The organism is Actinacidiphila glaucinigra (assembly GCF_035918135.1).
GTDB lineage: Bacteria > Actinomycetota > Actinomycetes > Streptomycetales > Streptomycetaceae > Actinacidiphila > Actinacidiphila glaucinigra.
In genome coordinates this window covers 6,062,826-6,735,000 of record NZ_CP109144.1, presented here as the reverse complement: position 1 = coordinate 6,735,000, position 672,175 = coordinate 6,062,826, and the positions used below count along the sequence as shown (strand labels likewise).

The window sequence follows — 672,175 nt, the reverse complement described above, 5'->3', positions numbered from 1 at the left end:
GCGGCGGAGTCAAGCTCCGCCGCCGCTCAAACGTGGATAACCAGCCGACGTCAGCCGCCGGCGACCTCGACGGCCGCCAGGCTCTTCTTGCCGCGCCGCAGCACGAGCCAGCGGCCGTGCAGCAGGTCGGAGGCCTCGGGGGCCGCGTCCTCGTCACCGATCTTGACGTTGTTCACGTACGCGCCGCCCTCCTTGATGGTGCGGCGGGCCGCGGACTTGCTGGCCACGAGCCCCACTTCGGCGAAGAGGTCCGCGACGGTGGCCAGCTCGGCCACCTTGGCGTGCGGCAGTTCACCGAGGGCCGCCGCGAGGGTCCGCTCGTCGAGCTCGGTGAGTTCGCCCTGGCCGAAAAGTGCCTTGGACGCGGCGATGACCGCGGCGCACTGATCGGCGCCGTGGACGAGGGTGGTGAGCTCCTCCGCGAGGGCGCGCTGGGCCGCGCGGGCCTGCGGACGCTCCTCGGTGAGCCGCTCCAGTTCCTCGATCTCGGTCTGCGACGCGAAGCTGAAGATGCGCAGGAACTTGGACACGTCACGGTCGTCGGCGTTCAGCCAGAACTGGTAGAAGGCGTACGGCGTGGTCATCTCTGGATCGAGCCAGACCGTGCCGGACTCCGTCTTGCCGAACTTCGTCCCGTCGGCCTTGGTGATGAGCGGGGTGGCGAGGGCATGCACGGAGGTGCCCTCGACGCGTCCGATCAGGTCGATGCCGGCGGTCAGGTTGCCCCACTGGTCACTGCCGCCGGTCTGCATGGTGCAGCCGTAGCGGCGGTTGAGCTCCAGGAAGTCCATGCCCTGGAGGATCTGGTAGCTGAACTCGGTGTAGCTGATGCCGGCCTCGGAGTTGAGCCGCCGGGCGACGGCCTCCTTGGCGATCATCTTGTTGACCCGGAAGTACTTGCCCACGTCGCGCAGGAACTCGATGGCCGACAGGCCCGAGGTCCAGTCGAGGTTGTTGACCATCACCGCGGCGTTCGGGCCCTCGAAGGAGAGGAAGGGCTCGATCTGGGCGCGGATCCGCTCCACCCAGCCGGCGACGACGTCGGCGTCGTTCAGCGTCCGCTCGGCGGTCGGCTTGGGGTCGCCGATCAGACCGGTGGCGCCGCCGACGAGGGCGAGCGGCCGGTTGCCGGCCAGCTGGAGCCGGCGGATGGTGAGGATCTGCACCAGGTTGCCGAGGTGGAGGCTGGGCGCGGTGGGGTCGAAGCCGCAATAGACCGTGACCGGGCCGTCCGCGAACGCCTTGCGCAGTGCGTCCTCGTCGGTGGAAACGGCGATCAGCCCTCGCCACCGCAGCTCGTCGACGATGTCCGTCACGGTTCTCGTGCCTCCTGGTGTCGTTCGATGCCTCGTACCCGTTCGTACGGAGTCTTTCCGAGACTACGCGTTCCGCTCGAGTCCTTTTGCGCGCCCCGGGGCGCGGCGGCGCGGTGCGTGTGCGCGGTAGGGGCCGACGGTGGGGGCCCGGCTCCACGCCGGCGAGCCGCGGGCGAGGCGTACGGCGGCTCAGGTTCCGGCGGACGGCTTGGCTCGCGGGCTCAGTCGGTACGCCGAGACCGTCGGATCACCGGCGAGGTAGAAGCGGTGCTGCCAGTCGTGGGCTTTGCTCACACCTACCCGAGGACCGACCCGGATGAGCGCGGCGGGTGCCGGCTCGCCCTCCGACAGCGCGACCGAGGCTCCTGACAGCAGGTCCGTGCCGTTGTGCTCTGCCGTGATGCCGAGCGCCTGGCAGAAATTCCCCGGACCTCGCGCGAGACGCGGGCTCTCGACGTTGGCCCCTCGCCGCTCGCGGGCCAGGTCTTCACCTTCGATGACCCTGCCTGCCCGGATGAGGACAGCCGTAGCGATGCCGTCCGCCCCGGTGACGATGTTGGCGCACCAGTGGAGACCGTGAGACCGGTAGACGTACAGGTGCCCCGCGGGTCCGAACATGACGGCGTTTCGGGGTGTCCTGCCCCGGTAGGCGTGGGAGGCGGGGTCGGCCGAACCGGAGTACGCCTCGGTCTCCGTGACGGCGATGCTCACGGTTCCCTCGGGGGTCTCGTGGGTGAGGACGGCACCGAGCAGCTTGGGGGCGACTTCTTCAGCGGGGTGAGCAAGATCCACCACGTTCATGCCGACCGCCTTGACATGCCGTGGGTGAAGTAGCCGTACGCGTGGCCGGGCGGGCCGAACATGACCGTGTTGCGGTCGGTGCGTCCGCGGTGGGCGTGCGAGCGGGGGTCCAGGGGGTCGGCGTAGGCCTCGACCTCGGTCAGCCTGAGCGCCACGGGGCCGTCGTCCGTCCTGCGTACGAGGGTTCGCTCCAGGAGGTCGGGGGCCGCCTCCAGCACCGGCCGGTCGAAGAAGGACCTGGGGAGCGGGGTGCTTCCGGGAGGGGGGATCATGCGGTACGAGAGTAATGGAACCGTTCGGGGTGGGGCCGCGTTCGTAATGACCGAGGCAACCGCCAGTAAAGGGAGAGGGACATCGTGGGCTTCAAGAAGCTGCTTGCGAGCTTGGGCGCCGGTGGCGCGTCGGTCGAGACGGTGCTCAACGAGCCGAACGTCGTCCCGGGCGGGGTCGTCCAGGGCGAGGTGCGGATCCAGGGCGGCTCGGTGCCGCAGCAGATCGAGGGGCTGTCGGTGGGCCTGCAGGCCCGCGTCGAGGTCGAGGGCCAGGACACGGAGTACAAGCAGGACATCGAGTTCCACCGGCAGAAGTTGGGCGGGGCGTTCGAGGTGCAGCCGGGTGCGGTGCACGTGGTGCCGTTCGGGCTGGAGATCCCGTGGGAGACCCCGATCACAACGTTCCTGGGGCGTCACCTGACCGGGATGAACGTCGGCGTCACCACGGAGCTGGCCATCGCCCGTGCGGTGGACTCCGGTGACCTCGACCCGATCAACGTGCACCCCGTGCCGGCGCAGCAGGCGATCCTCGACGCGTTCGGCCAGCTGGGCTTCGGCTTCAAGAACGCGGACCTGGAGCGCGGCCACATCCGCAACACGCGGCAGCGGCTGCCGTTCTACCAGGAGATCGAGTTCTTCGCCCCGCAGCAGTACCGCGGGCTGAACCAGGTGGAGCTGAGCTTCGTCTCCGACGGCCACGAGATGGACGTCATCCTGGAGATGGACAAGAAGCCGGGGCTGTTCAGCGAGGGCAGCGACGCCTTCCGCTCGTTCACCGTGGACCTGAACAACTTCCACACGACCGACTGGGCGGGGTACCTCAACCAGTGGCTGGCCGAGGTCGGCGGCAAGCGCAACTGGTTCTAGGATCGGCGGGCGGAAGCGCGTTTCGCGATCAGCAGGAGGTACCGAGGTGACCGAGCAGAAGCGGCGGCCGCTCCCCCACGATTTCCACCCGCCGGTGGCGTCGTTCACGGTGGTGAGCGACGACTTCGAGCCGGGTGGCACGCTGAAGGACTCCCAGGTGTACGCCGAGGGGAATGTCTCTCCGCACCTGCGGTGGGAGGGCTTCCCCGAGGGGACCAGGAGCTTCGCCGTCACGTGTTACGACCCCGACGCGCCCACCGGCAGCGGTTTCTGGCACTGGGTGCTCTTCGACATCCCGGTGTCGGTGACGGAGCTGCCCGCGGGGGCCGGCAGTGACGGCTTCAAGGGGCTGCCCGAGGGTGCGGTGCACGTGCGCAACGACTACGGCAGCAAGGACTTCGGCGGTGCCGCGCCGCCGCCCGGGGACGGGCCGCACCGGTACGTGTTCACCGTGTACGCGGTGGACCAGGAGAAGCTGGGGCCGGACGGGGACGTGTCGCCCGCCGTCGTCGGCTTCAACCTGCGGTTCCACGCGATCGCACGGGCCAACCTGATCGGCGAGTACGAGAACCCGCAGTAGCCGTGGCGCTCCCGGCCGCGGCCGGGGGTCCCGAAATCCCGTTGCGCCCCGGCGCTCCCGCATCGCACTGTGGTGTCTGCCTGGTGACCTGACCGTCACCGGGGGTCGGCACCGCAGTGGCGGGGGCGGCGGGGCGTTGCGCTGTGCGGCTCTCGCCGCGCGACCTGCCTGCCGTCCGCCGGAGCCCGGTCATGCGCCCGGGCGTCCACGCCGATCGCCGCGCTCCGGGCGCCCCGGACCCCTACGGGGGAGGGCGCCCGGGGTGGCCGGCGGCCAGGGGTCGCCGTTTCTTTCCCTGTTTCCTCCTGTTCGCTTTCACGTGCGGAAATTGCGTTGTCCGCATGGGTATCGCCCGGTCACAGTGGAGCCACCTCGCCACGGGGCGGGGATGGACCCGAGGGGTGGGCGACGTGCGTGAGACGCTGGTGCTGAACGCGACCTTCGAGCCGCTGTCGACTGTGTCGCTGCGGCGTGCGGTGGTGCTGGTCATGCAGGACAAGGCCGTGGTCGAGCAGGCTCATCCCGGGCTGCGGATCCGTGCGGCGGCGGTGGAGGTGCCGGTGCCGCAGATAATCAGGCTCTGCCGGTACGTGAGAGTGCCCTTCCGACAACGGGCGGCGTGGTCGCGGCGGGGTGTGCTGGTCAGGGACCGCCACCGCTGCGCGTACTGCGGCCGGAGGGCGACCACCGTGGACCACGTGATGCCGCGTTCGCGCGGTGGTGGCGACACGTGGCTGAACACGGTGGCGTCGTGCGCGGAGGACAACCACCGCAAGGCGGACCGTACGCCGGAGCAGGCGGGGATGCGGCTGCTGACCCAGCCGTTCGAGCCGACGCCGGCCGACGCGCTGCTGCTGGCGCTGGGGCTGAAGGACCGTGAGGGCGTTCCCGGCCGGCTCGCGTTGCCGGCCTGAGTCCTGAAGTCCCGGGGCGGTCGCCCGCCTACTTGAGCAGTAGCTGGGTGATCGCCACGAGGCCCACGACGACGATGACGCCGCGCAGGGCGACAGGCGGCATGCGGCGTCCGATGCGGGCGCCGAGCACGCCGCCTAGGGCCGCCCCGACGGCGATGAGCGCGACAGCGGTCCAGTCGAAGTCGGCGACGAAGAGGAAGAAGACCGCGGCGACACCGTTGACGATCAGTGCGAGGACGTTCTTCGCCGCGTTGATCCGTTGCCAGGACTCCTCGAGGAGGACGCCCATCAGGGAGAGGTAGATGACTCCCTGGGCGGCGCCGAAGTAGCCGCCGTACATGCTGGCGAGGAGGAGTCCGCCCAGCAGGACCGGGCCGCCGTGCTCGGGGACGTGGGTGCCGTTGCCGGAGCGGCGGGCCTGGAGGGCGCGGGAGAGCCGGGGCTGGACGACGACGAGGACGAGGGCGATGGCGATGAGGACCGGCACGATCGTGTCGAAGGCCCGCGAGGGCAGCGTCAGCAGCAGCACTGCCCCGGTGAGTCCGCCGACGAGGGCGGCGGCGCCCAGCCGCAGCAGGCGGGGGCCCTGTCCGGCGAGTTCGCGCCGGTAGCCGATGGCGCCGCTGATGGAGCCGGGGACGAGCCCGAGGGTGTTGGACACGTTGGCGGTGACGGGTGGCAGCCCCACGGCGAGCAGGACGGGGAAGGTGATGAGCGTGCCGGAGCCGACGACGGTGTTGATGGTGCCGGCCCCGATTCCGGCCGCGAACACGGCCAGGGCTTCCCAGTAGGTCATAGGCGTCTCCATGGTCGGTGCGGCTCCTCTCCCCCGACGGGACCGGGGGGAGAGGAGCGCACGGATCATGTCATACGCGTTCGCGGCGGCAGCCGCGCTGCTCAGTCCTTGTCGAGCCGGGGGGTCTCGCGTCGGGTGCCGCCGTCGCCGGCGCCGCCGCCGGGGGCGCCGGGGAGGTTGACGATGCCGCCGAGGCCCTTGAGGGCGTCGTTGAGTTCGCTGGGGATGATCCAGAGCTTGTTGGAGTCGCCCTCGGCGATCTTGGGGAGCATCTGCAGGTACTGGTAGGCGAGCAGCTTCTGGTCGGGGTCGCCCTCGTGGATGGACTCGAAGACGGTGCGGATGGCCTGGGCCTCGCCCTCGGCCTTGAGGGCGGCGGCCTTGGCCTCGCCCTCGGCGCGCAGGATCGCGGACTGCTTCTCGCCCTCGGCGGTGAGGATCTGGGACTGCCGGATGCCCTCGGCGGTGAGGATGGCGGCACGCTTGTCGCGGTCGGCGCGCATCTGCTTCTCCATCGAGTCCTGGATGGAGGTGGGCGGCTCGATGGCCTTGAGTTCGACGCGGTTGACGCGGATGCCCCACTTGCCGGTGGCCTCGTCGAGGACGCCGCGCAGGGCCGCGTTGATCTCCTCGCGGGAGGTCAGGGTCCGCTCCAGGTCCATGCCGCCGATGATGTTGCGGAGGGTGGTGACGGTGAGCTGCTCGATCGCCTGGATGTAGCTGGCGACCTCGTAGGTGGCGGCCCGGGCGTCGGTGACCTGGTAATAGATCACCGTGTCGATGTTGACGACCAGGTTGTCCTGGGTGATCACCGGCTGCGGCGGGAACGGCACGACCTGCTCGCGCAGGTCGATGCGGTTGCGGATGGTGTCGATGAAGGGCACCACGATGTTGAGGCCCGCGCTGAGGGTCCTGGTGTAGCGGCCGAAGCGCTCGACGATCGCCGCGCTGGCCTGCGGGATGACCTGGACCGTCTTGATGAGTGCGATGAAGACGAGCACCACCAGGATGATCAGGACGATGATGATCGGCTGCACGTCCACTCCCACGCCGATTGCCTGTGGCTACCTGTACGAAGACATGATCAAGTCTGGCAGACCCCGCGGGGAGGCGGGCCGGGTTCGGCGAATTCCCGTGCCGTCTCCGGGTGCGGGGGCGCGCCGGATCACATCACGACCGCCGTCGCACCCTCGATCTCGACGACGTCCACGCTCTCGCCGGGTTCGAAGGCCCGTCCGGTGTCGAGGGCGCGGGCCGACCAGACCTCGCCGTTGAGCTTGATGCGGCCGCCGTGCCCGTCGACCCGTTCGAGGACGACGGCCTGACGGCCCTTCAGCGCGTCGATGCCGCTGCGCAGCTCCGGGCGCTGCGCGCGGCTCCGGTTGGCCAGCGGGCGTACGACGGCGATGCCCGCGATCGAGACGATGACGAAGATCAGCACCTGCGCAGTGATGCCGAGGCCGAGGCCGGCCGCGATCGCGGCGGCGACGGCTCCGACCGCGAACATCCCGAACTCGGGCATCGCGGTCACCACAAGCGGAATACCCAGCCCTACGGCGGCGATCAGCCACCACAACCAGTCGTCCACAGGCCCATGGTAGGGGTCCGCAGTGGATCTGTGACAGGGTGCGACGGCTCTGCCCGACGCTTTCGGCGCGGGACCGTGTGCGCGGGTGGCGTCAGCGGGTCACTTCAGGGGCAGCCCGTTGGCGGTCCAGCGGTCGCCGCGGCGCTCGACGACGAGGGGGAGGCCGAAGCACAGGGAGAGGTTGCGGGAGCTGAGTTCGGTCTCCATGGGGCCGGCGGCGACGACCTTGCCCTGGCGGATCATCAGGACGTGGGTGAAGCCGGGGGCGATCTCCTCGACGTGGTGGGTGACCATCACCATGGAGGGGGCGATCGGGTCGCGGGCGAGCCGGCCGAGGCGGCGGACGAGGTCCTCGCGGCCGCCCAGGTCGAGGCCGGCGGCGGGCTCGTCGAGCAGGAGCAGTTCGGGGTCGGTCATCATGGCGCGCGCGATGAGGGTGCGCTTGCGCTCGCCCTCGGAGAGGGTGCCGAACTTGCGGTCGAGGTAGTCGCTCATGCCGAGGCGGTCGAGGAAGGCGCGGGCGCGGTCCTCGTCGACCTGCTCGTAGCTCTCCTGCCAGTGCGCGGTCATGCCGTACGCGGCGGTGAGCACGGTCTCCAGGACGGTCTGGCTGCGCGGCAGCTTCTCGGCCAGGGCGACGCCCGCGATGCCGATGCGGGGGCGCAGTTCGAAGACGTCGACGCCGCCCATCTTCTCGCCGAGGATCTGGACGGTGCCGGAGGTCGGGAAGAGGTAGCTGGAGGCGATGTTCAGCAAGGTCGTCTTGCCGGCGCCGTTGGGACCGAGGATGACCCAGCGCTCGCCCTCGGCGACCGACCAGGAGACCTGGTCCACCAGAGCCCGGCCGTCTCGGACCACGGATACGTCCACCAGCTCCAGAACATCGCTCATGAGCGTGTTGTCTCCCACTTCCCGATCGCACGTCTGCCGTCGCGAGCACCTGTAGGCGCTGCCCCCAGGAAATCTACGCCACGCCCGGGCCGCCCCAGTCCTTAGGCTGGGGGGATGCTCGACGAACCTCGCTCAGGACGGTTGGCGGCCTGGGGAAATGCCCTGATTGCCGGACTTGCCGCGCCGGATGACGCCGCTCAGGAAGTGCTTGCCGACGATTCGGTCCACCGGATCTCCGGACTCCCCGGGGAGGACGGCCCGGTGGGCCTGACGCTGGGGCTGGGGCGGTTGCGCGCGCTCGGCGTCCGCGGCCTGCGGATCGCGCTCCCGGTGCCCGGGCACCCGCTCGGGCTCAGCGGGCCGCCGGAGTTCAACGCGCGGGCGCTGGCGGCGGGCGAGGCGGTCATCGCGGTGGGCGGACCGGCCGTCGGCCTGGTGCCGGAGGTCGCGGAGGCCGGGCCGCAGGGGGATGTGCACGTGTCGGTGGAGTGGCAGTGCCTGGAGGTGCGGGACGCTCCGCCGGCGGACGTGCCCTCGCTGGGCGAGGCGGAGCGGGAGCTCGCGGAGGCACTGCGGGACGCCACGGAGGCGCTGGCGCGGCTGGACGTGGCCGGCGCGGGCCCGGCGGCCCAGGCGGCTCTGGAGGCGTACCGGGCGCGGGCGGCGCGCGGGCGCGAGGTGCTGGCGCCGGGGTATCCGCCGCGGGCGGTGCGGGTGCTGGAACTGGCCCAGCGGGTGGGCGCGCTGGTCGGGATCGCGACCGGTGCCCAGGCCGGGCACGGGGCGGCGGTCAGCGCCTCGGAGATCGCCGCCCGGGCCGAGCTGCTGCGGCCGGTGGAGCGCACGGCGCGGCGGGCGCAGGTGGCGGCGTACAACGCGTACGTCGAGGAGGCCGAGCGGCGCCGGGGCTGAGCCGGCCGGGAACGGGGGGAGGGCCCCGCGGACGACGCTGTCCGCGGGGCCCTCCGCGCACGTCAGTGGTTGAAGCAGACGTTGCCGATGGCCGGGTTCAGGATGCCGACCGCGTCGATGGTGTTGCCGCAGAGGTTGATCGGGATGTTCACCGGAACCTGGATCACGTTGCCGGAGAGCACACCGGGCGAGCCGGCGGCCACGGCACCCGCGTGGGAGTCGGCGAGCGCGGTACCGGCCGAACCGGCGGCGGCCGCACCGGCGGCGGCGATGATCAGGGCGGCCTTCTTGGCGCTGTTCATGAAACTGTTCCTCCTGTGATGGCACGGCCCGTTTCGAGGAGCCGCACTGTGAGGAACGCGGAGCCCGGGGCGTTGACACGGGGAGGACGCCGGAAACCTCCGTACGGCGGAATCCGCGTGGGGCACCGGAGCGTGCCGCGTGCCGTGCGGAAGGACGCCGTGGTCAGCACGAACGGACCGGCCCCGGGGCGGCGAAGCGCTCCGGGGCCGGTGGTCACGGCCATGCCGTGGGGGGTGACGTTCTGGGTCAGCGGTTGACGCAGACGTTCCCGATCGCCGGGTTCAGCAGGCCGATGACGCTGATGGTGTTGCCGCAGACGTTCACCGGGACGTGCACCGGCACCTGGATCACGTTGCCCGAGACCACGCCGGGGCTGTTCTTCGCGCCACCGTGGGCCTGCGCGCCACCGCTGTGGGCGGAGGCGGCACCCGCGCCGACCATGGCGAGGCTCCCGGCGACCATGGCGACGGCTGCGGCCTTGTGCAGGTTCTTCACGTTCTTGACCCTCCTTGCATGGGTGCCGCGGCAGTCGCCGCAGCACGCCATGGAAAACGGCCCACGCCCGCCCAGGTTGCGCCATCCGGGCGACATACACCCGACGGTATGAATCTCACTCCGGACCGAGACGATCCGCTTGTCCTACCGCTAAGTGCCCCGGCTTCAGCGCCGTCGGATACCGCTCACCTGCGTCGCAGGATCAGCCGCCGATGCCGTGCCGCACCGCCCACAGGGCCGCCTGGGTGCGGTCGGAGAGGTCCAGCTTCATCAGGATGTTCGACACGTGGGTCTTCACGGTCTTCTCCGAGAGCACCAGGGCGCGGGCGATCTCCCGGTTGGAACGGCCCTCGGCGATCAGCGACAGCACCTCGCGCTCCCGGTCGGTGAGGGTGCCCCCGCGGCCCTGGCCGGGGGTGCTCTCCTCCTGGGAGAGCAGGGCGTCGGCGACCTCCGGCTGCAGCAGCACGTGTCCGGCGTGGACCGAGCGGATCGCGCCGGCCAGCGCGTCCGGGTCCACGTCCTTGTAGACGTAGCCGGCCGCGCCCGCGCGCAGCGCCGGGACGACCGTGCGCTGCTCGGTGAAGCTGGTGACGACCAGCACGCGGGCCTTGCTGCCGTTGTCGCGCAGCCGTCGCAGGGCCTCGATCCCGTCGACGCCGGGCATGCGGACGTCCATCAGGATCACGTCGGGTGCGAGTTCCCCGGCGCGGTCCACGCCCTCCTCGCCGTCCCCGGCCTCGCCCACCACCTCGATGTCCGGCTGCACCTCCAGAAAGGTCCGCAGACCCCGGCGGACGACTTGGTGGTCGTCGACCAGCAGGACGCGAATGGGGCCGTCAGCCACCGGGCACCTCCATCTCGATCACGGTGCCCCTGCCGGGCGCCGAGTCCACCGTCAGCCCGCCGCCCACCCCGTCGGCCCGGTCCCGCATCGAGACCAGTCCCAGGTGGCGGCCGGCACGACGCACCGCGGACGGGTCGAAGCCCCGTCCGTCGTCCCGCACCGTGAGTACCGCTCCCCTGCCCCGGCCCTCCAGGGACACCGTCACCCTGCCGGCGTCCGCGTGGCGCAGCGCGTTGTGCAGGGCTTCCTGGGCGACCCGCAGCAGCGCCTCCTCCTGGGCGGCGGGCAGGGCCCGCACGTGACGGTGGCCGAAGGAGATGCGCGCCGAGTGCGCCCGGTCCAGGACGTCGACCTGGGTGCGCAGGGTGGCCAGCAGGCCGTCCTCGTCCAGCGCGGCGGGCCGCAGCTCGACCACGACCGCGCGCAGTTCGTCGGCGGCCTCGGCGGCGAGCGTGGAGACCTGCCGCAGCTCTTCGCGGGCGCGTTCCGGATCGCGGGCCACCAGGGCGGAGGCCGCCTGGGCGGTCAGCCGCAGCGAGAACAGCTTCTGCGAGACGGCGTCGTGCAGTTCGTGGGCGATCCGCGCCCGTTCCCCGGCGAGAGTCAGTTCGCGGCTGCGCTCGTACAGGCGGGCGTTGGTGAGGGCGATGGCGGCGTGCGCGGCCAGGGTGCGCAGCAGTTCCTCGTCCTCCTCGGTGAAGCCGCCGTGGTCCTCCCGGGGACTGGTGGCGCAGCACTTGTTGGCGAGGAAGAGGGCACCGAGGATCTCGTCGCCGTCGACCACCGGCATGCCGAGGAAGTCGGCCATGTCGGGGTGGGCGGACGGCCAGCCGCCGAAGCGCGGGTCGCCCTTGACGTCGCGCAGGCGCTGCGGGGTGGCCTCGTGGAGCATCGCGGCGAGGATGCCGTGCTGCCGGGGGAGCGGGCCGATGGCCTTCCACTGCTCGTCGCTGACTCCGTCGACGACGAACTGGGCGAAGCCGCCGTGGTCGTCCGGCACGCCCAGAGCCGCGTACTGGGCCTCGAGCAGTTCGCGGGCGGACGAGACGATCGTCTGCAGGACCTCGCGTACTTCCAGGTGGCGGCTCATCGCGAGGACGGCCGCACTCACCGCCTCGATGCCGCGTCGGGACGATCGGCTGGACATGATCTCACCGTACCGGCGGGGTGGGTCCTGCGGGATCGGCCTCGTGACCGACCTCCCCCGGTCCGTGGACCTAGGGCGAAGTTCCTTCCGCCCGTGCTGCGGGCGGCCGAGGTGTCCGGGGCGGGGCCGTTCCTACGGTGGGGGCAGCCGCCGGGCGACGGGCCGGGCGGCCGGCGGGAGGACACGTCATGCCGGTGGCAATCATCACGGGAGCGTCGCGGGGACTGGGCCGGGCCCTCGCCGGGGCGCTCGCGGAGCGGGGCTGGGACCTGGTGATCGACGCGCGGTCGGCCGGGGCGCTGAAGCAGGCGGAGGGGGAGCTGGCGGGACGCACCCGGGTGGCCGCGCTGCCGGGTGACGTCACCGATCCGCGGCACCGGGTGGACCTGGTCGCGGCGGCCTGGGAGTTCGGCGGGCTGGACCTGCTGGTGAACAACGCGAGCGCGCTGGGCGCCGAGCCGCTGCGGCCGCTGTCCGGGCATCCGCTGGAGGGGCTGCGGGCGGCGCTGGAGACCAATGTGGTGGCCGCGCTGGGCCTGGTCCAGGAGGCTCTGCCGCTGCTGCGCCGGCGGCGGGGCGCCGTCCTCAACATCAGCTCGGACGCCGCCGTGGAGGCGTACCCCACGTGGGGAGGGTACGGCGCGAGCAAGGCGGCGCTCGAACAGCTGTCGGCGGTACTGACGGTGGAGGAGCCGGATCTGCGGGTGTGGTGGCTGGACCCGGGCGACATGGGGACCGAGCTGTACACGGCGGCGGTGCCCGACGATCCGGACGCGGACGGGCGTCCGGCTCCCGGATCCGTGGTGCCGGCCGTGCTGGGGCTGCTCGACGGCGGCGCGGCCAGTGGCCGCTACGTGGCCCCGGCACTGCTGGAGGCCGGGCGGTGACCGCGCTGGGCGCGATGAGGGTGCCGGAGGAACTGGCGGCGCGGGTGCCGGTGGAGCAGCGAGCCGGCGGGGCGTCGGGCCGTGACGGGGTGCGGTTGCTGGTGGGCCGGCGGGCCCGGGGCGAGGTGGCGCACCACGGCTTCGGTGACCTGCCGGAGCTGCTGCGGGCCGGGGACGTGCTCGTGGTGAACACCTCGCAAACCCTGCCGGCGGCGGTGGACGCCACGCTCGGGGAGTCGCCGGTGGTGGTGCACTTCTCGGGGCTGCTGGACGACGGGCGCTGGGTGGTGGAGCTGCGGACGCCCGACGGGCGGGGCACGACCCGGCCGCGCACGGGAGGCCCGGCGGGGGTGGCGGTGGCGCTGCCCGGCGGTGAGCGGCTGGTGCCGCAGGAGCCGCTGAGCCCCTGCGGGGAGAGGCTGTGGGTGGCGTGGGCGTCGGTGGCGGACGCGATGGCGTTCCTGCACCGGCACGGGCGGCCGATCCGGTACGCGTACACCGAGCGGGACCAGCCGGTGGCGGCGTACCGGACGGTGTTCTCGTTGCCGTCGGCCGACGGCCTCGGCTCGGCCGAGATGCCGAGCGCGGGCCGCCCCTTCACGACCGGGCTGGTCACGGCGCTGGTGAGCCGGGGGGTGCAGATGGCTCCGGTGGTGCTGCACACCGGGGTGTCCTCGGGCGAGGCGCACGAGCCGCCGTATCCGGAGCGGTTCTCGGTGCCGGAGAGCACCGCGTGGCTGGTGAACGCCGCCCGGGCGGGCGGCGGGCGGGTGGTGGCGGTGGGCACCACCGCGGTGCGAGCCCTGGAGACGGCGGCCGACGCGCGGGGGCGGGTCGCGGCGGCGGGCGGCTGGACGGACCTGGTGGTCACCCCGGAGCGGGGCGTGCGGGCGGTGGACGGCCTCCTCACCGGGCTGCACGACCCGGCGGCGTCGCATGTGCTGATGCTGGAGGCGGTGGCCGGGCGGGAGCTGCTGGAACAGGTCTACGGCGCAGCGGTGGGGGCGGGATACCTCTGGCACGAGTTCGGGGACGTGAACCTGCTGCTGCCCTGACCGCCCCGCCCGGGGCACGTGGCGTCGCGACGCGGTCGCGGTGCGCGACGCGCCTGTGAGGCGGCGCACAGGACGTACATCACGTACGAAGAAGCGTAGTAGTGGGCGGGGCGGCCGGATCGGCAGGAGGTACGGCGTGTGCCGTACCCGGCCGGTCCGGCCGCTACGACTTCGGGTAGTAATGGATGGGTTTGGCTGGGGAATTTCCCGGGGCTAAGAATGCTCGGGTCGCTCCGCGCCGTGTTCGACATGCGGCGCTTCTCCTTGCCCGAGGGCGGAGTGGAGCGCAGCCGAATGGAAGAGGTCACTCCCCCATGCAGCTCCCGACGATCCCGAAGTTCGGCCGTCTGACCAAGGCCCACAAGTACTCCGCCGCCGGCATCGCCGCGGCCGGTGTGGGCGTCCTGGCCATCACCGGTGTGACCGGGACCAGCGGGACGGCGCAGGCCTCCGGCAAGGCGGCGGAGTCGGTCGCAGAGCGGGCGCGCGCCGCCGCGGCCGAGCAGCACGCCGCGCACGCCGCCCACGTCGCGCACCGCAAGGTGCTCGCGAAGCAGCACGCAGACCACGTCGCCCACCAGGCCGTGGTGCGCAAGCGCCAGGCGCAGGAGCGGGCGCGCAGGGCCGCGGACGAGGCGCGCCGGCAGGAGCGGCAGGCCGCGAACCGCAGCCATGAGCGCAAGGCCCTCGTCCCGCAGCAGCGGCAGGAGAGCTCGCGTACGGCACCGCGCGCGGCCGCCCCGCAGCCGCCTGCCGCGCCGTCCGGCACCCCGCAGCAGATGGCGCAGCAGATCATCGGTGACGCGGCCCAGTTCCAGTGCTTCTCCAACATCGTGATGCACGAGAGCACCTGGAACCCCTACGCGGTCAACCCCTCCTCCGGCGCGTACGGCCTGGTCCAGGCGCTGCCGGGCGCCAAGATGGCCTCCGCGGGCGCCGACTGGCGCACCAACCCGGCCACGCAGATCAGGTGGGGTCTGGACTACATGAACGAGCGCTACGGCAGCCCCTGCGGAGCCTGGTCGTTCTGGCAGGCCAACCACTGGTACTGAGCCGGCGCACGCAGGGCGCGCGGACATACGGAAGGCGGCGGCTCCCCGGGCTGGGGAGCCGCCGCCTTCCGTCGTCGTACGCGGGGCCGCTACTTGCGCATGACCTCCGGCTCGTGGCGGCGCAGCAGCCTCAGCACGAGGATGCCGCAGACGAGGGCGATGCCGAGCAGGATCGCCATGTCGAAGCCCCACTGGCTCGCCGAGTGCTCCCACAGCGGGTCGAGGTTGCCGGGCTTGGCCGGGTCCCAGGGCGGCATGAGGTGTCCGAGGTCGAGTGTGGCGCCGGCGGCGCCGACGGCCCAGCGGGAGGGCATCAGCCAGGCCACCTGCTCCAGGCCGACGGTGCCGAAGATCTGGAACAGGACACCGGTGAAGACGACCTGGACGATCGCGAACATCACCAGCAGGGGCATGGTCATCTCGGCGGTCCTCACCAGCGAGGAGATGACCAGGCCGAACATCATCGAGGTGAAGCCCAGCGCGATGACCACCAGGGTGATCTCCGCGGCCGGGAAGCCCTTGACGATCAGGCCCTCCTCGGGGAGCTTGCGCGCCGACAGGCCGATGGCGCAGATGATGACGCCCTGCAGGGCGCTGATCAGGCCCAGCACGAAGACCTTGGAGAACAGGTACGCGGAGCGGGACAGGCCGGTGGCGCGTTCCCGTTCGTAGATCACCCGTTCCTTGATCAGCTCGCGGACCGAGTTGGCGGCGCCCGAGAAGCAGGCGCCGACCGCGATGATCAGCATGATGGTGCCGGCGTCGGTGTTGAACTTGTCCGCCTGGCCGGTCGGCGCCAGACCGAACTTCGCAGGGATGACCGCGCTCACCAGGCCGAGGACGGCCGGGAGGATCACCATCAGCGCCATGAAGCCCCGGTCGGAGACGATCACCGACAGATAGCGGCGGACGAGGGTGACGAACTGCGCCGGCCACCTCTGCGGTTTGGGCGGCTTGGCCCGCTGCGGGGCCGCGCCTACGGACTGCGGGGCGACCGCGTCCAGGTCCGCGGCGTAGATCTGGTAGTGCTGGGAGCCGTGCCAGCGGCCGGACCAGTCGTAGTCGCGGTAGCTCTCGAAGGCGGAGAAGACGTCGGCCCAGGTTTCGTAGCCGAAGAAGTTCAGCGCCTCCTCGGGCGGGCCGAAGTAGGCCACGGCACCGCCGGGCGCCATCACCAGCAGCTTGTCGCACAGGGCGAGTTCGGCCACCGAGTGGGTCACGACGAGCACGGTGCGGCCGTCGTCGGCGAGGCCGCGCAGCAGCTTCATGACGTCGCGGTCCATGCCCGGGTCGAGGCCGGAGGTGGGCTCGTCCAGGAAGATCAGCGAGGGCTTGGTGAGCAGCTCCAGGGCGACGGAGACCCGCTTGCGCTGGCCGCCGGAGAGCGAGGTGACGCGCTTGTCGGCGTGGACGTCCAGCTTGAGTTCGCGCAGCACCTCGTCGATGCGGGCCTCGCGCTCGGCGGCCTTGGTGTCGCCGGGGAAGCGGAGCTTGGCCGCGTAGCGCAGGGCTCTGCGGATCGTCAGCTCCTTGTGCAGGATGTCGTCCTGCGGGACGAGGCCGATGCGCTGGCGCAGCTCGGCGAACTGCTTGTAGAGGTTGCGGCTGTCGTACAGCACCTCGCCCTCTTCGGCGGGGCGGTATCCGGTCAGGGCGCGCAGCAGCGTCGACTTGCCGGAGCCGGACGGCCCGATGACGGCGACCAGAGACTTCTCGGGGACGCCGAAGGAGACGTCGTTGAGGATGGTCTTGGTGGTGTTGCCCTGCGGCACGCGGACGGTCAGCCGGCGGGCGGAGAAGGAGATCTCGCCGGTGTCGACGAACTCCTCGAGCTGGTCGCCGACGAGCCGGAAGGTGGAGTGGCCGACGCCCACGATGTCGTTGGGGCCCAGCAGATGACGCTGTATCGGCTGGCCGTTGACGTATGTGCCGTTGTGGCTGCCGAGGTCGACGATCTCGTAGCGGCCGTCGGGGTGCGCCCTGAACTCCGCGTGGAAGCGGGAGACCTGCAGGTCGGAGACGACCAGCTCGTTCTCCAGGGCACGGCCGATCTTCATGACGCGGCCGAGCACCAGGTGGTGGAAGGTGGTCGGGCTGCGGTCGCCGTAGACGGGCGGCGCGCCGGCGGCGCCCGACGGCCCGTGGGGCGACGGGATGCGGCCCTGGGGCTTCCGCTGGTCCGGACGCGGGGCCGGCGAGGGTTGCGGCACGTGGGCGGCGGGCGAGCCATTCCCCCAGCCGCCCTGCCGCGGCGGGGTGCCGGAGTTCGGTGTCGCCGGTGCGGTGGGCCCGGACCGGCGGCCCTGGTGCGGGTTCGCCAGCGCGGTCTCGGCGCTGTAGAGGTCACCGCCGGCCGCGGCGCCGCCGCTGAAGCTCAGGCGCGGGCCGTCGGTGGCGTTGCCGAGGTTGACGGTGGCCCCCGCGGCGACGTCATAGGCGTGGACGCGCTGGCCCTGAACGTAGGTCCCGTTGGTGCTGCCGAGATCCTCGACGACCCAACCGCGTTCGCCGCGGCGGATGGTGGCGTGCCGCCAGGAGACCCGCGCGTCGTCGAGGACGACGTCCGACTGCGGATCGCGGCCGAGGCTGTACGACCTGGCCGGATCGAGCGCCCAGGTCCGTCCGTTCAGTTCGAGTACGAGTTCAGGCACCCCAAGCCCCACAAAGTTGTCCCCCGAGTTCCCCATGAGGGGAGTCTAGGGATTGCGAACATCGGGCGGAACTATTCCAGGCACGCGCACCCGCTAGGAAGCCATGCCGCGGCGATGATGTGAACCCTCTTCCGAGAAGCCGTTGACGGCGCCGAAACACCACCGGAGAGTGGTAACCGCCCATGAACCGTGCGGATCATGACGGATCGGGGCACCATGCAGCGCAGGCGGTTCGGACGCGAGACCTCGGGGGCGGGCATGACCGCGTACACCTCCACACCTTCGAACGCGCCCGCGCGCCCGGGGCGACCGGTCCCGTGGGGCGGCGTGCTGCTCTCGGCGGTCGCCGCGGTGAGCTGGGCGTACCTGGGGATGGTGGGGGCCGCGGCGCTGGGGCTGCACCTGTTGGGCGCCGACACCGCGGGCTCGCTGGGGCCGATGACGGCGGCCGTGGTCGCCATGGCGGTGGGCGGCAAGGTCGTCCCCTCCGGTGACGTCGCGGTGTTCGGTCTGGGCGGCGCCGGCGGCGAGGGCCGGCTGGAGCTCATGCCGCTGGGCGTCGGCCTGATCGGTGCCCTGCTGCTGGCCTGGGTGTTCCTGCGGTCGCTGCGCGGGGCGGGGCTGACCGTCCCCGGGGGCGAACTGGCCGCGCGGGCAGGGGCGGTGGTGGTGCTGTTCGTGACCCTGCTGGGCGCGCTGGCGTGGGCCGGGGAGGACACCATCGCCCTCGACGGGGCCTCGCTGGGCGGGGACAAGGGCGGCGGCCTGACGGACGGGTTGCCGGGCATCGGTGACATCGGCGGCGGGCTCGGGGACGGGCTGCAGGACCTGATCGACGCCAAGGCCTCGGTGAGCTTCCACGTCGCGACCGGCCGCACCCTGCTGGGCGGTCTGCTGTGGGTGCTGGTCGTCCTCCTGCTGGCACTGCTCAGCTCGCGCCGTGCGCCGCTGCCGCCCGCCCTGGAGGGGCTGCACCGGGTCGTCCGGCCCGCGGCATCGGCGCTGCGCCGGGTGCTGCTGCTGGCCGTCGTCGCGGGCTGCGCCGCCGCGGGGTACGGGGCGGTGACGGGTGACGAGCCGGGCCGGATCGCCGGGGCCGCCCTGCTGGGGGCGCCCAACGGGGTGTGGCTGGCGGTGCCGCTCGGGCTGTTCGTGTCCTGGCGGGGCACGGCCACCGGGGAGTTGGCGAAGGTGCTGCCGGATCCGCTGGACCGGCTGCTGTCGACCAGCGTCGAGGAGCCGGTGACGCCCGCCCGGCTGGCCGAGTACGACCAGCGGGTGTGGCTGCTGACCGTCGCCGCGGCGCTGATGATGCTGGCCGCGGGGGCGCTGGCGGCGGCCCGCACCCCGCGGTGGGGGTCGACGCGGGCCGGGTACGCGGGGCGCTGCGCTCTACGGCTCGGACTGGTCACGGCGGTCGCCTTCCCGCTGCTGGTGTGGGTGACCGGCGTCTCGGTGGACGCGGGCGTCTCCGTCTTCGGCTTCGACGCGGTGGGCGCCGGCATCGACCTGCACGGCAGCCTTCCCCTGGCGCTCCTGCTGGGCGCCGCGTGGGGGGCGGCGGCGGGCGGCGCGGGGGCGGTACTGGCGCTGGTGACGGGCACCGCCGGGCGCCGGGTGTCGCCGTACGCGCTGCGCCGTGCGGCCGGGGAGAGCAACTCGCGCACGTATCCGGGCATCGCCTACCAGCCCGGCCCGTACGTCCCCAGCCCCGGCTACGGCCCGCCGGACACCCGGCCCAATCCCTACCGGCAGCCCCCGCAGGGCCCGGCGCCGCAGGGTCAGGCGCCACACGGCCCGCCACCACAGGGTCAGGCGCCGCATTCCGCGCGGACCGTCACCGGGGCGCCGCTGCCCCCGCCGCCCGGTCCTCCCCCGGGGCCGCCCGGCCCGCCGCGCGAGGGACCCCCGCCGCCCGGCGCGCCCGGGGGCCGCCGCTGACCACGGACGGTGTCCGCCAGGCGGAACACATGTCCGTCCCGGGCACGGTGCCCGATACGGTGGAGACACCATGAACGACGCATCGCAGGCGACCGCTGCCACCGCCGCCAATGTGCCGACGCTGCTGGTCAAGATCTTCGGCAAGGACCGGCCGGGAATCACCGCCGGGCTCTTCGAGACGCTGGCCCGCTTCCAGGTGAACGTCATCGACATCGAGCAGGTCGTCACCCGGGGGCGCATCGTGCTCTGCGCGTTGGTGCCGGCCCCCGCGGGCCGTTCGGTGGAGGGCGAGCTGCGCGCGACGGTGCACGCGTGGGCGGAGTCGATGCGCCTGCAGGCCGAGATCATCTCCGGTATCGGCGACAACCGGCCGCGTGGCGAGGGCCGCTCCCATGTGACGGTGCTGGGGCACCCGCTGACGGCGGAGTCCACCGCCGCCATAGCGGCCAGGATCACCGGCGCGGGCGGCAACATCGACCGCATCTTCCGGCTCGCGAAGTACCCGGTGACGGCGGTGGAGTTCGCCGTCTCCGGCGTCGCCACCGACCTGCTGCGCCCGGCGCTGGCCCTCGAGGCCCACGAGCGCGGGGTCGACGTGGCCGTGGTGTCGGCGGGCCTGCACCGCAGGGCGCAGCGCCTGGTGGTCATGGACGTGGACTCCACCGTCATCCAGGACGAGGTGATCGAGCTCTTCGCGGCGCACGCGGGCTGCGAGGACAAGGTCGCCGAGGTGACGGCCGCGGCGATGCGCGGCGAGCTGGACTTCGAGCAGTCCCTGCACGCGCGGGTCGCCCTGCTCGAGGGGCTGGACGAGTCCGTGATCGACAAGGTCCGCCAGGAGGTGCGGCTGACGGCCGGGGCGCGCACGCTGATCCGCACGCTCAAGCGGATGGGCTACCAGGTGGGCGTGGTCTCCGGGGGCTTCACGCAGGTCACCGACGACCTCAAGGAGCGGCTGGGGCTGGACTTCGCGGCCGCCAACACCCTGGAGATCGTGGACGGCAAGCTCACCGGCCGGGTGACCGGCGAGATCGTGGACCGGGCGGGCAAGGCCCGGCTGCTGCGGCGCTTCGCGGCGGAGGCCGGGGTACCGCTCAGCCAGACCGTCGCCATCGGCGACGGCGCCAACGACCTGGACATGCTCAACGCGGCGGGCCTAGGGGTCGCCTTCAACGCCAAGCCGGTGGTGCGGCGGGCCGCGGACGCCGCGGTCAACGTGCCGTTCCTGGACACCGTGCTCTACCTGCTGGGGATCACCCGCGAGGAGGTCGAGGCGGCCGACGCCGGGGACGGCGGCACCGCCCGGGCCTGACCGGCGCGGACCAACGGGCACGGCGAGGACCCCGGCAGCGGGCGCTCCGGGGCCCTCGCCGTACCGTCCCTGCGGCTCACCGGGCCGCGGCCGGGCGCGGCTCAGTCGTGCGGCGACCAGAAGTCGACGAGGCGGCCGACGCCGTGCTCGACCGTCTTCCACGGACCGGAGAAGGTGATCACCGCGATGGCCGCTGTCGGGAAGCCGGTGCGGTTCATCCGCGCGCGGGCGTCCCCGTCGCTCTCCCCCGCGAGGGCGTCCGCGAGCGCGTGGATGGCCGGGTTGTGACCCACCAGCAGCACGTCGTCGACGTCCTCGGGGGTCTCGTTGAGCAGAGCGATCAGATCACCGAGGGTGGCGTCGTAGAGACGCTCCTCGTAGACGGTGCGGGGGCGGTGCGGGAGTTCGTGGGCGGCCAGCTTCCACGTCTCGCGGGTGCGCGTGGCCGAGGAGCAGAGGGTGAGTTCGAACGGGATCCCCAGTTCGGCGAGCCTGCGGCCGGCGACGGGGGCCTCCTTGCGTCCCCGTTCCGCCAGCGGTCGCTCGTGGTCGGGGACGTCGGGCCAGTCGGCTTTGGCGTGCCGGAGCAGGACGATCCGGCGGGGCGATGCAGCTGCGCTCATGACCCTCAGCTTTCCAGAAATCCGGCCGCCAGGCGCGGGCTGCGGGACGGATCACGGTTCGCCGCGGGAGGGTCACAGCAGGTGCTGCAGGAGCCCCGGGAGCCCTTCGCCGACCGCGTGCAGGAGCTGTCCGACGGGCTCCGCGGCCGAGGCCTCCGCGGCCCCCGGGCCCACGACCAGGGCGAGCAGCGCCGCGAAGGCGAGGGCGGGCAGGGCGAGCGCCCACCACGGCAGGCGCGTCTGCGTGCCGCCCCCGACCGCCGGGCGGGCGGCGCGGGTTCGCGGGGTACGCGAGGGAACAGCCTGCGTGGACACGGGGCGCCTCCGTGGGTCGGCCGGGGTGCCGGAACGTCGTCCGACCTTGCACCACGACGCTACGGAAACGCGGCCGCCGGTCCCATCGGGTGGCCCACCCACTTGACCCTGACCCTGGCCCCCTAGGGGAGGTGGGGTTGTCCCTACCCCGGGTCTCGGGGTGGCGGGTCAGCCGAACTTGGCGCCGATGACGGCGATCACCGCGACGAAGGCGGGCACGGCCATCATCAGGCCGAAGATGATCAGGAGCTTCTTCTGCGGCTGCGGGGGATCGGGCTCGAGCACGGGCATGCCGCCCAGTCTCGCACCCGCCGGCGGCACCCGCGCACGCGGGTGGTCAGAGCTCGTCCTCCACGGCGCGGTCGCGGCCGGCGACCACACCCGCGGCGATCTGCGGCACCAGCAGGGCCAGCATGAAGGCCACCGGCAGGTCCCAGCCGCCGGTGTGCTGGTAGAGGGTACCGACGAGGATCGGACCGGGGATGGAGAGCAGGTACCCGGTGCACTGCGCGAAGGCGGACAGCCGCACGACCCCACCACCGGTGCGCGAACGCATCCCGATCATGGTGAGCGCGAGCGGGAACGAGCAGTTGGAGATGCCCAGCAGCAGGGCCCACACCCAGGGCGCGGCGGCCGGGGCCGCCCACAGGCCGCCGTAGCCGGCGATCCCGAACAGGCCGAGGCCGACGGCGAGTGCGCCCTGGTGCCGCATCCGGCCGGCGAGCGCGGGCAGCACGAAGGAGAGCGGTACGCCCATCACCATGGTGACGGCGAGCAGCACGCCCGCGGTGGAGGCGGAGACCCCGGCGTCGCGGAAGATCTGCGGGAGCCACCCCATGGTGATGTACGCGCCCGTGGCCTGGAGCCCGAAGTAGACGGCGAGCGCCCAGGCGGTGCGGCTGCGGGCGATGCTGCCGGTCTGTGTCCGCTCCGGGGCGAGGGCCTGCGGGGAGGCCGTGGGGGCCGCGGGGGCGGGGCCCCGGTCGCGGACGAGGGCGAGCCAGGGCAGTACGGCGACGGCGGCGATCACGCCCCACGCCGCGAGGCCGAGCCGCCAGTCGCCGCCGAAGGCGCGGGTCGCCGGGACGGTCGCCGCGGCGGCGAGGGCCGTGCCCAGGGACAGGGCCATCGAGTAGAGCCCGGTCATGGTGCCCACGCGGTCCGGGAACCAGCGCTTGACGACGACGGGCATCAGGACGTTGCCGACGGCTATGCCGGCCAGCGTGAGGGCGCTGGCGGCGAGGAAGAGCGCAGTGCCGCCGGCGAACGGACGAAGGAAGAGCCCGAGGGTGATCGCGACCAGGCCCGCGCAGACCACGGCACCGGGACCGCGGCGGCGGGCCAGCCGGGGCGCGGTCACCCCGAACACGGCGAAGCACAGCGCGGGAACGGAGGTGAGCAGGCCCGCGACGGTGCCGCTCATGCCGAGGCCGTCGCGGACCTCCTCCAGGAGTGCGCCGAGGCTGGTGATCGCGGGCCGCAGATTGAGTGCGGCGAGCACCAATGCGACGGCCACCAGGATCCGGGTGCGCCGTACGCCTTGCGCGGCGGTGGGGAGGTGTGCGGGCATGGTGGCCCGTTCCGTGGCAGGGTCGAGCGTCGCTTCGTCGTCACGCATGCCGACCATCATAGAATGATGGGATGAATGTTGAGGAGAGTCCATGCCCCTGACCTCGCCCCGGCGCTCCGCCCTGGCCGACCAGGTGATCGCGCAGCTGCGCGCCCAGATCACCTCCGGTGAGTGGCCGGTGGGGTCGCGGATCCCCACCGAGACACAGTTGGTCGAGCAGCTCGGGGTGGCCCGCAACACCGTCCGCGAGGCGGTCCGGGCGCTCGCGCACAACGGACTGCTCGACATCCGGCAGGGCTCCGGCACCTATGTGCTGGCCACCAGCGAGCTGGCCGGGGTCATGCACCGCCGCTTCGCCGACTCCGATCCGCAGCACGTGGCCGAGCTGCGCAGCGCCCTGGAGGCGTCCGCCGCCGCGCTCGCCGCGCGGCGCCGCACGGATCGCGACCTGAGGCAGCTGGACGCGGCCCTGGCACGGCGGGAACGCGCCTGGGAGTCGGGCCAGGCCGAGGCCTTCGTCGACGCCGACGCGGCACTGCACCTTTCCGTCGTGGCGGCCTCGCACAACGAGGTCGTCGTCGAGCTCTACGCCGACCTCGGCGAGGTACTGCGCGCGTTCCTGCGCGCGGACGTCGGCGAGGAGCTGCGCCCCGAGCAGTACGTGGACCACGCCCGGCTGGTCGAGGCGATCCGGGCCGGCGATCCGGAGGCGGCCTCCGCCGAAGCGTCGGCGCACGCCTTCAGCTGCCGCTTCAGCCCAGCATCCCGCTGACCCAGATCTCCTGGATCTCCTTCCAGCAGCGGTCGCTGAGGGTGACGGTCTCGGCGGGCCCGACCGGGACGGAGGCCCCGTCGACGTCCGGGTCCCACCACTGGCGGCACTCGATGTGCAGCCGCACACGGTCCAGGTCGGGGTCGGGGTTGAAGCACACGGCGACGCCCTCGCTGCCCTGCACCGAGGTCCGGCACTGCGCGACGTCCGGCAGCCGTGCCGCGGCCCCCGCCGCGGCCGCCGGGCCCAGGCCCGCGGCGAACGCCGCGAGCGCCGCCGCGGCGCACACGTAGGCACGCACGATGCACGCCCTCCCTCCGCTCACCCCCGGCTCTCCCCCCGCACAGCCATCCTCCCGGCCCACGGGGCCCGGCCACCCGGTCTGCTGGGCCGAACGGGGGACAAGGCCCCGAACGCGCGTACGGCCCCGGCGCCGCCCGAAGGCGGCACCGGGGCCGTACGCGAAGAGGCCGTGACGGCCGTGCGATCAGCTCCCACCGCGTGGGACCGCCGTCGACGTGGACAATCCCGCCCGTCGTCCCGTCCTTCCCGCCGCCCTCGCACGACTCGGCCCCGAAGGGCCTCCCCGGCTTCGGGACGGCTGCGCCGGACTCCGCCCGGCTGCGCACCGCCGTCAGCGGCGCCGCGTCCAGTGGTCCGAGCGGCGCGAGCCGCTACGCTCCCACCGCGTGCAGACCGCCGTCGACGTGGATGATCTCGCCCGTCGTCTTCGGGAACCAGTCGCTCAGCAGCGCGACGACACCGCGGCCGGCCGGCTCGGGGTCGGCGAGGTCCCACTCGAGCGGGGAGCGGTGGTTCCAGACGTCGGCCAGGTCGCTGAAGCCCGGGATGGACTTGGCGGCCATGGAGCCGATCGGGCCGGCCGAGATCAGGTTGCAGCGGATGTTCTGCTTGCCGAGGTCCCGGGCCATGTAGCGGGACGTGGCCTCCAGCGCCGCCTTGGCCGGGCCCATCCAGTCGTACTGGGGCCAGGCGAACTGCGCGTCGAAGGTGAGGCCGACGACCGAGCCGCCCTCCTGCATCAGCGGCAGGCAGGCCATGGTGAGCGACTTCAGCGAGTACGCGGAGACGTGCATCGCGGTGGCGACCGACTCGAACGGCGTGTTCAGGAAGTTGCCGCCGAGCGCGTCCTGCGGCGCGAAGCCGATGGAGTGCACGACGCCGTCGAGGCCGCCCAGCTCCTCGCCGACGACGTCGGCGAGCGAGGCCAGATGCTCGTCGTTGGTGACGTCGAGCTCGATGACCTTGACCGGCTTGGGCAGCTTCCTGGCGATGCGCTCGGTCAGCGTGGGACGCGGGAACGCCGTGAGGATGATCTCGGCGCCCTGCTCCTGGGCGAGCTTCGCGGTGTGGAAGGCGATGGAGGACTCCATCAGCACGCCGGTGATGAGGACGCGCTTTCCAGCGAGAATTCCACTCATGATGCTCAGTGACCCATACCCAATCCGCCGTCGACGGGAATGACGGCTCCGGTGATGTATGCGGCTTCCTCGGAGGCGAGGAAGCGGACCGAGGCGGCGATCTCCTCGGGCTGCGCGTAACGGGCCAGCGGAACCTGGCCGACGATGTTCTTGCGCTGCTCGTCGGTGAGCACCCGGGTCATGTCGGTGTCGACGAACCCGGGGGCGACCACGTTGACGGTGATGTTGCGGGAGCCGAGCTCACGGGCGAGGGAGCGCGCGAAGCCGACGAGGCCGGCCTTGGAGGCGGCGTAGTTGGCCTGGCCCGCCGAGCCGAGCAGCCCCACGACGGAGGAGATCAGCACGATGCGGCCCTTGCGGGCCCGCAGCATCTTCCGCGACGCGGCCTTGACCACGCGGAAGGTGCCGGTGAGGTTGGTGTCCAGGACGGTCGTGAAGTCGTCGTCGGACATGCGCAGCAGCAGCTGGTCGCGGGTGACGCCGGCGTTGGCCACCAGCACCTCGACCGCGCCCTGCTGGGCCTCGATCTCCTTGAACGCCTGCTCGACCTGCTCACCGTCGGTGATGTCGCACTTGACGGCGAAGAACCCCTCGGGTGGCTCGCCCGAGCGGTAGGTGACGGCGACCTTGTCGCCCGCGTCGGCGAACGCTCGGGCGATGGCGAGGCCGATGCCCCGGTTTCCTCCGGTGACGAGAACCGAGCGGCTCAACGGATCACCCTTTCCCTAGAGGTCTGGTACTCCAGAAAACTATCTGCCTACCTCGCGGTACGTGGAATCGACCCCCGACAGGGGCATGTGCGAGTCGCTGTCGAGTCCCTACAGAAAACCGCAGGCGGGCGGATTGTCGGAGCGGCATGATTCACTGCGGAGACGTCGACGACTGGACAGAAGGGGAGGCCGACGTGCCCCACGAGGTCGATCAGTCATTCCTGGCGCTGCCGCTCAGGGCGCTCGCCGACGCGGCGCTGGCACGCGCCCGCGCGCTGGGCGCCGAGCACGCCGACTTCCGCTTCGAGCGGGTGCGCAGCGCCTCGTGGCGACTGCGGGACGGGAGGGCATCCGGCTCGTCCGACACCACGGACGTCGGCTACGCGGTGCGCGTGGTGCACGGCGGGGCGTGGGGCTTCGCCTCCGGGGTCGACCTGACCATGGACGCCGCGGCGCGCGTGGCCGGGCAGGCGGTGGCGATGGCGAAGCTGTCGGCCAAGGTGATCGCGGCGGCGGGCTCCGACGAGCGGGTGGAGCTGGCGGCCGAGCCGGTCCACTCCGACCGGGTGTGGGTCTCCTCGTACGAGGTCGACCCCTTCGAGGTGCCCGATGCCGACAAGACGGGTCTGCTGTCCGAGTGGAGCGGGCGGCTGCTGGCCGCCGACGGCGTGTCGCACGTCGACGCCTCCCTGATGACCGTCCACGAGAACAAGTTCTACGCGGACACCGCGGGGACGACCACGACCCAGCAGCGGGTGCGGGTCCACCCCGAGCTGACCGCCGTCGCCGTGGACCCGGAGTCCGGCGGCTTCGATTCGATGCGGACCCTCGCGCCGCCGGCCGGACGCGGCTGGGAGTACCTGACCGGCACCGGCTGGGACTGGGACGCGGAGCTCGCGGAGATCCCCGGGCTGCTCGCCGAGAAGATGGCGGCGCCGTCGGTGGAGGCGGGCTCGTACGACCTCGTGGTCGACCCGTCGAACCTGTGGCTGACCATCCACGAGTCGATCGGCCACGCCACCGAGCTGGACCGCGCGCTGGGTTACGAGGCCGCCTACGCGGGCACCTCGTTCGCCACCTTCGACCAGCTGGGCAAGCTGCAGTACGGCTCCGCGCACATGAACGTCACCGGTGACCGCACCGCCGAGCACGGCCTGGCGACCGTCGGCTACGACGACGAGGGCGTCGCCGGGCAGTCCTGGGACCTGGTCAAGGACGGCGTCCTGGTCGGCTACCAGCTCGACCGCAGGATCGCCCGGCTCACCGGCTTCGAGCGCTCCAACGGCTGTGCGTACGCGGACTCCCCCGGCCATGTGCCGGTGCAGCGGATGGCGAACGTGTCGCTGCGGCCCGCGCCGGACGGGCCGTCGACGCAGGAGCTGATCGGCGGCGTCGAGCGCGGCATCTACGTCGTGGGCGACCGGTCGTGGTCGATCGACATGCAGCGCTACAACTTCCAGTTCACGGGCCAGCGATTCTTCAGGATCGAGAACGGCCGGCTGGCCGGACAGCTGCGCGACGTCGCCTACCAGGCCACCACCACCGACTTCTGGGGCTCCATGGAGGCCGTCGGCGGACCGCAGACCTATGTCCTGGGCGGTGCCTTCAACTGCGGCAAGGCCCAGCCGGGACAGGTCGCCGCCGTCTCGCACGGCTGCCCCTCCGCGCTCTTCCGAGGCGTCAACATCCTCAACACCACGCAGGAGGCCGGTCGATGAGCTCCGTTTCGAAGCCCCACGAGATCGTCGAGCGCGCCCTGGAGCTGTCCCGGGCGGACGGCTGCGTCGTCATCGCCGACGAGGACTCCTCGGCCAACCTGCGCTGGGCGGGCAACGCCCTGACCACCAACGGTGTGACGCGGGGCCGCACCCTGACCGTGGTCGCCACGGTGGACGGCGCCCAGGGCACCGCCTCGGGCGTGGTGTCCCGCGCCGCGGTCACCGCGTACGAACTGGAGCCGCTGGTACGCGCCGCCGAGGCGGCCGCGCGCGCCGCCGGTCCCGCCGAGGACGCCCAGCCGCTGGTCGAGGGGGTGCCGGCGAGCCCCTCCTTCACCGAGCCGCCGGCCGAGACCTCCTCCGAGGTGTTCGCCGCCTTCGCGCCCGCCCTGGGCGAGTCCTTCGCCGCGGCACGGGCCGGCGGCCGGAGGCTGTACGGCTTCGCGTACCACTCCGTCACCTCCACCTACCTGGGCACGTCCTCGGGGCTGCGGCTCCGTCACGACCAGCCCAGCGGCACCCTGGAGCTCAACGCCAAGTCCGAGGACATGTCCCGCTCGGCGTGGGCCGGTGCCGCCACCCGCGACTTCACCGACGTCGACCCGGCGGCCCTCGACGCCGACCTGGCGCAGCGCCTGGCCTGGGCCGAGCGCCGGATCGACCTGCCCGCCGGGCGGTACGAGACGCTGCTGCCGCCGTCCGCCGTGGCGGACCTGGTGATCTACCAGCAGTGGAGCGCCGCGGCCCGGGACGCGGCGGAGGGCCGTACGGTCTTCAGCCGGCCGGGCGGGGGCACCCGGGTCGGCGAGCAGCTCTCGGAACTGCCGCTGACGCTGCGCAGCGACCCGAACGAACCGGGGCTGGAGTCGGCGCCGTTCGTGATCGCCCACGCCTCGGGCGACGCCGCGTCGGTCTTCGACAACGGGCTGCCCGTCGAGGCGACCGAGTGGGTGCGCGAGGGCGTGCTCAACCGGCTGTCCACCACCCGGCACAGCGCCGGTCTGACCGGGCTGCCCTTCGCTCCGTCCGGGGGCAACCTGATCCTGGACGGCGGCGGCAAGCGGTCGCTGGAGGAGATGGTGGCGGACACCGAGCGCGGCCTGCTGCTGACCTGCCTGTGGTACATCCGCGAGGTGGATCCGGCCACCCTGCTGCTGACCGGGCTGACCCGGGACGGGGTCTACCTGGTGGAGGGCGGCGAGGTGACCGGCGTGGCGAACAACTTCCGGTTCAACGAGTCGCCGGTGGACCTGCTGGGCCGGGCCACCGAGGTGGGCCGCACCGAGCGGACGCTGCCGCGCGAGTGGAGCGACTGGTTCACCCGGGCCGCGTTCCCGGCGATGCGGGTCCCGGACTTCAACATGAGCTCGGTCAGCCAGGGGGTCTGACCAGGACGATGGGTGGGGCGATGGACGAGAAGCAGACGGTCAAGGTCTCGAAGTTCCTGGCCCGGGTGCTGCGGCACGACCCGGCCTCGATCGGGATCACCCTCGACGAGGCCGGCTGGGTGGACGTCGACGAGCTGATCGCCGCGTCCCGCCGGGCCGGCCGGCGTTTCTCGCGCGCCGACCTCGACCACGTCGTGGCCTGCAACAACAAGAAGCGGTACGCCTTTTCGGAGGACGGGCGGCGGATCAGGGCCAGCCAGGGGCACTCGGTCGACGTCGACCTCGGGCTGTCCCCGGCGGATCCGCCGGCCGTCCTCTTCCACGGCACGGCGAGCACCACCCTGCCCATCGTGCTGCGCGAGGGGCTCAAGCCGATGTCCCGGCAGGACGTCCACCTGTCCGCGGACGTGGAGACGGCCGTGCGCGTCGGTGCGCGGCACGGCCGTCCGGTGGTGCTGGCGGTGGACGCGGCGGGGCTGGCTGCCACTGGCCACGTGTTCCGGGTGAGCGCCAACGGAGTGTGGCTCACCGACCTGGTGCCGCCGACGCATCTGCGGCAGCACGCCCACTGAGCGGAGAGCCCTGCCGGGCGGCCGGCACGTCCCGTCAGGCGGCCGTCCGGCGCCGCCTGCCGCGGACCGAGGCCCACAGCGGGGTGATCACGGCGACCACGAGGATCGCGCCCAGGATCTGCAGCACGTGGCGGATCCAGTCGACGCCGTTGGTGTGCCGTACGCCGACCCATCCGGCGACCGCGTTGCCCAGGAAGGCGCCGAGGATGCCGCAGATGATGGTGAGCCACCAGGGGATGTCCTGCCTCCCTGGCAGGAGCAGCTTCGCCAGGAAGCCGAGCACGATGCCGACGATGATCGCCCAGAACCAGTTCATGCGGCCAGTTTCGGCGTGGCCCGGGTACGCCGCATGCGGAAGGCGGCCATACGCCGTAAGGCGGGTGCTGTCACACGCCGACCGCCTCCCCGGTCTCCACTGCGACGGACCCACGGCGTAACGTGGGCCGTGCCGGAACCGGGTGGCTTCCGGCGTTTCGAGCAGGTGGTGGAACGTGATGCGGAAGCGGAGCGGTACCGAGGTCTTCCGGATCACCGGGACCGCGGCGGGGCTCACCGATGACGTCCGCGGAAGGCAGCGGCGCTACATCATCTCGATGTCGGTCCGCACCCTGTCGTTCATCCTGGCGGTCGTCCTGTGGAACGTCTCGACGCCCCTGGCCTGGATCGCGCTGGTGCTCGGTCTGGTGCTGCCGTACATCGCGGTCGTCATCGCCAACGCGGGCCGGGAGAACGCCCCCGGGCTGCCCTCGGCCCGGATCGCGCCGCCGGTCCCGCCGGCGCTCGGCCCCGGTGAACCACTGCTGCCGGCGGAGCGGACCACGGAAGAGGACGGACGGCCTCGCTCCGGTCAGGCCTGAACCTTTTCCCCGTTCCCGCCCCGCTTCGAAGCTCAAGAAAACCTCAGATCAATCATGAGGATCCACTGCACTGCGGGCCGTGCCGCGTGACATACTGCGTACGCGCTCCGCATCCCCCGTCGGAGCGACGGACCGACGCCGGGCGGCTCCCCCCGTGGCTGCCCGGCGTCGCCATGTTTGGATGGGGTTCGTGACCGACGAATCTCCGATCTGCTCCGCCAAGGGTTGCCGCGCCCCCGCCGTCTGGGTGCTCGCCTGGAACAACCCGAAGATCCACACGCCCGAGCGCCGCAAGACCTGGCTGGCGTGCGAGGAACACCGCGAGCACCTGTCGTCGTTCCTGGGCGTCCGCGGCTTCCTGAAGGACGTCGTGCCCTTCGAGGAGTGGGAGACGAGCTCAGCCGCCGATGGCTGACATGGGCCGCTCGGGCTGCAGGAACGTGGGGTCGTCCAGGCCGGAGCCGGCCTTCTTGCCCCACATCGCGGTGCGCCAGAGTTCGGCGATCTCCTCGTCGGAGCCGCCGGAGCGCAGCGCGGCGCGCAGATCGCTCTCCTCACGCGCGAACAGGCAGTTGCGCACCTGACCGTCCGCGGTGAGCCGGGTGCGGTCGCAGGCCCGGCAGAAGGGCCGCGTGACGGAGGCGATCACACCGACCCGGGCGGGGCCGCCGTCCACCAGCCAGCGTTCGGCTGGGGCGTGACCGCGGGCCTCGTCGGTCTCGGGGGTCAGGGTGAAGCGGGTCCGCAGGCTCTCCAGGATCTCCTGGGCGGTGACCATGTCGCTGCGCTGCCAGCCGTGCTGGGCGTCGAGCGGCATCTGCTCGATGAAGCGCAGCTCGTAGTCGTGCTCCAGGGCCCAGGCCAGCAGCTCGGGGGCCTCGTCGTCGTTGATGCCGCGCATCAGCACGGTGTTGACCTTGACCGGGGTCAGTCCCGCGGCGTGGGCGGCCTCCAGGCCGCGGACGACGTCCTCGTGCCGCTTGCGGCGGGTGAGGGTCTGGAACACGTCGGGCCGCAGGGTGTCCAGGGAGACGTTCACCCGGTCCAGCCCGGCCCCGCGCAGCGCGGCCGCGGTGCGGGCGAGGCCTATGCCGTTGGTGGTGAGGGAGAGCTTGGGACGGGGCTCCAGCTCCGCGCAGCGCTCGACGATGCCGACGAGGCCGGGGCGGAGCAGGGGCTCGCCGCCGGTGAAGCGGACGTCCTTGACGCCGAGCGTGGTGACGGCGATCCGCACCAGCCGGACGATCTCGTCGTCGGTGAGCAGTTCGGGCTTGCCGAGCCACTGCAGGCCCTCCTCGGGCATGCAGTAGGTGCACCGCAGATTGCACCGGTCGGTCAGCGAGACCCTGAGGTCGGTCGCGATCCGGCCGTAGGTGTCGATCAGCACGGCGCGCCTCCCTTTGAGGGTCCGGTCGGTGGGACGGCAGTGCCGTCCCGCTACTTCGCAGCCTACGGGACGGCACTGACGTTCAACAGTCTGTTTAATGCGCTCCGGCTCCGGTGAGTGACCGGACCTCCAGCTCCGCGTACTTTCGGTCGGCGTCCTCTTCCGGCTTGGACAGGAGCGTGCCCACCACACCGAGCAGGAAACCGACGGGGATGGAGATGATCCCGGGGTTCTCCAGCGGGAACCAGTGGAAGTCCACACCGGGGAACATCGCGGTCGCCTTGCCCGAGACCACGGGCGAGAAGACCACCAGGAGCACGGAGGTGATCAGACCGCCGTAGATGCTCCACAGCGCCCCGGTGGTGTTGAAGCGCTTCCAGAACAGGCTGTACAGGAGCGTCGGCAGGTTGGCGGAGGCCGCGACGGCGAAGGCCAGGGCGACCAGGAAGGCGATGTTGAGCTTGCCCGCGAAGATGCCGAGCAGGATCGCCACGGCCCCGATGGCCACCGCGGCGATCTTCGCCGCCGCCACCTCCTCCTTCTCGCTCGCCGTGCCCTTGCGGATGACGTTGGCGTACAGGTCGTGCGCGAAGGACGACGAGGAGGCGAGGGTGAGGCCCGCGACCACGGCCAGGATGGTGGCGAAGGCGACCGCGGAGATCACCGCCAGCAGGATCGCGCCGCCGGTGGAGTCCGCGCCGCCGCCGATCTCCTGGGCGAGCAGCGGGGCCGCGGTGTTGCCGGCCGCGTTGGACGTGGTGATCGTCTCCGGGGTGAGCAGCGCGGCGGCCCCGAAGCCCAGCGCGATCGTCATCAGGTAGAAGCAGCCGATGATGCCGATCGCCCAGTTCACCGAGGTGCGGGCGGCCCGGGCGGTGGGCACGGTGTAGAAGCGGATCAGGATGTGCGGCAGACCGGCCGTGCCGAGGACGAGGGCCAGGCCCAGCGAGATGAAGTCGATCTTCGAGGTCGCGGTGACGCCGTACTTCAGGCCCGGTTCCAGGAACGCCGCTCCCTTGCCGCTCTTCTCCGCGGCCGCGCCGAGCAGCGAGGACAGGTTCCAGTTGAACTTGGCGAAGACCAGGAACGTGATCAGCAGGGTCCCGCCGATCAGCAGCACCGCCTTGACCATCTGCACCCAGGTGGTGCCCTTCATGCCGCCGATGGTCACGTACAGCACCATGACGACGCCGACGAGGATGACGATCAGACGGCGCGGCCCCTCACCGGTGATGCCGAGCAGCAGCGCCACCAGGGCGCCCGCGCCGACCATCTGGGCCAGCAGGTAGAAGATGCTGACAACGATGGTCGAGATGCCCGCGGCCGTGCGCACCGGGCGCTGCCGCAGTCGGAAGGCGAGGGCGTCGGCCATGGTGAACCGGCCGGAGTTGCGCAGCGGTTCGGCGACCAGCAGCAGCGCCACCAGCCAGGCGACGAGGAAGCCGATCGAGTAGAGGAATCCGTCGTAGCCGACGAGGGCGATGGAGCCGGCGATGCCCAGGAAGGACGCGGCCGACATGTAGTCGCCGGAGATCGCCAGGCCGTTCTGGAAGCCACTGAAGGAGCGGCCGCCGGCGTAGAAGTCGGTTGCGTCCTTGGTCTGGCGGCCCGCCCAGACGGTGATGCCGAGCGTCGCGACGACGAAGACCGAGAACAGGGTGATGATCAGCGGCCGGTGTTCGCTCGCGCCGACCGCGACCACCTGGACTCCCGTGGTGTGCAGCGCGGTCATGCGGTGGCCTCCGTGCTCTCGGTGTCGTCGGTGTCGTCGGCGCCCCGGACGCCGGGGCCTTCCAGGCGCGCCTTGATGGCGTCCGCGCGGGAGTCGAGCTTGGCGTTCGCGTGCCGGGAGTACCAGACGGCGATGCCGAAGGTGGTGGCGAACTGCGCGAGCCCGAAGACGAGGGCGACGTTGATGTGGCCCACGACCTTGGTGTCCATGAAGCCGCCGGCGTAGTTCGACAGCAGGACGTACAGCAGGTACCAGGTGATGAACGCGACCGTGAGCGGGAACGCGAACGAGCGGTATGAGCGGCGCAGTTGGGCGAACTCCGCGCTCGCCTGCACCTCGGCGTACGAGTCGGCAGACGGCGGACCGGAGCTTGCCGAAGGTCGTGCGGGGTCCACGATGCCTCCTGTGGGGGCGGAGCTTGAGAGGGCACGAGCAGGCGACGCGACCCGCGCGGGCGCACGGGGCGCCGACGTGAGCTACGTCACGTAAAGATCGGACCCGCGCATGGTAGAGGCGCAACCACGGCCTTCGACAGGGGGCGGTAGTTGAAAACTGGTTCTTCTTCGGCAACCGGAACTTGAGCTTTCTTTACCAATCCATTGATCGCGCGCCGACGGCGGCGATAGCTTCCAACGTCATGTACCCGTCCAAGGGCAACACGGCCGCCAGGACGGGCGTTTGGACGATTGGAGATCCCATGGCTCCACTGCCAAGACGGCGCCGCGCCTTCGCGATACCCATCGGATTCGCGGTGGCGAGTGCTCTCGCCTTCCTGCCGAACGCCGCCTCGGCCGCCACCGCCGGATCCGCCTCGAACGGCGGCGGTGCCGTGTACGACGGCCCGACGCTGTCGTACGTGGTCAACACCAAGACCGACCGGGGAACCATCAAGTCCGTCGAGCGGGCCGTGTCCCGCAGCGGTGGTGACGTCGTCACCACCTACGACCGGATCGGCGTGATCGTCGTCCACTCCGCGAACCCCACGTTCGCCTCCGAGATGCGCAAGGTGCGCGGTGTGCAGACGGCCGGGGCGACCCGTACGGCCGCGCTGTCCACGGCGTCGACGACGGATCTGGGCGCGGTGCAGGAGATCACCGCCGCCGGCGCGGCCCGGGCGAAGGCCGCGGCCACCGCCGGGCAGGAGCCGATGGAGCCGGACCAGTGGGACCTGCCGGCCATCCGGGCCGACAAGGCCGCCCGGATCAACCCGGGCAGCCGCAAGGTCACGGTCGCCGTCATCGACACCGGCGTCGACGACACGCACCCGGACCTCACCGCCAACTTCTCGGCCTCGCAGTCCGCCAACTGCGTGGGCGGCAAGGCCGACACGAGCCCGGGCGCCTGGCGTCCCTACGTTCCGGAGGCCTACCACGGCACGCACGTCGCCGGTGAGATCGCCGCGGCGCGCAACGGGATCGGCGTGGCGGGTGTCGCCCCGGGCGTGAAGGTCGCCTCCATCAAGGTGGCCGACCCCGTCACCCAGCTGTTCTTCCCGGAGAGCGTGGTCTGCGCCTTCGTCTTCGCCGCCGACCACGGCGTCGAGATCACCAACAACAGCTACTACATCGACCCTTGGCTCTACAACTGCTTCGGCGACCCCGACCAGCGGGCCATCGTCGACGCCGTCAACCGGGCCGCGCAGTACTCCCACAAGAAGGGTGTGCTGAACGTCGCCTCGGCGGGCAACTCCAACCACGACCTCGACTCGGACGCGATCGAGGACGCGACGAGCCCCGACGACACCACCCCGGTCACCCGGACGATCGACCCGCACGTCTGCTGGGACCTCCCGACCCAGCTGCCGGGCGTCGTCACCGTCTCCGCGACCGGTGTGCAGAAGCTGAAGTCGTACTACTCCAGCTACGGTCTGGGCGTCGTCGACGTCGCGGGCCCGGGCGGCGACCGCTACCAGATCCCCGCCACCCCCTCGGCCAACGGGCGCATCCTGTCCACGCTGCCCGGCAACACCTACGGCTACCTGCAGGGCACGTCGATGGCCAGCCCGCACGTGGCCGGCGTCGCCGCGCTCATCAAGAGCCGCCACCCGCACGCCTCCCCGGAGCAGCTGCAGTGGATGCTCAAGGCCCAGGCCGACGACCCGCGTTGCCCGACGGGTCTGTACGACCCGGACGGCAACGGTGTGCAGGACGCCACCTGCACCGCGGGACGGCACGTGACCAGCTTCTACGGCCACGGCATCGTCGACGCCCTGGACGCCGTCACCAAGTGACGCGCCCCGCGTGACAGCGGGAACGCCCGGCGGGATCCCCGCCGGGCGTTCCCGCTGTCCGGACCGCTGTCCGGGGCGGCGTCAGGCCTTGACGAGGACCTTCAGCGCGATGCGCTCGTCCATCGCCTGGTAGCCGCCCGGGACGCCGTCCAGGCCGACGGTGAGGTCGAAGACCGGGGACGGGTCGATCGTCCCGTCGAGGATGTCCGGGAGCAGTTCGGGGATGTAGGTGCGGACCGGGGCGACGCCGCCGCGCAGGGAGACGTTGCGGTCGAACATGTCGCTCAGGTCGAGGCCGGTGCCGCTGCCGTGCGGGACTCCGACGTAGCCGACGGTACCGCCGTCGCGGGTGACGGCGACCGCGGTGCGCATCGACTGCTCGGTGCCGACGGCCTCGATGACCGCGTGGGCGCCGTGGCCGCCGGTCAGTCGGCGGACCGCCTCGACGGCCGCCTCGCCGCGCTCGGCGACGACGTCGGTGGCGCCGAAGGTACGGGCGATGGCGGTGCGGGCCTCGTGCCGGCCGAGCGCGATGATCCGCTCCGCGCCGAGCCGCCGGGCGGCGAGCACCCCGCACAGGCCGACCGCGCCGTCCCCCACGACCGCGACGGTGGCCCCGGGCCGCACACCGGCGCCGACGGCGGCGTGGTGACCGGTGCCCAGCACGTCGGAGAGGGTGAGCAGACCCGCCAGCAGGCGGTCGTCGGACAGGGCCTCGGCGGGCAGCCGCACCAGGGTGGCGTCCGCGAACGGCACGCGTACGGCCTCGCCCTGGCCGCCGTCGGAGCCGACCTGGCCCCAGAAGCCGCCGGCCGGGCAGGAGGTCGTCAGGCCCTCCGCGCAGTAGTCGCACGTGCCGTCGGACCACACGAAGGGGGAGACGACCAGGTCGCCGGGCCTGAGCCCGGACACCGCGGAGCCGGTCTCCTCGACGACGCCGAGGAACTCGTGCCCGATGCGCTGTCCCGGCTTACGGGCCGACTCGCCGCGGTACGCCCACAGGTCGCTGCCGCAGATGCAGGCCAGCACCACACGCACCACCGCGTCGGTGGGCTGCCGGACCGCCGGGTCCGGCACCTCCTCCACCCGGATGTCGTGGGGGGCGTGGATCACGGTGGCGCGCATACGGAAGTCGTCCTCGATGGTTGTTCGAACGGGGTCGTACCACCGTACCGGCCGGTGGAGAGCAGGAACTGCGCGGCGAGGTAGCCGAGCATGATCCAGAAGTCGGCCGCCGGGAGCTGCGGGAGGTCGGCGAGCCGGGTCGCGAGCAGGGTGTCGGAGAGCAGGAAGAGCGCCCCGCCCACCGCCGTCGCCCGCGGGCCGAGCGCGGCCGCGCCGGCCGCCATCGCCGTCAGCAGCAGGCTGTACGCGGCGACCGGGAGCCGCAGCCCGGAGGGCAGGCCCGGCCACACCACGACGAGCGCGGCGAGCCACACGACCGCGTAGCCGGCCGCCGTCACGGCCGCGCGCCGCCGGTCGGCGAAGGCCCCGCGGGCGGTGAAGAGTGTGAGGTAACAGACGTGCCCTGCCGCGAACGCGCCCATCCCGAGGAGGAAGGACGTGTCCCCGTCGAGCTGCAGCAGCACGTCCCCCGCCCAGCCGCACAGCAGCGCGGCCACCAGAAGCCGGGGGCCACCGCGCAGCACCGCGCAGACCGCGAGCAGCGGCACCAGGACGGGCTTGGTGAGGTGGTCGGCCGTCACGGACCCCGCGAGCTGCGCCGCCAGGTGGACCGCGGCCACCACCGCGAAGGCCGCCGTCGCCGCGCGGGCGGCGCGCTCGCGCGTCACGCCGCCGGCTCCTCGCCCCTCGGCCGCCAGCCGGGACCGCGCAGGACGTGGCCCGCGCGGTCGCGCCAGGTGCGGGCCGCGGCGACGTCACGGGCGATGGCGGCGTACTCGTGGGTGGCCACCCGCAGCGGGTTGAACGTGGTGATGTTCTTGGTGAGCCCGAACACCGGACGCTCGCCCTCCGCCGCGAAGGAACCGAACAGCCGGTCCCAGACGATCAGGATGCCGCCGAAGTTGCGGTCCAGGTAGCCGCCCTGCGAGGCGTGGTGCACGCGGTGGTGCGAGGGCGTGTTGAGGACGAACTCGACCGGGCGGGGCAGCTTGTCGACGCGCTCGGTGTGGATCCAGAACTGGTAGACCAGGCTGAGCGAGGAGCAGAACGCCAGTGCCGCCGGGTGCACCCCGCAGGCGACCACCGGCAGGTAGAACACCCATGACGTCATGCCGGTCCAGGGCTGGCGCAATGCGGTGGAGAGGTTGAACTTCCGGCTGGAGTGGTGCACCACGTGGCTCGCCCACAGGATGCGGATCACATGGTGACCGCGGTGCTGCCAGTAGTAGAAGAAGTCCTGCGCGAGCAGCATCAGCGGGAGCGTCCACCAGTCCACGGGCACCCGGAGCGGGGTGAACTCGTACACAGCGGTGTAGACCACGACGATCGGGATCTTCCAGAGGAAGTCGAAGAACAGGCTGCCGAGTCCCATCGACAGGCTCGTCGCGGTGTCCTTGGCTGCGTACCCGGCGGCGTCCTCGTCCGGATGGATCCGGTAGCTGATCAGCTCCACGACGGTGAGCAGCACGAACGCGGGTATGGACCACATCACGGCATCGGGCAGTTGCGGCATGCGCGCACCTTAAGGGCGCGTGGCGGCCCCGGCTAGAGGTCGTTACCGATCGGTTCTACCCGGCGGTATCGGAGGGAGTCGGCCGGGCCGGCCGCCGCGGCGGGGTGTGAGCCCAACCGGAGTCACAGGGCGGGCGGTTGACCGGCCGGACCGAAGCGTCACACGCCCGGCGCGCCGCCCCCGGACGGACCGCCCACGGGGGCATCCGACGGTGCGCCAGGGGCGGGTGGCGGCGGGCGCTGTCGGTGGCCGCCCGTATTGTGTTCCTCCATGCACGCGCCCCAGCTTCCGCAACCGTCGTGGCCAGAGGCCTACCCCGACGGATACGCCGTCGTGGACGTCGAGACCACCGGCCTCGGCCGCGACGACCGGATAGTGTCCGCGGCCGTCTACCGGCTGGACGCGCACGGCGAGGTGCAGGACCACTGGTACACCCCCGTCAACCCGCAGCGGGACCCGGGCCCGGTGTGGATCCACGGCCTCACCTCGGACATGCTGGCCGACGCCCCGCTCTTCGGCGAGGTCGCCGCCGAGCTGGCGGATCGGCTGTCGGGCCGGGTGTTCGTCGCCCACAACGCGGTCTTCGACTGGTCCATGCTGGCCCGGGAGTTCGCGCGGGCGGGCACCGTGGCGCCCGTGGAGCACCGACTGTGCACCATCGTGCTCTCCAAGGCGCTGGCGCTGCCGCTGGCCAACCACAAGCTGGAGTCCCTGGCCGCGCACTTCGGCGTGGTCCAGCAACGCGCCCACCACGCCCTGGACGACGCCCGCGTGCTGGCGGAGGTGTTCCGCCCCAGCCTGCGGCAGGCCGCGGCGGGCGGACTCCGGCTGCCGCTGCACGCCTGCCGTCCGCTGACGGAGTGGATCGACACGGCCGTCCCCGCGCAGTCGGCCTCCGCGGGATACCGCAGCACCTACCGGCCGATGAGCTGGCGGCCCGCGCGGAGGCGGCCGGCCTGCCCCTACCCCAACCCGGGGCGGCTGGAGTCCGGGGGACCACTGGTCCAGGGAATGCGGGTCGCCTTTTCGGGCGACACGAGCATCGACCGCGAACTGCTGGAGGACCGCGCCACCGAGGCGGGTCTGCACGTGTCGTCCTCGGTGAGCCGGCTGACCAGCCTGCTGGTGACCAACGACCCGGGCTCGCTCACCACGAAGACCGTACGGGCCCGGCAGCTCGGCACCCCGGTGGTCGGCGAGCGCCGCTTCGCCGATCTGCTGGGCGACGTCGCCCCCGCGCCGGACGTGCACGGCTGACACCGCCGTTCGAGTGGTGCGCCCGCGACGCACCCGGTCACCGATTGCCGCGCCGGGGCCCGGCCCGCACCCTGGGCCTCATGGCCCGATGCGAAGTATGCGGAAACGACTATGTGATGAGCTTCGAAGTGCACGCCCAGGGGGCCGTGCACGTCTTCGACAGCTTCGAGTGCGCCATCCACCGGATGGCGCCCATCTGCGAGCACTGCCGGGTACGGATCGTCGGCCACGGGGTCGAGGTCGACGGCCACTGGTACTGCGGCGGCCACTGCTCGAAGGCCGAGGGCCGCAGCGGCATCATCGACCGGGTCGGCTCGCTGCCCGGCGGCGGCTGATCCCGGTGGGCGCTGATCCCGGCGGCGGCTGATCCCGGCGGACTCGCCGCGGCGCCGTCCGACCCCTCCGCAGAGCGCCCCGCGACCGAGTTGTACGGTCATGGGGTGTACCGCTTCCTGTTGTCCCGGCAGTGGGTGATCCTCACCCTCATCGCACTGCTCCTGATGCCCGCCATGGTCGAGCTGGGCTTCTGGCAGATGCACCGGCACGAGCGCCGGGTGGCCAGCAACCACCTGATCGCGGACAACCTCAGGGCGAAGCCCGCCCCGGTGGAGTCGCTGACCGCCCCCGGCGCGGCCGTACCGAAGCGGGAGGTCTACCGCACGGTCACCGCGACCGGGCGCTACGACACCGCCGGCGAGGTCGTCGCCCGTCAGCGCACCGCCGCCGACGGGGACAGCATCGGCTACCACGTGATCACCCCGCTGGTCCTGGCCGACGGCCGGTCGGTGCTGGTCAACCGGGGCTGGATCCCGGCCGGTACCGACCTGACGAAGGTCCCGAAGGTCCCCGCGGCCCCGTCCGGCGAGGTCACCGTCACCGGCCGGCTGCGCCCGGACGAGACCACGGCGGCGACCGGCATCCGGAACAAGGGCGGACTGCCCGACCGCATGATCATGCTGATCAACAGCGCCCTGGTGGCCGAGGACCTGCCCGCGGCGGAGCGGCCGGTCGGCGGTTACATCGAGCTGGAGACGACCTCCCCCAAGCCCTCCGGGCGGCAGCCCGAGCTGATCCCGGACCCCGACCACAGCAGCATCGGCATGCATATGGGGTACGCGATCCAGTGGTGGCTGTTCACCGCCATGGTGCCGGTCGGCTGGGTCATCCTCGTCCGCCGGGAGCGGCGGGAGCGGCTCGCCGCCCGCGAGGCGGCGGCGCAGGAGGCGGACGGTACGGCCGAACCGGTCGCCGCTGCGGTCGCGTCGCCCTAGCGCCGGGGGCACCCTCGTAGAGCGGGGACCCTCGTAAGAGGAGAGACGGAGGCCGACCGTGGCGGCACTGATCGAGGACTACGCGATCATCGGCGACCTGCAGACCGTCGCGCTGGTCTCCAAAAGCGGTTCCATCGACTGGCTCTGCCTGCCGCGCTTCGACTCCTCCGCCTGCTTCGCCGCGCTGCTGGGCGACGAGGACAACGGCAACTGGCGGATCGCCCCGGCCTCGGCCTGGCGCGAGGAGCCCTGCACGCACCGCTCGTACCGCGACGGCACCCTGGTGCTGGAGAGCGTGTGGGAGACCCGCGACGGCACCGCCAAGGTGATCGACTTCATGCCGCAGCGCGATCGCGCGCCGGACGTCATGCGTATCGTCGAGGGCGTACGCGGGCGTGTGGCGATGGCCAGCGAACTGCGGCTGCGCTTCGACTACGGGCGGGTCGTCCCCTGGATGCGCCGCACCGACGGCCACCGCGTCGCGATCGCCGGGCCGGACTCGGTGTGGCTGCGCTCCGTACCCCAGGTGCCCATGTACGGCAAGGGTTTCGCGACCCACGCGGACTTCACCGTCGCCGAGGGCGAGCGGACCGCCTTGGCCCTGACCTGGCACCCCTCCCACGAGAGCCGGCCTCGCCTGATCGACCCCTTCCGGGCGCTGGAGCAGAGCTGCGCGGACTGGGAGTCCTGGTCGGCCAAGTGCCGCTACGACGGTCCCTGGCGGGACGCGGTGCTGCGCTCGCTGATCACCCTCAAGGCGCTCACGTACGCGCCCAGCGGCGGCATCGTCGCGGCGGCCACCTCCTCGCTGCCGGAGGAGATCCGCGGGGTGCGGAACTGGGACTACCGCTTCTGCTGGCTGCGCGACGCGACGCTCACCCTGAACGTGCTGGTCGAGACCGGCTACCTCAAGGAGGCCTACCACTGGCGCGACTGGCTGCTGCGCGCCGTCGCCGGCGACCCGGCCGACCTCCAGATCATGTACGGGCTGGCGGGCGAGCGCCGGCTGCCCGAGGAGGAGCTGGACTGGCTGGCCGGCTACGAGGCGTCCCTGCCGGTGCGGACCGGCAACGCCGCCGCCAAGCAACTTCAGCTCGACGTCTACGGCGAGGTCCTCGACTCGCTGTTCCTGGCCCGCAGCTTCGGGCTGCGCGACGAACCGCACGCCTGGGCGGTGCAGCGCACGCTGATGGACTTCCTGGAGACCAAGTGGCACGAGCCCGACGAGGGCCTGTGGGAGGTGCGCGGCGACCGGCAGCACTTCGTGCACTCCAAGGTGATGGCCTGGGCGGCCGCCGACCGGGCGGTGCGCACCCTGGAGGGCCTGCCGCACCTGTCCGGCGACGCGGACTCCTGGCGGGCGATGCGCGGCGAGGTGCACCGCGAGGTGTGCCGCAAGGGCTTCGACCGGGAGCGCAACACCTTCACGCAGTACTACGGCTCCAAGGAACTGGACGCGGCGACCCTTCTCATCCCGCAGGTGGGCTTCCTGCCCGTCACCGACAGCCGGGTGGTCGGCACGGTGGAGGCGGTGCGCCGCGATCTGGACCACGGCGGCTTCGTCCGCCGCTACACCCTGGAGGACAGCAGCGTGGACGGGCTGCCCGGCAGTGAAGGCGCCTTCCTGGCCTGCTCGTTCTGGCTCGCCGACGCGCTGCACCGCATCGGCCGCACCGACGAGGCACGCAGCCTGTTCGAACGGCTGCTGGGCCTGCGCAACGACGTCGGTCTGCTGGCCGAGGAGTGGGACCCGGTGGAGCGGCGCCAACTGGGCAACTTCCCGCAGGCGTTCAGCCACATCGGACTGGTCAACACCGCGCTCACGCTATCCGGCCGCGACGGGGCACGATGACGCCATGGATCTCGGGCTGAGGGACAGGGTGTACGTCGTCACGGGCGCGACCCGCGGGCTGGGCTTCGCCGCCGCGCGGGAACTGGTGGCCGACGGCGCGCGGGTGGTCGTCGGCGGCCGCCGCAAGGAGTCGGTCGCCGCCGCCGTCGCGGCGCTGGGCGGCGCCGAGCGGGCGACCGGCGTTGTCGCGGACAACGCCGAACCGCAGGCGCCGGAGCGGCTGATCGCCGCCGCACGCCGGGCGTTCGGCAGGCTCGACGGCCTCCTCGTCAGCGTGGGCGGCCCGCCGGCGGGCGGCACCGACGTCATCGGCGACGACCAGTGGCGGGACGCGTTCGAGTCCGTCTTCCTCGGGGCTGTGCGACTGTCCCGGGCGGCCGCCGACGAACTCGGCGAGGGCGGCGTCATCGGCTTCGTGCTCTCCGGCTCGGTGCACGAACCGATCCCGGGACTCGTGGTCTCCAACGGCCTGCGACCGGGCCTGGCGGGCTACGCCAAGAGCCTGGCCAACGAGCTGGGGCCGCGCGGCATCCGCGTGGTGGGGCTGCTGCCCTCCCGGATCGACACCGACCGCGTCCGTGAGCTCGACGCCCTCACCGGCGACGCGGAGGCCGCACGCGCCCGCCTCAGCGAGCGCATCCCGCTGCGCCGCTACGGCACCCCGGAGGAGTTCGGCCGTGCCGCCGCCTTCCTGATGTCACCTGCGGCCTCCTATCTGACGGGAATCATGCTCCCGGTGGACGGCGGGGCGCGCGGCGGCTTCTAGGCCCTCCCCCCTTCGAGGCCTCCCCCCTTCCGGGCCCGGTCGCCGAAGTCCGGCCCCGGCGCGGTCAGCTGACGCGGGCCGCGCGGTGGCTGACGGCGCGCAGCCGGGCCTCGGCGGGGAGCAGGGGGAGGCCGGCGCTGACGCGGGCGCGGTCCAGGACCGCGGAGTCGAGTTCGGCGAGGACGTCACCGGGGACGGCGTTCGGCGACAGGGCGAGCTGCAGCCGGGCACGGGGCGCGGTGGGCGTGCCCATGAGCGCGGTGGTGGCGTGGTCGACGCCGTGCAGCTGCTCGGCGTCGGCGGCGATGATCTCCTCCAGGGCGCGGCCGCGCAGCAGCGCCGTGCCGTCGTCATCGGCGTCCACCGCCAGCCGGCGCAGCCTGCGGTCGCGCACCTGGGCGAGCAGCCACCACAGGGCGCACAGCACGATCAGGGCCAGCACGCCGATCACGACGGGCCACCACCAGGAGGTGTCCTCGTAACGGGTCCGGTCGCCCTCGCTGAGCAGCACGTCGTCCCGGCCGGTGTACGGACGGTGCAGCAGACCCGTCGCGGAGCACAGCACGACGGCGCCGGCCAGCACCAGGACCAGCCCGGTGAGCACGAGGACGACACGATTGACGGTGGCGCGCACCGCGCCTCACCCCTCTCCCATACGGCGGACGTGCAGCGCGAGGCCCAGCGGCCGGGCCAGGGCCAGCTGTTCCACGGCCTCGGCCAGGGCGGCGGCCAGGTCGGCGCGGACCGCCTCCGTCTCCCGGAAGGCGACCACGGCGCGCACCGTGGCGGTGCGCCGCGTGACCGTGACGCGTGCCGATCGCACCCCGGCGACCTCCACCGCGCGGTCGCGCAGGGTGAGTTCGGCGGCGTGGCGGTCGAGTCCGGCCCGTACGGGCGCCGTTCCCGCGCGCATGGCGAGCACGTCGCGGAGCCCGGGGGTGACGGCGAGGACGAGCAGCCACAGCCCGAGCACGACCGCCACGCAGGCCACGGCGAGGATCCACGGGTCGTCCAGCGGGCGGGTGGCCAGTTCGTCCGCGAGGTCGCGGCGCCAGGCCATCCCGGGCCGTCCGGCGCGTACCGCGGCGACGTCGTAGAGCAGCAGCCCGGCCACGGCGGCCAGCAGGGCCGCGGTGATCGCGGCGGGGAGGCGGCGCGGGGACCAGAAGCGCCGCGGGCGGGAACGGGGCCGCGGCGGGAGGGGTGACGGGCCGAGTCCGCTCACCGGACCCTCGCCTCCTCCACGATGTGGCTGGCCCGCGAGTGCAGGCGTTCGACCTCCACGGTCACCCCGAGGACCGCGAAACCGGTCGACTCCTCGACGCGGGAGGCGACATGGCGGCGCACCGACCGGCACACCTCGGCGATGTCCACCGGGTAGCCGAGTTCTACGGAGAGCCTTACGTACACCTGCTCGCGGAGGACGGAGACGCTCGCCTGGGGACGCGCGCCGCGCGGCACGTACTCTCTGCCGGGGGCGTCGGCGAGGGCCTCGCGGGCCGCCTGGGAGGCGATCTTCGCCAGCACGCGGTCGGCGAGGCGGAGCGAGCCGCGCTCTCCGGGGACGAGGGGCTGGGCGGGGGAGTTCGGCGCCGCGGCCGTCATCTGCGTGGCTCACCGCCTCCGGTCACGACTGCGGAAGAACTCCCCGGGCTCCAGGTCGCCGTCGAGGAACCGGCCGACCACGAACCCTACGGCGCCGAGCGCCGCCACCAGCAGAAAGGCCGCGAACCCGCCGAAGTACCCGGCGAATCCGAGCGCCATCCCGACGATCAAGCCGAGCACGGCCATGCTCATCGTCCGCTCCCTGTTTCCCTCCCGGGGCCCGTCACTGGACCCGCTGCTCCTGGTCGTCGTCGTCCGTGTCGTCGGGGAGCTTGACGTCGCCCACCGCGATGTTGACCTCGATGACCTCGAGCCCGGTCATCCGCTCCACGGCCGCGATGACGTTCTCGCGCACCCCGTGCGCGACCGCCACGATCGAGACCCCGTAGTCCACCACGATGTCCAGGTCGAGGGCGGCCTGCACCTCGCCCACCTCGGCTCGCACCCCCCGGGTCACGGACCTGCCGCCGGGCACCCGGTCGCGGACCGCGCCGAAGCCGCGCGAGACACCGGAGCCGAGGGCGTGCACCCCCTCCACGTCGCGGGCCGCGAGCCCGGCGATCTTCTCGACCACGCCGTCCGCGATGGTGGTCCGCCCGCGCGTCGCGGGATCGCCCAGGGGCGCCCGTCGCCCTGACGTGCCGTTGCCGGCCGGGCTGGTCCCCTTCTCCAGGGTCCGGCCCCGCTCCTCCGGCTGCTGAGCGGTCTCGGTCATCGCACCTCGTCCCTTCGGGTTTCCGACGGCGGGAGCGGTACGGGCTGCTCCGTGCACCACACTATGTGGGCATGCCCCGTCGCGCCGTGAGGATGCAGCGATCAGGGACAGGATGGCGGCGCGCGCGGACGCGCGCGCCGGAGGGAGGCGACGGCCGATGACCGCGGACCGGCTGACTCGAGCGGTGCGCCGGCAACTCGGGCTGGGCCGTGTGCTCCCCCTCGGCGGGCGCGGGGACACGGTGTGGGTCACCGAGCGGGCGGCGGCCGGGGTACTGCGCGCGGCAGCCGGCGCGGTGCCCGGGGTCCGCGTGGGCACGCTGCGCATCGGCACGGCGAACGGGCCCTGCGGACCGGACGGTCAGGGCGGCTCGGGCGGGGAACCGGGTGACGCGGCCGGGGCGCTGCCGGAGTCGGCGCCCTCCGGGGCGCTGCCGAGGCGGCCGCTGCGCGTGGAGGCGGGCTTCGAGGCCACCCCTGAACGCCCGTTGCCCGAGTCGGCCGCGCGGCTGAGGGACGCGCTGTGGCGGGCGGCCGCCGAGGGCGTCGGCCTGGAGACGGAGGCGGTCGACCTGATCGTCACCGGACTGCTGGAGGAGGGCGGCCCACGGGTGGCGCTCCCCTCGGAGCCCGTCGACCCGCCGGAGGGCGGGCGGACCGCCACCACCGCGGACCGCGCTGCGGCGTCGGTGCCCGGGGTCGCCGGGCTGACCTCGCGGCTCGGCGGACAGCGCCATCCGTCGCAGGTGCAGATCGCCGTGGACGCGGGGCACCGCGCCCTGGACGTCGGACGGGCCGTGGCCATGGCGGTGACGGCCGTGACGCAGGACGTCACGACCGTCGTGGTCACCGACATCGCCGGGGACTGAGGACACGGACCACGGGCCCGGCGCTGCCGCTACTCCCCCGCGCCCGCCAGGTCCCGCAGCCGGCGGCCCTGCGCGGCACGCTCGGCCACGCGCTGCTCCTCGTACGTACGGCCCGAGGCCGCGCGCAGCAGGGCCTTGGTCTCGATCACCGCGTCGCGCGGCGCGGCCAGCAGGGCGCCCGCCAGGTCCTTGACGGTGGCGTCCAGTTCGGCCGCGGGGACGGCGACGTTGGCCAGGCCGACGGCGCAGGCCTCCTCGGCATCGACGTAGCGGCCCGTGGCGCAGATCTCCAGCGCCCGGGCGTAGCCGACCAGTTCGGTCAGCGGCTTGGTGCCGGCGAGGTCGGGGACCAGGCCCAGACTGGTCTCGCGCATGGCGAACTGCACGTCGTCGGCGACGACGCGCAGGTCGCAGGCGAGGGCCAGCTGGAAGCCCGCCCCGATGGCGTGCCCCTGCACGGCGGCGATGGTGACGACGTCGTTCCGCCGCCACCAGGTGAACGCCGCCTGGTACTCGGCGATCGTCGCGTCGAGCTCGCCCTCGGGAGCGCGCGCGAGGTCGTCGAACGACGGCTCGCCGTCGAATCCCTCGGGCGTCAAGGCCTGCCGGTCCAGCCCGGCGGAGAAGGACACGCCCTCCGCGCGCAGCACGACGACCCGTACGCTGCCCGGGAGCAGCCGGCCGGCCTCGACCAGCGCCCGCCACAAGGCGGGCGACTGGGCGTTGCGCTTGGCCGCGTTGCACAGCGTGACGGTGGCGACGGAATCCTCCGTCACGAGTCGTACGCCGTCGCGTTCCAGCAGCACAGTGGGGTCGGACATCGGGCACCTCCTGGCGATCCGCAGTTGGATTACCGAAGAGTAACCACCCGGTCGGCCGTTCCCGCGACCGGGTGGTCCCGCCACGACTCCGAGCCGCTGCGCAAGGCGCCCGGCCGTGTGTCAGGCCGTGGAAACCTTCTTGCCCCGTGTCGCTCCGCCGCGACCGCGCAGGGTCACGCCGGACTCACTGAGCATCCGGTGGACGAAGCCGTACGAGCGGCCGGTCTCCTCGGCCAGCGCCCGGATGCTTGCTCCACCGTCGTACTTCTTCTTGAGGTCTGCCGCGAGCTTCTCGCGCGCGGCGCCGGTCACCCGGCTGCCCTTCTTCAGAGTCTCGGCCACCCGTGCCTCCTCTAGGGAAGTGCGCTCTGTGACTCTCATGATCACCCCTAGGAGACTTCCTGGCCACCCATTCGGCAAGGTCCGTGCGACAACATTTGGCGCCCTGTTGACGCGGACACCCGGCGCCGGACGGGTGGAATCCGGCATTCCGTACAGCCTTCCCCGGCTCCCCCCGAAGCGCGGCGGAGAAAGGGCAGGTCACCCGGGCCGGTAAGGAGTTTCCCCATGTGACGCGGCTGATCCATCCGTACGTCCGGTATTTCGCACGTTCCCGCGCCGGAGTACGAGCCGGTCTCACGCAGATGAAGGATCACCCGTCGGCCGAATGATCCAGTGGAGTGATCCACACGGATGATCGGCCGCGGGCCCCGGAAGGATCAGGCGAGCGCGACGAGGTCGGCGTAGTCCTGGCCCCACAGGTCCTCGACGCCGTCGGGCAGCAGGATGATCCGCTCGGGCTGCAGCGCCTCCACCGCGCCCTCGTCGTGGGTGACGAGGACGACCGCGCCCGAGAAGGTGCGCAGCGCGCCGAGGATCTCCTCGCGGCTGGCCGGGTCGAGGTTGTTGGTGGGCTCGTCGAGCAGCAGCACATTGGCGCTGGAGACGACCAGCGTGGCCAGCGCGAGCCGGGTCTTCTCACCGCCGGACAGCACGCCGGCGGGCTTGTCGACGTCGTCGCCGGAGAAGAGGAACGAGCCGAGGATCTTGCGGATGGCGACCAGGTCCATGTCCGGCGCCGCGGAGCGCATGTTCTCCAGGACCGTCCGGTCGGCGTCGAGGGTCTCGTGCTCCTGGGCGTAGTAGCCGAGCTTGAGGCCGTGGCCGGGGACGACCTCGCCGGTGTCGGGCTGCTCCACGCCCGCCAGCAACCGCAGCAGGGTGGTCTTGCCGGCGCCGTTGAGGCCCAGGATGACGACCCTGGAGCCCCTGTCGATGGCCAGGTCGACGTCGGTGAAGATCTCCAGCGAGCCGTACGACTTGGACAGCCCCTCGGCCGTCAGCGGGGTCTTGCCGCAGGGCGCGGGGTCCGGGAAGCGCAGCTTGGCGACCTTGTCGGACTGCCGCACCGCCTCCAGTCCGGACAGCAGCTTGTCGGCGCGGCGCGCCATGTTCTGGGCGGCGACGGTCTTGGTGGCCTTGGCGCGCATCTTGTCGGCCTGGGCGTTGAGGGTCGCGGCCTTCTTCTCGGCGTTGGCGCGCTCGCGCTTGCGGCGCTTCTCGTCGGCCTCGCGCTGGGTGAGGTACTGCTTCCAGCCCATGTTGTAGACGTCGATCTGGGAGCGGTTGGCGTCCAGGTAGAAGACCTTGTTGACGACCGTCTCGACCAGGTTGATGTCGTGGGAGATGACGATGAAGCCGCCGCGGTAGGTCCTGAGGAAGTCCCGCAGCCACAGGACGGAGTCGGCGTCGAGGTGGTTGGTCGGCTCGTCGAGCAGCAGGGTGTCGGCGTCCGAGAAGAGGATGCGGGCCAGCTCGACGCGGCGGCGCTGACCGCCGGAGAGGGTGTGCAGCGGCTGGGCGAGGACCCGGTCGGGCAGACCCAGGGCGGCGGCGATGGTGGCGGCCTCGGCCTCGGCGGCGTATCCGCCCTTGGTGAGGAACTCGGTCTCCAGGCGGGCGTACTTCTTCATCGCGTTGTCGCGGGTGGCGCCCTTGCCGTTGGCCATCCGGTCCTCGTTCTCGCGCATCTTGCGCAGGACGGTGTCCAGGCCGCGGGCGGACAGGATGCGGTCGCGGGCCAGGACGTCGAGGTCGCCGGTACGCGGGTCCTGGGGCAGATAACCGACCTCGCCGGAGCGCGTCACGGTGCCGGCGGCGGGCAGGCCCTCGCCCGCGAGCACCTTGGTGAGCGTGGTCTTGCCGGCGCCGTTGCGGCCGACCAGGCCGACGCGGTCGCCGCGGGCGATGCGGAAGGAGGCGGACTCGATGAGGACGCGGGCTCCGGCGCGCAGCTCGATGCCGGTGGCAGTAATCACGGGAAGAAGCTCCTGGGCGTGTCGGACGGCAGTCGGACGTGGATCCGCGGTGGTCGCGGTCGGACGCCGTCTAATGCGTGAGGATCACTGCCATGTCTCCAGTCTACCGGGGGCGGCACGGGTGCCCGGCAAGCGGTTTTCGGGCGGGAGCCGGCGGGCGCCGCCCGGCTGGTCACGACGGCGGTCGCGACGGGCCGGGAGGGACGGAACAGCCGATAATCGGAGGTATGCAGTTCGACGACGACGCATCGCTCGACACATCCCAGGTGGAGGACCGGCGAAGCGGCGGACGGTTCGGCGGCAGGCCGCGGGGCAAGATGGTGGGCGGTGGTCTCGCCGGGCTGATCGTCCTGGTGATCGGGCTGATCTTCGGCATCAGCCCCGACCAGCTGGGGCTCTCCTCCGATCCGCCGGGCCAGGCGCCGGGCACCACCTCGGGTTCGGACCTCGCCGCCGGCTGCCGCACCGGAGCGGACGCCAACGCCCGCCAGGAGTGCCGCATGGTCGCGGTGATCAACAACGTGCAGGCGTACTGGGCGTCGGAGTTCCGCAAGCGCGGCATGACCTACGAGCCCGCTCCGACCGTCTTCTTCGACCAGCCCATCCGCACCGGGTGCGGGGTCGCGGACCCCGCGTCGGGGCCCTTCTACTGCCCCGTGGACCGCAAGGTCTATCTGGACCTGGACTTCTTCTCGACCCTGAGCAGCAGTTTCGGCGCGCAGGGCGGCCCGTTCGCCGAGAGCTACGTCGTCGCCCACGAGTACGGGCACCACGTGCAGGACCTGGTGGGGACCCTGGGCAAGGCGCAGGACCGGCTCACCGGCCCGAGCAGCAACTCGGTGCGCGTGGAACTGCAGGCCGACTGCTACGCGGGCGTGTGGGCGCACAACGCCACACGGACCCTGGACGAGGACACGGGCAGCCCGATGATCAGCGCGCTCGACGAGGAGGACATCCGCCGGGGGCTGGACGCGGCCGCCGCGGTCGGCGACGACGCGATCCAGTCCCGGGTGCAGGGCAGGGTGACCCCGGAATCCTGGACGCACGGCTCGTCCGCGCAGCGCCAGCAGTGGTTCACCACCGGGCTGGACACCGGTGACCCCGGCGACTGCGACACCTTCCAGCGCTGACCGGCCGGAATGTCCGGGCGCGGGGCCATTGTCGGACCCCCCTGCCAGACTGGGATCCACGTCACACAGGACGTCAGGTCCCGGAAGGGGAGAGTGATCGTCATGGCCGCCGAGGCAACCGCGCCCACCGTCTGTCCGACGCTGCGCTACAAGGACGCGAAGGCCGCCGTCGCCTTCCTGAAGGAGGCCTTCGGCTTCACCGAGGTCGCGGTGTACGAGGGCGGGGACGGCACGGTGGAGCACGCGGAACTGGCGTACGGCAACGGCGTGGTGATGCTCGGCAGCGAGCGGTCGGGCACCGCGTTCAGCCGGATCGCCTCGGACCTGGGTGCCGCGTCGGTGTACGTGGCCGTGGAGGACACCGACGCGCACCACGAGCGCGCCGTCGCCGCCGGGGCCGAGGTCGTGCTGCCGCTCACCGACCAGGACTACGGGTCGCGGGACTACACGGCCCGGGACCCGGAGGGCAACCTCTGGTCCTTCGGCACCTATGTGCCGCGGATACCGGACTGACCCTGGAGCGGCTCCCCCGTCACTCTCCCCCGGTGTGCACCTGGAAGGCGGCCCGGCGGATCATCTTGGACAGGGCGGGGTCGGGGTGCGCGGCGGCGAGGGCGACCAGCACCTGGACGGTGCGGGGGTGGCCCGCGTGGCGCAGCTCCTCCAGCAGGCGGGTGACCGAGCCCTGGACGGCCGTCTCGAGGTGGCTCACCAGCAGGTGGCTCTCGCCGTGGTCGGCCACGGCCGCGGCGGTGTCCACCCACAGCCAGGTGGACTCCTCGCGGGTGAGCAGCGCGGCGACGTCCTCCGGGTCCGCACCCTCGTGCTCGGCGAGCCAGAGCAGCGCGTAGGGCCGCAGACCTGCCTCGTCGACCGCGTGGCGGACGGACGGCTCCGCGGGGCCGCCGACGACGCGCAGCGCCTCGAAGGCCAGGGCGCGCAGCAGGGCGTCGTCGCCGCGCGCCACGTCCAGGAACTCGCCCACCGCCTGGGCCACCGGGCGGGCCGCCAGCCAGGCCTTGTACTCGTCGCGGGCGGCGCCGGGCGCCATCCCGATGCATGCCTTGAGCATCTCCTCGGCGGAGTGCTCGAAGTGGCCGGCGGGGCCCTGCGCGGCGACACAGATCTGCTCCAGCTTCACCCACACCGCCCAGCTGCCGAGCGCGGTGATGGTGACCTCGCCGGGGCGGGCCGGGTCGCGGGGCTTGAGGGCGCCGACACGGGCGAGCGCGTCCAGCGTCCAGTCCAGCAGCGCGGGCAGTTCGTCGCGGCCGCCGCCCGCCGGGGGCTCGTGGCGCTCCGCGCGTAGCTCGGCCACACGCTGCCGCAACAGGTCCAGCAGCACGGCCACGGCGACCGGACCGGAGGAGAGGTGGAGCAGGGAGAGCAGTTGCGGTGCGGCCTCGACGGCCTCCGCGACGAGCGACGGGTCGGCGTCGGCGCACTCCGGCTCGAGCGCCGCGGGGTGCGCCAGCGACCACGCGTCGAAGAGCGCGACCCAGCCGCGCAGCACGGCGGTGTCGTCGCGGTCCCAGGCGCGCAGTCGCCAGCCGGGCCGGGCGGCACCTCCTTTGTGCAGCTCGATCAGGCCGGTCAGTCGGGCCCGGTCCCAGGCGGTGCGCACCTGCCGCTCCGTCAGGCCCAGGGCGGCGACGGCCCGCAGCACGTCGGGGTCCCGCAGTATCCCGGCGGTCCCGGGGGCGGCGGCGCCGGTCTCCGCGTCGGCCCAGCGGGCCAGCCGTACGGCGTCCGAGAGTTCGGTGCGCGCCCTGCGGGCGAGCTCGGGCAGCGCCGGGATTCCCTCCGGCGGCCGCGGCGGGCGGCTTCGCCGCGTGGTGGCGGCACGGCGCGCGGTGGCGAGTGGCCTGCGCGGGACAAGCCGCAGCGGAGTGTCTCGCGGGATACGGGACGTCACGGGAGCAGTCTTGCGGGTGAGCACCCGGAAACCCAAACGAGCGTCCCCGTACCGTGATTGACGCCGCCCGAATTAAAGGGAGAGATGCGCTTTTGTTCGGACATAAAGACCACGTAGGGAGGGGCTCAGAGGAGGGGGGTGAGGAAGCGTCGGAGGGCCTCCTCGTAGGTTGAGGGGTTGGCGTTCCACATGGCCGCGTGCGACGCGCCGCTGACGGCGTGCAGCGTGACCAGGTCCGGACGCTGCCGGGCGAGTTGGCGGGACGGCCCCCACGGGGCGAGTGCGTCGTCGGGCCCGTGGAAGACGAGCGCCGGGACGTCCAGCCGCTCCGGGTGGGCGGCCTCGGCGATCCGCTCCGCGTGCAGGCCGGTGCGGCCCTCGGTGGCGCGCACGCCCAGCGGCAGCAGCGCCCGCGGCGCGCCCCGGGCGGCGGCCGCGGAGCGGACCGTGTCCTGCCAGTCGAGCACCGGGGAGTCCAGGACCATCCCGGACACCAGGGCGCGCAGCGGGGAGTGGCTGGTCGCCCGGAGCGCCATCGTCGCGCCGGTGGACCAGCCGTGCAGCACCAGCCGGCGCGCGCCGTGCCGGACCGCGTAGCGCATGGCCGCGTCGAGGTCGCGCCATTCCGAGTCGCCGAGGTGGCCGATGCCGTCCCACGAGGGGGGCGCGCCGGCGTCGTTGCGGTAGGAGAACGCCAGGACGGGCAGCCGCAGGTTGGCCAGGAACGCCATGAGGTTCATGCCGAGCTCGCGGGAGGTGCCGAGGCCGTGTGCGAGCACGACCCAGGTGTCACGGGCGCCGGGCACGAACCAGGCGGGCAGCAGGCCGAGTTCGGCGGGGATCTCGGCGTCCCGGTACTCCAGGCCGAGGGCCGACCCCGGGGTGCCTATGTGCACCTGCGGGGTGAGCCGCAAGGTGTCGCCCGGCGCGACGGCGCCGCGGTTGATCCGCACCAGGCGACGGGTCACCGAGTCCGGGGCCGTCGAGAGCACCTCGCCGACCGTGACGTGCACCCCGGCGGCGATCAGGCCGTGCACTCCCCGCCGTGCGGTGCCCAGGGTCCGGGTGAGGGTGATGTCCTGCCCGGTCACGGCGTGGACGGTGAGCGGGTCCGGGTCGACGCCGCTCGCGCTCGGCCTCAGGGCAAGCTCGGAGACGTGCCGCCCGGCCGCCACCGCGGCCGCACCGGCACCGAACGCTGTCGTGGCGGCGAGGGCCGCCGCCGTGGTGAGGCGCATCGCTTCCAGTCTCCGCGCGCTCACCCGGGGCGGCCAGTGGGCGGAGCCGTCCGGGCTCAGCCGCGCTCGTCCTCGTGGGCCTCGCGGGGCCGGGGGACGTCGGCGCGGGCGGGCCCGTGGAGCTCGGGGCCGTCGTGGACCTCGTGCCCCTCGTGCCCCTCGTGCTCACCCTCCGCCTCGTCCCCGGGCTGGCCGTACTGGCGCAGTCGTTCGGCGACGCGGGCGAGTTCACGCTTGGAGAGCAGCGAGGGCGAGAACCCGGCCACCGAGCGGGCGGCGAGCCAGACCTGGCACATCCACTCCAGCTGGGCGGTGCGGTCGTATGCCTGCTCCAGGTCGTCGCCGTAGACGATGGTGCCGTGGTTGCGCAGCAGGCAGCCCGTGCGGTCGCGGAGCGCGCGCAGGACGTTGGCGGCCAGTTCCTCGCTGCCGTAGATCGCGTAGTCGGCGACGCGTATCCGGCCGCCCAGGGCCGCGGCCATGTAGTGGATGGCGGGCAGTTCGTAGAGGAGCGTGGACACGGCGGTGGCGTGCACGGCGTGGGTGTGCACGACGGCGCCCGCGTCGGTGTGCCGGTAGATCGCCAGGTGCATCGCCAGCTCGCTCGTCGGGCGCAGCGCGCCGAGCACCTGCTTGCCGTCCAGGCCGACCCCGACCGTGTCCTCCGGGGCGAGGCGGTGGTAGGGCACCCCGCTGGGCGTGACGAGCACCAGGTCGTCGCCCACCCGCACCGACACGTTGCCGGACGTACCGACCACGAGACCGTCGTCGACGGAGCGGCGGGCCGTGTCCACCAGCTCCGTCCAGGCCCGCGCCACCGCGTTCCGCACCGACATCCGTGCCACCTCCGAGCGCTGATCCTGACAGGTTGGCCGTTGCCGCCCGCTCTCGGGGCACAGTAACGTCCCGGCACACCTTCCGGACCGAGCACGCATACGAATTGCAGGGGCACCATGACCACCGTCAACGGCGGCATCTCCTTCTGGTACGCGAAGTCAGGCCTCCCGGTACCGCGTGAGCCGCTGCCCGGGGACACCACAGCGGACGTGTGCATCGTCGGGGGCGGCTACACCGGACTGTGGACCGCCTACTACCTGAAGAAGGCCGTGCCCTTCCTGCGGATCGTCGTCCTGGAGCAGCGCTTCTGCGGCTACGGCGCCTCCGGCCGCAACGGCGGCTGGCTGTACAACGGCATCGCCGGCCGCGACCGCTACGCCGCGCTGCACGGCCGGGAGGCCGCGGTCGCGCTGCAGCGCGCGATGAACGGGACCGTGGACGAGGTGATCCGCGTCGCCGCCGAGGAGGGCATCGACGCGGACGTCCACAAGGGCGGGGTGCTGGAGGTCGCCCACTCCCCCGCGCAACTGGCCCGGCTCAGGGCGTTCCACGAGACAGAGGTCGCCTTCGGCGAGAAGGACCGCCTGCTGCTGGGCGCGGCCGAGTCCGCCGCGCGGATCCGGGTCGCCGGGACGGCCGGCGGCACCTGGACGCCGCACGGGGCGCGTGTCCACCCGGTGAAGCTGGTGCAGGGGCTGGCCCGCACGGTGGAGGCGCTCGGCGTCGTCGTCCACGAGTCGACCCCGGTGACGGAGATCCGGCCGAAGCACGCGGTCACACCGTTCGGGAGCGTGCGCGCCCCCTACGTCCTGCGCTGCACGGAGGGCTTCACCGCCTCGCTCAAGGGCCAGAAGCGGTCGTGGCTGCCGATGAACTCCTCGATGGTCGTGACGGAGCCGCTGCCGCGGGAGGTCTGGGACACCATCGGCTGGGAGGGCCGGGAGGCGCTCGGCGACATGGCGCACGCGTACATGTACGCGCAGCGCACCGCCGACGACCGGATCGCCATCGGCGGCCGCGGGGTGCCCTACCGCTTCGGCTCGCGTACGGACAACGACGGCCGCACGCAGGCGGCGACGGTCGAGGCGCTCCGCGAGATCCTGGTGCGCTTCTTCCCGGCGACGGGGCGGGTGGCGATCGACCACGCCTGGTCCGGGGTGCTCGGCGTGCCGCGCGACTGGTGCGCGACCGTCGAGCTGGACCGCTCCACCGGCCTCGGCTGGGCGGGCGGCTACGTCGGCAGCGGTGTCGCCACGGCGAACCTCGCGGCGCGGACGCTGCGGGACCTCGTACAGATGGACTCCGGCCAGGCGCACGGCACGGAGCTGACGGCCCTGCCGTGGGTGCACCACCGCGTGCGCCGCTGGGAGCCCGAGCCCTTCCGGTGGATCGGGGTGCACGGGCTGTACGCGGCCTACCGCGGCGCCGACCGGCGCGAGCAGGCCGGACGCAGCGTGGAGACCGACCGGTTGGCCCGCATCGCGGACCGCATCTCGGGCCGCCACTAGGGGCATTCGACCGGTACGTGCGGCGCCGGTGGGTGGGTACCGCCCCGGTGGTTCGGCTGTCCCGCCGCCTCGCGCCCTGCGGGCGCGAAGCGGCCGGCTGCGGACGGGGAGGGTAGGGGCCCGGGCCGGTCGGCGGTGTGCGGGACGCTGGGTGGCCGGGTTCAGGCTCCGGAGCGGGGCCGGCAGTTCGCACGGCTCCGGTCTCGTTGCCGTCGGGTGCCGATGGCCGGTGACCACGCCCACCGTCCGTGGGTGGCGCGCCCGCCGTAACCGGCGTCCGCGGGTGCTTCCCCGACATCGGGCCCGCTTCCGCCGTCGATACCGCTGAAAGCCCTCCCTGAGCCCCCCATGGCGGCACCCCGAATCACCCGCAGTCGCGGGTCACGGCGGGCGCGCCCACCACCAGTGGGCGTGGAGGGGGCCATCTGTACCCGCGGACGGCAACGAGACCCGAGGCCAACGGAAAGGTGACCCGCTCCGGCGCCCGAACCCCGGCAACGCACCCACGCGCGCACCGCAGACAAGCCCGGCCGCCCACCTCTCCGTCCGCAGCCCGCGTCTTTCCGCCCGAAGGGCGCGAGACGAACCCGCGCGGGCCCACCGCGTCCGACCCCTCGTGACCAGGATCTCTTCCGGACCTCCGGAAAGGGGGGCCCGAAGCGCGCGAATGGCCGGATTCCGGGCCGGGGCCGGGGCCGGACCACACCCCCCGCACGCACCGGCACCGCCGCGCCTCTCCTCGTTCACCTTCCGTTCATCCAGACTCCGTACGGTCGCCACCGCCACTGTCCGATCGAACGAATGCCTGGGTCAATGGAACACATCACGCTCCTGATCGGAATCGTGATCATTACCGCACTCGTGTTCGACTTCACGAACGGTTTCCACGACACCGCCAATGCGATGGCGACCACCATCTCCACTGGCGCGCTCAAGCCCAAGACGGCGGTGGCCATGTCCGCCGTGCTCAACCTCGTCGGCGCCTTCCTCTCCGTCGAGGTGGCGAAGACGATCTCCGGCGGCATCCTCGACGAGAGCGCGGGCATCAAGCCCGAGGTGATCTTCGCGGGACTCGTCGGCGCGATCGTCTGGAACCTGCTGACCTGGCTGGCGGGCCTCCCCTCCAGCTCCTCCCACGCCCTCTTCGGCGGCCTCATCGGCGCCTCCGTCGCCTCGGCCGGATTCGGCTCGATCAACGGTGACGCGGTCGTCATGAAGGTCCTGATCCCGGCCGTCTGCGCCCCGCTGGTCGCCGGGGTCGGCGCGATGCTGGCGACCCGGCTGACCTACCGCATCGGCCGCAACGCCGATCCGGCCGCCACCGCCAAGGGATACCGGGCCGGGCAGATCGCCTCGGCCGGCCTCGTCTCCCTCGCCCACGGCACCAACGACGCGCAGAAGACCATGGGTGTCATCACCCTCGCCCTGATCGCCGGCAACGTCGTCGCACCCGACTCCGACCCGCCGCTGTGGGTCATCGTCTCGGCGGGCATGGCGATCGCGCTCGGCACCTTCATCGGTGGCTGGCGGATCATCCGCACCATGGGCAAGGGCATCACCGACATCCAGCCGCCGCAGGGCTTCGCCGCCCAGACCGGCGCCGCGACCGTCATCCTGGCCTCCTCGCACCTCGGCTTCTCGCTCTCCACCACGCAGGTCTGCTCCGGCTCCGTCATGGGCGCCGGCGTCGGCCGCAAGGGCGGCGTCGTCCGCTGGAGCACCGCGGGCCGGATGTTCGCCGCGTGGGGGCTCACCCTCCCGTCCGCGGGCCTGGTCGCCGCGGGCGCCGCGCTCCTGGCCGACCAGGGCGACTGGGGTGTCACGACGGTCGCCGTCCTGGCGCTCGCCGCGTGCACCGCGATCTGGATCGCCTCCCGCCGCAAGCCCGTCGACCACACCAACGTCAACGAGGCCCACGACGCCGAGGAGCCGGGCGTCATCACCACGGCCATCGCCGCCGTGATCCCGCCGCCCGCGGGCCTGACCACGACCGCCGCCGACACCGACCCCGCCAAGGCCTCCGCCTGACGGCGGCAGCCGCACCGGCCCCGGAAGGAACCAGCACCATGCACATCGACTGGGCTGCCCTCGGCTCCGTCTTCGGCGTCAGCCTCGCCGTGACCGTCGGACTCGTCGGCCTGTTCACCCTCGGCATCGTCGGCCTGTCCAGGCAGGGCACCGCCGGCGGCGGCGAGGCGGGCACCTCCGCCCCGGGTGGCACCACCGCCCTGGCCCGCACCGGCGCGTACCTGTGCTTCGCGCTGTGCGCGGCGGCGGTGGCGTACGGGATCTATCTGATCGTCGCCTGACCCGCACGTCCCCGCGCACCGCGGTGTGAAGTTGACCTCAGCTCCCGGCCTTCCGGCCGTGAGCTGGGGTTTCTTCTTTTCCACAGGCTGTCGCGATGAGTTGACGGGCCGGAGCGGGGCGTGGTGGTATCGGAACCGCCAAACGGCGGCAGGAGAGGAAGTCCGGTGCGAATCCGGCGCGGTCCCGCCACTGTCACCGGGGAGCGGACCCCCGCCCATGGCCACGGCCCCGACTCGGGGCTGGAAGGCCGGGGGTGCCGCCGATCCGGGAGCCAGGAGACTCTCGTCGCCGGTCACGTCGAACCAGGGCGCGGACCCTGAGTGAGGACTCCTGTGATGCGCGGCTCCGGCCGTTCACCCGACACCGGCGCCGCGGCGCCGTGCGCGTTCGCCACCGGTGCCACCCTCGGCTGGCTCGCCGACCTCGCCCTCGCCGACCCGCGCCGCGGTCACCCCGTGGCGGTGTTCGGGAACGCCGCCGCCGGCCTGGAGCGGGCGCTGTGGCGCGACCACCGCGGCCTCGGCGCCCTCCACACGGCCCTGTGCGCGGGCGGCGCGGTGGCGGCCGCGGCCGGGCTCCAGCGTGCCGTGCGCCGTTCCGGCGCGGCGTCCGTCGCCCTGACGGCGGCGGCGACCTGGGCCGTGCTCGGCGGAACCTCCCTGGTACGCGAGGCACGGGCCGTCGGCGCCGCGCTGTCCGCCGGTGACATGGAGGCGGCGCGCGAGCGGCTGCCCCATCTGTGCGGCCGCGACCCGCAGGCGCTGGACGAGGCTCAACTGGCGCGGGCGGTCGTGGAGTCCGTCGCGGAGAACACCTCGGACGCCGTCGTGGGCGCCCTGGTGTGGGGTGCGCTGGGCGGCGTGCCGGGGCTGGTGGGCTTCCGGGCGGTCAACACCCTCGACGCGATGGTGGGTCACAAGTCGCCGCGGCACCGGCGGTTCGGCTGGGCCGCGGCCCGGCTGGACGACGTGGCCGGCTACCCCGGTGCCCGGCTGACCGCCGCGCTCGCGGTGCTGGCCGGCCCCGACCCCCGGCGGGCGTGGCGGGCCTGGCGCAGGGACGGCTCCCGGCATCCCAGCCCGAACGCGGGGCCGGTGGAGGCCTCGTTCGCGGGGGCGTTGGGCGTACGCCTCGGGGGGACGCTTGCCTATGGCGGGCGGGTGGAGCACCGGCCCGTGCTGGGGGCGGGGAACCGGCCGGTGGAGGTACGGGACATCGAACGGGCGGCGCGGTTGTCGCGGCGGGTCGGCGCGCTGGCGCTGGCGGTCGCGGTGGGCGGGCGCCTGGCGTGGGGCGCGGTCGCCCGGAGGAGGGACTCATGAGGGGCGGGGGCCTGCTGGTCGCGGGGACCACGTCGGACGCCGGCAAGAGCGTCGTCACGGCGGGGATCTGCCGGTGGCTGACGCGGCAGGGCGTTTCCGTGGCGCCGTTCAAGGCACAGAACATGTCGCTGAACTCGTACGTGACCCGCGAGGGCGCCGAGATCGGCCGCGCGCAGGCGATGCAGGCCCAGGCGGCGCGCGTGGAGCCCTCGGCCCTGATGAACCCGGTGCTGCTCAAGCCCGGCGGGGACCGGACGAGCCAGGTCGTCCTGATGGGGCGCCCGGTGGGCGAGATGAGCGCGCGCGGCTACCACAACGGGAGCCGCGCGCAGCTGCTGGAGACCGTCACCGGCTGCCTGGAGGAGCTGCGCGGGCGGTACGACGCGGTGATCTGCGAGGGCGCCGGCAGCCCGGCCGAGATCAACCTGCGGCGGGGCGACATCGTCAACATGGGCCTGGCGCGGGCCGCCCGGCTCCCGGTGGTCGTGGTCGGCGACATCGACCGGGGCGGGGTCTTCGCCTCGTTCTTCGGGACGACGGCGCTGCTCGCCCCCGAGGACCAGGAACTGGTCTGCGGCTACCTGGTCAACAAGTTCCGCGGCGACGTGTCCCTGCTGGAGCCGGGGCTGGAGATGCTGCGCGGGCTGACCGGACGCCGCTTCTACGGGGTGCTGCCGTTCCGGCACGGCCTCGGCATCGACGAGGAGGACGGGCTGCGGATGTCGCTGCGCGGCAGCGTCCGGGAGTCGGACACGGTGCCGCCGCACGGCGAGGACGTCCTGCGGGTCGCCGTCGCGGCGGTCCCGCTGATGTCGAACTTCACCGACGTGGACGCGCTCGCCGCCGAGCCCGGTGTCCTCGTCCGCTTCGTGGACCGGCCGGAGGAACTCGCCGACGCCGACCTCGTGGTGCTGCCCGGCACCCGCGGCACGGTCAAGGCCCTGGAGTGGCTGCGGCAGCGGGGGCTGGCCGACGCGGTCGTCCGCCGGGCCGCCGAGGGGCGCCCGGTGCTGGGGATCTGCGGCGGCTTCCAGATGCTCGCCGAGACGATCGAGGACGACGTCGAGTCGCGGGCCGGTACGGTCCCCGGCCTCGGGCTGCTGCCGGCGCGGATCCGCTTCGCCACGGAGAAGACCCTGGCCCGGCCCTCCGGAAAGGCGTACGGCGAACCGGTCGAGGGGTACGAGATCCACCACGGCGTCGCCGACGTCCGCGGCGGCGACGAGTCCTTCCTGGACGGCTGCCGCAGCGGCGCGGTCTGGGGCACCCACTGGCACGGCTCCCTGGAGAGCGACGGCTTCCGCCGCGCCTTCCTGCGCCGCGTCGCGCAGGCCGCGGGGCGGCGCTTCGTCCCCGCCCCCGGCACCGCCTTCGGCGCGCTCCGCGAGGAGCAGCTGGACCGGCTGGGCGATCTGATCGAGGAGCACGCCGACACCGGCGCCCTGCTCCGCCTGATCGAGCAGGGCCCCCCTGCGGGGCTGCCCTTCGTCCCGCCGGGGGCGCCGTGAGCACCCCGTCGCGGCCCCGGAGCCGGGCCGTCCGTGAGCACCGCCGCAACGACCGTTCGACCCAGGAGGCCGCGTGAGCACCCCATACCCCTTCACCGCGATCGTCGGGATGGCGGACCTGCGGCTGGCGCTGCTGCTGAACGCGGTCAGCCCCGCGGTGGGCGGTGTGCTGGTACGGGGCGAGAAGGGCACCGCCAAGTCCACCGCCGTACGGGCGCTGTCGGCGCTGCTGCCGCCCGTGGAGGTCGTGCCCGGCTGCCGCTTCGGCTGCGACCCTGCAGAGCCGGACCCCGCGTGCCCGGACGGGCCTCACAGCCCGGACGCCGGCGCGGAGAGCCGGCCGGCGCGCATGGTGGAGCTGCCGGTCGGCGCGTCCGAGGACCGCCTCGTCGGCGCCCTGGACATCGAACGGGCCCTGGCGGAGGGCGTGAAGGCCTTCGAGCCGGGGCTGCTGGCCGACGCGCACCGCGGCGTGCTCTACGTGGACGAGGTCAACCTGCTCCACGACCACCTGGTGGACCTGCTGCTGGACGCGGCCGCCATGGGCGCCTCCTACGTCGAACGGGAGGGCGTCTCGGTGCGCCACGCCGCGCGCTTCCTGCTCGTCGGCACGATGAACCCCGAAGAGGGCGAGCTGCGGCCGCAGTTGCTGGACCGCTTCGGCCTCACGGTGGAGGTCGCGGCGTCGCGGGAGACCGAGGAGCGGGTGCAGGTCGTCCGGCGGCGCCTCGCCTACGACGCGGACCCGGCGGGCTTCGCCGCCGCCTGGCAGGCGGAGGAGCGGGAGCTGCGCGAGCGGATCGCGGCGGCACGGGCGCTGCTGCCGTCGGTCTCGCTCGGCGACGGCGCGCTCCGCCAGATCGCCGCGACCTGCGCGGCCTTCGAGGTGGACGGGATGCGCGCGGACATCGTCATGGCGCGCACGGCGACCGCGCTCGCGGCCTGGGCCGGGCGCACCGACGTGACCGACGCCGACGTGCGCCGGGCCGCGCTGCTCGCGCTGCCGCACCGGCGCCGCCGCAACCCCTTCGACGCGCCGGGCCTCGACGAGGACAAGCTCGACGAGACCCTGGAACGCAACCGCGGCGAGGACGACGACCCGGACCCCGGCCCGGACGGCGGCGGCGGCCCCGACGGCGGCGGCAGCCCGCCCCGGGGCGACGACGGCACCCCGGACACCGCGCCCGACATCGCCCCGCCCAGGGAGCCGGCGGACTCCGCTCCGCAGCCCGAGCCCGCGCAGGCACCACAGGGCGGCGTGGGCGAACGGGCCGCGGTGCCCGCCGCGGAGCCGTTCAAGGCCCGCGCACTGACCGTTCCCGGCCTCGGCGAGGGCGCCATGGGCCGCCGTTCCCGCGCCCGGACCGCACACGGCAGGACGACCGGCGCCCGGCGGCCCCAGGGCGCCCTGACCAAACTGCACCTGGCCGCCACCGTGCACGCCGCGGCTCCGCACCAGCGGGCGCGCGGGCGCGGCGGCCCCGGCCTGGTGATCCGCCGGGACGACCTGCGCGAGGCGGTCCGCGAGGGCCGCGAGGGCAACCTGGTGCTCTTCGTCGTCGACGCCTCGGGTTCGATGGCCGCCCGGCAGCGCATGAGCGCGGTCAAGGGCGCGGTGCTGTCGCTGCTGCTCGACGCCTACCAGCGGCGCGACAAGGTCGGACTGATCACCTTCCGCGGCGCGACGGCGGAGCTGGCGCTGCCGCCGACCTCGTCGGTCGAGGCGGGCGCGGCACGCCTGGACAAGCTGCCCACCGGCGGCCGCACCCCGCTGGCCGCCGGGCTGATGAAGGCCCACGACGTGCTGCGCGTGGAGCGGCTGCGTGACGCCTCCCGCCGCCCGCTGCTGGTCGTGGTCACCGACGGCCGGGCGACCGGCGGCCCCGAGCCGGTGCGCACGGCCGGGCGCGCGGCGCGGCTGCTGGCGGCCGAGGGCACCGCCTCGGTGGTCGTCGACTGCGAGTCCGGGCCGGTGCGGCTGGGCCTCGCGGGCGAGCTGGCACGCGAACTGCACGGCACCGCCGTGACGTTGGACGAGCTGCGCGCGGACAGCGTCGCGGCACTGGTACGGGATGTACGGAGGGCCGCGTAATGCCACAGGGACAGCCGAGCGTTGTGCCGCAGGACGGGCTGACGACCCGTCAGCGACGCAACCGGCCGCTGGTGATGGTGCACACCGGCACCGGCAAGGGAAAGTCCACCGCCGCCTTCGGGCTGGCGCTGCGGGCGTGGAACCAGGGCTGGCCGGTCGGGGTGTTCCAGTTCGTCAAGTCCGCCAAGTGGAAGGTCGGGGAGGAACGGGCGCTGCGCGTGCTCGGCGCCTCCGGCGAGGGCGGCAGTGTCGCCTGGCACAAGATGGGCGAGGGCTGGTCCTGGGTGCAGCGGGACATCGCCGAGAGCGAGGACGCCGCCCGCGAGGGCTGGGAGCAGGTCAAGCGCGACCTGGCCGCCGAGACCTACCGGCTGTACGTGCTGGACGAGTTCGCCTACCCGCTGCACTGGGGCTGGATCGACACCGACGAGGTGGTCTCGGTCCTGCGCGAACGGCCCGGCACGCAGCACGTCGTCATCACCGGGCGCAACGCCCCGCAGCCGCTGCTGGACTTCGCGGACCTGGTCACCGAGATGGGCAAGGTCAAGCATCCGATGGACGCCGGTCAGAAGGGCCAGAAGGGCATCGAGTGGTAGCCAGGCTCGTCGTCGCGGCCCCCGCCTCGGGGAGCGGCAAGACCACCGTCGCCACGGGGCTCATGGCAGCCTTCGCGGAGGCCGGGCTCGCGGTCTCCCCGCACAAGGTGGGCCCCGACTACATCGACCCCGGCTACCACGCCCTGGCCACCGGCCGCCCGGGCCGCAACCTGGACGCCTACATGTGCGGCCCGGACCGGATCGCGCCGCTGTTCCTGCACGGCGCGCGGGGGGCCGACCTGGCGGTCGTGGAGGGCGTGATGGGGCTCTTCGACGGCGCCTCCGGGATGGGCGAGCTGGCCTCCACCGCGCATGTGGCGAAGCTGCTGCGGGCGCCGGTGGTGCTGGTGGTGGACGCCTCGTCGCAGTCCCGTTCGGTGGCGGCGCTGGTGCACGGCTTCGCCTCGTGGGACCCGGAGGTGCGGGTCGCCGGCGTCATCCTCAACAAGGTCGGCTCCGACCGGCACGAGGAACTGCTGCGCGACGCCCTCGACGGCGCGGGCGTGCCCGTCCTGGGCGCGCTGCGGCGCGACACCGCGGTCGGCACGCCCTCCCGGCACCTGGGGCTGGTCCCGGTCGCGGAGCGCCGTGCGGACGCCGTCGACGCCGTCCGGGCGCTGGCCGCCCGGCTGCGGGCGGGCTGCGACATGGAGGCGCTGCTGGCCCTGGCACGCAGCGCTCCCCCACTCGCGGACGAGCCCTGGGACCCGTGGGAGGCGGCCGCCGGCCCGGCGGCGCCGGGCGCCCGGCCGGTGGTCGCGGTGGCGGGCGGAGCTGCGTTCACCTTCTCGTACGCCGAGCACCTCGAACTGCTCGCCGCGGCGGGGGCGGAGGTCGTCACCTTCGACCCGCTGCGGGACGAGCGGCTGCCGCCCGGTGCCGCGGGGCTGGTCATCGGCGGCGGCTTCCCCGAGATGTACGCCCCCGAGCTGTCCGCCAACGAGCCGCTGCGCGAGGCCGTCGCCGCCTTCGCCGGGCCCGTGACCGCGGAGTGCGCGGGCCTGCTCTACCTCGCGCGGGAGCTGGACGGACGTCCCATGTGCGGGGTGCTGGACACCACGGCCCGCATGTCGGACCGGCTCACGCTGGGCTACCGCGAGGCGGTCGCGATCTCCGACAACGCGCTGGCGGCCGCCGGGACCCGGGTGCGCGGCCACGAGTTCCACCGCACCGTCGTGGAACCCGCCGCCGGTGCCACCCCCGCCTGGGGCCTGATCCGGCCGGAGCGGCGCGTGGAGGGCTTCGTGCGGGGCGGCGTCCACGCGTCGTACCTGCACGTCCACTGGGCGGCGGAGCCGTCCCTGGCACGGCGGTTCGTCGCCTCCTGCGCGGGCGGGGCCGGCGCGCCCTCGTGAGCGTCGTCGTCGGTGTGGGCGCGGCCCGCGGTGTGGCGGCGGCCGAAGTGCTCACGCTCGTACGGTCCGTGCTCGCCGAGGCCGGTGTGCCGGAGGCGTCCGTCACGGCGCTGGCGACCGTCGACGGCAAGGCCGGGGAGCCGGGCCTCGTCACGGCGGCCGAGCGGCTGGGCGTTCCCCTGGTGACGTACGACGCGCGTACGCTGGCCGCGGTCGACGTGCCGAGCCCCTCGGACGCGGCGCTGGCCGCGGTCGGCACGCCCTCCGTGGCGGAGGCGGCGGCGCTGGCCGCCGCGCCCGGCGGCGAACTGCTGGTACCGAAGAGGAAGTCCGCCCCCGGGGGCGGTGCGGCGAGGGCGACCGCGGCGGTGGCCCGGCACCGTACACCCGAGCACGGCACGCACGGCACGCACAGCACGACGGAGGAGACGGCACCGTGATCAACCGGCCCGAGGACGTGCTGGAGCGGCGCGTCGACGCCGCGCTCGGCGGCGGCCGCCGTACGCCCCTGGACCGGGCGGCGACCATGGTGCTGCTGGTCGGCGCCGGCTCCCCCCAGGCCGCGGACAACGCCGAAGTGGCCCGCACCGCACGGCTGCTGTGGGAGGGCCGGGGCTATGCGGGCGTGGAGACCGCCTTCCTGACGACCGCGGCGCCGGACGTCCCCGCGGGCCTGGAACGCTGCGCGCGGCTCGGTGCCCGGCGGATCGTCGTGCTGACCGGCTTCCCGGCGGACGCGGCCCTGGAGGAGCGGGTCTCGCAGCAGGCGGAGGGCTGGGCCGAGGCACGCCCCGAGGTCGAGGTGCGGCACGCGCCGGCGCGCGACGGCGGCGGGCGGCCGGAGCCCGGCGACGGCGACGGCGAGCACGATCTGCGGCACCACGGCGACGCCGAGGTCCGCGACGGCGGCGGGGACCTCACCGACCTGGCCGTCAACGTGCGCGCCGGCACACCCCCGCCGTGGCTCAGGGAACGCCTCGCGGCCACCCTCGACGGGCTGGCCGGCTACCCGGACGACCGCGCCGCGCACCGGGCGGTCGCCGCACGCCACGGCCGCCCCGCCGAGGAGGTGCTGCTCACGGCGGGTGCCGCGGAGGCGTTCGTCCTGCTGGCCCGCACCACCCGGGCCCGCCACGCGGTCGTCGTCCACCCGCAGTTCACGGAGCCGGAGGCAGCCCTGCGCGACGCCGGGCATCCTGTGCACCGCGTCGTGCTGCGGGCGGCGGACGGCTTCCGCCTCGACCCGTGGGCGGTACCCGAAGCCGCCGACCTGGTGGTCGTCGGCAACCCGACCAACCCGACCTCCGTTCTGCACCCCGCGGCGGACCTCGCCCGCCTGGCCCGGCCGGGCCGCACGCTCGTCGTCGACGAGGCGTTCATGGACGCGGTGCCCGGCGAGCCCGAGAGCCTCGCCGCCCGCCGCGACCTGCCCGGCCTGGTGGTGCTGCGCAGCCTCACCAAGACCTGGGGCCTGGCGGGCCTGCGGGTCGGCTACGTCCTCGGCGACCCCGAGCGCGTGGCGGCGCTGCGCCGCGCCCAGCCCCTGTGGGCGGTCTCGGCGCCCGGCCTCACCGCCGCCGAGGCCTGCTGCGCCCCCGCGGCCCTGGCGGAGGCGGAGGAGGCGGCCCGCCGGACGTCCGCCGACCGCGAGCACCTGCTGCGCCGGCTCGCCGAGTTCGACGACGTCGAGGTCGCCGGCCCGGCCCACGGCCCCTTCGTCCTGCTGCGCCTGCCCGACGCTGCTTCCGTCCGCGCCCGCCTGCGCGACCTCGGCTTCGCCGTTCGCCGCGCCGACACCTTCCCCGGTCTCTCCCCCGACTGGCTCCGTCTCGCCGTCCGCGACCCCGCCACGACCGACCGCTTCGCGGCCGCCCTGTCGAAGGCGCTCGACGGCTGACGCGGAGCAGCCGCCGCGCGGGCCATGTGCCGACCCTGCGGGCTCGCAGCGACGCCGCGGCTGTACCCCCCGTCGCCGGGTACGAACCGCCCACGCCGCCCGCCCGCGGGGGCGCGCCCTGGCGCGGCGGGCTCATCGCGACGCCGCGCCAAGTGCCCCACAGCCGAACCGTAGGTCGCCCCGCCGGTGCGGGCGCGGGCGCCCGGCATCCGGAACCGGTCCCACCGGCTAACCCTTGACCCCCAGGGCCTGGATGTCGAGGCCGCCCAGGGCCGGGTGGACGTAGGCGTTGGTCAGGCGGTCGGAGCGGTAGTTGAGACGGCGGTCGTAGAGGAAGGGCAGCAGCGTGCCGCGGTCCTGGGCGGTGGAGTCGACGGTGCGCCAGAGGTTGTCGGCGGCGTTGCGGTTGGTCTCGGAGTCGGCCTCGTTCATCAGGGAGTTGATCTCCCGGTCGTCCAGGCCCGCGTAGTTGCTGGGGCTGTCCGGCAGCAGCAGCGGGCGCAGGAATCCGGCCGGGGAGGGCCAGTCGGACTGCCAGGTGGTCATGACGATGCCCCAGCCCTTGTCCTTGATCTGCTGCTGGTCGGTGAGGGCGGCGTAGAAGTCGGCGGCGTCGGGGGTCTGCACGGTCGCCTTGATGCCCACCTCGGCGAGCTGGTCGGCCAGGGACTGCGCGGCCTTGCGGGCGGCCGGGTCGCTGCCGGAGACGGCGACGACCGTGCCGAACCCCTTGGCGTGGCCGCATTCGCCGAGGAAGCGCCGGGCCTGTTCGGGGTAGGAGCCGCCGCTCACGGTGCCGTAGGTGTCGAGGTGCCGGTCGTGGCCGCCGATGGTCGGCGGGAGCATGCCGCCGGCGACATCGCCCGCGTCCTGGCCGCCCAGGGCGTTGCGCAGCAGGCTGCGGTCGGTGGCGTACTGGACGGCCCAGCGGCAGCGGTAGTCGTCGAGGGGTGCGACGGCGGTCTGCAGGGAGAAGTAGCGGACGGCGCCGGTCTGCACGAGGTCCACGCGGGACTTGAGCGATTCATCGGCGAGGACCCGGGTCCGGGTGGCCTCCTGGAGACCGGTCTGGGCGAGGTCGAGGTCGGCGGTGCCGTTCGTCAGGGCGGTGTCCACGGCGGCGGTGTCCGCGGCGATGGTGAGCTCCACCTCGTCGGGCAGGGCGGTGCGTATCGCGTCGGTCGCCGGGTCCCACTTGTCGTTGCGCACCAGGCGCAGCCCGGCGGCGGCGTCGTAGGAGGCGATGCGGTAGGGGCCGCTGGCGACCGGCTGGTCCTGGTAGCGCTCCTTGGTGTCCTTCGCCTTCGGGACGGGCGAGGACATGGGCAGCGCCAGGACGTGGGGGAAGTCCGCGAAGGGTGCGTCGAGGTGGAAGACGATCGTGCGGGCGTCGGGGGTCTCGACGCTCTTCAGGCCGAGCCCGTCGGGGTCGGTGTCCTTGTAGGGGCCGGGGTAGTCCTGCCCCTGGTCGAGCAGGTCGCGCAGGTGGGTGGGGCCGCCGGGGTAGAGGTCCCTGGCGAAGGTGCGCTCGATGCCGTACTTGACGTCCCGGGAGGTGATCGGCGTGCCGTCCTCGAAGGTGACGCCCTCCTTGAGGGTGTACGTGTAGGTGCGGCCGCCGTCGGAGATGCTGCCGGTGCTGGTGGCGAGGTCGGGGGCGAGGCGGGTGCCCGCGGCGCCGGGCTGCGGGGCGAAGTCGACGAGTTTGCGCAGGTAGAGGCGGCCGAGGTTCCACACGATCGGGGAGTAGGTGCGGGCCGGGTCGAGGGAGTCGGGGGCGTAGGCGGAGATGAGCCTGAGGGTGCCGCCCCTGGCGGTCGACGGGTTGACGGCGCCGGTGAGGGCGCCGTTGTAGCCGCCGGTGGGCCTGCGGGCGGCGATCAGGTCCTGGGCGGTGCGGGTGACGGGCTTCTTCGGATCGTCGCCGAAGGGGTCCACGAGGACCGTCACGGTGACCAGGAGGGCCACGACGGCCGCGGTCACCGCGGCCACCACGCCCCGGCGGCGGCGCGGGGGCCCCGGGACGGGGGTGTCCCAGGCGGGCCGCGTGGGGTAGGACGGCGGGCCGAACGAGGGCGGGTTGTACGCGGGATGGGGCACGGCGGGGGGTCGCGCGGGCGGCGGGGGCAGGGCGGGCGGGCCCGTGGGAGGGGTCCGCGAGGCCAGCCAGCCGCTGAGGGCGTTCCGCATCTCCGCGGCGCTGCGCGGACGCAGCGCCGGGTTCTTCGACAGCGCGCCGATCACGATCGCGTCGAGTTCGGGCGGCACCAGCGGATTGCGCGCGGAGGGCGGCACCGGTGTCTGGTGGACGTGGGCGTACATCACCGACAGCGGGGTTGCCCCTGCGAAGGGGACGGTGCCGGTGAGGAGTTCGGTGAGCATGCAGGCGACCGCGTACACGTCGCTGCGGGCGTCGACGGAGTCACCGGCGCACTGCTCGGGGGCCATGTAGCCGGGGGTGCCGATGGCGGAGCCGGTGCCGGTGATGCGGGACAGCGAGTGGACGACCCGGGCGATGCCGAAGTCGGCGACCTTGACCGCGCCGCCGGTGGTGATCAGGACGTTGGAGGGCTTCACGTCGCGGTGGACGAGGCCGCGTGCGTGGGCGTGGGCGAGTGCGTCCAGGATCTCGCAGGTGGTGCGGACGGCCCGCTCGATCTCCATCGGGGCCTGTTCGCGGGCGAGTTCGGCCAGGGTGCGGCCCTCGATGTGCTCCATCACCAGGTACGGCACGACCGCGTCGTCCGTGGTCACCTCGTCCTGGTCGTGGACGGTGACGATGCCGGGGTGGTTGAGCGCGGCCGCGGCCCGGGCCTCGCGGGCGAAGCGGCGCCGCGCCTCGGGGTCGCGGGCCAGCTCGGGCAGAAGCGTCTTGACGGCCACGGTCCGGCCGAGCCGGGTGTCGTACGCGAGGTGGACCCGCGCCATGCCGCCGGAGCCGAGCAGCGCCCGCAATTCGTACCGTCCCCCGAACATGCGACCCCCCGGCCCCGTCCGCGACGGGCGCGCGAACACTCCCCAACAGGGTAGTGGAAAGTACCCTTTTCAGACGCCCGCAGACAGGCGCGAGGGGCGCGGAGAGCGGCAGCGGAGAACACGTGGAGGGCGGCTCCGGACACTCAGCCGCCCTCCACATCCCCCCTCACCCCTGGTCCGCCCCCCGGGGTCGACCCGGGGTCGTCAGTCCCGGGCGCTCTCGGCCGCCGGCTTGCGGCGGGTCTTGCGGATGACGAGGAATCCGGCGGCGAACAGCAGCACCGAACCACCCGCGAGGTACGGGGTCATGGAGCTGCTGCCGGTCTCGGCGAGGTCGCCGGTCGCCGCGGGCGCGGCCTGCGGGGACTGGTCGGCGCGCGCGGACTCCGAGGGCTCGGCCGACGGCGTGGGCTCCGCGGACTGCGAGGGCTGCTCGGACTCGCCCCCGGTCTGCGGCTCCTCGCCGCCGCCGGAGCCCTCGCCGCCGTTGCCACCGCCACCGTGGTGTCCACCACCGCCGCCGTGCCCGCCGCGGCGGGGCGTCTCGCAGGTGGCCCCGGCGAGGGTGACGGTGCCGCTCACCTCGGCGACGCCGAGCTTGAGCGGGTTCACCTCCACCGACAGTTCCAGTGCGGTGGCGGCGGCGCTGCGCGAGGTGACGGTCTTCTTGGCGAGGTCGAGGCGGACCTCGCCCACGCCGGGCACCTTCACCAGGGTCGTGCCGCCGGCCGAGACGGCGACGCGCTTGCCGAGGACGACGACGTGGCCGGGCATCTCGACGTCGGCGACCGGCTTGCGGCCGGCCACGCACGTGGCGCGCGCGGAGATCACGTCGGCCTTGACGAGCCCGAGGAGCGGCAGTCCGGGCAGGTTGACGCGCGCCTTGACGAGCTTGGCGTAGCCCTCCGCCTTGTGGCGGTCGGCGGTGGCCCGGGCGGTGGCGACGTCGGCGCGCAGAACGCTGAACGGCCTGCCGCGGTCGACCCCGTCGAGGGTGGCGGTCAGCGCGGTCTCGTCGGCGCTCGCCGGTGCGTGGACCTCGTTGAGCGTCAGGTTCAGCGGCACGTCGACGGACTTGCGGAGCAGCGAGACGTCCAGGCCGGTCCGCAGGACGACCGCGCCGGCCTTGCCGGACGAGCCGTGGGTCCCCCTGGACGCGGCGGCCGGGGTCGCGGGCCCCAGCGCGAGGGCGCCCGCCGCCAGCGCGACGGCGGCCCCCAGCGCGGCGGCGGGACGGCGCGCGGGCATGCTGAAGGGAGAGCTGGACACAGTGGAAAACCCCCAAATGGTCATGGAGTCGCCGCAGCGCCGCTGAAGGGGACAGCGCGCTCGCCGGGCGACCTCGACCCCGTAATGATTTACGTACGGAGAGTGAACCGGCACCCACCTGGGCGCGGTTCACTCCAAAGGGTGGTTTTCGTCCCCGTATTCGAAACCTGCGGCACACGCGTTCCCGTGCGTCACACCTGCGATCGTGCGTATTCGAGCATCTTGGCGAAGTCGAGCGCGCCGGGGTCCCCGTGGGAGTTGTGGCACAGCAGCCCGCGCGCCACGTAGGTACGGGTCGAGGTCGACAGCGAGGCGATCGGCTGCTCACCCAGGGGCTCGACCGCGAGCACCTCCGCATCACCGGTGACCTCGGCGACGACGGCGCCCTCCCAGGCGCCCACGGGGGCGCCCTGCCGGTCGGCGAGGGCGACGATCCGGTGCTTGAACGGGGTCAGTTCGCGGCTGGCCACCCACGCGTCGCCGTGCGGCAGCCGCACCAGCCACGGATGGTCGGCCGTCGCGACGACCTCACCCCGGGCCGTGGTCACCCGGTACGCGTCCTTGCGCGCCGGGTCGTTGCGGGTGACCACCCCGCGGCGGAGCCGGCGTCGCCCCTGCCCGCCCCCGGCGGCCTCGGTGTCCTCCTCGTCGAAGCAGGCGATCTCGTCCCCGACGGCCAGTTCGGCCGCCCGCACCCAGGTCAGGTCGGCGCGGAGCACCGGGGTGTCGGGGTGCACGCAGTTCTCCGGCACGTGCTGATGGCCGCAGACCCCGCGGAAGGCGTTCCACTCCCGTCCGGTCATCCGCTGGCCGCCCGCGTTCCCGTACGAGCGGGGGTAGGGCAGCCAGAGTTTCGGCCCCTTCAGGGGCACGCCGTGATGTGTGTGCATCCAGGCGAGGAACTCGGCGAGTTCGCGCAGCGCCCACTGCGGGGCCTTGGGCCAGTAGATGTGCCGGTTGGCGGCGCCCCAGTCCTCGTGCCGCTCGGGGTCGCAGGTGCCCACCAGCTCCACCTGGCACACGTTGAGGGTGTTGGTCTCCACCCCGCCGGGCCGGTTGACCAGGGCGCGCGAGGAGATGTCGATGTCGAAGTGCTGGTACCAGACCAGCTTCTCGTCCTCGAAGTCCGGTTTCGCCGTCAGGTTGGGCGCGCTGCCGCCGCCCCCGTACGTCGGCACGCTGCGGCCCTCGGTGGTGTGCAGCACGAGGGCGTTGACCTCCATCGCGTCGCCGCCGTAGTCGTCCTGGTACCAGTACCTTCGCGAGGCGCCCGGGTACTTCTGCGGTCCCTGCCTGGTCATGGTCGTTCCCCGTCCCGTTGCGAATTCCGGTAGGACCGATGGCAGCACGCGAAGCGGGGACGGACGGGGCGACCCAGCCCAGGATCACCCGAATTGGGGCGATGGGATCATTCGGGGCTCAGAACCAGAACACTTCACTACTCTGTGCCCCTGGGCGGCAGCGCGGGCGTAGAAGGTCCGCAGCCCCTCGTGCCGGGGCCGGACGACCTCGTCACGGACCCGCGCTTCGTCCCATCCCCGGAAGCCGGCCATGACCGGCTTCCCGCCCGACGCCCACAGCGCGTCGAAGGGCACCTCGTCGAGGAACCTCGCGGCCTCCCGGACCTCTCCGGGATCGAGCACGAGGATCGGGGGGTCGACGTCCCGCGGGTCCTCGATCACGATGCCGCCCGCGACGGGAAGGGCGCCGGGGCCGTCGGCGCCGCCCGGCGCCGCGGGCTCGCTCGTGCAGAGCCGGTCGAGGAGTTCGAAGTCCTTCTCGATGCTCCAGGCGATCCCCGCCCCGGCCTCCTCCTCGTAATGGTCCCAGGCCTCGTCGAGGAACCCCGCCAGGGGCCCGTAGCCCCGCGGCAGTTGGGACTCGGGGAGGGCGCGCAGATGCATGCGGTAGGTCATGCCTCACCCCACCACGCGGCCGCGCAGCACGATGCGCCGGGGCGCGGTCAGGACGCGGACGTCGGCCCGGGGGTCCTCCGGGTAGACGACCAGGTCGGCGGAGGCCCCTTCGGTGAGGCCGTCGCGGCCGAGCCACTCGCGCGCCGACCAGGTGGCGGCGGAGAGCGCGTCGAGGGCGGGCAGGCCGGCGGTGACCAGTTCGGCGACCTCCGCGGCGACGAGCCCGTGGGCGAGGGAGCCGCCGGCGTCGGTGCCGGTGAAGATCCGGATGCCGGCGTCGTGGGCCGCGCGGACGGTGTCGTAGCGGCGGGCGTGGAGCCGGCGCATGTGGTCCGCCCAGCGCGGGAACCTGGCCTGGCCGCCGTCCGCGAGGTCCGGGAAGGTCGCGATGTTGACCAGGGTGGGGACGATGGCCACCCCGTGCTCGGCGAAGAGCGGGATGGTGTCCTCGGTGAGCCCGGTGGCGTGCTCGACGCAGTCGATGCCCGCCTCGACGAGGTCCCGCAGGGCGTCCTCGGCGAAGCAGTGCGCGGTGACGCGGGCGCCCTCCTCGTGGGCGGCGGCGATGGCGGCCTCGACGGCGCCGCGCGGCCAGCAGGCGGTGAGGTCGCCGGCGTCGCGGTCGATCCAGTCGCCGACCAGCTTGACCCAGCCGTCCCCGCGCCGGGCCTCCCGGCGGACGTGGGCGACCAGGTCCTCGGGCTCGACCTCCCAGGCGTAGTTGCGGATGTAGCGGCGGGTACGGGCGATGTGCCGGCCGGCCCGGATGATCCGCGGCAGGTCCTCGCGGTCGTCGATCCAGCGTGTGTCGGAGGGCGAACCCGCGTCGCGGAGCAGCAGGGTGCCCGTGTCCCGGTCGGTGAGCGCCTGTTTCTCGGAGGTGCCCGGGTCGACGGGGCCGTGCTGGTCGAGGCCGACGTGGCAGTGGGCGTCGACCAGCCCGGGCAGGACCCAGCCCTCGACGGTGGTGAGGTCGCGGAGGCCGGCGGGGCGCTCGTAGGTGACGCGCCCGCCGACCACCCAGAGCTCGTCCCGGACGTCCTGCGGCCCGGCCAGGATGCGGCCCTTGATGTGGAGCGCCTGCGACGCCTCGCGAACAGCCATGTCAGCACTCTACGAGCCGCCGGATACCCTCGGGCCGTACACCCCCTCGACGAAGGAAGCGGCGCCACCGTGTCCCACCCCCTGCTCGACCTGCCCCCGCTGACCGCCGAGCGCTTCGCCGCGATCGAGCGGAGAGTCGCCGCGCTGCTGCACACGGAGCAGGACGTCGTGATCACGCAGGGCGAGGCCCTGCTGCCACTGGAGGGCTGCATCCGCGGCGGGGCGCGACCGGGTTCGACGGCGCTGAACGTGGTGACCGGGCCGTACGGCCAGACCTTCGGCAACTGGCTGCGGGACGCGGGCGCCACCGTGGTCGACCTGGAGGTGCCCTTCCACGCCGCCGTGAACGCGCAGGATGTCGAGCGGGCGCTGTCCGGCCACCCGGAGATCGACTTCGTGTCGCTGGTGCACGCGGAGGCCGCCACCGGCAACACCAACCCGGTGGCGGAGATCGGCGAGGTGGTCCGGGCGCACGGCGCGCTGTTCATGGTCGACGCGGTCGCCTCGGTGGCGGCCGAGCCGCTGCTGGTGGACGCGTGGGGCGTGGACCTGTGCGTGATCGGCGCCCAGAAGGCGATGGGCGGGCCCGCCGGGGTGTCGGCGGTGTCGGTGAGCGAGCGCGCGTGGCGGCGTCTGGCGGACAACCCGGCGGCTCCGCGCCGTTCGTACCTGTCGTTGCTGGACTGGAAGGAGCGCTGGCTCGACGCCGGGCGCAGGGCACTGCCGCACGCTCCCGCGCAGTTGGAGATGCTGGCGCTGGAGGCCTGCCTGGAGCGGATCGAGGAGGCCGGGCTCGGCACGGTGATCGCCCGGCACCGCGCCGCCGCGGCGGCGACCCGGGCCGGTGCGGCGGCGCTGGCCGCCGTCGAGCCGTACGTGTACCGGGACGAGGACGCCGCGCCGGTCGCGACGACGCTGCGCACCCTGGACGGCGTCGCCGCCGACGGGCTGGTCGCCCGCGCCCTGGCCCTGGAGCCGGGACTCCCGCTGGTCGCCGGCGGCGGGGCACTGGCCAAGGAGATGATCCGCGTCAACCACTACGGCGGGGACGCCGACCCTGCCGTGGTCGTCCGTACGCTGCGCACGCTGGCCGGCGCCCTGGAGGCGGACCCCGAGCCGGCCGTGGCGGCGGCCGAGGCCGCCTGGCAGGTCTGACCGTCCCGCAGTCCCCAGGGCCGTCCCAGCCGTCGCGAACGGCTGGGACGGCCCTTGCGCTTTCGGCATGCCGAATTCCACACCGGATTGACGGCAGGGAAATTCAGAGTAATTATCCGGGGTATCGGGGAAGGCATTCCGCATTCCACTCCTGCCCCGGGATCACGGCTTCAAACGCCAAGATTTCATCGACACCCCGTGATGATTTCGAGGATGTGACCGAGCCCACAACACCACCCATCTGCCCCGAAATATACAGGTAAACGATCCCATCCTGGCGGCCTCCGCGCGCCTGATATCAGCGGCATCCACCCGCGACAAGAGCCGCGCGGCATGCAATTCGGAATTCCGCCCGCTACGTTGTCTCCGCATGACCGTCGCTAGGGAATTGCTGCTCGACACCCCGGGAATCGAGGACGGCGCCGCACTGTGGCGCATTGCCCGTGATTCACGGACCCTGGACCTGAACTCCCCGTACAGCTATCTCCTGTGGTGCCGGGACTTCGCCGGCACCTCCGTGGTGGCGCGTACGGCGCACGGCGAACCGATCGGCTTCGTGACCGGCTACGTCCGCCCCGAGCGCCCCCGCACCCTCGTCGTCTGGCAGGTCGCCGTGGACGAGGCGCACCGCGGCCGGGGGCTCGCGGCCACGATGCTCGACGACCTCGCACAACGGGCCGCCGCGTCCGGCGTCCGCGAGGTCGAGACCACGATCACCCCGGACAACGAGGCCTCGCACCGCCTGTTCACGTCCTTCGCCGCCCGCCACGGAGCGCGGACCGAGCGCGGGGTGCTCTTCGACACGGCGCTGTTCCCCGACGACCACCGACCCGAAGTCCTGTACCGCATCGGGCCCCTCGTCTGACCCGGCCGTCCCCGCCCGACTCCTCCTCCCCCACAGAAGGAATGCACGGTGACCATCACCCCGCCCGCCATGTCCGTCTTCGAGACCCTCGAGTCCGAGGTCCGCAGCTACTGCCGCGGCTGGCCCGCCCTCTTCGACCGCGCGCAGGGCAGCCGCATCTTCGACGAGGACGGCCACGATTACCTCGACTTCTTCTCCGGCGCCGGCGCCCTCAACTACGGGCACAACAACCCCGTGCTCAAACGCGCCCTGCTCGACTACCTGGAGCGCGACGGCATCACGCACAGCCTGGACATGAGCACCACCGCCAAGCGCGCCTTCCTGGAACGCTTCCAGGACGTCGTCCTGCGCCCGCGCGGCATGGACCACAAGGTGATGTTCCCGGGACCGACCGGCACCAACGCCGTCGAGGCGGCGCTGAAGCTGGCCCGCAAGGTCAAGGGCCGCGAGTCCGTGGTGTCCTTCACCAACGCCTTCCACGGCATGTCGCTGGGCGCGCTCGCCGTCACCGGCAACTCGATGAAGCGGGCCGGCGCCGGCGTCCCCCTGGTGCACGGCACCCCGATGCCCTTCGACAACTACCTCGACGGCCGTGTCCCGGACTTCCTGTGGTTCGAGCGGCTGCTGGAGGACCAGGGCTCCGGCCTCAACCAGCCCGCCGCCGTGATCGTCGAGACGGTCCAGGGCGAGGGCGGCATCAACGTCGCCCGCCCCGAGTGGCTGCGCGGCCTGGCCGACCTGTGCCGGCGCCGCGACATGCTGCTGATCGTCGACGACATCCAGATGGGCTGCGGCCGCACCGGCCCGTTCTTCTCCTTCGAGGAGGCGGGCATCGTGCCGGACATCGTGACCCTCTCCAAGTCGATCGGCGGCTACGGCATGCCGATGTCGCTGACCCTCTTCCGCCCCGAACTGGACATCTGGGAGCCGGGCGAGCACAACGGCACCTTCCGCGGCCACAACCCCGCCTTCGTCACCGCCACCGCCGCCCTCGACACCTACTGGGCGGACGGCGGGAGCATGGAGAAGCAGACCCTCAAGCGCGGCGAACAGGCCGAGGCCGTCCTGCGCGAGATCTGCGCCGAGCATCCGCGCTCCGGCGCCCAATACCGGGGCCGCGGCCTGGTGTGGGGCCTGGAGTTCACCGACCCCGGCCGGGCCTCCCGGGTCTGCGCCCGCGCCTTCGAACTGGGCCTGCTGCTGGAGACCTCCGGCCCCCGCGGCGAGGTCGTCAAACTGCTGCCCGCCCTGACCATCACCCCCGAAGAGCTCGACGAGGGGCTGCGCACCCTCGCCCGCTCCGTCCGCGAGACCGCCTGACGAAAGGAACCGTCCCACCGTGATCGTGCGATCCCTGAAGGACATCGAGGGCACCGACCGCGATGTCACCGCCGAGACCGGCACCTGGCGCAGCAAGCGCATCATCCTCGCCGACGACCGCGTGGGCTTCTCACTGCACGAGACCGTGATGTACGCGGGGACCGAGACCTCCATGTGGTACGCCAACCACGTCGAGGCGGTGCTGTGCGTCGAGGGCGAGGGCGAGCTGACCGACGACGAGACCGGCGAGAGGCACCGGATCTCCCCCGGCACGCTCTACCTGCTCGACGGCCACGAACGGCACACCATGCGCCCCGAGACCGACCTGCGCTTCGTCTGCGTCTTCAACCCGCCCGTCACCGGGCGCGAGGTGCACGACGAGAACGGCGTCTACCCCCTGCTCACCGAGGGAGCGTGACCAGCGATGACCACCGCGACGACGACCGACCTCTACCCCACCCGAGGCACCGCCGAGGTGCTGACCCCGCGCCAGGACCCGGTCGTCTGGGGCGGACCCGGCACGACCGGCCCGCTCCGGCCGTCCGAACTCGGCGACTTCGACCGCGACGGGTTCCTGCCCGTCGACGCGCTCATCGGTCCCGAGGACGTGGCCCGCTACCACGCCGAGCTGGAGCGGCTGTGCGCCGACCCGGCCGTGCGCGCGGACGAGCGGTCCATCGTGGAGGCGAAGTCCCAGGACATCCGCTCGGTCTTCGAGGTCCACAAGATCAGCCCGGTCTTCGCCGAACTGGTCCGCGACCCCCGCGTCGTCGGCCGCGCCCGGCAGATCCTCGGCTCCGACGTCTACGTCCACCAGAGCCGGATCAACGTCAAGCCGGGCTTCGGCGCCTCCGGCTTCTACTGGCACTCCGACTTCGAGACCTGGCACGCCGAGGACGGGCTGCCCCGCATGCGCGCGGTCTCGGTCTCCATCGCGCTGACCGAGAACCACGACACCAACGGCGGCCTGATGATCATGCCGGGCTCGCACCGGACGTTCCTGGGCTGCGCGGGCGCGACGCCGGAGGACAACTACAAGAAGTCCCTCCAGATGCAGGACGCGGGCACGCCTTCCCACACGGCCCTCACGGAACTGGCGGGCCGGCACGGGATCCGGCTCTTCACCGGGCAGCCCGGGTCCGCGGTCTGGTTCGACTGCAACTGCATGCACGGCTCGGGGGACAACATCACGCCGTACCCGCGCAGCAACGTCTTCATCGTCTTCAACAGCGTGGAGAACGCGGCCCTCGAGCCGTTCGCGGCGCCCGTGCGGCGGCCCGAGTTCATCGGGGCGCGCGACTTCTCCGCAGTGCGGTAACCCTCCCGGGGGGGGCCGTTCCGTGTGCGGTGCCCCTCGCGGCGCGTTGTCGTGTGCGGGTGCGTTGTGGTTGCGGTTGGGGGTTTCCCCGCCCTCCCGCCCGATTGCCCGGCGCGGTTGGTGCGGGCCTGCGCGCGTGCGTGGTGGGCCGGGGGCGGGGCCTCCGGGGCTGGGCATTCTGTACCGCATATTTATGTGCATGGCGGGCGGTACTTGTCGTGGCCGTCTGTGCCGCACAACAAATACACGTCAGCGTCCAGAACGCCCACCCCTCCGACCCCACCCCCTCCGTATCGCTGGGCGCCCAACGGCCGGAGGGGGGTGATGGGGGCCGCCCCTACCCGCACGGTTGGGAGCTGCCCCCAGCAGGGGTCCTCTGGCCGCGGGCCGAGCAGGGGTGCACGCACCCGTGGCCGGGGCACCTCCCACGGGACGGCTTACGCACCTCACCCACCGGCGCTCCAGGGCTTTGCCTATGTCACGGCGACGCCGAAGGCCGCCAGGCGGCAGATCACGTCGAGCGCCGATGTGGGGGACGACCCTGACCTCCGGCGGGCGGCCGACCCGCAACCAGGTTCAGCCCCTGGCCGAAGGCCGAAAAGGGCGGGAACACGCACACGGCAACGGGCCGCTCAGCAGGGCGCGCCCTACCGCCGGCATCGGCCCGAGCACCCCGAAAGACCTTCCGGCCAGATCCACCCCATGATCATCACGCGAAGCCGACGCGGCCCTCAGCCACCGCCCCCAGCTACCGCTGGAAAATGCCCCCCCCATGGAGGGTCAGACGGCCGTGGGCGTTCGGTAAACGCGTGCGGCAACCCCGGACCGCCTCACCCCCCTCCGGCCGTCAGTCGCCCCGTCATACGGAGGGGGTGGGGTCGTAGGGGTGGATGTTCTGGACGCTGCGGGATATTTGTGTGCGGCATCCGGGGCTCGGGCTTGGACCGCCCGCCATGCACGTAAATAACCCAGTCCAGGACGTGCAGCCCCGGAGGCCCCGCCCCCGGCCCACCACGCACGCGCGAGGCGGTCACTGACCGCGCCGGGCAATCGGGGGGGGCGGGCGGGAGAACCGCCCGCCGCAGGCGCAACCAACCCGCACACGACAACCAGGCAGCGCGGGGCACCCGGCCCGCAGGCGCAAACAACCCGCACACAACAACCAGGCAGCCCGGGGCACCCGGCCCGCAGGCGCAACACACCCGCACACGACAACCGGCCGCACACAACACCCCACCCGGCGCAGGAGGCCCAAGCCTCAGGCTTCGCGCCGCCCGTCGTACCGCCGCGGCAACCCCAACGGGTTGCCATCGCGCAGCTCCGCCGGCAGCAACCCCTCCGGCGCGTCCTGGTAGACGACGGGCCGCAGCCACCGCTCGATCGCCGTACCGCCGACCGACGTGGACGTCGAGGTCGTGGCCGGGTACGGCCCCCCGTGGTGCATGGCCGGGGCCACCGCGACGCCCGTGGGCCAGCCGTTCACCACGACGCGCCCCGCCAGCGGGGTGAGCCGGCGCAGCAGTTCCGCGCCGGAGCCGTCGCCGCCGGACGCCTCGGCCTCGCTCAGGTGCGCCGTCGCCGTGAGGTTCCCGGGGAGCCGTCCGAGCACCCCCTCGACCTCCTCCGCGGTGCCGTACCGCGCGACGACCGTGACGGGCCCGAAGTGCTCCTCCAGCAGCGCGTCGTGCTCGCCGTCCTCCGCGAGCCGGGCGGCCGGGACGGAGACGAAGCCGGCGCGCACCAGGTGCTCGCCGCCGTCGCCGGGCTCGACCGGCGCCTCCACCTCGGGCAGCGTGGTCAGTTCGCGCACGCCCGCGATGAAGTTGTCCCGCATGCGGGCGTCGAGCAGGGTGCCGGGGGCGACGTCGCCCACCGCGGCCGCCAGGGACTTGAGGAGGCGGTCGCCCGCCTCCCCCGCAGGGGCCAGTACGAGGCCGGGCTTGACGCAGAACTGGCCGACGCCGAGCGTCACGGACCCGGCGAGCCCCGCGCCGATCTGCTCGGCGCGCTCCTCGGCCGCGGCCTCCGTGATGACGACCGGGTTGAGGCTGCCGAGTTCGCCGTGGAACGGGATCGGCACGGGTCGTGCCGCCGCCGCGTCGAAGAGGGCGCGCCCGCCCCGTACGGAGCCGGTGAACCCGGCGGCGGAGACCAGCGGGTGCTTGATGAGGTCGATGCCGGCCTGGAAGCCGTGGACCACCGAGACGACGTCGGCGGGCAACCCGACCTCCACGGCGGCCCGGCGCAGCGCGTCCGCGCACAGCTCGCTCGTCGCCGGGTGGTCGGGGTGGGCCTTGACCACGACGGGGCAGCCCGCCGCGAGCGCGCTGGCGGTGTCGCCGCCCGGCACGGAGAACGCGAGCGGGAAGTTGCTGGCGGAGTACACGGCCACGACGCCGAGCGGGATCTTGTAGCGCCTCAGGTCGGGCCGGGGCGGGGCGAGCGTCGCGTCGGCGTGGTCGATGATGACGTCGAGGAAGGCGCCCTCCTCGACGATCTCGGCGAAGGCCCTCAGCTGGTAGGTGGTGCGCCCGAGTTCGCCGGTGAGGCGGGCGGGGCCGAGGGCGGTCTCCGCGTCGGCGGCCTCCAGGATGCGGGGGCCGGCCCCCTCGAGGAAGTCCGCCGCGGTGCGCAGCAGCCGGGCCCGCACCTCGCGGTCGGCGAGCGCCGGGAAGGCCGCGGCGGCGGCGCGTACCGCGGCGTCGACCTCCTCGGCGGTGGCTTCGACGGCGACCTGCTCCCGCTGCTTCCCGGTTCGGGGATCGACGCTCCACACTGGTACGGCCACCGCGGGTACCTCCAGGCCTTTCGTTCGATATGCTGAACAGCATCCGCAACTGTGAATCTGTTCGGGAGCCTACTTGCGCGGGTCCCGGCCGAACAAGAGGGGTCCTCCGAGATGGCTGCAGGTGAGGGCGGGGCGCAGGTCAAATCCGCGGTGCGGACGGTGGAGCTGCTGGAGTTCTTCGCCGGGCAGCCCGGCATGCACAGCCTGGCCGCCGTGCAGGAGGCCGTCGGCTACCCCAAGTCCAGCCTGTACATGCTGCTGCGCACGCTCGTGGAACTGGGCTGGATCGAGACCGACGCCACCGGCACCCGCTACGGCATCGGCGTGCGCGCCCTGCTGGTCGGCACCTCGTACATCGACGGTGACGAGGTCGTGGCCGCGGCCCGCCCGACCCTGGACCGGCTCTCGGACGACACCAGCGAGACCATCCACCTCGCCCGCCTCGACGGCACCAGCGTCGTCTACCTGGCGACCCGTCAGTCCTCGCACTACCTGCGGCCGTTCACCCGCGTCGGCCGCCGGCTGCCGGCCCACTCCACCTCGCTCGGCAAGGCGCTGCTCGCCACGTACACCGACGAGCAGGTCCGCAAGCTGCTGCCGGAGACGCTGGAGCCGCTCACCGAGCACACCCACACCGACCGCGAGAAGCTGATCGCCGAGCTGCACCAGATCCGCGAGCAGGGCTACGCCGTGGACCGCGAGGAGAACACGCTCGGCCTGCGCTGCTTCGGCGTGGCCGTCCCCTACCGCACGCCCGCCCGTGACGCGATCAGCTGCTCGGTGCCGGTGGCCCGGCTGACCCCGGCCCACGAGCAGCTGATCAAGGACGCCCTCTTCGACGCGCGCGACCGCCTCACGCTGGCGACCCGCCGCCTCTGATCCGCCCGCTCAGGACTCCTCCCGGAGCACCCGGACCGCGCCCGGCGGCACGCTGAGCCGGCCGATGGCCCGCTCCCCGGTGAGCAGTTCCGTGCCCGGCACGTCGAGCGGCACCTTCACCTCGGCCCCGCTGTGGTTGATCACGAAGAGGTATGTGCCCTGCTCCCCGGCTCGGCGGACGACCTCGACGTCATGCGGCAGTTCGGCCCGGTCCGGCAGGCCCGCGTCCTCCGCGGCGGCGGCCAGGACCGCGCCGAGTTCCGCGGGGCCGAGCCGGGTGGAGACGTACCAGGCCGTGCCGGCCCCCAGGGCGTGCCGGGTGACGGCGGGGCGGCCTGCGGCGGGGCCGTCGGCGTAGGTCCACACCGGTTCGGCGCCGCGCGGCACGACGACCTCCGTCCACAGGTCGCCGGTGAGCGCGGGGGCCTCGGGGCCGTCGAGCCGGACCCGTTCGCCGTCGAGCAGGGGCGCGAACTCCTCGACCGTCAGCCCGAGCACGTCCCGCAGCGCGCCGGGCACGGGGCCCGGGTGGACGGTGTCGTGCTCGTCGACGACGCCCGAGAAGTAGGAGACCAGCAGCGTGCCGCCGCCCTCGACGTAGGCCCGCAGGTTCCGTCCGGCGGCCTCGGTGGTGAGGTAGAGGGCGGGGACGACGACAAGGGGATAGGCCGACAGGTCGGCTTCCGGGCGGGCGAAGTCGACGGTCAGATGGCGGTCGAACAGGGCCTCGTACCAGCTGTCCGCGCGTTCGCGCGCGTCATGGTCCTGGCTGGGCCGCCACTCGAGCTTCTGCGCCCACCAGGACTGCCAGTCCCACAGCACGGCGGCGTCCGCGACGGTCCGGGTGCCGGCGACCTCGGCGAGGGCGGCGATGTCGGCGCCCAGCCCGACGACCTCGCGCCAGACGCGGCTGTCGGTGCCGGCGTGCGGCAGCATCGCCGAGTGGAACTTCTCGGCGCCGTAGCGGGACTGCCGCCACTGGAAGAACAGGGCGCCCTCCGAGCCGCGGGCCACGTGCGCGAGGCTGTTGCGGGCCATCTGGCCGGGGGCCTTGGCGGGGTTGCGGCGCTGCCAGTTGACGCCGCTGGTGGAGTGCTCCAGCAGCAGCCAGGGGGCGCCGCCGGCGACGGAGCGGGTCAGGTCGGCGGCCATGGCCAGGTTGACGTGGGTGCGGCGGCCGTCGGTGATCAGGTAGTGGTCGTTGGTGACGAGGTCGACCTCGCGGCCCCAGGCCCAGTAGTCCATGGAGTCGCACTGGCTGAGCGCGGTCATGAAGTTGGTGGTGACCGGAACACCGGGTGACAGCCGGTGCAGGATGTCGCGTTCGGCGGTGAAGTTGCCGCGGACGGTCTCGTCCGTGAAGCGGGCGTAGTCGAGCTGCTGGGCCGGGTTGGCGACGGTGGGGGTCAGCCGCGGGGCGTCGACGTGCGCCCAGTCGCCGTACGCCTGGCCCCAGAAGGCCGTGCCCCAGGCCGCGTTGAGGGCGTCAAGGGTGCCGTGGCGGGCCCGCAGCCACTGCCGGAACTCCTCCGCGGACGCCTCGCAGTAGCAGGCGCCGACCGGTACGCCGTACTCGTTGTGGACGTGCCACAGGGCGAGGGCGGGGTGGCGGCCGTAGCGCTCGGCCAGCCGCTCGGTGATCCGGGCGGCGGCCGCGCGGTAGGCGGCGGAGCTGTGGCAGATGGCGCCGCGCGAGCCGAATCCGTAGCGGACGCCCTCGCGGCTGACCGGGAGCGCCTCGGGGTGGGCGGCGTAGAACCAGGCGGGCGGTACGACGGTGGGGGTGCCGAGGTCGGCGCGGATGCCGTGCTCGTGCAGCAGGTCCAGCAGCCGGTCGAGCCAGCCGAAGTCGTAGCGGCCGGGCTCGGGCTCCAGCTTCGACCAGGCGAAGATGCCGACGCTGACCATGGTCACACCGGCCTCGCGCATCAGCCGGACGTCCTCCTGCCAGACCTCCTCGGGCCACTGCTCGGGGTTGTAGTCGCCGCCGTAGGCAAGGCGCGCCATGGGATCTCCTGGGTCAACTCTGGGAACGTGCACAGCCTCCTGAGAGGCGGCTCGGCCAAGGTAACCGCAGGGCCACAGGCATTGACAAGTGTCGGAGATGTTTCTCTACTGTGAACGCTCACAGCGCCCCCGCGCACCCTCGTCAGGGGAGGAACCCATGAACAAGCGCCTCGTCGCCGCATTCGCCGCGGCCGCGCTCTCCACCACGCTGCTGGCCGGCTGCGGTTCGCCGGACGACGGCGGAGCGGGTGGAGACAGCGAGGACAGGGCCGGGTCGGGCCCTGTCGGCCTCACGTACTGGGCCTGGGCCCCCGGCCTGGACAAGGTCGCGGCGATCTGGAACGCCGGCCCCGGCAAGGAGGCCGGCATCACGGTCACGGTGAAGAAGCAGGCGTCCGGCGACGACCTCGTCACCAAGATCATCACGGCCTCGAAGGCGCACAAGGCGCCCGACCTGGTGCAGGCCGAGTTCCAGGCACTCCCCACTCTGGTGAGCAACGACGTCCTGGCCGACATATCCGGGCAGGCGGGCGACACGAAGAAGGACTTCGCCGAGGGCGTGTGGCAGCAGGTGACCCTCGGCTCCGACGCGGTGTACGCGATCCCGCAGGACACCGGGCCGCTGATGTTCTACTACCGCCAGGACCTGTTCACGAAGTACGGCCTGAGCGTGCCCACGACGTGGGACGAGTTCGCCGCCACCGCCCGCGCCCTGAAGAAGAAGGACCCGAAGAAGGCGCTGACCACCTTCTCCGCCACCGACCCCGGCCTGTTCGCGGGCCTGTCCCAGCAGGCGGGCGCGAAGTGGTGGACGACCGGCGGGGACAAGTGGAACGTCGCCATCGACGACGCCGCCTCCACCAAGGTCGCCGACTTCTGGGGCGGCCTGGTCGAGGAGGGCGCCATCGACAACCAGCCGATGTACACCCCCGCGTGGAACAAGGCGCTCAACACCGGCACCCAGATCGCCTGGGTGAGCGCCGTGTGGGCGCCGGGCGTGCTGACGACCGCGGCCCCCGACACCAAGGGCAAGTGGGCCATGGCGCCGCTGCCGCAGTGGACCGCGGGTGACCACGTCACGGGCAGCTGGGGCGGTTCCACGACCGGCGTCTCCAACGACTCGAAGCACAAGGACGCGGCGGTGAAGTTCGCGACCTGGCTCAACACCGACCCGGAGGCCGTGGCGGCCATGGTGAAGAACGGCGGCATCTACCCGGCGGCGACGGCCGCCCAGACCGGGGACGCGCTCGCCCAGGCGCCGGAGTTCTTCGCCAACCAGCCGGACTTCTACACCAAGGCCGCCGAGATCGCGAAGACCACCGCCCCGGGCGCGTGGGGCCCGAACGTGAACGTCGCCTACAGCGCGTTCAAGGACGCCTTCGGCAAGGCGGCGCAGGACAAGGCGGGCTTCGGCCCGGCGCTGGGCACGGTGCAGTCGACAACGGTCGCCGACATGAAGAAGCAGGGCTTCCCCGTCGCGGAGTAGCGCGGCACCCCCCAGGTCGACCGGGGGCACCACGCGCCCCCGGTCCCCGCCCGTCCGTCCCCCGTCCGAAACGAGCCGCCCATGCCGCCCTCGCCGACCGCCGCCCGGCGCACCCGACGCCTCGCCCCCTACGGATTCCTCGTCCCCGCCGTCGTCCTGTTCGCCGCGACCTTCGCACTCCCCATCGGCTACGCCCTCTACCTGAGCTTCCGCAAGATCGAGGTCAAGGGACTGGGCCTGGGCCGGGGCGCCCGCGGCGAGACCTGGGCGGGGCTGTCCAACTACGCCTCCGTCCTGTCCGACACCGAGCTCCTGCACGGCGCCGCCCGCATCCTCGGCTACGGCGCGATCGTGGTGCCGGTGATGCTGGGCCTCGCCCTGCTGTTCGCCCTGATGCTGGACGCCCAGCGGACCCGCCTGCGCGGCTTCTCGCGCCTGGCGATCTTCCTGCCGTACGCCGTGCCCGGGGTGGTCGCGGCGCTGCTGTGGGGCTTCCTCTACCTGCCCTCGCTCAGCCCGGTCCACTACGCGCTGGGCGCGCTGGGCCTGCCGGAGCCGGACCTGCTGAACGGCGGCGCGCTGTTCGGCGCGCTGGCGAACGTCGCCGTATGGGGCGGCACCGGCTTCAACATGATCGTGATCTACACCTCGCTGCGGGCGGTGCCCGCCGAGATCTACGAGGCCGCGCGGATCGACGGCTGCTCGGAGCTGCAGATCGCGCTGCGGGTCAAGATCCCCACGGTGGCGCCGGCGCTCGTGCTGACCTTCTTCTTCTCGATGATCGCGACCTTCCAGGTCTTCGGTGAGCCGATGACCCTCAAGGGGATGACCAACTCGATCTCCACGACCTGGAGTCCGCTGATGAAGGTCTACCAGGACGCCTTCGTCCGCGGCGACCTCCACTCGGCGGCGGCGACGTCCGTGGTCATCGCCGTCGTCACCCTCGTGCTGTCCTTCGGCTTCCTGCGGGCGGCCAACTCCCGTACCCGGCAGGAAGCCTCCTGATGAGCGTCACCGCAACCCCCCTCGACCGGCGGTCCGGCGCCACCGCGGAGGCGCGCGCCTCCGCGCCGCGGCGCCGCCGCCGTGCCGGCCTGGTCCCGACCGTCGTCCTGCTGCTCGGCGCCGCCTACTGCCTGCTCCCGGTGGCGTGGGTGCTGGTGGCGTCGACGAAGAGCAGCCGCGAGCTCTTCTCGACGTTCACCTTCCTGCCCGGCACGGGTCTGGCGGACAACCTCTCGGCGCTGTCCGCGTACCGCGACGGCGTCTACTGGCGGTGGATGCTCAACTCCCTGTTCTACGCGGGCTTCGGGGCGCTGCTGTCGACGGCGGTGTCCGCGATCAGCGGCTACGCGCTGGCTAAGTACCGCTTCCGCGGCCGTGAGGCGATCTTCAACGTCCTGCTGACGGGGGTGCTGATGCCGCCGGTCATCCTGGCGATCCCGCAGTACCTGCTGATGGCGAAGGCGGGTCTGGCCGACAGCTACCTGTCGGTGCTGCTGCCGAGCGTGCTGGCGCCGTACGGGATCTATCTGGCGCGGATCTACGCCTCCGCCGCCGTGCCGGACGAGGTGGTGGAGGCGGCCCGGGTGGACGGGGCGCGGGAGTGGCGGATCTTCCGCACGATCGCGCTGCCGGTGATGCTGCCGGGGCTGGTGACGGTCTTCCTCTTCCAGTTCGTGGCGATCTGGAACAACTTCCTGCTGCCGTTCATCATGCTCGGCGACGACGAGAAGTTCCCGGTGACGCTCGGCCTGTTCACCCTGCTCCAGCAGGGCGCCTCGGCGCCCGCCCTCTACACGCTGGTGATCACCGGCGCGATGCTGGCGATAATGCCGCTGATCGCGCTGTTCCTGGTCATCCAGAGGTTCTGGAGCCTGGACCTGCTCTCCGGGGCCGTAAAGTCCTGAGGAGCCCCCGAAGGAAGAACGGTATGAGCCGCACAGAACGACGCCGTCCCCCGACGATCCACGACGTGGCCCGCGAGGCGGGCGTGTCACGGGGCACGGTGTCGCGCGTCCTCAACGGCGGGCACAACGTGAGCCCGGCCGCGCTGGAAGCGGTCAACGCCGCCATCCGCCGCACCGGCTACGTGGTGAACCGGCACGCCCGCAGCCTGATCACCGGCCGGTCGGACTCGGTGGGCTTCCTGCTCACCGAGCCGCAGGAGCGCTTCTTCGAGGACCCGAACTTCAACGTGCTGCTCAGCGGCTGCACCCAGGCGCTGGCCGCGCACGACATACCGCTGCTGCTGATGATCGCCGGAGACGAGTCCGAGCGGCGGCGGATAACCCGCTACATCACCGCCGGGCACGTCGACGGCGTGCTGCTGGTGTCCAGCCACTCGGGGAATCCGGTCGCCGAGCGGCTGGAGGAGGCCGGGGTCCCGGTCGTCGCGTGCGGGGAGCCGCTGGGGCAGGGCGGCCGGGTCGCGTACGTGGCGGCCGACGAGCGGGGCGGCGCGCACCGGATGGTGCGGCACCTCGTGGCCACCGGGCGGCGCAGGGTCGCCATGATCACCGGGCCGCTGGACACCCCCGGCGGTGTCCAGCGGCTGGCGGGCTACCGGGAGGAGCTGGCGGCCTCGGGGCTGCCCGCGGACGAGTCGCTGGTCGCCGAGGGTGACTACAGCCGGTCCAGCGGCGAGGCCGCGATGACCGCGCTGCTGGACCGCGCCCCGGGCCTGGACGCGGTCTTCGTCGCCTCCGACCTGATGGCGCAGGGCGCGCTGGCGGCTCTGGAACGGGCCGGGCGGCGAGTGCCGGAGGACGTCGCGGTCGGCGGCTTCGACGACTCCCCCGCGGCACTGGCCACGCTGCCGCCGCTGACCACGATCCGCCAGCCGTGGGACCGGATCAGCGCCGAGATGGTGCGGCTGCTGCTCGCCCGCATCGCCGGTGACGAGCCCGCCGGGGTGATCCTCCCGACGGAGCTGGTGCGGCGGGAGTCGGCCTGAACATCCCCTAGGATCAAGGGAGTCGGGGCGCCGAAGCCGCCGCCCCCGGACTTGGAGGACCGGTGCGTCTCCCCCGCTCCCTTTCCGGCTGGACCATGGCCGTCTTCGGTCTGCTCGCCGCCGCGCTCGGCATCGTGGGGATCGTCTCGCCCGCTGTTCAGCTGTCCCTGCTCGGCTTCCACCAGCCGGACCACCGCGCGGCCGGCGACCACACCCTGGTCTTCCTCACGGCCTCCTCCATGGCGGCGCTCAACATGGGCGTGTACTACGTCCTGGCGGCCCTCGCCGACTGGCGCGCCTTCTTCCGCTGGACGGTCCCGTTCCGGGTGCTGACCTTCGTCGTCTTCACCACCGCCGTGGTGGCCGGCCGGGCGCCCTCCGGCTTCCTCGGGGTCGGCGTGTGGGAGGGCGTGGGCGCGCTGGTGACGGGCGCGGCCCTCTGGTACGAGGGCCGCAAGGCCCGGACCGCGGCCCCCGAGGGCGCAGCGGCGGTGTGACGTCCGCCGGCCGGGGACGGTCGGCCGACGGGGTGGTGCGGTTGGCGGGGCGGCGGTCGGTCAGAGCCTTCCGCTGCCCGCCCGGCAGTCCTTGCGAGGGGGTCGGGAGGGAAGGGGGAACGGGGGACGGCCGGCGGCGCACCGCACGGCGTGGGCGCCGCCGGCCGTCCCCTTCCCGGACGCGTGGATCAGGAGTTGTGCTTCTTCCAGTCCGCCTGCGCGGCGTTGAGCTTCCCGGCGAAGGCGTCCAGGAAGTCCTTGGCGCTCAGCCGGCCGAGGACGACCTTCTGGAACTCCGGTTCGCTGTCGGCCTTGCTGAGGGTGTTCCAGTCCGGCAGGTAGTAGGGCAGTTGGACGATCCTGGTCTTGGGGTCGGTGAGCGCGTCGATGGCGATCTTGGTGGCTCCCGCCGAGGCGATCCAGTCGTCGTCCTGCGCCTGGGTGTTGGACGGTATGGCCCCGGCCGACTCGTTCCACAGGCTGTTGGCCTCCGCGGAGGCGGCGAACTCGATGAACTTCCAGGCCGCCTGCTTGTTGCCGGAGCTCTTGAACAGGCCGATCCCGTCCACCGGATTGGAGACCGTCGTGCGCACCCCCGCCGCGTCGACCGGCATGGCCACGCCCGCGAACTTGTCCTTGCCGAGGGCGTCCAGGTGGTTCTGGAAGGAGCCCAGGTTGTGCTGGAGGATGCCGATCCTGCCGTTGTCGAACTCGGCGACCATCTTGGTGAAGTCGTTGTTGAGGTCGGCTTCCGGCGTGGTCTTCTTGTACAGCGCGACGTACTTCTCCAGCGCCGCCACGTTCTTCGGGTCGTTGACGGTGGTCGAGTCGCCGTTCCAGAAGCTGTCGATGCCGGACTGCCCGTACATCATGTCCAGGGCCTGGGCGATCGAGCCGGCGCCACCGCGGAAGGTGAAGCCGAACTCGTTGTTCTTCCGGTCGGTCAGCTTCTCCGTCGCCGTGAAGAAGGCGTCCCAGGTGGTGGGCGCGGGCACCCCCGCGGCCTCGAAGAGGTCGGTGCGGTACCACAGGACGCCCATGTTGGCGGAGGTCGGCACCGAGAACAGCTCGTCGCCGCCGCCCGCCACCTGCACGCTCTTGACCAGGTTGGGGTCGAACCCGCCCTTCAGCGAGCTGTCCTCGATGCGGTCGGTCACCGGGTCCAGGGCGTCCTGCGCCACCAGGCTCGCGAGCATCGCGGTGCCCACGCCGCCCACGTCGGGCAGGCCCTTGCCGCCCGCGATGGCGGTGTCGTACTTGGACTGCACGTCGGCGGCGGCGACCCCGACGTACTTCACCTTGATGTCCGGGTTCTTCTTCTCGAAGCGGGAGATGATCTCCTTCCACACCTCGGTGCGGACACCGCCGTTGTTGTCCCAGAAGGTGACGGTGCCCTTGCCGCTGCCCTCGCCGCCCTCGCTTCCCTTGCCGTCCGTGCCGCAGGCGGACGCGGTCAGCGCCAGTGCGGAGACGGCCGCGACGGCGGCGGCGAGGCGTGCTCCGCGACCCTTCGGTGCTCTCATGGTGACTCTCCTGTCGGGGTGTGTGCGGGTGGTGGGGACGTACGGGGCGGCCGGGGGTCCGGCGCGGGTTCCGGGGCGGGCGGGCCGGCCGTGCCCCCCGTGATCCGGAAGTGCGTGAAGTGCGCGGTCCCGGCGGGACCGCCGGGGCCGGTCGGCGCGGTCGGCGCGGCGGGCGCGGTGGCGAAGAGCCCGAGCAGGGCGCCGACCCACCGCCACGGCGTGGCGGCGAACACCGGGCCCGAGGGGCGCGGTCCGTCCCCGGTGTCCGCGGCGAAGCGGCAGCGGGCGCCCGGGGTCACCTCGACGCGCAGCGAGGCGCGCCCGTCCGGCGCCGGGCGGTCCCGAGCCGCGTCGCGTTCGGCCGCGGCGTCGGACTCGGCGAAGCGGTGCACCAGGTGGACGCCGTCCGCGGAACGCTCCAGGCCGATCCAGCCGTAGGCGTCGCCGACCACGGCCAGCCCGGCCCTGGCGCCGTCGGCCGCGGCGTCCAGCGCGATGTCGACGGTGACGGTGAAGGACTCGGCGGGCAGCCTCTGCGCAAGGACGTTGGGCAGCCGCCGCAGGTCATCGGCGTCGGCGGTGCGCACGCAGGTCAGACGGAGCGCGTCGCCGCCGTGCGCGGTGGTCCAGCCGGGCCGCGGGGCGGCGGCCCAGGACCACTGCCGGCCGAACCGTCCGCCCGGGAAGTCGTCGTCGGTGGCCGGGGCCTCGGGCGGCTGCGGCTCGGCGGTCGCCGGCTTGGCGTGCCGGGCGACGGGTTCGCCCGCGTCGCCCGCCAGGGGCCAGCCGTCCGCCGTCCAGCGCAGCGGCTGCAGGTGCACCACACGCCCGTACGCGCCGCGCTGCTGGAAGTGCAGGAACCAGTCCTCGCCCCGCGCGGTGCGCACCCAGGCGCCCTGGTGCGGCCCGTTGACCGCGGTGCGCCCCTGTTCGAGCACCACGGCCTCCTCGTAGGGGCCGAAGAAGTCGCGTGCGCGGAACGCACCCTGCCAGCCGGTCTCCACCCCGCCCGCCGGCGCGAGGATCCAGTACCAGCCGTCGTGCCGGTGGAGCTTGGGGCCCTCCAGGGTGAACCAGCCCGGGATCGTGTCGCCGTCCACGACCACCCGGCCCTCGTCCAGCAGTTCCCGGCCGTCCGGGCTCATCCGGTGCCCGGTGAGCCGGTTCTTCACCCCGGAGCGGGACCTGGCCCAGGCATGCGCCAGGTAGGCGGTGCCGTCCTCGTCCCACAGCGGGCAGGGGTCGATCAGGCCCTTGCCGGCCTTCAGCAGGTGCGGACGGGTCCACGGGCCACGCGGATCGGGCGCGTTGACCTGGAACAGCCCGGTGTCGGGGTCGCCCCAGAAGATCCAGAAGCGGCCGTCGTGGTGCCGCAGCGACGGCGCCCACACCCCGCAGTCGTGCCGGGGCACGGCGGACCCCCGTACGGGACGGTCCAGCGCGTGCCCGATGATCCGCCAGTTGACGAGGTCGCGGGAGTGCAGGACCGGCAGGCCGGGGACGCGGCCGAAGCTGGAGGCGGTCAGGTAGTGGTCGTCGCCGACGCGGATGACGTCGGGGTCGGACCAGTCGGCGTGGAGCACCGGGTTGCGGTAGGTGCCGTCGCCGAGGTCGGCCGTCCAGGGGCGCATCGTCAGCCGCTCCCCTCGACGAGTCGGCGGGCCAGCGCGCCGGCCTCGTCGGAGCGGAGCCGCCCGTCGGCGACGGCGGTGGCGATCCGCCGGGTGACGGTGCCGCCCGCCGGGACGGGCAGCCGCCGCGCCCAGGCGAGGGAGGAGCCGACGCCCGGGTACTCGGCGGTGCGCACGAACCACGGGTCGCGGCGGGTCGCGCCGGTCGCCCCGGCGAAGACCAGCGTCCAGCCCTCGCCGGACAGGGCCAGCCATTCGGCCGCCCGGCCGTGCACCGCCTCCTCGCCCTCCGCGTCGGCCGTGAACACCCCTGCCCGCTCCGGCTCGGCGGGAGCCCGCCAGAAGAAGCCGCCGTAACCGGCGCCGGGGCGGCCGTTGGTGGCGGGGCTGCCGATGGTCAGTTCCCGGTCGCCGGGGTTGGCCAGCGCAAAGGTGACGTCGAGCGCCCAGCAGTCCGTGCCGAGCGCGCGGGCCGCGACCGTCCTGCGCTCGCGGAGCAGTTCGCGGTCCCCGAAGCGCCAGGACAGCTCCTCGGTGAAGCCCTCCGGGCCGTTGCGGAACAGGCCCAGATGCTCCTGGACGCCGTGGTCGTCCAGCTCGGTGGGGCCGCGGCCGCGTACGTAGGTGCGGCCGCCCCAGAAGTTGCGCCCGTCGACGTCCGGAACCGCGACGCTCACCCCGAGGTGGTGGAGGTGGTCGCCGGGCATGAACTCGGTGACGGGCACCCCGGCCAGGGTCGTCAGCGGGTGCAGGTACGGGCGCGGGGAGAGCCGTCCGGGCAGCTCGGCGCGGTGGACGTACCGCCCCACAGCGCGTCCGGCGACGCGCAGGGTCGTGGCCGTCATCGCGGGACCACCCCGCCGGCGGCGGCCCAGGGGGCGCCCAGTTCGGAGAAGAGGGCCAGGCGCTCGGCGCCCGCGGAGACCATGGCGTCGACCCCGGTGACGACGCGCCTGGCGGAGCGTTCGCCGGGTTCGGTGCGCCAGGCGTCCGGGAGGAGCGGCACCGGGTCCGGCGCGGTGCGCACGGCCTCGACGACCTTCATGAAGGCGCCGGTCGCGTGGGGCGGCACGAGCAGGTCCTCGCCGTGCCGGACGTGCGCGACCAGGTTCTCCAGCAGGTCGGTGCGCCCGTACCGCCGCTCCTGCGGCCCGTGCCCGGCGCGTTGCAGCAGGACGCGGTCGTGCTTGTACCAGAAGGTCACCCGGCCGCGGTCGCCGTGGACGACCACGTACGGTTCGGTGTTCCGCTCGGCGCACAGGGTGGCGGTGACCGTGACGACCGTGCCCCGTGCGGTGCGCAGCCGCAGCGCGGAGGTGTCGTCGGCCTCGATGGCGTTGGCCCGGAAGAGCTCCAGCTCGATCGCCCCGACGTCCTCGGCGCGTTCGGTTCCGTCCAGGGCGAGCGCGGTGGCGACGGCGTGGGCGAGCGGGTTGGTGAGCACCCCGTCGACGACGTCCGTCGCGCCGATCCTGCGCCGCCCCGACCAGGCGGCCCGGCGGAAGTAGTGCTCCTCGCGCACCCAGTTGCCGGCCGCGCCGATACCGCGCACGGCGCCGATCGCGCCGTCGGCGACGAGCCTCCGCACGGCGGCCAGGGCGTGCGAGCCGAGCGACTGGAAGCCGATCTGGCAGGCCCGCCCGCTCGCCTCGACCCCGGCGACCAGCCGCTCGTACGCGGCGTAGGAGGGCGCGGGCGGCTTCTCCAGCAGCACGTGGGCGCCCTGCGCGGCCGCGGCCAGCGCCAGGTCGGTGTGCGTGTGGATGGGGGTGCAGACGATGACGATCCCGGCGCCGGTCCGCGCGGTCAGCTCGCCCAGGTCGGTGCCCCGGGCGGGTTCGGGGAACCCGGCCGGCTCCCCCGGCGCGAGCGCGGCGGTGTCGCAGATCCCGGCGAGGCGCACCAGCCCGGTGGCCGAGAGCCTGCGCAGGTTCTCCAGGTGCCAGGCGCCGTGACCGCGGGCCCCGGCCAGGACGACGGGCACGGGCGCGGCGCCGGACGGCGTCACGGGCGGGCCGCCGCCGGCGGGCCGTGGGGATGCTTCACGCACGGTTCGGACCTCCTCGTCCGTGGGGGATCTGCGGTGCAGGGACGGGCGTCAGCCCTTCACCGCGCCCGCACTGAAGCCGGTGACCAGCCACTTCTGGATGAAGGCGAAGACGATGACGACGGGCACGGCGGCCACGACGCCGCCCGCGGCGAGCGTCCCGAGCTCGACGCTCTCGCCGGAGCCGATGGTGTAGCTGAGGCCGACGGGGATCGTGTACTTCTCCTGCGTGCTGAGGAACATCAGTGAGAACAGGAAGTGGTTCCAGCTGTGCACGAAGGCGAAGGAGCCCACCGCGATCAGTCCCGGGCGCAGCAGCGGCAGCACGACCGCGCAGAAGGCGCGGATCCGGCCGCAGCCGTCGACCCAGGCGGCCTCCTCGAGCGACACCGGCACGTTCCTGATGAAGCCGCTGATGAGGATGATCGACAGGGGCAGCTGGAAGACCGTCTCTGCGACGATGACGCTCCACAGGGAGTCGATCATGCGCAGTTCGCTGAAGATCTGGAAGAGCGGCACCAGCATCAGCGCGCCCGGGATGAACTGCGAGCACAGCAGGGCCAGCAGGAAGGCCCGCTTGGCGCGGAAGTCGAAGCGGGCCAGCGCGTAGCCGCCGAGCAGCGCGACCACGGTGGTCATCACGAGCGTGGCCACGCCGATGAGCAGGCTGTTCCTGAAGAACACCGCGAAGCCGAGGTCGTTCCACACCTTCGAGAAGTGCGCGGTGGTGGCCGGCCACGGCACCAGCGAGGTGGACCCCGAGGGACGCAGCGCGAACAGCAGCATCCAGTAGAAGGGGACGAGCGTGAACAGCAGGTACAGGCCGAGCGGCAGGTAGATCTGCCAGCGGGGCGCACCCGCGGTGAGCGCCCGTCGCCCGCGGCGCGGCCCGGTGCCGCCGCTGTCGGGGCGCGTCGCGGGCGCCGTGTGCGGCAGGGGGACGCCGTTCGTCTCCGGCACGGTGGTGGTCATGTGCGGTCGCTCCCGAACTTGCTGAGACGCAGGTAGACGATGGAGCAGAACAGGAGGATCACGAAGGCGACGGTGGTGAGCGCGGACGCGTAGCCGAAGTCGTGGCCGTCGATGCCGGTGTTGGCGACGTACAGCGGCAGCGTCGTCGTCGACCCGGCGGGACCGCCGCCGGTGAGCGTGTAGAGCAGGTCGACGTTGTTGAACTCCCACACCGCGCGCAGCAGCGTGGACAGCACGATGGCGTCCCGCAGGTGGGGCAGCGTGATGTGGAAGAACCGCCGGAAGCGGCCCGCGCCGTCGACCGAGGCGGCCTCGTACAGCTCGTTCGGGATGGACTGCAGGTCGGCGAGGATGAGGATGGCGAAGAACGGCACCCCGCGCCACAGTTCGGCCAGGACGGCGGCGGGGAAGACGGTGCTGGGGTCGGACAGCACCGAGGTGCCGTACTCGCCGATGCCGGCGTCCGCGAGGTAGCGGCTGATGCCGGTGGCGGGGTTGTACAGCAGCATCCAGATCGTGGTGGTCAGCACGCCGGAGACGGCCCACGGCGAGAAGACCAGGGCGCGCGACAGGCCGCGGCCGACGAAGGTCTGGTTGACGATCAGGGCCAGCGCCAGCCCGAGCGCGAGCTGCAGTCCCACCTCCGCGACGACCCACTTGAGGCTGAAGAGCAGGCTCTGCCAGAACAGCGGGTCGTCGAAGAGGATCCGCCGGAAGTTGCCGAGGCCGGCGAAGCCGTTCCGCCAGGGCTTGGTGACGTTGTAGTCCTGCAGGCTGTAGTAGAGGACGCTGAGCATCGGGTAGGCGATGAAGCCCAGCATCAGCAGGACGGCCGGGGCGATCAGGAGGTACGGGGTGCGCCGGGCCGCGCCGGACGGCCGGCGCCGCGGGGGCCGGGGTGGTTTCGCCACGGCTGTGGCCATGACCGGTACTCCTTCGTACGGGTACGGGGAAAGCGCTTGCTGAGTGGTGCGGGGCCGCCACGGGCGCGGTGGCGGTACGGGCGGTGCGGGGTGGTGCGCGGCGGGCGTCAGCCCGCGTAGGGCTCCGGCACTTCTCCGGGCCGGGCCAGGAAGCGGAAGTCGCAGCCGGTGTCGGCCTGGGTGATCTGGTCCTGGTACAGCGCGCCGTAGCCGCGTCCGTAGCGGGGCGGCGGTGCCTGCCACTGCGCGCGCCGGCGTTCCAGTTCCGCGTCGTCGACCTCCAGGCGCAGGGTGCGCGCCCGGACGTCCAGGGTGATCAGGTCCCCGGTGCGGACGAGGGCGAGTGGTCCGCCCACGTGCGACTCGGGCGCCACGTGCAGCACGCACGCGCCGTAACTCGTGCCGCTCATGCGGGCGTCGGAGATGCGCACCATGTCCCGCACCCCCTTCTTCAGGAGGTGGCCGGGCAGCGGCAGCATCCCGTACTCGGGCATGCCCGGGCCGCCGAGCGGGCCGGAGCCGCGCAGCACGAGCACGCTGTCCTCGGTGATGCCGAGCGCCGGGTCGTCGATGGTGCGCTGCAGGGTCCGGTAGTCGTCGAACACCACGGCCGGGCCGGTGTGCTTGAGCAGGTGCGGCTCGGCGGCGATGTGCTTGATGACCGCGCCGTCCGGGCACAGGTTGCCGCGCAGGACGGCGACGCCGCCCTCCGCCGCCAGCGGCGCGTCCAGCGGGCGGATCACGTCGTCGTCGTGGACGAGCGCCCCGGCCAGCTGCTCGCGCAGGGTCCTGTACGCGACGGTGGGCCGGTCGAGGTGCAGGACGCCGGCGTCCCGCAGCCGGGTCAGGAACCCGGGGAGGCCGCCCGCGAAGTGGAAGTCCTCCATCAGGTGGCGGCCGCCCGGCCGGAGGTTCGCCAGGACCGGCACCGTGCGGGCGATGCGGTCGAAGTCGTCCAGCGTCAGCGGGACACCGCTGCGCCCGGCCATCGCGATCAGGTGGATCACGGCGTTGGTCGAACCGCCGAGGGCGAGCACCGTGGCCACCGCGTCCTCGTACGCCTCGCGGGTGAGGATCGCCGACGGCCGCAGGTCCTCCCGCACGAGATCGACGATCCGCATCCCGGAGGCCGCCGCCATGCGGTCGTGCCCGGAGTCGACGGCCGGGATCGACGACGCGCCCGGCACCGTCATCCCCAGCGCCTCCGCCGCCGCGGTCAGCGTGGAGGCGGTGCCCATGGTCATGCAGTGACCGGGCGAACGGGCCAGCCCGCTCTCCAGCTCGGCCATCTCGCAGTCGCCGATGAGCCCGGCCCGCTTGTCGTCCCAGTACTTCCACATGTCGGTGCCGGAGCCCAGCACCTCGGTGCGCCAGTGCCCGGGCAGCATGGGCCCGGCCGGCACGAACACCGCCGGCAGGTCGGCGCTCGCGGCCCCCATGAGCAGCGCCGGCGTGGACTTGTCGCAACCGCCCATCAGGACCGCCCCGTCCACCGGGTAGGAGCGCAGCAGCTCCTCGGTCTCCATCGCGAGCAGGTTGCGGTAGAGCATCGGCGTCGGCTTCTGGTACGTCTCCGAGAGCGTCGCGACGGGGAACTCCAGGGGGAAGCCGCCCGCCTGCCACACCCCGCGCTTGACCGCCTGGGCCCGTTCGCGCAGGTGGACGTGGCAGGGGTTGATGTCGCTCCAGGTGTTGAGGACCGCGATCACCGGCTTGCCCAGGTGCTCCTCGGGCAGGTAGCCCAGCTGCCGGGTGCGGGCCCGGTGGCTGAACGAGCGCAGGCCGTCGGTCCCGTACCACTGGTGGCTGCGGAGCTCTTCCGGCTTCTTCATGGCGGCCCTCCGTCCCCTCCCGGCTCACAGGTCCCAGCCGGCGAGCAGGGCGGCAACCCGCTCGCGCCGGTCCCCGGTCAGCAGGCGGCTGGGCGGGCGCACCTCGCGGCGGCACAGTCCCAGCACCGCCAGCGCCTCCTTCACCACCGACACGTTGTTGGCGGAACTCTGCTCGGCCCGCAGGTCCTCGAACTCCCTGATCTGCTCCCACACCTTCATCGCCGCCGCGTAGTCGCCGTCGCGCAGCGCGCGCAGCATCTCCAGTGACACCCGGGGCGCGACGTTGACCAGGCCCGAGGTGAAGCCGGTCGCGCCCATCGCCCAGTACGCGGGGGCGTACAGCTCGGCGAGGCCCGCGACCCAGGTGAAGCGCTCCAGCCCCGCGTCCCGCGCCACCGCCGCGAAGCGGGCGGCGTCGGGCACCGCGTACTTCACCCCGACGACGTTCGGGCACAACGCGCCGAGGCGCGCGATCAGTCCGCCGTCCAGCAACGGGTTGCGGACGTACGGGACGACCGCGGTCTCCGGGACGGCCTCCGCGATGGCGCGGTGGTAGTCCACCCAGCCCTCCGGCGACACGTACGGGTGGATCGGCTGGTGCACCATCACCGTCTGTGCCCCGGCGTCCCGCGCGTGCCGCGCGGCGGCCACCGCGGTCGGCACGTCGTGGCCGACGCCCACCACGACCTGGGTGCCCGGGTCCGCCTCCGCCATCGTCAGCTCGACGACCAGCCGCCGCTCGGCCGGGTCGAGGGCGTAGAACTCCCCGGTGTTGCCGTTCGGCGTGACCGTCCGCACCCCGCTGTCGAGCAGTCTGCGCAGCAGCGCCCGGTACGCGGCGCGCTCCACGCCCCCGTCCGCGTCGAACGGGGTCACCGGGATCGCCACGACATCGGCGAGCGCTGACGACTGCTCTGCGAATGACATTCGATAGCCCTTCAACTCGGGTGGCTGCGGGGTGCGGTGGGGGCGGCGGACGGGGGGAGCGGGCGCGCGGGGGGCCGTCCCCTCACCCCCGCGCGCCCGCGGCTCAGCGGGCCGGCCCGCCGCCGCCGTCCGGGCCCTCGGGGAACGCCCGGGCCACGAAGCTCGCGATGTGGTCGTGGAGCAGCCGCGCCGCGCCGTCCGCGTCACCGTCCAGCGCACGCGCCAGGATCTCCCGGTGCTCGCGGGCCTCCTGCTCCCACGACGGCGTCTCCTGCCAGACCACGGCCGAGACCAGGGCCGCCTGGTCCCGCACGTCGTCGAGCATCCGGCCCAGCAGGGGGTTGCCGCACGGCGTGTACAGCGCCCGGTGGAACTCCCGGTTGGCGAGCGACCGGTCGGCCCGGTCCCCCGCCTCGTCGGCCCGCGACAGCGCCTCCCGCGCGGCGTCCAGCGGGGCGCGGTGCGTGACGGTACGGCGCAGGGCCTCCGGCTCCAGCAGCAGACGCACGTCGTACACCTGACGCGCCATCTCCGCGTCCACCGTCCGCACGGTCACGCCCTTGTACTGGCTCATCACGACCAGCCCGGTGCCGGCGAGCGTCTTGAGCGCCTCCCGCACGGGCGTCTTCGACACCCCGAACTGCGCGGCCAGCTCGGCCTCCACGAGTGCCTGACCGGGCTTCAGCTGCCCGGTCAGTATCCCGTGCTTGATCGTTTCCAGCACGACCTGGGTACGGGACGGAATCGGCGTCGGCGCGGTGCCGGCGAGCAGGTCCATGGGGGCTCTTTCGGATCTCGCGTATGGCGTCTCATATATGACGTACGAAGTACGACGCGACGAAGGTAGGGCGGGGGGCGGGGTACGTCAATGGGTTGCGCCCGGTTGTCGTGTGCGGGTTGGTTGCGCCTGCGGGCCGGGTGCGCCGGTCTGCCCGGTTGTCGTGTGCGGGTCGTTTGCGCCTGCGGCGGGCTGTCCCCCGCCCTCCCGCCCGATTGCCCGGCGCGGTTGGTGCGGGCCTGCGCGCGTGCGTGGTGGGCCGGGGGCGGGGCCTCCGGGGCTGGGCATTCTGTACCGCATATTTATGTGCATGGCGGGCACCTGCGCTCGGTGCCCCGGATGCCGCACACAAATATCCCGCAGCGTCCAGAACATCCACCCCTACGACCCCACCCCCTCCGTATCGCGGGCGACCAACGGCCGGTGGGGGGTGATGGGGGGGCGCCCCTACCCACACCGCGAGGAACGGCCCCCAGCAGGGGGACCCCCGGCCGCAGGCCGAGCAAGGGTGCACGCACCCGTGGCCGGGGCGGTACCTCCCACAGGACGACTGGCGCACCTCACCCACCGGCGCTCCAGGGCTTTGCCGTCACGGCGACGCCGAAGGCCGCCAGGCGGCAGATCACGACGATTGCCGATCGGCCCTGGCGTCCGGCGGGCGTCCGACTCGCAACCAGGTTCAGTCTTGGGACCACACCGAGTGAGGCCGCCCCTGAGCGAAGGCCGAAACAGGGCAACACGCACACGGCAACGGGCCGCTCAGCAGAGCGATCAGCGCCCGCGCGCCCTATCGCCGGCATCGGCCCGAGCACCCCGAAAGACCTTCAGGTCCGATCGCGGCGGAGCCGGCGCGGGCCTCAGCCACCACCCCCATGACCGTGGGCGTTCAGTCCCGGACCGCCCTCAACCACCCACCGGCCGTCAGTCGCCCACGGATACGGAGGGGGCGGGGTCGTAGGGGTGGATGTTCTGGACGCTGCGGGATATTTGTGTGCGGCATCCGGGGCTCGGACATGGACCGCCCGCCATGCACGTAAATAACCCAGTCCAGGACGTGCAGCCCCGGAGGCCCCGCACCCGGCCCACCACGCACCCTGCGAGGCGGTCACTGACCGCGCCGGGCAATCGGGGGGGTGGGCGGGAGAACCGCCCGCCGCAGGCGCAAACAACCCGCACACAACAACCAACCGGCCCACGAGGCGCAAGCCTCACCCCACCTCCGCCAAGAACGCCCGCACCTCCGCCAGATCCCCCTCCGACGCGAGCCCCGCGTGGTAAAGCCGCAACTCCGTCGCCCCGGCAGCCGCCGCCCGGGCCGCGTCCGCGGCCAGCGTGCCGGGGCTGCCGCCCATCCCGGCGACCACGGGGAAGTTGGCGGCCAGCACGGTCCCCGGCCGCGCGTGCGGCACGCAGGCCGCGATCAGGTCCGCCCCGGGCAGCACGAGCCCGTCCGCGTGGCCCAGGACCCACTCCGGGTCGACGCCGGCGTTGGCCCCGCAGCGGTGCGCGTGCGGGTCCGCGTGGAGCAGCACCTGGAACCCCGGTGCCGCGGCGACCCGTACCGCCTCCACCGCGGCCCGCTGCAGGTCCCGCGCGACGGAGCCCCGCCACGCCATGGTCAGCCCCGCGAGGTCCGCCCCGAGCAGTTTCTCGACGTCGGCCCACTCGTCGGGCCCGGGGGCCCACTCCCCCGCCCATACCGGCGCGAGGGCGCCCCGTACGGCCGCCCGCAGTTCCTCCGGGTCCGCGCCCAGCCCGGCGTACCCCGCCTCGCACGCGGGGCAGAAGCACAGGGACATCAGGTACTGCGCGGCCCCGGGCAGCGGCACGCCGCCCGTCTTGTCGTGGGCGTGCAGGTGGGCGAGGCCGTACCAGCCGCAGGACTCCAGTTCCGTGCCGCCGGTACCCGTCCCCGGCCGCACCGCGGCCTCCGCCGCCAGCGTGACCAGGTACGCGCGCACCTCCGGCTGGGCGATGCACGGCGCCCAGGGGTAGCGGTCGCCGTAGGCGTTGCGCACGTTCACCCGGGGGTGTTCGTCCCCGAGGCGGGAGTTGTGGGCGAGCACGACCCAGGAGTGCACGGCCAGTCCGGCCGCCCGCAGGGCCCGCGCGGCCTCGCCGTAGGCGTCCTCGGCGCCCGCCCAGTCCTGGGTGTACGGCCGCAGGGCGCGCCCCGCCCAGCGGCGTTCGTCGGGCGGGTAGAGCACGGCGGCGTGGCGGGCGGTGACGACGCGGTGCCCGGGGTGGCGGGGGGTCAGCGCCCGGGTGGAGTGGTAGGCGGAGGCGAGGGTGACCTGCTGGACGCCGAGGCCGGCCATGCGGTCCGCCGCCTCCGGGTCGCCGATGACGTCCCACGGGTAGACGAAGGTGGAGGCTCTCAACACGGCTCCTGGTGATCGGGGTTGACGCGGGCCACCGTACGTCAGTCCTCGCCGAGCAGGGCGAGTCCGCGGTCGATGAGTTCGGCGAGTTCCTTGACGTGCGCGGGCGCGGGCTCGGACAGCGGCGGGCGTACCTCGCCGACGTCGAGCCCGCTCAGCCGGACCCCGGCCTTGACGAGGGAGACGGCGTAGCCGCGGCCCTGGTGGCGCAGTTCCACCAGCGGCCGGTAGAAGCCGTCGAGCAGGGCGTTGACGGTGGCGTCGTCGCCACCGGTCAGGGCGCGGTGGAAGGCGAGGGCGATCTCGGGCGCGAAGCAGAAGACGGCGGAGGAGTAGAGGGTGACGCCGATGCCGCGGTAGGCGAGGCCGGTGAGTTCGGCGGTGGGGAGGCCGTTGAAGTAGCGGAAGTCGCGGTCGGGGACGGTGCTGCGGACGGCGCTGATGATGCGCTGCATCAGGTCGAGGTCGCCGACGCCGTCCTTGAGGCCGATGATGCGCGGGATGCGGGCGAGTTCGGCGACGGTCGCGGGGGTGAGGACGGCGTTGTCGCGCTGGTAGACGATGACGTCGAGCGAGGTGCCCTCGGCGAGCGCCGCGTAGTGGCGCAGCAGTCCGGCCTGGTCGGCGACGACGAGGTAGGGGGGCATGGCGAGCAGTCCGTCGGCGCCCGCCTCCTCGGCGAGCCGCGCGAACTGCAGGGCCAGGGCGGTGCCGTAGCCGGCGCCGGCGACGACCGGGACCCGGCCCGCGGACTCCTCGACGGCCGCCGCGACGCAGGCGCGGTACTCCTCGGGCGTCAGCGCGTGGAACTCGCCGGTGCCGCAGCACGCGAACACCGCCCCGGCCCCGGCCTCGATCCCGCGGCGCACGTGCGCGCGGAAGACCTCGAGGTCGACGGCGCCGTCCGGGCCGAAGGGCGTCACGGGGAAGAACAGCAGGCCGTCGAGGCGCGCGGTGAGTGAGGCGGCATCGGTCATCGGCTTCTCCCTGAAGACTGGCGTCTGTGCGCTCATCTGATCGATGTCTATATTCATGAACGCGTTCACGCTAAGGCAGCACAGGGGAAGGGTCAAGGAAGACAGCCGCAGGTGGGGGAGTCTTGACGCTTCGACAAGCGCTCTTTAGCGTGTCCATGAATATGAATGACGTCCATGAGCATGGACGTCCGATCGAGGAGACCCGCGCATGCCCGCTCCCCGCACCGTCCTGCTCACCGGCGCCGCAGGCGGTCTGGGCACCCTGATGCGCGAGCTGCTGCCGGCGCACGGCTACCAGTTGCGCCTTCTCGACATGCTGCCCGTCGAGGGCGCGCCCGACGCGATCATCGCCGACCTGGCGGACCGCGCCGCCCTGCGCGAGGCCGTGCGCGGGGTCGACGCGATCATCCACCTCGCGGGCATCTCCCTGGAAGCCCCCTTCGAGAAGATCCTGCGCGCCAACATCGAGGGCACGTACAACCTCTACGAGGCCGCCCGGGAGGAGGGCGTTCCGCGGATCGTCTTCGCCTCCAGCAACCACGCGGTGGGCTTCACGCCGCGCCCGGTCGGGGACGACCCGCTCATCCCGGTCGACACCCCGCGCCGCCCCGACACCTTCTACGGCCTGTCCAAGTGCTTCGGCGAGGACCTGGCCCAGCTCTACTGGGACCTGCACGGCCTGGAGACCGTCTCGATCCGCATCGGCTCCTGCTTCCGCGAGCCGACGTCGGTGCGCATGCTGTCGGTCTGGATGAGCCCGGAGGACTGCGCGCGGCTGCTGCACGCAGCCCTCACCGCCGAGGGCGTCGGGCACACCGTGGTCTACGGCAGCTCCGCCAACACCCGGCTGTGGTGGGACCTGTCCTCCGCTCGGGCGCTCGGCTACGAACCGCAGGACGACTCCGAGCCCTTCGCGGCCGGGCTCGTGGCCGCGCAGGGGGAACTCGACCCGGCGAACCCGGACCACGCACACCTCGGCGGCCACTTCACCACGCACCCGCCCATCTGGCCCCACTGACCCGGGGGCGGCCCTCGGCGGCCGCGCTCCGCACATCCGTTCACCTGGTGGATCCGCGCGGTGCGCGGCGCCCGGGGAGGCGGGCCAGTGCGCGAGCGAGGCGGCGTCCCCGGGGACGCCGACCCGGCCGGTGAGGGTCTGGCCGACGAGGAACGCGCGCCGCTACCGCGTCGTGCGCCCGCCGAAGAATCCGGTGTCGTCGACGAAGCCGGGCGCGATGACGTCGACGGTGATCCCGCGCGCGCCCAGGTCCGCCGCCAGGTCGCAGGCGTAAGGGTGCAGGGCGGCCTCGGCGGCGCCGTACGAGCCGGAGCCGCCGCCGCGCACGGCGGTCAGCACGGCGGACCGGAAGTCGCCCGTCCACAGCTCGGTGAGCGACGGTTCGCCGGCGCCGGGGGCGACGTTCCCGCCCGCGTTGTCGACCGGGACGTCCACCCGGCCGAAGCGCCCGGCCACGAGGTCACGGACCCCGGCCGCCTCCGTCTCGTCGGTCAGGTCCGCCGGGACCGCCAGGGCGCATCCGGAACCCAGCCGGGCGACCGCCTCGTCCAGGACGTCCGCCCGCCGTCCGACCGGCACGACCTGGTCCCCGTCACGGACGAAGGCCTCCGCGACGGCCAGGCCGATCCCCTTACCGCCACCGCTGACGACCACGATGCGTGACACGTGAAAACTCTGTTCGGTAATGGAACCGTAAACCCGGAACGATCGTTAAGCGGAACATGACCGCAATGACACCCGGCTCGAACATCCCGCTCTCCGCGGCGCGCGTGGCAGTGGAGGTATCCGCGCCCGTGCGGCTGGATGTTTCAGGCCTCCTGATCGCCGGCGACGGCAAGGTGCGCTCCGACGACGACTTCGTCTTCTACAACCAGCCCGCGGGGCCGGGCGTCACCTACCGGTCCGGTGGCGGCACCTCCCCCGACGCGATCACGGTCGACACCGCGGCCGTGCCCGCCGGCATCGAGAAGATCGTCGTGACGGCGAGTCCCGACGCGCCCGGGGCCACCTTCGCCGGCACCGAGCCGACGGCCACCGTGCGGGACGCCGACAGCGGCGCCGTCCTCGCGACCTTCACCCCCTCCGGGCTGAGCACCGAGACCGCGCTCGTGGTGGTCGAGGTCTACCGCCGCGCCGGCGCCTGGAAGGCCCGCGCGGTCGGCCAGGGGTACGCGAACGGGCTGGCGGGCATCGCCACCGACTTCGGCGTCTCCGTGGAAGAGCCCGCGGCCGCCGCGCCGCAGGCTCCGCCCCAGGCACCGCCGACGGCTCCCCCGCCGCCCGCTCCGCCGGCCGCGGCCACGACCCCTCCCCCCGCACCCCCGGCCGCACCGCCGGCCCCTCCCGCCCCGCCGGTCGGCACGGGCAAGATCAACCTGGACAAGGGGCGGGTCAACCTCCAGAAGCACCAGACGGTCTCCCTGGTCAAGGGCGGCAAGCCGCTGATGACCTCGGTCCGCATGGGCCTCGGCTGGGAGCCCGCGTACCGCGGCAAGGACATCGACCTGGACGCCTCGGTCATCGCGTACGGACCGCAGCGCAACCACATCGAGTCCTGCTACTTCGGCCGGCTCACCATCCTGAACGGCGCGGTCCAGCACTCCGGCGACAACCTCACGGGCGAGGGCGCGGGCGACGACGAGGTCATCACCGTCCACCTCGGCGGGCTGCCGCCCGAGGTCACCGGGCTGGTCTTCACGGTGAACTCCTTCTCGGGCCAGAAGTTCAACCAGGTGGCCAAGGCCTACTGCCGCCTGATGGACGGCGCGACGGGCGAGGAGCTGGTGCGCTTCGACCTCACCGGCGCCGAGCCCCGCACGGGCGTGATGATGGCCAAGTTCATCCGCCAGTTCTCCGGTGAGTGGGAGATGACGGCGATGGGCGACTTCGTCGACTCCCGCACGGTGAAGGGCATGGTCAAGCCCGCCGCGCAGGCGCTCTGAGCGACGCGCGTGCGCCCGGTGGCCCATGCGGGGCACGGACCACCGGGCGCGGGTGACGCGGTCGGGGCTCAGCAGGCGCCGCCATGGCCCTGGCGGCGCCAGGGGCCGGTGACGGCCAGCATGATGCCCGGGTCCTGGATGTTGGCGAACAGCGTCTTGCCGTCGGGCGAGAAGGTCACACCGGTGAACTCGCTGTACTCCGGCTCCTCCGCGGTGCCGATGTTCAGCTCGTTGCGGGCGATCGGGTAGGTACGGCCGTCGCCGAGCGCGCCGAACAGGTGCTGCACGCCCTCGCCGTCCTCGGCGATGACCAGGCCGCCGTAGGGCGAGACGGTGATGTTGTCCGGACCGTCGAAGGCTCCGTCGGCCGACGGGTCGGGGTTGACGCCGAGGAGGACCTTGAGGGTCAGGGTGCGGCGCTTGGGGTCGTAGAACCACACGGCACCGTCGTGGGACGCGCCCGGGCTCTCCTCGCGGGCGTAGGAGGAGACGACGTACACGCCGCCGTCGCCCCACCACATGCCCTCCAGCTTGCGGGCGCGGGTGACCTCGCCGGCCGCGAACTGCTTGCGGACGGAGGTCGCCTTCGCGTCGCGGTCCGGGACGTCCACCCAGTCCACGCCGTAGACCGTGCCGATCTTCGTGGCGCGGGACAGGTCGTCGACGAACTTGCCGCCGGAGTCGAAGCACTTGAAGGCCTGCAGCACACCCGCGCTGTCGGGCAGGGCGCGCAGCTTGCCGCGGCCGTGGTGGAAGCCGGCCGGCGGGGTCCAGCGGAAGAACAGGCCATTGGGGTTGGAGGCGTCCTCGGTGAGGAAGAGGTGGCCGCGCTTGGGGTCGACGACGACCGCCTCGTGCGCGTAGCGGCCCAGTGCCTTGATCGGCTTGGGGTCGCGGTTGGCCCTGCGGTCGTACGGGTCGACCTCGAAGACGTAGCCGTGGTCCTTCAGGAAGCCGTTCTTGCCGGCCTTGTCCTCGGTCTCCTCGCAGGTCAGCCAGGTGCCCCAAGGGGTTCGGCCGCCGGCGCAGTTGGTGGCCGTGCCGGCCACGCCGACCCACTCCACGACGTGGCCGCCGTGCTTGGCGACCTCGACGATGGTCACGCCGCCGGCGGCGCCGGAGTCGTAGACCAGGCCCTCGGTCAGCGGGACCGGGTGCGGCCAGTCGGCGCGGGCACCGGCCAGCTCGTGGTTGGTGGCGAGCAGCGTGGCGCCGCGCAGGCCCTCGAAGGTGGCGGTGCCGTCGTGGTTGGAGGGGGTCGACTCGCCGGACTCCAGCTTGGTGACGCCGGTCCGGGTGATGACGCGGTACGAGAAGCCCTTGGGCAGCGCCAGGATGCCCTTGGGGTCGGGGACCAGCTCGCCGTAGCCGAGGCCGCCGTGGTGCCGGGACGCGCCGGCCGCCGCGGCGGTCGCCGGGGCGTCGGCGGCGAGGGCGCCGGGTGCGGTCGCGAGGACGTCGACGGTTCCGGCCAGCGCGACTCCGGCGCCGGTGATCGCCGTGCGCTTGGCGAAGTCTCTGCGGGTGAGAGGCATCGTTTTCTCCTGGGGCCACGTGGTCACTGCTCTGCCGCAGCCACGCTCCCGTCCCACGGCGAACGGGAGTTGAACTGAGCAGGACATTCCGACGCCCATTCCCCGAGACGTTCGGGCCTCCTCCACGCCCTCCCCGCGGGGCCCGCGGGCGGATCAGGGCGCCGCGGTTCCCGCCGAACGGGCCTTGAACGCGGCCTTGCGCGCCTCCTTGGCCAGTCGCTTGTCGGGGTGGATGCGGCCCATGGCCTCCAGGACGTCGGCGGTCGCCGGGTGGTCCACCCGCCAGGCGGCGGTGAAGAACCCGTCGTGCCGGGCGACGAGGTCGGTGACCAGCTCGCGCAGCAACTCGGGGTCGTCGTCGGCGTCGAGCTGGGCGGCGATGGTGTCGACGGTGAGCCAGAAGATCATGTCCTCGTCGGGGGCGGGGACGTCCGCCGCCTCGCGTTCCGTGAGCCAGACCCGGGCCAGTCCGCCGAGCTGGCGGTCCGCCAGGACCTCGCGCAGGGCCGGCTCGGCCTCGTCGCCGAGCAGGCTCAGGGTCTGCTGGGCGACCAGGCGGCGGCCGGGCGCGTTGCGGTCCTCCCCGCGCGCCGCCTCCAGCAGTTCGCGGGCCGCGTCGTAGGGCTTGCGGTTGCCGAGCCACGCGTCGGCCTCGCGGCGGGCGATCTGGTCGGGGTACTGGAACAACGCCTCCAGGAGGACGGCGGCGGGCTCACCCGCCAGGTCGCCGGCGACCGGGGCGTGCATGCCGGCGTCGGCCATCCGGGACCGCACGCCGTACACGCCGAGCGGGGTCAGCCGCACCAGGCCGTAGCGGGAGACCTCCTCGGGCCCGATCTCCTCCGGGAAGGCCGCCGCCCCCTCGGCGGGCCCGTCGTCCTCGGACTCGGCCTCCTCGATCAGGGCCTCGTCCAGCGGCTGGTACTCCAGCAGCCCGATGGTCGTGAGCAGCCGGAAGTGCTCGTCGAGGCGCATCATCACCTCGGTGACGTCCTCCAGCAGGGCGTCGCTCGGCTCCTCCACGTCCTCGGGGACGACGAGGGAGGCGGCCAGGACCGGCAGCGGCACGGCGTCCTGGGCGTCGCCGCCGGAGTCCTCCATGGCGGTGAAGAGGTAGAGGTTGGCGAGCGCGCCGTCGAGGAACTCGGCCTCCTCCTCCGGGTCCCAGTCCAGGGTGCCCAGGTCGACCTCGCCGTCCGGGCCCAGCTCCTCCAACAGGCCGTCGAGGTCGGGGGTCGCGGCCTCGGCCAGCGCCGTGTCGAGTGCGGCCAGCCACACCTCCAGCACCTCGCGCGGCCCGCCCGCGTCCAGCCGTCCCAGCGCCTCGCCGGGCACGGCGCGCCCCGCGGGCTCGTCCAGGGCCACGCTCCCGGCGCCGGCCTCCTCGTCGGCCTCGTCCTCGTCCGTGTCCTCGATGTCGAGGTCGACGAGCCCGGCGTCGACGGCCACGCCCCAGGCCTGCGCCGCGTCCGCCGGGCCGTCCGGCTGCTCCTCCAGGCCCAGCTCACGGACGGCGCGCGGGACGTCCTGCGCGGTCAGCTCCCCCATGGCGTCCACGGTCACGTGCGGCGCGCACCAGCGCGCCAGTCGTACCGCGCGGTCGAGGAGCGGCACGGCGAGTGCGAGCCGCGCCAGCTCCTCCTCGGGCAGCAGCCTCACCGGCGGCAATTCGAGGCGGTCAGCGGCCATGGCGGGGTCTCCAATGCAGCGGTGTCCGGGGGGCGCCTGAACGCGCAGCACCAGCCTAGACGTGTGGGCGCCCGGCGGGCGCGCTTCGGCTTTCCGTCACCCGCCATTACCGCGACGGACGCACGAGTTGCCGGCGTTGCCGGGCGAGGGCGGGCCCGAAGAACGCGCACTGCGGTTCCATCCGTCAGCGGTGTCACTTCCGCCCCACCGCCGGAGCCGGGCGCCGGTGCGCACGCCCCGGCGGCCCGCGCCCCGCGGATGCACCGGTGCGCGACAGGGCGTACGGCGTCCCCCTCGCGCCGCCCCGCGGGGCGCCTGTCATGATCCCCGCCATGACGACAAGCGAGGCGCACCGGGCGCTCGACCGGCACGTGCGGGAGTTCTTCGCGGGACACCCGGTGGGCACGGCCGCCCACGACCTGGGCGACGGACGCCGCGGCACGGTACCGGGCCTGCGTGTCATCGAGGTGGGCCCGGGTCCCCGCGGCGGCCACTGGACCTATGTGACGGCCGGCTGCTGGTCCCGGGCCAACCGCGACGGCCACGGCGTGGAGTTCGTCCTGACCGCCCCGGTCCCCGACCCCCGTTTCGCGGACCTGATCGCCATGACCGCCCACTACCACTGCGGTCCCCGGCCGCACCCGCTCGACGTGGGCCACAGCCTCCCGGTCGGCGAACCCTGGGTCCCCGGTTCGGCCTGCGACCACATCCTGGTCAGCCTCCCGTACCTCCACGGCCCCGACCTGGAGGTCTGCCACCTGCCGGGCGGCCACGCCCGTCTGCTGTGGCTGCTGCCGGTGACCTCGTCCGAGATCGCCTTCCGCCGTGAGCACGGCACCGAGGCGCTGGAGCGGCGCTTCGACGAGGCGGGGATCCTTCCGCTGGACCTGCACCGGGCGCCGGTCGTCTGAGCACGGCCGGCGCGACGACCGCCGCGTATCGGCCCGCCGGGAGGACGACCTCCGGGGCCTCCAGCCGGGCGTCGGGCCGGCAGCGCGGGGAGCCCGACCAGCGCGCGACGCTCCTCGAACACGGGTGCCGGTATGACCATCCGACAACGTCCCTAGGATGTGCGGGTGACGACGGACACCGCTACGCCGGACCGCACCGACGACGACGCCGGCGACCCCCGGGCGGCGACCGCCGCCGACTGGCCGCTGCGACTGCGCCGGTTCGGCCACAGCCCACGCCCCCGGACCGACACCCGCGAGCGACTGGTCCCGCCCTTCCCCGAGCCCGGCACCCGCACGTGGCAGGCCCTGGGCCTCGGCCCGGCGCGGGCGTACCGTGCCGCACGGGCCATGGGCTGGCTCGGCCCCGTCCTGGTCGCCGTCTTCGCCGGCGTACTGCGCTTCGTGAGCCTCGGCAGCCCGCGCGCGATCGTCTTCGACGAGACGTTCTACGCCAAGGACGCCTGGTCCCTGCTCCGGCTCGGCTACGAGGGCGGCTGGCCCGACCGCAAGGTCTCGGACCCGCAGATCCTGGGAGACCCCCAGGTCATCCCGCTCTCCGAGACCGGCCACTTCATGGCGCACCCGCCGATGGGCAAGTGGGTGATCGCGCTCGGCGAGTGGGTGTTCGGCCTGAACCCGCTCGGCTGGCGCTTCATGGCGGCGGTGCTCGGCACCCTGTCGGTGCTGATGCTGTGCCGCATCGGCCGCCGCCTGTTCCGCTCCACGGCGCTGGGCTGCCTGGCCGGTGGGCTGATGGCGGTCGACGGCCTGCACTTCGTGATGAGCCGTGTCGCCCTGCTCGACGTGGTCGTCATGTTCTTCGTGCTGGCCGCCTTCGGCTGCCTGCTGATCGACCGCGACCGCGCGCGGGCCCGGCTCGCAGCGGCCCTCCCCGTGGGCCTCGACGGCTTCGCCGGTCCCGACCAGGACACCGGCGCCCGCGCGGGAACCGGCCTCCGGCCCTGGCGGCTCGCGGCCGGCGCGCTCCTCGGCCTCGCCTCCGCCGTCAAGTGGAACGGCCTGTACTACCTGGCGTTCTTCGTGCTGCTGACCGTGCTCTGGGACGTCGGCGCCCGGCGTCTGGCCGGCGCCCGCCGCCCCTACCGCGCGGTGCTCCGCCGCGACCTCGGCTGGTCCTTGCTGTCCCTCGTCCCGGTCGCCGTGGTGGCGTACCTGGTGACCTGGACCGGCTGGTTCCTCAGCGACGACGGCTACGGCCGGCACTGGGCCGACGGGCGCGGCGGCACGTGGTCGTGGATCCCGGCACCGCTGCGCAGCCTGTGGCACTACGAGTACGGGGTCTACCAGTTCAACGTCGGCCTGTCGGACCCGCACCCCTACCAGTCCAACCCGTGGAGCTGGCTGGTCCTCGGCCGTCCCGTGTCCTTCTTCTACGAGTCCCCCAAGCTGGGGCAGGACGGCTGCGGCGTCGCCAACTGCTCCCGGGAGATCCTCGCCCTCGGCACGCCCCTGCTGTGGTGGGCCGCCTGCTTCGCCCTCGTCTACCTGCTGTACCGCTGGGCGCTGCGCCGCGACTGGCGCGCCGGGGCCGTCCTGTGCGCGGTCGCCGCGGGCTACCTGCCGTGGTTCCACTACCAGAACCGCACCATCTTCTCCTTCTACGCCGTCGTCTTCCTCCCCTACCTCTGCCTCGCCCTCGCCATGGCGCTCGGCGCGCTCATCGGCCGGCCCGGCGCGACCGAACGCCGCCGCACCTACGGGGTGGTGGCCGCGGGCGTGCTCGTCCTGCTGATCGTCTGGAACTTCATCTACTTCTTCCCGATCTACACCGGCCGGACGATCCCCTACGACGACTGGCACGCCCGGATGTGGCTGAGCACCTGGATCTGAGCCGCCCGCCGGCACGTACGGGCCGGCGGGGGGCCTACAGCAGCCCCAGGTCGCCCAGTTCCTTGTGCAGAGCGGCCCGCGGGTTGTCGGCGGGGAGCGGGAGGCCGCCGCGCGTCACGGCGGCCGGCCCGCTGCCGCCCCGGCGGGACGGGTCGCCGCCGCGAACGCGCCGGTCACGGAAGAGCCACGCCCCCACCAGGCCGCCGACGAGTCCCCCGAGGTGACCCAGCCAGCTCACGCCCGGCGTCCCCGGCACGGCCACCGTGAGCATGTAGGCGAAGGACGCCGCCATCACGATGCCGATGAGGGTGTCGATCAGGTGCCGGTCGAAGAGCCCGCGCACCACGACGTAGCCGAAGTAGCCGAAGATCAGGCCGCTGGCGCCGACCGTGTCGGCGTTGCCCTGCTCGAAGAACCACACCGCCAGGCCGCTGGTCACGGCGACGAGCAGGCTCAGCGCGAGGAAGCGGCCCACCCCGCGGTACGCGGCGAGGAAGGCGAAGACGAACAGCGGGCCGGAGTTGCTCTCGATGTGCGCCCAGCTCCAGTGCAGGAAAGGCGCTGTCAGGACGTTCGGCAGCGTGCCGACGTCGCTGGAGACCACCCCGTAGTCCCGCGAGAGCGCGTAGTGGCCCGCGTAGTTGGCCACCTGCAGCAGCCAGACGACCGCCAGGAAGCCGAACACCACGAAGAACGCCTTCCGCGCCTCCGCGATCATCTCCTCCGGACGCACGGCCCCCGCGCCGGAACCGTCCCGCTCCGCCCCACCCATGACGCGCTCCCTCCCCGGCGGCCCCTCGGCCGCCCACACCACGCACCCCGCGGGTCACATGCTGCCCCAGGCAGCCAGTTCCGCCCAAGCCTCCCGTGGGACGTCATCCCACGAAGCTGCCGCCCCGGCGCCCCCGCCCCCCATCCGCTCGTCCCCGACCTCCAGCAGTACGTCGGAGATCGTGAAGTGCTCTTCGAGGGCGCTCCGCAGCGCCGCCGACGCGGCCCGGATCTCGGCCAGCTGCTCGCGCGGCCTGCGCTCCCGCAGGTACCGGACGACGCATTCGTACGTCGTCGGTCCCCATTCGGACGACGTGGGCAGCGCGGTGTCGTGCCACCGGGGCGAGAACTCCCGCAGATTGGCCATCATCCGGTCTTGACCATCCCTGCTGCGGGGATGACCGACGTCCATGGCCCTCGTGAGGTCCTCCTGCGTCGGCGCGAGCGGCAGCGCGCCGGAGCGCATGATGGCGAGGAGCAGTTGGAGGGCGTTGCACTTCCCGCTGAGCAGCGGCTGAAGCCGGTTGTAGGCATCGGGATCGATGATCTGCAGCGCCACGCCGTGGTCGCTCATCAGACCGGAGATCCGGGTGAGGTTCACGATCTGCCGCTGCACGCCCCGGGCGACCCAGCCTCCGGCGGTCAGCGCGTACGCGTCGTCGCCGTGCTCGAGGTGGCGGCCCATCCTCTCCCGGTAGACCTCCAGGCTCCTGACGATCCCTTCGGCCTCCGGCATCGCCTCGTTGAGCCGCACGTGGAGGATGAACAGCTCGGCACGGAGTTTGCGGCGCCGGTTCTCCTCACGCATCGCCCTGAGTCCCGGCAGCCCTTGCGCGAGTGCCTCGACCAGGGTTCGTACCCATTCGACCATGGCTGTCCTTCGCGGTCCGATCGGACGGTGGCGGGAACCGGCAGGGCCGGACTCCAACAGCCGGCGAACGGGCCCACGCCCGGCGTGCCAGTGCCACCCCGACCCGCCCGGGCCGCTTACGCTGCGGAGACGTCCGACCTGGCGTCCTCGGCGAGGCGTACGCACAGGGAAATCGCCGGATGCGGAAAGGGTGTGGCATGACGTCCCCAGGCGTGCACCTCCGGGAGATCACCGACGACAACCGGGAGGCCGTCCGCGCCCTGCGCGTCCGGCACAAGCAGAAGCAGTTCGTCGCGTCCGTGTCCCTGTCGCTGAAGCAGGCGGCGAAGATGCCGGACGCCAGTCCCTGGTACCGCGCCGTGTACCGCGGCGACGAACCGGTCGGCTTCGTGATGCTGTCGTGGAAGCCGCCGTCCGGCCCCTACCGGGGGCGGCACTTCATCTGGCGCCTCCTGATCGACAAGCGGTACCAGGGGCACGGCATCGGCCGTGAGGTGCTCACGCAGATCGTCGACCTGGTCCGCGCGGACGGCGCCACGGAGCTGCTGACCAGCTACGAGCCCGGCGACGGCGAGCCGTGGCCCTTCTACCGGAAGTTCGGCTTCGAGCCCACCGGTGACATCGACGACGGCGAGATCGTCCTGCGGCTCACCCTCCCTCCCGGCCCCTCCGCGACGTGACCGACACCGGGTGCGGCAGACCGCCTTCGGCGGCTTAGGGTCCGCTGCGCGCCGGGTCCCCGACCTCGATGCCCGCCCGAGCCCCGGGACGACGCTGGTGTCCTGATCGCTGCGTCTTCTCGGGGAGCGGGTCGCGGCCGAGCTCCGCTCGGCCTGAGACGCCGTGCCGACCATCCCGGCAACGTGCGACAGCCCCGCGCTACTCGGCCAGGTAGGCAAGACCGGCCTCAGTCGGCCGGGTCGTCACCGATCCGCCCCGCACCTGCCACTCGACCTGCCCAGCCACCTCGCTGCTGGCCACGAAGAGCCCACGGACCCGCTCCCCGTCCTCGTCGGACGCGCGGATCGCGGCCATCGCCCGCAGTTGGTCCATGAACCAGTCCACGGCGGACGCACGGACATCGCCGCCGTAGAAGACGTACGAGGTCCAATTGAGGTGTCGGGCCGGAAAGCCCCAGCCGTCGCTGTAGTGCCCGTCGGAATGGTCCGCGATCACTTGGCGGACGGCGGCGAGCTGCTGCTCGTCGCACTCCAGCCACCCCCTGATGGAGACGTGCACGCCCACCTCGCCCTCCCCTTGGACCGGCATCATCCGAGCTCGCGAACAGCGTCGCGCGGATGCCTGTCCGGGGCGGTCGCCTGCGCGGACCCGGAGTTGCGCGTGGACGACCAGCCCGCCCGCGTTCCCGACAGGCCGCGGCCGCAGAGTACGACACGGCCGCAGGCTCACGGCCGCGTGCCGCACGCTGTCAGCTGTGGCTGTTCTGAGCAGGGAGCATGTCCGGTCGCGCCCTGGCCGGATCGCCCCCTTGTGCGCCCTTCGTCTACGTGGCACACAGTTCAGAGGCGAGGCCTGGGGGAGGGGAGCACTGCATGTCGGTGTTGGGTGGCTATCCGGAAGGACCGTCGGCCTGGGCCGTCGAGCGGTTTGGGCGGCATGCCGGCGCACTTGCCGCTGCGGTCCCGATTCAACTGGCCGAGGCGCACGGAAAGGCTCATGCCGCACACCTCGCTGCGGGGCTGAAGAAGCGGAGTCCGTACGGTGTCGCCCTTGCGGGCGTCGTACGCGAGAACCTTGCGGAGACGGCGCGTGAGCTAGGGGAAGCCGTGCGAGACGTGCGCGGATACGAGTACGCCGTGATCAACGATCACGCACTCTTCCCATTCCGGTACGCGGACAGGCCGAGACCCCCGGACCGAGCCCGGCTGCCGGCCAATGCGTCACCCACTCGACACCGGCTGTTCCGAGCTCACGGGCCGCAGCCTCCTGAAGGCCTGTTCGACGTCGATGAGGACTTGGCGACCGAGGAGTACCTAGGGCTGCACGAAGTGTTCGAGGAACTGGGCGCTTCCACCAGGCTGGTCTGTGTGTTCTTCACGGCTGACGCCGAAAACGGAATCCATGCCATCCACTGGGGAGACGCCCGTCTAGAACCCGACCGCACCTTCACATGGCCCCACAGGGAACAGCTCCCGATCGCTCCCATGCATCTCGGTGACGGACGGTAGAGTCGTGGCCCTGGACTCACGTGCCGCAGTCGTGCCATATCGTGCGGTCCGCCACGGTCAGCGACGGCTCATCGCAGCTGTGATGCGCGTTCACGTGGGTTGCGGTTACGGCTGCAGCGACCTGGACCTTCGCCGCCGACCATATCCGCCCTTACAAGGCGGATGTCGGCGGTTCGAACCACCCGCGGTCACGCACACGAAGCGGCTCTCGCAGGTCAGCGGCGAGTCGGGCGCAACGGGCTCCGCGCACCCCTCGCCCCGCTCTGGCGAGGGGCGGCAGCGTACTTGCACACGTCAGATCACGCTCACGGAGTCCGGTCGGGGGAAGGGCAGCATGTCCCAGCCATCTGGCCACCCGTTCCGATACAGCTCCCCGCTCTCGGGCTCCAGGAGCCGTGGGATGCGCCGAGTCCCCCACTCGCCCTCATGCGCGCCATGGATGTCGGGCCAGGGAACGGTCGCAGCGCGGAACCTCACGTCCAGACCGTCGAGGACCGGCTGCAGGCTCCGCTCCACCGCCTCGGGCAGGTTCGGCCACAGGCGTGCCAGGGAGCGTCGGCACCAGGCGTCATGGTCCAGTTCGGGCGCACTCCACCCATATCCCTCTTCGACCGCTGCTACGAGGTTCTTCCAGTCCCGGAGCAGCAGAGCAACCTCTGTCGCCAGCGCGCCCTCCGTGCCCCCGCACTCGCCCACTTCATCTCGCACGACGTGCCCCCTCCCTGACGAATCCGCCGTCGGGCTCCAGGCCCGGCCACGGTCGGTCGTCGTAGTGCCGGTGGACCAGCGCAACCACAACTTCGGCCCGCCCCCAATACATTGAGTCACCGGCCCCTGGGTGGGGCCGCAGGCATGCGCCGCGGGCCGCGTCGGTCAGGGAGCCCACTGTCTGAGAGCAGCAGGGTGGTGGCCGGCGCCGGGCACGCGGCGTGGATCCAAGAAGCACATCACGAAATTGTCGTCCCCGGTGAACAGCACGCCTTGCCCAGCGCTCAAGCCCGGGCTCTGACTGCAGCGCGCAGGTGTGAGTCAACGGGCTTCTGTCTGCGCGCAGTTCGCGGCGACGGCCTTCGACGACACAGCGCTCGACGGCAGCAGATGACGGCACGGAGCCGTACGCACGTAGACCTTGACGGTTGCCGAGGGCCCGCCTTGGGTTTCTGCCGTAGCAACATGGCAGCGCGCCTGCGGCTGTGAATGAACTCCTGAAGCAGTGATGCCAGAACCCGGCCGCGACCGCTATTCCTGAACTAGTGGGTACGCTGTCGGCGCTCACTGAACCTGACGGTTCACAGCACGCCGTCATACGGTTCGGTAACGACAAAGATCACGTACGCGACCGCAGCTCCGCTTCCTATGAGGGAAAGCACGGTCCCAGCTACAGCCCGAGACTTACTCGCCTGTGTACGTGCTGCCGCCCGATACTCCGTGATACCTCGCACCAGGCCGGCTATCCCCATCGGGAGGGCGAAAACCCAGACCAGCAACCAGAACGGACAGCAGCACCAACACGCCACGGACATTCCGCCGAACCAGACCGCAAGATCCATCTTGCCGCCCGCGTGCCCCGTAGTGCTGCCAGAAGTCATGCGTTGATCCAAGCAGGCCAGTCATCCGAGGCCGACACCCCCCGTGGAGCCTGCTCGCCCGCACGTTGAGCGCAGCCGTCGTGTACGAGTGAAGCCAGCCAGGTCTGAGAGCCCGGCCGCCTCTGGGCCGCCCGAGGGCGCACGACGACGATCAGCGCCGACAACCCTTGACCACTCGATCGCAGGTCACAGCGTTGATCGTCACGGCGCGCCCAGGTCAGCGGGGCCCCGGATCACTTCTTCGCGGATGATCTACATCCTGATCCCGTCCGCGGCCGCATCTCCTCACCGCAGCGGCGCTCGGCTCCCGAAGCTCCTCCGCCGCGATCCACCCGTCGATCTGCGCAGCGGGGCCGTCGCCTGCTGCACGATCACCCGGCGCGCGAACTGCGGCAGCTCGGGACAGGAAGGCTCGGCTCCGCCACATGTTCCAGTCCAGTCGTGTGGCCTGCGGTGATCGCGTCGGATCATCCGCCACTCGTCCCACCGGTACCAGCCGTGCGGCGCTACATGTCGCGGGCGGTAGCCCGGGCCCAGGCCGCCACGTCGCAGGCAGCCCGGACTCCTCCCCGTGAGTCCCCAACTGAACTTGTTCAGTTCATCCTTTCACGGCCCATGGACCGGCGATCTCCTGGAACGGGACCGCGAGGTGGCCACGCGCGGCACCGCCCACCAGGGCCCGCCTGACGGGTCGCGTCACCGACGCCGCACCCGACAGCGCCGTCACCCGGATGGCGCAACATGACGTGCCGCCCACATGGGTGAAGATCAAGGTGAATAGTGCCCCGACCGAGGCAATCCGTGAAAGGGGAACCACATGCGCATTCGACGAATCCTCACCGCCGTCATCGCCACGGCGGCCCTCGCCGGACTCGGCCTCACAGGCGCCGCCACCGCCACCGCCACCACCGCCACCGCCACCGCCACCACCGCCACCACCGCCCCCACCGACGCCGCCCCAACCGTGGGTGAGTGCGAGGACGGCGGCGGAACAGTCGATTGGGCGACCAACACCTGCAAGGGCGGCAAGTACGACGGACAGAAGATCGACTAGGCGGCACAAAGCGCCCCGCAGCCACGCGCCGCGGGGCGCTCCCGCGCGAGCAGCACCGGATGCGGGCGGCCAGGTACAGCCCCCCACGCTCGTCCAGACCACACGGTGGTGCCGCCAGGCTGCGGCTCCCGGATCGAACTCCTGAAGCGGGGCTCATGCACGAGCGCCCTCCCGGGACGTCCTCGGGCCGTGGTAGGGCGCTCAGCGATGACAGACGTCGACAACTGCCGACGGCCCGGCGGCAGATCAGGACGTTGATCGACAAGACGGCCGCAGGTCACGGCCGCCGTCGGTCAGTTGTGGCTGTGCAGGATCTCGTTCAGCCCGCCCCACGAGCCCGTGCGCTGGAGGACCTCGACCGCGCCGGTGATGGAGTTGCGGCGGAAGAGGAGGTTGTCGGCGCCGGAGAGCTCCTTGGCCTTGACGATGGTCTCGTCGGGCAGGCAGACCCGGGTGCCCGCCGTGACGTAGAGGCCGGCCTCGACGACGCAGTCGTCGCCCAGGGGGATGCCGATGCCGGCCTCGGCGCCGAGGAGGCAGCGCTCGCCGATGGAGATGACGGACTTTCCGCCGCCGGAGAGGGTGCCCATGATCGAGGCGCCGCCGCCGATGTCGGAGCCGTCGCCGACGATGACGCCCTGGCTGATGCGGCCCTCGACCATGGAGGTGCCCAGCGTGCCGGCGTTGAAGTTGCAGAAACCCTCGTGCATCACGGTCGTGCCGGACGCGAGGTGGGCGCCGAGGCGCACGCGGTCGGCGTCGGCGATGCGGACGCCGGCGGGGACGACGTAGTCCGTCATGCGCGGGAACTTGTCGACGCCGTAGACCGACAGGTGCAGGCCCTCGGCGCGGGCGGCGAGGCGGGCGCGCTCGATGTTCCCGGCGGGGACGGGGCCGATGGAGGTCCACGCGACGTTGGCCAGGAGGCCGAAGATGCCGTCCAGGTTCTGGCCGTTGGGCTTGACCAGGCGGTGGCTCAGCAGGTGCAGGCGCAGGTAGGCGTCGTGGGCGTCGAGCGGCTTGTCGTCGGTCGAGGCGATGACGGTGCGTACGGCGACGACCTCGACGCCGCGGCGCGGGTCCGGTCCCAGCGCCTTGGGGGCGGCGTCGCCCAGCAGTTCGGCGGCCTGGTCCGCGGTGAGCCGTTCGGTCCCGGCGGGGCCGGGGGCCGCCACGAGCTCGGGCGCGGGAAACCAGGTGTCGAGGACGGTGCCGTCGTCGGCGATCGTGGCGAGGCCTGCGGCAACGGCACCGGTGGCGCGAGAGGTGGCGGTCGTGTCAGTCATGTGTCGAACGCTAGTCGCTGCGTCCCGCGCTTGCCCAACCGGCCCGCCATCCGGAACGCCACCGCGTCACACCCGCCCCACCCGGCACGCCTCCGGCGGACACCGCCTCCCCGTCCCCGTCCCCCGCACCGCGCCGCCATCGCGCGGCGGCCGTCAGCAGCACCGCCCCGCTGAGCGCGGCCAGCACCGCGCAGACCGGCCACAGCGCGCCGGGGGCGGCCTCGTACAGGGCGCCGCCGAGGGGAGGGGCGAGGACGGTGCCGCTGACGGAGGCGCCCGCGTACAGGGACTGGAAGCGGCCCTGCAGGTGGTCCGGGGCGCTGTCGGCGACGTAGGCGGTGGCGGTGGTCTTGTAGAGGATCTCCCCCGCCGTGAGGAGCACCATCATGGTCACCGCCGTGGCGATGTACGGCCCGCCGGCCAGGGCGGCGTAGCCCGCGCCGACGAGGACGAGCCCGGTGCCGATGATCGGCAGCGGCGGCCGGCGGCGCAGTGCGACGGTGGCCGGGATCTCCAGGCAGAGGATGACGCCGCCGTTGACGGCGATCAGCCAGCCGTACGCGCCGGTGCCGATGCCGTGGTCGGCGAGCCAGACGGGCAGGGTGGAGTACTGCTGCCGGTAGACGGTGTCGGTGACGAGGATCGTCGCCAGCAGCATCATCACGGCGGGCCGCGCGCGCAGTGCCGTCCACAATCCGGTGGCGTCCGCGGGACGCGGGGCGCGGGCCCGGCGGGCGCCCTGGGCGGGCAGCGCGCGGGCGGCGTAGCCCGCGAAGAGCAGTGTGCCGACGCCGTCGGCGACGAAGAGCCAGGTGTACGAGGTGTGGGCGGCCAGCAGCGCGCCGAGCGGCGGCCCCACGGTGAAGCCCGCGTTGGAGGCGAAGCGCAGCACGGCGAAGCCCTGGCGGCGGGCGCCCTCGGGCACGGAGACGGCGACGAGCGCGGAGTTGGCGGCGCGCGCGGTGCCGGCCGCGTACTGCGCGAGCAGCAGGACGGGCAGCAGCACGGCGGTGGGCAGCGCGGGGAGCAGGACGAGTCCGGCGCCGGAGACGGCGGATCCGGTGAGCAGGACGCGGCGGTGGCCGATGTGGTCGCCGAACCAGCCGCCGGTGAAGTTGCCGGCGACCAGGCCCACCCCGCCCGTGCCGGCGATCAGCCCGGCCTGCGCGACGGGCAGGTCCCGTACCGCGGTCAGCCAGACGAAGAGGTAGACGAAGGTGAAGCTCACGACCGCGTTCGTGAAGACCCCCGCGGCCAGCGACCAGACGACCCTGGGCACCTCGCGCATACCCCAACCCCCTCCTCCGGCCAGTGGGTTCCTTTTGGGAACTCACTCTCGGCTGGCAGGATAGCGGCATGGCCCGCCGCACACACCTCGGTGACGCGAACTGCTCCATCGCCCAGGCCCTCGACGTGGTCGGCGACTGGTGGACGCTGCTGATCGTGCGGGACGCCGCCCGCGGCGTCGACCGCTTCGACGACCTGCAGCGCGAACTCGGCGTCTCCCGCAAGGTGCTGGCCGAACGGCTGCGCCTGCTGGTCGACGCGGACGTGCTGGCCCGCGAGCCCTACCAGGAGCGCCCGGTGCGGTACGCGTACCAACTCACCCCGCGCGGCCGGGCGCTGCTGCCGGTGCTGATCGCCCTCCAGGACTGGGGCGACCAGTGGGTGCTGGGCGACGGCACGACCACCGGCACCGCGGCGGACGGCTCACTGGAGGCCGAGCGCGTGCACGCGCTGACGGGGACCCGGGTGCCCGCGCTGCTGCTGCCCGCGGGCCCGGACGGCGAACTGCTCGACCCGGTGGCCGTGGACCGCCCGTTCACGGTCCTCTACTGTTTCCCCGGCGCCTTCGCGCGGCCGGCGTCCTACCCCCCGGGCTGGGGCGACATCCCGGGGGCGGCGGGCTGCACGCTGGAGTCCTGCACCTACCGCGACCGGTCGGCGGAGTTCTCCGCGGCGGGCGCGGCCGTGCACGGGGTGAGCGCCCAGCGCCCGGACGAGCAGGCCGAGTTCGCCGAGCGGGAGCGGCTGCCCTTCCCGCTGCTGTCGGACGCGGAGCTGACCCTGTCCGCGGCGCTGCGGCTGCCGACCTTCCGCGCGGGCGGCGCGGTGCGGCTGAAGCGGCTGACGCTGGTGGTCGGCGCGGACCGGGTGGTCCGGCGGGTGTTCTACCCGGTCACGGACGTCACGGCGAGCGTGGCGGAGGCGCTCGAAGCGGTCAGGACTGCGTCGCGGCCTTGACCGCGTCCGGCTCGACGGCCGCTACCCGTACGCCCGGCAGCCGCTGGGCGCCGAGCACGGCCGCCCCGGCGACGACGCCGAGGACGGCGCACAGCGGCCACAGCGCGCCCGGCGCGGTCTGGTAGAGCACGCCGCCGAGCGGGGCGGCCAGCACCACGCCGCTGATGGAGGCGCCGGCGTACAGGCTCTGGAAGCGGCCCTGCAGGTGGTCGGGGGCGTTGTCGGCGACGTAGGCAGTGGACGGCGACTTGTAGAGGATGTCGCCCACGGTCAGCAGGATCATCATCACGACGGCGGCCGCGATGTACCAGTGGCCGGTGGCCGGCGCGGCGAAGCCGAGCCCGACCAGCATCACGCCGAGGCCGATGATCGGCAGCGGGGCGCGCCGGCGCAGGGCGACGGTGACCGGGAGCTCGAGGAGGATGACCAGGGCGCCGCTCACGGCGATCAGGGCGCCGTAGACGCCGGTGCCGATGCCGTGGTCCTTCAGGTACACGGGCAGGGTGGAGTACTGCTGGCGGTAGATCGTGTCGGCGACCAGGATCGCGGCGAGCAGCACCAGCACGGCGGGCCGGGCGCGCAGCGCTGTCCACAGGCCGGGTGCGTCCGGCGAGGCGTCGCCCTTGGGGCGGTGGTTGCCGTTCGCCGGCAGGATGAAATGCGCGTAGACGCCGAAGAAGAGCATGCCGAGGCCGTCGGCGACGAACAGCCAGTCGTACGAGACCGTGGTGGCGATCAGCGCGCCGAGCGGCGGGCCCACGGTGACGCCGAGGTTCGCCATGAAGCGCAGCAGGGCGAAGCCCTGGCGGCGGGAGCCCTCGGGCACGGAGAAGGCGATGAGCGCCGAGTTGGAGGCCCGGGTGACGCCGGTGGCGTACTGGGCGACCGGGAAGACCACCGCGAGGGCGGCGGTCGGCGTCAGCGGCAGGGCCGCCAGGCCGAGACCGGACACGACCATGCCGGTGATGAGGGTGCGGCGGTGCCCGAAGCGGTCGCCGAACCACCCGCCGGTGAAGTTGCCGGCGACCATGCCCACGCCGCCCACGCCGGCGATGAGTCCTGCCTGGGAGGTGCTGAGCCCACGGGGTCCGGTCAGGTAGACGAAGAGGTAGACGAAGGTGAAGCTCACCGCCGCCACGAAGAACATGCCGGTGGCAAGGAGCCACACCACCTTCGGTATGTCCTTCATCGCCTGTTTCATTTACTGGCCTCCGATCGACGCTCTACAAGAATCGATCACGTGAAGGCGTGAATGCGGCGCGTGAGGATGCCGGATCAGGTCGCGGCCGGTATAGGTCAGCAGTCTCGCCCGGGTTTGCCGATGATCCGCGCGAAGACCTCGCGGGCCTCCTCCCGGTCGATCTCGCGGCCGGTCAGCAGCGCCTGCAGGCACATCCCGTCGGTGAGCGCGGCCAACGCGCGGGCCGTGACCGGATCGGTCCACCGGGTGAGGAGGGCGGCCATGTTGTCCACCCACTCCGCGGCGACCGGCCGTACGGCCTCGTGTCGGAGGGCGGCCAGGTAGAGCTCGTACTCCAGCTGCGCCCGGGGGCGGTCCCGGGAGACCGTCTCCTCGACGAACCGGGCCAGTTCGGCGGCGAGGTCGGCGCCGGGCGCGCCGAGCAGGGCGCGTTCCCCGACCTCCCGGAAGAAGGCCTCGTTGCACTGCCGCAGGGCGGCCACGAGCAGGTCGTCGAGGGTGGCGAAGTGGTACGTGGTCGAGCCCAGCGGGACGTCGGCCGCCGCGGCCACCGCCCGGTGGCTGAGCCCGGCGATGCCGCGCTCGCCGACCACGCGGATCGCGGCGTCGATGAGGCGCTGCCGCCGCTCGGGGTCGTAGCGGCGGGCCATCAGTGGGAGCCGCCCAGGTTGAGGACGACCACCCCGGCGATGACCAGGAGTATCCCCGTCAGCTTGGCCGCGGTGGCCGCCTCGCCGAGGAAGACCATGCCGATGGCGGCGATCGCGGCGGTGCCGACCCCGGCCCAGATCGCGTAGGCGGTGCCCACTGACATCGTCTTGAGCGTCTGCGCGAGCAGCGCGAAGGCGATCAGATAGCCGGCGGCGGTGCCGAGGGAGGGCCACAGCCTGGTGAAGCCGTCGCTGAACTTCATGGACGTCGTACCGAGCACTTCGGCGAGTATCGCCCCGCCCAGCAATGCGTATGCCATGCGTACAAGCGTACACATCGATGTGTACACCCGTACACATGGCGGCTCCCTCACGACCGGCGCGACCACCACCGCTTCCGGGCGGCGTCCGGCGCCGCCGCCAGGCCCAGCGAACCCGTCAGGAAGAACTCTCCGTCCACCCAGTGCCCCGGGGCCGGGGTGTCCGTCAACTCCTCGCCGGCCACGGCGACATCGACCTCGTGTCCGCCGATGGTCCGCATCCGCAGCCGGTGGACGCGGCCGCCCCCGGCCTCGCCTTCGTGGACCTCTGCCAGCAGGACCTCCCCGGCGAACACTGCGTGCGCAGAGGGCACCCGGCCCTCGCCCGCCCCCTCCGGCGCGACCCGGGGGAACGCGCGCAAACGAGAATACGACCGCGGGACGCGGCTCCCGATCGGAGCGGCGTCCCGCGGTCGTGGTCCCTCCAGGGCCCCCGGGGCCCCGCGAGGTCAGACGTTGAAGCCGAGTGCGCGCAGCTGATCGCGGCCCTCGTCGGTGATCTTGTCCGGGCCCCACGGCGGCATCCAGACCCAGTTGATCTTCAGGTCGTTGACGATGCCGTCGGTGGCCGACTTCGCCTGGTCCTCGATGACGTCGGTCAGCGGACAGGCCGCCGACGTGAGGGTCATGTCGAGGGTCGCGACGTTGCTGTCGTCGATGTGGATGCCGTAGATCAGGCCGAGGTTGACGACGTCGATGCCCAGTTCGGGGTCGACGACGTCGTAGAGGGCCTCACGGATCTCCTCCTCGCTCGCCGGCTTCGTCGTCGTCACTTCTGCGTTCTCGCTCATGCGGACTCCCTGACCGCGCCATCGCCCAGAGCCTGGGCGGTGGCGTCCTTCCACGCCATCCAGCTCAGCAGCGCGCACTTGACGCGCGCCGGGTACTTGGAGACGCCGGCGAACGCGACCGCGTCCTCCAGCACGTCCTCCATCGCGTCGTCGGGCTCCAGCTTGCCCTTGGACTGCATCAGCTCCAGGAAGACCTCCTGGACCTTCACGGCCTCGTCGACCTGGCGGCCGACGAGCAGTTCGTTGAGCACGGAGGCACTGGCCTGGCTGATGGAACAGCCCTGACCCTCGTAGCTGATGTCCCGGATGGACGTGCCGTCGAGCTTGACGCGCAGGGTGATCTCGTCGCCGCACGTCGGGTTGACGTGGTGCACCTCGACATCACCGTCGCGCAGGCCCCGGCCGTGCGGGTTCTTGTAGTGGTCCAGGATGACTTCCTGGTACATCGAATCCAGCTTCACAGGCTTCGCCGTCCGTCCCTCAGCCGAAGAAGTTCCGTACGTGCTCCAGGCCCTCGACCAAGGCGTCGACCTCGGCCGGAGTGGAGTACAGATAGAACGACGCTCGCGTGGTCGCGGGAATTCCGTACCGCAGGCACACCGGCCGCGCGCAGTGGTGCCCGACCCGCACGGCGATGCCCTGCTCGTCGAGGACCTGGCCCACGTCGTGCGGGTGGATGTCGCCGAGGGTGAAGGAGATCGCGGAGCCGCGGCCCTCGGGGGTGTCCGGTCCGATGATCTTCAGCCCGGGCACCTCCTTCAGCCGGCGCAGCGCGTACTCGGTGATCGCGTGCTCGTGCGCGGCGATCCGGTCCATGCCGATGGCGCTCAGGTAGTCCACGGCCGCGCCGAGGCCGACGGCCTGGGCGATCGGGGGCGTACCCGCCTCGAACTTGTGCGGCGCCGGCGCGTAGGTCGACTCGTGCATCGAGACGGTCTCGATCATCTCTCCGCCGCCCAGGAACGGCGGGAGGTCCTCCAGCAGCTCCTGGCGGCCCCACAGCACGCCGATGCCGGTCGGGCCGAGCATCTTGTGGCCGGTGAAGGCCACGAAGTCGGCCTGCAGCGCCTGCACGTCCAGCACCATGTGCGGCGCGGCCTGCGAGGCGTCGATCAGCACCAGTGCGCCGACCTCCTGGGCGCGGCGCACGAGCGCCTCGACCGGGTTGATCGTGCCCAGGATGTTGGAGACGAGCGTGAAGGAGACGATCTTCGTCTTCTCGGTGATGACCTGCTGGATGTCGCTCAGGTCGAGCCGGCCGTCGTCGGTCAGGCCGAACCACTTCAGCTTCGCGCCGGTGCGCTGCGAGAGCAGCTGCCACGGGACGATGTTGGAGTGGTGCTCCATCTCCGTGATGACGATCTCGGTGTCGCTGTCCACGCGGTAGGGCTCGTCGGCCCAGCCCAGCATGTTGGCGACCAGGTTCAGCGACTCCGAGGCGTTCTTGGTGAATATCACCTCGTCACGGCTCGGCGCGTTGATGAAGGCCGCGATCTTGTCACGGGCGCCCTCGTACAGCGCCGTGGCCTCCTCGGCGAGCGTGTGCACACCGCGGTGGACGTTGGCGTTGTAGCGCTCGTAGTACTCGCTGAGCGCGTCGAGGACCTGGCGCGGCTTCTGCGAGGTCGCGGCGTTGTCCAGGTAGACGAGCTTCTTGCCGTCGTGGACCAGGCGGTCCAGCACCGGGAAGTCCTTGCGGATCGCCTCGGCGTCCAGCAGGCCCGGCAGCTGCGGTGTCACGCGGACGCGCCTCCCTTCACATAGGCCTCGTAGCCCTCGGCCTCCAGCTTGTCAGCGAGCTCCGGACCGCCGGACTCGGCGATCCGGCCCGCGGCGAAGACGTGGACGTGGTCGGGCTTGATGTAGCGCAGGATCCGGGTGTAGTGGGTGATCAGCAGCGTGCCGACCTCACCGCTCTCGCGCACCCGGTTGACGCCCTCGGAGACGATGCGCAGCGCGTCGACGTCCAGGCCGGAGTCGGTCTCGTCGAGGATCGCGATCTTGGGCTTGAGCAGTTCGAGCTGGAGGATCTCGTGGCGCTTCTTCTCACCGCCGGAGAAGCCCTCGTTGACGTTGCGCTCGGCGAAGGAGGGGTCCATGTGCAGGCGCTCCATGGCCTCCTTGACCTCCTTCACCCAGGTGCGCAGCTTCGGGGCCTCGCCGCGGATGGCGGTGGCCGAGGTCCGCAGGAAGTTGGAGACCGAGACGCCGGGGACCTCGACGGGGTACTGCATGGCCAGGAAGACGCCCGCCCGGGCCCGCTCGTCGACGGACATGGCCAGCACGTCCTCGCCGTCCAGGGTCACGGTGCCACCGGTGATGGTGTACTTCGGGTGCCCGGCCAGCGAGTAGGCCAGGGTCGACTTGCCGGAGCCGTTCGGACCCATGATGGCGTGGGTCTCGCCCTGCTTCACGGTCAGGTCGACGCCGCGGAGGATCTCGCGCGGACCGCCCTCGGCGTCGACGGAGACGTGCAGGTCGTGGATCTCAAGCGTTGCCATGGGTGTCTCAGGACTCCTGGGTGACGGAGACGAGCACATCGTCCCCTTGGATCTGAACGGGGTACACGGGGACGGGCCGCGTCGCGGGCAGCCCGGACGGCTTGCCGGTCCTCAGGTCGAACGAGGAGCCGTGCAGCCAGCACTCGATCTGGCAGTCCTCCACCTCGCCCTCGGACAGTGAGACGTTCGCGTGCGAGCAGATGTCGTTGATCGCGAACACCTCGCCCTCGGTGAGCACGACCGACACCGGCACGCCGCCGAGCTCGACACGCTTGGGCGTGTCCTCCTCGAGCTCGCTCAGCGCGCAGGCGCGGAGGAAGCCTTCAGCAGTGGTCATACGACGGACGCCTCCAGCTCCGCGTCGATCTTCTCCAGCAGGCGCTCCTGCAGGTCGGCGACACCGATCTGCTGGATCAGCTCCGCGAAGAAGCCGCGGACGACCAGCCGGCGGGCATCGTCGGCCGGGATGCCGCGGGCCATCAGGTAGAACAGCTGCTCGTCCTCGAAACGGCCGGTCGCCGAGGCGTGGCCGGCGCCGACGATCTCACCGGTCTCGATCTCCAGGTTCGGCACCGAGTCGACGCGGGCGCCGTCGGTGAGCACCAGGTTCCGGTTGAGCTCGTATGTGTCGGTACCCTCGGCCTCGGCACGGATCAGCACGTCGCCGATCCACACCGCGTGCGCGTCCCGGCCCTGCAGCGCGCCCTTGTACGCCACGTTCGACCGGCAGTGCGGGGTGTCGTGGTCGATGAAGAGGCGGTGCTCCTGGTGCTGGCCCTCGTCGGTGAAGTACAGGCCGTACAGCTCGGCCTCGCCGCCCGGGGCGCCGTAGACGACCCTCGGGTGCAGCCGCACCACGTCGCCGCCGAAGGTGACCACGACGGACTTGAAGGTCGCGTCGCGGCCGACCAGGGCCGTGTGCTGGGCCGCGTGGACCGCGGTGTCGTCCCAGTCCTGGATCGACACGACGGTCAGCTTGGCTCCGTCGCCGATCAGGTACTCGACGTTGGCCGCGACGACGGCGTCACCGGTGTGGTCGATGACCACGACCGCCTCGGCGAAGGCGCCGACCTCGACGACCTGGTGGCCGAAGGCCACGCCGCCCTCGCCGTGCACCGAGATCCGCACCGGCTCGGAGAGCACCGCGTCCTTGGGGATGGAGACGACGCCTGCCTTCTCGAAGGAGCTGTACGCCTGGGCCGCGACCCGGTCGACCGGCTTGCCGGCCTTGCCGACCCGGGCGTCGTCCCGGCCGACGGTCTCGACGGTGACACCCGCGGGGGCGCTCACCTCGACCCTGACGCCGCCACCGGTCGCGACGGCGGTGCCGTCGTGCAGGCCGCGCAGCCGCTCCAGCGGGGTGAAGCGCCACTCCTCCTCGCGGCCGTTCGGCACGGGGAAGTCGGCCACGTCGTAGGACGCGGGCGCGCTGACCCGGGCGTCCCGGGGCTGGCCGACCTGGATGGCGCCTTCGGTGGTGGCACCGGCGGCCGGGATGGTTTCAGCCATGGCTGTCTTACTGCCTCTTTCTGCCTTTTTGTGCTCGCTCGCCTCCGGGCGCTCGTACCCGCTTCCGACGTTCCTCGACACTGCGCTCGTTCCTCGCTTGGTCTCGTCGCTTTCGGAAGCGGCGCGCCCTTCGGCTCGCTCACGGCCCTACAGGGGCATCGGGTGGTGGACGGAGCGGCCGGGCGTCAGCCGACGGACCCCTCCATCTGCAGCTCGATCAGCCGGTTGAGTTCCAGCGCGTACTCCATGGGCAGCTCGCGCGCGATCGGCTCGACGAAGCCCCGGACGATGGTGGCCATCGCCTCGGTCTCCTCCAGGCCGCGGCTCATCAGGTAGAAGAGCTGGTCCTCGCTGACCTTGGAGACGGTCGCCTCGTGGCCCATCGACACGTCGTCCTCACGGACGTCCACGTACGGGTAGGTGTCCGAGCGGGAGATCGTGTCCACCAGCAGCGCGTCGCACAGCACGTTCGACTTGGAGCCGGCGGCGCCCTCGCCGATCTCGATCAGACCGCGGTAGGAGGTGCGGCCACCGCCGCGGGCGACCGACTTGGAGACGATCGAGGAGGAGGTGTTCGGCGCCATGTGCACCATCTTGGCGCCGGCGTCCTGGTGCTGGCCCTCGCCCGCGAAGGCGATCGACAGGGTCTCGCCCTTGGCGTGCTCGCCCATCAGGTAGACGGCCGGGTACTTCATGGTCACCTTGGAGCCGATGTTGCCGTCGACCCACTCCATCGTCGCGCCCTCGTACGCCACGGCGCGCTTGGTGACCAGGTTGTACACGTTGTTCGACCAGTTCTGGATCGTCGTGTAGCGGCAGCGGCCGCCCTTCTTCACGATGATCTCGACCACGGCGCTGTGCAGCGAGTCCGACTTGTAGATCGGCGCGGTGCAGCCCTCGACGTAGTGGACGTAGGCGTCCTCGTCGACGATGATCAGCGTCCGCTCGAACTGGCCCATGTTCTCCGTGTTGATCCGGAAGTAGGCCTGCAGCGGGATCTCGACGTGCACGCCCTTCGGCACGTAGATGAAGGAGCCGCCGGACCACACAGCGGTGTTCAGCGAGGCGAACTTGTTGTCACCCGCCGGGATGACGGTGCCGAAGTACTCCTGGAACAGCTCCGGGTGCTCCTTCAGCGCCGTGTCGGTGTCCAGGAAGATGACGCCCTGCTCCTCCAGGTCCTCGCGGATCTGGTGGTAGACGACCTCCGACTCGTACTGGGCGGCCACGCCCGCGACCAGTCGCTGCTTCTCCGCCTCGGGGATGCCCAGCCGGTCGTAGGTGTTCTTGATGTCCTCGGGCAGGTCCTCCCAGGACTCCGCCTGCTTCTCCGTGGACCGCACGAAGTACTTGATGTTGTCGAAGTCGATGCCGGACAGGTCCGAGCCCCAGGTGGGCATGGGCTTCTTCCCGAAGAGCTTGAGGCCCTTGAGACGCAGCTTGAGCATCCACTCGGGCTCGTTCTTCTTCGTGGAGATGTCGCGGACGACGTCCTCGCTCAGGCCACGACGGGCGGCGGCACCGGCCACGTCCGAGTCGGCCCAGCCGTACTCGTAGTTGCCCAGACCCTCGAGTTCAGGGTGAGCCGTCTCCAGGGGGGCAGTCATGCGGGGTTCCTCCCGGCGTTGCGTGCGTTGTTGTTCGGTGCGGTGGTTCCGGACGGCGACGCGGCCTTCGGCACGAAGGTGGTGCAGACACCGTCTCCGTGGGCGATGGTCGCCAGCCGTTGTACATGGGTGCCGAGCAGGCGGGAGAAGACCTCGGCCTCCGCCTCGCACAGCTGCGGGAACTGCTCGGCGATGTGTGCCACCGGGCAGTGGTGCTGGCAGAGCTGCTCCCCGGCGGAGGCGGGCGCGTTGCGCGTCGTGGCAGCGTACCCGTCCTGGCTGAGCGCCTCGGCCAGCGCCTGCGTGCGCTCCTCGGGGCCGGCCGCCTCGACGACCGCCCGGTAGCGCTCGGCCTGCCCGGCGACCCGAGCGCGGGCGAAGGCCGACACTGCGGCGTCTCCCTGCTCCCCGCCGCCGGCGGACTCGGCGATCCAGCGCAGGGCGTCGGCGGCGAGCTGGTCGTAGGCCTGGTCGAAGGCGTCGCGGCCGCAGTCGGTCAGCGCGAACACCTTGGCGGGGCGGCCGCGGCCGCGGTTCCCGTAGACCCGCTTCTCGCGCGGCTCGACGATGTCCTCGGCGACGAGCGCGTCCAGGTGGCGGCGCACGGCCGCCTGCGTCAGCCCGAGCCGTTCCGCCAGGTCGGCGGCGGTCGACGGCCCATGGACCAGGACGGACCTGGCGACCCGGTCGCGGGTGCTCCGCTCCCCGGTCGTCTGCTCCTCCTGAGCCTCGGACGCGTTTTTCACAAGCCCAGTGTTGCGTAATTCATCTCGCATAGGCAAGCGGCGGCCCTCGGGGTGGATGTCTGCTGCGTCACTTAGGGATACCTAACCTGACCTGCGGAAACGATCTTCCCCGCTGCCGGGATCCGGCCGCCGCACACCCCTCGTGACCGGCGGTGACGGCGCGCGGCACCGCCCTCCCGGCGGAGCACCCCTCGCGGGTTCGTAGACTTCCGCTCATGCGAATGGACCCCGCGGTCGAGATGACGGGACTGGTCAAGCGATACGGCGCCAAGACCGCGGTGGACGGGCTCGACCTGAGCGTCGCCCGGGGCACCGTGACCGCCGTGCTCGGACCCAACGGAGCCGGAAAGACCACCACCGTCGAAACCTGCGAGGGCTACCGCCGTCCGGACGGCGGCCGGGTACGGGTGCTGGGGCTCGACCCCGTACGCGAGGCCGCCGCGCTGCGGCCCCGGATCGGCGTGATGCTGCAGTCCGGCGGCGTGTACGCCGGTGCCCGCGCCGAGGAGATGCTGCGGCACACCGCGAAGCTGCACGCCGACCCCGTCGACCCCGCGCTGCTGATCGAACGGCTCGGCCTGGAGTCCTGCGGCCGCACCCCGTACCGCCGGCTCTCCGGCGGCCAGCAGCAGCGTCTGGCGCTCGCGATGGCCGTCGTGGGCCGCCCGGAGCTGGTCTTCCTGGACGAGCCGACGGCCGGACTGGACCCGCAGGCCCGCCGCAGCACCTGGGAGCTGATCCGCGAGCTGCGCGCCGACGGCGTCACCGTCGTCCTCACCACGCACTTCATGGACGAGGCCGAGCAGCTCGCGGACGACGTCGCGATCATCGACAAGGGCCGCGTGATAGCGAGCGGCACCCCCGAGGAGCTGTGCCGCGGCGGCGCCGAGAACACCCTGCGCTTCTCCGGCCGCCCGGGCCTGGACCTGGCCTCCCTGCTCAAGGCGCTGCCCGCCGACTCCGCGGCCGTGGAGCTCACCCCGGGCAGCTACCGCATCGAGGGCAAGGTCGATCCGCAGATGCTGGCCACCGTCACCTCCTGGTGCGCCCAGCACGGCGTGATGCCCGATCGCCTCGCGGTCGAGCGGCGCACCCTGGAGGACGTCTTTCTGGAGCTCACCGGCAAGGAGCTGCGTTCGTGACCGCCACCGGCACCTTCACCCCGGCCCCCGGAGCGGCCTCGCTGCCCCGGATGATCGGCGCGCAGACCGCGCTGGAGACCCGGATGCTGCTGCGCAACGGTGAGCAGCTGCTGCTGACCGTCGTCATCCCCACGCTGCTGCTGGTCCTGTTCAGCGCCGTCGACATCGTCGACACCGGCGCCGGCAAGGCCGTCGACTTCCTCACCCCCGGCGTCCTCGCGCTGGCCGTGATGTCGACCGCCTTCACCGGCCAGGCCATCGCCACCGGCTTCGAGCGGCGCTACGGCGTGCTGAAGCGGCTCGGCGCGTCCCCGCTGCCGCGCTGGGCGCTGATGACCGCCAAGACCGGCTCCGTGCTGGTCACCGAGGTCCTGCAGATCGCCCTGCTCACCGTGATCGCGTTCGCCCTGGGCTGGTCTCCGAGCGGCAATCCGCTGGCGGTGCTCCTGCTGCTCGCCCTGGGCACGGCGGCCTTCTCCGGCCTCGGTCTGCTGATGGCCGGCACGCTGCGCGCCGAGGCCACGCTCGCCGCCGCGAACCTGGTCTTCCTGCTGCTGCTCGTCGGCGGCGGGGTGATCGTGCCGCTGGACAGGTTCCCCGACACGGCCCGCTCCGTCCTGGAACTGCTGCCGATCTCGGCCCTGTCGGACGGTCTGCGGGACGTCCTCCAGCACGGCGCGGGCATGCCGTGGGGCGACCTCGGGATCCTCGCCGTCTGGGCCGTGCTGGGCCTCGGCGCCGCGGCGCGCTGGTTCAGGTGGGAGTGACGCAGTCCACGAAGCGGGCGAAGCCGGTGCCCTGGCCCTCGTCGAGGGCGAGGAAGCCGCTCTCCGGGGCGTGGCTGGCCAGCAGGCACATGTCGTAGCGCACCGTCGTGGGCAGCTCCGCGGAGCCGTCGGTGCGGTACCGGTGGGCGCCGGTGAGCTGGCAGGAGTCGTAGCGCACCAGCGGACCGCGCGGGCCCAGTGTGTAGCGGTGGGCCCGCAGTTGCGGGGCGAAGGACTTGAAGGCGTTGGCGGTGTCGTCGCAGTCGTTGAAGTGGACGGTGCCGCCGCCCCACTCGCAGTCGATCACGACCGTGTCGGCGTTGCGCAGCTCGAAGCGGATGTCCTCGGCGTGGAAGCGCTGCACCGAGCTGAAGTGCTGCTTGCGGGGGAAGCGGAAGAAGGCGCTCTCGTAGCCGTAGTCGGGGTGGGGCGCGGGGCGCCGCCCGGTGACGATGTAGCTCCCGGCGCGGCAGGTGACCGAGCCGCCGTAGGGGAACTCCAGGAAGTTGCCCCACTCGTAGGTGACGTTCATGTCGGTGAACCAGTAGTTGAGGAACTGGTCCTGCTGCTCCGGGTTCTCCGACCGCTTGGACAGGCCCGAGTAGAGGAACGCCCTGCGGTAGGCGCCGCCCACCCGGCAGGCCTCCCAGCGCATCTCGGAGTTGGTGTTGGTGCCGTCGAGGGCGATGCCGTACTCCCACTCCCCCATCCACTCGCAGTCGGTGAAGCGGTAGTTCGCGGCGCCGCCGGTGGAGTAGGAGGAGAAGAAGGAGGCGCCCGGGGTGCCGGAGGTGAAGCGCAGGCCCTCGAAGGCGATGTTCTGCCACATGTCGTCGTTGCGGCAGAGGAAGGCGCCGGCGGGCTCCCGCGGCGCGAAGACGATCTCGCTGATGCGCAGGCCCGCGCCCCGGAAGCGCAGGCCGTTGGCGGCGTTGGACGGGTCGTCGCCGTCCAGCAGCGCGCCGGGCTCGGTGATCAGGTACTTGCCGGGCGGGACGTCGATCACGGTGCGGCCGGTGTGGTCGTCCAGGCGCGACTCGGCGTAGCGGTAGGCGTCCGCGAAGGCCTTGCTGTCGTCGGTGGTGCCGTCGCCCTTGGCCCCGAAGTCGGCGACGACGTCGACCACGCCGGGGTGCGTGGTGCTCCTGGGCTGCCGCACGGCCTCGGCGGCGGGGGTGTCCGCGGCGGTGTACGCGGCCGCGCCGATCCCCGTGAGCGCCGCGGCGGCGCCTCCGTAGAGCAGTTTCCGCCGGCCGACGTCGCTCATGTCCCCCAACCCCTCCCCTGGGCGTCCCCCTCGTGAAGGATTGCACAAGGAGGCGCCTACGATGGTGGCCGTGCCCAATCTCAGCCAAGCAGGCCAAGCCGCGCGAAACCCCCTGGCCTTCATCGCCCAGCGCTGGACCCCGTCCCCCGAGACGGTCCGGCGGGCCGCGCTGGCCGCGCTCGTCATGAGCGTCGTCATCGTGGTGACCGGCGGCGCCGTCCGGCTGACCGGCTCGGGCCTCGGCTGCCCGACCTGGCCCAAGTGCACCGACGACAGCCTCACCGCGACCCGGGCGATGGGCGTGCACGGGGTGATCGAGTTCGGCAACCGCATGCTGACGTACGTGCTGTGCGCCGCCGTGGGCTGGGCGATCATCGCCGCGCGAGCCGCGGCGCCGTGGCGGCGCGGGCTGACCCGGCTCGGCTGGGCCCAGTTCTGGGTCGTCATGGGCAACGCCGTGCTCGGCGGCTTCACCGTGCTGACCGGTCTCAACCCGTACACGGTCGCCGCGCACTTCCTGCTCTCCAGCGCGCTGATCGCCGTCGCGCTGGTGATGTGGCAACGGGCCGGAGAGGGCGACGCCGGAGCGCGTCCCCTGGTCGGCAAGCCGGTCAGGCAGCTCACGTGGGTGCTGATCGCCGCCTCCGGGGCGCTGATCGCGGTCGGCACGCTCGTGACGGGGGCCGGACCTCACGCGGGCGACAGCAGCGACGTTCCGCGCGTCCCGGTGAAGTGGGAGACCATCTCGCAACTCCACGCCGACCTGGCGTGGGTGGTGTGCGGACTGACGATCGCGCTGTGGTTCGTGCTGCGTGCCGTCGACGCCCCCGCGGGGCCGCGGGCCCGGGTGCGGGACCTGCTGGTCGTACTGCTCGCGCAGGGCGTCATCGGCTACGTCCAGTACTTCACGAAGCTGCCCGAGGTCCTGGTGGCCCTCCACATGCTCGGCTCGACGCTGGTGTGGATCGCGGTGCTGCGGGTGCTGCTGTCGATGCGCGAGCGTCCGGAGAGCGAGCGCGGCGAGGAGCCGGTGCCCGCGGCCGTCGCGTCGGCCCCGGAGCCCGCGCCGGCCGCCTAGGCACCCACCCGCGCAGCACCTGGGCCGGGGCGCGCCCTTCGGGCGCAAAGACGCGGGCCGCGGACGGGAGGGTGGCGGTCTGGGGCTGATCGCCGCACTGCGGGCTGGTGGGTGGCCGGGGTTCAGGCTCCGAAGCGGGGCCGGTTGTTCATCGGGTTCCGGTCTCGTCGCCGTCCGCGGGTGGCGCGCCCGCCGCAACCGGCGGGTGCTCCCCGGACATCGGGCCCTTTCCGCCGTGAATGTCGGCGGAAAGCGAGCCCGATCTCCGCCGTACCCCCCGACAACACCCCGAATCACCGCTTGACGCCGGTTACGGCGGGCGCGCCCATCACCGGGAGTGGGCGTGGAAGCGGCCATCTGCACCCGCGGGCGGCAACGAGCCCCCGCCGCCGGCAAAGGCAACCCGCTCCGGAGCCTGGACCCCCGCCACGCACCCACCCGCGCACCGCCGACCAGCCCCGCGCGGCACCCTCCCGTCCTCAGCCCGCGACTGTGTGCCTGAAGGGCGCGAGACGAACCCGCACCCGCCCACCGGACGCGGCACGGACACGCCGCCCACGCCCCCGCCGAGGGGGGCCGCTCACGGGAGCCGGTACAGCCGCCGCGCGTTGTCCGCGGCCACCATGGCCGCGACGCGCCGGGCGTCGGCCGCCGACCACGCGCCGTCGGCGACCCAGCCGCCCAGCACCTCGCGCACCGCGCCGCGGAAGGTCTCGGCGCCCGTCACGTGCAACTCGGGCAGCCCGTAGGCGTCCGTCGAGAACAGCAGCTTCCCGAACGGCGCCAGCTCCAGGAACTCCGCGAGGACCGCGCTCGCCCGCGCCCCCACATGGCCGAGGGCGAGGCCGACGTCCGCGTACACGTGCGGGTAGACGTTCGCCAGGTAGGCCGCCTGCCGGTGGTACGGGTAGCAGTGCAGCAGCACCAGGTCGGTCCCGGTCCCCGCGGTCGCCCGGACGAAGTCCGTCAGCAGCGCCGGGTCCGCGTGGTCGAGCCGCAGGTCCGGGTCGCCGAAGCCGGTGTGCAGCTGCAACGGGAGCCCGGTCGCGACGGCCGTCCACAGCAGGTGCCGCAGCAGTACGGGGTCGCCGAGCCGGGGACGTCCGGCGCCGCGCGCCTCCAGCCACGCCCCGGCGGCGTGCCGGACCTCGCCGGGCGCGGGCGGCTCAGGGGCGAGGCTCAGGCCATGGCGGTAGGCGGCGATCGACTTGAAGCCGGCGGCGGTGCGCGCGGCGGCGTGGACGGCCTCGGCGATGCCCTCGACCAGAGCCCCGGCCGAGCCACAGGCCCCGGCGACGCCCTCGGCGAGCCGCTCCAGCCGGACGATCTCCCGCTCCGCTCCCCCGCCGGCCGCGGCCAGCTCCGCGGGCGTCGTCAGGTCCCCGGGCAGCCCGGTGTCGACGAGGTACGTGCCGATGCCGCTGCCCCGCAGCAGCCGGCGCGTGGTCTCGTACACCCCGAGTTCGCGGCGCCGCGCGAGGTAGCCCGCCGGCGGACAGTGCGGCTCCAGTCCGAGCAGCGGCGGGCACCAGCGGCGGACGGCGAAGCCGGTCTGGGTGTCGAAGAAGGTGGTGCCGGGAGCCGCGGGCGCGTCGGACTCGGTGAGATACGTCTCGAAGGCCGCGATGCCGAGCTCGCCGCGGACCACGCCGTGGCAGTGGTGGTCGACCAGCGGCGGCAGCTCGATCACCACCGCCACCGGGTGGCCTCCGCGAGCTCGTCGGGACCGTACTCGGCCAGCGCCTCGGACTCGGCGCGCCGCACCGCGACCACCGCGCCGAACAGCGCCTCGCCCAGGGCCTCCTTCAGCGTCCCGCTGCGCACCAGGTGCGAGACGGCCTCGCTGAGCGAGGTGGGCAGCCGCTTCTGGTCGCCGTGCCCGACCGGGTCCCCGCTGACCGGCGGCGGCAGCGTCCCCCCGCCGTCGCGCAGACCGGCCAGGCCCGCCGCGATGACGGAGCCGACCAGCAGATAGGGGTTGGCGGCGGCGTCGAAGGGCTTGAGCTCGGCGTGCCCGCCGTCGGGGTCGTCGGCCTCGCCCGGCACCAGGCGCAGCGCCGCCTCGCGGTTCTCCACGCCCCAGCAGCGGTACACGCCGGCCCAGCGGGAGGGGACGAGGCGCAGGTAGCTGGCCGGGGACGGGGCGCCGATGGCGCACAGGGCGGGCAGGGCGTCGAGCACGCCCGCCAGGAAGGTGTTCGCGGCGGGTGCCAGGCCGTACGGGGCGGTGGGGTCGCGGTGCAGGTTGTGCCCGTGCTCGCGCAGGCTCAGGTGCAGGTGGCAGCCGTTGCCGACCTGCCCGGCGACGACGGCCGGGGCGAAGGAGGCGCGCAGTCCGTGGGCGGCGCTGACCGCCCGCACGGTCTCGCGGACGAGGACGACCTCGTCGGCGGCGCGGACCGGGTCGGCGGGCGCGGTGGACACCTCGAACTGGCCGGGCGCGTACTCGGGGTGCACCTGCAGGACCTCGATGCGCTGGGCGGCGAGGGCGTCGTGGAGGTCGAGCAGGTAGTCCGAGAGTTCGGTCACCCGCGTCAGGCCGTAGGCCGGGCCGCGGGAGGCCCAGTCGCCGCTGCCGTCGTCCTTGGCCACGACCCATTCGGTCTCGAAGCCCATCCGCAGTTCCAGGCCGCGCTCGGCGGCGCGCTCCGTCATACGCCGGGCGAACAGCCGCTGGCAGGCGGGGTGCGGGCGGCCGTTCTGGTCGTAGCGGTCGGTCGGGGCCCAGGCCCAGCCGGGCCGGGCGGCCAGCACGGTGAGCCGGTCCAGGTCGGGGAAGAGCCGCAGGTCGCCGTCGGGGCCGGCGATCAGCGGGGAGGAGGTGACGGCGTCGTCGGAGGTGAAGACGTCGAAGACCGGCGACATGCCCACCCCGCGGTGCGCGGCGTGCGACAGCCGGGCGGTGGGCACGGTCTTGGCCCTGCTGATGCCCGCGTTGTCCACCCAGCTGACGGCGACGGCGCGCACGCCCTCCGCGGACAGCCGCGCCGCTTCCCGGCGGGCCGTCAGCCGCCTCTCGTCGCGTTCCTCGGTATCCACCGGCGCCTCCTCGTTGCCACCCGTCGACCGGACCACTCCCATGGTCCTAACGGGCGGGCCCGGCGTCAGGTGTTGGCGGGTCCGCCGATCTGGATCCCGGCCATCCGCGACCACTCGTAGCGGCCGGTGCGCACCTTGGCCGCGAGCTCTCCGTCGAAGGACTCGTGCACGGTGATCCCGGAGCGCTCCACGGCGCTGCGGGCGATGTCGTACGTGGGGGCCACCAGGTCGCCCCACTCACCGTTCTCACCGACGAGCACGATGCGGGTGCCGACCTCGCCGATGTACGCGATCTGGCCCTCGGCGCCGCCGCCGTGGCTCCTGGCGAACGCGGTGATCTGCTTCGCCAGGCGGGCGGCGCGGCGCTCGGCACGGGCCGCGGCCCGGCGGTCCGCGGCCTGGGTGACTGCTTCCTCGTTCTCTGCCATGACAGGAATGCTACCCGCCGGTAATCAGCGCAGGAAGGGGTCCACGGCGACGGCGACGAACAGCAGTGTCGCGTAGGTGATGGACCAGTGGAACAGCCGCATCTCCTTGAGCTTGGCGCCGACCACACCGGCCTTCGCCCGCCCGTACAGGGCGTGCGCCTCGACCAGCCAGAAGGCGCCCAGCACCACGGCTACGGCCGCGTAGAACCAGCTCGCCGCACCGAGCGGCCACCACAGCGTGAGCGATACCAGCACCATCACCCAGCTGTAGATGACGATCTGCCGCCCCACCACGACGTTGCCCGCCACGACCGGCAGCATGGGCACGCCCACGCGCTCGTAGTCGTCCTTCACCTTCATCGACAGCGGCCAGTAGTGCGGCGGCGTCCAGAAGAAGAGGACGAGGAAGAGGACGAACGGCGCCCAGGCCAGCTCGTTCCGCACCGCAGACCACCCGATGAGCACCTGCATGCAGCCGGCGATGCCGCCCCAGACGATGTTCTGGGCCGTGCGGCGCTTGAGGCCGAGGGTGTAGACGAAGACGTAGTACAGGATCGCCGCCAGGGACAGCGCCGCCGACAGGGGGTTGACGAGCACCCAGAACCAGACGGTGGAAACCACCGAAAGCGTGATGCCGAAGACCAGGCACTCCCACGGCGCGACCATGCCGGTGACCAGCGGGCGCTGCTCCGTGCGGTGCATGAGCGCGTCGATGTCGCGGTCGATGTACATGTTGAGGGCGTTCGCGCCGCCCGCCGACATGTAGCCGCCGATCATGGTCGCCGCGACCAGCCACAGGTCGGGGACGCCGCCCGCCGCGAGGAACATCACCGGTACCGTCGTAATGAGCAGCAACTCGATGATGCGCGGCTTGGTCAGCGCCACGAACGCCATCACACGGGCACCGAACGGCCGGTGGCGGTGGCTCGACCCGATGGCTCCGGCGGGCCGGGATTCGACGGCCGTCACGAACACCCCTGAGGAAAAGTCCAGCAAGCGGCTCCGCTTGCGCGTACCACGCCACTTTAGACGTAGCGGATACTCCGCCCGCGCTCGGGGGTGCCACGTGTTGGCCTCCATAGCGCAAGAGAAGTGCAACCTGAAGGTGTTCTGCGTTCAACAGGCGAAGAAACGCTGACCGGGGCACGCTGGTGACACCACCGGTGCCGGGGAGGGAATGCCGCTGCCCGGGGATCGGTTGCCGCAGCCGTCGAGCCCACACTCGAAAAGGTGCACGCACGTGCAGGGGTAGGCTCGGCAACGCCCGGTGTGCACATCGTCACCGGCGTAATACATGTGGAGAGGAGCCCTCTCAGGTGAGCACCGAGCCGACCACCTCCGAGCTGGAGTGGAGCGAGCTGGACAGGCGTGCGGTTGACACCGCCCGGGTTCTGGCGATGGACGCCGTACAGAAGGTCGGCAACGGCCATCCGGGTACGGCGATGAGCCTCGCCCCCGCGGCCTACCTGCTGTTCCAGAAGCTGATGCGGCACGACCCCTCGGACGCCGCGTGGACCGGTCGCGACCGCTTCGTCCTGTCGCCGGGACACACGTCGCTGACGCTGTACACGCAGCTCTTCCTTTCGGGTTACGGGCTGGAGCTGGAGGACCTCAAGGCCTTCCGCACCTGGGGCTCGCGTACCCCCGGCCACCCGGAGCACGGTCACACGACGGGTGTGGAGACCACCACCGGCCCGCTGGGCCAGGGCATCGCCAACGCGGTGGGCATGGCGATGGCCGCCCGCTACGAGCGCGGCCTGTTCGACCCGGACGCGGCTCCGGGCGAGTCGGTCTTCGACCACACCATCTGGGCGATCGTCTCCGACGGCGACCTGGAGGAGGGCATCTCCGCCGAGGCGTCCTCGCTGGCCGGGCACCAGAAGCTGGGCAATCTGATCGCCCTGTACGACGACAACCACATCTCGATCGAGGGCGACACCGCGACCGCCTTCTCCGAGGACGTGCTGAAGCGCTACGAGGCCTACGGCTGGCACGTGCAGCGCATCGAGCAGGACCCCTCGGGCGACTTCGACGTCCGGGCCCTGTACGCCGCCTTCGACAAGGCCCGGGCGGTCACCGACCGCCCCTCGATCATCGCGGCCCGCACGATCATCGCCTGGCCCGCCCCGAACGCCCAGAACACCGAGGCCGCCCACGGCTCGGCGCTGGGCGACACGGAGGTCGCGGCCACCAAGAAGGTGCTGGGCTTCGACCCCGAGCAGAGCTTCGAGGTCGCCTCCGAGGTGCTGGCGCACGCGCGCAAGGTCGCCGACCGCGGCCGCGAGGCCCACGCGGAGTGGACCAAGCGGTTCGAGGAGTGGCGCTCCGCCAACCCGGAGCGGGCCCGCACCTTCGACCGCATCCACGCCGGCGAGCTCCCGGCCGGCTGGGAGGACGTCGTCCCGGAGTTCCCCGCGGGCAAGGCCGTCGCCACCCGCAAGGCCTCCGGTGAGGTGCTGAAGGCGCTGGGCGGCGTGATCCCCGAGCTGTGGGGCGGCTCCGCCGACCTGGCGGGCTCGAACCTCACCACCATCGACGCCTCGTCGTCCTTCCTCCCCACCGACAACCCGCTGCCGGAGGCGAGCCCGTACGGCCGCACCGTGCACTTCGGCATCCGCGAGCACGCCATGGGCTCGACCATGAACGGCATCGCGCTGCACGGCAACACCCGTGTCTACGGTGGCACCTTCCTGGTGTTCTCGGACTACATGCGCCCGGCGGTCCGCCTGGCGGCGCTGATGAAGCTGCCGGCCACCTACGTGTGGACGCACGACTCCATCGGCCTGGGCGAGGACGGCCCGACCCACCAGCCGATCGAGCACCTGGCAGCGCTGCGCGCCATCCCCGGCCTCAACGTCGTCCGTCCGGCCGACGCCAACGAGACGGCGATCGCCTGGGCTGAGATCATGCGCCGCCACACCGCCCACCCCGCCCCGCACGGCCTGGCCCTCACCCGGCAGAACGTGCCGACCTACCCGGCCAACGAGGACACCGTCAAGGGCGGCTACGTGCTGTTCGACGCCGAGGGCGGCCAGCCGCAGGTCGTCCTGATCGCGACCGGCTCCGAGGTGCAGCTGGCCGTCGAAGCCCGCGAGCAGCTGCAGGCCGACGGCATCCCGGCGCGCGTGGTCTCCATGCCGTCCGTGGAGTGGTTCGAGGAGCAGGACCAGGCGTACCGCGACAGCGTCATCCCGCCGAACGTCCGGGCGAGGGTCGCCGTCGAGGCCGGTATCGGGCTGACCTGGCACCGCTTCGTCGGCGACGCGGGCCGGATTGTGTCCCTGGAGCACTTCGGGGCAAGCGCCGACTACAAGGTCCTCTACCGCGAGTTCGGTCTGACCGCAGAGGCCGTGGCCGCCGCCGCACGCGATTCCATCGCCGCCGCCGCACGCTGACGCACAGACGCATACGACGTACCGAGGAGATGCAGAACCCATGACAGACGCACTCAAGCGCCTCTCCGACGAGGGCGTGGCGATCTGGCTCGACGACCTGTCCCGTAAGCGGATCACCTCCGGCAACCTGGCCGAGCTCATGGACCAGAGCCACGTGGTCGGCGTCACCACCAACCCGTCGATCTTCCAGAAGGCGATCGCCGGCGGTGACGGCTACGAGCAGCAGCTCACCGACCTCGCCGCGCGCAAGGTGACGGTGGACGAGGCACTGCGGATGATCACGACCGCGGACGTACGCGACGCCGCCGACGTGCTGCGCCCGCTGTACGACGCCAGCGGCGGCCAGGACGGCCGGGTGTCGATCGAGGTCGACCCGCGTCTGGCCCACGACACCGCCGCCACCGTCGCCGAGGCCAAGCAGCTGGCCTGGCTGGTGGACCGGCCCAACACCCTGATCAAGATCCCGGCGACCAAGGCGGGCCTGCCGGCCATCACCGAGGTGATCGGCCGGGGGATCAGCGTCAACGTCACGTTGATCTTCTCGCTGGAGCGCTACCGCGAGGTCATGGACGCCTACCTGGCGGGCCTGGAGAAGGCCCGGGCCGCGGGCCTGGACCTCTCCCTGATCCGCTCGGTGGCCTCCTTCTTCGTGTCGCGCGTGGACAGCGAGATCGACAAGCGCCTGGAGAAGCTGGGCAGCGACGAGGCCAAGGCCCTCAAGGGCAAGGCCGCCGTCGCCAACGCCCGGCTGGCCTACCAGGCGTACGAGGAGGTCTTCTCCTCCGACCGCTGGCAGGCGCTGGAGCGTGAGGGCGCGCACAAGCAGCGTCCGCTGTGGGCCTCCACCGGCGTGAAGGACCCTGCCTACCCGGACACCCTGTACGTGACCGAGCTGGTCGCCCCGGGCATCGTCAACACCATGCCCGAGGCCACGCTGGACGCGGTCGCCGACCACGGTGAGGTCACCGGGGACACCATCCGCGGCACGTACGAGCAGTCCCAGGGCGAGCTGGACGCGATCGGCGCGCTCGGCGTCTCGTACGACGACGTCGTCCAGCTGCTGGAGGACGAGGGCGTCGAGAAGTTCGCGGTGTCCTGGAACGAACTGCTGGGCTCGACCGAGGCCGAGCTCAAGCGCCTGGCGCCGAAGGAGGCGTAAGCACGTTGAGCAGCGCCAACCCGCTGCGTGACGCATCGGACCGACGGCTCCCGCGCATCGCGGGGCCGTCGGGCCTGGTGATCTTCGGCGTCACGGGCGATTTGTCACGTAAAAAGCTGATGCCCGCCGTGTACGACCTCGCCAACCGCGGGCTGCTGCCGCCGGGCTTCTCCCTCGTCGGCTTCGCCCGCCGCGACTGGGCGGACGAGGACTTCGCGCAGGTCGTCCACGACTCCGTCAAGGAGCACGCGCGCACCCCCTTCCGCGAGGAGGTCTGGCAGCAGCTCTCCGAGGGGATGCGGTTCGTCCCCGGCGACTTCGGTGACGACCAGGCCTTCGAGAAGCTGCGCGCCACGGTCGACGAACTGGACAAGGCCCGCGGTACGGGAGGCAACTTCGCCTTCTACCTCTCGGTGCCGCCCAAGTTCTTCCCGAGCGTGGTCCAGCAGCTGAAGAAGCACGGGCTGTCCGACCCTGCCGAGGGCTCCTGGCGACGGGCCGTGATCGAGAAGCCCTTCGGCCACGACCTGGCCAGCGCACAAGAGCTCAACCAGGTCGTCCACCAGGTCTTCCGCTCCCAGGACGTCTTCCGGATCGACCACTACCTGGGCAAGGAGACGGTCCAGAACATCCTGGCGCTGCGCTTCGCCAACACGATGTTCGAGCCGCTGTGGAACCGCTCCTACGTCGACCACGTGCAGATCACGATGGCCGAGGACATCGGCATCGGCGGCCGCGCCGGCTACTACGACGGCATCGGCGCCGCACGCGACGTCATCCAGAACCACCTGCTGCAGCTGCTCGCGCTGACCGCGATGGAGGAGCCCGCCTCCTTCGACGCCAAGTCGCTGGTGCAGGAGAAGCTGAAGGTGCTGCAGGCGGTCAAGCTGCCGGCGGACCTCGGCAGGCACACCGTGCGCGGCCAGTACGCGCACGGCTGGCAGGGCGGGGAGGAGGTGCTCGGCTACCTGGAGGAGGAGGGCATCGACGCCAAGTCCAAGACCGACACCTACGCCGCGATCAAACTGGCGATCGACAACCGCCGCTGGGCGGGGGTCCCCTTCTACCTGCGCACCGGCAAGCGCCTGGGCCGCCGCGTCACCGAGATCGCGGTCGTCTTCCAGCGCGCCCCGCACTCCCCGTTCGACAACACCTCGACCGAGGAGCTGGGGCAGAACGCCCTGGTGATCCGCGTCCAGCCGGACGAGGGCGTGACGATCAGGTTCGGTTCCAAGGTGCCGGGCACCTCGATGGAGATCCGGGACGTGACGATGGACTTCGCCTACGGCGAGTCCTTCACCGAGTCCAGCCCGGAGGCCTACGAGCGGCTGATCCTGGACGTCCTGCTCGGCGACGCCAACCTCTTCCCCCGGCACCAGGAGGTCGAGGAGTCCTGGCGGATCCTCGATCCGATCGAGGAGTACTGGGACCGCCACGGCAAACCCGAGCAGTACACCGCGGGCACCTGGGGTCCGAAGGCGGCGGACGAGATGCTCGCACGAGACGGCAGGAGCTGGCGCCGGCCATGAACATCGATCTGACCGAGACCACCTCAAGCAAGATCAACTCGGCGCTGATCAAGGCCCGCAGGGCCATCGGCAGCCCGGCGGTCGGCATGGTGCTCACCCTCGTCATCGTCACCGACGAGGGCAACCACTACGACGCCCTCAAGGCCGCCTCCGACGCCTCGCGCGAGCACCCCTCGCGCATCCTGGTCGTCATCAAGCGGCCCGGCCGCTCCCCCCGCGACCGGCGCAACGCCCGCCTCGACGCCGAAGTGCGCGTCGGCGGCGAGTCCGGCACCGGCGAGATCGTCCTGCTCCGCCTGCACGGCGAACTCGCCGACCACGCCGAGAGTGTCGTGCTGCCGCTGCTGCTGCCCGACGCCCCCGTGGTGGTCTGGTGGCCCGAGGACGCCCCGGCGAACCCCGCCGAGGACCTGCTGGGCCAGCTCGCGGCGCGCCGGATCACCGACGCGGCGGCCACCGAGGACCCGGTCGCCGCACTGGGGCTGCGTGCCGCGACGTACGCCCCCGGCGACACCGACCTCGCCTGGACCCGGATCACCCCGTGGCGCAGCGTGCTGGCCGCGGCCCTGGACCAGAAGCAGGCCGCGGTCAAGGGCGCCGTCGTCGAGGGCGAGGCGTACAACCCGAGCACCGAGCTGCTCGGGCTGTGGCTCGCCCGGCGACTCGGCGTGCCCGTCAGGCGGAAGGTCTCCGACGGCCCCGGCATCACCGCCGTACGGCTGGCGACCGCGGACGGCGAGATCTGCCTGGACCGGCCGACCGGCGCGCTGGCCGAACTCGCCATCCCGGGCCAGCCGGACCGGCACGTGGCGCTGCAGCGGCGGGCGACCTCGGACCTGATCGCGGAGGAGCTGCGCCGGCTCGACCCCGACGAGGCGTACGCGGCCGCGGTCAAGTTCGGCGTGGACCGGCTCGCGCACGCCGAGGAGACGGCCGAGCCGGCCGCCGCGGCGGCGGGGACCGGCCAGAACGGCGGCTCCGGCAAGAAGGCGGCCGCCCAGTGACCGCACCCCAGGTGGTGGTCCACCGCGACAAGGAGCTGATGGCGCAGGCCGCGGCGGCCCGGTTGATCACGAAGATCGTGGACGCCCAGGCCGCCCGCGGCTCCGCCTCGGTGGTGCTGACCGGCGGACGCAACGGCAACGCCCTGCTCGCCGCCCTGGCCGCCTCGCCGGCCCGGGACGCGGTGGACTGGGCGCGGCTGGATCTGTGGTGGGGCGACGAGCGGTTCCTGCCCTCGGGCGACCCGGAGCGCAATGAGACCCAGGCCCGCGAGGCGCTGCTCGACGCGGTTCCGGTCGACCCGGCGCGGGTGCACGCGATGCCGCCCTCGGACGGGCCGCTCGGCAACGACGCGGACGCCGCCGCCGAGGCCTACGCGCAGGAACTGGCGGAGGCGGCCGGTCCCGAGGACCACGGGCCGGTGCCCTCCTTCGACGTCCTGATGCTCGGTGTGGGTCCTGACACGCACGTGGCCTCGCTGTTCCCCGGGCACCCGGGGGTCCGCGAGACCGAGCGCACCGTCGTGGGCGTGCACGGCTCCCCCAAGCCGCCGCCGACCCGGATCTCGCTCACCCTGCCCGCCATCCGTGCCGCCCGCGAGGTCTGGCTGCTGGCGGCGGGCGAGGACAAGGCGGGTGCCGTGGCCATCGCCCTGTCCGGGCCCGGTGAGATCCAGGCCCCGGCGGCGGGTGCCCACGGGCGGGCCCGCACACTGTGGCTGCTGGACCGTACGGCCGCAGCGAAGCTGCCCCCGCAGCTCTACCCGCCGTCCTCCCCGTGAGGCGGTGACCGGCGCGGGACGCCTCACGAAGAGAAAGACGCCGGGCGGGCTCCGAGGAGCCCGCCCGGCGTCTTCTGCGTGTGCGTCGTCCGCCTCAGCGGCCGCGCAGCGACCGGTAGGTGGCCACGAGGGCCTTCGAGGAAGCGTCCAGGCCCGCCACCTCGGCGCCCTCGGTCAGCGCGGGCTCCAGGCGCTTGGCGAGGACCTTGCCCAGCTCGACACCCCACTGGTCGAAGGAGTCGATGTTCCAGACCGCGCCCTGGACGAAGACCTTCTGCTCGTACAGCGCCACCAGCTGGCCCAGCACGGACGGGGTCAGCTCCTTCGCGAGGATGGTCGTCGTCGGATGGTTGCCGCGGAAGGTGCGGTGCGGGACCTGCTCCTCCGGGACGCCCTCCGCACGGACCTCCTCGCCGGTCTTGCCGAAGGCCAGCGCCTGCGTCTGGGCGAAGAAGTTGGCCATCAGCAGGTCGTGCTGGGCGGCGAAGGCCGCCTCGAGCTCGCCGACCGGGTTGGCGAAGCCGATGAAGTCCGCGGGGATGAACTTCGTGCCCTGGTGCAGCAGCTGGTAGTAGGCGTGCTGCCCGTTGGTGCCGGGTGTGCCCCACACGACCGGGCCGGTCTGCCAGTCGACGGGCCGTCCCTCGCGGTCCACGTACTTGCCGTTGGACTCCATGTCGAGCTGCTGCAGGTAGGCCGTGAACCTCGACAGGTAGTGGCTGTACGGCAGGACCGCGTGGGCCTGGGCGTCGAAGAACTGGCCGTACCAGACGCCCAGCAGGCCCATCAGCAGCGGCGCGTTGGCCTCGGGCGGGGCGGTGCGGAAGTGCTCGTCGACCAGGTGGAAACCGGCCAGCATCTCCCGGAACTGCTCCTCGCCGAGGGCGATCATCAGCGAGAGCCCGATCGCGGACGGGTACGAGTAGCGGCCGCCTACCCAGTCCCAGAACTCGAACATGTTGTCGGTGTCGATGCCGAACTTGGAGACCTCCGCCGCGTTCGTCGACACCGCCACGAAGTGGAAGCGCACCGCGTTCTCGTCGCCGCCGAGCCCGTCGAGCAGCCATTCGCGCGCCGAGGTGGCGTTGGTGATGGTCTCGATGGTGGTGAACGTCTTGGACGCGACGATGAACAGCGTCTCGGCGGGGTCCAGGCCGTGCAGCGCCTCGTGGAGGTCGGAGCCGTCCACGTTGGAGACGAAGCGGAAGGTGAGCTCCCGGTCGGTGTACGGCCGCAGCACCTCGTAGGCCATCGCCGGTCCCAGGTCGGAACCCCCGATGCCGATGTTCACCACGTTCTTGATGCGGCGTCCGGTCGAGCCGACCCACTTGCCCGTGCGGACGGAGTGGGCGAAGCTCCCCATCCTGGTGAGCACATGGTGGACCCCGGGCACCACGTTGACGCCGTCGACCGTGATCTCGGCCGACAACGGGGCGCGCAGCGCCGTGTGCAGCACGGCGCGGTCCTCGGTGACGTTGATCTTCTCGCCGCGGAACATGGCGTCCCGCAGCTCGGCGACACCGGTGGCCGCCGCGAGGTCGCGCAGCAGACGCAGCGTCTCGTCGGTCACCAGGTGCTTGGAGTAGTCCAGATGGAGATCGCCGACCTGCACGGTGTAGCGCCGGGCGCGGTCCGGGTCGGTGTCGAACAGCTCCCGCAGGTGGGTCGCGCCCAGCTCCTCGCGGTGCTCGGCGAGCGCGTGCCACTCGGGCCGCTGGTCGAGACGGGTTCGGCCCTGCGTGTTGGTATCGGACATCAGTCCACTTCTCCTCGTCCTCCTGCTGCAGGTCCAAACTAGTTGATTACTTGCACGTCGTTCTTTCACGTCCGCCGTCGGGCGTGGTGACGATCGGACGAAGAGCCGGCAACGCGCAGCCCACCAGACCGGCCGCGAGCAGCAGCGGGGTGTTCGGACCGAGGATCTGCGCCGTGGCGCCGCCCAGCAGGGCTCCCAGCGGCGCCCCCGCGACTCCCAGGGTGCGCATGGCCGCGCTCACCCGGCCCAGCAACTTCTCGGGCGTGCGCTGCTGCATCAGGGTGGTCTCGTTGACGTTCCACACCATGCCGAGGGCGCCGAAGACGGCCAGGGCGGCCGCGGTCACCGCCAGGGAGCGCACGGTGCCGGCCAGGACCAGGCAGCCGGCCTGGAGGGCCAGGCCCGGCGCGAGGCTTCTGACACGGCCGCCCAGCAGCGCCGAGAGCCGCCCGGCGGCCGCTCCCCCGGCCACGCTGCCCGCTCCGTACGCGATCAGGACGACGGCGTATCCCGTGTGCCCGGCGTGGAGCCAGCCGGTGACCTGGAGGACGAGGGTCGCCACCAGGGCGCCGATGCCCACGTTGACCACGGTGTTGGCCGTGCACAGCGCCCGCAGCACGCGGTCCCGCCACAGCACGCGTATCCCCTCGGCGATGTCCTGCCGCAGCGTGTGGCCGGCCGCCCGTACGGCCCGCTCGGGCGCGGGCAGCCGCAGCGAGGCCACCAGCAGGGCCGCGACCGCGTAGCTGAGGGCGTCCACCCCGAACGGCAGCGCGGCGGTGAGACCGAACAGCACCGGCACCAGGGGCGCGGCGAGGAAGGTCGCGGCCGTGGTCTGAGCCGTCATCAACCGGGCGTTGGCACGGCCCAGGGCACGGGACGGCACGACAGCCGGCAGCAGGGAGGTCGCGGCGTTGTCGAAGAGGGTCTGCAGCGTGGTGAGGGCGAACGCCAGCACGAGCAGCAGCGCGATGCCCGCCCGGTCCAGCCACACCGCGAGCGCGAAGGCGGCCGTGAGCGCGCCCCGTACGGCGTCCACGGCCCACATGGCGCGCCGCTGGTCCACCCGGTCGGCCACCGCGCCGCCGAGCAGCCCGAAGAGGAGCCAGGGCACGTAGCCCGCGGCGGTGACGAGCGAGACGAGCAGCGGGGAGTCGGTCAACCCCACGGCGAGCAGCGGCAGCGCCGCCGCCCGCAGCCCGTCACCGAACCGCGAGACCGCGGCGGCCGTCCACAGCCGCCCGAACCCGCCCCGCCACGCGGGCGCGTGCTCGGTGCCGTACGCGATGCCGACGCTCATGGAAACCCCCGCTCACCGGTCCTCGACCTTCGTCACAGACCGTAGCGGGGGCCACTGACAACGCCGCGTACGCCCAGGTCAGAACCCTCCGCGGTGCAGCCGCTCCCCGTAGTGGCGCTCCAGGACGAGGTTGCGCTCGAAGCCGCCTGGGACGTTGGCCGAGACGTACACCGGTGCCTGGTGGCCCTCGGCGGTCATCAGGCCGACGGCCTCGGCGACGGTCATCTGGACGAGCATGGCCGAGGTGATCGTGGAGATCCCGCACAGCGACCCGCCGTCGGGCAGCGGGAGCAGCGCGTCACCCATCGGCGCCCCGTTGTCCAGCACGACGTCGGCTACGTCGGCCAGGTGCTTGCCGCTGGCGTGCAGCGCCGGGACGGAACGGGTGTGCTGCAGCGAGGTGAGGGCGATCAGCGGGTGGCCCGCCTCCTTCACGTGCAGGGCGAAGTCGACGATCGAGTTGTTGACGCCGGAGTTGGAGATCACGACGAAGACGTCCCGCGGATGCGGGGCGGCCAGCTCGTACAGCCGCTTGCCGAGCCCCGGCGACCGCTCCAGCAGCGGGTCCGAGAGCACCGCGAGGTCTTCGCCGCCGCGGGCCACCAGGTCCGACAGTCCGATGCGGTTGGTGGGGATCAGCCCGCCGGCACGTCCGGCGATCTCCAGCGCCGTGGCCTGCGAGTGGCCGGTCCCGAAGGCCTGGACGATGCCGTCCGCGGCGACGCAGTCGGCCAGCAGCCGGGCGGCGGCGGCCACGGAGTCCTTGTTGGCGGCGACCACACGGTCGATGACCGTCCTCGCCTCGTCGGCGAACCGTGCAGCGGTGGTCGTCACGTCGTCGGCCATGGCCGATTCCCCCTGAGTCCAGTGATCCGGTGGGTACTCCTCCGAAACGATGGACGAGAGGTCTAGTCCACGTCAATCCCCAGACGGGGGTGTCCTGTCGGGACCGTCCGAACCGTCCGAACCGTCCGGTTCGCTCCCGCTCAGTCCCCGTTCACCCGCAGCCGGGCCAGCGCCAGCGCACCCGCGCCGCCGTCGCGCACCGGCAGCACGTCCAGGTCCATCTCCTCGGCACGGGCCACGATCCGGCCGAGCAGCGGTCCCGTCGGCCCCAGCAGCCCGCCCGTGACGACCAGGGGTTCGCCCGGCCGCGGGTCCAGCGCGGCGACGGTGGCGGCCAGTTCGTCGGCGGCGTCGTCCAGCAGGGCTCCGGCGACCTCGTCGCCGTCCCGGTCGGCGGCGACGGCGAGCGGACTCAACCTGGCCAGCCTGACCGGGGGTTCGGCGTACACCAGCGGCACCAGACGGTTGCGCAGCACGTGGCACTCGTGGCCGCCGGGGCGTTCCTGCGCGAGGTACGGACCCCCGGGGGAGCCCATGTAGTGGGAGAGCACGGCCTCGACCAGGATCGTCCACGGCCCGCGCCCGTCCAGCGCGCGCAGAGCGGCCCGCATGACCTCGCGGCCCAGCCAGAAGCCGCTGCCCTCGTCACCGACCAGCCAGCCGTTGCCGTCCGCGACGAGGGTCTGGTTGCGCTTCTCGATCCGCGCGGCCACGGCTCCGGTCCCGGCGACCAGCGCCAGTCCGTCCGCGGGCGTGCCCGGCGCGGAGGCGAAGGCGACCTCGATGTCACCGCAGACCGTCACCTCGGGCGCGCCGACGCCGTGGCTGTCGAGCGCCGCCCGCAGACAGGAGATGGCCAGTTCGTGCCCCGTCTCGGGGCCGGTGCCGAGCGCCGCGCCGGCGAAGCCGCCCACGACGGTCGTGACCTCGCCCCTGCGGTCCTCCGGGACCGCGCCGCGGATGGCGTCCGCGAGGTGCTGCGTCAGCGCCACGCGTTCTACGGTCATCGCGTTGCCGGGCCCGCCCTCACCCTCGCCGAGCACCACGCCGTCGGGCGCTGCCTCGGCCAGGTAGGCGCGCGTCCGGGTTCCGCCCGCATCGATGCCGATCACCAGAGACACGACACGGAGTATACGTTCCGGTTACGCACTGAAGGGACGCGACGGGCCCGGTCCGCGAAAGAAGGGTCTTCCTTGCGGGTCGGGCCCGTGGAGCATCAGCCGGTACGGCTCAGATCTCGCCGCGCAGCTTGGCCAGCGCCTCGGCGAGGATCGCCTCGCCGTCGGCCGCGCTGCGCCGCTCCCGCACGTACGCCAGGTGCGTCTTGTACGGCTCGGTGCGCGGCGGCGCAGGTGGGTTCTCCTCGTCCTGGCCCGCCGGGAAGCCGCAGCGCGGGCAGTCCCAGTGTTCGGGAATCTGCGCGTCGCTCGCGAAACTCGGCCGGGTCTCGTGCCCGTTGGAGCACCAGAAGGAGATGCGGAGGCGCGGCGCGGACTCGCCCCGCTCGGCCTCTCCCATCGGCCCCGCCCCGACCCGACTACCACGGATCGCGTTGCCACTTGCCACGGTCGTAACTCCCTGCGTGATGGTGCTGCGAGGTCGCCCAGTTTACGGAGACCGGTTCACCCCGCGCCTGCGGGGAAAGGGCACCGTATCCCATGGCGCCCTCCCATGATAAGTCGCGCCAACGACGAGGCGTCAGTTCTCCCCGGAAGCCGGGGACTCGGTCACTTCTGGAACTTCAGCAGAAGCCCGAGAGTGACAATGCAGGCAAACCACAACAGACCGATGACAACCGTGATCCGGTCGAGGTTGCGCTCGGCCACCGAGGAACCTCCGACGGACGACTGCATGCCGCCACCGAACATGTCGGACAGACCGCCGCCCTTGCCCTTGTGCATCAGCACGAGCAGCAACAGCAGCAGGCTGAAGATGATGAGGGCGATGGAGAACCCGATGACCACAGCTGGACCAACTCTCTCGGTGACCTAGGACGACGCGGGGGCCGGGCCGCTGCCGCGCAGCGCTCCGACCCCCGACAGAGTACTTCGGGCAGGGCCCGACAGCCTACTGCCGCAGAACTTACTGGTCGCGGAAGCGGATGATCTTGACGAACTCCTCCGAGTCCAACGCGGCACCGCCGACCAGGGCGCCGTCCACGTCCGGCTGCGCCATGATCGCCGCGATGTTGCCGGCCTTGACCGAGCCGCCGTACTGGATGCGGATCGCGTCGGCCACCTCCTGGCCGTACAGCTCGGCCAGCCGGCCGCGGATCGCTCCGCAGACCTCCTGGGCGTCCTCGGGGGTGGCGACCTCGCCGGTGCCGATGGCCCACACCGGCTCGTAGGCGACGACCAAGGTCGTGGCCTGCTCGGCCGGGATGTCCTTGAGGGCGCCGTCGACCTGGGCGAGGGTGTACGCCACCTGCTCGCCGGCCTTGCGGACGTCCAGACCCTCGCCGACGCAGACGATCGGCGTCAGCTCGTGCCGGAACGCCGCCTTGACCTTGGCGTTCACCTGCTCGTCGGTCTCGTGGTGGTACTGCCTGCGCTCCGAGTGGCCGATGACCACGTACGAGCACTTCAGCTTGGCCAGCATCGGGCCGGAGATCTCACCGGTGTAGGCGCCGGAGTCGTGCGCCGACAGGTCCTGGGCACCGTACTTGATCTTCAGCTTGTCGGCCTCGATCAGGGTCTGCACACCCCGGAGGTCGGTGAAGGGCGGCAGCACGACGGCCTCGACGGCGTCGAAGTCCTTGTCGTTGAGCGCGAAGGCGAGCTTCTGGACGTGGGCGATGGCCTCGAGGTGGTTGAGGTTCATCTTCCAGTTGCCCGCCATGATCGGCGTGCGCGAGGTCATCGGGTCAGTCCTCCAGTGCGGCGAGGCCGGGGAGCGTCTTGCCCTCGAGGTATTCGAGGCTCGCGCCACCACCGGTCGAGATGTGGCCGAAAGCGTTCTCGTCGAAGCCCAGGATGCGGACGGCCGCGGCCGAGTCGCCGCCTCCGACCACGGTGAACGCCGGGCTGTCGATCAGCGCCTGGGCGATGGCGCGGGTGCCCTCGGCGTAGTCGGGGTGCTCGAAGACGCCCATCGGGCCGTTCCAGAAGACGGTGGCCGCGTCGGCGAGCTTCGAGGCGAAGAGCTTGCGGGACTCCGGACCGATGTCCAGGCCCTGCACGTCGGCGGGGATGGCATCGACTCCGACGACCAGCGGGTTGGTGTCGACCGGGTTCTTCAGGTCCGGGAAGGACGGGGCGGCGGCGACGTCCACGGGCAGCACGAACTCCACGCCCTTGGCCTTCGCGCGCTCCAGGTACTCGGTGACCGCGGGGACCTGGTCCTCCTGCAGCAGGCTGTTGCCCACCTCGTGGCCCTGGGCCTTGAGGAAGGTGTAGACCATGCCGCCGCCGATCAGGATCCGGTCGGCGCGCTCCAGCAGGTGGTCGATGACCCCCAGCTTGTCGGAGACCTTCGCGCCGCCCAGCACCACCGCGTACGGACGGGACACCTCGTCGGTGAGCTTCCTCAGCACCGCGACCTCGGTGGCGATCAGCAGGCCCGCGGCGTGCGGCAGCCGGGCCGGGAGGTCGTAGACGGAGGCGTGCTTGCGGTGCACCGCGCCGAAGCCGTCGCCGACGTACAGCTCGGCCAGCGCGGCCAGCTGCTCCGCGAAGGCACCGCGCTCGGCGTCGTCCTTGCTGGTCTCGCCCGGGTTGAAGCGCAGGTTCTCCAGCAACGCCACCGAGCCGTCGGTGAGGGAGTCCACCGTCGCGCGGGCGCTCTCGCCGACCGTGTCGGTCGCGAAGGCCACCTGCGTGCCGAGGAGTTCACCCAGGCGCGCCGCGACGGGGGCGAGCGAGAACTGCGGGTCGGGCGCGCCCTTGGGACGGCCCAGGTGGGAGGCGACGATCACCTTGGCGCCGGCCTCGGCCAGCTTGGCGATGGTCGGCACGACGGCGCGGATGCGGCCGTCGTCGGTGATGGTGGTGCCGGACAGCGGCACGTTGAGGTCGGCGCGCACGAACACGCGCTTGCCGCCGACCCCCTCGTCGACGAGTTCGTCGATCGTCTTCATGGTGAAGGCTCCCCTGCCTTGGTCCTGACTGGGTCGAATCGCTCGGACCGCCACCTCATGGGACAGGGTCCGGACGACGGCACGTCGTTCGGACCCTGTCCTCATCGCATGACGGGAGGTCGAGCGGGTGTCAGAGCTGGTCGCCGACGAACACGGTCAGGTCGACGAGACGGTTGGAGTAGCCCCACTCGTTGTCGTACCAGCCGATGACCTTGACCTGCTTGCCCTGCGCCATGGTCAGCGAGGAGTCAAAGGTGCAGGAGGCCGGCCAGTTGACGATGTCCGAGGAGACGATCGGGTCCTCGGTGTACTCCAGGATGCCCTTGAGCTGGCCCTCGGCGGCCTTCTGGAAGGCGGCGTTGACCTCGTCCTTGGTGACCTCGCGCTCCAGCTCGATGACCAGGTCGGTCACGGAGCCGGTCGGGACCGGGACGCGCATCGCGATGCCGTCGAGCTTGCCCTTGAGCTGCGGCAGGACCAGCGCGGTGGCCTTCGCGGCACCCGTCGAGGTCGGGATGATGTTCTCGGCGGCGGCGCGGGCGCGACGCAGGTCCTTGTGCGGGAAGTCAAGGATGCGCTGGTCGTTGGTGTACGCGTGCACGGTCGTCATCAGACCCTTGACGATGCCGAAGTTCTCGTCGAGGACCTTCGCCATCGGCGCCACACAGTTGGTCGTGCAGGACGCGTTGGAGATGATGTTGTGCTTCGCCGGGTCGTACTTCTCGTTGTTGACGCCCATCACGATGGTGATGTCCTCGTCGGAGGCCGGCGCCGAGATGATGACCTTCTTGGCGCCGCCGTCGAGGTGCTTCTTGGCGTCGGCGGCCTTGGTGAAGATGCCGGTCGACTCGATCACGATGTCGACGCCGAGCTCGCCCCACGGGATGTCGGCGGGGTTGCGCTCGGACAGCACCTTGATGGTGTGGCCGTCGACGGTGATGGAGTCCGCCGTGTGGGACACCTCGGCCTTGAGGCGGCCGAGGATCGTGTCGTACTTGAGCAGGTGCGCGGTGGTGGCCGTGTCACCCAGGTCGTTGACAGCCACGATCTCGATGTCCGCACCCTGCTCCAGGGCGGCACGGAAGAAGTTTCGACCGATGCGACCAAAGCCGTTGATGCCTACGCGGATCGTCACGAACCGATCTCCTCGCTGGTGTGCCGGAGGCCATTTCGCTCCGGCTGCGACGTATTGGGATGTCCCCGACCAAGGACGACCCTACCTCCCCGGGCACCTGGCGGTGACATCGGCGCCACGGGTGCCCGCCGTACGGACCGGTAACCGGACGGGGCGGGCGGGCCGCGCCGGGCTCAGCCCACCATCTCCTCGGTCAGGTTGGACTCGGTGCCCGGGACGCCGAGGTCCGAGGCGCGCTTGTCGGCCATCGCCAGCAGACGGCGGATCCGGCCCGCCACCGCGTCCTTGGTGAGCGGCGGTTCGGCGAGCGAGCCCAGCTCCTCCAGCGAGGCCTGCTTGTGGTCCATGCGCAGCCGGCCGGCGGCCGCGAGGTGCTCGGGCACGTCGTCGCCGAGGATCTCCAGCGCCCGCTGCACGCGCGCGCCCGCCGCGACCGCGGCACGGGCCGAGCGCCGCAGGTTGGCGTCGTCGAAGTTGGCGAGCCGGTTGGCGGTGGCGCGCACCTCGCGCCGCATCCGCCGCTCCTCCCACGCCAGCACCGACTCGTGCGCGCCGAGCCGCGTCAACAGCGCGCCGATGGCATCACCGTCACGGACGACCACGCGGTCGACGTTCCGCACCTCGCGCGCCTTCGCCGCGATCTGCAGCCGGCGGGCGGCACCGACCAGGGCGAGCGCCGCCTCGGGACCGGGGCAGGTGACCTCCAGCGACGAGGAACGGCCCGGCTCGGTCAGCGAGCCGTGGGCCAGGAACGCACCGCGCCAGGCGGCCTCGGCGTCGCAGGTGGCCCCGGACACGACCTGCGGGGGCAGACCGCGGATGGGACGGCCGCGGCCGTCCACCAGACCCGTCTGGCGGGCCAGCTGGTCACCGCCGGCGACCACCCGTACGACGTACCGGCTGCCGCGGCGCAGCCCGCCGGGCGCCATGACCACCAGGTCGGAGGAGTGCCCGAAGATCTCCAGGATGTCCTTGCGCAGCCTGCGCGCGGCGATTCCGGTGTCCAGCTCCGCCTCGATCACGATGCGTCCGCTGACCAGGTGCAGTCCGCCCGCGAACCTCAGGATCGCCGAGACCTCCGCCTTGCGGCAGCAGGTCCGGGTGACGGGGAGCCGGGAGATCTCGTCCTTCACCGCTGCCGTCATCGCCATGGGCCGATCCTTCCATGCATACGAAAAATCCGGTCGAACGCGGCGGCCAGCAGTTCCGGATCGTGCCGCGGCCCGTCGGGGGCGGCGACCCGGGCCAGTTCCACCGTGCCCGACAAACGCTCGGCTGCCTGTATGAGGCTGTCGCGGTCGAGTACGGCGGCCTCGTCGGCCAGCACCACGTCGATGGTGAGTTTAGGGGCGTGTCGGGCCAAAACCTCCAAGTGACGCTGCGGAGAAAAGCCCTCGGTCTCACCCGGTTGCGGCGCGAGGTTGAGCGCGAGCACCTTGCGGGCCCTCGTCTCCATGAGCGCGGACACCAGATCGGGCACCAGCAGGTGGGGCATCACGGAGGAGAACCAGGAACCGGGCCCGAGCACCACCCAGTCCGCGTCGAGCACGGACTGCACCGCCTCGGGGACGGCCGGCGGGTCGTGCGGCACCAGTTGAACCTCCTGCACCTCACCGGGGGTGAGGGCGACGGTGGCCTGGCCGTGCACGGTCGTGACCTCGTCCGGCTCCTCCGGGTCGTGGCCGCGGACCGTGGCGGTGAGCTCCAGCGGCACCGCCGACATGGGCAGCACCCTGCCGTGCGCACCGAGCAGCCGGCCCACCCACTCCAGTGCCGCCACGGGGTCGCCGAGCTGCTCCCAGAGCGCGACGATCAGCAGGTTCCCCACGGCGTGGCCGTGCAGTTCCCCCTCGCTGACGAAGCGGTGCTGGACGACCTGGGACCAGGTCCGGCCCCACTCGTCGTCGCCGCACAGCGCGGCCAGCGCCTTGCGCAGGTCGCCGGGCGGCAGCACCCCCATCTCCTGGCGCAGACGGCCGCTGGAGCCGCCGTCGTCGGCGACCGTGACCACGGCCGTCAGATCCTGGGTGATGCGGCGCAGGGCGGAGAGGGAGGCGGACAGTCCGTGCCCGCCTCCCAGTGCCACGACTTTGGGGGTGACCCCACTGCGCCCTGCCGACCGGCGCAAGCGCCGAGTCGTCCTGATCACTCGCGCCCCATGTCCCGGTGGACGACCACCGTCTCCACTCCGTCGGCGGACAGCCGCGCGGCGAGCCGCTCGGACATGGCGACGCTGCGGTGCTTGCCACCGGTGCAGCCGACCGCGATGGTCACGTAGCGCTTGCCCTCGCGGCGGTAGCCGGCGTTGACGATGTGCAGCAACTCGGCGTAGCGGTCGAGGAACTCCTTGGCGCCAGGCTGGTTGAACACATAGGTGGCGACCTCGTCGTTCAGACCCGTGTACGGCCGCAGCTCCGGCACCCAGTGCGGGTTGGGCAGGAAGCGGCAGTCCGCGACCAGGTCGGCGTCGACGGGGAGGCCGTACTTGAAGCCGAAGGACATGACGGTGGCCCGCAGCTCCGGCTCCTCCTCGCCGGCGAACTGGGCGTCCATCTTGGCCCGCAGCTCGTGGACGTTGAGGCTGGAGGTGTCGATCACCAGGTCGGCGTCGCCGCGCAGCTCGCTCAGCAGCTCCCGTTCCTTGGCGATGCCGTCGACGATCCGGCCGTCGCCCTGCAGCGGGTGCGGGCGGCGCACCGACTCGAAGCGGCGCACCAGCGTCTCGTCGGATGCCTCGAGGAAGAGCACCCGGCGCTTGACTCCCTTGGAGTCCAGGTCCGCCAGGGACTCGCGGAGGTTGTCGAAGAAGCGCCGGCCGCGGACGTCCACGACCACCGCGATCCGTGCCACGTTGCCCTGGGAGCGGGCGCCGAGGTCGACCATGGTGGGGATGAGGGCCGGCGGCAGGTTGTCCACCACGAACCAGCCGAGGTCCTCCAGGCATTTGGCCGCATGGCTGCGCCCGGCACCCGACATGCCCGAGATGATCACGAGTTCGGGGATGGCCTCGGCAGCCTCGCCCGCTCCTCCGGTCGTCACCTGTGCTCCGCCTCCGTCGTTCGCGTTCATGAGCTGTTTCCCCGTTCCGTGGGGACGGTCACCGGACCGGCCGTCCCCTCTTCCTCAATGATCTCTCCTGTGGCGGTGTTCACCGCCGGTCCGGCGGGGGCGGCCCCGGCCAGCGCGGCGAGCACGGCCTCGGCGGTGCGCCGGCCGACGCCGGGGACCTCGCAGATCTGCTCGACCGTCGCCGCCCGCAGCCGCTTGAGCGAGCCGAAGTGCTTCAGCAGCGCCTGACGGCGGCTCTCGCCGAGGCCCGGCACCGAGTCCAGGGCGCCGGCCCTCATCGACTTGGAGCGCTTGTTGCGCTGGTAGGCGATGGCGAAGCGGTGGGCCTCGTCACGGACCCGCTGCAGCAGGTACAGGCCCTCGCTGGTGCGCGGCAGGATGACCGGGTCGTCCTCGCCGGGCAGCCAGACCTCCTCCAGGCGCTTGGCCAGGCCGCACACGGCCACGTCCTCGACGCCGAGCTCCTGCAGCGCCCGCTGGGCGGCGGCGACCTGCGGCTGCCCGCCGTCGACGACGACCAGCTGCGGCGGGTAGGCGAACCTGCGCGGCCTGCCCGTGTCCGGGTCGATGGGTCCGCCGGCGACCTCGCCGCCGCTCCCCGGGCCGACGCCCTCGCCGTCGCCGTCGACCCACTCGCCGGTCTTCTGCTTCTCCAGCAGGTAGCGGCGGAAGCGCCGGGAGACCACCTCGTGCATCGACCGGACGTCGTCCTGGCCGGCGAAGCTCTTGATCTGGAAGCGGCGGTACTCGCTCTTGCGGGCCAGCCCGTCCTCGAAGACCACCATCGAGGCGACGACGTCGTCACCCTGGAGGTGGGAGATGTCGAAGCACTCGATGCGCAGCGGTGCCGAGTCCAGGTCCAGCGCCTCGGCGATCTCCTCCAGCGCGCGGGAGCGCGTGGTGAGGTCGGAGGCGCGCCGGGTCTTGTGCAGCACCAGCGCCTGCTGGGCGTTGCGCTGCACGGTGGCCATGAGGTCCTTCTTGTCGCCTCGCTGCGGTATCCGCAGGCTCACCTGCGAGCCGCGGCGCTCGGTGAGCCACTGCTGCACCGGCTCGCACGGGTCGGGCAGCGCGGGCACCAGCACCTCCTTGGGCACCCCTTCGCCGCGCTCCTCGCCGTAGAGCTGCTGCAGGGCGTGCTCGACCAGCTCGGCGGTGCCGACCTCCTCGACCCGGTCGGTGACCCAGCCGCGCTGACCGCGCACCCGGCCGTCGCGGACGTGGAAGATCTGGACGGCGGCCTCCAACTCGTCCTCGGCGACGGCGATCAGATCGGCATCGGTGGCGTCGGCGAGGACGACCGCGTTCTTCTCCATGGCGCGCTTGAGCGCCTCGATGTCGTCGCGCAGCCGGGCCGCCTTCTCGTACTCCATCGCCGCGGCCGCGTCCCTCATCTGCTGCTCCAGGCGGCGCAGGTAGGTGCCGGTGCGGCCGGCCATGAAGTCGCAGAACTCCTCGGCCAGTTCGCGGTGCTCCTCGGCGCTGACCCGGCCGACGCAGGGTGCCGAGCACTTGCCGATGTAGCCCAGCAGGCAGGGCCGGCCGATCTGCGCGGAGCGCTTGAACACCCCGGCGGAACAGGTGCGCACGGGGAAGACCCGCAGCAGCAGGTCCACGGTCTCGCGGATCGCCCAGGCGTGCGCGTAGGGGCCGAAGTAGCGCACGCCCTTGCGCTTGGGGCCGCGCATCACCTGGACGCGGGGGAACTCCTCGTTCATGGTGACGGCGAGCGAGGGGTAGCTCTTGTCGTCCCGGTACTTCACGTTGAAGCGCGGGTCGAACTCCTTGATCCAGGAGTACTCCAGCTGCAGCGCCTCGACCTCGGTGGTCACCACCGTCCATTCCACGGAGGCGGCGGTGGTGACCATCGTGCGGGTGCGCTGGTGCAGGTTTGCGAGGTCCTGGAAGTACGAGGAGAGCCGCTGGCGCAGGCTCTTCGCCTTCCCGACGTAGATCACCCGGCCGTGCTGGTCCCGGAACTTGTACACCCCGGGAGAGTCCGGAATCTGTCCCGGCTTGGGGCGGTAGCTGGAGGGATCGGCCATGCCCCCACCCTACTGATTGACGGTGACATTCCCGCCGTCTCAGGCCCCGGTCACGGCGACGAGCTTGCCGTCCTCGACCTGGACGTCGACCTTGGTCAGCGGCTTGGTCGCGGGTCCGGTGCGGACGGCGCCGGTGGCGGCGTCGAAGACGCTTCCGTGGCAGGGGCAGGACAGTGCGGTGCCCTCCACCTTGTCGCAGGTGCAGCCCTGGTGGGTGCACACGGCGCTGAAGGCCTGGTAGGTGCCCTGAGTGGGCTGCGCGACGACGATCCTGGCCTCGCGGTAGAGCTTGGCGCCGCCGACCGGGACCTCGGTGGCCGCGCCCAGCTCGATCGGGCCGTCGGAGACCGTCGTGCCGGAACCACCGCAGGCGGTGAGGCCGACCCCGGCGACTCCGGCGAGGGCCGCACCCTTCAGGACGGTACGGCGGCAGGGGGGCAGGGCGGTGGTGTCGGCCATGAGGGACTCCGCTTCGGCACGTAAGGAAAAGAGCTTGAAAGCTGCACCTTACGTGCCGAAACTCTGAGCCTGCCGTCAGGCCTTCGTCGCGGCCCGCTTCCGCGGGGCGGCCCGCTTCTTTGCCGGGGCGGGCGGGGCGTCGGAGATCCGCTCGGCGCCCAGGATGTCCCTGAGGAACTTGCCGGTGTGGCTGGCGCCCACCCCCGCGACCTGCTCGGGGGTGCCCTCGGCGATCACCAGACCGCCGCCGCTGCCGCCCTCGGGACCCATGTCGATGACCCAGTCGGCCGTCTTGATCACATCGAGGTTGTGCTCGATGACGATCACGGTGTTGCCCTTCTCGACCAGCCCGGAGAGCACCTTGATCAGCTTGCTGATGTCCTCGAAGTGCAGACCCGTGGTGGGCTCGTCCAGCACGTAGACCGTGCGGCCGGTGGAGCGCTTCTGCAGCTCGGAGGCGAGCTTCACACGCTGCGCCTCACCACCGGACAGGGTCGTGGCGGACTGGCCCAGCCGGACGTACCCCAGCCCGACCTCGGTGAGGGTGCGCAGGTGCCGGGCGATCGTCGGGACGGCCTCGAAGAAGTCCAGCGCCTCGGAGATCGGCATGTCCAGGACCTCGGCGATGGACTTGCCCTTGTAGTGGACCTCCAGGGTCTCCCGGTTGTACCGGGCACCGTGGCAGACCTCGCACGGCACATAGACGTCCGGGAGGAAGTTCATCTCGATCTTGATGGTGCCGTCGCCGGAGCAGTTCTCGCAGCGGCCGCCCTTGACGTTGAAGGAGAAGCGGCCCGGCAGATAGCCGCGCACCTTCGCCTCCATGGTCTCCGCGAAGAGCCTGCGGACGTGGTCGAAGACACCCGTGTACGTGGCCGGGTTGGACCGCGGGGTGCGGCCGATCGGCGACTGGTCGACGTGGACCACCTTGTCGACCAGATCGTCCCCGTCGACCCGGGTGTGCCGGCCCGGGACGCCCCGGGCGCCGTTCAGCTCACGGGCCAGGTGTGTGTAGAGGATGTCGTTGACCAGGGTGGACTTCCCGGAGCCGGAGACCCCGGTGACCGCCGAGAAGACACCCAGCGGGAAGGACACGTCGATGTCCCGCAGGTTGTTCTCCCGGGCGCCGTGCACGGTCAGCCGGCGCTCCCCGTCGACCGGGCGGCGCGTCTCCGGGATCGGGATCTGCCGCTTGCCCGCCAGATACTGGCCGGTCAGCGACTCCTTGTTGCGCAGCAGCTCCTTGAGCGAACCGCTGTGCACCACATTGCCGCCGTGCTCGCCCGCGCCCGGCCCGATGTCCACGACCCAGTCGGAGGTCTTGATGGTGTCCTCGTCGTGCTCCACCACGATCAGGGTGTTGCCGAGGTCGCGCAGCCGCACCAGGGTCTCGATGAGCCGGTGGTTGTCCCGCTGGTGGAGGCCGATCGACGGCTCGTCCAGCACATAGAGCACGCCCACCAGGCCCGAGCCGATCTGCGTCGCCAGCCGGATGCGCTGGGCCTCGCCGCCGGAGAGCGTGCCGGCCGCGCGGTTGAGCGACAGATAGTCCAGACCGACGTCGACCAGGAAGCGCAGCCGCTCGTTGACCTCCTTGAGCACCCGCTCGGCAATGGTCTTCTCGCGTGCGCTCAGCTTCATGCCGCGCAGGAACTCCGCGCAGTCGCTGATGGACATCGCGGCGACCTCGGCGATGGACTTCCCCTGGACGGTGACCGCCAGCACGATCGGCTTGAGGCGGGTGCCCTCACAGGTGGGGCAGGGCACCTCGCGCATGTACCCCTCGAAGCGCTCACGGCTGGAGTCGCTCTCGGACTCCGCGTGCCGGCGCCGGACGAAGGGGATCGCACCCTCGAAGGAGGTGGTGTACGAGCGCTCGCGCCCGTAGCGGTTCCGGTAGCGCACCGCGATCTGCGTCTTGTGGCCGTTGAGCAGGGCCTTCTTCGCGCGCTGCGGCAGCCCCGCCCAGGGGATGTCGGTGCGGAAGCCCAGTTCGTCGGCGAGCGCGCCGATCAGGCGCTGGAAGTAGTCCCGGGTGTGGCCGAGCGACCAGGGGGCGATGGCGCCCTCGTCGAGGGACTTGTCCTCGTCGGGGATGATCAGCTCCGGGTCGACCTCCATGCGGGTGCCGATGCCGGTGCACTCCGGGCAGGCGCCGAAGGGCGAGTTGAAGGAGAAGGAGCGGGGCTCCAGCTCCTCGAACGACAGGTCGTCGTACGGGCAGTAGAGGTGCTCGGAGAACATCCGCTCGCGCTGCGGGTCGTCCTCGGGGAGGTCGACGAAGTCCAGGATCACCATGCCGCCGGAGAGGCCCAGGGCGGTCTCGATCGAGTCCGTCAGCCGGCGCTTGGCGCTCTCCTTGACGGTGAGGCGGTCGACGACCACCTCGATGGTGTGCTTCTCCTGCTTCTTCAGCTTCGGCGGCTCGGTCAGCTGGACGGTCGCGCCGTCCACCCGGGCCCGGCTGTAGCCCTTGGTCTGCAGGTCGGAGAAGAGGTCGACGAACTCGCCCTTGCGCTCGCGCACCAGCGGCGAGAGCACCTGGAAGCGGGAACCCTCCTCCAGCTCGAGCACCCGGTCCACGATCGCCTGGGGCGACTGCCGGGAGATGGGCCGGCCGCACTCGGGGCAGTGCGGCTTGCCGATGCGGGCGAAGAGCAGGCGGAGGTAGTCGTAGACCTCGGTGATCGTGCCGACCGTCGAGCGCGGGTTGCGCGAGGTGGACTTCTGGTCGATCGAGACCGCGGGCGACAGGCCCTCGATGAAGTCGACGTCCGGCTTGTCCATCTGGCCCAGGAACTGCCGTGCGTACGAGGAGAGGGACTCCACGTAGCGTCGCTGGCCCTCGGCGAAGATCGTGTCGAACGCCAGGGAGGACTTGCCCGACCCCGAGAGGCCGGTGAACACGATGAGCGAGTCCCGTGGCAGGTCGAGCGAGACGTTCTTCAGATTGTGCTCGCGAGCGCCACGGACGGTGAGACGATCGGCCACGCCAGTGCGCACCTTTCAAAAGACAGACAAAGGGACAGCACCCCCAGACAGCCTAAACGGGGCGCCGACGAGTTTTCTTCCGGTTACGACGAGAGCGAGCCTATAGCACGCACATTCGATTTCCGGCATCGGTGCGGCAGCTTCACCCGAACGAGTGTCCCGCGCTAGCGTCTCCGCTGGAGACGTCGATCAGGTCCGACCAGGAGGCCCCGTGTCTGTCCAACGACCCGACCCCGACCACGATGCGGCCGAACTCCGCGAGGCCACCGAACGACTGATCGAGACCGTCGCCGCCATGCCCCCCGCGTCCGTCGCCGAGCCGTCACGGCTGCCGGGCTGGACCCGCGGCCACGTGCTGGCCCACCTGGCGCGCAACGCCGACTCCCTGGTCAACCTGATGATCTGGGCCCGCACCGGCGAGGAGACCCCGCAGTACGAGAGCGGCGACCGCCGGGACAAGGACATCGAGGAGGGCGCGGGCCGCGCTCTCGCCGAGCACCTCGACGACCTGCGCATCTCCGCGGACCGGCTGGCCCTGGCCCTCGAGGAGCTCCCGCCGCGGAACTGGGCCGCACAGGTCGTCATGCGCTCCGGCCGCGTGATCGCGGCGGCGGAGATCCCGTACGTCCGGCTCATGGAGATCTACTTCCACCACGTCGACCTCGGCCTGGAGTACACCTGCGCGCACCTCCCCGAGGACTTCGCGACCCGGGAGCTCGGCGCCATCATCGACGACCTGTCGGGCCACGAGGGCGTCGCCGCCGTCCGCATCCACGACACCGGCAGCGGCGAGAAGTGGGTGATCGGCGCCGCCAACGAGCCCGAACTCACCGTCGGCGGGCCCCGGCACGCGCTGCTCGCCTGGGTCAGCGGCCGCTCCGGCGGCGAGGACCTGACCGCCCATCCGGACGTGCCGCTGCCCGTGCTGCCGCCACTAGGCTGACGTCATGACGTACAGCGGCGAGGTCACGGTCGGGGGCGCGCCCGACGTGCACGAACTCAAGGACCTCATCATCACCAAGGTCGCGGTCGGCCCCATGAACAACAACGCGTATGTGCTGCGCTGCCGCGCCACCGACGAGCAGTTGCTCGTCGACGCGGCCAACGACGCGCACACGCTCCTGGAGGTCGCCGGCAACGACGGTCTCGCGTCCGTCGTCACCACGCACCGGCACGCCGACCACTGGCAGGCGCTGCAGGCCGTGGTCGACGGGACCGGCGCCCGCACCTACGCGGGCCGCCACGACGCCGAGGGGATCCCCGTCCCCACCGACGTGCCCGTCGAGGACGGCGACCGGATCCAGGTCGGCCGGGTCGAGCTCACCGCTCGGCACCTGGTCGGTCACACACCCGGCAGCATCGTCCTGATCTACGACGACCCCCACGGGCACCCGCACATCTTCACCGGGGACTGCCTCTTCCCGGGCGGCGTGGGCAACACGCACAGCAACCCGGACCACTTCACGAGCCTCTTCGAGGGGGTCAAGGCCAAGCTCTTCGACCGCCTCCCGGACGAGACCTGGGTCTACCCCGGCCACGGCAAGGACACCACGCTCGGCGACGAGCGCCCGCACCTCGACGAATGGCGCGAACGGGGCTGGTAGCGGCCCCACGGCGGCGCCCACCGCGGCGCCGCCACCCCCGCGCACGTGGGTCGTTGGACCCACGTGCGCACCTCCCCCTCCATGGCCCGGATCGCCGCCGCGTCGGCGGCCGGGACCGCGATCGAGTTCTACGACTTCTTCGCCTACGGCACCGCGGCCGCCCTCGTCCTCGGACCGCTGTTCTTCCCCGACGCCTCGGCGCTCGCCGGCACCCTGGCCGCGTTCGGCACCTTCGCGGTGGGCTTCGTCGCCCGCCCGCTCGGCTCGGTCCTCTTCGGCCACATCGGCGACCGCGTCGGACGCCGGCCCGTACTGGTCGGCTCCCTGCTGCTGACCGGGCTGGCGACCACCGCCGTCGGCTGCGTCCCCGGATACGCCGCGATCGGCCCGGCCGCGCCCGTTCTGCTGGTGGCCCTGCGCTTCCTGCAGGGGCTGGGGCTGGGCGGCGAGTGGGGCGGCGCCGTGCTGCTCGTCGCGGAGCACGCGCCGGGGCGGCGGCGCGGGCTGTGGACGAGCCTGCCGCAGACCGGTCCCGCGGTGGGCTTCCTGCTGGCGAACGGGATCGTGCTCGCCCTGTCCGCGGGGCTGAGCGACGCCGCCTTCCGCTCCTGGGGCTGGCGGGTGCCGTTCTGGGTGGCGGGCGCGCTCGCGCTGGCCGGCCTGGCGCTGCGGGCCACCCTGCCGGAGACCCCCGCGTTCGCGGCGGCCGCGGGGCGCGGGGACCTGGCCCGGGTGCCCGTCTCGGAGCTGCTGCGCGAGCACGGGCGCCTGGTGCTGCTCACGGCGGGCGCCATGGCGTGCGGCTACGCCGTCTTCTACACGGTGACCACCTGGTCGCTGGCGTACACCACCGAGCACCTCGGCATGGACCGCACGGTCGTGCTGGGTTGCGTCCTGGTGGCCGTCCTGCTCAAGGGGGCGCTCACGCCGCCGGCGGGGCTGCTGGGCGACCGCTTCGGGCGGCGGCGGATGGCGCTGGTGGGTACCGCCGCGATGGGCGTGGTGGTCTTCCCGTACGCCGGACTGCTCGCGAGCGGCGAGCCGGTGGCGATCGCCGTGGGGTCCGCCGCGGAGCTGATCGCCTTCATCACGGTCTTCGCCGTGGTGGGCGCGTACCTCCCGGAGCTGTACGCGCCCCGGGTGCGCTGCACCGGAGCCGCACTGGGCTACAACCTCGGCGGTGTCCTGGGCGGCGCCCTGACCCCGCTCGTGGCGACCCGGCTGGTGGCGGGCACCGGCAGCCCGTGGCCGGTGGCGGTCTACGTCGCGGCCGTGGCGCTGATCAGCCTCGGGTGCTTCGCGGCGCTGCCGGAGACGCGGGGTGCGGCCGCGGCGGACACGACGGCGGGGTGCGCGGCGGACCGCCGCGCACCCCGCCCGGGCTGAGGAGCCGGGGTCAGGCGTCGATGTGCTCCTCGTCGCGCTTCTCCGCGGCCGCCTGCTTCCTCGACGCCATGAGGCTGGTCACCGTGGTGACGGCGAGGACCACGACGATGAAGCCCAGGGAGAACGGGATGCTGATCTCCGGGACGTGGACCCCCAACTCGTGCAGGGCGTGGAGCACGAGCTTCACGCCGATGAAGCCGAGGATGATCGACAGCCCGTAGGAGAGGTGGACCAGCTTCTTCAGCAGACCGCCGATGAGGAAGTACAGCTGCCGCAGGCCCATCAGGGCGAAGGCGTTGGCGGTGAAGACGATGTACGGGTCCTGGGTCAGGCCGAAGATCGCCGGGATGGAGTCCAGCGCGAACAGGACGTCGGTGGTGCCGATCGCCAGCATGACCACGAGCATCGGGGTCATGATCCGCTTGCCGTTCTGCTGGATGAACAGCTTGGTGCCGTGGTAGCGGTCGGCGACGCCGAAGCGGCGTTCGGCGGCCTTCAGCAGCCTGTTCTCCTCGAACTCCTCGTCGTGCTCCTCGGCCCGGGCCTCCTGGACCAGCTTCCACGCGGTCCAGATGAGGAAGGCGCCGAAGATGAAGAAGACCCAGGAGAAGCTGGCGATGATGGCGGCGCCCGCGGCGATGAAGGCCGCTCGCAGGACCAGTGCGATGAGCACGCCGAAGAGCAGGACGCGCTGCTGGTACTGGGTCGGCACCGCGAACTTCGCCATGATCAGCACGAAGACGAAGAGGTTGTCGACGCTGAGCGACTTCTCGGTGATGTAGCCCGCGAAGAACTCGCCCGCGGGCTGCCCGCCGGCGAACAACAGCAGGCCGAGCCCGAAGAGGGCGGCCAGGACGATCCAGACGACCGTCCAGGCACCGGCTTCCTTGACCGACACGTCATGGGGTTTTCGCCCGATGAAGAAGTCGGCGGCGATCAGGGCGCACAGACCGGCGATGGTCAGCACCCAGAGGGTCAGGGATACATCCACGCGATGCCTCCGGCAGATGGGCTGGCAATTGTCAGCGTTGTCGCTGCCGGAGGTCTCTTCCACCCGGGCCCATGGGCCGGGGCCGGTGTCCCGGGGCCGTCAGGCCCGTGATGACGGGATGCACCGCAAGCAGGGAGTACTCCCCTCCGCGTAAAGAAGAGTACATGAAATCCCAAGGAAAGGTAAAGAGAGTAAAGTGATGGTCAATCAGGACGGCGGGCCGGAGCCCCACCGGACCGGCCGGACAGGTCAGTAACGGCCCGGGTCGTAGGTGCGGCGGGCGGCGGCCACCTGGCGCAGCACCTGGGACAGGACCGCGCTGCCGGGCGGGGCGAGCAGCGGTTCGTACGTCCAGGCGTGGCCGACCCAGGGGTCGGCGAGGTGATCGTCGGGCTGCGGGGTCAGACGCATCATCGAGCGCCACAGCGGGTCGAGGAGCGGACCGTACTCGCGGGCGTCCTCACGGGCGGCGACCAGGACCAGGTGGACACCGACCTGCGGTCCCTCGTCGGCGAGGTAGCGCAGCTGGTTGATCGTCCGGTCGTCGAAGCCGTACGGGAAGTCGTTGACGACCAGCACCTGGCGGGCCGGGTCGACGCCCGGGGGCACTTCGAAGGGCACGTCTGCTCGCAGCGCCATCTGCACCAGGTCGACCCGCTCGGTGAGCCGGGCGAGCAGCGCCGCCACACCGGCCGCGCCCGTGGCGGGCGGCTCACGCAGCGCGCCGGAGTCCGTGAACGGGGCCAGCGCCGTCGCGGCGGAGCCCGCGGGGTCGATGACGTGGACGGCGCACTCCCCCGCCGGGTGGGAGGCGAGCAGACGGGCGGCGAGCGCCACGGCCACGTCCACGGCGCGGCGGCGGTCCTGGGCGCTGTCCACCCACAGCCCGCGCTCCAGCGGCAGCCGTACCAGCAGGGGGATGCGCAGCTCCGGACGTTCGGGCAGGTGGAGGTCGCCGAGCCGGACCGCCATCGGCGGCTCGGCGGGGACGCGGTAGCCGTGCCAGACCGGGCTCTCCCAGCCCGCGTAGGGCGGCGGCAGGGCGGGCTCGACCACCTCGGCCTCGGCGGTCAGCTGGGCCAGGTCGCGGTCGAGCACGGCACGGGCCCGGTCCACCAGCTCCTCCTGGCGCGCCCGGGCCTGGTCGCGGGCGGCCTCGGCGGCGGGGCCGACGCGGGCGCGCGGGTCGGCGAGGAGCGTGTCCAGCTCCTGGCCGAGCCGTGACTCCGCGAAGTCGACGGCGCTGCGGTACGCCGCGATGGTGCGGGCCAGGTCCTCGAACATGCCCCAGACCTGGTTGTGGAGCCGTTCCTCCATGCTCCAGCCGGAGGCGTCGCCCGCGACGGGCGCCGGGTTCGGGCGCACCGTGCCGGCAGGGGAGCCGGTGGGAGGGACGGGGGGCGGTGGCGGCGTGGCGACCGGGGGCGGTGCGGTGGACGGCACGGCGGGTGCCGGGCGCACCGCGTCCGCCACGCGGGCGGCCACGGCGTCCGCCTCGGGGCGGCCCAGCCCCTGGTCGCGCAGCAGCTCGGCCAGCCCGCCCGCGTAGCCCTGGCCGAGCGCGCGTACCTTCCAGGCGCCCTGGCGGCGGTACAGCTCCAGGGCGACGATCGCCGCCTCGCTGCTCAGCCCGGTCACGGTGAAGCTCGCGACCGGCGCCCCGTCGGATCCGTGGACGGTCAGGTGGGGCGCGGGGCAGGCCCCGAAGCGGGTCGGCGCCCCCGCGACCGGCGGCAGCGCCAGCAGGACGTGGACGCGGTCCACCTCCGCCGGGACGGCCGCCAGGTCGGCGATGACGCGCTGTTCGGCGGCGAGACGCGCGGGCACCTCGATGCCGGGCAGCCGCGGCGCCCCCGGGTGGGCGACGGACCCGGGGCCGCTCACGCGCCCCTGCCCGTCGCCCAGAGAGACGCCGGCCACCACCGGCGTGCCGGCCGACACCCGGACCTCCAGCGTGGTGCCGGGTAGCGGATGGTTCTGCCCGTGGACCAGCTCGGTGGTCATGCCCGCGGCCCCCCTGTGCCCGATCAGAGCGCCGGCAGGATCGCCGGCATGAGGTCCTGGAAGGTGCGGCCGTTGGCCGGGGTGCCGATCGCGGTCATCGACCAGCCGGCATCACCACCGCGCTGCACCTTCGCCATGATCTGCGCGGTGTAGGCGCCACCGCCGGTCAGGGTGTAACGGGCCAGCTCCTGGCCGTTGCTCTCGTCGACCAGGCGGCAGAAGGCGTTCTGCACCTCCTGGAAGGACTGCCCGGTGAAGGAGTTGACCGTGAAGACGATCTGGTCGATGTGCACCGGCACGCGCTGCAGGTCGACCAGGATCGCCTCGTCGTCCCCGCCCTGCCCGGCGCCGCCGACCAGGTTGTCGCCGGTGTGCCGCACCGAGCCGTCGTCGCTGACGAGGTGCCGGAAGAACACCACGTCCACGGGCTGCTTGTCGGCGAAGAGGACCGCGGAGGCGTCGAGGTCGATCTCCCGGGTGCGGCTGCCGAAGAGCCCACGGCGCGGGGCGGCCTGCCAGCCGAGCCCCATGCGGACCGACGAAAGCGTCCCCCCGTCCGACTTCTGCAGGCTGATCTTCTGACCCTTGGTCATGTTGACCGTCACGCGCTGTCCCCTCTCAACCGTTTTGCCGACGTGCGGTTGCTCCGCACCCTATGGGTAGACGCCCGGGTAGGGCACCGTGGTTCGGCAAGAGATTCGACAGCGGCAACGGTCAGGCCACGCCCGCCTCCCTCATCTGCCGCAGCTCCTTCTTCAACTCGCCCACCTCGTCGCGCAGCCGGGCGGCGACCTCGAACTGCAGATCCGCGGCGGCGGTGTGCATCTGGTCGGTCAGTTCGCCGATGAGCTCGGCCAGTTCGGCGGCGGGCAGGCTCTTGGCGGCCCGCTTCTCCCCCGCCTTCGCCGACAGGCCCGGCACCGGTGCCTTGCCGCGCGAGCGCTGGCGGCCCGAGCCCAGCAGCTCCTCGGTGTCGGCGTCCTCGCGGGCGAAGGAGTCAAGGATGCCGGCGATCTTCTTCCGCAGCGGCTGCGGGTCGATGCCCCGCTCCTCGTTGTAGGCGATCTGCTTGGCCCGGCGCCGGTTGGTCTCCTCGATGGCCTTCTCCATCGCCGGGGTGATCTTGTCGGCGTACATGTGGACCTGGCCGGAGACGTTGCGCGCCGCGCGGCCGATGGTCTGGATCAGGGAGGTGCCGGAGCGCAGGAAGCCCTCCTTGTCGGCGTCGAGGATGGCCACCAGCGACACCTCGGGCAGGTCCAGGCCCTCGCGGAGCAGGTTGATGCCGACCAGCACGTCGAACTCGCCGGCCCGCAGTTCGCGCAGCAGCTCCACGCGGCGCAGGGTGTCGATGTCGCTGTGCAGGTACCGCACCTGGATGCCGAGTTCCAGCATGTAGTCGGTGAGGTCCTCGGACATCTTCTTGGTGAGCGTGGTGACCAGGACGCGCTCGTCGCGCTCGGCGCGCAGCCGGATCTCGTGGACGAGGTCGTCGATCTGCCCCTTGGTGGGCTTGACGATCACCTCGGGGTCGACCAGGCCGGTCGGGCGGATGATCTGCTCGACGACACCGTCGCCCCGGGAGAGCTCGTACTTGCCGGGGGTGGCCGACAGGTAGACCGTCTGACCGACCCGCTCCAGGAACTCCTCCCACTTGAGCGGGCGGTTGTCGAGGGCGGAGGGCAGCCGGAAGCCGTGGTCGACCAGGGTGCGCTTGCGGGAGGCGTCGCCCTCGTACATGGCGCCGATCTGGGGCACGGTGACGTGCGACTCGTCGATGACGAGGACGAAGTCCTCGGGGAAGTAGTCGATGAGGGTGGACGGGGCGGAGCCCGCCTCGCGGCCGTCGATGTGCCGCGAGTAGTTCTCGATGCCGGAGCAGGTGCCGATCTGCCGCATCATCTCGATGTCGTAGGTGGTGCGCATCCGCAGCCGCTGGGCCTCCAGCAGCTTGCCCTGCTTCTCCATGACCGCGAGCTGCTCGCCGACCTCCTTCTCGATGCCGGCGATGGCGCGCTCCATGCGCTCCGGTCCGGCCACGTAGTGGGTGGCGGGGAAGACGTAGAGCTGCTGGTCGTCGGTGATGATCTCGCCGGTGAGCGGGTGCAGCGTGTAGAGCGCCTCGATCTCGTCGCCGAACATCTCGATGCGGACGGCGAGCTCCTCGTAGACCGGGAAGATCTCGATGGTGTCGCCGCGCACCCGGAAGGTGCCCCGGGTGAACGCCACGTCGTTGCGCGCGTACTGGATGTCGACGAACTTGCGCAGCAGGGCGTCCCGGTCGATCTCCTCGCCGACCTTGAGCCGGACCATGCGGTCGACGTACTCCTGGGGCGTGCCGAGGCCGTAGATGCAGGACACCGAGGCGACCACGATCACGTCGCGGCGGGTCAGCAGCGAGTTGGTGGTGGAGTGGCGCAGCCGCTCGACCTCCTCGTTGATCGAGGAGTCCTTCTCGATGTAGGTGTCCGTCTGCGGGACGTACGCCTCGGGCTGGTAGTAGTCGTAGTACGAGACGAAGTACTCGACCGCGTTGTTGGGCAGCAGCTCGCGGAACTCGTTCGCCAGCTGGGCGGCCAGGGTCTTGTTGGGCGCCATGACCAGGGTCGGGCGCTGCAGCCGTTCGATCATCCAGGCGGTGGTCGCCGACTTTCCGGTACCCGTCGCGCCGAGCAGGACGACATCGTTCTCGCCCGCGCGGATGCGCCGCTCGAGGTCGTCGATGGCGGCCGGCTGGTCGCCGCTGGGCTGGTAGGGGCTGACGACCTCGAAGGGCGCCACACTGCGTTCGATGTCTGATACGGGCCGCATGGGTCAACGGTACGACCCCCCACCGACAACCGGCTCCGACCTGCCCGGATCAGGGCAGGAGGCGGGGCCGGCGCCCCGCTGCGAGGTTCTCCACCCTCGAAGGCCCTGACCCGCCGCATCAGGTCGATCAGGGGGACGCTGAGCACGAGCGCGACCCCGTGTCACGGCCCGCGCGCTGACGATCCGCACCAGCCGGGCCGGCGGCGGGATCCGCCCTGCCGGCCCGGCGCACGGCCGGAAGCGCAGCAGGAGCAGGACGAAGCCGGCCGACCACAGCGCCTGGGCGAGGGGGAGCCCGTTGAGGTCGTACGAGCCGGCCACGCGGTGGGACGAGGTCCAGGACCGGCACCAGGCCGGCCGGGGCGCGGTCGAGCAGCCCGTCGCGGTGGGCGAAGCCGAGCAGCCGGCAGGTCAGGAAACTGCTGCGCCGGCTCGGCTTCACCGCCGTGGAGCGCGGGCCCGGCGGCGAGAGGGCCATCGCCGCGCCGAGGGAGGGGAATGCCAGGCTCAGCCAGGCCCAGCCGAACGTGTGAAATGTCACGACGCGGACGAGCGCCGGGGCGCGCGCAGGAGGTCCAGGCAGCGGTCGCGGCCGCCGCACGGGCGGCGGGGGCGCCCGGCGCGGCGGGCGGAGGTCCCGGGCCGCGGCAGCGGCAGGGAGGAGGTGTCGGACGCGGTCATCGGGCGGCTTCCGCGGACGCCTGCGGGGAGCCGACCTCGCCGGTGCGCTCGAGCTTCTGCCAGCGCAGCCGGCCTCCGGTCATGGCCGTGACGCAGGAGTGGATCAGGACGAGGTACATCAACTGCCGGTAGACGATCTGCTGCAGCGGCAGCATCAGCAGATGGCGGTACCGCTCGCGGTCCAGGCGGAAGGCGTACGCCGCGCAGAGGAGCTGGACGGACATCAGCGCGGCCCAGGCGAGGAGCGACTTGGCGGGGTCGACGAAGACGGCGCCGTAGACGGTCAGGAGGTCGATCAACGGCGCGAAGAGGGGCGTGACGATCTGGAAGAGCACGACCAGCGGCATGCCGACGCGGCCGAAGCGTCCCGAGGGCCCGCGGTCCACCAGGGAGCGCCGGTGCTTCCACAGCGCCTGCATGGTGCCGTAGCTCCAGCGGTAGCGCTGCCGCCACAGCTGGCCGATGGTGCCCGGTGCCTCGGTCCAGGCGCGGGCGTGCTCGGCGTACACCACACGCCAGCCCGCGCGGTGCAGCGCGATGGTGACGTCGGTGTCCTCGGCGAGGGTGTCGCCGCTCATACCCCCGGCCTCGAGGAGCGCGGCGCGGCGGAAGCCGCCGACGGCACCCGGCACGGTGGGCATGCAGCCGAGCAGGTCGTACATGCGGCGGTCGAGGTTGAAGCCCATCACGTACTCGATGTGCTGCCAGGCGCCGATCACCGTGGCCCGGTTGCCGACCTTGGCGTTGCCCGCGACGGCACCGACCCTTGGGTCGGCGAAGGGCTGGACGAGCCGGTGCACGGTGCCGGGCTCGAAGACCGTGTCGCCGTCCATCATCACGACGAGTGCGTGACGGGCGTGCTCCAGGCCGCGGTTGAGCGCGGCGGGCTTGCCCGCGTTCTCCTGGCGCACGACGCGCACCCGCGGCAGGCGCATCGCCTCGACGATGCCCGCGGTGCCGTCGGTCGAGCCGTCGTCCACGACGATGATCTCCACCGGGTGGGTGCTCGCCGCGAGTGAACCGACCGTGTTGGCGATGCACTCCTTCTCGTTGTAGGCGGGCACGATGACGCTGACCGGTTCGGTGACCGCCGGCCCCCAGCTGAAGCGGCGGCGGCCGCGGATCCTGGCGTGCCGGCGGGCGAGGACGAGCATCAGGGCGAAGCGGGCCAGGACGGCGACGCCGACCACGACGAGCAGCCAGAACAGGACGGGCATGGTGAACTCGGCCAGGGCCACGACGCCGATGAGGGCGCGTCCCTGCCACAACTCGGCTCCGCTCGCCCGGTGGTTGGCGGTCGTGGCGCCCAGGCTCGCGGTCAGCGTGGTGAAGGTGTAGCCCTTCGCCTTCATGGCGTCGATGTACGTGCCGAGCGCCTCCACGGTCTGGGAGCGGTCGCCCCCGGCGTCGTGGAAGAGCACGGAGGCGCCCTTCCCGTTCCCCGGGGTGGCGCCGCGGACGATGTGTGCGACGCCGGGGCGCCGCCAGTCCTCGCTGTCGGTGTCGACGAAGGCGCTGATGTAGCCCTTGGTGCCGAGGTAGCGGTAGACGGGCCACATGGTGTCGTCGACGGCGTCGGGCTCGGAGGAGTACGGCGCACGGAAGAGCGAGGTCGTGATGCCCGCGGCACCGGCGAGCGCCAGTTGGGTCTGGGCGAGTTCGCGGTCGATCCTGGCCCTGTCCTGGTACGCCAGGTCGACGTGGGAGAAGGTGTGGACGCCGATCTCGCCGCCGGAGTCGACCATGTCGCGGATGAGCGCGGGGTACCGGGCGGCCATCTGGCCCACGACGAAGAAGGTGCCCGGCACGTCGTGTTCGCGCAGTACGGCGAGCACCTTCGCGGTCCACCGGGGATCGGGGCCGTCGTCGAAGGTGAGCGCGATCGTCCGGGGCGGCAGGGTGTGGCTGACGGGCTCGCCGTCGGCGCCGAAGGTCAGCACGGGGCCGCCCTCGAGGACGGAGGCGGGCACCCGGTCCGAACTCCCGGACTCGTGGACGCGGCTGTCGCTGCCGATCTCCGAGTGCAGGTAGCCGTCCAGCAGCATCACGCACACCAGCGCGAACAGTCCCAGCACGGCCATGACGACGCGAGGTCTGGGCACGGCCTGCCGGCCGGCCGACGCCACCTTGGTGATCGCACCGGGTGCCGCGTGCCGGGCCGTCCGCGCCATGGCCGCTCAGTCGTCCCAGCCGTCACCGGACACGGGATCGCCGCCGGCGTCGCCCGGAGGGAACGCGGGGGTGTCCGGCCCGGGTGTCGCGGGGACGGAGGCGGACGGCGAGGCGGAGGCCGCCGGGGTGCGCGGGGGCGTGGGCCTCGGGGAGGCGCTCGCCGTCGGGGTGGCACCGGTCCTGCCGGGAGCGGTGGTGGCGGTCGCGGAGGCCGTCGCGCGGCCCCCGGTTGCGGAGGGGGTCACCTCGGCGGCCGCGACGACGGTGGGTGCGGCGGCTGGGCGGGCCGCCGGCGCGGGGGCGTGAGCGGCGCCCGGGGCGCCCGCGGCGTGTTTGTGGGCACCCCCGGTCCGTCCACGCGCCCCGGCCTGCGCCGAAGCGCCCCCGGGGACGTCGGCACCCGGAATAAGGGTCTGGGGCGCGAAAGGGGTGCCTCCCGCCAAAGCCACGCCCAGCAGCACGGCATATCCCGCGCAGGCGACGCCGACGACCAGTCCGACGCGCCGGATAATGCGCGCCCGGCGGCCCGACGCGTCGACGAACACGGGCCCTTCCTCCGTGGACCGCCCACGGGGACACGCCCGCCGGGAGAGGGAATGCATGGGCGGAATGCTAGCAGTAATTCCCCTCACCGAATTCCCTGGATTCACTCCGGAATTAATCCCACGAATGAACCGCGACCACCTTTCGATAATTCCCGGAAAACGGGATCCGCAATTCCCGGGGCAGATAGTCTCTCCGTCATGAAGAGCCGCACGGCACAGCTGATCACCGGGCTCGTGGCGGTCGCCGTCGCCGCCACGACCGCCTCCCTCCTCACCGGCCGGGAGCCCGCCGGCCCCCCGGCGACCCGCGCGCCCCAGGGGAGGGAACCGGTGGCCGAGGTGGCCTTCACCCCGTACGTGGACGCCTCGCGCTCCACCGCCTACGACATGGCGGACGCGGCCCGCACCACCGGGGCCGACGGCTTCACCCTCGGGTTCGTCACCGCGCGCGGTGGCTGCGCCCCGACCTGGGACGGGCGCGAGGGCATCGCCCACGGCGACCTGGCGGACCGGATCGCCGCGTTGCGCGCCACCGGCCGCGACGTGCGGGTCTCGTTCGGCGGCGCCGACGGCACGGAGCTGGCGGGAGCCTGCGGCGACGTGGACGGACTCGGCTCCGCCTACGCCGATGTGATCGGCCGTTACCGGCTGACCGGGCTCGACTTCGACGTCGAGGGCGACGACCTGGCGGACTCGGCCGCCAACACCCGCCGGGCGCGTGCCGTCGCCCGCCTCCAGAGGGAGGCGGAGCGCGAGGGCCGGACGCTGTCGGTCTCCTTCACGCTGCCGGCGATGCCGTCGGGGCTGACCTCCGAGGCCTCGGCGCTGCTCGCGGACGCCCGGCGCCAAGGGGTGCGCGTCGACGGCGTCAACATCATGGCGATGGACTACGGGGAGTCGTACACCGGCGACATGGGCCGGTACGCGATCCAGGCGGCCACCTCGGCGCACCGGCAGCTCAAGGCGCTGCTGGGCCTGCCGGACGCGGCGGCCTGGCGGACCCTCACGGTGACGCCGATGATCGGGGTGAACGACATCGAGGGCGAGGTCTTCACCCTGGGGGACGCGGCGCAACTGGCCGCCTTCGCCCGCGACAAGGGGCTGGGCGGCCTGTCGATGTGGTCGGCCGACCGGGACAGGGCCTGCGAGGACGCCCCCGGGAGGACGGCCCCGACCCGGTGCAGCGGGGTCGGCCAGCCGTCACTGGCGTTCGCGCGGGCCCTCGCGGAAGCGTGAGGCGCGGGCGGCCTGCGAGGCGCGGTCCGCCCGCCAGGAGCGCCGGCCGCGGGCGGGCGCGGGCTCCGGTACGAAGTCGCCGACGGGCGGGGCAGCGCCACGACGACACCGGAGAGGCAGAGGAAGACGGCCGGGCCGATCAGCACGGGGGCCAGGGACGCGACCGGTCCCGCCCCGGCCGACCCCTCGCGGGCGGCGCTGTGCAGGTGGACCGTCAGCGCGGACATGCGCGGGCCCGCCCGGAGCGGCATCCTCACGACGGCCTCATCGCGCGGACACCCGTACGTCATCTCGTTCCGGGCAGTGCCGTGATCCGCTCCAGCGGCCCGTACGGACCCTCGGCCAGGGCGCTGCGCAGGGCGGCGACGACCTCGGCGGGGCTGCGGGTGAGCGCGGCGGGCGCGACCCGCAGCACACGCAGTCCCAGCGACTCCAGCCGGCCGCGCCCCGTGCCCGGGCCGAGGTCCAGGACGAGGCCGTCGCGCACCCAGTAGGCGTCGGGCGAGCCCAGGAAGGCGCCGTCGAACTCGAGCGTGGGACGCCACAGCGGTTGCCGCAGCCCCGACCGGGCCACCAGGGCGCGGGCCATCGGCTCGGCGGAGATCGCGCGCTGGCCGGAGTCCATGGCGTCCAGCAGGGCCGCCACGGCGGGGCGCCGGGCGAGCACCGCGCCACCCAGTTCGGCGGCGAGCGCGGCGGCGGGCACGCCGAGCGCTGTGACCAGCTCGCGGACCACCTCCAGGGCCCACTCGGGGTCGATGGACTCCCGTACGCCGTCGGCCGCCGCCCGGACGGCCGGCGCCACGGGCACTCCGTCCACGGTGTCGGGCACGGGGAGCCCGCGGCCGTGGTGGACCCGCACCCAGGTGTGGGTGCGGATGCGCCGCTCGCTCGGGACGAGCACGTCCACCACCGGGAGCCCGCACGGCGGCGCGGCGACGGCGACGCCGTGCAGGGCGAGCCCCGCCACACCGGTGATCATGGCCGGGACCTGCGGATACCCGGCGAAGGCCAGCGCCGCCCTGGACCGCTGTGCGGCGGTGAGCGGACCGGGCTGGAGAACGACCACCCTGGGCAGCGGCCGCTGCCACCGGCCGCCGGGGCGGCACCATTCGCGCAGCCTGCTCTGCGGTACGCCCACCGCGGCGAGCTGGGCGACGGTGGCGACCCGGTCCTGTTCGCGGGCGAGCCGGCGGACGGCGTGGGTGAATTCGTTTCGCGTCATGCGCGCCCCATCCCCTCTCGTAACCGATCAACTACCGCTTGTGACACACCTGTCGAGAACGGCCACCCTCCCGGGTGGCGGGGCGTGCGGCCGGTTGCCGTCACCGTCCGGGGAGGTCACAGGACCCGGGCCGGCACCGGCTGTCGGTGCCCCGTCCTAGGGTGGGAACCGTGACGCAACCCCAGACCCCTGCCACCGAGGTCGCCTGGACGGTGCTGGAGGCACCGATCGGGCCGCTGCTGCTCGCCGCGACCGGGCAGGGCCTTGTCCACGTGGCCTTCCGGACCGGGGCGGAGGAGGCCCCCGCCGTGCTGGAGCGGATCTGCTCCCGCCTGGGCGCCGTAGCCGCGCACCGGCCCGGGCCCGCGAGCGCCGCGGGGGCCCGGCTGGACGAGGCGATACCGCAGGTGGAGGCGTACTTCGCCGGGACGCGGCACACCTTCGACCTCGACTTCGACTGGTCGCTGACGACCGGCTTCAACCGCCGTGTGCTGCGCGAACTGGCGACCGGTGTCCCGTTCGGCAGCGTGGTCGGCTACCAGGATCTGGCGAACCGGGTCGGCGAGCCGGGCGCGGCCCGGGCCGTGGGGACGGCCATGGGCTCCAACCCGCTGCCCGTCGTCGTCCCGTGCCACCGGGTCCTGGAGAGCGACGGCGGCATCGGCGGCTTCGGTGGAGGTCTGCGCATGCTCGACATCAAGCGCTCGCTGCTGGCCTTGGAGGGCGTCCTTCCGGAGCCGCTGTTCTGACGTGCCGCCGACATCGCCGTGTGCGGCACCCGTCACGACGGCGGGTGTCTCCGGCGGTGCCGGTGAGGGGTGGAGAGTGGGGCGGAGAGAGGGGCGGAGAAATGGACGAATCGGCTTTCGGCATCACCGAGGGCGCACCGGACTCACCGGTGCTCCTCCATGTGCCGCACAGTGCCCGCGCCCTGCCCGGGCACGTCCGCGAGCTCATCCTCCTGGACGACGACGCGCTGACGGCCGAACTCGACCACATGACGGACGCGTACACCGACCTGATCGCCGTACGCGCCGCCGCGCGGACCGGGGCCTGGCAGTTCACCAACCTCCTGTCGCGGCTGGTGGTCGACCCCGAGCGGTTCCCGGACGAGCGGGAGGAGATGCGCGCCGTCGGCATGGGCGCCGTCTACACCCGTACCTCGCACGGGGCCCCGCTGCGCGAGGACGACCCCCGCCACGAACGGGATCTGCTGGACGCGTACTTCGAGCCGTATGCGGCCGCCATGACGGCTGCCGTCCAGGACCGGCTGGCGGCCACCGGGCGGGCGGTCGTCATCGACGTGCACTCCTACCCCGGTGCGCCGCTGCCCTACGAGCTGCACGGCGGCGGCCCCCGCCCCGCGGTCTGCCTGGGCACCGACGCCTTCCACACCCCGGCCTGGCTGCTGGACGCGGCCCGCGAGGCCTTCGCGCCGTGCGGCGAGGTCGGTCTCGACTCGCCGTTCGCCGGCACCTATGTGCCGTTGAAGCACTACGGCGAGGTCCGCGAGGTGTCGGCGCTGATGGTCGAGATCCGCCGGGACGGATACATGACGGAGCCCGGTGGTGCCCCCGGCGAGGGAGTGGACCGGCTCGGTGACGCCCTGGCCGCCCTCGTCGCCGCCGTCGGCGCGGGTGACGGCACCGACTGAGGGCGAGGGAGCCTCCGGGCTCAGCCGATGCGGAAGCCGGTGAACTCCACCAGGCCGCGGTCGCCCGTGCCGCCGTTGCCCGCGGTCATGAAGAGCCCCACGTCCTGCGTCCGGGCCGCGGCCGGGACGGTCACGGTCGCGACCTTCCGCCATGTCGTCCCGTCGTCGGTGCTGCACTCCCCCGTGTACGCGCGGCCCCGGCGGTGCAGCCTCAGCAGCACCGGGGCCCGCACTCCGGCGAGCCGCCGGTAGCGGTTGAGCAGGCCGCCGCCGTCGGAGTCGTACGACAGCGTCACCCCGTGCCCGGGGCTCACCGCCAGGTTCAGGAAGCCCGGGGCGGCCGGATCGTCGAGGTCGTCACGGACGACGATGCCCGCCCGCGCCCATGCGGCGGTCTTCGCCTGGCTGTCGACCCGGGTGGTGACCGTCCCGCCGTCCCGCAGCGCGCCGCGCCGCAGCAGCGCCGCGAACTCGGCGGTGCCCTTCCACAGGTCGCGCCCGGCGCCGTCGATGGCGAAGCGGTCGCCGAGCTGCCCGAAGACGGCGCCGATGCCGTTGACGGTGCGGTACTCGCGGTCCGGCGGGCTCGCGACGTACAGGTCCCCCGCGGCGACCGCGGGCACCCGCGCGCCGCCCGGCACCGGCTCGTACGCGGCCCGCGCCTCGTATCGCAGCGGCGACAGCGGCCGCTCGGGACGAGCCTCGGGCGCGGTGACGTGCCAGGTGGCACGGCCGGTGCCGCCGGCCGCCACGCGCGGCAGCGACAGCGCCCCGCGAGGTGCGGCCCGCACCCCGTCCGCGGTAAGGGAGAAGCCGACCGTGCCCGTGGGGGCGAGCCCGTTGGTGTTGGTGAACTCGGCCGTCACCAGGGCCCGGCCGCCCGGTGCCAGCGTCGCCGGCTGCGCGGTCACGGCCAGCGTGCCCTGGTAGGGGGCCGCGGCGAGGGCCTCGTAGGCCCGCCGGGCGAGCGTGTGCGCGTCGCCGGTGGGCCGGGTGGGGTAGCTCCCGGCGCGCTTCGTCCAGGGCTCCTCGGCGCGGTACCAGTCGGCCTCCCGCGGTGTGCGGCGGGTTCCGAGGGCCGCCGCGCAGTCGTCCAGGAAGGTCCGCCAGCGCGGCAGGTAGAAGTCCGCGACCAGGCCGTTCCAGTCCCGGTTGGCGTACTCGTGCAGTGACACCGAGGTCGCGCGCCCGCCCCAGGTGGTGGCCAGCACCCGGGCGGTGCGCTCGAGTTCGGCGCGCTGCACGGCCGCCCCGCCCCAGGCCCGGGCCTCCGCGAGCCAGGGGCCGAGCAGGAACGCCCGGTGACCGCCCGCGACCTCGTCGGCCAGCCGCATCAGCCGCAGCCACAACTCGGACAGCTGGCGGAAGACCGCCGCGTCGCCACGCTCGAACGCGGCGCGCAGTTGCGGCAGGAGCTGCCGGCTGCGGTTGGCGACGGCCTGCCGGGCGACATCGATCAGGTCGTAGCGATAGGCGTCGTGTCGGCGTGCCCCGGCGGACACGGCCAGCAGTGCGGCGAACGCCGTGTCGAAGGCGGCGGGATCGTAGGTGAGGGCGTTCGGCGCGTACACGCTGGCGGAGTCGGCGGTGAGCGAGGGGCGGGCGGTGAACAGGCTGTCGTGGGCGTCGGCGCGCTCCAGCGCGTCGTGCCGGTACGCGGTGCGGCGCAGCGCCTGCCAGGCGACGCGGGCCTGGCCGTCCGCGGTGCCGTAGCGGGTCCGCGCGTAGGTGTCGAACCAGGTCGGCAGGTCCACCCGCCGCTCGTGCCAGGGCAGTTCGCAGAACAGCTCGAAGGCGGCCGGGTCGCGTTCGGCGGCCTCCGGCAGGTAGCAGGTGCCGGACAGGGCGCTGCCGGGCTTGTCCCGCCAGCTGAAGAAGCGGTCCGCCCACACATGGGTCTTGGCGCCGATCGTCGTCCGGCCGCCGAAGTTGGGGATGGAGCCGAAGGCGTACGGGGTGCCCGCCCAGTCCCGCTCGCGGTCGGTGACCGAGGCGTAGCGGTCGGAGACGCCGTCCACGACGAGCATCCGCTCCTTGTCGACGGCTCCCAGCAGATCGGCCCGCGGGTTCTTCTCCCAGCCGAGGATCACCCAGGTCGCACGGGGGTGCGCCGCGCTCAGCGCCGCCTGGACGCCCCGGGCGGCCGCGGGCACGGGCACGTCGCCCGCGGTGCCGCCCTCGTGGAGCAGGTCCATCTTGAAGTACCCGGCCTCGCCGAACAGCTTCTTCTGGTGGCGGTAGAAGGATGCGGCCACGGCGGCGAAGGCGCCGCTGCGCGGGTCGAGCCAGCCCGGGCGGGCGAAACCGTGCCAGGTGCCCTGCGGGACGACGCGCGCCCCCGCGTTGCGCCCGGCGAAGCCGTCCGGGACGGTGCCGAAGTAGCCCGGCAGCACAGGGGCCATGCCCAGTTCCCTCAGCCGCGCGGTGATCCTGCGGCCCAGCGCGGCGCGGGCGTCGACGATGCCCGGGGTCAGCGGGCCGCCGTACCCGGACAGGTTCTGCAGCAGCCACCACGGCTGGTGGGACGGGGCCGGCAACCAGGCCAGGGCCTCCCGGTCGGAGTAGCCGAACTCGCGCAGCACACGCCGGTACACGGCCTCGGCGCCGGCCACCACCAGCACCTCGTTGCAGCCGTGCAGTGCCAGGACGTCGATGAAGCGCTCCCAGCGCGACCAGTCGGCGTAGGGGGCGGTGTAGCCGTCGTTGGTGTCGTTGAGGACGAAGCGGTGCGGCACGGTGGCACGCCGGGCGATGCCGTCCGGGGGCGGGGCGGGAAGCGTCGCGGGCAGGGCGTCCAGGCTGTCACCCACCCAGGAGACGCCCACGCCGCACACGTGCTTGAGGTACCAGCGCACGCCGCACAGCAGTGTGGCCGGCGACGTCCCGGCCACCTCGACGCGGCCCCGCGCGCCCGTGATCCGGAAGCGGTCGGACCGTTCGCCGTCCTTGCCTCCGTTCCCCCGGCCCAGCGCCACCAGCCGGAACTTCCCCGCGTGCCGCGGCAGCAGCCGGCCCAGCGCGGCCTGCGCGGGAGCCGTGTCAAAGGAGGCGGCCATGGTCGCGCCCGCCGCCCCCGTGGGGAACACCGCGCCCGCCGCGGTCGCGGCGGCGGAACCCAGCAGCATCCGCCTGGTCACTCGAGTCACGGCCGGCTCCCGACAGTTGAGGCTGCGTCAGAACGCGTGCCCCGGAACCGTAACGGGAGTGACGATGCGGATCAATGTGACGCGAGGGGTGTTCGCCGTAAAACCGGGCGAACTCCCCGGCCTGGCTCACGCCGGGCCGGGGAAGCGGGCCGCCTGCAGGTAGTCGGGCTTGGGGTCGAGCGCCGCCGCCAGCCGGAAGTGCCGCAGCGCCTCGGCGGACCGGCCGGAACGCTCCAGGGTGCGGCCGAGGGCGAAGTGCGCGTACGCGTTGTCCGGCTCGCGCTCCAGGACGACCTGGAACTCCAGCTCGGCGGGCCGCAGCTGCGCCGACAGGAAGAAGGCCCGTGCGCGCAGCAGCCGCGCGGCCGTGTTCTCCGGGTGGGCGGCGATGACCGAGTCCAGCAGCTTTACCGCCCCGCGGGCGTCGCGGGCCGCCAGCAGATGCTCCGCCGCACGGAAGTCGATGACGTGGTTCTCGGGGCTCTGCTCGGGCACAGCCGCCTCCTTCCCCGGGCACTCAACAGCTCACAACTACCCAACATCAGCATCCGCATATGCATTCCCCTGGGGAACAGCGGGACTCAGGCCTCCTCGTCCACCGGGCGCCGTTCCGCCGGCACCGCGGGCCCCGGCCGGTCCTTCGGTGCCTCCAGGGCCGCCGGCGCCGCGCCGTCGACTTCGGCGACGGGCCGCGCGGGCCCCGCGACCGCAGCCGGGCCGGGGGCCGGGCCGGGGGCGGGGGCGGGGGCGGGGGCGGGGGCGGGGGCGGGGGCGGGGGCGGGGGCCGGTTCGGCGGCCGGGCGTTCGCTCCCGGCCGCGCGCTCGAAGAAGCGCAGCATCTCCACCGGGAACGGCATGACCAGCGTCGAGTTCTTCTCCGCGGCCACCTCCACGACCGTCTGCAGCAGGCGAAGCTGCATCGCGGCCGGGGTGGCGTCCATCGCGGACGCCGCCTGCGCGAGCTTCTCCGAGGCCTGCAGCTCGCCGTCCGCGGTGATGATGCGCGCCCGGCGCTCACGGTCGGCCTCGGCCTGCCGCGCCATCGACCGCTTCATCGACTCCGGCAGGGCCACGTCCTTGATCTCCACTCGGTCGATGTGGATGCCCCACTCGACGGCCGGCGTGGCCAGCATCAGCTCCAGGCCCTCGTTCATGGCCTCGCGCCCCGACAGCAAATCGTCCAGCTCGCTCTTGCCGATCACCGAGCGCAGCGAGGTCTGGGCCACCTGCACCATCGCGAACTGGTAGTTCTGCACGTCCACCGTGGCCTTGATCGGGTCGATGACCCGGAAGTACAGCACGGCGTCCACCCGCACCGAGACGTTGTCCCGGGTGATGCCCTCCTGCGAGGGCACCGGCATGGTCACCACCTGCATGTTGACCTTGGTCATCCGGTCCACCAAGGGCACCAGCAGACGCGGCCCGGGCTGCTTGGCCTGCGACCGCACCCGTCCGAGGCGGTAGACCACACCCCGCTCGTACTGCCTGATCACCCGGAGACTGCTCTTGAGACCCAGCCCCAGCACCACGACGGCGATCCCGATCGCGGCCGACACGGCTTCCATCCCCATCCCCCTCCTGTCCACGGCACAGTGACGCCACTGCCCCCATGGACGTCCGCCGAGAGGGTTCCGGATCAGCTCTTGACGATCTTTTGACGCAACTGCTCCCACACCTGCCGGACCTGGGGCTCCAGCGCCTCCAGCGGCCCGTCGTTGTCGATCACGACGTCGGCGACCGCCAGCCGCTGCTCCCGGGTGGCCTGCACCGCCATCCGGGCCCGGGCGTCCTCCTCGGCCATCCCGCGCAGCCGCACCAGCCGGTCCAACTGGGTCGCCGGGGCGGCGTCCACCACCACGACCACGTCGTACAGCGGCGCCAGACCGTTCTCCGCCAGCAGCGGCACGTCGTGCACGACGACGGCGTCCGGGCCCGCGGCCCGCTCCAGCTCGGCCGAACGGTCCCGGACCAGGGGGTGGACGATCGCGTTCAGCGCGCGCAGCCGCTCGGGGTCGGAGAAGACGATCGCGCCCAGCTTCGGCCGGTCCAGGGATCCGTCGGCGGCCAGCACCCCCGCGCCGAACTCCGCGGCCACCGACGCCAGCCCGGGTGTGCCGGGCTCCACCACTTCGCGCGCGATCCGGTCGGCGTCGACCAGCACCGCCCCGTACGAGGCCAGCAGCCGCGACACCGCGCTCTTGCCCGCCCCGATCCCGCCCGTCAGCCCCACTTTGACCATGGCGCGAGACTACCGGTGCCCCCGCACACCCACGAGCCCGGTCAGGCGCCGTCGTCCTCGCGGTCGGCCAGGAAACGCTCGAACTCAGCCGCCAGGTCGTCCGCCGACGGCAGTTCGACCGGCTCGGCGATCAGGTTCTGCCGGCTGCTGCCCCCCGCCATCGCGTCGTACTGGTTCTCCAGGCCCTGCACCACCGCGACCAGCTCCACGTCACCGTCGGCGACCTGCCGGTCGATCTCGGCGCGCACCGTGTGCGCCTCCATCCGCAGCGCGTGCGCCACCTGCGGCAGCACCAGCCCGGTGGCGGCCGTCAGCGCCTCCACCACGGCCAGCGCCGAATCCGGGTAGCCCGAACGCGCCAGGTAATGCGGTACATGCGCGGCCACGCCCAGTACGTCACGGCCCGCCTCGGCCAGCCGGTACTCGATCAGCGACTCGGCGCTGCCGGGCACCTGCGCCTCGTCGAACCAGGTGCGATGGCCCGGCACCAGGTCCAGCCGGTTGCCGTGCGGCGTCAGCCCCACCGGCCGGGTGTGCGGCACGCCCATGGGGATGCCGTGGAAGTTCAACGCCAGCCGAACGCCCAGGCGCTCCACGATCTGCACCACCGCCGCGGCGAACCGCTCCCACTCGATGTCCGGCTCGTGACCCGACAGCAGCAGGAACGGCGAGCCCGTGCTGTCACGGACCAGCCGCAGCGCGATCTCCGGCGCCTCGTACCCCGTCCAGCGGTCCCGCTTGAAGGTCATCAGCGGACGGCGCGCCCGGTAGTCCACCAGGCGGTCCGCGTCGAAACGCGCCACCAGCCGGTGCTCCTGCCGTTCCAGCAGTTCCTCGACGACCTGCGCCCCGGTCTCACCGGCGTCGATGTACCCCTCGAAGTGGTACAGCAGCACGGGCCCGGTCTCACCGAACGCCTCGTCGACCGCCTCTGCCCCGCCCGGCTCGTATGTGTACAGCCCCTGCGGATCCAGCACTGCGCACCCTTCCCTCGGTCTACGTCAACTCACGGTGCAACGGACCGTACAGCCCGCGCATTCCCACCCGGACCCGGCGAACGCGGAAGGACCCGCCCTCCAGGGGAGAGCGGGTCCTTCCGTGATGCGTGGGCGTGTGCCCTGCGATCAGCTCTGGCCGCCGGCCAGCTTCTCGCGGAGCGCCGCCAGCGCCTCGTCCGAGGCGAGAGCGCCGGACTGGTCACCGGACTCCGAGGAGTACGAGCCACCGGTCGGGCCGGCCGGAGCCGCCTCGCCGGCCTGGGCCGCGGCCTCGGCGTCCGCCTCGCGGGACTTGATGACCTGGGCCTGGTGCTGCTCAAAGCGCGTCTGCGCCTCGGCGTACTGGTGCTCCCAAGCCTCGCGCTGGGTCTCGTAGCCCTCGAGCCAGTCGTTGGCCTCGGGGTCGAAGCCCTCGGGGTAGATGTAGTTGCCCTGGTCGTCGTACGACGCGGCCATGCCGTACAGGGTCGGGTCGAACTCGACCGAGGCCGGGTCAGCACCGAAGGACTCGTTGGCCTGCTTCAGCGAGAGGCTGATGCGACGACGCTCGAGGTCGATGTCGATGACCTTGACGAAGATCTCGTCGTTGACCTGGACGACCTGCTCCGGGATCTCCACGTGGCGCTCGGCCAGCTCGGAGATGTGGACCAGACCCTCGATGCCCTCGTCCACACGGACGAACGCACCGAACGGCACCAGCTTGGTGACCTTGCCGGGGACGACCTGGCCGATCTGGTGCGTACGGGCGAACTGCTGCCACGGGTCTTCCTGGGTCGCCTTCAGCGACAGGGAGACACGCTCGCGGTCCATGTCGACGTCCAGGACCTCGACCGTGACCTCCTGGCCGACCTCGACGACCTCGGAGGGGTGGTCGATGTGCTTCCAGGACAGCTCGGACACGTGCACCAGGCCGTCCACGCCACCCAGGTCCACGAAGGCACCGAAGTTGACGATGGAGGAGACGACGCCGGAGCGCACCTGACCCTTCTGGAGGGTGGTGAGGAAGGTCTGACGGACCTCGCTCTGGGTCTGCTCCAGCCAGGCGCGACGGGACAGGACCACGTTGTTGCGGTTCTTGTCCAGCTCGATGATCTTGGCCTCGAGCTCCTTGCCGACGTACGGCTGGAGGTCGCGGACACGGCGCATCTCGACCAGGGAGGCGGGGAGGAAGCCGCGAAGGCCGATGTCGAGGATGAGACCACCCTTGACGACCTCGATGACGGTACCGGTGACGATCCCGTCCTCTTCCTTGATCTTCTCGATCGTGCCCCAGGCGCGCTCGTACTGGGCGCGCTTCTTGGACAGGATCAGACGACCCTCCTTGTCCTCCTTCTGGAGAACCAGGGCCTCGATCTCGTCACCCACGGCGACGACATCGTTGGGGTCGACGTCGTGCTTGATCGAAAGCTCGCGCGAGGGGATGACACCCTCGGTCTTGTAACCGATGTCGAGCAGGACCTCGTCCCGGTCGACCTTCACGATGACGCCGTCGACGATGTCGCCGTCGTTGAAGTACTTGATCGTCTCGTCGATCGCGGCGAGGAAGGCTTCCTCGGAACCGATGTCGTTGACCGCCACCTGCGGGGTGGTACGAGGGGCCTGGGCCTCGGTGCTGCTCGTCATTAGGAAAAGGGCTCCGGTACGGACATGAAGTCGTAGGTACTGCTACGCCGTAAGCCCGTTTCGCTCCTGCCGATTCCGGACAGCCCACAAGGCCGAGAGGTACAACAGATGTGAGCGCAGCCTGCTCCGTCCGAGGCGCGCAGGCTCGCAGCGCAACTTGTAGCATACGGGGGCAGCCGGGCACGGTCAATGCACGAAGAGCACACCACGGGCGTAACACCCCGTACCGGGCACTGGCACATAGACGTGCTGCGGTGACACCGCAGCCACAGGTCACCACAGAGGGTACGACGACCAGCGCGATGATCCAAGCACCGGCCCCCCGGCCAGCCCCCGAAGAACCCGAGGCCACGCGCCGTGTCGCCGACGACACGGAGAGCAGCCGAGCCAACCGCGGATGGTGGGACCGCAACGCGGACGAGTACCAGAGCGACCACGGGGAGTTCCTCGGCGACTCCGATTTCGTATGGGGCCCGGAAGGAGCAACCGAGGACGAACTCCACCTCCTCGGACCCACCGCCGGCCTCGACGGCGCCCGCATCCTGGAGATCGGCGCCGGCGCGGCCCAGTGCTCCCGCTGGCTCGCCGCGCACGGCGCCCGGCCTGTCGCCCTCGACCTCTCCCACCGCCAGCTCCAGCACGCCCGCCGCATCGACGACGGCCACAGCCCCTTCCCTCTCGTACAGGCCGACGCCGGCGTCCTCCCCTTCGCCGACGCCTCCTTCGACCACGCCTGCTCCGCCTACGGCGCCCTCCCCTTCATCGCCGACACCGCCCACGTCATGCGCGAGGTCCGGCGCGTCCTGCGCCCCGGCGGCCGCTGGGTCTTCTCCGTCACCCACCCCGTCCGCTGGGCCTTCCCCGACGAACCCGGCCCCGAGGGACTCACCGCCTCCGCCTCCTACTTCGACCGCACCCCCTACGTCGAACAGGACGAGAACGGGCACGCCGTCTACGTCGAACACCACCGCACCCTCGGCGACCGCGTCCGCGAACTCAGCGCCGCCGGCTTCCGTCTCGTCGACCTCGTCGAACCCGAATGGCCCGCCTGGAACACCGCGGAGTGGGGCGGCTGGTCCCCGCAGCGCGGCCGCGTCATCCCCGGCACCGCGATCTTCGTCTGCGTCGCCCCGTGACTCCCCGCCCCGCGCGACCGCGGGAGGACGCCCTCGCCGCCCTCCCGGTGCGCACCGCCCTGCCCGCCCTCCACGGCGCGCTCGACGGCCACGGGTGCGCCGTCCTCGCCGCCCCGCCCGGCACCGGCAAGACCACTCTCGTCCCGCTCGCCCTCGCCGGGCTGCTCGACGACCGGCCCACCCGGACCGTCGTGGTCGCGGAACCGCGCCGCATGGCCGCCAAGGCCGCCGCCCGCCGCATGGCCTGGCTGCTCGGCGAGGAACCGGGCGGCCTCGTCGGCCACACCGTCCGCGGTGACCGCAAGGTCTCTCCCCGCACCGTCGTCGAGGTCGTCACCACCGGTGTCCTCCTCCAGCGGCTCCAGCGCGACCAGGAACTCCCCGGCACCACCACCGTCCTCCTCGACGAGTGCCACGAACGCCACCTCGACGCCGACACCGCCATGGCCTTCCTGCTCGACGTACGCGCCGCCCTCCGCCCCGACCTGCGCATCGTCGCCGCCTCCGCCACCACCGACGCCGACGCCTGGTCACGGCTGCTCGGCGACGCGCCCGTCGTCCACGCCCGGGGACACATGCACCCCGTGGCCGTCACCCACGCACCCCCACCGCACGGCACCCGCCCCCCGCACGGCATGCGCGTCGACCCCGCGTTCCTCGACCATGTCGCCGCCACCGTCCGCACCGCGCTGCGCACCGGCGACGGCGATGTCCTGTGCTTCCTCCCCGGCACCGGCGAGATCGCCCGCGTCGCGGGCCTGCTCGGCGACATCGGCGCCGAGGTCCTCCAACTCCACGGCCAGGCACCCGCCTCCGTCCAGGACGCCGTGCTCCGCGGCGGCGACGGCGCCCGGCGCCGCGTCGTCCTCGCCACCTCCGTCGCCGAGTCCAGCCTCACCGTCCCCGGCGTCCGCGTCGTCGTGGACTCCGGGCTCGCCCGCGAACCCCGCACCGACCACGCCCGCGGACTCGGCTCCCTCACCACCGTCCGGGCCTCCCTCGCCACCGCCACCCAGCGCGCCGGACGCGCCGGACGGGAAGCCCCCGGCACCGCCTACCGCTGCTGGAACGAGGCCGAGGACACCGGCCGGCCCCGCTTCCCCTCCCCCGAGATCACCGTCGCCGACCTCACCCCCTTCGCCCTCCAGGCCGCCGCATGGGGCGACCCCGACGCCTCCGGGCTCGCCCTCCTCGACCCGCCCCCGCCCGGCGCCCTCGCCGCCGCCCACGACGTCCTCACCGCCATCGGCGCCCTCCGCCCCGACGGCCGCACCACCGACCGCGGCGACCGCATGGCCCGCATCGGGCTCCACCCCCGCCTCGCCCGCGCGCTCCTCGACGGCGCCCCCCGCACCGGCACCCGCCGCGCCGCCGACATCGTCGCCCTCCTCTCCGAGCAGCCCCCGCGCGACCACGGCGACGACCTCGCCGCGGCCTGGCGCACCGCCCGCCGCGCCCACGACGCCCACGCCGACCGCTGGCGCCGCGAAGCCCGCCGCCTCGCCGCCGCGGCCCCCGACCACCCCGCCACCGCGCTCACCGACGACACCGCCGCCGGCCTCGTCACCGCACTCGCCTTCCCCGAACGCGTCGCCCGCCGCCGCGGCACCGGTAGTGGCACCGGCTACCTGATGGCCTCCGGCACCGCCGCCGAACTCGCCGACGGCACACGCCTCGGCACCCCCCAGTGGCTCGCCGTCGCCGTCGCCGACCGCCCCGCAGGCTCCCCCTCCGCCCGCGTACGCCTGGCCGCCGTCATCGACGAGGACACCGCCCGCACCGCCGCCGCACCCCTGCTCACCGAGACCGACGAGGTCACCTGGACCGACGGCGACGTCACCGCCCACCACGCCGCCAGGCTCGGCGCGATCACCCTCACCACGCGCCCCCTCGCCCACCCCGACCCCGCACAACTGCGCACCGCCCTCCTCGACGGCCTCCGCCGCGAAGGACCCCGCCTGCTGAGGTGGACCCGCGACGCCGACACCCTGCGCCTGCGTCTCGCCTTCCTCCACCGCGAGATCGGCACCCCCTGGCCCGACGTCTCCGACGAGGCCCTGCTCTCCCGCGCGGACGAGTGGCTCGCCCCCGAACTCGCCACCGCCCGCCGCCGAGCCGACCTCGCCCGCGCCGACGCCGCCACCGCCCTGGGCCGCCTCCTGCCCTGGGCCACCGGCGAAGCCGCCCGCCTCGACGAACTCGCCCCGGAACGCCTGGAGATCCCCTCCGGCTCCAAGATCCGCGTCTCCTACGACGACGACCGCCCCGTCCTCGCCGCCAAGCTCCAGGAACTCTTCGGCTGGACCGCCACCCCCCGCATCGCCGGCGGCCGCGTCCCCCTCCTCGTCCACCTGCTCTCCCCCGCCGGCCGTCCCGCCGCCGTCACCGCCGACCTCGCCTCGTTCTGGCGCGACGGCTACCGCGCGGTGCGCGCGGAACTCCGCGGCCGCTACCCCAGGCACCCCTGGCCCGAGGACCCCACGACGGCGGTCGCCACCCGGCACACCAGCGCCCGGCTCAATGCTTCGGACCGACGTAGCGGTCCATGAGCGCGACCGCCTCCCGGCGTGCGACGGAGATGTTGCAGGCGTTGGCCTGCCTCCAGGCGACGCCGAGGGCGTCGAGCGTGTCGGTGCACAGGCGCCGGATGTCGTCGGACCTGTTGGTGAAGAAGTAGCGCGGGTACTCGTACCGCCTCGTCTCGCCCGTCACGGTCCGGGTGACCCGGTTCACGACCCGGCTTCCGTCGGAACGGACGAGCCCGCGCAGGAAGTCCCAGGGGTGCTCGTCGACGACATCCTGTTGCCAGGGCTCCAGGACGATGCGGCGCTCGTGCTTCCTGCCGGGTCCGTGCTGGGGGAACAGGCAGGGCCAGTGGTCGCTGTACGACGTGACCATGGTGCAGCCCTGGGTGTGGGCGCGGCACACGGAGTTCCCGGGCCGTGCGGCCCTCATGGCCTCCTCGCACGCGTCGATCAGCCCGGGCCAGGCGTCCGCGCAGGCGATGCGCAGGGCGTGGCCGCCGCGCGGCTGGGGGCTGATGCAGCCGTCGCCGAGGTAGCGGCCGAGCAGATAGGCGTAGGCGGGGCCCGAGGCACGGCCGGTGCAGTCGGTGCCGCTCCGTGCGGGTTCGATGCGGGTGCGCCAGCCGCGCATGACGGAACGGGATATACCGGTCATCCGGCTCACGGACTTGAGGCTTCGGCCCTCGGCGAGAAGTGCGAGAGTCCGGCGGCGCGTTTCCAGGTCGTACACATGGTCGACCTTGGCGTGATTCCTGCCACGCGCGACCGGGAATCCACTGTCGCTCACTCGACTCAGTGAAGATCGCTCCGAGTGATAAACGCCTTGAATTTGAAGGCGGAGTACCCCGGGTGGGATTCGAACCCACGCTATATGGTGTTTGAGACCATTGCCTCTACCGCTGGGCTACCGGGGCTTCCTTTGAAGCGAAGGCTAGCGTATACCCTCCGTGTCCTAAACATACCGGAGATAGGTAGGCTCTTGGGGCAGCACCTGCCCTGGAACGAGGAGTCCCGTGAGCGCCGCCGAGCCCGTTGACGAGCAGTCGCACGTACCGCCGCAGACCACCCGCGTGGTGATCGCCGAGGACGAGGCTCTGATCAGGCTCGACCTGAAAGAGATGCTCGAGGAGGAGGGCTACTCCGTCGTCGGTGAGGCGGGGGACGGCGAGACCGCCGTGAAGCTCGCCGAGGAGTTGCGGCCGGACCTGGTGATCCTGGACGTGAAGATGCCCGTGCTGGACGGGATCTCGGCCGCGGAGCGGATCGCCAAGGAGAAGATCGCGCCGGTGCTGATGCTGACCGCCTTCTCGCAGCGCGAGCTGGTGGAGCGGGCCCGGGACGCGGGCGCCATGGCCTACCTGGTGAAGCCCTTCAGCAAGAGCGACGTCGTGCCCGCGATCGAGATGGCGGTGTCGCGCTTCACGGAGCTGCGGGCCCTGGAGGAGGAGATCGCGGACCTGAGTCTGCGGCTGGAGACCCGGAAGCTGGTGGACCGGGCCAAGAGCGTCCTGCAGACGAAGTACGGGCTGACGGAGCCGGCCGCGTTCCGGTGGATCCAGAAGACGTCGATGGACCGCCGCATGACGATGCAGGCGGTGGCGCAGGCCGTGCTGGACGAGGTGGACGGCGGCGCCAAGTAGCGTCGGCCGGGGAGCGGTTCAGGCCGAGCGGTCGGGCCAGTCACGCGATGGCAGAGGGATGTCCGATGCGGGCATCCCTTTGTCGTTGGTGACGGCGAGGTGGTCGACGGCGGCGTCGCGGGGGATGTCGAACCACAGGTCGTACTCGGCGCTGTCGTGGGCGCCGATGTCGATGATGAGGGGCTGGCGCTTGATCTGCATGGCCTCCCAGTCCATGGAGTGCCTGCTGCCGTCGGCGAGGACGAGCCGGTGGAGGTCGTTGTCGAGGCGTGCGCTGACGGAGTCGTCGACGGTGACGGCGAGGCGGACGCGACAGAGACGGCCCTTGGCGGGGTGTTCGGCGTGGGTGCCGACGATGACGGCGATACCGCAGCGCAGGGCGAGGGCGCGGAATTCGAGGTTCCCCGCCTTGACGGCGGGTGCGTCGAGGGGGATTTCGAGCTGACGGAGGGGTTGGCCGGTCGCGGGCGGGGAAGGGTGTGGCCATATCGCCGCGGCGACGAGGGCCGCTACCGTGGCCCCGGCGAGCGCTCCGGCCAGCACGGTCGCGAGGGGCCGGGAGGCCACCCGTCGCACAAGGCCGCCAAATCGGACCTTTGACTGCATCTCTCCCCCAGGGGTCGTCCGGTTACCGGTAAGGACCGTTCTGTTTCCGGCACATGACCCAGGTCACCGTCCGATCACATATCTTCCTACGACCTATCTGTGTGCCTGATCAGCGGATTACATTCCCGCCAACCCGCGTGATGTTCACGCGGTCGCAATCCGGAGGGCCTACGGCCCGCCGACAGGTTCATTGGGCGGCTCAGGGGGTCGTAGTGCTCAACAAGAAGCTCGTCAAGTTTGCTATTCCGATGGCAGTTGGCGCTCTCGCGCTCACCGCATGCGGTGGCGGCAAGGACGACAACAGCAGTGGCGGTGGCAAGCCGACCTTCTCCATCGGCTTCCAGGGCCCGCTGTCCGGCGACAACAGCGCGCTGGGCATCAACGAGAACAACGGTCTGAAGCTGGCCGTGGACGAGGCCAACAAGAAGGGCGACCTGCCCTTCACGCTGAAGGTCGTGGACGGCGACGACCAGGGTCTGCCGGACCAGGCGCCCGCGGCGGCCCAGAAGCTCATCGGCGACAAGTCCGTCGTCGCGGTCGTCGGCCCGGCCTTCTCGGGTCCGACCAAGGCCTCGGGTCAGCTGTACGCGCAGGCGCAGCTCGCCGCGGTGTCGCCGTCGGCGACCAACCCGGGTCTGACGTCGCTCGGTTTCACCTCGTTCCTGCGCGGCGCGCCGAACGACAACGAGCAGGGCGCCGGCATGGCCGAGTACCTGTCGAAGAAGGAGAAGGCCAAGAAGGTCTTCGTCATCGACGACAAGAGCGAGTACGGCGTCGGCCTGGCCGAGGTCGCGGTCAAGAGCCTCAAGGACGCGGGCGTCACCGTGGTGACGGACAGCGTTCCGGCGAAGACCCCGGACTACACGGCCGCGGCGACCAAGGTCGTCAACGCCAAGCCCGACGCGCTGATCTACGCGGGTTACTACGCCGACCTGGCGCCGTTCGCGAAGAAGCTGGCCGACGGCGGCTACAAGGGCATCGGCATCTCGGGTGACGGCTCCAACGACGCGAAGTTCGTCGAGCTGGCCGGCAACGCGGCGAACAACTGGCTGCTGACCTGCCCGTGCACCGACGCGACGGCGAACGAGAGCACCAAGGCGTTCACCGAGGCGTACACCGCGAAGTTCAACACTCCTCCGGGCACCTACTCGGCCGAGTCGTACGACATCGGCAACCTCGTCATCTCCGAGATGAAGAAGCTCGGCAAGGACGTCACGCGCGACAAGCTGCTGGCGGCGCTGAAGGCCGTCAACTACAAGGGCCTGACGAAGGAGTTCGCCTTCGACGACAAGGGCGAGCTGAAGATCAAGAACGTGTACCTGTACAAGGTCACGGACGGCAAGATCGGTTACCTGGGTGACGTGGCCACCCTCAGCAACGGCTGATCCGGCAACCGGCATCTGAGGTGGGGGGTGTGGGGCGCGGCATCGGTTCGGGCCGCCGCCCCGCGCTCCCCACCGCTGTGTCGGACGCGATTTCGCCGCCCTTCACCGGCTTCAGCAAGGATTCCCACGCACGATGAATCTCTTCCACAACTTCTGGGATTACTTCATCCCAGGTCTGACGACGGGGTCCATGTACGCCGTCATCGCGATCGGGTACACCCTCGTCTACGGCGTGCTCCAGCTCATCAACTTCGCGCACAGCGAGGTCTTCATGATGGGCGGCTTCGGCTCGCTCGTCGTTCTGTCGGAGCTCGCCCCCGAGAGTCCTCACGGATTCACCTCCGTGGTCTGGGTGATCGTCGGCATGATCGCCGGCGCTCTGGTCGGAGCGCTGACGGCGTTCGGTCTGGAGAAGGCGGCGTACAAGCCGCTGCGCAAGCGCAACGCCCCGAAGCTGGTCTTCCTGATCAGCGCCATCGGCGCGTCGTTCTTCCTGTACAACCTGGCGGGCAAGCTGTGGGGCCGCAACCCCGTGCCGATGCCGGAGCTGTACACCAACGGTGAGGTCTTCAGCGTCTTCGGCACCCCGGTGAAGATCACTCAGTTGATCATCATCGGTTCCGCGGTCGCGATGATGATCGGCCTGGACATGGTGGTGAACCGCACGAAGATGGGTGCGGGCATCCGGGCCGTCGCGCAGGACGCGGAGACGGCCGGCCTGATGGGTGTGGACATCGACAAGATCATCTCCCGTACGTTCATTATCGGCGGCCTGCTCGGTGGCGCGGCCGGCTTCCTGTACGGCTTCGGCATCTCGGGCCAGGTCTGGTTCACGGTGGGCTTCCTGCCGGGCATCAAGGCCTTCGCGGCGGCGGTGCTGGGCGGTATCGGCAACATCCGGGGCGCGATGGTCGGCGGTCTGCTGCTGGGCATCGTCGAGAACCTGAGCTCCCCCGTCTTCGGCACCGAGTGGATCGACGTGACGGCGTTCGTGGTCCTGATCCTGGTGCTGATGTTCCGTCCGACGGGCATCATGGGCGAGCGTCTGGGGAGGTCGGCATGAGTGACATGAGCGCTTCCAAGCCCTTCTCGGTCGACGTGGCCAAGCTGCGCCGGCGCTCCTGGTACCAGGAGCCCCGCTGGGTCCGGCTGTTCGGCATGCTGATGCTGGGCTACGGGCTGGCCCTGATGACGGGTGCCGACGGCAATCCTGCGGAGAAGCTGTCAGCCTTCACGGGTGCGTTCGAGTCGGCGCGGCTGTGGATCTGTCTGGCGATCATGGTGGCCGTGTGGGCGCTGGCCGAGTTCGGTGCTCCCGCGCGTGCCGTGGTCCGCAAGGCGACGTCGGGCATCTCGCAGGCGACCGCCCCGGCGAAGCAGGCGTATGCCTCCAATCGCTGGCTGAAGCTGGCCTCGCTGGCCGTTCTGCTGGTCCTGGCCATCGTGGTCCCCGCCAACTCCTCGGTGGAGTGGCAGGAGATCCTGGTCAGCCAGATGGGCATCTACATGATCATCGCGGTCGGCCTGAACGTGGTGGTCGGCTGGGCCGGTCTGCTGGACCTGGGTTTCATCGCCTTCTACGCGATCGGCGCGTACTCCTGCGCGTACTGGACCGGGCACATGCCGGTGAAGCCGCCGTTCACGGTGGGCGCGCTGGAGTCGATCCCGTTCGCGATCGCGACCTGTCTGATCGCGGGTGTGCTGCTGGGCGGCCCGACGCTGCGGCTGCGCGGCGACTACCTGGCGATCGTGACCCTGGGCTTCCACGAGATCGTGTACCTGGTCGCGAAGAACTCGGACGGTTTCACCGGCGGCACCCGCGGTGCCTTCGGCATCCCGAGCCCCGAGATCCACATCGGCCCGATCAACTATGTGTGGCACACGTTCGACCCGCTGCCGTACTGGTATCTGCTGCTGTTCTTCCTGGCGTTGCTGATCTTCCTGTACAGCCGCCTGGAGCACTCGCGCATCGGCCGCACCTGGACGGCGATCCGCGAGGACGAGGTGGCGGCCGCCGCGACCGGCATCAACACGGTGCGGTACAAGCTGCTGGCGTTCGCCATCGGTGCGTCGACCTCGGGTCTGGCGGGCGTGGTGTACGCGAGCAAGGTCGGCTTCATCAACCCGGAGAACTTCACCATCGTGTGGTCGGTTCTCGCGCTGGCCTACGTGGTCTTCGGCGGCATGGGCTCGCTTCCGGGCGTGCTGTTCGGTGCGGCGCTGCTCGTGTGGCTGCCGAACGCGCTCAAGGACTACGTGCCGCCGGCGGATCGCTTCATCTACCTGGGTGCGCTGCTCGTCATCATGATGATCTTCCGTCCGCAGGGTGTGATCCCCTCCCGCCGCAGGCAGCGCGAGCTGCACATGGCGGAGGCGGGCATCGGTGATGCCGATGCGATGACCGAGCCGACGGGAGGCGTGAAGTCGTGAACGCGGTGAAGGATGCGGGCGTGCAGCCCGCGCAGACCGCCGGGACGGTGCTGCAGGCCCGCGGTGTGACGCTGCGGTTCGGTGGTCTCACCAGCCTGTCGGACGTCAACCTGACGATGCAGCGGGGCGAGATCCTCGCGGTGATCGGCCCGAACGGCGCCGGCAAGACCTCGCTGTTCAACTCCCTGACGGGCGTGTACGTCCCGCAGGAGGGCGCGATCACCTTCCACGAGGAGGGTGGTGCGGAGCGCAAGCTGCTGGGCACCAAGCCGTACCTGGTGAACCGGTACGGCGTGGCCCGTACATACCAGAACATCCGCCTGTTCGCGGCGCTGACGGCGCTGGAGAACGTCAAGATCGCGGCGGAGTCGCGGCAGAAGTCGGGAGCGATCTCGATCATGCTGGGCATGCCGTGGGCGCGCCGGGACGAGAAGGCCAGCGACAAGCGGGCGCAGGACCTGCTGTCGTACGTGGGTCTGTCGGGCAAGCACAATGAGCTGGCCGCCAGTCTTTCCTACGGTGACCAGCGGCGCCTGGAGATCGCACGGGCGCTGGCGACCGACCCGAAGGTGCTGTTGCTGGACGAGCCCGCGGCCGGTACGAACCCGACGGAGAAGCTGGAGCTGGAGCAGCTGATCCGCCGGATCAACCAGGACCTGGGCGTCAGCGTGCTGCTGATCGAGCACGACATGAAGCTCGTGATGTCGGTGGCGGACCGGGTCATGGTGCTGAACTTCGGCAAGGTGATCGCCGAGGGGCTGCCCGAGGACGTGCAGCGCGATCCCGCGGTGATCGAGGCGTACCTGGGTTCGGCCGACGAGGAGGCCGTGGAGGCCGTCGCGGAGATGGTGGAGATCGTGGAGTCGCATCACTCGGCCGAGGCGCCGGAGGCTCCCGAGGTCCCCGCGCCGCGCGAGTCCGAGGAGGAGGGCCGATGACCGAGGCCGCCAACGTCGACAAGGCGCCGGATTCCGGCGTCGCTGTGGCTCCGGCGATGCTGGAGCTGGTCGACCTGCAGGTGTTCTACGGCGCCATCCAGGCGCTCAGGGGCATCAATGTGACCGTCCGGCAGGGTGAGGTCGTGGCGCTGCTCGGCGCGAACGGCGCCGGCAAGACCACCACCCTGCGCACGATCTCCGGTCTGCTGCACCCCCGCCACGGCGAGGTGCGCCTCGGCGGGGAGCGCATCGACGGCGTTCCCTCGCACAAGGTCGTGGAGCTCGGCATCGGCCAGTCCCCGGAGGGCCGTCGGGTCTTCCCGGTGATGACCGTGCTGGAGAACCTGGAGATGGGTGCGTACCGCTTCAAGGGCGTCCCCAAGGACGACCTGGAGCGGGTGCTCGATCTCTTCCCGCGTCTGGCGGAGCGGCGTACGCAGCTGGCGGGCACCCTGTCCGGCGGTGAGCAGCAGATGCTGGCCATCGGCCGGGCGCTGATGGGCCGGCCGAACCTGCTGCTGCTCGACGAGCCGTCGATGGGTCTGGCGCCGCTGATCGTCCAGCAGATCTTCGAGATCATCAAGGAGATCAACGACCAGGGCACCACGGTGCTGCTGGTGGAGCAGAACGCCTCCCAGGCGCTGCAGCTGGCGGACCGCGGTTACGTCATGGAGACGGGCTCGATCGTCATGGAGGACGAGGCGTCGCGTCTGCTGTCCGATCCGCGGGTGCGTGCGGCGTACCTGGGTGAGGGCGCCGCGTAGCGGCCGGTGAGTCCGTACGAAGAACCGTCCCCGGAGACTTCCGGGGACGGTTCTTCGTGTGTGCCGGGGTGGGGGTCAGCCCGCGGCACCGGGGGCGGCCGGGGTGGCCGGGCGCAGCATGCAGGTGAGGCGGGCGGAGCAGACCCGGCGGTCCTGCTCGTCGCTGATGACGATCTCGTAGGTCGCGGACGAGCGGCCGCGGTGGACGGGGGTGGCGACCCCGGTCACCTTGCCGGAGCGCAGGCCCCGATGGTGGGTGCAGTTGAGGTCGACCCCGACGGCGATCTTGCCGGGGCCGCCGTGCAGCATGGCGCCGATGGACCCGATGGTCTCCGCCAGAACGGCGGAGGCGCCGCCGTGGAGCAGCCCGTAGGGCTGGGTGTTCCCCTCGACGGGCATGGTGCCCACGACGCGCTCCGCGGTCGCCTCGACGATCTCGACGCCCATGCGGGAGCCGAGGTCGCCGGCGGAGAAGAGCGCCACCAGGTCGACGCCGAGACCGGCGTACTGCTCGATGACCTCCGGGGAGAAAAGGCTGGTGGTGGTCTGCTCGCCCATGGACGGTGGCTCCGATCGTCGTCGTTCGGTGTACTGGCCCGTTTTCTACCGGACGGTCAGTGGGGACCGCCGACCGGGGTGGTCCGTTCCAGCCGGACGACGACGGACTTGGAGGCCGGGGTGTTGCTGGTGTCGGCGGTGTGGTCGAGCGGGACCAGCACGTTGGTCTCCGGGTAGTAGGCGGCGGCGCAGCCGCGGGCCGTCGGGTAGTGGACCACCCGGAAGCCCTCGGCGCGGCGTTCGGTGCCGTCCGTCCACTCGCTGACGAGGTCGGTGTAGGCGCCGTCGGCGAAGCCGAGGGCGGCGGCGTCGTCGGGGTGGACCAGGACGACGCGGCGGCCGCCCTTGATGCCGCGGTAGCGGTCGTCGAGGCCGTAGATGGTGGTGTTGTACTGGTCGTGCGAGCGCAGCGTCTGCAGCAGCAGCCGGCCCTCGGGCACGCGCGGGTACTCCAGGGGGGCGGCGGTGAAGTTGGCCAGCCCGGTGGCGGTGGGGAAGCTGCGGGAGTCGCGCGGGGCGTGCGGGAGGGTGAAGCCGCCGGGGCGGCGCACCTTGACGTTGAAGTCGTCGAATCCGGGGACCACCCGGGAGATGCGGTCGCGGATCCGGTCGTAGTCGACCTCGAGCTCCTCCCAGGGCACCCGGCTGTCCGGGCCGAGGACGGCACGGGCGAGGCGGCAGATTATGGCCGGCTCCGACATCAGCAGGGGGCCCGCGGGCTCCAGGCCGCCGCGTGAGGCGTGCACCATGCCCATGGAGTCCTCGACGGTGACGAACTGCTCGCCGGTCGCCTGGACGTCCCTTTCGGTGCGGCCGAGCGTGGGCAGGATCAGGGCACGGGCGCCGGTGACCACGTGGGAGCGGTTGAGCTTGGTGGACACGTGAACGGTGAGGCCGGCGCGGCGCATGGCCGCCTCCGTGACGTCCGTGTCGGGTGAGGCGGCGACGAAGTTGCCGCCCATGGCGAAGAAGACCTTGGCGCCGCCGTCGCGCAGGGCGCGGATGGCGGCGACGGTGTCCAGGCCGTGCTCACGGGGCGGGGCGAAGCCGAACTCCTTCTCCAGGGCGTCGAGGAAGGCGGGTGCGGGCTTCTCGTAGATGCCCATGGTGCGGTCGCCCTGGACGTTGCTGTGGCCGCGCACGGGGCACACGCCGGCGCCGGGACGGCCGATGTTGCCGCGCAGGAGGAGGAAGTTGACGACCTCCTTGATGGTGGGCACGGAGTGCTTGTGCTGGGTGAGGCCCATCGCCCAGCAGACGATGACGCTCTTGGCGCCGAGCACCATGGCGAGGAGCTCGTCGATCTCGGACTGCGGCAGCCCGGTGGCGCGCAGCACCTCTTCGGCGCCGGTGGCGCGGGCGGCGGCGGCGCACTCCTCGAAGCCGTGGGTGTGGCCGGCGATGAAGGCCTGGTCGAGCACGGTGCCGGGCGCCTGGTCCTCGGCCTCCAGGAGCGCCTTGTTGAGTGCGCGGAAGAGGGCCTGGTCGCCGCCGAGCCGGATCTGCAGGAAGAGGTCGGCGAGCGGGGTGCCGCCGCCGGCCAGGCCCTTGGGGGTCTGCGGGTTCTTGAAGCGCTGCAGGCCGGCCTCGGGCAGCGGGTTGACCGTGACGATCTTGGCGCCGCTCGCCTTGGCCTTCTCCAGGGCGGAGAGCATGCGGGGGTGGTTGGTGCCGGGGTTCTGCCCGGCGACGATGATCAGGTCGGCGCGGTAGAGGTCCTCCAGCAGGACGCTGCCCTTGCCGACGCCGATGGTCTCGGCGAGCGCGGAGCCGGACGACTCGTGGCACATGTTGGAGCAGTCGGGCAGGTTGTTGGTGCCGAACTCGCGGGCGAAGAGCTGGTAGAGGAACGCGGCCTCGTTGCTGGTGCGGCCGGAGGTGTAGAACACGGCCTCGTCGGGGCCCGCCAGGCGGTTCAGCTCGTCCGCGACGATCTCGAAGGCGCGCTCCCAGGGGACGGGCTCGTAGTGGTCGGCGCCGTCGGGCAGGTACATGGGCTGGGTGAGGCGGCCCTGCTGGCCCAGCCAGTAGCCGCTGCGCCGGGCGAGGTCGGCGACGGGGTGCGCGGCGAAGAAGTCCGGGGTGACCCGGCGCAGGGTCGCCTCCTCGGCGACGGCCTTGGCGCCGTTCTCGCAGAACTCGGCGGTGTGCCGGTGCTCCGGCTCGGGCCAGGCGCAGCCGGGACAGTCGAACCCGTCCTTCTGGTTGACCTTGAGGAGGGTGAGCGCGGTGCGGCGCACTCCCATCTGCTGCTGCGCGATGCGGAGGGTGTGCCCGATGGCCGGGAGCCCGGCAGCGGTGTGCTGCGGGGCGCTGACCTCGGGTGCGTCCTGGACGGGGTCGCCTGCGGGTGCTTTGCCTGCCATGACTTCGATCCTGCCACGACGAGGCTGCGGACCGGCAGTGTCAGTCGGGCGTGGGAGGATCGGGGACGTGGCAGCAAAGGCAGAGAAGACGAGCGCAGCGACCGGCACCGCACCCCAGGGGGGTGAGCGGCCCCGGTTGCTCCTGCTGGACGGGCATTCGCTGGCGTACCGGGCCTTCTACGCGCTGCCCGTGGAGAACTTCAACACCACCACCGGCCAGCCCACGAACGCGGTGTACGGCTTCGCTTCGATGCTGGCGAACACGTTGCGTGACGAGCAGCCGACGCATCTCGCGGTCGCGTTCGACGTCTCGCGGCGCACGTGGCGCCTGGAGGAGTTCCCCGAGTACAAGGCGACCCGGTCCGCGACGCCGGACGAGTTCCGCAGCCAGGTGGCGCTGATCGGTGAGCTGCTGGACACGATGCACGTGCAGCGCTTCGCCACGGAGGGCTACGAGGCGGACGACGTGATCGCCACGCTGGCCACGCAGGCGGAGGCGCTGGGGTACGAGGTGCTGATCGTCACCGGGGACCGCGACTCCTTCCAGCTCGTCTCGGACCACGTCACGGTGCTGTACCCGACCAAGGGCGTCTCCGAGCTGACCCGGTTCACGCCGGGCAAGGTCGAGGAGAAGTACGGGCTGACCCCCGCGCAGTACCCGGACTTCGCGGCGCTGCGCGGCGACCCGTCGGACAATCTGCCCGGCATCCCGGGCGTCGGCGAGAAGACCGCCGCCAAGTGGATCAACCAGTTCGGGTCGTTCGCGGAGCTCGCGGAGCGCGCGGACGAGGTGAAGGGCAAGGCGGGCGACAACCTGCGCGCTCACCTGGAGTCGGTGAAGCTCAACCGCCGGCTGACGGAACTCGTGCGGGACGTGGAGTTGCCGTGCGGGCCGGAGCAGCTGGCACGGCAGCCGTACGACCGGGACGCGCTCGACGACGTGCTGGACACCCTGGAGTTCCGTCACCCCAACTTCCGGGAGCGGCTGTACGCGGCCGACCCGGGCGCCGAGGAGCAGGGCACGCAGGAGGTCGCCGGCGGCGTCGCCGTCGAGGGCCGGGTGCTGGCCGCGGGCGAGCTGGCCGACTGGCTGGCGGAGCACGCCGGCGGGCCGCTGGGCGTGGCGACGGTCGACGCGTGGGCGCTGGGCGCGGGCAGCGTGTCCGAGGTGGCTTTGGCGACGGCGCAGGGCCCGGCGGCGTGGTTCGACCCGGCGGCGCTGGACGAGAAGGACGAGCGGGCCTTCGCGGCCTGGCTGGCGGACGGCGCGCGGCCGAAGGTGCTGCACAACGCCAAGAACGTGACGCGGGTCCTCGCCGAGCACGGCTGGAGCGTGGACGGGGTCTCGATGTGCACGGCGCTGGCCGCGTATCTGGTGAAGCCCGGCCGCCGCTCGTTCGCGCTGGACGACCTGTCGGTGGAGTACCTGGGGCGGGAGCTGGCCCCCGCGGGCGGCGAGGACGGGCAGTTGGCCTTCGGCGCCGACGACGAGGCCGAGTCCGAGGCGCTGATGGTCCAGGCGCGCACCGTGCTGGACCTGGGTGACGCGTTCGCCGCGCGGCTGGAGCAGGACGGCGCGCTGCGGCTGCTGCGCGAGGTGGAGCTGCCGACCTCGGCGCTGCTGGCGCGGATGGAGCGGGCGGGCATCGCCGCGGACCGCGAGCATCTGGAGCGTCTGGAGCAGCGGTTCGCGGGCGAGGTGCAGCTCGCCGTGAAGGAGGCGCACGCCGCGGTCGGGCACGAGTTCAACCTGGGCTCGCCCAAGCAGCTCCAGGAGGTGCTCTTCGGCGAGCTGGGGCTGCCCAAGACGAAGAAGACCAAGACGGGTTACACCACCGACGCGGACGCGCTGGCGTGGCTGGCGGCGCAGACCGAGCACGAGCTGCCGGTGATCATGCTGCGTCACCGGGAGCAGGCGAAGCTGCGGGTGACGGTCGAGGGGCTGGTCAAGACGATCGCTCCCGACGGGCGGATCCACACCACGTTCAGCCAGATCGTGGCCGCCACGGGCCGCCTGTCGTCGACCGACCCCAACTTGCAGAACGTGCCGGTGCGCACCGACGAGGGCCGGGCGATCCGCCGCGGCTTCGTGGTCGGCGAGGGCTACGAGTCGCTGCTGACCGCCGACTACAGCCAGATCGAACTGCGGGTGATGGCCCACCTCTCGGAGGACGAGGGGCTGATCGCGGCCTTCGACTCCGGCGAGGATCTGCACACCACCGTCGGCAGCTATGTCTTCTCGGTGCTGCCGGAGCAGGTGGACGCCGAGATGCGCCGCAAGATCAAGGCGATGTCGTACGGCCTGGCGTACGGGCTGTCGGCCTTCGGCCTGTCGCAGCAGCTGGGCATCGAGGCGGCTGAGGCGCGCGGCCTGATGGAGACGTACTTCCAGCGGTTCGGCGGCGTGCGGGACTATCTGCAGCGGGTGGTGGAGGAGGCCCGGGTCACGGGCTACACCGAGACGCTGATGGGCCGCCGCCGTTACCTCCCGGACCTCACCAGCGACAACCGGCAGCGCCGCGAGATGGCCGAGCGGATGGCGCTCAACGCGCCGATCCAGGGCTCGGCCGCCGACATCGTCAAGGTCGCGATGCTGAAGGTGGACGCGGCACTCGCGCAGGAGGGGCTGCGGTCGCGGCTGCTGCTCCAGGTGCACGACGAAATCGTGGTGGAGGTCGCGCCCGGAGAGCGGGCCGCGGTGGAGGAGCTGGTCCGCCGCGAGATGGCGGCCGCCTACCCGTTGCGGGCGCCGCTGGACGTCTCCGTGGGCGTCGGTCCGGACTGGGAGTCGGCGGCCCACTGACCGGGCGTCCCCCTGCCGTCGCGGCGGGCGGCGCGGTGCGTGAGGTGCACCGCGCCGGCGCAGGTCGCGGCGGCCAGGGCGAGTCCCGCTCCGGCGCCGAACAGTCCGGCCGGGATCATCCCGGCGGCGTCGCCGGTCGCCCCGTACCACTGCTCCGCCCGTACGGCGGCCCCGGCGGCCGTGGTGGCGCCGAGGACGGCCAGGGCGAGCCGCCGGGCCCGGCGTGAGAGCCGGGGCACGAGGGAGGGGCGTTTTTCGGCCGCATCGGGCGCGGCCCTCAGGGCGCGCAGCCCGTACCAGCCCAGCACGGCCAGCGCCACGGCCGAGCTCCCGTACTGGACGTACTTGTGCAGGGCCGTGCCGTGCACCTCGTGGTCGAGCACGGGCAGCAGGCGCACGCCCCACCGCCCGGGGTGGGTGAAGGCGTCCCAGACCACGTGGGTGGTCGCCCCGGCCACGGCCGACAGCCAGAAGGCCGCGACCGAGCGCGCCGAGGGCCGCACCGGGTCGCCGACACCCACCAGGGCGGCGATCCCCGCCTGCCGGTGCTCGGGCAGCAGGGCCACCAGCGGGCCGCGCAGCACCACCCAGCCGCCCACCAGCCCGGCGGCGATGACCGGGTCCACGAGGGCGACGCCGAGCGGGGCGTGGGTGAACTGCCCGTAGCCGAACAGGCCCCGCACCAGCGAATCGGCGAAGAAGGGCACGTCGGGGGCGAAGGAGCCGGCGACGAGGGCCGCCGCGACGAGCGGGCCGCGTCCTCGTACGGTGCCGGCGCGGTCCTGCCGCAGACCCGGCAGCACTGCCAACGCATGACTCATCGTGAACGGCATGCAACCTCTTCCGGAACACATCTGTCCGATCAGTATGCGACGTCCGGGACGGTGGCTCCGTTCAGGAAGTTGCCGTAGGGTCACCAGGGTTGCCACGCAGGGAGACGGGCAATACGGCTTTCGGGAGGGGCACCGGGTATGCGAGCGCGGTACGGACGGCGGATCCGCAGGGGAGTCGCGGGCACCGCGGTGGCCGCCGCGGCCATGGCGGCGCTGACGGGTTCCCAGGCTCCCGGGCTGCTGCAGGGCGTCCTCAACACCAGCGTCGGCGCCCCGATCGTGCCCCCGCCGGGCGACCCCATCGACGGCAACTCGTCGGAGTACTTCACCGAGCTCCCGCCGCTCAACACCCCCGCTCCGGGCAGCTCCACCACCCCGGACGCCGGCACCGGCACCGTGACCACCGACGGCACGGGCCTGCCCGCGACCGTCCTGGAGGCCTACCGCAGGGCCGAGACGGCGCTCGCCGCCAGCGACCCGGGCTGCAACATGCGCTGGGAACTGCTGGCCGCGATCGGCCAGGTGGAGTCCAATCAGGCGCGCGGCGGCAACGTGGACTCCGAGGGGACCACGATCTCAGCGATCATCGGCCCGACCCTGGACGGCAACGGCTTCGCGAAGATCACGGACACCGACGACGGCGCCTGGGACGGGGACAGGGTCCACGACCACGCGGTCGGCCCGATGCAGTTCATCCCGTCGACCTGGCAGACCTGGGGCTCCGACGGCAACGACGACGGCGTCAGCGACCCGAACAACATATTCGACGCGGCGCTCGCCGCCGGCCGCTACCTCTGCGCGGGCAACCGCGACCTGTCGGTCGAGAGCAACCTGCACCAGGCGATCCTGGGCTACAACAACTCGACCGCGTACCTGAACACCGTCCTGTCCTGGTACGAGCACTTCCGCGAGGGCGACGTCGTCTCCGTCCCCGACATCGGCGGCGCGGGCAGTGACACCCCCGGCAACCCGCCGTTCTCCGGGTCCCCCTCCACCACGCCCTCGCCGTCCAAGTCCCCGAGCGCGAGCTCCTCGCCCCGGCCGACGAAGAAGCCGACCCCGACCGCGTCCTCCAGCGGCACGATCGGCACCCCGCCGGGCAGCCCCTCGCCGACGACGACGCCCCCCACGACCTCCCCGACGTCGGACCCCACCACGGACCCGACGGATCCCACGGACCCGACGGATCCGCCGACCTGTCGGACGGACTCCGGCACGCCCACGGCGACCCCCACCGACACGGCCTCCCCGTCGCCGACCGGTACGCCCGACCCGTGCGCGACGGCCTCCCCCAGCGACAGCCCGTCGCCGACGGAGACCGAGGGCGGCACCGCCTCCGGCCCGGTCAACTGACGCCGTAGAACCTGTTCTCATTTCACCTCCCGGTTGCTACGGTGCACCGGCCCAGCCGACGTAGCCGTACGACCGGGAGGTACGGCCATGCGCGCAGTCATCGCCGCGGCCATCGGACTCGTCGCCGCGTTCGCGATCGTCCTCCTCGTGACCGCGGTCGGTCCGCCGGACGGCAGCACCTCCCCCGAGCCGCTGCTCACCACCGTCCCCGCGCACCCGTAGGAGGGCGGTCCCATGCGCCGCAGGTCGAGCCTGGTCCTCCTGTCCCTCGCGGTGTTCTTCACCGCGCTGTCACCGCTGGTGCGCTGGTACGCGTTCCCCCGGCTGGCGAAGATCCCCGCGGGCCAGTACCAGGCGGTCGTCCTGGAGGCGCGGGACGCCACGCTGCTCGACTACGGCACGATGCGGCCGAAGAAGGTCTCCAGGGTCAGCATCGTGCAGACCCTGAAGGGCAACGTGGAGGAGGCCCGCAGGATCGACCGGGCCACCGGCCGCGACGTCGTCGTGTGGGACGGGCTCGCCTACGTGGTCGGCCCGGACGGCGCGATGGTCTCCCAGGTCCCGGAGCGGTACGTCTTCGACGCGCACACGCAGGAGCCCGTGCACGCGGGAGGCGAGAGCGTCGACGGCGACCCCGTCGAACGCCGGGGCGTCGAGTTCAAGTTCCCGTTCCTCACGCAGAAGCGGGACTACTACTACTTCGACGCGCAGGCACGGAGCTCCGCGCCCATCCACTACCGGGGCACGCAGGAGTTCCGCGGCCTGGAGGTCTACTACTTCGAGCAGACCGTCCCCTGGACCAAGGTGCCGCTGCCGAAGAGGATGCCCGTCGAGGGCGTCACCCCGCAGACCGTCGCGGCGATGGGCATGGAGCGCTGGTACACCACCAAGCGCATGTTCTGGGTGGACCCGGTCACCGGGGCCCCGGTCAACGGGGAGGAGGTCCACCGCGAGGAGATGCGCTTCACCGACGGGAAGCAGCAGCCGATCACCGCGTTCGCCGGGCACGTGAGGATGCGCGAGGACTACGTCCGGCACACTGTCGGCCTGGTGAGCTCCCAGCGGCAGGCGGTGCTGCTGCTGACCTCCTACCTGCCGTGGGGCTCCCTCCTGCTCGGCGTCGCGCTGCTGTCGCTCGCGCTCCTGCTGGAGGCGCGCGGCCGCCGCCCGGCCGCGGGCGGCGGCGCCGGCGTCAGCGGTGCGAAGGGGAGTCGTCCTCCCCGATGTGGTGCACGCGTACGAGGTTGGTGGTCCCCGGGACACCGGGCGGCGAGCCCGCCGTGATGACGACGATGTCGCCCTCCTGGCAGCGGCCGATGCGCAGCAGCTGCTCGTCGACCTGGTCGACCATCTCGTCGGTCGTCTGCACCATCGGACCGAGGAAGGTCTCCACGCCCCAGGTGAGGCTGAGCTGCGAGCGGGTGGCCGGCTCGGGGCTGAAGGCGAGCACGGGGATCGGCGAGCGGTAGCGGGAGAGCCGCCGGGCGGTGTCGCCGGACTGGGTGAAGGCCACCAGGTACTTGGCGTCGAGGAAGTCGCCCATCTCCGCGGCCGCGCGCGCGACGGCGCCGCCCTGGGTGCGGGGCTTGTTCTGCTCGGTCAGCGGCGGCAGGCCGGCCGCGAGCATGTCCTCCTCGGCGGCGGCGACGATCCGCCCCATGGTCCTGACGGTCTCGACGGGGTGCTTGCCGACGCTGGTCTCGCCGGAGAGCATGACCGCGTCGGCACCGTCCATGACGGCGTTGGCGACGTCGGAGGCCTCGGCCCGGGTGGGGCGCGAGGAGTCGATCATCGACTCCAGCATCTGCGTCGCGACGATCACCGGCTTGGCGTTGCGCCGGGCGAGGGAGACGGCGCGCTTCTGCACCATGGGCACGGCCTCCAGCGGCATCTCGACGCCGAGGTCGCCGCGGGCCACCATGATCCCGTCGAACGCGGCGACGATCTCCTCGAGGTTCTCGACCGCCTGCGGCTTCTCGATCTTGGCGATGACGGGGACCCTGCGGTCCTCCTCGCGCATGATGCGCAGCACGTCCTCGACGTCCCGGCCGCTGCGGACGAAGGACAGCGCGACGATGTCGGCACCGGTGCGCAGCGCCCAGCGCAGGTCCTCGACGTCCTTCTGGGACAGGGCGGGCACGGAGACCGCGACACCGGGGAGGTTGAGCCCCTTGTTGTCGGAGATCAGACCGCCCTCGATGCACAGGGTGCGGACCCGGGGGCCGTCGACGCCGGTGACCTCCAGGGTGACGCGGCCGTCGTCGACGAGGATCCGCTCACCGCGCGTGACGTCGGCGGCGAGACCCTTGTAGGTGGTGCCGCAGACCAGGCGGTCGCCCTCGATCTCCTCGGTGGTGATCGTGAACTCGTCACCGCGTTCAAGGAGTACGGGGCCCTCCGCGAAGCGTCCCAGCCGGATCTTCGGGCCTTGAAGGTCCGCGAGGATCCCGACACTCCGGCCGCTCTCGTCGGCGGCCTTGCGCACGCGCCGGTAACGCTCCTCGTGATCGGCGTGGCAACCATGGCTCATGTTCAGGCGGGCGACGTCCATACCGGCCTCGACCAGGCCCTTGATCTGGTCGTAGGAGTCGGTGGCGGGCCCGAGGGTGCAGACGATTTTTGCTCGGCGCATGGAGCGAGCCTATGACCTACTTCACAGTAGGGGCCTCGTGGAATGCGACTGACCAACGTCAGCCTGATTAACGGTTGTTGACAAGCGGTGAAGTGAGCCGTGGTCCGCTCTGATGAGCACACCGCAGGTACGGCGGGCCTCAGGCAGACAGGTCGGGGGCCGTCATCGTGAAGTGCGCGGTGACCTGCGCGTACACGCTCTGTCGCTCCGGCTCCATGTCAAGGGCGTGTGCGGACTCCGCGGCGCCGCCGGGCGCCGCGAAGGCGGCGGTCCGCATCGCCGGTCGGGCGCGGAAGGGTGCCGACTGCTGCACCCCCTCGTCGGCCAGCTCGACCAGGGCGACCAGGCGGGCGCCGAGTGCCTCCGCGTACTCGCGGGCGCGCTGCACCGCGTCGCGCACGGCCTGCCGGCGGGCCTCGCCGTAGGCCGGGGAGTCGGGGCGCAGCGACCACCAGGGGCCGTCGACACGGGTGAGCTCCAGATCGGCCAGCCGGGTGATGAGCTCCCCCAGAACGGTGAAGTCGGTGAGGGCGGCGCTCACGCGCACGCTGCCGTGGTACGCCCGTACGCGTTCGCCGCGGCCCCGCTCCCGCAGCTCGGGGGTGATCACGAAGGCGCCGGTCTCCAGCTTCTCGACGGCGTCGGCACAGCCCTTGACGAGGTCGAGCACCTGCGCGTTGCGCCGGGTGAGGTCGTCCAGCGTGGCGCGGCGGTCGGTGCCCCGGGCGCTGACGGTGACGGCGATCCGGGCGAGCTCGGGCTCGACCTCGAGGGTCGCCTCGCCCCGTACCCCCACGTGCGGGGTCTCGGGCGTCGGGTACGTCCTGGCCGGTTCTGTGGTCATGCGTCCCACCCTGCCAGGCCGCCGCGGCCGTGACGAGTCATCTGTTCGCAACCTGGCGGGGGTGTTGCCGGGAGCACCCTTGCGCCAGAATCTACGCGCGTTAACACCACAAAAAGACGATCATCCCGCCCCTGACGACCACCCGGGGCGCCACCGGACAGCAGGAGCCGACGTATGCCGCTGAACCGCAGGGACTTCCTCAACCGCTCCGCCGCCACCGGCGCGGGACTCGCGCTCGCCGGCACGGCGGGCGCCGTGGCCGGTGCGGCCCCGGCCCAGGCCACGGGCCGCCACGGGCACGGACACGGACAGGCGCCGAAGAAGTACTCCTTCAGCGTCCTCGGCACCACCGACCTGCACGGCAACGTCTTCAACTGGGACTACTTCACCGACGCCGAGTACGACGACAAGGCGCACAACGACGTCGGCCTCGCCAAGATCTCCACCCTGGTCACGCAGCAGCGCGCGGCCAAGGGCCGCGGCAACACCCTGCTGATCGACGCGGGCGACACCATCCAGGGCACCCAGCTGTCCTACTACTACGCCAAGATCGACCCGATCACCGCCAAGCACGGTCCGGTGCACCCGATGGCGCAGGCCATGAACGCCATCGGCTACGACGCGGCGGCGCTGGGCAACCACGAGTTCAACTACGGCATCCCGGTGCTGCGCAAGTTCGAGGAGCAGTGCGACTTCCCGCTGCTCGGCGCCAACGCGCTCGACGCGCGCACGGGCCGGCCGGCCTTCCCGCCGTACTCTTTCCACCGGCTGCGCGTGAAGGGCGCGCCCGACGTGAAGGTGGCGGTCCTGGGCCTGACCAACCCCGGCATCGCGATCTGGGACAAGGCCAACGTGCAGGGCAAGATGACCTTCCCGGGCCTGGAGGAGCAGGCCGCGAAGTACGTGCCGCGGCTGCGCGCGATGGGCGCCGACGTGGTCGTCGTCTCGGCCCACAGCGGCTCCTCCGGCACCTCCTCCTACGGTGACCAGCTGCCGTACGTCGAGAACGCGGCGGCGCTCGTGGCCGAACAGGTGCCGGGCATCGACGCGATCCTGGTCGGCCACGCCCACTCCGAGATCCCCGAGTACGTGGTGGCCAACAAGCAGACCGGCCAGGGCGTGGTGCTCTCCGAGCCGCTGAAGTGGGGCCAGCGGCTGACCGTCTTCGACTTCGGCCTGGAGCTGGTCCGGGGCAAGTGGGAGGTCGTCACCGTGGGCGCGTCCGTCCTCAACTCCAACACGGTCGAGGAGGACCCGCGGATCGTCCGGCTGCTGGCGGACGAGCACAAGGAGGTCGTGGGTTACGTCAACCAGGTGATCGGCACCTCGGCCGCCGCGATGACGGCGGAGGAGTCGCCCTACAAGGACACGCCGATCATCGACTTCATCAACTTCGTCCAGGCCGAGACGGTCAAGGCGGCGCTCGCCGGGACGGAGTACGCCTCCCTGCCCGTGCTGTCGCAGGCAGCCTGCTTCTCGCGCACCGCGGCCATCCCGGCGGGCCAGGTCACCATCCGCGACGTCGCGGGGCTGTACGTCTTCGAGAACACCCTGGAGGCCCGGGTCCTGACCGGTGCCCAGATCAAGGCGTACATCGAGTTCTCCGCGAACTACTTCGCGCAGACGGCGCCCGACGCGCCCGTCGACGTCGCGAAGCTGACGAACGCGAACGGCACGCCCGACTACAACTACGACGTGGTCAGCGGCGTCACCTACGACATCGACATCTCCCGCCCCGCCGGTTCGCGGGTGTCGAACGTGCTCTTCCAGGGTGCGCCGATCGACGAGTCGGCCCGCTTCGTGCTGGCCGTCAACAACTACCGGGCCAACGGCGGCGGCAACTTCCCCGGCGTCGCCACGGCGCAGCAGGTGTGGGCGAACTCCGAGGAGATCCGCAACACCATCATCACCTGGGTGCAGGCCAACGGCGCCATCGACCCGGCACGGTTCGGCTCGCAGGACTGGAAGCTGACCCGCGGCGGCGTGCCGGTCTTCTAGGCCCGGGCAGCCGGTTGGCAAGGGTGGACCGGAGGGCATGTGCGCGCCGCGCACATGCCCTCCGGGCGTTTGACGCCGGCCGTCGCGCCGGCGCCGCGGGGCCTCAGGCCGGTACGTGTTCCAGGAGCACACGGCGCAGTTCCCGGGCGGCGCGCGGGGGCTCGGCGTCCTTGCGGTGCGCCAGGGCGACGGTGCGCTGCAGCCCGGGGGCCTCGAAGGGCGTCGTACGCAGCCTGGGACGGCGCCCGGCGACCATGCTGGGCACGACCGCGGGCCCGAGTCCCGCCTCCACGAAGCCCAGCACGGCGTCCATCTCGCCGCCCTCGATCGCGAAGCGCGGCTCGAAACCCGCCGCCCGGCACGCGGTGACGGTGAGCTCCCGCAGGTCGTAGCCGTTGCGGAACATGACCAGCGGCTGGTCCCTGAGGTCGCCGACGCTGATGGTGGGGCCCGCGGAGGGCGGCGGAGCGTCGGCGGCGGTGACCACCACCAGGTCCTCGTGGAGCAGCGGCGTGGCGTCCAGGGCGGGGTCGTGGCTCTGCAGCGGCAGCACGATCAGGGCGAGGTCGAGGCTGCCGGAGGCCAGCTCGCGCACCAGGTCGCGTGAGCCGCCCTCCTCGACGACCAGCCGGATGCCCGGGTAGCGGTCGTGGAAGTCGCGCAGCACGTCCGGCAGCAGGCCGGTGGCGAGGCTGGGGGTCGCGCCGAGGCGCACCCGGCCGCGGCGCAGCTGCACCAGTTCCTGGACCTCCTGGGTGGCGGTCTCGGTGTCGGCGATGATGCGGCGGGCCAGTGGCAGCAGGGCCTCCCCGGCGTCGGTCAGCGCGATGTTGCCGCGGGCCCGGCTGAACAGGTTCGCGCCCAGCTCCCGCTCCAGGGCCTTGATCTGCTGCGACAGCGAGGGCTGCGCGACGTGGACGCGCTCGGCGGCGCGGGTGAAGTGCAGGGTGTCGGAGACCGCCAGGAAGTACACGAGCTGCTGCAACTGCATGACCGCACGATAACCCACGATAGGCGTGACCTATCGAAACGAGCCGGAACATGTCTTGGACCTGTCGTAGCAGGCAGACCTAGCGTCGGGCCCATGGCTTTGGCGACGACGAGGACGAGGGCGACGACCGGCACGGGTCGCCGCCCGTCGCTCCTACGGGCACTGTGGGGCTCGACCGTGGGCAAGAAGACGGTCATGGCCGGGACCGGCGTGATCATGCTGCTGTTCCTGGTCGCGCACATGCTGGGCAATCTGAAGATCTTCTTCGGCGCGGAGGAGTTCAACGGGTACGCGGCGTGGCTGCGCACCATCGGTGAGCCCGCCCTGCACAACAGCTGGTACCTGTACATCCAGCGCACCGGCCTGGTCGTCGCGGTGGTGCTGCACGGCGTCGCCGCCTACCAGCTCAGCAAGCGCGACATCAAGGCGCGCCCGGCGAAGTACGAGCACAAGCGGCAGCGGGCCAGCTACGCGACCCGGACGATGCGCTGGGGCGGGGTGATCCTCGGCCTCTACATCGTCTGGCACATCCTCGACCTGACGACGCTCACCGTGAATCCGCTGGGCAAGGAGCACCACCCCTACGAGAACATCGTGGCCGACTTCCGGATCTGGTGGGTGAACGTCGTCTACATCGTCGCGATGCTCGCCCTCGGCCTGCACATCAGGCACGGCTTCTGGAGCGCCGCGCAGACCCTGGGAGCGGTGAACAAGCGCCGCGACCGCGCGCTGAAGATCACGGCGAACGTGCTGGCGGCGTCGCTGACCGCCGGCTTCCTCGTCGTACCCGTCGCCGTGATGACCGGATTGGTGGACTGACCATGGATTACCGACTGGGCGAACCGATCGCCGACACCAAGGCGCCGGACGTACCGATCGCCGAGCGCTGGGACCGCCGCAGGTTCGAGGCGAAACTGGTCAACCCTGCCAACCGCCGCAAGCACACGGTGATCGTGGTCGGCACGGGCCTGGCCGGCGGCGCCGCGGGCGCCACCCTGGCCGAGCAGGGCTACCACGTCGTGCAGTTCTGCTACCAGGACTCCCCGCGCCGGGCGCACTCCATCGCCGCCCAGGGCGGCATCAACGCCGCGAAGAACTACCGCAACGACGGCGACAGCGTGCACCGCCTGTTCTACGACACCGTCAAGGGCGGCGACTTCCGCGCCCGCGAGTCCAACGTGCACCGCCTCGCCGAGGTCTCGGTGCAGATCATCGACCAGTGCGTGGCGCAGGGCGTGCCCTTCGCCCGCGAGTACGGCGGCCTGCTGGACACCCGCTCCTTCGGCGGCGTCCAGGTCTCCCGCACCTTCTACGCCCGCGGCCAGACCGGCCAGCAGCTGCTGCTCGGCGCCTACCAGGCGCTGTCCCGGCAGATCGACGCGGGCAACGTGGAACTGCACGCGCGCACCGAGATGCTCGACCTGATCGTGGTGGACGGCAAAGCCCGCGGCATCGTCGCCCGCGACCTGGTGACGGGCGAGGTGTCGGTGCACATGGGCGACGCCGTGGTGCTGGCCAGCGGCGGCTACGGGAACGTCTTCTATCTGTCGACCAACGCCAAGGGCTCCAACGCCACCGCCATCTGGCGGGCCCACCGGCGCGGCGCGTACTTCGCCAACCCCTGCTTCACGCAGATCCACCCGACCTGCATCCCGCGTTCCGGCGACCACCAGTCCAAGCTCACGCTGATGAGCGAGTCGCTGCGCAACGACGGCCGCATCTGGGTGCCGAAGGCCAAGGGCGACACGCGTCCGCCGAACGAGATCCCCGAGGACGAGCGCGACTACTACCTGGAGCGGATCTACCCCTCCTTCGGCAACCTGGTGCCCCGGGACATCGCCTCCCGCGCCGCCAAGAACGTCTGCGACGAGGGCCGCGGCGTCGGACCGGGCGGCCAGGGCGTCTACCTGGACTTCGCCGACGCGATCGCCCGCATGGGCCGCGCCAAGGTGGAGGAGAAGTACGGCAACCTCTTCGAGATGTACGAGCGGATCACCGCGGAGGACCCGTACAGCCGCCCCATGCGGATCTACCCCGCCGTGCACTACACGATGGGCGGCCTGTGGGTCGACTACGACCTGCAGACCACCGTCCCGGGCCTGTTCGCCATCGGCGAGGCCAACTTCTCCGACCACGGCGCGAACCGGCTCGGCGCCAGCGCCCTGATGCAGGGCCTGGGCGACGGCTACTTCGTCCTCCCCGCCACCATCAACGACTACCTGGCGCGCGGCCCCCACGACACCGTGGCCCCCGACCACCCGGCGGTCGCCGAGGCCGTCGCCGAGGTCGAGGACCGGCTGAACCTGCTGCTCGCCGTGGACGGCGACCGCACCCCGGACTCCTTCCACCGCGAGCTCGGCGAGCTGCTGTGGGACGAGTGCGGCATGGCCCGCACCGAGTCCGGGCTGCGCAAGGCGCTGGAGCGGATCCCGGCGCTGCGCGAGGAGTTCTGGCGCCGGGTGAAGGTGCCCGGCAGCGGCGTGGAGCTCAACCAGTCCCTGGAGAAGGCCAACCGCGTCGCCGACTTCCTGGAGCTGGCCGAGCTGATGTGCCTGGACGCCCTGCACCGCGCCGAGTCCTGCGGCGGCCACTTCCGCGAGGAGAGCCAGACCCCGGACGGCGAGGCCCTGCGCGACGACGAGAACTTCTCGTACGCCGCGGCCTGGGAGTTCACCGGCTCCGGCGAGGACCCGGTACTCCACAAGGAGGCCCTCGACTTCGAGTACGTACACCCCACCCAGCGGAGCTACGCGTGAACCTCACCCTGCGCATCTGGCGCCAGCAGTCCTCCGAGGAGGAGGGCGCCATGGTCACCTACCGCGTCGAGGACATCAGCCCCGACATGTCCTTCCTGGAGATGCTCGACGTCCTCAACGAGGAGCTGATCCTCGCGGGCGACGAGCCCGTGGCCTTCGACCACGACTGCCGGGAGGGCATCTGCGGCGCCTGCGGCATGGTCATCAACGGCCAGGCACACGGCCCGGAGCGGACCACCACCTGCCAGCTGCACATGCGGCACTTCAAGGACGGCGACACCGTCGACGTCGAGCCGTGGCGGGCCGCCGCCTTCCCGGTCGTCAAGGACCTGGTGGTGGACCGCTCGGCCTTCGACCGGGTGATCCAGGCGGGCGGCTACATCAGCGTGCCGACCGGCAGCGCGCCCGAGGCGCACGCGACGGCCGTGCCGAAGGAGGCCGCCGACTTCGCCTTCGAGCACGCGGAGTGCATCGGCTGCGGCGCGTGCGTGGCGGCCTGCCCCAACGGCTCGGCGATGCTGTTCACCTCGGCCAAGGTCAACCACCTCAACGTGCTGCCCCAGGGGCAGCCCGAGCGCGAGACCCGGGTGCTGGACATGGTCGCGGCCATGGACGACCAGGGCTTCGGCGGCTGCACCAACACCGGGGAGTGCGCGACGGCCTGCCCCAAGGGCATCCCGCTGCCGTCGATCGCCGCTATGAACCGCGAGTACCTGCGGGCCTTGCGCAAGGAGAAGTCGCGGTCCAAGGGCTGACCGGCTCGGTGGCCGCGCCGAGCCCGAAGGTCGTGAAGGCCGTCCGGGAGGGCAGCGGGTAGGGCTCCTTGCCGGTCACCGCGTTGAGGACGACCGCCGAGCGCCACGCGGCGAGCCCGAGGTCGGGGGCCCCGACACCGTGGGTGTGGCGCTCGGCGTTCTGCACGTGGACGGCCGCGCCGGTGCCCGCGACGACCGGGTCCAGCTCCAGCCGGTGGCACTCGTCGATCCGGGGCCGGCCGGACGCGTCACGGCGGATGTACGGGTCGATCGGGGCGAGCAGCGCGTCCAGGGAGCGCTCCCGGTAGCCGGTGGCGAGGACGACCGCGTTGGTGACCAGCCGGCTGCGGGTGCCCTGCTGCTCGTGCTCCAGGTGGAGTTCGACGGCTCCGATGCCCATCCGGCCGGCCGTACGGACCGTCACGCCGGGGGTGAGGACGGCGTCCGGCCAGCCGCCGCCCAGGGTGCGGCGGTACAGCTCGTCGTGGACGGCGCCGATCGTCCCGTGGTCGATGGCCCGGTGCAGCTGCCACTGGCGGGGCAGGAGGTTGTCGCGGACCGGCTCGGCCAGCCCGTGGAAGAAGCGCGTGTAGTCGGGGGTGAACTGCTCCAGGCCGAGCTTGCTGTACTCCATCGGGGCGAACGAGGGGCTGCGGGCGATCCACGTCAGCCGTTCGCGCCCGGCGGGCCGGGCCCGCAGCAGGTCCAGGAAGACCTCGGCGCCCGACTGCCCGGAGCCGACGACGGTGACGTGCTCGGCGGCCAGCAGCCGGTCCCGGTGCTCCAGGTAGTGCGCCGAGTGCACGACGGGGACGGCGGGCGACTCGGCCAGCGGCCGCAGCGGTTCCGGCACGTACGGCGCGCTGCCGACGCCGAGCACCAGGTTGCGGGCGTACGTACGGCCGAGGGCCTCGGCCTGGCCGTCGGCGTCCAGCCGGGTGTGGTCCACCTCGAACACGGCGCGCCCGGGGTTCCAGCGGACGGTGTCGACCTGGTGGCCGAAGCAGGTGCTGGGCAGCGACTCGGCGACCCACCGGCAGTAGGCGTCGTACTCGGCGCGGTGCGTGTGGAAGCGCTCGGCGAAGTAGAACGGGAAGAGCCGCTCTCGGGTCCTGAGGTAGTTCAGGTAGCTCCACCGGCTCGTCGGGTCGACCAGGCTCACCAGGTCGGCGAGGAACGGCACCTGGAGGGTGGCGTCGTCGAGCAGCAGCCCCGGGTGCCAGCGGAAGGAGCGCTCCTGCTCGTAGAAGGCCGCGCTGAGGTACGGGACGCCGTCGGCGAGCGCCGCCAGGGACAGGTTGCACGGGCCGATCCCGATGCCGAGCAGGTCGAAGGGCTGGTCCCGGTGGGGGTCGTGGTCGTCGGTCGCGGTCATCGGGGGGTGCTGCCTTCCTGGTGGGTCGCGCATACGAGCGTGAGCAGTGCCTCGAGGTCGGTGGGTGCGGTGGCCGGGTTGAGCAGGGTGGCCTTGAGCCAGAGCCGTCCGTCGGCGCGGGCTCGGCCGAGGACGGCGCGGCCGTCGAGCATGAGCCGGCGGCGGATCGCGGCGACCTCCTCGTCGCCGGCGCCGGTGGGGCGGAAGAGGACGGTGCTGACCGCCGGACGGGCGCGCAGGGTCAGTGCGGGGTGCCGGTCCACCAGGTCCGCGAGGTGGCGGGCCCGTTCGCAGACGGCCTCGACAAGCTCGCCCAGGCCGCGGCGGCCCAGGGCGCGCAGCGTGACGGCGATCTTCAGCACGTCGGGGCGGCGGGAGGTGCGCAGGGAGCGGCCGAGCAGGTCGGGGAAGCCGGCCTCGGTGTCGTCGGCGGCGTTCAAGTAGTCGGCGCGGTGGTCGAGCGGGCGCAGCAGCCCGGCCTCCCGCACCGCGAGCACCCCGGCCGCCACGGGCTGCCAGCCCAGCTTGTGCAGGTCGAGGGTGACGGTGTCGGCCTCCCGCAGCCCGGTGAGCCTCGCCGCCTCCCGGTCGCTGAACAGCAGCGACCCGCCGTACGCGGCGTCGACGTGCAGGCGGGCGCCGTACTCCCGGGCGGCGCGGGCGAGTTCGGGGATCGGGTCGATGTCGCCCGAGTCCGTGGTGCCCGCGGTGGCGACCAGCAGGGCCGGGCCCCCGTCCGCGGCGAGCGCGTCCCGCACCCGCTCCGGGTCGAGCACCCCGCCGGGGGTGTCCACGACGACGGGGGCGGGCATCCCGAGCAGCCAGGCGGAACGCGGCACGCTGTGGTGCCCGTTGGCCCCGGCGACGACCCGTACGCCGGGGGCGGTCTCCCGGGCCAGCAGCAGGGCGATCTGGTTGGACTCCGTGCCGCCGGTCGTGATCAGCGCGTCCGGCGCGGCCGCGTCCGGGTGGACGAGGCGGGCCAGCGCCCGGGTGACCTCCGCCTCCAGCGCGGTGGCGGCCGGTGCCTGGTCCCAGGAGTCCATCGAGGGGTTGAGCGCGCTCGCGGCAAGGTCGGCCGCCACGGCCGCGGCCAGCGGCGGGCAGTGCAGGTGGGCGGCGCACAACGGGTCCGCCGGATCGGCCGCGCCCTCGGCGACGACCCCGACCAGCGCGCGCAGCGCCTCCGCGGCCCCGGTGCCGTCCTCCGGCAGGGCCTCCCCCAGCACCTCCCGTACCCGCCGCGCCACCGCCCCCGGGCCACCCGCGGGAAGCGGCCCCTTCCGGGCGGCCGCCCCCGCCGCGAGCGCGCCGAGCGCGTCCTCGACCAACGGGCGCAACCGGTCCGGCCCTTCACTTCCGCCGGCGAGATGGGGTGGCATGGAGTCGGCGCCCTCTCCGTTGTCGCGGGTCACCGGCGCGTGCGCGCTGGGCGACCTGCGTAACGACGCTCCCCCGCCCCGGGTGTTGCCTCCGCACCCCGAACGGTCGCCGCCCCGGCGCACCCGCGGGGCGTCCACAAGCCGCGGCGCCGCCCCGGGCCCCGTGGGCGAGCCCCGCCGCGGGGCCTCGGTGCGTCAGTCCGCGTGCGGAGCGGTCAGTGCTGCCGTTCCTGCCAGGCCGCCGCGTCGGGCCGGGGCTGCCGCTTGCGCACAACGGCGAGCACGATGCCGAGGACGACAACGGCCGGTACGACGAGGATCAGGAGCAACTCGGGTGCCCCGATTCTGCCGAACATGCGTACCTCCAGGTTGGTTCCTGCTCGAGCGCCGCTCACTGTGCGGCGGAATCCCTCCATCGGCTGCCGGGCGGCGCACACCGGTCACCGCGACCGTCTGCGCCGCCCGGCCCCGCGCGGACGCCCTCAGGCGGACCGGACGTGCAGGGCGCGGCGCAGGTCGTCGAGCTGGTCGGCGAGTCGGCGGCGCAGCGCGGGGGTGGGGGCGGGGTCGCCGGTGCGGAGGCACTCCTCGCCGAGGTCGAGCACGGCGCCCTCGACGACTGCCACGGGGAAGGCCCAGCGGCCCGCGGCCTCGGCGAGTGCGGGGCCCCGGCGGGCGGCGACCGCCACCGCGGCGGGGAAGAACCGGGGCACGTACTCCCGGACGAGGTCGAGCTGTTCGGGCTGCCAGAAGCCCTGGGCGGTGGCGGTGAAGAGGTAGTTGGACAGGGTGTCGCCGTCGAACATCCGCGCCCAGGCGTCCCGCTTGGCCTCCGGGTCGGGCAGCGCCGCCCGGCAGCGGGCGGCGCCCTCCTGGCCGGTGGCGCTCGGGTCGGAGGCCAGTTCGGCCGCGATGTCCTCGGCCGACGCCGCGCCCAGGACGCTGAGCCGGGTGAGGATCTGCCAGCGCAGTTCGGGGTCGAGCGCGGGCCCGCCGGGCAGGGCGCCCTCGGTGAGCCAGCCGCGCAGGGCACCGGGGTCGGCGGTGGCGGCGATGAGCTCGCGGGCCGCGGCCAGCCGCAGCCCGGGGTCCTCGCGGGTGAGCAGGTCGCGGGCGAGCGCCTCCAGCGTGGCGAGTGCGCCGGGGCGTTCGGCGGCGGGCAGGTAGCGGTCGGCGATCTGCCCGCGGGCGAACCCGAGCACGCCCTGCACGACGGCGATGTCGGTCTCGTACGGCAGGTGGGCACGGGCGACGTCGAGGTAGGCGGCGGGACGGAGTTCGCCGTCCCGGACGAGGTCGCGGGCGGCGTTCCAGACCAGGGCCCGGCTGAGCGGGTCGGGCAGGCCGCGCAGCGCGGCGACCAGGGTGTCCCAGGACCGGGCGTCGAAGCGGATCTTGGCGTACGTCAGGTCCTGGTCGTTGAGGAGCACCAGGTCGGGGCGGGTTCCCGGACGTGCGCCGGGCGTCTCGCCGTTCGCGGGTACGTCGGTCTCGAAGCGCTCGCGCAGCACCAGTTGCGCCGGGTCTGCGCCGGCCCGGTCGTACGCGGCGACGGCGATGCGGTGCGGGCGGCTGCCCTGCTGCGTGACGTCGAGCCGCCAGCCGCCGTCGGCGTCCACGGGGACGGGGACGGGGACGGGGACGGGGGTGAGCGTGTCGACGCCGGTCGTGCGCAGCCAGCGGTCGGCCCAGGCGTGCACGTCGCGGTCGGTGGCGCCGGCGAGGGAGTCGATGAAGTCGGCGAGGGCGGCGTTGCCGAAGCGGTGCCGCGCGAAGTGCTCGTTGATGCCGGCGAGGAAGTCCTTGCGGCCGAGCCAGGTGACGAGCTGACGCAGCGCGGAGGCGCCCTTGGCGTAGGAGATGCCGTCGAAGTTGAGCAGCGCCGAGGCGGTGTCGGGAACGGCCTCCGGGGCGGGGGCGACGGGGTGGGTGGAGGGGCGCTGGTCGGCGTCGTAGCCCCAGCCCTTGCGGGCGACGGCGAAGTCGGTCCACGTACCGGTGAACCGGGTGGCCTCGGAGAGCACCTGGTAGCCCATGTACTCGGCGAAGGACTCGTTGAGCCAGATGTCGTCCCACCAGCGCAGGGTGACGAGGTCGCCGAACCACATGTGGGCCATCTCGTGGGCGACGACCATGCCGCGGGTCTGCCGCTCGGTGTCGGTGACGGCGGAACGGAAGACCATCTCGTCGCGGAAGGTGACCAGGCCGGGGTTCTCCATCGCGCCCGCGTTGAACTCGGGGACGAAGGCCTGGTCGTAGGAGTCGAAGGGGTACGGCTCCTCGAACAGCTCGTGGTAGCGGTCGAAGCAGCGCCGGGTGATGTCGAAGAGCTCCTCGACGTCGGCGTCCAGGTACGGGGCGAGCGAACGGCGGCAGTGCAGCCCGAAGGGCAGGCCCGCGTGCTCGGTGCGCACCGAGTGCCAGGGTCCGGCCGCGACGGCGAGCAGGTAGGTGCTGATCGGCGGGGTCGCCGCGACACGCCAGCGGCCCTCGGCCTCCCCGGTGCGCTCGGCGACGCCGTTGCCGAGGACGGTCCACGCGCGGGGCGCGGTCACGGCGACCTCGAAGACGGCCTTGAGGTCGGGCTGGTCGAAGGCGGCGACGACGCGTTGCACGTCGTCCAGGAAGAGCTGGGTGTACAGGTACGTCTCGCCGTCGGACGGGTCCGTGAAGCGGTGCATGCCCTCACCGGTGCGGGAGTACCGCATGTCCGCCTCGACCCGCAGCTCGTGGGGTCCGGCGGCGAGGCCGGTGAGCGGCAGCCGGTTGTCGTCCAGGGTCGCGGGGTCCAGCGGCCGCCCGTCCAGGACGGCGCCGTGCAGCACGGCCGGCTTCAGCTCGACGAAGGTGTCGCCGTCGGCGAGGGCGGTGAAGCGGATGACGGTGGTCGATCCGAACACCTCGTCGCCGCGGGTGAGGTCCAGGTCGACGGTGTAGTGCTGGACGGCGATCAGCCGGGCGCGGGTCTCGGCCTCGGCACGTGTGAGAGCAGGCATGCGGCCATGCTGCCCCATGCCCGGCCCGCGGCGCACGAGGGTTCCCCGCGGCCCGCCGTCGCACGGCCGTACGTCGGGACTCCGGGGCGTCCGCGCGTCGGGGCATCCAGGCGCCCGCCCGTCCGTACGTCCGGCCCCGGCCCGCCGTCAGGTGAAGATGCCGCGCGGAAGGGTCATCGACACGAGCCAGGACGGCAGGTCCACCGTCTCGTTGATCTTCAGGTCGCCCGCCACGCTGCAGAGCGTGTAGGCCTCGTGCAGGCTCAGCCCCTGGTCGCCGGCGAGCCAGTCGATCATGTCCCGGACCGCGTTCTTGGCGTTCTCCATCAGATCCGGTCCGGTGCCGGTCGTCTGGTAGTAGCCCTGGGCGAGCATCTCCTCGGGCATGGCCAGCTGGGTCGGGTCCGCGGCGGGCACGACGGCCCGGGGACCGGCGATCACCGTGTCCGGGACGATGCCGAAGCGCAGGGTGACCGCCATGAGCGTCTCGATGGCCGTCCCGGTCACCTCTCCGTCGCCTTGCGCCATGTGCCCGTCCCCGGCGGAGAACAGCGCGCCCTCGGCGTAGACCGGGATCTGTATCCGTGTTCCCCTGACGAGCTGCCGGATGTCGGTGTTGCCGCCCATTCCGCCGCTGACATCGGGCGGGAAGGTGCGGTACATGCCCTTGCGCAGGGGCGCGACGCCCATGATCCCCATGAAGGGCGCGACGGGGATGCGGGCCTGCCGGCCGGTGTCGGCGCCGGTGAACGTGGCGAAGCCGGTGTTCTGGCCGCGCTCGAAGCCGAACAACTGGATGAACGGCGCGCCGCTGTTGTGGGGTTGGTCCTCCGGCAGGGCACCGGCGGCAGGTCCGGGAGTGGGGTCGCTCAGCTGGGAGGCCTCGCTCCAGGGGGCGAGCGGGGCCAGCAGTTCGGGGCGCAGGGATCCGAACAGGCCCAGGGCGGGGCTGACGACGACGTAGCCGAAGTCCACGAGGGGGGCGACGTCCAGGACCTCGACCTCGAGGATGTCGCCCGGCTGCGCGCCCTCCACCTCGATGGCGCCGGTCAGCGGATGGACCTTCCCCAGGTCGATGGTCAGGGTCGCCTCGGGGGTCATCGTCCGGGCCGCGGCGCCGATGTCCAGGGCGTCACGGCACAGCAGTTGGACGACCTCGCCCGGCCGCACCGTGGTGACCGGACGCAGGTCCCGGTTCCACCGGTTGTGCAGCACGTGGCCGAACCCGTCCACGACCTTGTCCCCGTCCGGTCCCGTCGTCACGTCCGGGCTGCCGGCGCCGGCGACGTCCATGCCGCCGACCGTCCCGCCACCCGCGGCCAGTGCCGACAGCGCGGCCGCGGCCGGTCCCGCGGAGGCCTGCTGGACCAGGCTGCGGGCGCCTGCGGTACCAGAATGCACGAAACACATCGCGGCCTCCCGTGGCCCTGCGTCCCGGGTGCCCGAGGCGACCCGGCCGACGGGGCACGACCCGGTGTCCGTCGGGCGACGCCCGAGGCGGCGGGGAACCGTGTGGGGCGCCGCGGCGGGGGCGCTCGACTCCGTCATCCGTTGCGGGAGGGGCCCCGCTCCTCACGATCCTCCGCCGAAAATGCCGCGGCAACCGGGGCGGAGGAAGGCGCCCGCCTCCGTCCGCACCGGCGCGGGCTCACCCGGGGAACACGGCCTCGCCGGGCGGCGGCGCGACTCGGGAGGCGCGGACGGCGGTCGCCCGCACGACCAGCATCCCGGCGGGCCGTCCGCCGCCGTGCCGGTCTCCCGCGCAGGTGACGAGCCGAAGGGTGGATGTGTCGCCGTCGGCACGCCGGACCTCGGTGACGAGGGCGTGCCGGGGCAGGTGCTCGACCTGTGTGACGGTGAAGCGGACGCGGCTGCCGTCACGCCGGGTGACGGCGATGGTGTCGGCGAGGCGCACGTCGTGGAGGTCGTGGAAGACCGCGCGTCCGCGCCTGCCGTCGTCGCGGCCGACGATCACGGAGGTGCCGGTGTCGCCGGGGGCGGCGCTGCGGTCGTACCAGCCGGCGTAGCGGCCCTGCTCGGTGGCGGGGGTCTGCAGGGTGCCGTCGTCGGTGACCCCGAGGTCGACGACCCGGGCGTGCACGCCCGCACTGGGGATGTCGATGCGTACGGGGGTGTGCCCGTCGGGGTCGGAGGCGCGGGCGGGCGTGCTGCCGTGGACGACGGCGGCCGCCCGGCCCTGCCCCGCGTGGGTGACCGCCCAGCCGGTCGCGGCGGCGGCGACGGCGAGGAGGACGAGGGCGAGGACGTTGATGCGACGGTGCGTCATCCGCATCGCGCGCTCACCTCGGGCGGACGGCGTAGAGGACGCCGCAGACGCCCGTTGCCAGCAGCAGCGCGCCGGTCAGCGCCGGTCCGGGAACGCCCAGGGCGCCGGGGATCCCGGCCACGCACACCGCGAGGACCGCGAGCACGGCGAGCGCCGCGCCCCGGGCGACGGCGGTCCGGACGGTTGCGGCGGAGGTGGCGCAGACGGCGGACATGGGTCGGGGTCCTTCGGGCGGCGACGGCACAGTGTCGTGGCCGGCCGCCGGGCGACGGGCGGCCGGCCACGGGTCCCACCGTACTGAGCCCGGGGGTGCCGGGGCCTCCACCGCCGGACCGGTTCCGTATCAGCCGAAAGTATGGTCCCGGGGGCGGGCCTTGCGTCCGGAGGAGGACGCCGGGCAGGCTCGGCGGATGATCGCCACCTTGCAGTGCACCGTGATCGACTGCCCGGACCCGACCGCGCTGGGCACCTTCTACCAGGGCGTCCTGGGCTGGGCGCTGGACACCGCGGACCCCTCGTGGGCGACCCTGACGGCACCGCACGGTGCCCGGATCGCCTTCCAGGAAGTGCCCTTCCACCGGCCGCCGCGCTGGCCCGACCCGGAGCACCCCCAGCAGTTCCACCTGGACTTCGACGTCCCGACCCGCGCCGACGTGGAGCGGGCCCACGAGGAGGTCGTGGCGCTGGGCGCCGTCTTCCTGCACGACAGCGGCGGCGAGCGCAGCGGCTTCCGGGTCTTCGCCGACCCGGCCGGGCACCCGTTCTGCCTCTGCTACGGGCAGGCTCCGGGGCCGGTCGTCACGGGATGAGCGACGGCCGGACCGGTGCCGGTACCGGTGCCGGTGTCGGTGCCCCCTTGTACGGTGTCCACATGCCGCCGCCGGGTGCGCGCGGCATCGCGGCCCGTGCGAGCGGGCCGGGGTGGACGCATACGGCCGAGGGGGACGGCATGGACGCGGGACGGACGGCGTACGAGCCGGTCGGGCAGGACCCGGACCCCGCGTCGGTGCGCCGGGTCACCTTCGTGCCGTTCCTGCCGGGCGGCCTGGCGGGCGCGGTACGCCGCGGCGACGGGGTGGTGCGGCTGCCGTCCGGTGTGGTGCTGCCCGGAGAGGACTGGATCCTCGACACCGCCGCCCGGGTGCCGCTGGAGACCGCCGGCTACTACCGGCAGCGTGTGCACCCCTTCGCCTGGGACGCCGGGCAACAGCGGCTCTACGCCTGGCTGGACGGCGACCGCTACCGGGGCCGGCGGCCGCACGCCGCCGACGCGGACCTGGTCGTGGCCGACGCCGGCACGATCGCGGGCATGCTCCCCCAGGGCCCCGAGCGGCGTGCCGTGCTGGACGCGGCGCGTTCCTTCCGGGAACAGGACGACGCCTCGTACTTCGCCGACAACCTGCGCCTGCTGGAGCCCGCCTATCTGCGGGCGACCACGCCCGAGGGCGGTTCGGGCTTCGGCCGGGAGCCGGAGCAGTGGCGGGCGCGGCGCTCGATGGTGGTCGAGGCGCTGCACAAGGACGGCACGTTCCTGGACGTCGGCTGCGCCAACGGGCTGCTGATGGATTCGGTGCGGCGGTGGGCGGCGGAGCGGGGCCGGGTGATCGAGCCCCACGGCGTGGACTTCGCCCCGCGCCTGGTGGAGCTGGCCCGGCGCCGGCTGCCGCGGTGGGCCGGGCGGATAGCCCTGGGCAACGCGCTGGACTGGGGGCCGGCGGACGGCGGACGGTTCACGTTCGTGCACACCCTCGCCGACTGCGTGCCCGAGCGCCGGCTGGGCGACCTGGTGCGCAGACTGCTGGTGGAGCTGGTGGAGCCCGGCGGCCGGCTGCTGGTCAGCGTGTATCAGGCGGAGGGCGGCACCGCGCCGACCGCCGCCGAGCGGCTGGCCGCGCTGGGCGTGCCGGTGGGTGGTTGGGCGAGCGGCACGGGGCCGGAACGCACGGCGACAACGGCCTGGGTCGACGCGTAGGCTCGAAGCGTCGTACCCGCTTGGGGAGGCGCCGTGACCGAGCCGTCGTCCAGCCCGATCGTGCACGGATTCCCGCACCTCGAGCAGGTGCGGACCGCCCTGACCGCGCTCTACCGGCGGCTGTCGTACGACACGGTGAGCCGCTTCCCGGCGAGCGTGCGCCCTGAGGCGGTGGCCTTCCCCGCGGACGAGGACCTCCATCTGGGCGCCCAGCGGGTGGCCCGGGCCATCGTGCAGCACTTCCGGCTGCCGGAGGCCCGCATGGTGGTCAGTTTCCGGGACATGGTGCACGCGGGCAACGTGGAACTGGCCGCCGGGCCCGAGTACTTCGTGGAGCTGCACGGCCGCTTCCGGGACGACCGGCGCGACGTCGGCGCGGTGCTGGCGCACGAGGTCATGCACGTCTATCTGCACCGGCTGGGCCTGGAGTTCCCCGGGGTGCGGGAGAACGAGATCCTGACCGACACCGCCACGACCTATCTGGGCGCGGGATGGCTGCTGCTGGACTCCTACCGCGAGGAGCCGGCGCTGCTCGGGGAGCGGCTGACGACGGCCGCGTCCAAGCTGGGCTACCTCACCCCGGAGGAGTTCGGCTATGTCCTGGCCAAGCGGGCGCAGGCCTTCGGCGACGACATCGAGCCGTGGCTCACCAGCCCGAGGGCCCAGGAGGCCTACCGGGCCGGACTGCGGGTCGCCGAGGACGATCTGCGGCATCCGCCGATGGTCGGCTGCGGCTGGGCGGGGCGCCGCCGGTACGCCCACGACCGGCGGCGCGGTCTCGCGTACCCGGCCGCCGGCTATGCCTTCGAGGGCGGCGACCCCCAGCGGGTCTCCTTCCCCTGCCCCACGTGCCACCAGCGGATCCGGGTACCCGTGCGGGGCCGGGTGAAGGCACGGTGCGGGCTGTGCCGGACCGTGCTGGAGTGCGACACCTGACCGCGCGCGTGCTCAGCCGGTGGGCGGGGCGGCCTCCCGCAGGAAGTCCAGCAGCACGGCGTTGACCTCCGCCGGGCGCTCCTGCTGGGTCCAGTGGCCGCACCCGGGCAGCACCACCGGTTCGCGCAGCGTGGGGTGGAGCTGCCGCAGCACGGGGATCAGCTCCGACATCCCCGGGAAGCCGTGGACGAGGTCGCGGTCGCCGGTGACGTAGAGGGCGGGCACCTGGAGGGCGGCGCCGGTCCAGGGCGCGGTCAGCCGCCAGTTGCGGTCGAGGTTGCGGTACCAGTTGAGCCCGCCGGTGAAGCCCGACTCGGCGTACTCGGCGGTGAAGGCGTCGAGGTCCTCGTCGGTGAACCAGTCCGGCAGTTCCCCGGGCTCCTCGACGATGTCGAGGAAGCCGCCGCCGGGAGGTACGAGGGGCTGCGCCGGAGCCGGGTCGTTGGCGGGGTTGTCGCCGCAGGCGCCGTACAGGAAGCGCCGGAAGGTGGCCCGCGGGTCGGCGGCGAACTCGGCGTCGGCGACACCGGGCCGCTCGAAGTAGTTCCAGTAGAAGTGCCCCCCGTACAGCTCCCGCATGGACCGCAACGGCGGTGTGTCGTCGCTGCGCGGGGTCGGCGGGACGCTGAGGCCGGCGACGGCGCGGACGACGTCGGGCCGCATCAGCGCGGTGTGCCAGGCGACGGGGGCGCCCCAGTCGTGGCCGACCACGACGGCGCGGCTCTCGCCGAGGGCGTGCACGAGGCCGACGACGTCGCCGACGAGGTCGAGGACGGTGTACTCCTCGACGGCGCCGGGCCGTTCGCTGCGGCCGTAGCCTCGCTGGTCGGGGGCGACCACCCGGTAGCCGGCGGCGGCGAACGGCCCGAACTGGTGGCGCCAGGAGTACCAGCACTCGGGGAATCCGTGCAGCAGCAGGACGAGCGGGCCCTCGCCCTCCTCCGCGATGTGCAGCCGGATCCCGTTCGCTTCGACGGTGCGGTGCCGGACCGTGGTGCGCGGCGCGCTCCGGGGGACCTTCACGGTGTGACGATCGGGAAGTCCTGGTCGGCGGCATCCAGCAGCCCGACGAGGGTCGCGACCACCTTCAGGTCCCCCTCGTGCTCCACGCCCTCGAAGCGGCCGCCCGCGAGGAGCCGGTGCAGCTCGGGCCGGGTGAGGGTGAGGGTGAGGTCGGCGTGCCGTACGGCGGGGCGCCCGTCCTGGGTGGAGAAGTAGGTGAGGGCGCCGTTGGAGAGGGTCAGGTGCCAGCTGCGGTGCTCGTCGGTCAGGCGCCAGTCGATGGTCAGGTGGACGTCCCACGCCTTGGGGCCGTTGACGCGGATGGCGAGGGAGTCGATGAGCTGGTCGACGGTGAGGGCGGCCATCACGTCCGGGTTGGCGATGACGACCGGGGTCCGGGTGACGCCCTGCCGCAGTTCCTGGGCGCCCATCAGGTAGAAGTTGCGCCAGGGCCCGTTCTCGCAGCCGTGCCCCAGGCGCTCGTAGAGCAGGGCCAGTTCCTCCGCCGCGCAGGCGTGCCCGGGGTCGGCGAAGACGGCGTGGCCCAGCAGGGTGACGGCGAAGCGCAGGTCGCCTGCCTCGGCGTACTCCCTGGCCTTGGCGACGGTGGCGTCGGTGCCGCCGAGGCAGTCCACGTAGCGGCGCGCCTCCGCCACCGGGGGGTGCTGCCACAGGTGGGCCGGATTGCCGTCGAACCAGCCCATGTAGCGCTGGTAGACGGCCTTCACGTTATGGCTGAGGGAGCCGTAGTAGCCGCGGTTGGAGTCGAGCCGTTCCAGGGCGGGGGGCAGGGTCAGCTCCTCGGCGATCTCGCTGCCGGTGAGGCCCCGGTTGATCAGCCGCAGGGTCTGGTCGTGGAGGTAGGCGTACAGGTCGCGCTGGTGGGACAGCAGCCGGTGGATGCCCTCGCGGCTCCAGGTCGGCCAGTGGTGGGAGGCGATGACGACGTCGGAGGCGTTGCCGAAAAGGACGAGGGACTCGTTGAGGTAGTGCGCCCACAGCCGGGCGTCGCGGACCTGCGCGCCGCGCAGGGTGAGGACGTTGTGCATGGTGTGGGTGGCGTTCTCCGCCATGCACAGCACCCGCTTGGCGGGGAAGTGGAAGTTCATCTCGGCGGGCGCCTCGGCCCCCGGGGTCAGCTGGAAGATCATCCGGACCCCGTCGATCGTCTCGTCCTGGCCGGTGCGGGTGACGTGCACGGTGGGCGGGATCAGGGTGACGGTGCCGGTGGAGGCGGTCTGGCCGAGGCCGCAGCCGATCTGCCCGGCCGGGCCCTTGGGCAGTTCGGAGCCGTACATGTAGACGGCGCGGCGGGTCATCGCGACCCCGGCGTCGACGCTCTCGCCGGCGGCGTGCTCCAGGAAGCCGGACGGGGCGAGGACGGGCACCGGGTCGTGACCGAGCGGAAGGACGCCGCGGGCCCCGCCGAAGTGGTCGACGTGCGAGTGGCTGTAGATGAGCGCGGTGACGGGCCGGTCCCCCCGGTGCTCGCGGTAGAGGGCGAGGGCGGCGGCGGCGCACTCGGCGGAGCGGAGGGGATCGATGACGACGACCCCGCGGTCCCCCTCGACGAGGGTCATGTTCGACAGGTCGAGGCCGCGTACCTGGTAGATGCCTTCGACGACCTCGAACAGGCCCTGCCGGGAGGCGAGCCGGCTCTGCCGCCACAGGCCGGGGTGCGCGGTGTCGGGGCACGGGCCCTGCAGGAAGGAGTACGCGTCACCGTCCCAGACCACCCGGCCGCCGCCGTCGGTGACGCGGCCAGGGGTCAGGGCACCGAGGAATCCCCGGTCGGCGTCGGCGAAGTCCGTCGTGTCCTCGGTTGCGCCGGGTGCGAGAGCCGTCATGACGACACAATGTCAGCGTTTAGTCTGAATTGTCACGCTCATCTGCGCCACCAGCGGCGCAGTACCTCCTCCGCGGGTTTGCCGTGCGGGCTGTACGCGAGCCGGGCCGGGGTCTCCCCGCTGTCCGGCCAGTCGTCCCACATCCACCAGCACACCCCAGCCCACCAGCGCTCCCCGTCCAGGGCGGCGAGCAGCGTCTCGTAGGCGGCCGCCTGTTCGGCCTCCCCCGGCTGCCGGCTGACGGTCCAGGAGTACGGCGCCGTGGTCGCCCCGCGCTGGCTGACGTACCCGGCCTCGGTGAACAGCACGCGGCGGTGGTGCCGGGCGGAGTAGCCGGCCAGTTCCCGGATGACGGGCCGCCAGGCGTCGCGCAGCCGGCGGGCGTCGGTGGTGGGGCGGTCGGCCAGCGGCCAGTAGGCGTCGACGCCGATCAGGTCGAGGGCGCCCCAGAAGGGGACGTGCTCGTACTCGTCGTAGTTGGCGGCGTAGACCAGCGGACCGTCGTAGGCCTCCCGGACGGCGCGGATCACCGCCGCCCAGCACCCCCCGTCCCGCGAGGTGCCGGCCAGTTCGGTGCCGACGGAGAACCGCTCGACGCCGAGCGAGCTCGCCAGTTCCGCGTAGTGGGTGATGAAGCGGGTGTACGAGGCGAACCACGCGTCGGGGTCGGCGGGCGTGATGCCGGCCCGGTCACCGCCGCCGGTGAGATCGACATGCGGCTTGAGCAGCACCTTCAGGCCGGCGGCGTGCGCTTCGCGGACGATCCGCCGCAGGCTGTCGTCGCTCGCGGTCTCCCCGGTGGTTCGCATCGAGTTGTCGTGGACCCCGGACTGGTACCAGGTGGGGGTGAAGGACACCCACCGCGCGCCGGTGGCGGCGATGCCGCGCAGATAGCGCCCGGCCGCGGGGCTGTCGTAGTCGTCCGCGGCCCAGGAGGGCAGCGCGATGCCGTGGACGCGGTCGTCCGCGGCGTCCCCGGGGCGCTGGTGCGGCCGGTCGTCGGAACGGTCCGCGGGCCGGGCGGCGCCGACGGTGGTGCAGCCGGCGGTGAGGGCGAGGACCGCCGCCGCGACGGTCGCGGCGGCGGTCCTCCTGAACAGGGTCATCCGGCGGTCGCGGGGCTGACGAAGGTGTAGCCCAGGGCGCGGATGCCCTCGACCGTCTCCTTGAGCGGCTGGACCGGGTAGTAGGGGTGGTAGAAGAAGCTGGCGTAGCCGTCGCGGACGGCGAGGTTCGCCTAGGCCGAGGCGATCAGGTCGGCCGGCAGGCGCGCCGGGTGGTTGTTGTAGGCCTCGGGCTCGTAGTTGCCGATGTTCTCGGGCAGCACCTTGGTGCCGTACACGTCCTTGACGACGTACGGGAAGAACTGCCCGATGAAGCGGTTGGGGTCGGCCGTGCTGCCGCCGAGGGTGCCGGAGAAGTACAGCGAACGCTCCAGGCGCGCGGTGTAGTTCTGGGCGAAGACCTTGTAGTCGGTGGCGGAGGCCGCGTAGTGCGGGGTGGTCCACAGCCTGGGCACCGGCAGGCCCGCCAGGGCGAACTGGGCCAGGCCCAGGGTGACCCGGGTCTGCGCCCACAGGGCGGAGTCCCCGGTGACCGGGCCGTCGTAGACCACGTTGTCGGAGGCGTCGACGTGGGCCCGGTAGAACTCGAAGTCGTCGCCGGTGACGCCGTTGTAGGGGTTGGCGGTGTTCCCGTACTGGTGGGTGTAGCCGTGGTTCATCAGCACGGCGCCGTGCTGGAGCATGTACTTCAGGGTGGCGACCAGTTGCGGACGCTGCACCAGGGTGACCGTCTGCGGCCGGCCGTTGTTGTGCGTGCCCTTGGGGTCGGTGTAGACGGGGATGACGTTGATGCCGTAGGGGATCTGCTCCGCGGCGAGGTAGTCGGCGATGGCCCGCAGCTGTGCGGGGTCGGAGTTGGGGCTGATGTCCTCCAGCCGCATCATGGCCCGGTGCCGTTCGGCGGTGGCGGGGGCGAGGGAGTCGAAGAGCAGGTCCTGGAAGGCGATGATCCGGTCGCTCTCGGAGACGTAGGCGAAGGGGATCTCACCGACGTAGGTGAGGTTGCCCGAGCGCACCGCCCACGGGAAGTCGGTGCCCGTGCTGGTGTCGCGGGCGGTGGCCAGTTGAGTCACCGCCGGGTAGCCAGGCCCCGACATGACGGCGGGCCGCAGCACGCCGCCGTCCTGGCCGGCCGGGACCTTCCGGGTGAGGGCCTGGTCCCTGTACGTCACCTGCGTGACGGTGCCGACGCTGCCGTTCGCCTCGAAGTACGACGCGGTGGGGTCCCAGCCGTACTTGTTCTGGAACTGGGCGACTCCCGTCGCGTTCGCCAGCGACCAGATGTTGTCGGCGAGCCAGGTCACCGGGCGCGTGGTGGCGACCACGTCCTGGTAGAAGGCGGCGGGGACGGCGTCCGGGATACTCCCGCCGTAGTAGGTGGAGCCGATGTAGTAGGTGGCCGTGTACTGGTCGACCATGCCCGCGGTGTACTGCGAGACGGGCTTGGCGGTCACGGTCCCGAAGTGGCCGGCGAGGTTGGCGGTGGCCATGGCGTACAGCTCGCCGAGGTGCCCGTAGGGGCCGGCGGTGTCGTACAGGACGAGCGCGGTGGTGCCGGCGTCGGCGGCCGCCGCGGCCCGCGCGGAGCCGGCTGCCAGCGGGGCGCGCGCGCCGGCCAGGTCGCGGCCGGCCCGTGGAGGAGTACGGGGACATGGCGTACGCGGCGCGGACCCGGACGCTCCGTCAACTGCGCACCCCGCGACCGAACCCCTGGGAAGTGCCGTGGCTGGTCTGGGCGTACCGCGACCCGGAGCACTTCTACTACCTCGCCCTCAAGCCCAACGGCTGGGAGCTGGGCAAGCGCGATCCGGCCTACCCGGGCGGCCAGCGCTTCCTGGCCACCGGTCCGGCGCCGTTCCCCACCGGGCACCGGTACCGGATCGAGGTGGAGCAGCGCGGCGGCACGCTCACGATCACGGTCGACGGGCGCTTCCTGACCGCGTACACGGACGCCGAACGCCCCTACACACGGGGCGCCGTGGGCGCCTACACCGAGGACGCCCGGGTGGAGTTCGACGACATCGCAGTGCGGCGCCTGCCCCCGGTCGGGTGAGGGCAGGCGCCGCGTTCCGTTCCGTACGCCCTTGTACGGGACGTCTCAGGTGTGACGGGTGGTCAGACCGTCAGCGGGCGATCCGTCGGGCGGATCGGGGCCGGCAGGATGCTCGCGCCGGTGAGGTAGTGGTCCACCGCGCGGGCCGCGGAACGGCCCTCGGCGATGGCCCACACGATCAACGACTGGCCGCGGCCCGCGTCACCCGCGACGAAGACCCCGTCCACATTGGTGGTGAAGTCCTTGTCGCGGCCGATGTTGCCGCGGGCGTCGAGATCCAGGCCGAGCTGCTCGACCAGGCCGTTGCGCTGGTCGGTGCCGGTGAAGCCCATGGCGAGGGTGACCAGTTCGGCCGGGATGACCTTCTCGGTGCCGGGCTGCGGGACGAACTTCCCGTCCTGGAACTCGACCTCGACCAGGTGCAGCGCCTTGACGTTCCCGTCCTCGTCGCCCTCGAACCGCATGGTGTTGACGGCGTAGACCCGCTCGCCGCCCTCCTCGTGCGCGGAGGTGACCTTGTACGTCATCGGCATGGTCGGCCAGGGCTGGTGCGACGGGCGGTCGTCCGACGGCCGCGGCATGATCTCCAGCTGGGTGACCGAACGGGCGCCCTGGCGGTGCGCGGTGCCGACGCAGTCGGCGCCGGTGTCGCCACCGCCGATGACGACCACGTGCTTGCCCTCGGCGGAGACCGGCGCGGTGACGAAGTCGCCCTCCTGCACCTTGTTGGCCAGCGGCAGGTACTCCATCGCCTGGTACACGCCGCCCAGTTCGCGTCCCTCGACGGGCAGGTCACGCGCCGCGGTGGCACCCGCGGCGATGACCACGGCGTCGTAGCGCTTGCGCAGCTTGGCGCCGTCCATGTCGCGGCCGATCTCGACACCGGTACGGAACTTGGTGCCCTCCGCGCGCATCTGCTCGATGCGGCGGTTGATGTGCCGCTTCTCCATCTTGAACTCGGGGATGCCGTAGCGCAGCAGACCGCCGATGCGGTCGGCCCGCTCGTACACCGCGACCGTGTGGCCCGCCCGGGTCAGCTGCTGGGCGGCGGCCAGGCCCGCCGGGCCGGAGCCGATGACGGCGACGGTCTTGCCGGAGAGCCGGTCCGGGGGCTGCGGGGTGACGTCCCCGCTGTCCCAGGCCCTGTCGATGATGGTGACCTCGACGTTCTTGATGGTCACCGCCGGCTGGTTGATGCCGAGCACACAGGCGGACTCGCAGGGGGCCGGGCAGAGGCGACCGGTGAACTCCGGGAAGTTGTTGGTCGCGTGCAGGCGCTCGCTGGCGGCCTTCCAGTCCTCGCGGTAGGCGTAGTCGTTCCACTCGGGGATCAGGTTCCCCAGCGGACAGCCGCTGTGGCAGAAGGGGATGCCGCAGTCCATGCAGCGTCCGGCCTGCTTGGTGATGATCGGCAGCAGGCCGCCGGGAACGTAGACCTCGTTCCAGTCCTGCTTGCGCTCCTCGACCGGGCGGGTCGGAGCGGTCTCGCGGGGCGTGGTGAGGAAGCCCTTCGGGTCAGCCATTTGCCGCCTCCATCATCTTCGCGACGGTCTCGGACTCGGAGAGCCCGGCTTGCTCGGCGGCGTTCTTGGCGGCGAGCACTGCCTTGTAGTCCCTCGGCATGACCTTGCCGAAGCGGGTGAGGGTGTGGCCCCAGTCGGCGAGGAGCTTCCCGGCGACGGTGGAGCCCGTCTCCTCCTGGTGGCGGCGCACCACGTCGTGCAGCCACTTGATGTCGTCGGCGTCCAGGTCCTCGACGTTCACCATGCCGGTGTTGACGTTGTCCGGGTCGAGGTCGAGGACGTACGCGATGCCGCCGGACATGCCCGCCGCGAAGTTGCGGCCGGTCGGGCCGAGGACGAGCGCGCGGCCGCCGGTCATGTACTCGCAGCCGTGGTCGCCCACGCCCTCGGACACGACGGTGGCACCGGAGTTGCGGACGCAGAAGCGCTCGCCGGTGGTGCCGCGCAGGAAGAGCTCACCGCCGGTGGCGCCGTACGCGATGGTGTTGCCGGCGATGGTCGAGTACTCGGCCAGGTGGTCGGCGCCGCGGTCGGGACGGACGATCACCCGGCCGCCGGACAGGCCCTTGCCGACGTAGTCGTTGGCGTCGCCCTCCAGGCGGAGCGTGATGCCCTTGGGGAGGAAGGCGCCGAAGGACTGGCCCGCGGAGCCGGTCAGGGTGATGTCGACGGTGTCGTCGGGGAGGCCTGCGCCGCCGTACTTCTTGGTCACCTCGTGGCCGAGCATGGTGCCGACCGTGCGGTTGACGTTGCGGATCGCGACCTGGGCGCGGACCGGGTCGCCGTTGTCGAGGGCGTCCTTGGCGAGCGCGATGAGCTCGTTGTCGAGCGCCTTGCCCAGGCCGTGGTCCTGGTCGGTGGTGCGGTGCAGGGCCGCGCCCTCGGGCAGCTCGGGCACGTGGAAGAGCGGGGCCAGGTCCATGCCCTGCGCCTTCCAGTGGGTGACGGCCGCGGTGGTGTCGATCAGCTCGGCGTGGCCGACGGCCTCCTCGATCGAGCGGAAGCCCAGCTCGGCCAGGAGCTCGCGGACCTCCTGCGCGATGAACTCGAAGAAGTTCACCACGTACTCGGCCTTGCCGGAGAAGCGGTCGCGCAGCACCGGGTTCTGAGTGGCGATGCCGACCGGACAGGTGTCCAGGTGGCACACCCGCATCATCACGCAGCCGGACACCACCAGCGGGGCGGTCGCGAAGCCGAACTCCTCGGCGCCCAGCAGGGCGGCGATCACGACGTCGCGACCGGTCTTCAGCTGGCCGTCGGTCTGCACCACGATGCGGTCGCGCAGGCCGTTGAGCAGCAGCGTCTGCTGGGTCTCGGCCAGCCCCAGCTCCCAGGGGCCACCCGCGTGCTTCAGCGAGGTCAGCGGGGAGGCGCCGGTGCCGCCGTCGTGTCCGGAGATCAGCACGACGTCCGCGTGGGCCTTGGAGACGCCCGCCGCGACCGTGCCGACGCCGACCTCGGAGACCAGCTTCACGTGGATGCGGGCCTGCGGGTTGGCGTTCTTCAGGTCGTGGATCAGCTGCGCCAGGTCCTCGATGGAGTAGATGTCGTGGTGCGGCGGCGGCGAGATCAGGCCGACACCGGGGGTGCTGTGCCGGGTCCTGCCGATCCACGGGTAGACCTTGTGGCCGGGCAGCTGGCCGCCCTCGCCGGGCTTGGCGCCCTGGGCCATCTTGATCTGGATGTCGTCCGCGTTGACCAGGTACTCCGAGGTGACGCCGAAGCGGCCGGAGGCGACCTGCTTGATCGCGGAGCGGCGCGCCGGGTCGTACAGGCGGTCCGGGTCCTCGCCGCCCTCTCCGGTGTTGGACTTGCCGCCCAGCTGGTTCATGGCGATGGCCAGCGTCTCGTGCGCCTCGCGCGAGATGGAGCCGTACGACATGGCGCCGGTGGAGAAGCGCTTGACGATCTCGGAGACCGGCTCGACCTCGTCGACCGGGATCGGGGCGCGCTCGCCGTCCTTGAACGCGAACAGCCCGCGCAGCGTCATCAAGCGCTCGGACTGCTCGTTCACCCGCTCCGTGTACTGCTTGAAGATGTCGTAGCGGCGCGAGCGGGTGGCGTGCTGCAGCCGGAAGACCGTCTCGGGGTCGAACAGGTGCGGCTCGCCCTCGCGGCGCCACTGGTACTCGCCGCCGATCTCCAGCCGGCGGTGCGCCGGGGCGATGCCGGAGGCGGGGTAGGCCTTGGCGTGCCGGGCGGCGACCTCCTTGGCGACCACGTCGATGCCGGCGCCGCCGAGCTTGGTCGTGGTGCCGTGGAAGTAGGTGTCGACGAAGTCGGTGTCCAGGCCGATGGCCTCGAAGACCTGCGCGCCGCGGTAGGAGGCGACGGTGGAGATGCCCATCTTGGACATCACCTTCAGCACGCCCTTGCCCAGCGCCTTGATCAGGTTCCTGATGGCCGCCTCGGGCTCCAGACCCTGGAGGAAGGTGCCCGCGCGCAGCAGGTCCTCGACCGACTCCATCGCCAGGTACGGGTTGACCGCCGCGGCGCCGTAGCCGATGAGCAGCGCGACGTGGTGCACCTCGCGGACGTCGCCCGCCTCGACCAGCAGGCCCACCTGGGTGCGCTGCTTGGTGCGGATGAGGTGGTGGTGGACGGCCGAGGTGAGCAGCAGCGACGGGATCGGCGCGTGCTCGGCGTCGGAGTGCCGGTCGGAGAGCACGATCAGCCGGGCGCCGTCCTCTATGGCGTCGTCGGCCTCGGCGCAGATCTGGGTGAGCCGCGCGGCCAGGGCCTCACCGCCGCCGGAGACCCGGTACAGGCCAGACAGGGTCGCGGCCTTCAGGCCCGGCAGGTCGCCGTCGGCGTTGATGTGGATGAGCTTGGCCAGCTCGTCGTTGTCGATCACCGGGAACGGCAGGGTGATGTTGCGACAGGAGGCCGGGGAGGGCTCCAGCAGGTTGCCGGACGGTCCGACGGCGCTGATCAGCGAGGTGACCAGCTCCTCGCGGATGGCGTCCAGCGGCGGGTTGGTGACCTGCGCGAACAGCTGGGTGAAGTAGTCGAAGAGCAGCCGGGGCCGCTCGGACAGCGCCGCGATCGGCGAGTCGGTGCCCATGGAGCCCAGCGGCTCGCCGCCGGTCTTGGCCATCGGCGCCAAGAGGATCCGCAGCTCCTCCTCGGTGTACCCGAAGGTCTGCTGGCGGCGGGTGACCGAGGCGTGGGTGTGCACGATGTGCTCGCGCTCGGGCAGGTCGTCGAGGTGGATCAGGCCGGCGTCCAGCCACTCCCCGTAGGGGTGCTCGGCGGCGAGCTGGGCCTTGACCTCGTCGTCCTCGATGATCCGGTGCCCGACCGTGTCGACCAGGAACATCTTGCCGGGCTGCAGGCGGCCCTTGCGGACCACCTTGTCCGCGGCGATGTCGTCGAGCACGCCGGACTCGGAGGCGAGCACGACCAGGCCGTCGTCGGTGACCCAGTAGCGGCCGGGGCGCAGGCCGTTGCGGTCCAGGACGGCGCCGACGACGGAACCGTCGGTGAAGGTGACGCAGGCCGGGCCGTCCCAGGGCTCGATCAGGGTGGAGTGGTACCGGTAGAAGGCACGCCGGGCCGGGTCCATGGAGTCGTGGTTCTCCCACGCCTCGGGGATCATCATCAGCACGCTGTGCGGCAGCGAGCGGCCGCCGAGGTGGAGCAGTTCCAGCACCTCGTCGAAGGTCGCCGTGTCGGAGGCGTCCGGGGTGCAGACCGGGAAGATCCGCTCCAGGTCCCCGTCGAAGAGGTCCGAGGCGAGCTGCGACTCGCGGGCGCGCATCCAGTTGCGGTTGCCCTTGACGGTGTTGATCTCACCGTTGTGGGCGACGAAGCGGTACGGGTGCGCCAGCGGCCAGCTGGGGAAGGTGTTGGTGGAGAAACGGGAGTGCACCAGGGCGATCGCGGTGGCGATCCGCTCGTCGGACAGGTCCGGGAAGAAGGGCTCCAGCTGGCCGGTGGTCAGCATGCCCTTGTAGACGAGCGTGCGCGCCGACAGCGACGGGAAGTAGACGTCCGCCTCGCGCTCGGCGCGCTTGCGCAGCACGAAGGCCGGGCGGTCGAGGTCGATCCCGGTCCGGGCGCCCCCGGCGTCCGCGACGAAGAGCTGGGAGAAGTACGGCATCGTCGAGCGCGCCGTGGCACCGAGGGTGTCGGGGCCGATCGGCACCTCACGCCAGCCGAGGACGGCGAGGCCCTCCTCGGCGGCCAGCCGCTCGATGGACTCGACGGCCTTGCGGCGGTCCTCGTCCTCGACGGGCAGGAAGGCCGTGCCGACCGCGTACCGGCCGGCGGCGGGCAGCTCGAAGCCGGCGACCGCCCTCAGGAACGCGTCCGGGACCTGCATCAGGATGCCCGCGCCGTCGCCGGAGTCCGGCTCGGAGCCGGTGGCCCCGCGGTGCTCCAGGTTGCGCAGCACGGTCAGTGCCTGCTGCACGAGCGCGTGGTCCGCCTCACCGGTGAGGGTGGCCACGAAACCGACGCCGCAGGCGTCGTGCTCGTTGCGGGGGTCGTACATCCCCTGGGGGGCGGGACGCCCGTCCATGTGGGCCCGGCCGGAACCGGCGCCGGCGGCCTGGGGGTGCGTGGACGCGGAACGCATCGGCTCTCCCGTCGTCGTCATCTGGCATATGACATGCGCACTAGGGACGACGTTGGCCCTCTGCGATTTCGTGCAGGTTACATGATGGCCGGATGGCCGAAAAGTGGATAGCCAGTTCCATCATGTGGACTGAGCAGCGCTACGAGCAGGCAGTTTTGGGCCAGCATCGTTCACGTGAGACGCAGGCGACACTGCCCACGGCGCCACAGACTGATGCCCTCTGTCGGTCGCGCTGAAACGAGCGGGTAACAAGTGGCTTGTGGCCGTCACCCGGCTCAACCGACGGCGGTTCCGAACAGCGCGCCCAGAACGAAGGTAACCCCGGCGGCGGCTCCGCCCAAGACGAGCTGCCGAAGTCCGCTGAACCACCAGCTGCGCGCCGTCACACGCGCCACAGCCGCCCCGCAGAGGAAGAGACCGATCAGCGCCACGATCACCGCGGGCCAGACCACCGTTGCGCCGATCAGGTACGGGAGCACCGGCAGCAGGGCGCCGACGCCGAAGGACAGGAACGAGGAACCGGCCGCGACCAGGGGCGAGGGCAGGTCGGTCGGGTCGACGCCCAGCTCCTCGCGGGCGTGTATCTCCAGGGCCATCTCCGGGTCCCTGGACATCTGCCGGGCGACCTCTTCGGCCAGCTCCGGCTCGACGCCCCGTGCGACGTACAGCGCGGCCAGTTCGCGCATCTCGTCCTTGGGATTGCGGCGCAGTTCCAGCCGCTCGACGTCCAGCTCCGCCTGGACCAGCTCCCGCTGGGAGGCGACCGAGGTGTACTCGCCCGCGGCCATCGAGAAAGCGCCTGCCGCGAGTCCCGCCAATCCGGTGATCACGATGGTCGAGGGGGCCACATTGCCGCCGGCGACGCCGGTCATGAGCGCCAGGTTCGACACCAGGCCGTCCATCGCCCCGAACACGGCCGGACGCAGCCAGCCGCCGCTCACGTCCCGGTGGGTGTGGTGCGCCACGTGGTACGGCGCCGCCTGCCCGTCCTCCCCCGGCGTCCGCTCGGGGGCCGTGTCCAGTGCGCTGCGCTCCACGGCTGACGACATGGTCAAAGTGCTCCTTCCCCCGGGGCGGCGATCCCCGCGTCCCTCCCTCGAACGCCTCGACCGTACGCTCGAATTCCCTGCGTTTCCAGCAAGGAAAGCCTGCCTTACCTGCGAAAACTCGCCGGAGGGGAAAACGCCGCGGCCGCCGTCACCGGGTGGTGAACGGCGGCCGCGGGCTGCGCGACGTGCGCGTCAGAGGTTCTTGGCGGGCTTGGCCTCGGCCTCGACGGGGACGGCGGCGCCGTCCTCCTCGTCCGTGTCCGGCTCCGCCTCACCGGCTCCGGTCTTCTCGCCGTCCCCGTCCGCCGCCTTCTCGTCGGCGTCCTCGGCGTCCGCGCCCTTCGCGTCCGCGTCCTTCGCGTCGGGGTCCGTGTCCTTCGCGGAGGCCCCGGCCGGGGCGAGGGCCGCCGGCTCGACGACCTCCTCACGACCGGGCCGCAGCTTCGCCGAGACCACCATGTAGACCACCGCGGCGGCGAAGACCAGGATCGAGGTCCAGTCGTTGAGCCGCAGGCCCAGGACGTGGTGGGCGTCGTCGACGCGCAGGTACTCGATCCAGAAGCGCCCGACGGTGTACGCCGCGACGTAGAGCGCGAAGGCGCGGCCGTGGCCGAGCTTGAAGCGCCGGTCGGCCCAGATGACCAGCAGGGCCACACCGACGCACCACAGCGACTCGTACAGGAAGGTCGGGTGGTACGTCGCGGCGTCCAGGCTGTCCGCGGGCCGGTGGGCGCTGTCGATCTTCAGCGCCCAGGGCAGATCGGTGGCGCGCCCGTAGAGCTCCTGGTTGAACCAGTTGCCCCAGCGGCCGATGGCCTGGGCGAAGGCGATGCCGGGCGCCACGGCGTCGGCGTACGCGGGCAGCGGGATGCCGCGGCGCCGGCAGGCGATCCAGGCACCGAGGGCGCCCAGGGCGATGGCGCCCCAGATGCCGAGGCCGCCCTCCCAGATCTTGAACGCGTTGACCCAGTCCTTGCCCTCACCGAAGTAGAGCTCGTAACTGGTGATCACGTGGTAGAGGCGACCGCCGACCAGGCCGAACGGCACCGCCCAGACGGCGATGTCCGCGACCGTGGTCTTCTGTCCGCCGCGGGCGACCCATCGCCTGCTGCCGAGCCACACGGCCACGAAGACACCGATGATGATGCAGAAGGCATAGCCGCGCAGAGGGATGGGGCCGAGGTGGATGACCCCGCGCGACGGACTGGGAATGAATGCGAGTTCGAGTTCCATGGCACTCCCGACGCTACCGTGCCGGGCGGCTGCGACGGGCACCCGCCCGGCAACGGCTGGATAACGGGCGGGGGGCTCAGCCGCTCTGCGAGGCCGCGGGAGAGCCCCCCGCGGGTGCCGAGCCGCTCGCCGATCCCGGTGCGCCCGGCGACCCGGACGCGCTCGGCGGGGTGGCCCCCTGCGTCGCGGTACCGGGCTTCTTGCCCTTGTTGGCCTCGGTGACCAGCTGCTTCAGCCGGTCCGCGGTCAGGTTGGGCTGCCCCTTCGCCAGCAGGTTCTCGCCGCCGTTGAGCAGGATGGTGGGCGTGGAGTTGAAGCCGGCGGTGCCGAAGGCCTTGTTGTTGGCATTCACCCAGTCGTCGTACGTGCCGTCCTTCACGCAGCTGGTGAAGGCGGGGGTCTTCAGCCCCGGAACCTTGCCCGCCAGCTCCAGCAGGTAATTCTTGTCGGCGAAGCGGTCGTCGTTCTCCTGCGGCTGGTTCCGGTACAGCACGTCGTGGTACGCGCGGAACTTGCCCTCGTCCTGCGCGCAGGCCGCGGCGTTGGCGGCGTCGAGCGAGCCGGTGCCGCCCAGGTTCCCGTCGATCAGCCGGACGAGGTGGTACTCGACCTTGAGCCCGCCCTGGTCCTGGAGGCTGTGGATGGTGTCGCGGAGCTCGTTCTCGTAGGCCGCGCAGGCCGGGCACCGGAAGTCCTCGTACACGGTCAGCGTGGACGGGGCGTCGCTCGCGCCGTTGGGGAGGGCCAGCTTGTCCTTGCCCGTCGCGCCCACCGGGGCGACGGCCGGGGCGCCGGAACCGCCACCGCTGTTGGACACCACGACCCCGATGACCGCGCCGACGACCAGGACCCCCACCACGGAGCCCGCGACGATCGCCGTCCTCTTGCGCTTCTGCCGGCGCTGGTCGTCCGCCCGCTGCTCCTGCAGCCGGTCCCGGGCATTGCGCTTTCCTTCACGGTTCTTCTCGCTCACACCCAGGCACAACGAACCGGGGGCACGCTCGCGCGTGCCCCCGGCCGATGTTTCGCCCGGAAGAGTGAGGCGCCGCTACCGGCGGACGCCCCGGGCCAGGTCCGCGGCGAGCTCGCGCACGCCGGCGAGGCCCTGCTCCAGGTCCGGCGCGTCGAGCAGCCGCTTGACGAACGCGGAGCCGACGATCACCCCGTCCGCGAAGCCCGCCACCTCGGCCGCCTGGGCGGCGTCGGAGACGCCCAGCCCGACGCAGACCGGCAGTTCGGTCTGGGCGCGGGTGCGCCGCACCAGGTCGGCCGCCTCGGCGCCGACGCTCTCACGGGTGCCGGTGACGCCCATCAGCGAGGCCGCGTAGACGAAGCCGGAGCCCGCCGCCGTGATCTTCGCCAGCCGCTCGTCCCGGCTGCTCGGGGCGACCACGAACACCGTGGCCAGTCCGTGCTGCTCGGCGGCCTTCCGCCACACCTCGGACTCCTCCACCGGCAGGTCCGGCAGGATGCAGCCGGCGCCGCCGGCCTCCGCCAGTTCGACGGCGAATCGCTCGGCGCCGTAGCGGTCGACCGGATTCCAGTACGTCATGACCAGGATCGGCTTCCCGGTCGCGGCATGTGCCTCGCGCACCGTGCGCAGCACGTCCTTGATCCGCACGCCGCCGCGGAGCGCGATGTCGTCCGCGGTCTGGATGACCGGGCCGTCCAGCACGGGGTCGCTGTGCGGGAGGCCGATCTCGACGACGTCGGCGCCGCCCTCCAGGGCCGCCTTCGCCGCCTCGATGCCGCCCTCGACGGTCGGGAAGCCCGCCGGGAGGTAGGCCACCAGGGCCGCGCGGCCCTCGGCCCTGGCGCCGACCAGGGTCCGGTCCAGCAGCTCGATCTGCCCGCTCACCGCTGTGCTCCTTCAGCCTCGTCGTACAGCCCGAAGTAGCGGGCGGCCGTGTCCATGTCCTTGTCGCCGCGCCCGGAGAGGTTGACCAGAACCAGGCCCTCCTCGCCGAGCTCCCGGCCGATCTGCAGCGCGCCCGCGAGGGCGTGGGCGCTCTCGATGGCCGGGATGATGCCCTCGGTGCGGGACAGCAGGCGCAGCGACTGCATCGCCTCGTCGTCGGTGACCGGGCGGTACTCGGCGCGGCCGGTCTCCTTGAGGTAGGCGTGCTCGGGGCCGATGCCGGGGTAGTCCAGGCCTGCCGAGATCGAGTACGGCTCGGTGATCTGGCCCTCGTCGTCCTGGAGGACGTAACTGCGGGAGCCGTGCAGGATGCCGGGCTCGCCGACGGTCAGCGTCGCCGCGTGCTCGCCGGAGTCCACGCCGTGGCCGGCCGCCTCCAGGCCCAGCAGGCGCACGCCCTCGTCCGGGATGAAGGCGTGGAACAGGCCGATCGCGTTGGACCCGCCGCCCACACAGGCGGCGACCACGTCCGGCAGCCGGCCCGCGCGCTCCAGGATCTGGCGGCGCGCCTCGACGCCGATGACGCGGTGGAAGTCGCGCACCATCGCCGGGAACGGGTGCGGGCCGGCGACCGTGCCGAACAGGTAGTGGGTGCGGTCCACATTGGCGACCCAGTCGCGGAACGCCTCGTTGATCGCGTCCTTCAGGGTCCGGCTGCCCGACTTCACGGGGATGACCTCGGCGCCGAGGATGCGCATGCGGGCCACGTTGAGCGCCTGGCGCTCGGTGTCGACCTCGCCCATGTAGATGGTGCACTCCAGGCCGAACAAGGCGCAGGCGGTGGCCGTGGCCACGCCGTGCTGCCCGGCGCCGGTCTCGGCGATGACCCGGGTCTTGCCCATGCGCTTGGTGAGCAGCGCCTGGCCCAGCACATTGTTGATCTTGTGCGAGCCGGTGTGGTTGAGGTCCTCCCGCTTGAGGAAGACCCGTGCCCCGCCGGCGTGCCGCGCGAACCGCGGCACCTCGGTGAGCGGGCTGGGGCGGCCGGTGTAGTGCACCAGCAGCTCGTTCAGCTCCGCGGCGAAGGCGGGGTCGGACTTCGCCTTGTCGTACTCGACGGCGACCTCGTCCACGGCGGCGACCAGCGCCTCCGGGATGAACTTGCCGCCGAACCGGCCGAAATAGCCCTCGGCGCTGGGGACCCGGCCCTCGGGGTCGGGGATGAAGAAGTCTTCGGACATGACGTTCTCGGCTCCTTCGGGGGCGCACGTCGGCGGCCCCCAGGGTTTCGCGTACCAATGGTCACGTTACGGCGCCGGCGGCGCATGGGGCGCCGCCCGCAGCATGGGCGCGCGCCCGCGACCGGCAAGCACGAAGGGGCGGTCGCCGGCGGGACGCCGGTGGGCACGCCCGTGCCCCGGTCATCAGGCGGACGGCGCCGCCGTCAGCGCCATCGGCGCCCGTTGATCTGACCCGGCTCGCAGCCGATGTGGTAGCGCACGCGGCGACCGAGGACGCGCCGCGCGGGCGCGCGGCAGCCACGGGGACGGCAGCCCCGGGCCAGTCGCGCGTAGCTCGTCATGGTGCCGGTCAGCCCCGCCCGTGGCGCAGCGCGGGGTGCGCGCCGGCGGCGACGAGGTCGGCCACGGCGGCCTTGGGGTCGCGGCCGGTCACCAGGGACTCGCCGACGAGGACGGCGTCGGCGCCGTCGTTGGCGTAGGCGATGAGGTCGTGCGGGCCGCGGACGCCGGACTCGGCCACCTTGACGATGTGGTCCGGGATCTCCGGGGCGACCCGGGCGAAGGTGCCGCGGTCGACCTCGAGGGTCTTGAGGTTGCGCGCGTTGACGCCGATGATGCGGGCGCCCGCGTCGACCGCCCGCTCGACCTCCTCCTCGTCGTGCACCTCGACCAGCGGGGTGAGCCCGATGGACTCGGCCCGTTCGATCAGGGAGACCAGCGCGTCCTGCTCCAGCGCCGCGACGATCAGCAGCGCCAGGTCCGCACCGTAGGCGCGGGCCTCCCAGAGCTGGTAGGCGGTGACGATGAAGTCCTTGCGGAGAACGGGGATGTCGACCTTGCCGCGGACGGCCTCGAGGTCGGCCAGCGAACCGCCGAACCGGCGCTGCTCGGTGAGGACGGAGATGACGGCGGCGCCGCCCGCCTCGTAGTCCGCGGCGAGGCCCGCGGGGTCGGCGATGGCGGCGAGGGCCCCCTTGGAGGGGCTGGACCGCTTGACCTCGCAGATGACCTTGACGCTGTCCCCCCGCAGGGCCGCCACGCCGTCCTTGGCGTCGCGCGCCTTCGCCGCCCGATCCTTGAGCTCGTCGAGGGAGACCCGGGCCTGCCTCTCGGCGAGGTCCTCGCGGACGCCTTCGATGATCTCGTCGAGCACACTCACGCGAGAGGACCCCTTCCGAAAGCGAAACGATCAAGCCAGTGAGATGTTCCACCGGCACTGCGATGGTAACCGCCGGGCGGCGGAGGACCCGCATCCGGCGGAGCGAAGGCCCACCGGCCGGACGGTCCGGGCACCGCTCCGACGCAGGTCAGGGCGCCAGTGCGGCCCCGAATGGAAGGTTCCGGACGACGGTGAAGAGCAGCACGACGCCCGCGATCGTCCACCAGTGCACGGCCCGCAGCGGGAGCGAGAAGGACCTGCCGCGCAGCGTCCGGGTGAGCCAGACCGTCCACAGCACGGCGAAGAGCACATAGCCCGCCACAGCCAGTGCGTTGAGGCCGAGCGCCGTGCCGAAGTCGCCGTGCACGACCGCGTACGCGCTGCGCAGCCCGCCACAGCCCGGGCAGTACACGCCCCCGTACCGCAGCAGGGGGCAGACCGGGTAGTGCCCGGCCTCGTTCGGGTCGAAGGTGCCGACGTACGCGAAGGCGGCGGCGACACCGCCGAGGACGCCCAGCGGGGCGGCGAGGTCACTCGGCTTCGGCCTGGCGGCAGTCTCGGTCACCCGGCGATTGTCCCGCGTCGTGCCCGCCCGGAACAGCCGGGGTGGCCGGAAAGCGCGGAGCCGCCGCCGGCGGTGTGCCGGCGGCGGCTCCGGAGCCCGATGCCCGGGTCAGCCGCGCTGCCGCTCCGGCATCGGCTTGCCGAGGCCCGCGGCGCGCATGCCGAGACCGACGACACCGCCCAGGGCGGCGACCGCCAGGCCGGCGAACATCCCGATCGGCTCCGCCAGGACGACGAAGGCAGCCGCGACGCAGAAGCCGATGAAGGCGATGGTCACGCCGGTCCAGGCGGCAGGGGTGTGTCCGTGGCTGTTGCCCGCCATGAGTGCTCCCAAGTCGTTCTTCGAGAAAGGGTCGTCAGTTCGTCCGCCCGCGCGATGGCGCGCGTCACGGGATATTGTCCCCCGTTCCGCTCACGCTCCGCGCGCGGGGGGTGGCCCGGCGCGTCAGGGCGACTCGGTGGGGTCCTCGCCGCGGTCCAGCGCCTTCCACAGGTCCTCGGGGCGCTCCTCCGCGCCCGGGGCCGCGGCGGTACGGGCGGGGGGCGGCGCCGCCTTGGGGGTGTCACGGTCGTACCGGTTCGACATGCCGGGCCAGGTCCGCGCGCGGAGCAGGGCCACGATGCCCGCCAGCAGCAGGAGCACGCCGCCGGCCGCCGAGACGCCCGGCCAGGCGCTGGTGGAGGACCCGGTGACGGTCGTACGGGACAGGCCGCTGGCGGTCGCCGCGGCCGCGTCCAGGGCCGCGGTGTCGCCGAACGCGAGCAGCGCCGCCGCGAGGGCCCCGGCCCCGCACAGCGCGAGCAGCCCGCCCACGAGCAGCCGGGCCGCTCCCCGTACGGCGAAGACCGCCACGAGGGCGGCGAGGCCCACCAGCGCGAGCGCTCCCGGCACCCCGGTCACCTGGTGGCCGGAGACCCTGACCGGCATCCCGCCGTCGGCGAACGGCGCGCTGCCCTCCTGCCAGGTCTTGCTCGAGGCCAGGAGTACGACCGCGGCACCGAGCACGCCGCTCGCCAGTGCGAGGACGAGGCTGCCGCGACCGCCCGTCCGGCGGGCTGCGGGATCGGCGGCCGGTTCTGCGACGGTGCTGGGCTGGGGTGCGGAGCTGCTCACCCGACCACTATCCCCCGTCGCCGCGCCGCCCCGGCACGCGGGGCCCGGCCCGCGCCGGTCACGCCCCGGCGCGCATCCGGCCGGCCGTGGCGACGGCGCGGAGCACCGCGGCGGCCTTGTTCCGGCACTCGGTGTCCTCGCTGACCGGGTCGGAGTCGGCGACGATGCCGGCGCCGGCCTGCACGTACGCGGTCCCGTCGCGCAGCACCGCGGTGCGGATGGCGATGGCGGTGTCGGAGTCGCCGGCGAAGTCCAGGTAGCCCACGGCGCCGCCGTACAGGCCGCGCCGGGTGGGCTCCAGCTCGTCGATGATCTGCATCGCGCGCGGCTTCGGCGCACCCGAGAGGGTGCCCGCGGGGAAGCAGGCGGTGAGGACGTCGAAGGCCGTGCGGCCGGCGCCGACGCTGCCGGTGACGGTGGAGACGATGTGCATGACGTGGCTGTAGCGCTCGATCGACATGAAGTCGACGACCTCGACACTGCCGGGTTCGCAGACCCTTCCGAGGTCGTTGCGGCCCAGGTCCACCAGCATCAGGTGCTCGGCACGCTCCTTGGGGTCGGCGAGCAGTTCGTCGGCGAGCGCCTGGTCCTCCCGCGGCGTCGCGCCGCGCGGCCGGGTGCCCGCGATGGGGTGCACCATGGCCCGGCCGTCCTCGACCTTGACCAGCGCCTCGGGGCTGGAGCCGACGACGTCGAAGCCGTCGAAGCGCAGCAGGTACATGTACGGGGAGGGGTTGGTCGCCCGCAGCACGCGGTAGACGTCGAGGGCGCTCGCCGGGCAGGGCGTCTCGAACCGCTGCGAGGGCACGACCTGGAAGGCGTCGCCGGCCCGGATGTACTCCTTGGCCGTCTCCACCGCGGCCTGGTACGCGGCGCCGCCGAAGCGCGAGGTGACCTCCTCCGGGAGCCGGGAGGGCGGCAGTTCGGCGGGCGCGGAGTCCACGGGGCGGGCCAGGTCGGCGGTCATGGCGTCGAGCCGCCGCACGGCGTCGGCGTACGCCTCGTCGACGCCGGTGTCGAGGTCGTTGTGGTTGATCGCGTTGGCGATCAGCAGCACCGAGCCGTCCCAGTGGTCGAGCACCGCCAGGTCGGAGGTGAGCAGCATGGTGAGCTCGGGCAGCCCCAGGTCGTCGCGGGCGTGGTCGCCGATGCGCTCCAGGCGGCGTACGACGTCGTAGCCGAGATAGCCGACCATGCCCCCGGTGAACGGCGGCAGTCCGGCGTCGTCGTGCAGGTCGCGGGGGGTGTGCAGGGCCTCGATCGTGGCCCGCAGCGCCTCCAGCGGGTCACCGCCGGCGGGCACGCCGACCGGGGGCGTGCCGAGCCAGTGGGCGCGGCCGTCGCGCTCGGTCAGGGTGGCGGCGCTGCGGACGCCGACGAAGGAGTAACGGGACCACGAGCGGCCGTTCTCCGCGGACTCCAGCAGGAAGGTGCCGGGGCGCTCGGCCGCGAGCTTCCGGTACAGGCCGACCGGGGTGTCCCCGTCGGCCAGCAGCTTCCTGCTGACCGGGATGACACGGCGGTCCTGCGCCAGCTTGCGGAAGGTGTCGGGATCGGGGGTGACGGTGCCCGTGGTCATGGTCCGCAGCCTAGTGCCCGGGCGCGGCCGCTTCAGGACAGCGGCAGTTCGCCCGCGTCGAAGCAGGTGCGGTCGCCGGTGTGGCAGGCCGCGCCGACCTGGTCGACCTTGACCAGGATCGTGTCGCCGTCGCAGTCCAGGGCCACGGACTTCACGTGCTGGACGTGACCGGAGGTGTCGCCCTTGACCCAGTACTCCCGGCGGCTGCGGCTCCAGTAGGTGCAGCGGCCGGTGGTGAGGGTGCGGTGCAGCGCCTCGTCGTCCATCCATCCGAGCATGAGGACTTCGCCGGTGTCGTACTGCTGCGCGACGGCGGGCACGAGGCCGTCGGCGGTGCGCTTGAGACGGGCGGCGACGGCTGGGTCGAGCGGGGATTCCATACCTCCATTCTGCCCGCTCCGGGTGGCACGACTTCGGCTCCTGCCCGCACTCCGCTCACCCGCATGGGGCATGCTTCGTCCATGAGTTTTCCTCCGCCGTCGCCGCCCGACGACCCGCGCTCCGGACAGGGTGGCGGTTTTGGGCCGCCCCCCGGGGGGTTCGGCCCGCCGCAGTACCAGCCGCAGCCGCAGTACCAGCCGCAGCCGCCTTACCAGAACCAGCCGCAGTTCCCCGGACCGCCGCAGCAGGGCGGGGGTTACGGCTACCCGCCGCCGCCTCAGCCGCCGCGCAGCGGTGGCGGTGCGAAGGTGGCCGCGATAGCCATCGGCGCGATCGTCCTGATCGCCGTCGTCGTCGGCGGTCTGGCGATCGCGCTGAGCGGCGGCGGGGACGACAAGGGCGCCACCGGGACCACCAGCAGCAGCCCCACGGCCTCGGCCCCCACCACCCAGGACACGGCGACGGCGTCCACCGAGCCGGACCCCTCCGAGACCTTCCGCAAGTACGTCGTGCTCAGCCCCGGCCAGTGCTTCGACGACCCGGGACTGGACACCGGCGTCACCGAGGTCACCACGGTCTCCTGCAACGGCCCGCACGACGCCGAGGTCATCGCCAACGAGACCATCACGGGCACCTTCGCCACCGAGGCCGCGCTCAAGGCCAAGGTCCTGAAGCTGTGCGAGGCGGACGCCGCCAAGCACCTGAAGGACGTCAAGGACAACCCCGGGTACTTCTACTACGCGCTGTACCCGAAGCTCACGGGCTACCAGCTGCAGGGCAAGGACACCGTCTCCTGCTCCCTGACCCTCAGCAACCGGCCGGACGGCAAGAAGCTGACGAAACCGCTGCCCTAGCTGCTGCCCGCCGGCGGGGGCCGGACGTAGGCTGACGGCATGTCGACTCATGCCCAGCGTGAACGTCTGCTCCTCGCCGACCTGCTGGAGAGTGCCGGACCCGAGGCGCCAACCCTCTGCGAGGGCTGGACCACCCGTGACCTCGCCGCCCACATCGTGGTGCGGGAGCGCCGCGGTGACGCCTCGGCCGGCCTGGTCATCCCCTTCCTCGCCGACCGGTCGGAGCGCGTGCGCAAGGAGTTCGCGGAACGGCCCTACCAGGAACTGATCCGGCTGATCCGCACCGGGCCGCCGCGGCTGTCGCCGTTCGCCCTCAAGCAGATCGACGAGGCGGCCAACACCGTCGAGTTCTTCGTCCACGCCGAGGACGTGCGCCGGGCCCAGCCGGACTGGTCGCCGCGCGAACCGGACCCCGTCTTCGCCGACCTGCTCTGGTCCCGACTGGAGCGCTCCGCCCGTCTGCTGGGCCGCAAGGCCCCGGTCGGCATGGTGCTGCGCCGTCCGGACGGCCAGACCGCGGTGGCGCACCGCGGCGCCCCGGTCGTCACGGTCACCGGGGAGCCCGGCGAACTCCTGTTGTTCGCCTTCGGCCGGCAGGACTCCGCCCGGGTGGAGACGGAGGGCGACAAGGACGCGGTGACCCGGCTGTACGACGCCAGGCTCGGGATCACCGCCTGAGTCCGGCTACCCGGGGCGGCGGGCGAGTTCCGCCCGCCGCAGCGCCGGCGCGGCGATTCCGACGACAGCCCCCGCGGCCGCGACCGCCGCGCCCGGCACGAACGCCGGCCGCGGGCCCCGGGCGCCGATGGGGGCACCGGTGAGCGGATGGCCCATCGGTGCGAGGCCGAGCGAGAACAGCGCGCGGCCACCGGACTGACCCGGCCGAGGCAGGCCGGTTCGGTGAGGGTCTGCAGCGGGGGCCCCGCACAGCGCGCCGCTCAGCCATGCCACCAAACCGACCACGACCGCCCGGGCGACCGCTCCCGGCAGTGCGGGGACGAAGGCGAAGTCGGCCACCGCGACCGCCGCCGGCCCCAGGCAGCAGGCCTGGGCCAATCCGGCGCGGGGCAGCCTGCCGCGTACCGTCAGCGGCAGCGAGGCGGCGCCCGCGCAGGCTCCGAAGCCGCTGACGATCCAGCCGAGCCCGGCCGCGCCCCGGCCCCGGTCGGCGGCGACCAGCGCGAGGCCGATGTCGAACGGCCCGGCGAAGGCGAGCTCGCCGCGGCGGTCGTCCTCGGCGCGGACGGCAGGGCCTTCGCCCGGCGCCGCTCCCCCGGCCGCCGGCCCTTCCCGGACTGCCGGGACATCACCGGCGGTCACGTGGAACCCCGCGAGACCCTCCTGGCGGCCCTCGCCCGCGAGGTGGCAGAAGAGACCGAGTGGCGGCTGCGCGCGGTACGGCGGCTTTGCCCGGCTCCAGGCGCGGACGCGTGAGGTCGCCGTCGACATCGACTACGAAGTCCGCCTCATGGCGCAGGCCTTGGCCGTCGTCGCCCTCCCAGGTGGGCACCCCGATCGCACACGGCGTACGGCTGGTTCGGCCCGGAAGATCTCGACCGGCTGAAGGAGAACCGGGCGTCCGGTGAGACCCTGGTGCACGACGTGATCGCCGCAGCGCTCGACCTCCGTGGGTGACGTGTGCCGTACCTGAAGCTGCTCCGCCGGCCCCATGTGGGCCGGTTGCTGTCCGGCTCGCTCGTCGGACGGCTGCCGACCGCCATGGCGGCCCTGGCCATCGCGCTGGCGCTGCGCGCGGCGGGCGCCGACTACCGGCTGGTCGGCGCCGCCGGTGGCGTCTACGCGGTGTCCGGAGCGATCGGCGGGCCGCTCCTGGGACGGTGGGTGGACCGGCTGGGCCAGCCGCGCGTGCTCATCCTCTCGTCCCTGGTCTCGGCCACCGGCTTCGCGGCGCTGGCCGCGGCACCGGGCAGCACGGCGGTGGCCGTGCTCGGCCCGGCCGTCGCCGGGGCGGCGTCGCCTCCGCTGGAACCGTGCCTGCGGGCGCTGTGGCCCGATCTGGTCGAGCCGGATGAACTGGAATCGGCGTACGCCGTGGACGCGGGCGCGCAGGAACTGGTCTTCATCGGCGGCCCGCTGCTGGTCGGCGGCCTGGCCGTGGCGGGCCCGGCCCGGCTGGCGCTGGTGGCCGCGGCCCTACTCGGGGTGGTGGGCGCGGTCTCCGTCGCGACCTCCGCGCCCTCGCGTGCCTGGGCCTCCGCCACCCGTTCCGTCCACTGGCTCGGGCCGCTGCGCAACCGGGCCCTGGTCGTGCTGCTGTGCGCGCTGACCGGCTGCGGCTGGGCGCTGGGCACGTTCAACGTCTTCGCCGTCGCCTATGCCGAGCGCCACCCGCTGCCCGGCGGCGCGGGCACCCTGCTGGCGCTGAACTCCACCGGGGCCCTGATCGGCGCCCTGCTGATCGCCGCCCTGCCCTGGCGGGCGGACGCGGCCACGAAGGCGGCCGTCACCGGCGCCGGGATGGCCCTCACCTTCTGGCCCTTCACCCTGGTCCCCGGCCCGCTGCCGATGGCGCTGGTCGCCCTGTTCAGCGGGGTGTTCTTCGCGCCGCTGCTCACCGTGGTCTTCCGGCTCACCGGCGAACTGGCCCCGGCGGGCACCGTCACCGAGGCCTTCGCCTGGCTGGTCACCCTCGTCACCACGGGCATCGCGGGCGGCTCCGCCGTCAGCGGCCTGATCCTCGCGGACGGCTCCCTCCCCACGGCCGCCGTCAGCGCCGCGAGCGGCGTCACCCTCTCGGCCCTCACCCTCGCCGTCGCGCGCCCGGTCCTGGCCCGCGGCCGCGTCGCCGTCCGGACGGCCGGATAACGGGCGGGACCGATGCCGTCACAGGGTCAGCGCACCGGGTGCCCGGCGTCGCGCAGCGTCTGCTTGACCTCGCCGATGCGCAGGTCGCCGAAGTGGAAGACGGAGGCGGCCAGGACGGCGTCGGCACCGGCGGCGACGGCCGGGGGGAAGTCGGTGAGGCGGCCCGCGCCGCCCGAGGCGATGACGGGGACGGTGACGTGCCTGCGGACGGCGGCGATCATCTCGGTGTCGTAGCCGTCCTTCGTGCCGTCGGCGTCCATCGAGTTGAGCAGGATCTCGCCGGCGCCCAGCTCCGCCGCGCGGTGCGCCCACTCCACCGCGTCGATGCCGGTGCCCTGGCGGCCGCCGTGCGTGGTCACCTCGAAGCCGGACGGGGTCCCGGCCTCGGTGCGGCGGGCGTCCACGGAGAGCACCAGCACCTGCCGGCCGAACCGCTCGGCGATCTCGCGCAGGAGATCGGGCCGGGCGATCGCGGCGGTGTTGACGCCGACCTTGTCGGCCCCGGCGCGCAGCAGTTTGTCGACGTCGTCGGCCGACCGCACGCCGCCGCCGACGGTCAGCGGGATGAAGACCTGCTCGGCGGTCCGCCGCACCACGTCGTAGGTCGTCTCGCGGTTGCCGGAGGACGCGGTGATGTCGAGGAAGGTCAGCTCGTCGGCGCCCTCGGCGTCGTAGAGCTTGGCCATCTCGACCGGGTCTCCGGCGTCCCGCAGGTTCCGGAAGTTGACGCCCTTGACGACCCGGCCGCCGTCCACGTCCAGGCAGGGGATGACTCGGACCGCCAGGGTCATTGCTCTCGTGCTCCTCGGAACGCTCGGAATGCTTCGAGTTCCACTTCGACCAGGACCCGCGGGTCCATGAAACCGGAGACCACGACCATCGTGGTGGCCGGGCGGGCCGCGTCGAAGAACTCCTTGTGCGCCCGGCCCACCTCGTCCATGTCGCGGGTGTGGGTGAGGTAGATCCGGACGCGGACGACGGACCCGGCGTCCAGGCCGAACTCCTCCAGTGCCGCCAGGGCGTTGGTGAACGCCACCCTGGCCTGTTCGTACGGGTCGCCCTCGCCGTAGAGCACGGTGCCGACGAACGGCATGGTGCCCGCGACGTGGACGCGGTCCCCCGCCCCGACGGCACGTGCGAATCCGAACTGCTCCTCCCAGGGGCTGTCGCTCTGCACTCGCCGCACCTCGGGGGTCTCCGTCATCGGGACACTGCCTCCAGGGCCTCTTCCAGGGTGAACGCCTTGGCGTAGAGGGCCTTTCCGACGATGGCTCCCTCGACCCCCTCGGGAACCAGGGTGGCGATGGCCCGCAGATCGTCGAGGGAGGAGACGCCTCCGGAGGCGACGACCGGCCGGTCGGTGGCCGCGCAGACGTTCTTCAGCAGCTCCAGGTTGGGGCCCTGGAGGGTGCCGTCCTTGTTGATGTCGGTGACGACGTAGCGGGCGCAGCCCTCGGAGTCGAGGCGGGCCAGCGTCTCGTAGAGGTCGCCGCCGTCGCGGGTCCAGCCGCGGCCGCGCAGCGTGGTGCCGCGGACATCCAGGCCGACCGCGATCCGGTCGCCGTGCTCGGCGATGACCTTGGCGACCCACTCCGGGGTCTCCAGGGCGGCGGTGCCCAGGTTGACCCGGGTGCAGCCGGTGGCGAGCGCCGCGGCCAGCGTGTCGTCGTCGCGGATGCCGCCGGACAGCTCGACCTTGACGTCCATGGAGCGGGCGACCTCGGCGATCTGCGCGCGGTTGTCCCCGGTGCCGAAGGCGGCGTCAAGGTCGACCAGGTGCAGCCACTCGGCACCCGCCTGCTGCCAGGCCAGCGCGGCGGCCATCGGGTCGCCGTAGGACGTCTCGGAACCGGACTCGCCGTGGACGAGGCGGACGGCCTGGCCGTCGCGGACGTCGACGGCGGGAAGGAGTTCGAGGCGGTGCGTCGTGCTCATGGCGGCGTACGTCCTAGTCCTTGATGGTGTCGAGCCAGTTGGTCAGCAGCTGGGCGCCGGCGTCGCCGGACTTCTCGGGGTGGAACTGGGTGGCCCACAGCGGGCCGTTCTCCACCGCCGCGACGAAGGGCTCGCCGTGCGTGGCCCAGGTGACCTTCGGGGCCCGGATGGTGGGGTTGGCGGTCTCCAGCTCCCAGGTGCGCACCGCGTAGGAGTGCACGAAGTAGAAGCGGGCGTCGGCGTCCAGGCCGGCGAACAGCCGTGAGTCCTCCGGCGCCTTGACGGTGTTCCAGCCCATGTGCGGCACGATCGGCGCGCGCAGCGGCTCGACGGTGCCGGGCCACTCGTCGCAGCCCTCGGTCGTGACGCCGTGCTCGACGCCCTTCTCGAAGAGGATCTGCATGCCGACGCAGATCCCCATCACGGGCCTGCCGCCCGACAGCCGGCGCCCGATGATCCACTCACCGCGCACCGCCTTCAACCCGGCCATGCAGGCCGCGAAGGCGCCGACGCCGGGGACGAGCAGCCCGTCGGCGTTCATCGCCTTGTCGAAGTCGGCGGTGATCTCCACGTCCGCGCCGACCCGGGCGAGCGCGCGCTCGGCGGAACGGACGTTGCCGAAGCCGTAGTCGAGGACCACGACCTTCTTGGCGGCCTTGCTCATCTGCCGAACCCCCCTACAGCCGCAGCAGGCCGGCCGCCAGCGACATGGCGGATCCGATGCCGAGCAGCACGACGACGCCCTTGGGCAGCTTCTGCTTCCAGAAGGAGTAGACACCGCCGGCCAGGAAGAGGCCGAGCAGGATGAACAGGATGGCCGGCTTGGTCACAGCGCGCCCTTCGTCGACGGGAGGATGCCCGCGGCGCGCGGGTCGCGCTCGGAGGCGTAGCGCAGGGCCCGGGCCAGCGCCTTGAACTGGCACTCCACGATGTGGTGGGCGTTGCGCCCGTACGGCACGTGGACGTGCAGCGCGATCTGCGCCTGGGCGACGAAGGACTCCAGGATGTGCCGGGTCATCGTCGTGTCGTAGGAGCCGATCATCGGCGCCATGTTCTCGGGTTCGGTGTGCACCAGGTACGGGCGGCCCGACAGGTCGACGGTGACCTGGGCGAGGGACTCGTCCAGCGGCACGGTGCAGTTGCCGAAGCGGTAGATGCCCACCTTGTCGCCGAGCGCCTGCTTGAAGGCGGCGCCCAGTGCGAGGGCGGTGTCCTCGATGGTGTGGTGGGTGTCGATGTGCAGGTCGCCCTCGGTCTTGACCGTGAGGTCGAACAGACCGTGGCGGCCGAGCTGGTCGAGCATGTGGTCGTAGAAGCCGACTCCGGTGGAGATCTCGGTCCTGCCGGTGCCGTCGAGGTCGAGCTCGACGACGACGGACGTCTCCTTGGTCGTGCGCTCCACGCGGCCGACGCGGGTCATGTGGTTACTGCTCCTTCTTGAGCTCGCGTACCGCTTCGAGGAACGCGTCGTTCTCGGCCGGGGTGCCCGCGGTGACCCGCAGCCAGCCCGGTACGCCGTTGTCGCGGACGAGCACGCCGCGGTCGAGGATCGCCTGCCAGGCGCGGTGGCTGTCCTCGAAGCGGCCGAACTGGACGAAGTTGGCGTCGGAGTCGGTGACCTCGCAGCCGATCGCCCTCAGCTCGCCGACCAGGCGGTCCCGCTCGGTCTTCAGCTGCTCGACGTATCCCAGCAGCGTATCGGTGTGCTCCAGGGCGGCCAGCGCGGTGGCCTGGGTGACGGCGGACAGGTGGTACGGCAGCCGCACCAGCTGGACGGCGTCGACGACCGCGGGGTCGGCGGCGAGGTAGCCCAGCCGCAGGCCGGCGGCGCCGAAGGCCTTCGACATGGTGCGGCTGACCACCATGTTGGGGCGGCCCTCGATCAACGGCAGCAGGGACGGGCGGTGGCTGAACTCGCCGTACGCCTCGTCGACCACCACCAGGGAGGGCCGGGCGGCCTGGGCCGCCTCGTACAGCGCCACGACGGTGTCGGCGGCGACGGCGGTGCCTGTGGGGTTGTTGGGCGAGGTGACGAACACCACGTTCGGCCGCCGCTCGGCGATGACCCGCTCGGCGGCGGCCACGTCGATGGTGAAGTCCGCTCGGCGCGGGCCGGCGATCCAGCCGGTGCCGGTGCTGCGGGAGATCAGGCCGTGCATGGAGTACGAGGGCTCGAAGCCGATCGCGGTGCGCCCGGGGCCGCCGAAGGTCTGCAGCAGTTGCTGGATGACCTCGTTGGAGCCGTTGGCGGCCCACACGTTGGCGAGGCCCACCTCGTGACCGGCGGTGCGGGTGAGGTACTTCGCGAGTTCGGTGCGGAGCTCCACCGCGTCCCGGTCGGGGTAGCGGTTGAGGTCGCGGGCGGCCTCGCGGACCCGCTCGGTGATCCGGTCGACCAGCGGCCCGGGCAGCGGGTACGGGTTCTCGTTGGTGTTCAGGCGTACGGGCACGTCGAGTTGCGGGGCGCCGTAGGGGGACTTGCCGCGCAGTTCGTCCCGGATGGGCAGGTCGTCGATGCCGGTCACGAACCCGGTACCGTCCAATCGAATCGGGCGCGGACCGCGGCGCCGTGTGCCGGCAGGTCCTCGGCGTCGGCCAGGGTCACCACGTGCGGGGCGATCTCGGCGAGCGCCTCTCGGGTGTAGTCCACGACGTGGATGCCGCGCAGGAAGGACTGCACGGACAGGCCCGAGGAGTGGCAGGCGCAGCCGCCGGTGGGCAGCACGTGGTTGGAGCCCGCGGCGTAGTCGCCGAGCGAGACCGGGGCGTACGCGCCGACGAAGACCGCGCCGGCGTTGCGTACCCGGGCGGCGACGGCGGCGGCGTTAGCGGTCTGGATCTCCAGGTGCTCGGCCGCGTAGGCGTCCACCACCTGCAGGCCCTGCTCGATCCCGTCGACCAGGACGATGCCGGACTGGCGGCCGGACAGCGCGGGCGCGATCCGGTCCTCGACGTGCTTGGTGGCGCCGATCTGCCGCTCCAGCTCCTTCTCCACCGACTCGGCGAGGTCCACGGAGTCGGTGACCAGGACGGCGGCGGCCAGCGGGTCGTGCTCGGCCTGGCTGATCAGGTCGGCGGCGACGTGCACCGGGTCGGCGGTGGCGTCGGCGAGGACGGCGATCTCGGTGGGGCCGGCCTCCGCGTCGATGCCGATGCGGCCCTTGAGCAGGCGCTTGGCCGCGGCGACCCAGATGTTGCCGGGGCCGGTGACCATGCTCACCGGACGGCACTCCTCGGTGCCGTAGGCGAACATCGCGACGGCCTGGGCGCCGCCCGCGGCGTACACCTCGTCGACGCCGAGCAGCGCGCACGCGGCGAGGATCGTCGGGTGCGGGAGCCCGCCGAACTCCTTCTGCGGCGGCGAGGCGACGGCCATCGAGCCGACCTCGGCCTCCTGCGCGGGAACCACGTTCATCACCACGGAGGACGGGTAGACCGAGCGTCCGCCGGGCACGTACAGGCCGACCCGCTCCACCGGCACCCAGCGCTCGGTGACCGTGCCGCCCGGCACGACCTGCGTGGTGTGGTCGGTGCGGCGCTGCTCGCCGTGGACGAGCCGGGCGCGGCGGACCGACTCCTCCAGCGCGGCCCGCACCTTCGGGTCCAGCTCCTCCAGGGACCGGGTCAGCGCCTCGGCCGGGACGCGTACCCGGTCGATGGTGACGCCGTCGAACTTCTCCGCGTAGTCGATCAGTGCCGCGGTGCCACGATGCTTCACGTCCTCGCAGATCGGGCGCACCGTCTCCAGTGCGGCCTCGACGTCGAGCTCGGCTCGGGGCAGCAGATCGCGGTCGACTCCGTCCGCCGGGAAGGCGTCGCCGCGCAGATCGATTCGGGAGATCACCCTCCCAAGTGTAGAGAACCGCCCCCGCGCGCTCGGCCGGGTATCAGTCCGTGATACGCCCACCGTCCCGAGGCCGGAGATCGCCCCCGCTTGTCGCCCGCGAGCCTGCCCACCGATAGCGTTTCGGTCGTCGCTGTGAGCCACGGGAGGGAAACCGGTGACCGAGCCGTCGGACGTCGCGCCGCCGCACGACTGGACCGCCGTGGAACAGGGCCTGTGGAAGGCCTTCCGCCGCGGGGAGCTGTACGACCTGCGCACCGGCATCCCGGAGCGGGACGACCCGGCCGCCGACCGCTTCTGGGGCCCGGACCGCACGGTGCGGGCCGAGGTGATCGCCAAGCTGCTGCTCGACGGGCCGCAGGCCGCCTCGGGGCGCGTGTCGTGCGTGAAGCTGTCCGGGGCCCAGATCAGCGGGCAGCTCAACCTCTCGGGCGGCACGGTGGTGCCGTACGTGGAGCTGCACGACTGCCGCTTCGAGCAGCAGGTGCTGCTCGCGGAGTGCAACTTCACGACCCTGCGCATGGTGCGCTGCGCCATACCGCGGCTGGAGGCGGCCCGGCTGCACACCTCGGGTGACCTGCACCTGCCGCAGTGCACGATCGAGGGCGGGATACGGCTCACCGACGCCCACATCGGCACGGACCTGCTGCTCAACCAGATCACCCTGCGCAAGGACCGGCACGGCCGGGCGCTGGCGGCCGACGGGCTCAGCGTCGCCCAGGACGTCGAGGCCGAACTGATCGAGGCGACCGGCGAGATCAGCCTGCGCAGCGCCCGCATCGGCGGCCGCCTCAGCCTGCGCGGCAGCCGGCTGCACAACCCGTACGGGCGCTACGCGCTCAACGCGGCCCGGGTCACCGTCGAGCACACCCTCTACCTCAGCGCGGGCTACGTCGGCACCGGCGGCTCCGGCAGCGGCACCCCGCCGCTGGGCGTGCGCACCCGGCGCTTCAGCTCGGACGGCGGGGTGCGGCTGGACGACGGCCGGTTCGGCAACGCGGTGATCATCCACCAGGCGCGGTTCCGGCTCACCGGCGGGCAGCAGCTGTCGCTGCGCCGGATCCAGACGCCCGAGCTGCGGCTCACCCTGGATCAGCCGCCGACCGGGACGATCTCACTGGCCGGCGCGCGCGTGGGCAATCTCACGGACAGCCGCACCTGCTGGCCCGAGGCCGGCGGCCTCGACCTGACCGGCTTCGCCTACGGCTCCCTCAGCCCCGAGGGCGCCTTCCCGCTGCGCGCCCGGATCGGCTGGCTGGCCGCGGCCACCCCGGAGTACAGCCCCGAGCCGTACGAGCACCTGTCGGCCGCCCTGCGCGCGAGCGGCGAGGACGCCGACGCCCGCGAGGTGCTGCTGGCCAAGCACCGCCGGCGCCGCGAGACCCTTCCGCTCGCGGGCAAGCTGTGGGGCTACCTGCAGGATGTGACGGTCGGCTACGGCTACCGCCCGGGCCGGGCCGCCATCTGGATGGCGCTGCTCTGGGCCTTCGGCGCGGTCTTCTTCAACGTCCACGGCGAGCCCGATCCCGTCGACGGCGGCGCCTTCCCCCACTGGAGCCCCTCCCTCTTCGCCCTCGACCTGCTCCTCCCGGTCATCAACCTCGGCCAGGACAACGCCTGGCGCCTCGGTGGCAGCGCCCAGTGGGCCGCCGCGGTCCTCACCATGCTCGGCTGGATCCTCGCCACCACCGTCGCCGCCGGCGCCTCCCGTCTCCTCCGCCGCGGCTGAGGTCCCGGCAGGAGGCGCGCTCCGGGCGCGTACGGCCCGTTCGGGGCGAAAACGGACGGGGCGGGACGAGGGCGACGATGGGGGGTGGCCGTCGCAGGCCCTAGGCTTGCTGACCGTGACCGCTCGTCTTCCGCTCTTCCCGCTCGGCTCCGTCCTCTTCCCGGGGCTCGTGCTGCCGCTGAACGTCTTCGAGGAGCGCTACCGCGCGCTCTTCCGCGACCTGCTGGCCCTGCCGGAGGACGCACCGCGCCGGTTCGGCGTCGTGGCGATCCGCGACGGCCACGAGGTCGCCCCCGCGGGGGCCGAGAAGGCGGCGGCCGGGTACGCGGCGGACCTGTCCGGGGCGCTGTACGCGCTGGGCTGCACCGCGGACGCGGCGACGATCGGGGAGCGCGAGGACGGCGGCTTCGACGTCGTGGCGACCGGCACGACGCGCTTCCGGCTGCTGTCGGTGGACGCCTCGGGGCCCTACCTGACCGGTGAGGTCGAGGAGGTGGCGGAGGAGCCCGGCACCGGCTCGGGAGCGCTGGCGGCCGACGTGGCGCGGGCGTTCCGCACCTACCAGAAGCGGCTGGCCGGTGCGCGGGAGCGGAGCCTGGCGGGGAGCCAGGAACTGCCGGACGACCCGACCGTGCTGTCGTACCTGGTGGCGGCCGCGACCGTCGCCGGGACCCCGGCGAAGCAGGCCCTGCTGGAGGCGCCGGACACGGCGGCCCGGCTGGCGGAGGAACTGCGGCTGCTGCGCCGCGAGGCGGCCGTCATCGACAAGCTGGGCGCCCTGCCCGCCGTGGACCTGACCCGCCAGGTGCCGAGCCCGAACTGACGTATCCTCGCAGCGCCATGGCCAAGAAGAAGCAGTCATCCTCCGGCGGCACGCCCGCCACCGTCGCCCTGGAGAAGGCGAACGCCGCCTTCACCGTGCACGCGTACGCCCACGACCCCGCCTCGGAGCTCGGCTACGGGGAGGAGGCCGCACAGGCGCTGGGCACCTCCCCCGACCGGGTCTTCAAGACCCTCGTCGCCGACGTGGACGGGGCGCTGACCGTCGCCGTCGTCCCCGTCGCGGGCTCGCTCGACCTGAAGGCGCTGGCCTCCGCGGCCGGCGGGAAGCGCGCCGGCATGGCGGACCCGGCCGCCGCCGAGCGGACGACCGGCTACGTCAGGGGCGGTATCTCCCCGCTGGGGCAGCGCAAGCGGCTGCGCACGGTGGTGGACGCGTCCGCGCTGGAGCACGCCACGGTCTTCGTCTCGGCCGGCAAGCGCGGCCTGGAGGTCGAACTGGCACCGCAGGACCTGGTGCGGCTCACGGACGCGGTCGTCGCACCGATCGGACGCGCCTGACCCCTGGACGGCGGGGCCGTACGGGCGCACTCTGCCCGGAAGCGCACCGGGCACAGGGAGGCCCGATGTCCAAGCGCACCCGCAAGCGCAGGTGGCGGATCAAGAAGCGCAAGGCCAACCACGGCAGGCGCCCGGCGTGACCTCCGGGCCCTGGGTCAGATGCCCGCGGGCGGCGGCTTCCAGTCCACGGCGGGGGGCTGCTCGTCGCGCGGGCCGAAGCCCGTGGTGAGCACCAGATGGGTGAGGACGGCCCCTATGGGCCAGGCCAGGAGCGCGCCCTTGGCCTGCAGCTCGAGGGGGCCGTCGAACACCTTCTTCGCGCCGACCGCCCTGGCGTGCGCGATCAGGTCACTGGTGGGGCCGAGCCAGGTGCCCAGCCGCCAGGCCAGCACGGAGCCCAGTACGGCGCCCGCGGCCATGCCGAGGACGACTCCGACGCCGCCACGCCGGTTCCGCCAGAAGACGACCGCCCCGGTCAGCACCCCGATGCCGAGCCCGAGCAGTACGAAGGTGCCGTCGGCGCCGATCGCCTGCTCCCCCTCGGTGTCCTTGAGGTAGACCGCCTTGCCGTCGGAGACCAGCGGGATCCGCGGCGCCAGCCACAGCCACAGCAGGCCGAGGACCACACCCGCCACGGCCACGAGCACCGCGGTCAGCGCGCCGCTCTTGAGCTCCCGGACGGGGTCCATGCGGCTCTCCTGCTCCGGGAACGGCGGCAGCGGCGCGGGCGGCCATTGGTCGTGGGGGGTCAGGGGTGCGGTCACTCTGCCATCGTGCCAGGTCCGTCCGTGGCCCGCGTCACCGGCACCTCACCGCCACCGCACCCCGGGGGTCACCGGCAGGCGGCACGACGGTAGGCCCAGGTGGCCGCCGCCAGCGACACCAGGCCCACGGCCGCGCACACCGACAGGTCGGCGGTGACCGCCAGCCAGTCGGGGTGGTCGTCGAAGCTGCGGATGAGGGCCTCCACACCGTAGGTGGAGGGCAGCAGGTCCCGTAGGTAGCGGATGGGCTCGGGGAGGTTGCCGGCCGGCAGCACGCCCAGCAGCAGCGCCGCGGACATGCCGAGCTGGCCGGCCAGGGTGGCCAGCTCCTGGCGCGGCGCGAGCAGCCCGAGCGCCGCGCCCAGCCCGGACAGCGCTGCCCCCGCCAGCGGGATGACCGCGACGAGGATCCACAGGTTCGCGAAGGGCAGCTGGAACAGCGCGCAGCCGATGCCCGCCGTCACGAGCGTCCCGGGCACGGTGAAGGAGGCGTACGCGCCGGCCGCGCCCAGCACCACGGCGGCCGGGGGCACCGGCAGGGTCGCGTAGTGGTCGAGCCCGCCGGAGGCGCGCAGCTGCCCGAAGTACTGGGCCAGCAGGTTGAGCGCCACGAAGGCGACGACCAGCACACTCGATCCGGCCACGACAGCGCGCGCGGCCGGGCCGCCGTCGACGACGCCCCTCATCATGATCATGATGCCGACCGACTGGAAGGTCGCCACGAACAACAGCGGGATCCGGGCGACCTTCGCCCGGGACATCTGCGCCCGGTACACCGCGGCCATCGCCGGCAGCAACCGGGCCCGCGGGGCGAGCGTCGCGGCCTCCGCGCCCAGGGGGGCTGCGGTCGCCGCCGGTGCCGCCGTCCGGGTGTCCGCGCCCGCGGAGATGATCGTCACTCCGCGCCGCCCCGCCGCGCCGTTCCGTGCGCCTCGTCCAGATTCACGTTCCGGTCCACGCTCCGGTCCAGGTCCGGGGTCAGGTCTCCGCCGTTGCCACCGTTCACGCCTTGACCAGCCCCTTCCTCCGACCGCCGAGCGCCAGGTAGACATCCTCCAGGCTCGGCGCCGTCAGGGTGAAATCGTCGAGCGCGGTGAAGGCCGGGCCGCCGGTCAGCTCCGCGACCACGGCGCGGGCCCGCTGCTGCGGCAGCCGCAGCGTCCAGCGGCGCCCGGTGACGCGGGCGGTCTCGCGCAGGGCCGCCACGCCGGGCACGGCCAGCGGGGGCTCGTCCCGCCACACCAGGTCCAGCCGTACCTCGTCGGCGACGAGCGCCTTGAGCCCGGCCGGGGTGTCGCAGGCGATGACCCGGCCCTCGTCGATGACCGCGACACGGTCGAGCACGGTCTCCGCCTCGATCACGTTGTGGGTGACCAGCAGAACCGTGGTGCCGCGTTCGGCGCGCCGCCGGTCGACCGCCGCCCAGACCGCGCGCCGGGCGACCGGGTCCATGGCGGTGGTCGGCTCGTCCAGCACGAGCACGGGCCGTTCGCCCACCAGGGCGGCGGCGAAGCAGGCCAGCCGTCGCTCCCCGCCCGACAGCCGCTTCAGCGGCCGCGAGGCGAGGGCGGTCAGTTCCAGTTCCTCCAGGACGGCGTCCCGCTCGGCGCGCGCGGCCCTGATGTCGAGACCGCGCAGTCGCCCGGTGGTCTCGGCGGCGAGGGCGACGGTCAGTTCGTCCAGCGCGCTCGACTCCTGACCGAGGTAGCCCACCAGCCGCGCCGCGCGCTCCGGGTGCCGGACGATGTCGTGGCCGAGCAGTTCGACGCCGCCCGCGTCGGGGCGCAGCAGCCCCGTCAACTGGCGTACGAGGGTGGTCTTCCCGGCACCGTTGGGGCCGAGCAGCCCGAAGATCTCACCGCCCCGGATGTCCAGGTCGATGCCGTCGTTGGCGCGTACCGGGGCGCTCGCGGCGCCGCGCCGGCCCCGCCCGGCCGGGTAGCTCTTCACCAGCCCGCGCACGGTCACCACCACCGCCGTCCGCGCGGTGGCGCCCTGTTCCGTGCCCGTACTCACGAGGACCGAGCCTACGCTGCATCCCGGCCGGGACATGCCGCAGGGTCGGATCCGGTGCGCTCACTCGCCCGGAGAGGCCCTCGCGACGACGGCGCGGGCGTCGATCTCCCGCCAGAAGCCCGCCCGGATGGCGTAACGGTCGTGCTCGTCGATCTGGTCGTCCTTGTGGGCCAGCAGTCCGAACCGGGCGGCGTAGCGCAGCAGCTCGCCGTCGATGCGGTGCGGGACGCGCGGGTACTCGGCGGAGAGCACCTGGAGGTGGGACGTGTCGGCGAGCCGGCCGATCCAGCGGCGGGCGAAGACCTGGCCGACCTCGTACGGGTCGCCGCTGACGGCCGTGATGTCCTCCTCGCGGTCCGCCCAGCGCTGTTCGGCGCTGGTGAGCTGGGCCAGCGTGGGCAGGGTCGCGTCGGCGCCCTCGACGCCGCCGACCAGCCCGCGGTCGGAGGACCAGCGCAGGGTGGCGCCGGTGGCGGCCGGGGAGGCGGGGTGCGGCGAGGAGTGCCCGCGGTGGACGATGCCGGCGACGTCCTTGGGGGTGGGCACCAGGCCCCTGCCGGCGGTGGCGGCGGGCGCCTCGGGACTCGGGCGGGTGCCGTTGCGCTCGGCGGTGACGACCTGGGGCGCGGCGGCGGCCGGCTCCGCGGGCTGGTCGGCCGCGGGCTGCGACTCGGCCCCCTGGGCGGTCTCGGGCAGCGGCGCGGAGAGGATCGCGGCGATCTCGGGACGCGGGGTGAGCGGTGCGCAGACCCCGGCGGGCTCGCGCACGTGGATGGCCCGGGTGATCCACTCCCGGTCCAGGACGCGCCGCTCGTCGGCCTCGGCGACCAGGTCCTCGGACTGGTTGAAGTCGCCGTCCGCGGCCTGCACGGCCCACAGGTGGACGGCGACGCCGTGCTCCTTGGCCGACATCATGCCGGGCAGGAGGTCGCCGTCGCCGGTGACCAGGACGACGTCGGAGCAGGCGCGGTTGCGGGCCAGCTCGGACAGCTCGGCGTGCATGGCCGCGTCGACGCCCTTCTGCGCCCAGCGTCCGTCGGTGCGGGTCAGCGCGCCGAGGCGGACCGTCACGCGGGGCATCACGCGCAGCCTGCGGTGCTCCGGCTGCGGTACGCGGTCGGGGGCGCCGTCGAACCAGTAGATCCGCAGCAGCGGCTGGCCGGTCTCCTTCTCGGCGCGCTCCCGCAGACCCGCGACGATCTCGGAGTGGTCGACGGTGATCCGGGACCGGGAGGGCTCTCCGGCGAGGAGGCTCGCGGCGGCTCCGAGCAGGTAGCCGGCGTCCACGAGGACGACGCAGCGGTCCATCGGTCTCACCCTCTTCTCCGAAAGTCCTGCCGTCCGACCCCCCGGTAACACTGTTGCCCCGAGTCTGCCCGAACACGGGGGCGTTGTGACCGGTTACGCGATCACCGGCGCGCCACACTCTGCAACTGCCCGAAATGCGACCTTCGTACTCCCGTGCAAGCCTGAGTGCGGCCCATCATCCGAGATTTCCCCCAAGGAGGAATCGTGGGCAAGAACAAGAACCGGGGCGAACGTACCGGCCAGCAGCACGACCGCAGCGCCGCGACCACCGAAGAGCACGCGAAGAGCGCAGGCGGACGCGAGCCGGCGATGACGGTCCCGGGCGCCGAACCGCACGTGTCGCAGAAGCGGCAGAAGAAGTTCGGCCACAACTAGCGCGCAGGCACCGGTCGCTCATGATCGAGGGTGGCACCCCTTCCGGAAGGGGTGCCACCCTCGGCGCGTCCGCCGGCTCGCTCGGCGCGTGATCAGCCCGCCTGCTGCTGGGCGGTGGCGAGACAGGAGGGGCCCAGGAGGGCCTTGAGGTCGCCGAAGAGTGCCGGGTCGGCAGTGACACGGTGGCGGTCGAGCCTCAGCACCGTCGTCTTGCGGGCACCCTGCAGCCGCACCCGGACCTCGGTGCTCCCCTTGTGGCTGGCGAGGACCTCGCCGAGGCGGGCGACCAGCGGCGGGGTCACCTTCACCGTCGGGATGGAGATCGTCACCGGGGCGTTGGTCCCGGCGTCCGTGAGGTCGGGGACCATCAGCTCCATGGCCACCAGGCGCGGGACGTCCTCGCGCTTGTCGAGCCGGCCCTTGACGAAGACGACGGCGTCCTCGACGAGCTGGGTCGAGATCAACTGGTAGGTGGCAGGGAAGAACATGCAGTCGATGGAGCCGCCGAGGTCCTCGACGGTTGCGATGGCCCAGGCGTTGCCCTGCTTGGTCATCTTGCGCTGCAGACCGGAGATGATGCCGCCGATGGTGACGATCGAGCCGTCGGAGTAGTCGCCGGCCAGCGCCGAGACGGAGGCGTCCGCCTTGTCGTTGAGGACGTGCTCGATGCCGAAGAGCGGGTGGTCGGAGACGTACAGGCCGAGCATCTCGCGCTCCTGCGCGAGCAGGTACGTCTTGTCCCACTCGACGTCGGAGAAGGTGACGTCGAGGCCGAAGCCCGGTTCGTCGCCCGCGGTCTCGTCGCCCATGCCGCCGAAGAGGTCGAACTGCCCCTCGGCCTCCTTGCGCTTCACCGCGACCACGTTGTCGATCATCGGCTCGTAGTGCTCGGTGAGGCCCTTGCGGGTGTGCCCCATCTCGTCGTACGCGCCGGCCTTGATCAGCGATTCCACGGTGCGCTTGTTGCAGACCACGGCCTCGACCTTGTCGAGGAAGTCGGGGAAGGAGGTGTACTTCCCCTTGGACTTGCGGCAGCGGATGATCGAGTCCACCACGTTCTGGCCGACGTTGCGGACGGCGGTGAGGCCGAACAGGATGACGTCGTCACCCTGCGCGGTGAAGTTGGCGTCCGACTCGTTCACGTTCGGCGGGAGCACCCTGATGCCCATGCGGCGGCACTCGTTGAGGTAGATCGCCGACTTGTCCTTGTCGTCGCGCACCGAGGTGAGCAGCGCCGCCATGTACTCGGCCGGGTAGTTGGCCTTGAGGTAGGCCGTCCAGTAGGAGACCAGGCCGTACGCGGCGGAGTGCGCCTTGTTGAAGGCGTAGCCGGCGAACGGCACCAGGACGTCCCACAGCGCCTGGATCGAGTCGTCGCCGTAGCCGTTCTTCCGGGCGCCCTCCTGGAAGATGGTGAAGTTCTTCGCCAGCTCCTCGGGCTTCTTCTTGCCCATGACGCGGCGGAGGATGTCGGCCTCGCCGAGGGAGTACCCGGCGATGATCTGGGCGGCCTTCTGCACCTGCTCCTGGTAGACGATCAGGCCGTAGGTGACGTCGAGGACCTCCTTGAGGGGGGCCTCGAGCGCCGGGTGGATCGGGGTGATCTCCTGCTGCTTGTTCTTCCGCAGCGCGTAGTTGATGTGCGAGTTCATGCCCATCGGGCCCGGCCGGTAGAGGGCCGAGACGGCGGAGATGTCCTCGAAGTTGTCGGGCTTCATCATGCGCAGCAGGGAGCGCATGGGGCCGCCGTCGAACTGGAAGACGCCGAGGGTGTCGCCCCGGCCCAGCAGTTCGAAGGTCTTGGGGTCGTCGAAGGGCAGGGCCAGCAGCTCGATGTCGACGCCCTTGTTGGCCTTCACCAGCTTGACGGCGTCGTCCATGATCGTGAGGTTGCGCAGGCCCAGGAAGTCCATCTTCAGCAGGCCGAGCGACTCGCAGCTCGGGTAGTCCCACTGCGTGATGGTGACGCCGTCGGAGTGCCGCACCCAGACCGGGGCGTGGTCGACGATCGGCTCGCTGGACATGATCACGCCGGCGGCGTGCACGCCCATCTGCCGGACCAGGCCCTCCACGCCGCGGGCGAGGTCGATGACCTTCTTGGCGTCCGGCTCGTTCTCGTACATCGAGCGGATCTCGCCGGCCTCGCTGTAGCGGGGGTGCGCGGAGTCGGTGATGCCGGAGAGCGGGATGCCCTTGCCGAGGACGTCGGCGGGCATCGCCTTGGTGAGGCGGTCGCCGACTGCGTACGGGTAGCCCAGGACGCGGGCGGAGTCCTTGATCGCGTTCTTGGCCTTGATGGTGCCGTAGGTGCCGATCATGGCGACCTTGTCGGCGCCGTACTTCTCCGTGACGTACCGGATCACCTCGGCGCGCCGGCGCTCGTCGAAGTCGATGTCGACATCGGGCATGGAGATGCGCTCGGGGTTGAGGAAGCGCTCGAAGATCAGACCGTGGTCGATCGGGTCGAGGTCGGTGATGCCCATGGCGTACGCGACGATCGAGCCGGCCGCGGAGCCTCGGCCGGGGCCGACGGCGATGCCGTTGTTCTTGGCCCACATGATGAAGTCGGCGACGACGAGGAAGTAGCCCGGGAACCCCATCTGGATGATGGTGTCCATCTCGTACTCGACCTGCTTCATCCGGTCGTCCGGGATGCCTCCGGGGTAGCGGCGCCGCATGCCGCTCATGGTCTCCTCGCGGAACCAGGTGACCTCGGTGTAGCCCTCGGGGACGTCGAAGCGGGGCATCAGGTTCCGCGCCTGGAACATGCCGTCGGTGTCCACCTGCTGCGCGACGAGCAGCGTGGTGTTGCGGCAGCCCTCCTGCCAGGCGTCGGAGGAGTCGATGCCGAGCATCTCGTCCGTCGTCTTCAGGTAGTAGCCGGTGCCGTCGAAGCGGAAGCGGTCCGGGTCGGAGACGTTCTTGCCGGTCTGGATGCACAGCAGCGCGTCGTGGGCGTCGGCCTCGCTGGCATAGGTGTAGTGCGAGTCGTTGGTGACGACCGGCGGGATGCCGAGCTTCTTGCCGATCTCCAGCAGCCCGTCGCGGACCCGGCGCTCGATCTCGATGCCGTGGTCCATCAGCTCCAGGAAGTACCGCTCCTTGCCGAAGATGTCCTGGTACTCGGCGGCGGCCTTCACCGCCTCGTCGAACTGGCCGAGGCGGAGCCTGGTCTGCACCTCGCCCGAGGGACAGCCGGTGGAGGCCATCAGGCCCTCCGACCACTGGGCGATGGTCTCCTTGTCCATGCGCGGGTACTTGGTCAGCCAGCCCTCGGCGTAGGCGTCCGAGGAGAGCCGGAAGAGGTTGTGCAGACCCGTCGCGTTCGCCGCCCAGATGGTCTTGTGCAGGTAGGAACCGGAGGCCGAGACGTCGTCGCGCTTCTGGTGCGGCTGGCCCCAGGTGACCTTGCGCTTGTTCCGCCGGGACTCCGGCGCCACGTACGCCTCGATGCCGATGATCGGCGTGATCCCGGCGCCCTTGGCCTGGTGGAAGAAGTCGTACGCCCCGTGCAGGTTGCCGTGGTCGGTCATGGCGATGTGCGTCATGCCCATCTCACCGCAGGCCTTGAACATGTCCTTGAGTCGCGCCGCCCCGTCGAGCAGGGAGTACTGGGTGTGGACATGCAGGTGGGTGAACGGCGTGGTCACGGGAAGCGACACCTCCGGCATCGGTCGTCATCTGGCGGCGTTGGAATCCTACGCCGGGGGTCCGACAGCCGATGCCATTCCCACCCCTCCGCCGCGCCCGGCCGGCCCCGTGACCGGCCGGACGCGGACGGTGGCGTCAGCTCGCCCGGTAGGCGGTCCAGGAGCTCTTCATACGGCTCACCTGGCCTGCGGTGAACTGGTACATGCAGGAGTCGTAGGTGTAGTCCATGAAGTTGTGGATCGGGTCCGCGCCACTGGCCGTGCAGGTGTCGCGGCCGGTCGGGCAGGCGCCGGCGGCGGTCTTCTCGGCGGGCGTGTCGGAGACGTAGTCGCCGCTGGCGCCGCAGCCGCCCTGGAAGGTGTGGTAGAGGCCCATCCAGTGGCCGACCTCGTGGGTGGCGGTGTCGCCCTGGTCGTAGTTGGTGGCGGAACCGCCCGGCACGGACGCGTCGAGGATCACGACGCCGTCGTCCTTGGGGTTGCCGGCGTACCAGCTCGGGAAGGTGGCCCAGCCGAGCAGGTCCTCCTGGAGGTTGGCCGAGTAGATGTTGAGCGCGCTCGCCCCGCCCTTGCGGAGGCCGGTCTTCATCGCGGTCTCGGCCGAGGAGCCCTCGGTCAGGTTGTACCAGGCGGCCTTGTCGGTGTAGTCCGTCGCGACCAGCGAGAACCGGAAGCCGGAGTCGACGTTGCCGGTGCCCTGGCCCGCGTAGGCGGCGTTGAGCACCGCTATCTGGCCGGAGATGGCGGAGGCGCTGAGCTTGCCGGTGCTGCCGCTGTGGATGACGTGCCAGTAGACCGGGATAGTCGTCGCCGCGGCGGCGGCGACCCGGGAGCCCTTGCCCTCGGCCTTGGCCTCGGCGACGCGCTTCCTCAGGTCCGCGTCCATCGCCCGGGCGGTGGCGTCGCTGACGGCGTTGGGCTCGTGGGCGGTGGAGCCCTTCATCCTGCGGGCCGCGGCGTCGCCGCTGTCCGCGCACTGCTCGGCGGGGGTTCTCGTGTGCGCGGAGGCGTAGCTCACGGTGGCCGTGGCGCCGGTGAGGGGAAGCAGGACCAGGGTTCCGGCCACGGCGGCGAGACCGACGAGACGGCGGGAACGGGGGGTGCGTGACATGTGGGGGCACTCCTCGTGGGACGTACGGGAGGAATTTCCTCCTCGCCGCCCGGAGGTTATGTGTCCATGCCAGAACCGGTGCAGCCCTCTTCCGGCCCATTGACGGACAGAGGGGAATCCCTAGACAACGAAGGTCCCTTGAGGGTCCGCGCCGGCCCGCGCGACGTCCCCGGAGCGCGGGGCGGGCGGTGTGTCCGGATTCGGACCCGGGGGCTCTCCTGCCAACCGCCCCGCCACGGCCGCTCCCCGCACGACGCGGGGAGCGGCCGGAAAGCGACGTTCGGCGGCTCAGCGTATGGGCGAGTAGACCCGCTCGACCTTCTGCGTGCCCGACAGGGTGCGGTACGAACGTTCCCAGGTGGAGGAGGCGTTCGGGTCGGTGCGGTCGGAGAGCGCGTAGTAGTCCATCTGCGCCCGCTCACCGGTGATGTCCAGCACGCCGTAGCCGTGGGAGTCCATGTCCAGCCACTTCACATGGCGGTTGGCGGCCTTCACGGCGGCCTCGGCGACCGTGGAGACGGTGCCCGGGGCCACCTCGAGGATGTCGTCGAGGTTGTCGGAGGTGACCGAGGTGACCACGAACTCGGTCGCGGCCGAGGCCGACAGCGGGTAGGTCGCCGCCTTCACCGGGACGTCGTTCGCCCAGGCCATGTGGATGTCACCGGTCAGGAAGACCGTGTTGCGGATGCCGTTGTCCCGCAGGTGCGCCAGGAGTTCGCGGCGGTCGTCGGTGTAGCCGTCCCACTGGTCGACGTTGACCGCCAGGCCCTCGGCGGGCAGGCCGAGCAGCTTGGCCAGCGGCGCCAGCAGGTGGCCCGGCAGGGCGCCGAAGGCGACCGGCGAGATCATCACCGAGTTGCCGATCAGGCGCCAGGTGGTGTCCGAGGTCTTCAGACCGGCCTTCAGCCAGTCCAGCTGGGCCCGGCCGGTGATCGTCCGGTCCGGGTCGTCCACCGAGCCGCTGCCGATCGAGGCCTGCTGGGAGCGGAAGGAGCGCAGGTCGAGCAGGGACAGGTCGGCGAGCCTGCCGAAGCGCAGCCGCCGGTAGGTGGTGCCGGCGATCGAGGCACGCACCGGCATCCACTCGAAGTAGGCCTGCTTGGCCGCTGCCACCCGGGCCGCCCAGGCGCCCTCCGCGCCCTCGGTGTGGTTCTCGGCCCCGCCGGACCAGGCGTCGTTGGCGAACTCGTGGTCGTCCCAGATCGCCACCACCGGGGCCGCCGCGTGCAGCGCCTGCAGGTCGGCGTCGGTCTTGTAGCGGCCGTGCCGGGTGCGGTAGTCGGCCGGCGTGACGATCTCGTGGGCGGGCGCGTGCGGACGGACGACGGTGCCGCGGGCGGCGTATGCCCCGGTGCCGTACTCGTAGAGGTAGTCGCCCAGGTGCAGCCAGGCGTCCAGGTCGCCGCGGGCGGCCAGGTGCCGGTACGAGGAGAAGTACCCGGCCTCCCAGTTGGCGCAGGAGACCACGCCGAAGCGCAGCCGGTCGGCGGTGGCGTTCTCGGCGGGCGCGGTACGGGTGCGGCCGGCCGGCGAGGTCACGCCGCCGGCGGTGAAGCGGAACCAGTAGTCCGTGGCGGGCTGCAGGCCGCGCACGTCGACCTTGACGGTGTGGTCGGAGGCGGCCGTCGCGGTGGCCGTACCGGTCGCCACGACGGAGGTGAACGCCCTGTCCCGGGCGACGGTCCAGCCCACCTCGGCCGCCGGGCCGAGCCCGGAGCCCGGGACGGCCTCGGGGACGGGGGTCACCCGCGTCCACAGCAGCACGCCGTCGGGCAGCGGGTCGCCGGAGGCCACGCCGTGCAGGAAGGCGGGCTCCGCGGCGGCGGACGCGGGGCTGGTGCCGGCCGTCAGCGGTATCAGCGCGGCGCCGGTCACAACTGCGCCGGCCTTGACGACCGAACGGCGGCTGGGTGTTCTCGATGAGGTCTGTGAGGGTGCAGAGGTCTCGGTCACGGCCGGTCAGATTACGCGTCAGTAACCCCTTTCCGGGACCCCGTGCACAGGAGTTCGGAAGGACTTCGCCCTCCGGTCCCCGGCACGACGCCTGCGACCGGAGGGCGAAGCGGCCCGCGGGCCGGTGCTATCCCTTGCCGATGATCTGGTCGACCGCGGCCGTGAACTGGTCGGCGGTCATCGCCTGCGGACTCTCGATGGGCTTGTCGTCGAGCTTCACGGTGGGCGTGCCCTGGATGCCGTCGTCGGTGAACTGCTGGTCCATGGTCAGCGCCCACTTGTCGTAGGTACCGTTGCGGACCGCGTTGTCGAAGGTCTTGTTGCCCTTGAGCGCGTCGACCTTCTGCGCCAGTTCGATCAGCTTGTCGGCGCTGCCGAAGTCGTCCTTGGTCTCCTCGGGGTGGACGTCCTTGGAGTACAGCAGGGCGTGGTACTGGACGAACGCGTCCTTGCTGACGTTCAGGGCGGCGCCCAGCGCGCTCAGCGCCTTCTTCGAGCCCTGCCCCTGGGCGAGGCGGTCGTCGAGGAAGGCACCCATGGTGTACGAGATCTTGTACTTGCCGTCCTTGGCGTCCTTCTGGACGGTCTCGCCCGAGGTCTGCTCGAACTGCGCGCACACCGGGCAGCGCAGGTCCTCGTACACCTTCAGCGTGTGCTTGGCGCTCTCGTCGCCGATGACGATCGACGTGCCGTTCTTGCCCGAGGAGTTGGCCGGCTTGACCAGCGGCTTGTCCGCCGCCTTCTCCCAGTAGGTGGGCGCGTTCATCTTGACGACGGCCACGGCTATGCCGGCACCGAGCGCCAGCACGCCCAGGACGCTGCCGCCGACGACGAGCTGCCGCCGCAGCTTGTCCCGCTTCGCCTGCCGCTCGCGCTCGACGCGCAGCCGCTCACGGGCGGCGTTCTTGGCGGCCTGGCTGTTTCGCTTGCTCATGGTGGTGTGATCTCCGACTCGTACGTACGTGGGTGAGGGGTGGGGCGCCGTGCTCAGCGGAAGCCGAGGCGGGCGGGCGGCCCTCGCCGTACGACGGAGTGCAGGAGCAGGGGCAGCGCCGGGGCGGCGGCCATGGGCCCGGCCGCGCCAGGACGGGTGGTGCCGCGCGGCCCGGCCGTCCGGAAGACGGCCACCGCGACGAGCAGCGGCCCGAAGGCGGCGCGCAGCAGGCGGTGCAGGGCGTCCTCACCGCACCGCAGCCACCCGGCGGCGACCAGGCCGATGCAGACGTGCGCCAGGAGCAGCAGCCACGGCGAGGTGCCGGTGCCGGACACCCCGGGCGCCGTGGCGAGTGAGCCGCCGACGTCGCCGTGGCAGACCAGCGCCTCGTTGATCGAGCGCCACGAACCGGTGACGGGACCGCCGCCGGGGCCGTAACAGGTGTTCTGACCGGCGGTGAACAGCGTGTCGACGGCCAGTTCCAGCGGGACGAGCAGGCCGGCGATCGGCCAGTAGCCGCGCTCGCGGCGGCCGAGCGCGTACGCGACCGCGAAGACGCCCGCGAAGGCCCCCGCCGTGGTCGTCATCGGCAGGGGCTCCCGCGAGAGCATGATGTGGGCGGTCGCGGACAGCGTCACGCACAGCGCGGCGAAGCATCCCGCGCGCAGTGCCCTCAGCCGGGGTCCGGTCCCTTCCATGGCGCAGAGTGTGTCATGCCGGTGTGTAAGCAGTGCCTAAACCCCGGAACAAGGCCCGGGGCAAGACCCCCGGATCAGAGCCCCGGGATGCGGCCGTTGCGGAACAGGTCCACGAAGATCTGGTGGTCGGCGCGGGCCCGGGCGCCGTAGGAGTGGGCGAACTCCACCAGCGACTCGGTGAAGCCCTCCTCGTCCCGCGCTATGGCCGCGTCGATGGCGTCCTCCGTGGAGAACGGCACAAGGGAGTGCCCGCTCTCGTCGTCCGCCGCCGCGTGCATGCCGGCGGTGGCCCGGCCGAGGTCCGCGACGACCGCCTCGATCTGCTCGGGGTCGTCGATGTCCGACCAGTCCAGATCCACCGCGTACGGCGACACCTCCGCGACCAGCTGGCCGACGCCGTCCAGGTCGGTCCAGCCCAGGTACGGGTCGGCGTGCGCCTGCAGCGCGCGCTGCGAGATCACGGTGCGGTGGCCCTCGTGGCGGAAGTAGTCGCGCACCGCCGGGTCGGTGATGTGCCGGGAGACCGCCGGCGTCTGCCCCTGCTTCATGTAGATGACGACGTCGTTCTCCAGGGCGTCGGTGTGGCCCTCGAGGAGGATGTTGTACGAGGGCAGGCCCGCGCTGCCGATGCCCACGCCGCGACGGCCCACGACGTCCTTGACCCGGTGGCTCTCCGGGTTGATCCGGCTGGTCTCCGGCAGCGTGTCCAGGTACGCCTCGAAGGCCCGCAGCACCTTCTCGCGGGTGCCGCCGTCCAGATCCACCGCGCCGCCGCCCTCGGTGAAGCGGCGGTCCCAGGCGCGGATCTCCGTCATCGAGTCCAGCAGTGCCACCCGGGTCTGCGAGCGGGCGTGGCGCAGCGCCTCCAGCAGCGGGCCCTCGGCGGAGTCCAGCGCCAGGGAGGGGACGGCCTCGCCCTGGGCGAGGGCCCGGATGCGCTCGCGGTAGGCGGTGGCGTAGCTGCGCACCAGACCGGAGATCACGTCGTCGGCCAGCGCCTTGCTGTAGCCGATCAGGGCTATGGAGGCGGCGAAGCGCTGCAGATCCCAGGTGAACGGGCCGACGTAGGCCTCGTCGAAGTCGTTGACGTTGAAGATCAGGCGGCCGTTGGCGTCCAGGTACGTGCCGAAGTTCTCGGCGTGCAGGTCGCCGTGGATCCACACCCGGGACGTGCGCTCGTCCAGGAACGGGCCGCTGTCCTCGGCGTCGGCGAGGTCGGCGTAGTAGAGGCACGCGGTGCCCCGGTAGAAGGCGAACGCCGACGCCGCCATCTTGCGGAACTTGACCCGGAACGCGGCCGGATCGGCCGCCAGCAGCTCCCCGAACGCGGTGCCGAAGACCTCGAGGATCCGCTCGCCGCGCTCTTCGTCCGTCGTCATGCCTGTGGCCATCGGTGCAGTGCCTCCTGGGCTGGTCCGTGTCTGCCGGGTCAACGCAGGAGCGTACGCTCGCGTGCCCGGCGACGAACCCGGGCGGGGCGTAATTCGCGTCACCGTCGCCCGGCGTTCCAACCGGGCACTTCCGGCCAGGATCGAACGTTCTGGCTTGCGATGAACACCACCAGGGGGCGGGACACCGCGCGCCGCGGCCGGCGGCGCACCATATTCGGGCTGCTGCTGATCGGCGGCCTCGTACTGGCCGCTATTGCGTGGCCCACACTCTCCGCGCAGGTCCGCGCGGCCAACTGGCCGAAGGAGCAACCCCGCGGGCCCCAGCACATCACCGCGCGCATGGAGGCCGTCCGCGAGGCCGTCGTCAAGGAGTTCGGCCCCCGCGGCCTGGAGGGCGCCCCCGGCTGCTACCGCGAGGAAGGCGGCATCGCCGGCGGCGGCGAACACCCCCTCGGCCGCGCCTGCGACTTCATGCTGATGCCCGCCGGCGAGAAGGCCACTGGCAAACCCGACGTCCTGGGCGAGGCCATCGTGGCCTGGGTGCGGGAGCACGCGGACGAATACGGCATCTGGTACGTCATCTACAAGCAGCACATCTGGTCGAGCCGACTCCCGCAGCAGGGGTGGAAGCTGATGGAGGACCGCGGGTCCATCACGCAGAACCACTTCGACCATGTGCACATATCGGTCTACTGATCCCCGGTCCGGCTGACCAGTAGGACAGAAGTAGCCCACGGCTCTGACCAGCTCAGATGCCGTGGGCTTCTGTCGTTGTTGGTCGGTGTCGGGTGACCTCGCACGGCCCACAGACGGCCCGGGATCAGGTCGCACGGGAAACGACAGTGCGGCAACGCTCGCTACTGCCGGTCAACCTCGGACGGCCCACAGACGGCCCGCCTCTCCATCGCTCAACCGCTGGGCCCTGTCTGGCCTTCCTCCAAGTGGCACGGCGTACTGTGACTCGCTTGATATCTCATTGGCGGGGGCGGGCATGACGACAGGTGACCAAGGCGCGGGGGCGACCGATTCCGATGCTACGCAGCAGGACGACCTGGCCCAACGCATGAAGCACATCGCGATGACGCAAGGATTTGACCTGGGCGTGGTCCGGCCAGTGGCTGGCTCTTATGACGAGGTGGAGGCTGTCAGCGACAGGGGGCCGATCCTCGTGTCCCTGGGCTCGGACGGGATGATCCATGTGCGGTTTCAGCGCCACAAGACCTTCCCGCTGACGAGTGGTTGGACGGACGAACTCGCCGCCGTGGTGGAAGCGGCAGCCTCGTGGCGCCGAGGATGCACTCTGCGGGAGCTGCATGAACGCTTCCCATTTATGAGCTGGAGCGAACTGGCGCAGGCGTTTGAAGACGGCAACCCGGTCCCTACCAAGTGGAGGCAGCTTCTCTCCAGCGCATGGCACCTGTGTGATCGGCCATTCATTCAGGCGGCCCACGACCATCCTGAACTGCGTCACTTTTACCCGGACATCAGCCACGGGAGCTTGATGCTGAGCCGGAAGCCATTCGAGATGGACGCCGGCCTGGTGAAGGTCACACCGCTGTCGGAAGCCGACTACCGAGTGACCATGTTCCCGGGTGAGTTCCGGAGGGAAGTGACGTCGTTGGACGAGGCACTTGAGGTCGCGGCAGCCTGTTTCCGTTCGCTTGGCTGAGCGCCTGGTAAGCGGGGACCGAGGCCGAGCGTCGCCAGGCTCCGTCTGGCTCTGGTCCGCGGTCTTGAAAACCGTCGTGGCAGCGATGTCACCGTGGGTTCAAATCCCACACTCTCCGCAGTAGGCCGGCGAAGGCGCTGGACAGAAGGGGTGCCCCAAGACACGGGGGCGCCCCTTCTTCGTGCGCGATGGCACCGTGGTTCCCCGTGGTTTCCCGTGCGATCGGGCACGCCAGGGGCACGACGCCTGGGAAGGACTGCACGATTCAGGGGCAGGCCCGACAGGTCTTGTCAGAGACGCCTGGCAGAGTGCCCACGTGGACATTGATTCCTTCTGGTCTCTCATCGAGGCGTGCCGACAGCAAGCCCTGAGTCGGGATGATCGGCTTGAGTGGCTGCGCGGTGAGTTGTCGCAGAGGTCACCAGCGGAGATCGTGGAGTTTCAGGTACGCCTGAATCAGGTGACTGCGGATGCGTTCACCTGGGATCTGGTGGCAGCCGCAGAGCGGATCTTCGGCGGTTGGTGTTCGGACGACGGCTTCTGCTATTTCGGTCTCTGGATGGTGGGGCTGGGGCGCGAGGCTTTCGAACGCGCGGTGGCCGATCCTGACGCCCTGGCCCGCACGCCTGAGGTCCGGCGTCTGGTGGGGCGTCCCCGGAGCGAGTGGGGCGATGCCTGGCCGGGATGGGAGTCGCTCGATTACGTTGCGCTCGAAGCCCATGAGTTGGTGGCTGGAGAATCCGACGACTGCGGCGATGCGTTCTACGACGCCGTGAATGCCCGGGCGAGTAGTGATGTGGGGCCCCGAGACCCCGCCGGCGAGCGTTGGGACGTCCGCGATGAAGAGGAGGCAAGCCGCAAACTGCCGAGGTTGAGCAGCGTCTTCCCGCTCACCGTCGGGACATGAGATCCCGGCGCGTTGGGGGCTGCTGCCTGGCCTGGAGCTCCAGTTTGGAAGACTGAGGCTGCGAACCCTGCCTCACCTGGGCGGACGCTGACCTGCGGCAACGCGGTCCCGTCACCGCTGTTCCCCGTGGCTCCCCGCTCGGCACCGCCTCACCTGGCACGGCTGTGGCACGCCCGATCCCCTCGATGCGAACTATGGGCGCGACGGTCGCTGAGGTCTGCTGGGGATGTCAGGCGGTTTCCTGGAGCGGGCGGCGGTCGGTGTGGGCGCGGAGGTTGCTGTACTCCGCTGCTGTACAGCACTGTCGCGCCACCGTTTAGGAGCGAGGGGCACGGCCCTGGGATCAGCGGGGTCCAGAGAGAACCTTGATCGCAAAGGGGCGATAGTCATCGTTGCTGTTCTCGGCGACGTATCCGAGCGCTTTCAACATGGACAGGATCGCTGACGCCATCCGTTCGTGAACGTGCCCCGCAGCTCGGATCACGGAATCGTTTGGCCTCCCACTCTGATGGGCCTCGAGGCTCGCACGGCGGAGAGCAGGATGTACCGTCCAGTGGAGCCAGATCCCGCCCGCGGCATCATCGAACGCGTCTACTTCGATTTCCAGCCCGCCAGCCGCTGTCTCCCAATCTGGCGCCTCCCGGTTGTACAAAGTGAGCCCGAATTGGCCCAGATCTTCCCCCACCGCCTCGGCGAGCTCCCGAAGACGGTCGGTCTCGCTTGGGGTGAGAGGTCGCAGCCCCCATTCGTTCTCTTCGTTCACGGGGGCACCGTACAGCTGAGGTCGACGTAGCGGCTTTGGGCAGGAGCCGCCATGGGGCGAGAGATCGGGGGCCCGTAAGCTCATCGCGACTCGGGCAGCACCTCGGCTGCCCGCAATAGCCCGAAGTGGGCCCCCGATCTTCGAGGCTCGCCCCATGGTGGCTGCGTAAAGCCGCGGAGACGACCGCCCCAGCCCCAGCGGGTTTCTCCTCAACCAACCCTTCGCCGTCTGGCGGGCGGCCGGCGGCCGGGCCGGAGCGGGGCGAAGACAGGAGCGTCGGCCCGAGACGCCGGGCCGCGCGCCGCCGCGCTCTGCGCGGCGGGAGCGCCTTGATGAGGTAGAGAAATCCGTAACTCGGCTGCCGCTGGCGGCGATGTCGTGTCTCGGTTGTTGGTTGACAGTGTGGCTTCACCTGATGCTTGACACCGCTTGCCTCGGCTTGGCTGTGTGCGTCTGATTCGGGTGGCGACGCCCGGACGGGCTGCCTGACTCGTTGCCGACGCGGCGAGCGCCTACGACAGGTCCAGGGCTACGCTCGCGCAATGCCGCTTCGCCAGTACGTCTACTTCGCCTTGAGCAGCAGCCGCACAACCGCACAAGAGATGACCGCGTGGTTGGGCATCGAGCCCGACGAGACGACCGTGCGTGGAAGCCGCAGGGCCGATTCGCCGACTCTGCCGATCACCCATCGTTGGAAGGTCGTGTGCCGTGAGCCTGGCCTGTCGGTTGACGAGCTAGTCGCGCGGCTCCTGGACAGACTCGGCCCGCACACGGATCGCATCGCTGAACTTGCGGCGAGGTTGGCGGCTGAGGATGAGGAATATGGCAGTGCCGTGCTGGAAGTCGTGCGCTACTTCAACGACGACGAGACCACTCACGGAGCCGCCGCGTCGGATCAGCCCAACCTGTTCGGCTGGCACTTGGACCCTGACGTGCTGAGATTTCTCGCCGCCACCGGCGCAGCTCTGGATGTCGACGAGTACGACATGACCCCGGACTGACTACGCCTACAGGACGGACGATCACCTCCGAAAGGGATCTAAGGGAAATTCCACCGGACAAGATAGTCGGCTGCGATGTCTAGGCCAGACGTCAAGCGTCACCCGACACCAATCCGTCAAACATCAACTGAACCTAGACACCGCCTGAGATTTCCCGGTCGGCATGAGCAGTCGGATTAGCCATGCTGGGACTGCTCGTAGTGCAGGAGGGCCGCCGCCTGGAGGTCATTGGTCACCATCACTTGCGCCAGCTTGGCTGCGATTTTGATGACCGAACCCCACTCTGGACTGTCCAGGTAGTCCTGATCCTGGGCTCCTCGGCCTACCTGTTCCTGCACGACGGAGTACGCCTCGCCAAGCTCCTTCATCAGCGTGACCTCCTCCTGCGTGCGTAGGCTCTTGCCCAACCACGGCGCGGGATCGTCTGCGTCGCAGAAGTCGTCGAAGAGCACGTTGACCACGTAGTCCAGATCCTCGAACTCCTCCGGCCGCAGCCAGACATCGCGCTGCCACGACGGGCTCGCGAGTGCCAGGACCGCCGGCACGACGTGGAGTCGGAAGACCGGGAACTCAATGCCGTGGTCTGTCACGCCGCGAGCCTACTTATGTACTGCATGACCGGGAAGTCTTACGCGATCGCCATGCGGTCGGCGAGGCCTGCCACGACAGCCCGCTGTTCACGGCCTGCATGCGCCACAACACCGCCGTCCGCGCCGCCCTGTTCACCGGCCCGGTGGCGGTGGTCGCGTGACCCTGACGCCTGTTGCCCTGGCGGCTGTGGCTGATGCTGCGGCCGCCTGCGGCACCGACCCCCACACCCTGGCCGACGCGCTGCGGCTCGCCAACGACCCCGGGTTCGAGCGGTGGCGGGAACAGATCCAGCGCACCGGCGGCTGCGCCGACCCGATCCACCCGCAAGGGCTCACGGTCACCCGCGACGCCGCCACCGGGCAGGTCCTCTACTCGTACTCCACCGACGGTGAGCCGGGGGGCCGGTTACGGGTGGCCTGCGGCAACCGCCGCGCCTCGCGCTGCCCCTCGTGCGCCTGGACCTACGCGGGCGACACCTTCCACCTCATCCGAGCCGGGCTGACCGGCGATGAGCGCAAGGACGTCCCGGTGGCGGTCCGCACGCACCCGAAGGTGTTCGCCACCCTGACAGCCCCCTCGTTCGGGCCGGTCCACAACCGCCCCGACACCGGCCGCTGCCGCTGCGGCACCGCCCACGGCGAGCACGACCCCGATATCGGCACCCCGCTCGATCCCGACCGGTACGACTACGCGGGCGCGGTGCTGTGGAACAACCACGCAGGTGACCTGTGGCGGCGCTTCACCATCTACCTGCGCCGGGAGATCGCCGCCCGCGCCGGACTCTCCCAGACCGCCATGAAGGAGGTCTGCCGGGTCTCTTTCGGCAAGGTCGCCGAGTACCAAAAGCGCGGCCCGACCGCTCCCGACCCGCTACCTCACCCCCGTCGACCTGGCCGACCTCCTGGGCGTCCCGCTGGAGACGGTCTACCAGTGGCGCCGTAAGCGCATCGGTCCCCGCGGCTTCCGGGTCGGCCGGCACCTGCGCTACGACCCCGAAGACGTCCGCGCCTGGGTCGCCAGCCTCCTCGAAGGCGAGGCCGCCTGATGCCGGGACACATCCAAGACCGCTGGTACACGACCAAGACCGGGCCGGATGGCAAGGCAGTCAAGGTCAAGACCGACCGGTACGGCGTCGGCCTGCGCTACAGAGCTCGGTATGTCGGCCCAGATGGCACCGAGAAGAGCCAGTCGTTCCCTGACAAGCAGAAGCGCAAAGCGGAGGCCTGGCTGGCGGAGATCTCGGCTGACCTGCGGCAGGGACGCTACGTCGATCCCTCTGCCGGACGGATGACGCTGAGCCAGTACGCGGCCCAGTGGTTGAACTCGCTGTCGATGGACCCAAGCACGTACGCGGGGACGGAGCAGCGCATCCGACTGCACATCTTGCCGTACCTGGGCGCGCGGTCCTTGGGAGCGTTACGTCCCTCGCATCTCCGGGACTGGCTTCGCGAGCTGGAACGACAGAACCTTGCGGCCACATACCGGCGCGTGATCTTCGCGAACCTATCGACGTTGCTGACGGCTGCGGTAGAGGACCGGCTGATCTTCCAGAATCCCTGTCGCTCGACAGCGGTTCGGGCGCCTCGTCTCGACGCTCGTCGCCTCGTGCCCTGGCACCGTGACCGGGTGCATGCAGTTCGCGGAGCGCTGCCCCATCATTTCCGCCCCATGGTGGACGTGGCCGGCGGGTGCGGTCTTCGCCAGGGCGAGATATTCGGCCTAGCAGTGGATGGTGTGGACGCTTTGGACTCGGTGGTCCACGTAGTGCGCCAGGTCAAGCTGATCGGCAACCGCCCGGTCTTCGCCCCGCCGAAGGGCGGCAAGCTCCGGGACGTCCCCTTGCCTGACTCGGTCGCTGCGGTGCTGGACGATCACATCACCCGGCATCCGCCGATGTCCGTCACGCTGCCGTGGAAGGTCTTGGACGGGCCTCCAGTCACGGCGGATCTGCTCTTCTACGGCGACGACTCCCGGGAGCTGAACCGCAACGTCTTCAATCGCGTGATCTGGCGCCCGGCGCTCACTGCGGCAGGTGTCCCACATGCCCGCGAGAACGGCATGCACGCGTTGCGCCACTTCTACGCCTCGGTGTTGCTCGATGCCGGGGAGAGCATCAAGGCGCTGAGTGAATACCTCGGTCACTACGACGCGGGGTTCACGCTGCGGACCTACACGCACCTCATGCCGAGCAGCGAGAAGCGCACCAAGGAGGCCGTTGACCGAGTCTTCGGCGGCCCGAGAGGCGATGACGGCCCCACCATGGCCCCAGACGGGGAATGATGGGGCTCGCGCGCAGGTCAGGGACTTATGGGCTCTCTAATCGGTCTACTGAGCAGCCACCTAACTGAGCTGCGGCTCCGCAAGACGCTCCCCACCTTCCACACCCCTAGGACGGCCCCACGACGGTGGCCGCTTCGCAGGGCGACACCCGCTTGCGAAGTTCGATTCGCGGTCCGCGGCAGCACGGACGCTGGCGACTACCGACACTCCGGGTCGTCGATGTCACCCTGTGCGGCCCGCGCGCCAACGGGCAATGCCGTTGCCCGCTCGCGACTTTGGGCGCGTGTCAGTGCGTGCGGCTATGGTGCGTCCGCCACCAAGGGCAACACTCTGGGGAGGGGCTTTGGGAGCCAAGACGGGGCTGCTGGTGTACGCAGATGGCGATGCACCGGGGTTGCTGCGACAAGTAGGGGCGGCGGACCTGGACCGGACGACCTCCACGATGCGTCAGCTCTACCCAGGCTGGGAGATCGAGGAGTGCGAGGGCTCGACCCTCTCGGACGGCACGTACCCCCCGAATGGCACGGCGTACGCTGCCAGTTGGCCGGGCGTGGAGGTCATCGCGGATCAGGAGGTGATGATCGACGCCCCTTCCCAGCTCACCGGACACCTCGTCGCGGCAAGCGCCGGCCGACGGCTTGTTCTGCACGCCATGCACAGCGTCGTCGACTGGCTCGCGTTCGCGGTGTGGGAAGACGGACACCTTGTCCGCTCCCTGAGTCTGTCGCCGGACAACGGCATCATCGAGAACATCGGCGAACCGCTCCCCTTTGAGCTGCCCTACTGGGCCGGAGACCACCCGGCCGATGTCATCCCGTGGCCCGGCGAGGAGGCAGAGCCGTACGCCCTGCCCTTTCACCCCCTGGATCTGGGCGAAGACGCTCTGCGCGCGCTCTGCGGCTTCATCCAGGAGGGCCGTCCCGAGCCGGATGACGTCGACGCGAACGCCCTCAAGCTGTACGGATTCCACGTGCGGAACCCGCAGGGGCCTGATCCCGCGGAACAGGAAGCGGAGCTGCGCAGAGCCGTCGAAGCCATGCCTCCGCCGCGCTTCTACACACTGAGCCCTGACGGCTCACTGATCGAGCGCGAAGGCCTTTAGCTCACGGCCTCTTCGTCCCGAAGCAGTGCGAGCGACTGCGTGACCGAAGCGACGTTATGACCAGTGGTCGGGGACCGCAGGTGGACCCGTCGACGAAACGACCGGCAAGAGGCGCGCCCCGGCCGCGGTGACCGCACCGCAGGAAGGCCGGCCGGCGGTGACGACCGCGTATGCCCGCTCGATCTCGCCCAGGTACTGCTCCAGGCGGAAGCGCACCTCTTCGACGGCCTTGCCGTCGTCGCCGGGGTACTGCAGGCCGGACCAGATGACCGTCCCGCCCCGGAGTCGGACCCGGATGCTCAGCCTGTCCGGCCCCGGCTCGGGCTGCTCCTCGGCTGCCACCTCGACCTCATGCGGCATGTCCGCCGGATGGAGCGGCCCGCCCGGCCGGAGCAGGCGCCGCGGATCGAGGCCGGCCATCCTGCTGTCGCTGCGCGCGACCACGTCGAGACCGTCGACGAAGAGGTACGTGTGAACGGCAACGCACCCCGGCCGCCCCGGACATGTGCCGATGAGCAGCGAACTCACCGCACCATCGCCTCGCCCATCGGACCCGGCGGCCCTCACCTCGCGCGGCGACCTACGCGGCATCCGCCTGATGTGACGTCATACGCCGATCGTAGCGGCCCCGCCGGACCAGCGGCCGGCGGCGTCGGCCCACCGTGCAAGACGTCCGGGGCCACTCCCCTGTTTCCAGGCCGTGCTCGTACGGGCGCCGCCCGCAGCACCCGCTCACGTGCCGGGTGCCGTGTGCCCCGCAGTTGCGCCGTCACCGTCGTCACCCCCGCTCCCCCGGCCGGGCCTCGCACGGACGTGCATGCGTTCGCCCTGGCTGCCGAAGAGGCTGAGGATCTCGACGGATCGGTCGTCGGCGCTGCCGAACCAGTGCGGCAGCCGGGTGTCGAACTCGGCGGCCTCGCCGACGCCGAGGACGACCTCGCGGTCGCCCAGCAGGAGGCGGAGGCGTCCGGAGAGCACGTACAGCCACTCGTAGCCCTCGTGTACGCGGAGGTCGGGCTCGCACTGGGCCGCCGGGATGACGACCTTCCACGCCTGCGGGGAGCCCGGCTGCCGGGTCAGGGGCAGCACGGTACGGCCGTTCACACTACGGGGCCTGAGGCGGACCCGGGGATCGCCGACCTCGGGGGCGCCGACCAGTTCGTCCAGCGGTACGCGGTGGGCCTGGGCGATCGGGAGGAGGAGCTCGAGGCTGGGACGGCGCCGGCCGGTCTCCAGGCGGGACAGCGTGCTCGTGGAGATGCCGGTGGCCTCGGACAGCGCGGCCAGCGTGACGCCCCGCTGCGTGCGCAGGCGCTTGAGACGGGGGCCGACCCCGGCCAGGGCGGCGGCGATCGAGGTCAGGTCTTCCATGCGCCCATTGCACCCCGGCCGTCCCGGGAACGGCAACAGGCGTCGCCTCGTTCGGCCGCCGGTACGGGGCCGGGCCGCGATCCGCTAGGTTGAACGCGTTCAAAGCGGTGTTCGCCACGGGGGAAGGGGCGGTCATGGGGGCTGGGGCGGGACGGCCGACTACACGGCCGGATGCGCGGGCGGGGATCGGGCGCCGGCAGTGGGTGCTGGCGGTGGGGGCGCTGGCCGCCGCGGTGCCCGGGCTGGTCTACGGGCTGGACGGCTACTACGGCGGCTTCTTCGTGCCGACCGTCGTGCCGTTGGCGCTGCCGCCGCTCCTGGGGCGGTTCCCCAAGGTCTTCGCCCAGGCCTGCGTCGTCATCGCACTGGCGCTGGTCACCTGGTCCGTCATCGGCGCGGTGATCGCGATGTACGTGTTCCTGCCCTCGGCCGCGCTCCTGCTGCTCGCCGCGGCCGCCGGGACCCGCAGGGCCGCCCTCGCTCAGGGGCGTATCCAGCAGTAGAGGCGCCGCCCGTCCGCCGACGCGCGGCCGGCCAGCCCGGCGAGCTCCTTGAGGAACAGCCCGAGGACGTCGGGGCCGTGGACGCCGTGGAGGCCTCCGGAGCTGCGGGACCACCCCATGGCGACGTCGTCGAGCAGGTCCGCGTCGAAGGCGGCGAGCGCGTCGCGGAAGCTGTCGGTGAGGGAGACCGCGACGACCCTGCCCTCACCGGCCACCCCCACCAGGGCGCCGCGGCGCGGGTCGGAGCGCACGTCCTCGGGGGCGCGGCCGGTGATGAGCACCTCCGCGGGGAGCAACTCCACGACCGGGTCGATGCCCTGGGTCACGTGCTGGTCGCGGCTGCCGGACTCGGCACGGCGGAACTCGCGGACCACGGCGCGGGCGGCGTCCTTGTCGTCGGCGGCGGAGTAGTACCCGTAGAGAACACCCATGTCCCGGATGATCTCAGCGGCCACTGACAACGGCCCCCGCGCACAACGGCGTTACGCCCCTCGCGCCTCCCGCGCCTCCCCTCACCCCGCCTCACCCCTCCCCCGCCTCCGCCGCGAGGTCCGCGAGGAAGTCCAGGGCGACCGCCCAGGCCTGCTCGGCCGCCTCCGCGTCGTAGTCGTCGAGGTCGGGGTCGGTGAACAGGTGGCCGGCGCCGCGGTAGCGGTGGATCTCCACGTCGGCGCCCGCCTTGCGCATGCGCAGGTACCAGGCGTTCAGCCAGTCGTCGGGCTCGAAGGGGTCGGGCTCGGCGACATGCAGCTGGACGGGGAGCTCGGTGGCCGCGTCGTCGGCGATGTCGGAGGTGCCGTGCAGCAGCAGGAGGCCCCGGGCCCTGTCGTCGGCGAGGGCGAGGTTCTGCGCGATGGAACCGCCCAGCGAAAACCCGGCGTAGACCAGGCCGCGGTCGGAGAGCGGTCCGGAGACGGTGACGGCGCGCATCAGCAATTCGTCGCGGCCGATCTCGTCCTTGATGGCCATGCCCTCCTCGACGGTGTCCGCGGTGCGGCCCTCGTAGAGGTCGGGCACATGCACCTCGTGGCCGGCCGCCCGCAGCCGGTCCGCGGCGGCGTGCACGGCGGGACGCAGTCCGTAGGCCGAGTGGAACAGCACGATGGTCATGCCGGAGCTCACAATTTCACTTCCCATGATCGGCGCACGGTCGGGTACGGGCTCCATCATGCCCGTTACCGTCGAAGACATGGATTCCGTCATACGACCGCTCGGCGTGGTGGGCGGCTCCCTCGTCGTCACGCTCGCCGTGGGCTGGGCCGTCGACCACGCCCTGCGCCGGGCGGACGCCCGGCACCCGGAGACCCCGCTGTGGAACCTGCTGCGGCGCGCGCGGCTGCCGCTCCGGCTGGTGATCTGCAGTTCGCTGCTGCGCGGCTCGTACGAGCAGGCGCACCTGGCCCGCGGCCACACCCGCGGGGTCGGGCAGGTGCTGACGCTGGTGCTGATCGGGGCCTGTGCCTGGCTGATCGTCAGGGTCGCGGCCGCCGTCGTCGAGGCGTCCTACTCCCGGTACGCGTCCGCCGCCCAGGACGCGGCGCGGGTACGGCGGGTCCGGACGCAGGTGACGCTGATCCAGCGGGTCGTCACCGCGGTCGTCGGCGTGGTCGCGGTCGCGGCCATGCTGCTGACCTTCCCCGCGATGCGCGGGTTCGGCGCCTCCATGCTGGCCTCCGCGGGGGTCATCGGCATCGTCGCCGGCATCGCGGCCCAGTCGACGCTGGGCAACCTCTTCGCGGGGCTGCAGATCGCCTTCGGGGACATGGTCCGGATCGGCGACGCGGTGGTCGTGGAGGGCGAGTGGGGGACGGTTGAGGAGATCACCCTCACCTACCTCGTGGTGCGCACCTGGGACGAGCGGCGGATCACCATGCCGGTCTCGTACTTCACCAGCAAGCCCTTCGAGAACTGGTCCCGCGGCGACGCCCGGATGACCGGCACCGTCTACTTCCACCTGGACCACGCCACACCCGTCGACCTGATGCGCGAACACCTGCACGACGTCCTCAAGGGGTGCGAGCAGTGGGACGGCCGGGCCTGGGGCCTGGTGGTGACGGACAGCACGCCGTCCACGATCGAGGTGCGGGCCCTGGCCACCGCGAAGGACGCGGACGACATCTGGACGGTGCGCTGCGTGGTGCGGGAGCACATGATCGACTGGCTGCGCCGCGAGCACCCGTACGCCCTGCCGCGCATCAACACCGCCACCGCCCCCGGCCTGGCCGAGGCCCCGGACCGGCAGCAGGCCACCCCCGGGGCCGAGGACATCGGTCCCGGCCCCGGGGCCCGGTAGGGGCCGGCGGCGCGTCACCGTGCGACGGCGGGCCGGGACGCCGCAGGGCGGCTACCGGGACACACGCAGGCTGCGCACGTCGAGCTGGCGCAGCACCCGGTCGACGATCTCGGGGTCGTAGCCGGGCTCGCTGCGCGCGGCGAGGACCTCGTGCCGGGCGGCGGAGAGCATGTCGCGCTGGACGCGCTCGACCGTCTTGATGCGCCGCACCCGGGCGGTGTGCCGGTCGCGCTTCTCGTCGTCGACGATGTCGGGGCAGATACGGGCCCCGACGTCGAAGGCGCGGCGGTGCAGGAGTTCGGAGACCTCCTCGGAGAAGTCCTCGGTGGCCTCGACCTCCTTCAGCCGCTGCTTCGCCGCGGCCATGGCGCGCAGCGCGAGCAGCATCTCCATGTCGTGCTCCACCTGGGTGTCGCTGCTCACCCCGAGCCGTTTGACGACCTGCGGAAGGGTGAGCCCCTGCAGCACCAGGGTGGTGAGGACGACGGCGAAGGCGATGAAGAGGATCTCGTCCCGCGCCGGGAAGGGCTCGCCGCTCTCCGTGGTGTGCGGGATGGCCAGCGCCAGGGCGACGGACGCCACACCGCGCATGCCGGCCCACCACATGACGACGGTCTCGCGCCACGACATGGGGATGTCCTCGTCCAGGTCGCGCCGTTTGTGCAGTCGCCTGGTCACCGCCGCGGCCGGCATCAGATAGGCCAGCCGTACGAGGACGACCGCGCCGACGACGATCGCCGCGTGGCTCACCATGGTGCCCCAGCGGCCGGCACCGACACCGAAGACGTTGTGCAGCTCCAGGCCGATCAGGCCGAAGGCGACGCCGGTGACGAGCGTGTCGACGACCTCCCAGAAGGTGGCGCCGACCAGTCGGCCGGTCACGTCGTCGGCGTCGCGGGCGTGTTCGGCGAGGAAGAGCGCGGTGGTGAGCACGGCGAGGACGCCGGAGCCGTGCGCCTCGTCGGCGATCGCGTACGAGGCGAACGGGACGAGCAGCGAGAGCCCGATCTGCAGGGTCGGGTCGCCGACGACCCCCATCAGCTTGGAGGCCGTCCAGCCCAGCACGACGCCGACGGCGACCGCGACGACCGCCGACAGCAGCAGTTCGCCGAGCGCCTCCGGCCACGAGAAGGAACCGGTCACGGCCGCCGCGACGGCCACGTTGTAGACGACGATCGCGGTGACGTCGTTGAAGAGGCCCTCGCCCTCCAGGGTCGACACCATGCGGCGCGGCAGTCCCAGCCGCCCGGCGACCGCGGTCGCGGCCACCGGGTCGGGCGGGGCGACCAGCGCGCCGAGCGCGAGGGCGGCGGCCAGCGAGATGCCGGGGACGACGGTGGCGGCGATGGCGCCCACCGCCGCGGTGGTGATCAGCACAAGGGCGACGGCCAGCAGGAAGATGGCCTTCTTGTTGGCGGCGAACTGCCGCCAGGACGTGCGCTGTACGGAGGCGTAGAGCAGCGGCGGCAGCACGAGCGGCAGGATGAGCCCGGGGTTGATCTCGACGTTCGGTACGAACGGCAGAAGGGCCAGCACGACCCCGAGCAGCGTCATCAGAACGGGCGACGGCAGCCCCATCCGGTCGCCCAGCGGCACCATCACGATGGCCGCGAGCATCAGGGCGAAGAACAGCGCGAGTTGATCCACGCCCCTAGCGTGGCATGTCCGCCGCCCCGGCCCCGGTCAGAGCACGCGCCTCATCGAGAGGTGCGGAATGCCCGCCTCCTCGTACTCCGCGCCGAAGGCGGTGTAGCCGAGGCGCTCGTAGAAGCCGACGGCGTGGGTCTGGGCGTGCAGTTCGACGGCGGACAGACCGTGCCGCCGGGCCTCGTCCTCGATGGCGCGCACCAGCGCCACGCCGATGCCCAGCCCGCGGGAGGCGCCGGTCACGGCGAGCCGCCCGAGGATGCCGGTGCCGTCCTCGCCGAGGAGCAGCCGACCCGCGCCGAGTGCGCCGTGGGGGCCGATCGCCAGGACGTGCACGGCGGCGTCGTCGTGTGCGTCGTACTCCAGGTCGGCGGGGACCTGTTGCTCGACGACGAAGACCTCGTGCCGGACCGCGTAGTACGCCTTCAGGTCGTCCGGGTCGGCGGCGACCCGGACCTCGTAGTTCTCAGGCACTGTCGGCCCGCACGGTGTCGAGGGCGTACTGCAGGTCGTCCGGGTAGGTGCTCTCGAACTCCACCCAGCGGCCGTCCTCGGGGTGGGAGAAACCCAGGCGCACGGCGTGCAGCCACTGGCGGGTGAGTTTCAGCCGCTTGGCGAGGGTGGGGTCGGCGCCGTAGGTCAGGTCGCCGACGCAGGGGTGGCGGTGGGCGGCCATGTGGACCCGGATCTGGTGGGTGCGGCCGGTCTCCAGCTTGATGTCGAGCAGGGAGGCCGCGCGGAACGCCTCGACGAGGTCGTAGTGCGTGACGCTGGGCTTGCCCTCCGCGGTCACGGCCCACTTGTAGTCGTGCTGGGGGTGGCGGCCGATCGGGGCGTCGATGGTGCCGCTCAGCGGGTCGGGGTGGCCCTGGACCAGCGCATGGTAGCGCTTGTCGACGGTGCGCTCCCGGAACTGCTGCTTGAGGTCGCTGTAGGCGATCTCCGACTTGGCGACGGCCATCAGCCCCGAGGTGCCGACGTCGAGCCGGTGGACGATGCCCTGGCGCTCGGCGGCCCCGGAGGTCGAGATCCGGTAGCCGGCGGCGGCCAGGCCGCCGATGACCGTGGTGCCGGTCCAGCCGGGGCTGGGGTGGGCGGCCACGCCCACGGGCTTGTCGATCACGACCACGTGGTCGTCGTCGTGCACGATGCGCATGCCGGGCACCGGCTCGGCGACGATCTCCACCGGGCGCGGCGGCGCGGGCATCTCGACCTCGAGCCAGGCACCGCCCGAGACCCGGTCGGACTTGCCGGCCGCGCTGCCGTCGATCGTCACCTTCCCGGCGGCGGCCAGCTCGGCCGCCTTGGTCCGCGAGAAACCGAACATACGGGCGATGGCGGCGTCGACGCGCTCGCCCTCGAGGCCATCGGGGACGGGGAGGGATCGAACTTCGGCAGGCATACTCACCTGATCGAGTATGCCGGATCCGCGGGGCGCCCCTCGCCGCCCTGCTCCCGGCTCAGTCCTTGTGCACGGTTCCGTCCGGGTCCAGACCGCGGAAGGACAGCAGGACGATCAGGATGCCGCCGCAGACGATCGCCGAGTCGGCCAGGTTGAACACCGCGAAGTGGGTCGGCGCGATGAAGTCGACCACGTGGCCCTGCAGGAAGCCCGGCGCACGGAAGATCCGGTCGGTGAGGTTGCCGAAGGCGCCCCCGAGCAGGAGTCCCAGCGCGATCGCCCACGGCACGCTGTGCAGCTTGCGGGCGATCCTGGCGATCACCACGACCACCGTGACGGCGATCACCGTGAAGACGATGGTCATGCCCTGGCCGAAGCCGAAGGCCGCACCGGCGTTGCGCACCGCCTCGAAGCGCAGGTAGCTGCCGATCACCTCGATGGGCTCGTGTCCCTCGAGGCTGGTCACCACCCAGATCTTCGTGAGGAGGTCGAGGACGTACGCGAGCGCCGCGACGCTCAGGAGCACGGCGATGCGCCGCGGCCCCTTGCCGGTGACCTCGTCCGTACCGCCGGTCGGCTCCTCGGCCGTGTCCGCCGCGGTCTCCTGTGCCTTCGCCATGTGAGTCCTTCAGCCCTGATCTGCGCCAGTCCGGATCCTGACGCAGACGAGGTTACGGCACATACGTCCGAACAGCGGGGCTGCGAGGGTTCGGGCCCCGCGATTCCCCGTTTCCGCGCCCAGTGGCCGGCATCGGCGGTCGGCGCTCAGTGGCGTTCCTGGCGCTGCTTGCAGTCCACGCAGAGCGTCGCGCGGGGGAAGGCCTGCATCCGCGCCTTGCCGATCGGCTTGCCGCAGGACTCGCAGAGCCCGTACGTGCCGGAGTCCAGCCGCTCGAGCGCGTGCCCGGTCTGCGCGAGCATCTCGCGGGCGTTGGCGGTCAGCGCCATCTCGTGCTCGCGCGTGATGTTCTTGGTGCCGGTGTCGGCCTGGTCGTCACCGGCCCCGTCGCCCGAGTCGCGCAGCAGCCCGGTGATGGCGTCCTCCGAGGTGGTGATCTCGGACCGCAGCCGGTCCATCTCGGCCAGCAGCTCGGTGCGCGCCGCCTCCACCTCCTGCTCGGACCACGGCTCCTCGTCCGGCCGTACGGCCAGGTCGCCCGCGGCGACGGCGCCCGCCGCCTCGGCGATGCGGGCCGTGGGAACCGCGGAGGCGGACGCCCCTGCCGCGGCCGTACCGGCCGCCGTCTTCTTCGCTGCCACCTTCTTGGCTCCCGTCTTCGTGGCCTTCGCGGACTTCGTGGTCTTCGCGGGTGCGGCCGCAGCGGCCGTACCGGCGGTCCTGGTGGTCCTGGCGGTGGCGGTCTTGGCCGCCTTCGCGGCCTTCTTCGCCGGCGCGGCCTTCTTCGCCGCGGCCGGCGCCTTCGCGGGCTTCTCCGCCGCCGTCACCGTCTTCTTGGCGGGAGGCGCGGTCTTGCTCGCCGTACGTCCCGTGGTCTTGCGCGTGGACGCCGCCTTCGTCGTCGTCTCCTCCGCCACGGCCGCCTTCTTTCCTGCGGCCTTGGCCGCGGTCTTCCCCGCGGCGGACGCCGCGGCCTGCTTCGCGGCGGGTGCCGCCTTGCGTACGACAGCCTTCTTCGCGGGCGCCTTCTTCCCGGCCGCGGCCTTCCTCCTGGTGCTCCGCGTCCCCTCGGCCGTTCCTTCGCCTGCCGCGGCGGCCTTCCTGCGAGCGGGGGACGCAGCCTTGGCCGGGCGCTCGGCCGCCGCCTTCCGCGCGGTGGGCGCGGCATTCGTGCGGGCCGCGGAGGCGGCCGCCGGTGCCGTCTTCTTCGCCGTCGTCTTCTTCGTGACGGTGGTCTTCTTCCCCACCATGGCCGAGGCCCCTTCACATATTGCGATCTTGCTCGCGAATCGTGCCGGAACGATAAATCGGCTCCGGACCCGCGGCAACGGGGCACGCCGCCTGATCCGCCTGCCGTGCCGGGTCGGGAGGCAGGTCTGCATCCGTTGTGCCCAGCTCTCCGCGGGGTATTCCGGTACCCACGGGTAACGGGGTGCGGACCGGGCCATTCGGGTCACACCGGCCCTCCGCCGAAACCCGGCCGACACCGCACCCCGCGGCCCCTTACACTGGGCGGAGCGAAAGGCGTGGAAGGGGACGAGTAGCGCCGTACGCAGCCCATAGCGACCCGGGGACGGTGGAAGCCCGGGGGTGTGCGCGACGTGAAGATCACCCCGGAGCCGCCGGAAGAAAACCCGCGAGGGCGAGTAGAGCCGGCAGCGCGACCCCAATGAGGGGGTTGCGGAGCGAGCCCGCAGGGGCCCGTCCGCGGCCAAGGAGGGTGGTACCGCGGGAGCACTCACAGCAGGCGCTCTCGTCCCTCCGACGGAATACGCACGCGACCGTGTCCGCCGGAGGCAGATCCGATGACGCAGTACCGCCAGGTCCCCGCCCAGGTAGACCTGCCCGCGCTGGAGCACGAGGTGCTCGCGTTCTGGCAGGAGAACAAGGTCTTCGCCCGCTCCCTGGAGCAGACCGAGGGCAAGCCGGAGTGGGTCTTCTACGAGGGCCCGCCGACCGCCAACGGCATGCCGGGCGCGCACCACATCGAGGCCCGCGTCTTCAAGGACGTCTTCCCGCGCTTCAAGACGATGCAGGGCCACCACGTGACCCGCAAGGCCGGCTGGGACTGCCATGGTCTTCCGGTCGAGCTCGCCGTCGAGAAGGAGCTGGGCTTCTCCGGCAAGAAGGACATCGAGGCGTACGGCGTCGCCGAGTTCAACGCCATGTGCCGCGCGTCCGTGACCCGGCACACCGACGCCTTCGCCGAGCTGACCACCCGCATGGGGTACTGGGTCGACCTCGACGACGCCTACCGGACGATGGACCCGGAGTACATCGAGTCCGTCTGGTGGTCGCTCAAGCAGATCTTCGACAAGGGCCTGCTGGTCCAGGACCACCGCGTCGCGCCCTGGTGCCCGCGCTGCGGCACGGGCCTGTCCGACCACGAGCTGGCGCAGGGCTACGAGACCGTGGTCGACCCCTCGGTGTACGTGCGCTTCCCGCTCACCTCCGGCCCGCTCGCGGGCGAGGCCGCGCTCCTGGTGTGGACGACCACTCCCTGGACGCTCGTCTCCAACACCGCGGTCGCCGCGCACCCCGACGTCACCTACGTCGTCGCCACCGACGGCCGGGAGAAGCTGGTCGTCGCCGAGCCGCTGCTCGGCAAGTCGCTCGGCGAGGGCTGGGAGGCCACCGGCCAGAGCTTCACCGGCCGCGAGATGGAGCGCTGGACGTACCAGCGCCCCTTCGACCTGGTCGAGTTGGAGGGCGCGCACTTCGTCGTCAACGCCGAGTACGTCACGACCGAGGACGGCACCGGCCTGGTCCACCAGGCGCCCGCCTTCGGTGAGGACGACCTCAGGACCTGCCGCGCCTACGGGCTGCCGGTGGTCAACCCGGTGCGCCCCGACGGCACCTTCGAGGAGGACCTGGAGCTGGTCGGCGGCCAGTTCTTCAAGAAGGCCGACGAGGCCCTCGTCGACGACCTCCAGGCGCGCGGGCTGCTCTTCCGCCACCTGCCGTACGAGCACAGCTACCCGCACTGCTGGCGCTGCCACACCGCGCTGCTCTACTACGCGCAGCCGTCCTGGTACATCCGCACGACCGCGGTCAAGGACGCCCTGCTCCGCGAGAACGAGCGCACCAACTGGTACCCGGAGGCGGTCAAGCACGGCCGCTTCGGCGACTGGCTCAACAACAACATCGACTGGGCGCTGTCCCGCAACCGCTACTGGGGCACGCCGCTGCCCATCTGGCGCTGCGAGGAGGGCCACCTCACCTGCGTCGGCTCGCTGGCCGAGCTGTCGGAGCTGACCGGCGCCGACCAGACCGGCCTGGACCCGCACCGCCCCTTCATCGACGACGTCACCTTCGCGTGCCCGCAGTGCTCCGCCGCGGCCGTGCGCGTGCCCGAGGTCATCGACGCCTGGTACGACTCGGGCTCCATGCCGTTCGCGCAGTGGGGCTACCCGTACCGGAACAAGGAGCTCTTCGAGGGCACCTATCCGGCGCAGTTCATCTCCGAGGCGATCGACCAGACTCGCGGCTGGTTCTACACGCTGATGGCGGTCGGCACCCTCGTCTTCGACCGGAACGCCTACGAGAACGTGGTCTGCCTGGGCCACATCCTCGCCGAGGACGGCCGGAAGATGTCCAAGCACCTGGGCAACATCCTCCAGCCCATCCCGCTCATGGACCAGCACGGCGCCGACGCCGTGCGCTGGTTCATGGCGGCCGGCGGCTCGCCCTGGGCGGCCCGCCGGGTCGGCCACGGAACGATCCAGGAGGTGGTCCGCAAGACCCTCCTGACGTACTGGAACACGGTCGCCTTCCAGGCCCTGTACGCCCGCACCTCCGGCTGGGCCCCGAGCGAGGCCGACCCGGCCCCGGCCGACCGCCCGCTGCTGGACCGCTGGCTGCTCGGCGAGCTGGGTGCGCTGGTGCGCGACGTCACCGACGCGCTGGAGTCGTACGACACCCAGCGCGCGGGCAAGCTGCTCTCGTCCTTCGTCGACGACCTGTCCAACTGGTACGTGCGCCGCTCGCGGCGCCGCTTCTGGCAGGGCGACAAGGCGGCGCTGCGCACCCTGCACGACGTCGTCGAGACGGTGACCCGGCTGATGGCGCCGCTGGTGCCGTTCATCACCGAGCGCGTCTGGCAGGACCTGGTCGTCCCGGTCACCCCGGGCGCCCCCGGGTCGGTGCACCTGGCGAGCTGGCCCACGGTGGACGCGGCGCTGGTCGACCCCGTCCTGTCCGAGCAGATGGCCCTCGTACGCCGCCTGGTGGAGCTGGGCCGCGCCACCCGTGCCGAGTCCGGGGTCAAGACCCGCCAGCCCCTCTCGCGGGCCCTGGTGGCCGCCTCGGGCTTCGAGGCGCTCGGCGAGGAACTGCGGGCGCAGATCGCCGAGGAGCTCAACGTCGCCTCCCTGGCGTCCCTGAGCGAGGTCGGCGGCTCCCTGGTCGACACCACGGCCAAGGCCAACTTCCGCGCCCTCGGCAAGCGCTTCGGCAAGGGCGTCCAGGCCGTCGCCAAGGCCGTCGCCGAGTGCGACGCGGCGGCGCTGTCGCTGGCGCTGCGCGAGGGCAACGCGTCCGTGGTCGTGGACGGCGAGCCGGTCGCCCTGTCCGCGGAGGAAGTGATCATCACGGAGACCCCGCGCGAGGGCTGGTCCGTCGCGTCCGACTCCGGCGCGACCGTGGCGCTCGACCTCGAGATCACCCCGGAGCTGCGCCGGGCGGGCCTGGCCCGCGACGTCATCCGGCTCGTCCAGGAGGCCCGCAAGAACAGCGGCCTGGACGTCGCGGACCGCATCGCGCTGCGCTGGGCCGCCGCCGACGCGGAACTGGCGGAGGCGCTCGCGGAGCACGCGCGGCTCGTCGCGGACGAGGTCCTCGCGACGGACTTCGCCTCCGGCGCCCCGGAGGAGGGTTACGGCCCCGCCTTCACCGACGAGGCCCTCGGCCTCACGTTCCACCTCCGCAAGCGCTGACCCCTTCGGGGTCGGGCACCGCACGACGCCCCCCGCCCACGTTTCCCGTGGGCGGGGGGCGTCGTTGTGTGCGGGTTGTGTGCGCCTGCGGCGGGCTGTCCCCCGCCCTCCCGCCCTCCCCCAGCCTTCGGCCGGGGGGACCCCCATCCCGGATGGTTGGTGCGGGCCTGCGCGGGTGCGTGGTGGGCCGGGGGCGGGGCCTCCGGGGCTGGGCATTCTGTACCGCATATTTATGTGCATGGCGGGCACCTGCGCTCGGTGCCCCGGGTGCCGCACAACAAATACACGTCAGCGTCCAGAACGCCCACCCCTACGACCCCGCCCCCTCCGTTTCGGAAGGCGACCAACGGCCGGTGGAGGGGGTGATGGGGGGCGCCCCTCCCCGCACCGCTGCCAACTGCCCTCCGCAGGGGGTCCCCCGGCCGCAGGCCGGGACAGGGTGCGCGCACCCGTGGCCCGGGGCACCTCCCACGGGACGGCTGACGCACCTCACCCGCCGACGCTCCAGGCGGCAGATCACGACGAGCGCCTATGTGGGGACGCACCCTGACCTCCGGCGGGCGTCCGACCCGCAACCAGATTCAGCCTTGGAACCACACCAACCGCACCGCATCAGGCCGCCCCTGGCCGAAGCAGAGCGATCAGCGCCCGCGCGCCCTACCGCCGGCATCGGCCCAAGCGCCCCGATAGCCCCTGTGCCCGAACTGCTCCGTGATCAGTTGGAAGATTCCCCCATGGAGGGCCTGATGGCCGTGGGCGTTCGGTAAGACGCGTGCGGCAACCCCGGACCACTCCTCACCACCCTCCGGCCGTCAGTCGCGCACGGATACGGAGGGGGCGGGGTCGTAGGGGTGGATGTTCTGGACGCTGCGGGATATTTGTGTGCGGCATCCGGGGCTCGGACTTGGACCGCCCGTCATGCACGTAAATAACCCAGTCCAGGACGTGCAGCCCCGGAGGCCCCGCCCCCGGCCCACCACGCACCCCGCGAGGCGTTCACTGACCGCGCCGGATGGGGGTCCCCCCGGCCGAAGGCTGGGGGAGGGAGGGCGAGGGACAGCCCGCCGCAGGCGCAACCAACCCGCACACAACAACCAGGCAGCCCGGCGCAGCCGCCCGCAGGCGCAAACGACCCGCACACAGCAACGGGCCGCACACGAGGGGACCGTGAAAGGGCCGGGCCCCCGAGGGAAGCGATTCCCTGGGGGCCCGGCCCTGTGGTGCCGCAGTCGCGTAAGCGACTAGTTGTCGTCCTCGTCGATCAGGAACCCACGCATCGGCGTCGGCGCCTGCTGCAGCGGCGCCGGGCCCTGGGGCCGCACCGGTGCCATCGGCTGCGTCATGGCCGGCGACATCTGCTGCTGGCCGCCGTACGTCGGGTTCTGCCCGCCGCCCATACCCTGGCCGCCGTAGCCCTGGTTGCCGCCCATGGTGCCGGCACCGGCCGTGGCCATGCCGCCGCCCATCGTGCCCATGCCGCCGCCGCCCATGGTGCCGCCCATTCCTCCGGAACCGGAGGAGAGGGAAGCGGCCGCGGGGGTGCGCGGCGGGGCGAGCGAGTCGTCGGCCTGGTTCTCCAGCTGACGCAGCTGGCTCTCCAGGTACGACTTCAGGCGGGTGCGGTACTCGCGCTCGAAGCCGCGCAGGTCCTCGACCTTGCGCTCCAGCGTGGCGCGAGCGGACTCCAGGGAGCCCATCGCCACGCGGTGCTTCTCCTGCGCGTCCCGCTCAAGGGCGTCGGCCTTGGCGCGGGCGTCGCGCTCCAGGCCCTCGGCGCGGCTGCGGGCCTCGCCGACGATCTTGTTCGCCTCGGCGCGTGCCTCGGCGATCGCCTGGTCGGCCGTCTGCTGGGCGAGCGAGAGCACACGGGCGGCGCTGTCGCCACCGGGGCCCTGCTGCTGCATCGGGTGACCACCCTGCATGGGGTGCTGCTGTCCCATCGGGCCCTGACCCATGGGGCCGCCCTGCATGGGGTGCTGCTGTCCCATCGGACCCTGGCCCATGGGGCCGCCCTGCATCGGGCCCTGACCCATCGGACCCTGACCCATGGGGCCCTGGCCCATCGGGCCCTGACCCATGGGGCCGCCCTGCATCGGACCCTGGCCCATCGGACCGGGGCCCTGCTGTGCGCTGGGCCCGGCGGGCAGGGCGAGGCCACTGCCGGGTCCCTGGGGACCGGGGCCGCCCATCTGCTGGGGCGGCACCGGCTGCGGTCCGGATATGGCGGCGGGCACGGGAGCCCCGGGACCGCGGCCGTCCTGCGGCTCGGGCTTGCGCATGCCCTGCTGCTGGTTCTGGGCGGCGGCACGGGTCGCCGCGGCCAGCTTGGCGCGCAGGTCCTCGTTCTCGCGGAGCAGTCGCGTCAGTTCCGACTCGACCTCGTCAAGGAAGGCGTCGACCTCGTCCTCGTCATAGCCTTCTCGGAGGCGGACGGTCGTGAACTGCTTGTTCCGCACGTCCTCGGGGGTCAGTGGCATCTCTTCACCTCAACGTGATCGTCGACATATCGGGAGCCCGCATCGGTCATCCTCGCAAGCCCCCTACGACGGTGAGCAGGATGTACACGATGATCATCAATACGAAGAAGGACAGGTCGAGCGCCACGCCCCCGAGGCGCAGCGGCGGGATGAACCGCCGCAGAAGCTTGAGTGGCGGATCGGTGACAGTGTAGGTGGCCTCCAGGACGACCACCATGGGCTTCCCAGGCTGCCACGATCGGGCGAACTGGAAAACATAGTCCATCACCAACCGGAAGATCAGGACAAGCAGGAAGCACATCAGCGCGATCCACAGCACCTGGAGTGCGATGTCCATCGCGCTGCCCTCTCCCCTGCTCGTTCATGGACCTCACGGCCGGTTTCGTACGGTTGCGTATCTCAGCTCTGATTGAAGAACCCGCCTTCGGCGATGCGGGCCTTGTCCTCCGCCGTGACATCGACGTTAGCAGGCGACAGCAGAAACACCTTCTGCGTCACCCGCTCGATGCTGCCGTGCAGCCCGAAGACCAGTCCGGCGGCAAAGTCGACAAGTCGCTTCGCGTCCGTGTCGTCCATCTCCGTCAGATTCATGATCACCGGAGTGCCTTCACGGAAGTGTTCCCCGATCGTACGGGCTTCGTTGTACGTCCGGGGGTGGAGTGTCGTGATCCGGTACGGCTCTCGTTCCGACACGACCTTGGGCATGATCACCGGCGCGTTCTTCTCCAGGCTATGGCGTTCTTGTGTGATGGATGCCACTGCGGCGATCCGGGGTTCCCGGGGGGCCGGGGCATGCACGATGCGTGCCGGTTCCTCCGGTTGTGTCTGATGTGGTGGCTGGTGGGACTGGTGCGGTCGGCGGGAGCGCTCCGGCTCGGGTTCGGGTTCGAACTCGTCGTCGGGGTCAAATCCCGGGCCGTCGTACCCGTCGTCCTCCACGAGGCCGAGGTAGACCGCCATCTTGCGCATCGCGCCGGCCATGCTCTGCGTCCTCTCAGCGGGGAAAGACCATATTTTTTGTGTGGTCCGACTTGTTTGGTGACGTTACCCGAGCCCGGTCCGGACTCCGAGTACCGCGCTACCGATGCGTACGTGTGTCGCACCGGCGGCGATGGCCTCTTCGAGGTCCGCGCTCATCCCTGCCGAGACCATGTTCGCAGCCGGATGCGCGGCGCGCAGGCAGGATGCGATTTCCGCCAGCCGATCGAAGGCGGCGCGGGGTTGACCCGCGTACGGCCCCGCCAGCGGTGCCACCGTCATCAGTCCGTCAAGGCGGAGCCCGGGGGCGGCCGCGACGGCTTCGGCGATCCCTTCGACGGCATCGGGTGCGATTCCGCCGCGGGAGCCATCCGCCCCGGACTCGGCGTCCAGCGCGACCTGGAGGAGACAGCCGAGCTCGCGGTCGGCCCGCTCGGACTTCATGACGGCCGAGGAGAGGGCGTCGACCAGCCGGCGGCGGTCGACCGAATGCACGAGGTCCGCGTAGCGCACCACCGAGCGCACCTTGTTCGTCTGCAGCTGTCCCACGAAGTGCCAGGTCAGCGGCAGGTCGGCGCAGGCCTCCGCCTTGGGGGCGGCGTCCTGGTCGCGGTTCTCCGCCACCTCGCGGACACCGAGGTCCGACAGGATCCGCACGTCGCTCGCCGGATAGGTCTTGGTGACCACGATCAAGGTCACCTCGTCCCGCGCCCGGCCGGCCGCCGCGCAGGCCGCCGCGATGCGCTCCTCGACCGCGGCCAGGTTCCCGGCCAGCTCGGCCCTTCGCTCTTGCGTACGGTCAGTCACTCGGTCCGTCCAGCCAGACATATCCCGCGAGTCGTCCGGTGGTCCGCTCGCGGCGGTACGAGAAGTGGTCCCCGGACTCCATCGTACAAATATGGGATTTCTCACCCATCGGCACACCCAGTCGGGCGAGTTGGGCGTGCACTCCGGTGGCGATGTCCAGGGAGGGGGTGCCCCAGCTGGTGGTGGCGCGGGCCTCGGGGACGGCGGCGGCCACCTCGTCGCGCATCGACTCGGGCACCTCGTAGCAGGAGCCGCAGACCGAGGGCCCGGTCATCGCGGTGATCCGCTCCGCGCGGGCGCCGAGACCGACCATGGCCTCGACCGCGGCGGGGACGACCCCGGCCAGCAGACCCGGGCGGCCGGCGTGGGCCGCGGCCACCACTCCGGCGTGCGCGTCGGCCATCAGGACCGGGACGCAGTCGGCGGTCAGCACCGCGAGGGCGAGTCCGGGCCGGGTGGTGACGACGGCGTCCACCTCGGGGACCCGGCCGTCGGCCCAGGGGGCGGCGACGACGGCGACGTCGTTGCCGTGCACCTGGTTCATCCACACCACGCGGGCGGGGTCGAGGCCCAGACCGCGTGCGGCGGCTTCGCGATTGGAGAGGACGGCGGCCGGGTCGTCACCGACGGCGCCGCCGAGGTTGAGGCTGTCGTACGGAACGGCGCTCACCCCGCCCCACCTGTCGGTGAAGGCGAAGTGGGCGCCGCCCGGACGTGCATGGCTGAGCGTTATCACGTGTGGCTGTGCTTACTTCAGGAAGTCGGGTACGTCGAGTTCCTCGGCGGCGGTGTCCTGGTAGGGACGCGCCGGGGGAACCTGCGGGGCGATCGGCTGGGCGGGAACCTCGGCGACCGGTTCGGCCTTCGGCTCCTCGTCACGCTGCGTGACACTGCCCAGGCCGCTGAAGGCCGGGCGGACCGGCTCGGCGGGCTGCGCGGCCGGACGGGCCGGGGAGGAGTTCTCCTCGCGCGAGGGGGAGTACGAGCCGAGCACCTTGTCGCGGTTGCGGGTCGGCGGCTGCCCGCCGTCGAATCCGGCCGCGATGACGGTGACCCGGACCTCGTCGCCCAGGGCGTCGTCGATGACCGCACCGAAGATGATGTTGGCCTCGGGGTGCGCCGCCTCGCTGACCAGCTGGGCGGACTCGTTGATCTCGAACAGACCGAGGTCCGAGCCACCGGAGATGGAGAGCAGCACGCCCCGGGCGCCGTCGATGGACGCCTCCAGCAGCGGCGAGGAGATCGCCATCTCGGCGGCGGCGACCGCGCGGTCGTCCCCGCGGGCCGAGCCGATGCCCATGAGGGCCGAACCCGCCTCGGACATCACGGACTTCACGTCGGCGAAGTCGAGGTTGATCAGACCGGGGGTGGTGATCAGGTCGGTGATGCCCTGAACACCGGAGAGGAGTACCTGGTCCGCGGAGCGGAAGGCGTCCAGCACGCTCACCTGGCGGTCGGAGATCGACAGGAGGCGGTCGTTGGGGATCACGATGAGGGTGTCGACCTCGTCGCGCAGCCCGGCGATGCCGTCCTCGGCCTGGTTGGCCCGGCGGCGGCCCTCGAAGGTGAACGGGCGGGTCACCACACCGATGGTGAGGGCACCCAGCGAGCGGGCGATGTTGGCGACCACGGGCGCCCCGCCGGTGCCGGTACCGCCGCCCTCGCCCGCGGTGACGAAGACCATGTCGGCGCCCTTGAGCACCTCTTCGATCTCCTCGCGGTGGTCCTCGGCGGCCTTGCGGCCGACATCGGGGTTGGCGCCGGCGCCGAGTCCACGAGTGAGCTCCCGGCCGACGTCCAGCTTGACGTCGGCGTCGCTCATGAGCAGGGCCTGTGCATCGGTGTTGATCGCGATGAACTCGACGCCCTTGAGACCGACCTCGATCATCCTGTTGATGGCGTTCACGCCACCGCCGCCGATGCCGACGACCTTGATGACTGCGAGGTAGTTCTGCGGTGCTGCCACGTCGAAGGCCTCTCGCCTCGAGTTACGTATACCTGTGGGGACGGTCGGGAAGGCCGGCCGATCCGAACCCTAACCCTGAGGTTTAGGGTTACCAGTATGTCTGTCCCGCACTGTCTTTGGGACAGGACACTAAATCGACAAGCGGTTCGCGTTCAACGAACACGCCGAACCTCCCGCTTTTCTTTTGACCCTATGTGATCACGCCAGAGCCGGACCAACCAGGGTGTCGAACAGAAGGCTGGGACGTCAACCGTCCGATGCCGCAGGGGATGTTGGGGCGCTCACGTCGAAGAACTCGGCATGCTCCTCGACTTTCATCAGGGCGGCCAGAGCAACCGCTTTCTCCGCCCCTTGATCCGCGCTCCCCCACATCACCGCCCGCCCACGGGTCAGTTGGACCGTAATGTCATCATATGAGCGCACCTCGATGAGCTGTGCGTCCCGGTATGCGACCTTCGGCAGGTCCGCCGCGACTCGAACAGCCGCCGCCAATAGTCGTTTTGTACCAAAAAGTCGATAGCTCGCGGAGTCGCGGTAGGGCCGCAATTCGATGATGGGCACACCCTTCAGTGGAGCGTCCCGCTCGTCGAACCGGAAGCCGTCCGCGTCCACTTCGGCGAAGTACCCGTCACCTTTCACCAGGGCGGCGGGAGTTCGCTCCGTCACTTTCAGTGTGATCGCGTGCGGCCACGAACGCTCCACTTCCACCGCGGAGATGCGCGGCAGCCGGGCCTTCAGCCGGCGGGCGATCACATCCGTGTCCACGGAAACCAGCGGCCCGTTGAGCGGGACCTGCGCGGCGTCGCGGACCTCGTCGGGGTGGAGCACCTCGGTGCCCGTCACGCGGACCTGCGTCGCGCGCAGCCACGCGGAGCCGTACAGCAGCCAGGTCCCGGTGCCGCCCAGCACGGTGGCTGCGGCGAGCGCCGTCAGGACGATGACGCGCCGGCTCCGCCGCGGCGGGAGTCCGGTCCCGCCGTCCTGGTCGCCGGCCACCTCGACGGTCGTCGGTACGGCCACGTTCGCCTCCGGGGTCGTCGGAACTGCCTTCCGCTTCCGGGCAGGCTAGTCGTCGTGCTGGGTGGCCGGGCGGCCGCGCGCCGCCCGGCGGGCCGGGCCCCCTCCCCCGTGACCCCAACGGAGCACGGGGCACCCCCGGCGCCGTGCGCAGGGGGTGCCGGAGGTGCCCGGCCGGCGCCGGGGTTCAGCCGCGGCGGGCGGCGATCGCCTCGTGGACCATGCCGACGAGCAGCTCGTCGGCATGGGGGCGGCCGAACTCGGCTGCCGCGCGCGACATTTCGTACAGGCGGTGCGGATCGGTCAGGACCGGCAGCACGTTGCCGAGCACCCAGTCCGCGCTCAGGTCGGCGTCGTCGACGATGACGCCGCCGCCCGCCTTGACGACCGGCTGCGCGTTCAGCCGCTGCTCGCCGTTGCCGATCGGCAGCGGGACGTACGCGGCCGGCAGCCCCACGGCCGAGAGCTCGGCGACGGTCATGGCGCCGGCCCGGCAGAGCATCATGTCGGCGGCGGCGTAGGCGAGGTCCATCCGGTCCAGGTAGGGGACCGGGATGTACTGCGGCATGCCGGGCATGTTGTCCGCGTGCGGGAGCTCGTTCTTCGGGCCGACCGCGTGCAGGATCTGGACACCGGACTGCTGCAGGCGCGGGGCGACGGAGGCGATCACCTCGTTGAGCCGCCGGGCGCCCTGGGAGCCGCCGGAGACCAGCAGCGTCGGCAGGGTCGGGTCGAGGCCGAAGGCGGCACGCGCCTCCGCGCGGACCGCGGCGCGGTCGAGGGTCGCGATCGACCGGCGCAGCGGGATGCCGATGTAGCGCGAGTGCCGGAGCTTGCTGTCCGGGGTGCTCACGGCCACGAAGCCGGTGTAGCGGGAGCCGATCTTGTTGGCGAGGCCCGGACGCGCGTTGGCCTCGTGCACCACGATCGGCACCCCGAGCCGCTTGGCGGCCAGGTAGCCGGGCAGGGCGACGTAGCCGCCGAAGCCGACGAGCGCGTCGGCCTTGGTGCGCTCCAGGATCTGCTCGGCGGCCTTGATGGTGCCGCGCAGCCGCCCTGGGACGGTGATCAGCTCGGGCGTGGGCTTGCGCGGCAGCGGGACCGCGGGGATGAGCGCCAGATCGTAGCCGCGTTCGGGCACCAGGCGGGTCTCCAGACCCCGCTCGGTGCCGAGTGCCGTGATCCCCACGGTCGGGTCCTGCCTGCGCAGGGCGTCGGCGAGCGCGAGCGCGGGCTCGATGTGGCCGGCGGTCCCCCCACCGGCGAGTACGACATGCACCGAAATTCACCGCTCTCCGGACGGTCGCCGTCTGACGAACCGCCTCATCGTCCGTGTCATTGCCCCCGGCCAGTAGCCGGGCCCCCGCGCGTTGAGCGCCGCTCGCGCGCCGGGCTCGCTCCTCGCGAAGGAGATGAGCAGCCCGATCGCGAACATGGTCGGCAGGAGGGCCGAGCCCCCGTAGGAGAACAGCGGGAGCGGGACTCCGGCGATCGGCAGCAGGCCGAGCACCGCACCGATGTTGACCACGAACTGCGCCGTGATCCACGTCGTCACGCCTCCCGCGGCAAACCTGACGAAGGAGTCCTCCGTTCGACCGGCCACGCGGATACCCGCATAGCCTAGAGCCGCGAAGAGGACGAGCACCGACAGCGTGCCTGTCAGCCCCAGTTCCTCCCCGGTCACGGCGAAGATGAAGTCGGTGTGCGGTTCGGGCAGTTGGCCCCATTTCTCCACGCTCGCACCGAGTCCCGAACCGAACCATCCGCCCGAGGCGAGGGCGTAGATCCCGTGCACGGCCTGCCAGCAGCCGCCACCGGGAGTGACATCGGTGGCGCCGATGCAGGCCAGCCGCTCCATACGGTTGCCGCTGGTCTTGATCAGCAGGAAGCCGATGGCCGCCGCGACGCCCAGCACGCCCGCGAACAGCCGGGTGGGGGCGCCGGCGATCCACAGCAGGCCGAACAGGATCGCGGTGAGGATGATCGCGGTGCCCATGTCACCGCCGAGCATGATCAGACCGAGCAGCAGGAAGGCCACCGGCACCAGCGGGATCAGCAGGTGCTTCCACTGGACGAGGAGCTTCAGGTCCTCCTTGCGGGCCAGCAGGTCCGCGCCCCACAGGACGAGCGCGAGCTTGCCGAACTCGCTGGGCTGCAGCTGGAACGGGCCGCCGAGGTAGAGCCAGTTCTGGTTGCCGTTGACGGACTGCCCTATCCCCGGCACCTGGACCAGGGCCATCAGGAACACCGAGCCGACGAGCAGCGGGTAGGACAGCGCGCGGTGCAGCCGTACCGGCACTCGCGAGGCCGCGACGAGCAGGCCGGTGCCGAGCACGGCGGCGAACAGCTGCTTGCGGAAGTAGTACGTGGACGGCAGCCCGTACTCCAGCGCCTTGATCTGCGAGGCGGAGAAGACCATCACCAGGCCGAGCACGGTGATCAGCAGACTGCTGCCGAGGATGACGTAGTACGCGGTCAGCGGGCGGTCCCAGGCCCGCATGGCGCGGTCCAGGACGACCCTGGCGCCGCGCAGCACGCTGCCCCGCTGCGCCTTGCCGCCGGGCGTACGCGCCCCGCGGGCCGCGGCCCCGGGGCGGGGCGGCGCCGCCCGCGGGGGGCGGGCGGGCGCCTTCAGGGCGTTGCGGGAACGAGAACCGGAGGCGTCACCGTGGTCGGCTGCCGTCATGTCCCCTCCTAGGTCGCGGTGCGGGCCGGAGCGGCTCCGGCTACTGCCCGGCGCCGGGCGCCCGCAGATCCCGTACGGCCTCCGCGAAGGCGTTTCCGCGAGCCTTGTAGTTCGCGAACATGTCCATCGAGGCGCAGGCCGGTGCCAGGAGCACCGTGTCCCCCGGGTGGGCGAGGTCCCGCGCGGCGTGGACGGCCGCCGCCATCGCCCCAGTGTCGGTGCGGTCGAGGTCGACGACCGGGACCTCGGGGGCGTGTCGCGCGAGCGCTTCACGGATGACGGCGCGGTCGGCCCCCATCAGCACCACGCCGCGCAGCCGCTTGGCCGCGGCCTTGACCATCTCGTCGAAGGCGGCGCCCTTGGCGAGGCCGCCGCCGATCCAGACGATGTGCTCGTACGCGGCGAGGGAGGCCTCGGCGGCGTGGGTGTTGGTGGCCTTGGAGTCGTCGACGTAGTCCACGTCGTCGATCCGGTCCACGTGGGCGATGCGGTGGGCGTCCGGCCGGAAGGCGCGCAGGCCGTCCCGGACCGCGGCCGGCGGGACGCCGAACGCGCGGGCGAGGGCGGCCGCCGCCAGGGCGTTGGCGATGTTGTGCGGCGCCGGCGGGTGCACGTCGGAGACCTCGGCCAGCTCTTGGGCGTTCTTGTGGCGCTCGGGCGCGAAGGCCCGGTCGACCAGGATGCCGTCGACGACGCCGAGCTCCGAGGGCCGCGGGCTGCCCAGGCCGAAGCCGATCGCGCGGCAGCCCTCCTCCACGTCGGCCTCGCGCACCAGCGCCTCGGTGGCCGGGTCGGCGAGGTTGTAGACGCAGGCGACCTTGTTGCCCTCGTAGATGCGGCCCTTGTCGGCGGCGTAGGCGGCCATGGAGCCGTGCCAGTCGAGGTGGTCCGGGGCGAGGTTGAGGACCGCGGCCGAGTGCGGGCGGACCGAGGGGGCCCAGTGCAGCTGGTAGCTGGACAGCTCGACGGCGAGGACGTCGTACTCCTCGCCGGACAGGACGACGTCCAGGACGGGCGTGCCGATGTTGCCGACCGCGGCGGTGCGCAGGCCCGCGGCGGCCAGGATGGAGGCGAGCATCTGCACGGTCGTCGTCTTGCCGTTGGTGCCGGTGACGGCGAGCCAGGGCGCCGCCCCGGGGCCGCGCAGCCGCCAGGCCAGCTCCACGTCGCCCCACACGGGCACGCCCGCGGCCTCGGCGGCCGTGAAGAGCGGGGCGGCGGGCTGCCAGCCCGGCGAGGTGACGATCAGTTCGGTGCCCTCGGGCAGGGTCCGGCCGTCCCCGAGCCGCACGGTGACGCCCAGCGCCTCCAGTTCGGCGGCCTGGGCCCGGGCCGGCTCGTCGTCGCCGTCGTTGACGACCGTGACGCGAGCCCCGAGGGCGTGCAGCGCCTTGGCGGCGGGCACGCCCGAGACGCCCAGGCCGGCGACGGTGACCCGGCGGCCCGGCAGGCCGAGCCGCCCGGCCGCCTCGACGGCGGCCGGCGGAGGTCCGTCCTGACGGGGGCCGGGTTCCTGCCCGGGGACCGGGGTCACTGAGCGGCCACCCAGCCGGCGTAGAAGAGACCGAGACCGACGGCCATGCACATGCCCTGGATGATCCAGAAGCGGACCACTACCAGGACCTCGCTCCAGCCCTTGAGCTCGAAGTGGTGCTGCAGCGGCGCCATGCGGAAGACGCGCTTGCCGGTCAGGCGGAAGGAGCCGACCTGGATGACCACGGAGAGGGTGATCAGGACGAAGAGGCCGCCCAGGATGGCCAGCAGCATCTCGGTGCGGGAGCAGATGGCCAGACCGGCCAGGGCTCCGCCGAGCGCGAGGGAGCCGGTGTCACCCATGAAGATCTTGGCCGGCGAGGTGTTCCACCACAGGAAGCCGAAGCAGGCGCCCATCAGCGCGGCGGCCACCACCGCCAGGTCGAGCGGGTGCGGTACGTCGTAGCAGCCTGGTCCCGCGGTGATGACGTTGGAGCAGGACTGGCCGTACTGCCACACGCCGATGACGGTGTAGGAGGCGAAGACCATCACCGAGGCGCCGGTGGCCAGGCCGTCGAGGCCGTCGGTGAGGTTCACGCCGTTCGACATCGCGAGGATCATGAACAGCGCCCAGATCACGAAGATCACCGGGCCGAGCGACCAGCCGAAGTCCTGTGTGAACGACAGCCGGGTGGAGGCCGGGGTGACGCCGCGGGAGTCGGCGAACTGCAGCGACAGCACCGCGAAGGTGATGCCGACGATCAGCTGGCCCGCCATCTTCGCCTTGGCCCGCAGACCGAGGCTGCGCTGCTTGACGATCTTGATGTAGTCGTCGAGGAACCCGACCACGCCCAGGCCCGTGAAGAGGAAGAGCACCAGCACGCCGGAGATCGTCGGGCGCTCGGAGGTGATGACCTTGGTGAGCGCGTACGCGACGAGCGTGGCCAGGATGAAGGCGATGCCGCCCATGGTGGGCGTACCGCGCTTGCTGTGGTGCTCCTTCGGGCCGTCGTCGCGGATGAACTGCCCGTAGCCCTTGCGGGCCAGCAGCTTGATCAGCATCGGGGTTCCGATGAGGGACAGGAACAGCCCGAGCACGCCCGAGACCAGGATCTGGTTCATTACTGAGCGCCCCCGCCCTCGACGCCGTCGAGCAGCGCGAGTGCGACCCGCTCCAGGCCGACCGCCCTCGATGCCTTCACCAGCACGACGTCCCCCGGACGCAGTTCACTGCGCAGCAGGTCGATCGCCGCCTCAGCGTCGGACACGTGCACCGACTCCTCACCCCACGAACCCTCGTTGTAGGCGCCCATTTGCACCCAGGCGGCCGCCTGGCCGCCGACTGCCACGAGCTTGCTGACGTTGAGCCGGACGGCGAGCCGTCCGACAGCGTCGTGCTCCGCGAGGGCCTCCCCGCCGAGCTCCGCCATCTCGCCCAGCACCGCCCACGTGCGTCCCCCGCGTGCCTCGGCGGCACGCCCCATGGCCGCGAGCGCGCGCAGGGCGGCTCGCATGGACTCGGGGTTCGCGTTGTAGGCGTCGTTCACGACCGTTACGCCGTCAGGCCGTTCGACGACCTCCATACGCCAGCGGGACAGCGTCCCCGCCTCGGAGAGCGCGGTGGCGATCTCGTCGACGGGCATGCCGAGTTCACGGGCAACGGCGGCCGCGGCAAGCGCGTTCGACACGTGGTGCTCACCGTACAGGCGCAAGGTCACTTCGCTGCACCCGGTAGGTGTTGTGAGCGCGAAGACGGCCTGACCTCGGTCGTTGAGGCGGACGTTCTCGGCGCGGACGTCGGCGTCGGCGGACTCGCCGAACAGCACGACGCGCGCCGCGGTGCGGGAGGACATGGCGCGTACGAGGGGATCGTCCGCATTCAGCACGGCGACGCCGCCTTCGGCGGCCTCCGGCAGCGCCTCGACCAGCTCGCCCTTGGCCTGGGCGATCTGCTCGCGGCCGCCGAACTCGCCGATGTGGGCGGTACCGACGTTGAGGACGACGCCGATGCGCGGCGGGGTCAGCTCGGTGAGGTAGCGGATGTGGCCGATGCCGCGGGCGCCCATCTCCAGCACCAGGTGCCGGGTGGAGGCGTCGGCGCGCAGCGCGGTCAACGGCAGCCCGATCTCGTTGTTGAGCGAGCCGGGCGTCCAGACGGTCGGAGCCAGCCGCTTGAGCACCTGTGCGGTGAGGTCCTTGGTGCTGGTCTTGCCCGCCGATCCGGTCAGCGCCACGAGGGTCGCGCCGAGCCGTTCGATGACCTGCGCGGCCAGGGCGCCGAGGGCGAGCTGGACGTCGTCCACGACGATCGCGGGCACGCCGACCGGCCGGGCGGCCAGCACGGCCACCGCCCCGGCCGCGACGGCCTGCTTCGCGTAGTCGTGGCCGTCCACGTGCTCGCCCTGGAAAGCGACGAACAGGCCGCCCGGCGTCACCTTGCGGGAGTCGATCTCGACGGACCCGGTGACGGGCAGCGTCGGGTCCGGTATGTCGTGCGTGCTCCCGCCGACCGCGTGTGCGACCTCGGCGAGGGTGAGTGGGATCACAGCTGGTCCTGGTCCTTCTCCTGCGCTGGTGTGGCGGCGGCCCGTTCGACGGCCGCGCGCAGCACTTGTCGGTCGTCGAAGGGGCGTACCACTCCGGCGATGTCCTGGCCCTGCTCATGGCCCTTGCCGGCCACCAGTACGGTGTCGTCCGGCCGGGCAAGGGCGACGGCGGTAGCGATGGCCGCCGCCCGGTCGGGTTCGACGACGACATGACCCCGCTCGTGCGCGGGCACCCCGGCCGCTCCCGCCAGCATCGCGGTGAGGATCGCGAGCGGGTCCTCGGAGCGGGGGTTGTCGGAGGTCAGCACGGCCGTGTCGGCCAGCCGTGCCGCGGCGGCGCCCATCGGGCCGCGTTTGGTCTCGTCGCGGTCGCCGCCGCAGCCGAGGACGATGTGCAGGCTGCCCTTGGTGACCTTGCGCAGGGCCCGCAGCACCGATTCCACGGCGTCGGTCTTGTGTGCGTAGTCGACGACGGCGAGGTACGGCTGTCCCGCGTCGACGCGCTCCAGCCGGCCCGGCACGCCCGGGACGGCGGCGACGCCCTGGGCGGCCGTCTGCGGGTCGATCCCGGCCGTCGCCAGGGCGGTGATCGCGGCGAGCGCGTTGGCGACGTTGAAGGGCCCGGGAAGGGGCGAGGCGGCCTCGATCCGCACGCCGCCGGGACCGGCCACGGTGAAGGTGGACCGCATCGGCCCGGTCACGACGTGCTCGGCGCGCCAGTCGGCGTCCGGGTGGCCCTCGGCGGAGAAGGTGGTGACCGGGACCTGGGACTCGCGCACCAGGCGGCGGCCGTACTCGTCGTCGATGTTGACCACCCCGGCCTTGCTGCGGCGCGGGGTGAACAGCTGCGCCTTGGCCTGGAAGTAGTCCTCCATGCCCGAGTGGAACTCCATGTGCTCGGGGCTGAGGTTGTTGAAGACGGCGACGTCGAAGACCGCGCCGTCCACCCGGCCCAGCACCAGGGCGTGGCTGGAGACCTCCATGACCAGGGCCTCGATGCCGCGCTCGCGCATCACCGCGAAGAGCGCCTGCAGATCCGTGGCCTCGGGGGTGGTGCGCTCGCTCTTGAGCCGCTCGTCGCCGATCCGCGACTCGACCGTGCCGATCAGTCCCGTCCTGTCACCGTGCACGGCGCGCAGGCCGCCCTCGATGAGATAGGCGGTGGTGGTCTTGCCGGAGGTGCCGGTGATGCCGATCTGCAGCAGGCCCTCACCCGGCCGGCCGTAGATCTCGGCGGCCAGGTCGCCCATCCGGGACCTGGGGTCCTCGACCGTCAGCACCGGCAGGCCGGTCGCGGCGGCGCGCTCGGCGCCCGCGGGATCGGTGAGGATCGCCGCGGCCCCCAGTTCGGCCGCCTGCGGTGCGAAGTCGGCGCCGTGGAAGCGGGCGCCGGGCAGCGCGGCGTACAGGTCGCCGGGGCGGACGGCCCGTGAGTCGTGCGTGATCCCGGTGACCGGGGCGGCACCGGGCGCGGGCGGTTCCACGCCCAGCCGCGCGGCCAGTTCCGCGGGCGGTACGGGGCGGACCTGGGCGGGGCGGGGTGCGCCCGGCCGCTTCTGTTCGGGACCGGGGGGCTGATCAGCGTGTGACACGGCCGTGAGAGTACCCGCCGGGCCGGGCTCCGGGCCAAAAGCCTCTCGCCGGGCTTCCGGCCTGCTGCTTCCTCCGGTACGGTCCGCGTGCGCGGGGCTACCGCCCGTACCCGGGGCTGTGGGGTCGTGTCCGTTCACGGCCGCCGTTCCTTCCTCCCCTGCTCGCCGGTCACGGCTTCGAGGGGTCCCACTCGACCGGCAGGTTCGGGGTCTTGGCTCCGCTCGGCGCCACCTGCAGGGACTTCAGGGTGAACTCCATGACCCGCTTGAACACCGGGCCGCAGATCTGACCACCGAAATAACTGCCGCGGGTCGGGTTCTGGATCACGCAGGACACGGTCACGCGCGGGTCGTCCGCGGGAGCGAACCCCATGAAGGAGGCCGTGTAGCCGCTGTAGGTGCCCGTTTCCGGGTCCACCCGGTTGGCCGTGCCGGTCTTGCCGGCCACGCGGTACCCGGCGATCCGCGCCTTGGTTCCGGTGCCCTGCTCGTCGCCGACCACGGACTCCAGCATGGTGGAGAGCGTCCTGGCGGTCTTCGTGCTGACCACCCGGGTCTTCGCCGGTTCCCGGGACGGGACGAAGCGGCCGTCCGGGCCGGTCGTGCCGCGCACCAGACTGGGTTCGACCCGCACCCCGCCGTTGGCGATCGTCGAGTAGACCGAGGTGGCCTGCAGCGCGTTGAGCGACAGGCCCTGCCCGAAGGGGATGGTGTACTGCTGGGACGCGTTCCACTTGTCCGGCCTCGCCAGGATGCCGGGCGTCTCTCCGGGGAACCCGACCCCCGTGGGCCGCCCGATGCCGAATTTCCTCAGATAAGAGTAGAGGACGCGATTGGCCTGCTTCTGGTTCTTGCCGAGCTGCTCTGCGGCCAGGATCGTGCCGATGTTGCTGGATTTGGCGAGCACGCCGTTCAGCGTCAGGTACCAGGTGCCGTGGTCCACGTCGTCGTGGAAGACCCGGTCGGCGCGCGGCAGGGTGCCGGGCACCGTGACGTGGGTGTCGGGGGTGGCCACGCCCTCGTCGAGGACCGCGGCCATGGACATCAGCTTGCTGACACTGCCGGGCTCGTACGCGTCCTGCAGGGCCGCGTTGCCGAGTGCGGTGGGGTCCGCCCGGGACAGGTCGTTGGGGTCAAAACCGGGGGCGTTGGCCATGGCCAGCACCTGCCCGGTGCGGGTGTCCTGGACGATCACGTACCCGCGGTCGGCGTCGGACGCCCGCACCTGCTGGGTGATCGCCCGCTGGGCCGCCCACTGGATGTCCCGGTCCAGCGTCAGCTCCACGTCGGTGCCGGGCTCCGCGGCGCGCTCCTGCATGCTGGCCGTCGGCACCCGGCGGCCGCCGGACTGGGCGTAGGTGACGGTGCCGTCCTTGCCCGCGAGCGCCTTGTCCAGGCGGCTCTCCAGGCCGCCGCCGCCCGCGCCGGAGGCGTTCACCCAGCCGACCACGCCCGCCGCGAGGTCGCTCGCGGGGTAGACGCGCTTGGCGTGCCGGAGCCGGAAGACGCCGGCGAGGTAGTTGACGCCGTCGCCCTTCTCGGCCCGGTCGGCGAGCGCGCTCTGCAGGTCCTTGATCTGGTTCCAGACCTGCGGCGACTGCTGCCGCGCGATGATCTCGTTGCGCGATCGCGGGTAGTTGGCGAGCTGCTTCGCGATCTTCTTCTCGTCCCCGTCGACGATCGGCGCGAGCAGTTCGGCGGCGCGTGCCGGGGCGTCCTCGGCCTTGGCGTACTTGGGGGTGAAGAGCATCGGGTCGGCCGTGATGTCGTACGCGTCCACGGTGGTGGCCAGGTCGACCCCGCTCCGGTCGGTGATCGTCCCGCGCTCGGCGGCGAGGGTCACCTTGACGTTCCGGTTGACCTCGGCCTTGGCGGCGTACGTCGCGGCGTCCACGGCCTGCACCTGGAAGAGCCGGATGACGAAGGTCAGCATCACCAGGGTCAGCGCGAAGCTGACCAGCCGCAGGCGGGGGCGCGGCCGGCCGAGCCGCAGCAGCGGGGCACCGGCCGGTGTGACCGGGCGCGGGGGCCTGCGCCGCGGCGGTACGGCCGCGCGGCCGCCCCGGTCCCGGGCGGCGGCGTCGCGGTCGCGCCCGCCGGCCGGCTTGCGGGCGGCGGGGGTGCGGCGGTGCGCCACGCCGGAGGTGCCCGGTCCCTCCTCGCCGGAGGTGGGCCTGCGGGCGCGCGGGTCGCGGCCCGTCCCACGGGCGGCCCGGGCGGCGTCCTCGCGCTGCCGGGCGCCGCGTGCGGCGGGCCGGCGAGCCCCCTGCTGCCCGGGAGTCGTCCTGCGCCGGGGCTCCCCGGACTCGCCGCCGCGTGCGGGGGCTCCGGCGTCGCCGTCGCGCCCCCGGGGCACCTGCCGGCGCCGGGGGGCGGCCCCGCCGCCGTCACCGCGGTCACCGCGGCCCTGGGCGCCCTTCTCCCGGTCGGCCCGGTCACGCCGATCGCCCCGTTCGCCCCGTTCGCGCGGCGGCTCCCCGTCGCGGGTCACCACGCCCCGGCACCTTCCCGGCCGGCCGGACGGGCGGATCGGGGCGGATGGAGGGCACGGGGCCCCGGAGCTGCGGTCACGGGGTCTCCTTCGGGCTGGTGCTGGGCTTGGCGGACGGCGTCGGGCCCAGGGAGGCGGCCGCGGAGCCGCTGGGCGCGACGGTGGCGGGCGCCGTGCTCGGGCTGGGCGCCGGCACGTACGGCGCGGCGCCGGGGCTGCCGAGGACGGTGCCGTCGGGGGCGAGGAAGGCCGGGTTGCCGCCGGGGACCATGCCCAGCTCGCGGGCCTGCTCGTCCAGCGCGTCCGGCGCCGAGTACCGGTCGACCTCCTGCTGCAGCGCCTGCTCCTCGTCGGTGTACTGGGTGGTCTTCTTCTGCAGCTCGCTGAACTTGAAGGAGTCCCGGTTCACCGCCGAGTTGAGCAGCAGCAGGGTGATCAGGCCGCCGCCCAGCAGCAGCACGATCAGCAGCACGAAGGGCGAGCGCGCCGCCGAGCTGCGCCGCCTCATTTCAGGGCCTCGCGGATCCGCTGGGCGCCGCGCAGGCGGGCCGGGGCGGCCCGGCGGTTGGCGGCGATCTCGTCCTCCGTGGGCAGCTCGGCGCCGCGGGTGAGCAGCTTGAGCCGCGGCTGGTACTGCTCCGGCACCACGGGCAGCCCGGGCGGCGCCGTGGTGGCCGCGCCGGCCGCGAGGACTCCCTTGACGAGGCGGTCCTCCAGGGAGTGGTACGACAGCACGGCGATCCGGCCGCCCACCGCGAGCGCGGCGACGGCCGCCGGGATGGCCCGCTCCAGCACCGTCAGCTCCCCGTTGACCTCGATGCGCAGCGCCTGGAAGGTGCGCTTGGCCGGGTTGCCGCCGGTGCGCTTGGCGGCCTGCGGCAGCGCCTCGCGGATCAGCTCGACCAGCCGGGCGCTGGTGGTGAAGGGCTCGCGTTCCCGCTCGCGGACGACCGCCTCCACGATCTTGCGGGCGAACTTCTCCTCGCCGTACTCGCGCAGCACCCGCACCAGCTCGCCCGGCGGATAGGTGTTGAGGACCTCGGCGGCGCTGATGCCCGCGGTCTGGTTCATGCGCATGTCGAGCGGCGCGTCCTGGGCGTAGGCGAAGCCCCGGTCGGCCTCGTCCAGTTGCATGGAGGACACGCCGAGGTCGAACAGGACGCCCTGCACCTTGGGGACGCCGAGCCGCTCCAGCACCTCGGGGATCTCGTCGTAGACCGCGTGCACGAGGGTGGCCCGGTCCCCGTACGGCGCGAGCCGCTCACCGGCGAGCTTGAGCGCGGCGGGGTCGCGGTCGACGGCGACCAGCCGGACCTCGGGGAACCGCCGCAGCAGTGCCTCGCTGTGCCCGCCGAGGCCGAGGGTGGCGTCCACGACCACGGCGCCCGGCGCGTCGACGGCGGGGGCCAGCATGTCCAGGCAGCGGTCCAGCATGACCGGGACGTGGCGTGGCTCGGACGGGGTGGTGCTCATGAAGCCCTTCTCATCTGCTCGCGGGGACGTACCACTGGGTCCCCGCCCGCTCGTGGGCGGCCATCTGGCACCGGGGAAGGAGTGCCAGCGGACCGGGGAGCGGGAGGAGGCCGAGCGTCACGTACACGGACGTGAGTCATCAGGCTACGGGCGAGGTCACAGTAAGCCGGGAGGCACCTCCTGGGACAACGCCGAAAAGGCGTCTTCCTGACCCGCCAGATAGTCCTCCCAGGCCGCCGCGTCCCACACCTCGACCCGGGTGTTGGCGCCGATCACCGCGCATTCGCGCCGCAGTCCGGCGTAGTCGCGCAGGGGCTGCGGGAGGGTGACCCGGCCCTGTTTGTCGGGCACCTCGTCGTGGGCGCCGGCGAAGAGCACCCGCATGTAGTCGCGTGCCGCCTTGGAGGTGAGGGGGGCCCGGCGGAGCTCCTCGGTGAGGGCGCGGAAGCCCTCGACCGGCCATACGTACAGGCAGCGCTCCTGGCCCTTGGTGATGACCAGGCCGTCCGCGAACTGTTCGCGGAACTTCGCGGGGAGGACCAGCCGGCTCTTGTCGTCCAGCCGTGGCGCGTACGTCCCGAGGAACATCCGCACCTCCCGCGCTAGGCTGGCGACCCACTTCGCGCCACTTTACTCCACCGGTCCCCACGGTCAACGAGAAGCCTGCCCTGGCGCAGGCGCCCTCGCGGGCCCGGGCGACCGAATCACCCGCACGGGCGAGCGCGCGCGACGCCTGTGGGTTACCTCACAGTGCACCGGTTTGACCGAGATTTGCCGACCTCACAGCAGGTCGGAAGAGACGGCGCGCTCTACGGTCGTGTCATGTCGATAAACGCGCATCAGTCCGCGGTTCCCGCCGGCACCGGCACGGCGTCCGTCACCAACCGGCTGGTCGAGGCGAACCGGCGCTACGCGGAGCAGTTCCGCGACCCCGGCATGGACGCCCGCCCCGTGCTCGAGGTGGCCGTGGTCGCCTGCATGGACGCCCGCCTCGACCTGCACAAGGCGCTGGGCCTGGAGCTCGGCGACTGCCACACCATCCGGAACGCCGGCGGCGTGGTCACCGACGACACCATCCGCTCGCTCACCATCAGCCAGCGCGCGCTGGGCACCCGCTCGGTCGTGCTGATCCACCACACCGGCTGCGGCCTGGAGTCGCTGACCGAGGAGTTCCGCACGGAGCTGGAGGAGGAGGTGGGCCAGCGTCCCACCTGGGCGGTGGAGTCCTTCCGCGACGTCGAGCAGGACGTGCGGCAGTCGATGCAGCGGGTCCGGACGTCTCCCTTCCTGGCCCACACGGACGATGTGCGGGGGTTTGTGTTCGACGTGCACACCGGCCTGCTGCGCGAAATCACAAACGAGTAACGGAAGCGGAGTGACGCGGAGCATAGTTGAAGGAGAGAATGCTTCGTGTGACGGGGAGGGCCGGTCCAGGGATGACCGCGACCCTAGGAACGGGCCGAGGAGTACCGGGTGACGACCTATGACGCACGAGCGAGCCTCAGCGATCTGACTGCCACGGCGGACCGCGTACGCCGGTCGGTGGAGAACGTGATCGAGGGCAAGCCCGAGGTCGTACGGACTGCGCTGACGGTGTTGCTCGCCGAGGGACATCTGCTGATCGAGGATGTCCCCGGCGTCGGCAAGACGATGCTTTCCAAGGCGCTGGCCCGGTCGATCGACTGCTCGGTCCGGCGCATCCAGTTCACGCCTGACCTGCTGCCGTCGGACATCACCGGAGTCAGCGTCTTCGACCAGCAGCGCCGCGACTTCGAGTTCAAGCCGGGCGCGATCTTCGCGCAGATCGTCGTCGGCGACGAGATCAACCGCGCGTCGCCCAAGACGCAGTCCGCGCTGCTGGAGTCGATGGAGGAGCGGCAGGTCACCATCGACGGCAGCACCTACCCGCTGCCGAGCCCCTTCATGGTCATCGCCACCCAGAACCCGGTGGAGATGGAGGGAACGTATCCGCTGCCCGAGGCGCAGCGGGACCGCTTCATGGCCAGGGTCTCCATCGGCTACCCCAGCATGGAGGCCGAACTGGAGATGCTCGACGTGCACGCGGGCGTCAGCCCGCTGGACGACCTGCAGCCGGTCGCCCACGCGCACGAGATCGTCAAACTGGTCGACGCGGTACGGACGGTGCACGTGTCCGCGGCCGTGCGGCACTACGCGGTGAGCCTGGTGTCGGCCACCCGGGACCACCCGGACCTGAGGCTCGGCGCCTCCCCGCGCGCCACGCTGCACCTGGTGCGCGCGGCACGCGCGGCGGCGGCCCTGGACGGCAGGGACTACGTGCTCCCCGACGACGTCCAGACGCTGGCCCCGGCCGTGCTGGCGCACCGTCTGCTGCCGACCGCGCAGGCCCAGTTGAACCGGCGCACCCCGGAGCAGGTCATCGCGGAGATCGTGCAGCGCACGCCGGTCCCCGACCCGTACGGCAACCGGTGACCCGGACGACGGGCGGGGGCGCTGGAGGTGCCGCGTGACCGAGCGTGAAAGCGGCTTCCGGGCCGCCCTGGGCGGCCTCACCACACGGGGCCGCTCGTTCCTCGCCGCGGGGATCGCGGCGGCCGTCTGCGCCTACGTCCTGGGGCAGCCGGACCTGCTGCGGGTCGGCCTGCTGCTGGCCGTGCTGCCGCTGGTCTGCGTGGCGGTCCTGTACCGCACGCGCTACCGCGTCGCCGGCAGCCGCAGGCTGTCGCCCTCGCGCGTGCCGGCGATGTCCGAGGCCCGGGTGCACCTGCGGGTGGACAACGTCTCGCGGCTGCCCACCGGGCTGCTGATGCTCCAGGACCGGGTGCCGTACGTGCTGGGGCCCCGGCCCCGCTTCATCCTGGACCGGGTGGAGCCCGGCGGGCACCGCGAGGTGTCCTACCGGGTCCGCTCCGACCTGCGCGGGCGCTACCCGCTGGGGCCGCTGCAGCTGCGGCTGACCGACCCCTTCGGCATGTGCGAGCTGACCCGCTCCTTCAGCGCGTACGACACCCTGACCGTGGTGCCCCGCGTGGAGCCGCTGCCGCCGGTCAAGCTCAAGGGCGACTCCTCCGGCTACGGGGAGAGCCGCACCCGGGCGCTGGCCCTGGCGGGTGAGGACGACGTGATCCCGCGCGGCTACCGCCACGGAGACGACCTGCGCCGGGTGCACTGGCGCTCCACCGCCAAGTACGGCGAGCTGATGGTGCGCCGGGAGGAGCAGCCGCACCGCGCCCGGTGCACGGTGCTGCTGGACACGCGTGCCGTGGCGTACTTCGGCGCCGGGCCCGACTCGGCCTTCGAGTGGGCGGTGTCCGGGGCGGCGTCGGTGGCGATGCACATGCTGGAGCGCGGGTACTCCGTACGGCTGCTCACCGACACCGGCAGCACGGTGCCCGGGTCCGAGGGCTTCGGCGGCACCGACTCCTCGGACGCGGCAGGCGCCATGCTGGACACCCTGGCCGTGGTCGACCACTCGGACGGCGCCGGGCTCTCGCGTGCGCTCGACGTGCTGCGCACGGGCAGCGAGGGCCTGCTGGTGGCCTTCTTCGGGGACCTCGACGAGGAGCAGGCCGCGATGGCGGGGCGGATGCGGCAGCGGGCGGGGGCGGCCGTCGCCTTCCTCCTGGACAGCGCGGCCTGGGGGGCCCTGGACGAGGACGGGACGGCACAGCCCGCGGCCCCGGGGCCGGACGCCGGCGGGGTCGCGCCCGAGGGCGCCTCGGCGCGGACCGTGCGGATGCTGCACGAGGCGGGCTGGACGGTGCTCCGGGCCGCCGCCGGCGACGGGCTGCCCGATCTGTGGCAGCGGGCCGACCGGCACCGGTCGCGCGAGGAGGCGGGGACGCGATGATGAGCGGACGGGGACGGCTCGCGCTGTGCGCGGCGGCGGCCACACTGATGACCGCCTGCTCGCTGCTGCCGCTGGCGACGCCGAACTCGTGGATCCTGCAGGCCGTCTTCCTGGTGCTGCTGCAGACCGGGGTGGGCGCGCTGACCCGCCGGGCGCCACTGGCCCGGCCGCTGACCGTACTGGCGCAGGCGGTGTTCTCGCTGCTGGTGCTGACCTTGATGTTCGCGAGCGAGCAGGCCGTGCTCGGGTTCCTGCCCGGGCCCGCCGCGTACACCCAGTTCGGCAACCTGCTGACGGCAGCGATGCAGGACGTGACCCAGTTCGCGATCCCGGCGCCGGTCACCCCGGGCATCCGGCTGCTGCTGCTCGGCGGGGTGCTGCTGATCGGGCTGGCCGTGGACGCGCTGGCGGTGACCTACGACAGCGCGGCCCCGGCCGGGCTGCCGCTGCTCGCCCTGTACTCGATCGCGGCGGGGCTGGCCGGGGGCGACGGCACCCGCTGGCCGTACTTCATGCTGGCCGCCGTCGGCTACCTGCTGCTCCTGCTGGCCGAGGGCCGCGACCGGATCTCCCGCTGGGGCCGGGTCTTCGGCGGCGTCGGATCCGGGGCGCGCGCCGGCTACGGAGGGCCGACCGGGGCGGTGGCCCCGGTGCGGACCGGGCGCCGCATCGGGGCGATGGCGCTCGGCATCGCCCTGGTGGCGCCGGCCGCGCTGCCCTCCATGGGCGTGGGGCTGCTGCCGACCGGGGGCTCGGGCACGGGCAACGGGCGCGGCGGTGGAACGATCTCCGCGGTCAACCCGGTGGTCGCGCTCCAGGACAACCTGAACCAGTCCGACGACCGGGTGGTGATCCGCTACCGGACGAACGCCGTCTCCAACGCGGACATGTACCTGCGGATCGTGGCGCTCGACCGCTTCACGGGTGACAAGTGGGAGCCCGCCCAGCGTTCCCTCACCGGCGTGCCCAAGGTGCTGCCCAGCCCCCAGGGGCTCGGCCCCGGCGTGAAGGCCACGGAGGTCGCCACCTCGGTCGCGGCGGACAAGAGCTACGTCCAGATGTGGCTGCCGCTGCCGTACCCGGCCACCCAGGTGCAGGTCGACGGGCGCTGGCGCTTCGAGACCACGGGCCGCACCATCATCGGCGACCGGGGTCAGACCACCTCCGGCACGCAGTACCAGGTCAGCAGCCTGGCCCTGGAGCCGACCGCGCAGCAGCTGGCGAGCGCGCCGCCGGCCGACGACCGGCTGCGGGCCGAGTACACGAAGGTGCCGGACTCGCTGCCGCAGGTGGTGGCGCAGACGGCCCTAGACGTCACCAAGGACGCCGGCAACGACTACGAGCGGGCCCTCGCCCTGCAGCGGTGGTTCACCTCGGGCGCCTTCTCGTACGACACCTCGGTGCGCTCCGGCACCGGCGTGCAGGCGATCACCCGCTTCCTGCGCAACAAGGAAGGGTTCTGCATCCACTTCGCCTTCACCATGGCGGCGATGGCGCGGACCCTGGGCATCCCGGCACGGGTGGCGGTCGGCTTCACGCCCGGCACCGCGGAGTCGGACGGCGCGTACGCGGTGGGGCTGAAGGACGCTCACGCCTGGCCCGAGCTGTACTTCGAGGGTGTCGGCTGGACGCGGTTCGAGCCCACGCCCACCCGTGGCACCCTGCCGGACTACACCCAGGAGACGGCTCCCTCCGACACCGGGCCCTCGGCGCCCGACACGCCGGAGGAGTCCGCGGGGGCCGGCGCGAGCACCGGCCCGACCGTGGCCCCGACCTGCCTGGGCAAGGACGCCCAGCTCGGCAACTGCGACCCCCTGGGGCAGGCCTCGGGCACCGGCGGGGATGACGAGGGGCTGTGGCCGCGGATCCTCGAGTGGACGCTGCGCGTCCTCGCCTGGGCCGTGGTGCCGCTGGTGGTGCTCGTCCTGCTGCTGCCGCTGCTCTGGCGGCGCAGGCAGCGTTTCCAGCGGCTGGGCGGCGGCCAGGATCCGGCCGCCCTGGCGGCGTGGCTGGAGCTCACCGGGCGCGCCCGGGGCACGGCGCCGGACGGCGGGGACGCGCAGGGCGGGGCCCCGAAGGGCCTGACCCCGGGCGAGCTGGACGCCATGGGCGCCCGCGACGGCGCCCGGACCCTGGCGGCCTGGCTGGAGCTGATCGACACCGCCTGGGACTACGGTCTGCGGCCCGACGAGTCCGAGACACCGCGCCGGGTCGCGGGGCGCCTCGTCCGCGACGGCGGCCTGGAAGGGACCGCCGCGGAGGCGGCGCAGCGTCTGGCGTCCGCGGTGGAGCAGGCCCTGTTCTCGCCGCGGCCGCCGACCGCCACGGGCTCGGCGAAGGACGTGCAACTGGTCCGGGAGGGGCTGCGCAGGAACGTGGACGCCAGGACGCGGATCCGTGCCGTGCTGCTGCCGCGTTCCGCGGTCCGGGTCGTGTGGCGGTCCGCGGAGCGCTGGTCCGCGTTCTCCACCCGCGTGTCGGCCCGGCTGCGCGGCGCGGGCGACGCCGTGATGCGGCCGCTGCGGCAGCGCCGGGCCTCCTGAGGTTTCTGGGGGCGGCCGGGTGGCCGCCCCCAGGAGCCCGCACGTCGCGCACGCCGTGTGTCGCACGCCGCGGCACCACGGGGCGACAGCAGGGCAGCATGGCGAAGGGGGCGGGGTTCCGACCGGAACCCCGCCCCCTTCGTCTTCGTCTGTGTGTCAGTGGCCCTGTTCGTCGCGGCGCCGCTGCCAGCGCTCCTCGATGCGGTCCATCATCTTGCGCCGCGGCTGGTTGCGACGGCCGCGTCCGCCGGCCCCCTGCTGGGGCTGCCCCCCGGGAGCGGCGGCCGCACCCGGTTTGGCGGCACGACGCCAGCCGGTGACGGCGAGAACGGCACAGCCGAGCATCACGAGGAAGCCGACGACGCTGATCCAGGGCTGCTGGGCGATCATGCCACCCATCAGCAGCCCGATGCCCACCAGGAAGCCCGCTACAGCCAGGTAGACGCGCCGCCTGGTGTAGGTGCGCAGCCCGCTTCCCTCAAGCGCCGACGCGAACTTGGGATCTTCGGCGTACAGCGCTCGCTCCATCTGCTCGAGCATGCGCTGCTCGTGCTCCGAGAGCGGCACGGAGTCCTCCTCCTCGTCGGTCGCGGGGGAGCGACCGGTACGACCCTTCCAGGATAGGCAGGGAATCGCCCCCGTGAAACCCGCCCCACTACGCCAATCCGACGGGGGGTGTTTTCCCCGTCGAACGCCACGTCATGCCAGCATAAGGCCCTTGACCGGGAATCGGGGGGCGTGTGACGGACTCCTCCCGCTGGGTGACCGGAAGAGGCAACGCCGACCGCCCCCCGTTCCGGCTCAGCCGCGCTCGGCCAGCACGTGCAGCTGGGTCGCCACGGCGTGGAAGGCGGGCTGCTCGGCGGCGGCCAGTTCCAGCCTCAGCAGGGCGTCCATCGCGCCCGGTTCGGTGTCCACCAGGACGCCGGGCACCAGGTCGGCGAAAACGCGGACGCCGTGCACCGAGCCGACCCGCAGCCCGGCGTCGGCGACCAGGGCGGTGAGCTCGTCGGCGGTGAAGCGGCGGGGCATCGGATCACCCTCGCCCCAGCGGCCGTCGGGGTCGTCCAGGGTGTGCCGGGCCTCGCCGAAGTGACCGGCGAGCGCCCGGGCGAGGACGGCACCGTGGCGGCCGGCGGCGAGCAGGCTGAGGGCGCCGGAGGCGCGCAGGGTGCCCGCGGCGTTCCGCACGCCCTCGGCGGGGTCGTCCACGTACTCCAGGACGCCGTGGCAGAGCACGACGTCGTGGCTGCCGGCCGGCACGACGTCGAGCAGCCCGTGGGCGTCGCCCTGGACACCGCTGACACGTTCGGTGACGCCCGCCTCCGCCGCACGGCGTTCGAGGGCGAAGAGGGCGTCGGGGCTTGGGTCGACCACGGTGACCCGGTGGCCCAGACTGGCCACGGGCACCGCGAAGTTGCCGGTGCCGCCACCGGTGTCGAGCACGTCGAGGACGTCCCGTCCGGCGGCCTTGGCCTGCCGGTCCAGCGCATCGCGCAGGACCTCCCAGACCACGGCGGTACGCAGGGCTGCGCGGGGCCGCAGCGGTTCGGCCCCTCCTGGACGGGACATGCGGACGGCTCCTCGCGGACGGACGGGGCTGGGGACCGGTCGGCCCAGCCTGGGACCCACTCTAGTGGGCTGCCGCCCGGCGGCCGATCAAGCGGGACGGCCGGTCTGCGGCCGGTCCAGCACGGGTTGCAGCGCCAGCATGCGCTCCACGAGCCGCAGGAACATCTCCGTCGCGCGGACGAGGTCGTCGGCCTCGCGGGCGCTCACCGCGCCCTGGATGCCGGCCTCCGCGCGGGCCCGCTGCCGGGCGCCCGCCTCGAACAGGGCGCTCCACTCCGCCAGTTCGGGCGCGACCTCGGGCAGCACCTCCCAGGCGCTGCGTATCCGCTGCCGGCGCCGCCTGGTGGCTTCGGGGCGGCCGCGCACGGCGAGGACGGCGGCCGCGGTACGCAGGGCGGCCAAGTGGGCGGTGGCGAAGCGGTCGTTGGGGATCTCCAGGACGGCGGCCTCGTCGAGCCCCCGCCGGGCCTGGACGAGCAGGTCGAGGGCGGCCGCGGGGGCGTTGGCCCTGCGCAGCACGGGGTGGACGTCGGCGGCACTGCCGCCGGCGACGGCGCCGCTGCGGACTGACGCGGTCATCACATACCTCCTGTCTTCGCATGACGTGTCCGACACTTCCCTGCCTTCACCACTCATCGTGAAGCACACCTCTGACAATCGCGCTGACCTGGGGAAACGGCGGCCACGGCCGGACGGCGTCCCCGAACGTCCCCGGATTCGCGGTCCGATGGCGCCGTGGGTTAGTGTTTTTGCACTGACCAGTCAGTTCAAAAGAAAGGGGCGGCCACGTGATCACCGCCGAGGGGTACGGGCTCGAGGGGCCCCGGGGCCGGGTGTTCGGGGACGTCGCCTTCACCGCGCCGGCGGGCAGTCTGATCGCCGTCGAGGGGCCTTCCGGCTCGGGCCGGACCTGCCTGCTGCTGTCGCTGACCGGGCGCATGCGCGCCACCGAGGGCCGGGCCGAGGTCGCCGGGTTCCGGCTGCCCAAGCAACTCGCCGCGGTCCGCCGCGTCGCCGCGCTCGGCCCCGTCGCCGGGGTCTCGGAACTCGACCCCGGCCTCACCGTCGGCGAGCACCTGCGGGAACGCGTGCTGCTGCAGCGGCGGTTCGGTGGCTCGCTGCGCGAACTGCTGCGGCCCGGCGGAACCGGCGGGGCGCGTGTCGACGAGGCGCTCTCGGCGGCCGGGCTTGACCTGTCGACTCTGCCCAAGGCCGAACGCACCGCCGCCCGGGACCTGGAGCGGCTCGAGGCCCTGCGCCTGGGCACCGCCCTCGCGCTGCTGGCCCGTCCCGAGGTGTTGGCGGTGGACGACACCGACCACAAGCTGGCGCCGGCCGAACGCGAGTGGGCCTGGGCGATGCTGCGCGGCATCGCCGCGAACGGCACGACCGTGCTGGCGGTGTGCACGGATGCGCCGGAGGACGCCGTGGTGGTACGCACCCGGGCGCCCGCCGCGCACGGCCGCGCGACCGAGGACGCCGCCGCGGAGCCCGGTGCCGAGCACAACGACGAGCACCACGACGAGCACCACGACGACATCGACGAGGAAGGGGCGGCCGATGCGCACGCCGAGGCTGGCAGCGCTTGAGCTGAGGAAGTTCGGCAGGGGGCGGCTGCCGCGCGCGGCCATGGTGTCGCTGCTGCTCCTGCCGCTGCTCTACGGCGCCCTGTACCTGTGGTCGTTCTGGGACCCCTACGGGCGGCTGGACAAGATCCCCGTCGCCCTGGTGAACGCCGACGAGGGCACCACCGTGGACGGGCGACGGCTCGCCGCGGGCGACTCCATCGTGGACGGCCTGCGGGAGAGCGCCACCTTCGACTGGCGCGAGACCGGCGCCGCCGAGGCCGCCAAGGGCGTCCAGGACGGCGACTACTACCTGTCGCTCACCATCCCGCGGGACTTCAGCGCGCGCGTCGCGTCGAGCTCCGGCGACCACCCGCGCACCGGCGCGCTCCAGGTGCGCACCAACGACGCCAACAACTACATCGTGGGGCAGATCTCCCGAACCGTCTTCTCCGAAGTGCGGTCCGCCGCCTCCACCAAGGCGTCGAGGAACTTCTACGACCGGATCTTCGTGGCCTTCTCCGACCTCCACGACGAGACGGCCGAGGCCGCCGACGGCGCCGACGACGTCACCAAGGGCGCGGGCACGGCCCGTACGGGCTCCAAGGAACTCGGCGACGGCATCTCCAGCGCCGAGGACGGAGCGCGCAGGCTGGCCGGCGGCCTGCACACGGCGAAGCAGGGCAGCGGTTCCCTCGCCGGCGGGCTGGGAGCGCTCGACACCGGAGCGGGACAGGTCGCCGTGGGGACCCAGTCTCTGGCGGACAAGGTCAACGGCGCCTCTGACGAACTGACCTTCGTCAAACAGCACGTCAAGGAGATCAACGCGGTGGCGCGGGTCGTCGCCCGCGGCTCGCAGGCCGCCCGCGACGGCATCGACGACCTGCCGGGGCAGGCGGCGCAGGCGGTCGAGGACGCCGAGGACGCCGCCGCAGGGATCCACGACGCCTATGCCGAGCAGTGCCCCCTGGGCGCGGTCACCCCGCAGTGCCGGACGCTGAAGAAGGCTGTCGACGCCGCCGACGACGTGGCGGACGTCGCGCGCCGCCTCGACACCTATGTGCACGGGCACTCCGCGGCCCTGGACGGGCTCCGCGACGACCTGGGCGCGCTGCACTCGGCGGCCGTGGAGCTGTCCGACCCGGCGCTCGCCACGAAGCTCCGGAACGCCGTCGACGGCGTCAACCGGCTCAACGACGGCGCCCACAAGGTGGCGAAGGGCCTGCGGACCGCCTCCGCCGGCGCGGGCGCCCTGGACGCCGGGCTGCGGGACCTCGCCTCGGGGGCCGACACCCTGGCGGGCGGGATGTACCGGCTGTCGGACGGCAGCAACCGGCTGACGACCGGCCTGACCCGGCTCACCGACGGCAGCGGGCGGCTCGCCGACGGCCTGCACGACGGCGCGTCCCGGATCCCCGACTACGACGGCCGGGAGCGCACCGGCCGCACCGAGGTGATGGCCGACCCGGTCCGGCTCGCCGCCCGGTCGCTGCACAAGGCGCCCAACTACGGGACGGGCTTCGCCCCCTACTTCATCCCGCTGTCGCTGTGGGTCGGCGCGATGGTCGCCTACATGCTGCTGCAGCCGCTGAGCAGGCGCGCCATGGCCGCGGGCGCCCCCGCCCGGCGGATCGCGGTGGCCGGGTGGCTGCCGGTGGCGGCCATAGGGGTGCTGCAGACGCTGGCGCTGATGGCGGTGCTGCACTGGGCGATCGGCCTGCAGATGGTGCGGCCGGCCGGGACGATCGGCTTCCTCGTGCTGGTGACCGCCTGCTTCGCCGCCGTCGTGCAGTGGCTCAACGCCCGTTTCGGGCCGGCCGGCCGCGTGCTGGTGCTGGCACTGCTCATGCTGCAGCTCACCTCGGCGGGCGGCACCTACCCGGTGCAGACCAGTCCGGGCTTCTTCAACGCGATCCACCCCTTCCTGCCGATGACCTACGTCGTCGAGGGGCTGCGCCACCTCATCACGGGCGGTGGGCTCTGGCCCGTGTGGCGGGCGGTCCTGGTGCTGCTCGCCTTCACCGCGGGCGCGCTGGCGCTGACCGCGGTGTCGGCCCGCCGCAAGCAGGTGTGGACGATGGACCGGCTGCATCCGGAGCTGTCCCTGTGAGGCAGCGCCGATACGACCGCCCGGAGCGTAGAGAATCGTCGTCATGAACAGTGCACGACGGCAGGCCACCCGGCAGAGGCTCTTCCGGGCCGCGGTCACGCTCATCGCCGAGCAGGGTTTCTCCGCGACGACCGTCGACGAGATCGCCGAGCGCGCCGGGGTGGCCAAGGGCACCGTCTACTACAACTTCGCCAGCAAGAACGAGCTCTTCGAGGAGCTGCTGCGGCACGGCGTGGGCCTGCTGACGGCCTCCTTGCGGGATGCGGGCGCCGAGGTCACCGCGCGCGGCGGCAGCCACGTGGACGCCATCGACGCGATGATCAGGGCCGGGCTCGCCTTCATCGCGGAGTACCCGTCCTTCACGCAGCTGTACGTGGCCGAGCTGTGGCGGACCAACCGCGCCTGGCAGGACACGCTCATGGTGCTGCGCAAGGAGGCGGTCGCGGTCGTGGAGCAGACGCTGCGCGACGCGGTGGCGGCGGGCGAGCTCTCCGAGGAGATCGACGTGCCGCTCACGGCGGCCGCGCTCTTCGGGATGGTGCTCGTCGCGGCGCTCGACTGGCTGTCCTTCCAGCCCGAGCGGTCGATCGACGACGTGCACGCGGCCTTGTCGCGACTCCTGCAGGGACGGGTCGCGGGGCACGCCCGCGCCTGAACGCCGCCTTGTGGCGCGCCGCCCCGGCGCGGCCCGATCCCCCGTCGGGCCGTTCCGGGACGGCGCTCCCCCGTGCACCCCCGCTCCGGCCGGGCGTCGCAGCCGTTCCGCCGCCCCGTGTCGGCGGTGCCGGTGCCGTGCCCTTCCGTTGCCTCCACCTTGGCGTCGGGGCCGGTCCGCGCTCATCCGCGCAGGTACTCAAGTGGGGGTCTGAGTACAGGTACTCATCACCGCGTCGTATCACTCAAAGGCGGGCCGTACCTTTCCGGGGGTTCGGTAGCATCACGGCCCATGTCGGTACTTCCGCTCGTGTTCACCAGCGGCTGGGCGAGCGGGATCAACGCCTACGCCGTGGTCTTCCTGCTGGGCCTGATGGGCGTCACGGGCGTCAGCGACGAGGTGCCGCCGGCGCTGGAGCGCACCGATGTGCTGGTCGTCGCGGGGATCCTGTTCCTCTGCGAGGCGGTCGCGGACAAGATCCCCTACGTGGACACCACGTGGGACGCCGTGCACACGGCGATCCGGCCGGTCGCCGGAGCTGTGGTGGCGGCCCTGCTGGCCGGACAGGACGGCTCGCTGCCGCAACTGGCGGCGGGCGCGGTCGGCGGGACGACGGCGCTGGTGAGCCATCTGGTCAAGGCCGGGCTCCGGCTGGGCGTCAACACCTCGCCGGAACCCGCGAGCAACATCGTGATCAGTCTGGCGGAGGACGCCGGCGTCGCCACGATCATCGTCTTCGCGCTCTTCCACCCGGTGGCCGCGGCCTGCATCGCGGCTGTGCTGCTGGTGCTGGGCATCATCTTGGTGATCTTCATACTGTCGCGGATCCGCCGTGCCTGGCAGCGTTGGAAGGCCCGAAGAGAGCGCCGCAAGACCGGTCGCGGCGTTGTCGGTGGCTGGGGCTAGAGTCCCCTTCATGGCACGGATTGCGGTGATCGGCGCGGGGATGGGCGCCATGGCTGCCGCCGCCCGGCTCGCGATCGGCGGGCACCGGGTGGCGGTGTACGAGCGCGCCGGCACCCACGGGGGTGCGGTGCGGCGGCTGGAGCGCGCGGGCTTCGGGTTCGACACGGGCCCCGGTCTGCTGCACCTGCCGGCGGTCTACCGCGACCTGTTCGTCAAGACCGGCAGGGAGAGCCTGGAGGACAGCGTCACCCTCTCCCAGGTCGACCCGGCGAGCCGCCACGTCTTCTCCGACGGCACGTCCGTGTCGCTGCCCAACGCGTCGCGCGGCGGGGTCGTCGCGACCCTGGACGCGGCGCTCGGCGCCGGCGCGGGCGAGCGCTGGAGCGAGCTGCTGGTGCGGGCCCGGGAGGTCTGGGACGCCACGCGCCGCCCCCTGCTGGAGGACGCGCTCGCGGGCGACCCGTCCGCGCTCGGCCGGGACCCGTATCCGGCGCCTGCCGTGCGCCGCGGGCTGTTCCGGCGCGGCGCGCCCACCCTGGCCGACGTCGCCCGGCGCGAACTGGACGATCCCCGGCTCGCCGCGCTGCTCGGCTCATATGCCCTGACGTACGGCTTCGACCCGCGTACCGCGCCCGCGAGCGCCGCCGTGCTGCCGTACATGGAGCAGACCTTCGGCAGTTGGTACGTGCGCGGCGGCATGCGGGCACTGGCCGACGCCGTGCACGCGCGGTGCGTGGCGCGGAGGGTGGAGTTCCACTTCGGGACCGGGGTCGCGGGGATCGTGGAGAAGGCCGGCCGCGCGGCCGGCCTCGAACTCGCCGACGGCACAAGGGTGGAGGCCGACACCGTGGTCGCCGGTGTCGCGCCGTGGCTGCTGCCCCCGCTGCTCTCGCACGGCGCCGGAGGCGCCTGGCCCGCCGACCGGGTGTGGGACGGAGTCGGCCCCGGCGCCCGCTGCGAAGGCCCCGGGCGCCTCACGGTCTGCCTGGCGCTGCGCGGGGCCCGGCCCTCGGACGCCGCGCACCGTACGGTCGTGCACACCGCGGACCTGCAGGCCGAGGCGGCCGCCGTGGCACGCGGCGAGCTGTACGGCAGCCCGACGGTCACGGTACTGCGCCCCGACGACGACACCTTGCGGCCCGACGGCGCCTCGGAGTCGGTCACGCTCGGCGTGACGGTCCCGCCCCACGGCCCCTCGGGGGTGGACTGGCGTGCGCCGGGCCTGGCCGAGCGCGCCGCGGACGCGGTGCAGGCGGTCGCGGCCGCGGTGCTGCCCGATCTGACGGACCGCCTGCTGTGGCGGGCCGTGCACACCCCCGCCGACACCGAAGAGGAGACCGGCACCCCGGGCGGCCGGCTCCCCCGCCCTGCCCTGGCCGGCGCGGACGGGGCACATCTGCACCCCGGCAACCGGCTGCTCGTCCCTGGTCTGTACCTGGTGGGCGGCTGGTCCCACCCCGGCGGCGGCCTCGCCCACACCGGCATGTCCGGTGCCATCGCCGCCGACCTCGTCATGGGCGGTCCGGGCGGCAGCCGCTGAGTCGCGCGCCGCTGCCGCTGGTCCACCCACGGCGGCCCGTCGCCGCCGCGGACGTGGAGGTCCTCGGCGACGCCGGGCTGACGGGCCCGTCGTCGGGCGCTAGTTGTAGCGGTAGGGGTCGTACTGGTCGTACTGCCCCTGCCCCTGACCCTGCTGCTGGCCCTGCTGCTGGCCCTGCTGGTCGTAGGAGTTCTGCTGCTGCGGGGCGTAGGGCTGCTGCTCCCCGCCCTGCTGCGGCACCCACACACCACCCGCCGGGGTGTCGTAGCCGTACTGCTGCTGCTGAGGGGCGCCCTGCCCCTGGTACGGGTCCTGGTAGCCGCCGGCGTAGGTGCCGTACGCCGTCTGCTGCTGCTCCCAGCCGCCGGTCTGCTGCTGGCCGTAGGCGTCGTACGAGGCGGCGGCGGGCTGCTGTTGCTGTTGCTGCTGCTGACCGCCGTTCCAGTCACCGTAGCCGGTGGTGGCGTCGTAGTTCTGGTAGCCGGCGCCGGCGCCCGCGTAGGGGTCCTGGGCGTAGTTCGGCTGCGGCTGCCCGTCGTACATCGGGTACTCGCCGCTCTCCTCGTGCATGGGCATCGGCTGGTAGACCTGCGTGGAGTCCGTCCCCGCGGGTGCCGCGGGGGCCTGGCCGGCGGCAGCGTAGCTGTCGTAGGACTGCCCGACGCCCGCGCCGGCCGGGGCCTCGTTGCCGGGCTCCTCGTACGGCGTCGACAGGCCGTCGGCCGAAGGCTCTTCGTGCTGCGCGCCCCGCCCGCGGCGGCCGGCGGCACGGCGCGGCAGCGGCGGTGCGTCGTCGTCCTCGTCGTCGTCGGCGCCCTCCTTGGGAGACCGCAGCGCCCAGCCCTCGACGAAGCCGCGGCGGTAGGAGAGCGTGACGAAGGTCTGGCCGGCGCCGAAGGCGAGCGCACCCACCACGATGACGAGGACCGAGGGCAGGTAGACGCCCAGGACGACTCCGAGGAACCCCGCGAAGGCCAGCAGGCGCCACCTCAGCCGTGCCTTGTACTGCAGGAGCACTTCACCGAGCAGCCACAGCGCGACCACCCCGAAGGCGATGTAGAGCACTGTGTAGGCCATGAGCGCACTTCCTCACCGTTCACCGTCGTCGGCCAACAGGGGCGGCTGGTCCGCCCTCACGACCTCTGGTGCAGTCCCAGATTCTCGTAGATTTCCAACGACGCCGTGGAGTGATTAAGGGTAATGAAGTGCAGCCCCGGGATGTCCTCGGCCATCAGCCGCCGGCACATCTCCGTCGCGTACTCGACCCCGATCGCCCGCACCGCGGCCGGATCGTCCTTGACCGCGAGGATACGGTCCGCGAGCTCCTGCGGGAAAGGCGCGTTGCCGAGCTGGGCGAAGCGCTCGATCTGCCGCACGTTCGTGACCGGCATGATCTCGGGGATGATCGGGGTCTCGCAGCCCGCCTTCCCGACCCGGTCACGCAGGCGCAGGTAGTCCTCGGCGTTGAAGAACATCTGGGTGATGGCGTAGTCCGCGCCCGCCCGGCACTTCTCGACGAAGTGACGCGTATCACTTTCCCAGTCGGCCGAGCGGGGGTGCATCTCCGTGAAGGCGGCGACGCCCACGCAGAAGTCGCCCGACTCCTTGATGAGCCGCACCAGTTCGTAGGCGTAGTCGACGCCCTCCGGGTGCCGCAGCCACTCCCCCATGGGGTCGCCGGGCGGGTCCCCGCGCAGGGCGAGCATGTTGCGGATGCCGGCGTCCGCGTACTGGCCGATGATGTTGCGCAGCTCGGCGATGGAGTGGTCGACCGCGGTCAGGTGGGCGACCGGGGTCAGGGTGGTGTCGGAGGCGATCCGCTCGGTCGCCCGGACCGTGCCCTCGCGTGACTTGCCGCCCGCCCCGTAGGTGACGGAGACGAACGTCGGGCCCACCGCCTCGATGCGGCGGATCGCGTTCCACAGGGTCCGCTCGCCCTTCTCGGTCCTCGGCGCCATGAACTCGAAGGAGTACGAGCGCTCACCGGAGGCCAGCAGCTCACGAATGGTGACCGCATGATCGGTCCTGGTGGAGGCGGTTCCGAGGGCCATGCGCCTCAGGCTAGCGGCGAGAGCTGGGCCGTCCCAACAGGCGACGCCCAAATGTCCACCCCTTGGACATCCCGCGCTCGCGGCGCGAGACGGCCCCGCGGGGGCCCGCCGGCCGTAGGCCACCCGGCCGGCGCGGGCCCCCGCCAGGACCTCGCTCACTCGCCGTACGCACGCACCCGCTTGGCCAGCTCGGCCGCCGCGGCACCCGGGTCGTCCGCCTCCGTCACGGCCCGTACGACCACGATCCGGCGGGCCCCGGCTTCGAGTACCTGCTCCACGTTGGCCAGGTCGATCCCGCCGATCGCGAACCACGGCCGGTCCGTGCCCAGGCCCGCGGCGTAGCGGACCAGGCCGAGTCCGGGCGCGGGCCGGCCGGGCTTGGTCGGGGTGGGCCAGACCGGCCCGGTGCAGAAGTAGTCCGCACCGGGCTCCGCGGCGGCCGCGGCCGCCTCGTCCTCGGAGTGGCAGGACCGTCCGATGATCACCTCGTCGCCGAGGATCGCGCGGGCGGCCGGCACGGGCAGGTCGCCCTGGCCCAGGTGCAGGACGTCCGCCCCGGCGGCGTGCGCCACGTCGGCGCGGTCGTTCACCGCGAGCAGCCTGCCGTGGCGGCCGCACTCCTCCGAGAGGACCTCGAGGTACTCCAGCTCCTCACGGGCCTCCAGGCCCTTGTCGCGCAGCTGGATGACGTCCACCCCGGAGGCCAGCACGGCGTCCGCGAAGGCCGCGAACTCCGCCAGGCCGCCGTGGCGCCTGCGCGCGTCCGTGCACAGGTAGAGCCGGGCATCGGCGAGCTGGGCGCGGGTGCTGCTGCTCGTGCTGGTGCTCGTACTGCTGCTCGTGCTCGTACGCGTGCTCATACGGGCGGGTCCCCCTCGGGTCGCTGCGTCGGTGGCGGGTCGTGCGGTCAGACGGCGAGCGCCTGGGCGCGCCGCTTCACCTCGGTGCCGCGGTTGTCGCGCAGCGCCTGGACCGGGGTACCGGGCAGGCTCTCGTCCGGGGTGAACAGCCACTCCAGGGCTTCTTCGTCGCTGAACCCGTCGTCCTTGAGGACGGTCAGGGTGCCCACGAGGCCCTTGACGATCTTCTCCTCGCCGATGAAGTCGGCGGGGATCATCAGCGCCCGGTTCTCACCGCGGCGCACGGCGATGAGCTGGCCCTCCTTGATGAACTGGCGGACCCGGGTCACCTCCACGCCGAGGCATTCGGCGACGTCGGGGACGTACAGCCAGGAGGGGACGAGGGAGTCAATCTTTGCGTCGATCTCGGTCACAGGACAAGCGTGCCATCCCGGACCGACACCATGGAACCGCTCACGCCCCCCGTTGCTCCGTCCTGACGGGTCCGCTACGCCCCGCCGACGCCGCGGCGGCCCGTCCGGCACGGCCCGCGAGTCAGACGACCGCGGCCCTCAGCTGGACCGCCGGGTCGGTCGCAAGCGTCTCGTCGAGGTGGGCGCCGCGGGCGATGAGCTTGCGGGCCTGCGCCAGGTCGCGGGGCCGTCCGACGGCGAACAGCGCCACCAATTGGCCGTCGCGCAGCCACAGCACCGACCACGCGGTGCCGTCGGGGTCGCCGCGCAGCAGCATGTGGTCGGAGTCGACGTGGTATCCGGCGTACTGCACGAAACGCCCGAACTGCTCGGACCAGAAGTAGGGGACGGGGTCGTAGGGCTCGTCGCCGCCCAGGATGTTCGCGGCGGCCGTGCGCGGCCCCTGCACCGCGTTGTCCCAGTGGTGGATCAGCAGCCGCTCCCCGTACCGCGCCGAAGGGAAGGAGGCGCAGTCCCCCACGGCGTACACCTCCGGCACCGAGGTGCGCAGCCGGTCGTCGGCGAGGACCGAGCGGTCCGGCCCCAGCTCGACGCCGGAACCGGCCAGCCATCCGGTGGCCGGCCGGGCGCCGATCCCGATGACGACCGCCTCGGCGGCGAGCACGCTGCCGTCGGCCAGCCGCACCGCGCCCGGCTCGACGGAGGAGACGACCGCGCCGGAGCGCAGCTCGACGCCCTCCTCCGCGTACCAGCCGCGCATCCGTTCGGCGATGTGCGCGGGCAGCACCCCGGCGAGCGGGCGGTCGGCGGCCTCGACGACGGTCACCTCGCACCCGGCGTGACGTGCCGCGGTGGCGAACTCGGCGCCGATCCAGCCCGCGCCGACCACCACGACCCGGTGCCGGTTCTCCAGTACCGGGCGCAGCGCGGTGGCGTCGTCCAGGGTGCGCAGCACGTGCACGCCCGGCGTGCCCTCGCTGCCGGGGAGCATGACGGGCTCGGCGCCGCTGGCCAGCACGAGCTTGTCGTACGCGACCGGGCCGCCGTCGGTGAGGACCTCCCGCTCGCCGGCGCGCAGTGCGCTCGCGTGCCGCCCGAGCAGCAGCTCGACGTCGATGCCGGCGAAGTCGACGTCCAGCGCCGGGCCCTCCTCGGCGCCGAAGAGCACGCCCTTGGACAGCGGCGGCCGGTCGTAGGGGGCGTGCCGCTCCGCGCCGATCAGCGTGATCGTCCCGCCCCACCCCTGCTCGCGCAGGGACACGGCGGTCTGCACCCCGGCCATCCCGGCCCCTACGACGACGACGCGCTGTTCGCTGCTGCTGGTCACGCGATCACCGTAACGCCGCAAGGGCGCCGGCCGCCCGTACCGGTGCCCTACTCGCCGCGGATGGTGCGTACTAAGGTGGGTCGGGAGCACTCGCGGGAGCCCGGCGCACCGGGCTGAGAGGGCGGCTGGAGCGGCCGCCGACCGTACGAACCTGATCCGGGTCATGCCGGCGAAGGGAGGAGCGGGAACATCATGCACCGTCATGACGTCGTCGTGATCGGCGGCGGGATCATCGGACTGGTCACCGCGTGGCGGGCCGGTCAGCGCGGCCTGCGCACGGCGGTCGCGGACCCCGAACCGGGCGGCGGGGCCGCCCAGGTGGCCGCGGGGATGCTGGCCCCGGTCACCGAGGTGCAGTACGGCGAGCAGGCGCTGCTGGAGCTCAACCTCGCGGCGGCGCGGCGCTATCCGTCCTTCGTGGCCGAGCTGGAGGAGACCACGGGCCTCGACCTCGGGTACCGCACGTGCGGCACCCTCGCCGTCGCCCTCGACGCCGACGACCGCGCGCAGCTGCGCGAACTCCACGCCTTCCAGCAGTCCTTGGGTCTGGCTTCGGAGTGGCTCGGCGGCCGCGAGTGCCGCCGCCTGGAGCCGATGCTCGCCCCCGGCGTGCACGGCGGACTGCGGGTCGACGGCGACCACCAGATCGACCCGCGGCGGCTGGCGGCGGCGCTGGTGCGCGCCTGCGAGCTGACGGGGGTGGAGTTCCGGCGGTCGCGGGTGGCGCGGGTGGCGGTCACGGGCGACCGCGCGCACGGGGTCGTTCTGGAGGACGGCACCCGGATCGCCGCCGGGCAGGTGGTCCTGGCCGCCGGGAGCCTCAGCGCCCGGGTCGAGGGGCTGCCCACACGGGCGCTGCCGCCCGTACGGCCGGTGAAGGGGCAGGTGCTGCGGCTGCGGGTGCCGCCGGCGTACGCGCCGTTCCTGTCGCGGACGGTGCGGGCCGTGGTACGCGGCGGCCACGTCTACCTGGTGCCGCGCGAGAACGGCGAGCTGGTCGTCGGCGCCACCAGCGAGGAGATGGGCTGGGACACCACCGTCACCGCCGGCGGGGTGTACGAACTGCTCCGCGACGCCCACGAGTTGCTGCCCGGCATCACCGAACTCCCGCTGACCGGCACGCAGGCGGGGCTGCGCCCCGGCACCCCCGACAACGCCCCGCTGCTCGGCCGCGGCGCGCTGGACGGACTGGTGGTCGCCACCGGCCACCACCGCAACGGCGTGCTGCTGACCCCGATCACCGGCGACGTGATGGCCGAGGTCCTCACGGGGTCGGCGGTCCCCGCGCAGGCCGAGCCCTTCTCCCCCGACCGTTTCGCCCTCCAGGAGCAGCAGGCATGACCGCGCCCGTCCTTGTGTCCGTCTCCGTCAACGGCGAGGCGCGGGAGGTGGCCGAGGGCGTGACCCTCGACCGCCTCGTCGCGTCCCTGGCCACCGCTCCGTCCGGGGTGGCGGCCGCGCTGAACGAGACCGTCGTCCCCCGCGCGCAGTGGCCGGCGACGCCGCTGCGCGACGGCGACCGCGTCGAGGTCCTCACCGCAGTCCAGGGAGGCTGACCCCCATGGCCGACGACCCGCTGACCATCGGCGGCACCACCTTCGACTCCCGGCTGATCATGGGCACGGGCGGTGCGCCCAGCCTGGAGATCATGGAGCAGGCGCTGCTCGCCTCCGGCACCGAGCTGACCACGGTCGCCATGCGGCGGCTGGACCCGACGGTCAAGGGCTCCGTGCTGACCGTGCTCGCCCGGCACGGCATCCGCGTGCTGCCGAACACCGCCGGGTGCTACACCGCGGGCGAGGCCGTGCTCACCGCCCGCCTGGCGCGGGAGGCGCTGGGCACGGACTGGGTGAAGCTGGAGGTGATCGCCGACGAGCGCACCCTGCTGCCCGACCCGGTGGAGCTGCTGGACGCAGCGGAGACCCTCGTGGACGACGGCTTCACGGTGCTGCCGTACACGAACGACGACCCGGTGCTGGCCCGGAAGCTGGAGGATGTGGGCTGCGCGGCGATCATGCCGCTGGGCTCGCCCATCGGATCGGGGCTCGGCATCCGCAACCCCCACAACTTCGAGCTGATCGTCGAGCGGGCGACGGTGCCGGTGGTCCTGGACGCGGGGGCGGGGACGGCCTCGGACGCGGCCCTGGCGATGGAGCTGGGGTGCGCGGCCGTCATGCTGGCCTCCGCCGTCACCCGGGCGAGGGAACCGGTGCTCATGGCGGAGGCGATGCGGCACGCCGTCGAGGCCGGGCGCCTGGCGTACCGGGCGGGACGCATCCCCCGCCGCCACCACGCGACCGCGTCCTCCCCCGCTGTGGGCCTCGCCACGTTCGACCCGGAGCGTCCCGCCTTCGGCGCCCCCTGACCGGCGGCCCGGCGAGCGGCCGCGACCTGCGCGGAACCTGCTCGGGCCGGGGCCCCACCCGAGCGGGACACCGCCACCGCGCCGGGTCACGGGGCGGTTGCGGTACCGCACGAGTGGGGTACAACCTGGGCGCGTTAGCCCAGAAGGGTCATGTCGGCACCGTAAACTGCACCTTCGTGGACAGGACGACGCTTCGGGACCCGCTCGTCGGGCAGACGCTCGACGGCCGCTACCGGGTGGAGTCCCGGATCGCGGTCGGCGGCATGGCGACGGTCTACCGGGCGCTGGACACCCGCCTGGACCGGCTGCTCGCCCTGAAGGTCATGCACCCGGCCCTCTCCGCCGAGCCCGGCTTCGTGGAGCGCTTCATCCGCGAGGCGAAGACCGTCGCCCGCCTCGACCACCCCAATGTGGTGCAGGTCTACGACCAGGGCACCGACGGCACCTACGTCTACCTGGCCATGGAGTACATCGCCGGCTGCACCCTCCGCGACGTGCTGCGCGACCGCGGCGCGCTGCCGGCCCGCGCCGCGCTGGACATCCTGGAGCCCGTGCTGGCCGCGCTCGGCGCGGCCCACCGGGCGGGGCTGGTGCACCGCGACATGAAGCCGGAGAACGTCCTCATAGGGGACGACGGCCGCGTCAAGGTGGCGGACTTCGGCCTGGTCAGGATCGCGGGCACGCACACAGACACCTCCACCAGCGGGGTGCTGGGCACGGTCTCGTACATGGCACCGGAGCAGGTCGAGAACCGTACGACCGACGAGCGCACCGATGTGTACGCCTGCGGGGTGCTGCTCTACGAGATGCTCACCGGCGGCAAGCCGCACCGCGGCAGGACTCCGGTGCAGGTGATCCACCAGCTGGTGAACGAGGACGTGCCCGCCCCGTCCGCCGCCTCCCCCGGGCTGCCCCCGCAGCTGGACGCGCTGGTGGCCGAGGCGACCGCGCGTGCCGCCGCGCGGCGTCCGGCCGACGCCGCCGAGCTGCTGCGGCGGCTGCACGCGGTACGCCAGGGCATGACGCCCGAGCAGCTGGACCTGGTGCCGCCGGCCGCGCGCACCCCCGCTCCGGCCCCCGCCGCACCTGCCGGCTCCGAGGAACCGACGACGGTGGTGCACCGCACCGCGCGCCTGGAGCTGTCGCCCGAGCCGACCCGGCGGCAGCCACGGGTGGAGTCCCGGCCGGGGTTGCGGTCCCGGCGGCGTCCCGGGGTGATCGCGGTCGTGACGACCCTGCTGCTGATCCTCGGGGTCGGCGCGGGCATCTGGTACATCAACGACGGCCAGTTCACCAGGACCCCCGCCGTCGTCGGGCTGCCGCAGGCGCAGGCGGAGCGCCAGCTGCGCGACGCCGGGCTGCGGGTCGAGGTCGTCGAGGCCTTCGACCCGACCATGACCAGGGGCAAGGTGGCCTCCACCGACCCGGGTACCGGCGAGCGCATCCGGGACAACGGCACGGTGACGGTCACCGTGTCCAAGGGCCCGGAGCGGGTGACGGTCCCCGGCGTCGTGGGCGAGGAGCTTGCCGAGGCCAAGCGGCGGCTGAAGGCCGCGGGCCTGAGCCCGGGAACCGTGTCCCGGGAGTTCAGCGACGAGGTGCCGCAGGGCCGGGTGATCTCCACCGACCCCGGCTCGGGCGCCAGCCGGCGGCCGGACTCGGCCGTGTCGCTGGTGGTGAGCAAGGGCGTGCCGGTCGACACCCCCGATCTGCTCGGGCAGCCGCTGGCGGACGCCCGCCGGCAGCTGCAGGAAGCGGGCCTCCGGGTGAAGGTGGACCCGCGGCGGGTCTTCTCCGACCAGGCGGACGAGGGCGCGGTCGCCGGGCAGACACCCGGCGCGAACACACGGCTGGCGGCCGGGGACACGGTCACGCTGACGGTCTCCAAGGGCCAGGAGATGATCGGGGTCCCGGACGTGGAAGGCTTGGACGTCGACGAGGCCAAGGCGAAACTGGAGGCCGCGGGCTTCGACGTCCGCGTGATCCAGTTCTTCTTCACCGGCCAGGTCAACAACCAGTCGCCGGCCGGCGGCACCGAGGCACCGAAGGGCAGCACGATCACACTGTGGGTGCGATAGCCATGTCCGGGGGCGGCGCCGCCGCGCTCCGCAACCCCGTCGGAGGCCATGTCGCGGTGGCCGGCGGCCTGGCCGCCACCGGGCTGGCGGAGGCCGCGCGGATGGGTGCCGAGACCGTGCAGGTCTTCGTGGCCAACCCCCGCGGGTGGGCGACCCCGCCCGGCAGTCCGCGGCAGGACGAGGAGTTCCGCGAGCGCTGCGCCGCGCAGGGCGTCCCCGCGTACGTCCATGCGCCGTACCTGATCAACTTCGGCTCGCACACCGCGGCGACCGTCGACCACTCCGTCGACTCGCTGCGCCACTCGCTGCGCCGGGGGCGGGCGATCGGCGCGCTGGGCGCGGTCGTGCACACCGGGTCGGCGACCGGCGGCCGTTCCCGGACCACGGCGCTGGCGCAGGTGCGGGAGCGGATGCTGCCGCTGCTGGAGGAGCTGACGCACGACGACGACCCGTGGCTGCTGCTGGAGCCGACCGCGGGTCAGGGGTTCTCGCTCTGCTCGCTCGTGGAGGACCTGGGCCCGTACTTCGACGCCCTGGACCACCACCCGCGGCTGGGCGTCTGCCTGGACACCTGCCATGTGTTCGCGGCCGGGCACGACCTCGCCGCGGCCGGCGGGGTCAAGGCCACGCTGGACGAGCTGGTGGCGACGGTCGGCGAGGGGCGGCTGAAGCTGATCCACGCCAACGACTCCAAGGACGTCGCCGGCGCCCACAAGGACCGCCACGAGAACATCGGCGCCGGGCACATCGGTACCGCCGCCTTCGGGGAGCTGTTCCGGCACCCCGCCACCGAGGGCGTGCCGCTGCTCGTGGAGACGCCGAACGGCGGCCCCAAGGGGACCGGGATGGCCACGGACGTGGCCGTGCTGAAGTCGCTGCGCCCGGCCTGACCGGGCGGATGCGGGAATACCCTGGGGGGGTATGTCGTTGACCGCGGGGACAGGGCACGACGACACCCGCACTCATCCCTGGGGGACACCGGATGCAGCACGTCGAGCACTCCCACCACGAGCACCACGGCACCGTGCACCACGCCGGCGGGCACCACGGCGGCGGGCACGCGGGCGGCCCGGCCTCCTGGGGCACCGCCGTCCAGGCCACGCTGCACTGCCTCACCGGCTGTGCGATCGGCGAGGTCCTCGGCATGCTGATCGGCACGGCCCTCGGCTGGCACAACGTCCCGACGATGGCCCTGGCGATCGTGCTGGCCTTCGTCTTCGGCTACTCGCTCACCATGCGCGGCGTCCTGCGCGCGGGCCTCGACCTGCGCAGCGCCGTGCGGGTGGCGCTCGCCGCCGACACCGTCTCGATCGTCTTCATGGAGATCGCGGACAACGGGACGATCCTGCTGTTCCCGGGCGCGATGGACGCGACGCTGTCGGACGCGCTGTTCTGGCTCAGCCTCGCACTGGCCTTCGTGGTCGCCTTCCTGGTGACCACACCCGTCAACAAGTGGATGATCGGCCGCGGCAAGGGCCACGCGGTCGTGCGCGGGTACCACTGATCCGCGGCAGGGGTCCGGCGGCTACAACTCCGGCCCGTCGCCGGGCTCCTCCTGGTACGAGTAGCGCTGCTCGCTCCAGGGGTCTCCGATGTTGTGGTAGCCGCGCTCCTCCCAGAAGCCGCGGCGGTCGGAGGTCATGTACTCCACGCCCCGGACCCACTTGGGACCCTTCCAGGCGTAGAGGCGGGGCACGACCAGCCGGACCGGGAAGCCGTGCTCCGCGGTCAGCGGCTCTCCGCCGCGGTGGGTCGCGAATATCGACTGGGGGTCCGCGAAGTCCGCCAGCCGCAGGTTGGAGCTGAAGCCGTACTCGGCCCACACCATGACGTGCGTGACATCGGGCGCGGGCGGTGCCAGCCGCAGGATCTCGGCGGCGGAGACGCCGCCCCACTCGACCCCGAGCATGCTGAACTTGGTCACGCAGTGGAAGTCGCCCATGACCGTCGTGTACGGCAGCGCGGCGAACTCCTCGTGGCCCCAGGCGCGCTTGCCGCCGTCCGCCGTGGCGCCGAAGACCTGGAACTCCCACCGCTCGGGCTTGAACCTGGGCACCGGACCGTAGTGGGTGACCGGCCAGCCCCGCTGAAGCCGCTGCCCGGGAGGAAGCTCCCCTTCGCGGCGTTCGGACTGACCCATGCGTCCATGGTGACAGACCGGATGCAGTGCTACCGACCAGCACCTGGGCAAAGTACGACAACCCGGGTCAGCGGAGTAAGTGTGAACTTACTGGATCGCTTCCACCGGCGGTGCGAAGATGCGCCCATCGTGTGGATTCCTCCCGAAAGGACGGGCTTGCCATGCAGGGCGACCCCGAGGTCATCGAGTTCCTGAACGAGCAGCTGACGGGCGAGCTGACGGCGATCAACCAGTACTTCCTGCACGCCAAGATGCAGGAGAACCTCGGCTGGACGAAGCTCGCCAAGTACACGCGGCACGAGTCCTTCGACGAGATGAAGCACGCCGAGGTGCTGACCGACCGCATCCTCTTCCTCGACGGACTGCCGAACTACCAGCGGCTCTTCCACGTCCGGGTGGGGCAGACCGTCACCGAGATGTTCCAGGCCGACCGGCAGGTCGAGGTCGAGGCGATCGACCGCCTCCGGCGCGGCATCGAGGTCATGCGGGCGAAGGGCGACATCACGTCGGCCAACATCTTCGAGGACATCCTCGCCGACGAGGAGCACCACATCGACTACCTCGACACCCAGCTCGAGCTCATCGAGAAGCTCGGGGAGCCGCTGTACATCGCGCAGCTCGTCGAGCAGCCCGACAGCTGAGCGGACCGGCGGCAGGGCAGTTCGGCGGCTCGGCCGTTCAGGCGGCGCTGGCGGCCGCGGGCAGCGGAGCCGTCACCGGCACCGGCAGCGCGGGCGGGACCGGCAGGGAGGCCGGCGCGGGGGCGGCGGGCGCCGCGGGCGTGCCGGGCTTCACCGTGTCGAGCTTCGTACGGGTGGCACAGCCCTCGCCGCGGCCGAGAAGCGCCTGTATCCGGCGCACGCACGAACCGCAGTCCGTGCCCGCCTTGCAGGCGGAGGCGATCTGGCGAGGGGTGCAGCGGCCGGCGTCCGCATGCTGCTTGACCTGCTCTTCGGTGATGCCGAAGCACGAGCAGACGTACACGCGGTTCACCTCTCTCTCGATCCCGGCCTGAGGTTAACCTAACCTTACCCGCCGGGCGAGTGGCTGAAAACCGACGAGGGGCGCGGATCGATGTGATCCGCGCCCCTCTCAGGGTCCGCCAGGTCCGTGACGGGACGGCCGCCGCTACTGGCCGCGGTACATCTCCGCCACCAGGAACGCCAGGTCGAGGGACTGGCTGCGGTTGAGCCGCGGGTCGCAGGCCGTCTCGTAGCGCTGGTGCAGGTCGTCGACGAAGATCTCGTCGCCGCCGCCCACGCACTCGGTCACGTCGTCGCCGGTGAGCTCCACGTGGATGCCGCCGGGGTGGGTGCCGAGGCCGTGGTGCACCTCGAAGAAGCCCTTGACCTCGTCGAGCACGTCGTCGAAACGGCGCGTCTTGTGGCCCGAGGCCGCCTCGAAGGTGTTGCCGTGCATCGGGTCGCAGACCCAGGCGACCTGCGCGCCCGAGGCGGTGACCTTCTCCACCAGGTTCGGCAGCAGCTCGCGGACCTTGCCCGCGCCCATGCGCGTGATGAAGGTCAGCCGGCCGGGCTCGCGGTCCGGGTCCAGCCGGTCGATCAGCGCCAGCGCCTCCTCGGGCGTGGTCGTCGGGCCGAGCTTCACACCGAGCGGGTTGCGGATCTTCGAGGCGAACTCGATGTGCGCGTGGTCGAGCTGACGGGTGCGCTCTCCGATCCAGACCATGTGGCCGGACACGTCGTACAGCCGGCCGGTGCGCGAGTCCACGCGGGTCAGCGCCGACTCGTAGTCGAGCAGCAGCGCCTCGTGGGAGGCGTAGAACTCGACGGTCTTGAACTCCTCCGGGTCCGCGCCGCAGGCGTGCATGAAGTTCAGCGCGCCGTCGATCTCCCGGGCCAGGGCCTCGTAGCGCTGCCCGGAGGGCGAGGACCTCACGAAGTCCTGGTTCCAGGCGTGCACCTGCCGCAGGTCCGCGTAACCGCCGGTGGTGAAGGCACGCACCAGGTTCAGCGTCGCGGCCGACGCGTTGTACAGGCGCTTCAGCCGCTCCGGGTCCGGCACACGGGCCGCCTCGGTGAACTCGAAGCCGTTGACCGAGTCACCGCGGTAGGTCGGGAGGGTCACCCCGTCCCGGGTCTCCGTCGGCTTCGAACGCGGCTTGCTGTACTGGCCGGCGATCCGGCCCACCTTCACGACCGGCACGGACGCGGCGTAGGTGAGGACGGCGCCCATCTGCAGCAGCGTCTTCAGCTTGTTGCGGATCTGGTCGGCGGCGATCTGGTCGAAGGCCTCGGCGCAGTCACCGCCCTGCAGCAGGAACGCCTCACCACGGGCCACGGCCCCCAGGCGGTCGCGCAGCTGGTCGCACTCGCCTGCGAAGACGAGCGGCGGATACGACTCGAGGTCCGCGATCACTTCGCGCAGAGCCTCGGGGTCGGGGTACTCAGGCTGCTGCGCCGCGGGCAGTGAGCGCCAGGTCTGGCGCCCGGCGTGGGTTTCAGCGTTCACGGTCACGAAGCCCACATTACGGGGTCGTGTCCGTTCCTTTGCGCACCGGACCAGAGGATGAGACGACCGGGTGACCCACCCTGCGCTCCCTGCGGCCCGCCCTGAGCGGGCCCCCGGGGCGCGGACGGCGTGCCCTCGCAGGGCCCTTGCGCCGGCGCCGCCCGGCGCGCGGCGACGGCGCGTCCGGCCCGTGCGCCTTGCCGCGGGGTCCACCCAGTGAGACGCACCCCGGCCGGGGGCATACGCTCGGCCCCGCACACCGCAGCCGCCATGGGAAGGGGGTCGCCGCCATGCCGGCGCCGTCCGAGGAGTTCACGTACGTCGGACCGGACGACATCCGCGCCGCCGTGGTGCGGCCCGGCGCGACGGGCCGGGCGGTGCGGTCACCGGAGGGCCTCCGGGAGTGGCTGGACGGCGCGGGCCCCGCCGACCGCGGGGAGCCGTTCACCTATGTCGTCGACCCGGCCGGCACGCTTCTGCTGGCACCGCGCCGCAGCGAGCACGTGGCGTGCGCCGGGGGCGGACCCGTGCTGGCCGCCGGGGAGATCACGTTCGCCCCGCGCGAGGACGGCGGATGGGAGGTGACCGAGGTCAGCAACCAGTCGACCGGCTACTGCCCCGACCCCGCGGCGTCCTGGCCGGCCCTGGCGGAGGCCCTCGACCGCGCGGGCCTCGCCCGCCCCCGGTGGTTCACCCAGGCGGTCGTCTTCCGGCACTGCCCGCGGTGCGGCGAGCGCAACCTCGTCAAGGACGGCGACTTCACATGTGCCCTGTGCGAATCGCCCCTTCCGCCGCGGCCCGTCCGCTGAGGACGAGCGCCCGGCCCAGGCAGCCCAGCGCACCCGTGCACAGAAGGGTGCGCACCAGGTTCCAGCGGACCCAGGCCGCCTCGAACCGCTCGCGCACGGCGGCGGCGTCGGCGAGGCCGCCGGGGTCGCCCGCCGCGTCCAGCCCGTCGTTCAGCGGGATGCTGACGCCGAAGGTGACGGCGAGCACCGCCAGGTAGAGCACGGTCGCGGAGATCACCCACGGCAGCGGTCCGCCGCCCCCGTCACGCAGGCAGAGCACCACGGCGGCGGCGCACAGCAGCAGCGAGCCGCCGAAGACCAGCAGGAACCAGCCGTTCTGGATGGCGGCGTTGATGCGCTGCATCGCGTCGACGAGCGTGCGGTCGGCCGCCTTGGCGAGGCCCGGCATGACGGCGGTGGAGAAGGCGAAGAACAGCCCGGCCATGAGACCGACGGCGACGGTGGCCGCGACGAGGACGGCGTCTCGGGAAGTCATGCGACCAGTGAAGCCGCGCCCCGCGAGACGGAACATGGCCCGAACGCTCCACCCCATACGCGAGCGTCCACAGGGACGGCACGGAAAACCACGTGCGGAACCGAACGGGACCGGGATACCGTGCCGCACATGGGTTGCACCTACTACATCAGGCTGCGCCGGGCATAGCCGCGGCGCTCTTCGCCGCGGCATCGGGTCCATCGTCGGAACCTCTTATGTCGCGGAGTGCACACACCCATGCCTCACCACCGGTCCCTGGTGGGTGGCCGACACGAGCTCGGCCAGAACTTCCTCACCGACCGCACGGTCATCGCCTCCATCGAGGCCCTCGTCGCCGCCACCAGCGGGCCCATCGTCGAGATCGGCCCCGGCGACGGCGCGCTGACCCTCCCTCTCAGCCGCACCGGCCGCCCCCTCACGGCCGTGGAGATCGACCCCCGGCGCGCGCAGCGCCTCCAGCGGCGGCTCCCGCGCGGCGCGCACGTCGTCAACACCGACGTCCTGCGCTACCGCTTCCCGCGCGAACCGCACGTGATCGTCGGCAACCTGCCCTTCCATCTGACGACCACCATCATGCGGCGCGTCCTGACCGCCGACCGGTGGCAGTCCGCGGTGCTGCTCGTCCAGTGGGAGGTCGCCCGCCGCCGTGCGGGCGTCGGCGGCGCCAGCATGCTCACCGCCTCCTGGTGGCCCTGGTACGACTTCGCCCTCCACTCCCGCGTCCCGGCGCGCGCCTTCCGCCCGGCGCCCTCCGTCGACGGCGGCCTGCTCACCATGACCCGGCGCCCGGAGCCCCTCGTCCCCGGCGACCGCCACGCGTATCAGGCTTTCGTCCAGCGGGTGTTCACCGGCCCGGGCCGCGGCGTGCGCGAAGTCCTCGCCCGCACCGGCCACTTCGACCGCACGGCACTGCGCGACTGGCTCCGCGCCGAGCGAGTGCCGCCGTACGCCCTGCCCAAGGACCTCACGGCGGCGCAGTGGGCGTCCCTGTGGCGACTGGTGCGGTGAGGTGAGGGTGAGGTGAGCCGCCCGGGGAGCGGCCATGCTGTGCTCATGCTGCTTCCCGTCGTCGCCGCGCCGATCGAGTTCGTCGAGGCCGTACGCATCACCGCCGCCCTGGTCCCCCGGCCACGCACCGTGCCGGGGGACACGATCGACGTCTGGGTCGGGGACGAGGCGCAGCACGTCCTCGGCCTGCTCGGCGAAGTGCCGGAAGGCGAGCGTGCCCGGTGCTTCCTGCCGGGCTACGCGATCCGCGCCCACAGCGCCCATGAGGTCCTCTTCGAGGTCGCCCTCTGCTTCCGCTGCGACGGCGCGCTGCTGCTCGGCCCGCTCGTGCCGGCGGAGTCGCGCGGCATACAGGGCTTCGACGCCGACAGCGCACCCGGCCGGGAACTCCTGCGCCGCTTCCAGGAAGCGGCGGCTACAGCCGATCGATCCCGCTGAGATCGATGTCCACGGCGAACGGCACGGACACCTTGAGGCCGTCGTGGTGGATGCCGGTGGCGACGTAGGCGCCGGTGGCCGGCTCCCGTTCGAAGACGTGGACGACGGGGAGCCGGCCCTCGCCCTTCTCGACCCGCCAGAAGTGCGGGATGCGCTTGCGGTCCCGCTCCTCGGAGTCAGGCCGGTTGCGCGTGTTCGGCACGACGCTCATCTCCCGCCGCACCCGCAGGGTCTCCGGGGCCGCCGCTCGCAGAGCCAGTACCAGCAGATCGATTACCGGCGAATGAAAGCTCTTCTGCGGGCTCACGAACACCGGGCTCCCGTCGATCAACTCCGTGTGCGGCGGGAGGTCGGGAATGCGGTCCAGGTCGTCCGAGGGAAGCCGCCGCGCGGCGGAATCGCCCAGGCCGGCAATGGTTCGGCGGGCATGGTTCCTCCCGTGGACGGGATCCTGGAGGCATTCCCGAGAGTACCGGGGCCGTACGTCCCCGTGATGCCCCGAAAGCGTGAGACACGACCGTCGCGTCGTGAGCGCATGCGTTAGGATGCGGAGCATGTACACGCAGCAGACGCACCTGCAGTGGTGGTGGACCGCGGATCCGGCGGCCCACTAGCAGCGCGTACGCACAGGCAGACGCTCAGGCCGCCCGAGGGGCGGCCTTCGGTGTTTGCGCGGCCGTCCCTTCCCTCGCCGAAGACCGGAAGGAACCGCCGTGGAGAACCACGACCCCAGCACCGCGCCCTCCGCCGCCGCGCTCGTCGAACGGCTGCTGGACCCCGCGTGCCCACCGTTCGCGCTGCTCAGGCGCAGAGCGCCGGGATGCGCCGCGGACAGCGTCGAAGTGCTGCTCGGCCCGGTCGGGACGGCCGAGCGGCTGACCGACATCGCGCTGCCCACCGGCGCCCCGGAGGGGGCCCGGCCCACGGTCGACGCGCTGGCGCTCGTGCCGTACCGGCAGATCAGGGAGCGCGGCTTCGACGTGCGCGACGACGGGACGCCGCTGGTCGTGCTCCGCCCCCTGGAGACGTTCGAGCTGCCGCTGCCCGAGCTCATGGCGGCTCTGCCCGCGCACGCGGTGCGCGTCGAGGGCGGGGCGTTCGACGTCGACGACGACACCTACGCCGGAATCGTGGGGCGCGTCATCGAGGACGAGATCGGACGCGGTGAGGGCGCGAACTTCGTCATCCGGCGCACCTTCCGCGGCGAGATCCCCGGATTCGCGGCGGCGGACGCGCTCGCGCTGTTCCGCAGGCTGCTCGACGCCGAGCGCGGCGCCTACTGGACGTTCGTGGTGCGCACCCCCGAGCGGACCCTGGTCGGCGCGAGCCCCGAGGTGCACGTGCGGATGGCCGGCGGCACGGTCGTCATGAACCCCATCAGCGGCACCTACCGCTACCCCGCGCAGGGGCCGGACGCGGAGGGGCTGCTCGCCTTCCTGCGGGACGCGAAGGAGGTGGAGGAGCTGACGATGGTGGTCGACGAGGAACTCAAGATGATGTGCACCGTCGGCGACCTCGGCGGAGTCGTCGTCGGCCCGCGCCTGAAGGAGATGGCGCACCTGGCGCACACCGAGTACGAGCTGCGCGGCCGCAGCACCATGGACGTGCGCGACGTCCTGCGCGAGACGATGTTCGCCGCGACGGTCACCGGCTCGCCGGTGCAGAACGCCTGCCGGGTGATCGAGCGCCACGAGCCGGGCGGCCGCGGCTACTACGCGGGCGCCCTCGCCCTGATCGGGCGGGACGCGGGCGGCGCGCAGACCCTGGACTCCCCCATCCTGATCCGCACGGCGGACGTCGATGCCGCGGGCGGGCTGAAGGTCCCGGTGGGCGCGACGCTGGTGCGCCGCTCCGACCCGTACGCGGAGGTCGCCGAGACGCACGCCAAGGCGGCGGCCGTGCTGGCCGCGCTGGGGGTCCGGCCCGGACCGTCCCGGGGCCCGGCGGCGGGCCGGCCGCGGCTCGGCGACGACATCCGGGTGCGGGCCGCACTGGACGGACGCCGCAGGAACCTGGCGCCGTTCTGGCTGCGGATGCGGACCGCCGAGCAGCCCCGCACGCTGTCCGGGCACGCCCTCGTGGTGGACGGCGAGGACACCTTCACCGCGATGCTCGCGCACGTACTGCGGTCGTCGGGGCTGGAGGTCACCGTGCGCCGCTTCGACGAGCCGGGGCTGCACGGGGCCGCCCTCGCCCACCGGGGCCCGGTCGTCCTCGGCCCGGGCCCCGGCGACCCGTCCGACACCGGCGATCCCAAGATGGCGCTCCTGCGCGGGCTCACCGCCGAACTCGTCCGCGGCCACCGGCACGGCCTGCTCGGGGTCTGCCTCGGCCACGAGCTGATCGCCGCCGAGCTCGGCCTCGACATCGTCCGCAAGGACGTCCCCTTCCAGGGCGCGCAGACACCGATCGACCTGTTCGGGCGGGCCGAGACCGTCGGGTTCTACAACTCCTTCACCGCCCGCTGCGACGACGCGACGGCGGAGGAGCTGGCCATGCACCGCGTCGACCTGAGCCGCGACCGTCCCACCGGCGACGTCCACGCCATGCGCGGCCCGGGCTTCGCGGGCGTCCAGTTCCACCCCGAGTCCGTGCTCACCCTCAACGGCACGGCGATCGTGGCGGAGCTCCTGGCGGGGGTGACGGTCGCGGGGTAGCGACGGGCACGCGGGGCCGGGAGTCGCCGTCCGGCCCCGCGCCACACCTCTTGAACGCGTTCAAACAATTCTCGGGGAACCTCGACGCGGCAGGGTGGGCAGGTCCCCCGGCCGTCAGACCGCCGCCGCGGGGAGCTGGTGCGTCCGCGGGGTGACCGCGCGGCCGCGGCGGGGGCGGGCGGCGGGGAGCGGATCGGGCAGGGGCTCGGGGACGGCCGACAGGAGCGGGCCGATGAGGCCCAGCACCGCCGCCAGCATCTCCGGGCCCTCGTGGGTACCGTCCACCACCAGGTCGGCCGCGGCCCGGGAGGGCGCGACGTGGGCGACGTGCCGGTCCCGGCCGCTCTGCAGATAGTTCAGCAGGGACAGCCGCGGGTCCTGCCGCTGGACCTCGATCTTGCGGAGGATCTTGCGGGCCAGCCGGACGTCGTCGGGGGCGTCCACGTACACCCGCCAGTCCGCGCGTTCCCGCACCGACGGCAGGGTCAGGGCGAAGAGTCCCTCGACCACCACCAGGCGGACGCCGGGCCGGGCCAGCGCCATGTCGATCGCGGCGCTGACGGCGGCCTCGTCGATGGAGCCGGGATGGTTCCAGTCGAGGATGGCGTGCCCGCCGGCGCTGACCGTCCACACGCCCCTGAGGGGATCGTGCGCGGGCACGTAGTAGTCGTCCAGATGGACCAGTGCGATGCTCTCGGGACACTGCAGCGACAGGGCCTCGGCAAGGGTGGACTTGCCGGATGCGGTGCCGCCTGCGACCGCCAGTACACCCGTCATTCCGGGCGCTCCTCATGTGCTCAAGGGGGATAGACGAAGCGGCCGGACAAGCCGGGTGCAGGGAATGTACGGCCGCGTGATCGCCCATGGCAAGCGGGGAAAGCGCAGACGGCGCCGAGGAAACGCCGCGTCTAACCGAAGAAGACCCCGGCCTCCGTGTAGAGGCGCGGATCGACCGTCTTGAGCTGGGCCGTCGCGTCGCGGAGCGGGACGCGGACGATCTCCGTGCCGCGCAGGGCGACCATCTTGCCCCAGTCCCGGTCGCGGACCGCGTCGATGGCGTGCAGCCCGAAGCGGGTGGCGAGCCAGCGGTCGAAGGCGCTGGGGGTGCCGCCGCGCTGGACGTGGCCGAGCACGGTGGTGCGGGCCTCCTTGCCGGTGCGCCGCTCGATCTCCTTGGCGAGCCATTCGCCGACGCCGGAGAGCCTCACGTGGCCGAAGGAGTCGAGCGTCTGGTCCTTGAGCACCATGTCGCCGTCCTTCGGCATGGCGCCCTCGGCGACCACGACGATGGGCGCGTAGCGGATCTTGAAGCGGCTCTCCACCCAGGCGCAGACCTGGTCGAGGTCGAAGCGCTGCTCAGGGATGAGGATGGCGTTGGCACCGCCGGCGAGGCCGGAGTGCAGGGCGATCCATCCGGCGTGGCGGCCCATCACCTCGACGACGAGGACGCGCATGTGCGACTCGGCGGTGGTGTGGAGGCGGTCGATCGCCTCGGTGGCGATGTTGACGGCGGTGTCGAAACCGAAGGTGTAGTCGGTGGCCGCCAGGTCGTTGTCGATGGTCTTGGGCACGCCGACGCAGGGGACGCCGTAATCGTCCGACAGGGCGGTGGCCACGCCGAGGGTGTCCTCGCCGCCGATCGCGACAAGGGCGTCGACCTCGTACTTGGCGAGGTTGTCCTTGACGCGGCGCACGCCGTTCTCCACCTTGAGCGGATTCGTGCGGGACGAGCCGAGGATCGTGCCGCCGCGCGGGAGGATGCCGCGCACTGCGGGGATGTCCAGCGGCACCGTGTCGCCCTCGAGGGGGCCGTGCCACCCGTCCCTGAAACCGGTGAACTCGTATCCGTACTCCTGGACACCCTTGCGCACGATGGCACGGATGACCGCGTTGAGCCCGGGGCAGTCTCCGCCGCCGGTCAGCACGCCAACTCGCATGATCCATCCCTTCCCGTTCGCACCTTTTGCCTGCGCCCACGACGCTAGCGTGACCGGCGTCACAGGTGGGATGGGCCGTTCGATGAAATCCTTTGCGCCATGGGGATGTTGGCCCGCCGATTTCACCCTTCCGGGCGGCGTGCGGCATGGGTGCGGGCGCCCCCGAGCCGGTGGCGGGGCTACTCCTCGTCCAGTCCTCGTTCGATGGCGTAGCGGACGAGTTCCACACGGTTGTGCAGCTGGAGCTTGCCGAGGGTGTTCTGGACGTGGTTCTGGACGGTGCGGTGGGAGATGACCAGCCGCTCGGCGATCTGCTTGTAGCTGAGCCCCTTGGCGACGAGCCGCAGGACCTCGGTCTCGCGGTCGGTGAGACGGGGCGCCTCGGGGGTGTCGGACGCCGCGGGGGCGGGGTCGGAGGCGAGACGGCGGTACTCGCCGAGGACCAGGCCGGCGAGGCCGGGGGTGAAGACGGGGTCGCCGACGGCGGTGCGCCGGACGGCGTCGAGGAGTTCCTCGCGGCCGGCGGACTTCAGCAGGTAGCCGGTGGCGCCGGACTTCACGGCCTCCAGGACGTCCGCGTGCTCACCGCTCGCGGAGAGCACCAGCACCCGCAGGGCCGGGTTGTCGGCGATGACGTCCTTGCAGACCTGGACACCGGACAGGCCGGGGAGGTTGAGGTCGAGGACGAGCACCTCGGGCATGGCCGCCTTGGCCCGCCGGACCGCCTCAGGACCGTCACCGGCGGTGGCGACCACCACGTATCCGGCCTCGGTGAGGTCGCGGGCGACCGCGTCCCGCCACATCGGGTGGTCGTCGACCACCATCACCTTCACGGCCATGACCCCAATCTCCTCCCTCATTTGGCGAGCCTCAACTCGACTTCTGTCCCCTGCCCGGGTACCGACACCAGTTCCGCCGTGCCGCCGAGGTCCCGGAGCCGGCCGCGGATGGACTGGGCGACCCCGAGCCTGCCCTCGGCCTCGGCGGCGGCGAGGCGCCCCTGGGGGATGCCGGGGCCGTCGTCGCGGACGCTGACCAGGACGGCCTCGGGTTCGTCCTCGACCAGGATCCAGGCGTGCGCGTCCTCGCCGGCGTGCCGGCGGACGTTCTCCAGGGCGGCGCCCACGGCGGCGGCGAGTTCGCGGGCGGCGCGGCCGGGGACGACGACCGGGGTGCCTGGCGCGGAGACGGTGACCCGGGCACTGCCGTACGGGGTGAGCAGCGCGCGCAGGTCGCGGGGCGCGTCCGCGTCCTGCGCGTCGTCGCCTTCGGCGCCGGCGCCGGTGCCGCCGCGGGGGGAGGGCAGGGCGGCGGCGCCGTCGGTGACCAGGGTGCGCAGGGCGGCCTCCTGCTCGCCCGCCATACGGCCGAGGGCCTCGGCCTCACCGCCGATCTCGGCCCCGCGCCGCTGCACCATGGCGAGCACCTGCAGCACGTTGTCGTGGATGTCGCGGGCCAGCCGCTCCCGCTCACGGGTGGCGGCCTCGATCTGCAGGGCGCGGGCGAGGGTGCGCTCGCTGGCGCGGGCGACCTCGACGACGTACCCGATGGCGATGCTGGCGATGGCGACCAGCAGCACGTTGTGGAGGGTGTCGCGGGCCGGGGAGCCGCGTTCGACGATGTTCGCGCCGCCGACGAGGCAGGAGGCGGCGGCGGCCCAGCGCCAGCCGCCCTTGATGGCGAAGGCGAGCACGGAACCCGCGGTCCAGATCGACGGCAGGGTGGGGCCGCCGTCGAGGATGCGCTGGTGCGACTCGACGAGCGGGGTGATGAGTATGCCGGTGAGGGCGACGCCGAGGTCGGCGATGAGGAAGGGGCGGGTGCAGCGCTGGGGCGAGCTCACCTTGCCCACGGTGGCCAGCGTCCACACGGCGAGCACCGCCATGTAGGCCGCTCCCGCCAGGGGGTGTGCGTGCTCGTGGTAGGCGACGGCGTAGAGCCCGATGGCGTACGCGGCGGTCAGCACCCGGTAGCCGGTGAGGGCGCGCCACAGCGGCTGCTCGACCGACATGCGGGTGACGCGCGCCGGCCGCGCCGCGGGCGGCCCGCCGGTTCTCCCCCCGGCCGCGCCGGTCCTCTCCCCGGCCATGGGCCGTCCCCCCGTTTCCCCCGGGCGTGTCCGGCTAGGACCCGCCGTGCTGCTGCTTCTTCGCCGCCTCGGCGATCTGCCGCTTGGCGGCCGTCGCGTAGATGTCCACGTACTCCTGGCCGGAGAGCTTCATGATCTCGTACATCACCTCGTCGGTGACCGAGCGCAGGATGAAGCGGTCGTGCTCCATGCCCGTGTAGCGGCTGAAGTCCAGCGGCTTGCCGATCCGGATGCCGGGGCGCATCAGCTTGGGCATGACCTGGCCGGGCGGCTGGATCTTCTCCGTGTCGATCATGGCGACCGGGATCACGGGCGCGCCGGTGGCGAGCGCGATGCGGGCCAGGCCGCCGGGCTTGCCGCGGTAGAGCCGGCCGTCGGGCGAGCGAGTGCCCTCGGGGTAGATGCCGAAGAGCTCGCCGGCCTCGATGACCTTTATCCCGCTGTTGATCGCCGCCTCACCGGCGCCGCGAGCGCCGGAGCGGTCCACGGGGAGCTGGCCGACGCCCTTGAAGAAGGCTGCGGTGAGCTTGCCCTTGATGCCGGGCGTGGTGAAGTACTCGGCCTTGGCGATGAAGGTGACCTTGCGGTCGAGCACGGCGGGCAGGAAGAACGAGTCCGAGAAGGACAGGTGGTTGCTCGCCAGGATCGCCGGTCCCTGCTTGGGGATGTGCTCGAGGCCCTCCACCCACGGCCGGAACGCGGCTCGCAGGGGGTGGCCGATGGCGATCTTCATCACGCCGTACAACAACCGATGACCTCCTGTGTCTGACGGGAAGACCTTAACGCCAGATCCGCCGGTGCTCTCCCCCGGTGTCGGCCGTCCGCGTACTGTGAGGTATCGCTTTTCGCGCATTCCACCGAACAGGAGACGTACGGTGCCGCTGATGCCCGGAGCCGAGCCCTACCGCCAGGACGGCGGTGAGGTCGGCGTCCTGCTGTGCCACGGTTTCACCGGCACACCGCAGTCCATGCGGCCGTGGGCCGAGTACCTCGCCGAGCGGGGCCTGACCGTGTCCGTACCGCTGCTGCCGGGGCACGGCACGCGCTGGCAGGACATGCAGCTGACGGGCTGGGAGGACTGGTACGCGGAGGTGGACCGGGAATTCCGCGCGCTGTCCGAGCGCTGTGACCGCGTGTTTGTCTTCGGAATGTCGATGGGCGGGGCCCTGACCCTGCGGCTGGCCGCCCAGCACGGCGCCGCGGTCAGCGGCATCGCCCTGGTCAACCCCTCGGTCAAGGCCGACAGCCACCAGCTGAAGGCCGTCCCCCTGCTGCGCCACTTCGTCCCCTCCGTTCCGGGCATCGCCAGCGACATCGCCAAGGAGGGCTCGGAGGAGGTCGGCTACGACCGCACCCCGCTGCGGGCGGTGCACTCGCTGAGCCGTTTCTGGACGCTGGTACGGCACGAGCTGCCGCAGGTGACGCAGCCGCTCCTGCTGCTGCACAGCCGGGTCGACCACGTGGTGCACCCGTCGAACTCGGCGGTCGTGCTGAGCCGGGTGTCGTCGACGGACGTCACGGAGACGGTGCTGGAGCGCAGTTACCACGTGGCGACGCTCGACCACGACGCGGAGACGGTCTTCGAGCAGTCGTACGCCTTCGTGGAGCGGCTCTCGGGTGCGGGAGAGCGAGCGGACAAGGAGGAGGCGGCCAGTGGCTGAGCCCGAGGAGGAGGAGCGTCAGGTGCCCGAGGGCGGCGAGCCGGAACGCGCGCCGCTGGACGAGGAGTCGGCGTGGGCCGAGCTCGTCGCGGCGTACGAGAAGGACCCCGAGCCCGGGACGGGTTCCTGGCCCGCGGCCGAGGACGTCCCGGCGGCGGAGCGGGACGGCGAGGACAAGGCGGACGGCGAGCGCGAAGGGAACGGGACGGCGGCGGACCCGTCCGCGGTGCCCTCGGCGCCGGACGCGACGCGCATCATCCTTCACCCCGTGCTGTCCGGTCCCCGTGACTACGAGCTGGACGAGGACGCGGACGAGGGCCACTACGAGCCGCCGGAGCCGCCGCCGCTCCCGGAGGCGGACGTGACGACGAAGTTCGCCTGGCTCGCCGCGGTGGGCGGGCCACTGCTGATCTTCGGATTCGTTCTCTTCCAGGAGCCGATGCCGTGGTGGGCGCTCACCGTCGGCATAGGCGGCTTCCTCGGCGGCTTCGCCACCCTGGTGACGCGCATGCGTCCGGGCGGCGACGAGGACGACGACCTGCCGGGCGGCGGCGCCGTCGTCTGACGGGCACGAGGTCAGGCGGACGCGGGCACCCTGAGGGCGGCCAGGACCGGGAGGTGGTCCGTGGCCGCCCTCAGGTCGTCCGGGGTGACGCCGGGCAGGCCGTGCGGGACCCCGCAGCCGAGGACCTCGACGCCCGGGGTCGTGAAGATCGCGTCGATCCGCTGGTGCGGGTCGTGCGGGGTGGAGGTGTACTCACCGCCCCAGGGCCGGGCCGCCCAGGCGTCCTGCAGGTCGTCGGCGAGACGGCGGAACGTGCGGCCGTGGGGGCGGTCGTTGAGGTCGCCGCCGACGACCGCGTACGGCTCGCCCATCGCGGCGAGCCGGTCCAGCAGCATGCCGCCCTGGTCGTAGCGCTCGCGCGCCTGGAGCGAGAGGTGGCAGCTGACGACGGACAGGCGGGCGCCGCCGACGCGCACGACGGCGGTGGCGAAACCGCGCCGGTGCAGGCCGGGCGTGCGGGGCAGCAGCACGTCCTCGGCGCGTTCCACGTGCACCCGCAGGGAGGACAGCACGAGAGGGCCGGTGGCGGTGGCCCCGCCGGTGACGGCGACCAGGCCCGAGGCGCGGGCGAGGCGTGCGACGGCCTTGCGCCAGCGGAAGAAGCGCGGTGCCTCCTGGATCAGCGCGAGGTCGGGGTCGCAGGCGCGGATCACCCGGGCGAGCGCGGCGGTGTCGTCGCGCATGGAGCGGATGTTGTAGCTCAGCACGCGGACGACGGCGGAGCCGTCCGGCTCCGTACGGGACGCCGGCAGCTGCGGCGATCGGCCCTCGCTCACGGGGTCACTGTAGCGGCGGCGCGTTCCCGCGGGGCGGCCGTGGTCGTACGGGGCGGGCGTGCCCGGCGCGCAAAGGCGATGCCCCCGTCACTCCTGTGCGTGGAGTGACGGGGGCACCGGTGCCGTACGGGTGACCGCCGGGCCGGGTCTAGCCCTGGCGGGCGAGGTCGGCCGCGCCGACGAGACCGGCCTTGCCGCCGAGCTGCGCGGCGAGGACCTGGGCGTGCGGCCGGTACTGGCCGCCGACCAGCCAGCGGCGGAAGGACTTTCGGATGGGTTCGAGGACGAGTTCGCCCTCGTCGGAGACTCCGCCGCCGACGATGAAGGCGGAGGGGTCGAAGAGCGAGGCCAGGTCGGCGAGACCGGCTCCGGCCCAGCGGGCCAGCTCCCGGAAGGAGTCGACGGCGACCTTGTCCCCGTCGCGCGCGGCGCGGCTGATGTGCTGGCCCTGGATGCCCTCGGGCGTGCCGTCGCCGAGCGACAGCAGCAGGGTGGCGTTCTCCGGTTGGGCGACGGCCCGCTGCTTGGCGTAGCGCACCAGCGCCCGGCCGGAGGCGTACTGCTCCCAGCAGCCCTGGCTGCCGCAGCCGCACAGCAGACCGTCCGGCACCATGCGGATGTGGCCGAACTCCCCTGCCACGCCGAAGCGGCCGCGGCGCAGCTTGTTGCCGATGATGATGCCGCCGCCGAGCCCGGTGCCCAGGGTGATGCAGATGACGTCGTCGTGGCCCTGGCCCGCACCGAAGCGGTACTCGCCCCAGGCAGCGGCGTTGGCGTCGTTCTCGACGACGACGGGCAGTCCGACGCGCTGCTCGACCTTGTCCTTCAGCGGCTCGTGCCGCCAGCGGATGTTGGGCGCGAAGAGCACGGTGGCGCGCTTGTCGTCGACATAGCCGGCGGCACCGATGCCGACGGCCTCGACCGTGTGGCCGGCACTGACGTCGTGCACCGCTGTCGCGATGGCGTCGACGACGCCCTCGGAGGTCTGCGGGGTCGGCACCTTGACGATTTCGAGAATCGAGCCTTCCTCGTCGACCACGCCGGCCGCGATCTTCGTGCCGCCGATGTCGACGCCGATGGTGAGTCCCATGTATCCCTCAGTATTCGGTCGAGCCCCGCTGCGTCCAACCGTACCGGAGGGCGGCCTGCGCCCTGTTCGGGCCCGATGCTCCGTGCCGGGTCCGTGTCGCGCCGTTCAGTCCAGGTCGATGCGCTCGCTGGGCGGGGTGTCCCCGCCGGAGGTCCAGCGGCGTTCCTGCCCGCTCACCGCGGCGCGGTAGGCGGCCAGGAGTTCGGCGCCGGCGGCGGCGAGGTGGTCGAAGACCTCGGGGTTGCGCTCGACGATCGGCTCCACGGCCTGTTTGACCTGGGAGATCAGCCCCTGAGCCGCCATCTCGGCGGCAGGGGTGCGAAGCATCGACAGACGGTCGGTGACGGCTTCCGCGAGACGTCGAAGCTCCTCGCCGGCGCTGCCGGGGGTCTGGCCGCTCTGCTGCCGCCTGCGGGCGTTCTCGGCGGCGATGTCCTCCGCGCTCGCCTTGGCCCAGGCGTCGGAATCGGCGTCGGGGCGGCCCGCGCGGTCCGTGGATTCGCTCATGGTGGCTCCGTAAGGCTCCGGCTTGATACCAACGACGGTACCCGAACAGGGGCGCCGCTTTCAGCGCTCAGCGGGGCCAAAGACCGGGATCCGGGGCGAACCGGACCTGCAGCGCGCCGTCGCGGAGCGCCGCACCGGCCACGGTGCAGCGGCGCAGCGCGGAGGGCAGCGGGAGGATGCGGCGGTATCCCTCGGCGTCGACGACGAGTTCGTCGCCGCGGCGTACGAGGTCGACGGTGTCGCGTGTCGCGCCCGGCAGCGGCAGCCGCCAGAGGAAGTGGCCCTCCGCGGCCAGCCGGTCCTCGGTGGTCCACGGCGGCGCGGCGGGACCCTCGGGCGCGTCGGCGGGCGGCCGCGCGGCGAGCCGGGCGAGGTCCTCGGCACCGCGGGGTTCGCGGCCGAGGTGGGGCAGTTCGTGGAGCGCGGTGGTGGTGCCGGCGAGTTCCGCGCGCAGGGCGCGCACTTCCTTGCGGCGGTGGCCCGCCAGTTCGGCCAGCCAGGGGTCCGGGGACCCGTCGGGCAGCAGCCGGTTGGCGACGACCGCCTCGAGGCGGTGGCCGTACAGGGCCAGTCCGGCGCGGGCCCGGCGTACCGCGTCGGCGGCGTGCGCGCCGGGGGCCACGACCAGCCGTACGGTCGTGGCGGCGTCCTCGATCACGGCCTGGGCGGCGGCCAGTTCCCGGTCGGCGCGGGCGGCGGCCTCGTAGGCCCAGGCGCCGGGCGCGGGCACGCCCGCGAGCTGGGCGAGGACGGGCCGCAGGGCGCGGGCCGCCTGCCGTTCCCGGGGGACCAGCCGGGCGATGTAGCGGCGCAGTTGCGCGGGCAGCGCGAGCGCGGCGAGGGCGTCGTGGACCGGCGGGAGGTCGACGACGACGAGGTCCCAGCCGTCGGCGGTGTCCCGCAGGGCGCGCAGCAGCGCGAAAGCGTCCGCGCCGGGGAGTTCGGTCAGTTCCTCGGGGTCCAGCGGGGCCGCGCCGAGCAGGTCGAGCAGAGAGCCCAGGCGCTGCTGGACGGCCGCGGCGTCGGCCCGGAAGGCGGCGGCCGCGTCGATGCGCGCGGCCCACAGGCCGGGCACGGGGGCGAAGGGCGGCGCGGCCCCCTCGTCCGCCCGCGGACCGTCACCGCCGGCCGGGGCGGGCACCGGGCCCAGCACCCTCTCGAGGGAGGCGTCGCGGTCGGCGGAGAGCAGCAGCACGCGCCGTCCGGGCGTGGCCGCGGCCACGGCCGTGGCGGCGGCGACCGTCGTGCGCCCGGCGCCGCCCGTGCCGGTGACCAGCAGCGTCCGCACGTCAGCCCTGGGACTCGACGCGCTTCTTCAGACCGGCGAGGGCGCGGTCGATGATGACCTTCTCGGCCTTGCGCTTGATCATGCCGAGCATGGGGATCTTGACGTCGACGGTCAGCTGGTAGGTGACCTCGGTGCGCTTGCCGTCCTCCAGCGGGACCAGGATGTAGGCGCCGTCCAGGGTGCGCAGCATCTGGGACTTGACCAGCGTCCAGCGGACCTCGTTGTCGCCGGCCCAGGTGTAGGCGAGGGTGTGGTCGTCCTTGATGGCGCCCGCGTCCAGGAGGAGCCGGACCTGCTCGGCACGGCCGTCGCCGCCGGCGGAGAGGATCTCGGCCTCCTTCACCTCGCCGGTCCACTCCGGGTACCGGGCGAAGTCCGCGATGACGCCCATGACTTCGGCCGGGGCCGCGTCGATCGTGATGCTCGACCTGGTGTGTTCCGCCATCGCCGTGGCCCCTCCGGGACGTCGCGTCGTACCTGCTGTTGTATGCCTGCTGGTGAAGGCTACCGCCTGGTCGGGCGGCCGGAGACCGCCGGGGCGGTCACCACCGCAGCGCCCAGGGCGTTCGGGTGGAGTTGAAGTGGCCGACGTTGACGCATTCGGTCGTCCCCAGGCGCATCCGCGGCACGAGCGGCTGGTGGACGTGGCCGAAGAGCGCGTACTTCGGGCGCACCCGGCGGATCGCGTCGAGCAGTGCCTCGCTGCCGCGTTCGAGGCGGCGGGCGACGGTGTCGTAGCAGAGCTCGGGGACGGCGGGCGGGATGTGCGAGCAGAGCACGTCGACCTCGCCGAGGGCCTCCACCTTGGCGGCGTACGTCTCGTCGTCGATCTCGTACGGGGTGCGGTAGGGGGTGCGCAGCCCGCCGCCGACGAAGCCGAAGACCAGGCCGCCGATCTCGGTGGTGGTGCCGTCGAGCACCGTGGTGCCGGGCCGGGCGTACTCCGGCCAGAGCGCGGGGATGTCGACGTTGCCGTAGGTGGCGTAGGTGGGGGTGGGGAAGGCGGCGAACAGCTCGGCGTACTGCCGGCGCACGGCGGACTCGATGGCGGTGCGCCGATCCGTGCCGAGCCCCGACCACAGCTCGCGGTCGAGGGCGCGGGCCTCGTCCCAGCGCAGCGCGGTGCGCAGCCCGACCATGCGGGAGGCGTTCTCGGTGCCGAAGAGGTCGGGGAAGATGCCCCGCGAGTGGTCGGCGTAGTCGAGGAAGAGGATCAGGTCGCCGAGGCAGATCAGCGCGTCGGCGCCGTCGCCGGCCCTGGCGAGGGCTTCGGAGGCGCCGTGGACGTCGCTGACGACATGGACCCGCATGACGATCACTCTAGGACGCGGCGGACGGGGTTGGGGAGGGCACACCGGGGCCCCGGTTACCTGCGGGTCACAGGGGGGCTCGACTAGGCTTCCGACCAGTGGATCCGCACTGTGCCGCAGCGGGCATCCGGCGTGTGACGACGATGTGACACACAAAACATCTACACGGCACCCCCTACCGCAGAAGCTTTACCGGTGGGTAACGTCCAGGCCGTCCGTTCCACGCTCAACCATGCAGTGGACGCAGCCAGCACCGCCGCCGGCGCCGATGAGGAGCAGCAGTTTTGCGCGAGTTCAGCCTTCCGGCTCTCTACGAGGTCCCCGCGGACGGGAACCTGACTGATCTCATCCGCCGCAACGCCGCGCAGCATCCCGACGTTTCCGTCATCGCCCGGAAGACCGCGGCCGGCGACTGGGCGGACGTCACCGCCACCGCCTTCCTCGCCGAGGTCCGTGCCGCCGCCAGGGGCCTGATCGCCTCGGGCGTGCAGCCCGGCGACCGGGTGGCCCTGATCTCCCGCACCCGGTACGAGTGGACCCTCTTCGACTTCGCCGTCTGGACCGCGGGCGCGGTCACCGTGCCGGTCTACGAGACCTCCTCGGCCGAGCAGATCGAGTGGATCCTCGGTGACTCCGGCGCCGTCGCGGCCGTCGTGGAGACCGAGGCCCACGAGAAGTCCGTGGAGTCGGTGCGCGACCGCCTGCCGCAGCTCAAGCACGTGTGGCGGATCGAGGCGGGCGCGGTCGAGACCCTCGGCGCGGCCGGCACGGACGTCGCCGAGGCGACGGTGGACGAGCGCAGCGCCTGGGCCAAGGCGGACTCCCCGGCCACCATCGTCTACACCTCGGGCACCACCGGCCGTCCCAAGGGCTGCGTGCTCACGCACCGCGCGTTCTTCGCCGAGTGCGGCAACGTCGTGGAGCGCCTGAAGCCGCTCTTCCGCACCGGTGACTCCTCGATCCTGCTCTTCCTGCCGCTCGCGCACGTCTTCGGCCGGCTGGTCGAGGTCGCCGCCGTCATGGCGCCGATCAAGCTCGGGCACGTCAGCGACACCAAGAACCTCACCGACGAACTGGCCGCCTTCCGGCCGACGCTGCTGCTGGGCGTACCGCGCGTGTTCGAGAAGGTCTACAACTCCGCGCGCGCCAAGGCCCAGGCCGGCGGCAAGGGGAAGATCTTCGACAAGGCCACCGACGTGGCGATCGAGTACAGCCGCGCGCTGGACTCGGCGAGCGGCCCCGCGCTCGGCCTGAAGTTCAAGCACAAGGTCTTCGACCGGCTGGTCTACAGCAAGCTGCGCGCCGTGCTCGGCGGCCGCGCCGAGTACTCGATCTCCGGCGGGGCGCCGCTGGGCGAGCGGCTGGGCCACTTCTACCGCGGCATCGGCTTCACGGTGCTGGAGGGCTACGGCCTGACGGAGTCCTGTGCGGCCACCGCCTTCAACCCCTGGGACCGCACCAAGATCGGCACCGTCGGCCAGCCGCTGCCCGGCTCCACGGTCCGCATCGCCGACGACGGCGAGGTCCTGCTCCACGGCGAGCACCTGTTCTCGGGGTACTGGAACAACGAGGCGGCCACCGCCGAGGCCGTCACCGACGGCTGGTTCCACACCGGCGACATCGGGACGCTGGACGAGGACGGCTACATCACCATCACCGGCCGCAAGAAGGAGATCATCGTCACCGCGGGCGGCAAGAACGTCGCCCCGGCGGTGATCGAGGACCGGATCCGCGCCCACGCGCTGGTCGCCGAGTGCATGGTGGTCGGCGACGGCAAGCCCTTCATCGGCGCGCTGGTCACCCTGGACGAGGAGTTCCTGCCCCGCTGGGCCGAGCAGCACGGCAAGTCCGGCCGCGGCGTGGCGGAACTGCGCGAGGACCCCGAGTTGCTGGCCGAGGTGCAGTCGGCGGTCGACGACGGCAACGCCGCGGTGTCCAAGGCGGAGGCGGTGAAGAAGTTCCGCGTCCTGGCGACCCAGTTCACGGAGGAGTCCGGTCACGTGACGCCCTCGCTGAAGCTGAAGCGCAATGTGGTGCTGCGGGACTTCGCGGACGAGATCGCCGCGATCTACGGCTCGTGAGCCCGCGCTGACGGGCCCCCACCCACGGTGACGGTGGCCGCCGTACGCCTCGCGCGGACGGCGGCCACCGGCGTTCCTAGGTGATGCCGTCCTGGGCCAGGACCCTGGCCATGGTGCGCTCGGCCAGGGCGGTGATGGTGACGAACGGGTTGACCCCGATGGAGCCGGGGACGAGCGAGCCGTCGACGACGTACAGGCCGTCGTAGCCGTTCGCGCGGCCGTAGGCGTCGGTGGCGCTGCCGAGGACGCAGCCGCCCAGCGGGTGGTAGCAGAAGTCGTCGGCGAAGACGCGGTTGCCGCCGAACAGGTCGTAGCGGTAGATGGTGGCGTTGGCCCGGTTGACGCGGTCGAAGAGGGTCTTCGCGGCGGCGACCGAGGGCTGGTTCTGGGAGCGGCTCCAGTTGAGCACCGCCGCGTCGGTGGCCGTGTCGTAGACGAAGGTGCCCCGCTCGGGGTTCCTGGTGATCGCCAGATAGAGGCTGACCCAGGTCTCCAGGCCGATGGGGAGCGGGGCGATCTCGGCGAACACGGGGTTGGCGGCGTTGTTCCAGTCGTTGATGCCCATCACGGGGATGGTCGACTGGCGGGCGCCGGTGGGGTTCCACAGGTGGTTGGCGCGGCCGAGCATGATGTTGCCGTTGCCCGCCCAGCCCTTGCCGACGGCGGGACTGAGGTCGGGCAGGGCGCCCGTCTCCCGGGCGCGCAGCAGCAGTTCGGTGGTGCCGAGGCTGCCCGCGGCGAGGAACAGGGCGCCGCAGCCGACCTCGCGGGTGGCGACCACGGCGCCGGTGAGATCGGTCTGCGCGACCGTGAGCACGTAGCTGCCGTCGGGGTCGCGGCGGATCGCCCTGACGCGGCTGAGCGTCTCGATGGTGACCTTGCCGGTGCCGAGCGCGGCGGCGAGGTAGGTCCGGTCCAGGCTGCGCTTGCCGAAGTTGTTGCCGTAGATGACCTCCTGGGCCAGGGCCGACTTCGTGGCGGTCCCGGCGGCCTCGCGCTGCATGTGGCCGAAGTCGTAGACGTTGGGGACGAAGGTGGTGGCGAGCCCGGCCCTGGCGGCCTGGGCGCGGGAGACGCGGGTGAACTGGTACCACTCGGTGCTCTCGAACCAGTCGGGCGCGACGGTGTTCACGCCGAGCATGCGGTTGGCCAGGGGGAACCACGTCCCGTACATGGCGTCAGCGTCGACCTGCGGGAGGACCTCCCGGAAGTAGGCGCGGTCCGGTGTGACGGCCATGCCGCCGTTGACGAGGGATCCGCCGCCGACGCCGCGGCCGACGTAGACGGACATGCCGGGGTGGTCGACGCGGTCCAGGACGCCGGGGTACGGGCTGATGTCCCTGTTGACCACGTCGAGCCAGAGGAAGGAGGCGAGGGGCGCCGCGGTGCGGGTGCGGAACCACATGGAGCGCCGGTCCGGCGAGGCGGTGCTGCAGAAGACCTTGCCGTCGGAGGCGGGCGCGTCCCAGGCCCGTCCCATCTCCAGTACGAGGGTGCTCACGCCCGCCTCGGCAAGGCGTAACGCCGCGACCGCGCCTCCGTAGCCGGAGCCGACGACGACGGCCGGTACGTAGCCGGCCGGTTCCCGGTCCGCCGCGGCGGCCGGGGAGAGCCCGATGCGGGTGAGTCCCATCACGGTTGCCGTCTGCAGGGCGGCCATGCCCATTATCTGACGGCGCGTCAGGTTTGCTGTCATGGGCGCATCATGGGCGGAACGGCAGATTCCGCCCATACCGCGCGCACATGGTCTTTTACAAGAGGGCTTGCAGCCGCTCGGCGAGCAGATCCCACCGCCAGGCGTCCTCGACCCACTTGCGCCCGCGCTCGCCCATCCGGCGCCGCAGCTCCGCGTCGTCCAGCAGCGCCAGGATCCGCTCGGCGGCCTCCCCGGGCTCCCCGCCGCGCACCACCCAGCCGGTCTCGCCGTCCAGCACCGCGTCCGGCGCCCCGCCGGAGTCGCCCGCGACGACCGGCAGCCCGGTGGCCGAGGCCTCCAGGTAGACGATGCCGAGCCCCTCGACGTCCAGTCCGCCGCGGCGCGTGCGGCACGGCATGGCGAAGACGTCGCCGGCGCCGAAGTGCGCGGGCAGCTCCTGCCAGGGCACGGCCCCGGTGAACCGCACCGACTCCGCCACCCCCGTCCGCTCGGCGAGCCGCTTCAGGTCGTCCGCGTACGGGCCGCCGCCCACGACCAGCAGGACGGCGTCCGGCTGAGCGGCCAGGATCAGCGGCATCGCCTCGATGAGGGTGTCCTGGCCCTTGCGCGGCACCAGGCGGGAGACGCAGACGACCACCGGCCGGTCGGTGAGCCCCAGCCGGGTGCGCACCGCCTCGCCGCCGGAGGCCGGGTGGAAGGTCTTCTCGTCCACGCCCGGCGGGAGCTGCACCATGCGCCCGGCGGCCTCGGGCGTCAGCGCCCGGGCGATCCGGGACCGGGTGTACTCGCCCAGGTAGGTGATCGTGTCGGTGCCCTCGCCGATCCGCCGCAGCAGCGTGCGGCTCGCGGGCAGCTGCGCCCACCCCGCCTCGTGCCCGTGGGTCGTCGCCACCAGCCGGCGCGCCCCCGCCCTCCGCAGCGCGGGCGCCATCAGCCCGAGCGGGGCCGCCGCCCCGAACCACACCGACGTGCAGCCGTGTTCGCGCAGGAGCGCGGCGGCCCGCCGGGTCACCCTCGGGGTCGGCAGCAACATCGTCGTACGATCGCGTACGACCGGGAAGGGCTGCTCGGCGTCGAACGCGGCGACCTCGGAGCCGTCCCGCCAGGTCGACGCGTACACCACCACCCGGCCGGGATCGAGGCGCAGCGCCATGCTGTGCACGAACGCCTGGATGCCACCGGGACGTGGCGGGAAGTCGTTGGTGACGATCAGGGTCTTGTCCATACGTCGCCGAGGGTATCCGGTGCGGTCGGCGGCAACCGACCGCGGTCCCCGGCGCGTCTAAGCTCCACACGCCTGTCCACGGGTGAGACCGGCATCATGCATCATCACAGCAGAACCGATTCGACGAGGTGGACATGGCAGGCGACAGCGGCAAGCGGCTCCCGGTCGGGCCGGTCCTCGCCTGGGTGGCCACCAGGGTCCTGCTGCTGCTCTACGTCTTCAAGGTGCTCAGCCTGTCCCCGCTGGACGTGACCACCGACGTCTCGGTGATCTACCACGGCTGGTACGAGGTCCTGAAGACCGGCGCCTTCCCCCACCACGACGTCACCTGGCAGTACCCGCCCGCCGCCGCGCTCGCGGTGCTCTCCCCCGCGATGCTGCCGTTCCTCGACTACGCGACCGCCTTCTTCTGGCTCGCCTGCGCCGCCGACCTCGTCGCCTTCGCGCTGCTGCTGCGCGGTTCGCGCGGCGAGGGGCGGCGGCCGGCCGGTGCCTACGTGTGGGTACTGGGCGTGCCGCTGCTGGGGCCGACCGCGTACGCGCGCTACGACGTGATGGTCACCGCCGTCGCCGTGGCCGCGCTGCTGGCGACGGTGCGCCGTCCCAGGGTCGCGGGCGCGCTGATCGCGTTCGGCGCGATGCTCAAGGTCTGGCCGGTGCTGCTGCTCACCGGGGTCCGCGACCGCCGGATCTGGGCGGCGGCCGCGGCCGGGGCGGGCGTCCTCGCCCTGGGCTTCTGGCTGTGGATGCCGGGGGCCTTCGCCTTCCTGCGCTTCCAGGGCGAGCGGGGCACCGAGGTGGAGTCCCTGGGCTCCCTGGTCTTCCACATCGCCCGGCACCACGGCTGGGAGGGCCAGGTGCTGCTCAACTACGGCTCCGTGGAGTTCCTCGGGCCCTACGTGGGCCTGGTCAGCGACATCGCGCTCGGGCTGACCGCGGTGGCCTTCGGCTGGCTGCTGCTGTGGCGGCTGCGGGCGCGGACGTACGGCCCGCAGACGCCCTTCGACGCGGCGTTCACCGCGGTGCTGCTGTTCACCACGACCAGCCGGGTGATCAGCCCCCAGTACATGATCTGGCTGATCGGCCTGGCGGCCGTCTGCCTCACGCTGCGGGCCAGTGTGATGGTGCTGCCCGCGGTGCTGGTGCTGGCGGCGACGGTGCTCACCCTGTACGAGTTCCCGGTGCGCTTCGCCGACGTCGTCGGCAGCACCGGCCTCGGCATCACGCTGCTGCTGCTCCGCAACGGCCTGCTGGTGGCCGCCTCGGTCATCGCCTGCCGCCGGCTGTGGGTGGCCTCGGCGCGTCTGCCGTTGAGGCCGCGCGGCGCGCCCGAGTCGCGTCTTCCGGAGCACGACCAGGACGCCGAGAAGCTGCTGACCTGGTGAAGGCCGCCGTCACGGCCAGGCACTGCAGCCCCGCGGCCACGGCCATCGCCGCGCCGACGCCCACGGGCCCCAGCCCGGCCGGGACGGCGAGCGCGTAGGCGAGCGGCAGCTGCACCGCCGTGCCGACCGGGGTCACCCGGACCAGCGGCGCGGCCCCGCCGCCCTGGAGGACACCGCCCGGCGCGATGGAGCACGCCGGCAGCACCAGGTAGGGCCCCAGGGTGCGCAGGAACGCCGTGCCTGCCGCGGCCACGCGGGCCCGCCAGTGCGGCCAGCCGGGCGGGGTGCGTCATGGGTTCCCTCCCCGAACGTGATACCTCGTTTCGAGGTACAGCGTTTAGAGGTACCATCATGGGCACTGCACGGACAAGTCCGAACGCATGATCGGGAAAGGTGGCGAACAGTGCTGGAGCTCACCATCCTGGGCTTCCTCTACGAGGAATCCCTGCACGGCTACGAGCTCAAGGAGCGCATCGCCGCACTCAACGGCCACGTCCGCCCGGTCAGCGACGGCGCGCTCTACCCGGCCATCAACCGCCTCACCGCGGCCGGGCTGGTCGGCCAGCACACCGAGCCCGGCGTCGGCGCCGCCCCGCGCCGCGTGCTCTCGCTCACCGACGCCGGGCGCACGCGGCTGCTCGCCCGGCTCCGCGATCCCAAGCCGATCGAGATCACCGACGCCACCCGCTTCTTCGCCGTGCTGGCGTTCCTGAGACACCTCCCCGACACCACGGCCCAGGCCGGGGTGCTGCGGCGCCGCCTGGAGTTCCTGGAGACACCGGCCGGCTTCTTCTACGACCGCGGCAAGCCCGTGCGCGCCGAGGACACGGGCGACCCCTTCCGCCAGGGCATGCTCCGCATCGCCCGCGCCACGGGTCACGCGGAGCGCGAATGGCTCACGGAGGCCCTGGCGGACCTCACCGCCTGAGGGCGGGTCCGGGTGAGACCCGCGCGCAGGCTGCGCTGCCGACCCGGAGGGGGCGAGCGATCCCGCGCACCCCGGGCGCCGCGTGCACCGCTGCGCGGATGGCCCGGGAAGGGCGTCACGGCGCCGGGCCGCCCGGAGGCGCACGGCCCTGCGACCCGCCGGGCAGACGGACGCGCGGGCGCAACCGACGTTCCCGGGACACCCGTGACCGCGGACGGCCCACGGGGCCACGAGGCCGCGAAGCGGCGGATCCGGGTGAGGCCCGCGCGCAGGCTGCGCTGCCGACCCGGAGGAGGCGAGCGATCCCGGGCGCCGCATGCACCGCTGCGCGGACGGCCCGCGAAGGCCCGCGTGGGCGTCACGGCCCCGTCCGCCCGGAGGCGTACGGCCCTGCGGCCCACGGGGCCGGCGGCCTCGAAAGCCACGGACACGCCGTGCGGCTGATCGTGGGGTGACGCGTACGGCCCGGGTGACCGCCCGCAACTCCCTCGCCGCGGGCCGCGGACTAACCCGTGGCGGCCGCGAAGGCGCGGGCGGCGGCGATGCGCTGGACGGGGGTGGGGTGCGTGCCGAAGAGGGCGTGCAGAAGGCGCGGGGGGTCGGGGTCGGAGACGTTGGTGACGGTGAGGCGGCGCTGCATGGCGATGAACCGCTCGGCGTCCCCGGTGAGTTCCAGCGCGTGCGTGTCCGCCCGCCGTTCGACGCGCCGGCTCAGCGCGCAGCCGAACGGCCCGGCGCACGCCGACAGCACCGCGGCCGCCGCCGCCAGCAGGAACAGCCCGCGCGGGTCGTCCGTGCCGTGGGAGGAGGCGGCCATGACCGCGGAGAGCACGCACACCCCCGCTCCCGCGCCGAGGGCGCCGAGCAGGGTGCCGCGCAGCACGTCACGGTGCTTGACGTGTCCCAGTTCGTGGGCGACGACGAGTTCGACCTCGGCCGCCGGGGCCGTGCCGAGCAGCGTGTCGTAGGCGACGATCCGCCGGGTGCGCCCGAAGCCGGAGACGTAGGCGTTGAGCGCGGTCGTCCGCCGGGACGCGTCGGCGACGAGCACCGCCCGTACGGGGATCCGGTCCCGCTCCGCCAGCGCCAGCAGCGCGTCGCGCAGGGGCCCGTCCTCCATCGGCCGGAAGCGGTTGAAGAGCGGCTCCAGCACGACGGGGGCGAGCCAGGACAGCACGACGGCCGCGCAGACGGCGCCCAGGGCCGCCCAGGCCCAGCCGAGGCCGTAGTAGCCGTACAGCGCGGCCAGCGCCAGCGGAACGGTGACGAGCAGCCCGCGCAGGACGTCGACGGCCCAGCCGCCCCAGCCCTGCGTGACGAGCCCGTAGCGGCGCCGGATGACGCGGACCCGGGCGGAGAACGGCAGGGTGACCGCCTGCTGGAGCAGCACCAGCAGCAGGCCGCCGGCCAGGACGCGCAGGGCCCGGGCGTCGCCGAACAGCCCGGTGAGGGCGGCGCCCGCGGGGGTCAGCCCCAGTACCAGCAGCAGTGCGAGCCCGGCGAGGCGGCCGCCGAGCACGAAGGGCAGTTGCGCGCGGCGCAGCGCCCTGCCGCGGGCGGTCTCTTCCGGCGTGAAGTCCCCGTCCGTGCCGCTCATCCCAACTCCCCCTCGACGTAGGCCCGCCAGCGCTCGGTGAGGGCGTCCTCGTCGATGCCGAGCGTGCCGCGCAGATCCGCACCGGAACGGTACAGCGCGACCAGCCGGTCGGCGCCCCAGGTGTCGGCGATGAGCCGGCAGGCCAGCCAGGCGCCTTCGTACGCCTGGGCCTGAGCGGTCGCGCCGGGCGCGAAGTCGGCGTCCGCGGGGAGGTGCCCGGGCGGGCCGGAGGCCGTGACGTCGCGGCGCAGCTCGGGTGCCAGGCTCGGCGCCGTACGGCCGGAGTCCCGGTAGGCGACCCAGTCGGCGAAGCCCTCGGAGAGCCACATCGGGGTGCGGGAGGTCGTCGCGGCGCGCGTGGCGACATGGGTGGTCTCGTGGGTGAGTACGACCTGGCGGCCGAAGGCCGACAGCCCGGCGAAGGCCTCGGGGTTGACGATGACGCGTCCGGCGGGGGCGGTGCCGCTGCCGCCGGCCTCCCCGGTGGTGACGGCCGCGACGCCCGCGTACGTCTCGGCGGGGGCGTCCAGCAGTTGGCCCATGCGCCGCAGGGAGGAGGGCACCTCCAGCACCACCCGCCCGGTCCAGCCCTTCCCGCCCCAGGCCCGCCGCACCTGCGGGACGGCCCGGTCCGCGTCGGTGGCGTACCGGGCCAGCTCCTCGCGGTCGCCGGTGCCGAGGACGAGGCTGTGGCTGCCGCGGACGACGTGCAGCGCCCCCTGCTCCCACAGCAGGCCGCCCGGATCGCCGTCGCCGGCCACCCGCCAGCGTCCGCCGCCGTCGGTGCGCAGCAGCAGGGACTCGTCCGTGGTCACCGGGGCGCTGTCATAGCCCTTGAGGCGGTAGCGCAGCTCGACGCGGGCGGTCACCGGGTCGGCGCCCTCCGTGGAGACCAGCCGGTACGACCAGGAGGCGAGCGGGAGCACCCGGAGATTGCGGAAGACCCGGCGCTCGGCGTCGCGCCGGGCGGGCGTCACATCGGCCAGGTAGGCCTTCTCGTCGCGGTCCAGGACCGCGTCGGCCCGCCGTTCCAGCAGTTGCCGGACGACCGGGTCCCCGGGGAGCGCGTGCTCCGCCGCACCGCCGCCCGAGGGTCCGCAGCCCGCGAGGAGCACCGCCGCGGCGCACAGCGCGGCGGCCACGGCGCGGGTCGGCGAGCGGAAGAGGGCCACGCCGCCGATCGTACGGTCCCGGCGGCGGCGCTCACGTGGGCCGGGTCACCGCGGAGACCGGCAGCATGGCGACGGGGTCGTAGCGGACCCGGGCGCCGGGGTAGGGGGCGTGGATGACCTGGCCGTCGCCGACGTACATGGCGACGTGGCTGGCGTCGCCGCGGTAGAGGACCAGATCGCCGGGGCGCGCCTGGCTGAGCGGTACGTGCCGCCCGGCGTTCAGCTGGGCCTGCGAGGTGCGGGGCAGGCCCACGCCGGCCTGGCGGTACGCCCAGACCATCAGGCCGGAGCAGTCGAAGGAACCGGGGCCGGTGGCACCCCACACGTAGGGGGCGCCGACGGCGGAGCGCGCGGCGGCGACGGCCGTCGCGGCGCGCAGCGACAGCGGGCCGAGGTCCGGGATGTCGACCGTGCGGCCGGAACGGGAGGCACGGGCCTCCAGGCGGCCGGCGAGTCGGGCCCGCTCCTGCGGGGAGAGGGAGTTGACCAGGCGCGCGGCCGCCATCAGCTTGTGCTGCACGGCCTTCTTCCGGACGGTGAGGCTGGTGCGGGCCCGCTCCAGCTCGCCGAGCCGATCGGTGGCCCGGGAACGTTCCTGGTCCAGGAAGCGCTGGGCGGAGCGGAGTTCGCCGAGTCGCGCGTTGCCGCGGCTGCTGATCCGGTCGAGGGTGGCGGCCCGGTCGAGATAGGTCGCCGGGTCGGGCGAGAGCAGCAGGGCGAGGGTGGGGTCCACTCCCCCGCCGCGGTACTGGGCCCCGGCGAGCGTGCCGAGGTCGTCGCGGAGCCGGTTGACCCGCTCCTGGCCGCGCGCGGCGCGGTCCTGGAGCACCTCCACCTCGCGCCGGAGCCGCTGGGTGTTCTCGCGGGCGGCGTTGAACTGCTCGGTGGCCCGCTCCGCCTGGGTGTAGAGGTGGTCGATGCGGGCCGCGACATCGCCCGGGGCGTCCGCCGGGTCGGCGGCGGCCGTCTGCGCGGTGGTGGCCGCGCCCGCCATCGCGGCGGCGGCGGTGGCCGCCGCCGTCAGGACCGTGACCCTGGTGGTACGCGGGGCCCGGCCGGGTTGCGGAATGCGTCGATGGGATGGCACGTCGACTGACAGTAGTCAGCCGGACACGGGGACTTCAAAGGCCGTGTACCGCCGGGCGGCCCGACGGCGCCCTGCTTGCGCAGGTCACCGCCGGGCCGTCACCGTACGAGATCACCCGATAGGTTCAACGGGCTCCGCCGTTTCGGCCCGGATCTCAGATGCGGACGCCGAACTGGAACGGCATGTTGTTGATGGACTCGTAGCGCACGACAGTGCCGGTGCGCGGCGCGTGCAGGACCTGGCCGTTGCCCGCGTAGAGCCCCACGTGGTGCTGGTCGCCGTAGAAGATGACGAGGTCGCCGGGCATCAGCTGGCTCATCGACAGCCGGGTGCCGGCGTTGGCCTGGGACTGGGAGGTGCGCGGTATGCCGGCGCCGGCCTGGGCGTAGGCCCAGGAGGTGAGGCCGGAGCAGTCGAAGGAGCTCGGGCCGGTGGCGCCGTAGACGTACGGCGAACCCAGCTTGGTCTTGGCGGCGGAGAGGGCCGCGGCGGCCAGCGAGGAGGCCGGGAGGTCGTTGCCCAGGTCGACCCGCTCGTTGGAGCGGTTGGCGCGGTTCTCCGCGGCGGTCAGGGACGCCCGCTGGGCGGCGGTCAGCGAGTTGAGCAGCTTCTGCGCCTCGCCGAGCTTCGCCTGGACTTCCTTCTTCTTCTTGCCCAGTTCGGTGCGGGTCTCGTCGAGCTCGTTGAGCTTGCTCGCGGCCTCCGCCTTCTGCTGGTTGAGGGTGCGCTTCTTCTCCGCGATCTGCTGGAGCCCCTCGGCCTGCTTGGTGCTCAGCTGGTCGAGCGTGGACGCCTTGTCGAGGTAGCTGTCCGGGTCGGCGGAGAGGAAGAGCTGGAGCGACGGGTCGATGCCGCCGCTGCGGTACTGGGCGCTGGCCAGGGTGCCGAGGTCGTCCTGCAGGTCGTTGAGCTCGGACTGCTCGCGGGCCACCTCGTCCTGCAGGTCCTCGACCTGCTTCTGCAGCTTCTGCTGCTTCTCCTTGGCGCCGTTGAACTTCTCGGTCGCCTGCTCGGCCTGCTCGTAGAGGCCGTCGACCTTGGCCTTCACGCTCTTGACGGAGGGCTTGGCGGGAGCGGCCTGGGCCGCCTGCGCGGACAGGGCGACGGCTGCGGCGGCGGTCGCGGTGAGCACGGTGACACGTGTGCGACTGGCCTGCTTGGGACGACGGTGGGACGCCACTCGGGCGAGCTCCTTCTTCCTCCAGCCGCCTGCCGCATGCATCGGGAACTGCGTTCCCCGGCCCTGAGCGTCGGCGTCCCCCGTCGTACGCGCGGCACTTCAGATCGGCGGGACCTCCGCCGCCATCCTGAGTGGATGATCGACTGGGCAGAGGTTCGAGGCACGACCATAGTGACCATCTTGTGATCGGATCAAATCCCTGAAGAAAAAAAGTCGCTCGGCTGCGGTTTCTTTACACATATCGCACGTGCAGTGATGACGAGTTGACGCTGAGTCCACAAAAAGCGCCTCACGCACCCCACGGTGTGCTCCAGGTCACACCCGGGCAAGTCGCTTCAGCAGCAAGGTGGATGCGACCGGGCGGGCACCGGCACGGGCCACACCGTCAGCAACTTCGCGATCGGAAGAAACCACCACAATCGGACGACCGGGAGGTTCCGCCCGAACCAGACGCCGGATCAACTCGTCCGCCGTCTCACCGGCCTTGCTGAACAGCACCCGCACCCCGCGCGGCGGCGCCAGCAGCACCGGGGCGTCCAGATCGGCCCCGTCGAAGACGCAGGTGACCTCGGCGCCGCTCTGCGCCGCCAGCACCGCCAGGCCGCCCAGCAGCCGCAGCCGCTGCTTCTCCAACGGCAGCGCCGGATAACCGGTCTTGGTCACGTTGTAGCCGTCGACCACCAGATGGGACTGCGGCAGCGCCAGCAGCTGGTCCAGCAGTGCCGGATCGTCCTCCGACAGGGCGCGCCGCGCGATGTCCTTGGGGCTGATCGCCCCAGGCGTCACGGCGTCGACGGTGTCCGCGGGCCGAGCGCCCAGGGTGTCGCGCGGCGGCAGCGCCAGCTCCCGGCGCAGTCCCGAAGCGGCGTCGAGGACGGTGTCCAGCAGCAGCCGCAGACGCATGTCCTCGGTGCTGCGGCCCTCGCGGGCCGCCCGGCGGGACGCCTCCACCGCCTGCTCGGCCTCGACGAGCCGGGCCCGCAGCCGGCGTGCCTCACCGTCCGCCGACGCCTTCTCCACGGCCGCGGCCGCGCGCGTCTCGTCCAGTTCGGCCTCGACCTTGCGCAGCGCGGCCTCGGCCCGCTTCACGTCGCTCGCCGCACTGCGCAGCTTGCGCTGCAGCGACTCGGCCTCCTTACGGGCCGCATCCAGCTCGGTGCGGACCCGCACGGCCTCGGTACGGGACTGGGTCCGGACCTCGTCCAGTTCCGCCTTCAGCTGCCGCAGCTCGCGCTGCGCCTCCTCGCCCGCCCGTTCGGCGCTGACCCGCTGCGCCTCCTCGCCCGCCGCGGCCACCAGCTTGGCCCAGCCCGCGGGGCGCAGCAGGTATGCGGCGGCCGCCACGTCCAGCGGGTCGACCGCGGGGGGCGGAGTGCCGGCGTCCAGCGCCTCGCACAGCTCCGGCTCGGACTCGCGCAGCCGGGCGCCCACCCGCTGCCGGAAGGACGGGTCGCCCTCCAGTGCCGTGGCCAGCGCGGTCGCGGCGAACTTGGCGCGGCGGCTCGGGGTGAACCGGGCGTAGGGGCGCAGCACGGCGGGCAGCTCGGCCGGGGTCAGCCCGCCGAACGCCTCCGCCGCCAGGGCGACCACGCGGTGCCGTACGCCCTCGGGCAGCGGACGGTCCAGCGACTCGCCGTGGACGGACCCCTCCGGCGCAGCCGCGGTCTCGGGCGCGGCAGCTTCCTCGCCGCGGCCCGGGTTACCGCCGGTCCCGTCCACCCTCACTCCGTCCAGTCCGTGGGCGCCTCCCCGGCCTCCTTCAACCTCTCTGGCCGCGCCGCATTCTTCTATTGTCCCCGGCCGCGCTCAGGCCTGCGTCGCCGCCGCCGTGTCGGGGCGGTCGACCAGTTCGACCTGGTCCACGGCGTTGCACCAGCGGCAGCGCACCGACTCCACGGTCTCGCTGAGCACCTCGCGCTCCTCGACCGAGGGCTCGCCCGCCAGGTCCAGGTGGACGTACTCCACGACCTTGCTGGAGCGGGTGACGTCGAACCGGGTCAGATTGCCGCACAGGGTGCAACGCCAGCGGGTCGTGACGGTCGGCAGGGGCACCGGCATCGGTCGTCTCCTCGGTCGCGCGGATGCGTTCCGGTCACCCTACGGCCTCGGTGGTCCCGCGCGCTGCGGCGAGGCGCCCCGCGCCCGTTACACCCGTTCCGTCATGATCGGTCCATGGTCATCCCGGTGTACGACAAGAACCCCGTCCACCGCACACCCGTGGTGACGTACGCGCTGATCGGGCTGTGCGGGGTGCTGTTCCTCATCAGCCCGTCCTCCGGGCTCAACTACATGTACGGCATGGGCCACGATCAGGTGTGCGCCCAGGCGACGTACTTCGCCCGCTGGGGTGTCATCCCCACCGAGCTCTGGCACGGGCACATCCCCCTGGCGCAGGTGCCGATGCCGACCGGCTGCCCGCCCCTCGGGTCCTTCGCCACCTCACCGTTCGTGTCGGTGCTCACCGCGCTGTTCGTGCACGGCGGTTGGTTCCACCTGCTCGGCAACATGCTCTTCCTCTGGGTCTTCGGCGACAACGTCGAGAACCGCATGGGCCGCTTCCGCTTCCTGCTCTTCTACATCGCCTCCGGCTACGTGGCGACGTACGGCTACGCGCTCGGGCACACCTCCTCCACGCAGACCCTGGTCGGCGCGTCCGGGGCGATCTCCGGGGTGCTCGGCGCGTACCTCTACCTCTACCCCAAGGCCCGGGTGACCAGCGTCTTCCCCTTCCTCTTCTTCCTGCCGCTGCGCTTCCCGGCCTGGATGGTGCTGATCTTCTGGTTCGTCCTGCAGTGGCTCGCCGGCGAGATCCAGCAGACGGGTCCCGGGGTGGCCTACCTCGCCCACATCACCGGCTTCGTCTGCGGCTTCCTGTGCACGTGGGTGTGCTGTCGCGCAACGCCTAAGCTTGAGCCCGCAGCCAGGGCGAGCCAAGGAGACCCACAGCCGTGATCACCGCGATCGTGCTCATCAAGACCAGCGTCGACCGTATCCCCGAGATCGCGGAGTCCATCGCCGCGCTCGACAGCGTCAGCGAGGTCTATTCCGTGACGGGGACGTACGACCTGGTCGCCATGGTGCGGGTGGCCCGGCACGACGAGCTCGCGGACGTCATCCCGGGCCGGATCAGCAAGATCCCCGGCGTCGAGGCCACCGACACCCACGTGGCGTTCCGCACCTACTCCCAGCACGACCTGGAGACGGCCTTCGCCATCGGCCTGGACGCCTGACCGGTCCGCCCGGCACGGCGCACCGGGGCCGGGCCGCTCAGGCCTGGTCCCGGTCCGGCACGCAGCGGCCGTCCTCGGTCCGGTAACGCCACTTGGCCCCGTCCGACACCAGCTCCCGCACCGCGTCGACGAAGCGTTCCACGTGCTCGTCCGGGGTGCCCGCGCCGAAGGAGACCCGGATGGCGTTGAGCGCGGGGGCGCCCCCGACCGAAGGCTCCGGAAGCTCGCCCGGGGCGGCCTCGGGGGCACCGCACTCGCCCGGCTCCTGGTCGGCGGCGCCGAGCAGGGTGCGCAGCAGCGGGTGTGCGCAGAAGAGGCCGTCGCGGACGCCGATCCCGTACTCCGCGGAGAGCGCCGCCGCGAAGTGGGAGCTGTTCCAGCCCTCGACGACGAAGGAGACGACACCGACCCGGGGGGCGTCGTCGCCGAACAGCGAGAGCACCCTGACCTCGGGCACCTCGGCCAGTCCGGCCCGCACGCGGGCCACCAGCGCCTGCTCCCGCTCGACCAGCAGGTCGAACCCGGCCTCCGTCAGCGCGCGGCAGGCCGAGGCGATCGCGTAGGCGCCGATCACGTTGGGCGAGCCGGCCTCGTGCCGGGCGGCCGTGGTGTGCCAGTCGACGTCCACCCCGCCGTCCGCACTCCGGGCCACCCGCCGGGAGGCGCCGCCTCCGGCCAGGTAGGGCTCGGCCGCGCACAGCCAGTCGGCGCGGCCGGCGAGCACGCCGGAGCCGAAGGGCGCGTACAGCTTGTGCCCGGAGAAGGCCACCCAGTCCACGTCGAGTTCCGCGATGTCCACCGGGTGGTGCGGGGCGAGCTGCGCCGCGTCCAGCACGATCCGGGCGCCATGGGCGTGGGCCGCCGCGGCCAGCTCCCGCACCGGCCAGAGCTCACCGGTCACATTGGACGCCCCGGTCACGCAGACCAGCGCCGGTCCGTCCGTCGCCCGGGCGGCCAGTGCCCGCTCCAGCGTCGCCACGGCCTCCGCCGGGGTGCGGGGGGCACCGAGGTAGGTCACGTCGGCCTCCCGCCACGGCAGCAGGGACGCGTGGTGCTCGGTCTCGAAGACGAAGACGCTCGTGCCGGCCGGTACGGCGGCGGCCAGCAGGTTCAGCGAGTCGGTGGTCGAACGGGTGAAGATCACCTGGTCGCCGGGGCGACAGCCGAGGAACTCCGCGACCGTGGCGCGGCTCTGCTCGAACAGGTCGGTCGACAGCTGCGAGAGGTAGCCGGCCCCCCGGTGCACGCTGCCGTAGTACGGCGCGTAGGCCGCCACGTCGTCCCAGACCCGCTGCAGCGCGGGCGCGCTGGCCGCGTAGTCGAGGGCGGCGTAGCCCACCTCGCCCCCGGTCACGAGCGGCACGAGGACCTCGCGTCCCAGGACGGGCAGCGGAGCGCGGACGGACGAGGGCAGGGCAGGGCGCAGCGACATGGCGAAGTCTCCTGGGAGCAGGCGTGGGTGAAGGAACGTCAGTGATGACGGAACAGCCCTCGGCACGACGGGCGGACGCCCGGGGAGGGTGGGGAGGCGGCTGGGGGCCGGGAAAGGCCCTAGCGCATTCGCTTGCTCATGGAGGAACTCCTCTGACCGCGCTTGCCGCAGACCTCGCTGCCTGCGGCCTGGTCATCACCCGGGGCACCCCGCCACGGAAGGAGGGTTGCCGGACAGCGGGCCGGGGCCGTTTCGCTGTCACTCGTGACCTGCGCAGCATCATGCCACACGGGCACCTCGCCGCAAGCCGCGGTCCGCATCCCGGACGGCCCGCCCGGGAGCGGCCGGCACGGGGTCGGACGGCACGGGGTCGGACGGCACGGGGTCGGACGGAACAGCGGCGGACAGCACGGAGGGCCGGGGCAACGGCCCCGGCCCTCCGTGGTGGTTCTCGTGGTCAGGCCTGCGTGGCCGCGGCCCACCGCTCGAGCGTCCGTGCGGCCGCCCCGGAGTCGACCGACTCGGCCGCCCGCGCGATCCCGGCCGCGATCCGGTCGGTCAGCCGGCCACCCGCACCCTCCAGCGCCACCAGCGCGGCCGCCGAGTTGAGCAGCACCGCGTCACGGACCGGGCCGGTCTCGCCGGCCAGCAGCCGGCGGGCGACGTCGGCGTTGTATGCGGCGTCCGCGCCCCGCAGCGCCTCGATCGGCACCAGTTCGATGCCGACGTCGCGCGGGTCGAAGGACTCCTGCTCGACCTTCCCGTCCCGCACCACCCACACCTGGGAGGTGGCCGTGACGGTGAGCTCGTCCAGCCCGTCGTCGCCCCGGAACACCAGCGCGGAGGAGCCGCGGCGGGCCAGCACACCCGCGATCAGACCGGCCATCCGGGTGTCGAAGCACCCCACGGCGGAGGCGCCCACCCGGGCCGGGTTGGTCAGCGGGCCGAGGATGTTGAAGGAGGTCGGGATGCCCAGGTCGCGGCGGGCCGGGGCGGCGAACCGCATCGCGGGGTGGAACTTCGCGGCGAAGCAGAAGGTGATCCCGGTTTCCTCGGCTACCTCCGCCACCCGGCCGGCGGGCAGGTCGAGGTTGATGCCGAGCTTCTCCAGGACGTCGGAGGCACCGCTGGCGCTGCTGGCCGCGCGGTTGCCGTGCTTGACGACCTTCGCGCCCGTGCCGGCGATGACGATGGCGGACATCGTGGAGATGTTCACGGTCCTGGCACGGTCGCCGCCGGTGCCGACGATGTCCACGGCGGGGCCCGGGATGTGCAGCGGCTCCGCGTGCGCGTACATCGACTCGACGAGGCCGGTGACCTCCTCGACGGTCTCCCCCTTGGCCCGCAGGGCGACCATGAAGCCGGCGACCTGGGCGTCCGAGGCCTCGCCGCTCATGATCCGGTCCATCGCCCACGCCGCTTCGGCCGCCGTCAGGTCCTTGCCGTTCAGCAGCGCGCCCAGGACGTCGGGCCAGGAGCCGCCCGCCACGGATGCGCCTCCGGCGGGGTTCACAACGCTCATGGTCCACTCCATGGGGTCTGACGTGCGGCGGGAAACCTTCGGCTCCAGCCTATCGGCGCGGGGGAACGGGAAAGGGCCCCGTCCATCGGATGGACGGGGCCCTGCCCGGTGGCACAGCTTCAGTGATCAGTGGTGACCGTGGCCGCTCGTGATCTCCTCGTACTCCTCGACTGTGGGCTTGTCGATCTGCGTTCCCTCGCCGTAGTAGCCGCGGGACAGCCTCGCGCGCAGCTTCTCCGTGGGGCCGACCTTCTTCTCCACGCCGTTCTCGTCGACCTCGGGGCCGACCTCGAGCGGCTTGGGCTGCTCGTGCTGGGTGAGCTTGAACAGCGCGCCCTGCTCCAGCGGCTCGTGGATCTCGATGAACTCACCGTGCGGGAGGCGCTTGATGATGCCGGTCTCGCGACCGTGCAGCACCTTGTCCCGGTCGCGCCGCTGCAGACCCAGGCAGATCCGCTTGGTGACGAAGAAGACCAGCACCGGCAGCACGAAGAACGAGATCCGGACCACCCAGGTGATCGCGTTGATCGACAGATGGAAGCGGGTGGCGAAGAGGTCGTTGCCACCACCGACGAGCAGGATCAGGTAGAGGCTGATCCAGGCGGCGCCGATACCCGTGCGGACGGGACGGTTGCGCGGCCGGTCGAGCAGGTGGTGCTCGCGCTTGTCACCGGTGACCCAGGACTCCAGGAACGGATAGACGCCCATGAAGCCCAGGACCAGCGGGAAGATCACCAGCGGGATGAACACGCCCAGGACGAGCGTGTGGCCCGCGAAGTTGATCTCCCAGCCCGGCATGATGCGGATCAGGCCTTCGGAGAAGCCCATGTACCAGTCGGGCTGGGCGTCGGTCGACACCTGGTCCGGCCGGTAGGGGCCGTAGGCCCACACCGGGTTGACGGAGACCAGCGCGGACATGGCCGCGATGACACCGAAGACCACGAAGAAGAAGCCGCCCGCCTTGGCCGTGTAGACCGGGAAGAACGGCATGCCCACGACGTTCTTCTCGGACTTGCCGGGGCCGGCCCACTGCGTGTGCTTGTGGTAGACGATCAGGATCAGGTGGGCCACCAGCAGGCCCGCCATGATGCCGGGGATCAGCAGCACGTGGATCGTGTAGAACCGCGGCACGATGTCGGCGCCGGGGAACTCACCGCCGAAGAGGAAGAACGAGAGGTACGTGCCGACGATCGGCACGGACAGGACCGCGCCCTCCATGAAGCGGATACCGGTGCCCGACAGCAGGTCGTCCGGCAGCGAGTAGCCCATGAAGCCGTCGAACATGCCGAGGAACAGCAGCAGGAAGCCGAAGACCCAGTTGATCTCGCGCGGCTTGCGGAACGCACCGGTGAAGAAGATGCGCATCATGTGCACGAGCATCGCGGCCACGAAGACGATGGCCGCCCAGTGGTGGATCTGCCGGACCAGCAGACCGCCGCGCACGTCGAAGCTGATGTGCAGGGTCGAGGCGTACGCCTCGGACATCTTGATGCCCTGCAGCGGCGCGTAGGAGCCGTCGTAGACGACCTCGTTCATCGCCGGGTGGAAGAACAGCGTCAGGTAGACACCCGTCAGGATGATGATGATGAAGCTGTACAGGGCGATCTCGCCCAGCATGAAGGACCAGTGGTCCGGGAAGATCTTCCGCAGGTTGGCCTTGCCCAGGCTGTAGATGCCCAGCCGGCCGTCGGCCCAGTCGGCGACGCGTTCGCCGGCCGGGGCCTTTCCGCGCGGCTTCGCGCTCGCGCTCGTGTTGGTGCTCATCCACGCTCCCAAAACGCAGGGCCCACGGGCTCTTCGAAGTCGCCCAGAGCCTCGAGGTAACCCTCGCCGTTCACACTGATGTGCAGCTGCGGCAGGGCGTGACCGGCGGGGCCGAAGATCACCCGGGCACCGTCGGACAGGTCGAACGTCGACTGGTGGCAGGGGCAGAGCACGTGGTGCGTCTGCTGCTCGTAGAGGCTGATCGGGCAGCCGACGTGGGTGCAGATCTTGGAGAACGCCAGGATGCCCTGGTGCGCCCAGTCGCGGGACTTCTTGTCCTTGATGTCGTTCGGCTGGATGCGGACGATCATCAGGGCCGCCTTGGCGAGCTGCTCCTGGTAGTCGTGCTGCTCCTCCTCCAGGCCCTCGGGCACGGCGAAGGTCAGCGAGCCGACGGCGACGTCCTCGGGACGCAGCGGCTTGTTGGTGTTCTGGTTGATCAGCAGCCTGCCCTTGGACCACAGCGTGTGGCGGAGCTTGTCCTCCGGCAGCGGGCCGAGGTCGCGGAGCAGGAACACCCCGGAGAGCGGCACCAGCGTCAGCGCGCCGAGCATGGTGTTGCGGATCAGCTTGCGGCGGCCGATCTGGCTCTCACCGGTGCCCGCGGCGAAGTCGGCCATGACCTTGGCCCGGACCTCGGGGGTCGCCGCGATCGCGTGGCGGTCGTCGGCGACCTCGACGTCCGACATCAGCGTGCGGGCCCAGTGGACCGCGCCGGCGCCGATGGCGAAGAGCGAGACGCCGAGGGTCATGCCCAGCGCGAAGTTCAGCGCGCTGATGTGGCCCAGCGGCCAGATGTAGACGATCTTGTCGATCGGGATGACCACGAAGCTGGCGATGAAGCCCAGCGTGGCGAGCATCGACACGGTGAACAGGAACGCCACCGTGCGCTCGGAGGACCTCGCGGCCTTCTCGTCGATGTCCTGGCGGCGCGGCTGGTGAGCCGGGAAGCCGGGGTCCGCGAACGGGTTCTCCGCGGTCGCGACCTGGCCGCCGCCCTCGTGTGCCGGCCTGTCCGGCAGGTTCTCTTCTGACATGTCCTGACTCATGACTTCTTCGCCTTGGTGGTGTGGGCCGCGAGCCAAATGGCGCAGGCGATCAGGGCCCCGAGGCCGAAGATCCAGCCGAAGAGACCCTCGGTGACCGGGCCGAGGCTGCCCAGCGACATGCCGCCGGGGCTCGGCGCGCCCTCGCCGTTGACGGCGTCGAGGTACGCGATGATCTCCCGCTTGTTCTCCTCCGGCATCGTCGTGTCGGGGAAGGACGGCATGTTCTGCGGGCCGGTCAGCATGGCCTCGTACAGGTGCTTGTTGCTCACGCCCTCGAGCGTGGGCGCGTACTTGCCGTGCGTCAGCGCGCCGCCCTTGCCCTGGTAGTTGTGGCACTGGGCGCAGTTGGTGCGGAACAGCTCCCCGCCGCGCGCGGCGTCGGCGCCGGCCGGGTCGTACTGCTCCTCGGTGGGCGTGACCGGGCCGGGGCCCAGCGAGGCGATGTACGCCGCGAGCTGGTCGATCTGCTTCTGGTCGTAGATGACCTTCTTGCGCGGCACCTGGGCGCCGGGCTGCTGGGCGGGCATGCGGCCGGTGCCGACCTGGAAGTCCACGGCCGCGGAGCCGACGCCGACGAGGCTGGGGCCGTCACTGCCGCCCTGCCCCGACGTACCGTGGCAGCTGGAGCAGCCGACGGTGTACAGCTTCTTGCCCTCTTCGATGGCGAGGGACTGGGAGCTGTCGTCCGCCTGAGCCTTGGGCGCCGGCGCGAGCGCGGCGTACAGCCCCCCGATGGCCGTGAGCGCGACAAGTAGGACGACAAGCGCCGCCAGCGGGTGGCGCCGTCGTGCGGAGAGCTTTTTCACGGATTACCCCGGTGTCAGGATCTCTTGCGTCGATGGTTCTGGATGTCGTGACCGTGCGCGACTCGCGCGCGGGTCCGACTACTTGATCAGGTAGATCGTGGCGAAGAGGCCGATCCAGACGACATCGACGAAGTGCCAGTAGTAGGACACGACGATGGCCGCGGTGGCCTGCTCGTGGGTGAACCGCCGTGCCGCGTAGGTCCGTCCCAGGACCAGCAGGAAGGCGATGAGACCACCTGTCACGTGCAGACCGTGGAATCCGGTGGTCAGGTAGAACACCGAACCGTACGGGTCGGAGGAGAGCGAGAGGCCGTCCTCCTTGACCAGGTTGGTGTACTCGAAGATCTGACCGCCGACGAAGATCGCGCCCATGACGAAGGTCACGATGAACCACGAGCGCAGCTTCTTCACATCGCCGCGCTCGGCGGCGAACACACCCATCTGGCAGGTGAAGGAGGAGAGCACGAGGATCGTGGTGTTCGTCGCCGAGAACGGGATGTCCAGGACGTCGGCGTGCGCCTTCCAGTACTCGGCACCCGTGACCGAGCGAAGGGTGAAGTACATCGCGAAGAGGGCCGCGAAGAACATCAGCTCGGAACTCAGCCAGATGATGGTTCCGACGCTGGTGAGGTTCGGCCGGTTGACCGACGGGTGCGCGTGCCCGGTTTCTACTGCTGTTGCTGTCGCCACGACCGACATTATGTCGGTCCCTTATCTCGCGCTCACTCCGGGGGGTGCCATTCGGTGTGTCAAGGCCCTTGAGGTAGGGAAAGGCGTCGCCCGAAGGAGCTAACCCTCCTCGAAGCACCGTGCTCGGGAGTAAGGTTCGGCCACAGGCAGGCGACTCCACGAAGGCGAGGAGGCACGGATGCAGACGACCGCGACGGTGCTGGTCTACAGCGACGACAGGAACACCCGGGAACAGGTCCGTCTGGCCGTCGGCCGCCGCCCTGCGAGCGATCTGCCGCCGGTCGAGTACCTGGAGTGCGCGACCCTCCCGGCGGTCCTCAGCGCGCTGGAGAGCGGCGGCATCGACGCGTGCGTGTTCGACGGCGAGGCCGTCCCGGCCGGCGGCATGGGAGTGTGCCGCCAGGTGAAGGACGAGATCTTCCGCTGCCCGCCCGTGCTGGTGCTCATCGGGCGCCCCCAGGACGCCTGGCTGGCCAGTTGGAGCCGGGCCGACGCGGCGGTGAGCCACCCCGTCGACCCGGTCGCGCTCAACGAGGCCCTGGCGGGGCTGCTGAGGCAGCGGCTGGCCGTCGGCGCCTAGCGTCACATCTTGGGCTGCAGACGGGCCGCAGGGGCGTCGGTACGGTCGGCCACGGCCGGGTCGGCGCCCTTGCGCGCACCCGTCGCGCTGCCCTTGCGCCACTCGCTCCACGACATGTTCCAGTCACCGAAGCCGTTGCCGAAGGCGGGCATGTCCTCGCCCAGACTGTGGACGACCGAGACGACGTCGCCGACCCGCACGTTGTCGAAGAACCAGTGGGCGTTGGCGGTGCTCATGCCGACGCAGCCGTGGCTGACGTTGGCGATCCCCTGCGAGCCCACGGACCAGGGCGCCGCGTGCACGTACTCCCCGCTCCACGTCACACGGGTGGCCCACTGGACGGGCAGGTCGTAGGAGTCGGAACTGCCCGAGGCGATGCCGACGGTCTCGCTGCGCATCCGTACGTTGGCCTCCTGACCCAGCACCACCTTGATGCCGTTGCGGGTCGAGAACCCGGGCTTGCCGGTGGTCACCGGGATGGTGCGGACGAGCTTGCCGTTGCGCTTGAAGGTCATGGTGTGCGTGGCAGCGTCGGTGACGGCCTCGACGCGGTCGCCGGTGCGCAGCGTCAGCGGCTTGACGTCGCCTCCGTAGAGCGAGCCCTTGATGTGCACCTTGTCCAGGGTGCTGCGGACGTCGATACGGGCGTGTGCGGGCCAGTAGGTCTTGGGACGGTAGTGCAGGGTCTTGTCGTCGACCCAGTACCAGGCGCCCTCGTCGGCCGCCGGCGAGGCGTTGACGTGCAGGTTGCGCTCGACGACGCTCCGGCCGAGGGTGTCCTTCACGGCGGCGCTGAGTTCCGCGGTGATGGGCTGTCCGACGCCGTAGGTGCCGCTCTCCGGGCCGAAGGTGACCTTCAGGTGGCGCTTGGTGCCCGTGGTGTCGACGGAGAGCGTCTTGCGGCCCTGGCGGCCCTCCCCGTCCTCGGTGGTCACCTTGACGACGTAGTGCGCCGCGGCGGAGAGCTTGGAGGTGCTGCGCCAGCGCTTGCCGTCCGCGGACAGCCGGCCGCTCACGTAGCGTCCCGAACCGTCGGAGGCCGTCACGTCGGTGATGCGGTTGCCTTCACCCTTGACGGTGATTTCCAGCGGCTTCTTGGGGTCGGCCTTCTTCGACCCGGCGACTCCCCCGGTCCACACGACCTGGTCGGCGGCGTCGTAGGGGGCGTTGGCGAGGGGATCGCCGCCGCCCGAACAGGAGGCCAGCGGCGCGGAGAGTGTCACTGCAGCGATCGCGGTCGCCATGCGGCGCGGAGAAAAGTGACCCATGGTCACCACGCTAAGCAGAGATGATCTCCGGCGCCCGTCGAGCGCGTGCGAACGGGCGATGGCCCGGACCCCCTGCCGGGGGTCCGGGCCATCGCCGTGCGGTGCGTGGGCGCCGGGCGCTCACTGGGTGCGGTTCTCACCCCGGTAGTACTCGAAGACCCAGCCCCACAGGCCGACGAGGATGAACGGCGACGCGAAGTAGATCAGCCACCAGCCGAAGATGATGCCCAGGAAGGCCATGGCACCACCGAAGGCCAGCAGGAGCGGCTGCCAGCTGTGCGGGCTGAAGAAGCCCAGTTCGCCGGAGTCGTCCGCGACGTCCGCGTCCTCGCGGTCCTGCGCACCGGTGTCGGCGCGCCGGGCGGTGAAGGCCAGGTAGAAACCGACCATCACGGCGAGGCCGAAGGAGAGGAAGAGCGCCGTGGTGCCGACCGGCTCCTTGGACCACAGGCCGTAGACGACGGCCATGCCCAGGAAGAAGACGGACAGCCACAGGAACAGCTTGCCCTGGAACTTCACTTGCCGCTCTCCTTCTCGTCGCCGCCGGAGACGGCCGGAGCCGCGCCGACGTTCTCCAGCTGGTCCAGAGCGGCCATCTCCGGGTGGTGGAGGTCGAAGGCCGGGGATTCGGACCGGATGCGCGGCAGCGTGAGGAAGTTGTGCCGCGGCGGCGGGCAGGAGGTCGCCCATTCCAGCGAGCGGCCGTAACCCCACGGGTCGTCGACCTCGACCGGCTTGCCGTACTTCGCCGTCTTCCACACGTTGTAGACGAACGGCAGCATCGACAGGCCCAGCAGGAAGGAGCTGATGGTCGAGATGGTGTTCAGCGTGGTGAAGCCGTCGGCGTTGAGGTAGTCCGCGTACCGGCGGGGCATGCCCTCGGCACCCAGCCAGTGCTGGACCAGGAAGGTGCCGTGGAAGCCGATGAACAGCGTCCAGAAGGTGATCTTGCCCAGGCGCTCGTCGAGCATCTTGCCGGTGAACTTCGGCCACCAGAAGTGGAAGCCGGAGAACATCGCGAAGACGACCGTTCCGAAGACGACGTAGTGGAAGTGCGCCACCACGAAGTACGAGTCGGAGACGTGGAAGTCCAGCGGCGGCGAGGCCAGGATGACGCCGGTCAGACCACCGAAGGTGAAGGTGATCAGGAAGCCGATCGCCCAGAGCATCGGTGTCTCGAAGCTCAGTGAGCCCTTCCACATGGTGCCGATCCAGTTGAAGAACTTCACACCGGTCGGTACCGCGATCAGGAAGGTCATGAAGGAGAAGAACGGCAGCAGCACACCACCGGTGACGTACATGTGGTGGGCCCACACCGTCGCCGAGAGGCCGGCGATGGAGATCGTCGCCGCGATGAGGCTGACGTAGCCGAACATCGGCTTCCGGGAGAAGACCGGGATGACCTCACTGATGATGCCGAAGAACGGCAAGGCGATGATGTACACCTCTGGGTGCCCGAAGAACCAGAAGAGGTGTTGCCAGAGCAATGCGCCGCCGTTGGCGGCGTCGAACACATGCGCCCCGAACTTGCGGTCGGCCTCCAGGGCCAGCAGCGCGGCGGCCAGCACCGGGAAGGCGAAGAGCACCAGCACACCGGTGAGCAGCACGTTCCAGGTGAAGATCGGCATCCGGAACATCGTCATGCCGGGGGCGCGCATGCAGATGATCGTGGTGATGAAGTTGACCGAGCCGAGGATCGTACCGAAGCCGGAGAACGCCAGACCCATGATCCACAGGTCGCTGCCGATGCCCGGCGAGCGGACCGCGTCGGTCAGCGGGGAGTAGGCGAACCAGCCGAAGTCGGCCGCGCCGTTCGGGGTGAGGAAGCCGGCGACGGCGATCAGCGAGCCGAACAGGTAGAGCCAGTAGGCGAACATGTTCAGCCGCGGGAACGCAACGTCGGGGGCGCCGATCTGCAGCGGCATGATCCAGTTCGCGAACCCGGCGAAGAGCGGGGTCGCGAACATCAGCAGCATCACGGTGCCGTGCATCGTGAAGAGCTGGTTGAACTGCTCGTTGGACACCACCTGGGTGCCCGGGCGGGCGAGTTCGGCGCGCATGACGAGCGCCATCACGCCACCGATGAGGAAGAAGAAGAACGACGTCGCCAGGTAGAGCGTGCCGATCGTCTTGTGGTCCGTGGTGGTCAGCCACTTGACGATGGCGTTGCCGGGCTGCTTCGTGCGAACCGGCATCTCGTCCGCGTAGGCGTCGTGCGCGGCGGCCGCACCGTGGGGTTCGTTGAGAATGCTCACTGGGTCTTGGTCTCCGCGTTCTTGGCGTTGCCGGTGGTGGCAATGCCTGCCGGGACGTAACCGGTCTGGCCCTTCTTCGCCAGGTCCTGGAGGTGCTGCTTGTAGGCCTCCGGGGAGACGACCTTGACGTTGAAGAGCATCCGGGAGTGGTCCACGCCGCACAGCTCGGCGCACTTGCCGACGAAGGTGCCCTCCTTGGTGGGGGTCACCTGGAAGACGTTGGTGTGGCCGGGGATGACGTCCATCTTCATCAGGAAGGGGACCACCCAGAAGGAGTGGATGACGTCACGCGAGGTGAGGACGAACCGGACCGACTCGCCCTTGGGGAGCCACAGGGTCGGGCCCGGGTTGCCGGTGTCCTGGTTCTTGGAGGCGGGCGTCCCGAAGTCGTAGACGCCGTCGGCACCAGCGGGCGCGTTCAGCTTCTTCGCGGAGATCGAGGAGAGCTCCGCGGGCACCGTGCCGGCCTTCGGCGTCGACGGGTCGCCGTCCACGTCCTCGACGTAGTTGAAGGCCCAGCTCCACTGGAAGCCGACCACGTTGACCACGTGGTCGGGGCGCGCCGAGGTCTCCAGCAGCTTGGACTCGTCCCGGGCGGTGAAGTAGAAGAGCACCGAGATGATGACCAGCGGGACCGTGGTGAAGAGCGCCTCGATCGGCATGTTGTAGCGGATCTGCGGCGGGATCTCCACCTTGGTGCGGCTGCGCCGGTGGAAGATGATGCTCCAGAGGATCAGTCCCCAGACGAGCACGCCGACCGCCAGCGCGGCGGCCCAGGAACCCTGCCAGAGCGACAGGATCCGGGGTGCCTGCTCCGTGACGGGGCTGGGCATGCCGAGGCGGGGGAAGTCCTCGTATGTGCAACCTGTGGCGGTCGCAAGGACCAGGCCCGCGGCCAGCGCCTGCGGCAGAATCCGCCGCATCGGGCGCCGCGACGAGCGGTCGGAGCCGTAGGGACTCACGTAGCGCCTTCCCGAGAGTCTCGCCCACGCGTCCGGATGCCCGGCCTGTGCTGGTCGGTCGCCCTGGCGCGGGCAGTGGTGTGGATGTTTATGCGGACCAAACCCTACTGGACTCGATTTTGGGGCGCGCGGGGAGGGGGGCCAACGCGCCGGGGCTGCCCCCGAAGGGGTGTCGGGCACCGCTCCGCACCTGCGGAGGGCCCCGTTTCGGGGGCTTTTGACTGGTCCCCAGACGCCCGGCGGGACGCCGGGGCGTAGCGTGCAGCACGTGCCCTACTTCGACGCCGCGTCCGCCGCACCATTGCATCCCGTCGCCCGGCAGGCCCTCCTCGCCGCGCTCGACGAGGGGTGGGCCGACCCCTCCCGGCTCTACCGCGAGGGGCGCCGCGCCCGGCTGCTGCTCGACGCCGCCCGGGAGGCCGCGGCCGACGCCGTCGGCTGCCGTCCGGACGAACTCGTTTTCACTCCTTCGGGTACGCGTTCCGTGCACGCGGGGGTGGCCGGGGCGCTCGCCGGCCGACGCCGGGTCGGCCGGCACGTGGTCGTCTCGGCCGTCGAACACTCCTCCGTGCTGCACGCGGTGGAGGACGCCGACGTCACGGAGGTGGGCACCGACCGCACCGGCCTGGTCGACGCCGGCGCCTTCGGCGCCGCGCTGCGCGAGGACACCGCGCTGGCCTGCCTGCAGTCCGCCAACCACGAGGTCGGCACGGTGCAGCCGGTCGGCGAGGCCGCCGAGCTGTGCCGGGCGGCGGGGGTGCCGCTGCTCGTCGACGCCGCCCAGTCACTGGGCTGGGGGGCCGTGGCGGGCGGCTGGTCGCTGCTGACGGCGAGCGCCCACAAATGGGGCGGGCCTTCCGGGGTGGGCCTGCTGGCGGTCCGCAAGGGCACCCGCTTCGCGGCCCAGGGACCCACGGACGAAAGGGAGTCGGGGCGCGCGCCCGGCTTCGAGGACCTCCCCGCGATCGTCGCCGCCGCGGCCTCCCTGCGGGCGGTGCGCGCCGAGGCCACCGCGGAGGCGGCGCGGCTGTCCGCCCTGGTCGACCGCATCCGTACCGCGGTGCCCGAACTCGTCCCGGACGTCGAGGTGGTGGGCCACCCCGAGCTGCGGCTGCCGAACGTGGTGACCTTCTCCTGCCTCTACGTGGACGGCGAGGCGCTGCTGCACGAACTGGACCGGGAGGGCTTCTCCGTCTCCTCCGGGTCCTCGTGCACGTCCAGCACGCTGACGCCCAGCCATGTGCTGAAGGCGATGGGCGTGCTGTCCGAGGGGAACGTGCGGGTCTCGCTGCCGGCGGGCACGGGGGCCGGCGACGTGGACCGCTTCCTGGAGGTGCTGCCGGAGGTGGTGCGTACGGTGCGGGAGCGGCTCGGCGCGCCGGCGTCCGGGCCCGCGGCGGGGGCGGGGCGGACGGCCGGGGCGCAGGGCGGGGGCGAGCCTGACCTCGTCGTGGACTCGCTCGGCAAGCGGTGTCCGATTCCGGTCATCGAGCTGGCGAAGGTCATCGGGGACGTGCCGGTGGGCGGCGTCGTGTCGGTGCTCTCCGACGACGAGGCCGCCCGGCTCGACATCCCGGCGTGGTGCGACATGCGCGAACAGGAGTACCTCGGGGCGCACGCCGCGCCCCGGGGCACCGCGTACTGGGTGCGCCGGGTCTCCTGACGTTGCCGCCCCCACCGCCCCCGCGGAGCGGGTCAGTGCAGGTGGGTGCGGACTTCCTCGGCGGCGTCGTCGCCGTAGGCCTTGGTGAAGCGGTCCATGAAGTGGGCCCGGCGCAGCTGGTACTCCTGGGTGCCGAGGGTCTCGATGACCAGCGTCGCCAGCATGCAGCCGACCTGCGCCGCCCGCTCCGCGCCGACGCCCCAGGCGAGACCGGAGAGGAAGCCGGCACGGAAGGCGTCGCCGACGCCGGTGGGGTCGACCTTGGCGTCCTCCTCCGGGCAGCCCACGACGATCGGCTCCTCGCCGGCCCGCTCGATGCGGACGCCGCGCGAGCCCAGCGTGGTGACGCGGGTGCCGACCCGGCCGAGGATCTCCTCCTCCGTCCAGCCGGTCTTGGACTCGATCAGGCCCTTCTCGTACTCGTTGGAGAAGAGGTAGGCCGCGCCGTCCAGCAGTATCCGGATCTCGTCGCCGTTCATGCGGGCGATCTGCTGCGAGAAGTCCGCCGCCCACGGGATGCCGCGGGAACGGCACTCCTCGGTGTGGCGGAGCATCGCCTCGGGGTCGTCGGCGCCGATGAGCACCAGGTCGAGGCCGCCGACGCGGGCGGCGACCGAGTGCAGCTCGATGAGGCGGGCCTCGCTCATGGCACCGGTGTAGAAGGAGCCGATCTGGTTGTGGTCGGCGTCCGTGGTGCAGACGAAGCGCGCGGTGTGGAGCACCTCGGAGATGCGGACGGAGGCGGTGTCGACACCGTGCCGGTCGAGCCAGGCGCGGTACTCGTCGAAGTCGGAGCCGGCGGCCCCGACGAGGACGGGCCGGACACCCAGCTGGCCCATCCCGAAGCAGATGTTCGCACCGACGCCACCGCGGCGTACGTCGAGCGTGTCGACCAGGAAGGAGAGGGAGACCGTGTGCAGCTGGTCGGCGACGAGTTGGTCGGCGAATCGGCCGGGGAAGGTCATCAGGTGGTCGGTGGCGATGGAGCCGGTGACTGCGATACGCACGGCTGGGATGCTCCTGCGGAGGCGGGCGGCGGACGGTACCTGTCCACGCTACCGGCTGGACCGGTGGGCGCCGACCTGGCGAAACTACCTGATAGTAGGCCTTTCTCCCGTGACCCCACGTGCCTATGGTCGTGTCTATGACCACTCCTCTTCCCACCGCACCGCTCGACGACCCCGAGTCGCTCGCCGAGCTGATCGGTGACTGCCGCAAGATGGCCGCGCACTGGGAGGTCCCCGCGGAGAAGGAGTCCGCGCGGGTCAGCCCGGCGAGTCTGCACGGGATCACGGTGCCGGCCGCGTCGTCGCACGTCGTCGAGGGCATGGCCGACTACGCCGACTGATCGGAACCGCGAGGCGCTCCGGCCCGTCCAAGTGGCGTCCCCCGGTCGAAGGACCGGGACGTCGTCAGCTGTACGCAGCTGAGCGGAGCCGAGGGAGCCATCGTGGAGAGCGAGCCGACGCAACCGCGCCGCCGGCACAGGTCACCGTGGGTGACGTCGGCGGTCGCCGTCGCCGTGCTGGCCGCCGGAGGCGGCGGCGCCTACTGGGCCTCGTCGGACGCCGAGGGCGGCGCTCCGCGCGCCTCGGGCGGCAGCGGGGACGGTTCGCCGGAGCCGCTGGAACTCGACGGCGCCACCGGCGGCACGGGCGCCGAACTCACCGTCCGCGGCGATCTGCCCGACGGCCCGTCGTCCGCGGCCGTGCAGCGCCCGGGCAGCGTGTCGCGTGCCGCGGTGGAGCGGCTGGCGCGGGCCCTGGGTGTGCCCGGCACGGTGAAGTCCGACCACGGCGTCTGGAAGGCCGGCGGTACGCCGGACGGGGGCGGTCCGGTGCTCCGGGTGAACAAGGAGGCTCCGGGCACCTGGGCGTACTCGTACTACGGCGGCAAGCCCCGCAAGAGCCGCGCCCCGGCCCAGGACGATCTCGCGGTGCCGGCGGCGGAGGCGCTGCGCAGGGCAGCGCCGGTCTTCGCGGCGCTGGGGCTGAAGGGCGCGCGGACGGACGCGAGTGAGGTCTCGGGGGTGCTGCGCACGGTCACCGCGGACCCGCGGGTGGCGGGGCTTCCGACGCACGGCTGGCGCTCGGCCGTGCAGGTCGCCTCCGATGGGCTGCTGGTCACCGGGCACGGCATGATGGCGCCGCTGACCAGGGGCGACACCTATCCGGTGGGGTCGGCGAAGGAGGCGCTGAAGCTGCTGCAGCGCCCCGGGACGGGCGGTGACCTGGGCATCGGTGACTGCCCCACCGTGGTGCCGAAGCCGTCCCGCGCGCCCGGCGACGACCCGACGCTGCCGCAGGTGCTGCCCTGTGTGCCGAGCGCGCACCGGCAGTTGGAGGTGCGGAAGGCCGAGTTCGGCCTGTCGGCGCAGTTCGTGGCCGGGCGGCAGACGCTGGTGCCGTCCTGGCTCTTCGAGGTGGTGCAGGAGGGCGTGACGCGCCCCTCGGTGCTGGCACAGCCCGCGGTGGACCCGGCGTACGTACGGGACGGGAGGGCCTCCCCCGCGCCCTCGGGGACGGCGGCGCCGCCCGCCTCGACGGCGAAGGTCGAGTCGTACCGCGCCGAGGGGACGGAGCTGACGCTGCGCTTCTGGGGCGGGGTGTGCAGTGACTACACGGCCTCGGCCGACGAGTCGGGCACGGTGGTGAAGGTCGAGGTCACGGTGGTGCAGAAGGACCCGGGCAAGGCCTGCATCATGATCGCCGAGCGGTTCTCCCGCACGGTCCGGCTCGACACGCCCCTGGGCGACCGCAGGGTCGTCGACCTGTCCGACGGCAGCACGGTGCCGCGGAAGTAGCCCGCGGACGCGGCCGGCGGGCTGCCGGCAGGGGCGTCAGGACATGCCGAAGGCGGCGGGCACCCCAGGTGCCCGCCACCCTCGCGCGGGGCTCAGTGGAACGAGTCGCCGCAGGCGCAGGAGCCGGTGGCGTTCGGGTTGTCGATCGTGAAGCCCTGCTTCTCGATCGTGTCGACGAAGTCGATGGAGGCGCCGCCGAGGTACGGGGCGCTCATGCGGTCGGTGACCACCTTGACGCCGCCGAAGTCCTTCACGACGTCACCGTCGAGCGCACGCTCGTCGAAGAACAGCTGGTAGCGCAGGCCGGAGCAACCGCCCGGCTGGACGGCGACGCGCAGCGCGAGGTCGTCGCGGCCCTCCTGCTCGAGCAGGTTCTTGACCTTGGAGGCCGCCGCGTCGGACAGGAGGATGCCCTCGCTCTGGCTGGTCTCGTCCTGAACCGTCATCTGATCCACTCCCGGGTTGTACGGATGCTGCCACAACGGTGAACCGGTGGCGGCCCGGATTCATTCCTCCGGGTCCGATGGGTCTTCGCGCCCTCCATGCTCGCACACCGGGCCCCACGCGGGTAATGCGTCACATTGACGCGAGGGCCATCGTCATTCTGACGCGAACGGGTTATGATAGATAGCGTCAAACAGACGAAAAGGTTTGCGTCGCAGTTCCGCAGAGAAAGGGCTCCGGGCCCGTGACCACCACATCCGAACCGCTGGACGTCCAGCCGACCCCGCTCGCCCTGCTGCTCCTTGGCCGCGAGTCCGACCCGCGCAGCGAGCGCGGCGTCGACTGTCCCGGCGACCTGCCCGCCCCCTCGGACCCGGATCTGGTGGAGCGCGCCCGCGCCGCCAAGGCCAAGCTCGGCGAGAAGGTCTTCGTCCTGGGCCACCACTACCAGCGCGACGAGGTCATCCAGTTCGCCGACGTCACCGGCGACTCCTTCAAGCTGGCCCGTGACGCCGCCGCCCGCCCCGAGGCCGAGTACATCGTCTTCTGCGGTGTGCACTTCATGGCGGAGTCCGCGGACATCCTGACCTCCGACGCCCAGCAGGTCGTCCTCCCCGACCTGGCGGCCGGCTGCTCCATGGCCGACATGGCCACCGCCGAGCAGGTCGCCGAGTGCTGGGACGTGCTCACCGACGCCGGCGTCGCCGACGTCACCGTGCCCGTCTCGTACATGAACTCCTCCGCCGACATCAAGGCCTTCACGGGCCGGCACGGCGGCACCATCTGCACCTCCAGCAACGCCGAGCGCGCCCTGGAGTGGGCGTTCCAGCAGGGCGAGAAGGTGCTCTTCCTCCCCGACCAGCACCTCGGCCGCAACACCGCGGTCCGGGAGATGGGCTTCTCCCCGGAGGACTGCATCGTCTACAACCCGCACAAGCCGAACGGCGGGGTCACCGCCGAGCAGCTGCGCGACGCGAAGATGATCCTGTGGCGCGGCCACTGCTCGGTGCACGGCCGCTTCTCGCTGGAGTCGGTGGAGGACGTGCGGGCCCGCATCCCCGGCGTCAACGTCCTGGTGCATCCCGAGTGCAAGCACGAGGTCGTCAGCGCGGCCGACCACGTCGGTTCGACCGAGTACATCATCAAGGCCCTGGAGGCGGCCCCGGCCGGCTCGTCCTGGGCGATCGGCACCGAGCTCAACCTGGTGCGCAGGCTCGCCAAGGCGCACCCGGACAAGCAGATCGTCTTCCTCGACAAGACCGTCTGCTTCTGCTCGACCATGAACCGGATCGACCTGCCCCACCTGGTGTGGGCACTGGAGTCGCTGGCCGACGGCAAGGTCGTCAACCGCATCCAAGTCGACCGCGAGACCGAGCACTTCGCCAAGCTGGCGCTGGAGCGGATGCTCGCCCTGCCGTAGGGGCAGGATGGGCGCATGATCCTGCGCCCGTTGCACGACACCGACGAGGACGCCGACGCGATAGCGGTGGTGGCCGCCGCCGCGTTCGGTGCCTCCGACGCCCTGCCCGGCGGCGGCCCGCCCGAGGGGATGCCCCCCGAGCGGGCCGCCCTGCTGCGACGGCGCAACCGGTACGTAGCGCGTACCGACCCCGGTGGCTGCTGGCTGGCCGTGGACGAGACCTCCGGCATGCCGCTCGGGGTCGCCATGTCGACGCGCCGCGAGGGGACGTGGGGGCTCTCCCTGTTCGCCGTGCTGCCCTCGGCGCAGCGGCAGGGGGTCGGCCGCGAACTGCTCGCCGCCGCCCTGGCGTACGGGCGCGGCTGCCTGCGCGGCATCATCTGCAGTTCCCCCGATCCGAGGGCCGCGGCGACCTACCGCCGGGCGGGCTTCGCGCTGCATCCGGCGATGCGCCTGAAGGGTGCCGTCCGCAAGGGCGACCTGCCGGCGCCGGACGGCGCGGTGCACGAGGGCTCGGCCAAGCACCGCGACCTGATGGACTCCGTGGACCGGCGTACCCGGGGCGGCGCGCACGGCCCCGACCACGACCAACTGCTCACCGAGTGCCCCCTGCTGGTCGTGGACGACCTCGCCGGGAGCGGCTACTGCTACGTCGACCGGGACGGGAACGTACGGCTGCTGGCCGCGACCTCGCGGCGGCTGGCGTCCCGGCTGCTCACCGCCGCGCTGCTGAGCCTGCCCGAGGGCACCACGGCCCGGGTCCCCAATCTGACGGCGGAACAGCAGTGGGCGGTGGACGTGGGGTTGGCGGCCGGGATGGAGATCGGCACGTCCGGCTGGGTGTGCCTGCGGGGGATGCGTCCGCCCGAGCCGTACATCCCCTCGGGGTTCTTCCTGTAGACGGGGCAGGGCCCGGGGCGTTCACGAACGCCCCGGGCCCTGCCGCCGGTCGGTCTGCGCCGGGTCTCAGACCCCGGCCAGCTCCGGCTCCTTGCGCGTCTCCCCGTCGCCCGGGCCGCCGGCCTTGGACGCCCGCTTCAGCCCCTTGCGCTTGGCACGGCGCTCCTTGCGGATCTCGACCATCGTGTAGAGGGTCGGGACGAGCAGCAGGGTCAGCAGCGTCGAGGTGAGCAGACCGCCGATGACGACCACGGCGAGCGGCTGGGCGATGAAGCCGCCCTCGCCGGTCACCCCGAGGGCCATCGGGAGCAGGGCGAAGATGGTCGCCAGCGCGGTCATCAGGATCGGCCGCAGACGGTGCCGGCCACCCTCGATGACGGCCTCCACCACGCCGTACCCCTGAGCGCGGTACTGGTTGATGAGGTCCATCAGCACGATCGCGTTGGTCACGACGATGCCGATGAGCATCAGCATGCCGATCAGCGCCGGGACGCCCATCGGGGTGCCGGTGACCAGCAGCAGGCCGATCGCGCCGGTCGCCGCGAACGGGATGGACACCAGCAGCACCATCGGCTGGATCAGGCTGCGGAAGGTGCCGACCAGCAGCATGAAGACGATGGCGATCGCGGCGAGCATCGCGAGCGCGAGCGCCAGGAAGGCGTCGTCCTGGTCGGAGGAGACACCGCCGATCTCGGCGGTGGCGCCCTTGGGCAGCTTCAGCGACTTGATCTTCGCCTGCAGGGCGGTGCTCACCGCGCCGGTGTTGTCACCGGTCGGCTTGGCCGTGATCGTCGCGGCGCGGGCCCCGTCGATCCGGGTCTTCTGCACCGGGCCGGGGGCCTCGACGACCTCGGCGACCTTGGCGAGCTTCACCGGTCCCGCGGGGGTGGCGATGGTGAGTGCCTCGAGCTCGGCGACCGTACCGGCCTTCTGCTCGGAGAGCACCCGCACGTCCCGCTCGGTGTCGTCCAGCACCGCGGTGCCGACGGTCGTACCGCGCACGGCCTGGGTGACGGCGGCACCGATAGTGGCGTCGTTGAGGCCGTAGCGGGCGGCCTCGGCCTGCTTGGCGTGGACCTCGATGCGGGGCACGCTCTGCGCGAGGTCGCTGGTGACGTCGGTGACGTCGTCCAGTCCGGCGACGGCGTCGCGGACCTGGGCGCTGGCCTTGGCCAGGGTGTCGGCGTCCGCGGCCTTGACCACGACCGACAGGTTCTGGCTGCCGAAGCCGCCGCCGGCGGAGACCGAGGTCGTGCCGGCGCCGTCGAGCGTCTTCAGGCCGGTGCGGATCTCGTCGAGGACGCCGGCGCTGTCGTCGGCGTCCTTCAGCTTCACCTGGAAGCTGGCCTGGTTGGCGCCGGTGCCGCCACCGAAGGCCGCCAGGAAGCCGGAGGAGCCGACGGTGGCCTGGTAGTCCTGGACCTGGTCGATGCCCTCGAGGAGCTTCTCGACCTTGCGGGCCGCCGCGTCGGAGGCCGCGAGGCTGGTGCCCGGCGGGAGTTCCTGCTTGACGGTCAGGGTGTCCTGGTCGCCCTGGTCGAAGAAGTTGGTCTTGAGCATCGGGGCGAGGCCGAAGGTGCCCAGCAGGACCGCGACGGCGATCACGATGCTGGTGACGCGGCGCCGGGTGGCGAAGCGCAGCACCGGCACGTACAGCCGCTGCAGCAGGCTGCGGGCCTCCTGCTCCTCGGCCCTGCGGCGGATCTCGTCCGGGTCCACGGTGCCCGCGTCGGCCGGGGGCTTGAGGAACCAGAACGAGAGCACCGGGACGACCGTCAGCGACACCAGCAGCGAGGCGAGCAGCGCCGCGGCGACGGTCAGCGAGAACGAGCCGAACAGGGCGCCCACCATGCCGCCGACCAGGCCGATCGGCACGAAGACGGCGACCGTGGTGAGGGTGGAGGCGGTGACCGCGCCGGCCACCTCGCGCACCGCGGCGACGATCGCGGACTGCTTCTCCTCACCGTAGGCGAGGTGCCGCTTGATGTTCTCCAGCACCACGATCGAGTCGTCGACGACACGGCCGATGGCGATGGTCAGCGCGCCCAGGGTGAGCATGTTGAGCGACAGACCGCGGGTCCACAGCACGATCAGCGTCAGCACGACGGAGAGCGGGATGGAGACCGCGGTCACCAGGGTCGAGCGCAGCGACGCCAGGAAGACCAGGATGATCACGACCGCGAAGAGCAGGCCGAGCAGGCCCTCGATGGTCAGTCCGTCGATGGACTTGGAGACCGCCGGGCCCTGGTCGCTGACGACGGTGAGTTCGGCGCCCTTGCCGAGGTCGCGCTCGAGGTCGGCCAGCTTGTCCTTGACGGCCGAGGAGATCGCGACGGCGCTGCCGTCCTGGTCCATGGTGACGGCGACGCCGAGACTGGGCTCGCCGTCGGTCCGGGTGATGGAGTCGGCGGCGTCGGGGCGCTCCGCGACGGTGGCGACGTCTCCGAGGCGCACGGGCTTGGGGGACGCGGGGATCCGCAGGTCCTCGATCTCCCGCACCGAGGCGTACTCGCCGCCGACCTGGACGGTGCGGCTCTTGCCGCTGTCGTCGAAGGAGCCGGCCGGGACGGCGTGACCGCCGGCCTGCAGCGTCTGCACGAGGGCGGCGCCGCCGAGCTTGCGGGCGGCGAGCTTCTTGTCGTCGGGGGTGACGGTGACGATCCGGTCCTGGACGCCGGTGACGGTCACCTGGCCGACGCCGTCGATGTCCTGCAGCTCCGGGACGACCGAGCGGTCGAGCGCGTCGGCGAGTGCCTGCTGGTCCATGCCGGTGGAGGTGGCGGCGAGGACGACGGTCGGGATGTCGTCCGTCGAGCCGGCCACGACCTGCGGGTCGGCGTCCTCCGGCAGCCGCGAGGAGACCCGGTTCACGGCCTGCTGGACGTTGGCCACCAGCTTGTCGCTGTCGATGCCGTAGTCGAACTGGGCCATGATCACGGCAGCGCCCTCGCTGGCCGTGGACGTGATGCCGGTGATGCCGTCGACGCCCTTGACGCCGTTTTCGATCGGCTCGACGACCTGCTTCTCGACGACGTCGGGGGACGCGCCCGGGTAGGCCGTGATCACCGACACCATGGGCAGGTCGATGGAGGGCAGCAGCTGCTGCTTGAGGGACGGTATCGCGATGGCGCCGAAGCCGATGGCGACCACCGCCATCAGCGCGACCAGGCTGCGCTGGGCGAGGCTGAATCGGGACAGCCAGGACATCGTGGTGCGGTCTCTTCTCTGTGCTCAGAGTGCTCGGATGGTCTCGGGTTGCGGACTTTGTCAGCCCACGCCACTTTCTCCTGCCGCGAAGGGTGGTTTCCTCAGCCCGAGGTCGTGATTGCCCGCGGGGGCGTACTGCGGATGCGGTACGCGCCGGTCGTACTCAGCGCGGGGCGGCCCGCACCAGACCCGACTCGTACGCGGCGACGACCAGCTGCGCGCGGTCGCGGGCGCCGAGTTTGGCCATGGTGCGGTTGACGTGCGTCTTGACGGTGAGGGGGCTCACCCCGAGCCGTTCGGCGATCTCGTCGTTCGGCAGCCCCATCGCCACCTCGACCAGCACCTCGCGTTCGCGGGCGGTCAGAGCGTCCAGGTCGGGGGCCGCCGGTCCGCCTTCCGAGGGCAGCGGGCGCCGCCCGCCGCTCTGTGCCAGGAACTGGGCGATCAGGCTCTTGGTCGCCGACGGGGACAGCAGCGCGTCGCCCGCGGCGATGGTGCGGATCGCGGCCAGCAGCTCGTCCGGCTCGGCGCCCTTGCCGAGGAATCCGGCGGCGCCGGCGCGGATCGCCTGGGCGACGTACTCGTCGGCCTCGAAGGTCGTCAGGACCAGGACCGCCACGTGGGTCAGGTCCTCGGCGGCGGTGATCTCGCGGGTGGCGGCCAGGCCGTCCGTGCCGGGCATGCGGATGTCCATCAGGACGACGTCCGCGCGGGTGCCGCGGGCCAGGGCGACGGCCTCGGCACCGTCCGAGGCCTCCCCGACGACCTCCATGTCCGGCTCGGACTCCACGAGGACGCGGAACGCGCCCCGCAGCAGCGCCTGGTCGTCCGCGAGCAGCACCCTGATCATGCGGGGATTCTCCCATCCCCCGCCGGGCCGGCGGGCCGGGCGGGGGCGGCCAGCGGCAGGCGGGCGTGGACGCGGAAGCCGCCCTGGGTGCGGGGGCCGGCCTCGCAGGTGCCGCCGAGGGCCGCGGCGCGCTCGCGCATGCCGATCAGGCCGTGGCCGCCGCCCGCGGTACCCGGGGCCTGCGGGCTGCCGCCGCGGTCGACCACGGTGACCTCCAGTTCCGCGTCGCCGCGCGCGATGCGGATCTCGGCCCGGGCGCCCGGGCCGGCGTGCTTGTGGACGTTGGTGAGCGACTCCTGGATGACCCGGTACGCGGTGAGGTCCACGCTCGCGGGAAGCGTGCCGGGGTCCTCCTCGACGACCTCCACCGGCAGCCCGGCCCGGCGGAAGCCGTCGACGAGCTGGTCCAGCACGCCGAGGCCGGGCGCCGGTTCCATGGGAGCGGCGGGATCCCCGGACTGCCGCAGCAGGCCGACGGTCGCGCGGAGCTCGTCCAGCGCGGAGCGGCTCGCCTCGCGGACGTGCGCGAGGGCCTGCTTCGCCTGGTCGGGGCGGCTGTCCATGATGTGGGCGGCGACGCCCGCCTGCACGTTGACCAGGGCGATGTGGTGGGCGACCACGTCGTGCAGTTCCCGGGCGATCCGCATCCGCTCCTCCGCGACGCGGCGCTTGGCCTCCTCCTCCCGGGTGCGCTCGGCCCGCTCGGCGCGCTCCTCGACGGCGGCGACGTACGCACGGCGGTTGCGGGTGGCCTCACCGGCGGCCGCGGCCATGCCGCTCCACGCGAACAGGGCGATGTTCTCGGCGGAGTACCAGGGCCGGGCCCCGAAGAGCATGGCGATCGCGGGCAGCAGGAGGCAGGTCGCCAGGCCCAGCCGGAACGTGGTGGTGCGGTCGGTGTGCGTGGAGGCGGAGAAGAGCGCGACGACCACGGTGGCGGCCACCGGTGCGCGGCCCTCCCCGGTCGCGGTGAGCAGGTAGACCACGGTGACCGCGCACGTGAAGGCGAGGACGCCCAGCGGGCTGCGCCGGCGCAGCAGCAGCGCGGCGGAGCCGACGACGGCCAGCAGGATGTCCGGGGCCGAGGCGTCGTACCGCTCGGTGTGCGGCCCGATGAACATGTTGCCGAGGATCACCGCGAGGACGGCGAGCGCCAGCCCGGCGTCGAGGGCGATGGGGTGGGCCTGCGGCCACAGCCGGGCCCGGTCCCTCATGGATCGATGATGCACGCTCATCAACGGTACGGGTCCCCACGGACGGCCGTGCCCCGGCCCGGTGCGGTACCGGGCCGGGGCACGTCGGCGAGTGCGCTGGTCGGCGAGGGTCAGCCGGGGATGAGACCTTCGTCCCCGAGCAGTTCCCGGACCTCCTCCAAGGTGGCGTCCGAGGCCGGCAGGATCAGCTCGGACGGCTCCAGGGAGTCGTCCGGCAGAGGTGTGCCGAGCCGCCGGACGGCGTCAAGGAGCGCGGTGAGCGTGCGCCGGAACCCGGCCTCGTCACCGCTCTCCATCTCCGCCAGGAGCTCGTCGTCGAGCTTGTCGAGTTCGGTGAGGTGGCTCTCGTCCACCGTCACCTGGCCCTCGCCCATGATCCGTACGATCACGACGCCCTCCTCCGGAGTGTCTACTGCTTGTCGAACCGGGGCTGGTCCTGGGTCTGCGACTGGGGCCGGCCCTGCTGCTGCCCGCCCTCGATGGCCTGCTGCGGGGAGCCGCCGGCCAGCTCGGCCTTCATGCGCTGCAGTTCCAGCTCGACGTCGCTGCCGCCGGAGAGGCGGTCGAGCTCGGCCTGGATGTCGTCCTTGGCGATCCCGGTCGGGTCGTCGAGGGCGCCGGAGGCCAGCAGCTCGTCCAGGGCGCCGGCCCGGGCGCGCAGCTGCTCGGTCTTGTCCTCCGCCCGCTGGATCGCCAGGCCGACGTCGCCCATCTCCTCCGAGATGCCGGAGAAGGCCTCGCCGATCTGGGTCTGGGCCTTGGCCGCGCTGTAGGTGGCCTTGATGGTCTCCTTCTTGGTGCGGAAGGCGTCCACCTTGGCCTGCAGCCGCTGGGCGGCGAGGGTGAGCTTCTCCTCCTCGCCCTGCAGCGTCTGGTGCTGCGTCTCCAGGTCGGTGACCTGCTGCTGGAGGGCGGCACGGCGCGACAGAGCCTCGCGGGCCAGGTCCTCCCGGCCCAGGGCGAGCGCCTTGCGGCCCTGGTCCTCGTACTTCGCGGACTGCTGCTGCAGCTGGTTCAGCTGCAGCTCCAGGCGCTTGCGCGAGGTGGCGACGTCCGCGACACCGCGCCGCACCTTCTGCAGCAGCTCCAGCTGTTTCTGGTACGAGTAGTCGAGGGTCTCGCGCGGATCCTCGGCCCGGTCAAGGGCCTTGTTGGCCTTCGCGCGGAAGATCATCCCCATCCGCTTCATGACACCGCTCATGGGCCTCGCGCGCCCCCTTCATTCAGCTCGCCAGCACACCATCTACAGACCCCACAGTACGGGCCCTGGTTCCATTACCCCACTGTTCTGTTGCGGATGCGCTCATCCTTAGGAACGATCACAGTTCGATGACCTCAGGCCCAGGGAGTAGGTGAGGGGCTGGGGGTCCGGTCGGCGAGCACGTAACCTTGGAGTCGTGTTCCGACGTCGTTCCCAAACCGAGCAGACCGTGTCCACCACTGTGGTGGAGGACCGGCAGCCCCGCGACCCGCAGGCTCCCAAGGGCCGCCCCACCCCCAAACGCAGCGATGCCCAGACGCAGCGCCGCAAGGCGGTGACCACACCCACCGACCGCAAGGCCGCCACCAAGCAGGCCCGTGAGGCCAGGCGCGCCGACCTCGCCAAGCAGCGCGAAGCGCTGATGAACGGCGACGAGCGCTACCTGCCCGCCCGTGACAAGGGCCCGGTGCGCAAGTTCGCCCGCGACTACGTGGACTCACGCTTCCGCGTGGCGGAGTTCTTCCTGCCGCTGGCCGTGGTCATCCTCGTGCTCAGCATGCTGCGCAACCCGGCGCTGCAGAACATCTCGCTGCTGCTGTGGCTCGTGGTGATCGTGCTGATCGTCGTCGACTCGGCCGTCAGCGGCCTGCTGCTCCGCCGCGAGCTGGCGAAGCGCTTCCCGGACAAGCCCACCAAGGGCGCCGTCGCCTACGCCCTCATGCGGACCCTCCAGATGCGCCGACTGCGCCTGCCGAAGCCGCAGGTCAAGCGCGGCACCAAGCTCTGAGCGGGAACGGCGGGTTCGCCGCCGCCGCGGGCCCGTGGCTGGAGCGGCTGGGCGGGCTCCGGAACACCGTGCGCCAGGAGCTCGTCGCGCGCCAGCTCGACGAGCAGATCACCGCCCGCTTCCCCGTGGGGCGCCGGCTCAGGATCCTGGACGTCGGCCCCGGCCAGGGCACCCAGGCCCTGCGGCTGGCCCGTGCGGGTCACCTGGTCACCGGCCTGGAGGCCGACGCGGAGATGGCGGCCGTCCTGCGCGAGGCGGTGGCCGCCGAGCCCGAGGGCATACGCGAACGGATCACCCTCGTCGAGGGTGACGGCCGGGAGACCGGCCGGCACTTCGGGCCCGGCAGCTTCGACGTGGTGCTCTGCCACGGCGTGCTGATGTACGTGCCCGAACCGGACGCCATGGTCGCCGGACTCGCCCGCGTGCTGGCCCCCGGCGGGCTGCTGTCGCTGCTGGTGCGCAACGCCGACGCCCTGGCGATGCGGCCCGCGCTGCAGGGCGACTGGGCCGGCGCGCTGGCCGCCTTCGGCGGCGACACGTACACCAACCGGCTGGGGCTGCCCGCCCGCGCCGACCGGCGCGCGGACCTGACGACGACGCTCAGCGCCATCGGCGCGCCGCTGCACGCCTGGTACGGGGTGCGGGTCTTCACCGACACGGCGCCGGACGACGCCGTGGAGGTGCCGGAGGAACTGCTGGCCGCCGAGGAGCTGGCCGGGCGCACCGATCCCTACCGGGGAGTCGCGGCACTGCTGCATCTGTGCGGCGTACGGAGCTGACCGGGGCGGGATACCCGGGACGGAGCGCCGCGAACGCGACACTTCGGTCATGCGCGATTCCAAGCCGAACCGATGGCGGCCGCCGGCGGCACTGCGGGCGGCGGCCCTGCTGCTGGCCGTCGCATGCTGCGGGAGCCTGGCCGCCGGATGCACGGGGGACTCCCCCTCCCCCAGCGCGGCGTCCTCCGCGCCCGCGCCCGTCGCCGCCTCCGAGCTGGCCGGCGCCCGCGATCTGGAGCGCTCCTACCAGCAGGTGGTCAAGGCGGTGCTGCCGTCCGTCGTCCAGATCAACACGTCCGAGGGACTGGGCTCCGGCATCGTCTACGACACCAAGGGCCACATCGTCACCAACGCCCATGTCGTCGGCAGCGCCGACACCTTCGAGGTCACCCTCGCCAACAGCGACACCCTCCACAAGGGCCGGCTCGTGGCCGCCTATCCCGAGCAGGACCTGGCCGTCATCGAACTCGAGGACCCGCCGAGCGGGCTGCGCGCGGCGGCCTTCGGGCGGTCCCGCGACGTCCAGGTCGGGCAGATCGTGCTCGCCATGGGCAGCCCGCTCGGCCTGAACAGCAGCGTCACGCAGGGCATCGTCTCGGCCGTCGGCCGTACGGTCAGCGAGGCCGGGGCCGAGGGCGGCACCGGTGCCACCCTGGCCGACATGGTGCAGACCTCGGCGCCGATCAACCCCGGCAACAGCGGCGGCGCGCTGGTCAACCTCTCCGGCCAGGTCATCGGCATCCCGACGCTCGCGGCGCTCAACCCCACCATGGGCGACTCCTCCGCGCCGGGTATCGGCTTCGCCATCCCCGCGGCGACCGTCACCCGCATCGCGGACCAGATCATCGAGCACGGCAGGGTCGTCGACTCCGGCCGCGCGGCGCTGGGCATCGCCGGGCGCACCGTCCTCGACGAGGACTTCCAGCCCGCCGGGGTGGGCGTCGTCGAGGTCACCAGGGGCGGGGCGGCGGAGAAGGCCGGCATCAGGCCCGGGGACGTCATCACCGGGGTCGGGGACGACGACATCACCACCCTGCAGTCGCTCTCCGAGGCCCTGGTCCAGCACGCGCCCGGCGACACCGTGGACGTCACCTTCCAGCGCGGCGGCGCCGAGAAGACCGTCAAGGTCACGCTGGGGCAGCTCCAGTAGGGCCGGATGCACGGCAGGGGGCGGGGTCGTGGGACGTCCCACGGCCCCGCCCCCGGGGCGCTGCGGCGGCCGGCCCTCCCGGCCGCCGCGGCACGGGGTCTACTCGTCGGCGTGCAGGCTCATCGGGCCGTAGATCTTCGTGCTGTCCTCGAAGAGGTGGACCTGGTCGGCGCCGCCCTGGAGGAGGTCCTTCCAGACCTCGCCGATCCATGACTCGGCGTCACCTTGCGTGGTGAACTCCTCGGGCTCGACCGCGGGGGTGACCTCCGTGCCGTCGGTCTTCTCGAAACGCCACGTCCACGCCATGTCCGTCTCCTCGTCCCTGGGGGTGCCTGCCCGGCAGCGTAGCGTGCGCGGACGCGAGAGGATCTGCACGTGGAACTGACTCTCCTCGGCACCGGGGGCCCCGACGGCCTGCCCCTCCCCGGCTGCCCGTGCGCTGCGTGCGAGACGGCGGTGGGCGACCATGCGCGGGCGGCGACCTCGCTGCTCGTGGACGGGGTGCTGCTGCTCGACCTGACGCCCGGACTCGCCTTCGCGGCGGCGCGTTCCGGTCACTCGCTCGCCGGGGTGCGCCAGGTCCTGCTGTCGCATCCGCACGACGGGCCGGCCGTGGAGATCCCGGCCGGGCTGCCCGCGCCGGGCCGGGTGGCGGCCGGGCAGGAGATCGCACTGCCGACCGGGCACCGGGTGCGGGCGGTCCCGGTCGACGCGCCCGGCTCCGGGTACGAGGTGACGGGACCCGGGGGCGAGCGGCTGCTGTACCTGCCGCCCGAGTGCGCCCCCGCGGGGCTGCCGGAGGCCGTGGAGCCGTACCGGGCGGTGCTGCTGGACGCGGTGGGCCGGCCGGACGCGCTGGCGCGGCTGCGCGCGGCCGGCGCGGTCGGGAGCACCACCGACGTGGTCGCCGTCCACCTGGACCACCGCGTCCACCCGGGGCCGGAGCTGCGGCGCCGGCTGGCCGCGCTCGGCGTGCGGGCGGTGCCGGACGGCACGACGCTGACGGTCGGCGACATCCACGACGTACCCGACGTGCCGCGGCGCACGCTCGTGCTGGGCGGCGCGCGGTCAGGCAAGTCGGTGGAGGCGGAGCGCCGGCTGTCGGCCTTCCCCGACGTGGTGTACGTGGCCACCGGCGGGATCCGGGGCGGCGACCCGGAGTGGGCTGAGCGGGTGGCGCTGCACCGGGAGCGGCGCCCGCAGTCCTGGCAGACGGTGGAGACCTGCGACCTGCTGCCGCTGCTGGCCGAAGGGGACGGGCCGGCGCTGTTGATCGACTGCCTGTCGCTGTGGCTGACGCACACCATGGACGAGCTCGGCGCATGGGACGACGGCACGTGGGCGGAGGGCGCCGAGCGCGAACTGCGCCGCCGTGTCGGGGAACTGACCGCGGCCTGGCGCGCGACCCGCCGCACGGTCGTGGCGGTCAGCAACGAGGTCGGCTCCGGGGTCGTCCCGGCCACGGCCAGCGGGCGCAGATTCCGGGACGAGCTGGGGCGGCTGAACGCCGCGCTGGCCGACGAGTCCGAGCACGTGGTGCTGGTGGTCGCGGGACAGGCACTGCCGCTGCGGGGCTGACCTCGGCGCGCGGCCCCGCGGACCGGTAGTGTTCGACCCCGTGAGCGGCCTGAACCTTGATGACTTCGCGACCCTGGTGGAGCGTCCGGACGCCGGTGTGCGCCGTGACGCCCGCGACCGCTGGCAGCGGCTGGTGCGCCCGGCGAGCGCGCTGGGCGGGCTGGCCGAGCTCGCCGACTGGCTTTCGGCGGCCCAGGGCATGGCGACCGTACGCCCGATCGAGCACCCCAAGGCGGTGCTGTTCGCCGCGGACCACGGGGTGGCGGCGCTGAAGGTGTCGGCCCGCACCGAGGGCACCACCGTGGAGCTGGTGCGGCGGGTCCTGGACGGGGCCTCGCCGGTCAATGTGCTGGCCCGTCAGTACGGCGCGGGGGTACGGGTGGTGGACGTGGGCGTGGACGCCCCGGCCGAGGACCTGCCCGCCGACGTGACGGCGTACCGGGTGCGGCGCGGCTCCGGCCGGATCGACGTGGAGGACGCGCTGACGGCCGAGGAGGCCGAGGCGGCGTTCCGGGCCGGTATGGCCGTCGCGGACGAGGAGGCGGACTCCGGCACGGACCTGGTGCTCCTCGGCGACCTGAGCGTGGGTGGCACCACGGTGGCCGGGGTGCTGGTCGCGGCGTTGTGCGGTACGGACGCCTCGGTGGTGACCGGCCGGGGTTCGGGCATCGACGACATCGCCTGGATGCGCAAGTGCGCGGCGATCCGCGACGCGTTGCGCCGGGCCCGGCCCGTGCTGGGCGACCAGCTGGAGCTGCTGGCGGCGGTCGGCGGCGCGGACGTGGCGGCGATCACCGGTTTCCTGCTGCAGGCCTCGGTGCGGAAGCTGCCGGTGGTGCTGGACGGCGTGGTGTCGGCGGCGTGCGCGCTGGTCGCGCAGCGCATCGCCTTCCGGGCGCCGGACTGGTGGCTGGCCGGGCAGGCCAGCGGTGAGCCCGGCCAGGTCAAGGCGCTGGACCGGCTGTCCATCGAGCCGCTGCTGGACCAGAAGGTGACGGCGGGTGAGGGAACCGGCGCGCTGCTGGCGCTGCCTCTGCTGAGGGCGGCCGCCGCCCTGTCGGCGGAGCTGCCGGAACGTTTCTGACGCGTCACAAACCATGCCGTTCCCGTAGGATCCGGACTTATGGGAACGGCCGTCTCGGTCCGGCGTGAACGCTGCGCGGTGTTCACCGTCGGGTATCTGCGCGTGGTCGGCCTGGTCGACCTGCTGGGTGCGGTGTGGGTGTCCTTCGGCAACGACATCCGGCGGCACGACGTCGACGAGTACTTCACGCCGTACCTGCTGACCGCCGGCTACACCCCGGCCTTCCTCGCGCTCTTCCTGGCGGTCACGATGCGCCGCAGGAAGCGCGCGGCCTGGCTGCTCAACCTCGTCCTCGCCGGGCTCTACCTGCTGTTCCTGGCCGCGGCGACGGCCGTCCCCGAGGTCCGCGGCCACCCGCAGAACTGGGTGTCGCTGGGGATCACCGCCGCCTTCTGCGCCGCCCTGCTCGCCGGGCGCCGCGCGTTCCGCGCCAAGGGCGACCCCGCCAACCCCCGGTTGGCCGCCGCGGTCGCCGTCGGCGGTGTCGCCGCCGGCGGGCTGCTCGCCGCCGGGCTGGTCACCGTCACCGACACCGGGCACGGCTCCACCTTCGGCGAGCGGTACGCGTACGCGATGCTCCGGGTGGTCTCGCTGGCGAACGCCGGGGAGTCCTTCCCGGGGATCTCGGCCCCGGGCTGGGTCGACGTCGTCATCAACGCCCTGAGCGCGGTGCTGTTCCTGCTGGTGCTGTACGCGGCCTTCCGCTCGCCGCGCGGCCGCGAACTGCTGGGCCCGCAGGACGAGATGCGGCTGCGCGCCCTGCTGGACCGGCACGGCGAGCGGGACTCGCTCGGCTACTTCGCGCTGCGCCGCGACAAGAGCGTGGTCTGGTCGCCCTCGGGCAAGTCGGCGATCGCCTACCGCGTCGTCGGCGGAGTGTCCCTCGCCTCCGGCGACCCGATCGGCGACCCCGAGGCCTGGCCCGGGGCGATCGGGGCCTGGCTCGCCGAAGCCCGCGAGCACGCCTGGGTGCCGGCGGTGATGGGGGCCGGCGAGGAGGGCGGCACGGTGTACGCCCGGCACGGGCTGGACGCCCTGGAACTCGGTGACGAGGCGGTCGTCGAGGTCGCCGACTTCACCCTGGAGGGCCGCGCGATGCGCACCGTGCGGCAGGCGCACCACCGGATCGGGCGCGCCGGGTACACCGTCCGCGTACGGCGGCACGAGGACGTCCCGGAGCGGGAGATGGCGGCCCTGGTGGAGCGCGCGGACCGCTGGCGCTACGGGCAGACCGAGCGGGGCTTCTCCATGGCGCTGGGACGGCTCGGCGACCCGGCGGACGGCCGCTGCGTCATGGTGGAGTGCGCGGACGAGGGGGGCGAGCCGCGGGCGCTGCTCAGCTTCGTGCCATGGGGGCGGCACGGGCTGTCGTTGGACCTCATGCGCCGCGACCGGGACTCCGACAACGGGCTGGTGGAGTTCATGGTGATCGAGCTGATCCGGCGCGCGGAGGAGTTCGGCGTCGAGCGGGTCTCTCTCAACTTCGCCGCGTTCCGGTCGGTCTTCGAACGCGGGGCGAAACTGGGCGCCGGACCGGTGCTTCGGATGTGGCGGGCGCTGCTGACCTTCTTCTCCCGGTGGTGGCAGATCGAGTCGCTGTACCGCGCCAACGCCAAGTACCGGCCCGTCTGGGAGCCGCGTTTCCTGCTCTTCGAGAAGGGCGGCGAACTCCCGCGCATCGGACTGGCGAGCGCACGCGCCGAGGGCTTCCTCGCCGCGCCCAGGATGCCTTCGGCCCGGCGGTGAGCGGGCCCGCGCGCGGGCTCGTGCGCACGGGTCGGTGCGGGGCCGGTCCGGCCGCCGGGGCTCAGTGCTCGGTGAAGCCGCCGAGCCAGTCCTGGAGCCGCCTCAGCGGGCCCGACCAGCGTGCGTCGTGACGGGCGGCACGGGCTTCGGCCCGCAGGGCCGCGCGGGGCCTGCGGGAGTAGAGCCGCTCGGCCCACAGCGAGTCGGGGCGCGCCAGCCGCAGCGCGGCGTACAGGGCGACGAAGGGCACGAAGACGCCGAGGACGGCGGAGCGCATCTTGCCCTTGACGAGGGCGACGAGGACGAACAGGAAGTTGACGGCGATGGTGAGGATCACCGAGACGCGGCTCTGCTGCTCGTCCGGGGTCACCGAGTCGACGCCGAAGGGGACCAGGCCGCAGAGCATCATCAGGACGACGGAGAAGGTGACGACGACGGCCTCGACGCTCTTGCGTCCGCGATCGCTCCAGTACACGTCGTCGAGGTAGAGCACGAGCGCGAACTCGTCGAGCACCAGGCCCGCTCCGGCGCCGAACAGGACCGCGGACAGGCCGGCGCCGAAGCCCCGTGAGGAACTGGCGACGCCCCCGAAGCCGCCGATCGTCATGAGGATGATCCCGGGCACCACGTGGTGGATGTGGGTGCCGCCGGAGGACATGTTGCGGAAGGGGCCCCTGCCTGCCCGGATGAGGCGGGTGATCATCCGCGTGACCAGGAAGGTCAGCACGAACGCGCCGAGCGCGAGGAGCAGCGGCAGCTTTCCCGGCTCCATGATGTTGCGGTACCACCAGTCGCTCATGCCGATTGCTCCAGATTCGCCCCGTATGCGGCACTATACGGTTCCGCCGCGGCGGTTACCCTGCACGCCATGACCGCCGGCACCGCCCCCGACCCCGCGCCCCTTCCCGCTCCCGCGGCCGCGACGGCGGCCGACGGACTGCGCTTCGCCTTCGGCACGCTGACGGTGCTGCGGGTCCACGTCGGCCGCTGGGACCGCCCGGCGGCCCGCGCCGGGATGCTCTGGGCGCCGCCGGTCGGGCTGGTCGTGGGGCTGTGCGCGGCGGCCGCCGGCGGGCTGCTGCTGCTCCTCGGCTCGGGGCCGCTGCCCGCCGCGGTCGTGAGCGCCGCCGTCCCGGCCGCCCTGACGCGCGGGCTGCACCTGGACGGGCTGGCCGACACCGCCGACGGGCTGGGCAGCGGCAAGCCCGCCGAGGACGCGCTGCGCATCATGAAGCAGTCCGACATCGGGCCCTTCGGGGTGCTCACCCTGGTCCTCGTCCTGCTGGCGCAGGTCGCCGCGCTCGCCGCGCTGTACGGCGAGTCCTGGACCCGGGGCGCGGTGGCCGCCGCCCTGGCGGGGCTCACCGCGCGCGCCGCGATGACGCTGGCCTGCCGCGACGGTGTGCCGCCGGCCCGGCCCGGCGGGCTCGGCGCGGCCGTGGCGGGCGTCGTCCCCGTCCGTACCGCCTGGGCGCTCGCCGCGCTGACGGTGGCGGTCTGCGCCGCCTGCGGGGCCGCCTTCGGCGCGCCGGACGCGGTGCGCTGCGCGGCGGCCGCGGTGCTGGCGCTGGCCGCGGCGGAACTGCTGCTCCTGCGGTGCCGCCGGCGCCTGGGCGGCGTCACCGGTGACGTCTTCGGCGCGTTGTGCGAGACCGCGGCGACGACCGCGCTGCTGGTGCTGACCCTGGGCTGAGCGCCGCGCGACAACCGCGCCGCGGCGTCGGCGGATTCCCCAACTCCCGCCGTACGGGCGGGTGTCGGAGCCCTTGCAGAGGTGCCGCCCGGGCGCGCTCCCATAGGGAAAACCCGCGCCTTCGCCGTCATGGGCGCAGGTCGTGGTCGCAAGTGACAGGAGTGAGCGTAAGGTCGGTCCTGCACCCCCGTTCCCTGCCGCGAAGGACGCCCGGCATCGGGACACGAGGGGAGCCGGACGGAGTCCGGCGTCAAGTATTGGACCCCCGAAGGAACAGGATCCGCATCACCGTGACTGCACTGACTCTCAGCACCTCCTCCGCGGCAGCGCTGCGCGCTGACGCCGTCGTCGTCGGCGTGACCAAGGGCGCCAAGGGCCCCGAGGTCGCCGCCGGGGCGGAGGCGGTGGACCAGGCCTTCGCCGGGCGGCTCGCCGCGACGCTCGAGACGCTGGGCGCCTCGGGCGCTGAGGGTGAGGTGACCAAGCTCCCCGCTCCGGACGGCCTGAAGTCCCCGGTCGTGCTGGCGGTCGGGCTCGGCGAGGCCCCCGCCGACGGCGCCGCGTACGACACCGAGGCGCTGCGCAAGGCCGCCGGCGCCGCCGCCCGCGCGCTGTCCGGGTCGAAGAAGGCCGCCTACGCGCTCCCGGTGCAGGACGCGGACGCCGCGCAGGCCGTCGCCGAGGGCGCGCTGCTCGGCGCCTACGTGTACACCGCGTACCAGTCGTCCAACGGCAAGGCGCCGCTCGCGGAGGTCGCCCTGCTCGGCGCGAAGCCGCGGGACAAGGCGTACAAGGCCGCCGCCGAGCGGGCCGCCGTCATCGCGGCCGAGGTCAACCGCGCGCGCGACCTGATCAACATGCCGCCGAACGACCTCCACCCGAAGTCCTTCGCCGCCCTCGCACAGGAGGCCGCCAAGGAGCACGGCCTCAAGATCGAGGTCCTGGACGAGAAGGCGCTGGTCAAGGGCGGCTACGGCGGCATCATGGGCGTCGGCCAGGGCTCGGCGAACCCGCCCCGCCTGGTGAAGATCGCCTACACGGGCGGCAAGGGCCGGGGCGCCAAGCACCTGGCGCTGGTCGGCAAGGGCATCACCTACGACTCGGGCGGCATCTCCCTGAAGCCGGCCGGTCACAACGAGACCATGAAGTGCGACATGAGCGGCGCCGCCGCCGTGCTGTCCACCGTGGTCGCCGCCGCGCGCCTGGGCCTGCCCGTCAACGTCACCGGCTGGCTGGCGCTCGCCGAGAACATGCCCTCGGGCAGCGCCGCCCGCCCCGGCGACGTGCTGAAGATGTACAGCGGCAAGACCGTCGAGGTGCTCAACACCGACGCCGAGGGCCGTCTGGTGATGGCCGACGCCCTCACCCGCGCCTCGGAGGAGAAGCCCGACGCGATCATCGACGTGGCGACCCTGACCGGCGCCATGGTGCTGGCGCTCGGCAACCGCATCTTCGGTGTCATGGCCAACGACGACGCCTTCCGCACCGCGCTGCACGAGACCGCCACCGAGGTCGGCGAGCAGTCCTGGCCGATGCCGCTCCCGACCGACCTGCGCAAGGCCATGGACTCCCCCACCGCGGACATCGCGAACATGGGCGAGCGGATGGGCGGCGGCCTGGCGGCCGGCCTGTTCCTGAAGGAGTTCGTCGGCGAGGGCATCACCTGGGCCCACCTGGACATCGCGGGCCCCGCCTTCAACGAGTCCGGCCCCTTCGGCTACACCCCCAAGGGCGGCACCGGCTCCGCCATCCGCACCCTGGTGCGCGTGGCCGAGAAGGCCGGCGAGGGAGAGCTCCTCTGACCGCGGTGTAAGCCTCGGCACATTCCGTACGGCCCCGGGTATGGCATCCGGGGCCGTACGCGTTCGCCAAGAGCGAGCAAAGAGTGCAACCGCTCCGTATTTCGCAAGGGATACCGGCGAGTAGCCCCGGCCGGGGACGTTCCGTACGTCTCAGACACCGGCCCGGTGCCTCGTCGGCCCCGAACAAGTGCGAAGATGTTGTCTCGGCACGACAGGGCCCCGTTTAACAGAAGCGGCCGAACAAAAGCCGCCGCCCGGTCACGACGGACCGGCTCCGGCGTATCCATGCATGGAGGACGTGACGTGGCGAACGACGCCAGCACCGTTTTCGACCTAGTGATCCTCGGTGGCGGTAGCGGCGGCTACGCCGCGGCCCTGCGCGCGGCGCAGCTCGGTCTGGACGTCGCCCTGATCGAGAAGGACAAGCTCGGCGGCACCTGCCTGCACCGCGGCTGCATCCCCACAAAGGCTCTGCTGCACGCCGGTGAGATCGCGGACCAGGCCCGCGAGGCCGAGCAGTTCGGTGTCAAGGCCACTTTCGAGGGCATCGACATCGCCGGGGTCCACAAGTACAAGGACGACGTGATCTCGGGCCTCTACAAGGGCCTGCAGGGCCTGGTGGCCTCCCGCAAGGTCACCTACGTGACCGGCGAGGGCCGGCTCTCCTCCCCCACCTCCGTGGACGTCAACGGCCAGCGCTACACCGGCCGGCACGTCCTGCTGGCGACCGGCTCCGTGCCGAAGTCGCTGCCGGGCCTGGCCATCGACGGCGACCGCATCATCTCTTCCGACCACGCGCTGGTCCTGGACCGCGTGCCGAAGTCGGCGATCATCCTCGGCGGCGGCGTCATCGGCGTCGAGTTCGCCTCGGCGTGGAAGTCCTTCGGCGCCGACATCACCATCGTCGAGGGCCTGCCGCACCTCGTGCCGGCCGAGGACGAGAACAGCTCCAAGCTGCTGGAGCGTGCCTTCCGCAAGCGGGGCATCAAGTTCAACCTCGGCACCTTCTTCTCCAAGGCCGAGTACACCGCCGACGGCGTCAAGGTCACCCTGGCCGACGGCAAGGAGTTCGAGGCCGAGGTCCTGCTCGTGGCCGTCGGCCGCGGCCCGGTCTCCCAGGGCCTGGGCTACGAGGAGGCCGGCGTCGCCATGGACCGCGGCTACGTCCTCGCCGACGAGTACATGCGCACCAACGTGCCCACCATCTCCGCGGTCGGCGACCTCGTCCCGACCCTCCAGCTGGCCCACGTCGGCTTCGCCGAGGGCATCCTCGTCGCGGAGCGGCTGGCCGGCCTGAAGACCGTGCCGATCGACTACGACGGCGTGCCGCGCGTCACGTACTGCCACCCCGAGGTCGCCTCCGTGGGTATCTCCGAGGCCAAGGCCAAGGAGCTGTACGGCGCGGACAAGGTCGTCACCCTGAAGTACAACCTGGCCGGCAACGGCAAGAGCAAGATCCTCAAGACCGCGGGAGAGATCAAGCTCGTCCAGGTCCGCGACGGTGCGGTGGTCGGCGTCCACATGGTCGGTGACCGCATGGGCGAGCAGGTCGGCGAGGCCCAGCTGGTCTACAACTGGGAGGCCCTGCCCGCGGAGGTCGCGCAGCTCATCCACGCGCACCCGACGCAGAGCGAGGCCCTCGGCGAGGCCCACCTCGCGCTGGCCGGCAAGCCGCTGCACTCGCACGACTGACACACGGACACGCAGAACCATCCGCACAGATCGTTAGGAGCAACCGAAACCATGGCGGTTTCCGTAACCCTGCCGGCGCTCGGCGAGAGCGTGTCCGAGGGCACCGTCACCCGCTGGCTCAAGGCCGAGGGTGAGCGCGTCGAGGCCGACGAGCCGCTGCTCGAGGTGTCGACCGACAAGGTCGACACCGAGATCCCGGCGCCCGCCTCCGGCATCCTCTCCTCCATCAAGGTGGCCGAGGACGAGACGGTGGAGGTCGGCGCCGAGCTGGCCGTCATCGACGACGGCACGGGTGCCCCCGCTGCCGCCCCGGCCCCGGCCGCCGCCGAGGCGCCCGCGCCGGCTCCGGTGCAGGAGGCCCCCGCCCCCGCCCCGGCTCCCGTCGCCGAGGCCCCGGCTGCCGCCACCCCCGCCCCGGCCGCGGCTCCGGCCGGCGGTGCCGAGGGCACCCCGGTGCTGCTGCCGGCACTGGGCGAGTCGGTGACCGAGGGCACCGTCACCCGCTGGCTGAAGTCGGTCGGCGAGAGCGTCGACGCCGACGAGCCGCTGCTCGAGGTCTCCACCGACAAGGTCGACACCGAGATCCCGTCGCCGGTCGCCGGCACCCTGCTGGAGATCCTCGTCGGTGAGGACGAGACCGCCGAGGTCGGCGCCAAGCTCGCCGTCATCGGTGCCGCCGGCGCCGCGCCCGCCGCCGCCCCGGCTCCGGCCGCACCCGCTCCGGCCCCGGCCGCCGCGGCTCCGGCTCCCGCCCCGGTCGCTCCCCCGGTCCCGGCGCCCGCCCCGGCCCCGGCTCCGGTCGCCCCGGCGCCCGCCCCGGTCGCCGCTCCGGCTCCGGCTCCGGCTCCGGTCACCCCTGCCCCGGCCGCCGCGGCCGCCCCCTCGGCGACGGCGCCCACCGACGAGGGCGCGTACGTGACCCCGCTGGTGCGCAAGCTCGCCGCCGAGAACGGCGTGGACCTGGCCGCGGTCAAGGGCACCGGTGTCGGTGGCCGCATCCGCAAGCAGGACGTCCTGGCCGCCGCCGAGGCCGCCAAGGCCGCCGCCGCCGCGCCGACCGCCCCGGCCCCGTCCGCGGGCGTCACGGTGCCGGCCGCCGCCGCCGCGCTGCGCGGTCAGACGGTCAAGATGACCCGCATCCGCAAGGTCATCGCCGAGAACATGATGAAGGCCCTGCACAGCCAGGCGCAGCTGTCGACCGTGGTCGAGGTGGACGTCACCAGGATCATGCGGCTGCGGACCCGGGCCAAGGAGTCCTTCCTGGCCCGCGAGGGCGTCAAGCTCTCGCCGATGCCGTTCTTCGTGAAGGCCGCCGCCGAGGCGCTGAAGGCCCACCCGGTCATCAACGCCAAGATCAACGACGACGGCACCGTCACCTACCACGACGTCGAGAACGTCGGCATCGCGGTGGACTCGGAGCAGGGCCTGATGGTCCCGGTCATCAAGGGCGCCGGCGACCTGAGCCTGGCCGGCATCGCCAAGAAGACCGCCGAGCTGGCCGGCAAGGTCCGCAACAAGAAGATCAGCCCGGACGACCTGTCCGGCGGCACGTTCACGATCAGCAACACCGGCTCGCGCGGTGCGCTGTTCGACACGATCATCGTGAACTACCCGCAGGTGGCCGAGCTCGGCATCGGCGCCACCGTGCGCCGCCCGATGGTCGTCAACCACCCGGACCTGGGTGAGACCATCGCGATCCGCGACGTGGCGTACCTGACCCTGTCGTACGACCACCAGCTGGTCGACGGCGCGGACGCCGCCCGCTACCTGAACGACGTCAAGGCCCGTCTCGAGGCCGGCGAGTTCGAGGGCGACCTCGGTCTGTAACCGACCGGAGTCCTCGCGGGACCGTACGACGGCCGAGGCCCCAGCCCCTTCCCGGGCTGGGGCCTCGGCCGTTGTGCCGTCCCGCCGTCCCGCCGTCGCCGGGCGATTCCCCGCCGGACTGAACGGCCCGGGCCCGGCGGACGTACTGGAGGGGGCAGGGCCGGGGATCCGGACGCCGGTGAACCCGCCCCGCAATGACGGCGGATCGCCGTCGCCGACTCCCGCCGGAGCGCCACCGCCCCCACCGGCCCGGTCGCCCTGGCGGGTTGCGCGCTGCGGAGTCCTTCCCCCCGCGCCGACGCGCACGCAGCGGGCTCCGGCGGGGCCGGTCCGGAATGCCGGACCGGCCCCGTCCCGTTGCCCGGGGCGACCGCATAGCCTCGGGGTATGCGTGCGGCACGACTGATCCATCTCGTCCTCCTGCTCCAGTCCCGCGAGTCGATGACGGCGACCGAACTCGCCAAGGCCCTGGAGGTGTCCGAACGCACCGTCGGCCGGGACGTCCTGGCCCTGTCCGAGGCGGGGGTGCCGGTCTACGCCGAGCGGGGGCGCGCCGGGGGGTACCGCCTCGTCGACGGCTACCGCACCCGGCTGACCGGGCTGGCCCGCGCGGAGGCGGAGGCGCTCTTCCTGTCGGGGGTGCCCGCCGCGCTGCGGGCCATGGGCCTGCACGACGCGGGTTCCTCGGCCCGTCTGAAGGTCTCCGCCGCCCTGCTGCCCGAACTGCGGGACGCACCGCGCTCGGCGGCGCAGCGCTTCCACCTGGACGCGCCCGGCTGGTGGCAGGAACCGGAGACGCCGCGGCTGCTGCCGGCGCTCGCCGCGGCGGTGTGGGGGGACCGGCGGCTGCGGGCCCGGTACCGGCGGGGCGAGGAGGAGGTGGAGCGCGAGCTGGATCCGTACGGCCTCGTACTCAAGGGAGGTGTCTGGTACGCGGTGGCGCGCTGCGGCGCGGACGTCCGGGTCTACCGGGTGGACCGGTTCACCGCGGCGGAGCCCACGGAGGATCGTTTCGGCAGAGATCCGGACTTCGATCTGCCGGCGTTCTGGGAGGCCCGCGCCGCCGAGTTCGCCCGCTCGATGCTCCGGGCCGAGGTCGTCCTTCGGCTCACGCCCGACGGCGCCCGCCGCCTGCCGTACGTCACCGACCGCACCGCCGCCCGCGAGGCCCTCGCGGCCGCCGCACCCCCCGACGCGCGGGGGCGGGTGACCGTCACTCTCCCCGTCGAGGGCCAGGACGTCGCCTACGAACAGCTCCTGTCCCTCGGCCCCGACGCCGAGGTGCTCGGCCCGGACGCCCTGCGCGAGCGGCTGGCCGGCGCCGTCCGCGCCATGGCCGCCCTCTACTCCTGAGGGCCGCGTCTGCCGTGTTCCGCGTGCGTCGGAGGGCCGCAGCCAGGATGCTGGAGCGGTGATGGACGAGACGGAGTTCTGGGAGATCGTCGACAGCACGCGTGAGGCAGCGGGGGGCGACCCGGAGGAGCACGCCGACCTCCTGGTGGAACGGCTCACCCAGCTCGACCCGGAGTCCGTCGTCGACTTCGCGCGGCACTTCGAGAGCCGTTTCAACCGGGCCTACCGCTGGGACGTGTGGGGTGCCGCCGACCTGATGCTGGGGGGCGCCGGTGACGACGCGTTCGACTTCTTCCGGTGCTGGCTCATCGGCCAGGGCCGGCACGTCTTCGAGGGGGCCGTCCACGACCCCGACAGCCTCGCGCAGCTGACCGGCTCCTTCGACCCGGAGGTCGACGGCGACGCCGAGGACCTCGGTTACGCGGCGGACGAGGCGTACGAGCAACTCACCGGGGTCCGGCTGCCGGACCTGGACCTGCCGGCGCAGCCCGCCGAGCCGGAGGGCGTCTACATCGACTTCGAGAACGCGGCCGCGGTGGCGGAGCGATTCCCCCGGCTCTGGGAGCGCTTCGGCTGAGCCGCGCCGCCGGGCCCCGCCGCCCGCACCGGGTGACCGTCAGACCCGGCGCCCCATGCACACGTCGTCCACGTAGACGCCGTCCAGCAGGAACTCCCCGGGCAGCACGCCCTCCACGGTGAAGCCGGCCGCCTCGTACAGCCGCCGGGCCGGGGTGTTGTGGCCCAGGACCCGCAGCGTGACGCGCACCGCGCCCTGCCGGCGCGCCTCCACCACGGCCGCCAGGACGAGTTCCAGGCCCACCCCGCGGCCCCGCGCCCAGGTGTCGACCGCCAGGCCCTGGATCTGGCGCACATGGGCGTTGGAGGCCAGCGGCGTCGGCGGCACCAGCCCGACGAAACCGGCGACCCGCCCGTCGGTCTCCGCCACCAGGAAGGTGTCCGGGCCGAAGCGCTCGCCGAAGAAGTCCTCGTTCTCCTCCCGCGGCGGCCGCACCGCGTGCAGGGTCGACCACGTCGCCCGCTCCAGACGCACGAGTGCGGGGTCGTCGGAGAGCAGGGCCGGACGCACACGGATGTCGGACATGCGTGTCACCCTCCCACACCAGGAGGGCCGTTCCGCGCGACGATGTCCCCATGCGCATCGCCATCACCGGCTCGTCCGGCCTCATCGGCTCCGCCCTGGTCCGCTCCCTGCGCTCCGACCGGCACGAGGTCGTACGCCTCGTCAGGCGCGAGCCCTCCGGGCCGGACGAGGTGCGCTGGGACCCGCAGGGGGGCACCGTCGACACCACGCGGCTCGCGGGCGTGGAGGCCGTCGTCCACCTCGCCGGCGCCGGGGTCGGCGACCACCGCTGGACGGACGACTACAAGCGGACCATCCGCGACAGCCGGGTGCGGGGCACCGACACCCTCGCGCGGGCCCTGGCCTCCCTCGGCACCCCGCCGCGGGTGCTCGTCAGCGGCTCCGGCATCACGGCGTACGGCGACACGGGCGACCGCCGGGTCGACGAGAGCTCACCGCTGGGCACCGGCTTCCTGCCCTCCGTCTGCCGCGACTGGGAGGCCGCCGCCGACCCGGCCCGCGAGGCGGGCGTCCGCACCGCGTTCGCCCGCACCGGACTGGTCGTCTCCGGCAGGGGCGGGGCATGGGGCCGGCTCTTCCCGCTCTTCAAGGCGGGCCTGGGCGGCCGGCTCGGCGACGGACGCCAGTACTGGAGCTTCATCTCCCTGCACGACCACATCGCGGCACTGCGCCACATCATCGGCACCGAGTCCGTCTCCGGGCCGGTCAACCTGTGCGCGCCCGAGCCGCTGACCAACGCCGAGGTGACCCGGGCGATGGGACGCGTGCTGCGCCGGCCCACGGTGTTCGCGGTCCCCGGGCCCGTACTGCGCGCCGCCGTCGGGGAGTTCGCCACCGAGATCCTCGGCAGCACCCGCGCGGTGCCGCGGGTGCTGCTGGACTCCGGGTTCACCTACACCCACCCCGGGATCGACGAGGCGATCCGCGCCGCGCTGGCCGAAGAAAGGCACTGAATGCCACCCACAGCCGTTTTCCGGCATCAGTTGGCGCGGGAGTGGGCATGACGGTTCCAGCACCAGCTGACGCGAGCGGGGAAACGTGCCGACCTCGGGGAGGGGCATCGTGCTCTCTACAGCACGCTCTACGGGTTCACCTACGGACGTGTGCGTGATCGGGGCCGGCCTCGCCGGGCTCTCCGCGGCGCGTCACCTCACCAGTGCGGGGCTCACCGTCACCGTGCTGGAGGCCGAGGACCGGGTCGGTGGCCGCATGGCCACCGAGAAGGTCGACGGCTTCCTTCTCGACCGGGGTCCACAACTGCTCAACACCTCCTACCCGGAGCTGCGCCGCACCCCGGAACTGCAGGGGCTGCAGCTGCGGCCGCTCTCGCCCGGCGTCCTGGTGCGCTCCGCCGGCCGCGGCTACCGCGTCGGCGACCCGCGCGCCGCGCTCGCCGCGGCCCGCGCGCCCATCGGCTCGCCCCTGGACAAGGCCCGGCTGCGGACGGCACTCAACCGCCTCGCCGACGCACCCGCCGAGCGCCTCCTGGAGCGCCCCGAGACCACGGCCGCGGCCGCCCTCGCCTCACGCGGCTTCGCGCCGCGCACGGTCGACGGGTACCTGCGGCCGCTGCTGTCCGCGCTCCTCTGCGACCCGGACCTCACGACGTCGAGCCGGGTCGCCGACCTGGTCCTGCGCGGCTTCGCCCTCGGCCGTGCGTGCCTGCCGGCGGGCGGCGCGGCCACGGTGCCGCAGGCGCTGGCGGCCGCGCTGCCGCCCGGTACGGTCCGCACCGGGGTGCGGGCGGTCGCCGCCGCCACGAACGGCGTCCGCACCGCGGGCGGGGACGAGATCCCGTGCCGGGCCGTGGTCGTCGCCACCGGGGCCCGCGCGGCGGCCGGTCTGCTGCCCGGGCTGCGGGTCCCCGCCTTCCACGGCGTCACCGTCCTGCACCACGCCTCGTCGGCGGCGCCGCTGAAGCAGCCCGCGCTCGTGCTCGACGCGGACCGGCGCGGACCCGTCTCCCACACGTTTCCGGCCAGCCTCGTCGACCCCTCCCGTGCGCCCGTGGGCCGCGCCCTCGTCACCTCCGTACTACTGGGCCCCGCGGCCGCCGCCGCACCGGACGACATCGCCGTCCGGGCCCATCTCGCGGAGCTCTACGGCACGTCCACCGCCGGATGGGAGCTGCTCGCCGTCCACCACGACGCCGAAGCGCTCCCCGCGATGACGGCCCCGCACGACCTGCGCCGCCCGGTGCGGATACTGCAGGGCCTCTACGTCTGCGGCGACCACCGCGACACCAGCACGGTCCAGGGGGCTCTGCTCTCCGGGCGTCGCGCGGCGCAGCACCTCCTGCGCGACGTGGGCCTCGGCCAGGGCCCCGGCACGCAGCCGCTCGCCGCGTAGGTTGTTCGGCTCTCCCGCCGCTTTGCGCCCGCAGGGCGCGAGACGGACCCGCACCCACCCACGGGCACGACCATCCGCTCGGCACCCGGCACCCCCGTCCCGGCGCCCGGAGGGCGCTACCCCGCAGGGACTCCCAGGGCCGTCGCGCGGTCGTGGAAGGCGCGGACGGGGGCGGCGTCGCGGTGGGTGTCGAGGCGGCGGCTGAAGTCGCGGACGTACTCGACGGCGCGCAGCGACCGCATCTCGACGGCGGCCTGCATGGCCTCCGCGCCGAGGGCGCAGGCGGCGTCGACCTCGCCGAGACCGAGCCGCGCGGTGGCCAGCACCGTGCGGCAGAAGACGCGGCTGCGGGCGTACGCGTGGCCGCGCAGTTGCAGCGAGCGCTCTGCGTGCTGCGAGGCCGCGCGGTACTGGCCGAGGTCGCGGTGGCAGTGGCCGAACTCGTCCGCGAGCTGGGCCTCGTCGAAGAAGCGCGCCCAGGACGGGACGTCGTCGCCGTTCCTGACCGCCTCCAGGGCGCGTTCGGCCCGCACCAGTGCCGCCGTGCAGGCGCGGACCTCGCCGAGCAGCCCGTGGCCCCGTGCCTCGGCCGCGTGGAAGAGGGCCTGCACGACCGGCGGGGCTCCGCCGCCGACCCCCTGCTGGGCCACCCGCGCCAGCTGGACGGCCTCGCGGCCGTGCCCGAGGTAGACCGCCTGGCGGCTCATCGTGACGAGGACGTACCCCCCGTAGACCCGGTCCCCGGCGGCCTGCGCGAGCCGCAGGGCCTGCACGAAGTACCGCTGGGCGAGCCCGTGGGCGCCGATGTCGTACGAGGTCCACCCCGCGAGCCGGGTGAGGTCGGCGACCGCGGCGAAGAGGCGGCGGCCCATCGTCTCGCCGTAGCTGCCGCGCAGCATGGGTTCGGCCTCGTGCTCCAGGTAGCGGACGAGGGCCTGCCGCGCGTGGCCGCCGCCGTAGGCGTTGTCGAGGGTGCGGAAGAGCTCGCCGACGGAGCGGAGGGCGGCGATGTCCCCCATGCCCACCCGCTGGCCGGTGCCGCCGAACACCGCGGGCGCGGCGACCGCGACCGGTGCGGGCGCACCGCGTGAGCCGCCGCCCGCCCGTTGCGCCGGCAGCCGCGCGGCCCCAGGGCCGGCGCCGTGCCCCGGACCGCCCGCGCCGACCGGGACGGTGCCCGGCTCGGGGCCGCGCCCCACCCGGTCGTCGGCCCGGCCGATCAGCCAGTCGCGGCTGGGGACGACGAGCCCCGCGGGGGTGAACGCGATCTTGCGGAGGTCGGCCTGGTTGCCGGTGTCCTTCCGCCACAGCCCGGAGATGATCTCGACGGCCTCCTCCGGGGAGGAGGCGTACTCCAGCCCCGCGTAGACGGGGGCGACGGCGTCGAGGCCGAGGTCGTGGGCGGACAGCCGGCGCCCGAGCCGCCGGGTGAAGACCTCGGCGATGAGCGCGGGCGTCGTGCCCCGGGGCTGCTGGCCGCGCAGCCACCGGGTGACGGAGGTCTTGTCGTACCGCAGATCCAGACCGTGCTCGATGCCGAGCTGGTCCACCCGGCGGGCGAGCCCGGCGTTGGAGAACCCGGCCTCGGCGATCAGAGCGGCCAGTTGACGGTTCGGGGGGCGCTGCGAGGAACGGTCGGACATCAGTGGTGCGGTCCCCTGCCTTCCGGGCGTGCGGGCGTGCGAGGTTGCGGGTGTTCGGGCGTGTGCGGCGTCGCGGGCGTCCGGGACGGTGTCCACCGTCCGCGGCCCGCGGGGTACATCCGCAGAACGGCGCGAATGTAACGTTCTGTATCGACTCACTCACCACCCGAGCGCCTCCCATTCGCCGTATCGGGTGAATCTGCACCCACATATCGGCAGAACGCTTCCTTTGCCCTTTGCCGGGTGCTAGGCCCTCGGCCCCGTGCAGGACACCACCCCACCGGACGTACAGTTGCTGAGGCGCTCTTGACGCGTGGAGGGGCGCCGCAATGGACCACAAAGGGAGCGGCCGTGAGTGACCTGCGCTTCGTCCACCTGGGCTTCGGCGAGGACGCGGTGGAGTACCGGGAGGCGTGGGAGGAGCAGCGCCGCGTGCACGCCGCGCGCTTCGCCGACGAGATCCCCGACACGTGCCTGCTGCTCGAGCACCCGCCCGTCTACACCGCGGGCCGCCGCACCGAGGACAGCGAGCGCCCCCTGGACGGCACCCCCGTGGTGGACGTCGACCGCGGCGGCAAGATCACCTGGCACGGACCGGGCCAGCTGGTCGGCTACCCGATCCTGAAGCTGCCGCGCCCGGTGGACGTCGTCGCGCACGTGCGCCGGCTGGAGGAGGCGCTGATCGACGCGTGCGCCGAGCTCGGCCTGGAGACCACCCGGGTGGAGGGCCGCAGCGGCGTGTGGGTGCTGGGCGATCCGATCGAGGACCGTCCTCCGGTCATCCCGGGGCTGACCCTGGACTTCGATCCGCGGCTGCAGGACGAGGAGTTCGACCCCCGCCTGTCGGGCCCGGAGTACGCCCCCTCCAACGCCGGCCAGCGCCGCGAGGACCGCAAGCTCGCCGCGATCGGCATCCGCGTCGCGAAGGGCGTGACGATGCACGGCTTCGCACTGAACTGCAACCCCGACAACACCTGGTTCGACCGGATCGTGCCCTGCGGCATCCGGGACGCCGGCGTGGCCTCGCTCAGCAACGAACTCGGCCGCGAGGTCAGCGTCCGCGAGGTCCTCCCGGTGGTGGAGAAGCACCTGCGGCGGGTCCTGGAGTCGGCCGAGCCGCTCCCCCGGGTCGTCCCGGAATCCACAGGCGTACGCTGATGTTCACCAACGAAACGAAGCCTCGAGAGGGAGTCGGACGTGTCCGCTGTAGCGCCTGAAGGCCGCAAGATGCTGCGTCTGGAGGTCCGCAACAGCCAGACCCCCATCGAGCGCAAGCCCGAGTGGATCAAGACCCGGGCCAAGATGGGTCCCGAGTACACCGAGCTGCACAGCCTGGTGAAGCGCGAGGGTCTGCACACGGTGTGCCAGGAGGCCGGCTGCCCCAACATCTTCGAGTGCTGGGAGGACCGCGAGGCCACCTTCCTCATCGGCGGCGACCAGTGCACCCGGCGCTGCGACTTCTGCCAGATCGACACCGGCAAGCCGCAGGCCCTCGACCGTGACGAGCCGCGCCGCGTCGGCGAGTCCGTCGTCACCATGGACCTGAACTACGCCACCATCACCGGCGTCGCCCGCGACGACCTGGAGGACGGCGGCGCCTGGCTGTACGCCGAGACCGTGCGGCAGATCCACGCCATGACCGCCGACCGCGCGGCCGGGCGCACCAAGGTCGAGCTGCTGATCCCGGACTTCAACGCCGTCCCCGAGCAGCTCGCCGAGGTCTTCGGCGCCCGTCCCGAGGTGCTCGCCCACAACGTGGAGACGGTGCCGCGGATCTTCAAGCGCATCCGCCCGGGCTTCCGCTACGAGCGCTCGCTCGAGGTCATCACCAAGGCGCGCGAGGCGGGCCTGGTGACCAAGTCCAACCTCATCCTCGGCATGGGCGAGGAGCGCGAGGAGGTCAGCCAGGCGCTGCAGGACCTGCACGACGCGGGCTGCGAGCTGATCACCATCACCCAGTACCTGCGCCCGAGCCTGCGGCACCACCCGGTGGAGCGCTGGGTGAAGCCCCACGAGTTCGTGGAGCTGAAGGAGGAGGCCGAGGAGATCGGCTTCGCCGGTGTCATGTCGGGCCCGCTCGTGCGGTCCTCGTACCGGGCCGGCCGGCTCTTCCAGCAGGCCGTCGAGCGCCGCGGCGAGCGCGGCGAGGTCGTCGCCGTGCAGGCCGTCTGATCACGCTGCGGTGACCTCCGGGTCACCGCCGGAACGTGCGGTTCGTCACGTCAGGGGTCCCCGCGGGGGCCCCTGACGCGTCCCTGACGTGCGGCACCGCCGTGGGGAACGGCGCAAAGGCACCGCCAGGGCTTCACGACGGTTTGACCGACCGGTCACGGACTGGTAACACAATGTGGTGACTCTGGATAAGCGGACCATCCCACCGCGTCTGAGCCGTCCTGAGGGGGACACCACCATGCAGGCCGCACACCTCCACCGCCAGAGCACCATCCCCGGCGCCGCCGCCGGCGCGCTGCGCGCTGTGGAGTACCTCCTGTTCCGCGGCGCCGAGGAGACGGCGCGCCGCAACGCCTGGTCCGCCGTCCTGGAGGACCGCAAGCGCGCCAAGGACCGCCGCGACGCCCAGCACGTGATGGACGCCCTGGTCTCCTCGCGGGCCTCGCACAGCGACGTCCTCTAGAGCCCCGGCGGGGCCGCCGGAAAAGGCGGACCCCCTCCGGTGGGGCCAGGGCCGCGCGGGCCACGTATCCTGTGCGGCATGGCGAGGGAAACATCCGAGAGCAACCCTGGGCGCCTGAAGCAGATCGCCCAGACCTACAAGATGACCAGGCGGGTCGACTCCAAGGTCGGGCTCGTCCTTGCGGCTGTGGGAATCGTCACCTTCGGTGTCATCCTCGCCATCGGCTTCTTGATCGGTCACCCCATCTACGCGGGCATCCTGGGCTTCCTTCTGGCCCTGCTGGCGATGGCGATCATCTTCGGACGGCGTGCCGAGAAGGCGGCGTTCGGCCAGCTGGACGGGCAGCCCGGCGCCGCGGCCGCGGTGCTGGACAACGTCGGCCGCGGCTGGTCGGTGACGCCCGCGGTGGCGATGACCCGCAGCCAGGACGTCGTGCACCGCGCGGTCGGCAAGGCCGGCATCGTCCTGGTCGGCGAGGGCAACCCGAACCGGTTGAAGGGCCTGCTGGCCTCCGAGAAGAAGAAGATGGCGCGCATCGTCGTGGACGTCCCGGTCACCGACCTCATCGTGGGCAGCGGCGAGGGCCAGGTGCCGCTGAACAAGATCCGCACCACCCTGCTGAAGCTCCCGCGGGTCCTGCCCGGTCCCAAGGTCACCGAGGTCAACGACCGGCTCCGGGCGCTCGGCGACCTGATGAGCAACATGCCGGTGCCGAAGGGTCCGCTCCCCAAGGGCATGCGGATGCCGAAGGGCCGCTGATCGCATACGAAACGGAACGCGAAGTGCCCCGGACGAATCGACTCGTCCGGGGCACTTCGCGTCGTGCGCTCCGCGGTCACATCCGGATCTGGACCGCCTTCACGGCCCGGTCGTGCATACCGCGGGTGTCGCGGTCCCAGACCACCGCCGGGACGACCAGCAGGAGCAGCAGCGTCCGCAGCACCGCCGCGCCCGGACCGAGCCGCCCGCCGTCCTCCCTCACCACCCGCAGGCGCAGCAGGCGCTTGCCCGGAGTGGTGCCGATGGTGCCCAGCAGCAGCACGCTCATGAGGCCGAAGACCACGGTGGTCCACGGATTGGCCGCCGCCGCGTCACGGTGCGCGATCAGCCCGTAGGCGATCAGCGCGCACAGGCCCCAGTCGATGAAGAGGGCCGCGATGCGCCGCCCGACCGGGGCGATCGAGCCGGGGCCGTCCTCCGGCAGCCCGAGGCGCTGCCCGCGGTAGCCGAAGTCGACACCCATCCGCTCCGCGGCGGCCTTCGGGCCCTCGATCCACGATCCGATGACATCCCTGTTGTCCACGGCTCCACGGTAACCCCCCGCCCGGGGGCGCCCGCGTCCGACCCGGCACCCGTGCGGCGGCTCGGTTAACCTGCAAGAAACAAATGGGTCACGAGAGGGAAATGCCCGATCTCTATGGTCGGCATCAACGTGCGCCACCGCACTGGTCGCACCCATGAGCTGCAATCCGGCCTCCCGGGCCGGGCCAAGGAGGAGTTGGATGTCGTTCCAAAACGCCGACGAGGTGAAGAAGTTCATCTCGGACAACGACGTCAAGTTCGTGGACGTCCGGTTCTGCGACCTGCCCGGTGTGATGCAGCACTTCACGGTCCCGGTCGAGTCCTTCGACCCCGACGAGCAGCTGATGTTCGACGGGTCCTCGATCCGCGGCTTCCAGGCCATCCACGAGTCCGACATGGCTCTGGTGCCGGACCTCTCCACGGCCAAGCTGGACCCGTTCCGCCGGGACTCCACGCTCAACGTCAACTTCTTCATCCACGACCCGATCACCGGCGAGCAGTACAGCCGTGACCCGCGGAACGTGGCGAAGAAGGCCGAGGCCTACCTCGCCTCCTCCGGCATCGCCGACACCGCGTACTTCGGCCCCGAGGCCGAGTTCTACGTCTTCGACAGCGTCCGCTTCGAGACCAGCGCGAACCAGTCCTTCTACCACATCGACTCCGAGGCCGGCGCCTGGAACAGCGGTGCGGAGCAGGACAACCGCGGTTACAAGGTCAAGTACAAGGGCGGCTACTTCCCGGTCCCGCCGGTCGACCACTTCGCCGACCTGCGCGCCGAGATCACTCTCGAGCTGATGAAGTCCGGCCTCCAGGTCGAGCGCCAGCACCACGAGGTGGGCACCGCCGGCCAGGCCGAGATCAACTACAAGTTCAACACGCTGCTCGCCGCGGCCGACGACCTGATGCTCTTCAAGTACATCGTGAAGAACGTCGCCTGGCGTGCCGGCAAGACCGCGACCTTCATGCCCAAGCCGATCTTCGGTGACAACGGCTCCGGCATGCACGTCCACCAGTCGCTGTGGACCAACGGCGCCCCGCTGTTCTACGACGAGCAGGGCTACGCGGGCCTGTCCGACACCGCCCGCTACTACATCGGCGGCATCCTCAAGCACGCCCCGGCGCTGCTGGCCTTCACCAACCCCACGGTGAACTCCTACCACCGCCTGGTCCCCGGTTTCGAGGCCCCGGTCAACCTGGTCTACTCGCAGCGCAACCGCTCCGCGGCCATCCGCATCCCGATCACGGGTGCGAACCCCAAGGCCAAGCGCATCGAGTTCCGCGCCCCGGACTCCTCCGGCAACCCGTACCTGGCCTTCTCGGCGCTGCTGCTCGCCGGCCTCGACGGCATCAAGAACAAGATCGAGCCGGCCGAGCCCGTCGACAAGGACCTCTACGAGCTCGCCCCCGAGGAGCACGCGGGCGTCCCGCAGGTCCCGACCTCGCTGTCGGCGGTCCTGGAGTCCCTCGAGGACGACCACGAGTTCCTCCTGCAGGGCGGGGTCTTCACCTCCGACCTGATCGAGACCTGGATCGACTACAAGCGGGTCAACGAGATCGCCCCGATCGCGCTGCGGCCGCACCCGCACGAGTTCGAGCTCTACTTCGACATCTGATGCGGCCCCGGGCCGGAGCGGGGAACCGCCCGCCCGGACCGTGCGCCACCCGTCGGCCGGCTCTCCTCGTCCAGGAGAGCCGGCCGACGGCTTTTCCCGTCCCGGAAGCCGGTGTGCGGCGCGCGCCTCGGTGGGAGGATCCCCGTGCCGGGTGCCGTGCCGAGGAGGGGTCCGCGATGCCGTCCACAGAACTGGAGCACACCTTCCGGGTGGCCGCGCCCCCGGAGGAGGTCTTCGCGCACCTGGCCGAGCCGACGCACTACATCGGCCTGTCGCCGCTCCTCGTCGACGTGCGCGATGTGCACCGCAGCGGCGGGAGCGTGCACTACACGGCCGTGGAGCGGTTCCGGTTCCTGGGCCTGCTGCGGCACGACAACGTCATCGACGTGACGCTCGTCGCCGTCCCGGACCGGCTGCCGCACTCCGCCGAGATCTCCGGCGAGGTCCGCAGTCCCGCCCGGGTCCGCATGGGCTACCGCTTCGCCATAGACCGCGACGGGGACGGCAGCCTGGTCACCGACACCCTGCACCTGCGCACGCCGCCCGGCCTGCTGCGCTTCGCCGCCTCCCAGGCGGGGGCGGTCCAGCGGGCAAGGGCCCGGGTCCTCAAGGCCCGGCTGGACCGGCCCGCCTGAAGAACGGGCGGGCCCCGCTAGCCGCGGCGGGCGACGCCGCCGTAGAAGCCGATCTCGCCGGAGCGCGGCGGGACGGGGGTGTCGGGGCGCCAGAAGGGGACCTGGACGAGGCCCGGCTCCTCCAGCTCGAAGCCGTCGAAGAGCCGCTCGACCTCGGAACGGGAGCGCAGGTTGAGGGTCGCGGTGGCGTTGTTGTAGACGGCCTGGGCGTCGCTGCGGTCGGCGAAGTCGCCGGTGGCGTGCGAGAGCACCACGTAGCTGCCGGCCGGGAGCGCGTCGCGCAGGGTGGCGACCACCTCCGCGGGCTTCTCCCCGTCGGTGAGGAAGTGGAGGACGGCGACGAGGAGCAGGGCGACCGGTTCGTCGAAGTCGATGACCCGCCGGACGTCGGGGTGGTCCAGGACGGCCCGGGGGTCGCGCAGGTCGGCGAGTACGACGCTGGTCGCGGCCGAGCGGCTGAGCAGGGCGTTGGCGTGGGTGTTCACGATCGGGTCGTTGTCGACGTACGCGATGCGGACGTCGGCCGACACCTCTTGGGCGATCTCGTGCACGTTGGGGGAGGTGGGCAGGCCGGTGCCGATGTCGAGGACCTGGCGGACGCCGCTGCCGACCACGTGCCGGACGGCGCGGCGCATGAAGGCCCGGTTGGCCCGGACGCCGATCCTCACCTCGGGAGCCACGACGGCGAGTGCGTCGGCGGCCTTGCGGTCGACCTCGTAGTTGTCCTTGCCGCCCAGCAGGTAGTCGTAGATCCGCGCGGGGTGCGGCCTGCCGGTGTCGATCTCCTCGGCGCGGAAGCCGTTCTCCATCACGCTGCGCTCCTCTCGGCGGCCGGCCGGGCCCTGACCCGGCACCGCTGACGACAGCTTTCCACATCATCAACTTCTCTGCCCACATGGATAGTTCCTGGTCACCGGGAGTTCGACGCGGCGCCCGCCGGTGGCCGGCCCGCCCTCAGCGCAGCGCGCAGTCCCCGCACAGTCCGCCGCCGGGCACGCGGTAGTACAGGCAGCAGCTGCGGCGGACGTAGGCGGGTGCGCCCGGTCCGGTGAGGCGGAGGTCGCCGGCGTCGCGCAGCAGGGGGTCCGCCATCAGCTCCTCCGTCAGCGCGACGGCACGGGCGGCCGCGGCGGGCCGTGCGCCCTCCCCCAGGCACCAGGAGCGCAGCACCCGCAGGGTGCCGGCGAGGGCCGAGGCGGCGTTGCCCCACAGCAGCCCGGGCGCGACGCCCGACACCGCGTGCACGGACTCGCAGAGGGGCACCAGGTGACCCAGGAGCACGTCCTCGCGCAGTCGGCCGGCGGGCACCTGCGGGGCGTCGTCCGGCAGCCACAGCTCGTCCGGTGTCGACCGGCCGGGGTGCCACCACAGGCGTCCGCCGGACAGGTCGGGCATGCGGCCGGTGAGCGCCGCCGGGCCGAGCGCGACGGACCACAGCCGCGCGGCCAGCCCCTGCTGGGCCAGCGAGGCGGCGACGCGCCGCTCCCCCGTGCCGAGCCGCCGCCCGACCTCCGCGACCCGGCCGGTGAGCGCGGGCGACGGCCGCCCGGCGTACACCTCCGCCAGCGGCACGAATCCCTCCGCCAGCGGCTCCCCCGGCCCGGTGCGTACGGCGAAGAACGGCCCCGGGCCGCCTCCGCCGGTCAGCGCGCCCACAGGCCCCTGACGTGCCCGAGGTGGCGGGTCATGACGGCCTGTACGGCCGCGCCGTCGCGGGCCAGGAGGACGTCCAGCAGTTCCAGGTGCTCCTCCGCGGAGGCCCGGAGCAGGCCGCGCTCGGCGAGGGCCGTGAGGCCGTACAGCCGGGAGCGCTTGCGCAGGTCGCCCACGACCTCGACCAGGTGCTCGTTGCCGGCGAGCGCGAGCAGCCCGAGGTGGAAGCGGCGGTCGGCCTCCACGTAGGCGATGAGGTCGCCGGCAGCGGCGGCGGTGACGATCTCCTCTGCGGCCGGGCGCAGCGCCTCCAGCGCCGTGGCGTCGGCGGTGGAGGCGAGGCCGGTGACGGTCGGGATCTCGATGAGGGAGCGGATGTGGGTGTACTCGTCGAGCTGCCCGTCGGAGACGGCGGTCACCCGGAAGCCCTTGTTGGGCACCGGGTCGAGCAGCCCCTCTTTGGCCAGGTCCAGCAGCGCCTCGCGGACGGGCGTGGCGGAGATGCCGAAGCGGCCCGCCAGCGCGGGCACCGAGTGCACCTCGCCGGGGCGGAGCTCCCCCGCGACCAGCGCCGCGCGCAGGGCGTCCGCGACGAGCTCGCGGTAACTGCCGGAGCGCTGCCCGCCGAGGGCGGGCAGGGCGGGCCCGTCGTGCGCTGCCATGCGGTGGCTCCTCCTCGGCGACGTGGCATGTATGCGACCAGTATCGGTGTCCGGGTCGCTAGAGGACGAATCCGGCGGGGAAAGGGTCCGACGGGTCCAGCAGGTACTGGGCCGTGCCGGTGATCCAGGCGCGGCCGGTGACGGACGGCAGCACCGCGGGCAGGCCGGCCACCTCGCTGGTGCCGGTGAGCCGCCCGGTGAAGTGCGTGCCGATGAAGGACTCGTTCACGAAGTCCTGGTGCAGGGGCAGTTCGCCGCGGGCGTGCAGCTGCGCCATCCGCGCGCTCGTGCCGGTGCCGCACGGCGAGCGGTCGAACCAGCCGGGGTGGATGGCCATGGCGTGCCGCGAGCGGACCGCCGTGGAGCCGGGCGCCAGCAACTGGACGTGCTTGCACCCGCGGATGGTGGGGTCCTCCGGGTGGACGGGCGGCTCCTCGGCGTTGATCGCGTCCATCAGCGCGAGGCCGGCAGCGAGGATGTCGTCCTTGCGGGACCGCTCGAAGGGCAGGCCGAAGGAGTCCAGGGGCAGGATCGCGTAGAAGTTGCCGCCGTAGGCGAGGTCGTAGGTGACGGTGCGGCCGTCGGCGAGGACGGCCTTGCGGTCCAGTGCGACGCTGAACGAGGGGACGTTGCGCAGGGTCACGGCGGTCGCCGCGCCGTCGCTGACGGCGACCTCCGCGACGACCAGGCCGGCCGGAGTGTCGAGGCGGACCGTGGTGACGGGCTCGGTCACCGGCACCATGCCGGTCTCGACGAGGACGGTCGCCACGCCGATCGTGCCGTGCCCGCACATCGGCAGGTAGCCGGAGACCTCGATGTAGATCACGCCGTAGTCGGCGTCCGGGCGGGTGGGCGGCTGCAGGATCGCCCCGCTCATCGCGGCGTGGCCGCGGGGCTCGTCCATCAGCAGGTGCCGGATGTGGTCGAGGTGGTCGCGGAAGTGGAGGCGGCGTTCGTTCATGGTGGCGCCGGGGACGGTGCCGATGCCGCCGGTGACGACGCGGGTGGGCATGCCCTCGGTGTGGGAGTCCACCGCGTGCAGGACGAGTTTGCTGCGCATGGGGGTGTGTCCTCCTCGTGGGTCGGGTGCCGGGGCCGCGGCCGGGGGTGGCTACGCCAGGCCGGCCGCGATCGCGGCCTCGGTGGCGGCCCGGACGTCCTTCTCCTGCTCCGGCAGCAGCGGCACGCGCGGCGGGCGGCAGGGGCCCCCGTACCGGCCGGCGAGGTCCATCGACAGCTTGATGGCCTGGACGAACTCCGTCCTGGAGTCCCAGCGCAGCAGCGGGTGCAGCGACCGGTAAAGCGGCAGCGCGGTCCCGGTGTCCCCGGCGACCGCGGCGCGGAAGAGCTCGCCGCACGCCCGGGGCAGGGCGTTGGGGTAGCCCGCGACCCAGCCCTTGGCGCCCGCGGCGGCCAGTTCGAGCAGCACGTCGTCCGCGCCGATCACCAGGTCGAGTTCCGGGGCGAGTTCGGCCAGCTCCCAGGCGCGGCGCACGTCGCCGCTGAACTCCTTCACGGCCTGGATGTGGCCGGCGTCGTGCAGCTCCGCGAGCAGGCGCGGGGTCAGGTCGACCTTGGTGTCGTAGGGGTTGTTGTACGCGACGACCGACAGCCCGGCCCGTGCGACCTCGGCGTAGTGGGCGTGCACGGAACGCTCGTCCGCGCGGTAGGCGTTGGGCGGCAGCAGCATCACGGCCCGGCATCCGGCGTCGGCGGCGTGCTCGGCCCAGCGGCGCGCCTCGCCGGAGCCGTACGCGGCGACGCCCGGTACGACGCGCTCGCCGCCGATCGCGGCGACGGCCGTCTCCACGACCCGCGCGCGCTCCGCGGGGGTCAGGACCTGGTACTCGCCGAGCGAGCCGTTGGGCACGACGCCGTCGCAGCCGTTCGCCACCAGCCAGGCGCAGTGGGCGGCGTAGGCCTCGTAGTCGACGGACAGGTCCTCGGCGCGCAGCGGCAGGGCGGTGGCGACGAGCACGCCGCGCCACGGACGGTCGGGGGTGCTGTTCATGGCTGTTCCCTCTCTTCCTCTTCGGCTGCCTCAGCGGCCAGCAGGCCGAGCGGCACGGGCCGGGCGAGGGGCCGCCCGGGGTCGGTGAAGGGGCATCCGGCGACAGCGGCGACGCCGGGGCCGCAGACACGGCCCTGGCACCAGCCCATCCCTGCGCGGGTGAGCAGCTTGACGGTGCGGAGGTCGCCGGCGCCGAGGTCGCGGACGGCCTCGCGGACGGCGGAGGCGGGCACCTCCTCGCAGCGGCACACCACGGTGTCGTCGGTGACGGTGGACTCCGCCCAGTCGCCGGGGAGGCGGTAGACGGCGTCGAGCACGGCGGCGAACCTCCGCAGCCGCTCGCGGCGGCGGACGGCGGTCGCCCACCCCGCGGGGTCGGGCTCCGTACCGCGCAGCCGGGCGGCGGCGGACCGTCCGGCGATCTCCCCCTCGGCGAGGGCGAGTTCGGCGCCGCCGACGCCGGTGACCTCGCCGGCGGCCCAGACGCCGGGGGTGGGGGTGCGCTGTTCCGCGTCCACCTCGAAGGAGCCGGCGAGGTCGGTGTGCGGCAGCAGCCCGTGGCCGACGGCGAGGGCGTCGCATGCGACACGGCGCCGTGCGCCGTCGGGCCCGGCCAGGGTGACCGCCTCGACGCGGTCCACGCCGTGGGCGGCGACGACCGTGTGCCGCCAGCGCACGCGGATCCCGTGCCGGGCCAGGCGGGCGGCGTACACGGCGCCCTCCACGGCCTTGCCGAGGGGTACGGCGCCGGCGTGCCGCAGCAGGTCGCGCGGGTCGGCGGCCTCGGCGAGCGCCGCGACGCGCGCCCCGGCCGCCGCGAGGCCCGCCGCGACCGGCAGCAGCAGCGGCCCCGTCCCGGCGACGACGACCGTACGGCCGGGGAGCACCAGACCGCCCTTGAGCATCGCCTGCGCGCCACCCGCCGTGACGACCCCGGGCAGCGTCCAGCCGGGGAACGGCAGCACCTTCTCGTATCCCCCGGTCGCCAGGACCACCCCGTCCGCGCCGATCGCGCCCGCCTCGAGCGTGTGCAGGGTGAACCCCGGTTCCACGCACCAGACCTGGCACCCCGGGAGGTGGGTGACGCGGCCCGCCTCGATGTGGGCCTCAAGGCGCCCGCGCAGCCTCCGCCAGGTACCCCACGCGTGGTGCAGGGCCCCGGCCCTGCGTGCCCGCAGGCCCGGTGCGGGCTGCCGGTAGAACTGCCCGCCCGCCTGGGGCGCGGCGTCCACCAGCGCGACGCGCACGCCGGAGTCCGCGGCCTCCAGCGCGGCCGCGATCCCCGCCGGGCCGGCACCCAGGACGGCCAGCTCGTACCTCATCCCGCTCACGTCCGCCTCCCGCGACGGCTCCCAGGTCCCGGACCGGCGCCTGCGCCGGTCACGGCAGCTCTCCTGTGCCGGCCTGCGGGGTGACGACGTCGCCGGGGTGGGCGGCGGTGACGCAGGCGCGCGTCCCCGGGCGGCCGTTGACCGTGACGAGGCAGTCGAAGCAGACGCCGATGCCGCAGAAGACGCCCCGGGGGGCGCCGTCGACGCGGGTGGTGCGCCAGGACAGGACGCCGGCCGACCAGAGGGCGGCCGCGACGGACTGCCCGGGGTGGGCGGGGATGTCGCGCCCGTCGAAGGTGAAGGTGAAGCCCGGGCCCGGTGCGGCGCGGGCCAGGCGCAGGGGGCTGCGGCGGCTCACGGGGTGGCCTCCTCGGCGGGGAAGCGGTCGGGGCGGAAGGGGGTGAGGTCGAGGTCGGGGCGGGCCCCGGTGAGGCACTGGGCGATCAAGTGGCCGGTCGCCGGGGCGAGTCCGATGCCGGCGCCCTCGTGGCCGCAGGCGTGGTGGAGCCCGGGGGCACGGGGGTCCGGGCCGATCGCGGGAAGGTGGTCCGGCAGGTACGGCCGGAAGCCGGTGTACGCGCGCAGTGTCGCGACCTCCCGGAGCACCGGGAAGAGGGCGAGGGCCTGGGCGGCGAGACGGCGTGCGACGGGGAGGGAGAAGGTGCGGTCGAAGCCGACGCGTTCACGGCTGGCGCCGATGAGGACGGGGCCCGCCGCCGTGGCCTCGACGACGGCGGAGGTCTGCAGGTCGGCGGAGTCGCTGGCGACGTCGGCGACGTAGTCCGCCGCGTAGACCTTGTGCCGGACGGTGCGCGCCTGGAGGGGCTCGGTGACCAGGACGAAGCCGCGCCGCGGCAGTACGGGCAGCCGTACCCCGGCGAGCGCGGCCACCTCGCCGCCCCAGGTGCCCGCGGCGTTGACGACGGCCGGGGCGTGGATGTCGCCGCGGTCGGTGCGGACCCCGCGCACGGCGCCGTCCGGCGTGCGGAGCACCGCCGTCACCGTGGTGCCGAGCCGGGCCTCGGCGCCCAGGTCGCGGGCGGCGCGGACGAGGCGGGCGGCGGCGAGCGCGGGCTGCACCTGGGCGTCCTGGGGGTAGTGGACGCCTCCGGCGAGGCCGTCCGCAAGATGGGGTTCGAACTCGCGCAGCCCGTCCGCCGGTACGGGCACCGCCTCGACGCCGCTGCGCCGCTGGGCGGCGGCGAAGTCCAGCAGCGCGCGCAGGCCTTCCTCGCCGGAGGCCACGACGAGCCCGCCCTTGGCCTCGTACTCGGCGGTCGCGCCCAGGTTGTGACGTTCGGTCAGTCCATGCCACAACCGGGCGGAGAGCAGGGCGAGTCCGAGCTCCGGACCCGGTTCCTTGTCGGACACCAGCAGATTGCCCTCGCCGGCCCCGGTGGTGCCGCCGGCCACCGGTCCGCGGTCCACCAGGACGGTGCGGAGCCCGGCCGCCGCGGCGTGGAGGGCGCAGGCCGCGCCCACCATCCCGGCGCCGACGACCAGGACATCGCAGCTCGTCGGCTTGCTCACGCCGGTAATATGTCACACAGCACTGCTCACAACCAGCCGTTGCGCCGGAATCCGCGGTGGATGACGAAGCAGATGACGACCATGACGCCCACGGCGAGCGGATAGCCGTAGGTCCAGCGGAGCCCCGGCATGTGCTCGAAGTTCATCCCGTACAGGCCGCAGATCATGGTGGGGACGGCGAGGATGGCGACCCAGGCGCTGATCTTGCGCATGTCCTCGTTCTGGGCCATGGTCACCTGCGCGATGTTGGCCTGGAGGATCGAGTTGAGCAGGTCGTCGAAGGAGTTGACCTGCTCGTTGGCGCGCGCGAGGTGGTCGGCGGCGTCGCGGAAGTAGGTCCGCAGGTCGGCCTCGATGCCGGGCAGGGGGACCTCGGCGAGCCGCTCCAGGGGGCGGCCGAGCGGGGCCACGGCCCGCTTGAGCTCCAGCAGTTCCCTCTTGAGCTGGTAGATCCGGCCGGCGTCGGTGCCGCGGCCGTGATGGTCGGAGAAGACGTCCGTCTCGACCTGCTCGATGTCCTCGTGGACCGCGGAGGTGACGGCGAGGTACTGGTCGACGACATGGTCGGTTATCGCGTGCAGGACGGCGGCCGGCCCCTTGGAGAGCTGGTCGGGGACGGTCTCCAGGCCCTCGCGGAGCGGGCCGAGGGAGCCGTGGCCGCCGTGGCGCACCGTGATGACGAAGTCGGCGCCGGTGAAGACCATGATGTCGCCGGTCTCCACGACCTCGCTGGTCGCGGTGAGCCGGTCGTGCTCGACGTAGCGGGCGGTCTTGAGGACGGTGAACAGGGTGTCGCCGTACTGCTCCAGCTTGGGCCGCTGCTGGGCGTGGACGGCGTCCTCGACGGCGAGCGGGTGGAGTCCGAACAACTCGGCGACACCGGCGAACTCCGCCTCCGTCGGCTCGTGGAGCCCGATCCACACGAAGCCCCGGCCGGACTTGCGGACCCGGGCGATCGCCTCGTACGCGGCGCAGTCGTCCTGCCGCAGTCCGTCCGCGTAGACCACGCAGTTCACCACCGAGCTGCCCAGCGGGGAACGCGCCGGGTGGCTGAGGTCCACACGCCGTTGGCGTATGTGGGTGAGGCGGACGGCTTGGCGGAGATTGCTGATCATCGACATGAAAGGCTCCTACGCAGGCATGCGGCCGCCAGTATTGCCCACACCCGGGCCTGTTCGAGCCCTGCGTCGCACCGTCCCTGCACCGCAGGGGACTTGGGGGCACCCCCCGTCCATCCGCGCACGCAGGGGCCGGGGGTGGGAGAGGCGGGCGGTACGACTCGCCTCCCCCGCCACCGGGAGCCGGAACCCACTGCACGGCCGCACCGCGACGGCATCACCGATGTGCCTTCTGTGCGCTTTTCGAGGCAGACACACCCTTGTCTGTTATTTCATACGGAATGCCGGTGATGTGACATGCGCGACATGCCGCCGGACCGCACTCGGGCGCGTCCTCCCTGTTCGCGAGGTCGCCGCCCGCCGGGACAGGCCTTCGGGGCGTGCGGTCGGGGCGGACCTGGTTCGCGGGGGGCGCGGGACTTCTCTTACACTCCGTAGGGCTCCGGCCGGTGCAGGCCCGGGCACGCCACGTACTCCGCAGAGATGGGTCCCATGAGCGCCATCAGTATCGGTCAGGCAGCTGTGCTCGGCGTCGTGGAGGGGGTCACCGAGTTCCTCCCGATCTCGTCCACCGGCCACCTGAAGATCACCGAAGGCCTGATGGGCATCCCGGTGGACGACAAGGCCGTCGTCGCCTTCTCCGCGGTCATCCAGTCGGGCGCGATCGCGGCCGTGCTGGTCTACTTCTTCAAGGACATCGTCCGGATCTGCAAGGCGTGGTTCACCGGCATCGCCAACCGCGAGGAGCGGTACCACCACGACTACAAGTTCGGCTGGTGGGTGATCTTCGCGACGATCCCGATCGTCGTCGTCGGCCTGGCGGCCAAGCCGCTCATCGAGGGACCGCTGGCCTCACTGTGGGTGGTCGCGGGATCGCTGATCGTCGGCAGCGGTGTGATGTGGGCGGCCGACCAGATGGGCCGCCACAAGCGGGGCGAGGACGACACCACGTTCAAGGACGCGATGCTCGTCGGCTCCTCGCAGATCCTCGCCCTGCTCTTCCCCGGCTTCTCCCGCTCCGGCGCGACGATGTCCACCGCGCTCATCCTCGACCTGGACCGGGTCGCCGCGACGCGCCTCTCCTTCTTCCTGGGCATCCCCGCCCTGACCGGCGCCGGCCTGTACGAGCTGAAGGACGCGCTCGGCGCCGGGGTCGACACCGCGCCGCTGATCGTCGGGACGGTCGTGTCCTTCGTCGTCGCGTACGGGTCGATCGCCTGGCTGCTGAAGTTCGTGGCCAAGCACTCGTTCAACGCGTTCATCGTCTACCGGCTCGTGATCGGCACCCTGCTCTTCGGCCTGCTGGGCACGGGCGTCATCGGCGCATAGGCCGCGGCCCACGAGCGGGCCGCGGTCAGCGCGCGGGAGTGCGGCCGGACAGGGCCAGGGCCCGCTCGAAGGCCGTGGCCGCGGCGGGGTCCGGGAGCATGACCGGCGCGGCGAAGCCCTCGTAGCGGCGGTAGACCTCGGCGTACCGGTCGACGACCTCCAGCACGAACGCGCCGAGCCCCGGGCCGCAGCGGTACTCCTGGCCGGTGGCCCGGGCCACGTCCCAGCCGTGGACGGCGAGCTCCTTGACGATCATCGAGGCGACCTCGGCGGCCGGCATCTGCTCGTGCCCCAGATCGAGCTCGCCCTCCCACACCTCCGGCGCCGCCCACGCCGCGACGGCGCGGTCCAGTTGCTCCGCGTACGCCCCGGCCCAGTCCGGGGCGGCGGTGAAGTCGCGGGCGGTGAGCTCCTCGGGCAGCCGCCTGCGCAGCGCCCGGTGCTCCAGGCCGTGCGAGGTGTAGAGGATCCAGTGGTTGAGCAGCGTGCGGGTGTCCCACTCCCCGCACGGGGTGGGCGCGGAGAGGCGGGCGGGGTCGCCGCCCACACCGCGGGCGACCCGGGCGGCCTCGGCGGCGGCTTCGATCATCAATGCGTGCGGTTCGGTCATGCGCCCATCCTGCGGAGGCGGGCGGCGGGCGGTCTTGAACAAACGCGACAGCCGCACCGCCCGCCGCCCGTGCCTACACGTCCACGACGACCTTGCCGACCACGCCGTCCTCCACCGCCGCGTGGGCGTCGGCGGTGCGCTCCAGCGGGAAGCGGTGCAGCGGCAGCCCCGACTCCTCGCCGGACCGCAGGGCGCCGTCCCGCAGGGCCGCGGTGACGGCCGCGACCGCCTCGCGCTTCGCGGCGTCCGGCATGGTGTAGACGAGCACGCCGTGCCAGCGCAGATTGCGGGCGAAGGTCTCCCTGACGGGCAGCGTGAACTCGGCGCCGCCGTTGTCCGCGTAGTAGGCGACGACGCTGTTCGGCGCCAGCACCGCCAGGTCGAGCCCGCTGTTCACCGCCACGGCGACCTCCACGACGATGTCCACGCCCTCCGGTGCGGCACGGCGGATCTCCGCGGCCGGGTCGGGGGCCGTGTAGTCCACGATGTGGTGCGCCCCCGCGGCACGGGCGAGCTCCGCCTTGTAGGGGTTGCTGACCGTGGCCACGACGAACGCCCCCGCCCAGCGCGCGAGCTGGATCGCCGCGTGGCCGACCGCGCCCGCCCCGCCCGCGACCAGGACGTTCCGGCCGCCGAGGACGCCCGGGGCGAGCCGGGCCGGGCCGCCTTCCGCCACGGTCAGCGCGCGATGCGCGGTCATCGCGGGGATCCCGAGGCTCGCGCCGGTGTCGAAGGACGCGGTCGCGGGCAGCGGCACCGCGTGTGCCCCGGGAAGCGTCACGTACTCCTGGGCGGTGCCGTCCGCCCGCTGCCAGGCGGCCTCCCACAGCCAGACCCGCTCACCGGTCCGTCCGGGGTCGACGCCCTCCCCGACGGCGTCCACCACCCCGGCGCCGTCCTGGTTCGGCACCTGCTCCGCGACTGTGGCGGGCGGCCCGCCGCGCCGCGACTTCCAGTCCGTCGGGTTGACCCCCGACACCTCGACCCGTACCCGCACCTCGCCCGGACCCGGCTGCGGAAGCGGCCGCTCGGTCAGGCGCAGCACCTCGGGGCCGCCGCCTTCCGTGTACACGATGGCCTTCATGATCCGTACAAGGCCGCACCGGCGCGCATTCTTCCCGCCGCGCCGGACGCGCGTACGGCGCGGCGTGCGCCGAGGGCGTCAGACGGGCGCCGCCCGTTCGCACAGGACGGCGGCGCCGGAGGGTTCCGGCGGCGGCTCGGGGAGGCCCACCGCGGCCGCGCCCGGCGAACGGTGCGGGGCGCGGGGGACGAACGCTCCGCTGGTGCCGCCGCGACCGCGGTGGACCAGGATGCCGGAGACGGGATCGGGGACGGCGTCGAGCGCCGCGCGAGTACCGGGCAGGGCGCGCCACCCGAGCCAGTGCTCCTCTTCACGGAAGCACAACTCGAAGACGACACCCCACCCGTACGTGTGCCATTCCCACGCCAGCGCACGGTTGGTGACCGCCGACTCGACAAGCGTCGGCGCGTACGCGTCACGCCATGCCGCGGCGGGTGTGCTGGCGTTGAGGACTTCGATGGACCACCAGTCCGCTGCCATACCCAAAACGATAGGCACTTCGCAAGTCGCCCGCCAGAGTCCTGCCCCTGACGGCGCGTCACACAGGGTCGGCCGAGACCAGCAACTCCGTCACGCGCGCCGCGAAACGGGCGTCGCAGGGGTGGGGGACGCCGGTGCGCACGGCCGTGAGCAGGGCGTCGATGGCGTTGCCGAAGGCGGGCACGGGCCCGTCGGCGCGGTCGGGGAGCGAGGCGACGCCGCTGGTGCCGCGCAGCTCGACGGTCATGCCGGCGGCCGCCGGAGGGGCGGTGAGGCTCAGCGCCGCCGTGCTGGAGGCGCCGCCGTCGTGCCGCAGCACCAGGTGGACGGTGTCGCCGGGGCCCTGGACGGCGGTGAGAGCGGTGACGTCCCCGAGGACGGGCAGGAGCACGGACAGCGCGTGCGGTCCGACGTCCCACAGCGCGCCCTTCTCACGCCGCCAGGGGGAGTCGGCGAAGGGGCTGTCCCCGGAGGTGAACACCGAGCCGAGCCACTCCGCGCGGGCGGTGAACCAGCCGTCCCGGGCGGCCTGCTCGTCGATCCAGGCGGAACTCGTGGCGTCGAAGCGCAGGGTGAAGAAGACCACCGACGCGACCCCGGCGGCCTCGGCGGCGTCGGCGACGCGGCGGGCGTCGGTCACCGTCGTCGCGACCGGCTTGTCGAGCAGCAGGTGCCGGCCGGCCGCGGCGGCACGCGCGGCCAGCGGGGCCTGCACGTCCGGGGGCAGGGCGATCGCCACCGCGTCCACGTCGCCGATGAGCTCGTCCACGTCGGCGTAGGCGCGGGTGCCGAGGGTCGCGGCGAGTGCGGCCGCCGCCTCGGGGCGGCGGCCCCAGATCCCGGTGAACTCGACGTCGGGGTGAGCGGCGAGGGCGGGGCCGTGGGCGATCTCCGCCCAGGGGCCGGTGCCGAGAAGTCCGATGCGCATGGTCACCGCTCCCCCGCCGGCTCGGTGTGGCTGCGGTACCAGGTGCGGTCGAGGTCGACGATGTCGACGGCGGTCTGCACGCTCAGCCCCGGGGTCGGCGCGAGGTGCTCCCGCAGCAGTTCCAGGACGCCCTCGCTCAGCCGCGTCTTGGCCTCGGGCGTGCGCCCGGACAGGACGGCGGCGCGGACGAGGACGAGCGCGTGCTCGGGACCGCCGTCGGCGAGGACGTACTCGTCGGACCGGAGGAAGCGGGTCTTGCACGCCTCCACCCTGGTGTCGATGGTCTTGGCGACCAGCGGGTGCAACGCGGTCGCGAAGCCGCGCCGGTCGAAGGCGTCCGCGAGGTTGCCTGTGTAGTCCACGGTGATGTGAGGCATGGCACACACCCTACGTCCCTGGTCACGACGGTCCGCGGGGCCCCGGCACCGGGGCGGCGGAGGGCCGCTCCGGCCCGCCGGCCGCCGGGCGTACGGGGGTGTTTCGGCGACCGTGGCAGGGCTGGGCGCCCATCGGGCCGGGGTGTCCGCCAGGTGGGACGGCAGCGCGTTCACATCGGGTTAACACACGGGCAATGGATGCGAAATCGCAGGTTGTGAGGCTGCAGCGGCAACACCACCCGCCCCGCAAGGCACACGCCACCAAGGATGACGCCCGTGAGCTACAAGGCCGAGTACATCTGGATCGACGGTACCGAGCCGACCGCCAAGCTGCGCTCGAAGACCAAGATCCTCGCCGACGGTGCGGAGCCCGGTGTGTGGGGCTTCGACGGCTCCAGCACCAACCAGGCCCAGGGCCACAGCTCGGACCGTGTGCTCAAGCCGGTCGCCACCTACCCGGACCCGATCCGCGGCGGCGCGAACCTGCTGGTGCTGTGCGAGGTCTTCGACATCGACGGCACGCCGCACTCCTCCAACACCCGTGCCCTGCTGCGCCCGGTCGCGGAGCGGTTCGCGGGCCAGGAGTCGCTGTTCGGCATCGAGCAGGAGTACACCTTCTTCCAGGGCTCGCGCCCGCTGGGCTTCCCCGAGGCCGGCTACCCGGCCCCGCAGGGCGGCTACTACTGCGGCGTCGGCGCCGACGAGATCTTCGGCCGCGAGATCGTCGAGACGCACCTCGACAACTGCCTCGCCGCCGGTCTGGGCATCTCCGGCATCAACGCCGAGGTCATGCCCGGTCAGTGGGAGTTCCAGGTCGGCCCGCTGAGCCCGCTGGAGGTCGCCGACCAGCTGTGGGTCGCGCGCTGGCTGCTCTACCGCACCGCCGAGGAGTTCGGCGTCTCCGCCACCCTCGACCCCAAGCCGGCCAAGGGCGACTGGAACGGCGCGGGCGCGCACACCAACTTCTCCACCAAGGCCATGCGCGAGGGCTACGACGCGATCGTCGAGGCCTGCGAGGCCCTCGGCCGCGACGACAAGCCGATGGAGCACATCAAGAACTACGGCTCCGGCGTCGAGGCCCGCCTGACCGGCGCCCACGAGACCGCCCCCTGGAGCGAGTACAGCTACGGCGTCTCCGACCGCGGCGCCTCGGTCCGCATCCCCTGGCAGGTCGAGGTCGACAAGAAGGGCTACATCGAGGACCGCCGGCCCAACGCCAACGTCGACCCCTACGTCGTCACCCGCCTCATCGTCGGCACCTGCTGCTCGGCGCTGGAGAAGGCCGAGCTCGTCTGACGCTCCGCACCGTCCCCGAGGGCGCCCGGCCACCCGCCGGGCGCCCTCGGCGCGTTCAAGGGGTGCGGACGGCCTCGAAGAGGAAGCAGCCGTACTCCACGGCCCGTACGTGCACCAGGGCGACCCGCGGGTCGGCGAACCGGGCCGCGAGGACGGCGTCGGCGGCGCCCGCGCCGACCTCGTCCGCGGTCAGCTGCACCAGGCGGCCGCCGAGGATGCGGCCACGGGAGTCGTAGCAGCGGAAGACCCGCCGGTCGCCGTGGAGGGCGGCGGGGTAGCCGGAGCCGTCCGGCGCGCCGGGGCAGTCCCCGGCGGCGGCGTGCACGAAGACCGGACCGGTCTCGGCGTACGGGCCGGGGTCGGCCCCGGTCGCGGCGGCCCAGCGCCGCAGCGGCGCGTAGCCGGCCAGGGCGATCCGCTCCCCCGGCGCGCTGCGCCGCAGGCAGCAGCGGAGCGGGGCGCCGCCCTCCGGGTCGGGCTCGGGGCGGGGGACGAGACCGGCGTCGTCGAGGCCCCGCAGCTCCTGTGCCACGGCCGGGTCGAGGGCCCGGATCTCGTACGTGGTGCGATGGGTGTCCATGCCCCCCAGCGTCGCCGGGCCGGGTCAGGAGGTCCGGCGGGATTCGGACGTCGCGCTCAGGGCCCGCCACGCGGCGCGGTCGTCGGGCAGCCCGAGCGGGGCGAAGAGGGCGCCCCGGTTGCCGCCGCGCGGGTCCCACAAGGTGTCGTGCGCGGCCAGGGCGGCGGCGTAGGCGCGCTGCGGCGGGGTGGCGGCATGGGCGGCGGGCCAGCCGTCGGGGAAGAGCAGCGGCAGGTAGGGGCCGAGGTCCGGGTTCGGGTACCGCCACTGGAGCAGCGGCAGGACGGCCAGGGCCGCGGGCAGCAGCCGCTCGGGGTCGGTGACGCGCCGGCACACCGCGGCGGAGACGGTGAAGCGGGGGCGGCCGGGAAAGGTGGCCGGGGTGCGCCCGAACGCCGCGTCGAGCGCCGCGGGGTCGCGCAGGGCCTCCAGCAGCACCGCGTCCGCGTCCTCGTCGCCCTCGAGGGCGGGGGCGAGCGCGGCGCAGACACGCACGGCCGGTTCGGGGTCGGCGAGGAGGGACCGCGGCGCCTCGCCCAGCTCCCCCAGGTGGACGGCGAGGGCGGCGCGCTCGTCCGTCCCGGCGGTGCGCGAGGCCGTGGTGAGCACCCGGACCACCTCCTGCCTCCGGCCGGCGAGCGCCGGGTGGGCGGCCGTGATCGCCACGCAGGCGGCCGCGGCGGCCCGCACCTCCGGGTCGGGGTCGGTCAGATGGACGGCGGCGGCCGCGTGGACGGCGGGCAGGGCGTCGAACACCCCGACGGCCGCGCGAAGGACCGCCAGGTCGGCCGTCTCCCCGTCCCAGAGGGCCTCCTGCTCCTCCTCGTCCGCGTTCGCCCAGGCCTCCTCCCAGGCGCCGATCGCCGCGCCGTCCGCCGGGAACGCCCGCGCCCGGCACGCCTCGGCCTCCGCCGGGCCGGGCGCCGCCTCCGCCGCGTACCGCAGGAAGCCCAGCAGCGCCGATCGCGGTCCGGCCGGGTGCTCCCCGGCAAGAAGCTCCGCGACCTGCCGGACGGCCGGCGGTGTGGCGGGCCAGGGCGTGCCCTGGTGCACGATCGCCCCGTTGAGGTGCTCCAGGGCGGCCGCCACCTCCGCCTCCCGGCCGCCGCGCAGGGCGGCCAGATGCCGCGGGGTGTCCGTCGCGGCGCCGTAGGCGTGGAACAGCCGGGCCCAGTCCGTCTCGTGCATGCGGCCATCATGGCGGTGGGCACCGACAACGCCTGCCCCGAGGGCACGTGGCGGCTCCCGTACCGGGGGTGGTGCGCGGGCGGCGGAGTGACCATCCCAGGATTCACTCGTTCAACGGAACGTGAACGCCCAGCACGCGACCGCCACCCGTCCCCGGCACGGCGCACCCGTCATCGTGGACGTCGAGGAGGCGGAGGCCGCACTCGTCGAGAACTACCCGCACCTGGTCCGGCTGGCCTATCTGACGCTGCCGCCGTCGCTCGGCCGGCACCGGAGGGTACTGACCGCCCACACCCTGACGCAGGGCGCGCTGCCGCGCTCGCCGTGCGAACCGGACCCGGCCGTGGCCGACGTGGCCGGGCCGCGGGGCACCATGGACCCGGCGTACGCCCTGGTGCGGCAGGAAGTGCTGGACACGGCGCTGGCGTTCGGGCGCGAGCGGGGCTGGCGGGGCCGGTTGCGCCGGACCCTGGTGGGCGGTCCGGCGCCGTACGTCCTGGGCCTGCGGCTGCACACCAAGGCGACCGGGACGGACGAGGCGGAGCTGGACCGGGCGCTGTCCGGGCTGAACGCGGCCGGGCGGGCGGCGTACGCGCTGCTGGAGCTGGAGCGGCCCCGGCACGCGGACGGCCGCGAGGTGCGCAGGCTGCTGGTGGCCGCCGGGGTGGCCGACCCGCGGGGTGCGCTGAAGGCCGCCAAGGCGGTTCCGGAGGGGTTGCTGCTGGGCGGCAGCGGGTTCGACCCGTGCACGGTGCACGCCCGGCCGACGGATCTGCTGCGCAGGCGCCAGCACGTAAGGGTGGGCCTCATCGCGGCGGGCGCGATCGCCGTCACCGCGACCCTCGTCGCGGTGCTGACCGGCGGGCAGGACCCGTACGCGGCGGGCGGGTCACCGGGCGCGTACGGCACCGCGGGGCTGCTGGACCCGGCGAAGCTGGTGCGGGTGAAGGACACCGCGTGGACCCGCGCCTCCCGGGTGGACTTCACCGCCTGGCCGACCCGTGGCGGACGCGCCGGCGACCGGGCGCTGCTGGGCCGGGCGATGGCGGTGTGGGCGCAGCCCTCCGCCCGGGTCTCGGTGTCGGCGACCAAGGGCACCGCCGAGGGACTGCCCGTGCAGCAGCCGCAGTTGCTGTACGCGGGGGACGTGGACGGCGCCACGGTGGTGCTGATGTACGACGGCCTGCGGCTGGTGCGGTACGCCGAGCCGCGGGACGGCGGGGGCTCGGCGGCCCTGGACTTCGCCCGGGTCGACGGCGCGGGCGTGACCACGGCGGCCGTGGTGCTCGGCCGGACGGACGGCAACACCCGGTTCCTGACCGCCCCCTGGGTCGCCGAGGCGGCCTCGCGCGACCTGCGGGACCCGGGGCGCGCCCCGGCGAGGCTGGACCGCACGGCGGACGGGGTGACCGAGCCGGTGCGGATGCCGGGTGCGGACAGCCGTCCCGGGGTGTGCGGGGACACCTGGCCCGCGCTGCAGTTCCGCGCCGACGGCGGGCTCGGCGCGGACCGGCCGTTCCTCCTCACCGACCTCGGCGACCTCGTGCCGGCGCACCTGACGTACCAGCCACCGGGGGTGGGCACGCCGCTGGAGGCGACCGGCCCCACGGCGCTGGCGAACATGGCCCGGACGGCCTGCAACCTGTCCTCCATGAGCGGCCTGGGCACCCGGTCGGTCAACGTCTGGCGGTACGCGACGCAGCGGCTGCCGGAGGACAACGGTCAGGCCTCGTGGGTCTGCGCCCGCGCCGACACCTGGCGCGGCACCGAGGGCCGGGCCCTGGCGCTGTTCCTGCCCCCGGTGTCCGAGCCCGGCACCCCGGGCGCGCCGGTGGGCCAGAGCGGCCGGGACGGCGGGGCGTGCGGCCGGGGGATGCCGCGGGTGCTGGCCGGGGCTCTGTGGAAGTCCACCGCCGGCCACTGGTACCTGCTGGCCGCGGGCAGCCGTGACGTGACGCGGATCAAGGCCACGGGCGGCGTGACCGGCACCTCGAAGGGCCCGACGATGGCGGTACGGGCCGAGCAGGGCGCCCGGGCCGAGCTGTCGGCGGTGCTCGACTCGGGCGCGGCGCTCACGACGCTGCGCTGAGTCCGGCTCGGTTCGCCTCCGGGGCGCTTGAGCCGGCGTCCTCCCGCGCCCGGGCGGCCTGTTCCGCGCCGGGAGCGACCGCCGGGGCGTCCGTCGTGCGGGGAGCGGTCCCGGCGCGGTGCGGCCCGGCCCTCGCGGGCCCGGCCGGGCGAAGGCCCGGAAACGGTTCCCGGACAATGGAGGGATGAACGACCTCTCCTTCCGCCTCGCGCTGCCCGGCGACGCCGCCCTCCTCGTCCGCCTCCGGGACGACGCCGCCCGCTGGATGCAGGAGCACGGCATCGACCAGTGGAAGCCCGGCGAGATGGACGAGGGTCACTTCCGCGCCCGCATGGCGGCGGGCGAGGTCTGGCTCGCCGCGAGCGCGGACCGGGTGGTCGGCGCCTGGGAGCTGTGGTGGACGGACGAGCACGCCTGGGGGCTACGCCCCCCGGACGCGGGCTACGTCCACCGCCTCATGGTGGACCGGACGGCCGCCCCGCGCGGCCTCGGCCGGGCCATGCTCGACCGGGCGGAGCGCCGCATCACCGAGGAGGGCCGCCCGTACGCGCGGCTGGACTGCGTGGCGGGCAACCCGCGGCTGCGGGCGTACTACGAGGGCGCGGGCTACACCGTCGTCGGTGAGCAGCCCCACAAGCAGGGCGGCAAGGGCAGCCCGTACGCGGTGACGCTGCTGGAGAAGGCGCTGTAGCGACGGCCGCGGACGTGCGGGCGGCCCGCCCCGGATCCCGGGGCGGGCCGCTCCGCGTCGGCGGGCCGCAGGGGCCGGCCGCATCAGTTCCGCCGGCGCCGGGCCCGTTCATAGCTGTCATGGGCCGCCCGCCGGATCTCCTCCCGGTCGCGCAGGACCTCCTCCATCTCCTCGTCGGCGCCGGGGCCCGGACCGGGCCCGCGGTCGGTGAGCTGTTCGTAGAGGTAGTGGCAGGCCGCGTCCTCGGTGGCGAAGCGCCGGTGCGGGTCGTGCACTCCGCGCTCGACGTTGCCGACCACCCACGCGTCGTCCTCCTGCCGGAGGTACCTGAAGTCCGGGGGCCTCAGGTCGAACTCGTGGAACCCGGGGATCTCGTACAGCCCGCCGGGCACCCCCGCGGAGGCGAGGGCGTCGCACAGCTCACGCCGGTCCATCGCCGCACCCGTCAGTTCAGCCGGATGAGGTCGCCGTTGGTGATGCGGTTGGCCACGCTGTCGCCGAGCGGCAGCACGTACTGGAGGCCGTTGCCGGGCTGCCCGTAGAAGGGCGCCACGGGCCCCGCGGAGACCGCGAACGGCCTGACGACCTTGTACAGGTGGTAGTTGAAGGGGTAGCCCGGGTCGAAGGTGTTGAGGTTCGACGGCGCGATGGAGCGCTGGGAGTACGGCGATCCCGCCGGTGCGAGGAACCGTCCGCCCTCGCCGCCGAAGCGGTCGATCCGCTGCCCCACGGCGAGGTTGATCACCGCGACGGGGCCGCCGGGGAGGAAGCCGTCGTTGGGCGGGAACTTGTAGCTGTTCGCCGCGAAGTCGAACCAGGTGCGCAGGAAGCCGTTGGCGTTCTGCCCGTCGAGCCGCCGGTAGTCCGTCAGCATCGCGCCGAGCAGCCCCTTGGCGGGCAGCTGCCGCGGACCGAGCCGGGGGTCGCCGCAGAAGAACTTGGGGTCGGTGAAGGTGGCACCGATGCAGATGCGCGGGTTCTCCGGACCACCGGGAACGCGCCCGGGGGCACCCGCTCCCGGGCCCGGTCCGTGGCCCGCGGCTCCCGGGCCCGGTCCGTGGCCCGCGGCGGGGCGCCCGGGGGGAGCCGCGAGCTGTGCGCCCGGCCCCCAGTCCTCGGCGTGGGCCGAGGCCACCGTGCCCAGCAGGGTGCCGACGAGCAGGACGAGCAGGGCGGGAAGAGTGGAGAGCGATATTCGCTGGCGCCGCTTCAAGGGTCCTCCAGGGGACGACGGGAACGAGGCCACCCGGGGACGGAAATCACCGTGCGTCACCGGAGCCGCGCGGATACGTACCCCTGGCGAATCGCCCACCGGAGCCGACCCGCCGCCGATTCATCCGGATGGACACGCACTTCGCCCGTACGCAGCACCGCCCGGCCGGAGCCCGCGGGGAGCGGTTCGCCGGCCGGGCGGTGACGGAACGTGTCGCTACGTGCGGACGAACACCGCCACGGTGCGGCCCGGCACGGTGAAGGTGCCGGACGCGGTGTCGTAGGAGGACCGCTTCACCACGGCGTCGGAGCCGGTGGCCTGCACCGGGTGGAGGGCGTAGCCCTTCCCGGCGAGGGCGCCGACCCGCTGGTCCTGGGCCTTCGGGCTCGCGTTGAAGACCACGACCAGCCGCCCGGCCCGCAGGGTGATCACACCCGGGGTCTCGTCCTGCCCCGAGAGCGGGAAGGACAGCTGCTCCTGGACCTGGGCCGCCGTGGTCAGCCCGAAGGCCGGCTCGGTGGAGCGGATCCGCAGCAGGTCCCGGTAGGCGGCCGAGGCCGCGGTGATCTCGGCGCAGCCGACCCGGAGCGTGTCCGCGGTCAGCAGCGGCCCGGCGAAGGACCACTTGGACTCGTTGTCCGCCCTGGGCGGCAGGCCGCGGCCGAAGCCGTTGCCCGCGCCGCAGTCCCAGTGGACGGCGTTGAACCAGTCGCCGGAGTCGTACGAGTTACGGTCCAGGGACTTGGAGCGCAGCAGGTCCGAGCCCGCCTGGTAGAGCGCCGGCCCCTGGGAGAGGGCGGGGACGGCCTCGGCGAGGACCTGCATGCGCGCCCGGTCGGCGGGCGAGGTGCCCTTCGGCAGCTTGAAGGCGAGCGCGTCGAACAGGGACTCGTTGTCGTGTGCGTCGGCGTAGGCGAGGGCGTCGCCCGGGGCGTCCGCGTATCCGGCGGGCGAGCCGTTGTAGTCGACCTCGGCGCCCCTGACCTCCTTGCCGCTGCTGTCGGTGAAGGAGAAGGACTTCAGGTTGCCGGTGAGGCCGACCTTGATGAGGTCCTGGTAGTGCAGCAGGCGGGCCCGCTGCTCGGCCTCGCTGCCGTTGGCGGCGGAGCCGTTGGGCTCGTTGAACAGGCCGGAGGCGAAGCCCTGGACACCGGGGTCGGAGTCGAAGGGGCCGCCGCCGCGGACCGCGTCGCGGGCCCGGTCGGAGAAGGTGGCGACGCCGGTGCCGGCCATGTTCTTCTGGGTGGCCTGCACAAAGCGGGCGTCGTCGGCGACCTCGCCGAAGTTCCAGCCCTCGCCGTAGAGGATGATCTTCTTTCCGTCGACGCCGTCCTTCGCGGGGGTCAGCGCGTCCAGCGCCTTGCGGACGGCGAGGATGTTCGCCTTCGGGTGGTGGCCCATCAGGTCGAAGCGGAAGCCGTCGACCTTGTACTCCCTGGCCCAGGTGACGATCGAGTCGACGACCAGCTTGCCCATCATCGCGTTCTCGGTCGCGGTGTTGGAGCAGCAGGTGGAATCGGCGACGGTGCCGTCGTCGAGAAGGCGCTGATAGTAGCCGGGCACGATCCGGTCGAGGACGGACTTGTCGTCCTGGCCGCTCGCGGCGGTGTGGTTGTAGACCACGTCCATGACGACCCGCAGGCCCGCCCTGTTGAGGCCCTGCACCATCCTCCGGAACTCGACGGTGCGCCGGGTGCCGTCCGGGTCGGTGGCGTAGGAGCCCTCGGGGACGGTGTAGTGGAAGGGGTCGTAGCCCCAGTTGTAGGCGTCCTTGGCGGCGACCGCGGCCACGCACTCCTGCTGCCTGTCGGAGTCGGCCGGGTAGGCGCCCAGGTCGCAGTCGACGGTGGCCTGGTCGGCGCTCTTCTCGGCGACGGTGGCGAAGTCGAAGGCCGGCAGCAGGTGGACGTAGGAGACCCCGGACTTCGCCAGCGCCCTCAGGTGCGTCATGCCCGCGGAGCCGGTGTCGGTGAAGGCGGTGTACCTGCCCTTGTCCCGGGCGGGGACGGTGGAGTCCGCGACGGAGAAGTCCCGGATGTGGAGTTCCTGGATCTGCGCGTTGTTCAGGCCGACCGCCTTGGGCTTGGCCAGGTGCGACCAGCCTCCCGGGGCGAGCTTCGCGTCGTCGAGGTCGACCACCAGGCTCTGCTTCGAGTCGGCGGTCAGGGCGACCGAGTAGGGGTCGGTGACCTCGTTGGTGACGACCTTCTGCACGCCGGGCGCCCACACCTTCACCACGTAGCGGTACGGCTTGCCGGTCCAGCTCCGCTCGCCGGTCACGCTCCACACGCCGGTGGACGCGTCGCGCCGCATCGGGACGGTGCGTCCGTCCAGTTCCAGGGCGACGGACTGGGCGGTGGGGGCCCACACCGACAGGGTGGGCCTGCCGTGGGTGAAGACCGGGCCGAGGGCGGCCTTGGTCGCCTTGGCCGCGTACAGGTCGTCCAGGACGCCCTGGATCTGGACGCCGGTGGCGGAGAGCAGCGCCCCGGTGGCCAGCCGTTGGGTGGCGACGACCTGGCCGGTGAGGGCGGTGCGGACGCGGTCGCGGTCACGGGGGTCGATCGTGAAGGCCTGGTAGTCCTTCAGGTGCGGGAAGCGGGCCTTCTGCGCGTCGGTCAGGCCGCCCTCGACGCGCTGCAGGCGGAGCCAGTGGCCCTCGCCGGACAGGGCGCCGTCCTTGATCGTCAGGCCGCCACCGGGGGCGTAGACGAGCTGGTGGCTCGCGGCGGTGTCGCCGGTCTTCCAGGCGACGGTGCCGGCGTCGATCCACTGGGCCTTGGCCGAGGAGAGGTCGAGGTCCGCGGAGGAGCCCGCGGTGGCGGGCAGCAGGTACTTCTCGGTGCCGTTCAGCAGCCACACCTCGTGCCCACTGGCGGTGAGGTCGAGCGACTGGTCGGCGGGCAGGTCCTTGGTGTCGCCCTTGTGGATGATGTAGCTGAGCGACGTGGCGCCCGCGGCGAGCGGCACCTCGAAGACCGCGCCGTAGGCGTCGGTCCGCACCGGCTGCAGCGGGCTCGGCCAGTCGGTCGGGTTCGCGGCGCCGGTCCAGGTGTGCAGGCCCCAGCCCGCGTAGTCCCCGTCCGCCCGGTGGTAGTGGAGGACCGCCTTCGTCCTGTCCTGCCCCGGCTCGGTGCCGGACGGGGCCTGGGTGGCCACGGCCTCCTTGCCCTGCTCCACCCAGATCTCACCGTTCTTGGTGACGTCGATGAACCGGTCGGCGGCGACGTCCTTGTTCCCGTCCTTGTCGATGACGAGGTAACCGACGCTGGACGCGCCCGGCTTGAGCTTGACGTAGGCGAAGGCGCCGTAGGCGTCGCGGCCGATGAAGTCGTGGCCGGCCGGCCACGTGGTGCCCTCGCCGTCGGCGATGTCGCCCCAGGCGTACAGGCGCCAGTCCGTGTAGTTGTTGTCGGCGCGCTTGTAGTGGACGACGGCGTGGTCGCGGCTGCTCGCCACCGGGGTCTCCGGCACGGCCGGGGCGCCGCTGGTGGTCTCGGCGGTGGCGCTCGCGGTGCGGCGGGCGGAATCGATCACGACCGCCTTGTACCGCAGCGCGGTGCCGGGCGTCACGTCGTCGCCGACCGTCTGGGTGACCCTGTACGGCGCGTGGTCCGCGGAGCCGAGGACCTTCCACGGGCCGTTGCCGGTCTGTGCGGCGAAGACGACCCGGTTCAGCTGCCCGCCGTCGACATCGGCGGAGAGCTCGACGGTGCCGGTGGCGCCCGCCGCGGGGGCCTTCAGGGTGAGCGCGGGCCAAGCTGCGGGGGCGCCGAGCGGCCTGCCCGCCTTGTAGACCACGGTGGACAGCGCCGGGACGGTCACGCCGATCTTGCGGTCGGCGCCGCTGGTTGCGGAGGCTTCGGTGCCGTACAAGGCGGTGAAGGGGGTGTTCGCGGAGCCGGTGGGGATGTCGGCGGTCCGCGCCTCGGTGGCGTTGTTGACGGCGACGACGTACTCGGCGCGGGTCTTCGGGTCGGTGCGCGAGAAGGCGTAGATCCCGGCGCCGTCGGTGACATGGCGCTCGGTCTGGACGCCGTCGGCGAGCGCCGGATGGGCCTTGCGGAGTGCGGAGAGCTTCGCGATCGCCCGGTAGAGGGGAGCGCCGGTGTCGTAGGCGTCGCTCGCGTGGGTGCGGTCGGTGCCCAGCTGGTCGTCGTCGAGGTAGTCGGCGACCTTGGAGGCGAACAGCGTCTGGCGGGCGTCCTTGTCGCCGCCGGCGCCGGTGAAGCCCTGCTCGTCGCCGTAGTAGACGACCGGGTTGCCGCGGGAGAGGAACATCAGCTCGTTGGCGAGCCGGTCCCGGCGTACGAGTTCGGCGTCGTCGGCCTTCGGGTTGTCCTGCCGCAGGAAGGTCCCGATGCGGCCCATGTCGTGGTTGCCGAGGAAGGTGACCTGCTCGTAGGCGTTGGCCTTGTCGGTCGTGTACTTGTAGTCGTCGCCGAAGACCGAGGCGAGCCTCGCCGCGGAGCCGCCCTGGGAGGCGTACTGGCGGGCCGCGTCCTGGAAGGGGAAGTCGAGCGTCGAGTCGAGGCGGCCCTGGGTGACGTACGGGGAGGTGATGGAGGTGTCGGCGGAGTAGACCTCGCCGAACATGAAGAAGTCCTCGCGGCCGTGCTTCGCGGCGTAGGCGTCGAGGGCCGTGGCCCACTGGGTCCAGAACGGCAGGTCGACGTGCTTGACGGTGTCGATGCGGAAGCCGTCCACGGCGAAGTCGCGGACCCACTTCTCATAGATCTCCTCCATGCCCTTCACGACCTCGGGACGCTCGGTCCACAGGTCGTCCAGGCCGGAGAAGTCGCCCTGCTCGGAGCTCTCCCCGGCGAAGGTGGAGTCGCCCCGGTTGTGGTACATCGTCGGGTCGTTGAGCCAGGCCGGGACCTTGTCCTTCGCGGTGGCGACGGGGGTGCGGGGGAAGGAGTCGCGGTCGACGGCGGGGAAACCCTTTCCGCCCTTCGCGTGGTCGGTGTCGTCGAAGGGCACGCCGTCCTTCGTCAGATAGGGGAAGGCGCCCTTGGAGAGGTAGCCGTAGGACTTCTCGTCGTAGTCGACGACGTCGGCGGTGTGGTTGGTGATGACGTCGAAGAAGACCTTCAGGCCCTTGGCGTGGGCCTTGGATATCAGGGCCTTGAGGTCGGCGTTGGTGCCGAAGTGCGGGTCGACCTGGGTGAAGTCGGTGATCCAGTAACCGTGGTAGCCGGCCGATGCCTGGTCACCCGTCCCCTGTACGGGCCGGTTCTTGAAGATCGGCGCCATCCATATCGCGGTGGTGCCGAGGCCCTTGATGTAGTCGAGCCGGTCGGTGAGCCCCTTGAGGTCGCCGCCCTGGTAGAAGCCCTTGTCGGCGGGGTCGTAGCCGGTGCTGAGCCGGGTGCCGGTCAGGCCGCCCCCGTCGTTGGACCGGTCGCCGTTGGCGAAACGATCCGGCAGTACGAAGTAGAACTGCTCCCGCGTGAGGTCGTGACGCGCCGCCTGGGCGGCGAGCGCCGCGTCGGAGGGCGGCGGGGGCGGGGCGGCCGCCTGGGCGGCGGGCATCGAGGCGGGGACGGCGAAGGCGGCGGCGAGGGCCGCCACCGCGACGGCTGCGGCTCCGCGTCCGCGCGCGCGTGGGCGCGTGGACGCGGGCAGCCCGGTGTGCTGGGCCACGGGGGGTTCTCCTTGCGGAATCCGTGTGCGGACGGTTGTACCTCTGGGAGCCCACGCGCCATGAGCCCTCGTCCGGCAGCGGTGCCGGACCAGTGACCGGGACCGTACTCCTTGCGAAGGGCTTACAGCAAGATGTCGCAAGGATTTCCAACAGACCCGCCGGCGCGACGGTGCACACCTGCTGACGCCCCGTCAACGGCCCTCCCGCGGCTGCGGATCACCGAACACTATGAACGCAATGGCCACGGCTCTGGACCCCCGCCACCGCGTCCCGAAACATCGGGGCCCCCGCGCGACGACGCGCCGGGCGACCACGGGAGGACGAGACCATGTTCACCGGGCATTCCCCACAACGCACCGGTTCCGGAACCGCACGACGCCGCATCGCCCTGGCGGCCGGGGGCATCGCCGCCCTCCTCGCCACCGGGCTCGCGGGCCCCCCGCCCGCGGCGGCCGCCGGGACGGCGCCCGCCCCCGCCGACTGCCCGGCCGAGCTCGCGGCGCAGGCGACCTGCTACCGGGGCCAGGACGCGAACGGCGCCCACTACGCGATGGCCGTCCCGCGCGACTGGAACGGCTCCCTGGTCGTCCACGCCCACGGCGGCCCCGACCTCGGCGACACCTCCGACCCGGAACGGAGCGTCGGGGACCTGGCGCGCTGGTCGGTCATGGTGAAGGAGGGCTACGCCTGGGCTGGTTCCTCCTACCGCCGCGGCGGCTACGGCACGCGGATGGCGGCCGAGGACACCGAGAACGTGCGACGGCTGTTCGTGCAGCGCTTCGGCGCGCCGCGCCGGACGTTCGTCCACGGCCAGTCCTGGGGCGGGAACGTGGCGGCCAAGGTCGCCGAGATCCACGCGGCCGGTCACCGATCGCCTTACGACGGCGCCCTGCTGACCAGCGGCGTCCTGGGCGGGGGCTCGCGCGGCTACGACTACCGGGTGGACCTGCGCGTGGTCTACCAGTACTACTGCGGCAACCACCCCAGGCCCACCGAGCCCCAGTACCCGCTGTGGATGGGGCTGCGCGCCGACTCCACGATGACGGCCACCGGCCTCCGCGCCCGCCTGCAGGAGTGCACCGGCTACTCCTCGACCCCGCAGGAGCGCACCGCCCTGCAGCAGCGCAACCTCGACGACATCCTGGCCGTGACGAGGCTTCCCGAGCGGACGCTGGAGTCGCACCTGCGGTTCGCGACCTTCACCTTCCGCGACATCGTGCACAACCGGCTGGGCGGCCGTAACCCGTTCGGCAACACCACGGTCCGCTACACCGGTTCGCACGACGACGCGGCCCTCAACGCCGGCGTGGAGCGCTTCGCCGCCGACCCGGCGGCCCGGCGGGACCTGTCCTTCGACAGCGACGTCACCGGCGCCGTGTCGATCCCCGTGCTCACCGTCCACGCCATCGACGACCCGACCGCCTTCGTCGAGCACGAGGCGGCCTACCGGGCCTCCCTGGAGGGCGCCCACCGCGGAAGGCTGCTGGTGCAGAACTTCACGCGGGAGAGCGAGCACAGCGAGCTGAGCTCCTCCGAGTACGCCGCCGCGATGCGGTCGCTGGCGACCTGGGTGCGGACCGGCCACAAGCCCACGCCCCGCTCGGTGGCCGCCGCCTGCCCGGCGCTCGACGCCGCCTACGGCACCGGGTGCTTCTTCGAGCCGGGCTACGTCCCGCGCCCCTACGCCTCCCGCGTGTACCCGCGGCCGGGGGCGCGGCACTGGCCGGCGCTGTCCGCCGCCCAGGAGCGCGCGTGGAGCCGCCTGGACGGTGTGGGCATCGCACCCTGAGCGGCCCCCGACCGAAGGCCATGTGGCCTCCCACCTGCGGTCACGCCCTTGCGCAAGGCCCCTGCAGAATCTTGCAGAAAGTTTCTGCAGGGGCCTTCCGTCCTGGCCGGAGCGGCTGTTACGTTCCTCTTCAGCCCGGTTCGGCCGGCCGGGGGTCCGCCCCTGACGGCGGGTCCCACGCGCCCGGCCGGCTGGACCGGTCGCCACCGATACGGGGGCGGGCCCAGGACCGACGAAGTCACCCCGCTGCGCCCCGCCCGGGGCAGGTCCAGGGCCCGCCTCGGCATCTACCCGCGGGACGCGCGATGCCCGGCGGGCCCCGCCGTCAGGAACGCCGGCCGCCGCCGGGCGCCTGGCCCGTGGAACCGCGGACGACCAGTTCCGTCTGGAAGACGAACTCCGAGCGCTGGACCGGGTTGCCGCCGATCTCCTCCAGCAGGGCGTTCACCGCGGCCGCGCCCATCGCCTCGACCGGCTGGCGGACCGTGGTCAGCGGCGGGTCGGTGAAGGCGATCAGCGGCGAGTCGTCGTAGCCGACGACCGAGACGTCCCCGGGGACGGTCAGCCCGCGCTCCCGCACCGCGCGCACCGCACCCAGGGCCATCAGGTCGCTGCCGCAGACGATGCCCGTGCAGCCCCGGTCCAGCAGCGCCCCGGCGGCGGCGTGGCCGCCCTCCACGGAGAAGAGGGTGTGCCGGACGTACTCCGCGGCCTGCTCCTCGCCGAGCCCGAGCAGGCTGCCCAGCGCCTCGACGAAGCCCTCGACCTTGCGGTGCACGGGCACGAAGCGGTTGGGGCCGACGGCCAGGCCGATGCGCTGGTGGCCGAGCTCCACCAGGTGCTGGACGGCGATGCGCGCCGAGGCGCGCTCGTCCGGCGAGATGTAGGGTCCGGCGATCGCCGGGTTGAAGCCGTTGACCAGCACGTAGGGAACGCCCTGCCCGAGCAGGCGAGCGTAGCGCTCGGGGTCGGCGGTGACGTCGGCGTGCAGCCCGGACAGGAAGACGATGCCGCGCACCCCGCGCTCCACGAGCGCCTCCACCAGTTCGTCCTCGGTGGAGCCGCCGGGGTGCTGGGTGCACAGCACCGCGGTGTAGCCGTAGCCGGTCAGGTTCTGCTCGATGACCTGGGCGAAGGCGGGGAAGATCGGGTTGTTGAGCTCGGGGGTGATCAGCCCGATCTGGCCGGCGCTGCGCTGGCGCAGCCGCACCGGACGCTCGTAGCCGAGCACGTCCAGTGCGGCCAGCACCTTCTGCCGGGTGGCGGGGGCGACCCCCGCCTTCCCGTTCAGCACGCGGCTGGCGGTGGCCTCGCTGACCCCCGCCTGGGCCGCGATGTCGGCGAGTCGAGCTGTGGTGTTCACACCTACAGACCCTATGCGACCGCGACGCACGTCAAACGGCCCACCAGACGGTCGTGTCGGCCGGGACGACGACCCCGTCCGCCGTGACCTCCACGGGAGAACTGGCCAGCAGGAGCGCGCCCGGCACGGGCAGTGTCACCGGCGCGGCCGTGGTGTTGACGGTGCACGCGAAGCCGGGCCGGCGGAAGGACAGCACGCCCTGCGGGGCGTCCTGCCACCGGACCGACTCGCCCGCGCCGAGGCCGTCCCGCTCGCGGCGCAGCCGCAGGGCGGAGCGGTACAGCTCCAGCGTGGAGGCCGGGTCGCCGGTCTGCGCGGCGACGCTGAGCCGCGCCCACCCCTTCGGCTGCGGCAGCCAGCTGCCACCGCTGCCGAAGCCGAAGCTCGTGCCCTCGACCGTCCACGGGATCGGGACACGGCAGCCGTCGCGGAAGCCGTCCTGGCCCGCGGCGCGGAAGAACGCCGGGTCCTGACGGGCCTCGTCGGGCAGGTCGGTGACCTCGGGCAGGCCCAGTTCCTCGCCCTGGTAGACGTACGCCGAGCCGGGCAGCGCCAGCATCAGCAGCGAGGCGGCGCGGGCGCGGCGCAGGTCGTGGCTCTTCCCGTCGGAGGACAGCCGGGTGGCGTGGCGGACCACGTCGTGGTTGGACAGCACCCAGGTGGTGGGCGCGGCGACCGGGCGCATGGCGTCGAGCGAGCGGTCGATGACCTCGCGCAGCTCGGCGGCGTCCCACTTCGTGCCGAGGTACTGGAAGTTGAAGGCCTGGTGCAGTTCGTCGGAGCGGACGTAGTTGGCGGTGCGCTCGACGGTGGGGGTCCAGGCCTCGGCGACGGCGATGCGCGGGCGTGGGGGCACCCCCGGCCGCAGGCTGGGGGAGTATTCGTCGAGGATGCGCCGCCACGAGCGGTAGATCTCGTGGACGCCGTCCTGGTCGAAGAAGGGCAGGACATCGTTGCCAAGGAGCTTGAGCTGCTCATGGGCGCCGATGTCGGGCAGGCCGTCGGCCTTGACCAGGCCGTGCGCGACGTCGATGCGGAAGCCGTCGACGCCCATGTCCAGCCAGAAGCGCAGGATCGAGCGGAACTCGTCCCGCACGGCCGGGTGCTCCCAGTTGAAGTCCGGCTGCTCCGGGGCGAACAGGTGCAGGAACCACTCGCCGTCCGCGGCACGGGTCCAGGCGGGGCCGCCGAAGACGGACTCCCAGTCGTTGGGAGGCAGTTCGCCGTCCTCGCCCTTGCCGGGGCGGAAGTGGTAGCGCGCCCGCAGCGGGGAGCCGGGGCCCTCGCGCAGCGCCTGCTTGAACCACTCGTGCTGGTCGGAGGAGTGGTTGGGGACCAGGTCGACGATGATCCGCAGACCCAGCCGGTGGGCGTCGCGGATCAGGCCGTCGGCGTCGTGGAGGGTGCCGAACATCGGGTCGATGGCCCGGTAGTCGGCGACGTCGTAGCCGGCGTCGGCCTGCGGGGAGGCGTAGAAGGGGCTCAGCCAGACGGCGTCGACGCCGAGGTCGCGCAGATACGGCAGGCGCTCGCGGATGCCGGGGATGTCGCCCATGCCGTCGCCGTTCCCGTCGGCGAAGCTGCGGGGGTACACCTGGTAGATGACCGCGTCTCTCCACCAGTCCGTGGTGGCCACGGGCTGGTCGGAGGTGTGGGGGTGACGGGTGGAGTCCGCCAGGTACTGGGTCATGGTGATCCCTTGGAGGATGGAAGGCTCGGTGCGGCGATGGGTCGGGGTCGGGGCACCCGGCCGGTCGGGCCGGGCGCCCCAGGGGATACGGGTGGTACGGGTCAGGACTTGGCCGCGCCGGCGGTGAGGCCGGTGACCAGGTGCTTCTGCACGAGGTAGAAGACGACGCTGACAGGGATGGCGATCAGGACCGCGGTGGCGGCCATCAGGTTCCACTGCGCGTCGTGCTCGCTGACGAAGCTGCTCAGGCCGACGGCGAGGGTGTACTTGCCGTCGTCGAGCATGAAGGTGGTCGCGAAGGCGACCTCGCCCCAGGCGGTGAGGCAGGTGTAGAAGGCGGCGACCGCGAGTCCGGGCCGGGCCAGCGGCAGCACGAGCCGCCAGAAGGTGCCGAAGGGGCTGAGTCCGTCGACCCGGCCCGCCTCGTCGATCTCGAAGGGGATGGTGTCGAAGTAGCCCTTGAGCATCCAGGCGCAGTAGGGCACGGCCGTGCTGCAGTAGACGAGGATCAGGCCGCCGTAGGTGTCGATCAGGCCCAGGTCAGAGAGGATCACGTACATCGGGACCATGAGCACGGCGACCGGGAACATCTGGGTGACCAGCAGGGCCCACATGAACTTCTTGTAGCCCGGGAAGCGCATCCGGGAGACCGCGTAGCCGGTGGTGGCGGCGATCATCACGCCGATGACGCAGGTGGCGCCAGCGATGATGGCGGTGTTGCCCATCCAGGTGAAGAAGCTGGTGTGCTCCAGGACGAAGGAGTAGTTGGCGAAGCCCGCCTTGTCCAGGATCCGGCCCGGGTGCAGGTAGTCGTCCTTGTCCGGGCCGAGGGACAGGAAGACCAGCCAGGCGATGGGGAACAGCGCGATGAGGCTGGCGGTGATCAGCACGCCGTGCGACAGCACCGAGGCGGTGCGGCTGCGCTGCCCGCGGCCGCGGATCCGCTTCGGGCGCGGCGGCGCCGGGGGGTCGAGCGGGTCGCCGCCGAGGCCGGGGCCCGGGACCGTCGTCTTGGTGGTGGTACTCATGCTGCTGATCCCCTCAGCCGGCGAGCTGCTCGTTGCGAGCGAGCCAGCGGCGGTAGAAGGCGGTGAAGACGACCAGGACGGACAGCAGCAGGACGCCGTAGGCGGCGGACTGCGCGTAGTCGCGCGGCTGCTGGCCGAAGCCGAGGTAGTACGCCCAGGTCACGAGGATCTGCGCGTCGGGGGCCCCGCTGCCGAACAGCAGGTAGATGATGGCGAACTGGTTGAACGTCCAGATGATGCCGAGCAGGACGACGGTGCTGCTGACCGAGCGCAGTCCGGGCAGGGTGACGTTGCGGAAGCGCTGCCAGGCGTTGGCGCCGTCCATCTCCGCGGCCTCGTACAGCTCTGAGGGGATCGACTGCAGGCCGCCGAGCAGGGAGACCATCATGAAGGGGACGCCGACCCAGGTGTTGACGCCGATCGCGGCGATCTGCTGGAAGGTGCTGTCCTCCAGCCACTGCGGCTGCGGCAGATGGAGGGCGCCGAGGAAGGAGTTCACCACTCCGGAGTCGCTGAGCATGATCCGCCAGGAGAAGACGGTGACGAAGGTCGGCACCGCCCAGGGCAGGATCAGCATCATGCGGTAGAAGGTGCGGCCGCGCAGCTTCTGGTTGAGCAGCAGGGCCAGGCCCATGCCCACGCCGTAGTGGAGGGTCACACAGACCGCGGTCCAGATCACCGTCCAGATGAAGTGGGACCAGAAGCGGTCGTACGCCGTCGGGCCCCACAGGATGTCGGCGTAGTTGTGGAGGCCGATGAACTCGTAGGTGGCGTCGATGTGGTTGACGCCGATGGTGCGGGCCGAGTTCAGGCTGTTGGCGTCGGTGAGCGTGAGGTAGAAGCCCTGGGCCAGCGGGTAGCCCACCAGCACGCCGAGCACGACGACCACCGGGGCGATCATCGCGTACGCGTACCAGTACTTCTGGTAGGAGCGCTTGAGGCGCTTGATCGGACCGGGGCGCGGCTCGTGGGAACCGCGGGTCTTGGCGGCCGTGCCCTGGGCGGCGACTGTCATCGTTGGCCCTCTTCTACGGGGTTTCTTACCGGGTGGAACAGCCGGTGGCCGCCGGCCCCGCCCGGAAGGGGGCGGGACCGGCGGCCGCGGGGATCACTTGCTGTAGTCGGGCAGCAGCTTGGCCATCGCGGTGGCCGCGTTGTCCAGGCCCTTGTCCAGCGGCTCCTTGCCGCCGGCGACCTTGGTCAGCTCCTCGCCGAACGGGCCCCACAGGGAGCCGTACTCCGGCAGCTCCGGCCGCGGCTGGGCGACCGACAGGACCGACTGGAAGCCCTTGACGCCCGGGTCGGCGGTGACCTCGGCGGTGTAGGCGTCCGAGCGGGTCGGCAGGGTGGAGTTCTTGAGGGCGATCTGCGTCTGGCTCTTCGCCGAGGTCATGAACTTCACGAACTGGATGGCGGCTTCCTGGTGCGCCTTGTCCGAGCCCGCGTAGACCGAGAGGTTGTGGCCACCGGTGGGGGCGCCGGCCGAGCCGGAGGAGCCGGCCGGGACGGGCGCGATGCCGAGGTTGTTCTTGTCGGCGAACGCGGAGCCCTTGTAGAAGTTGGTGATCTCCCAGGGACCCTGGATGATCGCGGCGACCTTGCCGTTGACGAAGGCGTCCTGGATGTGCGCGTAGGAGTCGGCGGTGGTGTCGGCCTTGTGCAGGCCGGCGCCGGAGAACATGCCCTGCCAGGTCTTCAGGCCCTTGGCGGCGGCCTCGCCGTTGATGGTGATCTTCTTGCCGGCGGTGTCCACCATGTCGGTGCCCTCGCCGTACAGGAACGGCTGGGCGTAGTACGAGGCGGTGTTCAGCCAGAAGCCGTCGACGCCGGCCTTCTTCTTGATCGTCCCCGCGGCGGCCTTCAGGTCGTCCCAGGTCTTGGGGGCCTCGGCGATGCCGGCCTCCTGGAACAGCTTCTTGTTGTAGACCAGGGCCAGGGTGTCCGTGGTGAACGGCACACCGTAGGTCTTGCCCTCGTACTGGGCCTGCTTCAGCAGGGAGGCCTGGAACTTGTCCTGGTCGGCGAGGGCGTCGGTGCCGTCCAGCGCGACGAAGTAGCTCTTCTTGGCGAAGGCGGGCGTCCAGCCGACCTCGGAGCGGAGCACGTCCGGAGCGCCCTTGCTGCCCGCGGCGGTGTCGAACTTGTTCTGCGCCGCGTCGAAGGGGACGTTGACGTACTTGACCTTGATCTTCGGGTTCGCCTTCTCGAACTCCGCGACCAGGGCCTTGTAGGTCGGCGCCTCGTTCGTCGCGTTCGAGGTGTCCCACCAGGTGATGGTGACGGGACCGCCGGCCTTGTCACTGCCGCCGTCGCCGCCGCAAGCCGTCGCCGCGAGCCCGAACGCCGCAATCAGCGCGGTGGCCGCTATGCCACGCCGCATGTGATCTCCTCCAGGATGAAAGCCCGTGATGGTGCGGGGCGCGTCGCCGCGTCCCCCCTGCCGACTGCGCCTTTGCGGCGGCCGGGCTGTCGAGGAACGTAACAGGGAAGAAAGCCCGACGAAAGACCTTGCTGCAAAGACTTGCAAGATCTTCCGATCGTTACATCTGCGTGTCCTCACAGTTGCAGACGGGAGACGCACCGTGGGACGCTCACCGTCCTGGAAGCCGTTACGAGATCTTCCGCAAATTCCTGAAAGGCATTGCCGATCACGCGGAGGATCGGAATCATCGGCAGGGACCGGCGCCGACTCACGAGGGACCGACATGACCCAAGAGCTCGCCCCCGTCATCCACGACGCGACCGACGAGACCCCGGCCGCCCCCGAGGGGCGCGCTCCCGGCTGGTGGCGCAGCGCCGTCATCTACCAGGTGTACGTACGCTCCTTCGCCGACGGCGACGGTGACGGCGTGGGCGACCTGCCCGGCATCCGGGCCCGGCTGCCGTACCTGGCGGAGCTGGGTGCCGACGCCGTGTGGCTGACCCCCTTCTACGCCTCCCCCCAGGCGGACGGCGGCTACGACGTGGCCGACTACCGCAGCGTCGACCCCCTCTTCGGCTCCCTCGCGGACGCCGACGCGCTCATCCGCACCGCCCACGAGCTGGGCCTGCGGGTGATCGTCGACATCGTCCCGAACCACACCTCCGACCGGCACGCGTGGTTCCGGGCGGCGCTCACGGACCGGCGCGGGGGGCCGGCCCGTGAGCGCTACCACTTCCGCCCCGGCAAGGGCGAGCACGGCGAACTGCCGCCCAACGACTGGGAGTCGGTCTTCGGCGGCCCCGCCTGGACCCGGGTCGCGGACGGCGACTGGTACCTCCACCTCTTCGCGCCCGAGCAGCCCGACCTCAACTGGGAGCACCCGGAGGTCCGCGAGGAGTTCGACGCCGTCCTCCGCTTCTGGCTGGACCTGGGCGTCGACGGCTTCCGCATCGACGTCGCCCACGGCATGGTCAAGGCGGCCGGCCTGCCCGACATCGGCCGCAAGGAGCAGGTCAAGATGATCGGCTCCCAGACGCTCCCCTTCTTCGACCAGGACGGGGTCCACGAGATCCACCGCGCCTGGCGCCGGCTGCTGGACTCCTACTCCCCCGACCCCCGGCCGGGGGCACTGCCGGCCGAGCGCATCGGCGTCGCCGAGGCCTGGGCGCCGAACGCCGGGCGCATGGCCCTGTACGTCCGCCCCGACGAGATGCACCAGGCCTTCAACTTCCACTTCCTGCAGTGCCCGTGGGAGGCCGGGGCGATGCGCACGGTGATCGAGGAGTCCCTCGCCGCCACCGTCTCCGTCGGCGCCCCCACCACCTGGGTGCTCTCCAACCACGACGTGGTCCGGCACGTCACCCGCTACGGCGACGGCGCGGCCGGGCTGCGCCGGGCCCGCGCCGCGGCCCTGCTGATGCTCGCGCTGCCCGGTTCGGTCTACGTCTACCAGGGCGAGGAACTGGGCCTTCCCGAGGTCACCGACCTGCCCGACGAGGTCCGCCAGGACCCCTCCTTCTTCCGGGACAACGGTCAGGACGGGCTGCGCGACGGCTGCCGGGTGCCCATCCCGTGGACCACCGACGGCCCCAGCCACGGCTTCGGCCCGGCCGCCGGCTGGCTGCCCCAGCCCGCGGGCTGGGGCGGCCTCAGCGTCCAGGCGCAGACCGGCGACCCCGACTCCACGCTGGAGCTGTACCGCTCGGCGCTGCGGCTGCGCCGTGAGCTGCCCGGCCTCGGCGACGGGCCGATGCGCTGGCTGGACGCCCCGGAGGGGGTGCTCGCGTTCTCCCGGCCCGGCCTGGTGTGCACCGTCAACACCCATCCGGTGCCGGTCCAACTCCGCGTTCCGGGGCGGCCGGTGCTCTCCTCCGAGCCCGTCGCCCTCACCGGCGGATCCGTCCGTCTTCCGGCTGATTCGTGCATCTGGTGGGCGATCTGAGATGCGACCGGTACAGTCCAATCCTGTGACCGCAAGGCTTGCCGACATCGCAGCCCAGGCGGGGGTGAGCGAAGCGACCGTCAGCCGTGTCCTCAACGGCAAGCCAGGTGTCTCCGCCGCCACCCGCCAGTCCGTGCTGGCCGCCCTCGACCTGCTGGGGTACGAACGGCCGGTGCGGCTGCGGCAGCGCAGCGCGGGCCTGGTCGGGCTCATCACGCCCGAGCTGGAGAACCCGATCTTCCCCGCGTTCGCCCAGGTCATCGGGCAGGCCCTGACGCGGCAGGGATACACCCCGGTGCTGGCCACCCAGACGCCGGGCGGCTCGACCGAGGACGAACTCGTCGAGATGCTCGTCGAGCGCGGCGTCGCCGGGATCATCTTCGTCTCCGGGCTGCACGCCGACTCCACCGCCGACACGGCGCGCTACGACCGGCTCCACGGCCAGAGCGTGCCGTTCGTCCTGATCAACGGCTTCTCCGCCAGGATCAAGGCACCGTTCGTCTCACCCGACGACCGCGGTGCCATGCGCCTGGCCGTCACCCATCTGGCGTCGCTCGGCCACGAGCGGATCGGCCTCGCGGTCGGCCCCAAGCGGTTCGTCCCCGTGCGGCGCAAGATCGAGGGCTTCCTGCGCAGCATGGAGGAGGTCCTCGGGATAGCCGCCGACGAGGCGGCCGAACGCATCCAGCACTCGCTGTTCACCCTCGAGGGTGGTCAGGCGGCCGCCTCCGGTCTGCTCGACGCGGGCTGCACGGCCGTGGTGTGCGCCTCGGACATGATGGCGCTGGGCGCCGTCCGCGCGGCCCGGCAGCTGGGGCTGTCCGTCCCCGGGGACGTCTCCGTCGTCGGCTTCGACGACTCCCCGCTGATCGCCTTCACCGATCCGCCGCTCACCACCATCCGGCAGCCGGTCACGGCCATGGGCCAGGCCGCCGTGCGCGCCCTGCTGGAGGAGATCGGCGGTACCCCGGCCCCGCACAGCGAGTTCGTCTTCCTGCCCGAACTGGTCGTCCGCGGTTCGACGGCATCAGGTCCCCAGGCGGGGGCAGCCGTACCCGTACAGCAGTCGGCCGGGAGGCGTACTCGGGATGCACGGAATCCCACCGGGGGTTGATCGGACGGCACCGGACCGCATGGCAGACTATCGCCCCATGGGGGAATCGACCGCGAAGATCATGGCCCACCGCAGTGGCGGCGTACCGCAGCGCTCCATCGATTCCCGTGACGCCGATGGAGCGACGACGGGCAACGGACTGCTGGCACCACGCCGTCCCCGGCTGTGGTTCGAGATCCTGCTGATCGCCGTCAGCTACTGGATCTACTCACTGGTGCGCAACGCCGTACCGGAGCAGCAGGACGACGCCATGCGGAACGCGAGCCACGTCTGGGACCTGGAGCAGTCCCTCGGGCTCGCTTTCGAGCACGCGGTCAATCATGCCGTGAACTCGGTAACGTGGCTCATCGTCGGGATGAACTACTACTACGCGACGCTCCACTTCATCGTCACCCTGGCGGTGCTCGTGTGGCTCTTCCGCAGGCACCCAGGGCGTTACGCGCCGACCCGGCTGGTCCTGTTCGTGACGACCGGCATCGCGCTGCTGGGCTACTACTTCTTCCCCCTGGCGCCGCCCCGGCTGATGGAGGGCGGCGGGTTCATCGACACCGTGAAGATCCACCACACCTGGGGGTCGATGGCGTCGGGCGACCTGGCGCACGTCTCCAACCAGTACGCGGCCATGCCCTCGATGCACATCGGCTGGTCGCTGTGGTGCGGCATCACCGTCGCCATGCTCGCGCGACGGGCCTGGGTGCGGGTGCTGGGTGTGCTCTACCCGGTCGTCACCCTGCTCGTCATCGTCTCCACCGCCAACCACTTCTGGCTGGACGCGGCCGGCGGCACCCTCTGCCTCGGGGTCGGATTCGCCGCCTCCTTTGCCGTCTACGGGGGGCTCGCCTACCGGTTGCCGCGCCAGGTCCGCGTCGCCACGGCCTGACCGGGCGCCGGGCGCCGGCCGGGCGCCGGCCTAGTCCGTGCCGTAGAAGAGGCGCTCGACCACCGCGCGGGCACGGCGCGTGGCCCGGCGGTACTCCTCGACCATGTCGCCCACGTGGCCCGGCTCGTAGCCGAGGTACCGCCCCACCGCGGCGAGTTCCTTGCCGTCGCCGGGGAAGGTGTCGCCGGCGCGGGCCCGGACGAGCATGACGGCGTTGCGCATCCGGCTCGCCAGGATCCAGGCGGCGTCCAGCACCTCGGCGTCCTCGGCGGCGACAAGCCCCGCCGCCTCGGCCGCCGCCAGCGCCGGCCGGGTGCGGGTGGTCCGCAGCCCGGGGAACTGCGCGCCGTGCCGGAGCTGCAGCAGCTGCACCGTCCACTCGACGTCGCTGAGCCCGCCCCGCCCCAGTTTGGCGTGGGTCGTCGGGTCCGCGCCGCGCGGCAGCCGCTCGGACTCCATACGGGCCTTGAGCCGGCGGATCTCGCGGACCGCCTCCTCCGGCAGCCCGTCGGCCGGATAGCGCAGCGGGTCGACGAGGCCGATGAAGCGGGCGCCCAGGTCCTCGTCGCCCGCGACCGGTTCGGCGCGGAGCAGGGCGTGGCTCTCCCAGACCAGCGACCAGCGCCGGTAGTAGGCGGCGTACGAGCCGAGCGTGCGCACCAGCGGTCCGCTCTTGCCCTCGGGGCGCAGGTCGGCGTCGATGAGCAGCGGCGGGTCGGTGGTGGGGATCTGCAGCAGCCTGCGCAGCTCGTTGGCGACCTTGAGCGCGGCCTTGGCGGCCCGGTGCTCGTCGGTGCCCTCGTACGGCTCGTGGACGAACAGGACGTCCGCGTCGGAGCCGTAGCCCAGTTCGCGCCCGCCGAAGCGGCCCATGCCGATGACGGAGAACCGGGTCGGCAGGGGCTCGCCCTCGGCCGCCTCGACGGCGTTGACCGCGGCCTGCAGGGCACCCGTGACGGCGGCGGCGTTGAGGTCGGTGAGGGCGGCGCCGATCGCGTCGGGGTCGTCGCGGTGGACTCCGACCAGGTCCGCGGCCGCGGTGCGGAACAGCTCGCGGCGGCGCACTCCGCGTACCGCGGCGACGGCCTGCTCGGCGGAGTCCGCGCGGTGGACCGCGGCCAGGACCTCCTGGTCCATGGCGCCGCGCGTACGCGGCTGGAGCCCCTCGTCGTCGGCGAGCAGGGCGACCGCCTCCGGTGCCCGCATGAGCAGGTCGGGGGCGAGCCGCCCGGAGGAGAGCACCCGCGCGAGGTTGACGGCGGCGGCACCCTCGTCCCTCAGCAGCCGCAGGTACCAGGGAGTACGGCCCAGGGCGTCGCTGACCTTGCGGAAGTTCAGCAGGCCCGCGTCGGGGTCCGCGGAGTCGGCGAACCAGCCGAGCAGCACCGGAAGCAGCGTCCGCTGGATGGCGGCCTTGCGGCTGACCCCCGAGGCCAGCGCCTCCAGGTGGCGCAGGGCGGCGGCCGGGTCGGCGTAGCCGAGCGCCTCCAGGCGCTGCTTGGCCGCGTCCGTGGACAGGCCCACCTCGCCGGGGGCGAGCTGGGCGACCGCGTCGAGCAGCGGCCGGTAGAAGAGCTTCTCGTGGAGGCGGCGCACCTCCCGGGCGTGCCGCCGCCACTCCCGCTGCAGCTCCGTCACCGGGTCCGCGCGGAAGCCCAGGGAGCGGCCGAGCCGCCGCAGGTCGGCCACGTCCTCCGGCACCAGGTGGGTGCGGCGCAGCTTGTGGAGCTGGATGCGGTGCTCCATCGTCCGCAGGAAGCGGTACGAGGTGTCGAGCGCCGCCGCGTCCGCGCGCCCCACGTAACCGCCGGCGGCGAGCTGGGACAGCGCGGTCAGGGTGGTACCGCTGCGCAGCGACGGGTCGGTGCGGCCGTGCACCAGCTGGAGCAGCTGCACCGCGAACTCCACGTCCCGCAGCCCGCCGGGGCCCAGCTTCAGCTCGCGGTCGAGGTGCGCCACGGGGATGTTCTCCACGACCCGGCGCCGCATCTCCTGCACGTCCTGGACGAAGTGGTCGCGCTCGGCGGCCTGCCACACCATGGGCGACAGCGCCTCGACGTACTCCCGGCCCAGCGCCGGATCGCCGGCGACCGGGCGGGCCTTGAGCAGCGCCTGGAACTCCCAGGTCTTGGCCCAGCGCTTGTAGTAGGCCAGATGGCTGGAAAGGGAGCGCACGAGGGGGCCGCGCCGGCCCTCGGGGCGCAGGTTGGCGTCGACCTGCCAGATGCTGCCCTCGACGGTGGTGTCGGAGCAGATCCGCATCATGCGCGAGGCCAACCGGGTGGCGGCCTGCAGCGCCTTCGCCTCGTCGGCTTCGGGGCGGGCCTCGGCCACGAAGATGACGTCGACGTCGGAGATGTAGTTGAGCTCGTGGCCGCCGCACTTGCCCATGCCGATCACCGCCAGCCGGCACAGCGCGGCGTCGGCCGGCGCCTCCGCCTCGGCCATGGCCAGGGCGGAGCGCAGCGTCGCGGTGGCGAGGTCGGCGAGCTCCGCGGCGGTCTGCACCAGGTCGCTGGTGCCGCACACGTCGCGGGCGGCGATGCCCAGCATGCAGCGCCGGTAGGCCACGCGCAGCGACTCGGGGTCGTCGGCCCCGGCCAGTCCCCGCTCGAACTCCGTGGTCCCCGGGTGCAGGTCGGCGTGCTCGTAGGTGACCAGGGCGTGCCAGTCGCGCGGATGCCGGGTCAGGTGGTCGGCGAGCGCGGTGGAGGCTCCCAGCACCCCGAGCAGCCGGTCGCGCAGCGGCTTGGCCGTGGTGAGCGTGTCGAGGAGGGTGCGCCGCTCCCCGGGGTCGAGGGCCTCGACGAGCCGTACGAGGGAGGCGAGCGCCTGGTCGGGGTCGGCGGTGGCGCCCAGCGCGTCGAGCAGGACCGGGTCGCTGCGCACCGGGGCGAGCTGCTCGCCGCCCAGCAGCGCCTCGGCGGCCACGGCGTCGCTGAAGCCGTGCCGCAGCAGCCGCCCGAACCTGGTGTCCCGTCGCCCTTCCAGCACGCCGCCTGCCTTTCCCGGTGCTCCCGGCCGGCCTGATCCGCCCTAGAGAGAGTATCCGCCAGGCCCCGGCTCTGTTACCTGGCGTTATGGCCGCTTTGACGGTGATCGTCCGGCGGTGTGAGCGCGGTCTGGTCCTTCTGGTATAAAGCGCTTGCTGTTTCTGAGGTTTAAAAAGTCAACCAACGGTACCCACGGCTACCCAGGGGTGGGGACGGGGCGGGGGAAGAGAACATGCGGCGAATACGTCTGCGCGGGCGTGCCTGGCTCGCGATCGGGGCGGTCGTACTCGGAGGGGCCGGTGTCATCACCGCCGCGTCCGTGGCCAGCGGCCCGGAGGGAACCGCCTCGTCGGCGGCCCCGAAGGGGCCGGTGCCCAGTGCGGTCCAGTCACTCGCCCTCAAGGGCGAGGGCGGGGAGCGCACCGTGGCGCAGCGCGACACGGAGACCTTCGGCCTGCTCGGTGTGACGTGGGACGACCCGCGCACCGAGCTGGACGGCACGGTCCAGGTGCGCACGCGTTCGGTGAAGACCGGCGGATGGTCCGACTGGCACGGGGTCGACCCGCACTACGACGACGCTCCGGACCCGAGGACCGAGGGCGCCACCCGGGGCGGATCGGCCCCGCTGTACGTGGGCCTCTCCAACGGTGTCGAGCTCAAGGTCGTGTCGGCGAACGGCGCGTCGGGCACCCTCCCGAAGGGCCTTCAGCTCGAACTGGTGGGCGACGCCAAGAAGAGCGGCAACGATGTCGCCATGGCGCCCGCCGCCTTCGCGGCGGACGCCGAGGAGACCACGACCCCGCCGGCCGATCCCTCGGCGACCGACACCCCGCCCGACTCGGCCACGCCGGATCCGGAAGTCTCCTCCCCGAGCGAGACGGCGACCCCGTCGACCTCGGCCCCGGCACCGGACTCCTCCGCGTCCGCGAGCACCTCGCCGAGCGCGTCCGCGAGCACGTCCACCTCCCCCTCCACCTCGCCGTCGCCGAGCTCGACCCGGCCGACCGCCCCGGCCTCCACCGTGGCGAAGCCGGCCATCAAGCTCCGCAAGGACTGGGGTGCCGACGAGTCCAAGCGCGAGGCCGGGGACCCGCCCTACGCGGACAAGGTGAACGTGGTCTTCGTCCACCACACGGACACCGCCGCCGACTACGACTGCAGCGAATCGGCCCAGATCGTGCGGTGGATCTACGCGTACCACCTGTCCCAGGACTGGCGCGACATCGGCTACAACGCCCTCGTCGACAAGTGCGGCACCATCTTCGAGGGCCGCTTCGGCGGCCTGGACCTGCCCGTCATCGGCGCGCAGACCTACGGCTTCAACACGCGCAGCTGGGGTATCGCCGCGATCGGCACCTTCCAGGTCATCAAGGGTGTCCCGGCCACGCCGATCTCCTCCAAGATGCTCGGCTCGATCGCGGCGCTGTCCGCGTGGAAGCTCGGCCAGTACGGGATCAACCCCAACCCCGGCAGCAAGACGCAGACCCTGGTCGAGGGCGCGAAGGACAGCTCGCCGTGGGTCTACGACAAGTCGTACACGTTCAACCCGATCTCCGGGCACCGTGACGGTTTCGCCACCGCGTGCCCCGGTCAGAACCTGTACGACAAGCTGGCCACGATCCGCTCGTACGCGGCGGGCGTCGCCGCGCCGACCCTGAACGGCGTCAGCGGCGCCACGCTCTCCGGCTCCTCGTACTACACCAAGGGAACGGCGACGGTGGCCTGGAAGGAGTCCACCCCGACCGCCGTCGTCAAGCGGTTCGAGGTGCTCGTGGACGGCAAGGTCGCGGCCACCGCCAAGGCCACCGCCACCTCCGCTCCGATCACCGTCGCCGCGGGCAAGCACACCGTGACGGTGCGGGCCGTGCACAACAACAACAAGACGGCGACATCAGCGAGTTCGTACAGCGTGGTCGGCGACACGACCAAGCCGACCTTCACCACCGCCCCCTCCGTGAAGATCCGCAACGCCACGGTGTCCAGCACCTCCGTGCCGGTCTCCGTGACCTGGAAGGCCGCCGACAACGGCGCCCTCAAGAGCGTCGCGGCGACCGCCCCCAGCACGGCCACCTTCGGCCCGACCACCACGTCGTGGAGCACCACGGGCAAGGTGAACACCGCGGTCACGTACGGCCTGAAGGCCACCGACGCGGCCGGGAACTACGCCACCGCCTCGGTGAGCCGCACGGCGGCGATCCTGCAGGAGACCTCGGCGACGAAGACCGGGACGTGGACGGCGAAGAGCTCCACCAGCTACCTCGGCGGGAAGTCCTACACCTCGTCCTCCAAGAACGCCAGCCTGACCTGGACGTTCACCGGCCGCTCGGTCGGCTGGGTGGTCTCCCGGGCCTCGACCTCCGGCCAGGCGTACGTCTACGTCGACGGGGTCAAGACGGCCACGGTGGACCTCAAGTCCTCCACCACCGCCTACCGGCAGACGATCTGGTCCAAGACCTGGAGCACCAGCGCCAAGCACACGCTGAAGATCGTCGTCGTCGGCACCTCCGGCCGGCCGGCGATCACCACGGACGGCATCACGTACGTCAAGTGACGTCCTGACAGCAAGGGCCCGGGGAGCGCGAGTTGCGCTCCCCGGGCCCTTTTACCTGTGCTTGACCTCAAGATCCAGAACGTAGGCAGCGTTCCCCTGACCTTCATTTCCGCGGCGCTTCGGGCGTCCACGGCCCCCTCCTAACCTGGCGCGGCGCCACTCCCCGTCCCCCTCTTTCCGGAGGTCCGCCGTGTCCGGCTGGTCCCTGCCCCGTCCCCGTCGCTCCGTCACCGCCCTCGCTTCCGCCCTCGGCGTCGCCGCCGCCTCCCTCGGCCTGTGGGCCGGGCTCGGCGGCTCCGAGACCGCCCACGCGGCCGGCAGCGTGCCGAACCCCGACCACGTGGTCGTGGTGATGTTCGAGAACCACGCCTACAACCAGGTCATCGGCAGCTCCAGCGCCCCCTACATCAACAACACGCTCAAGGCCGGCGGCGCCAGCCTGACGCAGTCGTACGGCGTCACGCACCCGAGCCAGCCCAACTACCTGCAGATCTTCTCGGGCGGCAACCAGGGTGTCACCGACGACGGCTGCTACACCCCCGGCTTCAGCTCCAAGCCCAACCTCGCCTCCGAGCTGATCGCCGCGGGCAAGAGCTGGGCCAGCTACAACGAGACGCTGCCCAGCCAGGGTTCGACCACCTGCAGCAGCGGCACCTACGCCCGCAAGCACAACCCGTGGTTCGCGTTCAGCAACGTCCCGACGTCGACGGCGAAGACCTTCGCGCAGTTCCCGACGGACTTCACCACCCTGCCGAAGGTCTCCTTCGTGGTGCCGAACCTGTGCAGCGACATGCACGACTGCTCGGTCTCCACCGGTGACACCTGGCTGAAGAACAAGCTGGGCGCGTACGCGACCTGGGCGAAGACCCACAACAGCCTGCTCGTCGTCACCTTCGACGAGGACAACCGGCTGAGCGGCAACAAGATCCCGACCGTGCTGTACGGCCAGCCGGTCAAGGCCGGTTCGTCGTCCGCGACGACCTACAACCACTACAACATGCTCCGCACGCTGGAGGACCTGGCGGGTCTCGGCACGCACGCCGGCAACGCCGCCTCCGCCTCGGACATCACCGGTATCTGGGCGAGCTGAGACCGGTGTACGTCGCGGACAGCCGCGGCGGAGCCGGCACCGAGGTCCGGGACGCGTCGCGTCCCGGGCCCCGGGCCACCGCCGTCGCCCCCACCGTCCTCGTCCTGGGCACCGTCAGCCTGATCACCGACGTCTCGTCGGAGATGGTCACCGCGGTGCTCCCCCTCTACCTCGTGGCCGGGCTCGGGCTCTCCCCGCTCGGCTTCGGCCTGCTCGACGGCGTCTACAACGGCTTCAGCGCGCTGGTGCGGCTGGTCGGCGGCCACCTCGCCGACCGGGGCGGCGGCCGGCACAAGGCCGTGGCGGCCGTCGGCTACGGACTGTCAGCGGTGTGCAAGCCCGCGCTGCTCCTGGTCCACAGCCTCCCCCTGATCGGTGCCGTCCTCGCGGTCGACCGGACCGGCAAGGGGCTGCGCACCGCACCGCGGGACGCGCTGATCTCGCTGTCCTCGGCGCCGGAGACGCGCGGGCGGGCCTTCGGCGTGCACCGCGCCATGGACACCGCCGGGGCGCTGCTGGGACCGCTGGTCGCGTTCCTCATCCTGCGGCAGGCCGCCGAGGGGTACGACGCCGTCTTCACGGTGAGCTCCTGCGTGGCCGCCCTGGGAGTGCTGGTGCTGCTGCTCTTCGTGCCGGGCGGCCGCGGCGGGGTTCCCGCCCCCGCATCCGCGGACTCGCCCACATCCACCGCCCCCGCGCCCTCGCTGCGGGCGTCCCTGGCGCTGCTGCGCCGCCGGGACGTGCGGAGGCTGACGGTCTGCGCGACGCTGCTGGGCCTGTCGACGGTCAGCGACTCCTTCGTCTACCTGCTGCTCCAGCACCGCCTCGGCGTCCCCGACCGCTGGTTCGCGCTGCTCCCCCTGGGCACCGCGGCGGCCTTCCTGCTGCTCGCGATGCCGCTGGGGCGGCTGGCCGACCGCATGGGCCGCTGGCGGATGTTCCTGGCGGGGCACGTCGCCCTGCTCGCCGCGTACGGGCTGCTGCTCGCGCACGGCCCGGCGTACGCCGTCCTGCTGCTGCACGGCGCCTTCTACGCCGCCACGGACGGGGTGCTGATGGCCGCCGCGTCCACCGCCGTACCCGACGAGCTGCGCGGTGCCGGGCTCGCCCTCGTCCAGACCGGGCAGGCCGCGGCCCGCTTCGCCGCCTCCCTGGCCTTCGGCGCGGCCTGGACGGCCTGGGGCGACCGCGCGGCCCTCACCACCGCCGCGCTGGCGCTGACGGTGTGCGCGGTCTGCGCCGTGTACCTGCGTCCCGCGCCGAGCAAGTGACCCCCGAGGAAAGGCCCCCCATGAACACCCGCAGCCGTCTGTTCGTGCTGCTCGCCGCCGTGGCGGCGCTGGCCGCGGTCGCCGCCGTGTCCGTGCTGCGCGCCGCCGACCGCGCGGCGGAGAAGGACCGCCCGCAGGCGGGCGGCCCCGTGGTGACGGCGGGGACGGTGACGCTGGCGCCGGACACACCCCGCATGGTGTTCCGCAACATGGCGTGGGGCCCGCACCGGGACGAGCTCGCCACCGTCCCGGCCGGCAGCCCCGAGGCAGCGCGCACCGCCTCCGACGTCACGTGCCTGCGCTTCTACGCGGCCGCGGGCACCGGTATCTGCCTGCAGTCGGTCAAGGGCGCCGTCCAGGACACCTACCGCGCCGTCGTGCTCGACGCCCGGCTGCACGAGCTGCGCCACTTCCCCCTCGCGGGCATCCCGACCCGGGCCCGGGTATCGCCCAGCGGGCGCATGGCCGCCTGGACCGTGTTCGTCGGGGGCGACTCCTATGCGGGCACGAACTTCTCCACGCGTACCTCCGTCCTCGACACCCGTACCTGGGCCCTCGTCACGAACCTCGAGGACTTCCGGATCACCCGGGACGGCCGGCCCTACCACGCCGCCGACGTCAACTTCTGGGGCGTGACCTTCTCCGACGACACCCACTTCTACGCCACCCTGGGCACCGGCGGCCGCACCTACCTCGTCCGCGGCGACGTCGCGGCCCGCTCCGTCCGCACGCTGCGCAGCAACGTCGAGTGCCCCTCGCTCTCACCCGACGGCACCCGGCTGGTCTTCAAGAAGCGCGTCGCGGGCCTCTCCCCCGACGCGCCCTGGCGGCTGTACGTCCTGGACCTGGCCACCATGCGCGAGACCCCGCTCGCCGAGCGGCGCAGCGTCGACGACCAGGTCGTCTGGCGCGACGACCACACGGTCGTCTACGCCCTCGCCGGGGACTTCGGCGCGGACCTGTGGACGGTGCCCGCCGACGGCACCGGCACGGCCCGCCGCATGATGACGGCGGCGCTGGCTCCCGCCTACCTCGGGTAGGCCCTGCGCGGCCCCGGCCGGGGCCCCGTCCGCTCAGGTCGCCAGCGACACGTCGGTCGCCTTGACCAGCGCGACGACCTGGGCGCCCTCGGCGACGCCCAGCTCGTCGAGGGCCTCCCGGGTGATCACGGCGGTCAGCTCGCGGCCGCCCCCGAAGTCGACCCGCACGCTCGCCATGGCCTCGCCCGGCGTCACTCCGGCGACGGTCCCGGGGATGCGGTTGCGGATGCTGATGCCCTGCACCGGAGCCGTCGCCAGGGAGACCTCCGTCGCCTTGATCAGCACCGTCACCCCGCCGCCGGGGATGATGCCGAGCTCCCGCACGGCCTCGGCCGTCACGGCCGCCGTGAAGTCCGGTCCCCCGCCGTCGAGGCGGACCGTGACCACGGCCATCACCTCGCCCGGGACCACCGAGGCGACCTTGCCGACGATCTGGTTGCGAATGCTCAGTGCCATGAGCGGCACCGTAAGCCCGTCCGCGGCGCGCCGCGCGGAACGACCCGCCGCCCGCCCCGGGCACGGGCGGCGGTCCTGCCCCGCCGGCGGCGGCTCAGGCGGTGACCAGGTCCGCCCAGCGGGTGAACCCGGCGCAGTCGGCGCGGATGCCGTGCCGTGTCGAGAGGGCGCCCACGATGCCGAGGCCCCGGCCGTGCTCGTCGGGGTCGGTGGATCCCCCCGGCATGCATGGTCGGGCCGACGGACCCGAGTCGGTCACCTCGATGTGCAGGGCGCTGTGCCCGTCGACCTCCGTCCAGCAGATGCGCAGGGAGGCGGGGCCGTCGGCGTGCACGATCGCGTTCGTGGTCAGCTCGGATATCACCAGCAGCGCGTCCTCGGCGACCTCCGGGCACAGCTCCCACTCCGCCAGCACGCCCCGTACCCGCCGGCGCACCACGGACAGGGCGCCGGGGATGTGCGACAGCGCGCAGACGTGCACATCCTCGCGCTGCGGCATCGTCTCGGGCTCTGCCGCCATGGTGTCCTCCTCCCAGGGAAGTCCCGCCGGGTGGACTCCCGGACCTGCACGAAAGCTTCCGAGACGGGACATCGCGGGTCAATGAATCGGGGTCGCCATTGTCGAACGCCGCCCTCGTAGGCCGAACGACCTGCGGAAACGCGCTGATGCCCATCGTGGTTGCCGGGGATAGCATCGACGTATGGCCGGCCCGCTGCAGTCCATCGAACGGGCGGCGGCGATCCTCAGGCTCCTGGCCGGCGGTCCCCGCCGGCTCGGGCTGGGCGAAGTGGCCGCCTCCCTCGGACTGGCGAAGGGCACGGCACACGGCATCCTGCGCACCCTCCAGCACGTGGACTTCGTCGAGCAGGACCCGGCGACCGGGAAGTACCAGCTCGGGGCGGCCCTGCTGCACCTGGGCACCAGCTACCTCGACGTCAACGAGCTGCGGTCCCGGTCGATCAACTGGGCCGACGCGCTGGCCGCCCGCAGTGGGGAGGCGGTGCGCCTCGGCACCCCGCTGGAGGGCCAGGTCCTCGTCGTCCACCACGTCTTCCGGCCCGACGACAGCCTCCAGACGCTCGACGTCGGCGCCCTGCTGCCGCTGCACGCCTCCTCGCTCGGCAAGATCCTGCTGGCGTACGGGGCGGCGCCGCTGGAGCCGCTGCTGAAGGAGGAACTGGAGGCGTACACCCGGCACACCCTGGTGGTCCCGGAGGACCTGAGGAGCGCCCTCGCCGAGGTCCGCGAGCAGGGCTGGGCGGCGGAGGTCCAGGAGATGTCGATGGGCGAGGCCGGGGTCGCGGCGCCGATCCGCAGCTCGGGCGGCCTCGTCGTGGGCGCGATCTGCCTGTCCGGCCCGGTCGAGCGGATCTGCGACACCAGGGGCCGCCCCCAGGCGTCCCTGGTCACGCTGCTCCGGGAGGCCGCGCGGGCGATCTCCAGGGACCTCGGCGCCGCCCGCTGGTGAGGCCCGCCCGCACTCCGGACCCGAAGGGCACGAGAAGAGAAGGAACACAAGCAACACAAGGAATACAAGGAACGCGAGGGACACGGCGAACGCGACGAAGGCACGGGAAAACCCGGGAAAGCATCGGAAAGCAGGCCCCGACCATGGTTGAACGGTATGTGCTGTCCATCGACCAGGGCACCACCTCCACCCGATGCATCCTCTTCGACCACCGGGGCCGCCTGGTGTCGGTCGCCCAGCGCGAGCACCAGCAGCACTTCCCCAGGCCCGGCTGGGTCGAGCACGACGCGCTGGAGATCTGGCGCAACCTGGAGCGCATCGTGCCGCAGGCGCTGTCCTCCGCCGAGATCGCGGCGGACGAGGTCGCCGCGATCGGCATCGCCAACCAGCGGGAGACGACCGTGCTGTGGGACCCGAGCACGGGCGTACCGCTGGGCCGGGCCATCGTCTGGCAGGACACCCGTACCGCGCCGCTCGTCGAGCGGCTGCGCAAGGACCCCGGCGACGACTTCTTCCTGGACCGCTGCTGCCTGCCGCCCTCCACCTACTTCTCCGCGCCGCGGATCCGCTGGCTCTTCGACGAGGTGCCCGGGCTGGAGCAGCGCGCCCGCGACGGGGAGCTGCTCTTCGGGACGATGGAGACCTGGCTGATCTGGAACCTGACGGGCGGGGTCGACGGCGGCCTGCACATCACCGACGCCACCAACGCCAGCCGCACCATGCTGATGAACATCCGCTCGCTGACCTGGGACCAGGACCTGCTGGACTTCTTCGGCGTCCCCCGCGTGATGCTCCCGGAGATCCACGCGTCCGCCGAGAACTACGGCGCGGCCCGGACCGTCCTGCCCGGGGTCCGCATCACCGCCGCCCTGGGGGATCAGCAGGCGGCGCTCTTCGGCCAGACCTGCTTCTCCCCCGGCGACGCGAAGTGCACCTACGGGACCGGCAGCTTCCTGCTGCTCAACACCGGTTCCACGATGATCAGATCACGGCACGGGCTGCTCTCCACGGTCGCGTACAAGATCGACGACCAGCCGGCGGTCTACGCCCTGGAGGGCTCGATCGCCGTCACCGGCTCACTGGTGCAGTGGTTCCGCGACCGCCTCGGCCTGATCAGCAGCGCCCCCGAGATCGAGACCCTCGCCCTGACCGTCGAGGACAACGGCGGCTGCTACATCGTGCCCGCCTTCTCCGGTCTCTTCGCCCCCCACTGGCGCAGCGACGCCCGCGGCGTCATCGTCGGCCTCACCTCGTACATCACCAAGGGGCACCTGGCCCGGGCCGTCCTGGAGGCCACCGGCTGGCAGACCCGCGAGGTCGTCGACGCCATGAACGCCGACTCCTCCATCGGGCTGAAGGAGCTCAAGGTCGACGGCGGCATGACCGCGGACAACCTGCTCATGCAGTTCATCGCCGACGTGCTCGACGTCCCCGTGGTCCGCCCGATGGTCGCCGAGACGGTGTCCCTGGGCGCCGCCTACGCAGCCGGCCTGGCCTCCGGCTACTGGCCGGACCTGAAGGTGCTGCGGAACAACTGGCACCGCGCCGGGCAGTGGCTGCCCGGCATGGACCCCGGGCGCCGCGAGGCCGAGTACGAGAACTGGCAGCGTGCCGTCGAGCGCTCCATCGGCTGGATCAGACAGCCCGGGGCCCCGTGACCGAGGGCGTGACCAGGGCCACCGCCCGGCCGGTCACCCGCACCCGCGGGTCCCCCGGGTCGACGGCCACCAGCAGCTCGCTCGGGCGGCCCATGTCCTCGCCCTGCCGCACCACCACCCGGGCCGGCTCCGCCACCAGGCCGAGCTCCCGCAGGTAGCCGCCGAAGGCCGCCGCGGCCGCGCCGGTCGCCGGGTCCTCGACGACCCCGCCCACCGGGAAGGGGTCGCGGGCGTGGAAGCGGTCCGGGGCCTCCCGCCAGACCAGGTGCACCGTGGTCCACCCGTGGCGGCGCATGACGTCGGCGAGGGCCTCGAAGTCGTACGCGAGGTCCGCCAGCCGGGCCCGGGCGGCGGCGGCCAGCACCAGGTGGTGAACCCCTCCGAACGCCACGTGCGGCGGCAGCGCGGGGTCCAGCTCGCCGCGCTCCCAGCCGAGCGCGGCGAGCGCCGCGTCCAACTCGGCGTCCTCGGCCGGGCGGGACCGTGTCGGCACGCTGGTGAGCGTGGCGTGCAGCGCCCCCTCGCCGTCGGCGGCGGTCAGCACGGGGATCTCCCCCGCCGGGGTGTCGAAGACCAGCTCACCGGGCCCGATGCGCTCCGCCAGCGCGACGGCGGTCGCGACGGTCGCGTGACCGCAGAAGTCGACCTCGGCGAGGGGGCTGAAGTAGCGCAGGGTGAACCGCCGGCGGGCGGGGTCCGCTTCCGTGACGAACGCCGTCTCGGAGTAGCCGACCTCGGCGGCGAGGCCGAGCATGCGCTGCTCGTCGAGGCCCGAGGCATCGAGGACGACGCCCGCGGGATTGCCCCCGGCGGGGTCGGAGCTGAAGGCGGTGTAGCGCAGCACGTCGGTACCGGTTCCGGATGTCATGCCGTCCACGCTGCCACACCACGTGCCATCGATGCGGGCGACCCCGACCCTCCCGGTACCCGGACCGGCTGCGCCGGCCACGACCGGACGCCACCCGGATCACCCCGGCGGTCTGACGCGTGCGCCGACAGGCCGCGCAACGCCTGGTACAGATCGCCGTGGACCGACCGCCAGTGGACGGAACCGTCGTCGTTCAGGCTGCCCATGGACCAGTCGTCGTCCTCGAGTTGCTTCACGATGCACAGGGTGTGGAAACCCAGGACGATCTGCGGCCGCATCACCTCGTCGGCCCCGTCGGCGGCGACCCGCTTCACCATCCGGTCCGGATCCAGCACGACGGCCTTCCGGTCGCCGGACACCTCCCGGATCCGTTGAAGGGTCCACCCCGCGGGCAACCGCGCCCCTGTCGTCCAAGGATGACCCCGTCCTCCCCGTGACTACAGCTCGCACCACCCCCCTTCACCGGGCACTCCCGTCCGTACGAAGTCCTGCACGACGGCCCACGCCCGATCGACGCCCAGCACAAAGCCGCCCGTGAACTCCGCGAGGCCGTCCATCACCGGGACCCCGGCCACGACCCCCGGGGGAACGGTCCCGTCACCCACGCGAAGGGACATCGCCCCCGCGTCCTCCAGCAGGTGGACGACCGCGTGATCGCCCCTGAAGCCCATGGACAGCCAGGGGAACTCGGCCCCCGGCAGACCGACTTCGAGGTACCCCTGCCCGCGCGAACGCAGTTCGCCGAAGCGGTCGGACAGACCTCGAAGGTCCGTATGCCTCTCGTCCGGACAGAACCGTCCAGACTCCGGCGACGTGGCCGCCCACACCGCTCCGGGAAGAGGACCCGGGTGTGCGGTCACCCGGAGTGCTGCGCTCGGGAGGGCCATCCCCCGCCGGCGAACTGGCGAGCCCAGTAATAGGGGTTCACCTCCGCGAGCGTCCGCCCCTCCCACCGGGTGGGATCGCCGTCCCTTGGGACGGCCACCTCGACGGACGGCCCCCACAACGCGAGACGCTCCTGGCAGACGCCACAGGGCGGCAGAATCAGAATCCTGTCACGCTCCACGTCACGGCAGACACAGACGGAAGCGGTGACGACCCGGTCCTGCGTATAGGCCTGGATGAACGCCCCGGTCTCCTGGCAGAGCGCGACCGAGCCGTGCATGTTGTCGAGACCCACGCTGGTCACAATGCCCCCGTCGGCGAGCCGCACCGCGGCCGCGCCACCCGCTTCACCCGGAGGCCAGCGTCGGTCCATCAGTTCCACGGCCGCGTCCACGAGCGTCTGATCGAGTTGCATGCGCCGGATTCTGGCACGGAGTTCGGATCCGCTCCCGGCCGCGAGACACCTCGCCGGACGGCGGCATCCTGTGCTGATCATTCGCGACGAGGGAAGGTGAAGACGCGGTTCACGGAGACGAGGTGCGCAGGAAGTGCATCGGGCTTCCACCGACCTGCGATTACCAGAGCGAGCACTGTGACCTGCGGGAGCCGGTCTGTCCGGCGTTGCCGCATCTCTGTCCGCCGGATCCTGCACCGCGGCGGGCGGGATTGGAACACTGGACAGATGTTCATCGAGACTCTTGTGCCTGTGTCGAGTGACCCCGCAGTGGACCTGTTCGTGGTGCAATCCGACGGCTCTGTTGAGCGGCCTCTGCTGGTGATCCACGGAGGTCCTGATTGGGATCACACGTATCTACGTGAACCCGTCGCCGAGCTCGCCGATCACCGCCGGATCATCCTGCCGGACCTACGCGGCTGTGGGCGTTCGACCCGCGGCCTGGCCGATGACGAGTACACACCCGCAGCGACGATCACCGACCTCGTCCGTCTGCTGGACACGTTGGAGATCGAGCGGGCAGACATCCTCGGTTTCTCGTACGGAGGGCTGATTGCCCAGCGGCTCGTTTTGGCCGTACCTGAACGTGTCCGCCGCTTGGTGGTTGCGTCGAGCAGTGTCCTGCCAGTGCCCCCGGATGCATTCGACGGTTGGCACGAGCGCACTGAACGCATGACCGCCGAGGCCGAGGTCTGGTCTGACCCCTCGCTGTCGGGACCCGAACTCACCCGAGCAGCTGCTCTGGCCAGCGCCCCAGCTAACGTCTGGCGTCCGGACGCTCTGCCTGGCTACCTCGATGTCCTGAAAGGCATCTACTTCTCCGCCGAGTGGATGCGGCCCTGGCAAGCTGGCACGCTGCCGAGCCCCCGCCATCCGGATACACCCCAGCGGCTCGCAGATGTCGGCATCCCCATGCTTCTGCTACACGGGCGACAGGACATGACCTTCCCTGCCGACCTCGTCGAACCCACCGTCAAGCTGATCCCCACCGCACGAGCCTCGGTACTTGAGGAAGCAGGGCACATGGCCCACATCGACCAACCCCGCGCTTGGCTGGCGGCTTTGGAGGACTTTCTCTCTGAAGAGTGACGGGCACAGTGGCCGGCGGTCGTCAGTCCGCCCAGTTGTGACCGATGGGGGCAGGAGCCCCAGTTTGGAAGACTGAGGCTGTGGACCATGCCTCGCCTGGACAGACGCTGACCTGTGGCAACGTGGGGTCGTCACTGCTGTTCCCCGTGGCTCCCCGTTCGGCACCGCCGGACGTGCACGGGTATGGCACGCACTATGGCTCGCCCATGAATCGCGTGCTCTGGACAGTCCTGGCTTTCGTTCTCTCCGTTCTTGCGGTCGGCGAATGAGACGACTCCGGGCCGACGGCATCGCGCTGCCGGCCCGGATCACGTCGTCCTCGGGAAACCCCGCTGACCTGCGGCTACAGGTTCGGGAGGTTCTTACGGAGCTCGAACGCCGTGACCTCGCTCCGGTACTCCTCCCACTCCTGCTTCTTGTTGCGCAGGAAGAAGTCGAAGACGTGCTCCCCGAGCGTCTCGGCGACCAGCTCGCTGCGCTCCATGAGGGAGATGGCCTCGCCCAGGTTCTGCGGGAGGGGCGAGATGCCGAGCGCACGGCGCTCGCCGTCGGAGAGGGCCCAGACGTCGTCGTCGGCGCCGGGCGGGAGCTCGTAGCCCTCCTCGATGCCCTTGAGGCCCGCGGCCAGGAGGACGGCGTAGGCGAGGTAGGGGTTGGCGCCCGAGTCGAGGGAGCGGACCTCGACGCGGGTGGAGCCCGTCTTGCCGGGCTTGTACATCGGGACGCGGATGAGCGCGGACCGGTTGTTGTGGCCCCAGCAGATGTACGAGGGCGCCTCGCCGCCGGCGCCCGCGGTGCGGTTGGCACCGCCCCAGATGCGCTTGTACGAGTTGACCCACTGGTTGGTGACCGCGGAGATCTCGTCGGCGTGCCGCAGCAGGCCCGCGATGAAGGAGCGGCCGACCTTCGACAGCCGGTACTCGGCGCCGGACTCGTGGAAGGCGTTGCGGTCGCCCTCGAAGAGGGAGAGGTGGGTGTGCATGCCGGAGCCCGGGTGCTGGCTGAAGGGCTTGGGCATGAACGTGGCGTTCACGCCCTGCTCCAGCGCCACCTGCTTCATGACCAGCCGGAAGGTCATGATGTTGTCGGCGGTGGACAGCGCGTCCGCGTACCGCAGGTCGATCTCCTGCTGGCCGGGGGCGCCCTCGTGATGGGAGAACTCCACCGAGATGCCCATCGACTCCAGCATCGTGATGGCCTGGCGGCGGAAGTCCTGGCCCACGTTCTGCGGGGTGTGGTCGAAGTAGCCGGAGTTGTCGGCGGGCACCGGCACGGTGCCGTCCAGCGGCAGGTTCTTCAGCAGGAAGAACTCGATCTCGGGGTGCGTGTAGAAGGTGAACCCGAGGTCGGAGGCCTTGGCCAGGGACCGCTTGAGGACGAAGCGGGGGTCGGCGTACGACGGGGAGCCGTCCGGCATGAGGATGTCGCAGAACATCCGGGCCGTGCCGGGGGCCTCGGCGCGCCACGGCAGGATCTGGAAGGTACCGGGGTCCGGCTTGGCGATCATGTCCGACTCGTACACCCGGGCGAAGCCCTCGATCGCGGACCCGTCGAAGCCGATGCCCTCGTCGAAGGCCTGCTCCAGCTCGGCCGGCGCCACGGCGACCGACTTGAGATAACCCAGCACGTCGGTGAACCACAGCCGCACAAAACGGATGTCGCGCTCCTCGAGGGTGCGGAGCACGAACTCCTGCTGCTTATCCATAGCTATCCAACCTCACAGGTCATGGGGCCTGTTGTCCGTGCCGGCTCGAGCGAGGGCCAGACCAGTATCGCGCCACGGGATTACCGGACTGTTTCGGCGGCGGCCGGTACCGCCGGACACCCCTCGCCACCATTGTGATGCACCCTTGCGATCTTGACACAGGGGGACGACCCCGGAAAGGCCCGTCCGCCACGGCTTCCGGGGCCGAGTGCGCGACCCCACAGGCGCCGCCCACGGCATCGCGTCGATTTGACGATTACACTGGGCGGCGTGCCTCAACTTCGCCTCGCCCTGAATCAGATCGACTCCACCGTCGGCGACCTCGCCGGGAACGCGGAGTCGGTGGTGCGCTGGACCCGGCACGCGGCCGAACAGGGAGCCCACCTCGTGGCCTTCCCGGAGATGGCGCTGACCGGGTACCCCGTGGAGGACCTCGCCCTGCGCTCCTCCTTCGTCGAAGCCAGCCGTGCCGCCCTGGAGGCGCTCGCCGAGCGCCTGGCGGCCGAGGGCTTCGGAGAGCTGCCCGTGGTCGTCGGCTACCTCGACCGCAGCGAGAAGGCCCAGCCCCGCTACGGCCAGCCCGCCGGCTCGCCGCGCAACGCCGCGGCCGTGCTGCACGGCGGGAAGGTCGTACTCAAGTTCGCCAAGCACCACCTGCCGAACTACGGCGTCTTCGACGAGTTCCGCTACTTCGTGCCCGGAGACACCCTCCCGGTGGTCCGGGTGCACGGTGTTGACGTCGCCCTCGCCATCTGCGAGGACCTGTGGCAGGACGGCGGCCGGGTGCCCGCCGCCCGCACCGCCGGCGCCGGGCTGCTGCTCTCCGTCAACGCCTCCCCGTACGAGGTAGCCAAGGACGACACCCGCCTCGACCTGGTGCGCAAGCGCGCCCAGGAGGCCGGCTGCACCCTCGCCTACCTCGCCATGATCGGCGGACAGGACGAGCTCGTCTTCGACGGCGACTCGATCGTCGTCTCCGAGGACGGCGAGGTGATCGCCCGGGCCCCGCAGTTCGAGGAGGGCTGCGTCCTGGTCGACCTCGACCTGCCCGCCGCGGACACCACCAAGGTGCCGGGCGGCATCGCCGACGACGGCCTGGAGATCGAGCACGTCACCCTCTCCGCCGAGCCGCTCCCCGCGTACGAGCCCGAGGTGCACGGCGGCCAGGCCCCGCGGCTGGGCGACGACGAGGAGGTCTACACCGCGCTGGTCGTCGGCCTGCGGGCGTACGTCGCCAAGAACGGCTTCCGCTCCGTGCTGATCGGCCTCTCCGGCGGCATCGACTCCGCCCTCGTCGCGGCCATCGCCTGCGACGCCGTCGGGGCGGCCAACGTGTACGGCGTCTCCATGCCGTCGCGGTACTCCTCCGACCACTCCAAGGACGACGCCGCCGAGCTGGCCCGGCGCACCGGCCTGAACTTCCGCACCGTGCCGATCGGCCCGATGTTCGACGCCTACATGGGCTCCCTGGGGCTGACCGGGCTGGCGGAGGAGAACCTCCAGTCCCGGCTGCGCGGCACGATGCTCATGGCCGTCTCCAACCAGGAGGGGCACATCGTCCTCGCCCCGGGCAACAAGAGCGAGCTGGCGGTCGGCTACTCCACGCTGTACGGCGACTCGGTCGGCGCGTACGGGCCCATCAAGGACGTCTACAAGACGACCGTCTTCCGCCTCGCGCAGTGGCGCAACCAGGCCGCGGCGGAGCGGGGCCAGACCCCGCCGATCCCCGAGAACTCCATCTCCAAGCCCCCGAGCGCGGAGCTGCGCCCCGGCCAGGTCGACACGGACTCCCTGCCGGACTACGACGTCCTGGACCGGGTGCTGGCGATGTACGTCGACCAGGACAAGGGGCGCGACGCGATCGTCGCCGCCGGGTTCGAGGCGGAGCTGGTGGCGAAGGTGCTGCGGATGGTGGACACGGCGGAGTACAAGCGGAGGCAGTATCCGCCGGGGACGAAGATCTCGGCGAAGGGGTTCGGGAAGGACCGGAGGCTCCCCATCACGAACCGCTGGCGCGAGCACGCGTGACGCTGCGCCGGCGGTCCGGGGTGGTGCGTCCGGGGGTGCCCCTTGCGGCCCGTCGCTGTGTGCGGGCTGTCTGGGCCTGCGGCGGTACCAGGCCGTACCGGCCGGTTCCGCTGTGGTCGGCTGTTGCGCCGTCTCGCGCCCTTCGGGCGCAAAGACGCGGGCCGCGGAGGGGAGGGTGGGGGCCGCCCTCCTCGGCAGTGTGCGGGTGGGCGGGTGGCCGGGGTTCAGGCTCCGGAGCGGGTCCCCTCCCCAGTGGCGCGGGTCTCGCCGCCGTCCGCGGGTGCGGATGGCGACGAGACCGGAACCGTACGAACAACCGGCTCCACTCCGGAGCCTGAACCCGCGCCGACCGCCGACCCGCACCGCGTGGGGGCGGGCCACCCCACCGTCCCGTCCGCAGCGCGCCGCTTCGCGCCCGAAGGGCGCGAGACGAACCCGCACCCGTCCACGGGCACCATCGCCCCAGCGCTGCCCCGAACCGGGCCCGAAGCAGGGCCCGACCCCCGTTTCGGGCAGGCGTCTCAGCCACGGCCGGGGGCGCCCGCCGTCAGCCCACCCGCTCCGCGGACCGCACCACGGCGTCGGACGCCACGACGACCCGGGAGGAGGACGACGCCGCCCCCGAACCCCCCGCCGCGCGCCGCTCCCACAGCCCTCCGGCCGTGGCGATCCCCACCCCGATGACCGCCAGCCCCGCGCCCGCCACCGCCGGGGCGGTGTAGCCGAGGCCGTGCGCGAGCACGACCCCACCGAGCCAGGCACCGCCCGCGTTGGCCAGGTTGAACGCGGCCTGGTTCGCCGCGGAGGCCAGCGCCGGGGCGTGCCGGGCCTTCTCCATGACGAGCATCATCATGGGCGACCCCGCGGCGAACGCCGCGACCCCGAGCAGGACGACCGTGAGCGCCGCGCTCCAGCGGGCGTGCAGGGTGACCGTGAACAGCAGCAGGACGACCGCGAGCGCGCCGAGCCCGCCGAGGAGGGCGGGCCGCAGGGCGCGGTCGGCGAGGCGGCCGCCGAGGAGGTTGCCGATCGTCGCGCCGACACCGAAGAGGGCGAGGACCAGGGTGACGCTCCCGTCCCCGAACCCGGCGACCTCCGTGAGCATGGGCGTGACGTAGCTGTAGACCGCGAAGACCGCGGCGAAGCCGAAGATCGTGGTGGCCAGCGTCAGCCAGACCTGCCCGCTGCGGAAGGCCGACAGCTCCCGGCGCAGTCCGCCGCCCGGGGTGAGCGGGATGCGGGGGACGAGCAGGGCGATGCCGGCGATGGCGACGAGGCCGATGACGCCGACGGTGAGGAAGGTGGCGCGCCACCCGAGGTGCTGTCCGAGGAGGGTGGCGGCGGGGACGCCCACGATGTTCGCGACGGTGAGGCCGGCGATCATCAGGGAGACCGCACGGGCCTTGCGCGCGGGGTCGACCATGCTCGCGGCGACGACCGCGCCGACGCCGAAGAAGGCGCCGTGCGGGAGTCCGGACAGCACGCGGCCGGCGAGCAGCCAGCCGAAGCCGGGGGCGAGCGCGGAGAGGGTGTTGCCGACGGTGAACAGGCCCATGAGGGAGATCAGCAGGGCCTTGCGCGGCATCCGCGTGGTGATCGCGGCGAGGAGGGGGGCGCCTATGACGACGCCGAGGGCGTAGCCGGAGACGAGGTAACCGGCGGTCGGGATGGAGGTGTGCAGGTCGTCCGCGACGTCGGGCAGCAGGCCCATCATCACGAACTCCGTCGTACCGATGCCGAATGCGCTGATCGCCAGTGCGAGCAGGGCGAGAGGCATGACAGGCCTTTCCGGGGCAGGGTTGCGAGCAGCTATAAGTTTAACTGCGGAACAAAGTCTGCCCGGCCCGTTCTTCCCGTGGGCGAAGAACTCGTTACGGGAGTGCTACCTTCGCGGCCACCGGCCGGTGGTCGCTGCCCGTCGCGGGCAGCACCCACGAGTCGGTCGGCTCCGCTCCCCTGACGAGGATCTGGTCGATGCGGGCGGTCGGGAAGCCGGCCGGCCAGCTGAAACCGAAGCCGTCGCCCGCGGCGCCCTGCGTGGAGCGCATCTGGGAGGTGATGTTGGCGAGCGCGCGGTCGTTCATCGTGCCGTTGAGGTCGCCCATGAGGATCACGTCGGGCACCTTCTCGTCCGCCACGGCCTCGCCGAGCGCGTCGGCGCTGCGATCGCGCTCGCCGGCGGTGAAACCCGCGTTGAACTTGACCCGCACCGAGGGCAGATGGGCGACGTAGACCGCGACCTTCCCGTGCGGGGTGGCGGCGGTGGCGCGCAGGGCGCGGACCCAGCCGAGCCGGATGTCCACCGGCCGCACCTGGCTGAGCGGGTACCTGCTCCACAGCCCGACGGTGCCCAGCCTGGCGTGGTACGGGTAGCGGGCCTTCAGACCCGACTCGTAGACGGCGGCCTTCCCGGCGGGGATCTCCTCCAGCGCGACGAGGTCGGCCCCGGAGCCGACGAGGGCCTGGGCGGTGCGGGCGGGGTCGGGGTTGTCGGCGTTGACGTTGTGGGTCACCACGGTGAGGTCGCCGCCGCCGGTGTGCTTGTCCGTGAGGAGCCCGCCGAAGAAGTGCAGCCACACCACGGTCGGCAGCAGGACGGCGATCAGCGCGGTGGCCGAGCGCCGCAGCAGCCCGACCGCCAGCAGCACCGGGAGCACGAGCCCGAGCCACGGCAGGAAGGTCTCCAGCAGGCTGCCCAGGTTGCCGACCCGGTTGGGCACCGCTCCGTGAAAGGCCATCACCACGGTGATGGCGACGGCCAGTACGGCCGTGACGATCCCCCGCCGCCACATGCCGTCGCCGAACGCCCAGTACCGCCGGAAGCGTCCGAAACGTCCGTTCGCACCCGAACCCTGCGGCTTGTCACCGCTGTCGGTGGTCACGTCCGCGTCGTACGCCTGAGCCATGGGGGGAGTCCTCACTGTCTTGCCAGGTGCTCAGTCGACCATAGGGGATCGACGCCCGGAGGACGGGACTCGCCGGGCGACGGGTTCCCCGCCGGGCCGCCCACGGGACGCCCTGTGACAGAACGAGGACATTCCCCTTGTTCCCTGACGCGTTCAGTTCCCGGCGCGGACACCCTGCAGCACCGCGTCGACGATCAGCTCGGACAGCCCCTCCGGCAGCGCCGCGTCGGGGCGCAGCATCGAGCGGGACAGCATGGGGCCGAGGAAGAGGTCGCCGAGGAGTTCCGGGTCGATGTCCGCGCGGAGTTCGCCGGTGCGGACGCCGCGCCGCAGGACCTCGCCGACCTGCGCGCGCCGTGCCGCGATGACGGTGTCGTGGTAGGCGGCCCACAGTTCGGGCTCGTTCTGGGCCTGGGCGATGACGTTGCGCAGCAGGGCGGAGGAACGCTTGACCAGGGCTCTGCGCCGTATGAACTCGACGCAGGTGACCAGGTCGTCACGGACCGAGCGGCCGGCGAGCCGCGGCGTCTGCTCGTCCACGGACTTCATGACGTCCAGCATCAGCGCGTTCTTGCCCGCCCAGCGCCGGTAGACGGTGGCCTTGCCGACCCCGGCGGCGCGGGCGATGCGCTCCATCGACAGGTCGGCGATCGTGGCGCCCTCCTCCAGCAGGCTGAGGACGGCCTCGATGATCGCGGTGTCGGCGGCGGCGCTGCGCGGGCGGCCGCGTGCGACGCGCACGGAAGGCCCGGGCGACGTCCCGTCGCCCGGTTCCGTCCCCGCACGGGTGTCGGTCACCGCTCCGCCCCCACCGGGCTGGTCTCGCGTTCCTCCCCGCCCGCGGGGCGCGCCCCGGAGTTCCTGCCGGGCAGGAAGAACAGGACGACGAGCATGCCGAGCAGCGCGACACCGCTCGCGACGTAGGCGGTGACGTGCATGGCGTCGAGGAAGGCGTCCGTGGCCGGGGCGATCAGCGCCTTGCCCGCGGGACCCATGCCCTCGGCCACGGCGCGCGTGGCCTCGATGGACTCGCCGGCCCGGTGCTGCACCTCGGCGGGGAGGCCCGTCAGATGGTCCGCGATGCCGTCACGGTAGACCGTCGACATCAGCGAGCCCAGGACCGCAACGCCGAGTGCGCCGCCGACCTGCCGGAAGGTGTTGTTGACGGCGGAGCCGGAGCCGGCCTTCTCGCGCGGCAGGGAGGACATGATGGCGACGGTCGCGGGCGGCATCACGTGGGCCATGGCGGTGCCCATGAGGAAGAACAGCACCTCCAGCAGCCAGATCGGGCTGTCGGCGTCGAGCAACCGGAAGCCGAGGAAGCTGAGCGCTATGAGCGCGAGCCCGGTGGCGCAGGTGGCGCGGGCGCCGACGCGGTCGACGACCAGCCGGGCGCGGGGGGCGAAGACGAGCTGGGCGAGGGCGAGCGGGAGCAGCAGGAGGCCGGACTCCAGGGCGGTGTAGCCGCGCACGCTCTGGGTGTAGAAGACCATGAAGAAGGTCACGCCCATGAGCGCGAAGAAGACCAGGCCGATCGCGGAGACCGAGGCGGAGAAGGTCGGGTTGCGGAAGTAGGAGACGTCGAACGCGGGGTGGCTGCTGCGGGCCTCGTGCCAGACGAAGGCGCCGAGCACCACGAGGCCGCCCACGATGGGCGCCAGGGCCGTGGGGGCGGTGAAGTCCGCGAGCTGACCGCCCTTGATGATGCCGTACACCAGCAGCACCAGGCCGACGATGGAGAGCAGCACACCGAAGGGGTCGAGCCGGCCCGGCCGCGGGTCGCGCGAGTCGGGGACGATGAGCACCATCGCGACGAGGGCGACGGCGATGATCGGCACGTTCACCAGGAAGACCGAGCCCCACCAGAAGTGCTCGAGGAGCAGTCCGCCGGTGACCGGGCCGATGGCTATCGCGAGGCCCACCGCACCGGTCCATATGCCGATCGCCTTGGGCTGCTCCTCGCGCTCGAAGACGTTGATGATGATGGCGAGCGTGGCGGGCATCACGAAGGCGCCGCCGAAGCCCATGACCGCGCGGAAGGCGATCAGCTCGCCGGAGGAGCCGGCGAAGGCCGACAGCACCGACCCGACGCCGAAGACGGCCATGCCGAAGAGCAGCACCTTCTTGCGGCCGAGGCGGTCGCCGAGCAGGCCGGCGGTGAACAGCAGGCCGGCGAAGACCAGCGTGTAGGAGTTGATCGCCCACTCCAGCTGGCTCTGGGTGGCGCCCAGGCCGGTCGGAGCGGGCTCGGCGATCGTCTTCATCGCGACGTTGAGGATCGAGTTGTCCAGGACCACCACGAGGAGGCTGAACAGCAGGACGGTCAGGATCCCCCAGCGGCGGCGGTGGACCGCCTCCGGGACACCGAGGCTCGGCGGCTGCGCTGTGTCGGCGGGCATGCGGCCAACGTAGACCCGATTTCCGATACGGGACCGTTTCGTATTGTAAAACCTCGGCAAAAGGGGGAGCGGCGGACGCCCCCCTTTGCGCGAACGGCGGCGCGTGTCAGCATGGAAGCGGTCCGGGGACGCCGTGAGGGCGCCTCGAGATGACACAAGGAGCCGTTGCAATGACGCATGCCGTTCCGGCTGCCCAGACGCCCGCCCAGCCCGCTCCCGACAGCAGCAAGGCGCTGTACGGCGGCAAGGGGACACGGCGGATCACCGTCCGGGACATCGCCGCCGCCAAGGAGCGCGGCGAGAAGTGGCCCATGCTCACCGCCTACGACGCCATGACCGCCTCGGTCTTCGACGAGGCCGGCATCCCCGTGCTGCTGGTCGGCGACTCGATGGGCAACTGCCACCTCGGCTACGAGAGCACCGTCCCGGTCACGCTGGACGAGATGACGATGCTGTCCGCCGCCGTCGTGCGCGGCACCAAGCGCGCGATGGTCATCGGCGACCTGCCGTTCGGCTCGTACCAGGAGGGTCCGACGCAGGCGCTGCGCAGCGCGACCCGGCTGGTCAAGGAGGCCGGGGTGGGCGCCGTGAAGCTGGAGGGCGGCGAGCGCTCCGCCCAGCAGATCGAGCTGCTGGTCCAGGCCGGCATCCCCGTGATGGCCCACATCGGCCTCACCCCGCAGTCGGTCAACGCCTTCGGCGGCTACCCGGTCCAGGGCCGCGGCGAGGAGGCCGCCCAGCAGCTGCTGCGCGACGCGAAGGCCGTGCAGAACGCGGGCGCCTTCGCCGTCGTGCTGGAGCTGGTCCCCGCCGAGCTGGCCGCGGAGGTCACGCGCATCCTGCACATCCCGACGGTCGGCATCGGCGCGGGCGTGGAGTGCGACGCCCAGGTGCTGGTCTGGACGGACTTCGCGGGGATGACCGGCGGCCGGGTGCCGCGCTTCGTCAAGCAGTACGCGGCGCTGCGCGAGACCCTCGGCGGCGCCGCGAAGGCCTTCGCCGAGGACGTCGTGGGCGGCGCCTACCCGGCCCCGGAGCACAGCTTCCACTGATCTCCCGACGACCTGTCGCGGCGCCACGCGCGACTTCCCCTGAGGCGGTGCGACGCACCGCCGGCTTCCGCCCCGGGCACCCCCTCCCCGGGGCGGAAGTTTTTTTCTGAGGAGGTTGAGTACACCGCCCCTCGTCTCCGTATGAGTTGGCAACCGCCCACCAGGGGCGGAGCACCGACGAGACAATGCCGGGGGCCTTGGCATGAACGTTCCGAAGTTGCGCCGGTCAGTGGGGGCGGGGGCATTCGCCTCCGCCGCGCTGATCGTCGCCACCGCCTGCAACGCGGGCGTCGACAATGCCAGTCCCCCGGTGGGCGCGATCCAGGCGTCGCAGCCCGCAGCGGCCCCCGGTCTCCGGACCGTCGACAACGCCCAGCTCGGCAAACTGGTCACCGACGAGAAGGGCTGGGTGCTGTACCGCTTCGAGCAGGACAAGCCCAACCCGCCGACCTCGACCTGCACCGGCGAGTGCGCGACCCAGTGGCAGCCGGCCGCCGCGGTCTCGGACACCCAGGTGCAGGGCGTGGACCAGAACCTGGTCGGCAGCGTGAAGCGCGCCGACGGCACGATGCAGCTCACGCTCAACGGAATGCCGCTCTACCACTTCGCGGGCGACAAGAACCCGGGCGACACCAAGGGCCAGGGCGCGAACCGCACCTGGTACGCGGCCACCCCGGACGGCGAGAAGGCCGGGGCGCCCGCGCAGCCGAAGAGCGCCTCCACCGAGAACGGGTCAGACGGGTACTGATGGGACAGCAGGCATTGAGAGGACTCGACCCCCAGCGATCAGTAGGGCAGGATGCGCTCGTGGCCGACCATCGCTCAGGTGGGGTCCCCGAAGAGGACCTCATGCGGGCGCTCTACCGCGAACACGCGGGTGCGCTCTTCGCATACGTTCTTCGGCTGGTCGGCGGTGACCGCTACCTGGCCGAGGACGTGGTGCAGGAGACACTCCTGCGCGCGTGGAAGAGCGCGTCCCGGCTCGACCCGGGCGCCCGTTCCCTGCGGCCCTGGTTGGTGACGGTCGCCCGGCGGATCGTGATCGACGGCCACCGCAGCCGTCAGGCACGGCCCCCGGAGGCCTCCCCGGCCGCCCTCGACCAGCTCCCGGCCGAGGACGAACTCGAACGCTCCCTGAGGCTGATGACGATCTCCGACGCACTGGATGATCTCACCGAGGCCCACCGCCAGGTGCTGATCGAAACGTACTTCAAGGGCCGGACGGTCAACGAGGCCGCGGCGGCGCTGGGGGTACCGCCCGGCACCGTGCGCTCCCGCGTCTTCTACGCCCTCCGCTCCCTGAAAATCGCTCTTGAGGAAAGGGGTGTGACCACCTCGTGACGGTCTACGGTTACGGCTCCGGGGCAGGTGCCCCCCACGACCCGCACGTCGACGTCGGGGCCTACGTCCTCGGCGTGCTCGACGACGCCGACATGGCGCGCTTCGAGCAGCACCTCGCCATCTGCCACCAGTGCGGGCAGCAGCTCGACGAGTTGAGCGGCCTCGTGCCGGTGCTCGCCGAACTCGCCCCCGCCGGTGCCGGCGCACCCGTCCCGCCCAGCGGCGACAAGGTGCTCGGGCGTCTCCTCGGCAAGGTCTCCGACGAGCGCAAGACCCGCGCCCGGCGCAGGATGTTCGCGCTCGCCGCCTCCGTGGCGCTGATCGTGGCGGCCCCGACCGTCGCGGTGCTGGCCTCCGGCGGCTCGGACGACGCGCAGGCCAGGGTGTACGCGGAGCAGTTCAAGGGCACCGACAACTCCACGGGCGTCAAGGCGACGGTCGGTATCAACGAGAAGAAGTGGGGCAGCGAGGTCGGCCTCACCCTCGCCGGGGTCCAGGGCCCGCTGACCTGCCGCCTGGTCGTCGTCGGAAAGGACGGCTCGCAGCAGACGGTCGGCACCTGGAGTGTCCCGACGGCCGGCTACGGCACCTCCGACCAGCCCAACCCGCTCACTCTGGACGGGTCGGCGGGGATGCAGCCGGACGACATCTCCCGCTTCGACGTCGTCACGTCCCAGGGCCAGCGGCTGGTGTCGGTCACCACATAGGCCCTGCGGGCGCCGGCACAGGAAGGGGGGACGCGCGGTGCGCGTCCCCCCTCCGGCGTTCTCCGGTGCCGCGCGCGGGCGGCCGAGGCGGTGTCGGCACCGTGTCGGTGGGGCTGTCAGCGATATGTCGGCGCCGTGTCGGTGACACACGCGACCGTGGCGTCATGACAGAACGAGATGCCAAGAGCATGGACACCGCCGTCAGGGTGCGGGGGCTCGTGAAGCGCTACGGGGAGACGAAGGCCCTCGACGGGGTGGACCTGGACGTGCGGGAGGGGACCGTGCTCGGCGTACTGGGGCCGAACGGTGCCGGGAAGACGACGCTGGTACGGATCCTGTCCACGCTGATCCGGCCGGACGCCGGCACGGCGACGGTGGCCGGGTACGACGTGGTGGCGCAGCCCCGCCAGTTGCGCCGGGTGATCGGGCTGACCGGGCAGTACGCCTCGGTCGACGAGTCGCTGTCGGGCCGCGAGAACCTCTACATGATCGGCCGGCTGCTGGACCTGTCCCGGCGGGACGCCCGCGGCAGGGCGGACGAGCTGCTGGAGCGGTTCTCGCTGACGGACGCCGCCCGCAAGCCCGCCAAGGAGTACTCGGGAGGCATGCGCCGGCGCCTGGATCTGGCGGCGTCGATGATCGGGCGCCCGGCGGTGCTGTACCTGGACGAGCCGACCACCGGCCTGGACCCCCGCACCCGCAACGAGGTGTGGGAGGAAGTGCGGAACATGGTCGCGGACGGTTCGACCGTGCTGCTGACCACGCAGTACATGGAGGAGGCCGAGAAGCTCGCGCACGAGCTGACGGTCATCGACCGCGGCCGGGTGATCGCCGGGGGCCGGGTCGAGGAGCTGAAGGCGAAGGTCGGCGGCCGGACGCTGCAGGTGCGGCCGGTGGACCCCGGGGTGCTGGACGCGATGGCGGCGGCGCTCGGCAGGGGCGCGCAGGCTGTCGCGGACCACGCGGGCGGGGTGCTCAACGTGCCGATCCTCAGCGACGAGCAGTTGACGGAGGTCGTGGCCGCGCTCGGCGCACAGGGCTTCGCCATCGCCGGCATCGACACCCATCTGCCCAGTCTGGACGAGGTGTTCCTGGCCGTCACGCGCGGCAGCGGCACCCAGGAGCGAGAGGAGCTCGCGGCATGACCGCCGTCACCGTCCCCGCGGGGAACACCAGGGCCGCGGCCGCCGATCCGCGGATCGGGCTGCGCGCCAACCTGCGGCACATCGGCGCCCTCGTGCGGCGCAACGTGCTGCAGATCCGGCAGGACCCGGAGTCGATGTTCGACGCGCTGCTGATGCCGATCGTCTTCACGCTGCTGTTCGTGTACGTCTTCGGCGGCGCGCTCGAGGGCAGCCAGGAGAAGTACGTCAACTACATGGTGCCCGGCCTGATGGCCATGATGGGCATGAACATCGCCATGGCCGTCGGCACGGGCGTCAACTCGGACTTCAAGACCGGGGTGATGGACCGCTTCCGCACGATGCCGATCGCCCGCTCCTCCGTGCTGATCGCGAAGATCGTGGTGGAGATCGGCCGGGCGCTGGTCGCCACGGTGATCCTCCTCCTGATGGGCTTCATCCTCGGACTGCACGTGGACAACGGGGTGTTCGGGCTGCTGGGCGCGGTGGTGCTGTCGCTCGCCTTCGGGGCCTCGCTGATGTGGGTCTTCATCCTCCTGGGTCTGGTCGCCCGGACCCCCCAGTCCGTCCAGGGACTCGCCATGATCGTCGTCCTGCCGCTGCAGTTCGGGAGCTCGATCTTCGCCAAGCCCACGACCATGCCGGGCTGGCTGGAGGCCTTCACCCGCTACAACCCGCTGTCCAACCTCGCGGACGCCTCCCGCAACCTGATCAACGGCGGCGCCGTCGCGCACTCGGCGATGATGACGGTGATGTGGGCCGTCGGCATCACGGTGATCAGCGCGCCGCTGGCGGTGGCGAGGTTCCGCAACAAGACCTGATCCTGGAGGCATGGACCCCGTAGCGGCGCTGGACCGGATCGCCTTCCTGCTGGAGCGGGACGGTGCTCCGACCTACCGGGTCCGTGCCTTCCGCGGTGCGTCCGCCGCGGTCGCCGCGCTGCCGCCGGAGGAGCTCCGGCGGCGCGCGGAACGGGCGGGCGGCCTGGAGGAGGTCAAGGGGCTCGGCCCGAAGACCGCCGCCGTCGTCCGGGAGGCGCTGGCGGGCGAGCGGCCCGCCTACCTCACCCGGCTGGCGGAGGGTGCCGCGGACGCGGTCCCCCGGCCGGAGGGCGGCGCGGGGCTGCGGATGCGGGCCGCGCTGCGCGGCGACTGCCATCTGCACTCCGACTGGTCCGACGGCGGCAGCCCGATCGAGACGATGGCCCGCACCGCGATGGAGCTGGGCCACGAGTGGGCGGCGCTCACCGACCACTCCCCCCGGCTGACCGTCGCCGGGGGGCTGACCGCCGAGCGGCTGCGCGCCCAACTGGAGGTGGTGGCCGAGGTCGGCGGCCGCCTCGGCGGCTCCTTCCGGCTGCTGACCGGCATCGAGTGCGACATCCTCGCCGACGGCGCCCTCGACCAGAACGCGGAGCTGCTGGACCGGCTGGACGTGGTCGTCGCCTCCGTCCACTCCAAACTGCGGATGGACCGGGACGAGATGACCCGGCGGATGATCTCCGCGATCAGCAACCCCCTGGTGGACGTGCTCGGCCACTGCACGGGCCGGCTGGTGTCCGGCAAGCTGCGCCCGGAGTCGGAGTTCGACGCGGACCTGGTCTTCGCCGCCTGCGAGCGCTTCGGGGTGGCCGTGGAGATCAACAGCCGCCCCGACCGCCTCGACCCGCCGCGCCGGCTGCTGCGCAAGGCCGTGGAGGCCGGGGTGCTCTTCAGTATCGACAGCGACGCCCACGCACCCGGCCAACTGGACTGGCAGATCCACGGCTGCGCCCGCGCCGAGGAGTGCGGCGTCCCCCCTGAGCGGGTCGTCAACACCTGGGACGTGGAGACCCTGCTGCGCTGGACCCGCACCCGCCAGGTGCCGGCGGCGGCCGCCCAGGGCTGAGCCGGTGCCCGGTCCGCGGGCGGCCCGAGGAGGCCGCGCGGGCCCGAGCTGCCCGGTTCGGCTCCGTCCGGGGGACACGGCGGCGTCCGCGGCCCGGTCCAGGGCGGCGTGGGTGCCGAGCAGCGGCACGAGCAGCCGGAGGGCCTGGAGGAACGCGCGCATGCCGGACGGGGTCTCCTCGGAACCAGGGGGTCGCGCGCGACGGGCCGGGCGGCGACGCGTCACGGTATTCCGGCTACGACCGCTGCTCAACGGCCTTTCCGGGGCGGGGTGGTGAACCATTCCGCCCCGTCACGCCTCGGGCCGGAGGCGGAGCACCGTGGTGAGGGCGTGGCGGCCCTCGCCCTGGAGGATCTCGACGGGGAGGGGGGCGGGCAGCGGACGGTAGGGGGTGCCGTCGTCGAGGGCCGCGGCGGCCGGGGCCGGCGGGGGGACGAGGAGCGCGGCGAACTGCGTGCGGAGGGGGGCGTCCAGGGGCGCGGAGGCGAAGGGGCCGTCGCCGAGGTCGAGGACGAGGGCGCGGGGGGCGCGGGGGGCGCCGGTGAAGCCGATGGCCTCGGCGTCCTGGGGGACGGCGTGGCGGAGTTTGAGCCAGTCACGTCGGTCGGGGCGGTAGCGCTGGCCGCGGCCCTTGACGACGAGGCCCTCGATGCCGGCCGGGGCGAGCGAGGTGTACCACTGGACGGCCTCGTCGCGGTCGGTCGTCATGGGTACGGCCTGCAGCGGCGGCCCGAGCGGTGCCAGCAGGGCGACGAGGGCGGCCCGGCGTTCGTCGTACGGGCGGCCGCGCAGGTCGGTGCCGCCGGCCGCGAGCAGGTCGAAGGCCGCGTAGTTGGCGGGGAGGACGGGGCGGCGGCGGGAGCCGCGCAGCGCGCGGCGCTGGAGGGCGCCGAAGTCGATGCGGCCGTCCCGCCAGATGACGACCTCGCCGTCGAGGACGGTACCGGACGGCAGCGCCCCGGCGGCCTCGGCGATCTCGGGGAAGGTCGCGGTCACGAGCCGGCCAGAGCGGGTCTGCAGACGCACGGGGCCGGTGAGCACGACCATGCGGTGGCCGTCGAACTTGGGCTCGTAGGCGCACCCGCCGGGAAGGGCGTCGGCCGCGGGGACGGTGTCCACGCGGCGGGCCAGGGCGACACGGACGGGCAGCGGGAGGGGGCCGGTCACCAGGGGGCGCCCGTCACGGCAGGATGCCGCGTCCGGCGGCGTCGTCGAGGGCGGCCAGCAGGTCGCCGTGGACGGCGGCGCGCCGCAGGACCTCCTCGGGGGTGAAGGCGAGGTCCTCCGCCGTCCGGCAGGAGGCGACCTCGTCCCAGGTGACGGGGGCCGCGACGCCGGGGCGGTCGCGCAGCCGCAGGGTGTAGGGGCAGGCGGTGGTCTTCGCGGAGGCGTTCTGGGACCAGTCGATGAAGATCTTCCCGGCGCGCAGGCTGCGGGTCATGGAGAAGACGACAAGGCCGGGGTGCTCGTCGCGCATGCGCGCGGCGAGCGCCTTGGCGTAGCCGGTGGCGGCGGCCTCGGTGGCGGACCGCAGCGGCGCGTACAGATGGAGTCCCTTGCTGCCGGAGGTGACGGGGAAGGCGGTGAGCCCGTCGTCCTCCATCATCTGGCGCAGGCGTTCGGCGACCCGGCAGCACAGGACGAGGTCGGCGCCCTCGCCGGGGTCGAGGTCGAGGACGAGCCGGTCGTGGGCGTCGCGGCCGCCCGCCGCGGTCCACTGCGGGACGTGGACCTCCCAGGCGCCGAGGTTGGCCATGGTGACCAGGGCGGGAGTGGAGTCGACGACGATGTGCGGCTCGCCGGCCTCCCCGGCGGTGGTCACCCAGTCGGGCGTGCCGGCGGGCGGGCGTTTGGCGAACCACCGCTGGGCGTGCGGGCCCTCGGGGGCGCGGACGAAGGAGGCGAGGCGCCCGGCGGCGTGCGGCACCAGCACCGGGGCGATGCTCGCGTAGTACTGCAGCAGCTGTGCCTTGGTGTGGCCGGTGACCGGGAAGACGACCTTGTCCAGGTGGGTGAGGACCACTCGGCGGCCGTCCACCTCGACCGTCTGCCGGTCGGGCGAGGCTGACGGGGCGGGCATAGTCTGGAAAGTCCCCGGAAAGGGACGAAAGTATGCGATCCATGTGGAAAGGTGCGATCGGCTTCGGGCTGGTCTCCATTCCCGTCAAGCTCTACGCGGCCACCGAGGAGCACGGCGTCTCCCTGCACCAGGTGCACGCCGAGGACGGCGGCCGCATCCGCATGAAGCGGTTCTGCGAGAAGGAGGGCAAGGAGGTCCCCTACGCGGAGATCGCCAAGGGGTACGAGGACGAGGCCGGCCGCACGGTGGTGCTCACCGACGAGGACCTGGCCGCCCTGCCCCTGCCCAGCAAGAAGCTGATCGACGTGCTCGCCTTCGTCGACGCCGACGACATCGACCCGCTGTCGCTGTCCCGTGCCTACTACGTCGGCGCCGAGACCGCCGCGGCCAAACCGTACGTCCTGCTCCGCGAGGCCCTGAGCAGCAGCGGCAAGGCCGCCGTCACCAAGATCGCGCTGCGCACCCGCGAGTCGCTGGCGCTGCTGCGCGTCCACGAGGACGTGCTGGTCCTGCACACCATGTACTGGCCCGACGAGGTCCGCGCCGCGGAGGGGCTGGCGCCGCCGGAGAAGGTCACCGTGCGGCCGCAGGAGCTGAAGATGGCGCAGAGCCTGATGGAGACCCTTTCCGAGGACTTCGACCTGGAGTCGATGCACGACGAGTACCAGCACGCGATGGACGAGCTGGTCGCCGCCCGGCTGGAGGGCGAGCCCGTCCCCGAGATGGCCGAGGTCACCGCCGCCCCCGACAACGTGGTGGACCTGATGGCCGCGCTCCAGGCCAGCATCGACGCCCGCGGCGGGGAGAAGGCCGCCGCGAAGAAGACCGCCTCCGGCAAGGCCCCGGCGAAGAAGACGGCCGCGAAGAAGGCGCCGGCGAAGAAGACGGCCGCCAAGAAGACCGCGGCGAAGAAGGCGGCGCCCCGCAAGAAGGCCGGCTGAGGAAGCCTCAGACGGGCCGGCGCAGCAGCTCGACCGCCTCCGCGAAGACGAGCCCCTCGCCCTCGCGGTAGGCGTGCGCGAAGTCCTCCTCGCCCAGGTACCCGCGCAGCCGTACCGCGTCCTCGTCCAGGCTCGTCCGCTCCCACGGGGTGCAGGCGGTCTGCCGCAGCGCGTCGTGGGCGCCCAGCACCACCGCGGCGCGGCGGGCGGGGCCGCGGACGTCGTCGCCGTCCCGCAGGCCGGCGATCCCGGTGAAGAGCGCGACACCCGGCGGGAAGAGGAGCACGCCCAGGCGCGGCCCGATGATCGGGCTGAGCGGGTGCCCCTCCATGTAGGCGACGGACTCGGCCAGATGGGGCAGCCCGCCGTACGGGTCGCCGGCCATGCCGGTGAGCCAGCCGCGGATGGCGGCGAGGAGTCCGACGATGAACGAGGGCATCCCGCGCGGCGGGGCGGCCTGCAGGGCGTCGAGCAGTGCGAAGGCCTCGTCCAGTTCGCCGCGCCGGGAGAGCAGGGCGATGAGGAGCACCTTGCCGTAGTAGCCCGCGTCGTCGCCCACCGGCCGGTAGGTCTCGGCCTCCGCCACCCCCTCGCGGATCAGCCGCTCCCCCTCCACGAGGTCGCCGGCGTTGGCGAGGGCGTCACCGAGGCGGACCGTCATGATCGGCACGTGCTGGTACGCGCCGAGTTTGCGGGCGAGCTCGATGGCCTCGCGGCAGCTCTCCGCGGCGCGGACCCAGTCGCCGGCGTTGGCGGTCGCCTCGGCCTCCGCCGCCAGCACCTCGGCCATGCCCCAGTCGTCGCCGACCCTGCCGAACAGCTCCCGGGCCTCGCGGATGTCGTCCATGGAGGCCTCGAGCCGGTCCTCCACGTCGTTCATCACCTTGGCGCGGAACTGCAGCGCGAACGCCAGCTCCCACACCCGGCCGTGCAGCCGGCAGCTCGCCACCGTGTCGTCCATGAGCTCGGACATGCGGTCGAAGCGCCCGGTCAGCATCGCGCCGAGCATGCGGAAGAGCCCCGGCCGCAGGCTGGACTGCGGCAGCTCCGGCGGGTAGGCCTCGATGATCGCCTCGCCGAGCCCGACCAGCCGCGGGTCGTTCCACACGTCGCGCTCGCCCATGTACGCGAACACCTCGGAGGTGCGCACCCAGCGCCGCGCCTCGGTGAGCTGCTGCGGTGTCATCGGCGGCGGGTCCTCCAGCGGCCCGCGGTCCAGCGGCGGGAGCCGCAGCGGCTCGGCGAAGGCGTCCACCGGGCTCATCGCGGCCACCACGGCGGGCCAGTGGCCGATCTCGCTGCGGTAGTTGCGCATCTCCCAGAACCAGCTGCAGGCCAGCACCAGGCAGAGCGCCTCCTGCTCGTCCCCGGTGTCCACCGCCCGGCGGATCGCGGCCCGCAGGTTCTCGTGCTCCCGCTCCAGGCGGTCCAGACACCGCAGTTGGCCCGGTCCGCGCAGCTCGGGGTCGGCGGTGCGGACGTACTCGCGGAAGTACGTGGTGTGGCGGCGGCCCACGGTGTCGCGCTCACCGGCCTCGACGAGGCGTTCGGCCGCGTACTCGCCGATGGTCTCCAGCATGCGGTAGCGGGCGCCGTCCTCGGCGAGGTCGGCGACGACCAGCGACTTGTCGACGAGCGAGGCCAGGACGGAGGCGACGTCGCGGGCGTCCACGGCGCCGCCGTCCGCTCCGCACACCGCCTCGGCGGCGGCCAGGTCCCAGCCGCCGGCGAACACGGCGAAGCGGCGCAGCACGATCCGTTCGGCCTCGCTGAGCAGGCCCCAGCTCCAGTCGACCACCGCGCGCAGTGTCTGCTGGCGTGGCAGCACGGTGCGGCTGCCCGCGGTGAGGATGCGGAAGCGGTCGTCGAGCCGGTCGGCCAGCTGACGGGGCGTCATCATCCGCAGCCGGGCCGCGGCCAGCTCGATGGCGAGCGGGAGTCCGTCGAGCCTGCGGCACAGCTCGGCGCAGGCCTCCGGGTCCTCGTCCGGCGTGAAGCCGGGACGGGCCGCCGCACCGCGGTCGGCGAGCAGCCGCAGGGCCGGCGTCCGGGGCAGCGGGTCCAGCGGGCGGATCAGCTCGCCCGGGACACCCAGCGGCTCGCGGCTCGTGGCCAGCACCGCCACGTCCGGGCAGTGCGCGAGCAGCCGCTCCGCGAGCTCGGCGGCGGCGCCGATCACGTGCTCGCAGTTGTCCAGGACCAGCAGCATGCGGCGTTCCGCGCAGTACTCGGTGAGCTGCAGCAGCGGGTCCTTGGCCACGGCCCCCTTCGCCTCCGCGGCCAGCGCCGCCTCGGTCGCCGAGGCCGCGTGCAGCAGCGTCTCGCGCAGGCCGAGCGCGTTCACCACGGCGACGGCCACGGTGCGCGGGTCCTCCACGGGTGCCAGCTCCGCGAACCAGACGCCGTCCGGCCAGTGCCCGGCGACCAGGTCCCCGGCCTCCTGCGACAGGCGGGTCTTGCCGGTGCCTCCCGGGCCGGTGACGGTGACCAGCCGCGCGGCCGCGAGGTCCGCGGCGATCGCGGACAGGTCCGACTCGCGGCCGACGAAACTGGTCAGCCGGGCACGCGCGTTGCCGAGCCGCACCGGGCTCCCGGACGGGGCCCCCGCGGGGGCGGGGGCGGGGGCGGAAGGATTCAGCAGCTCCGTGTGGAGGGCGCGCAGCTCCGGGCCCGGATCGGTGCCCAGCGTCTCGGCGAGCTCGCGCCGCACCTCCTCGTACGCCACCAGCGCGTCGGCGCCCCGGCCCGCTTCGCGCAGCGCACGCAGCCGCAGCACCTGAACCGCCTCGTTCAGCGGGTGCGCCGCGGCCAGTTCCACGGCCTCCGGCAGCACCTGCTCGGCGCGGCCCAGCGCCACTTCGGCGGTTATCCGCAGCCGCCGGGCGTCCAGCCGCAGCGCGTCGTAGCGGGGCGCGACGGTCACGCGGTCCGGGAGGTCGGCCAGCACCGGGCCGCGCCACAGCGCGAGCGCGGAGTCCAGCGCCTCCGCGGCCTTGGCCGCGTCGCCGTCGGCGAGCGCCCGGCCGCCGTCCTCGACGAGCCGCTCGAAGCGGTGGAGGTCCACGGCGTCCGGCTCGGCCACGAGGCGGTAGCCGCCGTCCACCGAGCCGACGGCCTCGTGCCCGATCGTCCGCCGCAGCCGCGCGACCAGCGCCTGCAGGGCGCCGGTGGCGTCGGCGGGCGGCTCGCCCTCCCACACCTCGTCGATCAGCGCCTCGGTGGTCCGCACCCGCCCGGCACGCAGCGCGAGCGCGGCGAGCAGCGACCTCAGCCGCGTACCGGCCAGCGGTACGGCTGTGCCGTCGTCGCGGTGAACCTGCGTCGTCCCGAGAATGCCGTAGCGCACGCCCCCCATTCTGTCCGAGGCGCGGGGGCGGGCGCCCCCGGGTTGCGTTCTGTGGGGCCGGGTTGTCGTGTGCGGCGCCGTCGCGGTTGCGGGCCGGGTGCCCCGCGCTGCCCGGTGGCTTGCGTGCGGGTCCGTTGTTGTGTGCGGGCGGCTGCGCCGGGCTGCCGGGTTGTCGTGTGCGGGTTGTTTGCGCCTGCGGCGGGCTGTCCCCCGCCCTCCCGCCCGATTGCCCGGCGCGGTCAGTGACCGCCTCGCGGCGTGCGTGGTGGGCCGGGTGCGGGGCCTCCGGGGCTGCACGTCCTGGACTGGGTTATTTACGTGCATGGCGGGCGGTCCATGTCCGAGCCCCGGATGCCGCACACAAATATCCCGCAGCGTCCAGAACATCCACCCCTACGACCCCGCCCCCTCCGTATCCGTGAGCGACTGACGGCCGGAGGGGGGTGAGGGCGGTCCGGGGTTGCCGCACGTGCCTTGCTGAACGCCCACGGCCGTCTGGTGCTCCATGGGGGCAGCTTCCTTTGGTAGCTGGGGGTGGTGACTGAGGCCCGCGCCGGCTTCGCGCGATGATCATGGGGTGGATCGGACCGGAAGGTCTTTCGGGGTGCTCGGGCCGATGCCGGCGGTAGGGCGCGCCCTGTCGAGCGGCCCGTTGCCGTGTGCGTGTGCCGCCCTGTTTCGGCCTTCGCTCAGGGGCGGCCTCATTCGGTGTGGTTCCCAGACTGAACCTGGTTGCGAGTCAGCCGCCCGCGCCGGAGGCCAGGGTCGTCCCCACATCGGCAATCGTCGTGATCTGCCGCCTGGCGACCTTCGGCATCGCCGTGACATAGGCAAAGCCCTGCGAGCACCCGCGGGTGAGGTGCGTCACTCGTCCCATGGGAGGTGCCACCCCCGGCCACGGGTGCGCGCACCCTTGCTCGGCCTGCGGCCAGAGGACCCCTGCTGAGGGCAGCTCCCAACCGTGCGGGTAGGGGCGCCCCCCATCACCCCCCACCGGCCGTTGGCCGCCCAACGAAACGGAGGGGGCGGGGTCGTAGGGGTGGATGTTCTGGACGCTGCGGGATATTTGTGTGCGGCACAGACGGCACCAATTGGACCGCCCGCCATGCACGTAAATAACCCAGTCCAGGACGTGCAGCCCCGGAGGCCCCGCCCCCGGCCCACCACGCACGCGCGCAGGCCCGCACCAACCATCCGGGGCAATCGGGCGGGAGGGCGGGAGAACCGCCCGCCGCAGGCGCAACCAACCCGCACACACCCACCGGGCAGCCCGGGGCACCCGGCCCGCAGGCGCAAACAACCCGCACACAACAACCGGGCAGCCCGGCGCAGCCGCCCGCAGGCGCAAACGACCCGCACACGACAACCGGCCGCAACCACAACCCACCCGTCACAACTCCCCGCACGCGTCCGCGCGGAACTCCGCGACCCCCACCGTGGCGAACCCGTCCCGGTCGGTGCCCGGCATCTCCTCGCCCTTGAACCATCGGACCTGCCCGGGCCGCAGGCCCGCCAGTTGCGCGGCCGTGAAGTCCACGCCGCTGGTCGTCGACGCGGGGTCACCGGTCCACCCGTACAGGGTGTAGGTGCGTCCCGGCTCCAGGGGCGCCATGGTCTTCTCGACGCTCCAGCCCCTGCCGCCGCTCTCCAGCGACCAGACGGAGAATCGCGTGGCCGGCCTCCCCCGGCTCCAGGCGGCCAGGCGGTTCTTCCTGCTCGGCCCCCGGTCGGCGTCGTGGAGCGTGACGCTCTCGACCCGGCCGTCGCAGACGAGCATCACCGCGAGCGGCTTCCCGTCCTCGGTCACGCTGATCCCCATGACTCCCGTGGTCGCCGCCCCGCATCCGGACAACAGGCCCAGCCCTGCGGCGCCGAGCACCGCCAGGACGACGCGCCGATTCCGTCCCATCGTTCCCCCCTCACCCCGGTGCGACTCAGCATGCGCCTGCCCGCCCGGGGCCGTGAGGGGGCCTGCGGCGATCGATGACGGATCGCAATACGGGCGCGACCCGGCCGGCCGGGGCCGGGGCGCCGCAGGAACGTCCGGCGGCGGCAGAGCGTTATCCCGCCGTGGCTGTGCCCGGCGGCGTCGGATGGCATGATCGGGCGGCCAGCACCACGACCGATGACGCACCGCCTCCGCAGGAGCCCGCACGATGACGACCGCAGCAACCCGCAGCGAACGGCAGATCAGCCCGATCTTCCTGGGCCTGGTCGCGATCATGGCCGTCTCGGGCTGGGCGGTGTGGACGGACTTCTCGGCCAGCACCGGCTTCGCCGTGTTCCTGTTCGTCGTGTCCGGCTGGGTCGTCTCCCTGTGCCTGCACGAGTACGCGCACGCCCGTACCGCGCTGCACGGCGGCGACATCTCGATCGGTGCCAAGGGCTATCTGACCCTGAACCCGCTGAAGTACACGCACGCGCTGCTGAGCGTCGTGCTGCCGGTGATCTTCGTGATCCTGGGCGGCATCGGCCTGCCCGGCGGGGCGGTCTTCATCGAGCGGGGCAGGATCCGCGGCCGCTGGAAGCACAGCCTCATCTCGGCCGCGGGCCCGCTGACCAACGTGCTGTTCGCGATCGCCCTGATGCTGCCGTTCACCCTCGGCGTCATCACGCTGGACCGCACCAACGCACCCTTCGCGTCCGCGCTGGCCTTCCTGGCGATGCTGCAGGTCACGGCGGCGATCCTGAACCTGCTGCCGGTGCCGGGCCTCGACGGCTACGGCGTGATCGAGCCCTGGCTTTCGTACCGGACGCGGCGCCAGCTGGAGCCCTTCGGGCAGTTCGGGCTGCTGGCCGTCTTCGGTGTGCTGTGGATCCCCGAGGTCAAAGCCGCGTTCTTCGGCTTCATCGACTCCGTGACGGCTGCCTTCGGGATCCCGGACGGGCTGTCGGGCCTGGGCTACGCCTTCTTCCAGTTCTGGGAGGGCGACCCGCTCAGCTGATCCGCTGCTCGGCGGACTCCCGGTCCGCCTTCGCCTTGCGCAGGTAGTACCAGCACATGTTGCTGGTCAGGCCCGCGATCAGGATCCAGAGGACGCCCAGCCAGCTGCCCTCCACGAAGGAGACGACGGCGGCGGCCACGGCGAGCGCGCACAGGACGAGCGCGTAGAGGGCGAGGCGGGGCATGGGGGGCGGCTCCTGTCGGGTCGGTCACGAACCTGCCCATTGTCCCCCATGCCCCCGCTGCCCTACACGTCGGTCAGGCGCAGGCCGGCGTGGGCCTTGTAGCGGCGGTTGACCGAGATCAGGTTGGCGACCAGTGCCTCCACCTGGTGGGCGCCCCGCAGCCGGCCGGCGAAGACGCCGCGGATGCCGGGGATGCGCGCGGCCAGGGCCTGGACCAGGTCGGTGTCGGCGCGGCTGTCGCCGAGGACGAGGACGTCGGTGTCGATCGACTCGACCTCCGGGTCCTCGAGCGTCACCGCGGACAGGTGGTGGAAGGCGGCGGTGACGCGGGACTCCGGCAGCAGCGCGGCGGCCTGCTGGGCGGCGCTGCCCTCCTCCGGCTTCAGAGCGTAGGCGCCCTGCTTGTCGAAGCCCAGCGGGTTGACGCAGTCGACGACGAGCTTGCCGGCGAGTTCCCCGCGCAGGGCTTCCAGCGTCTCGCCGTGGCCCTCCCACGGGACGGCGACGATGACGACGTCGCTGCGGCGGGCGGTCTCCGTGTTGTCGGCGCCCTGCACCCCGAGACCGAGCCGGTCGGCCGTGGCCCGGGCGCGGTCCGCGGCACGCGAGCCGATGATCACCTGCTGGCCGGCCTTGGCGAGCCGGTACGCCAGGCCGCGGCCCTGCGGGCCGGTGCCGCCGAGGACGCCGACGACGAGGCCCGACACGTCGGGCAGCTCCCAGGGGTCCTTCGCCGGGACCTTGGGGGCGGGGGTCTCATTGCCACTGTCAACAGTCATACCGCGATCCTGCCAGGTGGGGGCCGTGCGTGGCCGTGCGGACGCTGTGACGCGCCCCTCGCGGTCCGGCCCGCACGCGGCCCCGCGCGGTGCGGGAAGGCCCCCGTACGCACCGGTATCGGCTCGGGGGACGACGGATGTGAGGTATGACATCGGTGTTGCCTCCCGATGCGCGGCTGCCGGGCGGACGCAGGACGTCCCTCGTCCGGTGCGAGCCGCACGGGACAGCAGACGGAACGTCAAAAACGCACGACAGCACTGGGAAAGGCGGCCACCCGTGACCAGAACCGCCGGCAGCAGCCGCGGCCCGACGCTCCAGGACCGCATCATCGATCTGATCCACGAGCAGCGGCTCGCCCCGGGCGCGACCCTGCCGACCGAGCCGCAGCTGATGGACCTGCTCGGTGCCGGCCGCAACAGCGTGCGCGAGGCGGTGCGGGCGCTGCAGGCGCTCGGCATAGTCGAGATCCGGCACGGCACGGGCACGTTCGTGGGACAGGCGCCGCTGCGGATGCTGATGCCCTCGCTCACCTTTCACCTGCGGTCCCGGGTACGGGCCCTCGCCGACCTCGTCGCGGTGCGCGAACTGCTCGAAGTCGGCCTGATAGGCGAGGTGGCCGGGACGCTGCCGCCGCAGCGGCTGGACGAACTCGACGAGCTCGCGGCGCGGATGGTCGACGACCCGGACGCGGACCGGGCCTTCCACTCGCTGCTCTACTCCTCCTGCGGCAACGAGCTCGTGCTGCAGCTCGTCGACCTGTTCTGGGCGGCCTACCACGAGGCCGGCACCAGCCTGGCGCCCGCAGACGGCCCGGTCGAGCGGGCCGTCGCCAACCACCGTGCCGTCGTCGGCGCGCTGCGCACCGGGGACGCGGGCGCGGCCAGGGCCGCCATGCGGCGGCACTTCGCGGACGTGCGGGAACGGGTGTCCCGGGCCCTGCCCGCGGACGGCGCGGACTGACCCCGTTCGGGTGAGCGGGGCGCGAAGCGGGGCCGGACGGGGGCGCGGTCCGCGAGGATGCGGGACATGGATGCCGTACGGGTCGAGGTCGTCCGTGAACTGCTCGCCGGAAGCGAGTGGCCGGAGCTGACCCGGTCCTTCGCCGGCTCGCTGCGCGGGGCCGTCCGCCGGGGGCCCGCGGGCGGGCTGCTGCTCGTCGGCAGCGGGGGTTACGAGCCCTGGCACATGGCGGCCCATCTGGACGACGAGGCCGCCTGGAGCGGGCTGCCGGAGCTGTCACCGACGCTGGTGCGGCACCGCGTGCCGCAGGGCGCGCCCCCGCACCTGGCGGTCGGGACGGCCCGTCTGGAGGCCGCCCGCAGGGGCGAGACGGTACTGGTGGTCACCCCCGAGCGGGCCGAGGCCGGGCTGCTGGAGCGGGTGGACGACGCGCGGCGCTCCGGCGCGACCGTGCTGGCGATGGACGCCGGCGACCCCGAGCTGCGCGGGCTGGCCCACGACGCGCTCACCGTGCCCCCGGAGCCCTCCGAGGTCGGTATGGACGTGCTGCAGCACCTGGTCAGCGCGGCGGCCGGACGCCGGGTGCGGCTGCGGGACCGGTTGCCCCGACTCTCCCGGCTCGCCGAGCACTTGGTGTCGCCGCCGCCTGCGAGCTGGTAGGAAGCCGTCCATGACCGCAACCGGGAACGATCCACTCCGCCCGCTGCGCGGGGTCGTACCACCTCTGTGCACCCCGCTCACGGAGACGGGGGACGTCGACACCGAGGGCCTGCGCGCCCTGGTCGGGCATGTCCTGTCGGCCGGGGTCCACGGGGTCTTCGCCCTGGGGTCCAGCGGCGAGACGGCCTTCCTCACCGACCCGCAGCGGCGCACCGCGCTCACGACGGTCGTGGAGGCCGTCAGGGGCCGGGTGCCCGTGCTGGCCGGTGTCGTCGACATGACCACCCCGCGCGTGCTGGAGCACGCGCGGGCCGCCGTCGCGGCGGGCGCCGACGCCCTGGTGGCGACCGCCCCCTTCTACGCCGCGACGCATCCGGTGGAGATCGCCGACCACTTCCGCCGGGTGCGGGACGGAGCGGGCGGGGTGCCGCTGTTCGCGTACGACATCCCCTCCGCGGTGCACACCAAGCTGCCCGCGGCGACCGTGCTGGCCCTCGCGGAGGAGGGCACCCTGGCCGGCCTGAAGGACAGCAGCGGCGCCGACGGCCCCATGCGCCGGCTGCTGACCGAGCTGCGCCGCCGCGGCCTGGACTCCTCCTTCGCCGTGCTCACCGGGTCCGAACTCGCCGTGGACGGCGCCCTCCTGGCGGGCGCGCACGGCGTCGTCCCCGGTCTCGGCAACGTGGACCCGCACGGCTACGTACGGCTCCACGCGCACGCCGTCGCGGGACGCTGGCGGGAGGCCGCGGCGGAGCAGGACCGGCTCGCGCAGCTCTTCGCCATCGTCGACGCGGGCGCGGACTCCACGCCGATGGGCCCGAGTTCCTCCGCGCTGGGCGCCTTCAAGACGGCGCTGCGGCTGCGCGGCGTCATCGGCTGCGCGGCCACGGCTCCCCCGCAGGTCCCGCTGGACGACACCGCTGTCGCGGTGGTCCGGCAGCGGCTGGCGGCCGCGGGGCTGATGCGCTGACGACGATGCCCGCCACCGGGTCCCGTGCGGGGCGGCGGCCCCCGCGGTCGCCGGTGCGTCCGCGATGCCGGGGGCCGCGGGGTGAGCGGCACCCTCATCCGAGCCCGGCCGTGCCGTCGTCAGCGCGCACCCGCACGCGCGCGGAAGGCCGCCGGCCCACGAACGCCGCGTGTGCCACCACCGGTCGCCGGTGACGCCGGCCCAGGACAGGCGGGCCGCACCGGTACCTCGCGGCCGCCGCCGGTCGCGGGGCACCGGCGGAGAAACCCGGTTGCGCCGCAGGGGTCCGTGCACGGAGCATGCGACCTCGTGTCCAGACTCCTTCCCGACCTCGCACCCTGGCGGACCTCGCGCGACTTCCGCCTGATGTGGTGCGCGGGCCTGATCACGAACTTCGGCAGCTTCCTGACCTTCGTGGCCGTCCCGGTCCAGGTCAAGGAGCTGACCGGCTCCACCCTCGCGGTCGGTGCCCTCGGCGCCGTCGAACTGGTGCCGCTGATCGTCTGCGGCCTCTACGGCGGGGCACTCGCGGACGCTCTGGACCGCCGCAAGCTCATCCTGTGGACGGAGGCGGCCCTCGGGGTGCTGTCGACCGTGCTGCTGCTCAACGCGCTGCTGCCGCGGCCGGTGCTCTGGCCGTTGTACGTGGTCGCCGCGCTGACCAGCGCGCTGGGCGGGCTCCAGCGGCCGGCGCTGGACGCGATCGTGCCGCGCATCGTCCCGCACGAGCAACTGACCGCCGCCGCCTCGCTGAACGCGCTGCGCTGGCAGATCGGCGCGATCGCGGCGCCCTCCCTGGCGGGTGTGCTGATCGCGTACGCGGGCCTGCGGTGGGCGTACGCCGTCGACGCCCTCACCTTCGCCCTCTCCGTCGTCCTCGGCCTCGGGCTGCGGCCCTCGCCGCCCTCGCACGACGCGAAGCGCCCGTCGCTGCGCTCGATCGCGGAGGGGGCGCGCTACGCCTGGAGCCGCAAGGAACTGCTGGGCACCTACGTGGTGGACATCGCCGCCACCGGACTGGCCTTCCCTATCGCCGTGTTCCCCTTCATCGCGGACGACCTGGGCGCGCCCTGGTCGCTGGGCCTGATGTACGCGGCCCTGCCGGCCGGTGCGCTGCTGATGAGCCTCACCGGCGGCTGGTCGTCGCGGGTGCACCGGCACGGGCGGGCGGTCGTGCTGGCCGCGGCGGGCTTCGGGCTGTGCATGGCGGCGGCCGGCTGGTCCCGCAACGTATGGGCGGTGCTGGCCTTCCTGGCGCTGGCGGGCGCTTTCGACATGGTCAGCGGGGTGTTCCGGGCCACGATCTGGAACCAGACCATCCCCGACGCGCTGCGCGGCCGGCTGGCCGGCATCGAACTGCTCTCCTTCACCATCGGCCCGCAGTTCGGCCAGGTGCGGGCCGGCGGCTCGGCCGCGCTGCTGGGCCTGCGCACCTCGGTGTGGACCGGCGGGCTGGCGTGCGTGGCGGCGGTCGGGGCGCTGGCCGCCTGCCTGCCGACGCTGATGGCGTACGACGCCCGGACCAACGAGCACGCCGTGGGCATGCGCAAGGCGGCGGAGGACGCGGTGTCCTCCGCCGCCTGACCCGTGGGGGGCGGGGGTCCGATCAGCCGGTGAATCCGGCGGTGATCGAGGTGAACTGCCAGGTGCTCTGGTTGATGCCGGAGCAGTTGCTGGTCACACCGCCGCCGGGGCACGGGCGGTCCCGGTTGACGGACCAGTAGGCGAGCCGGGCGATGTGGTGGGAGTTGGCCCAGTCCCGGATCTGGGTCCAGATGGCCGGGGTGGTGGTCTCCTGCTGGTCGCTCAGCCCGTTCATGCCGGAGATCCCGAGGTGGGCGTAGGCGGTGGCGTCGTCCCAGCCGAAGGTGGACTTCAGCTTGGCCTTCAGGCCCTCGGCGGCGTTCACGGTGTTGCCGTACATGTCGGCGCCGCCGCCGAAGTCGAACGGCATGATGGTGAAGACGTCGATGTTGGCGCCGAGTGCGTTGGCCCGCTCGACGAGGCGGTTGCCCCAGTAGCCGGGACCGGTCGTCGAGGTGCCGAAGGTGATGATCGTGCGGATGCCGGGGTTGTTCTGCTTGACGATCTTCAGCGCGTTCAGGACGCGGTCCTGGACGACCTCGCTCTCGAACTCGTCGGTGTTCTCGATGTCGACGTCGATCGCCTTGAGGCCGTAGGCGTCGATCACCTTCTGGTACGCGCCGGCGAGCGCCTCGGGCGTGGAGCAGTTGGGCCCGAGCTTGTTGCCGCTCCAGCCGCCGATGGACGGGACGATGTCGCCGCCCGCGGCGCGGATCGCGTTGATGGTGGACTGGTCGGTGCCCCCGGTCAGCGGACGGGAGCCGTCCCAGGCGGGGTTGCAGCCGCCGGAGGAGAGGATGAAGGCCATCGTGAACCACTTGATGCCGGTGGCGCTCATCACCGTGGACGGGCTCGGCGGGTCGCCCCAGCCGAGGTAGAGGTAGGGCGCTGCCTGCTTGAAGCCGGTGCCCCCGCCGCCGCCCGCGCTGGTGGTGACGCTCACCGCGTTGGAGGCGGCCGAGGTGTTGCCCGCGGCGTCGCGCGCCTTGACGGTGAAGGTGTACGCGGTGCTCGCGGCCAGCCCGCTGACGGTGGCGGAGGTGCCGGTCACCGTGGTGGCGAGGGTGCTGCCGCGGTAGACGTCGTAGCTGGTCACGCCGGTGTTGTCGGTGGCGGCGTTCCACGACAGCGAGACGCTGGAGGAGGTCTTGCCGGTGGAGGTGAGGCCGCTGGGCGCGGTGGGCGCCTGGGTGTCGCCGCCGCCCCCGCCGCCGGGGCCGTCGAGGCTGATGTCGTCGGCGTTGTAGGTGCCCTGCGCGTACCAGCCGTGCACGTAGATCTGGACGCTGGTCTGCGAGGCGCCGGTGGTGAAGGGGACGGTCAGCTGGGTGTAGGAGGCGGCGGACGGGGTCCAGGTGGACGCGCCGCCGGTGACCCCGAGGTAGACGTACGCGCCGCGCACCCAGCCGGAGAGCGAATACGCGGTGTTCGGCTGCACGGAGACGGTCTGGGTGCACTGGGCGGTGTCGCTGCCGCTGACCGCGCCGGCCAGTGCCTTGGTGCCGCTGTGCACGGGGCTGCTGACGACCGATCCGCCGGAGCAGGACCAGCCGGAGAGGCTGCCGCTCTCGAAGCCCGGGTTGGCGACGAGGTTGGCGGCCTGGGCGGTGCCGGGCAGCGCGATCAGGCTGCCGGCGGCCGCGAGGAAGGCGGCGGTGAGGCCGGCCAGGATGCGGGATCTGCGCGATCCGGTACGGGGGACATGACGACGGAAGAGCACGTGACCTCCCTGTGGGGGGCGGGGGGCTGCGCTGTGCGAGTGGTCTGGACCGTTGGTCTGGACCTGTCTCGCGGATTGAAGCGGACTGTCGTGCTCCCGTCAAGAGGTCCGGACCACCGCCGCTTCCTGGTACGGCAGTGGCCCGGACCGGCCGCGGGGTCCCGGTCAGCCGACGCGCTCGATACGCGCCTTCCTGATGAGGAACTTGCCGGGCTCCCGGACCTGCTCGAAAGCCGCGTTGTTCAGCAGCGCGCAGCTCCCGGAGGTCGATGTCACCGACACCGTGGTCGACTTGTTGTTGTCCAGGTTGGTCACCTTGAGCCTGGTGCCCAGCGGGAACTGGTTGCTGGAGGCGGCGGGCGCGCCGGCCTCGCCGGAGAGGGTGACCGTGGAACCCGGGCAGACGACCTGACCGCCGGCGCCGCCCGCCGGCGCCGCGGCCTGGCCCTGGTTCTGACCCTGGCCCTGGTTCTGCCCCTGGCCCTGGTTCTGCCCCTGGTTCTGGTTCTGACCCTGCCCGGCGGGGGCGGCGGGCGCCGCCGGGGCGGCCCCGCAGCCGGAGGCCTCCCGCTGCACGTTGATCTGCTTGATCACGGCCTCGCGGTTGGCGATCCGCGCCGCCGACTGGGCGTCGGGGTTGGCGCGTTGGCCCGCGATGAAGCTCTCGTTGTTGCGCAGCGCCTGGTCGAGCCCGTCGCACACCACCGAGGCGTGACCCATGCTCATCGTCACCACGGCGAAACCGCCGGCCAGGGTCGCCGCCCCGGTCATGAGCGCGATCTTCTGCTTGGTGCTCATCGTGCGTTTCCTGGACATGGGGCCCCTTTCCTCCGACCGGCCGTCGGTCGGATCCGGTCCACGTGCCCTGGGAAACGGAGCGCAGTTGGTCTGGACCTCAATCCGTTCGGAATCTCGGACAGGAAGGGGGTGTCTGTGCTACGGGCGGGTAGCTTGTCCGTCCCAGCGGACCACCAGCCGCCCGCGCTCCTCCGTTACCTCGTGCCCGAACGCCGCGCAGGCGCGCCGGAACCGCCGCGCGATCCAGGCCCGTTCGGCGCGGTCGGCCAGGCGGGTGAAGCAGAAGTCGAGGGCGATCGGCACCGCCTCCAGCCGGACGGGGCGCCGGCCGGCGGGGTCGAAGGTGACGAGGAAGAGCAGGCCGCGGTCGTTGCGCAGCCGCGGGTCGGTCGCGTAGTCGTCGACGAAGTCGCCGAGGTCGTAGAGCACACCGTCCGTCACGCCGTGGAAGACGTGCGCGGACGTGCCCGCCACGAGTGCGGCGCCGGCCGTGCGCAGGGCGGCCGCCGCGGTACGGATGCGGCGGGCCGGGCGGGTGGTCATGTTGGGCCCCCAGTGCGGGGTGACCAGCACCGCCGGGGCCCGGGCGCGCAGGCTCGCGACGCCGTCGGTGAGCCAGCGCGGGACGCCCTCGCCGAGGTCGGCGTAGGCGACCCCGGGGCGGTCCGGTCCCGCCGCGTACTCCGCCGGATGGTCGGTGACGCCGACGACGCCCAGGCCCGGGGAGCCCGCGGCGCCTCCCCGGCCGCCCAGTACCGCCGGGGCGCGCGCGGCGGCCTCGTCCGGTCCGGCCCCGACGGCGGCGATCCCGGCGGCGGCCAGGTGCTCCAGCGTGTCCAGCAACGCCGTGCGGCCGTAGTCCAGGGCGTGGTTGTTGGCCAGGTTGACGCAGCTCACGCCCAGGTGCGTCAGGGCGCGCACGGCGACGGGCGGGGCACGGAAGAAGAAGGGCTTGAGGGGGTCGGGCCAGGGCTCGCCGCGGTCGGAGATCGCGCACTCCAGGTTGAGGACGAAGAGGTCCGCCTCCCGTGCGACGGCCACGACCTCCTCGGAGAAGAGCGCCTCCGGAGGGGCCTCGGCCAGCCGCGCGGCGACCATGCGGCCGAGCATGGTGTCACCGGCCAGACCGAGCTTCACCCCTCCATCGTGCACCCGGCGCCGGCGGCCGGGTCAGTCCTCCCCCTCCTCCCGCGCGCGGTCCTTCCACCGCGGGTCGTTCTCCCACTGCAGGTTCCGCTCGGCGGCCGTCTCCATCGCCCGCTCCGCGTCCGCGCGGCTCGGGTACGGCCCCATCCGGTCCTTGGCCGGGCACTCGGGCCCCTCCTCGACCTTGTGGTGCTCGATGCAGTAGAACCACTCGCCGGGCTTCCCCGCGGGCTTGCGGACTCGCCTGAACAGCGCCATCGTCCCTCCTCGTACGACGTCCTGCCGCCATGCTGCCCGACCGGCCGCCGATACACTCGCCGACATGTCTGTCCTGGTTCCCGGCAAGCTCTCCCCCACCCGTTCCGTGCCCGCCTCGATCCCGCGTCCGGAGTACGTGGGCAGGCCGGCCCCGCGGCCGTACGACGGCCCGGAGGTGCAGTCGGCGGAGACGATCGAGAAGATGCGGATCGCCTCGCGGATCGCCGCACAGGCCATGGAGGAGGCCGCGAAGGCGATCGCGCCCGGTGTCGCCACCGACGAGCTGGACCGGATCGCCCACGAGTACATGTGCGACCACCAGGCCTACCCCTCGGACCTCGGGTACCGGGGCTTCCCCAAGTCGCTGTGCTCCTCCGTCAACGAGGTGATCTGCCACGGCATCCCCGACTCCACCGAGCTGCGCGACGGCGACATCGTCAACCTGGATGTCACCGCCTACATCCACGGGGTGCACGGGGACACCAACGCCACCTACTTCGTCGGTGAAGTCGCGGAGGAATCAAGGCTGTTGGTGGAACGCACCCGGGAATCCCTGAATCGCGCCATCAAGGCGGTCAAGCCCGGACGGCAGATCAATGTGATCGGCCGGGTCATCGAGTCCTATGCCAAACGATTCGATTACGGTGTCGTGCGCGACTTCACGGGCCACGGGATCAACACCGCCTTCCACTCCGGCCTGATCGTCCCGCATTACGACGACCCGCGCGCCACCACGATCATGAAGCCCGGGATGACCTTCACCATCGAACCGATGCTGACCCTGGGCACCCACGAGTACGAGATCTGGGACGACGGCTGGACGGTCGTCACGAAGGACCGCAAGCGAACCGCGCAGTTCGAGCACACCCTTGTCGTGACGGACACAGGCGCGGAGGTACTGACGCTCCCTTGACCTTTCCATTGCCTTCCCTTTACGAAAAGGACGAATAGGCGTGGGGCGCCTCGGATAGGTTAGGCAAGCCTTTCACAGGAAAGGCTTGCCTAAGCCGTTGTCCCTGAGCCGCCTGGAGATCGCATGTCCGCCGTCCGCATGTCCGCAGTAGCCGCCGCCGGCATGGTGGTCGCCGTCACCGCCGTCACCGGGTGCGCGGAGAAGGCGGACGGCAAGGCCTCCGACGCGATCACGGTGACCGCGACGGACAGCACGTGCGAGGTCTCCAAAACCACCTTCCCCGCCGGGCACGTCCGGTTGGCCGTGGAGAACAAGGGCTCCAAGGTCACCGAGGTCTACGTCTACACGCCCAGCGACCAGATCGTGACCGAGCGGGAGAACATCGGCCCCGGCACCAAGGCCACCATCACCGCGGAGATCAAGGCCGGTACGTACCAGATCGCCTGCAAGCCCGGCATGAAGGGCGACGGCATCCGCCAGAAGATCACCGTCACCGGCAAGGGCGCCGCCAAGGGCGACGCGCGTCTGGACGCCGCGGTGGCCGCGTACCGCACCTACGTCCAGGAGCAGGCCGACCAGACCGTCCCGGTCGTCCAGCAGTTCGCCGACGCCGTCAAGGCGGGCGACGTGGAGAAGGCCAAGTCGCTCTTCGCGCCCTCCCGTGTCGGCTGGGAGCGCACCGAGCCGGTGGCGGAGTCCTTCGGCGACATCGACCCGCTGACCGACACCCGCGAGGACGGCCTGGAGGACGGTCAGAAGTGGACCGGCTGGCACCGGCTGGAGAAGTCCCTGTGGCAGGACAAGAAGGCCGGGCCGGAGGAGGGCGCCCTCGCCGACCGGCTGGTCTCCGACCTGAAGGACTGGCAGACCCGCGTCGGCAAGGCCGACATCACCGCCACCAGCATGGCCAACGGCGCCAAGGAGCTGCTGGACGAGGTCGCCACCGGCAAGATCACCGGTGAGGAGGACCGCTACTCCCACACCGACCTGTCGGACTTCGACGCCAACGTCGAGGGCGCGCTGAAGGCGTACGAGCTGCTGAAGCCGGTCGCCGCCGAGAACGACGCGGAGCTCACCGCCGAACTGGACAAGCAGTTCCCGGCCCTGACGGCGCTGCTCGACAAGTACCGCAAGAGCGGCGGCTCGACGGAGTTCGTGTCCTACGACACCGTCGGCAAGGACCAGCGCAAGGAGCTCTCGGACGCGGTCAACGCGCTCGCCGAGCCGCTGTCGAAGCTCGCCGCGGCCGTCGCCAAGTAACCCGAGGGGGCATCGGACCATGTCCGAGGAGACCGTCACGTCGCGTCGCAAGGTGCTCGGCTGGACCGGTGCGGGCGTCGTCGTCGCGGCCACCGCGGCCGGCGGCGCCGTGGCCGCGGTCCGCTCCGGGGACGATGTGCAGCCCGCGGGTGCCGCGGGCGGCGCGATCGCCTTCCACGGGGCGAACCAGGCCGGCATCACCACCCCGGTCCAGGACCGGCTCCACTTCGCGTCCTTCGACGTCAAGACCGAGGACCGCGAGGAGCTGGTCGCGCTCCTGAAGGAATGGAGCGACGCCGCCCGCAAGATGACGCAGGGTCGGCCGGTCGGCGAGGGCGCGGTCGGCGGCCTCGCCGAGGCCCCGCCGGACGACACCGGCGAGGCGCTGGGGCTGCCGTCCTCGCGGCTCACCCTCACCATCGGCTTCGGCCCCTCGCTCTTCACCGCGAAGGACGGCGGGGACCGCTTCGGCCTGAAGGCGCACCGGCCGAAGGCGCTGGTGGACCTGCCCAAGTTCCCCGGCGACGCCCTCGACCCGAACCGCAGCGGCGGCGACCTGTGCATCCAGGCCTGCGCGGACGACCCGCAGGTGGCGGTGCACGCCATCCGCAACCTGGCCCGGATCGGCTTCGGCAAGGTCGCGATGCGCTGGTCGCAGCTCGGCTTCGGCAAGACCTCCTCGACCACGCCCGAGGAGCAGACCCCGCGCAACCTGATGGGCTTCAAGGACGGCACGCACAACGTCGCGGGCTCCGACCGGGCCGCGCAGGACAAGCACGTGTGGGTGTCCGCGAAGGACGGCCCGTCCTGGATGGCCGGCGGCTCGTACCTGGTCGCCCGGCGCATCCGGATGCACATCGAGACCTGGGACCGCACCTCGCTGCGGGAGCAGGAGGAGATCTTCGGCCGGACGAAGGGCGAGGGCGCCCCGATCGGCAGGCAGCGCGAGCACGACGCCCCCGACTTCAAGGCGATGCTCCCGGACGCGCACGTGCGGCTCGCGCACCCGGACAACAGCGGTGTGACGATCCTGCGCCGCGGCTACTCCTTCACGGACGGCACCGACGGCCTGGGCCGCCTGGACGCCGGGCTGTTCTTCATCGCGTACCAGCGCGACGTCCGGGACGGCTTCGTGCCGCTGCAGATGCGGCTGGCGAAGCTCGACTCGCTCAACGAATACATCCAGCACGTGGGTTCGGCCGTCTACGCCGTACCGCCGGGCGTCCGCGACGAGGACGACTGGTGGGGCCGCGAGCTCTTCCAGAACCACTGAGAGGAAGTGACCGGCGGTGTTCGCCAATTACCTGATCGGGCTCCGGGAGGGCCTGGAGGCCAGCCTGGTCGTCTGCATCCTGGTCGCGTACCTGGTGAAGACCGGCCGCAAGGACAAGCTGCCGCCGGTCTGGCTGGGCGTCGGCACCGCGGTCCTGGTGAGCATGGCCTTCGGCGCCGCCCTGCAGTTCGGCTCCTCCGAGCTCACCTTCACGGCGCAGGAGGCGCTGGGCGGTTCGCTGTCGATCGTGGCGGTCGGCCTGGTGACGTGGATGGTCTTCTGGATGCGGCGCACCGCGCGGCACCTGAAGGCCGAACTCCACGGGAAGCTGGACGCGGCGATCGCCATGGGCACCGGCGCGCTGGTCGTCACCTCCTTCCTCGCCGTGGGGCGTGAGGGGCTGGAGACCTCGCTGTTCATCTGGACCGCGGTGCAGGCCACCGACGACGGCGTGCGCCCGCTGGTCGGTGCGGTGCTGGGCCTGCTGACCTCGGCGGTGCTGGGCTGGCTGTTCTACCGGGGCGCGCTGCGCATCAACCTCGCCAAGTTCTTCACCTGGACCGGCGCGATGCTGGTCGTGGTCGCGGCGGGCGTGCTCGCGTACGGCTTCCACGACCTGCAGGAGGCCGCCTGGCTGCCGGGGCTGAAGGCACAGGCCTTCGACGTCAGCGACGTGGTCCCGGCCGACTCCTGGTACGGGACGCTGCTGAAGGGCGTGTTCAACTTCCAGCCCGACCCGACCTGGCTGCAGGTCACGGTCTGGGCGCTGTATCTCGCGCCCACGATGTTCCTCTTCCTCCGCCCCGGTAGGGTTGCCGCGCCGGCCGTGAAGCCGTCCGCCGCAGCCCCGAAGGAGCCCACGTCCGATGACCCGCAGGCCGCGATTCCTGTCGGCGCTCGCGCTGTTGACGCTGACGGCGGCGCCACTGACCGGGTGCGTGACGGTGCACGGGGAACGGGCGCTCATCCCGTCGGTGACGAAGGCTGAGGCCGGCCAGGCGCTGGAGCGCTTCACCGAGGTCAACAACGAGGCGAACAAGAACCTCGACGCGAAGCTGATCGCCACCGTCGAGTCCGGCCCCCTCGGCGCCGTCGACGGGGCCGGTCTGCGCGCCCGGAACACCGTCGCTCCCGGCGGCAACCCCGACTTCAAGGCGCTGGGCCTCGGCGACCCGCGCTTTCTGATACCCCGCCAGGTGGGCTGGCCCAAGTGGTTCGTGGCCGACGTGGCACCGGAGCTGGGCGGCTCGGGCACCGGCACGAACCGCTGGCTGATGGTCTTCGAGCGGGGCGGTGCCCGAGAGGCGTGGCGGGTGTCGTACGTCGCCTCCGTCCGGGCCTCCGCCGTCCCGGAGTTCACCCGTGACGCGCAGGGGTACGTGGAGCCGGTGGCGGCCGAGGGCTCCGGACTGGTGGTGGACCCCGGCGAGCTGGGCGGCGCCTACACCGGGTACCTGGCCAAGGGCGACGCGAAGGACGCGTCCGTGTTCGCCCCGGGGTCGTCCACCTCGGAGTTGGTCACCAGCCGGGCGAAGAACGCCCGCACCGCCCAGTCGGCCACCCAGTACGCCGACCAGCCCGCCACGGAGGGGGACTTCGCCCCGCTCGGGCTGCGCACCAAGGACGGCGGCGCGCTGGTCTTCTTCGCCACGCACCACACGGCGAAGATCACCATGCTGCGGCCGGGCGTCACCCCGCAGGTCGACACGTACACCAGGGCGCTGATGACCGGCACCCCGAAGCAGTCGGTCACGCTGGGCCGGGTCGCCCGGCAGACCGTGCTCGTCCCGGCGGAGAAGGACGGCGGCGGTCAGGTCGTCTTCCTCACCCGCACCGTGGGCCTGGTCGCCGCGCGCGGGGAGTGACCCGCGGGGGCGGTGCGGCCGGAGCAGGTGCGGCGAGGGTCAGTGCAGCCAGCCCGCCGTCTCGGGCTCGGGCTCGACCTGGGCGCAGGCGTCGGTCAGCACCCCGAGCAGCGGCAGCGGATCGGGCAGCGCCCGGTCCGGGCCGTGACCGGTGACCCACGCGACGACGGCGCCGGAGGGCAGGCGCGAGGGCGGCAGCAGCACATAGCTGGCGCGGCAGTGCCAGCGCAGGCCCGGGTGCTCGTCGAGGGTCTCGGGATGGCAGTCCAGCTCGCACGGCCACCACTCGTCCTCGTCGGCCGTGGCACGGGTGGCGGTGAAGAACAGCATCCGCCCGTCGGAGACCGCGACGGGCCCGCCCTCGGAGCCCTCGGCGGCCAGCCGCTCCAGGGCCATCCGGCCCGCCTCGGCGGGCACGTCCAGGACATCGTGGGCGATGCCGGTGGCGGTGATGAAGTTGGCCAGCGGGTGCGTGCGCAGCCAGCGCCTGAGCTGTTCCGGATCGGTGGTGGCCTGGGTCTGCCAGGCGAAGGAGACGGGGTGCGTGCCCGGGGTGGGACAGCCGATCCGGTCACAGGAACAGCGGTAGCCGGAGACGGGCGAGGGATGGGCGGCCGGTGCCAGGGGCAGGCCCGCGTCCGCGGCCTCCAGCAGGAGCTCGTCCCGGCGCAGGTCGTCCCCGTTCCGGCCGCCGGCGGCCGCACGGACGGCGGCCCCGTCCACTCCGGCACCGCGCTCCCCCGCCTTGCGGCGCAGCCAGTCGGACAACCTGCCCTTGGTGACCATCGAGCCCCTTTCCTCGCCCCGTGAACCCTTGCTCCACCCTACGTAACGAGGGAAAGGCCGTAAGCGGAATCCACGGATGGTTGAAACCATCCTGCTCCCCGTGCGCATTCCGGTCGTACGCGGGGTCCCCCCGGAGGGGGAACGTGATGACGGCCGATTCGGCCTTACATATCGGGGCGAAGGGCATCGAGCCACCGATGGGGGACTTTGCGGATATAGAGGAATGTTTTTCTCGTCACCACTGCTCGCAGCAGCCGGGGCGGCGACCGGCGAGGGCCGCGCTCCCGTGACCACCGTCACCCGCGGCGCGACGCGTCGACCGCCCCGGAAGGCGGATCCGCGCTAGCCTGGTTTCCGACAGGTTGTCGGCAACCCGCCGACTCGGGGTCGCCCGAGTCGCGACGATTCCTGCAGGCCCGACGCAGGAGGCTCCCTTGACGCCAGCCCACGGCTCCGCGACCGCACCGTTCTCGGCCGTCATCCGTTCCGCCAGCCACGACCGGCACACCGAGGCGGAGACCTCGACGTTCATCGGCGACCTGCTCGGCGGCCGCCTCGGGGTCGCCGCGTACGCGCGCTACACCGAGCAGCTCTGGTTCGTCTACCGGGCGCTGGAGGACGCCGCCGCGGAACTCGCCGGCGACCCGGTGGCCGGCCCCTTCCTCCGTCCCGAACTGCTGCGCGTCGCCGCCCTGGAACGCGACCTGGACCACCTGCTCGCCCCCGGCTGGCGCGACCGCGCCGCCGCGCTGCCCGAGACCCTCGGCTACACCGGGCGCATCGCCGAGACCGCCCGCGCGTGGCCGGCGGGCTACGTCGCCCACCACTACACCCGCTACCTCGGCGATCTCTCGGGCGGCCAGGTCATCCGCGGCATCGCGGAGCGGACCTGGGGCTTCGCCCGCAAGGGCGACGGCGTGCGCTTCTACGTGTTCGACGCGATCGGCAACCCCGCGGCGTTCAAGCGCGAGTACCGGAGCCTGCTGGACGCCCTGCCGGTCGACGAGCTCGAAAGGCAGCGCGTCGTGGAGGAGTGCCGGCGGGCCTTCGCCCACAACTCGGCCGTCTTCGCCGCGCTCGGCCGCGAGTTCCCCCTGACGGCCTGACGGGACGTCTCGGCGGCGCCCGCGGCGGGACGCTAGCCGAGGGGGGCGGTCCAGCCGGAGGGGTCGACTCCGCCCGGGACGGGGGCCGCGGGGTCGTAGGGGGTGCGGGTGAGGACGAAGGAGCCGAGGTCGAGGTGGCTGACGGCGCCGTCGTCCGTACGCACGGCACGGAGGGTCTCGCCGTCGTAGTAGCCGTCCAGGCCGGTCCAGGTGCCGTCCGGTCGGGCGCGGAAGCGGGCGCCGCGGACGGTGCCGGACAGGGCGGTCAGCTCCAGGTCGCGGCCGGTGCGCACGCGCAGCACGTACGGGGCGGTGCCCCAGTACCAGTGGCCGGTGAGGGCGAGCAGTTCCGGGTCGGGGTGGGAGACGGGCCGCCAGGGCTCGGGGATGCGGGGCTCGCGTTCGGCGACGAGGCGCAGCAGGTCGGCGGCGATCGAGGTGGCCGGGGCTCCGGTGGTGGAGTTGGCGAGGACGACCGCGCCGAGGCCCTCGTCGACGTCGCACCACAGCCCGGCCACGAAACCGGGCATGGAGCCGCCGTGACCGACCAGCACCCGGTCGCCCGGGCCCTTCGACAGCTGTACGCCGAGGCCCTGGTCGCCGCCCGGCGCGGCCGGCCGGCGCATCTCCTCCAGCGTGGCGGGCGCCAGGACGCGCTCGTCGCCCGCGGCGAGGAAGGCGGCCCAGCGGCACAGGTCGTCGGCGGTCGACCACAGTTCGCCCGCGGGGGACATCAGCCCGGTGTCCTGCACGGCCTCGGCCATCATCAGCTCGGCGTACGGGTGGACGGCCCAGCCTCCGGCGTGCGGGGCCCGCGGGCGGCGCGTCGTACGGGTCATCCCCAGCGGTTCGAGGACCTCGGAGGTCAGCACCTCGTCCCAGGGCGCGCCGTCGTGCAGGGCCTCGACGACGGCGCCGAGCAGGGCGAACCCGGGGTTGGAGTAGTGGTGGCGTTCGCCGGCGGGGTGCAGCCGCGGCCTCTCGCCGAGGAGGTCGGCCGTCCCGGGGCGCAGCGCGCCGGGCGTGCGCTCCCACCAGGGGCCGGGGGTCTCGGCGGCCAGTCCCGCGGTGTGCGTGAGGAGTTGGCGGACGGTGACCCCGTCTGCGGGGGTGCCGCCGATGTGCTTCTCGACGGGGTCGTCCAGCCCGAGGCGCCCCGCGTCGCGCAGTCGCATCACCAGGACGGCCACGAAGGTCTTGGTGAGGGAGCCGATCCGGTACTGGGTGTCCCCGTCCGGTGCGTGACCGTCCACGCAGGAGCGCGCCCCGGTCCACACGGCCCGGCCGTCCCGGACGACGGCCGCCACGAGGGAGGGGGTGCGGCTGCGGGACTGGGCGACCGCGACGCGGTGCAGCAGGGCCCGGCGGGTGTCGGGGAGCAGGACGTCGTCGGGCTCGGTCTGCGGTGTCGGCATGCGCTCACCTTAGAGGTCGCCCCGGACGGGGTGCCGGGCGCACGGCACCGGCCATGCCGTACCCGCGGTCGCCCTCGGCGCGGGCCTGGCGACACCGGCCGCGGTCGGGGAGAGGCGGGCGTCGGTTCCGCCCTGAACGACACCATCCGGCGGGCCGGTACCGCGCTCGGCACAGCGACCCTCGACTCGTCGCGGCCCGGTCGCGGTCGCGCCAGGGCCCGCGGCCGTCAGCTGGTGAGGAGCACGCCGGCGTAGGAGACGGTGGCGATGAGGGTCCAGGAGACGAGGCCGACGGCGGCCACACGCGGCCCGGTCCGCGCCAGGGCGGGCAGGTGCACCATGCTCCCGAGCCCCACCATGGCCATGGCCAGCAGCAGTTGCTGCAGCTGCTGCGCGCCGTCGAGCACGCCGGCCGGGAGGACTCCGGTGCTGCGCACCGCCATCATGACGAGGAAGCCGACGACGAACAGCGGCAGCAGCGGCGTACGCCGGGCCGAGGCCGCGGCGTCCGGCCCCGCGGCGCCCGAGATCGCGCGCCGCCGGCGCAGTGCGTAGGCGACGCCCGCGACCAGGGGCGCCAGGAGCGCGACGCGCATCAGCTTGACGAGCACCGCCTCGCCGAGCGCCGCGGGGCCCGCGGTCTGCGCCGTCGCGACGACCTGCCCGACGTCGTGCACGCCGGCCCCGGCCCAGCGGCCGAACTGGACGTCGTCCAGACCGAGCGGGTGGTGCAGCAGCGGCAGCACGCCGATGGCGAGGGTGCCGCAGAGCGTGACCAGGGCGACGGACGCGGCCACGTCCTCCTCGTCGCTGCCGGTGACCTGGCTCACCGCGCCGATGGCGGAGGCGCCGCAGATGGAGTAGCCGGTGGCGATGAGCAGGGGCTGGTCGCCGCGCAGTCCCATGCGGCGGCCGAGCCAGACGGTGCCCCAGAAGGTGGCGGCCACGACGCAGACCACCATGCCGGCCGTGGCCCAGCCGAGTCCGAGCACGTCGTCCAGGCCGAGCTGCAGTCCGAGGACGACGATGCCGACCCGCATCAGCCGTTTCCCGGCGAAGGTCAGCCCGGGCCGGGCCCGGCCGCGCAGGGTCGTGCGCAGGCCCGGCAGGTTGGCGGCGGCGATGCCGAGGACGACGGCGCTGGTGGGCACCGGCACGGCGGGCAGCAGCAGGTGCAGCACGGTCGCCAGGGCGGCGCCCAGGGCGGCCACCAGCAGGCCGGGCAGGACGGCCGCCGCGGCCTGGCGGCGGCCCGCACCGCTTCCGGCGGGGGCCGCTGCGGGGCGGGCGGCCGGCGTCGCCCCGCGCGGGGCGGTCGCGGGGGTGCGCGTAGGGGTGCGGAGGTTCACCGTTCGCCGACCGGCAGCCGGTAGACGCGCCGCACGCTGGAGCCCAGGCGGGAGATGTCGGCCCCGTAGATGTGCAGCGATATCGCCTTGCCGGGGCCGCCGTTCCACACCTCGTGGATGTCACCGGGCGGCGCGAATCCGCAGACCTCGCCCTGGGCGTTGACGACGTCCTGCGTGGGGACGAGGCGGGAGCCGGCCCCGTCGGGGACCAGCCGGTAGCGGCGCTCGTGCTCCCGGCCCTGGTGCACGCCCGTGACGCACCACGAGACGTGGTCGTGGATGGACGTCCGCTGCCCCGGCAGCCAGACCAGGGCGACGACGGAGAAGCTGCCGTCCTCCTCGGCGTGCAGGACGTGCTGGCGGTAGCGGTCCGGGTCGCCCTCGGTGTGCCGCCCGGCCAGCAGGTCGGGGGCGCCGAGGTGCGGCGCGAGCCGTTCGCCCACGAGGTGGGCCGTGGGGCCGGGCGCCAGGCCGCGGCCGACCGCCTCCCGCACCTCGTCGACGAGGCGGGCCAGCCTGGCGGTGGGCGCGGAGAGCACCGGAACGGTCGCGGAGGTCATGCCCGCAGCGTCCGTGCGCGCGGGCCCGGGCGTCCACTGACAGTTCCTTCACCCCGCTGTTCCCCTCCTTATGGATGGGGTCCGGGTCAGCAGCCGCTGCGCCGCTCGGCGACCGTCCGGAGCGCGTCGAGCACCAGGGCCGCGGCCGGGATCCGCAGGTGGTCGCGCGGCACGTACGCCGCGACCCGGCGGCGGGAGACGGGGTCCAGCGGCCGGCCGGTGACCCGGTCCAGCCGCATGAAGGACAGCACCAGCCCGGGCATCATCGCGACCCCCAGCCCCTCGGCGACCAGCGACTGCACCACGAGGTTGTCGTCGGTGGCGAAGGCGATGTCGGGGGCGAAGCCCAGCTCGGCGCACTCGTGGAGGAAGTTGACCCGGCAGCGCATGCAGCCGGCGATCCAGCGTTCGCCGGCCAGGTCGCCGAGCCGGACCGAGCGGGACCTCGCCAGCCGGTGCCCGGCCGGCATCAGGACCATGAGCTGGTCCTCCAGCAGCGGGATCTCGACCAGGTCGTCCGGCACGGCCTCGTGCAGTCCCGGATAGGTGAAGGCGAGAGTGATGTCGCACTCGCCGCGGGTGACCCGCTCCAGCGAGTCGGGCGGTTCGTCTCCCAGGAGCTCGACCCGTATGCCGGGGTGCTCGGCCGCGAGCAGGGCGAGCGCCTCGGGGATCAGGGTGGCGTTGGCGCTGGGGAAGGCGCACAGCCTCACCCGGCCGGTCTCCAGCCGGGTCACCGCCCCTATCTGCTCCCAGGCCACGGACATGCTGTCCAGGATGGTCTCGGCGTGCCGGGCCAGCGCCTCCCCCGCCTCGGTCAGTCGCATGCGCCGCCCGACGCGGACGAAGAGCGCGGTGCCCACCGAGCGCTCCAGCGCCTTCATCTGCTGGGTGACCGCGGGCTGCGTGTAGCCGAGCGCCGCGGCCGCGGCCGAGTAGGAGCCGGCCGTGACCACGGTGTGGAACGTCTTGATGTGCCTGGAATCGAACACGCATGAATCATAAGAGAAACTTGGGGTGTCCCGGCACAGGGCCTCCTGGTGCTTCTGGGACCACTGCGCCGGGGGGTGTTTGCGTCCGCAATCCGGTGCGCGGTGTCCGCTGTGGGTCCACCATGTCACTACGGCCTCAACCACACCGCGAGGAGCCTTCATTGAGCGCAGCGCGAACCGCCTCGTACCGCCGGTATCTGATGTGTCCTCCCACGTACTTCCGCGTCACGTACTCCATCAATCCCTGGATGGACCCCACGAAGCCGGTCGACCCCGCGCTCGCCCTGCTGCAGTGGGAGGACCTGCGCGACCGCTACCGCTCGCTGGGGCACACCGTCGAGATCCTGCAGCCGCTGCCGGGCCTGCCGGACATGGTCTTCGCCGCCAACGGCGCCACCGTGGTCGACGGCCGGGTCTTCGGCGCCCGCTTCGCCAACCCCGAGCGGGCCGCGGAGGCTCCCGCGCACCGCGAGTGGTTCCTGAACCGCGGCTACGGCGAGGTGCACGACCCGCACCACGTCAACGAGGGCGAGGGGGACTTCGCCGTCACCGAGAGCTGGCTGCTGGCCGGGAAGGGCTTCCGCAGCAGCCCGCTGTCGCACTCCGAGCTCCAGGAGTTCTTCGGCCGCCCCGTCGTCGGCCTGGAGCTCACGGACCCGCACTTCTACCACCTGGACACCGCGCTGTGCGTGCTCTCCGGCGACGAGATCATGTACTACCCGGACGCCTTCTCCCCCGGCAGCCGCGCGGTGCTGCGCCGCCTCTTCCCCGACGCGCTGACCGCCAACCGGCAGGACGCCACGGCCTTCGGGCTCAACTGCGTCAGCGACGGCCTCAACGTCCTGGTCCCCTCCGGGGCCACCGGGCTGCTGCGGCGGCTGCGCGAGCGCGGCTACGAGCCGGTGCCGGTCGACATGTCCGAACTGCACAAGGCCGGCGGCAGCGTGAAGTGCTGCACCATGGAGCTGCGCGACTGAGCGTGATACGAAGGGGCGCATGTCGCAGCAGCTGCCCCTCCGCACCTCGTACGACGTCGTGATCGTCGGCGGCGGCCACAACGGCCTGGTCGCCGCGGCGTACCTCGCCCGCGCGGGCCGCTCCGTGCTGCTGCTGGAGCGGCTGCCGGGCACCGGCGGCGCCGCCGTCTCGACCCGCGCCTTCACCGGTCTGGACGCACGGCTGTCCCGGTACTCGTACCTGGTGAGCCTGCTGCCCCGGAAGATCGTCGACGACCTGGGGCTGCGGTTCGCCGTGCGGCGGCGGCGCATCTCCTCCTACACCCCGCACGGCGACGGCGGGCTCCTCGTCGACGCCGAGTCGCCGTCCGCGACCCGCGAGAGCTTCGTCCGGCTGACCGGCTCCGACCGCGACTTCGAGGCCTGGCAGCGCTTCTACGGCATGACGCAGCGGGTCGCCGAGCGCGTCTTCCCGACGCTGACCGGGCCGCTGCCCTCCCGGGCCGAACTGGAGCGGACCGTGGCCGACCCGGAGGCCTGGTCGGCGCTGTTCGAGCGGCCGCTGGGCGAGACCGTCGAGTCCGTCTTCGAGGACGACGTGGTGCGCGGCGTGGTGCTGACCGACGCCCTGATCGGCACCTTCAGCCACGCGCACGACCCCTCGCTGCTGCAGAACCGCTGCTTCCTCTACCACGTCATCGGCGGCGGCACGGGCGACTGGGACGTGCCCGTCGGCGGCATGGGCGCCCTCACCGACGCCCTGGCGGACGCGGCGCGGGCGGCCGGGGCGGAGATCGTGACCGGCACCGAGGTCACGGCCGTCGAGACCGACGGCACCCGGGCCGAGGTGTCCTTCGAGGGCGGCCGGGTGGGCGCGGGCCACGTGCTGGTCAACGCCTCGCCGTACGCGCTGGCCGGGCTGCTGGGCGAGGCCGCCCCGGAGAAGCCGGAGGGCGCCCAGCTCAAGGTGAACATGCTGCTGCGCCGGCTGCCGCGGCTGCGCGACACCGCGGTGGACCCGCGCGACGCCTTCGCCGGCACCTTCCACATCGCCGAGTCGTACACCCAGCTGGACCGGGCCTACCGCGAGGCGGCCGAGGGCACGGTGCCCACGGCACCGCCCTCCGAGATCTACTGCCACTCGCTGACCGACCCCTCGATCCTCTCCCCCGACCTGGCCGCACAGGGCGTGCACACCCTCACCCTCTTCGGGCTGCACGCCCCGGCGCGGCTCTTCGCGGACGACCCCGCACAGGCGAAGGAGTCCCTGCTCAAGGCCACCCTGGCGCAGCTGGACGCGGTGCTCGCGGAACCGCTGGCCGACTGCCTGGCGGTGGACGCGGACGGGCGGCCGTGCATCGAGGCGAAGTCCCCGTTCGACCTGGAGCGGGAGGTCGGCCTGCCCGGCGGGCACATCTTCCACCGGGACCTGGCGTTCCCGTACGCGGAGTCGGGCGGCGGCGCCTGGGGCGTGGGGACCGCGCACGCGAACGTGCTGCTGTGCGGGGCGGGCGCGGTGCGCGGCGGCGGGGTCAGCGGCGTCCCGGGCCACAACGCGGCCATGGCGGTGCTGGGCGCCTGACGCGGGGCGCTACCCCTGCTCGGCCTCGGGCGGCCACGCGTCGCCCCACGCGACGTCGCGGGCCGCGCGGTACAGCGGCCCCTGCCGCTTGGTCACGGTGTCGCGGCGCAGGCCGTCCTCGACCGTGCACAGGTCGATGAGGACCTGCCCCTTGCGGATCTGCGGATGCCGGACGACCCGGTCCGGTGCGCCGGCACGCGCCGCGGGGAAGCGGGCGGCGGCGACATAGCTGAACTTCTCGTCCTCGTACGGCAGCGAGCCCCCCTTGACCTGCCGGTGCAGCGAGGTCCGGGCGACCCGCGCCGCGAAGTGGCACCAGTCGGGGGCCTGCACCGGGCAGGTGCCGTCGTGGGGGCAGGGGGCGAGGACGTGGAAGCCGTCCGCGACGAGCCTCTCGCGCGCCGCGAGGACCCGCGCGTAGCCGTCGGGCGTGCCCGGCTCGACGACGAGCACGGCGCCGCGCGCCGCCCTGGCGGCCTCGGCGACGACCGCGTCGCGGTCGGGCCCGGTCAGTTCGCCGATGACGTACGACAGCGTGACCAGGTCCGCCTCGGGCAGCCGGGCGCCGCCGCCCAGCGGTGTCCTCTGCCAGCGCGCGTCCCGCACCGCCGCGTGCTCCGAGTCCGCGGCCAGTTCGCGGCCGAGCGAGAGCGCCGCGTCCGACCAGTCGAGGACGGTGCTGGTGTGCGTCCCGTCCTCCCAGGCGTCGGCGACCGCCCAGGTCGCGGCGCCGGTCCCGCCGCCCACGTCCAGATGGCTGGCCGGCGCCCACTCCCCCGCCCGGGCCCGGAACTCCGCGAGCGCCGCGCCGACCGCGGCGTGGGTGGCCGGCATGCGGTACGCCGCGTAGGCGGCGACGTCGGAGCGGTCGCGCAGGATCGGGGTGCTGCTGGGCGTGCGCCCCCGGTAGGTGGCGATCAGCCGGTCGACGGCCTGGGTGGCGCGGCCCGGCGGGAGCCCGTCGAGGAGCCCCGCGAGGGCGGATTGCAGAGAGGACACAAAGGTCAAGGGTAAGGGCCGCCCGGACCGGGCCGGCGCGGTCGCCGCCAGGGTGCACCGGCACCCGCACCGGAGGCGACGGCGAGGTCACCGGCACCGGGACGCGACCGGGCCGCTGCCGCCCCGGGCCGGAAGCCGGCGACGGCACGGGCGTGGACGAGGCCCCGCAGCGGATCGACCGCCTCTCCTCGGTCTCGGGCCCGGTCCCGGCGACCGCGCCGGGGCTCTCGTCCGGGACCGTCCGGACCCGCGGGCCGACCCGAGGGTGTGGATTGCCGCTCGCGGGGTCGCGCCTTCCCGCCCTGTGCGCACCTCTGCCGCGTGTCGGTGGTCGCCCCTAGGCTCAGCCGCCATGACCTCGTCGGATGATCAATCGAACGACGCACGCCGTGACTTCGGCCGGCTGTGGGGCGCCTACGCGGTGAGTGCGGCGGGAAGCGCGATCGGCACCGGGGCCCTGCCTCTGGTCGCCGTCCTGGCGCTGGAGGTCACGGCCTTCCAGGTCTCCCTCCTCGCGGCGCTGTCCGCGCTCGCGGCCGCCGCCATCACCCTCCCGCTGGGTGGCCGCGTCGAGCACCGCCGCAAGCGCCCCGTCATGATCGCCGCTGATCTGCTCCGCTGCCTCGTGCTGCTCAGCGTCCCGGTCGCGGCGGCGCTCGGCGTGCTCACCTTCGCTCAACTGTGCCTGGTGGGCGTCGTCCAGGCGGCCGCGGCCATCGTGTTCGGCGCGGCGAGCACCGCGCACCTCAAGGGTCTCGTCCCGCCGGGCGACCGCCTCCGGGCGGCCTCGCGGTTCGAGACCACCAGCTGGCTCAGTCTGAGCGCGGGCCCGCCGCTCGGCGGGCTGCTCGTGACCGCCTTCGGGACGACGGTCACGCTGGCCGTGGACGGGTTCTCCTTCCTGCTGTCCGCGCTGGGTGTCCGCCTGATCCGCCGGCCCGAGCCGGAGCCCCCGGCGCGGGCCGGGTCGACCGGCCGCGGCCGGGACCTCATGGCCGGCTGGGCCTACGTCATGGGGCACCGCGGCCTGCGGCCGCTCTTCTGGAACGCCATGCTCTTCGGCGGAGCCATCATGATGGGCAGTCCGCTGCTGACCGTCATGATGCTCCGCGAACTGCACTTCACCCCCTGGCAGTACGGTCTGGCGCTCGGGCTGCCCTGCCTCGGCGGCGCCCTGGGCTCCCGGCTCACCGCCCCGCTCACCCGCCGGCTCGGCCCGCACCGGGTGCTGCTCCTGTTCGGTGTGCTGCGCACCCCGTGGCTCCTGCTGCTCGCCTGGGTGCCGGCCGGTGCTCTCGGGCCTGTCGTCATGATCACGGCCGACACCTTCCTGCTGCTGGCCGCCGGGGTCTTCAACCCGTCCTTCGCCACGTACCGCATGGCCGCCACGGACGACGGCGTCATGACCCGGGTGGTCACCGCGTGGTCGGTGGGCTCCAAGACGGCCCAGCCCCTGTCCATGCTGGTCGGCGGTGTCGTCGCCGCCGTGGGGGGCGTCCGTGTGGCGATCCTGGTCGCGGGGGTGCTGTGCGTCGCCAGCGCCCTGCTCCTGCCCTGGCGTGCGCTGCCGTCCGCGGCCGAGGGCCGCGGGCGGGCGGGGGCACAGGAGAAGAACGAGCCCACGGGAAAGCCCGCCTCGACGTGAATGCCCTCACCCCGCGGGCATGGCCCCGGGGCGGCGGTCCGTGCCAAGGTGGGGCGCATGCTTCCCATCACCGTGTGCAGGGAGGACGGGCGGCGGCACGTCCGGGTCTCCGCGCGCGAACTCGGCGACCTGGTGGCCGGGTTGGGGGCCGGGGGCGAGCTGTTCCTGGTCGTCCAGCGGATACCGGACCTGCCGGAGGTCTACCTGCAGGTGTGGTACGCCCCCGTGGAGGGCTACTACCAACTGGAGCACCGCGACGGCGGGTACGACCGTCACTACGTGGCGTACGAGGACACCCCGGAACCCGTGCTGGCCGCGATGGCCGGCTGGGCCCGCGGCGAGGAGGGCTGGGGCCACGGGCTCGCCTGGGAGCGCATGAGACTCCGGGCCCCCAAACGGGTCCGCCCGTTGAAGCTCGACGACCACGAGCGGGCCCGCCTGGAGCGACGGGTCCGCGAGCTGCTGGTCGGCGGGTACGCCACCCGGGCCGAACTGGCGGAGGCCGCCGAGCGGTTCCTCGTCTCCGGGCGGCGGCGGCCGGTCTCCTCCGAGCAGGCATGGGAGCTCGTCGACCGGATGTGGCTGGAGCGCCTGGCGGAGCAGGCCCGCTGGGAGGACGAGACCGACCCGGAGCGGCTCACCGGCGCGTTCGCGGCGCTGGAGCGGGCGGGCATCACGGCGCGGGAGAACTTCCTCGCCGGCCCGGGCTCGCCCCGTGACTCCGGGATCGGCGCGGTGGGCGCGCCGGACGCCCGCGGATTCGTCTACTTCCACTCCGGGTGCACCGACTCGGCGGCCGCCGGACGCGGGCTGCCCCTCTTCTACGGGGGCTTCGACGGCTCGTCCGGGACGACGGCGGCGGTCGGCCGGGAGGTCGTCGCGGCGCTCACGGCGGCCGGGCTGCCGTCGGAGTGGGACGGGGACCCGGACAGCGTCATCACGGTGACCCCTCTGGACTGGCGCAAGCGGCTGGTCGGCTAGACCGGGCGGGGCACGCTAGGCCGTGGTCCGCGGGGTGTCCGTCGTGCCGTGCCAGGAGCGCCACAGGGCGGCGTAGGCGCCTCCGGCGGCCACCAGGTCGTGGTGGGTGCCGAGTTCGGTGACCACCCCGCGGTCCATCACGGCGACGCGGTCCGCGTCGTGGGCGGTCTGCAGCCGGTGGGCGATGGCGATGACCGTGCGGCCCCGCAGGACGCCGGCGAGGGCGCGCTCGGTGCTGCGCGCCGTCGTCGGGTCGAGCAGGGCGGTGGCCTCGTCCAGGACCAGGGTGTGGGGATCGGCCAGGACGACCCGGGCCAGGGCGACTTGCTGCGCCTGGGCGCCGCCGAGGGGGTGGGCGCCGGCGCCGAGTGCGGTGTCGAGACCGTCGGGCAGGTCGTCGGCCCAGGCCGCGTCGACGGCGGCGAGCGCCGCGCGCAACTCGGTGTCGGTGGCGGCCGGATCGGCGAGGAGGAGGTTGTCGCGGAGCGTGCCGTGGAAGACGTGGTGCTCCTGGGTGACCAGGACGACCTGGCGGCGCAGTTCGTCCGGGGCGAGGTCGGCGACCGGCACGCCGCCGACGGTGACGGCCCCGCTGCGGGGGCGGTCGACGCCCGCCAGCAGCCGGCCCAGGGTGGACTTGCCGGCCCCGGACGGGCCGACCACGGCGAGGCGTTCCCCGGGCCGTACGTCCAGGCGGACGCCGTGCAGCACGTCGCCGCCGTGGCCGTACGCGTACCGGACGTCCGTGACCTCGATGCGGCCTCCGGCGGGCACGGCCGCGGTGGGCGGCCCGGCCGCGGGGACCATCGCCAGGCCCTCCACGCGTGCGTACGACGCGGCGCTGCCCTGCAGGTGCTCGACCCACAGCAGCAGGTTGTCCAGCGGCCCGGCCAGCTGCCGCAGGTAGATCGCCGAGGCGATCACGGTGCCGAGGGACACGGCGCCCCGCTGGTGCAGCGCGCCTCCGGCCAGCAGCACGCACACGACCGGCAGCGTGTAGGAGACGTCCACGGCCGGGAAGAGCACCGTGCGCAACCAGAGCGTGCGCAGCCGGGTGCGGCGGGCCTCCGCGACGGCCGTCTCGGCCTTCGCGACACGGCGTGCCTGCAGACCGAGCGCCTCGACGGTGCGGGCCCCGGCGGCCGTGGCCGACAGTTCCTCGGCGAGCGCCGAGTTGGCCCCGCCCTCGGCGAGGTAGGCGGCGCGGGCCCGGCGCAGGTACCAGCGCAGGGCGACCCCCATCACCGCCATGCCGGCCAGTCCGCACAGCCCGAGCAGCGGGTCGAGCAGGACGACGGCGCCCACGACGAACAGCACCTGCACGCAGGAGACGAGCACCTCGGGCACCGCGTCGCGCAGCGTGACCGCGACGGCGGTGACGTCGGTGGTGCCGCGCGCGGCCAGGTCGCCGGTGGGGACCCGCTCGACGGTGGCGGCGGGCAGGGCGAGGGTGCGGTCGAGGAAGCGTTCGCGGATCCGGGCCGCGGTGCGCTCGCCGAAGCGGGCGCCCGCCTTGAGGGCCTGACGGGACAGCAGGATCTGCAGCACCGTGCAGGCGGCGATGGCGAGCGCCAGCCGGTCCACGGCGGCGAGGGCGGACCGGCCGGGCGCGTCCTTGACCGTGTCCACGATCGCGCCGAGCAGCCGCGGCCCGGCGAGGCCGGCGCCCGCGGCCAGCGCGTTGAGGGCGAGCACGCCGGCGAACGCGCGCCGGTCGGCGCGGAGTTCACCCAGGGCCGCACGGCGGACCCGGGCACGGTCGGCGACCGGCAGCACGTCCGCCGTCACCCCGCCCCCTCGCCCGCGCCCCGCGCCACCAGCGCCCGGTAGCCGGCCTCGTCACGCAGCAGGTCGCGATGCGCGCCGGTCGCGGCCGCCTTGCCGTCGACGAGGAAAACGACGACGTCGGCCTGTTCGAGCACGAGCGGGGACGTCGTGGTGACCAGGGTGGTGCGGCCCTGCCGTGCGGCGCGGAGCCCGGCGGCCATCGCGGCCTCGGTGTGGGCGTCGACGGCGGAGGTGGGTTCGACGGCGAGCAGGGTGTCCGGGGCGGCGTGCAGGGCGCGGGCGAGCCGCAGGCGCTGGCGCTGGCCGCCGGAGAGGTTGCGGCCCTGCGCGGCGACGGCGGAACCGAGGCCGTCGGGGAGGGCGTCGACGACGTCGCCGGCCGCGGCGGCGCGGACGGCCGCGCGGATCGCGTCGTCGGCGGGCTCGTGGCGTCCGGCGACGACCTCGCGGACGGTGCCGGCGAAGAGGTCGGCCTCGTTGTCCGCGACGAGGACCCGGTCGCGGAGCGACCCGACGGGGACGGCGTCCAGCCGGACATCGCCCCAGGTCGCGTCGGAGGGGGCGAAGCGGCCGAGCCGGTCGACGACGGCGACGGCGTCCTCGGGGCGGGTGGCGGCGAGCGCGGTCAGCAGTCCGGGGCGGACCTCGACGCCGGAGCCGGGGTCGCGCAGGACGGCGGGTGCGCCGGGGGCGGGGGCGGAGGCACGCTCGGGGTCGTCTGCGTGCTCGGGCCGCAGGGCGAGGAAGCGGGTGACCCGCCGGGCGGCGACCGTGGCCCGGGCCAGGTCGGCGCCGCCCTCGATGAAGAACGCCACCGGGATCACCAGCACGGCGACGTAGCCGTAGACGGCGACCAGGTCACCGACGCCGATCGAGCCCTCCGCGGCCATCCGCGCGGCCAGCCAGGTCACGACCGCGAGGAAGAGCGCGGGAAGCCCGTTGCCGAGGGCGCCGACCCAGCTGGTCACGGCGCCGACCCGGTAGCCCTGTTCGCGCAGCGCCGCGGAGTCGCGGCGGTAGCGCACGGCGTACGCCTCCTTGCCGCCGAGGCCGCCCAGTACCCGCAGCCCGGTCACCACGTCGACCAACCGGGCGGTCAGCGCGCCCTGTTGCTCGCGGTAGCCGGCTCCGACGCCCTGCAGCCGGCGCAGCAGCGGCCCGACGGTGACGGCGAGCAGCGGCACCCCGGCCAGCACCACGGCGGCGAGCAGCGGGGATATGGACAGCAGGAGCACCGCGACGGTCACGTACGCGACGACGGCGCCGACCCCGGGACCGGTCACGGTGAGCGACTGGGCGATGGCCTGCACGTCGCTCATGCCGATGGCGACGACCTCGCCCGCGGTGACCCGGCGCGGCAGGGTGGCCCCGAGGCGCGTCGCGTGCGCCACGGTGACCCGGACGGTGCGGAAGGAGGCGTCCATCCGGACCTTGGTCATCGTCCGGTGCCGGGCGATGCCGAGCCACGCCGTGACCCCGCTGCCGGCGAGGAGCGCCGCGGACCACCCGGCGAGGGCGCCGTGGTCGTCGGCGCGCAGGCCGTCGTCGACGGCGCGCGACAGCAGGTAGGGCGACAGGGCCAGGCTCGCCATCCACGTGCTGCCCAGCAGCGCGCCGAGGGTGACGCGGCGGCGCTGGCTGACGACCAGCCACCACAGGAACCGGACCGGACTGCCGATGTCCCTCGCGGTGGGAGCGGTGCGACTGCCTGGCATGGCCACACCATACTGATCCGGTCCGTCCGCTCTGTCACCCTCCCCCCACCCGTCCCGGAACGAGCGGTTCCGACAGCGCGCGCCTGTATACGAAGGGACGGCACACATCGCCTTCCGGCCGGGGGCGCGCGAACCGCCCACCGGAGCGCGTCAGGAGCGCGGACAGGGCACCCTCAACCCCTTACGATCAGGAACGATCCCCAGACGGCGCCGTACCGCATCACAGGACCCTCCAGCGGACAGATCAAGCCGAATGTGAACTTCAGGACAACTGGCCTCCGAAATTTCGTAAACCGCAGCGAACGCACAACTGTTTGGCATAGCGTTCCGGGTTACTACGGCGCACGGCTGCTTGGGGAAGTAGCGGGTGTGCCCACTTTTGTCGCGTTGTGCCAGGGGGGTCCATGCGGCGTGTCGGTATACCCAATTCAGGCCCGATAGATACGTCTCCCGCGCGCGGCCGTACGGCCACCCCGCGCGGGCTGAGCGACAAGGCGCGCTGGTACCTGCCGGCGGCACTCGTCACGGACGCGATGGGGATCGCGCTCCCGGTCGGGGTCGTCTTCGACGCCACGTTCCAGCCACACCCGGTGCTGTGCGCCGTGACCGCCGCGGCGGCCTGGCTGATCGTCCAGACCGCCCGGCGCAGGTACACCCAGCGCGCACTCGGCGAGTCGCGCAGCGGGCTGTCCGTGCTCTACGACTGGATGGTCCTGCTCGGCGTGCTCGCGGTGGTCCGCGCGCTGCTCGGCGAGCAGTCCGAACCGTCCGTGGCCCTGTTCGCCCTCACTCCGGGTCTGCTGCTGACCACCGCCTGCCGCAAACTGACCTACCGTCATCTGCTGGCCTCCCGGCGTGAGGCGCACGCGGTGCGCCGCATCCTGGTGATCGGCGAGCCGAGCGCGGCCGACTACGTTGTCGACCAGCTGGCCGCGCGCACCGACCACGAGTACGTCGTGGTCGGCGCCATCCCCGTCGGGCTGGCCAACCTGGAGTGCGGCGCCCCCGTGTCCGCCCGGCTGGAGTCGCTGTCACCGGCGCGGCCGAGCGCCGACTCCGGCGCGGTGCTGACCGCGGCGCGGGAACTCGGCGCCGACCTGGTGCTGGTCGCGCCCGGACCGCGGATGGCCGGAGAACGCCTGCGGCAGCTCTCGTGGGCCGTGCACGACGCGGGCATCCCGCTGGCCGTGCTCCCGGGCCTCACGGACGTCGCGGTGCGCAGGGTGGAGCTCACCTCCGCCGCCGGCCTCACCCTGCTGCACATCAGCCCGCCGCTGCGGCGTGGGGTCCAGGTGGGCCTGAAGGAGGTGCTGGACCGCGCCGGCGCCGGCGTCGGACTGCTGCTGCTCTCCCCGCTGTTCGGCCTCATCGCGGCGGCCATCCGGCTCGGCTCCAAGGGGCCGGTGTTCTACCAGCAGATCCGCCACGGGGTGGACTGCGTGCCCTTCACCATGTGGAAGTTCCGCACGATGGTGACGGACGCGGACGACCGCAAGCCCGAACTGGCCTCCGCCAACGAGAGCGACGGCCTGATGTTCAAGATGCGCCGCGACCCGCGCGTCACACGGGTCGGGCGGATCCTGCGCCGCTGCTCACTGGACGAACTGCCGCAGCTGATCAATGTGCTGCGGGGCGAGATGTCGCTCGTCGGCCCGCGCCCCCCGCTGCCGGAGGAGGTCGCCCGCTACGACGAGGTCGCGCTGCGCCGGCTGTCGGTGAAGCCCGGTCTGACGGGCCTGTGGCAGGTCAGCGGGCGCTCGGACCTCTCGTGGGACGAGACGCTTCAGCTGGACCTCCGGTACGTCGACAACTGGACGTTCACCAGCGACGTCGACGTGATGGCCCGTACGTTCCGGGCCGTCGTGGACGGCCGCGGAGCGTACTGAATGTCAGGCAGCGCAATCGTCCCTCCACCAGCGGTACGTGGCGGCGATCCCGTCCCGCAGCGGGATCTGCGGCTTCCAGCCGAGGGCGGAGAGACGGGAGATGTCCAGCAGCTTGCGCGGGGTGCCGTCGGGCTTGGAGGTGTCCCAGGCGACGGCACCCTCGTAGCCGGTGACCTCCCGCACGGTCTCGGCCAGTTCGCGGATCGTCAGGTCGTCGCCGCAGCCGATGTTGACCGGCTCCTCGCCGTCGTACGTGCGCAGCAGCACCGCGCACGCGGCGGCGAGGTCGTCGACGTGCAGGAATTCCCGGCGCGGGCTGCCGGAGCCCCAGAGCACCACCTCGGGGGCGCCGTCGCGCCGCGCCTCGTGGAAGCGGCGGATGAGCGCGGGCAGCACGTGCGAGGTCTCGAGGTCGAAGTTGTCGCCGGGGCCGTAGAGGTTGGTGGGCATCGCCGAGACGAACGAGGCGCCGTACTGCCTGCGGTAGGACTGCACCTGGACGATGCCGGCGATCTTGGCGAGCGCGTACGCCTCGTTGGTCGGCTCCAGCGGGCCGGTCAGCAGGGCGTCCTCGTGGATCGGCTGCGGCGCGTGCTTCGGGTAGATGCACGAGGAGCCCAGGAAGAGCAGCCGGCCCACCCCGGCCGCGTGCGCCCCGGCGATCACGCTCAGCTGGATGCGCAGATTGTCCTCGAGGAACTGCACCGGGTAGGTGCTGTTGGCCATGATGCCGCCGACCTTGGCGGCCGCCAGCACCACCGCGTCGGGCCGCTGATCCTTCAGGAACGCCTCGGTGCGCGCCGCGTCGCGCAGATCGAGCTCACCGCGGCCCCGGGTGATCACCTCGTGCCCGTCGGCGGTCAGCCGCCGGGTCACCGCCGATCCGACCAGGCCGCGGTGGCCCGCGACGAAGATCCGGGCGCGGTCGGGCAGGAGTGCGTTCGCTTCGCTCATGGAAGCGGATTCTGCCAGGAGGGTTCACCCCACCGGGGGTGATTCCAAACATCAGTACGCAAAAGAAACATAACCGACCCAAGGGGGGAGATCGCATGGGCAAGAGCGCCCTGATCACCGGTGTGACCGGCCAGGACGGCTCCTATCTGGCGGAGCTGCTGCTGGGCAAGGGGTACACCGTGCACGGCCTCGTCAGACGGTCGTCCAGCTTCAACACCGAGCGGATCGACCACATCTACCAGGGGCCGCAGGAGGCGAACCGCTCCTTCGTGCTCCACCACGCCGACCTCTCCGACGGTGTGGCCCTGGTGAACCTCCTGCGCGACCTGCGGCCCGACGAGGTCTACAACCTGGGCGCCCAGTCCCATGTCCGCGTGTCCTTCGACGCCCCGCTCTACACCGGTGACGTCACCGGCCTCGGCTCGATGCGGCTTCTGGAGGCGGTGCGGGCCAGCGGCGTGGCGACCCGGATCTACCAGGCCTCCTCCTCCGAGATGTTCGGCGCCACCCCGCCGCCGCAGAACGAGCGGACGCCCTTCCACCCCCGCAGCCCGTACGGCTGCGCAAAGGTCTACGGCTACTGGGCGACGGTCAACTACCGCGAGGCGTACGACATGTTCGCGGTCAACGGCATCCTCTTCAACCACGAGTCCCCGCGCCGCGGCGAGACCTTCGTGACCCGCAAGATCACCCGTGCCGTCGCCCGCATCAAGGCCGGCCTGCAGGACCGGCTCTACCTGGGCAACCTCGACGCCGTACGGGACTGGGGCTACGCACCCGAGTACGTCGACGCGATGTGGCGGATGCTCCAGCGCGACGTGCCGGACGACTACGTGGTCGCCACCGGCGAGGCCGCCACCGTACGGCAGTTCGTGGAGACCGCCTTCGCACACGTGGACCTCGACTGGGCGGAGTACGTCCGCTACGACCCCAAGTACGAGCGCCCCAGCGAGGTCGACGCCCTGATCGGCGACGCGAGCAAGGCGGAGGAACTGCTCGGCTGGAAGCCCTCGGTGCGGGTCGACGAGCTGGCCCGGATCATGGTCGACGCCGACCGCAAGCAGGTCGAGGACCAGCTCGCCGGCGTGACCGTGCGCATCGACCGCTGAACACCCGCCGGGGGAAACGGAGTTAAGTCCCGGCAACGCCCGGCCGAGCCAAGAGTGAACACAATTTCGTCAAACTTTCACGCGAGGAGCTTCACAGCCCCCTACGCTGCCGTCCACAGGCGGGCGAATGGGCCGCTTGTGCACGAGTGAGGCCTTGGGGGGCACATGCGAAGACTTGGGGCGATGACCGCCGCCGGGACACTGGTGGCGGGGGCTCTGGCGGGGATGGGGGTGGCCGCGGCTCCGGCCGCGACCGCGCTCACCCCGCCGGTGGCGATCACCGCGGACGAACTCCCGACCTGGCAGACCAACGGCATCGTCTGGGCGATGGCCCAGTCGGAGGGGGTCGTCTTCGCCGGCGGGACCTTCTCCACCGTCCGTCCGCCCGGCAGCGCAGCGGGCACCAACGAGCAGTCGGCGGTGAACTTCGCGGCGTTCGACGCCGCGACCGGCGCACCGACCGACTGCCACCTGTCGTTCACGATCGGCCCGGGCAGCACGGCCACCGTGCGCGCCCTGGCCGTCTCGCCGGACGGCGACACCCTCTACGCGGGTGGATACTTCAGCTCCGTCAACGGCGTCCAGGTCAACAGCCTGGCCGCCATCGACATCGCGACGTGCACCCCGGTCGCCTCCTTCCACCCGGGGATCTCCGCGACCGTACGGGCACTGGACGTGACCGCGGACACCGTCTACATGGGCGGTGACTTCACCACCGTCGCCGGCCAGTCCCGGCGGTACTTCGCGGCGCTGACCACCGCGGGGGCGCTGAAGGCCTGGGACCCGCAGGGCGACGAGCCGGGGCGGGCCGTCCAGGCCGCCCGGGACGGCTCCCACGTGATGATCGGCGGTGACTTCGACACCGTCGGCGGCGCCGACTCGCACGCCCTGGCGGTCGTCGACACCGGCACCGGCGCGCTGACGAAGGCGTACCCGGTGGGATTCTTCCCGGCCACCTCGATGGTCAAGGACATCACGGACGACGCGACGGGCCTGTACGTGGCCAACGAGGGCACCGGTGGCGGCGTCTTCGACGGCCGCACCGCCTTCGACCTGAGCGACTTCGACCAGCGCTGGCGCGACACCTGCCTCGGCGCGACGCAGTCGCTCGCCGTCTACCGGACGGTGCTGTACAGCGGTTCGCACGCGCACGACTGCAGCAGCATGGGCGCCTTCCCGAACCAGCGGCGCAAGCATCTGCTGGCGCAGTCGGTGGACGACCCGAAGCTGCTCGGCTGGTTCCCGGACACCAACGACGGCCTCGGTGAGAGCATCGGCCCGCGAGTGATGTCCGTGTCCTCCGCGGGCGCCAAGGACTACCTCTGGGTCGGCGGCGAGTTCACCACCGTCCAGGGCGCCCCGCAGCAGGGCCTGACCCGCTTCTCCAACGGTCCCGACACCGGCAACCCGACGACTCCCGAGGCGAGCGCGGCGAGCCTGGCGGCCGGCCAGGTCAAGGTGAGCTGGCAGGCGAGCCTGGACGACGACGACAGCGCGCTGACGTACAGGGTCTACCGGGACGGCTCGTCCACCCCGGTGTACACCACCGCCGGCAACTCGCTGCCGTGGGTGCGGCCGCAGCTCAGCTTCACCGACACCGGGCTGACCGTGGGCTCGACCCACAGCTACCGGGTCAGCGCGAGCGACGGCACCAACACCAGCCCGCTCTCCTCGACGGCCACGGCCACCGTGGCCTCCGGCAGCAACAGCTACGCCGCGGCGGTGCTCTCCGACGGCGCCAACCTGTACTGGCGCTACGACGAGAGCGGCGGCACCTTCGCCGCCGACGCCTCCCCCGGGGACGACAACGGCGACTACGTCGGCGGCCCGTCCTACCGCCAGAGCCCGGGGGCGGTCAGCGGTTCCAGCACGGCGGTCGGCTTCAACGGCTCGAACCAGTGGGTCTACAGCGATCGCAGCCACCCGCGCCCGGCCGCCTTCAGCGTGGAGTCGTGGTTCAGGACGACCACGACCTCGGGCGGCAAGATCGTCGGCTTCGGCAACGCCACCACGGACACCAGCAGCCAGTACGACAAGCACGTCTACATGACCAACGACGGCCGGCTGGTCTTCGGCGTCTACACCGGCGCCACCAACACCGTCACGAGCAGCGCCGCCTACAACAACGGCGCCTGGCACCACGTGGTGGCCACCCAGGGCGCCGACGGCATGAAGATGTACGTCGACGGCACCCTCGTCGGCAGCAACCCGCAGACCTCCAACGAGAACTACACCGGTTACTGGCGGGCGGGCGGCGACAACCTCAACGGCTGGCCGGACCAGCCGTCCAGCGGCTACTTCAGCGGGCAGATCGACGAGACCGCCGTCTACCCGTCCGTGCTGACGGCCGCCCAGGCCGCCAACCACTTCGCCCTGGCCAGCGCCCCGGCCGACACCGTCACCACGCTCACCCCGGGCGAGGACACCTACGTCAACGCCGGGGCCCCGTCGGCCAACTACGGCACCTCGGGCTCGCTGGCCGTCCGCGGCAGCTCGGCCTACCTGACGTACCTGCGCTTCAGCCTGCCGCCGGCCCCGGCCGGCCAGACCCTGAAGAGCGCCGTGCTGCGGGTCATGACCAGCAGCGACCCGACGGCGGGCACCAATGACACCGTCTCCGTCGTGCCCGTCACGGGCGCGTGGGCGGAGACCGGGGTCGCGTACAACAGCCGGCCGGCGCTGTCCCCGACCGTGCTGGGCACGCTCGGCGGCGCGACGACGATCTCGACGTCGTACACCGTGCCGCTGGACATCTCCCAGCTCACGGGCGCGCTGGGCGGCTCGTACGCCCTGGCGCTGACCAGCACCGGAACGGACGCGATGTGGCTCTGGTCACGGCAGGCCGCGTCCCAGGCGAACGGACCGCGGCTGGTGCTCACCTTCGGTTCGTAACAGGCAATCCGGAGACCCCGGCCGAAAGTGCCCGCCGGGGTCTCCTCCGGGCCGCCCGTCACGGCGTACGCTGCCGTGGCAGGCGGTCCGTTCCCGCACCGCCGGGGGCGGCGAGGGCTGGGGGGCTCATGCGCACTTGGGGAAGACTGTCCGCTGCACTGGTTCTGACGGCGGCCTCACTGGCCGGCGCGGGGGTGGTGGCGGCGCCGACCGCCGGGGCGCTCACACCGCCCGTGGCCATCACCGCGGATCCGCTGCCGACCTGGCAGACCAACGGCGTGGTGTGGGCGATGGCCCACCAGGGGGGCACGGTCTTCGCGGGCGGGACGTTCTCCACCGTCAGGTCCTCCGGGTCCGGCGGCACCACGCAGTCCGCCGTCAACTTCGCGGCCTTCAACGCCGCCACCGGAGCTCCCGCGGGCTGCCGGCTCTCCTTCACCATCGGCTCGGGCACCGCGACCGTGCGCGCCCTGGAGGTCTCGCCGGACGGGCGGACGCTCTACGCGGGCGGCTGGTTCAACGCCGTCAACGGAGTGGCCGTCAGCAGCCTCGCCGCGATCGACATCGCGAGCTGCACGCCGGTCGCCTCCTTCCGGCCCTCGTTCTCGGCGACGGTGCGGGCGATCGACGTCAGCGACGACACCGTCTTCGTCGGCGGTGACTTCACCTCGGTCGCGGGCCAGTCCCGGCCGCGGTTCGCGGCGCTGTCCACCGGTGGCGCGCTGCGCGCGTGGAACCCGAACGCCGACAAGCCGGGCCGGGCCGTCCAGCTGAGCCCGGACGGCGCGCACGCGGTGCTCGGCGGCGACTTCGACACCGTCGGCGGCACCGGCTCGCACGCCCTGGCCGTGGTCGACACCGACACCGGCGCCCTGACCAGGGCCTACCCGGTGGGCTTCCTCCCGGCCACCTCGGTGACCAAGGACCTCACCGCGGACGCCACGGCGGTCTTCACCGCCAACGAGGGCACCGGCGGCGGCGTCTTCGACGGCCGTATCGCCCTGAACACCAGTGACTTCGGACAGCGCTGGCGGGACAACTGCCTGGGCGCCACGCAGTCCGTCGAGGTCTACAGGACCGTCCTGTACAGCGGTTCGCACGCCCACGACTGCAGCAGCATGGGCGGCTTCCCCAACCAGCGGCGCAAGCACCTGCTGGCGCAGTCGGTCGACGACCCGAAGCTGCTGCCGTGGTTCCCCGACACGAACGACGGCATCGGCGAGGGGCTCGGCCCGCGGGTGATGACCGTGGTCTCCTCCGGGGGCACCGACTACCTGTGGGTTGGGGGCGAGTTCACCACGGTCGCCGGGGCGGCCCAGCAGGGCCTGACCCGCTTCGCCTCCGGCCCGGACACCGGGGCGCCGAGCGTGCCCGAGGTGAACGTGGCGAGCATCCGGCCGGGCCAGGTCACCGTGCGCTGGCGGACCAGCCTCGACCTGGACGACGGCCCGCTGACCTACCGCGTCTACCGCAACGGCTCGGCCACGCCGATCCACACCGCCACCGGGTCCTCCCTGCCGTGGGCGCGCCCGCAGCTGACCTTCACCGACACGTCCGTCACCGCGGGCACCACCTACTCGTACCGGGTCACCGCGAGCGACGGCACCAACACCAGTGCCCTGTCCCCGGCCCAGTCGGTGACCGCCGCGTCGGCGACCCAGGCCTACCCGGCCCGGGTGCTCGCCGACGGTGCCACCCTGTACTGGCGCTACGACGAGGCGTCCGGCCAGTTCGGCGCCGACTCCTCCCCCGGCGACGACAACGCGGTCTACCTCAACGGGCCGCTGTACCGGCAGACCCCGGGCGCCGTGGCCGGAAGCACCGCCATGGGCTTCAACGGCACCAACGACTACGCCTACAGCGACGCCCGCCACGCCCGCCCCGCCGCGTACAGCATCGAGACCTGGTTCCGGACCACGACCACGGCAGGCGGCAAGCTCGTCGGCTTCGGCGACCGCAACGTCGACGACAACCTGAGCGGCAGCTTCGACAAGCACGTCTACATGACCAACAACGGGCGCCTGGCCTTCGGGGTGCGCAGCGGCAGCAACCGCACCATCACCACCACGGGCACCCACAACGACGGCGGCTGGCACCACGTCGTCGCCACCCAGGGCAGCGGCGGCATGCGGCTGTACGTGGACGGCGCCCTCGTCGGCACCGACCCCACCACCACCAGCCAGAACTACTCCGGCTTCTGGAGGGTCGGCGGCGACAACCTCAGCAGCTGGCCCAACCGCCCCAGCAGCAACTACTTCGCCGGGCAGCTGGACGAGACGGCCGTGTACCCGTCGGCGCTGACCGCCGCCCAGGTCGCCGACCACCACTCGCTGGGCACCGGGGGCGGCGGCACTCCCCCCGAGTCCGAGGTCACGGTCGAGGCGGCCGAGGACGCGTACGTCAACGCGGGTGCCCCGTCCGCCAACTACGGCACCTCGGGCTCGCTCGCGGTGCGCGGCAGCTCGGCGTACCTGACCTACCTGCGCTTCTCGCTGCCCGCCGCACCCGCCGGCACGGTGCTGAAGAGCGCGCGGCTGCGGGTGCGCACCAGCTCCGAGGCCAGTGCCGGATCGGCCGACAGTCAGAGCGTCGTGCCGGTCACCGGGAGCTGGAGCGAGACCGGCGTGACGTACACGGGCCGGCCCGCGCTCTCCTCCACGGTGCTCGGCACGCTCACCGGGGCCACCGCGGCGCAGAGCGGCTACGAGACGGCGCTGGACGCCGGTGCGCTGGCGGGGGCCCTGGGCGGCTCCTACGACCTCGCGCTGACCAGCGCGGGCACCGACGCGCTGTGGCTGTGGTCGAGCGAGGCGGCGGGGGCGGGCAACCACCCCGTACTCGTACTGACATTCGGCGCACCTTAGTGCTCACATTTTCTTCAAACACCGTCCATCAGCCGTATGTCAACCCATACCCTGCGGTGCACGGGCGGCCAAGTGGCACGCTCGGGGGCATTGGGGCCTTGGGGGGCACATGCGCAAGCTCAGATCCATCTCCGCCGCCTTGACCATGGCGGCGGGGTCCCTGGCGGCGGGGGCGATGGCGCCGCAGCCGGCGGTGGCACTGACGCCGCCGGTGGCGATGACGGCCGACAGCCTGCCGACCTGGCAGACCAACGGCATCGTCTTCGCCATGGCGCAGGCGAACGGCACCGTCTTCACCGGCGGCACCTTCTCCTCGGTCCGCCCGTCCGCGGAGGCGGCGGGCGGACCGAACGAGCGCGAGGCGGTCAACTTCGCCGCCTTCGACGCGGCCACCGGCGCGCCCACGGACTGCAGGCTGTCCTTCACCGTCGGCTCCGGCACGGCGACCGTGCGGGCGCTCGCCGTGTCACCGGACGGGGCGACGCTGTACGCGGGCGGCTTCTTCGGCGCCGTCAACGGGACCCCGGTCAGCAGCCTCGCCGCGATCGACATCGCCACCTGCACCGTCAGGACGGACTTCGCGGTCGCGGTCAACGCCACCGTCCGCGCGCTGGCCGCCACCGCCGACACCGTCTACCTGGGCGGCGACTTCAGCTCCGTCGACGGCCAGCCGCACGACAACTTCGCCGCCGTCACCACCTCCGGCGACGCCACCTCCTTCACCGCCAACGGCGACGCGCCGGGCCGTGCCCTGGAGATCACCCCGAACGGGGCGAACGTCGTCCTCGGCGGCGACTTCGACCGCGTCAACGGCACGTCCTCGCACGCCCTGGCCGTGGTCGACGCGACGACCGGCGCCGTGGTGAAGGGCTACGGGTCCTCCTTCATCCCGTCGACGTCCGTCGTCAAGGACATCACGACCGACGCGACCGGCGTCTACACGGGCAACGAGGGCACCGGCGGCGGCGTCTTCGACGGCCGCATCGCGCTCAACCTCAGCGACTTCAACCAGCGCTGGCGCGACACCTGCCTCGGCGCCACCCAGTCCGTCGAGGTCTACAAGTCCGTGCTGTACAGCGGCTCCCACGCGCACGACTGCAGCACCATGAACGAGTACCCGAACCAGCGGCGCAAGCACCTGCTCGCGGAGTCCGTCGACAACCCCGCGAAGCTGGGCTGGTTCCCCGACACCAACGACGGCCTGGGCGAGGGCATCGGCCCGCGCGTCATGGCCGTCTCCTCGTCCGGCGGCACCGACTACATGTGGGTCGGCGGGGAGTTCACCACCGTCAACGGCGTGGCCCAGCAGGGCCTGACCCGCTTCTCCTCGGGGCCGGACACCGGCGTGCCGACCACTCCGAACGTCAACGCCTCCAGCGTCACCCCCGGCTCGGTCAAGGTCCGCATCCAGACCAGCCTGGACCTGGACGACAGCTCGCTGACCTACCGCGTGTACAAGAACGGCGCCGCCACGCCCGTGTACACCACCACGGCCTCCTCGCTGCCGTGGGTGCGGCCGCAGCTGACCTGGACGGACACCGACGTGACCGCCGGCGCCACCTACACCTACCGGGTCACGGCGAGCGACGGCACCAACACCACCGTCAAGTCGCCCACCCAGACCGTCACCGCGGCGACCACGCCCGAGGCGTACCCGACGCAGGTCCTCACGGACGGCGCGACGCTGTACTGGCGCTACAACGAGACCGCCAACACCTTCGTCGCCGACAACTCGCCCGCCGACGACGGCGGCAACCACGTCGGCGGCCCGACCCGCGGCGTCAGCCCCGGCGCGATCGCCGGCAACGGCAGCACCGCCGTCACCTACAACGGCACCACGCAGTGGTCGTACAGCGACGCCAAGCGCAACCGGCCGAACTCGTACAGCATCGAGACCTGGTTCCGGACGACGACCACCACCGGCGGCAAGATCGTCGGCTTCGGCGACCGGACCACCGAGGCGAGCGCCACCACCGACAAGCACGTCTACATGACCAACGCCGGCCGGCTGATCTTCGGCGTGCGCAGCGGCAGCAACCGCACCATCACCACCTCCGGGGCCTACAACGACGGCGAGTGGCACCACGTCGTCGCCACCCAGGGGTCCAACGGGATGCGGCTCTACGTCGACGGCTCGCTGCAGGCGTCGAACTTCCTGATCACCGGTGGCAACGACTACGTGGGCTACTGGCACGTCGGCGGCGACAACCTGTCGGGCTGGACCAGCCGCCCGTCGAGCAACTACTTCGCCGGCTCCATCGACGAGACCGCGGTCTACCCGAGCGTGCTGTCCGCCTCGCAGATCGCCCAGCACTACAACCTGGGGAAGAACGGATGACCCACCCGCCCCGCCGGGTCGCCACCGCCGCCGCCGTCCTCGTGACGGCGGCGGCGGTGCTGCTCACCGGCTGCTCCAGCGGTTCGGACGGCAAGGACACCGCGGCCGGGGACACGCCCGCGCCGACCGCCGCCACGTCGGCGCCGGTCCCGGACGAGCCGGCCACGCCCACCGACCCCGCCTCCGACGCGGTCCCCAGCGGGCCCAAGGTCCCCAAGGACGAACTGACCCCGGTCACCGGCTCCTTCACCAAGAAGGAGAAGGACTACCTGTCGGGGCGGGTACCCAAGGGCACCGATCCCGCGGCGGTCCTGCAGCTGGGCCAGGAGACCTGCGACCGCATCGCCCGCGTCGCCGAGGTCGACAAGGACGCCGCGATCGGCGGCATCATCACGGGGCAGATCGGCGGCGCCAAGGGCGCCGTCACCCATCTGTGCCCGGACCAGGAGGACGTCCTCGCCGCCGCCGGGACGGGCTTCGCCGACGGCTCCTACACCGTGGGAGCCAAGGCGAAGGCGGGCAGCGTCGTCGTGCCCGGCACCTACCGCGCCCTGACCCCCACCAAGGACTGCACATGGACGGCCGGGACGAAGACCGGCACGGCCCACAAGGTCACCATCACCGCGGGCACGAAGACCTTCGACTCGCGCGGCTGCTTCGCCTGGGCACGGGAGGGCCGATGACGGAACTCGAGAGCAGGCTCCCGGTCGTGGTGGCGATCCCGACCAAGAACGAGGCGGAGAACATCGCCGCCACGGTCGGATCGGTCATCGGCCACTTCGAGGCGGTGGTGGTCGTCGACTCGGACAGCACCGACGACACCCGCGCCATCGCCGAGTCGCTGGGCGCCCAGGTCGTCCCGTACACCTGGGACGGCAAGTACCCCAAGAAGAAGCAGTGGTGCCTGGACAACGTCCACCCGGACATCCCCTGGCTGCTGTTCCTGGACGGGGACGAGGTGCCCACGCCGGAGCTGATCGACGAACTCCGCGAGGTCTTCGCGCGGCAGCCCGTCCTGCCCGCGGCCTTCGACATCCCGCTGCTGTACTGGTTCGCCGGGCGGCCGCTGCGGCGCGGCTACACGGTGGTCAAACGGTCCCTGCTGGACCGCACCCGGGTGTCGTACCCGGAGGTCGACGACCTGGGCGCACCCGGTATGGGCGAGCAGGAGGGCCACTACCAGCCGCGCGCGGACGGGCCGGTGGGGCAGCTCAGGGGCCGGATCGAGCACCGCGACCTGGACCCGGTGCGCACCTGGTTCGAGCGGCACAACCGCTACTCGGACTGGGAGGCCTGGCTGGAGCACCACCCGGGCGCCAAGGAGCAGGTGCGGGGGCTGAAGACCCGGCAGGGACGGATCTTCCAGAAGGTGCCCTTCAAGCCGCTGCTGTTCTTCGGCTACACCTACCTCGCCCGGCGCGGCTTCCTCGACGGCCGCGCCGGCTTCGACTACGCCCTCGCGCTCAGCTTCTACCGCTGGCAGATCGGGGTGAAGACGCGGGAGAACGTTCCCTCGTAGCCGTCTCGTAGACGCCCTGGAGGACGTCGAGGACGGCGTCGAGCGACAGCTCGTCCCGGATGAGGCGCCAGGCGGCCTGCGAGGCCGTCTGGTTCGCCTCGTCGTCGAGGAGTTCCAGGACCGCCTTCCCGACGTCCTCGGGGCGCCGCACGACCCGGCCGGCGCCGGACCGCTCGATGTCCGGGGCGAGTCCGTTGGACTCGCGTACGACGACGGGCGTGCCCACCGACATCGACTCCAGCAGCGACATCGCGAACGGCTCGTCCACGGACGGCAGGACGTAGACGTCGGCGGCGCGGAAGGCCTCCAGCGCCTCGGCGTGGCTGAGCGGGCCGACGTGCCGCACGGACTTCTCGACGCCCAGCGTGCGCACGGTCTCCAAGGTGCCGGCCAGTTCCCCGGAGTCCGGCCCCGCGAGGACGAAACGCGCGTCCGGGTAGTGCCTCAGCACCTCGGGGATCGCCTCGGCGAACGCCTTGGGGCGCTTGCGGGTCTGGAAGCGGGCCAGGTAGAGCACGGTGGGCGGGCCGCTGCGGACCCTCGGCTGGTGCAGCGCGGTGCCGTTGGGCAGCCGTACGGGCCTGGCCAGGTTGCCCTCGCCCACGACCGCCTCCAGGTCGGTGCGCTCCCACTCGGTCAGATGCAGCACGGCGTCGGCGCGGCGCAGCAACCGCTTGGTGGCGAGCGCGTCGAGCACCTTGGCCAGCGGCTTGTCGCTGGGGTCGACCATCCCGTGGGTCTGCAGCACCAGCGGCCGCCCGCACTGCAGCGCGGCCACGGCGACCGGCAGGGTGATCAGGTCGCGCATCAGGTGGACGTGGACGACGTCCGCCGAGCGCACCAGCCGCCGCGCGCCGGCCAGCAGGGACGGCGAGGTGATCCCGGAGACCTCGAAGCGCGGCAGCACGTGCCGGGCGCGGAAGATCCGTGCGGGCACGCCCTCCACCTCGTCCGGCAGCGCCCCCTCTGGGAAGCCGTCGCCCAGGGTGACCAGTTCGGCGTCGACGCCGCGGCCGCGCAGCCCCCGGGCGAGGTTGAGGGCGACCCGGGTCGGGCCGCCGAAGGCGTTGGTGGGCGTGTGCAGGGTGACGACGTGCAGCACCTTCACGGCTGGGGCTCCTTCACGACTGGGGCTCCTTGAGCGTCCGGGTGCCGTCGGCGGTGTGCAGGGTGAGTTCGGGCAGGTCCTTCGACAGGACGGTGCCGGCGCCGACGACGGCGTGGCGGCCGACGGTCACCCCGGCGAGCACGACGGCGCGGGCGGCGACCCAGGCGCCGTCCTCCACGGTGATCGGCGCGTTGCGGTAGCGGAAGTCGACGGTGCGGTGGTCGTGGCTGCCGGTGCACAGCAGCGCCTCCTGGGAGACGCAGACGTCGGCGCCGATGGTGACGGGCTCCAGGTTGAGCAGCCAGGCGCCCTCGCCGATCCAGGTCCGGTCGCCGACGGTCAGCTTCCAGGGCCACAGCACCCGGACGCGGTGCCGGATGAGCACCCCCTCGCCGATCGTGGCGCCGAAGGCCCGCAGGATCGCCACCCGCAGCCGGGCCGGGCAGAACCAGGCGGAGAACACGGTGTTCATCACCGCGAACCACAGCGCCTGGACGGCCTTGCCCCGTCCCTTGTCGTACCCGGCCAGTGTGAAGGCCGACAGATCACGTGCCGTCACGGACGCACCCCCAAGAACCCCCGTCCCGTGTGCCCTCCCCGGCACCGTTCGCACAGATTATCCGTGGACACGCTTCCGGGGAGGCCGGATCTATAGACTGCGCGAGGGGAATCGTTGGGGGGCTGTTGCATGGCCGTTCAGGCACACGAAATCCAGCCGCGCGGAATCCCGCCGCGGGGGCCGGGGGGCCCGGCCGGTCCGGCCGGTCCTGCGGCGGGGGACGTCGAGGTCCCGGCGGTCTCGCCGCGGGCGCTGCTCTCCCGCGCGCTGGCCGTACCACTGATCCTGGGCCTGGGCCTGTTCCTGCCCGCGGTGGTCGCGGTGCAGCCGGGTCCGGGCGTGCGCGACGGCGTCTTCTGGCTGCAGATGGTGCTCACCTGCTATTCCGGCACGCGGCTGGCGGTCATGGCGCTGACGGCCCACCGCAAGCTGATCCAGGGCTCGTTCTGGCTCTTCGTGTACGTGGCGATGGGTGTCGCCCCGCTCGTGCAGAACGTCCTCGACCAGACGCCTACGCCGGTCGTCGGCACCCGCGCCGACCTGCTGGTCGCGGTGGCGCTGGTGCTGATCGGCTGTGCGGCCTTCGACGTCGGCGCCCTGCTGTCGCGGCACCGCCCGATCCGCCGCGCCCGGCGCAAGGACCGCTCCGCCTCGTTCCACCGCAGGCGGGTGTTCCTGCTGGCGGCGATCGCGTTCGTCGGCAGCGCCCTGCTGGTGGTCAAACTGGGCGGTCCGGCCGTGTTCTTCAGCAGCCGTCAGGCCATCACCGACACGATCCGGGCCGACGGCGCCGCCTCCGCGGAGTCCAACGTCGGCTCCGCCTTGCTGCGCGGCTTCGGCACCGTCCCGGCGCTGCTGGCGCTGCTCGTCTTCACCCGCTGGCTGGTGACCTCGCGACGGGCCCGCCGGCGGCCGCTGGTGATCGCCACCTGGGGTGCGCTGCTGCTGCTCAACGGGGTGGTCAACAACCCGATCAGCAACCCGCGTTACTGGTTCCTGACGGTGCTCTTCTCGTTCCTGTTCACCGCCTTCCCCAAGAGCCCGACGATGTACCGGACGGCCCTGGCGCTGGGCGTGCTGGCCGCCCTGGTCGTCTTCCCGTTCGCCGACCGCTTCCGCTACGACGACGGCGGCTACAAGCCGGTGCAGACCACGTCCGTCTTCGAGCCGCTGGCGATCAAGGACTACGACCAGGTCGGGATGTTCGCCAACACGATCACCTTCTCGGACACCGGCCCCGGCCACTTCTACGGCCGCCAGCTCGCGGGCTCCGTGTTCTTCTTCGTGCCTCGGTCGGTCTGGCAGGGCAAGCCCCGCGACACGGGCGTCATGATCGGCCAGTGGATGGGGATGAAGAACGTCAACCTCTCCTCCCCCATGTGGGCGGAGGTCTGGATCGACTTCGGCGCCGGCGGCGTCGTCGTGGGCTTCGTCGCCCTCGGCTACCTCGCCGCCCGGGGTGACCGCCGCTACGCCCTGCGCACCTCGGTGGACCCGCGTCCGGGCAATGTGATGGCGATCGTCATCCCGCTCGTCGCGGGCTACTCCTTCATCCTCCTGCGCGGCCCGCTGCTCCAGGCCTCGGGCCGCATCGGGGTCGCCCTGATCTGCTTCGCCCTCGTCACGACCCTGCGCTCCGACGAGCGCAGGCAACTGCGCTGAGCGGGCCGCGCCGGGCCGGGGGTCAGCGCCCGGCCGCGCCCGCCGCCGGGGCCGTCAGCGCGTCGAGCGCGCGGCGCAGTTGCGTACTGGAGGTATGCACCGTGTAGGGGAAGTAGACGACCTCGACGCCGACCGTGGCGAAGTCCCGTTCGAGCCTGGCCCCCTTCTCGGTGCCGCGCCAGTCGTCGCCCTTGAAGATGACGTCGAACCGGACCTGCTCCCAGGTCTCCAGTTTGTCCGGGACGGTCTCGACGAACGCCGCGTCGACGAAGCGCACGCTGCGGACGATCTCCAGCCGTTCGATGAGCGGGACGACCGGCTTGCGCCCCTTGGCGAGGGCGGCCATCTCGTCGGAGACCACTCCGGCCACCAGGTAGTCGCACTGGCTGCGGGCGTGCCGCAGGATGTTCAGGTGGCCGACGTGGAACAGGTCGTAGACACCAGGTGCATACCCCACACGGTGCGCCATGTTGCGAATCCCCCCACAGGAATACAACCGTTCCGCGAGTTGCGGAGTCTCAGACATTAGCGTGAAGCCAGTGTGTTTCTCTGGTGAACGGATAAGGTGAGCATCTGGTCACTTCTGGGGGGAAGGGGTCCTTCCGTGCCCGAGTTCAAGGGCCGCACTCTGCTACTCGTCTCCACCAACTACGCGCCCGAGCACGCGGGCATAGGCCCGTACGCCACGCAGATCGCCGAGCACTGGGCGGCCGCGGACGGCGGCGGCGCCGAGGTGCACGTGCTCGCCGGGATGCCGCACTACCCGTCGTGGCGGCTCGACCCGGCGTACAAGGGCGTGTGGCGGATCGAGGAGCGGCGTGCCGGGGTGCGCGTGCACCGTCGGCGGCACACCGTGCCGCCACGTCAGACGGCGCTCAAGCGGGCCCTGTTCGAGGCCTCGATCCTCGCCCACGGGCTGGTCGCGGCGCCCCGCGTCCGGCCCGACGCGGTGGTGGCGCAGATGCCGAGCCTGGCCGGCGGTGTGATCGGCGCGCGCATCGCCGCCCGGCACAAGGTGCCGTACGTGCCGATCGTGCAGGACCTGATGGGCGCCGCCGCCGCGCAGAGCGGCATCCGCGGCGGCGACCGGGCGGCGGCTGCCGCCGCGGCCGTGGAGGCGTACGCGCTGAAGCGGGCCACGCTGGTCGGGGTGATCCACGAGAGCTTCGTGGACAAGGTCGCCGCGATGGGCGTGGACCGCGGACGCATCCGGCTGGTCCCCAACTGGTCCCATGTGGCCCGCCCTTCGCGGCCGCGCGAGGAGACCAGGGCCCGGCTGGGCTGGGGTCCGGAGCAGACGGTCGTGCTGCACTCCGGCAACATGGGGCTCAAGCAGGGCCTGGAGGTGCTGGTCGAGGCGGCCCGTCTCGACCCCTCGGTGCGCATCGTCCTGATGGGCGACGGCAACCAGCGCGAACACCTGCGGGACCTCGCGGTGGACGTGCCGAACCTGGAGTTCGCCCCGCCCGCCGACGACGCCGACTTCCCCGACGTACTGGCCGCCGCCGACGTCCTGGCGGTCACCCAGCGCGCCTCGGTGCTGGACATGAGCATCCCGTCCAAGCTCACCTCCTACTTCGCCGCCGGGCGGCCGGTGGTCGCCTCCGTCGCCGCGGAGGGCGGTACCGCCCAGGAGGTGCTGCGCTCCGAGGCCGGGCTGCTGGTGGAACCGGAGGACCCAGGGGCGTTCCTGAAGGCCGTGCGCGCCCTCGCCCAGGACCCGGGGGCCGCCGCCGAACTCGGGGGCCGGGGGCCCGCGTACGTGGCGGCGCACCTGAGTCGTGAGGCCGGATTGTCACGGATCAGTGCGCTCCTCTCGGAGGCACTGGACACGGCCGCAGAAGCTGTCGATCCTGAGGGATCGGACGTATGGGGGGTTCCACGCACGTGAGTGATCAACCGCACGCATCGCAGATGTCCGAGGCCCACGACGAACCGGACCTCCTGCGGGACCAGTTCCGTCAGCTCGTCCGCTACCGCGCGCTGCTGGTGGCCGGCGTGCTGATCGGGCTGCTCGGCGGCGGATACCTGGCCGTCTCCGGCAAGGACACCTACGTGGCGACCAGTGAGGTCGTGCTGCGGGCGGCCACCGTCGACGAGTTCGCGGCCGGCGGCACGGCGCCCGACAAGGCGATCAACATAGGCACCGAGCGGCAGACGGCGATGAGCAACGAGATCGCCAAGCGCGCCGCCAAGAAGCTGCACCTGACGGAGCGTTCCGTCTCCGCGCTCCAGTCCGACCTCCAGGTCACCAACCCGCCCAACACGCTGGTGCTGCGCTTCGCGTACACCTACACCGACCCGGGCCAGGCGGCCCGCCGCGCCAACGCGCTCGCCCAGGCGTTCATGGACGCGCGCCGGGAGGCCACCGAGAACACCATCAAGAACACCGTCCACAACCTGCGCAAGCAGCTCGACCCGGTGGTCAAGCAGCGCAAGGAACTCGACGAGCAGATCCTGCGGCTGGGCGAGGGACCGACCCTCGACGCGGCCACCACCGTGCAGGCCACCCTCGTCGGCCGCATCTCCGAACTCAGCACCAACATCACCAGGTTGCAGACCCTCGACACCACGCCCGGCAAGTGGATCCGGGTCGCCTCCCCGCCGGCGGCGGCCTCCGGCCCCGGGCTGCCCATGATGCTGGGCCTCGGCGCGCTCGTCGGCGTCGCCATCGGGCTGCTGGCCGCCTGGGTGCGGCTGGTCTTCGACCCGACCGCGCGCTCCGAGGGCGACGTGGTGCGGGCGCTGCGCGCACCCGTGCTGGGCACCCTGCCGCGCAGCAAGGGCGGGCCGCTGCTCGCCGTCGACCACGCCGACTCCCGGCTGGCCGAGGAGTTCCGCTCGGTCGCGTTCCGGCTCGCGTACGACCAGCGGTTCGCCGAGCACCGCCGGCTGCTCGTGGTCGCCCCGCGCGGCGGGGGCGACACGGCGGCCTCGGTCGCCGTCAACCTGTCCGCGTCGTTCGCCGAGATGGGCATGGAGGTGCTGCTGATCGAGGCCGACCTGCGCACCCCCGGGCTGTCGGCGCGGCTGCGCGCGGCGGACGGCTCCCGGCCCGGCTGGGCCCGCTCCCCGCACCTCAGCGAGGGCGGCTGGCCGGCCGGTCTCCAGGTGCCCATCGACGCGGGCGAGTCCGGCTCCTTCGACCTCGTGCCGGGGCGCCGCGTGCGCAACGTGGCGCGGGCGCTCACCTCGTCGGCGGCGAGCCGGCTGTTCGCGGAGGCGGACGCCCCGGGCGCCGCGGTGATCGTGCTGGCCCCCGCGGTCCTCACGTACGCCGACGCGCTCGCGCTGGCCGACCGCATCGACGGCGTCCTGGTCGTCGCCGACCCGCACGCGGTCCACCGCGCCGACCTCGACCGGGTGCGCCAGCTGATCAGCGGCGCGGGCAGCACCGTGCTCGGCGCCGTCCTGCACACCTCGCCCGGGCGCGGCTGGTGGGCCCGGCGGGCCCGCAGGGCGGCGCGCAAGCGGAACGCCGCCGCGGCTCGGTCCGAGGCCGCCGTCCCGGCCGCCGGGACCGCGTCCTCCCCGGAGGGCGGCGTCACGGTCACGACGGCCTCCACAGCCTCCACGGCCAGGACCTCCCTCGCCTCCGGTGACGACACCCCGGCGCCGACCACCGACACCATCCCGCTGCGCACGGTGACGCGGTGACGGTGCGCCCGGCGCCGGGCGCGAAGACCGCGATCGTCTGCTCCGTGCTCGACCAGGGCGTGGCGGCGCTCACGAACATCCTGGTGCTCGTGGTCGCCGCCCGGCTGTCCAGCGCCGCCGGGTTCTCGGTCTTCTCGATGGTCTACACGGTCTTCTCCGTGCTGCTGGGCGTGAGTGTGTCGTACGTCGGGCAGGCCCTGGTGCTGGAACGGGGCGAGGCGGCGTCGGTGGCCGCGGCCTGCCGCTCGGCGGCGTCCTTCGTGGCCGTGGCCTCCGCGGTGGCCGGGGGAGCCATGGCGGCGGTGCTCGCCTTCGTCCCCGGCGAGACGGCCTGGGCGCTGGCGGTGCTCGGCATGGTGCTGCCGCTGGTGCTCACCCAGGACGGGCTGCGCTACTGCTTCTCGACCCTGCGGCTGCCGCATCTCGCCCTCACCAGCGACGTGCTGCGGCTGGCCGTCGCGCTCCCCGCGCTCGCGCTGCAGCCGCACGGCACGGGCCCGGCGCGGCTGGTGGCGGTGTGGGGTCTGTCCGCGGTGCCCGCGCTGCTCGTCGGCGCGGCCCTGTTGGCCCCCAGGCTGCGCGGCACCAGGGCCGACCTGCGGCGCTTCGTGCGCCGCGGCCACCTCGGGCGGCGCTTCGTCGTCGAGTACGGCGTGGGCAACGCCTCCAGCCAGCTCGCGGTGGTCGGACTCGGTGTCTTCGCCAGCCAGTTGGCGGTGGGCTCGCTGCGCGGTACGACGACGCTCTTCGGCCCGATGAACGTGCTCTTCAACTCCGCCACCGCGTTCGGGCCCCCGCTGCTGGGCCGCGTCCCGGGCATGCGCGGCCAGGTCCGGGCCACCGCCGTCCTCGCCGCCGTCCTCGCGGGCGTCGCCGCCGGCTGGACGGCCGTCCTCATGGCCCTGCCGGACCGCGCCGGCCGTGAACTGCTCGGCGAGACCTGGTCGGCGGCGTCCCGCCTGCTGCCCGCCACGGGCACGCAGTACGCCGCGATCGCCGCCGGCACCAGCGCCCTGCTCACCCTGCGCGTCCTGCGCCCGAAGGCCACCCTGCCCATCCAGGTGGTCTTCTCCCTCGCCTCGGTCGGCTTCATGATCGGCGGCTACGCCCTCGGCGGCGTCCTCGGCGCCGCCTGGGGCCTGGCCCTCGGCTCGTCCCTCAAGGCGCTGGTCCTCTGGGCCCGCGTCGCCGTCCTCCGCCGCGAGTCCGCCCCGGCGGACGGCCCCGAAACCCGCGCCGAACCCGCCCCCGCGTAGCGCACCGCGGGGGCGTGGGGCCGGTGGGTGGGTGGCGGGTTTCGTCCGGCTCCCTTCGGTCGCACTGATCGCGGGCTGCGGACGGGAGTGCGGGGGCGTCGGGCTGTCGCCGCTGTGCGGGTGGGTGGGCGGCGGGCGTTCAGGCTCCGTAGCGGGTTGCGTCTCCGGTGGGTGGGTCTCGTTGCCGTCCGCGGGCGCGGATGGCCGCTTCCACGCCTTCGGTGGGTGGTCGGCGCGCCCGCCGTGACCGGTGTCCGCGGTTGCTTCGGGGCGCTGTTGAGAGGTCTGCGGGAGATCGGGCTCTGGTTCACGACATGTTCGGCGAAAGCGGGCCCGATCTCCGCCGGCCCCGCCCTACCTGGCTGGTCTCACCACCACCTGACGGGAATGCCCTCGGCCTCCGCGGCCGGCACGTTCTTCAGCGAGTTGTCGTCCGTGCCGCTGAGGAAGCGCACCGGTTCGCCGCGCCTGCGGTGCTGCCGGGCGAGTACGTCCGCCTGTACCGGTTCGAGCGCGAAGCCCAGGTGGGGGCGGGCGTTGACGTTCGGAATGGTGGTGGTCACATAGAAACGGGACGTCTGGGGTGCGGTCATCGGAATTTCCGGGAGGGGCGGGGGCGGGGCTCCGATGCGCAAAAGGATCGAGGCCCCGGCAGGGGGACTCGGAAGACGCGGACGCGTCCGGTGTCAGCGGCCCGGGCGGGGGCCGTCATCTGCCGGTGGTGCGGGTTCGCGATCAGGCCTCGATGCCGGCAGCGGGCGCGCTCAGTTCGCGGAACCATTTCGCGAGGAAGGCGACGAGGAAGAGCGCGTGCACGGCGAACAGCGCGGCGTACGCGGCGAGGAAGACCCTCGGCGCCCCGAGGGTGAGGAAGACCAGGCAGAACACCCCGTAGTCGACGGGCAGCAGCGCGACGGCGCGCAGCCGTGACGGCGCGGCGGCCGTGCCCGCCTGCGCGGACGCGGGGGGCTTCGGCTTGAGCTTGTCCGCCAGCAGGCCGCCGCTGAAGATCATCACGGCGACGAACTGGAAGCCGAGCGGCAGCAGCAGCCAGCCCTCGGAGGGCAGGTCGAAGAAGCGGTGGAAGGAGATCAGGACGGCCGCGTGGATCGCGGTGATCTTCCCGGCGTCGACCACGTGGTCCAGCCACTCCCCCGCCGGGCTGCCCCGCCCCAGCAGCCGGGCGAGCTGACCGTCCGCGGAGTCGAAGGCGAAGCCGACGACGAGCCCGAGGTACACGGCCAGGGCCAGCGGCCAGGAGGGCCGGGCCAGCGCCAGAGCCAGCACCGCGCCCAGGCTGAAGGCGGCGCTGACCAGGGTGACCTGGTTGGGCGTCAGCCGTGCCCGGTAGGCGCCGGCGGCGAGCACCCGGCCGGCCGGGCGGTTGATGTGGCGCGAGTACAGCGACACGCCCTTGGCGGACTTCTGGGCCGTGCGCAGCTCGCGCAGCGCGCCACCGATGGTCAGCGTCACGTGATCCCCCAGCAATGCGACATTCGTGCGCATCACATCATGGCAGGACGTGACCCCGCGTGGGGGGCCGGTCGGCCTCCTGAGGGGTCGTCACACCGGCGGCCGGGCCGCCGGTCCCGTCACGTGGGTGAGCAGCAGGGCGATGTCGTCGTTGCGCGGGCCGGACCGCTGGGCGTGCCCGAGGAGGCTGTCGGCCAGGGCGTCCATCGAGGCGTCCGGGCCGGCCCGGACGACCTGGGCCGCCAGGTCGGCGGCGGAAGCGTCGAGGTCGACGCCCGGGGTCTCCACCAGACCGTCGGTGTACAGCGCGAGCACCGCGCCGGGCGGCAGCGCGATCTCCGTCGTCGGGTAGCGGGCGTCGCGGTCCACGCCCAGCAGCGGGCCGGGCGGCAGCTGCAGCACCTCGGTGGTCCCGTCCGGATGCCGCAGGACCGGCGGCGGGTGGCCGGCGGTCGCGATGCAGGCGGTGTGCCGTTCCAGGTCCAGCTGGGCGTAGAGGCAGCTGGCGAGCAGGCCGGGGTCGAGGTCGACGAGCAGCCGGTTGGAACGGGTCAGCACCTCGCTCGGGGAGGCGCCCGCGACGGCTCGGACGGCGGTGCGGACCTCACCCATGAGCGCGGCGGCGTTGACATTGTGACCCTGGACGTCGCCGATCGTCACGGCGCACGTGGTCGTGTCGAGCCGGATCACGTCGTAGAAGTCGCCGCCGATGTCGATGCCGCGGGTGGCCGGCATGTAGCGGGCGGCCACCTCCAGGCCGGGGACGTCCGGCAGGACCCGGGGCAGCAGCCGCGCCTGCAGGCTGATGGCGAGGCTGTGCTCGGCGTCGTACAGCCGCGCCCGGTCCAGGGCCTGCGCGACCAGTCCGGCGATCGAGATGAGCACGCTGCGCTCGCCCGAGGAGAAGGGGTGCGGGCGGTCGTAGGCGAGGGCCATGGAACCGACGGGCCGGCCCGAGGTGATCAGGGGCAGGAACGCCCAGGCGGCCTTGCGGTCCCGGACGACCGTGTCCGGGTAGATCCGCAGCAGCTCGTCGACGTTGGCGAAGAAGCCCGGGACGCCGGTCTTGAGGGTGCGCACGGCCGGGTTGTCGACGTCCATCGGCAGGGCGTCGACGGACTCCATGAAGTCCTCGTGGTAACCCCGGTGCCCGATGACCCGCAGCCGCCCCTCCTCGGCCGTCATCAGCGCCACGGCCTGCACGCCGAAGACCGACAGCATCTGCTCGACGACCAGGTCGATGACGTCCTGGGTGCCCACGGCCTCGGTGAGCGTGGCGGCCATGTGCAGCAGGTGGTAGAGGGCGATGGCGCGGTCCGGCGTGGGGCCCGCGGGGAGCTGCGCCGCGGGCGTCTCCGCGGCCTCGGGTGTCGGGGCGGGGCTGACGCGGACGCTCACACCGGTGCCGTCCGGGTGGAACTCGAAGGTGAGCCAGCGGTCCGGTGGGCGCAGTGCCGTGGCCGTGCCGGGACGGCGGCTGATCATCGCGCCGCGGAAGCGGTCCTCGAAGACCGGGTCGTCCAGCCAGGGCAGCAGCTCCCAGGGTTCGGTGCCCAGGAGGTCGGGCACCTGGGCCCCGAGCAGCGCGGCGGCGGTCTGCGTGACGAAGGTGATCCGGCCCTCCAGGTCCAGGGCGAAGGAGCCCTCCGGGAGCCGTTCGGCGAGGTCGGCCGCGGCCATCGCCTCGTCGGGGCCGTGGGTGCGGGTGCGCAGCGCGGGCAGCACCCGCGGCTCGTCGGGGGGCAGCACGGGCCTGCCGTCCTCGGCGGCCCTGCGCAGCAGCCGCCCCATGCGGTCGCAGGCCCCGCGGTACGCCTCGCGGTTGCGCCGGGTGATCCGCCCGGGGTGCCCGTGGTGCCCGCCCGGCCACACCAGGCAGAGCGCGCCCCAGGTGGTGGGGCCGCTGGTGATCGGGGCCGCGGCGAGCGGGAAGTCGTACGGCAGGACCAGGGCGAGCCTGGGGTACGCCCGGGCGGTGTCCTCGTGGCCGTCCAGCAGCACCAGGCGACGTTCGCGGACCGCGTCGGCGACGGGGCTGGAGGCGCTTGGCACCACCCGTCCCCAGATGGTGTCGATCTTGCGGGAGACGCCGACGGCCACGGTCAGCCGCAGCAGGTCCTGCTCGGGGGTCATCAGGTAGATCAGGCCCATGGAGGCGCCCGTGTCGCGCACCACCTGGCTCAGCGGGGAGTCCAGCAGCGCCGGACCGAGGTCCGCGGCGACGAGACCGGCGAGCTCCGGCGCCATGCCCTCACCGCCCTCCGGCCGTTGCCGGGCCCGGTCGTGTCCTGACCTCGGGGACCATCGCCTCCTGCGCCTCCGCTCCGCCGTGGGGGCCGGCCGACGCGGCTGCCGGGAAGTTTCCCCACCCCACGTCAGCTGCCAAACTACCCGATGAACAGCATTGTTCACCTTTCGGGCGCCCGAGTCCGCCGCCCGCCGTGCACGCCGCGCCCCTGCGGCCCCGCACGCCCCAGCCACCCCATACACCCCACCAAACTCACGCAACGCCGAGCGCCCTGGCGAACCGGGTACCCGCCGCCGCCCGGGGCGCGCTCCCGTCGCGCCACGAACGGCAGGGGTGCACCGAGTTCGTGAGCAGCACCAGGAAGCCGTCGGTGGCGGGGTCGATCACCAGGCTGGTGCCGGTGAACCCGGTGTGGCCGGCCGCGCCGCGCCCCGCGAGGGCGCCCATGAACCAGGGCCGGTCCACCTCGAAGCCCGGGTAGGGGCCGCCGCGGTCGAGCAGCGCGCGGCAGAACAGGGCGAGGTCCCAGGCGGTCGAGAACAGGCCCGCGTGACCGGCGACCCCGCCCATGACGTGGGCGTTCTCGTCGTGGACGGTTCCGCGGAGCGGGCCGCGGTCGAGCCGGGCCCAGGGCCTGCGCTGGTCCTCGGTGGCGGCGATCCGCGGGATCCATGAGGCGGGTGGGTTGTAGCGGGTGTCGTACATCCCGAACGGGTCGGTGACGTCCTCCCGCACGAGGGCGTCGAGGGCCTCGCCGGTGGTCCGCTCCAGGACGTGCTGGAGCGCGATGAGGTTGAGGTCGGAGTAGATCCGCTCCGTGCCCGGCGCCACGACCGGGGCCTCCTCCCAGAGCAGCCTCGCCCGGGACTCGGCGTCGGAGTGGTCGTGGAAGGGCAGCTCGGGACGGAGCCCCGAGGTGTGGTCGAGCAGCTGCCCCACGGTGATGCGCTGCTTGCCCGCGGCGGCGAACTCGGGCACGTAGGCCGCGACCTCCCGGCCGAGTTCCAGCCGCCCCACCGCGACGACGGCCGTGAAGAGCTTGGTCAGCGACGCCAGGTCGAAGACGGTGTCCGGCCGCATCGGCACCCACCGGTCACGCGGCAGCTCGACACCGCGGTCGGCGTTCTCGTCGTAGGAGGCGTAGCGCTCCGCCCAGCCCACCGCCTCGTGGACGGCGACCGTGCCGCCGCGGCCCGCGAGGACCACCGCCCCCGCGCACCAGGGGAACGCGGAAGGGGGCACGGGCTCCAGATATGGGGTGACGTCCGTGACGAGCCGGCTCAGCTCGTCGCCGCGCAGCTCCGCCTCACGGGAGGTACCTCTCGACAGCTGCGGCGCCATGCTCCTCCAGCAACTTGCGGGCCTTCTCGATGAGGGCCGGCGTCGGCTCGCGGCCGGAGGCCATGACCAGGTCCTCCGGATCGATCATGTGTTCGGACCCGGTGTGCAGGCAGCTGTCTGCGGTCTTCCAGGCCCACTTGCTCTCGTCGATCGGCTCGGACATCGCTGCCTCCTGAGTCGGCGCGGCAATGACGGCACGAATCACCGTGCATCCACAGTACGTCGCCACGGTCGGCACAGCCCGGCGAAGCAGACCACGGCGGCCAGGGCGCTGCCCAGCTGCACCACGGCCATGGGCACCGCCGTGTGCTCGCCCGCGATGCCGACGAGCGGCGAGGCGACGGCGCCCACCAGGAAGGAGGTCGTGCCGAGCAGCGCGGAGGCCGATCCGGCGGCGTGCCGGGTGCGCATCAGCGCGAGCGCGTTGGTGTTGGGCAGCACCAGGCTCATCGCCGCCATCAGCACGAAGAGCCCCGCGGCGACCGGCAGCAGCCCCACCGGCCCGAACCATCCCGAGGTCAGCGCCAGCAGCACCGCCGCGGCCGCCGTGATCACCGCCAGGCCCACCCCGGTCACCTTGTCCATGCTGACCCGCCCGACCAGGATCTTGCCGTTGACCTGGCCCAGTGCCACCAGGCCCACGGAGTTGAGGCCGAAGAGCAGGCTGTAGGTCTGCGGGGAGGCCCCGTAGATCTCCTGGACGACGAACGAGGACGCGGAGACGTACGCGAACAGCGCCGCGAAGGTGAAGCCGCCGGTGAGCATGTAGCCGGTGAACGCGCGGTCCGCGAGGAGGCCGCGCATCGCCCCCAGCGTCTCGCCCAACCCCCCGCTGTGCCGTTCCCCGGGGCTCAGCGTCTCCGGCAGGCAGCGCCACACCACGACGGTCAGGAGCACCCCGACCACGGTCAGCACGACGAAGACCCCGTGCCAGTCGGTGAGCCTCAGGACCTGGCCGCCGATGAGCGGCGCGACGATCGGCGCGACCCCGGAGATCAGCATCAGGGTGGAGAAGAAACGCGCCATCGCGACGCCGTCGTAGAGGTCGCGGACGATCGCGCGGGCGATCACGATGCCGGCCGCGCCGCTCAGGCCCTGCAGCAGCCGGAAGCCGATCAGCAGTTCCGTGGTGGACGCGAAGGCGCAGACGGCGGTGGCCAGGACGTAGAGCACCATCCCCGCCAGCAGCGGGCGGCGGCGGCCCCAGCGGTCGCTCATCGGGCCGACGACCAGCTGGCCCAGGGCGAGTCCGGCCAGGCACGCGGTGAGCGTGAGCTGCACCGTGACGGCGGGGCTGCGCAGTTCCTCGGTGACCTGCGGCAGGGCCGGCAGATACATGTCCATGGAGAGTGCGGGGAGCGCGCTGAGCGCGCCGAGGAGGAACGTCACCATCAGGCTGGTGCGAGCTCCTGGGATCTCTCCGGCGCGTCGTACCGGGGTTGACGGCCCCGGTGTGGATATCTGGTCGGGCGGGGTCGCGCCGGCTTCCGGCATGGGTCTCTCTCCGTGGTGTGTGAATCGTTCTCTATGCTCTCAGCAATCACGAGGTGGTCGAGGCCAGGTGGGGGCAGATTCATGACGGAATCGGTCGGTTCCGGTAGGAAAGTGCGCTGGGGCATCCTGGCCACCGGCGGCATCGCCGCGTCCTTCGCCGAGGACCTGCGCGAACTGAAGGACGACGCCGAGATCGTCGCGGTCGGCTCGCGCCGGCTCGAATCCGCGCGCGCCTTCGCGGACCGCTTCGGCATCCCGCGCGCGTACGGCAGCTGGACCGAACTCGCCGACGACGAGGGCGTGGACGTGGTGTACGTCGCCACCCCGCACTCGGCGCACCGCGTCGCGGCCGGGCTGTGCCTGCGGGCCGGACGGTCGGTGCTGTGCGAGAAGCCCTTCACCGTCAACGCGGTCGAGGCGCGCGAGCTGGCCGATCTCGCCCGGACCCACGGGCGCTTCCTGATGGAGGCGATGTGGACCTACTGCAACCCCGTGGTGCGGCGGCTGACCGAGTTGGTCGCGGACGGTGCGGTCGGCGAGGTACGCAGCGTGCACGCCGACTTCGGCCTCGCCGGCCCCTTCGACCCCGGCCACCGGCTGCTCGACCCCGCGCTCGGCGGCGGCGCCCTGCTGGACCTGGGCGTCTACCCGGTCTCCTTCGCCCACCTGCTGCTCGGCGAACCCGACGAGGTCCAGGCCTGGGCCCACCTGACCGAGGACGGCGTGGACGACAACACCGGCATGCTGCTCGGGTACGACAGCGGCGCCATGGCGGTGCTCAGCTGCTCCCTCACCGCCGACACCGCGCAGACCGCGGTGGTCACCGGCTCACGGGGACGGATCGAGGTTCCGGCCAGTTTCTTCCACCCGGACCGCTTCGTGCTGCACCGCGAGGGCCGCGAGCCCGAGGAGTTCGGCGCCCCGGACGACGGTCTGCGCGGGCTGCAGCACGAGGCGGCCGAGGTCATGCGCTGCCTGCGCGCGGGCGAGCGGGAGTCCCCGCTGGTGCCGCTGGAGGGCAGCCTCGCCGTCATGCGGACGCTCGACACGGTCCGGGACCGGATCGGCGTCCGCTACCCCGGCGAGCACTGACCCCCGTCAGGTCTCCCGCAGACCGGGGTCCCCGGCCTCGGTCACGAAGGACGCGGCGGTGGTCAGTGCGGCGCCGGGGGTGGTCACGGAGTCGACGGTCTTGAAGTCGGCCCGCGCCTCCTCGGCGTCGAGCCGGACGGTCACATAGCCGCGGCGGCCGTCGTAGAACCGCAGGTGCGGGTTGGCCGCCATGACCGCCGACCAGTCGGACGGGCGCGGGGAGCCGTCGCGGCCGCTGGTGACCGAGCTGGTGACGAGCTCGGTGCCGATGGTGCGCGAGGTGGGGTCGTCCCAGTCCGCCTTGATGTCCATCGCGTAGTGGACGTGCACGTCGCCGGTGAGCACCAGCAGGTTCTCGACGCCGGCGGCGCCCGCCCCGGCCAGCACGCGGTCCCGGGAGGCCGGATAGCCGTCCCAGGCGTCCATGCTGAGCGGGGACGCGGCGGCGGTGCCGCTCTTCCGCCGGGACAGCACGACCTGCTGCGGGATCACGTTCCAGGTGGCGTGAGAGCTGCGTAAGCCGTCCAGCAGCCAGCGCTCCTGGGTCGCCCCGGTGATGGTGCGCGCCGGGTCCTGCGACTCCGGTCCCGGGTGGTGCCAGCGGCCGCGGTACGCCTGGTCGGTGCGGTACTGACGGGTGTCGAGGATGTCGAACTGCGCGAGCCGTCCGTAGTGGAAGCGGCGGTAGAGCGTCATGTCCGGGCCCTGCGGGAGCTGCGGGAGGCGCAGCGGCTGGTTCTCCCAGTAGGCGCGGTAGGCGGCGGCGCGGCGGACGAGGAACTCGTCGCCGGGGCCGCCGCCCTCGTCGGAACCGCCCGCGTAGTTGTTCTCGGTCTCGTGGTCGTCCCAGGTGACGAACCAGGGGAAGGCCGCGTGCGCGGCCTGCAGGTCGGGGTCGGACTTGTAGAGGGCGTACCGCAGTCGGTAGTCCTCCAGCGTGACCGTCTCCTTGGCGAACCAGGACGGCAGGGTGCGGTCGGTGTAGGCACGGGCGCCGCCGGTGGCGCCGACGGCGTACTCGTAGAGGTAGTCGCCCAGATGGAAGACGGCGTCGACGTCCTCGTCCGCGAGGTGGCCGAGCGCGGTGAAGTACCCGTCGTGGTAGGCCTGGCAGCTCACCGCGGCCAGGCGCATCTCGTACGGGAGGGAGCCCGGCGCGGGGGCGGTGCGGGTGCGGCCCGGGGCGCTGATCCAGGGGCCCGCGCGGAAGCGGTAGTAGTACACCCGGTCGGGTGCGAGTCCCTGGGCGTCGACGTGGACGGTGTGGTCGAACTCCGGGTGCGCCGTCGCGATGCCGCGGCGGACGACCCGCCTGAACCGGTCGTCCCGGGCGACCTCCCACTGGACGGGCACACGGGCGTCGGACAGTCCGTTGCCCGGCGCCGGCTCGTACGGGCGTGGCGCGAGCCGTGTCCACAGCACGACCGCCGAGGGTGTGGGGTCGCCCGACGCGACGCCCAGCGTGAACGGGTACTCGGTGAGCGTCCCGGGCACCGCCTCGGCCGCCTGGGCGGCGCCGGCGACGGGCAGGTTCGTGCTGAACGCGAGGGTCGCGGCGGCCCCCGTGACGGTCAGGAAGCGGCGGCGGTCGAAGAGCGCGGCGGCGGCGCGCAGGATGCGGTCGTGGCGGCCGTGGCCCTGCGGCTGCGTCATGTGCCCCTCCCCGGCGGTGGGTTGCGCGGCCCCGGTCCAGTGGCCAGGGGGATGTTCACGTGCGCACGAGCTCCCGGAACCCCCCGTTCGGCCCACGACGCCCCTGCCACGCTGTTGACGCCGCGTCACCTCGGCGACCCGGAACGGCCACCCTAACCGCCACGCCCCACCCCCGCGATCCGAGGCCGCCCGTCCGGGAAGCCCCCCACGTGGCGCGCCGGGCGGGACGCCCCGGCCAAGATCATCTCGACCGGTGACGACGGGCGTCGCAGGTCACCTCGGCGGGAAGCGACATGACGGATCGTCACAGCGGGGTGTGCTGCGGGATCGGACGCACGGGGCGGTCCCGCCCACCCCGGCCGCGGACCGCCGGCCCGGTCCTGACAGCCGCGGTGACGGTACGTCACGGATCGCGTGCCGAACGGGTTCCCGCCGCCCGCCGTGCGCAGGACCCGCCGCGTCGCAGCGACCGGCGTCGAGGACGACGCGGACGATGAGGACGCGATGGCTCGCACACAGGGCGCCGGGTGCGGAAGCGACGGTGGACCGGCGGTCCCGACCTCGCCGCGGCGCGCATGGCGCCGCCGGGCCGCGAGGGCGACCCGGGCTGCCACCGGGTCACCGCGGACGCCGACCGGCACAGCGGCGCGGGCGTCATCGGCCTCCCCGGGCCTCCCCGGCCTCGCCGGCGCGGAGGCCGGGGAGCCGGTACACCCCTCGGGCGACCACGGCACGGCCGTGCCGGAGCGAGGACCGCACCGCCGCCGACGCCCCGCGCACCTCGTGCCGGGAAGGGGTGGGCGACCGGAAGAGCCCCCGGGCCGCGGGCTGCGCCGCTACGCGGCGCCGTGGGCCGGGGCGATGCCCTCGATGCGCCGGGCCAGGCCGAAGTCCCGTTCCGTGAGCCGGCCGCCCGCCGCGTGCGTGGTGACGGAGACGGCGACCGACTGGTAACCCAGCGTCAGGTCGCTGTGGTGGTTCAGCTCGTCCTGGATCTGCGCGATGTGCATCACGAGGACCGCCGCCGGGATGTGCGGCAGCCGGTACGTGCGCTGCAGGCTCATACCGTCCTCGGAGAGGGACCAGCCGGGCAGCTCGGCGAGGCGGTCCTCGATCTCCTTGTGCGACAGGGGCTCGGCGTAGGGTGACATGGTTTCATCGTGGCACCGCATACCCTGCGGAGCCATGACTGAGATCGCGGGAAATGGAACGGGCGCGGCGCTCCGGGTCGCGGTGGTCACCGGGGCCGGGTCCGGCATCGGGCGGGCGGTGGCACGCGAACTGGCGTCCTCGGGCTGGGCCGTGGCCCTGGCCGGCCGGCGCGAGGAGGCGTTGCTCGGTACCGCCGAGGGGCTGCCGGACGAGGCGGTGGCGGTCATCCCGACGGACGTCACCCGCCCGGAGGCGGTGGCGGCGCTGTTCGCCGCCGTGGGCGCCCGCTTCGGCCGCGTCGACCTGCTGTTCAACAACGCGGGTACGGGCGCGCCCGCCGTTCCGCTGGACGAGCTGACGTACGAGCAGTGGCGTGCCGTCGTCGACGTCAACCTGACCGGGGCGTTCCTGTGCGCGCAGGCCGCCTTCCGGGCGATGCGCGCACAGCGCCCGCAGGGCGGGCGGATCATCAACAACGGGTCGATCTCCGCGCACGCGCCGCGGCCGCTGAGCGCGCCGTACACGGCGACCAAGCACGCCGTCACCGGGCTGACGAGGTCCCTGTCACTGGACGGCCGCCCGTACCGGATCGCCTGCGGCCAGATCGACATCGGCAACGCGGCCACGGAGATGACGGAGCGGATGGCCGCCGGGACCCTTCAGGCGGACGGGCGGCTGACGACCGAGCCCCGGATGGACGTCGGCGACGTGGCCCGTACCGTCGCGCACATGGCCTCGCTCCCACTGGAGGCGAACATGCAGTTCGCGACGGTGATGGCGACGAACATGCCGTACATCGGGCGCGGTTGAGGACACGACCGAGGGGCGCGGCCGTGGGCGCGGCCGGGGTCAGGTGCCGGGCCACAGCCACCCGCGGCCGGAATCGACCACTTCACCCCCGAAAATGGTCAAGTCCGAAATACGTCCCATAGGACTGCTTGCGTCGCGTTACGTTGCGGCATGCTCTCCAAGCACCACCGCGACGTATGGTCAGAACCACCCGCAGACGAAGTCGGGTCCGAGGCCGGGACCCCCGAGCCGGAGACCGAGCTGATAGCGCTGCCCGGTCCCGTGTTCGTCGATTCCAGCGGGAGACGGGCCCGCGCGGTACGCAGGGCCGGCTGGCTGGTCGCCGCGGCGTGCTCCGTCTACACGGCGGCGCTGGCACTCAGCCTCTCCGGCGCGACGCCGATCGCGCCGAAGACGCTGCTGCCGCTGCCGGGGGTGCCGAGCACAGCGCCGGACGACGCGGGCTCCTCGGGGACGGGAGAACTCGACGAACCGGCCGACCAGGCCGCACCCCCGGCGACGGCGGGCTTCATCCGGGCGGGGGCGGCGGCCGCGCCGTCCCCGTCCGCGACGGTCCGCTCCGCGTCCTCCCCCAGCCCCAGCGCCTCCCCGACCAAGCGCCCGGCCAAGGGCGGCGGGGCCCCCGGCACCCCGCGGGCGACCGCGGGCAGCCCTGCCGCCCCGACCCCGACCGCCGGCGCGACCGCGACCGAACCGGCGCCGTCCGGCTCCCCGTCGGGGCAGCCCAGCGCCTCCGCGTCCCCCGCACCGGGCGTCTCCGACGCCCCGGTCGACCAGCAGGCGCAGGGCGGACAGTGACCGCCCTGCGCCCCCGCCTCGTCATACCCCTGCTCGCCCTCGTGGTACTCGTGTGCGTCCTGCTGCTCGGCGGCTACGTACGCGGCGACTTCGAGGCCGACCACCGGGTCCACCCGCCGGTCTCGGCGGACAAGGTTCCGGAGGCGGTGCTGGAGGGCGGCCCGGTGGTCGACGCCACCGGCGACAAGCCCCGCTCGTACCGCACCCCGGACCGCACCATCGCCCTCACCTTCGACGACGGACCCGACCCGGTCTGGACGCCGGAGGTGCTCGACGTGCTCAAGCGGCAGCACGTGCGCGCCACCTTCTTCGTGACCGGCGGCATGGCCGCCCGGCACCCGGGGCTGATCCGGCGGATGGTCGCCGAGGGCCACGAGATCGGCGTGCACACCTTCTCCCACCCCGACCTGGTGTACCAATCGCCGGGGCGGATCGACCGGGAGCTGTCCCAGACCCAGCTGGCGCTCGCGGGGGCCGCCGGCATCCACACCTCCCTGTTCCGTCCGCCGTACTCCTCGACCGCCGACGCGCTGGACGACCTGTCCTGGCCGGTCGTCCAGCGGGTCGGCAGGCAGGGCTACGTGACCGCCTTCATCGACCGCGACGCCGAGGACTGGCGGCGGCCCGGCGCGCAGGCGATCGTGGACGCCTCCGTGCCCGCGAAGCCGGGCCAGGGCGCGATCGTGCTCCTGCACGACGCCGGCGGCGACCGCTCGCAGACCGTGGCGGCGCTGGACCGGCTGATCCCGCTGCTCAAGGAGCGCGGCTACCGCTTCGACACCGTGGGCGGGGCGGTCGGCGCCACGTCCACCAACGGCAAGGTCACCGGCTCGGAACTGTGGAAGGGGCGGGTCTTCGTCGCCGCGGTGGAGCTCTCCGAGGCCGCCGTCCCCACGCTGGCCGTCGTGCTCGCCGGGGTGGGCCTGCTGGTCCTGGCCCGGTTCGCCGCCATGCTGGTGCTGGCGCGCCGGCACGCGCGGCGGCGACGGGCACCCGGCTTCGCCTGGGGGCCGACGGTCACCGAACCGGTGAGCGTCATCGTGCCCGCGTACAACGAGAAGGAGTGCATCACCCACACCGTGCACTCCCTCGCCGCGAGCGACCACCCCGTGGAGATCGTGGTCGTCGACGACGGCTCGACCGACGGCACCGCCGACATCGTCGAGGCCCTGGACCTGCCCGGCGTCACCGTCGTGCGGCAGCCCAACAGCGGCAAGCCCGCGGCCCTCAACAACGGTGTGGCACACGCCAGGAACGACCTGATCGTGATGATGGACGGCGACACGGTCTTCGAGCCGGCCACCGTCCGCGAACTGGTGCAGCCCTTCGGCGACCCGCGGGTCGGCGCCGTCGCCGGCAACGCCAAGGTCGGCAACCGCACCCGGATGATCGGGCGCTGGCAGCACATCGAGTACGTGATGGGCTTCAACCTCGACCGCCGCATGTACGACCTGCTGCGCTGCATGCCCACCATCCCCGGCGCGTGCGGCGCCTTCCGGCGGGACGCGCTGCGCGACGTCGGCGGCATGAGCGACGAGACCCTCGCCGAGGACACGGACGTCACGATGGCGATGCACCGGGCCGGCTGGCACGTGGTGTACGCGGAGAACGCCCGCGCCTGGACCGAGGCGCCGTCCTCGGTACGGCAGTTGTGGAAGCAGCGGTACCGCTGGAGCTACGGCACCATGCAGGCGATGTGGAAGCACCGCGGGGCGGTCCTCGACCGCGGGCACTCCGGGCGCTTCGGCCGGGTCGGGCTGCCGCTGGTCGTCCTCTTCCAGGTGCTCGCGCCGCTGCTGGCGCCGCTCATCGACGTGTTCGCGATCTACGGGCTGGTCTTCATGGACCCGTTTCGCACCGCGCTCGCGTGGGCGGGCGTGCTCGCCGTGCAGGCCGCGTGCGCGGCGTACGCCTTCCGGCTGGACGGCGAACCGCTGCGCGACCTGTGGCCGCTGCCCCTCCAGCAGGTGCTGTACCGGCAGTTGATGTACCTGGTGCTGCTGCAGTCCTGCGTGACGGCCGTCAACGGCGGCCGGCTGGGCTGGCACAAGCTGCGGCGCACCGGCGAGGTCGGCGCTCCGACCGTCGGCAGCGGCACCGCCGGCCGCGTCTGAACCCCCGTACCCTCCCGAGGAGTCACCCCATGCCCGATGCACGCGAGGCGGGAGCCCCGGCGGCCCCGCCCCGGCCCGCGGACGGCGCCGGGACGCACCTACCGGGTCCCCGGGGCACCACCCCGGCCGCCCCCGCCGCCTTCTCCGGGAGCGGCGGCGGGGGCGGCGGCCGGGACCGCTACCTTGACCTGCTGCGCGCCCTCGCCCTGGTACGGGTGGTCGTCTACCACACCTTCGGCTGGGCCTGGCTGACCCTGCTCTTCCCCTCCATCGGCATCATGTTCGCCCTGGCCGGGTCCCTGGCGGCGCACTCGCTGCAGCGGCCCGCGCTGTCCGTGGTGCGCGGACGGCTGCGGCGGCTGCTGGTGCCCTTCTGGCTGTTCTCCGCGGCCGTGACCGTCCTGATGCTGCTCCACGGCTGGCGGCCGCACTCCTGGCACCGGATGCCGCTGTGGATCCTGCCGCTGGCGGACCCGCCCGGCACCGCCTGGGCCGAGCAGATCATCGCCCCACTCTGGTACATCCGCACCTACCTGTGGCTCGTGCTGCTCTCCCCGTGGCTGCTCAAGGCCTTCCGGGCGGCGCCGCGGTCGTGCCTGGCGGCGTGCGGCGCACTGGTCGTCCTCGCCCAGTACGACCGGCTGCCGCTCGCCGAGCCGGCCCTCACGCCGGTGGTCGACCTCGTCACCTTCGCGGCCTGCTGGCTGCTCGGCTTCGCGCACCGCGACGGCCTGCTGGACGCCCTGCGGGCCCGCACGGTGGTCGCCGCGGCCGCGCTCTGCCTCGTCGCGGGCGGCTGGTTCGCGTACACCCACCCCACCGACGAGGGCATCGACCTCGGTGAGATCCCGCTGGCCCAGGCACTGTGGTCGGCGGGTTTCGTCCTCCTGCTGCTGCGCTTCCGGCCGCGCCGGATGCGCCGGGTGCCCGGCGCCGACGGAGCGGTGGGACTGCTCAACGCCCGCGCCGTCACGGTCTACCTGTGGCACGAGGTCGCGCTCTTCGCCAGCGTCCCGCTGATCGACCTGATGTGGGACGTGCCCTTCTTCGAGGCCCATCTCCCGCTCGACGCGACCTGGTTCCAGTTCCTCACCGTCTGGCCGCTCATCGGCGCGGCCGTCGTGCTGGTCGGCTGGACCGAGGACCTCGCCTCACGGCGCCGGCCGCGCCTGTGGCCGGCCGGCGGCAGGAAACGCGGCCGGCGGGCCCGCGGCCGCGCCGCCGAGGCCCGCTGAGGTCCACTGGGTCACCGCGGCGCCCCCGCGCGGTCCGCGCAGGAGCACGGGACGGCACGGCTTGGCCGCGGAGTGCGCCGCACTGCCGGCCGACACCGGCGGCGCCGGCGGGGAGGAGTGAGGCAGACGAGTCGAGCTGTACGCCGGGTTCTGTTCCCGGTCGGCCTCGCGGCCGGCCGGGCGACGGCCATCCATCTAGGACCGGCGTTGCCGCCGGTCTCGTGCGGTCTACCCGCGGACTCGGGCGGGCAGCCCTCGATCGTCCGCGCAGGACCGTCTTGCGACGGCCCCTCTTGACCTTGCTCCGGGTGGGGTTTACCTAGCTGCCCAGGTCACCCTGGGCACTGGTGGTCTCTTACACCACCGTTTCACCCTTACCGGGAGCCTTGCGGCCCCGGCGGTCTGTTTTCTGTGGCACTGTCCCGCGGGTCACCCCGGGTGGGCGTTACCCACCACCCTGCCTTGTGGAGCCCGGACGTTCCTCGGCAGGACCAGGGTCCTGACGCGGCCGCCCGCTCGGCTCGTCTGCCGTGGCGACCATGCTACCGGCCGATCACGCCGGGGTGAAAAGCACGGTGTGGCGGCCGGGGTCGGCCTGTGTGAGACGGACGGCGAGCGGTTCGCCGAGCGGGAGGGGGGCGGTGCCGCCGCGGACGCGGGCGACGACGGCCGGGTCGCGGAGGTGGACGGTGCCCGCGGTCGGGTCGGAGTCCTTCACGTCGATGACGTACGCGTCGAAGACCTCGCCGACGCGGTCCTTGAGCAGGGCGGCCTCGACGAGGTCGAGGGAGGCGCTCTCGATGGTGCCCGCGAAGTGCGAGCCGCCGCGCATGGCGCCCGGCAGGTCGCGGAAGGCCGCCTCGACCCACTCCGGCGGCTCCTGGCCGGCCACCGCGGCGAGGCAGAACTCGGCGGCGTAGCGGTCGACGAGGCGCCGCAGGGGCGCGGTGCAGTGCGTGTACGCCTCGGCGACGGCGGCGTGCACGGCCGGCTCGGCGGGGTGGCCCGGCCAGAAGGGCGTGTAGTCGGCGCCGCGGAACAGGCTGGTGGCCTCGTGCAGGAAGGCCGCGTGGGTGGTGCGCTCCGGGTCCAGGGTGCGGACGAGCTCGGCGTAGGAGGTCATGTGCGGCCAGTCGATGCGCAGCGCCGCGGCGACCCTGCGCAGCCTGGCCACCTCCCCGTGCGGGGCCAGGGGGAGCGTACGGAGGATGCCGGTGCCGGAGCGGAGCATGACGCCGGCCGCGACCATGCCGGTGAGCAGGGAGATCTGGGCGTTCCAGGCGTCGGCGGGGAGCGGCGCCCGGTACCGCAGCGCGTAGCCGCCGTCGAGCTCCACGACCTCCTGCTCGGGCACGTTGAGGGAGATGCCGCCGCGGGCACGCTCCTGCGCCTCGCGCAGCCGGCCGACGGTACGCAGCAGGGCCACCGGCTCCTCGGCCGTACCGGCGTCGATCGCGTGCTGCACACCCGCGTAGTCGAGCCGGGCGCGGCTGCGGACGAGCGCACGGCGGACGTCGACGTCGGTGACCGCCCCGTCCGCGTCGAGGTCGATCCGCCACAGCACGGCGGGCCGGTCCTGCCCGGCCAGCAGGCTGGCCGCCCCCTCACCCAGCACCGTCGGGTGCAGCGGCACCCGGACGTCGGGGAAGTACAGGGTCTGCACACGCCGGTGCGCTTCCGCGTCCAGCGCGCCACCGGGTGCGACGAACGCCGCGGCGTCGGCGATCGCGTACGACACCCGGTAGCCGCGGCCCCCCTCGCGGACCGCGAGGTGCATCGCCTGGTCCAGGTCGAGCGACCCGGGCGGGTCCACGGTGAAGAACGGCACGTCGGTGGCGTCGTACCCCGGCAGCCGGGGGTCGCGCGCGGCCTCCTCGGCCTCGGCGAGCACGCCCGCCGGGAAGTCCCGCCGCACCTGCAGGTCCGCGCGGAGCGCGTCGAGCGCGGACCGCAACCGGACTCCGTCGGCGGTGGTGACGCGGAGGGGACGACGAGGCATGGAGCGAGCCTAAGTCGCACGGTCGTAGGCTGCACTGCACCGGGGAAACGCGAAGGAGAACAACTGTGCTCGTCCTGCTACCGCCGTCCGAGGGCAAGGCCACCGACGGCACGGGCCCCGCCGTCGACCTGGGCTCCCTCTCCCTGCCCGGGCTCACCACGGCCCGCGCGACGGTGCTGGACGAGCTCGTGGGGCTCTGCACGGGCGGCGACGAGGACAAGGCGGCGGACGTGCTCGGGCTCAGCCCCGGGCTGCGCGGCGAGATCGCCCGCAACGCGGGGCTGCGCGAAGCGCGGACCCGGCCGGCCGGCGAGATCTACACCGGCGTGCTCTACGACGCCCTCGGCCTCGACACCCTCGACGCGGCCGCCCGGCGCCGCGCCGCCCGGTCTCTGCTGGTCTTCTCCGGGCTGTGGGGCGCGGTCGGCATCCGCGACGCGATCCCCGCGTACCGCTGCTCGATGGGCGTGAAACTGCCGGCGCTCGGGTCGCTCGCCACGTACTGGCGCACCCACCTCGCCGAGGCCCTCCCGGACGCCGCCGAGGCCGCGGGCGGCGGCCTGCTGCTCGACCTGCGGTCGTCGGCGTACGGGGCGGCGTGGAAGCCGGCGCCGCGCAGCGCGCTGGCGGGACGGACGGCGACGGTGCGGGTGGTGCAGGCGGAGACGCGGAAGGTCGTCAGCCACTTCAACAAGGCGACGAAGGGGCGGATCGTGCGGGCCCTCCTGGAGTCCGGGGCGCGCCCCGAGAACCCCGACGCGCTCGTCGCGGCCCTGCGCGACCTGGGCTTCACGGTGGAGGTGGCTGCGCCGGGGCGGCTCGACGTGCTGGTGTCGGACGTCCACTGAGTTTTGTGCGGGTGGGATGTGGTGGCGGCCGGTTGTCGTGTGCGGGTTGTTTGCGCCTGCGGCGGGCGGTTCTCCCGCCCTCCCTCCCTCCCCCAGCCTTCGGCCGGGGGGACCCCCATCCGGCGCGGTCAGTGACCGCCTCGCGCGTGCGTGGTGGGCCGGGCGCGGGGCCTCCGGGGCTGCACGTCCTGGACTGGGTTATTTACGTGCATGACGGGCGGTCCATGTCCGAGCCCCGGATGCCGCACACAAATATCCCGCAGCGTCCAGAACATCCACCCCTACGACCCCACCCCCTCCGTATCCATGAGCGACTGACGGCCGGAGGGTGGTCAGAGGGCGGTCCGGGGTTGCCGCACACGTCTTACCGACGCCGACGGCCATGGGGGTGGTGGCTGAGGCCGGCGCCGGTTCCGGCGCGATCGGACCGGAAGGGAGTGCTCGGGCTGATGCCCGGCGGTATGGCGCCCTGCTGAGCGGCCCGTTGTCGTGTGCGCGTTCCTGCCCGATTTCGGCCTTGCCAGGGGTGGCCTGATTCGGTGCGGTCGGTGTGGTTCCAAGGCTGAATCTGGTTGCGGGTCGGCCGCCCGCCGGAGGTCCGGGTGCGTCCCCACATCGGCACTCGTCGTGATCTGCCGCCTGGCGGCCTTCGGCGTCGCCGTGACGGCAATGGGTGAGGTGCGCCAGTCGTCCCGTGGGGGTGCCCCCGGCCAGCTGTGCGTGCACCCTGTCTCGGCCTGCGGCCGGGGGACCCCCTACTGGGGCCAGTTCCCAGCGGTGTGGGGAGGGGCGCCCCCCATCATCCCCCACCGGCCGTTGGTCGCCCAGCGAAACGGAGGGGGCGGGGTCGTAGGGGTGGGCGTTCTGGACGCTGACGTGTATTTGTTGTGCGGCACCCGGGGCACCGAGCGCAGGTGCCCGCCATGCACATAAATATGCGGTACAGAATGCCCAGCCCCGGAGGCCCCGCCCCCGGCCCACCACGCACGCGCGCAGGCCCGCACCAACCGCGCCGGGCAATCGGGCGGGAGGGCGGGGGAGAAACCGCAACCGCAACCACAACGCACCCGCACACGACAACCGGGCCGCCCGGGGCACCGTTGCACCGTTGCACGGGCTGCAACCGGCGTTGCGGGGGGCGCGTAGGGGCGGCACGATGCCACGGTGCTGAACCTCGCCCCCGCCGCCCCCGTGATCCCGGTCCTGACGCTGGACGGCCCCGCCGACGCGCCCCCGCTCGTCCGGGCGCTGGTCCGTGGGGGGTTGACCGCGGTGGAGATCACGCTGCGGACGCCCGCCGCGCTGGAGGCGATCGCCGCGGCGGCCCGCGAGGTGCCGGAGGCAGTCGTGGGGGCCGGGACCGTGGTGCGGGCGGAGCAGGTGGGGGCGGCGGCGCGGGCGGGGGCGCGGTTCCTGGTGAGCCCGGGGTGGACGGGGGGCCTGCTGGACGCGATGACCGCGTCCGGGCTGCCGTTCCTGCCCGGGGTGTCGACCGCCTCCGAGGTGGTCGCCCTGGCCGAACGCGGCGTGCGGGAGCTGAAGTTCTTCCCCGCGGAGGCGGCCGGCGGCACGGCGTACCTCAAGGCGCTGGCCGCCCCGCTGCCGGAGATCCGGTTCTGCCCGACCGGCGGCATCGACGCGGCCCGCGCGCCGGACTACCTCGCCCTGCCGAACGTCGCCTGCGTGGGCGGCAGTTGGATGGTCCCGCAGGACGCCCTGCGGGACCGCGACTGGGACCGGGTGGAGCACCTCGCCCGCGAGGCGGCCGCGTTGCGCGCGCCGGCGCCGCCGTCAGCGCAGGTGTGACGTGTCGTTGAGCAGCCGCAGCGACGCGTTCCCGTCCCCGTAGTACGCCACCGCCGACAGTGCCGCCGCCGACAGCTCCATCCGGAACAGCGACTCCGGCGGGGCCCCCAGGGCGAGCCGGACCAGGGTCTTGATCGGCGTGACGTGGGTGACCACCAGCACCGTGCGCCCGGCGTAGCGGGCGATGAGCTTGTCCCGGGTGAGGGAGACCCGGCGGGCGACGGCGGCGAAGCTCTCCCCGCCGGGCGGGGCGGTCTTCGCGGAGCCGAGCCAGGCGTCGAGTTCGGCCGGGTGGCGTTCCTTCACCTCGGCGAAGGTCAGCCCCTCCCACGCGCCGAAGTCGGTCTCGCGCAGCCCTTCGTCGACGCGCAGGTCGAGGCCGAGCCGGTCCGCGACGGTCTGCGCGGTCTGCCGGCAGCGGGCCAGCGGCGAGGTGACGACGGCCTGGACGGTGCCGCGGGCGGCGAGGGAGTCGGCGACGCGCTGGGCCTGCCAGCGGCCCTTCTCGGAGAGTTCCGGGTCGTCGCCTCCGCTGCCGGAGAAGCGCTTCTCCGCGGTGAGCGGGGTCTCCCCGTGGCGCAGCAGGACGAACGTGGTGGGCGTGCCGAGGTCGGCCGCCGCCGCCCAGCCGGCGGGCGGGGCCTTGGGGGCCTCGTCCACGGGCTCGGTGGCGGCGACGGCCGGCGAGGCGTCCGGCACGGCGGAGGGGCGGCGGGGCTCCCACTGCTTGCCGCGCTTGCCGGCGTCCATCGCCTCGTTGGCGAGCCGGTCGGCGTGCTTGTTCTTCTCGCGCGGGATCCACTCGTAGGTGACCTGCTCCGCCGGCAGGACCGTCTTCGCCTCGGCGGCCAGCGGCCGCATGTCCGGGTGCTTGATCTTCCAGCGGCCGGACATCTGCTCGACGACCAGTTTGGAGTCCATCCGCACCCGCACCCGGGCCTGCGGGTCGATCGCGTGCGCGGCACGCAGCCCGGCGATCAGACCCCGGTACTCGGCGACGTTGTTGGTGTGCGTGCCGATGAACTCGGCGGCCTCGGCGAGCACTTCGCCCGTGGCGCCGTCGCAGACGACGGCGCCGTACCCGGCCGGTCCCGGGTTGCCCCGGGACCCTCCGTCGGCCTCCACCACCAACGTACGGGCCATTACAGGCCCGACTCGGGGGTGCGGACGAGGATGCGGCGGCAGTTCTCGCAGCGCACGACCTCGTCCGCGGCGGCCGCCCGCACCTCGTTGAGCTCGGTGATGTTCAGCTCCAGCCGGCAGCCCTCGCAGCGCTTCTGGTAGAGCCGGGCGGCGCCGACGCCGCCGGACTGGCCGCGCAGCTTGTCGTAGAGCTTCAGCAGGTCGGCGGGGACCGAACCGGCGATGATGTCGCGCTCCTTGACGACCGTGGAGCCCTCGGCGTCGATCGCCTGCAGCGCGGTGCTGCGGCGCTCCTCGGACTCCCCGGCCTTGGCCTGCACGGACTCCAGGCGGCCGGTCAGCTCCTGGACCCGCTCCTGCAGGCCCTCGCGGCGTTCCATGACCTCCAGGACGATGTCCTCGAGGTCGCTCTGCCGCTTGGCGAGCGAGGCGATCTCGCGCTGCAGATTCTCCAGGTCCTTCGGGGAGGAGACCGCGCCGGAGTCCAGCCGCTCCTGGTCGCGGACGGCGCGCTTGCGCACCTGGTCCACGTCCTGCTCGGCCTTGGTCTGCTCGCGGGCGGTGTCGCTCTCCTCGGTCTGGGCGGCGACCAGCAGGTCGCGCAGCTGGGTCACGTCGGAGCCGAGGCGCTCGATCTCCGCGTGCTCGGGGAGGTTCTTGCGCTTGTGTTCCAACTGCGCGAGGCGCGAGTCGAGGGACTGGACCTCGAGCAGTCGGATCTGGTCTGCGGGCGCGGCTTTCAGCGGGGGGCTCCTGAGGTCGTGGGTTCGTCAAGGGGAAGTGCCTGGGCGTGGGCCGTCCACGGGTCGGTGACGGCTCGTGACACGTGGGTGCGCAGCGCCCAGCCGTGCCGTTCGGAGACCTCGTCGAGCCGGCGCGCGGCCTGCTCGCACCAGGGCCACTCGGTGGCCCAGTGGGCGGCGTCGACGAGGGCCGGCGGACCCGCCTGCTGCGCCTCGGACGCCGGGTGGTGGCGCAGGTCGGCGGTGAGGTACACGTCCACCCCGGCCCTGCGTACGTCGTCGAAGAGGCTGTCGCCGGAGCCGCCGCACACCGCGACGGTGCGGACCTGCCGCCCGGGGTCGCCCGCGACGCGCAGCCCGGTCGCGGTGGCCGGCAGGCCGGCCGCCGCCCGGCGGGCGAAGTCCGCCAGTGTCATCGGCTCGGGCAGCTCGCCGATGCGGCCGAGGCCGCGGCGCCCGGCCGGGTCGGCGGGGTCGGGCACGAGGGGGCCGGTGACGCGCAGGCCGACGGCCTCGGCGAGGGCGTCGGAGACCCCGGGGTCGGCCCGGTCGGCGTTGGTGTGCGCCACGTGCAGCGCGATGTCGTTCCTGATCAGGGTGTGCACGACGCGGCCCTTGAAGCCGGTCGCCGCGACCGTCGTCGTCCCGCGCAGGTAGAGGGGGTGGTGCGTGACCAGCAGGTCGGCGCCGGTGGCGATCGCCTCGTCGACGACCTCACGGACCGGGTCGACGGCGAACAGCACCCGGCCGACCTCGGCGTCCGGGTCTCCGCAGACGAGCCCGACGGCGTCCCACTGCTCGGCCCACGCCGGGGGCCAGAGGGCTTCGAGGGCGGCGATGACGTCGGACAGTTTCGGCACGGGTCGAGGTTACCGCGCCGGTGCCGGGCGGCCGGAATCCCGGGCTGGTCATGAGCACACCGAGCATCCGAAGTCCGACGGAACGGGACGAGAGCCACCCTTACGCGTGAAGACCACCAACTCGTGTCGGACGCCCGGGCGTGCGAAAACTAGCGTCGTGGCCCGGAGGTGAGCCACACCATGACAGCCTGCGCCACCGAGACCACCACCGTGCGACGGGCCGGGTTCACGATCGCCGCGGACGGCTCCTACGCCGCCTGCCTGGCTCAGGGACCCGAAGGGGACGACGGCTGGTACCCCGAGCGCTGGACGCTCGGCGGGCCCGAGCCGTACACCGTGCCGCTGCCCGGCAACCAGCCCGAGGAACAGTGCTCCGAGGTCATGCCGCTGCCCGACGGCCGCGTGCTGATCCGCCGCCGGGTCGCCGACCGGTTCGACCTCGCCCTGCTCTACCCGACCGGTCCCGGCACCGGCGAACTGCTCGTCGGCTCGCTGCCGGGCGGGGAGGCGGAGGCGCGGCTGCTGCCTCCGGTCGCCTCCGGCGAGGCGTACGCGCTCACCTACGACCCGGCGCGCGAGGTGTCGGCGGTGTGGCTCGTGCACGACGACCGGGATCTGCGGCCGCGCCGGCTCGCGGAGGTCCCGGGCCGCTGCGGGGGCGGCGCGTGGCTGGACCGGGCGGGACGTCTGCTCGCGCTGGACCGCGAGGTGGAGGGGACGGTCAAGACGGTCGCCGTCGACCTGGAGCGGGCCGGGGCCGTCAGCCCGCTGCTGCAGATCACCGAGGCGAGCAACGACCGGCTGCTGCTCGCGGAGCCGGACAGCGGGCTGCTGATAGTGCGCAGCGACGCCACCGGCGAGGACCGGATCGGCTGGGGCGTGCTGGGCAGCCGTCAGCCGATGCGGTTCGCCGAGTGCCTGCGCGTCCCGGACGCGGTGCTCACCCCGTTCGCGGCGCAGCCCGGCCAGGTGCTGATGCCCGAGGCGTGCGCCGTGGCGCTGCGCGCGGACGGGCCGCACGGCACGTCGCTGGCGGTCTGGCGGCCCGGGGAACGCCGCGCCACCTGGCTGTCGGCGCCGGAGGGATGGCTGGCCGGGGCGGGCCTGTGGTCGGCCCGGGGGGTGCTGCGCCTGCCGTACGCCTGCGCGCACTGCCCGTGCGGCACGGTGGAGTACGAGGCGCCGGCCGCGGTGCCCTCGCCGTCCCCGGCGGGGAGCGCGGCGGAGGGCGCTCCCCCGGCCGTCCCGGACGGCGGCAGGACCAGCCCCGTGCTCCCGTTGCAGATGGCGCCGCTGGCCACGGGATCTTGAATCGGTAAACTCCTGCGGCGTTCCGCGCACCCTGCAAGCTAGTCGACGGAGAGTCTTCCCATGTCCGATGCCCGACACGGCACCGCCGCCGAGGCCCGCCTCGAGGACGGTAACGCCGAGGGCCTGCACGCCGGCCGCCACCGCGGTACGGCTTCCACCCACGACAACGAAGCCGAGGCGGTCCCGCCGCCGCACGGCCGCCACCGCCGGCCCTCCGGGTCCGCCGGCATGGAGGTCTGACGGGCCCGGGGCCCGTTTCAGCCCTCGTGGCGCAGGGCCAGGACGTCGGTGGCGGCGAAGGTGTCACCGGGGTCACGGCCCGCCCAGTACGGGGTGAGCAGGTCGTCCAGCTCGTCGTGGGTGAACGCCTCCTTGGCGGTGTCGAACTTCGCCGCGACGCGGGGGCGGTCCATCACCGCCACCATCCCGCCGTGCACGACGAACAGCTGGCCGGTGATCCGGTCGGCCGCCGGTGACGACAGGTAGCCGACGAGCGGGGCGACGTGCTCCACCCCCAGCGGGTCCGGTCCGTCCTCGGACCGGCCGAGGCCCGCGAAGACGTCCTCGGTCATCCGCGTGCGCGCCCGCGGGCAGATGGCGTTGACGCGTACGCCGTACCTGCCGAGGGCGGCGGCCGTCGACGAGGTGAGGCCGACGATGCCGCCCTTGGCGGCCGCGTAGTTGGGCTGGCCGGCCGAGCCGGCGAGGAACGCCTCGGACGAGGTGTTGACGATCCGGCCGTAGACCGGGGCGTCCGTGGTCTTGGCGCGCTCGCGCCAGTGGGCGGCGGCGAACCGGGTGGTGGCGAAGTGGCCCCTCAGGTGGACCCGGACGACGGAGTCCCATTCGTCCTCGGTCATCGAGAACACCATCCGGTCCCGCAGGATGCCGGCGTTGTTGACCAGGACGTCGAGCGCCCCGTACGTGCCGACCGCCAGCCGCACCAGGTCCTGCGCCTGGTCGAAGTCGGCGACGTCCCCGTGGTGCGCCACCGCGTGGCCGCCGGCGGCGGTGATCTCGGCGACGACCTCGTCCGCGGGGCTCGCCGACGCCTCGCCGGAGCCGTCGCGGCCGGGCTGCCCGTAGTCGTTGACGACCACGTTGGCGCCCAGCCGCGCCAGTTCCAGCGCCTCGGCGCGGCCGAGGCCTCGTCCCGCCCCCGTGACGACGGCGGTCCTGCCGTCCAGTACGCCCATGGGTTCCCCCGTCCCGGTGTCAGACCGCGATGCAGGTGCGCAGGGCCTCGCCGCTGCGCATCTGGTCGACGGCCTCGTTGATCTGGTCGAGCCGTACGCGGTGGGTGATGAGCCCCTCCAGGTCCACGCGCCCGGCGCGCCAGAGGCGGATGACGCGGTCGTAGGACCGCAGGACGTCGCCGCCGCCGTACAGCGAGGGCAGGATGCGCTTCTCGTCGAAGAAGAGCTCGAACATGTTGATCTGCAGGAGGTCGTCCATCGCGCCGGCGCCGACGACGCAGAGCGTGCCGCCGCGGCGGGTGTTCTCGTAAGCCGTGCGGGCCGTCGCGCTGCGGCCGACGACCTCGAAGACGTAGTCGAAGCCCTCGCCGCCGGTGATCCGGGCCTTGGCGTCGGCCAGTTCCTCCGGGGCGACCGCGTCGGTGGCGCCGAAGCGCAGCGCCGCGTCGCGGCGGGACTCCACCGGGTCGACGGCGATGATCTCCGAGGCGCCCGAGGCGCGGGCGCCCTGGATGACGCTGATGCCGACGCCGCCGCACCCGATGACGGCGACGGAGGAGCCGGGGGTGACCCGCGCGGTGTTCAGCGCGGCGCCGATGCCGGTCGTGACGCCGCAGCCGATGAGGGCGGCGATCTCGTACGGCAGGTCGTCGGGGATGGGCACGGCGCAGGAGGCGGAGACCACGACCTCCTCGGCGAAGGTGCCGGTGCCGGCGAAGCCGAAGACGTCCCCGGCGGGGCGGCGGAAGTTGGGCGTGCCGGCGTTCATGAAGCCGGCCAGGCACAGGTGGGACTGGCCGCGCCGGCAGGCCGGGCAGGCGCCGCAGGCCGGGAGCCAGCAGACCAGGACGCGGTCGCCGGCCTTGAGGCCCGTGACGCCCTCGCCGGTCTCGGTGATCTCCCCGGCGCCCTCGTGGCCGGGCACGAAGGGCGCGGGCTGCGGCAGGACGCCGCTCATGGCGGACAGGTCGGAGTGGCACAGCCCGGTCGCCCGCAGCCGGATGCGCACCTTGCCGGGGCCGAAGCCCACCGTCTCGATGTCGTCGACGACCTCGAGCTTGTCCTGGCCGATCTCCTGCAGGAGTGCTGCGCGCATGGGTGTTCCCCTCTCCCCTCCGGGACTTACGAGTGCTCGACGACGGTGTCGGCGAGGACCGGCGCGTCGTCGCGTTCGACGGCGGTCGCCGATGCCAGGACGCGGCCCGGTTCGGACCACATCCGGATGCGCAGGGTCTCGCCGGGGAAGAAGACCCCGGCGAAGCGGGTGGAGCAGGACCGTACGCGGCCCGCGTCGTCGCCGAGCAGGGTCTCGACGACGGCCTTGAGTGTGATGCCGTAGGAGCACAGGCCGTGCAGGATCGGCCGGTCGAAGCCGGCGTGCTTGGCGAACTCGGGGTCGGCGTGCAGGGGGTTCCAGTCGCCGGAGAGCCGGTAGAGCAGGGCCTGGTCCTCGCGGGTGGCGCGCAGGACGGTGCGGTCGGGGGCCGTGCCGGGCGGCGTGGTGCGGGCGGAGGGGCCGCGGTCGCCGCCGAAGCCGCCCTCGCCCCGGACGAAGATCTGCGCGTCGGAGGTCCACAGCGGGCCCTGCTCGTCGGCGACCTCGCGGCGGAGCACGAGGACGGCGGCCTTGCCCTTGTCGTAGACGTCGGCGACGCGCGAGGTCTGCACGGCCCGGCCGCGGACGGGGACCGGGCGGTGCACCTCGATGCGCTGGGCGCCGTGCAGGACGGCGGCGAGGTCGATCTCGATGCCGGGCAGGGACAGCCCGCCGCGTGCCTCCCCGGCGGCGGCGGAGCCGCCGGCGACGGTGGCGAAGCTGGGCAGGACCTGCAGGCCGGGGCCTTCGAGGGCGTAGCCCAGGGTGTTCGCGCCGAGGCCCAGGTGGTAGAGGATGACGTCCCTGTGGTCCCAGACGAGTTCGGCGCTGCGGGGTTCGGCCGAGGTGGCGGCGGCGACGTCGATCGGCATGTCCGGCGGCTCCTTCGCTGCGCGGTGGGCCCTGGCGCGACCGTCCGCACCGTCGGCCCCGCCAGGGCGTGCACTAGAACGCGTTCTAGCCAGCCCATGTATAACGCATCACCCGGGCGCTGGGAATAGCTGACACACCGTCAGAATGGCGCTGCGCCAGTGACATTTGTCCTGCCCGGGTCCGTACATTCCCCACTGACCCGGCGTGGGCCGCCGGTCGTAGTGTCGGTGACATGACGACGACAGTGAGTTTCACCAGGGCCGTCAAGGCGTTCGGCGCGGTACGCGCGGTGGACGGCGTCGACCTGGAGATCCGGCGGGGGGAGTCCGTCGCCCTGCTCGGCCGCAACGGCGCGGGCAAGTCCACCGCGATCAGCCTGCTGCTCGGGCTCGACGAGCCCGACGACGGCGAGGTCCGGCTCTTCGGCGGCACCCCGCACACCGCGGTCCGCGCGGGCCGGGTCGGCGCGATGCTGCAGGACGGCCGGCCGATCCCCCGGGTGACCGTCCGGGAGCTGATCACCTTCGTGGCGCGCACCTACCCGTCCCCCCTGCCCGTGGCCGAGGCCCTGGAGCTGGCCGGTCTCACCGAGGTCGCCGGCCGCCGCGCCGACCGGCTCTCCGGGGGCCAGGCGCAGCGGGTCCGCTTCGCCGTGGCCCTGGCCGGCAACCCCGAGCTCATCGTGCTGGACGAGCCCACCGCCGCCCTCGACGTCGAGGCGCGGCGCGCCTTCTGGGACTCGATGCGGGCCTACGCGGCCCGCGGCAACACCGTGCTGTTCTCCACCCACTACCTGGAGGAGGCGGACGAGAACGCCGACCGCATCGTCGTCATCGACCGCGGCCGTGTCGTCGCCGACGACAGCGGCGAGCGCATCAAGCGCGCGGTCGGCGGCAACCTCGTCTCCTTCGACCTGGCCGGGACCCCCACCGAGGGCCTGCGGCAACTGCCCGGGGTGGTGTCCGTCGAGGTCCGCGGCGACCGCGCCCTGCTGCGCTCCGCCGACTCCGACGCCACCGTCCTCGCCCTCGCCGACCGCGGCATGGTCCGCGGCCTGACGGTCACCGCCGCCAGCCTGGAGGACGCGTTCCTCTCCCTCACCGCGCAGTCCTCCGCCGAGGACGCCGCCCCCGCCCCCGCGGCGGACACCGCCGCCGCGGACACCGCCGCCCTCGCCGAGGAGAAGGTCTGATGCTGCTCGCCTACGTCTCGCTGGAGATCCGCCGCACCCTGCGGGACGCCGGATTCGTGATCTTCGGCGTCGGCATGCCCGTCATGATGTACCTGCTCTTCACCAACCTCGGGGTCTCCGGCTCGGAGGAGGACAAGGCCGCCTCGCTGGCCGCCATGATCGGCATGGCCGCGTACGGCGCCCTGGGCTCGGCGGTGTCCACCGGGTCGAGCGTCGCCGAGGACAAGGGCCTCGGCTGGCTCCGCCAGCTGCGGATCACCCCCATGTCGCCGCTGCTGGTCGTCACCGGCCGCTGCATCAGCGGCTCCGTCACCGTGCTGCCCGCCATCCTGGCCGTCCTGCTGGCCGGCGGGCTCGTCAACGGCGTCGAACTGGAGCCCTGGCAGTGGGCCGCCGTCGGCGGGCTGCTGTGGGTCGGCACCGCCCCCTTCACCCTGCTCGGCCTCGGCAACGGCTACCGGCTGTCCGGGCAGACCACCGGCGTGGTGAACATGGCCTGCAACCTGGGCCTGTCCGTCGTCGGCGGGCTGTGGATCCCCTCGGCCGTCTTCCCCGGCTGGCTGCGGGCGGTCTCCGAGTGGACCCCGTCTCACCGCTTCGGGCAGCTCGGCTGGAGCATCGCGGACGGCGCGGTCCCCCGGGCGGGTACCGTCGCCGTGCTCGCCGCGTGGACGGCCCTCTTCGGCGCGTACGCCGTGTACGCCTACCGCCGCTCGGCACGCACCCCGTGAGTCCCGCCCGCACCGCGGAAGAGGAGGAGACGATGGCCATGGCGACCACGACGGAATCCCGGCCCCCGCTTCCGGCGCGCATCCGGCACGGGTGGCGGCAGTTGCGGGTGACCCGGTCCTTCTCCGAGGAGATCGAGGACCTCAAGCCCCCGACCCGCTTCACCTTCCTGCCCTGGCTGCTGATGGGCGTGGGCGCCCTGTCCCACCTCCTGCAGGGCGAGGCCGCCAACCCCTGGCTCGGCGGCCTCGGCCTGCTGGCCTTCAACTCCCTCTACATCGGTGTGGTCTTCACCTCCTTCGACCCGCGCACCGCCCGCGGCAAGGTGCCCCGGCGCTACCTCCTCGCGCTGGCCGCCGTCACCTACGCCCTCGCCATCGGCTACGGCGGCAGTTGGCTGGTGTTCTTCCCGCTGCTGTCGCTGGCCGTCGGGATCGTGGTGCGCGGCCGGCGGATGGGTCCGGTGCTCGTCGCCCTCGCGGTGTCCGCCGGGATCGTCTCCGGGCTCCGCAGCGGTGACATCTGGGAGGGCGTGTCCATCGGGTACGGCAGCCTCATCTCGGGCCTGGTGACCGCGGCCATGCTCACCCTCTTCGACGCGGTGACCCAGCTGCGCGCCACCCGCCAGGAGCTGGCCCGCAACGCCGTCGCCGAGGAACGGCTGCGCTTCTCCCGCGACCTGCACGACCTGCTCGGGCACACCCTGTCCGTGGTCGTCGTCAAGGCGGAGGCCGCCCGCCGGCTCGCCCCGCGCGACCTGGACGCCGCCCTCGCCCAGGTCGCCGACATCGAGGCGGTCGGACGCCAGGCGCTCACCGAGATCCGCGAGGCCGTCACCGGATACCGCGAGGGCAGCCTCTCCACCGAGCTGGACCGCGCCCGCTCGGCCCTGGCGGCCGCCGGGATCGAGGCCGTCGTCAAGGAGTCCGGCCCGCCGCTGCCCTCGCAGACCGAGGCGCTCCTCGGCTGGGTGGTGCGGGAGGGGGTGACCAACGTCGTACGGCACAGCGGGGCGACCAGCTGTGCCATCGAGCTCGCCGGCACCGGCGGGCACGTACGCCTGCGGATCACGGACGACGGCCGCGGCGTAGGCTCGGCGCCCGGATCGGGTTCGGGCTCGGGCTCCGGATCGGGCTCGGGGCTGAAGGGACTCACCGAGCGGCTCGCCGCCGCCGGCGGCTCCCTCGGCACGGGCCCGGGTCCCGGGGGCGGGTTCCGCGTGGTCGCGGAACTGCCGGTGGAGGAGGAGCAGACCGCATGAGCGGCGCCATCAAGGTCCTGCTGGCCGAGGACCAGGGCATGATGCGCGGGGCGCTCTCCCTGCTGCTGAACCTGGAGGACGACATCGACGTCGTCGCGCAGGTCGCGGCGGGCGACGGGATCGTCGCCGCGGCGCTGGAGGCCCGGCCCGACGTCGCGCTGCTCGACATCGAGCTCCCCGGGCGCAGCGGGCTCGACGCCGCGGCGGAACTGCGCGAGCGCCTCCCGGAGTGCAAGGTGCTCATCCTGACCACGTTCGGCCGCCCCGGCTACCTGCGCCGCGCCATGGAGGCCGGGGCCCGCGGCTTCCTGGTCAAGGACGGCCCCGTCGAGGACCTCGCCGCCGCGATCCGGCGCGTCCTCGACGGGCACCGCGTCATCGACCCCGCCCTGGCCGCCGCCGCCCTCAGCACCGGGCCCAGCCCGCTGACGCCGCGCGAGCAGGACGTGCTCAACGCGGCGGCGGACGGGGCGACGGTGGCGGACATCGCGGCGCGCGTGCACCTGTCGGAGTCGACGGTGCGCAACCACCTGTCGTCCGCCATCGGGAAGACCGGCACCCGCAACCGTACGGAGGCGGTCCGCACCGCCCGCCACAACGGCTGGCTCTGACCGGGCCGCCTACCCCGTCAGGCGTGCCACACCCAGGTGACCCGCTCGTACAGCGACTCGAAGCCGGCACGCAGCATGTTGTGGAGGGAGGTGTTGCGGTCGCCCGGGCCCTCCGCTCCCGTCTCGGCGACGAGCCATCGGCAGCCGGCGTCGCGGGCCGCCCGGACGCGGGCCGTGAGGAGCGCCGACTGGGCGCCGCGGCCGCGCCATTGCGGGAGCGTCGCCCCGCCGAACATGTCGGCGCAGTCACCGTTCACGAAGACGCTGCCGACGGCGACGATCCGTTCCCCCTCCCAGACGGCGTACTGCCGCCAGTCCGGCCTGCCCACGCACGCCGCGGCCATGTCGATCATGGCCGGCGCGGTGAAGCCGAAGGTCGTCATCATCACGGTGGCCCACTCGTGCGCCTGGTGGCGCCCGACGAGGCCGACGCGCAGGCCCGGGTCGAGCGCGGTGACACCGTCGGCCGCGGCCAGGGCCGTCTCGACCTCGCAGCCGAGCTTGACGAGACGCCCGCCCTCGGCGAGGTTCCCCTTCTGTGCGATCGAGGCCCAGTCCGAGGGCAGCAGCGACGGCGCGATCGCGAACGAGCCGGCGGGCACACCCTGCTCGCGGTAGAAGGCGCACACCTGATCCACGACGTCCGCGGTGACCGGTGCGGCGGGCCCGAAACCCCCGGCCCGGTTGAAGAAGCGGCTCGGGTCCTCACGAACGGCCAGCGCCCGCACGGAGCCGATCCGCTCCGCGCCGATGCCCAGTGTCCCGCGGACGTCCGCCGGCGCACCGGTCACGAAGTCGGCGTAGGCCGCAATCTCGGTCTCCTCGGCGAGGCCGGTCGGCACCGTGGTGCTCATGCTGCGTTCCCCTTGTCCTCGGTGGTGACGAAGTCGTGGCCGCCGACGATCACCGGGGCCGGCGCTGCGCCGCTACGGCACCGCGCCCGTGTGCGGGCCGGACGTGCTGGAGACGTGGCGGCACCTGTGAGGTGCTCCGCCTCGTGATGGATGACGTTCATACCCGCACGATGCGGTGAGGACCGGAAAGGTTCGATCAGCCGCCATGATCTTTTGCGCCGCCGGCGAGCCGGCGGCGCGGGTGGTACAGGCGCAACCTGTCGTCGCGGTCCCGGTCCAGGAAGTGCACCCAGACCACGCCGGGCGGGCAGTGGAACGGGTCCTCCGGCGGGTTGACGATGGCCGTCTCCCAGATGACCACCTCACGGCTCGCCACCACGTTCAGCAGTTTCTGACGGACGCCCTCGGAGACGTCACGGCCGAAGGAGAACCCCAGGTAGTCGAGGTCCGAGCGCTTGCCGGTCGGCCAGGTCACCTCCAGCCGGGGCGACCGCCACCCGGCCCAGGCCGAGGCGAGCTCGCCGCGATGGGCCGCGATCATGGTCTGCTCGGCCAGAAGGCGGTGGTGCGCGGTGAGGGAGGCGGCGTCGTCGTGGACCTGGTCGCCCAGGCTCAGCAGCGCGGCGGCCAGCTTGGCACGCGCCTGGTTGAGCCTGCTGCGCACGGTGCCGACGGCGATGCCGCACAGCAGCGCGATCTCCTCGTAGGAGGTGACGTCGGTGAAGTGGCGCAGCATCGTCACCAGTCGCAGCCCGGGTGACAACTGCTCCAGCGCACTCCAGATCCAGTCCCGCAGCACCTGCTCGTCGAGTACGTCCGCCGGGTCGGGCGGGCCGCCCGAGCGGTCCATGGCGACGAATCCCTCGAGTTCGGCCACCGGGACCGCCGACTTCCTGCGCAGCTGGGCACGGCAGACGTTGCGGACCACCATGCGCAGCCACGGGCCGGCCGCGTCCGGGTCGCGGAGGTCCCCGATGCGCCGCAGCGCGATGAGCGCCGCCTCCTGCACGGCGTCCTCGGCATCCGGGCTGTGGCCGAGCATGGCGAGGGCGACCCCGTGCATGGCCGCCCGGTGCCTGGCGAGCAGCAGACCCAGGGACGCCGCGTCGCCCGACTGCGCGGCCCGCACAAGTTCGAGGTCCTGCGGTACCCCGCCCGGCAGCAGATCAGTCATATGGTGACCATTCAACCAGAACGGCCCACGCCCCGGACCGCCCGCCGCGAGCCGCACCCCGGGCGGAACGGCACCGCGGGCGTGGGGGACGATGGAGGGCATGAGCACGCCACCCCCCGCCGAGGTCCCCGCGGACGCACTGGCCGCGTTCGAGGCGGCCAAGGGCTTCATGCCCACCCACGAGGGCCTCGCCCTCCACGCGGCCGCGACCGCTGCCGCCGCGCGCCTCCCGGGCCTGCCCCTGCTGGAGGTCGGCACGTACTGCGGCCGCTCCACCATCCTGCTGGCCGCCGCCGCCCGCGAGGCCGGGACCGTCGCCGTCACCGTCGACCACCACCGCGGGAGCGAGGAGCAGCAGCCCGGCTGGGAGTACCACGACACGACGCTCGTCGACCCCGAGGTCGGCCTGATGGACACCCTCCCCGCCTTCCGGCGCACCCTGCACGCCGCCGGGCTGGAGGAGCACGTGGTCGCGGTCGTCGGCCGTTCCCCGCAGGTCGCGGCGGTGTGGGGGAAGCCGCTCGCCCTGGTCTTCATCGACGGCGGGCACACCGACGAGCACGCCGGGAACGACTACGAGGGCTGGGCGCCGCACCTCGCGCAGGACGGCCTCCTGGTCATCCACGACGTCTTCGCGGACCCGGCCGACGGGGGCCAGGCACCCTGGCGGATCTACCGGCGGGCGCTGGACTCGGGCGCGTTCACGGACGTGTCCGTGACCGGTTCGCTGCACGTCCTGCGGCGTACGGGCGCCGGGACCTGAGACGGCGGATAGCATCGCTGACGTGTTCAAGAGGAAAGGCCGCTCCACCGTGGTCGTCGTGGCCGCGCTGGTGCCGGCGTGCGCGGCCGCGTGGCTGGTGTGGGACGCCACGAGCGGACCGGACGACCCCGGACGGAACGGCGACCTCCCGCAGAACGTGCGTCCGCACCGCTCGGCGGCGGCGTCCTCCGGCCCGTCCTCGGCGGCACCGTCCTCCGGGGCGGCGAAGCCGCTCGCGGGGAAGGTCGTGGTCCTGGACCCGGGGCACAACGCGCGGAACAGCCGGCACACCGCCGAGATCAACCGCCTGGTCGACATCGGCACCGCCCGCAAGGAGTGCGACACCACGGGCACGGCGACCGACGCGGGCTACGCCGAGGCCGCGTTCACCCTGGACGTGTCCCGGCGCGCCCGGGCGCTGCTCGAGGCGCGCGGGGCCTCGGTGAGGTTCACGTACGACGGCGACCGCGCCTACGGCCCGTGCATCGACGAGCGGGCCCGGATCGGGAACAAGGCCAAGGCCGACGCGGTGGTGTCGGTGCACGGCGACGGCTCGGCGGCCGGCAACCGCGGCTTCCACGTGATCCTGCCCGCCCCGGTGCGCCGCGGCATCGCGGACACCCGTGCGATCAGCGCGCCGTCCAAGCTGCTGGGCACCGCCCTCAAGCGGCACTTCGCGGCGGAGACGGGCACCCGGCCGTCCAACTACATCGGCGGCGGCACCGGCCTGGACGTCCGCCGCGACCTGGGCGGACTCAACCTCAGCACCAGGCCGAAGGTGTTGATCGAGTGCGGCAACATGCGCGACCCCAAGGACGCGGCGCTGATGACCAGCCCGGCCTGGCGGCAGCGCGCCGCGGAGGGCATCGCGGACGGCATCAGCGCATTCCTGGAAGACCGCGAGTGATCGGCCGGTGAGCATTGGGTCCCGATCGTGTCACCGAGGGGCGTACCGGTCCCACCCGGCGACAACCGCCCTCATACGATGGGGAACCGCTCGGCGACAGCGACAACGAGACGACTGACAAGGACTCCTAGTGAATAACCGCTCCCTCACCCGAGGAGACGGCGCGGTGATCGGCGCGGCGCTGCTGCTGCTGATCGCCTCGTTCCTGAACTTCTACACGTTCAAGGGATGCAGCTCCGACGAGTGCGGAGCCAGCGCGTGGAAGAGCGAGCTGTTCCCGCTGCTGCCCTCGGTGCATCTCCTGGGCCTGATCGCCGCCGGCCTGTTCGTCGCCTCGCGCTTCCAGCCCGAGGGCCGCAAGCTGCTCGGCATCGGGCTCGCGCACTGGGGCGCGGTGCTCTCCGTCGCCGCCGCCTGGGACGCGCTGTGGTCGCTGTTCCACGGGAGCGAGGCCTTCGAGCTGGCCGCCGGCGCCTACCTCTCCTTCGTCGCCGCGGCCGCTCTCGCCGCGGCCATGCTGCTCACCCTGCAGGGCCTTCCCGTGCTGAAGGCGCCGCTGCTGCCCGCTCCCCGGCCGCAGCAGCCCCAGCAGGCGCAGCCGTACGGCGGCCAGCAGGGCCAGCCGTACCCGGGCGTGCAGCAGGGCGGCTACGGGTACCCCGGGCAGACCGGTGGGCACGGTACGCCGGCCGACCAGTCGTTCGGCGGCGGCCAGTACGGCTACCCGCAGGGGCAGCAGCAGCCGCAGCAGCCGCAGGCCCAGCAGCCCTCGGCGGAGTTCGCGGCCTTCTGGTTCGCGGTGCCCGTGGCACGGCCGCTGTACGCGGAGGACGGTTCGGCCCAGCAGATCGCCGAGCTGACCCCCGGCACCTGGTACCTGGCGGTGGAGCAGCGCGGCGGCGCCCTGGTCGCCCAGACCCAGGACGGCCGGCGCGGCGTCCTGCAGGACGTCAGCGGCCTCCAGCGCGGCTGACCCCCGCCCCTCGCGCACACACGCGAGACGCACGAGCCGTGCCCCGGACCGTCCGGTCCGGGGCACGGCTGTTTCCCTTTCGGGGCGTGGGGCGGTTGCCGTACCGTATCTCTGACATACCGTCAGTTGCGGTGGGAGGCGTGCGCATGCGGCTCGGTCTGGCCCTCGGCTACTGGGGGCGCGGCCCCTCCCCCGGCCACCTGGCCCTGGCCCAGGAGGCCGAGCGGCTCGGCTACGACTCGGTGTGGACGGCCGAGGCCTGGGGCTCGGACGCCTTCACCCCGCTCACCTGGATCGCCGCGCACACCAGCCGGATCCGGCTCGGCACGGGCATCGCCCAGATGGCGGCCCGCTCCCCCACGGCCACCGCGATGCACGCGCTGACCCTCGACCACCTCTCCGGCGGCCGGGTCGTACTGGGGCTGGGGCTGTCGGGGCCGCAGGTGGTGGAGGGCTGGTACGGCAGGCCGTTCCCGCGCAGTCCGCTGACCGCCACCCGCGAGTACGTGGACGTCGTACGGCAGGTGCTGCGCCGCGAGGGCCCGGTGGCGCTGGACGGGCGCTTCCATCCGCTGCCGTACGCCGGGCCCGACGCGACCGGCCTCGGCAGGCCGCTCAAGCCGATCACGCATCCGCTGCGGGCCGGGCTGCCGATCCTGCTGGGCGCCGAGGGCCCGAAGAACATCGCGCAGACCACCCGCATCGCCGACGGCTGGCTGCCGCTGTACTGGTCGCCGTTCCGCACCGACGTGTACGAGGTGTCGCTGGCGGACGCGCCGAAGGATTTCATGATCGCCCCGATGGCGCGTGCCCATCTCTGCGACGACCCGGCGGAGGGGCTGCTGCCGGTGAAGGCGATGCTCGGCTTCTACATCGGCGGGATGGGCGCCGCCTCCCGCAACTTCCACGCCGACCTGATGGCCAGGATGGGCTACGAGGAGGAGGCCCGGCGCATCCAGGAGCTGTTCCTGGCCGGGCGGCGCGAGGAGGCCGTGGCGGCGGTGCCGGACGCCTTCGCCGACGAGATCTCGCTCGTCGGCCCGCGGGAGCGGATCGCCGAGCGGCTGGAGATGTGGCGGTCGGGCCCGGTGACCGACCTGCTGGTCACCGCGCCCGACCCGGCCACCCTGCGGGTGCTGGCCGAGCTCATCCGCCGCTGAGCTGGGACAGCGAGGGCACCTTGTCGGTGACCTTGGCGCCGGCCCCCTCGCCCGCCGACTTGACGCCGGTGATGGTGTCCTGGAAGGTGCCGACGATGTCGTCCGTACCCTGGCCGCTGCGCAGCTTGGCCGGCAGGTCCTTGAGCGAGTCGATGCCCGCGGTCAGCGGCGCCACCAGCTTGGAGAGGGTCGGGTCGCCCTTGGCGTTCTCCGCGGCGGCCTTGAGCCGGTTGTAGGCGAAGGCCCCGGCCAGGCCCGCCTTCACCAGCGTCAGCTTGCGGCCGTCGGCGTCCTTGTTGAACTTACCCTCGCGGTAGGGCTTGACGATCCACTGGTAGGTCGCGCCGGCGGCCAGTCCGGCGTTGGCGACGAAGCGCGTCTTGGCGAGCTTCTGCTTCTGCACGGAGGAGGTGGGGCTCGCGGTGCCGCCGCTCGCGGTGTCACCGGAGTCGCCGCCGCAGGCGGGGACGAGCAGCAGCACACCGGAGAGCAGGAGGGCGGTCAGGGCACGGCGCAAGGGCATGACGGTCTCTCCCGGGAGGATGCGGTGGGTGATCGCATCCTCGCCCCGGCCCCGCACACCGGCCACCGCACAGGGCCGTACGGGGCGTCAGGCGGGCGCCGCCGGCGACGTTTCAGTCCGCCGATCGGGGCAAGACGGCAGGTATGTCCAGACGATATCGCGGCAATCTGGCGGCCACGATCATCATGGTGGCCGCGGACGTGGCGGCCTTCATCCTGATCCTGTGGATCGTCCTGTGGATGCTCGACGCCAACCGGGCGAACGACCTCGTGGAGTGGATCCACGACATGGCGTCCTGGCTCGGTGGCTGGGCCCACAACATCTTCTCCACCCAGTCCGCATGGGCGCGCACCCTGCTGAACTACGGCCTGCCGGCGGCGGTCTACCTGATCGTCGGGCACGCCGTGGCGGGTCGCGTCAACCGGGCCTGACGCCCGTTCACCGGCCGGTGCAACACCCCGCCGCCTCGGGCGCCAGCCCGAGCGGCAGCCGGTCGCCCCCGAAGACCGCCGTCGTCGCCTCGTCCCCTCCCAGGGCGGCGACGGCGAGCAGCAGGGCCCCGGCCGTCCATGTGGTGCGTTCCCGGGGCCACACCGAGGGTTCGGTGCCGGCCTGCGCGTCGCCCTCGAAGACGTACCCGGTCCAGTACATGCCGTCCTCGGCGCGCAGGTGCTGGATCTCGGCCAGGACATCCACGGCGCGGTCGGACTCGCCCATCGCCCAGAGGGCGAGGGCGAGTTCCGCGCTCTCACCGCCGGTGACCCACGGGTTGGGCACCACGCAGCGGACCCCGAGGCCGGGCACGACGAACTCGTCCCAGCGGGCCAGCACGCGCTCCCGCGCGGCCTCGCCGCGCAGCACCCCGCCGAGGACCGGGTAGTACCAGTCCATCGAGTACCGGTCCTTGTCCAGGAACCGCTCGGGGTGGTGGGCGATGGCGTGCCCGAGGGCACCGGCGGCCAGCTCCCAGTCGGGCTGCGGGTCCTCGCGGTGCTCGGCGACGGCCAGCGCGCAGCGCAGCGCCTGGTACATCGAGGAGCAGCCGGTCAGCAGCGCCTCCTGCGGGTACGTCCCGTCGTCCTCGCGCTTCCAGGCGATCTCGCCGCCGGGCAGCTGGAGTTCCAGGACGTACTCGACGGCCGCGTACAGCACCGGCCACATGCGCTCCAGGAAGGCGTCGTCGCCGGTGGAGAGGTAGTGGTGCCACACGCCGACGGCGACGTAGGCACAGAAGTTGCTCTCCCGCCCCAGGTCGGTGGGCTCGCCCTCGCCGCCGTCGGCCCAGCCGTACGCGGCGTACCAGGAACCGTCCGGGTTCTGCCGGCGGGCGAGCCAGATGTAGGCCGCCTCGGCGTGCTCGTGCTCGCCGGCGGCGTCCAGCGCCATGGCGGCCTCGACGTGGTCCCAGGGGTCGAGGTGGCCGCCCTCGAACCACGGTATGGCGCCGTCCGGCCGCTGGACGGCGAGGATCCCGGCGACGGTCTGCGCGGCCTGCTCCGAGGTCAGGACGCCGGGCAGGACGAGGTGTTCGGTGCGCCTCACGCGTCGACGCCCGCCTTCGGGGTGTGCGGCTTGGTGGCGTAGGCGACGAAGCTCTTGCCGATCAGCGGGTTGAGCGCGTTCTCGGCGAGCCGGGTGGCCAGCGGTTTCTTCATGATGTCCCAGACCAGCAGCTTGTGGTACAGCTTCACCGGCAGGGCCTTGTCGTTGTCCACGCCGACGGCGCACTTGATCCACCAGTACGGGGAGTGCAGCGCGTGCGCGTGGTGGCTGCCGTACGGGCGCAGGCCCGCCTCGCGGATCCTGCCGAGCAGTTCGTCGGCCCGGTAGATGCGGATGTGGCCGCCCTCGACCTCGTGGTAGGCGTCGGACAGCGCCCAGCAGATCTTCTCCGGCCCGTAGCGCGGCACGGTGACCGCGATCAGCCCGCCCGGCTTGAGGACGCGCACCATCTCGGCGAGCACGCCCTTGTCGTCCGGGATGTGCTCCATGACCTCGGAGATGATGACGCGGTCGAAGGTGTCGTCGGGGAACGGCAGGCTCAGCGCGTCGCCCTCCATCGCCGTGGCGGTCGCCCCGGCCGGGGCCTCCCCGGCCTCCTTCATCGCGGCGAACCACTTGGCGACCTCGCGGATCTCGTCGCCGTTCCGGTCCAGGGCCACCACGTTCGCACCGCGCCGGTAGCACTCGAAGGCGTGGCGGCCCGCACCGCAGCCCAGGTCGAGCACGCGGTCGCCCGGGGCGAGCGGGAAGCGGGTGAAGTCGACGGTCAGCACGTGGAGTCTGCTTTCGTCCGGGACGGAGACTGGACAGTGGGCCGCGGCCCCGCGGCGGCCTCGATCGCCGCACGGTAGTGCTCGGCGGTGCCGATGGCGGCCCGCTCCCAGGTGAAGCGGGCCAGTACGCGTTCCCGGCCGGCCAGGCCGAGGCGGCGGCGCAGCTCCGAGTCGCGCAGCAGCCGGCCCAGCGCCGCGGCCAGCGCGCCCGGGTCCCCCGGCGGCACGGCCAGGCACGTCTCCCCGTCGGGCCCGGCGACCTCGGGGATGGCGCCGCCGGTGGTGGCGACCAGCGGCGTCCCGGTGGCCATGGCCTCGGCGGCCGGCAGCGAGAAGCCCTCGTACAGCGACGGCACGCACGCCACCTGGGCGCCGCGCACCAGGTCGACCAGCTCCTCGTCGCTGATGCCCTTGACGAAGTCGACGGCGCCGCCCAGCCCGTACCGCTCGATGGCGGCGGCCACCGGCCCGTCGTCGGCCCGCTTGCCGACGACGACGAGGTGCGCGTCGGGGTGCTCGGTGCGCAGCTTCGCGAGCGCCTCCACGAGGTGGACCAGGCCCTTGAGCGGCACGTCGGCGCTGGAGGTGGTCACGATCCGCCCCGGCACCTCGGGCACGGACGGGTCCGGCGAGAACAGCCCGGTGTCCGCGCCGATGTGCACCACGTGCACCCGGTCCTCGCGCACCCCGAGGTGGTCGACGATCTCCTGGCGGGAACTCCCGGAGACGGTGAGCACGGACGGCAGCCGGCGCGAGACCCGCTTCTGCATCCGGGTGAAGCCGTACCAGCGGCGGACCGACGCCCGGCGCTTCCACCCCTGCGCGGCGTCGAGTTCGAGCTGCCGGTCGACGGTGATGGGGTGGTGGATCGTCGTCACCAGCGGCGCGCCGAGGGCGTCCGGGCCGCCGAGAAGACCGTAGCCGAGGGTCTGGTTGTCGTGGATGACGTCGAAGGCCCCCCGCCGGGCGGCCAGGTGACGCCGGGCCCGCAGGCTGAACGTCAGCGGCTCCGGGAAGCCCCCGGTCCACATCGTGCCGACCTCCAGCGCGTCCACCCAGTCGCGGTACTCGTCGCGCTTCGGGGTGCGGAACGGGTCCGGCTGGCGGTAGAGGTCCAGGCTCGGCAACTCGGTGAGGCGTACCCCGTCACCGAGCTCGTCGAGCACGGGGTAGGGCTGGGCGCCGATCACCTCGACGCTGTGGCCGAGCCGGGCGAGTTCCCTCGACAGATGGCGCACGTAGACGCCCTGGCCCCCGCAGAACGGGTTCCCCTTGTAGGTGAGCAGCGCGATCCGGAGCGGCCTGGCCTCTGCGGTCACTCACGGCCCCCTTCTCACTGCACTTCAGCGGGAGCGTAGCCGCCCGTGCGTTGGTAGAACAAGTTTCAGAATCGGTTACTCAGGAGTTGGCCCGAGAGCACGAAGATACCTGTAGCCGTGCGGGGGGTTCTGGCTGGTGCGGGTGATTCCCGCCACGCCGTGGCTGTGGCCGTGCCGGGTTGTCGTGTGCGGGTTGTTTGCGCCTGCGGCGGGCATCCCCCGCCCTCCCTCCCTCCCCCAGCCTTCGGCCGGGGGGACCCCCATCCGGCGCGGTCAGTGACCGCCTCGCGCGTGCGTGGTGAGCCGGGCGCGGGGCCTCCGGGGCTGCACGTCCTGGACTGGGTTATTACGTGCATGGCGGGCGGTCCATGTCCGAGCCCCGGATGCCGCACACAAATATCCCGCAGCGTCCAGAACATCCACCCCTACGACCCCGCCCCCTCCGTATCGCGGGCGACTGACGGCCGGAGGGTGGTCAGAGAGCGGTCCGGGGTTGCCGCACACGTCTTACCGAACGCCCACGGCCATAGGGGTGGTGGCTGAGGCCCGCGCCGGCCCCGGCGCGATCGGGTGCTCGGGCCGATGCCCAGCGGTATGACGCCCTGCTGAGCGACCCGTTGCCGTGTGGGCGTTCCCGCCCTCCCTCAGCCTTCGGCCAGAGGCGGCCCGATGCGGTGCGGTCGGTGTGGTTCCAAGACTGAACCTGGTTGCACGTCGGACGCCCGCCGGAGGTCAGGGTGCGGACCTGGGCCAGGTCGCTCTGCCAGGGTCCCCACATCGGCAATCGTCGTGATCTGCCGCCTGGCGACCTTCGGCGTCGCCGTGACGGCAAAGCCCTGGAGCGCCGACGGGTGAGGTGCGTCAGCCGTCCCGTGGGAGGTGCCCCGGGCCACTGGTGCACGCACCCTCGCTCGGCCTGCGGCCGGGGGACCCCTGCTGAGGGCAGCTCCCAACCGTGCGGGGAGGGGCGCCCCCCATCACCCCCCACCGGCCGTTGGTCGCCCAGCGATACGGAGGGGGCGGGGTCGTAGGGGTGGGCGTTCTGGACGCTGACGTGTATTTGTTGTGCGGCACAGACGGCAAGAACCTGGACCGCCCGCCATGCACATAAATATGCGGTACAGAATGCCCAGCCCCGGAGGCCCCGCCCCCGGCCCACCACGCACGCGCGCAGGCCCGCACCAACCGCGCCGGATGGAGGTCCCCCCGGCCGAAGGCTGGGGGAGGGAGGGAGGGCGGGGAAACCGCCCGCCGCAGGCGCAAACAACCCCGCACACAACAACCGGGCAGCCCGGGGCACCCGGGACCGCAGGCGCAAACAAGCCGCACACAACAACCGGGCCGCAAGGGGCACCCCCCGCAACCGCAACCACAACGGCGCCGCACACGAAGACCCGGCCCCCACAGACGCACTCCCACAGAAAGGCACCGCAGTACGCTGGGGGACGGTTCCGCACGGCGCACAGATTCGGATTGGGACAGATGACCGCAGCTCCTCAGCCGACGCCGTCCCCCGTGCCGCTGACCGAACGTCAGGAAGCCCGGCGCCGCCGCATCCTGCGCACCAGCGCCGAGCTCGCCGTGCGGGGCGGCTTCGACGCCGTCCAGATGCGCGAGGTCGCCGAGCAGTCGAACGTCGCGCTCGGCACCCTCTACCGCTATTTCCCGTCCAAGATCCATCTGCTCGTCGCCACGATGCGCGACCAGCTGGAGCACCTCCACGAGGCGCTGCGCAAGCGCCCGCCCTCGGCCGCCGCGCCCGCGGACCGCGTGGCGGAGACGCTGATGCGCGCGTTCCGCGCGATGCAGCGGGAGCCGCACCTCGCGGACGCCATGGTGCGGGCGCTGACCTTCGCCGACCGTTCCGTCAGCCCGGAGGTGGACGCCGTGTCGCGGCTGACGACCGCGATCGTGCTGGACGCGATGCGGCTGGACGGGCCGCCCGGGCCCGAGCTGCTGTCCGCGGTGCGCGTCATCGAGCACACCTGGCACTCGGCGCTGGTGACCTGGCTGTCCGGGCGCGCCTCGATCGCCCAGGTGAAGATCGACATCGAGACCGTCTGCCGGCTCATCGACCTGACCGATCCGCGGCGCACGGGGGCCTGACCCCTCCGGCCCGTTCACTCCTCGGGCGGGAAGACAGCATCGCCGGAGTCGGCCAGCGTGATGCTGATCGCCTCCACCGGGCAGCCCTCCGCCGCCGCCAGCAGCGCCTCCGCGGCATCGGTGTCCGGAGCCGCGGGGTGGGACTGCCGGGCGGAGTCGAGGGTGAATCCGCCCGGAGCGGAGTTCACGCACATGCCCGAGCCGATGCACACCCCCCGGTCGACCTCGATGTGCCAGCGGTCCCCCACGGGGTCAGCCCTCCCAGCCGGCGGGCAGGTGGACCATCTTGTGCTCCAGGTACTCGCCCAGCCCCTCGGGCCCGAACTCGCGCCCGAGCCCGGAGTTCTTGTAGCCGCCGAAGGGGCCGAGCATGTCGAGGCTGAAGGTGTTGACGTTGAAGGTGCCCGTGCGCACCCGGCGGGCGATGTCGATGCCATGCCCGACGTCACCGGTCCACACGCTGCCGGACAGGCCGTAGTCGGAGTCGTTGGCGATGCGGACGGCCTCGGCCTCGTCCTCGTAGGGCAGCAGGCAGATGACCGGGCCGAAGATCTCCTCGCGGGCGATCCGCATGGAGTTGGACACGTCGCCGAAGAGGGTGGGCTCGACGTACCAGCCGGTGGGCTGCGCCTGCGGGCGGCCGCCGCCGGTGAGGACCTTGGCCCCCTCCTGCTGCCCGAGGGCGATGTAGTCCAGGGAGCGCTGCTGCTGGCGGCGGGCGACCAGCGGCCCGACCTGGGTGGCGGGGTCGAGGGGGTCGCCGACGACGAGGGCCGAGGCCGCCGCGGCGAGGCGCTCGGCGGTCTCGTCGTAGCGGGAGCGGGGCGCGAGGATGCGGGTCTGGGCGACGCAGGCCTGGCCGTTGTTCATCCAGGCGGCCGAGACGATGCCGGGGACGGCGGTGTCCAGGTCGGCGTCCGGCAGGATCAGCGCGGCGGACTTGCCGCCGAGTTCCAGCGTCACCCGGGTGAGGTTGCGGGAGGCGACCTCCATGACGCGCCTGCCGGCCGCGACCGAGCCGGTGAAGGAGACCTTGTCGACGCCGGGGTGTCCGACCAGGTACTCGCTGACCTCCCGGTCGGCGGGCAGGATCGACAGCACGCCCTCGGGCAGCCCCGCCTCGGCGGCGATCTCGCCGAGCAGGTACGCGTCGAGCGGTGACTCCGGGGACGGCTTGAGGATCACCGCGCACCCGGCGAGCAGCGCGGGGGCGAGCTTGGCGGCGGCGGTGAACTGCGGGACGTTCCACGGGACGACGGCGGCGACGACGCCGGCCGGCTCGCGGCGCACCAGGATCGGGCCGAGCACACCGGCCCGCCGTTCCTCCCAGGTGAAGCCGCGCGCGACGGTGATCGCGGCGTCCCAGACCATCATCGCGCCGAGCGCCTGGGCGAGCACGCTCCAGGAGTAGGGGGAGCCGTTCTGCGAGCTGATGACGCGGGCGATCTCCTCGTGCCGTACGGCGATCGCGTCCTTGATCCGGGTGACGACCTCGATGCGCTCGTCGAGGGTCGCCCGCGGCCACGGGCCCTCGTCGAAGGCCCCGCGGGCCGCGGCGACGGCCCGGTCGACGTCCTCCCGGGAGGCGTGCGGCACCCGTGCGAAGACCTGCTCGGTGTGGGGCGAGACGACCTCGATGGTGCCGGTGCCGAGCGGGTCCACCAACTGCCCGCCGATGAAGAGCTGTTCGTGTGCGACGATCCCGTTCGCGTCCATGCCTGTCCCGTCCCGCCTTTGGCCGGTCCTGATGCTTCGTCAGAAAGTGACTCTGCTTCAGAACTGATACCAGTTCTAGTTATGGTGGGCAATGCACGCGACCGGAGCTGAGAGGGGACCTCATGGAGCACGGCGACGGCATCTGGAGCATCCCGGTCCCGATCCCCGACAACCCCCTGGGCCACACGCTCGTCTACGTCGTCGACACCGACCGCGGCCCCGTCCTGGTCGACACCGGCTGGGACGACCCCGCCTCCTACGACGCCCTCGCCCACGGCCTCACCGCGATCGGCACCTCGCTCGCCGACGTCCACGGCGTCCTCGTCACCCACCACCACCCCGACCACCACGGCCTGTCCGGCAAGGTCCGCGAGGCCTCCGGCGCCTGGATCGCCATGCACCCCGCCGACGCCGCCGTCGTCCGCCGGGCCCGCGGAGCCCGGCCGGGCCTGTGGCTGGACTACCTCGCCGCCAAACTCGCCGCCGCCGGCGCCCCCGAGGAGCACCTCGCCCCGCTGCGGGCGGTGCGCGCCGAGCGCCGCGCCGCCGACGTACCCGGCCTGCGGCCCGCCCTCCCCGACCGCGAGATCGTCCCCGGCGAGCGGGTGCCGCTGGCCGGCCGCGCCGTCCGCGCCGTGTGGACCCCCGGCCACACCCCCGGCCACGTCTGCCTCTTCGAGGAGGACGGCCGCCGTCTCTTCTCCGGCGACCACCTGCTGCCCGGGATCTCCCCGCACATCGGCCTGTACGAGGACCCCGACGACGCGACCGCCGGCGACCCCCTGGGCGACTACCTCGACTCCCTCGAACGCGTCGCCCGGCTCGACCCCGCCGAGGTGCTGCCCGCCCACGAGCACGCCTTCACCGGCGCCGGCGCCCGGGTGCGCGAGCTGCTGGACCACCACACCGCCCGCCTGGCCTCGCTCCGGGCCCTGATCGCCGAGGCCCCCCGCACCCCGTGGCAGCTCGCCGAGGCCATGCAGTGGAACCGCCCCTGGGAGCAGATCCCCTTCCCCTCCCGGAACATCGCCGTCGCCGAGGCCGAGGCGCACCTGCGCCGCCTGGTCAAGCTCGGGCACGCCGAACCGGTGCCCGGGTCCGACCCGGTCGCGTACACCGCGGCGTGAGCCGCCGGTGCGAGCCCGCCGGTGTGAGGCAGACCGCACGAGGCCGGGCACGGCGCGGCACGCGGTCCCGGCTAAGGTGTGCTCGACACAACCAAGTCCAATCACGTCCGAGCGGGGGAAGCCGGTGCGAATCCGGCGCTGACCCGCAACCGTGAGCCGTCCCCGCCCGGGGAGGGCCCAGCCGGAGCACCCGCGCGGACGGGAGCGGCTCTTCCGTCGAGGTACACGGAGCCGGAGCCCGGTGCCGTGACCGCGCGCCCGCATCCGGCTGCGCGACCGCTCACCCGAAAGGCACCACCCGATGCACCTGCGCCGCACCGCCGCGGCCGCCCTGGCCGCCTTCAGCACGCTCCTCATAGCCGCGTCGCCGTCACCCTCGCCCGCGGCGGCCCCCGCCGCGCTGTACGGGGACGCCGACCCGACGTACGACGGCGTGTGGCGCCAGTCGTACGCGCTGCTGGCGCTGCACGCGGCCGACACGGAACCGGCCGGTGACGCGGTGAAGTGGCTCGCCGGGCAGCAGTGCGCGGACGGCGGATTCGCCTCGTACCGTCCCGACCCGACGGCGCCCTGCGACCCGAAGACCGAGGACACCAACGCCACCGCCATAGCCGTCCAGGCACTCGCCGTCCACGGGCAGGACTTCCCCGTCAAGCGCGCCGCCGAGTGGCTCGCCAAGGTGCAGAACCGCGACGGCGGCTGGTCCTACAACCCCGGCGGAGCCTCCGACGCCGACTCCACCGGCGTCGTCATCGGCGGCCTCAAGGCCGCCGGCACCGACGTCAAGTCCGTGACCACCGACGGCCTGTCGCCCTACGACGCGCTGCGCTCCCTCCAGCTGGCCTGCGGCAAGAAGGACGGCGGCGCGTTCGCCTACCAGCCCGACCCCAAGTCGGGCGACCTCGCGGCCAACGCCAAGGCCACCGCCGACGCCGTGCGCGGCGCCGAGGGCGCGGGCCTCGTCGTCGAGGCCCCCGGCCGCGACGTCCCCGTGCGCAGCGGGTGCGGCGGCAGCGCCTCCGACGCGGGCGCCGCCTGGCTCGCGGCCCGGCTCACCGCCGGCGGAAGCCACTTCGACGCCGTCACCCCGGGCTCCGACCAGAAGACCCCCGACTTCGGCACCACCGCCGACGCCGTCATCGCCCTCGCCGCCGGCGGCCATCTCGACGCCGCCAAGGGCGCCTACAACTGGCTCGCCGCCAACTCCGGTGCCTGGGCGAAGGACAATCCCACCGCCCTCGCGCAGCTCGCCCTCGCCGCACACGCCACCGGCAACCCGATGCGGGACCACATCACGCGGCTCAGCGCCCTCGGCCCGGTCGCGGAGCAGAAGCCCGAGTCCTCGGGCGGCAGTTCGGTGTGGTGGATCGTCGGCGCCTGCCTGGTCGCCGGCATCGGCATCGGGGTGCTGCTCGCCGGCCGGAAGCACCGGCTGTGAGGCGGCCGCCCCTCACGGCGGCGGCACTCCTCATGGCCCTGCTGGCCGCCCTCGTCGCGACGCCCGCGCAGGCGGCAAGCTACCGGTACTGGTCCTTCTGGCAGCGTGACGCCGCCACCGGCGCCTGGGCGTACGCCAAGACCGGGCCCGCCCTCAGCCGCCCCGGCGACGGTGCCGTGGAGGGCTGGCGCTTCGGCGTCAGCCCCGACGCCGACTCGGCCGCCCGCCCCCGCGGCACGGCCCGGTTCGCCGCCGTCTGCGAGGGCACCCCGGCCCGCCCGGGCACCAAGCGGGTCGCCCTGCTGCTCGACTTCGGCACCGCCGCCGACGCCCCGGCCGGCCGCACCGCCTGCGCCCGCGTCGCCGCCGACGCCACCTCCGCCGACGCCCTGGCCGCCGTCGCGCCCCCGCTCCGCTACAACTCCGCGGGCCTGGTCTGCGCCATCGCCGGCTACCCCGCCAAGGGCTGCGGCGAACAGGTCGCCGACGCCGCCGCACCCCCCGCCCCCACCTCCTCCCCCGGTCCCGCGCTCGGCACGTACGGCGCCGCCGGAGTCGTCCTCCTCGTCGCCGCGGCCGCCGCCTGGCAGGTCCGCCGCCGCCGGAGCGACCGCCCGTGACCGCCGGAACACCCCTGCCCCGCCCGCTGCGGGCCTTCGCCCTGATTCCCCTGCTGCGCCCGCGCACCGGCGACGGCTCGCCCACCCCGGTCACCCGCCGTTCCGGCGCCGCCGCTCCGCTCCGGCCGCAGCAGCGGTCAGTCCTGCCGTCCGGTGACACCCCCGGCGAACCACGCAGGGCCAACGCGACCGACGGACGGTCCAGGGCATCGCGGTCCCTCGCGCTGCCGTCTCTGCTGCGCCTCCGCGATCGCCGCGACGACTCGTCCACCCCGGACGCCCGCACGGCAACCCCCGCTGCTCGTCGGCCACCCCGCCGCGGCACACCGGTGTCGATCGGGCCGGCCACCACCCCCGGCTCCGGCGGGAAACCACGCACGCCCGGCCCGACCGCCACCGAGGCCCCGGCGGCCCCCGCCTTGCCCACCCCGGACACCCACCGCTCCGGCGCGGCGGTCCGGCCCCGGCGGGCGATCGTGCCCGCGGGCAGCCACGATCACCCCCTCCGCCGCGGCACCGAAGGCGGTGGCGGCTCCGGCCGCCTGCGGGGGCCGCTGGGGCGGCCGGAACGCGCCGGGCAGGCCGGCGCCGCAGGCCCGCGGCCGGCGGGCCGGGCGCGGGGACCGCACGCCGGGGCGTGGTGGCTGTGGGCGCTGGGGCTCTCCACCGCCGCGTCGCGGACGACGAATCCGGCGCTGCTCGCGCTGCTCGCCGCCGTCGCCGGTTACGTCGTGGCCGTGTGCCGGGTGCCGGACACGCCCTGGTCGCGGTCGTACGCCGCGTTCCTGCGCCTGGGCCTGGTGGTCGTCGCCATCCGGCTGGTCTTCGCCGTCGTCCTGGGCTCCCCGATCCCCGGCACGCACACCGTCCTGACCCTCCCCGAAGTGCCGCTCCCCGACTGGGCGCAGGGCGTCCGTCTCGGCGGGCGGGTCACCGCCGAGGGGCTGTGGTTCGCCTTCCGCGAGGGCATGCGGCTGGCCACCCTCCTGGCGTGCCTCGGTGCCGCGAACGCGCTGGCCAACCCGGCCAGGCTGCTGAAGTCGCTGCCCGGCGTCCTGTACGAGGCGGGTGTCGCCGTGGTCGTCGCGATGACGTTCGCGCCCCATCTGGTCGCCGACGTCCGGCGGCTGCGGACGGCCCGCAGACTGCGGGGCCGCGCGGAGAAGGGCGTACGGGCGCTGCTCCAGGTCGGCCTGCCCGTGCTCGAGGGCGCCCTGGAGCGTTCCGTCGCCCTGGCGGCCGCCATGGACGCCCGCGGTTACGGACGCACCGCCGCTGTGCCGCCGGCCGTGCGCCGGGCGACCGTCGCGCTCACCCTCGGCGGGCTGCTCGGACTGTGCGCGGGCACGTACGCGCTGCTGGCCGCCACCGGGGCCGCGTACGGCCTGCCCCTGCTGCTGGCCGGACTGGCCGCCGCCGTCGCCGGGCTGCGGCTCGGCGGGCGGCGCTCCGTACGCACCCGGTACCGCCCCGACCGCTGGGACGCGACGGCATGGCTGATCACCGCCTCGGGGGCGGCCGTCGCCGCGCTGACGATCTGGGCCGCCGCGGCCTCCCCCGCCGGCCTGGACCCGCCCGTCGTGCCGCTGACCGCGCCCTCGCTGCCGCTGTGGCCCGCGGCAGCCGTCCTGCTGGGGCTGCTGCCCGCGCACCTGAAGGGAGCCCGCCCGTGATCCGCTTCGAGCAGGTCTCCGTCACGTACGACGGCGCCGCCGGGCCCGCCGTCGCCGGTGTCGACCTGACCGTCCCCGAGGGCGAACTCTGCCTGGTCGTCGGGCCCTCCGGCACGGGCAAGTCCACGCTGCTGGGCGCCGTCTCCGGCCTCGTGCCGCACTTCACCGGAGGGGTACTCACCGGCCGGGTCACCGTCGCCGGGCACGACACCCGCACCCACCGGCCGCGTGAACTCGCCCATGTCGTCGGCACCGTGGGCCAGGACCCGCTCGCGCACTTCGTCACCGACACCGTCGAGGACGAACTCGCCTACGGCATGGAGTCGATCGGCCTGGCCCCCGACGTGATGCGCCGCCGCGTCGAGGAGACCCTCGACCTGCTCGGCCTCGCCGACCTGCGCGACCGCCCGATCGGCACCCTCTCCGGCGGGCAGCAGCAGCGCGTCGCCATCGGCTCGGTCCTCACCGTCCACCCGCGGGTCCTGGTGCTGGACGAGCCGACGTCCGCGCTCGACCCCGCCGCGGCCGAGGAGGTCCTCGCCGTCCTGCAGCGGCTCGTCCACGACCTGGGGACGACCGTGCTGATGGCCGAGCACCGCCTGGAGCGGGTCGTGCAGTACGCCGACCAGGTCGTCCTCCTCCCGGGCGGGGGCGCCGCCCCGGTCTCCGGGCCGCCCGCCGAGGTCATGGCGCTCTCGCCGGTCCGTCCGCCGGTCGTCGCGCTCGGCCGTCTCGCCGGCTGGTCCCCGCTGCCGCTGTCGGTGCGCGACGCCCGCCGCGCCGCCGCCCCGCTGCGCGAGCGCCTCGCCGGCCGCACCCCGCCCCCGCCGCCCGCGCCCGCCACCGGCGAGCCCGTCGCCGCCGTGTCCGGGCTCACCGTCCGCCGCGGCCGCGTCGAGGCGCTGCGCGCGGTGGACCTGGCCGTACGGCCCGGCGAGACCCTGGCACTCATGGGCCGCAACGGCGCGGGCAAGTCCACCCTGCTGTCCACCCTCGCCGGGATGCGGGCACCCACCTCGGGCAGCGTGAACGTCGGCGGCCTGGAGCCGTCCCGCGCCAGGCCCGCGGAGCTGATCCGCCGCGTGGGCCTCGTCCCGCAGGACCCCCGGGACCTGCTGTACGCCGACACCGTCGCCGCCGAGTGCGCCACCGCCGACGCCGACGCCCGCGCCACCCCCGGCACCTGCCGCGCCCTGGTCGGCGAGTTGCTGCCCGGGGTCGCCGACGGCACCCACCCGCGCGATCTGTCCGAGGGGCAGCGCCTGGCGCTCGCCCTCGCCGTCGTGCTGACCGCCCGGCCCCCGCTGATCCTGCTCGACGAGCCGACCCGCGGCCTGGACTACGCCGCCAAGGCCCGTCTCGCCGCGCACCTGCGCGCGCTCGCGGCGGACGGCCACGCCGTCGTCCTCGCCACCCACGACGTCGAACTCGCCGCCGAACTCGCCCACCGCGTCGTCGTCCTCGCCGACGGCGACCTCGTCGCGGACGGTCCCACCGCCGAGGTCGTCGTCTCCTCCCCCGCCTTCGCCCCGCAGGTGGCCAAGGTGCTCGGCCCGCTGCCCTGGCTGACGGTCGGCCAGGTCGGGGCGGCCCTGGCGGGGACGGCGTGAGCGCGCGTCCGCCACGCGCGGTCCGGCTGGGCGGGCGGGCCGTCGCCGCGCTGACGCTGGTCTCCGCGATCGGCGTCGCCGCGTTCGGCTGGCCGCTGCTCGCCGACCCGGGCTCCGGGCTCGCCCACAGCGGGGACGCGCCCTGGCTGTTCGCACTGCTGCTGCCGCTGCTGCTCGCCGTCGTCATGGCGACGATCGCCGACGACGAGGACGGCCTGAGCGCCAAGTCCGTCGCCATGCTGGGCGTGCTGGCCGCCGCGGGCGCGGCCCTGCGCCCGCTCGGCGGCGGCACGGCGGGCATCGAGCCGATGTTCTTCCTCGTCGTGCTGTCCGGCCGGGTGCTCGGCCCCGGCTTCGGCTTCTCGCTGGGGGCGTTGACGATGTTCGCCTCGGCCCTGCTCACGGGCGGGGTCGGGCCGTGGATGCCGTTCCAGATGCTCTCGATGGGCTGGGTGGCGCTCGGCGCGGGCCTGCTCCCCGGCGCCGCCCGGCTGCGCGGCCGGGGCGAACTCGTCCTCCTCGCCGGGTACGGGGCGGTGTCCTCGATCGCGTACGGGACGATCATGAACCTGCAGGGCTGGCCGTATCTCGGCGGCGCGTCCTCCGGGGTCTCCTTCGTGCCGGGCGACCCGCTCCCGGACAACCTCGCCCGCTTCGTCGCGTACTGCCTGGCCACCTCGCTGGGCTGGGACGTCCCGCGTGCCGTGCTGACCGCGGTCCTCGTCCTCACCCTGGGCCCGTTCGTGCTGCGCGCCCTGCGCCGGGCCACCCGGCGCGCCGCGTTCGGCGCGCCGGTGGCCTTCGGCGAGGGGGACGCGCCCGGTGTGCCGGGCGCGCCGCCCCAGTCGCGCTGACGGTCCGGCGGCGGGAACGGGCCGGCGCCGGCGAGGAGGGGCGGGCGCACCCCGCCGGGTCAGATCCGCTGGATGATCGTGCCCGTGGCGAGGGCCCCGCCCGCGCACATCACGATCAGCGCGAACTCCTTGTCGGCACGCTCCAGTTCGTGCAGCGCCGTGGCCATCAGCCGGGCCCCGGTGGCGCCCACGGGGTGACCGAGGGCGATCGCGCCGCCGTTGACGTTGACCTTCTCCAGGTCCTGGTCGAAGACCTGCGCCCAGGACAGCACCACCGAGGCGAAGGCCTCGTTGACCTCGACGAGGTCGATGTCGTTCAGCGTCATGCCGGCCTTGCCGAGCACCGTGCGCGTCGCGTCGATCGGTCCGTCCAGGTGGTAGTGCGTGTCCGCGCCGACCAGCGCCTGCGCCACGATCCGGGCCCGCGGCCGCAGTTTGAGCGCCCGCGCCATCCGCTTGGACGCCCACATCACGGCCGCCGCGCCGTCCGAGATCTGCGAGGAGTTCCCCGCGGTGTGCACGGCCGTCGGCATGATCGCCTTCAGCCCGCCCAGCGCCTCCATGCTGGTGTCGCGCAGGCCCTCGTCGTGGTCGACCAGCCGCCACATGCCCTGGCCGGCGAGCTGCTCCTCCTCCGTCGTGGGCACCTGCACGGCGAAGGTCTCCCGCTTGAAGCGCTCCTCGGCCCAGGCCCGTCCCGCCCGCTCCTGCGACAGCAGCCCGAGCCGGTCCACGTGCTCCCGGGTCAGCCCGCGGCGCCGGGCGATGCGCTCGGCGGCCTCGAACTGGTTGGGCAGGTCCACGTTCCACTCGTCTGGGAAGGGCTTGCCGGGCCCGTGCTTGGAGCCGCTGCCGAGCGGCACCCGCGACATCGCCTCCACGCCGCAGCCGATGCCGATGTCGATCACGCCGGCCGCGATCATGTTGGCGACCATGTGGTTGGCCTGCTGCGAGGAGCCGCACTGGCAGTCCACGGTCGTCGCGGCCGTCTCGTACGGCAGCCCGCAGGCCAGCCAGGCGCTGCGCGCCGGGTTCATCGACTGCTCCCCGGCATGGGTGACCGTACCGCCGACGATCTGCTCCACGGCATCGGGCTGGATGCCGGTGCGGCCGAGCAGTTCGCGGTACGTCTCACCGAGCAGGTAGGCGGGGTGCAGATTGGCGAGCGCGCCGCCGCGCTTGCCGATGGGGGTGCGTACAGCTTCGACGATGACGGGTTCAGCGGCCATGTACCTCGTCCTCTCCTCGGCCGCGGGGCGTCCCGGCGCCCGCGGCAGAACTAGTACGCGTTCTAGTTCCGCCCAGCAGTCTGATTACCGGCGGTACGCGGGCGCAAGGGTCGTGCACCAAACCGGCCGATCCGCACCGCCGCGGGCCTTGCGACTTGAAGGGGCCGGGGCTACCGTCCACAGGCACATATCTGATGGAGCGTCAGACAGTGTGCTGCGGGGACGTCCGCGGACCACCACCCGGGGAAACCCCGGAGACCACCACGGAGATCCGGGCCGCCGGACCACCCGGACCACGACCCGGACCACGACTCGGACCACGACCCGGAGTACGCCGGACCACCCGGACCAGGAGCCGCCGATGTCCGCCACGCCGCCCCCCTCCTGCCCTGCCCTCCCCGACGGCTTCGACTTCACCGACCCGGACGTCAACCAGGAGCGCATACCGCTCCCGGAGTTCGCCGCGCTCCGGCACACCGCGCCCGTCTCCTGGATCCCCCAGCCCCACGGCATCGCGGGCTTCGGGGACGACGGCTACTGGGCCGTCACCCGCCACGCCGACGTCAAGACGGTCTCCACCACCCCCGAGACCTTCTCCTCCCGCACCAACACCGCGATCATCCGCTTCAACGAGCACATGCAGCGGGACCGGATCGACGCCCAGCAGCTGATCATCCTCAACATGGACCCGCCCGAGCACACCCGCCTGCGGCAGATCGTCCAGCGCGGCTTCACCCCCCGCGCCATCCGCGCCCTCGAGGACACCCTGCGCCGCCGCGCCGAACACATCGTCGCCGGGGCCACCGCCCACGGCTCCGGCGACTTCGTCACCGACATCGCCTGCGAACTGCCCCTCCAGGCCATCGCCGAACTCATCGGCGTCCCGCAGGAGGACCGCAGCAAGATCTTCGAGTGGTCCAACAAGATGATCGGCTACGACGACCCCGAGCTCGCCATCACCGAGGAGGTCGGCACCGAGTCCTCCATCGAGCTCATCTCCTACGCGATGAACATGGCGAGCGAGCGCAAGGCCTGCCCCGCGCACGACATCGTCACCAAGCTCGTCGCCGCCGAGGACGAGGGCAACCTCACCACCGACGAGTTCGGCTTCTTCGTCCTCGTCCTGGCCGTCGCCGGCAACGAGACCACGCGCAACGCCATCACCCACGGGATGCACGCCTTCCTCACCCACCCCGAGCAGTGGGACCTCTTCCGCGCCGAGCGCCCGCGCACCGCCGCGGACGAGATCGTCCGCTGGGCCACCCCCGTGACCTCCTTCCAGCGCACCGCCACCCACGACACGGAGCTGGGCGGCGCGAAGATCCGCGAGGGCGACCGCGTCGGCATCTTCTACGCCTCCGCCAACCACGACCCCGAGGTCTTCGCGGCCCCCGACACCTTCGACATCACCCGCGACCCCAACCCCCACCTGGGCTTCGGGGGCGGCGGCCCCCACTTCTGCCTCGGCGCCAGCCTCGCCCGCCTCGAGATCGACCTCATCTTCAACGCCATCGCCGACACTCTCCCCGCCATCCGCCTCGCGGCCCAGCCCCGCCGCCTCCGCTCCCCCTGGCTCAACGGCGTGAAGGAACTCCGTGTGACCTACACCTGACCCTGGGCGCGCGTTTGCCGGTCACCGGGTATGGCAGGGTAGGGTGTGCTTTCGCATGTCCAGCGGGCGTGTAGCTCAGCGGTAGAGCGCTGCCCTTACAAGGCAGATGTCGGCGGTTCGAAACCGTCCACGCCCACCAGTGAGAAGACCCCCAGCCGGTCATGGCTGGGGGTCTTTGACATCCAGATCTGACATCAACGGCCACGCTCACTCGCGGCCGGGACGCCTCCGCAGCAGCCGGTCCATGTGGCTCACGGCCTCCCGCTGGGTGTCCTGCACGACGTGCGTGTAGACGTTCATCGTGACGGCGATCTGGGAGTGCCCAAGGATCTCCATCACGACGCGGGGCGCGACGCCGGCCGCGGTGAGGAGCGTGGCGCAGCCGTGCCGGGCGTCGTGCAGCCGAATCACGCGAAGCCCGGCGCTTCCCGCCACGCGCGTGAACGAGCGGTACAGGTTGCGCGGCTCGACCGGCCGACCCGTGCGGGTGGTGAAGACGTAGTCGCTCTCGGTCCACTGCTCCCCCGCGCGCTCCCGCATGGCCGCCTGGCGCATCCGCTGCCACCGCAGGGGCGCCACGCACATCGCCGGCAGGGGAAGCGACTGCTTGCGGCGGCGCCCCTTGGGATCGTCGTCGTACACCTCCCCGTGGACGCGCTGACGCTGCTTGCGGACCCGGATCACGCGCTGCTCCAGGTCGATGTCCTGCCAGCGAAGACCGATGATCTCGCCGCGCCGGAAGCCGAGCGCGATGGCGATGACGAAGGCCGCGTAGAGCGGATCGGTCCGGGCCGCCGCGAGGAAGTCGAGCGTCTCGTCCAGCGACCACGGCGACAGGTCGCGCTGCTCCACGTGCGGCGGCTCGACGAGCGACACCACATTGCGCGCGATCAGCTCCTCCCGGCAGGCAGCCGACAGCGCCGAGCGCAGCACCTTGTGGGACTCCTTCGCGGTGGCCGCGGTGGTCTGCTGCTCCAGACGTGCGAGGAAGCGGCGGACGTCGGCGACGCTCAGGGCGTCCAGCTTCTTGGCGCCGAGCATGGGCACCAGGTAGAGCCTGACGTGCACTTCGTACTTGGCGAACGTTGTGCGCTTCCGCCGGGGCTTGATGACGTTCTCCAGCCAGTACGGCAGCCACTCGGCGAGTTTGGCGGATCGGGTGGGCACGGGGATGCCGGACTCCACCTTGGCCAGTAGGTCCCGGCGCTTGGTGTCGCATTCGGCCCAGGTCTTGCCGTAGGCGAACTTGCGGGCCCGGGTGCCGTCCGGCTGGAGGACGTAGACGGCGGCTTGGTAGCGGCCGTCCTTGCGCTTGGTGATGGTGCCGGCGCCGTTCGGGTTGCGCTTGCGCTGTCCGGGCATCAGGCAGCGGCCTCCTCGGTCTCATGGGCAATGAAGTCCCGCACGGCGTCGGCGGGGATGCGGCGGGCGCGGCCGATGGTGATGGAGACCAGGCGGCGCGACCGGATCAGGTCGTAGACGGTGGAGCGTCCGAGCTTGAGCCGCGCCATGACCTCCGGCACGGTCAGCAACTCCGCGGTCGTGGTCGTCATGCTGCGGCTCCTTCCAGGGCCAGTTGGTCGCGCAGGGCTTCGCGGGCGGTTTCGCGGTTGATACGGATGTCCCGGGCGATGGACGCGGCGAGGACGGATTCGCCAGGGGTGTGGCCGTGGCCGGCGTACTGCCAGTCGGCCAGGACCAGGACGGTGTCTGGCTCGATGTCCTCCAGGCCGAGGTCCCCGTGCTCTTGGGCAGCGCGGTAGTCGGCGCGTTCCTGGCGCAGGGCGCCGAGGGTGGTGGAGTAGGCGCGGGATTTGGTGGAGAAGTGGCCGCGGAAGCCGAGCATGTGTGCCCAGGCCCACAGCCGCCGGTCGGGGTAGAGGTCGTCCAGGTCGCGGCAGGCCTGGATGAGGCGGCGGGCGTGGTCGGGCACGCCGTGGCGGTCGAGTTCGGCGAGTTCACCGATACGGCGGTCAAGGGTGCCGGTGTTCTCGGCAGCTTTGGTGGCGTACTTGGCGACGTAGGAGGCGACGGCCTGCTCGGTGATGTCCGAGCCGTCCCCGAAGGCTTTGACCGGGCGGACGTCGAGCTGGGCGCCCCAGCGGAAGGTCCGCGTCGGTTGGTCGCCGGCGGCCGGGACGCTGATCGAGGTGTAGGAGTGGTGGGCAGCGGCCCGAACGGCGTCTTCCAGTAACCCCGTGGTGGCCCAGGATGGCGGCTCGGTATCGGGGCCTTCGGGGCCGTCGAGGCGGATGACGGCGTGGAAGTGGACGGCGCCGCGCTTTTGGAACTCGGCGACCTTGCCGAAGGAGACGCGCAGGACCTCTGACATGGCGCGTTGGGTGAGGCCGGCACGGGCGGCGATCTCGCGGCGGAGTCGATTGGTGAAGCGCTGCCACAGCTTCCCGGCATGGTTGTTGAACAGCACCGCCCCCGCGTAGTCGTACGTGGCCGGGTCGAGCGCGGTCCCCAGCGTCGAATCGTCGGCGGGGTGTTGGGTGCCGCAGCGGCAGCGTCCGGAGTCGGGCCGGTTGTGCACCCGCCCGAACGACGGAGCCGTGAGGGTGGCGAACACCCTCGGGTGATCCCGCACCGTGCCAGGGATCTCCCGCCGTTCGTCACCAGCAAGCCCCGCGCGGATGAGGTGGTAGGTGTCGCCCGCGTAGGTCCAGGCGCAGGCCGGGCAGCGCGAGGCGCGGCGGTTGCCGCAGGCGATGCGGAGCCGTCCGCCGGGTTCGTTCTCGGTGGAGTAGTGGTGCAGGGTCTCGCCGCTGGTCTTGTCTTTGGTGAGGGTCCAGCCGGTCAGGTGGATGGGGTCGGAGCAGCCGCCAGTGCGGCGGATCTGGTCTTCCCAGCGGTGGAAGCCCGGGGACCCGGCCACCCTCAGCAGGTCGGTCAGGGTGGTCGGGTCCAGGCCCGCGAGGGTCGCGGTATCAGGCACGGGCGCCCTCCCGCGTCCGAACGGGGCGGAGGGTGCCGGTGCCATGGCAGGCCGGGCAGTGGACGGTGAGGGTGCGCAGGTGGCCGTGCCGGTCGCGGCCGCCGAGGGTGATGGCGGCGGAGGCGAAGCCGTCGCAGGCCGGGCAGATCCGCGGCGCGGTGCGTCCGGAGTCGGTCATGATGGGGGTTCCTTTCGATTGCGGTCGGGAGGGACGGCCCCGGGTGGCGTCGTGCTTGGCGGCGTGTGCGCCACCCGGCGGCCGGTCAGCGGCGGTTGTACGAGGTCATCAGCGATCGCAGGACGACGGCGCAGACCGCGACCGAAGCGGCGGTGACAGCGACCGCCAGGAGCATCGAGACCAGGACGGCGCCGACGACCAGAACCACGGCGGTCCCGCCGCCGACGAGCGCGACCAGGGCGCCTGGAGTGAGCTGCACGACGGGACGCGACGGGGCGGGAGCAGCAGGCACGGGCGTCGTCACCGTGACCTCTGAGACTTCCTGAGAGACCGTCGATCGCGTGTCGAGCGGGATGACGGCGCCGGTCGGGGTGGGGTTGGTCGGGATGGTCGGGCGGAACATGGTTGTTCTCCTCTCGGGTTACTTGATGACGGAGTCGACGACGGGGGCGAGCAGGCTGTCCGCGATGAGGTAGCCGCCGAGCAGCAGCACCAGGACCAGCCACATGGGCGGTCGTGCGAGCTTGCAGCCGAGGTAGCCGACGACGATGAGGGCGAACCAGAGCGGGACGTCCATGCCGGGGCCTCCTAAACGACCTTGCAACGGTGGGTGCGGGCAGCCAGCTGGGCGGCGGAGGAGCTGGAGTAGTCGGCCGACCAGCCGCAGCGGTCGTTGGTGCACACCGCGGCGTGCTTGGTTCGGCCGTGGCGGTCGCGGTGGGTCCCGATCTGTACCGGGCCGATCCGTAGAACCGAGTGGAAGTAGTCACGGGCGGGCATGGGGTGTCTCCCTTCAAGGTCAGGTGAGCTGGGCGGCGATGGCGTCGGCCATCGGCGCAGGGACGCCGAGACGGACGCGCAGGGTGTCGGTGTCGATCGGTGCACCAGTACGGGCGCGGTGTTCGTCGGCGACCTTGCGTGCGTGGGCGACGAGCGCGGCCGGGACTGCGGGGGTGGCCGGCGGGGGCGCGGGCAGTGCCGGGGCGGTGGCGGGCGCTTCGACGGCTTCCGGCACGGACTCGGGGGCGCGTTCAACGCCGGTCGCTTCGGTCTCAGCAGGAGTCGGCTGCGGCCGGGGGCCGGGGGCGTGGACCAGGAGGGTGCCGCCGAGGAAGGCCAGGGCAGGCCATCCGGCGACGAGGATGCTCAGCCAGTCGGGTACGTGGTCCAGGTCGAGGAGCCCCGCGGTGGCGATGTTCGCCCCGAGGGATGCGGACAGGGCCACCGCGAACCACAGCCATGCGGCGCGGACGGGTGCGCCGTCGGTGCGGAGGATGCGGAGCCGTCGCCAGGCGGCAACGAGAAGCAGGTCAACGCTGATGGGGTAGGCCCAGGCTTTCCAGCCGCTCTGTCCGGCTGCGGCGGCGAGGTCATGTAGGTGGGCGAAGGACAGTGCCCCTGCGATGACCGCTTGCACGAGCACCGCGTCCACGCGCAGAGACCGCATGATCGTTCTCCTCCGAGGTCAGGCCGCTTCGGTCAGCTGGGCGGGTGCGTGGAGCGGCTTGGGCGGGATCACGGGCGGCAGGGCGGGCCGGAAGGCGGCGAGTTCGGGAAGCTCCGGTGTGAGGTCCGCGTGGCGGTTGCAGACGTTGGCCGCGTGCCGCAGCGAGGTGAGCGGTGTCCGGGTGCGGACCCAGCCGCCGGCGGAGTCGGCTGCGACGGCGACGCCGGGCGTCTCGGTGGGGATCTGGATCGCAGCTAGGACGGCGTCCGGGGCGATGTCGCCGAATGCCATGTTGGCGCTGGTCTCGTCGTTGACCCGGTGTGCGGTCCGGCCGGTGAGCTGGGCGCGGAGCATGGTGATGCCCTTGCCGAGTTCGGAGCCGAAGCGTTGTCCGCACACCTCGACGTAGATGCCGGCGGCGCGGCCGAGCTGGGCGAGGCTGACCAGGGTGGTGATGATCCGGTCGCGGCGCTTCTCTTCCTCCTTGGTGGCGTAAAGGGCCAGTTCCGCCACCTCGTCGATGAGGAGCACGACCGGCACGGGCCGCAGGTGCTCGGGCAGGTCCCAGATGTCGGCGGCGATCTCCGCGTCGGGGATGTCGGCGCTCACGCGCTGTTCGCGGCGTATGAGCTGGTAGACGTCCGTCATGCGGTCTGCGAGCGCGTCCAGCAGGTCAGCGGCGGTGTCGGGGTTGTCGGCCAGCGCCGAGAACCGGCGGGCCAGCGGGGAAAGCTCGACGCCCTGCTTGCAGTCGATGCCGACCAGTGCGACATGCTGCTTGGCGAGTTCAGTGACGAGCCTGCGCTGATAGACGGACTTACCCGACTGCGTGGCGCCGATGTTGAGCGCGTGCGGCACCTTCCGGTAATCCCGGTAGTGGACCTCCCCGTCATCGCGCAGCGCGACAGGTACGCGCATCGGTGTCGCGTCGACCTTCGCGGGCATCTGCACCCGCTTGAGGACGTCGTAGCCAGTCATCCGCAGCTCGACCACACCGGAGCGGATCTCGCGGGCGGTGACCGCGTACATGGCGAAGGAGTGCCGCAGTCGGTCGGAGGCCGCCGCGAAGTCGAAGGCGTCCTGTCCGGGGCGCATCTTCAATCGCAGCACCAGGCCGGTTCGGGTCGGCCGCACGCGCAGGACGCGGGGAGCCCTCGGCCCCGGCATGGGGCGGTTGGCGGCCCGGGCGAGCGCCAAGCGCCAGCGGGACGGGGGGACGGTCAGCCCGCAGGCGTCCATCACCGAGCTGTAGCGGACGGCCACCCGGAGCAGGGCAAGCGAGACCCCGAACGTCAGCCAGTACCAGGCGGGGCGCCGCCACCGCAGAACCAGAGCGGTGGCGACGACCAGCAGCAGCGCGACCGTGAAGCGGGTCATGGGTCAGGCCGCCTTCGCGGTGCCGGCGGCGAGCGAGGTGACCGCAACCGCGCGGAAGCTGATGCCATGGCGGCGCTGGCCGTTGAACTCGTTCTCCCACGGCCGGGCCACCAGGCCGGTCAGCGCGACGGGCGTGCCCATCACCAGCTCACCGGAGATGCCCGGCTCCGGTACGGCCACCGAAAGGATCTCGACCTCGCCGTTCGCCGCGAACATCACGTCCACGGTCATCATCGTCGCGCCGGTCTCGGCGTCCGTGGCGATCTCACCGGTACGGCGGTCGCGGACCTTGGGCTGGGGTGCCTGGGCCACCATCACGGAGGCGGCGGAGGTGTCCACGGGGATCTGACGCATCGTCTGTCTCCTGTTGGAGTAGGCGTTCCGCCGTCGTTCGGCGGTGACTTCATGAGACCGCGAGAGGTAGTGGACGCATCGCGGTCCGTATGGACGTTTGGGGACGTCTGAGCTATCGTCAAAACGTCCCTGGCGTCCCCCCAGAAGGGCACGACGATGGCGAACGAGCGGTTACGCGCGGCGATTTCGGCAAAGGGCGAGACCATCCAGTCCGTGGCGGACCACGTCGGGGTTGATCCCAAGAGCGTGGAGCGCTGGATCACCACCAACCGCACACCTCACCGGGGCCACCGCTGGAAGGCGGCGAGCTTCCTCGGTGTCGACGAGGTCTACGTGTGGCCATCGGTCCAGAAACAGGCCGAGACGGCGAGCACGTCCGAGCTGATCACGTACTACCCGCACCGCGGAGCGGTCCCGGCGGCCCTGTGGTCATCGCTGATCGAGCAGGCCACCAGCCACGTCGAGATCCTGGTCTACGCAGGGCTGTTCCTCTTCGACAGCCACCCCGACCTCCCCGACCAGCTGGCGCAGAAGGCCGCCGCCGGCGCGCAGGTGCGGATACTGCTGGGCGACCCGGACTCGGATGCGGTCCGTCAGCGCGGTGATGAGGAGGGGATCGGCGGGGACCTGGCCGCGCGAGCCCGGATCACGCGCCGCTACCTCGAACCGACCATGGCCACACCAGGCGTGGAGGTCAGGTCGCACGACACGATCCTGTACAACTCCATCTACCGATTCGACGACGACGTCCTGGTGAACCCGCACGTCCTCGGAGCTCCCGCCGGCCAGAACCCGGTCCTGCACTTCCGCTATCTGCCCGGCGCCCGCACCTTCCGGCACTACATGCGCAGCTTCGATTACGCCTGGGAGTGCGGGACTCCCGCCGTCCGATGACCGCCGACCTGCCCTTGTTCGCCGAGGTGTTTCCGGAGCTCGCCGCCGACATCCTGCGCCTGCTCGAGCCGGATGGCGGGGTCCTCAGCGAGCAGATCCCGACGCTTCGGTACTACGGCGTATGCACCTGCTCCGCCACGTGCGACAACCTTCTGACGGCTCCCCAAGGCTCGCCCACTCCCTACATCTGCCAGCTGGAGGAGGACGACGAAGTAGTGATCTGGCTCAGCCTCGACCCTACCGGTACGGTCATCGTCGACATCGAGGTCCTGGACGGGAGATCGCTGGAGCCGCAGTACCGGTCAGCACCGGCGGATACCTCACTGCGGAGAGCTGGTCACGTGAGGTAGAACGGCGGCATGGACGTCGCTGAACTGGAACGACTGCTGGATGAGGCCTTCGATCACGCTGTCGTGGACCACGGATACGCCGACTACATGCGCGACTACGAAGTCATCGTCTACATGACTGCGGATCCTCAAACCGGCGTCGAGCCAGCCCATCGGAGGTACCTCTTCAGGTACTGCGTCGAGGCCCGGTGCGAGTCTTCTGTGCCGCCCGAGACTTGGCGTGCCTCCCTCGACGACCGCCTCATCGACCACGAGACGGCTGCCGACCTCGATGGTTATGTCTGGGGCGTCAAGTGGCATTGCATGTACCCGGGCGCGTCGATTCTCCCTGAGTCAGAAGCGGCTCGTCGTTGGTCCCGAGCCACCGGGCTCGACTTTCATGAGGTCTGCATCGAGACGAACGCGCACCGTCTGACCTTGCTCTTCTCTGACTTGCGCGTCAGTGAGGTTCCGACCGGATACGCCCCCTTCACCACGCACTGAAGGAGGCAGGTCGTGTGTGCGAGGCTGGACACATGGCCCGCGTCGACTACTTCAACGACCCAAGCGCCCCGAAAGCGAACAGCATCGTGCCCTCGGTCACGGCGGTCGCGCTCAACGAGGCCGGGGAGATCTTGCTTATCCACAAGACCGACAACAACCTGTGGGCACTGCCAGGCGGAGGCGTCGACGTCGGGGAGTCCGCGCTGGCCGCAGCCGTGCGGGAGACGAAGGAAGAGACCGGGTTCGATGTAGAGGTGACTGGCCTGGTCGGCATCTACACCAACCCGGCCCACGTCATGGCTTACGACGACGGCGAGGTGCGGCAACAGTTCTCCATCTGCTTCCACGCCCGCATCACCGGCGGCGAGCTCCGCACCAGCAGCGAGAGCAAGGAAGTGGCGTTCGTACCCCCGAGCAAGCTGGGCGAGCTGAACATCCACCCGTCGATGCGGATGCGGATCGACCATGGCTTGGCCAGTCGCGCCGAGCCCTACATCGGCTGATCGACGAGACGGGCCTGCGTTCTCTCGACAGCTGCCCGCAGGTACGGGCGCGCGTTGCTGATCGCCGTGTGCACTTCGCTGCCCGGCACGTACCGGACCAGGATCTCGTCCATGCGCTGTTCGAAGTCGAAGGCCTGGCCGGCGGGACCCGTCGTCATGTCGGCGCAGATGAGCGCATCGAGCAACGGAGAGTCCTCCTGCTCATACACGGCCAGCTCCACCGACAGTCCCCGCTGTTCCGCTTCATAGACGGCGCCCGAGTGATGGGCGACCAGGCGCACGAGCCGGTCGGGTGCACCGAGAGATTCCAGGTGCCGAGCACCGTCGACCGGATGAAAGCCGGTGTCTCGCAGCTCCGGGGCGTAGCCGATGTCGTGCAGCCACGCGGCGGCCACGAGGAGATCACGCTCATCCGCCGGCACGGCCGCGGACACCTCGCGGGCACGCGCTGCAACGGCCTGCGTATGCAGCCATCGGTTCCCAAGCGGCGGCAACAACGACTCGGCCAGTTCGGCCGCTCCCTGGGGCGTGTCCAGCGCAGAAGGCATGGACCGCACGGTAGCCGAGCACCTTGGACACTCGACAGTCCTGGAGCTCCATGAGTTGATCAAGGTGCAATAGAACCTCGCCCCTCTACGCTTCAGCAGGTGAGTACATCCCAGGTATCGGCGTCAACGACACCACTGCACTCGGTATCCGTGGCCGGAGCCGTAGTGCGCGAAGACGGCCGGCTTCTGGCGATCCGCCGTGCCGACAACGGCACTTGGGAGCTCCCGGGCGGCGTCCTGGAACTGGACGAGTCGCCCGAGGACGGGGTCAAGCGCGAGGTCTGGGAAGAGACCGGCATCCACGTCGAGGTGGACCAGCTGACCGGGGTCTACAAGAACACCACCCGCGGCGTCGTCGCCCTGGTCTTCCGGTGCAAGCCCTCCGGCGGCACCGAGCGCACCTCCGACGAGTCCACGGCCATCGATTGGCTCACGCCCGAAGAAGTCGCCGAGCGCATGTCCGAAGTCTTTGCAGTCCGACTGCTCGACGCCCTCGATGGCGAGGCTCCCCATGTGCGGAGCCACGATGGCAAGCGCCTGAACCCCGCCTGATGGCCCTCCGTAGCATGTCCCGGTGACGAGCGAACCAGAGCACACCACGACTGCGGTGATGCGGTCTCTGCCTAAGCCGGAAGCGATCCTCCGCGACACCGACTGGGCCAGTCTGGAGCACCTGTGGGGTCCAGCAGGCGACGTACCCGCTTCGCTGGCGGCCCTGCGCGGTACCGATCCGATCGTCCACGCGCGCGTCATGGACAAGGACCTCGATTGCCTGCGCCACTCAAACGGCGTCTCCCCGGCCACGGTGCCCGCGGCGTTGTTCATCGCCGCGATCCTTCCCGAGCCAAGTACCGAGGTCGAAGGGACCTACTACTCCTGGGAACATCCAGTCGGAGGGGAACGGCGCAGCCTGCTCCGTGCGGAACTGCTCGAATGGCTGGCGTCGCTGGCCTACGACACCGACGACGAGTTGTACGGCAAGCTACTGAGGCGGGGCGAGGTCTCACCGGAGATCGAGGCGGTACGGGCCTTGCGGCCACTGTTCTTCCAGGCAGTGGCCCCCCTTTTGGACGACGCTAAGCAGGCCGTGCGTCACGCGGCCCTCATGACAGCCATCTTCCTCGCCCAACACCCCGATCTGGCAGGCCACCGCCCTGACCTAGCCATCCGTGCCCGGGATCTGCTGGCGACCTGCGAACGCCCCCAGTACTACCGACACAGCGCCATCGACGGCCTCAAGGCTTGGGGTGAGCCCTACGAAGACCTCATGCGACCTACCGACGTTCGTCCGCCGCGGCCGACAGAACAAGATGGATCGCCGTGGGGTGATGCGGTCTCCATCGACGACCAACAGTCCGGCTGCAGCGACGACCCGCCCTTCTAGGCCACCCGACTCAGCCCAACGCACTTGCCGAGCCGATAAGTCCGCCGGTCTGACGCCGGGTGATGCTTGACTGCTGGCCTAGACGATCATGAAGCACCGCTGCGCGGTAAGACTTTCTCTACTTCATCAAGGCGCTCCCGCCGCGCAGAGCGCGGCGGCGCGCGGCCCGGCGCCTCGGGCCGCCGCTCCTGTCTTCGCCCCGCTCCGGCCCGGCCGCCGGCCGCCCGCCAGACGGCGAACGGTGGGCTGAGGAGAAACCTGCTGTGGCTGGGGGCTCCGCGGCTTTAGCCACCTCCCCGGTCCGGGACCCGCGCCGAGCAAGACCAGGGGGCCACTCGCACACATTGCGGGCAGGGGCAAGCCTGCCCGAGTTGCCAACCAGCGTACGGCCCCCTGATCATGCTCGGCCCCAGCCCAGGCAGGCCACCGGCCAAACCCGCTCCGCCAATCGGGCTAGGGATGAACTAGCGGGATGCTTCGACAACGCCGCCGCGGAGAGCTTCTGGGCCTTGCTCAAGGAAGAGATCGGCACCCGTACCTGGCCCGACCGGGCCACCGCCCGCGCCGAGGTCTTCTCCTTCATCGAGACCTTCTACAACCGCCGCCGCCTACGCAAGCACCGCACGTTCGGCTACCTCACCCCGGCCGAAACCAGGCAACGGCACCAGCAACGCCCTCGCGGCATAACGATCACGTGTCCGAGATCACGGGGAAACTTCATCGATCCCGGTGTGGTCGCATCTCAGCCCTGCGAGAACGCAAACTTCTCATAGGACTGGACGGAGGACGATCGAGCCCTGAGCATGCCGTAGCCAGTGCCTGTGTAGGCCAGCTCAGCGCTCACGTACTGGCCGTTGGCGAGAGACTTGATAGTGCAGTAGCTAGGGCAGCGGACTTCGAACTTCTCGAAACTCTTGACGTCGGCGCTACGCGCCCGGAGCATGCCTGCGTCGGCGCCGGTGTAGTTCTTCTCGGCGCTTACATAACTCATGGTGCCATACGAAAAGAGGGTGTAATACCCGTCCATCGGGCAAAGGGAGAATTTCTCCCAAGACCCGCCAGAGGACGATCTAGCCCGGAGCATGCCCTTGACATATCCGTCATAATCCTTCTCCGCGGCAACAAAAAGACCGTTGGCTGTGGACTGGATCTTGATATCGTCACAGTGGTCAGTGCCGAGATCCCAATCAGGGTAGGCGGTTACAGTGACCGTGCCCGACTGGGCAGGAGTGGCGGTCGCGGAAGGCGCAACAGTCAGCGCGACCGCCACTCCCGCGGCGGCAATACCGAACTTGCCGACGATGTTTTTGAGGTTCACATTCCTGCTTTCATTGATCCTTTGCCGAACTTATACAACGACCTGCCACCAACAACCAGTGGCTGCCATGGTGTACAGGACATTGCAGAGCATCCGGCCGTGGTTAACCACGGTTGACAGACGGCGGCGAAGAAGAGCCGTCTGTCACCGTGGCAGCACTCCACAACCTAGAGTGACCGCTCGGTCGGCCAGGGAGGCTTCACCAAACTCTAGGACGAGACCAATTCAGCCGCATAGAACATGCGCGCCAAGCTTACCCGTCAGGAACGTACCTCGATCGCCGATCCTGCTCCCTGCAGCAAGCTCCCTCAGCCGCGTACTAGGTCGGGATGGGCGGTGAGTTGCCGGAAGCCGGCGGACTTATGCCAGGGTGAGCGGACCAGGGTGCCGGAACCGTTTCTGCGTACCCCTTTGCCGCCGCTTGAGCCGCGGGTGGCCGCGAGAAATGTCTGAGCGAGCATGGCTAGGGCCGGGATTCGGTTCGGGTGTCATGGCACCGCATGAACTGCACCAGGTGGGCGTGCGCGCTTCTACTGTCCACGTCCAGGATCGGCGGCGTTCACAGCGCGGTTCAGAAGGTGTAGCCGCGCTACGGCGGTGGAGCGCGGCTATTTTCGAAGGTCGCAGTTGACTAGATGATTGGATCTGGCGCGCTCCTTCTATGCTCTCGCCATCTCGCCCTCTAGATTTCTCCGGGGTGGTAGTTGTGGCTGCAGACCTTCTGGTGGCCGTTGGATTACGACCTCTGGGGCCGGGGCTCGCTCCGGCGCAGCATGCGCTCGGTTCGGCAGACCAACGCCTCAGGCAAGCAGCAGCGGATCTCTCCGCGAAGACGATCGAGGACCCTAGTGAACCAGCTCAACGACGAACCCATGGCGGACGTCCGGGACATGTATATGGTGCATACCATGTTGCGCCGCGAGTTCGGTCTTCTCCCGCAACTCATTAGGGACGTTGCCCCGGACGACATCAAGCGATCCGAGGTCGTGGGCGCCCACGCCGAGTTCGTCTGCGAAGTCCTGCACCTTCATCACGAGGGCGAGGACGTCGTGCTGTGGCCGCTGCTTCACCAGCGTGGCGGCAAGGAGGCCGAGGACGTCGTGCCTGTCATGGAGCGGCAGCACCACGGTATCGAGTCCGCCAACGCGGAGGTCCTGCGCCTGCTGCCGCAGTGGCGTTCCACCGCGCGCGCCGGTCAGGAACTTGCCGAGGCGTTCGACCGGCTGCAGGCTGCGCTGCTGGAGCACATGGCCATGGAGGAGGAGCGGATCCTCCCTCTGGCCGAGAAGTACGTTACCGCGGCGGAATGGCGACGGCTCGGCGAGCACAGCCTCGAGAAGTCAGCAAAGAAGTCTCTTCCGCTAGCCTTCGGCATGGCGATGTATGAGGGCGACCGAGAGGTCGTCGCGGGCGTCCTCGCCGAGGCTCCGCTGCCAGTCAGGCTGCTTATGCCTGCGATCGCGCGACGTCGGTTCGCCAGGCACGCTACGCGGGTTCACGGTACGCCGACGCCCCCGCGCGCCACCCACTGAGTACGGCCCCGCCTGCGCGCGAGTGCCATGTTTTGACGCAGGGGCCCCTGGACGTCTGGCGAGGGGCAGGGCTTGATCAAGTTCCTTAAGGGTCCGGTTTGTTGGTGATGTCCAGAAGTGGGAGTGCTCGTTCGGGTTAGTCGCGGATTGCGCGGGTGGTTTTGGCGATGTTGTCGGCATAGCTCACCAACAGATCGTCCAGGGCGGCAGAAGCCGTTCACCACCCGTGTCGAATGCATGTCGAGGGCGCCGAACGTTCCCGCTTGGCGTTCGGGGAACGCCAGGTCAGAAGGGGTGCGCCCGTGATCCCACCCGGCGCCTTCTAAGCGCTTGCCGGGTGCGACGGCTCACAGAACCGGCCCAGTACGCAGGTAACAGCGGGGAACCGCAACGCGAAGCCCGCGTACGCCCCCTGGTCATGCCTTGGCCGGATCGCCACCTTGCGTGTCGTGCACGTAGCTGTCACACAGGAAGGAAGGCGGGGTGGGCCAGGGGAGGGGCGATACTGCATGCCTGGATTCGATGCCGGCGCGGCAGCGCCTTCAGCGTGGGCAGCACGAAGATTTGGTGAGCAAGCTGGCGCGCTCGCGGCTCGGGTGCCAGTGCAGCTGGGCAAGGCCCATGCGCGGGCTCGCGAGGTACATCTGGCTGCGCGATTGAAGAAGCGGAGCCCCTACGGCTCCACCCTGGCGGAGGCGGTCCGCGAAGAATTGGCGGTCGCGGCCCAGGAGCTGGGTGGAGCCGTACGCGTCGTACGTGGCTACGACTATGCCGTGATCAACGACCACGCCCTCTTCCCCTACAAGTACGCGAACCGCCCGACAGCGCTGGACCGCGCCCGGCTCCCCTCTGGTGCATCCTCGACCCGCCGGCGGATGCTGATTGGGCACGGGCCGGAGCCACAGGAGGGTCTGTTCGCACTCGATGACGACCTCACGTCCGAGGAGTACGAGAAGCTCCATGAGGCGTTCGAGGAGCTAGGGGCGTCCACGAAGCTCGTCTGTGTCTTCTTCACCGCTGACGCAGAAGGCGGTATCCACGCCATTCATTGGGGCGAGGCCCACTTGGAGCCTGACCGGACCTTCACGTGGCTGTACAACGAGCCCCTACCTGTGGCGGGCTTGCTGCTGGAGTGACTGCCGCCGGTAGAAACTCTGACATCTGCAGCCGACATCAACGAGGACGTACGCCAGCGGATCGGGTCGGCTGCTGGTGGGCTCCGACGCCATCGATTGCCAGTGATACGAGCAGGCGCAACCAACCCCCGCTGGAACTTACAAGGCGGTGGTCCTGCGTGTGGGAGGACATGGTTCCTGCGCAGGTGGCCGCGTACAGGCCGCCCAGCAGTGTCGGATCATTATGGGTACGGCGGAGTCCGGCACCGAACGGCTCAACACCTCCCACTGCGCATCAGGCGGGGATCCAGGCGGGCCACCACGGCGGAATGTTGCTGGGTGGGCAAAGCCCAGAATCGCTGAAAGAACCGTCGAGAGTCCCCTCTGTCTTGAAGTACCACCAGGCCAAGAGGGTCAGCGTCGTTACGACCAGCGCCATCGACACACACACCCGTAGAGCGGTCGGCGCACGGAAGGTCAGTAACCAGGCGACACCGTGCAGGACGAGCGCACACAGGCCGTAGCCGACTACGTGCTCGGGTAGCTCGACGTACCAGAACCCGAACCGGTCGCCGGCCTCCATCCCAGCGTCGCAGTACGTCCGCGCGCTGAAGACCAGCAGCCAGGCTCCGTAGCCCGCGAACATCCCGAAGATGGGCGCGCTGACCCAGGGTATCCACGCATGCGACCGCGACTTGGTTGGGCTCATGATCTGGCATGACGCCATAGCGCCGTTTCCAGTTACACGTGCCACAACCGTGCCACATCAGAAGGTCAACCACGGTCAACGTCGGCCCGCTGCGGTCGAGATGCCTCGCTGAGCTGGGGACCCAGCAGACCTGATCTGACCTGCGCACCCTCGATAGCCCTGACCACCAGGCTTACAAGGCACTGTCGGCGGTTTCGAAACCGTCCACGCCGACCAGTGAGGAGACCGCCGGCCGCTCATGGCTCGGGGTCTTTGGCATCCGGACCTGTGGCGTCCCGCAGGCGACGTACCCGCCTCGCGAGTCTGTTTCAACCCCGGCAGTCAGATCGCAGTGGGGATGTAGGGCGATGCTGCGAGCTGTGCCATCGTCCGAAGTTTCCTGAAGTAGGAGGCGCAGTACTCCTCGTTGATCAGGGGCACGATCTTGTCGAGGTCGGCGATGCAGCCCCAGAGGGAGGCAATGCCCCTGTCGTTAAGTCCGCCGTTCAGTTCTCTATGCACGAGGCCGGCGACGTCGGCGTCCAGGAGGACCAGGTCCACGCCGTCGAAGTCCACGCCGCGGAAGCCGTCGGGGAACAGTGTGCGCAGGTGGTCCCTCCACAGCCGCGCGAGTCCGCCAAGGGGCTGTGCTCCGCCCGGCGGGGTGGCTGTCGCCTCTGCTGCGGACGGTGGGCGAAGGAGCAGGGCGACGGCATTGAAGACGGCACGCACCATTGCGACCGCTTGGGCCTGTCCGATGGCGGCCGTGGAGGCCCTGCCCGTCGCGGCGAGGGTGTTCCGGCCGTAGCGACGGCGCGGAGCCGAATCCGCCGGACGTTGTTCCGCCGAAGCACTCCCCCTCAAGGCCGGACGAAGACCCGACCCGTGCGCCGCCGCTTGGCGGACCCGGCGAGATGCCCCGCCAGGTCCGCCGACCCGGACAGCCGTACACAGCACCAGCGTCTGTCTGCCGGTCTGCAGGAGTGCTCGGACACCGTCAGCGAGCCGCTTCCCCCTTGGGAACGCGATTACCGCCAGGGCGTCCTGTGGAGCGGACGCCCTGGGCCCTGGCCCGGCGCCCCGGTCCCCACCTGCGGTGCGGGGCTCACGCTGACACCGGGCTGGTTCACCGTGCCCGGGGCCTGTGCGACTCCGTTGGCCCACAGCTGGTCGACGCGCGAGCGCTCGGTGGCGTCCGGATAGCGGTTGGTGCAGGACGGGCCGGGGCCGCCGCCCGACATCAGCTCACTGCACGGCCCGCTGTAGTCGTCCGCCAGGCCCAGCACATGCCCGGTCTCGTGGGTGACGACGCGGAGCGAGTCGTCCTGCCGGTTCTGGGTGTAGTCAAGGAAGACGTAGCCGCTTCCGTGGCCGTTGGTGGAGGCGTACGACCCTCGCGAGTCGTTGCCCTCGTAGTAGGAGAAGTCGGCACCGCTCGAGGCCTCTTGGAGCTTGACGTTGGACACGGAGCTGTTCCATATCGAGGCCGCGCTCGATATCTGCGAACGGAAGCTCGGCGCCTGGGAGTCGTCGTAGTAGACGGTCACCGCCTGCGCGGCGGGCTGGGCGGCGCGCTTCTCGGCGACCGACTTGAGCACGGCCTCGAAGAACGCCTTGTTGTTCCCGGCCTCCCCGGCCGACCCGTCGTACCGCGCCACGGAGGTACCGGCGGAAGCGGACGGAGTGGCGGCCGTCTGGGCGCTCGCCGGCACCGCCGCGGCCAGCGTGCCGGAGGCCAGACCCAGGCCGAGAGCGAGGGCGAGGAGCCGCGGGGACGTTCGGGACGACTTCATGCGAAGGCTCCTACTCACTCGGTGACGCCTAGCGTCCGGTGCGCGGTCGACTCCGCGTGAACACCGGTTTCGAACCGCAGCGACGTCCTGTGGGTGGTCATTGTTAGGACGGCTCCACAGGGAGCGCAAAGGGTCCTGCCACTACGTCGCCTCGTAGGTCCCGGGACCTCACCGGGGCCGTGCGCGGATCTCCGGTCCGCACATCGCCGCGGGAGAAAATAACTGACGTAACGTCAGAAGCCTTACGTCACCCGACAGCGAGCGTGTGGGTCGGCCGGGCGAATTCCGGGAAGCGCGACAGAATCCACATTCGGGCAAAAATGGACAAACACTTATATCTCTGCCACGTCGCATCTACTAAGGGCGCCGGTTGGTCGGTGGAGCGTTGTGACCGATGTCATAGAACGTAGGCTTCCGTCTCTTTCGCACTCCACCGGCCGCGAGCCGCCTCCGGAGAGCCACCCTCGGCGCCGGGCGGCATCCCCCGCCGCTGAGCCGGCGGCGCCCAGTCCTGATCAGGACGGAAGCCGGGCCCGTCGTACCGGTCGGCCGCCATGGGCTCGCTCCTCCCACCTCGATGCCAGGCTCCGTGCCGTTCGAGCAGCTCGATCAGTGCCCGGACGTGCGACCCGTCGACCGCCCGGTCAAAGGGCGGGACGTGGTCAGCACCTGCGATGCCACCACGCCAGATCCGGATCCGTCAGGGACTCGTGGTGCGTTCGTCCGAGAAGGACCGCGTCCAGGCGTTCGACCTGCCCCCGGCGTTCGGTGGCGGCCCCCGGCGGAAGCCGGAGCAGGGCCTGTTGCAGCTTGTCCCGGGCCCAGCCCTCGCCACAGCATGGGCACGTGAACTCGGCCTCCCAACGCCTCCACCGGCGCTTGGTGCCGTGCACGCGCACAGACCACACACTCAGCGCCGCCGACACGATGCCCGGAGACAGCCGCTCCCGTTCGAGCGCGCGGATGGCGGCATTCGCCGCCCCCGACAGACCCGGAACCTCGCGACAACGAATCCAGGGCCCTCCCCATCCGCGATCTCGCGGCCGAAGCGAAGCCGGTCTTCTACGCGGCACGGCCCCTTCGGATGCACGCCATGGGCAGCATCTTCCCGCTCAGCCCAGTTGCTCGGCCAGTCCGACGATGATGCCCTCCGGGCCGCGGAGGTAGCAGAGCAGATAGCTGTCCTCGAACCGGGCGATCCCGCCGACGAGTTCGGCGCCGTGAGGGCGCAGGCGGGCAACGGTGTCCTCGATGTCGTCGACGGCGAACATGACGCGGTGCGTGCCGAGGATGTTGTGCGGCCGGTTGCGCGGCCCCGCGCTGGTCGCCGCGGGGCTGCGGTACTTCGCCAGCTCGAGCCGGCTGTGACCGTCCGGGGTCCGGACCATCGCGATGTCGCAGCGGACGCCGTCGAGTCCGGTGCACTGGTCGGCGACGCGGCCCTCGACCTCCGCCCGGCCCTCCAGCTCCATGCCGAGTTCCACGAAGAACGCGATGGCGGCTTCCAGGTCCTCGACGACGATGCCGACGTTGTCCATCCGCTGAATCGCCATGCCGGCTTCTCCTTCTTCCTCGTGCGGCCGGTGGTGGCCGCTGATGCCCCTGGGACGGAGCCGGTGGCACGTTCTCGACATCCGCAGACCGCCGGACTCCGGGAAATCCGGGTCGCGCCTCAGGTGAGCCTTGCCGGCCGCAGAGAAGAGCATGGCGCAGAAGCTCACATGCCTGCCGCGCCGGCGGCGCCCGCGGAAGCCGGATGAGCGTCGCATCGCGGGCGGCGATGCGCTCGCGTGCCTGGTCACGGCGGCGCAGGTGCGCTCCGCCGGTGCGCGGGGTCGCGGTATTCCGGTCTTCAATTGTCACTCGCATGCCATACGCTGCCACTCCGGCGTCCGCGCACCCGTGTCGGTGCGAGGGGGGACGCGCGGCCTGTTCTTCTCCGCCCGGCGAGCACCGGGCTTCTTCTGTGGGGGTCACATCACTGTGCGCAGGCGCAGCATCTCGACCGCGACGGCACTCGCGCTCGTACTCAGCTCCGCGGCCCTGGTAACGGGCCTGGCGGGTCCGGCGGCGGCCGACTCCGCGAAAACCCTTCCCGTGAAATCGATCGGCGCCATCGTCGTGGACGGCGCCCACCAGCGCGTGTACGTCTCCGATCCGACCGGCGGCAAGATCGTCGTCACGGACTACGCGGGCACCGTGAAGGCGACGCTGACCGGGCTCTCCGGCGTGACCGGCCTCGCGCTGTCCGCCGACTCCGGCCAGGTGTACGCGGCCGTGAAGAACGCCGACCGGATCATCTCGGTGGAGACGGGCACCTACACCCAGACCGCGAGTTACCCGGTCGGCGCGGCTCCCCTCGACCTGGAGGTGGTGGACGGCCGGATCTGGTTCGCCTACGGCACCGACTTCGGCTCGCTCGACGTCTCCGGAGCCGAGCCCGTCGTCCACCTCGCCCAGCGGGGCGACATCGACTTCTCCGGCGCCTTCGGGATGTTCCTGGCGTCCGATCCGGCCGTCCCCGGCGTGCTGGCGGCGGGCAACGGCGCCGACCTCGCGGTGTACGACGTCACCGCCGACGGGGCCACGCTGCGGGTCAAGGGCGGCATGGACACCGCCGTGCGGCAACTGGACCTGACGCCCGACGGCAGCCAGGTCCTCACGTCGTGGGGAGACCCCGACATGGGGTACGGCATCGGCGCCTACTCGACAACGGACCTCACCGAGCAGGCCGGTTACCCCATCAACGCCTACCCGAACGCCGTGCGGGTCGCGCCCGACGGCAGCGTCGCGGGCGGCAGCTTCTCCTGGTACGAACCCGACGTCCACGTCCACCGGCCCGGTGACCCCAAGCCGACGCGGGAGTACGACTTCCCCAACACCGGCAACAGCAGCGGCGCCGACACCCTCGTGGACGGGGCGCTCGCCTGGGCGCCGGACGCGAGCCGGCTCTTCGCCGTCTCCGTGAACACCTACGGGACCTACACCCTTCGCGCCCTGACCGACCCCACCAAGGAGCTGCCCACCCTCAAGGTGTCGGCCCCCGGCAAGTCGGAGCGGGCCAAGAAGCTCACCGTCACGGGCAAGCTGACCTCGAAGACGCTCCTGGCGGCGGGCACCAGCCTGAAGGTGACCCGCACGGACATCGAGTCGCCGAACGGCAAGGCACTGCCCGCCGTGACGACGAAGGCGGACGGCGGCTTCTCCTTCACGGACACCCCCGCCGCCGGCGGCAAGGTCACCTACAAGGTCTCCTACGCGGGCGACGCCACGCACACGCCCGCCTCCGGCTCCGACGCGGTGGAGGTCTCGCGCAAGGCCACCGCGCTCACCCTGAACAACAACGGCAAGCTGTACTCGTACGGCAAGGACGTCGTCTTCACCGCGCACCTCGGGACGACGTACAAGAGCCGCACCGTGGCGATCTACGCGGACCCGTTCGGGACGGACAAGCCGAAGAAGCTGCTGAAGAGCGCCAAGGTCAACTCCAAGGGCAACGTGTCGGTGACGGTCGACATGACCCGTGACACCAACGTCACCGCGGTCTTCGCCGGCGACGCCCGCTCCGCCTCCAAGACCGTGAAGTCGACGGCGTACGCCCGGGCGAAGGTCTCCACGGCCGTCTCCAAGCACTACAAGACGGGCAGGATCGGCGCCACGACGTACTACTGGTTCCACAAGAACACCGACCCGGTGTTCACCACGACGATGAACTACTACACCGGCCGGAAGCAGCGCTTCGAGCTCCAGGTGTACTACCAGGGCTCCTGGTACGGCGCGGGCTCCCAGTACTTCGCCCTGGGCAAGAACGGCAAGTCGGCCGTGCGCCTCGAGGCGGCGGGCGAGTCCGGCATCCGCGCCCGGATGCGCTCGTCGTACGTCAACGGCTCCTCCGGCGACAACGTCAACTCCACGACGCACGGCGCCTGGAAGTACTTCGTCTTCACCAAGTAGGCCCGTCCCGGCCCCGGATGTCGCGTCCGCGAACCCCGGGAAGCGGGGAACGCCGCAGGCCCCACCGCATGTGGTGGGGCCTGCGGCGTTCACGCCCGGTCCGGGTACCGCGAGGCGGATGAGCCCCCGCGCCTGACGGATGGGGCTCACACGAAGCCGCGCGGACCGGTGGCGTACGGGCTCGGTCAGCCGCATCGCCGGCGGTGCCGTGCGGCGGCCGCATCCGCGCTGTCCACTCGTCGCGGGAATCGCCGGCGATCCCGTCGAAGACGGTGCCGGTCGCCGTGTGGACGCGGGGCCGCGGGGCCGCGGGGCCGCGGCCTCCGGGTCGAGGCCCGTCGGGGACCGGCTCCGTCTTCCGCACCGGCCCGGTGTGCGTCTCGATGACGGCCAGGGCGTCGGCGGGGATCTCGGTGAGGCGGTGCGCCGGCATGACCGGAGGGTCCCGGAGTGCCGTCCCGGTGAGTCTCGGCGCCCACACCTGCGACCCGGCCCGGAAGCCGTTCCGCCGGGTGGGCTCACCCGTTTGCCGACGGGCGCTTCACCCACCTGGCCGCAGTGCTGGCGGTGCTGGGGTGTGTCCGCCGTTCGCCGTGCTTCCATCCCGTCAGGAGGCACACATGATGCGTGAGGACCGACAGCAGGACACCCACTCGCAGGCGGGTGCGTCACGGCGGCATCTGCTCGCCGCGGCCACTCTGGCGCCGTTGCTGGGCGGGGCGATCTCCGCGTGCGCGCCCACCGGGACGTCGAAGCAGCACAACCACCCGTCGGTCATGCCCGTGCGCACCGCCCTGACGGACTGGAAGGAGGTGGCCCTCGCGCTGGGACGGACGGGCGACATCAGGCGCGAGTTCATGTACCACACGGGCCTGCCGCGCCGGGACCTGAACGTGGTCTCGCAGGGCGTCACCGTCAAACCGGGGCTCGCACTGGGCTCGCACGTGTCCTTCGTCCGCTACGCCGACGGGAACACGCTGCTGATGGGCGACGTGGTCGTCACCGAGAAGGAGATGCAGTCCTTCACCGACGTGCTGCACGAACGCAAGATCGAGCAGACCGCGATCCACAAGCACCTGCTGTCCCAGACGCCCGAGATCTGGTGGGTCCACGTCCACGCGCACGGCAAGGACCCCGTGGCCATCGCCAAGGGCCTGCGCGCGGCGCTCGACCGTACCGGTGCCCCGCCCCCGGGGCGGCCGGACCACAGCAAGCCGCGCGAGCTCGACATGGACGTGGCCGCCATCGACAAGGTGATGGGCGTCAAGGGCGGCATCGACGACGGGGTCTACAAGAACACCTTCGTGCGCCGGGAGACCATCATCGACGCCGGCATGGTGCTGCCGCCGGGCCTCGGATCGACGAGTGCGATCAACTACCAGCCGCTGGGCAACGGCCGGGCCGCGGTCAGCGGCGACTGCGCCATGATCGCCAGTGAGGTCCAGAACGTCCTGGCGGCCCTCAGGAAAGCCGGATGCCAGCTCGTCGAACTGCACAACCACGGGCTCGTGGACGAACCGCGGCTGTTCTTCGTGCACTTCTGGGCCGTCGGTGACGCGGTCAAGCTCGCCAAGGGGATCCGCAAGGCGTTGGACGCCACCAACGTCAAGGGCATGGCGGTGGAGATCGGCTGACCACCCGGCCGTCGGCGGGTTCGCGTGTCCCGACCGCCGCTCCACGCGGGATTCCCGCCGTGGACGCGGCGGTCGGCTCCTTCTCCCCCCGGTGTACCGTCTCGGCAGACGATCACGGGGGGCGAGGGACATGGCGAGACGGTGGTACACCGCCCTGGGTGTGAACCTGCTGCTGGGGATTCCGGGCGTGGTCCCGATCTGGATGCTCTGGTACATCGCCTCCAACTGGCCGCTCGCCGACCTGGGACTGACCCGGCGGGAGCCGACGGAGAACGACGGCATCATGCCCGCGCTGGTGCTCTTCGGACCCGTCGTGCTCCTGTACGCCGTGCTCTGGTGGATGGCGAACCGGCCCCTCGCCGCACGGACGGCGCTCACCGCACGCGGCTTCTGGCTGCTCAGCGTGCTGGCCACGTTCCTGCCGACGGCGGCGCTGATCGCCAACTCCTGATCCCCCTGGTGACGGCGGGCGGCCCCGCCGGTCGCCGCCTGCGCGGCCCCGCCCGCGGGCGGGGCCGCGTGGCCCGCGGGCCGGGTCAGGCCGGCGTACGGACGGCGGGTCCTGCCGCGGCGGGCCGGGGGGTGACCCGGCGGCGGCGGGTGGGGATGCCCATCGTCGGGTTGGCGACACCCCAGACGGCACCCTTGCAGACGAGTTCCTTGTAGACGGCGGCGAACCGTCCGGTCATGGCCGAGCCGACGGCGCGGTCGTCGGCGGTGACGAACTGGATCAGGCCCTCCTTGCGGCCCAGCGAGATGCACTGGTTGAAGTACCGCAGCGGCACATTGGGGAGCTTGCCGCCGGTCAGGCGGGCGGCGATGGCGTCGGCGGCCTGCCAGGCGGTGGGGATGCCCGAGGCGCACGACATCCGCAGCGGCTTGCCGCCGGGGCCCATCGCCATGGCGGCGTCGCCGATGGCGTAGACGTCCGGGTGGGAGACCGAGCGCATGGTGCCGTCGACCACGATCCGGCCGCTGTCGGTGGTCTCCAGGGTGGTGGCCCCGGCGATGGGGTGGACGGCGAAGCCCGTGGTCCACACGGTGACCGCGGCCGGGAGCGAGGTGCCGTCGGCAGTCGTCACGTGGTCGGCCTCGACGGCGGTGACGGCGGTGTGCTCGTGCACGGTGATGCCGAGCCGGTCGACGACCTTCCGCAGGTGCCGGGCGCCCTTCGGGGAGAGCCAGTCGCCGAGGCCGCCGTGGGCGGCGAGGGCGACGGCAAGGTCCGGACGGGCCTCGGCGATCTCGGTCACGGTCTCCAGGCCGGTGAGGCCGCCGCCGACCACGAGGACGGGCCGTCCCGCCTCCAGTCCGGCCAGGCGCTCGCGCGCGCGCAGCGCCCCGGCGCGGCCGGCGATCTCGTGGGCGTGCTCGGCGGCGCCGGGGACGCCCTGCTCCTTCCAGCCGCTGCCGAGGGCGTAGACGAGGGTGTCGTACGCCAACTCCTCTGTGCCGTCCGCACTGTGGACGGTGACGGTGCGGCGGTCGGCGTCGACGGCGGTGACCTTCGCCGCCCTCAGTTCGACGCCGGTGCCCGCGAACATCTCGCCGAGGGGCCGGGGCGTGAGGTCCTGGCCGGCGGCGAGCTGGTGCATGCGGACGCGCTCGACGAAGTCGGGCTCCGCGTTGACAAGGGTGATGGCCACGTCCTCGCGGCGCAGCCGCCGGGCGATGCGCCCGGCGGCGCTGGCTCCGGTGTAACCGGCTCCGAGGACGACGATGCGGTGCTGCATGTCCTGGCTCCTGTCTGCTCTCCAGCGGATTCGCCACTTGAACCGGGCGGCCCGCCGTTTCCTGACAGGAACGTGATGTGAAGCACGTCACACAGGGATCAGAAGGCGTGGAGCAGGGGTTCCCCGTGGTCGTCGGCCGCCCATCGCCGGGTGGCGCGTTCGAGCTTGTCGGGGTTGACCTGGTTGCGGACGGCCGCGATGCCGCCGGCGGTGACCTCAAGGCACATGACGCCGACGATCCGGCCGTCGACGACCGCAACGGCTGCGGGGCCGCCGTTGACGGCCGTCACGTGGACCTCGGCCGAGCCGCCGACCAGGGTGCGCTTGGCCGTGCCGGGCTTGAACAGACCCCGCAGGAACTTCGCGACGGCGAGGGCGCCTTCGAACGCCTTCGCGCGGGCCGGGACCTTCCCGCCGCCGTCGCCGACCGCGACGGCGTCCTGGGTGAGCAGCCGCACCAGCGGTTCGGTCCGGCCGCTGGTGGCGGCCGCCAGGAACTCCTCGACGACCCGCCGGGCCGCCGCCTCGTCGATCCCGGCGCCGGCGCCGCGGGCCCTGCCGTCCGCGACGTGCTTCTTGGCGCGGTGGTGGATCTGCTGGCTGGCGGCCTCGGTGATGTCGAGGATCTCGGCGATCTCGCGGTGCGGGTAGGCGAAGGCCTCCCGCAGCACGTACACCGCGCGCTCGTTGGGGGTGAGGCGCTCCAGCAGGACGAGGACCGCGTACGAGACCGATTCGCGCTGCTCCGCGGTGTCGGCCGGGCCGAGCATCGGGTCCCCGGCGAGCAGCGGTTCGGGGAGCCACTGGCCGACGTAGGTCTCGCGCCGGGCCCGGGCCGAGGTGAGCTGGTTGAGGCACAGGTTGGTGAGCACCTTGGTCAGCCACGCCTCGGGGACGTCGACGCGGTCGACGTCGGCGGCCTGCCAGCGCAGGAACGTCTCCTGCACGGCGTCCTCGGCCTCGCTCGCGGAGCCGAGGAGACGGTAGGCGACGGCCTCCAGGCGGGGCCTGGACGCCTCGAACCGTTCCACGTCGTGCGGGGTCAGGGCCATGGCCCGGATCCTAGCCCCCAGGCAGGCGTGCGTCAGCGGTTGACGTCGAGGCGGACGACGGCGCCGATCTCGACGAGCTGGTCGGGCAGCGCCAGGTCGGACACGCCCATGACGGTGCTGGTCGGGCGGTGGTCGCCGCAGTACGCGGCGTGCAGGCGGGCGGCGGTGTCGAAGTGGTCCCGCAGGCCCCGTACCAGGACGGTGGTCTCGACGATCTGGTCGCGGCGGGCGCCGAAGTGCTCCAGCACGCGGTCGAGGTTGTCGAGGGTGGTCCTCATCTGCAGTTCGAAGTCGCCGGTCCCGATGAAGGCGCCGGCGCTGTCGTGTGACAACTGCCCCGAGATGTAGAGGGTTTCGCCGGCCTGGACGGCCTGGCTGTACCCGTAGAGCGACTCCCACGGCATGCCGAAGTCGAATGCGCTGAGCTGGACGGTCACGGTGTCTCCTCGTCGTCGACGGAACGGCCCCGCGTCAACGGGGGCCGACAGCTGAGACCGGAGCCGCCGTGGGGGTGTGACAGGAGCGACGCGACCGCGGCGCCGGCCGGAGGGCCCGTGGCGGTTCGTCACGGGCCCTCCGGCCGGGTGGGGCGTGCCGCGGTGGCCGCCGGGGGCGGTGAGCCCTCAGCGGAAGGGGAAGAACCCGCCGCCGAAGCCGCCGCCGAAGCCGCCGATGGGGACGACCACGGGGACGACCACGGCGGGGACGAACCCGCCGTAGAAGTTGTTGCCGTAGAACCCGTTGCCACGGAAGCCGCCGATGCCGCCGAAGCCACCGCCGCCGCCCTGGACGTAGTTCGTCACAGCTGCCTGAGGGGCGACTGAGGTGACGGTCTGCGGTGCCGCATCGGCGGTGCCCGCCGCGACAAAGGCGAGCATCGGTGCCGCGAGCGCCGCGGCGACAGTCCGGCGGACGGTGATGTTTGCGCGCATGTCAATCTCCTTCGTACGGGAAGATTGGTGGACAACGGCCGTGCCATTTCCGACCGTCGTCGAACCGGCTTCGTGTGCCTGGAGCCGGTAGGACGAGGGGCACGTGACCCACGCGTTCTCGCTCACCGGGCAGGGACGCCGTGATGCAAGGCGGCAAACGCCGAGGAAATGACCGTGACACGGGTGAGGCCCGGAGTCAAAAGAAAGCGCCGCGACGCAGCGTCATCGGGGCCGCTTTTCCGCAGGTCAGAGCCTGTGTGATCGGCTCGCCGGAAATCTTCTGGCCGCTCGGGAGGGCGGTTACGCACGAGCAGCCCATGGCCACGGCAGGGGGTCCGCGGTCACCCTCCGCGGCCGCCGGGACCGCGGCGCGCATCCCCGGCGCCGCGCCCGGCGACGGGACACGTCGGGCTGTGTCGCCTCAGCCGCCGCGGCGCTGCGCGGCGCTCCGCAGCCGCGGGCGTGCGACCGGGCGGGCGTCCCCGCGTGCGGGAGCACGGCCCCGGGCGGGCACGAGCAGTCGATCATGACGACCGTGGAACCGGGGGCCTGGTGATCTCGATCGGGGGGCGGCCGCACGCCGCGCTGCCGGCTCCGGTGCTGGACCCGCCGGGCGAGCACCCGCACACCTCGGGGCGGACGACCCCGGTCACCATGACCGACAGCCGTCCCGGAACGCCGGCTGGACGGCCTTCGGCCCGGCCGGCGACTTCGCGGGCCCGGTCGGCGCCGGCATCCCCGCGAGCAGCCCGACCCGGGCTCGGGCGGTCGTGGATCCCGGGAACGCCCGGGACGTCACGGCGGGCCCCCGGTCCTCGCCGGCGACGGCGACGGGCTGGGGCGGACCCCGGCCACCGGGACCGGTCCCGGCACCGTGGACGTGGGGGCCAGGCCGAACCCCGATGCGCCTGGCGCACACGGCCCGGGACCTGCACGTCGGTCCTGACGCTCACCGCCCCCGGCGACCCCCACCCATCCTTGACGCGTCAAATAAATGCCTCTATGTTCGATTGACGCGTCAAGCATGAATCGAGCAGGGCGGGCCCCGCACCGTCGCCCGGGGGCCCGCCCGCGCAGTCCGCGCACTCCGCGCAGCCCGCAGGATGAGGAGTCACGACCATGGCACAGCCGCACGGCGAGGAACTGCAGGCGATCCTGGAGCGTCAGGCAGAGCTGAGGGACCGTTACCTCCTCCCGGCCGGGGAACGCCCCGCGCCCACGACGCAGGGGGTCCACCACGCCGCGTTCATCGCCCGGGACGTCGAGGAGACCATCCTCTTCTACCGGGACGTCCTGGGCCTCCCGCTGGTGGACCTGATCGAGAACCGGGACTACCGCGGCTCGACGCACTTCTTCTTCGACATGGGCGGCGAGAACATGCTCGCCTTCTTCGACTTCCCGGGCCACCCCCACCCCGACTACGCGGAGACGGTCGGCGGCGGCCACCACGTCGCGCTGTCGGTCACGCCCGAGGTCTTCGCCACCGTGAAGGCACGCCTCGACGAGCAGGGCATGGCGTACGCGGCCTTCCCGACCGAGGTCGCGGACAGCATGTTCCTGGCCGACCCCAACGGGCTGAGGATCGAGCTGATCACGGAGCCCAAGGGCTACGCCCTCGGCGAGTACATCCTCTGACACCAGCGATGCGGGCAGCGGGTGCCGGGCACCGGCCGGAGGGGCGGAAGATCGCCTGACGGTCGTCGGCCCGGCCCCGCGCGGAACTCCGACTCTGAGGCGGGACCGCCGAGTTCGGCCTGCCGGGGAGGCGGCATGTCCGCCGGACGGGTACAAGCCGTGGTGGCCGCGAACGACTCCCGCGCGTACTCGCGCCGTTGGAGAGCGCGCAGGACGGCACCACCGCGCATCGCCGGTCCGCTTCTCCCCCGGTCCGCTTCTCCCCCGCCCGGTACGAGACCGCCCGGGCCACCCTCGTCGGGCGCCGCGCGTGGCCCCCGCGTCAATTCGGATGCGCCGGCGTGCGGGGCGGGGTAACGTCCCCGTCCGACGCCTTCCGATGCGCCGTGCCCCGGTTACTTCCTGCGAAAAAAGTACCCACCGGTGCACACCCCTGATCTCGGGAGGCGCCGTTCTCGCGTGCGCCGGGCGATGTCGGTGACCGCGCGTGTTCCGTGCCGCGTGTGTTCCTGCCGCGCGCCCTCCGACCGCCACCCGCCAGGGGGACATCTGCATGACCCGGTTCAACCGTCAGCGGGCCAAGACCGAGGCCAGGGAGGAGATCCGGGCCGAGATACCGGGCGTCACCGCGGGCGGTGCCACCTCCCCGCTCTCCGTGCACGGCCGCTGGGTCGTGGCGCCTCCCCGGTCCGCACGGGCCGTGTTCCGGACGGTGTTCCCGCCGCCCGGCCTCAACCACGAGGCGGGCGCCGGGTACGCGAGGGAGCCCAAGGCGGAGCTGTTCCTGCTCGCCGTCTCCCACATGGCCGGTCAGAACAGCTTCTACGAGGACGCCGGGTCCCGCGACGAGCGCTACGTCCGGCTGGTGCGGCAACTCGCCGTCGAGGAGCCGCAGTGGACCCTCGGTCTGCTGCGCTGGCTCCGCACACGGGCCCACATACGAACGGCGTCGGTGGTGGGCGCGGCCGAGTTCGTCCGCGGCCGGCTGGACGCCGGGGCCGCGGGCTTCTCCCGGCAGGCCGTCGAGGCCGTGCTGCAACGCCCCGACGAGCCGGGCGAGTTGCTGGCGTACTGGACCTCCCGGTACGGGCGGAAGCTGCCGCAGCCGCTCAAGCGCGGGGTCGCGGACGCCGTGCGCCGGCTCTACACCGGCCGCGCGCTGCTCACGTACGACACCGCCTCGCACACCTTCCGCTTCGGCGACGTACTGGAGCTCACCCACCCCGCCCCCGCGCCCGGCCGTCCGTGGCAGGGCGGGCTGTTCCGGTACGCGCTGGACCGGCGGCACCGTCCGGACCGCGCCGTACCGCCGGCCGGGGAACCGCTCCTCGCCGCGCACCACGCGCTGCTCTCCGTACCGGTGGAGCGGCGGTACGCGCTGGTCACCGGGGCGGACGGGGCCGAGCGGCTGGCGGCGGCCGGGATGACCTGGGAGGCGCTGGCGGGCTGGCTGCAGGGGCCGCTGGACGCCGCGGTGTGGGAGGCCGTGATCCCCTCGATGGGGGCGATGGCACTCGTGCGCAACCTGCGCAACTTCGACCTCGCCGGGGTCGGCGACGAGGCGGCCGCGGAGGTGGCCCGCCGGATCTCGGACCCCGCCGAGGTGCTCCGCTCCCGGCAGTTCCCGTTCCGCTACCTGGCCGCGCACCGCAACGTTCCCTCGCGGCGGTGGGAGGAACCCCTGGAGACGGCCCTCGGGCACTCGCTGGCGAACGTGCCCGCGCTGCCCGGCCGGACGCTGGTCCTGGTCGACCGGTCGGGCTCGATGTTCGACCGGCCGAGCGCGGACACCGAGCTCAACCGGGCCGACTCCGCCGCGATCTTCGGCACCGCGCTGGCGATGCGGGCCGAACGGGCCGACCTCGTCCAGTTCGGCACCGGCAGCCTGCGCGTCGAACCGGCGCGGAACGAGTCCGTCCTGCGGGCGCTGGACCGGTTCGGCGACCTCGGCGGCACGAACACCGCCGCCGCGGTCACCCGGCACTACGCCGGGCACGACCGGGTGGTCGTGGTCACCGACGAACAGGCCTTCTGGTCGCCCCTGGGCGGCCCGCTGAACGCCGTCCCGGAGCGCGTCCCGGTGTACACATGGAACCTGGCGGGGTACGCCATGGGCCACGGCGCGACCGGGCCGCACCGGCACACCTTCGGCGGCCTCGGCGACGCGGCGTTCCGGCTGATCCCGCTCCTGGAGGCGGGGCGGGACGCCTCGTGGCCCTGGGACCCCGCCGTCGTCACGGACTGACGCGCCGGGTCAGGCCTTCTGCTCCGGCTTCGCGGTCTGCTCCGGCTGCGTGGTCTGCGTGGTCTGCGTGGTCTGTGCGTCCTGCCCGCGGAGCGCCTTCTCCACGGCGTCCCGCACCCGGGTGTCCTCGCGCTGCTTGCGCCGTGCGCGGCCGCGGCGCCTGAGGACGATCACGGCGGCGACGGCCGCGGCGAGGAGGACGAGCAGCAGGAGCAGGATCCAGGGCACGGCCCAGCCGTGGGCGGTGGCCTCGACCGGGTCCAGGGGGTTGATGGAGCCCGACGCGTCGGTGAGCATCGGGGTGAGGGTGGCGGTCGCGGTCAGGCTGACCGCGGGTGCCACGCCGTGGACGGGCACCTTCACCTTCCAGCTCTCCCCGGGCAGCAGCTCCGGCGGCGCGGCGATGTCGCCGGCCTTCGCCCGCAGCCATCCGAACGGGCCCGCCACCGAGACGGACTGGCGCGCCGACAGCATCGCGTTGCCGGTGTTGTGGATCGTGTACGTGACGGTGGCGTCGCCCGTGCCGAAGGGGTTGGCCGGGCCGCTGTAGTCGACGTGGAGGTCCTCGACCGCGAGCTTCGGCTTGAGCGCGCCGCTGACCCGCAGCTTGACCCGGATGCCCAGGCGCCGGTCCACGTTGATGCCCTGGTCCTCGTCGGACTGCTTGAGCGAGGTCAGGATGCCGCCGACGTAGTCGCCGGGGGTGGCGTTGTCCGGGACGGTGACGGTGAAGGGGATCTCCGCGGTCTTGCCGGGCTTGATGACGACGCTGTCGCGGTCGGCGTGGACCCAGGCTCCGATCCCGACGGACTTCTTGTCCTTGGTGAGCAGGTCTAGCTGCCCGGTGTCGGTGGTGTAGCCGTCGGACGCGTAGAGCGCGAGCCGCAGCGGGGTGGTGCTGCGGTTGGCCACGACCATGGCGTCCTTGACCTGACCGCCGGGGTTCGCGGAGTAGCTGTAGCTGGACCGGTCGTCGCCGAACCCGTTCGCGGCCGTCCTGACCGTCCAGGTGACGTCGCCGTCGGCCGCCCGGGCGGGACCCGCGTGGAGGCCCACGAGGGCGAGGGCCGCGAGCAGGACCAGGACGGCGGTACGGGCGAAGGGCGTCGTGCGGCGCGGTGCGGACGGGAGCATGTCGGGGTTCTCCTGGAGCGGGAGGCGGGGCAGGCACCGACGGTGCCTGCCCCGCCGTCAAACGGGTACGGTCAGCTGCTCAGCGCAGTGATCGTGAGGGTGGCGCGGTAGCCGCCCTTCTCGACGCTGTCCGGGATCTTCAGATCCAGGTCGGCGCCGAGCTTGGCGGAGCCCCGCGAGTGGCCCTGCTCGGCGGAACCGAGGCCGCGCGAGACGGACAGGCCCTGGCCGTGGTCGTCGTAGCCCGAGGTCACCGGGTCGCCGGCCTTGGCACCGGCGCCGCCGTCCAGGACGTACGGCGTCCAGCCGAGGTAGGAGCCGGAGAACGTCTTGTCGGCGTCCTTGAAGTCACCCACGTTGGCCGAGATCGACCACGGGGCGAGCGAACGGCGGCTGTCGGAGACGAGGATCGGGTTGATCTTGCCGCCCGCGACGAAGTGGTCGCCGTCCTGCTCCTTGGCGGTACCGAGGTCCACCAGGCCGTTGTAGCCGTCGATGGTCCAGCCGAACTCACCCGGAGCCGGGTTGGGGACGTCGACCTGCAGGTCCTGCTTGTCCCCGTGGTACGGGTGCACCGTGACGTCGTCGACGTGCGAACCGACCGGCTGGTCGGCGCCGTTGGCGGCGCTGCGGATGTTCTCGACCACGAGCTTGTCGTTGCGCACCTGGACCTTGACGTAGGTGCGGACGTGCTCCTGGTTCTGGACCGAGTTGTACCAGTAGCTGTTCGGGTTCAGCGGGTCGGCGCCGTTGCCCGCGCCGCTGGTGCCGCTGCTGTCCGGCTTGGTGATGTCGTAGTACTTCGAGCCCGAGGCGGAGTTGGCCGTCACGTAGAGGACGCCGCCGGGACCCGGGTACACGTCGGAGGCACCGGGCTGCTCGGCCGGGTTCTCCTTCTCACCGTTCTTGATCAGGTAGCTGCGGGAGTAGCTGTGGTCGTGGCCCTGCAGGACCAGGTCCACCCCGAGCTTGGAGAAGGTCGTCGGGAAGTCCGTACGACGCAGCTTGTTGTCGCCGTCCTTGGCGTGCGAGGCCGGCGAGTAGATGGCGTGGTGGTAGACGAGGACCTTCCACTTGGCCTCGTTGCCGTGCTTGTTGATGACGTCGGTCACGTAGTTGACGTGCGCCGCGTCACCGCCGCCGTTGGCGGAGTTGTAGCTGTTGCTGTTCAGGTCGATGAACAGCACGTCCTTGTAGATGTACCAGTAGTCACCGCCCGACTTGGTGCCCGCGGGGTTCCCGTTGTCGTAGTACGGGGCCGAGCGGTCGGTGTTCGGGGTGGTGAAGTGCTGCTCGTAGGCCTTGCCGCCGACGTCGTGGTTGCCGATGGTGGCCGCCCACGGGTACTGGCGCAGTCCGTCGGGGGCGAGGAAGGAGTTCCACTGGGACTCGGTGTTGGCCGTCTCGACCTGGTCACCGCCCGACACCAGGATCTCGGCGTTCGGGTTGGCCTTCAGCGAGACGTCGACCGTGTCCTGCCAGCCGGCCTGGTCGGCGGCCAGGTTGCCCGACGAGCCGATCTGCGGGTCGCCGTAGAACAGGAAGTCGTACTCGCCCTCGAAGTCCTGCGTCTTGAAGGAGTACGCGGTGGACCAGTTGCCCTCGCTGCCGACGCGGTAGGAGTACTGGGTGTTCTCCTTCAGGCCGGTGATCGTCGCGTGGCGGTTGAAGCCGCCGCTGGTGGCGATGTTCGCCGCGCCGATGGCGTCGAAGGTGGCGGAGCCGGCCGGGAACTGGCCGTCGGTCACCTGCGCGGTCGGGGCGACCTGGATCTGCTGCGCCGTGTCGGCGGAGGAGTACCAGGTCACGGTGCGCTGGGTCTCGTTGGCGCCGACACCGAGGACGATGCCGCTGAGGGTGGCGGTGTCGGCGGCGGACGCCGAGGTCACCAGCCCGTTGCCAAGGGCAACCGTCAGGCCGAGGAACGCCGCGGTGGCCCCGGTGGCCACACGGCGCCGCGCGGACCCGGGGGTCCGCGAGGAGTTGCTCGATCTCATTTTTGTCTTTTCCTTCTGTGCACGAATCGTGTGCATCGAGTGGAGAACCCCACGCTCACCTCGGCAGGTAAAGCGAACATAAATGCGAGCTACGTGATAGTTGAACAACGCACGAGCCCTGGACGCAGTCTCAGAATCCGGACACTCGTTGCACGAACCACACCAGCCCCATCACGGACACCCCTGCCGATATCCCGCCCGTGGCCCACAGCCCGGCCCGCGCCGAGCGGCGGCGCAGCAGGATCAGCAGCGGGAAGACGAGGGCGATGACGGCCAGTTGGACCACCTCGATGCCGACGTTGAACACCAGCAGGGACCACAGCAGCGTCCACGACCACGCCTCGTCGATCCCCAGCGCACCCGCGAAGCCCAGGCCGTGCACGAGGCCGAAGCAGAACACGACGCCGAGGCGGGTCCAGCCGGCCCGGTCCAGGCTGAAGTGCCCCTGCCCGGGCGCCTCGAGCTCGGTCGCGTGGTCGCCGCGCCGCCAGATCCGCCACAGGTACCAGCCGGCGACCACGGCGATCGACAGCGCGATGACGGGCTCCACGATCCGCGCGGGCACGTCGACCACGCCCAGCGCGGCGAGCATGAACGTCACCGAGTGCGCCAGGGTGAAGCTGGTGGCCGCCAGCACGATCTCGCGCGGCCGCCGCGAACCGGCGATCAGGGCGAGCAGGAACAGGATGTGGTCGATCCCGGTCAGCAGGTGCTCGGCGCCGAGCCGGAAGAACTCCCAGAACCGCTCGTACCAGGACTGGCCGAGGGAGAAGGACGGGTGCTCGGAGTCGAGCGCGGCACTGCCCGAGCCGCCGTCGAGCGCGTACGTGACGATCGTCTTGGTGCCCTTGACGTAGCCCTCGGAGTCGGGGAACAGTCCGCTGCGCACCTCGCGGTCCTCGCCCTGCGGGCAGTTCCAGTCCAGCCGGAGGGTGGCGTACGGTACGCCCTCCCGCCGGCCCATCGTGAAGCCGCCGGCCGGGGTCGCGGTGCAGGCCTTGCCGTCGGAGGCCACCGTGAAGCGCTCGGCGGCGTACGCGACGGCCGACTTCGCGTGCGCCTCCAGCGCCGCGGCCTGCGCGGCGGAGTCGCCGGCGTCGAACGCGGCGGTCCCTTCACGGAAGAGGGTGTCGTCGTGCTGGTAGTCGGCGGCGGACACGACGAAGAGGTCGTACTCGAGCTCCAGGGTGGTCCGTATGCGGCCCCCGTCGGCCGGGGCGACGTCCGCGTACACGGTCGAGGTGAACCCGTGCGCGAATGCGGACTGCTGCCCGAGGCCGAGGAGGGCGATCACCGCCGCGATGATCCCGACGAGGCTGCGGCGGAGGCGATGTGACATGTGGCTCCTTCAGGTTGCCACTGCACGGTGCACGTCATGGGTGAACCGGAACCGGCCGGCCGGCGAATCGTGCGAAAACAAGTCCGAGAACAGGCCCCCGCGGATGGAGCCGAAGCGGGACGGATTGCAGGATGGGGGCGGCACCACCTGTCACCACCCGGAGGTCGATCGCCTTGCGCCCCCCGCTTCGAGCCGCCGCCACCCTGGCCGCGGCCGCCGCGCTGCTCACCGGATGCGGCTCCGGCGACGACTGGTCGGAACCGCATCCCCGGCCCAGTGCCGTCGGAACGCCCGGCCCCGGCTTCGTCGACCGCGCCGCCCCGCCCGCCCCCGAGGCCACCGCCACCCCGCGGCCCGGCTCCTGGTCGGGGGTCCACCCCTCGAAGGGCTACCGCGTCGTCCTGCTCACCTCGGGCGACGACCGCCCCACCAAGAGGCTCGTGACCGCCGTGGAGGAGTGGGCCGAGGCCGAACACGTCGACCTCAGGAAGGTCGTCGCCGACCACCCCGCCGACCTCCTGCCCACCGTCACCCGGGCCCTGGACATGCACGCGGACCTCATCGTCGGCGCGGGCAACGCCCTGATCGACCCCTTGGCCACGGTCACCCCGAACCACCTCTCCCAGCAGTTCCTCGTGGTGGGCGCGGAGTTGGCCGAGCCCACCGCCAACGTGACCGCGGTCGACTGGTCCGGCGCGTCGTTCCGCGGCGAGGGCCTCGGCATGTCCTCGACGTACGACCCCGCCACCTTCACGCCCGCCCGCTGCGCCGCGGCGATCCGCGCGGGCGTCGCGGCCGTGCTGGGCGGCGTGACCGGGATCGTCCTCTGGCTCGACGAGCACGCGGGCTAGCGTCCCGCCGTGCCCATCCCCCGGCGATCCGCCGCCGAGGCCCTGTCCCGAACCCTGCGCCGCCACGGCGCCGCGCCCGACGCCGTCAGCGACGTCGGCGTGGCCTGGGAGGCGTTCGCCGAATTCCTGGCCGTCGAAGTCGAGGGCGTCGAGGAGGCCGACGGCGACGGCTTCATCGCCGAATGGGGCCGGTGGGACTGGAACGACGACCTGCCCGCGCTCTCGTTCGGGCGGCTGCTCGCGGTCCGCGACACCGGCGGCGACGCCGCCCACCGGCAACCGGAGTACTGGAAGGTGGAGCTGCAACTCTGCTTCGCCGAGGATCCGGCATGGGCCGAACTGCACGACCTGGGCCTCCAGGACACCGGATTCGACCACCACGCCATCGGTGCGCCCAGGACCGCCGCGCTCGCGGAGACGCTCCGCTTGATCCAGTCCTGTCCGCAGTTGGCCGCCATGTGGCGGGCCACGCCCGTGCGCAGCGCCGTCACCTTGGAACGCGCGGGCTGATCGCGTGCGCCTGCGGTGGCACCACGCGGCAGCACGTGGTGCCACTCGGTGCCAGCTGGTGCCACATCGCACCATGGATGGCGCATCAGGCACGGATGGCGCCACGGTGACCCAGACCGCCGCCATGGCATTTTCCCAGCTCAGAGCGCCAACCCACCCGCCCGCACCCCGCATGGCACCACGGGGGCTTGCGTATGGCGCCATAGTGATGCCATGATGGCGTCATGGACCTCACCCCGTATGTCGACACCCTCCGCCGCGAACTCGCGGTGGCCGCCGAAGCCGGCGGGGAGGAAGCCCGCGAGCTGGCGGAGCGGCTCACCGCTCCCCTGGAGTCGGCGACCCGCCTGACCATGCTCAACGTGCTCTCCGCGGCGATGGACGAGATCACCCGCGAACTCGCCCCCGGCTCGGTCGACGTACGGCTTCGCGGACTGGACCCCGACTTCGTGGTGACGCTGCCGCCCGCCGGCGGCGGCCCCGCGGAGATGGGCGCCGCGCCCGTCGAACCGCACAGGACCCCGGTCCCGGCCGAGGGCGACGAGGGCGGCACCGCCCGCGTCAACCTGCGCCTGCCGGCGCATCTCAAGACCCGCGCCGAGGAAGCCGCGAGCCGCGAGGGCCTGTCGGTCAACGCGTGGCTGGTACGGGCCGTGTCGGCCGCGGTCGACGGCGCGCCGCAGCCACGCGCGACGGAGAAGACCCGCACCACCGGACAGAGCTTCCGGGGCTGGGTGCGCTAGCCGCGCCCGCGCCCCGCCCCACGTCACCCACACCACGTCCCACCAGCGGGGACGACCCAAGGACTCAGAAGGACGGGACAGCCATGCCTACTTTCGACACCCCCGAACCGATCTCGGTCACCGCCCACGTGGGCGCCGGTTCCATCCGGTTCACCGCGGGCGACCGCTCCGACACCGTCGTCGAGGTGCGGCCGCGCGAGCCGAAGCGGGACAAGGACGTACGGGCCGCCGAGCAGACCGAGGTCACCTACGCGAGCGGTGCCCTGACCGTCAGGACGAAGGAGCGCTTCCTCATCGGGCCCAGCGGCGTCGTCGACGTGACGGTCGAGCTGCCCACGGGCTCGGGCGTCGACGTGACCGGCTCCTGGACCCAGGTGCTCGGCGAGGGCCGGCTCGGCGAGGTCCGGGTGAAGACCTCGTCCAACGACGTGCGCTTCGACACCACCGGCCCGCTGCAGCTGACCGCCTCCCACGGCACGGTCACCGTCGACCGGGTCGAGGGTCCGGCCGAGATCACCACCAGCTCCGGCAGCCTGCGCGTCGGCACCATCGACGGCCCCGCCGACATGAGGAACTCGCACGGCACCACGACCGTCGGCGCCGCGCTCGGCGAGCTGCGGGTGCGCGGAGCGCACGGCAACGTCGACATCGCGCGCGCCGAGAGCTCGGTCACGGCCACCGTCGCCCACGGCAACCTGCGCGTCGCCGAGGTCGCCCGCGGCGCCGTCCGCCTGGAGACCTCCTACGGCGCCATCGAGATCGGCGTCCGCGAGGGCACGGCCGCCTGGCTCGACGTCAGCTCCGAGCGCGGACAGGTGCGCAACACGCTCGCCGGCTCCGAAGCCCCGCAGAAGACCGAGGACACCGTCGAGGTCCACGCCCGGACCCGCTGGGGCAACATCGAGATCCACCGCGCCCAGGCCTGAGCCGCACGACCTCGCCACGCCCGTCCCCCACCCACTTCAGCCTTCGATCGGAGGGCCCCATGCCTTCATCTGTCATGCCCACGCCCAGGAAGCGCGACGGCCACGCGTCGCCGGCCGCCGTCTCAGCCGTCGGACTGCGCAAGTCCTTCGGCGACAAGACCGTCCTCGACGGCATCGACCTGCGCATCCCCGCCGGTTCCGTGTTCGCGCTGCTGGGTCCGAACGGTGCCGGCAAGACGACGGCCGTGAAGATCCTGTCCACGCTCATCACCGCCGACGGCGGGCAGGCGCAGGTCGCCGGCCACGACCTGGCGACCGAACCGCAGGCCGTGCGTGCGGCGATCGGGGTCACCGGCCAGTTCTCCGCCGTCGACGGGCTGATCACCGGCGAGGAGAACATGCTCCTCATGGCGGACCTTCACCACCTGTCCCGGAGCGAGGGCAGGCGGGTGGCCGCCGAACTCCTGGCGCGCTTCGACCTCACCGACGCCGCCGGCAAGCCCGCCTCCACCTACTCCGGCGGCATGAAACGCCGCCTGGACATCGCCATGACCCTGGTCGGCAAGCCCCGCATCATCTTCCTCGACGAACCCACCACCGGCCTGGACCCCCGCTCCCGCCACACCATGTGGAAGATCATCCGCGAACTCGTCACCAGCGGCGTGACCGTCTTCCTCACCACCCAGTACCTCGACGAAGCCGACGAACTCGCCGACCGCATCGCCGTACTCGACAACGGCACCATCGCCGCCGAGGGCACCGCCGAAGAACTCAAGCGCCTCATCCCCGGCGGACACGTCCGCCTCCGCTTCACCGACCCCGCCGCCTACCGCGACGCCGCCACCGCCCTGCCCACCGCGACCGGCGACGACGACGCCCTGACCCTGCACATCCCCAGCGACGGCAGCCAGCAGGCCCTGCGCACGCTCCTGGACCAGCTCGACACCGCCGCCGTCCACGCCGACGAACTGAGCGTCCACACCCCCGACCTCGACGACGTCTTCTTCGCCCTCACCGGCAACGACACCCGCGTCCCGAACCAGCCCACGGAGGCCCTGCGATGAGCACCCTGTCCCTCGCCCTGCGCGACTCCTCGACGATGCTGCGCCGCAACCTCCTGCACGCCCGCCGCTACCCCTCCCTCACCCTGAACCTCCTGCTCACCCCGATCATGCTGCTCCTGCTGTTCGTCTACGTCTTCGGCGACACCATGAGCGCCGGCATCGGCGGCGGCACCCCCGACCGCTCCGCCTACATCGCCTACCTCGTCCCCGGCCTGCTCCTGATGACCATCGGCAGCACCACCATCGGTACCGCCGTCTCCGTATCCAACGACATGACCGAGGGCATCATCGCCCGCTTCCGCACCATGGCCATCCACCGCGGCTCCGTGATCGTCGGACACGTCATCGGCAGCGTCCTGCAGTCCGTCGTCAGCGTCGTCCTCGTCGGCGCCGTCGCCGTCGCCATCGGCTTCCGCTCCACCGGCGCCACGCCCCTGGAATGGCTCGCCGCCCTCGCCCTCCTGGTTTTGTTCGCCACCGCGCTGACCTGGATCGCCGTCGGCATGGGCCTGGTCAGCCCCAACGCCGAGGCCGCCAGCAACAACGCCACGCCGTTGATCCTCCTCCCGCTCCTGTCCAGCGCCTTCGTCCCTCTCGACGCCATGCCCGGCTGGTTCCGGCCCGTGGCCGAGTACCAGCCCTTCACCCCCGCCATCGAGACGCTCCGCGGTCTCCTCCTCGGCACCCCGATCGGCGTCAACGGCTGGATCGCCACCGCCTGGTGTGTCGGCCTCACCGTCCTCGGGTACCTGTGGGCCACCGCGAAGTTCAACAGCACCAGCAGGTCCTGACCCCCGTACGCGCACCACGGCAGGAGGGCCCGCGAGGAACGCGGGCCCTCCTGCCGTGGGTCAGTCCGTCGTGAGGTGCGTGTCCATCACCGTCACCAGCGCCGCCCGCTGTGAAGTCCCCTTCGGCGCGCGGGTCTGGTCGAGCCGCAGTGCCGCGGCACGGCCGCGCAGGGTCAGGGTCATCAGCTGGTTGCCGAACCAGGGGCCGTCCAGCTTGCGCCAGCGCAACGCGGGGGCGACGGCGCGGCCGTGCCGGGTGAGGGCGCGGCCGATGAGGCGGGCGGGGCCGGTCCAGGCGAAGCGGAAGGCGAGCCGCATGTAGCCGGGGATCGTGTTGTGGACCGGGGAGCAGGTGAGTTGCAGCAGCCGGGAGCGCAGGGGCGTGCCGGGGCGGTGGGCCTCGGCGGTGTAGGCGTGGTGGACGTCGCCGGACAGGACGCAGATCGTGGCGGGGGCCTCGGGATCGTCGGCCGCGTCGGTGAGGATCCCGGCGAGGTCGTCGAAGGAGTCGGGGAAGGCCGACCAGTGTTCGAGGTCGCCGGCCTGGCGCAGGCGTTCGCCGCGGTGGGTCCAGCGGTGTCCGCGGCTGCCGCGGCAGAGGGCGGCGCTCCAGGCCTCGGCGGCGTGGACGGCGTGCGGGAGGAGCCAGGGCAGGGAGGTGCCGATGAGCAGGTGGTCGAAGCTGCCGTCGGGGCGGGCGTTCCCCCGCAGCCAGTCGAGTTCCTCCGGGTCGAGCATGGCGCGTTCGTGCTCGTCCAGGACGCGGGCGGCGCGTGAGTCGACCATCAGCAGGCGGGTGCGCCCGAGGTCGCGGCGGTAGCTCCAGCGGGTGTGCGCCGGGTCGGCCTCCACGCGGGCGGCGAAGGCGCGCAGGGTCTCGGTGCCGTCGTCGGCCGCGCGTACCGCCGCGAGCAGCTTGTCCGCGGCGAGTTCGGCGGGGGTGAGGTTGCCGAGGTGCTGGTGGACCCAGTACGAGGTCAGGCCGCTGGTGACGCGTTCGTGCCACCAGGCCGTCTCCCGCATGGTGTTGCGCCACGTGTGGGAGGTGTTCCAGTCGTCTATCACGTCGTGGTCGTCGAAGATCATGCAACTGGGCACGGTGGACAGCAGCCAGCGGATGTCCGGGTCGAGCCAGGACTCGTAGTAGAGGTGGGTGTATTCCTCGTAGTCGGCGACCTGATCCCAGGGCGGCTCGTTCAGGTCGCGGCGCCGGGCGAGCCAGCGGCGGGTGGCCGCGGAGGTCTCGTCGGCGTAGATCTGGTCGCCGAGCAGCAGCAGGAGGTCGGGGCGGGGCGCGTCGCCGGAGGCGATGTGGTGGGCGAGGGTGTCCAGCGCGTCCGGGCCGAGGGGGTCGGGTTCGTCCGGGGGCGGTGCGGCCCAGCGGCAGGAGCCGAACGCGACGCGCAGCGGCCGTCCGTCCCCTTCGCCGTCGCTGTCGTGTGCGGCGGTGCGGATGGTGCTCGGCGGGTACGGGGAGCCGGGCAGCGGCCAGACCTGCTGCCCGTCGAGGAGGACGCGGTACGCCGTGGTGGTGCCGGGGCGCAGCCCGCCCACGGTGACGATCGCGTAGTGGTGCCCGGCGATCTGCCAGGTGTGCTCGCTGCCGTCGGCCCCGTCGTCGCAGGCGACGGTCACGGTGGCGGGGCGGTCGGCCTCGACCCACACGGTGGCCGTGTCCTCGTCCACGTACCTCAGCAGCGGGCCCAGGCGCAGTTGTGCCATGGCGGTCGGCCTTCCCTCCGTCGTCGTGAGTTGTGGACGTCGGAGGGAAGGCGTGAGTTCCCGACCGCGCCCCGGCCGTGGTCCCGGCGGCCGGGGCGGAGCCGGGACGTGGGATCAGCAGCCGCCGAGCACGCTGCTGAGCTTGCTCTTCTCGGCGGAGTCGACCGACAGGCCGTAGTAGTACTTCACCTGGACCCAGGCGCGGACGTAGGTGCAGGCGTAGGCGGTGCGCGACGGCATCCAGGTGGCCGGGTCCTGGTCGCCCTTGGCCTGGTTCACGTTGTCCGTGACGGCGATGAGCTGCGGGCGGGTGAGGTCGTTGGCGAAGGACTGGCGCTTGGCGGTGGTCCAGGCGGAGGCGCCGGAGTCCCAGGCCTCGGCGAGCGGCACGAGGTGGTCGATGTCGAGGTCGGAGGCGGCGGTCCAGGTGGCGCCGTCGTAGACGGAGTACCAGGAGCCGCTGGTGGCGGCGCAGGCCGAGTCGGTCACGACACCGCTGCCGTCGCGCTTGAGCACGGTCTCACGGGTGTTGCAGGCGCCGCTGATGGTGATCCAGTGGGGGAAGAGGTCGCGGTTGTACCCGGTGCGGTTCTCGGTGGCCACCTTGAGCGAGGCCAGGTAGGTGCGGGCGGTGGCCGCGCTGACGGGGGTGGGGAGCGCCGCCTGGGCGGTAGGGCCGTTCAGGGTCGCGAAGCCGGCGAACAGGCTGGTGAGAGCCATGAGGAGACCCAGGCGTCGACGCGCGTAGACACTGCGCCGCGCGAGAGCACTGCGTATCCGGGACATAGGGAACTCCCTTTGATGTGGGGGTGTTTGGCCACTGAAACCGCTGGCCATCCTTCTGCTGGGACGTTTCTGCGGGACAAGCGGCAGGTAACAGGTTGGCGACATGGACACGTCATGTCTAGAGGTCGGACGGCACCGGATCCGCCCTCGCGCGGGCCGGCTCCCCTACGGCCCGGGCGCGGTAGGCGTGCGTGCCGGTGCGTCAGAAGCCCGGCGAGCCCGGCCCGATCGCGGTGCGCGCCGCATGACGCGTCATCCGCCGCGCCCGCACGGCTGCGTGCCGGAGTTCCGTCGGCTCCGGTGATTCCCGCTCTGTCCGGCTGCTCTTTCCCCTGGGGCTGCACCGACACGACTGCGGAGCGCGGTGAGGCCGGAGTCAGGGTGCAGGTCGAGGACACGTACCGCCTCGAGCCCCACCCGCAGGTGCCCTCCGAAGGCGACCAGGTCCGCTTCCGCTACCGCTTCGACGGCGCCGACGGGAGATCCGAGCCCGTTCTGGACGCCTGCGCGGTCGACAAGGAGCGCGTGGCGCCGGGGTGTCGGACGGTCTCTTCGTCCCAGGCGTTCGGACCGGACGGCGACCCCACGGCCACCGACTGGCTCGCCGTCGAGCACCCCGAGCAGGTTGCCGGAGTGCTGTTGACGGTGGCGGGCCGCATCCCCCGGCGCCGGCCCGCATCGGGGACCGGTTGTAAGCCGTCGTTCAGTCGGCGAGCCGGCGATGCGGGGCGGCCTGCGCGGCACCGAACTCGGTCACCGCGTCGCGGACGATGGCCTCGAGCCGGGCGTGGTGCGCGCCGCGCCAGTACGGGCGCTCGCACTCGGCGCACTGCGCGAACACGTCGTAGCTGCGGCGGGTGCCGTGCTCCAGCTTCTCCCAGACCGCGTCCCTGTCGGCCTCCCGCAGCGGCCCGTTGCAGGCCGTGCAGCGCGTCCAGGGTTCCAGGGCGGGCGCGAACCGGCCGAGCACGTCGCGCAGTTGCTCGTCGGGCTGGTCACTGTAGACGTAGGCGCCCGCCCACAGCTCCCGGCGGCGCAGCAGGCCGCGGTCGCGTGAGAGCATCACCCGGCGCTCGGCGGCCGACCGGGCGGCCAGCGCCGGGTCGCCGATGTCCTCGCTCTCGTACGCGGCGTCGACCCCCAGCAGGCGCAACCGCCGGGCGAGCGTGCCCAGGTGCACGTCGAGCAGGAAGCGCAGGGGCGCGCCCGGCACCGGCTGCGGCCGGGTGACGGGCTCGACCTCCACATGGTCGCCCGCGGCCGGCACGTACGAGACGGGGACCTCGCGGCCGTCGGCCAGCAGCCGGCCGACCTCGGTGAGCGGGACCCCGAGCGACTCCACGACGTGCCCCAGGGTGGACACCCCGTCGGTGACGACGGTCGTCCGCCCCTCCCGTCGCGCCGCCGCGGCGAAGAGCCGCAGCGCGGAGGCGAAGCTGATGCCGATCTCGGGTCCGTTCAAGCCGCTCACCCCGCCAGGATGTCATCTCGGCGGCCCGTTGTTGTGTGCGGGTTGTTTGCGCCTGCGGCGGGCGGTTTCCCCGCCCGCCCTCCCGATTGCCCGGCGCGGTCAGTGACCGCGCCGCGGGGTGCGTGGTGGGCCGGGGGCGGGGCCTCCGGGGCTGCACGTCCTGGACTGGGTTATTTACGTGCATGGCGGGCGGTACTTGTTGTGCCCCGGATGCCGCACACAAATATCCCGCAGCGTCCAGAACATCCACCCCTACGACCCCGCCCCCTCCGAATCGTGGGGCGACCAACGGCCGGTGGGGGGTGATGGGGGGCGCCCCTCCCCGCACCGCTGGGAACCGCCCCCAGCAGGAGGTCCCCGGCCGCAGGCCGAGCAAGGGTGCACGCACCACTGGCCGGGGGCGGCACCTCCCACGGGACGACTGGCGCACCTCACCCGCGGGTGCTCGCAGGGCTTGCCTATGTCACGGCGACGCCGAAGGCCGCCAGGCGGCAGATCACGACGATTGCCGATCGGCCCTGGCGTCCGGCGGGCGTCCGACTCGCAACCAGGTTCAGTCTCGGGACCACACCGAGTGAGGCCGCCCCTGAGCGAAGCCCGAAACAGGGCAACACGCACACGGCAACGGGCCGCTCAGCAGAGCGATCAGCGCCCGCGCGCCCTATCGCCGGCATCGGCCCGAGCACCCCGAAAGACCTTCAGGTCCGATCGCGGCGGAGCTGGCGGGGGCCTCAGCCACCACCCCCATGGCCGTGGGCGTTCAGTCCCGGACCGCCCTCAACCACCCACCGGCCGTCAGCCGCCCAGTGATACGGAGGGGGCGGGGTCGTAGGGGTGGATGTTCTGGACGCTGCGGGATATTTGTGTGCGGCATCCGGGGCTCGGACATGGACCGCCCGCCATGCACGTAAATAACCCAGTCCAGGACGTGCAGCCCCGGAGGCCCCGCACCCGGCCCACCACGCACGCCGCGAGGCGGTCACTAACCGCGCCGGATGGGGGTCCCCCGGCCGAAGGCTGGGGGAGGGAGGGCGGGCGGGAGATGCCCGCCGCAGGCGCAACGCACCTGCATACGACAACCGACCGGCACACAAAGAACGCACCCCGGTCCGGGCGCCGCAGGCGCTACCCGACGTGCAGCAGAAGCGTCCCGTCCGCCGCGGCCTCGACGCGGACCCGCGCGAGCGTGTCGACGTGGACCGTGGGCTCGTGCGCCGCCGCACGAGGGCCGACGCCGACCACGCGCATGCCCGCGGCCTTGGCGGCCGCGATGCCGACCTCGGAGTCCTCGAAGACCACGCAGTCCTCGGGCCCGAAGCCCAGTTCGGCGGCGCCCTTGAGGAAGCCCTCCGGGTCGGGCTTGCTGGCGCTGACGCTCTCCGCGGTGACCATGACGGCGGGCAGCGGGAGGCGGGCGGCACTCATGCGGGCCCGGGCGAGGGCGTCGTCCGCGGAGGTCACCAGGGCGTGCGGGCGGCCCTGCAGGGCCGCCATGAAGGCCGGGGCCCCCTCGACCGGGACGACGCCGTCGACGTCGGCGGTCTCCTCGGCGAGCATGCGGGCGTTGTCGGCGTGGTTCTCCGCCATCGGACGGTCCGGGAGCAGCACCGCCATCGTGGCGTAGCCCTGGCGGCCGTGGACGACCTTCATCACGGCGTCGCCGTCGAGCCCGTGCGTCCCGGCCCACCGGCGCCAGCAGCGCTCGACCACGGCATCGGAGTTGACCAGCGTGCCGTCCATGTCCAGCAGCAGAGCGCGGGCGGGGACGACGGTGGACGGCGACAGCATGGAACTCCCTCGGACGTGCAAGCAAGTGGCCCGCCCGCCGGTCAGGGGAAACGGGCGGAACCACTTTGTTCCTACACGATACAAAACCGTGCGGTGGTTCCGCCAGGGGGGGGTGCCGCAGCGGTGCCGCGGCCGTGCCGCGGCGCGGCCGCCGCCGGGGCGGCCGCGCCCCGCCGACCTCATGGCGCGTCGCCCGTCCCGTCCACGTACTGCAGCAGTCCGTAGGTGAAGCCCGCGCTCCGGCGGGCGGCCCCCGACGGGGCCCGCGGGTCGGTGAACTCCAGCCGCCAGCGGGTGGGGGCGTCGCCCTCCAGGGGCCGCGCGGGCGGGAAGGCCCGGGCCACCTCGTCGACGGTGCAGGACCAGGGCGTGAGGTCGTCGAGGTCCGACAGCCGCGGCCCCTGCTCCCCCGGGGCGCGGACCAGCCACTCGTTCCAGACCGCCCCGCCGCCCGGAGCGCACAGCACCTCGAACCGCAGGGTCGGCCACAGCGGGACCGGCCACAGCAGCGCCGGGCAGGTGAGGTCTCCCACTGTGCGCCGAAGCACCGCCTCGGGCGGCCCGAGCACGGCACGGTAGCGGCGCTCGCCGCGCGGGAAGCCCTTGGCGTGCCCCCAGGCCTGCCAGCGGCGGTTCGCCTCCCGCATCTCGGTACGGCTCGCCCCGAGCGTGCGCAGCGCCTCCTCCACCAGTTCGGGCCGGTGGTCGGCCATGCGCCGCAGCAGTACCAGCTGGAAGCCCCTCGGCCCGAAGTCGTCGATCGCCACGCCCCCATCCTGCCGGAGCGCCCGGACGGCCGGGTACGACGGCGCCCGCCGCGGGACCGGGTCCCGGGGCGGGCGCCGTGCGCGGGATGCGGCGGCCGGTCAGTCCCAGCCGTTTCCGTTGCCGTTGTCGTCGTCGTTGCCCGGCGTGTTGCCGGTCTTCGCCTCCAGGGCCGCACGGGTGTTGGGCCCGTAGACGCCCTGCGGGTCGCCCTTGACCCCGTTGAAGAACTGGAAGCGGGCGACGGCGTCGCTCACCTTCCGGCTGTAGTCGCCGTCGGAGGGGCCGTAGTAGAGCCGTACCGCCTTGAGGCGGTTCTGGAGGTCCACGACGGCGGGACCGGTGTCGCCGCGCTGCAGCGTCACGGGCGCGGCCGGCGGAGGCGGCGAGCTGGGCGCCTGGGAGACCTGGCCGCCGGCGGAGGCCGTCGGCCGGGACGCGCTGACGCTGGGCGTCGGCGCGCCGGTCGTGACCGACGCCGAGGCGCTCGCGGAGGCGAGCGTGGAGGGGCTGACGCCGGGTGAGGCCGAGCGCGAGGCGGAGGCGGAGGCCGAGGCCGAGGGCCACGCGGAGGAGGGCAGTTCCACCGCGGGCTCGGAGGCGCCCCGGTCGGGGGCCGCCTCGGTGCGGTCCGGTATTCCGGTCAGCTGGGCGGTCAGGAAGACCGCACCGACGGCGAGGCCGACGGCCCCGATGCCCGCGCCGGCGACGAGCGCGCCACGGCGGCGGCGATGGGCCCCCGCGCGGCGCCGGCCCTCGGCACGGGAGGGGTAGGGCACGAGGTCACGCGACGTGGCGGCCACCGGCACCGGCAGCAGCCGGTCCGAGGAGACCGTGCCGAGGTCGATGAGGTCGGTGTCCTCCTCCTGCCCCGCCGCCCCGCCGGCCCCCTCCGGCGGCATGGGGGGCACGGGCGCCAGGGGCGCGGTCGGCGGATCGTCCGCGGCCTGCGGCGGGAAGGCCTCCGCGGCCCCCGCCGACACGGCGGCCGGGACGGGCTCGTCCGCGTCCGCGTAGTCCTCGGGTCCCGGCACGTACGGCCGTACCCGGAGGGACTCGTACTCGTGCTCCTCCTGCGAAGCCGGTGACCCCGGCTTGTCAGACGCCACCGGCGCCCCCTCCCCATCCCCTGACAGACGCAGTGATTATGCAGACCGCAGTGGCCCGGTGCCCAGGCGCCTCCGGCCCCGACGGTCGTACAAACGGAGCCAATCTCGTGGAAAGGGTGTGAATATTTATAAGGAAGTGACGTGAACGCGGTATCGGAGCCCCCGGTACCCGAGCGGAACGAGTCCCTATGGCGCAGGACGACACCGCTGCCCCAGGGGGGCCGGCCCCGGCGGACGGCCCGGCGGAGGTGACCGACAAGCGGTCCGTGTACGTCGCGATCGGCGCGCTCGCGCTCGGTCTGCTGCTCGCCGCCCTCGACCAGACGATCGTGTCCACCGCGCTGCCGACGATCGTCAGCGACCTGGGCGGCCTCAAGCACCTCTCCTGGGTGGTCACCGCCTACTTGCTGGCCTCCACCGCCGCCACCCCGCTGTGGGGCAAGCTCGGCGACATGTACGGGCGGAAGAAGCTCTTCCAGTCCGTCATCGTGATCTTCCTGATCGGCTCCGCGCTGTGCGGCCTCTCGCGGAGCATGGGCGAACTCATCGCCTTCCGCGCGCTGCAGGGCCTGGGCGGCGGCGGGCTGATCGTGCTGTCGATGGCGATCGTGGGCGACATCGTGCCGCCGCGCGACCGGGGGCGCTACCAGGGCGTGTTCGGGGCGGTGTTCGGCGCGAGCAGCGTGCTCGGGCCGCTGCTGGGCGGACTGTTCGTGGACACCCTCAGCTGGCGCTGGGTGTTCTACGTCAACCTCCCGCTCGGGATCGTCGCGCTCGCCGTGATCGCGGCGGTGCTGCACATCCCGGTACGGCGCACCACGCACCGCATCGACTACTGGGGCATGGCACTGGTGGCGGCCGCGGCGACGTGCCTGGTGCTGATGACCTCGCTGGGCGGCACGACCTGGCCGTGGGGCTCCTGGCAGATCATCGGGCTCGCGGTGCTGGGCGTGCTGCTGGTCGGGCTCTTCGTCCTCGTCGAGCGGCGGGCCGAGGAACCCGTGCTGCCGCTGCGGCTGTTCCGGATCCGCACCTTCTGGATGTGCTCGGTGATCTCGTTCGTGGTCGGCTTCGCCATGTTCGGCTCGCTGACCTTCCTGCCGACCTTCCTCCAGGTCGTCCACGGCTACTCGCCGACCTGGTCCGGCGTGCACATGATCCCGATGGTGGTGGGCATGCTGGTGGCCTCCACCGCCTCCGGCCAGATCGTCTCCCGTACCGGCCACTACAAGGTCTTCCCGATCGCCGGCACCGCCGTCACGATCCTCGGGCTGTTCCTGCTGCACCGGCTCGACGAGACCACCGAGGTCTGGGTGCTGAGCCTGTACCTGCTCGTCTTCGGCCTCGGGCTCGGCCTGGTCATGCAGGTGCTGATCCTCGCCGTGCAGAACGCCGTGGGCTACGCCGACCTCGGCGCGGCCACCTCCGGCGCCACCTTCTTCCGCTCCATCGGGGCGGCCTTCGGCGTCTCCATCTTCGGCGCGATCTTCGCGACCAACCTCGCCCGCGGGATCTCCGCCGCCCTCACCGGCCTCACCCTGCCGCCCGGCTTCGACCCGGCCATGGTCCAGTCCGATCCGCGCGGTGTGCGGCAGCTCCCGCCGTCCCTGCGCGACCCGGTGCTGCACGCCTACTCCACCGCCATCACCAGCGTCTTCCTGTGGGCGGTGCCGGTCTGCGCGCTGGCCTTCGTCCTGGCCTGGTTCCTGAAGGAGCAACCACTGCGGCGCACGGTCACCGTGCCCGACGCGAGCGAGACGCTCGGCACCAACCCCGTCGACCGCTCCTCCCTCGACGAGATCGCCCGCGGCCTGAGCGTCCTCGGCAGCCGTGAGGCCCGCCGCGACCTGTACGCACGGATCACCGAGCTGACCGGCCTCGGCCTCCAGCCCGCCGCCGGCTGGCTGCTGCTGTACATCGCCCGCACCGGCTCCGCCGACCCCGTCGACCTCGCCGTGCAGACCACGGTGCCGTACAACGTCATCGAGGGCGCCGCCTTCGAGATCGAGGAACGCCGCTACGCCGTCCGCCGCGGCAACCCGCTGTACCTCACGGAACGCGGCCAGGAGGTCGTGGCCCTGCTCACCGAGGCCCGACGCAAGGTGCTGGCCGAACTCCTCGGCGACTGGGACCCCGAACGCCACGCCGACCTGGCGGCGCTGCTCACCCGGTTGACCACCGAGCTGTGCGGCCAGGACCAGGACCGCCCCGGCCCCCACCGCCCGGCGGCGTGAGCAGCCGGGACAGCCGGGAGGGTCACCGCGGTGACGCGGCGAAGGCGGCGAGCGCGGTGAAGTCGGCCTCGCGCAGGCCGACCCGCGGGTCGACGTGGTGCAGGAGCGCCGGGCCGGGGTGGTGAGCGGCGACCCAGTCCGCGTCGGCGGGGCTCTGCTCGTCGTCGACCCAGGCGAAACGGCGGCCCGCGGCGTACGCCACGAGCGCCTCGGTCTTCCAGTGCACGAGGTCGGGACGGTGGGCCGACAGCGCGGCGCCGAAGTCGACGTACGGCAGCTCGGGAAGCCCGATGACCGGGCCGATCCAGTGGTTGGCCTCCGCCATCCACGTGGTGGCCCAGCACAGTTCGAAGCCCAGCCCGAGCAGAGCCTCGCCGTGGGCGGGGTTGAGCCACACCCGCAGCGGGCGGGAGGAGACGCCGGGCACCGGCACGCGCAGCGTGGTGTAGCCCTCGGGACGCCGGCTGGGCTTGGCCGCGTACGGGTTGAGCGGCCCGTCGACGTCGAGGAAGAGCAGCGGCCTTTCCATGGCCACAGCCTGGCGTCCGGTGATCGCCGACGGCAAGGCGATTTCGGCGGCCGGTGGGCGGCGCCCCGGGGGACGGGGCGCCACGCGGGTTCAGGCCTGCTTCGGCGCGGCCTGCTGGACGACCTCGAAGGACCACACGGTGGATCCGGTGGCGGCCGGCCTGGGGCGCTCGCCGCCGCCCTCGCCGCCCTCGCGGTGCGCGGCCTGCATCGGGCCGGACATCCAGTTGCGGAAGTCCTCCTCGCTGCGCCACCGCGTGTACACGAGGTACTGGTCGGTGCCCTCGACCGGGCGCAGCAGCTCGAACCACTCGAAGCCGTCCGAGCTCTCCACGGCGCCCGCGCGCGAGGCGAACCGCTTCTCCAGGACCTCGCGCTGCTCGGCCGGGACGGTCAGTACGTTGATCTTTACCACGCTGGGCACATGACACCTCTCACCAAGAAGGGACCCGGTCGGGCGCCCGATCCGGACCATGTGCGTGCAGTCTCCTACATCCGGCGGCCCGGGAAGCGCGAGGGCGACGGCAAGTCGTCCCCGGACGCGCGGCGCACCACGACGTGCGCGGCGCCGATCGGTGGTCGAACCGTCACGGCCGCGCGACGCGGGTGAGGACGACCGCGTAGCGGCATTCGGTATCGCCGGTGTTGGCGAAGACGTGCGGGACGGGTTCGTCGATCTCGATCGAGTCGCCCGCGTCGAGTTCGTGCACCGCGTCGCCTTCGTGGAAGGTCAGCCGGCCGTCGAGCACCCAGACGGCCACCCGCTGGAAGGCCAGGGACGCCGCCGGATACGGCACGCGGGCCCCGGGTGGCAGGTGGACCTCGGCGATGTCGGCGGGGAACCGCGGCCCGGTGATCTGGCGCCGGCGGTATCCGGTGGCCGGATCGTGCCATTCCACGGCGTCGGCCGTCCGGTGCACCCCGGTGGCCTCGGCAGGGGTGAGCAGGGCGGAGAGGGGGATCTGGAAGGCGGCGGCCAGTTTGCCGAGGACGACGGCGGTGGGGCTGCTCTCGGCGCGCTCGATCCGGTTGATCATCGCGCGGGACACACCGGAGGCGTCCGCGACCTGAGCCAGGGTCCACCGGCGCCGCTCCCGTTCACTGCGGATGCGAGCTGCGATCTGCGCGACCAGCGGATCTACTATATTGGACACAGCTTCTACTATATGAGATAGGAAGCTCTCCCGAGACCGCACTCCCCGACGCGGTCCCGGGACGGCCGCCGTACCGGCGGAACCGCCGGGCAGGTCCCCGGCGTACGGCCGCGTCCCGGCATCGCCGACGCGTCGGGACCGCGATCTCCGACAACCCGATTCCACCTGCTGGAGGACCCATGGACATCGGTCTCGCACTGCCCACCGCCGGGCCGCAGACCTCGCCGGAGACGATCGTCAAGGTCGCCAAGGAGGCCGAACGGCTCGGCTACTCCGCCCTGTGGACGTTCGAGCGCCTGCTCCGCCCGCTCGACAAGGTCGTGCTGTGGACGGGGGGCGAACCCGCGATGCTGCCGGAGTTCTACGGCTCGGTGTACGAGCCACTGGAGACGCTGAGCCATGTCGCCGCCGTGACCGAGCGCATCAAGCTGGGCACCGCGATCCTGGTGGCACCGCTGCACGTTCCCGTGATGCTCGCCCGCAGGCTCGCCACCCTCGACCGGTTCAGCGGCGGCCGGGTCGTCGCCGGCCTGGGGCAGGGCTGGCAGCACAGCGAGTTCGAGACGGCGAACGTGCCGAGCGGCCGTAAGGGCGCCCGCACGGAGGAATTCATCACGGCGATGCGGGCCGCGTGGGGCCCGGACCCGGTCCGGCACGAAGGCGAGTTCTACCGGATCGCGCCGTCGCAGGTGAACCCCAAGCCGGTCCAGGCCCGCATTCCGGTGCTGCTCGCCGCGAATTCGCCGGCCGCCGTCAAGCGCGCCGCCCGGATCGCGGACGGCCTGATCCCGATCACCTCCTCGGCCGAGGAACTGCGCGGCATCGTGTCCACGTTGCATGACGCCGCCCGGGAGGCGGGCCGCGACCCCGGGGACCTCATGGTGGTCAACCAGGTGCCCTGGCCGACCCCCGTGACCCGTGAACCGATCGGGGAGGGCCGGCCCTTCCTCGGCGGATCGCCCCGGCAGATCGCCGAGGACCTCATGGCCGCCCGCGAGAGCGGTGCGACCGAGGTGTACCTCGCCGGCGGCCAGGGCCTCGGGCTCGACGAGGGCCTGCAGGCCGCCGACGTGGACCCATGGCTCGGACTGCTCGGTGAGGTGATCGAGGAGGCCGACCGCCTCGGCGTCCGCGCGCCGTGAGCACCGGCGGGCGGTGGGCGGTGGGTGGCGCGGGACCGGACGCCGCGGTCTCGCGTCCCCGTCGCGCCGGCGGAAAATCACGTGCTCCCGGCCGGTCCGCGTGTCACGCTGCCCGGCGGAGTCATCGTCCCCGACCTTGAGGAGTGCGCTGTGCCCGAAAGCGGTGCGCATGCGGTGTCGGCCCTGTTCTCGCAGGGGCGGCTCACGGTCATCCCGCGCCGGGCGGCGCGGCGCGAGCAGTTGCTGCGGCATCTGGCCGAGACCCTGTTCCGGCCGGGGCGGGACTACCACGAGCGCGAGGTCAACGAGGCGCTGCGGACGGTGCACGACGACTGCGCGGCCCTGCGCCGCTACCTGGTGGAGGGCGGCTGGCTGGAACGGTCGGCGGACGGGACCGCGTACCGCAGGAAGCGCTGAGCCGCGGCCCGCGCGGACTCGGGCGGGGGCCGTCAGCGGGTGGCGCTGTCCCGCGGCCGGCCCGGACCGTCGGGCCCGGCGGGACCGGGACCGCCCGGCGCGGGCTGCCGCTGTCCCGGTGCGAGCAGCAGGACGCACACGGCGATGACCCAGAGCCCGGCGAGCCCGAGGCCGATGAAGCCGGCGAACGGGATGAACATCAGCACGCCGAGGACGAAGGCGGCCCATCCCAGCCAGTGCGGCAGCGGACCGCCTTCACTGCGCGAGACGGCCAGTCCCGCCCCGAGCAGCATGACGCCGATGCCCGCCAGGATGGGCATGAACAGGTCGCTGCCGAGGGCGTTGAGGGCCTGGAGTGCGCCGCCGCCGACCAGGGGGCGGTCGCTGGCCTCGACGAGGCTGAGGGTGAGCCCGGCGCTGATCCAGAAGCCGAGGGCGGCCAGGATGCCGCCGGCGAAGGCGACCTGGGGCAGCCAGCCGGTGCGGTCGGACGCGGCCAGGACGTGCCGCAGGTAGCCGGCGAAGAACGCCAGGAAGAGTCCGCCGACGAGCAGCAGGTAGAGGCCGACGCCCTGCCTGGTGTCATGGGTGAGGTAGAACGCCCTGACCGCGACCCCGGAACTGCCGATCCCCGGGGTGTCCCCCTGGAGCGCGTAGGAGGCGGCGGCAAGGATCACGGCCGCCAGGCCGGTGAGCGGTCCGAGTCGCATCGGGGGTCTCCGATCCGTCCGTTGGCCCCCCAGACCGGTGGATGTCCGTACCGATGCTGTCACGCCTCGTGTCGGGCCGCCCATCGGCGGCGCCCACCCGGGGCGGGT

At 72.6% G+C, this 672,175-nt stretch carries 610 protein-coding genes, 3 tRNA genes, 1 other RNA gene, 7 pseudogenes and 4 riboswitches; of the genes and pseudogenes, 261 read left to right on the top strand and 360 right to left on the bottom strand.

What is annotated here, in order from left to right:
- Positions 1 to 50 precede the first annotated feature (50 nt).
- The 3 genes and pseudogenes from tyrS to OIE69_RS30335 all read right to left on the bottom strand — a co-directional run.
- Positions 51 to 1,316, bottom strand: a complete 1,266-nt coding sequence (gene tyrS, locus OIE69_RS30345; protein WP_326577183.1) for a tyrosine--tRNA ligase — start codon at positions 1,314 to 1,316, stop codon at positions 51 to 53.
- Between the two features lie 189 nt (positions 1,317 to 1,505).
- Positions 1,506 to 2,117, bottom strand: a complete 612-nt coding sequence (locus tag OIE69_RS30340; protein ID WP_326577181.1) for a DNA-3-methyladenine glycosylase — start codon at positions 2,115 to 2,117, stop codon at positions 1,506 to 1,508.
- A 14-nt stretch (positions 2,118 to 2,131) separates the two neighbouring features.
- Positions 2,132 to 2,389, bottom strand: a pseudogene (locus tag OIE69_RS30335) (DNA-3-methyladenine glycosylase); the annotation flags it as partial.
- Positions 2,390 to 2,473: 84 nt separating this feature from the next.
- Here OIE69_RS30335 and OIE69_RS30330 point away from each other — a divergent pair.
- The 3 genes from OIE69_RS30330 to OIE69_RS30320 all read left to right on the top strand — a co-directional run bounded on the left by OIE69_RS30330 (position 2,474) and on the right by OIE69_RS30320 (position 4,750).
- Positions 2,474 to 3,256: a sporulation protein gene (locus OIE69_RS30330; protein WP_326577180.1), complete on the top strand. Its 783-nt coding sequence runs from the start codon at positions 2,474 to 2,476 to the stop codon at positions 3,254 to 3,256.
- 46 nt (positions 3,257 to 3,302) lie between these two features.
- A complete protein-coding gene (locus OIE69_RS30325) occupies positions 3,303 to 3,836 on the top strand; it encodes a YbhB/YbcL family Raf kinase inhibitor-like protein (RefSeq protein WP_326577179.1) in 534 nt (177 codons plus the stop codon).
- A 410-nt stretch (positions 3,837 to 4,246) separates the two neighbouring features.
- Complete coding sequence (locus tag OIE69_RS30320; protein WP_326577178.1) at positions 4,247 to 4,750, top strand: HNH endonuclease; 504 nt, start codon at positions 4,247 to 4,249, stop codon at positions 4,748 to 4,750.
- A 28-nt stretch (positions 4,751 to 4,778) separates the two neighbouring features.
- Here OIE69_RS30320 and OIE69_RS30315 read toward each other — a convergent pair whose 3' ends face one another.
- From OIE69_RS30315 to OIE69_RS30300, 4 genes are all read right to left on the bottom strand, one after another.
- The gene (locus OIE69_RS30315; RefSeq protein ID WP_326577177.1) at positions 4,779 to 5,546 is read right to left on the bottom strand and encodes a sulfite exporter TauE/SafE family protein; all 768 of its coding nucleotides are present in this window, start codon (positions 5,544 to 5,546) and stop codon (positions 4,779 to 4,781) included.
- Positions 5,547 to 5,647: 101 nt separating this feature from the next.
- A complete protein-coding gene (locus OIE69_RS30310; protein ID WP_326577176.1) occupies positions 5,648 to 6,583 on the bottom strand; it encodes an SPFH domain-containing protein in 936 nt (311 codons plus the stop codon).
- 128 nt (positions 6,584 to 6,711) lie between these two features.
- Positions 6,712 to 7,122 (bottom strand): NfeD family protein, encoded by a 411-nt coding sequence (locus OIE69_RS30305; protein WP_326581457.1) that lies wholly within the window; start codon positions 7,120 to 7,122, stop codon positions 6,712 to 6,714.
- A gap of 111 nt (positions 7,123 to 7,233) precedes the next feature.
- Entirely contained in the window at positions 7,234 to 8,025 is a 792-nt protein-coding gene (locus tag OIE69_RS30300; RefSeq protein WP_326577174.1) for an ABC transporter ATP-binding protein, read from the bottom strand.
- Positions 8,026 to 8,139: 114 nt separating this feature from the next.
- On the opposite strand from OIE69_RS30300, the gene OIE69_RS30295 reads away from it, so the two are divergent.
- Entirely contained in the window at positions 8,140 to 8,937 is a 798-nt protein-coding gene (locus OIE69_RS30295; RefSeq protein ID WP_326577172.1) for a hypothetical protein, read from the top strand.
- 62 nt (positions 8,938 to 8,999) lie between these two features.
- Here the strand turns inward: OIE69_RS30295 and OIE69_RS30290 are convergent, their stop codons facing one another.
- The 4 genes from OIE69_RS30290 to OIE69_RS30275 all read right to left on the bottom strand — a co-directional run bounded on the left by OIE69_RS30290 (position 9,000) and on the right by OIE69_RS30275 (position 11,729).
- Complete coding sequence (locus OIE69_RS30290; RefSeq protein ID WP_018560569.1) at positions 9,000 to 9,239, bottom strand: chaplin; 240 nt, start codon at positions 9,237 to 9,239, stop codon at positions 9,000 to 9,002.
- A 247-nt stretch (positions 9,240 to 9,486) separates the two neighbouring features.
- Positions 9,487 to 9,735, bottom strand: a complete 249-nt coding sequence (locus tag OIE69_RS30285; RefSeq protein WP_018560570.1) for a chaplin — start codon at positions 9,733 to 9,735, stop codon at positions 9,487 to 9,489.
- Positions 9,736 to 9,937: 202 nt separating this feature from the next.
- Positions 9,938 to 10,582 carry a response regulator transcription factor gene (locus OIE69_RS30280; RefSeq protein ID WP_326577169.1) on the bottom strand — a complete coding sequence of 215 codons (645 nt, stop codon included), beginning with the start codon at positions 10,580 to 10,582 and terminating at the stop codon, positions 9,938 to 9,940.
- Positions 10,575 to 11,729: a GAF domain-containing sensor histidine kinase gene (locus tag OIE69_RS30275; RefSeq protein ID WP_326577167.1), complete on the bottom strand. Its 1,155-nt coding sequence runs from the start codon at positions 11,727 to 11,729 to the stop codon at positions 10,575 to 10,577. Before OIE69_RS30275 ends, OIE69_RS30280 begins: the two co-directional genes overlap by 8 nt.
- Positions 11,730 to 11,917: 188 nt before the next feature.
- Here OIE69_RS30275 and OIE69_RS30270 point away from each other — a divergent pair, with 188 nt between their 5' ends.
- The 3 genes from OIE69_RS30270 (at position 11,918) to OIE69_RS30260 (ending at position 14,723) form a co-directional block, all read left to right on the top strand.
- Positions 11,918 to 12,616, top strand: coding sequence for an SDR family oxidoreductase (locus tag OIE69_RS30270; RefSeq protein WP_326577165.1), 699 nt, complete (start codon positions 11,918 to 11,920; stop codon positions 12,614 to 12,616).
- Positions 12,617 to 12,630: 14 nt separating this feature from the next.
- Complete coding sequence (locus OIE69_RS30265; protein WP_326581456.1) at positions 12,631 to 13,671, top strand: S-adenosylmethionine:tRNA ribosyltransferase-isomerase; 1,041 nt, start codon at positions 12,631 to 12,633, stop codon at positions 13,669 to 13,671.
- A 314-nt stretch (positions 13,672 to 13,985) separates the two neighbouring features.
- Positions 13,986 to 14,723, top strand: coding sequence for an aggregation-promoting factor C-terminal-like domain-containing protein (locus OIE69_RS30260; RefSeq protein ID WP_326577163.1), 738 nt, complete (start codon positions 13,986 to 13,988; stop codon positions 14,721 to 14,723).
- Between the two features lie 89 nt (positions 14,724 to 14,812).
- Here the strand turns inward: OIE69_RS30260 and OIE69_RS30255 are convergent, their stop codons facing one another.
- Entirely contained in the window at positions 14,813 to 17,410 is a 2,598-nt protein-coding gene (locus OIE69_RS30255) for an FHA domain-containing protein (protein WP_326577161.1), read from the bottom strand.
- A 222-nt stretch (positions 17,411 to 17,632) separates the two neighbouring features.
- Between OIE69_RS30255 and OIE69_RS30250 the strand changes: the two genes are divergently transcribed.
- Together OIE69_RS30250 and serB are read left to right on the top strand one after the other, a co-directional pair.
- A complete protein-coding gene (locus OIE69_RS30250) occupies positions 17,633 to 19,315 on the top strand; it encodes a streptophobe family protein (RefSeq protein ID WP_326581455.1) in 1,683 nt (560 codons plus the stop codon).
- 70 nt (positions 19,316 to 19,385) lie between these two features.
- Positions 19,386 to 20,627 (top strand): phosphoserine phosphatase SerB, encoded by a 1,242-nt coding sequence (serB, locus tag OIE69_RS30245; protein ID WP_326577159.1) that lies wholly within the window; start codon positions 19,386 to 19,388, stop codon positions 20,625 to 20,627.
- A gap of 101 nt (positions 20,628 to 20,728) precedes the next feature.
- Here the strand turns inward: serB and OIE69_RS30240 are convergent, their stop codons facing one another.
- The 4 genes from OIE69_RS30240 to OIE69_RS30225 form a co-directional block, all read right to left on the bottom strand.
- On the bottom strand, positions 20,729 to 21,250 hold the full coding sequence (locus OIE69_RS30240) for a SixA phosphatase family protein (RefSeq protein ID WP_089222117.1): 522 nt from the start codon (positions 21,248 to 21,250) through the stop codon (positions 20,729 to 20,731).
- Between the two features lie 72 nt (positions 21,251 to 21,322).
- Complete coding sequence (locus tag OIE69_RS30235) at positions 21,323 to 21,565, bottom strand: hypothetical protein (RefSeq protein ID WP_089222116.1); 243 nt, start codon at positions 21,563 to 21,565, stop codon at positions 21,323 to 21,325.
- A 168-nt stretch (positions 21,566 to 21,733) separates the two neighbouring features.
- The gene (locus tag OIE69_RS30230; RefSeq protein WP_265737379.1) at positions 21,734 to 21,856 is read right to left on the bottom strand and encodes an SGM_5486 family transporter-associated protein; all 123 of its coding nucleotides are present in this window, start codon (positions 21,854 to 21,856) and stop codon (positions 21,734 to 21,736) included.
- A gap of 46 nt (positions 21,857 to 21,902) precedes the next feature.
- Entirely contained in the window at positions 21,903 to 23,183 is a 1,281-nt protein-coding gene (locus OIE69_RS30225; RefSeq protein ID WP_326577156.1) for a CynX/NimT family MFS transporter, read from the bottom strand.
- Between the two features lie 43 nt (positions 23,184 to 23,226).
- On the opposite strand from OIE69_RS30225, the gene OIE69_RS30220 reads away from it, so the two are divergent.
- On the top strand, positions 23,227 to 23,907 hold the full coding sequence (locus OIE69_RS30220; RefSeq protein ID WP_326577154.1) for a FadR/GntR family transcriptional regulator: 681 nt from the start codon (positions 23,227 to 23,229) through the stop codon (positions 23,905 to 23,907).
- Here OIE69_RS30220 and OIE69_RS30215 read toward each other — a convergent pair.
- From OIE69_RS30215 to fabG, 3 genes are all read right to left on the bottom strand, one after another.
- Positions 23,888 to 24,208: a hypothetical protein gene (locus OIE69_RS30215; protein ID WP_326577152.1), complete on the bottom strand. Its 321-nt coding sequence runs from the start codon at positions 24,206 to 24,208 to the stop codon at positions 23,888 to 23,890. The genes OIE69_RS30220 and OIE69_RS30215 overlap by 20 nt on opposite strands.
- 373 nt (positions 24,209 to 24,581) lie before the next feature.
- On the bottom strand, positions 24,582 to 25,349 hold the full coding sequence (fabI, locus tag OIE69_RS30210; protein WP_026251288.1) for an enoyl-ACP reductase FabI: 768 nt from the start codon (positions 25,347 to 25,349) through the stop codon (positions 24,582 to 24,584).
- Positions 25,350 to 25,354: 5 nt separating this feature from the next.
- On the bottom strand, positions 25,355 to 26,059 hold the full coding sequence (gene fabG / locus OIE69_RS30205; protein WP_326577149.1) for a 3-oxoacyl-[acyl-carrier-protein] reductase: 705 nt from the start codon (positions 26,057 to 26,059) through the stop codon (positions 25,355 to 25,357).
- A 194-nt stretch (positions 26,060 to 26,253) separates the two neighbouring features.
- Here fabG and OIE69_RS30200 point away from each other — a divergent pair, with 194 nt between their 5' ends.
- Genes OIE69_RS30200 through OIE69_RS30190 form a run of 3 tightly spaced genes read left to right on the top strand, consistent with a single transcriptional unit; the run spans position 26,254 to position 29,737 of the window.
- Positions 26,254 to 27,777 (top strand): TldD/PmbA family protein, encoded by a 1,524-nt coding sequence (locus tag OIE69_RS30200; RefSeq protein WP_326581454.1) that lies wholly within the window; start codon positions 26,254 to 26,256, stop codon positions 27,775 to 27,777.
- Positions 27,774 to 29,165 (top strand): metallopeptidase TldD-related protein, encoded by a 1,392-nt coding sequence (locus OIE69_RS30195; protein WP_326577147.1) that lies wholly within the window; start codon positions 27,774 to 27,776, stop codon positions 29,163 to 29,165. The genes OIE69_RS30200 and OIE69_RS30195 overlap by 4 nt, the downstream gene beginning before the upstream one ends.
- Positions 29,166 to 29,185: 20 nt before the next feature.
- Positions 29,186 to 29,737, top strand: a complete 552-nt coding sequence (locus OIE69_RS30190) for an RNA 2'-phosphotransferase (RefSeq protein ID WP_326577145.1) — start codon at positions 29,186 to 29,188, stop codon at positions 29,735 to 29,737.
- 34 nt (positions 29,738 to 29,771) lie between these two features.
- On the opposite strand, the gene OIE69_RS30185 is transcribed toward OIE69_RS30190, so the two are convergent.
- Positions 29,772 to 30,053 carry a GlsB/YeaQ/YmgE family stress response membrane protein gene (locus tag OIE69_RS30185; protein WP_326577143.1) on the bottom strand — a complete coding sequence of 94 codons (282 nt, stop codon included), beginning with the start codon at positions 30,051 to 30,053 and terminating at the stop codon, positions 29,772 to 29,774.
- A gap of 178 nt (positions 30,054 to 30,231) precedes the next feature.
- Between OIE69_RS30185 and OIE69_RS30180 the strand changes: the two genes are divergently transcribed.
- Complete coding sequence (locus OIE69_RS30180; RefSeq protein ID WP_326577141.1) at positions 30,232 to 30,594, top strand: DUF3099 domain-containing protein; 363 nt, start codon at positions 30,232 to 30,234, stop codon at positions 30,592 to 30,594.
- Positions 30,595 to 30,784: 190 nt separating this feature from the next.
- Positions 30,785 to 31,009, top strand: a complete 225-nt coding sequence (locus OIE69_RS30175) for a hypothetical protein (RefSeq protein WP_089222210.1) — start codon at positions 30,785 to 30,787, stop codon at positions 31,007 to 31,009.
- Here the strand turns inward: OIE69_RS30175 and moaA are convergent.
- The 3 genes from moaA to OIE69_RS30160 all read right to left on the bottom strand — a co-directional run bounded on the left by moaA (position 30,992) and on the right by OIE69_RS30160 (position 34,108).
- Entirely contained in the window at positions 30,992 to 31,981 is a 990-nt protein-coding gene (moaA, locus tag OIE69_RS30170; RefSeq protein WP_326577139.1) for a GTP 3',8-cyclase MoaA, read from the bottom strand. The two genes, OIE69_RS30175 and moaA, sit on opposite strands and share 18 nt — an antisense overlap.
- Before the next feature lie 94 nt (positions 31,982 to 32,075).
- Positions 32,076 to 33,713, bottom strand: a complete 1,638-nt coding sequence (locus OIE69_RS30165; protein ID WP_326577137.1) for a solute symporter family protein — start codon at positions 33,711 to 33,713, stop codon at positions 32,076 to 32,078.
- Positions 33,710 to 34,108, bottom strand: coding sequence for a DUF485 domain-containing protein (locus OIE69_RS30160; protein WP_326577135.1), 399 nt, complete (start codon positions 34,106 to 34,108; stop codon positions 33,710 to 33,712). The genes OIE69_RS30165 and OIE69_RS30160 overlap by 4 nt, the downstream gene beginning before the upstream one ends.
- A 302-nt stretch (positions 34,109 to 34,410) precedes the next feature.
- On the opposite strand from OIE69_RS30160, the gene OIE69_RS30155 reads away from it, so the two are divergent.
- The gene (locus OIE69_RS30155; protein ID WP_326577133.1) at positions 34,411 to 35,943 is read left to right on the top strand and encodes a S8 family peptidase; all 1,533 of its coding nucleotides are present in this window, start codon (positions 34,411 to 34,413) and stop codon (positions 35,941 to 35,943) included.
- A gap of 81 nt (positions 35,944 to 36,024) precedes the next feature.
- Here OIE69_RS30155 and OIE69_RS30150 read toward each other — a convergent pair whose 3' ends face one another.
- The 3 genes from OIE69_RS30150 to OIE69_RS30140 are packed head-to-tail and all read right to left on the bottom strand — an operon-like array spanning position 36,025 to position 38,581.
- Positions 36,025 to 37,068 carry a zinc-dependent alcohol dehydrogenase family protein gene (locus OIE69_RS30150; RefSeq protein WP_326577131.1) on the bottom strand — a complete coding sequence of 348 codons (1,044 nt, stop codon included), beginning with the start codon at positions 37,066 to 37,068 and terminating at the stop codon, positions 36,025 to 36,027.
- A complete protein-coding gene (locus OIE69_RS30145) occupies positions 37,053 to 37,736 on the bottom strand; it encodes a lysoplasmalogenase (protein ID WP_326577130.1) in 684 nt (227 codons plus the stop codon). Before OIE69_RS30145 ends, OIE69_RS30150 begins: the two co-directional genes overlap by 16 nt.
- The gene (locus OIE69_RS30140) at positions 37,733 to 38,581 is read right to left on the bottom strand and encodes a sterol desaturase family protein (protein WP_326577129.1); all 849 of its coding nucleotides are present in this window, start codon (positions 38,579 to 38,581) and stop codon (positions 37,733 to 37,735) included. Before OIE69_RS30140 ends, OIE69_RS30145 begins: the two co-directional genes overlap by 4 nt.
- Before the next feature lie 270 nt (positions 38,582 to 38,851).
- Here OIE69_RS30140 and OIE69_RS30135 point away from each other — a divergent pair, with 270 nt between their 5' ends.
- From OIE69_RS30135 to OIE69_RS30115, 5 genes are all read left to right on the top strand, one after another.
- Positions 38,852 to 39,838, top strand: a complete 987-nt coding sequence (locus tag OIE69_RS30135; protein WP_326577127.1) for a DEDDh family exonuclease — start codon at positions 38,852 to 38,854, stop codon at positions 39,836 to 39,838.
- 80 nt (positions 39,839 to 39,918) lie between these two features.
- A complete protein-coding gene (locus tag OIE69_RS30130) occupies positions 39,919 to 40,173 on the top strand; it encodes a hypothetical protein (protein WP_089222209.1) in 255 nt (84 codons plus the stop codon).
- A 105-nt stretch (positions 40,174 to 40,278) separates the two neighbouring features.
- Positions 40,279 to 41,109: an SURF1 family cytochrome oxidase biogenesis protein gene (locus tag OIE69_RS30125; protein WP_326577124.1), complete on the top strand. Its 831-nt coding sequence runs from the start codon at positions 40,279 to 40,281 to the stop codon at positions 41,107 to 41,109.
- A 58-nt stretch (positions 41,110 to 41,167) separates the two neighbouring features.
- Complete coding sequence (locus tag OIE69_RS30120; RefSeq protein ID WP_326577122.1) at positions 41,168 to 42,961, top strand: glycoside hydrolase family 15 protein; 1,794 nt, start codon at positions 41,168 to 41,170, stop codon at positions 42,959 to 42,961.
- A 4-nt stretch (positions 42,962 to 42,965) separates the two neighbouring features.
- The gene (locus tag OIE69_RS30115) at positions 42,966 to 43,727 is read left to right on the top strand and encodes an SDR family oxidoreductase (RefSeq protein ID WP_326577120.1); all 762 of its coding nucleotides are present in this window, start codon (positions 42,966 to 42,968) and stop codon (positions 43,725 to 43,727) included.
- 64 nt (positions 43,728 to 43,791) lie between these two features.
- On the opposite strand, the gene amaP is transcribed toward OIE69_RS30115, so the two are convergent.
- The 5 genes from amaP to OIE69_RS30090 are packed head-to-tail and all read right to left on the bottom strand — an operon-like array spanning position 43,792 to position 46,047.
- Complete coding sequence (gene amaP, locus OIE69_RS30110; protein ID WP_326577118.1) at positions 43,792 to 44,361, bottom strand: alkaline shock response membrane anchor protein AmaP; 570 nt, start codon at positions 44,359 to 44,361, stop codon at positions 43,792 to 43,794.
- A 6-nt stretch (positions 44,362 to 44,367) separates the two neighbouring features.
- Positions 44,368 to 44,952, bottom strand: coding sequence for a DUF6286 domain-containing protein (locus OIE69_RS30105; RefSeq protein WP_326577116.1), 585 nt, complete (start codon positions 44,950 to 44,952; stop codon positions 44,368 to 44,370).
- Complete coding sequence (locus tag OIE69_RS30100; protein ID WP_326577114.1) at positions 44,949 to 45,332, bottom strand: Asp23/Gls24 family envelope stress response protein; 384 nt, start codon at positions 45,330 to 45,332, stop codon at positions 44,949 to 44,951. Before OIE69_RS30100 ends, OIE69_RS30105 begins: the two co-directional genes overlap by 4 nt.
- 9 nt (positions 45,333 to 45,341) lie before the next feature.
- Positions 45,342 to 45,524: a hypothetical protein gene (locus OIE69_RS30095; protein WP_018560608.1), complete on the bottom strand. Its 183-nt coding sequence runs from the start codon at positions 45,522 to 45,524 to the stop codon at positions 45,342 to 45,344.
- Between the two features lie 31 nt (positions 45,525 to 45,555).
- Entirely contained in the window at positions 45,556 to 46,047 is a 492-nt protein-coding gene (locus tag OIE69_RS30090; protein ID WP_326577112.1) for an Asp23/Gls24 family envelope stress response protein, read from the bottom strand.
- A gap of 157 nt (positions 46,048 to 46,204) precedes the next feature.
- On the opposite strand from OIE69_RS30090, the gene OIE69_RS30085 reads away from it, so the two are divergent.
- Complete coding sequence (locus tag OIE69_RS30085) at positions 46,205 to 46,915, top strand: hypothetical protein (protein ID WP_326577110.1); 711 nt, start codon at positions 46,205 to 46,207, stop codon at positions 46,913 to 46,915.
- Between the two features lie 29 nt (positions 46,916 to 46,944).
- Here OIE69_RS30085 and OIE69_RS30080 read toward each other — a convergent pair whose 3' ends face one another.
- The 3 genes from OIE69_RS30080 to OIE69_RS30070 all read right to left on the bottom strand — a co-directional run bounded on the left by OIE69_RS30080 (position 46,945) and on the right by OIE69_RS30070 (position 50,054).
- The gene (locus tag OIE69_RS30080; protein WP_326577108.1) at positions 46,945 to 47,736 is read right to left on the bottom strand and encodes an enoyl-CoA hydratase/isomerase family protein; all 792 of its coding nucleotides are present in this window, start codon (positions 47,734 to 47,736) and stop codon (positions 46,945 to 46,947) included.
- Positions 47,737 to 47,856: 120 nt separating this feature from the next.
- Positions 47,857 to 48,078: a helix-turn-helix domain-containing protein gene (locus OIE69_RS30075; protein ID WP_018560612.1), complete on the bottom strand. Its 222-nt coding sequence runs from the start codon at positions 48,076 to 48,078 to the stop codon at positions 47,857 to 47,859.
- 377 nt (positions 48,079 to 48,455) lie between these two features.
- Positions 48,456 to 50,054 (bottom strand): ABC-F family ATP-binding cassette domain-containing protein, encoded by a 1,599-nt coding sequence (locus OIE69_RS30070; protein WP_326577105.1) that lies wholly within the window; start codon positions 50,052 to 50,054, stop codon positions 48,456 to 48,458.
- 227 nt (positions 50,055 to 50,281) lie between these two features.
- On the opposite strand from OIE69_RS30070, the gene ypfJ reads away from it, so the two are divergent.
- Positions 50,282 to 51,184: a KPN_02809 family neutral zinc metallopeptidase gene (gene ypfJ, locus OIE69_RS30065; RefSeq protein WP_326577103.1), complete on the top strand. Its 903-nt coding sequence runs from the start codon at positions 50,282 to 50,284 to the stop codon at positions 51,182 to 51,184.
- A gap of 102 nt (positions 51,185 to 51,286) precedes the next feature.
- Positions 51,287 to 51,697, top strand: coding sequence for a VOC family protein (locus tag OIE69_RS30060; RefSeq protein ID WP_326577101.1), 411 nt, complete (start codon positions 51,287 to 51,289; stop codon positions 51,695 to 51,697).
- Positions 51,698 to 51,716: 19 nt separating this feature from the next.
- Here OIE69_RS30060 and OIE69_RS30055 read toward each other — a convergent pair whose 3' ends face one another.
- The 3 genes and pseudogenes from OIE69_RS30055 to OIE69_RS30045 form a co-directional block, all read right to left on the bottom strand.
- A complete protein-coding gene (locus tag OIE69_RS30055; RefSeq protein ID WP_326577099.1) occupies positions 51,717 to 53,099 on the bottom strand; it encodes a hypothetical protein in 1,383 nt (460 codons plus the stop codon).
- A gap of 125 nt (positions 53,100 to 53,224) precedes the next feature.
- Positions 53,225 to 54,337, bottom strand: a complete 1,113-nt coding sequence (locus OIE69_RS30050) for an alpha/beta hydrolase family protein (RefSeq protein WP_326577097.1) — start codon at positions 54,335 to 54,337, stop codon at positions 53,225 to 53,227.
- Between the two features lie 185 nt (positions 54,338 to 54,522).
- A pseudogene (locus tag OIE69_RS30045) lies at positions 54,523 to 55,173 on the bottom strand (class II aldolase/adducin family protein); the annotation flags it as partial.
- A 117-nt stretch (positions 55,174 to 55,290) separates the two neighbouring features.
- On the opposite strand from OIE69_RS30045, the gene OIE69_RS30040 reads away from it, so the two are divergent.
- The 10 genes and pseudogenes from OIE69_RS30040 (at position 55,291) to cobC (ending at position 67,762) form a co-directional block, all read left to right on the top strand.
- Entirely contained in the window at positions 55,291 to 56,682 is a 1,392-nt protein-coding gene (locus OIE69_RS30040; protein ID WP_326577095.1) for an NAD(P)/FAD-dependent oxidoreductase, read from the top strand.
- Positions 56,683 to 57,495: 813 nt separating this feature from the next.
- The gene (locus OIE69_RS30035; RefSeq protein ID WP_326577093.1) at positions 57,496 to 58,710 is read left to right on the top strand and encodes an inorganic phosphate transporter; all 1,215 of its coding nucleotides are present in this window, start codon (positions 57,496 to 57,498) and stop codon (positions 58,708 to 58,710) included.
- A 38-nt stretch (positions 58,711 to 58,748) separates the two neighbouring features.
- Complete coding sequence (locus tag OIE69_RS30030) at positions 58,749 to 58,991, top strand: hypothetical protein (RefSeq protein ID WP_326577091.1); 243 nt, start codon at positions 58,749 to 58,751, stop codon at positions 58,989 to 58,991.
- Positions 58,992 to 59,146: 155 nt separating this feature from the next.
- Positions 59,147 to 59,273: riboswitch (cobalamin riboswitch) on the top strand.
- Positions 59,274 to 59,327: 54 nt separating this feature from the next.
- Entirely contained in the window at positions 59,328 to 60,314 is a 987-nt protein-coding gene (locus OIE69_RS30025) for a cobalamin biosynthesis protein (protein ID WP_326577090.1), read from the top strand.
- Positions 60,311 to 61,822 carry a cobyric acid synthase gene (locus tag OIE69_RS30020; protein WP_326577088.1) on the top strand — a complete coding sequence of 504 codons (1,512 nt, stop codon included), beginning with the start codon at positions 60,311 to 60,313 and terminating at the stop codon, positions 61,820 to 61,822. The genes OIE69_RS30025 and OIE69_RS30020 overlap by 4 nt, the downstream gene beginning before the upstream one ends.
- A gap of 73 nt (positions 61,823 to 61,895) precedes the next feature.
- The gene (locus OIE69_RS30015) at positions 61,896 to 63,914 is read left to right on the top strand and encodes a putative cobaltochelatase (protein ID WP_326577086.1); all 2,019 of its coding nucleotides are present in this window, start codon (positions 61,896 to 61,898) and stop codon (positions 63,912 to 63,914) included.
- The gene (gene cobO / locus OIE69_RS30010) at positions 63,914 to 64,510 is read left to right on the top strand and encodes a cob(I)yrinic acid a,c-diamide adenosyltransferase (protein ID WP_326577083.1); all 597 of its coding nucleotides are present in this window, start codon (positions 63,914 to 63,916) and stop codon (positions 64,508 to 64,510) included. The genes OIE69_RS30015 and cobO overlap by 1 nt, the downstream gene beginning before the upstream one ends.
- Positions 64,504 to 65,865: a cobyrinate a,c-diamide synthase gene (locus OIE69_RS30005; protein ID WP_326577081.1), complete on the top strand. Its 1,362-nt coding sequence runs from the start codon at positions 64,504 to 64,506 to the stop codon at positions 65,863 to 65,865. Before cobO ends, OIE69_RS30005 begins: the two co-directional genes overlap by 7 nt.
- Positions 65,835 to 66,248 (top strand): annotated as a pseudogene (locus tag OIE69_RS30000) (cobalamin biosynthesis protein); the annotation flags it as partial. The gene OIE69_RS30005 and the pseudogene OIE69_RS30000, both read left to right, overlap by 31 nt.
- 143 nt (positions 66,249 to 66,391) lie before the next feature.
- Positions 66,392 to 67,762 (top strand): Rv2231c family pyridoxal phosphate-dependent protein CobC, encoded by a 1,371-nt coding sequence (cobC, locus tag OIE69_RS29990; RefSeq protein WP_455550603.1) that lies wholly within the window; start codon positions 66,392 to 66,394, stop codon positions 67,760 to 67,762.
- A 228-nt stretch (positions 67,763 to 67,990) separates the two neighbouring features.
- Here the strand turns inward: cobC and OIE69_RS29985 are convergent, their stop codons facing one another.
- The 5 genes from OIE69_RS29985 to OIE69_RS29965 all read right to left on the bottom strand — a co-directional run bounded on the left by OIE69_RS29985 (position 67,991) and on the right by OIE69_RS29965 (position 75,027).
- The gene (locus tag OIE69_RS29985) at positions 67,991 to 70,738 is read right to left on the bottom strand and encodes an ABC transporter substrate-binding protein (RefSeq protein WP_326577079.1); all 2,748 of its coding nucleotides are present in this window, start codon (positions 70,736 to 70,738) and stop codon (positions 67,991 to 67,993) included.
- Between the two features lie 204 nt (positions 70,739 to 70,942).
- Entirely contained in the window at positions 70,943 to 71,986 is a 1,044-nt protein-coding gene (locus OIE69_RS29980) for an SCO1860 family LAETG-anchored protein (RefSeq protein ID WP_326581452.1), read from the bottom strand.
- A 212-nt stretch (positions 71,987 to 72,198) separates the two neighbouring features.
- The gene (locus OIE69_RS29975) at positions 72,199 to 73,308 is read right to left on the bottom strand and encodes a Hint domain-containing protein (RefSeq protein ID WP_326577077.1); all 1,110 of its coding nucleotides are present in this window, start codon (positions 73,306 to 73,308) and stop codon (positions 72,199 to 72,201) included.
- Positions 73,309 to 73,392: 84 nt separating this feature from the next.
- A complete protein-coding gene (locus OIE69_RS29970) occupies positions 73,393 to 73,923 on the bottom strand; it encodes a DUF1877 family protein (RefSeq protein WP_326577075.1) in 531 nt (176 codons plus the stop codon).
- A gap of 3 nt (positions 73,924 to 73,926) precedes the next feature.
- The gene (locus OIE69_RS29965; protein ID WP_326577073.1) at positions 73,927 to 75,027 is read right to left on the bottom strand and encodes an amidohydrolase family protein; all 1,101 of its coding nucleotides are present in this window, start codon (positions 75,025 to 75,027) and stop codon (positions 73,927 to 73,929) included.
- 69 nt (positions 75,028 to 75,096) lie between these two features.
- Here OIE69_RS29965 and OIE69_RS29960 point away from each other — a divergent pair, with 69 nt between their 5' ends.
- The 5 genes from OIE69_RS29960 (at position 75,097) to thpD (ending at position 79,685) form a co-directional block, all read left to right on the top strand.
- Entirely contained in the window at positions 75,097 to 76,182 is a 1,086-nt protein-coding gene (locus tag OIE69_RS29960; protein ID WP_326577071.1) for a pyridoxal-phosphate-dependent aminotransferase family protein, read from the top strand.
- A gap of 370 nt (positions 76,183 to 76,552) precedes the next feature.
- Positions 76,553 to 77,047, top strand: a complete 495-nt coding sequence (gene ectA, locus OIE69_RS29955; RefSeq protein ID WP_326577069.1) for a diaminobutyrate acetyltransferase — start codon at positions 76,553 to 76,555, stop codon at positions 77,045 to 77,047.
- Between the two features lie 48 nt (positions 77,048 to 77,095).
- Positions 77,096 to 78,367: a diaminobutyrate--2-oxoglutarate transaminase gene (gene ectB / locus OIE69_RS29950; protein WP_326577067.1), complete on the top strand. Its 1,272-nt coding sequence runs from the start codon at positions 77,096 to 77,098 to the stop codon at positions 78,365 to 78,367.
- Positions 78,368 to 78,386: 19 nt separating this feature from the next.
- A complete protein-coding gene (locus tag OIE69_RS29945; RefSeq protein WP_326577065.1) occupies positions 78,387 to 78,785 on the top strand; it encodes an ectoine synthase in 399 nt (132 codons plus the stop codon).
- A gap of 6 nt (positions 78,786 to 78,791) precedes the next feature.
- Positions 78,792 to 79,685: an ectoine hydroxylase gene (gene thpD / locus OIE69_RS29940; RefSeq protein WP_326577064.1), complete on the top strand. Its 894-nt coding sequence runs from the start codon at positions 78,792 to 78,794 to the stop codon at positions 79,683 to 79,685.
- A 1,258-nt stretch (positions 79,686 to 80,943) separates the two neighbouring features.
- Here the strand turns inward: thpD and OIE69_RS29935 are convergent.
- On the bottom strand, positions 80,944 to 82,473 hold the full coding sequence (locus OIE69_RS29935) for an aldehyde dehydrogenase (NADP(+)) (protein ID WP_326577063.1): 1,530 nt from the start codon (positions 82,471 to 82,473) through the stop codon (positions 80,944 to 80,946).
- A 111-nt stretch (positions 82,474 to 82,584) separates the two neighbouring features.
- Between OIE69_RS29935 and OIE69_RS29930 the strand changes: the two genes are divergently transcribed.
- Positions 82,585 to 83,352 carry an IclR family transcriptional regulator gene (locus tag OIE69_RS29930; RefSeq protein ID WP_089222062.1) on the top strand — a complete coding sequence of 256 codons (768 nt, stop codon included), beginning with the start codon at positions 82,585 to 82,587 and terminating at the stop codon, positions 83,350 to 83,352.
- A 9-nt stretch (positions 83,353 to 83,361) separates the two neighbouring features.
- Here the strand turns inward: OIE69_RS29930 and OIE69_RS29925 are convergent, their stop codons facing one another.
- Entirely contained in the window at positions 83,362 to 85,359 is a 1,998-nt protein-coding gene (locus tag OIE69_RS29925) for a beta-galactosidase (protein WP_326577060.1), read from the bottom strand.
- A 157-nt stretch (positions 85,360 to 85,516) separates the two neighbouring features.
- On the opposite strand from OIE69_RS29925, the gene OIE69_RS29920 reads away from it, so the two are divergent.
- From OIE69_RS29920 to OIE69_RS29900, 5 genes are all read left to right on the top strand, one after another.
- The gene (locus OIE69_RS29920; protein WP_326577058.1) at positions 85,517 to 86,845 is read left to right on the top strand and encodes an ABC transporter substrate-binding protein; all 1,329 of its coding nucleotides are present in this window, start codon (positions 85,517 to 85,519) and stop codon (positions 86,843 to 86,845) included.
- Between the two features lie 81 nt (positions 86,846 to 86,926).
- Positions 86,927 to 87,850, top strand: a complete 924-nt coding sequence (locus OIE69_RS29915; protein ID WP_326577056.1) for a carbohydrate ABC transporter permease — start codon at positions 86,927 to 86,929, stop codon at positions 87,848 to 87,850.
- Complete coding sequence (locus OIE69_RS29910; protein WP_326577054.1) at positions 87,850 to 88,755, top strand: carbohydrate ABC transporter permease; 906 nt, start codon at positions 87,850 to 87,852, stop codon at positions 88,753 to 88,755. The genes OIE69_RS29915 and OIE69_RS29910 overlap by 1 nt, the downstream gene beginning before the upstream one ends.
- Before the next feature lie 23 nt (positions 88,756 to 88,778).
- On the top strand, positions 88,779 to 89,801 hold the full coding sequence (locus OIE69_RS29905; RefSeq protein WP_326577052.1) for a LacI family DNA-binding transcriptional regulator: 1,023 nt from the start codon (positions 88,779 to 88,781) through the stop codon (positions 89,799 to 89,801).
- Positions 89,802 to 89,896: 95 nt separating this feature from the next.
- On the top strand, positions 89,897 to 90,298 hold the full coding sequence (locus tag OIE69_RS29900) for a hypothetical protein (protein WP_326581451.1): 402 nt from the start codon (positions 89,897 to 89,899) through the stop codon (positions 90,296 to 90,298).
- 188 nt (positions 90,299 to 90,486) lie between these two features.
- On the opposite strand, the gene OIE69_RS29895 is transcribed toward OIE69_RS29900, so the two are convergent.
- The 11 genes from OIE69_RS29895 to OIE69_RS29845 form a co-directional block, all read right to left on the bottom strand.
- Positions 90,487 to 91,821, bottom strand: a complete 1,335-nt coding sequence (locus OIE69_RS29895; RefSeq protein ID WP_326577050.1) for an ABC transporter substrate-binding protein — start codon at positions 91,819 to 91,821, stop codon at positions 90,487 to 90,489.
- Positions 91,818 to 93,452, bottom strand: coding sequence for a glycoside hydrolase family 43 protein (locus tag OIE69_RS29890; protein WP_326577048.1), 1,635 nt, complete (start codon positions 93,450 to 93,452; stop codon positions 91,818 to 91,820). Before OIE69_RS29890 ends, OIE69_RS29895 begins: the two co-directional genes overlap by 4 nt.
- A 2-nt stretch (positions 93,453 to 93,454) precedes the next feature.
- Complete coding sequence (locus OIE69_RS29885; protein ID WP_326577046.1) at positions 93,455 to 94,297, bottom strand: DUF6807 domain-containing protein; 843 nt, start codon at positions 94,295 to 94,297, stop codon at positions 93,455 to 93,457.
- A complete protein-coding gene (locus OIE69_RS29880) occupies positions 94,294 to 95,460 on the bottom strand; it encodes a Gfo/Idh/MocA family protein (RefSeq protein WP_326581450.1) in 1,167 nt (388 codons plus the stop codon). The genes OIE69_RS29885 and OIE69_RS29880 overlap by 4 nt, the downstream gene beginning before the upstream one ends.
- Positions 95,461 to 95,550: 90 nt before the next feature.
- On the bottom strand, positions 95,551 to 96,471 hold the full coding sequence (locus OIE69_RS29875; RefSeq protein WP_326577044.1) for a carbohydrate ABC transporter permease: 921 nt from the start codon (positions 96,469 to 96,471) through the stop codon (positions 95,551 to 95,553).
- Positions 96,468 to 97,394: a carbohydrate ABC transporter permease gene (locus OIE69_RS29870; RefSeq protein ID WP_326577043.1), complete on the bottom strand. Its 927-nt coding sequence runs from the start codon at positions 97,392 to 97,394 to the stop codon at positions 96,468 to 96,470. The genes OIE69_RS29875 and OIE69_RS29870 overlap by 4 nt, the downstream gene beginning before the upstream one ends.
- Positions 97,395 to 97,501: 107 nt before the next feature.
- Positions 97,502 to 99,226, bottom strand: coding sequence for an L-arabinonate dehydratase (gene araD, locus OIE69_RS29865; protein WP_326577042.1), 1,725 nt, complete (start codon positions 99,224 to 99,226; stop codon positions 97,502 to 97,504).
- Between the two features lie 24 nt (positions 99,227 to 99,250).
- Positions 99,251 to 100,153, bottom strand: a complete 903-nt coding sequence (locus tag OIE69_RS29860) for a dihydrodipicolinate synthase family protein (RefSeq protein WP_326577040.1) — start codon at positions 100,151 to 100,153, stop codon at positions 99,251 to 99,253.
- A 103-nt stretch (positions 100,154 to 100,256) separates the two neighbouring features.
- Positions 100,257 to 100,931, bottom strand: a complete 675-nt coding sequence (locus OIE69_RS29855; RefSeq protein WP_326577038.1) for a GntR family transcriptional regulator — start codon at positions 100,929 to 100,931, stop codon at positions 100,257 to 100,259.
- Positions 100,932 to 102,139: 1,208 nt separating this feature from the next.
- Positions 102,140 to 103,312 carry a hypothetical protein gene (locus OIE69_RS29850; protein ID WP_326577036.1) on the bottom strand — a complete coding sequence of 391 codons (1,173 nt, stop codon included), beginning with the start codon at positions 103,310 to 103,312 and terminating at the stop codon, positions 102,140 to 102,142.
- 41 nt (positions 103,313 to 103,353) lie between these two features.
- The gene (locus tag OIE69_RS29845; protein ID WP_326577034.1) at positions 103,354 to 104,289 is read right to left on the bottom strand and encodes a 5-dehydro-4-deoxyglucarate dehydratase; all 936 of its coding nucleotides are present in this window, start codon (positions 104,287 to 104,289) and stop codon (positions 103,354 to 103,356) included.
- Positions 104,290 to 104,497: 208 nt separating this feature from the next.
- Between OIE69_RS29845 and OIE69_RS29840 the strand changes: the two genes are divergently transcribed.
- Entirely contained in the window at positions 104,498 to 105,307 is an 810-nt protein-coding gene (locus tag OIE69_RS29840) for an NAD-dependent epimerase/dehydratase family protein (RefSeq protein WP_326577032.1), read from the top strand.
- A 17-nt stretch (positions 105,308 to 105,324) separates the two neighbouring features.
- On the opposite strand, the pseudogene OIE69_RS29835 reads toward OIE69_RS29840, so the two are convergent.
- Positions 105,325 to 105,973: pseudogene (locus OIE69_RS29835) on the bottom strand (SDR family NAD(P)-dependent oxidoreductase); the annotation flags it as partial.
- Between the two features lie 56 nt (positions 105,974 to 106,029).
- Here OIE69_RS29835 and OIE69_RS29830 point away from each other — a divergent pair.
- Positions 106,030 to 107,250: a TerD family protein gene (locus OIE69_RS29830; protein WP_326577028.1), complete on the top strand. Its 1,221-nt coding sequence runs from the start codon at positions 106,030 to 106,032 to the stop codon at positions 107,248 to 107,250.
- A gap of 68 nt (positions 107,251 to 107,318) precedes the next feature.
- Here OIE69_RS29830 and OIE69_RS29825 read toward each other — a convergent pair whose 3' ends face one another.
- Together OIE69_RS29825 and OIE69_RS29820 are read right to left on the bottom strand one after the other, a co-directional pair.
- The gene (locus OIE69_RS29825; RefSeq protein ID WP_326577026.1) at positions 107,319 to 108,785 is read right to left on the bottom strand and encodes an alkaline phosphatase PhoX; all 1,467 of its coding nucleotides are present in this window, start codon (positions 108,783 to 108,785) and stop codon (positions 107,319 to 107,321) included.
- 153 nt (positions 108,786 to 108,938) lie between these two features.
- Positions 108,939 to 110,474: a hypothetical protein gene (locus OIE69_RS29820; RefSeq protein WP_326577024.1), complete on the bottom strand. Its 1,536-nt coding sequence runs from the start codon at positions 110,472 to 110,474 to the stop codon at positions 108,939 to 108,941.
- A 332-nt stretch (positions 110,475 to 110,806) separates the two neighbouring features.
- Between OIE69_RS29820 and OIE69_RS29815 the strand changes: the two genes are divergently transcribed.
- Together OIE69_RS29815 and OIE69_RS29810 are read left to right on the top strand one after the other, a co-directional pair.
- Positions 110,807 to 111,385: a suppressor of fused domain protein gene (locus OIE69_RS29815; RefSeq protein ID WP_326577022.1), complete on the top strand. Its 579-nt coding sequence runs from the start codon at positions 110,807 to 110,809 to the stop codon at positions 111,383 to 111,385.
- A 165-nt stretch (positions 111,386 to 111,550) separates the two neighbouring features.
- Positions 111,551 to 113,278 (top strand): dolichyl-phosphate-mannose--protein mannosyltransferase, encoded by a 1,728-nt coding sequence (locus tag OIE69_RS29810; protein WP_326577020.1) that lies wholly within the window; start codon positions 111,551 to 111,553, stop codon positions 113,276 to 113,278.
- A gap of 34 nt (positions 113,279 to 113,312) precedes the next feature.
- Here the strand turns inward: OIE69_RS29810 and OIE69_RS29805 are convergent, their stop codons facing one another.
- Positions 113,313 to 114,050 carry a rhomboid family intramembrane serine protease gene (locus tag OIE69_RS29805; RefSeq protein ID WP_326577018.1) on the bottom strand — a complete coding sequence of 246 codons (738 nt, stop codon included), beginning with the start codon at positions 114,048 to 114,050 and terminating at the stop codon, positions 113,313 to 113,315.
- 54 nt (positions 114,051 to 114,104) lie between these two features.
- Complete coding sequence (locus tag OIE69_RS29800) at positions 114,105 to 114,920, bottom strand: hypothetical protein (protein WP_326577016.1); 816 nt, start codon at positions 114,918 to 114,920, stop codon at positions 114,105 to 114,107.
- Between the two features lie 197 nt (positions 114,921 to 115,117).
- On the opposite strand from OIE69_RS29800, the gene OIE69_RS29795 reads away from it, so the two are divergent.
- Entirely contained in the window at positions 115,118 to 115,600 is a 483-nt protein-coding gene (locus OIE69_RS29795; protein WP_326577014.1) for a GNAT family N-acetyltransferase, read from the top strand.
- Between the two features lie 199 nt (positions 115,601 to 115,799).
- Here the strand turns inward: OIE69_RS29795 and OIE69_RS29790 are convergent, their stop codons facing one another.
- The gene (locus tag OIE69_RS29790; RefSeq protein WP_326577012.1) at positions 115,800 to 116,165 is read right to left on the bottom strand and encodes a hypothetical protein; all 366 of its coding nucleotides are present in this window, start codon (positions 116,163 to 116,165) and stop codon (positions 115,800 to 115,802) included.
- Positions 116,166 to 116,473: 308 nt separating this feature from the next.
- Here OIE69_RS29790 and OIE69_RS29785 point away from each other — a divergent pair, with 308 nt between their 5' ends.
- Positions 116,474 to 117,109 carry a hypothetical protein gene (locus OIE69_RS29785; RefSeq protein ID WP_326577011.1) on the top strand — a complete coding sequence of 212 codons (636 nt, stop codon included), beginning with the start codon at positions 116,474 to 116,476 and terminating at the stop codon, positions 117,107 to 117,109.
- Between the two features lie 294 nt (positions 117,110 to 117,403).
- Here OIE69_RS29785 and OIE69_RS29780 read toward each other — a convergent pair whose 3' ends face one another.
- Positions 117,404 to 117,817 carry a hypothetical protein gene (locus OIE69_RS29780; RefSeq protein WP_326577010.1) on the bottom strand — a complete coding sequence of 138 codons (414 nt, stop codon included), beginning with the start codon at positions 117,815 to 117,817 and terminating at the stop codon, positions 117,404 to 117,406.
- 1,698 nt (positions 117,818 to 119,515) lie between these two features.
- Between OIE69_RS29780 and OIE69_RS29775 the strand changes: the two genes are divergently transcribed.
- Positions 119,516 to 119,752 carry a hypothetical protein gene (locus OIE69_RS29775; protein ID WP_326577009.1) on the top strand — a complete coding sequence of 79 codons (237 nt, stop codon included), beginning with the start codon at positions 119,516 to 119,518 and terminating at the stop codon, positions 119,750 to 119,752.
- Positions 119,753 to 120,045: 293 nt separating this feature from the next.
- On the opposite strand, the gene dapD is transcribed toward OIE69_RS29775, so the two are convergent.
- Positions 120,046 to 121,038: a 2,3,4,5-tetrahydropyridine-2,6-dicarboxylate N-succinyltransferase gene (gene dapD, locus OIE69_RS29770; protein WP_326577008.1), complete on the bottom strand. Its 993-nt coding sequence runs from the start codon at positions 121,036 to 121,038 to the stop codon at positions 120,046 to 120,048.
- 10 nt (positions 121,039 to 121,048) lie between these two features.
- A complete protein-coding gene (locus tag OIE69_RS29765; RefSeq protein WP_326577007.1) occupies positions 121,049 to 122,326 on the bottom strand; it encodes an MFS transporter in 1,278 nt (425 codons plus the stop codon).
- A 68-nt stretch (positions 122,327 to 122,394) separates the two neighbouring features.
- On the opposite strand from OIE69_RS29765, the gene OIE69_RS29760 reads away from it, so the two are divergent.
- The gene (locus OIE69_RS29760) at positions 122,395 to 123,282 is read left to right on the top strand and encodes a winged helix-turn-helix transcriptional regulator (RefSeq protein ID WP_326577006.1); all 888 of its coding nucleotides are present in this window, start codon (positions 122,395 to 122,397) and stop codon (positions 123,280 to 123,282) included.
- Here the strand turns inward: OIE69_RS29760 and OIE69_RS29755 are convergent.
- The 12 genes from OIE69_RS29755 to OIE69_RS29700 all read right to left on the bottom strand — a co-directional run bounded on the left by OIE69_RS29755 (position 123,260) and on the right by OIE69_RS29700 (position 132,607).
- Entirely contained in the window at positions 123,260 to 124,471 is a 1,212-nt protein-coding gene (locus OIE69_RS29755; RefSeq protein ID WP_326577004.1) for an MFS transporter, read from the bottom strand. The two genes, OIE69_RS29760 and OIE69_RS29755, sit on opposite strands and share 23 nt — an antisense overlap.
- Positions 124,472 to 124,578: 107 nt before the next feature.
- Positions 124,579 to 125,133 (bottom strand): TetR/AcrR family transcriptional regulator, encoded by a 555-nt coding sequence (locus OIE69_RS29750; RefSeq protein ID WP_326577002.1) that lies wholly within the window; start codon positions 125,131 to 125,133, stop codon positions 124,579 to 124,581.
- On the bottom strand, positions 125,133 to 125,453 hold the full coding sequence (locus tag OIE69_RS29745; protein WP_326577001.1) for a DMT family transporter: 321 nt from the start codon (positions 125,451 to 125,453) through the stop codon (positions 125,133 to 125,135). The genes OIE69_RS29750 and OIE69_RS29745 overlap by 1 nt, the downstream gene beginning before the upstream one ends.
- Before the next feature lie 50 nt (positions 125,454 to 125,503).
- Positions 125,504 to 125,815 (bottom strand): hypothetical protein, encoded by a 312-nt coding sequence (locus OIE69_RS29740; RefSeq protein ID WP_326576999.1) that lies wholly within the window; start codon positions 125,813 to 125,815, stop codon positions 125,504 to 125,506.
- 87 nt (positions 125,816 to 125,902) lie between these two features.
- Positions 125,903 to 126,244 carry a metal-sulfur cluster assembly factor gene (locus OIE69_RS29735; protein ID WP_018560667.1) on the bottom strand — a complete coding sequence of 114 codons (342 nt, stop codon included), beginning with the start codon at positions 126,242 to 126,244 and terminating at the stop codon, positions 125,903 to 125,905.
- The gene (gene sufU / locus OIE69_RS29730) at positions 126,241 to 126,705 is read right to left on the bottom strand and encodes a Fe-S cluster assembly sulfur transfer protein SufU (RefSeq protein WP_326576995.1); all 465 of its coding nucleotides are present in this window, start codon (positions 126,703 to 126,705) and stop codon (positions 126,241 to 126,243) included. Before sufU ends, OIE69_RS29735 begins: the two co-directional genes overlap by 4 nt.
- A 19-nt stretch (positions 126,706 to 126,724) precedes the next feature.
- The gene (locus OIE69_RS29725) at positions 126,725 to 127,984 is read right to left on the bottom strand and encodes a cysteine desulfurase (RefSeq protein ID WP_326576994.1); all 1,260 of its coding nucleotides are present in this window, start codon (positions 127,982 to 127,984) and stop codon (positions 126,725 to 126,727) included.
- Positions 127,981 to 128,745: a Fe-S cluster assembly ATPase SufC gene (gene sufC / locus OIE69_RS29720; RefSeq protein WP_326576992.1), complete on the bottom strand. Its 765-nt coding sequence runs from the start codon at positions 128,743 to 128,745 to the stop codon at positions 127,981 to 127,983. Before sufC ends, OIE69_RS29725 begins: the two co-directional genes overlap by 4 nt.
- Positions 128,746 to 128,752: 7 nt before the next feature.
- A complete protein-coding gene (locus OIE69_RS29715; RefSeq protein WP_326576990.1) occupies positions 128,753 to 129,082 on the bottom strand; it encodes a non-heme iron oxygenase ferredoxin subunit in 330 nt (109 codons plus the stop codon).
- Positions 129,079 to 130,254, bottom strand: coding sequence for a Fe-S cluster assembly protein SufD (sufD, locus tag OIE69_RS29710; RefSeq protein WP_326576988.1), 1,176 nt, complete (start codon positions 130,252 to 130,254; stop codon positions 129,079 to 129,081). Before sufD ends, OIE69_RS29715 begins: the two co-directional genes overlap by 4 nt.
- A 185-nt stretch (positions 130,255 to 130,439) precedes the next feature.
- Positions 130,440 to 131,861, bottom strand: coding sequence for a Fe-S cluster assembly protein SufB (gene sufB / locus OIE69_RS29705; RefSeq protein ID WP_326576986.1), 1,422 nt, complete (start codon positions 131,859 to 131,861; stop codon positions 130,440 to 130,442).
- On the bottom strand, positions 131,858 to 132,607 hold the full coding sequence (locus OIE69_RS29700) for a helix-turn-helix transcriptional regulator (protein ID WP_326576984.1): 750 nt from the start codon (positions 132,605 to 132,607) through the stop codon (positions 131,858 to 131,860). The genes sufB and OIE69_RS29700 overlap by 4 nt, the downstream gene beginning before the upstream one ends.
- Positions 132,608 to 132,822: 215 nt before the next feature.
- On the opposite strand from OIE69_RS29700, the gene OIE69_RS29695 reads away from it, so the two are divergent.
- Both OIE69_RS29695 and OIE69_RS29690 read left to right on the top strand, forming a co-directional pair.
- Positions 132,823 to 133,749 (top strand): ABC transporter ATP-binding protein, encoded by a 927-nt coding sequence (locus OIE69_RS29695; protein WP_026251298.1) that lies wholly within the window; start codon positions 132,823 to 132,825, stop codon positions 133,747 to 133,749.
- Positions 133,750 to 133,799: 50 nt separating this feature from the next.
- Entirely contained in the window at positions 133,800 to 134,516 is a 717-nt protein-coding gene (locus OIE69_RS29690) for an ABC transporter permease (protein ID WP_326581449.1), read from the top strand.
- Here OIE69_RS29690 and OIE69_RS29685 read toward each other — a convergent pair.
- Positions 134,503 to 135,783, bottom strand: a complete 1,281-nt coding sequence (locus tag OIE69_RS29685; RefSeq protein ID WP_326576983.1) for a glycosyl hydrolase family 28-related protein — start codon at positions 135,781 to 135,783, stop codon at positions 134,503 to 134,505. The two genes, OIE69_RS29690 and OIE69_RS29685, sit on opposite strands and share 14 nt — an antisense overlap.
- Before the next feature lie 61 nt (positions 135,784 to 135,844).
- Between OIE69_RS29685 and OIE69_RS29680 the strand changes: the two genes are divergently transcribed.
- Positions 135,845 to 136,861, top strand: a complete 1,017-nt coding sequence (locus tag OIE69_RS29680; protein ID WP_326576982.1) for a COX15/CtaA family protein — start codon at positions 135,845 to 135,847, stop codon at positions 136,859 to 136,861.
- Between the two features lie 580 nt (positions 136,862 to 137,441).
- Here OIE69_RS29680 and OIE69_RS29675 read toward each other — a convergent pair.
- The 4 genes from OIE69_RS29675 to OIE69_RS29660 all read right to left on the bottom strand — a co-directional run bounded on the left by OIE69_RS29675 (position 137,442) and on the right by OIE69_RS29660 (position 141,297).
- Positions 137,442 to 138,551 (bottom strand): amidohydrolase family protein, encoded by a 1,110-nt coding sequence (locus tag OIE69_RS29675; RefSeq protein WP_326581448.1) that lies wholly within the window; start codon positions 138,549 to 138,551, stop codon positions 137,442 to 137,444.
- Positions 138,548 to 139,900, bottom strand: a complete 1,353-nt coding sequence (locus tag OIE69_RS29670; RefSeq protein WP_326576981.1) for a glutamine synthetase family protein — start codon at positions 139,898 to 139,900, stop codon at positions 138,548 to 138,550. The genes OIE69_RS29675 and OIE69_RS29670 overlap by 4 nt, the downstream gene beginning before the upstream one ends.
- Before the next feature lie 65 nt (positions 139,901 to 139,965).
- Positions 139,966 to 140,328, bottom strand: coding sequence for a hypothetical protein (locus OIE69_RS29665; RefSeq protein ID WP_326576979.1), 363 nt, complete (start codon positions 140,326 to 140,328; stop codon positions 139,966 to 139,968).
- Positions 140,329 to 140,352: 24 nt separating this feature from the next.
- The gene (locus tag OIE69_RS29660) at positions 140,353 to 141,297 is read right to left on the bottom strand and encodes a heme o synthase (protein WP_326576977.1); all 945 of its coding nucleotides are present in this window, start codon (positions 141,295 to 141,297) and stop codon (positions 140,353 to 140,355) included.
- Between the two features lie 347 nt (positions 141,298 to 141,644).
- Here OIE69_RS29660 and tkt point away from each other — a divergent pair, with 347 nt between their 5' ends.
- The 5 genes from tkt to pgl are packed head-to-tail and all read left to right on the top strand — an operon-like array spanning position 141,645 to position 148,194.
- Entirely contained in the window at positions 141,645 to 143,723 is a 2,079-nt protein-coding gene (gene tkt, locus OIE69_RS29655) for a transketolase (RefSeq protein WP_326576975.1), read from the top strand.
- A 40-nt stretch (positions 143,724 to 143,763) separates the two neighbouring features.
- Positions 143,764 to 144,882: a transaldolase gene (gene tal / locus OIE69_RS29650; protein WP_326576973.1), complete on the top strand. Its 1,119-nt coding sequence runs from the start codon at positions 143,764 to 143,766 to the stop codon at positions 144,880 to 144,882.
- A 5-nt stretch (positions 144,883 to 144,887) separates the two neighbouring features.
- Positions 144,888 to 146,411, top strand: coding sequence for a glucose-6-phosphate dehydrogenase (zwf, locus tag OIE69_RS29645; protein ID WP_326576971.1), 1,524 nt, complete (start codon positions 144,888 to 144,890; stop codon positions 146,409 to 146,411).
- The gene (gene opcA / locus OIE69_RS29640) at positions 146,408 to 147,415 is read left to right on the top strand and encodes a glucose-6-phosphate dehydrogenase assembly protein OpcA (protein WP_326576969.1); all 1,008 of its coding nucleotides are present in this window, start codon (positions 146,408 to 146,410) and stop codon (positions 147,413 to 147,415) included. The genes zwf and opcA overlap by 4 nt, the downstream gene beginning before the upstream one ends.
- A complete protein-coding gene (pgl, locus tag OIE69_RS29635; RefSeq protein WP_326576967.1) occupies positions 147,412 to 148,194 on the top strand; it encodes a 6-phosphogluconolactonase in 783 nt (260 codons plus the stop codon). The genes opcA and pgl overlap by 4 nt, the downstream gene beginning before the upstream one ends.
- Positions 148,195 to 148,288: 94 nt before the next feature.
- On the opposite strand, the gene pgi is transcribed toward pgl, so the two are convergent.
- The 15 genes from pgi to uvrA form a co-directional block, all read right to left on the bottom strand.
- Positions 148,289 to 149,950, bottom strand: coding sequence for a glucose-6-phosphate isomerase (gene pgi, locus OIE69_RS29630; protein ID WP_326576965.1), 1,662 nt, complete (start codon positions 149,948 to 149,950; stop codon positions 148,289 to 148,291).
- A 46-nt stretch (positions 149,951 to 149,996) separates the two neighbouring features.
- Positions 149,997 to 151,250, bottom strand: coding sequence for an MFS transporter (locus OIE69_RS29625; protein WP_326576963.1), 1,254 nt, complete (start codon positions 151,248 to 151,250; stop codon positions 149,997 to 149,999).
- Positions 151,251 to 151,328: 78 nt separating this feature from the next.
- A complete protein-coding gene (locus tag OIE69_RS29620; RefSeq protein WP_326576961.1) occupies positions 151,329 to 152,096 on the bottom strand; it encodes an SIS domain-containing protein in 768 nt (255 codons plus the stop codon).
- Positions 152,097 to 152,236: 140 nt separating this feature from the next.
- Positions 152,237 to 153,217, bottom strand: coding sequence for an N-acetylglucosamine kinase (locus OIE69_RS29615; RefSeq protein ID WP_326576960.1), 981 nt, complete (start codon positions 153,215 to 153,217; stop codon positions 152,237 to 152,239).
- Between the two features lie 109 nt (positions 153,218 to 153,326).
- Positions 153,327 to 153,662, bottom strand: coding sequence for an RNA polymerase-binding protein RbpA (locus OIE69_RS29610; protein WP_078619730.1), 336 nt, complete (start codon positions 153,660 to 153,662; stop codon positions 153,327 to 153,329).
- A gap of 161 nt (positions 153,663 to 153,823) precedes the next feature.
- Positions 153,824 to 154,060 (bottom strand): preprotein translocase subunit SecG, encoded by a 237-nt coding sequence (secG, locus tag OIE69_RS29605; RefSeq protein ID WP_326576958.1) that lies wholly within the window; start codon positions 154,058 to 154,060, stop codon positions 153,824 to 153,826.
- Positions 154,061 to 154,178: 118 nt separating this feature from the next.
- A complete protein-coding gene (gene tpiA / locus OIE69_RS29600; RefSeq protein ID WP_326576956.1) occupies positions 154,179 to 154,955 on the bottom strand; it encodes a triose-phosphate isomerase in 777 nt (258 codons plus the stop codon).
- 4 nt (positions 154,956 to 154,959) lie between these two features.
- Entirely contained in the window at positions 154,960 to 156,171 is a 1,212-nt protein-coding gene (locus OIE69_RS29595; protein ID WP_326576954.1) for a phosphoglycerate kinase, read from the bottom strand.
- Between the two features lie 130 nt (positions 156,172 to 156,301).
- Positions 156,302 to 157,306: a type I glyceraldehyde-3-phosphate dehydrogenase gene (gap, locus tag OIE69_RS29590; RefSeq protein ID WP_089222012.1), complete on the bottom strand. Its 1,005-nt coding sequence runs from the start codon at positions 157,304 to 157,306 to the stop codon at positions 156,302 to 156,304.
- A 173-nt stretch (positions 157,307 to 157,479) separates the two neighbouring features.
- Positions 157,480 to 158,457, bottom strand: coding sequence for a DNA-binding protein WhiA (whiA, locus tag OIE69_RS29585; protein WP_018557248.1), 978 nt, complete (start codon positions 158,455 to 158,457; stop codon positions 157,480 to 157,482).
- Positions 158,448 to 159,455: a gluconeogenesis factor YvcK family protein gene (locus OIE69_RS29580; protein WP_392567583.1), complete on the bottom strand. Its 1,008-nt coding sequence runs from the start codon at positions 159,453 to 159,455 to the stop codon at positions 158,448 to 158,450. Before OIE69_RS29580 ends, whiA begins: the two co-directional genes overlap by 10 nt.
- Positions 159,452 to 160,375, bottom strand: a complete 924-nt coding sequence (gene rapZ, locus OIE69_RS29575; RefSeq protein WP_018557246.1) for an RNase adapter RapZ — start codon at positions 160,373 to 160,375, stop codon at positions 159,452 to 159,454. Before rapZ ends, OIE69_RS29580 begins: the two co-directional genes overlap by 4 nt.
- On the bottom strand, positions 160,372 to 162,420 hold the full coding sequence (gene uvrC / locus OIE69_RS29570) for an excinuclease ABC subunit UvrC (protein ID WP_326576951.1): 2,049 nt from the start codon (positions 162,418 to 162,420) through the stop codon (positions 160,372 to 160,374). Before uvrC ends, rapZ begins: the two co-directional genes overlap by 4 nt.
- Before the next feature lie 39 nt (positions 162,421 to 162,459).
- Positions 162,460 to 162,879: a Rieske (2Fe-2S) protein gene (locus OIE69_RS29565; protein WP_326576950.1), complete on the bottom strand. Its 420-nt coding sequence runs from the start codon at positions 162,877 to 162,879 to the stop codon at positions 162,460 to 162,462.
- A gap of 75 nt (positions 162,880 to 162,954) precedes the next feature.
- Complete coding sequence (gene uvrA / locus OIE69_RS29560; RefSeq protein ID WP_326576949.1) at positions 162,955 to 165,870, bottom strand: excinuclease ABC subunit UvrA; 2,916 nt, start codon at positions 165,868 to 165,870, stop codon at positions 162,955 to 162,957.
- Between the two features lie 211 nt (positions 165,871 to 166,081).
- On the opposite strand from uvrA, the gene OIE69_RS29555 reads away from it, so the two are divergent.
- The 3 genes from OIE69_RS29555 (at position 166,082) to OIE69_RS29545 (ending at position 168,860) form a co-directional block, all read left to right on the top strand.
- Positions 166,082 to 166,813 carry a maleylpyruvate isomerase family mycothiol-dependent enzyme gene (locus OIE69_RS29555; protein WP_326576948.1) on the top strand — a complete coding sequence of 244 codons (732 nt, stop codon included), beginning with the start codon at positions 166,082 to 166,084 and terminating at the stop codon, positions 166,811 to 166,813.
- 4 nt (positions 166,814 to 166,817) lie between these two features.
- Positions 166,818 to 167,474: an MBL fold metallo-hydrolase gene (locus tag OIE69_RS29550; RefSeq protein ID WP_326576947.1), complete on the top strand. Its 657-nt coding sequence runs from the start codon at positions 166,818 to 166,820 to the stop codon at positions 167,472 to 167,474.
- An 81-nt stretch (positions 167,475 to 167,555) separates the two neighbouring features.
- The gene (locus OIE69_RS29545; protein ID WP_326581447.1) at positions 167,556 to 168,860 is read left to right on the top strand and encodes an MFS transporter; all 1,305 of its coding nucleotides are present in this window, start codon (positions 167,556 to 167,558) and stop codon (positions 168,858 to 168,860) included.
- A gap of 10 nt (positions 168,861 to 168,870) precedes the next feature.
- On the opposite strand, the gene OIE69_RS29540 is transcribed toward OIE69_RS29545, so the two are convergent.
- From OIE69_RS29540 to OIE69_RS29515, 6 genes are all read right to left on the bottom strand, one after another.
- On the bottom strand, positions 168,871 to 169,851 hold the full coding sequence (locus OIE69_RS29540) for a TerC/Alx family metal homeostasis membrane protein (RefSeq protein WP_326576946.1): 981 nt from the start codon (positions 169,849 to 169,851) through the stop codon (positions 168,871 to 168,873).
- A 249-nt stretch (positions 169,852 to 170,100) separates the two neighbouring features.
- Positions 170,101 to 171,855, bottom strand: a complete 1,755-nt coding sequence (locus tag OIE69_RS29535; protein ID WP_326576945.1) for a TerD family protein — start codon at positions 171,853 to 171,855, stop codon at positions 170,101 to 170,103.
- A 23-nt stretch (positions 171,856 to 171,878) separates the two neighbouring features.
- Positions 171,879 to 172,460, bottom strand: a complete 582-nt coding sequence (locus tag OIE69_RS29530) for a TerD family protein (protein WP_089222002.1) — start codon at positions 172,458 to 172,460, stop codon at positions 171,879 to 171,881.
- Between the two features lie 109 nt (positions 172,461 to 172,569).
- Positions 172,570 to 174,666: an excinuclease ABC subunit UvrB gene (uvrB, locus tag OIE69_RS29525; RefSeq protein WP_326576944.1), complete on the bottom strand. Its 2,097-nt coding sequence runs from the start codon at positions 174,664 to 174,666 to the stop codon at positions 172,570 to 172,572.
- A 537-nt stretch (positions 174,667 to 175,203) separates the two neighbouring features.
- Positions 175,204 to 175,347 carry a hypothetical protein gene (locus OIE69_RS29520; protein ID WP_326576943.1) on the bottom strand — a complete coding sequence of 48 codons (144 nt, stop codon included), beginning with the start codon at positions 175,345 to 175,347 and terminating at the stop codon, positions 175,204 to 175,206.
- Positions 175,344 to 177,518: a bifunctional polysaccharide deacetylase/glycosyltransferase family 2 protein gene (locus tag OIE69_RS29515; protein WP_326576942.1), complete on the bottom strand. Its 2,175-nt coding sequence runs from the start codon at positions 177,516 to 177,518 to the stop codon at positions 175,344 to 175,346. Before OIE69_RS29515 ends, OIE69_RS29520 begins: the two co-directional genes overlap by 4 nt.
- A 70-nt stretch (positions 177,519 to 177,588) precedes the next feature.
- On the opposite strand from OIE69_RS29515, the gene OIE69_RS29510 reads away from it, so the two are divergent.
- Both OIE69_RS29510 and OIE69_RS29505 read left to right on the top strand, forming a co-directional pair.
- Complete coding sequence (locus OIE69_RS29510; RefSeq protein ID WP_326576941.1) at positions 177,589 to 177,825, top strand: hypothetical protein; 237 nt, start codon at positions 177,589 to 177,591, stop codon at positions 177,823 to 177,825.
- A 437-nt stretch (positions 177,826 to 178,262) separates the two neighbouring features.
- A complete protein-coding gene (locus tag OIE69_RS29505; protein ID WP_326576940.1) occupies positions 178,263 to 179,300 on the top strand; it encodes a chitinase in 1,038 nt (345 codons plus the stop codon).
- Between the two features lie 286 nt (positions 179,301 to 179,586).
- Here OIE69_RS29505 and OIE69_RS29500 read toward each other — a convergent pair whose 3' ends face one another.
- Positions 179,587 to 180,525 carry a hypothetical protein gene (locus OIE69_RS29500; protein ID WP_326576939.1) on the bottom strand — a complete coding sequence of 313 codons (939 nt, stop codon included), beginning with the start codon at positions 180,523 to 180,525 and terminating at the stop codon, positions 179,587 to 179,589.
- Between the two features lie 170 nt (positions 180,526 to 180,695).
- On the opposite strand from OIE69_RS29500, the gene OIE69_RS29495 reads away from it, so the two are divergent.
- Together OIE69_RS29495 and OIE69_RS29490 are read left to right on the top strand one after the other, a co-directional pair.
- Complete coding sequence (locus tag OIE69_RS29495) at positions 180,696 to 181,274, top strand: methylated-DNA--[protein]-cysteine S-methyltransferase (protein WP_326576938.1); 579 nt, start codon at positions 180,696 to 180,698, stop codon at positions 181,272 to 181,274.
- Between the two features lie 101 nt (positions 181,275 to 181,375).
- Positions 181,376 to 182,179 (top strand): N-formylglutamate amidohydrolase, encoded by an 804-nt coding sequence (locus tag OIE69_RS29490; RefSeq protein WP_326576937.1) that lies wholly within the window; start codon positions 181,376 to 181,378, stop codon positions 182,177 to 182,179.
- 20 nt (positions 182,180 to 182,199) lie between these two features.
- Here the strand turns inward: OIE69_RS29490 and OIE69_RS29485 are convergent, their stop codons facing one another.
- From OIE69_RS29485 to rpsA, 6 genes are all read right to left on the bottom strand, one after another.
- Positions 182,200 to 185,304, bottom strand: coding sequence for an alpha-N-acetylglucosaminidase (locus tag OIE69_RS29485; protein WP_326581446.1), 3,105 nt, complete (start codon positions 185,302 to 185,304; stop codon positions 182,200 to 182,202).
- 147 nt (positions 185,305 to 185,451) lie between these two features.
- A complete protein-coding gene (locus OIE69_RS29480) occupies positions 185,452 to 185,820 on the bottom strand; it encodes a tetratricopeptide repeat protein (RefSeq protein ID WP_326576936.1) in 369 nt (122 codons plus the stop codon).
- An 86-nt stretch (positions 185,821 to 185,906) separates the two neighbouring features.
- Positions 185,907 to 186,890, bottom strand: a complete 984-nt coding sequence (locus tag OIE69_RS29475) for a slipin family protein (protein ID WP_392567582.1) — start codon at positions 186,888 to 186,890, stop codon at positions 185,907 to 185,909.
- Positions 186,891 to 186,961: 71 nt separating this feature from the next.
- A complete protein-coding gene (gene coaE / locus OIE69_RS29470; RefSeq protein WP_326576934.1) occupies positions 186,962 to 187,564 on the bottom strand; it encodes a dephospho-CoA kinase in 603 nt (200 codons plus the stop codon).
- 41 nt (positions 187,565 to 187,605) lie between these two features.
- Positions 187,606 to 188,541 carry a PAC2 family protein gene (locus OIE69_RS29465; RefSeq protein ID WP_326576933.1) on the bottom strand — a complete coding sequence of 312 codons (936 nt, stop codon included), beginning with the start codon at positions 188,539 to 188,541 and terminating at the stop codon, positions 187,606 to 187,608.
- 147 nt (positions 188,542 to 188,688) lie between these two features.
- Positions 188,689 to 190,185, bottom strand: coding sequence for a 30S ribosomal protein S1 (gene rpsA / locus OIE69_RS29460; RefSeq protein WP_326576932.1), 1,497 nt, complete (start codon positions 190,183 to 190,185; stop codon positions 188,689 to 188,691).
- A 302-nt stretch (positions 190,186 to 190,487) separates the two neighbouring features.
- Between rpsA and OIE69_RS29455 the strand changes: the two genes are divergently transcribed.
- Positions 190,488 to 191,321 carry a class I SAM-dependent methyltransferase gene (locus OIE69_RS29455; protein ID WP_326576931.1) on the top strand — a complete coding sequence of 278 codons (834 nt, stop codon included), beginning with the start codon at positions 190,488 to 190,490 and terminating at the stop codon, positions 191,319 to 191,321.
- Positions 191,225 to 193,870, top strand: coding sequence for an ATP-dependent helicase HrpB (gene hrpB / locus OIE69_RS29450; RefSeq protein WP_326576930.1), 2,646 nt, complete (start codon positions 191,225 to 191,227; stop codon positions 193,868 to 193,870). The genes OIE69_RS29455 and hrpB overlap by 97 nt, the downstream gene beginning before the upstream one ends.
- On the opposite strand, the gene OIE69_RS29445 is transcribed toward hrpB, so the two are convergent.
- Complete coding sequence (locus OIE69_RS29445) at positions 193,839 to 194,576, bottom strand: transcriptional regulator (protein ID WP_326581445.1); 738 nt, start codon at positions 194,574 to 194,576, stop codon at positions 193,839 to 193,841. The two genes, hrpB and OIE69_RS29445, sit on opposite strands and share 32 nt — an antisense overlap.
- A gap of 111 nt (positions 194,577 to 194,687) precedes the next feature.
- Positions 194,688 to 194,760: transfer RNA gene (locus tag OIE69_RS29440), tRNA-Leu, on the bottom strand.
- A 99-nt stretch (positions 194,761 to 194,859) separates the two neighbouring features.
- Here OIE69_RS29440 and OIE69_RS29435 point away from each other — a divergent pair.
- Positions 194,860 to 195,486 (top strand): ANTAR domain-containing response regulator, encoded by a 627-nt coding sequence (locus tag OIE69_RS29435; protein WP_326576929.1) that lies wholly within the window; start codon positions 194,860 to 194,862, stop codon positions 195,484 to 195,486.
- 18 nt (positions 195,487 to 195,504) lie between these two features.
- On the opposite strand, the gene OIE69_RS29430 is transcribed toward OIE69_RS29435, so the two are convergent.
- Positions 195,505 to 196,053 (bottom strand): hypothetical protein, encoded by a 549-nt coding sequence (locus OIE69_RS29430; protein WP_326576928.1) that lies wholly within the window; start codon positions 196,051 to 196,053, stop codon positions 195,505 to 195,507.
- A gap of 287 nt (positions 196,054 to 196,340) precedes the next feature.
- Between OIE69_RS29430 and OIE69_RS29425 the strand changes: the two genes are divergently transcribed.
- The 5 genes from OIE69_RS29425 (at position 196,341) to OIE69_RS29405 (ending at position 201,609) form a co-directional block, all read left to right on the top strand.
- Entirely contained in the window at positions 196,341 to 197,477 is a 1,137-nt protein-coding gene (locus OIE69_RS29425) for a branched-chain amino acid ABC transporter substrate-binding protein (RefSeq protein ID WP_326576927.1), read from the top strand.
- A gap of 133 nt (positions 197,478 to 197,610) precedes the next feature.
- Positions 197,611 to 198,540 (top strand): branched-chain amino acid ABC transporter permease, encoded by a 930-nt coding sequence (locus OIE69_RS29420; protein ID WP_326576926.1) that lies wholly within the window; start codon positions 197,611 to 197,613, stop codon positions 198,538 to 198,540.
- Positions 198,537 to 199,907, top strand: coding sequence for a branched-chain amino acid ABC transporter permease (locus OIE69_RS29415; RefSeq protein WP_326576925.1), 1,371 nt, complete (start codon positions 198,537 to 198,539; stop codon positions 199,905 to 199,907). The genes OIE69_RS29420 and OIE69_RS29415 overlap by 4 nt, the downstream gene beginning before the upstream one ends.
- Before the next feature lie 20 nt (positions 199,908 to 199,927).
- Positions 199,928 to 200,845 carry an ABC transporter ATP-binding protein gene (locus OIE69_RS29410; RefSeq protein ID WP_326576924.1) on the top strand — a complete coding sequence of 306 codons (918 nt, stop codon included), beginning with the start codon at positions 199,928 to 199,930 and terminating at the stop codon, positions 200,843 to 200,845.
- On the top strand, positions 200,842 to 201,609 hold the full coding sequence (locus tag OIE69_RS29405; protein WP_326576923.1) for an ABC transporter ATP-binding protein: 768 nt from the start codon (positions 200,842 to 200,844) through the stop codon (positions 201,607 to 201,609). Before OIE69_RS29410 ends, OIE69_RS29405 begins: the two co-directional genes overlap by 4 nt.
- 75 nt (positions 201,610 to 201,684) lie before the next feature.
- Here OIE69_RS29405 and OIE69_RS29400 read toward each other — a convergent pair whose 3' ends face one another.
- A complete protein-coding gene (locus OIE69_RS29400) occupies positions 201,685 to 202,167 on the bottom strand; it encodes a hotdog fold thioesterase (RefSeq protein WP_326576922.1) in 483 nt (160 codons plus the stop codon).
- A 56-nt stretch (positions 202,168 to 202,223) separates the two neighbouring features.
- The gene (locus OIE69_RS29395) at positions 202,224 to 204,533 is read right to left on the bottom strand and encodes an FdhF/YdeP family oxidoreductase (RefSeq protein WP_326576921.1); all 2,310 of its coding nucleotides are present in this window, start codon (positions 204,531 to 204,533) and stop codon (positions 202,224 to 202,226) included.
- Positions 204,534 to 204,600: 67 nt separating this feature from the next.
- On the opposite strand from OIE69_RS29395, the gene polA reads away from it, so the two are divergent.
- Positions 204,601 to 207,336, top strand: a complete 2,736-nt coding sequence (gene polA, locus OIE69_RS29390; RefSeq protein ID WP_326576920.1) for a DNA polymerase I — start codon at positions 204,601 to 204,603, stop codon at positions 207,334 to 207,336.
- Here polA and OIE69_RS29385 read toward each other — a convergent pair.
- On the bottom strand, positions 207,267 to 208,157 hold the full coding sequence (locus OIE69_RS29385) for a DUF4184 family protein (RefSeq protein ID WP_326576919.1): 891 nt from the start codon (positions 208,155 to 208,157) through the stop codon (positions 207,267 to 207,269). The genes polA and OIE69_RS29385 overlap by 70 nt on opposite strands.
- A 150-nt stretch (positions 208,158 to 208,307) precedes the next feature.
- On the opposite strand from OIE69_RS29385, the gene OIE69_RS29380 reads away from it, so the two are divergent.
- The 3 genes from OIE69_RS29380 to OIE69_RS29370 all read left to right on the top strand — a co-directional run bounded on the left by OIE69_RS29380 (position 208,308) and on the right by OIE69_RS29370 (position 210,806).
- Positions 208,308 to 209,522, top strand: a complete 1,215-nt coding sequence (locus OIE69_RS29380) for a lytic transglycosylase domain-containing protein (RefSeq protein WP_326576918.1) — start codon at positions 208,308 to 208,310, stop codon at positions 209,520 to 209,522.
- An 87-nt stretch (positions 209,523 to 209,609) separates the two neighbouring features.
- Complete coding sequence (locus OIE69_RS29375) at positions 209,610 to 209,744, top strand: SPW_0924 family protein (RefSeq protein ID WP_107418524.1); 135 nt, start codon at positions 209,610 to 209,612, stop codon at positions 209,742 to 209,744.
- Positions 209,745 to 209,756: 12 nt separating this feature from the next.
- Positions 209,757 to 210,806 carry a DUF3068 domain-containing protein gene (locus OIE69_RS29370; protein WP_326576917.1) on the top strand — a complete coding sequence of 350 codons (1,050 nt, stop codon included), beginning with the start codon at positions 209,757 to 209,759 and terminating at the stop codon, positions 210,804 to 210,806.
- Here OIE69_RS29370 and pyk read toward each other — a convergent pair.
- Both pyk and OIE69_RS29360 read right to left on the bottom strand, forming a co-directional pair.
- Entirely contained in the window at positions 210,715 to 212,154 is a 1,440-nt protein-coding gene (gene pyk, locus OIE69_RS29365) for a pyruvate kinase (protein WP_326576916.1), read from the bottom strand. The two genes, OIE69_RS29370 and pyk, sit on opposite strands and share 92 nt — an antisense overlap.
- A gap of 139 nt (positions 212,155 to 212,293) precedes the next feature.
- A complete protein-coding gene (locus OIE69_RS29360) occupies positions 212,294 to 212,998 on the bottom strand; it encodes an SIMPL domain-containing protein (RefSeq protein WP_326576915.1) in 705 nt (234 codons plus the stop codon).
- A gap of 174 nt (positions 212,999 to 213,172) precedes the next feature.
- On the opposite strand from OIE69_RS29360, the gene OIE69_RS29355 reads away from it, so the two are divergent.
- Entirely contained in the window at positions 213,173 to 214,996 is a 1,824-nt protein-coding gene (locus OIE69_RS29355; RefSeq protein WP_326576914.1) for a bifunctional metallophosphatase/5'-nucleotidase, read from the top strand.
- 103 nt (positions 214,997 to 215,099) lie between these two features.
- On the opposite strand, the gene OIE69_RS29350 is transcribed toward OIE69_RS29355, so the two are convergent.
- Complete coding sequence (locus OIE69_RS29350; protein ID WP_326576913.1) at positions 215,100 to 215,987, bottom strand: LysR family transcriptional regulator; 888 nt, start codon at positions 215,985 to 215,987, stop codon at positions 215,100 to 215,102.
- 93 nt (positions 215,988 to 216,080) lie between these two features.
- Between OIE69_RS29350 and OIE69_RS29345 the strand changes: the two genes are divergently transcribed.
- Genes OIE69_RS29345 through OIE69_RS29335 form a run of 3 tightly spaced genes read left to right on the top strand, consistent with a single transcriptional unit; the run spans position 216,081 to position 219,498 of the window.
- Complete coding sequence (locus OIE69_RS29345) at positions 216,081 to 216,806, top strand: succinate dehydrogenase cytochrome b subunit (RefSeq protein WP_326576912.1); 726 nt, start codon at positions 216,081 to 216,083, stop codon at positions 216,804 to 216,806.
- Between the two features lie 2 nt (positions 216,807 to 216,808).
- Positions 216,809 to 218,743, top strand: coding sequence for a fumarate reductase/succinate dehydrogenase flavoprotein subunit (locus tag OIE69_RS29340; RefSeq protein WP_326576911.1), 1,935 nt, complete (start codon positions 216,809 to 216,811; stop codon positions 218,741 to 218,743).
- Positions 218,740 to 219,498 (top strand): succinate dehydrogenase/fumarate reductase iron-sulfur subunit, encoded by a 759-nt coding sequence (locus OIE69_RS29335; RefSeq protein ID WP_018557202.1) that lies wholly within the window; start codon positions 218,740 to 218,742, stop codon positions 219,496 to 219,498. The genes OIE69_RS29340 and OIE69_RS29335 overlap by 4 nt, the downstream gene beginning before the upstream one ends.
- On the opposite strand, the gene OIE69_RS29330 is transcribed toward OIE69_RS29335, so the two are convergent.
- From OIE69_RS29330 to OIE69_RS29300, 7 genes are all read right to left on the bottom strand, one after another.
- Complete coding sequence (locus tag OIE69_RS29330; RefSeq protein WP_326576910.1) at positions 219,440 to 220,873, bottom strand: lysine N(6)-hydroxylase/L-ornithine N(5)-oxygenase family protein; 1,434 nt, start codon at positions 220,871 to 220,873, stop codon at positions 219,440 to 219,442. The genes OIE69_RS29335 and OIE69_RS29330 overlap by 59 nt on opposite strands.
- Complete coding sequence (locus OIE69_RS29325) at positions 220,870 to 222,255, bottom strand: pyridoxal phosphate-dependent decarboxylase family protein (protein WP_326576909.1); 1,386 nt, start codon at positions 222,253 to 222,255, stop codon at positions 220,870 to 220,872. The genes OIE69_RS29330 and OIE69_RS29325 overlap by 4 nt, the downstream gene beginning before the upstream one ends.
- A 215-nt stretch (positions 222,256 to 222,470) precedes the next feature.
- Positions 222,471 to 222,611, bottom strand: a complete 141-nt coding sequence (locus OIE69_RS29320) for a hypothetical protein (RefSeq protein WP_326576908.1) — start codon at positions 222,609 to 222,611, stop codon at positions 222,471 to 222,473.
- A gap of 126 nt (positions 222,612 to 222,737) precedes the next feature.
- Positions 222,738 to 225,251: an aminopeptidase N gene (gene pepN / locus OIE69_RS29315; RefSeq protein WP_326576907.1), complete on the bottom strand. Its 2,514-nt coding sequence runs from the start codon at positions 225,249 to 225,251 to the stop codon at positions 222,738 to 222,740.
- A 147-nt stretch (positions 225,252 to 225,398) separates the two neighbouring features.
- Positions 225,399 to 226,652, bottom strand: a complete 1,254-nt coding sequence (locus OIE69_RS29310; RefSeq protein ID WP_326576906.1) for an acetamidase/formamidase family protein — start codon at positions 226,650 to 226,652, stop codon at positions 225,399 to 225,401.
- A gap of 247 nt (positions 226,653 to 226,899) precedes the next feature.
- Positions 226,900 to 227,544 carry a sortase domain-containing protein gene (locus OIE69_RS29305; protein ID WP_326576905.1) on the bottom strand — a complete coding sequence of 215 codons (645 nt, stop codon included), beginning with the start codon at positions 227,542 to 227,544 and terminating at the stop codon, positions 226,900 to 226,902.
- A gap of 7 nt (positions 227,545 to 227,551) precedes the next feature.
- Positions 227,552 to 227,752 (bottom strand): hypothetical protein, encoded by a 201-nt coding sequence (locus OIE69_RS29300; protein ID WP_326576904.1) that lies wholly within the window; start codon positions 227,750 to 227,752, stop codon positions 227,552 to 227,554.
- A gap of 196 nt (positions 227,753 to 227,948) precedes the next feature.
- Here OIE69_RS29300 and OIE69_RS29295 point away from each other — a divergent pair, with 196 nt between their 5' ends.
- From OIE69_RS29295 to OIE69_RS29285, 3 genes are all read left to right on the top strand, one after another.
- Positions 227,949 to 228,347, top strand: coding sequence for a VOC family protein (locus OIE69_RS29295; protein ID WP_326576903.1), 399 nt, complete (start codon positions 227,949 to 227,951; stop codon positions 228,345 to 228,347).
- Positions 228,348 to 228,409: 62 nt separating this feature from the next.
- Positions 228,410 to 229,510: a class I SAM-dependent methyltransferase gene (locus OIE69_RS29290; protein WP_326576902.1), complete on the top strand. Its 1,101-nt coding sequence runs from the start codon at positions 228,410 to 228,412 to the stop codon at positions 229,508 to 229,510.
- A gap of 33 nt (positions 229,511 to 229,543) precedes the next feature.
- Positions 229,544 to 230,446 (top strand): hypothetical protein, encoded by a 903-nt coding sequence (locus OIE69_RS29285; RefSeq protein WP_326576901.1) that lies wholly within the window; start codon positions 229,544 to 229,546, stop codon positions 230,444 to 230,446.
- Between the two features lie 12 nt (positions 230,447 to 230,458).
- Here OIE69_RS29285 and OIE69_RS29280 read toward each other — a convergent pair whose 3' ends face one another.
- The 4 genes from OIE69_RS29280 to OIE69_RS29265 form a co-directional block, all read right to left on the bottom strand.
- Complete coding sequence (locus tag OIE69_RS29280; RefSeq protein WP_326576900.1) at positions 230,459 to 231,469, bottom strand: alpha/beta fold hydrolase; 1,011 nt, start codon at positions 231,467 to 231,469, stop codon at positions 230,459 to 230,461.
- The gene (locus tag OIE69_RS29275; protein WP_326576899.1) at positions 231,466 to 233,295 is read right to left on the bottom strand and encodes an alkyl/aryl-sulfatase; all 1,830 of its coding nucleotides are present in this window, start codon (positions 233,293 to 233,295) and stop codon (positions 231,466 to 231,468) included. The genes OIE69_RS29280 and OIE69_RS29275 overlap by 4 nt, the downstream gene beginning before the upstream one ends.
- A 38-nt stretch (positions 233,296 to 233,333) precedes the next feature.
- A complete protein-coding gene (locus tag OIE69_RS29270; protein ID WP_326576898.1) occupies positions 233,334 to 234,401 on the bottom strand; it encodes a glycoside hydrolase family 113 in 1,068 nt (355 codons plus the stop codon).
- A gap of 131 nt (positions 234,402 to 234,532) precedes the next feature.
- Positions 234,533 to 235,849: a DUF2334 domain-containing protein gene (locus OIE69_RS29265; protein WP_326576897.1), complete on the bottom strand. Its 1,317-nt coding sequence runs from the start codon at positions 235,847 to 235,849 to the stop codon at positions 234,533 to 234,535.
- Positions 235,850 to 236,010: 161 nt separating this feature from the next.
- Here OIE69_RS29265 and OIE69_RS29260 point away from each other — a divergent pair, with 161 nt between their 5' ends.
- Positions 236,011 to 236,412 (top strand): DUF6250 domain-containing protein, encoded by a 402-nt coding sequence (locus tag OIE69_RS29260; protein ID WP_326576896.1) that lies wholly within the window; start codon positions 236,011 to 236,013, stop codon positions 236,410 to 236,412.
- Positions 236,413 to 236,474: 62 nt separating this feature from the next.
- Here the strand turns inward: OIE69_RS29260 and OIE69_RS29255 are convergent, their stop codons facing one another.
- The 14 genes from OIE69_RS29255 to hisI all read right to left on the bottom strand — a co-directional run bounded on the left by OIE69_RS29255 (position 236,475) and on the right by hisI (position 252,691).
- Positions 236,475 to 237,935, bottom strand: coding sequence for a glutamate synthase subunit beta (locus OIE69_RS29255; protein WP_326576895.1), 1,461 nt, complete (start codon positions 237,933 to 237,935; stop codon positions 236,475 to 236,477).
- The gene (gene gltB / locus OIE69_RS29250; protein WP_326581444.1) at positions 237,928 to 242,514 is read right to left on the bottom strand and encodes a glutamate synthase large subunit; all 4,587 of its coding nucleotides are present in this window, start codon (positions 242,512 to 242,514) and stop codon (positions 237,928 to 237,930) included. The genes OIE69_RS29255 and gltB overlap by 8 nt, the downstream gene beginning before the upstream one ends.
- 275 nt (positions 242,515 to 242,789) lie before the next feature.
- On the bottom strand, positions 242,790 to 243,563 hold the full coding sequence (locus OIE69_RS29245; protein ID WP_326576894.1) for a VIT1/CCC1 transporter family protein: 774 nt from the start codon (positions 243,561 to 243,563) through the stop codon (positions 242,790 to 242,792).
- A 192-nt stretch (positions 243,564 to 243,755) separates the two neighbouring features.
- On the bottom strand, positions 243,756 to 244,796 hold the full coding sequence (gene lgt / locus OIE69_RS29240; RefSeq protein ID WP_326576893.1) for a prolipoprotein diacylglyceryl transferase: 1,041 nt from the start codon (positions 244,794 to 244,796) through the stop codon (positions 243,756 to 243,758).
- A 76-nt stretch (positions 244,797 to 244,872) separates the two neighbouring features.
- On the bottom strand, positions 244,873 to 245,769 hold the full coding sequence (locus tag OIE69_RS29235; RefSeq protein WP_326576892.1) for a DsbA family protein: 897 nt from the start codon (positions 245,767 to 245,769) through the stop codon (positions 244,873 to 244,875).
- 75 nt (positions 245,770 to 245,844) lie between these two features.
- Positions 245,845 to 246,654: a tryptophan synthase subunit alpha gene (gene trpA, locus OIE69_RS29230; protein WP_326576891.1), complete on the bottom strand. Its 810-nt coding sequence runs from the start codon at positions 246,652 to 246,654 to the stop codon at positions 245,845 to 245,847.
- Positions 246,651 to 247,895 (bottom strand): tryptophan synthase subunit beta, encoded by a 1,245-nt coding sequence (gene trpB, locus OIE69_RS29225; protein WP_089221953.1) that lies wholly within the window; start codon positions 247,893 to 247,895, stop codon positions 246,651 to 246,653. The genes trpA and trpB overlap by 4 nt, the downstream gene beginning before the upstream one ends.
- Positions 247,896 to 248,098: 203 nt before the next feature.
- Positions 248,099 to 248,236: a tryptophan biosynthesis modulator TrpM gene (gene trpM, locus OIE69_RS44790; protein ID WP_375818389.1), complete on the bottom strand. Its 138-nt coding sequence runs from the start codon at positions 248,234 to 248,236 to the stop codon at positions 248,099 to 248,101.
- A gap of 8 nt (positions 248,237 to 248,244) precedes the next feature.
- Positions 248,245 to 249,054: an indole-3-glycerol phosphate synthase TrpC gene (gene trpC / locus OIE69_RS29220; protein WP_326576890.1), complete on the bottom strand. Its 810-nt coding sequence runs from the start codon at positions 249,052 to 249,054 to the stop codon at positions 248,245 to 248,247.
- 148 nt (positions 249,055 to 249,202) lie between these two features.
- On the bottom strand, positions 249,203 to 249,619 hold the full coding sequence (locus OIE69_RS29215) for a DUF2752 domain-containing protein (RefSeq protein ID WP_326576889.1): 417 nt from the start codon (positions 249,617 to 249,619) through the stop codon (positions 249,203 to 249,205).
- 108 nt (positions 249,620 to 249,727) lie between these two features.
- Positions 249,728 to 249,940, bottom strand: a complete 213-nt coding sequence (locus tag OIE69_RS29210) for an HGxxPAAW family protein (protein ID WP_326576888.1) — start codon at positions 249,938 to 249,940, stop codon at positions 249,728 to 249,730.
- A 123-nt stretch (positions 249,941 to 250,063) separates the two neighbouring features.
- Positions 250,064 to 250,732, bottom strand: coding sequence for a TIGR02234 family membrane protein (locus tag OIE69_RS29205; RefSeq protein ID WP_326576887.1), 669 nt, complete (start codon positions 250,730 to 250,732; stop codon positions 250,064 to 250,066).
- Between the two features lie 58 nt (positions 250,733 to 250,790).
- Positions 250,791 to 252,311: an anthranilate synthase component I gene (locus OIE69_RS29200; RefSeq protein WP_326576886.1), complete on the bottom strand. Its 1,521-nt coding sequence runs from the start codon at positions 252,309 to 252,311 to the stop codon at positions 250,791 to 250,793.
- A 32-nt stretch (positions 252,312 to 252,343) separates the two neighbouring features.
- Entirely contained in the window at positions 252,344 to 252,691 is a 348-nt protein-coding gene (hisI, locus tag OIE69_RS29195) for a phosphoribosyl-AMP cyclohydrolase (RefSeq protein ID WP_018557174.1), read from the bottom strand.
- Between the two features lie 81 nt (positions 252,692 to 252,772).
- On the opposite strand from hisI, the gene OIE69_RS29190 reads away from it, so the two are divergent.
- The 4 genes from OIE69_RS29190 (at position 252,773) to OIE69_RS29175 (ending at position 256,372) form a co-directional block, all read left to right on the top strand.
- On the top strand, positions 252,773 to 253,546 hold the full coding sequence (locus OIE69_RS29190; protein WP_326576885.1) for a hypothetical protein: 774 nt from the start codon (positions 252,773 to 252,775) through the stop codon (positions 253,544 to 253,546).
- A gap of 39 nt (positions 253,547 to 253,585) precedes the next feature.
- Positions 253,586 to 254,224, top strand: coding sequence for a TIGR03085 family metal-binding protein (locus OIE69_RS29185; RefSeq protein WP_326576884.1), 639 nt, complete (start codon positions 253,586 to 253,588; stop codon positions 254,222 to 254,224).
- 147 nt (positions 254,225 to 254,371) lie between these two features.
- Positions 254,372 to 254,980 carry an NUDIX domain-containing protein gene (locus OIE69_RS29180; RefSeq protein ID WP_326576883.1) on the top strand — a complete coding sequence of 203 codons (609 nt, stop codon included), beginning with the start codon at positions 254,372 to 254,374 and terminating at the stop codon, positions 254,978 to 254,980.
- A gap of 204 nt (positions 254,981 to 255,184) precedes the next feature.
- Complete coding sequence (locus OIE69_RS29175; RefSeq protein ID WP_326576882.1) at positions 255,185 to 256,372, top strand: MFS transporter; 1,188 nt, start codon at positions 255,185 to 255,187, stop codon at positions 256,370 to 256,372.
- Positions 256,373 to 256,398: 26 nt separating this feature from the next.
- On the opposite strand, the gene hisF is transcribed toward OIE69_RS29175, so the two are convergent.
- Genes hisF through hisD form a run of 8 tightly spaced genes read right to left on the bottom strand, consistent with a single transcriptional unit; the run spans position 256,399 to position 262,151 of the window.
- Complete coding sequence (gene hisF / locus OIE69_RS29170) at positions 256,399 to 257,163, bottom strand: imidazole glycerol phosphate synthase subunit HisF (RefSeq protein WP_018557167.1); 765 nt, start codon at positions 257,161 to 257,163, stop codon at positions 256,399 to 256,401.
- Complete coding sequence (locus OIE69_RS29165) at positions 257,160 to 257,576, bottom strand: RidA family protein (protein WP_326576881.1); 417 nt, start codon at positions 257,574 to 257,576, stop codon at positions 257,160 to 257,162. The genes hisF and OIE69_RS29165 overlap by 4 nt, the downstream gene beginning before the upstream one ends.
- Positions 257,573 to 258,307 (bottom strand): bifunctional 1-(5-phosphoribosyl)-5-((5-phosphoribosylamino)methylideneamino)imidazole-4-carboxamide isomerase/phosphoribosylanthranilate isomerase PriA, encoded by a 735-nt coding sequence (gene priA, locus OIE69_RS29160; RefSeq protein WP_018557165.1) that lies wholly within the window; start codon positions 258,305 to 258,307, stop codon positions 257,573 to 257,575. The genes OIE69_RS29165 and priA overlap by 4 nt, the downstream gene beginning before the upstream one ends.
- A gap of 13 nt (positions 258,308 to 258,320) precedes the next feature.
- A complete protein-coding gene (hisH, locus tag OIE69_RS29155; protein WP_326576878.1) occupies positions 258,321 to 258,971 on the bottom strand; it encodes an imidazole glycerol phosphate synthase subunit HisH in 651 nt (216 codons plus the stop codon).
- Positions 258,972 to 258,984: 13 nt separating this feature from the next.
- Entirely contained in the window at positions 258,985 to 259,137 is a 153-nt protein-coding gene (locus OIE69_RS29150; protein ID WP_326576876.1) for a hypothetical protein, read from the bottom strand.
- Positions 259,134 to 259,727, bottom strand: coding sequence for an imidazoleglycerol-phosphate dehydratase HisB (gene hisB / locus OIE69_RS29145; RefSeq protein ID WP_319661088.1), 594 nt, complete (start codon positions 259,725 to 259,727; stop codon positions 259,134 to 259,136). The genes OIE69_RS29150 and hisB overlap by 4 nt, the downstream gene beginning before the upstream one ends.
- Before the next feature lie 4 nt (positions 259,728 to 259,731).
- Entirely contained in the window at positions 259,732 to 260,832 is a 1,101-nt protein-coding gene (locus OIE69_RS29140; protein ID WP_326576874.1) for a histidinol-phosphate transaminase, read from the bottom strand.
- On the bottom strand, positions 260,829 to 262,151 hold the full coding sequence (gene hisD, locus OIE69_RS29135) for a histidinol dehydrogenase (protein WP_326576873.1): 1,323 nt from the start codon (positions 262,149 to 262,151) through the stop codon (positions 260,829 to 260,831). The genes OIE69_RS29140 and hisD overlap by 4 nt, the downstream gene beginning before the upstream one ends.
- A 157-nt stretch (positions 262,152 to 262,308) precedes the next feature.
- Here hisD and OIE69_RS29130 point away from each other — a divergent pair, with 157 nt between their 5' ends.
- From OIE69_RS29130 to ybaK, 3 genes are all read left to right on the top strand, one after another.
- Positions 262,309 to 263,880, top strand: a complete 1,572-nt coding sequence (locus OIE69_RS29130; protein WP_326576872.1) for an oxidoreductase — start codon at positions 262,309 to 262,311, stop codon at positions 263,878 to 263,880.
- Positions 263,881 to 263,995: 115 nt separating this feature from the next.
- Entirely contained in the window at positions 263,996 to 264,703 is a 708-nt protein-coding gene (locus OIE69_RS29125; RefSeq protein WP_326576871.1) for an LON peptidase substrate-binding domain-containing protein, read from the top strand.
- A 17-nt stretch (positions 264,704 to 264,720) separates the two neighbouring features.
- Entirely contained in the window at positions 264,721 to 265,221 is a 501-nt protein-coding gene (gene ybaK, locus OIE69_RS29120; RefSeq protein WP_089221937.1) for a Cys-tRNA(Pro) deacylase, read from the top strand.
- Positions 265,222 to 265,376: 155 nt separating this feature from the next.
- Here the strand turns inward: ybaK and OIE69_RS29115 are convergent, their stop codons facing one another.
- The 4 genes from OIE69_RS29115 to OIE69_RS29100 form a co-directional block, all read right to left on the bottom strand.
- Complete coding sequence (locus OIE69_RS29115; protein ID WP_326576870.1) at positions 265,377 to 265,985, bottom strand: ABC transporter permease; 609 nt, start codon at positions 265,983 to 265,985, stop codon at positions 265,377 to 265,379.
- Between the two features lie 68 nt (positions 265,986 to 266,053).
- The gene (locus OIE69_RS29110; RefSeq protein WP_392567581.1) at positions 266,054 to 266,884 is read right to left on the bottom strand and encodes an ABC transporter permease; all 831 of its coding nucleotides are present in this window, start codon (positions 266,882 to 266,884) and stop codon (positions 266,054 to 266,056) included.
- A gap of 103 nt (positions 266,885 to 266,987) precedes the next feature.
- A complete protein-coding gene (locus OIE69_RS29105) occupies positions 266,988 to 268,001 on the bottom strand; it encodes an ABC transporter ATP-binding protein (RefSeq protein ID WP_326576869.1) in 1,014 nt (337 codons plus the stop codon).
- Positions 268,002 to 268,061: 60 nt separating this feature from the next.
- The gene (locus tag OIE69_RS29100; RefSeq protein ID WP_326576868.1) at positions 268,062 to 269,309 is read right to left on the bottom strand and encodes an NYN domain-containing protein; all 1,248 of its coding nucleotides are present in this window, start codon (positions 269,307 to 269,309) and stop codon (positions 268,062 to 268,064) included.
- A gap of 204 nt (positions 269,310 to 269,513) precedes the next feature.
- Between OIE69_RS29100 and OIE69_RS29095 the strand changes: the two genes are divergently transcribed.
- Positions 269,514 to 269,684 carry a hypothetical protein gene (locus OIE69_RS29095; protein WP_326576867.1) on the top strand — a complete coding sequence of 57 codons (171 nt, stop codon included), beginning with the start codon at positions 269,514 to 269,516 and terminating at the stop codon, positions 269,682 to 269,684.
- Between the two features lie 92 nt (positions 269,685 to 269,776).
- Here the strand turns inward: OIE69_RS29095 and dnaE are convergent, their stop codons facing one another.
- The 6 genes from dnaE to OIE69_RS29065 form a co-directional block, all read right to left on the bottom strand.
- The gene (dnaE, locus tag OIE69_RS29090) at positions 269,777 to 273,355 is read right to left on the bottom strand and encodes a DNA polymerase III subunit alpha (protein WP_326576866.1); all 3,579 of its coding nucleotides are present in this window, start codon (positions 273,353 to 273,355) and stop codon (positions 269,777 to 269,779) included.
- A 115-nt stretch (positions 273,356 to 273,470) separates the two neighbouring features.
- Positions 273,471 to 274,445 (bottom strand): zinc metalloprotease, encoded by a 975-nt coding sequence (locus OIE69_RS29085; RefSeq protein ID WP_326576865.1) that lies wholly within the window; start codon positions 274,443 to 274,445, stop codon positions 273,471 to 273,473.
- Between the two features lie 288 nt (positions 274,446 to 274,733).
- Complete coding sequence (locus OIE69_RS29080; RefSeq protein WP_326576864.1) at positions 274,734 to 276,398, bottom strand: alkaline phosphatase D family protein; 1,665 nt, start codon at positions 276,396 to 276,398, stop codon at positions 274,734 to 274,736.
- 127 nt (positions 276,399 to 276,525) lie between these two features.
- A complete protein-coding gene (locus OIE69_RS29075) occupies positions 276,526 to 277,332 on the bottom strand; it encodes a thioredoxin domain-containing protein (protein ID WP_326576863.1) in 807 nt (268 codons plus the stop codon).
- Positions 277,333 to 277,385: 53 nt separating this feature from the next.
- On the bottom strand, positions 277,386 to 278,030 hold the full coding sequence (locus OIE69_RS29070) for a hypothetical protein (protein ID WP_326576862.1): 645 nt from the start codon (positions 278,028 to 278,030) through the stop codon (positions 277,386 to 277,388).
- A 74-nt stretch (positions 278,031 to 278,104) separates the two neighbouring features.
- Positions 278,105 to 279,421 (bottom strand): DUF2252 domain-containing protein, encoded by a 1,317-nt coding sequence (locus tag OIE69_RS29065; RefSeq protein ID WP_326576861.1) that lies wholly within the window; start codon positions 279,419 to 279,421, stop codon positions 278,105 to 278,107.
- A 159-nt stretch (positions 279,422 to 279,580) separates the two neighbouring features.
- On the opposite strand from OIE69_RS29065, the gene OIE69_RS29060 reads away from it, so the two are divergent.
- The 4 genes from OIE69_RS29060 to OIE69_RS29045 all read left to right on the top strand — a co-directional run bounded on the left by OIE69_RS29060 (position 279,581) and on the right by OIE69_RS29045 (position 281,997).
- On the top strand, positions 279,581 to 280,117 hold the full coding sequence (locus OIE69_RS29060) for a hypothetical protein (protein WP_326576860.1): 537 nt from the start codon (positions 279,581 to 279,583) through the stop codon (positions 280,115 to 280,117).
- Positions 280,118 to 280,412: 295 nt separating this feature from the next.
- The gene (locus tag OIE69_RS29055) at positions 280,413 to 281,090 is read left to right on the top strand and encodes a DUF6193 family natural product biosynthesis protein (protein ID WP_326576859.1); all 678 of its coding nucleotides are present in this window, start codon (positions 280,413 to 280,415) and stop codon (positions 281,088 to 281,090) included.
- Positions 281,091 to 281,127: 37 nt separating this feature from the next.
- Positions 281,128 to 281,205, top strand: a tRNA-Ser gene (locus OIE69_RS29050).
- A gap of 201 nt (positions 281,206 to 281,406) precedes the next feature.
- Entirely contained in the window at positions 281,407 to 281,997 is a 591-nt protein-coding gene (locus tag OIE69_RS29045) for a DUF4240 domain-containing protein (protein WP_326576858.1), read from the top strand.
- 343 nt (positions 281,998 to 282,340) lie between these two features.
- On the opposite strand, the gene OIE69_RS29040 is transcribed toward OIE69_RS29045, so the two are convergent.
- A complete protein-coding gene (locus OIE69_RS29040; protein WP_326576857.1) occupies positions 282,341 to 282,760 on the bottom strand; it encodes a hypothetical protein in 420 nt (139 codons plus the stop codon).
- A 542-nt stretch (positions 282,761 to 283,302) separates the two neighbouring features.
- On the opposite strand from OIE69_RS29040, the gene OIE69_RS29035 reads away from it, so the two are divergent.
- Positions 283,303 to 283,761 (top strand): DUF4279 domain-containing protein, encoded by a 459-nt coding sequence (locus tag OIE69_RS29035; RefSeq protein ID WP_326576856.1) that lies wholly within the window; start codon positions 283,303 to 283,305, stop codon positions 283,759 to 283,761.
- A 176-nt stretch (positions 283,762 to 283,937) separates the two neighbouring features.
- On the opposite strand, the gene OIE69_RS29030 is transcribed toward OIE69_RS29035, so the two are convergent.
- Positions 283,938 to 284,351 carry an SCO4402 family protein gene (locus tag OIE69_RS29030; RefSeq protein WP_326576855.1) on the bottom strand — a complete coding sequence of 138 codons (414 nt, stop codon included), beginning with the start codon at positions 284,349 to 284,351 and terminating at the stop codon, positions 283,938 to 283,940.
- Positions 284,352 to 284,538: 187 nt separating this feature from the next.
- Here OIE69_RS29030 and OIE69_RS29025 point away from each other — a divergent pair.
- The 4 genes and pseudogenes from OIE69_RS29025 to OIE69_RS29010 form a co-directional block, all read left to right on the top strand.
- Positions 284,539 to 285,255 (top strand): annotated as a pseudogene (locus OIE69_RS29025) (replication initiator); the annotation flags it as partial.
- The gene (locus OIE69_RS29020; RefSeq protein ID WP_326581442.1) at positions 285,242 to 285,397 is read left to right on the top strand and encodes a helix-turn-helix domain-containing protein; all 156 of its coding nucleotides are present in this window, start codon (positions 285,242 to 285,244) and stop codon (positions 285,395 to 285,397) included. The pseudogene OIE69_RS29025 and the gene OIE69_RS29020, both read left to right, overlap by 14 nt.
- Positions 285,397 to 286,632: a tyrosine-type recombinase/integrase gene (locus OIE69_RS29015; protein WP_326576854.1), complete on the top strand. Its 1,236-nt coding sequence runs from the start codon at positions 285,397 to 285,399 to the stop codon at positions 286,630 to 286,632. The genes OIE69_RS29020 and OIE69_RS29015 overlap by 1 nt, the downstream gene beginning before the upstream one ends.
- Before the next feature lie 343 nt (positions 286,633 to 286,975).
- Positions 286,976 to 287,734, top strand: a complete 759-nt coding sequence (locus OIE69_RS29010) for a DUF6928 family protein (RefSeq protein ID WP_326576853.1) — start codon at positions 286,976 to 286,978, stop codon at positions 287,732 to 287,734.
- Positions 287,735 to 287,788: 54 nt separating this feature from the next.
- Here the strand turns inward: OIE69_RS29010 and OIE69_RS29005 are convergent, their stop codons facing one another.
- Positions 287,789 to 288,262 carry a hypothetical protein gene (locus tag OIE69_RS29005; RefSeq protein WP_326576852.1) on the bottom strand — a complete coding sequence of 158 codons (474 nt, stop codon included), beginning with the start codon at positions 288,260 to 288,262 and terminating at the stop codon, positions 287,789 to 287,791.
- 204 nt (positions 288,263 to 288,466) lie between these two features.
- The gene (locus OIE69_RS29000; protein WP_326576851.1) at positions 288,467 to 289,105 is read right to left on the bottom strand and encodes an XRE family transcriptional regulator; all 639 of its coding nucleotides are present in this window, start codon (positions 289,103 to 289,105) and stop codon (positions 288,467 to 288,469) included.
- Between the two features lie 134 nt (positions 289,106 to 289,239).
- Here OIE69_RS29000 and OIE69_RS28995 point away from each other — a divergent pair, with 134 nt between their 5' ends.
- Positions 289,240 to 289,608 carry a hypothetical protein gene (locus tag OIE69_RS28995; RefSeq protein ID WP_326576850.1) on the top strand — a complete coding sequence of 123 codons (369 nt, stop codon included), beginning with the start codon at positions 289,240 to 289,242 and terminating at the stop codon, positions 289,606 to 289,608.
- Here OIE69_RS28995 and OIE69_RS28990 read toward each other — a convergent pair.
- Both OIE69_RS28990 and OIE69_RS28985 read right to left on the bottom strand, forming a co-directional pair.
- Entirely contained in the window at positions 289,587 to 290,039 is a 453-nt protein-coding gene (locus OIE69_RS28990) for a hypothetical protein (protein WP_326576848.1), read from the bottom strand. The genes OIE69_RS28995 and OIE69_RS28990 overlap by 22 nt on opposite strands.
- Before the next feature lie 91 nt (positions 290,040 to 290,130).
- Entirely contained in the window at positions 290,131 to 290,718 is a 588-nt protein-coding gene (locus OIE69_RS28985) for a dienelactone hydrolase family protein (RefSeq protein WP_326576846.1), read from the bottom strand.
- 79 nt (positions 290,719 to 290,797) lie between these two features.
- Here OIE69_RS28985 and OIE69_RS28980 point away from each other — a divergent pair, with 79 nt between their 5' ends.
- Positions 290,798 to 291,901, top strand: coding sequence for a mechanosensitive ion channel family protein (locus OIE69_RS28980; RefSeq protein WP_326576844.1), 1,104 nt, complete (start codon positions 290,798 to 290,800; stop codon positions 291,899 to 291,901).
- Between the two features lie 51 nt (positions 291,902 to 291,952).
- Here OIE69_RS28980 and OIE69_RS28975 read toward each other — a convergent pair whose 3' ends face one another.
- The 5 genes from OIE69_RS28975 to OIE69_RS28955 form a co-directional block, all read right to left on the bottom strand.
- Positions 291,953 to 293,548, bottom strand: a complete 1,596-nt coding sequence (locus tag OIE69_RS28975; protein WP_326576842.1) for a Na+/H+ antiporter — start codon at positions 293,546 to 293,548, stop codon at positions 291,953 to 291,955.
- Positions 293,549 to 293,584: 36 nt separating this feature from the next.
- Positions 293,585 to 294,022 (bottom strand): GNAT family N-acetyltransferase, encoded by a 438-nt coding sequence (locus OIE69_RS28970; RefSeq protein ID WP_326576840.1) that lies wholly within the window; start codon positions 294,020 to 294,022, stop codon positions 293,585 to 293,587.
- Entirely contained in the window at positions 294,015 to 294,950 is a 936-nt protein-coding gene (locus tag OIE69_RS28965) for an RluA family pseudouridine synthase (protein WP_392567687.1), read from the bottom strand. Before OIE69_RS28965 ends, OIE69_RS28970 begins: the two co-directional genes overlap by 8 nt.
- 58 nt (positions 294,951 to 295,008) lie before the next feature.
- On the bottom strand, positions 295,009 to 295,569 hold the full coding sequence (gene lspA / locus OIE69_RS28960) for a signal peptidase II (protein WP_089221918.1): 561 nt from the start codon (positions 295,567 to 295,569) through the stop codon (positions 295,009 to 295,011).
- A gap of 146 nt (positions 295,570 to 295,715) precedes the next feature.
- Positions 295,716 to 296,819, bottom strand: coding sequence for a TraR/DksA family transcriptional regulator (locus OIE69_RS28955; protein WP_326576836.1), 1,104 nt, complete (start codon positions 296,817 to 296,819; stop codon positions 295,716 to 295,718).
- 555 nt (positions 296,820 to 297,374) lie between these two features.
- On the opposite strand from OIE69_RS28955, the gene ileS reads away from it, so the two are divergent.
- Positions 297,375 to 300,503 carry an isoleucine--tRNA ligase gene (gene ileS / locus OIE69_RS28950; protein ID WP_326576834.1) on the top strand — a complete coding sequence of 1,043 codons (3,129 nt, stop codon included), beginning with the start codon at positions 297,375 to 297,377 and terminating at the stop codon, positions 300,501 to 300,503.
- A gap of 1,241 nt (positions 300,504 to 301,744) precedes the next feature.
- On the opposite strand, the gene OIE69_RS28945 is transcribed toward ileS, so the two are convergent.
- From OIE69_RS28945 to mraZ, 17 genes are all read right to left on the bottom strand, one after another.
- Positions 301,745 to 302,980, bottom strand: coding sequence for a DivIVA domain-containing protein (locus OIE69_RS28945; protein WP_326576832.1), 1,236 nt, complete (start codon positions 302,978 to 302,980; stop codon positions 301,745 to 301,747).
- A gap of 46 nt (positions 302,981 to 303,026) precedes the next feature.
- The gene (locus tag OIE69_RS28940) at positions 303,027 to 303,317 is read right to left on the bottom strand and encodes a YggT family protein (protein WP_018557120.1); all 291 of its coding nucleotides are present in this window, start codon (positions 303,315 to 303,317) and stop codon (positions 303,027 to 303,029) included.
- A gap of 62 nt (positions 303,318 to 303,379) precedes the next feature.
- Positions 303,380 to 303,961, bottom strand: a complete 582-nt coding sequence (locus OIE69_RS28935; RefSeq protein WP_018557119.1) for a cell division protein SepF — start codon at positions 303,959 to 303,961, stop codon at positions 303,380 to 303,382.
- Between the two features lie 63 nt (positions 303,962 to 304,024).
- Positions 304,025 to 304,786 carry a YggS family pyridoxal phosphate-dependent enzyme gene (locus tag OIE69_RS28930; RefSeq protein WP_326576828.1) on the bottom strand — a complete coding sequence of 254 codons (762 nt, stop codon included), beginning with the start codon at positions 304,784 to 304,786 and terminating at the stop codon, positions 304,025 to 304,027.
- On the bottom strand, positions 304,758 to 305,498 hold the full coding sequence (gene pgeF, locus OIE69_RS28925; protein WP_326581441.1) for a peptidoglycan editing factor PgeF: 741 nt from the start codon (positions 305,496 to 305,498) through the stop codon (positions 304,758 to 304,760). The genes OIE69_RS28930 and pgeF overlap by 29 nt, the downstream gene beginning before the upstream one ends.
- 15 nt (positions 305,499 to 305,513) lie before the next feature.
- The gene (gene ftsZ, locus OIE69_RS28920; protein ID WP_326576826.1) at positions 305,514 to 306,731 is read right to left on the bottom strand and encodes a cell division protein FtsZ; all 1,218 of its coding nucleotides are present in this window, start codon (positions 306,729 to 306,731) and stop codon (positions 305,514 to 305,516) included.
- A gap of 246 nt (positions 306,732 to 306,977) precedes the next feature.
- On the bottom strand, positions 306,978 to 307,751 hold the full coding sequence (locus tag OIE69_RS28915; RefSeq protein WP_326576825.1) for a cell division protein FtsQ/DivIB: 774 nt from the start codon (positions 307,749 to 307,751) through the stop codon (positions 306,978 to 306,980).
- A gap of 184 nt (positions 307,752 to 307,935) precedes the next feature.
- Entirely contained in the window at positions 307,936 to 309,027 is a 1,092-nt protein-coding gene (gene murG, locus OIE69_RS28910; RefSeq protein ID WP_326576824.1) for an undecaprenyldiphospho-muramoylpentapeptide beta-N-acetylglucosaminyltransferase, read from the bottom strand.
- 6 nt (positions 309,028 to 309,033) lie between these two features.
- Positions 309,034 to 310,434, bottom strand: a complete 1,401-nt coding sequence (ftsW, locus tag OIE69_RS28905) for a putative lipid II flippase FtsW (RefSeq protein ID WP_326576823.1) — start codon at positions 310,432 to 310,434, stop codon at positions 309,034 to 309,036.
- A 40-nt stretch (positions 310,435 to 310,474) separates the two neighbouring features.
- Positions 310,475 to 311,884 (bottom strand): UDP-N-acetylmuramoyl-L-alanine--D-glutamate ligase, encoded by a 1,410-nt coding sequence (gene murD, locus OIE69_RS28900; protein WP_326581440.1) that lies wholly within the window; start codon positions 311,882 to 311,884, stop codon positions 310,475 to 310,477.
- 80 nt (positions 311,885 to 311,964) lie between these two features.
- The gene (mraY, locus tag OIE69_RS28895; RefSeq protein ID WP_018557111.1) at positions 311,965 to 313,029 is read right to left on the bottom strand and encodes a phospho-N-acetylmuramoyl-pentapeptide-transferase; all 1,065 of its coding nucleotides are present in this window, start codon (positions 313,027 to 313,029) and stop codon (positions 311,965 to 311,967) included.
- Positions 313,029 to 314,453: a UDP-N-acetylmuramoyl-tripeptide--D-alanyl-D-alanine ligase gene (locus tag OIE69_RS28890; RefSeq protein WP_326576822.1), complete on the bottom strand. Its 1,425-nt coding sequence runs from the start codon at positions 314,451 to 314,453 to the stop codon at positions 313,029 to 313,031. Before OIE69_RS28890 ends, mraY begins: the two co-directional genes overlap by 1 nt.
- Positions 314,450 to 316,045, bottom strand: a complete 1,596-nt coding sequence (locus tag OIE69_RS28885) for a UDP-N-acetylmuramoyl-L-alanyl-D-glutamate--2,6-diaminopimelate ligase (protein WP_326576821.1) — start codon at positions 316,043 to 316,045, stop codon at positions 314,450 to 314,452. Before OIE69_RS28885 ends, OIE69_RS28890 begins: the two co-directional genes overlap by 4 nt.
- A gap of 169 nt (positions 316,046 to 316,214) precedes the next feature.
- Positions 316,215 to 318,539: a peptidoglycan D,D-transpeptidase FtsI family protein gene (locus OIE69_RS28880; protein WP_326576820.1), complete on the bottom strand. Its 2,325-nt coding sequence runs from the start codon at positions 318,537 to 318,539 to the stop codon at positions 316,215 to 316,217.
- Positions 318,540 to 318,612: 73 nt separating this feature from the next.
- Positions 318,613 to 319,044, bottom strand: coding sequence for an FtsB family cell division protein (locus OIE69_RS28875; RefSeq protein ID WP_326576819.1), 432 nt, complete (start codon positions 319,042 to 319,044; stop codon positions 318,613 to 318,615).
- The gene (rsmH, locus tag OIE69_RS28870; protein WP_326576818.1) at positions 319,041 to 320,009 is read right to left on the bottom strand and encodes a 16S rRNA (cytosine(1402)-N(4))-methyltransferase RsmH; all 969 of its coding nucleotides are present in this window, start codon (positions 320,007 to 320,009) and stop codon (positions 319,041 to 319,043) included. The genes OIE69_RS28875 and rsmH overlap by 4 nt, the downstream gene beginning before the upstream one ends.
- Positions 320,010 to 320,165: 156 nt before the next feature.
- Entirely contained in the window at positions 320,166 to 320,597 is a 432-nt protein-coding gene (gene mraZ / locus OIE69_RS28865; protein WP_089221906.1) for a division/cell wall cluster transcriptional repressor MraZ, read from the bottom strand.
- Between the two features lie 234 nt (positions 320,598 to 320,831).
- On the opposite strand from mraZ, the gene OIE69_RS28860 reads away from it, so the two are divergent.
- The 4 genes from OIE69_RS28860 (at position 320,832) to OIE69_RS28845 (ending at position 326,381) form a co-directional block, all read left to right on the top strand.
- Positions 320,832 to 321,374: a beta-class carbonic anhydrase gene (locus OIE69_RS28860; protein ID WP_326576817.1), complete on the top strand. Its 543-nt coding sequence runs from the start codon at positions 320,832 to 320,834 to the stop codon at positions 321,372 to 321,374.
- A 108-nt stretch (positions 321,375 to 321,482) separates the two neighbouring features.
- The gene (locus tag OIE69_RS28855; protein WP_326576816.1) at positions 321,483 to 322,460 is read left to right on the top strand and encodes an AAA family ATPase; all 978 of its coding nucleotides are present in this window, start codon (positions 321,483 to 321,485) and stop codon (positions 322,458 to 322,460) included.
- A gap of 34 nt (positions 322,461 to 322,494) precedes the next feature.
- Positions 322,495 to 323,838 carry a DUF58 domain-containing protein gene (locus OIE69_RS28850; protein ID WP_326576815.1) on the top strand — a complete coding sequence of 448 codons (1,344 nt, stop codon included), beginning with the start codon at positions 322,495 to 322,497 and terminating at the stop codon, positions 323,836 to 323,838.
- Positions 323,838 to 326,381: a transglutaminase TgpA family protein gene (locus tag OIE69_RS28845; RefSeq protein ID WP_326581439.1), complete on the top strand. Its 2,544-nt coding sequence runs from the start codon at positions 323,838 to 323,840 to the stop codon at positions 326,379 to 326,381. The genes OIE69_RS28850 and OIE69_RS28845 overlap by 1 nt, the downstream gene beginning before the upstream one ends.
- A 156-nt stretch (positions 326,382 to 326,537) precedes the next feature.
- On the opposite strand, the gene OIE69_RS28840 is transcribed toward OIE69_RS28845, so the two are convergent.
- From OIE69_RS28840 to OIE69_RS28830, 3 genes are all read right to left on the bottom strand, one after another.
- On the bottom strand, positions 326,538 to 326,948 hold the full coding sequence (locus tag OIE69_RS28840; RefSeq protein WP_326576814.1) for a DUF3040 domain-containing protein: 411 nt from the start codon (positions 326,946 to 326,948) through the stop codon (positions 326,538 to 326,540).
- 234 nt (positions 326,949 to 327,182) lie between these two features.
- Positions 327,183 to 327,953: a methyltransferase domain-containing protein gene (locus OIE69_RS28835; protein WP_326576813.1), complete on the bottom strand. Its 771-nt coding sequence runs from the start codon at positions 327,951 to 327,953 to the stop codon at positions 327,183 to 327,185.
- A gap of 87 nt (positions 327,954 to 328,040) precedes the next feature.
- Positions 328,041 to 328,532, bottom strand: coding sequence for an SAV_6107 family HEPN domain-containing protein (locus OIE69_RS28830; RefSeq protein ID WP_326576812.1), 492 nt, complete (start codon positions 328,530 to 328,532; stop codon positions 328,041 to 328,043).
- 209 nt (positions 328,533 to 328,741) lie between these two features.
- On the opposite strand from OIE69_RS28830, the gene OIE69_RS28825 reads away from it, so the two are divergent.
- From OIE69_RS28825 to OIE69_RS28805, 5 genes are all read left to right on the top strand, one after another.
- Entirely contained in the window at positions 328,742 to 329,542 is an 801-nt protein-coding gene (locus tag OIE69_RS28825) for an ATP-binding cassette domain-containing protein (protein ID WP_326576811.1), read from the top strand.
- Positions 329,514 to 331,628 (top strand): YhgE/Pip domain-containing protein, encoded by a 2,115-nt coding sequence (locus tag OIE69_RS28820; protein ID WP_326576810.1) that lies wholly within the window; start codon positions 329,514 to 329,516, stop codon positions 331,626 to 331,628. Before OIE69_RS28825 ends, OIE69_RS28820 begins: the two co-directional genes overlap by 29 nt.
- A gap of 43 nt (positions 331,629 to 331,671) precedes the next feature.
- Positions 331,672 to 332,283 carry a TetR/AcrR family transcriptional regulator gene (locus tag OIE69_RS28815; protein ID WP_326576809.1) on the top strand — a complete coding sequence of 204 codons (612 nt, stop codon included), beginning with the start codon at positions 331,672 to 331,674 and terminating at the stop codon, positions 332,281 to 332,283.
- Positions 332,284 to 332,574: 291 nt separating this feature from the next.
- The gene (locus OIE69_RS28810; protein WP_326576808.1) at positions 332,575 to 333,189 is read left to right on the top strand and encodes a DUF4126 domain-containing protein; all 615 of its coding nucleotides are present in this window, start codon (positions 332,575 to 332,577) and stop codon (positions 333,187 to 333,189) included.
- 10 nt (positions 333,190 to 333,199) lie between these two features.
- Positions 333,200 to 334,729: a phytoene desaturase family protein gene (locus tag OIE69_RS28805; RefSeq protein ID WP_326576807.1), complete on the top strand. Its 1,530-nt coding sequence runs from the start codon at positions 333,200 to 333,202 to the stop codon at positions 334,727 to 334,729.
- 99 nt (positions 334,730 to 334,828) lie between these two features.
- Here the strand turns inward: OIE69_RS28805 and OIE69_RS28800 are convergent, their stop codons facing one another.
- The 5 genes from OIE69_RS28800 to OIE69_RS28780 form a co-directional block, all read right to left on the bottom strand.
- On the bottom strand, positions 334,829 to 335,806 hold the full coding sequence (locus OIE69_RS28800) for a hypothetical protein (protein WP_326576806.1): 978 nt from the start codon (positions 335,804 to 335,806) through the stop codon (positions 334,829 to 334,831).
- Positions 335,807 to 335,862: 56 nt separating this feature from the next.
- Entirely contained in the window at positions 335,863 to 336,780 is a 918-nt protein-coding gene (gene metF / locus OIE69_RS28795; RefSeq protein ID WP_089221893.1) for a methylenetetrahydrofolate reductase [NAD(P)H], read from the bottom strand.
- Between the two features lie 155 nt (positions 336,781 to 336,935).
- Positions 336,936 to 337,640: a thiamine phosphate synthase gene (gene thiE / locus OIE69_RS28790; protein WP_326576805.1), complete on the bottom strand. Its 705-nt coding sequence runs from the start codon at positions 337,638 to 337,640 to the stop codon at positions 336,936 to 336,938.
- 47 nt (positions 337,641 to 337,687) lie between these two features.
- A complete protein-coding gene (locus tag OIE69_RS28785; RefSeq protein WP_326576804.1) occupies positions 337,688 to 338,053 on the bottom strand; it encodes an Rv2175c family DNA-binding protein in 366 nt (121 codons plus the stop codon).
- A gap of 121 nt (positions 338,054 to 338,174) precedes the next feature.
- Positions 338,175 to 339,380, bottom strand: a complete 1,206-nt coding sequence (locus tag OIE69_RS28780) for an NAD(P)/FAD-dependent oxidoreductase (RefSeq protein ID WP_326576803.1) — start codon at positions 339,378 to 339,380, stop codon at positions 338,175 to 338,177.
- Between the two features lie 82 nt (positions 339,381 to 339,462).
- Positions 339,463 to 339,576: riboswitch (TPP riboswitch) on the top strand.
- Here OIE69_RS28780 and thiO point away from each other — a divergent pair.
- From thiO to OIE69_RS28750, 6 genes are all read left to right on the top strand, one after another.
- Complete coding sequence (gene thiO, locus OIE69_RS28775) at positions 339,573 to 340,721, top strand: glycine oxidase ThiO (protein WP_326576802.1); 1,149 nt, start codon at positions 339,573 to 339,575, stop codon at positions 340,719 to 340,721. It overlaps the preceding riboswitch by 4 nt.
- The gene (thiS, locus tag OIE69_RS28770) at positions 340,718 to 340,936 is read left to right on the top strand and encodes a sulfur carrier protein ThiS (RefSeq protein ID WP_089221888.1); all 219 of its coding nucleotides are present in this window, start codon (positions 340,718 to 340,720) and stop codon (positions 340,934 to 340,936) included. Before thiO ends, thiS begins: the two co-directional genes overlap by 4 nt.
- A 5-nt stretch (positions 340,937 to 340,941) precedes the next feature.
- On the top strand, positions 340,942 to 341,745 hold the full coding sequence (locus OIE69_RS28765) for a thiazole synthase (protein ID WP_018557084.1): 804 nt from the start codon (positions 340,942 to 340,944) through the stop codon (positions 341,743 to 341,745).
- Between the two features lie 176 nt (positions 341,746 to 341,921).
- On the top strand, positions 341,922 to 343,823 hold the full coding sequence (gene pknB, locus OIE69_RS28760; protein ID WP_326576801.1) for a Stk1 family PASTA domain-containing Ser/Thr kinase: 1,902 nt from the start codon (positions 341,922 to 341,924) through the stop codon (positions 343,821 to 343,823).
- Positions 343,824 to 343,825: 2 nt separating this feature from the next.
- Positions 343,826 to 344,713 carry a deoxyribonuclease IV gene (locus OIE69_RS28755; protein ID WP_326581438.1) on the top strand — a complete coding sequence of 296 codons (888 nt, stop codon included), beginning with the start codon at positions 343,826 to 343,828 and terminating at the stop codon, positions 344,711 to 344,713.
- 92 nt (positions 344,714 to 344,805) lie between these two features.
- Positions 344,806 to 345,327, top strand: coding sequence for a DUF4396 domain-containing protein (locus OIE69_RS28750; RefSeq protein WP_326576800.1), 522 nt, complete (start codon positions 344,806 to 344,808; stop codon positions 345,325 to 345,327).
- A 21-nt stretch (positions 345,328 to 345,348) separates the two neighbouring features.
- Here the strand turns inward: OIE69_RS28750 and OIE69_RS28745 are convergent, their stop codons facing one another.
- A complete protein-coding gene (locus tag OIE69_RS28745) occupies positions 345,349 to 345,963 on the bottom strand; it encodes a sulfite oxidase-like oxidoreductase (RefSeq protein ID WP_326576799.1) in 615 nt (204 codons plus the stop codon).
- 161 nt (positions 345,964 to 346,124) lie between these two features.
- On the opposite strand from OIE69_RS28745, the gene bfr reads away from it, so the two are divergent.
- Positions 346,125 to 346,604, top strand: a complete 480-nt coding sequence (gene bfr / locus OIE69_RS28740) for a bacterioferritin (protein ID WP_326576798.1) — start codon at positions 346,125 to 346,127, stop codon at positions 346,602 to 346,604.
- A gap of 37 nt (positions 346,605 to 346,641) precedes the next feature.
- Here the strand turns inward: bfr and OIE69_RS28735 are convergent, their stop codons facing one another.
- Both OIE69_RS28735 and OIE69_RS28730 read right to left on the bottom strand, forming a co-directional pair.
- A complete protein-coding gene (locus OIE69_RS28735; protein ID WP_326581437.1) occupies positions 346,642 to 346,947 on the bottom strand; it encodes a (2Fe-2S)-binding protein in 306 nt (101 codons plus the stop codon).
- A 144-nt stretch (positions 346,948 to 347,091) separates the two neighbouring features.
- Entirely contained in the window at positions 347,092 to 348,441 is a 1,350-nt protein-coding gene (locus tag OIE69_RS28730) for a class II 3-deoxy-7-phosphoheptulonate synthase (RefSeq protein WP_089222178.1), read from the bottom strand.
- A gap of 284 nt (positions 348,442 to 348,725) precedes the next feature.
- On the opposite strand from OIE69_RS28730, the gene OIE69_RS28725 reads away from it, so the two are divergent.
- Complete coding sequence (locus tag OIE69_RS28725; RefSeq protein WP_326576797.1) at positions 348,726 to 349,244, top strand: hypothetical protein; 519 nt, start codon at positions 348,726 to 348,728, stop codon at positions 349,242 to 349,244.
- Here the strand turns inward: OIE69_RS28725 and OIE69_RS28720 are convergent.
- Positions 349,195 to 349,719, bottom strand: coding sequence for an anthrone oxygenase family protein (locus OIE69_RS28720; protein WP_326576796.1), 525 nt, complete (start codon positions 349,717 to 349,719; stop codon positions 349,195 to 349,197). The genes OIE69_RS28725 and OIE69_RS28720 overlap by 50 nt on opposite strands.
- Positions 349,720 to 349,956: 237 nt before the next feature.
- Between OIE69_RS28720 and erm the strand changes: the two genes are divergently transcribed.
- A complete protein-coding gene (gene erm / locus OIE69_RS28715; RefSeq protein WP_392567580.1) occupies positions 349,957 to 350,727 on the top strand; it encodes a 23S ribosomal RNA methyltransferase Erm in 771 nt (256 codons plus the stop codon).
- A gap of 45 nt (positions 350,728 to 350,772) precedes the next feature.
- A complete protein-coding gene (locus tag OIE69_RS28710) occupies positions 350,773 to 351,165 on the top strand; it encodes a hypothetical protein (protein WP_326581583.1) in 393 nt (130 codons plus the stop codon).
- On the opposite strand, the pseudogene OIE69_RS28705 reads toward OIE69_RS28710, so the two are convergent.
- Positions 351,143 to 351,594: pseudogene (locus tag OIE69_RS28705) on the bottom strand (Uma2 family endonuclease). The gene OIE69_RS28710 and the pseudogene OIE69_RS28705 overlap by 23 nt on opposite strands.
- A 284-nt stretch (positions 351,595 to 351,878) precedes the next feature.
- Between OIE69_RS28705 and OIE69_RS28700 the strand changes: the two are divergent.
- Positions 351,879 to 353,822, top strand: a complete 1,944-nt coding sequence (locus tag OIE69_RS28700) for an anthranilate synthase family protein (protein WP_326576794.1) — start codon at positions 351,879 to 351,881, stop codon at positions 353,820 to 353,822.
- A gap of 114 nt (positions 353,823 to 353,936) precedes the next feature.
- On the opposite strand, the gene OIE69_RS28695 is transcribed toward OIE69_RS28700, so the two are convergent.
- The 5 genes from OIE69_RS28695 to OIE69_RS28675 form a co-directional block, all read right to left on the bottom strand.
- On the bottom strand, positions 353,937 to 354,599 hold the full coding sequence (locus OIE69_RS28695; RefSeq protein WP_326576792.1) for a uridine kinase family protein: 663 nt from the start codon (positions 354,597 to 354,599) through the stop codon (positions 353,937 to 353,939).
- A gap of 131 nt (positions 354,600 to 354,730) precedes the next feature.
- Positions 354,731 to 355,759, bottom strand: a complete 1,029-nt coding sequence (locus OIE69_RS28690) for a 6-phosphofructokinase (protein ID WP_326576790.1) — start codon at positions 355,757 to 355,759, stop codon at positions 354,731 to 354,733.
- A 179-nt stretch (positions 355,760 to 355,938) separates the two neighbouring features.
- Positions 355,939 to 356,598, bottom strand: a complete 660-nt coding sequence (locus tag OIE69_RS28685) for a response regulator (RefSeq protein WP_089221871.1) — start codon at positions 356,596 to 356,598, stop codon at positions 355,939 to 355,941.
- Between the two features lie 17 nt (positions 356,599 to 356,615).
- Complete coding sequence (gene macS, locus OIE69_RS28680) at positions 356,616 to 357,770, bottom strand: MacS family sensor histidine kinase (RefSeq protein ID WP_326576788.1); 1,155 nt, start codon at positions 357,768 to 357,770, stop codon at positions 356,616 to 356,618.
- Between the two features lie 112 nt (positions 357,771 to 357,882).
- Entirely contained in the window at positions 357,883 to 358,596 is a 714-nt protein-coding gene (locus tag OIE69_RS28675; protein WP_179279623.1) for a lysophospholipid acyltransferase family protein, read from the bottom strand.
- A gap of 127 nt (positions 358,597 to 358,723) precedes the next feature.
- Between OIE69_RS28675 and OIE69_RS28670 the strand changes: the two genes are divergently transcribed.
- Together OIE69_RS28670 and OIE69_RS28665 are read left to right on the top strand one after the other, a co-directional pair.
- Positions 358,724 to 359,509, top strand: a complete 786-nt coding sequence (locus OIE69_RS28670) for an alpha/beta hydrolase (protein ID WP_326576787.1) — start codon at positions 358,724 to 358,726, stop codon at positions 359,507 to 359,509.
- Complete coding sequence (locus OIE69_RS28665) at positions 359,502 to 360,074, top strand: hypothetical protein (protein ID WP_326576785.1); 573 nt, start codon at positions 359,502 to 359,504, stop codon at positions 360,072 to 360,074. Before OIE69_RS28670 ends, OIE69_RS28665 begins: the two co-directional genes overlap by 8 nt.
- An 11-nt stretch (positions 360,075 to 360,085) precedes the next feature.
- On the opposite strand, the gene OIE69_RS28660 is transcribed toward OIE69_RS28665, so the two are convergent.
- From OIE69_RS28660 to OIE69_RS28635, 6 genes are all read right to left on the bottom strand, one after another.
- Positions 360,086 to 360,850 carry an endonuclease/exonuclease/phosphatase family protein gene (locus OIE69_RS28660; RefSeq protein ID WP_326576784.1) on the bottom strand — a complete coding sequence of 255 codons (765 nt, stop codon included), beginning with the start codon at positions 360,848 to 360,850 and terminating at the stop codon, positions 360,086 to 360,088.
- A 148-nt stretch (positions 360,851 to 360,998) separates the two neighbouring features.
- Complete coding sequence (locus OIE69_RS28655) at positions 360,999 to 361,940, bottom strand: ROK family glucokinase (protein ID WP_018557061.1); 942 nt, start codon at positions 361,938 to 361,940, stop codon at positions 360,999 to 361,001.
- Between the two features lie 105 nt (positions 361,941 to 362,045).
- Positions 362,046 to 362,447, bottom strand: a complete 402-nt coding sequence (locus OIE69_RS28650; protein WP_018557060.1) for a DUF5304 family protein — start codon at positions 362,445 to 362,447, stop codon at positions 362,046 to 362,048.
- Positions 362,448 to 362,514: 67 nt separating this feature from the next.
- Positions 362,515 to 363,735 (bottom strand): ArsA family ATPase, encoded by a 1,221-nt coding sequence (locus OIE69_RS28645; protein WP_326576783.1) that lies wholly within the window; start codon positions 363,733 to 363,735, stop codon positions 362,515 to 362,517.
- Between the two features lies 1 nt (position 363,736).
- Positions 363,737 to 364,180, bottom strand: coding sequence for an SRPBCC family protein (locus OIE69_RS28640; protein WP_326576782.1), 444 nt, complete (start codon positions 364,178 to 364,180; stop codon positions 363,737 to 363,739).
- Positions 364,181 to 364,277: 97 nt separating this feature from the next.
- On the bottom strand, positions 364,278 to 365,045 hold the full coding sequence (locus OIE69_RS28635) for a metallophosphoesterase family protein (RefSeq protein ID WP_089221864.1): 768 nt from the start codon (positions 365,043 to 365,045) through the stop codon (positions 364,278 to 364,280).
- 284 nt (positions 365,046 to 365,329) lie between these two features.
- On the opposite strand from OIE69_RS28635, the gene OIE69_RS28630 reads away from it, so the two are divergent.
- Entirely contained in the window at positions 365,330 to 367,126 is a 1,797-nt protein-coding gene (locus OIE69_RS28630; protein ID WP_326576781.1) for an AMP-dependent synthetase/ligase, read from the top strand.
- A 76-nt stretch (positions 367,127 to 367,202) separates the two neighbouring features.
- On the opposite strand, the gene OIE69_RS28625 is transcribed toward OIE69_RS28630, so the two are convergent.
- Together OIE69_RS28625 and OIE69_RS28620 are read right to left on the bottom strand one after the other, a co-directional pair.
- Entirely contained in the window at positions 367,203 to 368,822 is a 1,620-nt protein-coding gene (locus tag OIE69_RS28625) for a GMC oxidoreductase (RefSeq protein WP_326576780.1), read from the bottom strand.
- 55 nt (positions 368,823 to 368,877) lie between these two features.
- Positions 368,878 to 370,008, bottom strand: a complete 1,131-nt coding sequence (locus tag OIE69_RS28620; RefSeq protein ID WP_326576779.1) for a glycosyltransferase family 4 protein — start codon at positions 370,006 to 370,008, stop codon at positions 368,878 to 368,880.
- 134 nt (positions 370,009 to 370,142) lie between these two features.
- Here OIE69_RS28620 and OIE69_RS28615 point away from each other — a divergent pair, with 134 nt between their 5' ends.
- Positions 370,143 to 371,393 (top strand): glycosyltransferase family 87 protein, encoded by a 1,251-nt coding sequence (locus OIE69_RS28615; RefSeq protein ID WP_326576778.1) that lies wholly within the window; start codon positions 370,143 to 370,145, stop codon positions 371,391 to 371,393.
- Between the two features lie 403 nt (positions 371,394 to 371,796).
- A complete protein-coding gene (locus OIE69_RS28610; protein WP_326576777.1) occupies positions 371,797 to 372,321 on the top strand; it encodes a PadR family transcriptional regulator in 525 nt (174 codons plus the stop codon).
- A 505-nt stretch (positions 372,322 to 372,826) separates the two neighbouring features.
- Here the strand turns inward: OIE69_RS28610 and OIE69_RS28605 are convergent.
- The 6 genes from OIE69_RS28605 to OIE69_RS28580 form a co-directional block, all read right to left on the bottom strand.
- Positions 372,827 to 373,918 (bottom strand): M48 family metallopeptidase, encoded by a 1,092-nt coding sequence (locus OIE69_RS28605; RefSeq protein WP_326576776.1) that lies wholly within the window; start codon positions 373,916 to 373,918, stop codon positions 372,827 to 372,829.
- Positions 373,915 to 375,090, bottom strand: a complete 1,176-nt coding sequence (locus OIE69_RS28600) for a hypothetical protein (protein ID WP_326576775.1) — start codon at positions 375,088 to 375,090, stop codon at positions 373,915 to 373,917. The genes OIE69_RS28605 and OIE69_RS28600 overlap by 4 nt, the downstream gene beginning before the upstream one ends.
- 31 nt (positions 375,091 to 375,121) lie before the next feature.
- Positions 375,122 to 376,177, bottom strand: a complete 1,056-nt coding sequence (locus OIE69_RS28595; RefSeq protein WP_326576774.1) for a C40 family peptidase — start codon at positions 376,175 to 376,177, stop codon at positions 375,122 to 375,124.
- A 154-nt stretch (positions 376,178 to 376,331) separates the two neighbouring features.
- Positions 376,332 to 377,357, bottom strand: a complete 1,026-nt coding sequence (locus OIE69_RS28590; protein ID WP_326576773.1) for a C40 family peptidase — start codon at positions 377,355 to 377,357, stop codon at positions 376,332 to 376,334.
- 315 nt (positions 377,358 to 377,672) lie between these two features.
- The gene (locus OIE69_RS28585) at positions 377,673 to 379,076 is read right to left on the bottom strand and encodes an NYN domain-containing protein (protein WP_392567579.1); all 1,404 of its coding nucleotides are present in this window, start codon (positions 379,074 to 379,076) and stop codon (positions 377,673 to 377,675) included.
- A gap of 87 nt (positions 379,077 to 379,163) precedes the next feature.
- The gene (locus tag OIE69_RS28580) at positions 379,164 to 379,415 is read right to left on the bottom strand and encodes a hypothetical protein (protein ID WP_018557044.1); all 252 of its coding nucleotides are present in this window, start codon (positions 379,413 to 379,415) and stop codon (positions 379,164 to 379,166) included.
- A 114-nt stretch (positions 379,416 to 379,529) separates the two neighbouring features.
- On the opposite strand from OIE69_RS28580, the gene OIE69_RS28575 reads away from it, so the two are divergent.
- Together OIE69_RS28575 and OIE69_RS28570 are read left to right on the top strand one after the other, a co-directional pair.
- Positions 379,530 to 380,309 (top strand): rhomboid family intramembrane serine protease, encoded by a 780-nt coding sequence (locus OIE69_RS28575; RefSeq protein WP_326576772.1) that lies wholly within the window; start codon positions 379,530 to 379,532, stop codon positions 380,307 to 380,309.
- Complete coding sequence (locus tag OIE69_RS28570) at positions 380,306 to 380,587, top strand: Lrp/AsnC family transcriptional regulator (protein ID WP_018557042.1); 282 nt, start codon at positions 380,306 to 380,308, stop codon at positions 380,585 to 380,587. The genes OIE69_RS28575 and OIE69_RS28570 overlap by 4 nt, the downstream gene beginning before the upstream one ends.
- Positions 380,588 to 380,624: 37 nt before the next feature.
- Here the strand turns inward: OIE69_RS28570 and OIE69_RS28565 are convergent, their stop codons facing one another.
- The 6 genes from OIE69_RS28565 to ctaE all read right to left on the bottom strand — a co-directional run bounded on the left by OIE69_RS28565 (position 380,625) and on the right by ctaE (position 387,859).
- Positions 380,625 to 382,019 carry an aminotransferase class V-fold PLP-dependent enzyme gene (locus OIE69_RS28565; protein ID WP_326576771.1) on the bottom strand — a complete coding sequence of 465 codons (1,395 nt, stop codon included), beginning with the start codon at positions 382,017 to 382,019 and terminating at the stop codon, positions 380,625 to 380,627.
- Between the two features lie 153 nt (positions 382,020 to 382,172).
- A riboswitch (SAM riboswitch) is annotated at positions 382,173 to 382,289 on the bottom strand.
- A gap of 187 nt (positions 382,290 to 382,476) precedes the next feature.
- On the bottom strand, positions 382,477 to 383,541 hold the full coding sequence (trpD, locus tag OIE69_RS28560) for an anthranilate phosphoribosyltransferase (RefSeq protein WP_326576770.1): 1,065 nt from the start codon (positions 383,539 to 383,541) through the stop codon (positions 382,477 to 382,479).
- A 126-nt stretch (positions 383,542 to 383,667) separates the two neighbouring features.
- The gene (qcrB, locus tag OIE69_RS28555; RefSeq protein ID WP_326576769.1) at positions 383,668 to 385,305 is read right to left on the bottom strand and encodes a cytochrome bc1 complex cytochrome b subunit; all 1,638 of its coding nucleotides are present in this window, start codon (positions 385,303 to 385,305) and stop codon (positions 383,668 to 383,670) included.
- Entirely contained in the window at positions 385,302 to 386,342 is a 1,041-nt protein-coding gene (gene qcrA / locus OIE69_RS28550; protein WP_326576768.1) for a cytochrome bc1 complex Rieske iron-sulfur subunit, read from the bottom strand. The genes qcrB and qcrA overlap by 4 nt, the downstream gene beginning before the upstream one ends.
- An 8-nt stretch (positions 386,343 to 386,350) precedes the next feature.
- Positions 386,351 to 387,160 carry a cytochrome bc1 complex diheme cytochrome c subunit gene (qcrC, locus tag OIE69_RS28545; RefSeq protein ID WP_326576767.1) on the bottom strand — a complete coding sequence of 270 codons (810 nt, stop codon included), beginning with the start codon at positions 387,158 to 387,160 and terminating at the stop codon, positions 386,351 to 386,353.
- A 78-nt stretch (positions 387,161 to 387,238) separates the two neighbouring features.
- A complete protein-coding gene (gene ctaE / locus OIE69_RS28540) occupies positions 387,239 to 387,859 on the bottom strand; it encodes an aa3-type cytochrome oxidase subunit III (RefSeq protein ID WP_326576766.1) in 621 nt (206 codons plus the stop codon).
- Positions 387,860 to 388,028: 169 nt separating this feature from the next.
- Between ctaE and OIE69_RS28535 the strand changes: the two genes are divergently transcribed.
- Positions 388,029 to 388,430, top strand: a complete 402-nt coding sequence (locus OIE69_RS28535) for a hypothetical protein (RefSeq protein WP_326576765.1) — start codon at positions 388,029 to 388,031, stop codon at positions 388,428 to 388,430.
- Positions 388,431 to 388,432: 2 nt separating this feature from the next.
- Here OIE69_RS28535 and OIE69_RS28530 read toward each other — a convergent pair whose 3' ends face one another.
- From OIE69_RS28530 to ctaC, 4 genes are all read right to left on the bottom strand, one after another.
- Positions 388,433 to 389,698, bottom strand: coding sequence for a L,D-transpeptidase (locus OIE69_RS28530; protein WP_326576764.1), 1,266 nt, complete (start codon positions 389,696 to 389,698; stop codon positions 388,433 to 388,435).
- A gap of 120 nt (positions 389,699 to 389,818) precedes the next feature.
- Positions 389,819 to 390,217 (bottom strand): cytochrome c oxidase subunit 4, encoded by a 399-nt coding sequence (locus OIE69_RS28525; RefSeq protein ID WP_018557033.1) that lies wholly within the window; start codon positions 390,215 to 390,217, stop codon positions 389,819 to 389,821.
- Positions 390,214 to 391,953, bottom strand: coding sequence for an aa3-type cytochrome oxidase subunit I (ctaD, locus tag OIE69_RS28520; RefSeq protein WP_089221847.1), 1,740 nt, complete (start codon positions 391,951 to 391,953; stop codon positions 390,214 to 390,216). Before ctaD ends, OIE69_RS28525 begins: the two co-directional genes overlap by 4 nt.
- Positions 391,950 to 392,915, bottom strand: a complete 966-nt coding sequence (ctaC, locus tag OIE69_RS28515; RefSeq protein ID WP_326576763.1) for an aa3-type cytochrome oxidase subunit II — start codon at positions 392,913 to 392,915, stop codon at positions 391,950 to 391,952. Before ctaC ends, ctaD begins: the two co-directional genes overlap by 4 nt.
- A gap of 268 nt (positions 392,916 to 393,183) precedes the next feature.
- Here ctaC and OIE69_RS28510 point away from each other — a divergent pair, with 268 nt between their 5' ends.
- Positions 393,184 to 394,578, top strand: a complete 1,395-nt coding sequence (locus tag OIE69_RS28510) for a cysteine desulfurase/sulfurtransferase TusA family protein (RefSeq protein ID WP_326576762.1) — start codon at positions 393,184 to 393,186, stop codon at positions 394,576 to 394,578.
- Between the two features lie 32 nt (positions 394,579 to 394,610).
- Here the strand turns inward: OIE69_RS28510 and OIE69_RS28505 are convergent, their stop codons facing one another.
- Positions 394,611 to 395,585, bottom strand: coding sequence for a carbohydrate kinase family protein (locus OIE69_RS28505; protein WP_326576761.1), 975 nt, complete (start codon positions 395,583 to 395,585; stop codon positions 394,611 to 394,613).
- A 137-nt stretch (positions 395,586 to 395,722) separates the two neighbouring features.
- Here OIE69_RS28505 and OIE69_RS28500 point away from each other — a divergent pair, with 137 nt between their 5' ends.
- Together OIE69_RS28500 and OIE69_RS28495 are read left to right on the top strand one after the other, a co-directional pair.
- Entirely contained in the window at positions 395,723 to 395,926 is a 204-nt protein-coding gene (locus OIE69_RS28500; protein ID WP_089221844.1) for a hypothetical protein, read from the top strand.
- A 102-nt stretch (positions 395,927 to 396,028) separates the two neighbouring features.
- Positions 396,029 to 397,381 (top strand): hypothetical protein, encoded by a 1,353-nt coding sequence (locus OIE69_RS28495; RefSeq protein ID WP_326576760.1) that lies wholly within the window; start codon positions 396,029 to 396,031, stop codon positions 397,379 to 397,381.
- Between the two features lie 92 nt (positions 397,382 to 397,473).
- On the opposite strand, the gene OIE69_RS28490 is transcribed toward OIE69_RS28495, so the two are convergent.
- Positions 397,474 to 397,827, bottom strand: coding sequence for a HesB/IscA family protein (locus OIE69_RS28490; protein WP_326576759.1), 354 nt, complete (start codon positions 397,825 to 397,827; stop codon positions 397,474 to 397,476).
- Positions 397,828 to 398,069: 242 nt separating this feature from the next.
- On the opposite strand from OIE69_RS28490, the gene nadA reads away from it, so the two are divergent.
- Together nadA and OIE69_RS28480 are read left to right on the top strand one after the other, a co-directional pair.
- A complete protein-coding gene (gene nadA, locus OIE69_RS28485) occupies positions 398,070 to 399,245 on the top strand; it encodes a quinolinate synthase NadA (protein WP_326576758.1) in 1,176 nt (391 codons plus the stop codon).
- 15 nt (positions 399,246 to 399,260) lie between these two features.
- Positions 399,261 to 400,145 (top strand): GNAT family N-acetyltransferase, encoded by an 885-nt coding sequence (locus tag OIE69_RS28480; RefSeq protein WP_326576757.1) that lies wholly within the window; start codon positions 399,261 to 399,263, stop codon positions 400,143 to 400,145.
- A gap of 66 nt (positions 400,146 to 400,211) precedes the next feature.
- Here the strand turns inward: OIE69_RS28480 and OIE69_RS28475 are convergent, their stop codons facing one another.
- The 5 genes from OIE69_RS28475 to OIE69_RS28455 form a co-directional block, all read right to left on the bottom strand.
- Positions 400,212 to 403,352 (bottom strand): efflux RND transporter permease subunit, encoded by a 3,141-nt coding sequence (locus tag OIE69_RS28475; protein ID WP_326576756.1) that lies wholly within the window; start codon positions 403,350 to 403,352, stop codon positions 400,212 to 400,214.
- 163 nt (positions 403,353 to 403,515) lie between these two features.
- A complete protein-coding gene (locus OIE69_RS28470) occupies positions 403,516 to 404,202 on the bottom strand; it encodes a response regulator transcription factor (RefSeq protein ID WP_326576755.1) in 687 nt (228 codons plus the stop codon).
- Complete coding sequence (locus tag OIE69_RS28465; RefSeq protein WP_326576754.1) at positions 404,199 to 405,416, bottom strand: sensor histidine kinase; 1,218 nt, start codon at positions 405,414 to 405,416, stop codon at positions 404,199 to 404,201. Before OIE69_RS28465 ends, OIE69_RS28470 begins: the two co-directional genes overlap by 4 nt.
- Before the next feature lie 110 nt (positions 405,417 to 405,526).
- A complete protein-coding gene (gene pspAA / locus OIE69_RS28460) occupies positions 405,527 to 405,805 on the bottom strand; it encodes a PspA-associated protein PspAA (protein ID WP_326576753.1) in 279 nt (92 codons plus the stop codon).
- A 20-nt stretch (positions 405,806 to 405,825) separates the two neighbouring features.
- Entirely contained in the window at positions 405,826 to 406,617 is a 792-nt protein-coding gene (locus OIE69_RS28455; protein ID WP_326576752.1) for a PspA/IM30 family protein, read from the bottom strand.
- A 151-nt stretch (positions 406,618 to 406,768) separates the two neighbouring features.
- On the opposite strand from OIE69_RS28455, the gene OIE69_RS28450 reads away from it, so the two are divergent.
- Genes OIE69_RS28450 through OIE69_RS28440 form a run of 3 tightly spaced genes read left to right on the top strand, consistent with a single transcriptional unit; the run spans position 406,769 to position 409,333 of the window.
- Positions 406,769 to 407,404: a DUF3043 domain-containing protein gene (locus OIE69_RS28450; RefSeq protein ID WP_326576751.1), complete on the top strand. Its 636-nt coding sequence runs from the start codon at positions 406,769 to 406,771 to the stop codon at positions 407,402 to 407,404.
- Positions 407,405 to 407,451: 47 nt separating this feature from the next.
- A complete protein-coding gene (locus OIE69_RS28445) occupies positions 407,452 to 408,183 on the top strand; it encodes a class I SAM-dependent methyltransferase (RefSeq protein WP_245938647.1) in 732 nt (243 codons plus the stop codon).
- Positions 408,184 to 408,232: 49 nt separating this feature from the next.
- A complete protein-coding gene (locus OIE69_RS28440) occupies positions 408,233 to 409,333 on the top strand; it encodes a S1C family serine protease (RefSeq protein WP_326576750.1) in 1,101 nt (366 codons plus the stop codon).
- Between the two features lie 99 nt (positions 409,334 to 409,432).
- Here the strand turns inward: OIE69_RS28440 and OIE69_RS28435 are convergent, their stop codons facing one another.
- On the bottom strand, positions 409,433 to 409,639 hold the full coding sequence (locus tag OIE69_RS28435; protein ID WP_018557015.1) for a hypothetical protein: 207 nt from the start codon (positions 409,637 to 409,639) through the stop codon (positions 409,433 to 409,435).
- A gap of 69 nt (positions 409,640 to 409,708) precedes the next feature.
- Here OIE69_RS28435 and OIE69_RS28430 point away from each other — a divergent pair, with 69 nt between their 5' ends.
- Genes OIE69_RS28430 through OIE69_RS28420 form a run of 3 tightly spaced genes read left to right on the top strand, consistent with a single transcriptional unit; the run spans position 409,709 to position 413,741 of the window.
- Positions 409,709 to 410,911 carry a bifunctional adenosylcobinamide kinase/adenosylcobinamide-phosphate guanylyltransferase gene (locus tag OIE69_RS28430; RefSeq protein ID WP_326576749.1) on the top strand — a complete coding sequence of 401 codons (1,203 nt, stop codon included), beginning with the start codon at positions 409,709 to 409,711 and terminating at the stop codon, positions 410,909 to 410,911.
- Positions 410,912 to 410,951: 40 nt separating this feature from the next.
- Positions 410,952 to 411,995, top strand: a complete 1,044-nt coding sequence (cobT, locus tag OIE69_RS28425) for a nicotinate-nucleotide--dimethylbenzimidazole phosphoribosyltransferase (RefSeq protein ID WP_326576748.1) — start codon at positions 410,952 to 410,954, stop codon at positions 411,993 to 411,995.
- Between the two features lie 39 nt (positions 411,996 to 412,034).
- Complete coding sequence (locus tag OIE69_RS28420; protein ID WP_326576747.1) at positions 412,035 to 413,741, top strand: phosphatidylglycerol lysyltransferase domain-containing protein; 1,707 nt, start codon at positions 412,035 to 412,037, stop codon at positions 413,739 to 413,741.
- Positions 413,742 to 413,802: 61 nt separating this feature from the next.
- Here the strand turns inward: OIE69_RS28420 and OIE69_RS28415 are convergent, their stop codons facing one another.
- Positions 413,803 to 414,540, bottom strand: coding sequence for a hypothetical protein (locus OIE69_RS28415; RefSeq protein WP_326576746.1), 738 nt, complete (start codon positions 414,538 to 414,540; stop codon positions 413,803 to 413,805).
- A gap of 69 nt (positions 414,541 to 414,609) precedes the next feature.
- Here OIE69_RS28415 and OIE69_RS28410 point away from each other — a divergent pair, with 69 nt between their 5' ends.
- The 6 genes from OIE69_RS28410 to OIE69_RS28385 all read left to right on the top strand — a co-directional run bounded on the left by OIE69_RS28410 (position 414,610) and on the right by OIE69_RS28385 (position 422,685).
- A complete protein-coding gene (locus OIE69_RS28410) occupies positions 414,610 to 415,434 on the top strand; it encodes an adenosylcobinamide-GDP ribazoletransferase (RefSeq protein ID WP_326576745.1) in 825 nt (274 codons plus the stop codon).
- Between the two features lie 290 nt (positions 415,435 to 415,724).
- On the top strand, positions 415,725 to 417,236 hold the full coding sequence (locus tag OIE69_RS28405) for a leucyl aminopeptidase (RefSeq protein WP_326576744.1): 1,512 nt from the start codon (positions 415,725 to 415,727) through the stop codon (positions 417,234 to 417,236).
- A 303-nt stretch (positions 417,237 to 417,539) separates the two neighbouring features.
- Positions 417,540 to 418,928, top strand: a complete 1,389-nt coding sequence (gene lpdA / locus OIE69_RS28400) for a dihydrolipoyl dehydrogenase (protein WP_018557008.1) — start codon at positions 417,540 to 417,542, stop codon at positions 418,926 to 418,928.
- Between the two features lie 51 nt (positions 418,929 to 418,979).
- The gene (gene sucB / locus OIE69_RS28395; RefSeq protein ID WP_326576743.1) at positions 418,980 to 420,755 is read left to right on the top strand and encodes a 2-oxoglutarate dehydrogenase, E2 component, dihydrolipoamide succinyltransferase; all 1,776 of its coding nucleotides are present in this window, start codon (positions 418,980 to 418,982) and stop codon (positions 420,753 to 420,755) included.
- 387 nt (positions 420,756 to 421,142) lie between these two features.
- Positions 421,143 to 422,108, top strand: a complete 966-nt coding sequence (locus tag OIE69_RS28390; protein ID WP_326576742.1) for a helix-turn-helix transcriptional regulator — start codon at positions 421,143 to 421,145, stop codon at positions 422,106 to 422,108.
- Positions 422,109 to 422,169: 61 nt separating this feature from the next.
- On the top strand, positions 422,170 to 422,685 hold the full coding sequence (locus OIE69_RS28385; protein ID WP_089221824.1) for a DUF4240 domain-containing protein: 516 nt from the start codon (positions 422,170 to 422,172) through the stop codon (positions 422,683 to 422,685).
- A gap of 39 nt (positions 422,686 to 422,724) precedes the next feature.
- Here the strand turns inward: OIE69_RS28385 and OIE69_RS28380 are convergent, their stop codons facing one another.
- Positions 422,725 to 423,210, bottom strand: a complete 486-nt coding sequence (locus OIE69_RS28380) for a GNAT family N-acetyltransferase (RefSeq protein ID WP_089221823.1) — start codon at positions 423,208 to 423,210, stop codon at positions 422,725 to 422,727.
- Positions 423,211 to 423,260: 50 nt separating this feature from the next.
- On the opposite strand from OIE69_RS28380, the gene OIE69_RS28375 reads away from it, so the two are divergent.
- Positions 423,261 to 424,163 carry a TIGR01777 family oxidoreductase gene (locus OIE69_RS28375; protein ID WP_326576739.1) on the top strand — a complete coding sequence of 301 codons (903 nt, stop codon included), beginning with the start codon at positions 423,261 to 423,263 and terminating at the stop codon, positions 424,161 to 424,163.
- Positions 424,164 to 424,317: 154 nt separating this feature from the next.
- Positions 424,318 to 425,559 carry an NAD(P)/FAD-dependent oxidoreductase gene (locus tag OIE69_RS28370; protein ID WP_326576738.1) on the top strand — a complete coding sequence of 414 codons (1,242 nt, stop codon included), beginning with the start codon at positions 424,318 to 424,320 and terminating at the stop codon, positions 425,557 to 425,559.
- 116 nt (positions 425,560 to 425,675) lie between these two features.
- Here the strand turns inward: OIE69_RS28370 and OIE69_RS28365 are convergent, their stop codons facing one another.
- Entirely contained in the window at positions 425,676 to 427,202 is a 1,527-nt protein-coding gene (locus OIE69_RS28365; protein WP_326576737.1) for a regulator, read from the bottom strand.
- Between the two features lie 351 nt (positions 427,203 to 427,553).
- Here OIE69_RS28365 and lipB point away from each other — a divergent pair, with 351 nt between their 5' ends.
- The 4 genes from lipB (at position 427,554) to OIE69_RS28345 (ending at position 430,596) form a co-directional block, all read left to right on the top strand.
- Positions 427,554 to 428,360 carry a lipoyl(octanoyl) transferase LipB gene (gene lipB, locus OIE69_RS28360; RefSeq protein WP_326576735.1) on the top strand — a complete coding sequence of 269 codons (807 nt, stop codon included), beginning with the start codon at positions 427,554 to 427,556 and terminating at the stop codon, positions 428,358 to 428,360.
- 39 nt (positions 428,361 to 428,399) lie between these two features.
- A complete protein-coding gene (lipA, locus tag OIE69_RS28355; protein WP_089221818.1) occupies positions 428,400 to 429,374 on the top strand; it encodes a lipoyl synthase in 975 nt (324 codons plus the stop codon).
- 238 nt (positions 429,375 to 429,612) lie between these two features.
- On the top strand, positions 429,613 to 429,837 hold the full coding sequence (locus OIE69_RS28350) for an SCO2195 family GlnR-regulated protein (RefSeq protein WP_326576731.1): 225 nt from the start codon (positions 429,613 to 429,615) through the stop codon (positions 429,835 to 429,837).
- 78 nt (positions 429,838 to 429,915) lie between these two features.
- The gene (locus tag OIE69_RS28345) at positions 429,916 to 430,596 is read left to right on the top strand and encodes a DUF4191 domain-containing protein (protein ID WP_326576729.1); all 681 of its coding nucleotides are present in this window, start codon (positions 429,916 to 429,918) and stop codon (positions 430,594 to 430,596) included.
- A gap of 76 nt (positions 430,597 to 430,672) precedes the next feature.
- Here the strand turns inward: OIE69_RS28345 and OIE69_RS28340 are convergent, their stop codons facing one another.
- Entirely contained in the window at positions 430,673 to 431,140 is a 468-nt protein-coding gene (locus OIE69_RS28340) for an RDD family protein (RefSeq protein ID WP_326576728.1), read from the bottom strand.
- 199 nt (positions 431,141 to 431,339) lie between these two features.
- Here OIE69_RS28340 and glnA point away from each other — a divergent pair, with 199 nt between their 5' ends.
- Positions 431,340 to 432,752, top strand: coding sequence for a type I glutamate--ammonia ligase (gene glnA / locus OIE69_RS28335; protein WP_089221814.1), 1,413 nt, complete (start codon positions 431,340 to 431,342; stop codon positions 432,750 to 432,752).
- 176 nt (positions 432,753 to 432,928) lie between these two features.
- On the top strand, positions 432,929 to 433,387 hold the full coding sequence (locus OIE69_RS28330) for an SRPBCC family protein (protein ID WP_326576727.1): 459 nt from the start codon (positions 432,929 to 432,931) through the stop codon (positions 433,385 to 433,387).
- Positions 433,388 to 433,404: 17 nt separating this feature from the next.
- Here the strand turns inward: OIE69_RS28330 and OIE69_RS28325 are convergent, their stop codons facing one another.
- From OIE69_RS28325 to OIE69_RS28285, 9 genes are all read right to left on the bottom strand, one after another.
- The gene (locus OIE69_RS28325) at positions 433,405 to 434,196 is read right to left on the bottom strand and encodes an SAM-dependent methyltransferase (RefSeq protein ID WP_392567686.1); all 792 of its coding nucleotides are present in this window, start codon (positions 434,194 to 434,196) and stop codon (positions 433,405 to 433,407) included.
- 145 nt (positions 434,197 to 434,341) lie between these two features.
- On the bottom strand, positions 434,342 to 435,043 hold the full coding sequence (locus OIE69_RS28320) for a (2Fe-2S)-binding protein (RefSeq protein ID WP_326576725.1): 702 nt from the start codon (positions 435,041 to 435,043) through the stop codon (positions 434,342 to 434,344).
- A complete protein-coding gene (locus OIE69_RS28315; protein ID WP_326576724.1) occupies positions 435,031 to 435,702 on the bottom strand; it encodes a GntR family transcriptional regulator in 672 nt (223 codons plus the stop codon). The genes OIE69_RS28320 and OIE69_RS28315 overlap by 13 nt, the downstream gene beginning before the upstream one ends.
- A 58-nt stretch (positions 435,703 to 435,760) precedes the next feature.
- A complete protein-coding gene (locus OIE69_RS28310) occupies positions 435,761 to 436,762 on the bottom strand; it encodes a proline racemase family protein (protein ID WP_326576723.1) in 1,002 nt (333 codons plus the stop codon).
- A 51-nt stretch (positions 436,763 to 436,813) separates the two neighbouring features.
- Positions 436,814 to 437,713 carry a dihydrodipicolinate synthase family protein gene (locus OIE69_RS28305; protein WP_326576722.1) on the bottom strand — a complete coding sequence of 300 codons (900 nt, stop codon included), beginning with the start codon at positions 437,711 to 437,713 and terminating at the stop codon, positions 436,814 to 436,816.
- Entirely contained in the window at positions 437,710 to 439,035 is a 1,326-nt protein-coding gene (locus OIE69_RS28300; protein ID WP_326581435.1) for an FAD/NAD(P)-dependent oxidoreductase, read from the bottom strand. Before OIE69_RS28300 ends, OIE69_RS28305 begins: the two co-directional genes overlap by 4 nt.
- Positions 439,036 to 439,093: 58 nt before the next feature.
- A complete protein-coding gene (locus OIE69_RS28295) occupies positions 439,094 to 439,402 on the bottom strand; it encodes a (2Fe-2S)-binding protein (RefSeq protein WP_326576721.1) in 309 nt (102 codons plus the stop codon).
- Entirely contained in the window at positions 439,399 to 440,574 is a 1,176-nt protein-coding gene (locus tag OIE69_RS28290) for an NAD(P)/FAD-dependent oxidoreductase (RefSeq protein WP_326576720.1), read from the bottom strand. Before OIE69_RS28290 ends, OIE69_RS28295 begins: the two co-directional genes overlap by 4 nt.
- A 26-nt stretch (positions 440,575 to 440,600) precedes the next feature.
- Positions 440,601 to 441,695: a magnesium and cobalt transport protein CorA gene (locus tag OIE69_RS28285; protein WP_326576719.1), complete on the bottom strand. Its 1,095-nt coding sequence runs from the start codon at positions 441,693 to 441,695 to the stop codon at positions 440,601 to 440,603.
- A gap of 489 nt (positions 441,696 to 442,184) precedes the next feature.
- Between OIE69_RS28285 and OIE69_RS28280 the strand changes: the two genes are divergently transcribed.
- A complete protein-coding gene (locus OIE69_RS28280) occupies positions 442,185 to 443,021 on the top strand; it encodes an undecaprenyl-diphosphate phosphatase (RefSeq protein WP_326576718.1) in 837 nt (278 codons plus the stop codon).
- A gap of 25 nt (positions 443,022 to 443,046) precedes the next feature.
- On the opposite strand, the gene OIE69_RS28275 is transcribed toward OIE69_RS28280, so the two are convergent.
- The 5 genes from OIE69_RS28275 to OIE69_RS28255 all read right to left on the bottom strand — a co-directional run bounded on the left by OIE69_RS28275 (position 443,047) and on the right by OIE69_RS28255 (position 446,500).
- Positions 443,047 to 443,631 carry a TIGR03086 family metal-binding protein gene (locus OIE69_RS28275; RefSeq protein WP_326576717.1) on the bottom strand — a complete coding sequence of 195 codons (585 nt, stop codon included), beginning with the start codon at positions 443,629 to 443,631 and terminating at the stop codon, positions 443,047 to 443,049.
- Positions 443,632 to 443,704: 73 nt separating this feature from the next.
- Positions 443,705 to 444,715 (bottom strand): NADPH:quinone reductase, encoded by a 1,011-nt coding sequence (locus OIE69_RS28270; protein WP_326576716.1) that lies wholly within the window; start codon positions 444,713 to 444,715, stop codon positions 443,705 to 443,707.
- 78 nt (positions 444,716 to 444,793) lie between these two features.
- Positions 444,794 to 445,195, bottom strand: a complete 402-nt coding sequence (locus OIE69_RS28265) for a hypothetical protein (RefSeq protein ID WP_326576715.1) — start codon at positions 445,193 to 445,195, stop codon at positions 444,794 to 444,796.
- Positions 445,196 to 445,253: 58 nt separating this feature from the next.
- Positions 445,254 to 446,123 carry a Gfo/Idh/MocA family protein gene (locus OIE69_RS28260; RefSeq protein ID WP_326576714.1) on the bottom strand — a complete coding sequence of 290 codons (870 nt, stop codon included), beginning with the start codon at positions 446,121 to 446,123 and terminating at the stop codon, positions 445,254 to 445,256.
- Positions 446,124 to 446,125: 2 nt separating this feature from the next.
- Positions 446,126 to 446,500 carry a 5-carboxymethyl-2-hydroxymuconate Delta-isomerase gene (locus OIE69_RS28255; protein ID WP_326576713.1) on the bottom strand — a complete coding sequence of 125 codons (375 nt, stop codon included), beginning with the start codon at positions 446,498 to 446,500 and terminating at the stop codon, positions 446,126 to 446,128.
- A 276-nt stretch (positions 446,501 to 446,776) separates the two neighbouring features.
- Here OIE69_RS28255 and glnII point away from each other — a divergent pair, with 276 nt between their 5' ends.
- On the top strand, positions 446,777 to 447,796 hold the full coding sequence (gene glnII / locus OIE69_RS28250; protein ID WP_326576712.1) for a glutamine synthetase: 1,020 nt from the start codon (positions 446,777 to 446,779) through the stop codon (positions 447,794 to 447,796).
- A 55-nt stretch (positions 447,797 to 447,851) separates the two neighbouring features.
- On the opposite strand, the gene OIE69_RS28245 is transcribed toward glnII, so the two are convergent.
- Together OIE69_RS28245 and OIE69_RS28240 are read right to left on the bottom strand one after the other, a co-directional pair.
- The gene (locus tag OIE69_RS28245; RefSeq protein ID WP_326576711.1) at positions 447,852 to 448,376 is read right to left on the bottom strand and encodes a DUF1203 domain-containing protein; all 525 of its coding nucleotides are present in this window, start codon (positions 448,374 to 448,376) and stop codon (positions 447,852 to 447,854) included.
- A 24-nt stretch (positions 448,377 to 448,400) separates the two neighbouring features.
- Positions 448,401 to 449,564: a hypothetical protein gene (locus tag OIE69_RS28240; RefSeq protein WP_326576710.1), complete on the bottom strand. Its 1,164-nt coding sequence runs from the start codon at positions 449,562 to 449,564 to the stop codon at positions 448,401 to 448,403.
- A gap of 121 nt (positions 449,565 to 449,685) precedes the next feature.
- Between OIE69_RS28240 and OIE69_RS28235 the strand changes: the two genes are divergently transcribed.
- Together OIE69_RS28235 and OIE69_RS28230 are read left to right on the top strand one after the other, a co-directional pair.
- Positions 449,686 to 451,653 carry a hypothetical protein gene (locus tag OIE69_RS28235; RefSeq protein WP_326576709.1) on the top strand — a complete coding sequence of 656 codons (1,968 nt, stop codon included), beginning with the start codon at positions 449,686 to 449,688 and terminating at the stop codon, positions 451,651 to 451,653.
- A 184-nt stretch (positions 451,654 to 451,837) separates the two neighbouring features.
- Complete coding sequence (locus OIE69_RS28230) at positions 451,838 to 452,344, top strand: GNAT family N-acetyltransferase (RefSeq protein WP_326576708.1); 507 nt, start codon at positions 451,838 to 451,840, stop codon at positions 452,342 to 452,344.
- An 83-nt stretch (positions 452,345 to 452,427) separates the two neighbouring features.
- Here the strand turns inward: OIE69_RS28230 and OIE69_RS28225 are convergent, their stop codons facing one another.
- The 3 genes from OIE69_RS28225 to pulA all read right to left on the bottom strand — a co-directional run bounded on the left by OIE69_RS28225 (position 452,428) and on the right by pulA (position 459,203).
- Positions 452,428 to 452,778 (bottom strand): hypothetical protein, encoded by a 351-nt coding sequence (locus OIE69_RS28225; protein ID WP_326576707.1) that lies wholly within the window; start codon positions 452,776 to 452,778, stop codon positions 452,428 to 452,430.
- An 11-nt stretch (positions 452,779 to 452,789) separates the two neighbouring features.
- On the bottom strand, positions 452,790 to 453,557 hold the full coding sequence (locus tag OIE69_RS28220; RefSeq protein WP_326576706.1) for a TNT domain-containing protein: 768 nt from the start codon (positions 453,555 to 453,557) through the stop codon (positions 452,790 to 452,792).
- Between the two features lie 216 nt (positions 453,558 to 453,773).
- Positions 453,774 to 459,203, bottom strand: coding sequence for a pullulanase-type alpha-1,6-glucosidase (pulA, locus tag OIE69_RS28215; protein ID WP_326576705.1), 5,430 nt, complete (start codon positions 459,201 to 459,203; stop codon positions 453,774 to 453,776).
- 329 nt (positions 459,204 to 459,532) lie between these two features.
- Between pulA and OIE69_RS28210 the strand changes: the two genes are divergently transcribed.
- Complete coding sequence (locus OIE69_RS28210) at positions 459,533 to 460,993, top strand: alpha/beta hydrolase (RefSeq protein ID WP_326576704.1); 1,461 nt, start codon at positions 459,533 to 459,535, stop codon at positions 460,991 to 460,993.
- A gap of 325 nt (positions 460,994 to 461,318) precedes the next feature.
- Here OIE69_RS28210 and OIE69_RS28205 read toward each other — a convergent pair whose 3' ends face one another.
- The 5 genes from OIE69_RS28205 to OIE69_RS28185 form a co-directional block, all read right to left on the bottom strand.
- Positions 461,319 to 462,356, bottom strand: coding sequence for a LacI family DNA-binding transcriptional regulator (locus OIE69_RS28205; RefSeq protein ID WP_326576703.1), 1,038 nt, complete (start codon positions 462,354 to 462,356; stop codon positions 461,319 to 461,321).
- 31 nt (positions 462,357 to 462,387) lie between these two features.
- Entirely contained in the window at positions 462,388 to 464,046 is a 1,659-nt protein-coding gene (locus tag OIE69_RS28200) for a glycoside hydrolase family 13 protein (protein ID WP_326576702.1), read from the bottom strand.
- A 101-nt stretch (positions 464,047 to 464,147) separates the two neighbouring features.
- A complete protein-coding gene (locus tag OIE69_RS28195; protein WP_326576701.1) occupies positions 464,148 to 465,074 on the bottom strand; it encodes a sugar ABC transporter permease in 927 nt (308 codons plus the stop codon).
- Positions 465,075 to 465,087: 13 nt separating this feature from the next.
- Complete coding sequence (locus OIE69_RS28190) at positions 465,088 to 466,089, bottom strand: carbohydrate ABC transporter permease (RefSeq protein WP_326576700.1); 1,002 nt, start codon at positions 466,087 to 466,089, stop codon at positions 465,088 to 465,090.
- Positions 466,090 to 466,182: 93 nt separating this feature from the next.
- A complete protein-coding gene (locus OIE69_RS28185; protein ID WP_326576699.1) occupies positions 466,183 to 467,454 on the bottom strand; it encodes an extracellular solute-binding protein in 1,272 nt (423 codons plus the stop codon).
- 325 nt (positions 467,455 to 467,779) lie between these two features.
- Between OIE69_RS28185 and OIE69_RS28180 the strand changes: the two genes are divergently transcribed.
- The 3 genes from OIE69_RS28180 to OIE69_RS28170 are packed head-to-tail and all read left to right on the top strand — an operon-like array spanning position 467,780 to position 471,432.
- Positions 467,780 to 469,438: a glycoside hydrolase family 13 protein gene (locus OIE69_RS28180; protein WP_326576698.1), complete on the top strand. Its 1,659-nt coding sequence runs from the start codon at positions 467,780 to 467,782 to the stop codon at positions 469,436 to 469,438.
- Between the two features lie 25 nt (positions 469,439 to 469,463).
- Positions 469,464 to 470,552, top strand: coding sequence for a LacI family DNA-binding transcriptional regulator (locus OIE69_RS28175; RefSeq protein ID WP_326576697.1), 1,089 nt, complete (start codon positions 469,464 to 469,466; stop codon positions 470,550 to 470,552).
- Positions 470,553 to 470,589: 37 nt separating this feature from the next.
- Positions 470,590 to 471,432 (top strand): phosphatase PAP2 family protein, encoded by an 843-nt coding sequence (locus tag OIE69_RS28170; RefSeq protein WP_326576696.1) that lies wholly within the window; start codon positions 470,590 to 470,592, stop codon positions 471,430 to 471,432.
- Positions 471,433 to 471,462: 30 nt separating this feature from the next.
- Here OIE69_RS28170 and OIE69_RS28165 read toward each other — a convergent pair whose 3' ends face one another.
- Complete coding sequence (locus OIE69_RS28165) at positions 471,463 to 474,426, bottom strand: bifunctional [glutamine synthetase] adenylyltransferase/[glutamine synthetase]-adenylyl-L-tyrosine phosphorylase (RefSeq protein ID WP_326576695.1); 2,964 nt, start codon at positions 474,424 to 474,426, stop codon at positions 471,463 to 471,465.
- Positions 474,427 to 474,657: 231 nt separating this feature from the next.
- On the opposite strand from OIE69_RS28165, the gene OIE69_RS28160 reads away from it, so the two are divergent.
- The 4 genes from OIE69_RS28160 to OIE69_RS28145 all read left to right on the top strand — a co-directional run bounded on the left by OIE69_RS28160 (position 474,658) and on the right by OIE69_RS28145 (position 480,377).
- Complete coding sequence (locus tag OIE69_RS28160; protein WP_326576694.1) at positions 474,658 to 476,976, top strand: peptidoglycan recognition protein family protein; 2,319 nt, start codon at positions 474,658 to 474,660, stop codon at positions 476,974 to 476,976.
- Positions 476,977 to 477,166: 190 nt separating this feature from the next.
- On the top strand, positions 477,167 to 478,066 hold the full coding sequence (locus OIE69_RS28155; protein WP_326576693.1) for an alkaline phosphatase family protein: 900 nt from the start codon (positions 477,167 to 477,169) through the stop codon (positions 478,064 to 478,066).
- A gap of 5 nt (positions 478,067 to 478,071) precedes the next feature.
- Positions 478,072 to 479,337 carry an MFS transporter gene (locus tag OIE69_RS28150; protein WP_326576692.1) on the top strand — a complete coding sequence of 422 codons (1,266 nt, stop codon included), beginning with the start codon at positions 478,072 to 478,074 and terminating at the stop codon, positions 479,335 to 479,337.
- 20 nt (positions 479,338 to 479,357) lie between these two features.
- On the top strand, positions 479,358 to 480,377 hold the full coding sequence (locus tag OIE69_RS28145; RefSeq protein ID WP_326576691.1) for a TolB family protein: 1,020 nt from the start codon (positions 479,358 to 479,360) through the stop codon (positions 480,375 to 480,377).
- Between the two features lie 33 nt (positions 480,378 to 480,410).
- Here OIE69_RS28145 and OIE69_RS28140 read toward each other — a convergent pair whose 3' ends face one another.
- Both OIE69_RS28140 and OIE69_RS28135 read right to left on the bottom strand, forming a co-directional pair.
- Positions 480,411 to 480,833, bottom strand: coding sequence for a TOBE domain-containing protein (locus OIE69_RS28140; RefSeq protein ID WP_326576690.1), 423 nt, complete (start codon positions 480,831 to 480,833; stop codon positions 480,411 to 480,413).
- Positions 480,834 to 480,927: 94 nt separating this feature from the next.
- Positions 480,928 to 481,353: an ATP-binding protein gene (locus OIE69_RS28135; protein ID WP_089221777.1), complete on the bottom strand. Its 426-nt coding sequence runs from the start codon at positions 481,351 to 481,353 to the stop codon at positions 480,928 to 480,930.
- Positions 481,354 to 481,534: 181 nt separating this feature from the next.
- On the opposite strand from OIE69_RS28135, the gene OIE69_RS28130 reads away from it, so the two are divergent.
- Positions 481,535 to 482,302 carry an IclR family transcriptional regulator gene (locus tag OIE69_RS28130; protein ID WP_326576689.1) on the top strand — a complete coding sequence of 256 codons (768 nt, stop codon included), beginning with the start codon at positions 481,535 to 481,537 and terminating at the stop codon, positions 482,300 to 482,302.
- A gap of 143 nt (positions 482,303 to 482,445) precedes the next feature.
- Positions 482,446 to 483,960 carry a glycerol kinase GlpK gene (gene glpK, locus OIE69_RS28125; protein WP_326576688.1) on the top strand — a complete coding sequence of 505 codons (1,515 nt, stop codon included), beginning with the start codon at positions 482,446 to 482,448 and terminating at the stop codon, positions 483,958 to 483,960.
- Here glpK and OIE69_RS28120 read toward each other — a convergent pair.
- From OIE69_RS28120 to OIE69_RS28105, 4 genes are all read right to left on the bottom strand, one after another.
- Positions 483,938 to 484,828, bottom strand: coding sequence for a PhzF family phenazine biosynthesis isomerase (locus OIE69_RS28120; protein WP_326576687.1), 891 nt, complete (start codon positions 484,826 to 484,828; stop codon positions 483,938 to 483,940). The genes glpK and OIE69_RS28120 overlap by 23 nt on opposite strands.
- Positions 484,825 to 485,187 (bottom strand): hypothetical protein, encoded by a 363-nt coding sequence (locus tag OIE69_RS28115; RefSeq protein WP_326576686.1) that lies wholly within the window; start codon positions 485,185 to 485,187, stop codon positions 484,825 to 484,827. Before OIE69_RS28115 ends, OIE69_RS28120 begins: the two co-directional genes overlap by 4 nt.
- Before the next feature lie 78 nt (positions 485,188 to 485,265).
- A complete protein-coding gene (locus tag OIE69_RS28110) occupies positions 485,266 to 485,499 on the bottom strand; it encodes a hypothetical protein (RefSeq protein ID WP_326576685.1) in 234 nt (77 codons plus the stop codon).
- Positions 485,500 to 485,684: 185 nt separating this feature from the next.
- Complete coding sequence (locus OIE69_RS28105) at positions 485,685 to 486,128, bottom strand: cytidine deaminase (RefSeq protein ID WP_326576684.1); 444 nt, start codon at positions 486,126 to 486,128, stop codon at positions 485,685 to 485,687.
- 267 nt (positions 486,129 to 486,395) lie between these two features.
- On the opposite strand from OIE69_RS28105, the gene OIE69_RS28100 reads away from it, so the two are divergent.
- Positions 486,396 to 487,256 carry an alpha/beta fold hydrolase gene (locus tag OIE69_RS28100; RefSeq protein ID WP_326576683.1) on the top strand — a complete coding sequence of 287 codons (861 nt, stop codon included), beginning with the start codon at positions 486,396 to 486,398 and terminating at the stop codon, positions 487,254 to 487,256.
- A gap of 343 nt (positions 487,257 to 487,599) precedes the next feature.
- Here the strand turns inward: OIE69_RS28100 and OIE69_RS28095 are convergent, their stop codons facing one another.
- A complete protein-coding gene (locus tag OIE69_RS28095) occupies positions 487,600 to 488,961 on the bottom strand; it encodes a glutamine synthetase family protein (RefSeq protein WP_326576682.1) in 1,362 nt (453 codons plus the stop codon).
- 270 nt (positions 488,962 to 489,231) lie between these two features.
- On the opposite strand from OIE69_RS28095, the gene OIE69_RS28090 reads away from it, so the two are divergent.
- Positions 489,232 to 490,989: an NAD+ synthase gene (locus tag OIE69_RS28090; protein WP_326576681.1), complete on the top strand. Its 1,758-nt coding sequence runs from the start codon at positions 489,232 to 489,234 to the stop codon at positions 490,987 to 490,989.
- Positions 490,990 to 491,536: 547 nt separating this feature from the next.
- Here the strand turns inward: OIE69_RS28090 and OIE69_RS28085 are convergent.
- The 4 genes from OIE69_RS28085 to OIE69_RS28070 all read right to left on the bottom strand — a co-directional run bounded on the left by OIE69_RS28085 (position 491,537) and on the right by OIE69_RS28070 (position 496,294).
- On the bottom strand, positions 491,537 to 492,766 hold the full coding sequence (locus OIE69_RS28085; protein ID WP_326576680.1) for an MFS transporter: 1,230 nt from the start codon (positions 492,764 to 492,766) through the stop codon (positions 491,537 to 491,539).
- Between the two features lie 94 nt (positions 492,767 to 492,860).
- The gene (locus OIE69_RS28080; protein WP_392567685.1) at positions 492,861 to 493,781 is read right to left on the bottom strand and encodes an endonuclease/exonuclease/phosphatase family protein; all 921 of its coding nucleotides are present in this window, start codon (positions 493,779 to 493,781) and stop codon (positions 492,861 to 492,863) included.
- A 267-nt stretch (positions 493,782 to 494,048) separates the two neighbouring features.
- A complete protein-coding gene (locus OIE69_RS28075; protein WP_326576678.1) occupies positions 494,049 to 494,693 on the bottom strand; it encodes a TetR/AcrR family transcriptional regulator in 645 nt (214 codons plus the stop codon).
- Positions 494,690 to 496,294 (bottom strand): MFS transporter, encoded by a 1,605-nt coding sequence (locus tag OIE69_RS28070; RefSeq protein WP_326576677.1) that lies wholly within the window; start codon positions 496,292 to 496,294, stop codon positions 494,690 to 494,692. Before OIE69_RS28070 ends, OIE69_RS28075 begins: the two co-directional genes overlap by 4 nt.
- Positions 496,295 to 496,464: 170 nt before the next feature.
- Here OIE69_RS28070 and panB point away from each other — a divergent pair, with 170 nt between their 5' ends.
- The 7 genes from panB to OIE69_RS28035 all read left to right on the top strand — a co-directional run bounded on the left by panB (position 496,465) and on the right by OIE69_RS28035 (position 502,423).
- A complete protein-coding gene (gene panB, locus OIE69_RS28065; RefSeq protein ID WP_018556940.1) occupies positions 496,465 to 497,346 on the top strand; it encodes a 3-methyl-2-oxobutanoate hydroxymethyltransferase in 882 nt (293 codons plus the stop codon).
- Positions 497,347 to 497,548: 202 nt separating this feature from the next.
- Positions 497,549 to 498,094 (top strand): hypothetical protein, encoded by a 546-nt coding sequence (locus tag OIE69_RS28060; protein WP_326576676.1) that lies wholly within the window; start codon positions 497,549 to 497,551, stop codon positions 498,092 to 498,094.
- Complete coding sequence (locus OIE69_RS28055; protein ID WP_089221762.1) at positions 498,094 to 498,687, top strand: sigma-70 family RNA polymerase sigma factor; 594 nt, start codon at positions 498,094 to 498,096, stop codon at positions 498,685 to 498,687. Before OIE69_RS28060 ends, OIE69_RS28055 begins: the two co-directional genes overlap by 1 nt.
- Positions 498,684 to 499,394 carry an anti-sigma factor family protein gene (locus OIE69_RS28050; protein WP_326576675.1) on the top strand — a complete coding sequence of 237 codons (711 nt, stop codon included), beginning with the start codon at positions 498,684 to 498,686 and terminating at the stop codon, positions 499,392 to 499,394. The genes OIE69_RS28055 and OIE69_RS28050 overlap by 4 nt, the downstream gene beginning before the upstream one ends.
- A 164-nt stretch (positions 499,395 to 499,558) precedes the next feature.
- The gene (locus tag OIE69_RS28045; protein ID WP_326576674.1) at positions 499,559 to 500,539 is read left to right on the top strand and encodes an ATP-binding cassette domain-containing protein; all 981 of its coding nucleotides are present in this window, start codon (positions 499,559 to 499,561) and stop codon (positions 500,537 to 500,539) included.
- On the top strand, positions 500,536 to 501,357 hold the full coding sequence (locus tag OIE69_RS28040) for an ABC transporter permease (protein WP_326576673.1): 822 nt from the start codon (positions 500,536 to 500,538) through the stop codon (positions 501,355 to 501,357). The genes OIE69_RS28045 and OIE69_RS28040 overlap by 4 nt, the downstream gene beginning before the upstream one ends.
- Before the next feature lie 10 nt (positions 501,358 to 501,367).
- Complete coding sequence (locus tag OIE69_RS28035; protein WP_326576672.1) at positions 501,368 to 502,423, top strand: PHP domain-containing protein; 1,056 nt, start codon at positions 501,368 to 501,370, stop codon at positions 502,421 to 502,423.
- 291 nt (positions 502,424 to 502,714) lie between these two features.
- On the opposite strand, the gene OIE69_RS28030 is transcribed toward OIE69_RS28035, so the two are convergent.
- On the bottom strand, positions 502,715 to 503,590 hold the full coding sequence (locus OIE69_RS28030) for an ATP-dependent DNA ligase (protein WP_326576671.1): 876 nt from the start codon (positions 503,588 to 503,590) through the stop codon (positions 502,715 to 502,717).
- 13 nt (positions 503,591 to 503,603) lie between these two features.
- Positions 503,604 to 504,503, bottom strand: a complete 900-nt coding sequence (ligD, locus tag OIE69_RS28025) for a non-homologous end-joining DNA ligase (protein ID WP_326576670.1) — start codon at positions 504,501 to 504,503, stop codon at positions 503,604 to 503,606.
- Positions 504,504 to 504,544: 41 nt separating this feature from the next.
- Between ligD and ku the strand changes: the two genes are divergently transcribed.
- Positions 504,545 to 505,444 carry a non-homologous end joining protein Ku gene (gene ku, locus OIE69_RS28020; protein ID WP_326576669.1) on the top strand — a complete coding sequence of 300 codons (900 nt, stop codon included), beginning with the start codon at positions 504,545 to 504,547 and terminating at the stop codon, positions 505,442 to 505,444.
- A gap of 7 nt (positions 505,445 to 505,451) precedes the next feature.
- On the opposite strand, the gene OIE69_RS28015 is transcribed toward ku, so the two are convergent.
- The 3 genes from OIE69_RS28015 to OIE69_RS28005 form a co-directional block, all read right to left on the bottom strand.
- Entirely contained in the window at positions 505,452 to 508,799 is a 3,348-nt protein-coding gene (locus OIE69_RS28015) for an ATP-binding protein (protein ID WP_326576668.1), read from the bottom strand.
- A gap of 730 nt (positions 508,800 to 509,529) precedes the next feature.
- Positions 509,530 to 509,658: a hypothetical protein gene (locus OIE69_RS28010; protein WP_326576667.1), complete on the bottom strand. Its 129-nt coding sequence runs from the start codon at positions 509,656 to 509,658 to the stop codon at positions 509,530 to 509,532.
- A gap of 522 nt (positions 509,659 to 510,180) precedes the next feature.
- A complete protein-coding gene (locus OIE69_RS28005) occupies positions 510,181 to 510,699 on the bottom strand; it encodes a hypothetical protein (protein ID WP_326576666.1) in 519 nt (172 codons plus the stop codon).
- Between the two features lie 247 nt (positions 510,700 to 510,946).
- Here OIE69_RS28005 and OIE69_RS28000 point away from each other — a divergent pair, with 247 nt between their 5' ends.
- Positions 510,947 to 511,735 carry a site-2 protease family protein gene (locus tag OIE69_RS28000; protein WP_326576665.1) on the top strand — a complete coding sequence of 263 codons (789 nt, stop codon included), beginning with the start codon at positions 510,947 to 510,949 and terminating at the stop codon, positions 511,733 to 511,735.
- Here the strand turns inward: OIE69_RS28000 and OIE69_RS27995 are convergent.
- Positions 511,728 to 511,919: a hypothetical protein gene (locus OIE69_RS27995; protein ID WP_326576664.1), complete on the bottom strand. Its 192-nt coding sequence runs from the start codon at positions 511,917 to 511,919 to the stop codon at positions 511,728 to 511,730. The genes OIE69_RS28000 and OIE69_RS27995 overlap by 8 nt on opposite strands.
- Before the next feature lie 62 nt (positions 511,920 to 511,981).
- Positions 511,982 to 512,698 (bottom strand): NADPH-dependent F420 reductase, encoded by a 717-nt coding sequence (gene npdG / locus OIE69_RS27990; protein WP_326576663.1) that lies wholly within the window; start codon positions 512,696 to 512,698, stop codon positions 511,982 to 511,984.
- A gap of 277 nt (positions 512,699 to 512,975) precedes the next feature.
- Here npdG and OIE69_RS27985 point away from each other — a divergent pair, with 277 nt between their 5' ends.
- The 4 genes from OIE69_RS27985 to OIE69_RS27970 all read left to right on the top strand — a co-directional run bounded on the left by OIE69_RS27985 (position 512,976) and on the right by OIE69_RS27970 (position 516,873).
- A complete protein-coding gene (locus OIE69_RS27985; RefSeq protein WP_326576662.1) occupies positions 512,976 to 513,659 on the top strand; it encodes a FadR/GntR family transcriptional regulator in 684 nt (227 codons plus the stop codon).
- Between the two features lie 66 nt (positions 513,660 to 513,725).
- Positions 513,726 to 514,319: a hypothetical protein gene (locus OIE69_RS27980; RefSeq protein WP_326576661.1), complete on the top strand. Its 594-nt coding sequence runs from the start codon at positions 513,726 to 513,728 to the stop codon at positions 514,317 to 514,319.
- A 10-nt stretch (positions 514,320 to 514,329) separates the two neighbouring features.
- Positions 514,330 to 515,289, top strand: a complete 960-nt coding sequence (locus OIE69_RS27975; RefSeq protein WP_326576660.1) for a dihydrodipicolinate synthase family protein — start codon at positions 514,330 to 514,332, stop codon at positions 515,287 to 515,289.
- A gap of 309 nt (positions 515,290 to 515,598) precedes the next feature.
- Positions 515,599 to 516,873 carry an MFS transporter gene (locus OIE69_RS27970; RefSeq protein ID WP_326576659.1) on the top strand — a complete coding sequence of 425 codons (1,275 nt, stop codon included), beginning with the start codon at positions 515,599 to 515,601 and terminating at the stop codon, positions 516,871 to 516,873.
- Positions 516,874 to 516,895: 22 nt separating this feature from the next.
- Here OIE69_RS27970 and OIE69_RS27965 read toward each other — a convergent pair whose 3' ends face one another.
- The 4 genes from OIE69_RS27965 to OIE69_RS27950 form a co-directional block, all read right to left on the bottom strand.
- Positions 516,896 to 518,593, bottom strand: a complete 1,698-nt coding sequence (locus OIE69_RS27965) for a carbohydrate binding domain-containing protein (RefSeq protein ID WP_326576658.1) — start codon at positions 518,591 to 518,593, stop codon at positions 516,896 to 516,898.
- Between the two features lie 165 nt (positions 518,594 to 518,758).
- Positions 518,759 to 519,409, bottom strand: a complete 651-nt coding sequence (locus tag OIE69_RS27960) for a hypothetical protein (RefSeq protein WP_326576657.1) — start codon at positions 519,407 to 519,409, stop codon at positions 518,759 to 518,761.
- Positions 519,410 to 519,529: 120 nt separating this feature from the next.
- Positions 519,530 to 520,528 (bottom strand): CapA family protein, encoded by a 999-nt coding sequence (locus OIE69_RS27955; RefSeq protein ID WP_326576656.1) that lies wholly within the window; start codon positions 520,526 to 520,528, stop codon positions 519,530 to 519,532.
- Between the two features lie 33 nt (positions 520,529 to 520,561).
- Complete coding sequence (locus tag OIE69_RS27950) at positions 520,562 to 520,795, bottom strand: hypothetical protein (RefSeq protein ID WP_089221744.1); 234 nt, start codon at positions 520,793 to 520,795, stop codon at positions 520,562 to 520,564.
- Positions 520,796 to 520,859: 64 nt separating this feature from the next.
- Between OIE69_RS27950 and map the strand changes: the two genes are divergently transcribed.
- The 4 genes from map (at position 520,860) to efeU (ending at position 525,229) form a co-directional block, all read left to right on the top strand.
- Complete coding sequence (gene map / locus OIE69_RS27945) at positions 520,860 to 521,708, top strand: type I methionyl aminopeptidase (RefSeq protein WP_089221743.1); 849 nt, start codon at positions 520,860 to 520,862, stop codon at positions 521,706 to 521,708.
- 123 nt (positions 521,709 to 521,831) lie between these two features.
- Positions 521,832 to 522,968, top strand: a complete 1,137-nt coding sequence (gene efeO / locus OIE69_RS27940; RefSeq protein ID WP_326576655.1) for an iron uptake system protein EfeO — start codon at positions 521,832 to 521,834, stop codon at positions 522,966 to 522,968.
- Between the two features lie 19 nt (positions 522,969 to 522,987).
- Positions 522,988 to 524,241, top strand: a complete 1,254-nt coding sequence (gene efeB, locus OIE69_RS27935; protein WP_326576654.1) for an iron uptake transporter deferrochelatase/peroxidase subunit — start codon at positions 522,988 to 522,990, stop codon at positions 524,239 to 524,241.
- 16 nt (positions 524,242 to 524,257) lie between these two features.
- A complete protein-coding gene (efeU, locus tag OIE69_RS27930) occupies positions 524,258 to 525,229 on the top strand; it encodes an iron uptake transporter permease EfeU (RefSeq protein ID WP_326576653.1) in 972 nt (323 codons plus the stop codon).
- Between the two features lie 916 nt (positions 525,230 to 526,145).
- Here efeU and OIE69_RS27920 read toward each other — a convergent pair.
- A complete protein-coding gene (locus OIE69_RS27920; RefSeq protein WP_326576652.1) occupies positions 526,146 to 526,892 on the bottom strand; it encodes a bifunctional DNA primase/polymerase in 747 nt (248 codons plus the stop codon).
- Between the two features lie 434 nt (positions 526,893 to 527,326).
- Between OIE69_RS27920 and OIE69_RS27915 the strand changes: the two genes are divergently transcribed.
- Complete coding sequence (locus OIE69_RS27915) at positions 527,327 to 527,998, top strand: biliverdin-producing heme oxygenase (RefSeq protein ID WP_326576651.1); 672 nt, start codon at positions 527,327 to 527,329, stop codon at positions 527,996 to 527,998.
- 32 nt (positions 527,999 to 528,030) lie between these two features.
- On the opposite strand, the gene OIE69_RS27910 is transcribed toward OIE69_RS27915, so the two are convergent.
- The 4 genes from OIE69_RS27910 to OIE69_RS27895 form a co-directional block, all read right to left on the bottom strand.
- Positions 528,031 to 529,413, bottom strand: coding sequence for a serine hydrolase domain-containing protein (locus tag OIE69_RS27910; protein WP_326576650.1), 1,383 nt, complete (start codon positions 529,411 to 529,413; stop codon positions 528,031 to 528,033).
- A gap of 227 nt (positions 529,414 to 529,640) precedes the next feature.
- Complete coding sequence (locus tag OIE69_RS27905) at positions 529,641 to 530,762, bottom strand: YeiH family protein (RefSeq protein ID WP_326576649.1); 1,122 nt, start codon at positions 530,760 to 530,762, stop codon at positions 529,641 to 529,643.
- Positions 530,759 to 531,322, bottom strand: a complete 564-nt coding sequence (locus tag OIE69_RS27900) for a cysteine dioxygenase family protein (RefSeq protein ID WP_089221734.1) — start codon at positions 531,320 to 531,322, stop codon at positions 530,759 to 530,761. Before OIE69_RS27900 ends, OIE69_RS27905 begins: the two co-directional genes overlap by 4 nt.
- Positions 531,323 to 531,408: 86 nt before the next feature.
- Positions 531,409 to 532,314 (bottom strand): LysR substrate-binding domain-containing protein, encoded by a 906-nt coding sequence (locus OIE69_RS27895; RefSeq protein WP_326576647.1) that lies wholly within the window; start codon positions 532,312 to 532,314, stop codon positions 531,409 to 531,411.
- Between the two features lie 122 nt (positions 532,315 to 532,436).
- Between OIE69_RS27895 and ddaH the strand changes: the two genes are divergently transcribed.
- Entirely contained in the window at positions 532,437 to 533,291 is an 855-nt protein-coding gene (ddaH, locus tag OIE69_RS27890; protein ID WP_326576645.1) for a dimethylargininase, read from the top strand.
- A gap of 19 nt (positions 533,292 to 533,310) precedes the next feature.
- Positions 533,311 to 534,852 carry a phytoene desaturase family protein gene (locus OIE69_RS27885; RefSeq protein WP_326576643.1) on the top strand — a complete coding sequence of 514 codons (1,542 nt, stop codon included), beginning with the start codon at positions 533,311 to 533,313 and terminating at the stop codon, positions 534,850 to 534,852.
- A gap of 9 nt (positions 534,853 to 534,861) precedes the next feature.
- Here the strand turns inward: OIE69_RS27885 and OIE69_RS27880 are convergent, their stop codons facing one another.
- Entirely contained in the window at positions 534,862 to 535,851 is a 990-nt protein-coding gene (locus OIE69_RS27880) for a small ribosomal subunit Rsm22 family protein (RefSeq protein ID WP_326576641.1), read from the bottom strand.
- A 352-nt stretch (positions 535,852 to 536,203) separates the two neighbouring features.
- Here OIE69_RS27880 and OIE69_RS27875 point away from each other — a divergent pair, with 352 nt between their 5' ends.
- The gene (locus OIE69_RS27875) at positions 536,204 to 537,496 is read left to right on the top strand and encodes an MFS transporter (protein ID WP_326576639.1); all 1,293 of its coding nucleotides are present in this window, start codon (positions 536,204 to 536,206) and stop codon (positions 537,494 to 537,496) included.
- A 57-nt stretch (positions 537,497 to 537,553) separates the two neighbouring features.
- Positions 537,554 to 538,477 carry a DUF6891 domain-containing protein gene (locus OIE69_RS27870; RefSeq protein WP_326576637.1) on the top strand — a complete coding sequence of 308 codons (924 nt, stop codon included), beginning with the start codon at positions 537,554 to 537,556 and terminating at the stop codon, positions 538,475 to 538,477.
- Between the two features lie 15 nt (positions 538,478 to 538,492).
- Here OIE69_RS27870 and OIE69_RS27865 read toward each other — a convergent pair whose 3' ends face one another.
- Together OIE69_RS27865 and OIE69_RS27860 are read right to left on the bottom strand one after the other, a co-directional pair.
- The gene (locus OIE69_RS27865) at positions 538,493 to 540,265 is read right to left on the bottom strand and encodes an ABC transporter ATP-binding protein (RefSeq protein ID WP_326576635.1); all 1,773 of its coding nucleotides are present in this window, start codon (positions 540,263 to 540,265) and stop codon (positions 538,493 to 538,495) included.
- On the bottom strand, positions 540,262 to 541,980 hold the full coding sequence (locus OIE69_RS27860; protein ID WP_326576633.1) for an ABC transporter ATP-binding protein: 1,719 nt from the start codon (positions 541,978 to 541,980) through the stop codon (positions 540,262 to 540,264). The genes OIE69_RS27865 and OIE69_RS27860 overlap by 4 nt, the downstream gene beginning before the upstream one ends.
- A 404-nt stretch (positions 541,981 to 542,384) precedes the next feature.
- Here OIE69_RS27860 and OIE69_RS27855 point away from each other — a divergent pair, with 404 nt between their 5' ends.
- Positions 542,385 to 543,866 carry a sugar transferase gene (locus tag OIE69_RS27855; protein ID WP_392567578.1) on the top strand — a complete coding sequence of 494 codons (1,482 nt, stop codon included), beginning with the start codon at positions 542,385 to 542,387 and terminating at the stop codon, positions 543,864 to 543,866.
- Between the two features lie 3 nt (positions 543,867 to 543,869).
- Here OIE69_RS27855 and OIE69_RS27850 read toward each other — a convergent pair whose 3' ends face one another.
- The gene (locus OIE69_RS27850) at positions 543,870 to 544,820 is read right to left on the bottom strand and encodes a GDP-L-fucose synthase family protein (RefSeq protein WP_326576632.1); all 951 of its coding nucleotides are present in this window, start codon (positions 544,818 to 544,820) and stop codon (positions 543,870 to 543,872) included.
- Between the two features lie 95 nt (positions 544,821 to 544,915).
- Here OIE69_RS27850 and gmd point away from each other — a divergent pair, with 95 nt between their 5' ends.
- The 6 genes from gmd to OIE69_RS27820 all read left to right on the top strand — a co-directional run bounded on the left by gmd (position 544,916) and on the right by OIE69_RS27820 (position 555,542).
- Positions 544,916 to 545,929, top strand: a complete 1,014-nt coding sequence (gene gmd, locus OIE69_RS27845) for a GDP-mannose 4,6-dehydratase (RefSeq protein ID WP_326576631.1) — start codon at positions 544,916 to 544,918, stop codon at positions 545,927 to 545,929.
- A 183-nt stretch (positions 545,930 to 546,112) separates the two neighbouring features.
- Positions 546,113 to 548,821, top strand: a complete 2,709-nt coding sequence (locus tag OIE69_RS27840; protein WP_326576630.1) for a CBM96 family carbohydrate-binding protein — start codon at positions 546,113 to 546,115, stop codon at positions 548,819 to 548,821.
- 128 nt (positions 548,822 to 548,949) lie between these two features.
- Complete coding sequence (locus tag OIE69_RS27835) at positions 548,950 to 551,685, top strand: LamG-like jellyroll fold domain-containing protein (RefSeq protein WP_326576629.1); 2,736 nt, start codon at positions 548,950 to 548,952, stop codon at positions 551,683 to 551,685.
- Between the two features lie 109 nt (positions 551,686 to 551,794).
- Positions 551,795 to 554,023 carry a LamG-like jellyroll fold domain-containing protein gene (locus OIE69_RS27830; RefSeq protein ID WP_326576628.1) on the top strand — a complete coding sequence of 743 codons (2,229 nt, stop codon included), beginning with the start codon at positions 551,795 to 551,797 and terminating at the stop codon, positions 554,021 to 554,023.
- The gene (locus OIE69_RS27825) at positions 554,020 to 554,706 is read left to right on the top strand and encodes a hypothetical protein (protein ID WP_326576627.1); all 687 of its coding nucleotides are present in this window, start codon (positions 554,020 to 554,022) and stop codon (positions 554,704 to 554,706) included. Before OIE69_RS27830 ends, OIE69_RS27825 begins: the two co-directional genes overlap by 4 nt.
- The gene (locus OIE69_RS27820; protein WP_326576626.1) at positions 554,703 to 555,542 is read left to right on the top strand and encodes a glycosyltransferase family 2 protein; all 840 of its coding nucleotides are present in this window, start codon (positions 554,703 to 554,705) and stop codon (positions 555,540 to 555,542) included. The genes OIE69_RS27825 and OIE69_RS27820 overlap by 4 nt, the downstream gene beginning before the upstream one ends.
- Here OIE69_RS27820 and OIE69_RS27815 read toward each other — a convergent pair.
- Together OIE69_RS27815 and OIE69_RS27810 are read right to left on the bottom strand one after the other, a co-directional pair.
- A complete protein-coding gene (locus tag OIE69_RS27815; RefSeq protein WP_326576624.1) occupies positions 555,487 to 556,650 on the bottom strand; it encodes a glycosyltransferase in 1,164 nt (387 codons plus the stop codon). The genes OIE69_RS27820 and OIE69_RS27815 overlap by 56 nt on opposite strands.
- A 13-nt stretch (positions 556,651 to 556,663) precedes the next feature.
- Complete coding sequence (locus OIE69_RS27810) at positions 556,664 to 557,209, bottom strand: WcaF family extracellular polysaccharide biosynthesis acetyltransferase (RefSeq protein ID WP_326576622.1); 546 nt, start codon at positions 557,207 to 557,209, stop codon at positions 556,664 to 556,666.
- Between the two features lie 129 nt (positions 557,210 to 557,338).
- On the opposite strand from OIE69_RS27810, the gene OIE69_RS27805 reads away from it, so the two are divergent.
- Positions 557,339 to 558,871 (top strand): hypothetical protein, encoded by a 1,533-nt coding sequence (locus tag OIE69_RS27805; RefSeq protein WP_326576621.1) that lies wholly within the window; start codon positions 557,339 to 557,341, stop codon positions 558,869 to 558,871.
- 22 nt (positions 558,872 to 558,893) lie between these two features.
- On the opposite strand, the gene OIE69_RS27800 is transcribed toward OIE69_RS27805, so the two are convergent.
- A complete protein-coding gene (locus tag OIE69_RS27800) occupies positions 558,894 to 559,340 on the bottom strand; it encodes an adenylyltransferase/cytidyltransferase family protein (protein WP_089221715.1) in 447 nt (148 codons plus the stop codon).
- Between the two features lie 135 nt (positions 559,341 to 559,475).
- Between OIE69_RS27800 and OIE69_RS27795 the strand changes: the two genes are divergently transcribed.
- From OIE69_RS27795 to OIE69_RS27785, 3 genes are read left to right on the top strand one after another with little or no spacing between them, the layout of a single operon-like run.
- Positions 559,476 to 560,762: a glycosyltransferase family 4 protein gene (locus tag OIE69_RS27795; RefSeq protein ID WP_326576619.1), complete on the top strand. Its 1,287-nt coding sequence runs from the start codon at positions 559,476 to 559,478 to the stop codon at positions 560,760 to 560,762.
- A 23-nt stretch (positions 560,763 to 560,785) separates the two neighbouring features.
- Positions 560,786 to 562,528: a tyrosine-protein kinase domain-containing protein gene (locus OIE69_RS27790; RefSeq protein ID WP_326576617.1), complete on the top strand. Its 1,743-nt coding sequence runs from the start codon at positions 560,786 to 560,788 to the stop codon at positions 562,526 to 562,528.
- Entirely contained in the window at positions 562,525 to 563,784 is a 1,260-nt protein-coding gene (locus tag OIE69_RS27785) for an MATE family efflux transporter (RefSeq protein WP_326576615.1), read from the top strand. Before OIE69_RS27790 ends, OIE69_RS27785 begins: the two co-directional genes overlap by 4 nt.
- Positions 563,785 to 564,152: 368 nt before the next feature.
- Here OIE69_RS27785 and OIE69_RS27780 read toward each other — a convergent pair whose 3' ends face one another.
- The 6 genes from OIE69_RS27780 to OIE69_RS27755 form a co-directional block, all read right to left on the bottom strand.
- Positions 564,153 to 564,377, bottom strand: coding sequence for a class I tRNA ligase family protein (locus OIE69_RS27780; RefSeq protein WP_326576613.1), 225 nt, complete (start codon positions 564,375 to 564,377; stop codon positions 564,153 to 564,155).
- A gap of 142 nt (positions 564,378 to 564,519) precedes the next feature.
- Positions 564,520 to 565,290 carry a CDP-alcohol phosphatidyltransferase family protein gene (locus OIE69_RS27775; protein WP_326576611.1) on the bottom strand — a complete coding sequence of 257 codons (771 nt, stop codon included), beginning with the start codon at positions 565,288 to 565,290 and terminating at the stop codon, positions 564,520 to 564,522.
- Positions 565,291 to 565,347: 57 nt separating this feature from the next.
- Positions 565,348 to 567,504 (bottom strand): SpoIIE family protein phosphatase, encoded by a 2,157-nt coding sequence (locus tag OIE69_RS27770; RefSeq protein ID WP_326576609.1) that lies wholly within the window; start codon positions 567,502 to 567,504, stop codon positions 565,348 to 565,350.
- A 253-nt stretch (positions 567,505 to 567,757) separates the two neighbouring features.
- A complete protein-coding gene (locus OIE69_RS27765) occupies positions 567,758 to 568,846 on the bottom strand; it encodes a serine hydrolase domain-containing protein (protein WP_392567577.1) in 1,089 nt (362 codons plus the stop codon).
- The gene (locus OIE69_RS27760; protein WP_326576607.1) at positions 568,812 to 569,009 is read right to left on the bottom strand and encodes a hypothetical protein; all 198 of its coding nucleotides are present in this window, start codon (positions 569,007 to 569,009) and stop codon (positions 568,812 to 568,814) included. Before OIE69_RS27760 ends, OIE69_RS27765 begins: the two co-directional genes overlap by 35 nt.
- Positions 569,010 to 569,047: 38 nt before the next feature.
- Positions 569,048 to 570,340, bottom strand: coding sequence for a multidrug effflux MFS transporter (locus tag OIE69_RS27755; protein WP_326576605.1), 1,293 nt, complete (start codon positions 570,338 to 570,340; stop codon positions 569,048 to 569,050).
- An 81-nt stretch (positions 570,341 to 570,421) separates the two neighbouring features.
- On the opposite strand from OIE69_RS27755, the gene OIE69_RS27750 reads away from it, so the two are divergent.
- The gene (locus OIE69_RS27750) at positions 570,422 to 571,432 is read left to right on the top strand and encodes a Gfo/Idh/MocA family protein (protein WP_326576603.1); all 1,011 of its coding nucleotides are present in this window, start codon (positions 570,422 to 570,424) and stop codon (positions 571,430 to 571,432) included.
- A 6-nt stretch (positions 571,433 to 571,438) separates the two neighbouring features.
- On the opposite strand, the gene OIE69_RS27745 is transcribed toward OIE69_RS27750, so the two are convergent.
- Positions 571,439 to 573,085: an alkaline phosphatase D family protein gene (locus OIE69_RS27745; protein WP_326576601.1), complete on the bottom strand. Its 1,647-nt coding sequence runs from the start codon at positions 573,083 to 573,085 to the stop codon at positions 571,439 to 571,441.
- A gap of 836 nt (positions 573,086 to 573,921) precedes the next feature.
- Positions 573,922 to 574,236, bottom strand: coding sequence for a 4a-hydroxytetrahydrobiopterin dehydratase (locus OIE69_RS27740; protein ID WP_326576599.1), 315 nt, complete (start codon positions 574,234 to 574,236; stop codon positions 573,922 to 573,924).
- Between the two features lie 34 nt (positions 574,237 to 574,270).
- Between OIE69_RS27740 and OIE69_RS27735 the strand changes: the two genes are divergently transcribed.
- The 4 genes from OIE69_RS27735 (at position 574,271) to OIE69_RS27720 (ending at position 579,194) form a co-directional block, all read left to right on the top strand.
- Positions 574,271 to 575,047 carry an SDR family oxidoreductase gene (locus OIE69_RS27735; protein WP_326576597.1) on the top strand — a complete coding sequence of 259 codons (777 nt, stop codon included), beginning with the start codon at positions 574,271 to 574,273 and terminating at the stop codon, positions 575,045 to 575,047.
- A 150-nt stretch (positions 575,048 to 575,197) separates the two neighbouring features.
- On the top strand, positions 575,198 to 575,845 hold the full coding sequence (locus tag OIE69_RS27730) for a hypothetical protein (RefSeq protein WP_326576595.1): 648 nt from the start codon (positions 575,198 to 575,200) through the stop codon (positions 575,843 to 575,845).
- A complete protein-coding gene (locus OIE69_RS27725) occupies positions 575,842 to 577,959 on the top strand; it encodes a bifunctional polysaccharide deacetylase/glycosyltransferase family 2 protein (RefSeq protein ID WP_326576593.1) in 2,118 nt (705 codons plus the stop codon). Before OIE69_RS27730 ends, OIE69_RS27725 begins: the two co-directional genes overlap by 4 nt.
- Before the next feature lie 29 nt (positions 577,960 to 577,988).
- Complete coding sequence (locus tag OIE69_RS27720) at positions 577,989 to 579,194, top strand: acyltransferase family protein (protein WP_326576591.1); 1,206 nt, start codon at positions 577,989 to 577,991, stop codon at positions 579,192 to 579,194.
- Positions 579,195 to 579,317: 123 nt separating this feature from the next.
- Here the strand turns inward: OIE69_RS27720 and rnpB are convergent.
- An RNA gene (gene rnpB, locus OIE69_RS27715) (RNase P RNA component class A) lies at positions 579,318 to 579,718 on the bottom strand.
- Positions 579,719 to 579,747: 29 nt separating this feature from the next.
- Complete coding sequence (locus OIE69_RS27710) at positions 579,748 to 581,193, bottom strand: RNB domain-containing ribonuclease (protein ID WP_326576589.1); 1,446 nt, start codon at positions 581,191 to 581,193, stop codon at positions 579,748 to 579,750.
- 65 nt (positions 581,194 to 581,258) lie between these two features.
- On the opposite strand from OIE69_RS27710, the gene yaaA reads away from it, so the two are divergent.
- Positions 581,259 to 582,041, top strand: a complete 783-nt coding sequence (yaaA, locus tag OIE69_RS27705; RefSeq protein WP_326576587.1) for a peroxide stress protein YaaA — start codon at positions 581,259 to 581,261, stop codon at positions 582,039 to 582,041.
- Positions 582,042 to 583,205: 1,164 nt separating this feature from the next.
- Positions 583,206 to 583,847: a bifunctional 4-hydroxy-2-oxoglutarate aldolase/2-dehydro-3-deoxy-phosphogluconate aldolase gene (gene eda, locus OIE69_RS27700; RefSeq protein WP_326576585.1), complete on the top strand. Its 642-nt coding sequence runs from the start codon at positions 583,206 to 583,208 to the stop codon at positions 583,845 to 583,847.
- Here the strand turns inward: eda and OIE69_RS27695 are convergent.
- Genes OIE69_RS27695 through OIE69_RS27685 form a run of 3 tightly spaced genes read right to left on the bottom strand, consistent with a single transcriptional unit; the run spans position 583,833 to position 586,593 of the window.
- The gene (locus OIE69_RS27695; RefSeq protein WP_326576584.1) at positions 583,833 to 584,990 is read right to left on the bottom strand and encodes a bifunctional RNase H/acid phosphatase; all 1,158 of its coding nucleotides are present in this window, start codon (positions 584,988 to 584,990) and stop codon (positions 583,833 to 583,835) included. The genes eda and OIE69_RS27695 overlap by 15 nt on opposite strands.
- Positions 584,990 to 585,733, bottom strand: a complete 744-nt coding sequence (locus tag OIE69_RS27690; protein ID WP_326581432.1) for a zinc ribbon domain-containing protein — start codon at positions 585,731 to 585,733, stop codon at positions 584,990 to 584,992. Before OIE69_RS27690 ends, OIE69_RS27695 begins: the two co-directional genes overlap by 1 nt.
- Positions 585,730 to 586,593 carry a Nif3-like dinuclear metal center hexameric protein gene (locus OIE69_RS27685; protein ID WP_326576582.1) on the bottom strand — a complete coding sequence of 288 codons (864 nt, stop codon included), beginning with the start codon at positions 586,591 to 586,593 and terminating at the stop codon, positions 585,730 to 585,732. Before OIE69_RS27685 ends, OIE69_RS27690 begins: the two co-directional genes overlap by 4 nt.
- Before the next feature lie 180 nt (positions 586,594 to 586,773).
- Here OIE69_RS27685 and OIE69_RS27680 point away from each other — a divergent pair, with 180 nt between their 5' ends.
- Entirely contained in the window at positions 586,774 to 587,904 is a 1,131-nt protein-coding gene (locus OIE69_RS27680) for a hypothetical protein (RefSeq protein WP_326576580.1), read from the top strand.
- A gap of 60 nt (positions 587,905 to 587,964) precedes the next feature.
- Positions 587,965 to 588,144, top strand: a complete 180-nt coding sequence (locus OIE69_RS27675; protein ID WP_326576578.1) for a hypothetical protein — start codon at positions 587,965 to 587,967, stop codon at positions 588,142 to 588,144.
- A gap of 17 nt (positions 588,145 to 588,161) precedes the next feature.
- On the opposite strand, the gene OIE69_RS27670 is transcribed toward OIE69_RS27675, so the two are convergent.
- Genes OIE69_RS27670 through OIE69_RS27660 form a run of 3 tightly spaced genes read right to left on the bottom strand, consistent with a single transcriptional unit; the run spans position 588,162 to position 591,068 of the window.
- The gene (locus OIE69_RS27670) at positions 588,162 to 589,100 is read right to left on the bottom strand and encodes a 3-oxoacyl-ACP reductase (protein WP_326576576.1); all 939 of its coding nucleotides are present in this window, start codon (positions 589,098 to 589,100) and stop codon (positions 588,162 to 588,164) included.
- Between the two features lie 19 nt (positions 589,101 to 589,119).
- Complete coding sequence (locus OIE69_RS27665) at positions 589,120 to 590,196, bottom strand: Zn-dependent alcohol dehydrogenase (RefSeq protein WP_326576574.1); 1,077 nt, start codon at positions 590,194 to 590,196, stop codon at positions 589,120 to 589,122.
- A gap of 26 nt (positions 590,197 to 590,222) precedes the next feature.
- A complete protein-coding gene (locus OIE69_RS27660; RefSeq protein WP_326576572.1) occupies positions 590,223 to 591,068 on the bottom strand; it encodes a MaoC/PaaZ C-terminal domain-containing protein in 846 nt (281 codons plus the stop codon).
- Between the two features lie 233 nt (positions 591,069 to 591,301).
- Between OIE69_RS27660 and OIE69_RS27655 the strand changes: the two genes are divergently transcribed.
- From OIE69_RS27655 to OIE69_RS27640, 4 genes are read left to right on the top strand one after another with little or no spacing between them, the layout of a single operon-like run.
- The gene (locus OIE69_RS27655) at positions 591,302 to 592,261 is read left to right on the top strand and encodes an ABC transporter ATP-binding protein (protein ID WP_326576570.1); all 960 of its coding nucleotides are present in this window, start codon (positions 591,302 to 591,304) and stop codon (positions 592,259 to 592,261) included.
- A complete protein-coding gene (locus OIE69_RS27650; RefSeq protein WP_326576568.1) occupies positions 592,261 to 592,992 on the top strand; it encodes an ABC transporter permease in 732 nt (243 codons plus the stop codon). The genes OIE69_RS27655 and OIE69_RS27650 overlap by 1 nt, the downstream gene beginning before the upstream one ends.
- Positions 592,993 to 593,030: 38 nt before the next feature.
- Positions 593,031 to 594,251: a sensor histidine kinase gene (locus OIE69_RS27645; protein WP_326576566.1), complete on the top strand. Its 1,221-nt coding sequence runs from the start codon at positions 593,031 to 593,033 to the stop codon at positions 594,249 to 594,251.
- A complete protein-coding gene (locus OIE69_RS27640) occupies positions 594,248 to 594,862 on the top strand; it encodes a response regulator transcription factor (RefSeq protein ID WP_326576564.1) in 615 nt (204 codons plus the stop codon). Before OIE69_RS27645 ends, OIE69_RS27640 begins: the two co-directional genes overlap by 4 nt.
- A 17-nt stretch (positions 594,863 to 594,879) precedes the next feature.
- Here OIE69_RS27640 and OIE69_RS27635 read toward each other — a convergent pair whose 3' ends face one another.
- Together OIE69_RS27635 and OIE69_RS27630 are read right to left on the bottom strand one after the other, a co-directional pair.
- Positions 594,880 to 595,716, bottom strand: a complete 837-nt coding sequence (locus tag OIE69_RS27635; protein WP_326576563.1) for a GNAT family N-acetyltransferase — start codon at positions 595,714 to 595,716, stop codon at positions 594,880 to 594,882.
- A 196-nt stretch (positions 595,717 to 595,912) separates the two neighbouring features.
- A complete protein-coding gene (locus OIE69_RS27630; RefSeq protein WP_326576561.1) occupies positions 595,913 to 596,890 on the bottom strand; it encodes an RNA polymerase sigma factor in 978 nt (325 codons plus the stop codon).
- A gap of 91 nt (positions 596,891 to 596,981) precedes the next feature.
- Here OIE69_RS27630 and OIE69_RS27625 point away from each other — a divergent pair, with 91 nt between their 5' ends.
- From OIE69_RS27625 to OIE69_RS27610, 4 genes are all read left to right on the top strand, one after another.
- A complete protein-coding gene (locus OIE69_RS27625) occupies positions 596,982 to 597,653 on the top strand; it encodes a class I SAM-dependent methyltransferase (RefSeq protein WP_326576559.1) in 672 nt (223 codons plus the stop codon).
- Positions 597,654 to 597,675: 22 nt separating this feature from the next.
- Positions 597,676 to 598,560 carry an N-acetylmuramoyl-L-alanine amidase gene (locus tag OIE69_RS27620; RefSeq protein WP_326576557.1) on the top strand — a complete coding sequence of 295 codons (885 nt, stop codon included), beginning with the start codon at positions 597,676 to 597,678 and terminating at the stop codon, positions 598,558 to 598,560.
- A gap of 130 nt (positions 598,561 to 598,690) precedes the next feature.
- Positions 598,691 to 599,533 (top strand): hypothetical protein, encoded by an 843-nt coding sequence (locus tag OIE69_RS27615; protein WP_326576555.1) that lies wholly within the window; start codon positions 598,691 to 598,693, stop codon positions 599,531 to 599,533.
- Between the two features lie 146 nt (positions 599,534 to 599,679).
- Positions 599,680 to 600,693 (top strand): LLM class F420-dependent oxidoreductase, encoded by a 1,014-nt coding sequence (locus tag OIE69_RS27610; RefSeq protein ID WP_326576553.1) that lies wholly within the window; start codon positions 599,680 to 599,682, stop codon positions 600,691 to 600,693.
- On the opposite strand, the gene OIE69_RS27605 is transcribed toward OIE69_RS27610, so the two are convergent.
- The gene (locus OIE69_RS27605) at positions 600,680 to 601,216 is read right to left on the bottom strand and encodes a hypothetical protein (protein ID WP_326576551.1); all 537 of its coding nucleotides are present in this window, start codon (positions 601,214 to 601,216) and stop codon (positions 600,680 to 600,682) included. The two genes, OIE69_RS27610 and OIE69_RS27605, sit on opposite strands and share 14 nt — an antisense overlap.
- Before the next feature lie 143 nt (positions 601,217 to 601,359).
- On the opposite strand from OIE69_RS27605, the gene OIE69_RS27600 reads away from it, so the two are divergent.
- Positions 601,360 to 601,647 (top strand): hypothetical protein, encoded by a 288-nt coding sequence (locus OIE69_RS27600; RefSeq protein WP_051101917.1) that lies wholly within the window; start codon positions 601,360 to 601,362, stop codon positions 601,645 to 601,647.
- 7 nt (positions 601,648 to 601,654) lie between these two features.
- Here the strand turns inward: OIE69_RS27600 and OIE69_RS27595 are convergent, their stop codons facing one another.
- Genes OIE69_RS27595 through OIE69_RS27585 form a run of 3 tightly spaced genes read right to left on the bottom strand, consistent with a single transcriptional unit; the run spans position 601,655 to position 604,811 of the window.
- A complete protein-coding gene (locus OIE69_RS27595; protein WP_326576546.1) occupies positions 601,655 to 602,758 on the bottom strand; it encodes a prenyltransferase/squalene oxidase repeat-containing protein in 1,104 nt (367 codons plus the stop codon).
- Positions 602,755 to 603,492 carry a class I SAM-dependent methyltransferase gene (locus tag OIE69_RS27590; RefSeq protein ID WP_089221673.1) on the bottom strand — a complete coding sequence of 246 codons (738 nt, stop codon included), beginning with the start codon at positions 603,490 to 603,492 and terminating at the stop codon, positions 602,755 to 602,757. The genes OIE69_RS27595 and OIE69_RS27590 overlap by 4 nt, the downstream gene beginning before the upstream one ends.
- Complete coding sequence (locus OIE69_RS27585) at positions 603,486 to 604,811, bottom strand: glycosyltransferase family 4 protein (protein WP_326576544.1); 1,326 nt, start codon at positions 604,809 to 604,811, stop codon at positions 603,486 to 603,488. The genes OIE69_RS27590 and OIE69_RS27585 overlap by 7 nt, the downstream gene beginning before the upstream one ends.
- Before the next feature lie 1,482 nt (positions 604,812 to 606,293).
- Here OIE69_RS27585 and OIE69_RS27580 point away from each other — a divergent pair.
- A complete protein-coding gene (locus OIE69_RS27580; protein WP_326576542.1) occupies positions 606,294 to 606,917 on the top strand; it encodes a TetR family transcriptional regulator in 624 nt (207 codons plus the stop codon).
- A gap of 14 nt (positions 606,918 to 606,931) precedes the next feature.
- Here the strand turns inward: OIE69_RS27580 and OIE69_RS27575 are convergent, their stop codons facing one another.
- A complete protein-coding gene (locus OIE69_RS27575) occupies positions 606,932 to 607,165 on the bottom strand; it encodes a ferredoxin (RefSeq protein WP_326576540.1) in 234 nt (77 codons plus the stop codon).
- Between the two features lie 4 nt (positions 607,166 to 607,169).
- Entirely contained in the window at positions 607,170 to 608,633 is a 1,464-nt protein-coding gene (locus tag OIE69_RS27570; protein WP_326576537.1) for an aldehyde dehydrogenase, read from the bottom strand.
- A 122-nt stretch (positions 608,634 to 608,755) separates the two neighbouring features.
- Between OIE69_RS27570 and OIE69_RS27565 the strand changes: the two genes are divergently transcribed.
- From OIE69_RS27565 to OIE69_RS27540, 6 genes are all read left to right on the top strand, one after another.
- Positions 608,756 to 609,760 (top strand): MBL fold metallo-hydrolase, encoded by a 1,005-nt coding sequence (locus OIE69_RS27565; protein WP_326576535.1) that lies wholly within the window; start codon positions 608,756 to 608,758, stop codon positions 609,758 to 609,760.
- Positions 609,761 to 609,875: 115 nt separating this feature from the next.
- Positions 609,876 to 609,951, top strand: a riboswitch (cobalamin riboswitch).
- A 110-nt stretch (positions 609,952 to 610,061) separates the two neighbouring features.
- Positions 610,062 to 611,198 (top strand): prenyltransferase/squalene oxidase repeat-containing protein, encoded by a 1,137-nt coding sequence (locus OIE69_RS27560; protein WP_326576533.1) that lies wholly within the window; start codon positions 610,062 to 610,064, stop codon positions 611,196 to 611,198.
- The gene (locus OIE69_RS27555) at positions 611,195 to 611,818 is read left to right on the top strand and encodes an SCO2322 family protein (RefSeq protein WP_326576531.1); all 624 of its coding nucleotides are present in this window, start codon (positions 611,195 to 611,197) and stop codon (positions 611,816 to 611,818) included. Before OIE69_RS27560 ends, OIE69_RS27555 begins: the two co-directional genes overlap by 4 nt.
- The gene (locus OIE69_RS44785) at positions 611,815 to 613,491 is read left to right on the top strand and encodes an energy-coupling factor transporter transmembrane component T (RefSeq protein WP_392567576.1); all 1,677 of its coding nucleotides are present in this window, start codon (positions 611,815 to 611,817) and stop codon (positions 613,489 to 613,491) included. The genes OIE69_RS27555 and OIE69_RS44785 overlap by 4 nt, the downstream gene beginning before the upstream one ends.
- A complete protein-coding gene (locus tag OIE69_RS27545; RefSeq protein ID WP_326576529.1) occupies positions 613,488 to 615,101 on the top strand; it encodes an ABC transporter ATP-binding protein in 1,614 nt (537 codons plus the stop codon). The genes OIE69_RS44785 and OIE69_RS27545 overlap by 4 nt, the downstream gene beginning before the upstream one ends.
- A complete protein-coding gene (locus OIE69_RS27540; protein WP_392567684.1) occupies positions 615,053 to 615,955 on the top strand; it encodes an ECF transporter S component in 903 nt (300 codons plus the stop codon). The genes OIE69_RS27545 and OIE69_RS27540 overlap by 49 nt, the downstream gene beginning before the upstream one ends.
- Positions 615,956 to 616,014: 59 nt before the next feature.
- Here OIE69_RS27540 and OIE69_RS27535 read toward each other — a convergent pair whose 3' ends face one another.
- The gene (locus OIE69_RS27535) at positions 616,015 to 617,184 is read right to left on the bottom strand and encodes a steroid 3-ketoacyl-CoA thiolase (protein WP_326576524.1); all 1,170 of its coding nucleotides are present in this window, start codon (positions 617,182 to 617,184) and stop codon (positions 616,015 to 616,017) included.
- Between the two features lie 361 nt (positions 617,185 to 617,545).
- On the opposite strand from OIE69_RS27535, the gene OIE69_RS27530 reads away from it, so the two are divergent.
- Complete coding sequence (locus OIE69_RS27530) at positions 617,546 to 618,796, top strand: cytochrome P450 (protein WP_326576522.1); 1,251 nt, start codon at positions 617,546 to 617,548, stop codon at positions 618,794 to 618,796.
- A 64-nt stretch (positions 618,797 to 618,860) separates the two neighbouring features.
- A tRNA-Val gene (locus OIE69_RS27525) sits at positions 618,861 to 618,935 on the top strand.
- A 68-nt stretch (positions 618,936 to 619,003) separates the two neighbouring features.
- On the opposite strand, the gene OIE69_RS27520 is transcribed toward OIE69_RS27525, so the two are convergent.
- The 10 genes from OIE69_RS27520 to OIE69_RS27475 form a co-directional block, all read right to left on the bottom strand.
- Positions 619,004 to 620,158 carry a tyrosine-type recombinase/integrase gene (locus OIE69_RS27520; RefSeq protein ID WP_326576520.1) on the bottom strand — a complete coding sequence of 385 codons (1,155 nt, stop codon included), beginning with the start codon at positions 620,156 to 620,158 and terminating at the stop codon, positions 619,004 to 619,006.
- On the bottom strand, positions 620,158 to 620,349 hold the full coding sequence (locus tag OIE69_RS27515) for a helix-turn-helix domain-containing protein (protein ID WP_326576518.1): 192 nt from the start codon (positions 620,347 to 620,349) through the stop codon (positions 620,158 to 620,160). Before OIE69_RS27515 ends, OIE69_RS27520 begins: the two co-directional genes overlap by 1 nt.
- Entirely contained in the window at positions 620,346 to 621,782 is a 1,437-nt protein-coding gene (gene repSA, locus OIE69_RS27510) for a replication initiator protein RepSA (RefSeq protein ID WP_392567575.1), read from the bottom strand. Before repSA ends, OIE69_RS27515 begins: the two co-directional genes overlap by 4 nt.
- Positions 621,730 to 621,915, bottom strand: coding sequence for a hypothetical protein (locus OIE69_RS27505; protein WP_326576514.1), 186 nt, complete (start codon positions 621,913 to 621,915; stop codon positions 621,730 to 621,732). The genes repSA and OIE69_RS27505 overlap by 53 nt, the downstream gene beginning before the upstream one ends.
- 85 nt (positions 621,916 to 622,000) lie before the next feature.
- On the bottom strand, positions 622,001 to 622,318 hold the full coding sequence (locus tag OIE69_RS27500) for a SpdD-like protein (RefSeq protein ID WP_326576512.1): 318 nt from the start codon (positions 622,316 to 622,318) through the stop codon (positions 622,001 to 622,003).
- A gap of 18 nt (positions 622,319 to 622,336) precedes the next feature.
- Positions 622,337 to 622,492: a hypothetical protein gene (locus tag OIE69_RS27495; RefSeq protein ID WP_326576510.1), complete on the bottom strand. Its 156-nt coding sequence runs from the start codon at positions 622,490 to 622,492 to the stop codon at positions 622,337 to 622,339.
- Between the two features lie 11 nt (positions 622,493 to 622,503).
- Complete coding sequence (locus OIE69_RS27490; protein ID WP_326576508.1) at positions 622,504 to 622,695, bottom strand: mobile element transfer protein; 192 nt, start codon at positions 622,693 to 622,695, stop codon at positions 622,504 to 622,506.
- 19 nt (positions 622,696 to 622,714) lie between these two features.
- The gene (locus OIE69_RS27485) at positions 622,715 to 623,362 is read right to left on the bottom strand and encodes a DUF2637 domain-containing protein (protein WP_326576507.1); all 648 of its coding nucleotides are present in this window, start codon (positions 623,360 to 623,362) and stop codon (positions 622,715 to 622,717) included.
- Between the two features lie 18 nt (positions 623,363 to 623,380).
- Positions 623,381 to 624,739: an FtsK/SpoIIIE domain-containing protein gene (locus OIE69_RS27480; protein ID WP_326576506.1), complete on the bottom strand. Its 1,359-nt coding sequence runs from the start codon at positions 624,737 to 624,739 to the stop codon at positions 623,381 to 623,383.
- A 3-nt stretch (positions 624,740 to 624,742) separates the two neighbouring features.
- Complete coding sequence (locus OIE69_RS27475) at positions 624,743 to 625,093, bottom strand: SCO3933 family regulatory protein (protein ID WP_326576505.1); 351 nt, start codon at positions 625,091 to 625,093, stop codon at positions 624,743 to 624,745.
- A 213-nt stretch (positions 625,094 to 625,306) separates the two neighbouring features.
- Here OIE69_RS27475 and OIE69_RS27470 point away from each other — a divergent pair, with 213 nt between their 5' ends.
- Genes OIE69_RS27470 through OIE69_RS27455 form a run of 4 tightly spaced genes read left to right on the top strand, consistent with a single transcriptional unit; the run spans position 625,307 to position 627,323 of the window.
- Positions 625,307 to 625,987 carry an XRE family transcriptional regulator gene (locus tag OIE69_RS27470; RefSeq protein WP_326576504.1) on the top strand — a complete coding sequence of 227 codons (681 nt, stop codon included), beginning with the start codon at positions 625,307 to 625,309 and terminating at the stop codon, positions 625,985 to 625,987.
- Positions 625,984 to 626,337, top strand: coding sequence for a hypothetical protein (locus tag OIE69_RS27465; RefSeq protein ID WP_326576502.1), 354 nt, complete (start codon positions 625,984 to 625,986; stop codon positions 626,335 to 626,337). Before OIE69_RS27470 ends, OIE69_RS27465 begins: the two co-directional genes overlap by 4 nt.
- Positions 626,338 to 626,346: 9 nt before the next feature.
- Entirely contained in the window at positions 626,347 to 626,820 is a 474-nt protein-coding gene (locus OIE69_RS27460; RefSeq protein WP_326576500.1) for a YxiG-like protein, read from the top strand.
- A 32-nt stretch (positions 626,821 to 626,852) separates the two neighbouring features.
- Positions 626,853 to 627,323, top strand: coding sequence for an NUDIX hydrolase (locus tag OIE69_RS27455; RefSeq protein ID WP_326576498.1), 471 nt, complete (start codon positions 626,853 to 626,855; stop codon positions 627,321 to 627,323).
- Here OIE69_RS27455 and OIE69_RS27450 read toward each other — a convergent pair.
- The gene (locus OIE69_RS27450) at positions 627,311 to 627,871 is read right to left on the bottom strand and encodes an HD domain-containing protein (RefSeq protein WP_326576497.1); all 561 of its coding nucleotides are present in this window, start codon (positions 627,869 to 627,871) and stop codon (positions 627,311 to 627,313) included. The genes OIE69_RS27455 and OIE69_RS27450 overlap by 13 nt on opposite strands.
- A 150-nt stretch (positions 627,872 to 628,021) precedes the next feature.
- On the opposite strand from OIE69_RS27450, the gene OIE69_RS27445 reads away from it, so the two are divergent.
- The 3 genes from OIE69_RS27445 (at position 628,022) to OIE69_RS27435 (ending at position 630,028) form a co-directional block, all read left to right on the top strand.
- The gene (locus OIE69_RS27445; protein WP_326576495.1) at positions 628,022 to 628,423 is read left to right on the top strand and encodes an NUDIX hydrolase; all 402 of its coding nucleotides are present in this window, start codon (positions 628,022 to 628,024) and stop codon (positions 628,421 to 628,423) included.
- Positions 628,424 to 628,445: 22 nt separating this feature from the next.
- On the top strand, positions 628,446 to 629,255 hold the full coding sequence (locus tag OIE69_RS27440; protein WP_326576493.1) for a hypothetical protein: 810 nt from the start codon (positions 628,446 to 628,448) through the stop codon (positions 629,253 to 629,255).
- Positions 629,256 to 629,764: 509 nt separating this feature from the next.
- Positions 629,765 to 630,028, top strand: coding sequence for a hypothetical protein (locus OIE69_RS27435; RefSeq protein WP_326576491.1), 264 nt, complete (start codon positions 629,765 to 629,767; stop codon positions 630,026 to 630,028).
- Here OIE69_RS27435 and OIE69_RS27430 read toward each other — a convergent pair.
- Positions 629,998 to 630,573, bottom strand: coding sequence for a fascin domain-containing protein (locus OIE69_RS27430; RefSeq protein ID WP_326576489.1), 576 nt, complete (start codon positions 630,571 to 630,573; stop codon positions 629,998 to 630,000). The genes OIE69_RS27435 and OIE69_RS27430 overlap by 31 nt on opposite strands.
- An 848-nt stretch (positions 630,574 to 631,421) precedes the next feature.
- Here OIE69_RS27430 and OIE69_RS27425 point away from each other — a divergent pair.
- Both OIE69_RS27425 and OIE69_RS27420 read left to right on the top strand, forming a co-directional pair.
- The gene (locus tag OIE69_RS27425) at positions 631,422 to 632,105 is read left to right on the top strand and encodes a hemerythrin domain-containing protein (protein ID WP_326576487.1); all 684 of its coding nucleotides are present in this window, start codon (positions 631,422 to 631,424) and stop codon (positions 632,103 to 632,105) included.
- 656 nt (positions 632,106 to 632,761) lie between these two features.
- Complete coding sequence (locus OIE69_RS27420) at positions 632,762 to 633,241, top strand: hypothetical protein (RefSeq protein WP_326576485.1); 480 nt, start codon at positions 632,762 to 632,764, stop codon at positions 633,239 to 633,241.
- Positions 633,242 to 633,515: 274 nt separating this feature from the next.
- On the opposite strand, the gene OIE69_RS27415 is transcribed toward OIE69_RS27420, so the two are convergent.
- From OIE69_RS27415 to OIE69_RS27400, 4 genes are all read right to left on the bottom strand, one after another.
- The gene (locus OIE69_RS27415) at positions 633,516 to 633,929 is read right to left on the bottom strand and encodes a hypothetical protein (protein ID WP_326576484.1); all 414 of its coding nucleotides are present in this window, start codon (positions 633,927 to 633,929) and stop codon (positions 633,516 to 633,518) included.
- A 321-nt stretch (positions 633,930 to 634,250) separates the two neighbouring features.
- Entirely contained in the window at positions 634,251 to 634,484 is a 234-nt protein-coding gene (locus OIE69_RS27410; RefSeq protein WP_326576482.1) for a hypothetical protein, read from the bottom strand.
- Between the two features lie 452 nt (positions 634,485 to 634,936).
- Positions 634,937 to 635,701 (bottom strand): snapalysin, encoded by a 765-nt coding sequence (gene snpA / locus OIE69_RS27405; protein ID WP_326576480.1) that lies wholly within the window; start codon positions 635,699 to 635,701, stop codon positions 634,937 to 634,939.
- Positions 635,702 to 636,813: 1,112 nt separating this feature from the next.
- Positions 636,814 to 637,254, bottom strand: coding sequence for a VOC family protein (locus tag OIE69_RS27400; protein WP_326576478.1), 441 nt, complete (start codon positions 637,252 to 637,254; stop codon positions 636,814 to 636,816).
- Between the two features lie 544 nt (positions 637,255 to 637,798).
- Between OIE69_RS27400 and OIE69_RS27395 the strand changes: the two genes are divergently transcribed.
- The 3 genes from OIE69_RS27395 (at position 637,799) to OIE69_RS27385 (ending at position 641,740) form a co-directional block, all read left to right on the top strand.
- Positions 637,799 to 639,655 carry an Ig-like domain repeat protein gene (locus OIE69_RS27395; RefSeq protein WP_326576476.1) on the top strand — a complete coding sequence of 619 codons (1,857 nt, stop codon included), beginning with the start codon at positions 637,799 to 637,801 and terminating at the stop codon, positions 639,653 to 639,655.
- Positions 639,656 to 640,275: 620 nt separating this feature from the next.
- Positions 640,276 to 641,289, top strand: coding sequence for a DUF1259 domain-containing protein (locus tag OIE69_RS27390; protein ID WP_326576474.1), 1,014 nt, complete (start codon positions 640,276 to 640,278; stop codon positions 641,287 to 641,289).
- A 130-nt stretch (positions 641,290 to 641,419) separates the two neighbouring features.
- Positions 641,420 to 641,740 carry a hypothetical protein gene (locus OIE69_RS27385; RefSeq protein WP_326576472.1) on the top strand — a complete coding sequence of 107 codons (321 nt, stop codon included), beginning with the start codon at positions 641,420 to 641,422 and terminating at the stop codon, positions 641,738 to 641,740.
- A gap of 85 nt (positions 641,741 to 641,825) precedes the next feature.
- Here the strand turns inward: OIE69_RS27385 and OIE69_RS27380 are convergent, their stop codons facing one another.
- From OIE69_RS27380 to OIE69_RS27365, 4 genes are all read right to left on the bottom strand, one after another.
- Entirely contained in the window at positions 641,826 to 643,022 is a 1,197-nt protein-coding gene (locus OIE69_RS27380; RefSeq protein ID WP_326576470.1) for an NAD(P)/FAD-dependent oxidoreductase, read from the bottom strand.
- A gap of 98 nt (positions 643,023 to 643,120) precedes the next feature.
- Entirely contained in the window at positions 643,121 to 644,074 is a 954-nt protein-coding gene (locus OIE69_RS27375) for an RNA polymerase sigma-70 factor (protein WP_326576468.1), read from the bottom strand.
- A gap of 32 nt (positions 644,075 to 644,106) precedes the next feature.
- Positions 644,107 to 644,478, bottom strand: coding sequence for a RidA family protein (locus OIE69_RS27370; protein ID WP_392567683.1), 372 nt, complete (start codon positions 644,476 to 644,478; stop codon positions 644,107 to 644,109).
- 219 nt (positions 644,479 to 644,697) lie between these two features.
- Positions 644,698 to 645,006 carry a hypothetical protein gene (locus OIE69_RS27365; protein WP_326576464.1) on the bottom strand — a complete coding sequence of 103 codons (309 nt, stop codon included), beginning with the start codon at positions 645,004 to 645,006 and terminating at the stop codon, positions 644,698 to 644,700.
- A gap of 1,119 nt (positions 645,007 to 646,125) precedes the next feature.
- On the opposite strand from OIE69_RS27365, the gene OIE69_RS27360 reads away from it, so the two are divergent.
- Both OIE69_RS27360 and OIE69_RS27355 read left to right on the top strand, forming a co-directional pair.
- Positions 646,126 to 646,641 (top strand): VOC family protein, encoded by a 516-nt coding sequence (locus tag OIE69_RS27360; RefSeq protein ID WP_326576462.1) that lies wholly within the window; start codon positions 646,126 to 646,128, stop codon positions 646,639 to 646,641.
- 553 nt (positions 646,642 to 647,194) lie between these two features.
- Positions 647,195 to 648,886: a TROVE domain-containing protein gene (locus OIE69_RS27355; protein WP_326576460.1), complete on the top strand. Its 1,692-nt coding sequence runs from the start codon at positions 647,195 to 647,197 to the stop codon at positions 648,884 to 648,886.
- A gap of 9 nt (positions 648,887 to 648,895) precedes the next feature.
- Here OIE69_RS27355 and OIE69_RS27350 read toward each other — a convergent pair whose 3' ends face one another.
- From OIE69_RS27350 to OIE69_RS27340, 3 genes are all read right to left on the bottom strand, one after another.
- Positions 648,896 to 650,020, bottom strand: coding sequence for a WxL protein peptidoglycan domain-containing protein (locus OIE69_RS27350; RefSeq protein WP_326576458.1), 1,125 nt, complete (start codon positions 650,018 to 650,020; stop codon positions 648,896 to 648,898).
- 71 nt (positions 650,021 to 650,091) lie between these two features.
- Complete coding sequence (locus OIE69_RS27345; RefSeq protein ID WP_326576457.1) at positions 650,092 to 652,017, bottom strand: metallophosphoesterase family protein; 1,926 nt, start codon at positions 652,015 to 652,017, stop codon at positions 650,092 to 650,094.
- Positions 652,018 to 652,147: 130 nt separating this feature from the next.
- Positions 652,148 to 653,356, bottom strand: a complete 1,209-nt coding sequence (locus OIE69_RS27340) for a HupE/UreJ family protein (RefSeq protein ID WP_326576456.1) — start codon at positions 653,354 to 653,356, stop codon at positions 652,148 to 652,150.
- Positions 653,357 to 653,529: 173 nt separating this feature from the next.
- Here OIE69_RS27340 and OIE69_RS27335 point away from each other — a divergent pair, with 173 nt between their 5' ends.
- The 6 genes from OIE69_RS27335 to OIE69_RS27310 all read left to right on the top strand — a co-directional run bounded on the left by OIE69_RS27335 (position 653,530) and on the right by OIE69_RS27310 (position 658,241).
- Complete coding sequence (locus OIE69_RS27335) at positions 653,530 to 654,207, top strand: type 1 periplasmic-binding domain-containing protein (RefSeq protein ID WP_326576455.1); 678 nt, start codon at positions 653,530 to 653,532, stop codon at positions 654,205 to 654,207.
- 9 nt (positions 654,208 to 654,216) lie between these two features.
- On the top strand, positions 654,217 to 654,717 hold the full coding sequence (locus tag OIE69_RS27330; RefSeq protein WP_326576454.1) for a hypothetical protein: 501 nt from the start codon (positions 654,217 to 654,219) through the stop codon (positions 654,715 to 654,717).
- Positions 654,718 to 654,941: 224 nt separating this feature from the next.
- Positions 654,942 to 655,460, top strand: a complete 519-nt coding sequence (locus OIE69_RS27325) for a hypothetical protein (protein ID WP_326576453.1) — start codon at positions 654,942 to 654,944, stop codon at positions 655,458 to 655,460.
- A gap of 83 nt (positions 655,461 to 655,543) precedes the next feature.
- On the top strand, positions 655,544 to 656,386 hold the full coding sequence (locus tag OIE69_RS27320; RefSeq protein ID WP_326576452.1) for a DUF4097 family beta strand repeat-containing protein: 843 nt from the start codon (positions 655,544 to 655,546) through the stop codon (positions 656,384 to 656,386).
- Between the two features lie 59 nt (positions 656,387 to 656,445).
- Positions 656,446 to 657,450 carry an ATP-binding cassette domain-containing protein gene (locus OIE69_RS27315; RefSeq protein WP_326576450.1) on the top strand — a complete coding sequence of 335 codons (1,005 nt, stop codon included), beginning with the start codon at positions 656,446 to 656,448 and terminating at the stop codon, positions 657,448 to 657,450.
- The gene (locus tag OIE69_RS27310; protein WP_326576448.1) at positions 657,447 to 658,241 is read left to right on the top strand and encodes an ABC transporter permease; all 795 of its coding nucleotides are present in this window, start codon (positions 657,447 to 657,449) and stop codon (positions 658,239 to 658,241) included. The genes OIE69_RS27315 and OIE69_RS27310 overlap by 4 nt, the downstream gene beginning before the upstream one ends.
- Positions 658,242 to 658,301: 60 nt before the next feature.
- On the opposite strand, the gene OIE69_RS27305 is transcribed toward OIE69_RS27310, so the two are convergent.
- A complete protein-coding gene (locus OIE69_RS27305; protein WP_326576446.1) occupies positions 658,302 to 659,963 on the bottom strand; it encodes an alkaline phosphatase D family protein in 1,662 nt (553 codons plus the stop codon).
- 114 nt (positions 659,964 to 660,077) lie between these two features.
- Entirely contained in the window at positions 660,078 to 660,749 is a 672-nt protein-coding gene (locus OIE69_RS27300; protein ID WP_326576444.1) for an HNH endonuclease family protein, read from the bottom strand.
- Between the two features lie 300 nt (positions 660,750 to 661,049).
- Between OIE69_RS27300 and OIE69_RS27295 the strand changes: the two are divergent.
- Positions 661,050 to 661,444: pseudogene (locus tag OIE69_RS27295) on the top strand (hypothetical protein).
- Positions 661,445 to 661,452: 8 nt separating this feature from the next.
- Here the strand turns inward: OIE69_RS27295 and OIE69_RS27290 are convergent.
- The 4 genes from OIE69_RS27290 to OIE69_RS27275 form a co-directional block, all read right to left on the bottom strand.
- Positions 661,453 to 662,211 (bottom strand): Mut7-C RNAse domain-containing protein, encoded by a 759-nt coding sequence (locus OIE69_RS27290; protein WP_326581430.1) that lies wholly within the window; start codon positions 662,209 to 662,211, stop codon positions 661,453 to 661,455.
- A 1,134-nt stretch (positions 662,212 to 663,345) separates the two neighbouring features.
- The gene (locus tag OIE69_RS27285) at positions 663,346 to 664,008 is read right to left on the bottom strand and encodes an HAD-IA family hydrolase (protein ID WP_326576442.1); all 663 of its coding nucleotides are present in this window, start codon (positions 664,006 to 664,008) and stop codon (positions 663,346 to 663,348) included.
- A gap of 179 nt (positions 664,009 to 664,187) precedes the next feature.
- A complete protein-coding gene (locus OIE69_RS27280; RefSeq protein WP_326581429.1) occupies positions 664,188 to 664,721 on the bottom strand; it encodes a hypothetical protein in 534 nt (177 codons plus the stop codon).
- A gap of 153 nt (positions 664,722 to 664,874) precedes the next feature.
- Positions 664,875 to 665,882 carry a peptidoglycan-binding domain-containing protein gene (locus tag OIE69_RS27275; RefSeq protein ID WP_326576440.1) on the bottom strand — a complete coding sequence of 336 codons (1,008 nt, stop codon included), beginning with the start codon at positions 665,880 to 665,882 and terminating at the stop codon, positions 664,875 to 664,877.
- A 188-nt stretch (positions 665,883 to 666,070) separates the two neighbouring features.
- Here OIE69_RS27275 and OIE69_RS27270 point away from each other — a divergent pair, with 188 nt between their 5' ends.
- On the top strand, positions 666,071 to 668,116 hold the full coding sequence (locus OIE69_RS27270; protein WP_326576438.1) for an MFS transporter: 2,046 nt from the start codon (positions 666,071 to 666,073) through the stop codon (positions 668,114 to 668,116).
- Between the two features lie 22 nt (positions 668,117 to 668,138).
- Here the strand turns inward: OIE69_RS27270 and OIE69_RS27265 are convergent, their stop codons facing one another.
- The 3 genes from OIE69_RS27265 to OIE69_RS27255 all read right to left on the bottom strand — a co-directional run bounded on the left by OIE69_RS27265 (position 668,139) and on the right by OIE69_RS27255 (position 669,798).
- Positions 668,139 to 668,645, bottom strand: a complete 507-nt coding sequence (locus OIE69_RS27265; RefSeq protein WP_326576436.1) for an HAD domain-containing protein — start codon at positions 668,643 to 668,645, stop codon at positions 668,139 to 668,141.
- A gap of 90 nt (positions 668,646 to 668,735) precedes the next feature.
- Entirely contained in the window at positions 668,736 to 669,068 is a 333-nt protein-coding gene (locus tag OIE69_RS27260) for an antibiotic biosynthesis monooxygenase family protein (RefSeq protein WP_326576434.1), read from the bottom strand.
- Positions 669,069 to 669,231: 163 nt separating this feature from the next.
- Positions 669,232 to 669,798 carry a helix-turn-helix domain-containing protein gene (locus tag OIE69_RS27255; protein WP_326576432.1) on the bottom strand — a complete coding sequence of 189 codons (567 nt, stop codon included), beginning with the start codon at positions 669,796 to 669,798 and terminating at the stop codon, positions 669,232 to 669,234.
- 179 nt (positions 669,799 to 669,977) lie between these two features.
- Here OIE69_RS27255 and OIE69_RS27250 point away from each other — a divergent pair, with 179 nt between their 5' ends.
- A complete protein-coding gene (locus OIE69_RS27250) occupies positions 669,978 to 670,940 on the top strand; it encodes a TIGR03619 family F420-dependent LLM class oxidoreductase (protein WP_326576430.1) in 963 nt (320 codons plus the stop codon).
- Positions 670,941 to 671,090: 150 nt separating this feature from the next.
- Positions 671,091 to 671,357, top strand: a complete 267-nt coding sequence (locus OIE69_RS27245; RefSeq protein ID WP_326576428.1) for a DUF2087 domain-containing protein — start codon at positions 671,091 to 671,093, stop codon at positions 671,355 to 671,357.
- 32 nt (positions 671,358 to 671,389) lie between these two features.
- Here OIE69_RS27245 and OIE69_RS27240 read toward each other — a convergent pair whose 3' ends face one another.
- Entirely contained in the window at positions 671,390 to 672,067 is a 678-nt protein-coding gene (locus tag OIE69_RS27240; RefSeq protein WP_326576426.1) for a hypothetical protein, read from the bottom strand.
- Between the last annotated feature and the right edge of the window lie 108 nt (positions 672,068 to 672,175).

Bases quoted from the DNA above. Each gene is read 5' to 3' on its own strand.
- OIE69_RS30340 (WP_326577181.1), bottom strand. From the start codon at position 2,117: ATGAACGTGGTGGATCTTGCTCACCCCGCTGAAGAAGTCGCCCCCAAG.
- OIE69_RS30315 (WP_326577177.1), bottom strand. From the start codon at position 5,546: ATGACCTACTGGGAAGCCCTGGCCGTGTTCGCGGCCGGAATCGGGGCC.
- OIE69_RS30300 (WP_326577174.1), bottom strand. From the start codon at position 8,025: ATGAGCGATGTTCTGGAGCTGGTGGACGTATCCGTGGTCCGAGACGGC.
- OIE69_RS30295 (WP_326577172.1), top strand. From the start codon at position 8,140: ATGCTCGACGAACCTCGCTCAGGACGGTTGGCGGCCTGGGGAAATGCC.
- OIE69_RS30290 (WP_018560569.1), bottom strand. From the start codon at position 9,239: ATGAACAGCGCCAAGAAGGCCGCCCTGATCATCGCCGCCGCCGGTGCG.
- OIE69_RS30275 (WP_326577167.1), bottom strand. From the start codon at position 11,729: ATGTCCAGCCGATCGTCCCGACGCGGCATCGAGGCGGTGAGTGCGGCC.
- OIE69_RS30270 (WP_326577165.1), top strand. From the start codon at position 11,918: ATGCCGGTGGCAATCATCACGGGAGCGTCGCGGGGACTGGGCCGGGCC.
- OIE69_RS30265 (WP_326581456.1), top strand. From the start codon at position 12,631: ATGAGGGTGCCGGAGGAACTGGCGGCGCGGGTGCCGGTGGAGCAGCGA.
- OIE69_RS30260 (WP_326577163.1), top strand. From the start codon at position 13,986: ATGCAGCTCCCGACGATCCCGAAGTTCGGCCGTCTGACCAAGGCCCAC.
- OIE69_RS30255 (WP_326577161.1), bottom strand. From the start codon at position 17,410: ATGGGGAACTCGGGGGACAACTTTGTGGGGCTTGGGGTGCCTGAACTC.
- OIE69_RS30250 (WP_326581455.1), top strand. From the start codon at position 17,633: ATGACCGCGTACACCTCCACACCTTCGAACGCGCCCGCGCGCCCGGGG.
- serB (WP_326577159.1), top strand. From the start codon at position 19,386: ATGAACGACGCATCGCAGGCGACCGCTGCCACCGCCGCCAATGTGCCG.
- OIE69_RS30240 (WP_089222117.1), bottom strand. From the start codon at position 21,250: ATGAGCGCAGCTGCATCGCCCCGCCGGATCGTCCTGCTCCGGCACGCC.
- OIE69_RS30230 (WP_265737379.1), bottom strand. From the start codon at position 21,856: ATGCCCGTGCTCGAGCCCGATCCCCCGCAGCCGCAGAAGAAGCTCCTG.
- OIE69_RS30225 (WP_326577156.1), bottom strand. From the start codon at position 23,183: ATGCGTGACGACGAAGCGACGCTCGACCCTGCCACGGAACGGGCCACC.
- OIE69_RS30220 (WP_326577154.1), top strand. From the start codon at position 23,227: ATGCCCCTGACCTCGCCCCGGCGCTCCGCCCTGGCCGACCAGGTGATC.
- fabI (WP_026251288.1), bottom strand. From the start codon at position 25,349: ATGAGTGGAATTCTCGCTGGAAAGCGCGTCCTCATCACCGGCGTGCTG.
- OIE69_RS30195 (WP_326577147.1), top strand. From the start codon at position 27,774: ATGAGCTCCGTTTCGAAGCCCCACGAGATCGTCGAGCGCGCCCTGGAG.
- OIE69_RS30190 (WP_326577145.1), top strand. From the start codon at position 29,186: ATGGACGAGAAGCAGACGGTCAAGGTCTCGAAGTTCCTGGCCCGGGTG.
- OIE69_RS30185 (WP_326577143.1), bottom strand. From the start codon at position 30,053: ATGAACTGGTTCTGGGCGATCATCGTCGGCATCGTGCTCGGCTTCCTG.
- OIE69_RS30180 (WP_326577141.1), top strand. From the start codon at position 30,232: ATGCGGAAGCGGAGCGGTACCGAGGTCTTCCGGATCACCGGGACCGCG.
- OIE69_RS30165 (WP_326577137.1), bottom strand. From the start codon at position 33,713: ATGACCGCGCTGCACACCACGGGAGTCCAGGTGGTCGCGGTCGGCGCG.
- OIE69_RS30155 (WP_326577133.1), top strand. From the start codon at position 34,411: ATGGCTCCACTGCCAAGACGGCGCCGCGCCTTCGCGATACCCATCGGA.
- OIE69_RS30150 (WP_326577131.1), bottom strand. From the start codon at position 37,068: ATGCGCGCCACCGTGATCCACGCCCCCCACGACATCCGGGTGGAGGAG.
- OIE69_RS30140 (WP_326577129.1), bottom strand. From the start codon at position 38,581: ATGCCGCAACTGCCCGATGCCGTGATGTGGTCCATACCCGCGTTCGTG.
- OIE69_RS30135 (WP_326577127.1), top strand. From the start codon at position 38,852: ATGCACGCGCCCCAGCTTCCGCAACCGTCGTGGCCAGAGGCCTACCCC.
- OIE69_RS30130 (WP_089222209.1), top strand. From the start codon at position 39,919: ATGGCCCGATGCGAAGTATGCGGAAACGACTATGTGATGAGCTTCGAA.
- OIE69_RS30115 (WP_326577120.1), top strand. From the start codon at position 42,966: ATGGATCTCGGGCTGAGGGACAGGGTGTACGTCGTCACGGGCGCGACC.
- OIE69_RS30100 (WP_326577114.1), bottom strand. From the start codon at position 45,332: ATGACGGCCGCGGCGCCGAACTCCCCCGCCCAGCCCCTCGTCCCCGGA.
- OIE69_RS30095 (WP_018560608.1), bottom strand. From the start codon at position 45,524: ATGAGCATGGCCGTGCTCGGCTTGATCGTCGGGATGGCGCTCGGATTC.
- OIE69_RS30090 (WP_326577112.1), bottom strand. From the start codon at position 46,047: ATGACCGAGACCGCTCAGCAGCCGGAGGAGCGGGGCCGGACCCTGGAG.
- OIE69_RS30085 (WP_326577110.1), top strand. From the start codon at position 46,205: ATGACCGCGGACCGGCTGACTCGAGCGGTGCGCCGGCAACTCGGGCTG.
- OIE69_RS30080 (WP_326577108.1), bottom strand. From the start codon at position 47,736: ATGTCCGACCCCACTGTGCTGCTGGAACGCGACGGCGTACGACTCGTG.
- ypfJ (WP_326577103.1), top strand. From the start codon at position 50,282: ATGCAGTTCGACGACGACGCATCGCTCGACACATCCCAGGTGGAGGAC.
- OIE69_RS30060 (WP_326577101.1), top strand. From the start codon at position 51,287: ATGGCCGCCGAGGCAACCGCGCCCACCGTCTGTCCGACGCTGCGCTAC.
- OIE69_RS30050 (WP_326577097.1), bottom strand. From the start codon at position 54,337: ATGCGCCTCACCACGGCGGCGGCCCTCGCCGCCACGACAGCGTTCGGT.
- OIE69_RS30040 (WP_326577095.1), top strand. From the start codon at position 55,291: ATGACCACCGTCAACGGCGGCATCTCCTTCTGGTACGCGAAGTCAGGC.
- OIE69_RS30035 (WP_326577093.1), top strand. From the start codon at position 57,496: ATGGAACACATCACGCTCCTGATCGGAATCGTGATCATTACCGCACTC.
- OIE69_RS30030 (WP_326577091.1), top strand. From the start codon at position 58,749: ATGCACATCGACTGGGCTGCCCTCGGCTCCGTCTTCGGCGTCAGCCTC.
- OIE69_RS30025 (WP_326577090.1), top strand. From the start codon at position 59,328: ATGCGCGGCTCCGGCCGTTCACCCGACACCGGCGCCGCGGCGCCGTGC.
- OIE69_RS30020 (WP_326577088.1), top strand. From the start codon at position 60,311: ATGAGGGGCGGGGGCCTGCTGGTCGCGGGGACCACGTCGGACGCCGGC.
- cobO (WP_326577083.1), top strand. From the start codon at position 63,914: ATGCCACAGGGACAGCCGAGCGTTGTGCCGCAGGACGGGCTGACGACC.
- cobC (WP_455550603.1), top strand. From the start codon at position 66,392: ATGGTGCTGCTGGTCGGCGCCGGCTCCCCCCAGGCCGCGGACAACGCC.
- OIE69_RS29985 (WP_326577079.1), bottom strand. From the start codon at position 70,738: ATGTTCGGGGGACGGTACGAATTGCGGGCGCTGCTCGGCTCCGGCGGC.
- OIE69_RS29980 (WP_326581452.1), bottom strand. From the start codon at position 71,986: ATGCCCGCGCGCCGTCCCGCCGCCGCGCTGGGGGCCGCCGTCGCGCTG.
- OIE69_RS29975 (WP_326577077.1), bottom strand. From the start codon at position 73,308: ATGACCAGGCAGGGACCGCAGAAGTACCCGGGCGCCTCGCGAAGGTAC.
- OIE69_RS29970 (WP_326577075.1), bottom strand. From the start codon at position 73,923: ATGACCTACCGCATGCATCTGCGCGCCCTCCCCGAGTCCCAACTGCCG.
- OIE69_RS29965 (WP_326577073.1), bottom strand. From the start codon at position 75,027: ATGGCTGTTCGCGAGGCGTCGCAGGCGCTCCACATCAAGGGCCGCATC.
- ectA (WP_326577069.1), top strand. From the start codon at position 76,553: ATGACCGTCGCTAGGGAATTGCTGCTCGACACCCCGGGAATCGAGGAC.
- thpD (WP_326577064.1), top strand. From the start codon at position 78,792: ATGACCACCGCGACGACGACCGACCTCTACCCCACCCGAGGCACCGCC.
- OIE69_RS29930 (WP_089222062.1), top strand. From the start codon at position 82,585: ATGGCTGCAGGTGAGGGCGGGGCGCAGGTCAAATCCGCGGTGCGGACG.
- OIE69_RS29925 (WP_326577060.1), bottom strand. From the start codon at position 85,359: ATGGCGCGCCTTGCCTACGGCGGCGACTACAACCCCGAGCAGTGGCCC.
- OIE69_RS29920 (WP_326577058.1), top strand. From the start codon at position 85,517: ATGAACAAGCGCCTCGTCGCCGCATTCGCCGCGGCCGCGCTCTCCACC.
- OIE69_RS29915 (WP_326577056.1), top strand. From the start codon at position 86,927: ATGCCGCCCTCGCCGACCGCCGCCCGGCGCACCCGACGCCTCGCCCCC.
- OIE69_RS29910 (WP_326577054.1), top strand. From the start codon at position 87,850: ATGAGCGTCACCGCAACCCCCCTCGACCGGCGGTCCGGCGCCACCGCG.
- OIE69_RS29905 (WP_326577052.1), top strand. From the start codon at position 88,779: ATGAGCCGCACAGAACGACGCCGTCCCCCGACGATCCACGACGTGGCC.
- OIE69_RS29900 (WP_326581451.1), top strand. From the start codon at position 89,897: ATGGCCGTCTTCGGTCTGCTCGCCGCCGCGCTCGGCATCGTGGGGATC.
- OIE69_RS29895 (WP_326577050.1), bottom strand. From the start codon at position 91,821: ATGAGAGCACCGAAGGGTCGCGGAGCACGCCTCGCCGCCGCCGTCGCG.
- OIE69_RS29890 (WP_326577048.1), bottom strand. From the start codon at position 93,452: ATGCGCCCCTGGACGGCCGACCTCGGCGACGGCACCTACCGCAACCCG.
- OIE69_RS29885 (WP_326577046.1), bottom strand. From the start codon at position 94,297: ATGACGGCCACGACCCTGCGCGTCGCCGGACGCGCTGTGGGGCGGTAC.
- OIE69_RS29875 (WP_326577044.1), bottom strand. From the start codon at position 96,471: ATGACCACCACCGTGCCGGAGACGAACGGCGTCCCCCTGCCGCACACG.
- OIE69_RS29870 (WP_326577043.1), bottom strand. From the start codon at position 97,394: ATGGCCACAGCCGTGGCGAAACCACCCCGGCCCCCGCGGCGCCGGCCG.
- araD (WP_326577042.1), bottom strand. From the start codon at position 99,226: ATGAAGAAGCCGGAAGAGCTCCGCAGCCACCAGTGGTACGGGACCGAC.
- OIE69_RS29860 (WP_326577040.1), bottom strand. From the start codon at position 100,153: ATGTCATTCGCAGAGCAGTCGTCAGCGCTCGCCGATGTCGTGGCGATC.
- OIE69_RS29855 (WP_326577038.1), bottom strand. From the start codon at position 100,931: ATGGACCTGCTCGCCGGCACCGCGCCGACGCCGATTCCGTCCCGTACC.
- OIE69_RS29845 (WP_326577034.1), bottom strand. From the start codon at position 104,289: ATGACCGATGCCGCCTCACTCACCGCGCGCCTCGACGGCCTGCTGTTC.
- OIE69_RS29840 (WP_326577032.1), top strand. From the start codon at position 104,498: ATGCCCGCTCCCCGCACCGTCCTGCTCACCGGCGCCGCAGGCGGTCTG.
- OIE69_RS29830 (WP_326577028.1), top strand. From the start codon at position 106,030: ATGACCGCAATGACACCCGGCTCGAACATCCCGCTCTCCGCGGCGCGC.
- OIE69_RS29825 (WP_326577026.1), bottom strand. From the start codon at position 108,785: ATGCCTCTCACCCGCAGAGACTTCGCCAAGCGCACGGCGATCACCGGC.
- OIE69_RS29820 (WP_326577024.1), bottom strand. From the start codon at position 110,474: ATGGCCGCTGACCGCCTCGAATTGCCGCCGGTGAGGCTGCTGCCCGAG.
- OIE69_RS29815 (WP_326577022.1), top strand. From the start codon at position 110,807: ATGACGACAAGCGAGGCGCACCGGGCGCTCGACCGGCACGTGCGGGAG.
- OIE69_RS29805 (WP_326577018.1), bottom strand. From the start codon at position 114,050: ATGGGTGGGGCGGAGCGGGACGGTTCCGGCGCGGGGGCCGTGCGTCCG.
- OIE69_RS29800 (WP_326577016.1), bottom strand. From the start codon at position 114,920: ATGGTCGAATGGGTACGAACCCTGGTCGAGGCACTCGCGCAAGGGCTG.
- OIE69_RS29795 (WP_326577014.1), top strand. From the start codon at position 115,118: ATGACGTCCCCAGGCGTGCACCTCCGGGAGATCACCGACGACAACCGG.
- OIE69_RS29785 (WP_326577011.1), top strand. From the start codon at position 116,474: ATGTCGGTGTTGGGTGGCTATCCGGAAGGACCGTCGGCCTGGGCCGTC.
- OIE69_RS29775 (WP_326577009.1), top strand. From the start codon at position 119,516: ATGCGCATTCGACGAATCCTCACCGCCGTCATCGCCACGGCGGCCCTC.
- dapD (WP_326577008.1), bottom strand. From the start codon at position 121,038: ATGACTGACACGACCGCCACCTCTCGCGCCACCGGTGCCGTTGCCGCA.
- OIE69_RS29765 (WP_326577007.1), bottom strand. From the start codon at position 122,326: ATGCGCGAGGTGCCCAGGGTCGTCTGGTCGCTGGCCGCGGGGGTCTTC.
- OIE69_RS29760 (WP_326577006.1), top strand. From the start codon at position 122,395: ATGGCCCGCCGCACACACCTCGGTGACGCGAACTGCTCCATCGCCCAG.
- OIE69_RS29755 (WP_326577004.1), bottom strand. From the start codon at position 124,471: ATGAAGGACATACCGAAGGTGGTGTGGCTCCTTGCCACCGGCATGTTC.
- OIE69_RS29750 (WP_326577002.1), bottom strand. From the start codon at position 125,133: ATGGCCCGCCGCTACGACCCCGAGCGGCGGCAGCGCCTCATCGACGCC.
- OIE69_RS29745 (WP_326577001.1), bottom strand. From the start codon at position 125,453: ATGGCATACGCATTGCTGGGCGGGGCGATACTCGCCGAAGTGCTCGGT.
- OIE69_RS29735 (WP_018560667.1), bottom strand. From the start codon at position 126,244: ATGAGCGAGAACGCAGAAGTGACGACGACGAAGCCGGCGAGCGAGGAG.
- sufC (WP_326576992.1), bottom strand. From the start codon at position 128,745: ATGGCAACGCTTGAGATCCACGACCTGCACGTCTCCGTCGACGCCGAG.
- OIE69_RS29715 (WP_326576990.1), bottom strand. From the start codon at position 129,082: ATGACCACTGCTGAAGGCTTCCTCCGCGCCTGCGCGCTGAGCGAGCTC.
- sufD (WP_326576988.1), bottom strand. From the start codon at position 130,254: ATGGCTGAAACCATCCCGGCCGCCGGTGCCACCACCGAAGGCGCCATC.
- sufB (WP_326576986.1), bottom strand. From the start codon at position 131,861: ATGACTGCCCCCCTGGAGACGGCTCACCCTGAACTCGAGGGTCTGGGC.
- OIE69_RS29695 (WP_026251298.1), top strand. From the start codon at position 132,823: ATGCGAATGGACCCCGCGGTCGAGATGACGGGACTGGTCAAGCGATAC.
- OIE69_RS29690 (WP_326581449.1), top strand. From the start codon at position 133,800: ATGATCGGCGCGCAGACCGCGCTGGAGACCCGGATGCTGCTGCGCAAC.
- OIE69_RS29685 (WP_326576983.1), bottom strand. From the start codon at position 135,783: ATGAGCGACGTCGGCCGGCGGAAACTGCTCTACGGAGGCGCCGCCGCG.
- OIE69_RS29680 (WP_326576982.1), top strand. From the start codon at position 135,845: ATGGTGGCCGTGCCCAATCTCAGCCAAGCAGGCCAAGCCGCGCGAAAC.
- OIE69_RS29665 (WP_326576979.1), bottom strand. From the start codon at position 140,328: ATGGCAGAGAACGAGGAAGCAGTCACCCAGGCCGCGGACCGCCGGGCC.
- tal (WP_326576973.1), top strand. From the start codon at position 143,764: ATGACAGACGCACTCAAGCGCCTCTCCGACGAGGGCGTGGCGATCTGG.
- opcA (WP_326576969.1), top strand. From the start codon at position 146,408: ATGAACATCGATCTGACCGAGACCACCTCAAGCAAGATCAACTCGGCG.
- pgi (WP_326576965.1), bottom strand. From the start codon at position 149,950: ATGTCCGATACCAACACGCAGGGCCGAACCCGTCTCGACCAGCGGCCC.
- OIE69_RS29625 (WP_326576963.1), bottom strand. From the start codon at position 151,250: ATGAGCGTCGGCATCGCGTACGGCACCGAGCACGCGCCCGCGTGGCGG.
- OIE69_RS29620 (WP_326576961.1), bottom strand. From the start codon at position 152,096: ATGGCCGACGACGTGACGACCACCGCTGCACGGTTCGCCGACGAGGCG.
- tpiA (WP_326576956.1), bottom strand. From the start codon at position 154,955: ATGACCTCGCGCACGCCGATCATGGCGGGCAACTGGAAGATGAACCTC.
- OIE69_RS29595 (WP_326576954.1), bottom strand. From the start codon at position 156,171: ATGAAGACGATCGACGAACTCGTCGACGAGGGGGTCGGCGGCAAGCGC.
- whiA (WP_018557248.1), bottom strand. From the start codon at position 158,457: ATGGCGATGACGGCAGCGGTGAAGGACGAGATCTCCCGGCTCCCCGTC.
- rapZ (WP_018557246.1), bottom strand. From the start codon at position 160,375: ATGAACGCGAACGACGGAGGCGGAGCACAGGTGACGACCGGAGGAGCG.
- uvrC (WP_326576951.1), bottom strand. From the start codon at position 162,420: ATGGCCGATCCCTCCAGCTACCGCCCCAAGCCGGGACAGATTCCGGAC.
- OIE69_RS29565 (WP_326576950.1), bottom strand. From the start codon at position 162,879: ATGGCCGACACCACCGCCCTGCCCCCCTGCCGCCGTACCGTCCTGAAG.
- OIE69_RS29550 (WP_326576947.1), top strand. From the start codon at position 166,818: ATGACGTACAGCGGCGAGGTCACGGTCGGGGGCGCGCCCGACGTGCAC.
- OIE69_RS29545 (WP_326581447.1), top strand. From the start codon at position 167,556: ATGGCCCGGATCGCCGCCGCGTCGGCGGCCGGGACCGCGATCGAGTTC.
- OIE69_RS29535 (WP_326576945.1), bottom strand. From the start codon at position 171,855: ATGACCACCGAGCTGGTCCACGGGCAGAACCATCCGCTACCCGGCACC.
- uvrB (WP_326576944.1), bottom strand. From the start codon at position 174,666: ATGCGGCCCGTATCAGACATCGAACGCAGTGTGGCGCCCTTCGAGGTC.
- OIE69_RS29520 (WP_326576943.1), bottom strand. From the start codon at position 175,347: ATGACCGCGTCCGACACCTCCTCCCTGCCGCTGCCGCGGCCCGGGACC.
- OIE69_RS29515 (WP_326576942.1), bottom strand. From the start codon at position 177,518: ATGGCGCGGACGGCCCGGCACGCGGCACCCGGTGCGATCACCAAGGTG.
- OIE69_RS29505 (WP_326576940.1), top strand. From the start codon at position 178,263: ATGAAGAGCCGCACGGCACAGCTGATCACCGGGCTCGTGGCGGTCGCC.
- OIE69_RS29500 (WP_326576939.1), bottom strand. From the start codon at position 180,525: ATGACGCGAAACGAATTCACCCACGCCGTCCGCCGGCTCGCCCGCGAA.
- OIE69_RS29490 (WP_326576937.1), top strand. From the start codon at position 181,376: ATGGACGAATCGGCTTTCGGCATCACCGAGGGCGCACCGGACTCACCG.
- OIE69_RS29485 (WP_326581446.1), bottom strand. From the start codon at position 185,304: ATGCTGCTGGGTTCCGCCGCCGCGACCGCGGCGGGCGCGGTGTTCCCC.
- OIE69_RS29475 (WP_392567582.1), bottom strand. From the start codon at position 186,890: ATGGAAGCCGTGTCGGCCGCGATCGGGATCGCCGTCGTGGTGCTGGGG.
- coaE (WP_326576934.1), bottom strand. From the start codon at position 187,564: ATGGTCAAAGTGGGGCTGACGGGCGGGATCGGGGCGGGCAAGAGCGCG.
- rpsA (WP_326576932.1), bottom strand. From the start codon at position 190,185: ATGACGAGCAGCACCGAGGCCCAGGCCCCTCGTACCACCCCGCAGGTG.
- OIE69_RS29455 (WP_326576931.1), top strand. From the start codon at position 190,488: ATGATCCAAGCACCGGCCCCCCGGCCAGCCCCCGAAGAACCCGAGGCC.
- hrpB (WP_326576930.1), top strand. From the start codon at position 191,225: ATGGCCCGCCTGGAACACCGCGGAGTGGGGCGGCTGGTCCCCGCAGCG.
- OIE69_RS29425 (WP_326576927.1), top strand. From the start codon at position 196,341: ATGGCAGTTGGCGCTCTCGCGCTCACCGCATGCGGTGGCGGCAAGGAC.
- OIE69_RS29420 (WP_326576926.1), top strand. From the start codon at position 197,611: ATGAATCTCTTCCACAACTTCTGGGATTACTTCATCCCAGGTCTGACG.
- OIE69_RS29415 (WP_326576925.1), top strand. From the start codon at position 198,537: ATGAGTGACATGAGCGCTTCCAAGCCCTTCTCGGTCGACGTGGCCAAG.
- OIE69_RS29405 (WP_326576923.1), top strand. From the start codon at position 200,842: ATGACCGAGGCCGCCAACGTCGACAAGGCGCCGGATTCCGGCGTCGCT.
- OIE69_RS29400 (WP_326576922.1), bottom strand. From the start codon at position 202,167: ATGGGCGAGCAGACCACCACCAGCCTTTTCTCCCCGGAGGTCATCGAG.
- OIE69_RS29395 (WP_326576921.1), bottom strand. From the start codon at position 204,533: ATGGCAGGCAAAGCACCCGCAGGCGACCCCGTCCAGGACGCACCCGAG.
- OIE69_RS29385 (WP_326576919.1), bottom strand. From the start codon at position 208,157: ATGAGTCATGCGTTGGCAGTGCTGCCGGGTCTGCGGCAGGACCGCGCC.
- OIE69_RS29380 (WP_326576918.1), top strand. From the start codon at position 208,308: ATGCGAGCGCGGTACGGACGGCGGATCCGCAGGGGAGTCGCGGGCACC.
- OIE69_RS29375 (WP_107418524.1), top strand. From the start codon at position 209,610: ATGCGCGCAGTCATCGCCGCGGCCATCGGACTCGTCGCCGCGTTCGCG.
- OIE69_RS29370 (WP_326576917.1), top strand. From the start codon at position 209,757: ATGCGCCGCAGGTCGAGCCTGGTCCTCCTGTCCCTCGCGGTGTTCTTC.
- pyk (WP_326576916.1), bottom strand. From the start codon at position 212,154: ATGCGCCGAGCAAAAATCGTCTGCACCCTCGGGCCCGCCACCGACTCC.
- OIE69_RS29360 (WP_326576915.1), bottom strand. From the start codon at position 212,998: ATGACCACAGAACCGGCCAGGACGTACCCGACGCCCGAGACCCCGCAC.
- OIE69_RS29355 (WP_326576914.1), top strand. From the start codon at position 213,173: ATGCCGCTGAACCGCAGGGACTTCCTCAACCGCTCCGCCGCCACCGGC.
- OIE69_RS29350 (WP_326576913.1), bottom strand. From the start codon at position 215,987: ATGCAGTTGCAGCAGCTCGTGTACTTCCTGGCGGTCTCCGACACCCTG.
- OIE69_RS29345 (WP_326576912.1), top strand. From the start codon at position 216,081: ATGGCTTTGGCGACGACGAGGACGAGGGCGACGACCGGCACGGGTCGC.
- OIE69_RS29340 (WP_326576911.1), top strand. From the start codon at position 216,809: ATGGATTACCGACTGGGCGAACCGATCGCCGACACCAAGGCGCCGGAC.
- OIE69_RS29330 (WP_326576910.1), bottom strand. From the start codon at position 220,873: ATGACCGCGACCGACGACCACGACCCCCACCGGGACCAGCCCTTCGAC.
- OIE69_RS29325 (WP_326576909.1), bottom strand. From the start codon at position 222,255: ATGCCACCCCATCTCGCCGGCGGAAGTGAAGGGCCGGACCGGTTGCGC.
- OIE69_RS29320 (WP_326576908.1), bottom strand. From the start codon at position 222,611: ATGTTCGGCAGAATCGGGGCACCCGAGTTGCTCCTGATCCTCGTCGTA.
- pepN (WP_326576907.1), bottom strand. From the start codon at position 225,251: ATGCCTGCTCTCACACGTGCCGAGGCCGAGACCCGCGCCCGGCTGATC.
- OIE69_RS29305 (WP_326576905.1), bottom strand. From the start codon at position 227,544: ATGCGGATGACGCACCGTCGCATCAACGTCCTCGCCCTCGTCCTCCTC.
- OIE69_RS29300 (WP_326576904.1), bottom strand. From the start codon at position 227,752: ATGTCCGCCGTCTGCGCCACCTCCGCCGCAACCGTCCGGACCGCCGTC.
- OIE69_RS29295 (WP_326576903.1), top strand. From the start codon at position 227,949: ATGATCGCCACCTTGCAGTGCACCGTGATCGACTGCCCGGACCCGACC.
- OIE69_RS29290 (WP_326576902.1), top strand. From the start codon at position 228,410: ATGCCGCCGCCGGGTGCGCGCGGCATCGCGGCCCGTGCGAGCGGGCCG.
- OIE69_RS29275 (WP_326576899.1), bottom strand. From the start codon at position 233,295: ATGACGGCTCTCGCACCCGGCGCAACCGAGGACACGACGGACTTCGCC.
- OIE69_RS29270 (WP_326576898.1), bottom strand. From the start codon at position 234,401: ATGACCCTGTTCAGGAGGACCGCCGCCGCGACCGTCGCGGCGGCGGTC.
- OIE69_RS29265 (WP_326576897.1), bottom strand. From the start codon at position 235,849: ATGGCCACCGCCAACCTCGCCGGCCACTTCGGGACCGTGACCGCCAAG.
- OIE69_RS29260 (WP_326576896.1), top strand. From the start codon at position 236,011: ATGGCGTACGCGGCGCGGACCCGGACGCTCCGTCAACTGCGCACCCCG.
- OIE69_RS29255 (WP_326576895.1), bottom strand. From the start codon at position 237,935: ATGGCTGACCCGAAGGGCTTCCTCACCACGCCCCGCGAGACCGCTCCG.
- gltB (WP_326581444.1), bottom strand. From the start codon at position 242,514: ATGCGTTCCGCGTCCACGCACCCCCAGGCCGCCGGCGCCGGTTCCGGC.
- OIE69_RS29245 (WP_326576894.1), bottom strand. From the start codon at position 243,563: ATGTCGTCAGCCGTGGAGCGCAGCGCACTGGACACGGCCCCCGAGCGG.
- lgt (WP_326576893.1), bottom strand. From the start codon at position 244,796: ATGGAACTCGAACTCGCATTCATTCCCAGTCCGTCGCGCGGGGTCATC.
- trpB (WP_089221953.1), bottom strand. From the start codon at position 247,895: ATGTCCGAAGACTTCTTCATCCCCGACCCCGAGGGCCGGGTCCCCAGC.
- trpM (WP_375818389.1), bottom strand. From the start codon at position 248,236: ATGACGAGCTACGCGCGACTGGCCCGGGGCTGCCGTCCCCGTGGCTGC.
- OIE69_RS29210 (WP_326576888.1), bottom strand. From the start codon at position 249,940: ATGGCGGGCAACAGCCACGGACACACCCCTGCCGCCTGGACCGGCGTG.
- OIE69_RS29200 (WP_326576886.1), bottom strand. From the start codon at position 252,311: ATGACCACGGGCACCGTCACCCCCGATCCCGACACCTTCCGCAAGCTG.
- hisI (WP_018557174.1), bottom strand. From the start codon at position 252,691: ATGGAATCCCCGCTCGACCCAGCCGTCGCCGCCCGTCTCAAGCGCACC.
- OIE69_RS29190 (WP_326576885.1), top strand. From the start codon at position 252,773: ATGAGTTTTCCTCCGCCGTCGCCGCCCGACGACCCGCGCTCCGGACAG.
- OIE69_RS29185 (WP_326576884.1), top strand. From the start codon at position 253,586: ATGTCGACTCATGCCCAGCGTGAACGTCTGCTCCTCGCCGACCTGCTG.
- OIE69_RS29180 (WP_326576883.1), top strand. From the start codon at position 254,372: ATGGCCCATCGGTGCGAGGCCGAGCGAGAACAGCGCGCGGCCACCGGA.
- hisF (WP_018557167.1), bottom strand. From the start codon at position 257,163: ATGACCCTGGCGGTCCGAGTCATCCCCTGCCTGGACGTGGACGGCGGC.
- OIE69_RS29165 (WP_326576881.1), bottom strand. From the start codon at position 257,576: ATGACGGAGACCCCCGAGGTGCGGCGAGTGCAGAGCGACAGCCCCTGG.
- priA (WP_018557165.1), bottom strand. From the start codon at position 258,307: ATGAGCACGACGCACCGCCTCGAACTCCTTCCCGCCGTCGACGTCCGC.
- hisH (WP_326576878.1), bottom strand. From the start codon at position 258,971: ATGAGCAAGGCCGCCAAGAAGGTCGTGGTCCTCGACTACGGCTTCGGC.
- hisB (WP_319661088.1), bottom strand. From the start codon at position 259,727: ATGACCCGCGTCGGCCGCGTGGAGCGCACGACCAAGGAGACGTCCGTC.
- ybaK (WP_089221937.1), top strand. From the start codon at position 264,721: ATGGCCAAGAAGAAGCAGTCATCCTCCGGCGGCACGCCCGCCACCGTC.
- OIE69_RS29100 (WP_326576868.1), bottom strand. From the start codon at position 269,309: ATGGACCGCTGCGTCGTCCTCGTGGACGCCGGCTACCTGCTCGGAGCC.
- dnaE (WP_326576866.1), bottom strand. From the start codon at position 273,355: ATGCCGGAGGTGTCGCTTCCCGTGACCACGCCGTTCACCCACCTGCAT.
- OIE69_RS29085 (WP_326576865.1), bottom strand. From the start codon at position 274,445: ATGTCACGCACCCCCCGTTCCCGCCGTCTCGTCGGTCTCGCCGCCGTG.
- OIE69_RS29075 (WP_326576863.1), bottom strand. From the start codon at position 277,332: ATGAGCAAGCGAAACAGCCAGGCCGCCAAGAACGCCGCCCGTGAGCGG.
- OIE69_RS29070 (WP_326576862.1), bottom strand. From the start codon at position 278,030: ATGGAAGGGACCGGACCCCGGCTGAGGGCACTGCGCGCGGGATGCTTC.
- OIE69_RS29065 (WP_326576861.1), bottom strand. From the start codon at position 279,421: ATGGCCACAGGCATGACGACGGACGAAGAGCGCGGCGAGCGGATCCTC.
- OIE69_RS29060 (WP_326576860.1), top strand. From the start codon at position 279,581: ATGAACACCACCAGGGGGCGGGACACCGCGCGCCGCGGCCGGCGGCGC.
- OIE69_RS29055 (WP_326576859.1), top strand. From the start codon at position 280,413: ATGACGACAGGTGACCAAGGCGCGGGGGCGACCGATTCCGATGCTACG.
- OIE69_RS29035 (WP_326576856.1), top strand. From the start codon at position 283,303: ATGCCGCTTCGCCAGTACGTCTACTTCGCCTTGAGCAGCAGCCGCACA.
- OIE69_RS29015 (WP_326576854.1), top strand. From the start codon at position 285,397: ATGCCGGGACACATCCAAGACCGCTGGTACACGACCAAGACCGGGCCG.
- OIE69_RS29000 (WP_326576851.1), bottom strand. From the start codon at position 289,105: ATGGAAGACCTGACCTCGATCGCCGCCGCCCTGGCCGGGGTCGGCCCC.
- OIE69_RS28995 (WP_326576850.1), top strand. From the start codon at position 289,240: ATGGGGGCTGGGGCGGGACGGCCGACTACACGGCCGGATGCGCGGGCG.
- OIE69_RS28990 (WP_326576848.1), bottom strand. From the start codon at position 290,039: ATGGGTGTTCTCTACGGGTACTACTCCGCCGCCGACGACAAGGACGCC.
- OIE69_RS28985 (WP_326576846.1), bottom strand. From the start codon at position 290,718: ATGACCATCGTGCTGTTCCACTCGGCCTACGGACTGCGTCCCGCCGTG.
- OIE69_RS28980 (WP_326576844.1), top strand. From the start codon at position 290,798: ATGGATTCCGTCATACGACCGCTCGGCGTGGTGGGCGGCTCCCTCGTC.
- OIE69_RS28965 (WP_392567687.1), bottom strand. From the start codon at position 294,950: ATGCCTGCCGAAGTTCGATCCCTCCCCGTCCCCGATGGCCTCGAGGGC.
- lspA (WP_089221918.1), bottom strand. From the start codon at position 295,569: ATGGCGAAGGCACAGGAGACCGCGGCGGACACGGCCGAGGAGCCGACC.
- OIE69_RS28955 (WP_326576836.1), bottom strand. From the start codon at position 296,819: ATGGTGGGGAAGAAGACCACCGTCACGAAGAAGACGACGGCGAAGAAG.
- ileS (WP_326576834.1), top strand. From the start codon at position 297,375: ATGACGCAGTACCGCCAGGTCCCCGCCCAGGTAGACCTGCCCGCGCTG.
- OIE69_RS28945 (WP_326576832.1), bottom strand. From the start codon at position 302,980: ATGCCACTGACCCCCGAGGACGTGCGGAACAAGCAGTTCACGACCGTC.
- OIE69_RS28940 (WP_018557120.1), bottom strand. From the start codon at position 303,317: ATGGACATCGCACTCCAGGTGCTGTGGATCGCGCTGATGTGCTTCCTG.
- OIE69_RS28935 (WP_018557119.1), bottom strand. From the start codon at position 303,961: ATGGCCGGCGCGATGCGCAAGATGGCGGTCTACCTCGGCCTCGTGGAG.
- OIE69_RS28930 (WP_326576828.1), bottom strand. From the start codon at position 304,786: ATGTCTGGCTGGACGGACCGAGTGACTGACCGTACGCAAGAGCGAAGG.
- ftsW (WP_326576823.1), bottom strand. From the start codon at position 310,434: ATGACGGCAGCCGACCACGGTGACGCCTCCGGTTCTCGTTCCCGCAAC.
- mraY (WP_018557111.1), bottom strand. From the start codon at position 313,029: ATGAACCAGATCCTGGTCTCGGGCGTGCTCGGGCTGTTCCTGTCCCTC.
- OIE69_RS28875 (WP_326576819.1), bottom strand. From the start codon at position 319,044: ATGAGGCGGCGCAGCTCGGCGGCGCGCTCGCCCTTCGTGCTGCTGATC.
- rsmH (WP_326576818.1), bottom strand. From the start codon at position 320,009: ATGAGCACCACCCCGTCCGAGCCACGCCACGTCCCGGTCATGCTGGAC.
- mraZ (WP_089221906.1), bottom strand. From the start codon at position 320,597: ATGTTCCTCGGGACGTACGCGCCACGGCTGGACGACAAGAGCCGGCTG.
- OIE69_RS28860 (WP_326576817.1), top strand. From the start codon at position 320,832: ATGTCGATAAACGCGCATCAGTCCGCGGTTCCCGCCGGCACCGGCACG.
- OIE69_RS28845 (WP_326581439.1), top strand. From the start codon at position 323,838: ATGAGCGGACGGGGACGGCTCGCGCTGTGCGCGGCGGCGGCCACACTG.
- OIE69_RS28835 (WP_326576813.1), bottom strand. From the start codon at position 327,953: ATGTCCCGTCCAGGAGGGGCCGAACCGCTGCGGCCCCGCGCAGCCCTG.
- OIE69_RS28830 (WP_326576812.1), bottom strand. From the start codon at position 328,532: ATGACCGCGTCAGTCCGCAGCGGCGCCGTCGCCGGCGGCAGTGCCGCC.
- OIE69_RS28820 (WP_326576810.1), top strand. From the start codon at position 329,514: ATGCGCACGCCGAGGCTGGCAGCGCTTGAGCTGAGGAAGTTCGGCAGG.
- OIE69_RS28815 (WP_326576809.1), top strand. From the start codon at position 331,672: ATGAACAGTGCACGACGGCAGGCCACCCGGCAGAGGCTCTTCCGGGCC.
- OIE69_RS28810 (WP_326576808.1), top strand. From the start codon at position 332,575: ATGTCGGTACTTCCGCTCGTGTTCACCAGCGGCTGGGCGAGCGGGATC.
- OIE69_RS28805 (WP_326576807.1), top strand. From the start codon at position 333,200: ATGGCACGGATTGCGGTGATCGGCGCGGGGATGGGCGCCATGGCTGCC.
- OIE69_RS28800 (WP_326576806.1), bottom strand. From the start codon at position 335,806: ATGGCCTACACAGTGCTCTACATCGCCTTCGGGGTGGTCGCGCTGTGG.
- metF (WP_089221893.1), bottom strand. From the start codon at position 336,780: ATGGCCCTCGGAACCGCCTCCACCAGGACCGATCATGCGGTCACCATT.
- thiE (WP_326576805.1), bottom strand. From the start codon at position 337,640: ATGAGCACGCGTACGAGCACGAGCAGCAGTACGAGCACCAGCACGAGC.
- thiO (WP_326576802.1), top strand. From the start codon at position 339,573: ATGCACCGTCATGACGTCGTCGTGATCGGCGGCGGGATCATCGGACTG.
- thiS (WP_089221888.1), top strand. From the start codon at position 340,718: ATGACCGCGCCCGTCCTTGTGTCCGTCTCCGTCAACGGCGAGGCGCGG.
- OIE69_RS28765 (WP_018557084.1), top strand. From the start codon at position 340,942: ATGGCCGACGACCCGCTGACCATCGGCGGCACCACCTTCGACTCCCGG.
- OIE69_RS28755 (WP_326581438.1), top strand. From the start codon at position 343,826: ATGTCCGGGGGCGGCGCCGCCGCGCTCCGCAACCCCGTCGGAGGCCAT.
- OIE69_RS28750 (WP_326576800.1), top strand. From the start codon at position 344,806: ATGCAGCACGTCGAGCACTCCCACCACGAGCACCACGGCACCGTGCAC.
- OIE69_RS28745 (WP_326576799.1), bottom strand. From the start codon at position 345,963: ATGGGTCAGTCCGAACGCCGCGAAGGGGAGCTTCCTCCCGGGCAGCGG.
- bfr (WP_326576798.1), top strand. From the start codon at position 346,125: ATGCAGGGCGACCCCGAGGTCATCGAGTTCCTGAACGAGCAGCTGACG.
- OIE69_RS28725 (WP_326576797.1), top strand. From the start codon at position 348,726: ATGCCGGCGCCGTCCGAGGAGTTCACGTACGTCGGACCGGACGACATC.
- OIE69_RS28720 (WP_326576796.1), bottom strand. From the start codon at position 349,719: ATGACTTCCCGAGACGCCGTCCTCGTCGCGGCCACCGTCGCCGTCGGT.
- erm (WP_392567580.1), top strand. From the start codon at position 349,957: ATGCCTCACCACCGGTCCCTGGTGGGTGGCCGACACGAGCTCGGCCAG.
- OIE69_RS28710 (WP_326581583.1), top strand. From the start codon at position 350,773: ATGCTGCTTCCCGTCGTCGCCGCGCCGATCGAGTTCGTCGAGGCCGTA.
- OIE69_RS28695 (WP_326576792.1), bottom strand. From the start codon at position 354,599: ATGACGGGTGTACTGGCGGTCGCAGGCGGCACCGCATCCGGCAAGTCC.
- OIE69_RS28690 (WP_326576790.1), bottom strand. From the start codon at position 355,759: ATGCGAGTTGGCGTGCTGACCGGCGGCGGAGACTGCCCCGGGCTCAAC.
- OIE69_RS28685 (WP_089221871.1), bottom strand. From the start codon at position 356,598: ATGGCCGTGAAGGTGATGGTGGTCGACGACCACCCGATGTGGCGGGAC.
- macS (WP_326576788.1), bottom strand. From the start codon at position 357,770: ATGTCGGTCGAGCAGCCGCTGTGGCGCGCCCTCACCGGCTACCGGGTG.
- OIE69_RS28655 (WP_018557061.1), bottom strand. From the start codon at position 361,940: ATGGGACTCACCATCGGCGTCGACATCGGCGGCACGAAGATCGCGGCC.
- OIE69_RS28650 (WP_018557060.1), bottom strand. From the start codon at position 362,447: ATGAGCGAATCCACGGACCGCGCGGGCCGCCCCGACGCCGATTCCGAC.
- OIE69_RS28640 (WP_326576782.1), bottom strand. From the start codon at position 364,180: ATGGCGGAACACACCAGGTCGAGCATCACGATCGACGCGGCCCCGGCC.
- OIE69_RS28635 (WP_089221864.1), bottom strand. From the start codon at position 365,045: ATGCGGGTCCATGTCGTCAGCGACGTCCACGGCGCCTCCGAAGCCCTC.
- OIE69_RS28625 (WP_326576780.1), bottom strand. From the start codon at position 368,822: ATGACAGCAAACCTGACGCGCCGTCAGATAATGGGCATGGCCGCCCTG.
- OIE69_RS28620 (WP_326576779.1), bottom strand. From the start codon at position 370,008: ATGGACAAGACCCTGATCGTCACCAACGACTTCCCGCCACGTCCCGGT.
- OIE69_RS28615 (WP_326576778.1), top strand. From the start codon at position 370,143: ATGGCAGGCGACAGCGGCAAGCGGCTCCCGGTCGGGCCGGTCCTCGCC.
- OIE69_RS28605 (WP_326576776.1), bottom strand. From the start codon at position 373,918: ATGAGCGGCACGGACGGGGACTTCACGCCGGAAGAGACCGCCCGCGGC.
- OIE69_RS28580 (WP_018557044.1), bottom strand. From the start codon at position 379,415: ATGCCGGTGCCCCTGCCGACCGTCACGACCCGCTGGCGTTGCACCCTG.
- OIE69_RS28575 (WP_326576772.1), top strand. From the start codon at position 379,530: ATGGTCATCCCGGTGTACGACAAGAACCCCGTCCACCGCACACCCGTG.
- OIE69_RS28565 (WP_326576771.1), bottom strand. From the start codon at position 382,019: ATGTCGCTGCGCCCTGCCCTGCCCTCGTCCGTCCGCGCTCCGCTGCCC.
- trpD (WP_326576770.1), bottom strand. From the start codon at position 383,541: ATGAGCGTTGTGAACCCCGCCGGAGGCGCATCCGTGGCGGGCGGCTCC.
- qcrB (WP_326576769.1), bottom strand. From the start codon at position 385,305: ATGAGCACCAACACGAGCGCGAGCGCGAAGCCGCGCGGAAAGGCCCCG.
- qcrA (WP_326576768.1), bottom strand. From the start codon at position 386,342: ATGTCAGAAGAGAACCTGCCGGACAGGCCGGCACACGAGGGCGGCGGC.
- ctaE (WP_326576766.1), bottom strand. From the start codon at position 387,859: ATGTCGGTCGTGGCGACAGCAACAGCAGTAGAAACCGGGCACGCGCAC.
- OIE69_RS28535 (WP_326576765.1), top strand. From the start codon at position 388,029: ATGCAGACGACCGCGACGGTGCTGGTCTACAGCGACGACAGGAACACC.
- OIE69_RS28530 (WP_326576764.1), bottom strand. From the start codon at position 389,698: ATGGGTCACTTTTCTCCGCGCCGCATGGCGACCGCGATCGCTGCAGTG.
- OIE69_RS28500 (WP_089221844.1), top strand. From the start codon at position 395,723: ATGACCACTCCTCTTCCCACCGCACCGCTCGACGACCCCGAGTCGCTC.
- OIE69_RS28490 (WP_326576759.1), bottom strand. From the start codon at position 397,827: ATGACGGTTCAGGACGAGACCAGCCAGAGCGAGGGCATCCTCCTGTCC.
- OIE69_RS28480 (WP_326576757.1), top strand. From the start codon at position 399,261: ATGATCCTGCGCCCGTTGCACGACACCGACGAGGACGCCGACGCGATA.
- OIE69_RS28475 (WP_326576756.1), bottom strand. From the start codon at position 403,352: ATGTCCTGGCTGTCCCGATTCAGCCTCGCCCAGCGCAGCCTGGTCGCG.
- OIE69_RS28470 (WP_326576755.1), bottom strand. From the start codon at position 404,202: ATGATCAGGGTGCTGCTCGCGGACGACCAGGCGCTGCTGCGGGGCGCG.
- OIE69_RS28465 (WP_326576754.1), bottom strand. From the start codon at position 405,416: ATGAGGGACCGGGCCCGGCTGTGGCCGCAGGCCCACCCCATCGCCCTC.
- OIE69_RS28455 (WP_326576752.1), bottom strand. From the start codon at position 406,617: ATGAGCGGTGTCATGAAGCGGATGGGGATGATCTTCCGCGCGAAGGCC.
- OIE69_RS28440 (WP_326576750.1), top strand. From the start codon at position 408,233: ATGCGCGATTCCAAGCCGAACCGATGGCGGCCGCCGGCGGCACTGCGG.
- OIE69_RS28435 (WP_018557015.1), bottom strand. From the start codon at position 409,639: ATGGCGTGGACGTGGCGTTTCGAGAAGACCGACGGCACGGAGGTCACC.
- OIE69_RS28420 (WP_326576747.1), top strand. From the start codon at position 412,035: ATGGGAACGGCCGTCTCGGTCCGGCGTGAACGCTGCGCGGTGTTCACC.
- OIE69_RS28415 (WP_326576746.1), bottom strand. From the start codon at position 414,540: ATGAGCGACTGGTGGTACCGCAACATCATGGAGCCGGGAAAGCTGCCG.
- OIE69_RS28410 (WP_326576745.1), top strand. From the start codon at position 414,610: ATGACCGCCGGCACCGCCCCCGACCCCGCGCCCCTTCCCGCTCCCGCG.
- sucB (WP_326576743.1), top strand. From the start codon at position 418,980: ATGGCGGTTTCCGTAACCCTGCCGGCGCTCGGCGAGAGCGTGTCCGAG.
- OIE69_RS28390 (WP_326576742.1), top strand. From the start codon at position 421,143: ATGCGTGCGGCACGACTGATCCATCTCGTCCTCCTGCTCCAGTCCCGC.
- OIE69_RS28385 (WP_089221824.1), top strand. From the start codon at position 422,170: ATGGACGAGACGGAGTTCTGGGAGATCGTCGACAGCACGCGTGAGGCA.
- OIE69_RS28380 (WP_089221823.1), bottom strand. From the start codon at position 423,210: ATGTCCGACATCCGTGTGCGTCCGGCCCTGCTCTCCGACGACCCCGCA.
- OIE69_RS28375 (WP_326576739.1), top strand. From the start codon at position 423,261: ATGCGCATCGCCATCACCGGCTCGTCCGGCCTCATCGGCTCCGCCCTG.
- OIE69_RS28365 (WP_326576737.1), bottom strand. From the start codon at position 427,202: ATGTCCGACCGTTCCTCGCAGCGCCCCCCGAACCGTCAACTGGCCGCT.
- OIE69_RS28350 (WP_326576731.1), top strand. From the start codon at position 429,613: ATGCAGGCCGCACACCTCCACCGCCAGAGCACCATCCCCGGCGCCGCC.
- OIE69_RS28345 (WP_326576729.1), top strand. From the start codon at position 429,916: ATGGCGAGGGAAACATCCGAGAGCAACCCTGGGCGCCTGAAGCAGATC.
- glnA (WP_089221814.1), top strand. From the start codon at position 431,340: ATGTCGTTCCAAAACGCCGACGAGGTGAAGAAGTTCATCTCGGACAAC.
- OIE69_RS28330 (WP_326576727.1), top strand. From the start codon at position 432,929: ATGCCGTCCACAGAACTGGAGCACACCTTCCGGGTGGCCGCGCCCCCG.
- OIE69_RS28325 (WP_392567686.1), bottom strand. From the start codon at position 434,196: ATGGAGAACGGCTTCCGCGCCGAGGAGATCGACACCGGCAGGCCGCAC.
- OIE69_RS28315 (WP_326576724.1), bottom strand. From the start codon at position 435,702: ATGGCAGCGCACGACGGGCCCGCCCTGCCCGCCCTCGGCGGGCAGCGC.
- OIE69_RS28310 (WP_326576723.1), bottom strand. From the start codon at position 436,762: ATGCGCAGCAAACTCGTCCTGCACGCGGTGGACTCCCACACCGAGGGC.
- OIE69_RS28305 (WP_326576722.1), bottom strand. From the start codon at position 437,713: ATGAACAGCACCCCCGACCGTCCGTGGCGCGGCGTGCTCGTCGCCACC.
- OIE69_RS28300 (WP_326581435.1), bottom strand. From the start codon at position 439,035: ATGAGGTACGAGCTGGCCGTCCTGGGTGCCGGCCCGGCGGGGATCGCG.
- OIE69_RS28285 (WP_326576719.1), bottom strand. From the start codon at position 441,695: ATGTCGATGATCAGCAATCTCCGCCAAGCCGTCCGCCTCACCCACATA.
- OIE69_RS28280 (WP_326576718.1), top strand. From the start codon at position 442,185: ATGAGCGCCATCAGTATCGGTCAGGCAGCTGTGCTCGGCGTCGTGGAG.
- OIE69_RS28275 (WP_326576717.1), bottom strand. From the start codon at position 443,631: ATGACCGAACCGCACGCATTGATGATCGAAGCCGCCGCCGAGGCCGCC.
- OIE69_RS28270 (WP_326576716.1), bottom strand. From the start codon at position 444,715: ATGAAGGCCATCGTGTACACGGAAGGCGGCGGCCCCGAGGTGCTGCGC.
- OIE69_RS28265 (WP_326576715.1), bottom strand. From the start codon at position 445,195: ATGGCAGCGGACTGGTGGTCCATCGAAGTCCTCAACGCCAGCACACCC.
- OIE69_RS28260 (WP_326576714.1), bottom strand. From the start codon at position 446,123: ATGCGCATCGGACTTCTCGGCACCGGCCCCTGGGCGGAGATCGCCCAC.
- OIE69_RS28255 (WP_326576713.1), bottom strand. From the start codon at position 446,500: ATGCCTCACATCACCGTGGACTACACAGGCAACCTCGCGGACGCCTTC.
- OIE69_RS28245 (WP_326576711.1), bottom strand. From the start codon at position 448,376: ATGGACACCCATCGCACCACGTACGAGATCCGGGCCCTCGACCCGGCC.
- OIE69_RS28240 (WP_326576710.1), bottom strand. From the start codon at position 449,564: ATGCACGAGACGGACTGGGCCCGGCTGTTCCACGCCTACGGCGCCGCG.
- OIE69_RS28230 (WP_326576708.1), top strand. From the start codon at position 451,838: ATGAACGACCTCTCCTTCCGCCTCGCGCTGCCCGGCGACGCCGCCCTC.
- OIE69_RS28225 (WP_326576707.1), bottom strand. From the start codon at position 452,778: ATGGACCGGCGTGAGCTGTGCGACGCCCTCGCCTCCGCGGGGGTGCCC.
- OIE69_RS28210 (WP_326576704.1), top strand. From the start codon at position 459,533: ATGTTCACCGGGCATTCCCCACAACGCACCGGTTCCGGAACCGCACGA.
- OIE69_RS28200 (WP_326576702.1), bottom strand. From the start codon at position 464,046: ATGACCCAGTACCTGGCGGACTCCACCCGTCACCCCCACACCTCCGAC.
- OIE69_RS28195 (WP_326576701.1), bottom strand. From the start codon at position 465,074: ATGAGTACCACCACCAAGACGACGGTCCCGGGCCCCGGCCTCGGCGGC.
- OIE69_RS28190 (WP_326576700.1), bottom strand. From the start codon at position 466,089: ATGACAGTCGCCGCCCAGGGCACGGCCGCCAAGACCCGCGGTTCCCAC.
- OIE69_RS28185 (WP_326576699.1), bottom strand. From the start codon at position 467,454: ATGCGGCGTGGCATAGCGGCCACCGCGCTGATTGCGGCGTTCGGGCTC.
- OIE69_RS28180 (WP_326576698.1), top strand. From the start codon at position 467,780: ATGACCCAAGAGCTCGCCCCCGTCATCCACGACGCGACCGACGAGACC.
- OIE69_RS28170 (WP_326576696.1), top strand. From the start codon at position 470,590: ATGGGGGAATCGACCGCGAAGATCATGGCCCACCGCAGTGGCGGCGTA.
- OIE69_RS28160 (WP_326576694.1), top strand. From the start codon at position 474,658: ATGCGGCGAATACGTCTGCGCGGGCGTGCCTGGCTCGCGATCGGGGCG.
- OIE69_RS28145 (WP_326576691.1), top strand. From the start codon at position 479,358: ATGAACACCCGCAGCCGTCTGTTCGTGCTGCTCGCCGCCGTGGCGGCG.
- OIE69_RS28140 (WP_326576690.1), bottom strand. From the start codon at position 480,833: ATGGCACTGAGCATTCGCAACCAGATCGTCGGCAAGGTCGCCTCGGTG.
- OIE69_RS28135 (WP_089221777.1), bottom strand. From the start codon at position 481,353: ATGGCGGCAGAGCCCGAGACGATGCCGCAGCGCGAGGATGTGCACGTC.
- OIE69_RS28130 (WP_326576689.1), top strand. From the start codon at position 481,535: ATGGCCGGCCCGCTGCAGTCCATCGAACGGGCGGCGGCGATCCTCAGG.
- glpK (WP_326576688.1), top strand. From the start codon at position 482,446: ATGGTTGAACGGTATGTGCTGTCCATCGACCAGGGCACCACCTCCACC.
- OIE69_RS28120 (WP_326576687.1), bottom strand. From the start codon at position 484,828: ATGACATCCGGAACCGGTACCGACGTGCTGCGCTACACCGCCTTCAGC.
- OIE69_RS28110 (WP_326576685.1), bottom strand. From the start codon at position 485,499: ATGGGCTTCAGGGGCGATCACGCGGTCGTCCACCTGCTGGAGGACGCG.
- OIE69_RS28105 (WP_326576684.1), bottom strand. From the start codon at position 486,128: ATGCAACTCGATCAGACGCTCGTGGACGCGGCCGTGGAACTGATGGAC.
- OIE69_RS28100 (WP_326576683.1), top strand. From the start codon at position 486,396: ATGTTCATCGAGACTCTTGTGCCTGTGTCGAGTGACCCCGCAGTGGAC.
- OIE69_RS28095 (WP_326576682.1), bottom strand. From the start codon at position 488,961: ATGGATAAGCAGCAGGAGTTCGTGCTCCGCACCCTCGAGGAGCGCGAC.
- OIE69_RS28085 (WP_326576680.1), bottom strand. From the start codon at position 492,766: ATGCCTCTCGCCCTGCTCGCACTGGCGATCAGCGCATTCGGCATCGGT.
- OIE69_RS28080 (WP_392567685.1), bottom strand. From the start codon at position 493,781: ATGTGGCGGCGGGGGATCGTCACGGCCGTACTGGCCGTCGCCATCACC.
- OIE69_RS28070 (WP_326576677.1), bottom strand. From the start codon at position 496,294: ATGCCCGCCGACACAGCGCAGCCGCCGAGCCTCGGTGTCCCGGAGGCG.
- panB (WP_018556940.1), top strand. From the start codon at position 496,465: ATGACGCATGCCGTTCCGGCTGCCCAGACGCCCGCCCAGCCCGCTCCC.
- OIE69_RS28060 (WP_326576676.1), top strand. From the start codon at position 497,549: ATGAACGTTCCGAAGTTGCGCCGGTCAGTGGGGGCGGGGGCATTCGCC.
- OIE69_RS28055 (WP_089221762.1), top strand. From the start codon at position 498,094: ATGGGACAGCAGGCATTGAGAGGACTCGACCCCCAGCGATCAGTAGGG.
- OIE69_RS28045 (WP_326576674.1), top strand. From the start codon at position 499,559: ATGACAGAACGAGATGCCAAGAGCATGGACACCGCCGTCAGGGTGCGG.
- OIE69_RS28040 (WP_326576673.1), top strand. From the start codon at position 500,536: ATGACCGCCGTCACCGTCCCCGCGGGGAACACCAGGGCCGCGGCCGCC.
- OIE69_RS28035 (WP_326576672.1), top strand. From the start codon at position 501,368: ATGGACCCCGTAGCGGCGCTGGACCGGATCGCCTTCCTGCTGGAGCGG.
- ligD (WP_326576670.1), bottom strand. From the start codon at position 504,503: ATGCCCGCCCCGTCAGCCTCGCCCGACCGGCAGACGGTCGAGGTGGAC.
- ku (WP_326576669.1), top strand. From the start codon at position 504,545: ATGTGGAAAGGTGCGATCGGCTTCGGGCTGGTCTCCATTCCCGTCAAG.
- OIE69_RS28015 (WP_326576668.1), bottom strand. From the start codon at position 508,799: ATGGGGGGCGTGCGCTACGGCATTCTCGGGACGACGCAGGTTCACCGC.
- OIE69_RS28005 (WP_326576666.1), bottom strand. From the start codon at position 510,699: ATGGGACGGAATCGGCGCGTCGTCCTGGCGGTGCTCGGCGCCGCAGGG.
- OIE69_RS28000 (WP_326576665.1), top strand. From the start codon at position 510,947: ATGACGACCGCAGCAACCCGCAGCGAACGGCAGATCAGCCCGATCTTC.
- OIE69_RS27995 (WP_326576664.1), bottom strand. From the start codon at position 511,919: ATGCCCCGCCTCGCCCTCTACGCGCTCGTCCTGTGCGCGCTCGCCGTG.
- npdG (WP_326576663.1), bottom strand. From the start codon at position 512,698: ATGACTGTTGACAGTGGCAATGAGACCCCCGCCCCCAAGGTCCCGGCG.
- OIE69_RS27980 (WP_326576661.1), top strand. From the start codon at position 513,726: ATGGATGCCGTACGGGTCGAGGTCGTCCGTGAACTGCTCGCCGGAAGC.
- OIE69_RS27975 (WP_326576660.1), top strand. From the start codon at position 514,330: ATGACCGCAACCGGGAACGATCCACTCCGCCCGCTGCGCGGGGTCGTA.
- OIE69_RS27960 (WP_326576657.1), bottom strand. From the start codon at position 519,409: ATGTCCAGGAAACGCACGATGAGCACCAAGCAGAAGATCGCGCTCATG.
- OIE69_RS27950 (WP_089221744.1), bottom strand. From the start codon at position 520,795: ATGGCGCTGTTCAGGCGAGTCCGCAAGCCCGCGGGGAAGCCCGGCGAG.
- map (WP_089221743.1), top strand. From the start codon at position 520,860: ATGTCTGTCCTGGTTCCCGGCAAGCTCTCCCCCACCCGTTCCGTGCCC.
- efeO (WP_326576655.1), top strand. From the start codon at position 521,832: ATGTCCGCCGTCCGCATGTCCGCAGTAGCCGCCGCCGGCATGGTGGTC.
- efeB (WP_326576654.1), top strand. From the start codon at position 522,988: ATGTCCGAGGAGACCGTCACGTCGCGTCGCAAGGTGCTCGGCTGGACC.
- OIE69_RS27920 (WP_326576652.1), bottom strand. From the start codon at position 526,892: ATGGTCACCAAGGGCAGGTTGTCCGACTGGCTGCGCCGCAAGGCGGGG.
- OIE69_RS27910 (WP_326576650.1), bottom strand. From the start codon at position 529,413: ATGCCGACACCGCAGACCGAGCCCGACGACGTCCTGCTCCCCGACACC.
- OIE69_RS27900 (WP_089221734.1), bottom strand. From the start codon at position 531,322: ATGACCTCCGCGACCGTTCCGGTGCTCTCCGCGCCCACCGCCAGGCTG.
- ddaH (WP_326576645.1), top strand. From the start codon at position 532,437: ATGTCACTACGGCCTCAACCACACCGCGAGGAGCCTTCATTGAGCGCA.
- OIE69_RS27885 (WP_326576643.1), top strand. From the start codon at position 533,311: ATGTCGCAGCAGCTGCCCCTCCGCACCTCGTACGACGTCGTGATCGTC.
- OIE69_RS27875 (WP_326576639.1), top strand. From the start codon at position 536,204: ATGACCTCGTCGGATGATCAATCGAACGACGCACGCCGTGACTTCGGC.
- OIE69_RS27870 (WP_326576637.1), top strand. From the start codon at position 537,554: ATGCTTCCCATCACCGTGTGCAGGGAGGACGGGCGGCGGCACGTCCGG.
- OIE69_RS27860 (WP_326576633.1), bottom strand. From the start codon at position 541,980: ATGCCAGGCAGTCGCACCGCTCCCACCGCGAGGGACATCGGCAGTCCG.
- OIE69_RS27855 (WP_392567578.1), top strand. From the start codon at position 542,385: ATGCGGCGTGTCGGTATACCCAATTCAGGCCCGATAGATACGTCTCCC.
- OIE69_RS27850 (WP_326576632.1), bottom strand. From the start codon at position 544,820: ATGAGCGAAGCGAACGCACTCCTGCCCGACCGCGCCCGGATCTTCGTC.
- gmd (WP_326576631.1), top strand. From the start codon at position 544,916: ATGGGCAAGAGCGCCCTGATCACCGGTGTGACCGGCCAGGACGGCTCC.
- OIE69_RS27840 (WP_326576630.1), top strand. From the start codon at position 546,113: ATGACCGCCGCCGGGACACTGGTGGCGGGGGCTCTGGCGGGGATGGGG.
- OIE69_RS27835 (WP_326576629.1), top strand. From the start codon at position 548,950: ATGCGCACTTGGGGAAGACTGTCCGCTGCACTGGTTCTGACGGCGGCC.
- OIE69_RS27830 (WP_326576628.1), top strand. From the start codon at position 551,795: ATGCGCAAGCTCAGATCCATCTCCGCCGCCTTGACCATGGCGGCGGGG.
- OIE69_RS27825 (WP_326576627.1), top strand. From the start codon at position 554,020: ATGACCCACCCGCCCCGCCGGGTCGCCACCGCCGCCGCCGTCCTCGTG.
- OIE69_RS27820 (WP_326576626.1), top strand. From the start codon at position 554,703: ATGACGGAACTCGAGAGCAGGCTCCCGGTCGTGGTGGCGATCCCGACC.
- OIE69_RS27805 (WP_326576621.1), top strand. From the start codon at position 557,339: ATGGCCGTTCAGGCACACGAAATCCAGCCGCGCGGAATCCCGCCGCGG.
- OIE69_RS27800 (WP_089221715.1), bottom strand. From the start codon at position 559,340: ATGGCGCACCGTGTGGGGTATGCACCTGGTGTCTACGACCTGTTCCAC.
- OIE69_RS27790 (WP_326576617.1), top strand. From the start codon at position 560,786: ATGTCCGAGGCCCACGACGAACCGGACCTCCTGCGGGACCAGTTCCGT.
- OIE69_RS27780 (WP_326576613.1), bottom strand. From the start codon at position 564,377: ATGACCGCACCCCAGACGTCCCGTTTCTATGTGACCACCACCATTCCG.
- OIE69_RS27775 (WP_326576611.1), bottom strand. From the start codon at position 565,290: ATGCGCACGAATGTCGCATTGCTGGGGGATCACGTGACGCTGACCATC.
- OIE69_RS27770 (WP_326576609.1), bottom strand. From the start codon at position 567,504: ATGGCGCCGGAGCTCGCCGGTCTCGTCGCCGCGGACCTCGGTCCGGCG.
- OIE69_RS27765 (WP_392567577.1), bottom strand. From the start codon at position 568,846: ATGGCGCCGCAGCTGTCGAGAGGTACCTCCCGTGAGGCGGAGCTGCGC.
- OIE69_RS27760 (WP_326576607.1), bottom strand. From the start codon at position 569,009: ATGTCCGAGCCGATCGACGAGAGCAAGTGGGCCTGGAAGACCGCAGAC.
- OIE69_RS27755 (WP_326576605.1), bottom strand. From the start codon at position 570,340: ATGCCGGAAGCCGGCGCGACCCCGCCCGACCAGATATCCACACCGGGG.
- OIE69_RS27750 (WP_326576603.1), top strand. From the start codon at position 570,422: ATGACGGAATCGGTCGGTTCCGGTAGGAAAGTGCGCTGGGGCATCCTG.
- OIE69_RS27745 (WP_326576601.1), bottom strand. From the start codon at position 573,085: ATGACGCAGCCGCAGGGCCACGGCCGCCACGACCGCATCCTGCGCGCC.
- OIE69_RS27740 (WP_326576599.1), bottom strand. From the start codon at position 574,236: ATGTCACCCTACGCCGAGCCCCTGTCGCACAAGGAGATCGAGGACCGC.
- OIE69_RS27735 (WP_326576597.1), top strand. From the start codon at position 574,271: ATGACTGAGATCGCGGGAAATGGAACGGGCGCGGCGCTCCGGGTCGCG.
- OIE69_RS27730 (WP_326576595.1), top strand. From the start codon at position 575,198: ATGCTCTCCAAGCACCACCGCGACGTATGGTCAGAACCACCCGCAGAC.
- OIE69_RS27720 (WP_326576591.1), top strand. From the start codon at position 577,989: ATGCCCGATGCACGCGAGGCGGGAGCCCCGGCGGCCCCGCCCCGGCCC.
- OIE69_RS27710 (WP_326576589.1), bottom strand. From the start codon at position 581,193: ATGCCTCGTCGTCCCCTCCGCGTCACCACCGCCGACGGAGTCCGGTTG.
- OIE69_RS27695 (WP_326576584.1), bottom strand. From the start codon at position 584,990: ATGGCCCGTACGTTGGTGGTGGAGGCCGACGGAGGGTCCCGGGGCAAC.
- OIE69_RS27680 (WP_326576580.1), top strand. From the start codon at position 586,774: ATGACAGCCTGCGCCACCGAGACCACCACCGTGCGACGGGCCGGGTTC.
- OIE69_RS27675 (WP_326576578.1), top strand. From the start codon at position 587,965: ATGTCCGATGCCCGACACGGCACCGCCGCCGAGGCCCGCCTCGAGGAC.
- OIE69_RS27670 (WP_326576576.1), bottom strand. From the start codon at position 589,100: ATGGGCGTACTGGACGGCAGGACCGCCGTCGTCACGGGGGCGGGACGA.
- OIE69_RS27665 (WP_326576574.1), bottom strand. From the start codon at position 590,196: ATGCGCGCAGCACTCCTGCAGGAGATCGGCCAGGACAAGCTCGAGGTC.
- OIE69_RS27660 (WP_326576572.1), bottom strand. From the start codon at position 591,068: ATGCCGATCGACGTCGCCGCCGCCACCTCGGCCGAACCCCGCAGCGCC.
- OIE69_RS27655 (WP_326576570.1), top strand. From the start codon at position 591,302: ATGACGACGACAGTGAGTTTCACCAGGGCCGTCAAGGCGTTCGGCGCG.
- OIE69_RS27650 (WP_326576568.1), top strand. From the start codon at position 592,261: ATGCTGCTCGCCTACGTCTCGCTGGAGATCCGCCGCACCCTGCGGGAC.
- OIE69_RS27645 (WP_326576566.1), top strand. From the start codon at position 593,031: ATGGCGACCACGACGGAATCCCGGCCCCCGCTTCCGGCGCGCATCCGG.
- OIE69_RS27640 (WP_326576564.1), top strand. From the start codon at position 594,248: ATGAGCGGCGCCATCAAGGTCCTGCTGGCCGAGGACCAGGGCATGATG.
- OIE69_RS27635 (WP_326576563.1), bottom strand. From the start codon at position 595,716: ATGAGCACCACGGTGCCGACCGGCCTCGCCGAGGAGACCGAGATTGCG.
- OIE69_RS27630 (WP_326576561.1), bottom strand. From the start codon at position 596,890: ATGACTGATCTGCTGCCGGGCGGGGTACCGCAGGACCTCGAACTTGTG.
- OIE69_RS27625 (WP_326576559.1), top strand. From the start codon at position 596,982: ATGGAGGGCATGAGCACGCCACCCCCCGCCGAGGTCCCCGCGGACGCA.
- OIE69_RS27610 (WP_326576553.1), top strand. From the start codon at position 599,680: ATGCGGCTCGGTCTGGCCCTCGGCTACTGGGGGCGCGGCCCCTCCCCC.
- OIE69_RS27605 (WP_326576551.1), bottom strand. From the start codon at position 601,216: ATGCCCTTGCGCCGTGCCCTGACCGCCCTCCTGCTCTCCGGTGTGCTG.
- OIE69_RS27600 (WP_051101917.1), top strand. From the start codon at position 601,360: ATGTCCAGACGATATCGCGGCAATCTGGCGGCCACGATCATCATGGTG.
- OIE69_RS27580 (WP_326576542.1), top strand. From the start codon at position 606,294: ATGACCGCAGCTCCTCAGCCGACGCCGTCCCCCGTGCCGCTGACCGAA.
- OIE69_RS27570 (WP_326576537.1), bottom strand. From the start codon at position 608,633: ATGGACGCGAACGGGATCGTCGCACACGAACAGCTCTTCATCGGCGGG.
- OIE69_RS27565 (WP_326576535.1), top strand. From the start codon at position 608,756: ATGGAGCACGGCGACGGCATCTGGAGCATCCCGGTCCCGATCCCCGAC.
- OIE69_RS27560 (WP_326576533.1), top strand. From the start codon at position 610,062: ATGCACCTGCGCCGCACCGCCGCGGCCGCCCTGGCCGCCTTCAGCACG.
- OIE69_RS27535 (WP_326576524.1), bottom strand. From the start codon at position 617,184: ATGGCCGCTGAACCCGTCATCGTCGAAGCTGTACGCACCCCCATCGGC.
- OIE69_RS27530 (WP_326576522.1), top strand. From the start codon at position 617,546: ATGTCCGCCACGCCGCCCCCCTCCTGCCCTGCCCTCCCCGACGGCTTC.
- OIE69_RS27520 (WP_326576520.1), bottom strand. From the start codon at position 620,158: ATGCCCGGACAGCGCAAGCGCAACCCGAACGGCGCCGGCACCATCACC.
- OIE69_RS27515 (WP_326576518.1), bottom strand. From the start codon at position 620,349: ATGACGACCACGACCGCGGAGTTGCTGACCGTGCCGGAGGTCATGGCG.
- repSA (WP_392567575.1), bottom strand. From the start codon at position 621,782: ATGGCACCGGCACCCTCCGCCCCGTTCGGACGCGGGAGGGCGCCCGTG.
- OIE69_RS27505 (WP_326576514.1), bottom strand. From the start codon at position 621,915: ATGACCGACTCCGGACGCACCGCGCCGCGGATCTGCCCGGCCTGCGAC.
- OIE69_RS27500 (WP_326576512.1), bottom strand. From the start codon at position 622,318: ATGTTCCGCCCGACCATCCCGACCAACCCCACCCCGACCGGCGCCGTC.
- OIE69_RS27495 (WP_326576510.1), bottom strand. From the start codon at position 622,492: ATGGACGTCCCGCTCTGGTTCGCCCTCATCGTCGTCGGCTACCTCGGC.
- OIE69_RS27490 (WP_326576508.1), bottom strand. From the start codon at position 622,695: ATGCCCGCCCGTGACTACTTCCACTCGGTTCTACGGATCGGCCCGGTA.
- OIE69_RS27485 (WP_326576507.1), bottom strand. From the start codon at position 623,362: ATGCGGTCTCTGCGCGTGGACGCGGTGCTCGTGCAAGCGGTCATCGCA.
- OIE69_RS27480 (WP_326576506.1), bottom strand. From the start codon at position 624,739: ATGACCCGCTTCACGGTCGCGCTGCTGCTGGTCGTCGCCACCGCTCTG.
- OIE69_RS27475 (WP_326576505.1), bottom strand. From the start codon at position 625,093: ATGCGTCAGATCCCCGTGGACACCTCCGCCGCCTCCGTGATGGTGGCC.
- OIE69_RS27465 (WP_326576502.1), top strand. From the start codon at position 625,984: ATGACCGCCGACCTGCCCTTGTTCGCCGAGGTGTTTCCGGAGCTCGCC.
- OIE69_RS27460 (WP_326576500.1), top strand. From the start codon at position 626,347: ATGGACGTCGCTGAACTGGAACGACTGCTGGATGAGGCCTTCGATCAC.
- OIE69_RS27455 (WP_326576498.1), top strand. From the start codon at position 626,853: ATGGCCCGCGTCGACTACTTCAACGACCCAAGCGCCCCGAAAGCGAAC.
- OIE69_RS27450 (WP_326576497.1), bottom strand. From the start codon at position 627,871: ATGCCTTCTGCGCTGGACACGCCCCAGGGAGCGGCCGAACTGGCCGAG.
- OIE69_RS27415 (WP_326576484.1), bottom strand. From the start codon at position 633,929: ATGAGCCCAACCAAGTCGCGGTCGCATGCGTGGATACCCTGGGTCAGC.
- snpA (WP_326576480.1), bottom strand. From the start codon at position 635,701: ATGAAGTCGTCCCGAACGTCCCCGCGGCTCCTCGCCCTCGCTCTCGGC.
- OIE69_RS27400 (WP_326576478.1), bottom strand. From the start codon at position 637,254: ATGGCGATTCAGCGGATGGACAACGTCGGCATCGTCGTCGAGGACCTG.
- OIE69_RS27390 (WP_326576474.1), top strand. From the start codon at position 640,276: ATGATGCGTGAGGACCGACAGCAGGACACCCACTCGCAGGCGGGTGCG.
- OIE69_RS27385 (WP_326576472.1), top strand. From the start codon at position 641,420: ATGGCGAGACGGTGGTACACCGCCCTGGGTGTGAACCTGCTGCTGGGG.
- OIE69_RS27380 (WP_326576470.1), bottom strand. From the start codon at position 643,022: ATGCAGCACCGCATCGTCGTCCTCGGAGCCGGTTACACCGGAGCCAGC.
- OIE69_RS27375 (WP_326576468.1), bottom strand. From the start codon at position 644,074: ATGGCCCTGACCCCGCACGACGTGGAACGGTTCGAGGCGTCCAGGCCC.
- OIE69_RS27370 (WP_392567683.1), bottom strand. From the start codon at position 644,478: ATGCCGTGGGAGTCGCTCTACGGGTACAGCCAGGCCGTCCAGGCCGGC.
- OIE69_RS27365 (WP_326576464.1), bottom strand. From the start codon at position 645,006: ATGCGCGCAAACATCACCGTCCGCCGGACTGTCGCCGCGGCGCTCGCG.
- OIE69_RS27360 (WP_326576462.1), top strand. From the start codon at position 646,126: ATGGCACAGCCGCACGGCGAGGAACTGCAGGCGATCCTGGAGCGTCAG.
- OIE69_RS27355 (WP_326576460.1), top strand. From the start codon at position 647,195: ATGACCCGGTTCAACCGTCAGCGGGCCAAGACCGAGGCCAGGGAGGAG.
- OIE69_RS27350 (WP_326576458.1), bottom strand. From the start codon at position 650,020: ATGCTCCCGTCCGCACCGCGCCGCACGACGCCCTTCGCCCGTACCGCC.
- OIE69_RS27345 (WP_326576457.1), bottom strand. From the start codon at position 652,017: ATGAGATCGAGCAACTCCTCGCGGACCCCCGGGTCCGCGCGGCGCCGT.
- OIE69_RS27340 (WP_326576456.1), bottom strand. From the start codon at position 653,356: ATGTCACATCGCCTCCGCCGCAGCCTCGTCGGGATCATCGCGGCGGTG.
- OIE69_RS27325 (WP_326576453.1), top strand. From the start codon at position 654,942: ATGGACCTCACCCCGTATGTCGACACCCTCCGCCGCGAACTCGCGGTG.
- OIE69_RS27320 (WP_326576452.1), top strand. From the start codon at position 655,544: ATGCCTACTTTCGACACCCCCGAACCGATCTCGGTCACCGCCCACGTG.
- OIE69_RS27315 (WP_326576450.1), top strand. From the start codon at position 656,446: ATGCCTTCATCTGTCATGCCCACGCCCAGGAAGCGCGACGGCCACGCG.
- OIE69_RS27310 (WP_326576448.1), top strand. From the start codon at position 657,447: ATGAGCACCCTGTCCCTCGCCCTGCGCGACTCCTCGACGATGCTGCGC.
- OIE69_RS27305 (WP_326576446.1), bottom strand. From the start codon at position 659,963: ATGGCACAACTGCGCCTGGGCCCGCTGCTGAGGTACGTGGACGAGGAC.
- OIE69_RS27300 (WP_326576444.1), bottom strand. From the start codon at position 660,749: ATGTCCCGGATACGCAGTGCTCTCGCGCGGCGCAGTGTCTACGCGCGT.
- OIE69_RS27285 (WP_326576442.1), bottom strand. From the start codon at position 664,008: ATGCTGTCGCCGTCCACCGTCGTCCCCGCCCGCGCTCTGCTGCTGGAC.
- OIE69_RS27280 (WP_326581429.1), bottom strand. From the start codon at position 664,721: ATGGCCGACCACCGGCCCGAACTGGTGGAGGAGGCGCTGCGCACGCTC.
- OIE69_RS27270 (WP_326576438.1), top strand. From the start codon at position 666,071: ATGGCGCAGGACGACACCGCTGCCCCAGGGGGGCCGGCCCCGGCGGAC.
- OIE69_RS27265 (WP_326576436.1), bottom strand. From the start codon at position 668,645: ATGGAAAGGCCGCTGCTCTTCCTCGACGTCGACGGGCCGCTCAACCCG.
- OIE69_RS27250 (WP_326576430.1), top strand. From the start codon at position 669,978: ATGGACATCGGTCTCGCACTGCCCACCGCCGGGCCGCAGACCTCGCCG.
- OIE69_RS27240 (WP_326576426.1), bottom strand. From the start codon at position 672,067: ATGCGACTCGGACCGCTCACCGGCCTGGCGGCCGTGATCCTTGCCGCC.